The following is a 916,636-nucleotide window of genomic DNA, read 5'->3' as shown; positions in this document are numbered from 1 at the left end:
GCACGGCGGGTGCGACCGTGGCCGGAACCCGTGGGACTGCCCCGGGTGTGGGCGGGGACGCCGTATGCCGACGAGGCACGGGCGGTGCTGCTGGCCCACAAGGAGCGCGGTGCCCTGCGGCTGGCCGGCCCGCTGGGGGCGGTGCTGGCCGGGGCCGTGCGGGGGCTGCGGGCCGGCGGCGGGCCGCTGCTGCTGGTGCCCGTGCCGTCGGCACGAAGATCGGTGGCGGGGCGTGGGCACGATCCGGTGCGCAGGATCGCGCTGGCGGCGGCCGGGGAGCTGCGGCGGGCGGGACGGGGTGCCCGGGTGCTGGCGGTGCTGCGGCAGCGCCGTGCGGTGGCCGACCAGGCGGGGCTGAGCGCCCGGCAGCGGCTGGCGAACGTCGCCGGTGCACTGGAGGTGCGGGCCGGGGCGGGGAGGCTGCTGACGGCGCAGCCAGCGGTGCTGGTGGACGACCTGGTGACGACGGGGGCCACGCTCGCCGAGGCGGCGCGGGCGGTCACGGCGGCCGGCGGACGGGTGGCCGGTGCCGCGGTGGTGGCGGCGCCGAGCAGTGCTTTCGAGTTCAACGGCGCGCGAAGCGAGGTATTACCACGTCGCATCTAGCCGAGGAGGAAAAGTCACCCAAATGGAGCCGACGGCTCCGAGGGGGTGCCGACATCCGTCCGGGAGAGCTATGTTCGGTTGTGAGGACTTGGCGAGTGCTTTGCCTCGAATGTCGCGATCAATGCGTTCAGGGGCGTTTTCGGCGACCCTGAAAACGGGGGAATGGAGAGCTTGTCGCCGGGGGAGGAGGAGGTGAAAGTCGCCAAGTCCGAGGCTTCGGCAACCACCGGAGCCTGGTGCAAGAAGGAATTGCTCCGCTTGAAGAGCGGAGCGATCCGGGAACGGAGTTCTGCGTGGACATCGTCGTCAAGGGCCGCAAGACCGAGGTGCCCGAGCGGTTCCGCAAGCACGTGGCCGAGAAGCTGAAGCTGGACAAAGTCCAGAAGCTCGACGCCAAGGTGATCAGCCTGGACGTCGAGGTGTCCAAGGAGCCCAACCCGCGGCAGGCCGACCGTTCCGACCGAGTGGAGATCACCCTCCGCTCCCGTGGCCCGGTGGTCCGGGCCGAGGCGGCCGCAGCCGACCCGTACGCCGCGCTGGATCTGGCAACCGCCAAGCTCGAGGCGCGTCTGCGGAAGCAGCACGACAAGCGCTACTCGCGTCGCGGCAACGGCCGCATCCCGGCGAGTGAAGTCGCGGTCACCGTGCCCGACGCCGCAAGTCTGAACACCAACGGCGAACTCGCCGCCGAGGCCGAGCAGAAGGTGCCGACCACCAGGATGGGGTCGATCGACGTCCAGGGTGAAGGGCCCCTGATCGTCCGCGAGAAGACCCACTCGGCCGCGCCGATGCATCTCGACCAGGCGCTCAACGAGATGGAGTTGGTCGGACACGACTTCTACCTCTTCGTCGACGCCGACACCAAGCTGCCGAGCGTCGTCTACCGGCGGCACGCATACGACTACGGAGTCATCCACTTGAACCCCGACTTGTTCGGGGAGGAGGAGCCCGGCGGCGCAGGCGGCGCGCTGGGCGGCTGAACCCCACCCGCTCGGTGCCCCCGGCGTACGCCGGGGGCACCATCGTGCCCGGAGAGAGCAGGAGTTGAAGCCGTATAGTGTTTGTGCCGGTCAGGGAGTATGGGGACGCGAAACGGCGACGAGCCGGGGAGACAGTCGTATGGCATTGATCGGGCCGGCCGCAGGGGGCTGCTGTCAACCAGCCTTATTCCAAGCTCCGGCCTCTCGGCCGAGTAGTTGACGGGGAGGATCAATGGGGGACAGTTTCGGGCCCGTGCGCGACGACGCGGATGATGACCACCGTGGTGCCGGGGGCGATGACGGGGCCGGCCGGGCCGTGAGCGTGCCGCGCAAGGAGCCGATCCGGGTCCTGGTCGTGGATGATCACGCACTCTTCCGGCGGGGCCTGGAGATCGTGCTGGCCCAGGAGGAGGACATCCAGGTCGTCGGCGAGGCGGGGGACGGCGCGGAGGCGGTCGACAAGGCCGCGGATCTGCTGCCCGACATCGTGCTGATGGACGTCCGGATGCCCAAGCGCGGCGGCATCGAGGCCTGCACCTCCATCAAGGAAGTGGCCCCCAGCGCCAAGATCATCATGCTCACGATCAGTGACGAAGAGGCCGATCTCTACGACGCGATCAAGGCCGGCGCCACCGGTTACCTCCTCAAGGAGATCTCCACCGACGAGGTGGCGACCGCGATCCGCGCCGTGGCGGACGGGCAGTCGCAGATCAGCCCGTCGATGGCGTCCAAGCTCCTGACGGAGTTCAAGTCGATGATCCAGCGTACGGACGAGCGCAGGCTGGTGCCCGCGCCCCGGCTCACCGACCGTGAGCTGGAGGTCCTCAAGCTGGTCGCCACGGGCATGAACAACCGCGATATCGCCAAGGAACTCTTCATCTCCGAGAACACGGTGAAGAACCACGTCCGCAACATCCTGGAGAAGCTTCAGCTGCACTCCCGGATGGAGGCGGTGGTCTACGCGATGCGGGAGAAGATCCTCGAGATCCGGTGAGCGGCCGGCCGGGGGCGGTGTGCGCCCCCGGTACCGTCGGTCGGCGGTATCTACTCACTCATGTGGGTGAGTTCTGCGCGCAGGGCGGCGGCCAGCTTCCCGTCGTCGCAGCGGTCGACGCGTACGGAGTCGCAGCCGACCCAGTCCGCGGCCTCCCGGAGGGCCCGGGCCATCGGGGCGACCGCCTTGGGGCCCTGCATCGAGACCTGGCGGGCCACGAGCGTGGTGCCCTCGCGGGCCGGATCCACCCGGCCCACCAGCCGGCCGCCCGCCAGCAGGGGCATCGCGAAATAGCCGTGTATCCGCCGGGGGCGCGGGACGTACGCCTCCAGGCGGTGGGTGAATCCGAAGATCCGTTCCGTGCGCGGCCGGTCCCAGATCAGGGAGTCGAAGGGCGAGAGCAGGGTCGTGCGGTGCCGGCCGCGGGGCGGGGCGGCCAGTGCGGCGGGGTCGGCCCAGGCGGGCTTGCCCCAGCCCTCGACGTCGACCGGGACCAGCCCGGAGTCCGCGACGACGGCATCGACCTGCTCGGCCTTGAGGCGGTGGTAGTCCGCCAGGTCGGCGCGGGTGGCGACGCCCATGGCGGCCCCGGCCTGGGCGACCAGGCGGCGGAGGCACTCGGTGTCGTCCAGATCGTCGTGGAGCAGCGCCTCCGGGACGGCGCGCTCGGCGAGGTCGTAGACCCGCTTCCAGGCGCGGCGTTCCGTACAGACCACCTGGCCGGTGTCGAGCAGCCACTCCACCGCGATCTTGGTCTCGGACCAGTCCCACCACTCCCCGCCGTTCCGCCCGCCGCCCAGCTCCGAGGTGGTCAGCGGGCCGTCGGCCGTCAGACGGTCCAGGACCGCGGCACAGGAGCGGTCGGAGTCCTCCATGATGTGCCAGCGGTGGCCCTTGGCCCGCCGGGCGCGGCGGCGGAAGGCGAAGTGCGGCCACTCCTCGATGGGCAGGATGCAGGCGGCGTGCGACCAGTACTCGAAGCTGTGGGGTCGTGGCGCAGGAGCGTCAGAAGGAGCCGTGCCCCAGTAGGCGGCCTCGACGGCGGGGCGGCCTACGGCGCCGAGCCGGGCGTACGGCACCAGCTCATGGGAGCGGGCCAGCACCGAGATCGTGTCGAGCTGCACCGCGCCCAGATGCCGCAGCACCCCGCGCACCCCCGCCCGGCGGTCCGGGGCACCGAGCAGACCCTGGGCCCGCAGCGCCATACGCCGGGCGTCGTCGCGGGAGAGGGCGGTCACGGGCGGGGGCTGAGGAGCTCGCTGCGTCACGACGGTCATGCGGGAAAGCGTAGGGGCGCGCACTGACAACGGCCCCTGACCTGCAAGGACTGGTGGTGATGGCGGTGGCCTGGCCCGGCCGGTGGGGGCGCGGCGGGGTGCGGAGGGCCTCGTGCGGCCCGTGCCCGGACGGTGCTCAGCCGGGGTACGGCAGATACGGCGTCGTGTCCCGGACAGCCGGACCCCGGGAGCCGGACGGGCCGGGCTCCCCGGCCAGGTCGGCCAGGTCGGCCAGGTCGGACGGGAGCAGGGAGCCGATCCAGACGTCCCGGCGGGTGCCACCGCGCACCAGATGGGCGCGCAGGGTGCCCTCCATATGGAAGCCGAGTCTGCGGGCCACCGCCCGGGAGCCTTCGTTGCCGGCCTCCGCGTGCCACTCCAGGCGCTCCACCCCCAGTTCGCGGAAGGCCCAGCGCAGCACCGCGCGGCCCGCCTCGACGGTGCAGCCCCGGCCGCGGTGCTCCTTGGCGGTCCAGTAGCCCAGCTCGGCCTGCCGTTCGGGGGTGTGGAGCCGGTCCAGGCGTACCAGGCCCATCGCGCCCACCAGGGAGCCGTCCGCCCGGGAGACCACGGCGAAGTCGTAGGTGGTGTCGTCGCGCCAGCCCTCGGGCGCGATCGTGCCGACGAACTGCTCCGCGTCCGCTACCCCATAGGGTGAGGGGACGCTCGTCCAGCGCGGAATGTCGGGTTCCTGGCACGCGGCGTGCACCGCCGGCGCGTCGGAGGGTTCGAAAGGGCGCAGCACGAGGCGCTCGGTGGTGAGGGTGACGGGCTCCATGACGTGAGTCTGCAAGCTCGCCGAAAGCATGGCGACGGGTTTTCGGCGTGATTCCGGCACCCGTCCGGCACCTTCTCGCGGCGTCGTGCGTTCACGTGAGGAGGGGACAGCGGGGTTCGCTGCGGCGTACCTCCCGGCCCGGCGGCGTCCTCCTTTACGATGGCCGTTGCGGCGGGGCCTGCCCCCTTGGAAAAATGCCGCGCCCGCGCACTCGACCGTGCAGGCCCGACCGGCAAGGAGACCAGCCCAAGTGTCCGTCTTGACGAAGATCATGCGTGCAGGCGAAGGAAAGATCCTGCGCAAACTGCACCGCATCGCGGGCCAGGTCAACTCCATCGAGGAGGACTTCGCGGCGCTCTCCGACGCGGAGCTGCGCGCCCTTACGGATGAGTACAAGGAGCGCTTGGCGGACGGCGAGAGCCTCGACGATCTGCTGCCCGAGGCGTTCGCCACGGTCCGAGAGGCCGCCCGGCGGGTACTCGGCCAGCGTCCCTACGACGTCCAGCTGATGGGTGGCGCGGCCCTCCACATGGGGTACGTCGCCGAGATGAAGACCGGTGAGGGCAAGACCCTGGTCGGCACCCTTCCGACGTATCTCAACGCGCTGTCCGGCAAGGGCGTCCACCTGATCACGGTGAACGACTACCTGGCCGAGCGCGACTCGGAGATGATGGGCCGGATCCACAAATTCCTGGGCCTGACGGTAGGTTGCATCCTCGCCGACATGACGCCGGCCCAGCGCCGCGAGCAGTACAACTGTGACATCACCTACGGCACGAACAACGAGTTCGGCTTCGACTATCTGCGCGACAACATGGCCTGGTCGCAGGACGAACTCGTCCAGCGGGGCCACAACTTCGCGGTGGTCGACGAGGTCGACTCGATCCTCGTCGACGAGGCCCGTACGCCGCTGATCATCTCCGGCCCCGCCGACTCCGCCACCAAGTGGTACGGCGACTTCGCCAAGTTGGTGAAGCGCCTGAAGCGGGGCGAGGCCGCCAACCCGCAGCGCGGCATCGAGGAGACCGGCGACTACGACGTCGACGAGAAGAAGCGCACCGTCGGCATCCATGAGTCCGGTGTCAGCAAGGTCGAGGACTGGCTCGGTATCGACAACCTGTACGAGTCGGTGAACACCCCGCTCGTCGGTTACCTCAACAACGCGATCAAGGCCAAGGAGCTCTTCAAGAACGACAAGGACTACGTCGTCATCGACGGCGAAGTCATGATCGTCGACGAGCACACCGGCCGTATCCTCGCCGGCCGCCGCTACAACGAGGGCATGCACCAGGCCATCGAGGCGAAGGAAGGGGTGGAGATCAAGGACGAGAACCAGACGCTCGCCACGATCACCCTCCAGAACTTCTTCCGTCTCTACGACAAGCTCTCCGGCATGACCGGTACGGCCATGACCGAGGCCGCCGAGTTCCACCAGATCTACAAGCTCGGTGTCGTCCCGATCCCGACCAACCGCCCGATGGTCCGGATGGACCAGGCGGACCTGATCTACCGCACCGAGACCGCGAAGTTCGACGCGGTCGTCGAGGACATCGTCGAGAAGCACGGGAAGGGCCAGCCGATCCTGGTCGGCACCACCTCGGTCGAGAAGTCCGAGTACCTCTCCCAGCAGCTCAACAAGCGCGGTGTCGCCCATGAGGTGCTCAACGCCAAGCAGCACGACCGTGAGGCGCCGATCATCGCGCAGGCCGGCCGCAAGGGCGCGGTGACGGTCGCCACGAACATGGCCGGCCGTGGTACGGACATCAAGCTCGGCGGCAACCCCGACGACCTGGCCGAGGCGGAGCTGCGCCAGCGCGGTCTGGACCCGGTCGAGCACGTCGAGGAGTGGGCGGCCGCGCTGCCCGCTGCCCTGGAGCGTGCCGAGGCCGCGGTCAAGGCGGAGTTCGAGGAGGTCAAGGAGCTCGGCGGGCTCTACGTCCTGGGCACTGAGCGGCATGAGTCGCGGCGGATCGACAACCAGCTGCGAGGCCGTTCCGGCCGTCAGGGTGACCCCGGCGAGTCGCGGTTCTACCTGTCCCTGGGCGACGACCTGATGCGGCTGTTCAAGGCGCAGATGGTCGAGCGGGTCATGGCGATGGCCAACGTCCCCGACGACGTGCCGATCGAGAACAAGATGGTGACCCGGGCGATCGCCTCCGCCCAGTCGCAGGTCGAGCAGCAGAACTTCGAGACGCGGAAGAACGTCCTGAAGTACGACGAGGTGCTCAACCGCCAGCGTGAGGTCATCTACGGCGAGCGCCGCCGCGTCCTGGAGGGCGAGGACCTGCAGGAGCAGGTCACGCACTTCATGGACGACACGATCGACGCCTACATCCACGCGGAGACCGTCGAGGGCTTCGCCGAGGAGTGGGACCTGGACCGCCTGTGGGGCGCGTTCAAGCAGCTCTACCCGGTCAAGGTGACCATCGAGGAGCTGGAGGAGGAGGCCGGCGACCGCGCGGGCATCACCGCCGAGTTCATCGCCGAGGCCGTCAAGGACGACATCCACGAGCAGTACGCCGCCCGTGAGGAGCAGCTCGGCTCGGATGTGATGCGGGAGCTGGAGCGCCGGGTCGTGCTGTCCGTCCTGGACCGCAAGTGGCGTGAGCACCTCTACGAGATGGACTACCTCCAGGAGGGCATCGGCCTGCGGGCGATGGCCCAGAAGGACCCGCTGGTCGAGTACCAGCGCGAGGGCTTCGACATGTTCACCGCGATGATGGAGGGCATCAAGGAGGAGTCCGTCGGCTACCTGTTCAACCTGGAGGTCCAGGTCGAGCAGCAGGTCGAGGAGGTCCCGGTGCAGGAAGCGGTGGAGCCGACCTCGCTGGACAAGGGTGTGCAGGAGGCCGTGCCGGCCGCCGCGGGACGCCCGGAGATCCACGCCAAGGGCCTGGAGGCGCCGCAGCGTCCGGACCGGCTGCACTTCACCGCGCCCAAGGTGGACGGTGACGGCAGCGTCATCGAGGGCGACTTCATCAGCGACGAGGAGGCGGGCCCGGCCCGTTCCGAGGCGGACGGTCTGACCCGCGCCGAGCGGCGCAAGGCCCAGAAGAGCGCCGGGCGCCGCCGCAAGAAGTAGCAGAGCGCTGACGCGGCTCGGGCACGGGGTGCCCGGGTCGCGGCGCGGAGGGCGCCCCGGCCGGAGGACGGCCGGGGCGCCCTTCTGTGTGCCGGTCATGAGGCCGCATACCGGAGGGCCGGGGCCGGGCCGATGTCGAGGGCGGCGCACCGCCAGCGGGAGTCGGTGCCCAGCTCCAGCCGGAAGGCCAGCGCCCGCAGCCGTTCGCCCGCCGCGATCCTGGCGAAGGCTTCGATGACCCCGCGGCGCGGCCGGCACAGCCCGCAGTCGCGCACCGTGGGGGCCGGGCCGCGCCGCCCGGGACCCGTGGCAGGCCGCAGCGGCGCCTGCGGGGCGAGCTCCGCCAGCCGGTCGTAGGCGGCGGGCAGCGCATGCCCCAGCAGGGCGTGTACGGGGCGCTGCCCGCTGAGCGCGAGCACCAGCTGCTGGGCGAACCAGTGGTGCGGCCGGCTCTCGTGGGCCCGTTGCCGGGCGCCGGCGGTCGGCAGGGGGGCACCGGCCGCGTCGACGGGGGTGCCGGTGCGGATCCGGCGGCTCTCGGCGGCGGCCGCCGCGGCGGAGGGATGGGCGAGGCGTGGCGTGGTCCGGGTGGGGCCACGGCCGGCGGCGCCGGGGCCCCGGCCGCCCGAGCCGCCTCGGCCGGCGGGGCCGGCGGGGCCGCTCCGGCCGGACGATCCGGGGCCGCGCCCGGACGCCCCCGGGCCGCTGCCGGCCGGGCCGAGGGGGCGGCGGTCGGCGGGGGACCGTCGCGGCCGGGGAACGGCCGTGCGCGTGCCCGGGGCGACGGCGGGACGGGTGCGCGGGCCCGGGCCGTCCGTGGTGCCGTCGGGTGCCGGGGGCGCGGTGGACCGGGTGATGCGCCCCGCGGCGGTAGCGGCGGTGGCTGTGGACGTGGTGGGTGCCGAAGTGTGGTCGGTGCCGGTCATGCTGGTGATCGCCCCCGTGGTGCCGGGCCCGTGAATTACTGGGCGGTAGCTTTTTGTGGTGGGGATCTTCTATCGGCGGGGCCGGGACGGCAGCAAGGCGCCGGCGGGCCGCAATCAGGGGTGCGCAGAGTTCACCCGTCCGTGGCGCGGGCCCGGGATCAAGCCGTGGGAGCGGGGCGGTGGAGGGGCCCCGGGCGGGCGGCGCGGGGGGCGCGGGGGCGCCACGATGGGGGACGCACGCCCGTATGCTGGCGGGACAATCTTCGGAGTCGAGTGAATCGAGCGGAAGCGGCTGCCATGCGCGTCTATGTCCCCCTGACCCTTTCCGGTCTCGCAGAGGCGCACAAGAACGGTGAGCTGGGCCCCGGCCCCCTCGACGCGTACGCCGTCACCCCGGCGCTGCGCGAGTGGTACGTCTCGGACGACATCGAGGAACTGGAGTACGCGGCGCTCGGCCGCGCCGCCCAGGCGTCGCTGCGGCTGCTCGCCGGGCACCCCGAGGCCGCGCGCCGGCGGGTCGTGGTGGCCGTGGATGTGCCCGACGGCGCCGCGGTGGCCGACCCGGACCACGGGCTCGACCCGTCGGCGCTGGGCGAGGTGCGGGTCGCCGGGCCGGTGCCGCTGTCGAAGGCCGCGGCGGTGCATGTGGACGCCGACGACGCGGAGGCGGACATCGCGGCGGCCGCGGCGGCGCTCGGCGCGGCGGACCAGGGCGATGACGACGCCCGGTTCACGGTGGACGGTGCCGAGGACCACGACCTGATGTGGTTCGGGGTGCAGGAGATCCCGCAGCTGCTCGGCTGAACGGCGGGACGCGGGCCGGTCCGGACGCGTTGTCGGTGGGTGCGGGTACGTTTTCTTCATGGGGAAGCGCACCGGCACCGATCTGGGGGACCGCATGGGGAAGCACGCCACGCACATCGTCTGGGACTGGAACGGCACGCTGTTCCATGACATCGACGCCGTCATCGGCGCGACGAACTCGGCCTTCGCGGAGATCGGGCTGGAGCCGATCACGCTGGAGACGTACCGGGAGCTGTACTGCGTGCCCGTGCCGCGGTTCTACGAGCGGCTGATGGGGCGGCTGCCGACGGACGCGGAGTGGCTGGTGATGGACGAGGCGTTCCACCGCCACTACAGCACGCACCGGCTGGGCTGTGAGCTCGCCGAGGGGGTGCATGCGCTGCTGGAGGGGTGGCAGTCGGCCGGGCGCAGCCAGTCGATCCTCAGCATGTACGGGCACGACGAGCTGATACCGATCGTCCGCGACTTCGGGATCGCGTCGCGGTTCGTGCGGGTGCAGGGCCGGACCGGGCCGTCCGGGGGCACCAAGAGCGCGCACATGGTGCGGCATCTGGCGGCGATGGAGAGCGTCGACCCGGGCCGTACGGTCGTGATCGGTGACGCCGTGGACGATGCGGTGGCGGCGCAGGACGCGGGTGCGTATGCGGTGCTCTACACGGGCGGCTCGCACAGCCGCGGGAGCCTGGAGACCGCCGGGGTGCCGGTGGTGGACACGCTCGCCGAGGCGGTCGGGCTGGCGGGAGAGATCGTCCTCTAGGGCGAGAGACGCCCCGGGCCGTCGTGTGTCTCCTGGCACGGCTTTCCCACACACCGGTCGTCCGGTGGTCCGCCGGGCATCCGGGCGCTGTGACGGCACGCACACCGCACCCCGGCGTTTCCTTGTCCAGAAGGTCTAAGTTCGGGCCGCGGATTTGTTCCCCCAAGGCCCATGACGGCACCCCTGTGGGGAGCGATAGCCTTGCACCGTGATCAGCGCGATAACCCGCGGGGGCATCGAGGCCCCTGCCGTGCGCCCGGGGCACCACCGTGACCGGGCGGTCGCTGGTCTTTGCGGCCATCCACCCATGTCGGCATCGTCAAAGATTGCCGATATCGGCACGGCCTTCTCTCCACGCGGCATAGCGTCGACAGCGACGGGACACCCCACGTCGCGGCGTTGTGCGGCTTCCACCACGTTCTTCCACAACGTCACGCAACGGCGCGCGACAGGAGCCAGAGGACATGCAGAACAAGCTGGATGAAGCCAAAACCGAGCTGCTCGCCAGGGCCGCCCGGGTCGTTGAAAGCAGCCAGGCCGGGGGGAAGCACCCCGGACGCGGCCTCGACCCGGACACCCTTTCGGGATACCTCCAGCGTTACTACCTGCACACCGCCCCCGAGGACCTCACCGACCGTGACCCGGTGGATGTCGTCGGCGCCGCGCTCTCGCACTACCGCCTCGCGGAAATGCGCCCCCAGGGCACCGCGAACGTCCGGGTGCACACCCCGACCGTCGAGGAGAACGGCTGGACGTGCAGCCACTCCGTCGTCGAGGTCGTCACCGACGACATGCCGTTCCTGGTCGACTCGGTCACCAATGAGCTCTCCCGGCAGGGCCGCGGCATCCATGTCGTGATCCACCCGCAGGTGATCGTCCGCCGTGATGTGACCGGCAAGCTCATCGAGGTCTTCGACTCCAACTGCGACGCCCACGGCAAGACCGGCAAGGGCAAGGCCACGAAGCTGCCGCACGACGCGGTGACCGAGTCCTGGATCCATGTCGAGATGGACCGCGAGACCGACCGCGAGGACCTCCAGCAGATCACCGCCGATCTGCTGCGGGTGCTGTCCGACGTCCGTGAGGCCGTCGAGGACTGGGAGAAGATGCGGGCCGCCGCAGGCCGCATCGCCGACGAGCTGCCCGCCGAGCCGGTCGCCGACGATCTGGGTGCCCAGGAGATCGAGGAGGCCCAGGAGCTGCTGCGGTGGCTGTCCGCGGACCACTTCACCTTCCTCGGCTACCGCGAGTACGAGCTGACCACCGCGCCCGGTGAGGGCGGCGTCGACGAGGACGTGCTGACCGCCGTGCCCGGCACCGGTCTGGGCATACTGCGCGCCGACCCGACGCACCGCGAGACCGCCGACGGCCACCCCGTCTCGCCGTCCTTCAACCGGCTGCCCGCCGACGCCCGCGCCAAGGCCCGTGAGCACAAGCTGCTCATCCTGACCAAGGCCAACAGCCGCGCCACCGTCCACCGCCCCTCCTACCTCGACTACGTCGGCGTCAAGAAGTTCGACGCCAAGGGCAATGTCGTCGGTGAGCGGCGCTTCCTGGGCCTGTTCTCCTCGGCCGCCTACACCGAGTCCGTGCGCCGGGTGCCGGTCATCCGCCGCAAGGTCGCCGAGGTCCTGGAAGGCGCGGGCTTCAGCGCCGACAGCCACGACGGCCGCGACCTGCTCCAGATCCTGGAGACGTACCCGCGCGACGAGCTGTTCCAGACGCCGGTCGACGAACTGCGGTCCATCGCCACCAGCGTCCTGTACCTGCAAGAGCGCCGCCGGCTGCGGCTCTACCTGCGCCAGGACGAGTACGGCCGCTACTACAGCGCGCTGGTCTACCTCCCGCGCGACCGCTACACCACCGGTGTGCGGCTGCGCCTGATCGACATCCTCAAGGAGGAACTGGGCGGCACCAGCGTCGACTTCACCGCCTGGAACACCGAGTCGATCCTCTCCCGGCTGCACTTCGTCATCCGCGTCGAGCCCGGCGCCCGCCTGTCCGAGCTCACCGACGCCGACGCCGACCGCCTCGAAAGCCGGCTGGTGGAAGCCGCCCGCTCCTGGGCCGACGGCTTCTCCGAGGCGCTGAACGCCGAGGTCGGCGAGGAGCGCGCCGCCGAGCTGCTGCGCCGTTACGGCCATGCCTTCCCCGAGGGGTACAAGGCCGACAACAGCCCGCGCAGCGCCGTCGCCGACGTCCAGCACCTGGAGAAGCTCACCGGTGAGCCCGGCCGCGACTTCTCCGTCAGCCTCTACGAGCCGGTCGACGCGGGCCCCGGCGAGCGCCGCTTCAAGATCTACCGCCGCGGCGAGCCGGTCTCGCTGTCCCGGGTGCTGCCCGGCCTGAACCGCCTGGGCGTCGAGGTCGTCGACGAGCGCCCGCACGAGCTGCGCTGCGCCGACGCCACCGTCGCCTGGGTCTACGACTTCGGGCTGCGGATGCCCGAGCACATCAAGGGCGACGACGCCCGCGAGCGCTTCCAGGACGCGTTCACCGCGGTGTGGACCGGTGCCGCCGAGAGCGACGGCTTCAACACCCTGGTGCTGCGGGCCGGCCTCAACTGGCGCCAGGCGATGGTGCTGCGGGCCTACGCCAAGTACCTGCGGCAGGCCGGCTCCACCTTCAGCCAGACGTACATGGAGGACACCCTCTCCAACAACGTCCACACCACCCGGCTGCTGGTCTCCCTCTTCGAGGCCCGGATGTCCCCCGACCGGCAGCGGGCCGGCACGGAGCTGACCGACGGGCTGCTGGAGGAACTGGACGGCGCGCTCGACCAGGTCGCCTCCCTGGACGAGGACCGGATCCTGCGGTCCTTCCTCACGGTCATCAAGGCCACGCTGCGCACCAACCACTACCAGAAGAACAGCCAGGGCAGCCCGCACAGCTACCTGTCCATGAAGCTGGACCCGCAGGCCATCCCCGACCTGCCCGCGCCCCGCCCGGCGTACGAGATCTGGGTGTACTCCCCGCAGGTCGAGGGCGTCCACCTGCGCTTCGGCAAGGTCGCGCGCGGTGGTCTGCGCTGGTCGGACCGCCGGGAGGACTTCCGTACGGAGATCCTCGGCCTGGTCAAGGCGCAGATGGTCAAGAACACCGTCATCGTGCCGGTCGGCGCGAAGGGCGGCTTCGTCGGCAAGCAGCTGCCGGACCCGTCGCAGGACCGCGATGCCTGGCTCGCCGAGGGCATCGCCTGCTACAAGACCTTCATCTCCGGTCTGCTGGACATCACCGACAACCTGGTCGGCGGTGAGGTCGAGCACCCCAAGGACGTCGTCCGGCACGACGAGGACGACACCTACCTCGTCGTCGCGGCCGACAAGGGCACCGCGACCTTCTCCGACATCGCCAACGAGGTCGCCGAGTCGTACGGCTTCTGGCTGGGCGACGCCTTCGCCTCCGGCGGCAGCGCAGGCTACGACCACAAGGGCATGGGCATCACCGCCCGCGGCGCCTGGGAGTCGGTCAAGCGGCACTTCCGCGAGCTGGGCGTGGACACCCAGTCCGAGGACTTCACCGTCGTCGGCGTCGGCGACATGTCCGGTGACGTCTTCGGCAACGGCATGCTCCTCAGCGAGCACATCCGGCTGGTCGCCGCCTTCGACCACCGGCACATCTTCCTCGACCCGAACCCGGACGCGGCGACCTCCTACGCCGAGCGCCGCCGGCTCTTCGAGCTGCCCCGCTCGTCCTGGGCGGACTACAACACCGAGCTGCTCTCACAGGGCGGCGGCATCCACCCGCGCTCGGCCAAGTCCATCCAGATCAACGCGCAGGTCCGGGCCGCCCTCGGCATCGAGGCCGGGGTGAAGAAGATGACGCCCGCCGATCTGATGCAGGCCATCCTCAAGGCGCCGGTCGACCTGCTGTGGAACGGCGGCATCGGCACGTATGTGAAGTCCTCGGCGGAGTCCAACACCGACGTGGGCGACAAGTCCAACGACGCCATCCGGGTCAACGGCGAGGACCTGCGGGTCAAGGTCGTCGGCGAGGGCGGCAACCTCGGCCTGACCCAGCTGGGCCGGATCGAGTTCGCCACCGCCGGCGGGAAGATCAACACCGATGCGATCGACAACAGCGCCGGTGTGGACACCTCCGACCACGAGGTGAACATCAAGATCCTGCTCAACTCCGTGGTCGGGGACGGCGACATGACGGTCAAGCAGCGCAACAAGCTGCTGGCCGAGATGACCGACGAGGTCGGCGCGCTGGTGCTGCGCAACAACTACGCGCAGAACACCGCACTGGCGCTGGCCCTCGCCCAGTCCTCCAGCATGCTCAACGCCCAGCAGCGCTTCATGCGCCGCCTGGTGCGCGACGGCGATCTCGACCGGGCGCTGGAGTTCCTGCCCACCGACCGGCAGATCCGTGAGCGGCTGAACGCCGGCCGCGGGCTGACCCAGCCCGAGACCGCGGTGCTCCTCGCGTACACCAAGATCACGGTCTCCGAGGCGCTGATCCAGACCGGGCTGCCGGACGACGCCTACCTCCAGCGGCTGCTGCACGCCTACTTCCCGTCGGCGCTGCACGACCGGTTCCCCGAGCAGGTCGACGGGCATGCGCTGCGCCGCGAGATCGTCACGACGGTGCTGGTCAACGACACCGTCAACACCGGCGGTACGAGCTTCCTGCACCGCATGCGGGAGGAGACCGGCGCCTCCCTCGAAGAGGTCGTCCGGGCACACACCGCGGCCCGCGTCATCTTCCGGCTCAACCAGGTCTGGGACGACGTCGAGGCGCTCGACAATGTCGTCGCGGCCGATGTCCAGACCCGGATCCGGCTGCACTCGCGGCGGCTGGTCGAGCGCGGCACCCGCTGGCTGCTCAACAACCGCCCGCAGCCGCTGGAGCTGTCCGAGACCATCAGCTTCTTCGCGGACCGGGTCGCGCAGGTGTGGTCGGAGCTGCCGAAGCTGCTCCAGGGCGGCGACGTGGAATGGTTCCAGGCGATCCAGGAGGAGCTGACCGACGCGGGCGTGCCCGAGCAGCTCGCCGTCCAGGTGTCCGGCTTCTCCTCGGTCTTCCCGGCGCTGGACATCGTCGCCGTCGCCGACCGGCTGGACAAGGAGCCGCTGGATGTCGCCGAGGTCTACTACGACCTGGGTGACCGGCTGCGGATCAACCAGCTCCTCGACCGCATCCTGGAGCTGCCGCGCAACGACCGCTGGCAGTCGATGGCCCGCGCCTCGATCCGCGAGGACCTCTTCGCCGCCCACGCGGCGCTGACCTCGGACGTGCTGTCGGTGGGCAACGGCTCCTCGACGCCGGAGCAGCGGTTCAAGGCCTGGGAGCAGGCCAACGCGGCGATCCTCAGCCGCGCCCGCGCGACGCTGGAGGAGATCCACGGGTCGGAAGGCTTCGATCTGGCGAACCTGTCCGTGGCCATGCGGACGATGCGTACGCTGCTGCGCACGCACAACTGACGGAGCCGGGCCGACTGGTGCGGCCCGGGTTCCGGTACGGCAAAGGGGCGCACCCGTCACGGGTGCGCCCCTTTGCCGTGTCCGGTGCGGACTACTTGCCTGTCTGCTTCTCGTACGCCGTGACGACCTCGTCCGTCGGGCCGTCCATGATCAGCTCGCCGCGCTCCAGCCACAGGACGCGTTCGCAGGTGTTGCGGATGGACTTGTTGTTGTGGCTGACGAGGAAGACCGTGCCGGCCTCCTTGCGCAGTTCGCGGATGCGGGCCTCGGAGCGCTTCTGGAAGCTGCGGTCACCGGTGGCCAGCGCCTCGTCGATCATCAGCACATCGTGGTCCTTGGCCGCGGCGATGGAGAACTTCAGCCGGGCCGACATGCCGGAGGAATAGGTGCGCATCGGCAGCGAGATGAAGTCGCCCTTCTCGTTGATGCCGGAGAAGTCGACGATGCCGTCGTAGCGGTCCCGGACCTGCTCGCGGGACATGCCCATCGCCAGCCCGCCGAGGAGGACGTTCTTCTCGCCGGTCAGATCGTTCATCAGGGCCGCGTTGACGCCCAGCAGCGAGGGCTGGCCGTGCGTGTAGACCTTGCCGCGCTCGGCGGGCAGCAGACCGGCGACTGCCTTGAGCAGCGTCGACTTGCCCGAGCCGTTGGAACCGATCAGCCCGATCGACTCACCCCGGTAGGCGGTGAAGGAGACGCCCTTGACCGCGTGCACCTCGCGCACGCCCGAGGACGGCTTGCGGCGCACGATGCGGTTGAGGGCGGCGGTGGCAGTGCCCTTGCCCGCGCCGGTGCCGTAGACGCGGTAGACGATGTGCAGATCGTCCGCGATCACCGTCGGGATGCGGGCCCCGGCCGCCTCGGGGGCGCGGACGCCGTTGTTCTGCTCAGCCACGTCCGTACCGCTCCTCAGCCTTCCAGAAGTACACAAAGCCCACGGCGCCCATCACCAGCGCCCAGCCCCCGGCGAGCGCCCACACATGCGGCGGCAGCTGCTGCGCGTGGAAGCTGTCGATCAGCGCGAACCGCATCAGGTCGATGTAGACGGCCGCCGGATTGAGGTCCAGCAGGACCTGGACGACGGTGGGCACGTGCTTGCCCGCGGTGACCGCGCTCATGCTGTACATGACGCCGGAGGCATACATCCACGTCCGCATGATGAACGGCATCAGCTGCGCCAGGTCCGGGGTCTTCGAACCCAGCCGCGCCATCACCATCGCCAGCCCCGTGTTGAACACGAACTGGAGCACCAGCGCCGGCACGACCAGCAGCCACGACCAGCCCGGCAGCTGGCCGGACGCCAGCAGGATGGCGATGAGGACGCCCATCGACATCAGCAGCTGCTGGAGCTGCATCAGGCAGAACGAGATCGGCAGACAGGCCCGCGGGAAGTGCAGCGCCCGCACCAGACCGAGGTTGCCGGAGATCGCCCGCGTACCGGCCAGCACCGAGCTCTGCGTGAAGGTGAAGATGAAGACGCCGGTGACCAGGAACGGGATGTAGTCGTCCACGTTCCGGTTGGTGCCGATCAGCAGGCCGAAGATCAAGTAGTAGACCAGCGCATTGAGCAGCGGGGTCACCACCTGCCACAGCTGGCCCAGCTTCGCCTGGCTGTACTGCGCGGTGAGCTTGGCGCCGGCGAACGACCTGATGAAGTGCCGCCGCTGCCACAGCCGGCGGACGTACTCGGGCAGTGAGGGGCGGGCGCCGCTCACCGTGAGTCCATGGCGCTCGGCCAGTGCGCGCAGCTCCGGGTCGGGGGCCGCGCCGGGGGTGGACGCCCCGGTGGGCGCCGGGGCCGGGGGAGCGAGGGTCTGGGGCATGGGGCCGCTTTCGCTTGCGTGACGGGGGAAGCGGACGGAGTGCGACGACGGGACGGGTCCGTATCGTCGCGACGCCGACACTAAAGGGAGCTCGCGTCGAAACGCAACCGTAGCGTCGTGACGGTAGGCTCCAGCCCATGGCAGAAGACGGCAGCGGGAGCGAACCCGCGGCGGCACGCCGGGCCCCGGCAGGCGCCGCCGTATTGCGCGAGGACAAGACCGCGGCGATCCGTGCCGCGGTCTTCGAGGAGCTGGCCGCGGCGGGCTTCGCCCGGATGTCGATCGAGGGCATCGCGCGGCGCGCGGGCGTCGGCAAGACCGCCGTCTACCGGCGGTGGCGCTCCAAGCTGCACCTCGTCCTGGACGTGGTCTCCGCGGTGGCCGCGGCGGGCATGCCGACGCCGGACACCGGGTCGCTGGCCGGTGACGTACGGATGCTGCTGGAGGTCGCGGCGCGGGCGCTGCGGCACCCGATGGCCTCGCAGATCATCCCGGACCTGCTGGCGGAGGCGGCCCGCAGCCCCGAACTGGCGCAGGCGCTGAAGGCGGCGCTGCACGACAGCCAGGAGGGCGTCGCGGCCGCGGTGGTGGCCCGGGCCGTGGAACGCGGCGAGCTGCCGCAGGACGTGGACGCCCGCCTCGCCCTGGACCTGCTGACCGGGCCGCTGTACTGGCGGCTCCTGGTCGCCCGCGACGAGCTGCCCAGGGGGTACCTCGACGCACTGACGTGCTCGGTGGTGGCGGCGCTCGGGGCGAAGTGAGGCGGGCGGCACCCGGGACGGAGTGAGGCGGGGCGGCACCTGGGGCGGAGGCGAACGGATCCCGTAGGGGGTGCGTGGGCCCCCTGCGAGGCCACAACGGGGTGGGGTGGGGCGGGTATTCCCGTCTGGGGTGGCGCGGGTGTTTCCGTCTGGGGTGGCGCGGGTGTTCCTGTCGCCCCCGCCGGAATCCGGCCGGGGGCGGCAGTGTGCGGGCCGGACGACCGATCAGCCCGCCATCTCCACATCCGAGGCGCCCGACGTCCCCGAGGTGCCGGACGTGCCCGAGGTCCCCGAAGCGCCCGGCGCCCCCGACGTGCCCGGAGTCCCCGGCGCCCCCGACGTGCCCGAAGTCCCCGGCATCCGCACGTCATCGTGCGCCCCGCTCCGCGGAGCCGGCAGCGTGACCAGGCCGGCTGCCGCGGCCGCGGCGCGCGGGGTCGGGGCGACCGTGCGGTGCTCCTGGGGCAGCGGCTCGGGGGTCGCCGCCTGGCCCAGGAAGACGCGGCGCACCACGCGCTCGGCGGCGTGGCCGTCGTCCCACGGGCAGAACCGGGCGCGGAACGCGGCGCGCAGTGCGGTGGCCTGTCCGTCGTCCCAGCGGCCGGTGCGGAACGCGTCGATCAGCTCGTCCTCCGTGGTGGCGAGCACGCCGGGGGTGTCGCCGGGGAGGCCCGAGAGCAGATCGAAGGTGACGCCGCGGGAGCGGACGTAGGTGTCCCAGTCGTCGGCGTAGTTGATGATCGGCCGGTCGAGGTTGGCGTAGTCGAACATGATCGACGAATAGTCGGTGACCAGGGCGTCGGCGGCCAGGCACAGCTCCTCGACGACCGGGTGACCGGACACGTCGATCAGCGCACCGCGCTCCTGGAGCTTCTGGAGGGCGGGGTCCCGGTCGTAGAAGTAGTGGGTGCGCACCAGCAGGACGAAGTTCTCGCCCAGGGCGCGGGAGATCCGCTCCAGGTCGAGCCGCGGGACATAGCCGACCTGGTAGTCGCGCATCGTCGGCGCGTACAGGACGGCCGTCCTGCCGGGGGCGATGCCGAGGCGTTCGCGGATGTCCAGGACGTCCTGGGCGGTGGCCCGGTAGTAGACGTCGTTACGGGGGTAACCGGCGTCCAACGAGGCGAAGTCGCAGGGGTAGACGCGTTCCCACTGCTCGGTGGTGTGCCGGTTGGCGGACAGCGAGAAGTCCCAGCGGTCGGCGCGGGCCAGCAGCTTGCGGAAGCTCATGCCCTTGGCGGCGGCCGGGTAGCGCTTCTGGTCGGTGCCCATCGACTTCAGCGGGGTGCCGTGGTGGGTCTGGAGGTGGATCTGGCCCTCGCGCTTGACCACGTTGTCGGCGAAGTTGACGTTGTTGACGAGGTACTTCGCGCGGGCCACCACCTCCCAGTAGCGCGGGGAGTTCAGCACGACATGGTCGATGCCGGCCGGGACCGTGCCGGCGAGCTGCTTCTTGACGACCCAGACGCCGTGCACGTCCGGTGCCAGCTCCCTGGCCTTCTCGTAGACCGCCAGCGGGTTGCAGGACGGCAGCCGGTTCCAGTACGCGGAGTAGACCGCGAGGTTCTCGTCCAGCGGCTGCCGCAGCAACGCCTGGTAACGCAGGTCCATGGCCTTGCGCTTGGCCTGCCGGACCCGCTTGCCGGCGTGCTTGCGCACCGTGCGCCGCACCTTGCCGGCGACCTTCAGACCGGCCAGCGCCGGGTAGGCGTCCTTGGCGAGCAGCGCGTACTTGCCGCCCGCCACTCCGGAGGGGCGGACGAAGCCGGCCGGCAGCCGCCGGCGGTAGTCGCGGGCGGCGCGGTGGAAGAACTCGGCGGTGGCGCCGCGCGGCAGCCGGCCGGGCTTGTCCAGGACGGTCAGATAGTGGTCCACCATCTTGCGGAACATGTGCACGCGCCAGTGCGCCAGTTCGGGGTGTGCGTCCAGGTGGTCGAAGACCCGGGCGTACTGGTCGAAGACGTCGAAGTGCTTGCGGCTGGTGGTGCGCAGGATGTTGCCGCCCTGCCGGCGCTGGCGGTAGTGCAGGCAGACCCGGTCGAGAACCGCGATCCGCGGTGCGGTGATCAGCGTGCAGAACGTCCAGGGGGCGTCCTCGTAGTAGCCCGGCGGGAAGGTGAAGCCGTGCTCCTCGACGAAGTCGCGGCGGTAGGCCTTGTTCCAGACGATCTGGAGCAGGTCGAGGAGCTCGGGCCGTTCGGTGAGCGGGAAGGACGGCGCGCCGGACTCGTCGAGCAGTGCGGACAGGGTGTTGCGGCGGGTGGTGCCGTCCCAGTACGTCCGGGCGTAGTCGAAGATCAGGATCTCGGGGTGCGCGGTGGCGGCCAGCCGTTCGGCGAGGGCGCCGAGCGCGCCGGGCACGAGGGTGTCATCGCTGTCGAGGAAGAGGAGGTAGTCGCCGCGGGCCCGCGCCAGGCCGGCGTTGCGGGCGGGGCCCAGGCCGGCGTTCTCCGGGAGGTGCAGGACCTGGACACGGTCGTCGCGCGCGGCGTACTCGTCCAGGATGGCGCCGCTGCCGTCGGGGGAGCAGTCGTCGACAGCGAGCAGCTCGAAGTCCGCGAAATCCTGCCCCAGCACCGAGTCCATGCACGCGCGCAGGAAGCCCCGCACGCGGAACACGGGCACGATGATGCTGAAGCGGGGGCCGGCGTCGGGGCCTGTCTCGGGCATGCGGTGCTACTCCTCGTGGCGAGCTGAGTACAGAACACGAAAAAGGCCCGAAGGGGCCTCCTGTGGTGTCAGCTTTCTGACCACTGTTCACCCGAAAAGGTTGTTGTCCGTTCACCGAAAATTTGTGTGCCGCTCCTCACAGATCTCGTCAAGTGGTGAATTTTCGGGCGGTTCTCTCCGCTGGGGCATTGATGCCGGGTGGTCGCGTAGGCGCGGAAAGGGGCGCGGAAGCGCAACCTCCGGGAGCCGGACCGCCTCTAGGGGAGTGGCGGGCCCGGCGCCACCGGCAGTCCGCCGCCACGATCGGCGAACGTTCACCCCGCGTTATATGTCTGAGGAGTCCCCTCTGCCCCGCCGGGGCGCCGGGCGGCCCGGGGGACTGCCGAAAGAACGGAGGCACGGTGCCCGTCCCAGACGACTCCGAGGCCGAGGTCCCCACCGGACCCCGCGCCCCGGCGCCGACCGTCTCCGTGATCGTGCCGGTGCACAACACCCGGCGCTACCTCGACCGCAGCCTGGGCTCCGTCTTCGCCCAGACGCTGGACCGGCGCCACATCGAGGTGATAGCCGTCGACGACGGCTCCACCGACGGCAGCGCCGAGTGGCTGGCCGAACAGGCCCGCCGCCACCCCCATCTGACGGTGCTCCGCCAGGAGGCCTCCGGCGGCGCCGGCAAGCCGCGCAACGCCGGGCTGGCCCGCGCCACCGGCGACTACGTCTTCTTCCTCGACTCCGACGACCGCCTCGACCCCGAGGCGCTGTTCTGGCTCACCCGGACGGCCCAGCAGTGCCGCTCGGACATCGTCTACGGCCGGATCGCCGGCGCCGACGGCCGCGCCGCCCCCGTCGACCTGCGCACCACCAGCGAACGCGTCTCCGTCTTCGACTCCCCGGTCTACTGGTCCCTGGCCGCCTACAAACTCTTCCGCCGGTCCTTCGTCGAACGCCACCGGCTGCGCTTCGTCGAGGGCCGGCTGCTCGCCGAGGACCTGCCGTTCGGCATCACCGCCCTGCTGCGCGCCGACGTCGTCTCCGTCTTCGCCGACCGCACCTGCTACTACCTCCACGGACGCGAGGACAACAGCAACGCCAGCCGCCAGGACACCGACTGGTGCGAATACCTCGGCTACATCGGCACCGTCCTCGACCGGGTCGCCGCCGAGGTCCCGCCCGGCGCCGACCGCGACAAGCTGATGGTCCGGCACTTCCACGGCGAGATACTCATGCCCTTCGGGGCCCCCTACCTCGCCCGCGACCCTGCGGGCCGCACCGCGATGGCGGCCGCCGCCCGCCCGCTCGTCGAGCGCCACCTCACCGACCGGGTACTGACCGCCCTGCCGCCCGGGCTCCGGCTGCGCGCCCACTGCCTGCGCGCCGGACTCGACGACGAGCTGACCGCCGTCGTCCGCGCCGACACCGCGACCCGCCCGGACCCGCCGCACCTCGACGACGACGGCCGCGTCTACGCCGGCTACCCGTACTTCCGCGACCCGCGGCGCGCCCTCCCCGACGCCTGCTACGACCTCACCGACCGCGTGGTGCTGCGCCAGCGGCTGCTCCGGCAGCACTGGGTGGGCGGCGTGCTGCACCTGCGGGGCACCGCCGCCCTCCCCGGCCTCGGCGGCGACACCGTCGAGATCCTGCTGCGCCGCAACGGCACCACCCACCGCGTCCCCGCCCGGTACGCGGACGGGGCCTGGCGGGCCGCCGTCGACCCGGCGACCGCGGCGGACGGCGGGCCGCTGCCCGACGGCGTCTGGGGCCTCAAGATCGCGGTCACCGCGTACGGACCGGGCGGCGCCGCGGGGCCCGCCCTGCGCCGCGAGGCCTGGCTGGTGCCGGACGGCGACGGGGAGGACGCGGGCGACCCCGGCTTCGCGCCGCGGATCACCGGCCGGGGCGCGGCCGGCCCGGCCGTCGCCGCGCTCTTCCGCTCCCGGCCGCACGGCCATCTGAACCTCGACCTGGACGGCGACGGGGCGCGCCGGCCCCTCGGCGGCGATCTGCGCGGCACGGCGGACCACACCCGCTCCGGACGGGCCACCGTCACCGCCCGGCTCACCCTCCCCGGCTGCCCCGCGGACGCCGGACTGCGGCTGGTCCTCCAGGACGCGACCCGTACGGTGGCGCTGCGCACCACGGTCGAGCGGGCCGCCGGCGACCGCTACACCGTGCGTTCCGTGCTGCGGGGCGGCCCGCCGGGCACCTGGCGGGTGGCGCTGCGGGTGACCGCGGGCCCGTTCCGCCGCGAGCTGCCGGTCCGCACGGCCGGGCGCGGGGAGGATGAGCCCACGCCGCTGACTCTCACCGTGCCGGGCGGCGGCTTCCGGGCGGGCCTCCTGCGCCGGGCACGCCTCCTGCGCCGGATGCGGCGGCTGCGCCGGGCGCGCCGCTGACCCTGCCGTACGCCCCCGCTTCCGCCCCGCGACACCGACTCCCGGCCCCGCGAGCCCCTTTCGGCGAGAGCCGAATGCCGTTGCCCGGCCCGCCCCCGCTGCCACAGGCTGACCGACTATCAGGCACCGGCCACGGTGCCCCCGCGAGCGAGGACCTCGCGGGACCGTATGACAGGGGGAACAGATATGTCCGTCATCAAGCGAGCCGGGATAGCGGCCGCGGCCGCCGCGGCGCTGATCGTCCCGGCCGGCACGGTCGTCGCCACCGCCGGACCCGCCGCCGCCAAGGCCGCCACCACCCAGGGATGCCCCTACGGCGCGGTCTGCATCTACCCGCAGAACGCCGGCTGGAACGGCGGCCACCCGTCGCACTTCTACTACAGCTACGGGGCCCACAACCTCAGCAACATGGTCGGGATGCACCGCATCTACAACAACCAGTCCGGGGGCGCGACCATGCGGACCTGCACGGGCTACAACGGCACCGGCTGCCAGGGCTACCTGCCGGCCAACAACTACATCGACAAGGACATGACGCCGATCAACTCGATCACCCTCCAGCCGTAGCCGTGCGGCACCCCTGAGGGGCGCCGGGGCCGGGTCTCCCACCGGAGGCCCGGCCCCCGCACACCGTGCGGCGGACGGCAAGCGGGCGCACCCTGGAAGCAGCGGCTCCGGAGGTGATCGTCATGTTGCAGACCGCTGTCGGATGGCATGTCGAGCTGGAATTCGAGGAGGACAACCACCGCACTCGCGCCGCCGCCCTCGTACGGCTCCCCGACGGGACCGAGGTGCGGTCCCACGGATACGCCAGCCGCCACCCCGTCGACTCCAACCAGCCGAGGGTCGGCGAAGAGGTCGCGGGCGCCAGAGCGCTCAACGAACTGGCGATGAAACTGCTGACCAAGGCCCACGACGAGATCGACGAGGCGTCCGGCCGGACGTCCCACCCGCTGATCTGAGCGGCACCCGCCGCGCCCCGCCGCGGGCCCGGCGCCCGGAGTAGGGTGCCCGTCCGTGACCGAACCGGACTTCCTGCACACCACCCGGGCGTTCTACGACGCCATCGCCACCGACTACGACACGCACTTCGGCGAGCACCTCGCGGCCCGGCCGATGGACCGGGCGGTACTCGCCGGGTTCGCCGAACTCGTACGGACCGCCGACGCCGGCCCGGTCGCCGACCTCGGCTGCGGCCCCGGCCGGGTGACGGCACACCTCGCCGGTCTGGGCCTGCCCGTCTTCGGCGTCGATCTGTCACCGCAGATGGTGGCGCTGGCCCGGCGGACACATCCGCAGGTCCGGTTCGAGGTGGGGGCGATGTCCGGCCTGGAGCTGCCGGACGGTGCCCTCGCCGGCATCGTCGCCTGGTACTCGATCATCCACACCCCGCAGGAGCGGCTGCCGGAGCTGTTCGCCGCGTTCCACCGGCTGCTGGCCCCGGGAGGCATGCTGCTGCTCGCCTTCCAGGTCGGCGACGAGCCGCTGCACGTGGCGCAGCCGTTCGGCCACCCCGTGGCGCTCGACTTCCGGCGGCGCCGGCCGGACCGGATCGCCGGGCTGCTGACCGCGGCCGGCCTGGAGGTACGGACCCGGATGCTGCGGGAGCCGGACGAGGAGCTGGGGGAGTCCACCCCGCAGGCCGTTCTCATGGCCCGCAAACCGGCCGGGGCCTGAGGCCGGGAGACCCGAGGCCGGCCGCCACAACGGGCGCCCCCCCACACGACGCGGCCGCCGGTACCGCTGAGCGCGGTGCCGGCGGCCGTACGCGGGGTACGCGGCCCGGTCAGGCCTGCGGGTGGTGGTACCGCCAGCCCTCCCAGGCCGAGGTGATCATGTCGCGGACGTCGTGCCGGGCCTTCCAGCCCAGCTCGTCGGCGATCCGGTCGGCGGACGCCACCACCCGGGCCGGGTCGCCCGCCCGGCGCGGGGTGACCTCGGCGGTGATGTCCTGATGCCCGGTGATCCCGGCGATCAGATCCACCATCTCGCGCACCGACACCCCCTCGCCCCGCCCGATGTTCAGCGTCAGATCGCGCACCGGACCCGGCTCGGCGAGCTTCCGGGCGGCCGCCACATGGGCCTCGGCGAGGTCGGCGACATGGATGTAGTCGCGGATGCAGGTGCCGTCCGGGGTGTCGTAGTCATCGCCGAAGATGCGCGGCGCGGCGCCCGCGGTGAGCCGCTCGAAGACCATCGGGACGATGTTGTAGACCCCGGTGTCGGCCAGCTCCGGCGTGGCCGTCCCGGCGACGTTGAAGTAGCGCAGGCAGGCGGTGCTGATGCCGTGCGCCCGGCCCGCCGCACGGGCCATCCACTCGCCGACCAGCTTGGTCTCGCCGTACGGATTGATCGGCGTGCAGGGCGTCTCCTCGGTGACCAGGTCGACGTCCGGCATGCCGTAGACGGCGGCCGAGGAGGAGAACACCAGCCGGCCGACGCCGCCCGCGGCCATCGCCTCCAGCAGCGTCTGGAGACCGTGCACATTCTCCCGGTAGTAGAGCAGCGGCATCTCGACGGACTCGCCGACCTGCTTCTTGGCCGCCAGGTGGATGACATCGGTGATGCCGTGCTCGGCGAAGGTGGTGTCGAGCAGCTCACGGTTGAGCGTGGAGCCGACGACCAGCGGGACGTCCTCGGGGACCCGGGCGCGCACCCCCGTCGTCACGTCGTCGAGCACGACGACCGTCTCGCCCGCCTGGCGCAGGGCCCGTACGACATGGGAGCCGATGTAGCCGGCACCACCCGTGATCAAGTAAGACATGGCATCAATCCTAGGCTCGGGGACGAAGCGGATGGGAGTGGTCCGGGGTGGTCAGCTGCGCAGCCGCCGGGCGGCGATCCGCCAGACGCTGCGCAGACCCGACGCGACCCGCAGGGACAGCGCGCCGCCGGTCGTCGCATACGGCTGCACCAGCAGCAGCACATGGCGGCGGCTGGGCAGCACCCGGCGGCGCAGCCCCGGCCCGATGGCCCGCAGCGCGGCCCGGAAACCGGCCCCGTCCGCGCAGCTGACCCGCGCCATCAGATCCCACGGCTCGGGGTCGGCACGGTGCGCGCCGTCCCGCTCGACCAGCGCACCGAGATCCAGCACGATCTCCGCCGTCCAGCAGGTCTCCGAGCCGCCGGTGGCCGGGGCCGGGGTGAGCGCGGCGGTGTGCACCGGGCCGCGCCGGTCGTCCCGGCGGCGCCGCAGTTCGATGTCGATGCTCTCCGGCCCGGCCGCGGCCAGCCGCCCGTACAGATCGTGCACCCGCAGCCGCAGAACACCGGGGCTGCTGACGGCGGGCTCCGCGTCTATGGTCACCGGCAGCCGGTGCATCGGCTTGGTGCCGAGCGCGTCCAGCTCCACCTCGGGCAGGTCCCCGGACCACACCGCGCGGCCGCCGGCCTCCGCGTACGGCGGCAGCAGCCGTCCTGGCCGGGCCGCCAGCTGCGTCAGCCGCCCCAGGTCCCGCGGGGCCGGCGAGGCCAGCACCACCCGGGCCAGCCAGCGCGCCGGGGCACGCGCCGCACGCAGCTCGGGCTCGTCGAAACCGGCCAGATACTCCCGGGTCAGCCGCCACCACTCGGCGCGGTAGTCGGCGCCGCGGGTGTGCAGCTCGCGGACGTACATCCGCAGATCGTGGTCGAGGAACTTGGTGCGCGCGGCATGCGCCAGCGCCTTGTGCCCGGCCTCCTGGAAGATCTGCACACTGGCCCGGTGCGCGGCGATCCGCGCCTGCCAGTTGGCGACGTCCTTGCGGTCCAGCGAGATCGACTGCCGGGCGGCCGAGCGGCGCACATGCCAGACGTAGACCCGGTCGGGAATGGTGGCGAGCCGCGGGGCGGCGGCCAGCACCCGCGCGGTGAACACGAAGTCCTCGTAGGTGAAACGGCCCTCGGGGAAGGTGATCGCATGCTTGTCGAGAAACGCCCGCTCGTAGAGCTTGTTGACGCACAAGGTGTCCCGGACCAGCTGCGGGCTGGCGTCGGGCGAGTCATGGACGGCCGGCTCGCGGTAGAGGCCGGGCTGCCAGGGGACATCGCGGTGCGCGGGCAGCTCACGGCGGACACAGGCACCGGCCACGACCGGGGCGTCATGCTCCAGCGCGGCCGCCAGCAGCGCGCGGGCCGCACCCGGCGGCAGCACATCGTCGCTGTCGAGGAACATCACGAACCGCCCGGTGGCGGCCCGCAGCCCGTCATTGCGGGGGGTGCCGCAGCCGCCGCTGTTCTCGTCGCGGTGGATGACCCGCAGCCGCGGTTCGGTACGGGCGAGGGCGTCCAGGGCGGCGCCGGTGCCGTCGGTGGACGCGTCGTTCACCGCGATCACTTCGGTGACCGTTTCGCCGGGGGTTCCCTGCGCGAGGGCGGAGCGCACCGCCTCGCCGACATGGCCGACATCGTTGAAGGCGATGACGACGATGCTGACCTGCGCGGATGGCGTGATGGTGGGCCCCGGCAGTGGCTCAAGGGCTTCTTTCACAGTCACTGAAATCTACATTTCGTGTCGACAGCATCTCTTGGCGCGAGCGGGAATTCCGAACCCATTTCCGATGATTCAGAGGGCGAAATCCGTCGCACGGTTGCACCCGTCGCTCCGCTTTTCCGCCCTCTTGCCGTCTTCTGCCGGGCGGGAGCCGGGCTCGGGGTGTGCCGGGGCCCGTGAGGGCACCTGCACATGCTGTAACGACGTGAGGGCCGCAGGATGCCGATCCGGCCACCCTCATCTTGCGGCGGACCGGCTCCGGTCACCGCTCCATCAGGTCCGCGACCCGGCCCGCCGCACCGCCGTCGTCCCGGTGGCAGAAGGCCGCCCGGAAATCCGCGTACGCGTCCGCGCCCGCCGCCGTGATGGCCGTCAAGTCGCCCAGCGCGTCGATCAGTTCACCGGTCGAGCCGAGCAGCGGCCCCGGCACCCGGGCCTCGAAGTCCAGGGTGAAGCCCCGCAGGGTGTCCCGGTAATGCGGCAGATCGGGAGTCAGGAACAACATCGGGCGGCCGGTGTTGGCGAAGTCGACGGCCAGCGACGAATAGTCGGTGACCAGCACATCCGCCGCCAGCAGCAGCTCGGTGGCGTCCGGGTGCGCGGACACATCGCGGGCGAACGGCGCATGGTGCGCCGGCAGCCGGTCGGCCACCAGCGGATGGCCGCGGACCAGCAGCACATGGTCCTCGCCCAGCTCCCGCCGCGCCAGGTTCAGATCGAGCGGCAGATGCAGCCGGTGGTGGCCCGCGTCGTACGCCAGATCGTCCCGCGGCGTCGGCGCGTACAGCACGACCTTCCGGCCCGGCTCGATGCCCAGCCGCTCCCGCACCGCGGCCGCCGTCAGCTCGCGGTCGGGCGCGAACAGGGCGTCGGTGCGCGGCAGTCCGGTCTCCACCAGCCGGCCAGAGTAGCCCAGCGCGGACCGCAGCACCGGGGTGCTGTGCGCGTTGGGCGACAGCAGCACACTCCACTGCCGGCTCACCCGCGGCCGCGGCGCCAGATGCGCCAGGCCCGCGCACAGCGTGCCCGCCAGATCGGCGCCGATCCGCTTCAGCGGGGTGCCGTGCCAGGTCTGGATGATCCGCTGGCCGCCCCGGCGGGTGAACCACCGCGGCAGATGCGTGTTGGTGACCACCCAGCGGCTGTGCGCCAGCGCCCCGTGCCACTCGGCGCTGCCCACCAGCACCGCACGGGCCGTCACCGGCACCGCGGTCTGCGCGTCCCGCACCGCCCACAGATGCTCCACCTCCATGCCCCGGCGGACCAGCTCCTCGTGCACCGCCCGCGGCGAATCCCCGTACGCCCGGCCGCCGAAGCTGCTGTAGAGGACGGTGTCGCGCAGCGGCCGGGAGCGGTGCAGCGAGTAGTGCTGCTCGCGCAGCATCCGGCGCCGGTAGGGGCCGCGGTCGGTGGCCGGCAGCGCGGGCCCCGCCACCACGAGCGCCTCGTCGTGCCGGTGCCGGTCCAGGCTGAACGGCTTGCCGCGGACCGTACGGGTCGCCGGCAGCCCGTCGAGGACCGACGGCGCACAGCGGACCGGGGCGTCCAACGGGGAGCCGGGCGCGCCCCGTTCGCGCAGATGCAGCGTCCAGCGGCCCTCGCGCAGCGGCACCGCCCCGGCCAGCGAGGGCAGCCCGCCCAGCGGCAGCGTGCCGTGGAACCGGCCCTCGTCATGGGTGGTGGGGAAGGCCAGCTCGGTGGCGTGCGCCCCGTGCTTGAGGACCAGTTCGGTGGCGTGCGGCGCGGCGGCCGGCAGCCCGCCCGACAGGAGCAGGGTGCCGTCCGCGCGCCACAACAGCCGGTCCAGATACGGCTGCGGGACACGGTCGTGCAGGACGAGCTGCCCGGCCGGGGTGGCGGCCACCACCAGCTCACGGCCGTGCGGCAGCGGATACGGCACCGGCGTCAGCCCGGGCGCACAGGCGACCGGGTCGGTGCCGCCGCCGGGCAGCACCAGCTCCGGCGTCCAGCTCTCGGTGTGCGCGGGCGGCACCGCCCGCGGCGCGCCGTCCCGGGTGGGCCGGGCGGCGGCGAGGGCGTCGAGCCGGATACGGAAGGTGTGCGACGACGGCGGGCCGCCGGGCGCCCCGTCGGAAGCCCCCGGATCCGTCTCCGTGGCCCCCGCCTCCCCGGGCAGCGCCGTCTCCACCGGGAACGACACCACCGTGCCGGTGCCCTGGTGGGTCAGCCGCAGCGCGGCGGGCGGCGGGCCGGGCACGGCGACGGTCAGGTCCAGGTCACCGGCCGCCGCGGCACGGTGCCCGGCCAGCCGCCGGGTGCGCCGGTGCACCGACAGCCGCAGCCGCCCGCCCGCGTACCAGGGCGTGACCCGCAGCCCGTCATCCGCACCGCCCCCGGCCACGTCATGGGTACGCGGCGCGGCCCCCGAACCGGTGTCCGGTGCGTACAGCGCCCCGGCCCCCACCACCCCCGCCGACGCCAGCAGCACCCCGACCGTCCAGTCGCCCTCCTCCCAGCGGCCGCCCTTGCGCAGCCGCGCCGGATCGAGCCGCAGCTCGAAGCCCGACCAGTCGTAACAGTGCAGCTCCTGACCGGACTCGGCGGTCGCCTCCGGCATCGGGACCGGGCGCATCGGCAGCAGGACCCGGCGCCGCCCGCACGACAGCACGGCCGTCCGCAGGTAACGGTGCCGGGCCGCGGCATCCAGATTGCGGAGATAGGCATAGCCGCGCAGCACCAGCACCCCGTCCCGCCACACCGCCTCCCGCACCCGCGCCACGACGGGGAAGTCGGCCCGGTCCAGCCGGGTCACACCCGGCGGCAGCTCCAGCGGCGGGGCCAGCGGCAGCACCGCACGCTTGCGCAGCGGCGGCCCGGCGACCGTGAACCCGGCCGGGTTACGGGCCTCATGGGTGAGCAGCGCCAGCAGATCCGCCAGCCGCCCGGCGCGGATCAGATACCAGCGCATCCGCAGCTCCACCGGCAGCGCGGGGAACAGCCGCGGATCCACACCGGACAGGAAGTCGCGGGCGCAGTCCAGGAACGCGGTCCGGCACTCCGGGGCGGCCCCCGGCAGCGCCTCCACCAGGTCGAGCAGCCCCTCGGTGAGCTGCGCGCGGTCGTAGTCGCGCCGGTGGCCGCTCAGCCCCGCGCGGGCCGGGTCGGCGAGGAACCGCCGGATACCGGCCACCGCCGCGAACCGGTCCCGTACGCCCCGGGCATCGAGCTGCCGGTGCCGGCCGGGCCCCTCCGGCAGCCGCCGGTAACAGACGTGCTCGTGCAGCACATCGACCGCGTCGGCGAGGAAGAACGCGGGCAGCGTCACCGCCGCGTCATGGCACCACTCGCCCTCCGGGAAGGCCAGGGCGTGCCGGTCCCAGAAGGCGCGGCGGAAGACCTTGTTGCGGGCGACATGGTCGGACAGCAGCGTCAGGTCGTCGCCGATCCGGGTACGCAGCGCGGTCTCCCGGCCCGCCGGATGGTGGGCGGACTGGCTGCGGCCGGCCGCGCCCAGCCGGTAGACGTTGCCGGTCGCCAGATCCGACCCGGACCGGTCCAGCAGGCCGACGAGATCCTCGTATGCGCGCGGCAGCAGCACATCCTCCTCGGCGTCGAGGAAGGCGAGATAGCCGGTGTGCGGATAGGCGTGCCGGGCCCCGGTGTTGCGGGCCGCGCCGCAGCCGGCGGCCGGCCCGCCCTCCTGGTGGTGGACGATCCGGAACCGCGGGTCACGGGCGGCGAACCGCCGGGCGAGAGCGGCGGGACCGGCCTCCGGGGCGGCGTCCCCGGACCCCGCCCCGGGTGGACCGGCCACCAGCACCACATCCAGCTCGGTCAGCGTCTGGGCCGCGACCGACTCCAGGCACTCCTCCACATTCCGCTCGGACCCCTCGGTGCGATGGACCGGGACGACGACGGTGAGCCGTGGCTTCATACGCGGACCAAGCCTTTCCGGACTGGCGATGCACAAGACCGGTCCGTTCAACTCGCCCACGGCGGCACGGTCACCGGATCTGCGCTGAAAGGGTGAGACACATCATCGACACTGCGTGTTCACATGATTACGCTCAGTGTGTGAAGTCGGCGCGCCGTAGCGCCGGGCCGCGTCCGATGCCGTAGACCCGTTGCACAGCTTCACGACGCCCCGCGCCGTGTCTCCCCAGGGAAGGTGACCGCGTCCCGATGCCCGGCCGAACCGACAGCTCCGCCGCCACCGACAGCCCCGACGCCGGGCCGCCCGGCAGCGACGTCCGGACCGCTCGGCCCGCGCCCCCCGCGGGCACCGCCCCGTCCGCCTCCACCGCGCGGCTGCCGGCCGAGCACGGACGCCGCGGACCGGCCCGGCTGCTGCCCGCCCGGTCCCCGTTCCGCAGCCAGCTGCGGCGGATCGGCGGCGGACGGGTCCTGGAGATCGGCTGCGGCACCGGCGACACCCTCGCCGACTGCGCGCCCGGCAGCGTCGGCGTGGACCACGACCCCCGGTCCGTGGCGCGCTGCCGGGAGCGCGGACTGACCGCCTACACGGCCGACACCTTCCTCGCGAGCCCGCACGCCCGCCCCGGCGCCTTCGACGCCCTGCTGACCGCACACGTCCTGGAGCACCTGGACGACGAACAGGTCGAGGGACTGCTGCGGGCGTATGTGCCGTACGTACGGCCCGGCGGCGGGGTGCTGCTGATCACCGCGCAGGAGGCCGGACACCGGGCCGGCCCCACCCCGGTGCGCTTCACCGACTTCCCGCTGCTGCGCGCCTTCGCCGAGTCCGCGGGGCTCACCGTGCGGCGCACGTACTCCCATCCGCTGCCCCGCCCGGCCGGGATGCTGCTGCGCGCCAACGCGTTCGTCCTGCTGGGGCAGGTGCCGCGCTAGGCGGGCCGGGGCGCGGGCCGGGGCGGACGTGTGCCACCCCGGCCCCGCGCTGTGCGGTCAGTGCGTACGGGCCCGCTTGCGGGCGTTCACGACCGCCCTGGTGATCACCGGCGGCAGCACGTCCAGGGCGACCCGGCGCAGCGTGCCGCGGCGCGGGCCCGGACGGGCCGCGGAGGCCTCCGGCGCCCGGGCCGCGGCCGGCCGCTGCGGGGCGCGGACGCCCGTGGACCGGTGCCGGGACACCGGGTGGGCGGGCTCCTTGGCGCCCTTGGCGCTCAGCCGGACCAGCGGGGCGCCGTTGACGTACTGCACCTCGTGCCAGATGTCGCCGCGGGCCTTGATCCACTCGATCAGGGCCTGCTGGAGCGGCTCGGGGTCGCCCCAGGTCCCGTAGAACTTGGTGCCGGTGATGCAGACCGGACGCAGCCCCTCGTTCGCGACGGCCTGCCAGGTGGCGGCGGCCACCCCCGGACAGTGCTCGGCCCGGTAGTCGTCCATCACCACGACACCATTGCCGGTGAGCAGTTCGCGCACCGCGAGGATGTCGCCGTGCACATGCTCGTACAGATGCGAGGCGTCGATATGCGCGAAGCGCACCGAACCCTCGTCGACATGCTCACTGACCAGCGAGCTCAGACCCTGGACGATGGTGGGCAACTCCTCATGGAACGCCAGGTAGTTCGCCTCGAAAGCGCGCCGCGTCAACGTCGCGTAGGACTTCTGCATCTCCTGCGAGTTGGAGGCGTCCTCGGCGGGGGAGTCGAAGAGATCGCAGACCGTGAAGCGCTCGCCGGCCCGCCGCCGCGCACCGAGGAAGATGGCGCTCTTGCCCATATACGCCCCCAGTTCGAGCAGATCACCCGGCTCCGCACGCTCCTTCTGGCGGGTCAGGAACCAGTCGAAAAGCAGCTGGTCCGCGGTGAAGAACCAGCCCTTGACCTCGGACAGCCGGGTGGGGCGCGGGAGTTGTGCGGCACTCTGGTCTGCGATGGGGGCAGTCATGTGCGGTCCGTCTCCAGACGGTCGGGAACGTAGGGCGTAAGACGACACGTGCGTGGGGGAGCTGCGATATGTGCCGGCGCTGGCTGCCGTGGATGTACCGGGGAAACGCGGGGAGAGAGCTGCGGCCTGCGGTGGTGCGTCTCCGCGGTGGTGCGTCTCTGTAGTTGTGGGCGCGCGCGGCGCCGGGGACGCTGCACGGGAGCGCGGCCCGGCAGGGGCCGGGGCGCCACGCCCCGGAGCACGGGACGTGCGGGCGCGGCTCAGGCAGTCGCCAGGACAGAGCCCGGCCGCACCGCGCGTGGCACGGCAGCGGCCACATCGTAGGCGGACGAAAATGAACGGAAGATGGCGTGCGGCACGGCGGCACCGGGCCCCCGTGCGCAGATCACTTCACCGCGCCGGGCCCCGTGCGCAGATCACTTCACCGCACCCGCCATCACACCGGACACGAACTGGCGCTGGAACGCGAAGAAGACGATCAGCGGCACCACCATCGACAGAAAGGCGCCGGGCGCCAGCACATCGATGTTGTTGCCGAACTGCCGCACCTCCTGCTGAAGGGCGACCGTGACCGGCGGATTCCCGCTGTCCGCGAAGATCAGCGCGATCAGCATGTCGTTCCACACCCACAGGAACTGGAAGATCGCCAGCGACGCGATCGCCGGACCGCCCAGCGGCAGCACGACCCGGGTGAACAGCCGCAGCTCGCCCGCCCCGTCCAGCCGCGCCGCCTCCAGCAGCTCCCGCGGGATCTCCGCGAAGAAATTCCGCAGCAGGAAGACCGCGAACGGCAGCCCGAACGCCGTATGGAAAAGGATCACCCCGGCCGTCGTCTCGAAGAGCCCGACCGCACCGAACAGCTTCGCCACCGGGATCAGCGCCACCTGCACCGGCACCACCAGCAGCCCCACCACGGCCAGGAACCAGCCGTCCCGGCCGGGGAAATCCATCCAGGCGAACGCGTAACCGGCCAGCGAGCCGATGACGACGACCAGCACCGTCGCCGGCACCGTGATCGCCGCCGTGGTCAGCAGCGAACCCATCACCTTCTCGTTCGACAGCAGCCGGCTGTAGTTGTCCCAGGTGATCTGGGCCGGCTCACTGAAGACCTGCCACCAGCCGGACTCGGCGATCTGCCGCGGGCTGCGCAGCGACGACAGCAGCAGCCCCACCGACGGCATCAGCCAGAACAGCGCCACCAGGACCAGGAAGACCCGCACCGCACCGCCGCCGGTCCGCGCTGCGATCCGCGCGGCGAGCGGCCGCCGGGCCCGTACGGCACCGGCGCCGGAGCGCCCCGCCGGGACGACACCCTCCACCGTCGTCATCGGCGACGCTCCTTCCGCAGACGCCGGAGATTGACGTACATCACCGGCAGCACCAGCAACAGCAGGAACACGGCGATCGCGCTGCCCAGACCCTCGTCGACATCCGTGCCGAACGACGACTGGAAGAGCTGGAGCGCCAGCACATTCGCGGACCGGATGCTGGAGCCCGGCGCGATGATGTAGACCAGATCGAAGATCTTCAACACGTTGATCATCAGCGTGACCAGCACGACCACCAGCACCGGCGCCAGCAGCGGCACCGTGATCCGGCGGAAGACCTGCCACTCGCCCGCACCGTCCACCCGCGCCGCCTCCAGCAGCTCCCGCGGCACACCCGCCAGACCCGCCGCGATCAGCACCATCGCGAAACCGGCCCACATCCACACATAGGAGCCGATGATGGCCGGGGTGACCAGCGCCGGACCGAGCCAGTCGACCCCCCGGTACGCCTCGGCGAAATTGGCCGCGGGCAGCCGCAGCCGGGCACCGTCGGCCCGGCCGGCGGGCAGCGCGAAACTGCCGTCGGCCGCCGTCGTCGCCGAGGCGACCACCCTGCCGCCCCGGACCGCCTCGATCCGCAGACCGGCCAGCGCCTTCTCGTCACCGTCGATCGCCTTCGGCCGGCCGCCACCGCCCCGGGTGAAGTCCAGCCACGCGGTACCGGTGACCTTGCCCGGCCGCGGCCGGGCGGCGGCCGCCGCCCGCGCACCGCGCAGATCGTCCGGCTGGACGGCGACCAGCGGCAGCAGCACCGGAGACCCCGCCCGCACGGCCGACCCGGTGGTGAAGGAGCCGCCCCCCGACGCCTCCAGACCGGCACGCGGCCGCGGCTTGGCGCCGGGGAACGGCGCCGGGTCGGCGAACGTGTCATGGACGCCGACCCACACCGCGTTGGCGACGCCGCGCTCCGGGGCCTGGTCGTAGACCAGCCGGAAGATGATCCCGGCCGCCAGCATCGAGATCGCCATCGGCATGAACACCACCAGCTTGAAGGCGGTGCCCCAGCGGATCCGCTCGGTCAGCACCGCGAAGACCAGCCCCAGCGCGGTCGACACCGTCGGCGCCACCACCACCCAGATGACGTTGTTCCGCAGCGCCGTACGGATGCCCTCGTCCGAGAACATCGCGCCGTAGTTGTCCAGCCCCACAAAGCCGTCACCGGACGCGTCGAACAGGCTGCGGACGACGGAGAACACGATCGGATAGCCGACCAGCGCACCGAGCAGCACCAGCGCCGGCAGCAGAAACACCCCGGCGAGCCACCGACGGCCACCCCGCACCCGCCCGCGGCCCCCGCCCCCGGCACTCCTCCGGCGCCGCCCACCGGCCCCGCTGACCTGTACGTCGCTCATCGTGACGGTCCCCCGGTCCCGCTCGACACGGACGGCGGCACATACGCAGCGCCCGAACGCCTACGCGCACGCAACGCCTACGCGCACGCAACGCCTACACGCACTCACCGACTACGCGCACTGAACGTCTACGCGTCTCAGTGCCCGAACGACTTCGCGGCGTCCTTCTCCAACTGCGCCTGCGCGCCCGCGACATCCTTCGGGTTCTTCAGGAAGTCCTGAAGGTCCTTCCACTCACCCTGACCCGGCTTACCGCCGAACGAGGCGGGCGCCTGGTCGGACATGTCGAAGCGGAAGTCATCCCCCGCCGTCACCAGCGCCTTGGCGATCTCCCGCATCACGCCATCGGCATACGCCGCCTGATCAAGCTCCTTGTTGGGCGAGATGAACCCGCCCGCCTGCGCCCAGATCTTCGCGGCATCCGTCGACGCCAGGAACGTCAGCAGCGCCTGCGACGCCTTGCTGTCCTTGAGTGCCACCGCCACATCCCCGCCGGTCACCACCGGCGACCTGACGCCCACCGCCGGGAACGGGAAGACCTTGGCGTCCGTACCGACCTTGGCCCTGGTCTGGGTGATGTTGGCGGCGGCGAAGTCCGCCGACGAGACCATCGCGGCCTTGGGGGCCGCACCACCGCTGAAGGTCTGGGTCACCGACGTCGGGAAATCCGTCTGCAACGCACCGGAGTTGCCGCCCGCCAGCAGATCCTTCCGGCCGAAGAGCTGCCCGAGCGTGGTCAGCGCCTGCTTGACCGTCGGATCGGTCCACTTGATTCGGTGCTGCGCCAGCCGGTCGTACTTCCCGGGCCCCGCCTGCGAGAGGTAGATGTTCTCGAACCAGTCGGTCAGCGTCCAGCCGTCCGCACCGCCCACCGACACCGGCTCCACACCCGACTCGGCGATCACCTCCGCCGCCTTGACGAAGTCCGGCCAGGTCTTCGGCTCCTTGGCGCCGGCGTTGTCGAACGCCCGGGCGTTGTACCAGACCAGCGACTTGTTACTGGCCTTGAAGTAGACCCCGTACGGCGTGCCCTTATGGGCGCCGAGATCCCGCCAGCCCTTCGCATAGTTCTTCGCGAGCTGAGCCTTGGCGCCGGCCCCGAGCGGCTTGAGCCACCCCTTCCGGGCGAACTCATTGAGCACACCGACCTGTTGGAGCATCGCCACATCCGGCGGCCCACCACCGGCGATCTTGGACCCGATGAACCCGGCCATGTCGTCACCACTGGGCACGAAGTCCACCGTGGCCCCGGTGCGCTTCTCGAACTCCTCCAGCACCTTCCCGAAGTTGTCCCGCTCCGGCCCCGTCCACACAGCGGTGACCTGAAGCTTCTCCCCCTTCAGCGAAGGAAGCCGCACGGTAGGAGCAGTACCACCCCCCTTCCCGCCACGACCCCCCTCATCCTCCTTTGCCCCGCCCCCACTCCCACACCCGGCCAACGCCAAGGCAAGCGCCGCAATCACCCCCACCCCAGCCACGGCCCGCCCAGCCGCCCGGCCCCTACGGTCGCGGCCAGTCCGATTACGGCCCATACGGTCAAGTCGTCTGCCCATCCCCGTAGCCCCTTATCGCTGCGCCTGCCGTGCCAACTGCGAAGCGCCGCGCGATGCCGTGCCGCGGCGTCCCTGCATTGCGGGTGGTGCGGTGCTGTGCGGTGGTGCGGTGCGGGTAGTGCGGGTGGTGCCGAGTGGTGGTGCGGTGGTGCGGCCACGTGCGCGGTGCGCCGTGGGACGCGTCGCGGTGCATCATGCGGCGCGCTGCGCGCTGCGCGGTGCGCGGTACGTCGTACGGGCGCGCCCGCGGCGTCCCGCAATGCGGTGCGCCGCGGTGCGTCGCGCCGTGCGTAGCTGCCCGTCGTGCGTCGTGCGTCGTGCCGTACGCCGTGCCGTGCGTCGAGCATTGCCGTGCCGTGCCGTGCGTTCCTGCCGGGCGCCGCGTCGCGCGTTCCGCTGCCGTGCCGCGCCTCATACGGTGCCGTGCGGTGTGCGACAGTCCTACGCCCTGGCCACGGGGTTCGCAATACCGCCTTCCGCGTCAACCGGCCTTTCGTGACGCGGCTGTTATGGGCGGCGTAGGCGTCTCAAGCACGTCCGCGTCTCACGGCACGTGCGTACCTCCCAGCACCTCCGCGTCGCACTGCACGTCCGCGCCTCCCAGCACGTCCACGTCTCACCGCACGTCCGCGACTCACAGCAGCGGCGGGGTGGCCGCCGCGCCCGAGGACTGGGCGGCTCGCTGTAGTGCGCTGGCGAGCAGGGCCAGGTCCGTCGGGCCGTTGCCCAGCTCGCGCAGCGGGCGCCGGGCCGGCGGGTCGCCCATCCGCTGCCACTCCAGCGGGACGACCGTCGGCCGGAGGGTGGATGTACGGGGTATGCGGCCCGTGACGCGGCCCGCCTGGAACGGCGTCGAGGAGCCGTCCGCCGCGCGGTACAGCCGTCCGCGGCCCGTGGGTACCGGCTCGGACGCATCGGTGGCGGCGCCCAACTGGACGCGTAGATCGGCCCGTTCGCTGGTCGCGGTCTCCGCCGTGCGGTCCGGGTGGCCGGTCGCGGCTATCAGGTGCACGCCGAGCGCCGCGCCGTCCCGGGCCACCGACTCCAGGGCGCGCACCACGGACCCGGCGGCCGGGCGGCCCGTGCTGCCCAGGGCCGGGGCGACCAGGGCGTCGAAGTCGTCGACCAGCACGAAGAGTCGGGGCATCGGTACCGCAGGCTCGGGTGCGGGGTCCTGGGTGGGGGCTCCGCCGCGGGGGCGCAGTCGTAGGGTGCCGGTCGTTGACGGGTCCGCCGGGGTGCCGCCTTCTTCCTCCTTGTTACGGCAACGATTACGGAGAGTAATTTGTTCCTGCTCTCCGTGACCGCCCTCGGTGGAGCGTCGTGGGGCGACAATGCGCGGTGCGGGCAGGTGTTTGCTGCGCCATTCGGTGAACGGGGTGCCGGCGAGTATCTCCGCGCGGCGCTTCAGTTCCGAGGACAGGGCCTGGGCGAACTCCCGCATCCGGACCGGGTCCGAGGCGGCGAGATGCGTCGTGACATGCGGCAGGTCCGTACACACCCGCAGGCCCTCGCCGCGTTCGCTGCCGCCGCCGTCCACCAGCACCATCGACAGCAGATCCGGCCGGTCGGCGGCGGCCAGTGAGGCGGCCAGCGAACGCAGCAATTCCGTCTTGCCGGTGGCGGCCGCGCCCTCCAGGAGGAGGTGTGAGCCGTCGGCGGCGAGATCGGCGCACAGCGGGCCGTGCGGGCCGGCGCCGAGGACCGCGGCGGCGCCGGGCCGGTCGGTGTCCAGGGCGGCGGCCCAACGGGCCATCAGGGACGCCGGGGTGGCGCGGGCCAGCCCCAACTCGTCCAGCAGGCGCGCCGAGTCGGGCAGCGGGACGGCCACCCGCACCGCCGCACCGCCCCCGGCCGCCGAGGCCGTCGCGTCGGTCTCGCGCAGTGGCGCCAGCGCCCGGGCGAAGCGTTCGGCCCAGGCGCCGGAGACCGCGTCCACCGTCGCGACGGTGCCGTTGGGCCCCGAGCCCGGCTGGACGACGCGCAGCGCCGTGGCGACATCGCCGCTGAGCACCGCGACCGCCCCGCACTCCCCGAAGGCGGGCGAAGCCGTCCGGGCCGCTTCGTACGTCGCCGACAGTGGGAAGGCGGGGGAGGAGGCCGGGGTCTCGGCCAGGCACAGCAGATGAATGCCGGCCGCCGCCCCGCCCGCGGCGAGCCGGGCGGTGGTCTCGCGCAGCGCGGAGGTGCCGGGGTCGCCGTCCACGACCACGAGGGTGAACGGGCCCCGGTGGCGGGCCGCGGCGGCGGTGATCTCCGCCCGCTCGGCGTCGGCCCAGCCGGGGCCCAGGGGGCTGTCGTCGAGCCGGCGCACCAGTTCGGACGTGCGCGCCAGGGCCTGATCCGCGTCGTACGCGAGCAGCAGCCGGCAGTCCTGGCCGCGCTCCGGGCGGACCTGCGGCAGCCAGCCGAGCCAGGACCAGTCCGCCACCCGCTCCTCGGCCGGACGCGCCCGGTCCGTGCTGATCAGCACGATGTCGAGGGTGCCGGGGGAGTGCAGGGCGGCGAGCTGAGCGAGGGCGCAGCGGGCCAGTCCGGTCAGCCGCGCCCGCGGTCCGGCGAGGCCGAGGGAACCCGCCCGGCGCAGCTCGACGGTGACCGGCAGGGCGGTACGGCCGCCGCTGCGGGCGGCCGTACCCAGCCGGACGGTCAGTGTGTCGGGGTGGTCCGGGCCGCGCTCCCAGAGCCGCGGCCCCGGGCCCAGCGCGGTGAGCAGGATCGCGGCGGCGTCCGGCCAGCGTTCCTCGGCGGCGGGCCCGGCGAGCGCCTCCGGGCTCGGGGCGTCCAGGGCGTCCGCGTCGGCGGCCGTGGGGTCACCGGCCGGTTCGTACGCCGGCGGACGGCCCTCGTCCGGCCGTTCCAGGGCGGGCCGGCCGCTCGCCAGCCGTCGCGCCCAGGCTCCGATACCGCCGCGCCGCCCGCCCTTACGGGGGCCTTCGTCGGCCGGTGCCAAAGACTGCTGCCCGCCGTGCGTCCGCTGATGGCCGGTGGCCGGGAAGCCGCCGGCCGGCTCCCGGACGCCGGGTCCCCAGCCGGCTGACGGGCTGCCACCATCGGTGGTGCGGTCGTAGACATGGCCGGTGGAGGTGTCCGGGTACGGGGCGACGGCGGCAGGGCGGGAGCCGTCGGGGCCGGGGGCCGGTGCGCCGTATGCCGCCGGGTTGCCGTAACCGGCCGGGGTGCCGCGCAGGGGCGTGTCCCGGCGGCCCGGCGCGGCCGGCGGCTGCGAGGCCGCGGCCGGTGAGTGGGGGTATCCGGCCGGTGGATATGAGGCCCCGCCCCGTGTCTGCGCGGCTCCCGGTGCGTGTGCGGACCCGCCCGCTACCTGCCCGGCCGCGGAACCTCCAGCCGAAGCAGCCGCCCCGCCCGTCACCCGCTCGTACGCTCCGGCCCCGGCATGCGCCCCGGCCCCGCCATACGCCCCCGCTCCCGCCCCCGCATAGGCCCCACCCACGGCCGCAGTGGCCCCGTGCGGACCAGCCGCCCCGTACTCCTGCGCCCGTCCTCCCGCGACCGCTCCCGCGGCCCCCGGGGTGATCCGCAAATGCCCCTCACCGTCCGGTGTGGTCGGGAGGGCAGGGTCCGGCGCGTCCGGCGCGGACTGGAGGCGGAGGGCCGATTCGCCGAGGCGCAGGAGGGCGCCGGGGGGCAGGGGGGCGGGGTGTTCGTCGAGGTCGGTGCCGTCCACGACGGTGCCGTTGGTGGAGCGGAGGTCGGCGACGGAGACCGAGCCGTCCGGTTCGACGGTCACGGTGCAGTGCAGCCGTGAGACATCGGGGTCGTCCAGGGGGACGTCGGCGTCGGCGGAGCGGCCGATGCGGATCTGGCCGCCGTGCAGCAGATGCACGCCGCCGGCATCGGGCCCGGAGACGACGCGGAGCCGCGCGGAGCCGTGCGGCAGGCCGTGTGCGGGAGCGGGGCCCGGGCTCTGGACGGAGAGCACCGCGCCGTCGATCAGCGGGGGCTCGCCGATGGCCGCGCGCTGCGGATCGAGCCGTTCGGACCCGGCGTACAGGACGGCGGGGCCGCTGCCGCCGCCCGCACCGCCGACATCCGCACCCGAGCCCGCCACGGAGGCGGCGAGCGAGCCGGCCACGGCCGCCAGCGCGGTCCCGGAAGGGGCCGTGACCAGCACATCGCAGGCCCGGGTGGTGTGGCCGCTGCGCGGCCCGAGGACGGTCAGCCGGATCTGCATCGCCGTCAACGGTCCCTTCTGCCGAGGTCCGGCAGGGGGCCTGCTCGCTCCCCCACCGCACCCGAGCACGTCGGCACGTACAAGTCCCAAGTGCACGTCGCGACAAGGGCCGCGCGCCCCCACCGCATCGTGCTGGATGCATCCTGTCACCTGCCACTGACAACGCGCCCGCCGACCGCCGTTCAGTGATCTTGATTGGTCTTCTAAGGGCGAAAAAGTGCCTGCTTGCGCGCCGTGCCCGGCCGGATTTCGACCGCCGTGGTCAGCTCGGAAGGTCTCCGGCCGGACCGCGCGCGGGCACCGTCCGCACCGTCCGGGGCGGCGGACGGCCCTCCCGGGGGCAGCAGGCAACCATCCGTCCCGAACCCGCGTCTTTCCCACAAGCCCAGCCTGGGCCGCCGGACCGAAAAGATTGTGCGACGGCACTACAGTGGGTCGGACGGGCCGCGCGGAGATGATCAGCTGACACAGCGGGCCGGGCAAGGGATTCACCACGACCAGGGAGCGCATGACGTGCGGCCGGTAGGCAGCAAGTACCTGCTCGAGGAGCCGCTGGGACGCGGCGCCACGGGCACCGTCTGGCGTGCCCGCCAGCGGGAGACGGCGGGCGCCGAGGCCGCCGTGGCAGGAGAGCCCGGTGAGACGGTCGCGATCAAGGTCCTCAAGGAGGAGCTGGCGCACGACGCGGACGTGGTGATGCGCTTCCTGCGGGAGCGCTCCGTCCTGCTGCGCCTGACCCACCCCAACATCGTCCGCACCCGCGACCTCGTCGTCGAGGGCGATCTGCTCGCCCTGGTCATGGACCTGGTCGACGGCCCCGACCTGCACCGTTATCTGCGCGAGAACGGCGCCCTCAGCCCGGTGGCCGCCGCGCTGCTCACCGCCCAGATCGCCGACGCGCTGGCCGCCAGCCATGCCGACGGTGTGGTGCACCGCGACCTCAAGCCCGCCAACGTCCTGCTCGCCGGGTCGGACGGCAGCGGCGAGATGCACCCGATGCTGACCGACTTCGGCATCGCCCGCCTCGCCGACTCCCCGGGCCTGACCCGCACCCACGAATTCGTCGGCACCCCCGCCTATGTGGCGCCGGAGTCCGCCGAGGGCCGCCCGCAGACCTCCGCCGTGGACATCTACGGCGCCGGCATCCTGCTGTACGAGCTGGTCACCGGCCGTCCGCCGTTCGCCGGGTCGACCGCGCTGGAGGTGCTGCACCGCCACCTCAGCGAGGAGCCGCAGCGCCCCGGCTCGCTCCCCGAGCCGTTGTGGACGGTGATCGAGCGCTGTCTGCGCAAGCGGCCCGAGGAGCGGCCCAGTGCCGAGAACCTCGCCCGGGCGCTGCGCACCGTCGCGGCCGGTATCGGAGTGCACGCCCGGCCCGCCGAGGCCGAGGCGGCGCTCGGTGTGGCCGCGCTGCTCGCCCCCGACCCCGCGCCCGCCACGGTCCCCGGGACGGGCGCCGACGGCCAGGCCGGCGGCGGCGACGCCGACCCCACCCAGGTGCTCCCGTCGGGCGCCGGTTCGTACGACCCGGCCGCGGCGACCAGCGTGCTGCCCTCAACTGGCGGCCCGGGCGGACCGGGCGGCTCCGGTGCGCAGGGCGATCCGACGCGGGCGATGCCGCCGATGCCCATGGGCGCTCCGGCCGGCGGACCGCAGGAGCCCGAGGGGCCCCACCCGTGGGAGTCCCAGCTGCGCGCCGCCCGTGACCGCAACGACCAGACCCAGGTGCAGTACCTGGACCCCAGCGAGGACCCGCTGCGCCGCCGTCCGCAGCGGCAGGCCGCCCCGCAGCAGCCGCCGCAGCGCCCGCAGCAGCCCCAGTACCGGCAGCAGCCCGCTCCGGTGCCGTACGCCCAGCAGGCACCTCAGCAGCAGCCGCCGGCCCCGCAGCGGCGCCGGGAGCCGCCGCCGCAGCGCTACGAGCCGCAGCGGCCGCCCGCGCCGGAGCCGAGGCCCCGGCGCGAGCCCCGTCAGCGCAGCGCCAACCCGATGAAGATCCCGGGCCTGGGCTGTCTCAAGGGCTGTCTGTTCACGCTGATACTCCTGTTCGTGGCGGCCTGGCTCATCTGGGAGCTGACCCCGCTCCAGGAGTGGATCGGCACGACCCGGGGTTTCTTCTCGCAGGTCGGGCACGTCTTCAACGAAGTGCAGCGGTTCGTCGAGAAAATCGGCCGCTGACCGTTCGCCGCCCGCGCGCTCCTTGGAGCCCGCGGGCGGCGCGCTGTTGTGGACGGTGCGGGTCCGCGGACGCGCCGTAAGACCCACTCAGTGGATTTGTCGACTTCCGGCGGAGAATTTCGCTCACAGAAGTGAAGGTTGCCACCGTCCGGGGCATTGAACCCCCTGGCACCCGCGTAGCTTTGACGCCAACCTCAGCCCCCGCAGGACGCTCGGGGGCCCGACACGTCGGAGCAGTCTTGGCACGGAAGATCGGCAGCCGGTACACCGCCCACCAGATCCTGGGGCGCGGCAGTGCCGGCACGGTATGGCTGGGCGAGGGTCCCGAAGGGGCCGTGGCCATCAAGCTGTTGCGTGAGGAGCTCGCGTCCGACCAGGAGCTCGTCGGCCGCTTCGTACAGGAGCGGGCGGCCCTGCTGGGTCTGGACCATCCCCATGTCGTCGGTGTCCGCGATCTCGTCGTCGACGGCAATGACCTGGCGCTGGTCATGGAGCTCGTACGGGGCACCGATCTGCGGACCCGTCTGGAGCGCGAACGCCGGCTGGCCCCGGAGGCCGCCGTCGCGATCGCCGCCGATGTGGCCGACGGGCTGGCCGCCGCGCACGCCGCCCGGATCGTGCACCGCGACGTCAAGCCCGAGAACGTCCTGCTGAACATGCAGGGCCCGCTCGGCCCCGGTGGCGCGCACCCCGCGCTGCTCACCGACTTCGGTATCGCCCGGCTCGTCGACTCCCCGCGCCGGACCAAGGCGACCAAGGTCATCGGCACCCCCGACTACCTCGCCCCGGAGATCATCGAGGGCCTGCCGCCGCGGGCCTCCGTGGACGTCTACGCGCTGGCGACCGTCCTGTACGAGCTGCTTGCCGGATTCACGCCCTTCGGGGGTGGCCACCCCGGCGCGGTGCTGCGCCGCCATGTGACCGAGAGCGTGGCGCCGCTGCCCGGTATCCCCGACGAGCTGTGGCAGCTGCTGCTCCAGTGCCTGGCCAAGGCGCCGGCGTCCCGGCTGCGCGCCCCGGAGCTGGCCGCCCGGCTGCGTGAGCTGCTGCCCGGTCTGGCGGGCATGCCGCCGCTGGACATCGACGAGCCGGACGACGAGGAGCCGGAGGGCGAGCAGGAGGGCCCCGGCTCCCGCGAGGAGGCGTACTACCCGTCGGCGGCACCGGCCGAGGCCACCCCGCCGCGCGGCGCGGTCCCGTTGGTCCAGGGCGCGGTCCCCGACTCCAACCGGGACACGCACACCAGCATGCGGGTCCCCGGCCCGGACGAGCTGGCGGGCGGGGCGCACGGCACCGCCCGGGCCCCGCGCGCCGCCGGTGAGCGCCGGGCGGGCTCGGCCCGGCACCGTGCGGCGCCGGAGGCGGTGCGCCGCCGCCGGATCAGGCTGGGCGCGGCGGCCGCCGCGGCGCTGGTGGCGGCCGGTCTGGGCGGCTGGCTGGCCTCGGGTGACGACGAGCCGGACGGCGCCACACCGGGCGTCCACCAGTCGGAACCCGACACTCCGTAACACTCCCCGGGCCCGCGGCGGCCGTGCCGGGCCCCGGCGGTGACCGGCGCGGCGACCGGCATCCGGGCCGCCGTGGGCCCGGATGGGTGGGCTCCGGGCGGATCCGGCCTGCCGGGGCCGGGTCACGCTGACGGTGGCAGCCGTTAGGCTGGGTGCGTGGCAGTCGTCGATGTATCCGAAGAGCTGAAGTCCCTCTCCTCGACCATGGGGTCGATCGAGGCCGTCCTGGACCTCGACAAGATGAGGGCCGATGTCGCCGTGCTCGAGGAGCAGGCCGCGGCGCCGTCCCTGTGGGACGACCCGGAGAACGCACAGAAGATCACCAGCCGGCTGTCCTACCTCCAGGGCCAGCTGCGCAAGGCCGAGGACCTGCGCGGCCGGGTCGACGACCTCGAGGTGCTCTTCGAGCTCGCCGAGGCCGAGGGCGACGAGGATGCCCGGGCCGAGGCCGAGGACGAGCTGACCGCCGTCCGCAAGGCGGTCGACGAGCTGGAGGTCCGCACCCTCCTGTCCGGCGAGTACGACTCCCGTGAGGCGGTCGTCAACATCCGCGCCGAGGCCGGTGGCGTCGACGCCGCCGACTTCGCCGAGAAGCTCCAGCGGATGTATCTGCGCTGGGCCGAGCGGCACGGCTACAAGACCGAGCTCTACGAGACCTCGTACGCGGAAGAGGCCGGCATCAAGTCGACCACCTTCGCCATCAAGGTCCCGTACGCCTACGGCACGCTCTCCGTCGAGCAGGGCACGCACCGCCTGGTGCGCATCTCGCCGTTCGACAACCAGGGCCGCCGCCAGACGTCGTTCGCCGGTGTCGAGGTGCTGCCCGTGGTCGAGCAGACCGACCACATCGAGATCGACGAGTCCGAGCTGCGGGTGGACGTCTACCGTTCGTCCGGCCCCGGCGGCCAGGGCGTCAACACCACCGACTCCGCGGTCCGGCTGACGCACATCCCCACCGGCATCGTCGTCTCCTGTCAGAACGAGCGCTCGCAGATCCAGAACAAGGCGACCGCGATGAACGTCCTCCAGGCCAAGCTCCTTGAGCGCCGCCGCCAGGAGGAGCAGGCCAAGATGGACGCGCTCAAGGGCGACGGCGGCAATTCCTGGGGCAACCAGATGCGTTCGTACGTCCTGCACCCGTACCAGATGGTCAAGGACCTGCGGACCGAGTTCGAGGTCGGCAACCCCACCGGTGTGCTGGACGGCGACATCGACGGCTTCCTGGAGGCCGGAATCCGCTGGCGCAAGCAGCAGGAGAAGTAACGGGGCACCCCGTCTGAAGGCGAAACAACTACCTCCCCCGGGGAGGTAGTTGTTTTTGCTGTGGGGGTTTGGTCACAGTCGTATGTCCATGTACCGCCCAACACTTGGTAATTCGGGCATCCGGCCTTTAATCGACCTTGACGATAGTCACGGAACTGGGAAGGCTGAGCGCGGCATGCGTATGTCTGGGGCGCGTGCAGTAACGGGGATGGGGGCGGATCGCCCCACGGCGCGGAGCTGACACTCGCGTACCCCGGGCATCGGCTCGTCGCCCCGTACAGCGGTGCTCCAATGACGAGTTCAGCTACTGGGGGTAGCAGTACATGACGAAGAAGACGCGGCTGCGCGTAGCGCGCATTGCGGCCGGTGCGGTGATTGCGGCCGGTGCGTCGCTCACCGCCGCCGGCGCTGCTTCCGCGGCCAGCCCGGGTGAGACCCCGGGCCAGGACGGCGGGATCATCGGCGGCATTATCGGCGGGATCATCGGCGGCGGCGACTCCGGTGGCACCGGCGGTGACGAGACCACCGGTGGCACCGACGGTGGCGAGACCGCCGGTCAGGTCGGCGGCGACGACAGCTCCGGCGGCGAGATCGGCGAGCAGGACTCCGGTGGCATCGGCGGTGAGGACAGCTCCGGTGGCACCACTGACGGTGGTACGACCGACGGCGGCACCACTGACGGTGGCACCACCGATGGCGGCACCACTGACGGTGGCACCACCGACGGCGGCTCGACGGACGGCAGCACCGGCACCACCGGTGACCAGAACTCCGGCGGCACCGGTAACTCCGGCGGCAACGGCACCAGCGGCACCACCGGTGACCAGAACTCCGGCGGCACCGGCAACTCCGGCAGCACCGGTAACTCCGGCGGCACCGGCGACGGCAGCTCCATCGGTGACACCGACGGCACCGGCCCGGACAACGAGGGTTCCAAGCCGATCGAGCAGCCCGGCCAGGGCAAGGAGCAGATCGCTGACACCCCCGGCCAGGCCAAGCAGCAGGCCAAGGGCGGCGAGCTGGCGGAGACCGGTTCCTCCGGCACCACCGTCCTGCTCATCGGTGCGGCCACGATGATCGCGGGTGGTGTGGGCTTCCGTATGCTGCCCCGCCTGATCAACAAGAACGGCGGCGGCGCCGCGGCGGCCTGATCGCCCGCACGTCACAGCTGGAGGGGCCCGGGACGCGCTCGCGTCCCGGGCCCCTCGGCGTCCGCGCTCCCGCGTCCGCCGAGGAAGTTGCTGTCGGCCTCAGACGGCCTGGTGGAGCAGTAGGCCCACGGCGATCAGCAGGATCATCAGCGCCACCAGCATCGCGGGGCTGAGCTGGGCGAACAGTCCACCCGCTTGCTGCTGGAGCCGTTCCCTGCTGGCCCGGCACACGGGGCAGCGGCCCTCGCTCACAGGGGCCGCGCAATTGGCGCACACCAGTCGGTCGTACGTCATGCGACCTCCTTCTCCACTGCACCAACGCGCCGGAAGGCGCATTGGTTCCCCCCTCCACTGTGCCAGCTCGTCGCCGGAACGGCGCGTCCCGCGGGATTGTGCGCCTTTTGTCCCGTAGGTGCCGTGAATAAACGCACCAACCGCCTACGGCGACTGCGCCGTCCAGCGAGGTTCGCGTATGGTCACGCACACCGACGGGAGCCGCAACTCGGCAACCCGTGCCCCTATCCAGGTCGACCGTGGTGCATCAGTGATCCGATTCGACAACGTCTCCAAGACCTACCCGAAGCAGAACCGCCCTGCACTCAGGGACGTCTCGCTCGAGATCGAGCGCGGCGAGTTCGTCTTCCTGGTGGGCTCCTCGGGCTCCGGCAAGTCCACCTTCCTGCGGCTGCTGCTGCGGGAGGAGCGGGCCAGCCATGGCCACGTGCACGTTCTGGGCAAGGACCTCGGCAAGCTCTCCAACTGGAAGGTTCCGCAGATGCGGCGCCAGGTGGGGACGGTCTTCCAGGACTTCCGGCTGCTCCCCAACAAGACCGTGGGGGAGAACGTCGCCTTCGCCCTGGAGGTCATCGGCAAGCCGCGCGGCCAGATCCGCAAGACGGTTCCCGAGGTCCTCGAACTCGTCGGCCTCGGCGGCAAAGAGGACCGTATGCCGGGCGAGCTCTCCGGTGGTGAGCAGCAGCGCGTCGCCATCGCGCGGGCGTTCGTCAACCGCCCGATGCTGCTCATCGCGGACGAGCCCACCGGCAACCTCGACCCGCAGACCTCGGTCGGCATCATGAAGCTGCTGGACCGGATCAACCGGACCGGTACGACGGTGGTCATGGCCACCCACGACCAGCAGATCGTCGACCAGATGCGCAAGCGGGTCATGGAACTCGAAAAGGGCCGGCTCGTACGCGACCAGTCGCGCGGCGTGTACGGCTACCAGCACTAAGCGTGTACGGCCCCCAGTACTGAAAGGACGCCATGCGCGCCCAGTTCGTCCTGTCGGAGATCGGCGTCGGTCTCCGCCGAAACCTCACGATGACGTTCGCCGTCATCGTCTCCGTAGCCCTCTCGCTCGGTCTGTTCGGCGCCTCGCTGCTGATGCGCGACCAGGTCAGCACCATGAAGGGCTACTGGTACGACAAGGTCAACGTCTCCATCTTCTTCTGCAACAAGAACGACGCCGACAGCGGTGCCAACTGCGCCAAGGGTGCGGCCACCCAGCAGCAGAAGGACGACATCAAGGCCGAGCTCGGCCGGCTGCCGATCGTGCAGAAGGTGACGTACGAGTCGAGCGACCAGGCCTACAAGCACTACAAGGAGCAGTTCGGGGACACCCCCGTCGCCGGGCTGGTGACGCCCGACCAGCTTCCGGAGTCCTACCGCGTCAAGCTCAAGGACCCCACCAAGTTCACGGTCATCAAGTCGGCGTTCTCCGAGCGGCCCGGCGTCATGGAGGTGCAGGACCAACGGGACACCGTTGAGCCGCTGTTCAACCTCCTGAACGGTATGAATATCGCGGCGCTGGTCGTGATGGGGCTGATGCTGGTCGTTGCGCTGATGCTGATCGTCAACACCGTGCGGGTGTCGGCGTTCAGCAGGCGGCGGGAGACCGGGATCATGCGGCTGGTGGGAGCGTCCAGCTTCTATATCCAGATGCCGTTCATCCTGGAGGCGGCCATCGCGGGCCTGCTCGGCGCCGCCTTCGCCTGCGTGTTGATCGTCGGCGGCAAGTACGTCCTCGTCAACAACTGGCTGGCGAAGAAGATCCAGGTGATCAACTTCATCGGCTGGGACTCGGTGGTGACGGTCCTCCCGCTGGTCCTTCTGATCGGGCTGCTGATGCCTGCGCTCGCCGCGTTCTTCGCGTTGCGCAAGTACCTCAAGGTGTGAGCTTTGCCAAGGGGCGCCGTACGGCAACTTGCCGTACGGCGCCCTTTTGTCCCCTAGACTCACCGGCATGTCGGGCCCGTGTTCGTACGACCGGCCCCGCCGCATTCGCCGCGGGGCGGCCCTGACGTTGTTCCTCGCGAGCGTGCTCGCCACCGGTGTGGTGACGGGGACCTGGAGCGATGCGGCGGAGGGCGGCGCCGGGCGCACCGACCCGGACCGGATGTCCTCCGGAGCGCACACCCGCGAGTCCGCCCTCGCGGACCGCGCCGCCGTCGAGCGGGCCGCCTCCGACGCCGTCGAGGACGGCAAGTCCGGTGCACAGGCCGCCGCCGAGGTCGTCAGCCGCAGTGGCGACCGCTGGTCGACGATCTATACCCCGGGCGAGTACGAGGATTTCCAGGAGCAGTTGGGCGGCGGCTATGTCGGCGTCGGGCTCTGGGTGCGGCCGGCGGACGGCGGCCGGATCGCGGTGTCCCGGGTCCAGCCCGGCAGTCCCGCCGCACGGGCCGGTATCGCGGTGGGCGACCGGCTGCGCGCCGTCGACGGCCGCAGCACCCGGCACGCCCCGGTCACCGAGGTCGTCGCCCGGCTGCGCGGTGCCGCCTCCGGTGGCGCCCATGGTTCCGCCGTGGCCGGCAGCCCGGTGACCCTGGACCTCCAGCGCGGCGACCGCCGCTGGACCGAGACCCTGCACCGCACCCGGCTCAGAACCCGCAATGTCGTCGTCGACCGGCCCGCCGGCGGCCACGGTCCGGCCCGCGTCAAGGTCGCCGCGTTCACCAAGGGCACCGGCGCCGCGGTCCGCCGTGCGGTGCGCGAGGCCTCGACGGACGACGGTCTGCTGCTCGACCTGCGGGGCAACACCGGCGGCCTGGTCACCGAGGCCGTCGCCACCGCCTCCGCCTTCCTGGACGGCGGCCTGGTCGCGACCTACGACGTCCGCGGCGAGCAGCGCGCCCTGTATGCGAAGCGCGGCGGGAATACGGACCTTCCACTGGTCGTCCTCGTCGACGGGGGCACGATGAGCGCCGCCGAGATGCTGGCCGGCGCCCTCCAGGACCGTGGCCGGGCGGTGCTGGTCGGCTCCCCGACCTTCGGCAAGGGCGCGGTGCAGATGCCCAGCGAGCTCCCGGACGGCTCGGTCGCCGAGCTGACCGTCGGCCACTACCGCACCCCGTCGGGCCGGACCGTCGACGAGTCCGGCCTTACGCCCGACCTGGTCGTGGGGGGCGGGGCCGAGAAACGGGCCCGCACGGTATTGAGTGGCCTCGGGGGCGGGTCTTAGTGCGAAAATGGCCGCACTATGGCTAAGGACAAGGGCAAGGACAAGGATCCCGGGCGCAAGCTCGTGGCGCAGCACAAGAAGGCGCGGCACGACTACCACATTCTGGACACCTACGAGTGTGGTCTGGTGCTGTCCGGCACCGAGGTGAAGTCGCTGCGGCAGGGCCGGGCGTCGCTGGTGGACGGTTTCGTCCAGATCGACAACAACGAGGCCTGGCTGCACAACGTACATATTCCGGAATACGCCCAGGGGACCTGGACGAACCACAGCGCGCGGCGCAAGCGGAAGCTGCTGATGCACCGCGTCGAGATCGACAAGCTGGAGTCCAAGAGCCAGGAGTCGGGCCACACGATCGTGCCGCTCGCCCTCTATTTCAAGGACGGCCGGGCCAAGGTCGAGATCGCGCTGGCCAAGGGCAAGAAGGAGTACGACAAGCGGCAGACGCTCCGCGAGCAGCAGGACCGCCGTGAGACCGACCGGGCGATCTCGGCGGCCCGGCGGCGGCAGCGGGCCTGATCTGCCCTGATGGGCCGGTCCCGGTGGGCCTGCCGGGGAATACGCTGGCACCCGCGGGCGTTGTTCCCGTACGATGGCTGCACACCCCACGAGGGGTGTGGGTACCACCTTGATAAATCAACATGGGGATGATCGGTTTCGACAGCGGATGTCGAAGCAGGGGAAGCGAGTCGAGGAAGCGGCAATGATCTCGTTAACCATATGTCGCAACCAATAATCGCCGATACCAAGCGCGATTCCTTCGCCCTCGTTGCCTAAGTAACGACTTGCGAAGTGTCAGCCCGGGGGTGTTCCCGACCCGGATCCTGGCATCAGCTAGGGAACTAAACTTCTGGACCCGGTCACGGGGTGCAGAAGGAAATTAAACAGTGACTGGGCCCGTCGGAGACTTGTTCGCGTGATCTCCGGGGCCGAGAAAATCGTAGCGAACTGCACTCGGAGAAGCCCTGATTCCGCACCGTTGGACGCGGGTTCGATTCCCGCCATCTCCACCATACGGAGAGCCGGGGGGCATGCCCCCCGGACCCCGTCATCCCATGTAGGCCCAGGCCCCGTCTGTCCGTGAGGACAGCGGGGCCTGAGTCGTTTCACGGGCGGTGCGGGCGGCGGCGGCCCGTGAGCAGGGTGATCGTCAGGGCGAGGGCGGCCGCCGCCGCGGGTACGCCGTAGGCCGCGCCCGGACCGGGCAGGTGGTCGACGGCCCAGCCACCGGACGCCGAGCCGGCCGCGATACCGGCGAGCAGGGCGGTCACGGCGAGGGTCATGCCCTCGTTCAGCTGACCCGGCGGCGTCCGCGACTGGACGAGACCCATGCCGGTGACCATGGTCGGCGCGGTCGCCATACCGGCCAGGAGGAGCGCGGCGGCCAGTGCCGCCGGGCTTCCGGTCGAGGCGGCGACGAGCGGGAGCAGCATCAGGGACGCCATGGCGGCGAGGCAGCGGACGAAGCGGCGGCCGGGGCGGGCCGTCGGCCGCAGCAGCCCGTAGAGCAGTCCGGCCGCGCCGGACCCGGCCGCCTGGAGGGCCAGCAGGGCGCCTCCGGCGGAGCGGATGCCGTGGGCGTCGGCGTAGGCGAGGGTGACCACCTCCAGGGAGCCGAAGATCGCGCCGGTGCAGAGGAAGGTGAGGAGGAGGGGCGGGAGGCCGGGGAGGCGGAGGGGAGAGCGGGTGGGGGTGTGGCCTCCGGTGCGGGCGGCGGCCGGGGGTTCGGTGCGGCGCTGGGCCGCGAAGAGCAGCACTCCGGTGAGCAGTAGTGCCGCGGCCACCGCCGTGCCCGCCTCCGGGAAGAGGGTGGTGCACAGCAGGGTGGCGAGCAGCGGTCCGAGCAGGAAACACAGCTCGTCCGCGGCCTGTTCGAAGGAGTTGGCGGTGTGCCGGGCGGCCGGGTCGTCGCGGAAGAGGTGTGCCCAGCGGGCGCGGGACATGCCGCCGGTGTTGGGGGTGGTCGCGGTGGCGGCGTACGAGGCGAAGAGGGTCCAGTCGGGTGCGCCGTAGTGGACGCAGAGGAGGAGGGAGAGGGAGCCGAGGGTGGCGAGGGCGGTGGCCGGGACCGCGATGCGGGACTGGCCGTAGCGGTCGATCAGCCGGGCGGTCCAGGGGCCGGCGAGCGCCGTCGCCGCCAGTCCGGTCGCGGTGACCGCCCCGGCGAGCGCGTAGGAGCCGCGCGAGCCGGCGATCATCAGGACCGCGCTGATGCTGAGCATCCCCATGGGCAGCCGGGCCAGCAGGTTGGCGGCCGTGAAGGCGCGGGTGCCGGGGACGGCGAAGATCCGCCGGTAGGGCGCGAGCGGGCGGAGGCGTGCGGGCGGACGGAAGCGAGCGCGGCGGCGGCGCGGGATCGGGCGTACGGGCGGGGCAGTGACCGGGCGGGCGGCGAGGAAGAGGATCATGTTCTCTACGGTCGCCGCCACGGTCCCCGTCCGTCCAACACCTGGTCAGCGCCCATTTACGCGGCTGGGTTGTGAATGGGGTGGAGGGGGTCGGCGCCGCTGATCCTGCCAGGATGGACCGATGCCGTACGACATCGATCCGCGACTGCTGCGCGCGTTCACCGCCGTCGCCGAGGAGCTGCACTTCACCCGGGCCGCCGCCCGTCTGTACGTTGCCCAGCAGGCGCTGAGCCGCGATATCCGGCGGCTGGAGCGGGAGTTGGGCGCCACGCTGTTCGTACGGAGCACCCGCCGGGTCGCGCTGACGGCGGACGGGGAGCGGCTGCTGCCGTACGCGCGGCGGGTGTTGACCGCGCAGGACGAGCTGGCCGCGGCCTTCCGCTCCGTGCCCGAGCGGCCGCTGCTGGTCGATGTGAGTGTGCCGATCGGTACCGCCCACGGGGTGCTGGAGGCGGCCAGGGGCCGGGTGCCGGACGACTGTGAGCTGGTGGCCCGTTTCCACAGTGGGCTGACGGGGGCGGCGGCCGAGATGGCGGCCGGGCGGCTCGATGTCTCCTTCGGCCGGTACGCGGCGCTGCCCGCCGACGTACGCGCCGGACTCGACCAGCAGCCGGTCCGGCTGGAGCCGATGGCGGTCCTGCTGCGCGATGACCATCCGCTGGCCGCCCGGCCCGCCGTCCCGCTCGCGGAGCTGGCCGGCGAGACGCTCTACGCGGCCGCCGGGAATCCGCAGACCGTGGAGTGGACGGACCTGGCCGAGCGGCTGTTCGCGGGGCGCCAGATCGCGACGGCCGCGCCGTTCCCGGAGATCGAGGGCTCGCAGGAGTTCGTCCGGGTGGTGCGCAAGCGGGGGGGGGTCGGTGCTGGCGAGTGTGGAGTTCATGGACGTGCCGGGGATGGTGCTGCGGCCGCTCGTCGAGCCCGTACCGCTCTCGCCGGTGTCCATGGTGTGGCGGCGCGGGCTGCGGCATCCGGGGCTGGACGCGTTGCGCGCTGCCGCACGGGACTTGGGGCAGCGGCACGCCTGGCTGGCGCCGCCCGGGGCCGCATGGTGGCTCCCGGAGGCGGACGCGCGGGCGATGGGCGTGGACGGGTGACGGACCGGCGCTGTGCCGCGTACGCAGAAAGTAGCCATGCACAGGCAACCGCGGGAGCGGGAAAACCTTTCCTTAACGGCAGGAAATCGTCCGTGGAACGAACAGGAGGAGCGGCCGTGCGACGGCGTTCACTTCTCGGGGCGGCCGCGGCCGCGCTGACCTTAACCGTCACGGCGGGCCTGGCCCTGACCGGCTGTGGCTCCCCGCGGATGGCGGCACTGCACGCCAACTGCACCACCAAGGGCCTCGGCTGGAAGGTCACTGTCCTCAAGAAGAAGCCGCACGCCGCGCAGCGCCAGGCCCGGCTGTCCGTCGTCAACAAGGGCACGGACCCGTGTGTGTTCAGCGGCTTCCCGGCCTTCGCGGTCCATCTCGGCAAGGGGCCGCAGTCCGACGCCCGGGGGCACGGCCGGGCCCTGCCGATAGACCTGCGGCGCGGCGGCAAGGTCACGGCCGGTCTGCGCTACCGGGACTGCCCCAAGGGCTCGCTGCTGAACGAACCCGTGGCCGTCACCAATGACACCGCCGTGGTGTCCGCGCCGCACGACAAGGCCGGGGGCCGGGCGGTCGTGGCCCGGGACGAGAAGGGCAAGCGCCTGCGGATGAACATCTGCGCCGACACGATCTGGATGGACCCGCCGCGCGAAGCGGCCGAATAGCCCTGGTTACGGGGCCGTTGCGGCGGCGGCGACGGTGGTACGTGCCGCGAACGAGGTGAACGCGGCCCAGGCCCCCGGCGGGAAGTCGAGGTGCGGGCCCTGCGGGTCCTTGGAGTCGCGGACGTGGACGGCGGCGGGGTGGGCGGCGATCTCTAGGCAGGCGCCGCCTTCGTCGCCGCTGTGGGTGGACTTGTGCCAGTCGTAGGCGACTTCTAGGCAGTTGCCGCCTTGTTCGCTGCTGTAGCTGGACTTGAACCACATCAGGTCGGTCATTGCTCTCCTAGCAGCCGGTCCAGCAGACCCATGGTCTTTTCAGCGTTGAGGGCCTGCATTCGCAGCATTCCATATTTCTGGGTGAGGCTGCTGACCTTGTCCGGGTCGGAGATGAGGTGGCTGCCGATTTGCGTCTCGGAGTAGGCGAAGTGCTGGTGGTCGGAGGTCTCCAGCAGCACGAACGGCCCGGAGAGACCGGCATGGCTGGTGTTGCCGAATGGCATGACCTGGATTGCCACACCGGGGAGTTCGGCGCATGTCCGCAGATGCCGCAGCTGTTCCCGCATGACCTCACGGCCGCCGAGATGATCTCTGAGGACGGCCTCCGAGATGATGAAGCTGGCAATCACGGGTACGTCGCGGTGCAGGAGTCCTTGGCGTTCGAGTCGGCCCTCGATGCGGCGCTCGATGGTCTCCTTGCTCAGGGATGGAACGTCGTTGTGGAATGTCGCGCGGGCGTACGGCCCCGTTTGTACCAAGCCCGGAAGGACTTGGTTCTCGTACCCGGACAGCGCCACAGCCTCCTTCTCGTACGCGATGAACTCCTCCGCCCAGATCGGGTACTTCTCCTTCGGCGGAAGCTTGGCCACCCCGACCGCCAGCGCCCCGCCCGTATCCAGGATGTGGTCGAACTCGGCGGCCAGGTGCGGCATCAGGGCGCGCCTGCCCTGTTCGACGGAGGCGATGGTCTCCTCGGAGGCGGTGGAGACTTCGCTGAGGCCGCGCTGGGTGTAGCCGGCCTTGATGCGGTACATCGCCAACTGGGCGCCGATGATTTCCATTGCTGCGGAGTGCCGGTTCTTGGGCTTCTTTGGCGGCTGCATGGCCTTCCACTCCCCCTGGTCGGGTGCCGGTGACCGTGTGTGGGCCCGTACTCACCAGGAGTACGGGTTGCCTGGCGCGGCAGCATAGTTACGCAGCGCGACCGTTGCCGGGGAATGCGCGGATCACCCCCGCACGGGCGGCCGGGCCGCCTCACCCGCCGCCGTCGCGCCCGGTGAGCGCAAGGTTTCGTCCGTGTCACCGGGCGGCACGGGCATCGAAATCCGGCCTCCCTAGCGTCGGTGAACAGGACACGACCCCCTGGGAGGCGCGATGACGGCCGCGGCAGCAGAGACCCGTAACGAGAGCCCTGAGGCCCGGCGGCCGAGGAGGGGCGGCCGGTGGATCGAGCGCTGGGATCCGGAGGACGAGGGCTTCTGGCGGGGGACGGGGGAGCGGATCGCGCGGCGGAATCTGGTGTTCTCGGTGCTCTCCGAGCACATCGGGTTCTCGGTGTGGAGCCTGTGGTCGGTGATGGTGCTGTTCATGGGGCCCGAGTACGGGATCGCGCCGGCCGAGAAGTTCTTCCTGGTGGCGATGCCGACGGTGGTGGGCGGGGTGCTGCGGGTGCCGTACACCTTCGCGGTGGCGCGGTTCGGCGGGCGCAACTGGACGGTGATCAGTGCCGCGATGCTGCTGGTGCCGACGTCGGTGGCCGCGGTGGTGCTGGAGCCGGGCACCTCGTATACGACGTTTCTGCTGGTCGCGGCGTTGGCGGGGGTCGGCGGCGGGAACTTCGCCTCGTCGATGACCAACATCAACTCCTTCTATCCGCTGCGGAAGAAGGGGTGGGCACTGGGGATGAACGCCGGGGGCGGGAACATCGGGGTGCCGGTGATCCAGCTGCTGGGGCTGCTGGTGATCGGCACCGCGGGCGCGGCGCATCCGCGGATCGTGCTGGCCGTTTATGTGCCGCTGATCGTGGTCGCGGCAGTGTGTGCGGCGCTGTTCATGGACAACCTGGCGCCGGTCACGAACGACACCGGGGCGGCCCTCGACGCCGCCCGGGAGCCACACACCTGGGTGATGTCGCTGCTCTACCTCGGCACCTTCGGATCGTTCATCGGCTACAGCTTCGCCTTCGGCCTGGTGCTCCAGAACCAGTTCGCGCGCACGCCCCTCCAGGCGGCGTCGCTGACCTTCATCGGGCCGCTGCTGGGGTCGCTGATCCGGCCGGTCGGCGGGCGGCTGGCGGACCGGTTCGGCGGCGCCCGGATCACGCTGGGGAACTTCGTGGCGATGGGGCTGGCCACCGGGGTCGTCATCTATGCGTCGGCGGTGCGGTCGCTGGCCGTCTTTCTCGTCGGATTCATCGCGCTGTTCGTACTGACGGGGCTGGGCAACGGCTCCACGTACAAGATGATCCCGGGGATCTTCCAGGCCCAGGCGGTGCGGCGCGGGCTGGTGGGGGAGGAGGCCGCGGCCTACGGGCGGCGGCTGTCCGGGGCGGCGATGGGGCTGATCGGGGCGGTGGGCGCGCTCGGCGGGCTGGCCATCAACCTCGCCTTTCGCCAGTCGTTCCTGGTGGCAGGGTCGGGAACGCCGGCGTTTGTGGCGTTCCTCGGCTGCTATGTGGTGTGCGGCGCGGTGACCTGGACCGTATACCTGCGTCCGGCGGCTCGTGCGCGGCGTATGGCGCGTACGGCGGAGGCGGCGGCCGCGGCTTCGGCGGAGGAGCGGCGGCACGCGGTGTACGCGGAGGTGTGACGGGAGGGTGGAGGGCGCGGGCGCGGCGGACGCCTGCGGGCCGTTCCGGCCGCCGCGCCCGCCCGTGGCCCGGCCCCGCGCTCGCCCGGCGTGCGCTCCCTCGCCTGGCCTGTATCCGCCCGGTCGTACGGGCCGGGCGTGCGGAGCGTCGTAACCCCGGGGAAATATGGGAGGACCGGGGCTGTCACGTGCTGTTGGCACGCTGGTGCCCTGGCACTCCGTGCCGCCCGAGCCGCGGCGGGACGGGAAGCACGAGGCACCACACCTCTCTGGGCGGAGCGGGACGACCATGTACGAGCAGCAGCAGGAGCACGGCGAACCGGAGCGGACGGCGCCGGAAGCGGGAGCGGAACCGGCCGTCCGGCCGCTGGAGGGGTTCACCGTCGGGGTGACCGCGGCCCGGCGGGCGGAGGAGCTGGGCGCGCTGCTGGAACGCCGCGGTGCCCAGGTGCTGCACGCGCCCGCCCTGCGGATCGTGCCGCTGCCCGATGACACCGAGCTGATGGCGGTGACCCGCGATCTGATCGAGCGCGCGCCGGACATCGTCATCGCCACCACGGCGATCGGTTTCCGGGGCTGGATCGAGGCCGCGGAGGGCTGGGGCCTGGGGGAGGCGCTGCTGGACCGGCTGGCCGGGGTGGAGCTGCTGGCGCGCGGGCCGAAGGTGCGGGGGGCCATCCGGGCCGCCGGGCTGACCGAGAAGTGGTCACCGGCCTCCGAGTCGATGGCCGAGGTGCTGGACCGGCTGCTGGCGGAGGGTGTCGCCGGGCGCCGGGTGGCCCTCCAGCTGCACGGGGAGCCGCTGCCGGGGTTCGTGGAGGCGCTGCGGGCGGACGGTGCGGAGGTCGTCGGCGTCCCGGTGTACCGCTGGATGCCGCCGGAGGACATCGGGCCGGTCGACCGGCTGCTGGACGCGGTGACCGGGCGGGGGCTGGACGCGGTGACCTTCACCAGTGCGCCGGCCGCCGCGTCGCTGCTGCGCCGGGCCGGGGAGCGCGGGATCCGTGCGGAGGTGCTGGCGGCGCTGCGGCAGGACGTGCTGACGGTGTGCGTGGGGCCGGTGACCGCGCTGCCGCTGGAGGCGGAGGACGTGCCCACGCTCCAGCCGGAGCGCTTCCGGCTGGGGCCGCTGGTGCAGCTGCTGTGCCGCGAACTGCCGGGGCGGGTGCGGCCGTTGCGGGTGGCCGGGCGGCGGCTGGAGATCCGGGGGCACGCCGTGGTGCTGGACGGTGTGCTGCGGCCGGTGCCGCCGGCCGGTATGGGGCTGCTGCGCGCGCTGGCCCGTCGTCCCGGCTGGGTGGTGTCCCGTGCGGATCTGCTGCGGGCGCTGCCGGGCGCGGGCCGGGACGAGCATGCGGTGGAGACCGCGATGGCCCGGCTGCGGGTGGCACTGGGTGCCCCCAAGCTGATCCAGACGGTCGTCAAGCGCGGCTACCGGCTGTCGTTGGACCCGCATGCGGAGACGGACAAGTACGGCGGGGAGTGAGGGGGCGGGGTCGGGGTCGGGGCCGGTCCGGAGGCGTGGGCGGGGCGGGGCGGGCCGGGTTCCCCGTGATCCGGTTCGCCATGATCCGTTCGCCGGGATCCGTTCGGCCGGGATCGGCTCGGCGCGCCCCGTACCTGTCCGCCGCGCGTCGTGTTCCGTGCGCCGGAAGCCCGCCCTACGCCGGGTTGTTGACCCGGATCTTGGACTGGCCGTGCGGGCGCTTCTCCCAGTCGTCCATGAAGCGGGCCTCCAGGCCGTGCTTGCGGGCCAGCTCCAGCAGGGTCTCGGTCCGGTAGTAGAAGTCCTCGCGCAGCACCTGGTGTTCGGCGCCCTCGGTGCGGTCGAAGGTGAAGTCGAAGAAGCCGCCGGGGGCCAGGATCCGGCCGACATGGGCGAGGCATTCGTCGATGACGTCGAGCGGTGAGTGCGAGAAGACGCTGTGTGCGTGGACGACGTCGAAGTGGGCGGACGGCAGGAACTCCAGCTTCAGGTCCTGCGTGATCGTCAGGTGCGGCAGCTTGTCCTGGAGTTCGTAGGTGGTCAGGGTCTGCTTCGCGGCGATCAGGATGTCCGGCGAGATGTCGATGCCGTAGTAGTTGCCGGTGTCCAGGTAGTCGATGAAGCGCCAGCCGGCGCGCAGATTGCCGCAGCCGATGTCCAGCATCCGGTGGCCGGGCTTCAGACCGTGCTCGCTCAGGTAGTCGAACTGCATCTCGCCCAGCGCCAGCCAGCGTTCATGGCTGCGGCTGCCGACCGCGGCCTCCGGGTTGCGGCCGGTGTCGGAGGCCATCACCGCCCGGTAGTACGCGACGTGGTCGGGGTGCTTGAGGCGCAGCCAGGTGTCGCGGGCGGTGCGTTTGACGTACGGGGTGATCCGGGCCGGGTGGCGGAGCGCGTAGCCGACCTTGTGGGTGAGGCTGGCGCGGTTCGTGAGCAGGGACTTGCGCGACATGGAGACCTTCGTCCTGGAAGAGCTGAGGTACGGGGGCCGGGCAGGTGGTGCGGGACACGCCCTCAGCATGCGGCGGACCGGTGCGGGCGGCCTGCGGAGGGCGTGCCGGGGACTATACATCAGGCGTATACACGCAGAGTCTACTGACGGTGTCTACGTGGCGCGGGTGCGCGGAGTGGCCGCCTCCGGAGGGTTCCGGCCGGACCGCGGGCCGGGCACTCTGGGAGCACACACGTCCGGCCCCTAAGGAGTGACAGGAACATGGCGGCGCCTTGCGATCTGCGGTTCGACTGCGGGCGGGTCTGCCTGGACCTGGCCGCCACCGCCGACGGCGCCCCCGCCGAACGCCTCACCGGCCCGGACCAGTTGCGGACCTGGCTGACCGGCGCGGGCCTGGTACCGCACGGCACCCCGCTGGACGGCGTCGACACCGGCTGGCTCGGCCGCTTCCGTGCGCTGCGGGAGCTGCTGGTCCGGGTGGTGCACGACGAGCTGCGGGGCGGGGCGGACGGGGCCGATCTGGCGCTGCTCAACTCCGCGGCCGCCGCCGGGCAGCCGCCCGCCCCCAGCGCGGTACGCGCCGCCGACGGCACCCTGGCCCGCGCCCTGACCGGCCCGCCCGAGTGCGCCGGACTGCTGGCCGCGGTGGCCCGGGACGCGATCGGGCTGCTCACCGACGAGGTGGCGCGCGGGCAGCTGCGGCAGTGCGAGGGCGAGAGCTGCACGCTGGTCTACCTGGACACCTCGCGGGGGCGGCGCCGCCGTTGGTGCTCCAGCGAAGTGTGCGGCAACCGGGAGCGGGTGGCCCGGCACCGGCGGCGGACGATGGTGCGCAGGGAGGAGTCCGCAGGCACCGCCGCGGACCCCGTCACGGGCCCCGTCACCGCCGCGGAAAATTTTTCCGCCGGCCGCTGAACGCCCCGTCCGTCCCGTCCGTACTCCTCACCGCAAGTCCGATTCATGGCAGGGTCCCCGTCGATCTTGGGCGATCTGGGCTATCGACCCGGGAGTTGGAGTGCGTAAGGATGCCGTCGTGGCAGACAGGACGACACCTGAAGAGGAGCTCATGCGAGCCCTCTATGACGATCACGCGGGCCCGCTTCTCGCCTTCGTCCTGCGGCTGGTGGCGGGCGACCGGCATCGCGCCGAGGACGTGGTGCAGGAGACGCTGGTGCGCGCCTGGCGCAACGCCGACCAGCTCCAGCGGGCGACCGGCTCGATCCGTCCCTGGCTGGTGACCGTCGCACGGCGGATCGTGATCGACGGGCACCGCAGCCGCAAGGCACGGCCCCAAGAGGTCGACGCGACCCCGCTGGAGACCATGCCCGCCGCCGATGTGATCGACCGGGCGCTGCGCCTGATGACGATCTCCGAGGCGCTGAGCGACCTGAGCCAGGCCCACCGAGAGGCCCTCGTCGAGACGTACTTCAAGGAACGTACGGTCAATGAGGCAGCGGAGGTGCTGCGCGTGCCGGCCGGAACCGTGCGGTCCCGGGTGTTCTACGCGCTGCGCTCCCTGAAGCTCTCGCTCGAGGAACGAGGAGTGACGGAGTGATCCCGCCCACGCAGCCGGACCGGCACAGCGACGTCGGCGCCTATGTGCTGGGCGTCCTGGACGCCGCAGACGCGGACCGGTTCGAGCGGCATCTCGTCGGCTGTGACCGGTGCGCGGCCGAACTCGAGGAGCTGATGGCCCTGACGCCGGTGCTCGCCGAGTTCAAGCAGTCCGCCCCCACCCCGGAGACGATCACGGCCGTCCCCGGCCGTCGGGTGCTGGACGGGCTGCTCGACGAGGTCGACGCCACCCGTCGCAGCCGCGGCCGGCGGCGGCTGTTCCTGGTCGCCGCGGCCGTCGTGCTGATCGTCGGCGGGCCGCTCGCCGCCGTCTCCGTCACCGGCGGCGGCGACAAGGAGCCGGCGCCGCCGCTGGCCAACGCCGTCCGGGCCCAGTACGCCGCGGGCGAGAAGGTGACCTCCGTCGACCCGGAGACCAAGGTCTCGGCGGGCGTCTCCATGGCCGCCCGGCCCTGGGGCACCCAGGTCGTCATGGAACTCGCCAACGTCAAGGGGCCGAAGAGCTGCGACCTGGTCGCCGTCGGCAAGGACGGCAAGCGGCAGACCATCACCACCTGGGCGGTCCCCAAGGGCGGCTACGGCATCCCGGGCGGCGCCGAGAAGTGGAACCGCGAGCCCCTCTACGCGTCGGGCGGCGCGGCCCTCAACCGCGGCGACATCGACCACTTCGAGATCAACACGCTGGACGGCAAGCGGCTGGCCACGATCAAGGCATGAGGAGTGGCCCCGCCGCTCCATGCCTGAGAATCCGGGGTGCCCGGAACGGCGCCCCGGCCGGACACCGGGCGGGGCGCCGGACGGGGCGCCGGGCAAGGACCGCCAGGGCGCCGAACGGCAAAACCCCCGACCGGGCACACCCGACGTAGCCGTCTGAGTCAACATCCGACCAAACTCGCCCGTTTTTGTCCCTTTCACCAGGTGCGCAGCGTGCCTGGTTCGCGTACGGTTGACGGCTGCCCTACGCACAGCAGAAGGGGGCCTGGGTGGCCGCGCACAACGCCACGCACGCACCGGAGCACACCCCGGATTCCGTTCGCGACCGCGAGATCGAGGCCGAACAGACGCATCTGGACCGTGTCTACCGGCGCCTTGAGGAGAAGATCCACGAGGCGGAATTCCTGATGGACGACGCCGCCAAGCGCGGCCAGGTCGGCACGCCCGGCGCGCTCGCCGAGCGGGACGCCCAGGTCTTCCAGGCCGGCGTCCATCTCCACCGCCTGAATTCCGAGTACGAGGACTTCCTCTTCGGCCGTATCGACCTGCTCCTCGGCAAGGACGGCAAGAAGGGCCCGGACGGCGCCTTCACCTCCGTCGAACCCGCCGACGGCGCGATCGAGAACAACCGCGCCACCATCGCCGAGACGCTGCACATCGGCCGGCTCGGCGTCCTCGACGCGGACTACTCCCCGCTGGTCATCGACTGGCGGGCACCGGCCGCCGCCCCCTTCTACCGGGCCACCCCGGTCGCCCCCGGCCGGGTCGTCCGGCGCCGGGTGATCCGCTCCAAGGGCCGCAAGGTCCTCGGCGTCGAGGACGATCTGATGCGCCCGGAGATCACCGCGACGCTGGACGGCGCGGAGCTCCCGGCGATCGGTGACGGCGCGCTGATGGCCGCGCTGGGCCGGGCCCGCAGCCACACCATGCGGGACATCGTCGCCTCCATCCAGGCCGAGCAGGACAAGGTGATCCGGGCGCCCGCCGCCTCCGTCACCGAGGTCGAGGGCGGACCCGGCACGGGCAAGACCGCGGTCGCCCTGCACCGCGCCGCCTACCTCCTCTACCAGGACCGCCGCCGCTACGCGGGCGGCATCCTGATCGTCTCCCCGACGCCGCTGCTGGTCGCCTACACCGAAGGCGTACTGCCGTCGCTGGGCGAGGAGGGCCAGGTCGCCATCCGGGCGCTCGGGTCGCTGGTGGACGGCGCCGAGGCGACGGCGTACGACTCACCGGCGGTGGCCCGTATCAAGGGCTCCTCGCGGATGCAGAAGCTGCTGCGCAAGGCGGCCCGGGGCGCCCTGGAGCTGACGGCGCCGGGCACCCGGGCGACCGGCCCGGCGGCCACCACGGCGGCGGCGAACGGGAACGGGAGCGGAAACGGGGTCAGCGGAGGCGACCGGGCCGGAGACGGAGACGGGGACGCCCAGCTGTCCCTGGACGACCTCTTCGGGACGGCCGGCAACGAGGCGGACCGGGACGCGGCCGCCAGCGGGACCCGCCGGAGACGCACCCGAGGCCCGCGCCCCGGCCCGGCCGCGCCCGACGCGGGCCCGCCCGCCCGTCTGCGGGTCGTCGCGTTCGGCGGCCGGATCGAGCTGGAGGCCGACGAGCTGCGCGCCATCCGGCATTCCGCGCTCGGCGGCACCGCGCCGGTCAACCTGCTGCGCCCGCGGGCCCGCCGGCTGATCCTGGACGCCCTGTGGGCCAAGTCGGGCGCCGCGCGCCGCTACACGGACCCCGAACTCGCCGCCGAGGCCCGTGAGGGCTTCGACGAGGACATCACCACCGAGCCCGACTTCCAGGAGTTCCTGGACGCCTGGTGGCCCGAGCTGACCCCGCGCGGGGTACTGGCCGCCATGGCCGACGAGCGGCTGCTCGGCCGCTGGGCGCGCCGGGTGCTCACCTCCCGCGAGGTACGCCAACTGGCCCGTTCGCTCCAGCGGTTGGACCACACCGGCCACGGCCCGCTGTCGGTGCACGATGTCGCCCTGCTGGACGAGCTCCAGATGGTCCTCGGCGCCCCGATGCGCCCGGCCCGGCCGCGGGAGGCCGATCCGCTGGACCATCTGACCGGCCTGGAGGAGCTCACGACCTACACCGACCGCAACGGCGGCGGCCGCAGCCGGCGCGAACGGCTGGAGGAGGAGCGCACCGACTACGCGCACGTCATCGTCGACGAGGCGCAGGACCTGACGCCGATGCAGTGGCGGATGGTCGGCCGCCGCGGCCGGCACGCGACCTGGACGGTGGTCGGCGACCCCGCGCAGTCCTCCTGGTCCGACCCGGACGAGGCCGCCGTCGCCCGTGACGAGGCGCTCGGCACCCGCCCGCGCCGCCGCTTCACGCTCACCGTGAACTACCGCAACCCCGCGGAGATCGCCGAGCTGGCCGCCCGCGTCCTGGCGCTGGCGATGCCCGGTATGGCGTCCCCGAAGGCGGTCCGCTCCACGGGCCTGGAGCCCCGCTTCGCGCTCACCCCGGACGGGGAGGGACCGGACCGGTCCGCCGGTGACGCGGCGCTGGCGCAGGCCACGGTGGCCGAGGCCGAGCGGCTGCTGGGCGAGGTGGACGGCACGGTCGGCGTCGTGGTGGCCATGAACCGCCGTGCGCAGGCCCGCCGTTGGCTGGCCCCGCTCGGCGACCGGGTGGTGGCACTGGGCTCCCTGGAGGCCAAGGGGCTGGAGTACGACGCGACGCTGGTGGTCTCACCGGCCGAGATCGCCGATGAGTCCCCGGCCGGCCTGCGGGTGCTGTACGTGGCGCTGACCCGGGCGACCCAGCAGCTGACCGTACTGTCGGCCGAACGGGACGAACCGGACGCGGCGGGGGTGCCCGACCTGCTGCGGGACTGAAACCGCCGGCCGGCCCCGGGCCGGCACCCGTCCGGCGGCCTGCGCCGGGCGTGCGCGCCGCCGTCCGAGGGGTCTTGAAATCGGCCCCGCGGGACGGGATTCGCTTCCGGGGATGGTTTGTTAGCCTGGGTGACGGCACCGGCTCGATCCAAGCCCCCGGGCCCAACCATCGTCGCTACGAGCGACCACTTGCCGCGAGGCGAGCATGGCGGGTCGGTGCCGTTAACGTTCGAGAGGCCCACGTCACCCCGTGACGTGGGCCTCTTTGCTGCGGCTGCGGCATCTCGTATGGTGGAAGTCGTTTTCCGAAGTAGCCGCCGCCCGCGAACAAAACGTTCTCAATGCCGGGCGGCTACCGCATACTCCGCGGTAGGTGCGACGATCGGACGGCAAATCCAGCCACACGGTGAAAGCAGAGGAAGTCGGCCATGGCAACGGCGCCCAGCGTCTCCTACTCGATGACGGTCCGGCTGGAGGTGCCCGCGAGCGGAACCGCGGTCTCCCAGCTCACCACGGCCGTCGAGTCCCACGGAGGCTCGGTGACCGGCCTCGACGTCACGGCATCCGGCCACGAGAAGCTCCGGATCGACGTCACCATCGCGGCGACCTCCACGGCCCACGCCGACGAGATCGTCCAGCAGCTGCGCGCCATCGAGGGCGTCTCGCTCGGCAAGGTCTCCGACCGTACGTTCCTGATGCACCTCGGCGGCAAGATCGAGATGTCGTCGAAGCACCCCATCCGCAACCGTGACGACCTCTCGATGATCTACACCCCCGGTGTCGCCCGCGTCTGCCAGGCCATCGCCGACAACCCCGAGGACGCCCGCCGCCTGACCATCAAACGCAACAGCGTCGCGGTGGTCACCGACGGCTCCGCCGTCCTCGGCCTCGGCAACATCGGCCCCAAGGCCGCTCTGCCCGTCATGGAGGGCAAGGCGGCCCTCTTCAAGCGCTTCGCCGGCATCGACGCCTGGCCGCTGTGCCTGGACACCCAGGACACCGACGCCATCGTGGAGATCGTCAAGGCCATCGCCCCCGGCTTCGCGGGCATCAACCTGGAGGACATCTCCGCCCCCCGCTGCTTCGAGATCGAGGCGCGGCTGCGCGAGGCCCTGGACATCCCGGTCTTCCACGACGACCAGCACGGCACCGCCATCGTGGTGCTCGCCGCGCTCACCAACGCGCTGCGCGTCGTCGGCAAGAAGATCGAGGACGTCCGGGTCGTGATGTCCGGCGCCGGCGCGGCCGGTACCGCCATCCTCAAGCTGCTGATCGCGGCCGGTGTCCGGCACGCCGTCGTCGCCGACATCCACGGTGTCGTGCACGCCGGCCGTACGGACCTGGTCGACGCCGACCCGGACTCGCCGCTGCGCTGGATCGCCGACAACACCAACCCCGAGGGCGTCACCGGCACCCTCAAGGAGGCCGTGGTCGGCGCGGACGTCTTCATCGGCGTCTCCGCGCCCAACGTCCTGGACGGCGACGACGTCGCGAGGATGGCCGACGGCGCGATCGTGTTCGCACTCGCCAACCCGGACCCCGAGGTCGACCCCGCCATCGCCCGGCAGACCGCCGCCGTCGTGGCCACCGGCCGCTCCGACTTCCCCAACCAGATCAACAACGTCCTGGTGTTCCCCGGAGTCTTCCGCGGCCTCCTGGACGCCCACTCCCGTACGGTGAACACCGAGATGATGCTGGCCGCGGCCGGAGCCCTCGCGGACGTCGTCCTGGAGGACGAGGTCAACCCGAACTACATCATCCCCAGCGTCTTCAACGAGAAGGTCGCGGGCGCGGTGGCCGGTGCCGTCCGGGAGGCCGCGAAGAGCGGTGACCCGGCTGTGACGGCCACCACGGCGGTCTGAGTACGGCGCGTCGCTGGACACGCCGTCGTTGGGGCCCCCATAGGGTGGCGGGCAGCAAGCGACCGCCGCCCTGTGGGGCCGGCCCGGAGCGGAAATATTACGGAGCGTCACCACTAACGAGGCAGTGGCGCTTTTCGTGTGACCCTCCTGGGTGCCGGATTGGCTTTACCGCCGCAGGTGGGGGCAGGATGCGTAATCGGGCGCGAGGGTCTGGCACCAGACCCGGGTCCGGGGACTGTCCGAGGACCCTGGCAGCATCGGCTTCGATCTCACGCCTCATTGGCAAGAAGAACACGGGAGTACAAACATGAACCGCAGTGAGCTGGTGGCCGCTCTGGCCGATCGCGCCGAGGTGACCCGCAAGGACGCCGACGCCGTTCTGGCCGCCCTCGCCGAGGTGACCGGCGAGATCGTCGCCAAGGGCGACGAGAAGGTCACCATCCCCGGCTTCCTGACCTTCGAGCGCACCCACCGTGCCGCTCGCACCGCGCGCAACCCGCAGACCGGCGACCCGATCCAGATCCCGGCCGGCTACAGCGTGAAGGTCTCCGCGGGCTCCAAGCTCAAGGAAGCCGCCAAGGGTAAGTAAGACCCTCAGCACGGCAAGACAGGGCGGCCATCCCTTTTGGGGGTGGCCGCCTTTTCGTGTGCCTGGGGAGTTGCGTGTGCCCGTGTGTTCCCGCGTGGGCGGGTGAGCCGGGCGGGGCGGGGTGGGCTGAGCGCGTGGGAGGGGGCTGGGCGCCCGCAGGAGCGGTCCGGGGCCGTACGGGGCGGCCGGTGCGCCCGAATGGGGCGGCCGGTGCCCGCGAGGCGGCCTGTGCCCGCCTCGGAGGAGCTGGGCGGGGTGATCGGGAAGTCCGCCAGGTGTAAGCCCGTCAGGCGGGCTGCCACGGCTGTACGGGGGGTGGGTACGCGGTGCGGCACGGTCGTGTGAGCGGGCGGGCGGCGTAAGAGCTCCCCGGCCCGGCGGCGCGGACTTCGCCCAGCCGTCCGGCTGTACCGGCTGGCTCGTGCGGGATCTGGTGTGTCATCTGGTCATCGACGCACAGGATGTCCTGATCACCCTGGTGACCCCGGCCGAAACGGAACCGACCCGCGACGCGGTGACCTACTGGGATGCCACCGCCACGCCGCCGACCGGGGCGGAGCAGGCCGAACTGGGCACGCCGGCCGGGAAACTCCCGCTGTACCTCGGGTGCTCGCCCCAATAGGCGGCACGGTGGCCAGGAGCTGCCCTACGGGGCGTGCCTGACCACCGTGCTCGGTGCAACTGCCGGACGGCGCCCGGCCGGGACCGCCGGGCGCACTCGTCCGCAGCCAGGGGGCAGCGCCCTTCGGGCACCGCCCCCTCGGCGCGGCTCAGTTGGGCAGTGCGCCGTTCGGCAGCTCTACATCGGCGCCGAGTTCGACGAGCTTCTCCATGAAGTTCTCGTAGCCGCGGTTGATCAGGTCGATGCCGTGCACCCGGGAGGTGCCCTGGGCCGCCAGCGCCGCGATCAGATACGAGAAGCCGCCGCGCAGGTCGGGGATGACCAGATCGGAGCCCTGGAGCTTGGTGGGCCCGGAGACGACCGCGGAGTGCAGGAAGTTGCGCTGGCCGAAGCGGCAGGCGGAGCCGCCCAGGCACTCACGGTAGAGCTGGATGTGCGCGCCCATCTGGTTGAGCGCGGAGGTGAAGCCGAGCCGGGACTCGTAGACCGTCTCGTGCACGATCGACAGGCCCGAGGCCTGGGTCAGCGCGACGACCAGCGGCTGCTGCCAGTCGGTCTGGAAGCCGGGGTGGACGTCGGTCTCCAGGGCGATGGCGTTGAGCAGACCGCCCGGGTGCCAGAAGCGGATGCCTTCGTCCTCGATCTGGAAGGCGCCGCCGACCTTGCGGAAGGTGTTGAGGAAGGTCATCATCGACCGCTGCTGCGCGCCGCGGACGTAGATGTTGCCCTCGGTGGCCAGCGCCGCGGACGCCCAGGAGGCCGCCTCCAGGCGGTCCGGGAGGGCGCGGTGGGTGTAGCCGTCGAGCTTGTCGACACCGGTGATCCGGATCGTCCGGTCGGTGTCCATGGAGATGATCGCGCCCATCTTCTGCAAGACGCAGATGAGGTCCTCGATCTCCGGTTCCACGGCGGCGTTCGACAGCTCGGTGACGCCCTCGGCCAGAACGGCGGTCAGCAGCACCTGCTCGGTCGAGCCGACCGACGGGTACGGCAGCCGGATCTTGGTGCCGCGCAGCCGGTGCGGCGCCTCCAGGTACTGCCCGTCGGCGCGCTTCTCGATCGTCGCGCCGAACTGGCGCAGCACGTCGAAGTGGAAGTCCACGGGCCGGCCGCCGATGTCGCAGCCGCCCAGGCCGGGGATGAAGGCGTGGCCGAGGCGGTGCAGCAGCGGGCCGCAGAACAGGATCGGGATCCGGGAGGAGCCCGCATGCGCATCGATGTCCGCGACGTTGGCGCTCTCCACGTGCGACGGGTCGAGGATCAGCTCGCCCGACTCGTCACCGGGGCGCACCGTGACGCCGTGCAGCTGAAGCAGCCCGCGCACCACGCGTACGTCGCGGATATCGGGCACGTTGCGCAGTCGGCTGGGGCCGCTCCCGAGGAGGGCGGCGACCATGGCCTTGGGCACAAGGTTCTTCGCGCCGCGAACCCGGATCTCGCCCTCGAGCGGGGTGCCGCCGTGGACAAGCAGTACGTCGTCAGTAGAGACGGTCATGGATCTCGCGTTCCTGGAGACGGGCAGGGGCCAAGCTGAAATGGTAAGGGCGCCGGAGGGTGAGTCCGTAGGCCCGTGCACGCTTTGCACATGTAATGGCTTTGTCACAACACGCTCCGCTACGATCAGTCTTTGCTCTGTAATCGCCTTTTGAGGGAATTGCCAGGGAATGTCGTCGATGGGCGGTCCGGCGCGGACGGTGTGCGCCGGTGCTGCCGCCGTACGCCCTGCCCTGCTCTTACGCGGGTCCCGGCGTTGACTCCCCGCTCCGGGCAGAAGTGCGGGATCATGTGGCCATGACCGAGGTGTCCTCGCTCACAGGGCGGCTACTCGTCGCGACGCCCGCGCTCGCCGATCCGAACTTCGACCGCGCGGTGGTGCTGCTCCTCGACCACGACGAGGAGGGCTCCCTCGGCGTGGTCCTGAACCGTCCCACCCCGGTCGGGGTGGCGGACATCCTCGCCCCCTGGGCCGCACTGGCCGGGGAGCCGGGAGTGGTCTTCCAGGGCGGACCGGTGTCGCTGGACTCGGCGCTCGGGGTGGCCGTGGTGCCGGGCGGGCTGTCCGGTGAGGGCGGTATCCCGTCGGTGGACAGCGGCGCCCTGCCCCATGACGACGGTGTGGAGGTCGCAGGTGCACCGGCCGCGGACCGCGCGGGCGTCCAGTCGGGTGACGAGCCGCTGGGCTGGCGCAGGGTGCACGGCGCGATCGGTCTGGTCGATCTGGAGGCCCCTCCGGAACTGCTCGCGGCGGTGCTCGGCAGTCTGCGGATTTTCGCCGGGTACGCGGGCTGGGGTCCGGGCCAGTTGGAGGACGAACTGGTCGAGGGCGCCTGGTACGTGGTCGAGTCGGAGCCCGGCGATGTCTCCTCGCCGGACCCGGAGCAGCTGTGGCGCGCGGTGCTGCGGCGCCAACGCAATGAGCTGGCCATGGTGGCCACCTACCCGGACGATCCGTCGCTGAACTGATCGTCGCCGGGGCGGGACTGAACCTGCCCGTCCGTGGGGACGGGCAACCGGTGTCCCATGACCCCAATTTGGTTGACGACTTGATTATTGTGACGGCTTCGTCATGGGGAATTGTCAGCGCCCGTCGCTATGGTGCGGGATGACAGGGGACGGTGCGCGGCCGCGTCGGCGGGGCCGCGCTGGACACACGGGGAGAGGCCATGCACAGGCCGAGCGTGCCCGAGGATCTGGACCACCCGGCGCGCCTGTGGGCGCGCGCCGCGACGCTGGCGGTAGTGGCGGCCGCCGTGGACGACGGGGACGAATTCTCCTGGAGCGACCAGGGATTGCAGTGCTGGAACGTCGGCGGAAGCTACTGGTGGCGGCTGAAGATGTTCGAGGGCGGCCGGGCCCTGCTGTGCGGCCAGGACTCCGACGGCAGTCACACGCACAGCGGAGGCCGGCAGATCGACTTTCTGGACGGCGGCCCCGCGTGGCTGCCCTGGGAGGAGCTGCGGGAGGACGCCGGCGGCAATCTCTTCGGCTTCGTCTACTGGTGGCAGGACGGCGCCTGGGCCCGTGCGCCGTACCCCGAGAAGATGCCGGACGACGGCCTGGAGACGGCCATGAGCTGGGTCGCGCCCGGTGACGACGCGGTCCGGGAGATCGCCGAGGACCTCGTGGCCCGTACGGAGACCGAGGTCGATGCGGTGGGAGCGGTGCGCGCCTTCCTCGCCGCCGCCGAGGCCCGCACGGTCGGCGCCCAGGACATCGCCACCCTGCTCGACACGGTCTGCGGTCAGGACGCCTGGTACGAGGTCCGCCCGGACGCCGCGCTGGCGTTCGCCACGGAGCTGGGACTGACGGCCGGGGACCGGGGCGGGCTGGCGGTGGCCTTCTAGCCATCCCGGGCGGGCGGGGCCGGCGCCGTACTGCCGGCCCGGGTGGCCTCCGGGGTGGCGGCCGCGGGTCCGGCGCTCCACCTGGCGGTGGGCCGCCGCTCCCCGGTTGCCGCGCGCGTGAGTACCCTTGGCTGTTATGAGCACTCTTGAGCCCGAGCGCGGGGCAGGTACGGGGACCCTCGTAGAGCCGACACCGCAGGTGTCGCACGGCGACGGTGACCACGAGCGCTTCGCCCATTACGTCCAGAAGGACAAGATCATGGCGAGCGCGGTCGACGGTACCCCCGTCGTCGCGCTGTGCGGCAAGGTCTGGGTCCCGGGTCGCGACCCGAAGAAGTACCCGGTCTGCCCCATGTGCAAGGAGATCTTCGAGTCCATGGGCACCGGTGGCGACAAGGACAAGGGCGGCAAGGACGGCGGCAAGAAGTAGCCGCGGCGGACCGTGCCTCCCGGGCCGGTCCTGCCCGTCCGTCACGCATGAGCACGGCCGCGCGCCCGGCGCGCACGCGCTCAGCCCCCGCCATGGGCACAGCAGAGCCGCAGGGCACGGTCCTCGTCCTGCGGCCGTGACGCCTCGCTTCGGGTACGGGCCCGGATCCCTCGCGGACCGGGCCCGTCCGTGTGCCCGGCCGCGCTTCCGGGTGAATCGGGGGCACGGTCCGCAGCCGCCTCCCGGACCGGGGGAACGGGCGTCGCCGCGGCGCCCCGGCCCGCAACCGCCCGTGGGTGTCCCGGAATTGCCCGGCCCGGGTCCAGGTTTTCCGCGTACTCCTACAGCCGGAACGGTCCCGGGCCGCCCGGCACGGTGAAGGACGGACGGTATGCCGGATACGCACCCCACCCCCACGGCACCGGGCGGCGGCCTGGTCCCGGCACCGCTGAGCATCGACGGGCCCGGCCGCGGCACCGTCCGGCTGGGCGCGGACACCGCGTTGGCGGCCGGGCCCGGTACCGAGGACACCGCGCGCTGGCTGCGCGACACCCTCGGCGCGGCCTTCGGTCTCCCGCTGCCGCCCGGCTCCGGCAAGACGCCGGACACCCTCGACCTCGCCGTCGACCCGGCCCTGCCCCCGGAGGGCTACCGGCTGGCGGCCGACGCCCGTTGGGGCGTGCGGATCACCGGCGGCGGCCCGGCCGGCGTCTTCTGGGGAGCGCAGACGCTGCGGCAGCTCCTCGGGCCGCACGCCTTCCGCCGGGCGCCACTCGCGCCGGGCCGCGCGGCCGTCCTGCCGGAACAGACCATCGAGGACGCCCCCCGCTTCGCCTGGCGCGGCATGCTGCTGGACGTCGCCCGGCACTTCCTGCCCAAGGACGGGGTGCTGCGCGCGCTCGACCTGCTCGCCGCCCACAAGCTCAATGTCCTGCACCTCCACCTCACCGACGACCAGGGCTGGCGGATCGAGATCAGGCGCTACCCGAAGCTGACCGAGGTCGGCGCCTGGCGGGAGCGCACCAAACTCGGGCACCGGGCCTCCCCGTTGTGGGACGAGCGCCCGCACGGCGGCTACTACACCCAGGACGACCTCCGCGAGATCGTCGCCTACGCCGCCCAGCGGCATATCACCGTCGTCCCCGAGATCGACATCCCCGGACACTCGCAGGCCGCCATCGCCGCGTACCCCGAACTCGGCAACACCGACGTCATCGACACCACCTCCCTGAAGGTCTGGGACACGTGGGGCGTCAACCCCAACGTACTGGCCCCCACTGACACCACCCTGCGGTTCTACGAGCACGTCCTGGACGAGGTCCTCGGGCTCTTCCTCTCGCCGTTCGTGCACATCGGCGGCGACGAGTGCCCCAAGGACCAGTGGCGGGCGTCCGCCACCGCCCAGGCGCGGATCGCCGAACTGTCACTGGCCGACGAGGACGCACTGCAGAGCTGGTTCATCCGGCACTTCGACCGCTGGCTCGCCGACCGCGGCCGGCGGCTGATCGGCTGGGACGAAATCCTGGAGGGCGGACTGGCCCCGGGCGCCGCGGTCTCCTCCTGGCGCGGCTACGCGGGCGGTATCGCAGCCGCGAAATCCGGCCATGACGTCGTCATGTGTCCCGAGCAGCAGGTGTATCTGGACCACCGTCAGCACGCCTCCCCGGACGAGCCGGTGCCGATCGGCTTCGTACGGACCCTGGAGGACGTCTACCGCTTCGAGCCGGTACCGCCGGAGCTCACGGCCGAGCAGGCCGCGCACGTCCTGGGCACCCAGGCCAACGTCTGGACCGAGGTCATGGACAGTCAGCAGCGCCTCGACTACCAGGTCTTTCCCCGGCTGGCCGCGTTCGCCGAGGTGGCCTGGTCGCGGCTGCCCGCCCCGGCCGCGCGCGACTACCAGGACTTCACCCGGCGGATGGCTGCCCACTACACCCGCCTCGACGCCCTCGGCGTCGGTTACCGGCCGCCCGGCGGCCCCCTCCCATGGCAGAAACGCCCCGGCGTGCTCGGACGCCCGATCGACGGGGCGCCCCCAAACGTGTGAGCCCGGAGGCAAGGCAGGCGCTCGTGCGGCCGGACCCTGGGACGGTGGTGCGGTACGGCGGTTCCCCCGCGCCGCCGTACCGCACCACCGCCGCAACGACGGCGGTGTGCGCCCCGCCGGACGCCTCCGCCGACGCACCGCAGCGCAGTTCCGCACCGCCGGCGACGGACGAAACCGGACCAGCGTCCTGTTCGGGGACGGATCGTCCCTTCGTGGACCCTCGCGCCGGGGGCCCGGGAAGATGTGCCAGAGTTGCCACGTCCGGGCTGTGAGCACGTACCGTACGGCGGAGCGGAACTGCCGGGACACCGGGGAAGGGGCAGCTGGCTTGACCACGCACGCACCGCACGCGTCGCACACGGTGACGTTGCCGGACTCGCTCGACGAGGCGGTGGCGGCGCTTACCGCCATGCCCGCCGCCGTGCCCGTCGCGGGCGGCACCGATCTCATGGCGGCGGTCAACGCCGGACTCCTCAGACCCGCAGCCCTGGTGGGCCTCGGCCGGATCAGCGAGATCAGGGGCTGGCAGTACCTGGACGGCCATGCGCTGCTCGGCGCCGGCCTCACCCTCGCCCGTATGGGACGCCCCGACTTCGCCGCCCTGATCCCCGGACTGGCCGCCGCCGCCCGCGCGGCCGGCCCGCCACAGGTCCGCAACGCCGGCACCCTCGGCGGCAACATCGTGACCTCCGCCCCCACGGGCGACACCCTCCCGGTGCTCGCCGCCCTGGAAGCCACGGTGATCATCGCCGGCCCCGGGGGCGGCCGCCGCGAGATCCCGGTCAGCCACCTGCTGGCCGGCCGGGAGATGCTGAGCCCCGGCGAACTCGTCGGCTTCGTACGGGTGCCGCTGCTGCACGCCCCGCAGGCCTTCCTCAAGGCGACCGGCCGCACCGGCCCCGGCCGGGCCACCGCCTCGGTCGCGCTCGTCCTGGACCCGGCCCGGCGCGGGGTGCGCTGCGCGGTGGGCGCGGTCGCCGCCATGCCGCTGCGGCCCCTGGAGGCCGAGCAGTGGGTGGCCTCGCTCATCGACTGGGACGGCGAACGCGGCCTGGTACCCGAGGCGCTGACGGCTTTCGGTGACTATGTCGCCGCCGCCTGCATCCCGGACCCGGCACCGCCCGAGGACGGTTCGGAACCGGCCACCCTGCCGCCCGCTGCCCTGCACCTTCGCCGTACGGTGGCAGCCTTGGCCCGCCGCGCACTCGGGAGGGCGCTCTCATGAGCGAGCGCAGTGCGGGGGCCGCCCCGGTCGCAGACCGGTGGATCGTCAGCGAAAGGTGCGCGCCTCGCGGATGCGAGGCCGGGCGAAGTGAGGGCTCGGCATGAGCGACGCAGACAACCGCCATCCGTACCAGCCGCACCCTGACCAGGGCTGGCAGCCGCTGCCCCAGGGTGGCGAGTACGAGTCGGAGGCGACGGCCTTCGTACAGCTCCCGGAGGGCTTCACCACCGGGGTCTACGGCGGTGGGTCGCCCCGGTACAACACCCCGGGCCCCGAGCCGCTCGCCGCACCCGGCCACGGCTACACCCCGCCGTCCTCCTTCGGCTCGCACCCCGCCACCCCGTCGCTCGACGACCCGGGCGCCGACCCCTCGTCCACCGCCCAGTGGACGATGCCCTTCGCGGATCCCTCGGCCGGTTACGCGGACCCGGCCGCCGGATACCCGGCCCACACGGGGCACGCGCCCCACCACGACCCCTCCGCGGGCTACCAGGGCGGCGCGCCCGAGGGTGCCCAGCCGTGGGGCGGCGACGCCGTGGACTGGCCCGTGGCGGGCAGCCCGGAGGCGGGTGCCACCGGCTCCTGGTCGGTCCCCGCGGCGGCGGACGACGGCCTGGAGGAATCCGGCGAGTACCTGGTCGGCGAGGACGGTCTGACGGGTCATACGGGACTTACGGGTGGCCACCCGGGCCTTCCCGGTCATCCGGGTCATCCGGGCCATCCGGGTGTTACGGGGCACGGTGCCGCCGACAGCTACCACGGCGGCGGATACCCGGGCGCCGATGCGTACGGCGACGCCGGGAACGCGGCGGACACCGGCGAGTCCGCCGCGACCGGGCACTGGAACTTCACCGCCGGGCTGAGCGCCACGAGCGCGCCGGAGACGCACCCGGAGGAGCCGCAGGACGCCGCGCACGGCGGCGCGGTGCACCACGACCCCTTCGGCGGCCCCGCGGGCGCCCCGTACGCGCACGACGGCGGTCTCCCGGGCCACGGCAGCGAACCGGGCGGCGAACTGCCCGCAGACGGCGGCCCGTCCACCGGCGACCCGTACGCCATGGGCGCGGGCGGCCGGAACGACGCGGCCGGCGACGCGACCGGACACTGGTCGCTGCCCGCCGACGCGCTCGCCCAGTGGCCGCCGCCCGAGGAGACGGCGCAGCCGTCGCACGACACGCCACCGCACCCGCAGGAGGCCGCGGACCGTCCCGACGGGGCGGCGGACGCGACCGGCGCGGGCGGCTGGACGATCCCGGTGGCCGAGGGCGAACCCCGGGAGCACTCCGGCGAGTTCACGCACGCCGACGCGGCCGGGCGGCCCGCCCCGCCCGCCGTCCAGGAGGCCGACGGCCCGGCGGACGCTCCCACGGAGCCCGCGGAGCCTGCTGCGCACGGCGAGCCCGCGGACCGTACCGGCACCGCCGGCCCGGTGGACGCCACCGGAGAGCGCGCGGAACCGCACGACACCGCCGCCGACGCGGCCGGTTTCCCCGACGCCGCCGCCGAGCACCATGCCGACCGGGCCCCGCCGCTACCGAGGAGCACACGGAGACCGGGGCACCCACGGGAGCCGACACGGACGCCGAGGACCATGCCGGCCTCGTCGAGGGGCTCGCCGCCGCCGCGCAGACCTCCGACCTCGCGGCCGATCCCGGCTTCGACGACCACGACGAACACCCCGCCTCCTCCTACGTCCTGCGCGTGAACGGCATCGACCGGCCGGTCACCGACGCCTGGATCGGCGAGTCGCTGCTCTATGTGCTGCGCGAGCGGCTCGGATTGGCCGGCGCCAAGGACGGCTGCTCACAGGGCGAGTGCGGAGCCTGTTCCGTCCAGGTGGACGGCCGCCTGGTGGCGTCCTGCCTGGTGCCCGCGGCCACTACGGCGGGCAGCGAGGTCCGTACCGTCGAGGGGCTCGCGGACAACGGTGTGCCCTCCGACGTGCAGCGCGCGCTCGCCGAGTCCGGGGCGGTGCAGTGCGGCTTCTGCGTACCGGGGATGGCGATGACCGTCCACGACCTCCTGGAGGGCAACCACGCCCCCAGCGAGCTGGAGACCCGCAAGGCGCTGTGCGGCAACCTGTGCCGCTGCTCCGGCTACCGGGGCGTGCTGGACGCCGTCGGCGAGGTCGTCAAGGCCCGCGCGGAGGCCGCCGAGGCCGGCTACCCGCCCGCGGCCGAACCGGACGGGGCGGCGCCCGCGGACACCGCCCGTATTCCCCACCAGGCGGGCCCCGCCGACGAAACGGGCCACGCCCCGCACGACCAGGACCGGCACACGGGAGGCTCCGCATGAGCGAGCGCAGCATGGGGGTCCCCCCGGCCGGAGGCCGGGGGAGCATCGGGGAGCGGCGCGCGCCGAGCGCATGCGGGACCGTGCGAAACGAGGTGACGGCATGAGTGGCACGTCCGACGGCGCGGGCGCCGTCACCGCGACCCCCGCGGCGGGTGTCCCGATCCCCGCCGAGCAGCCGCCGCACGGCCTGGGCGTCTCGCTGCCGCCCGCCGACGCGCCGGCGAAGACCGAGGGCACCTTCCCGTACGCCGCCGACCTGTGGGCCGAAGGGCTGTTGTGGGCCGCGGTGCTGCGCTCGCCGCACCCGCGCGCGCGGATCCTGTCCATCGACACCAAGCACGCGGTGGAGATGCCGGGCGTCCGCGTCGTCGTCACGCACGAGGACGTGCCCGGTGACGCGGGGCACGGGCGGGGCACCGCCGACCGCCCGGTGTTCGCCAAGGACGAGGTCCGCCACCACGGTGAGCCGATCGCCGCGGTGGCCGCCGAGCACCCCGACACGGCACGGCTGGCCGCCGCCGCCATCGCCGTCGAGTACGAGGTCCTGGACGCGGTCACCGACCCCCAACTGGCCTTCGAGGCCGAGCCGCTGCACCCGGACGGCAACCTCATCCGGCACATCCCGCTCCGCTTCGGCGACCCGGATGTCGTGGGCGAGGTCATGGTCGAGGGGCTCTACCGGATCGGCCGGCAGGACCCGGCGCCCATCGGGGCCGAGGCCGGACTCGCGGTGCCGCGCCCCGATGGCGGCGTGGAGATCTACACCGCCTCCACGGACCCGCACACCGACCGGGATCTGGCCGCCGCCTCCTTCGGCCTCGAACCGGAACAGGTGAAGGTCGTGGTGACCGGCGTCCCCGGCGCCACCGCCGACCGCGAGGACCCCGGCATCCAGCTCTCGCTCGGCCTGCTGGCGCTGCGTACGGGCTGCCCCGTCAAGCTCGCCGCCACCCGGGAGGAGTCCTTCCTCTCGCACGCCCACCGCCACCCCACGCTGCTGCGCTACCGCCACCACGCGGACGCCGACGGCAAGCTGGTCAAGGTGGAGGCCCAGATCCTCATGGACGCCGGCGCCTACGCCGACACCTCCGCCGACGCACTCGCCGCGGCGGTGTCCTTCTCCTGCGGCCCGTACGTCGTCCCGCACGCCGTCGTCGACGGCTGGGCGGTGCGCACCAACAACCCGCCGTCCGGCCATGTGCGCGGCGAGGGCGCGATGCAGGTCTGCGCCGCCTATGAGGGCCAGATGGACAAGCTGGCCGCCCAACTGGGCCTGGAGCCCGACGAGATCCGGCTGCGCAATGTCATGGCCACCGGCGACCTGCTCCCCACGGGGCAGACCGTGACCTGCCCCGCCCCGGTCGCCGAACTCCTGCACGCCGTAAAGGAAGCACCGCTCCCCGAGCTGCCCAAGGACGCGCCCGAAGCGGAATGGCTGCTGCCGGGCGGGCCCGAAGGGGCGGGCGAACCGGGCGCGGTACGCCGCGGCGTCGGCTACGGGCTGGGCATGGTGCACATGCTCGGCGCGGAGGGCACCGACGAGGTCTCCACCGCGACCGTCAAGGTCAGCGGCTCGGCCGCCACCGTCATCTGCGCCGCCGTCGAGACCGGCTCCGGATTCTCCACGCTGGCCCGCCAGATCGTGCAGGAAACGCTCGGCATCGAGGACGTGCAGGTCGCGGGCGTCGACACCGACCAGCCGCCGGCCGGAGCGGCCTGCCACGGGCGGCACACCTGGGTCTCCGGCGGCGCCGTCGAGCGCGCCGCCAAGATGGTCCGCACCCAGCTGCTCCAGCCGCTGGCCCACAAGTTCGGGATGTCCACCGAGCTGCTCCAGATCAACGACGGCAAGATCACCTCGTACGACGGCGTGCTCAGCACCACCGTCGCCGAGGCCCTGGACGGCAAGGAACTGTGGGCCACCGCCCAGTGCCGGCCGCATCCGACCGAGCCGCTGGACGAGAGCGGCCAGGGCGACGCGTTCGTCGGCCTCGCCTTCTGCGCGATCCGCTGCGTCGCCGATGTCGACATCGAGCTCGGCACCATCCGGGTCGTGGAGATGACCGTCGCCCAGGATGTGGGCCGGGTGCTCAACCCCCGCCAGCTGCGGGCCCGTATCGAGGCCGGCGTCACCCAGGGCATGGGCGCCGCCCTGATGGAGAACCTGCGCACCACCCGCGGTCAGGTCCGCCACCCTGACCTGACCGGCTACGCGCTGCCGACCGCCCTGGACGCGCCCGAGATCCGCATCGTCAAACTGGTCGAGGAGCGCGACGTGATCGCCCCCTTCGGCGCCAAGCCCGCCAGCGCGGTCCCGGTGGTCACCTCACCCGCCGCCGTGGCCTCCGCGGTCCGCGCCGCCACCGGCCGCCCCATCGGCCGCCTCCCGATCCGCCCCCAGGCGGCGGTGGCACAGGTGGCGCAGCAGTAGGAGCGGACGGGGCGGGCCCGGTGGTTGGGGCCGCGCGCCTTTGGGGGATGCGGCTGCCGCTGGGCGGGTGTGGGTGGGGTTTGCCTGTTCGCTTGGTGGGCGGGTGGCTCCGGGGCATGTGACTGCCGGGCGGGTGCTGGCGGGGGTCTGCTTGTTCGCTTGGTTGCGGGAGGCTTTGGGCTCTCGCTGCTCGCCCCGTGGGTTTTTCCCCGCCGCGCACCCGCTGGTTTGGTTTTTCCCCGCCGCCCACCCCCCTTCGGGGGGTGGGCGGGTGTATGTGGGTCGGTTTCAGGTGGCGCGCGCGTGAGTGGGGGCTGGGGCGAGGCGGTGCGTGGGTGTGGCTGGGGTGTGGGCGGGGTCTGCGTGCAGGTGCGGCGTAGGGCGCCCTGGGCGCTGAATCGATGCGCCGGGCCGATGATCGTGCACCGCTGCGGCTAGGTGCGGTGTCCGTGCGCCGTCGCGGCCGCGGCCGCTGCCGTGGCGCGGATCAGTGCGAGTGAGCGGCTGCGTATTCGTTCAGGGGCTGGGTGGGTGCTCGTGCGTGCGTTCTCTGCGATCGGGCGATGACCTGGGGTTTCACACTCCGTCACGGAGATTGTCAGTGGTGTCACTTAGAGTGATTTCCGGTGGGCGGGATGGCGTCGCGTGACAGGAGGGAAGCGGCCTTGTGGGGGCAAAGTGCTTGCGGGAAGCGGGAATTGGAGGATGCTGGGGCGGCCGGAGTGGGCGCCGGGCTGTCGTGGGGATCGCGGGGATCACAGGGGTTCGCGAGGTCGAGGGGGAGCGGGATGCCGCAGGAATGGGCGGGGGAGTCCGGGCGGGACCGGGCTGTGGAGCGGTACGTCCAGGAGTTGTTGGTGCGCAGGCCGGGCAGTCGGCCCGAGTTACCTGCCACGCTGCTGCTGGGGCCGCGCGGCAGCGGTAAGACGACGGTGCTGCGCCATCTGGCGGACTGGGCCCGGCGGGCACCGGTGGCCCGGCTCGATCTGGCGGCGCTGGGCCAGGAGGGCCGTAAACCGATCGATGTGCTGGCCGCGTTGGTCTTCCAGCTCAATGAGAAGAAGAGGGACTTCGCCCGGTTGAGCTTCCCGGCGTTCGGGCTGCTGACGATCGCGGTGGCGGCGCGGATGGATGCGGCCGACCGGGACGCCGCCGTACGGCAGATGGAAGAAGCGCTGGTCGGACCACCGGGCAGCCGCTCGGAGGTGATCAACCAGCTCGCCACGTACGCCGCGACGGTCCTGGGCGCCCCGACCGCGGTCACCGCCGCACTGCCGCTGCTGCCGGAGTGGCGGCGCCACTGGGTGCGGCTGCGGGTGCGCTGGCAGTTGGCGCGTATCCGTCGCCGCAGCCGTGGCGGCGGTTCCGTCGACGGCTTCCTGGTCGACCTCAACCAGCGCTACGGCGACCGCGAGGCGGCCGAGCGGCAGCGGGCCGAGGCGGTGCTCTTCGACGCCTTCCTGGACGATCTGCGCCGGGCGTACGGCTCGCGGGGCGGCGACAAGCGGCGTACGACGCAGTGTCTGGTGCTGCTGGACAACGTCGACAGTCCACTGGGCAACGACTTCCTCAAGGCGCTGCTGGACGCCCGGCGGAAGGCCGGGGCGGCCGACCCCCTGCTGGTGCTCGCCACCGCCGGGAGCTATCCGGCGGCGCTGGAGGGCTTTGCCTTTGGCGGGCCGCGGCGGCCCGGTGCGCTGCCCGGCCGGTGGCCCGCGCAGGAGGAGCGGTTCGTTCCGGAGCAGGTCGTGAAGGGGCTGGTGGTGGGCCGGTTGCGCGATCTGGTCCGGCACGAGGTCGAGCAGCAGGCCAAGGAGGCGCTGCGGTCGGCCGGCCGCCGGGTGCCGGTGCCGGCCGCGGACAACGGTGTGCAGTGGCTGGGCTGGGTGGTGCACGAAATCACCCGTGGCCATCCGGCGGGCACCGCACAGCTGCTGGCGGCCCTGCTGGAGTGCCCGGCGGACGCGGGCTGGGAGGCGCGGCTGCGGCAGGTCCTTCAGCCCTCCTCGGAGCTTGTCGACGCCCTGCTGGAGCGGCTGTTGCCGATCGATGCCAGCGGCGAGCTGATGCAGGCGCTGGCCCGTGGCGCGGCCGCCGTCGACCTGGCCCAGGCGCAGGCGGGCCGGGTGCTGTGGGACGAGTCGAGCGCCCGTGTCCAGGAGGAGTTCAACGACTTCTGTACGGACGTGCTGCGCACCATGCATCTCGACAGCGGCGACGAGGAGTCCGACGGCCGGACGGAAACTCCCCACCCGCTGCTGCGTCTGCTGTTGTTGCGACGGCTCGCCGCGGTCCCCGAGCCCGATGCCGCGGCAGGTGGAGCGGCCGGGGGCGGTGACGGGGCGGCCGGTGCCCGGGGGCGACGGGCGGTGCATGCCGCGCTGCGGGACCGGGCGGCCGCCGCGGGGGAGGAGGCCACCGCCGCGTATCACGCGCTGGCGGGCGGCGATCTCGCCGTGGCGGCCGCCTATCTGGACGACGCGTTCGGCCGGGTCGAGCCGGAGGAGTGGTGTGCGGACCTGTGCCGGTTGCGGCGCGCCCCGCTCGCCGGGGCCGGACCGGCCCTCGACCAGCCGTTGTGGGAGCGCTACGAGCGGCTGGTGGAGCACCTCGGTGAGGGCGCCGTGGAGCAGCGGCTGCGCACCATCACGCGGCTGCTCGCGGCGGTCTGGATCGGCCCCGAGCCGCCGGACGATCCCCGTACGGACCGGGTGGGCGATCCGTATCGCGATCCGCTCGGCGACCCAGGGGCCGAGCTGTACGGCGAGATCCAGGCCCGCTTCCACACCCTCGCGGTGCATGCCGACAGCGTGCCGTGGACCTCGGCGCTGCTGCGGAAGGCTAAGCAGTACGGAAAGGAGCCGTGGCTGTGAGCGCCCGTGTCTTCGAACCGCCCCGGCCGCCGCGGCGCTGGGGGCTGTGGATCATCTCGGTGCTGGTGGCAGCGGCGGTCGTGGTCGCCGGCGTCGTGCAGATCGTCGAGAAGAACGGACGGTGCGGGGAGGGCGTGCGCGAGATGGCCGACGGCGAATGCGTGGGCGTCACGGACGGCGCGTACGCGTTCGGGAACATGAAGGCGCTCAGCGACAGGATCCGCGCCGAGAACGCCAGGGTCGCCAAGTCCGGGGAACCGTCGGTCACCATCGCCTATCTGGAGGCCATGGCGGGCGGTTCCGCGGACCGCGGGCCGGAGGCCACCCGGCAGGCCGTCAGCGGCGCCTACCTCGCCCAGCGCGCACTGAACGCCGAACGCTCGACCCTCCCCAAGATACGACTGCTGCTCGCCAACACCGGCCGCGGCGACCGCCATTGGCGCCCGGTGGTCGACCAGCTCATCGCCATGAAGGACAAGGAACATCTGGTCGCGGTGGCGGGCTTCGGGCAGAGCAACGACCGGACGATGAGCGCTGTGAAACGGCTGCGGGCCGCCGGCCTGCCGATGGTCGGGGCGACGGTGGCGGCGGACGGGCTGAGTTCCCGTACAGCCGGGTTCTACCGGGTCTCCTTCCCCAACCGCGACCAGACCGCGGCCGCCGCCGGCTACCTCAAGGAGCAGCAGCGCAAGCACCCCGGCTACCGCGTCCAGGTCATCCGGGACGGCAACGAGAAGGACGACTACAACACCTCCCTCTACGAGGACTTCTCGGCGGCGGCGCGGCGCGCGGGCCTCGACGTGGACGACGAGGTCATCCCGTTCCGCTCCGGGGAGGACGAGGAGGCGACGGCCGGCAATGCGCTGGCCCTGGTCGCCGACAAGGTCTGCGGCGACCCGAAGCCGCCGGACGTGGTGTATTTCGCCGGCCGGGGACGGGAACTGCGCCGGTTCATCGAGGCAGCAGGCGAGGGCGGCCGGCACTGCCGTACGACGGTGCTCTCCGGCTCCAGCGCGCTGGGCGTCTACTTCGACACCGGAGGCGACCGGCACCGCGCCGAGCTCGCCACCCTCGCCGAACGCTGGAAGGACAGCCAACTGACCGTCTACTACACCGCCTTCACCCACCCCGCGATATCCAAGAAGGTCTACGGCGGCGCCGGGAACGGCCCGTTCGCGGACTTCGAGCGGGCCTACCGCGAAGAGGTCGGCGGCCCCACCACCGACCTCGCCAGCGGCCAGGCGATGCTCGGCCATGACGCCACGTACACCATCGGCAAGGCGGCCCGGAACGCCGTCGGCGTCTACGGCACCCGCCAGGTCACCGCCCGTATGGTCTTGGCCCTGCTGGAGCAGACCAACGGTAGGTCCCGGGTCCGTGGCATCAGCGGCTACATAGCCTTCGACCCGGACACCGGCGAGCCGGTGGACCGCCCACTGGCGCTGGTTGAGCTCCGCCGCCCGACGGACTCCGGCGAGGCCGGCGACATATACCGCTTCGTGGACGGGCTGTCCGTCGGCCGGTAGCGGCGGAGCGGGGGCGGGCCGGAGCGGCGGCTCAGCCGGTGAAGAGCCGGACGGCGCGGGGCCGAGCGAGACGGGGACGCCGAGCGCGTCCGGAGGCGGTCCCCACGGGGGTTGGGGCCGCCTCGGGACATCGCACGGGCTCCTCGTGCGGGGCACGGGACCCTGCGGTGCGTGGAGGCCGTGGCGGGATTCGAACCCGCGTAACTCGCTTTGCAGGCGAGCCCCTGAACCACTCGGGCACACGGCCGGGGGTGTGGTGCTGTCCTGACTGTAGGCCGCGGGGTGGCGGGCCCGGCAAGGGTGTGGGGTGGGGTGCCATGAGGCTGCAATGTGGGGAAACGGGGCGCAACACGCGGCAACATGTGGCAACGCGCGGCAGCGCGGACCGATACGGGGCGGCGTGGGGCCGACGTGGGCGGCGTGGGGGCTTTGAAGGCCGCCGGGGGCCGGGATCTTGGCGGGGCGGGTGGGGGCTTACGTTGCGTGGAGGAAGGTCTCCACCAGTTGGGCGAACAGGGGCGGTTCGTCCACCCAGGGGTAGTGGCCCACGCCGTGCAGGGGGTGTACCTGTGCGTCGGGGAACGAGGCGGCCACCCGCTCGCCCGCTTGCATGCCGGTCACGCCGTCCCGGTTGCCGGTGACCACCAGCACCGGGCAGGTCACCTCTCGCAGGCCGGTCAGCAGGGTCAGCCGCAGTTGCTCGTCCACGCCCTGCCAGAAGCCGGCCCGTGGCACCGGACCCAACTGCTCGCCCTCCGTGGCGGCATGGGCCCGCTGAGGCTCGTCCCAGCGCCCGTAGGCGAGCGGTGCCGCGGCGAACAGCAGCTCCCGTACCTCGCTCAGGTCGGTCGCCTCGGTCAGCTGCTCCAGCGCCGCCGAGGCCTGCGGCCACCACTCCTCGTGGCGGCGGGCCTCGAAGATCTCCCGTGCGTCGTCGGGGAGTTCGCCCTGCAAACGGGAGCCGGGGCAGACCAGCACCAGCCGGGTCAGCCGCTGCGGATACCCCGCCGCGTACGCCTGCGCGACCGCGGCCCCCGCGTCGTGCGCGAGCAGCGCGAACCGCTCCAGGCCCAGATGCGCCCGGAGCGCCTCCAGGTCCTCGGCGAGCTGCGGGAAGGCATAGCGGTCCGGGTCGGCGGCGGCCGGAGAGGCGCCGGTGCCGCGGCTGTCGGGAAGGATCAGCTGCCGGTGCGCGGCCAGGCCGCCGAGATCGCCCAGATACGCGGCGTCCCGCCCGGGCCCGCCGGCCAGGCACACCAGGGGCGGCAGAGGGGAGTCGGCCGGGCCGAGCACGCGGTAGTGGAGCTCGGCGTCGTCGTACGAAGGGAAGTGCGGCATACGGAAAGCCTGCCCGATGTGTGGCGATGAAGGCGGGGCGGAGCGGTCCGAGTGGGCCGGGCGGAGGCCGTCCGGGTGGGCCGGCGGCGTAGGACCGATGACCGATCCGATCCCGGTCCTCCGCCAGGGGCGTCAGCGTCGTACGGCCCTTACGCTGGCTCGATGACTGCTGACCGCCCGCACGACTTCGGCACCGGCGCCGGCACGGGTACGGGTCCGAGTACTGGTACCGGCCCGGAGCACCTCGGCACCGACGAGGACGCCGGCCCCCACCTCGGCCCCGGCGAGGGCGCAGGTATGGGCATCGGCGCCGGCACGGGTACTGGGGCCGGCCCTCACCTCGGCACCGACGGGGGCACCGGCATCGGGATCGACACCGCCGAGGCCACCGACGCCGCACCCGACCGAGAGATCACCGCCACCCCCGTCGCGGACACCACCGCCACCCCCGGCCACCTCGCCCGGCCCTTCGACGACAGTGGCGACGACGGGTCCGGCGGCGGCATTCTCGGCCGGGCCCATCGGGCGCTCACCCTCGGCATCATCTCCGTCGTCTCGCTCGTCGCCTTCGAGGCGAGTGCCGTGAACACCGCGATGCCGGTTGCCGCCCGTGCCCTGGACGGCATCGGGCTGTACGCCTTCGGCTTCTCCGCGTTCTTCACGGCGAGTCTGTTCGCGATGGCGCTCGCGGGGGAGTGGAGCGATCGGCGCGGGCCGCTCGGGCCGCTGTTCAGCGGGATCGCCGCGTTCGGGACGGGGCTGCTGATCGCGGGCGCCGCCGGGAGCATGGGGATGTTCATCGTGGGCCGCGGGGTGCAGGGCATCGGCGGCGGGCTGGTGGTGGTCTCGCTCTACGTGGTCGTCGGGAGCGCCTATCCCGAGCGGCTGCGGCCGTCGATCATGGCGTCGTTCTCGGCGGCCTGGGTGGTGCCGGTGATCGTCGGGCCGCTGGTCGCCGGGACCGTCACCGAACACCTCGGCTGGCGCTGGGGCTTCCTCGCCATCCCCGCCCTGATACTGCTGCCGCTCGTGGTGATGCTGCCCGCGCTGCGCACCCTGCCGCGGACCCGGCCGGCCCCGGCGGGCGGCGTACGGCAGGTGCTGGGCAGCCGGCGCTGTCTGCTCGCGCTGGCCGTCGCGGTGGGCGCCTGCCTGCTGCAATACGCGGGCCAGCACCCCGCCTGGCCCGCGCTGTTGCCCGCCGCCGTCGGACTGGCACTGCTGGCGCCCAGCATCGTGCGGCTGCTGCCCCGCGGTACGTTCCGGGCGGCGCGCGGCCTGCCGAGCGTGGTGCTGCTGCGCGGGCTGGCCGCCGGGGCGCTGGTCGCCGCCGAGAGCTTCATCCCGCTGATGCTGGTCACCCAGCGCGGACTCTCCGCCACCCTCGCCGGGCTCTCGCTCACCGGCGGCGGCCTCACCTGGGCCCTCGGCTCCTACGTACAGAGCCGGCCGCGCCTGGAACCGCACCGGGAACGGCTGATGGTCCTCGGCATGGTGCTGCTGGCGCTGGCCATCGCGCTGGTGCCGCTGGCGTTGCTCGACGGCGTGCCGGCCGGGATCGTCGCGGTGGCCTGGACGATCGGCGGCTTCGGCATGGGCCTGAACATCTCCAGCGCCGGCGTCCTGCTCCTGAAACTGTCCCGCCCCGAGGAGGCCGGCAGTAACTCCGCGTCCCTCCAGATGTCGGACGCGCTGGGCAATGTGACGTTCGTCGGCCTCGGCGGTGTGTTGTTCGTCGCGTTCGGCGGCGGCGAGATCGCTGCGCATGCGTCTGCGGCTGCCGCCGCTTCCGGCGCGGCCGGCCATTCCGCGGCCGCGGCCTTTGCGGCCGTGTTCGCGACGATGGCCGTGGTTGCGCTCACGGGAGCGGTAACGGCTTGCCGCGTTAAGTAGCCGCCCCACGTTTTCGGCTGTCCCGCCGTGGTGGTTGTTCGCCGTTGCGCCTGCGGCGGGCCGGGTGGTTGTTGGGTGCGGTGACGGGCCTCCGGGGCCTGGTGTGTGGACTGCTTCGCTTTACGTCCACACACCAGGCCCTTCCGGCCCGTCCCCTCCCGTTGAGGGAAAGGTGAAGGTGGGTGGGGGCTGGCCGCCGTCAGCTGTTTCGGTACGACCGCGAGGCAAGGCCGACCACCTACATGCGCCCCCACCGGCCTTTTCCCACCCCTCAACGGGAGGGGACGGGCCGGAGCGGGTGGGTGTCCGGACGTAAAGCGAAGCAGTCCGGACACCCACCCGCGGAGGTCCGTCACCGCACCCCGACAGCCCCGCGCAGCGGACCCAGCCCGCCGCAGGCGCAACGGCGGGGGAACCCGCAAGCGTCGGCCGAGGCAGAGCGCAGCGAAACGGCGGGGAGCCCCGCGGCGATAAAGCCGACTACGTGGGAAGCAAGCCGAGTCGCAACGATAGGGTGGCGCGGTTGCCGATCCCCGAGTCCAGCCGACGGAGACCGTGACTACCACCACCAGCGCCACCAATAACCATCACCTGTCCCCGGCCTTTCCGGGGCGGGCCCCTTGGGGTACCGCGAACAAGCTGCGTGCCTGGCAGCAGGCCGCCATGGACCGCTACATCCAGACGCAGCCGAGAGACTTTCTCGCCGTCGCGACGCCGGGCGCCGGCAAGACGACCTTCGCGCTCACGCTTGCCTCGTGGCTGCTGCATCATCACGTCGTGCAGCAGGTGACGGTCGTCGCACCGACCGAGCATCTGAAGAAGCAGTGGGCGGAGGCGGCGGCCCGGATAGGCATCAAGCTCGATCCGGAGTACAGCGCGGGGCCGCTGGGCCGCGAGTACCACGGTGTGGCGATCACCTATGCCGGTGTGGGCGTCCGGCCGATGCTGCACCGCAACCGGATCGAGCAGCGCAAGACGCTGGTGATTCTCGACGAGATCCATCACGCCGGTGACTCGAAGTCGTGGGGCGAGGCGTGTCTGGAGGCCTTCGAGCCGGCGACCCGGCGGCTGGCGCTGACCGGTACGCCGTTCCGGTCCGACACCAACCCGATTCCGTTCGTGACGTACGAGGAGGGGAACGACGGCATCCGGCGTTCCTCGGCCGACTACACCTACGGTTATGGCAACGCGCTGGGCGACGGCGTGGTCCGGCCGGTCATCTTCCTCTCCTACAGCGGCAATATGCGCTGGCGGACGAAGGCGGGCGACGAGATCGCGGCCCGGCTGGGCGAGCCGATGACCAAGGACGCGGTCTCGCAGGCGTGGCGTACGGCGCTGGATCCGCGTGGTGAGTGGATGCCCAATGTGCTGCGCGCCGCCGATCAGCGGCTGAGCGAGGTCCGCAAGTCGATCCCGGATGCCGGGGCGCTGGTGATCGCCACCGACCAGGAGCAGGCGCGGGCGTACGCGAAGCTGATCCGGGAGATCACCGGGGAGGGCGCCACCCTGGTGCTGTCCGACGACTCCGGGGCCTCGCAGCGCATCGATGACTTCTCGCACTCCCAGGACCGCTGGATGGTCGCGGTCCGGATGGTGTCCGAGGGCGTCGACGTGCCGCGGCTGGCGGTCGGGGTGTATGCCACCACGATCTCGACGCCGCTGTTCTTCGCGCAGGCCGTGGGGCGTTTCGTGCGCTCCCGTAAGCGTGGTGAGACCGCGTCCGTCTTCCTGCCCACCGTCCCGAACCTGCTCGGCTTCGCCAACGAGATGGAGGTCGAGCGCGATCATGTGCTCGACAAGCCGAAGAAGGACGGGGAGGAAGACCCCTACGCCGAGTCCGAGAAGGAGATGGACGAGGCGAACAAGGAGCAGGACGAGGACACCGGCGAGCAGGAGCAGTTCTCGTTCGAGGCGCTGGAGTCGGAGGCGGTCTTCGACCGGGTGCTCTACGACGGTGCCGAGTTCGGTATGCAGGCGCACGCGGGCAGCGAGGAGGAGCAGGACTACCTCGGCATCCCCGGGCTGCTGGAGCCCGACCAGGTGCAGATGCTGTTGCAGAAGCGGCAGGCGCGGCAGATCGCGCACAGCAAGAAGCGGCCGGATGAGGAAGCCGACTTGCTGGAGCTGCCGGCCGAGCGGCGGCCGGTGGTCACGCACAAGGAGCTGCTGGAGCTCCGGAAGCAGCTGAACACGCTGGTCGGCGCGTATGTGCACCAGAGCGGGAAGCCGCACGGGGTGATCCACACCGAGCTGCGGCGGGTGTGCGGCGGACCGCCGAGCGCGGAGGCCACCGCCGGGCAGCTCGGTGAGCGGATCAAGAAGGTCCGGGAGTGGGCGACGCGGATGCGGTGAGCCCGCCGGAGCCCGTGGGCGGGGCGGTGTGCCGTGGACGGTGCGCCGCCCTCTTGCGTACCCGCCCCCGACGGGCCCGCTGTGGGGTGCCGGGCACGTCCGCCCCGTCACACCCCGATAACGCCGTAGCCCTCCCTGAAACACCACACGGAGCGCAACAGGACGCTCTGGGCGGACGTACAGGGATATTCCGGGCGCGGGCGACCGGATTCTGGACGGACTCTTCCGCTCACCGAACCGGCTCGCTACTGTCCCGGTCACGCACACGCCCCGTGGCAGCGCCGCCGCGGAGCGCAGCCGGTGCCATGCGGCCGGCGGCCTCTAGCGCGCGCTGCTCCGTGAACCGCAGCGCGTCGCGCCCGAGTGCCGCCACTCACCCAGGAGGGCGTCGTGACCGCAGAGACCTCCCAGACACTCGACCGAGGGCTGCGTGTCCTCAAACTCCTCGCCGACACGGATCACGGGCTGACCGTCACCGAGCTGTCCAACAAGCTCGGCGTCAACCGCACGGTGGTCTACCGCCTCCTGGCCACGCTGGAGCAGCACGCCCTGGTGCGCCGCGATCTCGGCGGCCGGGCCCGGGTGGGCCTGGGCGTGCTGCGCCTGGGCCGTCAGGTGCATCCGCTGGTCAGGGAGGCCGCGCTGCCCGCGCTGCGGTCGCTCGCCGAGGACGTGGGGGCCACCGCGCATCTCACCCTTGTCGACGGCACGGAGGCGCTGGCGGTGGCCGTGGTGGAGCCGACCTGGACCGATTACCACGTGGCCTACCGGGCCGGTTTCCGTCATCCGCTGGACCGGGGGGCCGCCGGGCGGGCGATCCTCAAGGCCCGGCAGGGCCGCACCCAGGACGCCGGACTCGCCCTGACGCACGGGGAGTTGGAGGCCGGAGCGAGTGGTGCGGCGGCTCCGCTGCTCGGGGTGAGCGGCATCGAGGGGAGCGTGGGCGTGGTGATGCTCGCCGACACGGTCTCCGAGCGGGTCGGACCGCGGGTGGTCGACGCGGCCCGGGAGGTGTCCGAGGCGCTCCGCTGAGGCCCTGGGCGCGGACGGGGCCGTGGGGTGTGAAGGGGCGGTGGCCGTGTCGTGAGGCGGCAGCGCCTTAAGGCCCTGGTGAGGCGGGGGTCATTTAGGGTGGCAAGGTGTCTGCACGCACCCGAGCCCTGGCGGTCTGCACCGCTCTCGTCCTCGCCCTTCTCGTCACCGCGGTCCTCGCCCCGCTGCCGTATGCGCTCGCGTATCCCGGCATGACGGCGAATGTCCTCGGTACCGACGAGGGCAAGCCGGTGATCACCATCAGCGGCGCGCGGACCCGGAAGACGAGCGGGCAGCTGCGGATGACCTCGATCGTGGCGACCGGCCCGGAGGCCGCTGTCCATCTGCCGGACATCGTCAGCGGCTGGTTCCGTACGGACGAGGCCGTGATGCCGCGGGAGGCGGTCTACCCCGTAGGGGAGAACACCGAGGAGATCGCCGAGCACAACGCGCAGCAGATGCGGGAGTCCCAGGACAGCGCCACCAGCGCCGCGCTCGGGCAGCTCGGCAAGTCCGGACAGGACATCAAGGTCAAGCTGAGCCTCGCGGACGTCGGCGGGCCGAGCGCCGGGCTGATGTTCGCCCTGGGCATCGTCGACAAGCTGGACGGCGACGGCGCGGGCCATGACCTGACCGGCGGGCACACCATCGCCGGCACCGGGACGATCACGGCCGGCGGCAAGGTCGGCGCGGTCGGCGGCGTCCCGCTGAAGACGCAGGCGGCGCGGCGGGACGGCGCCACGGTCTTCCTCGTCCCGCGCAAGGAGTGCACGGATGCGCGGGCGGAGCTGCCGAAGGGGCTGCGGCTGATCCCGGTCAGCACCCTCGACGGCGCGATGGACTCACTGAAGGCGCTGCGGACCGGGGGCAAGGTCCCCAGCTGCTGAGGCGGGCGGGGAGCGGCGGACGGCGGGCGCGGGCCGGGTGCCCGGTGGTGGCTCTCCGCGGGCGGGCGGCGCGGGCCGGGTGCCCGGCGGTGACCCGCCGCCCCCGACCGGACGCACGCCCCTCACCCCTCCTTGATGAACCCCTCCCGCACCAGCCAGTCCTTCGCGACCTCGTGCGGGTCCTCGCCGTCCACGTCGACCTTGCGGTTCAGCTCCTGGGCGACGGTGTTGTTGAGGGCCTTGGTGACCGGGGCCAGCACCTCGGCCATCGCCGGGTACTTCTTCAGGGCCTTGGAGTTGATCTCCGGGGCGACGTTGTAGTTGGGGAAGAAGTGCTTGTCATCGGCGAGGACGTGCAGATGCATCGCCTTGATCCGGCCGTCGGTGGTGAAGACCTCACCGAACGCGCAGGTGCCCTTCTCCGTCTCGGTGTAGACGACACCGCCGGTCATCTTGCGGATGTTGGCGGACGGCACGTTCATGCCGTAGGCGCGCGCCATGCCCGGCAGCCCGTCGTTGCGGGTGGCGAACTCGTTCTCCACGCACATCGTCACGGCGCCGGGATTCTTGTGGGACAGCGCCGCGACCTCCGAGAGGTTGTGCACCCCCAGCTTCTTGAAGTTCGCGGAGTTCAGGGCCAGCGCGTAGGTGTTGTTCAGCGTCGAGGCCGGGAGCCAGACGATGCCGTTCTTCCGGTCCTCGTCGCGGACCGCCGTCCACTGTTTGTAGGGGTTGACGATCGGCTTGGTGTGGCCGAGGTAGGTGATCCAGCCGGTGCCGGTGTACTCGTACGCGGCGTCCGCCGTGCCGGACTTGACGGCCTCCCGGGCGCCGATCGACCCCTGGATGCTGGTCTTGTCGAGGACCAGGGCGCCGGCCGCCTGGAAGACCAGCCCCATGATCTGGCCGAGGACGATCTGCTCGGTGAACTCCTTCGAGGTCACGGTCAGATGCGCGCCGGTGAGCGGGCGGTCCGGATAGCCCGCCTTCGGGCCCGGCAGCACGTTGTCGGACATCGCACTGCCGCTGACCAGGCCGCAGCCGCCCACGACGACGGCGGCGAGCAGGGTGACGGTGAACCGGGTGGCGGGGCGGCGCCGCGGGCGGCGTGCCGGGCGCGGGTGTCTGCTCATGCCGTCGCCTCCAGACCGCGCGGGCGGAGCAGCAGTTCGGCCAGCGAGGCCAGCCATTCGACCAGCAGGGCCAGCGCCACGGTCAGTACGGAACCGAGGATGAGGACGGGCATCCGCTGGGTGACGATCCCCGCCGAGATCAGGTCCCCGAGACCGCCGCCACCGCCGAAGGTCGCCAGCGTCGCGGTGCCGACGTTCAGCACCAGCGCGGTCCGGACCCCGGCCAGGATCAGCGGTACGGCCAGCGGGAGCTCGACCTGGGTCAGCACACCGGTGGGGGACATGCCGATGCCGCGGGCGGCCTCGGTCAGCGTCGGGTCGATACCGCGCAGCCCGGCGATGGTGTTGGCGAGCACCGGCAGCACGGCGTAGATGACCATGCCGACGATCGCCGAGCGGGCGCCGATGCCCAGCCAGATCACCAGCAGCACCAGCAGACCCAGGGCCGGTACCGCCTGCCCGAGGTTGGCGAAGGCCATCGCGACCGGGGTGGCCCGGCGGAGCTTGGACCGGGTCAGGGCGATGCCCAGCGGGATCGCGATGATCAGCACGAAGAAGGTGGAGATCGCGGTCAGCTGGATGTGCTGGCGCAGCGCCAGCCACACCTTGCCGTTGTCCACCGCCTGATGGGCGATGGAGTCCAGCCGGGCGCCGCGGAACCACAGCCAGGTGGTGAGCAGCGCCAGCACCAGGAAGGCCGGCATGAAGGTCCACTTCTGCCAGCTGATCCGGCGCAGGCCGGCCCGGGCGGACGGGATGGGCGCCTCCCCGGCGGCCAGCTCCCGCTGGGACATCTCGACTTCGTCCTTGAAGGCCAGCGCCTCGTGATCGCTCGGATGCCGCTCGCTCCGGCGCGGGCTGCCGTCGCTTCCGCCGCCGGGGCTCATACGACGCCCCCCGGACCGCCTTCGGGGCCGCCCGCCCCGGCCAGGCCCTCCTGCTCCATCTGGGTCTGGCGGGCGCGCCGCTCCTGGAGCTGGTGCTGGTGCTCGATCGCTTCGAGGCGGTCCGCCTCCAGCAGCTCGTGGACGTTGTTCATCAGCGTCGCCATGTCGACCACGCCGATGTACTCGCCGCGCCGCCCGGTGACCGCGGCCCGGCCCGCGCTGTCGGTGAGCACCGCCTCCAGGGCGTCGCGCAGCGTCGCGTCCCGGGACACCGTGTGCTGGACCAGGGTGCCGGCCCGGGCCAGCGATTCCCTGGCGCGGGCCAGGTCGCCGCGGCGCAGCCATTTGTACGGGCGGCCGTTGCGGTCCAGCAGCAGCAGTTCGTTGTGGGAGCCGGAGCGCAGCCGGTCGAAGATGGTCTCCAGGGGGTCGTCGAGGCCGGCGGTGGGGAATTCGACCACGCCCACGTCCCGTACGCGGGTCAGGTTCAGCCGCTTGAGTGCCGCCCCGGCGCCCACGAAACCGGAGACGAAGTCGTCCGTCGGGTTGGTGAGGATGGCTTCGGGGGTGTCGAACTGGGCGATGTGCGACTGCTCGCGGAGCACCGCGATGCGGTCGCCGAGCTTGATGGCCTCGTCGAAGTCGTGGGTGACGAAGCAGATGGTCTTGTGGAGCTCGTGCTGGAGCCGGATCAGCTCGTCCTGGAGGTGGTCGCGGGTGATCGGGTCGACGGCGCCGAACGGCTCGTCCATCAGCAGGACGGGCGGGTCGGCGGCCAGTGCGCGGGCCACGCCGACGCGCTGCTGCTGGCCGCCGGAGAGCTGGCGCGGATAGCGGCCGTGGAATTCGCGCGGGTCCAGGCCGACCAGGTCGAGCATCTCCTCGACCCGGTTGCGCACCCGGCTCTTGGACCAGCCGATCATCTTCGGGACCAGGCCGATGTTCTGGGCGACCGTCATGTGCGGGAAGAGGCCGGACGCCTGGATGGCATAGCCCACCTTGCGGCGCAGCTTGACCGGGTCCATGTCGGTGACATCCTCGTCGCCGATCCGGATCCGCCCGTGGGTCGGCTCGATCAGCCGGTTGATCATCTTCAGGCAGGTGGACTTGCCGCAGCCCGAGGGCCCCACGAAGATCACGATCTCGCCGGCCTTGACCTCCAGATTGACGTTGTCCACCGCCGGAGTGGGGTTCCCCGGGTAGATCTTCGTCAGGTTCTCCAGATGGATTCTGGCCCCGGAGGCCGGGGTGGTCTCAGTCGTCTCAGGCACGGATCCCCCTGGAGATGGTCAGGCGTCCGATCAGGACGTATGCGGCGTCGAAGAGAAGAGCGAGGATGGCGATCCCGAGGGTGCCGGAGAGCACCTGGTTGAGGGAGTTGGCGCTGCCCAGCGAGGCGATCCCGCGGAAGATCTCGTTGCCCAGGCCGGGGCCGGAGGCGAAGGCGGCGATGGCGGCGATGCCCATCAGCATCTGAGTGGCGACCCGGATGCCGGTGAGGATGGGCGGCCAGGCCAGCGGCAGTTCGACGCGGAAGAGCTGGGCGGTGCGCGACATCCCGATGCCCCTGGCCGCGTCGACCAGGTCCGGGTCCACCCCGCGCAGCCCGACGATGGCGTTGCGGACCACCGGCAGCAGCCCGTACAGGGTCAGGGCGATCACCGTCGGGGGGACGCCGAGGCCGACGATCGGGATCAGCAGACCGATCAGGGCCAGGGAGGGGATGGTCAGGATGGTGGCGGTCGAGGTGGTGGCGAGGTTGCCCGCCCACTCGCTGCGATAGGTCGCCACGGCGATCAGGACCCCCAGCAAGGTGGCGAGCACCATGCACTGGAAGACCGCGCTGGCGTGCTGATATGTATCCGTCAGCAGCTGGGCGTGCCGGGTGCCGACGTACTCCCAGAAGCTCACTCGGTCTCCTCGGTTCAGTCTCCCGATGCTTGTTTCACCAGCGGGATGATCCGCAACGGAACCGGATTTTCCATCACGATTGCCGTCGAGGCCCGCACGATGCCATCAAAGCCCACAACCCGGTCGATCACCCGCTGTAGATCGGCGTTGGAACGGGCGACGAGCCTGCACAGCATGTCCCCATGTCCCGTCGTTGTATGCAGTTCCAACACCTCGGGAACGGTCGTCAAGTGAGCGCGTACGTCATTACCTTGCCCCTGTTTGATCTCCAGAGTGGCAAAAGCGGTCACCGGATAGCCGAGCGCCGCCGGGTCCACCTCCGGTCCGAAGCCCCGGATCACTCCATTCGACTGAAGCCGGTCGAGCCGGGCCTGGACCGTGCCGCGCGCCACCCCCAGCCGCCGGGACGCCTCCAGCACCCCGATCCGCGGCTCCTCGGCGAGCAGCTCCAGCAGTGCCCCGTCCAAATGATCGATCGCCATCGGCTGTCCCTTCGCTTTTGATGGTCATCATGTACAGATAGCCCGGCGATGGCGCCGTTTCGCTAGGCATAATGCCCAGACGATTCGCGAACTATTGCGCACCTTGTGGATCGGAGAGACTCTGCGGCCATGGCAGACACCACGATGCACCCTCAGACCACCACCCCCGGCGCGACCCGGCAGGCGGACCCCTTCCCGGTCAAGGGGATGGACGCGGTCGTCTTCGCCGTCGGGAACGCCAAGCAGGCCGCGCACTACTACTCGACCGCCTTCGGCATGAAGCGCGTCGCCTACTCCGGTCCGGAGAACGGCAGCCGGGAGACCGCGAGTTATGTGCTCGAATCCGGCGGCGCCCGGTTCGTGTTCACCTCCGTCATCAAGCCCACCACCGAGTGGGGCCACTTCCTCGCCGACCATGTCGCGGCCCACGGCGACGGCGTCATCGACCTCGCCATCGAGGTCCCGGACGCCCGCGCCGCCTACGAGCACGCCGTCGCCCAGGGCGCCACCGGCCTGATCGAGCCGCACGACCTCAAGGACGAGCACGGCACCGTCGTCCTCGCGGCCATCGCCACCTACGGCAAGACCCGGCACACCCTCGTCGAGCGCACCGGTTACGACGGCCCCTACCTGCCCGGCTTCGCCGCCGTCGAGCCGCTGGTGGAGACCGGCCCGCGGCGCTTCCAGGCCATCGACCACTGCGTCGGCAACGTCGAACTCGGCAAGATGAACGAGTGGGTGGCCTTCTACAACAAGGTCATGGGCTTCACCAACATGAAGGAGTTCGTGGGCGACGACATCGCCACCGAATACAGCGCGCTGATGTCCAAGGTCGTCGCCGACGGCACGCTCAAGGTCAAGTTCCCGATCAACGAGCCCGCGATCGCGAAGAAGAAGTCGCAGATCGACGAGTACCTGGAGTTCTTCGGCGGCCCCGGCGTCCAGCACATCGCGCTGGCCACCAACGACATCGTCGCCAGCGTCCGGGCGATGCGCGCCTCCGGCGTGGAATTCCTGGACACCCCCGACTCCTACTACGACACCCTCGGCGAGTGGGCCGGCGAGACCCGGGTGCCGGTGGAGACGCTCCGCGAGCTGAAGATCCTGGTCGACCGGGACGAGGACGGCTACCTGCTCCAGATCTTCACCAAGCCGGTCCAGGACCGGCCGACCGTGTTCTTCGAGATGATCGAGCGGCACGGCTCCATGGGCTTCGGCAAGGGCAACTTCAAGGCCCTCTTCGAGGCGATCGAGCGGGAGCAGGAGCGGCGCGGCAATCTCTGACCGCCCGCCCGTCACCCGACCTCCACCCCCAGAAGACAGCGCTGCGCGCCGGCTGCCCCTGCGGGCCGTACACGATCTTCCGTGTGCGGCCCGCGGATGCGAGGCTGAGGGTATGGACCTCATCGCACGTCTGCGCGCCGGGCTCCCGGGTGAAGCGATCCTCACCGACCCCGACATCACCGGCTCCTACGCCAACGACATGGCGAGCTTCTGCGAGGCCGGGACACCCGCCGTGGTCGTGCTGCCGCGCACCGTCGAGCAGGTCCAGCACATCATGCGGACGGCCACCGAGCTGCGGGTCCCGGTCGTCCCGCAGGGGGCGCGTACGGGGCTGTCGGGCGCCGCCAACGCCTCCGACGGCTGTCTCGTGCTCTCGCTGGTGAAGATGGACCGGATCATCGAGATCAATCCCGTCGACCGGATCGCGGTGGTCGAACCCGGTGTCATCAACGCCGTGCTGTCCCGCGCGGTGAACGAGCACGGCCTCTACTACCCGCCGGATCCCTCCAGTTGGGAGCAGTGCTCCATCGGCGGGAACATCGGCACCGCCTCGGGCGGCCTGTGCTGCGTCAAATACGGCGTCACCGCCGAGTACGTCCTCGGCCTGGACGTCGTCCTCGCCGACGGGCGGCTGCTGACCACCGGCCGGCGCACCGCCAAGGGCGTCGCGGGCTACGACCTCACCCGGCTGTTCGTCGGCTCCGAGGGCAGTCTGGGCATCGTCGTCCGCGCCGTCCTCGCGCTCAAGCCGGAGCCGCCCGGGCAGCTCGCGCTGGCCGCCGAGTTCCCCTCCACCGCGGCGGCCTGCGAAGCCGTCTGCGAGATCATGGCCCGCGGCCACGCCCCCGCACTGCTGGAGCTGATGGACCGTACGAGCATCCGCGCGGTCAACGCCATGGCGCAGATGGGCCTGCCGGACAGCACCGAGGCGCTGCTGCTGGCCGCCTTCGACACCCCCGAGCCGGCCGCCGACCTCGCCGCCGTCGGCGCGCTGTGCACCGCGGCCGGCGCCACCGAGGTCGTGCCCGCCGAGACCGCCGCCGAGTCCGATCTGCTGCTCCAGGCCCGCCGGCTGACCCTGACCGCGCTGGAAAAGGTCAAATCCGCCACGATGATCGACGATGTGTGCGTCCCGCGCTCCCGGCTCGCCGAGATGCTCGACGGCACCGCCGCCATCGCCGAGAAGTACGGCCTGACCATCGGCGTCTGCGCCCACGCGGGGGACGGCAACACCCACCCCACGGTCTGCTTCGACGCCGCCGACCCGGACGAGTCCCGCCGGGCCCGTGCCTCCTTCGACGACATCATGGCGCTCGGCCTCCAGCTGGGCGGCACCATCACCGGTGAGCACGGGGTCGGTGTCCTGAAGAAGGAGTGGCTGGCGCGCGAACTGGGCCCGGTGGGACTGGAGTTGCAGCGCGGCATCAAGGATGTCTTCGACCCGCTGGGCATTCTCAACCCCGGCAAGCTTTTCTGAGGTCCACGGGATTGCGTGAAGCGCACGCGAATGCGGCTCTTCTGAAGCGCATCGGACCGGCGTCATTCCTTGCCGTGCGGCCGCGTATTTTACCCGTGGCTGTCAGGGCGTGCAGAAAGAGTGCGGTCCCTCCGAGTTACTGACGTGCGGGGTTACTGACGTGGCGGGGGCGGGCCCTTCTGCCTATCCTGAACAAGAATTACCGCGCCCGCCGGTCCTTTCGTGAGAAGTCCGACCGCAGCGGCCAGTACCGGAATTCCGCCGCTCGATGGTGCCCGCGCGCACGATTTTCGTCGTGAGGGAGAGCAATTCCCATGGACCTCCACACCATCACCGAAGTCGTCCGGCGACCGGCCGCCCGGCCGGGCGCGGACTGGCACCCGGGCGATGCCTGGCTCGCCGGCGGCACCTGGCTGTACTCCGTGGAGCAGCCGGACCTGCACCGCCTGATCGACCTGACGGCATTGCGCTGGGACCCCCTCGTCCCGAGCGAGGCGGGGCTCGGTATCGGCGCGACCTGCACCATCAGCGAGCTGTACGCCTATCAGCCGCCGGCGGAGTGGATCGCGGCCCCGCTTTTCACCAGGAGCTGTGAGGCGTTCCTGTCCTCGTTCAAGGTCTGGAGCGCGGCCACCGTCGGCGGCAATATCTGTATGTCCCTGCCGGCCGGCCCCATGATCACCCTGACGGTCGCCCTGGAGGCACGGTACGAACTCTGGGCCGCCGACGGGTCCGCCCGCACCGTCGACGCCCTTTCCTTCGTCACCGGCAATAACGAGAACATGCTGGCCCCGGGGGAAATTCTGCGGCGCATTGACATTCCCGCGCACGCCCTGCGGAAACGCACCGCACACCGCCGCTTCTCGCTGACCCGCCTCGGCCGTTCGACGGTCTTCCTCATCGGTACGCACACGCCGGGAACGAGCGATCTGCTGCTCACCGTCACCGCCGGCACCACCCGGCCGGTACGTATCGGCTTCGACACCCTGCCCGATGACCGGACGCTGCGGCAGCGCATCGATGACCTCCCCGCCGATATCTGGTTCGACGATCCCAACGGAACACCCGGCCACCGCCGCCATCTGACACGGCATTTCGCTGAGGAAATCCGTCGGGAACTCATGGCTGGGAGCCCGGGATGACCTACCGCGTGAACGGCAAGAGCTTCGACGAGGAACCGGACCCCGGTCAGTGCCTGCGTACCTTTCTCCGCGCGCTCGGCTACTTCGGCGTCAAAAAGGGCTGTGACGCGGGCGATTGCGGCGCCTGCACGGTATGGCTGGACGGCGCTCCCGTACACAGCTGCATCACCCCCGCCTTCCGCGCGGACGGCCGTGAGGTGACGACGATCGAAGGGCTCGGCGCCCCCGGCAATCTGCATCCGGTACAGCGGCAGTTCCGCGACGCCCCGGGATTCCAGTGCGGTTTCTGCACGGCAGGAATGATCATGACGTCGGCCACCTTCACCGAGGCCCAGAAAGCGGATCTGCCACGGGCGTTGAAAGGCAATCTCTGCCGCTGCACCGGCTACCGGGGGATCGAGGACGCGGTGAAAGGCGTCGTCGGCGTGGCGAAGGCCGCACCGGGAAAGGCCGTCGGCACGAGCGTCAGCGCGCCCGCGGCCGAGGACGTGGTCACCGGCCGCGCCGCCTTCACGATGGACACCCACCTCGACGGCATGCTGCACCTCAAGGTGCTGCACTCGCCCCACGCACACGCCCGCATCGTCTCGATCGACAAGACCGCCGCACTCGCGGTCCCCGGCGTGCACCGGGTCTACACCTGGGAGGACGTGCCGCGCAGACGCTTCACCACGGCGATCCACACCGACCATCTGGTGGATCCGGACGACACCTGCCTCCTCGACCGCACGGTCCGCTTCGCCGGCCAGCGCGTGGTCGCGGTCCTGGCCGACACCGTCGGGGCGGCGGAGGAGGGCTGCCGCCGGGTCGCCGTGGAGTACGAGGTGCTGCCCGCGGTCTTCGACGCCGAAGAGGCGATGGCCGACGGGGCGCCACAACTGCACGGCCCGGTCGACCCGTTCGTCCTGGATCCCGTCCACAACACCCTGGTCGAGATCCATTCACAGATCGGCGACATCGACGCGGGATTCGCCGCGGCGGACGTGACGCACCAGGGCACGTACTTCTCCCCGCGGGTGCAGCACGCCCATCTGGAGACCCATGGCTCGATCGCCTGGATGGAGAACGGCCGGCTGAACGTCCGCACCAGTTCGCAGTCGCCGTCGATCGCCAAGGTCAAACTGGCCCATCTGTTCGCGCTGCGCCCGGACCAGCTCAGGGTGTTCTGCGCCCGCGTGGGCGGCGGCTTCGGCGGCAAACAGGAAGTGATCTCGGAGGATCTGGCCGCGCTCGCCACCCTCGACACCGGGCGGCCGGTCTGCTTCGAATACACCCGGGAAGAGGAATTCACCACCGCCTCGCCACGGCATCCGATGACACTGACGGTCACGCTCGGCGCCACGGCGAACGGAAAGCTCACGGCCCTCCAGGTCCGCAATGTCTCGAACACCGGCGCCTACGGCAACCACGCCGGCGAAACGCTGTTCGCGGGCGGCGCCGCCGTCATGATCTACCGCTGCCCCAACAAGAAGTACGACGCGTACTCCGTCTATACGAACACCGTGCCGAGCGGCGCCCTGCGCGGCTACGGGATGACCCAGCCGGCGTTCGCCGTGGAATGCGCGATGGACGAACTCGCCCTCGCCCTGCACATGGATCCGCTCGAACTGCGCCGCCGCAATATCGTGCGGCCGGGCGACCCCCTCGTCTCCATGGCGGAGGGCCCCGACGACGTGGTGTTCACCGAGGACGGGCTCGGCACGTGCATCGATCTGGTGGATGAGGCGATGGCCCGGAACGCGGGGGAGCCGTCCCCCGGTCCCGACTGGCTGGTCGGGAACGGCGTCGCGAGTTCCCTGCACGAGACCGCGCCACCGACGGAACACCTCTCCGAGGCCTGGGTGACGCTGGGCGACGACCTCGTATACGAACTCGCCGTCGGCACCGTCGAATTCGGTGAGGGCACCTCGACCGCGCATGTCCAGATCGCGGCCCAGCAGCTCGGCACGACACCGTCGCGGATCCGCCTGGTGCAATCCGACACCGACCGCACAGGATTCGACACCGGTGCCTTCGCGAGTGCCGGTCTCTTCGTCGCGGGCAACGCGGTACTCCGTGCCGCCGATGCCGTCCGCGACCGCATCCTGGAATTCGCCGCCGCCCACACCGGCGTCCATGTCGTGATGTGCTCGATGGATGACGAGGCTGTCGTCTGCGGTGACCGGCGGGTGCCGCTGGCGGAACTCATCGCCACGGCCCGAACGCGCGGTATCCGTTTCTCCGTCGCCCGTAAGGCCTATGGCTCACCGCGCAGCGTCACCTCCAACGCGCAGGGATTCCGTCTCGCCGTTCATCGGGTGACGGGTGAGATCCGCATCCTTTACAGCGTCCAGGCGACCGACGCCGCCGTCATCATCAACCCCGCGCAGGTCCGGGGACAGGTGGAAGGCGGGGTCGCCCAGGGAATCGGCTTCGCCCTGACCGAGCATCACCATCTCGACGCCGACGGCGTCATGGTCAACCCGAACTTCCGCAATTACCGCATCCCCGCCTACGCCGATATCCCCCGCACGGAGGTGCTGCTGGTGAACTCGTCGGATTCCGTCGGCCCGCTGCGGTCGAAGGGGATCGCGGAATGCTGCATCAATCCGGTGGCCCCCGCGCTGGCGAACGCGCTCCACGACGCCACGGGCGTCCGCTGCCGCGCACTGCCCCTGACACCGGAACGGCTCTACCGGCAGCTCAGCGAAAGCCGGCCGGTGACGACGGGATGGCGCACATGACCACCGAAAAGCCGGCCGGCACCGAGGCGACGGTCATCATCGGGCAGAAGGTCCGCGCCGGACTGGAGCGGGAATTCGAGGCGTGGCAGGAGGACGTCAACGCCGCGGCCGCCGGTTACCCGGGATTCCTCGGCGCCGAGATCTCCCGGCCGACCTCTCTGCAACCCGACTGGGTGGTCGTCTACCGCTTCGACTCGATCGCCCATCTGCAAGCGTGGATCAACAGCGCCACCCGGCAGCGCCATCTCGACCGCGGCCGGAAATACCTCGACGGCCCCGCGACCCAGCAGGTCGTCAGCGGCGGCACCCAGACACCGGACCCGCTGGTGACCGTCGTCGTCACCCACCGCGTCCACCCGGACCATGTCGACGCCTTCCTCGCCTGGCAGCACCGGATGGACGAGGAGGAGAGCGGCTTCGAAGGCTTTCGCGGCACCGAGCTGTTCCGTCCGATCGAGGGCCTTCAGGACGAATGGACCACGCTCTACCGCTTCGACAGCGCCGAGCATCTCGACGCCTGGCTGACCTCGGGCAAGCGGAAGGAACTCCTCGCGGAGGGCGAGAAGTTCCACGACTTCCGCATGCGCACGATCGACAACTCGTTCGGCAGCTGGTTCGCCTTCGAGGAGAACGGCAGGGAGGCGCCACCGCCCTCGGAGACCAAGACCTCCGTCGCGGTCTGGGTCGGCCTCTATCCGACCGTGGTGCTGCTGACGCTGGCGCTGTCCCCGCTGAAGCTCTCGCTGTGGCTGAACCTGCTCATCGGCAACCTGCTGTCGAGCTTCATCATGAGCTTCGTGACCATGCCCTTCTATGTGAACCCGCTGCTCAAACGGTGGCTGCGGCCCCGCCCGGAGGCACCACGGGCGCGCACGAACCTCGCCGGACTCGGCCTCGTCACCGCGGTGATGGTGTTCTGGGCGGCGGTCTTCTTCCTCGTCACCACCCAGATCTGGCATCTGCCCTGACCAGGCACCCGGCCCGGACCGCGACCCGGATGTACACGGCAGGGGGAGGGGCGGTTGACTGCCCCCATGACGATCCACGATCCGCACAGACCCGGCGAGGGAATGGTCACCTTCCGGGTGACCGGCCAGGGCGTCGACGACCTCACCTACGCCGTCCAGGCACCCGGGGACTCCGGCAGCGAAGAACAGGTGACCCGGCCGGAGTTGCCGTGGTTCGTGGTGACCGAAGCGCGCGGAGTGGGCGCCATGCCGATGCTCACCCTCACCCTCGACGGGCCGGACGCCTACGCCGAGTGCGAGATCCTCACGGACGGCGCACCGGCAGTCCGCGGCACCGTGCACGGCCCGGCCGCGACTGCCGTGTTCATGGCACGTGCCGCCGCCTCATAGAGTGCCGCCATGGATTCCGTGCTCCCCGTGGTCATCGCCCTTCTCGCGCTCGCCGCCGTCATGTTGATCTCGGCCACCGACCGCCGCGCCAAGACGCTGGAGCGCCGGCTCCACCGGCTGGAACACAAGGTGGACCTGCTGCTGGCGCACGCCGGCATCGAGGAGGCGCAGCCCGCCGGGATGGCCGAGATCGACCAGCTGCTGTCGCAGGGCAAGAAGATCCAGGCGATCAAGGTGCACCGCGAGGTCACCGGCTCCGGACTCGCCGAGGCCAAGGAAGCGGTCGAACGCCGGATGCGCTGACGGCCCGTTGGGCTGAGGATGGCCAGAAGGACCCGCCGGGCCCCAGCGGGCCACCTCATGCCCACGCAGGAAGCGAGAGCCGATGGCAGCGACCGAAGCCACCCACGCCGCTGGTGAGGCGTATGACGTCATTGTGCTGGGAGCGGGGCCGACCGGTGAGAACCTCGCCGACCGGGCGCATGCCGCCGGGCTGAGCGCGGTGATCGTGGAGAGCGAGCTGGTCGGCGGCGAATGCTCCTACTGGGCGTGTATGCCCAGCAAGGCCCTGCTGCGCCCGGTCACCGCCCGCTCCGAGGGCCGCCGGGTGCCCGGCCTCAAGGACGCCGTCGACGTCCCCCTGGACGCCCCCGCCGTACTCGCCCATCGCGACGCCATCACCTCGTACTGGAAGGACGACGGGCAGGTCCGCTGGCTGGACTCGGCCGGTATCGACCTGGTGCGCGGCCAGGGGCGCCTGGCCGGGCCCCGCAGAGTGGTCGTCAACGGCGGCCGGGTGCTCACCGCCCGGCATGCGGTCGCGGTCTGCACCGGCAGCCGCGCGGTGCTGCCCCCCATCCCCGGGCTCGCCGAGGCCAGGCCCTGGACCAGCCGCGAAGCCACCAGCGCCAAGAGCGTGCCGGGCCGGCTGGTGGTGGTCGGCGGCGGTGTCGTCGGCGTCGAGATGGCCACCGCCTGGCGGGCCCTGGGCGCCTCCGTGACGCTGCTGGTCCGCGGTGACGGGCTGCTGCCCCGGATGGAGCCGTTCGCCGGCCACCTCGTCGCGGAGTCGCTCGCCGAGGCCGGGGTCTTCCTGCGGACCGGCGTCGAGGTGCGCGAGGTACGCCGGGAAGCCCCGGGCGGCCCGGTCACCGTCCTGCTGGACTCCGGTGACGAGATCGTCGCCGATGAGCTCCTGATCGCCACCGGCCGGGCCCCGCGCACCGAGGACATCGGCCTGGACACGGTCGGACTGCCGCACGGCTCCTGGCTGGACGTCGACGACAGCCTGCGGGTGAAGGGGGTCACCGGCGGCTGGCTCTACGGCGTCGGCGATGTCAACCACCGCGCCCTGCTCACCCACCAGGGCAAGTACCAGGCCCGGATCGCCGGCGCCGCGATCGCCGCGCGCGCCCGGGGCGTCCCGATCCTGGAGTCCGACCCCTGGGGCGCGCACGCCGCCACCGCGGACCTCCGTGCCGTCCCCCAGGTCGTCTTCAGCGATCCGGAGGCCGCTGCGGTGGGCCTGAGCGCCGCCGAGGCCGAGAAGGCCGGATACCGCACCCGGGTGGTCGACCAGGACCTGTCGGCCGTGGCCGGGGCGTCCCTGTACGCGGACAACTACCGCGGCCGGGCCCGGATGGTCGTCGACCTGGACCGGGAGGTGCTGCTCGGCGTCACCTTCGTCGGGTTCGGCGTCGGAGAGCTGCTGCACGCCGCGACGGTCGCGGTGGCCGGTGAGGTCCCCATCGAGCGGCTGTGGCACGCGGTGCCCTCCTACCCCACGATCAGCGAGGCGTGGCTGCGGCTGCTGGAGGCCTACCGGGGCTGAGCCACCGCCGGGCCGTACGGCGCCGGGGCGGCCCGTCCGCGCCCGGCGCCGCGGCACGCCCCGGCCCGTCAACCCCCGTAATGCGGCGGTCCGTTCATCCGCCACCCCTACGCCCCGGGTTCCGGGGCCTCGTCCACGGGCCAGGGGCCGCCCGGCCGCAGCTCGTCCCCGGACGCCATCGCGAACAGTGCGCTCAGCCCTTTGTCGAGGCCCAGATGCCGCTGCTCGGACCCCGGCGGGACCACCCGCAGGGTGCGCTCCAGCCAGGCCGAGACCGCCGGGGCCGGCGCCTCCAGCAGGGCCTGCCCGTCCGGCGAGTCCAGCGCTATGCAGACCAGGCTGCGGCCGTCCAGCTTCGTCGGCCACACCCGCACATCGCCGTCGCCGCACGGCCGGAAGACGCCCTCGACCAGCAGTTCACGGGCGAACGTCCAGCTGACCGGGGCGTCCGAACCGATGTGAAAGGTGACATGGACGGCGTACGGGTCATCGGTGCGGTACCTCAGCCGGGCCGGCACCGGAAGGCTCCGCTCCGGCGACAGGACCAGGCCCAGCTCCAGCTCTCTTTCCACCACGGTGTGCACGGTGTCCGCCTCTCTTCGCTCCCTGCGGGCCCCGAGACCGGTCCCGCACGGAGAGAGAGCGGCCGGGCGCCGGACTCTTACACGACTTCGTACAACTTTTTTCCCGCGCCTCTTCCAGGTGGTCGTCGGCGGGCACGGGCCCGCGGGAACCCGGGGTCTGATAGATGTGGACGCCGCCTTGCGGCAGACTGCACCCCACACCCACCAGGCCGAGTACAGATACGGGACTTCGGATATGAGCGCCCCTACCTCAGGATCCGCCGGCGGTAGCCCCACGCCAGGCTTCTACCCGGACCCGTCCATCCCCGGCTACATCCGGTACTGGAACGGTGCCGCGTGGGTGCCGGGCACCAGCCGGCCCGCCCCCGCCGACGGCGAGGCGATGCCCGCCCCGCCGCCCGGTGTGGCTCCCTCCCCCGAGTTCTCGGCTCCGCTCGAACAGGGGGGACCCCCATCCGCCGTCGAGGAGACCGGCCCGGTCTTCTTCGACGAGGAGGAGGCGGCCGGCGGCTCCGCGGTGCCCGCCGTACACCAGGGCGGTGAGGTCGCCGCCGCGAGCTGGGACGACCCGGCCCGGCTGCACGGCAACAGCCCCGAGTCGGCCGCCGCCTGGCAGGCCGATGCCTCCCGGCAGGCCGGCTTCGGCGGGGAGCCCGACCGCCGGATCTCCTGGGGTTCGCCGGACCAGGCCCCGCCCGGTACGCCGGCGGGCGCCGCCTCCTGGGGCGCGGTGCCGCCGCAGCGCGAGGGACAGGGGGCCGACGCCGGCGAGGTACCCGGCGCCGCCGCGCAGGGCCCGGCGGTCCCGTCCGACGGGACGGTCGCCATCCGCGCCGTGAACCCGGCCGCCCGCCGCGGCGGCAACTCCGGCGATCAGGGCACCACCGCGATCCGCGCGGTACGGCCCGAGGGCGGCAAGCCCGCCAAGGGCAACGAGACGATGGCGATCCGCGTCGCGGGCGGCGGCCGGGCCCCGTCCGCCGCGCCCGGTGACGCCTCCCCGCAGTCGCTGCCGGCCGGCAACGACCAGCCGCAGAACCGTCCCGCCCCGCAGAGCCCGGCCCCACAGAGCCCGGCCCCGCAGACACCGGCCCAGCAGAGCCCCGCGCCGCAGCGTCCCGCCCCGCAGGCCCCCGGCCCGCAGAACCCCGCCCCGCAGGCCCCGGTGCAGCAGCAGCCCGCCCCGCAGACGGCCGCACCCGCCGCCGGTGTGCCGCCGCAGGGCGGTGCCGCGCCGGCCCGGCCCGGTCCGCAGGGCGCCGACGCCGACGGGGTCATTCCCTGGAAGCCACCGGCCGCCGCCGACCCCTTCGCGGCCATGGCGCAGGCCGCGCAGGGCCACCCGGCCGCGCTCGGCCGCAGGTTCGCGGCCAGGCTGATCGACACCCTGGTCCTGGGCGCGCTCACCGCCGCGGTCGCCGTCCCGATGTGGGGCACGGTCACCGACCATCTCGACGCCAAGGTCGAGGCGGCCAAGCAGTCCGGCCGCCAGGTGACGGTCTATCTGGTCGACGGCACCACGATGCCGGTCTTCGCCACCATCCTGGCCGTCCTGCTGATCGGCGGTGCGCTCTACGAGGCGCTGCCGACCCTCAAGTGGGGCCGCACCCTGGGCAAGAAGCTGTGCGGCGTACGGGTCCTCGACATCGAGAGCCACGACACCCCGACCCTCGGCGCCGCGCTCAAGCGCTGGTTCCTCTACAGCGTGCTCGGCGTCCTCGTCATCGGCGTGCTGAACGTCGTCTGGTGCCTGTTCGACCGGCCGTGGCGCCAGTGCTGGCACGACAAGCTGGCCCGGACCTTCGTCGCCGCCGGCTGACCGCCGGCGCGGGGCGGGGCGCCGCGGCAGCCGTTCCCCCGAACGGACCTCGCCGGATGCGGCGGGCCGCGAGATGGCGTCGACTCGGGCCATGAGTACCGACCAGCCCCGGCCCGGCCCCGGTGAGCCGCCGGAGAACGATCCGTTCCAGAAGCCGCAGGTGCCCCCGGCGGGCGGCGCCCCCCGCAACAGCGCGCCCCGGGAGAACGGTTCGCCCCGTAACAACGCGCCGCACGGCGATACGGGCGGCAGCGGTACGGGCGGTGAAGGCGGTGCGCCGCCACCCCCGGAGGGAGCGCCGCCCGGTGGCACCCCGCCGCCCTGGGGCGCCCCTCCGCCCGGTGGCACTCCGCCGCCCGGTGCCGGCGGCCCGTACGCGGGCGGTCCGTCCGGCGGCGGCCCGTATGCCGGGGATCCGTACGGCGGGCAGTACGGAGTGGCCGATCCGCTGGCCGGGATGCCGCCGCTGGCGAACCGCGGACGCCGGCTCGTGGCGCGCATCATCGACGCGATCATCGTCGGGGTGCCGGTCTGGCTGATCATGACCGCGATCGTCGGCGGGGTGGACTTCTTCAGCACCGACGGCGAGATGGCCGGCCGGCAGTCCACGATCTCCGGCGTGACCCTGCTGGTGTATCTGATCTACGAGGGCCTGATGCTCAGCAGCCGCGGCCAGACCGTCGGCAAGATGGCGATGAAGATCCGGGTGGCGATGCTCGCGGACGGCTCGATCCCGCACGGCCAGCCGGGCTGGGTGCGGGCCGCGGTCTATTCGCTGCCGGAGATCGTGCCGTGCTGCGGTTTCATTTTCTGGCTGATCAACGTCTTGTGGTGTACCTGGGACAAGCCGTATCAGCAGTGTCTGCACGACAAGGCGGCGAAGACCGTGGTGGTGTCCACGGAGACGGGGCCGCGTCCCGGCTCAGCGTGAGTGTTCGCCGATCCGGGCCTCACGGGCGCCGGCCGACCGGGCGAGGCCGCTCCAGGCGGCGGACCGGGGGCGCTCGGACGGCGTGCGAACGGCCTGCAACGGGGCGGGCTCGGCGGGCGACCCGTTCCGTACGACATGCCGGCGGACCACCCGCGACACCCCGGGCATCGGCACCGTCATGGCGACCAGCAGTCCGAGCCCGAGCCCGGCGATGGCGATGACCGCGACCCCGATGCCGGTCTCCGTCTGGGAGAGCAGCAGCATCGCGAGGGTGGAGAAAAAGACGGTGGCCGAACCGTAGGCGAGCTGTGCGGCGGTCGGACGAGGCATGGCGGATCCGTCCTCGGAGGGTCGGCAGGGGGTGTCGTGCAGGGAGCGCCGGCAAAGGAGCCTACGGTCCTTACTGCCCGAGCGGAACGCCGGGTAAGCGTGACCTAACCCACGGTTCGGGGCACAGGGGGCGCACAACGCGGTGGTGATTTTCCGGACACCCTGACGTCATGGCTGCTGGGGGCGGGGGCGCATGCCCGGCGGGCATATACACCGGGCCTCTGCGCGGCGATTTCGCGCCCGGCGGCATGCCGCTGCCCGATGTCCGATAGCCGCAACTCGCGGATCGAGCAACGTACTTCGCTGACGTGCCCAAGTCAAGGTCTGTCTTTTTCATCGTACTTCCGGTCGAATGCCCTCGAACAGTGACCGGTTCGATGGGGAGGACAGCGCCAAGTGAGAGACAGCAGACGGGTGTTCAGATCGGCCGCCCTGGCCACGGCGATCGCCGCGATCGGGGCGGCCGCTTTTTCTTCGGGGGTGGCGGCGGCCGACGCGCAGGGACCGTCGCCGGTCGCCAAGCGTCATGACCCGGCTCCCGAGCGGGCCGTGCAGCACGACCTCAAGGGCCCGTTCAGCGCCCGGCAGGCGGCCCAGCGCAAGGAAGCGCTCCAGCAGGTCATCTCCGGCGACGCCAAGGTGACCGAGCGGAACGGCTCCCGGGTCGTCAAGCTCGGCAAGAGCAAGTATGTCGAGCTGGCCCGGCAGAAGACCGACAAGATCTTCACCGTCCTCGTGGACTTCGGCGACAAGGTCGACGACACCACGATGTTCGACCCGGACGGCGACGGCCCCAAGCCCCCGGTGAAGAAGTACGGCGGCGACCCCGGCCCGGCGCACAACCGGATAGCCGAGCCGGACCGTGCCAAGGACAACAGCACGGCCTGGCAGAAGGACTTCAACCGGAAGCACTTCCAGGACCTCTACTTCTCGCACGACAAGAAGAAGCAGTCCCTGGCCAAGTACTACGAGAAGCAGTCCTCGGGCCGCTACTCCGTCCAGGGCGAGGTTTCCGACTGGGTCAAGGTCGACTGGAACGAGGCCCGTTACGGCTCCAACTACTGCGGCCAGACCAACTGCTCCAGCGCCTGGGACCTGATCCGCGACGGCGTCAACCAGTGGGCCAAGAACCAGAAGGCGGCCGGCCGCACCGACGCGCAGATCAAGACCGACCTCGCCAAGTACGACCAGTGGGACCGCAACGACCACGACGGCGACGGCAACTTCAACGAGCCCGACGGCTACATCGACCACTTCCAGATCGTGCACGCCGGTGAGGACGAGTCCGCCGGCGGCGGGGTCCAGAAGACCAACGCCATCTGGGCGCACCGCTGGTACGCGTACGGCTCGGACGCCGGCCGGACCGGCCCCGCGGCCAACAAGGCGGGCGGCACCCAGATCGGCGACACCGGCATCTGGGTCGGCGACTACACCATGCAGCCGGAGAACGGCGGGCTCGGTGTCTTCGCCCACGAGTACGGTCACGACCTGGGCCTGCCGGACGAGTACGACACCTCCGGCACCGGCGAGTCCTCGGTGGACTTCTGGTCGCTGATGTCGGGCGGCTCCTGGCTCGGCACCGGCAAGGACTCCATCGGTGACCTGCCCGGCGACATGAGCGCCTGGGACAAGCTCCAGCTGGGCTGGCTCAACTACGGCAAGGCGAAGGCCGCCAAGAAGTCCACCCACAAGCTGGGCGTCGCGGAGTACAACACCAAGAACAAGCAGGCGGTGGTCGTCGAGCTGCCGGCCAAGGCGGTCAAGACCGACATCGTGCGGCCCGCGGAAGGCTCCAAGCAGTGGTGGAGCAACATGGGCGACAACCTCAAGAACACCCTGTCCCGGCCGGTGGACCTCACCGGTAAGGCCAAGGCGTCGCTGACGCTCAAGGGCTGGTGGGACATCGAGAAGGACTACGACTACCTCTACGCCGAGGTCTCCACCGACGGCGGCAGCAACTGGACGGCCCTGGACGGCACCGCGGCCGGCAAGGCCATCCCGCGCGACGGCAGCGACAAGCCGGCCCTGACCGGCACCGTGGCCGCCTACCAGGACCTCGTCTACCCGCTGGACGCCTACGCGGGCAAGAAGATCGACCTGCGCTTCCGCTACCAGACCGACGGCGGCGCGGCCCAGAAGGGCTTCGCGGCCGACACCGTCAGCGTGGTCGCCGACGGCAAGCCGCTGTTCAGCGACAACGCCGAGGGCGACGACAACGGCTGGACCGCCAAGGGCTTCTCGCGCATCGGCGCGTCCTTCACCAAGGACTACCCGCAGTACTACATCGCGGAGAACCGCCAGTACGTGTCGTACGACAAGACCCTCAAGGTCGGCCCGTACAACTTCGGCTGGACCACCGCCAAGCCGGGCTGGGTGGAGCACTTCCCGTACCAGAACGGTGTGCTGATCTGGCTGTGGGACACCTCGCAGGCGGACAACAACGTCGGCCTGCACCCGGGCCACGGGCAGATCCTGCCGGTCGACGCGCACCCCAAGGCCGAGCACTGGGCGGACGGCAAGCTGATGCGCAACCGCTTCCAGTCCTACGACTCGACCTTCACGCGGTTCCCGACCGACGCGCTGACCCTCCACCGGGACGGCAAGCAGGTCAAGATCACTTCGAAGAAGGGCGTCACGCTCTTCGACGACCGGCACGGCGTCTACTACGACAAGGTGAACCCGACCGGTGCGGTGATCGTTCCTGACACCAACACCCGGATCAAGATCACCAAGGAGGCCCGGGACGGCTCCACGGTGACGCTGCGGGTCGGCTCTGCCGGTAAGTAAAAGGTAAATCCGCAGGTCAGATGCTGTTCGGCCGTCGCCCACTAGCGGGCGGCGGCCGATTAGCGTTTAGATGCGTTCTACAGTTCCTTGTTGACGCGAAGTCTCACGGGGGAGATATGAAGATGTCCGGTGGTGGTTTCATCAGGCTTCCCGGCGGAAGCGTGGTGGTCGCCCTCTCGCTGCCCAGGCCGCCGCACGGCGCCCGGCCCGGTCTCTACGACTGCGGTTGCCGGGTCCGGGTCCTGGTCCATGCCGTGAACCGCCAGCGCGCCCTGACCAGGCTGCGCAACCTCGGTCTGCGGTCCGTCTACCTGCGCGGCAACACCGAGCCGCCCACACCCGACGAGATCACGGCCGTGCTGCACCATCCCGACGGCCTGGTCTGGCGCGAGGCCCCGGAGGACGACACCGAGTCCTGGCATCCCATACGGGCGCTGCTGCGGCCCCAGCCGGCCCGCCCGTCGGCGGAGAAGGAGCCGGCCGGGAACGAACGTCCGGCCGCCTGACGGGCCCCTCAGGCGCCGATGAGGACCGGTTTGCCGGTCAGCTCGGCGCCCGCCGCGCGCAGCTCCGCCAGCGCCCGCTCGGTGGTGTGCGCGGCGACCCCGGCGGTCAGATCCAGCAGGACGTGGGTGCGCAGCCCGGCGCCGAGCGCGTCCAGGGCGGTGGCGCGGACACAGTGGTCGGTGGCGATACCGACCACATCGACCTCGCTGACGGAGTGCGCGCGCAGCCAGTCCGCCAGCAGGGTGCCGTTCTCGTCCGCGCCCTCGAAACCGCTGTACGCGCCCGTGTGGGCGCCCTTGTCGAAGACCGCGTCGATGGCGCCGGAGGCGAGCGCCGGGGCGAAATTGGGGTGGAATCCGCTGCCCTCCGTGCCGGCGACACAGTGCACCGGCCAGGTGTGCTCGTAGTCCGGGGTGGCGGAGAAATGATCACCGGGATCGATGTGGTGGTCCCGGGTGGCCACGACATAGCGGTAGCAGCTGCCGGCCGTCTGGCCCACCAGATCGGTGATGGCCGCCGCGACATCCGCACCCCCCGCCACTGCGAGGCTGCCGCCCTCGCAGAAGTCGTTCTGCACATCAACGACGATCAATGCCCGGTGCATGGTGCGTGCCTTCCGGCTGGGAATCGGGGAGGGGCGCGAGGGTGGTGTGACCGAGGGTAGCCACTGGACGGGGATTGCGGGAGTGGGGCGGAGCCCCCTGGGACGGCGGGTGCCGGGCGCGGCGTACGGCGGCCGCCGCCCGGCACCCCGCGCCCCCTCGGCGGCGCCCGGTCAGACGTACTCGGTGGGCAGCACCGGCTCGCCGCGGGAGAGCTGGGTCGCCGACAGCGGCAGCGCGGCCCGGGCGGCGATGTGCCGGTCGCGGGCGGCGTCCAGCGGCTCGCGGGCCACCACCTTGCCGGCGCTCACCAGCGGCACCAGCAGCTGCCGGTCGGCCAGCTCGGCGGGCACCGGCCCGGTGCCGATGACCTCGGCCTCGGCGACACCGTCCGCGTCCGGCCGGCGCGCGGCCCACTTGCGGCCGCCCAGCGAGGTCTTGGCGCCCATCGACTTCTTCGCGACCGGCCGCAGCGGCGCGCCGGGCTCCTCGCTGTCGGCGCGGGCGACCAGCTTGTAGACCATCGAGCAGGTCGGGTGCCCGCTGCCGGTCACCAGCTGGGTGCCGACGCCGTACGCGTCCACCGGGGCGGCGGCCAGCGAGGCGATGGCGTACTCGTCCAGATCGCTGGTGACCACGATCCTGGTCTTGGTGGCGCCCAGCTCGTCCAGCTGCTGGCGCACCCGGTGGGCGATCAGCAGCAGATCGCCGGAGTCGATCCGGACGGCACCGAGCTCCGGGCCGGCCACCTCCACGGCGGTGCGCACCGCCTCGGTGACGTCGAAGGTGTCCACGAGCAGGGTGGTCCCGCCGCCGAGGGTGTCGACCTGTGCGGTGAAGGCGTCCCGCTCGGTGTCGTGCAGCAGGGTGAAGGCGTGCGCGCTGGTGCCGACGGTGGGGATGTTGTAGCGGAAGCCGGCCGCCAGGTCGGAGGTGGTGTGGAAGCCACCGACGTAGGCGGCGCGGGACGCGGCCACCGCCGCCAGCTCATGGGTGCGGCGGGCGCCCATCTCCATCAGCGGGCGGCCGCCGGCGGCCACCGCCATCCGGGAGGCCGCCGCGGCCACCGCCGAGTCGTGGTTGAGGATCGAGAGGATCACCGTCTCCAGGAGGACCGCCTCGGCGAAGGTGCCCTCGACCCGCATGACGGGGGAGCCGGGGAAGTAGATCTCGCCCTCCGGGTAGCCCCAGATGTCGCCGCGGAAGCGGAAGTCCGCCAGCCACTCCAGGGTCGGCTCGTCGAGGATGCCGCGCTCGCGCAGGAAGCCGAGGATGGTCTCGTCGAAGCGGAAGTTCTCCACCGCGTCCAGCACCCGGCCGGTGCCGCCCACCACGCCGTAGCGGCGGCCCTCGGGCAGCCGGCGGGTGAAGACCTCGAAGACCGACCGCCGCTCCGCGGTGCCGGACCGCAACGCGGCCTGCAGCATGGTGAGTTCGTACTGGTCGGTGAAGAGCGCAGTCGACGGCACGGCCACCGGCAGCCCCAGGTCTGCTGTGTTCATGGGAGAGATGCTACCCCCATTACTCGTCACTTTGACGATAGTGCTCCGGGAGGTACGAACGACAGCCTGCGGCCGCGCCGCGCGGCTCGCCGACGCGGCCCGCGCGAGGGGCATTTGTGCGTCGTCCGCCCCCGGGTGGCAGCATGGGGCCTGTGAGCGCCCACCCGTCACCCACGACCACGCTCCGGCCGCATCGCTGCACGCTCAGTGTCCCGGTCGAGATCGAACGTCCCGAGTCGAGCGAGGCTCCCTTCGAGGTCCCCGAACCCGACGTCCCGTGGGTCACGATCGTCCACAACGACCCGGTCAATCTCATGAGCTATGTCTCGTACGTCTTCCAGTCGTACTTCGGCTACTCCAAGGACAAGGCGCACCAGTTGATGCTCGACGTCCATCACAAGGGCCGCGCGGTGGTCTCCAGCGGCAGCCGCGAGGAAATGGAGCGCGACGTGCAGGCGATGCACGGCTACGGCCTGTGGGCGACCCTCCAGCAGGACCGCCGATGAGCGGACACTTCGAGCCGCTGCCCGGCGGCGGCGCCGCCGTCCCGCTCGACGAGGTCGAGATCTCCATCCTGCGCAGCCTCGCGGTCCAGCTGATGGAGCTGATCGGTCCGGGCGAGGAGGCCGGGGAGAGCGAGAGCGACGACCTGCTGGCGTCGGTCTTCAACGACGGCCCCAGCGAGCCGCCCGCAGACCCGGTCCTGGCCCGCTTCTTCCCCGATGCCTACGGCGGGCCCGACCTCGTCCCCGATGACGACGTCCGCGCCGCCTCCGCCGAATTCCGCCGCTACACCGAGAACGATCTGCGCTCCCGCAAGCGTGCGGACGCCCTCGCGCTGATCCGTGCGCTGGACACCCTGGCACCCGAGGGCGGCAGCGCGGAGCTGCGGCTGAAGCCCGCCGAGTGCCGGCAGTGGCTGGGGGCCCTCAATGACCTCAGGCTGGCCATCGGGACACGGCTTGAAGTCACCGACGAGGAGGACGGCGGCGAGCTGCTGCGGCTGCCGGACAGCGACCCGCGCAAGCCGATGGTGATGGCGTATCTCTGGCTCGGGGGGCTCCAGGAGACTCTCGTCGAGTCACTGATGGGCTGAAATTCGGGCGTACCACCCCGGGAATTCGCCGGGTGTTCGCTCAGCGGATGCTCAAATCCGGATAACGATCGCGTCACTGGTTCAGTGCGTCTTGCTGCCGTTTGCGGAACTTGTCCTCTTTTCCTGGTGGTTCGGTTCACGCCATCCCTAGTCGATCTTCGATGGCGCGTGTTAAATGTTCACGACCTGCCGTGAGCGACGCCACCCCTGTCGCCGCGGGAGCGCTGAGCCGGCCGACCGTCGGCGTGCAGGAACTCCATCCGGGGGGATCGGGACCCGATCCGGACAGACCGGGTCGGAATGGAGAAAGGCGCACCACTCATGACCTCTGTGCAGGTCGACAAGCAGCACGACGGTAATGAGGCACCTGGGCAGGAGCCCGAAGAGGGCTACCAGCGGGGGCTGGGAAACCGTCAGATCCAGATGATCGCCATTGGCGGCGCCATCGGTACCGGCCTGTTCCTCGGGGCCGGCAAGGCGATCTCGATGGCCGGGCCGAGCATCGTCCTCGCCTACGCCATCGTCGGCCTCGTCATCTTCTTCATCATGCGGGCCCTGGGCGAACTGCTCATGTACCGGCCCGTCTCCGGCTCCTTCTCGGAGTACGGACGCGAATTCCTCGGCCCGTTCATCGGCTTTGTGACCGGCTGGACGTACTGGCTCTTCTGGGTCGTCACCGGCATCACCGAAGTGACCGCCGCCGCCACGTATGTGCAGTACTGGAACAAGGACATACCGCAATGGGCCTCGGCACTCGTCTTCACCTGTGCGCTCTTCGGTATCAACCTGATCTCCGTGAAGATCTTCGGTGAGCTGGAATTCTGGTTCTCGATGGTCAAGGTCACCGCGATCATCGGCATGATCCTGATCGGCCTCGGCGTGATCACCCTCGGCTTCTCCGACGCCGGTGACACCGCCTCCTTCACGCTCCTGTGGTCCGACGGCGGCTTCTTCCCCAAGGGTATCGGCGGCACGCTGATGACGCTTCAGATCGTGATGTTCGCCTTCCTCGCCGTCGAGCTCGTCGGCGTCACCGCGGGCGAGGCGACCGACCCCAAGAAGGTTCTGCCCAAGGCGATCAACACCGTGCCGTGGCGGATCGGCCTCTTCTACATCGGTGCGCTGATCATCATCCTGTCCGTCGTCAGCTGGACGGCCTTCAAGCCGGGTGTCAGCCCGTTCGTCGCCGCCTTCCAGCAGATCGGTCTGCCGGCCGGCGCGGGCATCGTCAACTTCGTCGTGCTGACCGCCGCGCTCTCCTCGGCGAACTCGGGCATGTACTCCACCGGCCGGATGCTGCGCGACCTCGCGCTCAACGGCCAGGGCCCGAAGTTCTTCACCAAGCTCAGCAAGAACGGCCTGCCCACCTGGGGCACCGGCGTCTCGGTCGCGATGATGCTGTTCGGCGTCTACATCAACTACCAGTGGCCCGGTGAGGCGTTCAACTACGTCGTCTCCTTCGCCACCATCTCCGGTATGTGGGCGTGGATCGTCATCCTGGCCTCGCAGCTGCGCTACCGCGCCAAGGCGAACCGCGGCGAGCTGCCGCAGTCCGAGTTCAAGGCCCCCGGCAGCCCCTACACCTCGATCTTCGCGCTGGCCTTCATCGGCATGGTGATCGTGATGATGGGCGTCGACAAGGACGCCCGGATCTCCCTCTACGCGGCTCCCGTGTGGGCGCTCATCCTGGGCGTCGGCTACCTCTGCATCAAGCGGCGGGACGCGGCGCTCGTGGCGGCCGGCGCGGACACCAAGAGCTGAGGCAACACCCCGGACGGCGGCGAAACCGCCCGGCTGTCCAGCATGCGGGCCCGTATGTACCACTCTTCGGTACGTACGGGCCCGCTGGCTATTCTTGGCGCCATGCTGACCCTCACCAAGGCCCTCTACGACCAGATCGTCGAGCACTCCCGCCAGGACCACCCCGACGAGGCCTGTGGCGTGGTCGCGGGCCCGGCGGGCAGCGGCCGGCCCGAGCGGTTCATCCCGATGCTGAATGCCGCCCGCTCGCCCACCTTCTATGAGTTCGACTCCTCCGACCTGCTCAAGCTCTACCGCGAGCTGGACGACCGGGACGAGGAGCCGGTGATCATCTACCACTCGCACACCGCCACCGAGGCCTACCCCTCGCGTACCGACATCTCGTACGCGAATGAGCCCGGTGCCCACTATGTCCTGGTTTCCACCGCTGACGCCGATGACGCCGGACCCTTCCAGTTCCGCTCCTTCAGGATCGTGAACGGCGAGGTCGCGGAGGAAGAGGTCGAGGTCGTGGCGGAGTACTCCTGAGCGCGTCCCACCTGGCGTACACCGATCGTCCGCATCATGGGACGAGGTTCCAATACCCGGACCGGGAATCGATACGATGCTCGCATGGTTGACCACGACGTGAGCGAGAAGAAGAGGCCGGGCATGCTGCTGCTCGCTCCGCTCGCCACGCGTCGCTCCGCATCCGCGCTGCTCGGCGCGTTCGGCTGCGGAGCCGCACGGCTGCACGTGGATCTGTGCCGCCTTTCCAGCGCCATCTGTCCGCGCTGCGCCGGCGCCTGACCCGGCCCGTACGGGCGCACGTCCCGCGCGACCCCGCACCTCCCGCGTCACCCGACGCCCTCCCGGCCTGCCGACCGCCGTGCACCCGGGACGCACCGCATCCGCCACCGCACTCCCACAGGAGCACTCCCATGGCCATCGAGGTCCGAATCCCGACCATCCTGCGCACCTACACCGACGGCCAGAAGGCCGTGGAGGGCAGCGGAGACACCCTCGCCGACCTCTTCACCGACCTGGAGAGCCGGCACGCGGGTATCCGCGAGCGCCTGGTCGACGGCGAACAACTGCGCCGCTTCGTGAACGTCTACCTCAACGACGAGGACGTCCGCTTCCTGGAGGGCATCTCCACCAAGCTCGCCGACGGCGACAACGTGACGATCCTTCCGGCAGTGGCCGGCGGAATGCGCTGATGCGTTACGACTCCCCGCTGGCGGCGGTCGGGAACACCCCTCTCGTCCGCCTCCCGCGCCTGTCACCCTCCGAGGACGTCCGTATCTGGGCGAAGCTGGAGGACCGCAACCCCACGGGCTCGGTCAAGGACCGGCCCGCGCTGCACATGATCGAACAGGCCGAGAAGGACGGCCGGCTCACCCCCGGCTGCACCATCCTCGAACCGACCAGCGGCAACACCGGCATCTCGCTCGCCATGGCGGCCAAGCTCAAGGGCTACCGCATCGTGTGCGTGATGCCGGAGAACACCTCCTCCGAGCGGCGCGAGCTGCTCGCCATGTGGGGCGCCGAGATCATCTCCTCGCCCGCGGCCGGCGGCTCCAACACCGCCGTCAAGGTCGCCAAGGAGCTGTCCGCCGAGCACCCCGACTGGGTGATGCTCTACCAGTACGGCAACCCCGACAACGCCGGTGCGCACTACGCCACCACCGGCCCGGAGATCCTCGCCGACCTCCCCTCCGTCACCCATTTCGTGGCCGGCCTGGGCACCACCGGCACGCTCATGGGCGTCGGCCGCTATCTGCGCGAGCAGGTCCCCGGCGTCCAGATCGTCGCCGCCGAACCTCGGTACGACGATGTCGTCTACGGCCTGCGCAACCTCGACGAGGGCTTCATCCCCGAGCTCTACGACGAGTCCGTGCTCACCACCCGCTTCTCGGTCGGCTCCGAGGACGCGGTCCGCCGCACCCGCGAACTCCTCGCCGAGGAAGGCATCTTCGCGGGCATCTCCACCGGCGCGGCACTGCACGCCGCGATCGGCGTCGCCAAGAAGGCGGTCAAGGCGGGGGAGCCCGCCGACGTCGTCTTCGTGGTCGCTGACGGCGGCTGGAAGTACCTCTCCACCGGCGTCTACACCGCCGAATCGACCGAGGCCGCCATTGCCACCCTCCACGGCCAGCTCTGGGCGTAGTACGCGGCGGAATTCCGGGATGCCCCCGGGTGAAGACCGGGGGCACTCCGCGGGAGGCGGTGGGCCGGCATCCGGCCGTGGCGGCACCGGTCCGTGCGTACGGGCGTACGGGCGTACGGGGCGACAGCCCAGACTGGTGATTCCGCCCACAGCTCGCCCCGCTGGAGGCACCACAGGACCTTTTGCGGCTTACGCTCGTGGGCACCGCACAGACCGCCAAGGATCCGGCACCATCCCGGCAGGGCCCGCCGGGACACCCGCACGGACCTTCCCCGAGCGCTCAACTGGGTTCGAGCAGGGGGAGGCTCCTGACCGCCGCCCCCGCCCACGGAGGTTCACGCCCGTATGAAGCTCACTGTCGTCGGATGCTCGGGGTCGTTCCCTTCCATGGAATCGGCCTGCTCGAGCTACCTCCTGGAGGCCGACGGCTTCAGGCTGCTCCTCGACATGGGCAATGGCGCCCTGGGCGAGTTGCAGCGCCACTCCGGCCTCTATGACCTGGATGCCGTGCTCCTGTCGCATCTGCATGCGGACCACTGCATCGATTTGTGCGGCTATTTCGTCGTCCGCTACTACCGCCCGGACGGCGGGCGTTGTGCGCCGATGCCGGTCTACGGGCCGGCCGGCACCGAGCAGCGGCTGACCGCCGCACACGCCGATGTGCCGCACGACGGCGCAATGAGCGAGGTCTTCGACTTCCGCACGCTGACCCCCGGCACCTTCACCATCGGCCCGTTCACGATCCGTACGGAACACGTCAGGCACCCGGTCGAGGCCTTCGGCTTCCGCATCGAGCACGGCGGCCGCACCCTGACGTACTCCGGCGACACCGGCCCCTGCGCGGCACTGGAGTCGCTCGCCGAGGGCGCCGACTTCTTCCTGTGCGAGGCCTCCTTCACGTACGGCAAGGAAGACATTCCCGATCTGCACCTCAACGGCCGCGAGGCCGGCGAGACCGCCCGGCGGGCCGGCGTCGGCCGCCTGGTGCTGACCCACATCCCGCCGTGGACCGACCCGGACATCAGCATTCGCGACGCCCAGAAGGTCTACGACGGCCCGGTCGAGGCGGCCAAGGCGGGCGCGGTCTACGAGGTGTGAGCACACCACCAAGAAGGTGACAGCAGCCCTGGGGTTTCGTCCCGTCCCGGGCGGGCGGGGATCTCGAGGGAGGAAGGGGGCAGGGGCGGAGGGCTGCCGCACGAGCGGTTCCCCGCCAGTCGCTGCGGACCTGCCCCCATCCACGCTCATGCGTCAGCCCGGCTACCGGCCGCAGTCCTCCGCGGGCAGGCAGTCCCGCGCGGCGAGGTTCATGGCGTTGTCAGCGACGGTCGCCAGCGTGATAGTCACGTTCGTGACCAGGTTCGGGACGTCGTCCTCGCCGGAGGACTCGATGAGATGGACCTTGTACCTGTCCCACATGGTGTCGCGTTTCACCCCGACGCGTGCGTTCGGTGGCCATAGGGGGTGACCAGGCGCATCGCGCCCGGCGGCCGGGCTTTTGGTCCCTGCGTCCCTCGCAGTCCACCAGGCGGAAGTGCTGGACCCGCACCTGGCACAGGACCTCCAGCTCCGTGAGCGTGTGCAGGCCCGCCGGGGCGTCGGCGGCGTGCACGGCCTGGAGCAGGCATATCCCGCCCCGGCCGATCCGTTTTGCCGCTTCGTGCGGGGTTCGGGGAAACGGGAGTCCTTAGCCCGGGTGGCGTAGCGACGGAACCAGGCCGTCTCCACGACGCGGGTCAGCCAGCCCGCCGCCCACCGTCCGATCCGGCCAGCCGGTCCTGGAACTCTGACAGAACCGAGAAGTCGAAGCGGGGTCGTCGAGAGCGGGCCCGAGTGCGTACTTGAAGTCGATCCTGGCCCGCACCGCCTCCGGCAGGCGAACAGGTCCACGACGTCCCCGTGCCGGAACAGCGGACCCAGCTCACCACCGGATCGTGGAGACCGGCTCACGCAAGGACCGAATTAACCAACAGCGCCCCTCGGGCGTGGCCCCACCATCCGGGACCGGGGCGCTGGTATGTCGATCCTGCGGCCCGAGGCGTGAGGGGTTCGACAGGACCTGAGTTCAGGGCCCAAATCTGACGGTGTGTGACCTAATTCTCTTGATCAAAACTTGTGTGGACTAGACCAGCCGTAGTGGGATGGGTATGCGTGGCCGCGCATCAACGACCAAACAACCAGGGGAACTTATGAGCCTGTCTGATCTGCGCAACATGGGCCTGTCCACTCTTCGCGACGACGAGTCCGCCGGGATTTTCGGCGGCGGAGGCATGAGCAAGGCCGAGTGCACCTACCTATACAACCTGATCACGACTGGCGCGACGTCGTCCCACGGTTGTGTCCCCAGCAGCAACTACCTCGACCTGTACCGGTCGAACTGCAAGGGCAAGGGGCCGAAGCTCTGATCTGCCCGGTGCACTGATCTGAAGGTACTCACCTGCCCCTGTCCGCACGGCGGACGGGGGCAGGGTGCCGATGAGGGAAACACACTCTCCCGAAGGAGCAAGACCCCATGAAGTGGCAGCGCTACCACGCGCATCAGGAGGGCGAGACCGACTGCGGCCCCGCCTGTATGCGTATGGTGCTCAATCGGCATGGGGTGGTGGTCGATACGGCCACGCTGCGTGAGTCCGCCGGCCTCGGCCATGGGGGTGCCTCGCTGCTTCGGCTGCGAGACGTTCTGGCGGGGTATGGCGTCGAATCGCTCCTGTTGAGGGTGTCGCCCGAAGAATTGCGTACCGCTGTCCGGAAATCTGGTCCTGCCATCGCCGTGATGAAGGAGGAAGGCCTTCTTCATTTTGTTGTCGTACATGAGGTGCGCAGCGATGGGAAGCTGATTGTCAGCGATCCCGTTCGCTTCCGGCCGACCGTCGTAAGCCTGGAGCGCTTTGCCGCCTGGTTCAACGGCGAAGTTCTGGTGACCGATACGCCCCAGCGGAAGCTCACCATCCGTAGCGTGCTCCAGCATGCCCGCAGGAACAGCGTTGTATGGCAGATCGCCGCAGAACGTAAACGCAGTCTGTTGGTTACCGGCCTGATAACCGCCGTCACCGCGGTCCTGCTCATTGCCAGTACCACCTTCTATCTGCAGGTTGCTGTCGACGAGTATTTGCCGGCCGGAGACCTCGGCGGACTGGGGCTCTCGGCCTTGGCCGCCGCTCTGATCGCAGGTGGCGCCGCGCTCTTCCAGTACATACGGGGGCGACTGCTCATCAACTTGAGCCGTTCGCTGCAGCGTGATCTCACGCAGGCGTATACCCGCAAACTGATGCGGCTCCCACTCACCTTCTTCGCTACGCGGCGAACCGGCGACCTGGTGAGCAGGTTCAGTGATGTGCAGGCCATCCGGGGCCTGGTCGCCACCGTCACGGTCGGCGTCGCCATCGACCTGTGCACCCTGCTCTTCTCGGGTGGGTACCTCGCCTGGGCCTCGCCGCAGCTCTGCGGCATCGTGCTGGTATCGGCCGCGGTCGATTTCATTTCGTCCTGGGCCCTGTATCCATCAGTGCGGGAGCAAGCCGAGGAGGCGCTCCAGCGGGACGCCTCGCTCAAGGCTGAGGCGTACAACGTGCTGCGGGGCCAGTTGGACGTAATCGCGCACGGTCGGCGGAAATACGCTGCGGGCCGCCTAGACCACCAGCTTGAACGGTCCATCCGGGCAGAGGTCAAGCTCGGTCGGCTGGAGAATCTGAACGGCGTCATCAAGGTGGCGAACAAGGGTATCTTCACGATCGCCGCAGCCTGGGTGGGGATGCTGCAGGTGAACTCCGGGGCCATGGCTCTCGGCGAGTTGATGAGCTTCTTCACGCTGGCCGGCTATTTTCTCGGCTCCGCCGAGCAGTTGGCCGTACTCCAGGTCTCCATTCAGCGGGACACCGCTGCGCTTGGCCGCTACCGTGACGTGACCTCCCAGTTGGAGGACCCGCGTCTGAGCCTTGAAAGGGCGGGCAGCGGAACGGAGGCGGAGGAGAAAAGCGGCCGCGAACTGCTGGTGAAGGATCTCTCGTTCCGTTATCCCGGCGTGGAAAGGCCTGCCATTTCCTCGCTGTCTTTCGTGGTCCCGCATGGGGCGAGAATGGCCGTACAAGGCCTCAACGGCGCAGGGAAAAGCACCGTGCTTAAGGTTGTGGCGGGGCTTTACCCGGATTTCGGCGGATCGGTCGCCGTGGGCGAGACGGACATACGGGAGTTCGACGAGGATACGCTGAGGCGGCGCATCCTATATGTCTCGGAAAATCCGCTGATGGTTTCCGCTTCGGTTCGGGAGAACCTGACCCTCGGTGTCGAATGCTCCGGCGAGGAACTTGAACGGGCTGTTCGTGTCTCCTGTTTCGACGAGGTGGTCGCCGAACTTCCGGATGGCTACGATCAGTACCTGAAGGAGGAAGGCGGGATCCTTTCGCGGGGACAAACTCAGCGGCTGGCCATAGCTCGTGCGGTGCTCCAATCGCCCGATGTGTTCCTCTTTGACGAAACCTTCAGCGGGATCGACGAAGAAACCTACGTACGCATCTGGAAAAATCTGGACGAATTGAACTGTTCCAAGATTATGGTTTCGCATCGCGAAGTGGCCGGTGTGGATTTCGATTTCACTATGACGGTCGGAGAATGATGAAAGCCGCCACGAGCAGTCGGACGCTCGAAGGCCTTCGTGCTGCCTGCGCCGATGAGACCGGGGAACTGGCGGAAGATCTCCACATCATCGTCAACGTTCCGGAGCCGCTGACCGACGTCCCGGTACGCGGTGAATGGAAGGAACTCAAGCACACCTACCGGGAATCGGGGCGAAGCCCGCTGACCGCGGTTGTCCTGACCTGCGACGAAGAGCAGATGATTTCCGGGACGGTGGCGGCACTGGCGGATGACGCCGACCGGATTTTGATCATCGACTCGGGTTCCACCGACCGCACGTTGGAGCTTGCTCGTGCTGCCGCGGACGGGTTGGTTCAGCTCGACATCGTGCACCGCCCCTGGCAGGACGACTTCGCTGCTCAGCGGAACCACGCATTCGAGCACGTCGGCGAAGGCTGGCTGTTGTTCGTCGACGCCGACGAGCGGCTCACCGAGGGAGATTCCGGAAGGATCCGTCGTGCCGTACGCGCCGTCGATCACGTGTGCCCCGGAGTCGACCTCGTGCTGTCGCCGCGCGTCGCCGACTCAGGCGGCGGTGATGTGTACAGAGGGCTCCACCGACTGCTCAGGGCGGACAGTGCCCTGCGTTTCCGGGGCCGTGTACACGAGCAGCTCTTCCGCGCGGACGGCAGTGCGCCATCCACCGTCGACGTGGATGTGGAGTTCACCCACAGGGGCTATGAGCCGGAGGTCATCGAGAAGAAGGGCAAGAAAGGGCGCGATGGCAGGCTGATCGACCTGTGCCGTCGTGAGGAACCGGGGAATCCGACGTGGGCGTTCTATGCGGCCCGGGAAGTGGTCGCCGACCGGATGGTGGCCGCATCGGCGGCCGCGGAGTCGTTCGACGACCTCGTCGCCGCGGTGAACGCGTACGGCCGTGAGGGCGCTACCGACTATGAGCGCCAACGCCAAGACGAGGCCTTCGCGTTGCTCGGTGAACTCGCCTTCCGGACCGGAGACCCTGAACGTATCGAGCGCTGCCTGGCAGTTTTGAACGCTTTCGGACGCACCGTGGAACAGACGTACTTCGCGACCCTTCTGGAGAGCAGTCAGTTGGTCGCGCGGCTCTCCCAACTCGTCGACCGGCTCGACGCGGTGGCCGAACACGGCCCGCGCTTCGGGAGCAGGCTGACCGGACAGTACGCCGAACTGCGGGGGCTGCTGGCCCTGTCGTGCGGCAGATACCACGATGTTCCCGACGACTATGCGCAGGCCGTCCGCCTCGGGACGAGTGAGAGCCTGGAACGGGGGCTTACCGATCTGCGCTTGATGCTCGCGCGCATTTCACGGTCCGGCCGTTCGGACTTGCTGCCTCAGCACGCGCCACCGCGTCGGTCCCCAGCTCCGTGAGTCCGTCCCCGTAAGGGCAGGGCGGTCCGCGCCGGCAGCACGCGCCAGTTGTCTGTTCAGATGGAGCCCATCCAGTGGATCCATAGACTTCAGCGAGGACCTGCCCCCGGGAAAGAGGCGGCGGCCTCCCTGCCCGTTCAGGTAGGAGACCGCCGCCGAAACGTCCGGGAGGCCGGCTTACTTGGCCTTTTTCTCCGGCTCGGGGAGTTCCTCGTCGGGTTCGCGGCCCGGCGTCGCAAGGTTGAACTTGACGATGGCGAAGCGGAAGACCGCGTAGTAGAGCGCTCCGAAGCAGAGCCCCACCAGTGCCAGCATCCACGGCTTGGTCGCGATGCCCAGGTTGAGCAAGAAGTCGATGGCGCCGGCCGAGAAGCCGAAGCCGTCCTTCATGCCCAGGGCCCAGGTCAGCGCCATGGAGACGCCGGTCAGCACCGCGTGGATCGCGTAGAGCACGGGGGCGATGAACATGAAGGTGAACTCGATCGGCTCGGTCACGCCTGTGACGAAGGCGGTCAGCGCGAGCGAGAGCATCATGCCGCCGACGACCTTGCGGCGCTCAGGGCGGGCGCAGTGCACGATCGCCAGGCAGGCAGCCGGGAGCGCGAACATCATGATCGGGAAAAAGCCGGTCATGAACTGGCCGGCATGCGGGTCGCCGGCGAGGAAGCGGGCGATGTCACCGTGCTTGCCGTCGAAGTCGCCGGCTTGGAACCAGGGGAAGGAGTTCAGCAGGTGGTGCATGCCGACCGGGATCAGCGCGCGGTTGGCGACACCGAAAATGCCCGCGCCCACGGCGCCGGAGCCGACCAGCCACTGGCCGAAGTCGTGCAGGGCCGAGCCCAGAACCGGCCAGATGTAGCCGAAGGCGATGCCGATCGCCAGGCCGGCGAAGGAGGCCAGGATCGGCACGAGGCGCCGACCGCCGAAGAAGCCCAGCCAGTCCGGCAGCTTCTTGCGGCTGTAGCGCTGGTAGAGCAGCGCGACCACGATGCCCATCACGACGCCGCCGAGCACGCCCGCGTCCACCGGCGGGGCGACGTCGGCTATCTTGCCGTCGACGACCTCCTGGACTGTGGGGAGGTTGGCGTCCTTGAAGGTGCCCAGCACCTGCTTGAAGACCAGGTAGCCGACGACCGCGGCCAGACCGGTGGAGCCGTCGGACTTCTTGGCGAAGCCGATCGCGATGCCGACGGCGAAGAGCATCGGCATGTTGTCGAGCAGTGCGCCGCCACCGGCCGCCATGAACTCGGCGATCTTGTTCAGGAAGGCGGGGAGGGACTCCCGGCCGAGCATGTCGGGCTGGCCGAGCCGCACCATCAGCGCCGCCGCCGGGAGCGTGGCGATCGGTAGCATCAGACTGCGGCCGATGCGTTGGGCCACTGCCATGGCGCGGGAGCCGCGACCCTTTTTGTCGGGGGCCGCCGTAGCGGTGGCCGAACTCATCGGATTCCTCCTGGTGAGGCGGGCGCTCGAAGGGGGGTGGCCCGCGCTTGGTCTACGCCTTGGTCTACACCACTAGTGGTTTAGACCATTCTTAGCACGTAGTCCTGACATAAAGGAATCCATTCTTCCAAGTGGTGTGGACCACATGGCAACCGGCCCCTGGTCATCGGACACAGGGGCCGGCGAAGGCGTTCCGCGGGGCCGGACGGCGGCGCGTGTGCGGCCGCTTCCGGCGGGTTCCGGTGGTGCTACTTCACGTTGTCCCGCTCCATCGCGTCCCCCACCTCATCCGGCTCGCGGCCGGGCGTCGCCAGGTTGAATGTGGTGATCAGGAAGCGGAAAACGGCGTAGTAGACCACCGCGAAACACAGGCCGATGGGAATGATCAGCCAGGGTTTGGTCGCCAGGCCCCAGTTGATGACGTAGTCGATCAGTCCCGCCGAGAAGCTGAAGCTGTCGTGGACCCCCAGCGCCCAGCTCACGCCCATCGACACACCCGTCAGCAGTGCGTGCAGTACATACAGCAGCGGTGCGACGAACAGGAAGGAGTACTCGATCGGCTCGGTCACCCCCGTCACGAACGACGTCAGGCCGACCGACAGCATCATGCCCGCGATCTCCTTGCGGCGATGCGGCTTGGCGCAGTGGGCGATCGCCAGCGCCGCGGCCGGCAGCGCGAACATCATGATCGGGAAGAACCCGGTGGTGAACTGCCCCGCATCCGGGTCGCCGGCCAGGAACCGGTTGATGTCACCGTGGACGACCGTGCCGTCCGGCTTGGTGAAACTGCCGAACTGGAACCAGACGAAGGTGTTCAGGAACTGGTGCAGACCGATCACCAGCAGGGCGCGGTTGGCGACGCCGAAGACCCCGGAGCCCCATGCCCCCAGGCCCGACAGCCACTCACTGAAGCTCGTCAGCGCACCGCCGATCGGCTGCCACACGAACAGGCACAGCACCGCGAAGACCAGCCCGACGAAGGCCATGATGATCGGGACCAGCCGGCGGCCGTTGAAGAACCCCAGCCAGTCGACGAGCTTCACACGGTGGAAGCGCTGCCAGAGCCAGGCGGACAGAAAGCCCATCACGATGCCGCCGAAGACCCCCGGGTTCTGGAAGGCGGCCTGGGTCACCGTATTGGTCTTGTCCACACAGACCCCGCTCCACAGGCCCGCCTGGGTGTACAGCTGGCCCGCGGAGCAGCCCTGCGGGAACGCGTGCAGCACCGAGAAGTAGACGAGGAAACCGGTCACCGCCGCCAGCGCCGTCGACCCGTCCGACTTCTTGGCCATCCCGATCGCCACACCGATACAGAACAGCAGCGGCAGCCCGAGCCCGGAATCCAGCAGCGCACCGCCGGCGGCCGCGAAGACCTTGCCGACCGCGTCCCAGCCCAGCCCCTCCGCGCCGAACACATCCGGCTGGCCAAGACGGTTGAGAATCCCCGCGGCGGGCAGGACGGCAATCGGCAGCTGGAGACTGCGCCCCATCTTCTGCAGGCCCTGGAAGAGGTTCGACGCCCAGTTCCTCCCCGGCGCCGCCGCTGCGTTCGCACTCATCCCTGTCCTCCCGGCGGCCGGCCCGTCGACAGCCGGCCCGGCGCTTGCCGCATACTGGTGGTGTAGACCACTTTCGGGGGGCGCGCCGCCGCCGGACTTCCGGCTGCCGGCGCGCACTCCGGTGATCGCCATCCTTCGTCAGACAGCGGACAAACGCCCACGTAGTTGGGCTGAACGTGCGTTACGGTGTGAAAACCGCACGGCGGCACCGCCGGCGGCCGAGACAAGCAGGAGTGGACATGGCCAGCAAGGCTGAGAAGATCGTCGCCGGGCTCGGCGGACTCGACAACATCGAAGAGGTCGAGGGCTGCATCACCCGCCTCCGCACCGAGGTCGTGGACTCCTCCCTCGTCGACGAGGCCGCGCTGAAGGCCGCCGGCGCCCACGGCGTCGTCAAGATGGGCACCGCGATCCAGGTCGTCATCGGCACCGACGCGGACCCCATCGCCGCCGAGATCGAAGACATGATGTGAGCTGACCCCCGCTCACTCCCGAAGGCCCCGCCCCGGACACCACCGCCCCGGAGTGGGGCCCTCGCCGTTGCGGATAGGGTCTACGGCATGTCTCGCATCGACGGCCGCACCCCCGAACAGCTCCGCCCGGTCACCATCGAACGCGGCTGGAGCAAGCACGCCGAAGGCTCCGTCCTCATCTCCTTCGGCGACACCAAAGTCTTCTGCACCGCCTCCGTCACCGAAGGCGTCCCGCGCTGGCGCAAGGGCACCGGCGAAGGCTGGGTCACCGCCGAGTACTCGATGCTGCCCCGCTCCACCAACACCCGCGGCGACCGGGAATCCGTACGCGGCAAGATCGGCGGCCGCACCCACGAGATCAGCCGCCTCATCGGCCGCTCCCTGCGCGCCGTCATCGACTACAAGGCCCTCGGCGAGAACACCATCGTCCTGGACTGCGACGTCCTCCAGGCCGACGGCGGCACCCGCACCGCCGCCATCACCGGCGCCTACGTCGCCCTCGCCGACGCCATCACCTGGGCCCAGGGCAAGAAGCTCATCCGTCACGGCCGCAAGCCCCTCACCGGCACCGTCTCCGCCGTCAGCGTCGGCATCGTCGACGGCACCCCGCTCCTCGACCTCTGCTACGAAGAGGACGTCCGCGCCGAGACCGACATGAACGTCGTCTGCACCGGCGACGGCCGCTTCGTCGAGGTCCAGGGCACCGCCGAGGCCGAGCCCTTCGCCCGCGACGAACTCAACGCCCTCCTCGACCTCGCCGTCGCCGGCTGCGCCGAACTCGACGCCGCCCAGCGAGCGGCACTGGCCCGCACGCTCTGAGCGACCACGGCGGTGCATACCGGCCCGCGCTCCGGGGAGTCGGAGGGCGGGCCGGTATGCGCTCCGCCTGGAGCGCGGGCCGGTGTGTCCCCCACCCGCCCGGAGGGCGGGCCGCGTTCTGCCCCGCGCGGGGCCACGCGTCACGGGAGGAACCGGAACTCTCCCCTGGGGCGCGTGCATCCGTGGAACCCCTGTGACCCTTTTCTCATGGGGTCTCCGGGTCTGGAAATTGCCGCCGCGGCGCCCGCACTCTGGAGCCATGTCCACCACCGCTGCCACCGCGTCCCGCGCCCGCACCGGCGGGCCCAAGGACGACTCCCGGCTCCTGGAGCACGTCCTCGGCTGGACCCTGGTCGTCGTCCTCGCCATGCTGCTCACCCAGACCGGCCTCCTCTGACGGAGGGCCGCCGGGGGAGGGGCCGTGCCACACGGCCGCTGACGGATGTCGCCCCTCCACGCAACCAAAACAACCCCGCCCCGCGTTTCTTCCTTTGCCCGCACATTGCCAAGGGAAGGAAACCCGCGCCATGGCCCCCCGCACGCTCCCGCAGCGCCGCCGCGCCACCACCGCAGTTGCCGCGCTGGCGGCCGCCGCCCTCGCGATACCGCTGCTCTCCGCCTGCGGAGCCGTCCAGAAGGCCATGGACTGCGCCAACACCGCCTCCTCCGTCGTCAACGCCGTCGACAAGCTCCAGCAGGCCGCGGACACCGCCGTCAGCGACCCGCAGAAGACCCAGCAGGCCCTCGACGACATCGACAAGAACCTGCGCAAGCTCAGCAAGGAGACGAGCGACCCCGACCTGTCGAAGGCCATCGACAAGACGAACGACGGCATCAAGGCCGCCCGCAAGGACCTCGACAACAACAAGGCCCCCGACATCCAGCCGATCGTCGACGGCACCGGCCAGATGACCAAGATCTGCACCCCGGGATAGCCGGGACAGCCGGGATAATCGGGTCCCATGCAGACTCACACCGGCGGACCCTCCGCACGCCCCCGCCGCCTCATCCTCGCCACCCGTAACGCCGGCAAGGTCAAGGAGCTCCGCGCGATCCTGGAGGCGGCCGACCTCGACATCGAACTCGTCGGCGCCGATGCCTACCCGGACGTCCCCGACGTCAAGGAAACCGGCGTCACCTTCGCCGAGAACGCCCTCCTGAAGGCCCACGCCCTCGCCCGGGCCACCGGCCACCCCGCCGTCGCCGACGACTCCGGCCTCTGTGTCGACGTCCTCGGCGGCGCACCCGGCATCTTCTCCGCCCGCTGGGCCGGGACCCACGGCGACGACCAGGCCAACCTCGCCCTGCTCCTGGCCCAGCTCGGCGACATCGCCGACGAGCACCGCGGCGCCCACTTCGCCTGCGCCGCCGCCCTCGCCCTCCCCGACGGCACCGAACGCGTCGTCGAGGGCACCCTCGACGGCACCCTCCGCCACACCCCCACCGGCACCGGCGGCTTCGGCTACGACCCCATCCTCCAGCCCCTCGGCGACACCCGTACCTGCGCCGAACTGACCCCCGCCGAAAAGAACGCCATCAGCCACCGCGGCCAGGCCTTCCGCGCGTTGGCCCCGGTGGTGCGGGAGCTGCTGGGCTGAGTCCGGGCAGCAAAAACGGCCTCCCGGTCCAAGGCTGGGAGGCCGTACGTGCGGGTGGGCCCGGTGGGACTCGAACCCACGACACACCGGACCTAAACCGGCGCCCTCTAGCCAGCTGGGGTACGGGCCCGCGCGCCTACCTTACTGTGCCCGGCCGCGTGGCTGTGCGGGGAGGGCCGAGTGCGCCGAGCGGCGCGAGAAAGTTCTCGTCTGACTGTGGCACGAGGGGCACAGGTAGCGGAGGTTCGCCAGCCGGCTGTCCAGCCGGTCACCGTTGATGTGGTCGATCTCCAGGACCAGTCGCCTGCCCTGCCAGGTGTCCCCGAGACCGCACTCCGCGCACCGCCGGGGCACCTCCTTCTCGTCGAGTGCGCGGCGTAAGAATGTCGTACTCTCGCGCCGGGAACCCGGTGCGCGTTGCCGCAGGATGTGGTCGGCCGATCTGCGGTTCGGGGAGGGAATCCCCCGTCGGTGGCCCTTCCCCGTGAAGTGCTCGGTCGACAGACCGTAGGCCTCGATGCTGCGTTTCACCATGCGTCGGGAGGTGCCGTTGTCAAGCAGGGCGAGGCACGCAAGGACTCCGGCCAGGCTCCGTGAGGCGGCCACGGCCCGTTCCAGTTCACCGCGTGGGAGCAGGGCAGAGCCGTGCCCGCGGCGGGCGAAGTGGGAGGTGTCGATGCCGAATTGGTCCAGCTTCCTGCGGAGGTGCGTGTACGCGCTGTCGTACGGCGGAACTTCCAGGTAGTCCAGCATGTCCCGGATGCTGTGGGACTGCGCGGCGGCTTCGGTGAGCACCGCTTCGGTGTACGAACGGCGCTGACGGCGGGGGAGCGGCTCGTCGACGAAGTGCGCGGTGTCGACGCCGTGGTGCGCCAGCCGTTCGCGCAGATATCTGCGTGAACCGCTGCCCAACGGCGCGCCGAGCCGGCGCATCATGTCGACCAGGCTGGTGGATTCGGCGGCCGTACGGGTCAGCAGGTCGCGGGTGTAGGCGGGGCGCCGGGCCATGGGCAGGCGTCACTTCCGCCGGGGCTTGCGGCCGCGGTATGTGTCGGTCACCGTATGGCAGTTGGGACACAGCAAGCGCACATTGGCCGGGCGGTTGTCCCACCAGTCACCGTTGAGATGGTCGACTTCCAGGCGCAGCGGCTTGCCGTTCCATTCCGTACCCGTGCCGCACACCGCACACCGCTCCGGAACTCCCCGGCGCAGCAGGGCCTTGCGCAGGCGCCCGCCCGGGGTGCGGCCGTCGGCCGGCGAGCCGAGCACCAGACGGTCGCGTCCGGTGGCTGGGGTGTGCGCGCGGGGCGCGGCGGTGAAATGCGAGGTGTCGATGCCCAGTTCGGCGATGCGGCGGCCGATGTGTGCCTGGTTGCCGCCGACCGGGCTGATGCCGAGGCGGCGTACGACTTCGGCGATGCTTCGTGAGCAGGCCACCAGCTCACGGAGCCGGGCCTCGGTGTGCCGTACGCCAGGGCGCGCGAAGTGCGTGGTGTCGACGCCGGCCTCCCGCATCCTGGCGCGCAGGTAGCGTCTGCTGCCCGGCGTCGGTCTGCCCCCGAACCATCGGACGGCGTCGTCGAACGACGAGGAGGCGCGGGCGGCCTCCGCGAGCCGCTCGGGCGTGTACTTGACCGGCATGATCCCCCCGTTCCGCGCACCAGGCCCACCCCCGCGCGCCCCTCGAACAGAACAACGATCGAACGTGGGGCCGGTTACGGCGGTTGGCGGAAAAGACCGAAGGGGCCTCGGGGAAAGATTTCCCGAAGCCCCTTCGCGTCATGTGCCGCAGGTCAGAAGCGGGGTTCTGCGGTCTGGGCCTCGATGAGTTCGACGGCCTCTTCCTTGGTGGCCACGGAGGGCGGGGAGCCTTCGAGGGGCTGCTGGGCGGTTTCCTTCATGCAGGCGACGGCGATGACGCCGACGAGGGCGGCGCCCATCGTGTAGTACGCGGGGACCATCACGTTCTTGTCGAAGACGTCCATCAGGGCGGTGATCACCAGGGGGGTGGTGCCGCCGAAGAGGGAGACGGCCAGGTTGTAGCCGATGGAGAGGGAGCCGTAGCGGACGTTGGTGGGGAAGAGGGCGGGGAGGGCGGCGGACATGGTGCCCAGGAGGCAGACCAGGGAGAGGCCGAGGAGGGCCATACCGGCGCAGACCGCGGGGACGCTGCCCTGCTTGACGAGGAGGAAGGACGGGATGGCCAGGACGAAGAAGCCGACCATGCCGGTCATCAGCAGGGGCTTGCGGCCGTAGTGGTCGCTGAGCTTGCCGACGGTGCTGAGGACGCACATCAGGACGGCCATGGTGCCGAGGAGGATCAGCAGGCCGTGGGACTCCTCGTAGTGGAGGGTGTCCGTCAGGTAGGTCGGCATGTACGACAGCAGCATGTAGTCGGTGATGTTGTACGCGCCGACCAGGGCGATGCAGAGGATGAGGGTGGGCCACTGCTGGGAGAAGATCTCGCTGATCTTCTTCTTGGGGGCGTTCTCCGAGAGGTGGGAGAACTCGGCCTCGGCCTCGACGGCCGAGCCGCCGGCGCTGTGGGTGTGCGCGGCCTCGAACTTCTGGAAGGCCGGGGTCTCGTCGAGCCTGACCCGGAGGTAGAGACCCACCAGGCCGAGCGGGCCGGCGATCAGGAACGGCAGGCGCCAGCCCCAGTTGAGCATGGCCTCGTCGCCGAGGGTGGTGTTGAGCAGCAGCACGATGCCGGCGGCGCCGGTGTAGCCGATGAGGGTGCCCATCTCCAGGAAGCTGCCGAAGAATCCGCGCTTCTTGTCGGGGGCGTACTCGGCGATGAAGGTGGAGGCGCCGCCGTACTCACCGCCGGTGGAGAAGCCCTGGATCAGGCGGAAGAGGATGAGCAGGACGGGCGACCAGAAGCCGATGGTGGCGTAGGACGGGATCAGACCGATGCAGAGGGTGCCCAGCGCCATCATGATCATGGTGAGGGCGAGGACCTTCTTGCGGCCGATGCGGTCGCCGAGAGGGCCGAAGTAGGCGCCGCCGAGGGGGCGTACGAGGAAGGCCACGGCGAAGGTCGCGAAGGACGACAGCAGCTGGGTGGTGCCGCTGCCGCCGGGGAAGAAGACCGCGCCGATGGTGACCGCGAGATAGCTGTAGATCCCGAAGTCGAACCACTCCATGGCGTTGCCGAGGGCGGCTGCCTTCACGGCGCGCTTGACGACGCGCTCGTCGGTGACGGTGATGTCGGTGCGCCGCAGTTTGGGGTTCTTGCGCCGGGCGACGGCACGGAAGAGCACCCGGTGGCGCTTGAGCGCTTCCCGGTCCTGCTCGGGAGCGGGTTCGGCTTCGGTGCTGCCGGTCGGCACGAGGCGGTCCTCTCGGTCGGTCAGCGCGGGGTGCGCGGTGGATACGACAGGTGCGCCTGCGCAGTGGAGCGCGAATCAAACCACTCTGACCGGAGGAATTGCGGTACGTCCTGCGCGGCTGGGCCGTCCGGAGCACCGGAGCGGGGCTGTGACAGGGCCGCGGCGGGGAGGCGCCAGGGGGGCGACGGGGCTTGTTACAGGACTGGTACACAGCCGAGTGGTCACCGCAGCGTTCAGGCAATCAGCCTGTGTGGCGGGGACGGGAGAGTGGCAGCGCCGGGCGCGGCATTCGTGTTTGCTGTGGGCGTACGGGGTGTCGTCCCCGGGAGGAGAGCGTGATGACGGACCGCGAAGGGGCCCGCTGGGTTCGGGGGCGTACCGCACTGGCGGCCTTTGTCGTGGTGACGGCGCTGGCGGCCGGCGGGGTGTGGTGCGTGCAGTCGTCGGACCGTGCGTCGGCGGTGGACGCCGCGCCGAAGACGTCGGCGGTGCAGGACGTGAAGGACGACGGTCCGTCGTCCGGGGGGCTGCCGGGGGTCCGGGACTGCGGGCGCGGCAAGCCGGCGACCAAACCGCATGTGATCACGCTGACCTGCGAGGATGCGGAGATGGTGGCGACCGCGATCACGTGGAAGTACTACGGTGCGCGGGAGGCCCTGGGGGTGGGTGTGGTGCAGGTGGAGAAGTCGGACGCCGCGGCGGGCACGGAGGCCGGGTTCCCGGCGACCTTCCGCCTGCGGGACCCGGAGCGGGTCGGCGGGGAGCTGGCCTTCACCGGCCTGGAGGTGACGTACGAGGGGTCCACACCGCTCGGTGACACGACGGAGATGTACACCCTCGCGTGATGGGCATTCGAGGCCGGATCGCGCTGGCCATTTCCTGTATGACCGCGCTGGCCGTGGTGGTGCTCGGGTTTGCCGTGCACCACATAGCGGATGCGGAGCGGGAGCGGTCGGCGCGGGCCTATCAGGACGACCGGCTGAGTTCGGCGCTTCAGATCTACGAGCGGGACCGCACGCTGGCGCTGGGGGCGCAGCTGGACGCCGAGGCCCTGCCGTCGCCGTTGCGGGAGGCGGTGTTCCGGAACCAGTCGGGGACGTATGTCAGCGGCGGTGAGGATCCGCGGGTGTGGGCGGCGACCGGGGTCGGCGGCGGCGACGGGAGCAGGCCGACGCGGTCGCTGTCGGTGTCGGCGGCGTACCCGGATGACGATCCGGCGCAGCTGGCGCTGGACCGGGCGCTGCTGATCGCGGGGTGCGGCACGGTCACGCTGATGGCGGGGGTGTCGTGGTTCGTGGCGCAGCGGCTGTCGCGGCGGCTGCGGCTGAGTGCGGCGGCGGCGCGGCGGATCGCGGCGGGTGCGGCACCGGACGCGGACGCGCTGGCGAGCAACGGCCGGGACGAGGTGGCCGAGTTGGGCCGCAGTGTGCACCACATGGCGACGTCGCTGGCGGCGCGGGTGGAGGCGGAGCGGGAGTTCACCGCGGATGTGGCGCATGAGCTGCGGACGCCGGTGGCCGGGCTGGTGGCGGCCGCGGAACTGCTGCCGCAGCCGCGGGCGGTGGAGCTGGTGCGGGACCGGGCGCAGGCGATGCGGCGGCTGGTGGAGGACCTGCTGGAGGTGTCCCGGCTGGACGCGGGCGTGGAGCGGGCGGATGTGGACGCCTGTGAGCTGCCGTCACTGGTGCGCGGGATCGTCAAGCGGGCGGCGCGGCAGCGTGGGGTGGACGAGGTGTCGGTGACCGTGGAGGGGGAGCCGCGGATCGTGGAGACGGACCGGCGCCGGGTGGAGCGGGTGCTGGTGAATCTGCTGGCGAACGCGGCCAAGCACGGCAAGCCGCCGATCGAGGTGGTGGTGGCCGGTGCGCGGATCGTGGTGCGCGATCACGGTCCGGGGTATCCGGCGGAGTTGTGTGCCGAGGGGCCGCGGCGGTTCCGTACGGCCGCGCCGGAGCGGGGGACCGGGCACGGTCTGGGGCTGACCATCGCGGCCGGGCAGGCGGAGGTGCTGGGCGCGCGGCTGGACTTCGGCGCCGCCGCGGACGGCGGCGCCGAAGCAGTGATGGAACTCCCGGACCGGGCGGTGGCACCGGCTTCCGAGGAAGCGTGCCCCTAGGGGCTGTCCCGTGATCCCTGGCGGGCGCACGGCGACAGCCCTTAGGGCGGGTCGCACACATCCCGTAGGGGACGGGCGGGCCCCCTCGGAGCCGTAACGCGGTGGCGGCACGTGATGTTCCCGGCTGCGGTCTCGTCCGCGTCCGGGGCCGCAGCCCCGTCCGCGGCGGTGGCTACAGCGCCAGGTCCTTGATGATCTTGGCGACGTGGCCGGTGGCCTTGACGTTGTACAGGGCGCGCTCGACCTTGCCGTCCTCGTCGAGGATGACGGTGGAGCGGATGACGCCGGTGACGGTCTTGCCGTAGAGCTTCTTCTCGCCGAAGGCGCCGTACGCCTCCAGGACCGTCTTGTCGGGGTCGCCGAGGAGGGTGACCTTGAGCTCTTCCTTCTCGCGGAACTTGGCGAGCTTCTCCGGCTTGTCGGGGGAGATGCCGATGACGTCGTAGCCGTGGCCGGCGAGGAAGTCGAGGTTGTCGGTGAAGTCGCAGGCCTGCTTGGTGCAGCCGGGGGTCAGGGCGGCCGGGTAGAAGTAGACGATGACCTTGCGGCCCTTGTGGTCGGCGAGCGAGACCTGCTTGCCGTCCGCGTCGGGCAGGGTGAAGGCCGGTGCGGTGTCGCCGGGCTGAAGTCGCGCGCTCATGGTTCTCCTTCGCGTGGGTCCGTACGCCCCGACATTAGCCAGCCGGGGGACGGCATGGTGCCGGGGGCGTCTCGGCGCTGCGAAACGGGGGTGCTGTGGGGCGTGTGGGGGGCTGAGCTGACAGACTGTCCATGACGAATCGGCAGTCAGTGGTGTGGCCGGTTCCGTACGGGACCTCGAGTCCGGCCCCGTACGCATCGGCGCGAGACGACGGAGGCAGCGCGGTGGCGGAAGCCAGGACCCCGGCGCAGATCGAGGCGGACATCGTCCGCAGGCGGCAGGAGCTCGCCGTCACGCTCGACGAGATCGGTGTGCGGCTGCACCCGAAGACGATCATGGATGATGCGAAGGCCAGGGCGTCGGCCGCCGTGGACCGTACGGCGGGGCGGGCCTATGTGGCCGCCAACCGCGCGGTGACGGATGTGCGGGCGCAGCTGGTGTCGGAGGACGGGGCGCCGCGGCTGGAGCGGATCATTCCGGTGGCGATGATCGGCGTGGCCGTGGTGGGCCTGCTGACGCTGCGCGCCAGGCGGCGCTGCTAGCGCTGTCGCCCAGCGGCCCGCCGCCCGGGCCCCGGCGCGGCCCGCGGTGCGTGCCGGGCGGCGCCGGGCAGGTACGGTCATGCCGTGAGCCCGAATAACGCCAAGGACACCCACGACAAGCTGCCGATCCGGATGCTGCACGACCGTGTGCTGGTCCGGACGGACATCCCCGAGGGCGAGCGTCGCTCGACCGGGGGCATCGTCATTCCCGCGACCGCGGCGGTCGGCCGCCGCCTGGCCTGGGCCGAGGTGGTCGCGGTCGGGCAGAACGTGCGGACCGTGGAGGTCGGGGACCGGGTGTTGTACGACCCCGAGGACCGGGCCGAGGTCGAGGTGCGCGGGGTGGCCTACGTGCTGATGCGGGAGCGCGATCTGCACGCGGTGGCCGCGGAGCGGCTGGAGGGCGCGGAGGACTCGACCGGGCTGTACCTGTAGCCGGTTCGCCTCCGGCCAGGGTTTCGTGCGGGCGGTGACCGGGGTCACCGCCCGTTTCGCTGCCCTTTGCTAGCCTCGGAACCCACCCGACGAGACGCGCCGTACCGGGTCAGGACAAGACGACGCACCCCTGTTGAAGCTCTTTCGCGGAGGTGCCGTCATGGCCTGGATTCTGATCGTGGTCGCCGGTCTGCTGGAGGTCGGCTGGTCGATCGGGATGAAGTACACCGACGGCTTCACCCGGCTGTGGCCCAGTGTGTTCACCGGCGCGGGCATCGTCGCCAGCATGCTGCTGCTCTCGTACGCCGCCCGGACCCTGCCGATCGGCACCGCCTACGGCGTGTGGGTCGGCATCGGGGCCGCCGGGGCGGCGGTGGTCGGCATGATGGTGCTCGGCGAGCCGGCCACCGCGGCCCGGATCTTCTTCATCTGTCTGCTGCTGGTCGCGGTGGTCGGGCTCAAGGCGACGTCGGGGCACTGACGCCCGGCCGGTCCGCCGACCGCTCCGGGCCCGCCCCCGCTATCCGTCCCACCCCCACCCCATCTGCCGCTCCAGGACTTCGCTCTGGGGCTGGACCGTGGGGAAGTCGCTGGTCGGGGGTGTGGTCGGTTCGGGCTCGGTGGGGGTGGTCGGGGCGGGGGGAGTGACCGTCGGCCGGGTGGGGCCGGTGGTGGGCGGCACGGGGCCGGTGGGCGAGTCCGTCGGTTCGGTGGACGGGCTGCCCGAGGCGCTGGGCGACAGCGAATCGCTGCTGGAGGGCTCGGGCGAGGACGGCTCCGCGCCCGCCTCCAGCTGGAGGTCGAAGTCGCGGACCGGGCGGCCTTCCAGCGCGGCCGCGGTGTAGTCGGCCCAGATCTGGGCCGGGTAGTCGCCGCCGTTGACCCGTGACAGCCCGCCCGCGCCGTACAGGGGCTCCTGTGCGGCGCTCTCCGGGTTCTGGCCCAGCACCGCGACGACGGTGGCGAGTTCGGGCGTGTAGCCCGCGAACCAGGCCGCCTTGTCCTCCTCGGCGGTGCCGGTCTTGCCGGCCGCGGGCCGCCCGGCGCCCTGGGCGGCGGTGCCGGTGCCGCCGTCGACGACGCCGCGCAGGATCGCGGTGGTGGTGTCGGCGGCGGCCCTGGGGACGGCCCGGGTCTCCTCGCGCTCGGGCAGTTCGATCTCCTCCTCGCCCTTGGTGACCTTGTCGACCAGGGTGTACGGCCGGTGGCTGCCGTGGTGGGCGAGGGTGGCGTAGACCTGGGTCATGTCCAGGACGCTGGGGGTGGCGGTGCCCAGCGAGACGGCGCCCTGGGAGGAGGCGAGGCTGGGGGTCCGGGCGGGGATGCCCAGGTCCACGGCGGTGGCCTTGACCTTGTCCGGGCCGACGTCGATACCCATCTGGGCGTAGACGGCGTTGACGGATTTGTCGGTGGCCTCGGTGACGGTGATCGGGCCGTAGGAGCGGTCGTCCTCGTTGGCGGGCGCGAAGCCGGTGGCGCGGCCGTGACTGACCGTCATCCGCTTGTTGGTGCCGTCGTAGACGGTGTTCGGGGTGATCCGGGTGCCGTCCTGGGTGGTGGAGCCGTGCGCCACGGCGGCGGCGAAGACGAGCGGCTTGAAGGTGGAGCCGACCTGGTAGTCCCGGCGGGTGGCGCCATTGACGTACTGCCTGGCGTAGTCGATGCCGCCGTAGAGGGCCACCACCCGGCCGCTCGCGGGGTCGATGGAGGCGCCGCCGGCCCGGACGTAGCGGTCGACCTTCCGGGAGTCGTCGAGCCGGTCCATCACCCGGGTGTTGACCGCCTTGACGAAGGCGTTCTGGCGCTTCTTGCCGATGGTGGTGGTGATGCGGTAGCCGCCGCCGCGCAGGGTGTCCTCGTCGAGGACGTGGTGGTCGGAGAGGTAGTTCTTGACGGCCTCGACGAGGTAGCCGCGCTGCCCGGACAGTCCGGGGGACGCCTTGGCGCGCCTGGTCGGGGGGAACTCCAGCGTGGCGCGCTCGGCGCGGGTGAGCCACTTCTTCTTGACCATGCCGTCCAGCACGTAGTTCCAACGCGCCAGCACCCGCGCCCGGTTCTCGGGGTGGGCGGTGAGGTCGTAGGCGCTGGGGGCGTTGAGGAGGGACGCGAGATAGGCGCCCTGGGCGGTGGTCAGCTGTTCCGCGTCGCGGCCGTAGTAGGACCGGGCGGCGGCCTGGATGCCGTAGGCGTTGCGGCCGTAGTAGCTGGAGTTGAGGTAGCCCTGCAGGATGTTGTCCTTGCTCACCTCGCGGTCCAGCTTGATGGCGATGAAGAACTCCTTGGCCTTGCGGGTGAGGGTCTGTTCCTGGCCGAGGTAGTAGTTCTTCACGTATTGCTGGGTGATGGTGGAGCCGGACTGCTTGCCCTTGCCGGTCAGGGTGTTCCAGGCGGCCCGGACCATCGCGGCGGGGTCGACCGCGGACTCGGAGTAGAAGTCGCGGTCCTCGGCGGCGAGTACGGCCTGCTGGACGGACCTGGGGATCTGGCTGAGGGTGACGTTCTGCCGGTTGACCTCACCGTCGTGGGCCAGCTCGGAGCCGTCGGAGTAGAGGTAGATGTTGCTCTGGGCCTTGGCGGCGCTGTTGGCCGGCGGGATGCCGACGAGCAGATAGCCGGCGATCATCCCGCCGACGACGAGCAGCAGGAACAGCAGCCCGGTGCCCAGCACCGTGCGCCAGGTGGGGAGGGCACGGCGCCAGCCGGTGCGTGGTCCGCTCATGTCGGTATGGACTCCTCGGCCGCCGCCGGAGGTTGTACTGCGGCGGACGGTGTCGTGTCGGGGGATTGCGCGCGGTACGCCGGGAGAGCAACTGCCGCCCGCGGGGAAACTCTCGCATCATGCGTCCCGGTCAGCGGAGGTGCCGCGCACCGGAGACCGCCACCTGACCGGCTGAATGGCGCCCACGGCTCACCCGAAGCGGTGATAATTCGATGGTGCCCGCCGTGCCCGCGACTTAGGCTCCGGTGCTTTGCGCGTCCGACGAGAACGGGGCTGGGGGGAACGCGGCGTGGTGTACGCGGCGGTGGCGGCCGGCAGCTTCCGGCGGTACGCCACCTATCGGATCGCCACCGTGGCGGGGGTGTTCACCAACACCGTCTTCGGCTTCATCGTCGCGTACACGTATATCGCGCTGTGGGACGAGCGGCCGCATCTGGGCGGCTACGACCAGGCGCAGGCGCTGACCTTCGTGTGGATCGCGCAGGCGCTGCTGGCCACCGCGGCGCTGATGGGCGGCGGCGGGCTGGACGACCTCCAGGAGCGGATCCGTACCGGCGATATCGCGGTGGATCTCTACCGGCCCGCGGATCTCCAGCTGTGGTGGCTGGCCGCGGACCTGGGGCGGGCCGGGCTCCAGCTGCTCGGCCGCGGGGTGGCGCCGATGGCGGTGGGGGCCCTGGCCTTTCCGCTGGCGCTGCCCGGTGACGCGCTGACCTGGGGCTGCTTTCTGCTGTCGGTGCTGTTCGGGGTGCTGGTGAGTTTCGCGCTGCGGTATCTCGTGGCGCTGGCGTCGTTCTGGCTCCTCGACGGCTCGGGGCTGGCCCTGATCAGCGGGCTGGCCTGCATGTTCTTCACGGGGATGGTGCTGCCGCTGCGGGTCTTCCCGGGCGGGCTCGGGGAGGTCGTCCAGCTGCTGCCGTGGGCGGCGATCCTTCAGGTGCCGGCCGATGTGCTGATGGGTGTCCGCAGCGGCGACGGGCTGGTGCGGGGGCTGGTGTTCCAGGCGGGGTGGGCGGGGGCGCTGCTGGCGCTGGGCCGGCTGGTGCAGTCGGCGGCGACCCGCAAGGTGGTGGTGCACGGTGGCTAGCGGGCGGACGGCGGTGGAGCCCCGGGCCGGGCGGACGGCGGAGGTGGCGCGGGGGCTGGCCGCCTACGGGCTGATCGTCCGGATGTGGGTGCGCTCCACCCTCGCCTACCGGACCTCGTTCGTGATGATGGCGGTCGGCAACTTCGCCGCCAACGGCCTCGACTTCGTCGCGATCATGCTGATGTTCTCGCAGATCGAGGCCCTCGGCGGCTTCACGCTGCCCGAAGTGGCCTTCCTCTACGGGACGTCCGGGGTCGCGCTGGGCCTGGCGGATCTGCTGCTGGGCAGCATCGAGGGGCTGGGCCGGCGGATCCGGGACGGCACCCTCGACACGCTGCTGCTGCGCCCCGTACCGGTGTTCGCGCAGATCGCGGCGGACCGCTTCGCGCTGCGCCGGGTGGGCCGGATCACTCAGGCGCTGCTGGTGCTCGGCTGGGCGCTGCCCCGTATCGAGGTGGACTGGACGGTGGGGCGGGTGCTGATGGTGCCGCTGATGGCGGTGTGCGGCACGGCCATCTTCGCGGCGGTCTTCACCGCCGGGGCCGCCTTCCAGTTCTGGGCGCAGGACGCGGCCGAGGTGCAGAACTCCTTCACCTACGGCGGCAACGCGCTGCTCCAGTACCCGCCGACGGTGTTCGCCAAGGAGCTGGTGCGCGGGGTCACCTACCTCGTACCGCTGGCCTTTGTGAACTGGCTGCCCGCGCTGCGGCTGCTGGGCCACCCCGACCCGCTGGGGCTGCCGGGCTGGGTGGACTTCCTGGGGCCGGTGGTGGCGGCGCTGATGTGTACGGGGGCCGGGCTGGCGTGGCGGCTGGGGCTGCGGGGATACCGGAGCACCGGCAGCTGAGGGCGCCTCACGGGGCGGACCGCGAACGGGACGACGAAGGAGTGGGTGGGATGAGCGGTGCTGCCGCCGCGGAGCAGCTGATCGAGGTCGACGGCGTCGAGAAGGTCTTCTCGGTGCGGCGCAAGGCGGGCCGGCTGCGGCGGGTGCGGCAGGAGGTCCGGGCCGTGGACGGTATCTCCTTCCGGGTGCCGCGCGGCGAGATGGTCGGCTACATCGGGCCGAACGGCGCCGGGAAGTCCACCACCATCAAGATGCTGACGGGCATCCTCGTCCCCAGCGGCGGCCGGCTGCGGATCGCCGGTATCGATCCGGCGCGGGAGCGGACCCGGCTCGCCCGCCGGATCGGGGTGGTCTTCGGGCAGCGCACCACGCTGTGGTGGGACCTGCCGCTGAAGGACTCCTACGAGCTGGTGCGGCGGATGTACCGGGTCCCGGACTCCACCTACCGCGCCAACCTGGAGCGCTGTGTCGAGCTGCTGGACCTGGGCCCGCTGCTGACCGTGCCCGTACGGCAGTTGTCGCTGGGGCAGCGGATGCGGGGCGATATCGCGGCGGCGCTGCTGCACGACCCCGAGGTGCTGTATCTGGACGAGCCGACCATCGGCCTCGATGTGATCAGCAAGGCGAAGGTGCGGGAGTTCCTGCGTGAGGTGAACGCCGAGCGGGGCACCACGGTCCTGCTGACCACCCATGACCTGACCGACATCGAGCAGTTGTGCCGCCGGGTGATGGTCATCGACCACGGCCGTCTGGTGTACGACGGCGGTCTCGACGGGCTGCGGGCGGCCGGTGACGGCGAGCGGACTCTCGTGGTGGACCTGGCGCGGGAACTGCCGCCGATCGACGGGGTACCGGGCGCCCGTACGGTCCGGGTGGACGGGCCCCGGCAGTGGCTGGCGTTCCCGGCGTCGCAGAGCGCGGCGCCGCTGGTCGCGGCGGTCGCCGCACGCTATCCGCTGGTGGATCTGTCGGTGCGGGAGCCGGATATCGAGACCCTGATCGCCGAGCTGTACGCGAACGGCGGGACGCGGTGGGATGTCGCGGAGGACGGGGGCAAGGCGGGTGACGCCCTCTAATGTGTCCGTATGACTGAAGACCTCCCGGAATTGCGCGCTTCCGACAGCGACCGTGAGCGGGTCGCCGAGATCCTGCGGGACGCCGTGGCGGAGGGGCGGCTGGCGATGGAGGAGTTCGACGAGCGGCTGGACGCGGCCTACAAGGCCCGCACCTACGGGGAGTTGGAGCCGCTGACCGCCGACCTCCCGGTGGCCGGGGCGGCCCCGGCGCCGCTGTCGCTGCGCAAGGAGAGCGGGGCGCCGGCGCGGTGGTCGGAGCGGATCGTGAGCGGCACGGACGGTTCCGCGGTGGGCGTCGGCATCATGGGCGGGTTCCAGCGCAAGGGCCGGTGGACGATCGGGCGGCGCTTCACGGCCGTCGGCGTCATGGGCGGCGGGGAGATCGACCTGCGCGAGGCGAACTTCGCCGGCCCGGAGATCGTGATCACCTGCTGGGCGCTCATGGGCGGGGTGCACATCGTGGTGCCGCCGGGCGTCGGTCTCGACGTCCGCGGGCTGGGCATCATGGGCGGCTTCGACGCGCGGGAGGACGGGGAACCGGCCGAGCCCGGCGCGCCCCGGGTGATCGTCAGGGGGCTGGCGCTGATGGGCGGCGTCGCGGTGGAGCGCAAGCTGCCCAGGGCCGAGCGCCGCCGCCTGAAGGAGGAGCGGCGCCGCCTCAAGGAGGACGGGCGCACGGAGCTGGACTAGGGCGGCTCCGTGCAACGCCCCGGCCCGCCGCCCCTCGGCCTGGATTCGGGGCGGCGGTCTGCTCCGTCGGGGTTACAGCGCGGCGGCGGCCGACTGCTTGAGGTGGGCGAGGTTCACGGCGTAGGCCATCGCCCGGAAGCCCTCGTCGCTCGGGTGGAGGTGGTCACCGGAGTCGTACTCGGGGCGCAGTCGCCCGGGCGACGCCGGGTCCCGCAGCGCCTTGTCGAAGTCCACGACCTCGTCGTAGACGGTGCCGGAGCGGATGATGCGGTTGACCTGTTCGCGGACCGAATTCAGCTGTGTGGAGTAGCCGCGGTGTCCCCCGAACGGAGTCAGGGTGCTGCCGGTGACCCGCAGCCCGCGGGCGTGCGCCTCCTGGACGAGCTGCCGCATCCCGCCGACGATCTTCTCCGGGTCGAGCTGGCGCGGGGTCTTGAACAGGTCGTTCAGCCCGATCTCGACGATCACCGCCTTCACGCCGGTGCGCGACAGCGCATCGCGCTCCAGCCGGGACAGCACACTGGGCCCGTTGTTGGGCGAGAACCGGCTGCCGTTCACCAGCAGGCGGTTGCCGCTGATGCCCTGGTTCAGGACGCCGTAGCGGGGCGCGCCGGGCTCGGTGCGCAGCCGGGCGGCGAGGAAGTCCGTCCAGCGGTGGTTGGCGCCGGCGGTGGAGGTGATGCCGTCGGTGATCGAGTCGCCGATGGCGACGACCGAGCCGCGGGCCTGGGTGCTCCACACGTCCACGCCCGTCAGATACCGCCAGTACGGGCTCTGCTCGGTGTAGGCGGCGCCGGTGGCGTCCTCGGCGCGGTCGCCGCGCGCCAGGTAGGAGGTCTGCCGGGCGTACGGGTGGTAGGTGGCGGGGCCCGAGGGGGACGGCGAGTACGTGGTGACCAGCAGGTCCGCGTCGCCGGGCACCTTCAGCCGGGCCGGGTCGCTGGTGACCGCGCCGCCCGCCGGGATGGTCACCGCGGGCTTGCCGCCGAACGACAGCCGCCGCATGGTGCCGCTCGCGGCGGTGGGGTTGCTGGGGGCCGCGGCCAGCGCCAGCGTGGCGTGGCTGACCACCAGCGGCCGGGTGCCGTAGAGGTTGGAGAGCTGGATGCGGACGCCGGAGCCGCCGACGCTGGTGTGCACGACATTGCGTATCGACATGCCCGCGTAGCCGTTCAGGGTGCCGGGCTCGGCCGCCGCGGCGGCCGCCGACCAGGTGCCGACCCACTGTCCGGAGACCGCGGGGGCCGCGGGGTCGCGTGGCTTGTGCGGGGAAGTACCCGGACCGCCGTCCTCGCCGCCGAAGCCGACGAATATCGCGGTCGAGATCAGCACCACCACTGCTGCCAGACCGGCGAGCAGGGAGTAACCCACACTTTTCTTCATGCGGGAGGGGTCTCCTGGGTAAAGCGGAGCAGCACGCTCCGGGCGGGCAAGGGCAGCGGATGATCAGCGGCACCGTTGCGGTCCGATCGGTCCTTCATGATCCCACGGACCTCGGGGGCACCGCCCGGCGCCCCATTCGATGCCTCCACGGCATGGACGCGGGGAACTCGTGGTTCGTTCCAGGAGTAGGTCACAGTGGGACTACGGCCGGAACGGTGGCCGACGTGCGGAGCAGGATAGGCCGTAGGGACGGCGGGGGCACGGTGGGAGCGGTGGAGCGGATGGAACGGACACAAGCGGATACGGCGCCTGAGGCGGAGCGGGCGCCGGTGGCGGGCGCGGCGATGCCCGCCGGGCCGGGCGGCGGGTTCACCCTCGGTGTCGCCGACGAGGAGCGCCGGCGCGGAGTGCGCCGGATGAAGACGCTGGCCACCGGCCTGTTGCTGGCCGTCGCCGTGGTCTACGCACTGGCGAAATGGGCTGAATCCGCCGGGGCGGGTGGCTGGACCGGGTTTGTCGCGGCGGCCGCGGAGGCCGGGATGGTCGGTGCGCTGGCCGACTGGTTCGCGGTCACCGCACTGTTCAAACGGCCGATGGGGCTGCCCATTCCGCACACCGCGATCATTCCCACCAAAAAGGACCAACTGGGTCAGAGTCTGGGGGATTTCGTCGGGGAGAACTTCCTCTCCGCCGAGGTCGTCCGCCGCCGGCTGCGCTCGGTCGGCATCGGCCGGCGGCTCGGCGGCTGGCTCGCCGAGCCCCGCAACGCCGACCGGGTCACCGAGGAGGTGTCCACCGCGCTGCGCGGCGCGCTGACCGTGCTGCGTGACTCCGATGTGCAGGCGGTGGTCGGTGAGGCGATCACCCGCCGGGCGCACGCCCAGGAGATCGCGCCCGGCGTCGGCACCTTGCTGGACAAGGTCGTCGCGGAGGGCGGCCACCGGCGGGTGGTGGATCTGGTCGTCGCCCGCGCCCACGACTGGCTGGTCCTGCACGCCGACTCCGTGATGACCGCGGTCTCCGGCGGCGCACCGGGATGGACCCCGCGGTTCGTCGACCGCAAGGTGGGCGACCGGGTCTACAAGGAACTGCTGCGCTTCGTCACCGAGATGCGGGACATGCCCGAGCATCCGGCGCGCGGGGCGATCGACCGTTTCCTGCGGGACTTCGCGGACGATCTGAAGTCCGACCCGCAGACCCGGGCCAAGGTCGAGCGGCTCAAGTCCGAGGTGCTGGGGCGCAGCGAGGTGCAGGACCTGATCGCGTCGGCCTGGGGCTCGGTCCGCGCGATGATCGTCGCCGCCGCCGAGGACGAGCGCAGCGAACTGCGGCTGCGGGTACGGGCCGCGCTGCTGTCCCTGGGCCGGCGGCTGGCCGATGAGGAGCGGCTCCAGGAGAAGGTGGACGGCTGGCTGGAGGGCGCGGCCGTTTACGTGGTGACGACCTATCAGGGCGAGATCACCTCCCTGATCACGGACACCGTCGCCGGCTGGGACGCCGAGCACACCTCCCGGAAGATCGAGGCGCACATCGGCCGGGACCTCCAGTTCATCCGCATCAACGGCACCGTCGTCGGCGCACTGGCCGGACTGTGCATCTACGCCGTCTCGCAGGCCTTCGGCGGCTGACCCCCGCCGCCCGCCGGGCCGTGCGCGCCTCTGGAGACCTGCGCCCGCAGGGCTTACGGTGCCCGCGTGCGGGAGCGGATACCGGTAGTCGTGCAGGGGCGGCGCACCCGTCGCTCCCGTGCCGTGCGGGCGCTGTGGACGGGGGCGGAGCTGGCGGTGACGCTCGGCGCCGTCCTGCTGCTGCTCGTCGTCCACCAGCTGTGGTGGACCAACCGTCAGGCGCAGCACGCGGCGCGGGACCAGGTGGGCCGGCTGGAGCGGCAGTGGGACGCCCGGCCGCCGGCGCCCGGCGGCCCGGCCCCGGAAGACGGCCGCACGGGCGGCGCACGGGCCGCGCAGAGCACCCCGCCGGCCGGACCGTCCGACCGTGTGGCGAGCCGCACACCGGCACCCGCGGAGAACCTGGCGTACGCCGTGCTGCGCATCCCGCGGATCGGGCTCACCGCCCCCATCGCCCAGGGCGTCGGCAAGGCCGCGGTCCTCAACCGGGGCTATGTCGGCCACTATCCGCACAGCGCGCAGCCCGGCGGGGCCGGCAACGCCGCGCTGGCCGGGCACCGCAACACCCACGGCGAGCCGTTCCGCCACCTCGACCGGCTGCGGCCCGGCGACACCGTCCTCGTCGACACCGCCGAGGCCCGCTACACCTATGCCGTGCGGCGCACCCTGCCGCGGACCACCCCCGGCGACGGCACGGTCCTCGCCGAGGTCCCGTACAGCAGCGTGCACCCCGCCTACCGCTTCACCGCACCGGGCGCCTATCTGACGCTGACGACCTGTACGCCGGAGTACACCTCCACCTACCGGCTGGTGGTCTGGGCCGTGTTGCGGTCGACACAGTCCCGGTGAGCGGGGCCAGGCGTCCCCTAGGCTCTCGCCTCGTGCGAAACCAGACTTCCGGCGGCCGGTCCCCGGGTTCGAGAAGGCGTCCCGCGCTGCTGTGGCTGCTGCTGCCGTATGCGCTGTTCCTGGGGGTGCTGCCGCTGGTGAACCGGGTGACGCCGACCGTGCTCGGGCTGCCGTTCCTGTTCTTCTGGATGCTGCTGGCGACGCCGGCCACTCCGCTCGCGGTGTGGCTGGCCCGGCGCGGTGACCGGGCGCGGGGGCGGATATGAATGCCGCCGTCGCGACCTCCGTCTTCGGCGCCTTCATGGTGCTCACCGTCGTCCTCGGCCTGCTCGCGGTGCGGCGGAAGGGGACGGAGAAGGGGCGGCCCGCCGGGCTCTCGGAGTGGTCGGTGGGCGGCCGGAGCCTGGGCACGGTCTTCATCTGGGTGCTGATGGCCGGTGAGAGCTATACGAGCTTCAGCTACCTCGGCGCGGCCGGCTGGGGCTACAACTCCGGTGCCCCGGTGCTCTATGTGCTGGCCTACATGTCCTGCGGCTATGCCCTGGGGTACGTCGTCGGGCCGATGCTGTGGGCCTACGCCCGCCGGCACGGCCTGGTCGGGATCACCGACATGATCGCGCACCGCTACCGGGCGCCCTGGCTCGGGGCCGCCGTCGCATTGCTCGCCACGGTCTGTCTGCTGCCGTACATACAGCTCCAGATCACCGGCATGGGCGTGGTCGTCTCCACCATTTCCTACGGCGCCATCAGCATCAACTGGGCCTACTTCCTCAGCTTCGCGGTCACCACCGGCTTCGTGGTGATCAGCGGGCTGCGCGGCAGCGCCTGGGTCTCGGTGCTCAAGGACGTCCTCGTCATCGGCACCCTCGGCTTCCTCGCGGTCTATGTGCCGCTGCACTACTTCGACGGCTACGGGCCCTTCCTGGACCGGCTCGTCGCCGAGAAGCCGCAGTGGCTGACCTTCCCCGGGCACGACTCGGGCGGACTGGGCCAGGTCTGGTTCGTCACCACCACCCTCGTCAACTCCCTGACCGTGGTGATCTTTCCGACGACGGTGGCCGGCTATCTCGGTGCCCGCAACGCCGAGGTGCTGCGCCGCAACGCCCTCTACCTCCCGTTCTACAACGTGCTGTTGTTCGTGCCGATGCTGCTGGGGATGGCGGCGCTGTTCGTGGTGCCCGGCCTGACCGGCGCGGACTCCAATCTCGCGCTGTTCAAGATGGTGGTGGACTCCCTTCCGGCCTGGGCCGTGGGGCTGGTCGGGGTGGCCGCCGCCCTCTCCTCCATCGTGCCGATGGCCGTGTTCATGCTGGTCATCGGCACGATGTGGGGGAGGAGTGTGCTGGGCGCGATCCCCCGTCTCAACAAGGGGGCGGCCGGGGCGGCTTCCGGGGACGGCGGGGGAGAGGCGGCGGGCGGACGGCAGAAACTGTGGTCGCAGCTGGTCGTGGTGGTGGCCGGGGCGCTGGCGCTGCTGCTGACCTACACCGCCCCCGACACCCTCGTCCGGCTGTCCCTGATTTCGTACGAGGGCATGGCGCAGCTCGTGCCGATGCTGCTGCTGGGGCTGGTGTGGCGGCGGCTGACGCTGCACGCCGCGGTGAGCGGCCTGGTGGCGGGCTTCACGCTGGTCTGTGTCCTGGTCTTCGGGGGACACGACCCGGTGTGGGGGATGAACGCGGGGATCGTCGGGCTCGCCGTGAATGTGGCGGTGGCGCTCGCGGTCACCTGGCTGGGGCCGCGCGCCGCGGACGGGCGGCCGGATGCAGAGGTGCTGGCGCTGGACGACGAGTTCCCTCGGGACGGGGTGCCGTCGCGGGGCGCCCCGGTCAGCCCTCCGGCGTCGTCGTGATCTTCTTGCCCTCCTTGGAGACCGCGAACCACAGGCCCATCTTGCCCTGGCCGTTGATGTCACCGGGCTGCTCGTCGCCGGTGAACCAGTAGACGGGCCAGCAGTCGACGGCCAGCTGGCGGGTGCCGTCGGGGCGGGTGACGGTGCTGATGAGCTTGGGGGCGATGCCGTTGAGCTTGGAGCGGTCGGCGGGCTTGGCGGGCTTCCAGGTCTCCAGGCAGGCGTCGTTGCAGCCGAACTTCATCGGCCAGGCGCTGTCCTTGTTGAAGCGGTAGAGGGTGCGGCCCTTGCCGTCGACGAGGATGCCGCCGAGGTCGGGGTGGTTGAACACCGAGACGTCGCTGGGCTCCTGGGCGCCGGCCTTCTTGCCGTCGGGGGCCAGCGCGTTCCAGGTGCCGCCGACGCCCTGGCCCTTGGTGTCACCGGCCTTGGTGTCCTTGATGTAGCGGTAGGCGGGCCAGCCGGCGATGGTGAGCTGCTTGACGCCGTCGGCGCGGGTGACCGAGCCCAGCTTGCTCTTGTCGATACCGGACGGGGCGGTGGCGCCGTCGGCGGGGACCGGCGGCCAGGTGGTGGCGCAGGACCCGTTGCAGTTGGACTTGGCGGGGTCCGGGGTGTCCTTGTCGAAGCGGTAGAGGGTCATGCCCTTGGAGTCGGCGACCACCGTGCCGATCTTGGCGTCCTGGTGCAGGGCGAGCTTCCCGGCGGGCGCGGCCTTGGGGGCCTTGCCGGCGGCGGTGTCGGTGCCGCCCGCCTGGCCGCCGGAGCCCGAGCCGCCGCCGGAGGAGCCGTAGCCGTAGTCGCTGGTGCCCTGGCCGGCGGGCTGGACGTTGTCCGCGCTGGTGGTGCCGGGGGCGCTCTGGGTGCCGCTGCTGCCGCAGGCGGTGGTCAGCGCCAGGGTGGCGACCGCCGCGGCCGCGAGCGCCGCACGACGTCGATTGATCATGATGTCTCCTCTGCCGGTGGGTGGTTCCGTCGTTGCTGAGGTGGTGACCGCGTTGCTCATCCGGTCGCCCGTTCCGTTCCGGTCCGGGCGACGGCGGGTGCCGTCGCCCGGGGAATACGCGCTCCGGGGTGCCGGGCGTTCAATGGCGCCGAAGAATTTTCTCCGGGCGCAAAAGCCCTGTCCCGTACGTCAGTTGCCGCCCTGCACCCGCATCGCCAGTGCGGGGCAGCGGCGCACCGCGAGCTGCGCGCGGCGCCGCATCCGGGCCGGCAGCGGCATGCTGGCGGACTGCGGATAGCCGTCCGCGCCGAGCTTCACGACGCCGGGCACGACATCGGCGCACAGGCCGTGGCCGCGGCACAGCGTCCAGTCGATCAGCAGCCGTTCCTGCGGGGGCGCGGACGGCCGCGCCGGGGTGGGCGCGGGGGAGGTGACCGCCAGCGGCGGGTTCCCGGTGACCGGCAGCGCACCGGTCACCGGGCGGCCGCAGCCGAAGCCCTTCGCATGCCGCTCGAACTCCTCGGGGAAGGACCGCAGGGCCGAGGCGACGAAGCGTGAGGTGCCGTCAGGGTGGCTGCAGGCGCCGCGCTTCTCCACGGCCCGCATCCGGGTCTGTACGGCCTCCAGGGCGGCCTCCCCGCCGCCCCGTACAGCGCGGTCGAGCTGGTCGGCGAGCGCGGGCAGGCCGAGCACACAGGGGCCGCACTGGCCGGCCGACTCGGCGGCCATCCACTGGGCGACGCGGACCGTCTCGCCCGCCGGACAGGTGTCGTACGGGATCGGCAGCACCGCCCCGGCGCCGAGCACCGCGTTGTACTCGGCCAGCGACTCCTTCGACAGGTTCGCGGTCAGCGCGTCGGCCGGGGACACGAAGGTGCCGTGGTAGCCGCCGATCAGCACGCCCTGCCCCTGGTCCATCCCGCACAGCGCCAGGACCCGGGCCAGCGAGACCCCGTAGGGGACCTCCACGACCCGGCTGCCGGCGACCGTCAGCAGCAGCGTGCCGGGCTCGGTGGGCAGGCCCGCGGTGCGGTAGCCGAGCGCGCCGAGGCGGGCGGCCACGGCGAGCTGGGCGTAGGTCTCGGTGTTCGACAGCAGGGTCGGCACACCGTTCAGCCCGCGCTCGCTGGAGCGGATCTTGCGGCCGGAGGGCAGCCCGGGGCCGCCGCCCAGCCCGTTCGTCATGGCCGAGCCCTCGCCGGTGACGAACCGTTCGGTGAGCAGGGTGACCCGTAACGTCGGCCGGACCGGACCGCGTTCGTCGATGGCCCGCTGCACGGAGCTCAGCACGTCCGTACGGGTCACCCCGAGGGCGACCTCCTGCGCGCCGAGCGCGTCGGCGGCCAGCAGCGCGCCGTCGAGCACCAGATGCGGGGCGTGCAGCAGCAGCGCGGTGTCCTTGAGGCAACTGGGCTCGCCCTCGCTGCCGTTGACGACCACCGCGCCCTTGCCGTCCGCGCGCTTCATCCCGTCGATGACGGCGGTCAGCTTGCGGGCGAAGGGGAAGCCCGCGCCGCCGCGGCCGCGCAGATCGATGTCCTCGGCCAGCGCCACCAGCTCCTGAGGGGTGAGCTGGGGGAGACTGCCGTGCCGGGACAGGTGGGCCACCCGGTCCATGCGGGGTATCTCGTCGAGGCCGGCCAGCAGCCGCGGCGGCCCGAAGGACGCCAGCGTCGGTACGGGCTCCGTCTCGGCGAGAGCCGGCAGCAGTTGGGTGGGAGCGGGGGCGGTCATGGGAGTTCTCCTGTGTTCCTGCGTGCGTCGCGCAGCCGCAGGGCGAGTCGTACGGCCACCGCCGTGAGGCAGATGGCATATCCGGCGACGGCCCAGCCGGCCGCCGCACGCCCGGACTTGAGGCCGTGCACCAGGGCCAGACCCCAGGCGAGGTAGGCGCACATGTGCAGCGCCCGCCACCAGCGGGCTCCGGACAGGCCGGTGAAGGCGCCGCGTACCGCGCCGGTCACCGCGACGGCGATGAACGTGTAGGCGGCGAGGGTGCCGAGGCCGATGAGCCCGGGCCGGGCGCCGTCGGTGAACGGGATCGCGGCGGCCGCTGCGCCGGTGTGGCCCTCGGCGATCTTCACCCAGATGTGCAGGCCGAGGAAGCCGAGTCCGGCGACCGCGGTGCCGCGGTGCACGGCCTGGGCGAGCAGCCGGTGCCCGGAGTGCAGCACCATGCGGTCGGTGGCGGCCAGGCCCCACAGCACGGTGACCGACAGCGAGACCAGCGCGAGGACTCCGGCGCCGAAGTCCAGGAAGCGCATCAGGGTCTCCGCCGCGCCGGAGTGCAGCGTGACGGCGAGGAAGAGCAGCAGTGCGGCCGGAAGCGCCGGACGGAGTACGGCAGTTCCGGCGAAACCGCCTCCGGGGGCCCGCCGGTCCGGCGGGCCGGGTTCGTTCGGAGGGCGGCGGGGGCGGGGCACTGAAGGCGAGGGCCGGGCACGGTGTGCGGCGCGGCGGCTCTGCAAACGCGGTGCGGACATCGGACCTCCCGGTGTCGGGGCACGGGTGCGGGATGCGAATTTCTATGAAATCTCCCGGGGGCGTAATTTGCCCGGGGCTTTTGTTCGGGTGACCCCCGGTAACACTGAACATTCTGTGACCGGGTGGATACGCAGGGCCGTAATCCGGATGTGCAAAAGCATCTCCGAACGTGTTCAGGCTTTCGTAAGGTTTATCGCGCTGTGACAAATTCCTGCACTGGCATCGCGGTCGCGCGGGGGGACTCCGGATGATGCCGACTCAGGCGCACGGGGGGCGCCAATCCCTTGTACCAACCGCATCCCCGCCAGGATCGAGGTAGCGATGTGTGATCTCCTGAACCGCATCTGGTCGCGTCCCCGCGGCGAGTGGAACCGGGTAGTGAGAAATGAACTCCCGGATCTCGCCGAGAAGTTGGTCGCGGAGTTGCAACGCGGATTTCCCGCATTGTCCGCACTTCTCGGGGATACTCCCGTAGAAGACGCACATTGGGCGCTTGAACAGGCCTTGCTGACAGTTCTGGGGTACCAAAAAGAGTCGGAAAGTAAACCTCCGGCGGTGCCCTCAGTTGTCACTCCGATGCCGGTGGCCCGGGCCCGCCAGGACCTGTTCGACGTGCTCGCCGGCCAACGCGACGTACCCGAGGACGGGTTGCACGAACTGGCCCGCGCCGCGGGCTGGCCGGTGCCCGACACTCTCCAGGCCGTCGTCCTCGCCACCCCCGCCGAGGCAGCCCAACTCGCCGCGGCACTGGGGCATGCCCTCATCGGCAACGTCGAGGGCTACACCTGTCTGTTCGTCCCCGACCCGGCCACCCAGACCCGGGCCCGCCTGGAGGCGGCGCTCAAGGGCCGCCCGGCGGCGGTCGGGCACGTGGTGCCGGCCACCGACACGGCGTCCTCGCTGCGGTGGGCCCGGTATCTGCTGACGCTGGCCCCGAGCCGGGTCGGCCCGGAGTCGCGGCCCGCGTTCGTCGACGACCACCTGTCGGCGCTGCTGCTGCTCCAGGACGAGTCGCTGGCGGACGCGCTGACGTCCCGCTGGCTCGGCCCGCTGGAGGAGCTGACACCCCGGCAGAGCGAACGGCTCGAAGTCACGCTGCTGGCGTGGCTGGAGGGCGGCGGAGCACCCGAGGCCGCCAAGCTGCTGCATGTGCACCCGCAGACGGTCCGGTACCGCCTGCGCCAGATCGAGAAGCTCTTCGGGCCGGTGCTGCGTGACCCGCGTACCCGCTTCGAGCTGGAGATGGCGCTGCGCAGCCGGCGTCTGATGGCCCATGTCCGCAGCTACCGCGCCCGGGCCGGCCGCCGCGCCCGCGCCGTCGCGTCCTCCATACGTCCCCTCGGCATGGCCCGTGAGGCCCGCGTCAACGGTCTTTGAGGGACCGACGGATGAACCACCGCGCCCCTTGAGCTGATGGCCGGCAGGTCCGACGGCGTACCGCCGGCACCACCACAGCACCTCGGCGCAGAACAGTGGCCCCGCCCCGGGAATCCGGGTCGGGGCCACTGCGTTGTCCGGTCCAGGGGGCCCAGCGGCCCCTTAGGGGACGTCTCCCCTAAGGGGCCTGGGGCCGGGTGCCTGGGGCCGGGGCCGCGGGCCCCGGCCGGAGGGCCCGTCAGGTGCAGTTGCGGCCGCTGTTGATGCAGTCGACCGCCTTGCTCATCAGGTTGTCCGGCATCACGTTGATGAAGTCACCGTGGTCGGTCACCGGTTTGTGCAGCTGTTCGGGGAAGCTGTCCACCGCGAAGCTCTGGCCCTGCGGGACGTCGTAGGTGATCCGCTGGACGAGCTGCGGGACCGCCTGGAAGCCCTGCGGGCAGTTGCCGTTCTGGTCGGAGAACGCCATGTGGTCGCGGTGGTTGCCGCTGTCGATGTCGCGGCCGTTCCAGCAGTTCTGGAAGGCGAAGGTGCGCACGACCTGCGAGCCCTGGGGGCACAGCGGGTACTTGTCCTTCAGCTGCCGGTCCTCGAAGCCGGTGCAGCTCCAGGAGGCGTTGGCGTTCTTCGTGCCGTTGGTGAACGCCTTGGCGTCGCCGGTGATGATCTTCAGGAAGCGCGGCATCGCCCGGACCTCGCCGGACTGGCTGCCCCGGAAGGTCAGGGTCACCGTCGCCGGCGTCAGCGTCGTGCCGACGTTGGCGTCCTGCGCGGCGCCCGGCTTCTGCTCCGCGTTGCCGTCGAGCTTGCGCAGCACCGGCCAGTAGTGGGTGGACTGGTCGCCGTTGTCGCAGGTGGTGCCGGAGGCGGCGAGCTTGTTGTCGTCGGCGAAGGCGTCGGTGGCCTTGTTGCCGACGTAGTCGTGGGTGTGGTGGGCGCCGTTGCTGACGCCCGGCGTCACGATGACGTTGTCGGAGTTGAAGTGGCCGTCCTCATTGCGGCCGCACTCGGTGACGAAGGTGCCGGTCGAGGCGTTGCCGCCCTGGGGGGCGGCGAACGGCGGGGCGTCCGCGTTCGGCTGGACGTTGTTGATGTCGACGAAGTCGTCGGGGGACGGACCGCCGGGCTGGCCCTGCTGCTGCCCGCCGTTCTGGTCCTGCTGCCCGCCGTCCTGGGCCTGGCCGCCGACCTGCCCCTGCACCTGACCGGGGTCCTGGGACTGGCCCTGCGTCTGCCCCTGGGTCTGGTTCTGGGTCTGGCCCTGATACCAGCCGTCCTGCACGGACTTCGTGGAGTCGTTGCCGCCCGCGCCCGCGCCCTCGGTGACCGGCTTCATGGTGCAGCCGCTCATCTTGAGCAGGTAGCCGGGCCGTTTCGCGTCCTTGGAGATCGCGGTGACCATCATCTTGATGGTCTTCGCGCGCTGCGTCTTCAGCCCGGTGAGGACGCTGTCGCCGGTGCCGCCCATCATCTTGTGGTACGCGTCGTGCACCTGCTTGTCGAGCGAGGACAGCCCCTTGGAGACCGGGAGCTTGGCGCTACGGGGTACCTGGCGCAGCCGCTCGCCCACATCGGGGCAGGAGAGGGTGAAGGCGCTCGCGGTGTGCTGGGCATGGCCGGCCGCCGCGTCCGGTGTGTTGTTGCCGGCCAGCGCCGTGGTGGCGTAGACGGCCAGACCACCGCCGCCCAGCAGCAGGGCGGTGGCGCCGATCAGCATTCTGTTCGTCAAACGCGAGCGTTTATGGGCTTGTTGCCGTTGCCTCATGAGATCACTTCGCTTCGTCCGGTGTGAGGGGTGTCGGTTGGGTGCGGGTGTCGTTTCTTCCGGGTCGCGGGTGGTGGTGGGCGCGGGGCGTCCCCCGCGGTGGGCGGGGGAGTCCGCCGCCGTCCGGGCCGCCGGCCGCGCCGCCGTGACATACCGGGGCTCCGTGGCCTAGCTGCTGTGCAGCGTGTTGAAGTCGACGCCACCGGTCTTCTCCAGCGCCGTGATGTGCTGCAGGACGACGTCGTTGGCCCGGTTCGCCAGGGCGCGCACCATCGAGTTCTTGGTCTGGTCGCGGACCAGGGCCACCAGGCCGAAGACCTTGCCGTGGGCGCGGCGCAGCAGCTCGGCGAACGTCGGGGCGAAGTCGTCACCCTGGGCGGCGTTCATCTGCGCGAGCCAGCCCTGCTGGTCGGCGTTGGGCTGGTTGGGCAGGGAGATGCCCAGCGCCCGCCCGGCCTCGATCGACCGCCGGTCCAGCTCGGTGTGCCCGGCGACGAGGATGGCGCCCGCTGAGCGGACCGCCGCGGTCTGCCCGCGTTCCTGCGCCTGGCGGCCGGCGGGCAGTTCCCACAGGCCGGCGAGTCTGACCTTGCGCACGAAGTCCCGGTCCATGGCGGTCAGCGGACCGTACCGGGTGCTCACCGTGCCGCCGCCGTCATCGTCGTAGGTGACGGTGTTGGTCGCCGCGGACGCGGTCTCACCGAAGAGCTGGACGGGCAGCAGCAGCGCCGCGAGCGTGGCCACGAGCGCGGCCACGACCAGTCCGGTGGCGATGGTCCGCCCGGATGTTGCGGAATTGCTGAGGATGGACCGCACACGGCCTCCCGGTTCGTCACTACTGGAATGCCACCGGACGTTAAGTGCCGTGACGGGCCCGCGGTGGTGGGTCCTCACCCCTGGACAAATAACGGCCGGGCCCGCCACGGCACTGCTACGGTGCCGCGGGCGGGCCCGGCCGGATACGGGTGACGTGCGCCGGCTGCCGTATGCCCGGCCGGGCCCGTCCAGAGGCGGTCTGCCCCGCGCTCTCAGCGCGCGTAGAGGCCCGCCGCCGCCCATCTGCGCCGTTCCTGGCGGGTCTCGGGCTCCTCCCGCCGTCCCTGGGCGTACAGCGCGTCGATCTCGGCCGCGTACCGCTCCACGATCGCCGCCCGCCGCAGCTTCAGCGACGGCGTCACCAGCCCGGCCTCCTGGCTGAACTCGCCCGGCAGCACCCGGAAGGCGCGGATCGACTCGGCCCGGGACACCGACGCGTTCGCCCGTGCCACCGCCCGCCGCACCTCCGCCTGGAGCTGCTCCTCCGGCGTCGGCGCCTCGCTGCCGGTGCCCGGCTCCTCGCGCAGGTGGTGCCAGTGCTCCAGGGCCTCCGGGTCCAGCGTGATCAGCGCGGTCACATACGGCCGGTTGTCGCCGACCACCACACACTGTGAGATCAGCGGATGGGCGCACAGCCGCTGCTCCAGCCCCTGCGGGGCCACGCTCTTGCCGTTGCTGGTGATGATGATGTCCTTCTTGCGGCCGGTGATGACGAGATAGCCGTCCTCGTCCAGGTGTCCGAGGTCGCCGGTCGCCAGCCAGCCGTCGTAGAGCCCGCTGTCCGGTGCGTCCGCCTCGTCGAGATAGCCGGCGAAGACCACCGCGCCGCGCACCCACACCTCGCCGTCCAGCGCCAGATGCACCGCGCTGCCCGGCAGCGGCAGGCCCACCGTCCCGAAGCGCACCCGGCCGGGCGGCTGGACGGTGATCGCGCCGCTGGTCTCCGTCAGGCCGTAGCCGTCGTAGACGGTGATCCCGGCGCCGGCGAAGAGCAGGCCCAGCTCCCGCAGCAGCGGTGAGCCGCCGGAGACCGCCGTGCGCACCCGCCCGCCCAGCAGCTCCCGGATGCGGGAGTACACCAGCCGGTCGTAGAGCGCGTGCCGGGCCCGCAGGAACGGGTCGGGGCCGCGCCCGGTGCCCTGCGCCTCCGCCGCGAGGGCCTCCGCGTAGCGCACCGCGACGGTCATCGCCGCGTCGAACGTCCGCCGCCGGCCCGCCTGTTCCGCGGCCTGCCGGGCGCGGGCGCAGATCTTCTCGAAGACGTACGGCACCGCGAACAGGAACGTCGGACGGAACGAGGCGAGCGCCGGCAGCAGTTCGTCCGAGGTGGCATCGGGCTGATGGGCGAGTTTCACCCCGCCGCGCAGACACGCCACCTGCACCATCAGCCCGTAGATGTGCGCGAACGGCAGGAAGGCCAGCAGCGACGGGCGTTCGCCGGGCGCGGCCAGCAGCCCGCCCCAGCCCGCGTAGAGGGTGTCGCACCCCGCGGCGAGGTTGGCGTGGGTGATCACGCAGCCGCGCGGCCGGCCGGTGGTCCCCGACGTGTACACGATCGCCGCGATGTCGCCCGGGCCGACCGCGTGCCGCAGCCGGTGCACATCGGCCTCGGTCAGCCGGGTGCCCTCCTCCGTCAGCCGCCGGACGCAGTCCAGGTCCAGCTGCCACAGCCGGCGCAGCATGGCCCGGGTGTCGCAGGCCTCCGCGACGGTCATCGCCTGTGCCTCGTTCTCGACGACGATCGCGGTGACCTTCGCCCCGGCGAGGATGCAGCGCAGCTGCTCGGCCGAGGCGGTCGGATAGACCGGGACGAGCTGCCCGCCGATCGCCCACAGCGCATAACTGAACAAGGTCCACTCGTAGCGCGTACGGGACATCAGCGCGACCCGGGTACCGGGCCGTATCCCGTCCGCCAGCAGCCCCCTGGCCAGGGCCATGACCTCGTCACGGAATTCCGCCGCCGACACCTCCTGCCAGTCGCCGGGTGTGTGGTCGTCGCGGCGGGCGAGCTGAGCGAAATCCGGCTGGTGGGCGGCGGTGTCGAAGACGGAGTCGGCAAGACCGCCGCTCCGTAGTGGGGCCGCCAGGGCCGGGACGCTGATGTCGCGCACAGCACCTCCTAGGTGTTCCCCCTTGATTTCCCCCTGCTCCCCGCCGCCCCCGACGGCAGAGAGGGCGCAAGCTACCCACCGGCCTCCCGGCTGCCCAGAGGTATGGCTACTCTTGAGCGGAAGACGACAAGTCTTGACGACCGGACAACCTGAGGAGGGCGCCGGATGTACCGCATCGTCGATGCCTGGCGCCTGCACACCTCGGCACTCCTCTTCGTCCTGGCCGGCTTCCTGGTCACCCAGACCGGTCTGACCACGGCTCTGACCGCCGCCGCGACCACCACCGCGCTGCTGCTCCTGTGCCGCGCCTTCCTGATCGCGGCCTGCGCGCGGCCGGTACCGCCGGGCCGGATCCGTACGGCCATCCGCGACCGTGAGCGGCGCACGGCATTCCTGCCCCAACGTGATCCCGACGCGGCCGGCCGCCCGCGTCCCCGGGCACCGGGCCGTCCCCTCCCGACGGCCGCGTAGGCGCACCGGTCCGGTCCCCGTACCGCTCTTTCCGCGTCCGCGCGGCTCGTCACGCCGAATCCACATCCCGGCACGACGAGACCCGTGGAGGGCTCACGCATGTCCATGTTCGGCTTCCTCGGCGATGCGCTGGCGCACGGCGCCCAGGCGATCGCCCCGCTCTTCGGCACCGCGGCCATGGCCGCCGCCATCGTTCTGTTCACCCTGGGGGTACGCGCCGCGCTGCACCCCCTCGCCCGCGCCGCGGCCCGCGGTGAGAAGGCCCGTACGGCGCTCGCCCCGCAGCTCGCCGAACTCCAGCGCAAGCACAAGGGCAACCCCGAGCGGCTCCAGAAGGCGATGACCGACCTCTACGCCGAAACCGGCTCCTCGCCGCTCGCCGGCTGCCTGCCGACGCTGCTGCAACTGCCCGTCTTCTTCGTGATGTACCACCTGTTCTCGACCGGCGGCGGCGACCTCCTCGATCACACGCTGCTGGGTGCGCCGCTCGGCGGCCACTGGACCGAGGCGCTCGCCCACGGCGGCGTCCTCGGCCCGCAGGGGCTGGTCTACGCCGGACTCTTCGTGCTGGTCGCCGCGGTCGCCACCTGGAACTTCCGGCGGGCCCGCGCCACGATGGCCAAGGCCCCGCAGCCGGCCGCGGGCAGCGCCGCCATGCCCGGGATGTCCTCCATGGCCAAGGTGATGCCGCTGCTGTCCTTCGGCACGCTGATCACGGTGGCGGTGGTGCCGCTGGCCGCCGGGCTCTACATGGTCACGACGACGACCTGGACGGCGTGCGAGCGGGCGCTGCTGCACCGGGAGCGCGGGCGCGGCGCGGCGGAGACGGGCGCGGCGGACGCGGTGGCCGCACCGGGGAAGGCGAAGGCGGCTGAGGCGAAGGTGGCTGCGGTGAAGGGGAAGGCAGCCTCCGTCGTGGGGCAGCCGTCCACGGCGGCGGCAGCGGCGCCGGGGTCCGCCGCGGCTGATGGGGTGTCGGGCGAGGGTGCCCCGCGGCAGCGTGCGGCGCAGCAGCGGGCGGACCGGCGTACGCCGAAGAGCCGCGCGGCCCGGCAGCGGGCGGCCCGCGCCCGGGCCAACTCCCGGACGAGGGGCAATTCCGGGGCCGGATCCCGCCCGGCGGATGAGGCCGCCCCGCACTCCGGCGGCACAACACCCGACCCCCTCACCACTACCCCTCGGTAACGGTCCAGTCCGTGAACGGGGTCTTGCGGACCGGACCCCGTTCTTGGACGATCAGCCAAATCGCTCGATGGCCGTCCCCCATCGGCCGGCCCGGGAGATCCCTTCCGGGCCGACCTTCGACCACGGGAGTGGAACCGATGAAGCTGCTGCGAGTCGGACCGGCGGGGACGGAACGCCCGGCGCTGCTCGACGATTCCGGGACCCTGCGGGACCTGTCGGGCCTGGTGCCGGACATCGACGGAACCCTCCTCGCCGACGAGGGAGAGCTGGCGCGGATCCGTACCGCCGCCGCCTCCGGGGAACTGCCGCGACTCGACGGGGCCGGGCTGCGCACCGGCCCGCCGGTGGCCCGGATCGGCAAGATCGTGTGCATCGGGCTGAACTACCACGACCACGCCCGGGAGACCGGCGCCGCGACCCCCGCGGAGCCGATCCTCTTCATGAAGGCCCCGGACACCGTCGTCGGCCCCGACGACACCGTGCTGGTCCCGCGGGACAGCGTGAAGACCGACTGGGAGGTGGAGCTGGCCGTCGTCATCGGCCGGACCGCCCGCTACCTGGAGACCGACGCCCAGGCACTGGCCGCGGTGGCCGGCTACGCCGTGGCGCACGACGTCTCCGAACGCGCCTTCCAGATCGAACGCGGCGGCCAGTGGGACAAGGGCAAGAACTGCGAGACCTTCAACCCCCTGGGTCCCTGGCTGGTGACCGCCGACGAGGTGCCCGACCCGCAGAACCTCCGCCTGCGGCTGTGGGTCAACGGCGAGCCGAAGCAGGACGGCACCACCGCCCAGCAGATCTTCCCGGTGGCCGAAGTGGTCCGCTACGTCAGCCGGTTCATGACCCTCTACCCGGGCGACATCATCAACACCGGCACCCCGGCCGGCGTCGCCATGGGCCACCCGGATCCCAAGCCGTATCTACGGGCCGGCGATGTCGTGGAACTGGAGATCGACGGGCTGGGCCAGCAGCGCCAGGTACTCAAGGACGCCTGAGGGGAGGGGCCTCGTCGGTCTCGGCTGTTTCACCGGAGGTCCAGGCGCGGGCGACGAGAAGAGGCTTCCCGCCGGCGGCATCGGCGCCGCTGGGACGGGCACAGCACCGCCCCGAGGCGGCTGATCACCTAGGCGGACACATAGGTGAGTGCCGGATACACTTCCGGGTCGCCCTCGACACCGGCTTCACGGAGGATCGGAATGAGGATCTCGGCGAAGCGGTTGAGGGCCTCCTCGGACTCCCAGACGTCGACGACGCGGAAGGAGCGTTCGCCCTGGCCCGCGATGTGTGCGAGCAAACCTTCTACGGGCCAGTCGGCTGGAGATTCCATCCGGCTCTTGGCCCCCGTCAACTTGCGGTTGGTCTCCTCGTACTGCTCCTGTGTGAACTCGGGGGAGATCAGGACGATCGGCATGTGGGTCCTTCCAGATCGCGGAGACGCGGCACGGGCTGCCAGGTCTGGTCCGGAATCAGGCGACGGCGACGTCCGCCTGTTCACATAGCGATCCTGGGCCGCGTCGCATCATCGCGCATGACTTGCTGCTCCACACGAGACGGAGTCACGCCCGTCGAGAGGCCGAAGGTAGGAGGACTCGGCGTAGCGTTCTACGACGGCGGACTTGCGGGCGATCCAGGCGTCGTTGTCGGCGGAGGTGCCGGGGAGCGCGCAGTGGAACAGCTGCTGGGCGCCGCGCCGGATACCGATGGTCACCGCGGCGCCGCGCTCCTGCGCCAGCTCCACGAGAAGCGAGCCCAGGCGCCAGGCGTCGTCGTTGCTGAAGGCGCCGAGGACCAGCCGCTCTTCCTGCGCGGCCAGTTCGCGGAGCTCGTCGTCCACCGGGCGCGGACCGGCCGGGGTCGTGTGCGTGCCTCGGTCCGGGGCGGCCGGGGCCGTGAGCGTGCCGCTGCCCGGGGCGGACGGGCTCATGGGCCTGCCTCGATGTGGACCGTGCGGCCTTCGGTGGCGGACAGCTTGGCAGCCTCCAGGACGCGGAGGGCGGCCGCGGCTTCGGTGGCGGTGACCGGTGGGCGGCCGCCCTCGCGGAGTGCATGGGCGATCGCGGCGTAATACGCGGGGTAGTCGCCCGGCAGGGTCGGTACGGGCTCGCCGCCGCCGGTCTGCGGGGACGAACCGGCGCCGAGCCGGCCCCGGCAGGACTCCGGCTCCACGCCCCACTCCGTGCCCTCGGCGCCGGGCCGCAGGCCCTCGCGCAGGGCGGCCTCCTGCGGGTCCAGACCGTGCTTCACATAGCCCGCCCGGCTGCCCAGCACCCGGAAGCGCGGGCCCAGCATGGCGGTGGTGGCGCTCACCCACAGATGGGAGCGGACGCCGCTCGCGTGGGTGAGGGCGAGGAAGGTGTCGTCGTCGGCCTCCGCGCCCGGACGCCGGATGTCGGACTCGGCGTAGACCGAGACGACCGGGCCGAACAGGGTCAGCGCCTGGTCGACGAGGTGACTGCCGAGGTCGTAGAGCAGTCCGCCGATCTCCGCCGGGTCGCCGGACTCGCGCCAGCCGCCCTTGGGCTGCGGACGCCAGCGCTCGAAGCGGGACTCGAAGCGCTGGATGTCGCCGAGGACGCCGTCCTCGATCAGCCGGCGGACGGTGCGGAAGTCGTTGTCCCAGCGGCGGTTCTGGAAGACGGAGAGCAGCAGTCCGCGCTCCTCGGCGAGCGCGGCGAGCTTCTCGGCCTCGGCGGCGGTCGCGGCCAGCGGCTTGTCGACGACCACCGGCAGCCCGGCCTCCAACGCGGCGGTGGCGAGCGGCACATGGGTCTTGTTGGGCGACGCCAGCACGATCAGATCGAGGTCCGCGGCGCGGTCCAGCACCGCCTGGGGGGTGTCGACCGTACGGACCTGCGGATGCTCGGCGCGGGCCTGGGCCTGTCGCTCCGGATCGGAGGTCGAGACGGTGTCGAGCCGCAGGCCGTCGGTGGCCGCGATCAGGGGGGCGTGGAAAACCGAGCCGGCCAGGCCGTAGCCGATGAGGCCGACGCGGAGCGGGCCGTGGGGGGCGGCGGTGCCGGTGGGGTCGCTCGTCTCGCTGCTCATGAGCTCCACTTAAGCAACGCTGTTGCCAAAGTGCAAGCGATGCGGACAATGGGTGGGTGAGCAGCGATGACATCTCCCCGGCGGGGCGCGCCGGACGTCCGGGCGCGGGCGGGAAGCAGGGCGCCGACGGAGGGCCGGGTATCACCGGAGGCCCGGCCGTCACTGGGGCCCCGGGCACCCCCGCAAGTCCGGCCGCCACCGGAAATCCCGGCGCCAACCTCCCCGCGCTGCGTGGCCACAATGCCGCGCTGGTGCTCGGGCTGCTCCGGGCGGCCGGTGAGCAGGGGCTCAGCCGGCTGGAGCTCGCCGCGCGGACCGGGCTGACTCCCCAGGCCGTCAGCAAGATCACCGCGCGGCTGCGGGCCGAGGGGCTGGCCGTCGAGGCGGGGCGCCGCGCCTCCACGGGCGGGAAGCCCGCCACCGTCCTGCGGCTGGTGCCCGGCGCCCGGCACGCCGTCGGACTGCACCTGGACCGCGATGAGCTCATCGCCGTACTCGCCGATCTCACCGGTGCCGCCGTCGCCGTACGCCGCGCCCCGCTCGCCTTCGAGGCGGGCGCCGGGCCGGTGCTCGACACCGCCGCGCGGGAGGTCGCGGCGCTGCGCGCGGAGGCCGGCGGGCCGCCGGTGCTGGGCGCCGGGGTGGCCTGCCCGGGGCCGCTGGACCACACCACCGGAGTTCTGCACCGGGTCACCGGCGTGCCCCGGTGGGACGGCTTCCCGCTGCGGGGCGCGCTCGCCGAACGCCTCGGCCTGCCCGTCGTCCTCGACAAGGACACCAACGCGGCCGCACTCGGCCTGGCCCAGGGGATGCCGGCCGGCGCCGGCTCGTTCGGCTATCTGCATCTGGGCACCGGCCTGGGCGCGGGGCTCGTCCTGGGCGGCAGCCTCTACCGCGGCCCGCGTACCGGCGCCGGGGAGTTCGGGCACCAGACCGTGCAGTGGGACGGGCCGCGCTGCGGCTGCGGACGGCGCGGCTGCATCGAGGCGCTGTGCCTGGCGGCGGTGGCCCGCGGCGATCTGCCGGGCGCGGCCGAGGTGTTGGGGGCCGGCGCCGCCAACCTCGTCGAGCTGCTGGACATCGACCGGGTGCTGCTCGGCGGGCGCACCGTACTGGAGAACCCCGACGGGTTCCGGTCCGGCGTGGCCGGGGCCCTCGACGCCCAGGCCCGCGCCCGCGGCCGGACCGCGGTCCCGGTGGCGCTCGCCCGGGGCGGCGCCCAGGTGGTCGCGGACGGGGCGGCGGAGCTGGTGCTGGCACCGCTGTTCGGGGGCGGCTCCGCACTGCGCGGGGGTGCCGGGCCCGTCGTCGCCGGGCAGGAGACGCGCTCCGGGTGACGGCGCTGCGGGGGACGGCGCACGGGTGACGGTGCGCCAGGGCGCTGCGCGATGTGCTGCGGATCGCCGGGAGCCGGGGTGTGGGCGCTGCCCGGCCGGCCGAAGACCGAGGGAATCACCAGGGTCAGGGGCACAGGGGCTGACTTAGGGTGGGGGCGTCGGCCGTACGTACGACGCGTGGGTTACCCCGTGTGGTCCGCGGCGCGTGCGGGAGGCGGTCGGCGCCCCTGGTCCTCACGCACGGCAGGAGTCCGGCAGTGGCAGAGCGCAAGCCGATCGAGTCATGGCTCACCGACATGGACGGCGTCCTGATGCACGAGGGCATTCCGGTTCCCGGGGCGGAGGCCTTCATCAAGCGGCTGCGCGAATCGGGCAAACCCTTCCTCGTCCTGACCAACAACTCCATCTACACTCCGCGTGATCTGCACGCCCGGCTGAACCGCATCGGCCTGGACGTCCCGTGGGAGTCCATCTGGACCTCCGCGCTGGCCACCGCCCAGTTCCTGGACGACCAGCGGCCCGGCGGCACCGCCTACGTCATCGGCGAGGCGGGCCTGACCACCGCCCTGCACGACATCGGCTACGTGCTGACCGACCACTCCCCGGATTACGTGGTCCTCGGCGAGACCCGCACCTACAGCTTCGAGGCCCTGACGAAGGCGATCCGGCTGATCAACGACGGCGCCCGGTTCATCGCCACCAACCCCGACGAGACCGGCCCCTCCCCGCAGGGCGCACTGCCCGCTACCGGGTCGGTGGCCGCGCTGATCACCAAGGCGACGGGCATCGACCCGTACTTCGTCGGCAAGCCCAACCCGCTGATGATGCGGCACGGACTGAACGTCATCGGCGCCCATTCCGAGACCTCCGCCATGATCGGCGACCGGATGGACACCGATGTGCTGGCCGGCCTGGAGGCGGGCATGGAGACCTTCCTCGTCCTGACCGGCCTCACCCGCCCCGAGGAAGTCGACCGGCACCCGTTCCGGCCCTCCCGTGTGGTGGACTCGATCGCTGATCTCATCGACTTGGTGTGACCGGGGGGCGGTGCCCTGAGCGGGCTGGTGGTGGTCTGCCCCGTGGCCCGGGCCGGGCCGCTGCCCGGTTCGGCCCGGCGTGGCCTGCCGCGGACCGGCCTGCTGTCCGGTCCGCGGCCTGATCCGGCCGCGGGCCGCCGGTGGCCCAGGAGCCCCACCCGAACGGCGCAGCCTCGGACCGCACCGGATGCGGGCGGGCTCGCGTAGGCGGACCTTCGGAGGTATCGGAGGTTCACCATGCGCTCACGGCAACTTGCTCTCTGTGCCGCGGTCGCGGCGTGCGCGGTGACGACGGCGCCGGCACCCGCGTACGGCGCGGACGATCGCGCCACCGGAACCGCAACGGTCCAGGTCACCCCTGCCTCACGGGGCACGGGCGGCACTGCTGGGCGGGCCGTCGTGCGATCCGTGGCCGTCCATGAGGGGGCGCCGCGCACCCGCACTGGCGGGAGCCCGGTCGTGGGCCCGGTCGTGGGCGCCGGCCACATCCGCTCCGGCTCCGCGCCCGACACCTATCCGGCTTCTCTCGCTCCGGCCGCCGAGACCGGCAGAGCTGGAGCCGCTGCGTACGCGGCCAAGGGGGCCGGGGCCTCGCGAGCCACCCACGCCGCCCGAGCCGCCAAAGCCGCCAAAGAATCCCACCCCGCCAAAGAATCCCAAGCCGCATCGAGCCGTGAGCTGAGCAGTACCTCGGCTGTGGGTCTGGTGCTGGCCGGTGGCGCCATCCTGGTCATCGCGGGGCAGCTGCTCCGGCTCCGGCTGAGACTGCGCCGCGAGCGGCGGGGCGACGCCGATGAGCGCTGACGAGGAGGGGCGGGCGAGTGCGGTCGGGGTGACCGCCAGACCCGGCGTATCCGGCCCGGACGGCAACGCGGACGGCACGAGAACCGTGGCAGCCGCGCCCAGAGGGCCGGGAGCCTCCCGCGCCTCCGGCACCCCTGGCACCCGTAAGGCGCTCAACTCCCTTGCCCTACCGGGCGCCCATGCCTTCCCCGGCCCCGGCCCAGATGCGGTTGCGGGCCCCGGCGCCGTTACGGGCAGGGGCTCCGGCGCCCATACGGGCACGGGCCCCGGCCCGGGCCCCGCCTCCACCCACCGCCCCGGGCGGCTGCTCGGCGGTGTGGCCTGGGCGGTGTTGCTGCTGGGGCTGTGGTTGTGGGGCCGGGATCTGGCGGACGAGGTGGCCGCGCAGCTCGCCACGACCGGTGATGTTGCCGCCGCCGGACGCCCGTTGGGCCGGCAGGCGCCTCCGCATGCGCACGCCCCGGTACCTGCCGCAACCACCGCACGGCCCGTCGGGATCACCATCGACGCGCTCGGCGTACGGGAGGCCGGCATCACCGAACGGGGCCTCGACGGCGACGGCCTCCTCGCCCCGCCCCCGTACACCTCCCCGCAGCCCGTCGGCTGGTACGCCGAAGGGCCGCAACCGGGCGAGGCGGGCGCGGCGCTGCTCGTGGCCCGTACGGACGCCGGAGGCCCGGAAGACGGCCGCCGGGGCATCCACGCCCCTGACGCCCAACGGGCCGGTTTCCACCGCCTGTCCCAGCTCAAGCCGGGGGAGCAGGTGGACATCCAGCGCGCCGACGGCAGCACCGCACGCTTCACCATCGAGGACGTCCAGCTCTACGACCGCCACCGCTTCGACCCGCGCCGGGCCTACGCCGCCCACGACCGCGGCCGCTCCGAACTCCGCCTGATCACCGAGGACATCAGCCGCACCGCCGCCCACGGCCGGCAGGACGGCGGCGAGTCGACCCACGTGATCGTGGTGGTCTCCGCCTACCTGACGTCCTACCAGGAGCATCGCGCACCTTAGGGGCGCGGGGAACTGCGCGACCGGCCACGACGCACCCGCAGCCGCACTCGCACCTGCACGACATCAACGCTCGGCCCCCTCGGCCCCGCCCCGCGCCGCGCTCGGTGCGCGGCTCGTCCACAGGCCGACCCGGGCAAGTCGGGGTGTGCCACGATGGATGCGGCCGGTGGTCCCCTGCCGACCGTGTTCCGTGTTCGTGCTCCGAGGGGGGAGTGGATGTACGGCAATCTGCGACGGATGGCCGGGGTCGGTTCGCCGGGCGGATCCCGCGACGGCCGGCGGCGCTCCGCGCCTGCCGGTGCGACGCCGTCGAGGGCGGTGGTGGGGGCACTGGCTCTGCTGCTGCTCGCCGGCTGCTCCGACAGCGACAGCGACGGCAGCGTGCCGGACAGACCCGGCCAACGCCCCAAGTCCGTCGCCCCGTTCTGGGTCAACCCGGACAGCAAGGCGGCCCGCCAGGTGTCCGCGTACGGCAAGGACGGCAAGTCCGGCGACGCCCGCCTGGTCAACAAGATCGCGACGCAGCCGGTCGCCGAATGGATAGGCGTCGACGACCCGCAGGGCGAGGCCCGCGGCTTCACCGAGGCGGCCGCCAAGGCCGACCGTGAGGCGCTGCTGGTGCTCTACAACATCCCGCACCGCGACTGCGGCAGCTACTCCAAGGGCGGCGCCGCCGACGGCAACGCGTACCGCGCCTGGCTGGACGGCGTGCTCAAGGGCATCGGCAACCGCGCCACCACCGTCATCCTGGAGCCCGACGCCCTGCCGCACATCGCGGACAAGTGCACCCCGCAGCAGTTCCACGAGGAGCGCTACGCCCTGCTGACGGAGGCGGTCGGCAAGCTCAAGGCGCTGCCGCGCACCAAGGTCTATCTGGATGCCGGCAACCCCCACTGGATCAAGGACCCGGGCCGGATGGTCGAGCCGCTCAAGCGGGCCGGTATCGACCGTGCCGACGGCTTCGCGCTGAACATCTCCAACTACCAGACCACCGCGGAGAACACGAAGTACGGCAAGAAGCTGTCCGCCATGGTCGGCGGCAAGCGCTTCGTCATCGACACCAGCCGTAACGGCAACGGCCCGGCACCGGGCGGCGACGACCCGGAAAACTGGTGCAACCCGCCCGGCCGCGCCCTGGGCGCGGCACCCACCACCAAGACCGACGACCCCCAGATAGCCGCCTACCTGTGGATCAAGCGTCCCGGCGAGTCCGACGGCACCTGCAAGGGCGGCCCCAAGGCGGGCACCTGGTGGCCCAAGTACGCCCTCGGCCTGGCCCACGGCGCGAAGTAACCACCGCGCCCAGCGCCTGCCGTGACGGCGACCACCCGGTCGCCGTCACGGCAACCGATCCCTACTGCCGCTCGGGCGCGACCTTCACCCACACCGCCTTCGACGGAGTCCCCTCCCCGTCCACCGCGTTGAGCATGTACCACCCGGGCGGCACCAGCGACGGATCCTTCGGCAGGGTGACCGTGACCCCCTTCCCGTCCTTCGTCACTGTGAAGTCCAGCGCGATGGAGCGCTGTTCGACATTGGTGACATGGGTGAACGAGCCGGGCCGCATCAGCCGCATCTTCTTGATGCCGGCGGCGTGCGGGGCGCCGTAGGTCGCGCGCTGGCCGAGCTTGAGCGTCTTCGCCGCCCCGGCCGTCAGCTTCGGGCGCGACTTCCCGTAGAGGTACGGCGGGGTGTAGAGGTCGATCTGCTGCTGGAAGACGCCCGGCTTGGTGTTGTCCTTGTCGGCGTAGAGGGAGTCCGAGCCGAAGGTCATCACCCGGCCGTCGGGCAGCAGCAGCCCACCGGAGTGGTAGTTGCGGCCCACCAGCGGATCGGCCACCTCCCGGGCGGTGTTGGCCGCCGGGTCGTACAGCTCCGCCTTCAGCACGTTGGAGGCGCTGCGCCCGCGGTAGCCACCGGAGCCGTTCGTGGTCAGCACGGTGTCGTCCGGAAGGATCACGCTGCTGGGGTAGCGGGCCTTCGCGTACAGCGGCGGACCGTCCTTGAAGCGCGGCGACGGTGCGTGCAGATCCACGATCCGGGTCTTGTCGGTGGCCTTCGGGTCCTCGCCGACCCCGCCGCCGCCCAGCACCATGTACCGCTGTTCCTGGGCCGGCGGCAGCAGCACCGACATCGAGGTCTCCAGGATCTTCGGGTCACTCATCCCGGGCACGACCTGGAACTTGTTGGACTTCAGGTCCCAGATGCCGGGCGTGCGGCCGATGTTGTCGGGGCCGTAGCCGGCGTTGGAGCCGGTGTAGAAGATCCGGCCCTGGTCGGTGAGGAAGAGCGCCGGGTAGGTCGGGAAGAAGCGCCGCTTGGGCAGATAGCGCCACTTCTTCGTCTTCGGGTCGTAGATCTCCTGCTTGCCGGGGACCACCTGCCCGATCTCGTCCAGTCCGGAGACGGACAGCACCTTGCCGTCCTGAAGCGTGGTGAGCGTCGGGTACCAGCGGGCCTCGTTCATCGGGTCGACCGGCATATAGCGCTCGGCCACCGGGTCGAACTCGAAGCTGTCCTTGATCCCCTGGAAGTCCTTCTTGTCGAAGGACAGCTTCTGCGCGATGCCGTAGAAGTTACGGGCGTCCGCGCCGGTCAGACCGTGGATGCGGTAGTTGTCCTGGGTGCCCGTGGAGTGCGACGGGCCGTCCTTCAGCGCCTCGACATAGACCCGGGCCTCGCTGTGCACGACGGTGACCTTGCCGGTTGCCCGGTCGGTGACCTTCTTCGCCCGGGGCACCACGACCGGGTCCTTGGCGGCGAAGGTCTTGCCGTTCTCCTTGCCGGTGAAGAGCGTGCCGGCCGGGAACGTCTTCGGGCCGTCCGGGTCCTCGTTGTAGATGATCATGAGGCCGCCGGCCTTCTTCACATCGCCGTTCAGCTTCTCGTAGCGCTGGGTACCGCCGGCCACCAGCAGCTTGCCGTCCGGGAGCTGGGTGTGCCCGGAGCAGAAGAGGTCCTTGGGGGTGGGGATGTTCTTGAAGGTGTTCTTCTCCGGATCCCACAGGACCGTACGGAACGACTTGGCCTTGAAATTCGCCGCGTTGTTGCCGGAGCCCGCGACCAGCAGCACCTTTCCGGTGTGCAGCAGGGCCGCATGGATGGTGTTGATGCGGTACTTCTGCGGGACGTCGAGGACATCCCAGTGACCGTTCTTCGCCTTGTACTCCGGCTTGTTGATCACGTACTGGTGGTACTGCTCCGAGGCGAAGCCATAGAGAGCCGGCCCGTTCATCCCGGCCAGCGCGAGCACCACCGCCGTTGCTATCGCCACTCTGCGGGTGCGACGGCTCGGACGGTACTTCATGTGTGACGTCCCCCAAGGGCGATCTGCATGGTCTGTTCAGTGGTGGCGGCCGGGTCGGCGGCACGGCCGTCGGCCGGAGCGGCGGCTTGGTCAGCGGCCGTCGCGGGCGAGCCCCCGCCGACGGCCGTCGCGGAAGAACCCTCGCTCCCGGCCGTGGCATCGGAGCCGCCGGCCACGGCACCGGAGCCGCCCCCCGAAGCATCGGAGCTGCCGCCGCCGGCCGCACTCCGCTTCCGCTTCTCGTCGCGTACGCTCCGCCGCCAGGCGACGATCGGCGCTGCGGTGATCAGCATCGCGAGGACGGCCCAGATGACCATCGCCGGATGGCTGTGCCCCAGCACGAACGAGGCGATCAGCGAGCCGCCGAAGACGAGCAGGAAGAACAGATGCACCCGGAACGTCCCGAAGAGCGTGTCCGGGCTGGACGAGTCGCCCTTCGGCGTGACCACGAACTTGCTCTTGCGGCGCAGTGCCGCATCGAACAGCGACCGGGCGTAGATCGGCGCGGACAGCGCGGACATCACCATGCCGGCGACACCGCCGGAGCCCTCCGGCTCGTGGGGGGAGACATTGTGCCGCCGGTTCCAGATGTACAGGCCGATCTGGAGCGCCGAGGCATTGCCGTACAGCATCATCCACACCGTCGGATCGATCTCCACACCCGAGGCGCCGAGACCCAGGAACAGCGCACAGCTCAGCGCCGCCAGGATCCAGTTCAGCGCCGACATCGGGTAGAAGATCACCATCATGGTGTAGTTGACCAGCCGGCCGAACGGCAGGGTGAACGGCGCCTTCCAGAACTGCTTGAGGATCGTCTCGTACGTCCCGCGGGACCAGCGCAGCTGCTGGGTGAAGAAGTCCGTCCAGGCCGTGGGCCCCTCACCGACCGCGAGCACATCCGGGGTGTAGACCGAGCGCCACTTCTTGCCGGTCTGCGGATTGCGGTGCCGGTGGATCTCGAACCCGGTCGCCATGTCCTCGGTGATCGAGTCGTACAGCCCGCCGATCTGCTTGAGCGCGCTGATGCGTACGGCATTGGAGGTGCCGACGAACATCGGCGCGCCGTAGCGGTTGCCGGCCCGCTGGATCAGCGCGTGGAAGAGGAACTGCTGGGACTCGGCGGCCTTGGTGACGAAGGTGTCGTAATTGCCGTACACCTGGGGGCCGATGACGAAGCCCACGTCCGGGTCGCGGAAGAAGCCCAGCATCCGCTCCAGGTAGTTGGGCAGCGGGACATGGTCGGTGTCGACGGAGGCGAAGTAGTCGTAGTCGTCGCCGTGCGCCGCCAGCCAGGCGTTGTAGTTGCCGTGCTTGGTCTTGGCGCGGTGCGGCCCCTTGGGCTGGTTCCACTCCGGGATGCCCTTACGGGAGAAGTGGTGCACGCCCAGACGTTGGCAGACCTCTTTGACCTCGGGGTCGTCACCCTCGTCCAGCAGCCAGATGTGCAGCAGCCCGCGGTGACGGATCTTGACCGCCGCCTCCAGCGTCTTCGTGACCATGGCCAGCGGTTCCTTGCCCGGCACGAAGGAGGTCAGGAAGGCGACGCGGGTGCCGCTCTCGGGTATGACGGGTATGGGGTCGCGGGCGACGAGGGTGGCATGCGCGTTGGACAGCACGTTCATGCACCGGAAGAACTCGATCAGCCCGATCGCGACCAGCATGACGCCGTCCAGCACCGGCAGAAACTCGTAGGCGGGGTAGTCGCGTTCGGTCCAGTGGTTCGGCTGCATCAGCCAGATCAGCAGCCCGAACGAGAGCAGCGGCGCGGCACCGAGCAGCAGCGCGGCCCGGATGCGGTGCGGCTCGTCGGCGAGCAGTGAGCGATAGCGGACCTTGTACGGCTTGTCCGGGTCGGGCTGGGTGAGCGGCCCGGCGAGTCTGCTGTAGTGCTCGTAGTCGTAGCGCGGCAGCGGCTTGCGCGGGGTGCGCCGCTGCCGGTGCTGACGTGGCACCCGCAGGCGCGCGGTGGCGGACGAATCGTACGTGTGCTGCGGCCGGGCACCCTCAGGTGGCGACGTCATGGGCCCATCCCCCCGCACGCAACTGGCTGCGTGCCGTGTGCTGATAGCCCGATTTCCCGGTCCCCTCGACCGTCTCGGGCTCACTGGTCTCGGCCGTCCGTGCCGTGTGACGGTGACGGCCATGTTCCGGTGGTGTGAGGAACGCCCCGTAATCCTGCCAAGCAGTGGGGTCCCCGCGTTCACATCACGCCAACCGGCGTATCCCTTTCTTCCCAATCCTGGGAACCCCGCCCGCATTTGGACCGAGTTCCCAGGTCAGAGTGCCGAACGGTCGAGCCGATTGCAAGATGCAACACAAGGTACGGACACCGGAAGAGGCAATATCCGGACGCCCTATGGCATCGGGAGCAGTGCTTTGACCTGGAACAGCAGCCGATTTCCGGCTTGTTGACAGCTGGTGTCTCAATAACTGGAATAGCATGCTCCGTAAGCGCAGAGTTACCCTTCCGGTAAAGGCGACGCCGCTCGTTCGTAAAAGTCCGTCGGCAACTGGCAATGCAATAAGGAGAGTCGGCGGATTCGGACGCGCAGGACGGCACGATTTGCGCTTCGAGGCGGCACGGCGGTAGAGGCCGGCAGGCACCTTTGTGGCTCTGCGTGCGATTTGGAACAGTATCTGAAGGAATTCACCCGCAAAACAGGGGATGGGCAGATCCGCGACGGATTCGGCATGAACCGCCGAGTCCCCATAAGTAACTTGCCAGTACGGGGAATTGGCTGAACGTCGGGCCCAGGACCCCCGGCGCCCGCGCCGCCCCCTCGACAGCGCGGCGGGTCCGGTGGCACGGTGTCCGGCTTCGCGTGGGGGCGGACGCGACGCGGTGAGCCGTCCGGCGGTGTCGATGGATGGCCCTTAGGGGGCGGCCCCGTTCTCCAAGAGGCGGCTCGTCGCGGCATGCGGCATGCGGCGAGTGGCATGCGGTGCGCGGCGTGCGGCGTGCGGCGTACGACGTCAGCGCACCTCGCACAAACGTTCCACCCTGGCGGGCGATCTTGCGTCCCCGGCCTCCATGCGGCCGGACATACGACTGAGGCCCCTCGCATGGCGAGGGGCCTCAGTGTGTCGTGCGCCGCCAGGGACTCGAACCCCGGACCCGCTGATTAAGAGTCAGCTGCTCTAACCAACTGAGCTAGCGGCGCGTGCTGACCTGAAGAACTTTACACGAACTCGGGGGGTGCTCCGTACCCGCGACCGCCCTGCTCACGCGCCCGGCCGATGTGATCCCTGCCACTCGCGACGCCCCCTCGCGCGCTCCTCCCGCCTCGGGCGAGTTCTCCGGCATACGGGGCAAAAGCCACTCGATCTTGAGATCTTCCCTCGATCGTCGCCCGAATCATTCAGTAAAGCCCCGCTTCGTCCCTTTCCTTCCGCAATCACACCAGTCGCCCCGTCAACATGCGGTATCTCCTGCCGGTTGAGAGGCTGAGGCGAGCGCTGGGACGCAAGAACTGAACATTGTCCAGAGGGCGCCGGCCATGGCGTCCGTCACTCCTCTTGCGCCTGCCGCAACCCCACCCTCCACAGCAACGTCTGCCAGGACGCGCAGCCCCGGACCGGGTCCCCGGGACTCGCCCCTCCGTCGGAAAGGTTGATCGTCGTGGTGTCGACAGCCAAGCGCACCCTTGAGATGCGGCTCCTCCTCGGGCCGGACGAAGCAGTTCCGGTGGCCGGCCGGTTCAGCTACCGCAGTGACCGCCCGTACGAGGTCGAGGTCGCCTTCCTCAGCCGCGGCCAGACGGTCGCCACCTGGCTGTTCGCCCGCGAGCTCCTGCTGGCCGGGCTGCATGACGAGGCAGGGGAGGGAGACGTGCGGGTGTGGTCCTTCCGCCGGCCGGGCGAATCGCGCCGCGTACATATCGAGCTGTCCACCGACGACAGCGTCTGCGAGCTCTCGGTGCGCGCGGCGGAGCTGACCGCCTGGCTGGAGCAGACCGCGGCGATCGTGCCGCCCGGCCATGAGGGTGGCTACCTCGACATGGACGCCCACCTGGCCCGGCTGTTCGCGGGGAAATGCTGATGGGGGACACGGCAATCACGAAGACGACCACGGCCGGGCCGGTCACGGCGGCCGGAACGGTGACCACGGCCGAGCCGGTGACGGCGACCGGACCGGTGACGCTGACGACGGCCGAGGCGACGACTGCCGGGCCCGGCGCGCCCGGCCCCGCTCGCCCGGCCCACGCAGCGGCCCTCCCGGTGGCGAGCCCCGGCGCATCGCCCGCCACCACGGAGCCCGCCCCCGGTAGCCCGCCCGGCGCCGACGTACCGTCCACCGCCCTCATACCGTCCGGCCCCGATACGCCACCGGTCCCCGGCATACCGTCCGGCCCCGATACCCCGCCGGGCCCCGGCAGACCGTCCGCCGCCGGCACCCCGTCCGCCACCCCTGCGCCCGCCGCCACGCCCACCTCCCCGCTACCGACCCCGCGCCGCGCCACCGGACCGGCCCGGGCGGAGGAGGCCACGCACCCGGCCGCCCGGGAGGGCAAGAGGCAGTCGGTCGCCCCCCGGCCAGGCCGTGCCGACGGGGACCCGGACGGGCCCGCCGACGCCGCCTCGATCGCCGCGCACGACCCCTGTGCGCACGGCTTTCTGCCCGAGCGGCCGCCCGTCCGTTCGCTGATCGGCACCTGGACCCGGCTGGACGCCATGGCCCGCGCGGCCGCGGTCGCACCCGACCGGGAGGCCGCCGTCGCGCTCGTCGAACGGGCGCACCGCGCCGAGGAGTTGGCGGCGCTCCGGCAGCGCGTCTCCCGGCTCTCGCTGCGTAACGCGGAGGCCGCCGCCATGCGGATCGCGGTCATCGCGGTGTCCTGCGGCTGGTGCGGGATCGACCCCCAGGCGCCGGCCGCGCGGGAGGTCGCCGACGAGGCGTTCCTGGACCTCTGGGCGGCGATCGCGCACCGAATAGGCCACGATCAGTTCGTCGCGCTGCCCACCCTCGCGCTCCACAACTGGGCGCCGGAACGCAAACCCCGCCGCCATATCCCCATCGACCAACTGGCCCGCACCGAGACGCTCGTGCCGATCGTCCGCTGGGCCCCGGAAGGCCAACCGCTGAGCCGGCTGGACCGGCTGATGCTGGCCGCGACCCGCCTGGAGGCACACGGGATCTGGCTCTTCCGGCTCGCCGAGACCCTGGCCGGCCGGTCGCCCGATGACTCCTCCACCCCGACGGCGCTGCGCCGGCTGGTCCGGGTCCAGCACGCGCTGCGCGCCCAGCTCCTCGCCGAGGCGGCGGAACTGTCGGCCGCGCCGGCCACCCCGCAGCAGCGCGCGGTGCTCGGCGCGCTCGCCGGACAAGGTGCCCTGGAACCACCGGTGCTCCAGGCGGCCGACGCCGTACTGGGCATCGGCGCCCGGCGCCTGCGCGAGGGCCGCCGACAGCTGCTGCGCCGCCATCTCCCGGCGCAGCACCGTGCCTGGCTCAGTGCGATGGACCGCCACTGTGCCCCGGTGCGTACCCTCGCCCACCGTGGCGGCCCCGACGCCGCCGTCTACCGCGAGGCCCAGGAGTCCCTGATCGCCCTCCGCCGCACCTATACGGCCCTGGTGCAGGCCGCGGCCCGCCCCACGGAGGCTCCCCTCACGAGGGCGGCCTGACCCGAAGCGCTCCTCCCGCCCGCGCCGCCGCCCGTCCCGTGCGTCGAGACGGGCACGATCGGTGCGGCCCTCACCCTGCCCTCCCCCCTGCACTCGCTTCCCGGGGGCCTGGGGGCCTGGGGCCGTCCAGCACCAGGCACCGCCCCCGAGGGAAGAGACCGGCCGCCGCACCGGTGATCCTCTCCGTATCCCCGGACACAACGAAGTGGGCGTTTCCGGAGAACCGGAAACGCCCACTCGATACGTGCGCCGCCAGGGACTCGAACCCCGGACCCGCTGATTAAGAGTCAGCTGCTCTAACCAACTGAGCTAGCGGCGCGCGCTGACGAAAGAAATACTACCTGGTCGAGAGGGGTGCTCAGAACCACGGCCGCGGAGCGGTGCCCTCCGGGAACGCCGCCGAGACGGCGGGGTCCGCGCTCCCGCTCAGATCGCCAGGGACAGCAGGACCGGGGCGGCCTGGCGGTTGAGGGTGTCGGCCGCCTGGCGCAGCCGGTGGGCGTGTTCGAGCGGCATCGACAGTGCGAGGCAGCCGACCGTCGCACCGGCGGTGATCGGGACCGCCGCGCAGACCGTGCCCACGGCGTACTCCTGGAGATCGAGAACGGGGACCGTGGGCGGCTGGCTGTCGAGCTTGTGGAACAGGACCTTCTCGTTGGTGATCGTCCGCGAGGTGAGCCGGGCGGTCTTGTGGCGGGAGAGGTGGTCCTTGCGGCCGTCGTGGTCGAGCTGCGCGAGCAGGCACTTGCCGACCGCGCTGGCGTGCGCCGTGCGGTGGAATTCGGCCCACTCGTTGACCTTGGGGGCCAGCGGTCCGTCGGCGTAGTGGAGGATCTTCACCTCGCCGTCGATGTACCGGCTGATGTAGACCGCCGCGCCGACCGAGTCGCGCAGCTGGTCGAGGGTGCGCTGGAGCTTGTCGCGCAGTGCCTGGTCGCGGTCGCCGCCCGAGCCGAGGAGCAGGAGCGAGTCGCCGATGACATACGCGCCGTCGGTGACCTGCTCGACATAGCCCTCGCGCCGGAGCATCGCCAGCATGTGGCCGAGGTGGCCCGGGGACAGGCCCGTCTCGCGGGCGATCTGCGCATCGGTCACGCCCTCGGCGTGCCTGGAGACCGTTTCGAGCACGCGAAGGGCGTACTGCACCGAATGGAACGGCGCGGTCGGCTCGGGCTTCAGCGCCACGGTGTCCCCCTAGCAGGTTGTTACCGCTTGCGTCGTGACCGCCGTCGGTGGTCACGGCCGGGCTGGCGCGGCCGCTCCCGGGCAACGGGGCTGCCCTCACGATAGCGGCCAACGGCCTCCGAAGGAGAGGGTCTTGACTGAAAAGAAGCGGGCCCGGGTCAGCTGTACTGGGGCGCGCGACCTTGGCATATGCCAAGGTCACAGTGATGGGCGCCGGCGACGTACGCCGTACGGTCGCACGCCGTCCCGGAGAAGGGTGGTGAACCCGCGAGGGCCCACCACCCGAACTCACTGCCTGCTGGGTGCCGTTCAGAGCACGGCGCTCAGGAATTCCCGGGTGCGCTCGTGCTCCGGCTCCGTGAAGATCTTCTCCGGGGAGCCGGACTCGATGACCCGCCCGGCGTCGAACATCAGGACGTCGTCCGAGATGTCCCGGGCGAAGTTCATCTCATGGGTGACACAGAGCATGGTGATGTCCGTGGTGTGCGCGATGTCCCGCAGGACGTCGAGCACCCCGGCGACCAGCTCGGGGTCGAGCGCCGAGGTCACCTCGTCCAGCAGCAGCACCTGCGGGCGCATCGCCAGCGCGCGGGCGATGGCGACCCGCTGCTGCTGGCCGCCGGAGAGCTGGGTCGGGTACTTGTCGAGGTGCTCGGTCAGGCCCACCAGGTCCAGGAGTTCGCGGGCCCGCTCCTCGGCGGCGTCCTTCTCCATCCCCAGGACGTGCACCGGCGCCTCGGTGATGTTCCGCAGCACCTTCATGTTGGGGAAGAGGTTGAACTGCTGGAACACCATGCCGATGTTCTTGCGCACCTCGCGGATGTGCTTCTCCCCGGCCGGTACGAGCTTGCCGCCCTTCTCCTCGTGCGTGAGATAGGCGCCGCCGACCTTGATGGTGCCCTCGTCGGGCTTCAGCAGCGTCATCAGCAGCCGCAGAATCGTGGTCTTGCCGGAGCCGGACGGGCCGATGAGGGTGACGTGCTTGCCCGAGGAGACGGTGAAGTCCAGGGAATCCAGGACGGTGTTGGTCCCGAACCGCTTGGTGACATGGTCGAAGCGGATCAGCTCGGCTCCGTCCACCGCCGGGTTGGCCGTTTCTTTCGAGGGGGTGCTGTCAGCGGACAAGACGACGCTCCAGGGCTCGCAGGAGGAGAGAAGTGGGGTAGGAGATGACCACGAAGAGGATGCCGACGACGGTGATCGGCTCCAGGTAGTCGAAGGTGGTGGCGCTGATGCTGTTCGCCTGGAAGAGCATGTCGGCGACGGTGATACCGGCCAGCAGCGGCGTGTCCTTGAACATCGCGATGACGTAGTTGCCGAGCGCGGGCACCACCCGGCGGAACGCCTGCGGCAGGATCACCGCGATCCAGGTGCGCCGGCGCGGCAGGTTCAGCGCCGTGGCGGCCTCCCACTGGCCGGGCGGCACACCGTCGATACCGGCGCGGTAGACCTCGGAGGTGTACGTCGAGTAGTGCAGGCCCAGGCCGATGACGCCGGTGGTCAGCGGCGCGAAGGTGAGCCCCCAGCCGGGCAGCACGAAGAACAGGAAGAACAGCTGCACCAGCAGCGGGGTGTTGCGGACGAACTCGACGAAGACGCTGACCGGCCAGGTCACCCAGCGGCTCCGCGAACGCAGGGCCATCGCCCAGACCAGCCCGAGCGCGAAGGACACCAGCGAGCCGTAGAAGGTCGCCTGGATGGTGATCCACAGCCCTTTGAGGATCTCGGGCATGATCTCCCCGATGTAGCTCCATGACCAGTTGTTCACGGCTTTCCTCCGGTGGCCAGTGCCTCGGGGCCCTGCTTCTCGACGGGCAGTTTGCGGGAGAACCAGCCCTCACCCTTGGGTACCGACCGGCCGACCGAAGCCTTGGCGCGGCGCTCCAGCACCCGCATGATCCGGGTCATCACGAACGCGACCGCGAAGTACAGGACGAGGATGATTCCGTAGATCTCGGCGCTCTGTCCGGTCGACAGCCGGGCCAGCTTGGCCTGGAAGGTGAGTTCACCGATGGACAGCAGCGACGCCAGCGCGGTGCCCTTGAGCAGCTCGATCAGCAGGTTGTTGAACGGCGGCATCATCTCGGGGACGGCCTGCGGCAGGATCACCTTCCGCAGCCGCTGCCAGGGCGAGAAGCTCAGCGCGATGGCCGCCTCCCGCTGGGCGGGGGCCACCGCCTGGAGCGCACCGCGGACGACCTCGGAGCCGTACGCGCCGTACGACAGGCCCAGCGCCAGGGTGCCCGCCCAGATGCCGACCAGCTGCCAGCCCAGCAGCGGCAGCGCGAAGAACAGCCAGAACATCAGGACCAGTGCCGAGGTGCCGCGGAAGAACTCCACATAGACACCCGACAGGAAGCGCACGATCCAGAACCGCGAGGTGCGTGACAGGCCGATGCCGAAGGCGACGACAGCGGCCAGGGCGGCGCTGTAGACCATCAGCTGGATGGTGATCCACAGCCCTTCGAAGAACAGTTCCCACAGCGCGCCGGTCACTTTTTACAGAGCTCCTTCGCCGTGAGGTCGGTCATGAACTCCTTGGTGAAGCCGTACGGCTTGGCGATACGCAGGAGTTCGCCGCTCTTCTTCATCTTCTGCAGCTCGTTGTTGAAGGCGTCGCGGAGCTTGGTCTCGCCCAGCCGGAAGCCGTAACCGCCGCCGTCCCGCTGGGGTTTCCCGTCGACCTCCGGCGTGAACGGACTGGTCATCTGCACCTTGGGGTGCCCACCGGTCTTCAGCGCCTCGATCATGGTCAGCGCGGTGCCGGCGAAGACATCGATACGGCCCGCTTCCAGGGCCTCCATCCCGGCGATCTGGTCACCGTAGGTCTGGATGGCGTCCTTCTTGACGCCATTGCCGACCGCGTAGTCGATCTCGGCATAGCCGATGCCGGAACCCATCCGGTATTTCCCCTTGGCGATGTCCGCATAGGAGTGGATGTCGTCCGGGTTTCCCTTTCGTACGAGGAAGGCGTCCTTGCTCTCGTAATCCGGGTCGGAGAAGAGGACGGCCGCACAGCGGGCCTTGTTGATGAACATGCCCGCAACGATCACGTCGTACTGGAAGGAATGCAGACCCGGCACCAGTGCACCGAATTCGACCGGCACCGGCTCGAAATTCTTGATCCCCAGCCGCCGGAAGATCGTCTTGGCGACGGCCGGGGCCTCGCCGGTCAGCTCGCCCTTGCTGTTGATCGAGGCGTAGGGCGGTTCGCTGGCGATGCCCATGCGGACGGTGCCCTTTTTCCGCAGATCCTCGAGGAGATGTCCGCCGCCGGTCGCGCCCGAGACATCGACCTGGGAGCAGCCCGTGACCGCTCCCATCGCACCCGATGCGCCGAGCGCCGCTACCCCCGCGAGCAGCGAGCGGCGGCGGATGCCGCTTGTCAATTTTCTCTTGATCATTTTGGTGTTCTCCTGTGGTGGAGCCATGGGCGCGCGGCTACCCGAACGCCTCATACATATGCCGATCGTTTCCAGCCCTTGATAGAAGCGACTCGGACTTGTTCCGTACGCCGGTATTGCCCACCTACGATCGGGGCATGACCGATCGCTTCATCGAAGTCTCCCTGGACAAGCGCGGCGTGAGCTGCACGGCCAAGTTGCTCGACGACCGCGCGCCGATCACCTGCAATGCCGTATGGGACGCCCTCCCACTCGGCGGCGACGTCTACCACGCCAAGTACGCCCGCAATGAGATCTACGCCCTGCTGGAGCCGTTCGCTCCGGAGGAGCCGCCGCTGGAGAATCCGACGATCACTCCGATCCCCGGCGATCTGTGCTACTTCACCTTCACCGACACCCAACTCGGCACCAAGTCCTACGGTTACGAGAGCAAGGCCGCCCACCAGGGCCGCGCCACCGTCGTCGATCTCGCGCTGTTCTACGAGCGCAACAATCTACTGATCAACGGTGACGCGGGCTGGGTGCCGGGCATCGTGTGGGGCGGTGTCGTCGACGGTCTGGACCGGATGGCCGATGCCTGCCAGGACCTCTGGCGGGCCGGTGCCCTGGGCGAGACCCTCAGCTTCCGGCGCGTCTAGACGCCAGGCGGCGCGGGGATCTCCGCGGTCCCCGCCTCGTAGAGGGCATGCGCGGCGCGCAGCACCAGCGCGTCCGCGTGCCGCGCGCCGACCAGCTGGACGCCGATCGGCAGGCCGTCCGCGTCCACCCCGCAGGGCAGCGTCGCGGCCGGCTGCTGGGTGAGGTTGAAGGGGTAGGTGAACGGCGTCCAGCCCGTCCAGCGGGTGTGCGCGGAGCCGGGCGGGACCTCGGTGCCCGCCGCGAAGGCGGTGATCGGCTCGGTCGGCGTCACCAGCAGGTCGTAGGCGCTGTGGAAGCGGCCCATCGCCTGGCCGAGCGCCATCCGGGTATCGACCGCGGCCAGATAGTCCAGCGCGCTGTAGCGGGCGCCCTCCTCGCAGATTTCCCGCAGCCCCGGGTCGAGCAGCGCCCGGTCCGCGTCGTCCAGATGCTGCACCACCCGGGCCGCGCCGCTGAACCACAGCGTGTGGAAGGCCTCCACCGGGTCGGCGATGCCGGGGTCGATCTCCTCGACGACCGCGCCGAGCCCGGCGAGCGTGTCGACGGCCGACCGGACCGCCGCGGCGACCTCCGGCGCCACCGGCACGTCCCAGCCGAGCGACGGGCTGAACGCCACCCGCAGCCCGGAGACCGGACCGGCCAGCGCCTCCCGGAACGAGCCGGCGGCCGGACCGAGCTGGGACCAGTCCCGCCAGTCCGCCCCGCAGATCACCTCCATCATCAGCGCCGCGTCCGCCGCGTCCCGGGTCATCGGCCCGACGTGCGCCAGGGTCCCGAAGGGGCTCGCCGGATAGAGCGGCACCCGCCCGTAGGTCGCCTTGAGCGCGAAGATCCCGCAGAACGACGCCGGGATCCGCACCGAGCCACCGCCGTCCGTGCCCAGGCTCAGCGGGCCCGCGCCCAGCGCCACCGCCGCCGCGCTGCCGCCGCTGGAGCCGCCCGCGGTGCGCGCCGGGTCGTACGGATTGCCCGTCACCCCGTGCCGCGGACTGTCGGTGACGCCCTTCCAGCCGAACTCCGGAGTGGTGGTCTTGCCGACGAACACCGCCCCGGACTCCCGCAGCCGGGCGACCGACGGGGCGTCCTCCGGCCACGGGCCCTCGGCCCGTACCGTGCGCGACCCCCGCAGCGTCGGGGTGCCACGGGTGAGGATCAGGTCCTTGACGGTGACCGGCACCCCGTCCACCGGCCCGGCCGGCTCCTTGGCCCGCCAGCGCTCCGCCGACTCCTTGGCGCCGGACAGCGCCTCGTCCGCGTCGATCCGGGTGAAGCAGTTCGTCGCGGCCTGCGCGGCCTCGGCGCGTTCCAGCACCGCCCGGACCGCCTCGACGGGGGAGAACTCGCCGGCCGCGTACCCGGCCGTGAGGCGGGTGGCGCTGAGGTCGGCGAGGTGGGTCGGTTCGGTGGTCATGCGTCCTCCGAGCGTTGGCCGCCCCGGGCGGGACGGCGGCGGGGGGAGCGCGGCTGCCGCGCCGGGGCCCGGCAGCCGGCCCCGTCACTTCACCGGCACGTACCCGAGCCGCTTGTCGACGAGGTTGTCCAGCGGCTCGCCCGCCGACCACCGATCGAAGTTGTCCTGGAACTGCTCGGCGAGGGCGTCCCGCCAGCCCAGGGTGTCGCCGCTCATGTGGGGCGAGACGATCAGATGCGGGACGTCCCACAGGGGGCTGTCCGGGGTGAGCGGCTCCTCCTCGAAGACGTCCAGTGCCGCCGCCGCGATCCGCCACTCGCGCAGCGCCGCGATCAGCGCGTCCTCGACCACCAGCGGCCCGCGTCCGATGTTGATGAACCGGGCCCGCGGCGGCATCCTGGCGAACGCCGCCTTGTCGAAGAGGCCGCGGGTGGCCTCGGTCAGGGGTGCCGCGCAGATCACCCAATCCGCCTGGGTCAGCAGGTCGTTCAGCGCGTCACTCGCGTGTACGAGGCCGAACTGCGGATCGTCCGGGCGTGCCCGGCGGCCGACCAGATCGACCTTGACACCCAGTGCCATAAGGGTGCTGCCGATGGCCCGGCCGATCGGCCCGGAGCCCACCACGACGGCCCGGCTGCCGGCCAGCCGCAGGGTCTCGCGATGCTGCCAGCGCCGCTGCCGCTGGAGCTCCCAACTTCCGTAGAAGTCCTTGGCCATGGCGATCACGAGGCCGGCGACGTACTCTGCGATCGGCTGCTCGAAGACCCCCCGGGCGTTGGTCACCAGGGTGTCGTCGGCGACCAGTGCCGGGCACAGGAGCTGATCCACACCGGCGCTCGCGGTGTGCACCCAGCCGGGCCTGGGGCCCTTCTCCGGCCAGGCTCTGCGGATCGCATCGGAAGTGAAGTCCCAGGCCAACAGCACGTCGGCGGTGGGCAGTCGGTCGGCGAGCGAGTCCTCATCGGTGAAGATCACCCGAGCCCGGCCGGTGAGCCGGTCCAGCTTCGGCGGCGGGTCGGATCCGAGGACGAGGACGGTGCGTTCGGACATAGGCCAGAAACCGTTCTGAAACGTGAGCCCCTTTCACTGAAAAGGGGGCGCCGACAGATGCCTGAGATGCGAGGATTGACCACGCTAGGAAGTCGTATCTACCGTGTCAACAACGGCTCTGTACCGACGTCCCGGCTTGATCCGGCTGCACCTCATCCCCGGCCACTGGCCTGGCCTTCCAGCCCTTCGTTTCTTCTAGGGGCCTTCATGGACGTCTCTTTTCTGGGTGGCCCACAGCCGCAGCTCGGCGTGGGTGTCGTCGCTCCCTTCGACTTCGCTCTCGATCGAGAGCTCTGGCGTTGGGTGCCCGACGACGTGTCCCTCCACCTCACCCGCACCCCTTTTGTGCCCGTCGAGGTCAGCCTCGACCTGGCCCGAATGGTGAGCGAGCACGAAACGCTGGACGCTGCCGTCCAGGCTCTGTGTGCGGTATCTCCGCAGGTCATCTCCTATGCCTGCACCTCCGGCAGCTTTGTCGGGGGTGTGGCGGGGGAGCGGGCCATGTGTGCCGCCATGGTCCAGGCGGGGGAGGTTCCCTCCCTCACCACCTCGGGCGCACTGATCGAAGCACTGCGCGAGATCGGCGCGCGGCGCATCGCCGTGGTCACGCCCTATACGAAATCGGTCACCGACTCCCTGGAGGACTATCTCGGTGAGGCCGGCATCACGGTCACCGGCCGGGCCTACCTCGGGCTGACCCGGCACATCTGGAAGGTGCCGTACCGCGATGTCGTCGACATGGCCCGCGCGGCCGTCGTCGGCGCCACCGATGCCCTCTTCATCAGCTGCACGAACCTGCCGACGTACGACGTCATCCCGCAGCTGGAGGCCGAGCTGCGGATGCCGGTGCTGTCCGCCAACCAGGTCACGATGTGGGCCGCGCTGCGCGCCATCGGGGCCCAGGCGGTGGGCCCGTACCAGGCGCTGCTCGACCCGGTGGCGCGGCGCGGTCCGGCCGCGATGACCGGATCGGCGGGCGGACCGGCGGAAGGTGTGCCGGGGCCGACCCCCGAGGCGGCCTTCGCCGGGCCCCCCGCCCCGCCGGAGGGGGAGCCCCTCGACGGCCTTGATCCGCCGCCGTATCCGCCCGAGGACACGGGTGGTCTGCCCCCGGTTTGAGGCCGGTCCGAACCCGACCCCCACCCCGGATGCTGCCGGCGTCGTCCCGTTCGCCGGCAGCGCTCCTTCCCGACGTCACCGCACCACCCGTGAGCGCACCCGCGCCCACGCACACCCCCGCAGCCGTACACGCAAGGGAGAACTGCATGGCATCGGTCGGCTTCCTCTACCCCGGCCACTCCGCGGAGGACGACTACCCCCGGCTCGAAACGCTCCTGGGCGGCACGGTCCGCCTGCCGCTGGTCCACACCGACATCGGCGAGGACGCCCACCGCGTCGACGCGCTGCTGGAGATGGGCTCCGCCGGGCGGCTGGCGGCCGGCGTCGACGAGCTCAAGGAGCGCGGCGCCGAGGCCGTCGTCTGGGCCTGTACGAGCGCCAGCTTCGTCTTCGGCTGGGAGGGTGCGCGCGTTCAGGTCAGGGAGCTGTCCGCCACCGCCGGCCTGCCCGCCTCCAGTACGTCGTTCGCCTTCGCCCATGCCGTCCAGGCGCTCGGCGCCCGGCGGGTCGCGATCGCCGCCACCTACCCCGACGACGTGGCCGAGCGCTTCCACGCCTTCCTGAAGTCCGCCGGGGCGGAGGTCGTCTCGACCCGCGGCAGCGGCATCATCACCGCCGCCGAGGTCGGGACCTGGGGCGCCGAGGAGGTATTGGCGCTCGCCCGCGCCGGTGACCATCCGGACGCCGAGGTGGTGCTGCTGCCCGACACGGCGCTGCACACCGCCGAACATCTGCCGGCCCTCGAAGCGGAGCTGCGCAAGCCGGTGCTCACCGCCAATCAGGTGACGGCCTGGGAGGGGCTGCGGCTGCTCGACCGGACGATCAGCTGTCCGGCGCTCGGCACCCTCTTCTCGCGGACCGCGCACTCCTAGGAGGCGCTCGGCCGAAGGGGCCCCGGACGAGGGAGGTCCGGCAGCCCCGCCGACCGCGGTGCGGCGCCGGGGATCTGACCCGGGAATAAGTGGAGAACGTCTCCGGTTACCCTCCTCGCAGACCACCGACGCGAGGAGGAACCGCACCGTGAGCGGCGAAGACGAGGAGATCCGGGCCGGCGGCGAGACGGCCGGCGACGGCATACGGGGCACCGCACCCGTCCCGCTGTCGGTGCTCGACCTGGTGACGGTCGGGGCCGGCAGCACCGCCTCCCGTGCGGTGCGTACGGCCGTCGACATCGCCCGTACGGCCGAACGCCGCGGCTTCCACCGCTACTGGGTCGCCGAGCACCACTCCATGCCCGGCGTCGCCTCGTCCTCGCCCGCGGTGCTGCTCGCCCACCTCGCCGCCCACACCGAGCGCATCCGCCTCGGCTCCGGCGGCGTCATGCTGCCCAACCACGCCCCGCTGGTGATCGCCGAGCAGTTCGGCACCCTGGAGGCGATGGCCCCCGGCCGGGTCGACCTGGGCCTGGGCCGTGCACCGGGCACCGACGGCGCCACCGCGGCCGCGCTGCGCAGGACGGAGAGGCTGCACGAGGGGGCCGACGAATTTCCGCAGCAGCTGGCCGAGTTGACCCGCTTCCTGGACGACTCCTTCCCCGACGGCCATCCGTACGCCAAGATCCACGCCGTCCCCGGCCCGGTCCAGGCCACCTCGCCGGGCGGGGTCCAGGACCCGCACCGCCCGCCCCTGTGGCTGCTGGGCTCCTCCGGCTTCAGCGCCCGGCTGGCCGGCACCCTCGGCCTGCCGTTCGCCTTCGCGCACCACTTCTCGGCGGCCAACACCCTCCCCGCGCTGGACCTCTACCGCGCCTCCTTCCGCCCCTCCGAGGCGCTGGCGGAGCCGTACGCCCTGATCGGGGTCGCGGCGCTGGCCGCCGAGGCGGAGCAGGAGGCCCGCCGCCAGGTCATGACCGGCGCGCTGTCCATGGTCCGGCTGCGCACCGGCCGCCCGGGTCTGGTCCCCAGCCCGGAGGAGGCCGAGGCGTACCGCTTCAACGAGTTGGAGCGGGGCTTCGTCGACAGCTGGCTCGGCAATGTCATCCACGGCACCCCGGACGCCGTCCGCCAGGGCCTGGACGATCTCGCCAAGCGCACCGGCGCCGACGAGCTGATGATCACCGCCAACGCGCACGGCGGCCCGGCCCGCCTGCGCTCGTACGAGCTGATCGCCGACGCGTACGGCCTGCCGGGGTAGGGCCTGGGCCCCTCAGGCCCCCGTGTGCCGGCCCGCGTCGAGGAGGGCCTCGACGCGGTCGGGGGCGACGGGGCGGGAGTAGAGCCAGCCCTGGCCGGTGTCGCAGCCGATCCGGCGGAGCCGTTCGGCCTGCTCGGCGCTCTCCACACACTCGGCGGTGACGGTGAGGCCGAGCCGGTGTGCCAGCGCCACCAGCGCCTCCACGATCATCTCGTCCGCCGGGTTGGGATGCTCCTGCGAGCGGAAGCCGCGGACGAAGGACCCGTCCAGCTTCAGTACGGAGACCGGGAGACGGCTGAGGTAGGCGAGGTTGGAGTAGCCGGTGCCGAAGTCGTCGATGGCGATCCGTACGCCCATGTCGCTCAGCGCCTGGAGGGCCTGGAGCGGCCGGCCGGCCGAGCCCATCACCGCCGACTCGGTCAGCTCCAGCTGGAGCAGCTCCGGCGGCAGCCCGGTCTCGGCGAGAATCCCGGCGACATCGGCGACCAGGTCGGAGTCCCACACCTGACGTACGGCCACATTGACGCTGACGAACAGCGGCTCGCCGGGGTGGGCCAGCTGCCAGGCGCGCGCCTGATAGCAGGCCCGCTCCAGCACCCAGCGGCCCAGCTCGACGATCGCGCCGTTCTCCTCCGCCAGGGCGATGAACCGATTCGGCGACAGCGTCCCGAACTGCGGATGCCGCCAGCGCACCAGCGCCTCGACACCCTGCGCGCGGCCGTCGCCCAGCCCGACCAGCGGCTGGTACTCCAGGGTGAATTCGCCGCGGTCCACGGCCGGGCGCAGGGTGCTGGAGAGCGCCTGCCGGGTCATCCGGTGGGCGTTGCGCTCCGGGTCGAAGAGCGTCCAGCGGGCCTTGCCGTCCTCCTTGGCCCAGTACAGCGTGGTGTCCGCGGCCTGCATCAGACCGGTCGCGGTGGTGCCGGTGGCGGTCCGCTCCACGACGCCGATGCTCGCCGAGACCGACAGCCGCTGCCCGGCCAGGTCGAACGGGCGCTGCAGCGCGTCCAGCACACTCTGGGCCAGCTCGGCGAGCTGGTCGGTGCCGGTGGAGTCCTCCACCAAAAGAGCGAACTCGTCACCGCCGAGCCGGGCGACCAGGTACCCGCCGCGGCCCGGCCCGCGGTCCTCCGCCGCCTCCGCGCAGCGCGTCAGCCGCTGCGCCACCGCGCTCAGCAGCCGGTCGCCGACGCGGTGCCCGAGGGTGTCGTTGACGGCCTTGAAGCCGTCCAGGTCGAGGTAGCAGAGCCCGATGCGGCCGGTGCCGGACGGGGCGAAGGAGGCGGTCTCCAGGGCGGCGGCGAGCCGCTCGAAGAACAGCGCCCGGTTGGGCAGCCGGGTCACCGGGTCGTGCATCTGGAGATGCCGCAGCCGGGCCAGCAGGTCGTGCCGGTCGCTGATGTCCGCCACCGACAGCAGCATCCGCTCCTCACCGCTGAGCGGCTCCGGGGTGAGCGGCTCGACGGTCACCTCCACCCAGACGGAGTGCCCTTCGGGGTGTTTGAGGCGGCGGGTGCAGCGCATCCGGTCGCTGCGGCCGCACAGCACCTCGCGGTAGGCGGTCCACCCCCGCGGGTCGGCGCCGAGGTCGGTGAGGTCGGCCGCGGTGGCGGCGACCAGCTCGGCCGGGTCGGTGCCGACCAGCTCGCCGAAGGCCGGGTTGGCGGCGAGGACCAGGCCGTCGCGGTTGAGGACGGCCATCGCCACCCGCGCCGCGTAGAACGTGGCGCGGTAGTCGCCGAGCGAGGCGGCGGTGTCGTCGCCGGGGCCGCTCGGGGCCGGCCGGGCCTCGGTGGATTCTTTGGCCGTATCCTCACGCTCCGTCACTGAGGGGAGCGTCGCTCCGGGCGTGCGGCCCGGGCTGTCGGGGTGTCCGCTCACTGCTCGCTCCCGCATGGCGCTGTCTCGTGATGGAGGGGGGTCTCGCGCTGGAAAGTGTGGCGATCATAGAGGCTGGCACGACGGCCGATCCAGCGACGCAGCCGTGATCGCCCGCCCGCGTGACGGAACTTCGGCCATTTCTGCCCGGCTCTGTTCGTACGGATTGCCCCCTTGGTCGTTTGTGACTTTCCGTTACGGGAGGGCCAAGACGCGCCGGTCACTCGTCCGGGCCTTCAAAACAGGACGAATAGCATTAAATCGCCACAGGGTAGATGAGGTCTCCGAATCCGTCCCTGGAGGTATGTGTGCCGCGCGCCCAGACACTCGACGGGGTGGAGCGCCGCAGCCTGCGGCGCGTCGCGGCCGTCGTCACTTCTCTGAGCGCGCTCATCGCGACCTCCATCGTCGCGGGGCCCGCCACCGCCTCCGAGGCCGTGCTCCCGTGCGCCCTGGGACGCACCGACGCGCACCACTCCGAGGGCGTCGACAGCTGGAACGGGGCCTATCCGCGCCCGGACCGCCCGCTCAACGCCGTCATGATCCATCTGTCTTTCCCGGACGCCCGGCCCCGCTCGGCGCCGCAGGAGCTGTCCCGCGCCTACTTCCCCGCCACCTCCGGCTTCTTCGAGCGCGCCTCCTACGGGAAGTTCCGGCTGCGCCCGCACATCCACCGCCACTGGGTGCGGATGCCGCGCCCGTCCGCCGCCTACGGGATACGGCGCGACTGGGACGCCGGCCGGCGCTCGTCCTACCTGCACGACGCGGTCACCGCCGCCGACCCGTCCATCGACTTCAGCCGCTACGACGTGGTCTATTTCGTCGCCGACCCGGACGCCCCCGGCGTCGACTCGGACGCCACCAAGGTCGTCAACCTCGACCGGCCGATGCACGCCGACGATCATGATCTGCGCCGGTTCGTCACCGTCTTCGAGCAGAGCCCGCCGGACCGCAATGTCCTCGCCCACGAGACCGGGCACGTCTTCGACCTGCCGGACCTCTATCACCGGCCGGAGGACGGCAAGGGCGACTGGGACACCTACGTCGGCGACTGGGACCTCATGGGCAGCCAGTTCGGACTGGCCCCGGACCCGTTCGCCTGGCACAAGTGGAAGCTCGGCTGGATCTCCGACAGCCAGGTGGACTGCGTCGATCCGGCCGGGCCCGCCATGCACTCCCTGCGGCCGCTGTCCGCCCCCAAGGAGCCCCGCGCCCAGCGCCGCCCGCGGCTGCTGGTGGTCCGTACGGGCCCCGACAGCGCACTCGCCATCGAGGCACGCGGTGCCGGCGGCAATGACCGCGGCCTGTGCACCGAGGGCGTCCTGGTCTACCGGGTGCGCAGCCGGACGGCCTCCGGGTCGGGCCCCGTGCAGGTGCTCGACGGGCATCCGGCCACCTCGGCCTGCTGGGGCACCTCGGTCTATCCGCCGCTCGCGGACGCGCCGCTGGGCGTGGGGGAGAGCCTGGACGATGCCGAGGACGGCGTCCGAATCCAGGTGGAGGGCCGGACGGCCGACGGGGACTGGGCCGTGAAGGTGAACCGCGGCTGACCGGGCCGTACGCCGCAACGACGAAGGCCCCCACCGGAGTGGAGGCCTTCGACTGTCTGTGCGCCGCCAGGGACTCGAACCCCGGACCCGCTGATTAAGAGTCAGCTGCTCTAACCAACTGAGCTAGCGGCGCCTGCTGACGGGGAAAACATTAGCATCATGGTCGGGGAGGACAAAAATCGGTTTGCCTCAGCCCGCGGTCAGCAGTGAAACAGGGTGCTGAGCTGCGGCTTCAGGTGCCGGGCCGGCCATCGAGCGGGCCGCGCGGACACAGGCCCAGAGCAGTACGTCGGGACCGGGCAGCCAGGGGTGGCGGACATCCGGTGCCACCAGCCAGCGGGAGGCGGACGGGCCGGCCGGATCCTCGCCGGCCGGGGCGCCGGGGCCCGCGGTCCGGTCCATGGCCGGGCTCCGGCGGGGGTGCAGCGGCGGGATGGTGACCGCGTCGCCGCTGCCGTGGCACAGCAGCGGCGGGACGGCGGTGGCCCACTCCTCCCAGACGAGCAGCGCCGGCAGCCGCTGGGCCGTGCCCGGGGCGGCGAACAGCAGGATGCGGCCGCGGTGCGCCGCCACCGGCCCCGAGCCGGGGCCGTCGGACCATAAGCGGTCCACCATGCGCCGCCCGAAGAGCGCCGGGGCGTTGATCACGTCGAAGGCGGTGCCGCAGGGCAGTGCGCTGGGCGCGGCGGGCCGGGTGGCCCACAGGGCGTGCATCTCGTCCGGGTGGGGGCTGGCTGAGGCGAGCCAGTCGGCGCCCGCGAGGGTGACATAAGCCGCGGTCGGAAAGGCCAGGGTGCGGGGGGTCTCAGGCAGCCAGTCGCTCATGGGAACAGGTCTACCCAGCCGGCACACGGTACTTGGCGGATTGCCGGAAAACGGGACGGGATGGTGGAGGAGCCGGTATCTTTCCCCCCTTGCATATGCCAGCGGCCCATGATCATGGACCATGGGCCGCTGGTGAGGCAGGTCGGACGGGTGGGTTCCCGGGGGCCGGCGGGGCCGGGGCGGTCAGTCCATGTCGCCCGGCAGGGTGCCGCCGCTGCGCATCAGGCTGCGGCCGAACTCGATCATCTTCTGTGCGTAGTCCTCGGTCCACTCCGCCTGCTCGGCGAGCACGGCCAGCGGCAGCCGGTCGAACCGGCTGGGGTCGGACAGCTGGGCAGCGGCCAGCGCCTGGAACTCCGTGGCGCGGTCGGCCGCGGCGCGGAAGGCCAGGGTCAGCTCCGTGGCGCGGCCGAGCAGCTCGTGCGGGTCCTCCATCGACTCCAGGCCGAAGAAGTGCTCGGGGTCGGCGACGGCCTCGGGCGGCTCGAAGAGCAGCTGCGCGGGCTTCATCCGCCGTGGTCCGGGCGCCGTACCACGCGGGTCGGGAGCCGGTCGCGGCTCGGACATGTACCTACCTCCAGATCGTGTGCCGCATTCCATTGTCCCGCTGTGCGCAAGTGGGCCCCGGGGAGTGGCCGCAGGCGCTGCTGGGCGCCGTCCGGGTGACCCGGCTAGCGCCAGCTGACCCGGTGTTCCGCGAGGTGGGCGAGGACGGCGTGGTTGGCTTCCCAGCCGTCCGGGAACTTGACGGTGACGCCGAGCTGGACCGGCTCGGTCGCGGGGTGTTCGTCCAGCAGGTCGGCGACGCCCGCGCGGCACACCACGATGCAGGCGTGCCGGTGGCGGGAGGCGAGCACACACAGCCGGCCGGTCTCCAGATGGAAGGCGGTGGCGTCGGGCCGGCCGGACAGCGGATGCAGGACGACCGTGACATCGAACTCGCGGCCCTGGAGACGGTTGGCGGTGTCCACCGCGACGCCGGTCACCCCCAGCTCGGCGAGCGCGGAGCGGACCGCTGCCGCCTGGTCACGGTGGGCGGTGCCGACCGCGATCCGGCCGGCGGTCAGCGGTGCCGGGGCGGGCGCGGCCCCCTCCGCGGCCCCATGCGCCTCGCTGGTCGTGGCGCCGCCGCGGTCGAGGAGCCGGCGCACGACGTGGGCCACCGCACGGACCGCCTCCGGGTCCGTACGCGGCGTATGGCGGGCGGGAAGCTCCAGCAGGCCCCAGCCGGACTCGGCGGCCTCGTCCAGCACCCGGTCCACGCCCGAGCCGTCGCCCGGCACCCCGAACGCCAGCCGGCGGTCGCCGTGGCCGGTGCCGCTGCGGAACGGGGTGTACGGGTAGAACGCGGCGGAGACCAGCGGCGCCGCCGAGGCGGGCAGCCGCCAGGAGACCGGCAGCCGGTGCTGCGGCAGGTCGGGGTTGTGCGCCAGGAGGGTGGAGACCGCGCTGGACGACGGGTCGTAGGCCAGCCCCGCCCACTGCTCCGCGCCGACCACGCTGAAGGGGTCCAGCTGGCCCGGGTCGCCGACGAACAGCGCCCGCTCGAAGAGCCCGGCGACGCTCAGCAGCGCATCGGAGCGCATCTGATAGGCCTCGTCCACGATGGCGTGCCGCCATGGCTCGTCGACCTTGGTGTACGCCCATTTCGCGGCCGTCGAGACCACGATGTCCAGCCCGGCCAGGTCGGCGATCTTCGCGGACGTACGGACCGCGGGCAGCTCGGCCAGTGCCGGGTCGAACGCGCCGGGCTCACTGCTGTGCAGCCGGCCGACCGGCAGCTGCGGATCCTTCTCGGCGAGCCGCAGCACCAGGTCGTCGACCTGGGCGTTGGTCTGTGCGACCACCATCAACGGGCGTCCGGCGGAGGCGAGTTCACGGGCTGCCCGCACCACGAGGGTGGACTTGCCGGCGCCGGGCGGGGAGTCCACGACCACGCCGCGCCGGGTGCCGTGCAGGGTGTCCCGCAGGATCGCGTCGGTCGCCGCGGCGGCCGCGGCGGCGGGGTCGAAGGGACCGTCCATGCTGGGGTGCGGATCCTGAATGGCCGTCATACGGGAGCGTTCTCCAGTGCGGTCGAGGGCCGGGCGCGGGTCACAGGAAGTCCTCCGCGGTCACGGGGTCGGGGGCGGGGTGTGGCAGGTCGGCGGCGCCGGGCGGCGGGCCGCCATGGGTCCACGGGGTGTCCTCGGGGGCCGGGAGCTCCGGGCCGCCGCGCGGGGCGTGCTCGAAGAGCGTCCAGCACACCGCGTCGTCCGGCTCCGGCACCGAACCGGGCTCCGGCGTCTTCCCGCGACCCATCCCGCCGGTCAGCCGGACCACCAGCGCGCCGGGCTCACCCGCCACGGGTGCCACGTACTCCGCGGTCTGTGTCTTGCCGTCCGTCAGGGGGCGGTAGAGCTTGCCGCCCTCGGAGAGCTGCGGCCGGTCGGCGGTCCGGAGCGTGACCAGCGGGCGGGGCATCGGCCGCTTGCCCTCGGAGAAGGCCATCTCGACGGCGGTGACCGTGCCCTGGAACGCCTCGCCGGCCAGCCGGCGCCCGGCCATCACCAGTGGGTCGTCCAGGGCTTCCTGGGCGTCCAGTTGGGCCTGGGCGGTCTCCCGTGTGGACAGCTTCTGCGCGGCGGTGACCGCGTCGTCCTGCTTGGGCTGCGGGGGCTCCCCGGCGCGGATCCGGTCCCGGTGCGCGGTGTACGACCAGCGGTCGCGCTTCCAGCGGTCGGGGACCCGGGCGCCCGCCGGGAGCGTCCGCAGCAGATCGATGCCCTGCCAGACGGCGTCCCAGGTCGGCCGCAGCTGCCCCTCGACGAGGGTGCGGAGCGCCTCCTCGGCGCCCGGCAGCCCGGCGTCGTAGCGGGCCATCGCGGGGGCGAGCAGCCGGTTGTCGAACGCCGGGTCGGTGGCCGGTCCGGCCGGCGGGCACCGCAGCTGCCCGTCCGCGTCCCGCGCCGACTCCGCGTACTCGGCCGCCTCCCGGCCCGACATCCCCGGCGGCGGGTCGATCCAGGAGAGCAGCGCGCCCAGGTGCTGGTCCTCCAGCACGCTCTGGCCCGTCGCCCAATGCCGGGTCAGCAGGCCCGTCATGGGCAGCAGCAGGCTCGCGCCCGGGACCCGCGCCCGCTCGCCGAAATGGGTCAGCCAGCGGCCCAGCAGCGGGACATGCGGCGGCGCGGGATACGGCGCCTCGGGCTCCTGCTCGGCCGTCCGCCGGAACCGCATCGAGCGGCCCAGCAGCCGGACGAAGTCGATACCGGCGGCGCTCGGCACGATCAACTGCGGGGCGTCCGCGCACAGTTCGACCTGCACCGGGACCTTCTTGCCGGTCTCCGGGTCGGTCTCCTTGCGCTCCTCCCACTCGATGGCGTCCGCGAAGCCGTCCACATACGGCAGCACCGTCTCGGCCAGCTCGGCGAGGAAGGCGAAGCGCAGATCGCGGTCGCGCGGCTGCGGCACGGCCAGCAGCGCCGGCTTCTCGCGGTCCGTGCCGACCAGCGCCCCCAGTGGGGCACCGGCCTCGCCGGCCGTCGTCAACGGGACGAACACCAGCGGGCGTTCGGACAGATGGCGGTGCCGGACCGTGCACCGCGGCTGGGCGCGGCCCGCCGCCACCGCCTCCATCCGGGCCAGCGTCTCCATCAGTGACATCCCGGCTCCTCCGCTCGCGGTCCCGGCACGGTGGGGCGGGCCAGCGCCCCGTCCCGCAGCGCTGCGGCCCGCCGCAGCGCGACGACGGCCGGGTCGTCCGGCCCGTCGTCGGCGGGCGGCTCCGGCTCCTGTGAACGGGCCTCGGGACGGGCCGCCGCCAGCACCTCCTCGATGGTGCGCAGCCCGCCCAACTCGCCCCGGACGCCGCGCCCCAGCGCCTCCACCGCGCCGTCCTCACGGGACCGCGTCCGGCAGTGGAAGGCCAGCTCGCACGCGGCCAGGCACTCGGGGGCGTAGGCCGCGCCGACCACCTCGACGGCCTCGGCCAGCTCCTCGGGACTACGGGTCGCCGTCTTCCCGTCGTCCGCCAGCCGCAGGTCGAAGGTGGTCTCCGGGGGGAGGGCGGCGGCGATCTCCTCGACCCGGGTGAGCCGGGACAGCTGCCGCCGGGTCGTGGCCAGCTGCTTGCGGACGTCGACGGCGGCGGCCGTGGCGAGGTTGGAGAAGTCCTTCGGGCACACCAGCAGCACCCGGTCGCGGACCCGGACCGCGCGGCCGGTGTGCGCGGCGACCCGACCGGCGACCGGCTCCAGGGCCAGCGCATAGACGGCCGCCTGCCGTGCCGCGGCGCCCACCTTGGCGGCGTCCGCCGAACCGTCGATCATCGGGAACGACTTGATCTCGACGACCGTCCAGCTGCCGTCCGGATGCACCACCACCGCATCCGGCTCCACATAGGCCGGCGAACCGGCCACCTCGACGACCAGCATCGGATGGTCGAGCAGCGCCCAGCCGCCGGCCGCGGTCGCCTCGCGCAGCGCCAGCGCCGTACGCGCCGCCCGGCCCTCCGGCCCGGCCGCGGACAGCTCGGGGGTGGCGACCTCCTCCGGCACGGGCGGCGGGGTGCCGGGCGCCAGCCGCTCGTGCAGCAGCCGCAGCAGCTCCGTGCCGCCGTCGGCCTTCACCCGGGCCTCGAAGGCATTGCCGCGGACGATCGCGAACTGGGACTGGCCGTACGCCGCCGGGGAGCCCAGTGCCTGGGCCAGCGCGCCCTTGTCGATGCCCGCGCCGTCCAGCAGCGCGCGGCGCCGGCAGCCGGGGTTGGCGGCCAGCGCGGCGAGTGCGCGGGCGTCGAGCGAGCGGGGGCGGACGCCGGGGCCGCGCAGCTCGGCGAGCCTCCGACGCAGGCTCGGCGTTGCCGTCGGCTGCTCCGCCGCAGGGGCGGCCGACGCGGATCGACTGTCGCGCGAAACGTTCACCCGCGGAAGTCTCGCATCCGGCACCGACATGCGGGGCGCTCGCCGGCCGGCCGGCCGCCGCCGGATGCCGCTCCCCGCCCCCTGCGCCGTATCCGACAAGGCCCCGGGAGCCCGCCTCCGGGCGGGACGGCTCCCCCGGTCAGGGACAAATCGACCGGATGCGCGATGATGGAAAGCCCGCGGTCACCGCCGCCCGCACCGAGCAACGAGCAGCCGAGCGATCGGCGAGAGGTACGACCCATGGCAGCGCGCATATTCCTGGCCAGACACGGGCAGACCGAGTGGTCCCTGACCGGCAGGCACACCGGCCGTACGGACGTCCCGCTGCTGGACGAGGGCCGACGCGGCGCCAAGCTGCTGGGCGAGCGGCTGCACCGCGCCCCCTGGGACGGCCTGCCGGGCGTCGAGGTCCGCACCAGCCCCCTGGTACGCGCCAAGGAGACCTGCGAGCTGGCCGGATTCGGTGACCGGGCGCAGCCGTGGGACGCGCTGCTGGAGGTCGACTACGGCGCGTACGAGGGCCTGACCCCGGCCGAGATCAAGTCCGGCCGGCCCGACTGGCTCCTCTGGCGCGACGGGGTGCCGGAGGGGGAGACGCTCGCCGAGGTGGCCGCGCGGGCGGACGAGGTCGTCAGCTGGGCGCGGTCCGCCGACCGCGATGTGCTGGTCTTCGCGCACGGCCACATCCTGCGCACCCTCGGCGCCCGCTGGCTGGGCCTGGACATCTCCTTCGGCGCCCGGATCCGGCTGGAGCCGACGTCCCTGTCGGTGCTCGGCTGGGCCTACGGGGAACCGGCGATCGAGCGCTGGAACGACACCGGACACCTGGGCTGAACGACGGCCGCCCGGCAGGGGACTCCGCCGGCTGACGGCCCGTCGGACACCCGGCGGGCCGTCAGCCGGCGGAGTCCCCTGCCGGCGTCCCGCCACCGGACGCGGCCGAGGCCGCGTGCCGCTCCAGGAAGTCGGCGACCACACCACCGTCCCGGTAGGCCCGCAGCGCCCCGGCCGTGCCGTCGAGCATCGTCCGGATACGGGCCGAACGGACCTCCTCCAGCAGGGACAGCGCCCGGACCCCGGCCGCCGCCGCCTCCTCGGGCTCGCCGCCGGCCGCGAGATCGCCCGCGAGCTCCGCGGTGAACAGCGCGATATTGCGGGTGAAATGGGCATCCTGGAGCGCCACCGCCCGGCGCGCATGCTCCACCGCGCGCCCCGCGTCGCCCAGGGCCGACCAGCACTGCGCCTCCAGGCCCGCCAGTTCGGCCTCCCCGTAGAACGTCATCCACTCCGGGTCGCCGTCCCGCGGCCCGCCCGCGAACAGCCGCTCGGCCCGCGCCAGCGCCTGCTCACAGCCGGCCCGGTCGGCCAGCCCCGCCCAGCCGCCCGCCTCCCGCAGCGCCAGCAGCGACAGCAGCCGCGGCGAGGCCAGCTGTTTGGCGGCCTGCTGCGCCGCCTGCGCGGCCCGCACCGCCTCCCGCGGCCGGCCGGCATCGCGGGCGAGGAAGGCGGTATTGCAGAACGCGTGCGCCTCCAGGGCGGCATCCCCGCAGACCCGGGCGGTGGCCAGGGCCTCCGCGTAGTGCGAGCGGGCATCGCCGAAACGGCCCGAGTCATGCGCCAGCCAGCCCACGGTGATGGCGAGTTCACCGGCCCCGGCGTGCAGCCGGTCGGAGACCGATCTGCGCTGTACGCCCGCGTCCAGCAACTCGTAGGCGGCGCGCAGCGGCTGGGTGGCGCGGCGGTAGATGCCCTCCGCGCCGTGCCGGTCGTCCAGCAGCCGGATGTGGCGGACGGCCTCCTCGACGGCGGCGGCCTCGGCGGCGCCGGGCCGCCCGGTGACGGGTACGCGTGGGCCCGGCACACGGGCGGGCGCGGCAGCGGCCTCGATGGGATGCAGGGCGGCGAAGCCCAGGGCTGCTGCCGGGCCGCCGGTGATGAACGCGCGACGCAGCACGTCGCTCTCCTCGCAGATCTGGATACGGGTATCGCGGTGGTCGGGGTCGGTTGCCAGGGGCGCGGCGCCGACCGCCGCCGTACGCGCCCCCCGTCCGCGTACCGCCTCGCGCGGCGCGAAGCCCATGTCGGGCAGCGTCAGCCCGGGGAACATGTGCCGGAACACCCGCTCGTAGGCGTAGTTCGGACACCGGATCTCCCCGGACTCGACGCGGCCCACATAGCGGGCGTCGCACGAGACCTGTTCGCCGATCTCACGGGCGGACCGTCGGACCGCCGCCGCGAACTCGCCCGGTGACAGCCGGCCGCGCAGCTGTCGGAAAGCGAGGTTCGGGCGGGCGGGTACGGTGCGGGACGACGCTGAACTAGCTGCTGGCGACGCCATGGCGGACCCTCTCCGTGCCCTCTCCGTGCCATCAGGTGGCGTTGCCGCCTCCTGGCGGTGCGGCGGGTTGACCGTACCGGCTGTGATGGCTCCGATACGCACAGTTTGGCTACAAATCGGATATCTCGCGCGTGATCTGCCATGAACTGCCATCCTTTGCAGCGTTACGCCGCCGTAGCTGTTGACACGTCCGGCCGTTGAAGTCGGTGTAAAGGGTCGGGTACGTGCAGGAGGAGGGGTTCTCCGTGTGGGAGACCGGCGTGAGCAGGGGCGGCAAGGGGTCCGCGGGCCGGACCGGCGGCGGGCGGGGGCCGGCCGCCGTGGCCGGGACACCGGCCGTACCGGCCCAGGCGTGTGACCTCGTCACGGTGCCCGCCCGGCAGGGTCTGGAAGCCGTCGACATCCTCCGGCTGCGGGACGGGGTCGGCCCCGTCCTGCACGACGGCGCCTGCGACACCCTCGGCTTCCTCGTGCCCGCGGGCACCGCGGACGGCTGGGACGTGCCGGGCAGCGCCTGCACCCAGACCTCCGGGCGGGGGATCGCCCTGGGCGCACTGTGCGACGAAGGCGCCCCGGAGGAGCCGCCGGTGACCGGCACCGGCTGGCTGGTGCCGCCGGAGGGCGCGGGCGCCGCCGCCACCGATCCGGCCGTCCTGCGCGAGGCACTCGGCGAGGCGGCCCGCACGATCGAGGCCGTCGACCGCTGCCAGTAACTCCGGGCAGGACCGCACGCGAGAGCTGCCGGTAACCCTCGCCGGACCGCACGCGGGAGGGGCCGCCCGGCCATTGGCCGGACGGCCCCTGCGGGTGGCCCCTCGGGCGGGCGGTCGCGGGAGGCTGGCCGGCGGACGGGCGGTCTCCAGGCCGGCGGACTGAGGGCGGGCGGTCGCTAGTGCGCGGCCGGGGTGCTGTCCCGTGCCGGGCGGGGGATGGTGGTGGCGCCGCGGCGGTCGCCGAGCCGGCGCTGTACGCCGCGCAGCAGCCGCGCCGCGGTGAAGGACGCGCCGTACACGAAGCGCATCGACGGGCCGAACGACGGCGCGGACAGCAGCCCCGCGAAGAACAGTCCCGGCCAGGACGACTCGAAACCGGCGCTCAGCTCGGGCGCCCGGCTGCCGCCCACCGTCCGCAGGGTGGTGCGCACCCGGGGGTGCAGCAGCCGCAGCCGCCCGAGGTCCGGGGTGAAGCCGGTGGCCGCCACCACGTGATCGGTGTCGACGGTCTCGGAACCGCCGTCCGTATGGGTGAGTTGGAGCCGCACCCCGCCCTCGTGGGGCGTCGCCGCCCGGATCCGGTGGCCCAGCTGGACCGGCACCGCCGGCTCGAAGCGCTCCCGCAGCCACCACGCGCCCGCCGGGCCCGGTACGTGCTCCGCGAGATGCACCCGGGTCGCCGGGGGCAGCCGGCGCACCGCCCCGGGGAGCTCCGACCACAGCCAGCTCGGCCAGCCGGGGCCCAGCCCGGAGTGCGGGTCGCGCAGCGCCCGCAGCCGGCCGCGCTCCAGTGGCGGTGGCGGGGTGTGCCAGCGCAGCTGGTCGGCACGGGCCACGAGGCGGGGCCGGGCGCCCTGTTCGGCCAGCAGGGTCGCGGTCTCCAGCGCGGACTGCCCGGAGCCGATCACCGTGACGTCCTGGCCTACGAAGCGGCGCAGATCGCGGTGGTCGCTGCTGTGCGAGGCGAGTTCCGGGGGGAGTTCGAGCAGCGGCCAGGGGCGGTTGGCGAACGGCAGCACCCCGACGGCGAGCACCACGGTCCGGGCCGCGATCTGCTCACCGGTGTCCGTCTCGACGTGGAAGCCCTCGCCGTCCGGGCGTACGGCGGTGACCGTGACCTCCTCGACCTGCGGCACGGCCTGTTCGCCGAACCAGCTGCCGTACGCGGCGAAGGTGCCGAGGGGCAGCGGGACGCCGTGCTCGGCGGTCAGCTCGTGGGCGGCGCAGTAGTCGGCCAGGGTGTGGCCGCCGGCCGGGGCGGCGAGGTCCGTGGACCAGGGCTCGGACGTGAGGAGTATGCCGTCGGGCATGTGGTCGCGCCACGAGGCCATCGGCCGGCCCAGGACCCGCAGCCGTAGTCCGGCCGCCGCCGCGTGCGCGGCGATCGAGAGTCCGTAGGGGCCGGCGCCCACCACGACGAGGTCGTACATGGAAGTTCCCTGCGCTTTCTCTTTGGGTGGTGTGGGGAGGTGGGTGTGTGGTCCCGGGGGGCGGGGACGGCTTACGGGCGTTGCGTTGGGTGGTGCGGGTTTCCGTGGCCGCGTTGCGTGGTGTGGGTTCCCGTAGCCGCGCGGCGTGGTGCGGACTCCCGTGGCCGCGTCGCGTGGTGCGGCTCCCCCCCACCCCCGAACCCACCCCCCGCCCCCTCCCCCGAAGGGGGAGAGGGGGAGGGGGCGGGGGAGCGCCGGAAGCCGGGTTCGGCGGCCCGATCCCGGGCCGCCGAACCTGCCCCGATCCAGACCTCGTGCCAACGCCCCCCACCTACCGATTCGACATCGGCGACGGATCCGGCGACCGGGCCGGATCCGGCAGTGACACGCTTGCCGGCGGGAGCGCGGCCGCCCGCCCCTGGCGTGGTGGTACCGGCGTCGGGCTGCCGCGCCGGGCCGGGGTGTCGGCCAGGGCCTGCTCGTATACGGACAGCAGGGCCTCGGCGCTGCGGGTGATGTCGTAGCGCCGCACCACGGGCGGGACCGGCAACCGGCCCGGGCCCTGGCGTCGTAGTTCCCTCAGGGCGGTGGCCAGTTCATGGACGTTGAGGCCGAAGTGGCGGGCGCCGGGGGCCTGGTCGGCGGGGAGTTCGTCGACGGCCGGGCAGCTGCCGTAGAGGACGTGCAGGCCGGACGCGAGCGCCTCCAGGACGGCCAGGCCGAACGCCTCGTCGGGGGAGGGCGAGACGAAGACGTCGATGGCCGAGAGCAGGCCGGGGATGTCCGGCCCGAAGCCCCCGGGGCCGTCGGCGGCCGCCCCGTCGACCGCCCCGTCGCGCTCGCCCAGCAGATGGATCCGGTCGCCCGAGCCGAACTGCTCCGCCATCCGCCGCAGCATGTCCCGCTCCGGTCCCGCGCCCGCCAACAGCAGGTGCACACCGGGCAGTTGGGTGACCGCCCGGACCAGTACGTCGAACCGCTTGCCGGGTACCAGCCGCCCGGCGCCGCCGACCACGAAGGCGTCCAGCGGCAGCCCCAGCCGGGTCCGCACCAGGGCCCGCGCCGCCGGATCGAAGCCGAAACGGTGTGCCTCGATGCCGTTGGGCACCACATGGATCCGCTGCTCCGGTACGCCCCAGCGGCGCAGCCGGGCGGCGACGGTGTCCGAGACGGCGACGGTGGCCGTCCCCAGCCGTTCGGTGGCCCGGTAGAGCGTGCGGACGCCCCGGGTCAGCCGGCGGCCCTCGATGACCGCGTCGCCCAGGGAGTGTTCGGTGGCGACCACGGCCCGTACGCCGGCCAGCCGGGCGGCGACCCGGCCGTAGACGCAGGCGCGGTAGAGGTGGGTGTGCACCAGGTCGTAGCCGCCGTCGCGGATCAGCCGGGTGAGGCGGGGGAGTGCGGTCAGGTCCCGGTTGCCGGTCATCCCGAGGTGGGTGACGGGGGTACCGTCGGCCTGGATGCCCTCGGCGACCGGGCCCGGACTGGTCAGGGTGAGGACCTCGCAGGGAACGGGGAGCCGGCGCAGCAGCAGCCGCAGCTGCTGTTCGGCGCCGCCCACGTCGAGGTCTGTGATCACATGCAGAACCTTCACCGGATGCCTCCTGAGGTAGCGGCCGGGGTGGTGGTCCGGTCGGGGGGCAGGGCACGGCGCCGCAGCGGATGCCGGGCGCGGTCACGGGGGCCGGGCCGGTCCCCGGCGTGGCCGCCCCGGGGGCTGCCGGGCAGGGCGGGCACCGCGGCGGTGCGGCCGGGGCGGGGCGGCGGCGCGCCCGCGCTCATCTGCCCTCCAGCCGCACCACCGAGGCCACGGTGCGCAGCAGGATCAGCAGGTCCAGCCGGAGCGACCAGCTGTCGATGTAGAGATTGTCGAAGCGGGCCCGGTCCTCGATGGAGGTGTCGCCGCGCAGCCCGTGCACCTGCGCCAGGCCGGTCATGCCCGCCGGCATCCGGTGCCGGGCGCCGTACTCGGGGCAGGTGCCGAGGAACTGCTCGACGAAGAAGGGGCGTTCCGGCCGCGGCCCGACCAGGCTCATCTCGCCGCGCAGCACGTTCCACAGCTGCGGCAGCTCGTCCAGCGAGGTGCGCCGCAGCAGCCGCCCGGTCCGGCTCATCCGGGGCTCGTCCGCCAGGCTCCAGCGCGTCGCCGCCTCGTGCGCGTCGCTCGGGTGCCAGGTGCGGAACTTCAGCAGGGTGAAGGTGCGGCCCCCGCGGCCGATCCGTTCCTGCCGGAAAAGCACGCCGGGCCCGTCGGCGAGCCGTACGGCGAGGGCGCAGCCCAGCAGCAGGGGCGCGGTGAGCACCAGCGCCGACGCGGCCAGCGTGAGGTCCAGCAGCCGCTTGCTCCTGCCGCCGTGCCGGGGCGGGGCGGTCTCCAGGCGCCGGCAGGCGAAGCCCCACAGATGGTCGGTGCCGGCGTGCGGGGTCCGGCCCTCGCGGGCGGCCGCGGCGCCGGCCAGCCAGACGGCCGAGCCCTGGTCGATGAAGCGGCGCAGCAGCGCGGCGGTGTGCGGATCGCCGTACGGCGGCAGGGTGAACACCACGTCCCGCACGGTGTGCTGGATGACGGCCCGGGTGATGTCGGGGGCGGAGCCGATCCGCGGCAGCGGCGGTCCGGCGGGGGGCGGGAGCGCGTCCGCGGGCCCGCCGGGCGGCAGCCATGGCGGGGTGACCACCGCCACCGGGCGCAGTCCGGACTCGGGGTGGGCGTGCAGCACGGCGGCGAGCTGCCGGGCCGCCGGGTCGGTGCCGACGATCAGCGTGGCGCGCGGCCGGCGGCGGGCGGCCCGGCGGCGGGCCCGGTGGACCGCGGCCCGGCCGCCGCAGACCAGTGCGGTGTGCCCGGCCACCGCACCGGCCAGCAGGACCGGTGGCAGCGCCTGCCCGGGGCGTACGGCGGCGAGCACCGCGGCCGCGGCGCACCAGCAGACGGCGGACCGGCCCAGCAGCGTCGGCAGTTCGGCCAGCGCCCGCGGGGCGGGGCCGGGGCGGTAGAGGCCGGCGTGGGAGTGGAGCAGCAGCAGAAGCGCCGGCAGGAGGCCGAGGGCGGCCGGTGTGGTCGCGGTGCCGAGGACGAGCAGGGCGGTGGCGGCGGTGGCCAGCGCGTCGGTGGCCAGGAGCGGGGCGACGATCCGCCGGCGTACGCCGCGGCCGGGCCGGGGCGGGGGCAGGGTTTCCCGCCCCGGCCCGCGCGGCGGACGGACCGCGGCCGCCGGGCGGGGGACCGCCGGCGGGGGCGGGACCCGGGCGGCGCGGTGCGCGTCCGCGCTCTCCGTCGTCATCGGCTGATCCGCTCTCTGCTCTCCGGGCACGGCGGGAATTTCCGGGGCGTCCGCTCAGCGCCGGGTATCGGTCTGGACGAAGAGCGCGCCGAGCAGATATCCGGGGTCGCGGCTGGTGAAGCGGAAGGTGAGCCGATCGCCGCCGGACCGCAGCGCGGGGGTGATGTCGAATACGTCGGAATCGAATCCGAGGGTGTTCCGGTAAGCGGGCCACCGCACCGCCGTCCGGCCGAAATCGGTGACGGTCGAATTCATCACGTCGGTCGCCGGATTGGCGGCGTTGCGCACCGTCTGCGCGGTGTGCCGGCCGGCCCGGACGGAGAGCGTGTCATTTCCGCGGCCCCGGTCGCCGTTGTATGCCACCACGCCGGCCAGGCCGTGTGAATTCGCCGGGATACGCTGTCCGGGCAGCCGCACCGAAAGCTCCCGGCGGTCGGCGCCCACCTCCTGGAAACCGTCCCACAGCGCGATGCTGCGCAGCGGCTGCTTTTTGTTCTCGTAAGCGGCCACCAAAGTCCAGCCGCCCCAGACACCGGTGGCGGAATGGCCCGTCGCCATATTGATCTGCGCCACGGTATAGGCGCCGCCGCCACTGCTCCGCACCATTTGGGTGACATCCGCGGACGCCTGGAATCCCTCGGCAGCGGAATGCGGGCGGTGCCCGGTCAGGGTGTCGGCGACCACCTGCCGGTACCGGCCGCCGGGCTCGGCGATCAGCACCCGGCCGTTGTTCCCGGCGGTCTGCCGGGTGCCGCCCCGCCGGCTGCCGCCCCAGTACAGCCGGGCGTAGCTCACCCGGGAACCGGCCGGGATGCGCAGGGTGGCGCTGCTGGAGTTGGCGGTGCGGGCGTCGGAGTCGACGTCGATGGCGGCCATCCGGTAGAGGCCGTTCCGGCCGGCGCCGCCCTGCTGGGCCACCGCACACGGGGTCGCGGTGCGGCCGGCCGCCGTTTTGCAGGTGACCGAGGAGTTGGCGGCACGGGCGATACCGCCGTGCTGAGTGGCGTGATAGCGCTCGGTGAATGGAATTCGTGCGGATTCCCCGGGGGCCGGTGCGGCCACCGCCGAAGACAGCGCGGCCGACAATGCCAAGGACGCCAGCGCGCATACGACGCCGCGCCCGGTGCGGTCCATCGACTTCCGCATGTCTTCCTCTCCGACTTCAATCAGTCAAACAGGAGAGCACTCTGACAGAAATCATGTTGGAAACCGCGGCAGGCACGCCGGACCCTGGCCGGGGGCGGCCATTCAGGGGAATGCGGGAGTTCGCACCGCCCGGCTGTTACTGCCAGAAGGGCTAAGGATTTCCCGGAAGAGGGAACGCCCGCATCCCTGCCTCATTTCGCTCGTTGTGACCGGTTGCCCCATTCGCGAACTGAAAGGAGAATGGGATGAAGCGGTTTGTTACGACCGCCGCGGTGACTGCGGCCAGCTGTGCCATGGTTCTGGGTGGCGCAGGCATCGCATCCGCAAGCGGGGACCACGGCCGTCACGGCCGTGGCGACCACTACAACCGTCACGACCACCGCGGGCTGTACAACCACCGCAGTGGTGCCAACGCGGCGGGCTTTGCGGCGGGTTCCCCGGGCATTCTCAGCGGCAACAATGTCCAGGTCCCGATCAATATCCCGATCAACATCTGCGGCAACAGCCTCAACCTTGTCGCGGCGCTGAACCCGGCATTCGGGAACGTCTGCATCAATAGGTGACCCGCCCGCCGGTCCGGATGGACCTCGGACCGGCACGGGTCATGAAGTGCAGTTGGCGGATCGCCCCTGACCTCGGTCGTGGGTGGTCCGCCACTCTGCTCCGCGCCCTCGGCCCCCGGGCCTCCCGGGCACCGCTATCGCGCTGACCAGCGGATACGGCATCCCGGGCACCGGCCATACTGGGGGCATGGCGAAGAGCAGACGCGGGCGCGGCGGCCCGGAACCCGTCACCGGAACGGTGGACGGCGGGCTGGCCGAGCTACGGCCCGACCGGGACCGGCCACGCGGCTGGACGCTGCTGATCGACGGTGCTCCCCAGTCCCATGTGGACCTCGACGACCCGGCATACCTGGACTTCTCCTATCAACGGCGGCTCGGGCACGTCGCCGACCTGGCCGGACCGGCCGGCAAACCGCTGCGCGTCGTCCATCTCGGCGGCGGCGCCCTGACCCTGGCCCGCTACGTCGCGGCGACCCGCCCGCGGTCCACCCAGCAGGTCGTGGAGATCGACGCGGCCCTGGTCCAGCTCATCCGCCGGCAGCTGCCGCTGGACAGCGGCTGGCGGATACGGGTGCGCGGCGGCGACGCCCGCGCCGGTCTCGCGAAGGTCCCGGACGGCTGGGCGGACCTGATCATCGCCGATGTCTTCGCCGGTGCCCGTACGCCCGCGCATCTGACCAGCACCGAATTCGTGACGGAGGTCCACCGGGCGCTGCGGCCCGGCGGGTTCTACGCGGCGAATCTCGCCGACGGGCCGCCGCTGCGGTTTCTGCGCGGCCAAATCGCCACCGTCCGTACGGTCTTCCCCGAACTGTGCCTGACCGCCGACCCGGCCGTCCTGCGCGGCAAGCGCTTCGGCAACGCCGTGCTGCTGGCCGCCGAAGCGGAACTGCCCGTCGCCGAACTGACCCGGCGGGCGGCGACCGACCCCCAGTCCGGCCGGGTCGAACACGGCCGCGCACTGCTGGACTTCACCGCCGGCGCGGCCCCGGTCACCGACGCCACCGCCACCGCCTCGCCCGCCCCGCCTGCCGACGTCTTCGACTGACGGCCTACGGGCGCGCGCCCCGGCTCAGGTCGCCTGATCGCTGGTCTGCACCGTCGGCGGATGGCCGTTCCAGGTGCAGATCACGGACGTATGGGAGCCGCCGCCGGTGAAGTCGACCCGCAGCCACCCCACCTGCTTCCACACCTGCATCTCCCAGCCCGGGTTCGGCGTCGCCGACACCAGCTCGGCGGACCGGTTGCCCATGTCGAGGACCACCCGGCCGCCCGCCGTGACGTAGCTCTTCACCCGGCCGTCGGAGGCCGGGGTGGCGCCGCCCGGGGGGCCGCTGTCCGGGTGCCGGGGGCGGGCGGAGCCGGTGTGGGACGGTGTGGCCGGCGACGACGTGGCGTGGTCGCCGGGCGAGGTGCCGGGGGTGGGTGACGCGGACGGTCTGGGGCGGTGCGTGGAGGAGACCCGCGGGGTGGCGCCGTCGTCCGGCTGCCGTTCCGAGGAGGCCACTTGGCCGGTGAGCGGCAGGGCGCGCGGCGCGTCGTAGGCCGTGCCGGACAGCACGGTGTGCACGCCGAACCACGACAGGGTGACCGCGGCGCCGGTCGCCAGCGTCCAGGCCGCCGCGTGAACCAGTCCTCGTTGCATCGGGCTCATACTGCACCACCGCGCTGTCCGTGCGTAGCCTGCCGCGGCACCGCGGACCGGATCACTCCGCTGTCAACAACGGGCCGGGACCCGCCCTCGAATGGCGTACGGTGCCGCCCATGGCACGTGTGCTCGTGGTCGAGGACGACCAGTTCGTACGCTCGGCCCTCATCCGGCATCTGACCGAGGCCGCCCACACGGTACGCAGTGTCGGTACCGCTCTGGAGGCGCTGCGTGAGGTGGCCCACATCGGCTTCGACGTCGTGATTCTCGACCTCGGGCTGCCCGATCTGGACGGGGGCGAGGCGCTCAAGATGCTTCGCGGCATCACCGATGTACCAGTGATCATCGCCACCGCCCGGGACGACGAGGCCGACATCGTCCGGCTGTTGAACGACGGTGCCGACGACTACCTCACCAAGCCGTTCTCCGTCGAGCACCTCTCGGCCCGGATGGCGGCCGTGCTGCGCCGCTCCCGGGCCGCCGGCGCGGAACCGCCCTCACGGGTGATCCGGGTCGGCGGCCTGTCCATCGACCCGCTGCGCCGGCAGGCCGAACTGGACGGCGCCGTCCTCGACCTGACCCGCAGGGAGTTCGACCTGCTGGCCTTCCTCGCCGGCCGGCCGGGCGTCGTCGTGCCCCGCAGGGAACTCCTCGCCGAGGTCTGGCAGCAGTCCTACGGCGACGACCAGACCATCGACGTCCATCTGTCCTGGCTGCGCCGCAAACTGGGCGAAACCGCCGCGCGGCCCCGCTACTTGCACACCCTGCGGGGTGTCGGGGTGAAGCTGGAGCCGCCGCGGTGAGCGTCGCGCGCGAGGCCGCCGGGCCGCAGACGGCCGCGAAGGCCGCACCTCTGCGCCTCGTGGGCGGAGAAGAGAAGGATGAGACACCGTGAGATGGGCCCTGGTCAAGGTGGCGCTGGCGGTCACCGCGATGGTCGTGGTCGCCTTCGCCGTCCCCCTCGGGCTGGTCGTCAAGGAACTGGCCCGCGACCGCGCCTACTCCAATGCCGAACGGCAGGCCGCCACCATCGGCCCGGTCCTCGCCATCACCACCGACCGCACCCAGCTGGAGCGCGCCGTCGCCAGCGCCGAGACCGGCTCCGGCGGCCGGATCGGCGTCCATGTACCGGCGAGCGGCAAGAACGGCCGGCCCGCCGAGATCGGCTCCCGGCGCGCCCCGCAGGCCGATGTGGCGGCCGCCGCCAAGCTGGGCCGGGCCGCCATCTCACCGGTCTCCGGCGGCTCCTCGCTCCTCCAGCCGACCGCGGTCGCCGCCGGTATCGCCGTCGTCGAGGTGTTCGTCCCCGACGAGGCGCTGACCAGGGGCGTCGCCACCTCCTGGCTGGTGCTGGCCGGTGTCGGCCTGGCGCTGGTCATCGGCTCGGTCGCGGTCGCCGACCGGCTCGGCACCCGCATGGTGCGGCCCGCTGAACGGCTGGCCGGAGCCGCCCACGACCTCGGCAGGGGCAGGCTCGGCGTCCGCGTCCCGGAGGACGGCCCCAAGGAACTGCGGTCCGCGGCCAGCGCGTTCAACGCCATGGCCGACCAGGTCGTCCAACTGCTCGCCAACGAACGGGAGCTGGCCGCCGATCTCTCGCACCGGCTGCGCACCCCGCTGACCGTGCTCCGGCTCAACGCCGCCTCGCTCGGTGATTCCCCGGCCGCCGACCAGACCCGGTCGGCCGTCGAGCAACTGGAGCGCGAGGTCGACCAGATCATCCGCACCGCCCGCGAGCAGAAGGCCCAGACCCAGCAGGCGGCCGCCGTGGCCGGCTGTGACGCCGCCGAGGTGATCCACGAGCGGATGGCGTTCTGGTCGGCGCTCGCCGAGGACGAGGGCCGCACCGTACGCATCGCCGGCGCGGACCGCCCCGTACGCCTCCCCGTCGCCCGCCCCGACCTCGCCGCCGCCCTGGACGCGATGCTCGGCAACGTCTTCCGGCACACCCCCGAGGGCACCGCGTTCGCGGTCGATGTCCACAACGCGGAGGAGGCGGTGATCGTGCTGGTCTCGGACGCCGGGCCGGGCATCGCCGACCCGGACGCCGCGCTGCGCCGCGGCCACGGCGGGGGAGGGGACGGCTCGACCGGCCTCGGGCTGGACATCGTGCGCCGGCTGGCCGAGTCCACCGGCGGCGATGTGCGCATCGGCCGCTCGGTGCTCGGGGGCACCGAGGTACGGGTCTGGCTGGCGCTGGACGGCGGGCGCGCCCCGCACGGCGGACGGCGCGGCCACCGGCTGCGCCGCACGCTCCGCACCCGGAGGCGCCGGGCCGCGCGCACCGGGACCTGAGCGGGGCGCGGGCCGGGCGGCCCGCCGGGCACATGCCAGGGGCTCTTAACCACCCCCTTCCGCCGCCTTAAGGCCGCCATAATTCCACCAACTGCCGGCCCATTCCCGACATTTGTCCGTTTCGCTGTCGCTAGCGTGCGGGACGCACCACGGTGCACTCCCTCCCCCCCATGTGACGACAGGCAGGCACGCGATGAGTTCCTCGGTACACCGCCGGCGCAAGAGCCGCACCACCAAGCTGATCGTGACCGGTGCGGCCGCCGCGGTCGCGGCCGGCGGCGCCTTCGCCGTCGCCGGTTCCGCCCTGGCCGCCAAGGCACCGCGGACGGGCGGCCCCACCGCGAAGGCGGCGGCCGGCTTCGCCCCGTACGTCGACACCTCGCTCAGCCCCGCCTACGACCTGGTCGGCACCGCCAAGAAGACCGGGGTGAAGACCTTCACCCTGGCCTTCGTCACCTCCGGCGGCGGCTGTGTGCCGAAGTGGGGCGGCTCCGGCGAGCTGGGCGACGACGCGGTGGCCCGGCAGATCCCGGCGCTGCGCGCGGCCGGCGGCGACGTCCGGGTCTCCTTCGGCGGTGCCAACGGCTCCGAGCTCGGGGTGGCCTGCGGCTCCACGGGCGAGCTGGCCGCCGCCTACGGCAAGGTCATCGACCGGTTCAAGCTCACCAGGGCCGACTTCGACATCGAGGGCGGCGCCCTGCCCGACACCGCCGCCAACACCCGCCGCGCCCAGGCCATCAACCGGCTCCAGAAGAAGCACCCCGGCCTCGATGTCTCCTTCACCCTGCCGGTCATGCCCGAGGGCCTGACCCAGGACGGGGTGAACCTGCTCGCCGACGCCAAGAAGAACGGCGTCAAGATCTCCGCCGTCAACATCATGGCGATGGACTACGGCCCGGCCTACAGCGGCGACATGGGCACCTACGCCACCCAGGCCGCCACCGCCACCCAGAGCCAGCTCAAGAAGGCCCTCGGCCTGAGCGACGCGGCCGCCTGGAAGACCGTGGCCGTGACCCCGATGATCGGCGTCAACGACGTCCAGAACGAGGTCTTCCGCCGCGGCGACGCCACCCAGCTGGTGAAGTTCGCCCGGACCAAGCACCTGGCCTGGCTGTCGATGTGGTCCTCGACCCGGGACCGGGCCTGCCCCGGCGGCACCGGCAACTCCGCGCAGCCGACCTGTAGTTCCATCGAGCAGAAGCCGCTGGACTTCACCAGGGCCTTCGGCGCGTACCAGGGCTGACACCCACCGGCGGTCCGCCCCCACGGGCCGTCCGTCCCCAGGCCGGGGCGCAGCGGGCTCCCCCCACCCGCTGCGCCCCGCCGTCTTGTCGCTACGGCAGGGGACCTGTCATGCGCACGATCGGCCTACGATCGGCCTCCGCGAGGTCGGCGGCACTCTCGGTAACCTCGTGAAGATCATCGCGACCCCTCGGCACCTGAGTGTGATCACCGGCACCATCCTCGCCCCGGCCCGGGCCCCGTCCCCTTATATAGGCGCCTCCGGCCGGGCCCCGACAAACGCCAAGGCCCCCGACCTGAGGTCGGGGGCCTTGAAGTGGGGTGAGTAACGGGACTTGAACCCGCGACATCCTGGACCACAACCAGGTGCTCTACCAGCTGAGCTATACCCACCATGACCGGTGCTGTGTGGTTCTTTTTCCCCACCGGCTGAGAAAAAGTGTACAGGGTCCGGAGGGGTGCTCGCGCCCAGGTTTTGTGTCCCGGGCCCGAGGGCGTGTCGTGCGGGTCACGGTGGCCCCGTGGGCACCCGCACGACACGCGCCCTGTGGCTCGCTACGGCGTGGACTGCGGCTCAGCGGGAAGGACGTGCTTGGCGGCGATGGCCTTCGCGGTGTCCGAGTCGGGACCGGGCTGCGGCACGAAGACCGCCTCCCGGTAGTAGCGCAGTTCCGCGATGGATTCACGGATGTCCGCCAGCGCCCGGTGGTTGCCGTTTTTGTCCGGACTGTTGAAGTAGGCCCGCGGGAACCAGCGCCGGGCCAGTTCCTTCACGGACGAGACATCGACGATCCGGTAGTGGAGGTAGCTCTCCAGCGTCGGCATGTCGCGCAGCAGGAAGCCACGGTCGGTGCCCACGGAATTGCCGCACAGCGGCGCCTTCCCTGGGTCCGGCACATGCTGCTTGATGTACGCAAGCACCTGCGCCTCCGCCGCCTCCAGCGTCGTACCGCTGTCGAGCTCCTCCAGCAGCCCGGAGGCGGTGTGCATCTGGCGCACCACCTCCGGCATGGTGCCGAGCGCCTCGGCCGGAGGGCGGATCACCACATCCACCCCGTCGCCCAGCACATTCAGCTCCGAGTCGGTGACCAGGGCGGCCACCTCGATGAGCGCGTCATTCGCCAGCGAGAGTCCGGTCATCTCGCAGTCGATCCACACCATGCGATCGTTCATACATCTCACCCTACGGGGCGCTCCCGCTGTCCGGGCAGCACGGGGCGGCCCGGACCCCGGCCGCCCGGGGATTCCGGCAGCCGGGAGGCGTAGACGTCCGACTGCGGTTTGCCCGCTTCGGCCCCTTCCGCGGTCGCCAGCCCGTGGCCGGCCAGCGCGGCGGCGGCATACCGCTCCCCGCTGCCCGCCCCGAGCATCGCCCGCTCCCGCTCCGGCCGCTCGGCACGCTCCGGTCTGAGCGCGGGCTCGGGTCCCCCGTTCTGCGGCCGGCGCGCGCGGTAGGCCGCACGGTAGGCCGCGGGCGAGGCGCCCAGCTGCCGCCGGAAGTGCCCGCGCAGGGCGACCGGCGAGCGGAAGCCGCAGCGCCCGGCGACCTCGTCCACCGAATAGTCGGAGGTCTCCAGCAGCCGCTGGGCCTGGAGCACCCGCTGGGTGATCAGCCACTGGAGCGGAGCGCTGCCGGTCAGCGAGCGGAAGCGCCGGTCGAAGGTGCGCCGGCTCATGTACGCACGCGCGGCCAGCGTCTCCACGTCGAACTGCTCGTGGAGATGCTCCAGCGCCCAGGCGACGACCTCGGCGAGCGGGTCGGCGCCGATCTCTTCAGGTAATGACCTGTCCAGGTAGCGCTGGTGCCCCATGTCGGACGCGGTCCGGCGGGGCGGCACGACGAGCCGGCGGGCCAGCGCGTTCGCGGCGTCCGCGCCGTGGTCGGTGCGCACGATGTGCAGACACAGGTCGATACCGGCCGCCGTTCCCGCGGACGTGAGCACATCGCCGTCATCGACGAAGAGCTCGCGGGGGTCCACATGGACGGACGGGTAACGCTTGGCGAGCGTCGGTGCGTACATCCAGTGGGTGGTGGCCGGGCGGCCGTCGAGCAGTCCGGCCGCGGCGAGGACGAACGCCCCCGTGCACAGCCCGACGATTCTGGCCCCTTCTTCATGCGCGCGGCGCAGCGCGTCGAGCGCGGCGGGCGGCGGGGCCTGGGTGATGGATCGCCAGGCCGGTACGACGACCGTCCCGGCACGGGAGATCGCCTCCAGCCCGTAGGGGGCGGATAGTTCGAGCCCCCCGGTCGTGCGCAAAGGCGCATCTTCGCCCGCGCACACAAGCAGCCGGTACCGCGGAACGCCTGCGTCCTGTCGGTCGATGCCGAAGACCGAGAGCGGAATGGAGCTCTCGAAAATGGGGCCGCCGCTGAAGAGGAGCACCGCGACTATTTCGCGGCGTCGTCGGGCGGCGAGCTTGCGTGCGGCATCTGGTACGGCAGCGGAGTCCTGGCTCATGGCACTTAAGCCCCCCTCGGTCGTCTCGCCCTCTCGGTCCTGCACAGTTCCCCCGCCATTGCTACCAAGATCGAATCTACTGTGTTCCGTGAGGATGGAGTGCCAAGTTCACCACCCGCTGGTATGTCGATATGGCAACTTGGCGCGAAGCATTCGATCACGAAGCGTTCCACTCGTCGGGCCTACATGGGAAGTACGCGTCTCGGCTCTGCCCGTTCGCAGTAGGGCACAACCATGCCCAGCGGTCCTTTCCTCCCTGCTCACACCAGGGTTGAGGGGTGCCGCGGGCAAGGTGTGGACCTCGGCCGGAAGTTGGCTGAAAACGGTCGCGCGCAGACTTGCAGACGCCTCAATCGACCGGCGTACGCCTTTCGGAGTGCCGGCCGCCCCCGTGCGCTGTTGTCCCTGAACGTCCGTTTCTGTCCCGGTGTCGTCCGACCTCGCGCACGCGGACCCGTGCGGCGGTCCGTTCGGAATGCCGCAACAGCGCGCGACAGACGCCGGTCACCGCGGCCAGACCGGCGGCGGCACCGGCCGCGCCGGCCCAGGAGGCGCCACTGAAGATCAGGACGAGGGGCACCAGGGCGCAGCTGAACGCGCCCCAGCGCACCACATCACTCACTGGGTCGGGTGATCTGTCGGACGGCAACGGCACCGCGCACTCCCCTCGGACGGGCTGCTACTACAACGCAGCCGACGATCATGGGTCACCGCGAGGGGTACGTACGGGGGCAGGCCGGGGCATTGCCATCCGCGCCACGCTCCGGCATGCTCCGGGGAACGTTTCGAGGCCCCACCCACCTCGCACGGGCGCTGTGCGTCCACGGCGGGCTCTGGGCAGCGGGGGAGTGGCGCCGTACTCTTGGGGTATCGGGTTGGGAAGATGATTCCCAGTCGTATCGTTCCTCTTTGAACTATGGCTCCCGCACTTCGGGCGAGTCAGCTCAGTCAACTGCCGGATCAAGTCAATCGCCGTTCCCCGTTCGCCCCTCCGCAAGAGGACGTCCTCGCCGAGACACCAATGGCCGGTCACGAAATCCCCGAACCCGCGGACCGCAAGCAGGTCGCCGATCCCATGGCGGACCTCGAAGCGGCGGAAAAGACGCGCCACTCCTGCGACCCCGCGTTCCGGCACGGCGTCGTGGTCGGCTTCGACGGCTCCATGTCGAGCGAGCGCGCATTGGCGTATGCAATCGGTATGGCCCGGCGCCTGGGCTCCGGTTTGATCATCGTCCATGTGGCCAACCGGCTGCCGACGACCGTCTGGGCGGGCTGTGAGCCCCCCGTCTTCGTGGACGTGCCGGATCACCGCACCGAAGTGCTCGGCCTGGAGCTGGCCTGTGCGGATCATCTCACCGAGGTGCCCTGGATCCTCGTCGAGCGCGGCGGGGACATCTGCCACGAGCTGGAGGAGGTCGGCCGGGAGTACGAGGCCGACGCGATCGTGGTCGGCTCCACGCACGGCATCGTCGGCCGGATCTTCGGCTCGGTGGCCGGCCGGCTGGCCCGCCGGGCGCAGCGCCCGGTGATCGTGATTCCCTGACGCACCCTCGGTGCGGGCGCGGCCTCGGCGTGCGCCCAACTCCCCGTGCCGCGCCGCCTCTTCACACGATCTTTCTCCCCGTCATGCACACAGGTGCGGGGGCGTCATGAGGATTGTGCGCAGCCGCACTTCCGCTGACGCGGCAAGGTGAATCGGCCGCCCGCGAGGGGTAGGAAACCGCCACGTGGGCGCGCCGCATCACGGGCCCGGCGGCCGCGCGCACGGCAACTTCGTGCTGCCGGCCGGGAGGTGACGGCTCCCGGGGCGGCGGCATCCCGCCGGCGGATGGGCGACGCCGGCGAAGGGGAGGCGGCGGCTCCGCGCGCTGGTGGCACGCGCGGAGCCGCCCGGGTGGGTTATTCGACCGTGACGGACTTCGCGAGGTTGCGCGGCTTGTCGATGTCGCGGCCGAGGGCCAAGGCCGTGTGGTAGGCGAGCAGTTGGAGCGGGATGCCCATCAGGATCGGGTCCAGCTCGGGCTCGTTCTTCGGGACGACGATGGTGTGGTCGGCCTTCTCCTGCTCCTGGTGCGCGACGGCCAGGATGCGGCCGCTGCGGGCCTTGATCTCCTCCAGCGCGGCGCGGTTCTTCTCCAGCAGGTCATCGTCCGGGACGATCGCGACGGTCGGCATCGCGGGCTCGATGAGGGCCAGCGGGCCGTGCTTGAGCTCGGAGGCCGGGTAGGCCTCGGCGTGGATGTAGGAGACCTCCTTGAGCTTCAGGGAGGCCTCACGGGCCACGGGGTAGCCGCGCACCCGGCCGATGAACATCATCGACTTGGCGTCCGCGTAGGCGGCCGACAGCTTCTTGATGTCCTCCTCGCCCTTGAGGATCTCGTCGATCTGCGCGGGCAGCTTGCGCAGGCCCTCGATGATCCGCTTGCCGTCCGCGACCGACAGGTCACGGATCCGGCCCAGGTGCAGGGCGAGCAGCGCGAAGGACACCACCATGTTGGTGAAGCACTTGGTGGAGACCACGCAGACCTCGGGGCCGGCGTGCACATAGATGCCGCCGTCGGTCTCCCGGGCGATCGCCGAGCCGACCACGTTCACCAGGCCCAGGACCCGGGCGCCCTTGCGCTTGAGCTCCTGGACGGCCGCCAGTACGTCGTAGGTCTCACCGGACTGGGAGACCGCCACGTACAGCGTGTCGGGGTCCACCACCGGGTTGCGGTAGCGGAACTCGGAGGCCGGCTCGGCGTCCGAGGGGATACGGGCCAGCTCCTCGATCATCTGCGCGCCGATCTGGCCCGCGTGGTACGAGGTGCCGCAGCCCAGGATCTTCACCCGGCGCACCCCGCGCGCCTCGCGGGCGTCGAGGTTCAGGCCGCCGAGGTGCACGGTGGAGAAGCGGTCGTCGATCCGGCCGCGCAGCGCGCGGTCCACCGCGTCCGCCTGCTCGGAGATCTCCTTGTGCATGTAGGTGTCGTGGCCGCCCAGGTCGTACGACTCGGCCGCGTACTCGACGGTCTCCGGAGCGGACGTGGTCCGCGAGCCCTCGGTGGTGTACGTGCGGTAGTCGTCGGCCTTGAGGGTGGCCATCTCGCCGTCGTCGAGGGTGACGACCTGGCGGGTGTGCGAGACCAGCGCGGCGACGTCGGAGGAGACGAACATCTCGTGCTCGCCGATGCCGAGGACGACCGGGGAGCCGTTGCGGGCCACCACGATGCGGTCGGGGAAGTCGGCGTGCAGCACGGCGATGCCGTAGGTGCCCTCGATGTGCCGCAGCGCCTCGCGGACCCGCTCCTCCAGCTTCTCGGCCGTGGAGCGGCCGATGAGGTGGGCCAGCACCTCGGTGTCGGTCTCGGAGGCGAAGACGACGCCCTCGGCGGTCAGGCGGGCGCGCAGGTCGGAGGCGTTGTCGATGATGCCGTTGTGGACGACCGCGACCTTGCCCTCGGTGTCCCGGTGCGGGTGGGCGTTCTCGTCGGTCGGCGCGCCGTGGGTGGCCCAGCGGGTGTGCGCGATGCCGGTGGAGCCCGCGAAGCGCTTGGGCAGCCGGGACTCCAGCTCACGGACCCGCCCCTTGGCCTTGGCGGTCTTCAGGCCGCCCGCGGCCTTGCCGGTGCCCTTGGCGTGGATGGCGATGCCCGCGGAGTCGTAACCCCGGTACTCCAGGCGCTGAAGGCCCTCGAGGAGCAGCGGGGCGACATCACGTTTGCCGATGTATCCAACGATCCCGCACATACAGTGACCCTCCCAGTAAAGCGTTGTGGCAATGGTGCGTGCTGCCCGGCGTCCCGGGCGTGGCCGTCAGCCGTAGACGATGCGCCGCAGCTGGCGGGGCGAGAGCCCGGGCGGGGCCACGGCGCGGTGCGGCATCTCGTGGCCGATCCGTTCGAAGATCGCCTCGTTGCGCAGTCCCTGGGACTGGAGCTCCCGATGGCGGCGGCGGACGAATTCCTCCGTGGTCTCGTCGAAGTACGCCAGCACGTCGAGCACCACCCGGGCGGCCTCACCGCGCTGAAGCGGTGTGCTGCGCACCAGGTGGTCCACCAGGTCTTCGTGCGGCGCTTCAGCGCTGCGGTGACGGCGTTCGAGCACCCGTAGATACTGCGGGGCGGCGCGGAGATTCGCAAGAAATCTGCCCGCTATCGGGCACGTCCCCGATTTGGGGGCTCGAAAGTGGTCTGAACCTTGACCGGAATCGAGGCTCACGGTACGCATGGTCACCGTTCGGTCGCTCCATGCCATGCACCATGCCATGCACGAGGTTCGCCGAAGGGACCGTCGATGAGACGACGCAGACTGCTGTTCTCGCTGCTGCTGGTCGCGGCGGCGGGGCTGGGGACCGCCGCCGTACCGCCGCAGGGCGCCGCCGGGGCCGCTCCCCGGACCGCCACCCCACTGGACCGGGTGATCCCCGCACCCGCGTCCGTACGCGGCGGCGGGGAGGCGTACACCCTCGGTGACCGCACCCGGATCCGGGTGCCCGGCGGCTCCGGGGAGGCCAAGCGGATCGCCGGCTATCTGGCGGGGCTGCTGCGGCCCGCCACCGGCCTCGCCCTCCCCGTCACCACCAAGGACGGCCGGGACGGCATCGTCCTGCGGCTCGGCGGCAGCGGCACCGGCGGGCTGGGCGCCGAGGGCTACCGGCTGACCTCCGACGGCCGTGCGGTCACCCTCAGCGCCGCCCGCCCCGCCGGGCTCTTCCACGGCGTGCAGACGCTGCGCCAGCTGCTGCCCGCCGACCTGGAGCAGCAGCGGGCCCGGCGCGGGCCCTGGCGGATCGCCGGGGGCACCATCGCCGACTCCCCGCGCTACGGCTACCGGGGCGCGATGCTCGATGTCTCCCGGCACTTCTTCACCGTGGCGCAGGTCAAGCGGTACATCGACCAGCTCGCCATGTACAAGATCAACAAGCTGCATCTGCATCTCTCGGACGACCAGGGCTGGCGGATCGCCATCAAGTCCTGGCCACGGCTGGCGACCTACGGCGGCTCCACCCAGGTCGGCGGCGGACGCGGCGGCTACTACACCAAGGACGACTACCGCGAGATCGTCCGCTACGCCGCGGCCCGCTATCTGACCGTCGTCCCGGAGATCGACATGCCGGGCCACACCAACGCCGCACTGGCCTCCTACGCCCCGCTCAACTGCAACGGCCAGGCGCCGCCGCTCTACACCGGCACCCAGGTCGGCTTCAGCTCCCTGTGCGTGCCCAAGCAGGAGACCTACGACTTCGTGGACGACGTCATCCGCGAGCTCGCGGCCCTGACACCCGGCCGCTCCCTGCACATCGGCGGCGACGAGGCGCACTCCACCAGCCATGCGGACTATGTGGCCTTCATGGACAAGGTGCAGCCGGTGGTCGCCAAATACGGCAAGACCGTCGTCGGCTGGCACCAGCTGACCGGTGCGCACCCGGCCAAGGGCGCCGCCGCGCAGTACTGGGGCTACGACAAGACGGGCGCGGCGGAGCGGCAGCAGGTCGCCGACGCCGCCCGGAACGGCACCCGGCTGATCCTCTCGCCCGCCGACCGCGCCTACCTCGACATGAAGTACGACAAGGACACGCCGCTGGGCCTGTCCTGGGCCGGCTATGTGGACGTCAGGCGCTCCTACGACTGGGACCCGGGCCGCTACCTCGACGGCGCGCCCGCGGACTCCGTCCTCGGCGTGGAGGCGCCCCTGTGGTCCGAGACGCTCTCCACGTCCGCGCACATCGAGTACATGGCCTTCCCGCGGCTGCCCGGCATCGCCGAGCTGGGCTGGTCCCCGGCGAGCACCCATGACTGGGACGACTACAAGGTCCGGCTGGCCGCCCAGGGGCCGCGCTGGGACGCGCTGGGCATCAACTACTACCGCGCGCCGGAAGTGCCCTGGCCGGCGCGCTGACACGGCTGTGCCGGGCGTCGTGGGACGCCCGGCACGGACCGCGGAGTTCTCAGACCCGGTCGGCGGCGATCAGCAGGTACTGGAAGCTGCCGTTGCGGTACGCGGTCAGGAAGGTGTCCTCGATCCCCGTGACCAGGTGGTCGGCCTCCCGGCGCAGTTCCCAGTACGGGAGCGCGGCCGCCGTCAGGTCCTCGACGTGCACGGGGACCAGCCGGTTGCGGGCCATGGCGCGGAAGTACGCCGACCGCGGGTGGATATCGCAGATGTAGTGGGCGTTGATGAGGGACACCTCGCGGGAGGCGCGCCCGTAGGCGTCGTTGTAGCAGCCGGTGATCACCACATAGCGGCCACCGCGCCGCAGCAGCCGCGCGTGCTCGGCGAACAGCAGGTCCAGCTCGACGTACATGCTCGACTCGTTGTTCCAGGACGCCGCGTACGCGCCGGTGGTGAAGCCGGTGTCGAGCATGTTGCGGTGGTGGTAGCGCACCTTGTCGTCGACACCGCGCTTGCGGGCCTGGGCGTTGGCGAAATCGGCCTGCTTGGCGGAGATGGTGGCGCCGTCGGTGTGGCAGCCGTAGCGCAGATTCGCGACCACGCTGCCGCCGCCGCGGCCGCACCCGGCGTCGAAGACGCGGTCGGTGGGGGAGACGTCGCCCAGGTGGGAGGCGAGCAGCTCGGCCTGGGCGTGTTCCAGGCGGTGCAGTTCACCGGTGACCCGGTCCCGGCGCCGGCCGGGGTCCGGCTCGTTCAGCACCGACCGGTCGGCGTCCCCGATGCCGTAGTGATGGTGGTACAGGTCGTCGATCCTGCCGAGTTCGAGGTTGACCGGGTTTTCCTCGGCGTTCCAGTAGTCCGCGACCCGGGACTGGTACGTGGACTGGGTCGGCACCGGCGTGCGGGCGGTGTCGGCGTGAGCGATGGTCAACGGTGGCTCCTTGCTGTGGTGCGCGGATCGGTCTACCAGTAGTTGGGCAGTTGGTAGCGGTCGGTGTTGGTGGCGTGCCACTCGTGGTTGCCGGACACCCAGTCGGCGAGGCTCCGGACGTAGCGTTCGAGGAGGGGCGAGCCGGCCGACAGCGGGGCCGACTCCGTCTCGAAGGCCGCCATGATCTGGTTGTGGATCTCGACGCTCTTCAAGTAGGCGTCCTTCAGGCCGCGTCGGTCGTTGGCGGCCACCACTTGCGGCAGGTTCAGATGGTGCGGGTCACTCGCCAGCTCCCTGGTAAAGGAGTACAGGTCGTTGACGATGGTCGTGGCGTTGCACGCCAGGGCGGTGACCCGCTGGACCTCGGGGCGGGCGTAGAGCGCCTCGGGCAGTTCGTAGCCGTCCACCGCGTCGACGATGGACAGGCAGGGACGGAAGTTGTTGAACTGCCGCATGACCAGGTACTCCCAGACCCGCGGCGCATGCCGGGTCTCCGCCCAGGCGGCCTCGGCGAGATAGCCGAGGTGCAGCCGGGCGATGTCCTGGACGAACCGGTCGGTCTGGCTGGGGGTGGCGAGCGCCGCGTAGTCCTTCAGCGCCCAGTGGTACGAGCGCAGCGGCCCGTCGGCCTGCACGCCGTGGCGCCACTCCTCCTCCAGCGCGGGGGTGGCGTGCAGCGGGTCGAGGGCCGACTGGGCCATGATCAGCCGGCCGCCCAGGCCGCGGTGCGCGCCGCCCTTGCCCTCGTCCTCCTCGCAGTAGCAGTTGTCGACGATGTTCTCGGCCAGCAGCAGCTTGCCCGCCGCGGTGAGGCGTTCGAGGTCGGCGGCGCCGGGATGCTGGAGGACGACCGCCCGGCCGAACTGGAACTCCGTGAAGTCCCCGGTCCACTGCGCGGGGAACAGGTCCAGCCGGCGGGCCCAGGCCTCCAGTCTGCGGTCGATCTCCGCGGCCTTCTCCGGGTCGGCGGGGGCGGCGGGCCGGTACCTGAGCCCGGGGACGGCGCCGCCGGCGCGGCGGGTCCGCAGGGTGCGGGCGAGGTTCGGCGGGCCGGGCATCGACCACGTGGCGGCGGTGTTCGGGGGGGTGCTCATGGTGAGGGACTCCACCTGGTCAGTCGGCACTCCGGCCGATCTGGACGTTCTCCAGGACTCCGACGGCGTCGGGCACGAGGATGGCCAGCGAGTAGTAGGCGGTGACGAGGTAGTTGATGACCGCGGACGGGTCGATGCCCATGAACCGGACGTTCAGACCGGGCTCGTACTCCTCGGGGATGCCGGTCTGGTGCAGGCCGACGACGCCCTGGTCCGCCTCGCCGGTACGCAGCGCGAGGATGCTGCTGGTGTGGCTGTCGCTGATCGGGATCTTGCCGCAGGGGAAGATCGGGACCCCGCGCCAGGCGGGCACCTCGTGCCCGTCGACATTCGCCGTGCCCGGCACCAGACCGCGCTTGTTGCACTGCCGGAAGAAGGCGGCGATCGCCTTCGGGTGGGCCAGGAACAGCCGGGTCTTGCGGCGCATGGACAACAGCTCGTCCATGTCGTCGGGGGTGGGCGGACCGGTGTAGGTGCTGATCCGCTGGCCGTAGTCGGCGTTGTGCAGCAGGCCGAACTCCCGGTTGTTGACCATCTCCCACTCCTGGCGCTCGCGGATCTCCTCCACGGTGAGCCGGAGCTGCTGCTGCGTCTGGTCCATGGGGTCGTTGTAGAGATCGGCGACCCGGCTGTGGACCCGCAGCACGGTCTGGGTCAGGGAGAGCTCGTACTCGCGCGGGGCGAGGTCGTAGTCGACGAAGCCGGACGACAGCGTCGGCTCGCCGACGTGCCCCGCCTGTACCGGCACCTCCGCCTCGCCCTTGCGGTTCATGGGGCGCTGCTGCTGCTCCGCGTACGCCGTCAGGTGGGCGGCCAGGGACGGCACCCGGTCGGTGAACTCCCGGACCACGTCCCAGGGCAGCACCATCAGCACGCCCGCCGTCTCGGCCCGGACCGAGCTCAGCCACCGCGGGTCGGGCCGGCCGATCGCCTCGTCCCCCATCTGGTCGCCGTCCGTGACGACGCCGATGACCTCCTCGTCGCCGTATTTGCCGGTCGTGTAGCGGGCGAAACGGCCGTGGACGACGAGATACGCCTCGGTGGTGGGCTGCCCGGCCTCGAAGAGGACCTGGCCGGCCCGGACCTCCCGGACCCGGAAGCGGCCGGCGAGCTCCTTGAGGACCTCGGTGTCGGGGTAGCCGCGCAGGGCGGGCAGTTCGGTGAGCGTCTGCGGGATGACTCTGATGTCGTCCGCGCCGTTCTGCTCGAACTGAACCCGGCCGCGGCCGACGCGGAGCTGGAGGCGCCGGTTGACCCGGTAGGCGCCGCCCTTGACATCCACCCAGGGCAGCGTCTTCAGCAGCCACCGCGAGGTGATGGCCTGCATCTGGGGCTCGGACTTGGTGGTGGTCGCCAGTTGGCGCGCGGCCTGGGTGCCGAGGCTGGTGGGCGCGCTGTCTGCGGGTGGTGCGAGAGCGGGCTCTTCGGTGGTGGAACCGGTGACGCCGTCCGGTACGGACACTTTCCCTCCCGGGACATGAACAGACGTGAGCAAAGCGGCCGGTGGCGAGCAAAGCGGCCGCGTGCAGGAGCAAGCCAAACAGGAGGGACGGCTGTGGCGGTACGGCGTGAAAGGGGGCGACCTCGCATCCGAGAGGCATAAACCTCCAGGCGTTGCAGACGGATCATGGTGGTGCGCCCGCGCGCCCTCCCGCCGCCGCATGCTCCGGACGCACCGGGGTACAGGCGCGGCCGCGCGCAGCGGCGGCCGAGCGCCGGGCGGACGAGCGGTCGGACGGGGGCAGCGCCGGCGGGCGCCGGGGCGGGCGGGAGCACCCGGCGCACAAAAAACGGCGGTCCGGTCGCCTGATGCGACCGGACCGCCCACGTCTCACGTCACCGGGCCAGGCCCGGGACGACGCCCTAGGTGTATTGACCCGGAGGGTTGTTAACGCGGCTGATGGGTGGCTTGCCTCCGAGTGCGGTGTGGCACCGGTGATGGTTGTAGTTGTGCAGGAAGGTGTCCAGTGCGGCGGTGCGCTCGTCGTTGCTGGTGTAGGGCCGTAGGTAGGCCCATTCGTCGAGCAGGGTGCGGTTGAAGCGTTCGACCTTGCCGTTGGTCTGTGGCCGGTAGGGGCGGATGTGTTTGTGGGCGATGCCGGCCGCGGTGAGGGTCTGGGTGAACAGCTTGGACTTGTAGCAGGAGCCGTTGTCGGTCAGGACACGCTCGACCGTGATGCCGTGGCGGGCGAAGAATGCCTGGGCCCGCTGCCAGAAGGCGATGGCGGTTTCCTTGCGTTCGTTGGTGAGGACTTCGCTGTAGGCCAGGCGGGAGTGGTCGTCGACGGCGGAGTGGATGTAGCTGTAGCCGATCACCGGCTTGGAGCTCTTGCGCTGGTCGGTGGTGGCCTGCTTGTTGTGGGCGCCCGCGGTCCTGCCGACCGTGCGCCAGCCGCCTCCGTCGGGGATACTGCCGAGTTTCTTGATGTCGACATGGACCAGCTCGCCGGGGCCTGACCGTTCGTAGCGGCGGATCGGCTCGCCTGTGGGCCGGTCGAGCCAGGCCAACCGGTGCAGGCCGTGGCGGGCAAGTATGCGGTGGGCGGTGGAGGCCGGGAGGGCGAGGATCGGACCGATTCTGGCCGGGCCCAGCTTGCGGGTCTGCCGAAGCGCGCAGACACGGTCTTCGACGTCAGGCGCCGTGCGGTGGGGGGTCCTGTGCGGTCGGCTGGAGCGGTCCTGCAGGCCGGCGTCTCCTTCTGTCCGCCACCGTCGCATCCACTTGTGAGCTGTGGGCCGCGATATGCCCATTTCGGCGGCGACGTGGGCCACGGGCCGTCCGGCGCGGACACGTTCGACCAGCAGCCGCCTGCCGTAAACGGTCAGCCGGGCATTACGGTGGGACACGAAGACCTCCGTGCGGTGTAGTCCTAGACACCTCCACCACACCGGAGGTCTTCGCCATGATCAAGCCCGGCGACTGTTAACAACGCTCGTGATCAATACACCTAGGCGACGCCCAACTCCCGGGCGATCAGCATCCGCTGGACCTCGCTGGTGCCCTCGCCGATCTCCAGGATCTTGGCGTCCCGCCACATCCGGGCCACCGGGTACTCGTTCATGAAGCCGTAGCCGCCGTGGATCTGGGTGGCCTCGCGGGCGTTGTCCACCGCGATCTCGGACGAGTAGAGCTTGGCGAGCGCGGCCTCCTTCTTGAAGGGCTCGCCGTGGACCAGCTTGGACGCGGCATGGCGCCAGGACAGCCGGGAGGTGTGCGCGCGCATCTCCATGTCGGCGAGCTTGAACTGGATCGCCTGGTTGCTGCCGATGGCGCGGCCGAAGGCGTGCCGCTCCTTGGCGTAGCGCACCGACTCGTCCACACAGCCCTGCGCCAGGCCGGTGGCCAGCGCGGCGATGGCGATCCGGCCCTCGTCGAGGATCCGCAGGAACTGGGCGTAGCCGCGGCCCTCCTCGCCCAGCAGGTTGGCGGCCGGGACCCGGACGTCGGAGAACGACAGCTCGCGGGTGTCCGAGGCGTTCCAGCCGACCTTGGAGTACGGGGCGCCGACCGTGAAGCCCGGGGTGCCGGAGGGCACGATGATCGAGGAGATCAGCGGGCTGCCGTCGTCTTTGCGGCCGGTGACGGCGGTGACCGTGACCAGTCCGGTGATGTCCGTACCGGAGTTGGTGATGAAGCACTTGCTGCCGTTGATCACCCAGTCGTCGCCCTCCCGTACGGCGGTCGTCCGGGTCGCCCCGGCGTCCGAGCCGCCGTCCGGTTCGGTGAGGCCGAAGGCGCCGAGCATCTCACCGCTGCACAGCTTGGGCAGCCACGCGCGCTTCTGCTCCTCCGTACCGAAGTGGTAGACGGGCATGGCGCCCAGGGAGACGCCCGCCTCCAGGGTGATGGCCACCGAGGAGTCGACCCGGGCCAGCTCCTCCAGGGCGATGCCGAGGGCGAGGTAGTCGCCGCCCATCCCGCCGTACTCCTCGGGGAAGGGCAGGCCGAACAGGCCCATCCGGCCCATTTCCTGCACGATCTCGTACGGGAACGCATGCTGCTCGTAGTACTCGCCGATCTTGAGGGCGACGACGTCGTGTGCGAACGCCTCGACCGTGCGCCGGAGTTCTTCCAGCTCGTCGGGCAGGCGGTGGTCCAGGGACATGAGGGTCACTCCTTGTGGGAGAGGGCACGGAGGGTACGCGAGGGGCTCGGCCGGCCCAGGGCCTCGGCCATCCACACGCTGGTGGCGGTCAGACGGTCCAGGTCGACCCCGGTCTCGATGCCGAGGCCGTGCAGCATCCACACGAGGTCTTCGGTGGCGAGGTTTCCGGTGGCGCTCTTGGCATACGGGCAGCCGCCGAGGCCGCCCGCCGAGGCGTCGATGGTGGTGATGCCGTGCTGGAGCGCGGCGAAGGTGTTGGCGAGGGCCTGCCCGTAGGTGTCGTGGAAGTGCACGCCGATACGGGAGGTGGGCACCCCGGCCTCGTTGAGGGCGGCCAGCAGGGTCTGCACATGACCGGGGGTGGCCACCCCGATGGTGTCGCCCAGGCTCAGTTCGTCGCAGCCCAGGTCGAGCAGCGCCCGGCAGACCCGGACGGTCTGCGCGACCGGTACCGGTCCCTCCCAGGGGTCGCCGAAGCACATCGAGAGATAGCCGCGGACCTCCACCCGGGCGTCCTTGGCCCGCGCGATGACCGGCGCGAACATCGCCAGCGCCTCGTCGACCGTGCGGTTGAGGTTGGCCTTGGCGAACGACTCGGTGGCGCTGCCGAAGACCGCGATCCGGCGGGCGCCCAGGGCGAGCGCCCGGTCCAGGCCGCGCTCGTTGGGGACCAGCACCGGCAGCCGCTGCGGATCGAGATCGTCCAGCAGCGGGAACAGCTGCTCGGCGTCGGCGAGTTGGGGCACCCACTTGGGGTGGACGAAGCTGGTGGCCTCCACGGTCGGCAGGCCCGCGGCGGCGAGCCGGTGGATGAACTCCGCCTTGATCTCCGTGGGCACCACCGTCTGCTCGTTCTGCAGGCCGTCGCGCGCGCCGACCTCGTGGATCCGTACGCGGGTGGGCAGTCCCTCCGCGGGGACCTCCATCGGCAGTCCGGCCGCGGTCATGAGGTGCTCTCCTGCCCGCCCTCGGGGGCGCTCGCGGACGCGGCGGCCCCGTCGGGCTCCTCGTGCGGGGCGACCACGGCCAGGATCTGGTCCATGGCGACGGTCGAGCCCGCGGTGACGTCGAGTTCGGTGACGGTCCCGGCGTGCGGCGCGGAGATGACGTGCTCCATCTTCATCGCCTCCACGACCAACAGGCCCTGGCCCGCGGCCACCTCGTCGCCGACGGCGACCTTGACGACGGTGACGGTGCCGGGCATCGGGGCGGCCAGGGTGTCCGCGCCGTGCGCCCCCGCGGCTCCGCGCAGCGCCGCGGCCACCGGGTCGTGGCTGGTCACCTGCCAGGAGTCGCCGTCCCGGCCGAGCCAGTCGCCGCTGTGGTGGAAGGTGTGCAGCACCCCGTCGACGGTGACCCGTACGCGGCCGGGCTCCAGCTGAGCGGCCGGGGCGCCGGGCCGTACGTCGTGCGGCACCGGGTCGTGTCCCGGGACCCGCAGCCAGTGGCGGACCGGTGCGGGCTCGCCGCCGAGCCGGAAGCCGTTGGGCGCGGCGAACGGGTCGCGCCAGCCGCCGTCGGCCACCGCCGGCTCCAGGGCGGCCTGCCGCACCGCCGCGGCCGCCGCGTACACCTCCTCCGGCACCGTGCCGTCGACCAAACCGGCCGCCTCCCGCTCCACCAGGCCGGTGTCCAGCTCGCCGGAGACCACGTCCGGGTGGGCCAGCAGCCGCCGCAGGAACCCGGCGTTGGTGGTGACGCCGAGGGTGACCGTCTCGGCCAGCGCGGCCCGCAGCCGGCGCAGCGCGCTCGCCCGGTCCGGGCCGTGGGCGATCACCTTGGACAGCATCGGGTCGTAGCGGCTGCCGACCTCCCCGCCCTCGGAGAGCCCGGAGTCCGTGCGGACTCCGCCGCCCTGCGGCTCGTGCAGCGCCAGCACCGTGCCGCCGGTCGGCAGGAAGTCGCGGGCGGGGTCCTCGGCGCAGATCCGTGCCTCGATGGCGTGCCCGGTGAGGGTGATGTCCTCCTGGGCGTACGGGAGCACCTCGCCGGCCGCGACCCGCAGCTGCCACTCCACCAGGTCGAGCCCCGTGATCAGCTCGGTGACCGGGTGCTCGACCTGGAGGCGGGTGTTCATCTCCATGAAGTAGTAGGAGGCCGGGTCCTTGCCCGGGACGATGAACTCCACGGTGCCGGCGCCGCGGTAGCCGCAGGAGCGGGCCGCCTGCACGGCCGCCTCGCCCATCGCGGCGCGGGTCGCCTCGTCCAGCAGGACCGAGGGGGCCTCCTCGATGACCTTCTGGTGGCGGCGCTGGAGGGAGCACTCGCGCTCGCCGAGATGGATCACGTTGCCGTGGCCGTCCGCCAGCACCTGGATCTCGATGTGCCGGGGCCGGTCGATCCAGCGCTCGACGAGCAGGGTGTCATCGCCGAAGGAGGAGCGGGCCTCCCGGCGGGCGGCGGCGATCTCGTCGGCCAGCAGCGCCTCGTCGCGGACCAGCCGCATCCCCTTGCCGCCGCCGCCCGCGGACGGCTTGAGCAGCACCGGCATGCCGATCTCCCGGGCCGCTGCGGCCAGTTGACCGTCGTCCAGCCCGCTGCCCGAGGAGCCGGGGACGACCGGGACACCGGCCTCCCGCACCGTCTCCTTGGCGCGGATCTTGTCGCCCATCAGCTCGATGGCGTCGGCGGACGGGCCGATGAAGACCAGCCCGGCGTCCGTGACGGCCCGGGCGAAGGCGGCGTTCTCGGCGAGGAAGCCGTAGCCCGGGTGGACCGCCTGGGCGCCCGTACGGGCGGCCGCCTCCAGCAGCCGCTCCACGGACAGATAGCTCTCGGCGGCCGGCGCCGGACCGATCCGTACGGCGGTGTCGGCCTCGTGGACATGGCGGGCGTCGGCGTCCGCGTCGCTGTAGACGGCGACCGAACGGATGCCGAGGGCGCGCAGCGTGCGGATGACACGGACCGCGATCTCGCCGCGGTTGGCGATGAGCACGGTGTCGAAGTTGGTGACCATTGCTGGGGACATCCCTCTCACATCCGGAAGACGCCGTAGCCGGGCGCGGTGCTGTCCTTCTGGGGGAGCGGCGCGTTGGCACAGGCCGTCAGCGCCAGCCCCAGCACCTGCCGGGTCTCCAGCGGGTCGATCACACCGTCGTCCCACAGCCGCGCGGTCGCATAGTAGGCGCTGCCCTGGGTGTCGTACTGCTCGCGGACCGGCGCCTTGAAGGCGGCCTCGTCCTCGGCGCTCCACTCCTCGCCGTGCGCCTCCAGCTGGTCGCGCTTGACGGTGGCGAGGACGGAGGCGGCCTGTTCGCCGCCCATCACCGAGATCTTGGCGTTCGGCCACATCCACAGGAAGCGCGGCGAATAGGCCCGTCCGCACATGGAGTAGTTGCCCGCCCCGTAGGAGCCGCCGATGACGACGGTCAGCTTGGGGACGCGGGTGCAGGCCACCGCCGTCACCATCTTCGCGCCGTGCTTGGCGATCCCGCCGGCCTCGTACGAGCGCCCCACCATGAAGCCGGAGATGTTCTGGAGGAACAGCAGCGGGATGCCGCGCTGGTCGCACAGCTCGATGAAGTGGGCGCCCTTCTGGGCGGATTCGGAGAACAGGATGCCGTTGTTGGCGACGATGCCGACCGGGTGGCCGTGGATATGGGCGAAGCCGGTGACCAGCGTCGTCCCGTACTCCGCCTTGAACTCCGCGAAGCGCGAGCCGTCCACGAGGCGGGCGATCACCTCCCGGACGTCATAGGGCGTACGGGAGTCCGCGGGCACCGCCCCGTACAGACCGGCCGGGTCGGCCTTGGGCTCCTCGACGGTCCGCACGGTCCACGGGAGCGGCGCGCGCTCGCCGAGGGTGGAGACGATGGTGCGCACCAGGCGCAGCGCATGGGCGTCGTCCTCGGCGAGATGGTCGGTGACCCCGGAGGTCTTGGCGTGCACCTCGCCGCCGCCCAGCTCCTCGGCGGTGACCACCTCACCGGTGGCGGCCTTCACCAGCGGCGGCCCGCCCAGGAAGATCGTGCCCTGATTGCGGACGATCACGGCCTCGTCGCTCATGGCCGGGACGTAGGCGCCGCCGGCCGTGCACGAGCCCAGCACCGCGGCGATCTGCGGAATCCCCGCCCCCGACATCCGCGCCTGGTTGTAGAAGATCCGCCCGAAGTGCTCCCGGTCGGGGAAGACCTCGTCCTGCATCGGCAGGAAGGCGCCGCCGGAGTCGACCAGGTAAAGACAGGGGAGACGGTTCTCCAGGGCGATCTCCTGCGCCCGGAGGTGCTTCTTGACCGTCATCGGGTAGTACGTGCCGCCCTTGACCGTGGCGTCATTGGCGACGATCACCGTCTCCCGGCCGGAGACCCGGCCGATCCCGGCGATCACGCCCGCGGCCGGTGCGGCCCCGCCGTACATCCCGTCCGCGGCCAGCGGCGCCAGCTCCAGGAACGGCGAGCCGGGGTCCAGCAGGGCGTCCACCCGGTCGCGGGGCAGCAGTTTGCCGCGCGCGGTGTGCCGCGCCCTGGCCTTCTCGCCGCCGCCCAGCCGGGCCGCCGCGAGCTTCTCGCGCAGCTGTGCGGCCAGCTCGCGGTGCGCGGCCTCATTGGCCCGCCAGGAGTCGGACGCCGGATCGGCGGTACTCCCCAGCACCGGTGCCTGCTCCATCGTTACGAGCCCCCTTGCTCGATCGCCTGTCCCGTCACCGCGGTCCGCGGCGGCCGGTCCATCCGGGTTAATGGGCGTTAACCTCATTGCCTTCAGGTTAACGAGCACTAACCCGGCTGTCTACAATCGACGGCATGAGTAATGCGCAGCCCGCCACCCCGACCAGCCGCCGCGAGCAGATCCTCAAGGAGGCCGCCCGGCTCTTCGCGGAGCGCGGCTTCCACGGCGTCGGCGTGGACGAGATAGGGGCGGCCGTGGGCATCTCCGGTCCGGGCCTCTACCGGCACTTCGCCGGCAAGGACGCGATGCTCGCCGAGCTGCTGGTCGGGATCAGCGAGCGGCTGCTCGCGGGCGGCCGGATGCGGGTCGCGGAGGGCGGCGGCAGCCCCGAGGCGGTGCTGGACGCGCTGATCGACGGCCATATCGACTTCGCGCTGGACGACCGGCCGCTGATCACCCTGCACGACCGGGAGCTGGACCGGCTGCGGGAGGCCGACCGCAAGCGGGTCCGTCAGCTCCAGCGGCAGTACGTGGAGCTGTGGGTGGAGGTCGTCCGCCGGGTCCACCCGGGCCCCTCCGAGTCCCGGGCCCGCGCCGCGGTGCACGCCGTCTTCGGCCTGCTCAACTCCACCCCGCACCTCGGCCGCCCGGGTGCCCTGCCGGGCCGTACGGAGATGGCGGAGCTGCTGCACCGGCTCGCGCTGGGCGCGTTCGGCGCGGTGGCGGGGGAGCCGGAGGCCGGGGAGCCGGTGGCGGCGTCGGCGCCGGGCGCCTAGGGGCAGGTCCGCCGGCTCGCACGGATTTTCGTTGACCTCTGGACAGCTTAGGTAACTGGCCGGTAGCTTTCGCTGAGCAAGCGCTTAGCCATGCGCTTGGACCGGCGACCTGGAGGAGGCGACGTAGCAATGCGCCGTACGGTGTTCAACGAGGATCATGAGGCGTTCCGCGAGACCATACGCGCCTTCATCGAGGCCGAGGTCGTCCCGGTCCACGACGAATGGTTCGCCGCCGGTCAGGCCCCGCGCGACTTCTACTACAAGCTCGCCGAGCTGGGCGTCTTCGGTATCCGCGTGCCCGAGGAGTACGGCGGCGCCGGCATCGACTCGCACAAGTTCGAGGCCGTGATCTACGAGGAGACCTCCCGCGCGGGCGTCACCTTCGGCGGCTCCGGCGTGCATGTGCTGCTCGGCCTCCCGTACATCCAGATGCTCGCCACCGACGAGCAGAAGAAGCGCTTCCTGCCGAAGTTCGTCAGCGGCGAGGAGATGTGGGCGCTGGCGATGACCGAGCCGGGCACCGGCTCCGACCTCGCCGGCATGAAGTCCACCGCGAAGCTGTCGGAGGACGGCACGCACTACGTCCTCAACGGTGCCAAGACCTTCATCACCGGCGGGGTGCACGCCGACCGCGTCATCGTCTGCGCCCGCACCGCGGCCCCCCGTGAGGACGACCGCCGCTTCGGCATCTCGCTCTTCGCCGTGGACGCCAAGTCCGCCGGCTACTCCGTCGGCCGCAAGCTGGACAAGCTCGGCCTGAAGATCTCCGACACCGCCGAGCTGGCCTTCGTCGACGTCAAGGTCCCGGTCGAGGACCTGCTGGGCGAGGAGAACAAGGGCTTCGCCTACCTGGGCCTGAACCTCGCCTCCGAGCGCTGGGGCATCGCCTTCGGCGCGTACGCCCAGGCCAAGGCCGCCGTCCGGTTCGCCAAGGAGTACGTGCAGGAGCGCACGATCTTCGGCAAGACGGTCGCCTCCTTCCAGAACACCAAGTTCGAACTGGCCGCCTGCCAGGCCGAGGTGGACGCCGCCGAGGCCGTCGCCGACCGCGCGCTCGAAGCGCTGGACGCCGGCGAGCTGACCCCGGCCGAGGCCGCCTCCGCCAAGCTGTTCTGCACCGAGGTCGCGCACCGCGTCATCGACCGCTGCCTCCAGCTGCACGGCGGCTACGGCTTCATGAACGAGTACCCGATCGCCCGCCTCTACGCGGACAACCGCGTCAACCGCATCTACGGCGGCACCAGCGAGGTCATGAAGTCCATCATCGCCAAGTCCATGGGCCTCTAGGCCGCAAGGGCCCCGCGCACGTGAACGACGCACTCCGGTCCCTGCTCGATCTGCTCGCACTGGAGCGGATCGAGCAGGACATCTTCCGGGGCGAGAGCCGCGCCTCGGTCGTACCCCGGGTCTTCGGCGGCCAGGTCGCCGCCCAGGCCCTGGTCGCGGCCGGGCGCACGGTCCCCGCCGACCGGCCGCCGCACTCCCTGCACGCGTACTTCCTGCGCCCGGGAGACCCCGGCGCGCCCATCGTCTACACCGTCGACCGCATCCGCGACGGCCGCTCCTTCACCACCCGCCGGGTCGTCGCCGTCCAGCACGGCCAGCCGGTCTTCCACCTCTCCGCCTCCTTCCAGACGGCCGAGGAAGGGCTGGAGCACCAGGAGCCGATGCCGCCGGCACCGGACCCGCTGGAGCTGCCCACCGCCGCCGAGATGCTGCCCCGGCACGCCGAGCGCTTCCTCGCCCCCGACGTCGCCGAACGCCTCCTGGAGGCCCGCGCCGCGATCGACCTGCGGTACGTCGACGAGCCGCCCTACGTCACCGTCGGCGAACCCCGCGAGCCCCGCTCCCAGGTCTGGTTCCGCACCCAGGGCAAGCTCGACGACGACAGCGCCATCCCCCGCCCCCTGCTGGACATCTGCCTGGTCACCTACGTCTCCGACATGACCCTGCTGGACTCGATCCTGCTCGCCCACGGCCGCGGCGGCTGGGCGGTGGGCGACGTCGTCGGCGCCAGCCTGGACCACGCGATGTGGTTCCACCGCCCCCTGCGCGCCGACGAATGGCTCCTGTACGACCAGGAGTCCCCCACCGCCCAAAGCGGCCGCGGCCTCGGCAAGGGCCGCATCTTCACGGCGGAGGGGCAGCTGGCGGTGTCGGTGATTCAGGAGGGGGTTATCCGGGTGCCGCGGGGTTAGACGTCCTCGCCGTGCGGCACCCGCCGGCCACGCCGGCCGCCCTCGGCAATGGCGGGCACGCTCGTCCCACTCAACACGCAGGTCGTCGCGGGCCTCACTCTGGCGTGAACTCGTATTGGAGTTCATGGAGATGGCCCGCCTTGACCATGATGGTGACCTCGATGGGCCGTTCGTCGTCCGTGTAGACCACTCGCAGGGTCCGGAGGACGGGCAGGCTGCTGGGAAGGCGGAGGGCCTCGTACTGCTCCTGAGTGGGTACGCGGGCGGAGACCCGGTCGACGCTGAGGCGGGGCGGGTGACCCAGCTCGGCCAGGAGAGTGGGCGTACCGCCCTTGATCCTGCGGCGTTCCGTCATCGCGGTACCGCGGGCGATGTCCAACGGGTAGTAGGACTTGACCAGTTCGACCGGTTCGTCGTCGACCAGGAGAATCTGGCGGCGGAGCAGTGCCGTTCCGCCTTCCGGGAGATTCAGGGCCGCTGCGGCATCACTGGGCGGCGTGGCCTCGGTGACCTCCAGCAGCGCGCTGTGCGCCCGGCCTCCGCGCTTCGTCGCCTCGGTGAGCCAGCGGTACTGCTCGCCGGGGCCGACAGGTGCCATGAAGGAAGCGGGCCGCATGGTCTGCTGCCGGTGTTCCCGTACAGTCACCGCCGCTCCGGCGCGACCCACGACGAGGCGTTCGTCCTTGAGAAGTTGGAGCGCCTTCTGCACGGAAGCGTCGAACCGTGTCTTGAGGTGCGTCGTGGACGGCAGTTTCGCGCCCGGTTCCAGGTCACCGCTCATGATCTCGTCGCGTAGGTCGGCGGCGATCCGTTCGTGCAGGGAACGGCGGTCGTACGCGTCGTCTTCGGTTCTCGGCACAGTCATCCGATCTTGATCTCGTAGCGCAGCCGCTGAAGGCGTCCGGGCATCGCCATCCTGTCGACCTGGATCGGCTTGTCGTGTGCGTCCAGCGTGACCCGTGTCAACTGAAGCACCGGTTCGTCGTCACCGGTCCGCAGCGCTTCGCGTTCCTCGCGGCTGGGCATCCGGGCGACGACGTCCTCCTGGACCCGTGCGCCGACGTGCCCGAGGTCAGCGAGGAGCGAGATCGCGCCGCCGGGAATCTTGGCGGTCCCGGCCAGGCGGGTCCCCTGTGCGATGTGGACGGGGTAGTAGGTGTCGGTCAGTTCGCAGGGCGCGTCGTCGAGATACATCACGCGACGGCGTACGACGACGTTCTCGCCCTCCGCGATTCCCAGAAGTTCCGCGATCTCGGGCGGTGCCGCGATCTCCCCTGCGTGAACGATGCGTTGGCTGCCACGGCGGCCACGGGCGGCGGTCTCCGCGTTCCAGGCATCAGACTGCCCTTTCTCGCGGGGCGTCAGATACGGCATCGAGGTGCTGACCCACTCGCTGGTACCCACGCGTCCTCCTGGCGACAGGTGATCTCAACCCTTTGCCTACACGGTAAGCGACCCCTGAAGGCAACCACCCTCCGGCTACCTTGCTGCTTTTCGTGAATAGCGATACGGTCTCAATTTTAGTGCAACCAAGGAGCAAGGCGGTGGTTCCCCGTGTCTGTGTGCCTTTCGCGGCAACGTCGATTTCCTCGTATGCGCGTCCTGGGGGTGGAGGTGGCGGTGCGATGAGTGAGTCGCAGACCACGCGCCTGCTGTCGTGGGTGAGTCCTGATGGAAAGACCTGCTTCCTTGTGAGCGACGGCAGGGGTGAGAGCGGCTTCTCCCGTGTCGCGGACCGTATCGAGGACGTGCAGCTCGATCTGGCGGACCGGCTGCTCGATCACGCGGCCGACCTGCTCGGGGACGGTAGGGCGACGGATCGGCAACTCCGTTATCTGGGTGAGCAGTTGAGTGCTGTGCTGCGGGATGTGCGTCGTGTCGCGGAGAGCAGGGGTGCGCGGCTGAGCCGGTGAGGAGCCACAGCAGCCCATGTCCCGTCGTCGGCAGACGCCCGCCGCACCGCCCGCCCCGGGCTGGAGGAGGGCCCGGCCGAGGCGGGGCATCTATCCGGCCATCAAGAGATGAACTGATCGGCCGGCGGGCAGCAATGAAGGGTCTCAAATCTGGCTTCACAACCTCACGATCCGCTTCATGCCAGCTGCACTTGTGAAGCGGGTCGTGAGATTCCGCAGCTCGATCACCCGGCCACCTTCGCCAGGGATTCGGCGAGTTCGGCGGCCGTCGGCCGGTCATTCGCCCTGCCGAGGAGGACCGGTCGCAGGATGTCCTGGAACGCCGGCCAGGGGGCCGCGGTGTCGAGGGGGACGCAGCGGCTTGCGATGCGCACGCGGATTTCTGCCGGGGTGAGCCGGACGGGCTCGATCCCGGCCGCGGCGTAGTCCAGTGGCCAGCGGCCGGTGAGGCAGGTCCATAACGTTCCGGCGAGGGCGTACACGTCGGCGGCAACGCTCGGGGTGACCGGTCGGCGGCCGGCTTCGATGGACGCGGCCAGTTCCGGCGCCACCAGGTGGGTGAGGCCACCGCGGAAACCGGCGGCCGGTTCCGTACCTGTGCGCCAGGACCAGGAGCAGTCGATCAGCCGTACGCCATGGTCGGTGTGGATGCCGTGAGACGGCTGGAGGTCGGCGTGGATCCAGCCGGAGGAGTGGAGCGCGGCCACGGCCCGGCACAGGTCCACGGAGGCCACCAGTGCGCCGGACTTCCCGTCCGCCGCACCCCGCACAGGAGCGAAGGCGTGCCAGGTCGACGGCCCCGCGAACCATGGGGTCACCAGCCAGGCAACACCCTCGTCCCCGCCGGAGGCCAGCAGGTAGCCGGGCCAACCGATCGCCTTGAGGACCGCCGCCTCCCGCTGAGTGACGGCCGCACCCTCGCCGTCGCCGGTCTTGACCGCCACTGCCCCCTCTGGGCCGGTTGCCTTCCACACCGCCGCGCCACGCCGGTAGGAGATCTCCTCCAGTTCGACCGGAATGCCGCAGGCCGCTTCGGCGGCGACAACGGCGGCTGTGGGGAAATCAGGGAACTCGCCCATTTCTTCACTGCCTTCCACTCGTAGGGGAGCGCCGGAAACACCTCGCGTCCGTCGTCCACAGCTGTGGAGAGCGGCAGCGCGAGGCCCGGGGTGTCGGGCGGCCGGCCTCAGCGGTCGCCCACGTATATCGCGTTGTGGGCGCCAGGCCGCCGCCATAAAGTCACCGCATGTCTTTGCGACTTCGTATGCGTCAGGCGTTGCCCGAAGCGATGCGTGCCCGGGACAAGGTCGCGGTGAGTGTGCTGCGGGCGACGCTGGCCGTGCTGGACAACGCTGAGGCGGTTCCCGTGGGGGAGGCCGGGCTTCGGGGTGTGGCCATTGAGCAGGCGCCGGTGGGCGTTGGTGTCACCGAGGTGGCGCGGTGTGAGCTGAGTGAGCGGCGGGTGGTGGAGGTCGTACGTGCCGAGGCGGACGAACGGCTGGAGGCCGCCGCGCAGTTGAGTGCGCCGGCGCATGCCGACCGGGCCGCGCGGCTCCGTGCGGAGGCTGCCGTGTTGATGCGCCTTCTCGACGGGCCCGGCGGCGCGTAGGACACGGGGCCGCGGCGGCCCCCAGGGGGCGCCCCCTCAGCGCAGCCCCGCCGCCTCCAGCAGATACGCGGTCAGCGGGTCGTAGTGGCGGGGGCTCAGGACGTGGTCGTCCAGGGGGATCGTGACCTGGAGGGTGCCTTCGGCCTCGGCGAGGAAGAGGGCCGGGTCGTTGCAGTCGGCGAAGCCCACCGCGTCGATACCGCGCTGGCCCGCGCAGCCCGCCCAGCCGTGGTCGGCCATCACCAGGTCCGGCAGCGGGCGGCCCTCGCGCTCCAGGCCGTCCAGGACGGCGGCCATCGGCTCGGGGGAGTGGGTGTGCCAGAGCGTCGCACCGCGCTCCAGCATCGCCACGTCGGCGAACTGGAAGACCATGCCGTCGTCCGCCCGCAGCCCGTCCGGGATGACGACGATCTCGCAGCCCGCCACGCGCAGTGCCTCGGCGGTCGCCCGGTGCACATCGAGAAGGCCGCCCGGGTGGCCGGTCGCGAACAGCACCCGGTGCTGCCCGGCGGCCGCCTTGCGCAGCACCGCGGCGGTGCGGTCCAGCGCGTCGATCGTCAGCTCCGGGTCGATGGTGTCCTGCCCCTGCCGGTGGTGCGGGTCGTCGACGACGCCGCAGCGCTCCGCCATCACGGCCAGCACGTCCTGCTCGTCCACCCACCGGTCGCCGAACTCCAGGCCGAACCAGTAGTGGCGTTCGCCGTTGGCGAGCCTGCGGTAGTGGGAGAGGTTGTTCTCGCGGGGGGTGGCGACCTCACCGGCGATCCGGGTCCGGACGAGATGATCGACGAGTTCGGCGCGTGAGGGGGCAGCGGCTGCGGAGGCTATCGGCATAGCGCCCATTGTGCCCGTACACCTGTTCCGGGGCCGGGGAGTTCCGCAGCCCGGACACCGGGGTGCGGATGCCGGAGCGGGCGCACCGCCCTGCGGACAGGTGGCGGCGTCCTGCGGAGAGGGTGGCGGCGTGCCGCGGGAGCCAGGAATGCCTGGTCAGCGCCCTGCCGTCGCCAGCCTGGACAAAATGTCGAACGCTCCCGGCCCCGGTGACGCACATGTCCATGGGCCCGGCGCCCGGCGCTCCCTACCCTCACGGTCATGACCACCGCAGCCAGCGCATCCAACGGGCCCGTGGGCCCCGTCGACTCCTCCCGTGTCCCGCGCTACGCCGGGCCCGCGACGTTCGCCCGCCTGCCCCGCCTCGACGAGGTCGGCGGCCGGGCCGATGTGGCCGTCGTCGGTGTCCCCTTCGACACCGGTGTCTCCTACCGCCCCGGGGCCCGCTTCGGCGGCAACGCCATCCGTGAGGCGTCCCGGCTGCTGCGGCCGTACAACCCGGCCCAGGACGCGTCGCCGTTCGCGCTCGCCCAGGTCGCCGACGCCGGTGACATCGCCGCGAACCCGTTCAACATCAACGAGGCCGTGGAGACGGTCGAGGCCGCGGCCGACGACCTGCTCGCCGGCGGCGCCCGGATGATGACGCTCGGCGGCGACCACACCATCGCCCTGCCCCTCCTCCGCTCGGTCGCCAAGAAGCACGGCCCGGTCGCGCTGCTGCACTTCGACGCGCACCTGGACACCTGGGACACGTACTTCGGCGCCGAATACACCCACGGCACCCCGTTCCGCCGCGCCGTCGAGGAAGGCATCCTCGACACCTCCGCGCTCTCCCACGTCGGCACCCGCGGTCCGCTCTACGGCAAGAAGGACCTCGACGAGGACGAGAAGATGGGCTTCGGCATCGTCACCTCGGCGGATGTCATGCGGCGCGGGGTGGACGAGGTCGCCGACCAGCTGCGCCAGCGCATCGGTGACCGTCCGCTGTACATCTCCATCGACATCGACGTGCTGGACCCGGCGCACGCCCCGGGCACCGGTACGCCGGAGGCGGGCGGCATGACCTCCCGCGAGCTCCTGGAGATCCTGCGCGGGCTCGCGTCCTGCAACCTGGTCTCGGCGGACGTCGTCGAGGTCGCGCCCGCGTACGACCACGCGGAGATCACCGCCGTCGCCGCCTCGCACACCGCGTACGAGCTGACGACGATCATGTCGCGGCAGATCGCGGCCTCCCGCCAGGGGGAGTAGGGGCAGACGGGCGTGGCAGGGGCGGCGGTGTCCCGCGCGGTGGGAGCGCGGCGGGGGCCCGGCGCCCTGCGCACACCCCCGTTCCGGCTCAGGCCCGCATGCCGCCGTCGACCCGGAGGACCGTGCCGGTGACGTAGGAGGAGCGGTCGCTCAGGAGCCAGGCGGCGGCCTGGGCGATCTCGTCCGGATCGGCGGCGCGGCCCAGCGGGGTCCGGGCGTTGAGCTGCTCGATCGTGCCGGGGGACTCCGCGTCCCAGTCGTACAGCATCTCGGTGAGCGTCGTGCCGGGCGCGATGGCGTTGACGCGGATCCCCTCCGGGCCGTACGTGGCGGCTGCCGACGCGGTGAGGCTGTTGATCGCCCCCTTCGCCGCGCCGTACGCGGGCAGCGCGGGGTTGGCCATCAGGCTGCCGACGCTGGAGGTGTTGACGAGGGCTCCGCGCCCCGCGGTGGCACGGATGGCGGCGATCTCGGCGGTCATGGCCAGCCACGGGCCCTTGAGGTTGACGGCGCAGACACGGTCGAAGTCGGCCTCCGACAGCTCATCCATCGGGCCGGGCGGCTGGCCCGTCGCGCCGTTGTTGAAGGCCACGTCCAGCCGGCCGTACAGCTCCACGGACCGGTTGACGGCGGCCCGGACGCCGGCCGGGTCGGTCAGATCGCACACCACGTAGTCCGCGGTGCCGCCGGCCGCCCGGATCTCCTCGGTCACCGCCTTGAGCTGGGACTCCGTGCGGGCCGTGAGAAGTACCCGGGCGCCCTCCCGGGCGAAGAGGCGCGCTGCTGCCGCGCCGATGCCGCGGCCGGCACCGGTGATGAAGGCGACCTTGCCGGAGAGCAGGCCCGAGGTCGTGGTGGACATGATCGGTGTCTGGTTCATGACGACGAGCCTGCTTCCGGCGGCCCGGCACATCCAGGCACCGGCAGTACCTGGCAGGGCACCTCGGCGCCGCACACACTGGGGAGATGGATCGACGAGAACTGGCCGGCTTCCTGCGCAGCAGACGCGAGCGCATCACCCCCGCCGACGTGGGGCTGCCCGCCGGGCAGCGCCGCCGTACCCCGGGACTGCGCCGCGAGGAGGTGGCGCAGCTGGCGTTCATCTCGACCGAGTACTACGCCCGCCTGGAGCAGGCCCGCGCTCCCCACCCCTCCCGTGAGGTGCTGGCCCAACTCGCCCGCGCGCTGCGCCTGTCGGACGCCGAGCGCGACCATCTGCACCACCTCGCCGGTGCCCCGCCCGGACCGCCGCCCGGGCCCTCGCGGGAGATACGGCAGAGCATCGTGGACCTGCTGCGCCGGTTGCCGGAGGCCGCGGCGCTCGTGGTGTCGGCGACGTATGAGGTCATCGCCTGGAACGACCTGGCCGCTGCCCTGATGGAGGACTTCTCCGACCTGTCGCGCCGGGACCGGAACCTCATCCGACGTGCCTTCCTCGGCCCGTACCGGAACGGCCGGCGGCTGTACGGCGTCTCGGACGCGGACGCGTTCGCCCGGACCGCGACCCAGCACCTGCGCGCCGCCGCGGCCCGCTACCCCAACGCCCCGGAGGTGACCGGCCTGGTCGCCGAACTCCTGGACGGCAGTGCGGAGTTCGCCCGGCTCTGGGCCGCCCACGACGTGACCGACCGGCCCACCCTCTGCAAGACCTTCGCGCACCCCCTCGTCGGCCCCGTGTCCGTCAACTGCGACGTCCTGGACATCGCCGACCGGGACCAGCGAGTCTTCCTGTACACCGCCGCCCCCGGCTCGCCGTCGGAAGAGGCACTGCGACTGCTGTCGGTCGTCGGCACGCAGCGGATGGGAGTGGCGGGGTGAGGGGCCCCGCCCCGTCAGTCGTTCTCGAAGATGTACATCCAGGCGGCGGACTCCGAGCCGGTGTCGTCGAGCATCCAGAGTTCGCCGCTGACGTGCTGGCGCAGGGCGTACTGTTCGTCGCTGTTGTCGACCGTCGCGGAGATGCGCAGGCCGATCAGCCACTGGGCGGTCATGGCGAGGAAGTTCTCCAGGGAGGACGCCACCAGGGCGCCGTCGACCGGGTCGTCCTCGTCGCCCACCCGGAAGACCTCGCCGCCGGTTCCGTCCAGGACCAGGTCGGCGCCCATCCAGCGGCCGAGGTGGAAGAACGGCCCCTCGGTTTCGGGGGCTTCGGCCGCGTCGTCCGGCCAGGTGAATTCGGTGAGGAAGGTGTCGTCGTCGGGGGCGAGGCGCAGGCCGCTCTCGTCGAAGGCGGGGATGCCGAGGCCGGTCAGCAGCTCGCGGGCGCCGTCCTCCTCCAGGCCCGCCGGCAGGTGGTCCTCCTTGACGGGGCGGAAGGCGTCCTCGCCCACTACGGCGCGCAGGTCCGCCGTGCCGGGGGGTGTGGCGTGCTGCGGGGTGGTCGGGCCCGCCGCCGCGTACGGTCCGGTGAGCGGGGCGCGGCCGGGGGTGCCGGCCGTCTCCTCCCAGCCCTTGGCGGGGGACAGGGCGAAGAGGCCGCCGGGGCCGCCCAGGATGGCCAGTTCGCCCACGGTCAGTACCGGAGCGGAGAGCAGGCTCGGGTGTGCCATGCCGGTGCCGGGGACGGCGGCTTCGAGTGCGTCGAGCGTGGTGATCGCGTCACCGGTGCCCGACTCGTCCGGCCGGGTCAGGGCGGTGTGGGCGTCCTCCGGGACGACGGAGTCCTCCGGCCAGGGGCCGGCGAGCGGTTCGCCGGTGTGCGCGTCCCAGATGGTGACGTCCACCTCCGGTGTGCCGAGCGCGGCCACGGCGGGCCGGCCGTGCCAGCGGACCTCGGCCGTCTCGCCGACCACGCCCGGCGCCAGGAACGACGCGTGGAAACCGCCCGGCGGACGCCAGCGGGTCCACACCGCCTTCCACGGGAGGCGGATCCCCGAGGCGAGGAGTCCGGTCACGAAGTCCTCGTCGCTGCGGGCGGTCGCCATCAGGTGCAGCCAGGCGGCCCAGGCGGTCTGGGTGGCTGGGACCACCCCGTAGTCCCAGAGGTACGCGGCGTCCGCCGCGGCGCTGTTGCCGCCGATGCCGCCGTAGTGTGCGCAGCGCGCGGCATCGAGCAGGGCGGTCTGCGGCAGATGGGCCACCAGCTCGCCCCGGGCGACCAGTTCGTCGAGAGTCTGCGTGGTCCACTTCTGCTCGTGGTCGGCCTGCGCCGCGTGCATGGCCAGCCCCGCGGCCGCGTACCTGCCGAGCGCTCCGCCCGCCGCCCAGCCGTCGGGGTGGGCGAGTTCCGGGGCCAGCGTCCGCAGCCAGGCCGTCATATGGCGGTTCACCCGGGTGACGGTTTCCGGGGCGGTCTCGCGCCGCAGCGACTCGGCCACCGCCTCGTCGACGAAGCCGACACCGTCCTCGCGCCGCTCCAGCCACCGGTCGTGCTCGGCCAGCACGGCCTGGAGCGCGTCCTCGGTGACCGGGTGGTCGTCGTCCGCGCGCAAGCCCGCCACGAGCGCCGCCCAGGCGCGCGGCGGCACCGTGCGCGGCTCGGCGAGCGCCAGCGCCCGCACCTCGTCCGGCCAGGCCGGCGGGGCGGGCGCCGGGTCCGCTCCGGCCGGCTCCAGCCGGAGGCCGGCGTCGCCGGAGCGCAGCAGAGCGGGCGCATCCACCTGGGCGATCACCTGAAGCCCGGTGCGCGCGCACAGTGCCTTCAGCGTTCCGGTCAGCAGCCGCTCCGCCTCGTACGAACGACGGGTACGGCCCATCCGGTGCACCTGCGTGAGCAGCACCAGCCGCCGTTCCGGGAGGGCCCGCACCTCGGAGATCCACCTGCGGCCGCCGTAGCGCCGGGACTCCAGCCCCAGCGCCGCCAGCACCTCCCCGAGCAGCTCCTCCGCGGTGCGCTCCGTGGCATCGACCAGGACGCTCGACGCGACCTGCGCGCCCACCTCCCGCAGCACCTGCCCGCCGTCCGCCGCACCCTCGCCGACCAGGCTCAGCCAGCCCCCCGGCGCCAGCGGATCGGAGGTGTCCTGCCACCACCGCAGCAGCCGATCGGCCGCCGCCTGCGCGGAAACGGCCTCCAGCACCGGGGTGTTACTGCTCATCGCTGCTCTCCTCGACTACGGCTTCGGCTTCGGCAGCATATGCATGCGGGTGGACGCCCACATACGGCCCATCTTCCGCAGGTGATCGTCCATCTCCTCGTCCATGATCTGTTCCCTGGGCTGCCGGTGCTCCTTCACCCGCTCATCGATCTTGGAGTCGGACAGCCCCGCCTTGCGCAGGGCCGCCTTCTGGGCGGCCTCCGACTGGCCGTCCATGCTCGCCAGGAGGTCCTTGCGTTCCTGCAGGAGGCGGGCACGTTCCACGTCACGGGCAGGCTGGCCGTCCGGGTCGGTCCGGTAGGTCGTGCTGTAGTAGATCGGGAACGGCGGGCGCTTCTGGATCTCCGTGGTGCAGTGGGCGTGCCCCAGCCCCTCGCCGCACGGCTCGCGTTCGGTGTACAGACCGGCGATGTCGTACGTGCCCTGGCCGCTGGCCGTCTGGCTCTTGTTGAGCCGCTCCACCCACTCCAGCAGATGCCGTTCGGAGTGCCGCGGGGTGTAACCCGAGTTTCCGGCCGGAATGGAGGAGTCGACGACGTAGGTGCTGTTCCCGTCGCTGTCGACGACCTCGATCACCGCGTAGTTCTTGCCGGTGAAGTCGGGCCGGGTGGAACCCGCCTCGCGCAGCATCTGGTTGACGTGCGCGGTGGTCAGGTCGCGGTCGGCCAGATTGGGACGGCGCGCGTCGCGGAGATCGGTCAGCGCCTGGTGCTCCGGCGTGCCGGGCTCCCGGTACTCCTGCGGCCACGACCCCGCGGGCTTCGACTGCTCACGGGAGTGGGCACCGGCGGAGACCTCGTTCTGCTCGATGGGGTCGGGCTTCCCGTCCTTCTTACGGGGCGGGGCGCCGTGGTACGGGTTCTCGCCGTCGGTGGCCCGCTGCGGGCTCTGGCCCACGCCGTTGTCCTCGTGGAACGCCTGGCTCATCCGGGCGAGCGTGGCCACGACGGCACCCCGCTGGCCGTCGTTCATGTCGGCGAAGTCCTCGCCGAGCACCTCGCGCAGTTCCCGCTCGGTGAAGGCCGTCGGCGGAATCTCGACCGGGTCCTTGCCGTCCTGCTTGTTGTTCGCCCGGGCGGCGTCGGCGGCGGCCTTCCGGTCGGCGGCCCGCTGGAGCAGATCGGCGAGGCTTCCGTCGTTCGCCCAGTGCTGCATGCGGTCGTGGACCGGATCGAGCCCGATGCGGTAAACGGGGTGCGGATGGGGCGCGTCGGGGTGGTCCGGGTCGATGCGGATTCCCTGCTGCTCCGAGTCCGCGGGCAGGGACGCGTGGTGGTCCGTGGTCCGCTCGGGCTCGGGCAGATCGGAGTTGCGCGCTTCCCGGGTGTTCTCCGCCGATTGGGGGTCCGAATCGGTCTGCTGCTCCGGTCCGTCGATGTCCATCGGGGACGGCGAAGAGTGATCGTCCTCGTGCCCGCCCTCGGGCTCCGGGCTGTCGATCTCCATGTCCGTACGCGGATGCTTGGAGTCGCCCTCCTGGATGTCGTCCTCGGCGGGCCGCTTGGTGCCCGACGGGTCGGAGGGAGGGTGGGGGTTGTCCAGGCCGGATGGGTTCTCGGGGGACGGGGGTGGTGGATGGGGGTTGTTGGCGTCTGCGGGGGTGTCGGTGCCTCGTGGGGTGTCGGCGTTTGCCGGGTTGCCGGCCCCTGCCGGGTTCTCGGCGGTGTGCTGGGTGGGGGGCTGGTGGTGCGGGGTTCCGTTGTCCGGAGTCCGGTCGTTCGGGGTCCCGTTGTTCGGGTTGCCGTGGTCCGGGGGCCGGTGGGACGGCGACGGATCGGTCGGGGAGTGGTGATCCGGGCTGCCGGAGGGGGCGTCGGACGTGGTGCCGTCCCCGGGGGTGCCGGCGGGGTGGGGGCCGGGGGCGTTCTGCGGGTGTTGTTGCGGGTTCTGCTGCTGGGGCCAGCCCTGGTTCTGGGACTGGTGCGGGCCAGGCTGCTGGGTCTGGGGGTTCTGGTGCTGGCCTTGGCCCTGGTTTTGCCCCTGGCCTTGGCTCTGCCCCTGGCCCTGCTGCTGGGCGGCTGCGGGGTCGAAGGGCTTGCGGTCGGCGTCCAGGGTCAGGTGCCAGACGCCGTCGGCGTGGGTGTGGATGGGCTGTTGGCTGATCTCGCCGGTCTGGCTGTCGACCCAGACGACCCGGCCGTTGTGGTTGACGGCGTTGAAGACGTGGGCGCCGCCGCCGGAGCCGTCGGGGTTCCTGGGCCAGGTGACGAGGACGGCGGCCGCCGAGCCGTGGCCGGACTGACGGAGTTCGTCGGCGATGTGCTGGTAGCTGTCCTGGGCGTTCTGGCCGGAGTGGCGGAAGTTGGTGCCGGCCCAGTTCTGAATGTTGTTGGTGCCGTCGCGCTCACCGCTGACCCGGTCCAGCCCGCCGTGGCCGTCGTTGTCGTAGGTACGGGGTGCCGAGACCTGCGGGTTGCCGTACCAGGACTCCATGAACGAGCGGGTGCAGTCGGCGCAGTTGTTGGAGCGGCCGGGGACGCTCGGGCCGCCGTCGTTCTGGAGCTGGGACCAGGGCTGGAAGGGGTCCGCATGACGCTGCGGGCTGCCGTCCGGATTACGCGGGAACTGGTTCTCCAGCGCCTGCTGGTCGTGCGGGAACGGTGAATACAGCCCGCTGGGCTGGTGGTTGAGGCTCGCCCGGACGTCGCTGTGGCTCGGCCGCGGGGGGTTGCTGGGCGTCGCGGGCTGTTGCTGTTGGTGCGCCGGCTGCTGGTGCTGGGGCTGCTGGTTCTGGTGGTGGTGCTGCGTCGGGCCTTGGTGCTGCGGCTGCTGGTGCGGCTGCTGCTGTTGGTTTTGAGGCTGGTTCTGTTGCTGCGGGTTTTGTTGCTGCTGCGGGTGCTGCTGGCTCGGCGGCTGCGACTGAGGCTGGTGGCTCTGGAGCGTCGGCTGCTGACGGGGGTCCGGACGGTCCGGCTGCGGCTGGCGCGGGTCCGCACGAGGCGGCTGCTGCTGCGTCGGCTGCTGTTGCTGCGGACGCTGCTGGTTCGGGTCGTGCGGTTGCTGCTGCGGAGGACGCTGGGTGCTGTCCGGACGCGCGGTGTCCGGACGGGTGGCGTCGGGCCGGGCGGTGTCCGGGCGCGGCGGGGCCTGGTCGGGGCGCTGCTGACGGGGGTCCGGGCGCCCGTTCTGGGGGTTGCGCGGGTCGTCCGGGCGGGTGGCGTCCGAGCGCGGATGTGACTGGTCAGGGCGCGAGGCGTCGGGGCGTGGCGTGTCCGGACGCTGGTTCTGGGGGTGCTGCTGGTCGGGCCGTACGGGCTGGGTCTGGTCCGGGTGCGGCTGATTCTGATCCGGGCGCGGGCCCTGCTGGTTCTGGGGGGACGACTGCGGGTTGGTCTGGTCGGGGCGGACCGGCTGCGTCTGGTCCGGGTGCGGCTGGTTCTGGTCCGCGCGCGGGCCCTGCTGGTCCGGACGTGTCTGCTCCGGGCGGGGGCCCTGCTGGTTCTGCTGGGGTGCCTGGTTCTGGTTCTGGGGCGGGCGGCCGGACTGCTGGTCGTGTGGGGGCTGCTGGTTCTGGTCCGGGCGGGGGCCGTCGAGGCGTGGGTTGTAAGGGGGTGGTTCGGGGCGGCGCTGTTGGGTGGCGTCGTGGATGATCTGGGAGCCGTCGGCGCGGCGGTTCGGGCCCGGGGCGGTGGTGTTGGGGCGCGGGCCGTCGAGGCGCGGGTTATACGGCGGGGGTTCGGGGCGGCGCTGCTGGGTGACGTCGCGGATCGCCTGGGAGCCGTCGGGGCGGCGGTTGGTGGGCCCGGGGGTGTTCCCGTTGGAGGGTGTGCCGCCGTGTGGGGCGCCTGAGTTGGGGGTGGCCGGGCCGCCCTGGGAGGGCACGGCGGTCGGCATGCCCATCACCGGGCCGGAGGTCTGCGGGGTGTTCTGGGGGGACTGCTGGGGCGTGGACGGCGTGCCGGTGTCCGTCGTGTGCGCGGTCGGCGCGGGAGCCGTCAGCGTGTCGGCGGACTGCGTGGTGACCGTGGTGTCGTCGTCCTCGCGGACATGCGGCATCGGGTCGCCGGGGGCCGGGTCCCGCTGCCCGACGGGCGGGCCGGACGAGCCGGAGTGCTGTACCGGAGCGCCCTGGGAGGGCACGCCCACGTGGGGTGTGGAGGGCCGTCCGCCGCCGGTACCGCTCTGGGAACTGTCGCCGTTGGAGGAGCCGTTGCTGCTGTTGTCGCCGTGCGATGCGGCGCCGTCGCCGGGCGGATTCCCGGATACCGGGTCGGGGGAGGGCGACGACTGCTGCGGGGACTGCGGGGACTGCTGCGGCGACTGTGCCGCGTCGGGGTGGGAGGGGCCGTCCGGGGTGGGCGAGTTGGACTGGGGCGACGAGCCCTGGTCCGGGGACGGACCGGAGTCCGGGGACGGGCCGGGGGACGGGGCTGACCCCGAGTCGGGGGTCGGGCCGGCGTCCGGGTGGACGGACGGGCCAGGTGTCGGCTGGGTGCTGCCGGAGTCCGCGTGCGGACGTGCCGAGTCCGGGGTGTTGTCGGGGGCTGGCTGGGTGCTGACCGAGTCCGGGCGGGAGGCGTCCGGGGTGGGGCCGCCCGAGTCGGGGGTGGGGGAGTTCCCGTACGGGTTGTGGTTGTTGCCGCCCGTGTAGCCCTCGTCGAAGGCGGTGCGCTGGTCCGGGGGCGGCAGGGGCTGGGACTCGGGGGTGGCACGGTTGCCGTCCGGGCCCGGGGTGCCGCTGTCGGAGGTGGTGGCGGGGCCGCTGCCGGAACCGCTGTTCGGGGATGTATCGCCCGGGCGGGGGGAGTGCGAAGGGCCGCCGGAGTCGGAGCCGTTGCCCGATCCGCTCCCGTTCGACCCTGACCCTGACCCTGACCCGGATCCCGACCCGGACGTACTGTCCGTGCCGGTCCCGCCGCCGTCGGAACCGGACCCACTGCCGGCACCTGAGTCACTTCCCGACCCCGACCCCGACCCCGACCCGGACCCCGACCCGCTCCCGTCCGACCCGGACCCCGAGCCGCTGCCGGAATCGCTTCCGGACCCCGACGCGCTGCCGGATCCTCCGCCGTCACCACTGCTGTTGCCGCTGTTGCTGTTGCCGCTGCCGGACCCGCTGCCGGAACCCGTGGACTCGCTGCCGCCCCCGTCGTTCCCGCCGCTGTCCTCGCTGCCGTCCTCGCTCCCGCCCCGTCCGGCGGCGTGCTCCAGACCGTTGCGGGCATGGTGGCCCGCTCGGCTGCCCGCCCCGTCGCGCAGGGACTCGGCGAAGGTCTGGCCGGAGTTCTTGAGCGCCTCCACGCCCGCCTCGGCGCCGGTCTTGGCGCTGCGGCCGACGTCGAAGCCGTTCTGCGCCCCGAAGTGCATGTTCATGCCCTGCGCGATGGCGTCGGAGACCATCGCCTCCAGCGCCGAGACGGCCGGCTCCTTGACCGTCTCGACGATCGCCTCGACCAGCGCCTCACGCGCTTCCTTCAGGATGCGGCGCACGATCAGCCGGGTGGCCTGGGTGGCCGCGGCCGCGCCGATTTCGGAGAGGCCGAACGTGAAGGGCGCGGCCGCTTGAGCCGCGATGATCTCTGCCGCGAGGATCGCCAACTGGGCGATCACCGCGACTTTCATCCCGATGATGACCCCGGAGCCGGCGTCCAGCGCGAACGCGATGAGTTCGGCGGCGCTACGGGCGTCGTCGAGGTATCCGGAGCCGTTGCCGGAGTACTTCTCCCAGGTCTTGCTGAAGCCGTCGATGCTGTCGCCGGAGTTGGCCGACACCACATTGCCCGCCGCGGTGACGCCCTCGGACTGCAACTGCTCGACAGCATTCGCGAACTCCCGCCACGCCGTGGCGGAGTCGTTCATCTTGTCCTCGTCGCCCGTCGGCCAGTCGTAGCCGAGCATCTCGAGTACCCACTCGAGCCAGTCAGGAAGCATGAGCGACATGGCGGCAATCCCCCGGAAAACGGTAAAGCTTGATCACAAATGTGGCGACGCAGGTCAGTTGATGAAGCGTCAGACGTGGGGCGACTTGAGGGTGACGATCTGCTGGCTCTCCGCCTCGGCGTTGGCGATGTGCTGCTTCATCAGGGAGTCGTTGAAGTCCTCGTCGGCCTGGTGGTTGTCGCCCATGGTGGTCAGGGCGCCGCCGATCTCCTGGAGCTTTGCGGCCAGATGCCCCATGGATTCGTACATGCCGTCGCGCAGACCCTCGTAGACCACGCCGAACTTCTCGCCGATCTCGTCATCGCCCCACGGCGGGGTGTCCTTGCCCTCCAGGCCGGTCAGCGCGCTCTTCAGCTTGGTCACCGCGCCCTGATAGCGCTGGCCGACGCTGGTGAAGTCCTTGCCGCCGGACTTCAGTGACGGAATGTCGGCCTGTAGCCCGTCTCCTGCCATGGCGTCCCCCGTTCCCTGGAAGCGTCGTCGTGACCGCACAACTTTCAACGAGTCTAGTGGGGTATGCCCGTGCCGCCTCAAGGAGTGTGCTGTCACAAGGGTGTCACTGATGGAGGGGGCACGTATCGCCGGGTGGGCCTGGGTTGGGGGGGGTACGTCAGGAGGTGTGGCATGCGCCCGGTTTGGCCGTGCGGTCCCGCCGTGACGAACCCGGTCGTGCGGGAGTCGGGGCGGGCCATCGGATGCGTGAGGCGCCAGGTCCGTGAGGCATCAGGTCCGTGAGGCGTCGGGCCCGCAGGGCGTCAGGTCCGTGAGGCGTCCCGGTCGAGGGAGCGGAGGGCGAACCACAGCTCCATACGGACGTCGGGGTCGTCCAGGTCGGTGTCGAGGAGGCCGGCGATACGGGTGATGCGCTGGCGGACGGTGTTGCGGTGGATGCCGAGGGCGGTGGCGGTGCGGTCCCAACTGCCGTGCAGGGAGAGCCAGTTGTGGAGTGTGGCGAGGAGGGGCGGGGAGTCGGCCAGCGGGGCGAGCAGAGCCTGGGCGTGCTGCCGGGCATCCGTGGGGGCGACGAGGGAGGTGATGCTGTGGGGGCCGGGGGTGCGATGGCGGACGAGAGCGGTGCGGCCGGCCAGGGCGCGGCGCAGCGCGGCGGCGGCATGCCGGTCGGCGGTCGCGAGTTCGGCGACCGGGGCGGGTTCGCTGACGCCGAGTGTCCAGCCGGGGTGCGCGGTGACCTCCTGGCCGGCGGGGATCAGGGCGCGGAGAGCGGGGGCGGCGCCCGGGGCCGTGACCGCCTCGGTGCGGGCCGTCGACTTGGTGGCGGGGGGCGCCCCAGAGGCGGCGGGGAGTTCGGCGGCGGCACCCGGGGCGACGAGGGAGGTGCCCAGGGCGGCGGCCAGTGAGGCCGTCGACTCCGTGGTGTCCCGGCGGCGTTCGGCGTGTACGACGGTCCAGAGGGGCGCGCCCAGGAGCGGGGCGACGTCGGCGGGGCGGGCGCCGAGGAGCAGCCGGACCAGGGCCGCGGAGTGCTCGGCGGCGGCCGGGCCATGGGCGGTGGCGGGGCCGGTGATCAGGGCGAGGAGTACGGCGGCGACGCCCGCGATGGCGTGCGCGGGCGGGTCGTGCGGGTTCGCGGCGACCACGAGGGCGAGTGCCTGGCGGCCGGGGCCGCGGCCGGTCAGGGCGTAGGCGGACAGCGAGGTGCCGGGGAGGGTGTCGGTGGCGGAGGACGGTCCGCCCGCGCCGAGGACCCGGGCGAGACGCCCGGCCGCGGCCCGTACGGGAGCGTCGGGGCGGGGGCCGGCGGTGCCGTGTTCCGCGCCGTCCGGGGCGAGCAGCGCGGTCCAGCCGTGCACATGGCGGGCGAGGGCGCGCAGTACGGCGGATGCCGGGTCGGGGCGGGCGGCGGCCGCGGCCAGGGCGCGCTGGGCCTCGCTGAGCCGGGTCAGCTCGCGGTGTCTGGCCTCCGTCACGGCCTGCCATACGGCGCTCTCCACGGCGGTGAACGGGGTGCCCACCGGGACCTCGACGAGCGGCAGCCCGTGCCGGTCGCAGGCCGCCACCAGGGCGGCGGGCACGGTGTCGTGCACCGGCGCGATCCCGAAGCCGAGGGCGGCGGCACCGGCCGCGACGGTACGGGCGACGTAGCCGTCGAGATAGGAGTCGAGGGCAGCGGGTGGGGAGGTCGCCGCGGTGGGTGCGGCGGGGGCCGGTGCCGCCGGGGCCGGTTCCGCGGGGTCCGGACCGGCGGCGTCTGCCGGGCCCGATGCCGTGACGTCCGCCGCGCCCGCCGGGCCCGGTCCCGTCGCGCCTGCCTCGTCTGACGCGCCCGCCCGGCCCGGTCCCGTCGCGCCCGCCTCGTCCGCCCCGCCCGTCACCTTCGCCAGATGCATCCCCGCCGTCAGCAGCATCTCGCCGCCCAGGAGGTACGGGACCGGGTCGGCCATCTCGGAGGTGTGGACCCAGTGGATGGCGACGCCCTCGCGCGGGCCGGCGAGCTGGCGCAGGCCCAGGTCCGTACGGGCGAGGAGATCCGCCAGTGGTACCGGCGGGGTGGACGGCGGGGGCAACGGGCGCGGCATGTGCGGACCCTCCACATCGGGGGGTGGTGAGTGGAGGAAACGTACACTTCAGCGTCGTCCGGCCGCCTCCTAGGGTCAACCCCCGGGACGCGGCGCTCGGACGGGACCCCCGCTCGCCGAGCGCCCGTCGTCCCCCCCCGTGCCCCACACCCCCCGCGCTTCACCCCCTCTCCCCTCTCCCCTCGGCGCAGCTGGAAGGGATGGCCCATGGCTGTCGACTATGCGGTGATCGTGCTCTATCTGGCCGGAATGCTCGCCATGGGCTGGTGGGGGATGCGCCGCGCCAAATCGAAGAGCGACTTCCTGGTCGCGGGCCGCCGCCTCGGCCCCGCGATGTACTCGGGAACGATGGCGGCGATCGTGCTCGGCGGCGCCTCCACCATCGGCGGGGTGGGCCTCGGCTACCGATACGGCCTCTCCGGCGCCTGGATGGTCTTCACCATCGGCCTCGGGCTGCTCGCGCTGAGCGTCTTCTTCTCGGCCCGGATCGCCCGGCTGAAGGTCTACACGGTCTCCGAGATGCTGGACCTGCGCTACGGCGGCTCCGCCGGGATCATCTCCGGTGTCGTCATGTGGGCGTACACCCTGATGCTGGCGGTGACCTCGACGATCGCCTACGCGACCATCTTCGATGTGCTCTTCGGCCTCGACCGGTCGCTCTCGATCATCCTCGGCGGAGCCATCGTCGTCGCGTACTCGACGCTCGGCGGGATGTGGTCGATCACCCTCACCGACATGGTCCAGTTCGTCGTCAAGACGATCGGGGTGCTGCTGCTCCTGCTGCCCCTCGCGGTCATCAAGGCGGGCGGCTTCGCCGAGATGAAGGCGCAGCTGCCGGACGACTACTTCGCGCCCCTGGGCATCGGCGGGCAGACGGTCTTCACCTACGTACTGATCTATTCGTTCGGCATGCTGATCGGGCAGGACATCTGGCAGCGGGTGTTCACCGCGCGCAGCGACAAGGTGGCGCGGCTGGGCGGCACCGCGGCCGGTACGTACTGTCTGGCCTACGCCCTGGCCGGTGCGGTCATCGGCACCGCCGCCAAGGTGCTCTACCCGCATCTGGGCAGCCCGGACGACGCCTTCGCCACGATCGTCAGGGACGCGCTGCCGGTGGGCGTGCGCGGGCTGGTGCTGGCGGCGGCGCTGTCCGCGGTGATGTCCACGTCCTCGGGCGCGCTGATCGCCTGTGCCACGGTCGCCCACAACGACATCTGGGCGCGGGTGAAGGGCGTCGTCGCGGTGCGCCGGAAGCCGCACGCGGGAGACTCCAGCGACTCGGGAGACTCCGGCGACTCGGGCGACACCGGCGGGTCACTGTCGGCGGACCGGGCCGGGGAAGGTGCCGAGGCGCCGGACGAGGTGCGCGGCAACCGCGCCTTCATCCTCCTCATGGGCCTCGCGGTCATCGTCATCGCGCTCGTGCTCAACAATGTCGTCGAGGCGCTCACCCTCGCCTACAACGTCCTCGTCGGCGGGCTGCTGGTGCCCATCCTCGGCGGGCTGCTGTGGAAGCGCGGCACCGCCGCCGGTGCACTGGCCTCGGTCGCGGTCGGCGGCCTGACCGTCATCGGCCTGATGGTCTCGCTCGGCGTCCTCGCGAACGAGCCGATCTATTACGGGCTGCTCGCCTCGCTCGTGGCCTATGGGGGCGTCAGCCTGGCCACTCCGCCCACGGACGCGGCGGTACTGGCCGCCTGGCGGGCGCGGTTGGCCGGGCGGACGGGAGACGGCCCGGACGGCGGTTCGGACGGGGAAGCGGACGGGGAAGCGGCCGGGGGAGCGGCACCGGTGACCACGTCCGCCTCAGGCGGCGCCTGACCCCGGCCCCGCCCCGACACCCGCTCTCCCGCCCATCGGCCCGTCCGCCCACCCCTCCATCCCTCCATCCCTCACCCCTCCATCCGCCCGTCCGCCCCCACCAGGAAGGCACCCCGCACCCATGAGCAGCACCCACCCCACCGCCACGCGGCACCGGCGCAACGGCGGTGACCTGGTCATCGAGTCGCTGGCCGCGCTGGGCGCGCGTACCGTCTTCGGGCTGCCGGGGCAGCATGCGCTCGGGGTGTTCGACGCGCTGCGCCGCTCCGCCCTGCGCTACGTGGGGCTGCGGGTGGAGAACAACGCGGGCTTCGCCGCCGATGCGTACGCCAGGGCCACGCACGGGGTCGCGCCGCTGCTGGTCTCCACCGGGCCCGGTGCGCTGATGACGCTGGCCGCGCTCCAGGAGGCGGCGGCCGGTTCGGCGGCCGTACTGGCCATCGGCAGCCAGGTGCCGCTGGCCGGGATCGGCGGCGGGCGCCATGGCTATCTGCATGAACTCGCCGACCAGAGCGCCTCGTTCCGCGGGGTGGTCAAGTCCGTCCATACGGCGCGTACCGCCTCACAGATCCCCTCGGCGGTGGCCGCCGCCTGGGAGTCGGCACTGAGTGCCCCGCACGGGCCGGTGTGGCTGGAGATTCCGCAGGATGTGCTGCTGGCGGAGGTCGACGTTCCGCCGGTGGCTCAACTGGACGCCACCCCACGGGAGTTGCTGCCACGGCCGGAGCTGATCGCGGCGGCGGCGAGCCGGCTGACCCGGGCCCGGCGGCCGGTGATCCTGGCCGGCGGCGGCGTGGTCCGGGCCGGGGCCGAGGCGGAGCTGCTGGCGCTCGCCCAGCAGCTGCGGGCTCCGGTGGCCACCACCTTCGGCGGTAAGGGCGCCTTCCCGTGGGAGCATCCGCTCTCCCTCCGGTCCTGGATGGAGGACCGCCACACCACCACCTTCCTGGAGGACGCGGACACCCTGCTGGTGGTCGGCTCGGGACTGGGTGAACTCTCCTCGAACTACCACACGTTCCGGCCGCGGGGGCAGGTCGTGCAGATCGAGGCGGACCTCGGCAAGCTGGAGTCGAACCATGCCGCGCTGGGCATCCACGCGGACGCGCGAGCGGCGCTGGCCGCGCTGGTCGAGGCGGTCGGGGAGGAAGGGGAGGACGGGGAGGACGGGGAGAACGGGGAGATCCAAGAGGACCACGGGCCCCGGGACACCGGTCCCGCCGGAGAGGCCGGAGCCGAACCCGCCACCCCCGAAGCCGCCGTAGCCGCCCTCCTGGCCCGTGTCCACGACCGGATCGCCGGGCAGGAACTCGACCTGGAGCAGCGGATCCTGGCCTCGGTACGGGACGCGCTGCCCGACGGCGCGGTCAGCTGCTGGGACATGACGATCCTCGCGTACTGGGCCTGGTCCGCCTTCGACCCGCGGCGCAGCAACGCGCTGCATTCGGCGCAGGGCGCCGGCGGGCTGGGGTACGGCTACCCGGCGGCGCTGGGCGTGGCCGTCGCCGATCCGGCGCGGCCGGTGCTGGCGGTCTCCGGGGACGGCGGCGCGATGTACTCGATCGCCGAGCTGGCCACCGCCCGGCAGTACGACCTGCCGGTGACCTGGCTCATCGTGGACGACGGCGGCTACGGCATCCTGCGCGAGTACATGACCGACGCGTTCGGCGAGGCCACCGCCACCGAACTCACCCGGCCGGACTTCGTGGCCCTGGCCGGGTCGTTCGGCGTGCCCGCGGTCCGGACGAGCCCGGAGCGGCTGCGTACGGACCTGGCGGCGGCGCTGGCGGCCCCCGGCCCGTCGGTCGTCGTCCTCCCGGCCCGGCTGCGGATGTTCGCGCCCACCCACCTGGACGCCTGAGGCTCCTGGTGGGCGGGCCGCGGAACTACGGTCCCTCGGAGGGGTTCCGGCCTGCCCCCACCCGGCCCTGGAGCAGCCGGGACAGCGCCGCGTGCACGTCCTCGACCGAGCGGTCCGGCTGGAAGGACTGCCAGTCCAGGGCGGCCACCAGGACCATGCCGAGGAGGGCGGAGGCGGTGAGGGGGATGTCGAGCTCGTCGGAGAGCTCCCCGTTCCGTACGGCGTCCCGGAGGACGTCCTCGACGACGGCCTGGGCCCGGCCGCGTACGGAGGTGAGGGTGTCGCGCCAGGTGCGGTTGGTGCGCCAGAGTTCGGCGACGTAGAGCTGGATCAGGGCGGGGGAGCAGGCGATGAAGTCCAGGCCGGCCCGGATCATCGCGTCCAGGGCGTCGACCCGGGTGCCGCCGCGGGCCGCGGTGGCGTCGGCGGCCCGGCGCAGGGAGTCGGCGAGCAGATCGATGCCGTCCCGCAGCAGCTCCTCGTAGAGGACGTTCTTGCTGGCGAAGTTGTAGTAGACGGTGCCCTTGGCGACGCCGGCGCGGTCAGCGATCTCGTCGACGGTGGTGGCGGAGAAGCCCTGTTCCGCGATGAGGGTGACGGCGGCGTCGAAGAGCCGGCGGCGCGTGGAGCTGCGGCGGGTGACGGGGGAAGCCCCCGGGGCGGTGCCGTCGACGGCACCGCCCCGGGGCCCCGGGAGGACGCTCATGCCGAAACCTCGCTGTGCTCGGCTTCGCATGCGCTCAGCGCGCACCTCTTCATGGTGAACTCACTCCGTTCGCTCACAGGCTCAGTTCCGGATGCAGGTCCTTCATCCGGACGACCTGCCGGCTGCGCGCCGCGAGGGCGGTGAGTGCCAGCGCGCCGACGGTGAAGACCGCCAGGACCACACAGCCCTGCTGCACGATGGCGAGGTCACCGCCGGTGATCAGCCGGCGCAGGCCGTCGACCACGTAACTCATCGGCAGGAAGGGGTGAATGGCGGCGAAGAAGCCGGGGCTGGTCTGCACCGGGTAGGTGCCGCCCGCCGAGGTCAGCTGGAGCATCAGGACGACCAGGGTCAGCACCCGGCCGGCCGGGCCGAAGAACGCGCCCAGCAGCTGGATGATGGCGGTGAAGCAGGCCGTGGCCAGCAGCAGGAAGCCGACGGTGCCGGCCGTGCGGGCCATCTCCAGGCCGAGGCCCCAGTGGAGCACGGCCATCAGCGCGAGCACCTGGACGACGCCGATCGCGTAGGCCGGCAGCCAGGAACCGAGGGCGATCCGCCAGCCCGGGGCGCCCGCGGCCAGTGCGCGCTTGCCCAGCGGCTGGAGCAGCATGAAGGCCACCATCGCGCCGACCCAGAGGGAGAGCGGGATGAAGTACGGCGCCAGGCCGGTGCCGTAGTTGGGCGCCTTGTGCAGCGACTTGGCGGCCAGCTCGACCGGGTCGGCCATCACCCCGGTGCGGGTGTCGCGGTCCTTCTTGTTGTAGTCCGGGATCTTGGAGACGCCGCTGTGCAGCCCGTCGGACAGCTGGTTGCTGCCGTCCTTGAGCTTGAACAGGCCGCCGGTGAGCTTGTCGGCACCGTCCTTGGCGACGCCCAGGCCGTCGTGGAGCTTGCCGGCGCCGTCGGCGAGCGTGCCGATGCCGTCGGCGAACAGCCCGGCGCCCTGGGAGACCTTGTGGGCACCCGCGTTGAGCTGGTTGATCTGGCCGATCGCCTTGTCCGCCCGGTTCGCGATGCCCGGTGCCTCATTGGCGACCATCGCGGCGCCGTGGTGCAGCTCCCGCACCTTGGTGCGCAGCTGGCCGAAGTCCGTGTGGGCGACGGTGTCGTTGACCTTCTCCGCCGTGTCGGCGGCGAGGGCGCTGCCGTCCGCGATCGCCTTCAGCTTGGGGCAGTCGGGGTCGGTGTCGACGAGGCCGTTGCAGCGGTCCTGGTAGAGCTCCGCGGCGTTGTCGGCGTTCTCCCGTGCCTGCTGGGCGGCCTTGGCGGAGTCCCCCGGCAGCCGGCCGAGGTCCTCGTCGAGCTTCTGGCTGAGGTCGGCGACGACCTGGGCCCACTGCCCGATCTCCCGGCCGTGCTCCCTCAGGTAGGGGAGGTCCTTACGGGCGATGCCGTGGACCTTGTCGGCGAGCTGCTGGGTACCGTCCGAGACCTTGCGGGCGCCCAGGCTCAGCTGCCTGGCCTTCGTGGCGGCCTCCGCCGCGCCCTTGCTGATCCGGTCCGCGCCCTTGTTCAGCTTGCCGAGGCCGTCGGCGAGCCGGCCGGTCTTGTCCTTGGCGGTGCCGAGGCCGTCATCGAGTTTCCCGGCGCCGTCCGCGGCCTCTGCCGTCTTGTCGTGCAGATCGGAGAACGAGATGAAGATCTTGTCGAGCATGGTCCGCGACGAAGCGGCCGAGGTCTTGGCACGGACCTCGGAGAACACCGTCTTGGAGATCGAGCCGACGACGTAGTTGTTGGCGTCGTTCGTCCGGACCTTGAGCGCGCCGGTCTGCGGGGTCTTCCCGGAGCTGGAGGCGATCCGCTCGCTGAAGTCCTCGGGGACGGTCAGCGAGAGGTAGTACGTGCCGTTCTCGACGCCCTTGGCGGCGTCGGCGGCGCTGACGTCCTCCCAGTGGAACTTCTTGCTGTCCTTGAGGTTCTCGGCCAGCTCGTCGCCCACGTGGATCTCTTTGCCGCCGGTGGTGGCGCCGCGGTCGTCGTTGACGAGAGCCACCGGGATCTTGTCCAGGCGGCTGTACGGGTCCCAGAACGAGCAGAGGTACAGGGCTCCGTAGAGCAGGGGGATCAGCGTCAGGGCCACCAGGCCCAGCCGGGGCAGCTTGCCCCTGCTGAACCGCCTGAGCTCAAGAGCGGCCAGCTTCGGCGAACGCATCCGCTGCCTCCTCCTCGGTGGTGTGGGCGTCGTCCTGGACGGGGGTGGGGTCGGCCTCGGCGGCCTCGGCGGCCTCGGCGGCCTCGGCGGCCGTGCGCGCGGTGCGGACGATCAGTGCGTCCTCCGGTGCGCCGTCGCCGGCGGCCATGACGGTGAGGCCCTCGCGGGTGAGGTCCCGCAGCAGCTGCCAGGCCTCGGTGCGCTCGGCGTCGGCGAGCTTGAGGTCCACGTCGTCGACGGCCAGCAGCTGCGGGCCGTGCATCAGCCCGAGTGCGACGGAGAGCCGCAGCGCCTCGATCCGCTCCAGATCGCGCACGGTCGTGCGCAGACCCTTGGGGAGGGTCTCGGGGTCGAGCCGGGCGGCCGCGAGGGCGGCGTCGACCCGGGCCCGGGTGGCCTCCTTGTGGCGCTTGCCCCAGGGGAGCGAAGCGAGCGGCGAGCCCTGGATACGGGGGCCCAGCAGGGCGCGCTCCTTGAGGTGTTCGCCGACCGTGAGGGCCGGTTCGAGGTCGGCGACGCCCGGCACATGGGCGAGGGCGGTACGGCTGCGCACCGACCCCATCCGCTTGGGCAGCGCGAGCCCGGCGACCGTCGCCTCCCCTTCCGTGATCCGCATCCGGCCGGTGAGGGCCAGCAGCAGACAGGTGCGGCCGGAGCCGGAGGGGCCCTGGACCGCGATCAGCGTGCCCGGTTCCGCGGTGATGTCGACCGCTCGGAAGGCCCATCCCCGTGGGCCCTCCACTCCGATTCCGTCGGCGTGGACCGCCGCCCCCTGGCGGGTGGTGTTCACCGACACCCCTCCCCTTTTGATCTGACTGGTCAGTCTAAAAGTGTGCCCTATGGAGGGCCTTGTTGACCAATTGGAGGACCCGGGCTGAAGCCGGCCTCGTCGATCCCGTGACCCGAACGGGGGAGCCGTCCTAGGGTGCAGGGCAGGCGGGGGCCTGATGATGTCCATGGTGAGTCCGTATCGCGGGAGCGGTGCGGACCGCGCACAGACGACGGAGAACCATGCACCCTTCGGCACAGCACCCCGTGGACCGGCCGCCGCAGCGGCCGGTCCGTCCCGTGGCGCCGCGCTCCCGCAAGCTGGTCGCCCCCCTGCTCGCCACCGCGCTGATCGCGCTCCTCGCGCCCGTCTCGGCCTCCGCAGCGGCGCCCACTCCGGCGCCGGAACCGCCCGGTTCCCCGCAGGGGCCCTGTATGAAGGGCGACGGCTGGACCGCCACCGCCACCAGGATCGACCCGAAGGACAGTCACCACGCGTTCGTGGGCAACGGCTACCTCGGACAGCGGGTGCCGCCCAACGGCACCGGCTACGCGGCCCCCGGCGGAACGACCGGCTGGCCGCTCAAGACCCCCGAATACGACGGCTCGTTCGTCTCCGGGCTGTACGCCAAGGGGCCCAAGGACCTCAAGGGCCGGCAGGCCATCGCCGCGCTCCCCACCTGGACCACCCTCGACGTCGCCACCGGCGGCGCGCACCCCGACACCTTCTCCTCCGCCACCGCGCCCGGCCGGATCTCGCACTACCGTCAGACGCTCTCCCTGCGCTGCGGATTCGTCCGTACGTCGCTGACCTGGACCGCCGCCGACGGCCGCGTCACCGACCTGGTCTACGACGTGCTCGCCGACCGCACCGACGCCCACACCGGCGCCGTACGCCTGCGGATGACGCCCCATTGGAGCGGCTCGTCCACGGTCACCGACGGCCTCGACGGCCGCGGCGCCCGCCGGATGACGCCCTCCGAGGACGGGGCCACCACCGGAGGCAAGGAGGCCGGCGGCAAGGAGACGGGCGGCGCGGCGACCGGCGGCAAGGAAGCCGGCGGCGCGGCCCCCGGCCGCACCATGGACGTCGGGTTCCGCACGGACGGGACGAAGACCGAGGGCGCGGTGGCCTCCACCCTGCGCACCGGGCCCGGCGTACGCGCCAACCCGCCCCGCCCGGCGGCGCAGGACAAGCTGAGCAACCGGCAGCAGGTGTCCTTCCCGGTCCGCAGCGGCCGCTCGTACGAGCTGACCAAGTACGTCGGCGTGGACACCGCACTCACCTCCCGCACCCCGCGCGCCGCCGCCGACGCTGCCTCGCGGCGGGCCGCCGACCGCGGCTGGGACGCCCTGTTCGCCCGGCACAGCGCCGCCTGGCAGCGGCTGTGGCGCAGCGACATCGAGGTCAAGGGCCGCCGGGACCTCCAGTCCTGGGTCCGCTCGGCGCAGTACGGCCTGCTGGCCAACACCCGCGCGGGCAACCGCAACAGCATCGGCCCCACCGGTCTGACCAGCGACAACTACGCCGGCGAGATCTTCTGGGACGCCGAGACCTGGATGTACCCGGGCCTGCTCGCCGCCCACCCCGCCCTCGCCAGGTCGATCGTCGACTACCGCTACAAGACCCGGGCCGGGGCCGCCGCCAACGCCCGCAAGCTCGGCTACAAGGGGCTCTTCTACTCCTGGACCAGCGGCAGCAAGGGCGATCTGTGGACCGAGTGCCACAGCTGGGACCCGCCGCACTGCAAGACCCAGAACCACCTCATGGGCGATATCTCCCTGGCCACCTGGCAGTACTACCTCGCCACCAAGGACACCGCCTGGCTGCGGTCCCGCGGCTGGCCGGTCCTCAAGGGCATCGCCGAATTCTGGGCGTCCCGGGCCACCCGTAACACCGACGGCAGTTACTCCGTCAAGAACGTCGCCGGTCCCGACGAGTACAGCAACGGCGTCAACGACGCGGTGTTCACCAACGCCGGGGCCGCCACCGCGCTGCGGCACGCCGGCCGGGTCGCCGCGATCCTCGGCGAGAAGGCACCGGCCTCCTGGAAGACCGTCGCCGACAAGCTGCGCATCCCGTACGACAGCAAGAAGAAGGTCTTCGAGCAGTACGCCGGCTACCAGGGCACGACCATCAAGCAGGCCGACACCGTGCTGCTGATGTACCCGCTGGAATGGCCGATGTCGCAGACGCAGGCGGCCCGCACGCTGGACTTCTACGCCGGGCACACCGACCCGGACGGCCCGGCCATGACCGACTCGGTGCACGCCATCGACGCGGCCGGTATCGGCGAGGCCGGCTGCTCCACGTACACCTATCTGCTGCGGTCCATCAAGCCGTTCGTCCGCGGGCCGTTCCAGCAGTTCTCCGAGGCGCGCGGCGAGAAGGCCGGTGCCTCCGACCCGCACGCCGGCAAGCCCGCCCAGGACTTCCTCACCGGCAAGGGCGGCTTCCTCCAGACCTTCACCCACGGGCTGACAGGGCTGCGGCTGCGCGAGGACCGGGTGCGGCTCGACCCGATGCTGCCGCCGCAGCTCTCCGACGGCGTCACGCTGCGCGGACTGCACTGGCAGGGCCGGACCTACGACATCGGGATCGGCGCGCACCAGACCACCGTGCGGCTGACCGCCGGTGCGCCGATGCGGATCGAGTCGCCGGAGGGCGAGAAGATCGTCAGCCGGGGTGTGCCCGCCGTCCTCAAGACCCGCCGCCCGGACCTGGCGGCCACCTCGAACGCGGCCCGGTGCACCACGGCCACCGCGACCTCGGAGGAGCCCGGTCTCTACGCGGGCGCCGCGGTGGACGGCAACGCCACCACGGCCTGGGTGCCCGACGCCGCCACCGGCACCCTCACCGTCGACCTCGGCCGGACCACCCGCGTCGGCCAGATCACCCCGCACTGGAACGGGACCCGGCCCACGTCCTACACCGTCCAGGTCTCCCTGGACGGCAAGCACTGGACGGGGACCGGATACGCGGGCCGCAGCCCGGCCCGGTACGTACGGGTCACGGTGCACGGTGACCGGAGCCCGTCGGCCGACGGCAAGCCCAAGCCGCATCCGGGGATCTCGGAGCTGACGGTGGAGCGGGTGCCGGACCCGGCGGCGGAGCGGGGGAAGTAGCCCGCCGCGCCCGCTGAGTAACGGCCCCGCTGAGCGACGGCCCCGTCCCGGACGAGATCCGGAACGGGGCCGTCCGCCGTGCCGGGGGCCGGGCGCGCACAGAAGTTCGTGGCAGCGGGATGAAATCCGCGTCACGCGGTGTTAGTGCCCTCGAACAGTTCGAAAAGGTCGAGGGGCGGGAGGCACCGGGTGGCGGCGACGGACACGGAACGAGCGGGCTGGGCGCGGCGGCTGACCCGCGACTGCTGGCAGTACCGGAAAGACGTGCTGCTGGCCCTGGGCTCCTCGCTCGCCGGGATGGCCGTGCTGGCCCTGGTCCCGCTCGTACCGAAGCTGATCATCGACGATGTCATCGTCCGGCAGGCGCGCCCCCTCGGCCCCTGGGCCGCCCTCATGGTCGTGGCCGCGCTCGTCGTCTACGTCCTCACCTACATCCGCCGCTTCTACGGCGGCCGGCTCGCCCTGGACCTCCAGCACGATCTGCGGACCCGGATGTTCGGCTCGATCGCCCGGCTCGACGGGCGGCGGCAGGACGAGCTCAGCACCGGCCAGGTGGTCGGCCGCGCCACCAGCGACCTCCAGCTGATCCAGAGCCTGCTGTTCATGCTCCCGATGATGATCGGGAACGTCCTGCTGTTCGCGGTCTCGCTGGCCGTGATGGCGGTGCTGTCGCCGCTGCTCACCGTCGTCGCGCTGGCCGTCGCCCCCGCCCTGTGGTTCATCGCCAAGCGCAGCCGCGCCCGCCTCTTCCCCGCCACCTGGTACGCCCAGGGGCAGGCGGCCGCGGTGGCCGGGGTCGTGGACGGCGCCGTAGCCGGGGTGCGGGTCGTCAAGGGCTTCGGGCAGGAGGAGCAGGAGACCGGGAAGCTGCGCGAGGTCAGCCGCCGGCTGTTCGCCGGGCGGCTGCGCACGGTCCGCCTCAACGCCCGCTACACCCCCGCCCTCCAGGCCGTCCCCGCGCTCGGCCAGGTCGCGATGCTGGCCCTCGGCGGCTGGATGGCCACCCAGGGACAGATCACCCTCGGCACCTTCGTCGCCTTCTCCACCTATCTGGCGCAGCTGGTCGGACCGGTCCGGATGCTGGCGATGATGCTGACCGTCGGCCAGCAGGCCCGGGCCGGTGTGGAGCGGGTCTACGAGCTGATCGACACCGAGCCCACGCTCGCCGAGCGGCCGGACGCCCATGAGCTGCCCGCCGACGCCCCGGCCACCGTCGTCTTCGACCGCGTGACGTTCGGCTACGCACCGCTGCACGGGGACGCGGACGGGGGCGAGGGCGACGGCGAGGGCACCGGCCCCGCCCCGGACGCCCCGGATGCCCCGTCCGCCGCCCGTCCCGTCCGCCCGGTCCTCGATGACTTCTCGCTGCGCATCGAGGCGGGGGAGACCGTCGCCGTGGTCGGCACGTCCGGCAGCGGCAAGTCCACCGTCTCGCTGCTGCTGCCGCGCTTCTACGACGTCTCCGCCGGCCGGGTCCTGGTCGGCGGCCACGATGTGCGCGAGCTGACCCTGGAGTCGCTGCGGGCCGCCATCGGCCTGGTGCCCGAGAGCAGCTTCCTGTTCTCCGACTCCGTGCGCGACAACATCGCCTACGGCCATCCGGACGCCACCGATGAGCAGGTGCGCGCCGCGGCCCGCGCCGCCCAGGCCGACGGCTTCATATCCGAGCTCCCCGAGGGCTATGACACCAAGGTCGGCGAGCAGGGGCTGACCCTGTCCGGCGGCCAGCGCCAGCGCGTCGCCCTGGCCCGCGCCATCCTCACCGACCCCCGGCTGCTGGTCCTGGACGATGCGACCTCGGCGGTCGACGCCCGGGTCGAGCACGAGATCCATGAGGCGCTGCGCGGCGTCATGGCGGGCCGGACGACGCTGCTCATCGCGCACCGCGCCTCCACCCTGGCGCTCGCCGACCGGGTCGCCGTCCTCGACGGCGGGCGGCTGGTCGACCTCGGCACCCAGGAGGAGCTGGCGGAACGCTGTCCCCTCTACCGCAGGCTGCTGACCGACCCGGAGGAGCTGGGCGGCGTCGAGCGGGACCCGGCCGGTGAGCTGGCCGGTGCCTTCGACGGCGAGTTCGCCGCCGACGGACAGCGGGACCCGGCAGCGGACGCCGACGGGCGCGACGGCGTACGGGACGGCGCGGCGGGCCGGGACGGGGCGGACGGCACCATCACCCCCGAGCTGTGGGTCCGCCGGGAGCAGGAGGCCGAGGCGGGCGGCGCCGGAATGGCGGCCCGCGCGGCCGTCGCCGCCGGGCCCGGCATCGGCGCCGCGATGGCCGGACTGCCCGCGACACCCGAGCTGCTCGCCCAGGTCGCCGCGCTGCCGCCCGCCACGGACACCCCGGACGTCGACGAGGACCGGGCCGTCCGCCCCGAGCGCTCCTACGGCCTGCGCCGGCTGCTGGACGGCTTCGGCGGACCGCTGGCCTTCGCGCTGGCACTGGTCGCCGTGGACGCGCTCGCCGGGCTGCTGCTGCCGGTGCTGATCCGCCAGGGCATCGACGAGGGCGTCCGCCGCGGCGCGCTGATCGGTGTCTGGACGGCCGCCGCCATCGCCCTGGTCGTGGTCCTGGCCCAGTGGGCCGCGCAGATCGGCGGCAACCGCATGACCGGACGCATCGGTGAGCGGATCCTCTACGCCCTCCGTCTCAAGATCTTCGCGCAGCTCCAGCGCCTCGGGCTCGACTACTACGAGCGGGAGCTGACCGGCAAGATCATGACCAGGATGACCACGGACGTGGACGCCCTGTCCACGTTCCTCCAGACCGGTCTGGTCACCGCCCTGGTCTCGATGCTGACCTTCTTCGGCATCTTCATCGCGCTGCTGGCCATCGACCTCCAGCTGGCCCTGGTCGTCTTCGCCACCCTCCCGCCGCTGATCATCGGCACGTACTTCTTCCGCAAGCAGAGTGTGAAGGCCTACGAGCTCGCCCGCGAGCGGATCAGCGTCGTCAACGGCGACCTCCAGGAGAGCGTGGCCGGACTGCGGATCGTGCAGGCGTTCCGGCGCGAGGGGCAGGGCGCGGAGCGGTTCGCCGCCCGCAGCGACGCCTACCGGCAGGCCCGGGTCCGCGGCCAGTTCCTGATATCCGTCTACTTCCCCTTCGTCCAGCTGCTGTCGTCCGTGGCGGCGGCGCTGGTGCTGATCGTCGGCGCCGGCCGGGTCGGCTCCGAGACCCTCACCGCGGGTGCACTGGTCGCCTACCTGCTCTACATCGACCTGTTCTTCGCCCCGGTCCAGCAGCTCTCCCAGGTCTTCGACGGCTACCAGCAGGCGTCCGTCTCGCTCGGCCGCATCCAGGAGCTGCTGCGCGAGCCGACCACCACCCCGGCCGTCGAGCGGCCCCGCGCGGTGCCCGCGCTGCGGGGTGCCATCACCTTCGACGATGTGCACTTCCACTACGGCGGCGACGGCGAGGAGCCGGCGCTGGCCGGTATCGCGCTGACCATCCCGGCCGGCCAGACCGTCGCCTTCGTCGGGGAGACCGGCGCCGGTAAGTCCACGCTGGTCAAGCTGGTCGCGCGGTACTACGACCCGTCCTCGGGCGCCGTCCGGGTCGACGGCACCGACCTGCGCGAGCTGGACCTGACCGGCTACCGCCGCCGCCTCGGCGTGGTCCCACAGGAGTCCTACCTCTTCGCCGGCACGGTCCGCGACGCCATCGCCTACGGCCGCCCGGACGCCACCGACGCCGAGGTGGAGGCCGCCGCCCGGGCCGTCGGCGCCCACGCGATGATCGCCACCCTCGACGGCGGCTACCTCCACGAGGTCGCCGAGCGCGGCCGCAACCTCTCGGCCGGCCAGCGGCAGCTGCTGGCGCTGGCCCGCGCCGAACTCGTCGACCCGGACGTGCTGTTGCTCGACGAGGCCACCGCGTCCCTGGACCTGGCCACCGAAGCGGTCGTCAACCAGGCCACCGACCGGCTCGTGGGGCGCCGTACCACCCTCGTGGTCGCCCACCGGCTGACCACCGCGGCCCGCGCGGACCGGGTGGTGCTGCTCGACCAGGGCCGGATAGTCGAGGACGGCAGCCACGGCCAGCTCCTCGCCCACGACGGCCGCTACGCGGAGCTGTGGCGCACCTTCACGGGCGAGGAGGAGGAACTGGCGGCCTGAGGGGGCGTTCGGGGGCCGCCCCGGGGCGGCCCCGGCCCCGTCCGCGGCCGTTCCACCACAGCGTCGCGGCGGCCGTGCCGCGAACGGCTGATCCACCGAACGGCGCCAGGGGCTGGTGGCACCCCCGCCGCGCCGATAGGTTCAGCCCGACCTTTGCTATCCCAAGGGGAGGGTGCATGCGCAAGGCCACCAGATGGCTGCTGTCGCTCGCGGTGCTCATAGGCACGGCGGGAGCCGGCAGCACGCCGGCCGGGGCGGCTACCGCCGCCGGGCCGCGGACCGAGGACATCAAGGACCGGATCCTGGCGATTCCGGGGATGAGCCTCATCGAGGAAAAGCCGGTCGACGGCTACCGCTACTTCGTTTTGAATTACACCCAGCCGGTTGACCACCGGCACCCCTCGAAGGGGACCTTCCAGCAGCGGCTGACCCTGCTGCACAAGTCGGTGGACCGGCCGACGGTGTTCTTCACCTCCGGGTACAACGTGAACACCACGCCGTCCCGCAGCGAACCCACCAAGATCATCGACGGCAACCAAGTCTCGATGGAATACCGGTACTTCACCCCGTCGCGGCCCACGCCCACCGACTGGAAGAAGCTGGACATCCGGCAGGCCGCCAACGACCAGCACCGTATCTTCCGGGCGCTGCACCGTATCTACGGCAAGAACTGGATCGACACCGGCGGCAGCAAGGGCGGCATGACCGCCACGTACTACCGCCGTTTCTTCCCGCACGACATGAACGGCACCGTCGCCTATGTCGCGCCCAATGACGTACGCAACGACGAGGACTCGGCGTACGACCGGTTCTTCCGCACCGTCGGGACCGCGCAGTGCCGCACCGCCCTCACCGCCATCGAGCGCGAGGCCCTGCTGCGCCGCGGCGAGATGGTCAAGCGCTTCCAGAAGTGGGCCGACAAGGAGAAGCAGACCTTCACCAAGGTCGGCAACGCGGACCGGGCCTACGAAGTCATGGTCACGGACCTGGTGTTCGGGTTCTGGCAGTACCAGCCGGCCGAGACCGCCTGCGCCGAGGTGCCCAAGCCGACCGTCTCCACCGATGAGCTGTGGAAGTGGATGGACAAGGTCGGCGGCTTCGACAGCTACACCGACCAGGGCATGGAGCCGTACACGCCGTACTACTACCAGGCGGGCACCCAGCTCGGAGAGCCCGGCTACGGCTACCCGCAGCTGTCCGGTCTGCTGAAGTACCCCGGCATCAACAACTCCCGGTCGTTCGTGCCGAAGGACATCCCGATGCGCTTCGACCGGCGCGCGATGCCCGACGTCGACCGCTGGGTGCGCCACCACGCACAGCGGATGATGTTCGTCAACGGTGAGTACGACCCGTGGAGTTCGGAGCACTTCGAGGTCGGCAAGGGCGCCCGGGACTCCTACGTCTTCACCGTGCCCGGCGGCAACCACGGCTCGAACATCGCGAAGCTGAAGGAGGCCGACCGCACCAAGGCCACCGCCGAGCTTCTCGACTGGGCCGGTGTCCAGGCCCCGGCCGGCAAGCCCGCCCCGCTGGCCCCGGACAACAAGAAGCTGGACAAGCAGGAGATCCGGCGGATGCCGCTGCTGCGGCCCTGAGTCCGCCACCCGCCGCGGGGCCGCCGCGCCCCGCGGCCGCGGTGCGGTGACCGGCCGAACGGCGCGCTCCCCGAGGGACCGGGGGAGCGCGCCGTGTCCGGGTCGGCTCAGTACGTCAGCCCGTGGCCCATCTGGTAGAGCGCCCGGGTCGGGGCGTCGGCGCGCATTATCGGGACGGGCAGCCGGCCCGCCGGATTCCGCTGCCCGGCGATCACCCGGGCCGCCGCCCGCAGCTCCACATCCGTCCAGGAATAGCTCGCCAGAGCCGCCGTGACCCCGGTCAACTGGGCGATGTCATACGGGTTGCGGACCGCCAGCTGCACCACCGGCTTACCCGTCGCGAGGAGCGCCTCCACCAGCCTCCGCTGGCCCGAGGCCGCGGTCACGTTATAGGTGGCCACCACCACCGCGTCCCGCTCACGGAGCGCCGCCACCGCCTCCTCGATCCGCTGCTGAGTCGGCGTCTGGCCCGTGGACAGGGCGGTGGCCGTGAAGCCCAGCTCGGTCAGGGCCCGCGCCAGCACCGTGGTGGGCGGGCCGCCGGTCCCGGACGGCGCGGCCGCGTCGACGCCCGCCACCAGCACCCGGCCCTCCCGGCGCCGGGACAGCGGCAGGATGCCGGTGTCGTTGCGCAGCAGTGTGGTGGTGCGGTCCGCGATCCGGTCGGCGGTGGCGAGGTGCGCGCGGGTGCCGACCACCCGGTCCACGGCCCGGTGGGTGGTGTACGGGTCCTTGAAGAGTCCGCGCCGTTCCTTGAGCAGCAGGATGCGCAGCAGCTTCGCGTCGAGGTCCCGCTCGGTCAGCTCGCCCTCCTTGAGCGCGGCCAGGACGGCACCGTGCGCGACGGCCAGATCCGGCGGGTTCAGCAACTGGTCGACCCCGGCCTTGAGGGCCAGCACCGGCACCCGGGCGTCGCCGTACTTCACCCGTACGCCCTCCATCCCGAGGGAGTCGGTCACCACCACACCGTCGTAACCGAGCTTTTCGCGCAGGATGCCGGTGAGGATCGGGCGGGAGAGGGTGGCCGGGTCCTCGCTCGGGTCGAAGGCGGGCACGACGATATGCGCCGTCATGATCGAGTCGATACCGGCGGCGATCGCGGCCTTGAAGGGCGGCGCGTCCAGCCGCTCCCACTCCTGCGCACTGTGGTGGATGTACGGCAGCCCGACATGGCTGTCGGTGTCGGTGTCGCCGTGGCCGGGGAAGTGCTTGGCGCAGGAGGCGATCCCGGCGCCCTGATAGCCCTTCACCTCGGCGGCGACCATACGGGCCACGGCCTGCGGGTCCGCGCCGAAGGAGCGCACCCCGATGACCGGGTTGGCGGGGTTGACATTGACATCGGCGTCCGGCGCGTAGTCCTGCCGGATGCCCATGGCGAGCAGCTCCTCGCCGGCGATCCGGGCCGCCGTACGGGCATCGTCGCGGGAGCCGCCCGCGCCGAGCGCCATCGCCCCGGGGAAGAGCGTCGCGGGCGCACCGACGCGGGCCACTATGCCGTGTTCCTGGTCGGTGGAGATCAGCACCGGCACGGGGACGCGCTGGGCGGCGGCGGCCTTCTGGATGCCGTTGGAGAGATCGGCGATCTGGTGCGGCTCACGGGTGTTGTGTGCCCAGCCGAAGTAGATGATGCCGCCGACGTGGTACTTGGCGATCAGCTCGGCGGCGTTGGCGACGCCGATCTCCTTCTGGTTCGCGGCGGCATCGGCCGGGTCGGGGTCGGTGGCGGAGTGCCCGTAGACCCGCATGACGAAGAGCTGGCCGACCTTTTCCTCCGGAGTCATACGGGAGATGAGGCGGCGCAGCCGGGCCCGGGTGGCGGCGGACGGGGCGGGGGCGGCGGGCTGCTGGCCGACGGCGGGCGCCGTGCCGTGCGCGGGGGCGGCACCCGCGCCTGCGCCCGCGGCAGCGGCGGCCGCGGCGGCCGCGGTGGTCAGGACGGTACGTCTGGAGTGCATCTGCGCTCCTTCCGGAGGGCTTCCTCGACTCATTGAAGGAAACTTCCAAGGAGACACGGATAGCCGGAAAACAATTGTCGGTCAATGACGCGATCCGCGGTGGCGCCCAGCAATTGCGCGGCGGCGGGGGATGTGTGATGGGGCGTCGGGTGGCGCGGCCCGGGGTGGGGCGGCGGAGGAGCGGGGGCGGTGGGTGGCGGCGTGCGGGTGGGCCGACGCCGGCGCGGGGCCGGTGGGTGCGGCCTGGGGGCCGACGACGACGCGGGCCATGCGGGCGACGGCGTGCGGGGCGGCCGGAGACGCCCCCGAGGCGACCGGCCGGCCGTATCCCGACCCGCCGCCGCCCGCCACTTCCCCCTCAGGAAGCCGCAGGCCCGTCTCCCAGGAGCCGCTGGAGATGGGCGCGGCCCGGGGCCAGCAGGGCGGGGAGGTCGGTCGCGCCCGGGTACCAGCGCTTCTCGTACTCCCAGCACAGCCAGCCGCCCGCGCCCTGGTCGTAGGTGCCCTCGGGGGCCGGTACCGGGCCGTGGGCGTCGGCGGGGTCCTGGCCCAGGGTGGCCAGGGCGGCGGCCAGTGGGACGGTGCCGGCGCCGAGCGGGAGGGGGGTGCGGTCCTCGGCCGAGGCGACGTCCTTGACCTGGACATAGCCCAGATGCGGGGCGAGCGCGGCATGGGTGTCGGTCGGCTCCTCGCCACCGAGCCAGCTGTGCAGCACGTCCCAGAGCGCCCCGACCTGACGGTGCCCCACGGGGCCCAGCACCCGGGCGGCGGCCGCGCCCGTACGGTGCGAGTCATGGGTCTCCAGCAGCACCCGGACGCCCCGTTCGGCCGCGAGCGGGGCCACCGCGGCGAGCCGGCGGGCGGCGTCCGCGTCCGCCTCGGCCGCCGGGCGCTCCCCGCCGCCGGGGAAGACCCGGACATACGGCGCCCCCAGATCCGCGGCGAGCCACACCAGCTCGCTCAGCTCCTGCGCCAGCTCCTCCTCGCCCGCCGTGTCCCGGGCCGCGGCCACCTGGGCGTATCCGGCGACGGCCAGGATCTCGACCCCGGCGTCCGCGAACTGCTTGCGCACCGCGGCCCGTTCCCGCATCCCGATCAGTGGATGCACCGGTTCCTCCGGATGGGCCCGCAGCTCCACGCCCTGATACCCGGTGTCGGTGGCCAGCCGCAGGACGTCGGCCACCGGCATGCCGGGCACACCGAGTGTGGAGAAAGCGAAGCGCATCGCGGGGGCGGTGCCATGTGCGTTGCCGGTGCTGACCATGCCTGGGCTCCTCCTCGTGGTTCACGCCATCGTCGTCCGTCCCTTCCACCCTGCCCGCAATGCCCGCGGCATCACAGGACCATCCGCCAGTCCTGGCCGACCAGGTCCTGCCCGAAGCTGTGGTGCGCCGACTCGGCGACCAGCTCGAACCCGGCCCGCTGATAGATACGGCGGGCCGCGCCGAGGACGGAGTTGGTCCACAGCACCATCTCGCCGTACCCGGCCTCGCGGGCGAACTCCACGCAGGCGTCGACGAGTTGACGGCCCACGCCGTGCCCGCGGGCGTCCGGCTCCACCAGCAGCAGCCGCAGCCGGGCCACCCCGGGCCTGTCCCGTACGCACATCACCGAGCCCGCCCGGCGCCCGTCCAGCTCGGCTATCCAGGTGCGGTCCCACCGCGGGTCGAAGGCCTCGGCGTACTCGGCGATGATCCGGGCCACCAGCGCCTCATAGCTCAGATCGAAGCCGTACTCGGCGGCGTAGAGCGCGGCGTTGCGCTCGACCATCCAGCCCAGGTCCCCGGGGCGGGACGTGCGCAGCGTCACCTCCGCCCGGTTCTCGGCCGGGTGTGCGGCGCCCTCGCCGAGCAGGGCGCGGATGGTCCGCATCGAGTCCACCAGCCGGGCCCGGTCCTCGTCCGGGAGCTGCTCCAGCAGCGACCCGGCGGCGTCCTGCGAGCGCTCCTCCAGCAGGCCGGCCGCCTCCCGGCCGCCGTCGGTCAGCGTGATGCGCTGCCGGCGGGGGTCCTGCTCGGACTTGCCGCGGGTGATCAGCTCGCGGTCCTCGAACTTGCCGAGCAGCCTGCTCAGATAGCCGGCGTCCAGCGACAGCGAGGCCCGCAGATCCGCGGCGTCCACCCGCTCGTGGTGCGCGACCTCGTAGAGCACCCGGGCCTCGGTGAGGGTGAAGGGGGTGTAGAGATGCCGCCCGTAGTCGAGGGCGCCGATCAGGTTCGTGTAGAAGCGGTTGAATCTGCGCAGCTCGCGGACCTCGGGCGTGGCGTCGCGCGCCGCGCCGGAGGTCATGCCGGATGCCGTACCGGTTGTCATCATCGACCCCTCACCCTTGACTTAGTCAAGGATAGGTGAAGGAGGCCGCACCGCGCACGGCAATTTCGCACCCTGTTGATGACTTCGCGCGCGGGCTAGCGTCCTCGCGGGAGAGCGCGCACCGCGGACGCTCCCCACCCGCCGCGAGCGAGGGAGGCCGGGCCGTGACACACACGACCGTACGCATCGCCATGAACGGCGTGACCGGACGCATGGGACACCGCCAGCATCTGGTCCGCTCCGTCCTGGCCCTGCGCGACCAGGGCGGCCTGGAGCTCGCCGACGGGACCCGGATCCGGCCCGAGCCCGTCCTCGTCGGCCGCTCCGCGCACAAACTGCGGGCGCTGGCCGACCGCCACGGTGTGGAGCACTGGAGCTGCGACCTCGACTCCGTACTGGGTGACGACACCATCGACGTCTACTTCGACGCCCAGATCACCGCCGCCCGCGAGGAAGCGGTGGGCAAGGCGATCGCCGCCGGAAAGCATCTGTACGTCGAGAAGCCCACCGCGAGCGGCCTGGCCGGCGCCCTGAAGCTGGCCCGGCTGGCCCAGGAGGCGGGCGTCAAGAACGGTGTCGTCCAGGACAAGCTCTTCCTGCCCGGCCTCCGCAAGCTCCGCCGCCTCGTCGAGAGCGGTTTCTTCGGCCGCCTCCTGTCCGTACGGGGCGAGTTCGGCTACTGGGTCTTCGAAGGGGACACCCAGCCGGCGCAGCGCCCCTCCTGGAACTACCGCGCCGAGGACGGCGGCGGCATCGCGGCGGACATGTTCCCGCACTGGGAGTACCTCCTGCACGAACTGTTCGGGCCGGTCAGAAGCGTCCAGGCGCACCTCACCACCCACATCCCGCGCCGCTGGGACGAGTCGGGCGCCCCGTACGACGCCACCGCCGACGACGCCGCCTACGGCATCTTCGAACTGGCCGGCGGCATCGTCGCGCAGATCAACTCCTCCTGGGCGGTCCGGGTGCACCGCGACGAACTCGTGGAGTTCCAGGTGGACGGCACCGAGGGCTCGGCCGTCGCCGGGCTGCGCCACTGCCGCATCCAGCACCGCGCCGGCACCCCCAAGCCCGTCTGGAACCCCGATGTCCCGGCATCCGAGCCGTTCCGCGCGCAATGGCAGGACGTCCCCGACAACGCCGACTTCGACAACGGGTTCAAGGTCCAGTGGGAGCTGTTCCTCCGGCATGTCGTACGCGACGAGCCCTGGCGCTGGGACCTGGCGGCGGGCGCCCGCGGCGTCCAGCTCGCCGAACTGGCGCGGCGTTCCTCTTCGGAGGGACGCCGCCTGGACGTGCCGGAGGCGATCCGGTGAACGCCCCGGCGCACCCCGCCCGTTCCGCGCCGGACCCCGTATCCCCGACCGCTTCCCCGCCGCCCCCCTTGCGCTCCCGCACGGTCTACGCCGCCGCCCATGTGGTCGCCGATCCGTACGCCGACACCACCCCGGACGGCCCGGCCGCCGTCGACTGGGACGCCACCCTCGCCTTCCGGCACCACCTGTGGGCGCACGGCCTGGGCGTGGCCGAGGCGATGGACACCGCGCAGCGCGGTGCCGGCCTGGACTGGGGCGCCGCCGCCGAGCTGATCCGGCGCTCCGCCGCCGAGGCACACTCGGTCGGCGGGCTGCTCGCCTGCGGCGCCGGCACCGATCAACTACCCGCCCACGGCGCCTCCTTGGCCGATGTCCGGGACGCGTACGAGGAACAGCTCGGCACCGTCGAGGCGGCCGGCGCCCGGCCCGTCCTGATGGCGTCCCGTCAGCTCGCCGCGGCCGCCACCGGCCCCGACGACTACCGGGAGCTCTACGGCCATCTGCTGCGCCAGACCACCCGGCCGGCGATCCTGCACTGGCTCGGCCCGATGTTCGACCCGGCACTGGCGGGCTACTGGGGCAGCGCGGATCCCGGCGCCGCCACCGAGACGCTCCTCGCGCTCGTCGCCGACCACCCCGGCACGGTGGACGGCGTCAAGATCTCCCTGCTGGACCCCGTCCGGGAGGTGGCGCTGCGCCGCCGGCTGCCCCCGGACGTGCGCTGCTACACCGGCGACGACTTCCACTACCCGGAGCTGATCGCGGGCGACACACACGGCTTCAGCGATGCCCTGCTGGGCGTCTTCGACCCGCTCGCCCCCCTGGCCGCGGCGGCCGTCCGCCGCCTCGACACCGGGGACACCGCGGGTTTCCGGGCCGCCCTGGACCCCACCGTCACGCTCGCCCGGCACCTCTTCGCGGCACCCACCCGCCACTACAAGACCGGTGTGGTCCTGCTGGCCTGGCTGGCGGGCCACCAGCCGCACTTCACCATGGTCGGCGGCCTCCAGTCGGCCCGTTCGCTGCCGCATCTGCGGCGCGCCCACCAACTGGCCGACGCGCTCGGCCTGTTCCCGGACCCCGGGCTCGCCGCCCACCGGATGCGCACCCTGCTCGCGGTATACGGGGGAGGGGGCGCATGAGCCACGGCGCCCCGTCACTCCTCGACCGTCTCAGCCTCAACCAGGAGACCCTCCGCCAGTGGTCGCTGCCCGAACTGGCCGACGGCTGCGCACGGGCCGGCGTACGGGGCGTGGGCCTGTGGCGCGCACCCGTCCAGCAGTACGGGGTGGCCGCGGCCGCCCGGCTGATACGGGACGCCGGGCTGCGGGTCAGCAGCCTGTGCCGGGGCGGGTTCTTCACCGCCCTGGAACCGGGCGAGCGGGCAGCCGCCCTGGACGACAACCGGGCGGCCCTCGACGAGGCGGCCGCCCTGGGGACCGACACTCTGGTCCTGGTCTCCGGCGGGCTGCCGCCCGGCAGCCGGGACCTGGCCGGCGCCCGGGAGCGGATCGCGGACGCCCTGGGCGAGTTGGCGCCGTACGCCGCCGAGCGGGGCGTCCGCCTGGCGCTCGAACCGCTGCACCCGATGTACGCCGCGGACCGGTGCGTGGTCTCCACGCTCGCGCAGGCCCTGGACCTCGCCGAACGGTTCCCCGCCGACCGGGTGGGGGTGGTCGTGGACACCTACCACCTGTGGTGGGACGACACGGTCGGCGCGCAGATCGGGCGCGCGGGCGGCACCGGCGGCGCGGCCGGCTCCCGGATCGCCGCCTTCCAGCTCGCCGACTGGGTCACCCCGCTGCCCGAAGGAGTCCTGCTGGGGCGCGGGCAACTCGGGGACGGCTCGGTTGATCTGCGGTGGTTCCGGGAGCGGGTCGAGGCGGCCGGTTACCGGGGCCCGGTCGAGGTGGAGATCTTCAACCCGGCGCTGTGGGCACGGGACGGCGCCGAGGTCCTGGCCGAGGTCGTCCGGCGCGTCCGTACGCACGTCGGATGACCGGGGAACCGCCCTCGGCCGGCCGGGAAATAACTCCGCGGAAGAGTGCAACCGTTGGCCGCCCACAAAGGTCATAGCTGACGCTGGTCCCGAAATGGGGAGGGATCCGGGGGGATCCGGGGCCGGCATGGAGGGGGAATCGAGGGGCCCGACCATCGGACGGGCCCCTCGATGGGAACCGGGCATTCCGGCCCGGCGCGACAGCGGACCCGCGCGGTGTCAGACCCCGGCGGTACGGTCGGTGCATGGTCAACGCAGCCGTGCTCGAAGGGGTCCTGGAGCGGATCACCTACGCCAATGAGGAGAACGGCTACACGGTCGCGCGGGTCGACACCGGCCGCGGCTCCGGCGATCTGCTGACCGTCGTCGGCGCGCTGCTCGGCGCCCAGCCGGGCGAGTCGCTGCGGATGGAGGGCCGGTGGGGCTCCCACCCGCAATTCGGCAAGCAGTTCATGGTCGAGAACTACACCACCGTCCTGCCCGCCACGATCCAGGGCATCCGCCGCTATCTGGGCTCCGGCCTCATCAAGGGCATCGGCCCGCGGATCGCGGACCGTATCGTCGAGCACTTCGGCACGGACACCCTCGACATCATCGAGCGCGAGCCCGGCCGCCTCGTCGAGGTACCGGGCCTGGGCCCCAAGCGGACGAAGCTGATCGGCGCGGCGTGGGAGGAGCAGAAGGCCATCAAGGAGGTCATGGTCTTCCTCCAGGGCGTCGGGGTGTCCACCTCCATCGCGGTGCGGATCTACAAGAAGTACGGCGACGCCGCCATCTCCGTCACCCGCAACGAGCCCTACCGACTGGCCGCCGACGTCTGGGGCATCGGCTTCCTGACCGCCGACCGCATCGCGCAGTCCGTGGGCATCCCGCACGACAGCCCGGACCGGGTCAAGGCGGGCCTCCAGTACGCCCTGTCGCAGTCCACCGACCAGGGCCACTGCTTCCTCCCCGAGGAGCAACTGATCGCCGACGCGGTGAAGTTGCTCCAGGTGGACACCGGCCTGGTCATCGACTGCCTGGGCGAGCTGGCCGCCGACCCGGAGGGCGTGGTCCGCGAGCAGGTACCGGGCGACGCGGACGGTGCGCCGCCGGTCACCGCCGTTTATCTGGTGCCGTTCCACCGCGCCGAGATCTCCCTGGCCGGCCGGCTGACCCGGCTGCTGCGCACGGACGAGGACCGGATGCCGGCCTTCCGGGACGTCGACTGGGACAAGGCGCTGGCATGGCTGGCTCGGCGTACGGGCGCCGAGCTGGCCCCCGAGCAGCAGCAGGCGGTGCGGCTGGCGCTGACGCAGAAGGTCGCGGTGCTCACCGGCGGCCCCGGCTGCGGCAAGTCCTTCACGGTCCGGTCCGTCGTCGAGCTGGCCCGCGCCAAGAAGGCCACGGTCGTGCTGGCGGCGCCCACGGGCCGGGCGGCCAAGCGGCTCTCGGAGCTGACCGGGGCGGAGGCCTCCACGGTCCACCGCCTCCTGGAGCTCAAGCCGGGCGGGGACGCCGCCTATGACGCGGACCGGCCGCTGGACGCCGACCTGGTGGTCGTCGACGAGGCCTCGATGCTGGATCTGCTGCTCGCCAACAAGCTGGTCAAGGCGGTGCCGCCGGGCGCCCATCTGCTGCTGGTCGGGGACGTCGACCAGCTCCCGTCGGTGGGCGCGGGCGAGGTGCTGCGCGATCTGCTGGACGGCGCCGGCCCGGTGCCGGCCGTCCGGCTGACCCGGATCTTCCGTCAGGCCCAGCAGTCCGGGGTGGTCACCAACGCCCACCGCATCAACTCCGGCGCCCCGCCCCTGACGTCCGGAATGACGGACTTCTTCCTGTTCGCCGAGGAGGACGCCGAAGAGGCCGGGCGGCTGACGGTGGATGTCGTGGCCCGCCGCATCCCGGCGAAGTTCGGCCTCGACCCGCGCCGGGACGTCCAGGTGCTCACGCCGATGCACCGCGGCCCGGCCGGCGCCGGCGCCCTGAACGGCCTGCTCCAGCAGGCCGTCACCCCCGCCCGCCCCGATCTGCCCGAGCGCCGCTTCGGCGGCCGGGTCTTCCGTGTCGGCGACAAGGTCACCCAGATCAGGAACAATTATGAAAAGGGCCGCAACGGCGTCTTCAACGGCACGGTCGGCGTGGTCACCGCTCTGGACAACGACGAGCAGCGGCTGACCGTGCGCACCGACGAGGACGAGGAGGTTCCCTACGACTTCGACGAACTCGACGAACTCGCCCACGCCTATGCCGTGACGATCCATCGTTCGCAGGGTAGTGAGTATCCAGCGGTGGTGATTCCGGTCACCACCAGTGCCTGGATGATGCTTCAGCGCAATCTGCTGTATACCGCCGTGACCCGGGCAAAGCGTTTGGTGGTGCTGGTCGGCTCCCGGAAAGCCCTGGGACAGGCCGTCCGCACGGTATCCGCCGGTCGGCGGTGTACGGCGCTCGATCACCGGCTCGCCGGTGCGATGTGATGTCACCCCTCTTTCCCATTCGGGGCGAAGAGGGGCAGGATGGGCGCTCACGCGGCACTCAGTGCCGCAGACAGGCCCTATGGCCGACCCCGAGTGCACATCCAAGGCCCAAATGGGGGAAGGTATAGGCAGTCAGGGCACCTCGAAGAAGAGGCACAACGTCGGTGAGGGATGACGTGAGCGACAACTCTGTAGTACTGCGTTACGGGGACGGCGAATACAGCTACCCGGTCGTCGACAGCACTGTTGGCGACAAGGGCTTCGATATCTCGAAGCTGCGCGCCCAGACCGGTCTGGTGACCCTGGATTCCGGTTACGGCAACACCGCGGCGTATAAATCCGCGATCACCTATCTCGACGGTGAGAACGGCATTCTTCGTTACCGCGGGTACCCGATCGAGCAGCTTGCAGAGCGCAGCACGTTCGTCGAGACCGCGTACCTCCTCATCAACGGCGAGCTGCCCACCGTCGATGAGCTGGCGAACTTCAAGCAGGACATCACCTACCACACCCTGCTGCACGAGGATGTCAAGCGCTTCTACGACGGCTTCCCCCGGGACGCCCACCCGATGGCGATGCTGTCGTCGGTCGTCAGCGCGCTGTCGACCTTCTACCAGGACAGCCACAACCCGTTCGACGAGCAGCAGCGCCACATCTCCACGATCCGGCTGCTGGCCAAGCTCCCGACGATCGCGGCCTACGCGTTCAAGAAGTCGGTCGGCCACCCGGTCGTCTACCCGAGCAACGACCTCGGGTACGTCGAGAACTTCCTGCGCATGACCTTCTCGGTGCCGGCCGCGGACTACGACCTCGACCCGGTCGTGGTCAGCGCCCTCGACAAGCTGCTGATCCTGCACGCGGACCACGAGCAGAACTGCTCCACCTCCACGGTCCGCCTGGTGGGTTCCTCGCAGGCGAACCTCTTCGCCTCGATCTCGGCCGGTATCAACGCCCTGTGGGGCCCCCTGCACGGTGGCGCCAACCAGTCCGTGCTGGAGATGCTGGAAGGCATCCAGCGCGACGGCGGCGACGTCGACTCCTTCATCCGCAAGGTGAAGAACAAGGAAGACGGCGTGAAGCTCATGGGCTTCGGGCACCGCGTCTACAAGAACTTCGACCCCCGGGCGAAGATCATCAAGGCGGCGGCGCACGATGTCCTCTCCGCGCTCGGCAAGTCCGACGAGCTGCTGGACATCGCCCTGAAGCTGGAGGAGCACGCGCTCTCCGACGACTACTTCGTCGAGCGCAAGCTCTACCCGAACGTCGACTTCTACACCGGCCTGATCTACCGGGCCATGGGCTTCCCGACCGAGATGTTCACCGTGCTCTTCGCGCTCGGCCGGCTGCCCGGCTGGATCGCCCAGTGGCACGAGATGATCAAGGAGCCCGGCTCCCGTATCGGCCGTCCGCGGCAGATCTACACCGGTGTCGTCGAGCGCGACTTCGTGCCGGTCGAGGAGCGCTGACGGCCGCCCTTCGAGGCAGCCCGCAGGCATAAAAGAAGCGCCCCGCCTCCGGATCCCCCCACGGGTCCAGAGTGCGGGGCGCTTCCCGTGTCCCGGTTGGATTCCCCCCACGGGATCCGTCCGGGCGTTCCGGGTTGCACCGCGATCTGCCGGGACGCGCACGTTCGGGAGGGCCGCTCAAAGCTCCCCGGGCACGTCGCCCCGGCCACGCGTAGCCGGGCACGATCCCCCAAGATCAGCACGGCTGTTGCTGTGCAAGCCCCGCCGGGGTGCCTGCACTGCCCGGTTAGACTCACGACCCCCCTCAATGGTTACGTTCCGATGAGTGTGATCTGGGTCTCTTGCCATATGGGGGCGAATGCGGTCAAGGGCTCCTATCTGAAGATCGAGGCCCTGCGGTATGGGTGTTGTGTCAGTTGTAAGGGCTATGTGAAATTTCGTAGCCGCAGGCTGTTCGCGACCACGAAGACCGACGAGAAGGCCATCGCCGCCCCCGCGATCATCGGGTTGAGCAGTCCGGCCGCGGCCAGCGGCAGCGCCGCGACGTTGTAGCCGAACGCCCAGAACAGATTCCCCTTGATCGTGCCGAGTGTGGCCCGCGCCAGCCGGATGGCGTCCGCCGCCACCCGCAGATCGCCCCGTACGAGCGTGAGGTCACCGGCCTCGATCGCGGCGTCCGTGCCGGTGCCCATCGCCAGCCCCAGATCCGCGGTGGCCAGCGCCGCCGCGTCATTGACCCCGTCGCCGACCATCGCGACCGTACGGCCCCGGGCCCGCAGCCGCTCCACCACCGCGACCTTGTCCTCGGGCAGCACCTCGGCGATCACCTCGTCGATCCCGACCTCGGCGGCCACCGCCTTCGCGACGGCCTCGTGGTCACCGGTCAGCAGCACCGGGGCCAGCCCCATCCGGCGCAGCTCCCGCACGGCCGCCGCGCTGCCCGGCTTCACCGCATCGGCGACCGCCAGCACCCCGCGCGCCCGGCCGTCCCAGGCCACCACCACGGCCGTACGGCCCGCGGCCGCGGCGGCGGCCAGCGCCTCCCGAAGCTCTGCCGGCAGCACGACCCCGGCCTCCTCGGCCAGCCGCGCCCGCCCCGCCAGCACCCGGTGGCCACCGACCGTCCCGCGCACCCCCAGCCCCGGCACGTTCGCGAAGTCCGCCACGGCCGGCAGCGCCCCCACCCGGCGGGCCGCACCCTCGGCCAGGGCACGGGCCACCGGATGCTCCGAGGCGTGCTCCAGCGCCCCTGCCAGCCGCAGCAGCTCGTCCTCCGCGACACCCGGGGCGGGCACGACCTCCTGGAGCCGCATCCGGCCGCTGGTGACCGTGCCGGTCTTGTCCAGCAGCACGGTGTCCACCCGGCGGGTCGACTCCAACACCTCCGGGCCCTTGATCAGGATGCCGAGCTGGGCGCCGCGCCCGGTGCCGACCATCAGCGCGGTCGGCGTGGCCAGCCCCAGCGCGCACGGGCAGGCGATGATCAAGACCGCCACCGCGGCGGTGAACGACGCGGTCGCCTCCCCGGTCGCCAGCAGCCAGCCGGCCAGGGTGCCGGCCGCGATCAGCAGCACCACCGGAACGAAGACCGCGGAGACCCGGTCGGCCAGCCGCTGCACCGCGGCCTTCCCGTTCTGGGCGTCCTCCACCAGCCGCGCCATACGGGCGAGCCGGGTGTCCGCGCCGACCACGGTGGCCTCGATCTCCAGCCGCCCCGACGCGTTCACCGTCCCGCCCGTGACCCCGTCCCCGGGTGCGACCTCCACCGGGACGGACTCCCCGGTCAGCATCGACGTATCCACGGCGGACGCGCCCGCCGCCACCCGCCCGTCCGTGGCGATCTTCTCGCCGGGCCGGACCACGAAACGGTCGCCGACCGCCAGCTCCGCCACCGGAATCCGCACCTCACGCCCGTCCCGGAGGACGGCCACATCCTTGGCGCCCAGCTCCAGCAGCGCCCGCAGCGCCGCGCCCGCCCGCCGCTTCGAGCGGGCCTCCAGATACCGGCCGAGCAGCAGGAACGCGGTCACACCGGCCGCCGCCTCCAGATAGATCTGGGTGCCGGCGTCCGCACGGGACACGGTGAGATCGAAGCCGTGCCGCATACCCGGCATGCCCGCGTCGCCGAGGAACAGCGCCCACACCGACCAGCCGAAGGCGGCCAGTGTGCCGAGGGAGACCAGGGTGTCCATGGTGGCGGCGCCGTGCCGCAGATTCGTCCAGGCGGCCCGGTGGAACGGCAGGCCGCCCCAGACGACCACCGGCGCGGCGAGGGCCAGCGAAAGCCACTGCCAGGAGAGGAACTGGAGCGCGGGCACCATGGACAGCACGATCACGGGGACGGCCAGTACGGCCGAGACCGTCAGCCGCTGCCGCAGGGGGCGCAGATCCGCCTGCGGATCCGTGGAGAGGTCCGCGCCGTCGCCCTGCGCCGCACCGGCCGCATCGGCCGCCCCGGCGGGCTCCGGCGGTGGCGCCGGGGGTCGTGCCGTGTAGCCGGTCCGCTCGACGGTGGCGATCAGATCCCCGACCGAGACCCCGCCCTCGTACGAGACCTGCGCCTTCTCCGTCGCGTAGTTGACCGTGGCCAGCACGCCGTCCATGCGGTTGAGCTTCTTCTCGACGCGCGCGGCGCACGAGGCGCAGGTCATCCCGCCGATGGCGAGCTCGACCCGCGCCTGTGCGGTGGAACCGGACATGGGGTCAGGCCGCCTGCCCCACGAGCTCGTAGCCGGCCTCGTCGACGGCCGCGCGGACGGCTTCCTCGTCCAGCGGGGCCTTCGATGTGACGGTCACCAGGCCGGTGGCCGCGACCGCCTGCACCGAGCTGACCCCGGCGATCTCGCCGATCTCGGCCGACACCGCACCCTCGCAGTGGCCGCAGGTCATGCCGGTGACGCGGTAGGTCGTGGTCACCGCCCCGACCTCGACATCGGTGCCGCCGGATTGGCAGGAGCCTTCCGGGGTGCAGCAGGAGCTGTTCTCAGCCATGGGGACTCTCCTTGTGGTGCTGATGCGTTCCGTGTGGTGCAAGTGTCGGAGTGCCGAAGCGTGCCATGCGAGGCCCCGGCAACTGCCATTGCCCCCGACCTTAAGGAGCTTATACCCCTAGGGGGTATCAATCCAAGCCGTCGGTGCTCCCCCACGCCTGAACGGCGCGGGGGGGGACCCCCATCCGCGTTGCCGTGCGCTCCACCACGCGTCAGCCTTGGGATACGGGCTCGGGGCGGATCCGAGGAGGCGGCCGGATGGACGTACTCGCCCTCTACGGCCTGCTCGTGCTCACCACACTGCCGCCGCTGGTCCCCAACTCCGCCCTGCTGGTCTCCGTCGGCGTCCTCGCCTCCCGCGGCGAACTGTTCCTCCCGCTGATCCTGCTGATCGTCGCCGGCAGCGCCCTGCTCGGAGACCTGCTGATGTACCTGGCCGCGCGGCGGTTCGGCGGACCCGTACGCAACTGGATGCGGCGCAAACCCCGCCGCCGGGCACTACTGGACTGGACCTCCGGCCGGATCGAGCACTACGGCCTGCCGTTCGTGATCGCCGTACGGTTCCTGCCCAGCGGGCGGATCGCCGGCGCGCTGGCCTCCGGCGTGCTGCGCTACCCGCTCCGCAAGTACGTCCTCGGTGCCGGCATCGCCGAAGCCACCTGGGCCACCTACTCCGTCGGCCTCGGCTACCTCGGCACCGCCACCACCGGCCGCCCGCTGTACGCCGCCGCCATCGGCTTCGGCGTCTCCTGCGCGGTCGCCGCGGTCGGCGCCGCCATCCAATGGGCCGCCCGCCGCCGCGCCCTGCGCGAGCCCTCGGAGGGCGGCGGTGAAGGCGAGGGCGGCGGCCCCCGCAACGGAGACGGCGAGGATCCCGGCGGACGGGCGTCCTCGGTGGCGGCGACATGACGGGGTGACGGGCGCCGGGCGGGCGGGGTCGCGGTGGCCTTGTGCGCCTTCACGCCCCCGGGGCGACCGCCGGGGCCCGGACGTCCGCCACGGCCACCGGCTGGCCGGTGCGCCGCGAGCGCTCGCACGCCTCGGCGACATAGAGCGCCTCCAGCGCCTCCGCCGGCGCACACGGGCTCGGCGTCCGGCCCGCCGCGACCCCGGCGAAGACGCCCAGCTCGGTGACGTAGGCGTCGTGGAAGCGCTCCATGAACGTGGCGTACGGATCGGCCGCCCGCCGCCAGGACAGCTTCGCCTCGGCGGACGGCAGCGGCGCCCGGTCGTCGAGCCCGACGAAGCGGGCCCCCTCCGAGCCGCAGACCTCCAGCCGGACGTCATGGCCCGCGCCGTTGTAGCGGGTCGCCGTCACGGTGGCCAGAGTGTCGTCGTCGAAGCGCAACAGCGCCGCACAGGTGTCGACATCGTCGCCGTCCGCGAAGAAGGACGCCCCGCGGTTGGCGCCCTGTGCGTAGACCGAGACCACCTCGCGGCCGGTGAGCCAGCGCAGGATGTCGAAGTCATGGATGCTGCAATCCCGGAACAGCCCGCCGGAGGTGGGGATGTAGCCGGCGGGCGGCGGCGTCCGGTCGCTGGTGCAGGCGCGCAGGGTGTGCAGCCAGCCCAGCTCGCCGGAGCGCAGCGCCTCGCGGGCGGCGCGATAGCCCGCGTCGAAGCGCCGCTGGAAACCGATCTGCACGGGCACGGTGCCGGCCTGCGCCCGCTCCACCACCCCGACCGTGCCGGGAACGTCCAGGGCGACCGGCTTCTCGCAGAACACCGGCACCCCCGCGTCCAGGGCCTGATGGATCAGCGGGGCGTGCGCGCTGGTCGCGGCGGTGATCACCACACCGTCCAGGCCGTCCGCGTACATCTCCTCGATGCCCGCGGCGGCGCGCACGCCAAGGGTGTCCGCCAACGCGGCGGCGCGTGCGGCGTCCAGGTCCGCGACGACGACGTCGGTGACGCCCGGGACGCTCCGGAGGGTGGTGGCGTGGAACGCGCCGATGCGCCCGGTGCCGATCAGACCGATCTTCATGCCTCGGGTCCTTTCCGGGGAGGGGAGAGGGAGGGGGCCGCCTACGGGGAGGGATGGGGCGGAGTGGTGACGGGCGGCGGACCGGCCTGGTGGGGCGGGGGTGTTGGCGTTTGGAACGGTCCAATGAGCCGCGATACCCGCACCTTGCATGTCCTGATGTCCGCATGTCAACCACCGTGCAGGGTGGGACGGTTGTGCGTTGACGCCGACCTGCGCCGATGGAAGGATTTCGTCCATGGAACGGTCCAACGGGCGTCTCGACGAGCGGGCCCATGAGCAAGCCGACGAGCAAGCCGGGGGGCGGGCCGCCGAGCGGACGGGTGCGGGTGGCACGGGCCGGCCGCCCACGATCCGCGGCGTCGCCGAGCGCGCGGGCGTCTCGAAATCGCTGGTCTCGCTGGTGCTTCAGGGCTCACCACGAGTAAGCGACACCAAGCGGCAGGCCGTTCTGGACGCCATCGAGGAGCTGGGCTACCGGCCGAACGCCGCCGCCCGCAGCCTGGTGGCCCGCCGTACGCACACCGTCGGGGTGCTGCTGAACGATATGCGCAACCCCTGGTTCGTCGAGGTGCTCGACGGACTGAACTCGCTGCTTCAGGCGCACGGGCTGCGGATGCTGATGGCCGACGGGCGGCTGGACCGACGGGCCGGCCAGGACTTCGCCCGCACCTTTCAGGAACTGCGGGTCGACGGCCTCGTCGTCGTCGGCACCCTCCCGGACACCGACGGCCTCGCCGAGGTCGCCGCGCGGCTGCCGACCGTCATCGCGGGCAACCACGAACCCCGGCTGCCGCATGCCGACCTCGTCGCCAACGACGACGAGCGCGGCGCCCGGCTCGCCACCGAGCACCTCATCGGCCTCGGCCACCGGCGGATCGCCCATATCGCCGGACAGGGCCTGGTCGGCGAGCTGCGACGGCGCGGTTTCGAGACGGCGATGCGCGCCCACGGCCTGGCCGGGAGCGCCGTCGTGACCAGCGGCGACGGCACCGAGGAAGGCGGCTACCGCGCCGCCGTCCGGCTCCTCACCCCACCCTCCGCCCCCGTACGCCCCGCTGACCGGCCGTGCGCCACCCAACGCCCCACCGCTGTCTTCGCGTTCAACGACATCTCCGGTGTCGGTGCGCTGTCCGCTGCCCAGGAACTGGGGCTGCGCATACCCTCCGACCTCTCCCTCGTCGGCTACGACAACACCTATCTCGCCCGCATCCGCCACCTCTGGCTCAACTCGGTGAACAACGCCAGCCACGAGGTCGGCAGGCGCGCGGCACGCTGCCTGCTGGACCGTATGGAACGCCCCGATGCCCCGGCCGGCCAGCAACTCGTCGCCCCGGAACTGGAGATCAGGGGCTCGACGGCAGCGCCCCCGCCCGACTGACCCGCGGCGGCCGGGTGCGTCCGGCCGCAATGCCGCCCGGGCCCCGGTGCCGCCCGGGGCGCCGGAGCCGGGGGCCGGTCAGGTGGCTCAGCGCCGGCCGCGTTGGCCCGGCCGCTGCGCCACCCACCTTCTGACCGTGTCGGCGAACCAGTACGGTTTCCCGCCCTCCACCAGATCCGGTTCGGGCAGCAACCCGTGCTTGCGGTAGGAGCGGACGGTGTCCGGCTGCACCTGGATGTGCGCGGCGATCTCCTTGTACGACCAGAGCTTGCGGTCGGTCATCTCTGCCACCTCCTGAGTGCCGTACGCAGGGACGGCCCGGAGAGCCGGCAGGGGGCTGGTACGGCCTGGTGATCACTCACCCTGTGCCTGGACAACGACACCGAGTAACCATCGGGGAGGGGCTGTTGAACGGCTGTGACGTAAGGCGCGCGTAACGGTGACAGCGGTGACGCGGGGCGGACGGCTGTGACGGGGGCGGGACGATCAGAGGCCAGGGCGGGACGCTCCGTACGGGGCGGGGGCGGGGTGTTGAGGGACGGGACGGGGGTCCGGACAGGGCGGGGCTCCGGACGGGCGGGCCATGGACGCGGCCCCGGTGCCGTGGGTGACAGCCGGGTGGCGTGGGCGCACAGCCGTGTGGCGGGCCGGTCCCCGGCTGGGGAACCGGCCCGCCACAAGGGAGTTGCCGACGATCGGAAGCGGATCAGGCGTGGTACAGCGCGTACCAGGTCTTCTTGCCGACCTTGCCGTCAGCGGTCAGATGGTGCCGGGACTGGAACTTCTTCACCGCGGCCCGGGTCTTGGGGCCGAAGTACCCGGTCACGTCTCCCCAGGGGAGATAGCGGCGGTTGGCCAGCAGGCACTGTGCCTGCGAGACGCGGTCGCCGCGCTGTCCGTAGACGGTGAGGGCGTTGCCGTTGTAGTAGGCGCAGGCGGCCAGGGTGTCGGCCCGTCCGCCGGCCGGAGCGTCCGCGGACGCCGGGCCGGTGAGCAGCCCCGCGGTCAGCAGGCCCGCGGTGGCGGTGAGGACGGCCGTGCGCTTGACGGTTCGGCTGAGTGCGTTGGTTTTCACGAATTCCACCGTTTCCCCCGTTGGATCCCGTTGGATGTGATTCCACCCGCTGTGACGCCCGGAACGCGGTCCGTGGTTCCCGGCGATTGCCCGGTACCTTGCGACCGGCCGGTGGCCTGGTGGTTCCGGCCGGCCCCTCCGGGCGGTTCGGGTCCGCCGCCCTGCCGGATCCCCCCTCCGCCCCGTCAGTTCGTGGCCGGTGCGGTCTCCGCCGCCCTCCGCAGCTCGTGCTCCAGATCCTCCAGCGCCAGCCCCTTCGTCTCCGGTGCGTACCGCTTGCAGAACACCAGGGACAGCACACACATCACGCCGAAGAGCCAGAAGGTGGTGCCGGCGCCGACCGCGTCGAGCAGCAGCGGAAAGGCCAGCGCCACCGCGAAGTTGACCAGCCACATCATGAACACCGCGGCGCCCATGGCCAGTCCACGCACCCTGAGCGGGAACATCTCGGCCAGCAGCAGCCAGACCCCGGTGTTGAGCGTGCCCTGCATGAAAGCCATGTAGAGGACCATCAGACCCAGGACCAGGATGCTGACAGCGGGGGAGTGCGGGAGCTGGAAGGCGGCGCCGAGCAGGGCGAGCGAGACGGTCATCCCGGCCAGGCCGGTGAGCAGCAGGGGCCGCCGGCCGACCCGGTCGATCAGGGACATCCCCAGCGCGGTGGCGAGCACCGAGATCACACCGATCGCGATGGTGGCGGTGATCGAGGCCCCGGTACCCAGGCCCGTCGACGCCAGGATCTTCGGCGCGAAATAGACCACGGCATTGACGCCGGTGATCTGCTGCACGGCCGCCAGCCCGATACCGACCAGCAGCAGCCGCCGTACCCAGGGGGTGCGCAGCTTTTGCCAGCCACCGCTCCGGGCGTCGGCCTCCAGACTGTGGGCGTGATCGATCCGGGCCAGCTCGGCGGGCACGTCCTCGGCGGGCAGCGTACGGCGCAGTACCCGGGCCGCGTCGTCCTGCCGCCCCTTGCTGATGTACCAGCGCGGGGTGTCCGGCAGGAAGAACAGCCCGGCGAACAGCGCCACCGCGGGCAGCGCCGCCAGGCCCAGCATCCAGCGCCAGGCCCCCCACTGCGCCAGGAAGGCATTGATGAGATAGGCGAGCAACTGGCCGCTGACGATCATCAGCGAATTGAACGAGACCAGCCGGCCCCGGATGTGCGGGGGCGCGATCTCGGAGAGATAGAGCGGGGTGATGACCGACGCGCTGCCGACGGCGAGGCCGAGGACGAAGCGCGCCACGGTCATGAACGGCACATCGGGGGCGAGCGCCACGGCCAGCGCCCCGCCGATGAACACGGCGCCCGCCCACAGCAGCGAGTTGCGCCGGCCGAGCGCATCGGACATCCGCCCGCCGATCAGCGAGCCGAAGGCCGCGCCGATCAGCAGCGCGCTGGTGATGATGCCCTCGCCCAGGGACGTGAGGCCGAAGTGGCCCTCCATGAACGGGAGCGCGCCGGATATCACCCCGGTGTCATAGCCGAACAGGGCGCCGCCGAGCGCGGCGACGGCAGCGATGCCCACGATGAAGCGCCTGGCGCGGCGGGCCCGCACACTCTCACACGGGCCGTCGGACACCAACTGGCTGGTGGGGGCCGCCATCATCAGCCCCGGCTCGCGGGACGGGCGACCACCCCGGCGTCAGGAGTCGGGAATTGGCGTGGGGGGAGGGGAAGCGGGAGGGGTGGTGCGGCGTGCATGGGATGGGGCCCTTTCGGTGGCTCGGGGCGTGGGGCGCGGCGGCCCGGTGGGGGGATGGGCGTGACCCGGGGGAGGGGGAGGAGGAGGGGAGGCCGACCGCCTCACCGATACAGCGCAGGCCGCTCGATGAGTTCGACCGCGACCCGCTCGCCCGTCGTCTGGGCGCGTACCCCCGCCTCGCACACCGCCGCCGCGGCATAGCCGTCCCAGCAGCTGGGGCCCTCGATCTCGCCGCGCCGGGTGGCGTTCACCCAGCGCTGCACCTGCCGGTCGTAGGCCTCCTCGAAGCGCTCCACGAAACCGGGGGTGATCGCGCCGCCCCAGTGGCCCGCGGTGTTGCTGAACACCCCGTGGTCGTCACCGATCCTGGCCGTGCCGCCCTCGCAGACCGCCTCACAGCTGACCTGGTAGCCGAAGCCGCAGTTGACGAAGAGCTCGGTGTCCACGACCTGGCCGCCCGCCGTCTCGAAGAGGATCAGCTGGGGGTCGCTGAGGCCCTCCGGGGCGTTGCCGGTGGGGGCCGGGCGCAGCACCCGCACCGCGGTGATCTCCTCCGCCAGCAGCCAGCGGGTCACATCGATCTCATGCACCAGCGAGTCGTTGACCATCATGGCGTTGGTGAAGCCGGGCGGGGAGCCGGGGTTGCGGTGCTTGTTGTGCAGCATCAGCGGGCGGCCGTAAGTGCCCTGGTCCAGAAGGGACTTGAGGGTGCGGTAGTCGGCGTCGTAGCGGCGCATGAAACCGACCTGGACCCGGCGGTGCCCCAGCGCCTGCTCGGCCTCCAGCACCCGCAGCGCGGAGGCGGCGTCCGGCGTCAGCGGCTTCTCGCACAGCACGGGCAGATCCCGCGCGAAGGCGTCCAGCAGCGCCGCCTCGTGCGCGGGCCCCGGCGAGGCGATCAGTACGGCGTCCACCCCGGGGTCGTCCATGGCGGCGGCCGGGTCGGTGTAGGCGGTGCACCCTTCGATGCCGTCGGCGAGGTGCTTGACCCGCGCCGCGTCGATGTCGACCACCGCCGCCACCCGGGCGCCGCTGATCACCTCGTTGATCCGGCGTACGTGGTCGGCACCCATCCGGCCGGTACCGATGACCGCCACACCCAGCGTTTCGTGCGAAGTCATGTCGTCCACAAGTCCTTACGTACTACGTAGTGTCAGAGATACCCTGGGCATGGAACTGATTACTCTCCGTAATCGTTGCCGGGGTGAGAGGAGGAGGCGTCGCGAGGCGGGCCAAGGAGGCGCCGGCGGCTCACGCGCCGCACGAGCGCAGGAAGCGGCGGGTGCGTTCGGCGATGGGGAAGGGCTGGTCGGGCGGGCAGGGGTACATGTCCTGCTCGACGATGGCGAAGAGGTCGACGTTCAGCTCCTGGGCGGCTTCCAGGACGGGCGGCAGCGCCGGTACGCCGAGCGGCGGTTCGCACATCACACCCTGCTTGACCGCGGGCCCGAACGGCGTGCCCTTGGCGACGACATCGCTGAGGATGTCGGGGTCCACCTGCTTGAGGTGGAGGTAGCCGATCCGCTCGCCGTAGGTGCGGATCAGCTTGACACTGTCGCCGCCGCAGTAGGCGTAATGGCCGGTGTCCAGGCAGAGGTTGACCAGGTCGGAGTCGGTCGCGTGCAGGAACCGTTCGACATGTTCCTCGGTGTCGATATGGGTGTCGGCGTGCGGGTGCACGACGATGTCCAGCCCGAACTCGTCGCGTACCTGCTTGCCCAGCCGCTCCATGCCGGTGGTCAGCTGCTTCCACTGCTCCGCGGTCAGCTCGCGCGGCTCGATCTCCTCGGCGGTCTTGTCGTCGCGCCAGAAGGAGGGGATGACGACGAGGTGCCGCGCGCCCATGGCCTGGGTGAGGGTGGCGACCTCGGAGACGTGCGCCCAGGTCTTGTCCCATACGGACGGGCCGTGGTGCAGCGAGGTGAAGATCGTGCCGGCCGAGACCCGCAGGCTGCGGCGGGCGATCTCGTCGCGCAGGACGGCGGGGTCGGTGGGCAGGTAGCCGTACGGGCCGAGTTCGATCCACTCGTAGCCCGCCTCGGTGACCTCGTCCAGGAAGCGCTGCCAGGGGACCTGCTGGGCGTCGTCGGGGAACCAGACTCCCCACGAGTCGGGTGCGGAACCGACGCGGATGCGGTCCAGGACGGGCTGGGCGGCATGGGGAACGGACATGCTGCGGCTCTCCTCTCGCCGGTCGGCGGTGACCGGGAGGCGCTGGGGTGGGGTTGTGGGGCACAGCCTCTCTGGCGCCCCGGGGAGTGTCAAGACTTCGTCCTGACATAAGGACTTAAGGACTTTGTCGGGTGGGGTGCGTGGGGGCGTGCCTCCCGTCGGGGGTGCGGGGAGCGGTGTGCGGGGTGTGTGGGGCGTGGGCCTGACGGTGGCGCGCCTGGGATGTGTGGGGCGTGGGGCTGGCGGTGGGGCTCTTGGGGTGGAGGCTCGCTTGTTGCGGCTGGCCCTTCGCGGCCCGTTCATTGTTCTCCCTGACGTCAGTATGTAAGGACAAATTGTTGACAGGGTCTGGCTCTCCCCGTTAGACCTTTCCTCGGAGCCGAACCCGCCGAACCCGCCGCGCCGGGTGACCCGAAGGGGCGCACATGACCCAGCCGTACGACCTGATCACCATGGGCCGCATCGGAGTCGACATCTACCCGTTGCAGACCGGTGTGCCGCTGGCGCAGGTCGAGACCTTCGGGAAATTCCTCGGCGGCTCCGCCGCCAATGTCGCGGTGGCCGCCGCCCGGCTCGGGCGCCGTAGCGCGGTCATCAGCCGCACCGGCCGCGACCCGTTCGGCGACTACCTCCACCAGGCGCTGCGTGACTTCGGGGTGGACGACCGCTGGGTGACCGCCGTCGACGCCTACCCGACGCCGGTCACCTTCTGCGAGATCTTTCCGCCGGACGACTTCCCGCTCTACTTCTACCGCCGGCCGAAGGCCCCTGACCTGGTCATCCGGCCCGAGGAACTGGACCAGGACGCCATCGCGGCGGCCCGGATCTTCTGGATCACGGGCACGGGGCTGTGTGAGGAGCCCAGCCGCAGCGCCACCCTGGCCGCGCTGGAGGCCCGCGCCAAGGCGGGCACCACCGTCTTCGACCTCGACTGGCGGCCGATGTTCTGGGGTGGTGAGGGCGGCGCCTCCGGGGACGGCGGGGCGACCGGGGCCGCGGCGATGGCCACCGCCCGGCCGTATTACGAAGCGGCGCTGCGGCACGTCACCGTGGCGGTCGGCAATGTCGATGAGGCCGAGGTCGCCACCGGGCTGCGTGAGCCCAAGGCATGCGCCGAGGCGCTGCTGGACATGGGCGTCGAACTCGCCGTCATCAAACAGGGCCCCAAGGGTGTGCTCGCCGTCCACCGCGACGGCCGTACCGCCGAGGTCCCGCCCACCCCCGTCGAGGTCGTCAACGGCCTGGGCGCCGGCGACTCCTTCGGCGGGGCGCTGTGCCACGGGCTGCTGGCCGGCTGGGAGCTGGCGCCGATGATGCGCTACGCCAACGCCGCGGGCGCCATCGTCGCCTCCCGTCTCGCCTGCTCCTCCGCGATGCCGACGGCCGATGAGGTCGACGCCTTCCTGGCCGGCCGGTGAGCCTCGTGGCCGGGGCCCGCCGGATGATGCCCGCGGCCGGGGCTCGTCCGGTGACCCGCGAGGCCCCGACTCGTCCGGCGGCCCCCGCAGCCGGGGCCCGCCCGGCGGTGCCCCCGCGGCGGGCCCCGGCGGCCACCACGCCCGACCCCCGCCCGGCGCCCCCGCCCCGCGCCCTCGTCGCCTGCCCCGACCGCCCGCCGCACCCCCTCCACCTGTGTACTCAAGAAGGTGAGTTGAGCCTTGACTCCTCGGATCAGTGACCTTGCGATGTTGCGGGCCCGGCATCCTGAAGCTGTCGCGGAGGCCGCCGCCCGTCGTGCCCGTCGGCCGCTGCTCGGTGACAGCGGGCGGCTGATGATCGTCGCCGCTGATCACCCGGCCCGTGGCGCGCTGGCCGTCGGTGACCGGCAGCTCGCCATGGCCAACCGCTTCGACCTGCTCGAACGTCTGGTGCTGGCGCTGTCGCGGCCCGGTGTGGACGGGGTGCTGGCCACCGCCGACATACTGGAGGACCTGCTGCTGATCGGCGCCCTCGACGGCAAGGTCGTGATGGGCTCCATGAACCGCGGCGGGCTGGCCGGAGCCTCCTTCGAGATGGACGACCGGTTCACCGGCCACCGGCCCGAGGACCTCGCCCGGCTCCGCTTCGACGCCGGCAAACTGCTGCTGCGCATCGACTACCGCGACCCCGGTTCGCTGTCCACCCTGGAGGCCACCGCCCGCGCCATCGACGCGATGGCCGAGCGGCAGCTGCCCGTCTTCGTCGAGCCGTTCCTCTCCTCCCGGGCGGACGGCACGGTCCGCAACGATCTGAGCCCCGAAGCCGTCACCCGCTCCGTGGCCATCGCCTCCGGACTCGGCGGCACGTCCGCCTACACCTGGCTCAAACTGCCGGTCACCGACGACCCCGACGCCATGGCCCGGGTCTGCGAGACCACCACCCTGCCGACCGTGCTGCTCGGCGGCGACGTCGGCAGCACCGTGCAGGACCAGGAAGCCGCCTACGAGAAGTGGCGCAAGGCGCTGCGGCTGCCGACCGTGCAGGGCCTGGTCGTCGGCCGCTCCCTGCTCTACCCCGCCGACGGGGATGTCGCGGCCGCCGTGGACACCGCCGTAGGCCTGCTGTGAACGCCGCGAATTCCGCAGGAGACTCGACATATGAGCACTGAATTCCATCTGGGGGCCGGAGCCGCGGCAGCGGGCCCGTACGCCCTGGACATCAACCCGGAGCGGGCCGGCTGGGGCTACTCCTCGCTGCGTGTTCTGGAGCTGCCGCCCGGTGCCCACCACTCCTTCGCCACCGGCGACAGCGAATGGATCGTGCTGCCGCTGTCCGGCGGCTGCACGGTGCTGACCGACGACGGCGAGACCTTCGAACTGACCGGCCGGGAGAGCGTGTTCAGCGGGGTGACGGACTTCGCCTACGTACCGCGCGACGTGCACGTCCGGATCGAGGCCGGGTCCGGCGGCCGCTTCGCGCTCACCGGCGCCCGCTGCGAGAACCGCCTGCCGGCCCGTTACGGCCCCGCGTCCGGCGTCCCCGTGGAGCTGCGCGGCACCGGCAACTGCTCCCGCCAGGTCAACAACTTCGGCGCGGCCGGCACCTTCGCGTGCGACCGGCTGATCGCGGTGGAGGTGCTCACCCCCGGCGGCAACTGGTCCTCCTATCCGCCGCACAAGCACGACGAGTGCCGCCCCGGCGAGGAGTCCGAGCTGGAGGAGATCTACTACTTCGAGATCGAGTCCGCGCACGGTACGGACGGGGTCGGCTACCAGCGGGTGACCCCCTCGGGGCAGGGCCGCGGCACCGATGTCCTGGCGGAGGTCCGCAGCGGGGACGCCGTCCTGATCCCCGACGGCTGGCACGGGCCGTCCATCGCCGCGCCCGGCCACGCCATGTACTACCTGAATGTGATGGCCGGTCCGGGGGAGACCCGTGAGTGGCTGATCTGCGATCACCCCGATCACGGCTGGATCCGCGGCACCTGGCCCGAGCAGCCCGTCGACCCCCGCCTCCCCCTCTACGAAGCGCCCGCAGGAGCCGCCCGATGAACGTTCCGACGACGCGCCGGCTCACGGTCGCGCAGGCCCTGGTCGAGTTCCTCGCCCACCAGTACACCGAGCGGGACGGCCGCCGGCACCGCCTGATCAACGCCTGCTGGGGCATCTTCGGCCACGGCAATGTCGCCGGTCTCGGCCAGGCCCTGCTGGAATCCGGAGACGCGCTCCCGTACCTCCAGGGCCGCAACGAACAGGCCATGGTGCATGCCGCGGTCGGCTACGCCCGGCAGTGCGACCGGCTCTCCGCGCACGCCGTCACCACCTCCATCGGCCCCGGCGCCACCAACCTCGTCACCGGCGCCGCCCTCGCCACCGTCAACCGCCTCCCGGTCCTGCTGCTGCCCGGCGACACCTTTGCCACCCGGACGGCAGACCCCGTCTTGCAGCAGCTGGAGGTCCCGCAGGCGGGAGACGTGTCGGTCAATGACGCGCTGCGCCCGGTCTCCCGCTACTTCGACCGGGTCACCCGGCCCGAGGCGCTGATCCCGGCCGCCCTCCAGGCGATGCGGGTGCTCGCCGACCCCGTCGACACCGGCGCGGTGACCCTCGCGCTCCCGCAGGACGTGCAGGCCGAGGCGTACGACTGGCCGGAGGAGTTCTTCGCCGACCGGGTCTGGCGCGTCACCCGGCCGCTCCCCGACGCCGATGCCCTCGCGGAGGCCGTCGCGGCGATCCGCGGTGCCCGCCGGCCGTTGCTGATCGCGGGCGGCGGGGTGCACCACTCCGAGGCCGAGGACGCGCTGTGCGCCTTCGCCGACGCCACCGGCATCCCGGTCGCGTCCACCCAGGCCGGCAAGGGCTCGCTGCGGTACGACCACCCCGCCGACATCGGCGGTATCGGCCACACCGGCACCGCCACCGCCGACGCCCTCGCCCGCGAGGCCGATCTGGTCATCGGCGTCGGCACCCGCTACACCGACTTCACCACCGCTTCCGCGACGCTGTTCGCCGCGCCCGGGGTGCGCTTCCTGAACCTCAACATCGCCCCGTTCGACGCCCACAAGCTCGGCGCCGCCTCGCTCGTCGCCGATGCCCGCGCCGGACTCGAAGCGCTCACCAAGGAGCTGTCCGGGCACCGCGTCGACGCGGCGTACGAGGCCGCCTACGGGGCGGACAAGGCGGCCTGGGAGCGGCGGGTGGACGCCGCGTTCGGCGCCGCGGACGACTCCGTACGGCCCTCCCAGACGCAGGTGCTCGGGGCGCTGGACGCCCTCGTCGACGACACCGACATCATCCTCAACGCGGCCGGGTCCCTCCCCGGTGACCTGCACAAACTGTGGCGCGCCCGGTCCCGCCGGCAGTACCACCTGGAATACGGCTACTCCTGCATGGGCTACGAGATCCCCGCCGCGATCGGCGTGCGGATGGCCGCCCCCGGCCGGCCGGTGTGGGCGCTGGTCGGCGACGGTACGTATCTGATGAACCCCACCGAAATCGTCACCGCGGTCCAGGAGGGCGTCCCCATCACCCTCGTCCTCATCCAGAACCACGGCTACGCCTCGATCGGCGGGCTGTCCCAGGCGACCGGCGGGGAGCGGTTCGGCACCGACTACCGCTTCCGCGCCGCGGACGGCACGTACACCGGCGCGCCGCTGCCCGTCGATCTGGCGGCCAATGCCGCCTCGCTCGGTATGCGGGTGCTGCGCGCGGCCACGGTCGGTGAGCTGCGTGCCGCGCTCGCCGAGGCGCGTGGCGCGAACCGGCCCACATGTGTCTATGTCGAGACCGAAACGGCTGACACTGTGCCGGGCGCGCCGGAGGCACAGGCCTGGTGGGATGTGCCTGTTGCCGAGACCGCGACACGTCCGGCGGCGGTGGCCGCCCGCGAGGCGTACGACCGGCACGCCGCCGGACGGCGCCGCCACCTCTGACTCCCGCTCGAAGTCGTCACCCAGAAAGGCCCCTCGCATGAAGACCATCAGCCACTGGATCGGCGGCAAGCCCGTCGGGGGCGTCTCCGGCAACTTCGGCCCGGTCTACAACCCGGCCACCGGCGCCCAGGAGAAGCAGGTCGCCTTCGCCTCGGCCGACGAGGTCGACGCGGCCGTCCGCGCGGCCAAGGAAGCCTTCCGGACCTGGGGCAGCAGCTCCCTGGCCAAGCGCACCTCGGTGCTGTTCAAGTACCGCGAGCTGCTCGACGCGCACCGCGAGGAGATCGCGCAGCTGATCACCGCCGAGCACGGCAAGGTGCACTCCGACGCGCTCGGCGAGGTCGCCCGCGGCCTGGAGATCGTGGAGCTGGCCTGCGGTATCCCCGAGAAGCTCAAGGGCGAGCTGTCCACCCAGGTCTCCACCCGCGTCGATGTGGCGGCGATCCGCCAGTCGCTCGGTGTGGTCGCCGGCATCACGCCGTTCAACTTCCCGGCGATGGTGCCGATGTGGATGTTCCCACTCGCCATCGCCTGCGGTAACACCTTCGTCCTCAAGCCGAGCGAGAAGGTGCCCAGCGCCGCCTTCAAGCTCGCCGAGCTGGCCGCCGAGGCGGGGCTGCCCGACGGTGTGCTCAATGTCGTCAACGGCGACAAGGTGGCCGTCGACGCCATCCTGGAGCACCCGGACATCGCCGCGGTCTCCTTCGTCGGCTCCACCCCCATCGCCCGCTACATCCACACCACCGGCACCGCCAACGGCAAGCGGGTGCAGGCGCTGGGCGGCGCCAAGAACCACATGCTGGTCCTCCCGGACGCCGACCTCGACCTGGCCGCGGACTCCGCGATCAACGCCGCGTACGGCTCGGCCGGTGAGCGCTGCATGGCGATCTCCGTCGTCGTGGCCGTCGGCGAGACCGCCGACCCGCTGATCGGCAAGATCAAGGAGCGCGCCGACAAGCTGCGGATCGGCCCCGGCGACGACCCGGCCTCGGAGATGGGCCCGCTGATCACCAAGGTCCACCGCGACAAGGTCGCCTCGTACGTCACGGGCGCCGCGGCCCAGGGCGCCGATGTCGTCATCGACGGCAGCGGCTACACCGTCGAGGGCTATGAGGACGGGCACTGGATGGGTGTCTCCCTCCTGGACAACGTCACGCCCGAGATGGACGCCTACCGCGACGAGATCTTCGGCCCGGTGCTGTCCGTGGTCCGCGTCGAGACCTACGACGAGGCCATCGCGCTGATGAACAGCTCGCCGTGGGGCAATGGCACCGCGATCTTCACCCGGGACGGCGGCGCGGCCCGCCGCTTCCAGATGGAGGTCGAGGCCGGCATGGTCGGCGTGAACGTGCCGATCCCGGTGCCGGTCGGCTACCACTCCTTCGGTGGCTGGAAGGACTCGCTCTTCGGCGACCACCACATCTACGGCAACGACGGCGTGCACTTCTACACCCGCGGCAAGGTCGTCACCACCCGCTGGCCGGACCCGTCCGACGGCGGCATCAACCTGGGCTTCCCCAGCAACCACTGAGGACGTTCAGACGGACCCCTGGCCGGACCCCCGCCGGCCGGGGGTCCGGCAGGTGCGGGCGATGGCGGTGTCCTCGGCCTGCCGGTGCGTTGCTACCGTGCTTCCTCGCGCAGCACGGACACAACGGGGGATGAGATGCAACAATCCATGGCGCTCGCCAAGGGCGCCCGTATCACCGGCGGGATTTTCTGCCTGCTGTTCTTCCTCTTCTTCGCCACCTGGATCGTCGTCGACCTCAGCCAGTTCGGCCTGGACGGCGTCTGGGAGAACTGGACCTACCAGAAGGGCGGCGGACTGAACCAGGTCACCACCCCGTTCCATTTCGGGCTGGCCCTGGTGCTGTTGGCGGCGGTGTTCACGGCGTTCGCGGGGCAGCGGGTGGCCGGCGGGCTGCTGGCCGTCGCCACCACCTTGACCTTCGCCACCGTGCTGCAAGCCCTCGTCAGCGTCGGCAGCCACACCAGCGACGACCGCTGGTTCCGGCATGCCGAAACGGGCACCGACACCTTCGACGGCGTCTTCCTGAGCAGCCTGGGGATGTTCCCGCTGTGCCTGGTCGCGGGCATCGTGCTGCTCGCCGGGATGCGTTCCTGGCCGCGCCAGAAGCCCAGTGACCCGCCGATGCGCCCGGCTAAAACGGCCGGTGTGGTGGCCGGTCTGATCCTCGGCGCGATGGTGCTGCTCCTCCTGGTCTGGCACGGCTACATGCTGGTGGAGGGCGGCAGCGAATTCTTCGCCATGTTCTACTTCGGCAAGGGCGGCGGTCTCGGCGCGCTGCTGGGAATGGCCTCCGGCTGGTCCGCCGTGTTCTTCCTCGTGCTGACCGCGCCGGCCGCGCTCAGCTGCCTGATGCGCGGCCCCGCGGCTCGCGGGCTGGCCATCGGACTGTCGGTGGTGTCGCTGCCCGGCGCCCTGCTGGCGGTGATCGGGATGGCCGGCAACGGCAACCTGTTCGAGCTGTCCGGCGCCGTGCCGGGCATGGACTTGATCAACCGTCTCCAGCTGGCGCTGGACCTGTTCGGCTCGGTGGTCCTGCTGGCCCTGATGGGCCGCGGCGAGCCGGTCGCCCCCGCCTGGTACCCGCCGTCCCAGGCCCCGCAGTTCGCCGCCCCCGGCTTCGTACCGCCGCCCGGCCCGCATGCCCCGCCGGTCTGGCAGCCGCCCGCCGGGCCGGTGCCCCCGGTCAGCGGTCCGCCGATGCCGCCGCCCGGTGCCCCGCCGGTGCCGCCCGGCACTCCGCCGCACCCGCAGGGCGGGTTCGGGCCGCCGCAGTACTGACCCCCGGCTGCCGGTCCCGGCGGCCGGTGCGCGAAGGGGCGGTGCCCGTCCCGTGTCACCGGCCCGGCGGTCCGCCCGCGGAAAACAACTGGGGGCGGCCGCCCGCCGGTTGATACGGTGCGACGGCGCGCGCCCGGAGCGCGATCACCGTCGGACGAGGGAGGTTGATGAATATGGCCCGCCAGACGCCTCATCAGCATGCCCTTGTCCGGGCCGCCGCCTGAGCGGACGCCTGAGCGCCCGATGTCCTGAGCGCGGCCCGGTCGTCGACGAACGACCAGGAGTGACGCGTGTCTTCCTTTCTTTCCTCCGATTCCCCCAAGTCCTCCGATTCCGCTGATTCCCGTGATGCCGCGGACTCCCCGGACTCCCCGGACTCCGCCTTCTCGCTGAACGGTGCGGAGCTGCGCACCGCGCGGCTGCTGCTGCGGCCCTGGACCGACGGTGAGCTCACCGCCGTGCTCGACGGGACACGACAGCCGCACTGGGCGGCGGACTTCCCCGCCGACGGCGACCGGGTCATCGCCGGCTTCACCGCCCAAAACCCCGACGCCCGCGGCGTGTACGGCCAGCGGCAGATCCTCGAACGGGACGGCGGCGCGGTGGTCGGCGCCATCGGGCTGTTCTGGCCGCCGCGCGACGGGGCGCTGGAGTTCGGCTACGGCATCGTGCCGTCCCGGCGTGGGCGCGGCTACGCCACCGAGGCCGCCCGCGCCATGGTGGCGTTCGCGTGCACGGCACCGGGCGTGCACACGGTGTGCGCGGATGTGGAGCTGTCGAACCCGGCGTCCGGCCGGGTCCTGGAGAAGGCCGGGCTGGTGCGCTGGAGCAGCGATGACCGGCTCGCGCGCTACCGGCTGACGGCGCCGGAACCGGCCGCCGGCTAGGTCCTGTACGGCACGCCGCCGGGGCTCGTTCCACGGGCCCCGGCGGCGTGCCCGGCGCGGAAAGGGCAGGTGGGGGCGGGGCTGTGGGGCCGAGCGGTGAACCGTTGTTTACTGCCGGTTTATGACCCCTTTGTGCAGGATGGCACATGCCTGGCAACTGTCCTGTGCCTTACGACATCTGAGGAAGGATCAGTCGTGCGTTTACCTCTTGCCCCGCTACCGGTCGCGATGCCCGCTTCGCCGGCTCCCCGGGGTTGAGCGCCGTGGCACCCGCTTCCCAGGCACCCGCGCCGCCGCGCCTGCCGCCGGCGCCCCCCACGGAGCCCGAGCCGCGGCGCCGCCCGCCGCCGTGGCTGCGGCCCACCATCCGGATACGGCTGACGCTGCTGTACGGCGGCATGTTCCTGGTGGCCGGGGTCGTACTGCTCACGCTCATCTACATCCTGGCGGCCCAGACCCTCACGCAGGGCACCCCGGAGTTCCGGATCTTCGGCACCGACGTCCGGGTGGGCAATGTCAGCTGTCCCGGTCTGCCGTCGCTCGGCACGGCCGGCGAGATCAACGCGGCGATCAGCGACTGCCTCCACGACCAGCGCGAAGGGGCGCTGCACAGCTTCCTGAACCACTCGCTGACCGTTCTGGTGGCCCTGACGGTGGTGGCGTTCGCTTTTGGTTATGCGATGGCGGGGCGGGTGTTGTCGCCGTTGGGGCGGATCACGCGGACGGCGCAGCGGGTGGCGGGTTCGGATTTGCATCGTCGGATCGAGTTGGGGGGTCCGGATGATGAGCTGAAGGAGTTGGCGGACACGTTCGATCAGATGCTGGACCGGTTGGACCGGGCGTTTGAGTCGCAGCGGCGGTTTGTGGCGAATGCGTCGCATGAGTTGCGGACGCCGTTGGCGATCAATCGGACGTTGTTGGAGGTGCAGCTGGCGGATCCGGCGGCGTCGCCGGAGCTGGCGCAGTTGGGCAAGACGCTGTTGGCGACGAATGAGCGCAGTGAGCAGTTGGTGGAGGGGTTGTTGCTGCTGGCGCGGAGTGAGAACCGGGTGGTGGACAAGAAGCCGGTGGATGTGTCGGAGGTGGCGGCGCAGGCGGTGGATCAGACGCGGGAGGAGGCGCACGCCAAGGGGGTGGAGCTGCGTGGGGCGCGGCAGCAGGTGTTTGTGCAGGGTAATGGGGTGCTGCTGGAGCGGATTGCGTTGAATTTGGTGCAGAACGCGGTGCGGTACAACGTGCCGGAGGGGGGTTGGGTGGAGGTGGTGACCGAGTCGCAGCCGGGGTGTGCGGTGTTGGTGGTGGCCAATACGGGGCCGGTGGTGCCGGCGTATGAGGTGGAGAATCTTTTCGAGCCGTTCCGGCGGCTGCGGACCGAGCGCACGGGCAGTGACAAGGGTGTGGGTCTGGGGTTGTCGATCGTGCGGTCGGTGGTGCGGGCCCATGACGGGAGCATCACGGCGCAGCCGCGGGAGGGCGGCGGGCTGATCATGCGGGTCGTCCTCCCGCGGTAGGCGGCCGACCCGGCACGGGCGTGCACCGCCGCCTCGGCTGGTCCGGACGGCGGGCCCGGCTCCCCGGCCGGCTACCGCATCCGCGGTACGGGAGGGCGCACCCTACTCCCCAGGGAGGCTGCCGGGTTCCGCCCGGGGTACCGGCCGCCCGGTCCGGGTCCTCCCTAGGATTCACGGTATGGATCTCCGAGGTATCCGACTGCGCGGCCGGCGCTGGTACGCCGCCGCGGGCGCGCTGGCCGTCCTCATAGGAGGCGGCACCTGGGCGGCCGCCTCCTCGGACGCCGCGCCCGCCGTGCACCGTACGGACCGGCTGATGACGATGCCGGAGAAGCCCGGCAGCGCGAAGAAGGTGCGGATCGACACCTCCTACTTCACCGCGGGAGGCGGCTCCGGGCGGCGGCCCGCGGTGCTGCTCGCCCACGGATTCGGCGCCAGCAAGGCCAACCTCCGCCCCCAGGCCGAGCAGCTGGCCCGGGACGGTTACGCCGTTCTGACCTGGTCGGCGCGCGGCTTCGGGAAGTCCACCGGCAAGATCGGGCTGAACGCCGCGGACGGTGAGGTCGCCGACGTCCGCCGGCTGATCGACTGGCTGGCCGAGCGCCCCGAGGTGCAGCTCGACAAGGCCGGCGACCCCCGGGTGGGGGTGGCCGGCGGCTCCTACGGCGGGGCGATCTCGCTGCTGGCGGCCGGCCACGACCGGCGGGTCGACGCCATCGCCCCGCAGATCACCTACTGGAACCTCGCCGACGCCCTCTTCCCGCACGGTGTGTTCAAGAAGCTGTGGGCCGGGATCTTCTTCACCACCGGCTCGGCCGGCACCGCCACCGGCTCGCCGGGGCCCGCCCCCACCACGTCCGGGGGCTGCGGGCGGTTCGAGCCCGAGCTGTGCCGGATGTACCAGCGGGTCGCCGTCCACGGCCGGCCGGACGACGCCGCCCGGAAGCTCCTGGCGGACCGCAGCCCGTCCGCCGTCGGCGACCGCATCAAGGTGCCGACCCTGATCATGCAGGGCCAGACCGACTCACTGTTCCCGCTCGACCAGTCCGACGCCCTCTACAAGAAGCTCCGCGAGAACGGGGCGCCGGTCGGCGTCGACTGGATCTCCGGCGGGCACGACGGCGGCGACCGGGAGGCCGCCCGCCTGGAGGGGCGGACGAAGACCTGGTTCGACCGCTACCTCAAGGGCGACAAGCACGCCGACACCGGTCCCGCGTTCCGTATCAGCCGCAGCGGGGGAGTGGACTCCACCAACGGCGCGGTGCGGCTGCGCGGCGCGCACGCCGACCGCTACGCCGGACTGGAGCACGACCCGCGGCGGATCCGGCTGGCCGGCCGCGCCCAGACCTTCAGCAACCCGCCCGGCGCCGGACCGCCGGCGATCTCCGCGGTGCCCGGGGTCGGGGCGCTCGGCAACCTCTCCTCGCTCGGCGCCGGCGGCCTGTCGCTGGACTTCTCCGGCCAGTACGCCCGCTTCGAATCGGCGCCGCTGCGCAGCCCCGTCCACCTCACCGGCAGCCCCACCGCCACCGTCCATGTCCGCTCCGACTCCCCGGATGCGGTGTTCTTCGCCAAGGTCTACGACGTCGGCCCGGACGGCCGCCGCCAGGTGCTGCCGTCCCAGCTCGTCACGCCGTACCGGATCAAGGACGCCGACAAGGGCCGGACCGTGCGGCTCCGGATGCCCGCCGTCGACCATGACTTCGCGGCCGGCCACCGGATGCGGCTGGTCCTCTCCACCACCGACCTCGGCTATGCCTCCCCGGCCGAACCCGCCACCTACACCGTCTCCCTGAAGGGCGGCGCCCTCGACGTGCCCACCGCGCCGGAGGTGCGCAGCGCCGCCGCCCCGCTGCCCGCCTGGACCTGGGAGCTGCCGGCCGCGGCCGCGGTGGTGGCCGCGCTGCTGCTGCTCACCGCCCGCCGCCGGACCGCGGCGCCCGCGCCCGATGAGGCGCTCGCCGAGGTCCCGCTGGAGATCGGCGGGCTGAGCAAGCGGTACGCGAAGTCCACCGACAGGTACGCCGTACGGGAGTTGTCCTTCCGCGTCGAGAAGGGGCAGGTGCTGGGGCTGCTCGGGCCCAACGGCGCCGGCAAGACCACCACCCTGCGGATGCTGATGGGGCTGATCACGCCGGACGAGGGCGAGATCAGGATCTTCGGGCACGCCGTCCGGCCGGGCGCCCCGGTGCTGTCGCGGGTCGGCGCGTTCGTGGAGGGCCCCGGTTTCCTGCCGCATCTGTCCGGCCGCGCCAACCTCGACCTGTACTGGCAGGCCACCGGCCGGCCCGTCGCCGACGCACATTTCGACCAGGCGCTGGAGATCGCCGGTCTCGGCGATGCCCTCCAGCGTGCCGTGCGCACCTACTCCCAGGGCATGCGCCAGCGCCTCGCCCTGGCCCAGGCCATGCTCGGCCTGCCGGATCTGCTGATCCTCGACGAGCCGACGAACGGGCTCGACCCGCCGCAGATCCGGGAGATGCGGGACGTGATGATCCGCTACGCCGCGGCCGGCCGCACCGTCATCGTCTCCAGCCATCTGCTGTCCGAGGTCGAGCAGAGCTGTACGCATCTGGTCGTCATGGACCGCGGCCGGCTGGTGCAGGCCGGTCCGGTCGCCGAGATCGTCGGCTCCGGCGACACCCTGCTGGTCGGGGTCGCGGAGGAAGTCGACGACGCCGTGGTGGAGAAGGTGGCCGCGCTGCCGGGCGTCGCCTCCGCCGTACGCGCCGAGGGCGGCCTGCTGGTACGGCTGGACGGCGCCGACACGCCCCAACTGCTCGCCGAACTCCTCCGGCTGGGGGTGCCGGTGGACCGCGTCGGCCCGCACCGACGCCTGGAGGACGCCTTCCTCACCCTGATCGGAGGGGACCGATGACCGCGACCCCCATGGCGCGGGCGGCGGGCTACCGCCCGCGCCGCACCCTCCCGCTGCGCGTCGAGGCCCGCCGCCAGCTGCGCCGCCGCCGCACGCTGGTGATCGCCGCCATCCTGACGGCGCTGCCGTTCGTGCTGGTGGCGGCGTTCGCGATCGGCGGCGACCCGGCCGGCCGGGGCAACGGCCGGATCACCCTGATGGACACCGCCACCGCGTCCGGCGGCAACTTCGCCGCCACCGCGCTGTTCGTCTCCGCGGGCTTTCTGCTGGTGGTGCCGGTGGCGCTGTTCTGCGGTGACACGGTCGCGTCGGAGGCGAGCTGGGCCTCGCTGCGCTATCTGCTCGCCGCACCGGTCCCCCGGGCCCGGCTGCTGCTGAGCAAGCTCACCGTCGGGCTGCTGTTCAGCGCCGCCGCGATGCTGCTGCTGCCGCTGGTGGCGCTGGGGGTGGGCAGCGCCGCGTACGGCTGGGGGCCGCTGCAACTGCCCACCGGCGGCGCGCTGTCCGCGGGCGAGGCGGTGCCGCGGCTGGCGGTCGTGGTCGGCTATGTCTTCGTCAGCCAGCTGGTCACCGCGGCCCTGGCGTTCTGGCTGTCGACGGTGACCGACGCGCCGCTGGGCGCGGTCGGCGGCGCCGTCGGGCTGACCATCGTCGGCAATGTCCTCGACCAGGTCACGGCCCTGGGCACCTGGCGCAACGTGCTGCCCGCGCACTGGCAGTACTCCTGGGCGGACGCCCTCCAGCCCCGGATGGAGTGGTCCGGGATGATCCAGGGCTCGGCGGTCTCGGTGGCGTACGCCCTGGTGCTGTGCGCGCTGGCGTTCCGGGGGTTCGCGCGCAAGGACGTGGTGTCGTAGGGCGGGGACGGGGCGGCGAGACGGCGGGGCCGGGTGGGCGTGACGGTGGGCCGCCCATCGCGGCGCCCGTCCCCCGGGCCCGCCCCCGTCAGGCCGTCGGCCCCTGCATGTGCGCGCTGACCCAGCGCATGGTGCCCTCGCCCAGGCCCCGTACATAGGTGGCCGCGCTGTGGGTGCCGTCCGGCACTATCTGGAGCCGGGTGTGCACCGGGCCGTGCCCGTATTGCGCGAGGAACTTCCGTACCTTCGGCAGCACCGTGTACTCCCGGGAGCCGTCCTGGAAGGCGAGGTAGACGTCCGGTCCGCCGCGTGCCATCAGCCGGCGGGCCAGCACCTCCGGGTTGTTCTCCCGCTCCTCGCGGGCGTGGCCGTTCCACAGCGGTGAGTCGGGCACGATGTCCGGCCCGTTGGGTATCGCCACCTTGAACGTGTCCGGGTTCTGGAGCACGTTCTTCAGCGCCGCGAAGCCGCCCGACGAGGAGCCCATGATCGCCCAGGCGTCGCGCGTTTTGAGGGTGCGGAAGTTCTGCCGTACGAGGTCGGGCACGTCCTGGCTGAGCCAGGTGCCGATCTTCGGCTGTCCCGGTATGTCGCTGCCGTCGTAGTACTGCTTGTCGTCGGGGTTGAGCACCGGCATGACGACGATGAACGGCAGGCTGCTGCCGTTCTTCGACCAGCGAGCGAGGTTCTCCTGGAGCTTGAGGTCGGCGCCTTTCCAGTAGTTGACGGGGTAGCCGTACGAGCCGGGCAGCGCCTCCATCACCGGGAAGCCCTTGTGCGCGTTCCGCTTCTCGTAGTACTCCGGCGGGGCCCAGACCCAGACCTTCCCGGTGAAGCCCGACTTCGGGCCGTGCAGGGTGGTCACGCCGATCGGGGTGTTCCCGCCCGCCCCGCCGACCCGGCTCTCCTCGTCGAAGCTGATCGGCCGGGTGGGCCACTGCACCAGCGACCGCTTCCCGGGCGGGCCGGCGTGGACCGCGGCGTCGGCCTGGGTGCTTGCGAACCGGACGGGGGCGGCCTGGGAGGCGCTGGTGCCGCAGCCGGCCGTGGCGGCGAGGACGGTCAGGGCGATCAGTGCGATCACCGGGCGGAACGGGGCTCTGTGCACGGGTCTTTCTCCTTGCCGGACACCCGGGACTTGTCCCGGCTGGGGAGCAAGAGGGCGGTGGCCCGGCCCCCGGTTTCCTCACCGGGGTGTCGGCTTCCTCGCACCGCCCGTCCGGAATGCCGGCATCCCCTTGGTGACCTGGGATGTTGCCCGCGGAGCGGGAAGGCGGTTTTACCGGGATTTTCCCGGTGCACGGGCGGCACGCGGGGACGCGGAGCCCGCTCAGGACATTCCGGAACCCCCGCCTCCGGCCCCGTATCCTCTCGCTATGACCTGGTCGCGTGCGCTCAAGGAAGCCGCCCGCTCGGGGCTGACCATCGAGCGGACCAAGCTCACCCCCCTGATCGCGATCCGCGGTTCGGCCGGCGTCGCCGTCGTCATCGGGCTGTGCCTGTGGCTGGGCGACCCGGCGCTGGCGGTCTCCTCCGCCTTCGGCGCGTTCTCCTCCGGCATCGTCACCTTCCAGCGCAGCATGCGGCCGCGGCCGGTGCTCGCGCTCGCCGTCGCCGGCGCGCTGGCGGTCTCCACCTTCCTCGGCTATCTGGCCGCCGCCCATGTCGTCGCGTTCGTGCTGCTGCTGGCCGGCTGGACCTTCCTGGCGGGCATGGCCTGGGCGATCGGCCCGGTCTCCGGGCTGGCCGGCACCCAGACCGTGGCGATCATGCTGGTCACCGTCACCCTGCCGACGTCCGTCCTCGGCGCGGCCGAACACGCCGCGCTGATCTTCTTCGGCGGGCTCGTCCAGGCCACCCTCATCGTGGTCTTCCCGGTCCGCCCCTGGGGCGTCCAGCGTGATGCGCTCGCCGACGCCCTGGCCGCCGAGGCCGACTACGCGCGGCGGCTGCGGCACGACCCGGTCGCCCCGTTCGACCCGGCGCCCCTGATGGACGCCCGGCTCGCCTCCGCCGTGACCCCGCGTCAGGCCCGCCGCCGCCCCGTCCAACTGCACGGCCCGCGCGGCCTCGCCGAACGCGTCCGGCCGGTCCTCGCCGCCCTCGCCGACCCGGTCGTCGGCGCCCCGACGGACGGCCCCGAACGCGACCGGGTCCGCGATCTGCTGGGCGCCGCGGCCACCGTCCTGGACGCCGTCGCCCATGCCGTACGGCACGCGAAGCCGGTCCGGCTGCCGCCCGAGGCGATGGCCACCCTCGAAGTCCCCGCGACCGGCCCGATGCTCCACGGGGCCGCCCGCCGCTCCGCCTACCGCCTGATCTCCCTGCTCGCCGACGCCGTCGAACTCACCGATGAGCCGGTCGAGGCCACCCGCCCCACCACCGAGGCCGAACGCGGCCATCTGCTGCGCCCCAGCGTCCCCCGGCTGGTACCGGGCGCCCTGCGCGCCCTGCACCGCGAGGCCCGCTGGACCTCGCACATCTTCCGGCACGCCCTCCGGGTCGCCGCGGTCGCCGCGGCCGGCTATCTGCTGGGCACCGCGCTCCCGTTCGGCCACGGCTACTGGGCGCCGCTCGCCTCCGTCATGGTGATGCGCCCCGACTTCGCCCAGACCTACTCGCGAGGCGTCGCCCGTTTCTGCGGCACCCTCGTCGGCGTCGGAATCGCCGGGGCGCTGATGGCGCTGACGCATCCGGGCATCTACGTCAGCGCCGGGCTGGCCGTGGTCTGCGTCGCGCTGATGTATCTGCTGATGCGCACCGGCTTCTCGGTGACCTCGGCGTGTGTGGCCGCCTATGTCGTCTTCCTGCTGGGCATCGCCGGCGCGGGCTGGGAACAGACCGTCCAGGAACGCGTCGTGCTCACCCTCCTCGGCGGGCTGCTCGCGATGCTGTCGTACGCGCTGTTCCCCGCCTGGGAGACCCCCAGGCTCCGCGACGGTCTCGCCGCCTGGCTGGCCGCCAACGGGGACTACGCCCTGGCCGTGTTCGACCTGTACGCCACACCCGCCGAACGCCGCCCCCGGCAGGTCCGCGACGCCCTGCTGGACTCCCGGGCCGCCCGCGCCGCCTGGGAGGAGAGCGAGGCCCGCGCCGAGAAGGAACCCGTACGCCACCGCGGCCTGTCGCCCGCCTCGGCGAAGGCGGCCGGCGCAGCGCTCGCCACCATGGGCCGGGTCACCATGATCCTGGAGGTCCACCTCCCCGAACGGGACGCCGCGTCCTCACCGGGTGCCACCGCGTTCGCCTTCGAGCTGCGGGCCTCCCTGGAGGAGGCCACCCAGGCGGTCCGGGACCGGGGCGAACTGAACTGGACCGAGCTGCGGGCCGTATGGGAGAGATGGGACGCGGAGGACGAGAACCGTGGTGTCGCCCTGCGCGTCGCGGACCTGCTTCTCGACGCCCTCGACGACCTGGCCGAGGCGCTGTCCAGGGAGCCGGGCACCGACCGCGGGGAGACCCGCGGCGCCGAGGAGAACAGCAGCCGGTGAGCGGAGAGGAGGCGGTACGGAGGGGAACCAATCGGTGTCCCCGGTAGTCTTAACAGTTGCCCGCAATGAACGCTATTGGTAGCCCATGGGGTTGTCTGAAGCGCAATGCCCCGGGAGCCCACCCCGTCGCGAGAGAGCACACGAACCCCCCATGGCCTCCAGCACTTCGTCCGGTACGTACGACATAGGCATCGACCTCGGCACCGCCAACACCCTGGTGTACGCCCGCGGCAAGGGCGTGGTGCTGAACGAGCCGTCCGTCGTCGCGGTCAACGCCGCCGGTGCGGTGATCGCCGTGGGCCTGGAAGCCAAGCGGACCATCGGCCGCACCCCGTCCGGGATCACCGCGATGCGCCCGCTGCGCGAAGGCGTCATCGCCGACTTCGACGCCGCCGAGCAGATGCTCCGCGCCCTGATGAAGAAGGCCCTGCCCAGCCGCCGCTTCTCCCGGCCACGGGTCGTCATCTGCGTCCCCTCCGGCATCACCGGCGTCGAACGGCGCGCGGTCGTCGATTCCGCCCGGGGCGCCGGCGCCCGCGAAGTGCACCTCATCGAGGAGCCGATGGCCGCCGCGATCGGCGCCGGCCTCCCGGTGGACGAGCCGGTCGGCTGCATGGTGGTGGACATCGGCGGCGGCACCACCGAGGTCGCCGTCGTCTCCATGGGCGGCCTGGTCACCGCCCAGTCCGTACGGGTCGCCGGGGACGCCATGGACGCGGCCGTCAGCGGCTACATCAAGAAGAAGCACGCCCTGGACATCGGTGAGCGCACCGCCGAGGACATCAAGATCGCGATCGGCTCGGCGGTCTGGACCCCGGTCGACGTCGACGAGGACGGTGAACCGGACCGCCCGTCCACCTACACCGTCCGCGGCCGCGACCACGTCAACGGCCTGCCCCGCATCCAGGAGATCACCGAGGAGGAGATCCGCGAGGCACTGGCCGAGCCCGTCGACGCGATCGTCCGCGCCGTCCACCGCACCCTCGACGACTGCCCGCCCGAGCTCTCCGGCGACATCGTCGAGCACGGCATCGCCCTCACCGGCGGCGGCGCCCTGCTCCGCGGCCTGGACCGGCGGCTGCGCCAGGAGATGGGCGTCCCCGTCCGGGTCGCCGACGAGCCCCTGGACTGCGTGGTCAACGGCACCGCCAAGTGCGTCGACGAATTCGCCTCCCTGCACGGCCTGTTGACCGGCGCCAAGCAGCAGCCGCGGAAGACGGTGCGGTTGTAGCAGGCGCAACCCGGCGTCCGCGAGGGGCGTTTGCCGTTCCGGCAACAACCCTCGCGCCCGCCGGGCCGGCCGCGCCATGATCGTGGCGGAGCGGGCCGGGCCACGGCGGGGCATGACGCCGCGCGGGCCCTGTGCACCGCCCTCATGAGCACGGCCGTACTCGCCCCAGGAGGAACCATGCCGCAGTCCGCCGAGACGACGCCCCCGCCGGCCACGCCCCCGGGAGAGGCACCGGACCGGGCCGCCGCCGTCCCGCCGGCCACCCACCGCACGGTCGAGACCCCCGGCGGCCGCATCCACCTGGTGGAGCAGGGCACCGGACCGCTCGTCCTGCTGGTCCACGGATTCCCCGAGTCGTGGTACTCGTGGCGCCACCAGCTCCCCGCCCTCGCCGCGGCGGGCTACCGGGCGGTCGCCCTCGACGTACGCGGCTACGGACGCTCGTCGAAGCCCCGCGAGGTGGCGGCCTACCGGATGCTGGCCCATGTCGCCGACAACGCCGCCGTGGTGCGCGCCCTCGGCGAGGAGACCGCCGTCATCGCGGGCCATGACTGGGGCTCACCCATCGCCGCCCACTCGGCGCTGCTGCGCCCCGACGTCTTCACCGCCGTGGCACTGCTGAGCGTGCCGTACACGCCGCGCGGCACGACCCGCCCCACCGAGGCCTTCGCGCGAATCGGCGAAGCCGAGGAGTTCTACATCAACTACTTCCAGGAGCCGGGCCGGGCGGAGGCGGAGATCGAACCCGATGTCCGCACCTGGCTCGCCGGCTTCTACGCCGGACTCTCGGGCGACGCCGAGCCCACCTCCGGCCCCGGCCTCTTCTTCATCCCCCCGGGCGGCAAGATGTCCGACCGCTTCCCCGCCGGACCGCCCCGGCCCCTCTCCTGGCTCACCGAAGCCGATCTCGACTTCTACGCCGCCGAGTTCGAGCGCACCGGCCTGACCGGCGGACTCAACCGCTACCGCAACGTCGACCGCGACTGGGAGGACCTCGCCGCCTGGACCGGCGCCCCGCTCACCCAGCCCGCCCTCTTCATCGGCGGCGAACACGACGCCACCACCCACTGGCTGGCCGACGCCATCAAGGCCTTCCCCCACACCCTCCCCGGCCTCTGTGCCGCCCACCTCCTCGACGGCTGCGGCCACTGGGTCCAGCAGGAACGCCCCGAGGAGGTCAACCGGCTGATGGTCGACTGGCTGCGGTCTTTGCCGGAGGGTGCGGTGCGGGTGGCGGCTTAGGGGGCAACGGGCGGGCGCACGGCGATCCCGGGGACGGGGGCGCGGCCGGGCCCTAGGCGCTGCCCCGCGCCCGGCTCATGTAGGCCGCCAGGCCGTCCAGGATCCGCTCCAGGCCGAACTCCCCGGCCCGGTCGCGGGAGGCGCGGTCGGTCTCGGTGGCCGCGACGGCCGCGGCGACCGCGGGAAAGCGGTCGGCGCGGCCCGCGAGCAGTTCGTTCAGGGCCGCGCTCATGACCTGCTCGGGGTCCTTGGCCCGAGCGCTGCCCAGCCCCATCGAGGTCGCGACCTGGGCGATGGCCCGGATGTGGCCGCTGACCACGACCACCGCGTCGAGCTGTTCGGCACCGGTCAGCCCGGTGTCCGCGAGCGCGGCGAGCGCCCGCTCGGTCCAGCCGAGTTCCTGCGGCCCCATGACCCGGGGGCCGACGGCCGCGCCCAGCAGCCAGGGGTGCTGGTGGTAGACCTCCGCCAGCGCGTGCGCCCAGGCCCGCAGCTCCACCCGCCACGGCTCCTCGCCGCTCCGGCCGGCGGTGTCCGGTGACGGCGCGCCCGGCGGTTCCCCCATCGCCCGGTCGATCATCAGCGCGATCAGCTCACTCTTGCCCGGCACATAGCGGTACAGGGACATCTTGGTGAAGTCCAGTTCGGCTGCGACCCGTTGCATGGAGACTGCCCCGAGCCCGCCGGTGTCGGCGAGGTCGATGGCCGTCAGCGTGATCCGCTCCAGGCTCAGCGCCGGCTTGGGTCCCCGGCTGGGCCGCTCGCGCCCGCCCCACAGCAACTCGACGCTGCCCGCCTGATCCCCGAACACGCTGCGCTTTTCGTCGTCTCCAGCCATCCCCGCATCCTAAAACTGTGTCCGGGGTACACAAAATAGTGTCCATCGGATACAGTTCCTCTTGTCGGTACGACCGATCGACGTGGGGAGCGTGCGATGACGTACGAAATGACAGCGGGACACCCGGCCGCGGGCCGGCCCGACCGGGCGCGGGGGGAGCGAACGGCACCACCACAGCGCAGAATTCTGATCTCCGGCGCCAGCGTGGCCGGCCCGGCCCTGGCCTACTGGCTCGGCCGCTACGGCTACCGGACGACGGTGATCGAGCTGGCCCCCGCCCTGCGCGGTGGCGGCTTCGCGGTCGACTTCCGCGGCGCGGCACATCGGGTGGTCCTGGAGCGCATGGGCGTCCTGGAAGCCATCAGACGGCACCGCACCGGCCCCGGCACCCCCATGACGTTCATCGACGGGCAGGGCCGCGACCTCTCCACCCTCCCGCCCGAATTCGCCGCCGGCGAGGTCGAAATACTCCGCTCCGAGCTGGCCCGCCTCCTCCACGAACACAGCCTGACCCCGCCCGACGGCGGCCCCGCCCCCGAGTACCTTTTCGGCGACTCCCTCACCTCACTCACCGAGACCGCCGACGGCGTCCACGCCACCTTCGAACGGGGCGCGCCACGCACCTTCGACCTCGTGATCGGCGCCGACGGTCTGCACTCCACCGTGCGCCGGCTCGCCTTCGCCCCCGAGGAGCGATGCGTCAGCCACCTCGGCTACTACTTCGCCGCATGGGACCTGCCCGCCGGCGCCGGAGACCTCGGCGCCCGCCCGGTCGGCTACGGCGAACCCGGCCGGCTGGTCACGGTCGGCCGCCTGCCCCGCCGCACCGGGGAGCCCGGCTACACCGGCGAAGCCTTCTGCGTCTTCGCCTCCGAGGACGAACTCCCCTACGACCGGCGGGACATCCGGTCCCAGAAGCGGGTCATAGCCCGCGCCTACGAGGGAGCCGGCTGGCGCACACCGGAACTGCTCGACACCCTGTGGCAGACCGACGACCTTTACTTCGACTCGATCAGCCGCGTCGATGTGCCGCACTGGTCCACGGGCCGCATAGCCCTCCTCGGAGACGCCGCGTACGGCGCCACACTCGGCGGCATGGGCACCGGCTCGGCGATCGTCGGCGCCTATGTCCTCGCCGGCGAACTGGCCCTCGCCGGGGCCGACCACCGCACGGCCTTCGCCCGCTACGAACAGAAGCTGCGCCCCTACGTCACCCGCTGTCAGGAAGGCGGCCGCGGAGCCGGCGAGTTCTTCGCCCCCACCACCCAGGAGGCAATCGACGCTCGCAACACCGCCCTGAACACCCCGTCCACCGTCACCGCCATGCTGGAACAGGGCCACGACGTCTCGGCGGCGATCACGCTGGAGGACTACCCGTCGTTGGTCACGGGGCCGGCCTCGACTGTGGGGTGACGGGGGTGGTGGGTAGTGGATAGGCGCAACTGGTGGTGTATGAGGCTTACTTGAGGTGACCGGCGAGGGTGGCGAGGGGGCTGGGGCGGGGAGGGGGAGGGCGGGGGGAGGGGGAGCCCCCCGAAGCCCCCGCTGCGAACGCCCCGCCCCCGCCCCCTCGGCCCCGCCCGCTCGGCCCCGCCCCCCCGGGCCCCGCCCCCGCCCCCGCTCGTAGTGAAGCCACCCGTTTTCGCGCTCCGCCGATCGGGTGCTCCGGGGTCAACACGATTGCCTGGTGGCGACTCTTCTGGGTTACTGGTGTGGCCTGTCGGTGGGCCGTCCATCCCCCTCGGGTTTCGGTAGTCGGCCCGCCCACCAGTCCTCTTCGCTGAGGTGCTGTGCAGGGCGGCCAGGAGCGCGATGGCCCCCCGCACCGCCCAGGTGCGCGCCGGCCAGGTCCGCCCGTCTGCGTCGTCCTCCTGTGCGGCCGGCTGCTGCCAGTGCTCGGGTTCCGGCTTGTGTGCCCTGTCTGCCACGAGCGGCCGAGCAACGAGCTCACACAGCAGGAGGACTTTCATGTCTACACCCACAATTCAGCCGGGGCTCCCGGCCCTGCCGTTCTCGATCGGGCCGCTGCTGCTCGGCGCGGTGCCGGCGACGGGGCCGACCACGGGCGGCAACACGGTGCAGCTGGTCGGTCTCGGCCTCGGCGGTGCCACCAGCGTCCTCTTCGGGGGAACGTCGGCGACCATCGTCGGGCAGGACCCGCTGGGGCTGACCGTCACCGTCCTGGCTCCGGCGCACGCCGCGGGTCCGGTGCAGGTCACCGTCACCAACGCCGCCGGTACCAGCAACCCGGCGTCGTACACCTACGTCGCGGTGGGCGCTCCGGTGGCCGCGGCCATCGCCCCCAACGCGGGGCCGACCGCGGGCGGTACGCCGTTCGCCCTGATCGGTTCGAACCTTCAGGGTGCCTCCGTCACCATCGGCGGCAACGCGGCGACCGTGCTGGGCACGGACCCCACCGGCTCCGTCCTGTTCGGTGTCACACCGGCCGGGCCGCCCTCCGGGGGCAACGTCCCGGTCGTGGTGACCACCGCGGGCGGCACCGCGTCCGTCCCGGGCGGTTACACCTACCTGCTGCTGCCTCCGACGGTCACCGGAACGGTGACGCCGTCCACCGGGTCCGCGGGCGGCGCCTTCACCATCGTCGGAACCAACCTCTTCGGGGCGAGCGTGCTCTTCGGGGCCACACCCGCCACGGGGGTGACGGTGGATGCGGCCGGCACGACCGTGACCGGCACCATTCCGCCGGGCACCAGCGGGACGACGGTGCAGGTGACCGTTCAGACCGCGGCCGGCAGTGTCAACGCCGGGTCGTTCACCTACCTGTGACGGCCGGCCCCTGTGGGGGACGGTCCGGGTCCCGGCGCCTGAGGTCGGCCGCATGCGCAGTCCCCGGCCGGGCCTAGCCGGGAAGCCCGGCACCGTCACTCCGTAGGGGGACGCAGGGAAACGGTTCGGCCCCCGCCCGTACGCCGGGTGGGGGCCGAACTCGCCGGTGGCTCCCCGGGGCTCTGCGCGGGGACGCGCGGCCCGTCAGGGGGCAGATACCGCCGGGTGTCCTGCGGGGGCCGCCCGGCGGCGCCGCACAGCAGCGGCAGTGGGAGCCCGGCGTCCGCCATCCATGTCAGGCCCGTGTGGCGCAGGTCCTGGCGCCGGAGGTATTCATGGCCGAGCTCGTCCACCACGTCGTCCCAGTGGGTCGCGTCCCGCAGTGCCGCGGCCGTGAACCGGCTCCGGTGCGGGCCGGTGAACAGCCGGGCCTGCGGCCGGTGCCGCGCCGTCTCCAGCCGTCCCGCGGCCAGTTCGCGGGCGGCGGGGCGCAGCGGCACCACCCGGTGGTGTCTGCCTCGGCACGGGCGGTCGTGCAGGCCTTCCGGCTCGGACACGGTGAAGTGCTGGACCTGCCAGGTCCAGGTGCTCACATCGATGTCCTGGGCCCGGAGGGCGGACACCTCGCTGAAGCGGGTACCGGTCCAGGCGGCGAACCGGACGATGTCGCCCCACCCCTCGTAGCCGTCGGAGGCCCGCCGGACGAGGGTGGTCGCCAGCCGCTCCAGGGCGTCCGCGCCGGGCAGTGCCAGCGACCGCGGCGCGGTGCGCTCGGCCTGCGCACGCTGGTACTCCTGCTGCCAGCCGGCCACCCGCGCCGGATTGGCGTCCAGCACCCCGTCCCGGACGGCCTGTTCCAGGACGCGGACGAGGACGGCGAGGCTGTTCTTCACCGTGGACAGGCCGCATTCGTCGGCGATCCAGCAGTGCAGGGCGCGGTTGACGACCCGGCGGGTGACCTTGCGCACGAGGACGTGGCCGATGCTGGGGACGACGCGCAGCCGCCACCCGGCCTGGTAGGGGGACATGGTCAGGGTTTCCAGGCCGTGCATCGCTGCCTCCCACCTGTGTTCCCCGTAGGCGGTGAGTGACATCGTGTGGGTGTCGGTACCGGGCGGAATCCGGCTCCCGGCGTTATCGTTCATTGTCGAATCACCCTTGTCTGCTGGGAAGTTATTCGGCCGGCGGGGCTCTTGGCGCGATGCGCTCCGGAGCGTGAAACCGAAGCCGGGAAATCGTGACCACATCGTGCCTGTGGGCGGTGCAAAAGGCCGGGCTCCGCCGCACAGACGGTCCGCGCCGACGGCCCTCCCGTGGATCAACTCACCGGTACGGGAGTATTGACGCACCTCCAACTCGCTTATGGACAACGGAAGATGCGGGACGGCGTAGGCTTTGTCGAAGTTGAAGTGACTTCCATTGTCACCATCAGCGGCGGCCGGCGGCGGTCGGCTATTGACGGCGCGTCGGTTCCCGCTGTGTTCCGCCACACACAAGAATGACAAGCGGTGAGCTTGCTGCTGCACACGGTTCTTCATCGTGATCAAGCCGCCGCAGTGCACAATCCAACGCTGCATCAGTCATGAGTTGAATAAAGGCATCTTCAAAGGCCATTGCGCAAGTTGGTACGAGATTCCGCTTTTCGCGCTGCTCCGAACGGGTGGCCTTATCGGTTGACTGTTGTAGCCCGCCGAGCCGCATGGATAACTAGTCGCATCCAACCGGTGGGCCGCCCATCCTCTCCGGGGAGCGGCACCTGGCCTACCCGTTGGCCCGGCCCAGCGCCTGGTTGCGGTCAGACCGAGATGCCGTATGGGCGTCCCCGGTAGAGGGTTTTGGATCCGTCAGCCGGTGCCGGCACCTCGGCACCGGCTGATCGGCCCCCACATTCGGATCAGGGGGCGTCATGCGAACCATTTCCACCATTCGCTGGGTCAACGGCGTAGGTGCCTTGATCCCGGCCCGCACCGCGACCGCACCGGAACCCGACCGGTCCGACGGTGATCTGAGTCTCCCGATCCCGGTGCCCGGTGAGGATTCCGCGCCTGTTTCCGCGGCCGGTCCGGCCCCCGCGTCCGGCACCGCCATCCCGGCGCCGCACCGCATCCACGCTCCGCACGACACCGGAAGCGCGCAGGCCACGCGCCGGCGCACCACCACTGCGGATTCCCCGGCGGGACGGTACCCCCTCCCCGTCCGCGGGGAAGCCGACCGGTGCTTCCGCACCCTCGTACCGGCCGGGGCCGTCCCGGTCCCCGGCGCCGGCGGATGCCCCGTAGCGGTCGCCCCCGGTGTTCGCGGTGACCGGCCCGAATTCCCCGGCACCGGTGGCCATATCACCGGAAGCGGGAATTTCGAATCCCCCACCTCGGCTTCCCCGGACGGGAATTGCCTGCTGCGCGGCATGAGCCGCTCCCTCGGCAACGGAAGCGTGCCGATGACCGCCGCCCGCGTCACCGGCACCCGTCCCGCCGCTTTTCTCGCGGCGGAATTCAGTAACAAGGCCTGAGCGGGACGGAATCCCGCAGCCTGCACCGGGCGCCGCCGGACCGTGAACGGTCACCGTTTCCGCCGCGCCCGCACCGTCGTCGACGCCCCCCGACGTCGCCGTCGCCGCTCCATCCGCCTTGGCCGGTCCGGCAGTTGTCATCCCGCCGCAACGGTCCCGCAGTGATCTGCCACCAGGTCCCCCCACCTCACCCACTGAAGCCTGCCCCCCACCACCCACTGCGACAGAACATCGGGAGAACAGTATGGCGAAAAGAACAATGGTGATCCTCGTCGACGGGCCGGAGGGAAATGCCCTGCCGCAGCACATGCGCGACGATGCGGACGACCCGATAAGGCTCCTGCGGGGCAACGGGTACGAGCGTTTCGAATTCTACGGCGAATACGCGGACCTGGGCGGACAACAGGTCCCGGTCTACCGCTGGTGTTACCGCACACGAATCGCCGAGTAGGCGCGATGCGGCCCGCAGCAGAAAGCAATGCACAGAGGAGAACGACCATGTGGAACCTCGTGAGGGACGGAGCCCTGTCATGAACCAACGGTCCGGGAACTCCGGAGAACGAAACAAGAACCGCGATGTGGTGGTGACCGGCGTCGGATTCTGTCTGCCCGGCCAGACGGAGCCGGTCTTCACCGCCGATGACATGTGGGCGGTGATCTCCAACGGCCGGTCCTGCCTCAAGCGGGACGAGGTCTACTACGGCTCGGTGGAGCTCACCCAGGAGATGTTCGACGAACGCCTCCCGGATGTGCCGCCGTTCTTCTCCCGCCACTACACCTCGGCGCACCGTTTCGGTCTGGTGTCGATGGCGGAGGCCACCACCGATGCCGGGCTGACCACCTACGGCGGCGCCCTGAGCGAGGCCGCGATCCTGGTCGGCCGCGGTGGTGTCGACGCGAACATCGAGAGCTATCTCTCGGTGCTCAGTGCCGACCCCGGCAAGACCAGCGCGCCGGACGCCATGGAGCTGTTCGTCGCGGCCGAACAGGCCGTGACACCCTCCGACGTCGCCCTGGTCCAGGCGGCCCTGACGCAGTCCAACGGCCCCTGCTACACCGTCTCGTGCGGCTGCGCCTCGTCCGCCGTACAGGTCGGCAACGCCCGGCGGATGATCGCCCAGGGCGAGGTCGAGGTGGCGGTCGTGACCGGCGTCGACGTCTTCAACGTCCACCTCATCCAGAACATCCAGCGGCTGCTGAGCGGGGCGCAGCAGACCTATGACGCCCTCCGCACCACCGACATGCCGGAGCTGCTGCCGTCCTTCACCTCCCTCATGCGGCCCTACGACCGGCGGGCGGACTGCATCAACCACGGTGAGGGCGCCGCCACGGTGATCCTGGAGAGCCGTGAGCACGCCGCCCGGCGCGGTGCGCACATGTACGGCCAGGTGCTGGCCACCGCCATGACCCGGGACGGCCTGGCCAACCCCCTCGCGTCCGACGAGACCGGCGCGGAGCTGGTCGCCGCCGTCCGCCGCTGTCTCGGCGACCGGTGGCGGATCGACGACGTGCCGTACGTCCACGGCGGCAGCGACGGCAACATCGTCGTCACCGCCTTCGAGGCGGCCGCCATCCGGGAGCTGTACGGGCCGGAGAGCGATGTGCTGGTCACCTCCCAGGAGGGCTGCTTCGGCCACAACGGGGCGCCGGCCGGCTGCCTGGGCGTCGCCATGACGCTGATGATGATGGAGCGGGGGCAGGTCTGCCCCACCGCCAACTGCGAACAGCCGGCCGACGGGCTGCCCTTCGACCCCGTCCCCGGCGTGCGGCCCCGCCCGCTCGACTTCGACTACGCGCTGAGCTTCAACTACCAGGTCGGCGGCGTGAAGAACGCCATCCTCCTCGGCAGTCCGGAAGCCGTGTGACCACGGGCAGATCACCTCCCACATACGGAGACCCCGATGAGCAACGACATGCACGGCTCGCCAGCCGAGTCACGACCCATCCATGAGACAGAGCCCGTTGCCGTGATCGGCATGGGCTGCCGGCTCCCCGGCGACACCGATTCGCCCGCGGCCCTGTGGCGGCTGCTGGTCGACGGGGGCGACGCCGTCGGCGAGCTGCCCGCGGAGCGCCGGCGCCTGGTTCCCGAGGGCTCCCCCGGTCCGGGGAGCCGGGCACCGACGCCCCGTCAGGGCGGCTATCTGCGCGAGGTGACCGGCTTCGACGCCGCCTTCTTCGGCGTCGCGGGCGGCGAGGCCGACGTCCTGGACCCCCAGCACCGCCTGCTGCTGGAGGTCACCTGGGAGGCCCTGGAACACGCCGGCCTCCCGCCGGACCGGATGAACGGCACCCGCACGGGCGTCTTCGCCGGGATCAGCTACAGCGACTACATGGACCAACTGGCCGGTCAGCCGCAGGAGTTGGAGGGCTCGATCCTGACCAACGGGCACTGTGTGGCGGCCGGCCGGATCTCCTACCTGCTCGGGCTGCACGGGCCGTGCGTGGCGCTGGACACCGCCTGCTCCTCCTCCCTGGTGGCCGTGCACATGGCCCGCCGGGCCCTGGCCGCCGGTGAGTGCGAGGTCGCGCTCGCCGGCGGCGTCACGCTGAGCTTCCAGCCGCGCATCACCCGGTCCTTCGCCCGTATGGGCATGCTGTCGGCCGGCGGCCGCTGCCGGACCTTCGACGCCGACGCCGACGGGTTCGTCCGCGGCGAGGGCTGCGGCGTCGTGGTGCTCAAGCGCCTCGCCGACGCGGAGCGGGACGGCGACCGGGTGCTGGCGGTGCTGCGCGGCTCGGCGACGAACCAGGACGGCTCGTCCGAGGGCCTGGCGGCACCGTCGGTGACCGCCCAGCGGGCCCTGTATCTGGACGCCCTCGCCCAGGCCGGGGTCGACCCGCGGGACGTGGGCATGATCGAAACCCATGGCACCGGCACCCCCGTGGGCGACCCGATCGAGTTCGCCAGCCTCGCCGAGGTCTATGGCTACGGACCCGGCCGGTGCGCCCTGACGTCGGTGAAGACCAACGTGGGCCACCTGGAACCGGCCGCCGGGGTCACCGGGCTGATCAAGAGCGTGCTGTGCCTCCGGAGCGGCACCATCCCGGCGAATCTGCACTTCCGGCGCTGGAACCCGGCCATCACCCCCGGGGGCACCCGCTTCTTCGTCCCCACCGAACTGACCGCCTGGCCGCTGCGCACCGCCACCCGGCTGGCCGCCGTGTCCTCGTTCGGCTTCTCCGGGACCAACGCCCATGTCGTGCTGGAACAGGCCCCGGAACGGCGGCCCGCCCCGAGCCAGGACCTGGGCCGGCCGACCCGGACGACCTCCGATGTCTTCCTGGTGTCGGCCGGCTCCCCGGACGTACTGCCGACCGCCGCCACCCGGCTCGCGGACTGGATGGAGGGTGACGGCGCCAACGTGCCGCTCCGCGATATCGCGCACACCCTGGCCCTGCGGCGCTGCGCGGGCCGCGGCCGGATGGGCGTGGTGACCTCCGCACGCCGCGAACTCATCGGATCGCTGCGGGCCTTCGCGTCCGGGGAGCGGCACCCGGCGGTGGTGACCGGCTCGGTGGGCGCCGCCGTCGAGCGGCAGCCGGTGTGGGTGTTCTCCGGCCAGGGCTCCCAGTGGCCCGGTATGGGACGCGGACTGCTGCAGACCGAACCGGCCTTCCTCGACGCGCTGACCGAGCTCGACGAGCTCATCAGAGCACAGAGCGAGGTGTCGGTGCTCGACGTGGTGCGGCAGGGCAGACCCGTGCAGGGCTGCGGCACGGTGCAGCCGGTGCTGTTCGCCCTCCAGGTGGCCCTCGCCGCCACCTGGCGCTCGTACGGCGTCGAACCCGCCGCGGTGATCGGCCACTCCATGGGCGAGGTCGCCGCGGCGGTGGTGGCCGGGGCGCTGACCCTGGCCGACGGGGTGCGGGTGATCTGCCGGCGCTCCGGACTGCTCAGCGACATCGCCGGCAGCGGCAGCATGCTCAGCGTCGCTCTGGACGCCGCCACGGTGCGCGCCGAACTCGCCGACAGCGCGGCCGACACGGTGTCGGTCGCCGTCCTCTCGGCGCCCGACTCCACCGTCGTGGCCGGGCGGACCACCGAGGTGAGCCGGCTGGCCGCCGCCTGGGAGGCCCGGAAGATCCCGGTGTTCCCGATCGCGGTGGACGTCGCCTCGCACTGCCCGCTGGTGGACCCGGTGCTGCCGGCGCTGCGCTCGGCACTGTCCGGGCTCGCGCCGCGGCAGCCCAAGGTGCCGTTCTACTCGACGGTCGTCGACCCGGGGGAGACACCGGCCTTCGACGCCGACTACTGGTGCGACAACCTGCGCCGCCCGGTGCGGTTCGCCGAGGCGGTGGCCGCCGCGGCGGCCGACCGGCACGTGGTCTACGTCGAGGTCTCCCCGCACCCCGTGGTCACCCACTCCGTCGGCAGCAGCCTGGCCGGACTCGTCGGGGACCCCGTCGTGCTGCCCACGCTGCGCCGCGACGAGGACGACCAGTCCACGCTGCGGACCCAGCTCGCCGCGCTGCACTGCGCCGGGGTGCCGGTGAACTGGCGGCACCTCTACGCCGAGGGCGAGCTGGTGGACGTGCCCACCGTCACCTTCGACCGGCGCCACCACTGGGCCGACTCCCCGCAGCCCCCGGCCGTCGCCGAGGCCCCCCGGGCCCAGCTGCCCGGCCACCACACCGAATTCCCCGGCGAGCCCGTGCGGCACTGCTGGCGGGCCGATGCCGGTACCGGCGCGCTGCCCTGGCTCGCCGACCACCGGGTGCACGGCAACGCCGTCTTCCCCGGGGCGGCGCACTGCGGGCTGGCCCTCTCGGTGGCCTGCGAGGCCTTCGGCGCGGCACCGCACGAAGTGGAGGTCACCGAGATCCACTTCAAGCAGCTGCTGCGGCTGGAGGCGGACACCGAGGTCTCCACCGTCGTCACGATGACCGCACCGGACCGCGCCGAGTGCCAGATCCTCGCCCGGAACGAGAACGGCGACTGGGAGGCGCAGGCCGACGCGGTGCTGCACCGGCTCAGCGTCCGGCCCGAACTGCGGCCCCGGTCCGTCGAGGACATGAGCCGGCGCCACCCGCTGTCCGTCGAACCGGCCGACCTCTACGCCGGGCTGCGCCGGCGCGGCCTGGAACACGGCCCGGCCTTCACCGGCGTGCGCCGGCTGAACGCCGGCCGCCACAACGACAGTTTCTGGGCCGAGGTCGCGGTACCGCGCGAGGCCGGCAGCCCGTCCCCCGGGCTGCCGGTGCACCCCGTCCTCCTCGACGTCTGCGCCCAGCTCGCCGTGGCGCCCCTGATCAACGAGGAGGACCAGACGCTGGTGCTGCCGGTGGGCATGCAGGCGCTGCGGCTGATCGGTGATCCCGCGACCGCCGTGTACTGCCACGCGCACGTCAGCGAGATCACGCCGGAGGCCATCGTGGCGAATGTGCGCCTCCTGGACGACAGCGGCGCCGTGGTGCTCGTCGTCAACGGACTGCGCTTCGCACGGCGCGCGGCCGCCCGCGGCACCCCGGCGGTCGACGACTGGCTGCTGGAGATCGGCTGGCGCGCCACCCCCCGTGCGGCCCCCGACGGCGGTCACGCGCCGGGCAGTTGGGTCGTCGTGGGCGAGGCGGACGGCTCGGCGCAGGCGCTGGCCGCCGCGCTGCGCACCCGCTGCGCCCGTACGGTCGTCTGGGACCGGGCGCTGGACGACACCTCCCTCGACACCTTCCGGGACGCCCTCACCGGGCGGCTGGCCGCCACCCTCGAAACCCCGCGCGGCGTGGTGCTGGTGTGCGGCCCGGCGGACGGCCAGGAGCCCACCGAGCAGTCCCTGCGGCGCACCCGCCGGCTGCTCGGCGCCCTCCAGGCCCTCACCGCCACCACGGACACGCCCCGGCTGTACGTCGTCACGCGCGGCGCCCGCGGCGTGGTGCCGGGCGACGAGGTCGACCTCGGCCAGAGCGCCCTGCGCGGACTGCTGCGGGTCGGCGCCCTGGAACACCCCGAGCTCCGGCCGGTGCTGGTGGACGCCGATCCGCACGACGCCGATCCCGAGGAGGTGTCCCTGGAACTGCTGGCGGACGCGGACGACGACGAGGTCGCGCTGCGCGCCGACGGCCGGTACGTGGCCCGTCTGGAGCACGCCGGGACCGGCGGCGGCCAGGAGGAGGCGGCCACCGCGTGCACCGTGCGCTACGGGGTGGACGGATTCCGGCTGCGGGCCGGCCGGCTGGGCGATCTGTCGAGCCTGGAGTACGCCGTCACCGAACGGCGCGCGCCCCGGCCCGGCGAGGTCGAGGTGCGGGTCACCGCCGCCGGCCTGAACTTCCGCGATGTGCTCACGGCCATGGGCCTGCTCCCCGGCGAGACGGACGTCCGCTACCGCATCGGCTTCGAATGCGCGGGCGTGGTGACCGCGGTCGGCGACGGGGTGGACCGCCCGCAGGTCGGCGACGAGGTGATCGCGGTCGATCTCAGCGGCGGCGCGTTCGGGTCGTTCCTGACCGTGCCCGCCGACGCGGTGGCCCCGGTCCCGTTCGGTATCGAACCGGCCGTCGCGGCCGGGCTGCCGATCGCCTTCCTGACCGCCTGGTACGCGCTGCGCTCGGTCGCCCGGCTCTCCGCGGGGGAGCGGGTGCTGATCCACTCCGCCACCGGCGGCACCGGTATGGCGGCCATCGCGGTGGCCCGGATGCTGGGCGCCGAGGTGCTGGCCACGGCCGGCAGCGAGGACAAGCGCCGCTATCTGCGGGGCATGGGCATCCGCCACGTCATGGACTCCCGCACGCTGGAGTTCGGCGAACGCACCCGCGAGGCGACCCACGGCGAGGGCGTGGACGTGGTCCTCAACTCGCTGTCCGGAGCGGCCATCCGGACCGGACTGGAGACGCTGCGCCCGTTCGGCCGCTTCGTGGAGCTGGGGGTCCGCGACATCCTGGCGGACGCACCGCTGGGCATGCTGCCGCTGCGGCACAACATCAGCCTGAGCACCGTCGACCTGATCGAGCTGCGGCGCAACCGCCCGGACACCTTCGCCACGGTGTGGCAGGAGGTCCTCGCCGCGTTCGAGGAGGGCCGGCTCAAGCCCCTGCACTGCACGGAGTATCCGCTGTCGGAGGCCACCACGACGTTCCGCACGATGGCCGCCGCCGAGCATGTCGGCAAGCTGGTGCTGACCGTGCCCGACAGCGGGGAGGCCCCCGCGGTGCTGCCCGATATGGACATGCCGGTACAGGAGGGCGGCGCTTATATCGTCACCGGCGGGCTGCGCGGGCTGGGGCTGGCCACGGCGAAATGGCTCGCGGGCCACGGCGCCGGCCACCTCGTGCTCAACGGCCGCTCCGCCCCGTCCCCCGAGGTCGCGCAGACCCTCGCCGCGGTGATCGGCAAGACCACCAAGGTGTCGGTGGTCCTCGGGGACATCGCCGAGCCGGAGGTCGCCGCGCGGCTGGTGTCGACGGCGGTGGCCGACGGCTTCCGGCTGCACGGCGTGGTGCACTGCGCCATGGTGCTGGACGACGCGGTGATCGCCAACGTCGCCGAGGACCAGCTGGAGCGGGTCTGGACGCCGAAGGTCGCCGGCGCCTGGCAGCTCCACCAGGCCACGGACGGGCATCCGCTGGACTGGTTCGCGGTGTTCTCCTCGATGGCCTCGCTGCTGGGCAACCCCGGCCAGGGCTCCTACGCCGCGGCGAACTCCTGGCTCGACGGGTTCGCGGCCTGGCGTTCGGCGCAGGGCATGCCGACGCTGGCCGTCAACTGGGGCCCGTGGGGCGAGATCGGGGTCGCCACCGACTTCAGCAGCCGCGGCTACCGCACCATCCCCACCGACCAGGGCCTGGCGGCGCTCCAGACGCTGCTGGCGCACCGGCGGGTGCAGACCGGGGTGCTTCCCGGCCCGCCGGACACCTGGCTGCCGCCCGCCGGCCGCCATCTGCCCTTCTTCAGCGGGCTGTCCGACGACGTCCCGGCTGAGCAGGCAGCCCCGGCGCCCGACGGCACCGAGGACATCCGGGCCCGGCTCACCGCGCTGCCGCCCGGCCTGGCCCGGAGGGCGGCGCTGGAGGAGCATCTGGCGGGCCATGTCCGCGACATCCTGCGGCTGGGCAAGAGCTCGCTCGACCCGCAGACCCCGCTGAAATCCCTGGGATTCGACTCGCTGCTGGCCATGGAGCTACGGGCCCGCATCGACCGCTCCTTCGACCTGAACCTCCCGCGGAACTTCGTGTGGGAGCATCCGACGCTGGCCGCCCTCACCGCCGGTATCGCCGAGCAGCTGGGCCTGGAACTGACGGCACCGTAATTCCCCGGTCATCGGGGGCACAGTACGCCCGGCGGGCAGCCGAAGCCCGCCGGGCGTCCGTCTGTTCACGGCGCCGTGGAAGCGGTAGCATTTCTTCCGCATTCTTGCCGCGCATTCCTTTCCGGCGCCCGCCCGACGGCTTTTCATCAATGGCATTGCCGAATAATGCGCAACGGTTTTCTTATGGTGATAGTATTTCGCGTCGGCGATATCCCCGGCCGCTACCAATGCCGCATCATACGCCTTCCCGGACGGCCGCTCACGCTGCTTGAATAAATACGGGAAAGAGGGCGGAAGCGGTCCGGTGCACACACCGGAGGCGCGCCGAACTCCCAAGGCCGCCAGGACGGACCCAGCGATGGCGCCGGCGTGCTCATGAGGCGAAAGCGGCATCGGAGTCCATGAGGCAGGTACGAAAGGGGTAGTCATGTTACCCACCACAATGCATTCGGCCGAAGTCATGGTGACCGCCCGGCATATCGCCGGCTGGCCCGAGGAGAGAAACTCTCTGGTCCCCGCCGACTGCTGGGGCTCCGCGCAGCGCGTGGTGCTGCGTATGCCGGCGCTGAAACGGGCCGTACCGGTCTGCCGGAGCCTGGTGCGCTCCTGGCTCGACGGACAGCAGATACACGACGAGGACACCCGCTATCTGGTGCTGCTGGTTCTCTCGGAACTGTTCACCAATGCCATCCAGTATTCCGCCGGCCCCCACGTCACCTGCCGGATAGGGAAGTCGGAGGACCACCTGCGCATCGAGGTTCACGACCGCGGGGGAACGCCCTCGGTGCCGCGTATGCGCCGCCCGGGGCCGAGCCAGGAACACGGCCGGGGACTGGAACTGGTCGCCAAGTCCTCCGCGCAATGGGGCCGCAGGGTCGAGGCGGACCACAGCTGCACCGTGTGGGCCGCGGTGCCGCTGGCCATCGGCGTACGGCACGGCGTGGCGCCGTAACGCCCCCGGCGGGGCGGGCCGGATCGCCACCGGCGACCGGTACCCCTCCGCCACCCCACCCCTCGCGGGTGGCTCCCTGCCGCCGGCGGTCAGGCGGGTTCCGGCTCCGCATCCCCTCCCCGCGGGACGGTTCGGGCCCGCCGGCCGTCGGTGCCTCCTTACGGGCGGCCCGGCGCCGGGCGGGCGTCCGTCACCTGGGCACCCGCACACCGCTCTCCTGTACCAGGGCGTCGAATTCGCACACCGGCGTCATGTCGCCGAACGGCCGCAGTTCATCCATGAAGTGCAGCAAGTACCGTTCCCCCAGCGCCGACTTCAGCCGGCTGAGCAGCGCCACCGCCTGCGCGGCGGCCTGGCACGCCTCCTCGACATCACCGGCCTGCGCTAAGACGGTGGCCAGCAGCAGCAGATCGATGGCCCGGCGCCGTACCCGGGTCCGCGGATGCCGGGCGAGGGCCTCCTCGGCCCGCCGGGCGGCCGGCCGCGGCTGCTTGAGATCCCGGTAGCAGTGGGCCAACTCGTCGGCCAGATAGGCGCGGTCGAAGTGCCCGATCCACTCGGGACCGTCCCCCGGAACGACCTGCGCCATCGCCTCGGTCGCCTTGTCCGCCAGTATTTTGCACATCCGCGCGTCCCCGAGCATGGCGTAGCCGCGCGCCTCGGTCGCGTAGAACATGGCCTGCGCGGCCGGCGGGGCCTGACCCCGGGTGCCTTCCTGCGCGGCGCGGGCGAGCTGCACCGCCTCCCGGGAGCAGCCGGCGCCGACGGCGAGATGACTCAGCCCGGCCGCCAGCACATAGCCGCCGTAGCACCGGTCGTCCGCGGCCTGTGCGAGCCGCAGCGCCTGGATGTAGTACCGCTGCGCCAGCCCCGGCTGCCCGACATCCAGCGCCGTGTACCCGGCGAGTTCCGTCAGCCGGGCCGCCGCGGCGAACAGTTGCCGCCCGGTGGCCTCGCCGTAACTCCCGTCCATCAGACCGGACAGCACACTGCTGAGGCAGGTGACGATGACCGGTCGCACATATCCGCTGCCGACCCGGTGATCGAGTTCGGCCAGCGCCCGGGTGGTCGACCGGACCAGCTCCACATCGCTCGTCCCCACCCGCGGCCCCAGCCGCCCGTTGCGGGCCACCTGGAGGTCCGGGGAGCTGATCAGCCAGTCCCTGCTGGGCTCGACCAGCGCCGAGGCGGTCATCGCAGAACGCGACAAAAGCCCCCTGGACTCGGCGTCCATATGCCATAGTTCACGGACCTGTTCCAGCGCGTCCTCCACCGTGGCCGCGAAGTGGAGGCCGACCCCGCAGGTCACGCTGTTGCCGTTGGCCATGCCGATTTCTTCCGTCGAGACCGTGCGGCCGAGTTTGCCGCTCAGCGCCTCGGCGATGATGGCGGGCACCCGGCCGCGTGGCCGCTGACCGCTCAGCCACCGGCTCACGGAGGTCTTGTCGTACCGCAGATCCAGGCCCTGTGCCTCTCCCAGGACGTTCACCTGCCGGGCCAGGGCGGAGTTGGACAGTGAGGCTTCCTGGATGAGCGACCGCAGCCGCTGGTTGGTCTGACGCGCGACGAGTGGTCGGGCGGCCATGGTGCGCCTCCAAGCACATGCCGCCAACGATTCACGTTGGCATATCCAGAGAGAACGGGACAGGACAGTCAATACCCAACAAGCGGGACTGAATCGCCATGACCAAAGTCAAGTCGTCGCCTGGGCGTTGCGCCCAGTAGCAAAGGTGCATACGAGGGCTCCAGAAGCCCGCCCCTCACCCGCGCCTGCCCTGCGCGCCCCTGCCGTCCCCTCCGGCGCCCAGCGCACCCCACCGCGCACAACCCGCCACCACCCGAGCGAGGCCCACGCGCCCGGGTGAGCCGTACGGACCGGCGCCCCGCACCCCGCGGCGTCACGCCACCAGCGGCCGGTCCGTCGCGGCGATGGGGGCCGGCAGCGCGGTGGCGCCGGTGAGATAGCGGTCCGTGGCCGCCGCGGCGGCCCGGCCCTCCGCGATGGCCCACACCACCAGGGACTGCCCCCGCCCCGCGTCGCCCGCGACGAAGACCCCGTCCGTCCCGGCCCCGGCCGGCCGCTCGCCCCGCACGGCCGCGAAGCCGGCGTCCCGGGCGAAGTTCCCCCGGGCGTCCAGCGTGAGCCCCAGCTGCGTCATCAGCCCGGTGCCCCGTTCCGGACCGGAGAAACCGAGGGCGATCAGCACCAGCTCCGCCGGGATCACCCGCTCGGTGTCCGGCCGCGGCGCTCTGGCCACCGGTTCCACCTCCGTCAGATGCAGCGCGCGCACCCGGCCGGCCGTGTCCGCCGCGAACCGGAGGGTGGCGGAGGAGAAGAACCGCGGATCCGTGCCCGCCCGGCCGCGGGCCTCTTCATGGGCGTGGGAGATCCGGTAGACCTTCGGGTAGACGGGCCAGGGCTCGGTGTCCGTCCGGGCGTCGCCCGGCTCCGGGTTGATGTCCAGCTGCACCACGGAGGCCGCGCCCTGCCGCAGTGCGGTGCCCAGACAGTCCGAGCCGGTGTCGCCGCCCCCGACGATCACCACATGCCTGCCCTCGGCGGTGACCGGCGTCGTGGCGAGGTCGCCCTCGCCGACCCGGTTGGCGAGGGTCAGATACTCCATGGCCTGGTGGATGCCGCACAGTTCACGCCCGGGGACGGGAAGCTCGCGCCGCTCCATGGCCCCGACGGCCACCACGAGCGCGTCGTGCCGCCTGCTCAGCTCGATCACGTCGACCGCGCCGCCGATGTCCATCCCCGTACGGAACTTGGTGCCCTCGGCCCGCATCTGTGCGATCCGGCGGTCCAGATACCGCTTCTCCAGCTTGAAGGCGGGGATGCCGTAGCGCAGCAGTCCGCCGATGCGGTCGGCGCGCTCGTAGACGGCGACGGTGTGCCCGATACGGGTCAGCTGCTGCGCCGCGGCGAGCCCCGCGGGCCCGGAGCCGATGACCCCGACGCTCTTCCCGCTGAGCCGCTGCGGCGGGTGCGGGGCCGTGAACCCCTCTTCCCAGCTCCGGTCGGCGATGGCCTGCTCGACGTTCTTGATCGTCACCGGGTCGGCGTTGATGGCCAGGACACAGGCGTCCTCGCACGGCGCCGGGCACAGCCGCCCGGTGAACTCGGGGAAGTTGTTCGTGGCATGCAGCCGCTCGGACGCCGCCCGCCAGTTGCCCCGCGTCGCGTACGCGTTCCACTCCGGGATGAGGTTCCCCAGCGGGCAGCCGCTGTGGCAGAACGGTATGCCGCAGTCCATGCAGCGCCCCGCCTGCTCGGCCACCAGAGGCAGCAGCGCCTGGCCCGCGTAGACCTCGTGCCAGTCGTTCAGCCGCTCCTCGACGGGGCGCGCCGGCACGGGCCGGCGGGGGGCCTTGAGGAAGCCGTGTGGGTCGGTCATGCACCGCCTCCGTCGCTCACTCACGGTGCAATAAGGCGTTCTGCCAGCCTACGCCTGGTTTGTAGGGATTTGCCGGGCCGATGGCGGCGATCACCGGGCCGATCATGCGCCAGATCTCGCCACCGGGCAGACGCCCTGGGTGTCCGATCGACGGCTGTGGGTGGTGCTTGCGGGTCGCGATGGCCGACCTGTTACGCGGCGATATCGGGCAAAGGGCGTGTACGGACGGCCACGAGGCGTCGGCAATGAGTGGGCACTGCCCCTGCGGGTTGCCTGGGCCGGGTATCGATTAGGTCACAGCGGCCAGTAATTTGCCCTGTTCAGAGGATTTTGGTCGATTCGATCCGTGATCTGGATCACGCTGGCTGGAATTCGCCCGTGGTACATCTTCTCGACCGCCTGACGGACGTCACCCATGTCCGCGTAGGGGGCGCTTGAGCCGGCCACCGCCGGCATGCAACTCCATCAGCATCCGGGGGGATCGAGACCCGATCCGTCGCCAAGCTAGGCGCGGGTCGGCATGGAGCGGAAAGGCGCACCACACATGACCTCAAAGCAGGTCGGCACCAATCTCGGCGACGGCAGCGGAGCCACAGGCGACACGCCGGAAGAGGGTTACGAGCGCGGTCTCGGCAGCCGTCAGGTCCAGATGATCGCCATCGGCGGCGCCATCGGCGTCGGCCTCTTCCTGGGCGCGGGCGCGAACATCGCGAAGGCCGGTCCCAGTCTCATCCTCATGTACGCCCTCGCCGGCGTGATCGTCTTCTTCATCATGCGAGCGCTCGGTGAGCTGCTCATGTACCGCCCCGTGTCGGGGTCCTTCTCGGAGTACGCCCGTGAGTTCCTCGGTCCGTTCTTCGGGTTCGTGACGGGCTGGACGTACTGGCTCATGTGGGTCGTCACCGGCATGGCCGAGCTGACGGCCGCCGCGATCTACGTCCATTTCTGGTTCCCGGACATTCCGCAATGGGTGACCGCACTGGTCTTCCTGATCCTGCTGTACGTGGCCAACCTGATCTCGGTGAAGCTCTTCGGTGAGATCGAGTTCTGGTTCTCGATGGTCAAGGTCACCGCGCTCATCGGCATGATCGTGATCGGTCTCGGCGTCGTCACCCTCGGCTTCAGCCAGGCCGGCGACACCGCCGCGGTCTCCAACATCTGGGCCCACGACGGGATCTTCCCCAACGGCATCGGCTCCAGCCTGATGACCCTCCAGGGCGTCATGTTCGCCTACCTCGCCGTCGAGCTGGTCGGTGTCACCGCGGGTGAGTCCGAGAACCCGGAGAAGACCCTGCCCAAGGCCATCAACACGCTGCCGTGGCGCATCATCGTCTTCTACGTCGGTGCGCTGAGCGTGATCCTGATGGTCGTGAAGTGGACGGAGTTCCAGCCGGGTGTCAGCCCGTTCGTGGCCGCCTTCGCGAAGATCGGTATCCCAGCCGGTGCGGCGATCATCAACTTCGTCGTGCTGACCGCGGCGCTGTCGTCCTGCAACTCGGGTATGTACTCCACCGGCCGGATGCTCCGCGACCTCGCGGCCAACTCCGAGGCCCCGAAGATCCTCGGCAAGCTGAGCTCCAGCAAGACCCCGGCCCTCGGCATCACCCTCTCCGTCGTCCTCATGGGCATCGGCGTGGTCCTCAACTACGTCGTCCCGGAGAAGGCGTTCGCCTACGTCACCTCCGTGGCCACCGCGGCCGGTATCTGGACCTGGCTGATGATCCTCGTCAGCCACATCCGCTACCGCCGTGAGGTGGTCGCCGGCCGGCTGCCCGCCTCGTCCTTCCCGGCGCCCGGCGGCACGGTGTGCAGCTGGATCGCGGTGGCGTTCCTGCTCCTGGTGACCGGACTGATCGCCATCGACCCCGAGAGCCGGGTGTCGCTGTACGTCGGTGCCGGCTGGGCCGTGTGCCTGGCGGTCGGCTGGGCGATCCTCAAGTCCCGCAACCCGCACATCGCGGCGAGGGCGAAGGTCCAGGACAAGCAGCTGGAGACCTCCGGGCAGCCCCGCGGCTGACCGGAGCGGCCTCCCGAGGTCCCGCGCAGACGGCCCGTGACGCCGTCGAAGCCCTGACAGGGCGCCCAGGCACGGACAGCCTGGGCGCCCTGTCGGCGCGTTCCGGACCCGGTCCGGTCAGCTCCGGTACCGGGCGCGGCCCACGGCGGCGGCCACCGTCAGGGGAACGGTGAGCACCGCGGCGGTCAGGAACATCTCCCGGTAGGCGTGGTGTTCCGCCGGGCCCGCGGCGAGGGCGCTGGCCAGGGCGCTGCCGACGTAGAGGGCCACGCCGAACATCGCGACGCCGGTGGCGCGGGCCGCCGGGGACAGCGCGGTGGCCCAGGACTGGATCGTGGAGTGCATGAACGACCAGCCGCCACCGAGCAGCAGCGCGCACCCCACCAGCGCGGGCACCGACTGGCTCGCTGTGGCGAGGCCGAACGCCACCGCCATCTGCACCCCGCCGACGACAATCAGCCGCACCGGCGTCCAGCGCCCCACCAGCCGCTTGACCTGCTGCGCCGCGGCCATCGAGCCCACGCCGTACAGCGCCGACACGGCACCGGCCAGCGTCGCCGAGGCGCCCTGGGCCTCCAGCGCGGGTGCGAGGTAGGTCAGGAAGCCCAGCAGGACGGCGCCTTCGAGCATCGCGACGGCCATGACGTACCACTGCCAGCGGGACCGCAGCACGACCTTGAACGGGGCGAGCAGCGCGCCGGGCGCCGCCCGCGGCGGCTCCGGCAGCCGCCGCAGGGCGACGATCAGGTAAGCGGCGATCACGCCGGGGAGGGCGAAGACCAGCCGCCAGCTGACGTAGTGCGCCAGCGCCCCGGCGATGACGGTGGCCACGGCGGTGCCCAGCGCGAACGCGGTCATCAGCTCGCTGAGCGGACGCTGGCGGACCGCGGCGGGCACGGTGTCCCCGACGTAGGTGATGGACGCGGCGATGGACGCGGCGAAGAACGCGCCGGCCGCCACGCGCGCCACGATCAGGACCGTCGCGCCGGGTGCGAGCACCGAGCAGAAGGCGGCGACGGCGGCCCCGGCCAGCGAGAGCCGCATCACCCGCACCCGGCCCAGCCGGTCGCTCAGCAGCCCCCAGACCGGCTGCATCAGGCCGTACGCGAGGAAGTAGCCACTGGCGGCGAGCATCACCGTGGTCAGCGGGACACCGAGCTGGGTGCCGATGAGCAGCAGCATCGGGGTGATGCAGAAGCGGTCGAAGTTGCTGACGAAACCGGCGGTGCGCAGCAGGCGCAGCGAGGCGGCGGGCATCGGCGGGGCGGCCGGGCCGGTGGCGGCGGCCGGAGCGGGCGGGGGAGTGGTGCGGGGTGAGTCGGCGGTGTCCATGGGGCTCCTTGTGGCGTGCACTGCCGGTGTGGTCGGACCGGCGCGTCCAGCCCATCACCGCGGCCAACCGACGGGACCCCGCAGCCGATTACCCTTGCTCACACCCTGGGGCACGGCCGAGGCCCCAGCGGCAGGCCGGTGCGGGGGGAGTGGGGCGTGAACGACGGCGGATCCGGCGGCCCGCGCCGCGAACTCGGTGCGTTCCTGCGCTCCCGCCGCGAGCGGCTGGCGCCCGCCGACGTCGGGCTGCCCGGCTCACCGCGGCGCCGCACCCCGGGCCTGCGGCGCGAGGAGGTCGCCGAGCTGGCCGGAGTCAGCAGCTCCTGGTACGCGTGGCTGGAGCAGGGGCGGGTCCGTACGTCGGAGCAGGTGCTGCGGTCCGTGGCGCGGGCGCTGCGGCTGAACGCGGACGAGACCGCGCATGTGCTGTCGTTCGGGGAGCACGCCGCACCGGCCGAGCAGGCACCGGGATGGGTCTCGCGCAATCTGCTGTCGCTGGTGGAGAAGCTGGCACCGAACCCGGCCGTGGTGCTCGACCCGCACTGGGACCTGCTGGCCTGGAACGCCGGGTACACGGCGCTGCTCACCGATCTGGCGCGGCTGGCGCCCAAGCAGCGCAATCTGCTGTGGCTGGTGTTCCGCTGGCCACCGGCCCGGTCGCTGCTGGCCAGTTGGGAGCCGGAGGCGCGGAGTCTGCTGGGCCAGTTCCGGGCGAAGGCGGCCCGGCATCCGGAGGACGGCCGCTATGCGGAGATCACCGAGGAGCTGCTGGCCGACCCGGACGCGGCCGGCTGGTACGGCCGCCGGGAGACCTCGGCGTTCCATCCCGCCGTCCGCCATTTCCGGCACCCGGTGGCCGGGGATCTGCGGCTGCGGTACGTCAAGCTCGCCGCCGTGGACCAGCCGGGACACCATCTGCTGGCCTACCTTCCCGACGACCCGGCGACCGAGGAGGCGCTGGCGGCGCTCACCGGGTGAGCCGGCGCCGCTCCGTGCGGCGGGGCGCGCGGGCAGCGCCGGCGGCCCGGCCGCGCCGGAGGGCTGCGGCCGGGCCGTCACCCGCACCACGGCGCACCGCGGGGGCCGGTGCGTCAGCGGGCGGGCGTCAGGGCTGCGGTGTCAGGACGTGAGCACCGCCTTCATCACCGATCCGTCGGCCACCGCGGTGAGCGCGTCGGCGTGCCGCTCCAGCGGGAACGGCGTCACCAGGCTCGCCAGGTCGAACCGGGCGGTGAGGGCCGGCAACAGCCGGACGTACTCGACGAGATGGGCGCCGGTGAAGGCCCAGGAGCCGACCACGTCGAGCTGCCGGTGGACGATCTGGTGCGGGTTGATCAGGGTGTCCCCGGCGTCCGTGTACTGGCCGATGATCAGGTAGCTGCCGCCCCGGCGGGCCAGGGTGAGGCCCTGTCCGACGGCGGCCGGCACCCCGGCGCACTCGATCACCAGGTCGGCGCCGTCCCCGCCGGTGGCGGCCCGTACCTCGCGCAGGATCTTCCCGGGGTCGGCGGCGTCGGCGATGTTCAGGTGGACGTCACCGATGCCGGCTGCCGCGGCCCGCTCCAGCCGCCCGGCCGGGCCGCCGACGACCACCACCTTGGCGGCCCCGGCCAGCTGCGCGAACGCGGCGGCCGCCAGCCCGACCGGGCCGCTGCCCTGCACCACGACGGTTTCCCCGAGCCGCACCGGCCGCCGCTCGTACAGCGCGTGCGCCACGGTGGGACCGGCGCAGGCCAGCGACATGGCGGCGAGCGGGTCGGTGCCGTCGGGGACCTTGATCACGGTGGTGCCGGGTTGCAGCACGATGTGGTCGGCCCAGGCCCCGGAGAGTTCCGGCCCGTCGGCGAGGGCGCGGTTGACGCCGTAGGTGCGGCGCCGCTCGCACAGGGTCGGTTCGCGGTGCAGCCGGCAGGGCGGGCAGACCCCGCAGGCGAGGGAGGAGGCCCACATCACCGTGTCGCCGGCCGCGAGCGGCGCCCCGGTGGCGTCCTGGTGGAGGCCGTCCCCCAACTCCCGTATGACACCGAGCCCTTCGTGCCCGAGGACCAGCGGGACGGGGATGTCCAGATGGCCCTGCTGAAGGTGCAGATCGGTGCCGCAGATGCCGCCGTAGCCGCAGGCCACGACCATCCCGCCGGCGGGGGCCGGGGGCAGCGGGAACTCCCGCAGCCGCAGCGGCCGGCCGAACTCCTCCAGGACGACGGCGCGTCCGGTGCGCCCGGTCATGCCGTCACCGCGCTCAGGCTCTGGGAGAACGGGGCCGCCAGCGGGCGCAGCGGCTCGGTGTCGCGGCACACCACATGCTCCGGACGGGGTTCCCCATGGGGCCGCGGCAGGTTGGCGGTGTCGTTGTAGGTGGCGATCAGCAGCCGGCGGGCGAACGGCGACATATTGGGGGACGAGCCGTGCACGATCTCCGGGGAGAACAGCACGACGGAGCCGGCCGGGCCCTTGGGGCTGGTCATCCCGTGCCGGTCGACGAGCTCGGCGAGCTGCTGCGGGGACAGCGAGATGTCGTCGGGGTCGAGGTGCTGCTCGGACCGGGCGGCGGCCGCGCGGCCCTCGTGGACGAGGCCGTCCCGGTGCGAGCCGGGCAGGAAGATCACCGGGCCGTTGAACTCGGTGACGTCGTCGAGGAAGACACCGATGTTGACCTGGCGCGGCGCGGGCAGGTGGTCGGCCAGCCGCCAGGCGAGAAAGTCCTGGTGCCAGGCCCACTTGTCGCCGCCGAACGCCGGCTTCGCGTTGATCTTGAACTGGTAGATGTAGACGTCGTCGGTGAGCAGCTGCCGGACGGGCTCCAGGATGCGCGGGTCGCGGATCAGCCCGGCGTACTCGGGCTGCCGCTGGTGCGAGGAGTAGACCGCGCGCACCTCCGTGCCGCCGTCCTCGGTCACCACCTGCGGTCCTGGCACCTTCGCATCGCGGACGAAGGCGGCGCGGAGGGTCTCCACCTCCTGCGGGTCGAGGAGGGATTCGAGCAGCAGGAACCCCTGCTCGTGGTACTGGTCGGCCTGTTGCTGGGTCAGTCGCATGCGGTTCTTCTCCTGAGAGGTGAGGGAATCCGTCGGGGCGGACCGGTGGGCTGAGCGGACCGGGGTGGGGGGTCAGCCCATGAAGTGCCCGCCGTCGACGACGAGTTGCTGTCCGGTGACATAGCCGCTGCGCGCGGTCACCAGGAATTCGAGGGCGTCGGCCATGTCGTCGGCCGTGCCGAGCCGGCGGCCGGGGATGGTGTCCAGGACGGCGGCCAGCCGCTCGGGGTCGTCGAGGCGGTAGCGCTCGGTGACCTCTTCGGTGTCGGTGAAGCCGGGCAGCAGGGCGTTCACCCGGATGTGCGGGGCGAGTTCGAGGGCCAGGCACTTGGTGAGCTGGAGCAGGCCCGCCTTGCTCGCGCAGTAGTTGGCGCCGTTCGCCCGGGGCCGGATCGCCGTGGTGGAGGCGACGTTGACGATGCTGCCGCCGTCGGCCGCCACCATCGCGGGCGCCAGGGCCCGGGTGAGGTGGAAGGGGCCGGAGAGATTGGTGGCCAGCACCGTGTCCCAGTCCTCGTCGGCCATCGACAGGAACGGCCGGTCGCGGTTGACACCGGCGTTGTTGACGAGAACGGCGGGCGCGCCGTACCCGTCGGTGATCCGGGCGCCGACCGCCCGGATCTCCGCGGGCCGGGCGAGGTCGCAGCGCAGCGTCTCGATCCGGCCGTCGCCGGCCTTCGCGGTCTGCTGCGCGGCGGCGTCGTCACCGCGGTAGAGGGCGATCACCCGGTGGCCGAGGGCGGCGAGCCGGAGGCTCAGTGTCCGTCCGATGCCGCGGGTGCCGCCGCTGACCACGGAGAGCGTCATGACATCTCCCTGAAGTGGCGTGTGCGGGCGGTCAGTTGGCGACGAGGTCGCCGCGCCTAAGGCCCGAGCCCTCGGGCACCTCGGCCGGGTCGCCGCCCACCCTGCTGATGCCGTTGTGGGCGTCGACGAAGACGACGTTCGGGACGAAGGAGGCCGCCTCGTCGTCCGTCATGGCGGCGTAGGCGATGAGGATGACGAGGTCGCCGGGGCTGATGAGCCGGGCCGCGGCGCCGTTGATGCCGATGACGCCGGAGCCGGCCGGGCCCTCGATGACGTAGGTGGACAGCCGGGCGCCGTTGTCGATGTCGACGATGTCGACCTTCTCGCCGGCCATCAGGTTCGCGGCCTTCATCAGGTCGGCGTCGACGGTCACCGAGCCGACGTAGTGCAGATCGGCCTGGGTGACGGTGGCGCGGTGGATCTTCGACTTCATCAGGGTGCGGTACATGCGGATTCCTCACGTGTGGTGGGAGGGGGTGATGGCACGGCGCGGCCGCGGTGGGGGCCGGCCGGTGGGGCGACGGCCGTGCCGGGTCAGGCCGGCCAGGTGGCGTAGCGGCGCATGCCGTACAGCAGCGGCGCCTCGTCGGCGGCCGGGGTGTGCGTCCGGATGCCCAGCACCTCGCCGAGCACGATGGTGTGATCGCCGGCCGGGATGAGCCGGGCGACCCGGCACTCGGCGGTGGCATGGGCGTCCTCGGTCAGCGCCGGCAGGCCGGTGACGGGCGCGGGCCGCCACGGGACGGTGCAAAAGCGCTCGGCGGCCGGCCCGGCGAACGCCTCGGCGGCCCGCCGCCCCGCGCCGTGCAGCAGGTTGACGGTGAAGGCCCCGCGGGCGGCGAGGACCGGCAGGGTGCTGCCGTTGTTGCCCGCGCACACCAGCAGCTGCGGCGGGTCGAGGGAGACCGAGCACAGGGCGGTGCAGGTGAAGCCGTACGGTGTGCCCCCGGCGTCGGCGGTGGTGATGACGGCGACGCCGCTGGGGTGCGCGCTCATCAGGGCCCGGAACGCGTCCCGGGTCACCGCCAGTTCGTCCTGGACGGGGGTCACCATGCGAACGCCCGGGCGTCGTAGAGGTTGACCCCGACGGCGGCCTTGCCCAGGTACTCCAGGCACTCCTGCGGTTTGGCCGGCATCACATGGGCGAACTGCGCCTCGCGGATCAGCCGCTCCAGCGGATGGCTGCGGCTGATCGCGGCCGAGCCGCACAGCCGCAGCGCGTCCTGGGCGAGCTGCGGGCCGACCTCGCCGACCACGTACTTGGCGGCGTGCACCATGGCGTTGGCCTCCAGGCTGCCGCGCTGCGCGGTGACGAGATCACCGGCCTCGTGCACCAGGGCGCGGGCGGCCCGCAGCCGGGCGGACATCCGGCCCAGCTCCTGCTGCACCACGGGCGAGTCCGCGCGGGCGGGGGAGGCGGTGACATGGTCGACGGTGTGCTGGAAGAGGGCCTCGGCGATGCCGAGGTAGGCGCCGGTGTAGCCGGCGATCATCCAGTGCGGTTCGCGGACGACCTTGAACAGGGACATGCCCTCGACGCCGAGGTAGAGCCGGGAGCGGGGGACCGGGACCTCGTCCAGCGTCATCGGGGCGGTGCTGGTGCCGTACATCGCGGACAGCTGCGGCACGGTGCCGAAGCTGACCCCGGGGTCGTCGGCGGCGACGACGAAGTGCGAGGCCTCGCCGGTGTCCTCACCGCCGCCCTCGGGGGCGGCCGCGACGACGTAGTAGTCGGCGGCGCCGGCCAGCGACACCATCGACTTCCTGCCGCTGAGGAGGTAGTGGCTGCCGTCGTCGGACAGGCGGTAACGGGTCTGCATACCGCGGAGCTTGGCGCCGCGGCCGGTCTCGGAGGTGGCGGAGGCGAACAGCTTGCGGCCGTTCACGACCTCGTCCAGCATCCAGGCGCGGAAGGCCTCGGCGGCCGGGGGCAGCCGGGTGCCGGCGGCATCGGCGAGCGCGCCGATGACGACATGGTGCATGTTGAAGCCGAGGGCGGCGGCGCCGTGGTGCACACCGAGTTCGGCCAGCACCCGCCAGTAGTCGCCGAAGCCGAGGCCGGCGCCGCCCGCCTCCCGGGGGGCGAGCAGGGCGAGCAGACCGGACTCGCGCAGGACGCGGTAGCTCTCGTGGCCGTTGTCGTGTCCGGCGTCGGTGTCCGCGGCGAGCGGGGCGAGCCGTTCGCCCGTCTTCGCGGCGAGTTTGAGGAGATCGTCGAGGGGGGTCGGCAGCGTCATCGAAGTCCTTCGGGTCGGTGGTCGGCCGGTCGGGTCATCGACCGGTCAGTTCTCGACGGGCAGGCCGAGTTGCCGGGCCACACCCACACGCAGCAGGTCGTTCGGACCGGCGTAGGTGAGGGCGGCCATGGGGGCGGCAAGGTCGGCGGCGAGGTCGAAGCCGGGGAGGAAGGCCCGGACGCCGGACAGCGCGGTGGCGTGCTCGGTCATCCGTACGTAGTCCTCGGAGACGGAGATCTTGGTGAGGGCCGCCGCGGCGGCCAGCTGCCGGGCGGGTGTACCGGCGTCGAGCCGGGCGGCCATCGCGTAGAGCTGGACGCGGGAGCGGTGCAGCGCCAGGGCCATCTCGCTGACCCGCCCCGCGACCTGGTGGCTCGCGCCCATGCGGCGGCCGAAGTGGTCGCGCTCCGCGGCCCAGTCGGTGGTACGGGCCAGGAGGCGCCGCATCGGGCCGAGGGCGTAACCGAGGACGAGGGACCGCTCCCAGGCGGTGGTGGAGGCCATCACCGCCAGCCCGGAGCCCTCCTGGCCGAGCAGCGCGCTCGCCGGCAGCCGGGCGCCCTCGAAGAGGAGCTCCCCCATTGGCACGGTGGGCAGCGCCGTCTTGGTGAAGGTCTCACCGCGGCGGATCCCCGGCAGATCGAGCGGGAAGAGGAACGCGGACAGCGCGAACGGGGAGCGTCCCTCGGCGGTACGGGCGAAGACGATCGCCCGGTCGGCCACCGGGGCTGCGGTGATGAACGTCTTGGCGCCGTCGAGCACGAAGCCGTCCCCGTCCCGCCGGGCGCGGGTCTCCATGGAGAACGGGTCGCTGCCGCCGCCGCGTTCGGTCAGCGCGTGGCACAGCAGCTCCCGGCCCTCCTGGACGTCGGCGACCGCCCGCCAGGCGTCGGCGCCGAGGGCGTCCCGCAGCGGGAACTGCATCCCGAAGATCTGCGAGGCCAGCGCGTAGCACAGGCCCGGGTCGGCGCCGGCCAGACCGATCCCCTCGATCATGGCGAGCGAGCGGGTGACCGGGCCGGGTGCCGTGGCGTCCGGCGCGGCCAGCCGGAGCACCCCGAGGTCGGCCATGGCCTGCCACTGTGCGCGGAAGTCCTGGCCGGCGAGCTGCTTGAGCACCGGTGTGGCCAGCTCCCGGTAGCTGTCGACGAACCCCTCGGTCTCCGGTGCGCCGGTGCACAGCGCCGCGGTGGCCGCCGCGCTCATTTGCCGCCCTCGGCGGAGAGCTTCTCGATGGCGGCCCACAGTGCCTTGGGGCTGCGGAAGTTGGCGGCGACGATCTCGGTGTCGGGCAGGCTGACACCGGCCTCCTTGTCGAGCGCCGCGACGATCTCCATGATCGCCAGCGAGTCGACCAAGCCCCGTTCCAGCAGCGGGGTGTCGGCGTCCAGGGAGCCGGCGTCCTCGCCGGGCCCCCAGGTGATCCGGCTGCCGATGAGGGTGCAGAGTTCTTCGACGCTGTTCATACGGTGATCTCCTCGGGGAGTGCGGGGGCCGCGGGGTGGCCGCTGGTGTCGCGCAGCGCGCGGCGGTCGACCTTCCCGCTGGTGGTGGTGGGCAGGGTGGCGAGCGGAACGATCCGGTCCGGCAGCATCCGCCGGGGCAGCACCTCGCGCAGCGCGGCCAGGACCTCCCGTTCGGTGGCGTCGGTCTGTGCGTAGGCCCAGATCTCGCCGGCGTGCGGGCCGTCCTTGGCGACGACCGCGGCGGTGGCGATCCGCGGCAGCTCCAGGACGGCGTTCTCCACGTCCATCAGGTCGATACGGTGACCGCGCCGCTTGACCTGGTTGTCGCGCCGGCCGCGCAGGAAGACCAGGCCGTCCGGGGTGATCCGGCCGAGGTCGCCGCTGGCGTAGGCGCGGCGGGCCACGCCGTCGCGGCAGGTGACGGTGGTGGTGGGGTCGTCGGGGGCGCCGCCGCGCAGATAGCCCTGGAAGACGACGGGCCCGGCGATATGGATCTCGCCCTCGCCGTCGGTGGGCGCGCCGTCCCCGTCGAGCACCTCGATGTGGACGCCGCCGATCCCGCGGCCGATGGGCAGCTCCCGGTCGGCGGTCCAGTCGGCCGGCACCCGGTAGTAGGTGCAGGCGTTGGTCTCGGTCGGCCCGTACAGGTTGTAGAACGGCACCCCGTCCAGCAGCCGCAGATAGCGCTCCAGCAGTTCGGGCGCGAACGCCTCCCCGCCGAAGGCCGCGATGCGCAGGGCGGGCGGCGGGGCGTCGGCGATACCGCCCTGCTGGAGCATGTTGTGGTAGAGCGACGGCACGGCCATGAAGGCGGTGATGCGCTGTTCGGTCAGCCAGCCCACGACATCGCGCGGGAAGGCCCGCAGCAGATCCGGCATCAGGACCGTACAGGCCCCCGCGGCGGCGGCACTGAACAGGTCGAAGGTGGTCAGGTCGAAGGTGAGCGCGGCCTGTGAGCCGATCCGGTCGTCCGGGGTGAGGCCGAACTCACCGGCGGCCCACAGCGCGTAGTGGGCGACGTTCTCGTGCGAGAGCAGCACGCCCTTGGGCCAGCCGGTGCTGCCGGAGGTGAAGAGGAGGTAGCCGCCGGAGTCGGTCGGCGCGGGCAGCGGCGCGGGCCGCTCCTCGGGGGCGAGGATTTGCAGCCGGTGCAGACCGTGGCCGAGGACGTCCGCGTCGGCCGGAGCGCCGTCGCGGGCGCGGGTGGCGGCCCGTTGGGCCCCGGTCAGGGCCCGGTCGACGGTCACCAGCAGGGACAGCCCCGCGTTGCGGATCATCCGGGCGGTGCGCTCCGGCGGGTCGGCGGTGTCCAGCGGCGCGGTCACCGCACCGGCCCGCAGCGCCGCGTACAGGGCGATGACGGTGGCCGGGGTCTTGGGAGCGTAGACGCCGACCCGGTCGCCCGGCGTCACACCATCGGCGGTCAGCCGGTCCGCCAACGCGTCCACGGCGCGGTCGAGTTGGGCGTATGTCCAGCTCTCACCGGCCCCCTCCAGGGCGGTGCGGTCGGGGTGGACCCGCGCCGAGCGGGCCAGCAGGGCATCGAGGCGTACGGAGGCCGGCGCGCTCATCGGGCGGCCTCCACGGACTGCGCCTGCCCGGCGAGGAAGTCGCACACGGTGTCGGTGACGAGGTCGGGGCGGACCAGATGGGGGTAGTGGTCGCAGCCCTCGGGGACCAGGCGCCGGAACGGGCCGCTGACGGCGCGCTCGACGGCGTCGACCTGGGCCAGCGAGCCGTACTCGTCCGCGTCCCCCTGGATCATCAGCACCGGCGCGGTGACGTCGAGGTCGTTCTCCAGGGACCAGCTGCGGAAGGCGGGCGAGAGCCAGACCCCGCTCCAGCGGTCGAAGACGCCCCGGGGGTCGTCATGCACCATGGCCATCTTCCTGGCGAGCGGGCCCGCGTCGTAGGAGGCGCGGGCGTTCTCGATGCCGACGCGGTTCTCCTCCTCGAAGTACATGTGCGGGCCCATCCCGATGACGGCCTCGACGGGGTGCGCCGAGGCGTACAGCAGGGCCATGGACGCGCCGTCGCTGTGGCCGACCAGAACGGGGCGGTGCAGGCCCAGCGCGCCCAGCAGTTCGGGCAGCACGTCGTGGGCGTGCTCGTGCATATAGCGGGGGGTGCGCGGCAGCGGGTCGGGGCCGCTGCCGCCGTTGCCGTGGCGGGAGTAGACCAGGGCGCGGCGTCCGGTGGCGGCGGCCAGCCGGGCGGGGAAGCGTCCCCAGGCCGCGAGGCAGCCGAGTCCGCCGTGCAGGAAGACCAGGGGCGCCAGGTCCGGGTCACCGTCGATCAGGACATGTTCCAGGGGACCGTTGCGCGTATCGATTACGGGCACAGCAAATCCTTCTCAGTGATTTACGGCAGCAGAAGGGGCATTTCGGAAAACGCAGCCGATGGCACGCCGCGGCAGCATGCCGGGGCGCGGAGGAAGGTGAAGGGTGAAGGTGAGGGGTGAAGGTGAATGAGCAGCCGGAAAAGCGGCAGCAAAGGTTAAGGAAAAAGACTTACCAGAGGGTGACGGTCGTCAAGGCAGCGACGGTGAAAGGCCGGCGCATCGCATTAGGTCGAATCAAGCAAGCCGAAGCTCGCGCCGCCGAAGGGGCGGTGCGGTCCGGTAACGGAACTAGGAAGCGTTCGCAGGGGCAGTGAGGAAACGAACTCCGCACGCGGACACCTGCGGGACGGCCCGACGGGCCAGGGACTCTTTTACTTTCACTTTGGCCGAATTTTGCGCCGTCTCACTTGACGGCGTACACCAACGTCCTTGCACATAACCCCCGTTGAACGTGTGACTGCACACCAGCGGCGTCGGCTACCGGCCCGGTGCTTCCCGGGGGCGCTGTCCGCTCGGCGGCACCAAGAACACTAGACACTGGGCAGGGGGTGGAGAAATGAAATTGCTGAACCGCCTATACGCTCAGCGAATGAACATCGACCTGCGTCATCTGCGCTGCTTTCTGGCCGTAGCCGAGGAAGGCGGCTTCACGGCCGCCGGCCGCCGCCTGCATCTCGCCCAGCCCACCCTGACCCGCAACATCAGGTCACTTGAGGACTCCCTGGGCGTCCGGCTCTTCGAACGCAGCACCCGCAGAACGGAGCTGACCGACAAAGGACAAACCCTGCGCGACACCGTCGCCCCGCTGCTGCGCCAACTCGATTCGGCGCTGCAGGATTTACAGAAAGGGGAGAAACTGCGCATCGGGTTCAGTTGGGGACTTCCCCAGGGTTTGTCGCGACTCGCCACCCGCTTCGGCGAGGAGGCCGGGGTCGGCGTCGAATTCATCCGCTGTGACACCCCCCAGGCCGGACTCGACACCGGCCAGGCCCACCTGGGCCTGCTGCGCGGCGAACCCCTGCCGAAGGGCCTGCGCACCGTCCTCCTCTACGAGGAGTCCCGCATCGCGGCGGTCCCCGCGAGCTGGCAGCTGGCCGAGCGCACCGCACTCGACTGGGCGGAGCTCGCCGACCTGCCACTGATCATCAACACCGTCAGCGGCACCACCTTCCCCGACATGTGGCCCGACGGCCGGCGCCCCGCGGTCGGCGCCGAATGCCGCAACATGGACGAATGGCTGGAGCAGGTGGCCGTCGGCCTCGGCGTCGGCACCGCCCCGGTCTCCGCCGCCCGCCGCTACACCCACCCCTCCGTCCGCCTCGTCCCCCTCACCGGCGCCCCCACCGTCCGCGCCTACCTCGCCTACCCCTCCCACGGCGCCCACCCCCAGGCCGCCCGCTTCGCCGACCTGGCCTGGCGGGCGGCCGAGGAACTACAGGAGTAGCGGCGAGGGGGTGCCGATGCCGTCGGGCGACGAGGGCTCCGAAGCGGGCTCCGGCGGGGGCCCTCGCCTGCCCTGCCGGCGGGGCGGAGGAGGGCAGGCGCGCACGGTGTCCTCAACGGTCCGCGTACGGGGCCTCCTGTCCCGCATGGCACACCATCATGATGAGGTCCGCCACTCCTTCCTCGTCGTTGCTGGGCACGATCAGATCGGCAGCCCGCCGGACGTCCCGGTGGGCGTTGGCCACCGCGGCGGCAAGCCCGGCAGTGTGCAGCATCGGCAGATCGTTCGGCATGTCCCCGATCGCGGCGGTGGCGGTGATCCGGGTGCCGTAGTACCTGGCCAGCCAGCGCAGGGACACGCCCTTGTCCACGTCCCGCGGCGAGATCTCCAGAAAGTACGGGGTGGAACAGGTGGTTTTGAGGCCGTCCTCCGGCCGGGTGAGGGGTTCGGCGAGCGCCGGTCCCGGCACGGTGGGATGGACGGCCAGAATCTTGACCACCTGGTCGTCCCGGGCGAGTGAGGCGAACGCATCGGGGACCTGCTGATGAGGCCAGCAGTCGGGCACCAGAGCGGCGAAGTCCGGCTCCAGGAACAGCCCCCGGAGCGAGTCGACCCCCAACACCACGCCCGGCAGCCGGGCCCGTAGCCGCCCGAGCACCGGACCCACCTCGGGCCCGGCGAAGCCCCGGCACATCACCACCCGCCCGCTGTCCACCTCGGCGGTGACCGCCCCGTTGCTGCACACCACCAGGCCGCCCAGGCCGTGGTCGCGCGCCACGGCCAGGGCATCGCGCAGCGGCCTGCCGGTGACACCCGCCACCGGCAGGCCGTGGTCCGCCGCCACGGCAAGGGCGCTCCGGGTCACCGGACCGACGGTCCCGGCCGTGTTCAGCAGCGTGCCGTCGAAATCGGTACAGATGAGCCGGACGCGGTCCGGCGCGGTCACGGCAGCGCCGCCCCGGCACGGTCCGGGGCACCGGCGACCGGTTCCCGGCTGGATGCCCCGGTGACCGGCACCCGCAGCTTCAACTGGGTCGGTCTGTCGTCGGTGAGCCGCAGCTCCACATGGCCGTTCCGTTCGAGCCGTTGGGAGATGGGCGACCGGATCAACTCGACCCAGATCCAGTCGCTGTCGGTGTCCAGCAGCCAGGGAATGCCACCCGCCGCTGCCGTCGCCGGGCCGGGTCCGGGGTCCCCGCGCCGGGCCGGCGGCACGAGACGCGCGATGATGGCCGGCGCATCGAGGATGTCGACGGACACCGGACTGCCGTTGCGGTCCAGGGAGATCCAGATCCGGGAGGAGAAGTTGATCCGTACGCTCGGGGAGCCGTTGCTCCCGGGCACCGGGCCATCCGCCGCGATGGACAGTACCCCGACGCCGAAGTCCCAGCTCACTTCGGGCTGTTCGGTGTCACCGACGATCGTGTGCTCGCTCATGTTGCCTCCTGTCAGACGGCCTGGAGCCGGTCGAGGCCGGACACCGCCGGCCGGCCGGTCAGCCGTGCCGGCCTGAGCTCGATCTCACCGATCACGGTGTCGTCCGGAGCCTCCAGCGCCCAGCACACCGTCCTGGCCACCGAGGACATCCCCATTTTCAGCGGGGAGTCGTCCCCCGGAAGGCTGGCGATCGCTCCGGGGCTGACGAGCGTGGTGCACACGCCGTGCACCCGCTCCTCCAGCAGCAATACCTCGGCGAGCGCCTTCAGTGCCGCCTTGGTCGCGCAGTACGCGGCTCCGCCCTCGAAGAACCGGCTGCCCGCGTGACTTCCCATCAGGACGATCCGGCCGCCGCCGGCCCGCAGATGGGGAAGGGCCGCCTGGGTCAGCGCGAGCACCGCGGTGAGGTTGACGTCGACCGCCTCCCGCCACTGGGCGAGAGGCAGCGACCCGACGGCGCCCAGGGACCGCACCACACCGTTGGCCACCACCGCATGCAGCGCGCCCGCCTCCTCGGCGACCTGGTTCACTGCCGGGCCGACCGTCTCCGGGTACCGCAGGTCGCAAGGGACATCCCGCAGCCAGGGAGGATCGGTCGGGGTGCGCCCCAGGGCCCATACCCGCCAGCCCGCCGTGTGCAGCGTCTCGGCGATCGCCCGGCCGGTGCCCCGGTTGGCGCCGGTCAGCACCACGGTGCGGCCGGCGTTCCGCTCCGCCGCCGTCATCCCCGGACCCTGTGCACCAGGTCGGTCCAGGCGTCGATGATGACCGCCGGCTCGGCCCCCTGGCGGAACAGGTCCTTGTCCAGCGGCCGTCCGGCCTCGTCGCGCAACCGCATGCAGTCCGGGGAGATCTCGGAGTTGATGACGGGCACCCCCTCCGCGCCAATCCCCATGATCAGGCAGAAGTCCCAGAGATCGAGTGGCGCCAGCCAGCTGCGCAGGCCCTCGTTGCACTCCAGCGCACACTGCCGGAACGCTTCGACATCCCAGCCGTCGGCTCGCAGATAGTCCTCGCCGATCGGCTGGTCCTCCGGATCGGTCCGGTAGTCGAACTTCACCACCGGCGGGCTGAACCGGTGGCCCTCCGCGAACAGTCCGGGATACTTACGGACCGTGGATCCGGTGGCGATGTTCTTCACGATGACCTCATACGGTGGCGCCGGCACGTAGTCAGCCCGGTAGCTGATGTCCCCGAGCCGTTCCCGGAATGCCGTACGCACTCCCATGCCGGCGAGCCGCCAGGCGGCCGACTCATAGAAGTCCAGGCGTAATTTGGCGGTCTCCGGGATTATTCCGTTCTGGCCATACGTGTAGCTGTGCAGACTCGCAATGAGTTCTATGTCGCAGGTGCCATCGCTGTTTCGCCACAGCTTCTTGCTCCGGCCTTCGATATCGGGCTTGACCTTGTGGGTCGACATGGTTGCCCCTTTGCAGATCTGTAGTTGCTGCGGGCCTTTCCAAGATCCCGGCCGAGGCTACCCGGGCCGGAACGGAATGGTCCAGGGGCATGTGCGAATGTACGGAACCTGTACCGATTCTGTATGCGCTCGGGAGAGCCTGTCTCCGGCGCAAGATCAAAGCGCACGTCAAGAACGCACCAGGAGGTGTCAGCCGGAAATGACCCAGATGGAGACCGGCAGCGGGCATGGCCACGAGCACATCCCGGAGGAACTCCGGGGCAAGGTGCCCGGCCGTCACTACGGGACCGCCGGTACGAAGCTGCTGTTCGAGGACGAACGTACCAGGGTCTGGCTCCTGGAATTGGAGCCCGAGGACGCCAGCGAATGGCATGAACACCCGTGGGACTACGTATTCGTCGTGGACAACCCCGGAAAGGTGCGACTCGAGTACGAGGACGGGGAGATAGAAGACCAGGACGATTACCTCGGTGAGGTGGTGCACCGCCGCCGGGGTAAGCCGCACCGGCTGGTCAACAAGGGGAATCATCCCTACCGGAACGTCGTGATCGAATTCATCGGGCAGCGGCCCCCGCAGAGCTGGCCGCCGGCAGAATCCGATTGAGTAAGTCTCAGCCGACATCTCAGGAGAAACCATGAGCAGCATTGCAGAGTGGCTCGAAGGCAATATCACGACCGACAAGCGTGCGCTGGACTGGTACCGGGAGCCGGAGTGCGAGCCGCGCATCGTGCGTGCCTACCGCGAACTGCTGAGCGGTTATGAAATCGACACCTCGAAGATTTTGAAGACCACGGTTGACGTCGAGGGTGAGCACGCCGGTGTGGTCCGGGTGCACGACATCAACTACTACTCGATCTGCGCCCACCACTTCCTGCCCTTCTACGGCAAGGTCTCGGTCTCGTACGTGCCGGGCGACCGGATCCTGGGCCTGGGCAAGTTCCCCCGCCTGGTGCAGGCGTTCAGCCGCAGGTTCCAGATCCAGGAGCACCTGGTGAAGGACATCGCCGAGGAGATCATGAGCTCGGGTGGCGCCCGCGCGGCAAAGGTGATCTCCACTGGACGCCATATGTGCATGTGCAGCCGGGGCCCGTCCGACCAGACGGCGATCACCGACACCTCCTATGTCACCGGTGACAAGGAGCTGTTCACCCGGTTCGGTCTCGACGCCTGACTCCCGGCCGCCTGCCGGCGCACCGACTCCGTGCGGCAGACACGCCAGAGGGCTGTCTGCCGCACGGACCCTCGCCAGGGGAACGGTGCGGAAGGGCACGGAAGACAAGGGAGAAGAGGATGCGACTCGATTTTCTGCCACCCGATGTCCCCGACGACGGCGCCACCCACCACTACTGCCTGCACTGCCACGGCGAGGCGGTCGAGTGGCGCACTGAGGACAGCGGCAGACGGTACTGCCTGTGCCACGCCTGCGGACGGGCGGCCGACCGGGCGGTGGTGGTGGATCCGGCCATCAATTGGTGGACGGCCGACGACGGTGAGTACTGGCACGAAACGGCGGGTGTCTTCGTCCAGGACCCCCGGGGGCGCTTCCTCTTCTTCGACCGTACGGCGTTCCCGTTCGGCCTGACGGTGCCCGCCGGCCATATGGAGCGTGACGAGTCCCCCGAACGCGCGGCGGCCAGGGAACTCGAGGAGGAGACCGGTATCGCCGCCGGTGCACTGGAGTACCTGGCGACCACTCCGATTCCGGGAGACGGATGCCGCCGTGGCGCCGACGCTCATCTGTGGCACGTCTACCGGCTGTTGCCGGACGCGGGCGAGGACTTCGAGGTGACCCTCGGGCCGGAGGGCACCGAGGCCGTGTGGCTCACGCCCGGAGAGGCTCTGTCCCGCCCGGTCACGTATGCGGTGCGCCGTCTGCTGGACGACTGCGCGGGCCAACTGGCCGCCCCCTGATGGCTGGTTTGGATCTTCTTCCGTGCGGACGCGCAATCAGCGTTCATATGATCGCCCAGACCGGAAAGGGCCGGCTGTGACGGTCGGTCTGCGAACAGCAGGAGCCATCTGTGAGCGATGACATCCCGATACGGGCCGGCCGAAGGCAGTGGACCGGGCTTGCCGTGCTCGCCCTGCCCACGATCCTCATCGGCTTGGACATGACGGTGCTGCACCTCGCCGCGCCACAGCTGAGCGAGGGTTTACGGCCGAGCAGCACCGAATTGCTCTGGATCGTCGACATCTACGGTTTCCTGGTCGCCGGTTTCCTCGCCACGATGGGAACTCTCGGCGACTGGATCGGCCGCCGCAGACTTCTGCTGATCGGTGCCGTCGCCTTCGCCTGCGCGTCACTTCTCGCTGCCTATTCGGTGAATGTCGGCATGCTCATCGCGGCTCGCGCCCTGCTGGGCGTGGCCGGGGCCACCTTGATGCCCTCGACCCTCTCTCTGATCAGCAACATGTTCCGCGATGCCGGACAGCGCCGCTTCGCCATCGCGGTGTGGATGACCAACTTCAGCATCGGCGGAATGATCGGCCCGCTGATCGGCGGCGTGCTGCTGGAGCATTTCTGGTACGGCTCGGTGTTCCTTCTCGGTGTGCCGGTGGGTCTGATTCTCCTGGTCGCCGGCCCGATACTGCTGCCGGAGTCCCGCAGTCCGAAGGCCGGGCGTCTGGATGCGGTCAGTGTGGTGCTGTCCATCGGCACGGTCCTGCCGGTGGTGTATGGCTTCAAACAACTCGCCCAGGACGGCGTCCGGGAAATCCCGTTCGTGGCTGTGGGCGCCGGGCTGGTCCTCGGTGTGGTCTTCGTCCGCCGGCAGTTCCGGCTCACCGACCCGATGCTCGACCTCAGGCTCTTCTCCCGTCCGGCCTTCGGGGTGTCGCTGGGGGCGCAGACCATGGGCCTCTTCGTGCTGACGGGCACCCAGTTCCTGATCTTGCAGTACTTCCAGCTGGTGCTGGGACTGCCCCCGCTGGAGGCGGGGTTGTGGGCGCTGCCCGCGATGACCGCAGGGGTCGTCGGTACCTTGCTGGCCCCGGCGGTGGCCAACCGGATCCGTCCCGGATGGGTCATGGCAGGGGGGTTCGCGTTCTCGGTCGCCGGACTGGCGATGATCGCCCAGGTCACCGACAGGTCCGGACTCGCCCTGGCGGCCGTCGGCTTCTCGATCCCGGCCTTCGGCATCTCGGCGGCGCTTGCCCTGACGAACGACGTGATCATCAGCAGCGTGCCTCGCGAACGTGCGGGCAGCGCCTCGGGAATCGGGGAGACGGGCGCCGAACTCGGCAACGCGCTGGGCGTAGCCGTCGCCGGATCCGTCGCCGCTGCCGTCTACCGCTCCCAGATGGACACCGGTTCGCTCCCGTCCGGCCTGCGTCCGGACCTGGTCGAGGCCGCTCGGTCAACTCTGGGCGGTGCCAACGGGGTGGCCCGGCAACTGCCCGGTGACCTCGGCGCCGAGCTGCTCGGTATGGCCCGGAAGGCGTTCACCCATGGGGTCAGGGTGGCGGCGCTCGTCGAGATCGGCATTCTGGCCTTGCTGGTGGTCATGAGTCTCGCCCTGCTGCGCCGACCGGCCCCCGACCTCGGCGAGGCCGAGTTGCTGTCACCACAGCCGGAACTCCCCGACGCCGTACAGGAAAGCCGTTAGGCGCCTCCGAGGAGCCTTGCACACGGCATTCCACCCCCTGCTGTGGTTTCTTCCCATCGCCCATTCGACGGAGGGGATTTCCCGTGCAACTGACCGCCCGGCGGGGCGTCTGCGCGAGAGGAGAGAACCCTTCCCGGTAATTCCCCTGGCTTTCCCGGAATTCGTGATGGTCCGGACAGGTCGCGCCGGGAGACCTGCTGCGATTACTGCATACGAAGCGAAAAGAGCCAAAGAAAGGTACGGGGGCTGTGAAGTTTGGCATTCTTGGGCCTGTTGTGATGAGTGCGGATGATTCCCCTATGGCAATGGGCGCTCCCCGGCAGCAGGTTGTACTCGCCACTCTTCTGCTGTGCGCCAACCACCTGGCGGCGACCGATTATCTGGTGGAGTGCGCTTGGTGGCAGGAGCCGCCGCCGTCGGCGACGGTCAATGTCCGCGGGCACATCGCGGGACTGCGCCGCCTGCTGCGCGACGCCGGTGAGCCCGAGGACCGGCTGACCACACATTCCGGTGGTTACGCCCTGCGGGTCGAAGCCGGTGAACTGGATCTGTCCACGTTCATGGAGGAATTACGACTGGGCGACGAGGCGCTGGCCCAGGGCACGATAGCGGAAGCAGCGGAGCATTTCACGGCGGCACTGCAAGTCTGGCGGGGCAGGCCCCTGGAAGGACTGTCCTTGGGGGTGCCGCTCCGGGCGGAACTGGAGAGGCTGGGGGAATTGCGGCTGCTTGCCATTGAGCGCTATGCACAGACCCAGCTCGATCTCGGCCAGCCGGACACCCTCATCCCGGAACTACAGGCCCTCACCACTCAGCACCCGTTCCGTGAACGGCTCTGGGAGCTTTTGATCAAAGCACTGCACCGGACAGGACGACAGGCAGAGGCGCTGGCCACGTACACACGTGTGCGTCGCATCCTGGCCGAGGAACTGGGCGTCGACCCGATGGAGCAGCTCCGGCAGCTGGAGGAGAAGATCCTGCGCGGCGACTCCGGCCTCGGGGCACCCGCGAACCCGGTCGAGACCGTCCCGGCCTGCCAAGCGCCACTGCCGGGGTTCAGGGCCAAACGCGTGGCGTTCCCAGGAGGGCTCGGGTAGTGGCCGCCGGCGCTCGCCGGGCGCCCGGCCGCCTCGCCCGGCCGCCTTCGGAGCGCAGCAGGAGCTCGAGTCTTTGCCGACGGCCCTCAGGAAGCAGGCGTACCGCCGATATCTACTGTTGTCGGGGTAGTTTTTCCTCAACTTCGGCAACAGAAGAAGGTTGTCCCCGTGGCCGAGCCGCGTGCCGGGCTGTCTGCGCTGACCGTGGGCCGGCCTGGGGGGCAGATTCCGTCCTGCCGCCGCTCGCGTTGCCCTCGACCAGCCGCGGCTTCTCCGGCCTCTCCGAGACGGGCCGGCTGCTTGTATGAGCGCATGGCTCCGGAGATGCCCAGCGGGCCGAGCGGAAAGGGGCTCCATGCCCCGCCCCCGCGAGCCCGCCCGGCACGCCGCTCCTGGCGTGCTGCGCCGTGCTGTCCCCGACGGTCGTGCGGTGCGGTCGGGGCAGGCGCCGACGGCGTCCGGCCCGTGCCTGCCTGCGGAGCCCGGTCGGCCGAGGGGGGCGACGCATTTCCGGCCGAATGCGGGCGAGCGCCGATGCCGAATATCTCACGCCGCGACTACAGAAATAGCCACTGGTGCGGTAGGGGTTTTTTACGCTCCCGAAACCGTCGGGATCATGTGCCGGGTGTGGCCGCCAGTACCGTGCTACCGTCGATCTCAGTTGCAGTTGTGGTTCCCAAGACTTCAAGCGTGCTCGCTGTCGTACACGGCGGAGCGCTTTCGTATTTCCGGTGTTTATTTCCGGACGGGCAAACAACGCAGCGATACGGAGCTCGCACGGTGTGGGCTCCGGGCACTGCCCCGAAGGAGATATGACATGGCTACTGGCACTGTGAAGTGGTTCAACGCGGAAAAGGGCTTCGGCTTCATCGAGCAGGAGGGTGGCGGCGCCGACGTCTTCGCCCACTACTCGAACATCGCCGCCCAGGGCTTCCGCGAGCTGCAGGAAGGCCAGAAGGTGAACTTCGACGTCACGCAGGGCCAGAAGGGCCCGCAGGCCGAGAACATCGTTCCCGCCTGACGCGTTACACCGTAGCTGGGGCCCGCACCTTGGGTGCGGGCCCCAGCTCGTTGCTTTTCGGGGTTCCCGCGTTCCCCGCAATGGCCGCACACGCGGCAAGCGGGCGGCCAGTTCGACTCCCCGACCGCTATGCTGCGGCGGCAACCCGCCCGAATGACGATCCGGCGGCTGTTTCGCTCTTCTTTGCGAAACCTCCGGCCCCGGTGTGCAGGGTCGACACATTTCCTCCCCGCTTCGTTTCATCCCATTTCATCGGTTCGTTCTTGCGATTCTTTGTGTGCGGCTCATTGCCGCCGGGAATTCCTCGACGTACCGCATCGAGGAAGGTTCTCCATGAACCGCACAGCTCGCACGAATGACCGCTACTCCCGCTCTGCCGGCTCGTCCGGCTCAGGCCGCGGCGGCTACCGCTCCGGTGGGCCGAACCGCTCGGGCACGGGGCGTTCCGGGGGCTCCGGACGGCGTCCCGCGACACTGCAGGGAGAGTTCGCCCTGCCCGTCACCCACACTCCCGCCCTGCCCCCGGCCGGGACTTTCGCCGAGCTGGACATGCCGCCGGCGCTGCTGGCGGCCCTCAGCGCGGAAGGCATGTCCGCCCCGTTCCCCATCCAGGCCGCCACGCTGCCGAACTCGCTGGCCGGACGCGACGTTCTCGGCCGCGGACGCACGGGATCGGGCAAGACGCTCGCCTTCGGTCTGGCCCTGCTGGCCCGTACCGCCGGTCAGCGCGCCGAGCCCCGCCAGCCGCTGGCCCTGGTCCTGGTCCCCACCCGGGAACTGGCCCAGCAGGTCACCGACGCCCTCACCCCCTACGCCCGGTCACTCAAGCTGCGGCTGGCCACCGTCGTCGGCGGCATGTCGATCGGCCGCCAGGCCGGCGCACTGCGCGGCGGGGCCGAGGTGGTCGTCGCCACGCCGGGACGGCTCAAGGACCTCATCGAGCGCGGTGACTGCCGGCTGAACCAGGTCGGCATCACCGTGCTGGACGAGGCCGACCAGATGGCCGACATGGGCTTCATGCCCCAGGTCACCGCGCTGCTCGACCAGGTCCGGCCCGAGGGGCAGCGGATGCTCTTCTCGGCCACCCTGGACCGCAACGTCGACCTGCTGGTCCGGCGCTACCTGACCGACCCCGTGGTCCACTCCGTCGACCCTTCGGCGGGCGCGGTCACGACGATGGAGCACCACGTGCTGCACGTCCACGGCGCCGACAAGCACGCCACCACCACGGAGATCGCCGCCCGCGAAGGCCGGTCGATCATGTTCCTGGACACCAAGCACGCCGTGGACAGCCTCACCAAGCACCTGCTGAACAGCGGTGTCCGCGCCGCGGCCCTGCACGGCGGCAAGTCCCAGCCCCAGCGCACCCGCACCCTGGCCCAGTTCAAGACCGGCCATGTCACCGTCCTGGTGGCCACCAACGTCGCCGCCCGCGGCATCCACGTCGACAACCTCGACCTCGTCGTCAACGTCGACCCGCCCAGCGACCACAAGGACTACCTGCACCGCGGCGGACGTACCGCGCGCGCCGGCGAGTCCGGCAGCGTCGTCACCCTCGTCCTGCCCAACCAGCGCCGCACCATGAACCGCCTGATGGCGGACGCGGGCATCACCCCGCAGACCACCCAGGTCCGCTCCGGCGAGGCCGAGCTGAGCCGCATCACCGGCGCCCAGGCACCCTCCGGTACCCCGGTCACCATCGCCGCACCGGTCGTCGAACGCACCAAGCGCAGCGGCTCCTCCACCCGCGGCCGCCGCAGCCGCCCCGCCCAGGCCCGCCGTGCCGCAGGATCAGCCCGCACCGCGACACCGACTGCGCGGCAGACCTCCTCGGCCCCGGCCGCCTGAGCCGGTCCCGGAACGATCACGCTCGGCTCGTCGGATCACCATCGTCACGGAGGCTTTCGTTGATGCTGCAGAGCTACCCCCAGGCGGACCGCTCCGGCAAGGCAGCCGGCGACGTCATGTCGTCGCCGGGACCACAGGTCGGCGACGACATGATCGTCGACGTGGCCCTGTCCGTCCTCATCGGGGCCCGTGCCGACCATCTCCTCGTCCGTGACGAGGACGGGCGGTGTACGGGCCTGATCACCCGCTCCCAGATGACAGCCCACCACCAGGGCTCCTGGTACACCGAGGAGACCCGGCTGCGGGACCTCATCTACGACCGTGGGCCCTTCACTTCGCCCATGATGTCCGCACACGACGCGGAACGCGCCATGCGTCAACGTGCGCTGCGGGCCTCACCCGTGATCGGTGAGGACGGGCACGCCCTGGGCGTCGTCGTCCTCACCCGTTGATCCCTCTCCGCCCAGGCCGGCGCTCCGTTTCCGGCTTCTCTTCGACCTTGTAGAGGCACTATGCGCGTCGTCATCGCCCGCTTCCCTTTCGACCTGCTCAAGACCGAGGTGCAGGATGCGATGAAGGGCATCAAAGCCGAACCCATCACGGGTGAGTCCGTGCTCATCGGTCGCCGCCATTACCCCGTCAAGCAGGTCGGGGAGATCATCACTCGGCAGGATCGCCGTGACTTCTCCGCCGGTGAAGTGACCCGAGCCCTGAGCCGCCTCGGCTTCGTGTGCCGCCCGGCTGCCGCGCTCGTGCCGCCGGCCGGTCTCACACCACTGGAGACGGCGTCGGCCCTGCTGGGGCACCCGGCTCGAGCCTGACCGGACCGCTGTGGGCAACGAATCCGCCCGGCAGCGGCCAACTCAGCGGCCGGAAGGGCGAGAGCGGAAGACGGTCCCAGCCGTTCCGACCCCCTCGAGTACCTCGAAGTCCGCCACCGCCTCGGGGCCAGGTCCGAGGCTGACCTCCCCGAACGCGGTGGGGAGAGACTCCTGGCGTGGCCACCTGGTTGTCAGCGAGGCCCAACGGTCCGAAGGAGGAAGGAAGCTGTGTCCCGCGACGCTGCCGAATCCGGAAGTATGCCCCTCGCTCCGGTGAGGGGAGAAGGAGCGCCGGCCGGCCAACCCCGCGGAGCGCGCCGTGACAGCGCCGGGGAGGGCCCTCACCCGGCTGCCGCTCTGGTGGAGCGGGCATCCGACCTGGTGGAGCCGATAAAGCCGAAGCTTCGTGGCTGGCTCCATGCCGCGACGGTCCCGGCCGCGCTGATGGCTGGCGTCGTCCTCATCCGCCTGGCCCGGACCCCGCAGGCTGCCCTGGCCTGCACCGTGTACGCCGTCACCGCCTTGCTGCTGTTCGGGACGAGCGCCGTCTACCACCGCGGCACCTGGGGGTCGCTCGGCGAGGCCGTTCTGCGTCGTCTCGACCACGCCAACATCTTCCTCATCATCGCCGGCACCTGCACCCCCCTGGCCGTGCTCCTCCTTCCTTCGGCCCAGCAGCCCGTCCTGCTGTGGATCGTGTGGACGGGGGCGCTGGTCGGCATCGCCTTCCGCGCCCTCTGGGTCGGAGCTCCCCGCTGGCTGTATACCCCCTGCTACCTGGCCCTGGGCTGGGTTCCGGTGCGCTACCTGCCCGACTTCCTGCACACCGGCGGAGCGGCCGTACTCGCCCTGATCGTGACCGGCGGTCTCCTCTACAGCGTGGGCGCGGTGGTCTACGCCCTCCAGCGCCCCAACCCCTCACCCAGCTGGTTCGGCTTCCACGAGGTCTTCCACGCCCTGACCGTGGCAGGCTTCACCGCGCACTACCTCGCCATCGCCCTCGCCGTCAGCTGACCACAGCGGTGTGCCGGCTCGTATGCCTCGTCCGCCCGGTGTTCAGAGGCGCGGAGCCTCGGACGCTGCCGCGAGGTCAGGGGACACCTCGACCGCGGTGCTCAGTCCGGTTCGCGCCAGGCTGATGGCGAAGAGCTCCGGCGACGACATCGACCGAGCTCGTCTGCGTGGCTGCTGTGGGGTCAGGCCGTCCGACGCCGGCTGAACGTCCCCGGGGCCCGGCGGCCGTGCTCGGGCGCGGAAACGGAGTTCGGACGTCGGGGAATGCATCGCGGGGCCCTGGTGCCGAATACGCACCAGGGCCCCGAGGGGTTTGAACACCATCTGCCGGCTTACTGCGGTGCCGGCCTTCTGTTTCCGCACCGTCGCCCGGGAGAGGGCGGGAAGTGCGGGGATCGCGGATGCGTGACCGGGGACCACCTTCCAATCCGGGGCCTGCGGTACCCGAGCGGACTCACTTCCTCGCCCGGGCGATCCTGATGGCGTCTGCCTCCTTTTCCTCCTCCTGCCGACCTGCTTGCTTCTGCGGATCGGCTGTTCCGCTCGCGGCCCCGGGGGCCGCCCGGCCCGGCAGTCAGTCGCGGGGCCCCTGTGCATACCTTTCGGCCCCGCGACTCCACTGCCGTGCCTCTTCTGACACTGCATGCGCGGCAGTTCGACCTCTGCCGTGCCTTCGATCTCTTGGCTACGACGAAAACTCTAACCCCCGCGAGGTCGCATGTCTATCGCCGACATGGCAGATTTTCTGTGAAGACGGGGGCCGAGCTTCTGTCGGCCACGCCTAGTGAAACCTGCACCAGGTAGCGCGTTGCCGGCGTGCGGGAACTGAAGGGGCGGGCACGCTGCCTGTCACGGCAAAAGGCGCAACAGGGCACAGGCGGGGTGTACACGCAGGAACGGCACGAAGATCAGCAGCGCCCCTCATCCCGTACCGACCGTGGTGCGGGGCGAAAGCCCGGACAGCATCCACCGGGCCCGCGAGGCGACCCGCGCATTCACCGACAACCTCACCCCAGCACCGGATCCCGAGCGCGCGGACACCTTCCTCCTGGTGGTGTCGGAACTCGCCACCAATGCCCTGCGCCACGGCGGCGGCCGGTACACCCTCCGACTTTCCGTCGGCCCGGACACGCTGACCGCCGCGGTCAGCGACCTCAGCTCAGCGGCCCCCCGCGAACGCACACCTGATCTCCACGGCGGCAGCGGTGGCTTCGGCTGGCACATGATCCGTCACCTCACCAGCCACCTGACCATCACCCCCGCCCCCGGAACCGGCAAAACCATCCATGCCCAACTCCCCCGGTAGCGGGGCTTTACGGTCCCGCTACCGGGGCCTCAACCGGACCCGGACACGCACCGCGCCGAGGCAAAGACCTCAAGGGGGCGGTGCGTCTGCGCCGTTGCGCAGGGCGTTGGCGGCGAGTTCGGAGACCGCCAGGGCGAGGGTTGCCGCAGCCTCGGAAGCCGGGCCGGGGTGAGTCTGTCGGCGAAGGCACGGGTTACGCCGCGGGTGTGTGGGATGCCGGCGGGGCTGTCGTCTTCGAAGACGAGAGGGGGCCTCGGAGCTATCGTGTGGGCTGTCGCCATGTCGTTCATGCGCTCACACCCCGCTTGAGTCGGTTGTGCCGCAGGGCTCAGCCTGTACCCGCCGGGCCGGCCAACCCGAATGGCACTCTTCCGGGTGCGCATGAGGCAGAAGTCCGCTCACTGGCTGTTGAGAAAATCTGTCACGGCGAGCATAGACATGGGTGCGTGTGGAGGTTAGTGTTTTCCCGTACCCAAGAAGTCGAAGAGGGCACAGCAGAGATGAACTGCTGTGCAAGCAGGTCAGACAGAACGCGGAACGGCAGTGGAGCGACGGGGCCGGAAATGGTGGTTCCTTCGCTGACTGCCGGGCCGAGCGGCCCCAGGGGTCGCATGCAGTACCCGCGATATCCAGCAGTACAACCGAGTAGCCGAATGAGGTAAGGAGCAGACGCCATCAGGATCGCCCGGGCGAGGAAGAACACCGCTCGGGTACCGCAGGCCCCGGATTGGAAGGTGGTCCCCGGTCACGCATCCGCGATCCCCGCAGCCCCGCCCTCCCAGGCGGGCCGGCGGAACAAGAAGGCCGGCGCAGTCAGCCGGTAGATGGTGTTGAAAGCTCGGGGCCCGGGTGCCGGAACGGCACTCGGGCCCCTCGACGCGTCCCCGAAAGAAGAGGTCTATGCCCCCTCGCAGTCCCCGCCCCGTCGACAAGTTCGACGACGACGACTACCCCGCCTACACCATGGGCCGGGCAGCCGAAATGATCGGCACCGCCCCCGCCTTCCTCCGCGCCCTCGGTGAGCATCGCCTGATCACCCCGCTGCGCTCCGAAGGCGGTCACCGCCGCTACTCCCGCTACCAACTACGCATCGCCGCCCGGGCCCGCGAACTCGTCGACGCCGGCACCCCCATCGAAGCCGCCTGCCGCATCATCATCCTCGAAGACCAACTCGAAGAAGCCCAGCGCATCAACGAAGACCTGCGCACCCGCGACGCCACCTCGTAACAGCGTTTCGAGACCTACCTGCCCGAGCTGAGCACCGCTGCGGCCGCGACAACGCTGCCCCGGCGGCCGGGCCGACAACCGGAACGGGCCCGTCCGCCGCACCGAGGTCCAGGGGGGCCTTCGGGCTCTGCCGCCAGAGCAGGCGGCGGCATCCGGCGAGCCAGGAGACCGTCCTTTCGACGACCCAGCGGTGGCGGCCCAGCCGGGTGGAGGACTCGATGCCCTTGCGGGCGATGCGGTGACGGATGCCTTTCTTACGGAGCCATCGGCGCAGGTGGTCGTAGTCGTAGCCCTTGTCGGCATGGAGCTTGGCTGGATGCCGGCGGCGCGGTCCGCGGCGGGAGCGGATGGGCGGGATCCCGCCCACGAGTGGTTCCAGTCCGAGGCTGTCGTGCATGTTGGCGCCGGAGATGCCCAGGGACAGGGGCAGCCCGTTGCGGTCCGTGATCGGGTGGATTTTCGATCCGCTCTTGCCTCGATCGGTCGGATTCGGTCCGGTCAGTGGCCCCCTTTTGCCGCCCTGACGCTGACGGAGTCAATCGCACACTGCGACCAGTCCAACGCTCCGCGGGCGCCGAGCTCGTCCAGGATGACGCGGTGCAGCCTGGCCCACACCCGGTCCCGGCTCCACTGGGCGAAGCGCCGGTAGACGGTGGGCCAGGCCGGCCCGAACACCGGCGGCAGTTGCCGCCACGTGCAGCCCGAGGTGGCCACGAAGATGATCGCTGCCAGGCAGGCGCGGTCACCGGCCCGTCGGCGGCCGCCGCCTTGCGGGCGTATGACCTGGGCGAGGCCGTGCCTTTGTTCTTCCCAGAGGCCCCCTGTGTGCAGCCGCTCGATGTTGCAGACGACGTGCTCGCCAGGTGGATCGCGGAGCTTCTATCCGATCTCGATGCGGGCCTGTCCCACAGGTCGGGCAGGATGCGCCCGCTGCCGTCCGCCTCCAGGGGGTTGAAGACCTCGCGCCACAGCGCACCCGTATCGAGCCATTGGTCGTAGTACGCGTCGGGGTCCTCGGGCCCGAATTCGTACCGGAGCGAGGCGGGTCGCAGGAAGCCGCCCGTCCCGACGGTCTGCACCGAGCGTCCGCGGATCCGCAGGACATCCGCCAAGCGCGCCGCCAGCCCTTCCGGATGGGCGGTCGGCGCCCCGTCGATCGCGACGCGCAGCCACGGACCGCCGTCCGCCGCCGTCAGCTTTCCGATCCGGTCAGCGCGCGCATCGGTCAGCCGCTCCCAGGAGATCGCTTCCCGCCGCACCCCTCCATCATGCCCGGGCACTGCCGTACGGTGCCGGGTGGGCGCCCGTGGCCGAGCGGCGTCAGCTGCGCGGGTAGCGCCCGGGGGCGAAGAACGACTCGTTGTACGGCTGGTGGGTGAGGGGGTGGAACGCCGCTGAGAAGTCGTCGGCCAGCTCGGTGATCGTGCCACGGCCCTCGACGGCGGTGAGCCAGGACGGGGGGAGGGCGAGGTCGCCGTGGTGGGCGCCGAGGAGGTTGCCGCAGATGGATCCCGTGGAGTCGCTGTCACCGGAGTGGTTGACGGAGAGCAGGAAGGCTGACTCAACGCGCGTGCGCCGGGGTGCCGGGTCGGCGGGGCGGGCGAGGGCACAGTAGACGGCGATGGCCAGGGCCTCCTCGGCGATCCAGCCTCCGCCGAGGGTTTCGACCTTCTCGGGGGTCGCGGTGCCGTCGGCAGCCAGGTCGACCGCCTTGCGGAGGGCGGCCGTCGTCTCCTCGTGGCCGGGATAGCGGGCGAGGAGTTCCATCGAGCGCAGCACGGCGCCTTCGAGGGAGTCGCCGTCCAGTAGGTGTCCGATCATGGCGGCGAAGGCACCGGCCGCGTAGTAGCCGGTGGGATGGCCATGGGTGATCTGGGCGCAGCGGGCGGCGAATTCGAAGGCTCGGCGAACGGGCATGCCGGTGAGGCCGAAGGGAGCCGAGCGCATGACCGTGCCGCAGCCCTTGGAGTCGGGGTTGACCGGCCCCGGCGCTCCGAGCTCGCCGAGCTTGTCGGGGATGTGCTCGTAGCGGAGGCCGGAGACGCAGGCGTTGCCGGGGGCACGGCGGGCGTAGAGCCAGGTCTGCTGGCGCAGCCAGCCGGTGCGGTCGTAGGCGAGTTCGGCCGGCGGCGGGGGCGCGGGGTGGTTCTGGGTGTCGAGCCAGCGCAGATAGGCGTTCCGCACGATCACGGGCCCGGCGGAGCTGATGCCGTCGCCGGTGGCGGGGCCGTAGCGGGCGTAGGCGCGGATGAGGCCTTCCGCGGTGAAGAGGGTCATCTGGGTGTCATCGGAGACCTGGCCGAGGACGACGCCGCCGACCGGCAGGAAGCCGGTGACCCCGGACGGCCCGTAGCCGTTGCGGATCGAGGCCAGCGACTGGAACTCGATCGGGTATCCCAGGGCGTCGCCTATCGCCCCGCCCAGAAGACAGCCACGGACACGGGCACGGCGGGCGACGATGTCGCCCCACGACTGACTGTTCAAGCCGGTTCCCTCACTTGATGGTTGTGCTCATGGTCATTGCGTCGATCGATCGCGTGGTCGGAGCCGTCCGGCTCAGAAGATCCAGGCCAGGTAGAGGCTGAGCGCCGCACCACCGGCGCCGCCCAGGACCAGCCGCTTCATCCAGGCACTCGCGCGGGTTCCGGCGATCAACCGGCCCACGGCCATGGCCTGTCCCCTGCTCGGCATGATGCCGGTCGCGGCGAACGGGATCCCCAGCGCGGCGACGATCCAGCCGAGGAAGAACAGCGCGCACCAGCGCCAGATCTCGCCGAAGCCGGTGGCGAGGTAGCCGCTCACGGTCTGCTGGACGGGGATGCGGTCGCCCCGTTCGCGGTCTGCCGTGATGGTCGCCTCGTGATCGACGGTCGTTCCGTCGTCTGCGCGGAAGGTGCCGGCGCACACCGTCTTGTCGCTGTGGTGACGGCTTCCGTGGTCGATCCAGCAGCGCTCGACCGTGAGCGTGCCGTGACGACCGACGAGGCCCGCTGCGTGCGTCGAGTTGTACAGCGAGAAGCCGGCGCAGAGAAGCGCCAGAAAGAAGAAGAGGCCGCCGAAGAGACGCCCTTTCACACTCGGCGCGGGCATCGAGACGAACGGATCCGGCGTCCCCAGTCCTGGCTCCAGCATGGCGCTAACACCCCCTCCGCTCCGGCTGCTCCCATGATCGCTCACCTTACTCAGCCGGTGCGTCGGCCCCACTGTCAGTGCCATGCCCTAGGTCAGGATTCGCCGAAGAAGTACTGCGCGCCTATGCCTTCGCGTGTGCGATGTGCGGGTACTACGGGACACTGGGACGGAACCCGGTCGGGACGAACCGTCCTATCTCCCCCGCCGCCAGCCGGAGTTCATGCCCGCCCAAGCCGAATCGAAGGATCACGTTCGGTAAGCGGATAGCGTCTCAGGGGCAGCCGAAAGGGCTCACCGCCACCTTGGAAGCCGCAATGTCGAGGCATGCCGCGCTCCCCTCGTCGATCTCGATGTCGAGATTAATCATGCGACCCGCCACCTCCGCGGCGTTCATCCAGCGGCAATGCTCCCCGCCCTGCGGTGCGTGGCGCACTCCGGTGTACATCAGCAAGAATGGGCGCTCTCCGGGGCCGCGCTCCCGGAGGCGCGGCGTACTGCCGTCGTCCTCCACGGGGACCAGGACCTGAGCGGAGCGCAGCTCCTTCACAAGTTCGTCCTCCGTAATGCGGCCGAGCAGCCTGAGCTGGACGGCCCGCTCCACCGTGTTCTCTGCCCGAAGCATTCCGACCGCCGTCGGGGTGGGGCGGTAGTGCCGGTTACGGACGAAGTCGCCGAACCCGCCGTCCTGGTCGATCTGCCAGTCCCCGACGATCCCTTCGAGGGGGACGCCGCTGAAGAGTGGGTACTCCGGATCGATGGCGATCGTCCGCTTGCCCGGAGCGAGGACAGTCGACTTCCGCATGTCGTCGGTGATCTTCGGTACGAGCAGCCTTTGCCGTACGGCTGCCCACCGGATCGGTGTTCCGCCGGGTCTGGCGCAAGGCCCGAAAGGCCGTCCTCATCGAGCACGAGTACAGCTCGCCCGTCGGCAAGCGTGCGTACGACCTTCGCCACACCTGCCTGACGACCTGGCTCAACAACGGCATCCCGCCGGCCCAGGTCGCCGCCTGGGCGGGCAACAGCGTCCCCGTCCTCCTGGCCATCTCCACGCGCTGCATCACCGGAGAGCTGACCGAACTCCAGGGGCGGATCGAAGAGCCCCAGCGGCTGCCCACCGTGCCCGCAGCTGTGAAGGGACCGTCGAAAAACTTCGGGAAGTTTTCGGGAAAACCAGCCGCGGAGAGCCGTTCAAAACCCGCGCCAGCCGGACTGACGCCCTCGCCGCCGGGAGCCGTTCCGGCCCTGCCGAAGCTGCCACGACGCGTCCGCCAAACCGCCCCTGACCAGCGAAAAAGCCCTCCACAAGGGAGGGCTGGACACCGTACGGGCGATGGCGCCCCCGGCAGGACTCGAACCTGCGGCCAAGTGCTTAGAAGGCACCTGCTCTATCCACTGAGCTACGGGGGCCGGGTGTGGACGTGGATCACGGACCGCGGACAAGGATAGAGGTCCGGGTGCCTCGTCCCGGTTGCTTCACCTCCGTGGCACGTTGTGGAGGTTCGGTGAAGCGGTCCCGATAATCGCAGGCAGGTACGAATCCTGCACCGCTTTTGGCGCCTCGTGCGGCGGGTGTTGTGCACTCGTTATGCCTGCGCCTCACTTGTCGCGGACGTCTCGCGCGCCACTTATCCCGTTCTGTGGGGGTTCTTGCGGCGCGCACGAGGGGTTATACGCTTCAAAAACCCAACGAAATTGGGCATTCTGCACATGTGGCGACCTTGGACGTACGACCCCGGCTGATCGACGCACTGTCCGTTCTGCGCGACCGCGTCGACGCCGCACGCTTTCCACTGCCACTCCGGGGCGCTGCCCGGGCCCGGCGCAACCGGGCCGAGCTGCTCGCCCAGCTCGATGACTATGTGATTCCCCGTCTGCGCTCTCCTCAGGCCCCGCTGCTCGCGGTGATCGGCGGATCGACCGGTGCGGGCAAGTCCACGCTGGTCAATTCGCTGGTCGGGCGGCGGGTCTCGGAGGCCGGGGTGCTGCGCCCGACGACGCGTACGCCGGTGCTGGTCTGCCATCCCGATGACCTCCACTGGTTCGCCGGACCACGCGTGCTGCCGCAGCTCGCCCGGGTGTGGGTGCCCGAGCAGGATGACGGCGGCGAGGACGCGTATGCGGCGGGTGGTGGGCGTGGGCCGGGCGGCGGGCCCGGCGCCCGTATGGCGCATGGGTCCTGTGCGGGTCATACGCCTCACGGGGGACATCGGGAGGCACCTGCGGGGCATGGGCCGGGGGCGGGTCCGGAGAGCCATGGTGGCGCGCACGGGGCGGTGGGTGTTCGTGGGGTGGGAGCGGAGCGTGAGGCGTCCGAGCTGTTTGTGGAGGAGGAGGGGGCCGCGGAGGGGCTTGGATATGGGGCCGCGGTGGGTGGGGGTGCGGCTGGTGGGGGCTATGGGGCGTACGGCGGCGGGGGTGGCGGGAGCGGCGTAGGGCTCGGGAGGGATGGGGGCGGGGCCGAGGCCGGGATGCTGACGGTGCGGATCGAGACGGATCCGGCGCTGCCCAGTGGGCTGGCGCTGCTGGACGCGCCGGATATCGATTCGCTGGTCGCGCGGAACCGGGAGCTGGCCGCCGAGCTGATCTGCGCGGCGGACGTGTGGGTGCTGGTCACCACGGCCGCCCGGTACGCGGACGCGGTGCCCTGGCATCTGCTGCGTACGGCCAAGGAGTACGACGTCACGCTGGTGACCGTCCTGGACCGGGTGCCGCATCAGATCGCCACCGACATCTCCGGGCGGTACGCCGAACTTCTCCAGCGAGCCGGGCTCGGCCATGTCCCGCGGTTCACCATTCCCGAGCTGCCCGAGTCGGCCGGCGGAGGGAACGGGCTGCTGCCCGCCACGGCCGTCGCGGCGCTGCGGGGCTGGCTGGAGCGGCACGCGCAGGACCCCGTCGCCCGCGCCGCCGCGGCGGAGCGTACGGCCGCCGGGGTGATCGCCTCGCTGCGCAGCCGGATGCCCGCACTGGCCGGGGCCGCCGCCGCCCAGCACGCCGCGGCGCTCCGGCTGGCCGGCCGGGTCGAGGAGGCGTACGAGCGGGCCGCTGAGCGGGTACGGCAGGAGGTCGCGGCCGGTGAGGTGCTGTCCGGGGACGCGCGCGCCCACTGGCGCGACCATGGGCTCGACGGCCGGTCGGACGAGCTGCTCGACGCCCTGACCGACGGGCTCACCTCGCTGCTGACCTGCGCCGTGGACGAGGCCGACGAGCGGGCCGCGGAGGCCTGGCGGCGGGATCCCGCGGCGGCCGAGGTCTCGCTGACGGCCGCCGCGGGCGCCTCGGGTGCGGGCGGCCGGCTCGGGGTGATCGTCCGGCGCTGGCGGCGCTGCCTGGAGGAGCTGGCCGAGGAGGAGACCCGCGAGGCGCGCGCCGGACAGGCCGGGGAGCGTGCCGGGTCGGTGGAGCCGGAGGAGTCGGCGGCGCTGCTGGCCACCGCCCTGCTCGGCGGCCGCCGCGCCCGTACGGCGGGCGAGAACCTCGCCGACCTCTTGGGGGCGCAGACCGCGCTCCGGCTCTGCGAGCGGGGCGGCCGGCTCCTGGCCACGTATCTGGAGCGCGCGCTGGACGGTGAGCGCGAGCGGCGGCTGGCTCCCCTGGACCAGCTGACCGTGCCGCTGGACCAACAGCCGGAGCTGATTGCGGCGCTGTCCGTATTGCAGAGGGAGAAGCAGCGGGAGACGGAGAACGAACCGCGGCAGGAGCAGCGGCAGACGGACGAGCGGGCGAGGGCGATGCAGAAGGAGGAGGTGTCGGGGTGAGCGATTCCGAGCTGGCTGGTTCCGGGGAGGGCGCGGGGAACAACGGGCGGGAGATGGGGGAGGGGAAGCCCGGCGGTGCGGCGGGGGAGGGCGTGATGCCGGGTGAGGGCGTGGTGTTGAGGAGGGGTGTGGGGTCGGTGGCCGGTAGTGCACCGGTGATGGGTGAGTCGCTGGTGGCGGGTGGGGCGGCGACTGGGGGAGAGCGGAGGCCGGGGGAATCGGGGGCGGCAGTGGCGGCGGGGGCGTCTCCCGTGGAGGGGGAGGCTGGGGTGGGTGCAGGGGCTGAGGTTTCTGAGATTCCTGTGACTTCTGGGGAGTTGGTGGGGGCTGTGGAGCCTCAGGGGACTCAGGGGGGCGTGGTGGTGGAGGCGGAGCAGGAGTCCGCAGGGGCTTCTGGGGTGGCTGCGCAAGAGGCAATGGTGGGTGGGGCGTGGGATGACGGGTTGATTGCGCGGCGGGCGCGGGGTGCGGGTGTGCCCAGGCCGGGGACGCGGGGGGAGCTGTCTGTGGGGGCGGGTGTGGCGACGGGTGTGGGTGCGTCGGCAGGTACCGCGGTCGGCACGTCGGCCGGTGCGTCCGGCGGCACAGCGGCCGGTGTGCCGGTCGGGGCGGGTGTCGATTCAGGCGTGCGGGCGGGAGGTGCCTGCTCTGCCGAGGGGGCCGGTGCCTGGGCTACCCGTACTGCGGAAGCCCGTATCGCGGAGGCCCGTACGGCGGCAGCTCATGGCGGGGGATCCCGTATGGAGAGGGCGCGTGGCGAGGGCTCACGTGGCGCGTTCCGTGCCGATCCGCGTATGGAGGCGATGGTTCAGCCGCGTTCGCCGGCCGAGACGGAGAGCGGCGCTTGGGGCGCGTACCGGTGGGTCGCGGACGGGGGGCGGCGGGCCGTGGGGGGCGGGCTGCGCGGGCGGCTGGATGCGTTGCGGGAGTTGATCGCGCTGTCCCGGACCCGGCTGGACGGGCGGACGCTGGAGGGGGCGGGCCGCGTGTTGGAGACGGCGGACGAGCGGTACCGGCTGTCCGGTGAGCACACCGTTGTGGCCATCGCGGGGGCGACCGGCAGTGGTAAGTCGTCGCTGTTCAACGCGCTGGCCGGGGCGAATCGTTCACAGGTCGGGCCGCGGCGGCCGACGACCGCGGAGCCGGTGGCCTGTGTCTGGCCGGGCAGCCGGCCGGGCGCGGACGGGCTGCTGCACCGGCTCGGCGTGCCCGCCCACCGCCGGCACGTCCCGGCCGACGGCAGCACCGAGCTGCGCGGACTCATCCTGATCGATCTGCCCGACCACGACTCCTCGGCCACCGAGCACCGCGCCCAGGTGGACCGGATGCTGGAGCTGGTGGACGCGGTGATCTGGGTGGTGGACCCGGAGAAGTACGCGGACGCGGTGCTGCACGAGCGCTATCTGCGGCCGTTGGCGGGTTACGCCGAGGTCATGTTCGTCGTCCTCAACCAGGTGGACCGGCTGCCCGGGGACGCCGCCGACCAGGTGGTGGACGATCTGCGCCGGCTGCTGGACGAGGACGGGCTGGCGCTCGGCGAGCACGGGGAGCCCGGCGCGGCGGTGCTCGCGCTGTCCGCGGCGACCGGCCGGGGCGTGGGGGAACTACGGGAGGCGCTCGGCCAGTTCGTCGCGGAACGCGGTGCGGCGGACCGGCGGCTGGCGGCGGATGTGGACGCGGCGACCGAGCGGTTGCGGTCGGCGTACGTGGCGCAGAACGGGGTCGGGCTGACCGAACGGGCCCGCGCGGAGTTCGACGACCGTTTGGCGGAGGCGGTGGGGGCGGTGGCCACCGGGCGGGCGGCGGAACGCGATTGGCTGCGGTACGCGGAGCGTGCCTGCGGGTCTCCGTGGTCGCGGATGCGGCGCTGGCGGTGGCGTGGGAGCCGGCTGGGGGCCGGTGGCTTCGGGGCGGGGGCGAACGATGGATGGACGACGGGAGCGGGGGCGACGGGAGCGGGAACGACGGGAGTGGGGGCTACGGGGGCGGGGGGTGGCCGGGGAGGGGAGCGCGCAGGTGCCGGGCAGACGGGCGTCGGGCGGACCGGGGAGGGGCGGACCGGTGCGGCGTGGGGCCGTAGGGGCGGGCGGGAGCGAGGTGGAGCCAGGACGGGCGGGCCGCCATGGGGCAGGTCTGCGCGGGGCACGGCGAAGCGGCAGGGACCGGCACGGGGCGGACGGGAACGGGGCGGGCCCGTACCGGACGGCATGGTGAGGGGCCCGAGGGTCTGACGGCTTCCGGGCGGAGCGGCAGGCGGCAGGGCCTGGTGGAGCGGCAGTGGGCGGCCGGGCATCCGGGAGACGGCGGGGCCGGGGCCGGTGAGGCGGGTGCGTCGGCGGTGGACGGCCGGGCGGCGGCGCGGCCAGTGGTGGAGCACGCCGTCCGCACAGTGGCCGCCGAGGCGGCGCACGGATTGCCGGCGCCCTGGGCCCACGCGGTGCGGGAGGCGGCGGACCGGGGTGCCTACGGGCTGCCGGAGGCGCTGGACAAGGTGGCGGCGGATGCCGAAGAGGCCCTACGGGGCGGGCCGGCCGTGAAGCCGCGGTGGTGGACGGTTGCCGCCTCGTTGCAGGGCATGTTGACCGTCCTCCAAGTCGTCGGTGTGCTGTGGCTGCTGGGCGCGATCACGGGCGTGGGCGAGGCGACGGCCTGGATCTCCGGGCTGCTGCCCGCGGTTCTCGGGTCGGTCGGCGGGCCGGCGCTGGCGTGGATGTGCCGGGTGGTGGCGCGCGGACCGGCCCGCCGTTACGGGCAGGACGCCGAACGGCGGCTGCGGAGTACGGCGGCGGGGTGCGGGCGGGCGCGGGTGCTGGAGCCGGTCGCCGCCGAGCTGCTGCGCTATCGCGAGGTACGGGAGCAGTACGCGGTGGCCTCGGGCGTGTGACGGCGGGAGGGGAGCGGAGCAGCAGCGAGCGGCGCAACGGTCGGGTGGGGGGAGGGAGTTGGCGGCTGATGGGGGGATGGGGGCGGCCGGGGACTGGGGCGGTAGCGACCGGGCTGAGGGCGAGTGGAGTGGATGACGGCCGGGGCCGAGGGCGGCCGGAGAGGTCGGGGGAGGCCCGGAGAGGCCCGATGGCTGCTGGCCGGCCGGCAGGCCGGGGGAGGCGGGTGTGGAAGGGCAGACAGTGAGACCGGGCTGTGGACACCCCGCCGGTGTTCCCCTTCTCTCCCCCTTCCGGGTGGCCGAGTTGTCCACAGTCGGCCTGCCGTCCACACGCCGCCGCGGCGCTTGCCGAATCCGTGCAGCATGAGATCAACGCAGCGCGAGCGGTACGCGACGAGAGCGACCGCCGGACACGGGGGAGGCGTAGCAGGTGAACGACACGATGGTGACGCTGGTGGGGAATGCCGCGACGGCGGTGGAACACCGGCAGACGGCGGCGGGCGTGACGGTGGCGAGGTTCCGGCTGGCGGCGACGTCCCGCCGGTGGGACAAGGCACAGGAGCGCTGGACCGACGGCGAGACGAGTTTCTATACGGTCCGGTCGTGGCGCGGGCTCGCCGACAATGTGGCGGCGTCGGTGGCGGTGGGTGAACCACTCATCGTCCAGGGGCGGTTACGGCTGCGGGAGGGCGAGCAGCCGCCCGAGAAGGGCGGGCAGCGCTGGTTCTCGGCGGAGGTCGACGCCGTGGCGATCGGCCACGATCTCACGCGGGGCACCGCCGCATTCCGAAGGGTCCTGCGGACGGTACGTACGGGAGCGGACGGCCCTACCGCCCCGGCTCAGCAACCCTCCACAGCGCCGGGCCCCTCTCAGTCAGGGCAGTTGGCCCCGGCACCGCAATCGCCCCTGGCTCAGCATTCCTCCCCGGCATCGGACTCGCCCTCGCCACCACCACGTCCACCGCAATCGCCCCCGTCTGCATCCGCGTCTCCGTCCCTCTCTTCCCCGTCCCCGCAACGATCGCGACCGCCGCACCCCGCACCGCCGGCGCAACAAGATTTATGGGAAGGCCCATTGCCGGAAGCCGGTACGCGGACGGCCTCCAAGGCGCCGACGGCAGCCAACTCTCCAGCGGCAGCCAGCTCTCCAACCCACTTTCCAACGGACGCTGACCCGCCAACGGACGGCAAGGCGCGGACAGCCGGTGAAGCACGGCCGGCCTCCAGACCCCGGACAGGCGCCAGAGGTCGGCGAGTTCTCAAGGAGCAGCGGGCCGCCAAGGGCTCCACGAGCGCCAAAACGCCTGCGACCAGCGGGATTGCAGCTGGCGCCTGAGGTTCGGGGGCCTCTGCCGCAGCACCCTCCTCCGTGTCCCATTCGCCGGGGAGGTGACTGTGCCCTGAAAAGTTCTGGTGACTTGTCGACAATGCCAGGTCAGGGTGCTCGTGGTCGGTAACGATTGCGATTCGGATCGCTTATGGGATGCCATTACTGGGGACCCTGATGCACCTGCTCCATAAGATCCGACAAGTACTCACGGGGGCTGACGTGTTCGGCTGTTGAGTTCTTTGGGATCTTTCCGGCGAGGCAACCTCTCCCACTCGACCGCCTCGCCCAGAGGGGAATTTCATGCTTTCGATAAAGAGGCGGGGCGCAGCCCGCCTTGCCGCCGCGGTCGTGGCCTCCGGCCTGGTCGCGGCGGGTGCGATAGCCACCGCGGGGCCTGCCGCGGCGGACGAGACGACCCCCGCCCATGGGGGTGCCACCGCCACGCTCGGCGGTCTGAAGACCTTCGACCAGGCGGTCGTGCACAACGACGGAGGGGACCAGCGTGTCGGCGCCGGCCTCTTCGAGATGGCGGTCGACAACGGCGGCACGCTCCAGACGTACTGCATCGACATCCACAACCCGACGCAGCAGCAGGCGAAGTACCAGGAAGTGCCCTGGAGCGCCTCGTCGCTGCACAACAACGGGGACGCGGGCAAGATCCGCTGGATTCTTCAGAACTCCTACCCGCAGGTGAACGACCTGGCCGCGCTCGCCACCAAGGCCGGTGCCGGGAACCTCACCGAGAAGACCGCCGCGGCCGGCACCCAGGTCGCGATCTGGCGCTTCTCCGATCACGCCAAGGTGGACGCGGTCGACCCGGCGGCCGAGAAGCTCGCCGACTACCTCGAGAAGAGTGCGCAGAACGTCGCCGAGCCCAAGGCCTCGCTGACGCTCGACCCGCCGGCCGTCTCCGGCAAGTCCGGCAGCAAGCTCGGCCCGGTCACCGTGCACACCAACGCCGACAGCGTCACGATCTCCCCGGCCGCCGGTGTGCCCGCCGGCGCCAAGGTCGTCGGCAAGGACGGCAAGCCGGTCACCAGCGCGACCGACGGCACCCAGCTGTTCTTCGACGTGCCCGCGGGCGCCGCGGACGGCAGCAGCTCGCTGACCGCGCAGGCCGCCACCAAGGTCCCGGTCGGCCGTGCCTTCACCGGCATCGGTGAGCACGCCAAGAGCCAGACCCAGATCCTGGCCGGCTCCAGCGAGTCCACGGTCTCCGCGGCCGCCTCGTTCTCGTGGAAGAAGCAGGGCGCCATCCCGGCGATCACCGCGGAGAAGAACTGCTCCAAGGGCGGCGTGGACGTCACGGCGAGCAACAAGGGCGATGAGGCGTTCCGCTTCCAGCTCTCCGGCAAGGACTACGAGATCGCGCCGGGCAAGTCGCAGACCGTGACCGTGCCGGTGGCCGAGGACCAGCCGTACGACATCACCATCAAGGGTGAGGGCGGCTTCAAGAAGTCGTTCTCCGGGGTCCTGGACTGCAAGACCGCCGGCAGCGGCGGCGGCAAGCCCTCCAGCCAGCCCAGCCCGGCCTCGGTCGGTGGCAGCACCGGCGGGGACAAGGGCGGCGACCTCGCCGAGACCGGTTCCAGCAACGCCACCCCGATGATCGCGGGCATCGCGGTCGTCCTCGTCGTGGTCGGCGGCGCGGCGGTGTTCTTCCTCCGTAAGAAGAAGGCCGGCACCCCCGCCCAGTAACACCCGGCGGCCGGTGACCCCCGGAGTCCGGCCATACCCGGTGACCACTCGGTGACCCGAGGGTGAGCCCCCGACGGCCCCGGAGCGCAGCAGCGCTCCGGGGCCGTCGGCGTTCGCGCGGCGTCGTCGGCACCCACCCCAGCCTCCGCCCCCCCCCGCTGCCCGGCAGCCGATGTACGGCGGGCGCGGCCGGTCCGGCGTACGAACGGGCGGTCCGGGCGGGAGGCATCGCGGCCGGCCGACCAGTCGGGCTCACGTACACCGGGCAGGGCGCGCACGGCGTGCAGCGCCCCCATCCGAAGCCCGCCCCCATCCGAAGCCCGCCCCCATCCGAAGCCCGCCCCCATCCGAAGCCCGCCCCCAGCCGACGCCCGCCCCCGGGTCATCAACGCTGACAGACGGCGATGAAGTGGACACAGGGGCGTGGCAGGTCGGGGGCTGAGCAGGGGTGTGCTGACCTACTCGTTTCCGCCTGAGCGCAGGCGTACGGCAAGATGGGGTGTATCTGCCCTCCCACGGTTGCCGCGCACGATGGCCCGGGGGCGGTGCCGCACAGACCCTGATCGATCCAATCTGCCGGACGGTTTCTCTTGGCTGAGTACATCTACACGATGCGCAAGGCGCGCAAGGCGCACGGCGACAAGGTCATCCTCGATGACGTGACGCTGAGCTTCCTGCCGGGCGCAAAGATCGGTGTCGTGGGTCCCAACGGCGCCGGTAAGTCCACGGTGCTGAAGATCATGGCCGGTCTTGAGCAGCCGTCGAACGGTGACGCGTTCATCACCCCGGGCTACACCGTCGGCATGCTCCTCCAGGAGCCGCCGCTGGACGAGTCCAAGACGGTGCTCCAGAACGTCCAGGACGGCGCCGCCGAGATCATGGGCAAGCTCCACCGCTTCAACGAGGTCGCCGAGCTGATGGCGACCGACTACTCCGACGAGCTCATGGAGGAGATGGGCAAGCTCCAGGAGGACCTCGACCACGCCAACGCGTGGGACCTGGACACCCAGCTCGAGCAGGCCATGGACGCCCTCGGCTGCCCGCCCGGCGACTGGCCGGTCACCAACCTCTCCGGTGGTGAGCGCCGCCGCGTCGCGCTGTGCAAGCTGCTGCTGGAGGCCCCCGACCTGCTGCTCCTCGACGAGCCCACCAACCACCTGGACGCCGAGTCCGTGCAGTGGCTGGAGCAGCACCTGGCGAAGTACCCCGGCACCGTCGTCGCCGTCACCCACGACCGGTACTTCCTCGACCACGTCGCCCAGTGGATCTGCGAGGTCGACCGCGGCCGCCTGCACGGCTACGAGGGCAACTACTCCAAGTACCTGGAGACCAAGCAGACCCGTCTCAAGGTCGAGGGCCAGAAGGACGCCAAGCGCGCCAAGCGTCTGAAGGAAGAGCTGGAGTGGGTCCGCTCCAACGCCAAGGGGCGGCAGGCCAAGTCCAAGTCGCGACTGGCCCGTTACGAGGAAATGGCCGCCGAGGCCGACAAGATGCGGAAGCTGGACTTCGAGGAGATCCAGATCCCGCCGGGCCCGCGCCTGGGCAATGTCGTCGTCGAGGTCGACAAGCTCAACAAGGCCTTCGGCGAGAAGGTCCTGATCGAGGACCTGAGCTTCACCCTGCCGCGTAACGGCATCGTCGGCATCATCGGCCCGAACGGCGCCGGCAAGACCACGCTGTTCAAGATGCTCCAGGGTCTGGAGACCCCGGACTCCGGCGACATCAAGGTCGGCGAGACCGTCAAGATCTCCTACGTCGACCAGAGCCGCGAGAACATCGACCCCAAGAAGACCCTGTGGGCCGTCGTCTCCGACGAGCTGGACTACATCAACGTCGGCCAGGTCGAGATGCCTTCGCGGGCGTACGTCTCCGCGTTCGGCTTCAAGGGCCCGGACCAGCAGAAGCCGGCCGGGGTGCTCTCCGGTGGTGAGCGCAACCGCCTCAACCTGGCGCTGACCCTCAAGCAGGGCGGCAACCTGCTGCTCCTCGACGAGCCGACCAACGACCTCGACGTCGAAACCCTGTCGTCGCTGGAGAACGCGCTCCTGGAGTTCCCGGGCTGCGCCGTGGTCGTCTCCCACGACCGCTGGTTCCTCGACCGAGTCGCCACGCACATCCTGGCGTACGAGGGCGAGTCCAAGTGGTTCTGGTTCGAGGGCAACTTCGAGTCCTACGAGAAGAACAAGGTCGAGCGCCTCGGTGCGGATGCGGCCCGTCCGCACCGCGCCACGTACAAGAAGCTCACCCGGGGCTGACCGGCGTGCGACACCTCTACTCCTGCCCCCTGCGCTGGTCGGACATGGACGCGTTCGGCCATGTCAACAACGCGGTGTTCGTCCGCTACCTCGAAGAGGCGCGGATCGACTTCATGCGCCGGCTGGCGCCGGGGGACGGCAGCCCGTCGTTCACGGGCGGCTCGGTCGTCGCCCGGCACGAGATCGACTATGTGCGGCCGCTGGTCCACCGGCACGCGCCGGTGACCGTCGAGTTGTGGGTGAAGAAGATCAGCGCCGCGTCGATGACGGTCGGCTACGAGGTCAAGGACGAGGACACCCTCTACCTGCGGGCCTCGACGGTCGTCGTGCCGTACGACTTCACCGAGGAGCGTCCCCGCCGCCTCAGCGCGGAGGAGAAGGCGATCCTCAAGGAGTATCTGGACGACGCCGCGCATCAGGGGGGATCCGCCGCGGTATGACGGCGCTGCACCTGGCTGACGCGGGGGAGGCGGCGGATCTCGCCGCCTTCCTCGCCCGCCTGATCCACTACGACCGCGCCGCCGCGGTACGGCTCCAGGCCGGCGGCGGGGTGCTCGCCGTTTTCGGCCGCCCGCCGTCCTTCGAGGTGCTGGCGATCCGTACGGCCCGGCTCGCCGACGACACCGCCCTGGACCGTACGGTCTCGGCCGGTGAACTCCTCGACGGCGTGGCCGAACCGTCGGGTGTGCTGACCGTGCCCGCCGCCGTCACCGGTCCGCCGTGGACCGGGCTGCTGCCGCCGCGCGGCGGCTGGCAGCGGGTGCCGGGGCTCCCCGGGCCCGAGGCGCTGGTGCGTGCGGTGGCCGCCGCGGTCGCCGAATTCCGCGCCCGTGACGAGGCGTTGCCGCCACAGCACCGCACCCGCACCGAGCGGGACCGCATCGGCCGGGAGATCTGGTCGCGCACCCTCGGCGACACCCATCTCCCGCTGCGCGCCGCCCACGCCGCGCAGTCGCTGGGCTTTCTGCGGCCGGTACGGGCCGGGGCCCTGGCCGGCAGCGGCACCGCTCCCGGCACCGGATCCCCGCAGTCCGAACACCGGCCGCTGAGCCTGCTGTCCACGGGCGGCTGGCTGCGGCTGAGCACCCCGTACGGGTCGATCGCCGTACGCTCCGGCGGCCCGACGGGGCTGACCGGGCTGTCGGGCCTCACGGTCACGCCGCTCTGACGAAGCCCTAGCCCGCCCCCCTTCCTCGCCCTCATCCCGTCCCCGGGCCGCTCCGTCCGCCGTGTGGTCCGGCCAGACCCCGATGTGGTCGCTTTCCCGTTCCAGCAGGACGCGGTGGGCCATGCCCAGGCCGGTGGTGTACTCGGTGGGCAGCTGGAGTCGGCCCGCTCGGTCGAGCATGGCGTATTCGCGGGACACCAGGGACTCCTGGCCGGTCGCGGCGTCCCGTTCGGTGCGGCGCAGTACCTCCGAGGATGTACGGCCGTCGCGGATCGCGACCGTGCGCCGTACCTCGTTCGCCACCGTCTCGTCATGGGAGACGATCATGATGGTGGTGCCCAGTTCCTCGTTGGCGGTGCGGAAGGCCGTGCAGACCTGTTCGGCGGTGTGGGAGTCGAGTTCGCCGGTCGTCTCGTCGGCCAGCAGGACGGACGGGGTGTTGGCCAGGGCGACCGCGAGGGCGGTGCGCTGCTGTTCGCCGCCGGAGAGCTGGTGGGGACGGCGGTCAGCAGATCGCGGCCGGCGACGGTGGCGGCGCCCGCGGTGGGCACGTCCAGGCCGGCCAGGATGTTCATCAGGGTGGACTTGCCGCTGCCGGACGCGCCGACCAGCGCCATCAACTCGCCCTCCGCGACCAGCAGATCGAGACCCTGGAGGGCCTGCACCTCCACCCCGTCGGTGGTGAGGACCCGCACCAGCCGGTCGCAGGCGATCAGCGCGTCGTGCCCGCAGGCGGGCCGCCCCCGGCGGGAGGCCGCGCGCCGCTCCAGCTCGGCCAGGCTGGTGGGCCCGTGCGAGCCGGGCGTACCTCGGCGTCGGCGATGACCAGGTAGAGGGGCGGCCCGTTGTCGTCGGCGGCCTGGACGTCGATACGCAGCGGAACCGCGTCCACGACACCCGGGACCTTGCCGCCCGCCCGCGAGGGCCAGACGGGAGCGGTCCAGGGCCGCGAGGTGGGTGAGATCCGGCTCACCCGTGCGGCGCCCGGTGACCGCAGCGCGCGGGGGAGTGCGTACGGCCCGGAGCGGACCAGGGTGCGCACCGTGAACGGCAGCCCGCCGAAGGCCCGCCGGGCACCCCGGGCGACCACCCCGTCCGCCGGTCCCCTTGCCCCGGTGGGCAGTTGGGCCTTCACCTGTAACGCGGCGGCCGGTGCGGCGCGGGTCCGCAGCGCCTGCCGCAGCCCCGCCTCCCCGATCGCGCCGGAGAAGGCGGCGAGCGTCGTCAGCACGGTCGTGGTGAGCAGCACCGAGAGCAGGGCCGCAGCCGGCAGCAGACGATGCGCCCGCACCCGCAGAAAGACAAAGCCGGACACGGACCCCCCTTACCGCGCTCAGCACCACACAGATGAACGAATGGTGGCAGACGCGCGGCGCGGGCGGAGGGGGCTGTGGAAAACCCTGGCCGGATCATGATGGCGAAAGCCCGGCGCGGGCGGTGTGAGTCGCTTCTCAGTCCGCGGCGTTGATCATCGAGGCGGCGGCGTAGGTGAGGTAGTTCCACAGCTGGGTCTCGTGCTTCTCGGACAGGCCGAGGGAGTCCACCGCGTCCCGCATGTGCCGCAGCCAGGCGTCATGGGCGGCCCGGTCGACGGTGAACGGGGCGTGCCGCATCCGCAGCCGGGGGTGCCCGCGGCCGTCGCTGTACGTACGGGGGCCGCCCCAGTACTGCATGAGGAAGAGCGCGAGCCGCTCCTCGGCCGGACCCAGGTCCTCCTCCGGGTACATCGGCCGCAGCAGCGGGTCCTCGGCGACTCCCTGGTAGAAGCGGTGCACCAGGCGCCGGAAGGTCTCCTCGCCTCCGACCTGTTCGTAGAAGGTCTGCTCCTCGAGCGTGCCGCGTGGAATCTTGTTCACCCGTCCATGGTGGCAGACGCCCCGGCGGAGGACTCCGGTCGTAGGCCGCGGCCGGAAATGACCCCGGGGCGTGATCGGTTGATCACGCCCCGGGGTCGCTCAGGACCGGTGGTGGCTCAGCCGCGGCGGACGGTCAGCGTCGTCCAGGCGCCGACATGCACCCGGTCGCCCTCATGGAGCGGCACCGGCACATAGGGCTGGATCGGGTCCTCGGCGAGGTTGACCGTCGTGCCGTTGGTGGAGTTCTGGTCCACCACTGCCCAGCTGCCGTCCTGCTGCTGCACCAGCAGCGCGTGCTGGTGCGAGACGCCCGGGTCCTCCGGCGCGCTGCCCAGATCGATGTCCGGGGACTCGCCGGTGCTGTTGCGGCGGCGGCCGACCGCGATCTGGCCGTTGGCGAGCGGCAGCACCTGCTCGGGGGAGTACGAGGGCAGGTTGAGCCCCGCCGCCTCCGGGCCGCTGCGGCCCATCATCGCCATGAAGTACTCACGGTCCGGTGCGACCGCCACCACCCAGCCGGCACCGACGACCGGCGCCGGACCCTGCGGCGGTGCCGCGGGACCCTGGCCGGGGCCGCCGTTCCACTGCTGGTCAGGGCCGGGCTGCTGCTGCATCTGCTGCTGCTCGTACGGAGGCTGCTGTTGCTGCTGCTCATACGGGCCGGGCTGCTGCTGCTCGAACGGGGGCTGCTGCTCGTACGGCCCCGGCTGCTGCGGCGGGAACGGCGCGGGCGGCTGCTGCTCGTACGGGGCCTGCGGGCCCGGGCCGGGCGGCGCGGGTGCCATCGGCGGGGGGCCGGCCTGGGCGCTCGGCGGGTTCAGCGTCCAGTCGTCGCCGCCCTGCTGCGGCGGCGGGCCGCCCTGCGGGCCGGGGCCGGGCATGCCGGGGGGCGGGCCGGGCGGGAAGCCGCCGGGGCCGGGGCCGCCGGGCATGCCCTGCTGCTGCGGAGGCTGGGGGTGCTGGGGCTGGGGCGGCGGGAAGCCGTAACCGCCCTGGCCGCCCTGCGGGCCGGGGCCGCCCTGGCCGCCGAAGTCGCCGGGCGCACCGGGGCCGCCCTGCGGGCCGGGCTGCGGCGGCGGGAACCCGTAGCCGCCCTGGCCGCCCTGGGTGCCGGGGCCGCCCTGGCCACCGAAGTCGGGGCCCGGACCGCCGGGCGGCGGGCCCGGCTGCTGGCCGGGCGGGGCGTAGGACGTCGGGGAGTTGGTGAGGAAGTTGTAGCGGCACCCCTCACAGAACGGCGCCATCGCCTCACGCGGCGTACCGCACTGCGGGCAGGTCTCCGGCTGTCCACCGGGGCCGGGGCCGGGGCCGCCGGGCATGCCCTGCTGCTGCGGGGGCTGGGGCTGCTGGGGCTGCGGTGGCGGGAAGCCGTAACCGCCCTGGCCGCCCTGCGGGCCGGGGCCGGGCGCACCGGGGCCGCCGAAGTCGGGACCGGGGGCGCCGGGGCCGCCCTGGGGACCGGGCTGCGGCGGCGGGAAGCCATAGCCGCCCTGGGAGTCGGGGCCGCCCTGCGGGCCGGGCTGCGCCGGGGGGAACCCGTAGCCGCCCTGGCCACCCTGGGAGTCGGGACCGGGGGCACCGAAGTCGGGGCCGGGGCCACCGGGCGGCGGGCCGGGCTGTACCGGCGGCGGGCCGGGCTGACCCGGCGGAGGACCCGGCTGGCCGGGCGGCGGACCGGGCTGGCCGGGCGGCGGCGTGTTCAGAAATCCGGCAGGCAGGGAGGGCGGCGGGGGGACAGCGCCCGCCATCCGCTGGCCGCACACCTCGCACCAGTCTTCGGCCACCGACTGGTGGCCGCTCGGGCAGGTCGGCATGTCGGTTCTTCCCCCTCCGTACCGATTTCTTTCGGTGGTGCCGCTCGGTACTGTTCGTGGCTATTTCTTCATGCGAACGGTTTTCGTCGAGCGCGTTTCGAGAGCCATCTCGTCCGCCTCGGCGACCTTCGCCTTCAGTCGCACAGTACCGGTCGCCGTATCGACGACGTCCACCACCTTCGCAAGGAGTTTCGCACTCCCCTCGTTCCCCGAGGCGCCGGCCAGTTGTACCGCGCGGCCCAGTTTCGCCGCCGCGCCATCGGTATCGCCCGACTTGCGGGCATCGAGCCCCTGTTGGATGGCTTGGGCCAGTTCCGCCTGCCCCGTGTAGTGCGCCACCTGCGGATGAATCGCCGTGGCAGCGGCCACATCGTCCGTCCACACGGCCCGTACGAGGCCCTGCGACAGGGGCTGCGGCGGGCGTCGCGCGGGGTCGCCGTCCGCTGCGGAAGTGATCAACGAGACCCGGCCGGCCAGCATTTCCCGGCCGATCCCGGCGGCCGGTACCCGGAGGCAGAGGTGGTAGTCGCGGGACTCGTCGCCCCAGGAGCCGGTCGGGTAGTCCGCCGACCGCGGACCGGACTCCCGGCACCGGCCGGTCAAGTCCATCACGGTGGGCGCCACTTGCCGGACGAAGACGGTCTCGGCGCCCAGCGGTGTCCACAGCCGCAGCCCGACGTCGGCGATCTCCTTGCCCATCGCCGCCTCCATCAGCCGGGTGAAGTCGGCGGCCAGCCCGGCCGGATCGGCGACGATATCGGCGGTGCCCAGCAGCGCCGAGGCGATGGCGGTGACCTCCTTGACCTCCCAGTCCGTGCCGACACCGCGGGCATCGCAGGTGAACGCACCGGAGCAGGCGTCCAGGGCGGCCCGCAGCTCCCGCGGCGACTCGTGCTCGTTGCGGCCGTCGGTGAGCAGGAGGGCGTGCCGGATGCCGAGCTCGGCGGTCGCCAGCAGCCGCCCGGTCAGCCGCAGCCAGCTGCCGATGGCCGTGCCGCCGCCCGCCGTCACGGTGCGCAGCGCCTCCTTCGCCTGCGCACGGGTGGCCGCCGCGGCCACGGCCAGCCGGCCGCCGCCCGGGTAGACCTCGACGGCCCGGTGGTTACCGGCCACCACCGCGAAGCGGACCCCGTCGCGCACGGTGTCGAGGGCGGCGGACGTGGCCTCCCGGGCGCCGCGCAGCTTCGCCGGCGGATGGTCCATCGAACCGGAACGGTCGACCATGATCACCACACCGGCGTCCGGCCCGCCGGTACCCGCCGCCGGCACCGGCCGGCCCCCGGTGGTGCCGCCGCCGGTCGCGGTGACCGAAATGATGGCGTGAATCTCCCGCCCGCCCTCGGGGAGATAGGGGTTCTGGTACACCTCGGCGGAGAAACGCGGCACCCGGGACTTGGCGAAGTTGGCCATCCGTTCCGCTCCTTGAGACGCCGTAACCGGTCGGTCGGTACACGTGGTGCGTCGTACACGGCGCAGGGCGCGCGGCGGCATACGGGCGGGGGTGCGCCGCGCCGCGCACCCCCGCCCCGCCCGCCGGCGGTGCGCCGGTCAGGCCGGGGCCGGCTGCCCCGCCGGTGCGGGGAACGGCACCAGCGCCACGGTGACGTTGTCGTGCCCACCGCCGTCGAGGGCGTGGGTGACCAGGGTGCGGGCACCGTTCAGCGGCCTGGCGGGGGCGTCGTACGGCAGCACCGCGGCCATCTGCTCCGCGCTCTCGGCGTAGTTCCACAGCCCGTCGGTGCACACCACCACGACACCGGGCCCGTCCGGCTTGAACGTCGCGGTGTGCGGCTCGACCTCGTACGCGTCCGCGCCGAGCCAGCCCGTGATGGCGTGCGCCCGCTCATCGGCGTTCGCCTCGGCCTCGGACATCAGGTTGTTGGCGACCATCTGGGCGGCCCAGGAGTCGTCCTCGGTGAGCCGGGCGGGCGGCGCCGTACGGTCGTTGGGGATCCAGTAGGCGCGGCTGTCGCCGACCCAGCCGACGGTCAGCAGGCCGCCGCCGACCACCGCACCGACGAAGGTGCAGGCCGGGGCGTTCTGCTGGCGGTGCTCGTCATGGGCCAGAGACGGGTCGGTGGCCAGTGCGTCGACCGCCGAGGAGGCCGCCAGGATGGCGTCGTGCATGGCCTGGGCGGGGTGCGTACCGCGCGGCAGGGACTCCCGCAGCGCTTCCCCGGCGGCCTCGGACGCCGCCGTGGACGCCTCGTCGGGGCGGGTCGCCGAGGAGACCCCGTCACAGACCACGGCGACCACGGCGGGGGTGCCGTCCGGCAGCGCGGCGGCCCGCAGCGCGAAGAAGTCCTCGTTGCGGTGGTGCCGGTGGCCCCGGTCGCTGACCGCCGCGATGCCTCCCACCTCGTATTCCATGTGGTCGCGGGCGCGCGGGCGGGCATGACCGCAGTGCGTGCAGTAGCCCTCGGCGTCCACGGCGCCGGACCGGCAGGCGGTGCAGACGACGGTGCCCGGGGCGGGCGTCCCGGCGGCAACGGCGGCGCCGGACGGGCCTTCTGAGGCGGCGGGCGCCACCGGCTCGGGCGCGGACACACCGGGCTCCGCGGCGGGCGTCCCCGGTTCCGCGGCCGGTGCCACGGGCTCCGCGGTGGGCACCCCGGAGGGCGTGCCCGGACCGGCAGCGGTCGCGGGTCCCGTCCCGGCGGCGGCCGCGTCGGCCACCGCCTCGTATCCGGCGACCCGCGGATCGGCGGACGGCGGAGTGTCGGCCACCGGCGGGTGGCCCGGCATCGGCGGTACGCCGGTGTCCCCGAACGGGAGCCGGGCCTGCGGGTCCGGAGGCGGCGGCCCGGCCGGACCGCTGCGCGCGGCCGGTGCGGGCGCCGGCGGCGGCCCGGGAGGCATCGGCGGCGGGGGCGGTGCGGCGGCCGCGCCGGGCGCGGGCGGAGCGCCGTACGCCGGCGGTGCGGCCGGCGCCAGAAGTCCGGCGCCGCACCGCCCGCAGCATTTCCCCGCCTCGAGCGGTTCGTCACAGCCCGGACACCGGGACGGCCCAGTCACACCCATGTCACACCCACGTCCTGGGGCGGAAGCGGTTGGCCCGTTCCACCAGTTCGATCCTTTTCTCACCACGCTGTGCCAGCCGTGCCAGCAGCCGGTACGACTGCTCCAGGCCGAAGCGCAGACCGCGCTCCTCCAGCGGGCTGCCGAGCAGCGCCGGCCGCTCGGCGGCGGTCGCCGCGACGTCCGGCCCGGCACCGTGGCTACCGGAGATTACCCAGTCCAGGGCGCTGCCCAGTACCTCGGTGGTGAGTTGTTCCCGGCGCTCGGTGTCCAGACCGAAGTCCCCGAGCGCCTCGACCTGTTCGGCGGCCGCCCGCAGATCCACCAGCAGCGGATCGCGGGGCGGCCGCTGCCGCAGCCGGGCGCGGACCGCCGCGATCCGCGCCGCGATGTAGTGGATGGACGACTCCGGCACGGACTCCAGTGCCGCGACCGCGCCGCCCCGGTCGCCCGTCGCCAGCCGCACCCGGGCCAGCCCGAACGCGGCGCTGACATAGCTGCGGTCGGTCGCCCACACCAGGCGGTAGTACTCCAGCGCGTTGTCCAACTGGCCCAGCAGCTCGGCGCAGATGCCCAGCGCCAGCTTCGGCGCCGGTTCCCCGGGAAAGGCGTCGTAGACGGCGTCGAAGGCCAGTGCGGCGTTCTCACGGTCGTCGGTCGTCAGCGACACCAGGCCGCGGTGCCACACCACCCGCCAGTCCGCGCCCCACGTGGCGGGTTCGGCCCCGCCCCGCCCCGCCGCGGGCCACGGCCCGGCGGGCCCGGCCGCGATCGTCTCCAGCACCTCTTGTGCCGCCGCGCCGTCCCCCGCCTCCAGACGGGCGCGCAGCTCCCGCAGCCGGAGTTCCAGGGAGTCGTCGGGCGCGGCGCGCAGCGCGGCCAGCAGTTCGGCGGGCCCGGCGGCCGGCAGCCCGGCCAGCAGCCCGGCGTTGGCGTCGCCCGGGTCGACCCGCGGCACCGGCAGCGCGAGGGCGGCGCCGGCCACGTCCAGGGGGCGCAGCAGCGGCCCGACGGCGGGCGCCTCCACCGCGCGCGCCGGCGCCACGCCCCGCGCGCCCAGCAGTGAGCTGTCGCCGTCCGCCGCGGGCATCAACTCCGTGTCTACCACCCGGAGTTCGGCCCCGAACAGGGTGGACGGCGCGGGGCGTGGCTCGCCCGACTGGAGCGCCACCACCTCCCGCAGGACCCCCGTCAGCTGCTCCGCCATCTCCTCCGCGGAGGAGAACCGGCGCGCCCGGTCCGGGTCCGTGGCGCGCACCAGCAGCCGGTAGAAGGACTCGTAGGCGCGGAACACCTCGATGTTGTCCGGGTCCGGCAGCGAGTCCGCGAAGATGTTCGTATAGCCCTGGAAGTCGAAGGTGAGGACGGCGAGGGTGCGCGCGACGGTGTAGAGGTCGGAGGAGACCGACGGGCCCAGCGCGGCGATCTCCGGCGCCTGATAGCCGATCGTGCCGTAGATCGGGCTCACGTGGTCGTCCATCCTGCGCACCGCGCCCATGTCGATCAGCTTGAGCTGATCGTGCTGCTGGATGGCGTTGTCGACCTTGAAGTCGCAGTAGAGGTAGCCCCGGCTGTGCAGATGGCCGAGCGCCTCCAGCGCCTCGATGCCGTACGCGCAGGCCTGCTCGACGGGCAGCGGGTCGCGCCTGCCCTGGGGGGTGCGCCGCTCGTTGGCGAGGTCCTTGAGCGACTTGCCGCCGACGTACTCCATGACGATGTAGCCGTCGCGGCTGCCCGTGGCCCGGTCGAGATGCTCCACGAAGTTGTAGATCCGCACGATGTTGGCGTGTTCGAGCTCGGCGAGGAAGCGCCGCTCGGACACCGCCACCGCCAGCGCCTCCGCATCACCGGTGTCCAGCAGCCCCTTGAGCACCACCCACCGGTCGGAGACCGCATGGTCCGTCGCGAGATAGATCCAGCCGAGCCCGCCGTGCGCCAGACAGCCCACGACCTCGTACTGGTCGTGCACCATGTCACCGGGCCGCAGCTTGGGCACGAAGCTGTACGGATGGCCGCACTTGGCGCAGAACCCTTCCGTACGGCCCGGCTCCTCGCCGCGTGTGCGGCCCACCGGCGCCCCGCAGTCCGCACGGCTGCAGAACCGCTTGCGCTCCGGGACCTCCGGATGCTCCAGCACCGCCGTCCGCGGATCGGGCCGCGGCACCTCCGGCACCGCCACCAGACCGGCGCCCAGCCGCCCGCGCGACGGCCCGGAGGACGCACCGCTGCCCGGGCCGGGCCCCGAACCGCGCCCCGACACCGCCGAGACCCCGCGCGCCCGGCCCCCGTGGGAGCCCGTGCGCGAGAGCCGTCCGGACACCGACCGCCGGGACGCCGACGGGCGGGCCGACGGCACACTGCCCCCGGAACCCCGTCCGGACGGCGCGCCGCCGTCCGGCGCGGGGGCGGGGGAGGGGACCGTCAGCAACGCCCCGGCCGCCTCCCGCGCGGCCGTGCCGCCCGCCGACACCCGGCCCGTCAGGCCCGTGGGCGACGACGACAGCAGACCGCCCGGCGAGACCACCGGCGCCAGACCGCACAGATCGCAGTAGCGCTCCCCGCCGCCGACGTCCTCGTAACTGCCCGCACAGTCCCGCCGCTGGCAGCGCTCGCCGGCCCGCTCCGTCACGACTCCCCCCGCCCCTCCAGCTGCTGCGGAACCAACGCCTCCGCGGCCGCCTGCTGATAACGCCACACCGCCTGCTCGGCCGCCCGCAGATCGCACGGCGCGCTCCACAGCATCCGGCGCGCGAGGTCGTACCGCTCCGTCAGCAGCGGATCCGCCGCCATGCCGTGGCGCGCGACCTTCGCCCGGTACGCATCCAGCCGGCCCCGCAGCTCGGCCCGCACCGCCAGCGGCGCGGTCACCGCCGTCAACGATTCGCGGGCCCGGTGGAGTTCGTCCTCCGCCCGCTCCTCCAGGCTGTCCAGCAGCGGGGAGAGCCGGTGCCACTGCGCCCGCCTGCGGTAGTCGGCGGCCGCCGCCAACTGCTCGTGCAGCGCCGTCGACGGGCCGCTGACCGCCGGCACTTCCGACGCGGCGATCTTTGCCAGCACCTCGCCCCGGGCCTGCCGCGCCTCGGTCAGTGTGCGGTCCGCCCGCGACAGCACGTCCCGCAGCTGCATCAGCCGCCGCTCCGCGTCCTGCCGCACGTCCAGCACCGCCGCCACCTCCCGCCGGATGTCCTCCAGCGCACGGGCCGCACGGTCATAGCGCCCGGTGTCCGGCCGCCCGCCGCCCGGCGCCGAACTCCCCGTCGACGACGACACCCAGAACGCCAGCGGATCCGCGATCACCCGCTCCCGCAGCCGCAACAGCTCCTCCGTGATCCGCTCCAGATCGTCCCCCGCCGGATGCTCGCCGGGCCGCACGCCCACCGAATGCGCCAGCGAACGCGTCCGCTGCAACTCGGCCGACAGCAGGTCTATACGGGCCGGCAGCGCCGACCACACCGCGTCGGCGGCCACGATGACGTCCAGCGACCGCGCGTACAGCCCGTTCATCCGCGCGACGAGCCCCTCCAGGCTGAACCGCTCGCCGGGCCGGGCCGGGCCGTCCTCCGGCCGGGCCGGGCCATCCTCCGGAGCACCGTCCGCCGCGGCCGCACCCGGCACCGTCACCCCCTCGCCGTGCAGCAGCTCCGTCAGCTCCGCCAGATCCTCCGCGGACGGCCAGCGGCGCCGCTCGCGCAGCTCACGCGCCGACTCCAGGGCGGCCGTGTACGCGTCGAACAGCGACCACAGGACCGTGATCGACCGTTCCGCGGCGGCCCAGCGTTCCTTGGTGGTACCGGACAGCTCGGCGCCCTCCAGCAGGCGGCGCCCCGCGTGATCCTGCAACGCGAGCAGCGAGGTCTCGATCGCCTCGTACTCGGCACCGAGCCGCTCCAGAGCGCGATCCACCTCCTCCCGGTCCGGCACCGGGGCATCGGGCCTCCCCGGAGAGCCGGGGAAGGGTCCAGGGACCCCCATCGATCACCTCTCCAATACGCGTACGATGCACGGCGGTTGCGGCGACCCCGTAGCCGCTTGCGGTCTGCTCCTCCCGTCTCCACCTCCATAGTGACCTCATCCGGCCGCTCCATGGGGCGATCGGTCGCGCACACCGCTCCTTGGGGCGATCAGTCGCTGTACTCCGGCGACGGCGGCCCCGATATGCCCGGCAGATCGGCCTGAAGCCACTTGCGGTACGCCCGCATCCAGGGGCTGTCCGCGCCCCCGTCGGCCCGGTAGTCGTCCAGGACCTTGTTGACCCGCCGCACCAGATCCGTGTCGCCCTTGTTCACCGCCACGCCGTACGGCTCGTCCGTGAACGGCCGGCCCTTCAGCTCCACCGCCGGATCCTGCGCCGCCTGCGCCGCGGCCAGCGCATTGTCCGTGACCACCGCATCCGCCTCACCCAGCTGAAGCCGCACCAGGCAGTCCAGTTGATTGGGCACCGTCAGCACCTTCGCGCCGTGCGGCTGCGCCGACAGCTCGCTCTCGCCCGTCGAACCCGCCGCCGTGCACACCCGCTTGCCCCGCAGCGAATCGTCGAACGCCGCGATCTTCGACGCCTTCGGGGCCAGCACCTGCTGTCCCCCCTGGAAATACGCCGTGGAGAAGGCCACCTGTTCCTTGCGCGCACAGTTGATCGTCATCGTGCGCACCACCAGGTCGACCGTGCGCTTCTGGAGCGCCGGAATCCGCTGACTGGTCGGCACCGCCTTGAAGACCACCTTGGGGTGCGGCCCCAGGATGTCCTCGGCGACCGCTCGGGCCAGATCGATGTCGAAGCCCGCCAGCTCACCGGTCACCGGATCGCGGTACCCCCACCGGTAGGTGTTCTGGTCGACCCCCACGACCAGCTGGCCCTTCTCCTGGATCCGCGACACCGCCGGACCGTCCTCCGACGACGGCCGCAGACTCTCCGCGGCGTTCCGCGCCGTGCACTTCGCGACCGCCGGCGCGGCCCCCGGCCCGTATGCCCGGTGCGTCACCGCCGGGGCCGCCGCACCGCCACGGCCGTGCCCGGCCTCCCCGGAGGCCCCGCCCAGCGCCGGCACCAGCACCGCCGCGGCCGTCGCCATCACACACATCCCCGCCGCGACCGGCGCCAGGACGGCACGCAGATTCAGCAGCCCTCGCGCGCGCATCCCCATGTCCCCCTCACCCGGCTCCCTCACCGGTACTCCGCCAGTCTGCGCCCGATCCCCAGCACCGCGCCCAGCGCCCCGAGCCCCGCCAGCACCCCGGCCCCCACCGGCAGCCCGCGCAGCGCCGCACGCCCCCCGTCCGCCGCCGACCGGAACTCCGCCTGCTCATGGACCAGCGCCCGCTCCAGCCCGGCGGCCACCCGGTCGAAGGACTCCCCGGTGGACCCCTCCGCGCCGATCACCTTGGCCAGCGCCCCGTCGTAGTCACCGCCCTCGTCCGCCGCCCGCGCCTGCGCGTGACGCGCCTGCCACTGCCGGACCTGCGTCAGCGCCGCCCGCACCGGACGCCGCCCCGCCTCGTCATCGGCCAGCTCAAGCGCCGCCCCCAGTCTGCTCCGCGCCGCCGCCGCACCGTGGTCCCCCGCACCCGCCAGCTCCGTCATCCCCGCGCGGAAACCGGCCTCGTAGAAATCCTGCCGGCCGTCCGTCAGCACCGCGCCCCGCGCCACCAGCGTCAGATTCTCGTCCCCCCGCGCCCGCAGCGCGGCGATCCGCGCCTCGTTGAGCACCCGCAACGACCGCGCACCGTGCTCATACGACCCCGTCAGCTCCGCACGCGCCACCGTATGCCCCGCCACCAGCCAGCCCAACACCACCAGGGACGCGGCCGTCGCCGCCAACAGGCCCCGGTTGAACACCCGGTTGGTCCGCCGGTAATGCCGCCGCTGCGCCCACCCCAGCGCACCGAGCGCCACCACCCCGGCCGCCAGGGCCCACCACGGCCGCGCCTTGGCCGTGGCGTAGTCCCCGGCCAGCCGGTCCGTCTCCGCGTCGTACAACGCACGTGCCGCCGGGAGGAGTTCCGTCCGCATCTGCTCATGCGCATAGCGCAGATACGCGCCGCCCAGCGGCAGTCCCTGCCTGTTGTTGGCCCGCGCCGTCTCCACCAGTCCCGTATAGCGCGGCAGCCCGCCGTTGAGCTTCGCGATCTGCGCGCCTGCCCCGCCCGAACCCGCGCTGTTCGCCGACGCCTTGACCAGCAGCGCGGACGCCGTCCTGATATCGGCGGCATACCGGCCACGCGTCGCCCGGCTCTCCTCGCCCCCGGCCAGGAAGCCCGCCGCGGCCGTCGTGTCCGCATCCGCCAGTGAACGGTAGAGACTCGCCGCGTCCGCGGTCAGCGGCTGGCTGTGCTCCACGACATCCTCCGCGGCCGCCGCCCGGTCAGCGACCTGCCAGGCCGTGACCACGCCGAACAGCACCACCAGCAGGGCCAGTACGGCACCGATCACCCGCAGCCGGCCCGGCTCGGTCGTCGCCGCGGCACGCAGCTCGTCCAGCCCCTCGGCCCAGGCCGTCCGGCGCCCCGCGGCGGGCGGTGACACGCTGCTGGTCGACACGGAACCTGAACCTCCCCCTGGGGCGCTGACGGCGGGACCGGCCCCGCGCACAGCGCCCGGGAGCGCTCACGAAAAGGACTGGTGCACGGGCAGCAGTATGTCCGTAGCCACCGACACCCACACCGCTAATGCCCCGATCTTGTTCGGATCGCGATCCGCGAACGGGCCCGCCGCACCACCGCGCCCCGCATTACAGTGGGCGGGAGAGTCATCAGACATCAGGTGTTACCGGACCCCGGGTGTCCCGCCGAAGGGGAAGTGATCTCGTGCAGTCGGTCCGCAAGGGCAGGGTGTCGCTCGTGGAGACCGCGACCGACGAGATCCGCGGCCAGATCGTGAACGGCACCTGGCCGGTGGGCAGCCGCATCCCGCCCGAAAGCGCCCTCTCCGAGACCCTCGGCGTCAGCCGCGCCTCGGTCCGCGAAGCCGTCCGCTCGCTGGTGCACGCCGGCCTCCTGGAGCCCCGGCAGGGCGACGGTACGTTCGTGATCTCCGACGACGACAGTGCGGTCGCCCTCCGCCGCCGCCTCGAACGCGCCGAACTCAGCCATGTCACCCAGGTCCGCCAGGGCCTCGACGTGGTCGCCGCCCGCCAGGCCGCCACACACCGTACGGACGCCCAACTCGCCGGCATCGAAGCCGCACTGGCCCGCCGCAAGGCAGCCCTCGCCGCGCACGACAGCGAGGCGTTCACCGCCGCCGACGCCGAGTTCCACGTCCTGGTCGCCGAGGCGAGCGACAACCCCGTCCTCGCCGACATCTACCGCTCCCTCAGCACCGCCCTGCGCGAAGAACTCCGCCGCGCCGCCTGCCTTGACACCGCCACCGCGGCCCCCGCCGACCCGCACTCCCGCCTGGCCGACGCCATCCGCGCCCAGGACCCACAGGCCGCCGTGGACGCGGCTGTCCTCCTCCTTGCCGGTCACGTACGGGACCTCGCCCTTCCGCTGGAGGACTGACCCCGCCGTCCGCTGGACGAATGACCCCGGCCGCCGGCTCGACGACTGACCCTGGCCGCCGGCTCGACGACTGACCCTGGCCATTGGCTGCGCACACCCGGCGGCGGCGTGCGCACCACCTCGTCGCGCCCCCCGGTTCACTCCCACGCGCCGCTGTGCCGCTCACCCATCCCTGGCTACGCTGAGTGACGAAAGTTGGTTCTCGTTCCAGCGGTCGGCACGGGGTGCGCCCGTGCTCGGCACGATCCGGAGGTAGCGGCATGCGACGCGTGAAAAGGCTCCTCGGCGGCCGATCCGCCGGCATGGTAGGCAGTGGCTCCACCTCGGACAACTCTCCTTCGGCCAGAGGCTTTCTGACCGTCGGCGGCACCACATACGTCGACCCCCACGGCAGCTATCCCCTCGCCCATCGCCTGGATGGCTCTGCCACGCTCATCGTCAACGACACGGATCAGTACGTCACTGTGGTTACGGAGCGCAGTCGTGATCGGGGGCGCGGTCACGGTCGTGATCACCGTGATCCACCTCTGATCGCGGCCCAGGATGCGCCTGCGTGGGGTGAGGCTGCTGCGGCGGCGGAGCAGGCATCGGCGGGCCGGGACCTCGTGCTTGCCCCCGGGGAGCGCGCGGAGACCTGGCGAGGGGACAGCGTGCGGGTGGGGTGAGGCGGAGGTGGGGGCTGGGGAGGGGGAGGGGGAGGGCCCCCAAGGGGAGCGAGCCCAACGCCCAAGCCCCAACACCCAAGTCCCAACACCCAAGCCCCAACGCCCAAGCCCCAACGCCCGCCTCCACCCACCCCGCCCTCACCCCCAACCCCGCACCCCCTACCCCCAAGCCCTCCTGGCCCGCCCATAAGCCCCCGCCTTCGCTCCTGCTCGGTCCAGGGTGTCGAGGGCTGCGCCGAGTACGGGTGGGGCGGTCACCACGTGGGGGAGGGCCTTGGGGGCGTGGTCTGTGAGGAGTTGGGTGAGGTGGTCGTGGAGGAGGGGGTGGCGGGCGGTGAGGATGCCGCCGCCGAGGATGACGGGGGTGGGTTCGTCGAGGAGGCCGAGGCGTTCCAGGGCGACGCGGGTCAGCAGCGCGATCTCCTCGGTCTGGCGGGTCACGAGGGTGCGGGCGACCCGGTCGCCGGCGGTGGCGGCGGCGAAGAGGACCGGGGGGAGCTCGTGGCGGCGGTGGCCGGGGATCTCGTGCAGATGGAGTGCCTCGATCAGTTCGCGCATGGTGAGGAGGCCGAAGTGGGCGGGCAGCGCGCGGGCCAGCTCGGTCGGTGCGCCGCGGCCGTCCTCGGCTCGGGCCGCGCACCACAGCGCCTCGTCGGCGAGGTGCGCGCCGCCGCCCCAGTCACCGGAGATCCGCCCGATGGAGGGGAAGCGCGCGGTGGCTCCGTCGCGTCCGACGCCGACGCAGTTGATGCCGGCCCCGCATACGACGGCGACGCCCACCGGCTCCCCGTCGTCCGGCAGCCCGGCCCGCAGCAGGGCGAAGGTGTCATTGCGGACGGTCACCGTTCCCGCCCACCCCCGGCGCGCGATCTCGGCGGTCAGCCGGGCCTCCTCGACGGGGAGGTCGGCGTTGGCGAGAAAGGCCGAGAGGTGGTCGACGGGCCTTGCCACTCCTGCCACTTCGACGGGCCCTGGCGCTCCGGCCGCTCCGGCAGGCTCCGCCGCCCCGGCCGCTCCAGCCACTCCGACGGGCCCGGCCGCTCCCGCCACTCCGACGGGCCCTGCCACTCCGGTCGCTCCGACGGGATCCGCCACTCCAGTCGCGCCGACGAGCCCCGCCCCTTCTGCCGCTCCCAGGGGCGCTGCCACTCCAGCCGCTCCCACGAGCCCCGCCACCCCAGCCGCCCTGACAGGCCCCACCACCCCAGCCGCCCCACCAGGCCCCGCCGCTCCGCCCACCCCCGCCTCGGCCAGGACAGACGCGACCAGCGGCGCCAGCACATCGACCGCCCGCTCGACGCCCACCACCGGCGGGCGGAAGCCGCCGCCCCGGGCCGTTGCGAGGATGCTGCCGTCCGTGGCGACCAGCGCCACGTCGGTCTTGCTGTTGCCCGCGTCGATGGCGAGGGCCATGCCGGTCAGGCCCATGGCAGGTGTTCCCGGTTGTGGGCGATCAGCTCGTCGGTGAGTCGGTCCGCGGGGGCGAGCCGGCCGATGAGGGGGTGGGCGAGGAGGGCGGAGTAGACGGCCCGGCGGCCCTCGGTGCGGCCGGTTTTGCGGCCGGTGCTGCTCAACAGGGCTGCTTCCAGGGCGAGCTGTTCGTAGGCGGTGACATGGGCGACCAGTCCGGCGTACTGCGGTTCCAGGGGGCGTACGGGGAGGGGCGCGGCGCCGGTCGCGTTCACGGTCGCGGGGGCCTCGATCACCGCGTCGTCGGGGAGGAAGGGGAGGGTGCCGTCGTTGCGGGTGTTGACGATCTGGATGTCGCCGGTGTCGCGCAGCAGCGACGAGGTCAGTGCCACCGCGGCTTCCGAGTAGTAGGCGCCGCCGCGCCGGGACAGCAGCTCCGGTTTCTCGTCGAGCGCCGGGTCGCCGTACAGGGTGAGCAGTTCCCGCTCGATGGCGGCGACCTCCGCGGCGCGGGACGGTTTGCTGCGCAACTCCCGTACGACCTCGTCGTGTTGGTAGTAGTAGCGCAGATAGTAGGAGGGGATGGCGCCGAGGTGGTCGAGGAGAGCGCGGGGCATCCGCAGTTTGGCGGCGAGGGTGTCGCCGTGTGCGGCCAGCAGTTCCGGGAGGACGTCCTTGCCCGCGACGCGTACGGACCGTTCCCAGGTGAGGTGGTTGAGGCCGATGTGCTCCAGCGCGACCTGGCCGGGGGCGACGCCCAGCAACGTGGCGAAGGTGCGCTGGAAGCCGATGGCGACGTTGCACAGGCCGACGGCCCGGTGCCCGTGGGTGAGCAGGGCCCGGGTGACGATGCCGACGGGGTTGGTGAAGTCGACGATCCAGGCCGCGGGGTTGCGGCGGCGGACCCGTTCGGCGATGTCGAGGACGACGGGAACGGTACGCAGCGCCTTGGCGAGGCCGCCGGCGCCGGTGGTCTCCTGGCCGACGCAGCCGCACTCCAGCGGCCAGGTCTCGTCCTGGTTGCGGGCGGCCTGGCCGCCGATGCGCAGTTGCAGCAGGACGGCGTGGGCGCCGTCGATAGCGGCGTCCAGGTCCCCGGTCCAGGAGATCCGTCCCGGGTGCCCCTGCTTGGCGAAAATGCGCCGGGCCAGTCCGCCCACCAACTCCAGCCGCTCCCTGTCCGGGTCGATGAGGACGAGTTCCTCCAGCGGCAGCTGATCACGCAGCCGTGCGAATCCGTCGATGAGTTCGGGGGTGTAGGTGGAGCCGCCGCCGACCACGGCGAGCTTGATACGCGGGTGCGGGGTGCGTTCCTGGGGAGACGGCACGGATCAGTCCTTCACTCCGGTGAGCGTGGCGCCTTCGGCGAAGGCCTTCGGAACGTGCGGCGCGGCACCGGCCGGGCACCACGGAAAGTCGGATACGTCTCCGTTACGTGTGCGGATGGGTGGCATGGCGGACTTCCTTCACGGTGTCGGCGGGAGTTGGGGAGGTGTCGCGGGTTCTCCTCACACAGTCGGCAGTCGGCAGTTGATGGTTGGTCGGCCGTCAGCCCGTGTGGAACACCGCGTCGCGCGCCGCGGTGAGGGCTGTCCGCAGGGCGCCGAGGAGGATCGGATTGCCGTCCAGGTGGCTGAGGCGCAGGGCGGGGCGGGGCAGCGCGAGCCCGGTGAATTCCTCCTCGATCAGGGTGCGCAGGGCCTCGCCGCCGGCCCGGGTCACCTCGCCGGAGAGCACGATGAGTTGGGGGTCGACGACCGCCACGACGGCGGCCAGCCCGGTCGCCAGCCGCCGCGCCACCTCGGCGCGCACCACGTCGAGCGCCAGTGCTTCGGCGACCGTCCGGACGTCGGAGGACCCGTACTCCCGGCCCAGTTCGATGACGCCCGGTGCGCCGACGAGCCGCTGGAAGCCGCCGCCCGCGTCCGGCCGGGCGGCGTCGCGTGCGCCGCCCCGGGACAGCGGTGCGCCGGGCAGTGGCATATAGCCGATCTCGCCCGCGCCGCCGGTGGCGCCGCGCAGCAGTCGCCCGCCCAGTACGAGGGCGGCGCCCACTCCCTTGTCGGCCCATACCAGCACGAAGTCGTCGAAGCCCTGGGCGGCCCCGTCGTGCTGTTCGGCGACCGCTGCAAGATTCACATCATTTTCGAGTGTGACCGGCATGCCGAGCGCCTCGGCCAACTCCTCCTTGAGCGCCCGCGCGTGCCAGTCCGGCAGATGGGGTGCGTAGCGCAGCCGTCCGGTCCGCGGGTCCAGTGCGCCGGGCGTGCCGATGACCGCCCCGTGCAGCCGCTCGCGCTCCAGCCCGGCCTCGGCCAGCGCCCCGTCGACGGCCCGCGCGACCAACTGGGCGGTGTGGTCCGGCGCGTCCCCGTCGATCGCAGCGCTGCCGACCCGTACCTCGCCGAGCACCTGCCCGGTGATGTCGGCGACGGCGGCGGTGACGCCCAGCTGATCGACGGCCAGTGCGGCGATGTGCGCCGCCGCCGGGTTGATCTCGTACAGCTGCGCACTGGGGCCCGGCCGCCCGGTTTCGTTGCCGGTGGTCCGCACCAGCCCTGCGGCCGCCAGCCGGGCCAGCAGCTGGGAGGCGGTGGGCTTCGACAGCCCCGTCAGCTCCCCGATCCGGGTACGGGTCAACGGGCCCCGCGACACCAGCAGATCGAGCGCGGCCCGGTCGTTCATGGCCCGCAGCACCCGCGGCGTCCCGGGAATTCCCGGGACGGACTGCCCACCAGGCATGACCTCACCCCGTTCACCGGCGGCGGCCGGGAGGAGCGACCGCCAGCCTCTGTTAAGAAACCTTCCCATCGATCCGACAGGAAGGTAGGCCGCGGCCCGTCGCAGCGTCAATGGGCCGAGCGGGGGAGCAACTCAAGGCCGGGCGCAGCCGCGGCCAAGTCCCCCCGGACAACCCATGACGAAGGGGCGTACCGACACGCTCGTCGGTACGCCCCTCCCCTCTCGCGGAAGCCCTCAGGCAGCCGCCCCTCGGCTACCCCTACTTCCCCAACTACTTCCCCAGCTTGGACGGCGACGCGATCGGGTTCGTCGCCAGGGACTGGGGGGACAGCGGGTTGTTGAGGGCCGAGGGGGCGGCCATGCCGGCGGAGGGGTCGGTGGCCTCCGCTTCCTCGTCCTCGGGGAGCGGGCGCGGGGCGAGGTGGACGCCGGCCGCGTCCAGGGCGTGCTTGATGCGCCAGCGCAGTTCGCGCTCCACGCCGAGGGCCTTGCCGGGCATGGTCTTGGCCGCGACGCTGATGGTGACCGTGTCGAGGTGCACCTCGCTGAGGCCGAGTACCTGCACCGGCTCCCACAGCTGCTCGTTCCAGGGCTCGGACTTCGACATCTCCTCACCGGCGGTGGTGATGGTCTCGCGGGCGCGCTGGAGGTCCTGGTCGGCGGCGAGCACCACGTCGACGGCGGCCGTGGACCAGCCCTGGCTGAGGTTGCCGATCCGCTTGACCTCGCCGTTGCGTATGTACCAGATGGCGCCGTTGGGGCCGCGCAGCTTGGTGACGCGCAGGCCGACCTCGATGACGGTGCCGGTGGCGACCCCGGCGTCGATCTCGTCGCCGACGCCGTACTGGTCCTCCAGGATCATGAAGACGCCGGAGAGGAAGTCGGTGACGAGGTTGCGGGCGCCGAAACCGATGGCGACACCGGCGACACCGGCGCTCGCCAGCAGCGGCGCCAGGTTGATCTTCAGGACGGAGAGCACCGTCAGGGCGGCCGTGCCCATGATCACAAAGGAGGCGACGCTGCGCAGCACCGAGCCGATGGCCTCGGAGCGCTGCCGGCGTCTCTCGGCGTTGACGAGCAGTCCGCCCAGCGCGGTGCCCTGGGCGGCGGCCGCGGTGCGGTTCATCCGCTCGATGAACTTGGTGATGGTGCGGCGAATCACATGCCGCAGCACCACCGCGATCACCAGGATCAGCACGATTTGCAGGCCGGACGTGAGCCACGTCCCCCAGTTCTCCTGCACCCAGCCGGCGGCGTTGGTGGCCTTCTCCGTGGCGTCGTCGAGCGAAGTCGGGCCGGAGGAGCCGGGTGTGGCGGCGCTCAGGTGCGCGGCAGCGGCCGGCGAAGCGGACCAGAACACAGTCGAACCTTCCGTGTGGGACAGCAGACCCGGGCCTCGGTGGGACCCCAGGGACCGGGCAGACCAACCACACTAACGGGGCAATGAGAACGGTCCGCGCTCTTGTTCGAACGGGCAGGTTTTGCGCGGGCCGGAAAGAGCGGGATCCGGACAGCGGCGCGAGGGGTGTGGTGGAAAACACCTCCGGGCCGTTACTCGGTCATGGTGGCGCTCCGACCAGGCAGCGGGGGACACTGTGGGGAGATCGTCCCGGCGCGAGCCACGCGCCGCCGGCGTACAAGGAGGCACCCGTGCCGCATGTCCTGGTCCTCAACGCGTCGTACGAGCCGCTCGGCGTCGTACCGCTCCGCCGCGCGCTCATCCTCGTCCTCAATGAGAAGGCTGTCAGCCTTGAGGAGTCCGGCGCCCTGATGCACAGCGCAACCCGTGTCGTTCCCGCTCCGAGCGTGGTCCGCTTGAAGCGGTTCGTGCGGGTGCCCTTTCGCGGCCCCGTGCCACTGACCCGCCGGGCGCTGTTCGCCCGTGACGGCGGGCGCTGTATGTACTGCGGTGGCGTCGCAACCAGCGTCGACCACGTCATCCCGCGCAGCCGCGGAGGTCAGCACACCTGGGAGAACGTCGTCGCCGCCTGCCGGCGCTGTAATCACGTCAAGGCCGACCGCCATGTCGCCGAGATCGGCTGGCGGCTCCGGCATCAGCCCGCCCCGCCGTCAGGACTGGCGTGGCGGATCATCGGTACGGGCCATCGTGACCCGCGCTGGCTGCCGTATTTGCAGCCGTACGGCGCGGATGACGCCCTGGCCCGGATCGACGCCGTATCGGCGTAGGTCCGGGTTTTTCCGTCCGGGGGCCGTGGGGGCGGAGCCGAGTGCGCGGCTCCCCACGGCCCCCGGACGCGCTCAGTGCGTGTCCTTGTCCCGTTCGTCCTGGCCGCGCTCGTCCTTGCCGTGCGGCTCCTGCACCGCGTACGCCTCCACCGACCACAGCGAGTAGCCGAAGCGGGTGGCCCGCTTGTCGCCCTGGATGCGGACGAACCGGGCGTCCTTGGCGTCCATCCGCAGGGACTCCCGGCCGCCCTTGCCATCCCGGACCGTGGCCGCCGTGCGCCAGGTGCGGCCGTCCGGGGAGACCTGGACGCGGTAGCCGGCGGCGTAGGCGTCCTGCCAGTGCAGGACGAGCCGGCCGAGGCGGGTCGGGTGCGCCAGCGCGAACTGGAGCCAGGCACCGTCCTCGGCGGTGGACGACCAGCGGGTCCGCGGATCGCCGTCGGTGGCCGCCGACGCCGGGAAGTCGGGCGTCTCGTCCCCGGAGGAGGTGGCGACGGTGCCGCGCGCCAGGTCCTTGCCGCCGGTGCGCGGATAGGTCCGCACCGTCAGCGTCTGCCGCGCGCCGCCGAAGGCCACCGGGATCTCGTACGTCCCGGAGGGGGCGTCCTCGGGGACGTCGACCGTGATGCGGACCGTGGCGGTGCCGCCGCGTGGCGCGGTGACCTCGTCGGGGGCGTGCACGGTGAAGCCCTTGGGTGCCTTGACCGTCAGCTTCTCGTGGACGTCGGCGGGGCGGCGGGAGTAGATCCGGGCGTCCACCGTGGTGCTGTCGCCGGGCTGGGCGTCGGCCTCCTTGCGGGACAGTTCGAGCCCGGCCGGCTCGGTGTCGTCGAACCACGGGGTGAGCGCCTTCACGGACGGGGCTTCCGTGCCGTTCGCCCAGGTCAGCCGTACCGCGTCGGCGCGCAGCCGCGGGGTGTGCGACTCCGTCCAGCCGGTGGCGGAGAGCCGGCCCAGACGGCGCCAGCCCTCGCCGGGGACATGCGCCTCCAGGGACACGGCGCGCGCGGCGGCGCCCGGCTCGGTCAGGGCGGTGACCGCGGCCAGCCGGCGGGCCCGCTCGAAGGGGACGGTCAGGGACCTCGGGCCGGTGTCCTCGTCGCGCCGCGGGGTCTCGTGGCGGGCGCCGGTCCAGGCGTCGGCCTCGGTCATCGCCCGTTCCAGGAAGGGGGCGAGGACCCCCTTGCCGACCGTCGCCGGGCTGCGCGCGATCTCCTTGCGCAGCCGCTGCGCCGTGCGCTGGGCGGACCAGGCGGTGCCGCCGTCGTCGTGGGCCTGCGCCATCAGCGTGTCCACGGCGTGCGCGCCGGCGGTGCCGTAACGGGCCAGCTGCTCGGCCCAGGGGCGGATCTCGGCGGCCAGGTCCGGGTTCAGGTCGTCGGGTGCGCTGCTCATCGTCCGGAACGCGTTCCGGAGCTTCCGGGCCGCCTTGGCGAGGTCGGCGTCCTGGCCGGGCCGGCCGTGGTTGGTCGCCGCCTCGCGGGCCGTCCAGAAGCGGTTGATCAGTACCCGCAGATACCGCGACTCGGTGCGGTCCAGCACCGAGGACGAGTCGTTGCCGGCCAGCGCCCGCAGTGCGGCACGGGCCCGCGGGTCGCCGCCCGCCAGATCGTCGACGGCCGCCTCCCAGGACTCCGCGGGGCGGTAGTCGCGGGGGTTCCAGGCGTAGTCGGCGGCGGTGAACAGCGGGATACGGGAGGCGAGCGGCTGCTCCATGGCGTTGGCGAGCAGCGCCGAGGAGCCGGTGGCGACGGCCGGCTCACGGCCCCGGTAGGGACCGAGGAAGATCCGGTCCTGGGCATAGTCGTTGACCGGGTAGTTGTCCATGGTCACCAGCGGGTGGCCGAACGCCTGGCGGGCGGTGGACAGCTCCCCGCCGGTGATGGTCCGCGGGAGCACCCCGATACCGGTCCAGGCCACCTCGACCCGGTCGCCGAGCGCGTCGGAGAGCGCGCTGCGGTACGTCGTCGAGCCGTCCTGGTAGTACTCGGTCGGCATCAGCGACAGCGGCGCGGCCTCCGGGTGCCGCTCGGCCAGGTGCGCGGCGAGCGCGTTGGCGATCTTGGCCTGTGCGGTGGCCGCGGCCCGCGGGCCGGAGCCGAAGGTGTCCTCGTCGGCGCCGCAGTGCCATTCGCTGTAACTGACGTCCTGGAACTGGAGCTGGAAGGAGCGCACGCCCAGCGCCCACATCGCGTCCACCTTGCGCCGCAGCGCCCGCAGATCGTCCTCGGACGAGTAGCACAGCGCCTGGCCGGGCGCGAGGGCCCAGCCGAGCGTGACGTGGTTGGCACGGGCCCGCTCGGCCAGCGCCCGGAAGTCGTCGCGCTCCGCGGCCGGGTAGGGCTCCCGCCACCGGGCCTGGCGGTACGGGTCGTCGCCGGGCGCGTACAGATAGTGGTTCTGCTTGGTGCGCCCCATGAAGTCCAGCTGGGCCAGCCGCTGCGGCCGGCTCCACGGCTGCCCGAAGAACCCCTCGGTGGTGCCGCGCACGGCCGTACCGGGCCAGTCCCTTACGGCGACCGACGCCAGCTGCCGCTTCCCGTCCGCACCGACGGTGACCAGCTGCCGCAGCGTCTGTGCGGCGTGGAAGAGGCCGTCCGGGCCGACGCCGTCCAGGGCGACCGTGTCCCGGCCGGCGACCTGGCCCACGGCCAGCCGGTAGCCGCCGGAGGGCAGGTCGCCGCGGGCCGGTGCCCGCAGCGCCCGCAGCGCGACGGCGGCCTGCTCGCCGCCGGCCCGGATCACCGGCCCGGCCGCGGGCAGCCGGTCGCCGGGTGCCAGCGTCCGCACGGTGTGCACCCCGGCGTCGCGCAGCAGCCCGCGCAGCGCGTCCAGGGCGTAGGGGTCGGTGTCCGGCGCCGCCACCAGCGTCGCCTCGCTGCCCAGAGGCACCGGGGCGCCGAGGTCCTGCATCGACTGGGGGCGCGGCCAGACCGCGGGCGTGTGCCCCGCGCCGGCCGGGCGGTCCGGCTGCTCGGGCGTGCCGATGGCCGGGTCCGCGGGCGCGGCCTGGGCGCCGGGCGCCCCGCCGAGCAGTCCGCCGATGACGGCGGCGGCCAGTGCGGTGGTCCCCGCCACCCGCGCGCGGGCGCCCGCCCCGCTCCCCTTGCCGCCCCTACCGATTCTTCCGACGCTCCATACGCCCCGGCCTCGCACGGCTTCTCCTCGTCCCCGTCCATCGCTCGCCGGTCTGCGCCGGCGCCCCATTTCCCCGCCGATGCCCGTTCGGACAGACCTTCGGCTGTGAGCCCACCATTGTGGCGGTGAGGGTGTCAATAAGGCCATGGCGCCGTCCCCTACGACGGGATACGTACGGCTTTCGCCGGGTGCCGTGGACGGGGTTTCGCGGGGCTCGCCGGTCCGCAGAACTTTCGTCGCGGGGTCCGCTTTCTCCGCGTTCTCTGCGTCTCCCGGTGTCCGCCGCAGTGAAATCGCCTGCGTGAGGGATAATGAGACGTGGGTCACGTTTCGTGAGCAGATACGTCTGCGAACGTGTCGAGTGGGTAGGGCCCACGTGTCCCACTACCGATGAACGGGAGGCCCTCGTGGCCGCATCCGCTCAGCTGCTCCTCGACGCTCTGTCCTCCAAACCGGGAGGTGCGACGATGGAGCCCGATCTCTTCGACGGGGTGTCCGACCCCGATTCCGGCCTGGACGGCTCCGGCTCCTACAGCTTCGTCGAGCCGCCACTGACCAGCGAGCCCCCGCTCGCCGACGCCGCACCACTGACCAGCGAGGTCCCGATCGCCGCCGAGCTGCCGCTGACCAGCGAGCCGACGGCCGCGGGCATGGGCACGGAGTCCATGGAGGTCTGAGGACCCATGGGCCGCGCGCGGCTCGCCCGGCTGCACGGCGTCGCCACGTCGTACGCACCCTCGCCGGGCACGAGCGTCCAGATCGCCGGCGACACCGTCGTCGCCGTGCTCGCCGCATTAGGAGTCGATGCCTCGACCCCGCACGCCGTACGCGCCGCCCTGGCCGCGTACGAGGACGACGCGCGCCGTGCCCTGCTCCCCCGCACCGTCGTCGCCCGGCCGGACCGGCCACCCGACCTCGCGCGTCTCCCCGAAGGCACCGTCCTCCGGGTCGAGACCGGGGACGGGGAGGCGGCGGACCTGGGCGCGCCCGATCCGGCGGCGCTCGCCCGGCTGCCCCTGGGTGTCCACGTCCTGGAGGCCCGGGCCCCCGGCGGCCGCACCGCCCGCGCCCCGCTGATCGTCGCGCCCGACCGGGTGCCCGCACCCCCGGGCCGCAGCCACGGCTTTCTGGTGCAGCTCTACTCGCTGCTGTCCCGGCGGTCCTGGGGCATGGGCGACCTCGGGGACCTCGCCGATCTCGCCGCCTGGTCCGGGCGCGCCCTGGGCACCGGCTTCCTCCAGCTCAACCCGCTGCACGCGGCCGTCCCCGGCCCGCCCACCGACCCGTCGCCGTACCGGCCCTCCTCGCGCCGCTTCCCCGACCCGGTCCACCTGCGGATCGAGCACATCCCGGAGTACGCCCACCTCACCGGCGCCGCGCGCTTACGGGCCGACGAGCTGGCCGCCCGCGCCGAAGCGCTCCGTTCCGAGGTGCTCGAACGGGGCGCGCTGATCGACCGGGACGCGGTCTGGGCGCTCAAGCGGGAGGCGCTGGAGCTGCTGTGGGCGGTGCCGCTCAGCCCGGGCCGGCGGGCCGCGTACTGCGACTTCCTCGCCGAGCAGGGCCAGGCGCTGGAGGATCACGCCATCTGGTGCGCGCTCGCCGAGCGGCACGGCACCGACTGGCGCGGCTGGCCCGCCGAGCTGCGCGATCCACGGTCCCCGGGCACCGCCCGGCTGCGGCACCGGCTGCTGGACCGGATCGACTTCCACTGCCGGCTGGCCTGGCTCACCGACCAGCAGCTGGCCGCCGCGCAACGGGCCGCGCGGGACGCCGGGATGGCCGTCGGGCTGGTGCACGACCTCGCCGTCGGCGTCCACCCCTCCGGCGCCGACACCTGGGCACAGCAGGACGCCTTCGCCGCCGGTATGTCCATCGGGGCGCCGCCGGACGCCTTCAACGCCCGCGGCCAGGACTGGGGCCTGCCGCCCTGGCGCCCCGACGCGCTGGCCGCCGCGGGCTACGCCCCCTACCGGGAGCTGCTGCGCGGCCTGCTGCGGCACGCCGGGGCGCTGCGGATCGACCATGTGATGGGGCTGTTCCGGCTGTGGTGGGTCCCGGAGGGCCGGTCGCCGACGGAGGGCGCCTATGTCCGCTACGACGGCGAGGCGATGCTCTCCGTACTGGCCCTGGAGGCGCAGCGGGCCGGAGCAGCGGTGATCGGGGAGGATCTGGGCACCGTCGAGCCGGGCGTCCGCGAGGCGCTCGCCGCGCGGGGCGTGCTGGGGACGTCGGTGCTGTGGTTCGAGCGGGACTACGGGAACGGGGAGCGGGAAGCGGAGGACGGGGCGGCGCGGACCGCCGCGTCCGACGGCCCCGGAGCGGCCCCGGCGCCGGAGGCGGTGGCCGGGAGCTCCGGCGCGGGCCCGGCGGGGGAGGGCGAAGCCGCCCCGGACGCCGCCCCCGCGTCCGGCGCCACGGCCCGCATCCTGGCGCCCGAGGAGTGGCGCGGCGCCTGTCTCGCCACCGTCACCACCCACGATCTGCCGACCACCGCGGCCCGGCTGACCGGCGAGGACGTGGCCCTGCGCGAACGGCTCGGGCTGCTCGCCGGGCCGCCGGAGCGGGAGCGTTCCCGCGCCACCCAGGAACGCGCCGAATGGCTGCGGGAGTTGGTGCGGCGCGGGCTGCTGCCCGAGGGGCCGGGCGACGAGGAGGCCGCGGTCAAGGCCGTCCACCGCTTTCTGCTGCGTACCCCGGCGCGGATGGTCGGCGTCTGGCTGCCGGACGCGGTGGGGGACCGGCGCCCGCAGAACCTCCCCGGGACATGGGACGAATACCCGAACTGGCGCCTGCCGATCGCCGGCCCCGACGGCCGCCCGCACACCCTCGAAGAGCTGGCCGCCTCGCCCCGACTGCATGCCCTGATGCGGGAGTTGTCGGACGGGTATCGCTAGGCCCGGTGCCGGGGCACGTCACCGTACGGGCGCGCAGCGGCGGGCACCTGGAGGACGCACGCGCACGGCACCGCCCTCGGGCACCGGCGGATTCTCGCGCTGTCACGGGCGGTGAGGGCGCCGGTTGTGCCACCCCGGGCGCGCGGGGCGCCGGGGCGTCCGATACGTTGACTTCGTGAGCAACAAGGTCAATAAGAATGTCCTGCGCGCCGGAACCATCACCGCCGGCACCGCGCTGATGCTGCTGATGTCGTCCCCCGCGTTTGCGCTCACCCGCGACGATGGTGACGACCCGGGTCAGGGTCTGAGTGTGATCGAGACGCTCGGCCTCTACGTCGCTTTGCCCATCGTTCTCTTCCTGGTCATCGCCGGGCTGGTCATGGTGGGCGACAAGTCCCACAAGCAGGCCGGGTCCAAGGGCTGACGCCGGGCACCAGTGACGCCGCAAGGGCGCCCATCGGTTACAAGAACCGATGGGCGCCCTTTGTCGTACCCGGATATTTCCGCAGGTGGAAAAGGGGTTGCGAGGTGGCTATCGCGCGATTTTCGGCCGGTTTGCGCGGGGGCCGTATTTAACCGGCCCTAACCTACGATGACGTAACCTACGCAGCCGTAGGTCAAACCTACGGTCCCGTAGGTCATCGTCCCCAGGAGTTCCCCCCGTGACCATTGCCCCCGCCCGCCATAACGGAGAGCTCGGCCATGCCGCCTGGAGCGACGCCCAGTTGCTCTACGCGCTCGAAGAGGTCGTCGAGAAGGAACTCAACCGCCATCTGCAGGTCGCCAAGGACTGGATGCCCCACGAGTACGTGCCGTGGAGCGACGGGCGTAACTTCCCCGGGCCGCTGGACGGCGACGCCTGGGACCCCGAGCAGTCCAAGGTCAGCGACATCGGCCGGATCGCCCTGGTGGTGAACCTCCTCACCGAGGACAACCTCCCCAGCTACCACCACGAGATCGCCACCCTCTTCGGCCGCGACGGCGCCTGGGGCACCTGGGTGCACCGCTGGACCGCCGAGGAGGGCCGGCACGGCATCGTGATGCGCGACTACCTGCTGACCAGCCGGGCCGTCGACCCGGACGAGCTGGAGCGGTTCCGCATGGCCCACATGTCGGAGGGCTTCGAGTCCGACAATTCGCACAGCATGCTGCACTCGGTGGCGTACGTCGCCTTCCAGGAGCTGGCCACCCGGATCTCGCACCGCAACACCGGCCACCACTCCGGTGACCCGGTCTGCGACCGGATGCTGGCCCGGATCGCCACCGACGAGAACCTCCACATGGTCTTCTACCGCAACCTCCTCGGTGCGGCCTTCGAGATGGCGCCCGACCAGACGATGTGCGCGGTACGCGATGTCGTCACCGGCTTCCGGATGCCCGGCCACGGGATGCCCGGCTTCGAGCGGTCCGCCGCCCGCATGGCCCTCGGCGGGATCTACAACCTGCGCATCCACCACGACGATGTGCTCCAGCCGGTGCTGCGCTTCCTGAAGGTGCTGGAGATCGGCGGGCTGGGCCCGGCCGGGCTGGCGGCGCAGGAGGAGCTGGGGCTGTTCATGGACGGCCTGGACGGTCAGGCGCGGAAGTTCGACGAGCGCCAGGCGGCCATCCTCGCCCGCCGCAAGGCCAACCGCGGCTGACGCGGTACGGCCGCTCCGCGTCACCGCCCACGGCGGCGGTGACCGGGGCGGCGGATGCGTACGCTGCCCGCATGGCCGACTGGGACCTCAAAAAGCTGCGTATCCTGCGCACCCTCCACGAGCTGGGCACGGTCACCGCGACCGCCGAGGCGCTGCACATGACGCCCTCGGCGGTCTCGCAGCAGCTGACCGGGCTGGCCAAGGCGCTCGGGGTGACGCTGCTGGAGGCGCAGGGCCGGCGGGTGCGGCTGACCGACGCCGCGGAGCTGGTGCTGCGGCACGCGGAGGCGGTCTTCGCCCAGCTGGAGCGTGCCGACGCGGAGCTGCTCGGCTACCTCCGGGGCGAGGCCGGCCAGGTGCGGGTCGGCGCCTTCTCCACCGCCATCCCCGCGCTGGTGGTCCCCGCCGTGCAGGAGCTGCGCCGTACGCACCCGGGGCTGTCGGTCGTCGTACGGGAGGCGGAGGCGGAGGCCGCGTACGAGCTGCTGGCGGAGGGCAGCGTGGATCTGGCGCTGTCGCTGGCCGCGCACGCCCCCACCGCGCGTGACCCCAAGTTCAGCCGGGCCGCGCTGCTCGCCGACCCGCTGGACGTGGCGCTGCCGGCCGGTCACCGGCTGGCCGCCGAGCCGGGGCTGCGGCTGGCCGATCTGGCGGGCGAGCCCTGGATCTTCGGCAGCAGCGGGCCCTGGTCGCAGATCACCACGGCCGCCTGCGAGAACGCCGGGTTCGTGCCCGAGCAGGCGCATGCCGCCGCCGACTGGAGCGCGATCTGGGCGATGGTCGCGGCGGGGATGGGGGTGGCGCTGGTGCCCCGGATGGCGATGGCGGGCGGCATCGGCGCCTTCGGGCGCGGGGGATCGCCGCCGGCCGGGCGCGGCGGCCCTGAGGGGGTCGCGCTGCGGGTGCTCTCCGGTGACCAGCCGCGCCGTCATGTGATCGCCGCCGTCCGGCGCGGCTCGGAAGGGGCGCCGGGACTGGCCCGGGTGCTGGCGGCGCTGCGGCAGGCGGCCGCCGCGCAGCCGCCGGAAGAGTAGACCGTTCAGTTCAGCTGAACGTATTCGTCGAAAACTTTCGATGGACCTGTGGGGTGCTGCGCTGCGACCGTGAAGTGGTCCGCACTTCCACCCATCGAAGGGCAGCGATGACCGCCAACCCGGCCGCCGACAGCACCGATCCGCACGCCAACGACGCCAGCCCGTACGGCGGCGGAGACCCCTACGCCGACTACCGCGGCGGGGACTTCCCCTTCACCTCGCTCGTCGACCTCGCCGACCGGCGCCTCGGTGCCGGGGTGATCGCCGCGAACGACGAGTTCTTCGCCGAGCGCGAGAATCTGCTGACGCCCACTCCGGCGGTCTTCGACCCCGAGCGCTTCGGCCACAAGGGCAAGATCATGGACGGCTGGGAGACCCGGCGCCGCCGCGGCACCGACGGCGACCACCCCTTCCCCACCGACGACGACCACGACTGGGCGCTGATCCGGCTCGCCGCCCCCGGCGTGATCCGCGGCATCATCGTCGACACCGCCCACTTCCGCGGCAACTACCCCCAGCAGGTCTCCGTCGAGGCCACCTCGCTGCCCGGGAGCCCCGGCCCCGAGGAGCTGCTCGCCGGGGACGTGAAGTGGGAGGAGCTGGTCCCGCGCACGCCCGTACGGGGCCACGCCGCCAACGGCTTCGAGGTCACCGCCGAGCGCCGCTTCACGCACCTGCGCCTCAAGCAGCACCCCGACGGCGGCATAGCCCGCCTCCGGGTGCACGGCGAGGTCGTACCGGACCCGGCCTGGCTCGATGTGCTCGGCACCCTCGACCTGGCGTCCGTCCTGCACGGCGGCACCGTCGAGGACGCCTCGGACCGCTTCTACTCCTCGCCCACCCAGATCATCCGGCCCGATCTCTCCCGCAAGATGGACGACGGCTGGGAGAACCGCCGCCGCCGGGTCAAGGGCACCCACGACTGGGTGCGCTTCCGCCTCGCCGCCCAGGGCGAGATCCGGGCGGTGGAGATCGACACCGCCTACCTCAAGGGCAACTCCGCGGGCTGGGCCGCCCTGTCCGGATGCGACGGAGACCCGGCCGACGAGGCCTCCTGGTTCGAGATCCTGCCGAAGACGAAGCTCCAGCCCGACACCCCGCACCGCTTCGCCCTGCCGGCGCCCGTCACTGCCACCCACATACGGCTGGACGTCTTCCCCGACGGCGGCCTCGCGCGGATGCGGCTGCACGGCGCCCTCACCGAAGCCGGCCGGGCCGCACTGGGCCGCCGCTTCCACGCCCTCAACGGCTGAGCCGCACCCCGTTTCCGCCGGGCCCCGCGGGAGGGGGCGGGGCCCGGCGGACCCCGGCCCGCCCGGCGGACGGAGCGCACCGGGCGCCCGCCCGCCGGGCGTCACCACCGGCCGTGGCGGCCGGTGTGCGACGGTCAGGCCGCCGCGTCGGCCTGCTGTGCCTTCAGCGCCCGCTCGATGCCGGCCCGCGACTCGGTCATCAGCCGGCGCAGCGCCGGAGTCGGCTCGGCCGAGGCCAGCCAGGCGTCCGTGGCGTCCAGGGTCTCCTGCGAGACCTGGAGCGCCGGGTAGTGGCCCACCACGATCTGCTGCGCCATCTCATGGCTGCGGGAGTTCCAGATGTCCTTCACCGCGGCGAAGTACTTCGCGGTGTACGGCGCCAGCAGCTCCCGCTGGTCCGGCTGGACGAAGCCGCCGATGACGGCCTCCTGAAGGGAGTTGGGGAGCTTGTCCGACTCCACGACCGAGGCCCAGGCCTCGGCCTTCGCCTCCGCCGTGGGACGCGCCGCGCGCGCCGTGGCGGCATGCCGCTCGCCCGCGGAGGTCTTGTCCCGCTCCAGCTCCGCCGCGATGGCCTTCTCGTCGGCCCGGCCGGCGGCCGCCAGCCGCTGGAGCAGCCCCCAGCGCAGCTCGGTGTCCACGGCGAGCCCGGGGATCTCCTCCGTACCGTCCAGCAGGCCCTGGAGCAGGTCCAGTTGAGCGTCCGTACGGGCCGAGGCGCCGAACGCGCGGGCCCACGCCAGCTGGTGGTCGCTGCCCGGCTCGGCCGCCCGCAGCTGCTCCAGCGCCGCCGCGGTCCAGGTCGCCAGACCCGTCTCGCGCCAGTCCGGCGCCGCGTACAGGTCCAGCGCCAGCTTCACCTGGCGGTGCAGCGACTGGACGACGCCGATGTCCGACTCCTTGCCGATGCCCGACAGCACCAGCGAGAGGTAGTCCCGGGCGGGCAGTTCGGCGTCCCGCGTCATGTCCCAGGCCGACGCCCAGGACAGCGCGCGCGGCAGCGACTCGGCGAAGTCGCCGAGGTGCTCGGTGACGACCTTCAGCGACTCCTCGTCCATCCGGACCTTGGCGTACGACAGATCGTCGTCGTTGAGCAGCAGGACGGCCGGCCGCTGCTTGCCCACCAGCTGCGGTACGGCGGTCAGCGCGCCGTCCACGTCCAGCTCGATCCGCTCGGTCCGCACCAGCTTGCCGTCCTGGAGCTCGTAGGCGCCGATCGCGATCCGGTGCGGCCGCAGCACCGGCTCGCCCTTGGCGCCGGCCGGCAGCGCCGGAGCCTCCTGCTTCACCGCGAAGGAGGTGATGACGCCCGCGCCGTCCACCTCGATCTCCGGCCGCAGGATGTTGATCCCGGCGGTCTCCAGCCACTTCTTCGACCAGGTCTTCAGATCCCGCCCGCTGGTCTCCTCCAGCGCGCCCAGCAGATCCGACAGCCGGGTGTTCTTGTAGGCGTGCGCCTTGAAGTAGGCCTGCACGCCCTGGAAGAACTCGTCCATGCCGACATAGGCGACCAGCTGCTTGAGGACGCTGGCGCCCTTGGCGTAGGTGATGCCGTCGAAGTTGACCAGGACGTCGTCGAGGTCATTGATCTCGGCCATGATCGGGTGGGTCGACGGCAGCTGGTCCTGCCGGTACGCCCAGGTCTTCATGGAGTTGGCGAACGTCGTCCACGAGTGCGGCCACTTCGAGCCCGGGGCGTAGGCCTGGCAGGCGATCGAGGTGTAGGTGGCGAACGACTCGTTCAGCCACAGGTCGTTCCACCACTCCATGGTGACCAGGTCGCCGAACCACATGTGCGCCAGCTCGTGCAGGATCGTCTCCGCGCGCACCTCGTACGCCGCGTCGGTCACCTTGGACCGGAAGACGTACTGGTCGCGGATGGTCACCGCACCCGCGTTCTCCATCGCGCCGGCATTGAACTCCGGCACGAAGAGCTGGTCGTACTTCGCGAACGGGTAGGCGTAGTCGAACTTCTCCTGGAACCACTCGAAGCCCTGCCGGGTGACCGCGAAGATCTCGTCGGCGTCCAGGTGCTCGGCCAGCGACGGCCGGCAGTAGATGCCCAGCGGGACCGTCCGCCCGTCCTTCTCATACGTGCTGTGCACGCTGTGGTACGGGCCGACGATCAGCGCGGTGATGTAGGTCGAGATCCGCGGGGTCGGCTCGAAGCGCCAGATGTTGTCGCTGGGCTCCGGCGTCGGCGAGTTGGAGATCACCGTCCAGCCCTCCGGGGCCTTCACGGTGAACTGGAACGTCGCCTTCAGGTCCGGCTGCTCGAAGGACGCGAACACCCGCCGGGCGTCCGGTACCTCGAACTGGGTGTACAGATAAGCCTGCTGGTCCACCGGGTCGACGAAACGGTGCAGTCCCTCACCGGTGTTGGTGTAGGCGCAGTCCGCCACGACCGTCAGCTCGTTACGGCCGGCCCGCAGCCCCGCCAGCGCGATCCGGGAGTCCTTGAACACCGCGCCCGGGTCCAGCGCCTCGCCGTTGAGCACCACTTCGTGCACGGCCGGGGCGACCAGATCGATGAAGGAGTCCGCGCCCGCCTCGGCGACGTCGAACCGCACCGTCGTCACGGACCGGTAGGTGCCTCCTGCGTTCCCGTCTTCGCCCGACCCGGAGGCGCCGCCCTCCTGCGCACCGGAGAGGTCGAGGTCGATCTCATACGCGTCCACGGTCAGCAGGCGCGCCCGCTCCTGCGCCTCGTCGCGGGTCAGATTTGTGCCAGGCACCGGGCCATCTCCTTCGTATGGGGCATCACATCGAACTCTTCGGCCATCCTTCCACGTGGTCCGGCCCCCGCGGGGTGGTGATCGAAGGAGTGCGCAGCAGCCGTGCCGCGGCCGGTTCCCGGGCGCTCCGGGGCACGCGCCGATCACCGCGTCCGATTCCCGCCAGCGCACGCCCGCGGCGCGGACGACGCTGGTCCCATGACGACCTACACCGCACTTCCCCTCCCTCCCGCCGCCCACAAGGAGCTCTGCACGACCGACGACGCCGGCCGGCCCGCCGAGCCGTTCACCGCCCGCGAGGACGGGGTGCCGCAGGACGCCGTCGGGTCGCTGCTGCGCTGCTGTCTGCGCGACGCCCGGCCCGGCGAGCGGATCGCCCTGGTCTCGTACGCGCCGCTGCGCCGCTGGGCGGCCGCGACCGGGGCGGCGCCCGGGGCGTATGACGAGCAGGGCCCGGTGTTCGTGCACGCCGAACCGTGCGGCGGGCCGGACGCCGCGGCCGGCCGGTATCCGGCCGTGCGGGCGGGCGCGCTGCGGGTGCTGCGCCGCTACAACGCCCGGGGGCAGATCACCGGCGGCCGGTACCTGGAGGTTCCCGGGGAGGCCGGGGCCGCGTTCGACGCCGCCCTCGGGGAGGCGTTCGCGGACCCGGAGACGGCACTGGTGCACGTCCGGGCCGTGGAGTACGGCTGCTTCCAGTTCGAGGTCCGGCGGCCCTGACACCGGAAACGGCGGGTGCCCGTACGGAGACTCCGTACGGGCACCCGCCGTCGTGCGGTGCTGCGGTCAGCCGCGCAGCTCCGCGGCGACCAGCTCCGCGATCTGCACGGCGTTCAGCGCCGCGCCCTTGCGGAGGTTGTCGTTGGAGACGAACAGCGCCAGGCCGTTCTCGGCGGTCTCGTCCTCGCGGATGCGGCCCACGAAGGACGCGTCCTGGCCGGCGGCCTGGAGCGGGGTGGGTACATCGGCGAGGGTGACGCCGGGGGCGCCGGCCAGCAGTTCCTGGGCCCGCGCGGGGCTGATCGGACGCGCGAAGCGGGCGTTGACCTGGAGCGAGTGGCCGGTGAAGACCGGGACGCGGACGCAGGTGCCGGACACCTTCAGGTCCGGGATCTCCAGGATCTTGCGGCTCTCGTTACGGAGCTTCTGCTCCTCGTCGGTCTCGTTCAGCCCGTCGTCGACGATCGCGCCGGCCATCGGCAGCACATTGAAGGCGATCGGGGCGACGTACTTGTCCGGCTCCGGGAACTCCACGGAGGCGCCGTCGTGCGTCAGCTTGGTGGCGTCCTGCTCGATGACCTTGCGGACCTGGCCGTCCAGCTCCTCCACACCGGCCAGACCGCTGCCGGAGACCGCCTGGTAGGTGGCGACGACCAGCGAGACCAGCCCGGCCTCGTCGTGCAGCGGACGCAGCACCGGCATCGCGGCCATGGTCGTGCAGTTCGGGTTGGCGATGATGCCCTTGGGCCGGTCCGTGATGGCCTGCGGGTTGACCTCGGAGACGACCAGCGGGACCTGGGGGTCACGGCGCCAGGCCGAGGAGTTGTCGATCACGACCGGGCCGGCGGCGGCGACCTTCTCCGCCAGCGCCTTGGACGTGGCGCCACCGGCCGAGAAGAGCACGATGTCCAGCCCGGAGAAGTCGGCGGTGGCCGCGTCCTCGATGGTGATCTCGGTGTCCTGCCAGGGCAGGGTGCGTCCGGCGGACCGGGACGAAGCGAACAGCCGCAGCTGCTCGACCGGGAAGTTCCGCTCGGCGAGAATGCCTCGCATCACGCCGCCGACCTGTCCGGTGGCTCCGACGATTCCGATCCTCATGGGACTCCTTCTTTCTGGCCTGGCTCGGGTGTCTGCTCGGAACACCTGCTCAGTAGTGCCTCCATCATGTGTGTGATACCCGTCGCCTTGTCCAATCCGTTCCATTCCGTGGAGCGCGGCGGACGCCGGGGCGCACGGTGTCAGGGGTGCGGGACCGCCGGCGGAATCAGGGCATCCAGGGCGCGGTCGAGGGCGCGCAGCAGCGCCTCGCGGTCGTCCGGTGCGTACAGCAGCCGCAGCGCCAGCCCGTCGGACAGCGCGATCACGGCGTCCGCGAGGACCAGGCACTCGGCTTCCGGCTCCGGGCCGCGGCCGTGCCCGGCGGCCGCCAGCCACCCGCCGAGGGCCGCCCGGACGTCCCGGTCGATCTGCCGGCGGATCGCGCCGAGCCCGGGGTGGTGGGCCGCACGGGTGGCGAAGGCCAGCTGAGCCGCGGCCTCGGCCCGGCGGCCGGCGTCCACGGGGAGGGTGGCGAGGACGAGGGCGCGCAGCGCCTCGCGCGGTGGCAGAGCGCTGTCGACGGCGGCCATCCGCTCCCCGAAGCGTTCCCCGGCCAGCTCGGCGGCGAAGGCCAGCATCTCGTCCTTGGTGCGGAAGTACTTCTGTACGGCGCCCGGTGAGCGGTCCGCCGCGGCGGCCACGGTGCGCACGCTGACCTCGTCCAGCCCCTGCTCGGAGGCCAGCCGCAGGACGGCGGCACCGATCTGCCGGCGCTGTTCGGCGCGGTCCACGGTCCTGGGCACGGTGTGCTGCTCCTCACTCCCGCCGGTCCGGCGGGCGCACGTTGTGTGCGTGCACCTTCAGGATACGGGTGTATTCCTTTTCTGGATACGACCGTATTCTCAAGATGGCGCGGGCGTCGGAGGCGGCGCCTGCCCGAAGGGGGCAGTGAGGGCGGAACGAAGTGATCACACCGGGCGGATCGCGGACCGGGAGCGGGATCGCAAGGAGCTGCGGGGGCGGGGGGCGCCGCGAGCCGGGCGGGACGTCCCGGTCGCGCCCGGGCCCGTCCGTCCGCCGGATGAACGTCCGGTGACCGGCTCTCGCCGCCCGGCACAGCGCCCAGTGGCCGTCCGGTGACGCGGAGATCCCTGTCCGGTGATGGGTTCTCCGCGTTGCGGTGGCGTTCACGTACCGGTCACTCCCGGTGCCAACCATCCAAGGTGACAGGGCAGTTGTGCTGCCCGGCCGCCTTTGCGTTCGCACCCGGGGAGCCCGCGTATGTCCCGTATACGGTCCGCCGCCACTCTCGACCGCCGTACGTTCCTCGCCGCCACCGGAGCCGTCGGTGCCGCCACCGGACTCGGGCTCGCCTTCGGCCCGGAACGGGCGGCGCAGGCCGCCACCGTCAGCCCCGGCCCGGCCCCGGCCGCGCCCGTACCGGTCGAGGCGCCCGCCGTCCCCCGCGTCCCCTATACCCGGGGCACCACCCTCGCCAGCGTGTCCGCGCCGCGCGGCAGCGGAGGCTACCGCCGGCTCGGCGACGGCCCCGCCTGGAACCGGGTGGTTCGCAGCGAGCTGGGCACCGCACACGGCGGGCGGGACGGCCGGCGGACCGCGCTGGCCTCGTTCGTGCAGTTCACCGACCTGCACCTGGTCGATGTGCAGAGCCCGCTGCGCTACGAGTACCTGCGCGCCGAGACCGCCAGCGCCTGGCGGCCGCAGGAGGCGCTGTCCGTGGCCGGGGTCGTCTCGCTGATCGAGCGGGTCAACGCGCTGCCCGGCGGGCCCGCCACCGGCGCCCCGCTGTCCTTCGTGATGACCACCGGCGACAACACCGACAACAACTCCAAGCTGGAGCTGGAGTGGTACCTGACCGCGATGAGCGGCGGAAAGATCACCCCCAACTCCGGCGACCGGCGCCGCTACGAGGGCGTCCAGGACAGCGGGCTCAAGCTGTACTGGCAGCCGGACAGCGCGGTCCGCGACGCCGACAAGAAGCTGGGCTTCCCGCGGCTGGACGGGTTCCTGGAGGCGGCGATCCGGACCGTCCACAGCCCCGGCCTGCGGCTGCCCTGGTACTCCACGGTCGGCAACCATGACTCGCTGCCCGGCGGCTGCTACGCGCCCGGTGACCCCTTCTGGACGCAGATCGCCACCGGCGAGCGCAAGCTGGAGACGCTGCCCGCCGCCGAGGCGGCGAAGGTGTGGAAAGCGGTCAAGGAAGGCCTCGACCCCAAGGGTGAGGACTTCAAGCGGCTGCTGACGTCACACGCCAAGCAGGCCCGGACGGTCACCCCCGATGAGCGGCGCGCGCCCTTCACCCGGACCGAATACCTGCGCGCCCACCTGGACCCGGCGCACACCGGCCCCGGCCCGCACGGCCACGGCTACACCGCCGCACACCTCGACGGGAACCGCCTCTACTACAGCTTCCGGATCTCCGACGACGTCCTCGGCATCAGCCTGGACACCACCGACCCCGGCGGCCACTACACCGGCTCGGTGGGCGACGCCCAGCTGCGCTGGCTGGAGCGGACCCTCAAGGACAACGAGAAGGGCGAGAAGGCCCATGTGCTGGTCTTCAGCCACCACACCAGCAAGACGATGAACAACACCCGCCCCGACCCGGCCCGGCCGCAGGAGAAGCGGCACACCGGAGCGGAGCTGGTCGAGGTGCTGGCCGCGCACCCCGGCGTCGTCGGCTGGATCAACGGCCACAGCCACAAGAACGAGATCATCGCGCACGACGGCTTCTGGGAGATCTCCACCGCCTCGCACATCGACTTCCCGCAACTGGCGCGGGTCATCGAGCTGGTGGACAACCACGACGGCACGCTGTCGCTGTTCACCACCCTGATCGAGTCGGCCGCCCCGCACCGCACGGACTTCTCCGACCTCTCGCAGACCGGCCTGGCCGCGCTCTACCGCGAGCTGTCCTTCAACGCGCCCCAGGCCCGTACGGACCTGGCGGGCACGGCCGGGGACCGCAACGTCGAGCTGCTGCTCAAGCGCTGACGGGCTAGCGCGGCAGCACCACCACATACGCACCCGGCTCCCGGTCCCCGGCGGCCATCAGGGCCGTACGGACCACCGCGGCCTGCTGCTCCGGGGACTGCCGCAGGGTGCGGGGCAGACAGCGGACCACGGTGATGCCCAGCCGCTCCAGATGCTCGCGCTTCTGGAAGAACGGGGAGTGCAGCGGGTCCTCCTCGGCGCGCGGCGCCCGGGTGTCGATCTCCAGGGCCACCGAGTGCTCCGGCCAGAAGGCGTCCACACCGCCCAGCTGCGGCCCGCCCGGCAGCCGCAGATCGACGTTCCACAGCGGGTCGGGCAGCCCGTGCGCACGCACCATGGCGTACAGCTGCTGCTCGGCCAGCGCCCGACCCTCGGCCAGCAGGGTGTCCACCGCGTCGACCACATGCGGCCGGGTCAGCAGCCGGGCCCGGCTCAGCTCCCGCACCACCGCGCTCGCCTCGCAGTGGCCGCCGCGTACCGCCTCGGTCAGCAGCCGGCGCACCGTCGCGGCGTCGGTGAGCGTGCCGATCGCATCGGCCAGCGCCCGCGGCACCGGCGCGACCGGCACCCCGGTGCGGTCCTGGGGGACGGGCAGTTCCACCGCCCGCAGGATCCGCGCGAAGCCGGTCGAGCGCAGCCGCCGGGTGCGGGAGACCAGCACCTCGATGCGGTTCAGGGCGAGCAGCGGGGGCGCCTCGGTGAAGCCGTGCAGGGCCAGCGCCGCCAGGCCCGTGATCATCGCCTCCGGGGCGTCCCCCGACGGGCCGGTTTGCCGGGGGACGCCCGGCCCCCGGTGACTGGCGTACAGCAGGACCGCGTGCAGCCGCTCCTCGCTGGTGGGCGGTCCCGGGTGCAGCAGATAGATGCCCGGGAGCACCTGCTGCCAGCCGCCGCCGGGGCGGCAGCGTTCGGTGGTCTCCGCCGCGGGGATGCCGTGCTCGCGCAGCTGACGGGTGGTCATCACCCGGCAGCGGGAGGCGGTCAGGTGCTGGAGGGGGAGGGGGGAGAGCGGGGTGTCGTGGTTCATGACGGGTCGATTCCCGTCCCCGCTCCGCCCCCTAACCGCTGTTACACGCCCGTACCACAAACCGGACAACCCTGTACTAAAGTACGGGCGTTCGACTGCCGAATGAGGCTGGTCGGCACGGGGGTTACGGCCGCCCCCCGGCCGCCTCGTCACAAGCCTGTGCCCGCAGCGCCCGGGCCAGATCGTCCCGCTCCTCCAGCACCAGCCGGCGCAGCGCCGGCGCCGCCTGCGCGTGCTCCGCCAGCCAGCGGTCCGCCGCCTCCAGTGTGGACGGCTCCACCAGCGAGGCCGGGAAGAGCCCGCGCACCACATCCATCGCGATCTCGATGGACCGCTCCCGCCACACCCGCTCGATCTCCGCGAAGTAGCGCGGGGCGTACGGGGCCAGCAGTTCCCGCTGTCCCGGCTGCGCGAACCCGGCGATCGACGCCTCCACCAGGGCGTTGGAGAGCGCGTCGGAGTCCACCACGTCCGCCCACACCTGCGCCTTGACCCCGGCCGAGGGGCGGGCGGCCAGACAGCGCACCTGGTGGCGCTTGCCGGACGCGGTGTCGTCCCGGGCCAGTTCGGCGGCGAGCGCCGCCTCGTCCGCGACGCCGTGGGCGGCCAGCGGCTCCAGCAGGGTCCAGCGCAGCTCCTGGTCCACGTCCAGGCCGTCGATCTTCGCCGTACCGTCCAGCAGGCCCTGGAGCAGCTGGAGATCGGCGGGGGTGGTGGCGAGGGCGGCGAAGTGCCGGGCCCAGGTGAGCTGATGGCCGCTGCCGGGCTCCGCCAGCCGCAGCTCGTGCAGTGCGCCCTCGGCCAGCTCGCGCGCGGCGGGCTCCCGGCGGTCCGGCGCGGAGTAGTACTCCAGCGCCGTCTGGGCCTGCCCGTGCAGCGACTGGAGCACGCCGATGTCGGTCTCCTGGCCGGCGAACCGCCGCACCAGGCCGAGGTAGTCGCGGGCCGGCATCAGCCCGTCCCGGGTCAGCCCCCACAGCGCGGCCCAGCACAGCGCCCGCGCCATCGGGTCGGCCAGGTCGCCGAGCCGGGCCCGCAGGGTGGCCAGCGACCCCTCGTCGAAACGGACCTTGCAGTACGTCAGATCGTCGTCGTTGACCAGGATCAGCTCGGGCCGCTCGGCCCCGGCCAGCTCCGGCACGGCCGTCCGCGGCCCGGAGACATCCACCTCCGCGCGGGCGTAGCGCACCAGCGCCGGGTCGGTGCCCTGGCGCCGGTAGAGCCCCACCGCGACCCGGTGCGGCCGCAGCTCCGGCCGCTCCTCGGCGGCCTCCTGGAGGATGCTCAGCTCGGTGATCCGGTCCTGGGCGTCATAAGTGACCTGCGGGGTGAGGGAGTTGACGCCGGCGGTCTCCAGCCAGGCACGCGACCAGCTCGCCAGGTCCCGTCCGGACGTCTCCTCCAGGACCGTCAGCAGATCCGTCAGCCGGGTGTTGCCGTAGGCGTGCCGCTTGAAGTAGCGCCGGGCGCCCTCCAGGAACGCGTCCTGCCCCACGTACGCCACCAGCTGCTTGAGGACCGCGGCGCCCTTGGCGTAGGTGATGCCGTCGAAGTTGAGCTTGGCGTCCTCCAGGTCACGGATGTCGGCGGTGACCGGGTGGGTGGACGGCAGCTGGTCGGCGCGGTAGGCCCAGGACTTGCGGCGGTTGGCGAAGGTGATCCAGCTGTCCCGGAAGCGCGTCGCCTCCGCCAGCGCGAAGGCGCCCATGAAGTCCGCGTAGGACTCCTTGAGCCACAGGTCGTCCCACCACTCCATGGTGACCAGGTCGCCGAACCACATGTGCGCCATCTCGTGCAGGATGACGTTGGCCCGGCGCTCGTAGGACGCCTCGGTCACCTTGCCGCGGAAGATGAACTCCTCGCGGAAGGTGACACAGCCCGGGTTCTCCATCGCCCCGAGGTTGTACTCCGGGACGAAGGCGCTGTCGTACTTCCCGAACGGGTACGGGAAGTCGAAGTGATCGTGGAAGAAGTCCAGGCCCTGCTTGGTGACGGTGAAGACGTCGTCCGCGTCGAAGTGCTTCGCCAGCCCCTTGCGGCACAGCGCGCCCAGCGGGATCTCCAGCTCGCTGCCGTCCTCGAAGGTGCGGCGGTAGGTGTCGGAGACGAAGTGGTACGGGCCGGCGACCACGGCGGTGATGTACGTCGAGATCGGCTCGGTCGTCGCGAAACGGTGCCGGCCGCCCTCGGCCTCGCCCTCCTGCACGCCGTTGCTGACCACCACCCAGCCCTCGGGCGCGGTCACCTCGAAGGTGAACGGGGCCTTCAGATCGGGCTGTTCGAAGTTGGCGAAGACCCGGCGGGAGTCGGCCGGTTCGTACTGCGTGTAGAGGTAGACCTCTCCGTCCTCGGGGTCCACGAAGCGGTGCAGGCCCTCACCGGTCCGGCTGTAGGCGCACTGGGCGTCGACGACGAGGGTGTTCTCGGCGGCCAGCCCGTCCAGCGTGATCCGGGTGCCGTCGAACACCGTCCGGGGGTCCAGCTCCCGGCCGTTGAGGGTGACCGAGGTGACCGAGGGTGCCAGCAGGTCCGCGAAGGTCGAGGCGCCGGGCTCGGCGCAGCGGAAGCGGAGCGTCGTACGGGAGCGGAAGGTCGCGGCCGACGCGTCACCGGCGACCGCTGAGCGGACATCCAGCGCCACGTCGTAGGCGTCGACGCTGAGCAGCCGGCCCCGCTCACGTGCTTCGTCCCGGGACAGATTCTCACCTGGCACGACGTGACTCCTTCGTCCTCGTCTCGAATATCGAACACGGGGAATCATGGCACGCCCTCCCTTGGTTGAACCGTCCAGGAATAACACCGCCGACCGACGTGCACAGCCGTGAAGAGGAGACCCCGTGTCCGAGACCGCGAAGACCCCCGCAGACTTCTGGTTCGACCCGCTGTGCCCGTGGGCGTGGATGACCTCCCGCTGGATGCTGGAGGTGGAGAAGGTGCGCCCGGTCGAGGTGCGCTGGCATGTGATGAGCCTGGCGGTGCTGAATGAGGACAAGCTTGACCAGCTTCCGGAGGAGTACCGGGAGAACATGCGCCCCGGCGGCAAGGCCTGGGGCCCGGTCCGCGTGGTGATCGCCGCGCAGCAGCTGCACGGTGACGAGGCGGTCGGCAAGCTCTACACCGCGCTCGGCACCCGCTTCCACAATGAGGGCCTCGGCGTGAACCCCGAGAGCATCGCCGCCGCCCTGGAGGACGCCGGCCTGCCCGCCGACCTGATCGAGTACGCCGACAAGGACACATATGACGCGCAGCTGCGCGCCTCCCACAAGGAAGGCATCGACCTGGTCGGCCAGGAGGTCGGCACGCCCGTCATCGCCGTCCCCGGTCATGACGGCGAGCAGATCGCGTTCTTCGGCCCGGTCGTCACCCCGGCACCCAAGGGCGAGGAGGCCGCCAAGCTGTGGGACGGGACGCTGATGGTCGCGTCCATCCCCGGCTTCTACGAGATCAAGCGGACCCGGACGCAGGGACCGATTTTCGACTGAGACACCTGCGGCTGAGACACATGGGAGCGCCCCCGCACGTATCGGACGTGCGGGGGCGCTCCGTCAATCCGCCCGCCAAGCGAAAGGTGAGAAGACGATCACGAGGCGGGACGTCTGTAACGGTGTTACGGAGCCAGCAGCAGGTTGTTCGCGCGCTCCTGAGCGGAGCGATACCGCTTGGCGACGTCCTGCCAGTTCACGACCTGCCACATGGCCTCGATGAAGTCCACCTTCTGGTTCTTGTACTGGAGGTAGAAGGCGTGCTCCCAGGCGTCGAAGACCAGGATCGGGACCGAGCCCTGGCCGACGTTGCCCTGGTGGTCGTAGATCTGCTCGACGATCAGCCGGCCACTGACCGGCTCATAGGCGAGGACGCCCCAGCCGGAACCCTGGGTGGTGGCGGAGGCCTTCGTCAGCTGGGCCTTGAACTTCGCGAACGACCCGAAGGACTCGGCGATCGCATCGGCCAGCTCGCCCACACCGTCCTTGTCCAGCGGCTCGCCGCCACCGTCACCGGTCATGTTGTGCCAGTAGATGCTGTGCAGGATGTGGCCGGAGAGGTGGAACGCGAGGTTCTTCTCCAGGCCGTTGATGCTGCCCCACTGGTCCTTGTCGCGCGCCTCGGCGAGCTGCTCCAGGGTGTCGTTCGCACCCTTCACATAGGCAGCGTGGTGCTTGTCGTGGTGCAGCTCGATGATCTCGGGGCTGATGACCGGTGCCAGTGCCGCGTAGTCGTAGGGGAGTTCCGGAAGTGTGTAGGTCGCCATGCCGATCCCGCCTCCAAGCTGCTTAGGAGCAGTAGTTGCAAACAATGTGCAAGAGCACGCTATCAGCAGGAGTGATCACCGGCCGGTTGCGGTGACCGGCCTGGTCCCAAAGACGGAGGCGGGGCGGGACCTCGGATTGAGGTCCCGCCCCGCCTTGTGGGGAGTGGGGGAGTGCTACTCCTTGGCGAGGCCCGCGCCCCGGCCCAGCGCCCGCTGCCGGATCAGCCCGATCACCGTCAGCACCACGCCGAAGCCGCCGGTGAACAGCAGCTGGATGCGCTGGTTCTCATCGCGCAGCATCAGCAGCAGCACGGCGACGATGCCCGCCAGCGCCACCCAGGTCAGGACCGGGAAGGCCCACATCTTCACCACGAGCTTCTCGGGCGCCTCGCGCTCCAGCATCCGGCGCATCCGCAGCTGGGCGGCGGCGATGAAGCCCCACACCACCAGGACGGCCGCGCCGACCATGTTCAGCAGCCACTGGAAGAGGGTGTCCGGCCACAGGAAGCTCAGCACCACCGCGAAGAACCCGAAGGCGGCGCACAGCAGGACGGCGCGGCGCGGGACGCCCCCGCTGACCTTGCCGAGGAAGGCCGGGCCCTGGCCGCGGGAGATCAGCGAGTACGCCATCCGGGAGGCGCCGTAGAGGTTGGCGTTCACCGCGGAGAGCAGGGCGACCAGGATGACGACGTTCATGACCTGGCCGGCCGCCGGGATCTTGAGGTAGTCCAGCACCGCCACGTACGGGCCGCTCTTGGCGATCGAGGGGGCACTCCAGGGGATGACCGTGACGATGACGGCCATCGAGCCGACGTAGAAGAGGGCGATCCGCCACATCGCGGTGCGCACCGCGCTCGCCACACCGCGGACCGGGTCCTTGGACTCGGCGGCCGCGATGGTCACCGTCTCCAGACCGCCGTAGGCGAACACCGAGGCCAGCAGACCGACCATCAGGCCGTCGACGCCCTTGGGCAGGAAGCCGCCGTCACCGGTGAGGTGCGTGGTGCCGGGCGCGGAGGTGCCGGGCAGCAGACCGAAGATGGCCAGCAGGCCCAGGACCAGGAAGATGCCGATCGCCGCGACCTTCAGGGCGGCGAACCAGAACTCGAACTCACCGAAGTTGCTGACCGCGGCCAGGTTGGTCCCGGTGAAGATCACCATGAACAGCAGGACCCACATCCAGGGCTCGGAGCCCGGGAACCACTGGAGCATGACATCCGCGGCACCCATCGCCTCGGCGGCCACCGCCACACACAGCAGCGCGGTGAACATCCAGCCGACCGTGAACCCGGCCCAGGAGCCTATGGAGCGCTCGGCGTGCACGGAGAAGGAGCCGGAGGCCGGATTGGCCGCGGCCATCTCGCCGAGCATCCGCATGATCAGCATGACCAGGGCGCCGGAGACGGCGTAGGCCAGCACGATCGACGGACCGGCGGCCGCGATGCCCTCGCGCGAGCCGACGAACAGGCCCGCGCCGATCACCCCGCCCAGGGCGATCATCGAGAGGTGGCGCTGCTTGAGTCCGTTGGACAGCGTGGAGCCGCTGTCGGGGCCCGCGCCCTGAACCGCGTCGGTCTGCTCGCGCGCGGCGGCGGCGGACGAGGGTGTCCGATTCATGTCGTACCTGTCCCAGTAGGTGAGAGCGGAGCAAGGCGATACTGCGTTCTCCCGGGGCCGCGACCGGTGCGACGGTGCTGCCGGGCCCCCTGGACCCCCGCCGGGCAGCAGGTCGCGAAGGGCCTGCCGACGGCACAACTCCGGGGTCCTCGGCAAAGCGGGCTCAGTTTGAGCGCCGGTGTCCGCTCAGGGCAACAGTTGTGCAGCGAATGTTCGGTATTCAGACGTGATCGTGACGGTGTGTGTCTGATTCATCGTCGGATACGACACGGCGTGACCGCCGGCGCCGGGGGAGTCAGCGCCGGGCGCGGCGCGCGCGGAGTTCCCGGACGCCCGCGACGAGCAGCACCGCGCCGGTCGCCCCGGCCGACCACAGCAGCTGCGGCCGGGCCGTGTCATCGGTCAGCATCAGCACCAGCACACCGCCCATGGCGAGCAGCGCCGCCCAGGTCAGATACGGGAACGCCCACATCCGCAGGGTCAGCTTCCCGGGCTCCTCGCGTTCGATACGCGGACGCAGCCGCAGCTGGGAGACCGCGATCAGCCCCCACACGAACAGCAGCACCGCACCGACCGCGTTGAGCATGTACAGGAAGACCGAATCCGGCCATTTCAGATTCAGCAGCACGGAGACGAACCCGAAGGCCACCGACGCCAGCACGGCCCGGCGCGGCACCCCGCCGTTGGACACCTTCAGCAGCGCGCGCGGCGCCTCCCCGCGCTCGGCGAGCGAGAAGACCATCCGTGACGAGCCGTAGAGATTGGCGTTCAGCGCGGAGAGCAGCGCCACGAACACCACGATGTTCATGATCTGGCCGGCGCCCGGCACCCCGATGCTGTCCAGCACCGCGACGTACGGGCTCTTGCCCGGCTGCATCGACGACCAGGGCAGCAGCGTCACGATGACCAGCATCGAGCCGACGTAGAAGAACAGGATCCGCCAGACCGCGCTGCGCACCGCCCGGCCCACGGCGCGCACCGGATCGTCCGACTCGGCCGCGGCGATGGTGACGACCTCCAGGCCGCCGAACGCGAACACCACCGCGAGGACACCGGAGATCACCCCGCTCCAGCCGTGCGGCAGCAGACCGCCGTGCCCGGTGAGGTTCGCCAGGCCGACCGGCTCGGTGTCCGGCAGCACGCCGAAGACCGCCAGCAGGCTCAGCGTCAGGAACAGCACGATCGCGGTGACCTTCAGCGCCGCGAACCAGAACTCGAACTCACCGAAGTTCTTCACCGCGGACAGGTTGGCCACGGTGAAGACGATCATGAAGAGCAGCACCCAGCCCCACTGCGGCACCGCCGGCACCCAGCCGTGGGCGATCTGCGCCGCCCCGGTGGCCTCCACGGCGAGCACCACGACCAGCAGGAACCAGTACAGCCAGCCCACACTGAACCCGGCCCAGCGCCCCAGCGCCCGCTCCGCATGCACCGAGAACGCACCGGAAGCCGGTATCGCCGCCGACATCTCGCCGAGCATCCGCATGACCAGCGTCGCCAGCGCGCCCGCGATCAGATACGACAGCACGATCCCCGGGCCGGCCACCGCGATCCCGGCGCCGGAGCCCACGAACAGGCCAGCGCCGATCACCCCGCCCAGGCCCAGCATCGTCAGATGGCGCTGCTTGAGCCCCGCGGACAGCGGCTCTTTCGCGCCGGTGCCCGCACCGAGGGCGGGCTCACCGGCTTGGGTCGTTGCGTCGTGCATGGACTCGTACTCTCGCAAGGGCCGAGGCGGCGGGGGCCGCCGGCGCGTTTGGGGGAACTCCACAGGTCACCGCGGGGCGGACACAGTGTCGCCGCACCCCGCGCGCTACCACAAAACCGGCCTCACAACGCGGCCAGGGCCGTGATGAGCATCACGTGACCTGCAAAGACGCCACGCGCCCCAACGGACCCGGGCAGGGTGGAAGTTGTTCGGAACTCTCCAAGCGGGCCGGTACGGCTTTGTCGCCGCCACACGATGATCGCCGGGCCCCCGCTGGACTAACGTCATCGCGTCCCGTCCCTTATCCGTCCTCACACTCGCGGAGTCCCGATGAGCACTGCCGCTCTCACTCGTCCCGGCGTCCTGGCCGATCTGCTGCCGGCCGCCACCGCGTCCCGCGCCCGCGTCCGCGACGCCGCGCTGGTGCTCGGCGGAGCCGCGCTCACCGGCATCGCGGCCCAGATCGCCGTCCCGGTCCCCGGCTCCCCGGTCCCGGTCACCGGCCAGACCTTCGCCGCCCTGCTGGTCGGCGCCTCCCTCGGGGCGGGCCGCGGTCTGCTGTCGCTGGCGCTGTACGCCCTGGCGGGGGTCGCCGGTATGCCGTGGTTCGCGGGCGGTGCCTCGGGCGCCGGCGGTGCCACCTTCGGCTACATCGTGGGCATGCTGCTGGCCGCCACCGCCGTGGGCGCGCTGGCCCGCCGCGGCGGCGACCGCGGGGTGCTGCGCACCGCCGCCACCATGGCCGCCGGTACGGCCCTGATCTACGCGATCGGCGTCCCCTACCTGGCGCTGAGCACCGGGATGTCCCTCGGCCAGGCCGCCGCCGTCGGCATGGTCCCGTTCCTCATCGGCGACGCCCTCAAGGCCGCGCTGGCGATGGGCGCGCTGCCCACCGCCTGGAAGCTGGCGGGCTGATTTTGCGGCTAAACCGCCGCCGCTTTCGCGTAGGTGGTTGACCGCCGTTGGGGTTCCTCAATTGATGGCTGGGGTGCCGATACAAAGAGGCGGGGCCCGCACCGATCCGGTGTGGGCCCCGCCCTTTTCTCTGCCGCTGTACGGCGTTACGCGCCCCCGGCCCCGACCGCGTCCCGCTCCCGCGGCCGGCGCCGGTCCAGGAGCAGTCCGACCGCCAGCACGACCACGGCCGCGACCACCGACAGCACCATCTGCTTGCGCCCGTCCGGGTCGTAGAACATGTAGCCGATGACGAAGAGGATCAGCCCGATCGTCGCGTACGTCAGCCACGGGTACAGCCACATCCGCACCGTCAGCCGCTCCGGCGTCTCCCGCTCGATGGTCCGGCGCATCCGCAGCTGCGAGAAGCAGATGACCAGCCAGACGAACAGCGCCACCGCGCCCGACGAATTCAGCAGGAACTCGAAGATGGTGTCCTTCGAGGTGTAGCTGAAGATCGTCGCGATGAAGCCGAAGGCGACCGACGCCCAGATCGCGACCGCCGGGACGCCGCCCTTGTTGACGGTGGCGAACGACTTCGGCGCATCCCCGCGCTGGCCGAGCGAGAACGCCATCCGGGAGGCGGTGTAGAGCCCGGAGTTCAGACAGGACAGCACCGCGGTCAGCACCACGACGTCCATCACGGTGCCCGCGTACGGGATGTCCAGCGACGTCAGCACGGCCACGTACGGGCTCTTCGCCACCGCCTTGGAGTCCCACGGCAGCAGCGTCACGATCACCGCGATCGAGCCGAGGTAGAAGAGCGCGATCCGCCAGATGACGCTGTTCACGGCCTTGCGGACGGCCTGCACCGGGTTCGGCGACTCGCTCGCCGCCAGCGTGACGATCTCGCTGCCCATGAAGGAGAAGACCACCAGCAGCATGCCGGAGAGGATCGCGCCGGGACCGTGCGGCAGGAATCCGCCGTGCCCGGTCAGATTCTCCGTGCCGACCGGGGCACCGCCCGGCGGCAGCCCGAATATCGCCAGCGCACCGACCACGATGAAGACGACGATCGCGACGACCTTGATTCCGGCGAACCAGAACTCGAACTCACCGAACGAGCCGACCGAGACCAGGTTGGTGCCGGTCAGCACGATCATCACCAGCAGCGCCCAGGCCCACTGCGGGACGGCCGGCACCCAGCCGGTGAGGATCGCGGCGGCCGCGGTCGCCTCGACGGCCAGCACGACCGACCAGAAGAACCAGTACAGCCAGCCGATCGTGAAACCGGCCCAGCGGCCCAGCGCCCGGTCCGCGTAGGCGGAGAACGACCCTGAGGTGGGAGAGGCCGCGGCCATCTCACCCAGCATCCGCATCACGAGCACGACCAGCAGGCCGGTCAGCGCGTACGAGAGCAAAATGCCCGGACCCGCGGCCGCGATCCCGGCGCCGGAGCCGACGAACAGTCCGGCGCCGATGACCCCGCCGATGGCGATCATCGACAGATGGCGGTTCTTGAGTCCTGCTTGCAGCCCGTCTTGTGACTGCCCCCCGGTCGCGCCGCTGCCGGGGTCATCGGCAGTGGGGACCACTTTGGTGGTAGGCGGGTGCGCGCCCATGTGCACCGTCCTTCGTGGTTCTCGGATGGATCCCCCCGCATTAGATCTTCGTTAACCGTGGATTGGAAGGTCTGCGGCCTGATTGTTGTATGAAACCCTGGATGGCTGCGTGATGCGCTTGCGTACAGAAGGCGCGGGGTGGCTTTCTGTACAGGGCCCCTGGGCAGACCCAGCCGCGCCTACCCGGCGGCGGGCGTGTCACACTCATCGCATGCGCGTGTACCTCGGTTCCGACCATGCCGGTTTCGACCTCAAGAACCACCTCGTCGAGTGGCTCAAGGCCCACGGCCACGAGCCCGTCGACTGCGGACCCCACATCTACGACGCCCAGGACGACTACCCGCCGTTCTGCCTGCGCGCCGCGGAGAAGACCGCCGCCGACCCGGACAGCCTCGGCATCGTGATCGGCGGCTCCGGCAACGGCGAGCAGATCGCCGCCAACAAGGTCAAGGGCGTCCGGGCCGCGCTGGCCTGGAGCGAGGAGACCGCCAAGCTCGGCCGCGAGCACAACAACGCCAACGTCATCTCCGTGGGCGGCCGGATGCACACCGAGGAAGAGGCGACGAAGTTCATCGAGATCTTCCTCGCCACCCCGTACTCGGGTGAGGAGCGGCACACCCGCCGCATCGAGATGCTCTCGGCCTACGAGACCACCGGCGAGCTGCCCGCCGTCCCGGCCCACCACCCGCAGGGCTGACCCCCGTTCATCCCGTCGCCCGCCCGCCCCGGCCGCCGGGGCGGGCGGGCGCGCCCACTGGAGGACCTCCGTGCCCGAGGGGCATACGATCCACCGTCTCGCCCTGGACCACCGCTCCCGCTTCGAGGGCGAACCGGTCCGGGTGAGCAGTCCGCAGGGCAAGTTCGCGGATGGTGCGGCCCTCATCGACGGCCAGGTCATGACCTGCGCCGAGGCGCACGGCAAGCACCTCTTCCTGGGCTTCGGCAGGGACCGCTGGGTCCATGTCCACCTCGGCCTGTTCGGCAAGCTCGGCTTCGGCGCGGCCCCCGCCCCGCCGCCCACCGACACCGTGCGCCTGCGCCTGGTGAACCCCACCGCGTACGCCGACCTCCGCGGCCCCACCACCTGCGCACTGATCACCGACGCCGAGAAGCACGCGCTACACGACCGGCTCGGCCCCGATCCGCTGCGCCCCGAGGACGACGGCACCCGTGCCTGGCAGCGGATCTCCCGCAGCCGGACGACCATCGCGGCGCTGCTGCTGGACCAGAAGGTGATCGCCGGCGTCGGCAACGTCTACCGTGCCGAGGTCCTCTTCCGGCACCGGATCGACCCCTACCGCGCCGGCCGTGACCTCACCCGCGCCGAATGGGACGCCCTCTGGGCCGACTTGGTGTTCCTGATGGCCGAGGGCGTCCGGCACAACCGGATCGACACCGTCCGCCCGGAGCATCTGCCGGAGGCCATGGGCCGCCCGCCCCGGGTCGACGACCACGGCGGCGAGGTCTACGTCTACCGCCGTGCCCACCAGGGCTGCCACATCTGCGGCAGCGAGATCCGCACCGCCGGCCTCGCCGCCCGCAACCTCTTCTGGTGCCCGGGCTGCCAGCCGGGCACGGGCGGCGGCTGACGGTCCGTTGCCGCCCTGGCCGCCGCACCGGACGGGAAGCCTCAGAACCCGTGCGGCAGCCAGGGCGCCACGTCCGACCCGAACGCCACCGAGGCCGCCGCCAGCGCACCCGGCCGCAGCTCCCGGACGGCGCCCGCCGCCGCCAGCGACACCAGGGAGAACCCGCCCAGATACGCCGACCCCAGCTCCCGTACGGACAGCGCCAGCTCGGCCGGGTCCGTGGTCCGCGCACAGACCGCCCCCGTCCCGTCGCCGGCCAGCCGCCAGCGCCCCTCGTTCCACGGGCAGAACGGGTCCGCGACCTCCAGCACCACATCCACCGGCGTCCGGTACGTCCGCGCCGCCAGCGCCGCACCCACCTCCACCGGCCGGACGAACAGCGACTCCCGCAGCACGAGACCGCACCGCCGCATGTCCCCGACCAGATGCGGCAGCGCGTCGTCCACCGGCCGGGTGCGCACCGACACCGACGACGTCAGATCGATCCCGAAGAGAAAGCGCCACAGCGCCGCGTACACCACCGGGTCCAGTGCCTCCACGTGCCGCACCCGCACCACGCCCGCCGGCCCGGCGTCCTCCCATACCACCTTGACGGCAAAGCGCGCATAGCCCCGCACCTCGCCGTCCACCTCGGCCAGCACACACTGGAGCTCCCCGGCCCCCGCCCGCTCGCCCGGAAGGTCCAGCACCGCGCGCCGGTCCCAGCCGGGCCGCCGCGCCAGCATCCCCGGCCGGGCGGGCACCAGCCGGGCATAGACCCGCTCGCACTCCGCCAGCGCGGCCGCCGGCTCCACCAGCCGCAGCCGCACCTCGTCCGTGCCGGGCAGTTCGGGGGCGGGCAGCCGCACGGTGTCCACGGTCAGCTGCATGTCCAGGGCCGCCGCACCGTAGCCGAACCGGCCGTAGATCGCCGGCTCCGACGCGGTCAGCACCGCCAGCGGCTCCCCGCGCTCCCGGACGTCCGCCAACTGGTGCCGCATCATGGCCCGCAGCAGCCCGCGGCGTCGGTGCGTCGGCCGCACACTGACCATCGTGACCCCGGCCACCGGCACCTCGGCGCCGCCCGGCACGGTGAGCCCGAAGGAGAACGCCCCCGCCGTGGCCACCCAGTCCGCGCCGTCCCAGACGCCGAATGAGCGGCCGGTCTCGGTGAGCTCCCGCTGGAGAGCCCGCTGCTCAGGGCTCGGGGGCGGTTCGCCGAACGCCCGGTTCAGCGTGTCCGACCAGGCGTCCCATTCGGCGTCCCGCAACATCCGTAATTCCGTGGCCATAGAACATCCCTAGCGCACACTCCATAGCGGCGCGACCGCATTTCGAACGGGGTTTCCCGGGAATTTTCCAGGCCGACGTGCGGCGAATCGACGCACCGCCGAACGGGTGGATAAGGTCCCAGAGCAATGACCAGCGGCCAGGGAACGGAAACCCTGACGGCCCGGATGCACAAAGGACTGCACCGGGCCCGCATCGGCGTGCGCAAGGCCGGTGTCGACTACTTCCGCGGCGAGGGCTCCGACCGGTTCGCGCTGGCCGCCCTGCTCATCGCCATACCCGCCATCGCCGCGGGCACACTCTGGTGGCCGGAATGGATCGCCCCGACGGCGCTGGTCCTCCCGGTCATCGCCGGCGGCCTGCTGCTGCGGCCGGCCAACCTCCTCGTCCTGTACGGCGCTTCGGCGACCGCGCTGGTCGTCGAGTCCGCGCTGTTCGGCCCGTACGACGAAGGGCCGGAACGGATCACTCCGGGCACCGTCCTGGTCGTCGCCGCGGTCGGGCTCTTCGGGCTGCTCATCGCGCAGTTCCGCAGCCGGGTCGGGGTGCCCTGGCGGCGCGGCGGCACCATGCTCTTCGACCTGCGCGAACGCATCCGCGTCCAGAGCAAGCTGCCCAAGCTGCCGCAGGGCTGGCACCACGAGATGGCGCTGCGCCCGGCCGGCGGGCAGTCCTTCTCCGGCGACTTCGTGGTGGCCTCCCGCACCCACGGCGGCACCATCCTCGAAGTGGTGCTGACCGATGTCTCCGGCAAGGGCATGGACGCGGCCTCCCGCGCCCTGCTGCTGTCCGGCGCCTTCGGCGGCCTGCTCGGCTCGCTGCCGCCGCACGGCTTCCTGCCCGCCGCCAACGGCTATCTGCTGCGCCAGGACTGGGACGAGGGGTTCGCGACCTCCATCCACCTCGTCCTCGACCTGGAATCCGGCGACTACGAACTCCTCTCCGCCGGACATCTGCCGGCCCTCCAGCTCAGCGCCGGCACCGGCCGCTGGGAGGAGAAGTCAGGGGACGGGCCGCTGCTCGGCGTCTACGACGGTGCCCAGTTCCACCCGGTCAAGGGCACGTTGCGGACCGGCGATGTGCTGATGCTGTTCACCGACGGCCTGGTCGAGGCCGCCGACCGCGATATCGCGGAGGGCATCGACCGGCTGACCGGCGAGGCCGACCGCTATGTCACCGGCGGCTTCGCGGGCGCCGCCTGGCATCTGATCGAGGCCGTCGCCAAGGACGTCAACGACGACCGGGCGCTGCTGCTGATCTGCCGGGACGCGTAAGGGGCCGCGGCGCCGAGGGGGCCACGGCCCGTCGGACGCTCTTCCCGGGGGCGTACTTCAGCCGTTTCCGCGGCCGTCCGCAGGCCGCCGCGGGTGCCGGTGCACCGCCCACGCCATGGCGTGAACCGACCGCGTCGCGCCCCGGCCGGAAAGCACGGGCTCTCAGGCGCTGACGCGGGCCCGCGCCGTATCGGCCGGGTCCTTCCGGAACGCCCACGCCATCGTCGGCTCCATGGCGAAGCGGAACACCCGGCGGACCGGTGGGGTGCACAGGGCCGTCACGATGCCGCCCGCGATCAGCGTCACCGCGATCTCGCCGAGCGGGGTGTGCAGCCAGGCGTAGTCGTCGAACCAGCCCCAGAACCGCGAGCCCTTGGCCAGGAAGCCGTGCAGCAGATAGCCGTAGAGCGTCCCCGCGCCCAGCACCGTGAACCAGGTCTGCCGGGTCGGCACCCAGGCGAAGAAGCAGGCCACCATCACGATCGAGCAGCCGAAGAGCGCCAGCGTCATGACCGCGCCGATCCACCAGGTGGTGCCCAGTTCCTGGGCGCTGTCCCGGTGGTAGAACCACGCCGAGGACATCCGGGGCGCCGCCCAGTAGGCCATCACCAGCGCCGCGGCGAAGATCGGCAGCGAGGCGATCCGGACCGCCCGCCGCTGCACCAGCTTGAAGTGCTCCGGCCGCAGCGCCAGCCCCAGGACGAAGAACGGCAGGAACTGGAGCACCCGCTGGAGGTCCAGATCGTCGCCGATGTCCGGGGACACGGAGGCGAGTACGGCGATGGCCACCGCGAGCGGAATCGGCCAGCGCACGATCTGCCACAGCGGGGTGGTCAGCCGCCAGATGAACAGGGCCACCAGGAACCACGTCAGGAACCACGGGTCGAGCAGGCTGATGGGGTGCCCGGGATCGTCGTCCGCCCAGCGCTTGAAGAAGGCATAGGCGGTCTCGAAGAGGATGTAGGGGACCGCGACCCCCGTGACCAGCCGCTGCAACCGGTCCTTGCGCATGTCGAAGCTGCGCGAGAAGTAACCGGAAATGATGATGAAGGCCGGCATGTGGAAGGTGTAGACGGTCATGTAGAACGCCTCGGCCGCCCGGCTCCCGTCGGTCAGCGGCTCCCATGCGTGCCCCATCGCCACCAGCACGATGGCCAGGTACTTCGCATTGTCGAAGAACGGGTTACGGCCACCGCTCTTCGGAGCGGGCGCCGCCGCGCCCTCCGGCGCACCGGACGGCTGAGCCGTGGGCCCGGTCCGGTCCGTACCCGCCGCCCGCTGGGCAGGGGGCAGGGCGCGTCGGGGTGTCGGGGCAGCGGGAAACATTTGAGGCACGATAGCGGCGGTCGGCGGGCGCGTAAAACCGTGTGCGGCCCCTTCGTTATTTCGTTGGGTGCCGCTCCGGAGAGCACCCGGATAAAATCCGCAATCGCCGGGGCAGGACCCCCGCCAGGCTGCCCGCTTCGCCCCCTTTCATCCCGCCAAATCGGGTCGTATCCCCCGCAAACGACTCTGGGGGAATGTCCCCTTCCTTAGTCTTATGTCCGAATGCTAATAAGCCTTCGAAGTGGCCCGTAAAGCAGTGACGGATGCCACGAATTCCCTATTCCCGGGGGTCGGGGAAATGATCGGAATGCCGCGGGGGAATGATCGGCAGAAATTATCGACGCCGCGTCAGGCGGGGAAATCTTCCCGGCTTTGCGCCGCCGCCGTCCCGGCCCCGCGCGGCCCCCGCACCGTCGCCCGCTCGCCACTCGTACGCCACCCCGTCGTGGCCCCCCGGCCACCAGCGGCCGGAATCGGGCAAAGCGTTGGCCGATGATTCGTCACCGGCCTGCGATGGGCATGGAGTTGGTGGCACGATGGGTGCAGGGGGGTGTGCGCGGCATGCCCCCGGGCCGGTGAGGCGTTCCGACCGAGGGTGTGATCAGTTGTGGCTCTTTCGCTGTCAGTTGTGCTGCTGTTGGGGATCATCCTGATCGTGCTGATCAGAGGGAAGTCGATCAAGGGAGGTCCGGCGCTCGTCGCCATACTGTTCGGCTTCTTCCTCGCCTCCACGGGCGTGGCGCCGTCGATCAACAAGTTCCTCAACTCCCTGGCGGACACCATCAACCACATCACCTTCTAGGTGGTCCGCCGGCCCTCCGTCAGGCGCCGCTCACGGTCCCCGTCCTACGAGGCCCCGCCCCCGGCCCGCGCCACCGCCTCGCGTACGGCGTCCTCGCTGCGTCCGACCAGCGCCGAACCGTCGTCCGCGGTGATGATCGGCCGCTGAATCAGCCGGGGGTGCGCCGCCAGCGCCGCGATCCAGCGCTCACGCGCGGCGTCGGTGCGCTCCCAGTCCCCGATCCCCAGCTCCTTGGCCTCGGCCTCCTGGGTCCGGGTGATGTCCCAGGGCTCCAGGCCGAGCCGCGTCAGCACGTCCCGCAGGTCACCGGCGCTCGGCGGGTCCTCCAGATATTTGCGCACGGTGTAATCGGCGCCCGCCCCGTCGAGGATCTCCACGGCGGAACGGCACTTGGAACACGCGGGATTGAGCCAGATCTCCATGCGGACCACCTTATTGACCCGCGACCGCGGAGCGAAGAGGTGTGCCGGCATCCGGCGGCGCGCTCCGGAAAGCGGAAAACCCCAGGCCGGCCGGCCTGGGGTTTCCTCATGCGAGCGGGCGACGGGAATCGAACCCGCGTAGCCAGTTTGGAAGACTGGGGCTCTACCATTGAGCTACGCCCGCAAGCGCCACAGATCGCACGGACCTCGGCACGCAGTGCATCCTAGCGGGTCGCGGCGGTGCGCCGCACATCCCTTCCCGAGGACGGTGCGCGTCGCCGCGTGCGCCCCCATGTCCCGCCACCGGACGCCCCGATAACTGGCAGCCGGAGCGCCGTCGGCCATGTACCCTACGTGTCGCACCGACGGGGTGTGGCGCAGCTTGGTAGCGCGTCCGCTTTGGGAGCGGAAGGTCGTCGGTTCGAATCCGGCCACCCCGACCAGTAGACAGGTCAGCCCGACGGCACCGTCGGGCACCACCCCATCCCGCTTCGCGCCGCCTCATGATCCGGCCGCTGTTCAAGATCGCGTTGTGGGCGTCATCCTCCTTGCGGTTACTATGCAAGCTGCGTGCCCGTGTGTCTGTGTACCGGGCGTGATCGGCCGGTACCGGAACAGCCGGATACCGGCGGATCTCAAGCAGAACCCCAGAAGTCAGCCCCAAGGAGACCGAACCGTGAAGAGCGCCGTGGAGACCCTGAACCCGACTCGGGTTCGGCTCACTGTCGAGGTGCCCTTCGAGGAGCTCAAGCCCAGCCTCGACGCGGCGTACAAGAAGATCAACCAGCAGGTCACGGTGAAGGGCTTCCGCCAGGGCAAGATCCCGGCGCGCGTCATCGACCAGCGGTTCGGCCGCGGTGCCGTGCTGGAGGAGGCCGTCAACGACGCGCTCCCGAAGTTCTACACCGAGGCGGTCAACGAGGGTGAGCTCAACGTCCTCGGCCAGCCCGAGGTCGACATCACCGAGCTGAAGGACGGCGAGCTGCTGGCCTTCACCGCCGAGGTCGACATCCGTCCCGCCCTCGAGATCCCGGACTACTCCGGCATCGAGGTCGAGGTCGACGCCGTGGAGGTGTCGGACGAGGACATCGACAAGTCCGTCGAGCAGCTGCGGGAGCGTTTCGCCACGACCGCCCCGGTCGAGCGCGCCGCCCAGGACGGCGACGTCCTGACGCTGAACCTCGAGGCCAAGGTGGACGGCGAGGTCCTGGAGGACGGCGTCGCCGAGGGCGTCACCTACACCGTCGGCTCCGGTGAGCTCCTCGACGGCATCGACGAGGCCGTCACCGGCGTCGCGGCCGGCGACTCCGCCACCTTCACCTCCGAGCTCAAGGGCGGCTCCGCCGAGGGCAAGGAGGCCGAGGTCAAGGTCGAGGTCACCGAGGTCAAGTCCCGCGAACTGCCCGAGCTGGACGATGACTTCGCGCAGCTGGCGAGCGAGTTCGACACCCTTGAGGACCTGCGCGCCGACAGCCGCAAGCGCCTTGAGCAGATGAAGAAGTACGACCAGGCCACCCAGGCGCAGGAGAAGGTCCTGGACGAGCTGCTCAAGCTCGTCGAGGTGCCGATGCCGGAGAAGCTGCTCGCGGACGAGATCGAGACCCGCAAGCACAACCTGGTCAACCACCAGCTCGGCCAGATGGGCCTCGACCTCGCGAAGTACCTGGAGATCCAGGGCAAGAGCGAGGAGGAGTTCGACGCCGAGACCAAGGAGCAGGCCGAGAAGGGCATCAAGACCCAGTTCATCCTCGACGAGCTGGTCAACAAGGAGAAGCTGAACGTCAGCCAGGAGGAGCTCACCGAGCACCTCATGCGCCGCGCGCAGTCCTCCGGTATGTCCCCCGACCAGTTCGCCCAGGCCGTCGTCGAGGGCGGCCAGGTGCCGATGCTCGTCGGTGAGGTCGCCCGCGGCAAGGCCCTCGCGGTCGTCGTCGAGGCCGCCACGGTCAAGGACAGCAACGGCGAGGTCATCGACCTCGACGACGAGGACGAGACCGCCGAGACCGTCGACGCCGGGGCCGAGGGCACCGACGCCGAGGGCACCGACGAGAAGCCCGAGGCCTGAGCCCCGGTCGCCTCGCGCGAAGACCGCTGATTACGGGCCCGAACACGCACGTCCGCGTGTTCGGGCCCGTACTCGTACCGGGCCGGTGAGCCTGCGCTCACAGCGAACAGTTATCGATGCGGGATGGCGTTGTCCGACCTGCGCGTTAGGGTCCGTAGATACGAGGGCAGGGGAGTCCCTGAAACCGCGCCGGGGCGACACACGGCGCCGATCCCCGCGCCCCAGAAGACGACGCTGAGACGGCCTGGAGCCGTCCGACAACGAGCAGGTGGACACGTGACGATCCCGATGCCTTCCGCCGCCGCTGAGCCGACCTTCGGTGGCCTCGGCGACCAGGTCTACAACCGGCTGCTCGGCGAGCGGATCATCTTCCTCGGCCAGCCGGTCGACGACGACATCGCCAACAAGATCACCGCGCAGCTGCTTCTCCTCGCCGCGGACCCGGACAAGGACATCTTCCTCTACATCAACTCCCCGGGCGGCTCGATCTCGGCCGGCTTGGCGATCTACGACACCATGCAGTACATCAAGAACGACGTGGTGACGATCGCGATGGGCCTCGCCGCCTCCATGGGACAGTTCCTGCTGAGCGCCGGCACCCCGGGCAAGCGCTTCGCGCTGCCGAATGCCGAGATCCTCATCCACCAGCCCTCCGCGGGCCTGGCCGGCTCCGCGTCGGACATCAAGATCCACGCCGAGCGGCTGCTGCACACCAAGAAGCGGATGGCGGAGCTGACGGCCTTCCACACCGGTCAGACCGTCGAGCGGATCACCCAGGACTCCGACCGCGACCGCTGGTTCTCCGCCGATGAGGCCAAGGAATACGGCCTGATCGACGATGTCATGACCTCCGCCGCCGGCGTTCCGGGCGGGGGCGGCACGGGCGCCTGAGCCCCGTACCACTCGCCCTTCAGCCCCCAGCCCACTTGATCGCCACCAGGACGGTGAACACCACGATGAACAACTTCCCCGGCAGCGGCCTCTACGAGGGAGCCCAGGCCGAGTTTTCCGGCCCGCGCGCCGAGTCCCGCTACATCGTCCCGCGCTTCGTCGAGCGCACCTCGCAGGGCGTGCGCGAGTACGACCCGTACGCGAAGCTGTTCGAGGAGCGCGTGATCTTCCTCGGCGTGCAGATCGACGACGCGTCGGCCAATGACGTCATGGCGCAGCTGCTGTGCCTGGAGTCGATGGACCCGGACCGGGACATCTCGATCTACATCAACTCCCCGGGCGGTTCCTTCACGGCGCTCACCGCCATTTACGACACGATGCAGTTCGTGAAGCCGGACATCCAGACGGTCTGCATGGGCCAGGCGGCCTCCGCCGCGGCCGTGCTGCTCGCCGCCGGCACCCCCGGCAAGCGGATGGCGCTGCCGAACGCCCGGGTCCTGATCCACCAGCCGTACAGCGAGACCGGCCGCGGTCAGGTCTCCGACCTGGAGATCGCCGCCAACGAGATCCTGCGGATGCGTTCGCAGCTGGAGGAGCTGCTGGCCAAGCACTCCACCACCCCGATCGAGAAGATCCGGGACGATATCGAGCGTGACAAGATCCTGACCGCCGAGGAATCCCTGGCGTACGGTCTGGTCGACCAGATCGTCTCGACGCGGAAGTCGTCGGTCTCGATCGGCTAGCGATCTTTCGCGAAATGAGCCGGAGCGTTGCCCCCTTGGACCGGTTCGGGACGGAGTGAACCGAGTCCGTCCAAGGGGGGCCCGTACGGGGGGCCCGGCAAGGTACCGTCGATAGGCAAGCACCCGGGTCCGTGGAGCAATACGGATCCCAGGCGAAGGGGAAGCACCTCGTGGCACGCATCGGTGACGGCGGCGACCTGCTCAAGTGCTCATTCTGCGGAAAGAGCCAGAAGCAGGTGAAGAAGCTCATCGCGGGACCTGGTGTGTACATCTGCGACGAGTGCATCGACCTCTGCAACGAAATCATCGAGGAGGAGCTCGCCGAGACCTCCGAGGTGCGGTGGGAGGAGCTCCCCAAACCGCGGGAGATCTACGAGTTCCTGAACGGCTATGTCGTCGGCCAGGACCCCGCCAAGAAGGCGCTCTCGGTCGCCGTCTACAACCACTACAAGCGGGTGCAGGCGGGCGAGAACGGCCCCGGCCGCGGCGATGAGGGCATCGAGCTCGCCAAGTCCAACATCCTGCTGCTCGGCCCCACCGGCTCCGGCAAGACGCTGCTCGCGCAGACCCTCGCCCGGATGCTCAACGTCCCCTTCGCGTTCGCCGACGCCACGGCGCTGACGGAGGCCGGCTACGTCGGTGAGGACGTCGAGAACATCCTCCTGAAGCTGATCCAGGCCGCGGACTTCGACATCAAGAAGGCCGAGACCGGCATCATCTACATCGACGAGATCGACAAGGTCGCCCGGAAGAGCGAAAACCCGTCGATCACCCGCGATGTCTCCGGCGAGGGCGTCCAGCAGGCGCTGCTGAAGATCCTGGAGGGCACCACCGCCTCGGTCCCGCCCCAGGGCGGCCGCAAGCACCCGCACCAGGAATTCATCCAGATCGACACCACCAACGTCCTCTTCATCGTCGGCGGTGCCTTCGCCGGCCTGGAGAAGATCATCGAGGCCCGGTCCGGTGCCAAGGGCATCGGCTTCGGCGCCACGATCCGCTCCAAGCGGGAGATCGAGTCCAAGGACCAGCTCCAGGACGTGATGCCGGAGGACCTGGTGAAGTTCGGGATGATCCCGGAGTTCATCGGCCGTCTCCCCGTCCTCACCTCGGTCCACAACCTCGACCGCGAGGCGCTGCTCCAGATCCTGGTCGAGCCGCGCAACGCGCTCGTCAAGCAGTACAAGCGCCTCTTCGAACTCGACGGCGTGGAGCTGGACTTCGACCGCCCGGCCCTGGAGGCCATCGCCGACCAGGCCATCCTCCGCGGCACCGGCGCCCGTGGTCTGCGCGCCATCATGGAGGAGGTCCTCCAGGCGGTGATGTACGAGATCCCGTCCCGTAAGGACGTGGCCCGCGTCGTCATCACCGAGGACGTCGTCCACTCGAACGTCAACCCGACCCTGGTCCCGCGCAGCCGCGGCGAGTCGGGGGAGCCGCAGGAGAAGAGCGCGTAGGACGCGCCGGTAGCTGATACCGAACCGCCCGGCAGCGGGAACGCTGCCGGGCGGTGGTGTGTGGGGGCGCCGCCGGACGCGCCCCCGGGGTGCCTACTTCTCCTTGCGGACCTCGTCGCGGAGCTTGGCCGTCTTCTCGGAGAGCTGCTCGGCGGTCAGCGGCTGGGAGCCGGCGGCACCGTTGGTCGCCGGGGCGGGCTGGGACTGCACGATGCCGATCGCGCTGCTGTCGCCCCAGATGCAGACGGAGACCTCCTGGGACGCGCTGACGCCGCCCATCGTGACCGTCGCCTTCTGCACCTTGCACTTCATCACCGCGCCGTCGAAGCCGTCCGGCGAGAACTCGGTGACCGGCGTGACCGTCTCGATCTTGGCGCGGGAGGCGTTCGGGTCCTTCTTCTGGTTCTCCTCGAGCTTGGCGAACGTCTGGTCCACGGCGGTCTCCGGGTCGTTCACCGTGCCGTAGACGCCCACCACCGCGAGTCCCTGCTTGGCGGCGTTGCCGTACGCGCCCTGGACGGCGGTGGCGTCCGTGATCCCCATCGCCCGCAGTTCCTTGTCGTCGGAGAAGTCCTTCTGCGGCTTCGCGCCGGGGCGGTCCGGCACCTTGCTGTACTCCCCGCTCAGCAGCTTCTCCGGCAGCGAGATCGTGTACGGCTTCACATCCCCGCCCGAGCCGAAGACGAAGTACGCGCCCACGCCGATCGCCGCGACGACGGCGACCGCGCCGACGATCAGGCCGATCTTCTTCCCGTTGCCGCCGCTCTCCTCCGGGCCCTGCGGGATCACGCCGTAGGGGGTCTGCTGGCCGCCGTACGGGGCCTGCTGGCCGTAGGGCTGGCCGGCCTGCTGGGGGTAGCCGTAGCCCTGCTGAGGGGGCGCCTGGCCGGCCTGCTGCGGGTAGCCGTAGCCCTGCTGCGGAGGCACCTGGCCGCCTTGCTGCGGGTAGCCGTAACCGGGCTGGGGGGCCGGTGGCTGCTGCGGCTGGCCGTACGGACCCGGCTGCGGGGGCTGCTGGCCGTACGGGCCGGGAGGCGGCTGGTTGAAGCTCATGGAGCGGTTCCCCTCGTGACAACTGAATTCAGTTGAGTTCTGCGTGTGAAGTTCTGGGTGCTGTTGATGCGCTGCCGACATCCTGTACGACGCCGCTGACAGCCGTTGCCCCGGGGGCGAAACCGATTCGAAGCCGCTACATCCGCGCCCGTACACTGTCCGGCGTGACCGAGAACTCTCAGCAGAGCAAGCACAGCGCCCCCGAACTGCCGACTCAGTACACGCCGGCCGATGTAGAGGGGCCGCTGTACGAGCGCTGGGTAGAGCGGGGTTACTTCGAGGCGGACGAGAAGAGCGACAAGCCGCCGTACACCATCGTCATCCCGCCGCCGAACGTCACCGGCTCCCTGCACCTGGGGCACGCCTTCGAGCACACCCTCATCGACGCGCTCACCCGCCGTAAGCGCATGCAGGGCTACGAGACGCTCTGGCAGCCGGGCATGGACCACGCCGGTATCGCCACCCAGAACGTCGTCGAGCGGGAGCTCGCCAAGGAGGGCGTCTCCCGGCACGACCTGGGCCGTGAGGCGTTCGTCGAGCGGGTCTGGCAGTGGAAGGGCGAGTCCGGCGGCCAGATCTCCGGCCAGATGCGGCGCCTGGGCGACGGTGTCGCCTGGTCGCGCGAGCGGTTCACGATGGACGAGGGCCTGTCCAAGGCCGTCCAGACGATCTTCAAGCGGCTCCACGACGACGAGCTGATCTACCGCGCCGAGCGCATCATCAACTGGTGCCCGCGCTGTCTGACCGCCATCTCGGACATCGAGGTGGAGTACCAGGACGACGACGGCGAGCTGGTCTCCATCCGGTACGGGGAGGGTGACGCGTCGATCGTCGTCGCCACCACCCGGGCCGAGACGATGCTGGGTGACACCGCGGTCGCCGTCCACCCGGAAGACGAGCGGTACGCCCATCTCGTCGGCACCGAGATCGAGTTGCCGCTGACCGGCCGCCGGATCCCGGTCGTCGCCGACGAGCACGTCGACCCGGAGTTCGGCACCGGCGCGGTCAAGGTCACCCCGGCCCACGACCCGAACGACTTCGAGATCGGCCGCCGGCACGGGCTGCCCAACCTCGCCGTCCTCGACGAGCGCGGTGTCATCACGGCGCACGGCCCCTTCCAGGGCCTGGACCGCTTCGAGGCCCGCTCCGCGATCGTCGGTGCGCTGCGCGCCGACGGCCGGATCGTCGCCGAGAAGCGCCCGTACACCCACTCCGTCGGGCACTGCTCGCGCTGCAAGACCACCATCGAGCCGCGGCTGTCGATGCAGTGGTGGGTCAAGGTCGGCCCGCTGGCGCAGGCCGCGGGGGACGCGGTCCGCGACGGCAAGGTCAAGATCCACCCCAAGGAGATGGAGTCCCGCTACTTCGGCTGGGTCGACAACCTCCACGACTGGTGCATCTCGCGGCAGTTGTGGTGGGGTCACCGGATTCCGGTCTGGTACGGGCCGGAGGGTGAGGTCGTCTGCGTCGGACCGGACGAGGAGCCGCCGAGCGGCGAGGGCTGGCACCAGGACACCGACGTGCTGGACACCTGGTTCTCCTCCGGGCTGTGGCCGTTCTCCACGCTCGGCTGGCCCGAGCAGACCCCGAGCGTCGAGAAGTTCTATCCGAACTCGGTCCTGGTCACGGGCTACGACATCCTCTTCTTCTGGGTCGCCCGGATGATGATGTTCGGGCTGTACGCCATGGACGGCACCCCGCCGTTCCACACCATCGCGCTGCACGGCATGGTCCGTGACCAGTTCGGCAAGAAGATGTCCAAGTCCTTCGGGAACGCGGTCAACCCGCTGGACTGGATGGACTCCTACGGCTCGGACGCCGTCCGGTTCACGCTCGCCCGGGGCGCCAACCCCGGTGTCGACGTCCCGATCGGCGAGGACTGGGTCCAGGGCTCCCGTAACTTCGCCAACAAGATCTGGAACGCCACCCGGTTCGCGCTGATGAACGGTGCGACGGTGGAGGGTGAACTCCCGCCCGCCGAGCAGCTGTCGGCGACCGACCGGTGGATTCTGTCCCGGCTGAACTCGGTCGTCGCCGAGGTCGACGCCTACTACGACGACTACCAGTTCGCGAAGCTGTCGGACACCCTCTTCCACTTCGCCTGGGACGAGGTCTTCGACTGGTACGTCGAGCTGTCCAAGACCACCTTCATGGCGGGCGGCCCGGCCGCAGAGGTCTCGCGCCGGGTGCTGGGCGAGGTCCTGGACGTCACCCTGCGGCTGCTGCACCCGATCGTCCCGTTCGTCACCGAGACCCTGTGGACGACGCTGACCGGCGGTGAGTCGGTCGTGATCGCCGAGTGGCCGAAGGCTGTGGTCATTCCTGGGGCCGAGGCCCCGGGCGGCTTCCGGGACGCGGCGGCGGAGCGCGAGATCGAGACCGTTCAGCAGGTCGTGACCGAGGTCCGCCGGTTCCGCTCCGACCAGGGGCTCCAGCCCGGCCAGAAGGTCCCGGCCCAGCTGGACCTGTCCGGTACGGCGCTGGCCGCGCACGAGGCTGCGATGCGCTCGCTGCTGCGGCTTCAGCCGGCCGGTGACGATTTCAGCGCCACCGCCTCGCTGCCGGTCGCGGGTGCCACGGTCGCCCTGGACCTGTCCGGCGCCATCGACGTCGAGGCGGAGCGCAAGCGCCTGACGAAGGACCTGGGCGCGGCCGAGAAGGAGAAGGCGCAGGCCACCGGCAAGCTCGGCAACGAGGCGTTCCTGGCCAAGGCGCCGGAGAAGGTGGTGGACAAGATCCGCGGCCGGCTGGAGGCCGCGGAGGCGGACATCGTCCGGATCACCGCGCAGCTGGCGGCCCTGCCGAAGGGGTAACGCGGCAGACCTCGCAGGCCCCTCGTCCGTACGGGCGGGGGGCCTGCGCCGTTGCCGGGGTGGTCCGCGGGGGGCCGGGGCCCCGGCGGGCAGGGGCCGGGCGGGGCCCCGGGCGGCGGTCCGGGCGTTCTCATCGCGCTCTCATCTGGCCGAGGCACGGTGGACCGGAATGCCGTAGTGGCGGCAGCACCGCACGTCCCGTACCTGAGGAGCCGCGCCCGATGAACAAACCCCTGCGACGGGCTGCGGTCTTCTGTCTGGCCTTGATCGTCGCGCTGATGGGCTGGGTGACCTGGCTCCAGGGCGCGAAGGCGAGCGACTACAAGGAGGACCCGCACAATCCGCGGGTGACGATCGGCAAGTACTCGGCGCCGCTGGGCAACATCCTCGTCGGCGGGGAGCCGGTCACCGGCTCCGCCACCACCTCCGACACGCTGAAGTACAAGCGGACCTACAAGGACGGCCCGCTGTACGCGCCGGTCACCGGCTTCACCTCGCAGATCTTCGGCAGCAACCAGCTGGAGAGCCTCTACGGCGACCTCCTGGACGGCTCCGACAGCCGCCTCCAGACCCCCGCCGACGCGCTCACCCGCGAGCGGGCCAAGGGCGGCGATGTGGCCACCACCATCGACGCCGCGGTGCAGAAGGCCGGCTACCGGGCGCTGGGTGACAAGAAGGGCGCCGCCGTCGCCATGGACCCGGCCACCGGGCGGATCCTGGGCATGGTGAGCACCCCGTCGTACGACCCGGGGACCTTCGCCGGGTCCAGCAGCGCCGACCAGAAGGCATGGCGGAAGATGTCCGGCGACACCGAGGACCCCGAGGTCAACCGGGCGCTGCGGCAGCCGCTGCCGCCCGGCTCCACCTTCAAGCTGGTGGTGGCCGCGGCCGCCTTGGAGGACGGGCTGTACACCTCGGTGGACGAGCCCACCCACAGCCCCGACCCGTACACCCTCCCCAACACCCGCACCAAGCTCACCAACGAGAACGCCGCCGCGCCCTGCAAGAACGCGGACATCCGCACCGCGCTCCAGTACTCCTGCAACACCGTCTTCGCGAAGATGGCCGTTGACCTGGGCAAGGACAAGGTGAAGGCGCAGGCCGACAAGTTCGGCTTCAACGACGGCAAGGTGGACACCCCGGTGCGGGCCGGCAAGAGCGTCTACCCCGGGAACATGGACGAGGCGCAGACCGCGCTGTCCGGGATCGGCCAGTTCGACGACCAGGCGACCCCGCTCCAGATGGCGATGGTCAGCTCGGCCATCGCGAACGGCGGCGAGCTGAAGACCCCGCAGCTGGTCGACAAGCTGACCGACGGCGGCGGCAACACCGTCCAGGAGAACGAGCCCAAGACGTACGGCGACGGCAAGGCCATGTCGGCGCGCACGGCCCAGCAGCTGCGGTCGGCGATGCAGACGGTCGTGGACAAGGGCACCGGCTCCGGCGCGAAGATCGACGGACTGACCGTCGGCGGCAAGACCGGCACCGCCCAGCACGGCGTCGACAACAGCGGGACGCCCTACGCCTGGTTCGTCTCGTACGCCGAGGACGGCAAGGGGCACCGGGTGGCGGTGGCCGTGATGGTCGAGGACGGGCATGCCGCCCGCAACGAGGTCTCCGGCAACGGGCTGGCGGGCCCGATCGCGCGGGCCATGATGAAGGCGGCGCTGCCGTCGTAGCCGGCCCGGCCCCCGTCGCCGGCCCCTGTCCCCGGCCCGTCCCCGGCCCCCGGCGCAGGGGCGCACGCCGGGGCGTGGACCGGGCCGGCCGCCCTTGGCAGCGGCGCGGTGCCGGGGAGGGCAACGCAGCGCACCGCTGTCACACGTGCCTCGTAGACTGGTCGGCGTGAGCGAGCGCCCCCAGAACGACGACCCCGACCCGAACGACGCCTTCGACGAACTGGTCGAGGCGGAGACCGACCGTGACCCCGATCTCGCGGTGATCGAGGCCGGCAGCCGGACCCTGCGCGCGCAGGCCGGCCCGCCGCAGGGGGACGGGATCCCCGCCCGGCCGGCCGACCCCGAGGTCGACCGTGCGCTGCGCGCCGTCGAGGAGGAGCTGGCCGGCCGCTGGGGCGAGACCAAGCTCGACCCGTCGGTCCAGCGCATCGCGGCGCTGCTGGACATCCTCGGCGAACCCCAGCGGGCCTACCCGTCCATCCACATCACCGGCACCAACGGCAAGACCAGCACCGCCCGCATGATCGAGTCCCTGCTGTCCGCCTTCGACCTGCGCACCGGCCGCTACACCAGCCCGCATGTCCAGTCGATCACCGAGCGGATCAGCCTGGACGGCGGCCCGATCTCCGCCGAGCAGTTCATCGAGACGTACCGGGACATCGCCCCGTACGTGGAGATGGTCGACGCCCAGCAGGAGTACCGCCTGTCGTTCTTCGAGGTGCTCACGGCCATGGCGTACGCCGCCTTCGCCGACAGCCCCGTGGACGTCGCGGTCGTCGAGGTCGGCATGGGCGGCACCTGGGACGCGACGAACGTGATCGACGGTGATGTCGCCGTGGTCACCCCGATCTCGCTGGACCACACCGACCGGCTGGGCGAGACGCCCGAGCAGATCGCCGGGGAGAAGTCCGGGATCATCAAGAAGGACGCCACGGTCGTGCTGGCCCAGCAGCCGGTGGACGCGGCGTCGGTGATGCTCAAGCGCGCGGTCGAGGTGGATGCCACGGTCGCCCGTGAGGGCATGGAGTTCGGGGTGCTCTCCCGTGAGGTGGCCGTCGGCGGGCAGATGCTGACGCTGCGCGGCCTGGGCGGTGAGTACCCGGAGATCTTCCTTCCGCTGTACGGCGCCCATCAGGCGCACAACGCCGCGGTGGCGCTCGCCGCGGTCGAGGCGTTCTTCGGCGTCGGCTCGGAGCACGCCCGCACGCTCGACATCGACACCCTCCGCTCCGCGTTCGCCGCCGTCACCTCGCCCGGCCGGATGGAGGTCGTGCGGCGCAGCCCGACGGTGGTGCTGGACGCGGCGCACAACCCGGCGGGCGCTCGGGCCGCGGCCGAGGCGGTCACCGAGGCGTTCGGGTTCAGCCGTCTGGTCGGTGTGGTCGGCGCCAGCGGGGACAAGGACGTTCGGGGCTTCCTGGAGGCCTTCGAGCCGATCTTCGCCGAGGTCGTGGTGACCCGTAATTCCAGCCATCGTGCGATGGATCCGGACGAGCTTGCGGCCGTCGCCGTCGAGGTTTTCGGCGCCGAGCGGGTCCAGGTGGAGCCGCGGCTCGACGACGCCCTGGAGGCGGCGATCACCCTCGCCGAGGAAGAGGGCGAGTTCTCCGGCGCCGGTGTGCTGGTGACCGGCTCGGTGATCACGGTCGGCGAGGCCCGGCTGCTGATGGGGAGGGGCTGAACCATGCGCACGCTGTGTGCCAGCACTCTGATAGGCGAATTCTTCGTGATCGGCTTCGCCGGTCTGGTCGCGACGCAGATGACCGGGCTGTCCGAGGTCACGATCTGGACGGTCAGCGGGATCGGGATGCTGCTGAGCCTGCTGCTGTGCGGGATGCTGACCCGTCCGGGTGGCGTCCAGCTCGGCTGGGCGCTCCAGGCCGCTCTGATCGCCGCCGGTTTCGTGGTGCCGACGATGTTCTTCCTGGGCGCGGTCTTCGCCGCCCTGTGGTGGGCGTCGGTGCACTTCGGCCGCAAGATCGATGAGGCGAAGGCCCGTTGGGCGGCGCAGTCCGAGGCGGCCGGCGAAGCGGCCGGCAGGCCCGCCTAGGGGGTGTCGTTCGGATCATGGCGGGCTCGCGGGGTCTGGCACGCACGCTCGCCGCGTTGTCGTCACTCGCCGACGCTCCGCGTCGACTCCCTCCTCCGCCTTGCGATCGCACGCACCAGACCCCGCTCCCTGATCCACCATGATCCGAACGACACCCCCTAGAGCCGGTTCCACGGGGCGTCCCGGAGGCCGGGGGCTGCGCCCCGTGGCGGCGTGTCCCCCATGTAGCCTCAGTGCACCCGCTGACCATTGTTCATATCCAGGGAGTCCCTTCGTGAGCCAGCGCACCCTCGTCCTTCTCAAGCCTGACGCCGTCCAGCGCGGTCTGATCGGCGAGATCATCGGCCGGATCGAGAAGAAGGCCGGCTGGACGATCAGCGCGCTGGAGCTGCGCAGCCTGGACCGCGAGATCCTGGAGCAGCACTACGCCGAGCACGTCGGCAAGCCGTTCTACGAGCCGCTGGTCGGGTTCATGGCCTCCGGTCCGGTCGTTTCGATGATCGTCGAGGGCGAGCGGGTGATCGAGGGCGTACGGGCGCTGGCCGGTCCGACTGACCCGATTGCCGCGCCGAGTGGGTCCATTCGTGGGGACTTCGGAACGATCACCCGGGAGAATCTGATCCATGCGTCGGATTCCGAAGAGTCCGCCGAGCGCGAGATCAAGATTTTCTTCCCCGGTATTTCCTGACACGTCATCAGCTGTACACCCCTCGTGACCTGGGGCGACCGTAGAAATCACCGGTCGCCCCTTGGTGTATACGACACGATCGGGGGAACGCATCACCGCGACACGACGTCACCATTGAGGGGGGCGGGTGCGTGTACGGCTGACAATGGCGGAACAGCCTCCCGACGTGTTCGAGTGGGCGCACTACGAACTACGATGGAGGCTTCCGCGCCTCACAGCGCATCACCTCCTGCCGACCTCCAGTAAGCATTCGCTCCAGTTGGGAAGGCCAGACGTATCCTCATGGGGAACAACATGTCGTTCATCGGCCGTGACATGGCTGTCGACCTCGGGACCGCCAACACGCTGGTGTACGTCAGGGGCCGCGGAATCGTCCTCAACGAGCCGTCGGTCGTGGCCATCAACACCAACACCGGCGGGATCCTCGCGGTGGGTGCTGAGGCGAAGAAGATGATCGGGCGCACGCCCGGCAACATCGTCGCCGTACGGCCCCTGAAAGACGGCGTGATCGCCGATTTCGAGATCACCGAGCGGATGCTCCGCTACTTCATCCTGAAGATTCACAAGCGGCGCTATCTGGCCCGTCCGCGGGTCGTCGTCTGCGTCCCCTCCGGCATCACCGGAGTGGAGCGCCGTGCGGTGATCGAGGCCTCGACCCAGGCCGGCGCGCGCCAGGTGCACATCATCGAGGAGCCGATGGCCGCCGCGATCGGGTCCGGTCTGCCGGTCCATGAGGCCACCGGCAACATGGTCGTGGACATCGGCGGCGGTACCACCGAGGTCGCGGTCATCTCGCTCGGCGGCATCGTCACCGCGCAGTCCATCCGGGTGGCCGGCGACGAGCTCGACAACGCGATCATCCAGCACATCAAGAAGGAGTACAGCCTTCTGCTGGGCGAGCGCACCGCCGAGAGCATCAAGATCACCATCGGTTCGGCGTACGACCTCGAGCAGGACGAGCACACCGAGATCCGCGGCCGGGACCTGGTCTCCGGTCTGCCGAAGACCGTGGTGATCTCGGCCGCCGAGGTACGCAAGGCCATCGAGGAGCCGGTCAACTCCATTGTCGACGCGGTCAAGACGACCCTCGACAAGTGCCCGCCGGAGCTGTCCGGTGACGTCATGGACCGCGGCATCGTGCTCACGGGTGGCGGCGCCCTGCTCCGCGGCCTCGACGAGCGGCTGCGCCGCGAGACCGGTATGCCCATCCACATCGCCGAGGACCCGCTCGACTCGGTCGCGCTGGGCTCCGGCAAGTGCGTCGAGGAGTTCGAGGCGCTCCAGCAGGTCCTCGACTCCCAGCCGCGCAGGTAGCACGGCCGGGGAACCGACCCGCGCCGCGGCCGCCGCCCGGCGGCCGCGGGGGCCGGGCCCCGGGACCAGCGGCCGGTCCGTCCGCGGACCGGCCGGCACACGGGCCCAACATCCCGACAGACACGGTGCACTGGCGCTTCACCGTCCGGCACCGTCACACAGGCACAACGCTCAACTCCCGAACGAGACCGGCGGGGCCCGCAGCCGGCCGGTCCTACGAGGAAGGACACGGCCGCCGCACGTGAGGGACACACGAGAGAGCCGGCTGCTGCTGGTGCTGCTGGTCGCGATCGCGTTCGCGCTGATCACGGTCGATATCCGCGGCGGCGAACAGTCCCCGCTCGATGGTGCCCGGCAAGCCGCCGCCTCCGCCTTCGGCCCGGTCGAAAGCGGTGTCGCCCGCGTCGTCGACCCGGTCGGCAACGCGGTCGGTGCCGTACGGGACTCCGGCCGGCGGCACAACCGGATCAGCACGCTGGAGCACGAGAACGAGGCGCTGAAGGCCAAACTCGGCTCCTCCGACCGGAACCGCAGCCGCGCCGCCGAGCTCGACAAGATCCTCAAGACCGCGGGCACCGGCCAGTACGCCATCAAGGGCGCCCAGGTCATCGCCATCGGCTCGGCCCAGGGCTTCTCCTGGACCGTCACCATCGACGCCGGCACCCGTGACGGCATCCGCCGCGACATGACCGTGCTCAACGGCGACGGTCTGGTCGGCCGGATCACCACCGTCGGCGCCGACACCTCCACCGTCCTGCTGGCCGCCGACCCCGACTTCACCGTCGGCACCCGTATGGAGAAGACCAACGAGATCGGCTTCGCCAACGGGCAGGGGGTCCGCTCGATGCGCGTTCAGCTCCTCAACGGCCGGGCCAACATCAAGAAGGGCGACCGGCTGGTCACCTTCGGCTCCAGCAAGGACAAGCCGTTCGTGCCCGGTGTGCCGGTCGGCAGGGTCGTCCGGGTCGAGCCGTTCAACGGGGATCTGACCCGCAACCTCCAGGTCCGGCCGTTCGTCGCCTTCTCCCAGCTCGACATCGTCGGCGTCGTGGTCCAGCCGCCCCGCGAGGACCCGCGCGACACCGTCCTGCCACCCCGGCCCGCCAAGCCCAAGCCGACGCCGACGGTCACCGTCACGGCCACCCCCTCCGCGAGCGTCCCTCCCAGGAGCTGACCGATGCGCATCAACCGGATTCTGCTCTCGGCCCCGCTGGTGGTCGTCGCCCTCGTCATCCAGGTCACCATCCTCGCCAGACTCCAACTGCCCGGCGCCGTACCCGATCTGCTGCTGCTCGTGGTGGTCGGACTGGCGCTGGTCTACGGCCATGTCGGCGGCGCGCTCGTCGGCTTCTTCGCCGGGCTGCTGGCCGACCTCGCCCCGCCGTCCGACCACGCCATCGGCCGCTATGCGCTGGTGCTGTGCGTCATCGGCTACGCGGCGGGCCTGACCAAACCGGAGTCCGGCCGGCACCGTTCGGCCACGCTGCCGCTGATCGTCGTCATCGGCGCCGCGATCGTCTCGACGCTGATGTACGCGGGGGTCGGCGCCCTGGTCGGCGACACCGCCGCCCGGCACGTCGGCATCGTCGGGCTGCTGCTCAGCGCCACCCTCTACGACCTGCTGCTGGCCCCCTTCGTGGTGCCCCTGGTGATGGCGCTGGCGCGCAGAACCGAGGGCGAGCCACTGACCGGTGACGGTTCCGGCAGCCCGAGCGGCTCCGGCACCTCCGGATACGGCTGGCTCACCACCGGCACCGGCCTCAAGGCCAGCCGCGGCGCCATGAAGTCCGTGCGCTCCGGCGCCCGGATCGGCAGCCAGCGCGGCGGTCTGCTCGGCAAGTCGGCCCGCGACAAGGTGGGCCGCATCAAGGGGGTCAAGCGGCTGTGACGCTCCCTCGCCCTTCGACCACGACCCCTCATGGAGGCGCGGCGCGCCATGAGTAATCTCCCGGAATCCCGGACCTCCCGGGTCAGCGTCCGGCTCATCGCGATCCAGATCCTGGTCTTCTCGCTGTTGCTCACCCTCGGCGGCCGGCTCTGGTATCTACAGATCCGCAATGGCACGGAGTACGCCACCGAGGCCAGGAACAACCACGTCCAGCAGGTCATCGAGCCCGCCACCCGCGGCTCCATCCTCGACGCGCGCGGGGTGCCGCTGGCCGACAACCAGACCCGTCTGGTGGTGTCGGCCAGCCGTACCGAGCTGCTGAAGATGAAGGACGACGGCAAGGCCGTGCTCGGCCGGCTGGCCAAGGTGCTCGGCATGTCCGGGAAGGAGATCCGCAACAAGGTCCGGCTGTGCGACTCCAAGACGCCGCAGCCGTGCTGGAACGGCTCGCCGTACCAGCCGATCCCGATCACCGACGAGGCCACCACCCAGCAGGCCCTCCAGATCCGCGAGCGCTCCGAGGACTTCCCCGGCATCAGCGCCGAGCCGACCGCCGTCCGCCGCTACGCCGCCCCGGGTGACGCCAACACCGCCCAGGTCCTCGGCTATCTCTCACCGGTCACCGACGGGGAGATCAAGAAGGCCGAGCACAGCCGTTCACCGCTGCTGCGCTCGGACCAGATCGGCCGGTCCGGTCTGGAGCGGACGTACGACGACGCGCTGCGCGGCAAGGCCGCCGTCACCCGCTACGAGGTCGACAACCTCGGCCGGGTCATCGGCCAGGCGAAGAGCGAGAAGGGCAAGGCCGGCGCCAGCGTCGTCACCAGCATCGACGCCCGGGTGCAGGGCCTGGCGGAGAAGCAGCTGGACCAGGCCATGAAGGACGCCCGTAAGGAGCACGACAGGAACACGGGCACCAACTACAAGGCCGACTCGGGCGCCGTCGTCGTCATGGAGGCGAAGACCGGCCGGGTGGTGGCGATGGCCTCCAACCCCACCTACGACCCGAACGCCTGGGTCGGCGGGATCTCGGGCAAGGACTACGCCCACCTCACCGGCAAGGACTCCAACTACCCGCTGCTGAACCGCGCCATCCAGGGGCAGGCCGCCCCCGGCTCGATCTTCAAGGTCATCTCGACCGCGGCCGCGGTCAACGCGGGTTATGACTTCAACGGCCACTACCCCTGCACCAGCTCGTACAGCATCGGCGGCCAGACCTTCAAGAACTTCGAGTCGCAGAGCCATGGCGCGATCAGCCTCGGCCGGGCGCTGGAGGTCTCCTGCGACACCGTCTTCTACCGCCTCTCGCACGACGAGTGGCGCAAGGACGGCGGGGACAAGCCGAAGAAGGACGCCAAGAACTGGTTCTACAAGACGGCCCACCAGTTCGGCCTCGGCAAGGAGACCGGCATCGACCTCCCGAACGAGGTCACCGGCCGGGTCCCCGACCGCAAGTGGAAGAACGCCTTCTGGAAGGCCAACAAGGCGGGCTGGTGCGAACAGGCCAAGGCCTGGCCGAAGAAGAAGGACTTCGGCACCAAGCTCGCCCGGGAAGGCTGCCTGGAGGGCATGAAGCTGCACGCCTACGACTCGATCAACTACGCCATCGGGCAGGGCGACACCCTCGTCACCCCGATCCAGATGGCGACGATCTACGGCGCGATCAGCAACGGCGGCACGCTCTACAACCCGACCGTCGGCAAGGCCGTCATCAGCCCCGACGGCAAGCACATCCAGCGGGTCAAGCCCCAGTCGCACGGCCGGCTGCCGGTGACGCAGAAGACCCTCCACCAGATGGACGGCGCCCTCGCCGGTGTCGCCACCCGCGGTACCGCCGCCTGGCGGTTCGGCGGCTGGCCGCAGGACAAGATCCCGATGCACGCCAAGACCGGTACGGCCGAGGTCTACGGCAAGCAGACGACCTCGTGGTTCGCGACGTACACCAAGGACTACACGATCGTCATGACCATCGCGCAGGGTGGTACCGGCTCCGGCGCCTCCGGCCCTGCCGTGCGCAACATCTACAACGCGCTGTACGGAGTCGACGAGAAGGGCGGCATCGACCCCAAGGCCGCGCTGCTCCCGAGGCCCGAGGCCAAGCTGCCCAAGATCGAAAGTGATGGCGCCATCCAGTCCCAGCCCATCAAGCCGTATGCCCCGCCGTCGCCGTCGCCGTCCGCATCGGAGAGCCCACGATGACGACCAGCCACACCTCCCGGGCGTTCTCGATCCGGCGCTACACCCCTGAGCTCGGCACCTGGGGCAAGCTGACGGCGCGCGATTCGGTGCTGCGCAAACTGGACTGGATACTGCTGCTGTCCTGCCTGGTGCTGTCGCTGGTGGGCTCGCTGCTGGTCTTCTCCGCCACCCGTAACCGCACCGAGCTCAACCACGGCGACGAGTACTACTACTTCCTGCACCATCTGCTGAACCTCGGTATCGGCCTGGCGCTCGCCGGCGGCACGATCTGGCTCGGCCACCGCACGCTGCGCGGCGCCGTCCCGGTCCTCTACGCCCTCTCGGTCGTGCTGGCGCTGCTGGTGCTGACCCCGCTGGGCGCCACCATCAACGGCTCGCGGTCCTGGCTGGCGATCCCCGGCGGCTTCTCCCTCCAGCCCGCCGAGTTCGCGAAGATCACCATCACGCTGGGCATGGCGATGCTGCTGGCGTCCCGGGTCGACGCGGGGGACCGGCCGCACCCCGACCACCGCACCGTCGTCCAGGCCCTCGCGCTGGCCGCCGTCCCCGTGGCCGTCATCATGCTGATGCCCGACCTCGGCTCGGTGATGGTGCTCGGCGCCGTGATCCTCGGTGTGCTGCTCTCCTCCGGCGCCTCCAACCGCTGGATCCTCGGGCTGGTCGGCACCGGCGTCGTCGGCTGTGTCGCGGTCTGGCAGCTCGGACTGCTCGACGACTACCAGATCGCCCGCTTCGCCGCCTTCGCCAACCCGAGCCTCGACCCGGCCGGTGTCGGCTACAACACCAACCAGGCCCGGATCGCGATCGGCGGCGGCGGGCTGACCGGATCCGGTCTCTTCCACGGCAGCCAGACCACCGGTCAGTTCGTCCCCGAACAGCAGACGGACTTCATCTTCACCGTCGCCGGTGAGGAACTCGGCTTCCTGGGCGCGGGCCTGATCATCGTCCTGCTCGGGGTGGTCCTGTGGCGCGCCTGCCGGATCGCCCGGGAGTCCACCGAGCTCTACGGCACGGTCGTGGCCGCCGGGATCATCGCGTGGTTCGCCTTCCAGGCCTTCGAGAACATCGGCATGACCCTCGGGATCATGCCCGTCACCGGTCTGCCGCTGCCGTTCGTCTCCTACGGCGGCACCTCGATGTTCGCGGTCTGGATCGCGATCGGGCTGCTCCAGTCGATCCGGGTGCAGCGCCCGCTCTCGGCCTCCCGCTGACCGCGCGTCAGTGCTTGAGGTGCAGTTCGAACCAGAGCGAGGGGGACCGCGGCAGCCCGCCGAACGGGGTGGTGCCCCAGTCGTCGGAGAGCTCGCCGGTCAGCAGCAGCCCGAGATCGGCGTCCCGCTCACCGGTCACCGCGGCCGGCCGGGGGATCCGGACCGGCGCCTCGTCGTGCACGCTGATCCGCAGGCCGTGCCCGGCGGTCAGCAGCCGCAGCAGGATGTCCGCGGACCGCGGCGTCCGCAGATGGGCGCTGGTCACCGCCTCCGAGGTGAGCAGCACCGCGGTGTCGGCGAGCGGGGCGAGCGGAGTGCGGCGCAGCACCGCGCGGACGAAGTCGCGGGCCGCCTTCGGGGCGCGGGGGGTGCTCGGCGTGCTCAGGAGATGCGGGCGGGCGCCTGCCGCGACGCGGATGGATGGCCGGGTGACGGGTGCGGTCTGGGGGTGCACGGGTGTCTCCCTCCCCGAAGGGGTCGAGTGCGCGCCCATTGCCACTCTGCGTGGCGGGCTAGTCACACACGGTAAGTCACGTCCTACGGCGAGTGCTACCCGCTCCGGCGGTTTCCGGCCCCCTGGCGCCTTCCCGGCTCCGGCGGGTGGTCCCTTCCGGAGCGGGTGACTAGATTCGATGCATGGCGGACACCGTGCGGGAAATCGAGCGGAAGTACGAAGCCGACGACGACACCCGGCTGCCCGACCTGGCCGGGATCGACCGGGTCACCGCCGTGGCGGAGGCAGGCACCGAGGATCTCGACGCCGTTTACTACGACACCGCCGACCAGCGCCTGGCCGCCGCCGGCATCACGCTGCGCAGACGTACCGGCGGCCGGGACGCGGGCTGGCATCTGAAGCTGCCGGTCGCCCCCGGGGTGCGCGACGAGCTGCGGGCGCCGCTGTCCGAGACGCCGCCCCCGGAGCTGACCGCGCTCGTACGGTCCCGGGTGCTGGACGGCGAACTGGTCGCCGTCGTACGGCTGCGGACGCGGCGCACGGTCCGGGTGCTGAAGGACGCCGCGGGCACCCCGCTCGCGGAGGTGGCGGAGGACGCGGTGCACGCCTGGCCGGCGGCCGGGGCCGTGGACGCCGGGACGGCCGGCGCGGGGCGCCCCGGGGCCCGCTGGCGCGAGATCGAGGTGGAACTGGTCGGCGACGGCGGCGCCGGGCTGCTGGACGAGGTCGGCCGGGCGCTGACCGCGGCGGGAGTGCGTCCCGCCTCCGCGGCGTCGAAGCTGGCCCGGGCGCTGGCCGAGACGGGCCAGAGCCGCGACGGGGCCGCGCCGCACGCCGCCGGGCCGGACGAGCGGCTCGTCCATGGCTCCGGCAAGGCCGCGGTCAAGGCGAAGGGCAAGGGCGCCGGGAAGCGCGGGAAGAAGGGGCCGACCGCCGGTGATGTCGTGCTGCGCTATGCCCGTGAGCAGGTGCGGGTGATCACCGAGCTGGATCCCGCGGTACGGCGGGATCTGCCCGACGCGGTGCACCGGATGCGGGTCGCCACCCGCCGGCTGCGCAGCGCCTTCCGCTCGTACACCAAGGTGCTCGACCGCGCCGCCACCCAGCCGATCGGCGTCGAACTCAAGTGGCTGGCAGCCGAGTTGGGGGTGGAGCGGGATCGCGAGGTGCTGACCGAGCGGCTGCGGGAGGGGCTGGCCGAGCTGCCCGGGACGCTACGGCTCGGCCCCGTGGACGCCCGGCTGCGCATCTGGTCCGAACGGCAACGGGCCGGCGCGCGGGACCGGCTGCTCGACGTCCTGGACGGGCCGCGCTACCTGGCGCTGCTGAAGACCCTGCACGCCTTCCTGGAGGAGCCGCCGCTGCGGAAGGCCGCCGGGCGCCCGGCGCCCGAGGTCGCGGCCGGGGCCGTGCTCAAGGACTACCGGCGGCTGGCCCGCCGTACGGAGGCCGCGCTGGCCGCCTCCGCCGGACGGGAGCGGGACGAGGCGCTGCACGGTGCCCGCAAGGCGGCCAAGCGCACCCGGTACGCGGCGGAGGCGGCCCGCCCGGCGCTCGGCCGGCCGGCGAAGAAGTTCGCCAAGCGGACCAAGCGGGTCCAGCAGCTGCTGGGGGACCACCAGGACAGCGTGGTGGCGCGCGGCGCACTGCGCGAGCTGGCGACCCAGGCCCAGCGGGCCGGTGAGGGCGGCTTCACCTTCGGGCTGCTGTACGGGCGCGAGGAGGCCCTGGCGGCGGACCGGGAGCGGGCCCTGCCGGACGTGTGGCGGAAGGCCTCGCGCCGTAAGCACCGGGCCGCGCTGCGGCCGTGACCTGCCGGCTCGCGGCCGTGTGACCGGTGCGAGCAGCTCCGCCGATGCGAGGGCGACCCCGTGGGACGCGTGGCGAAGCGCACCGGCCCCTGTGCTCCCCGCCATCGCGGGGGTGCCCGGCCGCCGTCCTGGGGGGCGGCTCCGAGCGGTTACGCTTGAGAGTCGCCCCCTGCCAGCTCACAAAGGTTCGAGATGTCTGCCGAGTCGGTCTTCCCGCAGCTCGAGGCCCTGCTCCCGCATGTGCAGAAGCCCATTCAGTACGTCGGCGGTGAGCTGAACTCCACCGTCAAGGACTGGGACTCCTGTGACGTGCGGTGGTCGCTCATGTACCCGGACGCCTACGAGGTCGGTCTGCCCAACCAGGGCGTCATGATCCTCTACGAGGTCCTCAACGAGCGTGAGGGCGTGCTGGCCGAGCGCACGTACAGCGTGTGGCCGGACCTCGAAGCGCTGATGCGGGAGCACGGCGTCCCGCAGTTCACCGTCGACGCGCACCGCCCCGTCGGCGCCTTCGACGTCCTCGGCGTCTCCTTCTCGACCGAGCTGGGCTACACCAACCTGCTCACGGCACTCGACCTGGCCGGCATCCCGATGGAGGCCAAGGACCGCACCGAGGACCACCCGATCGTCCTCGCCGGCGGCCACGCGGCCTTCAACCCCGAGCCGATCGCGGACTTCCTGGACTGCGCGGTCGTCGGCGACGGCGAGCAGGCGGTGCTGGAGATCACCGAGATCATCCGCGCCTGGAAGAACGAGGGCCGCCCCGGAGGGCGCGACGAACTCCTCTTCCGCCTCGCGAAGACCGGCAGCGTCTACGTCCCCAAGTTCTACGACGTCGAGTATCTGGCCGACGGGCGGATCTCCCGCGTCGTACCGAACCGCTCCGGCGTCCCGTGGCGGGTGTCCAAGCACACCGTCATGGACCTCGACGAGTGGCCCTACCCCAAGCAGCCGCTCGTCCCCCTGGCCGAGACCGTCCATGAGCGGATGTCGGTCGAGATCTTCCGTGGCTGCACCCGCGGCTGCCGTTTCTGCCAGGCCGGCATGATCACGCGCCCTGTACGGGAGCGAAGCATCACCGGCATCGGCGACATGGTGGACAAGGGGCTGAAGGCCACGGGATTCGAGGAGGTCGGCCTGTTGTCGCTGTCCTCCGCGGACCACACCGAGATCGGCGACCTCGCGAAGGGACTCGCCGACCGGTACGAGGAAGACAAGATCGGCCTGTCGCTCCCGTCGACCCGCGTCGACGCCTTCAACGTCGATCTTGCCAACGAGCTGACGCGCAACGGCCGTCGCTCGGGTCTGACCTTCGCGCCCGAGGGCGGCTCGGAGCGGATGCGCAAGGTCATCAACAAGATGGTCTCCGAAGAAGACCTGATCCGGACCGTCTCCACGGCCTACGGCAACGGCTGGCGGCAGGTGAAGCTGTACTTCATGTGCGGTCTGCCGACCGAGACCGATGAGGACGTGCTCCAGATCGGCGACATGGCCGTCAAGGTCATCGCCGAGGGCCGCAAGGTCTCCGGGCAGAACGACATCCGCTGCACGGTCTCCATCGGCGGCTTCGTCCCCAAGCCGCACACCCCGTTCCAGTGGGCGCCGCAGCTGTCGGCGGAGGAGACGGACGCCCGGCTCGAAAAGCTCCGCGACAAGATCCGCGGCGACAAGAAGTACGGCCGCTCCATCGGCTTCCGCTACCACGACGGCAAGCCCGGCATCGTCGAGGGCCTGCTCTCCCGCGGTGACCGCCGCATCGGCTCGGTCATCCGCGCCGTCTACGAGGGCGGCGGCCGCTTCGACGGCTGGCGCGAGCACTTCTCCTACGACCGCTGGATGAAGGCCGCCGAGGAGACGCTGCCCTCGTTCGGGGTGGACGTCGCCTGGTACACCACCCGTGAGCGCGAGTACGAGGAGGTCCTGCCCTGGGACCATCTGGACTCCGGTCTCGACAAGGACTGGCTCTGGGAGGACTGGCAGGACTCGCTCGACGAGACCGAGGTCGAGGACTGCCGCTGGACCCCGTGCTTCGACTGCGGCGTCTGCCCCCAGATGGACACCGAGATCCAGATCGGCCCAACGGGCAAGAAGCTGCTGCCGCTGACGGTCAAGTGACCGCCTGAACGGCACGGTTCCGCCTCGCGTGAGCGGCGGTGGACCACGGCGTCCGCCGGCCGTCATCGTCAAGCAGCGCTTCCCGCACGCCACTTCGGCCCGGCCCCCGCACCCTGCGGGTGGCCGGGCTGTCGCGTACTCCCGCACAATGAGGCGATGTCACCACAGCTCATCGCACCCACCGTCGCCGTCCACGCCTCCTTCCTCGCCGCGATGGACGAGTTCCGGGACGACGGCGCCGAGACAGTTGCGCACTCCCGCATGGCCCAGGAGCTGAGGACGTGGGCCACCCGCTGGGTGACCGCTGAGGGGTTCGCCGAATACGTCGGGCAGACCGGCGGGGTGTCGAGCGAGGAGCGCGTCGACGGCGTGGTCCCGCTGAGCACCCGCTGGTGGGTGGACGGCGACACCTATCTGGGCCGGGTCACCTTCCGCCACCGGCTCACCCCCTCGCTCCACACCTGGGGCGGCCATATCGGCTACGGGGTACGTCCCGGTGCCCGGCGGTGTGGTCATGCCACCGCGATGCTGCGCGCCGCGCTGCCGGTCGCCCATCACGAGCTGGGCATCGACCCCGTGCTGGTCACCTGCGACGACACCAACACCGCCTCACGTAGGGTCATCGAGGCCTGTGGCGGGATCTTCGAGGACCAGCGGGACGACAAGCTGCGCTACTGGTTCCACCCGGCCGCGGCCACCGCCGGGCCGTAGCCGTCACGGCACATCTGACGTACCGAAGTACAAGGGGGAGGGCCCTGTGGAGCCCATGGACAAGGACCGGCGGGTGCCCGAGCGCTACGAGCCGGGCGAGGGCTGTCTGACCACTGCGGTCCGGCTTCCGGTGCGGATCGTGGTGCTGGTGCTCGTGGTGCCGGTGCGTCTGGTGTGGGATGCGCTGGCCGCCCTCGGCCGCGCCGTCCACCGGACCGCGCTGCGCCCCCTCGGCCGTGGCCTCGCCTGGCTGTGGCACACCCTCGTCGTCATACCCGTGGCCTGGACCTGGCGCACGCTCGTCGTGGCCCCGCTGGGGTGGTTCCGGCGGTCCGTGCTGACGCCGGTCGGGCGGGGTATCGCCTGGCTGGTGCGCGGGCTGGGCGTGGGGCTGGTGTGGTTGGGCAAGGCGTTGTTCGTGTGGCCGTGGGTGGCGTTGTGGCGGTATGTGGTGGCGCCGGTGGGTCGGGGCGTCGCTGTGGTGGTGGCGTGGTTGGTGCGGTATCTGGTGGTGGTGCCTGCCCGGTGGCTGTATGTCTCGGTGCTGACGCCGGTCGGGAGGGGGATCGCCTGGCTGATGCGTGGCCTGGGCGTGGGGCTGGTGTGGTCGGGCAAGGCGTTGTTCGTGTGGCCGTGGGTGGCGTTGTGGCGGTATGTGGTGGCGCCGGTGGGTCGGGGCGTCGCTGTGGTGGTGGCGTGGTCGGTGCGGTATCTGGTGGTGGTCCCCGCCCGGTGGCTGTACGCCTCGGTGCTGACGCCCCTCGGGCACGGGATCGTCTGGCTGGTGCGCGGAATCGGCACCGTGCTCGCGACCCTCGTCCGGTGGATCCTGGTCGTGCCGCTGGTCGCCCTGTGGCGGTATGTGCTGCTGCCGGCCGGGCGGGCGCTGGCCGCCGTGGTGACGGTGGTCGTCCGTGAGGTCGGGGCGGCCTTCGGGCACTGCTGGCGGGTCGCCGGGATCATCTCCCGGGCCGTCGGCCGGTTCCTCGGCACGGTGCTGCGGTGGGTCTTCGTCGAGCCGGTGCGCTGGGTCTACCGCACCGTGCTCACCCCACTCGGCCACGGCATCCGGAACGGCATCTGGCGCCCCGCCCGGCAGGCGCTGCGCACCGCCCGCGAGACCGTCCGGCAGACCCGTCAGGAGCTCCGGCGGGCCCTGTTCGGCGCCCCCGGGGAGCCGCAGCGCGCGGCCGCCGTTCCGCCCCGCCGGGAACCGGGAGCCCCCGGGACACGTACTCTTGGTAGCAGTACGACCGCACTCACGAAGGACTGAACGACACTGGGCAAGCGACAGCCCGAAGGCCCGCCGCCCGCACCGGCGGTGCAGCGCATCCGACTGCGCTACACCAAGCGCGGCCGCCTCCGGTTCACCAGCCACCGCGACTTCCAGCGCGCTTTCGAGCGGGCGCTGCGCCGCGCCGAGGTCCCCATGGCCTATTCCGCGGGCTTCACCCCGCACCCCAAGGTGTCGTACGCCAACGCCGCCCCGACCGGTACGGGCAGCGAGGCCGAGTATCTGGAGATCCAGCTCGCCGAGCGCCGCGATCCGGACAAGCTGCGCGAACTCCTCAACGAGTCGCTGCCGGACGGGCTCGATGTGATCGACGCCGTGGAGTCCCGCACCAGTGGCCTGGCCGACCGCCTGGAGGCCTCGGTGTGGGAGATCCGGCTCGACGGGGTCGCGCCGGAGACCGCCGGGCACGCCGTCGAGGCGTTCCTCGCCGCGGAAGAGGTGCAGGTCGAGCGCCGGACGAAAAACGGCATGCGGACCTTTGACGCACGGGCCGCGGTGGCGCGTCTGGAGGCCGCCGGTCGCGAGGGCGATAGGCCCGACGGCAATGCCTGTGCGATACTGCGGCTGGTTGTTCGGCATCTGACACCTGCCGTTCGACCCGACGACGTCCTGTCCGGCCTCCGAGCTACGGCCGACCTGGCGCCGCCGGTCCCCGCTGCGGTGACCAGGCTGGCGCAGGGGCTGCTCGATGAGGAGACCGGCGCGGTGACTGACCCGCTAGCGCCCGACCGCGACGCTGCCACGGCCGCCCCATCCACGGCCGCCGGGCTGAGTGCCGCGAAGGCGACAAGTGGGGCCTCCCCGGCAGCCGGGGAAGGTACTGCGTAGGACTGCCGTCGTCGCGTCGCCGATCAACCAGGGAGCCACCCCGGTCCGGCAGACGCACTGACCAGGAGACTTTCGCCGGTCCCGCCCTACCGGGGCCGACGAGCGAGACGACAGCTCCCGTGCGGCGCCCACGCCCCGGACAGCGGGACCGCGCTCATCACGCGGACCGCGGCCGGAATCAGGCGCGGCGCCCGGGAGCGTGACGGGAGAACCGCCCGCATGCTCGAGCCCATTGAGCCCACCGGATCCACGCATTCCCAGGATCGCGGTGCTGACGACAACAACAACCACTCACCCAGCGACACGCTGCCGCCGCGCCGCCGGCGCCGCGCGGCATCCCGGCCGGCCGGTCCGCCGGCGGCCGGTGCCGCCGCCGAGGCCGCGGTGATGAGCACCGAGGCCACCGCCGCGCCCGCGGCGGACCCGGCCCTCGCCGAGGAGAGCACCGCGGCCGCGGTGACCACCGGCGACGAGGCCAAGCCGGCCCGTACCCGCCGCCGGGCGACCCGCAAGGTCACCTCCCCGGCCGGCGCCCCGCAGCCGGCCGCCGAGGCCGAGACCGCTGAGGAAGAGGCCGACGAGGCCGAGACGGCCGAGGCCCCGGCCGTCGCCGTCGAGACGCCTGCCGAGGCACCCCAGGAGGAGGCGGCACCGCGCCGCACCCGCCGCCGGGCGACCCGCAAGGTGACCGCCCCCGCCGGTACCCCGCAGACCGAGGCCGCCCCGGAGCCGGTGGTCGCCGAGGCGTCCGCGACCGGCGAGGCGCCCGCCCCCGCCGAGGCCGCCGCCGAGACGGCCGCCGAGGCGCCGCAGGAGGAGGCGGCACCGCGCCGCACCCGCCGCCGGGCCACCCGTAAGGTCACCGCTCCGGCCGGCGCCCCCCAGGCGAGCGCCGCCGACGAGGCCGCCGCCGCGGACGTGGCCCCCGCCGCCCCGGCCGCCGAGGACGAGGAGGCGGCGCCCGCCCCCGTCGAGGAGGCCAAGCCCGCCCGGACGCGTCGTCGCGCCACCCGTAAGACCACCGCCGCCTCGGACGCGCCGCAGGCCGCCGAGACGGCCGAGGAGCCCGCGGCAGCGGAGCCCGCGCAGGCACCGGCCGCCGAGGACGCGACCGCCGAGGCGCCCCGCCGCCGGGCGCGCCGCCGTGGCGAGCGTGCCGCGGAGCCGGCCGCCGAGGCGCCCCGTGCCGAGGAGGAGCCCGCGACGGAGGCACCGCAGCGCGGCCGCCGCCGTGCGCAGCGCCCCCCGACCGCCGTCTTCCAGGCGCCGGTCTTCACCGAGCCGATGTTCCAGACGCCGGAGACCGCGGCCGCCGCCGCTGCCGCGGCCCAGCAGGAGGAGACCCCGGCCGAGCCGGCCGTGGAGGAGCAGCCCGCCGCGGGTGCGCGCCGCCGTCGCCGTCGTGGCGCCCCGGCCGAGCCCGAGCAGGTCGCCGCCGCCCCGGCCGAGGAGCCCGCGGCCGACGAAGAAGCCGCAGCCGAAGCAGAGCCGGAGGCCGAGCAGGCAGAGGGCGGCCGCGGCGAGGACGAGTCCGCCGACCGCCCCTCGCGCCGCCGCCGCCGTGGTGGCCGCCGCCGTCGTCGCGGTGAGTCCGCCGACGGCGCCGACGAGGCCGCCGACGAGCGGGAGGCCCCGGAGGCGGAGGCCGAGGAGGCCGAGGAGCAGGCCGCCGAGGAGCAGGACGAGGCCGAGGAGTCGGCCGGCGGTTCCAGCAGCAGCCGCCGTCGCCGTCGCCGGCGTCGCCGGACCGGTGAGCCTGCCGAGGCAGAGGCCGGCGGTGCCGATGACCCGGAGCGTACGGTCGTCAAGGTCCGTGAGCCCCGTAAGAAGGACGAGAGCACCAGCGCCGACGAGGTGCAGTCGATCAAGGGGTCGACGCGTCTGGAGGCCAAGAAGCAGCGCCGCCGGGAAGGCCGCGAGCAGGGCCGTCGCCGGGTGCCGATCATCACCGAGGCGGAGTTCCTGGCCCGCCGCGAGGCCGTCGAGCGGGTGATGGTCGTCCGCCAGAGCGGCGAGCGCACCCAGATCGGCGTCCTTGAGGACAACGTGCTCGTGGAGCACTTCGTCAACAAGGAGCAGGCGACCTCGTACGTCGGCAATGTCTACCTCGGCAAGGTGCAGAACGTCCTGCCGTCGATGGAGGCCGCGTTCGTCGACATCGGCAAGGGCCGCAACGCCGTGCTCTACGCCGGTGAGGTCAACTTCGAGGCGCTGGGCATGGCCAACGGCCCGCGCCGGATCGAGACCGCGCTGAAGTCGGGCCAGTCCGTGCTGGTGCAGGTCACCAAGGACCCGATCGGCCACAAGGGCGCCCGGCTCACCAGCCAGGTCTCGCTCCCCGGCCGCTACCTGGTCTACGTGCCCGAGGGCTCGATGACCGGCATCAGCCGCAAGCTGCCCGACACCGAGCGGGCGCGGCTGAAGCAGATCCTCAAGAAGATCGTCCCCGAGGACGCGGGCGTCATCGTGCGTACCGCAGCCGAGGGGGCGAGCGAGGAGGAGCTGGCACGCGACGTCCAGCGGCTCCAGGCCCAGTGGGAAGAGATCCAGAAGAAGGCCAAGAGCAACAGCTCCAGCGCGCCGACCCTGCTCTACGGCGAGCCGGACATGACCGTCCGGGTCGTCCGCGACATCTTCAACGAGGACTTCTCCAAGGTCATCGTCAGCGGTGACGACGCCTGGGAGACCATCCACGGCTATGTCGCGCATGTCGCCCCGGACCTCGTCGACCGGCTCCAGAAGTGGACCTCGGACGTCGATGTCTTCGCGACGTACCGCATCGACGAGCAGCTGATGAAGGCGCTGGACCGCAAGGTCTGGCTGCCCAGCGGTGGTTCGCTGGTGATCGACCGGACCGAGGCCATGATCGTGGTCGACGTCAACACCGGGAAGTTCACCGGCCAGGGCGGCAACCTCGAGGAGACGGTCACCAGGAACAACCTGGAGGCGGCCGAGGAGATCGTGCGCCAGCTGCGGCTGCGCGACCTCGGCGGCATCATCGTGATCGACTTCATCGACATGGTGCTGGAGTCCAACCGGGACCTGGTGCTGCGGCGCCTGCTGGAGTGCCTGGGCCGGGACCGGACCAAGCACCAGGTAGCCGAGGTCACCTCGCTCGGCCTGGTCCAGATGACCCGTAAGCGGGTCGGCCAGGGCCTGCTGGAGTCCTTCTCCGAGTCGTGTGTGCACTGCAACGGCCGTGGCGTCATCGTCCACATGGACCAGCCGACGACGGCCGGCGGCGGTGGCAAGCGCAAGAAGAAGGGCAAGGCCGAGAAGGCCGAGCCGCACGTCCACGAGGCAGAGGTCGCGCCGACCCCGGACGGTGCCACGCCGGAGCTGGAGCCCGTCGCCGTGACGGAGGCCGAGCTTCAGCCCGCGGTGGCCGAGGCCGACGAGTGGTTCAGCAGCCCGGCCGAGGCCGAGGCGGCCGCCTCGCGTGGCCGTGGCCGCCGCCGGGCGAGCCGGAAGGCATCTGCTCCGGCGGGCGCCCCGAAGGCCACGGAGCCCGCCGAGATCGTCGTGCCGGCCGAGCCGGTGGCGGCGCCCGAGCCGGAGCCCGCTCCGGAGCCGGTCGCCGAGGCGCTGGCCGCGGAGGCACCGGTCGCGGAGCCCGCGCCGGCCCGTCCGCGCCGCCGGGTGACCCGTAAGGTGGCCGCCCCGCAGGTGTCCGACGACTCCACGGCCACCGTCGTGATCGCCGCCCCGGCGGCTGAGCCGGTCACCGAGCCGGCGCCGGCCGAGCCCGCGGAGCCCGCCGAGGGCGCCGAGGCGGAGCCCGCGGCCAAGAAGACCGCGAAGAAGGCGACGACGAAGAAGGCGGCGGCCAAGAAGACCACCGCGAAGAAGACCACGGCCAAGAAGACGGCGGCGAAGAAGACCACCACCGCCAAGAAGGCCACGGCGAAGAAGACCACCGCGAAGAAGACGACGACGAAGAAGGCGGCGGCCAAGAAGACCGCTGCCGCCGAGCAGCCCTCGGTGCCGTCGGTGTCGGCTTCCGCGGAGGACTGAGCAGTCGGCCGTGCCCCGGACCGCAGGCGGTCCGGGGCCGGTTTGACCCCCTGGTCAAGGCCCCGTAACCTTGACCGTCGGTGTCTGTGACACCAAACCCCTGAGCAAACACCTCTCGGTCCGCCGAGGGAGGCCGCTCGTCCATTCGGATTCCACGGGCCCTATCCCGAGCCCGTGTGAGCGGCTGGCATCAGAGGATCCGTTCCTAGCGAAAGAGAGTTCCGCGTGTACGCGATCGTGCGCACCGGCGGACGCCAGCAGAAGGTTGCTGTTGGCGACGTCATCGAGATTGACCGCATCTCCACCAGCAAGGTCGGCGACACCGTCGAGCTCTCCACGCTGCTGGTCGTCGACGGTGACGCTGTCACCAGCGACCCGTGGGTCCTGGCCGGCGTGAAGGTCCAGGGCGAGGTCGTCGACCACCACAAGGGCGACAAGATCCGGATCCAGAAGTACAAGAACAAGACCGGTTACAAGAAGCGGATCGGCCACCGCCAGCTCCACACGGCGCTGAAGATCACCGGCATCGACGCTCCGGCGAAGTAAGGGACTGAGGAGACATGGCACATAAGAAGGGCGCATCGTCCACTCGGAACGGTCGCGATTCCAATGCTCAGCGGCTCGGCGTGAAGCGCTTCGGCGGTCAGGCCGTCCTCGCCGGTGAGATCCTGGTCCGCCAGCGTGGCACCCACTTCCACCCCGGCACGGGCGTCGGCCGTGGCGGCGACGACACCCTGTTCGCCCTTGCGTCCGGCGCGGTGCAGTTCGGCACCCACCGTGGCCGCAAGGTCGTGAACATCGTTCCGGTCGCCGAGTAATCACGGCCTGACCGAGCGATAGCTCAGCATCAGCACCACTCAGGGGCGGACCGCCTTCTCCCGCGACAGCGGGAAGGCCGGTCCGCCCTTGCGTGTTAGTACAGAGACATGCGCGCAAGTAAAGCGACATACCCGTAGTTACCTGGAGGCACCCCCACCATGACCACCTTCGTGGACCGCGTCGAGCTGCACGTCGCCGCGGGTAACGGAGGCCACGGCGTGGCCTCCGTGATGCGGGAGAAGTTCAAGCCGCTGGGCGGCCCGGACGGCGGCAACGGCGGCCGTGGCGGCGATGTGACCCTGGTGGTCGACCAGGACGTCACCACACTTCTCGAATACCACCACCACCCGCACCGCAAGGCCACCAACGGCCAGCCGGGCGCGGGCGACAACCGCTCCGGCAAGAACGGCCAGGACCTGGTCCTGCCGGTCCCCGACGGCACCGTCGTCCTGGACCGCGAGGGCAATGTGCTCGCCGACCTCGTCGGCCAGGGCACCACCTTCGTCGCCGGCCAGGGCGGCCGCGGCGGCCTCGGCAATGCCGCGCTGGCCTCGGCCCGCCGTAAGGCGCCCGGTTTCGCGCTGCTCGGCGAGCCCGGTGAGGCCCGCGACATCGTGCTGGAGCTCAAGACCGTCGCGGATGTCGCGCTGGTCGGCTACCCGAGCGCCGGCAAGTCCTCGCTGATCTCGGTGCTCTCCGCCGCGAAGCCCAAGATCGCCGACTACCCCTTCACCACCCTGGTGCCCAACCTCGGTGTGGTGACGGCCGGTTCGACCGTCTACACGATCGCGGACGTCCCCGGTCTGATCCCCGGCGCGAGCCAGGGCAAGGGCCTGGGCCTGGAGTTCCTGCGGCACGTCGAGCGCTGCGAGGTGCTCGTACACGTCCTGGACACCGCGACCCTGGAGGCCGACCGTGACCCGGTCTCCGACCTCGACACCATCGAGGAAGAGCTCAAGCAGTACGGCGGTCTGGACAACCGGCCCCGGATGGTCGTCCTCAACAAGATCGACGTCCCGGACGGCAAGGACCTCGCCGACATCATCCGCCCCGACCTGGAAGAGCGCGGCTACCGCGTGTTCGAGGTCTCCGCGGTCGCCCACATGGGCCTGAAGGAGCTGTCCTTCGCGCTCGCCGACGTGGTCTCCAAGGCCCGCGCCGCCAAGCCCGTGCAGGAAGCCACCCGTATCGTCATCCGGCCCAAGGCCGTTGACGACGCCGGCTTCACGGTCACGGAAGAGGGCGAGAACTTCTTCCGCGTGCGCGGCGAGAAGCCCGAGCGCTGGGTCCGCCAGACCGACTTCAACAACGACGAGGCCGTCGGCTACCTCGCCGACCGCCTCAACCGCCTCGGTGTCGAGGACCAGCTGCGCAAGGCGGGCGCGCACGCGGGCGACGGCATCGCCATCGGCCCCGAGGACAACGCGGTCGTCTTCGACTGGGAGCCGATGATGGCGGCCGGTGCGGAGATGCTGGGACGGCGCGGCGAGGACCACCGCATGGAGGCGCCCCGGCCGGCCGCGCAGCGCCGCAAGGACCGGGACGTGGCACGGGACGAGGCCGACGAGGAGTACGACGGCTTCCGGCCCTTCTGACGGTCCGCCCGGCGGCCCAGGGCACGCACGGCAACGGGGAAGGCCCCCGGGAGTTCTCCTCCCGGGGGCCTTCCCCGTTTGCCGTGCCGCTCCGTCGCGCTCCGCGAAGCCGTCAGCGGCCCGCTGCGGCCTAGACGGCGGCCGTGGCGTCCGAGGCGCCGTTGTCCTGGTTCTCGGCCGTCTCGGAGGTGTCCACGTCCTCCTGCGAGCGCTGACCGGGGATACCGGACAGCCGGTTCTCCATCCGGATGCGCCGCTCGTCGGCCTTGGTGCACAGCGCCAGCGCCGCCTGGTTGAAGCGGACCGACGACGGCGGGTCCGACGGGCCCAGCAGATGCTCCTTGAGCTCGGCGCGCTCCGCGGCCAGGGTGTCCTTCTCCGGGTTGCGGACCGCGTCGAGGAGACCGGCCACCTCCGCCGCCTCCGGCGTGAGGATCGTCGCCGCCCGCACGGTCGGGAAGTTCACCCGGAAGTCGTCCTCGCTCATCCCCGAGGTGTTGGCGACCGCGTACGGCTTCTCGCTGGTCAGGTAGTCGGAGACGACGCTGGAGACATCGCTGATCAGCACGTCGGCCTCGTTGAAGCAGCTGAAGATGCCGGGACGGGCGGTGACGATGATGCGGTGCTCCCACTCGGGGAAGGAGTTCCAGTACGCCTCTTCCCAGGCGGTGACGGCCGCCGCGACGGCCGCGGCACGGCCCTCCTCCGGGGTGCCCTGGAGCCGCATCCGCTCCAGCTCGTCCGCGCTCTTGCGGAACGCGGAGGTGGTCAGCGCGTTCAGCTCCTCGGCGCAGCGGGCCAGTTCGGCGGCCGCCTCCGGGCCGGGCCGCGCTCCGCTGCGCCGGGTGTTCGCCTCCGCGATCATCGCCTGGATGCGGGTGTTGGCGGCGCCCGCCCGCGGGTCCACGGAACCGGTCATCGGGTGCGGCTTGTACAGCAGCCGCACGTTCTCGTCGGCGAGCAGCTCGCGGACGATGTTCTCGCCCGCCAGGATCACCGAGGTGTTGCCCGGGTTGCCGTCCCAGCCCTCCCAGGTCGGGGCGTACAGCACGGTCGTCAGCCGGCCGGCCGGGGCGCCCGTGTACGGCTTGATCGGGGCCAGCTGGGGGCGGCCGACCTCGATGACGTCCTTGTCCTCGACGCCGATGTCGGCGAGCTGGTAGCGGTCACGGGCTGCCGGGCCCGCCACCCACACCTCGTCGTACGCCTTCGCGTACGGGTTGCAGGAGGACAGCTTGTCGCTCTCACCGTGGTTGGTGAAGGCGTGCTTGATGGACGGGATGCGCAGGATCTGCGAGGTCTTGCCGGAGTTCGCCGGGTGCAGCAGCACCTTGAGCGTGGAGTGCTCCAGCCGCATCAGGTTGGCGACCTTGGGGATGCAGACGATCGGCACGTCGGTGGCCTCGATCTTCTGCACCATGAAGCGCTCACGCAGCACGATGATCGGGTTGCCGTCCAGGCCGGCGAGGGTGCTCAGCCACATGTTGGCCTGGTAGGCGGACGAGGAGCCGCCGGAGAAGTACATACCGACCGTCGGCCGGTACTCCGCCAGCCAGTTGTCCAGCCACTCCAGGGCCTGCTTCTCGTTGGCCACCCGCTTCTTCGGCAGCAGCCAGGTGCCCAGGTAGAGCGTGCCGCCGGCGGACAGGGCCAGGGAGACGGCCAGGCCGATGCCGCCCCAGAACGCGTCGGTGGTGATCGCGGTGAGCATCATGCCGGTCGTGGTGGGCACCGAGAAGCGCAGCAGGCGACGGCCCGTCTGGCGGGAGAGGATGCGCGGCGGGGCGTCCGTCAGCCGCAGCGCGCTCGCGTCGATGTTGCGGGTGACGAACGGCAGGCTGCGGGTCCGGCGGACCAGCACCGCGACGGCCTGGCACACGAAGTGGGTGCCGTAGAAGAGGAGCAGCGTGATGGTGAGCGGCGCCTGCTCCTCGAGCGGGTTGATGCCGTCGATGTGCAGCAGGCCGACCAGTATCAGCATGTCGCGCAGCAACTGGCGCACCGTGACGTCGAACCGGATCCGGCCGAGCACCGCGAGCAGGCCGGGCTGCTTGTGCTGGAGGACCAGGTCGAGACCCAGGTTGACCACGGATGCGGCGATGAACAGCGGGATGACGGGCAGCAGCGCACCGAGGAGCTGCGCGGTGAAGGCGACCATCATCGCGAAGAGGGCCGCGAGCTGTACGGCTCGGCGGGGGACGATTCCGGCGGAAGGCACGGGGGAGGGCTCCTGGCAGCACGAAAGGTCAGGGAGAGGCCGAGGGGGGCGGCCGGGTCCCGCGCTGCGACGCCGCCGGAGCGGCGAAACGGGACCGATGGACACCCGACCGTATGACCTTGTTGGCCCTGGTGACAATCTGCTGTGGCTCTCATCACCGCGAAAGCGGATCAATCGAACGCAACCAGCTGGCCTCGGATTCTCTCTTAAGGAAAACCTCGCCGGGTATCGGGCGAACGGGAAGCGCGGCCCCTATTCTGCGCCACTTTTCCCCCCGCCGGGACCGGCCGGCTCCGTCTCACAGGCCGTCCGCCAGGCAATATCACGAAGCGCCCGCGGCCCGCTCTGCCGTAGATTGCGCCCGTAGGGCCGTGGTGCGGGCCGGGCAGAGTCCCCCGTACGGCGGTGGGATCGGCGAGTACAGGGGTATGCAGGTGGCAGGCGCAAGGCAGGACGTGAAGGACGCCCGCCGGATCGTGGTGAAGGTCGGCTCGTCCTCGCTGACCACGGCCGCGGGGGGACTGGACGCGGACCGCGTCGACGCCCTGGTGGACGTGCTGGCCAAGCACCAGGACAAGGAGATCGTGCTGGTCTCCTCCGGCGCCATCGCGGCCGGTCTGGCGCCCCTGGGGCTCGCGAAACGGCCCCGCGACCTGGCCCGGCAGCAGGCCGCCGCCAGCGTCGGCCAGGGCCTGCTGGTCGCCCGCTACACCGCCTCCTTCGCCCGCTACGGCCGCCGCGTCGGCCAGGTCCTGCTGACCTCCGACGACACCAGCCGCCGGGCCCACTACCGCAACGCCTACCGGACCCTCGACCAGCTGCTGGCCATGGGCGCCGTACCGATCGTGAACGAGAACGACACCGTCGCCACCGACGAGATCCGGTTCGGCGACAACGACCGGCTGGCGGCCCTGGTCGCCCACCTCGTCCGCGCCGACCTGCTGATCCTGCTCTCCGACGTGGACGGCCTCTACGACGGCGATCCGGCCACCCCCGGCACCTCCCGGATAGCCGAGGTCCAGGGGCCCAAGGACCTGGAGGGCATCTCCATCGGCAGCGCGGGCAAGGCCGGCGTCGGCACCGGCGGCATGGTCACCAAGGTCGAGGCGGCCCGGATCGCGGCCGCGGCCGGTATCCCGGTCGTCCTGACCTCCGCCGTGCACGCCGCGGACGCCCTGGCCGGCGGCTCCACCGGCACCCACTTCCTGCGCACCGGCCGCCGCTCCGCCGACCGGCTGCTGTGGCTCGCGCACGCCTCCACCCCGCGCGGGGCGCTGATTCTGGACGACGGGGCGGTACGGGCCGTCGTCGAGCGCCGTTCCTCGCTGCTGCCGGCCGGCATCGCCTCCGTGGAGGGCGAGTTCTCCGCCGGCGACCCGGTCGAGCTGCGGGACGGTGAGGGCCGCGCGGTGGCCCGCGGCGTCGTCAATTTCGATGCCCGGGAAATCCCCCGATTGATGGGGCGTTCGACCCGCGATCTCGCGCGCGAGCTGGGCCCCGCCTATGAGCGGGAGGTCGTGCACCGCGACGATCTGGTGCTGCTGCACTCCTGAGGGCCCGTCCTGGCACGACCTCCACCGGCGGCCGAAAACCGCCCCTCCGGTCTGGTGTGAAGACCGGCCTTTCCATGGAGACCTTGGGGAAAACGCCCCCGCGACGGGCCGCGGGCTGGTCAACTTTGTTGCGGGGGCGCCGTAGGGGAGCGGCGCCCGCAGCGCGCACGCGCATCCGCCGAGGTACGACGACTCCGCACCCCCCAAGAGCGGAGCGATTCTCATCACAGGAGGCCGCCGGTGAGACGAGGGCGCCCAGGGGCACCGCCCCGAGGGACGGCGGAGCGCACACTGACCAGCGTCGGAACCGGTGAGGAAGCGGCCGGCGAGGAGCGGAGTGCGGAGCGTCCCGGGGCCGCGCACCAGGCACCGGAGGGCGGCCGCCGGGAGGCGTCCCGGCTGTGGCACATCACGCTCAGCGTCTCCGGAGCCAAGGCCCCGCTGAACGAGGTCCGGCGGGCGCTGGAGCAGCTCGCCCACGACCATCCGTTCCTGCTGACCAGCCGCTACGCCACCGACCACGCCGAGATCCGCTACTGGGAGGAGGCGCGGGACCTGCACGACGCCGCCGCGGTCGCGCTGCGGCTGTGGGGCGAGCACCGCTCGACGGCCAAGCTGCCGCCGTGGGAGATCGTCGGCCTGGAAGTCATCGACCGTGAGACGTATCACCAGCGCCTCGCGGAGGGGTACGGCCCGCCGCCGGCCTCCCCGGTCGGCGTCCACCCGTTCTGACCACCGGCCCTCCGCGTCCCGCGCTGTGAGATACGGCGTGGCCGCAGCCTGCCGCCCAGCTAGGCTGCGGCCATGACCAGCAGCGCATCGCACTCCTCGCCCGTCCTCGAGACCGCCCGCCGCGCGCGGGAGGCAGCCGCCGTTCTGGCGCCACTGCCGCGTACGGCCCGGGACGCGGCGCTGCTGGCCATCGCCGACGCCCTGGTGGAGCGGACCGAGGCGATCGTCACCGCCAACGCCCAGGACATCGCCAAGGCGCGGGCGGCGGGCACCGCCGAGTCGATTGTGGACCGGCTCACCCTCACCCCCGAGCGGATCGCGGCCATCGCCGCCGATGTCCGCCAGGTCGTGGCGCTGCCCGACCCGGTGGGCGAGGTGGTGCGCGGCTCGACCCTGGCCAACGGCCTCGACCTGCGGCAGGTCCGGGTCCCGCTCGGCGTGATCGGGATCATCTACGAGGCCCGGCCCAATGTGACGGTGGACGCCGCGGCCCTGTGCCTGAAGTCCGGCAACGCCGTGCTGCTGCGCGGCTCGTCCTCCGCGTACGCCTCCAACAGCGCTCTGGTGGACGTGCTGCGCGACGCCGTCCAGAGCGCCGGGCTGCCCGCCGACGCGGTCCAGCTGGTGCCCGGCGAGAGCCGTGACTCCGTACGGGAGCTGATGCGCGCCCGCGGCCTGGTCGACGTGCTGATCCCGCGCGGCGGCGCGTCCCTGATCCGTACGGTCGTCGAGGAGTCCACCGTCCCGGTCATCGAGACCGGCACCGGCAACTGCCACGTCTACGTCGACGAGGCCGCCGATCTCGACATGGCCGTCGACATCCTGGTCAACTCCAAGGCCCAGCGGCCCAGCGTCTGCAACGCCGCCGAGACGGTGCTGGTGCACGCCGGGATCGCCGAGAAGTTCCTGCCGCGCGCCCTGGAGGCGCTGACCCAGGCCGGGGTGATCGTGCACGGCGACGCCGCCTGGCAGCAGGCGGGCCCCGGGCTGGTGGCCCCCGCCACCGACGAGGACTGGGCCACCGAATACCTCTCGTACGACATCGCGGCCGCCGTGGTGCCCGACCTGGACGCGGCGGTGGCGCACATCCGGCGCTGGACCTCCGGTCACACCGAGGCGATCGTCACCACCTCGCAGGCCGCCGCCCGCCGCTTCACCCAGTTGGTCGACTCGACCACCGTCGCGGTCAACGCGTCCACCCGCTTCACCGACGGCGGCGAGTTCGGCTTCGGTGCGGAGATCGGCATCTCGACGCAGAAGCTGCACGCCCGCGGCCCCATGGGACTGCCGGAACTGACCTCCACGAAGTACATCGTCACGGGCGACGGCCACACCCGCTGAACGTCCCCCGGATTCCCCGTTCTCCCTGCCCAAAATGACCGGCCGGGGCTAACCTGGACGGGTGCCGGACGACGTGGGGGGCAAGCCGTTCCCGGACGGTGAAGAGCCCGACGAGCACCACCACGGGAGCCACGGAAAAGCGGACGAAGAATTCGCCTCCGTGGTCTTCGACGAGGAATTCGTCCGGTCCGCCCGCATCCATGAGCCCTCCGCGGTCGAGCGGATGCTGGCCGCCGCCGAGGCGCGCGCCGAGGCCGAGGCGGCCCGCTCCGGGCCCGGTTTCGGCCCCGAGGGCGACGACCCGGACGGGCGCGGCCGCCGCCGGAGCCGGGATGCCGATGACTACGAGGGCTACGCCGATTACGGAGAGTACGGGGACGGCGAGTACGGCGACTATCCGCCGCCTGACCCGTACGGCCCCTACGGCGGTGCGCTGCGTCCTTACCGGAGCAGCACCCGCTGGCACCGGCCGGTCGCCTGGGTGCTGGCCGTGGTGATGGGCATCGGACTGGTCGCGCTGGCCTTCAGCGCCGTCTACCGGGGCTCCGCCGGGCGGACCCAGAGCCCGGCCCCGGCACCCACCTCCAGCGGGATGGACACCCCTGTCACGGACAGCGCCCGGACGGCGCGCCCCGGCCTGCCGTCACCGCCGGCCGCGGAGCCCCTGAGACCGTCGTTCTCGGCGGTCCCCAGGCCGCACTGACGGCGTGGCACACTTCCCGCAAATCGGACGCCTGAAACCGTTTCGTCCGGTGAAGTTGCCCGGCGTCCCGGCGTTTACGTTCGGCCCCGCAGACCTACTCTTGTTGTATGACCGGGCCTGGTGACCCTCCGGAAGGGACGCCCAACGGCGCCCCGGGAGGCGGTGAGGACGAATACCGATCCGTCGTCTTCGACGAATCGTTTGTTCGGGCTGCGCGGCTTCAGGAGTTCTCCGCGGACGAGCGGCTCGGTGAGCATCATTCGCCGGCCGTCAAGACCCGGCACGCCTGGCGGCGGCTGGGCGGCTCCCGGCAGGCCATCCTGCTGATGCTGCTGATCGTGCTCGCCTTCGGTACCGCCGTCTACATGGGCGTACGCCACCCCTACAAGACCCCGGAGACGGTCCGGGCGCAGCCGCTGCGCTCCGCCGTGGTGCCGCTGGCCCCCGCCGGGCGGGTGCCCGGCGCGACACCGGAGGATCTCTTCGCGCACAGCCCCGCGGCGAATTACCGGATCGGCGCCGCGGGCGTCAATCTGCCCCCGGTCGCCCGCACCGAGCACTTCTCCGACGGCCAGATCGTCTCCGCGCTGACCATCGCGAAGGACTACCTCGTCCGCTCCTCGCTGGACCCGGCCACCCTCACCGGCGGCTCCGTACGGCCGGTGCGGCTGCTGCTCGACACCCGCCAACTCGACCAGTTCGACCGCAGCCTGGCGCACCCCGGCGACAACGGCCACGACGCCGCGACCGGTTGGCTGGTCCGCTTCGACCCGCGGCAGACCCGGCTCGCCGACCGGAACGTACGGGTCGACGGCACGCTGTCCGCCTCGGAGTTGAGCCCGGACGCACTCGATGTGACCGCCGACTACACCTTCGTCTACGCGGTCCGGCCCGCCCCGGGGGCGCCGGCCACGGCATCGGGCCAGGGCATCGGCAAGCCCACGGCGGGCGCCGCCTCGCTGGTCACCGTCCGCCGTGAGGTGCACTTCCGGCTGACCCGCGACAACCTCAGTGACCACCGCCTGGAAGTGCTCCAGAGCAGTCTTCAGGCCGGGCCGCTGACCTGCTCCTCGAAGCCGGCCGACGCGCTGCGCCCGCTGTTCGCGGGACAGCACGCCGGCAACGACCGGCCCACGGGCACCGACCCCTACGCCAGGGAGCGGGTCAACCCCTCCCTCTGCGGTGAGCTGGCACCCTCGGCCCAGCCGAAGCCGAGCCATCCGATGCGCTAGAACCTGGCCTGGACGCCCCGGGCCAGGACCTAGGCGTCCGAGCCGCCCGCTCCACCGCTTCCGTTGGCGCCGCCCGAGCCGTCGGGGCGCCCGCCGCCGCGGAAGACCGTGTCGCGCAGCTTGCCGCCCAAGTCGCCCGCGCCGCCCGCGATATCGCGCACCAGGCCCATCAGCGGGTCCTTGCTGTTGCGCATCGAGTCGGCGTAGTGGGAGGCGGAGTCCCGGAACGAGTCGGAGACCGAGGTGTCCTTGTCCTCGTCCCGGCGCGGGTAGTGGCCGTCCATGATCCGCTGGTAGTCGCGGCTGGCCGCCCACTTCTTGAGCTCGGCCGCCCGCACGGTCGTGAACGGGTGGCTGCGCGGCAGCAGGTTGAGGATCTTCAGCACGGAGTCGCGCAGATCGCCACCGGACTCGTACTCGTCCGCCTGCTTCAGGAAGGCGTCGACATTCATCTCGTGCAGATGATTGCCGCCGGCCAGCTTCATCAGACCGCGCATCGAGGCCTGGAGATCCTGCCCGACCAGCAGCCCGGCACGGTCCGCCGACAGCTCCGACTTGCGGAACCACTCGCGCAGCGCCGTCACGATCGCCATGATCGCGACATTGCCCAGCGGGATCCAGGCGACCTTCATCGCCAGATTCGTCAGGAACAGCAGGATCGTGCGGTAGACCGCGTGCCCGGACAGCGCGTGCCCGACCTCGTGGCCGATGACCGCCCGCATCTCTTCCTCGTCCAGCAGCTCGACCAGGCCGGTCGTCACCACGATGATCGGCTCGTCGAGGCCGATGCACATGGCGTTGGGCTGCGGGTCCTGATTCACGTACATCGGCGGGACCTTCTCCAGGTCCAGGATGTAGCAGGCATCGCGCAGCATGTCGTTGAGGTGCGCGAACTGCTGGTCGCCCACCCGCACCGAGTCCGACAGGAACAGCAGCCGCAGGCTGCGCTCCGGCAACAAGCCGCTGAGCGTCTTGAAGACGGTGTCGAACCCGCTCAGCTTGCGCAACGCCACCAGCGCCGAGCGGTCCGCCGGGTGCTCGTACGACCGCGACGAGATTCCGGGGAATCGCCGCCGGTCCCGGCTCGGTACGTTCGCGCTGCCGTCTGGGCTCTCCGTCATTGGGGCCTCCCCCTGTTCGACTGCGTGTGTTCAGAGTAGAGGACGCCACCGACAGGAGAATGGATGCTCGGGCGTACGCTGGCGATCGCACCAATACCCGCACAGGTTCGTACACATGGCCCACGGACCGCATCAGAGGGAGCGCATCGTCATGCCGTATCCGAGCGTGCTGCTCGCCGCAGCCCAGGAGACCGCCAGGGACGGCGGACCCGGATGGATCCTGCGCGCAGTGATCATCGTCGGCTTCGTGGGCGCCGCCCTGCTCGCCTGGTTCCTGCTGCGCGGTTACGGGCAGGACTGACCCCTCCGCCGCCCGTCGCAGGCGCCTCCGGGCGGAGTCGCCGTGGGCACCCGGTGAGCCGACGCTTACGATGTGGTGGAAGTCTCTGCCCGACCCCAGCCCGGATTGGTCCTGCCGACGATGAGCCTGCACACCACCGCACAGTCCCTGGCCACCCTCGCCGCCGAACCCGGCCACGAGGGCGGGCACGCCAGCCTCAGCCCCTTCGTGACCGGCGGCGGCGCCCTGTTTGTCCTGCTCCTCCTGCTCTGGATCACCACCCGCTTCAACCGGGACCGCTGAGCCCCGGCACCCGGCATCCGGCATCGCGCGCCGCCCAGTAGGGTCTGCACGCATGGGAGAGCACACAGGGCCCGTGAAGCGGCGACTCGGAGTGATGGGCGGGACGTTCGACCCGATCCATCACGGACACCTGGTCGCCGCCAGCGAGGTGGCCAGCCAGTTCCACCTCGACGAGGTCATCTTCGTGCCGACGGGACAGCCGTGGCAGAAGAGCCACAAGACGGTGTCCCCGGCCGAGGACCGGTATCTGATGACGGTCATCGCGACCGCGTCGAATCCGCAGTTCTCCGTCAGCCGTATCGACATCGACCGCGGCGGCAAGACGTACACGATAGACACGCTGCGTGATCTGCGGACCGAGCACCGTGACGCGGATCTGTTCTTCATCACCGGCGCCGACGCGCTCAGTCAGATCCTGACCTGGCACGATGCCGCGGAGCTGGTCTCACTCGCCCACTTCATCGGGGTGACCCGGCCCGGCCATGTCCTCGCGGACCCCGGGCTGCCCGCGGGGGCGGTGTCCTTGGTCGAGGTGCCGGCGCTGGCCATCTCCTCGACCGACTGCCGGGCGCGTGTCGCCCAGGGGGATCCGGTCTGGTACCTGGTGCCGGACGGTGTGGTGCGCTACATCGACAAAAAGCAGCTGTACCGCAACGACGGCTGACGGGGCTGACGGAAAGGGGCACACCGGTGAGCGACCGACAGGATCCGTACGGGCCGCGGGACCCGTATGCCCACGACCCGTATGCCCAGGAGCAGCAAGGGCAGCACGGTCAGCAGGGCTACACCTACGACGCCTACGGGCAGCCGGTGTACCACGACGCCGCACAGCCGTCGTACCAGCAGCACTACGACGCGTACGGACAGCAGACCGCCCCGTCCGCCTACGAGGGCTATGACCCCTACGGCGGCCAACAGGGCGCCGGCCAGGCCGCCCAGGGATACCAGGACGGCCACCAGCCCTACCAGGCGCAGGCGGAGTACGGCTACGACGCCTACGGCGGCGGCCAGGTGCAGGACCGGCCCGGCTATCCGCAGCAGTACGACCCGTACGGCAGCCCCCAGCAGGACCCGTCGCACCAGCAGGAGTGGATCCCGCAGCAGGCCCAGCAGTCCCCGTACGAGCAGGTCTCCTACGGGGAACAGCCCCGCTACGAGGAGCCCGCCCCGCAGCGCCAGGACGGCCCGCCCCGGCCGCCGGCGCAGCGCCGCGCCCCGGCGGAGGACAGCGACGGACCGGACGCCGCGGGCGGCCCCGGCGCGCCCTCCGCCGACGGCCCCGATTACGGCACCGAGCAGTTCTCCTTCATCGAGGAGCCGGACGAGGACTCCGAAGACGTCATCGACTGGCTGAAGTTCACCGAGAGCCGCACCGAGCGGCGCGAGGAGGCCAAGCGGCGCGGCCGCAGCCGGATCGTCGCGCTGTCCGTCGTGCTGGCCCTGCTGGTCGCCGGCGGTGTCGGCTATCTGTGGTGGGCGGGCAAGCTGCCGGGAGTGGCCGGTCCGGAGGCCGGCGCGGCGGCGGCCGCCGGGCAGAAGCGCGATGTCCTCGTCGTCCATCTGCGGGACACCAAGAGCGGGAACAGCTCGACGGCGCTGCTGGTGGACAACGAGACCACCCACAAGGGCACCACCGTCCTCCTGCCCAACAGCCTCCTCGTCCCCAAGGACGACGGCACCAGCACCACGCTCGGCAAGTCCGTCAAGGACGAGGGCACCGAGCCGACCCGGGACTCCCTCAACAGCCTCCTGGGCGCCGACCTCAAGGCCAGCTGGCGGCTGGACACCCCGTACCTGGAGAACCTCGTCGAGACGATCGGCGGGATCACCCTGGACACCGACGCCACCGTCCCCGGCGCCAAGAAGGGCGCCTCCCCGGTCGTCAAACAGGGCAGCGCCCAGGACCTCAGCGGCCAGGCCGCCGTCGCCTACGCCACCTACCTGAAGCCGGGCGAGCCGCAGACCAAGCAGCTCCAGCGGTTCGGCCAGGTCATGCAGGCGGCCCTGAAGAAGGTCTCCAGCGACGCGGACGGCGCCACCACCACGGTCAAGACGCTGCTGCAGGTGCTCGACCCGCCGCTCACCGAGGCCCAGCTGGGCAGCTCGCTGGCGCAGCGGGCGGAACTGGCGAAGACCGGCGCCTACCGGACCACCCTGCTGCCCGTACAGGCGAACGGGACGCTCAGCCAGACCACCTCGGCCAGTGTGGTCAAGGACGTGCTCGGCGGCACGGTCAAGAAGACCACCCCCGACGCGACCGTCCGGGTCGCGGTCCGCAACGCCACCGGAAACAAGGCCGCCACCGGAAAGGCGCAGGTGTCGCTGCTCAACGGCGGCTACAGCTTCGTCGACGACGGCACCGCCGCCGCGGCCGGTACCGCGTCCCGGATCACCTACGCGGACGCCGCCCAGAAGGCCAAGGCCGCGGAGGTCGCCAAGACACTGGGGCTGCCGGCGGGCGCGGTCAGGCAGGGCAAGGGCGCCTCGAACGCCGACATCACCGTGGTACTGGGCCGGGACTACAGGGGCTGACGGGCCGGACGCCCCCGGCCCCCGGTATCGGCCGGGGCCCGGGAGCCGGCCCCGGGGCTGACCGGCCCGGACGCCGCGACTGACCAGTGGGTTCGAAAACACAGCCGGGAGTGTCGGCGGTCCGTGAGACCCTTGAGGGGTACCTGACCGCCGATCCGGTTGCCCATGGGGACTGCGGCGCGCGCCGCGGCTCCGCAGCGAGCCAGCGCCCCTGCCCGGCCGGAGAGGCTGCCCTCGAACCGGAAAGCCGCTTGTGACCGCCACGGACCGCTCCATCGAGCTCATCAACGCCGCCGCCCAGGCCGCGGCCGACAAGCTCGCGCACGACATCATCGCGTACGACGTCAGTGACGTCCTCTCGATCACCGACGCCTTCCTGCTGGCCTCGGCGCCCAGCGACCGCCAGGTCAAGTCGATCGTCGACGAGATCGAGGAACGCCTCAACAAGGACCTCGGCGTCAAGCCGGTCCGCCGCGAGGGCGACCGCGAGGCCCGCTGGGTGCTGCTCGACTACGTCGACATCGTGGTGCACGTCCAGCACAGCGAGGAGCGTGTCTTCTACGCGCTCGAGCGCCTGTGGAAGGACTGCCCCGAGATCGACCTCCCCGAGGAGGCCAAGGCCACCCGCGGCAAGGCCGCGGCGCACGCCGACGCCACGGCGGGCGAACAGGACGGTGAGCTGCTCTGAACGGCACCAGGAGCGGCCAGGGTCGCCGCATCGTCCTGTGGCGCCACGGCCAGACCGCCTGGAATCTGGAGCGCCGCTTCCAGGGCTCCACGGACATCGAGCTGACCGAGGCGGGCGTCGCCCAGGCGCGGCGCGCCGCCCGGCTGCTCGCCGCTCTCGGGCCGGACGCCATCATCGCCTCCGACCTCCAGCGGGCGGCGGCGACGGCGCGTGAGCTGGCTGCGCTGACCCGGCTCGACGTCACGCATGACGCGGCCCTGCGGGAGACCTACGCGGGCTCCTGGCAGGGGCTGACGCACGACGAGATCCTCGCGCGCCACGGCGAGCAGTACTCCGCCTGGAAGCGCGGTGAGCCGGTGCGCCGCGGCGGCGGCGAGCTGGAGACCGAGGTCGCCGACCGGGCCGCCCCCGTCGTCCTCGACCACGCCGACAAGCTTCCCGAGAACGGCACCCTGGTCGTGGTCAGCCACGGCGGCACGATCCGCACCACCATCGGGCGGCTGCTCGGCCTGGAGGCCCACCACTGGGAGGGCCTGGGCGGTCTGTCGAACTGCTGCTGGTCGGTGCTGGGCCGGGGCGCGCGCGGCTGGCGCCTGATGGAACACAACGCCGGCACCCTGCCGGAGCCGGTGCTCGGCGACGACGACTGAGCCCGCCGGGCGGCCCGGCCGGACCGGATTTCACATCTGGGCAGGTCGCAGGCTAAAGTTCTTCTTGTTCGCGGCGCCGCCGGGGGAAACCCGGGGGAGCGGAACAAGACCCGGGGCTATAGCTCAGTTGGTAGAGCGCCTGCATGGCATGCAGGAGGTCAGGAGTTCAATTCTCCTTAGCTCCACAACCCGGATGATCCCGTCTCCTCTCGGAGGCGGGATCTCTGCGTTATGCGAGCCCGCCGCGCGGTCGGGTCGTCCCGTGCGCGGGCCGCGCCGGGAACGGTGGCCGGCGGTGCCGTCGGCCAGGTGGCGCGAAGGCGGCCCTGACCCGGCCCGCGGTCCGTGGCAGAATCGGACGGCGCCGGCAGGGGAGGAGAAGATCGCGATGCCCACGAGCATCCTCGAGGAGGTCAATGACCTGCTCGAAGTGGCCCAGGCGCAGGGCTATGACTGGCTGCCGGAATACGCGCTCCGTTTCACCTGCCCCGTCGACGGTCCCGCCGCCGTGCGCAATGGCGACGGCACCGCTCTTCAGTGCCCCTCGTGCGGCTCCTCCCATGTCGCACAGGTGCTGGGCGACAACGGGGGCGTTTCCTTCGTTTGTACGGCCTGCGGCCACAGTTGGAGCTGATGGATGGGCGCGCACAGCAGGAAATGTGACTGGTGCGGCAGTGGTACGCCGATCGTCCGGGACATGGAACCCGTCAACACGGACTACCAGTACTGGTGCGAGGAATGCGCCCGCGCCCTGGTCATAAAAGGCGACCCCATCGAGACCTACCGGGAGCTCGACGGGGAGCCGATCTACGGGCGGCTGCTGGATGAGCACTGCACGCTGAAGCGCTTCTACTCGTTCGCCACGGCCTGAGCGGGCCGCCGCCCCCAAGGGGCCACTGACGGGCCGCGCCCCCTCCTTGACGGCGTCTCAGACAGCTCAGGACAGCTCCGGGCAGTTCCGGACGCTTACGGACCCTTTCGGTCGGACGGAACTGCCGTCGGCGGCGGGGACGTTGTGGCGGATATGAGACGGACACCGCGCAATTCCGCAGTGCGGGCGCATGGTTCAGCTGCCGACGGCGAGGTCGGCGGACGGGCGTGCGGCGCTTTGTCCCGCCCGCCCCCGAAGCCGCCACAGCCGGGCCCCGGTCAGGGCCAACAGCGCGAGACCGGCGAGCGGGTAGCTGCCGGAGAGCAGCATCTGCACCCCGTTCTGGTGCAGTTCCTCGTGCTGGTGCCAGCGGTGCGGCACCCACCACAGCGCGAACGAGCAGAAGAGCAGCCCCAGCGCACCGGTCGTCAGCCACCAGCGGCGGGCCGGGGTGCCCGTCCGGTGCAGCGCCTCGGAACCGGCCAGGATCAGCATCGGTACGCACCACACCCAGTGGTGGGACCAGGAGATCGGGCTGACCAGGAGCGCGGTGGCGGCGCAGGCGACGGCCGCCCAGGCGCGCTGCCCGCGCAGCAGCGAGGCGACCGCCAGTGCCAGACCGAGGGCGCCGGTCAGGCCGGCGACCACGAGCCAGGCGGCGCCCGGGTCGTGGGTGTGCAGCAGCCGGGCGAGGGCGCCGCGCAGCGACTGGTTCGCGGTGATCTCCACCTCGCCGACCCGGTCGGTGGCGTACACGATCTCGGTCCAGAAGCGGTACGAGTCGCGTGGCAGCGCGAGCGCGGAGAGGAGGGCGGTGGCCAGGAAGGTGGCGGTGGCGACGGCGGCCTGCCGCAGCCAGGGGTTCCAGGCGGCGCGGGCACCCGCGCCGGACCGCAGCAGCTGCCCGGCGCGGACCAGGCCGGCCAGCGCGAGAAACACCGCGAACAGCGCCGGGGTCAGTTTGAGGCCGGCCGCGACACCGATGCCGATGCCCGCGAGCCGCCGGGTGTCCGTGCGGGTCAGGTCCCACAGCACCAGTACCGCGATCAGCAGATTGATCTGGCCGTAGCGCAGCGTCGTCCAGACCGGCTCGCACCACACCAGCAGCGCGGAGACCGCGAACGTCGCGGCCGGCCGGGGGAGCCGCCGGGGCCGGCCGACCAGGCGCAGCGAGAGGTGGACGACGCCGACGAGCAGCAGCAGGTTGCCGGCGGTGGCGACGGTCCGCATCGCCGGGGCCCCGAGCAGGGTGAGCGGGGTGAACAGCAGGGCCGCGAAGGGCGGGTAGGTGTTGGGCAGATGCGCCGAGGTCGCCACCATGTCGTAGAGGGACTCGCCGTGGCGGACGGTGAAGCCCTCGGCGCGGTAGACCATCAGGTCGATCATCGTCACGTTCAGCAGGCGCTGCACGGTCCAGAAGACGGCGAAGGAGACCAGGCAGCCGAGGGCTGCCGCGAGGGTCGGGTGCCGGCGGATGAGGCCCTTGCCGGGCTGGGCGCCGCCGGCGTCGGTGGACTGCTCCAGCTCCAGCGCGGTCACGGCGTACGGCTCCCCAGGACGAATCGGGCACAGATCGCCGACAGTACCGCGCGTCGCACCGAAGGGCCCCTGAGTACCGCGCGTCGCGCTGTAGGGCCCCTGGCAGAACGATTTGGCAGAAGCCGGGGAGGTCCGTGTAATGTAGGCGATGCCGCAGCGGGGAACCGCACGGAAACAGAATACGGGGCTATAGCTCAGTTGGTAGAGCGCCTGCATGGCATGCAGGAGGTCAGGAGTTCAATTCTCCTTAGCTCCACAGTGAACGAAGCGGGTCATCCGATATGGATGGCCTGCTTCGTCGTGCGTCTGCGTACGGGGCGCCTCAGGGGCGTAATCGGCGGGAGTTCTCCCGGAGTTGTGCTGATATCCGGTCAGTGACGTGTCCGCCAGGGCGAGTTGACCGTTCGCTCTGTGTTCATTCCTGACCAGTCCTTGCCTTTCCTTGGGCTCATCTTGGTGATCGCATGCCCCTGACATGAACGGTTCACCGAAAGAGTGGCGCATCGCGTGAGCCTCACCTCTCACGCCTTCACCGCTCGTGCGGTGCCGCACACCGGCACACCGGCGCAGCGCGGCACCCCGCGGCGCACCACATCGCCACACAGGGGGTTCCATGAGATCAAGCCGCACCAGATCACCGCGCGCCCGCGCCGGTCTGGCCTGGGCAGCGACGCTGCCGCTGGTCGCCGGTGCGCTCGCGCTCGGCGCGCCCGCCGCCGATGCCGCGGGCCACGACGGCGGCCGGCACGCGCTGCCGGGCACCAAGCCGCTGTGGGCCACCCGGCAGGCCGACCGGGGCGCCACCTCCGCCTCCGCGGCCGTCACCGCCCGCGTCTATCTGGCCGGCCGCGACGCCAAGGGGCTCGCGGACCGCGCGAGGGCCGTGTCCGACCCGCACTCCGCCGCGTACGGGAAGTATCTGAGCCCCGCCCAGGTGCGCGCCCGCTTCGGCGCCACGCACGACCAGATAGCCAAGGTGACCGGCTGGCTGAAGAAGTCCGGCCTGACGGTCACCGGCACCACCAACCGCTATCTGACGGTCACGGGCGACGCGGCCGCCGCCGAGCGCGCCTTCGCCGTCGACCTGCACAATTACCGCAAGAGCGGGCACACTTACCACGCTCCGTCGGCCACCGCCTCCGCGCCCGCCGACCTGGCCGACGCGGTCCTGACGGTCACCGGCCTGGACAACGCGCCACGGCTCGCCAAGCACCACTCCAGCGAACTGCCGCCGCCGGAAGGCGTCTTCCGTAACTCCGGCCCGTTCTCCTCGTACTACGGCTCCAGGACCGACAAGAAGCTGCCGTCCGCCTACGGGGGCAAGGCGCCGTACGCGATCAAGGGCTACACCGGAAAGCAGCTCCGCGCCGCCTACGGGGCGAAGAAGTGGACCGGCAAGCACGTCACCGTCGCGATCACCGACGCGTACGCCTCGCCGACCATCGCCAAGGACGCGGACACCTACGCAGCCCGCAACGGGGACCCCCGATACCGCCGCGGCCAGCTCTCCCAGGTGCTTCCCGAGGACTACACGCACATCGAGGAGTGCGGCGCGGCCGGCTGGTACGGCGAGGAGACCCTCGACGTGGAGGCCGTGCACGCCGTCGCCCCCGACTCCGACATCGTCTACGTCGGCGGCGCCTCCTGCATGGACGACGATCTGCTCGACTCGCTCGGCAAGATCGTCGACGGGCACCTCGCCGACATCGTCTCCAACTCCTGGGGCGACATCGAGGCGAATGAGACCCCGGACGTGGCCGCCGCCTACGACCAGCTCTTCCAGCAGGGCGCGGTGCAGGGCATCGGCTTCTACTTCTCCTCCGGCGACAACGGTGACGAGGTCGACAACACGGGCACCAAGCAGGTCGACACCCCGGCGAACTCCGCCTGGGTGACCGCCGTCGGCGGCACCTCTCTGGCCGTGGGCAAGCACGACGCGTACCAGTGGGAGACCGGCTGGGGCACCCGCAAGGCGGTGCTCTCCAAGGACGGCAACGACTGGACCGGCTTCCCCGGCACCTTCAACGGCGGCGCCGGCGGCGGCACCAGCAAGACCGTGGCGCAGCCCTTCTACCAGCGCGGAGTCGTCCCGGACGGGCTCGCGCAGGCGAACGGCGGCGGCGCGATGCGCACCGTCCCGGACATCGCCGCGGTCGCCGACCCCAACACCGGCTTCCTGGTCGGCCAGACCCAGACCCTGCCGGACGGCAAGCTCGGCTATGACGAGTACCGCATCGGCGGCACCTCACTGGCCGCCCCGGTGATCGCGGGCGTCCAGGCGCTCGCCCAGCAGGCCCGGCACGGCGTCGCCATCGGCTTCGCCAACCCCGGCATCTACCAGCGCTACGGCACCGCCGCCTACCACGACGTCACCGATCACCCCCTGGGTGCCGGCCGTGACCTGGCGGTTGTCCGGGTCGACTACGTCAACGGCACCGACGCGAGCAAGGGCACCACGACCTCGCTGCGCAGCCTGGGCAAGGACAGCTCCCTGCGCGCGGTGGTCGGCTACGACGACGTCACCGGCGTCGGCACGCCGGGCGCCGGCTACGTGAGCTCCTACCGCCCCTGACACCAGGGCGCGGCCCCGCCTCCCCGCACCGGCCGCGCCCCTGTGACGCGGCGGCAGGAGGACGGGTAACCGGGGGCGGGGCCCGCATGGGGGCAATCCCAGCGCGGGCCCCGTACGCCCTGCGGTACCCTGACGCCATGCGTGCCGTACGCCTTCTGCTTAGCGGGCCGCGCTGATCAGTACCGACGGATGACAGAACCCGTCGGAATCGGCGCGGCTTCCCCTCCTGTGCGAGGGGTCTTTTTGTTTCCGGCGTGCCGGGGATCTGGCGCGTTTCCGCTGGCAGAGACGATCGATGGAGCTTTGAGGACGATGAGCGAGACGACCAACTCCCCCGCTGCCGAAAGCGCGGGAGGTGCCGCCACCGAGACGACGGCGCCGCACCGCTACACGGCCGCGCTGGCCGCCGACATCGAGGCACGCTGGCAGGAATTCTGGGAGGCGAACGGGACCTACGAGGCCCCGAACCCCAAGGGCGACCTGGCCGGCGACGCCGGGTCGGTGGCCCGCCCCAAGAAGTTCATCATGGACATGTTCCCCTACCCGTCGGGCGCCGGCCTGCACGTCGGGCACCCGCTGGGCTTCATCGCCACCGACGTCTACGCCCGCCACCAGCGCATGACGGGCCACAACGTCCTGCACACCCTGGGCTTCGACGCCTTCGGCCTGCCCGCCGAGCAGTACGCGGTGCAGACCGGCACCCACCCGCGGGTCTCCACCGAGGCCAACATCGTGAACATGCGGCGCCAGCTGCGCCGCCTGGGCCTGGGCCACGACGGGCGCCGCTCGGTCGAGACGATCGACCCGGCGTACTACAAGTGGACCCAGTGGATCTTCCTCCAGATCTTCAACTCCTGGTACGACCCGGAGGCGGACGCCGCCCGCCCGATCGACACCCTGGTCGCGCAGTTCGAGGCCGGCGACCGTCCGACCCCCGACGGCCGGGCCTGGAGCGGGCTGAGCCCCCTGGAGCGGGCCAACGTCCTGGGCGAGTACCGCCTGGCGTACGCCTCGGACGCACCCGTCAACTGGTGCCCCGGCCTGGGCACGGTGCTGGCCAACGAGGAGGTCACCGCCGACGGCCGCTCCGAGCGCGGTAACTACCCGGTCTTCAAGGCCAAGCTGCGCCAGTGGAACATGCGCATCACCGCCTACGCCGACCGGCTGCTGAACGGCCTGGACGCGCTGGACTGGCCGGAGGCCATCAAGCTCCAGCAGCGCAACTGGATCGGCCGCTCCGAGGGTGCCCGGGTCGACTTCCCGGTGGGCGACGACAAGATCACCGTCTTCACCACCCGCCAGGACACCCTGTTCGGCGCGACGTACATGGTGCTGGCGCCCGAGCACCCGCTGGTCGCCGGTGCCGACAACGGCAACGGCACGGGCCCGATCGTCCCGGACGCCTGGCCCGAGGGCACCCACGACGTGTGGACCGGCGGCCACGCCACCCCCGCCGACGCCGTCGCCGCCTACCGCAAGCAGGCCGCCTCCAAGTCGGACGTCGAGCGGCAGGCCGAGGCCAAGGACAAGACCGGCGTCTTCACCGGCGCCTTCGCGACCAACCCGGTCAGCGGCGAGCAGGTCCCGGTCTTCATCGCCGACTACGTCCTGATGGGCTACGGCACCGGCGCGATCATGGCCGTCCCCGCCCATGACACCCGCGACTTCGCCTTCGCCCGCGCCTTCGAGCTGCCGATGCGCTGTGTCGTCGAGCCGTCGGACGACCGCGGCACCGACCCCTCGGCCTGGGACGACGCCTTCGCCTCGTACGACGCCAAGATCGTGAACTCGTCCGGCGCGGACATCTCGCTGGACGGCCTGGGCGTCACGGAGGCCAAGGCCAAGATCACCGACTGGCTGGCCGGCCAGGGCATCGGCGAGGGCACCGTCAACTTCCGGCTGCGCGACTGGCTGTTCAGCCGGCAGCGCTACTGGGGCGAGCCGTTCCCGATCGTCTACGACGAGGACGGGGTGGCGCACGCCCTGCCCGAGTCGATGCTGCCGCTGGAGCTGCCCGAGGTCGAGGACTACTCCCCGCGGACCTTCGACCCGGACGACGCCGACACCCAGCCGGAGACCCCGCTGTCCCGTAACGAGGACTGGGTCCATGTCGACCTGGACCTGGGCGACGGCATCAAGCGCTACCGCCGCGAGACCAACACCATGCCCAACTGGGCGGGTTCATGCTGGTACGAGATGCGCTACCTGGACCCCCACAACAGCGATGCGCTGGTCGACCCGGAGATCGAGCAGTACTGGATGGGCCCGCGCGAGGGGCAGCCGGCCGGCGGCGTCGACCTGTACGTGGGCGGCGCGGAGCATGCCGTACTGCACCTGCTGTACGCCCGCTTCTGGTCCCAGGTGCTGTTCGACCTGGGCCATGTCTCGTCCTCCGAGCCGTTCCACAAGCTGTACAACCAGGGCATGATCCAGGCCTTCGTCTACCGGGACAGCCGCGGTATCGCCGTCCCGGCCGCCGAGGTTGAGGAGCGGGACGGCGGCTACTACTACCAGGGCGAGAAGGTCAGCCGCGTCCTGGGCAAGATGGGCAAGTCCCTGAAGAACGCCGTCACTCCCGACGAGATCTGCGCCGAGTACGGCGCGGACACCCTGCGCCTGTACGAGATGGCGATGGGCCCGCTGGACGTGTCGCGCCCGTGGGACACCCGGGCCGTCGTCGGCCAGTACCGCCTGCTCCAGCGCCTGTGGCGCAATGTCGTCGACGAGGCGACCGGCGAGGTCACCGTCGTCGACGGCGAGCCGGACGAGGCCACCCTGCGCGCCCTGCACAAGGCGATCGACGGCGTAAGCCAGGACATGGCGAACCTGCGCTTCAACACGGCCATCGCCAAGGTGACCGAGCTGAACAACCACCTGACCAAGGCGGGCACCCCCGTCCCGCGCACGGTCGCCGAGCAGCTGGTGCTGCTGATCGCCCCGCTGGCGCCGCACATCGCCGAGGAGCTGTGGCGCAAGCTGGGCCACGCCGACTCCGTGGTGCACGCGGACTTCCCGGTGGCCGACCCGGCGTACGTCGTGGACGAGACCGTGACCTGCGTCGTGCAGATCAAGGGCAAGGTCAAGGCGCGGCTGGAGGTCGCCCCGTCGATCTCCGACGCCGACCTGGAGGCGACGGCCCTGGCCGAGCCGGCCGTGGTCGCGGCGCTGGACGGCGCGGGCATCCGGAAGGTCATCGTCCGGGCGCCGAAGCTGGTGAACATCGTTCCGGCATAACCGTCGGCGGGCGCCCGGGGCCGGCCCCGGGCGCCCGGCAGCGGTTCTTCGGGACCGCCGCTGACGTCTCACCGGGCCGGACGCGAGACCGCTTCGGCCCCCCTGCCGGTGCTCCGTGAGCGCCATGGGTGATTTCCCCTACGGGCAGGTTGGGGGTTCTTCCGGAACCCGCGACCTGCCCTGGCCGTTTACCGTGGAGGTACAGGGCGCGGGCCGGAAACCGGCGCCGCCGACACGTCTGGGGAGAGCCCATGGAAGCCGCCGTCGCCATCGTCGGACTGCTAATTGTGCTGTTCGTTCTGGCCGGGGTCTTCGTGACGGTCAAGGCGGTCAAGGCAGCCAAGCGCGGAGTGGACCGCACGGTCGCCCACGCCCGCCGAACCGTCGAGGACACCACCCTCCGCGCCCGCCAGCTCGCCCAGCCCGGCGTGGTAGGCGAACTGGCACAGCTGCGCCTCTCGCTGCGCACCTCCATGCGCGCCACCCAGGACGTGCTTTACGGGGGCTCGCCGGACGACGCCTCCCTCAGCGAGGCGATCGGCCTCTTCGAGCGCCTCAGCGCCCATGGCCATGAGCTGGACGACGAACTCAAGCGGCTGGAACGCGAGCCCGACCGGGCCACCATCGGCACCCGCCTCCCGGACCTCCGGGAGCGGCTGGAGCGGATCACGCACTCCGCGGAGTCGCTGCGCTGGGCCGCGCGCGACCGTGCCCGCAAGTTCGCCGACGACGATCTGGCCTCGCTCAGCGACCAGATCGACGTGGAGTCCGGGGCGCTGCGCCACTGGACCCGGGTCGAGGACCCCATGGATCCCCTGCGGGACCCGGTACCGGGCCGCCCGGAGAGCGCGGGACCGGGAGAGACGAAGGCTCCCGGGCGAGGGCAGACGACGGAGGGGCCCGCACGGTCCGGTGCCGCCGCCGGTCCGTCGGACACCGCCGCCCGTTCTTGGGGCCCGGTCCCCGAGGACCCGCCGGCGATCACCGCACGGGACCCGCGCACCCAGCCGTCCTACCCGTGGCAGAAGGCCCCGCGGACGGAGGACACGACCAGGTGAGGGCGTAGCGGCGGCAGAAGGAGGGGGAGGGGTGGGGCGGGGGCCGGGGGAAGAGGAAGATGGCGGTGAAGAGGCTGACGGCTCCGGGCTTCATCCGGCTCCGCCTCGCTTCACCTGGCTTCTGCTCCTGGTGGACGTCGAGGACGCGGGGGGTGCCGGGGGTGTTGACGTGGTCTTTCCCGGGAACCAGGGCCTCGGCGGGGCCTTTCGGTGGGCTCTTGGCAGAGCCTTGGGTAAACCTGGAGGATCTTGGGGAGGGGCCCGCACTGTGCGGCGTCCGGATCCCCGGATAACCTCCCTGTCATGTCCCGCCATGTCGCGATCGTCACCGATTCCACGGCCTACTTGCCGCGGACGGCTATCGAGCGTCACCACATCACGGCCGTGCCACTGACCGTCGTCCTGGGGGACCAGGCCCTGGAAGAGGGCACCGAAATCTCCGCGAGATCCCTCGCCCAGGCGCTCCAGAAGCGCCGGCCCGTGACGACCTCCCGGCCCGGCCCCGCGACGTTCGCGGAGACCTACCGCAAGGTCGCGGCCACCGGCGCGAGCGGCATCGTCTCGCTCCACCTCTCCTCGGAATTCTCCGGCACCTACGACGCGGCGGTGCAGGCGGCCAGGGAAGCCCCGGTGCCCGTACGCGTCGTGGACACCGGGATGGTCGCCATGGCCCTCGGGTTCTGCGCCCTCGCGGCCGCGGAGACGGCGGAGGCCGGCGGGGACATGGACGATGCGGTCGCCGCCGCGGAGAAGCGCGCAGCGGGTACCTCCGCCTACTTCTACGTCGACACCCTCGACTATCTGCGCCGCGGCGGCCGGATCGGCGCGGCCCAGGCGCTGCTCGGCTCCGCGCTCGCCGTCAAACCGCTCCTGCAACTGGCCGACGGGCGGATCGAGCTGCTGGAGAAGGTCCGTACGGCGTCCAAGGCCATCGCGCGGCTGGAGGAGATCGCCGCGGAGCGGGCGGGCGAGGGCCAGGTCGATATCGCGGTCCACCATCTCGCCGCGGCGGAGCGCGCGGAGGCCCTGGCCCAGCGGCTCCGGGAGCGGGTGACGGGGCTCAATGAGCTGCATGTGAGCGAGGTGGGTGCGGTGATCGGCGCGCACACAGGCCCCGGGCTGTTGGGGGTTGTGGTTTCGCCGCGGTGAGAGGGGCGGCGGGGTGCCCTGTGGGTGACGGAGTTATCCACAACTGGGGCGTCATCCACCGGAATTGACGCTGCTCAGCGAGATCGGCGCGGGGTGCTTAGCGTCGGTCGGTATGAACTTGTCTCGGTCTGCGTCATGGGGGTTTCCGGCTTCGTCGGGGGATTCGGGGCTGGGGTCGGGGGCGGCTTCGGCTTCGGTTTCCGCTTCGGGGGCGCCTGATCCTTCCGTCTCCTCAGCTGCGTCGGCGGCGTCGGACTTCTCGGACCCGCCGGATGGGATGGCGGCTCCATCCGGTGGGGCGGAGCGGCGGGAGTGGGAGCGCGAGAGAGTGCGGGCCCGGGTTGCGGCGATCTTCGGTGACGCAGGAAGCGCTGCCGAGGCCGGCCCGCCGCCTTCTGGGCATGATCCTCCGCGCGGACGCCGTGGGGAGCGGGCGTGGTGTGCCGTACGCGAACGGCTTCCGCTTTGGGTGCAGTTACGGTGTGGCACCGACCCGAAGGCGCTCGCTGCCCTGGTCCTGGTGCTTGTGGTGGCTGTGGGGTTCGCCGTGCAGCACTTCTGGGTGGGGCGCCCCGAGCCGGTACGGGCCCCGGCGGTGGAACGGGCCGGAGGGGCGCCCGGCCCTGACCCACGAGCGCCGTCGCTGCCGTCAGCGTCATCGTCCGCCACTGCGGTGGCGACCGGCCCGCCCGGCAATACGGGGCGCCAGCTGGTCGTCGATGTTACGGGCAAGGTCCGGCGCCCCGGAATTCAGCGGATGCCACCGGGGTCGCGGGTGGTCGACGCCTTGCGGGCTGCGGGCGGCGTGCTGCACGCGGCGAACATCCGTGGGCTCAACCGGGCGCGGCTGCTGACCGACGGGGAACAGATCGTGGTCGGTGCGGCTGGTGCGGCTGGTGGCGGGGCTGGGCCCGGGGGTGGTGCCGGTTCCGCCGGCGTGGGGGCCGGCGGGTCGGGGAGTGGGCCGCCGAGTGCCGGGGCTGGTCCGGGCGGTCCGGTCAGTCTCAGCACGGCGACCGAGCAGCAGCTCGACTCTCTTCCGGGAGTGGGCCCTGTCCTGGCCCGTCACATCGTCGAATTCCGCACCCAGCACGGTGGGTTCACCTCGGTGGACCAGCTCCGTCAGGTGACCGGTATCGGTGACCGCCGCTTCGCCGACCTGCGCACCCTGGTGGTGCCATGACCAGTCCTCGCGCCACCGTGCACGCCACGGCGGCATCGCCGCACGGTGCCTCGGACCCGCATCAGGAGGGCCCGGCCGATCTGCGGCTTGTCGCGCCCGCACTGGCGGCCTGGGCGGCCGCGGCGATCGGGCTGGGCGTCCCCGGCGGGGGAGTGGCGGTGGCCTGTGGTGTGGCCGTGGTGCTGGCGGCCTTCGCCTTACGGGGGGCGGTGGTTCGGCGCAGGGCCGAGCGTGCATCAGGGGCGGGGGAGCAGACCGGTGTTGCTCCTCGTGTTGCTCCTCTGACCGACACCGGTCGGCGTGGCGCGGAGTCGCCCCGGCGCCGCTCTCCCCGCATCCGGTCGGCCGGTGCGTTGGTGGCCCTGGCTGCCGTGTTGCTGTGTGCCGCGGCGGGGGCTGCGTCCGCCGCGCTGCATGCCTCGGACCTGCGACGTGGGCCGCTGCCGGCCCTCGCGGACCAGTATGCGCGGGCCACGGTGGAAGTGGAGGTAACCGGAGACCCACGGCTGACCCGCCCCAAGGTGCGCGGCTCCCAACGCACGCCCCCGGTGCTGGTCTTCACGGCCGATGCCGTCCGCGTCACGGCGCCGAATGGCGAGGTAACGGCAGTCCGCACGCCCACCCTGGTGGTCGTGCAGCAGCCGGGAGGAGGGACCGGCGGTGCTCATCGGGGCATCGCGTCGGAGTGGCGGGAGCTGTTGCCGTCGACTCGGATCCGGGTGGTGGCGCGTGTCGCGCCGCCGTTGTTGTCCGGCGATCAGGTGGCCGCCGTGCTGCGGGTGACGCCCGGTGAGCCGCCACGCACGGTGGGTGCGCCGGACACGCTCCAGCGGTTGGCGGGGAGCCTGCGTGCTGGGCTGCGGGAGGCCACTGACGGGTTGAGTGCCGATGCCCGGGCGTTGTTGCCGGGACTTGTGGTGGGGGACACCTCGCGTGTGCCGCCGGATCTGGACGACGCCTTCCGTGCCACCGACCTGACGCATCTGCTCGCCGTGTCCGGCAGCAATCTGACGATTGTGCTCGCGCTGCTGATCGGCCCGCCGCATCTTGCGACGCGCGCCGAACGCCGCGGGCTGGCGCCGCGCCTGGGCTTGTCGCTGCGCGGTACGGCGGTCATCGGCGGCGCGCTCGCCCTCGCCTTCGTTGTGGTGTGCCGCCCGGACCCGAGCGTGCTGCGGGCCGCCGCCTGCGGTCTGATCACGTTGCTGGCGATCGGTACCGGCCGCCGCCGTTCGCTGCTCCCCGCGCTCGCCGCCGCGGTCCTGCTGCTGGTGCTCTACGATCCCTGGCTCGCCCGCAGTTACGGCTTTCTGCTGTCTGTCCTGGCGACCGGCGCTCTGCTGCTGCTCGCGCCGCGTTGGAGCGCCGCACTGCAACGGCGCCGGGTGCCGCCCCGTCTCGCCGAGGTGCTCGCCGCCGCGGCCGCTGCCCAGGCGGTCTGCGCACCCGTCGTCGCCGTGCTGTCGGCACGTGTGGGCCTGGTCGCTGTGCCCTGCAATCTGCTGGCCGAACTGGCCGTGGGCCCTGCGACGGTTCTGGGCTTCGCGGCCCTCGCGCTCGCTCCGGTCGTGCCGCCGGTCGCCCAGGCGCTGGCGTGGTGTGCGGGCTGGCCCGCCGAGTGGATCGCCGGTGTCGCCCGTACGGGAGCGGCGCTGCCCGGGGCGGAGTTCGCCTGGCCGGGCGGCTGGGTCGGCGGGTTGGCGCTGGCGGCCGCCGTAGTGGTCCTGGTGCCGGTGGGCCGCTGGGTGCTGCGCCGCCGCTGGCTGTGTGTGCTCTGCGCGTTGGCGGTGATCCTGGCGGTCTGCCGCCCCGCACCGTTCACCCGCGTCCTCACCGGCTGGCCGCCACCGGGTTGGCGAGCCGTGGTCTGTGACGTCGGGCAGGGCGACGGCCTGGTGCTGGCAGCCGGCGACGGTACCGCGCTGGTGGTGGACACCGGCCCTGAGCCCCACGCCATCGACCGCTGTCTGACCGACCTGGGCGTCCGCCGCATCCCCCTGCTCGTTCTGACCCACTTCCACGCCGACCATGTGGACGGGCTCCCGGGCGCGCTCCGCGGGCGCTCGGTCGGCGCGATCGAGACCACGACCCTGCAAGAGCCGCCGGGACAGGCGCAGTTCGTGCGCAGTACGGCTGCGGCGGCTCGGGTACCGGTCATCCGTGCGGCACCGGGGGAGCGCCGCCACCTGGGCCCGCTGACCTGGGAGGTCCTCTGGCCTCCCGCCTCGCCCACCCTCCCCGGCCCCAGCGTGTCCAGCAACAACCTCGCCGCCGTTGGCGCTCCCACTCGCCTTCACGACTCCACCCCCTCCTACGCCCCCACCGACCCCACCGTCTTCGACGGACCCAACGACGCCAGTGTGACTCTGCTCGTCCGTACGGGAGGGCTGACCCTCCTGCTGCTCGGCGACCTCGAACCGCCCGCACAGCAAGGGCTGTTGACGGCGCACCCAGAGCTTGGCGGTGTCGACGTCCTGAAGGTGGCACACCACGGCTCCGCCTACCAGGACCCGCCGTTGATACAGCGGCTGGCGCCGCGCCTGGCGCTGATCTCCTGTGGTGCCGGCAACCCGTACGGCCATCCGGCGCCCCGCACCATCGCAGCACTCCGCGCCCTGGGTGCCCGGGTGCTGCGTACGGACACCGACGGAGCCATCGCGATCCTCGGCACCGCGGCCGGGCTGTCCGCCGCGGTCACCGGCCACCGGGTCACGATGCACCTGGCCGGCGGCCCGAGAATCCGGGGCCGTATGCACCCGGGCGTGCGTCGCTCCGGCGTCCGCACGGCAGGCAGGCGTCGTCCGCGACGACGGGAGGAATGGAGAAAGGACCCAGAACCAGGATCAGTAGACTCCAGATTATGAGGATGAGTGAAGGCGTCGAGTGGGGCCTGCACTGTTGTGTGACGCTGGCCTGGCTCGAAGGGGACGGGCCCGTGTCCACCGCTCGCCTGGCGGCTTCCTTCGAGTTGCCGGCGGCCTACCTGAACAAGCGGCTTCAGGCGCTGGTGCGGGCCGGGATTCTGAGTTCCACTCCCGGCGCGCGGGGTGGGTTCCAGTTGGCACGGTCGCCGGAGCGGATCACCCTCATGGACGTCGTTGCGGCGATCGAGGGCACCGACGATGTCTTCCGGTGTACCGAGATCCGTCGGCGCGGGGCCGGCGCCGCGGCGTCCGGCAGGGAGTTCGGCCGGCCCTGTGGCATCGCCACGGCGATGCGCCAGGCCGAGCTGGCCTGGCGGCGTGAGCTGGCCGCACAGACCCTTGCCGATGTGATGGCCGGTACGCCCGCCTCGGCGGCGGAACGGACCCGCCGCTGGTTCGCTGCGGAGAGGACGCACACCTGATGGACACCGCTGCCACTGACGCCTACCTGGAACGGATCGGCGCCGACCGCCCCGCTTCCCCCGATGCCGACGCGCTTCGGGCACTGCACCTCAGCCATCTGCGCACCGTCCCCTTCGAGAATCTCTCCATCCACCTCGGCGAGGAGATCGTGCTCGCAGAGCAGCCGGTGCTCGACAAGATCGTCGGTGCCCGGCGCGGCGGCTTCTGCTACGAGCTCAACGGTGCGTTCGCCATGCTGCTGGGCGCGCTGGGGTATGAGGTGGAGCTGATGGCCGCGCGGGTGTTCGGCGCCGAGGGGAAGGTCGGGATCCCGTATGACCACCTTGCGCTGCGCGTCCAGACGTCCGACGGGCCATGGCTCGCGGACGTCGGCTTCGGCCGGCACAGTCACTTTCCGCTGCGCTGGGAGAGCCGTGCCGAGCAGGCCGATCCCGGTGGGGTGTTCCGGATCGAGGAGACGGCGGAGGGCGATCTCGATGTGGTGCGGGACGGCTCGCCGCAGTACCGCATCGAACAACGTCCGCGCGTATACGCGGACTTCGAGGTCGGCTGCTGGTGGAACCGGACCTCGCCCGCGTCGCACTTCACCCAGTCCCTGGTGTGCTCACGGCTGACGGAGACCGGTCGGATCACGCTCTCCGGCCGTACGCTCGTGACCACTGCGGTGGACGGTGCCCGCGAGGAGCGCACGGTTGCCGCTGACGAGATCCTCGCCGCCTACCGGGAGCACTTCGGGATCGTGCTGGACCGGGAACCCGTGGTGAGCGAGGTGCCCCCGCCTGGGACCGGAGCCCAGGGGCGCTCGTAGCGGCCTGTCGCCCGGCCGTCGGGAGGGCATGACCCGTCGCCCGGCCGTCGGGAGGGGGCGGCCTGTCGTTACTCGGCCTCGCGCCAGCCCTCGTACTCCGCCGCGAGGTCGTGCAGCCGCGCGGGGTCGTGAGCGGCGTCCGGGTCCTCGACGACCACCAGCCACTGGGCATCCTCGGCGTCGTCCTCACCGGCCAGCGCGTCCCGTACGAGCTGGGGCTCCTCGGTGACACCGAAGCGTTCGGTCAGGGCTTCGGCGACCTCCTCGGCCGCGTCGCGGTCGGGCAGCACCAGTACGTGGCGCACCGGTCGTACATCGGGGTGGTGGGGAGCTGCGTCATTCACCCGGCCATTGTCCGACAGGGGGAGGGAGGCCCGGTCCGGCAGGGGGCGGAGTGCGGCCGGGCCGGGTTGTCAGTGGCACGTGGGATGCTGGACCGCGATGGCCAGGAAGACAGCTCACGATGACCCGCTTGCCCCCGTCACGATCGCGGTGGGCCAGGAAGACCTGCTGCTGGACCGCGCGGTGCAGCAGGTGGTGGCGGCCGCCCGGGCGGCCGATGCGGACACCGATGTGCGCGACCTCACCCCCGAGCAACTACAGCCCGGCACCCTTGCCGAGCTGACCAGCCCCTCGCTCTTCGCCGAGCGCAAGGTCGTCGTGGTGCGGGCCGCCCAGGACCTGTCCGCGGACACGATCAAGGACGTCAAGGCGTATCTCGGCTCGCCCGCCGAGGAGATCACGCTGGTGCTGCTGCATGCCGGCGGCGCCAAGGGGAAGGGCCTGCTCGACGCCGCCCGTAAGGCCGGGGCGCGGGAAGTGGCCTGCCCCAAGATGACCAAGCCGGCCGACCGGCTGGCCTTCGTACGGAGCGAGTTCCGTACGACGGGGCGTTCGGCGACGCCGGAGGCCTGCCAGTCGCTGGTGGACGCGATCGGCAGCGATCTGCGTGAGCTGGCATCGGCCTGTTCGCAGCTGGCCGCCGACGTCGAGGGCACGATCGACGACGCCGTTGTCGCGCGCTACTACACCGGCAGGGCCGAGGCTTCGAGCTTCACCGTCGCGGACCGCGCCGTCGAGGGCCGGGCCGCCGAGGCGCTGGAGGCACTGCGCTGGGCGATCGCCACCGGCGTCGCCCCCGTCATGATCACCAGCGCACTGGCGCAGGGCGTCCGCGCCATCGGCAAGCTCGCCTCCGCCCCTCGCGGCGCCCGCCCCGGCGACCTCGCCCGCGACCTCGGTATGCCGCCCTGGAAGATCGACCGGGTCCGGCAGCAGATGCGCGGCTGGTCGGCGGACGGTGTGGCCACGGCGCTGCGCGCGGTGGCCGCCGCCGACGCGGGAGTGAAGGGCGGCGGCGACGATCCTGAATACGCCCTGGAGAAGGCCGTCGTGACGATCGCCCGGGCGGCCCGGTCACGGTGAGGCGGCCGCCGGGGGCGCCTGGGCAGGCATCCGGCGGCGGCCGGGTGCTCTCACCGAGCCCGCCAGCTCCTTACCGGGGCCGCGAGCACCGAACCGAGCCCTGACGCGCGGGACAGCGAGCCACCTGCTTGCCGAGCCTGCGGCTCCTCACCGGACCGCAAGCTACCCACCCGGCCCGCGATCCCTCACCGCCCCCAACCCCCTCACCTGGACCGCGAGTTCTGGAGGCGTTTGAGCGTCTCTGTGGCGCTGGTCTTCAGCATCGTTGCGGCCTCGTCGGCCGTTGGCTGCTTGGTGGAGCTGCTGCTTGATGCGTAGTTCGACCAGGTCGACTGATAGGTCATCCAGCCGTCCCGGATGCCGAGGATCACATACGAGCTGGAGCTTGTGCTGCCGTCGTCCTTCCGGGTCACCAGAAAGGCCTCGTCGCCGAGGCCTGGTACGGCCTCGACCCGGTAGCCGGTGGAGGCGTCCTGCTTCTCGTACGAGCGGTAGCTGTCGGCGAATTCGGGGCCGGGGTCGGTCTTCTTGTGCAGGGTGGCTGTGTTGGAGAGCCAGATCGAGGAATAGTCGGAGCTACTGGCGTTCTTCTTTTCCAGTGAGGTGTTGCACCACATGATGTCGAGAGAGGCCTGTTGCGCGCCGCTGTGCTGCGGATTGGCGTCTTTCGAGGCCGTGCCGGTGCTCGCCTTGGCCTTGAGGTCGGCATTCTCGAACGGGGTCATCGAGGTGTCCGCGCACAGATCACTGGTGTAGCCGTAGCCCGCGAGATCGGGGCTCGGCTCGGAGGAGAAGCCGCCGGTCGCGAACAACAGCGAGCCCCAGACCGCGGAGGCGGCGACGGCCCCGCCGATCGCCCAGAGCCAGCCGGACATGCCGCGGCCCGTGCCGTTGGGAGCGCCGGGCGCCGCTAGGGGTGTGCCCGCTGCCGGATAGCCGTATCCGCCGGGCGGCCCCTGCGGCGGGGGCTGCTGTGCGTAGGGATTCTGCTGTGCGGGCACCGGATTCTGCGGTGCGGGAACCTGGCCGTAGGGATGCGGCTGCGGCCGGCCGTAAGGATTATTCTGATCCCCCGATATGGACATGGGCGCAGCGTAGCGGACCCCGCCGAAAGTGAACCCGGCCCGGCGTCGTGAATTCCCTCGACGGTGGGTAAGCCCGATCTTTCGGACGCAAGCAACCCTCCGCCAAGAAATCTCGCCCCCGCAACAAGGGCCCCTGGACATATTCCCCGTAACAATTACCGCTCGCTCAGCAAAGGCCCCGAAGTAGATCCAGCATGCCTCACAACAAAACCGCAAGGAACTGCAAGGAGCTACAAGGGACCGCAAGGGGCCGCAAGGAACTGCGGGAACTGCCAGGGCCCCCAAGGCACTCCAAGGAACCTCTGACGCCCACGAACGGCCTGCCGGCAAACGATCAGCAAAAGCCCCGCAGTGGCGCGCCCGTCCCACGACAAAAGGCCCCGCCTCATCCCTGGGGAAGGGGGAGGCGGGGCCTTCATATCAAGCTGTTGCGGTCTCGTCGGCGGTGGTAGCCGCCGGGTGAGCCGGGTGCGCCGCACCCGCGTGGCGAACGCAGGCCGTGTGCGGCGCGGTGGTGCACCGGTCAGGGAGCGGAGAGAGGGGCCGCTGGTTCCCTGTCGGCAGGGTTACTGCTCGGGTATTGCGTTGGGTCGAAGATCAGGCCTGAACAGGCGAGACCTTCTTCCGGAGGAAGGTCAGCCCTTGAGGGACGCGACCTTCTTCGCCAGCGCCGACTTCTTGTTGGCGGCGGCGTTCTTGTGGATGACACCCTTGCTGACGGCCTTGTCGAGCTTCTTGGCAGCCTCGGCCTGGGCGGTGGCGGCCTTCTGAAGGTCACCGGCCTCCACGGCCTCACGGGTGCGACGGATCGCGGTCTTCAGAGTGGACTTGACAGCCTTGTTGCGCTGACGAGCCTTCTCGTTGGTCTTGATCCGCTTCATCTGGGACTTGATGTTCGCCACGAAAGAGCCTTTTCAGGTTCGTTGGAGTTTCGAGTTGCGCCTCGTACGAGAGAGGGCACGAAGCGCAGTGGACCAGGCTACCAGCAGGCTCCACGGCCGCCCAAACCGGACCGCACCCACCGCCGGACCGCCGCCCCGCCAGCGCCGAAACTCTCGCCCGGCCCCCGCCTGACCACCGTCCCGGCCCCCTCCTGACCACCGCCCGAGCCGTCCCCGAGCGCGCCGGCCCCCGCCCGACCACCGTCCGGGCCCCACCCGACCATCAGCCGCCCCCAGCCGCGAAGCCCCGCACCCCAGCCGCGCCCCCCACCGCCAGTCGCAGAAGCCCCCCGCGCCGCCCAAACCGGACCGAGCCCCTCGCTCATGGGACGATGGGGGGAGACGTCATATACCCGAGTCCCGCCTACCCGCGTTCACTGAATGGACCCTGCGTGCCCGCGACCCCTACGAACGTGCCGGAGCCGAGCCGTACCGATCCGGCCCTCCTCCGTAACTTCTGCATCATCGCGCACATCGACCACGGCAAGTCGACGCTCGCCGACCGGATGCTCCAGCTCACCGGTGTCGTCGACCAGCGGCAGATGCGCGCGCAGTACCTCGACCGCATGGACATCGAGCGCGAGCGTGGCATCACGATCAAGTCCCAGGCGGTCCGGCTGCCCTGGGACCCTTCCGAGGGTGAAGAAGGACGTGGCACGACCCACATCCTCAACATGATCGACACCCCGGGCCACGTCGACTTCACCTACGAGGTCTCCCGCTCGCTCGCCGCGTGCGAGGGCTGCATCCTTCTCGTTGACGCCGCTCAGGGCATCGAGGCCCAGACCCTCGCCAACCTGTACCTGGCGATGGAGCACGACCTCACGATCATCCCCGTCCTGAACAAGATCGACCTGCCGGCCGCGCAGCCCGAGAAGTTCGCCGCCGAGCTGGCCAATCTGGTCGGCTGCGAGCCGGAGGACGTGCTGCGGGTTTCCGCCAAGACCGGCGTCGGCGTGGCCGAGCTGCTGGACAAGGTCGTCCGCGAGGTGCCGGCCCCGGTCGGCGTCAAGGACGCCCCCGCCCGCGCGATGATCTTCGACTCGGTCTACGACGCCTACCGCGGTGTCGTGACCTATGTGAAGGTCGTCGACGGCACGCTCAGCAAGCGCGAGCGCATCAGGATGATGTCGACCGGCGCCGCGCACGAGCTGCTGGAGATCGGTACGAACTCCCCGGAGATGAAGGCCGCCGACGGGCTGTCCGTCGGTGAGGTCGGCTATCTGATCACCGGTGTGAAGGACGTCCGGCAGTCCAAGGTGGGTGACACGATCACCCAGCTCACCAAGGGGGCCACCGAGCCGCTGGGCGGCTACAAGGACCCCAAGCCGATGGTGTTCTCGGGGTTGTATCCGCTGGACGGCTCCGACTACCCCGAGCTGCGCGACGCGCTCGACAAGCTCCAGCTCAACGACGCCGCGCTGGTCTACGAACCGGAGACCTCCGCGGCCCTGGGCTTCGGCTTCCGCGTCGGCTTCCTGGGTCTGCTGCACCTGGAGGTCATCCGGGAGCGCTTGGAGCGCGAGTTCGGCCTCGATCTGATCGCCACCGCGCCGAACGTGGTCTACCGCGTGGACATGGAGGACGGCGCCGAGCACGAGGTCACCAACCCGAGCGAGTTCCCGACGGGCAAGATCGACAAGGTGCACGAGCCGGTCGTCCGGGCCACGATCCTGGCGCCCAGCGAGTTCATCGGCGCGATCATGGAGCTGTGCCAGACCCGCCGCGGCAACCTCCTCGGCATGGACTACCTCTCCGAGGACCGCGTCGAGATCCGCTACACCCTCCCGCTCGCCGAGGTCGTCTTCGACTTCTTCGACCAGCTCAAGTCCAAGACCCGTGGCTATGCCTCGCTGGACTACGAGCCCACCGGCGAGCAGGCCGCCGACCTGGTCAAGGTCGACATCCTGCTGCACGGCGACAAGGTCGACGCCTTCTCCGCGATCTGCCACAAGGACAAGGCGTACGCGTACGGCGTGCGGCTGGTCGCCAAGCTGCGGGAGCTGATCCCGCGGCAGAGCTTCGAGGTGCCGATCCAGGCCGCCATCGGCAGCCGGGTCATCGCCCGTGAGACGGTCCGGGCCATCCGCAAGGACGTCCTCGCCAAGTGCTACGGCGGTGACATCTCCCGTAAGCGGAAGCTGCTGGAGAAGCAGAAGGAAGGCAAGAAGCGGATGAAGATGGTCGGCAGCGTGGAGGTCCCGCAGGAGGCCTTCATCGCGGTGCTGTCCTCGGACTCCGACGGTGACGCGAAGGCGAAGAAGTAGCGCGTAGCCGGTGACGGCGGCCGCTGAGCGGCGGTGGCAGGGCGTCGGTCCCCATGGCGGGGCCGGCGCCCTGCCGGCTTCCGGGCCGCTTACGGGGAGGAAGGCCCGGGCGGGCGCCGGGGGTGGTGTGCTCCGGTCCGGCGGGTGTGATCCGGTGGCGGTGACCGGCGCGGCTCGCTATCGGGGCATTGCGCTTGCTACGCACACCTATCGCACCGGTCACATCGTGAACCAGTAGGTCGCAGCCCCTTACGTGGCGGCGCATCGCGCTCTAGTCTGATCACGCTCAAAGGTTACTCGCGAGTCACCAGCAACGAAGCGGGCCCCGGAGGACGCCGTGACGGACACTCACACGCTGATCGAAAACCGGCCGCCCTCGGTGGCCCACCTCTTCCTGGAACGGGTGGCGGCCACGCCCGACATCGAGGCCTATCGCCATCCCGTCCCCCCGGCCTCCGGCCAGGGGCCGGACGACTGGAAGGCGATCAGCTGGGCCCAGGCCGCGGAGCGGGTCTACGCCGTGGCCGCCGGGCTCATCGCCCTCGGCGTACGCCCCGAGGAGCGGGTGGCGCTGGCCTCGAACACCCGCGTCGAGTGGATCCTCGCCGACCTCGGCGTGCTCTGCTCCGGCGCCGCCACCACCACGGTCTACCCCAGCACCAACGCCGAGGAGACCGCGTACATCCTGTCCGACTCCGGCAGCCGGGTGCTGATCGCGGAGGACGCCGGACAGCTCGCCAAGGCCCGCGAGCGGCGGGCGGAGCTGCCCGAGCTGGCGCATGTCGTCGTCATCGACGAGACGGGCGCGGAGCCCGCCGAGGGTGACCCGGAGGGCTGGGTGCTCACCCTCGCCGAGCTGGAGAAGCGCGGCACCGCCTATCTGGAGGAGCACCCGGAGTGCGTCAAGGAGCGGGTCGGCGCGCTGCGGGCCGACCAGCTGGCGACGCTCATCTACACCTCCGGGACCACCGGCCGCCCCAAGGGTGTCCGGCTGCCGCACGACTGCTGGTCGTACATGGCCCGCGCGATCCAGTCGACCGGTCTGGTCCATGAGGACGATGTGCAGTACCTCTGGCTGCCGCTGGCGCATGTCTTCGGCAAGGTGCTCACCGCCGGGCAGATCGCGACCGGCCAGGTGATCGCCGTGGACGGCCGGGTCGACAAGATCATCGACAATCTGCCGGTCGTCCGGCCCACGTACATGGCTGCCGTGCCGCGGATCTTCGAGAAGGTCTACAACGGGGTCGCGGCCAAGGCCCGCGCGGGCGGCGCCGCCAAGTACAAGATCTTCCAGTGGGCGGCCGAGGTGGCCCGCGAGTACGCCAAGGTCTCGCAGGACAACTTCCGCCGCACCGGCAGCGCCTCGGTGCCGTTCGCGCTCGGCGCCAAGCACAAGATCGCCGACGCCCTCGTCTACGCCAAGCTCCGGGAGGCGTTCGGCGGGCAGCTGCGCGCGGCGGTCTCCGGATCGGCCGCGCTCTCGCCGGAGATCGGCTACTTCTTCTCCGGCGCCGGTATCCACATCCTGGAGGGCTACGGCCTGACGGAGTCCAGCGCCGCCAGCTTCGTCAACCCCGGCGAGGCCTACCGCACCGGAACGGTCGGCAAGCCGCTGCCCGGCACCGAGGTGCGGATCGCCGAGGACGGCGAGATCCTGCTGCGCGGCCCCGGCATCATGCAGGGCTACCACGGCCTGCCGGACAAGACCGCCGAGGTCCTGGAGGAGGACGGCTGGTTCCACACCGGCGACATCGGCGAGCTCTCCCCGGACGGCTATCTGCGGATCACCGACCGCAAGAAGGACCTGATCAAGACCTCGGGCGGCAAGTACATCGCGCCGGCCGAGGTGGAGGGCCAGTTCAAGGCGGTCTGTCCGTTCGTCTCCAATGTGCTGGTGCACGGCGCCAACCGGAACTTCTGCACCGCGCTGATCGCCCTCGACGAGCCGACCATCCTGACCTGGGCGGCGGAGCACGGCCTGGGCGGCAAGGGCTACGCCGAGGTCGTCGCCACCGACCAGGTCCGGGAGCTGATCGACGGCTATGTCGAGCGGGTCAACGAGGGGCTCCAGCGCTGGCAGCAGATCCGCAAGTTCCGGCTGCTGCCGCGTGACCTGGACATCGAGCACGGTGAGGTGACTCCGAGCCTCAAGATCAAGCGGCCCGTGGTGGAGCGGACGTTCAAGGACCTGCTCGACGACATGTACACGGGGGCGCGCGAGGCGTAGCCGCAGGGCACGGCCGGGCGGGACAGCGGTACGGGACGGGCCGGTCGGCTCCGCCCCGTACCGCCGTGCCCGCAGGCCGGCCCCGTGCCGCCGTGCCCGCAACTCCGACCCTGTCGGCCAACTCCCGCGGTACGTCAGCCGAATTGATGGCTGCGACCACCCACTTCTGTGACTCAGTGCTTATGTCTGCGCTCGTTCTGTCACTCTGTCGGTGGCGCATCCGGCGCTGTAGCGGAGCTGGTCGGGAGTTGCTCAATGAGGACGACAACTTCGTCTCCACGGGACGACGACGTCACGGCGGCGCGCGCGACGAGGACGGACAGGTTCCCCGGCGGACCCGTGGCCGGGGCCGCCGACGGTCCCGCCGCCCGTTCCCGCCGGGCCAGCCTGCCCGGTGACCCGCAGGCCGCTGCCGCCGCCCGGCGCTTCGTCCGGGCCACCTTCGCCGACTGGACCGGCCGGCGGCTGACCGGCGCGGAGGGTCTGACCGACCGGCTCGCCGACGAAGCGGTGCTGCTGGTCAGCGAGTTGGTGACGAATGCCGTGGTGCACGCGGGCACCACCGTCGAACTGCGCTGCCGGCTGGACCCGGGGCCCGGGCGGGACGGGGACCCGGAGCCGTACCGGGGCCGCGACCGGGAGCCGTACGAGGCGCCGCACCGGGAAGCGGCGGCCGCTCCGGGAGCCGACGACGCCTCCGGCCCCGGAATCCTCATCGAGGTCTCCGACCACCACCCCACCCAGCCGGTCCGCGCCCGTGCGGAGAGCGCCGCGTCCGAGAACGGCGGGCACGGGCTCCAGCTGATCAGCGCGGTCGCCGAATCCTGGGGCGTCACCTACCGCCGGGCCATGAAGACCGTGTGGTTCCGGCTGCCCGTGGGGGCCGCGGACGGCGCCGGCCGCCCCGAGCCGGAGTTCACCCTTGACCACCAGCTGCTCCAGCGCGAGCTGCGGGCCGCCGAACTCCTCGCCCCGGCCCCGCGCCGGGCCGCCCGTCCGGAACCCGGCAGCGGCCGGGCCGACAACGGCGCCCTGTCCTTCCTCGCCGAGGCCTCCGATCTGCTCTCCGGCCAGCTCGACGCCGACCAGGTCGCCGCGCTCGCCGCCCAGTTGATCGTGCCCCGGCTCGCCGAGTGGTGTGCGGTGTGGCTCTACGACAGCGACAGCGGCGCACCCGGCCGGGGGATCGTCCAGGCCGGTGACGAGCAGCGGCTCGCCGGCGTCTGGCACACCAGCGAGAGCCGGATCGACGCGCTGCGCACGGCGCTGGAGAAGCAGCCGCCGGAACTTCCGGGCGGCGGCGCGTCCGGCGGCGCACCGGGCATCGTGCCCTGGCCCTGGCCGTACGAACCGGGCGGCTGCGGCCCCGGCGGCGCCGCACTGGCCTGCCCCCTGGTCGCCGGCGGCCGGCGGTTCGGCACCCTGCTGCTCGGCCGGGGCGGGCTGCCGCACTTCCCCGACGCGGTGGTCGCACTGATCGAGGACCTGTGCCGCCGGGTCGCCCGCGCGGTCGCCACCGCCCGCGCCTACAGCCGCCAGGAGCGCATCAGCCAGGTCCTTCAGCGCCGACTGCTGCCCCGGGGGCGGGCGCGGGTGCCCGGGGTGGAGTCGGCGGTGGTCTACGAGCCGCGCGAGGGCGCCTGGGCGGGCGGCGACTTCTGGGACCTGTTCGACGCCGGGGACGGCCGCTGGTGCTTCGCGCTCGGCGACGTGTGCGGCAGCGGCCCGGAGGCGGCCGCGGTGACCGGGCTGGCCCGGCCGGTGCTGCGGCTGCTGGCCCGCGACGGCTTCGGGGTCGCGGCGGTGCTCGACCGGCTCAACAAGACCATGGCGCGGGAGGCCGCGGATTCGGTCGCGGCGGTCGCGGCGGCGGTGGCGGCGGCCGGCGCCGGGGCGGAGGCGCCGGTCGAGATCCGCGAGGAGGGCGAACAGGCCCGCTTCCTGTCCCTGCTCTACGGCGAGATCGTCCCGTACCCCGGCGGCTCCGGCGGCGCCCGCTGCACCCTCGCCAGCGCCGGCCACCCGCTGCCCCTGGTGCTGGGCACGGATGGCGCGGTCCGGGTCGTCGCGGCGCCGCAGATGCTGCTGGGGGTGGTCGAGGACGCGGCGTACGTCAGCGAATCGTTCGACCTCTGCCCCGGGGAAACGCTTCTGTGCGTCACCGACGGGGTGACCGAGCGGCGCTCGGGGCGGCGGCTCTTCGACGACGAGGACGGCCTCGCCACCGCCCTCGCCGCGGGCGCCGGCCTGGGTGCCACCGCCCTCGCGGACCACATCCGCCGCACCGTGCACGCCTTCGGCCCCACCCCGCCCGACGACGACCTGGCCCTGCTGGTCCTCCAGGCCTCGGCTCCCGGGGTGTCCTGAGGCACAGCGGCATCGGACCGGCATCGCCCCGCCATGACGGACAATGGTTCCCATGCCTTCCGCACTGCCTGATGGTGAGCCGATGCCCGAGGACGGGGCGCTGCCCGGTCATACCGCGGCCGGAGCCGCCGGGCGCCCCCTCGGCTTCTATCTGCATGTGCCGTACTGCGCGACCCGCTGCGGCTACTGCGACTTCAACACCTACACCGCGAGCGAGCTGCGCGGCTCCGGCGGCGCCCTGGCCTCCCGGGACAACTACGCCGACACCGTCGTGGACGAGATCCGGCTGGCCCGCAAGGTGCTGGGCGACGACCCGCGCCCGGTCGAGACGGTCTTCGTCGGCGGCGGCACCCCGACCCTGCTGCCCGCCGCCGATCTCGGCCGGATGCTGGCCGCGATCCGCGAGGAATTCGGCCTCGCGCCCGGCGCGGAGATCACCACCGAGGCCAACCCGGAGTCCGTCGACCCCCGCTACCTCGACGAGCTGCGCGCGGGCGGTTTCAACCGGGTCTCCTTCGGCATGCAGAGCGCCCGGCAGCACGTCCTGAAAATCCTCGACCGTACGCACACCCCCGGCCGGCCCGAGGCCTGTGTCGCCGAGGCCCGTGCCGCCGGCTTCGACCACGTCAACCTCGATCTGATCTACGGCACCCCCGGCGAAACCGACGACGACTGGCGCGCCTCCCTCGACGCCGCGATCGGCGCCGGCCCCGACCATGTCTCCGCGTACGCCCTGATCGTCGAGGAGGGCACCCAGCTGGCCCGCCGGATCCGCCGCGGCGAGGTCCCGATGACCGACGACGATGTGCACGCCGACCGCTACCTGATCACCGAAGAACGCCTCGCCGCGGCCGGTTTCACCTGGTACGAGGTCTCCAACTGGGCCACCACCGACGCCGCCCGCTGCCGCCACAACGAGCTCTACTGGACCGGCGCCGACTGGTGGGGCGCCGGCCCCGGCGCCCACAGCCACGTCGGCGGCGTCCGCTGGTGGAACGTCAAACACCCCGGCGCCTACGCCCAGGCCCTCAGCGAAGGCCGCTCCCCGGGCGCCGGCCGGGAGCTCCTCTCCGCCGAGGACCGCCGCGTCGAACGCATCCTCCTGGAGCTGCGCCTGGCGGACGGCTGCCCCCTGGAGATCCTCGCCCCGGCAGGCGCACGGGCAGCGGCCCGGGCGCTGGCCGACGGCCTCCTGGAAGCCGCTCCGTACGAGGCCGGCCGGGCGGTACTGACCCTCCGGGGGCGGCTGCTGGCGGATGCGGTGGTGCGGGATCTGGTGGACTGAGAACGTGCTGTCCTCGAACGAGTGAACCGATGCGGTGGGTCCGCGGGCCCGCCTAGGCTGCTCCTAGCCTGTGCCGTACACACGGCGACGGGATACGGAGGCCATGGAGATGACCGCTGTGGATGAACGCCGGATGACGGAGCTCTTCGAGAACCTTGAGGTTCCCGAGGGCGTCAAGATCGAGCTCCTCCGGGGGAACATCGTGATGATGGCGGGGCCTGACGTGGTCCACAACGACATCGTGGAAGCTGTCCTCGACCAATTTCCGCGGAAGAAGTGGCGGCGCCTGCAAACCCAGGATGTCGCGCTTCATCAAGAGTCCAGTGAGCCCCAGCCGGATCTCGTGCTGGTGGAGCGTGGAACCGGACCGGACTCCGGGCGCATGATGCCGCCCGAGGTGATCAAGATGGTTGTCGAGGTTGTCTCCAAGACCAGCGTTGATCATGACTACGTCATCAAGCGTTCGATCTACGCGGCGAGCAGGCTTCCGCTCTACTTGATCATCGATCCCCTCGTGGCCCACTGTGTCCTGCTCGCCGGGCCCACCGGCACCGGGGAGAACGCCGACTACCAGTCGCAGTCGATCTATAAATTCGGCGATCCCGTGCCGTTGGACCTGCTCGATGTCGTACTCGACACCAGCGAATTCGGGACCCTCCCCAACGTCAGGCCGCACCGCCGGCCGTGACGAAGTCGATCAGCTCCTCCACCCGCCCCAGCAGTGCCGGCTCCAGGTCCTTGTAGGAGCGCACGCAGGAGAGGATCCGCTGCCAGGCGGCGCCCGTGTTCTCCGGCCAGCCCAGGGCCCGGCAGACGCCCGTCTTCCAGTCCTGGCCGCGCGGGACGGTCGGCCAGGCCGGGATGCCGACCGAGGACGGTTTCACGGCCTCCCAGATGTCGATGTACGGGTGGCCCACCACCAGCGCGTGGTCACCGGTGACCCCGGCCGCGATCCGGGACTCCTTCGAGCCGGGTACGAGATGGTCGACGAGGACGCCGAGGCGGGCGTCCGGGCCGGGGGAGAAGCTGCGGACGATCGCGGGGAGGTCGTCGACGCCCTCCAGGTACTCCACGACGACGCCCTCGATGCGCAGGTCGTCGCCCCACACCCGCTCCACCAGCTCGGCGTCGTGCCGGCCCTCCACGTAAATGCGCCCGGCGCGGGCGACCCGTGCGCGGGCGCCGGGGACGGCCAGGGAACCGGACGCCGTACGCGCCGGAGTGGCGGTGGCCGGTCTGCCCTGGGGGCGTACGAGGGTGACCACCCGCCCCTCCAGGAGGAAGCCGCGCGGCTCCATGGGGAAGACGCGGTGCTTGCCGAAGCGGTCCTCCAGGGTGACCGTCGGGCCCTGGGCGGTCTTCTCGCAGCGGATCACGGCGCCGCAGAAACCCGAGGTGACCTCCTCGACGACCAGATCGGGATCGGCGGGCACCTCGGGCGCCGGGCGCTGCTTCTTCCATGGTGGGGTGAGGTCGGGGCTGTAGTGCCTGTTCTGCATCGAGTGGAGCCTGTCCGTGGGTGAGCGGGCGGGGGTCAGGAGGGGGCGACGCCGAAGCGGGCGGCGAGGGCGGCACGCTGGGTGCGGACGAAGGCTGCGTCCACCACGGCGCCGTGGCCGGGCACATACCGTGCGTCCTCGCCGCCGAGGGCCAGCAGCCGGTCCAGTGCGCCGGGCCAGCGCTGCGGCAGCGCGTCCGGGCCCGCCTGGGGTTCCCCGGACTCCTCGACCAGATCGCCGCAGAAGACGATCTCCGGGGACCCGCCCCGGCCCGGTACCAGCACCGCGAGATCGTGCGTCGAGTGCGCGGGGCCGACATTGGCGAGCAGCACCTGCCGGTCGCCGAGCTCGACGGTCAGCTGGTCGTGGACGTGGTGGTGCGGGGCGACCAGCAGATCGGCGGCCTCGGCGGCCGCGTCGCGGTCGACGCCGTGCCGTATCGCGTCGTGCCGCAGCACGTCCTTGCCGCGGCGCAGCAGATCACCGAGACCGGCCGCGCCGAAGACCTTGACGCCCGCGAACGCGGCGGTGCCCAGGACGTGATCGAAATGCGGGTGGGTGAGCGCGACATGCGTCACGTCCCGGCCCAGCACACCGCGGATCGCCCGCCGCAGATCCGCGCCGTCACGCAGGGTCGCGCCGGTGTCGACGATCATGACGCCGGTGGTGCCCGCGATCACGCCGATCGTCTCGTCCCAGCCCGGCATCCGGCGTCTGGCGACACCGTCACCGAGCTGTTCCCAGCCGGCCTCTTCCCAAGACGTTTGCATACCGAGACGCTAGCGCCATCGCGATAGCGTTGCCCGACAGATCGGCCGAACACGGTCACCGGGCGGGTGCTGTGTGCGGCCGCCCTTGCCGTGTCCGTGCTACTCGGCCGTACACTGGCTCAAGGTCTGGCACTCGGCCCGTGTGAGTGCCAGGAGAGTCGAGACGGCGGACGGCCGGACTGGAGGTGCGCGGGATGCTCAGTGAACGCAGGCTCGAAGTGCTGCGCGCCATCGTCCAGGACTATGTCGGGACGGAGGAGCCGGTCGGCTCCAAGGCCCTGACCGAACGCCATCAGCTCGGCGTCTCCCCGGCCACCGTCCGCAACGACATGGCCGCCCTGGAGGACGAGGGTTTCATCGCCCAGCCGCACACGAGTGCCGGGCGCATCCCGACCGACAAGGGCTACCGCCTGTTCGTCGACAAGCTGGCCGGTGTGAAGCCGCTGTCCAGCCCGGAGCGGCGGGCGATCCAGAACTTCCTGGACGGCGCCGTCGACCTCGACGACGTCGTGGGCCGCACGGTCCGGCTGCTGGCGCAGCTGACCCGGCAGGTCGCGGTCGTGCAGTACCCGTCCCTGACCCGGTCCACGGTCCGGCACGTCGAGCTGCTGGCCCTGGCCCCGGCCCGGCTGATGCTGGTGCTGATCACGGACACCGGGCGGGTCGAGCAGCGGCTCATCGACTGCCAGGCACCGTTCGGCGAGACCTCGCTGGCGGATCTGCGGGCCCGGCTCAACAGCCGGGTCGTGGGGCGCCGGTTCGCGGATGTGCCGCAGTTGGTGCAGGATCTCCCGGAGTCCTTCGAGCAGGACGACCGCGGCACGGTCTCGACAGTGCTGTCGGTGTTGCTGGAAACTCTGGTGGAGGAGACCGAAGAGCGGCTGATGATCGGCGGCACCGCCAATCTCACGCGCTTCGGGCACGATTTCCCCCTGACCATCCGGCCGGTGCTGGAGGCCCTTGAGGAGCATGTGGTGATGCTCAAGCTGCTCGGGGAGGCCAAGGACTCGGGCATGACCGTACGTATCGGGCATGAGAATGCCCACGAAGGCCTGGCGTCCACATCGGTCGTCACGGTCGGCTACGGTTCGGGCGACGAGGCAGTCGCCAAACTCGGCGTGGTCGGACCGACCCGCATGGACTACCCCGGAACGATGGGAGCGGTACGCGCAGTGGCACGTTACGTCGGACAAATCCTCGCGGAGTCGTAAGTGGCCACGGATTACTACTCGGTCCTCGGTATCGGACGCGACGCCTCGCAGGATCAGATCAAGAAGGCCTTCCGCCGGCTGGCGCGCGAGCTGCACCCGGACGTGAACCCGGATCCGAAGACCCAGGAGCGGTTCAAGGAGATCAACGCCGCTTACGAGGTGCTCTCGGACCCGCAGAAGAAGCAGGTCTACGACCTCGGCGGCGACCCCCTCTCGCAGGCGGGCGGCGGCCAGGGCGCGGGCGGCTTCGGCGCGGGCTTCGGCAACTTCTCCGACATCATGGACGCGTTCTTCGGCACCGCGTCGCAGCGCGGGCCGCGCTCGCGCACCCGCCGCGGCCAGGACGCCATGATCCGGCTCGATATCGAGCTGACCGAAGCGGCCTTCGGCACGACCAAGGACATCCAGGTCGACACCGCCGTCGTCTGTACGACGTGCAGCGGCGAGGGCGCGGCGCCGGGTACCTCGGCGCAGACCTGTGACATGTGCCGCGGCCGCGGTGAGGTCTCGCAGGTCACCCGGTCGTTCCTGGGCCAGGTCATGACCTCGCGGCCGTGCCCGCAGTGCCAGGGCTTCGGCACGGTCGTCCCGACGCCGTGCCACGAGTGCGCGGGCGACGGGCGGATCCGTTCCCGCCGCACCCTGACCGTCAAGATCCCGGCCGGTGTCGACAACGGCACCCGCATCCAGCTCGCGGGCGAGGGCGAGGTCGGCCCCGGCGGCGGCCCCGCCGGTGACCTCTACGTGGAGATCCACGAGCTGCCGCACCCGGTCTTCCAGCGGCGCGGCGACGATCTGCACTGCACGGTCACCATCCCGATGACAGCGGCGGCGCTGGGCACGAAGTGCCCGCTGGAGACGCTGGACGGAGTCGAGGAGATCGACGTCCGGCCCGGTACCCAGTCCGGCCAGTCGATCCCGCTGCACCAGCGCGGGGTGACCCATCTGCGCGGCGGCGGCCGCGGCGACCTCATCGTCCATGTCGAGGTGCAGACGCCCACCAAGCTCGAACCCGAGCAGGAGGAGGCGCTGCGGCGGCTGGCCAAGCTGCGCGGTGAGGAGCGGCCCACGGGGCAGTTTCAGCCGGGGCAGCAGGGTCTCTTCTCGCGGCTGAAGGACGCTTTCAACGGGCGATAGCCCAGGTCGGCCCGGGGGTCCGCGGAGGTTCCCCGGGCCCCCGTGGAAGCCACCGCCCCTGTTCGGGGCGGTGCGGTGGGCGTGACACGATGTGCTCATGCCCACCGCACCGACCGATCTCTGCCGCTACCCGATCGTGCAGGCCCCAATGGCGGGAGGCGGCTCCGGACCCGAGCTCGCCGCCGCCGTCTGTGCGGCCGGCGGTCTCGGCTTCCTCGCCGCCGGCTACAAAACCGCCGACGGGATGTACCAGGAGATCAAACAGCTGCGGTCGCTGACCGACCGGCCCTTCGGCGTCAACCTCTTCATGCCGCAGCCCTCCCTGGCCGACGGCTCCGTCGTCGAGGTCTACCGCGAACAGCTCGCCGGTGAGGCCACCTGGTACGAGACCGAACTCGGCGACACCGACGGGCCCATCGACGACGGCTACGAGGCCAAGCTCGCGATACTGCGCGAGGACCCGGTGCCGGTGGTGTCCTTCACCTTCGGCTGCCCCTCGCGCGCCGTCCTCGACGCGTTCGCCAAGGTCGGTACGTACACCGTCGTCACGGTCACCACCGCCGCCGAGGCACAGGCCGCGCAGTGGTCGGGCGCGGACGCGGTGTGCGTGCAGGGCGTGGAGGCCGGCGGCCACCAGGGCACCCACCGGGACGATCCGCATGCGGACGGGACCGGCGCGGGGCTGGGGCTGCTGGCGGCGCTCGGCCAGGTCCGGGAGGCCGTGCAGATTCCGATGATCGCCGCGGGCGGGCTGATGCGCGGGGCGCAGATCGCGGCGGTGCTGGCCGCCGGGGCGACCATGGCGCAGCTGGGCACCGCCTTCCTCGCCACCCCCGAGTCGGGCGCCAACCCGCTGCACAAGCAGGCACTGACCAACCCCCTGTTCACGCATACGGAGTTGACCCGGGCGTTCTCCGGACGGCCGGCCCGCGGGCTGGTCAACCGCTTCCTGCGCGAGCACGGCCCGTACGCACCGGCCGCCTACCCGGCCGTCCACTACCTCACCTCCACCGTGCGCAAGGCCGCCGCCAAGGCGGGCGACGCCCAGGGCATGAACCTGTGGGCGGGGCAGGGCCACCGGCTGGCACGGGAGCTGCCCGCCCGGCAGCTGGTGGAGGTGCTGGCAGCCGAACTGGACGCCGCGCGCGCCGCGTTGCACCGCTCCGCCACCGGCGGCGCGTCATGACCGCGCCGGTCTTCCTCGTCGAGTCCCTCGCGGGCGTACGGGCCGGCGGCACCCTGATGCTGGACGGTCCGGAGGGCCGGCACGCGGTGTCGGTGCGCCGGCTGCGGACCGGCGAGGAGGTCGTCCTGACGGACGGTCACGGCACCGGCGCCTACGGCACGGTCGCCGCCGTCGAGGGCAAGGACCGGCTCACCGTCGCGGTCACCGCACTGCGCACCGAGGACCCGCCGAGCCCCACGATCACCGTCGTCCAGGCGCTCCCCAAGGGCGACCGCGGGGAGCTGGCCGTCGAGACGATGACCGAGACCGGGGTGGACGCCATCGTGCCCTGGCCGGCGGCGCGTTGCGTCACCCAGTGGAAGGGCGAGCGGGCCGCCAAGGCGCTGGGCAAATGGCGGGCCACCGCCCGCGAGGCCGGCAAGCAGTCGCGCCGGCTGACCTTCCCCGAGGTCGCCGACCCGCTGACGACCAAGCAGGTGGCCGCGCTGCTCGCCGACGCCGACTTCGCGGCCGTCCTCCACGAGGAGGGCAGCGCGCCGCTCGCCACCGCCGAACTCCCCGCCGAGGGCCGGATCGTGCTCGTCGTCGGCCCGGAAGGGGGTGTCTCCCCGGAGGAGCTCACCGCCTTCGCCGAGGCGGGCGCCAGGCCCTACCGGCTGGGGGCGAGCGTGCTGCGCACCTCTACGGCCGGGACGGCGGCCGTCGCGCTGCTGTTGGGGCGTACGGGGCGGTGGGCCTGAGCGGTCCGCTGCGCTTTGCTTTTGCCCCACGTTTTCGGCTTTCCCGCCGTGGGTGTTGCTCGCCGTTTGTGGCCCGCTGCCGCGGTGCCCTCGCCGTTGCGCCTGCGGCGGGCCTTGTCCGCTGCGCGGGGCTGTCGGGGTGCGGTGACGGGCCGGAGCGGGTGGGGGTTTCCGGACTGCTTCGCTTTACGTCCGGAAACCCCCACCCGCTCCGGCCCGTCCCCTCCCGTTGAGGGGTGGGAAGAAGGCCGGTGGGGGGGTGGGTGGTTCGGTGCCGCCGGTGGGTTGTGGGCAGAGAAGTGGCTGCTGTCCGGGGTCAGGCTGTTGGGCGTGTGATCGCGGCTGCTGTTGCGCACAGTTCTGGGAGGGTGCCGGCGAAGGTCGGGAGTAGTTGGAGAGCTACGGCCCAGGCTTCGGGGTCGGTGCCCAGGTGTTCGGCGGTCAGTGTGGCTGCTTGTGTGTGGAGTTGCTGGCGGTCGGGCTTTTGCTCTGCGGAGTTGAGGGCGTGGCGGAGGTGGGACAGGGCCCGGCGTGCGGGGGCGGCGTGGGTCAGGATGTCTTCCGGGGTGAGCGTGCCGTTCCGGAGGGCGAGTTGGGGCCAGGCGGTGCTGTAGCGGTCCACTTCCGGGGTGTTCGGCAGGAGGGCCAGCAGTAGTTCGCGTGGGCAGTCCGTGCGTTCCGCGAGGTCCTGGGCCGCGCCGGGGGCCAGGCTGCCGGAGCGGTACGCCGCGATCAGGTCAGGCCAGGGGAGCGGGATGCCCTCGCCGGTGAGTTTGTGCAGCTGGCTGCCGTCGTAGCCCGGCGCCTTGTTGAGGAACTCCAGCAGTTTCTCCGGGTCCTCCTCGGCGGCCAGGCGGGCGCGCAGCCGGTCCAGGCCGTCCGGGAGATCGAGGAGCTTCTCGGTCTGCCGGCGGAGGGTGACCGGGAGCCGGTCCAGCGCCAGGATCTCGCGGACCGCGTCGGGGCCGCCGCGCTGCCATACGGCCACCAGGAGCCGCAGCCGGGCCGCGGGTATCCGCAGCTTCAGCCGCCCGACGAGCGTGCGTGCCACGCCCAGGTCGCCGGAGTCCAGGCCGGCGATGAGCCAGTGACGGTAGTGGCCGAGGTTGGTCTCCCGCAGGACATGGAGCAGTTCGTCGGGTACGGGGCGGGTGCCGCCGCCGCGCAGCCGCCCGGCGAGCATCCGCACCCGTTCCTGCTGGTCGATGCGGCAGTGGAAGAACAGGTTGGCGTCCACCTGGGGTTCGTCGAGGTCGAAGAGGTACGCCAGCCTCTCGGGGGAGAGGGACGGGGTGGCGGCCTGGGCGGCCTGTGCCGCCACTCCGTGGGCGGCGATGACCGCCTCCCGAACGGCCGGCGCGGGATCGCCGTATACCAGGAGGTGCTGCACGGCGCGGGCGTCGAAGTGCGGGACGACGGCGATCTGGGCCTCTTCGGAAGCGCACTGGAACAGGTGCAGGAACGCGGCGCGGGACGCCTCGGGAGGAGTGGCCGGGAACACCGCCTCCAGGGGGCGTGGCCAGCTCGTGTTGCGCTTCTGGCGGGAGGCGGTCGAGGCGGCGTCGTCGATGAGCTCGGCGACGCTGCCCCGGGCCCGGCCCATCCGCGCGTAGCAGGTCAGCCAGTTGACCGGGTCCGTGCCGAGCCGGTCCAGCAGCCCGGCGAGGGCCTTACGGGTCGGCTCGTGGTCGTACGGCAGCGCGCTCAGCACCTCCACCGCCGGTGTCACCTCCGCCAGCAGGCGGTCCACCGGCAGCCGGCCCGTACGGAGACCGCGCCCGAGGGCGTCGTCGAAAGGCACCTTGCCGGCCGCCGCCTCGGGCCCCACCAGCGCCTCGAACGGCAGCTCGGCGGCGACCCGCGCGGTGGTCCAGGGGCCGGCGCGGAAGCACTCCATGACGAGGTCGTCCGGGCAGCCTTCCCACCGGGTGAGCTGCAACAGGCGGTTGCCGTTGTGGCGGCCGTAGCCGTGCGACGGCTCGGTCCCGAAGGGCAGGCGGGCGTGCTCGCGGCGGACCAGCTCCCAGTCCAGTGCGTCGGGCCGGGGACCCGGGTGGATGCCCTCACGGAGCATCATCAGGGCCCGCAGCGCGGCGGGGTCGGTCCATTCACCGGCCGGCCGCCGCTCCCTCAGGAAGGACTCCGGGTCGTCGTCGGCCGCGGCCTCCCGCATCAGGTCCAGCAGCTCCGGGCGCCCGAGGTCGAAGTCCTCGATCCGCTCGACACCGTCGACGACCGCCGACAGCACTTCATCGCCGACGAGTTGCACCAGGGCAATACAGGCGTCGAGGGCGACCGGCATCGGGAGGAACCGGGCCACCTGGACCAGGGTGAAGGAAATCAGCTGGGGGAACGGGCCGGTCAGGGCGGGAAGCAGCTCAATGCGGGTGGCCTCCTCCTGGAGCAGCGGGAGGAGACCGTCCTCGGCCTCCCAGCGCGGGTCCGTGGTGTCGGCGGCGCGCAGAATCGCCGGCAGCAGCTCCGGCAGGTCCCTCGCGCGCCTGGTCCGGTCCGCAGCGATGCGGTAGCGCGCCCGCCACACCGCGCGGGCGATCACCGGATCGCCGGTCTCCGCCGCCCGCAGCAAGAACGCCCCGGGATCGGCGTCCAGCGCGGCCCGCAGCGCCGTGCCGTCCGGCCCGGTCAGGGTCTCCACCATCTCCTCCGGCAGCCCGAACCGGTCGGACAGGGCGGCCAGCAGCTCCGGGCGCAGCCGCTCGGCGAGCGCATCGGCGGTGTCCGGCGCGGCGAGCCGCAGGGCCAGACGGAGCTGGGTGGCGGAGCGGTGGTTCACGTGCGGGAGTCCCTTCGCGGGGCGGGCGTGCGGCGGTCCGCGGAACGGCACCGGGCCCTTCCGCAGCACGAAGATCGTGGCACAGCCCACTGACAACGCGGCGGTGCGCCGGACGCACCCTCAGGGGCCGTCCGGCGCACCGCCGTTCACACTCGGAGGACCGGTCCGGCCGGCCGTCCCGTCAGATCAGCTCGGCCGCCAGCGTGATGTTCTTGACGCCCGCCAGCGCCTGGCTCACCGGGCAGTTGGCCTTGGCGTCCTGGGCCGCCGCCTGGAAGTCCTCCTCGGACAGGCCGGGGACGCGCGCCTTGACGGTCAGGGCGATGCCGGTGATGCCCTCGCCGGGCTGGAAGGTGACATCGGCCTGGGTGTCCAGGGCCTCGACGGTGTACCCCTTGCCGGCCAGGCCGTGCGAGAAGGCCATCGAGTAGCAGGAGGAGTGGGCCGCCGCGATCAGCTCCTCGGGGCTGGTGACGCCGTTGGGCTGCTCCGCGCGGGCGGGCCAGTTCACGTCGTACGTACCGACCTTGGAGGACTCCAGGGCGACGGTGCCCTTGCCCTCCAGGAGGTTGCCTTCCCAGTGGGTCTTGGCGGTGCGCGTGGTTGCCATGGTGCAGAACTCCCGGTTGTGGGCGAAAGGGATCACCGCCCAGCTTAATGACCCGGCGGCCCGGTGCCCGGCCGATCCGTGGGCGTGCCCGCCGCGGGGCCGGGCCCGGCCGATCCGCGGCCGCGCGGCGGGGGCCGGGTGGAGGCTCCGGTGCGGCCCGCCCGGTAGCATCCGAGGCCGTGCGCACCGTGCGCCGGACGGATGACCTGGGAGGAGCCACCCGTGGCGGGAGAACCGCAGGCCGACTGCCTGTTCTGCAAGATCGTGGCGAGGGAGGTGCCGGCGACCATCGTCCGGGAGACGGAGACCACGGTCGCCTTCCGCGACATCAACCCCCAGGCGCCGACCCATGTCCTGATCATCCCCAAGGTGCACTACCAGGACGCCGCGGCCCTCGCCGCCGCCGAGCCGCAGATCATCGCCGACATACTGCGGGAATCCCGGGAGGTCGCCGCCGAGGAGAAGGTGGAGGACCGGGGCTACCGGGTCGTCTTCAACACCGGCGCGGGCGCGGGCCAGACCGTCTTCCACGCCCACCTGCACGTGCTCGGCGGCCGCGGCCTCCAGTGGCCTCCCGGATAGCCGACCGTGTCCGTACGTGAATTGGTGGTCCTCGGCACCGCCAGCCAGGTCCCCACCCGGCACCGCAACCACAACGGCTATCTGCTGCGCTGGGACGGCCAGGGGCTGCTCTTCGACCCCGGCGAGGGCACCCAGCGCCAGATGCTGCGGGCCGGGGTCGCCGCGCACGACCTGAACCGGATCTGCATCACGCACTTCCACGGTGACCACTCGCTCGGCCTGGCCGGTGTGATCCAGCGGATCAACCTCGACCGGGTGCCGCACCCGGTCACCGCCCACTACCCGGCCAGCGGGCAGCACTTCTTCGACCGGCTGCGCTATGCCACCGCCTACCGGGAGACGGTCCGGCTGGTCCAGCGGCCGGTCGCCGTCGACGGTGAGCTGGAGCGCTCGCCGGCGTACGTCCTGGAGGCGCGCAAGCTCTCCCACCCGGTCGAGTCGTACGGCTACCGCCTCGTCGAACCGGACACCCGCAGGATGCTGCCGGACCGGCTGGCGGAGCACGGTATCGCCGGGCCGGACGTCGGGCGGCTCAAGCAGCTCGGCGAGCTGAACGGCGTCACCCTCGACGAGGTGAGCGAGTGGCGGCGGGGCCAGCGGTTCGCGTTCGTCATGGACACCCGGCTGTGCCCCGGCGTCCATGCGCTCGCCGAGGGGGCGGACATGCTCGTCATCGAGTCGACGTTCCTGGATGAGGACGTCCAGCTGGCCGTGGACCACGGTCATCTGACCGCCGGGCAGGCCGCGGAGGTGGCCGCACAGGCCGGCGTGCGGCATCTCGTGCTGACGCACTTCTCGCAGCGCTACGACGACCCCACGGAGTTCGAGCGGCAGGCCCGCGCGGCGGGGTACAGCGGCGAACTGACCATCGCCCGGGACCTGTCGCGGGTGCCGCTGCCCAAGCGGAGCTGAGGGCGGCGGGCCGGGGCGTGACGCCGCCCGGCCCGCCCGGTCCGGCCCCCGTGGGACCGGACCCGCGAGCCGCCGCCTACGGCAGGTAGTACATCGGGTTGGGCATCTTGAACGTCCGGTCCGCGGCACCGCCGCGCAGATCGCTGTACTGGTCCCCGAAGCTGGCGACGATGTTGAAGCCGAGGGACTCGATGTGCTTGCGGGTGCCCGACTTGTACTCGATCGTCGTGCAGGTGGAGCCGCAGGGCAGGTAGGCCGGCGGGTGCTCCTTGTCCTTCAGGTAGACGTGCCGCCGGTCCAGAGGCATGCCGTAACCGACGTTCTTGAGGTTGCGGACGCTCCAGGCGCGCTGCGCCTCCTTGCGGCCGGTGAGGAAGAAGACCTCGGCGCCCTTGTCGTGCGCCCAGTTGACCAGCCGGTCCATGCCGAAGACCGGGTCCATGTCGGTGTGGGCCAGGTACTTGTCCTGGCTCTCCTCGGTGAAGTGGAAGCCGACCTGGAGCTCGTAGTTGTAGGTGAGCAGGGTGGTGTCGTCGATGTCGAGCACGATGGCCGGCTTGGCCTTGCCCGTCCGGTCGTGCCGCGCGAGGGCCTTCGACAGATAGGTGCGGGCCTTGGCCTCGATGCCGCGGACCTGATGTGCGTAGTTGCTGCGCGGGGAGGCGTAGTGCTCGCCGTCCGCCGTCACCGTGTCGCCGTAGTACGCCTTGATCTTGTCCTGCACCTGCGTGAGGTTCGGGATCTCCTTGTCGGTGCGCGGTACGGAGTGTTCGGCGGTGGCCTGGCCGATGCCGAAGACGGCGGTGCCGGCGACGAGGGCGGCGACCGTGGTGGCGCCGAGGCGGGCCCTGCGGGAGAGGGCGGGGCGGAAACGGGCGGTACGGGGCATGCGCGGCTCCTCCGGGAGACATGAGCGGACCCCGTAGGTCTAACAGAGCCTCACATCCGTATCTACGCGCGCAGATTCAACCCTTGGTAAAAGCTGACCGCGGTGCGCGTATTGACGGTCACCGTGCGGGATCCCTAACCTCCCACTCCCTCTGTAGACGTCATCTACATATGAGAACAGCCCTCGGCCCGTAGGAGCTTCTGGATGACCGATGCCCGGCACGGCCTCACCATCACCGAGGTCCGGCTCACCCCGGTCCTGGTGGCCGATCCGCCGCTGCTGAACACGCAGGGCGTCCACCAGCCGTACACTCCACGGCTGATCATCGAGGTGGCCACCGAGGGCGGCGCCACCGGGCTCGGCGAGACCTACGGGGACACCGCTTACCTGGCCCTGGCCCAGCCGCTGGCCGGTGCGCTGACCGGCCGGTCGGTCACGGATCTGAACGGACTGCCCGAGCTGGCCGCCGAGGTGTGCGGCGACCCGCCGGCCGCGACCGGCGCCGGTGCCGTGCACGTCGGCGGGCTCCGCGGCGTGCGGACCGCCGGAAAACTGCGGCTCTCCGTCCTCTCCGGCTTCGAGGTCGCCTGCCTGGACGCCTGGGGCCGGACCACCGGACTCCCCGTACACGCCCTGCTCGGCGGCAAGGTCCGCGACCGCGTGGAGTTCAGCGCCTACCTCTTCTACCGCTGGGCCCAACACCCCGGCGGCCGCGGCGAACCCGACGACTGGGGCGCGGCGCTCGACCCCGCCGGTGTCGTCGCCCAGGCCCGCCGGTTCGCCGACACCCACGGCTTCACCTCCTTCAAACTCAAGGGCGGCGTCTTCCCGCCCGACGAGGAGATCGCCGCGGTCCGGGCGCTGGCCGCCGAGTTCCCCGGGCGGCCGCTGCGCCTGGACCCCAACGGCGCCTGGAGCGTGCCGACTTCCTGCCGGGTAGCGGACGAGCTGGCGGGCGTCCTGGAGTATCTGGAGGACCCGACGAGCGGCACGGCAGGGATGGCGGAGGTGGCGGCCGCCCTGCGCGGGGCGCGGCCGGGCGCCTCCGGACGGGCGGGCCTCCCGCTGGCCACGAACATGTGCGTGACGACCTTCGACGAGATCGCCGAGGCGTTCGCCCGGGACGCCGTCCAGATCGTGCTCGCCGACCACCACTACTGGGGCGGGTTGCGTCACACCCGGGAACTCGCCGCCGTCTGCCGCACCTTCGGCGTCGGCCTGTCCATGCACTCCAACACCCACCTGGGCATCACCCTCGCCGCGATGACCCAGGTCGCGGCGACCGTGCCGCACCTCGACCACGCCTGCGACAGCCACTACCCCTGGCAGACCGAGGACGTCCTCACCGAGCGGATCGGCTTCCGCGACGGCCGGGTGGACGTCAGCGACGCCCCCGGCCTCGGCATCACCCTCGACCGCGACCGGCTCGCCGCACTGCACCGCCGCTGGCTGGCCGACGACGGCGGACTGCGCGACCGCGATGACGCCGCCGCCATGCGGCACGCGGACCCCGGCTGGGTCACCCCCGCCACTCCGCGCTGGTGACCCCGGGGGCCCGCCCACGCGCCCGGCCGCCACCGGGGCCCGCCCCTGCTCCCGGCACCGTGGCCCGGCCCGGCCGCCCGGTGTCTCGCGGGGAGGGGCTTCAAGACGTCCTCCCCGGTGTTCCGGACGGTCCCGCAGAGCTACCCGGACGCCCGGATCGCGGCGCCCGCCCACAGAGATCACGAACCCGGCCGTGGTCCTGTGCGCGGTGGCCCGGCCCGCGTACGGTGAGGCACGGATCGGTGGCGGTGCGCCACAGTGGTCCCCGTAAGTGATCTTTGAAAGGGGCTGTCCCGATGGCACAGGAAGTGCGCGGCGTGATTGCGCCGGGGAAGAACGAACCGGTCCGGCTGGAGACCATCCTGGTGCCGGACCCGGGTCCCGGCGAGGCCGTGGTGAAGATCCGGACGTGCGGGGTGTGCCACACCGATCTGCACTACAAGCAGGGCGGCATCAACGACGACTTCCCGTTCCTGCTCGGGCACGAGGCGGCCGGCGTGGTGGAGTCGGTCGGCTCCGGCGTCACCGATGTGGCGCCCGGCGATTTCGTCATCCTCAACTGGCGGGCGGTGTGCGGCCAGTGCCGGGCGTGTCTGCGCGGCCGCCCCCAGTACTGCTTCGACACCCACAACGCCCGGCAGAAGATGACGCTGAAGGACGGCACGGAGCTGAGCCCCGCGCTGGGCATCGGCGCCTTCGCCGACAAGACGCTGGTCGCCGCCGGACAGTGCACCAAGGTCAACCCCGAGATCGCGCCCGCGGCGGCCGGTCTGCTGGGCTGCGGCGTGATGGCGGGCATGGGCGCCGCGCTCAACACCGGCGGCGTCGCCCGCGGCGACGCGGTCGCGGTCATCGGCTGCGGCGGGGTCGGCGACGCGGCCGTGATGGGCGCCAGGCTGGCCGGCGCGGCCAAGATCATCGCGGTGGACATCGACGACCGCAAGCTGGAGACCGCCCGCTCCATGGGCGCCACCCATACCGTCAACTCCCGCTCCAGCGACCCCGTCGAGGCGATCCGCGAGCTGACCGGCGGCTTCGGCGCGGACGTCGTCATCGAGGCGGTCGGCAACCCGGAGACCTACCGGCAGGCGTTCTACGCCCGTGACCTGGCCGGAACCGTCGTCCTGGTGGGCGTCCCCACCCCGGAGATGACCCTGGAACTCCCCCTCCTGGACATCTTCGGCCGCGGCGGCGCCCTCAAGTCCTCCTGGTACGGCGACTGTCTGCCCTCCCGCGACTTCCCGATGCTGGTCGATCTGCATCTCCAGGGCCGGATCGACCTGGGGGCGTTCGTCACCGAGACCATCGGCATCGAGGACGTCGAGCAGGCCTTCGCGCGGATGCACGCGGGCGACGTCCTGCGTTCGGTGGTGACCCTCTGATGGCGGCCCGCATCGACCACCTCGTCACCTCCGGCACCTTCTCCCTCGACGGCGGCACCTGGGACGTCGACAACAACGTCTGGATCGTCGGCGACGACGACGAGGCGATCGTCATCGACGCCGCCCATGACGCCGACGCCATCGTCGAGGCCCTCGGCGGCCGGACGCTGCGCGCCATCATCTGCACCCATGGGCACAACGACCACATCGACGCCGCCCCGGCGCTCGCCTCCCGCACCGGCGCCCGGATCCATCTGCACCCCGCCGACCTGCCGTTGTGGCAGATGACCCACCCGGACACCCCACCGGACGCGGAGCTGGCGGACGGCCAGGTGCTGACCATCGCCGGTACGGACCTGACCGTGCTGCACACCCCGGGCCACGCCCCCGGCGGGGTCTGCCTCCACGCGCCCGACCTGGGCACCGTCTTCACCGGCGACACCCTCTTCCAGGGTGGCCCCGGCGCCACCGGCCGGTCCTTCTCGGACTTCCCGACGATCGTCGCCTCGATCCGGGACCGGCTGCTGACCCTGCCCCCGGAGACGGAGGTCCGCACCGGACACGGCGATCCGACGACCATCGGGGCGGAGGCCCCGCACCTGGAGGAGTGGATCAAACGGGGCCACTAGAACGGCGGGCCCCAGAGCGCGTCCGCAGGGGTCGCGAAAAGTCCGCTGCCCCGGTGTGACACACCGGGGCAGCGGACTTTTGACGAGTGTCGGCGGGACGGGTCCTCGCCGGGGGGAGAGCGGTCAGCGGTTGAAAATGGGCATGATGGCCTTGCTGTCGTCGCACCACACCTCTCTGTGCGTTCTGAGCTGGTCGGGCTCAGAGAGCTGCCGGCTGATGTCCGGGCAGCGCCCAGGTGGTCAGCCGATGGGGTTCACGAAAGTGGCCGGGTGGGTGGCGCTGCGCTGGTCGACGAGCGTGCCCCAGGGCCACTTGATGGTGAGCGACTTGGTCTCGTTGGGCGGCGTGATGTCCGCGAAGGCGGGCTGGTAGAAGCCCTCTTCTTCCTTGGTCAGGGCGACGTTGATGGTGAAGTCGGTGCTGTCGCCGGGCGCCAGGGTGATCGAGCCGTGCTTGGCCGACGAGCGGGTCAGCGACCAGCGCTCGCCGCCGTTCTCGGACTTGAGGTCCACGCCCGGGAAGCCGCCGATCTTGCAGGTGCGGCTGCCCTTGTTGGTCAGCACGACACTGGTGGTCGTCGAGCCGCCCGCGTTCGGGTCCGGGGCCGCGTCCTCACCCGTGGCGAACGCCGCCTTCAGACCGGAGGTGTGACAGCGATCGACGCCCGAGCCGGACCCGCCACTGCCGGCGGCGTTCGTGCCGGGCTTCTTGGCCGCGGCGCCCGCCTTGGCGTCGGTCTTGGCGTCCGCCTTGCCACCGGATTCCGTCTGAGCGCCGGAGCCCTGCTCCTTGGCCGAGGAGCCCGTGCCGCTGGACTCGACGGCCGTGCCCGCGTCCGACTGGCCCGCGGGCTCCGTGTTGGCGTCCGAGCCGGAGCAGGCGGTCAGCGTCAGGCCGGCGGCCGCGGTCAGGGCCGCCACGGCGATCCGCAGGCTGCGGCGACGGACGGTGCGGGCAGTGGTGTTGGCGCTCATCTCGGGTCCCCCAGGACGGTTGGTGTGTCGCTGTTTCCTCGGTACGGCCACCACTCTGCTCGGGGGCACTAGCGCAAGGCTGCCGCCCCGCTAACGTCCGGCTAACACGGCGGTGAGCAGGGCAAATGCGACTGGGGCATCGCGAATGGGCGGGCTGGGGAGGGTAGTTGGCGACGGGGCGGACGGGCGCTCAGGCGTCAGGCGGACCGGTGAAGATGCCTTAGGGGAGGGGCGAACACTTCCCGTAGGGGGTGCGGGCGCCCCCTCGGGGCCACAACGTGGCGGGGGTGGAGGGTATTCCGCGATCCGCGCGCGCCCTCATGAAGGGTATTCCGGGGGCCCGCCCGCACCCCCCAATTCGATACACTGTTCGAGCTGCATGGCGCCGGACCAGTGTCATGTCGAGCCGTCAATTCCTGTCCGTGATCGGACAGTTCGACTCAACTTCTTCTGGGGGAATGCACATCATGCGCGGAGTAAGCCGCTCGCTGGCCCTGGCCTTCACCACGGTCGCCGTTGCCGGGATCACGTTCGCCGGGGTCGCGCCGGCCGGTGCGGTGTCTGCCGGCGCCGCTGCCGTGAGCGGGCGCAACTGCGAAAAGGAGTACCTGGCGCCCGCCCGCAAGGCCGAGCGCCAGACTGACGAGTATCAGCTGGCCATCGCCAAGGAGCAGGCCAAGGCCCACCCGGACACGGCGAAGATCAGGCGGTACGACGCAATGGCGTCGGAGTCGGCCCACAAGGCCGGCGTCCTCCGGGAGGAATACAAGCGGTGCACCAACTCCTGAGGTCTGCCCGGCCGTTCGGGTAACCCCTTCGGCTCCGGTCGTCGGCGGGGGAGGGGCAGGGGCCGTCCCTATCCCTCCCCGGCCGCCCGCCGCAGGATGCGGGCGGCCACCGTCGGGGAGTCCACCAGCGGGTGCAGGGCCAGGGCCCGTAGTGCCGCGGTCCGGTCCTTGAACAGGGCGGCCTCCACGGTTGCCCGTTCCACCGCCTTGACCTGCAACATCAGGCCCAACTGGTCCTCTCGCAGCGGTGCGCAGGGCAGTGGCCGGGCGCCCTGTGCGGTCACCTCGCACACCGTCTCCACGATCGCGTCCGGCGCCAGCTGCGGCACGGTCGTCCCGTTGCGGACATTGAGGATCAGCCGGGTGCCGCTGCCGCCCAGAATGCCGTGCATCAGCGCCAGCGCCACCCGGTCGTAGCCGCCGCCCTCCAGATCGTGGCTGTCGCGCTGCCAGCCGCCACTGGCCTCCCGGCTGTGCGCCATATACGTCTCCTCGCGCTCCAGCCGGGTCCGCTCCCACAGGGCGTACACCGCGTCCGGGCCGCCGGCCGCCGCGGCCCGCTCGAAGAAGCCGCCCTGCTGCTGGTCGAGGAACTCGCCGCGGGTCTCCCGGGTGTCCCGTACGGAGTCGAGGGTCTCGCGGCGGAAGTAGTAGTAGTGCAGATACTCGTTCGGGAGCGCGCCCAGGGTCCGCAGCCAGTCCCCGCCGAAAAGCCTGCCCTCCTCGAAGGAGCCCAGCGCGTCCTCGTCGGCGAGCAGCCCCGGCAGCAGATCCGTGCCGTCCAGCGTCAACGAGCGCAGCCAGCCGAGGTGGTTGAGCCCCACATAGTCGTAACCGGCCCGGTCCGGGTCCGCACCGGCCGCCCGCGCCGCGCGGCGCACCAGCCCCACCGGCGAATCGCAGATCCCGATGACGCGGTCGCCGAGCACCTGGGACATCGCCTCGGTGACCATGCCCGCGGGGTTGGTGAAGTTGATGACCCAGGCCTCCGGGGCGAGCGCCGCGACCCGCTCGGCGATGTGCAGCGCCACCGGGATCGTCCGCAGGCCGTAGAGGACACCGCCCGCGCCGACCGTCTCCTGGCCGAGCACGCCCTCGGACAGCGGGATGCGTTCGTCCCGCACCCGGCCCGCCGTGCCGCCCACCCGGATCGCCGAGAAGACGAAGCCGGCGCCGGCCAGCGCCTCGTCCAGGCCCTCCGCGACCCGTACGGGCACCGGCGCCGGATGCCCCTGCGCCAGCCGCGCCAGGACCTCGGCGATCACCGCCACCCGGCGCGGATCGGTGTCGTGCAGCACCACCTCGGAGACGGCGCGCCCCGGGTCGTCCAGCAGGGCGCGGTAGACCAGCGGCACCCGGAAACCGCCCCCGCCCAGAATCGTGAGCCTCATGGGGCGGAACGTACCGCAGCATCAGGCACACTGGCGGCACGTGCAGATACGAGAGGGGAGAGCACGGTGAGCAGCCGACGCGATGACCTTCCGCCCGCGGGCGCGGCCGCCGTGCCCGCGGCCCTCGACCCGCTGGCCGGTGTGCGCGCCGACGGCGATCCGCGCACCGACGTCTACCTCACCGGCTCGGTCTTCCTGGACATCATCTTCACCGGTCTGGACTCCGCCCCGGTCCGCGGCACCGAGTCCTGGGCCCGCGGGATGGGCTCCAGCCCCGGCGGCGTCGCCAACATGGCCACCGCCCTGGCCCGGCTCGGGCTGCGCACCTCGCTCGCCGCGGCCTTCGGCGACGACCACTACGGCGAGTACTGCTGGGAGGCGCTCGAACAGGGCGAGGGCATCGACCTGGCCTTGTCCCGCACCGTCCCCGGCTGGCACTCCCCGGTCACCGTCTCCATGGCGTACGAGGGCGAGCGCACGATGGTCTCGCACGGCCACGAGGCGCCGCCGCCCGATTTCGCCTTCGACGGCAAGCACGCCCCCGGCTGCCCGCCGCCGTCCCGCGCCTGCATCGCCTCGCTGGTCCCGGGCCGGCGGGAGGCCTGGCTGGGCTGCGCGGCGGGCCGCGGCAGCCGCATCTTCGCGGACGTGGGCTGGGACGACAGCGGCCGCTGGGACCCCGCCGACCTCGCCGACCTGGAGCACTGCGAGGCGTTCCTGCCCAACGCCGAGGAGGCGATGCGCTACACCCGGACGGACTGCCCGCGCGCCGCCGCCCGCAAGCTCGCCGACCGGGTGCCGCTCGCGGTGGTCACGCTGGGTTCGCAGGGCGCCTACGCGGTGGACGGCCGGACCGGCGAGAGCGCCGAGGTGCCCGCGATCGCCGTGGAGGCGCTGGACCCGACCGGCGCCGGCGATGTCTTCGTCGCCGGATTCGTCACCGGCACCCTCGCCGACTGGCCGCTCACCGACCGGCTCGCCTTCGCGGGGCTGTCCGCCGCGCTGTCCGTGCAGGAATTCGGCGGTTCGCTGTCCGCGCCGGGCTGGGCGGAGATCGCCGCCTGGTGGCAGCAGGTGCGGGCCTATGAGGCGGGCGCACCGGGCGTGCTGCGCCGCCAGTACGCCTTCCTGGACGAGGTGCTGCCCGCGGCCTACCGGCCCGCGCCGCTGGCCCGCGCCGTCCCCACCATCGGCTTCCGCCCCCCGGCCTGAGCCGCCGCGGCGCAGGTCCGGCGCGGTCGGCCGCCGCCCCGGGAAAACGGGCGGGGTGCCCGCGCCGCCCGCCCCGGCGGGAAAAGCCCTCGGGCCTGTCAGTGCTCCGTCGTACTCTTGTATCCCAAGGAGTCGAGTGCAGGCAGGCACCTCTTATTAGCAAAGGATGGGGGTTGAGCAGGCCACCGAGCCGCCTTATGACTCAGACACCCACGCAACCGCAGGCGCGCGCCCAGTTCACCGTCCCGGCCAAGCACCCGATGGTGACGGTCCTGGGATCCGGTGACTCCCTTCTGCGCGTGATCGAAAAGGCCTTCCCGGCGACCGACATCCACGTCCGGGGCAATGAGGTCAGCGCTGTCGGTGACGCCCGGGAAGTGGCTCTCATCCAGCGCCTCTTCGACGAGATGATGCTGGTGCTCCGCACCGGACAACCGATGACGGAGGACGCAGTGGAACGGTCCATCGCCATGCTGCGCGCGGCGGAGGACGGCGAGGGCGCGGTGAGCGAGACACCCGCCGAGGTGCTCACGCAGAACATCCTCTCCAACCGCGGCCGGACGATCCGGCCCAAGACCCTCAACCAGAAGCGCTATGTCGACGCCATCGACGAGCACACCGTCGTCTTCGGCATCGGCCCGGCGGGCACCGGCAAGACCTACCTCGCCATGGCGAAGGCCGTCCAGGCGCTCCAGGCCAAGCAGGTCAACCGCATCATCCTGACCCGCCCCGCGGTCGAGGCCGGTGAGCGGCTCGGCTTCCTGCCCGGCACGCTCTACGAGAAGATCGACCCCTATCTGCGCCCGCTCTACGACGCGCTGCACGACATGCTCGACCCCGACTCCATCCCGCGCCTGATGGCCGCCGGGACGATCGAGGTCGCGCCGCTGGCGTACATGCGCGGCCGGACCCTGAATGACGCCTTCATCATTCTCGACGAGGCGCAGAACACGAACCCCGAGCAGATGAAGATGTTCCTCACCCGCCTGGGCTTCGACTCGAAGATCGTCATCACCGGCGATGTCACCCAGGTCGACCTCCCGGGCGGCACGAAGAGCGGTCTGCGCCAGGTCCGGGACATCCTGGACGGCGTCGACGATGTGCATTTCTCCCTGCTCACCAGCAAGGACGTGGTCCGGCACAAGCTCGTCGGCCGTATCGTCGACGCCTACGAGAAGTACGACAGCCGCAACGGCACGTGAGCCCGCCGGCCGGCCACCCGGCCGGCCGGGGTGCACGACCCGCGGTCCCAGCAACCATCGGGCCGGGCCCGAGAAGCGAGAAGCAACCCTCCCCATGTCCATCGACGTCAACAACGAGTCCGGCACCGAGATCGACGAGCAGGCCATCCTGGATGTCGCCCGCTATGCCGTCGCCCGGATGCGCATCCACCCGCTCTCCGAGCTGTCCGTGATCGTCGTCGACGCCGAGGCCATGGAGCAGCTCCATATCCAGTGGATGGACCTGCCGGGGCCGACCGATGTCATGTCCTTCCCCATGGACGAGCTGCGTCCGCCGGCCAAGGACGACGAGGAGCCCCCGCAGGGCCTCCTCGGTGACATCGTGCTCTGCCCGGAGGTCGCCAAGAAGCAGGGCGAGGAGGCGCCGACCGGGCACAGCATGGACGAGGAGCTCCAGCTGCTCACCGTCCACGGGGTGCTCCACCTCCTCGGCTACGACCACGAGGAGCCGGACGAGAAGGCCGAGATGTTCGGTCTCCAGGCGGCGATCGTTGACGGCTGGCGTGCCGAGCGGGGCCTGACCGGCCCCTCTCCGGCCCCCACCGTGACCTGACGGGACAGCCGATGACCACCCAGCTGATCGCGGTCGCGGTCCTGCTCGTCGTGATCGCCTGGCTCGCCGCCTGCGCGGAGGCCGGGCTGGCCCGGACGACCAGCTTCCGGGCCGAGGAAGCCGTCCGCTCCGGCCGCCGCGGCAGCGCCAGGCTCGCCGCCGTCGCCGCCGACCCCACCCGCTATCTCAATGTCGCCCTGCTGGTGCGGGTCGGCTGCGAGATGGCCGCCGGGGTCCTGGTGACCTACGCCTGTCTGCGTTCCTTCGACGCGACCTGGGAGGCGCTGACCGTCGCCATCGCCGTGATGGTGCTGGTCTCCTATGTCGCCGTCGGCGTCTCACCGCGGACGATCGGCCGCCAGCACCCGCTGAACACCGCGACCGCCGCCGCCTACGTCCTGCTGCCGCTGGCCCGCATCATGGGCCCCATCCCGCAGCTGCTGATCCTCCTCGGCAACGCCCTGACCCCCGGCAAGGGCTTCCGCAAGGGCCCGTTCGCCTCCGAGGCCGAGCTGCGCTCCCTGGTGGACCTCGCGGAGAAGGAGTCGCTGATCGAGGACGAGGAGCGCCGGATGGTGCACTCCGTCTTCCAGCTCGGCGACACCCTCGTCCGTGAGGTGATGGTGCCGCGTACGGATCTGGTGGCCGTCGAGCGGTTCAAGACCATCCGCCAGGCGCTGACCCTCGCCCTGCGCTCCGGCTTCTCCCGTATCCCGGTGACCGGTGAGAACGAGGACGACATCGTCGGCGTCGTCTACCTCAAGGACCTGGCCCGCAAGGTCCACATCAGCCGCGACGCCGAGTCCGAGCTGGTCTCCACGGCCATGCGCCCCGCCGTTTTCGTTCCCGACACCAAGAATGCCGGTGATCTGCTGCGGGAAATGCAGCAGGACCGCAATCATGTCGCGGTGGTGATCGATGAATACGGCGGCACCGCCGGTATTGTCACCATCGAGGACATTCTGGAAGAGATCGTCGGCGAGATCACCGATGAATACGACCGGGAACTGCCGCCCGTCGAGGATCTCGGCGACGGCCGCTATCGCGTCACCTCCCGGCTGGACATCGGCGACCTCGGTGAGCTGTACGGCCTGGCCGAGCTGGACGACGAGGACGTCGAAACCGTCGGCGGACTGCTCGCCAAGCTCCTCGGCCGGGTCCCGATCGCCGGTGCCACTGCCGAGGTCGACCTCTCCGGTGACGCCTCCGACCCGGCGCTGAAGGCGCTGCGGCTGACCGCGGAATCCCCGGCCGGCCGCCGCAACAAGATCATTACGGTGCTGTGCGAGCCGGTACGGACGGCGGGCGCGAGCGCCGCCGAGGAATCGGCGGCGGGCGGCCGCACCGCCGGCTGAACATCCGCGGAATTCGCCGCGTAATTCCTGGTGCTGCCGGGAATAAATCCCGCTGCCGCACGCCGCGCGGCTACTTATCTCCAGTGCAGCAGAAATGTTCTGCAAGCCATATCCGGGGAAGCTGGATTCCGCGGCAGGCGCCATGGAAGGATCTTCGAGCGGTCGCCGACGCGTGACCGCAATGCGTGAGAAATCCTGTAGCGCAGGTTGCCCCGGCGACGGGGGACCGGGGCAACCACCTTCTTCCTCAGCCGCGGCGCGCCGGACGCACCGTCCGCAGCCCGGCCGCCACCAGCAGCGCGACCACCGCGAGCAGCGCCGCGTCCAGGCCCAGCGCCAGCTTGATGCCGCCGAGAGTGGCCTGGGCGAAGCCTATGCCGTCCGCCCGCAGTCCGGCGATATGCGCCGAGGCGACCGCGCTCAGCAGCGGAATGCCGAGGGTGATGCCCACCTGCTGCGAACTGGTGACCAGCCCGGTGGCCAGACCCTGTTCGGCGTCCGGCACCCCGGCGGTCGCGGTCACGCCGTACGAGATGATCGCCCACAGATGGCCGAGGCTGCCGAGGGCCACCCCGGTCAGGGCCAGCCACAGACCGCTGCCGGTGCCCAGCCCCAGCAGCGCGGCCGTGAAACCCGCCTGGATCAGCAGCCCGGCCGGCAGGGTGCGGTGGGCACCGAACCGGCCGATGACCTTCGGGGCGACGAGGCCGGCGCACGCCGAGACCACACCCTGCACCCCGAACACCAGGCCCGTGTGGAAGGGGGACAGCCGCAGCACTTCCTGGAGGTAGAGCGTCAGCAGGAAGACGACCGTGCTCATCATCGCGAAGGTCGTCAGGCCCGCCAGATTGCCCCAGGCGACGGTCCGGCGGCGCAGCATCGGCAGCGACACCAGCGGCTGCGCGGCCCGCGACTCCACCACCACGAACGCGGCCAGCAGCCCCACCCCCGCGAGCAGCGTCACCAGCACGTCCGGGCGGCCGAAGCCCTGCTCGGCGGCGGTCGACAGGGCGTAGATCAGCGACAGCAGCCCGCCGGTGACGGTCACCGCGCCGGGCACGTCGATCCGCGGCCGCTCGGGATGCCGCGACTCGGTCAGCAGCAGCGGCGCGCCCACCAGGACGGCCACCCCGGCCACGGACAGCAGGCCCATGGTGGAGCGCCAGCCCAGCGCATCGGTCAGCACCCCGCCCAGCACCATGCCGATGGTGAAGCCCATCGAGAGCACGGTGCCGCTGATGCCCAGTGCGCGTGCACGCTGCGGGCCCTCGGCGAAGGTGGTGGTGAGCAGCGACATCCCGGTGGGCACGATGACCGCCGCGCCCAGGCCCTGAAGCGCCCGCCCGGCCAGGAAGACCGCCGGGGACCAGGCCAGCGCGGCCAGCACCGAGGCCGCGGTGAACAGCCCGAGCCCGATGAGGAACAGCCGGCGCCGCCCGAAGAGATCGGCGATCCGGCCGGACAGCAGCAGGAAACCGCCCGAGGGCAGGGCGAACGCGGTGACCGCCCACTGGAGATCGGCCTGGTCCATCCCCAGGTCCCGGCCGAGCACCGGAAGCGCCACATTCAGGATGGAGAAGTCCAGCGCGATGATGAACTGCGCGCCGCACAGGAGCAGCAGGATCAGCTGGGCGCGCCGGGTCATCCGCGCGGCGGCGGGCGCGGCGTGCGGGGCGGCGACGGGCGCGGGGGCGGCGCCCGTCGGTGTATCGGGAGCAACGGTGCTGTCGGTTATCGGCATAGGACGAGGCTGCGGCCCCGGAACACCGCGTGGGGAGCGGGAACTTATCGTGGTGTCCGCACCACCAGCCACGCCGAACAGGGGGAGAACGTGGCCACGAACGCAGCCAACCCGGACACCGCGCGCCGCCGCCAGGACCTGCGCGACTTCCTCCGCAGCCGTCGCGCCCGGGTCACCCCCGCCGAGGCGGGACTGCCCGACGGCGGCCGCCGCCGCACCCCGGGCCTGCGCCGCGAGGAGGTCGCCGTGCTCGCCGGGGTCGGCGCGTCCTGGTACCAGTGGCTGGAGCAGGGCCGGGACATCACCGTCTCGCCGCAGGTGCTGGACTCGGTCGCCCGGGTCCTGCGGCTCAGCGGCGCCGAGCGCCGGCATCTGTACGTCCTCGCCGGGCTGAACCCGCCGCTGCGGCAGGACGCCGAGGAGCTGGGCCGCACCGATGTGTCCGCGGGCCTCCAGCGGCTGATCGACGCCTGGATGCCGTCCCCGGCGCACATCATGGACCCGTACTGGAACATCGTCTCCTACAACGACGCGGCGGGGCTGGTGCTCGGCCACGGCCGCCCCGGGGTCTCGCCGAACTGCCTGATCGCTTTCTTCACCGACCCCGTCTACCGTGCGCGGGCGGCGAGCTGGGAGGAGAACGCCCCCTCGGTGGTGGCGGAGTACCGCGCCGCGTGGTCGGCGCGGCCCGGCGACGAGGGCTTCGACGAGGTGGTCGGCGAGGCCACCGCGTGCAGCGAGGAGTTCGCCGCGCTGTGGGGGCGCGGCGATGTGCAGGACGGCGGCCAGCGGCAGAAGGAGTTGCACCATCCGCTGGTCGGGGCGCTGTTCTTCGAGGTCACCCAGCTGCGGCTGCCGGCCCGTCCCGATCTCAATGTCGTGCTGCACAATCCGCTTCCGGAGACGGACACCGCGGACAAGATGGCGTGGCTCACCTCTCCGGAGGGCCGGCGCGGCGGGATGTCCTCGGTCGCGGGCTGACGGCCCGGGGCGGCCCGGGGGAGCGCGGCCCGGGGCGGGCGCCCGTTGAGCGGACCGGCCCGGCGCCCCTTGCCACGGTCCTTCCACCGCCCCGCATATGCTCGCCCGTATGAGCGAAGCCGCACCGCTGGACCCCGAAGACCGCAAGATCATCACGCTCGCGCGCTCGGCGCGGGCCCGTAACGGCGTGCCCGAGGGCGCCGCCGTCCGCGACGAGACCGGCCGCACCTATGTCGCCGGCACCGTCGCCCTGGACTCGCTACAGCTCAGCGCGCTCCGGACCGCCGTCGCGATGGCCGTCGCCAGCGGGGCCACGTCCCTGGAAGCCGCGGCCGTGGTCACCGACGCCGAGCACGCCAGCGACGCCGACCGCGCGGCCGTACGGGACCTCGGCGGCCCCGATACGCCGGTGCTGCTCGCGGGCCTCGACGGCACTCTGCGCAGCACCGTCCCGGCGGGCGGGACCCCGGCCTGAGCCGGCCGGCCGTACGACGGCGCACGGGGCGGCCCGCCGGCAGCGGAGGGCCGCCCCGCGCCGTTCCCGCCCCCCGCCGGCCGTCTCCGGACCGGGATGGTCGGAGGCGCGCCCGGGATCGGGGAGAATGGGCGCCATGAGCGTTCGTACCGAGTCCTCCGCCGCGCACCGTGCGGGCTTCGCCTGCTTCGTCGGCCGTCCCAATGCCGGCAAGTCGACCCTGACGAACGCGCTCGTCGGCACGAAGGTGGCCATCACCTCCAACCGCCCGCAGACCACCCGCCACACGGTCCGCGGCATCGTGCACCGCCCCGAGGCCCAGCTGGTCCTCGTCGACACCCCCGGCCTGCACAAGCCGCGCACGCTGCTGGGCGAGCGGCTGAACGATGTCGTGCGCACCACCTGGTCCGAGGTCGATGTGATCGGCTTCTGTCTGCCCGCCGACCAGAAGATCGGCCCCGGCGACCGCTACATCGCCGGTGAGCTGGCCGACATCAAGAAGACCCCCAAGGTCGCCATCGTCACCAAGACCGACCTGGTCGACTCCAAGGCACTGGCCGCCCAGCTGATCGCCATCGACCAGCTCGGCAAGGAACTGGGCATCGAATGGGCCGAGATCATCCCGGTCTCGGCGGTCGGTGACACCCAGGTGTCCCTCCTCGCCGACCTGCTGGTTCCGATGCTCCCGGAGAGCCCGCCGCTCTACCCCGAGGGCGACCTCACCGACGAGCCCGAGCAGGTCATGGTCGCCGAGCTGATCCGCGAGGCGGCGCTGGAAGGCGTCCGCGACGAGCTGCCGCACTCCATCGCGGTGGTCGTCGAGGAGATGCTGCCGCGGGAGGACCGCCCGGCCGACAAGCCGCTCCTCGACATCCACGCCAATGTCTACATCGAGCGCCCCAGCCAGAAGGGCATCATCATCGGCCCCAAGGGCAAGCGCCTGAAGGAGGTCGGCATGAAGTCCCGCAAGCACATCGAGGCGCTGCTGGGCACGCCCGTCTTCCTGGATCTGCACGTCAAGGTCGCCAAGGACTGGCAGCGCGACCCGAAGCAGCTGCGCAAGCTGGGCTTCTGAGGCCACTCCGGCCCGGGGGCCCGGCCGACGGCCCTGCGCCACGCACCGGGTCCGGCGCCCCGGCTCCTAGGCCAGGGCCCCTACGCCACGCCCCGGATCCGCCGCACCAGCAACGCCCCCAGCAGCCCGATCCCCGCCGCGACGCCGTACAGCACCCGGTAGCCGCCGAGGTGCTGCACGATCGGCGCGGCCAGCACCGGGGCGGCCACCTGCGGCAGCGCGTTGGCGATATTGATGACGCCCAGGTCCTTGCCGCGGTCCGCGGCGGCCGGCAGCACCTGCGTCATCAGCGCGAAGTCGACGGAGGTGAAGACGCCGAAGCCGACCCCCAGCAGCGCCGCGGCACCCAGCGCCCCCGGCCAGGTCTGCCACCCGGCCAGCAGCCCGGTCGCCACCGTCATGATCACCCCCGCCCCCAGCACGAACGGCTGCCGGCGCCCGATCCGGTCCGACCAGAAGCCCGCGACGACGACCGTGCCGAGCAGGGTCACCGCGTTGACGGCGGTGAGCACCAGCACCCCGCCGTCCGGATCCGGCCGGTGCAGCACATCCCGCAGGTAATACAGCAGGTACAGCAGGGCCAGCGCATTGCCGAGGTTGATCAGGAACCGGGTCAGCCAGGCCCACGCCAGATCGGGGTGGCGGCGCGGGCTGATCCGGAACCCGGCGAGCAGGGCCCGCAGGCGCAGCGCCGGACGCCGCCCGGCCGGCAGCGCCGGGTCCCGGTGCAGCAGTACGTACGGGAGAGCGCCCAGCACCGTGAAGCCGGCACAGGCGAGATAGCCCGCGACCACCCCGCCCGCGACTGTCGCCAGCCCCGTCCCGGCCACCACCCCGAGGATTTGCGCGGCCCCCAGCCAGCCGCCCACCGCCCCGCGCCGGCCGTGCGGCACCTGGTCGGGCACCGCCGCCGTGATCGCCGCGAACGCCGCGTTGAGGGTGAGCTGCACCAGACACCACCCCAGCGCCATCCCTGCCACCGTGCCCGCCCCGGCCAGCAGCACCAGCGCCCCGGCCCCGCCCAGCACCCCCGCGAGGACCCACGGGGTGCGCCGCCCGAACCGCGAGGCCGTACGGTCCGACAGCGCCCCGAACAGCGGGTTGGTCACCATCGAGACGACGGCCCCGGCGCCCGTCACCCACGCCAGTACCGACTCCTTCGCGGTGCCCGGCGGCGCGAGCTCCGCGGCCTGGAGGGCGAGCAGGATCTGGAGCGGCCCGTACCAGCCGACCCAGATCGCCCCGTTGGCCAGCGACAGGGCGGCGGTCCATCCGCGTCCGGCCCGCTCCGTCGGCTCCGTGAGCGCCTCCGGAGCGGCGGGGCGGCTCATCCCCGGGCCTGCTCCCGGAGGGCGTCACGCAGCCAGCGGAACGACGCCTTGGGCGTCCGCGCCAGCGTCGCGTAGTCGACGTGCACCAGCCCGAAGCGCCGCGCGTACCCCTCCGCCCATTCGAAGTTGTCCATCAGCGACCACACGAAGTAGCCCCGGACGTCCACCCCGGCCGCCATGGCCTGGTGCAGCGCCCGCAGATGCCCGTCCAGGAACGCGATCCGCTCGCCGTCCTCGATGCCCTCGTACGAGCACCCGTTCTCGGTGATCACGACCGGCGGCAGCCGGTCGCCGTACCGCTCCTGGAACGACACCAGCAGCTCGGTCAGCGCCTCCGGCACCACCGGCCAGCCGAAGTCGGTCCGCGGGTACCCCTCGATCTCCTGGGGCGCGAAGGGCAGTTCGGGCGGCAGCCGGATCCCGCCGAAGTCGCCCGCCGCCGCCCCCTCGGCCCCCGGGGCGCCCACCAGCGTCGGCTGGTAGTAGTTGATCCCGTACCAGTCCAGCGGCTGCGCGATGACCTTCAGATCGTCGGCGACCGGCCCCGGCAGCAGGGCCGCCAGCTCCTCGTCGGGATACCGCCCCAGCAGCACCGGCTCCGCGAACAGCCGGTTGAGCAGCAGGTCGTAGAGATCGGCCGCCGCGGTGTCCGCCTCCGACGCGCTCGCCGTCCAGGTCGGCCCGTGCGAATTGGCGATCCCGATGCTCGCCGCCCCGCGGGCCCGCAGCGCCTGTACGGCGAGGCCGTGCCCCAGCAGCTGGTGATGGGCCGCCGGCAGCGCCTCGAACAGCAGCTGCCGCCCCGGCGCGTGCTGCCCCAGCCCGTAGCCCAGCAAGGTCAGTTCGGCCGGTTCGTTGAGCGTGATCCACCGCTCGACCCGGTCCCCGAGCCGCTCCGCCACCACGTCCGCGTACGCCGCGAACTTCTCGGCGGTCTCCCGGACGAGCCACCCGCCGCCCTCCTCCAGCGCCTGCGGAGTGTCCCAGTGGAACAGCGTCGGCACCGGTGCGACCCCCGCCGCCAGCAGCGCGTCCACCAGCCGGTCGTAGAAGTCCAGTCCGGCCTGGCTGACCGCCCCGCTCCCGTCCGGCACCACCCGCGGCCAGGCCACCGAGAAGCGGTACGCCCCGACCCCGAGCTCCTTCAGCAGCGCCACGTCCTCGGGGTACCGGCGGTAGTGATCGGTCGCCACCCGCGGATCCGACCCGTCCTTGATCCGCCCCGCCTCCGCCGCGAACACATCCCACGCGGACCGCCCCCGCCCCCCTTCCGCCACCGCCCCCTCGATCTGCGCGGCGGACGTGGACACCCCCCACACGAAGTCACGGGGGAAGCGGGGCAGGGCAGCGGGCACCGGCTCGGTCATCATGGACCGGATCTTTGTTACCGCCGGTAACGGTGTCAAGGGGGCGGTGCAGTACGGGAGTTGAGGGGCGGCAGGTGCGACCCCGCGCAGGCTCCCGCGGCGGCGCTAGGCGCCTTCCTTCATCACCTTCGTGATCAGGGAGCGCTGTTCCTTGGTGAGGCGCGGGTCGGAGCAGTAGACCGTCCGGCCGTCGACCGTGATCTGGTAGCTGAAGCCGTCCGGGACCCCTACGGGGGGTTCGGTGCGGGCGGTGGCGACGGCCTCTTTGGCCAGGTCCTGCCAGTCATCGGCGTCGGGGCGGCCCGAGGTGTCGATCTCGGCGCGGCGGTCGACGCCCGCGAAGCCTCCGGTGCGATGGACATGAATGCGCATAACGGACTCCTCCGACGTGTTCGACGGACTCCTACCCCGTAAGGCCACGGTAATCGTGCGCGGGGCGGAAGGCGCTGCCGAAATCCTTCCGCCCCGCGCACCGTGCCGCTACTTCGTGGTGATGCCGACCTGGGTCCAGGCCTTGACCATCGCCTCGTGCTCGGCGCCGGCGCCGAAGCGGGCCTGGGCGGCCTTGATCGTGAGGGCGGCGAAGTCGGCGAAGGTGGCGGTGTGGGTGAGTTCGCCGCCGGTCAGCACGTCGTACCAGACCTGTCCGGCGCGTTCCCAGGCCTTGCCGCCGATGGCGGTGGCGGCCAGGTAGAAGGCGTGGTTGGGGATGCCGGAGTTGATGTGCACGCCGCCGTTGTCGTCGGTCGTCTTGACGTAGTCCTTCATGGCGGCGGGCTGCGGGTCCTTGCCGAGGACGTCGTCGTCGTAGGCGGTGCCCGGGGCCTTCATCGAGCGCAGGGCGGTGCCGGTGACGTTCGGGCCGAGCAGGTCGGCGCCGATCAGCCAGTCGGCCTGGTCGGCGGTGTGGCCGAGGGCGTACTGCTTGATCAGCACGCCGAAGACATCGGAGACCGACTCGTTGAGGGCGCCGGACTGGCCCTGGTAGTCGAGGTTGGCGGTGTACTGGGTGACCCCGTGGGTGAGCTCGTGGCCGATCACGTCGACGGGGATGGTGAAGTCCTTGAACAGGTCGTTGTCCCCGTCGCCGAAGACCATCCGCTCGCCGTCCCAGAAGGCGTTGTCGTACCGCCGGCCGTAGTGGACGGTCGCATTGAGCGGCAGGCCGGCGCCGTCGATGGACTTACGGCCGTAGACCTTGAGGTAGAGCTCGAAGGTGGCACCCAGACCGGCGTGGGCGCGGTTGACGGAGGCGTCCTTGGAGGGACCGTCGGACTCGCTGCGGACCTTCTTGCCCGGCAGGTCCTCGTGGTGCCGGGCGTCGTAGATGGTGCGGTTCGGCTTGTCGGCGTCGGCGCCGGGCTCGCCGGGGGTGAGGCCGCCGCGGGCGGCGATCGCGCGGCGCTCGGTGCGCGCCGCGTGGTCGTGCTCCAGGGTGCGGCGGGCCGGCTCGTGCCGTTCCGGGTCGTCGGACTGGGCCAGGTTGTCGAGGATGTGCGGCGGGATGATCGTGCAGAAGACGGGCGTGTGGCCGGTGGCGGGATCTGGCTGCGCGTCGTTGAGGTCCATGCACAAACGGTGGCACTGTGTAATGCGGCTGTCACTGCTTGCGTCCAAGATTCCCGTAAAAGTGTGGCTGGTCGCATTTAAGCCATCACGTCCGTCCGGTCCCGCATACTGATACGCGACCGCCGGACAGGGCGTACCTCGGCTAGGGTGCTGTGCATCATGCGTTTCGGGCTGCTTCTCCTTAGCTGCCGCGGTGAGGGCCTGTAGTCGTAGGCCGACCCCCTCCCCGCGGAGTTCGGTGCTGCGATCTATCGCCCCGTCGGCCTCTCCCTCGCTCTTCCGGAGCAGGGGGACCCCCAGCGGACATACGAGGAGCCCTACGCACCATGACGAATCCGTCGAGCCCCGCAGGTCATGCCGTCGGCCGGCCCACCCCGGTCACCAACGCGACGCAGCACCAGCGGCCCTCCGGAATGCCGGTCCACAAGTACGGCCGCTACGAGGCGGTCGACATCCCCGACCGCACCTGGCCGGACAACCGCATCACCGTCGCGCCCCGCTGGCTCTCCACCGACCTGCGGGACGGCAACCAGGCGCTGATCGACCCGATGTCGCCGGCCCGTAAGCGCGAGATGTTCGACCTGCTGGTGCGCATGGGCTACAAGGAGATCGAGGTCGGTTTCCCGTCCTCCGGGGAGACGGACTTCGCGTTCGTCCGCTCGATCATCGAAGAGGGCGCGATCCCCGAGGACGTGACGATCTCCGTCCTGACGCAGGCCCGTGAGGAGCTGATCGAGCGGACGGTGGAGTCGCTGCGCGGCGCCCACCGCGCCACGGTGCACCTGTACAACGCCACCGCCCCCACCTTCCGCCGGGTGGTCTTCCGCGGCTCGAAGGAGCAGGTCAAGCAGATCGCCGTGGACGGCACCCGGCTGGTCATGGAGTACGCCGACAAGCTCCTGGGCGACGAGACGATCTTCGGTTACCAGTACAGCCCGGAGATCTTCACCGACACCGAGCTGGACTTCGCGCTGGAGGTCTGTGAGGCGGTCTGTGACGTCTGGCAGCCCGAAGAGGGCCGCGAGATCATCCTGAACCTGCCCGCCACCGTCGAGCGCTCCACGCCGTCCACCCACGCCGACCGCTTCGAGTGGATGTCGCGGAACCTGTCCCGGCGCGAGCACGTATGCCTGTCCGTACACCCGCACAACGACCGGGGGACCGCGGTCGCCGCCGCCGAGCTGGCGATCATGGCGGGCGCCGACCGTATCGAGGGCTGCCTGTTCGGCCAGGGCGAGCGCACCGGCAACGTCGACCTGGTGACGCTGGGCATGAACCTCTTCTCCCAGGGCGTCGACCCGCAGATCGACTTCTCGCAGATCGACGAGATCCGTCGCACCAGCGAGTACTGCAACCAGATGGAGATCCACCCGCGCCACCCCTACGCGGGCGATCTGGTCTACACCGCCTTCTCCGGCTCCCACCAGGACGCCATCAAGAAGGGCTTCGACGCCATGGAGGCCGAGGCGGCCGCCGCCGGCAAGACCGTGGACGACATCGAGTGGGCGGTCCCGTACCTGCCCATCGACCCCAAGGACGTCGGCCGCTCCTACGAGGCCGTCATCCGCGTCAACTCGCAGTCCGGCAAGGGCGGTATCGCCTACGTCCTGAAGAACGACCACAAGCTGGAACTGCCGCGCCGGATGCAGATCGAGTTCTCCCGGATCATCCAGGAGAAGACCGACGCCGAGGGCGGCGAGGTCACCCCGGCCGCCATCTGGTCGGCCTTCCAGGACGAGTACCTGCCCAACCCCCACAACCCGTGGGGCCGCATCCAGGTCAAGAACGGCCAGACCACCACCGACAAGGACGGCGTCGACACCCTCACCGTCGAGGCCGAGGTGGACGGTGCGGAGACGGTGCTGGTCGGCACCGGCAACGGCCCGATCTCCGCGTTCTTCCACGCGCTCCAGGGCATCGACGTCGACGCACGGCTGCTGGACTACCAGGAGCACACCATGAGCGAGGGCGCCTCCTCGCTGGCCGCCTCGTACATCGAGTGCGCCATCGGCGACAAGGTGCTGTGGGGCATCGGCATCGACGCGAACACCACGCGCGCCTCGCTGAAGGCCGTGGTCTCCGCCGTGAACCGCGCGGGCCGCTGACGCCCGGCATCGGTCGCCCCCTTTGGCGCCCCCGTTGCTCTTTCCGAGCGGCGGGGGCGCCGTTGTGCGACCCCGCCACCTGAAGGTGGGGTTTGGATTCCGTGCATATCACTGTGAGTAAGTAGCTCAGTACGTTTGGTGATCGGCGCTCGTCGGACAGGCCACGGCGCGGACACCAAGGACGTGCAGATGAGCAGATATGGCATGCCCGCCCTCTCCCGGCTGGCCGTCGCGGCGGTTGCCTCGCTCGCCGTGGTGGCCTCCGCGTTCGCCCCGGCGGCGTCCGGAGCCCCGGCCCGGACGGCGGACCGTCCGGAGTACGTGGCGCTCGGCGACTCCTACAGCGCCGGGGTCTTCGTCCGCCCCTGGGAGGAGCACGACGGCTGCGGCCGCTCCGGGCGCAACTACCCGCACCAGGTGGCCGGTCAGCTCGGATTCGCGCTGACGGATGTGACCTGCGGGGCCGCCGAGGTGGTCGACGGGGTCCTCGGCCCCCAGCCGGCCGCCAAGATTCACGGGCCGCCGACCATCCCGCCCCCGGGCGGCTGGTCCGATCTGCCCGCGCAGGTCGAGGCGTTGTCCCCGGACACCGATTACGTGACCGTCGGCATCGGCGGCAACTCCCTCGGCTTCGGGGCCATCGTGGCCAAGTGCCTCGAACTGGGCATCACCAAGCCCCTTCAGCCGAAGCCCTGTACCGACCACTACAGCGACGGCGGGGCGGGCGAGGGCTGGCTGGAGGGGGGGTTCACCCAGCTCGACACCGACTTCGCCCACATGATGACGGTGATCCACCGGCGCGCACCGCACGCCCGGGTCGCCGTCGTGGGCTATCCGGCCATCGTTCCGGACAACTCCGGCTGCACGTTCGGGCGCTGGAATCAGCTCGGCAGCATCAAGAAGGGCGATATGCCCTGGCTCGACGGCCTCGAACTGCGCCTGAACGCACTGCTGGAGAAGCACGCCGCCTACCACGGCGCGAGTTACGTCGACACCTACGGGCCGAGCGCCACGCACGGGGTGTGCGCGAGCGGCGACGCGAAGTGGATGTACGGCATCAAGGACAACCTCACCGGTGACGGCGACCAGACCGACCCGCCGACGGAGCTGTGCCAGTCCTTCCCCGGTACCGGCGAGGCCTGCACCTTCGTCCACCCCAACGCCCGCGGCCTGGACAACCAGACCCGCCAGGTCACCCGGGCGCTGATGACCCCGTGAGGCCGATGTCCTCGTGAGGCCGATGACCCCGTAAGGCTGACGGCGGCCCCGGCGCGGGGGCCGCCGCACCTCACCGTTTTGGCCAAGCCGGGCTGCCGTCACGAGCGGCCCCACGGCCGCCCCACCCGTTGCCCGCCTCCCCGTGGCCATGCTCTTCACGGCGTCCATAGGCCCCGCCCCCTACCTTCCGGAGGGGCGCGGTCCTTCGTCATCCGGCCAGTTGTCCGGTACGAGGTGCTGACGCCGCATCACGTATGTGGCTAACATCACGTCCAATGCGACGAGGGGGCCATGGGGGGTACTCCCCCAGCTACCGCTGGGGGCCCCACCCGTGTCCGGAGGGGCACGGGTGAGTTACGGAGGGCTGACGTGATGCACAAGATGTGTGTGATGGGCGTGCGCACGTCCTGGCGGACCGTCGCCGATGGCGAGTTCTTCTGCCCGGACTGCGGCGGGGACCGGAACTACGCCCGCCGGACCGGCCGTCGCCGGCTCACCCTCCTCGGCCTCCCGCTCCTCTCCCGCGGCGCCGCAGGCCCGGTCCTGGAGTGCTCCGCCTGCCGCGGCCACTTCGGCCCGGACGCCCTGGACCACCCCACCACCCTCCGCTTCTCCGCGATGCTCCGGGACGCCGTCCACACCGTCACCCTCGCGCTGCTGGCCGCCGGCGGCACCTCCTCCCGCGCGGTCCGCGACACCGCCGTCGACACGGTCCGCGCGGCCGGCTTCGCGGACTGCTCCGAGGACGAGCTGCTGACCCTGCTCGCCGCCCTCGCCGCCGACACCGGCCGGCTGACCGGCACCTACGACGCGGTGACCGGCGGCCACTGCGGCCACCAGGGCCTGGACCCGTGCGGCACCGCGCTGGCCATAGAGCTCCACGAGGCGCTGGAGCCGCTCGCCCCGCACCTGGCCCCGGCGGGCCGGGAGGCGCTCCTCCTCCAGGGCGCCCGGATCGCCCTCGCCGACGGCTCCTACACCCCCGCGGAACGCGAGGTGCTGAGCACCGTCGGCGGCGCCCTGACGCTGCGCCCCGCCGAGATCAGCCGGCTGCTGGCGGCGGCGCGCACGCCGTCCTGAGGGCGGCAGCCGAAGACCCCGCCACCCGGGCGGGGTGACGGGGTCGGATGCCGGAGCGGCGGGCCGCCCATAGGCCCTCTCAGGGCCGTCTCGGGCTCGCCTCAGGCCCGGCTCAGCACGGGTTCACGCCGGAGTCAGGCGGACCGGCAGGCTCCGCAGACCCCCCGAGATGAAGCCGCTCGTGGCCTCCAGCTCCTCTGCCGCCGTGGCCAGTTGGAGGTCCGGGAAGCGGGCGAAGAGGGCCGGGAGGGCGATCCGGGCCTCCATACGGGCCAGCGGGGCGCCGAGGCAGTGGTGGACGCCGTGGCCGAACGCCAGATGCTCCTGGTGGGAGCGCCGGATGTCGAAGTCGGCGGCGGTGTCGCCATGGAACGCGGCATCCCGGCCGGCCGCCGCGTACCCCGGGAGGATCGCCTCGCCCTTGCGGATGGTCGGGCCGTCCGCGATCTCGATGTCCTCCACGGCGAAGCGGAGGGGGAGCGCGGCGATGCTCGGTGCCCAGCGGAGGGTCTCCTCGATCACGTCGTTCCAGGAGACCTCGCCCGACCGCACCAGCGCGAGCTGCTCGGGGTGGGTCAGCAGGGCGTGCACCGCGTTGCCGAGGAGATCCACGGTGGTCTCGTGACCGGCACCGATGACCAGGAGCAGGGTGTCCAGCAGCTCCTTCTCGGTCATCTGCCGGCCGTCGTCGTCCCGCGCGGTGACCAGCAGGCTGGTGAGGTCGTCCGCCGGGTGCTCGCGCTTGGCGGCGACCAGGTCGGACAGCAGCGCATGGACGGCCGCGCCGGTGGCACCGGCCTGCTCCGGGGTGGCCGTGGTGTCCATGATGGCCGTGATGAGGCGGGCGAGTTCGGCGCGCGCCTCGCCCTCGGGGAAGCCGAACAGCTCGCAGATGACCTGCATGGGCAGCGGGTGGTTGAACCGCTCCCGCAGGTCCAGGGGCTCGCCCGCCGGGTGCGCGGCGAGGTCGTCCAGCAGCGCCATGGTGATGCTCTCCACCCGGGGGCGGATGGCATCGGTACGGCGGGCCGTGAACGCCGGGGCGATCAGCTTGCGCAGCCGCCGGTGATCGGCGCCGTACGCGGTGAACATGTTGGTGACGCCGATCCAGTGCTGGAGCCAGCTGCTGCGGACCTCCTCGCGCTGCCACTCCGGCCAGTGGTCCCGGGGGTTCTTCGAGACCCGGTCGTCGGTCAGCAGCTGCTTGAGGAGGGTGTGGCTGGTGACCGTCCAGGCCTCGATTCCGCCGGGCAGTTCGGTCCGGGCCACCGGGCCTAGTGCGCGGAGGCGGGCTGCCTCCCCGTGGATGTCGCTTCCGACCGGGTCGATGACGAAGGGCTGCTGTCCCTGTTGTGCCATGGAGTGGCTCCTGCCTGGTCGGGGGTGATCGGGGTGAAGCGGGCCGGGAGCGCGACGAGGGCCCGGTGGAACGCGCCGTTGCGCCACTGCAACGTGCCGGGGTCCGCGGCGAGTTCGATGTCGGAGAGCCAGGCCGTGAGCCGCTCGATCGCCGTGGTGGCGATCAGCAGTGCGTGCCGCTTCACGGGGCAGGCGTGCGGACCGGCCGCCCAGGCGAGGTGCGAGCCGCCGCCCGATCCGGGCGTCCCCAGCGACGTGGTGTCGAACTGGCTGTTGGCGGCCGCGTACGACACCATCACCAACTGCCCCTTGCGCACCCAGGTCCCGTGGAAGAAGACGTCCCGGACCGGGAAGTGCGCGGAGTAGTTCGTCAGCGGCGGGTCGTTCCACAGCACCTCGTTGATGGCGTCGTGCGCGGTCAGCGCGCCACCGGAGAGGGTGTGGTAATAGCGGTCGTCGGACAGCATCCGCGACAGCGCGTTGCCGATGAGGTTGGCGAGCGGTTCGTTGCCCGCGCCCATCGTGAGGATGATGTTGTGGATCAGTTCCTCGTCGTTGAGCGCGTTGGGGTGGTCCATGAACCAGGACGTCAGGTCGGGACCGCGCTCGGCCTTCTTGGAGCCGACCAGCTCCATGATGTAGTTCGTGTACGCCTCGTTGGCGGCCGCCGCCTCCTCGGGCGAGGTGCCGTCCAGCATCCCCGCGATGGCCTCGATGAGCCGGTCGCTGTAGGAGTCGGGCATCCCGAAGAGGTTGTTGAACATCAGCAGCGGGATCAGCCGCGCGTAGTCGGCGATCAGATCGACCTCGCCGTGCGCCCCGAAGCGCTGGATCAGGCTGTCCGCGGCGTGGTGGACCCGGGCCCGCAGCTCATGCGGCTCGACCAGCTTGAAGCTGTCGACGATGACGTCCCGGTAGCGGACGTGCGCCGGCCCGTCCGTCCAGAAGACGTTGGGGCGCCACATCAGCATCGGCATGACCGGTGTGTCCGCCGGGACGGTGGTCATCCACTCGCGGGAGTCCTTGGACCAGGTGGTGTCGTCGTTCAGCAGGTCGAGGGCCGCCCGGTAGTCGGTGACCAGCATCGCGGTCACCTCCGGCGCGATCTCGACCGGTGCCAGCGCGCCGTACTGGCGCAGCTGCGCGTAGATGCGGTGCGGGTCGGCGGCGAAGTCCGGCCCGTAGAGCTTCACCGGGGCGTGGGCATCGGCAGGTGCCTGCTGGTACGGGGCGCCGGCGTGCGCCGGGCAGCCCGGTGGCGGCGCGGCTCCCGGCTGGTGCGGGGAAGTCACGGGTTCGGGTTCTCCTCGTGGGTGTGGGCCAGGACATGCCCGACGAGCGCGATCAGCGCGTCGACGGACTGCTCCCGGTCGCGGGCGTCACACAGCACCAGCGGCGTCTCGGGGTGCAGATCGAGCGCCTCGCGGAGCTTTTCGACGTCGTACTCGGGCGCGTCGGGGAAGGTGTTGACCGCGACCGCGTAGCGCAGTCCGGCCTCCTCGACGATGTCCATGACCTCGAAGGAGTCCGCCAGCCGGCGGGTGTCCGCGAGGACCAGGGCGCCCAGTGCGCCGCGGGCGATGTCCTGCCACAGGGGACGGAAGCGCTTCTGGCCGGGCGTGCCGAACAGATACAGCGCCAGGTCCCCGGGCAGGGTCAGCCGCCCGAAGTCGATGGCGACGGTGGTGGTGGTCTTCTCCCGTACTCCGGCGAGATCGTCGACGGAGGCACCGGTCTGGGTCATGACCTCTTCGGTGTGCAGCGGCGGAGTTTCCGACAGCGCACGGATCAGCGTGGTCTTGCCGACCCCGAACGGTCCCGCGATCAGCAGTTTGACCAGTGTCTGGTTCTCGCCGGAGAGATACATGTTGCCGGTGCTCGCGCCGGTGCCCGGACTAGGACTTGAGAGAGCGGAGTCCATCGAGAACCCTCTCCAGGATGTGTCGGTCGAATTGCTCGGCTTCGGGGATGGGGGCACGGGCGTGCAGCCGCCCGGCGTCGACGAGATCGGCCACCAGCACCTTCACCACGCTCACAGGCAGGTGAAGGTGGGCGGCGACCTCGGCCAGAGACAGCGCCCCGGGCTGAAGCAGCTCCAGGATGCGGTGCTCCTCCGGGCGTACCTCGCTGGTGATCGGCATCCCCACGCTGTGCAGCAGGGTGAGCCGGTCCAGGGTGTTGCGGCTGGGCTGGGCGCGTCCGCCGGTCGCCAGATAGGCCGGTACGAGGCGCCTGCCGCTGCTCTGGCGGGGGGTCATACGGGGTTACCGAGGTCCCGCGCCCGGCTGTTCATGACCTTGTTGCCCAGGGTCGTCACCTGGACCTGCATATGGTGCGCGACCACACCCATGTTCACCTCCGGGCCGGCGAAGACGGCCAGGCAGGTGTTCTCGCCGGCCGGTATCGCGAAGACGAAGCCTTCATCGGACTCGATCACGGTCTGCCGCAGCCGGGTGTCGTCCTTCTCGGCGAACGCCGCGGTGACGGCCCGGCCCGCCCCCTGGAGCGCGGACATCATCGCGGCGACACCCTCGGCGGAGTCCCGCTTCAGGCCGGGTGAGGAGCCCTCGATGAATCCGTCGCCGGAGATGACGGCTGCGTGAATAACATGCGGCAGCTCCAAAAGGGGTGCCAGCACCCAGGACTTGTCCTCGGCGACACGGCGGCGGGTGGGGCTGTTCATGACTAAGCGTTCCCTTCGGGACTGCGAGGGGGTTCTGAATGGGCGGCTGCCCGGCCGGATTCGGTACCGCGCTGGAGCGCGGCCCAGCGGGTTCCGGTCTCTTCCGGGGAGCGCGGCGGAGCCGACTCGGTGCGCGCGGCACTCTCGTCGGATTCGGACACGGGCTTACGGCGCCGCCGGCGCGGGAGTTCCCCTTCGGCCGGCGGGGCGGGGGCCTCGTAGGAGGCGGCGGGCTGCCCGGTGGGGGCGGGCCGGGCGGCGGGTGCGGGCTGCGGAGCGGGGGCGGCGGCCGGGGGCGGCGTCGCGGAACCGGTGGGCAGCATGGAGGCGGAACGATCCGGCACCGCTGAACGGTGCGGCAGAGGAGCCATCACGGACATCGGCTGGGCGCTCTCGTCGAGGACGGTGAGGAGGGGGTCACCCGGGATGTAGACGACCGCCCGCACACCGCCGTACGGCGACGGCTCGACATGCACCCCGTAGCCGTACTGGCGCACCAGCTGACCGGCCGCCGCGAAACCGGACCGCGGCGGGTCACCGAGCTGGGTGAGCAGCAGGTCCTCGTCACCCGACAGCAGCTCCATCGCCGCCTTGATCTCGTCGTCGTGCATCCCGACGCCGTAGTCGTCGACGATGACCGAGGCGCCGCGATTGCCCTGCTGGAGGGTGATGGTGACGGGAAGTTCACGGTGCGAGTGGTGCAGCGCGTTGGCCAGCAGCTCGGTCACGGTGATCGCGATCGGCTCCACGGCCCGCGCGACCACGGCGATCGGGTCACGCAGCTGATTGCTGATGTTCACGCGCTCGTAGCCGCGCAGCCGGGAGGTGGCGCCGACGACCAGCTCGGCCAGGTAGGAGTCCTCGCGGGTCAGCCCCGGCCAGGCGCCGCAGACGACACCGGTGGCCTGAACGCGCCGCAGCGCCTGCTCGTTGAGGAAGTCGGCGTTCAGCAGATCCTGGGCGATGTTCGGGTCGTCGTAGCGGTGCTGCATCTCCTGGAGCGCCGTCTGGAGCTGGTAGAGCAGCGCCTGGATGGTGGTGGTCGCCCCGCGGAGGGTGGACTGCGCGGCGGCGTCGACCCGCGCCCGCTCCTTGGTGATCGCGTCGCTGACCTGCTCCAGTACGGCGTTCAGCGCCTGGTCGGTCTCCGACCCGGTGAACCGCGCGTCCAGCAGCCCCGGGACGGGCACGTGCGGGTGCGCCAGTGCCAGCGTCAGATCGGGGAGCCTGCTACCGGCCAGATGCCGGATCTCGGCCTCGGTGGCGCGCAGCCGGGCCGTCAGCTCCGTATTGCTGTGGAGCGTGGCGCTGTTCTGTTCCTCAGCGGCGGACAGGCGCTTTCTCAGGTCCGCGCGTCGCCTGCCCGCACGGATCGAGAGCGCCGCCAGGACCACGGCGGCGGCCGTACCTGCGCTGAGGCACCACAACAGCGCCTCCGGTATGGATGTCATCGAGATCCTCAATTGGGTACTGACTGGATCGGCCGGCCTTCACGGCGGTGTGTTGCCGAACTTCACGGGATGCTACCGGGCAGTTGACGAGCCGTGAGGGCCACTTCCACGGGGCGACTGAGAAGTGCGGAAGGTCGCCTTCCGCCCACGATGACCCGGACCATAACGTGATGTGGCCCCGTCATCCAGCGGGATGGCGGGGCCTTTGTGAGCCTGTTGTGCACGCCTGGTGAAAGACGGTCAGGCGCCGGCGAAATGCGCGTTTTTGACGGCGTCGACGAATGTGGCCCATCCCGCAGCCGGGAAGACGAGCGCGGGGCCGTCGGGGTTCTTGCTGTCGCGGACGGGGACGACGGAGAAGCTGTCCGCGATCTCGACGCAGTTGCCGCCGTTGCCGTCGCTGTAGCTGCTCTTGCGCCAGCGGGCGGTGCTCAGGTCGTACTCACGCATTGTCTGTAGTCCTCCGCCGCCGATTCGATCAGGGCTCGGGACGCCTCCGGCGACAGTGCGGCGGCCCTGAGCAGATCGTAGTCCTGCTGTACACGCTTCACCACGGCCGGATCGTCCAGCAAATTCCCCGAATACACGGCTTCTGTATAGGAGGTTGGCGGAGCGTCTTCGAACTCCATGAGCTTTAGAGACTTGCCCATCTGCGTGCATGCCCCTGCCGCGAAGGGCACCACCTGCACGAGGATCTTGCGCTCACGCATGAGCCGGGCGACGTGCTCCAACTGCTCCGCCATGACGCTCGGACCGCCGACCGGCACCCGTAGTGCAGCCTCGTGCAGCACCGCCCAATACAAGGGCCGGGTAGCTTCCTTGAGGATGATCGCCCGATCCAGGCGGGCGTGGACCGTGTCCTGGACGAACTTGTCAGCCGCGAGTGGGTTGTGTGCGAGCGTGAGCTCCTGCGCGTACGCCGCGGTCTGTAGCAAGCCGGGCACGATCATCGACTCGAACTCGCAGATCTTCGTCGCCAGCGGTTCCAGGTCCGCCGCTGCCGCGAAGTAATCCGCATACCGCTTGTCGTCGATCAGCTTTCGCCAGGTCCGCTCGAAAAAGCCATCGGTTTGTAGGACCTCATCGATGCGCACTGCCACGTCCAGCTGCGGCTTTCTGATCGCCTGCTCGAACTGGCCGATGTAGCCGCCGGACAGGAAGACCATGCGGCCCAATGCGTCCTGGGTCAATCCCGCCTCCTCCCGCCGGCGCTTGAGCTCCGTGCCCCAGAACTCCCAGGCGGCTTGCCGTGAAGCATTGGCCATGACGTACGTCCTTTCCCTGCGCACCCGTTGTAGTGGCCGTCCCCCTTGCCCACCGTAGTTCCGCACCGTCACGCTCTGACTGCGAACAGTGAAACCCCTCACGGAAAGTGCGGATGCTCATGCAGCAGTTCAAGGAAGTGGAAGCCGTGACGTCGGAATTGCGCGAAGCCCTGGCCAGGGCCGGCGTCGTCCTGCCCTCGCTGCGCCCGGATCCGGTGTCGATCGCGCACCGCTACATCCCGCCGCTCGTCGAGCTCGGGCGCTGCTCGATGGAGGTCGCCCGGCAGCTCACCGACGCCCTGACCGAGCACTCCAGGGGCGAGCGGGGCTGAGGGGCTGAGGGGCCGGGCCCGAGGGGCACCCTGCCGGTGCCGCTTGGGCCATGCGCGAGAATGGCGCCATGAGTCTGTTCCGCGACGACGGCATCGTGCTGCGCACCCAGAAGCTGGGTGAGGCGGACCGGATCATCACGCTGCTCACCCGGGGGCACGGCCGGGTCCGTGCGGTGGCCCGTGGGGTGCGGCGCACGAAGTCGAAGTTCGGGGCGCGGCTGGAGCCGTTCTCGCATGTCGATGTGCAGTTCTACGCCCGCGGCAGCGAGCTGATCGGGCGCGGTCTGCCGCTGTGTACGCAGAGCGAGACGATCGCGGCGTACGGCGGCGGGATCGTCACCGACTACGGCCGCTACACGGCCGGGACGGCCATGCTGGAGACCGCCGAGCGGTTCACCGCGCACGAGGGCGAGCCCGCCGTACAGCAGTATCTGCTGCTGGTCGGCGGGCTGCGGACGCTGTCCCGCGGGGAGCACGAGCCGCATCTGGTGCTGGACGCGTTCCTGCTGCGCTCGCTCGCCGTCAACGGCTACGCGCCGAGTTTCGACAGCTGTGCGCGGTGCGGGCTGCCCGGCCCCAACCGGTTCTTCTCGGTCGCGTCGGGCGGGGTGACCTGTGGTGACTGCCGGGTGCCGGGGAGCGTCGTACCCTCCTCTGAGGCCATCGGGCTCCTGAGTGCGCTGCTGACCGGCGACTGGGAGACCGCGGACGCCTGCGAGGCCCGTCATGCCCGGGAGGGCAGCGGCCTCGTCACGGCGTATCTGCACTGGCATCTGGAGCGGGGCCTGCGCTCTCTCCGGTACGTAGAGAAATAGCGAACACGACCCTCAAGGCAATACGCCTCTCAAGACCTCTAGGAGAAGTGGGCCGCATGGCACGACGCGGGATTCTGGGCCGTAATCGACGTGAATACCTCACGCCCGAGCCGCACCCTTCCGGTGCCCGGCCGCCGAAGATCCCCAGCGAGCTCGTCCCGAACCATGTGGCGGTCGTCATGGACGGCAACGGCCGGTGGGCCAAGGAGCGCGGGCTGCCGCGCACCGAGGGCCACAAGGTCGGCGAGGGCGTCGTCCTGGACGTCCTCAAGGGCTGCATCGAAATGGGCGTGAAGAATCTTTCGCTGTACGCCTTCTCGACGGAGAACTGGAAGCGGTCGCCCGACGAGGTCCGCTTCCTGATGAACTTCAACCGCGATGTGATCCGGCGGCGCCGTGACGAGATGGACGCGCTGGGTATCCGTATCCGCTGGGTCGGGCGGATGCCGAAGCTGTGGAAGTCGGTCGTGCAGGAGCTCCAGATCGCCCAGGAGCAGACCAAGAACAATGACGCGATGACGCTGTATTTCTGCGTGAATTACGGCGGCCGGGCCGAGATCGCGGACGCCGCGGCGGCCATCGCGGCGGATGTGCGGGCCGGAAAGCTCGACCCGTCGAAGGTCAATGAGAAGACCATCGCGAAGTACATGTACTACCCGGACATGCCGGACGTGGACCTCTTCGTGCGGCCGTCGGGCGAGCAGCGGACCTCGAACTACCTGATCTGGCAGAGCGCGTACGCCGAGATGGTGTTCCAGGACATTCTGTGGCCGGACTTCGACCGTCGGAACCTGTGGGAGGCGTGCCTGGAGTACGCCAAGCGGGACCGCAGGTTCGGCGGCGCGCAGCTGGCGGACGGCGAGACCGCGACGTAAGCGGCGGGCAGACGCGAACGGGCCGCCTCCGGTCATCGGAGGCGGCCCGCTGCGTTGCGGTGCGGTCTGCCGCTACTGCTTCTCGGTGGCCCGCTCGGCGCACTCGCCGCAGGTCCCGAAGATCTCGATGGTGTGCGCGACGTCCTGGAAGCCGTGCTCCCGGGCGATCTGGTCGGCCCACTTCTCCACCGCGGGGCCCTCGACCTCGACGGCCTTGCCGCAGGCCCGGCACACCAGGTGGTGGTGGTGATCGTCGGTGCTGCACCGGCGGTAGACCGCCTCGCCGTCGCTGGTGCGCAGCACATCGACCTCACCGGCGTCGGCGAGGGACTGAAGCGTCCGGTAGACGGTGGTCAGCCCGACGGAGTCGCCCTTGTGCTTGAGCATGTCGTGCAGCTCCTGCGCACTGCGGAACTCGTCGACCTCGTCGAGTGCGGCCGACACCGCGGTCCGCTGCCGCGTCGACCGGCCGCGTACCGGAGATCCCGCGCTCGTCGCCACCGTTGCCTCCCTAGGACGTTACGACGTCAGGACTTCCCCCTGCCGTTGCGTCCCGCCATTGTGCCAGGTGATGACCCGCCCGCCGGGGAGACGCTTACCGATACACGTATCTGTCGCCGGCGGTGTCCGCCGGCTTCCTGCCGCCCGTGCTCACCCGGCCACGCTGACATCGTCCGTCGCCGAGCGGCCGCCGGGTACCTCCAGAGTGCACCCCTTCGAGGCTTCTGCGGCAGCCCTTGCACGCTTTTTCGCGAGCGGCGCGGCGAGCCCGGTGAAGAGCACGAACAGGCCGATGGCGAACAGCACGATCGTGGCGCCGGACGGGACGTCGACGTAGTACGAGGTGGTGGTGCCCGTCAGGGTGACCGCGACGCCGATCGCCACGGCCACCGAGAAGGTGACCGCGAAGCTGCGGCTGATCTGCTGGGCGGCCGCCACCGGGATCACCATCAGGGCGCTGACCAGCAGCAGACCGACGACGCGCATGGCGACGGTGACGGTGACCGCGGCGGTGACGGCGACCAGCAGATTCAGCAGCCGTACCGGCAGGCCGGTCACCCGGGCGAACTCCTCGTCCTGGCACACCGCGAACAGCTGGCGGCGCAGCCCGATCGTGATCGCCAGCACCAGGGCGGCCAGCACGTAGATCGTCGTCATGTCCTGCGGCGAGACGGTGGTGATCGAGCCGAAGAGGTAGGTGCCGAGGTTGGCGTTGGAGCCCGCGTCGGAGAGGTTCATCAGCATCACACCGCCCGCCATACCGCCGTAGAACAGCATGGCCAGCGCGAGATCGCCGCGGGTCTTGCCGTACCAGCGGATCAGTTCCATGACGACGGAGCCGGCGATGGCGACGGCGGTGGCCATCCAGATGGGGCTGGTGTTCAGCAGGAAGCCGAGGCCGACGCCGGTCAGTGCGACATGGCCGATGCCGTCGCCCATCAGGGCCTGGCGGCGCTGGACGAGGTAGATGCCGATGGCGGGGGCGGTGACGCCGACGATCAGGGCGGCGATCAGGGCCCGCTGCATAAAGGCGTAGTTCAGGATTTCCATGTCGGTCCACCTCGCGAAAGGGCGCCGGTACTCGGGTGTCGGCTGGGGGTGCGGGGGGCGTCCCCCGAAGATCGCGGCATCAGCTGAGCAGCCCCGTCCGGATCGGTTCCGCGGCCTGGTCGGCGTGCGGGTGGACATGGTCGTGGCCGGGCAGCGCGTGCTGGCCGACGGCCTCGGGCGGCGGGCCGTCGTGGACGACACAGCCGTCCCGCAGCACCACCGCGCGGTCGATCAGCGGCTCCAGCGGGCCCAGCTCGTGCAGCACGAGCAGGACCGTGGTGCCGCGGCCGACCTGTTCGCGCAGGGCGGCGGCGAGCACCTCCTGGCTGGCCAGGTCGACGCCGGCCATCGGCTCGTCCATGATCAGCAGTTCGGGTTCGCCGGCCAGCGCACGGGCGATCAGCACCCGCTGGTGCTGGCCGCCGGAGAGCGCGTTGACGGAGTCCTTGGCGCGGTCCGCCATGCCGACAAGCTCCAGCGCCCGGTGCACCGCGGCCCGGTCGGTCTTGCGCAGGATGCCCAGCTTCGTACGGGCCAGCCGGCCGGCCGTGACGACCTCGCGGACGGTGGCGGGGACGCCGCCGGCCGCGGTGGTGCGCTGCGGGACGTAGCCGACCCGGGCCCAGTCCCGGAACCGCCGGAACTCCGTGCCGAAGAGGGCCAGCTCACCGCCGGTGAGCGGGACCTGGCCGATCACGGAGCGGACGGCGGTGGACTTGCCGGAGCCGTTGGCGCCGAGCAGCGCGACGACCTCGCCGGAGTGCACGGTGAGATCGACACCGCGCAAGACGGGGCGGGCGCCCAGCGAGGCGGTCGCCCCGCGCAGGTCGATCACCGGCTGGGTGGGCGGCTGGTTCATGGGGGCCTCCGTCACGTGCGGTGCGGTGTCCGTCACTTGCTGCCGAGCGCCTTCTGCAGCGCGGCGAGGTTGGCCCGCTGCACACCGAAGTAGTCCGTGCCGCGGGACTTGGCGTTGATCCCCTCCAGCGGGTCCAGGACGTCCGTCTTCAGGTGCAGGTCGCCGGCCAGGGCCTTGGCGGTGGCGGGGTTGGCGATGGTCTCGAAGAAGACCGTGGAGACGTGGTGCTCCTTGGCGAGGGTGTGCAGGTCCTTGATGCGCTTGGCGCTGGGCTCCGACTCCGGGTCGAGTCCGCTGATGGCCTCCTCGGTGAGGCCGTAGCGCTCGGCGAGGTAGCCGAAGGCGGCGTGGGTGGTGAGGAAGGTGTCGGACGACCGCTTCTTCAGGCCGTCCTTGAACTCGGTGTTCAGCCCGTCCAGCTTCTTCACCAGGGCGTCGGTGTTCTTCTGGTAGTCGGCCTTGTGGCCCGGGTCCGCCTTGGCGAGGGTCTTGTTGACGCCCTTGGCGACCTCGGCGTACTTCACCGGGTCGAGCCAGATGTGCGGGTCCTTGCCGCCCTCGGACTCCGAGTGCGAGTGGTTGTCGCCGGTGGTGTGGTGGTGGCCGTCGACCTCGGTGCCGTGCGCTTCGAGGGAGGTGAGGGCGGCCGCGTCGGCGACGTGCTTCGCGCCGGACTGCTCGACGGCGTCGTCCACGGCGGGCTGGAGGCCCTTGAGGTAGACGACCGCGCCGGACTCGCCGAGCTGGGCGGTCTGCTTCGGGGAGAGCTCCAGGTCATGCGGCTCGACCCCCGGCTTGGTGAGGTCGGTCACCTCGACGTGCTTCCCGCCGATCTGCCGGGCGAGGAATTCCATGGGATAGAAGGACGCTGTCACCCGCAGCTTGCCGTCCTCGGTCCGGGCGCCGCCCGAGGGGGAGCAGGCGGAGAGGGCCAGCAGGCCGAGCACCGAGACTCCGGCGAGGGTCGCGGTGGATATGGGACGGCGTATGTTCATGACACTCATTTTCAACAATATTGGAAACGATTGTCAACAGCGGATGGGGCGGTGTGAGCGGGGCGACAGTGGGCCGGAACCGATTTGATCCGGGGGGTACGGCCGCCGGTACCCTGAACTATTCGCCCGCCCGTCTTTTGACCAGCACCCCTCATTGAGACGCTAGGGCGCCGCCCATCCATCGTTCGTCGTCGTAATGAAGAGAGCACCGTGGCCGCCGACAAGATCGATACCATCGTCAGCCTGAGCAAGCGCCGTGGCTTCGTCTATCCGTGCAGTGAGATCTACGGCGGCTCCCGCGCTGCCTGGGACTACGGTCCGCTGGGCGTCGAGCTCAAGGAGAACATCAAGCGCCAGTGGTGGCGCGCCATGGTCACCTCGCGCGAAGACGTCGTCGGTATCGACTCCTCCGTGATCCTGGCCCCCGAGGTCTGGCAGGCGTCCGGCCACGTCGCCACCTTCACCGACCCGCTCACCGAGTGCACCTCCTGCCACAAGCGCTTCCGCGCGGACCACCTGGAGGAGGCGTACGAGGCCAAGCACGGGCGGCTCCCCGAGAACGGCATGGCGGACATCAACTGCCCGCACTGCGGCAACAAGGGCGGCTTCACCGAGCCCAAGCAGTTCTCCGGCCTGCTCTCCACCCACCTCGGCCCGTCCCAGGACACCGCCTCGGTCGCCTACCTGCGCCCCGAGACCGCCCAGGGCATCTTCACCAACTTCGCCCAGGTGCAGCAGACTTCCCGCAAGAAGCCGCCGTTCGGCATCGCGCAGATGGGCAAGTCCTTCCGCAACGAGATCACGCCCGGCAACTTCATCTTCCGGACCCGCGAGTTCGAGCAGATGGAGATGGAGTTCTTCGTCAAGCCGGGCGAGGACGAGCAGTGGCAGGAGTACTGGATGGAGCAGCGGTGGAACTGGTACCGCGACCTCGGCATCCGCGAGGAGAACATCCGCTGGTACGAGCACCCGGCCGAGAAGCTCTCCCACTACTCCAAGCGCACCGCTGACATCGAGTACCGCTTCAACTTCGGCGGTACCGAGTTCTCCGAGCTGGAGGGCGTCGCCAACCGCACCGACTACGACCTGTCGGCGCACTCCAAGGCCTCCGGCCAGGACCTCTCCTACTTCGACCAGGAGGCCGGCGAGCGCTGGACCCCCTACGTCATCGAGCCGGCGGCCGGTGTGAACCGCGCGATGCTCGCCTTCATGCTCGACGCGTACATCGAGGACGAGGCGCCCAACGCCAAGGGCAAGATGGAGAAGCGCACCGTCATGCGCCTCGACCCGCGCCTGGCGCCGGTCAAGGTCGCCGTGCTGCCGCTGTCCCGTAACCCGCAGCTGTCGCCGAAGGCGAAGGGGCTGGCCACGGACCTGCGCAAGAACTGGAACATCGAGTTCGACGACGCGGGCGCGATCGGCCGCCGCTACCGCCGCCAGGACGAGATCGGCACCCCGTTCTGCGTCACCGTCGACTTCGACACCCTCGACGACAACGCGGTGACCGTGCGCGAGCGCGACACCATGAAGCAGGAGCGGGTCAGCCTGGACCAGATCCAGGGCTACCTGGGCGCGCGACTGCTGGGCTGCTAGTCCCTCGCGGGGCGGGGCCGCTTTCTCGCGGGCTGCGCCCCTGCGGTGACCTCAAACGCCGGTCGGGCTCGGATTTTCCGGGGCCGGCCGGCGTTTTTGTGTGCGCGTATCGCGGGGACTGGTCTTCGCGGGGCTGCGCCCCTGCGTTTGACCTCAAGCGCCGGTCGGGCTTGATTTGCTGGCCGGGCCGGTGGGGCGGAACGGGGCGGTGGGGATGCCTCGTTCGTTGGGCTCGTTCGGGAATGCCTCGTTATGCGCGGTGCGTTGTGGCTCGCAGGGGGTGTCGGTGGCCCCTACGGGATTTGTTCGGGCGGCCCCTAGGTGTATGGAGCGTCGGCGTTGTCAGCGCGAATGAGGGGCGGCGGCCGGGTGTGTCGGGCGGGCGGCGAGGGTTGCGCACAGGGCTGCCAGGGGGAGTTCCGCGCCTATGGCCATGGCGAGGGCGGTGGCCAGTTCCGTGCCGGGGGCGGCGGTGGCCAGGTCGAGGCAGGCGTCGGTGAGGAGCAGGAGGGCCGCGGCGGCTGCGGGGATGCGGTGGCGGGGGTCTCCGCGTAGGAGGCGGGTGCCGGTGATGAGGAGGGCGGTGGCCTCCAGGGTGTCGAGGGTGACCCAGGCGGCGGCCTCGGCGGGCGGGAGGGTGCCGGCGAGGTAGCCGAGCCAGGGGAGGAGGGCGAGGCCGGCGCCGGTCAGGATCTTGCCAGGCCGGCGACGTCCGGCATCGGTGAGGGTTCTGGACTGCCGGCGACGTCCGGTCTGGGTGAGGATTCTGGACTGTCGGCGACGTCCGGTGCCGATTCTCGTCGGAGGGGTGGAGATGCTGGGGCGGGGGCAACTGGCGTGGCGGGAAGGGGAGTTGTAGGCGAGGAGGGTCATGGGAGGGTCGCTTTCGGAGTCCTGAACCCGGCCGTCGGGCTCGTGATCAACACTCCGGTTTCGGGCGCCTTCCGTCAGTAACGTCGCTGTCCGACTTGGGGTGGCACCAGCTACACCTCTGGTACGGACACTGCTGTCATGGCCGCCGCACAACCGGCCCCATACGGTGTGATCATGACCATCCCGCCCCGGCTGCGCCGGGCTCTCGTACGTATGCGGCGCGACCTCGCCTTCGTCGCCGCCGGGGTGCCGCTGCATCTCGTCCCGGCGCTGCTGTCCTGGTGGGCGCTGTCCCTGCTGACCGACACGGTGACCGGGGCTTCCCCCAACGCCCCGGTGGTGCTGACTGCCCCGCTGACTCTGCTGGTCATCGCCGGGTACGGCTTCACCGAGGCGCAGCGGTGGCGGTTCCGGGCGATATGCGGGGTGGAGCTGCCGCGGCTGCGGTTCGCGGAGGGCAAGCGGCAGTTGGGCTACAACTGGCTGGTGGGCCCGCTGCTCGGCGTGCTGGAAGTCCTGCTGCTGGGGCTGGTGTTGGTGGCGCTGGTCGCGGCACTGGTTCTGGTGTGGGTGTGGCTCGTGCCGGCGCAATGGCGCGGTGGGCACCCCGGCTACACCACCACCGGCACTTACCTCACCGTGCTGGGGCTGCTGGCGCTCGCCGCGGTGCCCCCGCTGGCCGCGGGGCTCGTCCGGCTGGAGATTCTGGTGGGGCGGGCGGTGCTGGGGGTGAGCCGGTCCGACGAGCTGGCGCGGCGGGTGGAGGACCTCACCGAGAGCCGGGCCGGTGCGGTGGACGCCGCTGACGCCGAGCGGCGGCGCATCGAGCGGGATCTGCACGACGGTGCCCAGCAGCGGCTGGTGTCCCTCGCGCTGAACCTCGGGCTCGCCAAGGCCACCCTCACGGATCTGCCGCCGGAGGCGCAGGAGGTCATCGATGCCGCGCACCGCGAGGCGAAGGACGCGATCGAGGAGCTCAACAATCTGGTGCGCGGTCTCCACCCGGCCGTTCTGGACGAACTGGGGCTGGACGCCGCACTGTCGGGGCTCGCGGCCCGCGCGCCGCTCCCCGTACGGCTGCGGGTGGATCTGCCGGCGGAGCTGCCGCAGCGGACCGCGCCGGCCATCGAAGCCGTCGCCTACTTCGTCGTCTCCGAGGCGCTGACGAATGTCGCCAAGCATGCGCGGGAGGCGACCCGGGCGGACGTGACGGTCACCCGGCTTGCCGAGATACTGCGGGTGGTGATCGCCGACGACGGTATGGGCGGCGCCGATCCGTCCAGGGGGAGCGGTCTGAAAGGGCTCGCCCAGCGCGTGCGCTCCGTGGACGGTACCTTCCGGATGAGCAGCCCCGTGGGGGGCCCGACCATGATGAGCGTGGAGCTGCCGTGCCCGATGTGAGGCGTGCCGTGATCGCCGAGGACTCCGTTCTGCTGCGGATCGGGCTGGTCAAGGTGGTGGAGATGGCCGGGTTCGAGGTGGCGGCCGAGGCGGGGGACGGGCCGGAGCTGCTGGCGGCGGTCGAGGAGCATCGGCCGGATCTGGCGGTGGTGGATGTGCGGATGCCGCCCGGTTTCACGGATGAGGGTGTGCGCGCGGCGTTGGAAATCCGTCAGAAGTGGCCCAATACGGCGGTGTTGATGCTTTCCCAGTACGTCGAGGAGCGGTACGCGGCCGATCTGCTGGCGACGAACACCAGCGGGGTGGGCTATCTGCTCAAACAGCGGGTCGCGGATGTCGAGGAGTTCATCGAGGCGCTGCGGAGGGTGGCGGCCGGCGGCACTGCGCTGGATCCGCAGGTCGTCGCGCAGCTGCTGGTGCGCCGGGCGAGCGATCCGCTGGAGCGGCTGACGGCCCGCGAACGGGACGTGCTCGCGCTGATGGCCGAGGGCCGTTCCAACGCGGGCATCGCCGCACAACTGGTGGTGAGCGAGAGCGCGGTTGCCAAGCACATCAACAACATTCTGGCCAAGCTGGATCTGCCCAAGGCCGACGCCGATCACCGCCGGGTGCTGGCGGTGCTGAGGTTCCTGGGGGTGGGAGGCTAGGGCCTGTTGCGTGCCGGTGCTCCGTGGCGTGATGTGCGTGCACGGTATGGCCCGTGGGGCCGGGTCCACGACCTGTTACGGCGCTGCCGGCGGGACGGTACCTGGTCCCGGATGGTCACCCGGCTCCCTCGCGCGTGGCCTCAGTGGTCCTCGCTCGGGCCCTCCGCCTCGAAAGCCTGGGCCACCGCGAGACTGTCTTCGTAGACGTGGTGTCGAGTGACAAGGCCGTGTTCGACTGTGAGGTGCAGGGCGAACCGTGCGCGGTAGGCGCGTCCGGTGGGCCGGGCGGTCTGGCGGATCTCGCCGAGCACGACGGCATCGTTGCCGTCCACGAGGATGCGCTCGATCTCGGTAGCTGCGGCCCCGGGCACGTGGTGCTCGGCGAGCTCGCGGTAGTGGGCGGCGGCGTCGGCCCGGGTGGACCGGTGGCGGATCCACGGGGTAGCGGGGCGGCCGTGTTCGGCCTCCGGCCAGTCCAGCTTCCAGTCGCCTCGCTCGGCATACAGCTCGGCGATGCGCTCGGAGTCACCTTCGCCGATCCGGCGCAGCAACTCCTCCACCACAGCACGTGTGGTCGCGGGTGTGGACAGTGCCATCGCTGATCCTCCAGTTCGGAACCCGCGTCCTGCGACGCGGAGATCACCATTCTTGCGGCGCCGGCAGCCCACGGCGATTACCTCGCAGGTAAGCGCGCACTCCAGCCGGTCAGTGGTGGGCGTGCTCGGTGGGTTGGCGTCGATCGCGACGCAACAGCGCCTGGGCGGGCGCCCGTTGCATAGACTTGATGATCACCCTGCCGGCTCCAGCTCAAAAGGAGATGACATGAGACAGCAGCCTCCGTTCGCTTCCCTGTCCGCCGCGCTCGCGGCGCTAGGGACGGTGCTGGGCGTCCTCGCGGTCCAGCTGCGCGCCAACGGTTACGAGCCGTACGTCGAGTCCGTGGCCACTACCAGCGTCCTGATGTGGACCACTGCGTGCCTGACGGTCGTGACGTGGGTCCGCTACCGCCAGCAGAGCTCGGACTGAGTTCCGCCGCTGCCGACGGGCGCGGGGGCAGCCGCCCCGGCGCCCGTCGCGTGCGACGATCGCGGACGGGTGGGCCGCGGAGCTGGCCGAGCGCTCCCGCCCGGGAGGCGGGGAACAGACCTGACCGCAACTCCCTCGGGTGGGTGGGACGGGTTCCGGGGATGTGCTCGGTAGGGTCGGCCCACGGATCGCACCGCGCATCGCACCACGTATCGCATACGGAGGAGCCATGAGGGCCTTGCAGACCGCCACGCTGCTGGTCGCGACGCTCGGCGCGGGACTGATGGCCGGACTGTTCGCCGCCTTCGCCTACGCGGTGATGCCCGGCCTCGCCCGCTCCGCCGACCGCACCTTCGTCCAGGCCATGCAGCACATCAACCGGGCCATCCTCAACGGCTGGTTCCTGGTCCCCTTTCTGCTGCCGGTCCCCCTGCTGGTCCTCGCCACGGTTCTGGCCTGGAACGGCCACGGGCGGGTGGCCCTGCCCTGGATCGTCGCCGCGCTGGTGCTCTACCTGGCGGGTTTCCTCGTCACCAGCGGCGTCAACGTCCCGCTCAACAACGCCCTCGACAAGGCCGATACGGGAGACGACAGCCGCGCGGAGGCCGCCCGGTCCGCCTTCGAGGGGCGCTGGGTCACCTTCAACACCGTCCGCGCCCTCCTGCACACCGCGGCCTTCGGCCTCCTCGCCTGGGCCCTCCTTCTGCACGGCACGGCAGGGGCGGGGTAGGGGCGGGGCGGACGGGCGGACGGCATGCGGCAGGGGGCGCCCTGCCCCCGGAGGCCCGTCACCGCATCTGCAGTGTGCTGCCCCGTCGGCGCAGGTGTTGTTCCTGCTCAGGCATCCGTGCGCAGGCCGCGCAGGACCAGGTCGCGGACGGCCTCGAAGTCGGTGGTGATCTCGGGGCGGGACCACTCGGGGGCGTAACACGGGTCGTGGAAGCGGCCGGTGGCGTCGAAGACGGCGCGGGCGGTGGTGGCGGGGGAGGGGGTGTGGAAGTCGCCCTGGCTGACGCCGGCTTCGATGATGGAGGTGAGCTGGGATTCGAGGTCGGTGACATGGCGCTCGACCACGCCGCCGCTCTCTCCGATCAACGTCATGTAGGTGGCGAACAGTTCGGGATCGTCGCCGGCCTTGTGCCGCTTGGCCTCGAAGAGAGCGGTGAGCCAGCGGTCCAGCCGCTCCGGTGCGGGTCCTTCCGCCGTGACGATGACCGACAGTTCCTGGCTCGTACGGTCCAGCCAGCGTGCCGTGACCGCCTCCCGCAGCGCCGCCTTCGTACGGAAGTGGCGGTAGACGCTGCCATGGCTGACGCCCAGGGCCCGTGCCACATCGACGACCGTGGCCTTGGCCGGGCCGTAGCGGCGCAGCACCTCCTCGGTGGCTTCGAGGATGCGCTCGGGGGTCAACGTCTCGGGGGGCATGCGGCGGGTCGGCCTTTCGGGAGGGCGGGCGGTCACGCGGCGGCGAGGGGCGGGCCGGGCGGGGACCGCGTGGGGGCGGTGTGGGGACGGTGGTACGTACGGACGGTACCTGGCCGTGCCCCGTACCTGCTGCGGGGCCGTATGGACGGTGTCTCGAATGCCCAGTGACCGGCCTGCTCCGATGCCCCGATGGCTCGGTGGCTCGGTGGCCCGCTGGGGCCGGTGTGCTCCCCCTTCGTCAGTGCTCGCTGTCCAGGTGGGCCATCTGCTCGGTGGGGTAGCGGTCGCCGGCGGCGGCGCCGGGCGGGATGGCGTGCTCGATCGCGGACAGATCGTCGGCGTCCAGGGTGATGTCCAGGGCGCCGAGGGCCTCGGTCAGCCGGTCGCGGCGACGGGCGCCGACCAGCGGGACGATGTCCGTGCCGCGGGAGAGCACCCAGGCGATGGCGGTCTGCGCGACCGAGACGCCCTTCTGTTCGGCGATCTTGCGCAGGGCGTCCACCAGGTCGAGATTGCGGTCGAGGTTCTCGCCCTGGAAGCGCGGGCTCATACCCCGGAAGTCATTCGCGGCGAGCTTGCGGTCGCGGGTGAAGTGGCCGCTGATCAGGCCGCGGGACAGGACCCCGTAGGCGGTGATGCCGATGCCCAGCTCGCGGGCGGCCGGCAGGATCGCCTCCTCGATGCCGCGGGAGAGGAGGGAGTACTCGATCTGGAGGTCGGAGATCGGGGCCACGGCGGCGGCCCGGCGCAGGGTCTGCGCGCCCACCTCGGACAGGCCGATGTGGCGGACATGACCGGCCTCGACCAGCTCGGCGATGGCGCCGACGGTCTCCTCGATCGGGACGTCCGGATCGACCCGGGCGATGCGGTAGATGTCGATGTGGTCGGTGCCCAGGCGCTGGAGGGAGTACGCGGCGAAGTTCTTCACCGCGTTCGGCCGGCCGTCGTAGCCGGTGAAGCCGCCCTCGACGGTGCGCAGGGCGCCGAACTTGACGCTGATCTGCGCCTTTTCGCGAGCCGCCACGGGGGCGGTGCGCAGCGCCTCGTTGATCAGCAGTTCGTTGTGTCCCATGCCGTAGAAGTCGCCGGTGTCGAGCAGGGTGACGCCCGCGTCGAGGGCGGCGTGAACGGTGGCGAGGGATTCGCTGCGGTCGCTGTCGCCGTAGAGGGCGGACATGCCCATGCAGCCGAGGCCTAGAGCGGAGGTCTGCGGGCCGGTGGTGCCCAGGGTGCGGGTCTGCACTGTGTGCTCCTGAAGGTGATGAGGGGAGTGAGGGGAGTGAGGGGAGTGAGGGGAGTGAGGGGTGAGGGAGGGGACGGGGAGCGGCTGCCGTGCACTCAGCATGACATGACGACTGACAGATTTCAATATCTGTCAGTCGTCATGTCGTCGAGGGGTGTCGCGCCTCAGCGCGCCGCATTGCACCTCACCGCACGGTGCGGGGCAGGCGCAGGGTGAGCAGCGTGGTGCCCGCGACGATCGCCAGTTGCGTCAGCAGGGCGGCGAGCAGGGCGTCGCGGATGCCGACGGACGGCAGCAGTGAAAGGAAGAGGGTGCCGAGGGTGGCCACACCCAAGGCGAGGCCGGACTGCTGGGTGGTGACCATGACGCCGCCGCCCACGCCCGCCTGTGTCATCGGCAGTTCGCTCAGCACGATGCGCATCACCACCGGCATCACCATGCCCTGGCCGAAGCCCAGTACGGCCATGCTCGGCGCGAGGGCCGCCACCGATATCCCCGGCCAGCCGTCGTGCACGGTCAGCGCCAGCAGCGCCAGCCCGGTGCCCTGGATCAGCGAACCGGCGACCACCACCCGCCGCCCGAACCGCAGCACCAGCCGCGGACCGGCGAGCGAGGCGAGGAAGAAGGCGGCGCACAGCGGCACCAGGGACAGTCCGGCCGCGAACGGGCCGAAGTGCAGGCCGTTTTGGAGGGCGACCGCGACCACGAACATGAAGCCGCCGAAGCCCAGCGTGAACGGAACGAGCATGAGGAGTCCGCTGTTCACGGAGGGGATGCGCAGCAGCGACGGCGGGACGAGCGGCGTCCGGCCGAGGCGTTCGGCCCGGCGCTCGACCAGCACGAACGCGGTGGCGGCAAAGGGGAAGACGGCCAGCAGGACCCAGGACCACAGGGGCCAGCCGGCCGCCCGGCCCTCGGTGAGCGGCAGCAGGAGCGTGATCAGCGTGGTGGCGAGCAGCGCGGTGCCGGGGCCGTCCACCCGGGCCGGGTGCGGGGAGCGGGTCTCGGGGACCGTACGGGCGGCCAGCAGCCAGGCCGCGGCGGCTATCGGGACGTTCACCAGGAAGACCGCGCGCCAGCCGGTGCCCGCCAGGTCGACGGAGACCAGCAGCCCGCCGAGTACCTGGCCGACGGCGCTGGACACCCCGGCCGTGCCGCCGTACAGGCTGACGGCCTTGGCGCGCCGCTTGCCGGTGGTCGCCGCCTGGATGGTGGCCAGTACCTGCGGCAGCAGCAGGGCGGCCGCGGCGCCCTGGGCGACCCGGGCGGCCACCAGCGTCCAGGCGTCCGGCGCCAGGCCGCAGGCCAGCGAGGTCAGCCCGAAGGCGGCCAGGCCCCACAGGAACATCCGGCGGCGGCCGATCATGTCGCCCAGCCGCCCGCCGACGACCAGCAGCATCGCGTAGGCGACGCCGTAACCGGCCACCACCATCTCCAGCATCGCCGGGCCCGCGTGCAGATCGTGGTCGATGGTCGGCAGGGCGACATTGACGATAAAGAAGTCGATCATGGGTAGGGCCGCGCCCAGCAGTACGGTCAGCAGACCGAGCGGGGTCAGCACGGTCGAGGTCCGCTGCTGCTGTCGGGCGGGGCCGGGTGCGGCCGGTGCCTCCGGGGTCGCCGGGGCGTCCGGGAACGCGGCCTCCGGGGCGGTGGCCAGGGCGCCGAGGCGCCCGGCCGGGGCTTCCGGGGTGGTTATCTGTGCTCGGGTATCGCTCACGGTGTCGACGATCGCCGACCGCTCAACCGGGTACCAGAGTGTTCTTATCCTGGTACCAGCACTACCTGGCAACAGGCTCGGGCCTGCGGCAGGCTGGACCCATGACCGTGGACCCGTTCCTGCCGCAGCCTGCCACAGGCCCCGGTGGCGCCGCCGCCCCGCCGTACGGCACCGCCCCGCGCGATGACGCCGCCCGCCGGGCCGAGCTGGCCGCCTTTCTGCGCAGCCGACGGGAGCGGATCACGCCCGAGCAGGTCGGACTGCCGCGCGGCGCCCGCCGGCGTACGCCCGGACTGCGCCGCGAGGAGGTCGCGCACCTGGGTGCGGTCGGGGTCACCTGGTACACCTGGCTCGAACAGGCCCGGGACATCCATGTATCGCCGCAGGTCCTGGACGCGGTGGCCCGTGCGCTGCTGCTCGACCGCGCCGAGCGCAGCCATCTGTTCGCGCTGGCGGGGGCGGTCGATCCGATGCCCGGCAGGGAGTGCACGGGCGTCACGCGGGAGTTGTGGCAACTGCTGCACCAGCTCACGCCGTTCCCCGCGGTCGTCCAGAACAGCCGGTTCGACATTCTCGCCTACAACCGCACCTACGGCCGTCTGCTGTGCGATCTCGATGCGGTGCCCGAAGAGGACCGCAACTGCATGTGGCTGGCGTTCACCCACCCCGTGTGGCGGGCCGGCCTCGGCGACCTGGAGGCCACGCTGGGGGTGATGGCCGCCAAGTTCCGGGCGTCGATGGCCGAGCATCTCGCCGAGCCGGCCTGGAAGGCGCTGGTCGCGCGGCTGATGGAGGCCTCGCCGGAGTTCCGTGAGATCTGGGCGCAGCACGAGGTCCTGCGCCCCGTCAGCGCCGTGAAGGTCTTCCGGCATCCGCGGGTGGGTCCCCTCCAGCTGACCGCCACCAGCCTGTGGACGGGGCCCAACCCCGGCCCCAAGCTGCTGTATTACACGCCCGTGGACGAGACGTCCCGGGAGCGGCTGGAGCAGCTGGCGGCCGAACCGGCGGCGCTCGCGGCGGTGTGACCGTACGGGCGAGGGGCTGGACCGAGGGCCGGACCGCTGTCTGCGGAGAACCAACTTCCGTCTGTGGCAACACATCTGACAGAGTGAATCCTCGCGCATGGTGCGGCACGGAGAGAGGAAGAGATCTCAGTGCCACGAGGTGACCGGATCTCACTCGGTGAGGTCTGACGAGGGGGACTCGTATGACGTCAACGGACCCGGCGGAGCAGTCGTGGAACCCGCCGGAAGAGGCCCGGGACACCCACGGCGGCCCGCCGCCCGCGGCCCCACCGCCGCCGCCCGCTGCCCCGCCGCAGCCACCGGCCGGTCCGCCGCCCGCCGCCGATCCCTACCCCGATGTGGCACCGGCGGCATCGGGACAGCCGATCATCGGGGTCGATCTGCGGGTCAGCAAGCGGCTGCTCTGGGTCGGTGACGCCTACTACCCGCTCCAGAACGTCGCGCGGGTATACACGCTCACCATCCACCCCCGGCGCAAGGAGGCCGTCCTGCTCTTCGTGAAGCGGTTGCTGCTCCTTGGGCTGGCAACGGTTCTTCTCCTCCTGCTTGCCGCCACCAGCAGCGGCTTCGGGAGCAGCGGCGACGATTCCGGCGGTGTCACCGCCCTCGTGGTGATCGCGGCGGGTGCCGCGCTGGTCTACTCCCTGGTGGAGATGCTGAAGGTGCTCAGCGCGCCCCCGCACTTCGTTCTGGCCGTCGAGACGACGGGCCCCTCCACCGCCGTGGTGACCAGCCCCGACCCGCACCAACTGCGGGGGCTCGCCCACCAGATCGCGCACGCGATCGAGAACCCCGCGGCCGAGTTCACGGTGCGGGTGAACACCGTCTCGATCAGCCCCAAGCACTACTATTTCGGGGACAACGTCAACATGTACGGCGGCACCGGCAACGTGGGGATGGCGAGCTGATGAGCGGCCAAGGCCAGCACTACTACTTCGGCAGCGGCGACCACGTCACCCTGCACGGCGGCTCGGGCAACGTCGGCATCGACAAGCGCGTCACCCCGGCCCCGGAGATGCCCCCGGCCGCCCAGGAGGCGCTGCGCGAACTCCTCACCCTGGTACAGGAGTTGCGCGGCCAGGTCCCGCAGGCAGGCGCCGAGGCCCTCGACGACTCGCTGCCCGCCCTCCGGGCCGAGGCGAATGTCCCGCAGCAGGAGCGCCACCGCGCGCTGTACGCCGTCGCGGGCATCGCCGGGACCTTGGGCGCGCTCGGCGTACCGATCGTCGAGGCCGTCAACAAGGTGCTGGGACTCCTGGGCGCGCAGTGAGCACCCGCGCACCACTCCTGCGCGGGGCGCCTGGAGCCGGACCGCACGTCTAAGACCGCGCGTCCGCCGGCCGGTACCCCGGGGCCTCCTCCTCGAAGAGTGCTGCCGTGCGGTCGGCGGTCGCCCGCGCCCAGCGGCCGGTGGTCAGTGCGCCGAGCAGCAGGACGGCCGCGCCGCAGCCGGCGATGATCCACCACGCCGGGCGGCCGGCCGCGAGGAAGGCGTCCGCGGTGGCGGTGGCATGCGCCCCGCTCGCCAGTACGGCGCCGATTACCGCGACGCCGAGCGACTGTCCGACCTGTCTGCTGGTGGAGGCGACCGCGGCGGCCACCCCGGCCTGGGTACGGGGCATCCCGGACACCGCGGTGTTGGTGATCGGCGCGTTGACCAGGCCGAACCCGATGCCGAACAGGACATAGCCGGTGAACATCAGCGGGTCCGCCGACTGGGCGTCGAACGCCGCGAAGAGCAGCCCGCTGGCCCCCATCGCGGCCCCGGCCAGGAGCAGGGAGAGCCGGGGCCCGCGGCTGCCGACCAGCCGTCCCGACAGCGGCGCGAAGATCAGCGTCATCCCGGCCATGGGGAGCATGTAGAGACCGGCGTCCAAAGCGGACAGGCCGCGGATGTTCTGGAGATACAGCGTATTGATGAACAGGAAGCCGGCCAGCGCGGCAAAGGCGCAGACCGCCACGACCGTGGCCCCGCTGAACGGCGCGCTGTGGAAGAACCGCAGGTCGATCAGGGGTTCCCGGCGGCGCCGCTCATAGCCGATCAGACCGGCCAGACAGGCCAGTGCGAGCAGCACGAACGCCAGGATCTCCGGGGACGCCCAGCCGGCGTCCGGGGCCTCGATGATCGCGTAGGTGAGTGAGCCGAGCAGCCCGATCACCAGCAGCTGGCCGACCGGGTCGACGCGGCGCGGCCTGGGGGCGCGCGATTCGGGGACGTAGCGCAGGGTCAGGAAGAGCGCGAGGGCGCCGATCGGGACGTTGATCCAGAAGATGGAGCGCCAGCCGATGCTCTGCACCAGCAGCCCGCCGATCACCGGCCCGGCCGCCATGCTGATGCCGACGACGCCGCCCCACACGCCGATCGCACGGGCCCGCTCGCGCGGCTCGGTGAAGGTATTGGTGATGATCGACATCGCGACGGGGTTGAGCATCGAGCCGCCGACCGCCTGCACCATCCGGAAGACCACCAGCCACTCCAGACTCGGCGCCAGGCTGCACAGCAGCGAGCCGGCCGCGAAGACCACCAGTCCGGTCACGAAGACCCGGCGCCGCCCGAGCCGGTCGGCGGTGGAGCCGGCCAGCATCAGCAGCGCCGCCAGCACCAGGGTGTAGGCGTCGATGGTCCACTGCATGCCGGCGACCGTGGCGTGCAGGTCACGCTGTACGGAGGGCAGCGCGACATTGAGGATGGTGTTGTCGAGGCTGACGATCAGCAGGCTCATACAGCAGATCGCCAGCACCAGAAAACGCCGTCGACGGCTGAGCTCAGGCATTCTTGAACGCTACAACGATCCGCCGTGTCCGGCGCCGGCAGGGCCACTCCCGTAGTGCGGGACAATGGGAGGTCGCAGCGGCCGGTGACCCGTACGGCCGCGGCCCGACCGCCCCGCCAACGGAAGCCGAAGAAAGCCGAAGGTATCGCCGCCATGACTCTGCTCCAGATCGGTCCGCACGCGGTGCAGCCGCCCGTGGTCCTCGCGCCCATGGCCGGGATCACCAATGCCCCGTTCCGGACGCTGTGCCGGGAGTTCAGCGGCGGCAAGGGCCTCTTCGTCAGCGAAATGATCACGACGCGGGCGCTGGTCGAGCGCAATGAGAAGACCATGCAGCTGATCCACTTCGACGAGACCGAGAAGCCGCGCTCGATCCAGCTGTACGGCGTCGACCCGGACACCGTCGGCAAGGCCGTCCGCATGATCGCGGACGAGGACCTCGCCGACCACATCGATCTGAACTTCGGCTGCCCGGTCCCGAAGGTGACCCGCAAGGGCGGCGGCTCGGCGCTCCCGTACAAGCGGAATCTGCTGCGCTCGATCCTGCGGGAGGCGGTCGCGAACGCGGGCGCGCTGCCGGTGACGATGAAGATGCGCAAGGGCATCGACGACGACCACATCACCTACCTCGACGCGGGGCGCACCGCGGCCGAGGAGGGCATCACGGCCATCGCGCTGCACGGGCGCACCGCGGCCCAGCACTACGGCGGCACCGCCGACTGGGACGCCATCGCCCGCCTCAAGGAGCACGTCCCGGAGATCCCGGTGCTCGGCAACGGCGACATCTGGTCGGCCGAGGACGCCCGGCGGATGATGCGGGAGACCGGCTGCGACGGCGTGGTCGTGGGGCGCGGCTGTCTGGGGCGCCCGTGGCTGTTCGGGGACCTGGTCGCCGCCTTTGAGGGGACCGGCACGTACGCTCAGCCGACGCTCAAGGAGGTCGCCGCCGTCATGCGGCGGCACGCCACCCTCCTCGGTGAGTGGATCGGTGACGAGGCGCGCGGTGTGATCGACTTCCGTAAGCATGTCGCCTGGTACACCAAGGGCTTCTCGATCGGCTCCGAGATGCGCCGCGGCCTCGCGGTGACCTCCTCCCTCGACGAGCTGGACGCACTGCTGTCGGAGCTGGACCTGGACCAGCCGTGGCCGGCGGGCGCGGACGGCCCGCGCGGCCGTACGTCGGGCCGCAACCGGGTCGTGCTGCCGGACGGCTGGCTGGACGACCCGTACGACTGCGCGGGCGTGGACGCGGGCGCGGAGCTGGACACCTCGGGCGGCTGAGCCCCGCCGGGCGCCGGCTCTGCCCCGGCCGCTCCGGCGCGGGCTCCCCGCACGGGCCTCCTTGGCCAGGAGGCCGCCATTCGGCATACGGCACCCGTGTACCCGTAGGGCGTGTCGGCGCGCATACGGGCCCGGCGGGACCGGACCGCGTTATCGTTTGATCCCGTACGGGCGGTTTTGCGGCAGCTCGTACGGCCGCCCACGAGGTCCGGCAGACGGTGGGCGGGATTGACGGACCGGCCGAGGGAGTCGCTGTGGTGAACGGGGACCGTTCCACCGGGGACGCGGACAAGGACGTACAGGCCAAGCTCGGGGACACCCCCGTGCGCCACGAGCGGATGGCCGCGGTCGCACACCTCTACCGCGCCGCGGCGGCCGTACGGCAGCACTTCGAGAACTCCGTACTGCGCGGTGTCGAGCTGACCTGGACCTCCTTCGTCGTGCTGTGGGTGGTGTGGATCGGGGGCGAGCGGGAGACCCGCCGGGTCGCCGAGGACGCCGGGATCTCCAAGGGCACGCTCACCGGCGTCGCCCGCACCCTTCAGAGCCGCGGCCTGCTGGAGCGCAAGGACCATCCGACCGACGGACGGCTCGCCCTGCTCGCGCTGACGCCCGAGGGCGAGCGGCTGATGGCCCGGGTCTTCCCCGAGTTCCACGCCGAAGAAGTCTTCGTCACCGAGGGGCTGAGCGACGACGAGGCGCTGGACCTGGCGGAGCTGCTGGGCCGGATCGTGGCGCAGGTCGAGACCCGGGGCGAGGAGCGGCGGCTGGAGCTGCTGGACGGCCAGGACCCGCGCCCGCGGCGGAGCGGACGCCGGGCGAAGCGGTAGAAGAGGCAGGGGAGCGGACCGGGGCGTGGCTGGCGGGCTCACTGCCCCGGCCGTGCCTACGGGCAATTGCTCCGCATCACGCCCTTGCGGTGGTCAGCCCCCCGGGCCGCCCGCACCGGCGGCCACCAGCCCGGCGGCCCCGGACTCCCGGTAGCGGCCCAGGAGTTCACCGAGCACCCGGACGGCATCCCCGTCGGCCGGCGTATAAATCCACATCTTGGCGTCCGGGACGGCCACTGTCGTGAATCCGGTCGCCGTGATGGTGACCTCGCGGCCGTCGACCGTCCGGAATCGCTTGCGGTGGGTGACCGGTGCGGTGACTTCGTGCCGGGCCCACATGTCCACGAAAAGCGGGCTCGCCTCGGAGAGTTTCCGGATATACGCGCGCCAGTGCTGGTCATGGAGCCGGCGCCCGAATTCGGCGCGCAAGTGGCTGACCATGAAGGAGACTTCGCGTTCCCAGTCGACGAGCGGCTGGTTTTCCTCGTCCGCGGTGAAGAGGCGCCACAGCACATTACGGTCGGCCGGCGGGAGCAGCACCATACGGGGATCGAGTGCCGCATAGGCGTCATTGAATGCCAGCACGTCATAACCGGCGGACACCATGCCGGCCGGCAGGGGATTCAGGGAATCCAGAATGGTCTGCGCCTCGGACGGCAGCGGCTGCCGCGCCGGGACACAGGCCGCGGCCCCGGGGACCCCGGCGAGCCGGTGCAGATGCTCGCGTTCGGCCGGGCCGAGCAGCAGCGCGCGGGCGATCGCATCGAGCACCTGCACACTCGGGTTGATGGCCCGGCCCTGTTCGAGCCAGGTGTACCAGGCGATTCCGACACCGGCGCGCTGGGCGACCTCCTCGCGGCGCAGTCCCGGGGTGCGCCGCCGCGGGCCGGCGGGCAGTCCGACGTCCGCCGGGGTGATGCGCTCCCGGCGGAGCCGCAGAAACGCGGCGAGTTCACCGCGCCGGGCGGCCGCGGCGGCTGGGGAACGGGGGTTGGTGCTGGACACCGCACCATCATGCGGGACGCCGTGACCCCGTGCCAGATACCGCCGGTACCAGGATCACTGGATATCTGGTACCCGAATCCCCCGGCCGTGATCATCGCTGCCATGAGTGAGATGACCCAGGACCGCCGGCCCGGATCCGGCCGGATATCCGCCGCCGAATCCGTGGACGACGGCACGGTGTACAGGAAGCCCGTTGCCCCGAACGCAAAACGACCGCGGCACACCGGAATTCTTCTCGTCATTCTCGGCGCGGTCTTCATGGCGCTGCTGGATGCCACCGTGGTGAATGTCGCCACCCCGACCATGCGGACCGATCTCGACACCACCGGTTCCGCACTCCAGTTGATCGTCTCCGGCTATACGATTTCCTATGCGGCGCTGCTGATCACCGGCGCCCGGCTCGGTGCCCGGCACGGCTTCCGGACCGTCTTCCTGGCCGGTCTCGCCACCTTCACCCTCGCCTCGTTCGGCTGTGGTCTGGCGCCGGGGGCGGGGGTGCTGATCGCCGCCCGGGTGGTGCAGGGCATCGGGGCGGGGCTGATGGTCCCGCAGATCTACAGCCTGATCCAGCTGACCTTCGAAGGCCCCGCCAGGGCACGGGCGTTGAGCCTGTACGCGGCGGTGATCGCGGTCGCCGTGGTCGTCGGCCAGGTCGCCGGCGGACTGCTGGTCAGTGCGGATCTGTTCGGCACCGGCTGGCGCCCGGTCTTTCTGATCAATGTGCCGGTCGGGCTGGCGCTGCTGGCCGCCGCGGTACGGCTGCTGCCCGCCGGGGCGCCCCCGTCGGCCAAGGGCCTGGACCTGCCCGGCCTGGTCACCCTGACGGCCACGCTGCTGCTGCTCGTCGTCCCGCTGGTCCTGGGCCACGAGCAGCACTGGCCGCTGTGGACGACGCTCTGTCTGAGCGCGGTGGTCCCGATGGCCGTGGTGTTCGTGCTGGTCGAGCGGGGGGTCGCACGGCGCGGCGGGGCTCCGCTGGTGCCCGGCCGGGTGCTGCGCTCGAAGGACCTGGTGTGCGGTGCGGCCGCGCTGTTCTTCGGCATGGCCGGTTACGCCGGCTTCCTCTTCTCCTTCTCCCAGCATCTCCAGTCGGGGCTGGGCGAGTCCGCGACCCACGCCGGTCTGGCCTTCGCCCCGCTGGCCGTCGGCATCGCCACCGGCAGCCTCACCTGGCAGAAGCTGCCCGCCCGATGGCATCTGCCGATGATCGCCGCGGCCTGCGCCCTGACCGCGGCCGGTTACCTCGGCATCGGGTGGGCCCTGCGCACCGGCGGCCACGGCGGTCTCGTCCTGCCGGCGCTCCAGCTCCTCTGGGGCCTCGGTCTCGGGTACACCACCAGCCCGCTGCTGACCCTCGCGCTGTCCCGGATCGAGCCCGCGGACGCCTCGGACGCCAGCGGGGTGCTCACCACCGTCCCGCAGCTCGCGCAGGTGGTCGGGGTCGCGGCGTACGGCAGCGTCTTCCTGGCCCTCGCGGACCGTCCCGGGACCGCGGGCGCCGCCGGTGCGCCGTCGGCCGTCGTCTCGGCGCAGGCCCTGTACGCGACCGCGCTGCCGGCGGCGGCCGGCGCCCTGCTGGGGGCGCTGGCGCTGCTCCCGCTGCTGCGCACCCGGCGCTGAGCGTGGATCGGCGCCCCACCGGCCCAGAGACGTACAGCAGAGCCGTCGCGCCGGACGGCCACCCGGGCGATACTGAAGTTTGAGCCCAAACGGAGTGTCGGTACCGGGGTCCCGGCGGCCCCGCCAACGGGAGGGGGTGACCGGCATGCGTGCCTTGGTCATCGTTCACGACCATCTGTCCACCGCGGGCCACGTGGGCGAGCGGCTGGCCGAACGGGGCTATGAGCTCGACGAACTGCTCGTCGTGCCGGCCGAGCGGTATACGACCCCGGACGTCGACGTGGCGTTCCCGGCGGCCGAGCACTATGGCCTGATCCTGACGCTGGGTGCTCCATGGTCGGTGGCGCGGAGGAACGCCTGGATCGAGGCGGAACTGGCCCTGCTGCGCTCGGCGCACCGGGCCGGGGTCCCGGTGCTCGGCATCTGCTTCGGCGGCCAGGCGCTGGCCACCGCGCTCGGCGGGGGCGTCGAGGCCGCCCCGCGCTTCGAACTGGGCTGGAGCCGCCTGACGACCGACGCACCGGAGCTGGTCGGGGCGGGCCCCTGGTTCCAGTTCCACGGGGAGCGCTGGCTGCTGCCGCCGGGCGCCCGGGAGCTGGCGCGCAACGACGTCGCCTCACAGGCCTTCGTCTGCGGCCGCTCCTGGGGCGTGCAGTTTCATCCGGAGGTGACGCCGGAGGTGCTCCAGGCGTGGTTCGACGAGGACGGGGCGGCGATCGCGGCCGAGGTGGGCGTCGACCCGGAGCAGTTGGTGGCCGAATTGCGGGCAGATCTCCCTGCCGTCCGCGCGCGGGCCCGCACGTTGGTGGACGCTTTCCTTGATCACATAGCCGGGAGCGGGTCCAAATGATGGAACCGGGTCACACATGAGCGCGTGATTCTCGCCACCCCTGATAGGGGTGGCGCTCAGATGAGCACTAGAAGCGGGGCTCCATCTCTCCAATGGTGGCACCGGGTGCCATGCTTCATGTGTTCGACTCATTAACCCATTCGTGGCGCTGCGTAGCATAGTTTCACTCTTCGGCTACGTAGCGCAGTGATGCATTCAGGTAATGAAGCATGGTCCAAACGCGTGATCACTTTCGATCTGGTGGCGGACGACTGGTTACGCAGGTATGTCGACCAAGTGGACGTACCCATACGCCTTCGATCTGGGTATGTTCCTCGCCGTCAGGGCAGCCCGTCGGCGAGGAGACAGTGCCGTGCCGGAAACACAAGATCCCCACGTAACCCAGCGTTCGTCCGCGAAGTTCGTCTATGACTTCACCGAGGGCAACAAGGACCTCAAGGACCTGCTCGGCGGCAAGGGTGCGAACCTCGCTGAGATGACCAACCTGGGACTTCCGGTCCCTCCCGGCTTCGTGATCACTACTGAAGCCTGCAAGGTCTACCTCGACAGCGGCACCGAGCCCGCGGCACTCCGTGCCGAGGTCTCCGAGCACCTCGACGCCCTTGAGCAGAAGATGGGCAAGAAGCTCGGCCAGGCCGATGACCCGCTGCTCGTATCGGTGCGTTCCGGTGCGAAGTTCTCCATGCCCGGCATGATGGACACCGTCCTCAACATCGGCCTCTCCGATGCGTCGGTTTCCGGCCTCGCCGCGCAGGCCGGCGACGAGCGCTTCGCGTGGGACTCCTACCGCCGCCTCATCCAGATGTTCGGCAAGACCGTGCTGGGCGTCGACGGCGAGCTCTTCGAGGAGGCGCTGGAGGAGGCCAAGCAGGCCAAGGGCATCCGCGTCGACATCGACCTGGACGCCGCCGACCTCCAGAGCCTGGTCGCGCACTTCAAGGACATCGTCGCCAAGGAGACCGGCCGCGACTTCCCGCAGGAGCCGCGCGAGCAGATGGACCTCGCGGTGCGCGCGGTCTTCGACTCGTGGAACACCGACCGCGCCAAGCTCTACCGCCGCCAGGAGCGCATCCCCGGCGACCTCGGCACCGCGGTCAATGTCTGCTCCATGGTCTTCGGCAACCTCGGCCCCGACTCCGGCACCGGTGTCGCCTTCACCCGCGACCCCGCCAGCGGCCACCAGGGCGTCTACGGCGACTACCTCCAGAACGCCCAGGGCGAGGACGTCGTCGCCGGTATCCGCAACACGGTCCCGCTCGCGGACCTGGAGCAGATCGACAAGGCGTCGTACGACCAGCTGATGCAGATCATGGAGACGCTCGAAACGCACTACAAGGACCTGTGCGACATCGAGTTCACCATTGAGCGCGGCAAGCTGTGGATGCTCCAGACCCGGGTCGGCAAGCGCACCGCCGGTGCCGCCTTCCGGATCGCCACCCAGCTCGTCGACCAGGGCCTGATCGACGAGGCCGAGGCCCTCCAGCGGGTCAACGGCGCGCAGCTGGCGCAGCTGATGTTCCCCCGCTTCGACCTCGGCGCGCAGTCCGAGATGATCGGCCGCGGCATCGCCGCCTCCCCGGGCGCGGCGGTCGGCAAGGCCGTCTTCGACTCGTACACCGCCGTCAAGTGGTCGCGTTCCGGCGAGAAGGTCATCCTGATCCGCCGGGAGACCAACCCCGACGACCTCAACGGCATGATCGCCGCCGAGGGCATCCTCACCTCCCGCGGCGGCAAGACCTCGCACGCCGCCGTCGTCGCCCGCGGCATGGGCAAGACCTGTGTCTGCGGCGCCGAGGAGCTGGAGGTCGACACCAAGTCCCGCCGGATGACGACCCAGGACGGGTTCGTCATCGAGGAGGGCGACGTCGTCTCCATCGACGGCTCCACCGGCAAGGTCTACGCCGGTGAGGTGCCGGTCGTGCCGTCCCCGGTCGTGGAGTACTTCGAGGGCCGGATGCACGCCGGCGCGGAGGACGCCGACGAGCTGGTCAAGGCCGTCCACCGGATCATGGCGTACGCGGACCGGGTGCGCCGGCTGCGCGTACGGGCCAACGCCGACAACGCCGAGGACGCCGCCCGCGCCCGCCGGTTCGGCGCCCAGGGCATCGGCCTGTGCCGCACCGAGCACATGTTCCTCGGTGAGCGCCGCGAGATGGTCGAGCGCCTCATCCTGGCCGACACCGAGACCGACCGGGACGCCGCGCTCAGCCAGCTGCTGCCGCTCCAGAAGGCCGATTTCATCGAGCTGTTCGAGTCGATGGACGGGCTCCCGGTGACGGTCCGGCTGCTGGACCCGCCGCTGCACGAGTTCCTGCCCGACATCACCGAGCTGTCGGTGCGGGTCGCGCTCGCCGAGGCCCGCAAGGACGCCAACGAGAACGATCTGCGCCTCCTCCAGGCCGTGCACAAGCTGCACGAGCAGAACCCGATGCTGGGCCTGCGCGGCGTACGCCTCGGCCTGGTCATCCCCGGTCTGTTCGCGATGCAGGTGCGGGCGATCGCCGAGGCGGCCGCCGAGCGCAAGAACGCCAAGGGCGACCCGCGTGCGGAGATCATGATTCCGCTGGTCGGCACCGTCCAGGAGCTGGAGATCGTCCGCGAGGAGGCCGAGCAGGTCATCGCCGAGGTCGAGAAGACCCACGGCGTCGAGCTCAAGCTCACCCTCGGCACGATGATCGAGCTGCCCCGCGCCGCCCTCACGGCCGGTCAGATCGCGGAGTCCGCGGACTTCTTCTCCTTCGGTACGAACGACCTGACCCAGACGGTCTGGGGCTTCAGCCGCGACGACGTCGAGGCCAGCTTCTTCACCGCCTACCTGGAGAAGGGCATCTTCGGCGTCAGCCCGTTCGAGACCATCGACAAGGACGGCGTGGGCTCCCTGGTCCGCAACGCCGTCGCGGCCGGCCGCGCCACCCGCCCCGACCTCAAGCTCGGGGTCTGCGGCGAGCACGGCGGTGACCCGGAGTCCGTCCACTTCTTCCACGAGGCCGGACTGGACTACGTCTCCTGCTCCCCGTTCCGCATCCCGGTCGCACGACTGGAGGCGGGCCGGGCGGCCGCCGAGTCCAAGGGCAGCGACAGCCGCTGACCCCACCGGGGCACCGCGGGCGCCAGGCGCGTCCGCGGCCCCCGGACAGCCCACCGGAGCCGGTGCCACGGCACCTCACCCTCACCGGCCTGACACCGGCTCCGGCACCCCGACGAGGGCGGCACCTGTGCGGAGGTGCCGCCCTTCGTCATATCCAGACGTTGTGGCCGCCGCCCCGCCATTCGATCAGGTCATGGTCGTCGAGCGACACCACGTCGGTGTCCAGCCCGGCCCGGCGCAGAAACTCCAGAAGATCGACGCTGCTGTACGCGAGGCCGAGGATCTCGCCCTCGATCGTGACGCGCCGGCCACCGGTGGGCGACGGCGGATGCACGATGACGGGCGGGTGCTCGGCCATGCCTCCAGCCTGCCCCTGTGGCCCCGAGGGTGCATCCGGTGGAGAGGGGCCGGACGACGGCCCGCGTGCTCCTGCCCGGTCCGACGAGAGCGGCACCTGTGCGGAGGTGCCGCCCTCGTTTTCTCCGGACTCCCCCCTCGGGAGCTGCCGCCACCCCGGTCGGCGCGGGAAGGCGGCCTTCAACGGGGCTGGCGAGCGGCCGGTGGTGTGCCCATCACCCCCCACGGGATCGAGCAACCCGGTCCGTTCGCACCGCCGTTGAATTGACTACAGCATTCCTTCCGGCCCCCTGGTGGCGCGACCACTTTCAAGTCTGGCCAAAAGGGCATGGTGACCGCGCGTGTTGGCGTGCATACTCAGGCGTGCCGGGGGCCGACTGAGGAAACCAGGGGTGGGGGTTCGGTGTTACGCGTCCATTTCAGTGGACTCGATCTGGCCCGTGTGCGCATTGCGGCACGCCCGGACGCACTGTGGGAGACCGTCTTAAGCTTTCACCGGCTACGTGACAGACGGGACGATTCGGCGTTCGGCAAATGGCGATCGGAAACACGGGGAAGGTTGAATGGCGAAGCGCGGCTGCTGGCGCCGCTGGTGCCCACGCGCGGCTATTTTCCCGATTTCCTGACGCCCGCCGAAGGGCTCCTCGGGATGACCGACGCGCTCGCCGCCCTGCGGGAGACGCCCGCCTCCCGGCTGGGCGCCGAGCTCGGCCGGCTCTCCACTGCCGCCCGCCCGTTCCCGTCGTGGATACGGGCGATGGCCGACGGCGACACCCGTGCCCTCGGCCGGCTCGCCGGAATACTCCTGCGCTATTACGAGGCGGCCGTCGCTCCGTACTGGCCGCGCGTCCAGGGCCGTATAGAGGCCGACCGGGCGGCCCGTGGCCGGGCGCTGCTCGACGGCGGCGCGGACCGGCTGCTCGCCTCGCTCCCGCCGATGATGCGCTGGCGCCCGCCGGTCCTGGAGGCCGACTATCCGGTGGACCGCGATCTGCACCTCAACGGCCGGGGGCTGTTGCTGCTGCCGTCGTACTTCTGCCGCCGCACCCCCGTCACCTTCCACAACCCGGACCTGACGCCCGTCCTGGTCTACCCCGTGGAGCACCCCGCGCCCCGGCTCACGCCCCAGGTCCCGCCGGAGCGCTCCCTGGGCCGGCTGGTCGGCCAGACCCGCTCCGCGATACTCCAGCGGATCGGCGTCGGCTGCACCACCAGCGAACTCGCCCGGCGCGCCGATGTCTCGCTGGCCTCCGCCAGCCAGCATGCGACGGTGCTCCGCGACGCCGGTCTGCTGCTCACCCTGCGGCAGGGCAACGCGGTGCTGCACACCCTCACCCCGCTGGGCGCCGCCCTGCTGCGCGGCGCACGCCCGGCGGAGGAGGCGGCGTACGAGCGGCTCCGGTGAGAAGCGCCGGGGGCGGGTGCAGGGGCGCCGAGGGCGTCGTGCCGGGGCGGGAGGCAGGGACTTCCGCCGGTGGCGTCCCCGCGGTCAGTAGGGGCGGTCGCCCGCGATGGCGACCCGTTCGGCGACCCGGCGGTGCGTCCCGTAGTCGTTCACCGCGTAGTGCTGGGTGGCGCGGTTGTCCCAGAACGCGAGATCCCCCGGCTGCCAGCGCCAGCGCACCTGGTACTCCGGCACCTGCGCCTGCTGGAACAACAGCCGCAGCAACCGGTCGCTCGCCGCCCGGCCGAGACCCACGATGCGGGTGGTGAAGGAGGCGTTGACGAACAGCATCCGGCGCCCCGTCTCCGGGTGCCGGCGTACCACCGGATGCACGACCGGAGGGAACTCCTCCTGAAATGGCGCCAGTTGAGCGGGGGAGTAGAAGCGCGCGAAGCCCGGAAGATAGTCGTGCACCGCCCGCGCCTCATTGATCCGTGCCCGGATTTCCGGTGGCAAATTGTCGTATGCCGCCGCCATATCGGCCCACATGGTGTCCCCGCCCGCGGGCGGCACCGTACGCAGCTGCAACACCGCGCCCATCGCCGGGCGTTCCCGGAACGTCACATCCGTGTGCCATACATTTTCGAACGTCGGGACCCCGCCGGCCGTCTTGTCGAAGCGCACCACGTCCTTCGAATCCCCCGGCGCCAGCAGCGGATTGGTCTCCAGCTCGCCCCAATTCCGGGCGAATTCCCGCTGCGCCGGGGAGCTCAGCCGCTGCCCGCGGAAGAACAGCACCTTCCACTCCAGCAGCGCCCGGTTCAGCTCCGTACGCAGCTCCGCGGACAGTGGCCGGGACAGGTCCAGCCCACGGATTTCGGCCCCGATGGTGGCCGCCTGCGGCACGACCTCGAAGCGCTCGTAGGGCCGGTCGTCCCAGCCGTCGGGTGTCCGGCGCAGGAGGCGGGGCCCTTCGTACAGCCCGTCGGCGGGGATGCGGTGGGGGCGCAGGGCGGGAGTGGCGGCAGGAGCAGGAATGGCGGGAGTGGTGCCCGGGGCGGGAGCGGTGGAGCCGGTGAGAGCCGTCAACTGATCCTCCTGGAAGGGAAGGGGGGAGGCAGGGCAGGGCAGGGTGGGGCGCGGGAGAGTCGCTGGGGCGCCGGCGGGCCCGGACCGCGGATGACCGGCGGCCGGACCTCAGCTCACGGAGCCGTCAGGACGTACAGGAACAGCCGGCCGGGGGAGAGCCCACCCGGCCGCGGCGGCGCAGAAAGCTCAGGCCGCGGGGCGCGCACTCGCCGTGGGGGCCGCGGTCGCGCGGCTCCGCCTCACGGACGTCCAGGTGCGTGCTCATGCCACGCACCGTACCCCCTCAGCCAGGTGTCCTCAATGCGTCAGTCATCGATCCCACTGCGCTCCACCCCCGCGACGATGTACCGCTGGAGCACCAGGAACACCACCACCAGCGGGGCGATCGAGACCGCCGCGGCCACGAACAGCTCATGCAGATTGAGGTTCTGCGCGGTGGTGAACGTCGACAGCGCCACCTGCACCGTCCAGGCCTCCTGGTCCTGACCGATCACCAGCGGCCACAGGAACGCGTTCCAGGCGCCGATGAAGACGATCGTGCCGACGGCGGCGAAGACCGGGCGGGCGTTGGGCACCACGATGCGCCAGTACGTCCGCCAGTAGCCGAGCCCGTCGACCCGCGCGGCGTCCTCCAGCTCCCGCGGGAAGCCCAGGAAGTACTGCCGGAAGATGAAGCAGGCGAACGCGCTGAACAGCGTCGGAATGACCAGCCCGCGCAGCGTGGAGATCCAACCGAGCGACGACACCAGCACAAAGCTCGGCACGAACGTCACGGCCGCCGGGACCATCAGCGTCCCCAGGATCGCGTAGAAGACGATGTTGGCGTGTGGGTACGGAATCCGGGCCAGGCCGTACCCGGCGAGTGAGGCCAGCAGCACCGTACCGGCGGTCGTCGACACCGCGATCAGCGTGGAGTTGAGCAGCGCCCGCCCCAGCGGCAGGTTCGGGTCCTGGAAGACCTCGGTCAGATTCGACCACTGAAGCACCCGCGGGAAGAACGTCCAGTCGGGTGCGGTGATGTCCTGTTCCGTCGCCAGCCCGTTTCGCACCAGCAGATAGAAGGGCACCAGGAACAGCAGCGCCAGGGCCACCACCAGCACCACCCGCAGCGCCCGCCCGGCCCTCGTCAGCGCATCGTCCATCCCGCTCACTTCTCCATCCCCGCTCACTCCTCCTTGCGGCCGAGGCCGAACCAGCGGGCCTGCACCACCGTCGCCACCGCGATGATCAGCGCCAGGATCACCGCACCCGCGCTGCCCAGCCCGAGGTTCTGATCCCGGCCCAGCGCCGTGTAGTAGAGGTAGACCAACGGCGGCCGGGCGTACGGCGGATAGCCGCGCGCATCGCTCAGCAGGTTGTAGAACTCGTCGAACGCCTGGAACGCATTGATCACCAGCAGCAGCACCACCGCCACCGACGTGGCCCGCAACTGCGGAAAAGTGAGGTGCCGGAACGTCTGCCAGCCGGGCCGCGCCCCGTCCACCGCCGCCGCCTCGTACAGCTGCGGCGGGATCCGCTGGAGCCCGGCCAGGAAAAGGATCATGTAGAACCCGGCCTGCAACCACAGCCGTACGGTCACGATGACCAGCCAGTACCAGGGCGGATCGGTCGTCGACAGCCAGGCCGTCTGGTCCGCCCCGAACCACCCCAGCACGGTGTTCGCCAGCCCGAACCGCACCCCGTTGAAGATCGACAGCTTCCAGATCACCGCCGCGACGACATACGAGCAGGCCGTCGGCAGAAAGAACACCGACCGGAAGAACGCCTGGGCGAACCGCAGCCGGTTGACCATCAGCGCAAGCGCCAGCGACAGCACATACGTCGCCGGCACGATGAACGCCGTGAACAGCAGAAACGTCCCCAGACTGCCGAGGAAGGACGCATCGCTCAGCATCGCGCCGTAGTTGCCCAGCCCGACGAAATCCGCGCCGGACGGACTCACCGTGTTGTGCGCGTCGAAGAAGCTCAGATAGACGCTCCACGCCAACGGCACGTAGGTGAACAGCCCCAGCCCGACGGCGAACGGCCCGACGAAGGCCCAGAACCACAGATTCCGCCGCTGCGGCCCGAGCAGCCGGACACCGAGCGAAGGCCGCCCGGCAACCGGCGCGACCGCCGCCCGGCGGACCGGCTCGTCCGTGACCCCGACCGCCCCTCCGCCCCCTCCGCTCCCTCCGCTCCCTCCCGCCGTCACTTCTTCCTGACCCGCTGAAGCTCGGCGTTGACCTTGCGCACCACGGTCCTCAGCTCACTCTCCGGGTTGGCGCCGTCCTTGATGATCCGGCTCAGCGCGTCCTGATAGGCGGTACGGTCCGCGGTCGTCCACAACAGCGGCTCCGCATAACCGTGATCGGTGGCCAAGCGCACCGCATCCGCCGCCGGCCCCTCCCGCAGCTGCTCGGCCTTCTTCGCCAGCGAGATCCGGGCCGGGATATGGAACCCGTACGACAGCGCGAAATCCTGCTGGAAATCGGTGCGGTCCACCCACAGCCACTTCACGAAGGCCTTCGCCTCCGCCTTGCGCCTGCTCCGCGCACTGACCGCCGAGCCATAGGCACCCACCGGAACGGACGGCTTCCCGCCGCTGCCGTCCGCCGGGAACGGCAGCACCCCGAAGTCGTCCCCCAGCGCCTTCTTGATCTGCGGCAGCGCCCACAGCCCCGACCACTGCATCGCGGTCAGCCCCTGGATGAACGCGGCCGGATCGGACCAGTCCGTGGGCGCCCCCAGCAGCAGTGACTTGTCGGCGTACAGCTGACGGATCTTGGTGAGAGTGCGGGCGGCGGCCGGATCGTCGAACCCGGCCTTGCCGTCCGCGTCGACCAGACTCAGGCCGGCGGCGAACAACGGCGTCCCGCCGAGCACCCCCACTCCGCCGTCATTCCCCAGGAACAGCCCCTTGGCCTTCTTGTTGCTGAGCTTCTTCGCCCCGTCCACCAGCTCATCGAGCGTCCGCGGCGGCCGGACCCCGGCCTCCCTCAGCAGGCTCTTGCGGTAATAGAGCAGCTGCATGTCCACGACCTGCGGGATGCCCCAGACCTTGTCCTGCCAGATCTTCGGCGCCAGCGCGGCCTGGTGGAAGTCATCCTTGACCGGCTCGACGACATCGGTCAGATCGACCACCTGCCCGCCCTGGATCTGCTCCAGCAGCGGCCCGTTGACCTCGAACACATCCGGCCCCGAGTCGGTCAGCAGCGCCGCCGCCGTCTGCCGGTCGTAATCCCCCGGCCGCCACTGCACCGAGACATCCGCCTTCCGGTACGCGGCGGCATACCGCTTCACGGCCCGCTCGGCCCCCGGCTCGCCGTACTGGTGATACCACTGCTTGATCTCCGGCCCCGAACTGCCGCCGCCCCGCCCGGTGTTGGAACCGCATGCGGTCGTCAGGCCCGCGGCAAGCGCGACCCCACCCCCGGCCGCCAGCAGCCGCCGCCTGTTGATCTCGGTCATGTCAGGTCGCCCCCTGCGGTCGTCACCTTTCGCACGACACGTCGTCCCGTGCGCTTGTCACGTCCCGGTTATGGTCGATCACCGACGGTGCGGTCGTCCATGGTGCCGTATGGGGTGATGGGGGCATTTGGTCTGTGCGGGAACGTTGGCCGCCGTTGGGCTCCCCCGCCGCCTGGTCGGTGTCCGGAACGAACTCGTGGACCCGCAACTTGACCGAATCGCGTGCCAAGGTCGGCTGTTCGGCCCTGACCGTTCCTGCCCGGCCCTGCCTTCGCGGGACAATACGGAGATGAACTCGGACAGTGGCGACGACCGACGACAGGAATCGTGCGGGACACCAGGCGAACTGCGTGGCGCGGCGGTCGTGCTGCGGCCGACAACGGAAGCGGATGTCCCCACCCTCGACCGCATCGTCCGGGAGCCGGAAGTCGCGGCGTGGTGGTCCGTGCCCGACGACTACCGGGACATGCTCGCCGTTCTCGTCGACGACGAGGTCATCGGGGCGATCCAGTTCTCCGAGGAGACGGACCCCGAATTCCGGCACGCCGGCATCGACATCTTCCTCACCACGAACCGCCACGGCCAGGGCCTGGGAACGGACGCCGTCCGCACACTCGCCCACTGGCTGATCCACAAACGCGGCCACCACCGCCTGACCATCGACCCGGCCGCCGCCAACACCGCCGCCATCCGCAGCTACCGCAAGGTCGGCTTCAAACCGGTGGGAATCATGCGCGCTTACGGACGCGACTACCGCACGGGCGGGTGGGCGGACGGCTTGCTGATGGATCTGCTGGCGGATGAATTGACGTGAGCGGCACGACGGGAAGGCCCTGGGTGAGCGGGACGGGACGGCGGACGCATCCGCTGTGCACCCCGGGCGCTTCGCCAAGCCGGCCGGGGCCACCGAATGCAGGGCGGGAGACTGAGCTCAAGTGATGAGGCGGCGGCGCTCGCGGTAGCGGGCGATCGGTGTATCCGGGGGGAAGCTGGGGACGAAGGCAGCGCGCCGTCAGTTGTGGAGATGACGAGGTGACTTCCACCGAAGGACCGAGGCTCGGTGGGCGGGAGCGTGGCGTAGAAGAGAGAGCCGCTGTCGAACTCCTGGACCCGCACGGAGGCGAGGGTGCCGTCGTGGCAGCGGGGCCGAAAGGCGGCGTGGGCTGTTGCCGGCGCTTCGTCGACGGTCGTCGGTACGGCGTTCCGGAACTCCGGCGAATCGCTCTGCTCCGTCATGCCTTCCCTTGTGTGCGGTCTGCGGTCTGCGGTCTGCGGTCTGCGGTCTGCGGCCTGAGGTTTGCCGGGCTGGCGGGCCACGCCCGCTACGCGGGCGACTGGCGCTGCTGCCGATAGAGGGCGATGGCTGTCTCGGTGGGGAGGTTGGGCACGGTGACGGTTTCGCCGGTGTCCTTGGCCACGATGATGTTTGAGCCGCCGGGCGGGGCCGGCTGGGGCTCGTCCGATGCGTCGAGGGCGTCGGGGTACTCGGCGTACACGAGATAACCGATGTCGAATTCTTCGACCTGCATTGGTGCGGGCGAGCCGTCCGCCAGCGTGGGCTCGGCGTAGCGACTACGGACGATGGCGAGCGCTTCGTCGGGGGTGGTGGGCGGAGTGAGATTGTCTTGCCGGCTGGTCATGTGTCTCCTGTGGTGCACGGTTCTCGCCTGAGAACTGGTGGGGTGTTATGTGGGAAATTCGCCGACCCATTCGGCGTCGAGCAGGCCCTCGGGCAGGTACTCGGACTCAACCGTGATGGTGAAACCCGCGTCACGGGCGAGGCAGGTGACCGCTGTGAGGCCCAGGGAGATAAAGCCTTCCGGGTTGACCTCGCGGTCGTCACGGGTCCAGTGGTCCTTGTGCCATTCCAGCGCCTTGACGAGTTCGGCGTTGAACTTCTCCTCGTCGCCGCGGACCAGCTGCGTCAGCAGGTTCATCGGCGGATACATGAGGCGAAGGACGCCTCCCGCTTCGGTGTGCCGGATGGCATCGGGATCGGTGCCTTCCACGGCGGCCACCAACTTGTCGCCGAGTTGGGGCTGCTGCAGCCAGTAGGCCTGCAGAGCCTCGACCCAGTGATAGAGGTATTCGTCAAATACCGCGCCGGAGTTACGCAGGAGTGATACCGGGACCTGGCACAGCTCGTTCAGGCGCCCCTTCTCCCGGCACACACAGGCCAGCCAGAAGGCCGTGAGCCAGTTGCCGGCGTCCACCCAGGACTGAGCTCCGGCCGGGATGGTGCGGCGCTTGTGATCGATGAGGCATTCCACGCTCTCGGTGTTCGCCCGCGCCGAGGCGAAGAGCGCGGAGCCCACCTGCATCGCCGTGACACATGACTCCCACGTCTCAAGCTTCGCGGCCGTCGGGTCATCGGCGCAGCGCACATTGAGCACCTGGACCGCAGAGGCCAAGGTCGTGGTGAACCATTCCGAATTCCTCGAAAGGCTGTCAATTTCCGTCTGCAGGTCCGGGGTCAGTACCTCCAGCAGGAGGCCGACGTTCCTCGTGGGGAACTCATGCCGAGGAATTTTGATCATTCTGCTGCTGCTTCTCCTTTCTGTCCTGATATCGAACTGGTACATCTCGCGCCCCCATGCTTCTCGCCGTCCGGCACTCAGCCATCGATATCTTCCTCACCACGAACCGCCACGGCCAGGGCCTCGGAACGGACGCCGTCCGCACACTCGCCCATCGGCTGATCCACAACGCGGCCACCACTGCCTGACCATCGACCCGGCCGCCAGCAACACCGCCGCCATCCGCAGTTACCGCAAGGTCGGCTTCAAACCGGTGGGAATCATGCGCGCTTACGGACGCGACTACCCCACGGGCGGGTGGGCGGACGGCTTGCTGATGGATTTGCTGGCGGATGAATTGATGTGAGGGGGCCGCGGCCGAGAATGTCCTGAGCGAGACGGGACGGCGGACGCATCTGCTGCGCTCCCCTCGTGTCGATGTCGAATTCCCGCACCTGTACGGGCGCAGCGGTGCCGTTCGGGCAGCGGAGCCGGAAGCCGGCGCGGACTGCGGCCAGTGCTTCGTCGGCGGACGTCGGCACGGTGGTCCAGGGGTCCTCCGGCGAAACGCTGGATTCGTTCTGCGACGTATTATTGTCCGTCTTGCAGCGTCTCCGGCCGGTAGAACTTACGGAAAAGGGCGATCGAGTCGGGGAGTGGCCGGTGCGGGACCCGGCAAATCTCGCCGGTGTCCTTGGTGACCACGACACAGGAACCTCCGGGGCTTCTGGGCCGATTGCGCTCTCCCGTCGGGGTGGTCTTCGGATGGGGAGGGAGTTCGGCGTAGACGATGTATCCGATGTCGAACTCGCTCACGTTGAGCGGAGCGGGGGAACCGTCCGGCCAAACGGGCGAGTACTGCGTGCGGGCAATCTCAATGGCTTCCTCGGCGTTGGTCGGCACCGGCCGGTCGGGTTGTCCGGGGCTTGGGGGATTGGATTGCGTCATGTCGTTACCTCACCTTCCTATTCCCGCGAGTGAGCTCCAAGGCTTCTTCGGCACTTATCAGCAATGGTCGATCGGGCGTTGAAGAGCTGTGATCTGCCATGTGGGTTCCTCGCTGTATTCAACTCGTGCAGTGTTGGGGGAGCTGACTCCACGCTTGACCGGAGGAAGGGGGAGGCCTACGGCTCGACCTCCGGGTCATTGAGCAAGGTGTCCCAGATCTCGCCGGAGGCAGCCTCGCGGTCAATCTCCAGGAGCCAGGACCGCAGCTCCGCTTCCGCCGCGGCCTGGTCCACGGTAAGTGATGCGGAGAGCATTAGGTGATATCGCCCCATCAGGTGGAACATGGCGAAGAATTGACTCAGGCTACTGCCTGCCAGCTGATCTTCCACAGCATCGGATGTGCACAGAACCTGTCCCGTTTCACCGTCCAGGATCAGGTCGCCGCCGAGGAGATCCCCCAACGCGACGTAGGGACCGGTCCGCTGGTTCGCTGAAGCTTGTAGCTCATCCGGCGGCGGAATCTCTCGAAGCGAATGAGTGTCCAGACCATGTGTGTTGAGGGTGAGAAGCTCCACCATGGGCAGGCCGTGTTCCACGAGCCACTGAGCGGCTTCTGTGTCGCGCAGGCCTTCGGGGATGCTCGACTCGGTAGGCCGGAACAGCGAATCTTTCCCGAATACTTCGGTCAGTTGGGCTGCTGTGGGGTTCCGGAAAGCTTCGGGGAGCGGGCGCGCGACGACCTCGCGGTCGTACGCATCCAGCAAGGGAACGCCGTGCCAGGGCAGCGCGTCGTGTTCCGGTTCCTTCTGGAGGATTTCCATAGCGAAGACTCCGCGGTCTCCACCCAATACGGCGATGTCCCCGATCCGTACGGCCGCGCGAATGTCCCTGGGGCAGCGGGGGAGGAAGACAGCCCGGGATTCACCAGGGGCCGGGCGCCAGCCATGTGACGTGTTCACCATGCGTCGTGGCTCCAGGACCTGGGTGCTCGAATCAGCCGAGTCGAGCGGCCGGCCTGAGCGGAGTTCCCATGACCATGTGGTTCCGAGCAATTCGTTGGTCGCGGTAGCCGTGTGTTCGGTGCAGGTGAGACTGGTGATGCCGGTCGGGCGGCGTGAAAGGTTCTCCCCGAGGAAGGCACCGGCCGGACGTAGTTCGGACCACAAGGTCCGCCACTCCAAGGTCACTTCGGAGGCGAGTACCGCGTTTGCGGCCTCTTGATCTCCATGGGTGACGGCAAAATGGTGCAGCCAGGCTGCCCACTCGCCTTGGCGCATGGGTTCCATACCGGACAGCTCGCTGAACCGCAGGTGCGCGGCCATGGTGTCCGGTGGGACGTCCCGGCCGAAGACAGCGCGATATGCCTCCAGGACCGAACTCGGATCCAGGAGAGCGAGTACCCTCCGGTCCTCCAGCACCTCCGGTAGATTTCCGGATGCTGCGGCATGTCCCGGCAGGCCGTGAGCCGCGTAACGAGCCAATGGGTCGCCGTCCGCCCAGCCACGGGGATACGTGTGCGCTCTCAGCCGCTCGCTCAGCAATCGCTGGACCGTCGCGTGCGCTTCGCCGGCGTCCGCGTGGGAGAGGCGCAGTGCGTGCGCGATCCCTTCGTGGGTGAAAGCCACGCCAGGACCGGTAGTTGAGTTATTCGGCACCCACTTCAGCAGATCGGGATATCGGTCCGGGAAATCCTGAAGGTCTGCGGGGGTGGTGGTCAAACCCATGCTTTCGCACAGGACGCTCCATGCCTGGACGGGGACCACGGGATATTCCGCCAATGCCAGGGACTGGATTTCGGGCGCCAGGTCCTCCGGGGCGCTCAGGGGGTTTGCGATTCCCAGGCGGATGAGATGGGGCGGCGCAGCGGTCTGCGTCTGCTGCGGCTCGGCGGTCTCCAGGGCGAAGCGGATGCGGGACCGCTTCGCCCTGCCCATCCGGAGAGCAGCGCGCCTGATGCGTCCTGGCTCGTCAGTGGTCCGCAGGGTTCCTGCCCATTGCACGTTCGTCAGGAACAGGGTGTGATCGCCGCGGATGTTCTTCACCAGCGCATCAAGGTTCTCTTTGGCGACCGAATGCGGACGCTGTACCCCGCACGCCTCCAACACCTGGAGGATCACTTCATCGGCGCGCAGCCCGAAGCAATCGATAAGTGCCGCTTCGGGCATGCGTCGGTGGGCGAGTTGCAGTGCGCGGCTCTTCCCGGTACCAGGAGGGCCGGCCACGAAGAAGACGCCACCGGCGCGGCCCGCTGCCGTCAAACCATCCAGAAGCCGGTCGGCGGAGGTATGGAGTTCCTCATTGCGCGCATCGGTCATGGACGTACCCTACTGGATGGAGAATTGGGGTGTCAGGGGAGTCGGGGCCAGGATATTTGACGTTCAGTCGTCCGCTCCCGTCCCGTTCTTTCGCTGGGCATCACGCAACGACAGCCAGATTTCGCCGACTTCGTTGAGATGGTCCTGGAATTCGGCATCGACCATGGCCTTGATCTGAGCCTTGGTCCGGGTCTGGATTCCGTTCGGATCAGGGTCGGCCACCCACGAGCCACTCCGATAGGTCGTGGCGTAATGCACGGTAGTCCCCTTGGAATGCTGGACCAGATACGGGGAGCACTCGGCGTGACCTGCGCCCTTCACCGTTCCGCAGGGTTCCCGCTCCGTGAACATGGCGCGTATCTGAATGTGCTGGCTTGCATCGTCCCCCCGCGCCTCATTCAACCGCTTCACATAGCCCACCAGATGCGGTTCGGAGTGCGCAGTGCTGACGCCCTTTTCTCCGGGAGGAATGGAGCTGTCAACGATGTAGTTTGTCTTCTCCGATTGCGGGTCGTATACCTCAATCACCGCGTAATTACGTCCACTGAAGTCCGGCCGAGTGTTGCTGGCGCCGTCACCTTCAGCTGCGTCCTTGAGGTCGGATGCCGGTCGGCCGGCATCTGCGAGTTCCGCGAGAAGGTGCCTGCGGACATTTCCGGCGAATTCCTTTGCCTCTATGAAGTTTGCCTTGCGGTGCTGCTTCACGCCGCGCGAGTCTTCTTCTTCTGCGGATTTTGCGTCGTTGGTCTGGCGCCGCGCGTCGCGTCGCAGTGGAGCCGGTCGATCCGGGTCGTCCTTCCAGCGGTACGGCCGTTCGACGGGATACGGGGAAACACCGACTGCATGACTTTCATGGAAGGAGAGGCTCAATCGGGCGATGATCGACACCACCGCTCCGCGCTGGCCGGCGTCCATGTCCGCGAAGCCGTCGAGCCTTTGCCCGAGCTCCTCCGGCGTCAGGGTGAACCTAGGGGGCTTCTTCGAGCCGGATTCGGCGTCTCCGTTCTCCGGGGTGGAGCCGCCCTCCTCCGACGGAGATTCGGGCTCATCGGGGGTCAGGTGCTGGATGAGAGCTTCGAGACTTCCGTCGTCGACCCAGTCGCGCACGCTGTCGTAGACAGCCTGCATATCTGCCTCGTAGACATCGAGTTTGTCCCGAAGGAGCTGCTGCCCCTCATCTGGCAACACCCGGACATTCTCCGGCAAGACGGGCCGGGCGAGGCGCCGGCTGCCGTGTCGGGCACGGCTGCCGGGTGGGGAGGGTGCTGTGGGGTGTACAGGGTCTGCAACGGGGGGTGCTGCTGGTAGGGGTTGGGGTTCTGGGGCTGCTGTTGGGCTTGTGCCTGTGCGTGTGCCTGGGCTTGCTGCTGTGCCTGTGCCTGTGCCTGTGCCTGTGCCTGTGCCTGTGCTTGTGCTTGTTGCTGGGCTGTGGTGGGGGTGAAGGGTTGTCGGTTGGCGTCGAGGGTGAGGTGCCAGACTTTTGTGGCCTGGGTGTTGATGGGGTTTTTGCTGACTGCGCCGCTTTGGCTGTCGACCCAGATGACTTTGCCGTTGTGGTTGACGGCGTTGAAGACGTGTGAGCCGCCGGATTCGCCGTTGGGCTTGTTGGGCCAGGCGACCAGGACGGCTGCTGATGCGCCGTGGCCGGCTTGGCGGAGTTCGTCGGCTATGCGGGCGTAGCCGTCTTTGGAGTTGTTGCCGGAGGTGCGGAACCTGGTGCCGGCGAACTGTTCGATGTGGGCGACGCCGTCGCGTTCTCCGGTCCTGTTGTCGATGCCGCCCTGGCCGTCCGGGTCGAGGGTGCGGGGTGCGGAGACCTGGGGGTTGCCGTACCAGGAATCCATGAAGGAGCGGGTGCAGTCGGCGCAGTTGTTGGAGCGGCCGTGGATGCCCATGCCGCCGTCGTTCTGCAGTTGGGCCCAGGGTTGGAATGGGTCGTTGAAGGGCCGTGGAGTGCCGTCCTGGTTGCGTGGAAAGCTCTGCTCCAAGGTGCGTTGGTCGCGTGGGAACGGCAAATGCAGGCCGTGGGGGCGGTGGTTGAGTCCGCTTCGTACGTCGGAGTTCCGTCGGACGTGCGGGGGCTGCGGGACCGGAGCCTGGTGATGGGGGTCTTGGTTCGGCGGTTGCTGTGTGTGGTGGGGGTTCTGTTGCTGGTGGTGGGGAGCCTGCTGGTGGTGAGGAGCCTGCTGCTGCGGGACACGCTGCTGCTGGTGAGGGGGTTGCTGGTGCTGGGGCCCGTGCTGCTGCGGGTGCTGCTGAGGGGGCGTGTGACTCTGCAGCGTGGGCTGGTGCTGCTGCTGAGCGTACGGCTGCTGGTGGGGCTGCTGGTTCTGTACGTGCGGCTGCTGAGCGTACGGCTGCTGATGCTGCGCGTACGGCTGCTGCTGTGGGTGGGGGAAGTTGGGGTTCGGGGCGCCGGGGTTTTGGGCGTCCGGGCGCGAAGGAGCCTGGTCGGGGCCGTCGGTCTGAGGCCGGTTCGTACCGGGCGAGTCCGGACGCTGGGCCGCGTCCGGGTGAGTGGTGTCGCCGCTCGGGTCGGCAGGGGTATGCGGGCGGCTGTCGTCCTGGCCGGGTGAGTCCGGGCGATGGGGATCGGAGTTCTCGGGCCGGGAGCCGTCGTCGCGGGCGGGGCCGTCGAGACGGGGGTTGTGCGGGGGGGCGTTCGGGGGTGGGCTGCTCGGTGTGGTCGCGGACGATCTGCGAGCCGTCGGGGCGGCGGTTGTTGCCGGGGGGTGTGGCGGGGGTGTCGCGGCGGGGACCGTCGAGGCGCGGGTTGTGCGGCGGAGGCTCCGGACGGCGATGTTGGGTGGGGTCGTTGATGACCTGCGAGCCGTCGGGGCGGCGGTTGGGGGCCGCGGGAGCGTTCCTGTTCCCGTTCCGGATGTTTCCGCTGTTGCTGTTGCCGTCGCTGCCGTTGTTGCGGGGCGGGGTGGCGCCGCGGGGCGGGGTGGTGGCGGGGCCGCCCTGGGGCGGGATGGCGGGCGACCCGTCCGGGCTCAGGAGCTGTTCGGGCGGTACACCCTGCGATAAATCTCCACCGCCGCCTCCTCGGGGAAGTTGGGCACGCTCGCCACCAAGCCGTCGATCTTGGAGATGACGATGTTGCTTCCCCCCGGGGAAGAGGGAAGGCCAGTGGGGTCCTCGGTTGCCGGCCAGCCCGCATGGATGAGGTAGCCGATGTCGAATTCATGCACGTACAGCGAGCTCGGTCCACCGGGTGAGCCGACCTCGGGGAAGTACTTCCGGCCGATCTCCAGCGCTTCTGCCTCATTCGTCGGCAGGGGCTCCGGCCCGAGCCGGGGACGGTACTCGGGCGGCGTGGGGGGCAGGCCGGCGGCACCGCCCTGCTGGTCGTATTCGGTCATCGTGCTGACTCCCAGTTGCTGATCCGGTGGACGCTGGTCAACCTAACTCACGCCATGGCGGCCCGGTCGGTTCGCCTCCGGGGTGCCCGTGCTCACCCGAACAGCACCCGTGACAGCCAGAATTCCAGCAGTTCCTGGTCGCCGGTGATGTCGAAGATGTCGCGGTCGCCCGGGACGCGGCCGTAGATGAGGAGCAGCAGGTCCGTCAGCGGGGCGTGGACGGAGACGGCGGCCGGTTCCTGGGTGCGGCGCCAGGCGAGGGTGTCGCCGGTGAGGTCGACGAGCCAGTCGGCGGCCGCTTCCGGTGGAGTGTCGGTGGCGTGGAAGTGGAGGGTGCGGCCAGGGCCGAGGAGGGCGCGGCGGTCGGGGTGGAAGTCGAACATCTCGGGCAGGGAGCCCAGTTCCATCCACTCGTCGAGGCAGTCGAGGGCGACCCGCTGGTCGACGGTGAAGTCCGCGCCGAGGGTGAGCGCGGCGTCGGCCCGGTGCATGACCGTCTCGTGGGCCATGCGGCGGGCGAAGAAGCGCGGGGAGCCGGAGGGGAGCGGGGTCCAGATCCGGGCGTCGGGGCCGGCGGCGCGGAGCGTGTCCGCGAGGAGCCGGGCGCCCTCGGTGAGCCAGGCGGCGAGGGCGGCCGGGGTCTCGGTGGTGTCGCGGGGGAGGACCCGGAGTGCGGTCTCCGGCGGGGGCTCGGTCGCCCGGGTCCGGACGAGGTCCTCGACCCAGCGGTGGGCCTCGCCCAGATGCCGGAGCAGCTGGGCGAGGTTCCAGTCGGGGCAGGAGGGCACCGAGGCGGTCAGGGACGTGTGCGCGTCGAGTTGGGAACTCAGCAGCTCGGCCTGGTGGACGATTTCGGCGCAGTGGTCGTCGTAATCCATGGTGGCGTCCATGGCGTCACGGTAGAGGCCGCCACGGACAATGAGCGGTCACCACGTGCGAGCGGGCGCCGCCAGGCGGAAGCGGAGCCGGTGGTTCCTCCGGGCGGCCATCGGGCGGGGACACCTGCGGCATTGTTCGTCGTCCCCGACCCGGGCAGGCACCAGCGGCCCGCAGTGGTTCCGCGAGCCGGTGGGGCGATGGGGGACGTGCCCGGAGAGTGCGGCGGCCCTGCGCCGTGCCGCCGTGCTCCGCCCCCTCTTTTCAGCGCCCGTATGCCGGAACGAGGGCCCGCAGGTCCTTGTAGCGGACCAGGCGGACCCCGCAGAAGTCCTCGGGGTCGTCCTCCATATCGAAGCAGGCGGCGATGATCCAGACCACTAGGAAGAGGTAGCCGCCCAGCCAGCGGCGGAACAGCCGGGGCAGCCGCGGACGGCTGGCGTCCGTTTCGCGGATGACGCGGGTACGGACCGCGAACTTGCCGAGGCTCGCGCCGCCGATGCGGGTCAGCAGGACATGGTTGAGGAACGAGATTCCGAAGCCCGCCCCGGCGACGGTGTAGAAGGTCTGAAGGGCCGGCAGATCGGCGTGGCCGGCGGAGATCAGGGCGATATAGGCGGCGGTCAGGGCCAGTAGCCCGTCGAGGAGGATCGCCCCGAACCGGCGCATGGTGTCCACCTCGTTGGGGATGCGCGGAGCCGCGGCGGGCGGACCGTACGGGGACTGCGCGGTCGGCTGCGGGGCGTACGGGTGCGCAGCGTGCGGGTGCGGCGGTCCCTGGTACGGCGGTCCCGGGTACGGCTGTTGGGGAGGGGCCGGGTGCTGCGGTCCCTGATAGGGGTGCGATGCCCCCTCGTACGGCTGTTGCGGGGGAGCCCCGTGCGGCGCCCCCTGATAGGGCTGCGGCGCACCCTGATAGGGGTGCGGCTGGTAGGGCTGTGGGGGCGGCGGGCCCTGCGGGGAGGGTTGCTGCGGAGGGAAAGGTCGTTCGTACACGGGTCCGGATCTTTCCATGCCGTGCGGGTCAGAATGCCGCAGCGGGCCGGGAGAAGTCGTAGCGGACACCGGTGAGTTGTTCCGAGGCGGCCCACAGGCGCTCGCCGTTCGCGTCCTTCTTGGTCCAGGGGGCGCGGAAGGACTGGGCGGGCGCGCCGCGCAGTCCGCTGCGCGGGCCGATGAAGGAGTCAGGGCGCATGTGCGGGGCGGTGGCCGCGCAGAGGGTGCCCAGGGCACCGCCGTCGGGGGACTGGGCGAGCACCTGGTTGGCCCGCTCGACCATCCGCTCGGTGGAGGTGCGGCCCTCCATCCGGACGCCCGCGGTCGCGAGATTGGTGGCGGCGTATCCGGGGTGTGCGGCGGCCGCGACGACCTGTGAACCGGCCGCGGCCAGCCGCCGGGTCAGCTCGTGGACGAAGAGGAGGTTGGCGCTCTTCGAGCGGGCGTAGGCGATCCAGCGGCGGTAGGTGTGCTCGCTGTTGAGGTCGCTGTAGTCGAGGTCGGCGAGGGCGTGCAGCATGCTGGAGACCGTGACGACCCGGGCGCCGGGGGTGGCGAGGAGCTTGGGCAGCAGCAGCCCGGTCAGCGCGAAGTGGCCGAGGTGGTTGGTGCCGAACTGCATCTCGAAGCCGTCGGCGGTGGTGCGGTGCGGCAGGGCCATCACGCCGGCGTTGTTGATGAGCAGGTCGAGGCGGTCGCCGTCGAAGTCGTCGAGGGTGGCGGCGAAGTCCCGTACGGAGGACAGATCGGCCAGGTCCAGGGCGCGGAACTCGGCCTCGGCAGTGGGGACTTCGGAACGCAGCCGGTCCAGCGCGGCGATGCCGCGCGTCTCGTTGCGGCAGGCCAGCAGTACGCGGGCGCCCTGGCGGGCCAGTTCGCGGGCGGTGACATAGCCGATACCGCTGTTCGCGCCCGTGACCACCACCGAGCGGCCGGTCTGGTCGGGGATGTGGCTGGTGTTCCACCTGGTCACGCCTGCACTCCTCCGTAGGGGGCAACCAGGTTACGCCGCGGAGTGAGGCGGGTGGGGTTGGAGGGGTGGGGGTGGCGGGTGCGGCGCGCGCGCCTGGACACCGGCCCCCGGCGCCGGGCCGACCCCGCTCGCCGCTGCACCGTGCCGGGCGGCCCTGCTCGCCGCTGCGCCGGTCCGGTCACGCCTCCGCACCGGTCCGGTCCGGTCACGCCTCCGCGCCGGTCCGGCCTGGTCGCGCTCCGCCCCGGCCCCGTCAGTCCCCTTCGGCGAGGCGCTTGATCGCGGAGAGGCGGGTGTCCCATGCGGCGGCCACCCGGTCCATCCACCGGGCGGTGACCTCCAGCCGCTCCGGGATGACCCGGTAGCGGGCCTCCCGGCCCTCCCGGTGGCCGGCGACCAGACCGGCCCGGTCCAGGACGCCCAGATGTTTGACGATGGCCTGGCGACTGACCGGCAGTTCCGCCGCCAGCACCGTGGCGGTCGCCTCGCCGTGGGCGGCGAGGGCGTCGAGTATCCGGCGCCGGGTCGGGTCCGCCAGCGCGGCGAACACCTCGGCCACGGCGTCCGGGCCCGCACCGGGGTCCGGGCCCGCACCGGATTCGACACCCGCGCCGCCGTCCGCACCCGCGCCGCCGTCCGCACCCGCACCGCGGGCAGGGCCGCTACCCGGGCCCCGCCCCGTCCCAGGCCGCCCCTCTCCCGGCCGCCCCGCTCCCGCTCCCGCCCCCACGTCCCTCGTCATGCCGCGAGCTGCTCCGTGTACCGCCGGATGTTCTCCACCTGGCCGGACCAGCCCTCGGAGTGGCTCTCGTAGCCGGCGGTCGGCTGCCGGTCCGCGGGGATGGTGAGCGCGGCGAAGCCGGTCTCCACGACGCGCAGCCGGGTGCCGTCGCCCTCCGGGGTGAGGGTGAACTCGACGAGGGTGGAGTTGCCCTCGGTCGCCACCTCGCCCGGGAAGGCGCTGGCCCAGCGGTAGGCGAAGTAACGCGGTGGGTCCACCGTCACGATGGTGGTCGGGAACTGTCCGTACTCGCCGTGGTCGAGCTGCATGATGCCGCCCGGCCGCAGATCGACCGGTGTCGGTGTGCCCTGCCCGAACCACGAGCCGACGTGCTCCGGTTCGGTGAGCACGGCCCACACCCGCTCCATGGGCGCGGCGATGCTGATCTCCCGCTCGATGCGGTCCCTGCCGCCGCCCGAGCCGCTGTCGGTGTTCCGGTGGCTGTCGGTGCTCATGGCGTGCGCCTCCTGCCGTTCTCGGATCGGCTGCTGCCTTACGTGCTACCCAATGGTTGCACGTGGCGGCAGGAGGTGCAACCGATGGGTTGCGCATAACGCTCCGGCCCGAACAGGTCTCAGGAGGCGCGTTCCCCGCTCCCCGTCCGTACGCGGTACGCCGGGACGGAGACCGACGGATCGTCCAGGCAGCTGCCCGACGCCAGGTCGAAACGCTGCTTGAGCAGGGGCGAGGCCACGAACGGGCGGCCGCCGGCCGAGCCGGTCAGGCCGCGGGAGAGCACCTGGGCGCCGGTGAACGGGTCGCGGTTGGCGATCGCGTAGGGCTGCCCGGCGCGGTCGACGAACAGCGCGGCCTGGGTGCCGTCCGGGAGGAGCGCGGCGACCCCGCGCCCCGGGATGAGGTCGTCCAGGGTGCAGACCGCGACCCAGCCCTGGGGGCAGCGGATCTCGACGGTGGCGGTCCCGGCGGCCGTGGTGGCGGCCCCGGTGCGGGTGCGCGGTGCGGTGGCGGTGGTCATCAGACGGAGGTCCCTTCCAGGGTGCGAACGGGCAGGGTCGGGCCGGCCAGCAGCGTCAGGTCCGGCTTGACCTGGTCGCGCTCCGGCACGAAGCGGACGGACGGGTCGGGCGCGTCGGGCGCGTTGACGAAGGAGACGAAGCGGGCCAGCCGCTCCGGGTCGGCGAGGGTCTCGGCCCATTCGTCGCGGTAGTGGGTGACATGGGCGGCCATCAGGGCCTCCAGCTCGTCGCACAGACCCAGGGAGTCATGGACCACGACGTCCCGGACGTGGTCGAGGCCGCCCTCGATCCGCTCCAGCCAGGCGGAGGTGCGCTCCAGCCGGTCCGCGGTGCGGATGTAGAACATCAGGAACCGGTCGATCAGCCGGATCAGTTCGGCGTCGCTCAGGTCCTGGGCGAGCAGATCGGCGTGCCGCGGATCGGCGCCGCCGTTGCCGCCGACGTAGAGGTTCCAGCCGTTGGAGGTGGCGATGACGCCGAAGTCCTTGCCGCGGGCCTCCGCGCACTCCCGCGCGCAGCCGGAGACCGCGGACTTGAGCTTGTGCGGGGAGCGCAGCCCCCGGTAGCGCAGCTCCAGATCGATGGCCATACGGACCGAGTCCTGCACGCCGTAGCGGCACCAGGTCTGCCCCACACACGACTTCACGGTGCGCAGCGCCTTGCCGTACGCGTGGCCCGACTCGAAGCCCGCGTCCACCAACCGGGCCCACACCTGGGGGAGTTGGTCGACCCGGGCACCGAACAGGTCGATCCGCTGACCGCCGGTGATCTTGGTGTAGAGGCCGAAGTCGCGGGCCACCTCGCCGATCACGATCAGCTTCTCCGGGGTGATCTCCCCGCCGGGGATGCGCGGCACGATCGAGTACGAGCCGTTGCGCTGGAGGTTGGCGAGGAAGTGGTCGTTGGTGTCCTGGAGGGCGGCCTGTTCCCCGTCGAGGACATAGCCGTCGGCGCCGACGCTGGGGGCGAGCGAGGCGATGATCGAGCCGACGGTGGGCTTGCAGATCTCACAGCCGTCGCCGTTCCGCGCCTCCGGGCGGCCGTGCGAGTCCAGCAGTTCGGCGAAGGTGGTCAGCCGCAGGGTGCGCACGATCTCGTACAGCTCGGCGCGGGTGTGCGGGAAGCAGCCGCACAGCCCGGTGTCGATGGTGGCGCCGGACGCGGCCAGCTCGTCGTTCATCACCGCGGTCAGCGACTTGACGCAACTGCCGCAGCCGGTACCGGCCTTGGTGCACTTCTTGACCTCGGGGAGGGTGCCGCAGGAGTGCTCGGTGACCGCCGCCCGGACCGTCCCCTTGGTCACGTTGTGGCAGTTGCACAGCACCGCGCTGTCCGGCAGCGCGGACGGGCCGAGCGCGGCGGCCCCGCCCTCGGCTCCGGCGGGCAGCACCAGCTGCTCGGGCGATACCGGCGGGACGCTGCCGGTCAGCGGGCGCAGCATGCCGTACGCCTCGGCGTCGCCGACCAGCACCCCGCCCAGCAGTTCGCCCGCGGCGCCGATCACCAGCTTCTTGTAGACACCGCTGCGGGCGTCGGAGTAGACCACGTCCAGACAGCCGTCGGTGGCGCCGTGCGCGTCACCGAACGAGGCGACGTCCACCCCGAGCAGCTTGAGCTTGGTGGACAGGTCGGCGCCGGTGAAGCCGTCGGCCGGTGCGGTGTCGGCGCCGAGTGCCTCGGCGAGGCCGGCGGCGGCCGTACGGGCCATGTCGTAGCCGGGCGCGACCAGACCGTAGACCCGGCCGTCGGCGGCCAGCGCGCACTCGCCGATCGCGTACACGGCGGGATCGGCGGTGCGGCACCGCTCGTCGACGACGATGCCGCCGCGGTCGCCGACCGGCAGCCCGCAGTCCCGGGCGAGCTGGTCACGGGGCCGGACACCGGCCGAGAAGACGACCAGATCGGTCTCGATACGGGAGTCGTCCGACAGGCCCATGGCGGTCACCGCACCGGCCCCGTCCGCGACGATCTCCTTGCCGCCGACGCCGGTGTGCACCTCCAGGCCCATCTCCTCGACGGTACGGCGCAGCGCGCGGCCGCCGCCCTCGTCGACCTGGAGGGCCATCAGCCGCGGCGCGAACTCCACGATGTGGGTGCGCAGCCCCAGCCCCTTCAGCGCCCCGGCCGCCTCCAGGCCGAGCAGCCCGCCGCCGACCACCACACCCGTGCGGGCGTTCTCGGCGTACTCCTCGATGGCGAGCAGGTCCTCGATGGTGCGGTAGACGAAACAGCCCGCACTGTCCTTGCCGGGCACCGGCGGCACGAACGGGTACGAGCCGGTGGCCAGCACCAGGGCGTCGTAGCGGACGGTCAGGCCGGAGCGGGCGGTGACCGTACGGGCCGTGCGGTCGACGGCCGTGGCCGGGTCACCGAGGTGCAGTTCGATGCCGTGGCGGGCCATGAAGTCCGGATCGACCAGGCTCAGGTCGTCCGGGCTGCGGCCGGCGAAGTACGACGTCAGCTGGACGCGGTCGTAGGCCGGGCGGGGCTCCTCGCACAGCACGACCACCCGCGCCCGCCCGGTGACACCGCGGTCGGCCAGCTCCTCCAGGAAGCGCTGGCCGACCATGCCGTGGCCGATGAGGACAAGGGTGGGGGTGGTGCCAGGCTTGGCGGCCGGCGTGGCTTCCGGGTGCGGTGGCATCGAGGTCATGTTCCTCAGCCTGCGGTCCGGCTGTTACCCGCCCGCATCTGCTCTGTTTCCCGGGCGGAACGCTGCCCTCAGTGGCGGGCGGGCCGCCGTGTGAGGGCGGGCCCCGGCCGCGTCAGGGCCCGCCCCTGGCCGCGTGAGGGCCCGCCCCTGGGGCCCGTCCGCTCCCGGCTGACCGGACGGTCAGCCCTGCGGCCGCGCCGGGCACAGCCGCCGCGGCTTGTCGTCGGTGCGCAGCTTGGCGTCCACACAGCCGCCCGGCAGACCCTCGTGCGCCCGGCTGCCGAAGTTGGCGGTGACGGTCAGCGTGCCGTCGCCGAAGACCGTGCGCTGCACGCTGCGGTCCCCGGTCAGCCACCGGAACGAGGTCAGCCGCTCGGTGCCGGCCGCCCGGTGCAGCGGCGAGAAGTACTTCTGGAGCGCCGCCATCTCAGGCCCCTTCTTCTCCAGCGCCGGGCCGTCGAGGACGTAGTTGAGCGGGGTGTTGTAGAGCATCGCCAGCAGCGCCCGGGTGGTCTTCTGCTCGGGCAGCTTCTCGTACGACAGCTCCCAGCGCTCGGCGTTGACCAGCGAACCGTGCAGCGCGGTCTCGTAGAGGGGGACGCGGTATTCGGGGTCGTACATGGCCGTGGCCAGCTCGGCGGGCAGCTTCACCGGCTTGAAGAACGCGCCCGGGGCCTTCTCCGGGAAGTAGCCGCCCCAGGTCTTCTTGTCGCGCTCCAGCTTCCACAGGCCGTCGGCGTCCACGGTCCCCGAGCCGTGGTCGTAGGCCACCACCTGGTTGGCCCAGGCCTGCGCGGACTCCGAGCCGAGCACCAGGTTCTTCGACAGCCGCCGCATACGGGCCAGCCGCATCGCACGGTCATCGGCCTTGGTCATCTCATGGCCCTTGCCGTGGTCGCGGAACAGCACACCCGTGGCATCCACATCCAGGAAGTAGCTGTCCGCGCCGTTGGCGACCATCGAGCGGGTGCGGTCGGCGAGATAGTGCTTACGCGGTTCGGCCCGCTCGAAGGCACGGGAGCTGAGGTAGCAGCCACGGTCCCCGAAACCGCCCTCCGGGCTGCCGTCCGCCTTCCGTATACAGAAGTCGGGGTAGACCCGGCCGGGCCAGACCGAGGTGGGGCTGTCGGCGGACTTCGGGTCCTGCCCGTTGGCGAAGGTGTCGTACGGGCCCACGAGATAGCCCGCCTTCTTGGCGGCCCGCACCGCCGCGGCGTTCATCGGGCCCGGACCCGCGTCGTAACCGAGCCACATCCGGTCCACGCCCAGCTGCTTCAGCCTGCCGACCCCGGAGGCGGTCCGGGCGTCGCCCCACACATAGGCGTGGAACGCGCCGAGCAGCTTGCCGTTGGCCGGGTTCTGCCGGATCTTCCGGCGCAGGCTGCCGAGCTGCCCGCGCTGGGCGAGGTAGGAGCGGTAGTCGGCGGCGGGGGCGACCGGATTGCCGTCGGTCAGCGCGAAGGAGACCTCGTAGTCACGGGTGTCCTCACCCGCGTCGAAGGCATGCGCGGCGGTGGTGCGCAGCCGGCCTCCGGTGGACGCGAGGCGCAGCGAGGTGCCGATATCGGTGGGGGTGAGATAGCTGACCCCGGCCCCGCCGCCGGACCCGCCCTTACCGCCGCCCATCGAGTAGCCCCACAGCGGAAGCGACAGCCCCTCGCTGACATCGACGGTGCTGCCGTCCAGTCCGCCCTTCTCCGCCCCGCCGTTCCAGAACGCGTCCCGCACCGGCACGTCCAGCCCCTCACCGCGCGGCAGTTGCAGGGCGGACGCGGCCCGGTCGGTCCCGGTCACCGGCCAGCTGACCGTCCCGTCACGGTCCGCCCGCAGCGTGATCCGCAGCCGCCCGCGCTCCGAACCGGCCGTGACCTCCAGCCCCTTGTCGGGGTAACTCCAGCGCGCCCCGCGGGCCGTACGCGTCACCGGCCCCGGCTTCCCGAGCCCATCGCCCGCCGGACCGGACAGCACCAGGTCCCGCCCGCCCGCGGTGCGCGCGTTCACCGCCAGCGAGGCGGTGTCGACGACGGCCGTACCGCCGCGGACGGGCAGTTCGAGCCGACTGCCCTCCAGCGTGCCGGCGGCGGCACTGTCACATCCGGCCACCCCGAAGGCGGTCGCGGTGAGGGCGAGCGAGGCGGCCAGGACGCGGGTGGTGGTGGTCCGGCTGCGGGCGGTGGTTTTGGGGGGCAGGGGAACTTCGGATGTCATGAGGACTGGATAGTCCCGGGTTTTAAGAGGGTTCTAAGAACCGCCTCATGTGGGGACTCCGCGGTAGGAGCTGAGGAGCCCCCGTGCCGGACCGCAGAGGGGCGGTATAACGCAGCAGGCTCCCGGGACTTGGTCCCGGGAGCCTCGTGCTCAAACCAGCGTGGAGATGCAGAACGGGTGGCCCGCGGGGTCCAGCAGGACCCGCCACCGGTCGGGGTCCGGCTGAAACTCGGGCTTGACGGCTCCCAGCGCGAGCAACCGAGCTTGGGCGGCATCCAAGTCATCGACGCCCAGTTCGATGTGGGCCTGCTTTTCCCGGGACGGGTCCGGCCAGGTGGGAGGGCGGTAGTCGGCCAGCCGGTTGAATCCCAGTCCGGCTGCGCCCTCCTGGCCGAGCAGGACGAAGTGGTCGGTGGAGAAGACGACAGGCAAGCCGAGGGCCTCGCCATAGAAGCGGGCCAGTTCGGCCGGGTCCGGGCAGTCGAAGGTGACGGCCGAGTAGCGCAACGTGGGTGCGGAGGTGTTGTCCGTGGTCATAAGGAGGACCCTAGGGCGGGACCAGGACAGATTCGGTCCTGGTCATATGGAACACTCAAGAACGTGATCAGCGCATCCGCCCGCCTACTGCGCCTGGTCTCCTTGCTGGCCGCCCGGCCGTCGTGGACGTGCGGTGAGCTGGCGGACCGGATGGCGGTCACCGATCGCACGGTGCGGCGGGACATCGCCAAGCTCCGGGAACTTGGCTACGCCATCGAGTCCGACCCCGGGCCGTGGGGCGGCTACCGCCTGCGTGCCGGATCCCGGGTGCCGCCGCTGATCCTCGATGACGAAGAAGCGTTCGCCGTGGCTGTCGGGCTGCGCGAGGCTGCGCTGAGCGGCGCTCTCGGCGGCGACCAGGCCGCACTGTCCGCGCTGCTGAAACTGCGACAGGTTCTGCCGCAGCGGATCGCGGACCGGCTCGGCGAGATGGACGCCGCCTTCGTGCATACCCCCAGGCCCGGCGAACCGCAGATCACGCCCGGCATGCTGCTGGAGCTGGCCGCCGCATGCCGCCGGGGCGAGCGCGCCCGCCTCTCGTACCACGACCGGGAGGGACGAGCCACCGTCCGGGACGTTGACCCATACCGCCTCGTCCACACCGGACGCCGGTGGTACTTCGTCGCCCGGGACGTGACGCGGGACGAATGGCGTACCTTTCGGGCCGACAGAGTTGACCATCTACAACCAACCGGTCACCCGGTCGAACTCGTCGACCCGCCCGACCCGGCGCTGCTCGTCTCCCGCTCCGTCGCGACTGGCCCCTACCCGCTCAATACGACGATCCGTATCCCGGTGCCCATGGACCGAGCACTGCAGCTCATCCCGTCGACAGTCGGTGCCCACCGTCCCGAAGGGCCCGACGCCACGATCGTCGACATCGGCGGCCCCGACGCAGACGGACTCGCCAGATACCTCCTCGGCCTGGCCACACCCCTGCGAGTCCTGTCACCGGAGGCCGTACGGCAAGCCCTGTTGCGCCGCACCCAGGAACTCTTCGAGGACAACGCGAACGATTTGCCCCAGCAGCGACATTGCACGAGAACGAGCGCCGAGCCCCCATGACCGGAGCGCACTAGTGATCGAAGAGACACTGCCTAGTAGCGGAGCGATGGGAACCACTCCCCGCGCCCCCCGGGCGTGAGGTCGAGCAGGTGCCACACCGGTGTGAGCAGGTCGATGCCGCGCTGGTCGATGTCGTCGGCCATGCGGGGGTGCACCGAGTAGAAGTGGCGCAGCGAGCCGGTGTCGTCGCGGGTGAAGACCGATACCGTCGAGTCCTGGTTGCCGTCGGCGTCCTCGCTGCCCAGGTCGTACTTGAAGGTGTTCGCGCCGGCGCTGAGCAGCCGCAGGTTCGTCCACCGGCGGTCGCGCGCGTACGCCCGCAGCACCGGCAGCTCGGCCGCGGCGACGACGGCGAAGTCGGCGTTCTGGGTGAGGTGGTGGGCGATCCCGTTGAACCCGTCGATCCACATCGTGCACATCGGGCAGGCCTGCTTCTGCTGCTTGCCGAACATGAAGTGGTAGACGATCAGGTCCCGGCCGGGCCCGCTGAACAGCTCGCTGAGCCGCACGTTCCGCGCCGGTGCGTCCCCGGCGTGCAGATCCGCGGGGCCCTCCTCGAAGACGTAGTCGTCCACGACGGGGCCCGGCGGCAGCCCCCGGCGCAGTTCGGCGACCCGTTCGCGGTGGCGCATCAGCTCGATCTCGGCCTGCCGCAGCTCCTCGCGGGCGTCGGCGTATGCGGTCGACTCCCTGGTGAGTTGGGTCTGGCGCATTGCCACCTCCTGGACGACTACGGCGGGTAGCCGCGGTCCCTGGCCACCGTCTGCTCTGCCCTCATTGTCGGCTCGCGCACCGGGCCCCGCCACGCGACGCGGGGCCGCGGAGGGGACGCCTCAGTCGAGCCACTGGGAAGCGAGCCCGGCGAGGTAGGAGAGCGACAGGGCCATGGTGGTGACCTGGAGCGCGGTGCTTCCGCCGGCCCAGTGCGTGAGCGGGGCCATCGCGGAGGCCACCCACACGCTCGTACACCAGCTACAGCTGACCAGGTAGGACGGTTTGGAGTCGTCGCCGAAGCGGTCGGCCACCCAGGAGCGGAAGCCCGCCGCGAGGGTGTCCTTGGTGATGAATCGGGTGAGCCGGCACGTGGCGCCGAGGGAAAGAAGAAACTCCGGAAGGCTCATGGGGAGTGTGTCCTGTCACCGTGAGTGGCTGGCCCGAGAAGGGGTCGTGGTCGTCTCCCGGGTCGGCACATGCCCTTATCGAGGGCCGAGGCCGGCCGTTTTCCCGAAGCGCTGGAGGGGAGACGGCGGCCTCGGCCGGCCGGCCCGCTGCGCTACGGCTGAAGGTGTCCGCCGCGGCCGGGCGCATGGCCGAAGGATTCCGTTCGCGTCGAGGCGAAGTCGTCTATTGGGCGAAGTCGTCTATTGATTGATGATGACGATGCTGCCGCCGCCGCCCGCTCGCTGGTTGGCGGCCTCGGCCTCTTGCCAGGTGTAGAACTGGCGCGCGGTGCCGTCGGGCAGATTCAACTGGTAGACGGTGACTGTCGGACGGGCGCCGCCGCCGCAATTGCAGCCCATGTCGCACTCCTTCTGTGTCTCTCTTTTGCGAGGGGAGCCCTCGTCGCGTGACCTGGGGGCCCGAGGCGCGTCCCGGGCTCCACCCGCGCGTCTCCGGTGCCGCTGGGCCTATCCTTGTGGCCCTACAGCCGTCCCCCGTAGTTGCGTTACGGGGGACGGCTGTGTTGCCGGGCCGCTCAGCAGCCCTCAGCTGGTTTCACGGGTTCAGGCGGGCGACGGCACGCTGTTGGCTGTGCCGCATGCGCGCCGGGGGGTCAGGGGATGCAGGGCCCCAGGGAGCTGGTGGAGGACTGCGACCCGCTGGTCGCGGTGTAGGTGACGAAGACCAGCTGGAAGAGGCTGAGGGTGGCCGTGCAGGTGGCGACGCCGCTCGCGTTGGCCACGGCGGTGCACGCCACGGGGCCGTTGGGCCCGGTGCCCAGGTGGAACGTGACCGTCGAACCCGGCGTCGCGCCCGTCGCAGTGAATGTGGCCTGGGCGGTCAGCGTGGTGAGGTTCAGCCGGTAGCAGGCCGGCTGCGCCGTGAGCACCGCCGCCGAGCCGACGGTCACGGTCGTGGTCGCGGTGACGCCGACGCAGGAGCAGGTGGTGGTGGCGGCGAGCACGGTGGCCGTGACGACGTTGGCTCCGGCGGGCAGCGTGCTGGTGGTCGTAGTGGCGGTACCGCCCAGACCGGTGATGCCGACTCCGATCGGCCCGGCGGGGGTGCTGAAGAGGACTGTCGCGCCCACGACGGGGGCGCCGCCGCAGGTGACGGTGGCGGTGAGGGTCACCGGCGTGCCGGCGGGGACCGGGCTGGGGGGCGCGGAGGTCAGCGTGACCACGCAGCTCGGCGGCGCGGTGACGGTCACGGTGGTGGTCGCGGAGACGCCGATGCAGGTGCAGGTGGTGGAGGCACCGGTGACCGTGGCCGTGACGGTGGTGGTGCCGGAGGGCAGCAAGTTGGTGGTCGTGGTGGCGGTGCCGGTGGGACCGGTGACGCCGACTCCGATCGGGCCGGCGGGGGTGCTGAAGAGGACTGTCGCGCCCACGACGGGCGCGCCGCCGCAGGTGACGGTGGCGGTGAAGGTCACCGGCGTGCCGACGGCGACCGGGCTGGGGGGCGCGGAGGTCAGCGTGACCACGCAGCTCGGCGGCGCGGTGACGGTCACGGTCGTGGTCCCGGAGACGCCGACGCAGGTGCAGGTGGTGGTGGCGGCGATCACGGTGGCCGTGACGGTGGTGGTGCCGGGGGGCAGCAAGCTGGTGGTCGTGGTGGCCGCGCCGGTGGCACCGGTGACGCCGACTCCGATCGGGCCGCCGGGGGTGGTGAACAGGACCAGCGCGCCCACGACGGGGGCGCCGCCGCAGGTGACGGTGGCGGTCAAGGTAACCGGCGCGCCGGCGGCGACGGGGCTGGGGGGCGCGGAGGTCAGCGTCACCACACAGTTCGGTCCCGCGCTGACGGTCAGCGTCGCCGCAGCTACCCCACTGGTCGTACCGGTGGCGACCACCGGGCCTGAGGTGGTCGCCGTGAAGGTGGCGGACGCGTTACCCGCGCCGTCAGCGTTCACCACCACGGGCAGTGCCGCGTCGTAGGTGAAGGTGATCAACTCTCCCGCTGTGGCACCGGCGGCCGTTGCTGTGAAGGTCCCGCCCGCCGCAACGGTTGCCGGGGTGAGAGTGAGAGTGAGTGCCATGTTGGACAGCCCCTTTCGAAGGCTCCACGAAGGAGGTGGGGGCTGCCGCATGCCAGAGAAAAGGAAACCTCCGCGCATGCTGACCTGTCGGGGGTGCCCTGAAGAACAGGACGGAATTGCCGCATGACGGCAGTCGTCCCTGGTCCCCCGACAGGGGATGGGCACCCCCACCGTCGGTAGCACCGATTCAAGGGACCACCAGCACGACACGCCATAGTTGGCGACCGGGTTAGCCCATATGGCGCAGCGCGTATCGGCGGCGGGTACCGACCCCAGGCCTCAAGCGCGGTGCGTCGTCGCGGGCTTGTTCCGCAGGTGGGGGGCTCAGGCGGTGAACTGCCCGCGCTTGACGGCCGAGACGAACGAGGACCAGCCGCCCGCCGGGAATATGAGCGCCGGGCCGTCCGGGTCCTTGCTGTCACGCACGGGAACGAGGCCGTGGGGTTCGGTGAGGGCACGGGAGAATTCGACGCAGTCCCCGCCGCTGCCGTCGCTGTAGGAGGACTTGACCCATGTAGCCGCGGCGAGATCCAAGGCGGTACTCATTCGCGGTACTCCTTCAGCAAAGTCTGGATCAGGGTGACTGACTGGTCTGGGGACAGTGCGTGTGCCCTGAGCAGATCATAGTCATCCAGGGCCGCGTCGACTGTTTGTGCGGAGTCGTGCATCCTGCCTCCCACCCGGGTCTCTGTGTACAGCACCGTGGGTGAGTTGGTGAAGCGCAGCACAGTGAAGGGCTTGGCGTGTGCAGCTGGAGCCCCTGCTGAGAACGGCAGCACTTGAAGCCTGATGTGCGGCGACGCAGCGGCCTTCAGCAGGTACTCAAGCTGTCCGGCCATAACTCCGTCGCACCCCACGACAGTTCGCAGACACGACTCGTGCAGGATGATCCAAAGGAGCGATGGCTCTTCTCGCTCGAACACCTCGCGACGCCGCATGCGTGCGGTGACTTTGCCTTCGATTCCCTCTGCGCTCGCCTGCGGGTTGGAGGTGCTGAAGACCGCCCGCGCATAGTCCTCGGTCTGGAGAATTCCCTTTACGAGGTTCGCCGAGAAGTCCAGGATTCGCGACGCCTTCTTCTCCAAGTTCAGGTACGGGACGAACCAGCTCGGGTGGTCCCCCTCGTCGATCCTTCGAAGTAGGTCTACGAACAGCTCGCCTGTCCCGAAGGCGACGTCACAGCCCTTGGCGAACTTCTCGCTCGGCCGGGGCAGGAGCTTTCCGGCCTCGACTCGACTGACGTACGCCTCCGAGTAGCCCGCCGCTCTCCCCAGCTGCTTCTGCGTCAGCTTGCGGGCCAGCCGAACCTGTTTGACGTCGCAGCCGAAGCGTTGCAGGGGGTTCAAGTGCTGGGGTGGGGTCGTCTCGTCCAACGCTGTGACCTCTCGCCATGTGATCACGTTCAGCATCACGGCAGGCAGCGGACTTGCGCACCGCCGTTAAAGCACCCCGATGCTATTGCCCGACACGTTGTCCAGGTGACCAATTGGCTACATCCAGTTACCAAGGACAGCAAGGGAGTTCGCGAGATGACCGAACCCACGCCACGGCTTCTGCCCTGGTCGAGCCCCGACGGGAAGCCCTGCTACCTCGCAGGCGACGGGACCGGGTACGTGTCCCGTACCGCTGACGACATCGAGGCGAAGCAGCTCGGTTCCGCCGCCGAACTCATCGTGGAAGCGCGGGCCGTGCTCGCCGGACGACGCTGGACGCCGGGCGAAATCCACCTCCTGGCCGAGGACTTGACCGCGGCGCTCGCCGATGTGCACCGCGTCGCGGAGAGCCGGGGCGGCCGGCTGGCCGAGCTGTTGGGGTGAGATGCAGGGCTCCCGTGCCCGCGCATCAATTCGGAGCCCGGGCGGCGGCCGGTTCATAAGATCAGCCGGTGCCTCCTGATATATCGCTCTTCACCCTGACCCTGCTCTGCCTGGCCGCGCTCGCGGCGGGCTGGATCGACGCCGTGGTGGGCGGTGGCGGACTGCTGCTGCTCCCCGCGCTGCTCGTCGGTCTGCCGCACACCCCGGTCGCGTACGTGCTGGGGACCAACAAGTCCACCGCCATCGTGGGCACCACCGCGGCCGCGGTCACCTACGTCCGCAAGGCCCCGATCGACGTCCGGACCGCGCTGCGCATCGGCCTCGCCGCGGTCGCCGGTTCGCTGACCGGGGCGTTCTTCGCGGCCGGGATCAACAGTGCGGTGCTGCGCCCGCTGATCATGGCGGTGCTGCTGGGGGTGCTGGTGTTCATCCTGCTCCGGCCGGCCTTCGGCACCGCCCCCGCGCCCTCCGGGCCGGCCACCCGCCGGCGCGTGCTGGCGGCCGTCCTCATCGCGGGGCTGGGGATCGGCTTCTACGACGGGCTGATCGGGCCCGGGACCGGGGCGTTCCTGATCATCGCGCTCGCCGCGATCCTGCACATGGACCTGGTCACCGCCTCGGCCACCTCCAAGGTCGTCAACTCCTGCACCAATATCGGGGCGCTGACGATGTTCGCGATCCAGGGCACCGTGCTGTGGCAACTGGGCGCCCTGCTCGCCCTGTTCAACTTCACCGGCGGCATGGTGGGCGCCCGGATGGCCCTCAAGCGCGGCACCGGCTTCGTCCGCGGGGTGCTGGTGGTCGTGGTCGTCGCGCTGCTGTGCAAGCTGGCCTATGACCAGTGGCTGGCGGCCTGAGGCGGCGGACGGTCCGAGCCGGGTCCGGCGGGCCGGACCGGCCGCCCCGCCGCCGCTCAGAACCGGCAGTGGTACATCCGCGCCATGTCCCGCACCGCGGGCAGCCTCGCCGACATCCGGGCCGCCAGCCGGCTGCCCGCCGGCAGCTTCTCGATGCCGGGAATCTCCAGGGCGCTGATGTTCTCGACGATCTCCAGCTTCGGGCTCAGCGCCGCGATCCCCGCGGTGTCCGTGCCCCAGTGCAGCCGCGCGCCGGCCTTCACCACGACGCGGTTGAGCCACTGGGTGCGGATCGCGAACCTGCTGAAGGCGTCGAACGCCAGCTCACCGCCCGGCACCCGGTCCATCAGCCGCCGCAGCAGCGCCGTGCCGTCCGCCTCGGTCAGATACATCAGCAGCCCCTCGGCCACGATCATCGCCGGCCGGTCGTCGGGAATCCGCGCGACCCACGCCGGGTCCGTCACGGACGACGGGATGGTGGCGTGGCCCGCGCGCTCCGGGTAGAGCTGCCGCCGCAGTGCGATGACCTCGGGGTAGTCGATGTCGAACCACCGCACCCCCGGCCCGGGGTCGAGACGCTGGACGCGGCTGTCGAGGCCACAGCCCAGATGCACCACCGTCGCCTCCTCGTGCCGGGCGAGGAAGCGCGCGGTCCAGACGTCCAACTGGCGGGCGCGCAGCGCGACTCCGGCCGCGTTGCCGGGGCTCAGTCGGAGCTTGCTGAAGTCGTAGTCGAGCCGCCGCACGGTCTCGGCGGCCGTGGCGTCGCCGAGGACCGGATCCTTCGCACGGCTGTCGAGGGCGCGGCCGTAGAGGGTGGCGAGGAGGGTTTCCTTCTCCCCGGTCAGCTGCACCTGGGGGCGCGGTGCGGTACGCGGACTGGTCATGAAGTAGAGAGTACTTAAGATTCAGAAAAATGTGAATACTCAGAATTCCCGAGACCGGCTCCGGGGCGCCCGCGCTACCTCCGGTCCACCTCCGCCAGGGCCGCGGGCCGCGCCCCGGCCGGTATCTCCGTGACGGCGGTCAGCAGCACCGCCGAGTCCTCCAGGGCCAGCAGGCCGTGCCGCTCGCGCGGCGTCATGGCGACCTGACCGGTCATCAGCTCCTGGCCGCCGCCCGCCCCGGTCAGCCGGACCCGCCCCCGCAGGACTTGCAGGCTCGCCGCCGGGGGCGCGTTGTGCTCGTCCAGTGCGGCGCCCGCGACCAGTGCGATCACGGTCTGCCGCAGCCGGTCGTCGTGCAGGAAGAGCCGGGCACTGCGGCCGTGCGCGGAGGCCCTGGCCTCGTCGAGCTGCTGGCGGGCGAGCGCATCGAGATCGTCCATGATGCTGGCCTTTCGCGTACGGACCGGCGGCTGGGCTGCCCTTTCCATCGTTGCCGGTGCACGGGGGGACGCAACCGGGGAGCCCGCTCCGGGCCCCGGAGCCCGGCGGGGGAGGGCGGGCGGCGTCCGGGTGCATACCGCCGCGGGGCGGGCCGGTCACTTACGAGATGATCATCCGGTCCGTACGATGCGAGGCGGTCCGTGGCGTCGCCGAGTCCGCTCGGCCACGCCACGGACCCCTGCCGCCGGCCGGCCCCGCCCGGCCGAAGCGGCCCCACCGTCCCGCCCGTTCCCTCCCGACCCCCACCGTGAAGGATGCGCACCCGTGGCCGACCCGAATGCCCCGAACAACCCGCCCGACCCCACCGGGCGGCAGGCCGGATTCCTGACCGTCATGACGACCACCGACAGCGAGACCAAGGCCCGGAAGCTGGCGCGCGGGGCGATCGAGGGCCGGCTCGCGGCCTGTGCGCAGATCAGCGCGCCGATGACCTCGGTGTACCGCTGGGACGACGCGGTCGAGGCCAGCCAGGAGTGGCAGGTGCTGTTCAAGACGGCCGAGGCGCGCTACGACGCGCTGGCGGCCTATCTCCTCGACGCGCACGACTACGACACCCCCGAGATCATCGCCACCCCCATCACCCGCGGTGGCGCCGGCTATCTGTCCTGGGTCGCAGAGGAGACGAGCTGACATGGAGCGCGACAGCACCGAACGCGGCGCCACGACGCGAGTTGACCGGGCGCGGCCGACCCGGAAGCGCTGGGTCAGGGCCGCGGCGGCGGTGGCCGGAGTGACGGTGTGCCTGGCCACCGCGTCCGTCGGCCACGCCGTCAACGAGGCCCGGCGCGCGGCACCGGGCGACGCCGGCCCCAGCCCGAGCCCCGACGCGACCTGGACCAGCCGGGACGCCGCCGCCTACTGGACGCCCGACCGGATGGCGGCCGCCGCACCGGCCGGCAGCGACACCCCGGCCCGGCCCGAGGCCCCCACGCCGTCCACCGCCACGACCCGGTCCGCCGTGCCGAAGGGGACCGCCGCCGCGGCCCGCGCCGGCCGCACCGCCCGGCACTTCAACGGCATCCCGTCCGTCGGTGTGCTGTTCTCCGTCGACGGGGACACCAAGGCACACCACTGCACCGCCAGCGTGGTGCACAGCCCGCACGGCAACCTCATCCTCACCGCCGGGCACTGCAATCCGGGGACCCGTGCCGCGTTTGTCCCGCAGTATCGTTCCGGCGCGACCACCCAGCCGCACGGGGTGTGGGCGATCGAGGACACCTTCGCCTACCCCGAGCGCGGCACCAGCGGCGCCGGGGCTGACCTCGACTTCGCCTTCGCCACCGTCGCCCCCGACGAGGACGACCGCACCCTCGAAGAGGTCACCGGCGGCAACACCCTCTCCCCGACGCCCGGTTACACCAACGACGTCACCGTCATCGGCTACCCGAACGTCCGGAACGACCCGGAGGACCGGGCCGTACGCTGCGCGACCCGCACCGGCCGGCTGAGCGGCACCCATGAACTGCGCATGGAATGCGGCGGGTTCTACGGCGGCACCTCCGGCAGCCCCTGGCTGAGCGACTTCGACGAGGACAGCGGGACCGGCCGGATCATCGGGGTGATCGGCGGCCTCAACGGCGGTGGCCCGAAGGGCCCGGACGCCGACCGGATCTCCTACAGCCCGTACTTCGGGACGAAGATCCTCAACCTGTACGCCCGCGCGGCCGAGAAGTGACCCGCTGACGGAGGCGCTAACCGGCGTCCGCCAGCGCCTCCGTCACCCCCTTCTCGTGCGGCCCGAGGAACTGCGGATCGGGCCGCAGCAGCGCGTCCGCCGCCGCCTTCCCGGCCGCGAAGATCTCCCGCACCCCGCCGTACGCCCAGGTCACATCGTGCTTCGCGGCCACCCCGACGCCGTCGGAGTCGACCCCGGCCGCGTTGCACAGGGCCAGCGCACGCCGGATGTGGAAGCCCTGGCTGACCAGCACGGCCCGGTTCACCCCGAAGATCCGGTGGGCCCGGCTACAGGAGTCCCAGGTGTCGAAGCCCGCGTAGTCGCTGACGATCTTCTGTCCCGGGACGCCGTGCCGCAGCAGATAGCCGCGCATCGCGTCCGGCTCGTCGTAGTCGGTCCGGCTGTTGTCGCCGGTGACCAGGACCGCGCGGACGGTGCCCCGCTCGTACAGCGCGGCGGCCGCGTCCAGCCGGTGGGCGAGATACGGCGACGGCGCGCCGTTCCACAGGCCCGCGCCGAAGACGATGGCCACCGGCGCGGACGGGGCGTCCGCGACACCGTGCACCCGGGGCCCGGCGGTCGCGTTCATCCAGGTCGCGGGCGCCAGCGCGAGCACCGTCACCGCCACCACGGCCTGGAACACGCGGCGCTGCCCCCGCCGGGTCCGCGGCAGCCGCAGCCGGCCCACCCCGCTCCGTATCCGTCGCACCAGTCCCGGTACCGGCCCACGCATCCCTGCCCCCGCCCGCTCGCGATCGATCTCGCAGGCTGCGACGCCGGGTGCACCCGTGCCGGTTGCAGCGCGGGCCTGGCATCGTGGCAGAGAGCACCCCGCCCGGAGAGGACCGCACCACCATGACCCGCGAGCCCGAGCGGCTGCCGTTCTTCGTCTACGGGACGCTGCGGCCCGGCGAGGCCAACTACGGCCGGACCCTGCGCGGCCGGACCGCGGCCGAGGAACCGGCCCATATCGGCGGCGCGCTGCTGTACGACGGCCCCGGATACCCGTACGCGACGACCGGGCCCGCCGCAGCGGTGGTGCACGGCACCCTGGTCCGGCCCCGCGACACCGACTACGACGAGGTGTGCGCGGTCCTGGACCGGCTGGAGGGCTACGCCCCCGGCGACCCGCACAACCTCTACGAGCGGGTGGCCACCGAGGCGGTGTGCCCGGACGGCCGGACCGTACGGGCCTGGGTCTACCTGGCGGCCGGCCCGCTAGCCGCCCGGCTGCGCGCCACCGGCACCCCCCTCGCGGGCGGCGACTGGCCGGCCTCGCGGGCGGCGGCCGGCTGACCGGCGCTTCTGTCCGCCAAGGGCTGATCGGCCGCCCCGGGCGCCGCCGCGGCGGCGGACCCCGCCCCGGCTAACCTGGACGACTCCTCGCGTACCGGGGCTCCCACCCGTACCGAGGGCCCTTTCCGTACCGCAGAACAGGTGTGACCGCGTGGCTTCCTCCCCGTCCTCCCCCTCCGCCGCAACCGCCCACGAGCCGCTGCCCAAAGCGGAGCTGCATCTGCACATCGAGGGCACTCTGGAGCCCGAGCTGGCCTTCGCGCTCGCCGAGCGCAACGGCGTCGAGCTGCCGTACGCCACCCAGGACGAACTGCGCCGCGCCTACTCCTTCGCCGATCTCCAGTCCTTCCTGAACCTCTACTACGCGCTGATGGCCGTGCTGCGCACCGAGGACGACTTCGCCGACCTCGCCCACGCCTATCTCGCCCGCGCCAAGGAGCAGGGCGTACGGCACGCCGAGATCTTCTTCGACCCGCAGGCGCACACCGCACGCGGCGTCCCGATCGGCACCGTCATCAACGGCCTGGCCCGCGCCCTGGACAGCGCCCCGGAGACCTATGGCATCAGCACCCGCCTGATCATGTGTTTCCTGCGCGACGAGAGCGCCGAATCCGCCCTCGCGACCTTCGAGGCCGCCCGTCCGCACTTCGACCGGATCACCGCCGTCGGCCTGGACTCCGCCGAGGTCGGGCACCCGCCGTCGAAGTTCAAGGAGGTCTACGCGCTGGCGCGGGAGGCCGGCCTCAAGTGCGTGGCGCACGCGGGGGAGGAGGGGCCCCCGGCCTACGTGTGGGAGGCCCTGGACGTCCTCGGCGTGGACCGGATCGACCACGGGGTGCGCTCCCTGGAGGACGAGCGGCTGGTGGCCCGGCTGGTGGCGGACCAGGTGCCGCTCACCGTCTGCCCGCTGTCCAACGTCCGGCTGCGGGTCATCGACGACCTCGCCGACCACCCGCTGCCCGCGATGCTGGACGCCGGGCTGCTGGTGACCGTCAACTCCGACGACCCGGCGTACTTCGGCGGCTACGCGGACGACAACTTCACCGCCGTACGCGACGCCCTCGGCCTCGACCAGGAGACCCTGCGCACCCTCGCCCGGAACTCCTTCCGCGCCTCCTTCCTCGACGAGGCGACCCGCGAGCGGTACCTCCGGGAAGTGGACGCCCACCAGGCGTAGGCCCCCGGGTGGCAGGGCCGCGGGCGGCAGGGCCGCGGGAGAGGTCCCCTGCCGCCCGGCCCGCCCCCGGGGCGCGGGCCGGGCGGCAGCGGACCGGAACACAACGTTCGCCCCGGGGAAACAGCACGGCAACGCCCGGCTGCCACGCTCAGGTCATGACGGCGCCGATACCGCACCTGCCCTCCGCGTCCCTGGCCCCCCTCGGTACGGGAGGCCTCGCCGCCGAGATCACCGCCCAGCTCAGCACCCAGCTCCGCCGTGTCCGGCTGCACGGCTTCCGCGCCCCGGAGACCCCGGCCCCCACCCTCGTCGCGGTCGCCCACGGCAGCCGCGACCCCCGCGCCCTGCCCACCGTCCGGGCCCTGCTCGACCGGGTCCGGACACTGCGCCCCGGCCTGGACGTACGGCTCGGACACATCGAGCTGAACCGGCCGCTGCTCGCCGACACCCTCGACGGGCTGGGCGGCGCCGCCGTCCTCGTACCGCTGCTGTTCGGCCGCGGCCACCACGTCACCCACGACCTGCCCGCCGCGCTGGCGGCCGCACCGCAGCTCACCGGCCGGGTCGCCGCACCCCTCGGACCGCACCCGCTGCTCGCCGAGGCGCTGCACGGCCGGCTGCTGGCGGCCGGCTTCCCCGAGGCCCCGTGCCCGCGCACCGCCGTCGTCCTGGCCGCCGCCGGCTCCCGCGCCCCACGCTCCGCCCAGGACACCGAGCGCACCGCCCGGCTGCTGTCCGACCGGCTCGGCGGTGTCCCCGTGCTGCCGGCCTACGCCTCGGCGGCCGCCCCCACCGTCGCCGACGCGGTCCGGGCGCTGACCGCCCGCGGCCACGACCGGATCGCCGTGGCCGGCTGCTTCACCGCCCCCGGCCGCTTCGCCACCCAGTGCGCGGCCGCCGCCCCCGGGCCCGCCGCCGAGCCCCTGGGCGACCACCCCGCACTGGCCCGTCTCGTACTGCACCGCTACGACCAGGCCCTCCTGGCTCCGACCGGATCCGACCCCGAGGCCCGCAGGGCGGCTACCGTCGCTGTATGACGGGCACACCACCGACCATCCCGGGCTACACCCCGGCCGACCTCGAGCGCTGGGTCACCGAGCCCGACAAACGGCCGGGACGCACCGCCTTCCAGCGCGACCGCGCCCGGGTACTGCACTCCGCCGCGCTGCGCCGGCTGGCCGGCAAGACCCAGGTCGTCACCCCCGGCGCGCACACCGCCGCCTGGGACGCCAGCCCGCGTACCCGGCTGACCCACTCCCTGGAGTGCGCCCAGGTCGGCCGGGAGCTGGGCGCCGCCCTCGGCTGCGATCCGGACCTGGTCGAGACCGCCTGCCTGGCGCACGATCTCGGCCACCCGCCCTTCGGGCACAACGGCGAGCAGACGCTCAACGAAGTCGCCGCGCCCTGCGGCGGTTTCGAGGGCAACGCCCAGTCGCTGCGGCTGCTGGCCCGTCTGGAGCCCAAGCGCTTCGTGCCCGCCGACGACGGTTCGACGGTCAGCGTCGGGCTGAACCTCAGCCGCGCCGCCCTCGACGCGGCCACCAAGTACCCGTGGGCGCGCGGCGGTCACCCCACCGACCCCGCCTCCCCGAAGTTCGGGGTCTACGCGGATGACGCCCCGGTTTACGCGTGGTTCCGGCAGGGCGCCCCCGACGGAGCCCGGAGCTTCGAGGCACAGGTCATGGACTGGTCCGACGATGTGGCGTACTCGGTGCACGACGTCGAGGACGGGCTGCACGCCGGACACCTCGACCCCAACCTCCTGCTCGCCGACGCCGAACGCGCCGAGATCTTCGCGGTCGCCGGCGAACGCTACGCGCCCGGCGCCGGCCCCGAGGAGCTGGCCGCGGCGCTGGACCGCCTCCTGGAGCAGGAGTGGTGGCCGCACGGCTACGACGGCTCCGCGCTCGCCCAGGCCCGCCTCAAGGACGCCACCAGCCAGCTGATCGGCCGCTTCTGTCTCGCCGCCGAGGGCGCGACGCGGGCCCGGTGGGGGACCGGACGGCTCACCCGCTACGGAGCGGAGCTGGTGGTTCCGGACGAAACCCGGCTGGAATGCGCCGTTTTGAAAGCCGTCGCCGACCGGTACGTCATGCAGCGCCCCGACCAGGAGGCGCTCCGCGCCGACCAGCGCGTCGTCATCGCCGAACTGGCCGAGGTGTTGTTCGCCCGCGCCCCCGACGGCCTTGATCCACAGTTCCGTTCACTGTTCGACACGGCCCCCGACGACACCGCACGGATGCGGGCCGTCATCGACCAGATCGCCGCCCTGACCGACGCCTCCGCCCGCTCGCTGCACGCCCGTCTCACCCGTCGCCCCGGTCACGGCCGGGCCTACGGCGGGTGACCCTGGAGGAAAGCCCCTCTTCCCCCCTCACGCTCCGTGCGGGACGCTCGAACCCCACCGTTTTCGAACGGAGCACCCTGACAACAGCGAACAGCGAGCCCTGACCGGCACGGCAACCCCGTTCGGCAGACGGCGATCGGCAATCCCGTTCGGCAAGACGGCGACCGGGAACCCCGATCGGCGGCGATCGGGAACCCTGACGCCGCCGAACGCATCAACGGGGGAGAGCACCGGGGGGTACATCGGGGCGTTCACGGACGCGGACGCGGGCGCAGGTACCGCAACGAGGAGGAAGCAAGTGGTCGACGCACACCAGACGTTCGTCATCGTCGGGGGTGGCCTGGCCGGGGCGAAGGCCGCGGAGACGCTCCGCGCGGAAGGCTTCACCGGCCGGGTGATCCTCATCTGTGACGAGCGCGACCACCCCTACGAGCGCCCCCCGCTCTCCAAGGGGTACCTGCTGGGCAAGGAAGAGCGCGACAGCGTCTTCGTCCATGAACCCGCCTGGTACGCCCAGGCGCACATCGAACTCCACCTGGGCCAGCCCGCCGTCCACCTGGACCCCGCGGCCAAGACCGTCCGCCTCGGGGACGGCACCCTCATCGCCTACGACAAGCTGCTGCTGGCCACCGGCGCCGAACCGCGCCGCCTGGACGTCCCCGGCACCGGCCTGGCCGGCGTGCACCACCTGCGCCGCCTCGCGCACGCCGAACGGCTGCGCGGCGTGCTGGCCTCCCTCGGCCGAGACAACGGCCATCTGGTGATCGCCGGCGCCGGCTGGATCGGCCTGGAGGTCGCCGCCGCGGCCCGCTCCTACGGCGCGGAGGTCACCGTCGTCGAGCCCGCCCCCACCCCGCTGCACGGCATCCTGGGCCCCGAACTCGGCGGTCTGTTCGCCGATCTGCACCGCGAACACGGCGTCCGCTTCCACTTCGGCGCCCGCCTCACCGAGATCGTCGGCCAGGACGGGATGGTGCTCGCCGTGCACACCGACGACGGCGAGGAACACCCCGCGCACGACGTGCTCGCCGCGATCGGCGCCGCCCCGCGCACCGCACTCGCCGAACAGGCCGGGCTGGACCTCGTCGACCGGGAGGCCGGCGGCGGTATCGCGGTCGACGCGGCGCTGCGCACCTCCGACCCGTACATCTACGCCGCCGGCGATGTCGCCGCCGCCGACCACCCCGTCCTGGACGGCCGGCTGCGCGTCGAGCACTGGGCCAACGCCCTCAACGGCGGCCCGGCCGCCGCGCAGGCCATGCTCGGCCGGGACGTCAGCTACGACCGCATCCCGTACTTCTTCTCCGACCAGTACGACGTCGGCATGGAGTACTCCGGCTACGCCCCGCCCGGCTCGTACGCGCAGGTCGTCTGCCGCGGTGATGTCGCCAAGCGGGAGTTCATCGCCTTCTGGCTCGCCGCGGACGGCCGGCTGCTCGCGGGGATGAACGTCAACGTCTGGGACGTCGCCGAGTCCCTCCAGCAACTCATCCGCTCCGGGGCGTCGTTGGCGCCCGAGGCGCTGGCCGATCCGGAGGTTCCGCTGGCCTCGCTGCTCCCGTAGCGTGCCGGTATGACGCCAAGCCCCAGCGGTCCCACCGGCCCCGGCAGCACCGACGTCCCGGACGTCGTCACCCTCGACGACGTCCGGGACGCCGCCCGGCGGCTGACGGGCGTGGCACACCGCACGCCCGTGCTGCGCTCCCGTACCCTCGACGCCCTGGTCGGCGCCGAGGTCCACCTCAAGTGCGAGAACTTCCAGCGGGTCGGCGCCTTCAAGTTCCGCGGCGCCTACAACGCCCTCTCCCGGCTGTCGCCGGAACAGCTGGCCCGTGGAGTCGCCGCCTACTCCTCCGGCAACCACGCCCAGGCCGTCGCCCTGGCCGCCCGGGAGCTCGGCAGCCACGCCGTCATCGTGATGCCCGAGGACACCCCGGAGTCCAAGAAGGACGCCACCGCCGGCTACGGCGCCGAGATCGTCACCTACGACCGCTACACCGGCGACCGCGTCGCGATCGGCCGGAAGCTCGCCGACGCACGCGGCCTCGCACTGATCCCGCCGTACGAGCATCCGCACATCATCGCCGGCCAGGGCACCGCGGCCCTGGAACTGATCGAGGAGACCGGCCCGCTCGACGCGCTGCTGACGCCGGTCGGCGGCGGCGGCCTGATGGCCGGCTCGGCCACCGCCGCCACCGCCCTGGTCCCCGGCATCCGCATGATCGGCGTGGAGCCGGCGGCCGGCGACGACACCCTGCGCTCCCTGGCCGCCGGCCACCCCGTCACCATCCCGGTCCCGCGCACCATCGCCGACGGCCAGGCCGCCGAGCGCCCCGGCGAGCTGACCTTCGCCATCAACGGGCGGCTGCTCGACTCGGTCGTCCTGGTCACCGACGACGAGATCCGCACGGCCATGAAGTTCGCCTTCGAACGCCTCAAGATCGTCACCGAACCCAGCGGCGCCAGCGGTCTGGCCGCCCTCCTCGCCGGCCATATCGCCCCGCTGCCACCCCGCGTCGGCGTGATCATCTCGGGGGGCAACGTGGGGGTGGAGCGCTTCCTGGAGCTGCTGGGGTGAGGGGGAGGGGCGCCGCCCCCGCCCACGCGTGGCCAGGGCTGTCCGACCCCGGCCGTAGAATTCACGCGTGGCAGGCAGGATCAACGATGACGATGTGAAGGCGGTGCGGGACGCGGTCCCGATCGACGCCGTCGTGTCCGAGTATCTCCAGCTCCGCAACGCCGGTGGCGGCAACCTCAAGGGCCTGTGCCCCTTCCACGACGAGAAGTCCCCGTCCTTCCACGTCAGCCCGGCCAAGGGGCTCTACCACTGCTTCGGCTGCCAGGAGGGCGGCGACACCGTCGACTTCGTCATGAAGATCGACCACCTCTCCTTCGCCGAGACCATCGAGCGCCTCGCCTCCCAGGCCGGAATCACCCTGCGCTACGAGGAGGGCGGCTACACCCCCGGCCGCCAGCAGGGCGAACGCACCCGCCTGGTGGAGGCCCACAAGGCCGCCGCCCAGTTCTACGTCGAGCAGCTCGACGGCCCCGAGGCGGAGATCGCCCGCAAGTTCCTCGCCGAGCGCGGCTTCGACCAGGCCGCCGCCCGGCATTTCGGCGTCGGCTACAGCCCGGCCGGCTGGGACCACCTCACCCGCTTTCTGCGCGGCCGCGGCTTCAGCGACCAGGAGCTGGTCCTCTCCGGCCTCTCCCAGGAGGGCCGCCGCGGCCCCATCGACCGCTTCCGCGGCCGCCTGATGTGGCCGATCCGCGATATCGCCGGCGAGGTCGTCGGCTTCGGCGCCCGCAAGCTCCGCGACGACGACAACGGCCCCAAGTACCTCAACACCCCCGAGACCCCCATCTACCGCAAGTCCCAGGTCCTCTACGGCATCGACCTCGCCAAGAAGGAGATCGCCAAGACCAACCGCGCGGTCGTGGTCGAGGGCTACACCGACGTGATGGCCTGCCATCTGTCCGGGGTCACCACCGCCATCGCCACCTGCGGTACGTCCTTCGGCGAGGGCCACATCAAGATCCTCCGCCGCCTCCTGATGGACAACTCCGGCTCCGAGGTCGTCTTCACCTTCGATGGCGACGCCGCAGGGCAGAAGGCCGCCCTGCGCGCTTTCGAGGACGACCAGAAGTTCGCCGCCGAGACCTCCATCGCGATCACCCCGGGCGGTATGGACCCGTGCGATCTGCGGCTCGCCAAGGGCGATCAGGCCGTCGCCGACCTCGTCGAGGCCCGGACCCCGCTCTTCGAGTTCGCGCTGCGCCATGTCGTCTCCCGGCACAACCTCGACACCACCGTCGGCCGTGCCGCCGCCCTGGACGAGGCCGCGCCGATCGTCGCGCACATCAAGAACAGCTCCATCCAGCACGAGTCCGCCGTCCAGCTCGCCGGCATGCTCGGCATCCTGGACACCCAGTTCGTGGTCAAGCGCGTCTCCCAGCTCGCCCGCTGGGCCCGCGAACGCGGCCGGGACGGCGGCCCCGAGCAGGGCCGTCAGCAGCGCCGCGGCCAGGCCCCGGCGCCCGCGGAGGCCCGCCCGGCGCCCGGCCCGCGCGGCCCGGCGCTCAACCTCCGCAGCCCCGCCCACCGCGTCGAACGGGAGCTCCTCAAGCTGGCCCTCCAGCGCCCCGACCTGGTCTCCCCGGCCTTCGACGCCTACGGTGCCGACGAGTTCACCGCCCCGCCCTACGCCGTGGTCCGCCAGTGCATCGAGGACGCCGGCGGTGCCGCGGCCGGCGCCGCCGACCAGGGCTTCATCCCCCGGGTGCGGGAGGCCGCCCCCGACGACACCGTCCGCGCCATGGTCACCGAGCTCGCCGTCGAACCGCTGCACACCCGCCGGGATCCCGACGCGGCCTACGCCGGCGTCCAGTTGGTCGCCGTCCGCCTCGCCGCCGTCAATCAGCGCGTCACCGAGATCCGCGGCACCCTCCAGCGCCTCGGCCCCCGCGCCGACCCCGAACACCTCGCGGCCGTCCAGAACGAACTCTGGGTCCTCCAGCAGTACGGCCAGTCCCTGCGCGAACGCGGCTACGCCGCCCTGTAGCCCCCGGGGCCCGCCCCGGGGAGCCGGCCCGCGCCGCATCGCCGGTAACACCCCGCGGTAGCCGTCCGGTCACGGACCGGACTCAAAAAGTGCACGCACGCCCCTCGTGGCAGGCGTGTGTCGTACTCCACACTGAGAAGCGGTGCCTGAGTCCTCGGTGCGCCGCGGGCCCGGCCGTACCGCACCGGAATCCCCCGCGGAACCACGTGTGACGTACGGGACGGACGGCGGCCCGGCCGCCACCGTGCCCGACCTTTCTGCCGCTTCAGCAGCGATCACCCTGGAGGTCGCCCCCGTGCAGACCCGGACCCTCGCCGACGCGCCGGCCGCCGCGGAGCACGACACGGACCCGGCCGCGGAGCCGCTCACCGTGCCGCAGCAGGCCGAACCACCCGCCGCCGAGATGATCGTCGAGGAGATCTCCCCGGAGCCGGTGCCGCGCCCCGAGGCGGGCAGCCCGTCCGCCGATCTCTTCCGCCAGTACCTCCGCGAGATCGGCCGGATCCCGCTGCTCACCGCCGCCGAGGAGGTGGAGCTCGCCCGCCGCGTCGAGGCCGGTCTCTTCGCCGAGGAGAAGCTCACCAACACCCCCGACATCTCCTCCCAACTCGCCTTCGATCTCGACAAGTTGGTGGTCCTGGGGCGGATGGCCAAGCGCCGCCTGATCGAGGCCAACCTGCGGTTGGTGGTCTCCGTCGCCAAGCGCTATGTCGGCCGCGGGCTGACCATGCTCGACCTCGTCCAGGAGGGCAACCTCGGACTGATCCGGGCCGTCGAGAAGTTCGACTACGCCCGCGGCTACAAGTTCTCCACCTACGCCACCTGGTGGATCCGCCAGGCGATGTCGCGCGCCCTCGCCGACCAGGCCCGGACCATCCGCGTCCCGGTCCATGTCGTCGAGCTGATCAACCGCGTGGTGCGGGTCCAGCGCCGGATGCTCCAGGAGCGCGGCTGCGAACCCACGCCCGAGGAGGTCGCCGCTCATCTCGACCTGACCGGGGAACGCGTCAGTGAGGTGCTGCGGCTGGCTCAGGAGCCGGTCTCGCTGCACGCCCCCGTCGGCGAGGAGGAGGACGTCGCCCTCGGCGATCTCATCGAGGACGGCGACGCCGCCTCACCGGTCGAATCCGCCGCGTTCCTGCTGCTCCGCGAGCACCTCGACGCGGTGCTGTCCACCCTCGGAGAACGGGAGCGCAAGGTCGTCCAGCTCCGCTACGGCCTCGCCGACGGCCGCCCCCGCACGCTGGAGGAGATCGGCCGGATCTTCGGCGTCACCCGCGAACGGATACGGCAGATCGAGTCCAAGACCCTCAACAAGCTCCGCGACCACGCCTTCGCCGACCAGCTCCGCGGCTACCTCGACTGAGACCGCCGGGCCCGGCCCCCCGTCCGGGACGTCACGCCTCCCGCTGGAACGCCCCCGGATACGCCTCGTCCCGTACCGCCGCGTACTGCTGGCGCACGGCCTGGCCGACCGCCAGCTCCTCACCCGGCTCGAAGACTTGGCTCGCGGCGGCCGGCCACTGCGGGGGATCGATCCAGGCGGACCCGCCGCCCGGCCCGGACTCCGCACCGCCGGCCGGGGTGAGGGTGCCGTGTGCCACGCCCCACGCCCAGGCCGCCTGCCGGGCCGCGCCCAGCGCCGCGTACTCCGCCGGCTGCGGCACCACGACCGGCACCCCGAACAGCGCCGGCGCCACCGCCTGCACCGCGAACAGCTCCGCCGCCGCGCCCAGCAGGAACACCCGGCGCACCGCCATGCCCCGCCCGCGCAGCACATCCAGCGCGTCCGCGAGCCCGCAGAGCATGCCCTCCACGGCCGCCCGCGCCAGATGCTCCGGCTTCATGCTGTCCCGCCGCAGCCCGTGCAACGACCCGGCGGTATGCGGCAGATGCGGGGTCCGCTCGCCCTCCAGATACGGCAGCAGCACCATGCCGTACGCACCGGGCGAGGAGTTCATCGCCAGCTCGGACACGCCCGCCAGATCCGTCCCCAGCATCTCCGCGGCACCACGCAGCACCCGTACGGCGTTGCTGGTGTGCACCACCGGCAGATACCGGCCGGTGGCGTCCGCGAACGAGGTGATCGTGCCGCTCGGGTCCACCAGCGCCTCATGGTGGATCCCGAACACCGACCCCGAGGCGCCCAGCGACACCACCGCGTCGCCCTCCCCGACGCCGAGCCCGAAGGCGGCGGCCATCGTCTCGCCCGTACCGGCGGAGATCAGCAGCCCCTCCGGGGTGAACCCCGCCGTCCCCGACGGGCTCAGCAGCTCCGGCAGCCGCACCTGATGGCCCAGCGCCAGCTCCACCAGATCCGGCCGGTACGACTCGGTCGCCGCCGACCAGAAACCCGTCGCCGAGGCCCCGCCCCGGTCCGTGGTCCGCCGGGCGGGCCGCCCCAGCAGCTGCCACGCCAGCCAGTCGTGCGGCTGCATGACCTCCGCGATCCGCGCCGCATGCGCCGGCTCGGTACGCGCCAGCCAGCGCAGCTTCGTCACCGCATGGGTCGCCTGCGGCACCGCCCCCACGGCCTGCGCCCACGCGGTCCGCCCGCCGAGCGCGTCGATCAGATCCGCCGCCGCACTCTGCGCCCGCTTGTCATTGCCGACCAGCGCGGGCCGTACGAGATTCCCCTCGACGTCGAGCGGCAGCAGACCGTGCGGCTGCGCGGAGACGCCGATCGCCTGCACGCCTTCGAGCAGCCCCTGGCCCGCCGCCTCCCCGAGCGAGATCAGCCAGGCCTGTGGATCGACCTCGGGCCCCTTCTCGACGGGGTGCGGCGCGTACCCGCGCCTGATGACGGCGCCCGTGTCTGCATCGCAGACGACGATCCGTGTGCTCTCGGACGAACTGTCCAATCCGGCGACTATCCCCATGGCCTCAGATGATGCCCCATACGACGCATAGGAGCAGCGTCAGGGTTTACCCGGGGAACCCCTAGGTGTTGCTCGTGCCCCAGTCGTCCTCGTCGGAGCCGCGCTGGTCGCGCAGCGAGCGGACCCGGTCGGTGACGGAGGCCGGCAGCCGGTCCCCGACCTTGGCCGACACCGTCCCGAAGGCCTTCGACGCCGCCTCGCGCCCGGTCAGCGCGGCCGACTCGGCGGTGTTCCGGACCGCGGGATTCTGGGAGATCCGCTGGGCGGCCTTGCGGAGCTGCTCGTACCGTTCCCGGCCGGCCCGTGCGCCGATCACATACCCCGTGGCCAGTCCCGCGATGAACGTGAGCCGGTAGCGCATTGCTCCACCCTTCCTCTCGTCGGTCCCGTCCGGTGCCGGTACGCACCGGTGTGCCGGGCTGTGCCGCCCGCCTACCCTCCGGGGCCGCAGATCACCCGAGGTGACCTGAGGCGATACCGATTGGCGGAGCACCCCCCTGCTTGCGCTAATGTATGTGTCGCAGCGAGCGCGCGCCGTCCGGAAGACCGGTCAGCGGTGCATTCGAGGCACACAGAGCAATCCCCTGTAGCTCAATTGGCAGAGCAGCCGGCTGTTAACCGGCAGGTTACTGGTTCGAGTCCAGTCGGGGGAGCTCGGTCCCCTGTAGCTCAATTGGCAGAGCATTCGGCTGTTAACCGGAGGGTTACTGGTTCGAGTCCAGTCGGGGGAGCAGAGAGAACGAGGACCCCGGGAGGGGTCCTTTTTCTTGCGCCATGGAACCGAACGACCCGTGATCGAAGTCCTCTTGGGCGTGCGTGGTCGCCGGACGGCAGCCCTCACGGGCAACAGATCGTATGAGCGGCTATGCTGCGGCAGACGGCGCGCACAAATGTGCGCGACGCGCCGTGGGGGGCGGTAGCTCAGCCGGTTAGAGCAGCGGACTCATAATCCGTCGGCCGTGGGTTCGAGTCCCACCCGCCCCACCGCACGGCATCCAGGTGACCTGCGGGAGCCTCCCTTTCGGGGAGGTCTCGCAGAGCCACCACACCGCACAGACGCCACACGGCCCCCTCGTGCGAGGACATTCCCTCGCGCGTCACCCGCCTGCCCGGAGAAGGGCGCTGAGGGCCACGAGGCGTTCCTCGGCCCCGAGGTGTGCCGGCGCCCCGGAGGCGAAGAGTCCCGCCGGCCCCTCGTGCTCACGCCTGATCAGGTTCAGGTGTTCCCAGCGGCGCCCGGTACGGGACGCGGGATGCTGATGCCGTTCTCTGCGACGACAGGCAGCGAGGTGATGCCTTCGCGCAGAGCAGCCCGGCAGTTCCTGGTTCGCCAGAACGGCACGCGCAACCGCGCCCCCATGGCGCTCAGGCCGGTTTCCGCTCCCGCCTGGCAGGGGACGCCCCTCGAAGTGAAGCCGTACGAGGGCCTGGACGTGACTGCGACGCAGGCCCTCAGTGCACGCCAACCGTTGCCCTTGGCGGGGTCGGCGGGCTCGTGCTCGGCCGCGCCGAGGAGCCCCACCGGCCGGGCCACCACTCCATCCCGGCGGAACTACGGAGCCGGGTTCTTCTCCTTCATCTCTACCGCGCCGGAGTGGGCGTTCACATGAGTAACCATGGAGGAGTCTTTACAGGTCACCGAGATGCGCCACACCGCATTCCAATTCGCCTTGTCTTGTACCGCGAGAAGTTCCCCCGCTTCCGCCTTTCGGCATCCCGGAGCGGAGTGCATGGCGCGCTGTACGGCGCTTTCCTTGGTGACGCGGAGGGAAGGGACGTCGACATCAGGGATTTTCCGGGTCGATAGCTGGGAAACATGTCCTGCGCGATCGATCTGAACATCCAGGCGCATCGGCATGAGGACACCATGGAGATGTTTACGCCAACTGACCATCCATCCCAGAGCGGCGTTGTCTCCCACCGGGGAGACTTCCGCCGTGCTCCCGGGGAGGGCCCATGGGAAGTGCTTCTCGGCGTATGTGGTTGCTACTTTTTTCGCTTCAGTGGACTTCTTTATGTGCGCCGGGGATCCAGGCACTGGGAAGCCGGACGCTTCTCCGCTGTCCGACATGTCGAGGCTGGCCGTGATCTCATTGCCCTCCGGCCAGTTCACCTGAACGAAGCCGACCGGCAGGCTCGCCATGATCGTACCGCGGTCGGAATCCGGCGAGGAGGAAAATTGCACATTACCGACTGTGTAGTGGTTGCCGAACGCTTGACGTACGGCGGCAATTGCCACCTTGCGTTCATTGCCGCCCGCGGATCCTACTGCCTCGGTGGACTTTACGGTGTGCGTCTGGATGGAGGTTGACCAGACGACGCCAATAATCACGTTGAAGGCCACCCACGTGACAATTGACCGGGGGGCGTTCAGTCGCCAGGCGGCCAATTCGCTTGGGCGGGTGCGCGTGATAAGGAAGGCTGTGAGTGCACCCAGGAGGCCACCGGTAGAATTAGCGAGCAGATCGCTGGTGTCGCACGCTCTGCCGATGGCCGGAAGTGCGCCTTGAGCGGTCTCGATCGCCACAGAGAGCCCCATGCTGATCGCGAAGCCAGCAAGCAGCCTGCGCGTGACCAGCACCCCGAGGAAGCCCACCGGTGTGAACATGAGGCAGTTCAGCAGACCCTGTTCCGTACCGAAGGGCTCCAGGAACTTCAGGTTGACCACGCACCTGCCGGATCCCTGACTTCCGCCGGTGGTCCACAGCGTCAAGAAGGAGACGCTCAACATGGAGGTGCACCACAAGGCAAGGTGGAACGGGCGATCCGTTCTCTTCTTCGCGGTGAAAAATGCAACGCCGAAGAAAGCCAGGGAAAGGGTGATCGCGGAAATGATGAATGCTGTGTGGCCTTTGAACACGGCTTCCAGCATGGGCAGCTCCCCTGAAGTGTTTCTGTGAATGTGCAGCGCCCCCTCGCGGTACGCCGCAAGGGGGCAGAAGGGGCCCACGCGTACAGTGCCGTGAAGCCCGTAATGAACATGCCTACGAATAGGTCATACCTGGAATTGGGAGCGCTAGCACTTCCTCTTGGGCGGAGTCTGGTAAGTCCTTCCGCCCGAGTAGAGAAGGCCGACATCCGGGCTGCACGAGGCAGAAGGGGGCCACTGCTTTGAAGCTATCGGCGACGTGCTGCACTTCTTGGTGGAACTCCAGTGGTTCGTGCCACTCCGGGGGTAGCCGACCTTGCGGGAGATCGAGCCTCCCGATTTCTTGTCGTACGAGACGTCGAGGTAGGTGCCCTTGCCCGTCGAGTTCATGAGCAGAACACCATTACTGATCTCGGTGCACACGTCCAATGACGCGATAGCAGTTGCTGCACGAAAACGCGAGTTCATGCGATCCCCCCTTGATCGTTCACATGGCCTTTACGGCGAGAGGAAATCTAACACGAGTTTGATCTTGGTGTGGGGGGATTTGGATGCCACGTTCTGCGGGTCCGGGGACGGCGAAACATGCCATCGCTGGTACGCCACCGAGTACGCCATTTCCTAGGGGAGGAGGCCAGGGAGGCTCGGGAGAACCGGGCCGTGGAGTCTGGGTGGGGAGCACGTGGCCGGTGGCGGGACCAGGGGTATCCGACAGGCCACTGGCCGAGGACAGGGCCAAGGCCATGGTCAGGGGCTGGTCGGGGTGCGTGGTGGGGGTGGTTGCGCCTCTTGGGTCCGAGGATGTGCCGGCCGGCTGCGGGTGTGGTCGTCTGGGGATCCAGGCCCCGTCCGGTCGTCAGGAGTGCCGGGCGGGAAGGGCAGGTGATGACGATGGAGCTGTTTCCGCCGATCCCGTTTGCCGAGTGGCGGGACACCAAAGAGACGCTCCATCGCTTTGCGCAGGTCGTCGGGAAGGTTCGGCTTGCGGCCAGTGCCCGGCGGAACCACTGGTGGAACGTGCCGTTCCATCTGACCGGACGGGGCATCACCACCCGTCCCATGGGGCAGCTCGACGGGAACCCGATCTTCACGATCGACTTCGACTTCGTCGGGCATCAACTGGTCGTCGCGACGCTGGACGGCCGGGCGGTGTCCTTCCCCCTCGCCGGCCGGTCGGTGGCGTCCTTCTACGCCGCCCTCATGGAGGCGCTGGCCGCGTTGGGCGTTCGGGTGGCGCTCGCGGTGCCGCGGCCGTTCGACCTGCCCGATGCCGGACGGCCGTTCGCCGAGGACACCGAGCATGCGGCATACGACACCGGGCACGCCCAGCGCTACTGGCAGGTGCTGAGCCAGGTGGCGTCGGTGCTGGAGGAGTTCGCTGCGGGCTATTCGGGGAAGGTCAGCCCGGTGCACCACTTCTGGCACACCTTCGACATCGCGCACAGCCGGTTCTCCGGGCGCCGTATCGACCATCCGCGGCAGACCGACCCGGTGACCCGGGAGGCGTACTCCAGGGAGGTGATCAGCTTCGGCTTCTGGTTCGGGGACGACGGCTTCCCCGAGCCGGCGTTCTACTCCTATACCGCTCCGGAGCCCGCCGGCCTCGCCGAGGAGCCGCTGCGGCCGGCGGCGGCGCGGTGGGTCGCCCGCGGGGAGAGCCATCTGGCCGTGCTGCGGTACGACGACGCCCGGGCCGAGGCGGATCCCCGTGCGGCGGTGCTGGGCTTCTACGAGAGTGCCTATCGCGCCGGGGCCGGGCGGGCCGGGTGGGATGTCGAACGGCTCAGCTGTGCGGGCGGGGTGACGGACCCGCAGTTGTAGGCGGGCCGGCCGCTGCCGTTCCGGCCGGGCGGTCGGCATGCGGGCGCGGACCCGTCCCGGTCGCGCAGGAGCAGCCTCAGATGACTGGCGGGCGGCCCAGCCGGGTCATGCGCCACACCGTGCGCCAGCGCAGCGGGCGGCGTCGGCCGCAGGGGGTGCGTACTCCCTCGGCGAAACCGGCGGCCCAGGCGCGCAGGCCCGCCGCCGTGGGGCTGCGGACGGCGGTCAGAGCGGCCCAGACGCCGAGGTAGAGGGGGACCAGCACGGCGGGGAGGTGCCGCTTGGCGAGCCAGACGCGGTTTCTGGCGACCATGCGGTGGTAGACGGCGTGCCGGGTGGGTGAGGTGTACGGGTGCTGAAGCACCAGCTCCGGGGCGTAGCGGATGTGCCAGCCGTCGTCCAGGGCCCGCCAGGCCAGGTCGGTTTCCTCATGGGCGTAGAAGAAGTCGTCGGGCCAGCCGCCGATCCGGTCCAGCATCGGTACGGACAGGGAGTGCCCGCCGCCGAGGAAGGTGGTGACCAGACCGCCGCGTGCCGGGTCGCCGGCCCGCAGACGGGGGACGTGGCGGCGCTGGGTGCGGCCCCGCTCGTCGGCGATGCGGAAGCTGACGATCCCCAACTCCGGGTCGCGCGTGTGCAGTTCCGCCAGCCGGCTGAAGACGTCCGGGCTGATCAGCAGGCCGTCGTCGTCCAGGTCGACCACCACGTCGACGTCCCCGAGCTTGCGCAGCTCGTCCAGGGCGACATTGCGGCCGCCGGAGACTCCCAGGTTCTCGCTCAGCTCGACTCCGACGGCGCCGTGCGGCAGCGGGGGGAGCGGGGAGCCGTTTCCGATGACCACGATGTGGGCCGGCCGCAGGTCCTGCTTGGCGACCGAATCCAGCAGCGCCCGCAGTTCGGCGGGACGGTTTCCCATGGTCAAGATGGCGACGCCTACGCGCAGATGACGCACAGAAGTTTGCTCCGTTCTTGGCGGTCTTGTCGGGATGCTAACCGCCGGGGGCGGCGACTGTGTGCCACGGCGCTTCCCCGGCGACATCGGGCCGTTGAACGCTGGGGAACGTCCGTGCCGTGGGCCGGGAGCCCGCGGATGCCGGGTGTGCCGGACCGGCGCACGATGGAAGGACCGGGGGTTTGCACGGTTGCCCAGGGGGGCGGATGGAGGAAGCCCTCATGATGGAAGTCAAGACGGTCGACAAGCCGGATGAACGGCGCGACTTTCCCCGGGGACACCTCGAAGCCCTGCACCTCACCGGACTGGACTTCGCCGTGGCCACCTTCGAGCCCGGCTGGCGCTGGTCGGAGTCGGTGGGCCCGATAGCCGGGACGGACAGCTGCGAGGTGCACCACAACTGCTTCGTCGTCCAGGGCCGGATGCGCATCAGGATGAACGACGGCGCGGAGTCCGAGGTGGGACCCGGCGATGTCTTCGTCTGCCCGCCCGGACACGACGCCTGGGTGGTCGGGGACGAGCAGTGCATCGTGTACGACTTCGCGGGCCAGATGGCGAAGGACTACGCGAAGGGCTAGGACGGGCCGGGCAGGCAGAGGCAGGCGGTGACCGCGCGGGGCGGGGCCGCTGTCTGACCGTGTACGGAGCGAGGCCGGGGCGCGGTGGCCGGTTGCCGCGTCGGCCGGCCGGGTGGCGTGTGGTTCGCCACGTGGATCCGGATGTCTAGGAACGCGCTCGGTGGGCAGGGGTGCGGGCGGTCCGGCGTGCGGAATACGTCACGGGTTGATCCCGTTGCCGCAGCCGGGGACCGACTGACAAGCGTCGACAGACCGGAAGCAGGGAAACAGGCATGAGCACCATTGAGCTCACCAAGGAAAACTTCGACGACATCGTCTCCGGCAACGATTTCGTCCTGATCGACTTCTGGGCCGAGTGGTGCGGGCCGTGCAAGCAGTTCGGCCCGGTCTTCGAGAAGTCCTCCGAGACGCACGACGACCTGGTCTTCGCCAAGGTCGACACGGAGGCGCAGCCCGAGCTGGCGCAGGCCCTCCAGATCCAGTCCATCCCGACCGTGATGATCGTCCGGGAGAACATCGCCGTCTTCGCCCAGCCCGGCGCGCTGCCCGCGGAGGCCCTGGAGGACGTCATCGGCCAGGCCCGTGCGCTGGACATGGACGAGGTCCGGGCGTCGGTCACCGAAGCGCAGCAGGCCGAGCAGGCGCAGGGCGAACAGGGTCAGCAGGCGCAGGGCTCGTGAGCGACCTCCTTCTGGTCCGGCACGGCGAGACCGAGTGGAGCAGGGACGGCCGGCACACCAGCTGGACCGATCTGCCGCTGACCGCCACCGGCGAGGAGCAGGCCCGCGCACTGCGGCCGCTGCTGTCGGACCGGAAGATCGGGCCGGTGTACGCCAGCCCGATGCAGCGGGCGCTGCGCACCGCCGAGCTGGCGGGCCTCGCCCGCCCGCAGATCGACGCCGACCTGCGGGAATGGGACTACGGCGGCTATGAGGGCATCGCCACCGCAGAGATCCACCGCGACCGGCCCGGCTGGTATCTGTTCTCCGACGGTGTCGCCGAGGGGCCCGCGGAGCATCCGGGCGAGTCGCCCGAGCAGGTCGGGGCGCGCGCCGACCGGGTGCTGGCCCGGATCGCGGCACAGCTCGCCGCCGACGACGGCGATGTGGCGCTGGTCGCGCATGCGCACTTCCTGCGGGTGCTGGCCGCCCGCAGGCTCGGGCTGCCGCCCGCCGCCGGGGGCCTCTTCACCTTCGAGACCGGGGCGGTCGGCGTCCTGGGGACCGAACACGACCGGCCCGCGGTGGTCGCCTGGAACGCCCGGAGTGTGTGAGACGGGGAGCGGCGGGCGGGGCCGCTCGGCCGGTGAGCCTGCCGTGAGCCGTGAGCCGTGAGCTCGGAGTCGCTTGGCCCGGAGCCCGGCTCCGGGTGCGGACGCGGCCGCCGGATCGCTACGGATCCATCGGATCGAGATGCAACGGCTGCACCTTGCCCTCGATCATCGCGCCGAGCCCCATGACGGCACAGGTATCGGGGTGGTCCGCGGTGTGTACCGGCATGTTCGTGGCCTGGTGGATCATCGGCTCCAGGCCGGGGATCAGGGCGCTGCCGCCCGCGAGCACGATGCCGCGCTCCCCGAGGTCGGCCACCAGATCCGGCGGGCAGCGGCGCAGCACGGCCCCGATGCCGTCGAGGATCGAGGTCAGCGGGGTGGTGATGGCGTCCCGTACCCGCTCGGTGTCGACATGCACGGAGCGCGCCATCCCGCTGATCACGTCCCGGCCGTGCACCTCGGTGGAGCCCGGGGTGACCCCGTCGCCACCGGAGAGGATCAGCTGAAGCGGGCGTACGGCCTGGCCCGCCAGCATCAGCTCGTGGTGCAGCCGCAGATGCTGGATGACCGCGTGGTCGATGGCGTTGCCGCCCACCGGCACGGTCTCGGCGGCCACGATCGAGCCGAGGGAGAGCACCGCGACCTGCGTGGTTCCGGCGCCGCACACCACGATCATGGTGGCCTCGGGCTGCTCCACCGGGAGCCCGCACCCCACCGCCGCCGCGACCAGCGTGTCGACCAGCTCCACCCGCCGCGCCCCCAGCCCGGTGAGTGTCTCCACGGCGGCCCGCTGGGCCAGCGGCTCGCTGCCGTACGGGAGACAGACCGCGGCCCGCATCGTGGGCCGGCGCCGCCAGGTCTTGCGGAGCTTGTCGCCGACCAGGGTCCGCAGCAGCCGCTGGGCCATGTCGATATCGACGACGGTGCCGTTGGAGACCGGGCGCACCACCCGGATGTAGTCGGGGGTGCGGCCGTCCATCACCTCGGCCTGGGCGCCGACGGCCAGCAGCGCCCCGCTGCGGGTGTTGATGGCGGCGACGGTCGGTTCGTCGACGACCAGCCCCTGGTTCTTGACATACACCCTGGTCCGGGCCGCGCCGATGTCGATGGCGGCCGAACAGCGCCGCAATTGGGCGAGGCTGATGGTCATGGGTGATTCCTCCCCGATGGGCCGGTATGGACGAAGCGGTCGCGCGGCCGGTTCGCAGGGACCGCTCGTGCGCCATCCTCCGGTCGTGCGGAGGCCGCCGCCTGCTGGAAAGGTCCGCTCGGGGGACGGGGGCGGGGCGGTTGCGGCGAAGGGGTGATGAGGCGGGGAGAGGCCGGTGCGGCGGGCCCTCAGCCGGCCAGTCGCTGGTACAGCCCCCAGGTGAATTCGGGGACGATGTCCTGCGGGGTGCCGTCGGGGCCGGGCGCGGTGCACGCCAGCCGCCAGCGGGTGGGGGCGCTGCCCTCCATGGGGCCGGCCGGGGCGAAGGCGCGGGCGACCTCGTCGACGGTGCAGGACCAGGGCCGCAGATCCGCGGTGCTGTGCAGGTCAGGGGCGGTGGCGCCGGGTGCCCGGACGAGCCAGGCGTTCCAGACGGTGTCCCGGGAGCCGGTGAGGATCTCGAACCGCAGATCGGGCCAGAGCGGCACCGGCCAGGTCAGGGCCTCGCAGCGCAGATCGCCGATGCGGCGGGGAGTGACGGTCTCGGGGGCGCCGAGCAGCGCACGATACGGCCGGCTGCCGCCGGGCGCTCGCGGGGCGTGCATCCGTGCCTGCCAGCGGCGGTTGGCCTCGCGCATCTCGGCACGGGAGACGCCCAGGGTGCGCAGCGCCTCCTCGACCAGGCCGGGGTGGTGGTCGGCCATCCGGCGCAGCAGGACGACCTGGAAGGCGACCGGTCCGGGCAGCCCGGAGGGGGCGCCGGAGCCGCCGGGCGGGTCATTGTCCGTGGTGTGGTCCATGAGGGACATGGTGGTGGACGGCGCGGGCCACCGGCCGCCCGGGGCGCTCGCCGTCGGGGAGGAAGAGCACGGAGTTGACATAGCGGCGGTGCGGGGCGAGGGAGCGGCGCAGCAGCCCGTGCTCGGCGACCTGGTAGGTGCGGGACTGATGGGCGGGCAGATCGAAATCGGCCAGCGGCAGCCAGCGGTCGTGCGGCAGCACCCAGCCGCGGTAGCCGTGGGCCGCCGTCCAGTCCAGTACGGGCCCGAGCGGCTGGATACGGGTCTCCAACTCGACGAACAGGGCCGGGAGGTGACGTTCGACGGTGTGTGCGGCGCCGCGCAGCACCGCCAGCTCCGCGCCCTCCGCGTCGATCTTGATGAGGGTGACGGACGCCAGCGCCAGCGCGTCCAGCGGGAGGCAGGGCACATCGAGGGCGGCGGTGTGCAGCTCCCGGCGTACGAGCGAGGAGACCCCGCGGTCGCCGCGGCCGCCCGGGGGCAGCCAGAGGGTGGCGCAGCCCGTGTGGTCGGTGGCCGCGGCGGACACCACCTCGACATGCGGGGGAGTGACCGCGCAGAGCAGACGGGCCAGGTGGGGGACCGGTTCGAGGGTGACGACCCGGTCGGCGCACCGGGCCAGCCGCCGGGTCCACGGGCCGTACCACCCGCCGACGTCGACGGCCGTGCCGCCGGGCGGGCAGAAGTCGGCGAGCCGCCGCAGCTCCGGTTCGAACCGCGGATAGAGCCCGGCCACCAGCGCCGACACCAGCCGGCCCGGCAGCCGGGGCGCCAGCCGCGCGGCGAGCGTCACGACCCCGCTTCCCGGTCCGCGAGTCGGCGCAGCGCGCGGGTGTGCTCGGCGTCGCTGAGCTGTTCGCCGGACGAGGGCAGGAGCTGGGGGATGCCGTCGAGGATCGGATAGCGGCGTTGCAGCCGGGGGTTGTAGAGGGCGTCACCGGGATCGAGCAGCGACAGCGGGCCCTTGTCGAGCGGGCAGACGAGGATCTTCAGCAGCGGGTCATCGGGCTTCATCGGGCGACTCCGGGGGTCCGGTGGGGAGTTCGGGGACGGGCGGGTCATGGCGGGGCAGCGCGAGCAGGACCGCCACGGCGACGGCCGTGCCGCCCAGCCGCAGCGCGCGCCGCAGCGGATCGGCGGGCAGCGGCTCACCGAACGCCACGGTGCCGCAGACGACGGTGAACACGCAGGTGACGGTGGTGCAGACGGGGACGATCACGGACGCCCGGCAGCGTTGCAGGGCGGTCTGGGACAGCACCAGACCGGCGGCTCCGGTGATGAGCAGGAGGTACGGGTAGGGCGAGCGGAGCAGCCGGCCCACGACGGCCGGGAGGTCGTGGGGAGCCAGCAGACCCGAGACGCCCTTGATGGCCAGCGAGCTGACCCCGTAGAGCAGGCCGACGGCCACCCCGTAGGGGACACCCGCCGTCGGCAGCCGGTGGCGGCGCCGGGCACGCCGTTCCGCCGAGCGGTACAGCAGCAGTCCGGCGGCCAGCGACGGCACCGCGATCAGCAGCAGGGTGGCGGGCGGCGCGGTGCGGGCGACGGCCCGGGCGTCCTCGCCCTGGAGGGAGGCGATGACCAGCACCAGCGCCACCAGGATCGCCACGATGCCCTGCCGCTCCCGGCCGCTGGTCCGCTCGCCCAGCACCACCGAGGACAGCAGCAGCAAAAGGACCAGGCCCGAGACGAACAGGCCCTGGGCGGCGGCCAGCGGCAGGGTGCGGTAGACGGCGAGCTGGGCGGCGAAACCGGCGGCCAGGGCGAGCGAGCCGGCCAGCCACAGCGGGCTGGACAGCAGCCGGCCGACGACCCGTACGGGCTGCCGGGTGCTCAGCGCGGGCAGCCCCGCCAGGGCCCGCTTCTCCAGCACGAAACCGGTGCTGTACAGGACGTTGGCGAGCAGCGCGGACGCCACGCCCCACCACGGCACCGCGCTACCCCCCTGCCCGCCGGGCATGGGCGAGCAGGATCGAGGCCAGCGACGGCACCCGGCACGCGGCGCGGTCGAGGGGGCGCAGCGGCCGCGGCACATCGTGGTACGGCGCACCGGCGATCCGTACGGCCTCGAAACCGGACGCCGCGAGGAAGCCGCGCAGGGCACGGGCCGTGCAGAGCCGCAGATGGCCGACGACCTGGGTGCCGGGACGGCCGTGGATGCCCCGCATGCTCACCTCCGAGAAGACGGGCTGGACCCCGGCGAGCAGCAGCCCGCGGTTGTACCAGGCGGCGAGATTCGGGGTGGAGAGCATCAGATGACCACCGGGGCGCAGCACCCGGCGCAGTTCGTCCAGGGCGGCATCGGGGTCGACGAGATGCTCGATGACCTCGCTGAAGAGGACCGCGTCGGCGGAACCGGACGCGAACGGCAGCCCCCCGTCGGTGAGTTCGCCGCGCACCGCCCAGGGGATCCGGGTCCGGGCGCGGCGCAGGGCGTCCTGCGACCAGTCGACGCCCACCAGACGGTGACCGGTGAGCACCTCCGCCGCGACGGCCGCCGCCGAACCGTCGCCGCAGCCGATGTCCAGGATGGTGGCGGGCGGCGCCCCGGTGCGTACGGGCCCCAGGGCGCGCGCCAGCAGCCGCGCCTGCCGCATGCTGCGGGCGGCGCCGGACGCCACCGGCACGGCGGGGTTCTCGTAGAAGTCCCGCAGCGTGGCGGGGGGCCGGGTCACCGGGCCGCTCCGCCGGCCGGGGGCGGGGTCCAGGCGGTGGCGGCGAGGGAGGAGCGGAACAGCTCGCCGAGCCGGGCGCCGGCCGCGTCGTCCAGGAGGGCCGGGGACCAGCGCAGCGCCAGCTGGATCCGGCCGGCCACGGAGACGGTGGTGACGGTGAGCCCGCGCGGCATCCGGGCCGGGGCGGAGAACCACACCGCGGCCGGCCGGCCGGCGTCCCCGAAGTCCAGCGGGTAGGCGATCCGGCCGATGTTGGACAGCAGGGTGGTGGAGGTCCACGGCGCGGCGGCGCGGCGCAGCGTACGGGTGACCGCGCCGCGCAGCCCGACAGGGAGGACGGGGGCGGTCAACATCGTGGCGTAGAGCCCGAGTTGAGATCCCGGGGCGGCGGCCTTGAGCGCACGGGTGCGGGCGGCGGTGCGCCCCAGCAGCCGCGCCACCGCGTCCGGGTCGGGCGGATCGGCGGTGAGCGGCCCGGCATCCCGGCGCTCCTCGGGGCCGAAGCCGACCGACACCAGCCGGGTGCCGTTGCCGATGGGCATCCCGGCATCGCGCGGCCGGTCGTCGACGGGCATGGTGACGACGATGGGGGCGGCGGCCGGGGCGGCCGCGCCGTGCGGGCGGGCCGGGGCGTGCAGCCGGTTCCAGCGGGCGACCATCAGCCAGGTGGCGACCAGGAGTTGATCGTTGACGGTGTAGGGCGCGGGCTGGGCGGGAGTGCGTGGGGGGCGGGTGGGGATCGGGAGGTCGGTGAGGAGCATGCCGTTGCCGGGGCGGTTGGCGTTGCCGGGGTGGCGGGGCCTGCCGGGCCGGGGAGCGCTGCCGGGCGCCGGGGTCGGGGCCGGCGTCGGAGCCGAGGGCGGGGCGGGGTCGGGGGCGATTCGTGCCGGGCGGGTGAGACGGGGGCCGGGAGCCGGGGGCCGGTCGGCGGGTGGTTCCGGACGGGGCCCGGGGGCGCGTACGGGCGCGGGGGCGGGGGAGTTGTCGGCGCCGCCGTAGAGCTCGGCGGCGGTGGCCAGCACCCGCAGACAGGCCGGCCCGTCCAGCGCGGTGTGGTGGAGGGTGAGCAGCAGCACGGTGCCGCCCGCCGCCCCCTCGATCACCTCCAGCCGTACAGGAGGTGAGGCGTCCAGCGGCGGACAGTGGTCGAGCGCGCGCTGCCGGGCACGGGCCAGCGCACCGGGGCCGGGCGGCGGGAAGCCGACCGGGTCCACGTCCGGCGTGGCGGTGAGCTGCCAGCGGTAGCGGCGGTGCCACCAGTGGACCGGGGCCTGCCGCATCAGGATGCGCGGATGGCGGGCGAGCGCCTGGTGAAACGCGGTGCGCAGCCGTACGGGGTCGACCCGGCCGGGGAGATGCACCTCGATGTGTACGGTCTCCGGCTCGCCGTCATCCAGACAGTGCCGGGAGATCTCATCGACGACGGGGAAGGGGAGGTGGGCTACGGCGCTGCCGCGGCTCTGCTCCCCCCCACCCCCGAACCCACCCCCCGCCCCCTCCCCCGAAGGGGGAGAGGGGGAGGGGGCGGGGGAGAGCTCGCCCCGGCCGTCGGGCGGGGTGCGCGGGCCGACAGATGGCGCGACCTGGCCGTCGGCTGGTGTGCCACGGCTGTCACGCGATGCGCCATGTCCGTCGGGTGGTTCGTGCCGGGCCGGTTGCAGTGCGGTCATCGGGTGGTGTCCTCCCCGCTGTGGTCGGTCGGTGGTGCGGGACCGCTGTCGGCAGGCGGTACGGGCCTGCTACCGGCCGGCCGTACGGGACTGACCGGCCGAACCCCCTGCCGCTCGGCCCAGTTCGGCCCCGCGCCCGGCGCCCGCCCTCGCGCCACGATCGGACGCCCGACAGCGACCGGCCCGCCGCCCTCGTCCCGAACCCGTCGCGGAAGCGGTGGCCGCGCGAGCAGTCCGGGCGGATCAACGCGACCGGATGGCCCGGATGACCAGGACGACCCGGACGGTCCGGACGGTTCATCGGGCCCCGGCCGGCCGGATGGCCCGTACGGCGAGGTCGGGCCAGAGGGTCCGTGCGGCGCAGATGGCCCGGACGGCCCGGAAGGCGTCCCGCCCGAGGGCCCACCCGCCCCCGGCCCGTCCGCATCCGGCCCACCCGCATCCGCCCCCGGCTCAGCCACGGACACCGGCCCCCGCGACGCCCGCCCCCGCACGGTGACCACCGCCGCAGCCAGCGCCAGCAGCGCCAAGGCCTGTGCGGTGGCGCTGAACGCGCCCTTGCCGGCGGCGTGGGGCTCGCCCGCGCCGAGGGCCGCGACGGTTCCGGCGCTCACCATCGCCGCCAGGGCCAGGGGGACGAGGAGGCGTGGCCGGAAGCACGCCAGGAGTGCCAGGGCGGGCGCGACCAGGGCGTAGGGGCCGGAGGCCAGGGCCAGTACCGCGGTCAGCGTCACCACTCCCAGGACCCAGGAGGGGGCGGGTGGCAGCGGTGCCGGAGGCGGCGGGGTGCGGGGGGTGCGGCGGACGAGAGCGGAGACGAGCAGGAGCACGACCCCCAGGGCGCCGCCGGCCAGGCCCAGGTCGTAGGCGACCGCCGGGGTGTAGAAGAGCTCTACGGTGCCGCCGGAGCCGGCCGGGACGAGGAAGGCCTGTTGCCAGCCGTCGACCCGGAGCGGGGTCAGCCGTCGGCCGTGGAGTGTGGCCTGCCAGCCGTCGTTGGCGTTCTCGTGCATCTGGAGGTAGACGGCCCGGCCGGCACCGACCGCGACGCTGCGGCGGTCCCCCGACCAGTCCCCGGCGTCGGCCTTCCGCACCGGGGCGGCGGACTCGCGCACCGGCCCGGCGCCCGCAGTTTCCTGCTCGCCCCCGGCCCCCGCGCGCCCCGCAGCACCCCGCCGCAGCGTCACATCCGTCAGCGCCAGCGGCCCTTGGTCGCCGGCCTCCACCCGATGGCGTCCGGACGGCAGGTCCAGGCGGCCGTCACGGGCCGGCCCGGCGCACAACCGCACATCGACGGGGCGGCGTTCGGTGAGGTCACGGACGTAGCCGGTGGCCTCGGTGGCGTGCAGGACGCCGTCGACGGCGAGCACCGGGCCCTGGCCGCAGCCGAGCGAGAAGCGGGCGTCGGCGGCGGGCCGCGGGGTGCGGTAGGTGTCGAGTGCGGGGAGGTGAATCTCGCTGAGGCCGACCGGGAGTTGGAGTGCCTGGCCGGCGACCGGGTTGTGCAGGGTCAGGGGTTTGACCTTGCTGATGGTGAGGTCGAGGCGGTCGGTGGTGAGGGGGTCGAAGCGGGCCTGGCCGTTCTCGTCGACGCCCGCGGTGGCCGCCCCGTACGGCGAGTTGATCAGGATCTGCTCGGGCCGGGTGGCGAGACCGCCGGCCGCGGCCAGCACGATCTGGTCGATCTTCTTCCGGCCGGGCCAGCGCAGATGCACGGTGGGCCGGTCACCGGCGATCCAGGCGGTGGTCAGATCGCCGTCGACGAGGTTGCGGGGGCTGAGCGACGGGCCGAAGCCGAAGGCGGTGGAGTCGGCGGTGGCGGTGATCCGGTCCCGCTGTTCCGGTGCGATGCGGTCCAGCAGCCGGTCGAGTTCGGGGCCGGGAACGGCCAGTGCCTTGCCGGAGACGCGGTACGCGGCGGCCGGGCCGGTGCGGAACTGGCGGTGCAGCCCGGCCTCGGCGGAGACGGGGGAGAGGCCGCCCGGGTCGCTGCCGCGGTGCAGCGAGACGACCTCGGCGGGCGCGCCGGAACGCGCGGCGTCGGCGGGCAGTTGCAGCAGCCGGGTGACCTGGACGCCGGGGACGGAGATCTCCCGGAAGCCGGCGCCGGAGAGCCCGGCGCGTGGGGTCTGCGAGCCGAGGATGGTCACCTTCAGCCAGGTCGCCCGGCCGGCCGGGGCCTTGACCCGCTGCGGCGTCCCGTCGGGGCGCAGGGTGTCCTCCGTGGTGCCGCGGTCGGTCTGCACCCTTACGGAGGTCGGGGCGGCCCGCAGTCCGTCTCCGGGCAGGGGAGTCAGGGACAGGGCGGACGGGAGGGTGACGGGCCGGGGGAAGGCGATCCGCACCCACTGGCCTATGGGGTTTCCGGCGCTGCCTTCCGCCCAGGCGGTGCCGGGGTCGCCGTCGAAGGCGTGGCCCGGGTCGTACTGCGGCAGCTGGAAGAGCCAGTTGCCGCTGCTGGAGGCGGTGACCGAGGTCGCGCCGCGGAGGACGGCGGTGGTCTGGTGGCCGGGGCCGGTGGTCGGCAGGATCTGCCGGGGCGGGCGGCCGGGGTCCTGGACGCTGTCGGGGTGGTTTCGCTCGTCGGCGGTGTAGGTGTACGAGGTGTTGCTGTTGACCAGCCCGAAGCGGGTGTCGGCGCGGCGCAGGCCGTCGGCGGTGAGCTGGAGCGGCGGGGTGCCGAGGCCGGGGTGGCGGTCGCCGGTCAGCACGGTGGCGCGGCGGCGCAGGGCGGGGTCGGCGGACAGCTGGAGCAGGGCTTCGGGGCCGCCGCTGAGCTGCGCGGTGTCGGCGACGGCCCGGGTGGTGACCGGGCCGGGCTCGGGGGTGTCCTGCGGCCGGTAGATCTCGACGGCGTGCTGCCGCGGATAGAGGCCCTGGACCTGGAGGGGCGCCCCGGCGGGGATCCGGCCGCCGGTGGTCAGCGGGCCGAAGGCGGCCACCTTGCGGTAGCCGGACGCCTGGAGGGTGCGTTTGACGGTCTGCGGCGGGACGTAGCCGATCTGGTCCGGGTCGAGATCGTTGCGTACGACCACGTCGTGCAGTCCGGCCCGGCCCAAGTAGTCGCGCAGGCCCGGGACCTGGGCGCCGGTCAGCAGGGCCTGTTCGACGGCGTCCAGGGTGCGGCGGGCGCCCGGGGTGACGAACGGGACGAAGTCGCGCTGGGCCCAGGGGGAGGTGGCGAGGACGTCGAGCGGCTCGTCGATGGGGGAGCCCCAGGTGTAGATGCCGTGCGCGGTCGCGGGGACGACCAGCGCGCGGCTGTGCGGGGAGTGCTTGTGGAGCCAGGCCGCGGCCCGTTCCCAGGAGGCGGGCAGTTCGGTGAAGGCGCCGGGCTGGAGCACGGTGCCGGTGAGGAAGGGCAGCGCGAGGGCGGGCAGCACGAGGAACGCCGTCACCAGCGGGAGACGCCGGCGGGCGGGGATCCGGCGGGTGCCGCGGCGTTCGGTGGCGACCGCGAGCAGATGCGCCAGGCCCAGGGTGAGCGCCAGGGCCAGGCCCGGGGTGAATTTGTAGATGTTGCGGAACGGGCGCAGCCAGCCGTTGAGCCAGTCCTGCCACAGCCCGTGCAGCGGCCCGCCCAGCGCACCGCCGTACCCGGCCAGCGCGATCAGCGCCACGGCCAGCACGGTCAGCAGCAGCCAGCGCCGCTCGGGCAGATCCCGGCGGGCCAGCCCGGCGAGGCCCAGCGCCGCGGCCAGCGCCGAACCGAGTACCGCGAACGGCTGGGCCGTCAGGGTCCAGCCGGCCGGCAGCCAGGGTTCGCCGAAGTGGAGGTAGCCGACCCAGTTGCCGGCGCCGCGCAGCAGTTCGGTGGCGGACATGGTGCCGGTGGTGGTGTCGGCCTGCTCGATGTACGGCATGAAGTTCTCGCCGTGCAGGCCGAGCAGCAGCAGCGGGACCACCCACCAGGCGGTGGCCAGGACGACACCGGGCAGCCACCAGGCGAGCAGCTTCGGCCGGCGCGGCCCCGTACGGGCGAGCAGATACAGGCCGGCGGGCAGCAGCGCGGCCAGTGTCGAGGCCGCGTTGACCCCGCCCATGAAGGGGATCAGCAGCGCCGAGCGGGTGGCCGCGATACGGGCGCTGACCTGTGTGTCGGTCAGCGGCAGCAGGACCCACGGGAGCAGTGCGCCGGGCAGTGCGGCGGCGGAGGTGGAGCCGATGACGAGGGTGAAGGTCGGCCACAGGGCGTAGCAGGCGGCGGCCAGGAGCCGGGCCGGCGGGGTGCCGACGCGGAGCCGTTCGGCCAGCCGCAGCGCACCCCAGAACGCGGCCGTGACGATCAGCGACATCCACAGCCGCTCGGCCAGCCACACCGGGACATGGGCGAGATCGGCCAGGCCGTAATAGGGGAGCGTGGGGAAGGCATAGCCGACGTACTGGTCGGCGATGCCGCCGAGGCCCGCCCGGTCGTGCCATAACTGCCCGAGGTCGGCGAGGAACCGCCACGGGTCGGTCGTCACCCCCAGCTTGGTCTCGAACGTCATCTTCCCCGGCGAGGGTGCCAGGAAGCCGGCCAGCGCGAGCGCCCAGAACGCGAACAGCCGGCGTCTGCGCCGGGGGTGGCCGGGCGGCGGGGCGGGCGTCGGCCGGCCGCCGCCGTCGGGCGATCCGGGGGACGGGTACGGCCTCAGGGTCTGGGTCATGGCAACCGCCGGAGGATGAGGAGGAGGTTCCAGGTGGCGACCTCCCGGACGCCCGGGAGGCGGGGGATGGCCTCGGCGAGGAACGGCGCATAGCGGGAGCGGGCGGTGACCACGGCGATGTCGTCACGGGCCCGGACCTGGCGCAGGGTGCGGCCGATGTGCACCGCGAACAGGTTGACGCCCAAGGTGTGCTTGGCCGCCTGTCCGGTGCGCCGCCGGTAGCGGGCGCGGGCCCGCTCGGCGCCCAAGTAGTGCCAGGGCGCGGTCTCGTGGCCACCCCAGGGGGAGAACCAGTTGGTGAAGGCGACATAGATCAGCCCGCCGGGGCGGGTGACCCGGATCAGCTCGCTCAGGAAGATCTGCGGGTCGGCGACATGCTCCAGGACGTTGGAGGAGAAGCAGATGTCGACGGCGCCGTCGGCGAGCGGCAGCAGATAGCCGTCGGCGAGCACCGCGCCCTCGATCGGCGGGCCGTGGGCGGTCAGCTCCGCCGCATCGGGTTCGAAGAGCCAGGCCCGGGCGCCGCGGCGGCGGAACTCCGCGGTGAAGTGGCCGCTGCCGCCGCCGACATCGGCGACCACCGCGCCCCGCAGCGGGGCGTACCGTTCGATCTGGTCGGCGGCGTCCCGGGCGAGCAGCCGGTAGCAGTGCCCGGGGTCGGTCCGCTCCCGCAGAAAGGCCCGGAACAGGGCGGCGGACCTGCGCAGCGAGGGGTCGCGCACCGGGCCGTCACCGCCTGGGGAGCGGGTCGAGGGCGGCCTCCGCGGCGACCGCCCGGAAGCTCTGCACCGTATGGCTCCACCGGAAGCGGGCGGCGCGCCGTTCGGCGGCGCGGCCCAGGGCGTCGCGGCGCCGGGCGCTGAGCGCGAGGGTGCACCAGTGCGCGGCGAACGCGCTCTCACCGCGGGCCAGCAGCCCCGTCGTGCCGTCCTCGACGGAGTCCCGCAGGCCCGGGATGTCGAAGCCGACGGCCGGGGTGCGGCGGGCGGCGGCCTCCATCACCACCAGCCCCCAGCCCTCGACGAGCGAGGGGTGCAGCAACAGCCAGGCGGAGCACAGCAGTTGATGCTTGCGTTCTTCGGAGACATGGCCGGTGAAGGTGACGCCGGGCCCGGCCATCGCGGCCAGCCGGGCGCGCTCCGGGCCGTCGCCGACGATCACCAGCCGGCCGCCGGTCACCGGCCGGACCCGCTCCCACAGCCGCAGAAGCAGATCGATGCGCTTGTACTCGACGAGCCGCCCCATGGCCAGGAACAGCGGTTCCGGCGCCTTGGGGGTCGGCGGGCCGGGCTCCGCCACGCCGTTGTACACCAGGCGGATCCGCTCCGCGTCGACCCCGAGGCCGCGCAGCGCGGACGCCGTCGAGCCGGAGACCGCCACCATCAGATCGCGGCGGTGCGCACCGGCCAGCGCCCAGTGCTCCAGGCGGCGGCCGAGCCGCGCTGCGGGCCCCGGGCAGCGCAGCCGCCACAGGTCCGTATGGACATGGTTGACCAGGCACAGTGTGGGGCCGCGGTGCCACAGCGGCGCCAGGTACGGCATCCCGTTGCAGACCTCGACCAGCAGATCGCAGGGCCCGACCCGGCGCGCCAGCTGGCGGGGCACGCGCAGGAAGTGACCGGCGTCGCCGCCCGCGGACACCACCCGGTAGCCGCGCGTGGGGGCACCGCCCCGGCCCGGGAGCCCGGCGGACGGCGGCCCGCCGCACAGCAGGGTGACCTGGTGCCCGTGGGCGCTGAGCCCCTCGGCGATCCGGTCGACCAGCAGCTCGGAGCCGCCGGCCGCGGGGTTGCCCAGATCGCGGCGGGCGAGGAAGACGATCCGGCGCGGCAGCGGCGGCGGCCCCGAGCCGGGTGGCCCGGACGCCGAGGGGGCGGGCGCTGCGGGGGGCGGGGACGGGTGTGCGTACGGGGGCATCTGCGATCCAACTCGTCTCAGGGTGCCGTACCGGCGGTGGGGGACGTACTGCGTACTGAGTCGTGCGGGCCGTGCTGCCTCATGCGGTGCCGGGTCGCACCGTGCGGGCGGGGACGCTCGGGCTCGCGGTGCTGTGCGGTGGTGAAGTGGCGCTGTGCTGCGGGGAAGCGGCGGTGCGCTGCGGTGAAGTGGCGCTGTGCGGTGGTGAAGTGGCGCTGTGCGGTGGTGAAGCGGGGGTGGGGCTGCGGTGCGGCGGACGGGCACTGCGGTGAAGCGGAGGTGCGCCGACCGGAAGGCCGGCCGTCCGCGTGTGGGGTGGACAGTTTTCGCCCGCCCCGTTACCCGCGGCTACTCACCGGGGTGACAAAAACGGCCCCGATGCGGTCTGACGGTTCATCACTTCGCTCAGGACCGGCCGGTCGTCCGCCGCCCGCGCACCACCCACACCACCCCGGCCGGTACGAGCACCGCGCCCGCCGCCGCGGCCGTGACCGGCAGCGTCCGGCCGACCAGCACCAGCTTGTCGCGGTCCGCCTTCGCCAGCCGCACCTGCGCCCGCTGCGTCGCGGGCGTGAACCGCAACCGCTCGCCGCGCAGCAGCGTCACCGCGGTACGCCGGGCACCGGGTGCGCGCAGCGTCTTGACCGGCGAGATCACGGCATCCATGATCCGGCCGGTGTGCGGCTCGACGACCAGCTCGACACCGGAGTTGGCGTACCACTCCTCGGCCTGGATCTGGCCCTGCTCCGGCCGTCCGACGAGCCGTCCGGGGACCTGCCGGCTGCCGGTCCGGGTGGGCGGCACGGTCCCGGTGAAGCGGTAGCCCTGGAAGCCCTGGACCGCCCGCGTACCGGCGAAGCGGAGCGGGACGGCGGCTCCCAGGGTGTTGTCCCACCAGCGGTAGCCCGTCTTCCGCACATCGAAGGGGAACTTGAGGTAGGCATCGCCGTCGAACCGGGTCGGGGCCTCCCCGCAGCAGTGCACCGGCGCATTGCTGTGCCGGTCGGTGACCCAGCGCTCGGTGGTCCACTGGAAGGCGCGGCGCGGGTCCTTCAGGGCGAGCGTCTGCGGGGTGTCGACCGTGGTGGAGACGTCCCACACCGCCCGCCCGCTCTTCTCGCTCGCCGCGACATCGCCCAGTACGTGGCGGGTGATGGTGATCCGCCGGTGGTCCCTGGTCTTCAGCGCGGCGGTGTCGAAGTAGCTGCCGTCGCCGGTGAAGACGGTGGTGACATCGACATCGACCGGCGTGACCTTGGCCCGTGGCGTGACGTACCAGGCCAGCAGGGGCGCCAGGACCAGCAGAAAGACGCCGAGACCGAGGACGGCGAGTGACAGGGGCGGGGCGGCGGTGGCCGTGGTGGGGGAGGCGGCGGGCTTGCCGGATACGGGCATACGGGCACTCCTGGAAGCGGTGGGGGAATCACGCTCTGGTGCACGTGCGGGCGCCGCGGGGCGCCATGGGCCGGGAACGTAAGGGAACTCTTGACAGGGCGTCAATGCCCTTCCACACTCGGCAGGCACCACGACTCCGGTGGTGCCGCGCTGTGGGACGCGACACCGGGCCGCCGTGCCGGGTACCGCGCCAACCTCGACGGAGACCGCCGACGGGCTCCGGCATCGACGAAGGGCTCGCCGCGCCATGCACCGTACGCTCGCCGCCGCACTGACCGCGCTGACCGCCGCCGCCCTCGCCGCCGGCGTCGCGCTCGGCCTCGTCGCCGCCCTGGACGCCACCCCTGAGCAGCCGAATGTGCCGCTGGTGACCTTCGACCGGAGCGGCGAGTAGCGGGCGGGCCGGGGAGGCGGGCGTGCTGAGGAGGTCCGGGTCATGGTGACGGCCGTCCGCTCGGCCTGGCGGGAGGTCCCGCCCTACCAGGTACGGCAGTTCGCCGCCCGGGCACTGGAGGAGGTGCCGACCCTCGCCCAGGACATCCTCCGGGAGATCCGTCACGCCTACCCCCAACTCCCCCTGGTCCCGGATGAGTTCGGGGAACCCCGGGCGCTGGTGGGCATCCGCCAGTCGCTGGAGCACTTCGTCGCGCATCTGACGGCCGGCCCGGACCGGCCGCATGTGCACCCGCGGGTCTTCCAGGAGTTCGGCCGTGGCGAGGGCCTCCAGGGCCGCAGCCTGGACGTGCTCCAGGCCGTCTACCGGCTGGGCGTCCGGCTGGCCTGGCGGCGGCTCGCCGAGATCGGCCAGCAGGTCGCGATCCCGGCACCCGCGATGTACGAGCTCGCCGAGTCCGGCTACGAGTATCTGGACGGGCTGGTCGCCGAATCCGTACGCGGCTACGCCGAGGCCGCCGCCCGCCAGGCCGGTGAACGGCTGCGGCTGCAACGGCGCCTGATGGAGCAGCTGTTCACGGGCCCGGCAAGGCGGCGGCGCGGCGCCGGGACGGCGGACGGGGTGCCGCCGGCTCTCGCCGAGCGCGCCGCCGCGCTCGGCTGGACGCTGCCCCGGCGGGTCGCGGTCGCGGTCCTGCTGCGCCCGGCCCGGGAGGCGGTCGCGCCCGCCGTCGCCCCGGACGTCCTGCTGGACATGGAGAGCGAACGGCCGCGGATGGTGGTGCCCGAGCCGGACGCCCCCGGACGGCGGGAGCTGCTGGCCCGCGCGGCGGCCGGCTGGTCCGGCGCGATCGGTCCCGCCGTACCACTGCTGGACGCCGCCAAATCGCTGCGCTGGGCCGGGGCCGCGGTCGATCTGACCGAGCGCGGACTGCTGCCCGCGGGCGAGCTGCTCCAGTGCACCGAGCACACCGAGGCGCTGGTCCTGCTGCCGCCGGAGGAGCTGATCGAGGACCTCACCCGCCGCCGCCTCGCCCCCCTGGACAGCTGCGGACCCGCCCACGGCCGGCGGCTCGCGGAGACCCTGCTCGCCTGGCTGGAGACCCGCGGCGGCGCCCCCGAGGTCGCCGCCCGGCTCGGCGTCCATCCGCAGACCGTGCGCTACCGGCTGCGTCAGATAAGGGAGTTGTGGGGCGCGGAGATCGATGACCCGGACCGCCGCTTCGAACTGGAGCTGGTCTTACGGGCCCGGCGGCTGCGCGGCGACCTCAGCTGACCCCGCCGGACTCCGCCGCCCGGCCCTCCACCAGCGCCGCCATCCCGTCCAGGAGCCGGGCCAGCCCGAACTCGAACAGCGACGTCAGCGTCACCGCGTCGTCGTGCCCGGAGATCCCCCCGTACATGGGGTAGGAGCCCGAGGTGAGGATGCCCTCGAAAACCGGCTCCATGGACGCCATCCACTGGTTCCGGTCCAGCCCGGTCTCCTGCTCGGCCTCCAGATCGTCCTCGAAGCCCGCGGCGGTGGCGCGCACGTAGTTGAGCAGCGTCACGGCCATATGGATCAGCGTCACCGGGTCCATTCCGGTCACCCGCGCCATGGTCCACTCGATGAGCGCCATCGCCCGCGGCATCGGCTGCGGCCGGGTGATCGACAGATAGTGCGCCAGCCACGGATGCCGCTGGTAGAGCTCCCATTGCAGCCGTGCGCCCGCCGCCATCCGCGCGCGCCAGTCGTCCGGCTCCGGGTCCGGGAGCGCGACACCGCGGAACGCCGCGTCCGCCATCAGCACCACCAGCTCGTCCTTGTTGGCCACATGGCGGTAGAGCGCCATCGAGGACACCCCGAACTCGGCGGCGACCCGGCGCATCGACAGCGCCCGCAGCCCCTCGGCGTCAGCGATCTTGAGACCGGCCCGTACGACGCTCTCCCGGCTCAGCCCGCGGTCCGTCTCGCGCGGCCGCCGCTCCCGCGGGAGTTCGGGGCGCGCGGCCCGCTGCGGCTGCGGCTCGGCCACCACCGTGCCCACGCCCGGCACGGCGCGGACCACGCCCTCCTGGCGCAGGGTGGTGAGCACCTTGGTGGCGGTCGCCATCGCCACCCCCCACTCCTGGGTGATCCGCCGGGTCGAGGGCACTCGGTCGCCCGGCGCGAGCTCGCCGGAGTCGATACGGCACCGGATCGCGTCGACGATCCGGCGATAGGGCGGCGCCGGCTGCTCCACGGGGTGACCTCCGTACTAGTGCACCAGGGGGTTTTCGCTGCCCGTGAGGGTACCAGCGCCGGTCCCATCAGGGCATTGCACTAGCCCAGTGCACTAGTGTGATGCACCTCCAATTCCCTTATCTGGCCTGGTGTTTGCGCCGTAAGCCCACACTGCTTACGGTGTCACCCATGTCGTTTACCACGTACACATCCCCGCCGCCGTCGCAGCCGGCACCGCCGCCGGCCGGCCGCCGGGAGTGGACCGCCCTCGCCGTGCTCCTGCTGCCCTGCCTGCTCGTCTCCATGGACGTCTCGGTGCTCTACTTCGCGGTCCCGTTCCTGACCGCGGAACTGGAGCCCAGCAGCGTCCAGCAACTGTGGATCCTGGACGTCTACGGCTTCGTCCTGGCCGGCCTGCTGATCACCATGGGCGCGCTGGGCGACCGCATCGGCCGCCGCAAACTGCTCCTGTCCGGCGCCCTCCTCTTCGGCCTCGCCTCCGGGGTCGCCGCCTACGCGCAGAGCGCCGAGATGCTCATCGCCGCACGGGCGTTGCTCGGCATCGGCGGCGCGACCCTGATGCCGTCCACCCTCGCGCTGATCCGCAACCTCTTCCATGACGCCAAGCAGCGCGGCAAGGCCGTCGCGATCTGGTCGTCGGCGATGATGGGCGGGATCGCGATCGGTCCGGTGCTCAGCGGGGCGCTGCTGGAACACTTCTGGTGGGGCTCGGTCTTCCTGATCAACGCCCCGGCGATGGTGCTGCTGCTGGTCTGCGGCCCGCTGCTGCTGCCGGAGTTCAAGAACCCGGCCGCCGGGCGCTTCGATCTGCCCGGCTCGCTGCTGTCCCTGCTCGCGATGCTGCCGACGGTCTACGGCATCAAGGAGATCGCCCGCGACGGCGTGGCACTGCGGCCCGCCCTCGTCCTCGCGGCCGGGCTGCTGGCCGCCGCGGCCTTCGTGTACCGCCAGCGCACCGCCCGCCACCCGATGCTCGACCTGGAACTGTTCCGCCACCGCGGGTTCAGCGTCTCGGTGCTGATGAACCTGCTGGCGACGTTCGCGGTCGTCGGCTGCGCGGTCTTCTTCACCCAGTACCTCCAGACCGTACGGGGCATGAGCCCCATGGAGTCGGCACTGTGGAACCTGCTGCCGACCCTCGCGGTGGGCGGGATGGCACCGACGGCGGCCGTGCTCGGCCGGCGCATGGACCGGGCGTATGTCATCGCCCTGGGGTTCGTCATCGCGGCCGGCGGCTTCGTCTGGCTGTCCTGGCTGGAACCGGGCTCGGCCCTGTGGTTCGTCCTGGTCGCCTCGTCGGTCTACGCCTCGGGCCTGGTGATGGTGATGTCCCTCGGCAACGAACTGGCCATCGGCCTCGCCCCGCCCGAGCGCGCCGGCTCCGCCTCGGCCCTGCTGGAGTCCGGCACCGAACTGGGCGGCGCCCTGGGCATGGCCATCCTGGGCAGCATCGGGAGCGCGGTCTACCGCGCGGACATGGCCGGTGCCCTGCCCGCCGGCCTCCCGTCGGCCGCCGCCGACGCGGCCCGCGAAACCCTGGCCGGCGCCGCCGCGGTGGCCGCCGAACTCCCGGGCCGCGCGGGCGAGGCACTGCTTTCCGCGGCCCGGTCCGCCTTCACCGACAGCCTCCAGTCGGCCGTCCTTGTCGCCGCGGGAGTGATGGCCTGCGCCGCGGTACTGGCCGTGCTGCTGCTGCGGGGCCTGGGGAGACCTGGAGCGGAGGGAGAGGCGGGTGCCGTCGGGGCGGCCGGGGCTTCGGAGGCCGCCCGCCCGGCTCACTCGGGGGCGACGCCCAGCATCCGCTGAAGCAGCTCCTTCAGCAGCGTCCGCTCGGCGACCGTCAGCCGGCCGAGGGGTTCGCGCGCGAAGTCCAGGGACGTCCGCAGGGCCCGGGCCAGGCGCGCCCCCTCCTCGGTCGGGGCGGCGAGCTTGACGCGGCGGTCGGCCGGATCGGGGCGGCGCTCGACCAGGCCGCGGGATTCCAGCCGGTCCACGATGCCGGTGATGTTCGACGGCTCGCACTTCAGGCGCTGGGCGACCTTGCGCATGGGCAGCGGCTCGATGGAGAGCAGGCTGAGCACCCGGGCCTGCGCACCGGTCAGCGAATGCTCGGTCGCGGCGTGCTCGTACTCCTCGTAGTAGCGGGCCACGACGGTGCCGATGAGGTCGACGACCTCGACGGTCAAGGGGTCTGCGCGGGGGGTCATGCACACGAGGATACCCATTTACTTGACAACCTGAAATATCGAGGAGCATGGTTGTTTCAGTACCTGAAGCATTAGGAGGAGCGCGCTTATGTCCGCACTGCCCACGACCAGCCGCGAATGGCACCTCGTCGCCCGCCCCCACGGCTGGCCCACCCCGGAGGACTTCGCGCTGCGCGAGGCCGCGGTGCCCGAGGTCGGCGAGGGCCAGATCCTGGTCCGCACCCAGCACTTCTCCGTCGACCCGTACATGCGCGGCCGGATGAACGATGTGAAGTCCTACGTCCCGCCCTTCCAGCTCGACCAGCCGATGGAGGGCGGCGCGGTCGGCGAGGTCCTCGCCTCGCGCGATGACTCCATCGCCGTCGGTGACCATGTCCTGCACGGCCTCGGCTGGCGCGAGTACGCGGTACTGGACGCCAAGCGCGCCGCCAAGGTGGACCCGTCGCTGGCTCCGCTCACCGCCTACCTCGGCGTGCTGGGCATGCCCGGCCTGACCGCGTACGCGGGCCTGCTGGAGGTGGCGTCCTTCAAGGAGGGCGACGCCGTCTTCGTCTCCGGCGCGGCCGGTGCGGTGGGCAGCGAGGTCGGCCAGATAGCCAAGCTCAAGGGCGCCTCCCGGGTCATCGGCTCGGCCGGATCCGACGAGAAGGTCAAGCTCCTGGTGGAGGAGTACGGCTTCGACGCCGCCTTCAACTACAAGAACGGCGACGTCGGCAAGCAGCTGAAGGAGGCCGCCCCGGACGGTATCGACGTCTACTTCGACAACGTCGGCGGCGACCACCTCGAAGCGGCCATCAGCTCCCTCAACGTCCATGGCCGTGCCGCCATTTGCGGCATGATCTCGATGTACAACGCCACGGAGCCGAGCCCCGCGCCCCGCAACCTCGCCATGGTGATCGGCAAGCGTCTGCGCCTCCAGGGCCTGCTGGTCAGCGACCACGCCGCCCTCCAGCCGCAGTTCGTCGAGGAGGTCTCCGCCTGGATCCGCTCCGGCGAACTGAAGTACAGCGAGACCAAGGTGGCCGGCATGGAGAACGGCGTCCAGGCCTTCCTGGGCCTGCTGCGCGGCGAGAACACGGGCAAGATGATCGTCAGCCTGGAGGGCTGAGCCGCGCGGCCGGGCACTGTCGCGGGCTGAGGGCTGGAGGAGAGCTGGTGGTCCCCCGCCCCGTACTCCTCCCGCCCCCTCACCCCCTTGCGCCCGCCCGTTAGGCTCGGCGGCACGCCGTCGTGATCCGTGGGCGCGAGTCGCGGCGAACCACAGGAGGATTCGGTATGCCCATCCAGACCGTCGACGTCGTCTACACCGCCGTCGCCACCGCTGAGAACGGCCGTGACGGCCGCGTCGCCAGCGACGACGGCAAGCTCGACGTGGTCGTCAACCCGCCCAAGGAGCAGGGCGGCAGCGGCGCCGGCACCAACCCCGAGCAGCTCTTCGCCGCCGGTTACAGCGCCTGCTTCCAGGGCGCGCTCAGTGTCGTCGCCCGCCGGGAGAACGCCGATGTCTCCGGCTCCCGCGTGACCGCCAAGGTCGGCATCGGCAAGACCCCGGACGGGGGCTTCGGCCTCACGGTCGAGATCGCCGTCTCGATCCCGCAGGTCGACGCGGCCACCGCCCAGGACCTCGTGGAGAAGGCGCACCAGGTGTGCCCGTACTCCCACGCCACCCGCGGCAACATCGAGGTCAAGCTGACCGTCGCCTGACCCACGGCGTCACCGGCGCACTTCCGCAAGGGCCGCATCCCGCGAAGGGGTGCGGTCCTTTGGGGTCTGCGGGCGTGGCGCAGCCCCACGTTCGTGGCATGGGCGGGGCCCTTGGCACCGCTGTGGGGCCGTTCTTCGGGTCCCACCCTTCCCGCCCGCCCTTCCCCCCGCTCTCCGCTCCTGCTCTTCGGTCCCGCTCTTCGGTCCCGTTTCTCGGTCCCGCTTTCGGGCCTGCGTCGGCTCAACTCGCGCTATTCTGGCGGCGCTTCACCACGTTCCTCCCCACAGCTCCGTCGGCGGTCGGCCGGCGGGGGCCCTGGCTTCCGGGGCCTGTCCGGAGGAGCGAGGAGGAGCGATGGACGATCAGGACACGGAGCAGGAGAGCGACCGGTGGGCGCCGTCTGACAGATGGCAGGTGGTCATCGGGGTGCTGGGCCTGCTGGTGGCGATCGTCGCTTGTGTGGGGCAGTTCGCCCGGTAACGCCGGGGCCGGCCCCACGGGGTCCGGACACGGCCGGTACCCGCCGTCGAGGTGGGACGGTCAACGGGGGAGTGCCCGGGCTCGACACCTTCCGCGCAGCTCGCGCCCGCATGCTTCCCGCACCCTCACCGCGCGTTTCCCGTGCCCCTCGGCCCTCCGCACCTCTACCCGGGTCCCACACCCCGCGACACCCCACTCCCGCCCCACCCCCTGTGACGCACGCAACATTCCCCTTGTCTTGACGCACCCCGCGTGTAATCGATTTCGTAGCCCCCACGCCTTCCTCGCGGAAACGATTACACGGCGATCAAGGCGAACCCGCGAACCCGCCCCCACGGGAGGCGCGAACAGCAACCAGCAACCAGCGACCAGCGGACAAACGGAACGGCGACGGTGCCATGGCGAACATCAAGGATGTGGCGGAGCGGGCAGGGGTTTCCGTGGCCACGGTTTCGCGGGTGCTCAATGGCCACAGTCCGGTCGCCGAGACCCGGGAACGGGTGCTCGCCGCCGTACGGGACCTCGGCTACCGGCCCAACAACGTCGCCCGCGCGCTGCGCACCGCGCGGACCGGCGCGCTCGGTCTGATCATCAGCGATCTCACCAACCCCTTCTTCACCGAGCTGGCCGACGCCGTCGAGGACGAGGCCCGCAGCCTCGGCTACAGCCTGGTCATCGGCAATGCCGATGAGAGCCCCGAGCAGCAGGACGACTACATCCGCACGCTGCTCGACCGCCGGATCGACGGCCTGCTGGTCAGCTCGGCCGGTACGGGTTCGGCGATGCTCAGCGAGGTCGTGGCCTCCGGCACGCCGCTGGTGCTGCTGGACCGCACCGTGCCCGGTGTCGACGCCCCCTGCGTCCGCGCCGACGGCCGTACCGCGCTCACCGAGCTCGCCGCCCATCTCGCCGCCCACGGCCGCCGCCGCCCCGCGATCATCGTCGCCCCGGCCGGCACCCCTACCGGCGACGAGCGCCTCGGCTTCTTCCGTACGGCGCTGGGCGGCTACGGCCTCACCCTGCCCGACGAGCGGGTTGGTGCCACCCCCGACCTCCAGCACACCGGCGGCCGGCAGGTGATGAGCGCGTTCCTCGACCTCGCCGAGCCGCCGGACGCGGTACTGGCCACCGACAACCTGATGGCGCTGGGCGCGATGGACGAACTCCGCGCCCGCGGGCTGCGGGTCCCCGACGATGTGGCGCTGGTGGTGTACGACGACGTGCCGTGGTTCGCCCACACCGATCCGCCGCTGACCGCCATCGCCCAGCCCACCCGGGAACTGGGCCGGGCCGCCGTCCACACCCTGCTGGCGCGGATCGAGGGCCGGCCGGCCGGCTCGGTGCTGCTGCCGGCCCGGCTGGTCACCCGCCGCTCCTGTGGCGAAGTGCCCGCCCCCTGAGCCGGCCCGCCCGGGCCCGGCCCGCCACTCGGGCCGGGCACCCCGTCCGGGCGGGCCACCCGAACGAGTCATCACAGCCCAGCCGGCCACCACCACCCACGCAAACCAGCGACCACCACCCACCAGGCCACGGCCCACGCACACCACAGCCCACCCAAGCCGGCCACCACTTCCCATCCAAACCAGCCGCCACCACCGCCCACCAGGCCAGGGCCCACCCAAGCCGGCGCCCCCACCCCCACCCGAACCAGCCACCACCCACCACCCAAGCCACCCGAGGAAGAGAGGGGCAGCGCATGACCGGCGTCAACGACGACGTACCGGGCGGCCGCGAACTGCTGCGCGTGGAGGGGGTGACGAAGTCGTTCCCGGGTGTCCGCGCGCTCGACGGCGTGGACCTGACCCTGCGCGCCGGTGAGGTGCATGTCCTGCTCGGCGAGAACGGTGCGGGCAAGAGCACCCTCATCAAGATGCTCTCCGGCGCCCACCGCCCGGACGAGGGCCGCCTGCTCGTGGACGGCGACGAGGTCACCGTCCGTTCGGCGCAGGACGCCGAACGGCTCGGCATCGCCACCATCTACCAGGAGTTCAACCTCGTCCCGGGCCTGACCGTCGCCGAGAACATCTTCCTGGGCCGCCAGCCGCGCACCCGTCTGGGTCTGGTCGACAAAAAGACCATGCGGACCCGGGCCGCCGAACTGCTGCGGCGCGTACGGCTCGATGTGTCCCCGAACACCCCGGTCGCCGAACTGGGCATCGCCCGCCTCCAGATGGTGGAGATCGCCAAGGCGCTCAGCCTGGACGCCCGTGTTCTGATCATGGACGAGCCGACCGCGGTGCTGACCTCCGAGGAGGTCGAGACCCTCTTCGAGATCGTCCGCGAACTGCGCGACGCCGGTGTCGGCATCATCTTCATCACCCACCACCTGGAGGAGATCGGCGCGCTCGGCGACCGGGTCACCGTCCTGCGGGACGGCCGCTCCGTCGCGGAGGTGCCGGCCTCGACGGACGAGGACGAGCTGATCCGCCTGATGGTGGGCCGGGACATCGCCGAGCAGTACCCGCGCCGCCGCCCCGACGAGCCGGGCGCGCCCCTGTTGCGCGTCCGCGGCCTGACCCGCAACGGCACCACCGCCGGACCGGTCTTCGAGGGCATCGACTTCGAGGTGCGGGCCGGTGAGGTCGTGGGCCTGGCCGGGCTGGTCGGCGCGGGCCGTACGGAGGTGGTCCGGGCGGTCTTCGGCGTGGACCGCTATGACGCGGGCACGGTCGAGATCGACGGCAAGGAGCTGGCCCGCGGCGATGTCCGGGCCGCGATGCGTGCCGGGCTCGGCCTCGTACCGGAGGACCGCAAGGGCCAGGGCCTGGTGCTGGACGCCTCCCTCCAGGACAACCTCACCCTCGCCCGGCTCGACCGCGACACCCGCGGCGGGCTGGTGGACCGGGGCGCGCAGCGGCGCGAAGCGGCCACCGCCGCCGAGCGGTTGAAGGTCCGGATGAGCGGCCTGGGCCAGAGCGCGCGCACCCTCTCCGGCGGCAACCAGCAGAAGATCGTCATCGGTAAGTGGCTGCTGACGGACACCCGGCTGCTGATCCTCGACGAGCCGACGCGCGGTATCGACGTCGGCGCCAAGGTCGAGATCTACCACCTGATCAACGAGCTGACGGCGGCCGGCCGCGCGGTCCTGATGATCTCCAGCGATCTGCCCGAGGTCCTCGGGATGAGCGACCGGGTGCTGGTGATGTCGCAGGGCCGGCTGGCCGGTGAGCTGTCGGCCGACGAGGCCACCCAGGACGCCGTGATGGAACTGGCGCTCCAGGCCCCCGGTGCCGCTTCCGGGAACACGGACGGCACCGCCAAGAACACGAGCGGCACCGCCAGCAGCACGAACGGCACTGCCAAGAGCACGAAGCACCACGACGAGAGCGCGATGGAGGGCTCCGATGTCCACTGAGGTGAAGACGGGAGCCGCCGCCGAGGCGGTGGGACGGGCACCGGACCGGGACGGCTTCGGGCCGTGGTTCTCCCGGGCGGTCCTCAGGAACGGCCCGCTCGGCGGGCTGATCGCGCTGGTCGTCGTGATGGCGGCGCTGTCCAGGGACTTCCTCAACGGGCAGAACCTCCTCAACGTCGGCGTCCAGGCGTCGGTCACCGCGATCCTCGCCTTCGGCGTCACCTTCGTGATCGTCTCGGCCGGTATCGATCTGTCGGTCGGCTCGGTCGCCGCGCTCTCCGCCACCGTCGTGGCCTGGGCGGCCACCAATGAAGGCCTGCCGGTCTGGATGGCGGTACTGCTCGGCCTGGCGGTCGGCGCGGCGGCCGGTCTGGTCTCCGGCGCGCTGGTCGCCTACGGCAAACTTCCTGCCTTCATCGCCACGTTGGCGATGCTCTCGGTCGGCCGCGGCCTGGCCCTGGTCATCTCCGGCGGCTCGCCGATCCCCTTCCCCGGCTCGGTCAGCGCGCTCGGTGACACTCTCGGCGGCTGGCTGCCGGTGCCCGTGCTCGTCATGATCGCGATGGGGCTGATCGCCGCGCTGGTGCTGGCCCGTACGTACGCCGGCCGCGCGATGTTCGCGATCGGCGGCAACGAGGAGGCGGCCCGGCTCTCCGGCATCAACGTCAAGCGCCGCAAGCTCGCGATCTACGCGCTGTCCGGGGTGTTCGCCGCGGTCGCCGGTATCGTGCTCGCCGCCCGGCTCACCTCCGCCCAGCCGCAGGCCGCCACCGGCTACGAGCTGGACGCCATCGCTGCCGTCGTCATCGGCGGGGCCAGCCTCTCCGGCGGCTCCGGCAAGGCCTCCGGCACCCTCATCGGTGCGCTGATCCTCGCCGTCCTGCGCAACGGCCTCAACCTGCTGAGCGTCTCGGCGTTCTGGCAGCAGGTCGCCACCGGCCTGGTCATCGCGGTGGCGGTGCTCCTGGACACGCTGCGCCGCCGGAGCGCGCGATGAGCGCCCCGCGGAACACCCGGCGGAACGCCTTGCAGAACCCCCGGATCAAGGCGTCGCTGGCGGCCGGGCTGGCCGCGACCGCCGTCCTGGGCCTGGCCGGCTGCGACCGCGGCGGCAACACCGATCTGGGGCTCGCGCTGTCCACGATGAACAACCCGTTCTTCGTGGGCATCAAGGAGGGCGCCCAGGCCGAGGCGGACGCCCGCGGTCTGCACCTCAACATCACCGACGCCCAGAACGACCCCACCCAGCAGATCAACCAGATGGAGACGTTCACCAGCCAGAACGTCAAGGCGGCCATCATCAACCCGGTCGACTCCGATGCCGCGGTCCCGGCCGTCGGTGTCGCCAACCGGGCGAAGGTGCCGGTCATCTCCATCGACCGGGGCGTCAACGGCGGCACGGTCGGCTCGACCATCGCCTCCGACAACGTCGCGGGCGGCCGGCTCGCCGCGAAGACCCTGGCCGAATCGCTCGGCGGAAAGGGCAAGGTGGCCTTCCTGGAGGGCCAGGCCGGCACCTCCGCCGCCCGCGAGCGCGGCAAGGGCTTCGAGGAGGGCATCAAGAAGTACCCCGGCATCAAGGTCGTCGCCCGGCAGCCCGCGGACTTCGACCGCACCAAGGGCATGGACGTGATGACCAATATGCTCCAGGCGCACCGCGACATCGGCGGGGTGTTCGCCGCCAACGACGAGATGGCGCTGGGCGCGTCCAAGGCGCTGGGCGGGCGGTCCGGCAAGGACGTCAAGGTGGTGGCGTTCGACGGCACCCCGGACGGGGTCAAGGCGGTCCGCGGGGGCAGCCTGACCGCCACCGTCGCCCAGCAGCCGGAACTCCTCGGCAAACAGGCCGTGGACTGGGCGCTGAAGGCCTCCCGGGGTGAGAAGCTGCCGCGGTCGGTCCGGGTGCCGGTGGTACTGGTGACCAGCGAGAACGCCGCGAAGTTCGACGACTGAGCGCGCGGCCCGGCGCGTCCGAGGGGGCCGCCGGGAATGACGGATGAGAAGAGAAGTGGGAGAGCGGTGCATGTATGACGTCCTGGTGGTCGGCTCGGCCAACGCGGATCTGACGGTACGGGTCGACCGGCGGCCCGGCGCGGGGGAGACCGTGCTCGGCACGGACCTGGTCGAATCGGCCGGCGGCAAGGGCGCCAACCAGGCGGCCGCCGCCGCCCGGATCGGCGGGCGCACCGCGCTGCTGGCGCGGGTCGGCGGCGATGCGTACGGGGAGCTGCTGCTCGGCGCCCAGCGCGCCGCGGGCACCGATGTCACCCCGGTCATCGTGGACGAGACGGCCCGCACCGGCACCGCGATGATCATCGTCGACCCGGACGGCGACAACAGCATCGTGGTCTCGCCGGGCGCCAACGCCGCGCTCACCCCGCAGGACGTGGCCGCCGCGAAGGACACCATCGCCGCCTCCGCCGTGGTCTCCCTCCAGCTGGAGATCCCCATGGAGTCCGTACGGGCCGCCGCCGCGGCCGCCGAACAGGCCGGCAGCCGCGTCGTACTCAACCCCTCCCCGGCCCCCACCGCGGCGCTGGCCCCCGAACTCCTGTCGGTGGCCGACCCGTTGGTGGTCAACGAGCACGAGGCGCGGCAGCTCTCCGGGCTGACCGACGGCACCCCCGCCCAGTGGGCGCAGGCCCTGCGCGACCGGGGCGCCCGCTCCGTCGTGGTCACCCTCGGCGGCGACGGCGCGCTGGTCCTGGACGCCTCCGGAGCCGAGAACGTCCCGGGCGTACGCGTCAAGGCCGTGGACACCACCGGTGCCGGCGACGCCTTCACCGGCGCCCTCGCCACCCGCCTGGCCCGCGGCGACACACTGCCCGGCGCGGCGCGCTTCGCCGTACGGGTCGGCGCCGCCGCCGTCACCAAGCCGGGCGCCCAGCCGTCCTACCCGACCCGGGCGGAGCTGGAGGTCCTGGCACCGGAGCAGCCGGAGGGCTGAGACGGGGCGGGACCGCCCGGCATCGCCCGGCACCCGGCGTCACCTCACCGCCCGGCCGGCTCCGTCGGCCCGTACAGCGCGTGGTCCGCGCCGGTCGCCAGCGCCCAGTAGCGGTCGCCGTAGGACCAGTGCCACCACTCGGTCGGGTAGTTGACCAGCCCGGCGGCGGTCAGCGCGGCGTTCAGCACCCGGCGGTGGGCGCGGGCGACGGGTGTCAGCTCCGGCGCGGCCGTGTAGCAGGCGCCGTCGCTCTCCTCGGGGGAGGCATTGATCGGCGTCCCCATGTCGACGGGTTCCCCCTCGGTGGTGACGAGGGTGAGGTCCACCGCGCCACCGGCGCTGTGCGGTGCGATCTCGGGCGGCGACACATAGCGGCTGGCGGCCTGGTGGAGCCGGGCGGCGTCCCAGTCGGGGTGGGCGGCGCGCAGCTCGTCCGCGTACTCCTCGAAGTAGCGGCGCTGGAGTCCCGGCGGCCGGTAGCCCTCGACGAACTGCAACCGCAGCCCGTCCGGCAGTGACTTCTGCGCCGCCAGCAGCCGTTGGAGCATGCCTTCCCGCAGGAAGGCATAGGCGCCGAGCGGGTCGTTCCGGTCCTCGGCCACGAGCAGCGCGGGCTCCGCGGCACGTACGTCCACCAGCGGCTCACCGCACTCCTCGACGGGGACCGCGGCCACCGCCGGGTCCGCCATCAGCGTGATCCGGTCACGGACATCGGTGAACACCAGCTCCGCACCGTCCCCCGGCACCGGCCCGGTCCACTCGGCGGCCGCCGCCACCCGCTCACCCGACGGCAGCCAGGCGCCACTGAGACCGCACCCCGAAGCGGAGCCGCCGGTCCCCATGCCGTTGGCGAGCAGCACCTGCAGACCGTGGTCCCGCGCCTGCTGCGCATATCCCGCCACGCGCTCCGCCGAGCCGTGGAAGGAGCTGGCGAGCGACACCCGGCAGCCGTCCGCCGCGGCCCGCGCCGCCACCTCGGGGTGGCTGTTGTCGAAGCAGGTGGCGAGCGCGAACCGGATGCCGCCCAGGGTGCAGCGGCCCGGCGCGCTCCCCGGCGCGAACACGGTGTTCTCGTCCCCGAACAGATGGACCTTGTCGTAGCGGGTGACCAGGGCGCCGTCCGGGCCGATGACGAACGAGGAGATGGCCGGACGGGACCCGCCGCCGGTGGCACGGCCCGCCGCGTTCACGACCGCCGCGGTCCCGGTCGCCCGGCAGGCCTCCCGTACGGGTGCCAGCCGGGCGTCGTCCGCCGTGACCGTCATGCCCACCGGGTCGGCGGCTATCAGGGCCAGGTCGTAGTGCGTCAGCGCGAGTTCGGGGAAGACCACCAGCCCCGCGCCGCGCCCGGCGGCCTCGGTGAGAAGCCCGGCCATCCGGGCGGCATTGGCCTCGATATCGCCCGGTACCGGGAGGAATTGTGCGGCAGCAATGATCATGCGCCCATGATGCCGGGCGGGTCGGGGGGTTCGAGTGGATCGGGCTACTCGGGGGGGACGGGCGGTCCGTTGGCTTGCCCCGCCGCCGGCCGCCCGCGCCCAAGAGGACCCCGGTCCGGCTACTTCCGGTCCGCCGCCCGTGCTGCTGCCGCCACCTCCGACGCCGCCACCGTCACGACCGCCCGCACCTGGCCGGTGATCGCGATCCGGTTCCGTACGAAGACGGGGTCGGTGACCTGGCCGTTCGCCGGGTCGGTGTTGTCCGGGCCGAACTCCAGCACCGGCGTGTGCAGATGCCCGCCCGGGATCGCCGGCCGCACCGCGTCCCTCAGCAGCGTCGCCCGGTAGGCGATCTCATTGGACAGATAGTCCCCGCCGCCCCCGGCACGCGCCGTGGAGCCCGGGGTCGGGCCGTCCGGCCGGTCGACGGGTGCGCCGCCGCCCGCCGGGATCTCGGTGACGGCGGTGTGGTCGACCACCGGATACGGCCCGGTGCCGGCCGCCACGATCTTCGCGTACGGCAGGGTGGTGGTCGTCCACTGCGGCTGCGGCCGCACGGTCGGCACCCCCGCCGGAATCGGCACCAGCTCCGTCCGCGAGTCCCGCGCATTGTCCGGATAGCCGCCCCGCCAGGCGCCGTTGGTCCGCTCGACATCGAACCGGCCGGGCCGCCCCTGACTGACCGTCGTGAACAGATCGGCCTGCCGCGGCCCGCCCCGGAAGTGCGGCAGCAGGGTGCGCTCCACCGTGCCCGCCGCGAAGTCGGCCCACCGTACGGGGAAGACCGCGGTCTCGATCCGGGCGGGCTTCCCGGAGGCGGTCCGCACCGTCGTCCCGTCCAGCGCGAGCGCCACCGCCCCCGACGGATTGCTCCGCCGGGCATCGGCGTCCAGCTGGAACGGGTCGAAGCCGGTCACCACCACCCGCAGCACCTCCTTCCCGGCGGGCAGCGCGATCGAGTCCTGCCCGCGCGAACCCCGCTCCAGCGACCCGAGCAGGGCGTCCCGCCGGTCCTCCGACAGCCCGAACTCCGGCTTCCACTGCCGTAGTTCCTTCGTCATCCCGAGCCGCGCCCAATACAGCGGCCGGTCGTCGTCCCGGCTCAGATCGCCGCCGTCGGGCCCACGGCCCTGCGCCCGGTCCACTGCCCGCCGCCACAGCGCCCGCCCCTCGTCCGCGACATAGCGCCGGGCCTCCGGGTAGCTCGTCACCCGCGCCAGCCCGCGCGCGAACTCCCGCTCCCACACCTCGAATCCACTGCGCCGCAGGATCTCCTGCGGTGCCGCCTGTGTCAGCCGCCCCTCCTCCACCGTGCTGTCCGTCGCGGGGGCCGCGGCCGCCGGCGCCGTCAGGGCCAGCGGAACGGCGGCCACCAGCGCGACACCGAGCGCGACCGTCCTGGTACGTATGCGTCTCATGGGGGCGAGTAAAGCGGTGTGGGCGCGGGGGCGGTAGAGGCGCAGACCTCCCCGCTGTCCTGTTCCTGCCCCTCGACTTGGGGCCCCGACCCGGCCCGTGGTGCGCCGGGTGACCGCGGATAGGGTTCCTGATCCCGTCCCGTCCCGTCCGGTCCGCGGCCGCGTCGGGCGCACTCCACGATGGCGAGTTGCTCGCCGACCTCACCCGGTGTCAGCCCTCGCCCGGCCCGTTGCCCGAACCCTCGCCCGGCCCCTCCCCGGGCTCTCCGCCCGGCCCCTCCGCGGCCCCGCCGGCCCCTCCCGGCCCGCACCCGAGCAGCGCCAGGAAGTCCCGGAAGGCCGCCGGCATCTCCACGGCCTCCGGGTCCAGCAGCCACTGCAACTGGAGCCCGTCCATCACGGCGGCCAGCAGCGGAGCCGCCCGCTCCGGGGTCAGACCGCCGGGCAGGGTGTCGCCGCATTCCGTCCGCAGCACCTCGGCCATCGCGGTGCGGACGACACGGAAGCGGGTCTCGAAGAACTCGCGCGCGGGGTGGTCCTCGGTGACGCTGTCGGCGGCCAGCACCGTGTAGGTCCGGACGAGGCCGGGGCGGGTGGCGTTGTAGTCGACCAGCTGGGCGAGGGTGTCGGTGTGCCGGGTGCCGGCCGCCGCGGCGGCCGAGGCCAGATCCCAGCGGTCGCGGGTCTCCAGCACCCCCACCAGCAGCAGTTCCTTGGTGGGGAAGTGGTGCAGCAGGCCCTGCTGGGTCAGTCCGGCGCGTTCGGCGACGGCGGCGAGCGAGGTACGGCGGTAGCCGCGCTCGGCGATCAGCTCCATGGCGGCCTCCAGGATGGCCGCGCGCCGCTCCGCGCGCTGGGTCTCGCGCCCGCCGCCGGCCCGCCGCGCGCCCGGCCCGCCGCCGCGGGCTCTGTCCTGGTCTCGTGCACTCACCGGCCGAGCGTAACCCTCCCGTGGAGATCCCGTACGACTGATGTAACGGAAAAGTAACGGTGCCTACCGGTTGACAGGTGGGCCGGTAAGAATCCGGACAGGGGGTCCGCACGTCCATTCAGGGAACACCGGAGAGCCGCATGACCGACCACCATCCTCATGGCCCCGCCGCAGACGCCGCCCACCATCATGCCCGGGACCGCGCGCACGAGCACGCCGCCGCCGTCGAGCGGGCACTCGCCGCGCTCGACCTCGACACCAAGGCCCGGCTGCTGTCCGGCCAGGACATGTGGACGCTGCCGGCCGTGCCCGCGATCGGACTCCGGTCGCTGGTGATGTCGGACGGGCCGGTCGGGGTGCGGGGCCAGGACTGGAGCCCCGAGGACCCCTCGGTGGTGCTGCCCAGCCCCACGGCGCTGGCCGCCACCTGGGACCCCGAGCTGGCCCGCCGGACCGGTCACCTGCTCGCCCAGGAAGCCCGCCGCAAGGGCGTGCACGTCCTGCTGGCGCCGACCGTCAATCTGCACCGCTCACCGCTGGGCGGCCGGCACTTCGAGTGCTATGCGGAAGACCCGCTGCTCACCGGCGAGATCGGGGCCGGATATGTCCGTGGGGTGCAGGAGGGCGGCGTCGGTACGACCGTCAAGCACTTCGTGGGCAACGACGCCGAGACCGACCGGCTCACCGTCGACAACCGCATCGCCCCGCGCCCGCTGCGCGAGCTCTATCTCGCGCCCTTCGAGCACATCGTCGAAAACGCCCGTCCCTGGGGCGTGATGACCGCCTACAACCAGGTCAACGGCTCGACGATGACCGAACACCGGGCTCTGGTCCAGGACGTGCTCCGCGGGGCATGGGGTTTCGACGGCTGCACCGTCTCCGACTGGACGGCGGCCCGCGACACCGTGCGCGCCCTGCGCGGCGGCCTGGACGTGGCGATGCCGGGGCCCCGGACGGTCTACGGCGCGCGGCTCGCCGAGGCCGTCCGCGGCGGTGCGGTGGCCGAGTCGGAGGTGGACGAGGCGGTGCGCCGGGTGCTGCTGCTCGCCGCCCGCACGGGCTGTCTGGACGGGGTGCCGGCCGCGGTCGACCCGGCCGCTGTCCCGCGGGGGATCGACGGCCGGGCGGTGGCCCGTGAGGTCGCCCGGCGGGGGTGTGTCCTGCTGCGCAACGAGCCGGTGGCCGGCGCGCGGCGGGCGCTGCCGCTCGATGCCGCCGCGGTCCGCCGGGTCGCCGTCATCGGGGCGGCCGCGCGCGAGGCCCGGGTGCTCGGCGGCGGGTCCGCGACCGTCTTTCCCGACGCGGTGGTCTCCCCGCTGGAGGGGCTGCGCGCCGCACTGCCCGACGATGTCGAGCTCACCTTCGCGGCCGGCGCCGATCCGCGCTCCCGCGTCCCGCACGCCCGCGAGGGCTTCACCCTGCGCGCCCGCTACCTGGCCGCGGACGGCCGGCTGCTCGCCGAGAACGCGCAGCGCGACGGCAAGGTGCAGGTGATGGGCCGCTTCCCCGAGGGCGTCACCCGGCAGAACCTGAGCGCCGTCGAACTGACCGGCAGCTTCACCCCGCGGCACACCGGCCGGCACACCCTCGCCGTCTCCGGCACCGGTGAGCTGCGGCTGACCGTCGGTGGCACGGTGCTCTTCGACGGCCACTGCGCACCGGAGGGCGGCGACCCCTTCGAGGAGTTCCTCAACCCCGTCGAGCGGCGGGTGACCGCGCAGCTGACGGCGGACGAGTGTGTCGACGTCACGCTGCGGTACGTGCCGGACCATCCGGGCGGCTCCGGGGAGGGGCCGGCCACGCTGCACTTCCTGCTCGGCCACCGGGCGCCGCAGGCCGACGCGGACACGGAGATCACCGAGGCGGTCCGCGCGGCGGCCGACGCCGATGTGGCGATCGTCGTCGTCGCCACCACCGAGGAGACCGAGTCCGAGGGCTTCGACCGCGGCGATCTGCGGCTGCCGGGCCGCCAGGACGAGCTGGTCTGCCGGGTCGCCGCCGCCAACCCGCACACCGTGGTGGTCGTCAACTCCGGCTCCCCGGTGGAGCTTCCGTGGCGCGAGGAGGTCCCCGCCGTGCTGCTGAGCTGGTTCCCCGGGCAGGAGGCCGGGGCGGCGCTGGCGGACGTCCTGCTCGGCGCCCATGAGCCGGGCGGCCGGCTGCCCACCACCTGGCCGGCCCGCCTCGACGACGCCCCGGTCACCACCGTCACCCCGACCGGCGGCCAACTCCACTACGCCGAGGGCGTGTTCGTCGGCTACCGGGCCTGGCAGCGGTCCGCCGTCGCGCCCGCCTACCCCTTCGGACACGGCCTCGGCTACACCGACTGGGAGTACGAGTCGCTGGACACCACCCCGGACTCGGTACGGGTGCGCGTCCGCAACGCGGGCGACCGGCCCGGCCGCGAGGTCGTCCAGATCTATCTGGCGCCCACCGAGGACGCCGCCCCCGACGCTCCGGAGCGCCCGGCGCGCTGGCTGGCCGGCTTCGCCGTCGTCGAGGCCGGTCCCGGGGAGAGCACCGAGGCCGAGATCCCGCTGCCGGACCGGGCGTTCGCGGTCTGGGACGCGGAGGGCGGCGACTGGCAGCGGGTCAAGGGCGTCTATCTCGTCGAGGCGGCGCGCAGCATCGGCGACCGCAGGCTGACGGCGGAGGTCACCGTCGGCTGACGGGGCCGGAGGCGGGGGCGCTCCTCCCCAGGGACGCCCCCGCCGGCTCAAGCGCGCGCCCGTCCGGACCCTCATCGCGACCGCCCCCTCATGACGGCACCACCGACACATCACCGCCGCTCGTCCGGGCCGTGACCTTGTGCGCGGAGCTCTTGTCCGTCGGGACGGAGACCTTGCTGTTGCCGCCGCTGGTCGTGGCCTCCACGGCGTAGGAGCCCTTGGGCAGCCGGATGGTGACATTGCCTCCGCTGGTGCGGCCCGACACCTCGTCGGGCGCCGTGGACAGCGCGAGATCCACATCGCCGCCGCTGGTCCGCGCCTTCGCGGTGCGGGCCGCGGAGTCCTTGACGGTGATGTCGCCGCCGCTGGTCTCCGCGGCGATGCCGCCGGTGGCGCCGCGGACCGTGATGTCCCCGCCACTGGTCCGCAGATCCACCGAGGCATCGCGCGGCAGCAGCACCCGGTAGGCCACCTGGCACCGGCGCCCCATGCCGCAGTCCTCGGCCTCCAGCGTCAGCCGGCCGTCCTTGACCTCATGCGAGGGGCTCGGCTTCTGCTCGTTGTAGACATATTTCTCCGTCACCTTCACCTGGCCGCCGGCGTCGACCGGGACGACCTCGATGTTCCCGCCGTGCGTCGTTGCCGACAGCGCGGTGATCTTGCCGGGCACGGTGTACGTACGCTCTGCTTCCTTGTCCGGGCCGAATCCCAGGGAGCAGCCGGTCATCAGCACGCCCAACGCGGCACAGGACAGTACGAGAGAAGAGGTACGCAGGCGGGCCATGGTGAGAGGTCTCCCGGGGCAGCAGTGAACGGAAACGGGAACGGACCGGACAACCGATCGGTGCCATCGTTCCGCCCCGGCCCCGTCCGTGGCGTCGCCGCACAGGATGACCTTCGCGGGGCCGTGCCCTTAAGGGTTTCCCGCAGTCCGCGGCCGCACCGAGAAGCCGTAGACGGTCTCCGAGCGATAGGTCTCGCCGGGCCGCAGCACCGTGCTGGGGTAGTCCGGGCGGTTCGGGGAGTCCGGGAAGTGCTGGGTTTCCAGGGCCAGTCCGGCCGCCGGACCGTAGGGGACGCCCGACGTGCCGGTCAGGGTGCCGTCGAGATGACCGGCGGTGTAGAGCTGGAGGCCGGGCTCGGTGGTGGCCAGCGTCAGGGCCCGGCCGGAGCGCGGGTCGTACAACTCCGCCACGGTGCGCGGTGTGTGGCACACCCCGCCGTCCAGCGCGAAGTTGTGGTCGAAGGCACCGCCCACCGCGCGCGCCGTCCGGAAGTCGAAGCGGGTGCCGGCGACTTCGGCGGGTGCGCCGGGCAGCGGAATGCCGCCGGCGTCGCACGGTGTGTACCGGGAAGCCGCCAGCCGCAGCTCGTGCCCGCCGGCGCTGCCGCTGCCGTCCCCACCCAGATTGAGGTACGTGTGGTTGGTGAGGCTGACGACGGTCGGCGCGGCGGTCCGCGCGGACGAAACGATGCGCAGTGCGCCACCGGGGGAGAGGGTGTAGGTCACGCTGACGTCCAGGGCGCCCGGGAAGCCCTCCTCGCCGTCCGGGGAGACCCGGTGCAGCCGCACCCCGCCGTCGACGGGCCGGGCGTCCCACACCACCCGGGAGAAGTTCCGCGGCCCGCCGTGCAGGCTGTGGGGCCCGTTGTTCGGCGTCAGTTCCCAGGTCCGGCCGTCGAGTCGGAACGAGGCCCTGGCGATCCGGTTCGCATACCGTCCGACCAGCGCGCCGAAGTGCGACCCGCCGTGCGCGACGTACGAGGCGAGGTCGGCGAAGCCCAGCGCCAGCTGCCCCCGCGCCCCGTTCCGGTCCGGGGCGTCCACCGTTTGGATGATTCCGCCGTAGGTCAGGACCCGGACCCGCACCCCGCCGGGCCCCGACTCCAGGGTCCAGCGGTCGACGGGCGTACCGTCCTCCAGCACGCCGAAGGCTTCCCTGCTGACCTGCGTCTTCATGGCAGCGACCCTATGCCCGCCGGCCACCGGGCGGCGCCGGGAGAGCGCGCTCAGCTGCTGCGGCCGGGCCGGGTGACCGTGCGGAACGCCAGCTCCGCCAGCTCCTTCTGGCCGCCGGTGCCGGGGTGGAACCAGTCCCAGGTGCTCAACTGCCGCCCCGTGAAGCGGTAGTCGAAGACCGACTTGTCGAACCGGCACAGCGGGTCGGTGCCGCACACCTCCGCCAGCGCCGTGTTGTACGCCATCACCCGGTCCCGGACCTCCGCCCGCCGGTCGTGCGCCGCCTTGGTCAGATCGTCCGGATCGCGCAGCATCGACCCGCAGATGCCGAGCTTCCACACCTGCTTGCCGAGCGGGTTCTTGCGCCCTTCCGACCACAGCCGCAGCAGATCCGGCACCGCCGCGACGTACACCTGGGTGTGCGGCAGCTTGCGCCGCAGGTACTTCATGGACCGCGCGAAGTCGGCGCGGAAGGCACCCGCCGGGGTCATCGAGCCCACGTCGCGCCGGCAGGCGTCGTTGGCGCCGATCAGGACCGTGACCAGCTCGGGCTTCCGGTCGGCGGCCGCGGTGATCTGGTCCGGCAGATCCCTCATCAGCGCACCGGTCCGGGCGAGGTTCCAGCTGTGTGTGGCGGGGCGTTTGACCAGTCGTCGGGCGAGGCTGTCGACCTTGGGGTCGGTGCCGGTGGCCCAGGAGACCTGCGGGCAGTCGGAGAGGACGGTGCAGGCGTCGAAGCCGACGGTGATGGAGTCGCCGAGGGCGGCGATCGAGCGGGGGTTGGTGCGCCACACGGGCGCCTTGGCGGCCTTCCGCTTGCCCGCGGCGCCGGACTGCGGAGCGGAGCCGTCACCACTACAGGCGGTGAGGGCGATCACCAGTGCGGAACCGATGGCGACGGTGCGTGAGAAGCGGAGTCCGAAGCGGATGCGCCGGGGGCGAACAGGCCGATCGATCCGCGTCATCCCCTGTCCCCTCCGGCGTGCGAGTGATATCTCTTCGGGTACCGACGGTACGTCACCCCCTCGACCGGCACCGCGCGATAGCTTTGCCCCGTGCTTGCCGGGCGGTGACCCAAAGTGGCAAGTGCAGTCGGCACAGACAAATTACATCACGTCATTTCCTGTCCCTTTTGCGGCAAATTCCGCCTAATGGTGTTTACTGTAGGTCACCAGCATGCTGGTGCCGAAGTGGTCACTGGGGCAGAATGGCAACTGTCCCGGCCGCAACCGGAACGGGCACGAGGCCGCTGGGGAAGGCGAACCTCGAACCGCACTGGAGGTCCCGGTGACGACACGTGGAGTTCTGTACGTCCACTCCGCTCCGCGCGCGCTGTGCCCGCACGTCGAATGGGCCGTCGCGGGCGTCCTCGGTGTGCGCGTCAACCTCGACTGGATCCGCCAGCCGGCGTCCCCGGGCACCTGGAGAGCCGAGTTCTCCTGGCAGGGCGAGGCCGGCACGGCCTCCAAGCTGGCCTCCGCGCTGCGCGGCTGGCATCTGCTGCGCTTCGAGGTGACCGCGGAACCCTGCTCCACCGCGGAGGGCGAGCGCTACAGCTCCACCCCCGATCTGGGGATCTTTCACGCCGTCACGGGCATCCACGGCGACATCCTCATCCCCGAGGACCGGCTGCGCGCCGCGGTCGCCCGCTCGGCGACCGGTGAGACCGAGCTGGCCGCTGAGGTCGCCAAGCTCCTCGGCAAACCCTGGGACGACGAACTGGAGCCCTTCCGGTACGCGGGCGAGGGCGCCCCGGTCCGCTGGCTCCACCAGGTCGTCTGACACACCGGCACGCTAGCGACACGCGGCGGCGGTTGCCTTCGAGCGCGCTCCACGTCCTAGCGTGCGCTCATGGCCGACAACACGTCATCCGACACTCTTTCCGTAGCGGTGCTCGGCACCGGAATCATGGGCGCGGCGATGGCCCGCAACCTCGCCGCGGCCGGTCTGGACGTCCGCGCCTGGAACCGGACGCGCGCCAGGGCCGAGCCGCTGGCCGCCGACGGTGTCCGGGTCACCGGCAGCCCCGCCGAGGCGGTGGACGGCGCCGACGTGGTCCTCACGATGCTGCTCGACGGGGCGGCCGTCCTCGACGCACTGCGGCAGGCCGCCGGCGCGCTGTCGCCCGGCGCGCTGTTTCTCCAGATGAGCACGGTCGGCACCGACGGGCTCGCCCCGCTCGCCCGGTTCGCCGACGAGCACCGCCTGCGCTTCGTCGACGCTCCCGTACTGGGCACCAAGGTGAACGCGGAGAAAGGCGGGTTGACGGTCCTGGCGGCCGGCCCGCAGGACGTACGGGAGCGCGCCGCGCGGGTCTTCGACATCGTCGGGAGCACCACCCGGTGGGTCGGCGAGGACGGTGCGAGCGGGGCCGCCAGCCGCCTCAAGCTGGTCATCAACAGCTGGGTGCTGACGGTCGTCAACGGCACCGGCGAGGCGCTGGCGCTCGCCGAGGGGCTCGGGGTGGACCCGCGCGACTTCCTCGCCGCGGTCGCCGGCGGAGCACTCGACCTGCCCTATCTGCGGCTGAAATCCGAGCTGATCCTGGCCGATAACTACCCTGCGAGCTTCACCGTGTCCGCGGCCCGCAAGGACGCCCGGCTCATCACGGAGGCCGCCGGTGAGGCCGGGGTACGGATGGATCTGGTGGCGGCGGACGCGGAACGCCTGCGCCGGGCCGAGGAACAGGGCCATGGCCACAAGGACGCCGCGGCGGCGTACTTCGCCAGCTTCGACGGCTGAAACGGGCAGAGGGCCCGCCCGGTGGATGTCCACCGGGCGGGCCCTCAGGGTGCGCTGAGCGTGCCTCAGACCGAACGGAAGGCCAGCACCACGTTGTGGCCGCCGAAGCCGAACGAGTCGTTCAGGGCCGCGATCGTGCCCTCGGCCGGCAGCTGCCGGGGCTCGCCGCGGACGATGTCGGCGTCGGCCTCCGGGTCGAGCTGGTCGATGTTGATCGTCGGCGGGGCGATGCGGTTCTTGAGCGCGAGGACCGTGGCCACCGTCTCGATACCGCCCGCGCCACCCAGGAGGTGACCGGTCATCGACTTGGTGCTGGTGATGGCCATGTGGTCGACGTCGTCACCGAACGCCTTGCGCAGCGCCCGGAGCTCACCGACGTCACCGGCCGGGGTCGACGTCGCGTGCGCGTTCACGTGCACGATCTCCGCCGGGTTGAGACCGGTGTTGTCGATCAGGTTCTGCAGCGCCGCCGCGATGCCGTTGCCGGACGGCTCGGGCTGCGTGATGTGGTGCGCGTCGGCCGAGATGCCCTGGCCGACGGCCTCCGCGTAGATCTTGGCGCCGCGGGCCTTGGCGTGCTCCTCGGACTCCAGGATGATCACGCCCGCGCCCTCGCCGAGCACGAAGCCGTTGCGGTCGACGTCCCAGGGGCGGGAGGCGCCCTGCGGGTCGTCGTTGTTCTTGGACATCGCCATCATGTTGCCGAACGCGACGATCGGCAGCGGGTGGATGGCGGCCTCCGTGCCACCCGCGACGACGACGTCGGCGCGGCCGGAGCGGATCATCTCGATCGCGTAGCCGATGGCCTCGGCGCCCGACGCGCACGCCGAGACCGGCGTGTGCACCCCGGCGCGGGCGTTGAACTCGATACCGACGTTCGCGGACGGCGAGTTCGGCATCAGCATCGGCACGGTGTGCGGGGAGACGCGGCGTACGCCCTTCTCCTTGAGCACGTCGTACTGGTCGAGCAGGGTCGTCACACCGCCGATACCGGAGGCGATGACGGCGCCCAGACGGTCGGGGTTGACCGAGGTGTCCTCGCCCGCCTTGGCGCTGAAGCCCGCGTCCTTCCAGGCCTCCTGGGCCGCGACGAGCGCGAACTGCGCCGAGCGGTCCAGCTTGCGGGCCTGCGGACGCGGAATGATCTCGGTGGGCTCCACGGCGATCTGCCCGGCGATACGCACCGGCAGATCGGCGGCCCAGTCCTGTTCGAGGGTGCTGACGCCGGAGCGTCCGGCGAGCAGGGCCTCCCAGGTCGAAGCGGTGTCGCCACCCAGCGGTGTGGTTGCGCCGATACCGGTGACGACCACGGTGCGATTGGTCGCATTCACGGGAATTCTTACTCCACGGGTAGAGGGGTTGGAATCGACGGCGCCACCGCGGGGTGGCGACATGCGCAGAGCTGGATCAGCTCTGGTGCTTGAGGATGTACTCGGTCGCGTCGCCGACCGTCTTGAGGTTCTTGACGTCGTCGTCCGGGATCTTCACGTCGAAGCGCTCTTCGGCGGCGACGACGACCTCGACCATGGACAGCGAGTCAACGTCCAGGTCGTCGGTGAAGGACTTGTCCACCTGGACGTCCTCGGTGGGGATCCCGGCGATCTCGTTCACGATCTCGGCGAGACCGGCGACGATCTCTTCCTGAGTGGCGGCCATGATGGCGCTCCTTCGGTCATTTTAAAGGGAAACTGCGTACTTGCGGTGAAGATCCGTTCGGCGTCCGACACGTCCGAGGACGTACGGGGCTGCGCAGATCTTGCCTAGGGGAGGGTAACCACCGTCGCGGCGTAGACGAGACCCGCCCCGAAGCCGATGACCAGCGCGGTGTCGCCGCTCTTGGCCTGTCCGGTCGCCAACAGCCGCTCCATGGCGAGCGGAATGGAGGCGGCCGAGGTGTTGCCGGTGGTCTCCACATCGCGGGCGACCGTCACGCTCTCCGGCAGCTTCAGAGTCTTCACCATCGAGTCGATGATCCGCATGTTGGCCTGGTGCGGAATGAAGACGTCCAGGTCGTCCGGGCTGACTCCGGCCGCGTCCAGCGCCTGCTGGGCGACCTTCGCCATCTCGAACACCGCCCACCGGAAGACCGCCTGGCCCTCCTGGGTGATGGCGGGGTAGCGGACCTCCTCCGGAGCGGGGCGGCCCTCGGGCGCGTCTCCTCCGGGGACCGGGGTGGTGCGGTAGACGTCCCAGCCGAGGGTCTGCTTGATGGTCTCGGCCTTGTCGCCCTCCGAGCCCCAGACCGTCGGGCCGATCTCGGGCTCGTTGGCCGGGCCGACGATCACCGCGCCGGCGCCGTCACCGAAGAGGAAGGCCGTCGCGCGGTCCTCCAGGTCGGTCAGGTCCGAGAGCCGCTCCACGCCGAGGACCAGCACATACTCCGCCGAGCCCTCGGTCACCAGGCCCTTGGCCAGGGTCAGTCCGTAGCCGAAGCCCGCACAGCCCGCCGAGATGTCGAACGCGGCCGGCTTGCCGGCACCGATACGGTGCGCGATCTCGGTCGCGATCGCCGGGGTCTGCTTGAAGTGCGACACGGTGGAGACGATCACGGCGCCGATCTGCTCGGGCGTGATCCCGGCGTCGGCGATGGCCTTGCCGGACGCCTCGACCGACATGGTCGCCACGGTCTCCTCGGGGCCCGCCCAGTGGCGGGTCGCGATACCGGACCGCGAGCGGATCCACTCGTCGGACGAGTCGATGTGCTGGAGGATCTCTTCGTTCGGCACGACACGCGTCGGGCGGTAGCCGCCGACGCCCATGATCCGCGCGTACGGGGCGCCCTTCGAGGGCTTGATCTTCGAGGTCATGCGCTGCGGACTCCTATTCGGCCGGGGCGGATTGCTCGGCGATCAGCGTGCGGGCCGCGTCGAGGTCGTCGGGCGTCTTGAGGGCGAGGGTCCGCACGCCGGGCAGGGCGCGCTTGGCCAGGCCGGTGAGCGTGCCGCCGGGGGCCGCCTCGATGAGCGTGGTGACCCCGAGCTCCTTGAAGGTCTCCATGCACAGGTCCCAGCGCACGGGGTTGGCCACCTGGCCCACCAGCCGCTGCACCAGTTCCTGGCCGGAGGAGACCAGCGCGCCGTCCTTGTTGGAGACGTAGCGGGTGTGCGGATCGGCGACCGACAGCTGGGTGGTCGCGGATTCCAGGGCCGAGACGGCGGGTGCCATGTGGTGAGTATGGAACGCGCCGGCCACCTTCAGCGGTACGACCCGGCGAGTGCCTTCCGGCTTGTTCTCGACCAGCGCGGCGATCTGCTCGGCGGTGCCCGCGGCGACGATCTGGCCGGCGCCGTTCACATTCGCCGGCGTCAGGCCCAGCTGCTCCAGATGCGGGATGACCACGGCCTCGTCGCCGCCGAGCAGCGCGGCCATACCGGTCTCGGTGACGGCGGCGGCCTCGGCCATCGCCTGGCCGCGCCGGCGCACCAGCTGCATCGCGTCCTCGTCGGACAGCGTGCCGGCCAGCGCGGCGGCGGCCAGCTCACCGACGCTGTGGCCGGCCACCGCGCCGGTCCGCGTGGCGATGTCGTCGGCCGTGGCGAACAGCTGACGGGCGGAGAGCAGGGCGGAGGCCACCAGCAGCGGCTGCGCCACCGCGGTGTCGCGGATCTCCTCCTCGTCCGCCTTCGTGCCGTAGTGGACCAGGTCCAGGTCAATGGCGGCCGACCAGGCGCGGAGCCGGTCCTCGACACCGGGGAGGTCGAGCCAGGGAGTCAGGAAGCCGGGCGTCTGAGCGCCTTGGCCGGGAGCGACGAGTACGAGCACCCTCACACTCTCTCTTGTGGGTGGTTCCGCCCGCCCGTGGGGACAAGGACGAAGAACCATCGGGGGAATTGTTGGTGTCCGACAAAAGTCTAGGGTTGGGCCTCACCGTCAGCCAGACGCCCCAGAATCAATGCGATACGGAGGGTGAACGCCGAGCGCACATCGGAGGGTGACCAGCCGGTGACGTCGGTCACACGTCGCAGCCGATAGCGCACGGTGTTGGGGTGCACGAACAGCATCCTGGCGGCCCCCTCCAGACTGCTCGCCTGCTCCAGATAGACGCTCAGCGTCTCCAGCAGCGCCGACCCGGCTTCCTCCAGCGGTCTGTAGATCTCCTCCACCAACTGCTCGCGCGCGACCGGGTCCGAGGCCATCGCGCGCTCCGGCAGCAGATCGTCCGCGAGCACCGGCCGCGGGGCGTCCGGCCAGGCGGCACAGGCCCGCAGTCCGGCGGCGGCGGCCTGCGCCGAGCGGGTCGCGGCCAGCAGATCGGAGACCACCGGGCCGGCCACCACGGGCCCGGCGGCATACGGGCCGATCAGTGCCTTCGCGGCCTTCAGCGGATTGTCCGAGCCGCCCGCGATCACCACCAGACGGGAGCCCAGCACACCGGTCAGGACCTGGAGCTTGGCGTGCCGGGCGGCCCGCCGGATCGCCTCCACGGTCAGTTCGCTGTCCCCGTCGGGCGCGGTGCCCAGCACCACACACACATGCTCGGGGGAGTTCCAGCCCAGCGCCGCCGCACGGGAGACCGCGCCCTCGTCGGCCTCCCCCGAGAGCACCGCGTTGACCACGAGGGACTCCAGCCGGGCGTCCCACGCGCCACGGGCCTCGGCCGCCTGGGCGTAGACCTGGGCGGTGGCGAAGGCGATCTCCCGGGCGTAGACCAGCAGCGCCTCGCGCAGCACGGACTCATCGCCCGGGGCCGCGACCTCGTCGATCGCGGACTCCATGACCTCGATGGTCGTACGGACCATCTCCACGGTCTGCCGCAGCGTGATCGCCCGGGTCAGCTCGCGCGGCGCCGTACCGAAGACATCGGTGCTGATCGCCTGGGGGGTCTCCGGATGCCGGAACCACTCGGTGAACGCGGCGATACCGGCCTGCGCCACCAGGCCGATCCAGGAACGATTCTCCGGGGGCATCGCGCGGTACCACGGCAGGGTGGCGTCCATGCGGGCGATGGCGGCGGCCGCCAGCTTGCCGGACGAATTCTCCAGGCGCCGGAGGGTCGCGGAGTGCGGGTGCGCGTCGCGCGATGCGGGTTCAGACACGGGACAAGCCTGCACTATCGGGGCGGGGAGGTGAGGGGGCGGGGCTACCGTGGGCCCATGATTCAGGTGCGGAGAGGCCATGAACGGTATCCGGGCGGGGACGCGGAGGCCGGGATCGTGTCGTGGCACGCGTTCTCTTTCGGGCCCCATTTCGACCCGGAGAATCTGCGTTTCGGCGCGCTGGTCGCCTGCAATGAGGAGCGGCTGACGGCGGGCGCGGGATTCGACGAGCACCCGCACCGGGACACGGAGATCGTGACCTGGGTGGTCGAAGGAGAGCTGACCCACCGCGATTCGGCGGGCCACCAGACCACCGTTCGCCCCGGTGATCTCCAGCGGCTCAGCTCGGCGGGTGGCGTCCGGCATGTGGAGCGCAACGACGGCGCCGGCCCGCTGTGCTTCGTACAGATGTGGCTGACCCCGCAGGAGACCGGCGGGGAGCCGTCGTACGAGGTGGTGCGCGGGATCGCCGACGGCACCCCGTACGCGGTGCCGTCGGCCGGTGCCCTGCTGCATGTGCGCCGCCTCGCCGACGGTGAGCGCACCGCGGTGCCGGATGCCCGGCGCGCCTATGTGCACGTGGTCCGCGGCGCCGTACAACTGGGCGACGCGCGCCTGGAGCCCGGCGACGCGGCGCGGATCACCGACGGGGAGGGGCTGGAGCTGCGGGGGCTGGCGGCGGCGGAGTGCCTGGTGTGGGAGATGGGGCCGGAGCCGGTGTACGGGTGAGCCGGCGCGGTACCGGGTGACCGGTACCGCGCGGCACGTCCGGCCGGGTCAGGCGGTCCCCGCCAGTTCGGCGAGCACCGCGTCCGTCAGCGGCGGCCAGGCCTCGATCGCCCACGGCCCGAAGGCCCGGTCGGCCAGCGCCACACAGGCCGCGCCGGCGTCCGGGTCCACCCACAGGAACGTCCCGGACTGTCCGAAGTGCCCGAACGTACGGGGTGAGGACGACGCGCCCGTCCAGTGCGGTGACTTGCCGTCCCGGATCTCGAAGCCCAGCCCCCAGTCGTTGGGCTTCTGGTGCCCGTAGCCCGGCAGCACACCCGCCAGGCCCGGGAAGACGACCTGCGTCGCGGCCGCCAGCGTCTGCGGGGCGAGCAGCCGGGGCGCCTGGAGCTCGGCCGCGAACCGGATCAGGTCGGCGACCGTGGAGATGCCGTCCTTGGCGGGCGAGCCGGGCAGCTCCGTCGCGGTCATCCCGAGCGGTGCGAGCACCGCCTCGTGCAGATACTGCGCGAAGGGGATATCGGTGGCCTTGGCTATGTGGTCGCCCAGCGCCTCGAAACCGGCGTTGGAGTAGACCCGGCGGGTGCCGGGAGCGGCCATCGGGCGCTGCTCGTCGAAGGCCAGCCCCGAGGTGTGGGCGAGCAGATGACGGACCGTGGACCCCTCGGGCCCGGCCGGTTCGTCCAGCTCGACGGCGCCCTCCTCGACGGCCAGCAGCGCGGCGTACGCGGCCAGCGGCTTGGTCACGGACGCCAGCGGGAAACGCTGCTCCAGGGGGCCGTACGCTCCGGCCACCGACCCATCGGCTCGTACGACGGCGGCCGCAGCGGTGGGCACCGGCCAGTTCTCGATCATCCGCAGGCTCTGCATGCCCACGAGCCTAACGTTCCCAAAATCCGGTCAAGTCTGGTCGTGATCGGCGCTTGCCTGGAGTGCACTCGAAGTCTCTAGCGTTGAAGCCGTCGAGAGGCTTCCGGCGAAATCGCCGGGCGACGTCCGACGTAGGGGAGACGGGGCATGACGGTAACGCAGAGCGAACCGGCAGTGAGCGAGGCGACCGCGACCGGGGGACTGGCGACGGCGGTACGCGACTGCGGCATCGCGCACGCGCATCCACGGCCCACCGGCCGTGACCAGTACACGATCAGCGAGGTGGCGGAGCACACCGGGCTCAGCGCGCACACCCTGCGCTGGTACGAGCGCATCGGCCTGATGCCGCACGTGGACCGCACCCACACCGGGCAGCGGCGCTTCAGCAACCGCGATCTGGACTGGCTGGACCTGGTGGCCAAGCTGCGGCTGACCGGTATGCCGGTCGCCGACATGGTCCGCTACGCCGAGCTGGTGCGGGCCGGTGAGCGCACGTTTCCCGAGCGGCAGCAGCTGCTGACTGCGCACCGCGAGGACGTACGGCAGCGCGTCGCCGAGCTCCAGAGCACGCTGGACGTACTCGACTACAAGATCGAAATCTATGCCGACGCCCGGCGGGCGTCCGAGAGGTTCTGAGGCTCCATGGGGAACGAGAAGATCGAGACGGTCGAGCTGGGCAACGGCGGACCGCGGGTCGGGGTGCAGGGTCTCGGCTGTATGGGCATGAGCTTCGCCTACGGCCCGACGGACGCCGACGAGGCGCGGGCCACGCTGGAGCGCGCACTGGAACTGGGCGTGACGCTCTTCGACACCGCCGACATGTACGGCATGGGGGAGAACGAGAAGTTCATCGCCCCGTTCATCCGGGCCCACCGCGACGAGGTCGTGCTGGCCACCAAGTTCGCGCTGTCCGTTGACCCGGACGACCCGGCCAAGCGCGTCATACGCAACGACCGGGCCTACATCCGCCAGGCCGTCGAGGGCAGCCTCCGGCGCCTGGGCGTGGACGAGATCGACCTGTACTACATGCACCGGCGCGAGGTGAACGTCCCGCTGGAGGAGTCGGTCGGTGCCATGGCCGAGCTCGTCGCCGAGGGCAAGGTGAAGTACCTGGGGCTGAGCGAGGTGACCGGCGGCGAACTGCGTGCGGCGCAGGCCGTGCACCCGATCACGGCGGTCCAGTCCGAGTGGTCGCTGTTCAGCCGGGACATCGAGAACGGTGTGGTGCCGGCGGCAGCCGAGCTCGGCGTCGGTCTCGTGCCGTACTCACCGCTCGGCCGGGGCTTTCTGACCGGTGCGTTCGTGCAGGCCGACAAGGAGCTGGCCGCGGACGACTTCCGGCGTCAGCAGCCCCGCTTCACCGGCGACAACGCCGCCGCCAACGCCGCGCTGCTGGAGCCGGTCCGCGCCATCGCCGAGGCCCATGGCGCCACGCCCGGCCAGATCGCGCTGGCCTGGCTTCAGCAGCAGGCCACGGCCCGCGGGCTGGCCGTCGTCCCGATCCCCGGCACCCGTAAGCGCAGCCGGGTCGAGGAGAACACCGCGGCGACCCGGATCCGGCTGACCGAGCAGGACCTGGCGCAGCTGGAGCCGATCGCCGGGAAGGTCGCGGGGGCGCGGTATGCGGACATGACGTTCACTTCGGCGGGACGGGAGTAGTGGGGGCGGGGCGGGGCCTCGGCGCCCCGCCCTTCGCGGTGCGGCGCGCGCCCCAACGGGTGGGCGCTACGCCAGCCCCAGTGCGAACGCTCCGAATCCGGCGGCCAGGAGGGCGGCGGCGGCCCGGCGGGCCCCGGTGACACCGGTCCAGGGCGCCTCGAAACGGCGGGTCGTGCGGCCGATGAGCAGCAGCGCGGCGGCGAACACCGGCAGCCAGGCGAACCGGGCCAGGAGCCAGCCGAGGCCGTCGGGTGACGCCGTCAGCCCGGGGAACTGCCCCAGGAAGGACGCCGGTACGGCCAGCGAGAGCATCGCCGTCTGGTGCCAGCACAGGATCGTCAGCGCCGAGAGGTTGACCAGCGCCACCGGGGCCCACAGAGCGGGCCGGCGCAGCAGCCGGGCGAGCCGGTCCCGGAGCAGCACCGCCGCGCCGGACTGGGCCGCGGCCAGCGCCAGGACCAGCAGCGACGGCGGGTGGGAGTTCGTCCGGTGCTGCCCGGGGACGCCGACCATGCTCGTCGGGTAGTGGAAGAAGAGCAGCAGCGCGGCGAACACCGCGGCGCCGCCGAGCAGCAGCGACCAGGCGGCGCGGCGGCCGAGCCGCCGCTCGCCCCAGGAGACGCCGAGCTGATAGGCGAACATCCAGCCGGGCAGGAGGTTGAGCAGGCTCAGCCACGGCGGCATCGCCTCCGCGTACGGCCCGTAGCGCAGGAAGTCCACGACGGCCACGGACGCCGCCAGGGGGGCCGCGGCCCAGGCACCCATCCACCGGGCGGCGCGCACACAGCACGGCGTCAGCGCGGTGATCACCGCGTACACGCCGACGAACCACAGCGGCTGGATCACCAGCGTCGCCCCGGTCCGCAGCGTCGCCTCCGGCACGCCCAGCCCGTACAGGAGGGGCAGCAGCATCGCCCAGACGGCCGTCACCCCGAGCACCGGACGGCCCAGCCGCACCAGCCGGCCGCCCAGCCAGGACCGGGTGGACTCGCCCCGCCCGGCGGCGCGCCGCAAGGACAGCACCGACGCGTGCCCGCCCACCAGGAAGAAGATCCCGAGCATCTGGAGGACCCAACTGGCGGGCGCGAGCCCGCCGACGGCGGTCAGCAGGCTGGCGTTGTGCAGCGCGCCCCCGCCGTCCAGGGTGAAGCCGCCGATCAGCCAGTGGCCGACGGGGACGGCGAGCAGTGCCAGCGCCCGCAGACCGTCCAGCGCTCGGTCGCGGTCCGCGGGCGTACGGTCCGCCACGGCCACCGCGGACGCGCCCCTGAAGAGCGGGCGTCTGCGGCGCCGGGCAGTGGTGCGCAGCCAGAGCATGGTGGGTCTCCCTCTCCCGTGGACGGTCCGGAGGGAAACGTAGGAAGAGGGGAGGTGACGCGGCGTCACACCGCGGAGCCGACTCCCGGGGGCTACGGGGGTAGGGGGCCCCGTCCGCGCTCGTCCTCAGGGAGGAGAGACGTGCGGGACGGCGGGCGCTACCGCTCCCCGGGCGAGACCAGCCCCGACTCATACGCGAAGATCACGGCCTGTGCGCGGTCCCGGAGGTCCAACTTGGCGAGCACCCGGCTGACATGGGTCTTCACGGTCTGCTCGGCGACGATCAGCGCATCGGCGATCTCCAGGTTCGACAGCCCGCGGGCGATCAGCTCCAGGACCTCCGTCTCGCGCGGGGTGAGCCCGTTCAGCCGCAGCGCGGGCCGGCCCTTTCGCGCGACCGGTCCCGAGCGGGCGAAATCGGCGATCAGCCGCCGGGTCACGGACGGTGCGAGCAGCGCCTCACCGGCCGCCACCACCCGGACCGCGGAGATCAGATCGGCCGGCGGCGCGTCCTTGAGGAGAAAGCCGGACGCGCCCGCGCGCAGTGCCTCGTAGACATAGTCGTCGACATCGAACGTGGTCAGCATCAGCACCTTCGGACGGTGGGTGACCCCGGCGGGCGGCGCGAGCAGCTGACGGGCCGCCTCCAGCCCGTCCATCTCCGGCATCCGCACATCCATCAGCACCACATCGGGGTGCGTCCGGCGGCTCAGGGCCACGCCCTGCACCCCGTCCGGGGCGTCGCCCACCACATCGATGTCGCTCTGCGCGGCGAGCAGCGCGGCGAAACCCGCACGCACCATGGCCTGGTCGTCGACGATGATCACGCGCGTGGTCATACGGAGTGGGCATCCTTTGTCGTGGAGAGGGGAGACGCCTGGGAAGGCGGCGGGGCGAGGGGGAGCCGGGCGGCGACCCGGAAGCCGCCGTCGGGCAGCGGCCCGGTGTCGAGCGAACCGTCCACCAGCCGGACCCGCTCCCGCATACCGATGAGGCCATGGCCGGTGCCGGTGGTCTCCAGGGGCGCGGAGGGCGCGGACGGCGCGGAGTTGACGATCAGCACGGTCAGCCGTGCGCCGTCCGCGGCCACGGTCACCGACACCCGGGTCGGCGCCCCCGGGGCATGCCGCACCACATTGGCCAGCGCCTCCTGAACGATGCGGTACGCCGACAGATCCACCGCCGGTTCGAGCGCCACCGGCTCCTCCGGCAGCGCCAACTCGACCGGCACACCCGCCCGTACGGTCCCCTCGACCAGTTTTGCCAGCATCCCGATCCCGGGCTGCGGGGTCTTCTCCGGACCGCCCTGCTGCTCCGCCTCCTCGCTGCGCAGCACCCCGAGCAGCCGGCGCATCTCCGCCAGCGACTCCCGGGCGGTCGCCGCGATCGCCCCGAACTCCTCCTCGGCCTCCCCGGGCAGCCCGCTGATGCGGTACGGCGCGCTGGCCGCCTGGACGGTGATCACCGACATGTGGTGGGCGACGACATCGTGCAGCTCACGGGCGATCCGGGTGCGCTCCTCCAGCAGCGTCCGGCGGGCGCGCTCGGCTTCGCTGATGGTCTCCTGCTCGATCAACTTGCGCTGGGCATCGCCGCGTTCGCGCAGTGTGGCGCCCATCATCAGCACCACACCGGTGAGGACGAACATGAGCACCCAGGTGTTGTTGCTGCGGTCGGGGGTGAACACCTGGGAGAGCAGGCCCGCCACACCGGTCGTCAGCCAGACGGCGGTCAGGGTGCGCCGGCGCTCGCGCAGGGACAGCGCCAGCATCAGGGCGAGATAGCCGACGATCTCCATGGGCGGCCAGGGCCAGGCGCGGCCCGCGACACCGTCGGCGCCGATCAGCGCCACGGCACCGAGCACATCCGCCGCGAAGATCACCCACCAGGCCTGGAGCGGCCGGGTCACCGCGAGCAGCAACGGCACGGTCTGCGCGGTGGCGAGCGCACCGACCAGCCCGCCCTCCAGGCCGTAGTCGTTGCCGAGGACATTGATGCTGGTCGGCAGCAGGGACACCGCGAACCCGAACGCGACCACATAGGGCAGGCGGCGCAGCCAGGGACTCCGGACGCTGCCCAGCAGCGGGGTGCCGGGCTCGGTCGGGGTGCCGAGCTCCACGGCCAGGACGCGCAGCGCCTGCCGTGCGGCGCGCAGCACCCGTTGCCGGGCCGGCTCACGCCCAGGGCGCGGAGCCGGCCCACGGTCGGGGGTGGAAGCTCGTACAGTCATCGCGCCCTCCATCTAAGCGGAGCGCGACGGCGTCGGCGTCATACCAGGGGCCGGACTTCCGCCCCGTACCACGGTATGAGTCCGTGCCTGGTCAACGGCCCGCGCTCGCGCGCTGATCCGGACGAGATGCCTACAGCTCCGCCAGCAGTTCGGCCTTCTTCGTGCTGAACTCGTCGTCGGTCAGCAGACCGGCGCCGTGCAGCTCGCCGAGGTGCCGTATCCGGTCCGCGATGTCCGCGGGATCGCGGCGCGTCTCCCCGGTCCGGTGGCGTACCGGCGCGCCCTCCGGTGTCTCCTGCACCTGCTCGGCGGCGCGTACGGCCTGGAGCACCGAGGCCGCGAACGGCAGCGACTCGTGCACCGGGCCGTACCCCAGCCCGAACACCACGGCGGCCGGATCCTGGTCCGCCTCGCCCGTTTCCGGCTCGCGGGCCCCGCGCTCCAACAGGCGCAGATAGCCGTTGAGGATCTCCGGCGACCGCCATTCGACCCCGGCCAACTCGCCGACGGGGAACGTCTGGTCGCCGCACTTCCACTTGGCCGAGGACGCACCTGTCCAGAACCACCGGAAGGCGACCGCGTGCCCGTCGAAGGACGCCTTGCCGTCGTACGCCTTGAAGTGCAGCGGGGGCTCCGGCGCGGCCACCAGATGGCGGTCGGCGGGCTCCTTCGCATCGGGGCCGAGCACGGTGCGCAGCTCGTCGGCGTAGTACTCGGCCAGCGTCTCGCGGTCGGCCGGCAGCACCAGCCGATAGGGGTCGGAGTCCTCCTTGAGCTGCCCGTTCGCCGCTTCCATCAGGGGATCGGCGCCGTGCCGGGGCATGGCGTGCAGCACCACCGTGCCACGTCTGCCCCCGGTCACCTCGACGGAACTCAGCGCCTCGTACGGAATACGTCGCTCGCCGAGCGCCTGGAACAGCTTCGGCCTGCGGATCCCCCGTTCGAAGCGGATGAGTACGGAGTCCGTGTCGAACTCCCAGACGGCATGAAAACCGGCCAGCACATCACCCATGCGGCTCATCGTATGCGGGCGGTTACCCACTCGTCCCCCTTCCTGACGCGTCGGGGGGCACCGGCGAAGCGGCGCGTATCACTCCGGTCACCCGCGCTGCCTCCCGTCCCGGTGGACGTCACGGCAGTACGGCGCAGTTCCCGCGGGTACGGCCCGTCCCCGGGCGCCGGGCCGTACCCGCGGCCCGCCGGACGGTGCCTTCGCGGCCCTCAGACCAGCTCGGTGCGGCACTGCGGGTCGTCGGACGCACAGTCGACGGTGTCCGTCGCGCCGACCCCGACCAGCGCGAAGTTGCGCAGGCTGCGGGTGCCCGGCGCGAAGTACCCGGCGTGCCCGACGGCGCCGTCGGCCGACAGGATCCGGGAGCCGAAGGACGGATCGACCGGGTCGGCGCCGTGGCCGAGCCCGCCGACCTCCAGGTTGGGGATGTCCTGGATCCAGTCGTCGGAGTCCCGCATCGCCCAGACCCGGGCCTGGGTGCCCAGCCTGGCGCGGTTCTCGGCCCGCATACCGGGGCTGCCGGCCACCGCGATGTCCCCGACGTTGGACGGCAGGTCCCGGGCCGCGACCCCGCACACCACGGAGCCGTAGCTGTGGCAGAAGAGCGAGACGGTGTCGGACGAGGGCAGCGAGTTCACCAGGGCGCGCAGCCGGACCGCACCGTCCGCGGCGAGCTTCCCGGTGGCGGCCTCGACGCCGATACCGGGGGGCGAGGTGAAGTCGGCCCAGGCGATCACGGCCGTACGGGCGCTCGGCCGGGCCTCCCGCTCGGCGCCGTAGAGGGCGCGCGCCATGCCGACCGGGGCGGTGGTCGCCCGAGCGGTGCGCTCGAAGGTCGTCAGGTTGGTGTCCACGCCGGGCACCACGACGGACACCCGGTGGGCCGCCGGGAGATTGCCGAAGACCTCGGCGGCCCGGCCGCCGCCGGCCGGATCGAAGGCCAGGATCTGCCGGCCGGGGCTCATCATCGAGGCGAGGCGGTGCATCAGCCGGCCCGCCTCCTGACGGCCGACGGGGGTGAGCCGCTGGTCGTTCATCCGGCGCTTCTCGACGCGCCGGGCGTCGTCGATCGCCGTCCGGTTGGCGCGGTAGCGCAGCTTCACGGGGGCGCCGCCCATATTGCCCACGACCAGCGGATAACGGTCGGAGAGCTGCTGCTTCTCGGCCCGGCTGAGGGTGGCGAAGAAGGCCCGGAGCGCGGCCGGCGGACCCTGGGGGTCGGGCAGCGGGCGTCCGAGGAAGGTGGCGTGCTGCCAGGAGTTCCTGGCCGTGGCCAACGGGTTGGTGTCCTCCGTGCTGCCTCTGACTGCCGTCCAGCCCGTTATGGCGAGCATGACGAAGACCACCGCCAGAGCGAGGGCGGCACGCCAGGCCGTGGACTGAAGGACACCGGAGGAGGGGCCGAGGCCCGAGAAGGAATTCACCGCGAGCCACCCTAGGAGACGTGAGAGGGCGCTCGCTGTGACCGTGAGTGATATCACGTTTCACGGTGGGTATTTCGACCAAAACGGACACGATCCATAGATTTCCGGTGCTCAGCCGTGCAGGGGCGGTCTCATGAGGTGTCGATCATGATCGCTTAGCGAAGGCTTTTCGTCACGGAGGGTGGTGAAAGGTGTCATCGGCGGAGCCATCGATTCCGCCCGGCCCGGTGCGCCCGCCGGGCTCGTCGCCGGTGCGCTCAGCGCGCGCGCCAGTCGTCCTCCATCGCCGGCCCGATGTGGTCCAGGTACGACGTGGTCAGCTCGTGGATCGACGCCACGCTGCACTCCTGACCCTCGCCCCACACCTGGCCCGCCACCCGCATCACCCCGCAGAACGCGGCGACCAGCACCCGCGGCCGGGGATCGGTGTCCACATCCAGTCCCTCGCGCCGGGCGATCAGCCGCGCTATCTGCTCCTCCATTTCGGAGGAGCGCCGCAGATGCACGGCAATCAGGGCGGGCGTCGACTCGATCATCCGGAACGAGCGCATGTACAGCTCGACCGGGATCACCGACTCGATGGCGCCGCCGATGTCGTCCCAGGCCACCGTCACGGCGCTGCGCAGGGCGGTCAGCGGCGCCTCCGCCGCGGGTCGCTCGGCCAGCACTTCGAGGAAGCGCGCCTCGACCATCTCCTGGACGGCGAAGGCGACGTCCTCCTTGTTCGCGAAGTAGCGGAAGTACGTCCGCTGGGAGACATCCACCGCCTCCGCGATCTCGTCGATCGTCGTCGTCTCGTATCCCTGCTCCGTGAACAGTTCGAGCGCCGCGCGGATCAGCGCGTCGCGGGTGCGCTGCTTCTTGCGTTCCCGCAGGCCCGCGGGCGCCGAATGCGGCGTCGGGGTCGCCATCCTGAGCCGCCTTTCCGTGGTGTTCTCGCTGCTCAGGTTACCTGTGAGCGAGGTGACAGTTACCGACTTATGAAATGCTTTGTCAACTGTCAGTGGCTGCCATTAGCCTCGTCGTATGAGTTCTCAGACCCCGGTCGCCGAAGCGGCGCCGGACCTCCCCGTACCGGCTCCCCCCAAGGGGCTGCGCGGTCATCCGTGGCTGACCCTCTTCTCCGTCGCCATCGGCGTCATGATGGTCGCCCTGGACGGCACGATCGTCGCCATCGCCAACCCGGCCATCAAGCAGGACCTCGGCGCCTCGCTCGCCGACGTGCAGTGGATCACCAACGGCTACATGCTCGCGCTGGCCATCGCACTGATCACCGCGGGCAAGCTGGGTGACCGCTTCGGCCACCGCCAGACCTTCCTCATCGGCATCCTCGGTTTCGCCGCCGCCTCCGCCGCCATCGGGTTCTCCGGGGAGGTCGCGCTGGTCATCACCTTCCGGGTGCTCCAGGGCCTGTTCGGTGCGCTGCTGATGCCCGCCGCGCTGGGGCTGCTGCGTGCCACCTTCCCGGCGGAGAAGCTCAACATGGCGATCGGCATCTGGGGCATGGTCATCGGCGCCTCCACCGCCGGCGGCCCGATAGTCGGCGGACTGCTGGTCGAGCACGTCAACTGGCAGTCCGTGTTCTTCATCAACGTCCCGGTCGGTGTGCTGGCCCTCGTCCTCGGCCTGGTGATCCTCAAGGACCACCGCGCGGAGAACGCCCCCCGCTCGTTCGACATCCCGGGCATCGTGCTGCTCTCCGGCGCGATGTTCTGCCTCATCTGGCCGCTGATCAAGGCGGGGGAGTGGCACTGGGACAGCATGAAGACCTGGGGCTTCCTGATCGCCTCCGTGGTCCTCTTCGCGCTGTTCGCCCTCCTGGAGAGCAAGGTCCGCGCACCGCTCATCCCGCTGCGGATGTTCCGCTCCCTGCCGCTGACCGCCGGCACCGTCCTGATGGTGCTGATGGCCTTCGCCTTCATGGGCGGCCTGTTCTTCGTGACGTTCTACCTCCAGAACGTGCACGGCATGACGCCCGTCGACAGCGGCCTGCACCTGCTGCCGCTCACCGGCATGATGATCGTCGGCTCGCCGCTGGCCGGCGCCCTGATCACCAAGTTCGGCCCGCGCATCCCGCTGGTCGGCGGCATGGTCCTCACCGCCGTCGCCATGTACGGCATGTCCGGCCTCGACACCGGCACGGGCACCGGCCTGATGTCCCTCTGGTTCGCGCTGCTCGGCCTGGGCCTCGCGCCCGTCATGGTCGGCGCCACCGAGGTCATCGTCGGCAACGCCCCGCTGGAGCTCTCCGGTGTCGCCGGCGGCCTCCAGCAGGCCGCGATGCAGGTCGGTGGCAGCCTCGGTACGGCAGTGCTCGGCGCGGTGATGGCCTCCCGCGTCGACAGCGACCTCCCGGACAACTGGCGGTCGGCCGGCCTCCCGCCGGTCCCGCCCGCCCAGTCGTCCCAGCTCTCCGACGCGGTCTCGGCCGGTATCGCCCCGATCCCGAAGGGCACCCCGCCGGAGTTCGCCCAGAAGATCACCTCCGTCGCCCACGACACCTTCGTCTCCGGCATGGCCCAGGCCTTCACGGTCGCCTGTGGTGTGGCGGTCCTCGCGGCGGTCGTCGCCTTCTTCACCAAGCGCGGCGCGAACGCCGAGGCGGGCGCCGGCGTCGGCCACATCTGACCGGCGGCCCCGGCGGTACGGCGCCTGCGCTGCGGAGCGACGTAGGCCGGCCGGCCCGGCCCCGGCGCGCGGCACGTACGAGGTTCCCTCCTCGTACGCACCGCGCGCCGTCGGCCTTTCCCGGCCCGTGCCACGGCCTCACCGCACCCCGCCCGTCAACCAGCTGCCCGGCTCGCCATCCGGCCCCATCCGCCATGGCCCAGGCGGCAGTTGACCCGGCCCGGTCGGCCGAATCCCTCATCCTGATGAGCCGGACCGGGAACCCCGTTCCTCCACTACAGCGCGCGGGGCGCCACGTGCGGCCACCGCACCCCGGCAGGCACCGGGCGGAACGGTTCCGCGGCCCGCCCGCGCCGCCCCGCCGGACGTCAACCTCGCGCACCGGCCGCCGCGCCCCGGCTCCGTTGGCTGTCCACATACCTGATCCGGGTGGTGGCGCCGCCACGGGCTTTGCATCCGCACCCCGCCCTCGCGAAGCTCGATGACGAACCCGCCGCGGGCAACCGGTCCGCCGCGAGGCCTCAGCGTCGTACTCCACGGGGGAGATTTCATGCGCCTGCACACGTTCCGGACCACCGCGCTGCTCACCGGCCTGCTGGCCGCATTGACCGCGGCACTCGCCGCTCCGCCCACCCTCGGCACCCCGGCCGCCCATGCGGCCGGCGGCCGTCGCACCGCCGCCTCCGGCGCCTGTGACGCGGGTCAGCTCTGCCTCTGGCCGAAGGCAGACTTCGGCGGCGGCCGGCGGACCTACGAGCTGTCCGGCACCGATATCGAGAGCTGCGTCCCCCTGCCCAAGGGGAGCAGCGCCGCCGCCCTCGCCAACCGCACCGGCCGGCCGGTCACCACCTACCAGAGCGGGGAGTGCGCCGAGACCGCCGAGTTCGACACCTATCCGGGCGGCGGCAGCTGGGTGCCCCGATCCCCGTACCGGGTAAGGGCGTTCAAGGTATGGGAGCGCTGACCCGGCGGTCCGTGGGCCCGCCGCCGCCCGCCCGTACACCCCGCCGCACAGCACCGCGCCCCCCGACCGGCGAAGGGCGCTGGTCGGGGGGCGCGGCGGAGGCGCTGCGGCGGCAGGCCGCGGAGAGGTCAGGCGTCGCCGCCGGCCTCACCCGCGTCGGCGGCCGTGACGTCCAGGAGCTGGTAGCGGTCGATCGCCTGCTTCAGCAGCGACCGGTCGACCTTGCCCTCCTTGGCGAGCTCGGTGAGCACGCCCAGGACGATGGACTGCGGGTCGATGTGGAAGAAGCGGCGGGCCGCACCACGGGTGTCCGCGAAGCCGAAGCCATCGGCACCCAGCGACTGGTACGTGCCGGGAACCCAGCGCGCGATCTGGTCCGGAACCGCACGCATCCAGTCCGACACCGCGACCTTCGGGCCCTCGGCGCCCTGGAGCTTCTGCGTCACGTACGGGACGCGCTGCTCCTCCTCCGGGTGCAGAAGGTTGTGCTCCTCGATCTCCACCGCGTCGCGGCGCAGCTCGTTCCAGGACGTCGCCGACCAGACATCGGCCTTGACGTTCCACTCGTCCGCGAGGATCTGCTGGGCCTCGATCGCCCACGGCACCGCCACACCCGAGGCGAGGATCTGGGCGGTGTGCTCGCCCTTCTCGCCGGGCTTGACGCGGTGCAGACCCTTGAGGATCCCCTCGGCGTCGACATCGGCCGGCTCCGCGGGGTGCTGGATCGGCTCGTTGTAGACGGTCAGGTAGTAGAAGATGTCCTCGGCGTTCTCGCCGTACATCCGGCGCAGACCGTCCTTGACGATGTGCGCGATCTCGTAGCCGTAGGCCGGGTCGTAGGCGACACAGGCCGGGTTGGTCGAGGCCAGCAGCTGGGAGTGGCCGTCCGCGTGCTGGAGACCCTCACCGGTCAGCGTCGTACGGCCGGCGGTGGCGCCGAGCACGAAGCCGCGGGCGAGCTGGTCGGCCATCTGCCAGAACTGGTCACCGGTGCGCTGGAACCCGAACATCGAGTAGAAGACATAGACCGGGATCAGCGGCTCGCCGTGCGTCGCATAGGCGGAACCCGCCGCGATCAGCGACGCCGTGCAGCCCGCCTCGGTGATGCCGTCGTGCAGCATCTGGCCGGTCGGCGACTCCTTGTAGGCCAGGAGCAGTTCGCGGTCGACCGACTCGTACTGCTGGCCCAGCGGGTTGTAGATCTTGGCCGACGGGAAGAACGCGTCCATACCGAAGGTGCGGTACTCGTCCGGCGCGATCGGCACGAAACGCTTGCCGATCTCCTTGTCCCGCATCAGGTCCTTCAGGACCCGGACGAACGCCATGGTCGTGGCGATCTTCTGCTGCCCCGAGCCCTTCTTGGCGCCCGCGTAGGCCTTGTCGTCCGGCAGCTTCAGCGGCTCGGCGCGCACGACGCGGGTGGGCACATAGCCGCCCAGGCCCTTACGGCGGTCGTGCATGTACTGGATCTCTTCGGAGTCGCGGCCCGGGTGGTAGTACGGCGGCAGGCCGTCCTCCAGGTCCTTGTCCGGGATCGGCAGGTGCAGCCGGTCACGGAAGCCCTTGAGGTCCTCGACCGTCAGCTTCTTCATCTGGTGGGTCGCGTTGCGGCCCTCGAAGTTCGGACCGAGCGTCCAGCCCTTGACGGTCTGCGCGAGGATCACCGTCGGCTGGCCCTTGTGGGCCTTGGCCGCCGCGTACGCCGCGTAGATCTTCTTGTGGTCGTGACCGCCGCGGCCCAGGTGCAGGATCTGGTCGTCGGTCATGTTCTCGACCATCGCGCGCAGCCGGTGGTCGTCACCGAAGAAGTGCTCGCGGATGTACGAACCGGTCTCGGTGGCGTACGTCTGGAACTGGCCGTCGGGGGTGGTGTTGAGCTTGTTGACCAGGATGCCGTCGCGGTCCTGCGCGAGCAGCGGGTCCCAGCTGCGGTCCCACACCAGCTTGATCACGTTCCAGCCGGCGCCGCGGAACTGCGACTCCAGCTCCTGCATGATCTTGCCGTTACCGCGGACCGGGCCGTCGAGGCGCTGGAGGTTGCAGTTGACGACGAAGGTCAGGTTGTCCAGGCCCTCACGGGCGGCGATGGACAGCTGGCCGAGCGACTCGGGCTCGTCCATCTCGCCGTCACCGAGGTACGCCCAGACGTGCGACTTGGAGGTGTCGGCGATGCCGCGCGCCTCCATGTAGCGGTTCATCCGCGCCTGGTAGATCGCACCGAGCGGGCCGAGGCCCATGGAGACGGTCGGGAACTCCCAGAAGTCCGGCATCAGCCGCGGGTGCGGGTAGCTGGACAGCCCGTCCGGAGCCTTGGACTTCTCCTGCCGGAAGGCGTCGAGCTGGCCCTCGGACAGCCGGTCCAGGAGGTACGCGCGGGCGTAGACACCGGGCGAGGCATGGCCCTGGAAGAAGATCTGGTCGCCGCCGTCGCCCTGGTCCTTGCCCCGGAAGAAGTGGTTGAAGCCCACGTCGTAGAGGGAGGCGGAGGAGGCGAAGGTGGCGATGTGGCCGCCGACGCCGATGCCCGGACGCTGGGCGCGCGAGACCATCACGGCGGCGTTCCACCGGGTCGCGTTCAGGACCTTGCGCTCGATCTCCTCGTTGCCCGGGAAGAACGGCTCGTCCTTGGTCGCGATGGTGTTGACGTAGTCCGTGCTGCGCATCTCGGGCACGGCCACACGCTTCTCGCGGGCGCGCTCGATCAGGCGGAGCATGAGGTAGCGGGCACGTTCCCGGCCTCGCTCGTCGACGGCCGCGTCGAGCGAGTCGAGCCATTCCTGGGTTTCTTCGGGATCGAAGTCCGGGACCTGGCTGGGAAGGCCGCCAATGATGATCGGGTTTCGATCGGATCCGGAAGCCACGCTGTTCCTTCGTGTTCGGTTCGTGTCGTGCCCGGCAAGATTTTGATGCTGCGCACGGACGAATGCTGTCTCTGCCTTGGTGTCGCGCCGTCTTCCATCGTGTACCGAGCCACACGGATACGTCACCTCTACTGATGGGTAACCCATCCGTAGAGAGATGGCGCTGAAAAGGCCGATTTCTTTGGTCGGCCAAATCGCAACCATACGCCCACCTCGAAAGTGCTTCGCGTACGGACGTGCGGACCCCGAAATCAGGTCCGCGAGCCGCGGCCGCCCCCCGAAGGGACCAGTCCCGCGCCAGTACCCGATAAACCCTGGAGAACGCTGTGGCGTGAATCACTTCGGCCTGTCCTGCCGGGGTCGTGGTTGCGGCGAGACGCGTCCAAACGTCACCGTTTCGGCGGTCTGGACCGCCGGGTACTTGCGCGATCCGCCCGGCCCGTGTGGACTACGCCCAATGCTCCGCGCACGCGCGGGGTCCCCGAGCATTTCCGAAACATGACAGGAGGCAATCCGTGAGCGCGACCGCGGACCACGCGGAGGAGCGGACCAACCCTGCCGCCAGGCTTGGGTTCGAGCCCGGACAGGTGGTCCAGGAGATCGGTTTCGACGACGACGTCGATCAGGATCTCCGCGAAGGCATTGAGACCGTGATCGGCCAGGATCTCGTCGACGAGGACTACGACGACGTCTGCGACGTCGTCGTGCTGTGGTTCCGCGACGAGGACGGCGACCTCACGGACGCGCTGGTGGACGCCATCGGCCTGATCGACGAGGGCGGGCAGATCTGGCTGCTGACCCCGAAGACCGGCCGTGAGGGATACGTCGAGCCGAGCGACATCAATGAGGCCGCGCAGACCGCGGGTCTGTCCCAGACCAAGAGCATCAACGCGGCCAAGGACTGGACCGGCAGCCGCCTGGTCACACCCAAGTCCGGCAAGCGCTGAGCCACACCGACTCGACGTTCGCCACCGAGCCCCCTCCGCCTGTTCCGGAGGGGGCTCGGCCCTGTTCAGGAGGGGTTCCCCGGGCGTGCACCGCTGCGCGTAGGGTTGGTCGCGTCCTGTTGAGAGTGAGCGGAAGGGAAGCACCCCATGGCGATCGAGGTCGGCACGAAGGCTCCGGATTTCGAGCTGAAGAACCAGCACGGCGAGCTGGTCAAGCTCTCCGACTTCCGCGGCGAGAAGGCCGTCGTCCTCCTCTTCTACCCCTTCGCCTTCACCGGTGTGTGCACCGGCGAGCTCTGCGCGCTCCGTGACGAGCTGCCGGCGTTCGTCAACGACGAGGTCCAGCTGCTGGCCGTCTCCAACGACTCCCCGTTCTCGCTGCGCGTCTTCGCCGAGCAGGAGGGCCTGGAGTACCCGCTGCTGTCCGACTTCTGGCCGCACGGCGAGGCCTCGCGGGCGTACGGCGTCTTCGACGAGGAGAAGGGCTGCGCGGTGCGCGGCACCTTCATCATCGACAAGGAGGGTGTGGTGCGCTGGACGGTCGTCAACGGCCTGCCCGACGCCCGCGACCTGAACGACTACGTCAAGGCGCTCGGCAACCTCTGAGCCGGCGCCCGGCCCCAGCCGTCGCTGCGCCCACCGGGCCGACATACGCATGATCCAGGTGCGATATCTGCAATCGGTGGGAACCGGTCACTAGGATCAATTCGTTGATCCGATGCCATGCACGATGGGGGCGCAGGTACCCCTCGAATCTATGGGAGGACTCGTGGGAGTCAGCCTCAGCAAGGGCGGCAACGTCTCGCTGACGAAGGAAGCCCCCAACCTGACCGCCGTCATCGTCGGTCTGGGCTGGGATGCGCGTACCACCACCGGTACGGACTTCGACCTGGACGCCAGCGCCATGCTGACGAACGACCAGGGCAAGGTGGCCAACGACCAGAATTTCGTGTTCTTCAACAACCTGAAGAGCCCGGACGGTTCGGTCGAGCACACCGGTGACAACATCACCGGTGAGGGTGAGGGCGACGACGAGCAGATCAAGGTGAATCTGGCCGCTGTGCCGGCCGATGTCGCCAAGATCGTCTTCCCGGTGTCGATCTACGACGCCGAGACCCGCCAGCAGAGCTTCGGCCAGGTCCGCAACGCCTTCATCCGCGTGGTCAACCAGGCCGACAACAATGAGCTGGCGCGCTACGACCTGAGCGAGGACGCCTCGACCGAGACCGCCATGGTCTTCGGTGAGCTGTACCGCAACGGTGCCGAGTGGAAGTTCCGGGCCATCGGCCAGGGCTACGCCTCGGGCCTGCGCGGCATCGCCCAGGACTTCGGCGTCAACGTCTGACCGGCCGGATCCGAGGTCCGATCGTCGACGTCCGGCCGGGCAGCACTGCCGTAGCGGCTGTCCGGGCCAGGAACCACCGCGTCCGGCGCCGTATGTCCCTGTCCGGGGAGTGCGGCGCCGGACGCGCTTGAACGAGGGTTGCGGGCCGCGCGCCGGGCGGGCCCGCACCGACACCGGGGAGGAAGCGAACGATGAGCGTCACGCTTGCCAAGGGGGGCAATGTCTCCCTGTCCAAGGCCGCGCCGAATCTCACGCAGATCATGGTCGGTCTCGGCTGGGACGCGCGGTCCACGACCGGAGCACCGTTCGACCTGGACGCCAGCGCGCTGCTGTGCGGGTCGGGCCGGGTGCTGGGGGACGAGTACTTCGTCTTCTACAACAACCTCAAGAGTCCCGAGGGCTCCGTCGAGCACACCGGGGACAACCTCACCGGCGAAGGTGAGGGCGACGACGAGTCGATTCTGGTGGATCTCTCCCAGGTGCCCGAGCAGGTCGACAAGATCGTCTTTCCGGTCTCGATCCATGAAGCCGATCTGCGGGGCCAGAGCTTCGGCCAGGTCAGCAACGCTTTCATCCGGATCGTCAATCAGGCCGACGGCAGCGAACTCGCCCGCTACGACCTCAGCGAGGACGCCTCCGGCGAAACCGCGATGATCTTCGGTGAGGTGTATCGCTACAAGGGCGAATGGAAGTTCCGGGCGGTGGGGCAGGGGTACGCGTCGGGTCTCCGGGGCATCGCTCTAGACTTCGGGGTCAACGTTTCGTAAAGCGCCGCGCGCTGCGCGCGGGGGACCCCACACAGCGAGGGATTGGGTAGGCAGTGCTCCTGAAAACCTTTGGCTGGTCGTTCGCCGTCACGGCGCTCGGCCTCGCCTTGGCGGGCGTGCTCTGGGGGTGGCAGGGGCTGGCGATTGTCGGGATCCTGTCCGTCCTGGAGATCTCGGTCTCGTTCGACAATGCCGTCATCAACGCAGGCATTCTGCGCAAGATGAACGCCTTCTGGCAGAAGATCTTCCTCACTCTCGGCATCCTCATCGCCGTGTTCGGCATGCGGCTGGTGTTCCCGGTCGTCATTGTCGCGATCACCGCGAAGCTGGGGCCGATCGAGGCGGTCAACCTCGCCATCAATGACAAGGCGCAATACCAGGAACTGGTCACCAGCGCCCACCCGGCCATCGCGGCCTTCGGTGGAATCTTCCTGCTGATGATCTTCCTCGACTTCATATTCGAGGACCGCGATTACAAGTGGCTGGCCTGGATCGAAAAGCCCATGGCCAAGATGGGCAAGCTGGACACCCTGTCCGTGATCATCGCGCTGGTCGTCCTGCTGGTGACCGCGATGACGGTGGCCACCAGCGTCCCGCACGGCGGCGGTGACAAGAGCGCCACGGTGCTGCTGTCCGGCGTCGCGGGTCTCATCACCTACCTCGTCGTCGGCGGTATCTCCGGTTACTTCGAGGACAAGCTGGAGGATGAGGTCGAGGAGGCCGACGAGGCCGCGGCGGCTCCCGCCACGCAGGGCACCGGCGCGGCCGTCGGCCTGGCCGGCAAGGCCGCGTTCTTCATGTTCCTCTACCTCGAGGTCATCGACGCGTCCTTCTCCTTCGACGGCGTCATCGGTGCCTTCGCCATCACCAACGACATCTTCATGATGGCGCTGGGCCTGGGCATCGGCGCGATGTACATCCGGTCGCTGACGGTCTTCCTGGTCCGCAAGGGCACCCTGGAGGACTATGTCTACCTGGAGCACGGCGCTCACTACGCGATCGGTGCGCTGGCCGTCATCCTGCTCATCACGATCAAGTACGAGATCAGCGAGGTCGTCACCGGCCTGGTCGGTGTCGTGCTGATCGGCCTCTCGTTCGCCTCCTCCGTGATCCGGAACCGGCGTGAGGGCAAGCCAGGAGACACCTCCGGAGACAAGGCGGAAGTCGCGTCCGGAGTGTGACGCGGCGCTGATTGAGGAACGCTCTCTGCGGGGCGGCTTGAGGTGCGGACCTCGGGCCGCCCCGCAGTAGTTGGGGCCGAGCAATGGGGTGGGGCAGGGTGTCGTTCCTGGGGAAGCTGTGGCGCGGTGGCGCGCAGAAGTTTGACTTCGACAGCGGTGGCGCGTCCTACGTCGTCGAGCTGACGAAACGGAATCCGGTCGTCTCGCTGACCAAGCAGGGGGCCGCCACCGGACATCTGCGGGTCAATCTGCACTGGCAGATGCGGACCTCGGACTTTCATGAGCGCGGCGGGCAGGGCAAGGGCGGTCTGCTGCGGCATCCGGGCAAGCTGTTCAAGCCCGAGATCGTGCAGGCGCAGGGGCCGGCGGTGGTCAATGTCGACCTCGACCTGGCCTGTCTGTACGAGCTCAAGGACGGCACCCGGGGCGTGGTGCAGCCGCTGGGGAACTTTCTGGGTGATCTCAACGGGCCGCCGTTCGTCAAGCTCAGCGGTGACGACCGCTTCGGTTCGGGATCCGGCGAGACGCTCTACATCAACTTGGACCACCGCGACGAGATCAAGCGGTTGCTGATCTTCGTCTACATCTACGACGGCACACCGGCGTTCGACCGTACGCATGCCGTCGTGACGCTCTACCCGAGCAGCGGACCGCGGGTGGACGTCAAGCTGGACGAGCGGGCGCCACAGGCCCGCTCCTGCGCCGTCTTCACGCTGGAGAACACCAAGGACGAGCTGACGGTGCGCCGCGAGGTGAAGTACGTCTACGGCTTCCAGGCGGAGCTCGACCGGCTGTACGGCTGGGGGCTCCAGTGGGGGCGGGGCTACAAGACCAAGGTGTGAGCCCCGCCCCGTGTGGCGCGCTGACGGTGCGGCGCGCCGCCGGAGGCGCCGCTGGGTGCCGCGCCGCCGACGTGTGCGGTGGCCGGCGGAGCGGCCACGCCGGCCTTCCGCTAACGGCGCTGGAACTGCGGTCCCTGGGGCGGCAGGACGAAGGACGGGTCCGGTACGAACGGCTGCTGCATCGGGTAGCCGTAGGTCGAGGCAGGCTGCGGCTGCGGAGCGCCGTACGCGGACGGTGGCTGCTGCGGGGGCTGGTACTGGGGCGGCGGCCCCGGGTAGCCGTAGGCGGGCTGGGCCGGGGGCTGTGTCGGCGGCGGCGGAACGTGCTGCGGGTAGCCGTAGCCGCCACCCGTGGGCGCGGGCCCCGCAGGGGGAGCGGCGGCCGGGGGCGGCGGTGCGGACGGGCCCGGCTCCGGCAGCGCATCCGCCACATGCTGGGTGACGGCATCGGGGTCCGCCGCGGAAGGCGGGCCCGAGGCCTCTTCCGGCCAGGTGCTGGGCGGCGGGGTCACGGGGGAGTCGGAGGGGGCAGCGGCGGACGGGCCGGGCGCGCCCCCCGTGGGCGGTTCGCCGGCGGGCGTGGGCTCCGAGGCGGGCGGCGCCGACACGGGTGCCTCCGAGGCCGGCGGGGCGGAGCGCCCGGCGGCGGCTTCGTTCTCGTCCACCGAGATCCCGAACTCGGTCGCCAGGCCGACCAGTCCGGTCTCGTACCCCTGCCCCAGCGCCCGGAACTTCCAGGTGTCGGCGCGGCGGTACAACTCCCCGCAGATCAGGGCCGTCTCATCGCCCGTCTCGGGCACCACGTCGAAGACCGCGAGCGGCTCGCCGTCGCTCGCCGCCGCGTCGTACAGCAGGACCTGGAGATCCGTGACGCCCGCGAAGGCGCCGCCGTCCGAGGAGGCGGCCAGCACGACCCGGTCCACCGACGGTTCCAGTGCCGCCAGATCCGCCTCGATGGTGTCGGTCAGCTTGTCGGCGAGCTGGGTCTTGGGCAGATGCCGGACCAGGCCGCTGGGGTGGCGCGGTTGGTTGTAGAAGACGAAGTCCTCGTCGGAGCGCACGCTTCCCTCGGGGCTCACCAACAGGGCCGAGGCATCGACATCGGGAACACCGGCGCCGGGCGTCCAGCGCAGGACGGCCCGAACAGCCGTGGCATCGAGGGGTACGTTCGACCCTTTCAGCATCGCGTGCGTCATGCCGTAATCCTGCCTCCCCTGAGGTCGCAGCGACAACGCGGGGGCCCCGGAGGCGTGCGGGGATCGCGATCGCAGCCACCTGAGCGCCTCGTGGGGGTTACGTGATTTTCACGCACCCGGGAACTAACCAGGCCCCCACAGACGTACGATTACCGGCTGGATCCAGACAGCGAGACGCAGCGGGGGTGCCCGGGTCCCGCAGGCAGACGGGGAGTTATATGCAGCATTTTGGGCATCTCGCGCCCGAGACTCGGAAGGCACTGTTCCACCAGGAGCCGGTGGAGTTCACCGCCGATTCTCCGGCTCGCACGCTCGCGGTCGCTCTGGGGGCCACGCTCTACAGCCCGGCCACCCGCCCGAGTCTCGCCGCCGACGTCCTCAAGCAGGCCGGGCGTGGCGTGCTGTCCATGGTGCTGTGTCTTGAGGACTCCATAGGGGACGGGGATGTCGAGGCCGGCGAGGAGAACCTCGTACGGCAGCTCGGTCTCCTCGACGAGGCGGCCGCCGCCGGCACCGGCCTTCCGCTGCTGTTCGTCCGCGTCCGCACCCCCGGTCAAATACCGGACCTGGTGCGCCGCATGGGAAGCGCCGTCCACAGACTGTCTGGATTTGTACTTCCGAAATTCACCGAGGAACGGGGCGTGCCGTTCCTTGAGGCGCTGACCGCGGCCGAGTCCGACTGCTCCCGCCGGCTCTTCGCGATGCCGGTGCTGGAATCTCCGCAGCTGCTGCATCTGGAGAGCCGCGCCGAGACCCTTCAGGGCATCGCCAGGGCCGTCGACAAATACCGCGACCGGGTGCTGGCCCTGCGGCTCGGCGTCACGGACTTCTGCTCCGCCTACGGCCTGCGCAGACCCCCCGACATGACGGCCTACGACGTCCAGATCGTCGCCTCCGTGATCGCCGACGTGGTGAATGTGCTCGGACGGGCGGACGGCACGGGCTTCACGGTCACCGGCCCGGTGTGGGAGTACTTCCGGCTGCACGAGCGGATGTTCAAGCCGCAGCTGCGGCGCAGCCCCTTCCTCGGACGCGCCGAGGAACTCCGGACGGCACTGATCGAGCACGATATGGACGGCCTGCTGCGCGAGATCGAACTCGACCGCGCGAACGGCCTTCAGGGCAAGACCTGCATCCACCCCTCCCATGTCGCGCCGGTGCACGCCCTCTCGGTCGTCAGCCATGAGGAGTTCAGCGACGCGGTCGACATTCTGCGGCCCGAACGGGGCGACGGTGGGGTGTTGCGCTCCTCGTACACGAACAAGATGAACGAGGTGAAGCCGCATCGCGCCTGGGCCGAGCGGACGCTGCTGCGCGCCGAGGCGTTCGGGGTCGCCCGGGAGGGCATCGGCTTCGTGGAGCTGCTGACGGCGAGTGTGCCGCAGACCTGACCTGCGGTGATCGAGATGAACATGACGACGGAGGAGACGAAACGCGTGGTCTGGACAGGAGAATGGGTCGCCGGTCGGCTCGGGGTCTCGCTGAGCGGCGGGGACGAGCTGCCGGAACTGCTCGGGCTCGCGCTGCGGCGTAACCCCAAGCGGGCCCATCTGCTCGTGTCGAACGTGCTCGGCAAGCATGTGCCGCAGCGACCGGGCGTGGTCCATGGCGCCGGCTTCGGGCTGGGCCGCCGCGTGCGCAAGCTGCTGGGTGACGAGGCCGCTGCCCGCTCCGCCGTCCTGGGCTACGCCGAGACCGCCACCGGCCTGGGGCATTCGGTCGCCGACGGCCTGGCCCTCGCGCCGTATCTGCACTCCACCCGTCGCCCGGTGGCGGGCGTGACGCAGGTGGGTGGGTTCGAGGAGGAGCACAGCCATGCCACCTCCCATCTGCTGCTCCCCGAGGACCGCGCACTCCTGGCCGGAGACGGACCGCTGGTGCTCGTCGACGACGAGTTCTCCACCGGCCGGACCGTTCTGAACACCATCAAGGCGCTGCATGCGCACTTCCCGCGCGAGCGGTACGTGGTCGTCGCCCTGGTCGACATGCGCTCGGACGCGGACCGCAGCCGGCTGGAGAAGTTCGCGGCGGAACTGGGCGCCCGGGTCGACCTCATCGCACTGGCCGCGGGCGGCGTACGGCTGCCCGAGGACGTGCTGGTCCGAGGCCAGGAACTCGTCGCCGCACACGAGGCCGGTGCGGCGCAGGGGCTGGGGGCTGCCCCGGGGCGCACCTCGGCGTCCGCGGGTGACGAGCAGAATGCGGCAGGCGCTCTGACGGCGCCAGGTGGCCGTGACGCTGACGTCGTACGGGTCGATCTCGGCTGGCCCGCCGGGCTGCCGGACGGCGGCCGGCACGGCTTCACACCGGCGCACCGGGCACGCCTGGAGGCCGGGTTGCCGGGCATGGCGACCCGTATCGCGCGGCGACTGGACGGTGCCCGCCGCATCCTCGTCCTCGGCAACGAGGAATTGATGTACGCACCGCTGCGGATCGCTGAGGCTCTGGACGCCCTCGTCGCGCGGGACAGCCCCGACGCGGCGGCGGCCGGTGACGGCACCGGGCCGGGGGGCGGTGCCCTCGCGCAGGGGGGCGTCCAGCCGTCCGCCTCGACCGGAGGCACGGGTGTCTTCTTCTCCACCACCACCCGGTCGCCGGTGCTCGCCGTCGACGACCCCGGCTACGCGATACGGACCCGGCTGTCCTTCCCCGCTCACGACGATCCTGCTGACGGGGCGGGGGAGCGGTACGCCTACAACGTCGCGGCCGGTACCGACCCGGAGCGTCGCTTCGACGCCATCGTGGCCGTCGTGGATTCGCACGGCGACCTCCCTGAACTGCACGCCCCCGACGGTCTGCTGAGCCGGCTCGCCGCGCACACCGACCGACTGCTGCTCGCCGTCATCCCCTCGTACGCCCCGCAACCACAGGCCGGCCCCATGCCCCTTCCCGAGCCGCTGCGCGGCCCCGCCTTCTCCTCCTACACCGCCGACGAGGTCGGCTGGCTGCTTCAGGATCTCTCCGAGGTCACCCTGGAAGCGCCGACCGAGGAGCGCGAGGAGGCGATTCAGCGCGGCGGCGCCCACTACGCGGAGTCGCTGCCCGTCGAATACCAGCCGAGCGAGGACTACCAGGCGCTCTTTCACAGCGCGCTGCGGACTTCCGCGAGCCGGATCGCGCGGGCCGTCGGGACGGTCACTGAGACCGTCCTCGCCGAACGCAGCCCACGTCCCGTGCTGGTGTCGCTGGCGCGGGCGGGTACCCCCGTCGGCGTGCTGATGCGTCGCTGGGCGCAACACGCGCACGGCTTGGACCTGCCGCACTACGCGGTCTCGATCGTTCGCGGCCGGGGCATCGACACCACCGCGCTCCGCTGGCTGGCCGCCCACCACGATCCGGCGGATGTCGTCTTCGTGGACGGCTGGACCGGCAAGGGCGCCATCACCCGCGAACTCGCCCAGGCCCTGGAAGACTTCCCGGGCTTCGACCCGCGGCTCGCTGTGCTCGCCGACCCCGGCAGCTGTGTCGAGACCTACGGCACCCGCGATGACTTCCTCATCCCGTCCGCCTGCCTCAACTCCACCGTCTCCGGCCTCATATCGCGCACCGTCCTGCGCGACGACCTCGTGGGCCCCGACGACTTCCATGGTGCGAAGTTCTATCGCGAGCTGGCCCCGACCGATGTGTCGCGCGCCTTCCTGGACGCGGTCAGTGCGCGCTTCGACGAGGTCGCCCCGGACGTCGCCGAAGAGGTGAAGGAACTGGCCGCCGCCGACCGGGCCCCCACCTGGGAGGGCTGGGCGGCCGTCGAGCGGATCAGCGAGGAATACGGCATCGACGACGTGAACCTCGTGAAGCCCGGTGTCGGGGAGACCACCCGCGTACTGCTGCGCCGGGTCCCCTGGAAGATCCTGGCCCGGCGGGGTGCCGGAACCGATCTCGATCATGTGCGCCTCCTGGCTGAACAACGGGGCGTGCCCGTCGAAGAGGTCGACGAACTGCCCTATACCTGCGTGGGGTTGATCCACCCCCGCTTCACTCGCGGGGCCACGGGTGCTGACGGCAAGGCGGTGGCCTCCTGATGAACGCGATCATCGCCAGCGACCTCGACCGCACCCTGATCTATTCAGCCGCCGCGCTGGGCCTCGCCATGCCCGACGCCGAGGCCCCCCGCCTCCTGTGCGTGGAGACATATGAGCGCAAGCCGCTGTCCTATATGACGGAGACGGCCGCCGGGCTGCTCGCCGAACTGTGCGGCAGGACCACCTTTGTGCCGACCACCACCCGCACCCGTGAGCAGTACGGCCGCATCCATCTCCCGGGCCCGGCACCAGAGTTCGCCATCTGTGCCAATGGCGGCCACCTGCTCGTACGGGGCGAGTCGGACCGGGACTGGCAGCGCACCGTCGCCGAGCGGCTCGCCGCGCACTGCGCGCCCCTCGATGAGGTCCGCGCGCATCTCGTGCGCACCGCCGACCCGGCCTGGCTGCTCAAGGAGCGTGTCGCGGAGGGCCTCTTCGCCTATCTCGTCGTGGAGCGGCCGCTGCTGCCGGACACCTGGGTGAAGGACCTCGCCGGCTGGGCGGGCGAACGCGGCTGGACCGTCTCGCTTCAGGGCCGCAAGATCTATGCCGTGCCGCAGCCGCTGACCAAGAGCGCAGCCGTGGCGGAGGTGGCGCGCCGCACCGGGGCGTCCGAGATCCTCGCGGCCGGCGATTCCCTCCTCGACGCCGATCTGCTGCTGGCCGCGGACCGCGGATGGCGGCCCGGGCACGGGGAACTGGCGGACTCCGGCTGGAGCGCCCCCCATGTCACGGCGCTCGAAGAGCGGGGTGTCGCCGCGGGCGAGGAAATCGTGCGGGCCTTCATTCGCGGCGCCGTACCCCCGAGCCACGCCGGCTGACACGGACCATGACAAAGACCGCCACCGCCAGCGCAGTTGCCGCAAGGACCGCTTTCGAGTAGACGTCCACATACCCCGTCACCTCCTCCCAGTTGTCGCCGAGCAGATAGCCGGCGAGGACGAAGATCGCGTTCCAGATGAAGCTGCCGAGGGTGGTCAGGGCGAGAAAGACCGGTATCGGCATGCGCTCGATTCCGGCCGGTATCGAGATGAAGCTGCGAAAGAGGGGAATCATCCGGCCGAAGAACACCGCCTTCGTCCCGTGCCGCCGGAACCAGCGCTCCGTCTTCTCGATGTCGGAGACCTTGACCAGCGGCAGCTTCGAGGCGAGGGCGACCGTACGCTCGCGCCCGAGCAACGCGCCCACGCCGTAGAGCGCCAGGGCGCCGGTCACCGAGCCGAGGGTCGTCCACGCGAGGGCGGAGAACAGGGGCATGCTGCCGCGGGCGGCCGTGAAGCCCGTCAGCGGCAGGATCACCTCGCTCGGCAGCGGCGGGAAGAGATTTTCGGCGGCGATGGCCACACCCGCGCCGGGCGCGCCGAGCGCGTCCATGAGGTCGGTGATCCAGCTGGGTGCGGTGCTTCCGATGCTTTCGATCATGTTTCAACGCTAAGAATTCTCGCCTCGCGGCACATTGCGGTACACCGCACGAAAGACTGCGGTTTTCCGCAGTGTGCGCGGACGCACGATGCGGCTAGCGTTTTGATCATGTTGGGAATTGCGCGGCGCGGATTGCGTCTGGCGACAGGTCTGGTGCTCGGTGCCGTACTCGCGGTGGCCGAGCTTCCCCTGGTCGTGCTCTCCGGCCTCTCCCTGCTGTGCGTGTTCGCCTGGCCGCGCGGCCGCCGCGTGGTCCTCAACCCCTTGGCCGCCGCCGCGCGAGCCCTGACCGAGGCCCATCGGCGCCGCCTCCGGGTCTATGTCGCGGCCGACACCTCCGACACGTACGCGTACCACCGTGCCCTGCAATATCTCTCCCTGCGCTGGGGATTGGGCGTGCTGGGCGCTCTCGTCCTGGGCGCGGCGCTGATCGGAGCGGCATACGGCATGTCCTGGGTCTTCATCCTGCTGCTCAGCGACGTCCGCCACCCCGGCACCCTCGCGCTCTCGAGCATCGGCGGCCTCTTCCTCCTCTTCCTCAGCCTTCAGGGCACCTTCGGGGTCGCCGGTCTGGAGACCCGGCTCGCGCGGTACTACCTCGGCCCCAGCCACCACGAGACGCTGGAGCGCCGCATCGAGGAACTGGCCGCCACCCGGGCCGGCGTCATCTCCGCGGTCAACGACGAGCGCCGCCGTATCGAACGCGATCTGCACGACGGTGTGCAGCAGCGGCTGGTCGCCCTGGGGATGCTGCTCGGCCGCGCGCTGCGCAGCCAGGACGCGCGCCGCGCCGAGCAACTCCTGCGCCAGGCCCACGAAGAGAGCGGACAGGCCCTGACCGAGCTGCGCGAGGTGGCCTGGCGGGTCTATCCGACGGTGCTGGACGAAGCAGGGCTGCGCGCTGCTGTGGAAACGGTCGCCGAACGCTCGGCCATCCCCGTACGCCTCGACTACGCACTTGCCACCGAACCCGACACCGCCGTGGCCACGGTCGCCTACTTCGTGGTCTCCGAAGCTGTCACCAACGCCGTCAAGCATTCCGGCGCCGGGCGGATAACGGTCCGCGTCGCCCCTGGCGAGGACGCCGTGCTCGTGCATATCGAGGACGACGGATCGGGCGGCGCGGATTCCTCCGGCAGCGGCCTGTTCGGGCTGGCCCGCCGGGTCGCCGCCGTCGACGGCCGGTTCCGGGTGGACAGCCCGGCCGGCGGACCGACCACCATCACCGCGGAGTTGCCGTGCGCGTAGTGCTGGCCGACGATTCGATCCTGTTGCGCGAGGGCCTGGTGCGCCTGCTCGCCGAGGAGGGGCACGAGGTGGCAGCCTCGGTCGGCGACGCCGATCAGCTGATCGCCGTGCTGGAGCAGGCGGGGGAGGAGGAGAAGCCGGACGCGGTGGTCGTGGACGTCCGGATGCCGCCGACGCACACGGATGAGGGGCTGCGCGCCGCCCTACAGATCCGGGAGCGCTGGCCCGATATCGGCGTCCTGGTGCTCTCGCAATATGTCGAGCGCCGGTATGCGACAGAGCTGCTGACCGATGACAGCGAGGGGGTGGGCTATCTGCTCAAGGACCGGGTGGTCCAGGTGGACGAGTTCCTGGACGCGCTGGAACGGGTGAGTACCGGAAAGGCCGCCTTCGACCCCGAAGTCGTACGGCAGTTGCTGATGCGCAGCCGTCGCACGGATCCGCTGGGGACGTTGACCGGACGCGAGCAGGAGGTGCTCCGGGAGATGGCGCAGGGCCACACCAACGCGGCCATCGCCGTCCGGCTGCACATCTCGCAGAGCGCCGTGGAGAAGCACATCAACGCGATCTTCGACAAGCTCGGCCTGACCGGCACCTCCGGCTATTCACGCCGGGTGCTGGCGGTGTTGCGGTACTTGGGGACATGAGACCGGGGATTGCCGACGGTCGGGGATCAGCTCGACTAGTCTCGCCGGGGCGGTTGGCTGCACCGTCCGGTGACCGGCCGAGACCGCGATCCTTGATCAAGGGGAGAGCCAGTGGTGGAGTCCAAGAGCACGCCGATCACACCGGAGATGTACGAGTACGTCCTCGCCCACAATCCGCCGTTGAACGCCGCGCAGCGGGACATCGTGGAGCTCACACACCAACAGTTCCCGGAAGCGGCGGGGATGCAGTCGGCCGAGGAACAGGGGCCGCTGCTCGCGTTCCTGGTGCGGCTGACCGGGGCCCGGCATGTCGTCGAGGTAGGGACGTTCACCGGCTTCTCGACGCTGTCCATGGCTCAGGCGATGCCCGCGGACGGCACGCTGATCGCCTGTGATGTCTCCGAGGAATGGACCGCCTACGGCCGGGAGTCCTGGGCCAAGGCCGGGGTCGCGGACCGTATCGACCTGCGGATCGCGCCCGCACTGGAAACGCTGCGGGCGATGCCGGACGAGCCGCATATCGACCTCGTCTATCTCGACGCGGACAAGGGCGGCTACATCGCTTATTGGGAGGAGCTGGTACCCCGGCTGCGGCCGGGAGGACTGATCGTCGCGGACAACGTCCTGTACCACGGGGAGGTCGCCGACCCGGCGGCCACCGGGAACGCCCTGGCGATCAGGGCGTTCAACGACCACGTGCTGGCGGACCCTCGGATGGAGGCGGTGATCCTCACCGTGGCGGACGGTGTGACGCTGGCGCGCAAGCGGTAGCGGCCCCTGTCCGAGTCGGGATGAGCGCGGCCCGGGGCGGCCAGGGAGCGGTGCCGCCCGGCGCGCCCTAGCCGCAGCAGCCGCCTCCGCAGCAACCGCCGCCTCCGCCGCCCCCACCGCTCGGGGCGCGGGCGGGGGCGGACGCGGAGCCGCCGACGGCGACCGTGGAGAGGAGCTTCACGGTGTCCTCGTGGCCCTCGGGGCAGACGGCCGGGGCGGAGGACTCGGCCATCGGCCGGTTCAGCTCGAAGGTGGAGCCACAGGGGCGGCACCGGTATTCGTAACGAGGCATGGGCACAGGTTAGCCGCGGCGTCGCTCAGCGCACGACGGTGCCGGGCGGCGCGCCCAGCATGCCCAGCTCCGAGCGGGTCGGCGCGCCCTCCCAGTCGCCGGGCGACGCAACCGCGAACGCCCCGGTGGTGACGGCGCGCTCCAGGCGTCCGGCCGTCCCTTCGCCGTCCAGCAGCGCCGACAGATAGCCCGCCACGAAGGCGTCGCCGGCGCCCACGGCATCCACCGCGCGCACCGTTTTGGCAGGCCGGTACAGGGAGCCGCTGTGGGTGAAGGCCGTCGCCCCCGCCGCACCGAGTTTGACCACGATCTCCCCGACCCCCTGGTCCAGCAGGAGCCCGGCCTGCCTCGCCACGGTGGCCGCAGCGTCGTCGGCCGCGACCTCCTGAAGCGACAAGGGCAGGAGTGAGCCCTCTCCGCCCCGGCCCCCGGGCAGGCACAGCGGCAGCTCGTCATCGGAGGCGATCAGTACATCCACCGCGGGAATCCACTCGCGGAGGACCTCGGCGGCCTCTTCGGCGGTCCACAGGCGAGCGCGGAAGTTGACATCGAGACAGACCGACGAGCCGTGTTCCCGGGCCAGTTGCAGGGCGCACCGGGCCGCCGAGCGGGCCGTCGGGCTCAGGGCCGGAGTGATGCCCGTCAGATGCAGGACCCGGGGCGGAGCGGCGGAGAAGGCGCGCCGGATCACTTCCGCGGTGAGCCGGGAGCCGGCCGAACCCGCGCGGTAGTAGTGCACCCGGGTGACCTCGGGCAGCCGCGGCTCGAAGAGCAGCAGCCCGGTCGGGGCGCCGGGGTCGGTCGCGGCGCCGGATATCTCGACGCCCTCGGCACGCAGCGTACGCAGCACCAGCTGCCCGGCCTCGTCCTCGCCGACCGCACCCGCCCAGCGGACATGGTGCCCGAGCCGGGCCAGGCCGATCGCGACATTGCTCTCCGCCCCGGCGATGGAGACGTTCATCGTGCCGCCGAGCTTCAGCGGGCCGCTGCCCCGTAGGGCGACCATGGTCTCCCCGAAGGTGAAGACGTCCGGGCGGCCGGGCTGCCCGGGAAGCAGCGGACGTCCGGTTGCCGCTCCGGGGCGGGGCCCGGTGGTGTCCCGGCCGTCGCCGCCCGCGGTGGTCGGCTGCCCCGTCATTGTGCGCAGGCCGCCTTGAACTCCGCCGCGCGCTTGCGCAGTCCGTCCAGGTCGCCGCCGTCCGCGGCGTCCCCGATCAGCGGCGAGCCGACGCCCACGGCCACCGCTCCGGCGGCGAAGTACGCCGGCGCGACGGCCGCGTCCACCCCGCCGACCGGCACGAACGGCAGCTCGGGGAAGGGAGCGCGGAGCGCCTGGAGATACCCGGGTCCGCCGACCGACGCCGGGAACAGCTTCAGGGCCGAGACGCCCAGCGCGTCGGCCGCGATCACCTCGGACGGCGTCAGCACCCCGGCGAGCGTCGAGAGCCCCTGCCGTACGGACTCCTCCAGGCCGGCGCCCAGACCGGGCGTGACGATGAGATTGGCCCCGGCCTCGGCGGCGCGTCGGGCGTCAGCGGCGGTCAGGACGCTGCCGGCGCCGAGCCAGGCCGCATCGCCGAGCTCGGCACGCGCCCGTTGGATGACTGTCAGGGCGTCGTGTCCGCTGAGCGAGACCTCGATCAGCGGAAGGTCGGCCTCCGCAAGCGCCATGACCGTACGGAACGACGCCTCCGCATCGCTGCCCCGGATGATGGCGATCAGCCGCTCGGTCCGGAGCGCTGTGCTGAAGTCCATGGCGTTCCTGCTTTCTCCTGCACCCCGCCGCGTGCGTACTGCGCGACCGGGCCGTTCGGGCGCACGGGTGACACCTCTGATTATTCCGGGCCGGGGTGGGCGGGATCGAGCCCCGGACCGCGCCGGATCGATCAGTGCCCTCGCTCCCGCCCGCCCCCTCACCACTCGGCGAACGCCCCGTCCTCATGGCGCCACACGGGATTCCGCCAGGCGTGCCCCCGGCGGTCCGCCGCCCGCACGGCGCCCTCGTCCACCTCCACGCCGAGGCCGGGGCGCTCGGTCCGCAGCAGCGAGCCGCCGTGGAAGCGGAACGGTTCCGGATCCGCGACATAGTCCAGCAGCTCGGCTCCCTGGTTGTAGTGGATCCCGATGGACTGTTCCTGGATGAGGAAGTTCGGGGTGGTGAAGGCGACTTGGAGGCTGGCGGCCAGCGCGACCGGGCCGAGGGGGCAGTGCGGCGCGAGCTGCGCCCCGTACGCCTCCGCGAGCGCGGCGATCCGGCGCAGCTCGGAGATGCCGCCCGCATGCGAGATATCGGGCTGGACGATCGCCACGCCGGATTGCAGTGGAACCAGGAACTCTTGCCGGGTGAAGAGACGTTCACCGAGTGCGAGGGGGATGGAAGAAGCGTTCACGAGGTCAGGGAGGGCATGCGGGTAGTCGCAGAGGACGGGCTCCTCGACGAACATCGGGGCGTATTCGGCCAGCAGGGGAAGGAGCCTGCGGGCGTTGGCGGGCGAGACCCGGCCGTGGAAGTCGAGGCCGAAGTCCCGTTCGTCGCCGAGGACTTCGCGCGCGGTCTCGGCGCGCAGCAGACATGCCCGCACTTCGGCGCGGGTCGCCACCGGCGTCATCCTGCCGCAGCCGTTCATCTTGACGGCGGTGAAGCCCGCCTCGGTCTGCGCGGTGACCGCGTCGCGGATGGCCTGCGGCTCGTCGCCGCCCACCCATGCGTAGGCGCGGATCTTCTCGCGGACCGGGCCGCCGAGCAGCTGGTGGACGGGGACACCGTGCCGCTTCCCTTTGATGTCCCACAGCGCCTGGTCCAGGCCGGCGACGGCGGACGACAGGACGGGCCCGCCGCGATAGAAGCCGCCCTTGGTCATGACCTGCCAGTGGTCCTCGATACGCGCCGGATCCTGCCCCAGGAGATACTCGGCCAGCACCTCCACGGCCGCCCGGACCGGCTCGGCCCGTCCCTCGACCACCGGCTCACCCCAGCCGACGACGCCCTCATCGGTCTCCACCCGTACGAACATCCAGCGCGGTGGAGCGAGGAACGTCTCGATGCGGCTGATCTTCATGGACCGGTCCGTCCTTTCGCCGTGCGGCGGGTCGCCGGCGGCAGGCGGCGCGCGAACGTGGCGCGTGGCCCGTGCGGAGGAGCCGGAACGTACGGCCCTCGCCGGCCGTTCGCCCCGGCCACGCATGCGCCGACCCTTGTGCGCGACCTCCTGCCCACCCACGTCGCCGCGGTAACCGAACGCCGCCCCGGAACACAACCGTCCGCCCCCCCGCCACATCCGTCCCCCACCTACGGCTGCTCCCGCATCCACAGATGCTCTGGCGCCTACGGATGCTCCCGCGCGGACACATCGAGCAGTTCGAGCATCGCCATATAGGCCCCGTCCACATCCCGGTTCCGTACGGCCTCGACGACCGCGGCATGGATCGCATGCGGGTGGTCGAACGCGCCGCGTTCGTCCAGCACCGCCCGGTCGCGCTGGACGAGCACCGGCACGATCACCCGGTGCATCTGCGCGTAGAAGCGGTTGTTCGACGCGATCAGCAGCGCCGTGTGGAAGGACGCGTCGGCCCGCACGAGCAGCACCGGATCGTTGTCGGACGCGGCCATTTCGCTCAACGCGGCGTCCAGGGCCGCCAGATCCTCGTCGGTACGGCGTTCCGCGGCGAGCGCGGCCGCCGCCGGTTCGATGGAACGGCGCAGTTCGAGCACATCGGCGAAGAAGTCGGATGAGACGCCGGCCGCCAGCTTCCACCGCAGTACGTCCGTGTCCAGGAGGTTCCAGTCCTCCCGGGGGCGGACGAACGTGCCCCGCTTCTTGTCGGCCCCGAGCAGGCCCTTGGTGGTCAGCACCTTGATCGCCTCCCGCAGCACGGTCTGGCTCACGTCCAGCTCCGCCATCACCTTCGGCAGCACGAGGCTTTCACCCTCCCCGTAGGTGCCCTTGAAGATCCGCTTGGCGAGCGTTTCGACCGCCCCATGGTGAGCGCTGTGTCCTGAGGAGTCGGCGTGCCCCGAACGGCTCATGGTCTGCTCCCTGCTCCCCGTTCTCGCTGACCCGCCCCGCCCCCCGCGCCCCGTCAGCCGTTCCCGCCGCCCCCGCTGCCCTGGCCACACCGCTCACGCCGGCCACGGTGGAGATGATGGCTCCCACCGGATCCCACCGACCCCGTTCACCTCACCCGACGTACCTGACTCACTCCAGTCATCCCACTCACCCCACCCACCTCACTCCACCCAGCCGTCAGGGCGTACCGAGCACCCCATTCCCACCTCGGTACGCCCTGACGTCTCCGCGCCCCGGCTCAGGGCTTCTTGGCGTCGCCACCGGACCGGGTGCCGGTATCCAGGGCAGTGGTGTGCCTTCTGCTCCCGCTCGTGCCGGCGCCGAACGAACCGCGCCCGGCATGCGGGGAGCCCTGCATCTTGACCCGTGCCGCCTGCCGTGCGGCCGTCATGCCGGATACGGGATGCAGCTGTCCGCGGTCGAACTGCTCCGCCTCCTCCGGATGCCGGGCGCGCCAGTACGGATTGTCGTGGGAGAGGCCGCCGCTGACCCGCCCGTACATCCCGAAGACCAGCAGCATCAGCCCGACCAGGAAGCTGAACAGGACGTTCTGGATCTGGAAGGCGAGGAAGTTCACGCCGGTGTCCAGCAGCGCCAGGTTCACAAATCCGCTCAGGAGGAAGAGGCCGCCGAGCACGATGTTGAGGGTCGAGGCGAAGTTCCCGCCGATCACCATGCCGACGACGAGGATGGCGCCGACGACGATCGAGAGCACGCTCAGTGTGCCGTTGGTGTTCAGCCCGGCCACGGTGTCGCCGCCGGTGTCGAAGTAGCCGATGTGGTGGGTCAGCCCGAGGATGCCGAATGCGATCAGTACCAGGCCCATCAGCCCGGCGCCGATGCGGTAGACCTTGCTGAGCCGGTGGTCCACGGGCAGATGCTCGTCGAGCCGTGTGTGGTGCCGCTGCTTCGCCCGGCGGAGCGGGTTCACGGGCCCGTGCAGGGTCTGGCCAGTAGCCCCAGTAGCCATGTCCGGCCTCCTTCGCGCAGGTGCCGACTGGGCCGTACTCCACTCCAGGATCCGCCCGGGTAGCGGTTCACGCCATCGCGCCCGGTGGCGAGGCAGCACGGAGCCGCCTTCCTGGCCCGCCGGGCTTCCGGCCCGGCGGCACCGGCCCGCGCACCGGACCCGGCAGGGTCACACCCCGAGCGGGGAGCCTCAGCCGCCGGCCCCGCCCCTGGCCTCCCGGATCTCCTGCACCACCCGGGCCGCCGTCTCCCGTACCGCCTCGGTCTCCATCAGAAAGTGCCACCAGTCCGGATGGCGCCCCTCCAGGCCCGCGACCGCACGGTCCAGCCGCGCCACCGCATCGTCCAGGGGGCCGGCATGCCGTGGATCGGGGGTGCTGCGCCCGCTCATCGCCAGCCGCTGCGCGTCCCGTACGGCGAAGCGGGTCCGCTCGACCTCCTTCTGCCGGTCGAACGAGACCGCATCAAGGCGCTGTAGCCGGTCACCGGCCGCCGAGACCGCCTCATTGGTGGTGTCCAGCAGCGCCCGTACGGTCGCCAGGCGGCTCGTGGCATCCGCCCAGCGCTGCTCGTCCCGCGCCTGCTGCGCCTCCCGCAGCTTGACCTCGGCCTGCTGGACGGACTGCGCGGCCTGCTCCGGAACCTGCTGGAGGTCCTGCCAGCACGCCGCGCTGTACCGCCGCCGCAGCTCGCTGAGGACCGGGTCGACCTTCCCGGCACGCGTCGTGATCGCCTGCGCCCGGGTCCGCAGCGACACCAGCCGCTTGTCGATCTCCGCGGCCTTCCCCGGCAGCCGCTCGGCCTCGGTCCGTACTCCCTCGGCCTGGCGCAGTACGTCGTCGGCGCGCCGGATCGTCTCCGGTACGCCATGCTGCCCGGCGCCCTGATTGAGCTTGGTCAGCTCCGGCCCGAGCGCCGCCAGCCGGGCCGCGAGATCATCGGCCTTCAGACCCTGCGCACGGACCGCGTCCAGCGCATTGCTCGCCGCCAGCAGCGCCTGCCGGGCCCGCTCCACGGCCGGGGCAAGACGCGCCAGCTGCGTCTCGGCGGACTGAAGCAGCGGCCCCAGCCCCTGCGCGAACCGGTCCAGCTCGCCCTTGACCCGGTCCAGCTCCTGCTTGGCACGGGTCAGATCGGCCCGCGCCCGCGCCATCGCGGCGCCGTCGAGGTCGTCCCGGTCCAGGTCGTGGGAGTCGACCGCGGTGATGTACCCCTGGCTCACCTCGTCGATCCGCCGGCCGAAGCCCTCGTACTCCTCCGCGGCCTTCCGCGCGGGCGGCGAGGTGTCGACGGCGGTGATCGTCTCTATGGAGATCCGCAGATCCCGGTGCGCGGTGTCCAGCTCGTAGAACGACGCCGCCGCGGCATCCTTCGCGGCCTGCGCGTCGGCCCGCTGGCCTTCCCCCCGCCCGAACCAGCGACGGGTCCCGCCACCCGCGAACGACCACGGCGCCATCGCCACCACCAGCGGCAACGGCAGCAACATGAGCGCCACCACATCCCGGACCGGGCCCCTACGGGCGCGACGGCGTTCTCGCTGCTCATGCGGCTGAGTGTCTGTCGCCGTCACTTCCCTCTCCCGATCGGATCGCCCCAGGACCGAATGTCATTCTCCCACTCACCGGAAACGAACACACCGGCCGGTAAGTTCGCCCTTCGAGCACTGGTTTGCAGTTCAGCCCCGGAGGCAAGGTAGTCTGTCGGCTCGGCAAGGGCGCATAGCTCAGCGGTAGAGCGCTGCTCTTACAAAGCAGATGTCACAGGTTCGAATCCTGTTGTGCCCACCAGCCAAAAGACCCCCTATCGATCATGGTAGGGGGTCTTTGACATCTGGAATTGACATCAACGGCTGTGTTCAGCCGGAGGCAGGCCGCCGCTTCAGCAGCCGGTCCATGTGGCTCACGGCCTCACGCTGCGTGTCCTGCACGACGTGCGTGTACGTGTTCATCGTGATCGCGATCTGGCTGTGCCCCAAGATCTCCATCACCACCCGGGGAGCGACACCGGCCGCGGTGAGCAGCGTGGCGCAGCCGTGCCGGGCGTCGTGCAAGCGGATCACCCGGAGGCCGGCATTCTTCGCAACGCGAGTGAACGACCGGTACACATTCCGCGGCTCGATCGGTCGGCCGGTGCGAGTCGTGAAGACATACCCCGTCTCCGCCCAGTCCTCCCCGGCACGCTCCCGCATGCTGGCCTGCCTCATGCGCTGCCACCGAAGCGGCGCGATGCACATGACGGGCAACGGAAGGGTCTGGCGACGCCGACGGCCCTTGGGATCATCGTCGTACGCTTCCCCGCCAACCCGCTGTCGTTGTTTCCGCACCCGGATCTCCCGTTTGTTGAGATCCACATCCGTCCAGCGAAGACCGACGATCTCACCCCGGCGGAAGCCGAGCGCGATGGCGAGCACGAAGGCCGCGTACAGCGGGTCGCGCCTGGAGGCCGAGAGGAACGCCAACGTCTCGTCCAGAGACCACGGGGAGAGATCGCGAGATTCCGGCGACGGTGGTTCGACGAGCGTGGCGACGTTCCGAGTGATCAATTCTTCCCGGCAGGCAGCCATGAGCGCGGTGCGAAGTACCCGGTGAGATTCCTTGGCGGTGGCTGCCGACTTCTTCCGCTCCACCTGTTGAAGGAATCGACGCACGTCACCGACGCTGAGCGATTCGAGGCGCTTGGTGCCGAGCTTGGGCACCAGATAGAGCCGCACATGGGTCTCGTATTTCGCGTACGTGGTCCGCTTGCGGCGAGGCTGGACGATGTTCTCCAGCCAGTACGGCAGCCATTCGGCGAGCTTGGCCGAGCGGGTGGGCACCGGGACGCCACTGTCGGCCTTGGCGAGGAGTTGGCGCCGCTTGGCGTCGCATTCGGCCCAGGTCTTGCCGTAGGCGAACTTGCGGGCGCGGGTGCCGTCGGGTTGGAGGACGTAGACGGCGGCCTGGTAGCGGCCGTCCTTGCGCTTGGTGATGGTGCCGGCGCCGTTGGGGTTGCGCTTGCGCTGCTGCGACATCAGGCGGCCTCCTCGATCCGGTCGCGGATGTAGTCCTGCACTGCGTTTTCGGGGATGCGGCGGGCGCGGCCCTCGGTGATGGAGATGAGGCGCTTGGAGCGCATCAGGTCGTAGACCTTCGAGCGGCCGAGCCTCAGCCGCACCATGACCTCCGGCACGGTCAGCAGCTGTCCAGGGGCGGTGGTCATGTCCGGTTGTCTCCTTCTTCGTTGTCGAGTTCGGCGCGTGCTTGGCGTGCGGTGTCGCGGTTGTGCTGGATGTCGCGGGCGATGTTGGCGGCGAGCCAGGATTCGCCGGGGGTGTGGCCGTGGCCGGCGTAGGTCCAGTGGGCGACGACGAGCGTGGTGGCTTTGGGGTTGTCGTCGGGGTTGGGCAGGCCGAGGGCGGCGCGTTGTTGGGCGGCGCGGTAGTCGGCGCGGACCTGGCGCAGGGCGCCGAGGGTGGTGGAGTAGCGGCGGGATTTGGTGGAGAAGTGGCCGCGGAAGCCGAGCATGTGGGCCCAGGCCCAGAGGCGCCGGTCGGGGTACAGCTCGTCGAGGTCCCAGCAGGCGCGGATGAGGCGCCGGGTGTGGTCGGGCAGGTCGGGGAGCTTGTCGAGTTCGGCGAGTTCACCGATGCGGCGGTCGACGGTGCCGGTGGCTTCGGCGGCCTTGGTGGCGTACTTGGCGACGTAGGAGGCGACGGCCTGTTCGGTGAGGTCTTCGCCGCCGCCGAAGGCGCCGATGGGCTGGACATCGAGCTGGGTGCCCCAGCGCAGGACGCGGGCAGGCTGGTCACCGGCCGCAGGCAGAGCGACTTCCGCGCGGGCAGCCGCGGCCTGTAGGGCGTCGGTGAGCAGGTCGAGGGTGGCCCAGGACGGGGGTTCGGTGTCGGGGCCGTCGGGGCCGTCGAAGCGGATGACGGCGTGGAAGTGGATGGCGCCACGCTTTTGGTACTCGGCGACCTTGCCGTACGAGACGCGGAGCTGTTCCTTGAGGGCGCGCTGCGTGAGGCCGGCGTGCTTGGCCAACTCGCGTGGGAGGTAGATGGTGACGTAGCGCCAGAGGTGTCCGGCATGGTTGTTCCACAGCACGGCGCCGGCGTAGTCGTAGGTGTCCGGGTCGAGGGCGGTGCCGAGTACGGGTGCGTCGTCGGGGTGGTGGTTGCCGCAGCGGCACGGGCGGTGGCCGGGGCGGTTGTGGACCGGGCCGAAGCTCGGGGCCGTGAGGGTGGCGAAGACGCGGGGGTGGTCGCGGACGGTCTCCGGAGTGCCCTTGTCGGGGTTGCCGGTCAGGCCGGCGCGGATGAGGTGGTAGGTGTCGCCCGCGTAGGTCCAGGCGCAGGAGGGACAGCGGGAGGCTCGACGGTTGCCGCAGGCGAGGCGGAGTCGTCCACCGGGCTCGACGTCGGTGGAGTAGGCGTGCAGGACGGTGCCGGTGGCCGGGTCGAGGGTCTTGGTGGAGCCGGTGAGGTGGATCGGGTCGGAGCAGCCGCCGGTGCGGCGGATCTGGTCTTGCCAGCGGTCGAAGCCGGGGGCCCCGGCCACCCGGAGCAGATCGCCCAGGGTGGTCGGGTCCAGGCCCGCCAGGGTGGCGGAGTCGGTCACAGCAGGACCTCCTGCCGGCAGGTGAGGAAGGCGGTGCCGATCCATTGGGTGAAGGCCGGGGGGATGGCTTCGGTGAGTTCTTCACGGACGTCGGTCCAGGTGATGCCCATCGCGGTCTGCATCTCGGGCACGGTGGCCTTGCCGCCCCCGGAGCCGTATGCGGCGACGTAGGGGCCCTCGCGGCGGACGCCGTGGCGGTGGCCACGTACGTAGCCCCGGTGACGGGGGTGGGCCGGTTGCGGGGTGGCCCAGCGGCCGAGTTCGAAGGTGCGGTGGCGCAGTACGCCGAGGCCGAAGGACTCTCCGCACAGGCGCAGGTCCGGGCGGACAGGGGCTTTGCCGTTGGGTTGCTCGATGACGTACGGGAGGCCGGAGGCATCGAGCAGCGTGCGGAGTTCGGGGATGAGCTGGGTGTGCTCGCCGCCCCAGCCGCGGGAGCGGTTGGTGCCCACCGTCAGGGCGCAGCTGGCCTGGCAGGGCGGGGAGTTGTGGACCAGGGCGTAGCGCTCGATGTCGCCCGAGGCAATGAGCCGGGCGAGGTGTTCCAGGGCGTCGACGCGGTGGAAGGCGAAGGGATAGCGGGGCCGGTCGGCGATGTCGACGCCGTCGACGTCGAAGCCGGCGCGGTGGTAGCCCATGCCGGCGCCGCCGGAGCAGGAGAACAGGTCGAGGACGCGAAGCCCGTTCCGCGGGGCCGTGTTCATGCCCGCCGTCCCTGGCAGGCGTTCTTGTGGTCGGTGTATTCGTCGACCAGGGCTTCCACGCTGCCGCCATTGGTGGTGCCGGCGCTCTGACCGCAGCGGCAGGCGTAGTCGGCGTAGGCGGGGCCGTAGGGCCCTTCCTTGCCGATCCGGATGCCGGGGAAGTCGGGGGTGGGGGTGAGGTCAGACACGGCTCACCTGCCGAGCGTGCGCCGGGTGGACGGTGCCGGTGCCGTCGCAGGTGCGGCAGGCGACGGTGGCGGTGTGGCGGGAGCCGTCGGTGGTCGTACGGCCGGTGGTGATGGCGACGATGGGGAAGCCGTCGCAGTCGCGGCAGCGACGGGTGCGGGTGGCGCCTTCGGGCATCATTGGGAGTCCCTTTCGGGTCGATGAGGTCTGGAAGGGGTGCAGGCGCCCGGGGCGGCGGAAGTTTGGCGACCGAGGCCGCCCCGGGGGCCGTTCAGCGGTGGTTGTTGAGGAGCGAGCGCAGGACGACGGCGCAGACCGCGACGGAGACGGCGGTGAGGGCGACGGCGAGGAGCATGGAGACCAGGACCGTGCCGACCACGAGCACCACGGCGGTCCCGCCGGCCGCGACCGTGACCACACCGGCCGGGGTGAGCTGCACCGTGCGGCGGGTGGGCGGCGCGGGCATCTGCGGCTGAGCGGACGGCGCGAGAGCGGTGGAGGCTCGCTCTTCGTCCTCCGGGACGAGCCGCACGACGAGCGGAGCCGGGGCGGTGTCGGGGGCCGGGTATTTCGGGGTGAACATCTGGGACCTTTCCTCAGGGGTTGCAGCGGTGGGTGCGGGCGGCGAGTTCGGCGGCAGAGCGGTCGCGGTAGTCGGCGGAGAAGCCGCAGCCGGGCGCGGTGCAGGCGGCGGTGTGCTTGGTGCCTCCGCGGCCGTCGTGGTGGCTGCCGACCTGGACGGGGCCGATGCGGATCACGTCGTAGAAGCGGTTCGGCCGAGCCATGAGACTTCCTTTCAGGCGAGTTGAGCGGTGATGGCGTCAGCGAGCACGGGCGGAACGCCGAGCCGGGCGCGCAGGGTGTCGCGGTCGATCGGGGAGCCGGTCGCGGTGTGGTGGGTGTCGGCGATCTTCCGGGCGTGATCGAGCAGCGCCGGAGGAACCGCGGGAACCGATACGGGGGCAGGCTCAGGCGCTGGAGCAACCGGGGCAGGCTCGACAGGCTCATCGGCCACCTCAGGCACCAATTCCGGTGCGGCCACGGTCGGGTTCGTGGGCGGGAGCGGTGCCGGAGGGTTCTCCGGAGCGCGGTCCACGCTGATCTCATCGACCGGGGCGGGTGCCGCAGCGGGTGCTGCTTCTGCCGGTGGTGTGGTGGGTGTGTGGGCGAGGAGGGTGCCGCCGAGGAAGGCCAGGGCGGGCCATCCGGCGACGAGGATGCGCAGCCAGGCCGGTACGGCGCCCAGGTCGAGGAGTCCGGCGGTGGCGATGTTCGCGCCGAGGGACGCGGCCAGGGCGATCACGAACCAGGTCCAGGCGGCGCGGGCCGTTCGGTCATCAGCGCGCAGTGCCCGCAGTCGGCGCCAGGCGGCGACGAACAGCAGGTCGACGCTGATCGGATAGGCCCATGCCTTCCAGCCGTGCTGGCCGGCCGCTTCGGCGATGTCGTGGAGGTGGGCGAAGGACAGGGCACCGGCGATCACGGCCTGAACGAGCACGGCGTCGAAGCGGAGCTTGGAGCGCATCGCGGTTCCTTCTTCCAGATTTGGGCCGGGCCGGGCAGGGCTCTTGCGTCCGCCGCCCGGCACTCGGCGATTCAGGCGGTGGGGGCTTCGCCGGAGCCCCAGCAGGTCAGGCACAGCGCCTCCTGCTTGTGCGGGCTGTCGCGCTTCTTGCGGGCACCGACCTGGAAGGTTTCGGAGATCTGACCGACGTCCTTGCAGTCCGGGCACCGCTTCTTCGAAGCCGTCTTGCAGGCTGCGGGCTTCTTGGCAGCCACGGCGGTCAGCTCTCGTCGCTCGGGTAGCCGTGGCCGGCGGGCGGGTAGTCCTTCGGGCTGGTGGTCACGCAGCCGTTCAGCACGGCCGAGCCGAAGTCGCCGTCGGCGTCGTCGCGCTGGCAGTAGGCCTGCGCGGAGTTCTGGAGCCGACCGGTCAGGCGGCGGTCCTTGGCGGAGTCGCTGTTGCTGCGGCGGTCACGTGCCATGGCTGTTCTCCTTCGTGTGAGCCCGTTTTGGGCATGGCGGTGCTAGGGACTTGGCGTGAGGCGGTCACGCCGACCGTGGAGCGGGGGTGTTAGTCGGTGATGGGCCGGGGCTTGATCAGCGACGGCGCGTCGTCAGTCATCGGCTCGGCGGGAGCGGCCGGCCGGAACGGAGCCAGAGCGGGCAGCTCCGGCGTGAGGTGGGCATGCTCCCGGCAGACCGCCGCCGCTTCAGCGGGCGAGGTTTCCGGGGTGCGGATGCGCGACCAGCCGCCGGAGGAGTCACCGGCCACCGCGACACCGGGCCGGTCGGGCGCAATCGTGGTGACGGCGAACACCGCCTCCGGTGCCACATCGCCCAGGCCCATCTCAGCGGTCTGCTTGTCGTTGACCCGATGGATGACCCGGCCGGTCAGCTGAGCGCGGAGCATCGTGGCGCCCTTGCCGAGTTCGGATCCGAAGCGCTGCCCGCAGATCTCCAGGTAGATGCCGATCGCACGGGCCATCTGCCCCAGGCGAACCATCTGCATGACCATCCGGTCGCGGCGTTCCTCATCCTTCTTCGCGGCGGTCAAGAACAGCTCCGCCACCTCGTCGACGAGGACCACCAGCGGCACCGGCCGCACCTTCTCGGGCAGGTCCCACAGGTCGGAGACGCCATGAGCGCTGAGCAGGTCGAAGCGGGATTCCATCTCCGCGACCAGCACATCCAGCAGCTCGGAGGCCATCTCCGGTGTGGTCGCTAGCGCGGAGAGCCGGGGCGCGTAGGCACTCTGCTCCACCCCGCGCTTGCAGTCGATGCCGACCAAGCCCACCGACAGCTTGGCCAGACCGGTGATCAGGTTGCGCTGATACATCGACTTGCCGGACTGGTTCGCGCCCAGCGTCAGCGCGTGCGGGACCTTGCGGTAGTCGCGCACGAACGCGGTCCCGTCATCGCGCAGAGCCACCGGCACGACCATCGACCCGGCCCTGAGGCGACGCGGCATCCGCACCCGCTTGAGCACGTCATAGCCCGTCATCCGCAGCTCGACGAAACCCGGCTTGGTCTCCACCACGTTGACCGAGTGGACGCCCCAGGCGTGCCGCAGCCGCTCTGAGGCCGCCGCCACATCCGTCGGTTCGAGGCCGGCCGGGAGCCGCAGCAAGACCCGCAGCCCGGTCGAAGTACCCCGGACGCGACGGACCTTGGGCGGGGCCGGCTGGACTTCCCGGCGGGCGACATTGCGGACCACGAACGCCCGCAGACCCGACGGCCGCACCGTCAGCCCGCACACATCCATCGTGGCCCCGTACGTCACCGTGAACCGGCCCCACGTGATCGGCAGACCCACCAGCGACCAGTACACACGCGGAGCGCGAACCTTCGCGTAGCCGAGGCCACCCACACCCGCTAAGGCGCCGGTCGCTTCGAGAACGGTGGTCAGGTCCGCCATGATCAGGCACCCGCCGTGATGGCCACCGCGCGGAACGAGATGCCGTGGCGCTTCTGGCCGTTGAACTCGTTCTCCCAGTCCCGCGCCTTCAGCCCCACCACCGACACCGGTGTACCCGGGTTCAGGCTCTCCGGCACACCCGTCTCCGGGATCGCCACCTGGTAGAGGTTCCCCTCACCCTCATCGGAGATGAGCAGGCCCACCGTCATCATCTTGGCGCCGGTCTCCCGGTCCACCGCGATCTCACCGGTCTGCTTGTTCACGAGCTTCGGAGTCGGCGCGGTCGCAACGAACACGACAGCGGTCGAAGTGTCGATCTTGAACGAAGGCATGGAGCTCTCCTTTAATCCGGGGCTGCTACTTGCACTCACATCTCTAGAGAACTAGAGATCTCTAGAGATGTCAACGGATTCACTCCGAGCGCGTGCATCCCAGTGGGCGGGGCACCCGGGCGGGACGGTGACTCCACTTGCAAGTAATCTGTCTAGAGAAGCGAAAGGAGGGTGGATTTCATGGCCAACCAGGGCAAAAGCCGCCAGCCGAAGTACCAGCGCATCGCGGATGCATTGAAGTCAGCGATCGAGGCGGGCGAGTACGGGCCCGGGGACCGACTGCCTGGTGAGAACGACCTCATGGCCACATATGAGGTGGCTCGCATGACGGCACGGCAGGCCATCGGCGTCCTACAGAGTGAAGGACTGGCTGAGGCCCGGAAGGGTGCTGGCGTCTTCGTCCGGGACTTTCGGCCGTTGCGGCGCCAGGGCATCAAGCGCCTGTCCCAGGAGCAGTGGGGAAACGGCCGTTCCATCTGGGCAGCGGACATCGACGGCCGGACGCTCGAAGTGGACCAGGTGACAGTCACCGAGCAGTCGGCGCCCGAGCGGATCGCCCACGTCTTGGATCTCCAGACCGGCGACGCGGTGTGCATGCGGAGCCGACGGTTCGTATTGGACGGCAAGCCGGTGCTTTTGGCCACCAGCTACCTGCCGGCGGATCTCGTGGCTGGCTCGCCCATCACCCAGAAGGACACCGGCCCTGGTGGCATCTACGCTCGGCTTGGCGAGCTGGGACACAAGCCGGTGCACTTCCGTGAAGAAATCCGCTCGCGCATGCCTTCGCAAGACGAAGCCGACACACTCCAGCTCACGATGGGCACTCCCGTCATCCTTGTGTGCCGGACAGCCTTCGCCGCGGGCGGTCACCCGGTGGAAGTAAACGAGATGACGCTCGACTCTGCTTCCTATGTGCTGGAGTACGCCTTCGACGCATGAGGCCGCTATCCGCGTGCCCACGTCCTTGCGTCGCGAGCAACCTCATAGATGCGCGCGACCTGGTCGCAAGACAGCACGGGCGACATCCCCGCCAGTCGGCGCGGCAGGTCCACCTCCTCGACGACGAGTACCGGCGGGGCCGCGTTCTTGACGGTCAGCTTCGCAACATGCACCACAGCGATCACGGGCTTTACCGCCACCGAGAACCCACAATGCCGGGTCAGCACCCGCGCTATCCGCTGCGCTTCCCCCTGGCTGATCGCAATGTGCCGCGTGGGAACGCGGTTCACCGTGATTGCTCTGTCGCCGTACCAAATCTCCTTGCCTTTGTGGCGCTTGGAGTTGATCGCGAAGACACCGGTGGGCCCCACCGCAAGATGATCGATGTCCGAGCCGCTCGCCCATTGCACGGCATGCAGCACCTTCCACTGCGAACCCAACTTGGCCAACCGCCGACCCGTGATGCGCTCCCCGACGAGTCCGCTGGCCCAGCTCCGCACATCCCGATTGCGCGACCAGCGAGCGAAGAGTCGCTTCACGGCGTTGGGTTCCAACTCGATGAGCTTCCTCAGCACAGCGTCCCCGGGGCGGTTCCGGGCTAAGTCCGCAGATTCCAATACCACGACTGCCTCCATCAGTGCTGACGATCACGCAGCGATCCATGCCCGCTCGATCGAGCAAAGCACCAAGTAGAGGCCCTGTTACAGGTTTCTCTACCTCATCAAGCTCCCGCCCTTCGGCCGGGAGGAGGGGGTGGGGGAGCACTCTGCGGAGCTTCGCCCGGGGCCATTCCCTTGCCGGTCTCCCCAAGCCGGTCGCGCGGAACCCATCTGCCAGTTGAAGCAGTCCGTGGAGAGCCGAGCCAGGACAGCAGCAACCCCTGCGCCTCGATGACAACACGTCTTGCGTCCTGGTCCCCGCGGGACGGCCTTCGGCCCATGGCTTCGGTCGGCGGGTGCTCTTGCCTTCGGCATCCGGCGCGCAGGTCAACGGCTTGCAGCCGCCGCTACGAATCACACCCCACCGGCCCGCCTAGCGGGCCGGCGCGGGCTCGTGGGCTCGGGCGACGCTCCTGCCTGCGGCCCGCTCCGCCCGGCCCCCGGCCCCGCGCCACCTGAAGATGCCCCGGGGTGATTCCTCACGCTTTGCCCCCTTCAAAACAGCGCCGACCGAGCAGGAATCCCGCCACCCGACACCACAGCCGATGCCGCCCCACGAGGCCCGGCGCAGCCACCCGCCACCAGGACGGAGTGAGCAGTCATGCAGGCCCCCGGAAGCTCAGCGGCAAGAGTCCAGGCGGGAGTCCGAGGGCGGCGAAGAAGTGCGAAGAGGTGGGCGAGGAGGGTGAGATGGAAGCGGTCGGTCGTCTCAGGCGCCCATGGTCACATGTCACGCGTGGCCGCCTCTCGTCGGCGACAACCAGCGATCGAGGGTGCCAAAAGCAAGCTGGCTACGGGAGGGGTGGGGTCGTCGCGGCCGAGCACTCCGGGCATGCGGGCCGGCAAGGGGCGGGCCGCCGTACCGCCACCGTCACGAATGCAGGAGCGTGAGCGGACCGGGACCCTGATCCGTGGCTGAGGGGGAGCTATCTGCTGCCGCGATGTGGCCAAGCCCGTCACGGACGCTCCGCTAGGTGCCCCACCGTTGTGACCGCGGCAAGATGATGACGCGTCGTTCTTTGGCCAGAGGGGCGGAGGTGAGCCTGCACGGACCCGTAGAGATTGAGCCAAACGCAAGATCAGCGGAGTCCCTTAAGTTCACTTTGTGCCCGCCTCGTCGAGAGGGGAGCTCCCCCTCACGGGGGTCCGAGTGCACCGCGTCGAGGTCCCTGTGCACGGCGGCGGTACCCCAGTGCACGAGCGGGCATATGCCAAGACTCGACAACGGCCAGGTCAGAAGCGTGGTAACTGAGTGCGACGAAAAATCGCGACGGCGCCACTCGCTCATCGCGAGGGAAGCCGAATTCGGATTCCAGTGCCCCGCTCAATAGCTGGCCACTGATACGTTCCGTGGCCATAAAAGGGCCCCGTCCTCCTTGTCTCACCAGACCAGGACGGGGCCGGAACGCACCCCATACGAGGCACGTAAGGAAGGGATGGCATGTCTGACACTCCTACCGAGTCAGAGCCTAGCGGAGGACGGCAAGGCGGCGGCTCGACGTGGTTGCCGATCTTGACCGGACTCGGAACCCTGCTCGCTGGGGTCGGCGCCCTGATCAATGCTCTGCGTTGAGGTGCATGCAGTACAGCAGCCGCATACCGCAACCTGGACAGCCGGCTACGGACTTAGACGGCTCTCACGAGTCTTAGGCCGCCTAGTTTGACCATCAGCGACCGATCCCACATAGAGCTACGGATCAGAAGCCACCGTGCCCCTTCCGTGCCCGATCCACCGGGGAATCACGGGGAACGCCGGTCGATCGCGGTGCGCGAGCAAGGTGAAGGCCCCTGACCGATCTTCCTGGTCAGGGGCCCTTCGCCGTGCTGAGCTGCGGAGGCTGTGGGATTTGAACTCACGGTGACGTTGCCGCCACGACAGTTTTCGAGGTTATCGGCCACAACACCTGTTGCTGACAGGGCAAAATGCTGCCGCAGTTTTGCCGCTCCTTCGTCAGGTCACCCCGCCCCGTGACCGGGCGGCGAGTTCGGGACCGATGCTGAGTCCACACCATCGGCGCTCGCCCGGGAGCCGTGCAGCCTCCCCCGCCCGGGCGCGTGCGGTTATCTCACGTACCTGCAATCCCAAGCGTCGTCTATTTCTCGGGCGTTGACGTTGGCTACTCGGTCAAGAGTGTCGGGGCCGTATTGCCACTTGCAGACCTGGTCCATAGGAATACCTTCCACGCGCGATCGGTCGGAGTTCACGCAGAACCAGCGGTAGGCAGAATACTTCGCATTTTCCGAAGCGAAGAGACTGAGGCCCTTGGACTCGCACCAGCCTTTCAGGTCTGGCACTCCCGCATAGGAAACGCTGTCCATGCACTCCCAGGCGCTGTAAGTTTTCGCCATGGTCGCCAGCCGGTCAATTGCATTACGATTCGGGTAAGTCGCCTGACACACGTACTCGACGAAGTTGTGGATTTCTTCGTCGTTGGCGAACTCCTGCAGACTGCCGTCGTCGTTCTTGCAGCGCAGCGAGTAGGCATCTTCGCCAACGGTCGTGATCCCCTGACTGTATCCCTGATCCTTGCAGTAATCGCTGAAGTTCTGCACGGAGAGTGGGTGCAGGGCGCCTGCATCACTTTCTGCCACGCTCACGTTGAGCCGCCCGGCTTTGGAGTCGACCGAAGGAGGTGAAGTCGAGGTGGAGGCAGCGCCCAATGAAGTGCTGGGCGCTGTCGCGAACAGGCCTGTCGACAGCACAAAGGCCGTCATGATAAGACAGGGCTTGATCTTCCTTGCGAAAAACAGCATAGCCGCCTCGATTCAGAGGGAAGAGAACAGTTCAGGAAGAGCAAAATTCGCAGCTTCTTACTCTCAACATGCTGTCGTCAGGCAGCTCGACCGCTTGACCATGGGATTCGTACTAGAGGTCGCAGAAAGCGTGCTGTCCGTGGCGGTCGACAAGGAATTCCCGCTCTGGGGGCTCACGGATGGGGGCGAGAGTTGACGGTCATTCCGTCTACAAAGGAAGAGCACCCCCATACCCAAGGTCTCTCGGACATCCTGGGTGTGCAACTCGCATGGTGTGCCTTGGCTGGCTGGCACGAATCTCTGACCACCCGGGGTCGTTCGAAGTGAGGGGCATGTGCGGGTATGCCGCGGTGGTGATGCCAGGAGTGGCACCTCTGGTGGGGCTGGGCGGATCGTCCCGACGAGTCTTTGGAACGTTTCCCCATCCTCAACTCTTCGCGCACCGACATCACCAATTGACATCAACCTTGGCGGACTGCGGCAGCGTTGAGCGGCTGTGCGTGGCTTCGGCAGTCGAGCGGCACTCACGCGAGACGGCACTAGGAGCGAACTTACAAAGCAGATGTCACAGGTTCGAATCCTGTTGTGCCCACTCCTTGTGTGAAACGACAAAGGCCCAGGTCGTCCGAGATGAATTCGGATTCCTGGGCCTTGATCGTTTTCTCGGCGCGGCCCCGCAGGGCGCCCTGCCCGCGCGCAACACCGGGTCGCCGGGCCGTTGTGTCGCCGCCCGGCCCGCCCGTGCCGCAGCCCGTACGCTGGCGATGTGACGCGTGTGATCGTGGCGGCAGGAGGTGGCGGCGATGCGGTCGCCGCTGTGATGCTGGATGCGGCTCTCTACGGGGGCGAGACGCCGATGGTGGTGTTCTCCTACGCGTGGGACCGGCTCGTGGTCGATCCGGTGCCGGGGCCGAGAGGGCCGGCCAACTTCAGGGGGCTTCGGCCGCTCACCCGAAGCGTTCGGACCGTCCCTGCCGGTGCCGCGGCGATTGCTCCCGCGGGGTCGACGCTTCCCCGGCTGGCCGCTGAGCTCCCGCAGACCTTCGCGCTGATCGATCCGCATCACGGCGCGGAGGGCATGGTTCGGCAACTCGAAGAGCTCGTGCAGTACTTGGAGCCGGACTCCGTCGACCTCCTGGACGTGGGCGGTGACATCCTTGCCCGGGGCGACGAGGCCACGCTCCGCAGTCCACTCGCCGATGCCCTCACCCTCGCGGCGTGCTGTGAACTCAACTTCCCGGTACGGCTTCTGGTCGCCGGTCCCGGCCTCGATGGCGAGCTTCCTGCCGAGGCGCTGCGCGACCGTCTGGGTCCCGTTGTTCTGTCTCTCACCGCGGAGCATGTGGCGCCCGTCAGCTCGGTCCTTGAGTGGCATCCCTCTGAGGCCGCGGCCATGCTGGCCGCTGCCGCGCGGGGTGCTCGCGGCCGGTGCGAGGTGAGCGGCGAAGGCGCGCCGGTGCCGCTGACCGATGTGGGGCCCTTTGTGTACGAGGCCGACCTTGATGAAGCGCTCCGTCGGAATCAGCTCGCCGGGGCCATCCTCGCCACGGAGAATTTGCACCAGGTCGAGCAGTACAGCCGGGAGATCTGTGGCTTCTCCGAAATCGATGACGAACGGCACCAGGCCGGGCGGCTCGGCGGGCCGGCGCCTCCAGAGATCGATCCGGAAGCGGTACTCCGACGGCTCGATGATTTCGAGGCCGATGCGCGGGGGCGTGGTATCACGCACACGACATTTCGCCGGCTCACCGAAGTCTTGGGGCTCAGGGGTACTCAACGCCTGGAGCTGCGGGCACTTCTGCTCGGCAGTCGCCCGGAGCGGTATCAGGCTCCGCTCTGGCACATTGCGTCCGGAGCGTGAGTGGTAACGAGCGGGAGTAGAGGGCCACTTGTGTGCCGCCGCCGCTGCGCGGAAGAGCAATGGTGCTTTGCCGCGGGCCGGCCACCAGCCAATATTTGAGTCGTTGATGACGAGCTGGGAAGCGCCTGCCGAGCCGACCGGTCAGGGCGGCGGCAACGCCCCGGGTGTCGGTGCTATACCTCCGTCTCTCCGAGCCGGCGGATGAGGTGGTCGGCGAATTCCCGTACCACCGCGGTGAGTTGGCGGCCGACCATGGCCTGGATCTGGATGGTACGGAGGTGCATTTCCGGATTGAGGATGGCGATGGCCTTCAGGCCCTCGACGCGCAGACGTTCATGGATGCTGATGTGGCCGGTCATGGACACGGCGTTGGCCTCTTTCACGAAGGCCGACAGGGCGCTGGAGCTGGAACTGACCAGCAGGGGTTCGAAGCTGATTCCCTCGATCGCGCAGCAGAGGTCGAAAAGGCGTCGGCTCGTGGCGCCTTCCTCCATGAGTACGACCGGATAGGGGAGGAGGTCGTGCAGATGGATTTCGCTGCGGTCGGCGAGGGGGTGGTCGGAGCGGACCAGAGCCTGGATCGGGGCGCGCTGGGCGTGAATCACGCGGACGTCCGGAATGGGTGCGAGGCTGAACGTCATGGCGAGGTCGGCCGTGCCGTCCTGAACCATTTGAGTGGCCTGCGAAGGGGTCACCACGGGGAGCTGGAAGGTGGTGCCCGGGTGGTCCTTGCGGAAGGAGGCCATGGCGAGCGGGAGGAATTCCTGCGCGATGCCGTGTGAAGTGGCCACCCGGACAACGGTCCCCAGCCGGCCGCGGCCGCGGATGTCCGCGAGCACCTGATCGGTTTCCAGTGCGGCGCGGCGCGCATAAGCGGCCAAGAGGGCGCCGGCCTCACTCGGTACCATTCCGCGCGGGCGGCGCTCGAAGAGCGGCACCCCGATTTCCTGCTCCAGTTTTCCGATCTGCCGGCTGATGGCCGATCCGGCGACCAGCAGTCGCCTGGATGCCTCATTGACCGAGCCGGTGCGGACCACTTCGAGGAAGTACTCAAGAGCCGGACTGTTCAGCATGCCGCCAGCATATGAGGGCATTGCCTTCTGGGCAACGATTTGTTCTATAAATTGCGATTGTGCGAATACGGCGCCGGTGGCTACCTTCGTCCTATGCCCTGCGGGCTCACCCGGTCGGGCGGACCGTAAGACGAAAAGCGTCTCTCGTACGGCTCACTCGTCGATCAGTCAGCGGTCGCCCAAGGTCCCCTTAACCGCTCGGGTGTGCATCCTCCCCGCAGGCAGTTGCGGCAGGGGAAAACGATGAATGCGACAATTCCCACTGAATGCTCCGGCACGTATGCGATGTCGCGGCGGGACCCCGAATTCCGCTGTCCGCTGCCGCATGTCCCGGAGGCCGTCGGCCTGGTGCGCCGACGGGCGCAGGCCGTGCTGACCGGCTGGAATCTGCCTCCCGCCACCATCGAGGACGCGGTCCTGGTGATCTCGGAACTGGTCACCAACGCGGTCACCCATGCTCTCCCGCCGGCCGTGCTCCAGCTGTCGCGGACGGAGGCCGAGGGGCCCCGTGCGCTGCGTATCGAGGTCACCGACGCGGGTCCCGCCGGGTCCGTGCCCCGGCCTGCCGACGGCCGGACCCCGGCGGAACGCGGCCGGGGGAACGGCATCGTCTCCGCCCTGGCCGCCCGGCACGGCACCCGTGTCGCCCCCGGAGGGATCACGCGATGGGCGGACCTTCCCGCGGTGTGAGGGAGTTCCGCTCTGCGTTGCCGTTAGGGCAATCAGGTGTTCTAGAAGTTGCGATTGTGCGAACGAGCGGGTGGCTCTAGCGTCATCGCTCAACGAGTTGCCGGATCCGTTTTTTCGCTTCGGACTCGCCCATCGGCGGTGCCGCCCTTCGCGGCAATTCGCCTGCTCGATTCGAGGGAGTGACACTCGTGACGACCCTGAGAGAGACAGATCAGATGGATGCCGAGAAGCCTGTCAGCAAGAGCCGCACACGGCGTGCCGTGCTCGCGGCCACCGCCGGGAACATGCTGGAGTGGTACGACCTGACGTCGTACGGATTCTTCGCGGCCTCGATCTCCAAGGCATTCTTCCCGGCCGGTGATCCGACGGTGTCCCTGATGCTCGCCTTCGGCACATTCGGGGTCTCGTATCTGGTCCGGCCCTTGGGCGCACTGGTCCTGGGAACGTATGCGGACCGCGTCGGGCGGAAGGCCGCGCTGCTGCTCACCATTCAGCTCATGCTGGTCGGCACATTGCTGATCGCCGTGATGCCCACCTATGAATCCATCGGAATGGCCGCACCGGTACTGATTCTGCTGGCCCGTCTGCTGCAAGGATTTTCAGCGGGTGGGGAGTTCGGCAGCGCGACCGCATTCCTGGCCGAACAGGCCCCCGGCCGACGGGGATTCATGGCGAGCTGGCAGTTCGCCTCGCAGGGCGCGGCGACACTGCTGGCCGCGACCTTCGGAACCGTACTCAGCCTGAGCCTTTCCGGAGCACAGTTGGATTCCTGGGGCTGGCGCATTCCGTTCATCGTCGGCCTGTTGATCGGACCGGTGGGATACCTGATCCGCCGTCATGTACCGGAGACCACCGAATTCACCGACGCCGCGTCGGCGGGAGATGTCGCGGTGGCCCCGGTCCGCCAAGTGCTCCGGAACCAGAAACTGCCGGTGCTCCTCATGACCGGCGCACTGGCGATGTCCACCGCGGTGACCTACGTGATCGTCTACATGCCGACCTACGCACACGAGGTCCTCGGACTGCCGTCCTCCGCCGGCTTCATCGGGGCGGCGGTGTCCGGCGTGGTACTGACGACCCTCACGCCCCTGGTCGGCCATCTCTCGGACCGGATCGGCCGCACCAAGGTGATGCTCATCGCCGGGACCGCCCTGATCCTCAGCATCTACCCACTGTTCCTGCTGCTGTCGGGCAGTCCGTCGCTGCTGGTCATGGGCGTGGTGATGTTCATCCTGGGTGTCTTGAAGGCCTGCTACTTCGGTGCGCTGCCCGCCTTGATGTCCGAGGCATTCCCGACCGCGACCCGCGGCACCGGCCTGTCCCTCAGTTACAACATCGGCGTCATGTCCTTCGGCGGCTTCGCGCCCGTGGTCATCACCTGGATGATCGCTGCCACCGGCAGCCACCTCTCGCCCAGCTTCTACATCATGGCGGCCGGCGCCCTGAGCATCGCCTCCCTGCTGGCCGCCCGCCGCTTCCTCGCCTTGCGCTGACCCACCCGGACGCCCTCCGCGCCGCCCTGCGCACCCCCGCCCGGCCCCCCCGCCCGACCGGCCCCCCGCCCGACCGGCCCCCGCCCCACAGTGCCCAGAAAGAACGAGGTCAACGATGACGGACGCTTCCACGATCCGCGCCCAACTCCCCGCCACACCGCGCGAACTCGTGCAGGGGTGCCAGGACGAACTCATCGCCGGACTGATGGCGTACGTCAGCCATCCCAGTGTGAGCGCGACCGGCGAGGGGTTCCCCGCCGCGACCGATGTCGCCGTCGAAGAGGTCAAGCGGGCCGGCCTGACCCCGTCGGTGCTCGTCGGTAAGGGCCGGCCACTGGTGGTCGGCCACCGCGCGGGCCCGGAGGGCGCGCCGCACGTCCTGCTCTACGGCCACTACGACGTCCAGCCGGCCGGGCCACGCGAGAGGTGGGACTCCGATCCCTTCACCCCCGTCCTGCGGGACGGGCGGATCTGGGGCCGCGGCACCGGGGACAACAAGGGGCAGCACTATGCGCACCTCCAGGCGCTGCGCCTCTTCGACGAGCACATCGGCGCGCTCCCCTGCACGGTCACCGTGCTCCTCGATGGCGAGGAGGAGATCGGCAGCCCCACACTGGCGGACACCCTGCGCGCGCACCAGGAGCTGTTCGACTGCGATCTCGTGGTCTGGAGCGACCGTTCGGTGCATGAGTCCGGTGAATGGTGTGTCTCGCACGGGGTCCGCGGCATGATCCGTCTCCGGATCGGCGCCAGCGGTCCGAGCCACCCGCTGCATTCCGGGAATTTCGGCAATGTCGCACCCAACCCGGCATGGCGGCTGGTCCAGGCGCTGGCGAGTCTCAAGGACCCCAGCGGCCGGGTCCTCGTCGAGGGTTTCGACGACGGCCGGGAACCGCTGTCCGACGCCGATCGCGCCGCGTTCGCCGCCCTCCCGCTCGACCTGCAGGAAGTCCTCGGGGGCATCGGACTCACCGAGATGGACCCCGCGTTCAACGGGCTGTCCTTCTATGAGCGGCTGGCCGACCGCCCCACGCTCACGATCAACGGGATCACCACGGGGGATGTGGACCGGACCATCATCCCCGACACCGCGGAGGCGGGAGTCGATATCCGGCTGACGCCGGGTCAGGACCCGCAGACGGTTTTCGAGCGGGTGGCCGCACATCTGCGGGTCCATGCCCCCGAGGTGACGGTCACCATGGTCGGTGGCGTACCGGCGTCCCGGACCCCGATCGACAACCCCCATACGCCCAGGGTGGCGCGGGCGATCTCCCGGGTGACCGGGCGGGACCCGCTGCTGGTCCCCGCCTACGGCGGCACGCTTCCCGACTGGATCTTCACCGGGATCCTCGGGGTGCCCAGCATCGGCCTGCCGCTGGCCAACGCCGACCAGGCCAACCACGCGCCCAACGAGAACCTCCGCGTCGACTACTTCCTCGATGCCACCGCGATCTGCATGGAGCTCCTGCTCGAACTGGGTTCCTGAATGTCCGGCCGCCCGGCGAAACCCACTGGAACAGAGGCGTGACACCGCACATGCGCACCACACCACAGCCCAAGCCCTGGCTCGTCCACGACGGAGCCCTCACCGGTCTGAAGGTCCTCGATCTGTCCCGCATCCTGTCCGGGCCGTTCTGCACCATGGTGCTGGCCGATCTGGGCGCTGATGTGATCAAGGTCGAGGACCCCGTCTCCGGGGATGACACCCGCGCCTGGGGGCCGCCCTTCCAGGGCGAGGACGCGGCGTACTTCCACAGCGTCAACCGCAACAAGCGCGGTATCGCCGTCGACCTCAAGGACCCTGACTGCCTGCGCCTGATACAGGAGTTGGCGACCACCGCCGATGTCGTCGTGGAGAACTTCCGGCCCGGTACGGCGGCCCGCCTCGGCCTGGGCTACCAGGAGGTCCGCGAACGCAATCCCGCGGTGGTGTACGCCTCGGTCAGCGGGTACGGGCAGACCGGCCCGTACCGGAACGAGCCCGGCTACGACGCGATCGCGCAGGCGGTCAGCGGCGTCATGAGCGTGACCGGCGAACCCACCGGGCCGCCCGTGCGTTTCGGGGTGTCGCCGGCCGACCTGGCCGCCGGGATGTGGGCCGCCATCGGCGTCCTCGCCGCCCTGCGCAACCGTGAGCACACCGGCACCGGCGACTGGGTCGATGTGTCGCTGCTGGACGGCCAGGTGGCCTGGCTGAGCTACGTCGCCGGTGGGTACTTCGCCTCCGGCAGCATTCCGCAGCGCTACGGTTCGGCCCATCCCACGATCGTGCCCTACCAGGCATTTCCCACCGCCGACGGTCACCTGATGGTCGCCGTCGGAAACGACGGGCAGTGGCGCCGCCTCGCCACCGCGATCGGGCTCGCCGCACTCGTCGACGACCCACGCTTCGCGACCAACTCGGACCGGGTCCGCCATCGTGCGGAGCTGCTCCCGCTCATCGAGCGCGCGCTGGGTGCCCGTGGCGCCAAGGAATGGGACGCGCTGCTGACCGAGGCGCAGATACCGGTCGGGCCGATCAACACCGTCGACGAGGCACTGCGGCACCCTCAGGTCGTCGCGCGCGGCATGGTCACCGAACTCGACCACCCCGACGCCGGCACCCTGCGCACCCTCGCCTCGCCCATCAAGCTGTCCGACCACCCGGCGGCCGTGCGCACCCCGCCGCCCCGGCACGGGGAGCACACCGCGCAGGTGCTGACCGCGATGGGGGTCGGCCCGCGGAAGTGGTCCGACCTGTGCGCGCGAAAGGCCGCGAAGTGACCGCCGTACCCGCTCCCGACATCAGCATCGCGACGTTCCGGTCCGGGGCGGTCGCCGAGATCCGGATCGGTGACGGCAGCCGGCGCAACGCCCTCCCCGGCGCGGCCTGGGCGCGGCTGGCCCGGCAGGTCGGGGAACTCGGCGCCTGCCGGTCGTTGCGGGTGCTGGTGATCCGCGGGCACGGGGACACGTTCTGCGCCGGCTCCGACCTGACCGACTGGGTGGACGCGGAACCCGGCTACGTCGAGGAGTCCTTCGCGCACATGGAAGAGGCGTTCTCCGCGATCGAGGACTGTCCCGTTCCGGTGATCGCTGAGATCCACGGGGTCGCCGCCGGAGCGGGGTGTCAGCTCGCCCTCGCCTGTGACCTGCGGCTGATGGCGGATTCCGCCCGGATCGGGATGCCGATCGCCCGGCTCGGCATCCTCGCCAGCCCCGCCTTCGCCGCCCGCATGGTCGCCGTGGCCGGACCGTCCGTGGCACGGGAGTTGCTCTACACCGGCCGGCTGGTCGACGCCCGCACGGCGGTGGCGCTCGGACTGGCCGATCACCAGGTGCCCGCGGCGCAACTCACCGACCGCACCGGCCGGCTCACCGCTGCCATCGCCGAGCAGCCGCCGGCGGCGATCCGCGCCGCCAAGCTGGCGGTCGGCGCCGTGCTGGGGCCGCAGCGGACGGCCACCGCCGTCAATCCGCGGCCGGCGGTGGCGCGGTCGCACTTCGGTCCGGCGATCGCGGCCTTCCTCGGGCCGTCGGCGGCAGCCGCACCGGATCCGCCCCTCGCGCCCTGAGTGGGAGGGCGTGCGGCGGGCAGGAGGCGGGGACCGCCGGCCCGTCGCAGGCGCTGTTGTTCGTCGTGGGGGTGCTGTGTATCGTCGGGAGTAGTGACTTGAAGTTTCAAGTAATTGTTCGCGGCCTCGCGGGGCCGGTCCCGACCTGCGAAAGAGCGGCTCCTGATGACGTCCCCCCTCGGCACTCTCGCGTCCTCCCGCCTCGACATCCCCACCCGCCACGCCCCCTCTCCGGCCGGCTACGACACCGGGCTCCTTCTGCTGCGCCTCGCGCTCGGACTGACCATGGCGGCCCACGGTGCCCAGAAGCTGTTCGGCTGGTTCGGCGGGCCGGGGCTGGACGGGACCGGGCAGTTCTTCACGATGAGCGGCTATCCGGCGGGCCGGATGATGGCCGTCGTCGCCGGGCTGAGCGAGACGCTCGGCGGGCTCGGGCTGGCGGTCGGGCTGCTCACGCCGCTGGCCGCGGCCGCGGTCGTCGGCACGATGATCAACGCCCTTGCGGTGAAGTGGGGCGGTGGCTTCTTCGCGCCCAAGGGCGTGGAGTACGAGCTGCTGCTGACCGCCGGTGCGGCGGCCCTGGCACTGACCGGGCCCGGTCGCTACGCCGTCGACCGTCTGCTGCCGGTTCTGCGCTCCCATCGGACGGTCCGCGGCGTGATCGCGCTGGTGCTGGGTGTGGTGCTGGCGGGCGGGGTGCTGCTGGTACGGAAGTGATGCCGGGGCGAACCTCCGGAGACGGCCGCCTTGCCTCGTGTGCGCCGGAGGTGCGCCATGGACGGGACGTCTGCCGACCGGATACCGGCCGGCAGGCCCTGGGCAGCGGCGGGGTGAGCGAGGTAGAGCAGAAGTAGGGGAGGGCGGCGGCGCCACGGCGGTGTCGCGGCCGGGAGATCGGAGAACAGGTTCCATGTCCGTACGACGTCTGAACCACGCGGTGCTCAACGTCCGCGATGTGACACGGTCAGTGGCGTTCTACACCGAGGCCCTCGGGCTGACGGTGGATGTCGAGATACCGGGGCGGGCGGCGTTCCTCAGCGCTCCCGGCTCGCTCAACGATCACGATCTGGGGCTCTTCGCGGTGGCGCCTGATGCGCCGGGGCCCGAGGCCGGGCGGGTCGGGCTGTATCACCTGGCCTGGGAGGTCGGCACGCTCCGCGAACTCGTCGCGGCCCGCACCCGGCTCGTCGAGCGCGGCGCCCTGGTGGGATCGACCGATCACCTCGTCGCCAAGTCGCTGTACGCCAAGGACCCGGACGGCAACGAGTTCGAGGTGATGTGGCGGGTCCCGCGGGAGGACTGGCCGGGCCCGGACCAGCCGGACCGGTTGCTGCCGCTCGATCTGGCGGCGGCGCTGGAGCAGTGGGGGCCGGACCGGGAGACGGGCGCCGCGGCGGGCTCGGCGACCTGAGGCGCGGCGCGCGAGCAGGCGCCGGGCCGCCGTTCCTCACGTTCCCGGCGCGGCCTGCTCCGGCGGCTCGGCTCGTCCGGCGCGCTCCGCCCAGCGCTTTTCGACGCCGGCCAGTCGCCAGTACGCCAGCGCCGCGGCCCACACCACCACGAACAGGCCGACGATGATGAAGCCGACATTGTCGAGGTCGAGGCCGGAAATCCAGCCGGTCAGCGCGTCGTTGAGGCCGAGCTTGTCGTGCAGCACGGTGACCAGCTCGATGGTGCCGATGAAGAAGGCGACGGCGATCGACAGACCGGTGATGGTGAGGTTGTAGTAGACCTTGCGCACCGGGTTGGCGAATGCCCACTGGTAGGCGAAGTTCATGAAGGTGCCGTCCAGGGTGTCGAACAGGCTCATTCCGGCGGCGAACAGCAGCGGCAGACACAGGATCGCGTACCAGGGCAGACCCGCCGCGGCACCGCTGCCCGCCATCACCATCAGGGTCACCTCGGTCGCGGTGTCGAAGCCGAGCCCGAAGAGGAAGCCGAGCGGGAACATCTGGCCGGGACGGGAGATGGAGCGGGTGAACCGTCCCAGGAAGCGGTTCATGAAGCCGCGCGCGTCGAGACGCTGCTCCAGCTCGGCCTCGTCGTAGTGGCCGTCGCGCATCCCTCGGAAGACCCGCCAGATCCCGGCCAGCGCGATGAGGTTGAGGGCGGCGATGAGGTAGAGGAAGGTGCCCGAGACCGTGGTGCCGACGGTGCCCAGGATCTGGTGCGTACGGGACTCGTCGTTGAGCAGTGTGCCGGCGAGCTGGGCGCCACCGGCCACCAGGGCCGCCATCGCCACGACCACGCTGGAGTGGCCGAGGGCGAACCAGAAGCCGACCGACACCGGCCGCTTGCCGTCGGCCATCAGCTTGCGGGTGGTGTTGTCGATCGCGGCGATGTGGTCGGCGTCGAAGGCATGCCGCATACCGAGGGTGTACGCGGTGACGCCGAGCCCGACGCCGAAGACCTGGCTTCCGACGGCGTAGTGGTTCGGTACCACGAGCAGGAAGAGCACGCCGAAGGCCACGACATGCAGCCCGGCTATGACGGCCATCAGACCCGCGGTACGGACGGTGTCCTGCCGGCGCCAGCGGAACGTGGCGGGGGCAGGGGAGTTCGGGGTATCGGTGGACAGGGCCATCCGGGCGGTCACGCTCCAGCACCTCGTGGATCAGTTCGTGAGATGCCGTGGCCGGTCTCCTGGCTTACGGGTGCCCGCGTCCGCCCCCGCCTTCCCGGCCGCGGGCTGCGGTCAGTGGCGCCGCGGGCGCGCCAGGCGCCCGCGGAAGGGGTGGAAACTCCCCGATCACAGTGGCGAGGGCCGCTCCGGGCTGGGACCACAAGGTCCGTCACCGGCTTCCCGAACACCACGGCCCGGCCACTCTAGCCGCCACCCCCGTGGCGCGAGGTGTGTGGGGGTTTTCCGCCATCTGCGCGGGCGCGGCCCGCGGTGGACCGGTCACAGGCGGGGCCGGGCACAGGGGGCCGGTCGCAGTGGGTCAGTAGTCCAGCGACGAGAGGAACGCGTGCAGTTCGTGGTCGAAGAGCGGGGTGTTCTCCAGGTTGACCATATGGGCCGCACCCGGTATTCGGACCCTTCGGGCGCCCGGGACGGTCAGGGCTATCGCATGGGCATTGGTGGAGATGTCCCGGCTGTCGAGGTCGCCGTCGAACACGACCGTCGGCACCCGGATCTCCCCGAGGCGGTCGGCGGCGCCGACTTCGAGGGGCATACCGGCGCCCATGCCGTCGGCATGGACCTCCACATTGGCCTCGGCCGAGGCGCGCATCCGTTCGCGGAATCCCGGGTGCACCGCGGACGGCTCACGATGCGGCCCGTCCACCCATATCCGCAGGAAGTGTTCGACATACCGCTCCGCGCCGTCCGGTGCGCCGATCGCGGCCACCTGCTCCTTGATGTGCGCCAGGACGAAGGGGTCGGTGAAGGCCCGGCCGCTGATTCCCGGGGAGGCGAGCGCGAGGGCCGTCACCCGGCCGGGGTGGGCGAGGGCGGCGTCCAGCGCGACCCGTGCACCGTGGGAAAGACCGACGAGGACGGCGCTGGGGACATCGAGTGCGTCGAGCAGGGCACACAGGTCGTCGTGGTGGGCGAAGTCGCCGGTCACGGTGGAGGACAGGCCATGGCCGCGGGCGTCGTAACGGATCGCGCGCAGGCCGGAGTTGACCAGCCAGGTGAACTGCTCGTCCCACATGTGCTGGTCGAGCATGCCGCCGTGCAGCAGCACCACCGCGGGGCCCGAGCCGGCCGTCTCGTAGAACAGCTCGCCCTCGTCGATCGGCACGATGCCGTTGTCGATCTCGGACCAGGCGGTGATTCTCCGCGTCATTCTCCTGACCGTCCTTTGTGCATGAGAGGGGGCGGGGCGGGTCTGTCGTCGTGGCCTTCAGCGCTGCCGTGACGACGGTTGCTGCCGTTACTGCCTTCACTGCCACGACTGTCCCGACTGCCCTGACTGTCGGTTTCCTCCCGTTGAACGCGCGAGCCGTTCGCCAGGTGCCGGAATTCCTCGCCGAGTCGGTCGAGTACGTGCAGCGCGGTGCGGACGTCCTCGGCGGGCAGGTCGGCAAGCCGCTGCCGCAGCTCCGTCGCCTCGAACTGCTGGACCCCGCGTATCGCCGCCGTGCCGTCGCCCGTGAGCCGGATCAGGGGCGAGCGGCGGTGGGCGGGGTTCGGGGCCGTGACGACCAGGCCCAGCTCCGCGGCGTGGTTCACCCAGCGCTGCACCGGCTGGCGGTCGAGCCCCATCGAACGCGCCAACTGCGGGACGGTGCGCGGCCCTTCGGTGCGCAGGGCGTCCAGCAGTGCGTGTTCGCCGGCGGTCATGCCCGTGTCGGCGAGCTCGCGCTCCACCGCGCGGACGACCGTGCGGTGCAGGGGCCACAGGCGTCGGATGACGTCGTACAGCAGATCTTCGGTGGTCGCCGGCCCCCCGGCGCCCTCCCCTTCGGTATCCCTCACCGCAGCCCCCTCATGTCCTTCGGCATCTCCCTTGACGTCCCCATCGGCGTCCGTGTCGCCCGCTTCACCGACATCCCCCTCAATGACACTTCTGATGTCATGGTGACATCGTTGATGTCGTTTGGGAAGGGGCCTGCCGCGGAATGGAGTTGAGGGGGTGGATGGGTGGGATGAGGCTCGTGTGGTCGGTGGGCGAGGAAAGGTGGATGGCGGATGAAGGTCGGTCTGTTGCGTGCGGTCGGGGTCGCCACGGCGGTCTACGGGGCGGCGGTGACCGCGGTGCCCGCTCTGCTGGCACGGCCCTCGGGGCTGGTCGATGCGGAGGGACGGACCGAGCGGGCGACGCGCACCTCGCTGCGTCCGCTGGCGTGGCGGGATGCGGTGAGCGGGCTGGCGCTGGCAATGGCCCCGGAGGGCCCGGCGCTGCGCACCGCCGCGTATGTGCGGATCGCGGCCGACTTCGGGGACGCCGTTCTGCTCGGTGTGACGCTGCCCGGCCGCGACCGGAAGCTGGCGGCGGTGGCGGTGTCCGTGGGGTGGGGTGCGCTGTCGGTGGCCGGGCTGCTCGCCGGCGGGCGGCGGGAGGTTATGACCCTGCCGGCGGCGGGGCCTCTTCAGGTGTGAAGGTGATGACGAGGTCGGCGCGGTCGCGCGTGGCCGCCACCACCCGGGCGTTGGCCTCGTCCGAGGCGTGGACGAACCGCTCGGCGTCGGCGCGCGGGCGCCCGAAGTGCTCATGGCGGTCGATCAGCCGCCGGACCCGCTCCGGGGTGTCCAGGTCCACGTACCAGACCTCGTCGAGCAGTGCCCGGACCCGCGACCAGGGGGCGGAGTCGAGGAGGAGGTAATTGCCCTCGGTCACGATGAGCGGGATGTGCGGTGCCACCGGGATGCTGCCGGCGACCGGTTCCTCGATGCGGCGGTCGAACGCCGGGGCGTAGACGGCGCTGTCCGGCTCCGGTGCGCGCAGACGCGCCAGCAGCGCCGCGTAACCGGCCGGATCGAAGGTGTCCGGCGCGCCCTTGCGGTCCGTACGGCCCAGGCGGCGCAGCTCCGCCTCGGCGAGATGGAAGCCGTCCATCGGGACGAGTGCCGCCTGCCCGGCCAGCTCCGCCACCACATGGGCGGCGAGGGTGGACTTGCCGGCACCGGGCGGGCCGGTGATGCCGAGCAGTCGCCGCCGGGCGGGAGTCGCGGACTCGGCCAGCTGACGGGCGCGGGAGAAGAGGTGCCGGGGATCCATGGTGCGTCCATCGTGCCCGATCGGCGGTGCAGCGGCCGGAGACGCTCCCGTTCGGCGGCCCGGCGCCGGGTCGGCCGCGTCGGCGACGGCGCTCTCCCTCGCTCGCCGCCGCGCTCCGCTCCTACGGCTCGCACCCGCTGCCCCGTTTCTCAGCCGTGGTACTCCATCCCGTACTTGGCGCCGATCTCGTTGAGGCGGTCGAGGTCGGGGTGGCCGCCCTTCCTTACGGCCGGGCCGGCTTCGCAGATGTCCTCCACGAACTCCTCCCAGCCGCCCGGCGCCGAGATCTGCAGACACCGGGCGGGCGGCTGGGAGGCATTGCGCAGGGCGTGCGGTATGCCGTGCGGCAGCAGGGCGCACATGCCGGGGGTGAGGCGATGGGTGGTGCCGTCGAAGTCGACCTCCATCGCGCCGTCGAGGACGTAGACGAACTCATCGGCGTGGTGGTGGGCGTGCGGGGGGATGTCGACGTCGAGTTGGTTCTCCAGGATGGCGAGCCGGCCCTCCGTGTCGGCGGTGCGGGCCTTGACGTCGCATCCGGGCGGCAGGGGGACGCGCCCCGGCCGCCGTTCGCCCGGCTGAAGTACGAGAAAGCGTTCCTTGGGCATGGTGATCGCGGGTCCTCTCCGGGGCCGTCGGCCGTCGGCTGTCCGCCGGACGGTCCCGACCACCTGGGCGGCCGGTGGGACAAGATAAGGAATCGGAATCCGATTCCGTTTCGCGACCCTAGCAGTAGCATCGGCCGTGTGGCACCCTCTTCGACCTCCTCCACGCCCGCGCGCAGACCGCGTGCCGACGCCGAGCGCAACCGCACCCGTGTCCTGGACGCCGCGCGGGAGGTGTTCCGCGCGCGGGGCGACGAGGCGCAGATGCCCGAGGTCGCCCGGGCCGCGGGGGTGGGGATCGGGACCGTCTACCGGCACTTCCCCAGCCGGGCGGCGCTGATCGCCGCCGTGGGCGAGCAACGCCAGGCGGAGATCGTGGAGTTCGGGCGCAGCCGCTGTCTGCCGAGCGCGGCGGCCGCCGACGGGCTGGCCGCGTATCTGGCGCACATCGGGGAGGTGCTCAGTGCCGAACGCGGGCTGTCCGCCTCGATCGAGGCGGCCTTCGGGTCCACCGAACCGACCGGCGAGGGGCGGGACCGGGCCGAGACGGTCGCGGCCGAGTTGCTCGCCCGTGCCAAGGAGGAGGGCACGGTGCGCGCGGATGCCGAGGTCGGTGATGTGGTGATGATCGTGTGCGGGCTGGCGGCGGTGATCCGTCACGACGCGGGGGACTGGCGCCGTTATGTGCGCAATGCCTGTGCGGGACTGCGGGCCTGACCGTACGGCCGCAGGTCAGGGGGCGGAGGCGGTCCGGTCCGCGAGGCCCAGGCGCCACAGGGACGTGATCTCGGCGGCGCGGGCCACGTGGAGCGGGTCGGAGGTGTCCCGGGCGCGCGGATGGCGCGGGGTGACGTCGAGCCGGCCCAGGACCGTGAGGCCGGCCTTGGTGAAGGCGTCGAGGAGTTCGGCGTGCGGACGCAGGCCGAGGTGCTCCGCCAGGTCGGAGAGGATCAGCCAGCCCTCACCGTCCGGTGTCAGATGGTCCGCGAGGCCGTTCAGGAAGCCGTGCAGCATGCGGTTGCCCGGGTCGTAGACCGCGTACTCCACGGGGGAGGTCGGTTTCGCGGGCACCCATGGGGGGTTGCAGACGACCAGGGGGGCACGGCCGGCCGGGAACAGATCGGCCTCGGTGACCTCCACCTGCCCGGCGACACCCAGGCGTTCGGTGTTCTCGCGGGCGCAGGCCAGCGCCCGCGGATCCTGGTCGGTGGCCACGATCCGGCGCACTCCGCGCCGGGCGAGCACCGACGCCAGCACGCCGGTACCGGTGCCGATGTCGAACGCCAGCTCCTCGGTGGGCAGCGGTGCCTCGGCCACCAGGTCGACGTATTCGCCGCGGGCCGGGGAGAAGACGCCGTAGTGCGGATGGATGCGGTCGCCGCCGAGTGCCGGGATCTCGACGCCCTTCTTGCGCCATTCGTTGGCGCCGATCAGGGCGAGGAGCTCGCGCAGCGAGACGAGGGTGGTGGTCGGGTCCGCGCCCTCCGTGGTGCCGGACGCCTCCGCGCCGGCGGGCTCGACGGGGCCGTACGCGCGGGTGCAGGCCTCGCGGACATCCGGGGCGCGGTGCAGCGGGACGGCGAAGGTCGCGTCGAGCGGGACCAGCAGCATGCCCAGGATGCGGGCACGGTGATTCTGCGCGGCACGGTGCAGATGGAACGCCTGGGTGACATCGGCGGGTGGCGTCTTACGGGGGCGCCGGTCGATCCGGCGGGCCATCGCCGTCAGCAGCTGGCGGGCGTTGTGGAAGTCGCCGCGCCACAACAGCGCGGTGCCCTCACAGGCGAGCCGGTAGGCGTCGTCGGCCTTGGTCCGGTCGTCCGCGAGGACGATGCGGCGCGGTGGCGGGGCGCCGTTCTCGGAGCGCCAACGGGCGGAGCGGGGCTGGTCGGCCTCGGTCCATTCGACGACCGGCGGGTGGTTCACCGAAGAGTGCCTCGTGTGTGTGGTGGGAGCCCTCCCAGGGGTGCCGCCCTCGGAGCGGCGCCGGTCCGGCGCCGGGGGAGCGGTGCTGCGCTCGCAGGAGACGGTGGGCGGGGTGGTGGGACCGTTGACTTTACTCCGTATCGGGATCGCGCTCGGCCGCACACCGGGCCTGGGGCGGGCGGCACCGGGTGCGACGTCAGTCGACCCCGAAGGCCCGGGCGTAGCGCACCGTGCCGCGCGGGGGTGTGGAGCCGTCCAGGGACAGCGCCATGAAGGCCTCGTCCGGCCAGGGCTGCGGCGGCAGAATGCCGAACCGGGGGGCGGCCGGGGAGAACCCGAAGCGCGGGTAATACGGCGGGTGGCCGAGCACGATCGCGGTCCGCTCCCCGGCGGCCCGCGCCGCCTCCAGGAGCGCGCGGATCACCGCATCGCCCGCACCGCGCTGCTGGTACTCGGGCAGCACCGCACACGGCGCGAGCGCCACGGCGGGCACCTCGTCGACATGACAGCGGGTCAGCAGGGCATGGGCGGCCGGGGTGCCGTCCGGCGCGTCGGCCACATAGGACAGGACCGGCAGCCAGGCCGACGGATCGCGGCGCAGCGCGTCGACCAGATCGGCCTCCCCGGCCGTCTCGAAGGCGGCGAGATGGATCCGGCGGACGGCCGCGGTGTCCGCGGCGGTCTCGGGGCGGGGGTGCCAGGTGGCGGGGCCCCCGGCAGGGTCTCCGGCGCCGCGGTCACCGGCCCCGTGCGAGCCGTGGGATGCGTGGATGCCGCTCATGCCGGTCATCGTCGCACCGGGTGCCGGCGCACGGCCAAGGGATTTCCGCCCCGTCAGTGCGCGGTGCGGCGCTCCGGCCGGCGCATCAGGAAGGCGGCGGCCGATCCGGCGGCGAAGAGGGCGACGACGGAGAGGGCCGTACTCATCCAGGAGGTGCCGAGCCACTGCCCGCCGAAGTAGCCGAGGCTCACGCTGTAGGCCGCCCAGGCGAAGCCGGCCAGCGCGGACCAGGGGAGGAACTCACGGACCGTACGGTGCGCGACACCGGCGCCCAGACTGACCACGGAGCGTCCGGCGGGGGCGAAGCGGGCCAGCACGACGATGCCGCCACCGCCCCGCGTCAGCGCCGTACCGAGGCGTTCCTGGGCCGTGGCCAGCCGGCGGGAGCGGCCGATGGCACGGTCGAAGCGGTCGCCGCCGCGCCGGGCGAGCCGGTAGGCGACCATGTCGCCGAGCACGGAGGCGGTGGCCGCACACAGCATCAGGGACAGCATTTCGGCCAGGTGGGCGCCGCTGTGGACGGTGGCGGTGACGCCGGCGTCGCCGACCGCGTCCGCCGCCGTGCCGGTCCCGGCCGCCGTAGTGGCCGCGGCGATCACCAGGACCCCGCTGGGCAGGATCGGGACGAAGACGTCGAGAACGATCGAGACGCTGACGATCACATACACCCAAGGGGTGCCGCTGAGGGACCCCAGGCTTTCCAGCAACGTCCTTCTCCCGGTCCGAACCCCGCCGCGACGTCGCTCGGTGCGGCAGGGGCGGCTCTACAGCCATACAGCGTACGCCTGGCCGCGGTGGCCGAAAGGGTGGGGGTGGGATGCGTGGGAAGCGGCATTGTGTACGCGATACCCGAGACATGTGGCATGCCCCATATGGGGCGGAATGGCCCGCGTCGAGTGGCGCCCGGCGTGTCCCGCCCGTGGACCGTGCGCCGGCTCCGAACGCGCACGGCCCGTACGGCAGGGCTGCCGTACGGGCCGTGAGGGCGGGCCGGGGCCCGCCGAAGCGTGGGGCGTCAGACGGTGGAGGGCTCCCGCTGAGCGGTCGGGGCCGCCTCCGTTCCGCGGTCGCCGAAGAAGACCCGGTCGAGGGCCCAGGCGCCGGGGCCGGTGAAGAAGATCAGCAGGAACGCCCAGCAGTACAGCGCGGAGGGCTCGCCGCCGTTCTGTATCGGGAACAGCCCCGAACCCTGGTGCGTGGAGAAGTACGCGTACGCCATCGAGCCGGAGCTGATGAACGCGGCGGCGCGGGTGCCCAGGCCGAACATCACCAGGAGGCCGCCGGCCAGCTGGATCACGGCGGCGTACCAGCCCGGCCAGCTGCCGGTGGGGACGGTGCCGCCCTGGCCCATGGCGCCGCCGAGGACACCGAAGAGCGAGGACGCGCCGTGGCAGGCGAAGAGCAGGCCGATCACGATGCGGAAGAGCGCGAGCGCGTGCGGCGTGGATCTCTGGGTGAACGAGGTGAGCGGTGTGGACATGTGGGGACTCCTACGGTTTCTGGGGACGGCGTAACCGTGAAGGGCACAGGTTAGGGACACCTAATCTGTACTTGCAAGTTCAACCTCTGGCCATATGAGATCTTTGGCTGGAAGCCGCCGAACCTGCCCCGAAACCACTCCTGCCGCCGACGCCCCGCCGGTAGCCGAGGTCACGCCCGCACTCATGGCGCCCCCCGCCGCCGGGTCCGCGTCCCCGACCGCCGCCCGCAGCGCCGCCCGCGCCACCGCATCCGTGTCCGCCAACGTGACCGACCCCACACCGGGACGCGCCCCGGCAGCCGTCACCCAGTGCACCCCCTCCGTCGGTACCCCGACCGCGAACCGCCGCGGATGACACCGCCCGTCGGCCCCGATGAGGTGGTACGGGCTCGGCGACACATCGAGCCCGCCGCTCTCGTAGCCGTCCACGGTGTGCGGCCGGCCGCCGCCCTCGGCCAGCAGCCGGGCCAGCAACGGGTCCGCGGTACACCGGACGTCCGGTTCCGGCAGCCGCGCCTCGATCAGAGCCGTCGCCGTGACCGTCGAGCCCGGCACGTCCGGCGAGTGCGCCGTGAACCCGGGCGCGCGGCCGTCCGCGGAGCCGGGCCGGACCGTCATCCGGGGCCCGACCACCTCCAGCACCCCGGCCTCGATCAGCGCGGCCATCTCCTCGATCCGGCGCCGCGGCGGCCCGATGGAGAGAAAGGCGTTCAACGGGGTGTACCAGCGGTCCAGGTGGTCACGGCGCGACGCACCGGCCAGCCCGCCGTGGTCGACGATCTGCCGCAGCTCGTTGCGCAGATCCCGCAGCACATCCAGGGCCGCCTTGACCGGGCCGGCCACATTGTCCTGGCGGGCGTGGGCGATGTCCGCCCGCAAATGGTCCAGCAGCCACTCCCGGAAGGCGGCGCGGCCGGCGAACGACCGCTCCGCGTGCGGCCGGGAGACCCGCTCCCAGTCCCAGCGCTCGCCCGGCGCGATCCCGAAAGCGTCCAGGGCGGCGGCCTCTTCGGGGCTGCGGTGCGCGCTGCCCAGGAAGCACCGCCGGAAACGCTCCCGGAAGAGGGGGTCCGGCACCCCGCCCGCGTCCCGCCGCGCCAGCAGCGCCTCGTAGTAGACCGTCTCCACCTCCTTGGCCACCAGGGGCCAGACCTCCGCCAGGAAGTCGGGCAGCTCACCGGAGTCCGCGCGCTTACGGAAGGCCGCTATCACGTCCCCGGTGAGCAGCAGCGGCAGATGACGGCCGTGCGCGCCCTTCGCGTTGTCACCGCGCGCGTGGTACGGAACGCCGCGCCGGGAGCCGGCGTACAGCCGGGGTTCGCGGCCGGACGGCAGATACGTCAGTGCCCCGTCGGTGCCGCGGACGAACCGGCCGCCCCGGGCCGTCGTCAGCAGCGCCATGTGATCGAAGAAGTTGAGGCCGAGTCCGCGCAGCAGTACCGGGCGGCCCGGCGCCAGCGCCTCCAGGGCGGCGGAGAGATCGGCGGGATTGGCGGGCGGCAGATAGTGCAGCCCGTGCCCGGCGGCGTAGTCGGCCAGCCGCCGCTGCTCCGCGTCGGCGACGGCCGGCAGATGGCCCTGGGCGAGGACCACCGCCCCCAGACCGTGCAGCGTCCGGCCGTTGTCGAGGGTGAGGGACTGCGAGCCGTCGGGGGCCTCGGCCAGCCGCACCGCGCGGGCCGGGTGCGTCACCACCCTCACGCCCTCGGGTGCGGTGCGCACCGTGCGGCGGAAGAACCACTCCAGATAGCGCCCGTACAGTGCGCGCCCCGGATAGTCGTCCGGGCCGACCTCGCACCCTTCCCACTCGTACAGGCTCGGCCCGGTCCGTATCGGGCCGGCGCACGCCACGCTGTCATCGGTGAACAGGGTGACCTGCGAGGCCACGGTGTTCATCAGGAGCTCGGGCGGCTGGGCGGTGCGCCACACCTGGCCGGCGCCGGGCGGGGCGGGATCGATGACATGGACGGTCAGCCGGGAGCCCGGGGCCAGTTCGGCGGCCGAGGCGCAGATCCGCTCCAGCACGCTCGTCCCGCGCGGACCGGCGCCGACGAGCGCGAGGGCGGGCCGGGGGCGGTGGTCGGCGAAGTGGTCGGCGGCCAAAAGGAGCTCTCCCTGGGGCGGTGGACGGCCGGGCCGCGGAGGCGCGGCCGCCCGGGAAGTTCGGGCGACGAGCAGACGTGCGCCCCATCATCACTGCCCGGCCCGCCGGCGGAGGAGTCGAGTGGGCAAAATTACGTGGCGGATTCGCAGGTCGCCCGCCCGGGCCGCCGGACGGACGGGGTGTCACGGACGCCGGAACGCCCGCCTCATCCGGACTTCGGCCGATCGGTGCCCGCCGGGCCGCCCGTGACAGCGGTTTGCCCGCCCCCACGCGTATCGGTCAGCGCAGCGCGCCAGACCGTGACGAGCCGGACGCCGCCCCGCTTCTCCCGGCGGGTCTGGTCCAGGGCCAGCCGCGCCGCACGGCCCGCCAGTGTCAGCGTCATCAGCTGATTGCCGAACCAGGGGCCGCCGGTGCGCCGCCACTTCACCGCCGGGCGGGGCAGCCGCCCGTGCCGGGCCAGCAGCTTGCCCAGCCAGCGGCCGGACCGGCTCCAGCCGAAGCGGAAACCGGCCTGGAGCGAGCCGGGGATGCTGTTGTGGACGGGGGAGCAGGTCAGCTGAAGCACCCGGCTGATGGGGTGCGGACCGGCGCCGCGCCAGTGCGGCTCCGCCACATAGGCGTGGTGCACGTCCCCGGACAGCACACAGACCGTCGCCGGGGCGTCGGCACCGGAGGCGGCCTCGGCGATCAGCTCGGTGAGCGCGGTGAACGAGCCGGGGAAGGCCGCCCAGTGCTCCAAGTCGGCGCGCTGGCGCAGCAGCTCGCTGCGGCGGGCCCAGCGGGGGCCGCGTTCACCGGCGCACAGCGCGGCGTTCCAGCCCTCCCCGGCATGGATGAGATGCGGCAGCAGCCAGGGCAGCGAACTGCCGAGCAGCAGATGGTCGTAGCCGCCGCGCCCGTCCAGCACCGCCTGCCGCAGCCATTCGCCCTCGGTCTTGTCGAGCATCGCGCGGTGGCCCTCGTCCAGGACCCGGGTGGCCCGGGTGTCGATCATGACCAGGCGCACCCGGCCGAAGTCGCGCCGGTAGCTCCAGCGCGCGTTCGCCGGATCGTGGTCCGCCCCGGCCGCGAACTCCCGCACCAGCTCCGTCGCGTCCGGCACCGCCCGGACCTGCGCGTACAGCTCGTCGGCGGCCAGTTCAGCGGGCGAGAGATTGCCCAGATGCTGGTGGACCCAGTACGACATCAGGCCGCCGAGTATCCGCTCGCGCCACCACGGGGTGGCGCGCATCCGGGCCAGCCAGGACGCCGAGGTGTTCCAGTCGTCGATCACATCGTGGTCGTCGAAGATCATGCAGCTGGGGACCGTGGACAGCAGCCAGCGGACCTCCGGGTCGAGCCAGGACTCGTAGTAGAGGTAGGTGTATTCCTCGTAGTCGGCGACCTGCTTCCAGGGCGGCTCGGCGAGGTCGCGGCGGCCGGCCAGCGCCTGCGCGGTCGCCTCGGAGGTCTGGTCGGCGTAGACCTGGTCGCCCAGCAGGAGCAGCACGTCGGGGCGCTGCCGTCCGGAACCGGCGGCCAGGGTGGCGGCGAGGGTGTCCAGGGCGTCCGGGCCGACCGGGTCGTGCCCCGCGTTCGAGGGCGTCGCGGACCAGCGGCAGGAGCCGAAGGCGAAGTGCAGCGGCTCCTGTGCGGAGGCGGGGAGGGTACGGATCGTGCTCGCGGGGAAGCGGCTGCCGGGCAGCGGCCAGACCTCCTCCCGGCTCCCGCCGGCCGGTGCCCCCGGGTCTTCCAGCAGCACCCGGTAGGGCGTCTCGCTGCCGGGTGTCAGACCGGTCACCGGGACCAGCGCGTAGTGGTGCCCGGCGACCTGCCAGGTGTGCTCCGCGCCGGCCGTCCCGTCGTCGCAGTGCACGTGCACCACGCACGGCCGGTCGGTCTCCACCCATACTGTCGCGCTGTCCGCGTCGACATACCGCAGCAGCGGCCCCAAGCGCAGTCCGGCCATCGGGTGCCCCTCTCGTCGTGGTCAGAGGATAGGAGCACGGCGGGCGCGGCGGGTGGCCGGGAGGGCGGCGCGCCCGCCAGCCGGTCATTTTCCGGCCGACGGGCGCGGGACGGCAGCCCTGAGGAGCGGGCTCAGCAGCCGTCGAGGATCTTCTTCAGTGCGGCCTTCTCGGCGGAGTCCGCGGTCATGTCGTACTCATGCTTCACCGACACCCACATCCGGGCGTACTCGCAGTGGTACGAGGTCTTGGGCGGCAGCCACTTCGCCGGGTCCTGGTCGCCCTTCTCCTGGTTGAGGTTGTCGGTGACCGCGATCAGCTGGGAGTGGGTGAGGTCGTTGGCCAGGTCCTTGCGGCGCTCGGTGGTCCACTGCGCGGCGCCCGACTTCCAGGCCTCGGACAGCGGGACGACATGGTCGATGTCGAGGTCGGCGGGGTCGGTCCAGGTCTTGTCGTCGTAGGCGGAGACCCACTTGCCGCTGGTCGCCTTGCAGCCGCTGTCCTGCTGTACGTCCGTGCCGTCGCGCTTGAGCACCACTTCGCGGGTGTTGCAGTTCTTGCCCTGGTCGATCCAGTGCGGGAACTTGTCGCGGCTGTAGCCGTCCTGCGGGCCCTCGGCCTGTTCCTTGATGTCGGCGAGGTACTTCCGAGCGGTCGCCGCGTCCGGCGGGCTGGGCGGGGCCGCCTGGGCGGACTGGCAGCTCAGCGCGAGCGTGCAGACCAGGGCCGCGGCCGAACCCGCGGCGACGGAAACGCGACGCGCGTAGACCTTTTTCATCGAAACTCCCGGAATGTGGGGGGAAGTTGACGTGCGGTGCGCGGCTCATGGTGTCGCTGTGGGGTTTCCGTGAGACGTGCACCAGGTAACAGGGTGACGACATGCCCACGTCAGTTCAAGGGCTGACGGGGCGCCATAAATGCACAACGGCGCTCCGGTTGTGTCGCCCCCGGCGTCCACGCGCCCCCGGCGCCCCTACAGTGAGCGCGTGCTGCTGCCGGTCAACGTCACTCTCGGGATCGTCCTCGCCGTCCTGCTGATCGCCGCCGTGGCCGTCGCCGCGCTGGCCCGCCTCGGCCACACCCGGGCGATCGCCGTCGCCGGACTGCGCGCCGCCGCCCAACTCGCCGCCGTCTCCTACCTCATCGGCTGGGTGGTGCACGCCCTGCCCCGGCTGCTGGGATTCCTCCTGCTGATGTTCGCGGTCGCGGCACGGACCGCGGGGCGCCGGATCACCCGCAACCGCAGCTGGTGGTGGGCCGCGCTGCCGATCGCGGTCGGGGTCGTACCGGTCGTCGGTCTGCTGCTGCTCACCGGCCTGGTGCCGCCGCGCGGACTCACCCTGATCCCCGTCACCGGCATCCTGATCGGCGGCGCGCTGACCGCCACCGTCCTGGCCGGGCGGCGGGCGCTGGACGAGCTGGAGACCCGGCGCGGTGAGTTCGAGGCGGGCCTCGCGCTGGGGCTGCTCGACCGCGACGCACGGATGGAGGTCGCCCGCCCGGCCGCGTCGGACGCGCTGCTGCCGGGGCTCGACCAGACCCGGACGGTGGGGTTGGTCACACTCCCCGGTGCGTTCGTCGGCATGCTGCTGGGCGGGGCCTCGCCCGTGCAGGCCGGTGCGGTGCAGCTGTTCGTGCTGGTGGCGCTGCTGGCGGTGCAGGCGACGGCCTGTGCGGTGGCGCTGGAGCTGGTCGCGCGCGGAAGGCTGCACCGCGTACCCTTGACGCCAGCAGAAGGGGAGTAGCTCTCTGCCGGACCGTCGACATACTGCCCGCCCCTTGGGGTGGGCCGGCGCCCGGAGCGCGATACGCAGCCGTATCGCGCCAGCGAGACCTTCGGCCGCAGTGTTCGACGCTGCCGTGCCGAAGCGACCCCTTTCCCGGGCTCTTTGGTGCGGCCCGACCGATCGAGGTATCCCACCCCGTGTTCAGCTTCACCATCGCCGCCGTCGTCTTCGGCGTCGTCTTCCTCGCCGAACTTCCCGACAAGACCGCCCTCGCCGGCCTGATGCTCGGCACCCGCTACCGCGCCTCCTATGTCTTCGCCGGAGTCGCCGCGGCCTTCCTGGTGCATGTCGCCCTGGCCATCGCCGCGGGCAGCGTGCTGACCCTGCTCCCGCACCGCGTGGTGCAGGGCGTGGTCGGTGTCCTCTTCCTCGCGGGCGCCGCGGTGCTGCTGTTCCGCAAGGGCGACGACGAGGAAGAGGTGAAGCAGCCCGCCGACCAGAGCTTCTGGAAGGTCTCCGGGGCGGGCTTCATGATGATCCTGGTCGCCGAGTTCGGTGATCTGACCCAGATCATGACCGCCAACCTCGCGGCCCGTTACGACGACCCGCTCTCGGTCGGCGTCGGCGCCGTCCTGGCGCTGTGGGCGGTGGCGGGCCTGGGCATCCTGGGCGGCCGCACGCTGATGAAGTATGTGCCGCTCACGCTCATCACCAAGATCGCGGCGGCCGTGATGCTGCTGCTGGCGGGCTTCAGTCTGTACGAGGCGATCACGGGCTGAGTTTTTTCCCCGCCGCCCACCCCCCTTCGGGGGGTGGGCGGGTGTAGAGGAGAGGTTTCGCCGCGGCCGGCCCGGTGTGCGCGGCGCTGTCCCTGGGCGGGGGCCGGCCTCCGGAGGCCCTGGCCGCCCGGCGCTCAGCCGTCGATATGCACCGAGATCACGCCGTCCGCCGACGCCTCGACGCGGACGTGGGTGAGGTCGGGTATCTGCACGGTGGGTCCGAACGCGGCGGCCCGGTCGCCGACGCCGACCACCCGCATACCGGCCGCCCGGCCCGCCTCGATGCCCGCCTCGGAGTCCTCGAACACCAGGCAGTCCTCGGGGGCGAACCCCAGCTCGGCGGCGCCCTTGAGGAAGCCCTCCGGGTCGGGCTTGCTGGCGCTCACGCTCTCCGCGGTGATCCGCACGTCCGGCATCGGCAGCCCGGCCGCGCCCATCCGGGCGTCGGAGAGCGCGATATCGGCGGAGGTCACCAGGGCGTGCGGGAGCGCGGCGAGGGCGGCCATGAACGCGGGGGCGCCGGCGACCGGCACCACACCGTCCATATCGGCGGTCTCCTGGGCCAGCATCCGGCGGTTGTCCGCCAGGTTGAGCTCCATCGGGCGGTCCGGGAGCAGTGCGGCCATGGTGGCCCAGCCCTGCCGGCCGTGGACGACCTGGAGGATCTCGTCCCCGTCCAGCCCCTGCTCGACTGCCCAGCGGCGCCAGCAGCGCTCCACCACGGCCTCGGAGTTCACGATCGTGCTGTCCATGTCCAGCAGCAGGGCGCGGGCGGTGAGCGTGGTGGTGGCCGTCATCGGCGGGCTCCTGGGCACTACGGACGGTGCGGATCGCGCACGTACGGAAGAACAGAGCGGTCCCGCCCGCCGGTCAGGGAGTGCGGGCGGAACCACTTTGTTTCTTCACGATACAAAACGCAGCGGCTGGGGACAACTGGGCTGGTCAGCGACCTGTGGCCGGGCTGGTCAGTGACCTGCCACCGGCTGGTCGGTGCCGTGCCGCCGGACTGGGCGGTGCCCTGCGCGCCAGAGCTACGGGGCCTGCGTCCGGGACTCCAGGGATGCGCGGGTCGGGGCGCCGTAGACGCCGTCCGGATCGCCCGCCACCCCATAGGCCCGCTGATAGCGCGCCACGGCGTCCCGTACGTCCGCGTCGTAGCGGCCGTCCTCCGGGCCGGGATACACGGCCAGCTGCCGCAGCCGCTCCTGTAGCTCCATCACTTCCGGGCCGCCGGCCCCCTCGCGCAGCACGATCGGCCCGGTGGGCGGGGCGCTGGGCCCGTGGGTGGCGGGGGAGTCCGAGACGCTGCCGGAGGCCCGGGTGGGGGCGGGGGGCCGCGGGGCGGGGGGCCGGTAGTGCCGCACGGTGGCGTCGGGAGTGGTCGCGTCCGGTGACGGGGAGCGAGGCGCCGTGGGGGAGGTGGCGCCGCTGGGTGCGGGCGGGCCGCCGGTGGGGAGGGCGGCGTCGGGGGAGGCGGTGCCGCGGTCGGGCGCGGCCGCCCGGGTCTGGGTGCCGTCGGAGAGCGCGTCGGTGCCGATCAGCACGGCGGTGGCGGCCATGGCGGCCCCGGCGGTCAGCAGTACGGCCGGCAGGGCGCGTCTCCGGCGCGGGGCGGTGGGGTAGCTGTCGGAGGCCGGCTCCTCTCCCCGCTTCTCCTCCGGCGCCTCCGAAGTGCTGCACGTCCGGGAGACCGGGCCGCCGGGGCGGCGCCGCATACGGGGTATCAGGGGGTCGGCGGGCCCGGCGCCCGGTGCTCCGGAGGGCAGGGGTGGCCCGGGGGGCGGTGGCGGCGCAGGGGACTGAGGTGGCCCGGTGGCTGACGACGACGGCCCGGTGGCTGATGACGATGGCCCGTCGGCGTAGTGCACCGCCGCGTCCACCCCGGGTAAGTCGTCCAGCAGGTCCCTCCGGCCGAGCGCCGTGCCGTCCGCCCCACCGTCGCCGCTGTCCGCCTCCCGGTCCCCGTCCCCCTCCCCATCGGGCAGTGACACGTACGGCCGAACGCGCAGCGGATCGAAGTCGTCCGCCCCGGCCGCCGCACACAGGCAGGCCGGCCGGCCGTGGCCGCGTACGGGGGCGAAGCAGTGCGGACAGGTCTGTGCCGTCACGGGTGTTCCCCTCCCTGGAGGCATCGAACCGGCAGCGATTATCCAGACGCCGCACCGGTCCGCGCAGGCGCTCGCGGACATCCGCCCGGCATGCCCCGGGTGTTCTCCGGGTGTTCTCCGGGAGACCCCCGATGCGGGAGCGCCGCTCGGCGGGCCATATTCGGTGGAACCGCCCAGGATGGAAGAAGTCCGAAGGAGAGGCAGCACGGCAAAGGCGGCCGGCGGCGGCCCGGGACGGAACGGACGGCCCGGCATCGCACCGGCCGCTCGGGGTCCCCGGCACCGCACGGGACGCTCCGGAACGGAGGATTGACGCTCATGGCGCAGGACACCGGCGCTCCGGCCGTCCCCGGCGAGGAACGGTCCCCGCGGACCGTCCTCGTCGCGATCGGCGCGCTGCTGCTCGGCCTGCTCATCGCGGCGCTCGACCAGACCATCGTCGCCACCGCGCTGCCCACCATCGTCAGCGACCTCGGCGGCCTCAACCACCTCTCCTGGGTCGTCACGGCCTACCTTCTGGCCGCGACGGCCGCGACGCCCCTCTGGGGCAAGCTCGGTGACCAGTACGGCCGCAAGAAGCTCTTCCAGACCGCCATCGTCATCTTCCTGATCGGCTCGGTGCTGTGCGGCATCGCGCAGAACATGGGCGAGCTGATCGCCTTCCGGGCCCTCCAGGGGCTGGGCGGCGGCGGGCTGATCGTGCTGTCGATGGCGATCGTCGGCGATATCGTGCCGCCCCGCGAACGGGGGAAGTACCAGGGCCTGTTCGGTGCCGTCTTCGGCGGTGCGAGCGTCCTCGGCCCGCTGCTCGGCGGGCTGTTCGTGGACCACCTCAGCTGGCGCTGGGTGTTCTACATCAACCTCCCCGTCGGCATCGTCGCGCTCGCCGTCATCGCCGCCGTGCTGCACATCCCGCGCCCGCGCACCCGGCACCGGATCGACTACCTGGGCACCGTGGTGATCGCCGCGGTCGCCGCCTGCTTCGTGCTGATGACCTCGTTCGGCGGCGTCACCTACCCCTGGGCTTCCTGGCAGGTCGTGGGGTGCGGCGTCCTCGGCCTCGTCCTGCTGGGCGTCTTCCTCGGCATCGAGCGGCGGGCCGCCGAACCCGTGCTGCCGCTGCGCCTGTTCCGGCTGCGCACCTTCTCGCTGACCGCCGTCATCGGCTTTGTCGTCGGCTTCGCGATGTTCGGCTCGATGACCTATCTGCCGACGTTCCTCCAGGTCGTCCAGGGCATCAGCCCGACCATATCCGGGGTGCACATGCTGCCGATGGTGATCGGCATGCTGCTGGCCTCCACCGGCTCCGGGCAGATCGTCAGCCGCACCGGCCACTACAAGGTCTTCCCGATCGCCGGCACCGGTGTAGTGGCGATCGGCCTGTTGCTGTTGCACCAGCTCGACCCGAGCAGCGGTGTCGCCGGGATGAGCGCCTGCTTCTTCGTCTTCGGCTTCGGACTCGGCCTGGTCATGCAGGTGCTGGTGCTGATCGTGCAGAACGCGGTGCCCTACCAGGACCTGGGCGTGGCCACCTCCGGCGCCACGTTCTTCCGCTCCATCGGCGGCTCGTTCGGCGTCTCCATCTTCGGCACGATCTTCGCCGGCCACCTCGGCCCGCGGATCGCGGACGCCGTCGCCGGGCAGCAACTGCCGCCCGGCGTCACCCCCTCCAGGATCGCCGAGGACCCACGGACCGTGGACCGGCTGCCGGCCGGGCTGCGGACCGGTGTCCTGGACGCCTACGCCGTCTCGATCACCGATGTCTTCCTCTACGCCGTCCCCGTCGTCCTGGTGGCCTTCGTCCTGGCCTGGTTCCTCAAGGAGGAGCCGCTGCGCAGCAGTGTCACCGCGCCCGACACCAGCCAGGTGCTGTCCTCCAACCCCGTCGAGCGGTCCTCCCGCGACGAGGTCGCCCGCGCCCTGTCCACCCTCGGCAGCCGGGAAGGCCGTAAGCACATCTACGAGAAGATCGCCGCGCGTGCCGGACTGGACCTCAAACCGGCCGCCGCCTGGCTGCTCCTGCGCATCCACCGCTGCGGAGCGGTGGAACCGGCACTGCTCGCCGAACGCAGCACCGTGCCGCTGGGCGTGATCACCGAGAGCGTCCGGCAGATGGAGGTACGCGGACTCGCCACCCGCGAGGGGCTGTTGCTGCTGCTCACCGGCCGCGGACGGGAGGCCGCGGAGCGGCTCGCGGCGGCCCGTCAGGAGTCACTCGCGGAGATGCTGGGCGACTGGTGGACCAGGGACCGGCCCACCGATCTCACCGAACTCGTCCACGAGCTGACCGCGGAGCTGTGCGGTTCGGACGCGGAGGAGCCGCACAACGGCGACGCCCGGCCACCGGTGCCGCGCACCCCGCCGCCCGCGTCCCAGCCACCGGACCTGGCGAAGTGAGCCCGGCCGGCGGGGAGATGGGACCGGATCCTGCCCGGACCGTCAACGGCCCCCGGCCAGCCGCTTCTCGAAGAAGATCTCCGCATAGGGATCGTCGTGGTAGGGCTCGATCTCCTCGAATCCGTGCCGCCGGTAGAGCGCGACGGCCTCCACCAGATCCCGCCGGGTGTCGAGCCGCATCCGCTCCGCGCCCAGCCGCACCGCGGCCGTCTCGGCGGCCCGCAGCAGCGCACCCGCGCCGCCCCGCCCACGCCAAGCGGCCCGTAGGAACATCTGCTTGAGCTCCGCGGTGCGCGCGTCCAGCAGCCGCACCCCGGCACAGCCCGCCACGTCCTCGCCGTGCCGCGCCACCAGCAGCACCCCACCCGGCGGTGCGAGATCCGCGCTGGGGTACTCCGCGAGCCCTTCCTCGATCTCCGCCGCCGTCGACCGGCGGTCCTCATGGAGCACGAAGTAGCGGTCGGCCACCTCGGTGTAGTAGTCGCGCAGCAGCGCCGCGGCATCCGGCGAGCCGACCGGTTCGGCCGAGACGGCCCACGGGAGACGGAGGGTGGCGGCGTCACTCATGGCGCCATTGTCACGGCCGGGCCGGGGCCCCGCGCAACAGGTTTCGGGTGACGCCGCCGCTCACACTCAGCCCTGCTTCGGCCCGGTCTGCTGCACGACCTCGAAGGACCACAGCGTGGACCCGGACGCGGCCGGCTTGGGCCGCTCCCCGCCCTCGGCACCGCTGCCCTTCTGGTGCGCGGCCTTCATCGGCCCCTCCATCCACGCCTGGAACGACTCCTCGTCCCGCCACCGGGTGTAGACGAGGTACTGGTCGGTGCCCTCCACGGGGCGGAGGATTGCTGGATGTACCTTACGAACCATGAGCGACGATGACTTGGTATCTCGTGCGCAGTGGGGGAACTTAGAAGGACAGCATTGGGCGGTACTCGTCCGACTGTCCACCGATGAGAGCGACGACGAGCCCATGACCGAACCGGTCGAGGGCGAACGTCGGCGAGGCCCCATAACGGGGCGGGACATCAAGAGCACCAAGGAACAGGAACGCGACGGCCGCGACTTCATCAGCCGACGTGGTGGCTCGTGCGTACACGTCTACTTCGAGCCGGACACGTCCGCCTGGCGCAAGAAGCGGGTGCGGCTGCCCGACGGGCGGACGGTCTACAGGGTCGTGCGCCCTGTCTTCGAAGGAGCCTTGGAGGACCTGAAGTCAGGTCGGACGCCAGATGGGCAGCGCCTCGACGGATTGATCGTCTACGACATCGACCGCCTGACGCGCGACAACCGCCACCTGGAGGACGCCATTGACGTGGTTGAGCGCCACAGGCGGCCGATCATCGACATCAACGGCAGCCTTGACCTGCTGACGGAGAACGGTCGTGCCACGGCGCGAGTTGTTGTGGCGATGAGCAACAAGCAGTCCGCTGACACCTCCAGGCGGGTGCGCCGCAAGCACAGGGCTCTGGAGCGCGAAGGGATCCCGACAGGCGGAGCCCGACCGTTCGGCTGGAACGACGACAAGCGCACCCTGCACCCGACCGAGGCGAAGCTTCTACGGGCAGCGGCACTCGGCATTCTTGGGGGCGCCCCGGTACGGGCCTCCTGCGTGCGCTGGAACGAGCAGGGCGTGACCACGCCGCGGGGTAGCACTTGGAGCACGACCAAGCTCAAGGCGGTCGTGCGGAATCCACGTATCTGCGGGATCCGCTCCCGCAAGGTTCGCGCACTCAACCCGGACACCGGCAGCGAGAACGAGCGTTGGGAAATCGTCTACGGCGACGACGGCGAGCCCGTACAAGGGCAGTGGGAGCGCATCATCACCCAGGAGCAGTGGAAAGCGCTCATGGAGGTGATCGGCGACAACATGGCGCCGGGGAGCGGGCACAACTCGCGGAAGTACTTGCTCACTGGCACTCTCCGGTGCGACAAAGACGACTGCGGTACAGCGCATAGGGCAATCAAGGCGCCGAAGAGCGCGAACAAGCCAGATGGATTCTTCTACTACGCATGCCCGGACAAGGGCCAGGGCGGGTGCGGTGGTGGCACCAAGATCCCAGGCCCGGACGCGAGAAGGCGGTCACGGAACTGGTGATCGCCAAGTACGAAGAGGAGGCCGCCGCCCGGCAGGCAGCGGCAGCGCCGAAGGACTGGGAGGGGGAGGAGGAGCTGACGCGCGTCCGTGAGGACATCGAAGATGCCAAGGAAGCCCGCAGGAAACGGATCCTCAGCAAGGAGCGATATTTTGCGATGCTTCAGGAATTCACTGCCCAGGAGCGTCGTCTGGTGCGAGACCGGAATCGCTGGATCAAGCATCAGCATGCCTCGTTGGGCAAGCCGGTTGACTTGCGGGCTGATTGGGACGATCTGACGCTTCCGGAGCAGCGTGCCTATGTCGAGCAGACACTCACCGCTGTCCTTGTCGCGCCGGCGGTCGGTCGCCGAAAGCCGGTGCACACACGGCTGACCCCGCTTTTCCGTTCTGAAGATGACGCTTAGGCCCTGTCCTTCAGGTCAGATTGCGGAGTCGTTTGTAGCGGCAAAGGGCATATGCCAATCGGAGAAAGGCCAGGTAGTTGCCGACGGTCGTGGGTGTTGGCCGCGGATAGTCCGACGAGTAAGGGCAGTCCGTTCGCGTTGGGGACAGGACACGCGTCTTGGGACCGGGCTTACCCCGGTCGACGGGGCTCGGACCTGCAAGTTCGCCCCCATTTGCGAGGACCTGGGCGGAGTCGAGGACTGCGCGGGAGAGGTCGACTAGGTCGCGTTCGTCCAGGAGTTAGAGAACCCTTGATGCAGCTGGGCCCAGACCCTCGTGCGGGACCAGATGACAAACCGCGCTACACGGTCGACTTCGACGCCCCGAAACACGGTGGCAGCGCTCGTCAGGCGCAGCCGCTGACGAGTACATAGATGATCGCGACTCCACCGCCGTGCGGCCACACCCGAGCCGCCGACTACAGCGGCCGTGCGATCTCCCACAATCCGTCCGAAACGATCCATCCCCAACGCCCGCCCCCAATGCCCAGTACAACAGTCAACCGGCCAAGTGACACACGATCTTATGGAGGTTGCCGTACAGCTGGGTGAGTCGGCTGGCTGCTACAAGGTGCAGTTGCTGGAGGCAGATGACGTGTACGTCCATACCCTCTCTGTGGCGTCTGTCCCAGGCTGCTGCACGCAAGCCGCTATTCGGCCACAAGGCGGTGGCCGACGGCGGGCAGATGCCCAGCCGCCTCTGACACGCCAACTTGCCAATACTACAGTGAGTTGTTCCGCAGCAGGGCGGCCCTATGGGGTATCAATCCCGTGCCTGTTGGGGATAGGGCTGGAACGACGACTCGAGGAGATGGCGATGAGTGACCGTGTTGACCCGAGGCTGGCCTACACCATGAGCCCCGGCCCTTCCCCCGGCCCAACTCCTGCCCCCAACCCGTCACCCTCCCCGCCAGGATCTTCCCCAAGTCCTGAGCCCTCTCCTTCACCGGGGCCGAGACCTCAACCGCCGGCCCCATGGGGCAAGGATCCTGACGTGGGGGTCGATCCGTCATTCCTGCGCAGCAGAGCAGATGCCTGTGATGTCGCAGTCGAGACGATTCGCATGACCAGGGGTGCAGCCATGGATGCCAACGGCGACCTGAGTAAGGCGGCTTCCGGTTGGGCCTTCACGCAAAGTATCGACGACATGCAAAGCCGCTGGGAAGCACTCGTGAAAGAGGTCACCGGCCGGCTGGACACTGCGTCCGATAACTTCCGGATCAGCGCGGATGCTTACGAAGAAAATGAGGATCGGGTCCAGTCCTCGTTTTTCAACATCTACCGCTAACGAGCAGGACGGGCAATGGTTACCTTTACTCAGATTATCGAATTGGACGTTTCCGGCCTGGAGACGTTCGCAGACCGATGGGGCCGCGTACATAGAAAAATCAAGGAAGCCCGCGAAGGCTTCCATGACGATGTGGTCCGCAAGCTCCATGATGATCAATGGCGGGGGGCGGGCGGCAGCAAGGCACAGGATTACTGTGACCGAATACAGACGGCAATCGACGCCCTGGATGCCGAAGTGGTGAGTCTGCGTAGATTTCTCGACGAAGAGGCCGACGGCTCAAAGGGTAGCGGCGGCGTCAAAGGCTTCGAGGGCCTGCAAAAAGAAGCTTGTGCGCTGCAAGAAGAAGCGTTCGTCCATGGCCTGCTGATCAATGATGACGGCAGCATCCAGCGTATGGGGGGATATGACCCTACTGCGCCTGAAGGCTCGGAAAATCTCGACGAGGAGAAGCGCATCATCGCTAATTCGCTCGAAGAGAGAGCCAAGAAGGTGATCGGTACGGCTACTGAAAACGACGAATGGATAGCCGCTAGCCTGAAGGTAATCTTCGGTACGGTTGGCAACTTCGAGACGGAGGACCGCAGGTACAAGGTCTCCGAGCCCACCTTGAAGGATCGGATGGTGCGCAATCAGCTGAATAATGTTGGTGCAATGGCTAATATGAGGGGCTGGAAGACGACTGCTGGGCTAGTCCAGCACTTCCTAGACGGCAATGGTGAGCCGGTCGAGGTCCAACCGCAGCAGATGATGAAGGATATCCCGCAGTTTCAAAGAGACCTCGACAAGACCATGGATCATGACGTCAGCAAGCGACCAGACGGCCCCTTCACCACTGAATGGAAGTCGACCGCGCCGAATCCCAAGGATGGGGACAAGAGCATGGACTGGTATTACGGGCTGAATCACTTCCAGTACCGGACGGTCGGTGAGAAGCATGGGAATGAAGTCACTTACCACGTGGAAGTTCAGAAGCGGTACGACTGGGGAATTCCCAGTGAACATCGCAGAACTCAGGAGGCATTTGGCGGACCGTTCGAGATGTCATTGGAGCAGGCAGATCTCGCTCACCTCAACACCACTGGATTGGGCCGAGACTTCGACGTGAAAGGGAGTTCAGAGCAGATGAGGACAACGGTATGAAGCCTCTATACGTTGGCCGTCACACTGGTAAGCCGCGGGAACCGCGGGATCCGAATGACTCGGAACAGTCTGCGCCTCAGTCGCGGAAATGGCGTCTCGCCGCCCTCAGTCGAAGCAAGGGCGCGAAAATAGCCTTTTGGGTGGGAATCTTCGCCTGCCTTGCGTTTTCGATCACCGTGATCGTCGGCCTCGTTCAAGGCTATTACGAGATGAGCCACCCGCCCGGCGGCTGGTGTCAGGACAATTCCCCCAAGTGCGTGAAGCCCTGACCAGGGTCAGCCTGGTCGGTCTGGTGAATATGGGGCGCATGCTCGCGTCCATGTTGCGTGAGTCGGCCAGGACGAACCTGACATTCCTTTCCCCGGGCCCTGAGATGGCGGAGCGTACGGCTGCACCTTGGCGCAGTCGTTGATGCGAGCGTGGGTGGTCAGTCTCTGGTGAAAGGTCGGAGCTCTCGCACTCGCCGCCGCCATCTGCTGCTACAAGCGGCTCGACCGCCTCACCATGTAGGACACGGCCTAAGAGTCGTGGGTGGACGACTGACCCGGTGCACGGTGGCGAGTTGCAATGTCCAGGCCCAGTGTCACGTTCACCCGCCGCCACTTCCGCTCGGACCAACGAGGCGCCTTTCGAGCGTGCGCCCGTGCCCACTCACGTAGTTCCTGATCTGGCTCCATCAGGAGCCTGCTTCCGCAGCGGGCCGCAGCTCCGACCGGGCGTGCTCGCGGTTGCGAGCCAAGTCGTCGGCGACTCCCGCGGCGATGAGGGCAGCGCCGGGGGTATGGCCGGAGCCGACATAGCGCCAGGAGGCGTCCGTGACCGCGCCGGGTGCATCGTCGTGCCCCTCGTGTGCAGCCCGTTCCGCCCGCAGCGCCGCGTACGTCGCCGAATACGCCCGGGACTTGGTGAGGACGTGCCCGCGGAACCCGAGGGCGTGAGCCCAGGACCGCAGCCGCAGATGCTTGAACTCGGCCAGGCCGCCAAGCCTCCAGCAGGTTCGCATCAGGGTCCGGACATGCGGCGAGGCGGGCACCGCGTCGATGTCGCCCCAGGCCGAGAGCCGCCGATCGGCGCCGGCCGCCGTTTCGCTCGCCCCTTTGGTGACGTACTTGGCCACGTACGCAGCCACGGCGTCGTCACTCAGCTCGTTGTCCTCGGGACGAGCGCGGAGCGGCCGAACGTCGATCTCTCGGCCCCATCGCAGCCCGTGCTCGCCAACGGCCGGGCTGTAGGACGTCCGCACGACGACGGAACGGGCAGCAGCTTGCACGGCGGCGCTGAGCCGAGCGGCTGTGCCCCAGACCGGCGGTGGGTCTATCGGACCGGCCGGGCCATCGAGTCGGACGACGGCGTGGACGTGAACTGCCGCGCGCTTCTGATACTCGGCGACCTTGGCGAAGGACAGTCGGGCGCGATCGGAAAAGTGGCTCTGCGGCAGGCCGGCCGTCACGGCGAGGCGTCGACGGACGGCACGAGCGAAACGGTCCCAGAGTTCCCCGGCGTGGGCATGCCAGAGGACATGCGTCACGTAGTCGTAGCAGTCAGCACAGAGCGGTTGGCCGACCAAGGGGTCAGCGGGGTTGTGGACGGAGGCGCAGCCTGTCGGTCGTTCGTGTGCGCAGTGGGCCGCACGACGTCGCGGTCGGCAGCGTTCCCCGGTGGTGGACGCGCGATGAACCGGGCCGAAGGACGGAGCGGTGAGTGTGACGAAGAGCCGGGGGTGTTCGCGGACGTCGTCCGGGACGTTCTTGCCGCCGATGAGCCCGGCGCGGACGAGGTGGAACGTGTCTCCGGCATGGAGGCGGGAGCAGGGGGCACAGACAGTGGCCCGGCGGTTGCGGCAGCGGACCAGGAGGTGTTCGCCGGGTTCGTTTCGTGTGTCGTAGTGGTGCAGGATCTCGCCGGTCGTGGCGTCGCGCATGGTGGTCGAACCGGTCAGGTGGACCGGGTTGGCGCAGCCGCCGGTCGCGGTGATCTGCTCAAGCCAGCGGGGGAATTGCAGGTCTTGCGCAAGCCGGATGGCGTCGCGGTCGATTTCGGAGAGCTGACGCAGGCGCGCCGAACGGTCGAGGACGGCGCGCCTGTCAGCCGAGGTGATCTCGGTGGGGATGGTGGTGACCTCCCGGGATGGGCCGCCGAAGCGGCACGGTGGCTAGGTGATGGCGTGGTGTCGTCCATGGCGTTCGCTCCTTGGTGGTCAGGTGTTGAGCCGGCAGTCAGCGGATGGTTCCCGTGCCCCGGCAGATCCGGCACCTGTGCCGACGGCCGGTCCAGGTGGTACGGGCCCCTTCGCCCTTGCAGTGAGGGCAGCGCACACGGCGCATGGGCATGGTGTGTCTCCCGTTCCTAGGTGTGTTGGAAGCCCGAGAAGACCCAGGTCACGAGTCCGTTGATGGTGAAGATGACGGGGGTCTGGCCGATGTACACGCCGAAGAGGGCGATGAGCACGGCTTCCCAGGCTCGGACGTCGCGGGAGCGCACAAGAAGCACGGTGATGATTCCGAAGGCCACCGCGAACGGGATGGCTGCTACCTCGCTCATGCGCCTGCCTCCGTGTCCAGGGATTCCAGGGCACGTGCAAGCCCCGGCAGTTCGGGGGCCAGGTCTGCGTATTTCACCGCGGCTTCTTTGGCCTCTTCAGGCCGCGTGAAATGGGAGCGGGCTCGGTCCCAGCCGCCGTCCGTACCGGTGCAGACGGCTACGCCCTTTTCCTCCGCGCTGATCGACTGAGCTACGGCCACGGAGTCCTTGTTGAGGTCGCCGAGGGTCATCTCCGCCGTGCCGGGATCGTTTACCCGGTGGCAGATCCGGCCGCCGAGTTGTGCCCGCAAGGCAGTGACGCCGGAGCCGAGTTCAGAGCCGACCCGCTGCCCGGCGACCACCAGGTGGAGTCCGAGTGCGCCACCGAGCTGTGCCAGCCGCAGGAGGTACGTGGAGCACTGCTCCGCCTCTGCCCGGTCTCCCCGGGTGCCGTTGGACAGGTACAGCTCGGCGAGTTCGTCGATGATGACGACGACCGGAGGGGGCTGTTGCTTCTCGGGCAGCTCCCAGATCGAGCGGGCGCCCGCCTCCCGGCAGATGTGCATGCGGTCCTGCATCTCGACCACGAGCGCGCCGAGTACGGCGGCAGCCTCACGGCGGCAGGTGGCCAGTGCAGTGAGCCGGCTGCCGAAGAGCCCCAGTTCCATGCCTCCCTTGCAGTCGATACCGACGAGGACGACCGGCTGCGGCGCGAGCTGTGTGATGAGACGCGCCAGGAGCGTGGACTTGCCCGATCGGGTAGCCCCGGTGATCAGCCAGTGCGGCTCCGTCCGCAGATTCATCACCCACGCACCGCCGCTCTCCAGCACTCCGAGCAGTGCCGAAAGGAGGGCGGCCGGAGCAGAGGCGACGCCGGGGCGCTCCAGGGGGTCGCTGGCAGTGGCGACGAGGCGGACGATGCCGCGCTCCGGCGAGGAGACGCGTACGGCGTGCATGCGCCAGGCGTGCGCCAGAGCGTCAGCCGCCGCGATGAACGGCGCCGGTGTCTGCCCCGGGTGAAGCCGTACCTCCACGCTCAACCCCGTACGCGTCGCCCGAGGGAAGGAGATCCGCGGAGTGACGGGCCGCAGGGCCTGCCCCTTGACGACCAGGTCTCCGACGAGTCCGCGCGCCGGCCGGCGGGAGACGGTCAGGTCGTTGATCAGTGCGACCTTCCGCCAACTCCCCATGACCCGGACGACGGCTACCGGGTAGCCGGTGAGGTACCAGAAGCTGACCGGATGCCGCTCCCGCATGTAGTTGCCTGCGACCAGAACCCAGGCCAGCACCGCCAGGAGTAAGGCGAGTGTGTTCGGCCCCATCACGCATCACCCGCCTTGCGCTGAGCGGCGCCGGCCGGAACGGTAGGCACGGGCGTGATGGCGGCGGCGCGAAAGCTGATCCCGTGCCGGTCTCCCATCGCCCACGCGAAGGCGTCAAGGCCGGTGACCTTGACCTCGTGCCCCTCTTCAACGCCCTTCGGCTCTCCCGTGACCGAGATCTCGATCACCGAGACCCGTCGGCCTTCCTGCCGGACCGTGACGCCGACGGTGTAGATGGTGTTGCCGTCACGGTCCTTCTTCACCTCCTTGCTCTCGAAGTCCGCGATCTTCGGTTCCGGCGCGACGGCGCAACGAAGTACGCCGAGCCGGGTGGTGTCCACAGGGATGGACTGCATGTTCTTTGGCCTCCTTGGCCGCTGAGGCGTCAACTCAGATGCTGACGTCACTTGTCATTACGAGTTATGACTATGGACCTCTGTACGCGCCGCGCGCAAGTACTTATGCTGACGAGTGATGTGCGTCGACTGACGTCATGCGCACCCTCGCCTATCCGACCGAGACGAAGGCCCCGCAATGGCAGAGATTCAGCGCCCGGGAGCGCTCTATCAGCAGGTCGCCGCCGCCATCCGCGAAGCGATCTTGTCCGGAGAGTTCCAGCCCGGGGCGCCGCTCCCCTCGGAAGCCCAGCTCATTGAGTGCTACAAGGTCTCCCGCCCCACCGTGCGCAACGCGGTTGCGGCACTCCGGGCCGAGGGGTTGATCGAGGTCAAGCACGGCAAGGGCAGTTTCGTCCGTTCGTCCGGTCTGCCGATGCTCACCGTCGAGCGTCGAGTCAGCCGCAGCGGGGCAGGCCGGTTCACCACCGCCGACGGTGAGGCCTGGAAGATCGTCGATGGCCCGAGCGTCTACCGCACGCAGACCACCGCGATCACCGGCCCGCTTCTCCAACTGGGGGAGATGGAGGAGCTGTTTGGTTGTGACCGTGCCCTCATCGACCAGGCAACCGGGGCCCGAGCCTTGCACCGCACCTTGATCCCGTTCGCCACCGCTGAACAGGTGCCGGGCCTCGCCGACAGCCCCGACGCCGAGCCGGCGGCGATCTACGCAATGCTCTCCAAGGCTGGCCACAAGCTGTGGTGGCACGAGACCGTGCGCGCCCGCATGCCCCTCCCCGACGAGCGGTCCGCCTTGAATATTCCCGACGCCACCCCGGTCCTGCACACCACCCGCACCGCGCACGGCCTCGACGACCAGGCCCTCCTCCTCGAAGAGTTGCGCATCGGCGCCGACCGCGCCCAACTCGGCTATCGGATCACCGCCGACAAGGCCGGCCCCGCGCGCACCGCCACGGCCTGACGGCTGACGATCGGTCGAAACCTTCTTTACTTCCTCAAGGGCGCGCCCCTGGCGCGCCGGCGGCCGGGGTGCCGCGGCGGGCTGCGGCCTGGCGGCCGGTCCCGCCGGACGCCCTACCGCCCACACCAGTACGCCCCTGGACGTCCGAAGGCGTCCGCTCCACCTCGGGCACGGCGGAATCGCCGAGCGGCTTACATGGCGGGTGCTCCGCCGGGCTCCGCTCTCATCGTTGCGCGCGTCGAGGAGGCTGGCTAAGGCGGGAGAGGTGGGGGGCGTGGGCCCGGAGTTCGGACTGCAACGGCCGTGGAAGCTGGGCGCCGCACTCCCGCCGTCACAGATGCAGGCGCGTGAGGAGAGCGAACGGCCCGGCTGTGGCCGAGGGGGAGCGGGCAGCTGCCGCGCTGTGGCTGAGCCCGTCGTGGGCGCTCCGCTCAGCGCGGCCCCGTCGTGGTGACGCGTTCGGCCGCGGGCTTTGGGTAGCAAGGTGCAGTGCGGCAACGGTGGCTTCATCACACGCCCCACCGTCGAGAATTCGTGCTGCACTGCCTCAGCAGGTCTGCCAGCTCATCTGCGGCGGGCAAGGCTGCCGTGAGTCGCACGACACCCCGACCTTCGGCATCGACGTTGGGCACCGCCCGGACATTCGAAGAATCAAGGCCCGCAGCCCGCAGCGCGCCATTCAGCTTGTCCGCCGCCGCCCCGGCCTGCCGCCAGCCGGACAGGTAGTCGACATCGGCGCTCCACACCCAGGCGTCAGGCCCCACGTCGTTGAGGCCACCCATCAGCCCATCTCCGTCATCGCGCATCACGTGCGCCGCCTCCGTCCCCGTCCAGTAACGCTTCATCAACTTCTTTTTGACCGGGGCATAAAGGCAGCACGGCGGCCCCGGTACCATCAGGCACCGGGGGCCGCCGTGCCCCCTGCCGGGCCACCCTTCGCTTTCCACGGCTGACGGGGTGGCCCGGTCTCGGTATTCGGTTGTTTTGCGCGAGTGTCAGCGAGGCCCCTCTACGAGCGAGGCTCGGAAGAACGTCGTCACCACGCACCGGAACCCGGTGTGTCCGGTACGGCCCGTGTGGCGCAGGCACCACACGTCCGGTCCCTCGGCTTCCTCCGACGCACCCGAGTCGTCACCGCAGGACATGCACTCCTGCACGTAGATCGGTCCGCTCCCCGAGGTGTCGACCGTCAGCGCCCAGTCCGCGAACCGCCATACCGACCGCGCCGCCGTCACCGGAGCTCCCGATCACCGCGCCAGACCGCCAGCTCATCCGAGGCATTCACGCGCAGTGGTCGCCCCGACTTGAAGACCAGAGTCAAGGCCGGCTGGCCCGCCCCGCGCTGATCGGAACGCACTGCTTTCACCTCTCGGAGTTCGCCACACAGACTCACCACGTCGCCGCGACGCACGCGCGCCGCCAAAACCCGTGCCATTGCCACCCATCACCCTTCATGGAGTGCCGTGCCAGATCGGCAGGCCTCTTTGCTTCGTGGATGTGGACGCGGCCCCTCAGCCTTCAAGGGAGCGTGAGCCAAAGGGCCGCGCCCGGCCAGACACGGTGGTCGCTCCATGTCTGGCAGTGGGCCCGCCGCGGCCTCCCCGATCGCAGAAGGGAGTCTCGCCGCCGGCAGCGGACCACGTTTCTCTACGTCCGGCCGTCGGAGGCGCGGCCTACGAGGTCGAAGCGGCAGAACACGGTTTTTCCGCCCACCTCTTCCGGCGACCACCACAGGCTGTCCGCCAACACCTGCACGATCCTCAGGCCCCGCCCGGAGTCCAATAGCGCCGGCTCGGGCGGATCGTCCACCAGCTCAGGAGAGGATGCCTTCCCCAGCGAGAACTGCGGCGGGGACGAGTCCTCATCGGTCACCCCGAGGAAAAGCCACTTGGGCCACTTCGTGAGAGTGACATCGATACGGCGAGCAGCAGTCGGCACGGCCAGGCGGTCGTCAGGAATAGCGTGATGGACCGCGTTGCCCACAAGCTCGGACGCGCAGAGCACAACATCGTCGACGAGAGCACCCAAGGCCCAGTCTTCGAGGGCTGAGCGGACCAACTTCCGCGCCGCTTGCACCGTGTCCGATGACTCCGTGAACAGGGTCAGCGCCCGGAACTGCTCCAACTGCGTGGCGCCATATGGAAGAGCTATGGCCCGCGGTCTCAAGGCCGAGCGATCCATCCTCCGAACGCTCATCGCATTCCCTCCGGTTACCGACAGCGCGACCTCGCTGCCGTGAGAACAGTCAAGGGCAGGCCAGTCAGAGGCGGGAGCGTTCACCAGGGGGTTCACGTGAACACCACTGGGTACGAAGGGGGTTCACAGATGAACCCCCTATGTCAGTGACCTGTGCCACGATGAATACTCGCCGTCATTCTCGGGTTGGCAGGGGAGCATGAACCGAGAGCCGAACGCGCAATTGATCGCAGCCATGGACGAGGCGAAGGTCTCGAACAAAGGCCTCGCAAGACGTATGAAGGACGCCGCCGAGCAGCGCGACGCCAGCCTGGGGACGACACACGTCTCCGTACAGCGGTGGCGGGACGGCGCGGGGATCCAGCCGAGCACGGCCGCGATCATGGCGGACGTACTCAGCGCCAAGCTCAAACGGCGAATCACGCCCGGCGATCTTGGATTCTTCGATCAGTCGAAGCCCGCAGCTCCACCGCCGGCTGAATACCCACGCACCGTGCCCGACGTCCTATCGATGCTGGACGGGCTCGCCGAGGAACGGGCCGAAGCCCCGTCGATCAGCCCGCTGATCATTCCCGAAGCCGGCCTCAGCTCCGCAGTCCTGTCATGGATCGTGGCGCGCCCCGACGGTATCGAGGCCGACCGGCCCGCCTCCCCACGCGTCGGCATGCGCGACGTCAAGGCGATCAGGGCGGCCGCCGAGATGTTCATGCAACTCGACTTCAAATTCGGTGGTGGTCACGGCCACAAGGCCCTACGCCATTACTTCCGTCATGAGGTCCTGCCGCTGCTCAGTGCCAGCTACAGCGAACGCGTCGGCGCAGCGTTGTTCGGCGCCGCTTCCGAGATCTCACAGTTGCTCGGATGGACCGCGTATGACTCCGGGAACCACGTCCTCGCGCACCGCTACCTGACCGCGACGTTACGCCTGTCCCAGGTCATCGACGACCGCATGTTCGGAGCCCGCATTCTCGGCAACCTGAGCCATCAGGCGAACTACCTCGGCAACCACGCCCAGGCGATTCAACTCGCCCGCGCCGCCGTCGAGGGAGCCAAGGGCCGAGCCACCCCACGCGCGATGGCGAACTACTCAGCGATGGAGGCCCGCGCCTACGCGAACACGGGCGACACCATCGGCGCCGGCCGAGCCATGAACGAGGCAGAATGCCACTTCGAGCGAGCCGACACAGGCGAAGACCCGGAATGGCTCGGCTACTTCGACTCGGCAGAACTCATGGGCGAACTCTGCCACTGCTTCCGCGACCTGAAGATGCGCCGCGAGTCAATCGAGGCCGCACAACGCGCGGTCGACGACACCGATCCGAAGTACGCCCGCACCCTCGGGTTCTGCCGGATGGTCCTCGCCCAAAGCCAGCTGCTGAACGGCGAGCTGGAAGCCGCCGTGGAGACCGCAAGCCTCGCGGTCGACAGCGGGGACACGCTCCAGTCGTCCCGCTTCCAGCGCTACGTCACCGATTTCCAGCAGGAGGTCAGCGTCCACACGGCGAACCCCTCGGTGGCTGCTTTCAATGACCAGGTGTGCGACGCCCTTGCCCGCCTGGACGATGACTAGACGAGAAGTATGTCCGAGCTGTTCCCGTACCTGCCCCAACGGCCCGGATGCCACAAGCGGTTGAAGGCCGCGCTGCCGCTGCTCAAGCGCATGACTCGAGAGCTCGCGATGGCCGCTGCCATCTGGCACAACAATCTGACCGGTGCAGCAGTCACCCGCTCACTGATCGCATCGGAACTACTCGTCTAGGGCATGTCCGACAGAAGTTTGCCGACGGTGAGAAGAACCGTCTACCTGAGCGCCCAGCTGGGCTGGCCCAGTTGATGGGACGTTTGGTGTGTAGATGCTGGCCGGCCGCGCGCGGCACGGAGATCAGAGTAGATGCAGGGCAAATCAACTCCACTGCGAGCATGGCGAGTTGTGATACCTTCTTGTCAATCTCAGACTGCGGGAAGCGGTCTGTCCGCGCCCTGGGCGGCCCGATGAATGTTGGGGTGCCAGGAAGGATTCCACAAACTCGCTCGGGCCTCCGACATGGGTGGGCGGGGGAGTGGTTTCAAACGCTGCGGGACCTTACCCGCGTGTAGTGCCCTGATCCAGCCTCCGAGGGGCTTCCTCGGTCTGAGTTTTTGATGTCGGCAGGAATTCAGTTCTGTCCACGTAGTTTGTGGTCGAACTGATCCTGCTGTCTTGGCCGGTTCGACCATCTGTAATGGAAAGGTCTACGAACCGGTGGACGAAGTTATCGTTCTCTGGCTCCTCGCCGGCGCAAGCGTGATCTCGGTTGTCCTCTTTTCAGTCAAGGGCGTCCTTGATCAATTGCCAGAAGTTTTTCAGTCCTACAGACGGGCGAAGAGGGCCTGGCAGGGCGACGGAGATAGCGACCGGGAGTGAGCGGAGGACGCTGCCGCCGATGGCGCGACCGCCCTGGCCGCCGCGCCATCGGCGATGGTCCTGCTGGTTCCGGCGTTCGGGATTGCGCGCTGCAACTGTCGGTTCCGGCGTGAGCTGTCCCTTGTCACCTACGGCACTCCGGGCCGTAGCATCCGCGGATGCTTGCTGACCAGGCGCAGTACCCCGGCGGACCAAACACTCGACATATCGAACGCGCCCCCACAGCTACCGGGGGCGCCAATCCCGCGGTCCGTCGTCATTGCGCAGGCCTGCAATGCGCCGCAGGTACTCGTCAGCGGTCGCTTCGTCCTCCTGCACGTTCTGCATGAGCCACGTCGTCATGCCGAACTCTTGGAGGCCGCGCAGCGTCTCGTACCCGTGCCAGTCGTAGAGGTCCCGCCCGTACGCGGCCACGAAGTCGGCGTACTGCCCCTCGGTCTGCCACCCGAGGCTGTGGTGTTCCACGGCCGTGACCATCAGATCCCACTCCGGGTGATCGAAGCAGAAGGCTTCGAAGTCGATCAGGAGCACTTGCCCTTGATCGTCCACCATAAGGTTCTGCACGTGGGCGTCACCGTGAACGGGCCCCTTGGGTGTCTCGAACCTCAGATCGTAGAACTTGTCCCGTAGCTCCCGCCACCGCTTCCGCAGGAAGAGCTTGTCATCGTGGGGGATCACGGCACGGTCTAGGCGTAGCTCCTGCTTGTCGAAGGGATCGAACGACGGCAGCTCAAGACCTTCCGGGACAGGCAGAGCGTGAAGGTCGCGCAGGATGCCGCCCAACTCCCCATACGTAGCCTTCCGGTCGCCCTCAACGATCAGGTGCCAGAAGGTCACAGGATGGCCGTCTATTAGGAACGGCTGCTCCAGATCCTCGACGATCTGAGCGGCAGGGAACCCTTCACCCTGGAGCCACTGTGAAACGGCCACCTCCGTACGGGCCTTGGGCATCCACTCTTCCCCACGGGCCACGCGCACGATCACCGGCACCGACGCCAGCCGAAACAGTCCGTTCTCCCCGAAGCGGATCAACTCCGCCCCTCTGCTATCGAGCCCCGCGGCCCGGCACGCAGCAGCCATCACCCGTGCCGCCCCCGCCGACGTGAACTCCTCTTCCGTACCCCGAGCAGCGCCAACCGCCATGCCCGAACCAGCTCCCCTAGTTGCGCGCGATCAAACCGGCGCACGCAAAGGGGCGACCAACCCCGCGTGCGCCAGGCACGACTCAGACCGTACCCAGTCACACGGTCTTTGCACGAGGGCAGCTGCGTTTCGCGTCTCTACTCCGGTTGCTCCTCTTCCAGCTCCCCTAGAACTTCATCCATTAGCTCCGCATCAACATCAATTTCCCGCAAAGCGGCAAGAGTTTCCTCTGATTCGGATTTTCTACCCAGGGCCAAGCTCGCCTTGAGGCAAATCGAGTGGCTTACCAGCTGGAAGTATGGTGCACTAAATGACCCGCCCATTTCGATTGCACTTCTAGCACTTGCCAAAGACTTCTCATACTCCCCAGACTTTTCATATTCTTGCGCGAGAAGGTGATAAGCCCATGCGGCCTCGTGCACGTGCTGATGTCGCACGAGATGAGCGATCGCCGTCTCCCCGTACTCTTCGGCTAGTTCAAATTTTCCTGCTGAAAACAACAGTGGAATCTGCGTGATCAGAGTACGTGCCAGACGCTCAGCGTCACCCAAGTCGGTGAACACGCAGACAGCGGCAGCAAACCGTTCCTCCGCCTCCTTGGATTTCCCCATTGCGTGGAGCACCTCAGCTGCATTGACCTGAGCTAAGGCTTCGCCGGAAGCATTTCCAACACTTCGAGATAGCTCCATATCTTCCAAATATAGAGCTAGTGCTTCATTGTTTCTGCCCTGCCGCCTCAGCGTAATGCCCAGATCGTTAGTGACCATGCTTACCTTGTGAATGTTGCCGATTCGCTTGAATCGGTCTAGGGATTGCCTGTGAAGCCTCTCTGCCTCCTTGAACTTTCCTGAATCGGAGTATGTTAGAGCCAGCGTATTCAACGTTTCTGCTGTTCCCAGCTCATCGCCAAGATCCATACATACCTTTAGGTCTTGGTCGAAATGGCGAATCGCCTCCTTCATATTTCCGGATGACCTATGGATCGTCCCTAGGTTGTACAGAGCTTGGCCAACCTGATGTCTCAAACCGCGCTCTCTGGAAATTTTGAGACTCTGCTCAATGAACGGTATGGCTTCATTGAATTCACCGCAATCCATCTTCAGGCATCCGTAAAGATTTGCGCCCGAAGCAATGAAGAAATCGTCGCCGGCCTCAGTCGCCCGGTTGTATACTTGGGAGGCAATTTCAAGGCCATCCCTGAACTCGCGTCGGTACCGAGCTAGATTTGCTTGGGAGGTCAGTAGGGAGAGAGTATCCCTTGAGTCTTCGATCATTGCGCTAGCTTTCAGCCCGCCATCGATTACCTCTTCCCAGTTTTGCCAGTCGCCGGTGAACTCGCAAACCGTAGAGAGGGATACAGCTAGATTCTCTGCATCGCGCGGACCTTTGTGCTGTATGGCTACGCTAATGGCGGAGGAAGCGTTTTCGAGCTCATCCCTGGCCCAGGTAATCGCCGACTCTACGGAATCGATATCGGCAGAGCGAGCCGAAGGGGGCATGGCCTCCAGCTCTCCAAACCTTCCGCTTGCAGCCAAAACTACCTTGGTCGCCGAATTTGCCAACCATTCCAACATTCGATGAATGGCGGATAGGCTCTTCTCTTCTGGATCTCCCTTACTCTTCTCGCGGGAATACATGCCAAGCAAGTCATGGAATCGATATCTTCCGGGGTTTTGAGAAGGTTCAATCAGATTCGCTTCGCGAAGCTTCCTAAGGGTTTTCCTAGCCTGTCGCTCGTCGCAGCCCACGAGCGCTGCGCAAATTCCCGAACCAAAGTCCTTACCGGCAACGTGTGAAAGCTGCTTGAAGGCATTCTTAGCCCCCTTGCCTAGTTTGCGATAGGAGAGGGTGAAGGCTGCCCGAATTGCAAGGTCACCCGCTTCAAGGGCTTCGAGGATATCGCGCTGGTCGGACAATTCCGCAGCAAGGTCCGACATTCGCATATTTCGCGATGTCGAAAGTATGTTTGCGGCAATCCTTAGAGCTAGCGGTAGGTGTCCGCAAGCTGAAATGACCCTTTCGGTGGCTTCGGGGTGGGAATTGGTGATGTCTTCCCCTGTCACTCTCCTGAGAAAGTCAAGTGAGGTGCCTGAAGGGAAAATATCTAGATCTATTCGCTTAACGGCCTCTAGCCCGCTCAATTGGCTTCGGCTTGTTACCAAGACCAGTGCTGCTGTCCCGGACGGAAGCAATGGCCGTACCTGCTTCTCTGTTGCTGCATTGTCAAGGATCATGACTAGTGGGCGGTCTGCGGTGACCCGTCGATAGATGTCCAAGCGTGAGTGAGGGTCGCTTGGAATGTCTTGCTCTGGGACGCCGAGCGCCTGCAAAAAACGACCCATCACCTCTTCTGGAGGTGCGGGTTTGTCGTCGTGGCCACGTAGGTCTGCGTACAGTTCGCCGTCTGCGTACGACATACGGACCCCGTAGGCCAGATGTGTAGCTAGGCTTGTTTTGCCGACTCCGGGTTTTCCCGTGATTAATATCGCAGTACCGCTAGGCAGGTCTTCCGCAAGGCGGATCTCTTCTTCCCGGCCGGTGAAGTCGAGCACCGCTGGAGGGAGTAGTCGCGGCCGTAGATTTTCAGAAGACCCATCACCCGAAGTGCTGAGACTTATGAAGGTGGGATTCGTTAAGATCGGTGCATGCGCGTCTCCAGCGACGGCAACTGATGCTTCGCCGGCCGCATGCAGGCCACGCTGCTTCTGCATTAGGAAATCTTTCACGTGCCGTTATCGACTTCTGTTTCTACAGACGACTCTGCGTCTCCCCCGATGGCTACCGAACCGGGCGCTACCGCTGCAGTGCCCTGAGGCTGTACGGCAGCTGTCGAAGGAGTTGCGCCACGGCGCACCTGGGTCTTGATCGGTGCACGAGCAGTGCCGCCGACTGCGATCGAACCATCGCCGAGTGCGGATACAGCACTCGACTCGAGAGCCGACGAGCGGCTTAGGTGGTACTGAAGAGCGGCACCAAGCACGACCAGGACGAGAAGAGCTGTCCACCAGCCCCAGGCGGCCTCCTCAGTGGCTATGTTCGTGATAAGCCCGGTCGCGGCTGACACCACGACTGTGAGAGCTGCAGCCACTCCACGTTTGGCTACGTTAGACACCTTCTGCCCCCGAGTTCTAGGACCGAACACTCCAGCAGCGTTCTACAGCACTTGCCCTAGTTCTGGCTCTCATTCACCGAAAACGGGTGAGAGGAAACATCGTTGATCAGCCAGCGTCATAGTGAAACGACTGTGTTCCGCACTGGATCACTCCGAGTGCGGAACACAGGGGGGTGACACTGCGATGAGCTACCGCTGCGGGACCTATTCGCTTTTGGGCGCTGCCTGCTGCACGACCTCGAACGACCACACCGTGGAGCCGCTAGCAGCGGGCTTCGGTCGGTCGCTGCCGCCCTGGTGGGCCGCCTTCATGGGTCCCTCCATCCACGCCTGGAACGACTCCTCGTCACGCCACCGCGTGTACACCACGTAGTCGTCGGTGCCTTCGACCGGGCGGAGGAGTTCGAACCACTCGAAGCCGTCGGAGTTCTCAACCGCGTGGGCGCGGGAGGCGAAGCGCTTCTCAAGGGTTTCCCGCTGCTCGGCGGGGACGGTCAGTACGTTGATCTTGACTACGCTCATGCGCCCATCTTGCCGCATGTGGTGTTAGCGGAGTGTCAGCGGCATCGAGCGGAACAGTGGTACATCAGAGCCCCCGTTGCGGGCGCAGCAGCTCGAACCATTCGAAACCGTCCGAGGAGTCCACGGTCCCGGCGCGGGCGGCGAAGCGCTGCTCCAGGACCTCGCGCTGCTCGGCGGGGACGGTCAGTACGTTGATCTTCACGATGCTCATAACGACCATCGTGCCGCACGGTGCCCGAGGGGCGCAGGTCAGGGCAGGGTGCCACGGGCGTGCGGCGCCCCGCCCGGTGGCACCGGCACGGTCACGTCAGGGGCGGTGCACCGGACGCGGCGGTGGCACCGGGCGGCGTCTGCGCAGTACGAGCACCGGCGTGGGCGCCACGGCCAGGAACGCCGAGCACCTGCCCGGGAACGCCGAAGGCCCGGCCGAAGGTATCCGGCCGGGCCTTGGTGTGCCTGGGGCAGTCCGCGGATCAGGCCGCCGCGTCGGCCTTGGTCGTGCCGCGTGCCGCGCGGCGGACCTCCTGGGCCTCGGCCTCGGTTTCGACGGCCGGCGGGGAGCCGGGCAGCGGCTTGCGGGCGCTCTCCGACATCAGCAGGACGGCGATACCGCCGATCACGGCCGCCGCCATCATGTAGTAGGCGGGCATCATCTTGTTGCCGGTCGCGCCGATCAGGGCGGTGACCACCAGCGGCGTCGTACCGCCGAAGAGCGACACGGAGACGTTGAAGCCGATCGACAGGGAGCCGTAGCGGACCTTGGTCGGGAACAGCGCGGGCAGCGTGGACGGCATCGCCGCGGTGAAGGTGACCAGCAGCAGGCCCAGTGCGGCCATGCCCAGCGCGATGGCGGCCAGCGATCCCTGCCGGATCAGCAGCAGGGCGGGGATGGACAGCAGCAGGAAGCCCAGGCAGCCCGCGCCGATGATCGGACGGCGGCCGAAGCGGTCGGTGAGCCGGCCCGCGAACGGCTGGACCCCCATCATCAGGACCATGACGGCCAGCACGACCAGCAGCCCGTGCGTCTCGTCGTACTTGAGCTCCGAGGTCAGATAGCTCGGCATGTACGACAGCAGCATGTAGTCGGTGACGTTGAAGACCAGGACCAGCCCGACGCACAGCAGCAGCGCCCGCCACTGGCCGAAGATCATCTCGCGGATGCCGATCCGCTTCTCGGCCTCGCGGCGCGCCTTCTCCTGCGTCCGCGCTTCCTTCTCCAACTGCGCGAAGGCCGGGGTCTCTTCGAGCCGCATCCGCAGGTAGAGGCCGATGATGCCCATGGGGCCGGCGATCAGGAACGGGATCCGCCAGCCCCAGGACTGGAGGTCCTCGGTGGACAGCAGCGCGGTCATCAGCGTGACCAGGCCGGCGCCGCCGACGTAGCCGGCCAGGGTGCCGAACTCCAGCCAGCTGCCCAGGAATCCGCGCTTCTTGTCCGGCGCGTACTCGGCGATGAAGGTGGAGGCGCCGCCGTATTCACCACCGGTGGAGAAGCCCTGTACCAGGCGGGCGACGAGCAGCAGGATCGGTGCGCCGACGCCGATGGAGGCGTAGGACGGGATCAGGCCGATGGCGAAGGTGCCCGCCGCCATCATGATCATGGTGATCGCGAGGATCTTCTGCCGGCCGATCCGGTCACCGAGCGGCCCGAAGACCATGCCGCCGATGGGCCGCACCAGGAACGCCGCCGCGAACGCTCCGAACGTCGACAGCAACTGCGCGGTCGGGTTCCCGGACGGGAAGAAGACATGTCCGAGGGTGACCGCGATGTAGCTGTACACGCCGAAGTCGAACCACTCCATCGCATTGCCGAGCGCCGCGGCCGACACCGCGCGCTTGACCATCGCGGGGTCGACGACGGTCACCTCGCCCGATGCGTGCTGCGCGGAATCCGCGGCGTGGTCCTGCGGGGGGCCGGATGCCGCATCTGCTCGACTGCCGACGGGGTGACGGGGCCCGGGTACAACGGGGGACTGCGTCGGCACGTGCTCGCTCGCCTGCGCTCTCTTGGACGACAACATGACATCGCCCGCCATGGGGAGGCGGGCAGAACCCGTCTGACGCGACGGGCAAAGGTCGACCATAGGGGCAGACCGGAGCATCACGGACGGTGCGCGGACGACCGCGCAGTCGGCCGTATACCCGCTCCTTGCAGGGGAAACTCCCTTTCGGGAAACACTTTGGGACACCTCTTGCTGTGATCCATATCGCGAAGATCCGCTGCAACCATCGGTCCGTTGTGACGTGCGCCACGCGCCGCGGCGGGGTGTGGCCGGACAGGAGAACGGCGCGGCGGGCCGGACTGCACCGCCGCGCCGAGGTGGATCGTCGCGTTCCCTCAAGGATCAGCCATGACCGCCCGCCCCGCCACTCGGGAGCGCCCCGGCCCGGTACCCCGGCGCCGTGCACCGGGCCGCCATGGCGGCCGCCGTGCCGGCCGCCGTCTCACGGCATCCACGCCTCGTACGACATGACCTCCCCCGACTTGATCTTGAAATCCGGCTCGTCCTTGGTGAAAGTGATCTCCAGCCCCAGGAGGTCGCCGGTCCGCGGATCGAGGATCACCATCTGGCGGGTGGAGTTCGCCGCGCCGTCCGGGCCGTCGTACACATACGCCTGCCCGCGCCGGCCCAGCCGGTCGGTGACCACCCCCGCCTGCCGCAGACCGTCCGCATCGGCCAGCATCCGGACGACGGCGGCCGTCTCCCGCGGCCCCGGCGTCCACTCCTGGCGGAACGAGGAGAGCGCCGACAGGAGTTGCGGCGTCGTGCTGGTGCCGTCCGCCCCGCCGTACAGCCAGGAGAGCTGTTCGCGCAGCTCCCCGGCGTCCGTCGCGGGCTTCGTCCGGGCGGCCAGCCCGCTGTGCCGGGCCTCCGAGCCCGCCGGGTAGGTCTTGCGGTGCAGCACCTTGCCGTCGCTGACGGTCTGCCACCTGCCGTCGTTGTCGTGGATCACCGGACGGCCCGGGTGCCGCGGGTCGGTGGCCACGACCAGCTCCGAGCCGCTGCCGTCGTCGTTCCAGCTGGTGATGCGCTCCTCGGGCACGGTAACGGGGGGCGCGGCCTTCGGGCCCGACTCCATGCTCATGTACCAGCTCTGTAGGTGGCTGCCCCGCCGCGGCCCGTCCTCGCGGGCCGCCGCCCGCGCCCTGGCCTCCGCCCTGCGGGCCAGGGAGTCCAGGGACACGGACGGCGCGTCGCCGTGCAGGGGGAGGGCGACGGGCGCGGCGACGGCGGGGCTGCTGCCGGCGCCGGAGAAGGTGAGCACCAGGGCCGCGGCGGCCGCCGCCGACGCTGCGGCCAGGCCCATCAGCAGGGGGCGCCGGCGCAGCGGACGCGGGCGGCCGCGCGGCTCGGCACCGGCCGTCAGCGCCGCCAGCCGGGCCTGCGCGCATGCGGTCAGCGGACGGTCGCGCCAGGGCCCCTCGTCGGCGGAGACGGGGTCGGCCTGGCGCAGCAGCTCCAGTTCCTCAGTCATGGCGGCGGCCTCCCGCTCGGGTCGGTACGGGGTGGGGGGTGAGGGGGCGGGGGGTGGCCGCGCGCGGCGCCGGTCCCGGCGAGGGGGGTGCCTCGGGCCGTGGTGGGGGCGCGTCGGGCCGGGCGGTGCCGCGCTGACGCATCCGCTCGATCTGGGTACGGAGCCGGCCGCGCGCCCGGTGCAGTCGCATGGCCGCCGCGCTCTGACCACAGCCGAGGGTCACCGCCAGCTCCTCGATGGTCAGTTCCTCCCAGGCCGTCAGCCGCAGCACCTCCTGGTCGGCGGGGGAGAGGCGGGCCAGCGCCTCGTGCACCCAGGAGCCGGGCCGCTCGGCGTCCGGACTGTCCACGGTCTGCCGGCGGTGCGCCGCCTCGTGACTGCCGAGCCGGTGCAGCAGCCGCCGGTAACGGCTCAGCCCCCGCACCGTGTTGGCCAGAGTGTTCCGGGCCACCCCGTACAGCCAGGGCAGCGGCGCGTCGGGGAGCTCGGTGCGGCGTCTCCAGGCTATGGAGAAGACCTCCGCCACCACTTCCTCGACCTCGTGTACCTGCCCGTCCAGCCGCCGCGCCACAAAGCGGCTGACCGCCCAGTAATGCGCGCGATAGGCCTCGGCGAAGGCGTCGTCCGTGCTCATGAACCCTTGGTGTCCGGCATGGCCCCGATCTTCACACCCTCCGCGGTGATACTTGCCACCCCGTCTCATCCCCCGCGCCGGTGAGGATCGCGACGGCTCCGGACACCTACCGGGCATGAAGTTTCCCGTGAAGTGGCTGACGACCACTGACCACAAGACGATCGGCACGCTCTACCTGGTCACCGCGTTCGCCTTTTTCTGCCTCGGCGGTCTGCTGGCCCTGCTCATGCGCGCCGAACTGGCCCGCCCCGGCCTCCAGATCATGTCGAACGAGCAGTTCAACCAGGCGTTCACGATGCACGGCACGATCATGCTGCTGATGTTCGCGACGCCGCTGTTCGCCGGATTCGCGAACTGGATCATGCCGCTCCAGATCGGCGCGCCCGATGTCGCCTTTCCCCGGCTGAACATGCTCGCGTACTGGCTCTACCTCTTCGGCTCACTGATCGCCGTCGGAGGCTTTCTGACGCCGCAAGGGGCCGCCGATTTCGGCTGGTTCGCCTATGCGCCGCTTTCCGGCGCGGTGCATTCCCCCGGTATCGGTGCCGACATGTGGATCATGGGTCTGGCCTTCTCGGGCTTCGGCACGATCCTCGGTTCGGTCAACTTCATCACCACGATCATCTGCATGCGGGCGCCTGGCATGACGATGTTCCGGATGCCGATCTTCACCTGGAACGTGCTGCTGACCGGTGTGCTGGTCCTGCTCGCCTTCCCGGTGCTGGCCGCCGCGCTGTTCGCCCTGGAGGCGGACCGTAAATTCGGTGCCCATGTCTTCGATGCGGCAAATGGCGGAGCGCTGCTCTGGCAGCACCTCTTCTGGTTCTTCGGTCATCCCGAGGTGTACATCATCGCCCTGCCGTTCTTCGGCATCGTTTCCGAGGTCATTCCGGTGTTCTCCCGGAAGCCGATGTTCGGTTACATCGGTCTGATCGCGGCGACGATTTCGATTGCCGGTCTTTCGGTCACGGTCTGGGCGCACCACATGTATGTGACGGGCGGCGTGCTGTTGCCGTTCTTCTCGTTCATGACGTTCCTGATCGCGGTGCCGACGGGTGTGAAGTTCTTCAACTGGATCGGCACGATGTGGAAGGGCTCACTGTCCTTCGAGACGCCGATGCTGTGGACGATCGGCTTCCTGATCACCTTCACCTTCGGTGGTCTGACCGGTGTCATCCTGGCCTCGCCGCCGATGGACTTCCACGTCTCCGACTCGTACTTCGTCGTGGCGCACTTCCACTACGTGGTGTTCGGTACGGTCGTCTTCGCGATGTTCGCCGGCTTCCACTTCTGGTGGCCGAAGTTCACCGGCAAGATGCTGGACGAGCGGCTCGGCAAGATCACCTTCTGGACGCTGTTCGTGGGCTTCCACGGCACCTTCCTCGTCCAGCACTGGCTCGGTGCGGAAGGCATGGTGCGCCGCATCCCCGACTATCTCGCCGCCGATGGATTCACCGCCCTGAACACCGTCTCCAGCATCTTCTCCTTCCTCCTCGGACTCTCCCTCCTGCCGTTCCTCTACAACGTCTGGAAGACCGCGAAGTACGGTAAGAAGGTCGAGGTCGACGACCCCTGGGGATACGGCCGCTCGCTGGAATGGGCGACGTCCTGCCCGCCGCCGCGGCACAACTTCCGCACCCTGCCGCGCATTCGCTCCGAATCCCCGGCGTTCGATCTGCACCACCCGGAGATCGCGCACGAGATCGTCGCCATGACGGACGCCGAGAACGCCGCCGCCGCCGAAATCGGGGCACGTACGTGAGTGAGGGAATGCGGATGGGCGAAGACATGCGGAAGGCCGGCGGAGCGGGAAAGGACGGAGGGATGCGGAGGGTCGCGGAAATGCCACTGGACCAGGCCGTCAACGAGATCGAGGGATTTCTCCTCTGGGAGGCGGAGAAGGACCGGGCACGTACCCGCGCGGAGGCTTTCTGCGCCGGCCTGCCCTGGCTCACCGACACCCAGCGGCGGGAGGTGGAGCTGCGCTACTGCCAGGACCAGTGCGATACGTCCCAGGCCTACCTGGAGCGCATCGCGACCCGCAGCGCCGCTTTGCGGACCGAATACGAAGGCGTCTACCGGGCCCTGCGGCGTCGGCTGATCACCGCGCTGCTGACCGGCACGGTGGCCGTGGCGGTACTGGTGGCCATGACGGCCGTCGGGATGAGCACACGCTGAGAGGGTGACGCCCGCTCGGGGAACGGCCGCCACCCCTGGCTCAGCGGCGTGCTCAGCCGGTGACGGTGATCTGGGCGGCGGGATCGGTGGTGTCGCTCACCGTATAGGCGGCGTTGAACGTCGAGCTGGTCGAGCTGGTCGGGCAGCCGAAACCGCCCACCACCTTCACCGGCACCGACGCATTGGTGAAGGCGAGGGAGGACGGTGCGCCGTTGGTCCAGCTGCCGTTCACCGTTGCCGCCGAGGTGGGTGCGGCCGTCACCGTGCAGGACGCCAGCCCGCTGGTCTGGAGCACGAACCCGCCGACCGGGATGGTCAGTCCGGCGGTCACCGGCGTCCCGTACTGCATGGCCACGCCCCAGGTGCCGGTCGTCGTGACGGTCGCGGCGACGCCCGGCATGCTCGTCGTGCAGGAACCGTAGGTCGCCGGGGTGGTGGAACTGCTCACCGGCCCGGCCGGGTTCTGGTTACCGGGCGCCGCCGGGACCTGCCCACTGGAGACCGAGGTCTTACAGGTCACGGTCACCGAACCGGCCTTGAAGGTGGCCTTGCCGCTGAGCGTGGCAGTGAAGCCGTGACCGGCGGGGCTCACGGTCGTGGCCGGCGCGGCGGCGGACGGCGTCCCGGCCGGCTGGGCGGTCGCGGGGCTCGTCACGGCGAGCGCCAGGCCGAGCGCCGCGACGACTCCGGTTCCGGCGGTGCGTAAGGCGCGCTGACGGGGCGTACGGCGGGTGGGATGCGTCATCGTCATCGTGGTTCTCCTTCTGAGGGGTGAAGTGCCGGAGGAGAGGTACGGGCAGCGCTCCGCCCCGTACGCGGACGAAGGCGTGGGGGTACGCGTACGGGCGGACGGTGTAACGGCGGTCGGGCTTTGTGGACGCCCTAGTGCTCGCAGGGCGCGGGCGCGGTCCCGGGTGCCTCGGGGGTTTCGGGTTCCGTCGGGGTGACCGGCTGCCAGGCGAAGATCATCGAGCCGCCGAGAATCCCGATGACGGTGCCGATCAGAAAGCCGCCGAGGTTGGACATCACCAGTGCGGCCGCCGCGCACAGCACGGTGAGCACGCCCGCGAGGCCCCGGTAATACGGCGCGAACCACGCCGAGAGCCCCATCACGATCATCACCAGCCCCATCAGGACCGACGGGATACCGGCGATCCCCTGTTGCAGCATGATCTTCAGCGGTGCCAGCGGGATGGCGCAGATCTCGGCGCCGGCGACGACGGCCGCCAGACCGCCCCAGAAGGGCCGTCCCCGCCGCCAGCGCCGCCAGGTCAGAAGCATTCCTTCTTGCCCTTGGAGATCTTCATGCTCAGACCGGACAGCTTGAAGGTCCCCGCATTGGTGGCCCAGGCGGTCTGCCGCAGCTTGCTGATGCTGACGTCATCGGCCTGCTGGGCGAAGAGGTCCTGCATGCCCTGGGCGCCGTCCGGTCCCTTGTCGAGGGTGGAGGCGTCCCGGCCGATCTCGATCTGGTGGAAGGACGCGTTGCCGGAGAGCTGGGTGGCGTCCACGAACAGATCGGTGGCCTCGACGGGCGTACGGCCCGTACCGGCGCTGAGGTTGAGCGAGATATCGCCGACGACGGGCAGGTGGGTGACGACCGACTGGCACAGATGGTCCAGCTGGGCGGTCTTGATGGCGGTGACGGCGACCGGCAGGAGATCTCCCCTGGCGTTCGCGTCCACACTGCCGTATTGGGCGAAGCCGTCACCCTTGAGGCTGTCCGCGGAGACCTTGAACTGCTGTCCCGAGACGGCGAACGACGCCGCCAGTGCCCCATTGGCCAGGGCGATGCCCAGGGCGGCGGTGCCGGCGAGCGCCGGGACGGACAGCACGGCGAACTTCCGCCAGCTGATGCGTCCCGTGACAGGTCTGCCGTGTGCGTCTTTCATGGTGGTATATCCCCTTCGAAGAGCGGTGGAGCGCACTTGTCGAAACACGTGGGGGGATGCGTGGGCGCAGGGTGGCGCGTGGTGCGGAAGACGCGCGGAGGAGCCGGGGGTGAGCGCAGGGGGGAGCGTGCGGCTCGGGCGCGGGCGGTGCGAACGAACGCGCGCCGGAGGGCGAACTGCCGAGTTGTTACTGGCGAGTTGAATGTAAGTCTGCCCATGACGACTGGCAAGGTTGAGGGAGGAACTGGTTTCGGACATACCGCTGGTCCGGCTTTCTCCGGCCCGGCTTCTCGCGTACCGGGTGGCGGTCAGCGGGTACTACGGGCAGGGGCCGCCGACCATGGGGCCACGAGCCGGCGGGACGCCCACCCGCCGCGATCGGGGTGAGCGTCCCGCCCGTATGCCGGTCCGTCGCCGCTGTCGCACCCCTGCGCAGCGGCGCTGCCGTCAACCGTAGTGAACCCGGAGTTCCTTGACGCCGTTGAGCCAGGCCGAGCGAAGCCGGCGCGGGTCGCCCGCCAGAGTCATGTCGGGCATGGCGTCCGCGATGGCGCCGAAGATCAGGTTGATCTCCAGGACCGCGAGCGACTTGCCGAGGCAGAAGTGCGGGCCGCCGCCCCCGAATCCCAGATGGGGGTTGGGGTCCCGGGTGATGTCGAAGACCTCGGGGCGGTCGAACACCTCCGGGTCGTTGTTGGCGGAGGAGTAGAAGATCCCCACCCGCTGGCCCTTCTTGATCTTCGCGCCGCCCAGCTCGGTGTCCTGGGTGGCGGTGCGCTGGAAGGAGACCACCGGGGTCGCCCACCGCACGATCTCCTCGGCCGCCGTTTCGGGGCGCTCGCGCTTGTAGAGCTCCCACTGGTCGGGATGGGTGAGGAAGGCATGCATCCCGTGCGTGATCGCGTTACGCGTGGTCTCGTTGCCGGCCACCGCCAGCAGCAGCACGAAGAAGCCGAACTCGTCGGAGCCGAGGTTTCCTTCGTGCTCCGCCGCCACCAGTTGGCTGACGATGTCCTTGGCCGGGCATTCCTTGCGCACCGCGGCGAGATTCATCGCGTACGAGATCAGCTCCGTGGCCGCGTTCAGGCCGACCTCTTCGGTGATGGCCAGTTCGGGATCGTCGTACGCGACCATCTTGTTCGACCAGTCGAAGATGCGCGCCCGGTCGTCCTGGGGGATGCCGATGAGTTCCGCGATGGCCTGGAGAGGGAGTTCACAGGCGACATCGGTGACGAAATCCCCGGAGCCGTTCCGGCGCGCCTCGGCGACGATCTGCGCCGCCCGGTGGCGCAGCGCGTCCTCCAGGGCCCGTATGGAGCGCGGGGTGAAGCCGCGCTGCACGATCTGCCGGACCCGGGTGTGCTCGGGCGGGTCCATGTTCAGCATGATGAGTTTCTGTACGTCTATCTGGTCACGGGTCATGGCCGCGTTGAACCGGATGATCGAGGTGTTGAGGTTCGCGGAGAAGACCTCCGGCTTGGTGGATACCTCTTTGACGTCCTGGTGACGGGTGACGACCCAATACCCGTCGTCACCGAAGCCGGCGATGCCGTGCGGCTGGGCGTTCCACCACACGGGCGCGGTCCGCCGCAGCTGGGCGAACTCGGGGAGCGGAACGCGGGACTGGTAGACGTCGGGGTCGGTGAAGTCGAACCCATCGGGCAGCGCGGGACATGGCATCGGCGACTCCTGGTCCATCCGGCGTCTGACGGCTCATCAGATATGGGTCGCGGTGAAGGTAATAACCAGTTCTACAAGTGGCAAGGGGTGTGGCGACTCCGGTTGTGGACAAGGGGCTTGCACGCCCCTTGCGCCCCGGGGGTCGCCTCATAAGACTGTTTGTAGAACTAGAACGGGTACTAGTTCTTCTTCCGTGGGTGCCGGGACATCCGCGGACGCGAGGAGAGGACGAGTCAGTCATGGCCGCGGAACCCGTCATCGTCGAAGCAGTACGCACCCCCATCGGTAAGCGCGGAGGCGCGCTCGCCAACCTTCATCCGGCCTACCTCCTGGGGGAGACCTACCGCGAACTCCTCGCCCGTACGGGCATTCAGCCGGACTGCGTCGAACAGGTCGTGGGCGGCACCGTCACCCATGCCGGCGAGCAGTCCATGAACCCGGCCCGCAACGCCTGGCTGACGATGGGCCTCCCGTACGAGACCGCCGCCACCACCGTGGACTGTCAGTGCGGATCCTCGCAACAGGCCAACCACATGGTCGCCAACATGATCGCGGCCGGGGTCATCGACATCGGCATCGGCTGCGGCGTCGAGGCGATGTCCCGGGTGCCGCTCGGCAGCGGCTCCAAGCACGGCCCCGGCAAGCCCTGGCCCGACGAGTGGAACGTCGACCTGCCCAACCAGTTCGAAGCGGCCGAACGCATCGCCCGCAACCGGGGGCTGACCCGCGAGAACGTCGACTCGCTCGGCCTCATCTCGCAGGAGCGGGCGGCCGCTGCCTGGGCCGAGGAGCGCTTCAAACGGGAGACCTTCGCCGTCCAGGTCCCCACCACCGAGGACGAACAGGCCACGGGCCAGGGCATGTGGCGGCTGGTCGACCACGACGAGGGACTGCGCGACACCAGCATGGAGGCGCTCGGCGGCCTCAAGCCCGTGATGCCGACCGCCGTCCACACGGCGGGCAACTCCTCACAGATCTCCGACGGCGCCGCCGCGCTGATGTGGGCCTCCAAGCGCATGGCACGCGCCCTCAAACTCAAGCCACGGGCCCGCATCGTGGCCCAGGCGCTGGTCGGCGCCGATCCGCACTTCCATCTGGACGGCCCCATCGACGCCACCCGCGCGGTGCTCGGCAAAGCCGGTATGTCCCTCAAGGACATCGACCTCGTCGAGATCAACGAGGCCTTCGCCTCCGTCGTGCTCTCCTGGGCGCAGGTCTTCGAGCAGGACCTGGAGAAGGTGAATGTGAACGGCGGCGCCATCGCCCTCGGCCACCCGGTCGGCGCCACCGGCGCCCGGCTCCTCACCACCGCACTCCACGAACTCGAACGCCGGGACAAGGAATTCGCCCTGATCACCATGTGCGCGGGCGGGGCACTGGCGACGGGGACGATCATTCAGCGGCTGTAGCGGAGAAGCGGCGGCCGCACGCTCGACCGCTGCGCGAAGGGGAGGAGGGCGTTCCGGCACCCCCTCCCCAACCTGAGGAAAACCACAGTTGAGTTGGGTGGAAACCCGCATTCTGCGAGGCGGGCGATCTCCGTACCGTCGACGACATGACGAACAGATCACCGCGGCAGCGCTCCTCTTCCTCTTCCTCCTCTTCCTCAACTTGCTCTCCTGCCTCCTCCGGCACTCTTGCCTACCGCGGCTACGCCCCCTCGATGACGGACGGCCCGGACCGCGCGGTCTCGGTGCTGTACGCCTCGGCAGGCCGCGCCGCCATCGCCCCCGACTACCTCGGCCTGGGCACCGGCCCCGGACGCCATCCGTACATGGACGCCCGGTCCTCCACCTCGGCCTCCCTCGACATGCTTCGCGCAGCACACACGGCCGCACGGGATCGCGGCGCCACCCTCGGCCGCACGGTGTCCCTCACCGGCTTCTCCCAGGGCGGACAGGTGGCCATGGCACTGGGCGGTGAGCTGAACCGCGGCGCCGACCGCCGGTTCCGCCTCGGCATGCTCGCCCCGGTCGGCGGGCCGTTCGACCTCGTCGGCGAGGAACTCCCCGGCATGTTCGACGGCCGTATCGACCCCCGGGCCGCCGTCTTCTACCTCTCCTTCTTCCTCACCGCCCAGAACCGTCTGCAGCCGCTCTACGACGACCCCGCCGAAGTGTTCCGCGCCCCCTACGCCGACCGGGTCGAGGACCTGTTCGACAGCGAGCATCCAGCGGAAGAGATCGCCGGCAAGCTGCCCGAACGCCTCGAAGACCTGCTGACGGACACCTGGTACCAAAAGCTCCGGCACCCTTCCGGGGCTCTGCTGGAAATGCTCCGCGCCAATGACCGCACCTGCGACTGGAAGCCGGGCCGAGATGTGCGAATAACCCTCTACTCCGCCACCGGCGACCGGGACGTCGCCATGGAGAACACCCGCAGCTGCGGCCGGCAGTTGGCCGACCACGGAGCCAAGGCCACGGTCGTGGACCAGGGTGCCGACGCCGACCACTACAAGTCATTCCTGCGCTCGGCGCCGTCCATCGCCCGCGCACTGCCGGCCGCCCGCTGATTCGGTTCTGGGGGTGAGAGGCGTCCGGCGAGACGACCGACGATCACCGACCCAGACAGGGGCAGGGGCACGGGCATGGGCATGGGCAGGGGCAGAGGGGAGGCAGGGGCCGGGGTCGGTCACCTCACCCGGGGCGACCTCACCGGGAGGCGGCTTCTCGGGGCGGATCGGGAGTGAAGGACGCGGGGACGTCGAAGGCCGCGCGGCGGGTGGCACGGCGCAGCGCTCTGAGGACGGTGCCCCCGAGCGTGCAGGTGAGGATCACGGTGACCAGGGCTCGGGGGAGGTCCCAACCGAGGGAGGTGGCAAGGCAGTAGGCGAGATAGCGGGCCAGGTTCTGGTCGAGCGGGTCGCCAGGGACGAAGGAGACCCCTGAGGTCAGGCCGGCGATATAGGGCCAGCCCTGGAGGTTCATGACCAGGCCGTAGAGGACGGCGGAGACGGCTCCGTAGGCGGCGAGCACGGCGAGTTCACCGCGGCCGCGCAGCCGGTCGGGCCCCGGCAGCAGGCCGGCGCCCATCGACACCCACCCCATCGTCAGCATCTGGAACGGCATCCACGGGCCGACACCGCCGGTCAGCAGTGCCGACGCGAACATCGCCACCGAACCCAGTACGAACCCGAACCCGGGCCCGAGCACCCGACCCGACAACACCATCAGGAAGAACATCGGCTCGATACCGGCGGTCCCCGCGCCCAGTGGGCGCATCGCGGCCCCGGCCGCGGCCAGGACGCCGAGCATGGCGATGGCCTTGGCGTCCAGGCCGGTGTCGGCGATGGTCGCCACGACAACGGCAAGCAGCATCGGCAGCAGCGCGGCGAACAGCCAGGGCGCGTCCTTGGAATGGGCGAGCCCGGAGGCGGAGTCGGCGAGCAGCGGCCAGCCGAAGGCCATCACGCCGATGGCCGAGATCAGGGCCAGCGCGGCGATGGAGCGTGGACCGAGCCGCACGGCACGGGCCTGGCGGCCGCCGCCGGGGCGGCCAGAGCTGGGGCCGGGGCTGCCGGGGCCGGAGCCGGAATCGGCGCCCGCCCTGGTGCGGCCGGGATCGGAGACGGGTTCGGAGCCGGAGCCGGGAGCAAAGTCGGTGCCGGGATCGGAGCCGGAGCCGGGGCTGGAGGCCGGCCCGAGGCCCTCCGGGCGGGGTGGGGGCACGGTCATGCGAGGGCCTCCAGGGCACGGGCCACCTGGGGAACCGTCAGCCAGGGCAGCGGGGCAAGGACCTTGGCGACCTGCGGGGCGAAGGAAGGAGAGGAGACCACGACCTCGTCGGTGGGACCGTCGGCGACGATCTCGCCGTCGGCGAGGATGACGACGCGGTGCGCCAGTTCGGCGGCGAGTTCCACGTCATGGGTGGCCAGGACGATGGCGTGGCCCTCGGCGGCCAGGGTGCGCAGCACCTCGATCAGACGGGCCTTGGCGGCGTAGTCCAGGCCGCGGGTGGGCTCGTCGAGAAGGAGCAGTGGTGGACGGGCGGTCAGCACGACCGCGAGGGCAAGGGCGAGCCGTTGGCCCTCGGACAGATCACGGGGGTGTACGGAATCCGGGACGTCCGGCAACAGCCGGGCGACCAGAGCCCGGCAGCTGCCGGCGGGGGCGCCCGCGTCCTGGTCGGCCGCGGTGCACTCGGCGGCGACCGTATCGGCGTAGAGGAGGTCACGAGGTTCCTGCGGGACCAGCCCGACATGCCGCAGGAGGTCCCGGGGGCTGGTGCGGTGCGGGACGGCGCCACCGACCCGCACCGTGCCGGACGACGGCTGATGCATTCCGACGAGGGTGGTGAGCAGGGTGGACTTCCCCGCGCCGTTACGTCCCATCAGAGCGACCGTCTCGCCACCCCGCACGGTCAGATCCACCCCGTGCAGCACCTCGGTCCGCCCCCGGCGCACACCGAGCCCCGAGACCTCCGCGGCAGCATCCGACGCTCCCGGCGTGACCTTTGGGCTCCTCCCCGGCACCTGCGGGGGGACTCCCGTCAGCTGCTCGCGCAGGGGTGCGGCCTTGCGGCGGGCGTCGCGGACGGAGAGCGGGAGCGGGGACCAGTGGGCGAGGCGGCCGAGGGCCACGACCGGGGGGTGGACGGGGGAGACGGCCATGATGTCGGCGGGGGTGCCCATGACCGGGGGCGCGCCTGGTGAGGGAAGGAGGATGACCTGGTCGGCGTACTGGACCACGCGCTCCAGCCGGTGTTCGGCCAGCAGGACCGTGGTGCCGAGGTCATGGACCAGCCGCTGGAGGACGGAGAGCACCTCTTCCGCGGCGGCGGGGTCGAGTGCGGAGGTCGGCTCGTCCAGGACCAGGACCTTGGGGTGCGTGGTGAGGACCGAGCCGATGGCCACCCGCTGCATCTGTCCGCCCGAGAGCGTGGTGATCGCGCGGTCGCGCAGCTCGGCCAGGCCCAGCAGATCGAGAGTCTCCTCGACACGGCGGCGCATCACCTCAGGGGGGAGGCCGAGCGATTCCATGCCGTAGGCGAGTTCGTCCTCGACGGTGTCCGTGACGAAGTGCGCCAGTGGGTCCTGGCCCACGGTGCCGACGACATCGGCCAGTTCGCGTGGTTTGTGGGTGCGGGTGTCCCGGCCGTCGACGGTGACCCGGCCGTGCAGGGTGCCGCCGGTGAAGTGCGGGACGAGGCCGCACACGGCGTTCAGGACGGTGGACTTGCCGACACCGGAGGGGCCGACCAGGAGACACAGTTCGCCCTCGGGGACGGTCAGGTCGACGCCCTGGACGGCGGGCGCCGTGGCATCGCCGTAGGTGACCGAGACCTGCTCGAACCGGATCACGGGGTGGGCTCCTTCGTACACGGATCGACATCAGAGGTACGGCGACGCTCACGGGACGCAGCACGGGATCCGGCCCGGTCCGTGCTCGCCGGGAGCGGGGCGACGAACGCGGGCAGCAGCCCCACGAGAACGGAAACGGCCGGCCAGAGAGGGAGAACGGGGGTGGTGAGCGGGACGGCGGGCGGATGCAGCGCGGCCGGCGCGTAGTCGTTCGCCCAGATCATCAGGGCGGCGACGGCCATGCCGGAGCCCGCGACCAGCCAGGCGCGGGTGCCCCACCGCTCGGGCCGGTAGCGGCTGCGCACCGAGCGGCGGCCACCGAGCCACAGCCCGGCGAGCGCCGCCGCCAGCCCGGCGAGCAGCAGCGGCAGCCCGTAGCCGCCGCCGGTGTCCCCCAACAAGCCGTAGGTTCCGGCGCAGACGCCGAGCAGCCCGCCGAGGGTGAGCACGGACGTGAGGCGGCGTACAGCGGGCGGTACTTGGGCGCTGCGGCCGTAGCCGCGTGCGTCCATGGCCGCGGCCAGCGCCACCGAGCGCTCCAGCGCGCCCTCCAGCACCGGCAGCCCGACCTGGAGGAGCGCCTTGAAGCCGCGGTCGGGGCGCCCGCGCAGCCGGCGGGCGGCGCGCAGCCGCTGGACGTCGGCGACCAGGTTCGGGGCGAAGGTCATCGCCACGACGACTGCGACGCCCGCCTCATAGAGCGCACCGGGCAGGGACTTCAGGAGCCGGGCCGGATTGGCGAGCGCGTTGGCGGCGCCCACACAGATGAGGAGAGTGGCCAGTTTGAGTCCGTCGTACAGGGCGAAGACCATGCCCTCCGCGGTGACCCGGCCGCCGATCCGGACGCCCTTCGCCCAGTCCGGCAGCGGTACTTCGGGCAACGTGACGAGGGTGTGCGTACCGGGGATCGGCGAGCCGAGGAAGAAGGCGAAGACCAGCCGGATGACGATCACGACCAGCCCGAGCTTGACGAAAGCGCCGTACGAGCGGGCCCACGGCGCGTCCGTACGACGCGCCGCGACGGCATACCCGGCCACCCCCACCAGCAGCCCCAGCAGCAGCGGGTTAGTGGTGCGGGAGGCCGCGGTGGCCAGGCCCAGCGCCCACAGCCACCAGGCGCCGGCGTGCAGCGCGGTGGTACGGGTCGCCTGCGGGGCGCTCATCCGCGTCGGCGGCGTGCCTGCCACACCGCTGCCGCACCCAGGGCCACGACGGCCGCGGCCCCGCCGAGCAGTCCGGCGGACGGCCCGCCGTCGCCGCTTCCACCGCCCCCGCCGTCCCCGTCGGCACGGTCCTCCGCCGCTCCCGCGGACGGCGCAGCGGAGGACGCGGACCCCTTCGCCCCGTCCTTCGACCCGTTCACCGCCTCCGCGCATCCCGCCTTCGGGTAGCCGGCGATGGCACACAGCAAGGCGTTGGCGTCGTAGCGCAGCGGCCGGGCGACCGCCGCCAGCGCCTCGCCCGCCGAGGCGTCCTCCGGCACCTGCGCACACTCCGTCCTGGCCTTCGGCGGCCGCTCGCCGCCGGGCGCGTCCGCCGCGGTGCCGAAGTCCAGCACGATGCCGATCCGCTTGCGGCCGTCCTTGGCCGGGGTGTCGCGGCAGATCGCGTCGAAGTCGGCGGCCGGGCGCGGCTTACCGGCCCCGGCGGAGTCCGCGCCGACGGTGAAGCGGAAGCCCTCGACCGCGCCGTCGGCCGGCCGCTGGGTGGCCGGCCCCTCGGTGGCATACGCCCAGGAGCCGCCCTTGCCGTCCCAGAACGACCAGTAGCGGTACTCCTGCGCCTGCGCGGGCCCGGCTGCCAGGCCGGTGACCGTACCGGCCAGCAGCACGGCGCCGGCGATCCTGGTACGCCGCATCAGAGCTGATTCTTCTTACGGCTGCTCAGCAGGAACCCGATACCGGCGCCGATGGCGAGGCCGACGCCGATGACCCACCACACCCCGATGCCGCCACCGTCCGCGGCGTCGTCGGCGTCCCTGGTGTCCTTCTGCGCCGCGGCGGCCGGCTTGGGGCCGGTGGCGTTGAGCGCGGCCACCAGGTCGGTGCCGCCGAAGGAGCGCGGGTCGGTGCCGGTGGCGTGCGCGGCCAGCACCAGCTGGGCGTACGCGGCGGGCCCGTTCTGCTTGGCCCAGTCCGTGGCGTTCTTTTCCAGCCACTTCAGCGGCTTCGCGGCAGCGGCACCGTGCCCGCCGGCCGCCAGCGCCACGACAGCGTCGGCGGTGTTGCCGACATCGGGCTGCTTCTCGGCGCCCGGCATCGCGGAGAGCAGATGCTGCCCGTTCTTGTCGAGCTGCGCGACGAGGTAGGCGCCACCGCCCGCCGCGGCCCGCTCCGGATCGTCCTTCTTCGCGTCCCCGCCGTCCTTGCAGCTCAGTGGCTTCACCGGGGTGTCCGACCGCTGGTCCGCGGGCGCCACGACAAAGCCCTTGCCGAGCGCTCCGGTCGCGGCCGCCGCGGTGGCGTCGGCGTTCGGGGCGGCACCCTTGAGCTGGAAGGTGAACGCGCCGCGCTCGCCCTCCTTCGCGTCACAGCCCAGCTGGAAGGTGAGCAGCCCGTCGTACGGGGTCTTGCCGCCCTTCTTCGAGGTCACCGACTGCGGCTTCTCGCCCGCCGCCGCGAGTGCGCCGATGACCACGGACGTGGAGTTGGCGTCGCTGGGCGAACCGGGCATCGAGCTCCAGCCGCCGTCGTCGTTCTGCACCGACTTCAGCCAGCCCACGGCCTTCTTCACGGTGTCGCTGTGCCCGCCGAGCGCGGCCAGCGCCTGCACCGCGGCGGCCGTCTGGTTGGTGTCCCGCATGGTCTTGGCGTCACAGGGCTTGCCGGGCTCGGCGCGGAAGGCGGTGAACGCGCCGTCGGCGCACTGCTGCCCGACCAGCCAGCGCACACCGGACGCGGCCGGCCGCACCCCCACCGTGTCCTGCGCCAGCAGCGCGAGCGACTGCCGCCACACCCCGTCGTACTGCGGATCCTTGGTGCCGTACAGGCCGTCCGGCAGCTTCTTGGGGGACGCGGACGCGTCGGCGGCGTCGGCGTACGCGGCGGGGGCAGCGGCCGCGCCCAGCACCGCCACGGCCGCCAGCGCCGTGGCGGCGCGGCGCGCCAGGAAGGCGACGGGGTGCGTCAGGGGGGCCTGGTGAGCCATGGAAGCCATGGGGGCCATCGGGTCGGTGCCTCTCGGGTCGGGTCGCGGCGATGGACGCAGCCGCGCTCGGCCGACCGCCCGCGCGACGATCCCCTTGGATCGCGGACGCGGTGGCACCGGGCTCAGCTCCGTATACCTCGACGGTGCCGCGCACCGGCCGTCCCTGTGGCGGACGGTTCCGGTGGCGGGAGCCTTGGTCGTGCCCCCTCGGGTGCTCCGGCTCGTACGGCCGTCCTTCCGGCCAGTCGGCGCGGTACGGGCGGGCCGTCCTCACGGTTGCGGGTCAGCGCCGGATTTCCACCGGCTTCCCCCGATCGGGTACGGATGAAGTTGTCCCGCACACCTTAACCGGCACCCGACGGGCGCTCGCTCGCACGTACGAGCCGACAAAATCCGGCACGAGCCGGGCGGAGCGGCGCGCGAGCCGCGCACGGGGCGGGCGCCCCGGCGCCGGGCACGGGCGGGATCCAGGCACGGGCGGGACGGACGGGAGCCTCGTACCGGCGGGACGGATGGGATCCGGGCACGAGCGGACCGGAAGCCGGTCACCGAACCGGCTGCCCACCGGCCGACCGTGCCCCGACCGTGCCCCCGACCGCGCCCCGGACTCCCCTCCCGCCCGCGGCCCCCGGCACACAGCGGCAACAAGCCGGACCAACCGGGACAGCGGCAACGCGAGAAGGCCGCCCCCTCACACCGCCTGATACCGCACCGGATCCGACCCCGGCACCCACTCCGCACGCCCCTGCTTCACCAGACGGCGCAGATGGGCCTCGGCCTCCGAGACAGCGATATTGCGGGAGCCGTAAGGGATCTGCTCCCACGGGCGGTTCCACTCCATGGCCATGGCGAGCTGCCAGACGGTGCGCGGTTCCTGGAGCAGGGTTTTGAGCTGGGCCAGCCGCTCTTCGTGGTGGGCGATGAGATCGCGCACCCGGCCGCCGGCGTCGGTGAAGGCGTGCTGGTGGGCGGGCAGTACCTCGGCGGGGGCGAGCCGGGCGACGCGTTCGAGGGAGTCGAGATAGTCGCCCAAGGGGTCGGCGTCCTCCCCGGAGCTCTCCATGCCGTGCGGGCCGGGCGGACTCCCCTCCGCGTCCGGGGCCTCGTACAGGCCGATGTGCGGGGTGATGCCGGGCAGGAGGTGGTCGCCGGAGAACAGCCGGCCGAAGCCGGGCGTCCGCGCCGAGGGGTGCTCCTCCTCCAGGTGGAGGCACACATGGCCGGGGGTGTGGCCGGGCGTCCAGATGGCGCGTACCCGGCGTCCCGGCAGGTCGAGAAGTTCGCCGGGGTCGATGCCGCGGTCCGGCAGCGCGGCCTGCCGACCGGGCAGTTTCCGGCCGTTCCCTGTGGCGCGGGCCTTCCGCAGGGGCGCCAGATGGTCGTCCGGTGCGCCCGCCGCCGTGAGCTTGGCGAGCAGGTAATCGAGCCACTGGCCCGGTTCGGCCGCGCGGGTGCGGCGGACCACCGCGGTGTCGGCGGCGTGCATCGCGATCCAGGCGCCGGAGGCCTCCCGGACCTTGGCGGACAGACCGTGGTGGTCGGGGTGGTGATGGGTGATCAGGACGCCGTGCAGGTCGGTGAGGGCGAACCCGCAGGCGGTGACGCCGGCGACGAGGGTGTCCCAGGAATCCGGGTCGTCCCAGCCGGTGTCGATGAGCACCGGCCCGCGGTCGGTCTCCAGGAGGTGGACGAGGGTGTGGCCGAGGGGGTTGTCCGGGATGGGAACGGCGATGCTCCACACCCCGCCCTTGTGGTCGGTCACCTGCGCGGTCATCCCGGTCCCCTCTCGGTGTGGCATACACCCGGTACCCGGCCTCACTATAACTAGAACTGGTTTCAAAGCGGCTTGAAGTATCCGGTCCGGCAGGGCGAGTTGGGATTCGGTCGGTGTCGTGGACTCCTCCAAGTAGAACTGGTATCAGTTCCTGAAGTGAGTGGCCTGATGCCTCGTCAGCAACCGCGCCCGAGGCACCTCGGCAACAGCAGCGAGCCGGCAACGACAGCGAACCGGCAACGACAGCGAACCGGCAGGGACCGCCGGACAGGCGGCCGACCCGCAGGAGGCGGCAGCGATGAGCGACCTCGTCGAGCACGGAAAGCTCTACATAGGCGGTGAGTGGGTCGATCCGGCCGGCCGGGACACGATCGAGGTCGTCTCGCCGCACACCGAACAGGTCATCGGCCGGGTGCCGCACGCCTCGCGGGCCGATGTCGACCGTGCGGTGGCCACGGCCCGTACGTCCTTCGCGTCCGGGGTGTGGGCGAACGCCCCGCTGGCGGACCGGATCGCGGTGGTGACCCGTATCAAGGACGCCTTCGCGGCCCGCAGCGAGGAGATCGCCAGGGTCATCAGCGCGGAGAACGGCACCCCGTTCACCTCCGGCGTCATGGTGCAGTCGCTGGCCGCGATGCTGGTGTGGGACGCGGCGCTCACGGTGGCCCGCGACTTCCCGTTCGAGGAGCGGCGGGGCGGGGTGCTGGGCCCGCTGCTGGTGCGGCGGGAACCGGCCGGGGTGGTCGCGGCCGTGGTGCCGTGGAACGTCCCGCAGTTCACCGCCGCCGCCAAGCTCGCGCCGGCGCTGCTGGCCGGCTGCTCGGTGGTGCTGAAGGTGTCACCGGAGACCCCGCTGGACGCGTATCTGCTCGCGGAGATCGCGACGGAGGCCGGGCTGCCGGCGGGGGTGCTGTCGATCCTGCCGGCGGACCGCGAGGTGAGCGAGTACCTGGTCGGGCACCCCGGCGTGGACAAGGTGTCGTTCACCGGCTCGGTGGCGGCCGGCAAGCGGGTCATGGAGGTCGCGGCCCGCAACCTCAGCCGGGTCACGCTGGAGCTCGGCGGCAAGTCCGCGGCGGTGATCCTGCCGGACGCGGATCTGGACGCGGCGGTGGCCGGTATCGTGCCGTTCGCCTGGATGATCAACGGCCAGGCGTGTGTGGCCCAGACGCGGATCCTCGCCCCGCGCAGCCACTATGACGAGATCGCCGAGCGGTTCACCGCGGCGGCCTCGGCGCTCACCGTCGGCGACCCGCTGGATCCGGCCACCGAAGTCGGCCCGCTGGTCGCCCGCCGTCAGCAGCAGCGCTCGCTGGACTACATCGCGCTCGGACAGCAGGAGGGCGCCAAGGTGCTGACCGGCGGCGGCCGCCCCAAGGGACAGACCACGGGCTGGTACGTCGAACCGACCCTCTTCGGCGAGGTCGCCAACTCCATGCGGATCGCCCGTGAGGAGATCTTCGGCCCGGTCATCTGTCTGCTGCCGTACGACGACGAGGCGGAGGCGGTACGGATCGCCAACGACTCCGACTACGGGCTCTCCGGCTCGGTGTGGACGGCCGAGGTCGACCACGGCATCGAGATCGCCCGGCAGGTGCGCACCGGTACGTACTCGGTGAACACCTTCAGCATCGACATGCTCGGCCCGTTCGGCGGCTACAAGAACTCCGGCATCGGGCGGGAGTTCGGCCCCGAGGGCTTCGGTGAATACCTGGAGCACAAGATGATCCATCTGCCGGCGGGTGCCTGATGGGGGACCGCTGGCGGGTGGTGGTGGACCGGAACGTCTGCATCGGGTCGGGGATGTGTGCCGCGGCGGCGCCGGACGGCTTCCGCCTCGACTCGGCGCGGCAGTCGCATCCGGCGGCGCCGGAGACGGACGCCGCCGAGAGCGTGCTGGCCGCGGCCGAGGGGTGCCCCGTGGAAGCGATCACCCTCACCGTGGCCGACAGCGGCGAGGCGGTGTTCCCACCGGAGGAATGAGCGACGGCGGCACGGCCCCCAGCCCCCGGCCTCAGCGCTCCCGTTCCCCTGAAGTGACCTCGATCAGGCGGCACACCGTCTCGATGTCTATCTTCACCTGGGCGATCGAGGCGCGGCCCGACAGCCAGGTGATCAGGGCCGAGTGCCAGGTGTGCTCGATGACGCGGACCGCGGAGAGCTGCTCGGGGGTGGCGGGGCCGTCCAGGCCCATCGCGTCGAGGATGATCGCGGTGGTCAGCCGGGAGACGGTGTCCACCTCGGGGCTGACGGAGCGGTCCGCGAAGGTCAGTGCGCGCACCATCGCGTCCGCGAGATGCGGCTCGCGCTGGAGTGCGCGGAACGCCCGCATCAGGGTCTGGGCCACCCGCGCGCCCGGGTCCTGCTCCGACGGCGGGCGCTTGCGCAGCGTCTCGTGCATGTGCTGGAGCTGGTCCTGCATGGTGGCGACCAGCAGATGCACCTTGGAGGGGAAGTAGCGGTAGAGGGTGCCGAGCGCGACGCCCGAGGACTCGGCGACCTCGCGCATCTGCACGGCGTCGAAGCCACCACGGGACGCCAGCTTGGCGCTGGTGTGCAGGATGCGGCGGCGCCGGGCCTCCTGACGCTCGGTCAGGGGGGGACTCGCGGGAAGGGTCGGTCTGGCCGCCTTGGATTCCGTAGTCATATTTCCCATTCCGTGGCATTCCGTCCGCGATGCGGCGAGTGCCGGTGGTGTGCTCGGCACAGCATGGCAGGGGGGCGGGTGGTGGCGCGAATCACCTGGTGTGGCTCTTTTCGCTTCGTTCTCGGCCGGTAGATTCGAAGCTCGGTGAACTGATCAGTAGCCAATCAGTTCTGAAACTTGTTCTAGATTACCGCCAGCGGTTACGCTCCGGCGAAAGTCCAGTGAGAAGGGGGCCGAGCGTGACCGCAGAGGCCGTCCAGGCAGCCGTGCCTCGCCCCGCAGAGGGCTCCCCGGCCTCCGCCCCGACGAACGGCGAGCGTCCCCTGCGGATCGCGATGCTCACGTATAAGGGGAACCCGTTCTGCGGTGGACAGGGCGTCTACGTACGGCACCTCTCCCGCGAACTGGCCCGCCTCGGCCACTCCGTCGAGGTCATCGGCGCCCAGCCCTATCCCGTCGTCGACGACGGGGTGACCCTGACCGAGCTGCCCAGCCTGGACCTCTACCGTCAGCCGGACCCGTTCCGTACGCCGAAGCGCGGCGAGTACCGCGACTGGATCGACGCCCTCGAGGTCGGCACGATGTGGACCGGCGGCTTCCCCGAGCCGCTGACGTTCTCGCTGCGGGCCCGGCGCCATCTCGCCGCCCGCAGCGGCCAGTTCGATGTCGTCCACGACAACCAGACCCTCGGCTACGGCCTGCTCGGCGGCCCCGGCGCCCTCGGCGCCCCGCTGGTCACCACGATCCACCATCCCATCACCGTCGACCGCCGGCTCGACCTGGCGGCCGCCGGCGGCTGGAAGCGCCGGGCCTCCGTCCGCCGCTGGTACGGCTTCACCCGGATGCAGAAGCGCGTCGCCCGGCGGCTGCCGTCCGTGCTGACCGTCTCCGGCTCCTCTCGCCAGGAGATCGTCGATGACCTCGGGGTGGCCGCCGACCGGATCCATGTGGTGCATATCGGCGCCGACACGGACTTGTTCTCGCCGGATGCCTCGGTGCCCGAGGTGCCCGGCCGGATCGTCACCACCTCCAGCGCGGATGTCCCCCTCAAGGGGCTGATCCACCTCGTCGAGGCGCTCGCCAAGGTGCGCACCGAACAGCCCGACGCGCATCTGGTGGTCGTCGGCAAGCGTGCCGACGACGGGCCGGTCGCCGCCGCCATCGAGCGGCTCGGTCTGTCCGGTGCCATCGAGTTCGTCAAGGGCATCAGCGACCCCGAACTCGTCGACCTGGTGCGCAGCGCCCAGATCGCCTGTGTCCCCTCGCTCTACGAGGGCTTCTCGCTGCCCGCCGCCGAAGCGATGGCCACCGGCACGCCGTTGCTGGCCACCACCGGCGGCGCCATCCCCGAGGTCGCCGGCCCGGATGGCGAGACCTGTCTCGCGGTGCCCCCGGGTGACGCAGATGCGCTGGCGGGCGGGCTGCTCCGTCTCCTGGGCGACGAGACGCTGCGCCGCCGGCTCGGCGCGGCCGGACGGGAGCGGGTGCTGGCCCGCTTCACCTGGCGGCAGGCCGCCCTCGGCACCGCCGAGCGCTACCGCGAGGCCATCGCCCTCCAGAGAGGCCGGGCCGGCGCCCGTACCCTCCCCGGGGCAGCGTCCGGCGGGGCCGCCGGCACCGCGACCGCGCCGAGTGCCGCCGGGCACGTCTAACCGAACGCCACCCCCTAGTGGCCCGACCGGCCCGTACCTTTTTCCGCAGCCACCACCGCCACCAACCGCCGGACGAAAGCAGAACGCCGTGCTGACCGTCGACTTTTCCCGCTTCCCGCTCGCTCCGGGCGACCGTGTGCTCGACCTGGGGTGCGGCGCCGGCCGGCATGCCTTCGAGTGCTACCGGCGCGGCGCGCAGGTCGTCGCCCTCGACCAGAACGGCGAGGAGATCCGCGAGGTCGCCAAGTGGTTCGCCGCGATGGAGGAGGCGGGTGAGGCCCCGGCGGGTGCCTCCGCCACCGCCATGGAAGGCGATGCGCTGAACCTGCCGTTCCCCGACGACAGTTTCGATGTCGTGATCATCTCCGAGGTGATGGAGCACATCCCGGACGACAAGGGCGTGCTCGCCGAGATGGTCCGGGTGCTGCGCCCCGGCGGACGGATCGCGGTCACCGTGCCCCGTTACGGCCCCGAGAAGGTCTGCTGGACGCTCAGCGACGCCTATCACGAGGTCGAGGGCGGCCATATCCGCATCTACCGCGGCGACGAGCTGCTGGGCAAGATGCGGGAGGCCGGTCTGGAGCCCTACGGCACGCACCACGCGCACGGGCTGCACAGCCCCTACTGGTGGCTGAAGTGCGCCTTCGGGGTGGACAACGACAAGGCACTGCCGGTGCAGGCGTACCACAAGCTGCTGGTCTGGGACATCATGAAGAAGCCGCTGGCCACCCGGCTCGCCGAGCGGGCGCTGAACCCCGTCATCGGCAAGAGCTTCGTCGTCTACGCCACGAAGCCGCATCTGCCGCAGGCGGCCGCCGCCGAGCCGGCCGCCGCCGAGGCGGGCGAGTCCGCCGCCCCCGCCACCCCGGCCGCCGAGCCGGCGGCCGGTACCGCAGCGAAGGCCCGCAAGGCCGCACCGGGCACCAAGTCCGGCGCCAAGGCCCCCGCCAAGGCCCCCGCCAAGTCCGGTGCCAAGCCCGCCGCCAAGCGCTCCTCCGGGGCCGCCAAGTGACAAGTCCCGGGCGTACCGAACGCCTCGTCCTGCCGGGGGTGCTCACCGCCGAGGATGCCGCCCACACGGTGGCCGGCATCCTGGCGACCCAGCGGACGGACGGCGCGATCCCCTGGTTCCGGGGCCACCACCTCGATCCGTGGGACCACACCGAGGCCGCCATGGCCCTGGACGCGGCCGGCGAACACGAGCGTGCCGAGGCCGCGTACGACTGGCTGGTGCGGCATCAGAACCCGGACGGGTCCTGGTACGCGGCCTACGCCGACGGCGACGCCGGGGAACCCACCGACCGCGGCCGGGAGACCAACTTCTGCGCCTATCTCGCGGTCGGCGTCTGGCACCACTTCCTGTCCACCGGCGACGAGACCTTTCTCGACCGCATGTGGCCCGCGGTGCATGCCGCGACCGAGTACGTCCTGGAGCTCCAGCAGCCCGGCGGCGAGATCGGCTGGAAGCGCGAGGACGACGGCACACCCGTCAACGACGCGCTGCTGACCGGCTCGTCCTCCATCTACCAGGCGCTGCGCTGTGCGCTGGCGCTCGCCGAGCAGCGCGAGGAGCCGCAGCCGGACTGGGAGCTGGCCGTCGGCCGCCTCGGCCATGCGATACGCAGCCACCCCGAGCGGTTCCTGGACAAGTCCCGCTACTCCATGGACTGGTACTACCCGATCCTCGGCGGCGCGGTCCGCGGTGCGCAGGCCCGTGAGCGCATCGACGCGGACTGGGAGCGGTTCGTCGTGCCCGGTCTGGGCGTGCGCTGTGTGCTGCCCAACCCCTGGGTCACCGGCGGCGAGAGCGCGGAACTGGCGCTCGCCCTGTGGGCGATGGGGGAGTCCGAGCGGGCCGTACAGATCCTCAAGTGGATGCAGCACCTCCGCGCCGAGGACGGGATGTACTGGACCGGGTACGTCTTCGACGACGACGCGATCTGGCCACAGGAGCGCACCTCCTGGACCGCCGGTTCGCTGCTGCTCGCGGTGGCCGCCCTGGGCGGCGACGAGGCCACCACCACGGTGTTCGGGGGCGAGCACCTGCCGACGGGGCTCGATCCGGACTGCTGCCGGTAGGCCGGCGACCGTCAGCGCACCCGGCCGGGCATCGGCAGCCGTCCCGTAAGGGCTGCTGCCGGTGGGCCCGCGGCCCGTACGGACCATCCCGTACGGACCATCCCGTATCCACCGCGCCGACGCCGCACTCACCGCCGGGGCCGCCTTCGACGTCCCGCCCGAGGTCGCCGCCGACTGCCTGGAGGAATGGCTCCAGTTGTGCGCCCTGCCCGAGGTGACGGCGGAGCGCGGCGAGCGGCTCTTCGGCCCCGGCCGCACCCTGCACTTCCACGCCACCGACACCCCGCCCGAGCTGAACGCCGAGTGGCTCGTGGACCTCACCGGCGAGCGGCTCGTCCACCGCCGCGCCCACGAGAAGGCCGCGGTCGCGGTGCGCGGCCCGCTCACCGACCTCCTCGCGGTGCTCTACCGCAGGCTGCCCGCCGACAGCGACCGGGTCGAGGTGCTGGGTGAGCGCGCACTGCTCGACGGGTGGCTGGAGTGGGCCTCGTTCCGGTGAGCCGCCCGCGGCCGTCAGGAGTTGAGCTCGGCCAGGACCCGTAGCGTGTCCGGGTCGGGGGCGGTGACCAGCAGGTCGGTGACCGGTCCTGAGCGCCACAACTCCAGCCGCTCCGCGATCCGTTCGCGCGGGCCGACCAGCGAGATCTCATCGGCGAAGGCGTCCGGAACGGCCTGCACCGCCTCCTGTCTGCGGCCTTCGAGGAAGAGTTGCTGCACCCGGCGGGCCTCCTCCTCGAAGCCCATCCTGGCCATCAGGTCGGCGTGGAAGTTCCTGGCCGCGTGCCCCATCCCGCCGATGTAGAAGCCGAGCATCGCCTTGACCGGAAGCAGCCCCTCGGCGATGTCGTCGCAGACCACGGCGCGGGCCATGGGGGCGATGAGAAAGCCGTCCGGGGCCTCGGACAGGGACGCCTGGTAGACGTCGGTGCGGCCCGGCGACCAGTACAGCGGCAGCCAGCCGTCGGCGATCCGGGTCGTCTGGGCGATGTTCTTGGGCCCCTCCGCGCCGAGCAGGAGGGGGAGTCCGGGCCGCAGTGGGTGGGTGATGGGCTTGAGCGGCTTGCCCAGGCCGGTGCCGTCCGCGCCGCGGTAGGGATGCGGGTGGAAGGCCCCGTCCGACTCCACCGGCCCTTCCCGGCGCAGCACTTGGCGGATCACGTCCACGTATTCGCGGGTGGCGGTCAGCGGGCTCCTGGGGAACGGCCGGCCGTACCACCCCTCGACGACCTGCGGTCCGGACAGCCCCAGGCCCAGCAGCACCCGGCCGCCGGAGAGATGGTCGAGGGTGAGGGCGTGCATCGCGGTGGCGGTGGGGGTGCGGGCCGCCATCTGCGCGATCCCGGTGCCCAGTCTGATCCGGGTGGTGTGGGCGGCGATCCAGGTGAGCGCGGTGAAGGCGTCCGACCCCCAGGCCTCAGCGGTCCACACCGAGTCATAGCCCAGCCGCTCGGCCGCGCGGGCGAGTTCGAGGTGCCGGGGGTCCGGGCCGCGGCCCCAGTAGCCCAGTGCCAGTCCGAGTCGCATACCGATCGCCCCTCTCCGGCGGACGGTGACCTGCGAATCTGACGATAGGTCAGATCGGTGTCGGGAACTGTACGGCCCGGCCACCGGCAGCGCAACGGCCCCCCGCCCGCAGGGGCGAGGGGCCGCGAAAGGACCGCTGTGCGTCCGGCGTCAGCCGCGCTGGATGCCGGTGGTGTCCTGGAGGACGCCGCGCCGGCCGTCCTGGGTCTGCGCGATCAGAGCCGCACCGCGCTGCTCCACCGCCAGGTACCAGGTGCCGGGCGCCAGTTCGGCGATCGGCGCCGGGGCGCCGTCCTCGCCGTACAGCGGGCGCGCGACGGGCACCGCGAACCAGAACGGCGCGAAGTCCGCCGGGGCACCGGCCGCCGCGGTGGCACCCGCCGGGCCGCCGGCCGTGGCGTCCACCGGCGCCTGCTGGCCGTGCGGCTGGCCGCCCTGGGGCTGCGGCTGGCCGCCCTGGGGCTGCTGGGCGCCCGGGTAGCCGTAGCCCTGGCTCGCCTGCTGCTGGGCGCCGGGGTAGCCGTAACCCGGGTTGGGGCCCGCCCCGTAGGGGGTGGCGGGCTGCTGCGGCTTCGGGGCGCCGATCAGGGCGGCCTTGAGCGGCGGGAGGAGCGGGGTGGCGATGGCGCCACCGGCCAGGATCAGGGCGGCGATCAGGCCGATGATCTGGCCTGCGCCGGCGCTCGGGGCGCCGATGAGGACCCAGAGCGCCGTCCACGCCACGAAGACGGTGAGGGCGACGCCGAACTGGCCGAGGTCGAGACCGGCGATCTTGCGCGCCTGCTGCTGCGGCAGCGCACGGCTGACGACGATGATCGCCGCGCCGATCACCCCGGCCAGGTACACGCTCATCAGGGCCGCCACCGAGTCCCAGGCGTTGATGCTGCTGTAGCTCTGGGCTTCGCAGTACTTGGCGAGCGGTCCGGAGCAGTCCTGGCTGCCGGTGGAAGGGAGGAACGAGGCGATGAACAGCAACACCGCTGCTCCGATCACCACGCCGTCGCCTCGAGTGAGGGAGCGGATGTTCACGTAAGGGTCCTTTGTCGGTTTCGTGGGTCCGGTCGTCGCTGTCGCGGTGCGCGCAGTGCGAGGCACGGCGGTGGCCACCCATCGTAAAGGGGAACCGGTCGCCGAATCCGGCGGCCCGTCGTGTTCGTTTCCGCGCGCTATCGGTACGCCGTCCCGGATCCGGTATCGGAGGGGTTCCGGAGCCGGGTTCGACGGTCCGGTCAGTGCGTCAAGAAGTCCGTAATGCCCTCGGTGATCCCACGGGCCGCCTTTTGACGCCAGCGCGCATCGGTCAATTGCGCGGCGTCCTTCGGGTCGCGCATATTGCCGCACTCGATGAACACCTTCGGCACCGTGGAGAGGTTGAGGCCGCCGAGATCGGAGCGCTTGTCGAGCCCGCTGCCGCCGCCGATGTAATTCGACGCCGCACTTCCGGTGACCGTGCGGAACCGGCCGACCAGCCGCTCGCCCAACTGCCGCGAGGGCCCGACGATCTTGGTGGTGTCGGCCGGGCCCGCCGTGACGCGGGCGGGCAGGATGACATGGAAGCCGCGATTGCCGGCGCCCGAGCCATCGGCGTGCAGGGACAGCGCGGCATCGGCGTGCGCCGTGTTGCCGATCTCCGCGCGCTCGTCGACGCACGGCCCGTAGGGGCGGTCGCCGTTCTGGGTGAGGACGACCTTGGCGCCCTGCTCCTGGAGGAGCGTGCGGGCCCGCCGGGCGAGGTCCAGGGTGAAGGACGCCTCGGCGTATCCGTCGTTGGTGGCGGTGCCGGTGGTGTCGCACTCCTTGCGGTCGTTGCCGATGTCCACCTGCCGGGCGATCTCCCGGCCGTGCTCGCTGTTGTGCGGATTGTGGCCGGGGTCGAGCACCACGACCTTGCCCTTGAGGCTGTCGCGCGGGCTGTCGCCCTTGGAGCCCTTCCCGGGGGTGGGGCCGTCGCCGGACCCGGTCGCGCCGCCGGAGGCGCTCTCCGCCGGGCCGCCCGGTGCGGGCTGCCCGGCTCCGGGCCCGTCGTGGCCCGACGAGCGCCAGGCCAGCCAGCCGCCCAGGCCGGCGACGACTACGGCGGCCAGCACGACGAGGAGGGTGCCGCGCAGGCGGCGGTGCGAGGGGAGAGAACTGCCGTTCGACACGTCCGCGATCGTAGCCCGCTCAGATGCCCGCCCCGGTGCGCCGCAGGACATGCAGCGACCCATGGGCCGAGATCTCGGTGAACGCGCCGGACTCCAGGGCCCTGCGGTAGATGCGGTACGGGGCCTGGCCGCCGTCCGCCGGGTCCGCGAAGACATCGTGGATGACCAGCAGCCCGCCGGGCGCGAGATGCGGCGCCCAGCCCTCGTAGTCGGCGGTGGCGTGCTCGTCGGTGTGCCCGCCGTCGATGAAGACCAGACCCACCGGGGCCTGCCAGACGGCCGCGGCCTGCGGCGACCGGCCCACCAGGGCGAGCACATGCTCCTCCAGGCCCGCGGCGTGCAGGGTGCGGCGGAAGGTGGGCAGCGTGTCCATCCGGCCGACCTCCGGGTCGACGACGGTCGCATCGTGGTACTCCCACCCGGGCTGCTGCTCCTCGCTGCCCCGGTGGTGGTCGACGGTGACGGCGAGCACCCCGGCGCCGCGCGCGGCGTCGGCGACCAGGATCGTGGACCGGCCGCAGTAGGTGCCGACCTCCACCAGCGGCAGCCCCAGGGCCGCCGCCTCGGCCGCCGCCGCATACAGGGCGAGGCCCTCGTCCACGGGCATGAAGCCCTTCGCCGCCTCGAAAGCGGCGAGTATCTCCGGCTGCGGAGCGGTCGGAGCCGTGGGAGCGGGCATGGGCTTCCTCCTGTGGTGCGGTCAGGGGCTCATCGTGCCGTACGGGGCGGCGCCGGTGGAGTGCGGGTGTCCCGGTGCGGAACATTCGGATATCGGAACGGCGGTTCGCATTTCCCGCAGCGGGCGCCCCGGCTCTTCCTGCCGGTTCCTGCCGGGTTCCGGTCCGTTCCCCGGCTGTTCCCGCCGATTTCCCGTCGCCGATTTCCGGGATGCCCGAAAGCGGTGAATTGGGGGGGCGGGGAGTCGGCTGGGGGGAGGGGCGAGGAAGGGGCGAGAGGGAGGGGGTGGGAAATGACTTTCGGGACGGAATTCACCGGGTCGTTTGTGGTGCGCATGCGAGCTGTCCCCCCGGGGGAATCCCTGCCGGGTCCCGCGCGTCCTGCGTCGGCCGGTCGCTGCCGGGCGCGGGGCGTGCGGGGGCGTCGCCCCGGGGGCCCGGACCGTCTTCCGGCCGCCCCCTCAACTGACCTTCCAACCAACCTGCTAGCTGACCTTCCGTCAGAATGGAACGTGTTCTAGCCTGCCCCGCATGGGCATCGGAATCACACCGGAACACCGTGACCTGGCCGAGGCGGCGGGCGGCTGGGCCGCGCGGGCCGTGCCGCCCGAAGCGGTGCGCAAGCTGCTCGACAGCGCGCCCGCGCGCCCCGGGCGGCCTGCGTACTGGGACCAGCTCGCCGCTCAGGGCCTGCTCGGGCTCCATCTCCCCGAGGCCGACGGCGGCGGGGGCGGTGAACTGCTCGACCTCGCCGTCGTACTGGAGGAACTGGGCCGCGCCGCGTTCCCCGGCCCCTATCTGCCCACCACGCTCGCCGCCGCCCTCCTGCACCGCGGCGGCGCCCCCACCCTCGTACGGGCCCTCGCCACCGGCGCACGCATCGGCGCCGCCGCGCTCGGACCGGGCTCACTCACCGCCGTCGAAACCCCCGGCGGCTATGTCCTGGACGGCACCGCGCCCCCGGTCCTGGCCGGCGCCGACGCGGATCTCCTCGTGCTGGCCGCGAAGGTCGCCGCGGACGGGGAAGCGGCAGCGGAAGGCAGCGGGGAGGCGGCGAGCGCCGCGGACGAGGCGGATAAGGCGGATGGGGCGGACGGTGCGGAGCGCGACGGCGGGCGACGGGCCGGGGAGACGATCTGGCTCGCGGTCGACGCCGGGGCGCTGACCGTACGCGGCCAAGCAAGCGCCGACCCGACCCGGCCGACCGCCGAGGTGAGTGCGCACGGCGTGCCGGTGCCCGCCGAGCGGCGGCTCACCGTCGACAGCGACCTGGTCAGCGACCTGGCCGGGGTGCTGTGGGCCGCCGAGAGCTGCGGCACGGCCTCATGGGCGCTGCGCACCGCCGCTGAACATGCCGCGGTCCGCGAGCAGTTCGGCCGCCCCATCGGCCAGTTCCAGGCGGTCAAACACCTCTGCGCCGACATGCTCGTACGCTGCGAGCAGGCCGCCGCCCTGGTCTGGGACGCGGCCCGCGCCCTGCACGAGCCGCCCGAGGTCCGCGGACTGGTCGCGGCGCTGGCCACCGCGACCGCCCTGGACGCCGCCGTCAGCTGCGCCAAGGACTGCATCCAGATCCTCGGCGGCACCGGCTTCACCTGGGAACACGATGCCCATCTCCACCTGCGGCGGGCGACCGTGGCGCGCCAGCTGCTCGGCAGCGGCGACACCCACCGGCTGCGGGCCGCCCGGCTCGCCGCCGACGGCGCCCGGCGTCCGCTGCGACTGGAACTCCCCGCCGAGGCCACGGAGTTCCGGACCGAGGCACGGACGGTCCTCGACGGCGTCCGCGGCCTCGACCCCGCCGCCGTACGCCGCGCCCTGGCCCCCACCGGCTACGCCGCACCGCACCTCCCCGCGCCCTACGGACTGGGCGCCGGCCCCGTACAACAGCTCGCGATCCAGCAGGAGCTGGCGGCCGCCGGGCTCCGGATCAGCGACCTGGGCATCGCCACCTGGGTGGTCCCCTCGCTGATCGCCCACGGCACCCCGGAGCAGCAGGAGCGCTATCTGCTGCCGTCGCTGCGCGGCGAGCTGCTGTGGTGCCAGCTGTTCTCCGAACCCGAGGCCGGTTCGGACCTGGCCGCCCTGCGGACCCGCGCCGAGCGGACGGCGGACGGCGGCTGGCGGATCAACGGCCAGAAGGTGTGGACCTCGGCCGCGCAATGGGCGAGCCACGGCATCCTGCTGGCCCGTACCGACCCGGACGCGCCCAAGCACAAGGGGCTGACCTTCTTCCTCGTCGACATGGCGGCCCCGGGAATCGACATCCGCCCGCTGAAGGAGATCACCGGCGATTCGCTCTTCAACGAGGTCTACTTCGACGACGTGCTGCTGCCGCCCGACGCGGTGGTCGGCGAGGTCGACAACGGCTGGAAGGTGGCCCGCACCACGCTGGACAACGAACGCGTCCACATGGCCGACCAGTTGACCTTCGACACCGGACTGGAAGCGCTCCTGGACCGCGCCGCCGTACTGGACGGATCGGTACGGGCGCGGGTGGGTGCGCTGGCAGCCGAGGCGCACGCGCTGGGCTGTATCGGGCTGCGGACCACGCTCCAGCAGGTGTCGGGACTGGAGCCGGGCGCCGGTGCCAGTATCCGCAAGCTGGTGCAGACCCCGCACCAGCAGAAGGTCGCCGAGCTGGCGCTGGAACTGCTCGGCCCGGACGGCGCGGTGCGGGAGGGGGCCGGCGAACGGGCGCTGCACGGCTTTCTGATGTCGCGCTGTCTGACCATCGCCGGCGGCACCACCCAGGTGCAGCTCAATGTCGTCGCCGAGCGGCTGCTGGGCCTGCCCCGCGACCCGGAGCCCCGCCCCCTGATCTGACTCCCCGGACTCGGCCACCTCCAGGAGGACACGTATGGCTGGCAAGGCGTACATCGTCGGCGTCGGGATGACCCGCTTCGAGAAGCCCGAGACCCGCGAGTGGCAGTACTGGGACATGGCGAAGGAGGCGGGCGGCAAGGCGCTCGCGGACGCCGGGATCGGCTACGAGGCGGTCGAGCAGCTGCCGGTGGGCTACTGCTACCAGGCCTCGACGGCCGGCCAGCGCGCCGCCTACGAACTGGGGCTGACCGGCATCCCCGTCTACAACGTCAACAACAACTGCGCGACCGGCTCGACCGCGCTGATGATGGCCCGCCAGTTCGTCGAGTCCGGCCTCAACGACTGCGTCCTGGCCCTGGGCTTCGAGAAGATGAAGCGGGGCGCGCTGGGCGGCGGCGCGGACGGCGGCGACTTCAGCACCTCGCCGGTGGCCCGCCACTACGGAGTGATGGCCGCCGCCCACGGCTTCGAGATGACCCCGCCCACCGCGCAGATCTTCGGCAACGCGGCCCGTGAGCACATGGAGCGCTACGGCACCACCGCCGAACAGCTCGCCGCCGTCGGCGCCAAGAACCACCGCCACTCCGCCCACAACCCGAACGCCCAGTTCCAGGACGTCTACACGGTCGAGGAGATCCTCGCCGCCAAGACCATCCACCGGCCGCTGACCAAGTTGCAGTGCTCACCGACCTCCGACGGCGCGGCCGCTGCGGTGATCGTCTCCGAGCGGTTCGTGCGGGAGCACGGCCTGGCCGGCCGGGCGGTGGAGATCGTCGCGCAGGCCATGACGACGGACACCGAGGAGAGTTTCGCGTCCGGCTCCTGCATCGATGTCGTCGGCAAGCCGATGTCCCGGGCCGCGGCCCGCCAGGTGTACGCGGCCGGCGGCCTCGGCATCGAGGACGTGGACGTCATCGAGCTGCACGACTGCTTCTCGGTCAATGAGCTGCTGACCTATGAGGCGCTGGGTATGTGCGCGGACGGGGAGTCGGGGAAGCTGGTCGCCGACGGCGCCACGACCTACGGCGGCCGCTGGGTGGTCAATCCCTCCGGCGGCCTCATCTCCAAGGGTCACCCACTGGGCGCGACGGGCCTGGCCCAGGCCGCCGAACTCGTCTGGCAGCTCCGCGGCACCGCGGGGGACCGCCAGGTCCCCGGCGCCCGGGTGGGGCTGGCCCACAACATCGGCTTGGGCGGTGCGGCGGTGGTGACGGTGCTGCGGAGGTGAGGAGGCCGGGAGCGGGGCGCCGCACCGCGCGTTAACTCGCCCCCGCTGGTGGGTAGTTGGCCCAGTGGGGGCCCTCTCGCCCCCTAGGGGCTCACCCCCCTCGCCCCGTAAGGCATCACCCCGAAAAGCCCGGCCCCCAGCCCCCCGCCCCCCTGCGACTTCCGGCCTAGGTCTTCTGTCAGGTGGCTCATGCACCGATATACCGATGCGGGATTCATACGACGAATGCAAGCATGGTCGGCATGCCGCCGATAGCCGCCTCCGCCGCCCTGCCCAAGACCGCGCGCCGGAGGACGGCCCCGCCGGCCTGGCTGGTGATGTTGCTGGTCTGCTCCGGGCAGTTCCTGGTCATCCTGGACGTCTCCGTCGTGAATGTGGCGCTGCCCGCCATGCGGACCGGTCTGGGCCTGAGCGAGCTCGGCCTCCAGTGGATCGTCAACGCCTACGTCATCACCTTCGCGGGCTTCATGCTGCTCGGTGGCCGGGCCGCCGATCTCTTCGGCCGTAAGCGGATCTTCGTCCTGGGGCTGGCGCTGTTCACGGTCGCGAGCCTCGGGGGCGGGCTGGCGCAGGAGCCCTGGCAGCTGATCGCGGCCCGTACGGTGCAGGGCATCGGCGCGGCTGTCCTCTCACCGGCCACCCTCACCATTCTGACCACCTCGTTCCCGGCCGGCCCGGCCCGTACCCGCGCCATCGCCACCTGGACGGCGGTCGGCGCGGGCGGCGGCGCGGTGGGCGGCCTGGTGGGCGGGACGCTCACCGAATTCCTGTCGTGGCGCTGGGTGTTGCTGATCAATGTGCCGATCGGGGCGCTGGTGCTGGGCGGCGCGGTGCTGTGGCTCACCGAGAGCCGGCAGGGGGCCGGCCGGCGGCTCGATGTGCCCGGCGCGCTCCTGGTGACGGCCGGGCTCGGGCTGGTGGCCTACGGGATCGTGCAGACGGAGACGGATGGCTGGGGGGCGCTGTCCGCGCTGCTGCCGCTGGCCGCCGGGCTGCTCGTGATCGCGGTCTTCCTCGCCGTCGAGGCACGTGCCAAGGCCCCGCTGATGCCGCTGGGCCTCTTCCGCGTGCGCTCGGTCTCTGCGGCGAACGGGGCGATGATGCTGGCCGGCGCCGCGATGTTCTCCATGTGGTACTTCCTGTCCCTCTATGTGCAGAACGTGCTGGGCTACCGGCCGTTGGAGGCCGGGCTCTCCTTCATCCCGCACTCGCTGTCCATCGTCCTGGGCTCCAAGATCGCGCCTCGGCTGATGAACCGGCTGGGTGCCAAGCCGCTGGCCATCGCCGGCGCGGTGATCTCCGCGTCCGGCATGGTCTGGCAGGGCACGATGGACGTCGACGGCACCTACCTCGGCACGATCCTCGGGCCCGGCATCCTGATGGCGCTGGGCGCGGGCCTGACGGCGACGCCGATCGCCTCCATCGCGACCTCCGGGGCCGACCCCGCCGACCAGGGCCTGGTCTCCGGCCTGATGAACACCTCCCGGCAAATGGGCGGCGCGCTGGGCCTGTCGGTCCTGTCCACGATCGCCGCGGCCCGGATCGAGGCGGGCGACGGACCCGAGGCCCTGGCGGACGGCTACGGTCTGGCCTTCCAGGTCGGCTCGGTGGTCCTGCTCGGCAGCATCCTGCTGATGGTCGTCGCGCTGCCGCAGCGCCGGGCGGACGCCGCCCACGGCTGAGACCCGTCAACGGCCCACCCGGCGCTTCCCTCCGCTGGGCGTGCGCGTGCGCGGCCGGCGTCGCGAGCCGGAGGCGCCGGGCGTCGCGAGCCGGACGGGACCGGGCGCCCGCCCCCTACAACCAGCCGTTCTGCCGTGCCGCCCGTACCGCTTCCATGCGGTTGCGGGTGCCGGTTTTGCCGATGGCCGCGGAGAGGTAGTTGCGGACGGTGGCCTGGGAGAGGTGGAGCCGGCCGGCGATATCGGCGACCGTGGCGCCGTCCACGGCGGCGGTGAGGACATCGCGCTCCCGCTGGGTCAGCGGATTGGGGCCGGCGCTCAGGGCCGCCGCGGCGAGGCCGGGGTCGATGACCCGCTCGCCCGCCAGCACCCGGCGGATCGCCGCCGCGAGTTCCTCCACCGGGCCGTCCTTCACCAGGAAACCGGACGCTCCGGCCTCCATGGCGCGGCGCAGATAGCCGGGGCGGCCGAAGGTCGTCACGATCAGCACCTTGCAGGCCGGCAGCTGTTCGCGAAGCTCGGCCGCGGCGTCCAGACCGCTGCGGCCGGGCAGTTCGATGTCCAGGAGGGCGATATCGGGGCGGGCGTCCAGGGCGGCGGCGACGATCCGGTCGCCCGCCGCGACCTGTGCCACGACCTGCATATCCGCTTCCAGGTCGAGCAGCAGCGCGAGCGCGCCCCGCATCATTCCCTGGTCCTCCGCCAGCAGGACCTTGATCACTTGGTCCACTCCTCCGTATCCGCCCCGTCGCCCGTGCCGACCGGGAGCTCGGCCGTGACCCGGAAGCCGTGCCGGCCGTCCGCGCCACTGTGCAGTGTGCCGCCGGCCGCGGCCAGGCGCTCGGCCAGCCCCTTCAGCCCGGTACCACCCACCGTCCCCGACCGTCCGGGCAGCGCCGGGCCGCCGTCGCCACCGATGCCGTCCGCGGGGGACGCGCCGCCGCTGCCGTCCGTCCCGGGTATGCCGTACGCTTCCCGGCCGACCTCCGTCTCCTGGCCGTCGCCCGCGCCCCGGCCGCCGTTCGTCTCCCAGCCGTCGTCCGCGCCCCGGCCGCCGTACGTCTTCCCGCCCTCCGCGCCCCGGCTGCCAAACGTCCCTCCGGCGCCCTTCTCCCCGCCCCCGTCGCCGCCGCGGCCGGGGGCAAGGTCGCGGAGCCAGCTCAGGCCGGGGGCCGCAGCAGCGCCGGAGCTCAGGGGGCCGCGGCCGTCGTCCGTGATCGTCAGCCGTACCCGTTCCTGGTCGGCGTGGACCGCGATCTCGCAGCGGGTGGCGCCGCTGTGCCGGACGGTGTTGGTGACGCCCTCGCGGACGACCCAGCCCAGCAGGGCGCCGGCCTGTGGGGGCAGCGGCGGCCCGGCCTGCCGTACGACGGGCTCGATGCCGGCTGCCTCCAGTGCGGAACGGGCCCGGTCCAGCTCGGTGGTCAGACTGCCCTCGCGGTAGCCGCTGACGGCCTCGCGGATCTCGGTCAGTGCCTGCCGGCCGACCGCCTCGATATCGGTGGCCTGGGCGAGCGCCGCGTCCAGATCGCGGGGGGCGAGCCGGCGGACCGCCTCGGCCTTGACGACCACTACGGACAGGGTGTGCCCCAGCAGGTCGTGCAGATCGCGGGAGAAGCGCAGCCGCTCCTTCTCGACGGCGCTGCGGGCCAGTTCCTGGCGGGTGGTGTTCAGCTCCTGGATGGTGTCGAACAGGCTGAGGACCGTGGCCGTCACCATGCCGGACAGGAAGGTGCCGTAGCCGATGCCGAACGCGCCCCACGGGTCGTCGTCGTGCCAGCCGGTCAGATAGCCCGCCGCGCCGCTGAGCGTGATCAGCCAGAGCGCGAGCTTCTTGCCGCGCAGCGCACGGACCGTGCCGGAGGCCAGCGACAGCAGCGGGAAGAACAGGAACCAGTTGCCGCCGAACCCGATCGCGACGGCGAAGGTGACGGCGGTCAGCATCCCCAGGGCGTACACGGGGCGGCGGGAGTCCCGCAGCCGCGGGTTGAAGGACGCCCAGATCACGCTGATGTAGAGGGAGTTGAAGGCGAGCAGCCCGAGACCGGCCAGCCAGGGGTTGCCCGACTTCCCCTGGATGACGTTGGAGAAGGCGCCCAGGCCCATCAGCAGCCAGGGCAGGAAGGCGTACTTGCCCGGCCCCTGGCCCGGCTGCCGGCCCCGCCGCCCGGGACGGCATGACTCGCTGCCGTCCGCGCCGCCGGGGTTCTTCTCGCCCGCGGTCCGTTGTTCCGTGTGCTGCACTGTCGCTTCCCAGGTCTGCGCCATCGCCGGTCACACCGTGCGTGCGGCCCGACGGTACGCGTACACCGCGTATCCGCCGAAGAGTGCCAGCCAGAAGGCCAGTACCGCTACTGAGGCCAGGTCCGGTGCGCTGCCGTGGGTGACGCTCCGGCCGAGCTCCGCGAAGCGGTTGCCGGGCGTCCACCCGGACAGCGAGCGGAGCCAGTCGGGGAACAACACGGGCGGGAACCACAGACCGCCGATGATCGACAGCAGCAGCACACAGCCCGTGTTGACCACGCCGGTGGACTGCGCGGACAAGCGGTAGCCGTTGCCCAGGCCGAGCAGCGTGAAGGGCATGGTGCCGATCCACAGCAGCCCGGCCAGCGCGGCCCACTGCCAGGCCGGCATCCGGACGCCATTGACCAGGGCACCCACCAGCAGTACGGCGGTGAGGGCCGGCAGCACCGTCACCGAGCCGGTCAGCCCGCGGCCCACCACCACCCGGAGGGGGCTCAGCGGGGTGATGCGCAGCTGGCGCAGCCAGCCCAGCTGCTTGTCCTCGGCGACGCCGGTGCCCGTGCCGACCGCCGAACCCAGCGCGCCGTACGCGGCCATGCCGACCATCGAAGCGATCTTCCACTCCGGGTCGGCGCCGCCCGGACCCACGCCGATATTGGTCATCAGCACATACATCAGCACCGGCATCCCGATACCGAAGATGACAAAGCCCCGGTCACGGAGGGTGCGGCGGACTTCGAGACGGACGTAGTCGAGCATCACGCGCTCTCCTTCACGGGCCGGGCGCCGGCGGTGTGTGCCGGGGCGCCGGGGGTGGTTTCGGCGGAGGTGAGCGCGAGGAACGCGTCCTCCAGGCTGGCGGGGCTGACCTGTAGTCCGCGGACGAGCCCGAGCCCGGCGAGCGCCAGGACCGTGGCGTCGGAGTCCGCCGTCCGCAGCCGCGCGCGGTCGCCGCGCACCTCCACGGCGCTCACGCCGGGCAGCCCGGACAGCGGCCCGGTGGCGGCGCCCGCGAGGTCGAAGGAGACCTGTGCGCCGCCGGCCCGCCGCTTTATGGCGTCGCCGCTGCCGTCGGCGACCACCCGGCCGCGGTCGATCACCACGATCCGGTCGGCGTGCTCGTCGGCCTCCTCCAGATAGTGGGTGGAGAACAGCACGGTGTGGCCGCGGCGGGCATAGGCGCGCATCGAGCGCCAGAAGGCGCGGCGCGCCTCCACGTCCAGTGCCGCGGTCGGCTCGTCGAGCACCAGCAGCTCGGGGTTGCCGGCCAGCGCCACCGCGAAGCGGACCCGCTGGGCCTGCCCGCCGGACAGCCGGTCCACCCGCCGCCCGCCGAACTCGTCGAGGCCCGCCAGCTCCAGGGCCTCGGTGACGTCCATGGGGTGCGGGTAGGTGGCGGCGACGAAGGTGATCAGTTCGCGGACCGTGACCCGCGGGATGGCCTTGCCGTCCTGGAGCATGGCGCCCACCCGGCCCGCGAGCACCGCCGACTCCGGTGTGCCGCCGAACAGCCGGACCGTCCCCGTGCTGGGCGGCAGCAGCCCCAGCAGCATATTGAGGGTGGTGGACTTGCCCGCGCCGTTGCGCCCCAGCAGTGCCACCGTCCCGCCCGCCGCGATCTCCAGGTCCAGTCCGTCCACGGCCCGCACCGCGCCATAACTCCGGGTCACCCCGGAGAATCCCACCGCCGCGGTGCCGCGCGCCCTCTCCGCCGTGCTGCCGGGCCTTGTCGTCCCTGCCATGCTCTCCCCGCCTCTCGTCTGCTTGCCTTCGACATTACGGAGCGTGATCGGCTGGCGTTAGAGGCGAATGTGGATGATCTCCCCTGACAAATGTCACGGTTCCGCGCAGCGAAGGTGGGGACCGGCGAATCGAAGGTAGGGGCCGGCGCGACGAAAGTGAGGGGACGGTACGTCGTGCGTACCGGTCCGGGCGGCGTGGGCCGGCGTGAGGGGTGTGCGCGACGCCCGGCGGAAGCCCGTGGCCGGGGAGGTTCTCCGCCGTTCGCGGGACCCATTTCTGACAATCCGTCAGAGGGCTTCCGGGTGCCGGACGGATCGGCTATACATGAGGACCATCGGCTAGAACGCGTTCTAGAAGTGTGCCCTGTGCGCTGTCGGAGCGCGGCCGTGCCGACCAGATGCGACCCCGGCGCGGTCGACGGTGCGGACGGCCGGGCCGGGGTCTTCCCCTCGTGGTGAAGGAGCAAGCAGCCCCATGCCCATCGACGCCGCCAAGGCCACCTCCGCCGAGCCGCGGACCACCGAACTCGCCTGGGACCACAAGGACGTCCAGCTCTACCACCTCGGCATCGGCGCAGGCGCGGCCACTCCGGAGAAAGCGCACCCCGCCACCGACCCGGACGAACTGCGCTACACCCTGGAGAGCGCGCTGCACGTCCTGCCCAGCTTCGCCACCGTCGCCGGCGGTGGTATGGCGCTCGCCGGCGGGCTCTCCGCACCCGGCATCGACGTGGACCTCGCCGCGGTTCTGCACGGCGGCCAGACCGTCACCGTGCACCGCGCCCTCCCGGTGGGCGGCCGGGCCACCCAGACCTCGACCGTCCCCGCCGTGTACGACAAGGGCAAGGCCGCCGTCATCGTGCTGCGCTCCGAAGTGGCCGACGACGAAGGTCCCCTGTGGACCTGCGACACCCAGATCTTCGTCCGCGGCGAGGGCGGCTTCGGCGGCGAACGCGGCCCCTCCGCCCGCCTCGAACTCCCCGACCGCGCCCCCGATCTGAGCACCGAACGCGTCATCCGCCCGGACCAGGCGCTGCTCTACCGCCTCTCCGGTGACTGGAATCCGCTGCACGCCGACCCCGAGTTCGCCAAGCTCGCCGGCTTCGACCGGCCGATCCTGCACGGGCTGTGCACCTACGGGGTCACGCTCAAGGCCGTCGTCGACACGGTGCTCGGCGGCGAGGTCGCCCGGGTGCGGTCCTACACGACCCGCTTCGCCGGTGTGGTCTTCCCCGGGGAGACGCTGCGCCTCCGTTTGTGGCAGGAGCCCGGCCGGGTCCTGGTGTCGGTCACCGCGGCCGACCGGGACGAGGCGCCGGTGCTGGCCGACACCGTGGTGGAGCACAGCTGATCCGTCAGGCACGCCCCAGCCGGTCCGGACCGGGCCCGGACCGGCCGTCCGTACGAGAGGAGCCGTGACATGCGCGCAGCCGTACAGCACGAGACAGGGCAGGACAAGCTCGAAGTCCTCGACGACATCGAGGCGGTGGGTTTCGGCCCCGGCAAGGTCAGGATCCGCATCCGGGCGACCGGGCTGTGCCACTCCGACCTCTCGGCGATGAACGGGGTGCTGCCGCAGCCCGCGCCCTTCGTCCCCGGTCACGAGGGCGCCGGCGAGATCCTCGACGTGGGCGACGGCGTCACCGGACTCACCCAGGGGGACCGCGTCCTGATGTGCTGGCTGCCCGCCTGCGGCAGCTGTCCGTCCTGCCGGCGCGGCCAGACCCATCTGTGCCTGGCCGGGTTCATGAACGCCGGGACGCCCAACTTCCGGCGCCCCGGCGGGGATGTCTTCGGCTTCGCCGGCACCGGCACCTTTGCCGAGGAGGTCGTGGTCGCCGCCAACTGTGCGGTCCCGATCCCGGACGACGTCCCGTACGAGATCGCCGCGCTGATCGGCTGCGGCGTCACCACCGGGCTCGGTGCCGCCCTCAACACGGCCGAGGTGGAGGCCGCTTCCTCGGTCGCGGTGATCGGCTGCGGCGGGGTCGGCATCTCCGTCATCCAGGGGGCGAAGGCCTGCGGCGCGGCCCAGATCATCGCCGTCGACCCGGTGCCCGCCCGCCGGGAGGCCGCGCTGCGCTTCGGCGCGACCGAGGCCGTCGCCCCGGAGGAGTTCGCCGACGCCAAGGCCCGGATCACCGCGGGCGAGGGCTTCGACTACGTCTTCGAGGTGGTCGGCAAGTCCGCCACCGCCCGTACCGCCTACGAGATGACCCGGCGCGGCGGCACCCTGTGCGTGGTCGGCGCGGGCGCCATGGACGACACCTTCCAGGTCAATATGTTCGAGCTGTTCTTCGACGAGAAGCGGATCCTGCCGTCCCTGTACGGCGGCGCGGATGTGCTGCGCTCCTACGAGCGGACCATCGCCCTGTGGCGGGCCGGCCGGATCGACCTGGAAGGCCTGATCACCCATCGCGTCCAGCTCGCCGAGATCAATGACGCGCTCGACCAGATGCGCTCCGGCACCGCGCTGCGCACCTGCATAGAGCTCTGACGCCCACCGTTCACCCCTCGCAGCGCACCGCACCGCACCGCGTGCCGCGACCACTGGAGAGGACAGGAATGGCACAGCCACTGGAGGGCCTGACCGCGATCGTCACCGGTGCCGGGCGCGGTCTGGGCCGCGCCGAGGCCCTCGAACTCGCCCGTCTCGGCGCCCACGTCGTGGTCAACGACTACGGGCAGCCGGGCCGCGACGGATCCGGAGAGGCCTCCTCGGCGCCCGCCGAGGACGTCGTCGCCGAGATCCGCGCGGCGGGCGGCACCGCCGTCGCCCACCTCGGTGATGTCGCCGACCACGCCCAGGCCCGTGCACTGGTACGGCTGGCGGTCGAGACCTACGGGCAGCTCGACATCCTGGTCAACAACGCGGGCATTCTGCGCGACCGGATGGTGTTCTCGATGACCGAGGACGAGTGGGACACGGTGATCCGCGTGCACCTCAAGGGCCACTTCAACACCACCCACTTCGCCGCGGTCCACTGGCGCGAGCGCGCCAAAGCAGCCGGCGGCCCGGTGCACGGCCGGATCGTCAACACCTCCTCCGAGGCGTTCCTCGCGGGCTCGGCGGGCCAGCCCAACTACGCCGCGGCCAAGGGCGGCATCGTCGGCCTGACGACCTCCACGGCGCTGGCGCTCGGCAAATACGGTGTGACCGCCAACGCGATCTGCCCGCGCGCCCGCACCCGTATGACGGAGGACGTCTTCGCCGGCTTCCAGGAGCCCGAGGACGGCACCCTGGACCCGCTCGCGCCCGAACATGTCGCACCGCTCGTCGGCTATCTCGCCTCACCGGCCGCGGCCCGGGTCAACGGCCAGCTGCTGGTCGTCCACGGCGGCATGGTCGCCATCGCCGAACGCCCGCGGATCGCCGCCAAGTTCGACACCGCGAAGGACGTCTTCAGCTATGCGGAGCTCGATGACCTGCTGACGCCGTATTACGCACAGCGCCCGCCGGACGAGACCTTCGCGGCGGCCGAGGTACTGGGTCTCAAACGCGGCTGAACACGACGGAGAACGCACCACGGCCGTGACCACCGCCCGCTGTTCAGCGGTGCGGCGGTCACGGCCGTGGTGCGGTCCGCCGGTCCGGGCGGGCCGGACCGGCGCTACGCGTCCTGCGTCTGCCTGTCCCGGCGGTGCCGGCCATGAGGGGTGGCGCCGGATTCCTCCGCGGCGGCCGGGCCACGGTGCCTGCCGGAGCTTGCGGCCTCGGCGGCCTGGGCGGATGCCTCCTGCGGGCGCGCCTGGGTCGTGTCGGTTCGGGCTTCGGACATGAAAAGGGTCACTCCGTCAGTTCGCTTACAGCTGTACGCGTCGGGACCTCGCCCGACGACCGCCACGGCTGCTCCCGAGCGGCACTGCCGGTGGCCGGTCAACCGGCTGCGCAGCCCCCGCCCGAAATTCTAACGGGGCCGGAAATCACGCTCCACCGGGTCTGGCGGGCCGCCAGAGGTGCCTCTTGCAAGGGAACTGGCCTGCATGTTTGGGGATGTCCGGGGAGGTGCGCCGGTTCCGCGTCCGTGGCCTGAGGTTGTGCAGATGCTGTGGAGCGGTTGTCGGCATCCGCCGCATCCGGGACAATCTCCGCGCCATTCGGGGCGCCCTCCCGGGCGCCGGTCCCGGAGGGCGATGCCTCGTCGGGCTGCACGGCGCCCTCCGGCTTGACTGCCTCCTCCGCTGCGGCGGGCTCCGCCGGGCGCGACGGTTCCGCCGGCGGTGCGACGGGCGCCACAGGTCCCTCAGGTGCCGGCCGTGCCCTCCCCCTCGGCCCCGCCGTCCATGTCGGCGCCACCTGCCGCACCGGCCCCATAGGCCCCATGGGCCGCCCCGCCTCCCCGGGCCGTACCGGCTCGACCGCCCGCACCTGCTCCGCCCCCAAGGCCAACCGCGCCACCCCGCACGGCTCCGCCTCCGTCGCGTACGGCAGCAGCAGGTCGCCGTCCGCCGTCCACAGGCCGGTCCCCGGCAGCCAGCCCTCCGGTGCCGGGTACTGCCGCAACTGCCGTCCCGAGGGCCGCCAGACGCCCAGCCAGGTGCCGTTCGGTCCGGCCATCCGGAACGCCACCGCGCAGCTCTCCGGCGCCAGCATCTGGCCCGGTTGCACCGCGAACGGTGTGGCCGTCCCGTTCGCGGGCCGCAGGCACTCCGGGAAGCGCACCGGCAGGCTGCTGCCCAGTACGCCCCAGCCCAGCCGGCCGTGCCCCGGCGCGTCCGAGTGCACGAGCAGCAGCCCGCTGTCCGGATCGGCCAGCAGCAGCCGGTCGTTGCTCTCCTCGGTGATCTGGAGCAGCGGACCGGTTTCGCCGCCCCGTTCCAGATCGACCACCACTGTTTTGGTCCGGCCGTCCAACTCCCGGTCCAGCGCGAGCAGTCGGCCGCTGCGGTCCAGCCACACGCCGCCCGTGCAGCGTCCCGGGATGCGGGTGACCGGCTCCGGCCCGTTCGCCCCGCCGTGCACCAGCCACAGCGTGGTGTGGTCCGCCTCGGGCGCGAGGGCGTACGCGAGGGTCCCGCCGGGGGCGGGCGGCAGCAGGGTCAGCCGGGGGGCCGCCACGGCGCCCAGCAGGAGTTCGCCGGTTCCGGGGCCCGCCGGGTAGAGCAGCCAGGCGGCGAAGCGGTCGGCGACCCGGCGCAGGATCAGCACCCGCCCGTCCGTGAGCGGCAGCAGGGCGCTGTCCGGCTCCTCGGGCTGGGTGCCCTGTAGCGGCACGGCGTACGGCTCGGGGCCGCTCAGCGTCCAGCGCTCCGGAAACCAGCTTCCTGCGGCGTCGTCGTGCCGGGCGAGCCGGGCGGCGTACGAGCCGTCGGCGGCGATCGTCAGGCGCCCGGCGAGCGGGCCGGCCGGCGCCATGGTGTCCTCAGTGGCACAGATCGTCATCGAGTGGTCACCTCCAGTCGGCAACCGAAGCTAGTTTTCGTACTCGCGGCCGAACGCTGCAAGTTGTGGTACTTCACGCATAAGGGTGGCAGTTGTCCGGTTCGCCGGTACCGGGCGGCGCGGTTGTGCTCCGGGTTCCCGCCCCGGGCCGGTGCGGGCGGGCGCGGGCCGTGCGTTCCCTCGTTCCCCTAAGGGGGAAGGTGGTGGGGGAACAGGGGTGGAGGACCGGACGCCATGTCACGGCCGGGAGGTAACCTTCCATCCGTGCCCGTACTGTCTGAAGTCCTCACCGCGCTCGACGCCCTCTGGCCCCCCGAGCGGGCCGAAGGGTGGGACGCCGTCGGCACGGTCTGCGGAGACCCCGGCGCGGAGGTCAGCCGTGTGCTGTTCGCCGTCGACCCGGTCCAGGAGATCGTCGACGAGGCGGTGACGCTCGGCGCCGACCTCCTCGTCACCCACCACCCGCTCTATCTGCGCGGGACGACGACGGTGGCAGCCTCGACCTTCAAGGGCAAGGTCGTGCACACCCTCATCAAGCACGACATCGCCCTGCACGTCGCGCACACCAACGCCGACACCGCCGACCCCGGTGTCTCCGACGCCCTGGCCGGCGCCCTGGACCTGCGCATCGCCGGGCCCCTCGTCCCGGACCCGAGCGATCCGGCGGGCCGCCGCGGCCTCGGCCGGATCTGCGAGCTGCCGCATCCGATGACGCTGGCCGAGCTCGCCGCCCACGCCGCCGAGCGGCTGCCCGCCACCGCGCAGGGCATCCGGGCGGCCGGCGACCCGGACCGCGAGATCCGGACCCTCGCCGTCTCCGGCGGCTCCGGCGACAGCCTCTTCGATGACGTACGGGCGGCCGGTGTGGATGCGTTCCTCACCGCCGACCTGCGTCACCACCCGGCCTCCGAGGCCACCCAGAAGAGCCCGCTGGCGCTGCTCGACGCCGCCCACTGGGCCACCGAATGGCCGTGGTGCGAGCAGGCCGCGGCCCAGCTCGACGCGGTCTCCGACCGGCACGACTGGGGCCTGCGCACGCATGTCTCCCGTACGGTCACCGACCCCTGGACCGCCCACGCGGCGTCCACCCGACTCGTCACCCCGACGCACACCACAGGAGCCCCACGCTGAACGCCGCGCCCGCCGACCAGATCCGCCTCCTCGACGTCCAGGCCCTGGACGTGAGGCTCACCCAGCTCGCCCACCGGCGCAACAACCTTCCCGAGCTGGCCGAGCTGCAGACCCTGGAGGCCGACCTCATCCAGCAGCGCGACCTGCTCGTCGCCGCGCAGACCGAGGAGAGCGACACCAGCCGCGAGCAGACCAAGGCCGAGCAGGACGTGGACCAGGTGCGCCAGCGCGCCGCCCGCGACCAGAAGCGCCTGGACTCCGGGGCCGTCACCTCCCCCAAGGACCTGGAGAGCCTCCAGCGCGAACTGGCCTCGCTGGCCAAGCGCCAGGGCGACCTGGAGGACGTCGTCCTGGAGGTCATGGAGCGCCGGGAGGCCGCCCAGGAGCGGGTCACCGAGCTCACCGCCCGGGTCGAGGCCATCCAGGCCAAGGTCGACGACGCCGCCACCCGCCGGGACGCTGCCTACTCCGAGATCGACGCCGAGCGCGCGACGGTCTCCAAGGAGCGCGAGCTGACCGTCGCCGACATCCCGGCCGATCTGCTCAAGCTCTACGACAAGATCCGCACCAAGGAGGGCGGCGTCGGCGCGGCCCGCCTCTACCAGCGCCGCTGCGAGGGCTGCCGCCTGGAGCTGAACATCACCGAGGTCAACGATGTGCGCGCGGCCGCCGCCGACGCCGTCCTGCGCTGCGAGAACTGCACCCGCATCCTCGTCCGCACGCCCGACTCGGGTCTGTAGGCCGTGGCACGCACGCTGATCGTCGAGGCGGACGGCGGCTCCCGGGGCAACCCGGGGCCGGCCGGCTACGGCGCGGTCGTCCTCGACCCGGAGACCGGCGAGGCGCTGGCCGAGGCCGCCGAGTTCATCGGCACCGCGACCAACAACGTCGCCGAGTACAAGGGACTGGTGGCCGGTCTGCGGGCGGCGCACGCCCTCGACCCGCGGGCGTGCGTCCAGGTGCGGATGGACTCCAAACTCGTCGTCGAGCAGATGTCCGGGCGCTGGCAGATCAAGCACCCGGACATGAAGCCGCTGGCCGCCGAGGCCAGGTCGGTCTTCCCGCCCGGCCAGGTGACGTACGAGTGGATCCCCCGCGCGCAGAACAAGCACGCCGACCGGCTCGCCAACGAGGCGATGGACGCCGGCAAGATCGGCAAGCAGTGGGAGCCGGGCAACTCCAAGGCGGCCCTCGCCGCCACCGCCGCGCCCGCCCGTAGCGCCGCCGCCCGCGCCGCCGACGAGGCCGCCGAGTCGGCGGAGGCGGCGGACGCGGCCCCGAGTGCCCCGGCGGCCGGCTGGGGCGCCCCCGATCTCGGTCCGCCCGCGACCTTCGTCCTGCTGCGGCACGGCGAGACCGCGCTGACGCCCGAGAAGCGGTTCTCCGGCAGCGGCGGCACCGACCCCGAGCTCTCCGCCGCCGGACGCCGGCAGGCCGAGGCGACCGCCACCGCGCTCGCCGCCCGGGGCTCGGTCCAGGCCGTCGTCAGCTCACCGCTGCGGCGCTGCCGGGAGACCGCCCAGGCGGTCGCGGCCCGGCTCGGCCTGGAGGTCCGTATCGAGGAGGGCCTGCGCGAGACCGACTTCGGGGCCTGGGAGGGGCTGACCTTCGCCGAGGTGCGCGAGCGCTTCCCCGAGGACCTCGACGCCTGGCTCGGCTCCGCCAGGGTGGCGCCCACCGGAGGCGGCGAGTCCTTCGCGACGGTCGCCCGCCGGGTCGCCGTCGCCCGCGACAAGCTCCTGGCCCGGTACGCGGGCAAGACGGTGCTGCTGGTCACGCATGTGACACCGGTCAAGACGCTGGTCCGGCTGGCGCTGGGCGCCCCGCCGGAGTCGCTGTTCCGGATGGAGCTCTCCGCGGCATCGCTCTCCGCGGTCGCGTACTTCTCCGACGGCAACGCCTCGGTGCGGCTGCTGAACGACACCTCCCATCTGCGGTAGCGGGGGCGTCCCCGTAGGCCGCCGGATACCCGCCGTACGCGCACGGGCCCGGCACCCCGGACGACCGGGGTGCCGGGCCCGTGCCCGTACGCACCGCCGTCAGGCCGCCAACGCCGCCGCCTCCTGGGCGAGTTGGCGCACCCGGCCCCAGTCCTTCGCGGCCAGCGCGTCGGCCGGCAGCATCCAGGTGCCGCCGACACAGCCGACGTTGGGCAGCGCCAGATAGGACGGCGCCGACTCCCGGCCGATCCCGCCGGTCGGGCAGAAGCGCGCCCGGGGGAGGGGCGAGGCCAGTGAGTGCAGATACGGCGTGCCGCCCGCCGCCTCCGCCGGGAAGAACTTCATCTCGGTGACGCCCTCGTCCAGCAGCGTCACCACCTCCGAGACCGTCGAGACACCCGGCAGGAACGGCACCCCGGAGTCCTTCATCGCGCCCAGCAGCCGCGGCGACCAGCCGGGGCTCACCAGAAAGCGGGCGCCGGCCACCAGAGCGGACTCCACCTGCCCGGGGGAGAGCAGGGTGCCCGCGCCGATCACCGCTTCGGGCACCTCCTCGGCGACGGCCCGGATCCCGTCGAGCGCCGCGGGCGTCCGCAGCGTCACCTCGATCGCGGGCAGCCCGCCGGCGACGAGCGCACGGGCGAGCGGTACGGCGTCGGCGGCATCGTGCAGCACGACGACCGGGATGACGGGGGCGAGCCCGAGAACGGAGGGGCCGGCGGGCGCGGGGGAGGAGGCGGCGCTGGTCACGTCGCTCATGGTGCGCCCGGTTGCCCACGCTCCGCAACGAGTGTTGCGCATGCTGCAACGGATGCGGGCGTGGGCTGCGGGAATACCCCCGCCCTCCCCGCCTACAGCTCGGTGACGATCACATCCACGGCCCACGCCTTGCCGCCCTTCGCGGGGGCCTCGGCCTCCACCGCGTAACCCAGCTCGCGCAGCGCCGCCACCAGTTCCGTCGGATCCGCCGGATCGAGCCCCGCCGACAGCAGATCCCGTACCAGCCGCCCCTTCGTCGCCTTGTTGAAGTGGCTGACCACCGTCCGCTTCTCCACACCGGCCACGATCTTCGACTGGAGCACCCGCACGGTCGCGGTCCGCCCGGCCACCTCGCCCTTGGGCTTCCAGGCCGTCGCATACGCCGCGGACCGCAGGTCGAGCACCAGCCCCTCCCCGGCGGCCGCCGGCAGCACCTCGGCCATCGGCGCCCGCCAGTACGCGCCCAGCGCACCGAGGCCCGGCAGCTTCACGCCCATCGAGCAGCGGTACGACGGAATCCGGTCGCCGATCCGTACCGCGCCCCACAGACCCGAGAACACCAGCAGTGACTGCTCGGCCCGCTTCCGCGCCGCCGCGTCCAGCGAGGCGAGACCGAGCGCGTCATAGAGCACCCCGGTGTAGATCTCCCCGGCCGGCCGGGTCCCCGCCGTCCGCAGCCCCGCGTTCTTGGCGATCTCGCCCTTGAGGCCGTCGCTGAGCCCGAGCACCTCCTGGGCCTTGGTCTCGTCCGCCGCGCACAGCTCGACGAGCTCCGTCAGCACCGTCTCGCGCGCCGCGGTCAGCCCCGGCAGCGACAGCGCCCCGGTGTCCAGCGGCGCCCCGGCCTCCGCGGAGGCCTTCCCTTCGGACGGCGGCAACAGCACGAGCACGGTGGTTCTCCTTCACGGCGGTACGGGCGGGGGTGCGGCCCCGGGAAAGCGTAGAGCGTGCGGCGGGCGGGCGAAGACCGCGCCAGGCGCCCGCACCCGGGGTGGCACCGCGCACGGCGCGCCGGGAGCGGCCGCCCGCCATACGCTCGGTGTCATGCCCCGTCTCCATATGCATGTGACCGACGCAGCCGAGGCCCCGCTGCGTGTCGCGCTGCATGAGCTGCGCGGCAAGCTGGAGATCCCGGACCACTTCCCGCCCACGGCACAGGCCGAGGCGGAGAGCGCGGCCCGCGCCCCCCGGATCCCGGCCGCCGACGGCGCCGTGGCGACCGAGCACACGCTGGAGGACGCCACCGACCTCCCCCTCTTCACCCTCGACCCGCCCGGCTCCCTCGACCTCGACCAGGCGATGTTCCTGTCCCGCCGCCCCGCACCGCCCGGATCGAAAGCCAGGGGCGGCTACCGCGTCCACTACGCCATCGCCGATGTCGCCTCCTTCGTGACCCCGGGCGGGGCCCTGGACGCCGAGGCGCACCACCGCGTGACCACCCTCTACTTCCCCGACGAACGGGTCCCGCTGCACCCGTACGTGCTGAGCGAGGGCGCCGCCAGCCTGCTGCCCGACCGGGACCGCCCGGCCGTCCTGTGGCAGCTCGACCTCGATGCGGACGGCGCCCTGACCAGCACCTCCGTACGCCGCGCGCTGGTCCGCTCGCGGGCCGAACTGGACTACGCGGGCGTCCAGCGGATCCTCGACGACCGGACGGCCGAGGAACCCCTCGCCCTGCTGGCCGAGATCGGACAGCTGCGGGAGGAGCGGGAGGTCGCCCGGGGCGCGATATCCCTGAACGTCCCCGAGCAGGAGATCGTCGAGCACGACGGCTGCTACACCCTCGAATACCGCGCCCCGCTCCCGGCCTACGCCTGGAACGCGCAGATCTCCCTGCTGACCGGTATCGCCGCGGCCGAACTGATGCTGGCCTCCGGTACCGGCATCCTCCGTACGCTGCCCACCGCCCCCGACGGCTCGGTCGCCCGGCTCCGGCTGACCGCCCGTGCGCTCGGCGTCGACTGGCCTCATCACACCTCGTACGCGGCGCTGATCCGTACCCTCGACCCGCGCCGCGCCAGCCACGCCGCCTTCCTCCAGGAGTGCACCGCCCTGCTGCGCGGCGCCGGCTACACCGTCTTCGACGGCACCGCACCCGCTGCCTCCGACGCCCTGCACGCCGCCGTCGCCGCCCCGTACGCACATGCCACCGCGCCGCTGCGGCGCCTGGTCGACCGCTACACCTCCGAGCTGTGCCTGGCGGCCTCGGCAGGCGCGGCCCCGCCCGACTGGGTCCGTACGGCGCTGCCCGCGCTACCGCGGGAGATGGAACTGGGCACCCAGCGCGCCAACCAGGTGGAGCGGGCCTGTGTCGACCTCGTCGAGGCGGCGCTGCTGCGCGACCGGGTCGGCGAGATCTTCGAGGCCCTGGTCGTCGAGATCCAGGAGAACGACCCCACCCACGGCACCGTCCACCTCTACGATCCGGCCGTCATCGGCACCGTCGAAACCGCCCCCGAAGGCCCCGCCCTCCCCCTCGGCCACCGCATCCCGGTCCGCCTCACCGAGGCCGAACCGGGGCACCATCCGGTCCGCTTCACGCCTGCTTGACGGGGGTCCCGGCGGCTTCAGGCGTCCCGCCCGGGCCAGGCGCCCCCTCCGCCTCCAGGGCCCCAGCCGCTTCCCGCATCCCAGCCCCTTCCCGCATCGCGGCCCGCGCCGCCATCCCTTCCCGTACGGCCGTCACCGCCGCCCGTGCCTCATCGGCGTGGAACCGCACCGTACGGACCGTCTCCCGCCGCCCCAACAGCCGGACGGCCACCACCGGTGCGGACAGTTCGACGGTGACCGAGGTCTGCCCCGCGACCGCCAGCTCGGCCACCTCGCCGCCGTCCTCCCGCTGCTCCCTCACGAACCGGAGGTCGTAGCGGACCGAGGCGATCCGCTCCAGCGGTATCCGTATTTCCCGGCGCGCACCGTCCCGCAGCCGCAGCTCCGCCGCCCCCAGCACATGCGGCCGGGTGACCGCCGCCGCCTGAAGCCCCAGCACCGTCAGCACGGTGTACCCATCGACGAACAGCATCACCTCGTGCACCACCGCCTTGCCGGCGAGCAGCACCCCGATCCCGACCGTCTCCACCACGCAGACGAAGGCCAGCCCGTAGACGATCGCCGCCTGCGCCCCCGCGTACCCCAGGGCCCGCTCACCCGGCGCGACCCCGATCCGCCGCCGGGCCACCCACCACGCCAGGCTCATCAGCCACCGCCCCTCGTGGGCGGCCAGCCGGCGCAGCGCGCTGCCCCGGCTCATCGCGCACGCTCCGCCACCAGCTGGATCGCCCGGCGTACGGCACGGGCCTGCGCGGGTGCGAAGTGCGCGTAGTACGCCGCCAGGAAGCCGCCGTCGGTCTCCGCGCCCGGCCCGGCCGCCCGCGCCCAGTCCTCCGCGCTGACCTCCGCGACCATCGAGTCCGGAATGCAGTCGGCGAGCGCCCGTGCGGCCTCTTCCACTCGCGGATCGGCCGTCCCGGCGTCCACCAGCGCATCGAGCAGCCCGTACACCTCGTACGCCCGCTCCATCGCCCCCGGCGCCGCGGTCGTCTGACCGAGCAGCTCCACCATCCGCTGGTTCCCCTCCTCGCCTCCCATCGATTCGAGCAGCGCCAGCACCTCCCGCTCCTTCGACGCCACGGCGGGCTCCGGGCCCGGCCGCGCGGCCGAGGTACGCGCCATCTCCGCGAAGAGCGCCGCCAGTTCGTCCGACACGGGCCCCTCGGCGGGCAGCCCGCCGTGCTCCGCGGCCTGCCGTCGCACGGCGGCCAGCCGGGCCCGCCGCACCCGGAGCTCCTCCTCCTGGCGGGCCAGATCCGCGTCCAGCTCGTCCAGCACCTCGTGCAGCTCGCGCCCGGCGTCGTCGGCGAGGACGTCCCGCACCTCGTCCAGCCCGAGCCCCAGCTCTGTCAGCCGGCGCACCCGCGCGAGCGCGACCGCGTCCCGCAGCCCGTAGTCCCGGTATCCGTTGGCCCGGCGCTCCGGCTCGGGCAGCAGCCCGAGATGGTGGTAGTGGCGCACGGCACGGGTGCTGATCCCGATCAGACCTGCAAGCTCACCGATTCTCATGCGCTCAGTAGAAACGTTGCCGCTGCGACAAGGTCAAGCACGAACGGCCCCGGTGGCGGCCCGGTAGCGGGCCTGGCAGGGGCGGGTGCCCCCTACGGGTAGCATGGTCGGCACGGCGGACGAGCCGGCCGGACGGCCGCGTGGGGATCTCAGGATCCTCCCGAGGAACGTCCGGGCTCCACAGGGCAGGGTGGTGGGTAACGCCCACCCGGGGTGACCCGCGGGACAGTGCCACAGAAAGCAAACCGCCGGAGGCTTCGGCCTCCGGTAAGGGTGAAACGGTGGTGTAAGAGACCACCAGCCTCCGAGGTGACTCGGAGGGCTAGGTAAACCCCACCCGGAGCAAGGTCAAGAGGGGGCATCGGCTGATGCCCCTGCGCGGACGACCGAGGGCTGCCCGCCCGAGTCCGCGGGTAGACCGCACGAGGCTGCCGGCAACGACAGCCCTAGATGGATGGCCGTCTCCCCCCGGCCCGCAAGGACCGGGGGCGACAGAACCCGGCGTACAGGCCGACTCGTCCGCCGCCTGTAGCCGCGTGTTCGGGCCGCCGCCCTCAGGGGAGGGATTCCGGCGCCCTGACGCTGTGCGGCGGCACGCCTCAACCCGTGACGTTTTCCGCCGTCGCCGTCGCCGTCGCCGTCGCCGTTCGTCGGCGGCCCCCGTACAGCGCTGAACGCCAACAGGCGGCTACCAGGGCACCGTTTCGTCCGCGGAGCCGTCCATGCTGCCGCGGAAGGTTCCGGTCGGGTCGTCCGGGCGCAGGAGGGCGAGCTGTACCGGGACGTCGGCGCCCTCCTCCGGGGTGCGGGTGCCGCGGCTGAAGGGGGAGCGGTCGTTGAGGTCGGTGGCGACCAGGCCGGGGTTGGCGGCGTTCACGCGGATGCCCGCCTCGCGCAGGGCGTTGGCGTACACCACCGTGATCGCGTTGAGCGCCGCCTTGGAGGCGCTGTACGGCAGCAGCCCGCGGGTGGAGATGGGGTGGTCCGGGTCGCTGAGGAAGGTCAGCGAGCCCAGCGGGCTGGACATGTTGACCACCCGGCCGGCGGGGGAGCGGCGCAGCAGCGGCAGGCAGGCCTGGGTCACCGCCACCGTGCCGAAGACATTGACGTCGAAGGCCTGCCGCATGTGCGCGGCGGTGACCTCCGGCACCGCGACTCCCCACTCCACAACGATGCCCGCGTTGTTGACCAGCACGTCCAGCCGGCTGCGCTCCGCCTCGATCCGCTGGACGGCGGCGTCGATCTGCGCCTGCACGGTCACGTCGAGGGGCACGAAGCGCACGTCCAGTCCCTCGTCGGCCAGCGCCTTTTCCGCTGCACGGCCGCGGGTCTCGTCACGCGCGCCGAGATAGACCGTCATCCCCTCGGCGGCCAGGCGGCGGGCGATCTGCCGGCCGATCCCCTTGTTGGCTCCCGTCACCAGCGCCGTCTCGCCGTGGTGCTGTCCGTTGGTCATGCTGCGCCTTTCGCCCTCGGTGGTGGTGCTGGGTGGTGGTCCCCTGGCGGTTCTCGTTCGGTGCCGGTCCTGGTGGCTCCGTTCGGTGCTCCGGCCAGGGTGACGGGTGCGGCTAGTAGTTGCCCAGACCGCCGCAGACGTTGAGGGCCTGGGCCGTCACCGCGCCGGCCCGGTCGCTGCTCAGGTACTCCACCATGGCCGCCACTTCGTCGGTCGCCACGTAGCGTCGCAGCGGCACTCGGGTGGTGATGCGGTCGAACGCCTCGCTGGTCGTCACTCCCCAGATGTCCGCGTAGTGCTCCCGCACCCGTTCGGCCATCGGGGTCTCCACGAAACCGGGGCAGACGGCGTTGACGGTGATGCCGGTCGGGGCCAGCTCCAGGCCGAGTGCCTTGGTGAGGCCCACCACGCCGTGCTTCGAGGCCGAGTAGGGGGCGGCGTGCACCACGCCCTGCTTGCCGCCGGTCGAGGCGATGTTGATGATCCGGCCCCAGTCCCGGCCCTGCATCCCGCCGGTGGTCAAAGCGGCCTTCGTCATGAGGAACACGCTGTTGAGGTTGGTGTTGATGACGTCGAACCACAGGTCGTCGGCGATCTCCGCGGTGGCGCCGCCCCCGCTGCGCCCGGCGTTGTTGACCAGGATGTCCACCGGGCCGTACCGGTCGACGGCCGCCTCGACGAAGCGGCGGATCTGCTCCGGCGAGGTCACGTCACAGGGGCTGCCGTCCACTTCCAGGCCCTTGTCCCGCAGGGACGCGACGAGGTCGGCGAGGGCGTCCGCACTCCGCGCGCAGATGTAGACGGGGTGGCCCAGCTGCGCCAGCCGTTCGGTGAGGGTCAGGCCGATGCCGCTGGTGGCGCCGGTCACGATGACGTGCTGTTCGGTACGGGGCATGGTCGGTTCCTCCCGGTCGGGCCCCCGGGCCGTGTCCCGGGCGATGGGCGCCACCCTGGCCGGGGCCACTCGAAGACCGCTGGGACGTGTCTGGACGCCGGGGCCCCAGGGGGCTGCGGGCGATCCGCGAGCGAGTTGCGAGCCGCCCCGGCCAGGTTGGCGGCTGTCCCCGTGCCCCGTTCCGGAGGAGAACCCGATGACAGCCACCCAGGACCTCACCGCCCTCTACGCCGAGATCCAGCACTTCTACGCCCGGCAGATGCAGCTGATGGACGGGCGCGACTTCGAGGGCTTCGCGGCCACCTTCACCGAGGACGGCGAGTTCAGCCACACACCGGGCCAACTGGCGCGGACGCGGGCCGGGATCGTCGCCGAGCTGCGGGAGTTCCACCGGCGCTTCGCGCAGGCCCCGGTCGTCCGCCGGCACTGGTTCAACATGATCGTCGCCGAGCCGCAGCCGGACGGGTCGGTGCGCACCACCTACTACGCCCAGGTGATCAACACCCGGCCCGGCGCCGACGCCCAGGTGGGGCCCAGCTGTGTGGTGACCGATGTGCTGGTCCGCGCCGACGGCGCACTGCTGAACAAGTCCCGGCAGGTCAGGCAGGACCGGCTGCTGCTCGCGCACTGACCGCCGCGCCGCCCCGGCCCGCGTCCGCCGTGCTCACCGGTGGGCGCGGGCCGTGTGCTGTGCGGCGTACGCCATGGTGGTGGCGCTGTTGCGGCCGAGCGCCGCGCGCACCATGTCCCGGGCGTCGGCCAGGCCGTGGCCCGGGCCGAGCACCTCGGTGACCGCAGCGGGGTTCAGCAAAACCGTGTGCCGGGAGGTGAGTTCGGTGCTGCCGGAGCCCTCGGGGAAGGTCCACAGGCCGCTGTGGCCGAGCAGCAGCTTGGGCGTCACCTGCTGCTTGTAGGCGATCCATGCCGGGGAGCGGCACACCCGCACCGAACGCGTGGTGTGGGCCGCCCCGTCCGCCGTCACCGTCTCCATCTCCAGCTCCTGGATGCCCTCGGCGGGCTCGGCCAGCCGCACCTGGGAGACGTGCGGCAGCCGCTCGGCCCACCGGTCGGCCCGCTCGATGAAGGCATAGGCGTCGGCGGGCGCGCCGGGCAGCTCGATGCTGTCGCTGAAAGAGAAGGCGAGGTCGGCGACCGGGTGGCCCAGCTCGGCGAGGCGGGCGAGGGCGGCCAGCTCCTGGGTGCTGTTGCGGTCCAGGGCGGCGAGCGCCCGCTCCACCGTCTCCCCGCCGGGCTCCGCCGGGGTGAAGGAGTGCCGCAGCACCACCTCGGTGTCCCCGCCCGGCAGTGCGCGGAAGAGCCACTCCCCGCCCATGGACGCGAACGGCGGACGGCTGACCTCCTGGGCGAAGGTCACCCGGAGCCGGTCCGGGTCGAGGGTGCGGCGGGAGATCCAGCGGCTGACCGATCCGTTGACCGTGGCCCACATCTCGAAGCGCTCCGCGCGCTCGGACCGCTCCAGGTGCCGGACGTGGACGCACGGCCCGAAGAGGGCCGGCCACAGGGTGACGTCGGCCACCAGGCCGTGGAGCACGTCCGCCGGGGCGGCGACGACCTGGGTGTGCTCGGTGTGGTGTTCGTGTAGGGCTGCCATGCGCCCAACGTGGTCCGGTGGGCTCGAGGACCACTTGAGGTCGCGTCGGGCCGGACTCCGGGGCGGGCGAACGCCGATGACGGGTGGCCCGGCCGGCCCCGGGGCGGACGTGGTGAGCCGGTGGGGCGACGCCCACAGGCGCCGTCCCACCGGCTAGGACCGGCCCGCCTCGCGGGCGGGTGTCAGGCGGCCTTGACCGACATCGAGTGCCGGAAGGCGTCGGTCGGGTCCCAACGGGCCTTGGTGCGCTGGAGGCGGGGGTAGTTCTCGCCGAAGTAGAAGGTGTGCCAGGGCACCCCCGAGGTGTTGTGCGCGGGGTCGAGGATGTCGAGGTCGGGCGCGTTGATGTTGCATCCCTGGTAGCGGTCGCCGGGGACGGGGTAGCCGCCGGTCGAGGCGAAGACCTCGCCGTAGAGCTCGCGCAGCCACGCCAGGTGCCGGTCGTCCTCGGCCGGCTCCGTCCAGAAGGTCTCGAACAGCGCCACACACGCCGAGCGGCGCTGGAACAGCGCGGTGTCGGAGGGTGCCGGTGCGTTCATCCGGCCGCCGGCCATGGCGCCCAGCTGGATGAGCGCCGAGCCGGGCGGGGTGTTGAGGTAGTCCCGGCGCGTCAGCTGCCGGTACATGGTGGCGCACTGCTCGTCGGTGAACGACTGGCGCAGGAAGGCGTGTTTGATGGCGGCGCGCAGGGTGGCGTTGGTCTCGACCGTGGGGTTGCTGGTGTCGATGGTGACGGTGGAGGCCAGCCAGGGCAGTCGGCGGGACGGGAACGGTCCGGTGAGGCCGGTGTTGGCGGTCACCGCGCCGAGGTAGCTCTCCAGCAGCTTCTCCGCGTCCGGTGCCGCGGCGTCGACCTGGGTGAGCAGACCGATCCCGCCGCTGGACACGTGCTGGAGGAACAGCAGGCCGCACAGCGCCTCGCCCGGTGACCCGGGCTCGCTGTGGTCGATGTACCACTGGCACTGGTTGCGGACCAGGTGGGTGAAGGCGGCCTGGTCGAGCTGGTCCCACGAGGCGAAGACGGTGCCGATCAGCACCTCCCGCGGCGGCTGGGGGAGTTGGCGCTCCGGCCGGTGTCCGGACGCGTCGCGGGAGCGGAACCAGAACTTGGTGATGACGCCGAAGCTGCCGCCACCGCCGCCGGAGCAGGACCACCACAGGTCGCGGAGGTCGCCGGTGTCCTTCCGCGACGCGATCACCGTGCGGGCCTTGCGGTGGCGGTCGACGACCACGATCTCCACGGCCTCGATGAGGTCGCAGACATAGCCGAACTGACGGGAGAGCAGACCGTGGCCGCCACCGGTCGCGTGCCCGCCGATGCCGACCGAGGGGCAGACCCCGCCGGGCAGGGTCACGCCCCAGCCGCGGAACAGCCGTTCGTAGATCTCCCCCAGCTGGGCGCCGCTCTGGACGGCGAACGCCTTGCGGTGCGGGTCGTAGGAGATGTCGTTCATCATCCCGAGGTCGACGATGATGTCGACGTCCTTGTGGTAGGTGAAGTCGCCGTAGGAGTGGCCGCCGCTGCGGATGGAGAGGCGCTTGCCGGTGTCGACGGCCTCCTGGACGGCCCGTACGACCTGCTCCGTGGAGCCGACCAGGCGGATGTGTTCGGGCGCGGCCTGCCAGCGCCGATTGAATCCGGAAACAAGATCCAGATAGCGCCGGTCGTCCGGCCCGATGCTCGCGGGTCCGAATTCCCGTGGCGTGGTGAACGCGTCTTCCTGATCGGCGTGCATGCCGATTCCCCCTCCGGTGTTCGCATTTCTCATTCGAATCTTGCAGTCCCGGATCTTGAATTCCGGGCGCGCGGTTCCCCACCGTGCCCGCGCGTCGGGCGCATCTTTGCATATCTCGCGGCCTGCGGACCTTCACCCGGTGAATCCGTCGGCATTTCTTTGGGGAGTGATGAATTCCGCCGGCGGCGTCCAGGCCATGTTCGAGCCGTATTCGATCCCGGCGCCGCACACTGCCGCCCTCAGCCGCCCGAGGACAGGAGAACGCCCATGCGCACCACCGACGTACCGCGGCCGGCCCGTGAGGGGGGAGCGGTGTGAGCCGTTTCATCGACCTCAGCGTGGCGACGCAGGACACCGCCAGCGAGGCCACACCGGTGACGGTGGAGGTCCTCGGCCACGAGGCGGCCGCGACCGTCCTGGGCCTGACGCCCGAGGACTTCCCGGACGGCATGGCGATCTCGAACGAGACCGTCACGCTCACCACGCACACCGGCACCCACATGGACGCCCCGCTGCACTACGGCCCGCTCAGCGGCGGCCGCCCGGCCAAGAGCATCGACCGGGTGCCGCTGGAGTGGTGCTTCGGGCCCGGCGTCCGCCTCGACCTGCGCCATGTGCCCGCCGGCGAGGGCATCACCGCCGACGAGGTCCAGCAGGCGCTGGACGCGGCCCGGCATCAACTCCGGCCCGGCGACCTCGTCCTGCTGTGGACCGGGGCCGACGCGCTGTGGGGCTCGGCGCGCTACCTCACCGACTACGCCGGCCTCACCGGCGAAGCGACGCGGTACCTCGTCGAGCGCGGGGTGCGGGTCATCGGTATCGACGCCTGGGGACTGGACCGGCCGATGCGGTCGATGATCGAGGACTACCGGCGCACCGGCGACCGCGGCCACCTGTGGCCCGCCCACCTCTACGGCCGCACCCGGGAGTACCTCCAGCTCGAAAAGCTCGCACACCTCGGCGACCTGCCCGCGGCGACGGGCTTCACGGTCGCGTGCTTCCCGGTCGCCGTCGCCGGAGCCGGCGCCGGGTGGACGAGGGTGGTCGCCCTCCTCGACTGAGGCGCCGGCGACGCGACCCGGTGCGGGGCGCCGGCCCCGGCCACTTCGGCCGGGGCCGGCGCCGCCGCCGTTCAGCACCGGCCCGGTACCGCGCTCCCCTCGCTCAGCATGGCGTGCTGGAGGAGTTGCACCGCGGGCGCCGGCTCGACGCCCAGTTCGGCGTCGAGGGTCCGCCACAGGCTCTGGTACGCCTGGAGCGCCTCGGCCCGCCGTCCGCACTTGTGCAGCGACGTGATGAGCTGGGCGTGCAGCCGCTCGTTGAGCGGGTTCGCGGCGACCAGCAGCCGCAGTTGCGGGATGATCTCCTGGTGCCGCCCGAGGCGCTGGTTGGCCTCGATGCGCAGTTCGGTGGCCGCGAACCGGAGTTCGTTGAGGTAGGTGATGTGGGCGTCGAGGACGCTGCCGAGCATCATGCCGACGAGCACCGGCCCGCGCCACAGGCGCAGCGCCTCGTCGAGGCGGTCCAGCGCCGCCTCCGCCCGCCCGTCGTCCAGCAGACGCCGGGACCGCTGGACGAGCCCCTCGAAGACGGCGGCGTCGATGGCGTCGTCGGGCACCTGGATGACATAGCCGGCCGGTCGGGTGGCCAGCACCGCATGCCCGTCGGGCAGGTTCGCGAAGATCTTCCGCGCGTGGTAGACGTACGTCTGGAGCGTGGTCAGCGCGCTGCGCGGGACCTTCTCCCCCCATAGTTCCTCGATCAGCGTGTCCACGCCGACCGTCTCGCCGTTCTGGATCAGCAGCAGCCCGAGGACCTGACTCACCTTCGACCTGCTGAGTAAGCACGACCTGCCGTCACTCGAAACAATCTCGAATTGGCCGAGCAGATGGAACTTCACGGATTTCCCCCCTTAGTGATCAGCGAAATCCGGTGGAGGCGTGAATTCCGTGCCGTATGCCGGGCATCGGCAGTGGATCAACACGTCGCCGGACCGGCGCCGATCCTTACAACCCCCGTCACCGTCACCCGCGGATTCCGCCGGATGACGGTGAATTACTTTCTGGGAAAGGTAACGGAGCCGGGGTCGCAGAACCACTACCGCCGACGTGACCCCGGTCACAGTGCCCGGATTTCCATCGCATCTTCGCGGCGAACCTGCTCTTAGTGCCGGGCGACCCGGAATTCCGCCTTCCTATTCGCTCATGCCGCGGCGGGCAGTTCTTTCGGGCAGGTGGAACAGCTCGCTCGGCGAGTGCACCCGGCGCCGCGTGACTGCGAGGCTGAGCGCAGGGCGCCCGCCCCGTTCTCGGCCGGGCGCCGGGGAGGGACGTGTGCCTGCCAGGCGGGCACCGTTGACGCAGAACCACCAAGGGGGAAACCACATGTCCGACAGCTCGGTGTCCGTCGTCATCGCCTACCACAGCGGGTACGGACACACGACCAGGATGGCCGAGGCCGTCCGGGACGGTGCGGCGTCGGTGACGGGCACGACCGTCGAGCTGCTCCCGGTCGACGCGCTCACCGAGGAGCACTGGGCGAAACTGGACGCCGCGCACGCGATCGTCTTCGGCTCGCCCACCTACATGGGCTCGGCGAGCCCGGCGTTCCACACCTTCGCCCACGACACCAGCGGGCGGTGGTACACACAGGTCTGGAAGGACAAGGTGGCCGCGGGCTTCACCAGCTCCGGCGCGATGAGCGGGGACAAGCTCAACACCCTCCAGTACTTCACCGTCCTGGCCGCCCAGCACGGCATGCACTGGGTCAACCTCGACCTGCTGCCCGGCGGCGGTGAGGGCGAACTCAACCGGCTCGGCGGCTGGTTGGGCGCGATGGCGCAGTCGCCCGGCGACGGCGGCCCGGAGATGATGCAGAAGTCCGATCTGCTCACCGCCGCCCACCTCGGGCAGCGGGTCGCCGAGCACACCCGGCTGCTGCACCGGGCCCGGTCGCTGTCCTGACCGCCGTCGGCCGCCGCGCCGGGGCACCGGCCCGGCGGCCGACGCGAAGCGCACGGCGGCCGGGTGCCCCGGACTCACCGGAGTCCGGGGCACCCGGCCGTGGCGCGTGGCGGGGCCGGCGGTTCACGCCCCCAGACCGCGGCGGAGCGCCTCGATCTGGTCGGCCGTCATCCGCCGGGAGACCGCGGCGTGCGCGAGGCCCACGGAGGCGTGGAACGTCCCCGGGTACTGCACCAGCTCGGCCCGCACCCCCGCCGCGACCAGCCGCCGGGCGAAGGCGATGCCCTCGTCCCGCAGCGGGTCGAACTCGCACACCCCGACGAAGGCCGGCGGCAGCCCGCGCAGTTCCGCCGCCCGGGCGGGCGCCGCGTACGGCGAGGGCGCACCGCCGCCCAGGTAGTGCTGCCAGCTCAGGACCAGGTTGCCGCGGTCGAGCATCGGGGTGTCCACGAAGGCCCGGGCGGAACCGGTCGCCAGCCGGTCGTCCAGCTGCGGGAACAGCAGGTAGAGGAAGCACACCGGCGGCCCGCCCCGGTCCCGGGAACGCAGCGCGAGGCCGGCGGCCAGCCCGCCGCCGGCGCTGAAGCCGCCCACGCCGATCCGGGCGGGGTCCACCCCCAGCTCGTCGGCGTGGCCGGCGGTCCACTCCAGCGCGGCGGCACAGTCCTCGAATCCGGCGGGGAACGGGTGCTCCGGTGCGAGGCGGTAGTCCGGGGACACCACCACCGCGCCCGCCAGGTCGGCGATCCGGGTGGCGGCCGTCCGCGAGGTCTCCAGGTCGCCGGTGAGGAAGCCGCCCCAGTGCGGGAAGACCAGCGCCGGCCGCGGACCGCGGCGGGCCGGCGGCCGGTACAGCCGAACGGTCACCCCGGGCCCGCCGGGCACCGGGACCGTCCGGTCCTCCACCGTCACCCGGGACAGCGGCCGGTACGCCGGCTGACGCGCCATCACCGCACGCAGCGCGGCCCGCGCCCCGGCCGGGTCGGCGTAGTCCAGCGGGGGCATCCGCGCCGCGAACGGGGCCAGTTCGGGGTCGAAGTCGTAGCTCACGGCCGGCCTCCGGTTGCCCGCCGCCAGGTCAGTACGCGCTCCTGCGGCGGCCCGCCCGCGGCGCCCGCCGAGCCGGAGAGGGTCAACAGCGCGCCGTCGAACGCCAGTCGGCGGGTCTGCCGGGAGCCGACCAGATAGCCGTGCGAACTCACCGTGACGTCGTGGACGACCTGCCGCCCGGACAGCCGCCAGGTCCCGGCGTACCCCATGAACCGCGGCGCCGGGCCCGCCCGGCCGGCCGGCGGCGGGTCCCCCCGCATCATGCTCACCGACACCCGGCCGTCGGCGCTGTAGATCAACAGCCCCCGGGGGTCCGGGCCCAGGGGGCCCTCGCCGAGCGCGCCCCCCTCGTCGACGCTGACGTAGGAGGTGAGTTCCCACGCCCCGATCAGCTCCTCCGGGCGGACCGCGGGCGGGCGGGTGGTGGTCGTCATGGCCATGGGGCCCTTTCGCAGACGGGGTGAAATACGGGGACGGGGCGGACACGCCCCGGCGGGGCGCCGGCGGTAGGCGACCGGCCGGGGTCAGTCCTCGATGACGGTCCGGGCGTACGCGGCCGCCGCGGACTCCAGCTGAAGCGCCTGGTGACCGGCCACCGAGTTCACATCGCGCCAGAAGCGCTGCACCGGATTGGCGGTGGACTGGCCGCTGGTGCCCACACCGCGGAAGAGCCGGTTCACCACGCCGACGAGGAGGTCGGTGGCCACGGCGCAGTCGCGCCACGCCCGCATGGTGTCCGGCACGCTGATGCCGGGCCCCGAGTCCGCCGTCGCCGAGGCCCGTTCGAGCAGCAGGCCGGCGGCGTCGATCTCGGTGGCGCTGCGGGTGAGGAGCACGTCGTAGGAGATGCGGTGGAACGCCGGCATACCGGCCGGCGGGGGCCCGGACCGGCCGGCCGCGGCCCGGATCTTCGACGTGGCATGGCCGGTCCAGGACGCCAGCGCCCCCTTGGCGGCACCGAGCGCGGGCGAGGCGAACATCATGGTCGTGGACTGCATCGGGACCGCGTGGCACGACGCCGCCGAGGCGGCGGCCCGGCCCGCGAACAGGTCCGCCCTGCTGACCGAGCGGGCCGCCGGGACCAGGACGTCCTCGACGATCACCGTATTGCTCCCGGTGGCGGCCATGCCCACGTTCTGCCAGCTGTCCACGGTCCGCCAGGCGGCGCGCGGCACCGCGAAGAGACGCGGCTCGGGCCGGTCGCCGGTGCGCGTCATGGCGGCCAGCAGGCCCCAGTCCGCGTGGTCGATGGCGCTGACGAACGGCCAGGTGCCCGACAGCCGGTGGCCGCCGGGGACCGGTTCGGCCGTGCCGACCGGGGACAGGGCGGCGACCAGCAGGGCGTCCGGGCCGTCGGCCCAGATCTCGCGGTACCCCTCGGCGGGCAGATGCGCGGCCATCCGGGAGACGTGCGCGGCCAGCGACGCACACCAGGCGGTGGCGGTGCAGCCCGTCCCGACGGCGGTCACCGCGTGGTGCAGCTCCAGGAAGGTGCCCTCGCGCCCGCCGCACCCGGCCGGTACGAAGTGGCGCGGGAAGCCCGCCGCGACCAGGGCCTTGACCACGTCGGGGTCGAGCCGGCGGTCGGCCTCCGCGGCGGCCGCGCGGTGCGCCGCCGCGGAGGCGACGTCCCCGGCCGCCGCCAGCAGCGGGGTTGACGTCAGGTCGTCCATCCTCGTGCGCTCCTCGGCTCGTGTGGATCGGTCGGTGCGTACCGGTCGCCGCCACAACGGCGGGCCGGCGCCCCGCACGCTGGCGCCCGCCGTTCGCAGATGGCTCGACCCTCGCTCGAAGCCGTCCGGGGCGATCCGCGCACCACCGGCCTTCGAGTGAGGTCCGAGCCGCGGCCCGGAACCTGCCGAGCGTCTCGTTGCGCCGCGTTGCAGCGGGTCCTGCGCCGACGCTGTGCGCTTCCGACGAAAGGGGAACGTCATGAACGACTCGGCAGCTTCGAGGGTGACGGGGGGTGTGCGATGACCCGCCGCGTGGTGATCACCGGCATCGGGGTGCGGACCCCGGGCGGGGACGGGACCAAGGCGTTCTGGAAGCTGCTGACGTCCGGCCGCACCGCCACCCGCCGGCTGTCCTTCTTCGACCCGTCCCGCTATCGCTCCCAGGTCGCCGCGGAGGCCGACTTCGACCCGGTGCACGAGGGGCTCTCCCCGCTGGAGATCCGCCGCATGGACCGGGCGTCGCAGTTCGCCGTGGTGTGTGCGCGGGACGCGATCTCCGACAGCGGGCTTCAGTTCGAGACGTTCGACCCCGGCCGGGTCGGCGTCAGCCTGGGCAGCGCCGTGGCCGCGGCGACCAGCCTGGAACAGGAGTACCTCGTCCTGTCCGACAGCGGGCGCAACTGGCTGGTCGACCACGCCAGCCTGTCCCCGCACATGTTCGACTACCTGGCGCCCAGCGCGATGCCCGCCGAGGTGGCGTGGACCGTCGCCGCCGAAGGCCCGGTGACGATGGTCTCCAACGGCTGCACCTCGGGCATCGACTCGGTGGGCCACGCCTGCCAGGTGATCCGGGAGGGCAGCGCGGACGTCATGCTCGCCGGTGCGTCCGACACCCCGATCACCCCGATCGTCGTCGCCTCCTTCGACGCCATCAAGGCGACCACCGACCGCAACGACGACCCCGAGCACGCCTCCCGGCCCTTCGACCGGACCCGCAACGGCTTCGTCCTCGCCGAGGGCGCCGCCATGTTCGTCCTGGAGGACCACGAGCACGCCCGCCGGCGCGGCGCGCACATCTACGCCGAGATCACGGGCTACGCCGCACGCTGCAACGCGTACCACATGACCGGTCTGAAGCCCGACGGCCGGGAGATGGCCGAGGCCATCCGCGCCGCCCTGGACGAATCCCGCATCGACCCCACCGACATCGACTACATCAACGCCCACGGCTCCGGGACCAAGCAGAACGACCGCCACGAGACGGCCGCCTACAAGCGCAGCCTGGGCGCACACGCCTACCGGGCGCCGGTCAGCTCCATCAAGTCCATGGTCGGGCACTCCCTCGGCGCCATCGGCTCGATCGAGATCGCCGCCTGCGCCCTGGCGATCGAGAACGGGGTGATCCCGCCGACCGCGAACCTGCACGAGGCCGACCCCGAGTGCGACCTCGACTACGTCCCCCGGACCGCCCGCGAGAAGCGCCTGCGCAGCGTGCTCACCGTGGGCAGCGGATTCGGCGGCTTCCAGAGCGCGATGGTCCTGCGCCAGGCCGGGGGTGCCCGGGCATGACGCAGCAGCGTGAAGCGGTCCTGGTCACCGGCATCGGCCTGATCGCGCCCAACGGCGCGGGACTGGAGCCATACTGGGCGGCGGTCCTCGAAGGCCGCAGCGGCATCGGCGAGCTCACCCGGTTCGACGCCGCACGCTACCCGGTCCGGCTGGCCGGGCAGATCGACGCCTTCGACGCGGCGGAACACCTGCCCAGCCGGCTCCTGCCGCAGACCGACGTCTCCACCCGCTACGCCCTGGTCGCCGCGGACTGGGCGCTGGCCGACGCCAAGATCGGGCCCGACGACTTCGACGACTACGAAAAGGGCGTGGTCACCGCCAACGCCTCCGGCGGCTTCGAGTTCACCCACCGCGAGTTCCACAAACTCTGGTCACAGGGCCCCGGCGCGGTCAGCGTCTACGAGTCCTACGCGTGGTTCTACGCGGTGAACACCGGGCAGATCTCGCTCCGCAACGGACTGCGCGGCCCCGGCAGCGCACTCGTCGCCGAGCAGGCCGGCGGACTGGACGCCCTCGGCCACGCCCGCCGGACCGTGCTGCGCGGTACGCCGATGGTCGTCACCGGCGGCGTCGACTCGGCACTGGACCCCTGGGGGTGGGTGGCACAGATATCCGGCGGCCGCCTGAGCACCGCCACCGACCCGTCCCGCGCCTATCTGCCCTTCGACGCCCACGCCCGTGGCTACGTCCCCGGCGAGGGCGGCGCGATCCTCGTGGTGGAGTCCGCCGGGGCGGCGGCCCGCCGCGGTGCCCCGCACGTCTACGGCGAGATCGCCGGATACGCCACCACCTTCGACCCGCCCCCGGGCTCACCGCGCCCGCCCGGCCTGCGCCGCGCCGCGGAACTGGCGCTCGCCGACGCCGGGATGACCCCGGACGACATCGACGTGGTGTTCGCCGACGCCTCCGGCGTACCGGACCTCGACCGGGCCGAAGCCGAGGCCGTCAGCGGTCTGTTCGGGCCGTGCGGGGTGCCGGTGACCGCGCCCAAGACGCTGACCGGACGCCTCTACGCCGGAGGCGGGCCGGTGGACGTCTGCGCGGCGCTGCTGTCCTTCCGCGACGCCGTGATCCCGCCGACCGCCGGCACCACCGAGGTGCCCGAGGACTACCGGATCGACCTGGTAAGGGGCGCGCCCCGTCCCGGCCCGGTGTCCTCGGCCCTGGTCCTCGCCCGCGGCAAGTGGGGGTTCAACAGCGCGGTCGTCGTCCGCGCCGTCCCCGCACCGTGACCACCCTTCGCCCGGAACCGGCCCACCGGCCCGTACCACCGACACCTCTCAAGGAGCCCACCATGCCTCAGATGACCCTCGACGACCTCCGGCGCCTGCTGATCGAGTGCGCAGGGGAGACCGACGACGACAGCCTCTCCGGCGACATCCTCGACACGGACTTCACCAGCCTCGGCTACGACTCGCTGGCCATGCTGGAGACCGCCGCCCGCATCACCGCCGACTACGGCGTGCCCGTCCCCGACGACCGGATACCGCAGCTGACGACCCCGCGCGCGGTCCTGGATCTCGTCAACGCCGCCGCAAGCCCGTCGAGTTGACGGGGCGTGCACACGATGTCCGATGAATTCAAGGACGCCATGGCCCGCTTCCCCACCGGGGTCGCCGTCGTCACGGCCTGCGACGAGACCGGCGCACCGCACGGTCTGACCGTCAGCTCCCTGTGCTCGGTGTCCCTGGACCCGCCGCTGCTGCTGATCTGTGTCGCCAAGTCGGCGCGGTGTTCCCCGGTGTTCGAACGCAGCGCGGAGTTCGCGGTCAGCCTGCTTCGCGGCCACCACACGGAACTGGCCCGGCGCTTCGCGACCAGCACGGCCGAGAAGTTCGCCGGCGGGGGATTCGCCCGGACGCCGCGCGGGGGCGTGGTCGTCGAGGACGCCCTGGCCACCCTCGACTGCCTGGTCGACGGGCGGTACGACGCGGGGGACCACACCATCCTCGTCGGCAAGGTCGTCGACCACCGGCTCGCCGACGGCCACGGGACCCCCGCCGTCTACGTCGACCGGAAGTTCACCACGCCCAGCCCGGCACGCTGACCCACTGCGAAGGCGGATGTTCCCATGGCGATCCACCGGCCCGTCGCACCGTTCCCCGGTGACGCGGAGACCCTGCGCCGGCACCTGGCCGGGGCGGAGGTCCCCGCGCTGCTGATGACGCTCGCGCACCTGACCGGCGACACCTCCCTGCTGCGCGACGACCTCCGGGCTCCCGGCTGGCTGTTCGCGCCCCAGGGCGGCCTGTCCGAGGAGCGGCAGGCCGAGATCCGCGAGCGGGCCGTACAGGTCCTGCTGCGGCTCGGCGACCGCGCCCCCGGCACCCCGCCCGGCCCGCCGGACCGCGAGCTGCTGCGCACGATCACGACCTGGGCCATGGGGGACGGCACCGAGGACCTGCTGCCGCTGCTGGCGGAGGAGATCGTCCGCCCCGGCCAGGATCCCCGGGCCCCCGACTGGACCCTCGACGAGCTCGGACCGGGCCGGGACTTCCACGTCGCCGTCATCGGTGCCGGCTTCAGCGGACTGCTGGCCGGCCACCGCCTGGCGCAGGCCGGCATCCCGTTCGTGATCTACGACAAGAACCCCGACGTCGGCGGGACGTGGCTGGAGAACACCTACCCCGGGTGCCGGACCGACGTGGCCAGCCACCTCTACAACTACTCCTTCGCCCCGAAGGCCGACTGGCCCGACCACTTCTGCACCCAGGACGTCGTCCTGGACTACCTCCGCACCTTCGCCAAGCAGGCCGGGCTGACCGACCACCTCCGCCTCGGCACCGAGGTCACCGCCCTGCGCTGGGACGAGACGGCTGCCCGCTGGCACCTCACCCTCCGTGGACCGGAGGGCACCCGGACCGCCGGCCACCACGCCGTCATCAGCGCCGTGGGCCAGCTGAACCGGCCCCTGCTGCCGGACCTGCCCGGCCGGGACACCTTCGCCGGCCCCGCCTTCCACTCGGCCGCCTGGGACCACTCGGTCGACCTCACCGGGCGGCGGGTCGCCGTCGTCGGCACCGGCGCGAGCGCCTACCAGATCGTTCCCGAGATCGCCGGGACGGCCTCCGAGGTCACCGTCTTCATGCGCAACCCGCCCTGGCTGCGGCCCACTCCGCACTACCGCCGCCCGATGCCCGCCGGCGCCCGCTGGCTGTGCGAGCACCTGCCGTACTACGACCGGTGGTACCGCTTCTGGCTCCTCGCCCCGGGCCTGCGGGGCATCCTGGAGGGCTGGATCGTCGACCCCGGCCACCCGCCCACCGAGCGCGCCGTCTCCGCCCTCAACGAGGAACTGCGCAGCAGCCTGCTGGCCTCGATGGCGGCCCAGCTGCCCGACGACCCCGAGCTGCTGGACGCGGTGACGCCGGGCTACCCGGTCGGCGCCAAACGCGTGCTGCGGGACGACGGCCGCTGGCTGGCCACCCTCCAACGGGACGACGTCCGCCTGGTGACCGCACCCATCGACCGGGTCACACCGGCCGGACTCACCGCCGGCGGCGTGGCACACGACGCCGATGTCCTCGTCTACGCCACCGGGTTCCAGGCCTCCCGCTTCCTGACCCCGATGACGGTGACCGGCCGGGACGGGGCCGACCTGCACACGGGCTGGCGCGGCGACCCGCGCGCCTACCTGGGCATCACGGTGCCCGGGTTCCCCAACCTGTTCTGCCTGTACGGGCCGAACACCAACCTCGTCGGCCAGGGCGGCAGCATCGTCTACTTCTCCGAGTGCGCGGTGACCCATGTCCTGGGCGTCCTGCGGATGCTGCTGGCGGGCGGGCACCGTTCCGCGGAGGTCCGGCCGGAAACCCATGACGCCTACAACCGCTGGGTCGACGCCGGGAACCGGCAGCGCGCCTGGGGCTGGTCCGCGGTGGGCGGCTGGTACAACGCCAACGGCCGCTCGGCGACCAACTGGCCCTACTCCGCACAGGAGTACTGGCGCCGCACCCGGACCGCCGACCCCGCCGACTACGTCCTCCGCCGCCCGTGACACCCAGCCGTACCGGCACCGGACCCGGCCCCCGCTCCCGCCGCCACCGGCCCGTCGTGGCCGCCCGTGGCCCCTCGTCGACGCAACCAAGGATGATGAGAATGCACCCAGTGCGCGAGTCACTGCCGGCGGCCGCCGAAGCCGTCGCCGAACTGGCCTCCGGGCTGGCCGCCCAGATGGAACACGAGCGCCGGCTCAGCCCCGACGTGGTCAAGGCCCTGACCGGGGCCGGCTTCCTGCGGCACTTCGTCCCCACCGCGTTCGGCGGGAACGCCGGCACGTTCCGGGAGCTGATGCGGGCCGTCAGCACGCTCGGCGAGACCTGCGCGGCGACCGCGTGGTGCGCCTCCCTGTTCGCCAGCTCCCCCCGGTTCGTGTCCTTCTTCCCGCCCGAGGGCCGGCAGGAGATCTGGGCCGGGGGGCCCGACGCCGCCGTCGTCTGCTCGGTCATCCCGTTCGGCGAGGCGGTCGGCGAGCCGGGCGGACTGCGGGTCTCCGGGCGCTGGCCGTACATGAGCGGCATCGAGTATGCCGACTGGGTCATCGTGTGTGCCAAGGAGCTGCTGGCCCGGGGCGGACCACGGCTGACCCTGGTGGCCGTCCCCCGCGCGCAGTGCCGGACCGAGGACACCTGGCGCAGCGTGGGCATGCAGGCCACCGGCAGCAACACCGTGGTCGTGGAGGACGTCTTCGTCCCCGCCCACCGGGTCGGCGACCGGGCGGCCCTGTTCGCCGGCCGGCCCGCGGACCCCGACGGGCCGGGGACCGCCGGGCTCGCCCCGCTGCCCGCCGTCAACGGCCTGACGTTCGTCGTCCCGGCCCTGGGCGCGGCCCGCGGCGCCCTCGCCCTGCTCACCGACCACCTCGGCCGCAAACTCCACCATGTCCCCGTCCTGCCCGGGGTGCCGGGGGCCCTGGACAACCAGACCACCTACGAGACCGTGCTCGCGCGCAGCGCCGCCGAGATCGACGCGGCCCAGCTGCTGCTGGAACGCATCGCGGACCTGGCCGACAGCGGCGAGCCGATCACACCGGAGCAGGTCGCCCGCAACGCGCGGGACAGCGCCTTCGCCGTCGACACGCTGGCCGGCACCGTGAACCGGATCTTCCGCACCGCCGGAACGAGCGGCCAGGCCGCCGACGGCCCCCTCCAGCGCATCTGGCGCGACGTCAACGCCATCGCCACCCACCAAGCCCTCCAGACCGAGCCGACGGCACGTGCCTACGCCCGGTCCCTGTTCACCCCGAGGAGCACGCCATGACCCGACCCGTCCCCACTCCCGACCGCCTGCTGGAACTCGGCATGGGCTTCCAGGCGTCGAAGGCGCTGCTCAGCGCCATCGAACTCGGCGTCTTCACCGAACTCGCCAAGGGCCCGGCGGACGGCCCGGCCCTGCGCGAGCGGCTGGGCCTGCACCCCCGCGCGGCGGCGGACTTCTTCGACACGCTGGTGGCGCTGGGCCTGCTCCGGCGCGCCGAGGGGGTCTACCGCAACGCCGACGACGCCGATGCCTTCCTCGACCGCGACAAGCCGGCCTACGCCCACCTCGGCGGGCTGCTGGAGATGGCCAACTCGCGGCTGTACGGCATCTACCACCACCTGACCGACACCCTGCGCACCGGACTGCCGCACGACGAGTCCAGCGCCAGTGAGCTGGACACCTACGACGCCCTCTACGCCGACCCCGCGCGGCTGAAGCAGTTCCTCGCGTCCATGACCGGTGTCAGCCACACCGCCAACCGCGCCATCGCCCGGCAGGTGTCCTGGCGGGACCACCGGACCGTGGCCGACATGGGCACCGCCCAGGGCGACCTGGCGGTACAGGTCCTGCTGGCCAACCCGCACCTGACCGGCATCGGCTTCGACCTGCCGGCGGCCGGGCCGGTGTTCGAGGAGTACGCCCGGGCCCATGGCCTGAATGAGCGGCTGACGTTCGCCGGGGGCGACTTCTTCACCGATGATTTCCCCCGAGCCGATATCTTCACCTTCGGCCACATACTCCACAATTGGGACCTGGAGAAGAAGAAGCTGCTGCTCAAGAAGGCATGGCAGGCCCTGCCCACGGGTGGCGCGGTCGTCGTCTATGACTCGCTCATCGACGACGACCGGTCCGAGAACGCCTTCGCCCTGCTGATGAGCCTGACCATGCGCGCGGTCACCGACGGCGGCTTCGGCTACACCGCACGGGAATGCCGGGACTGGATGACCGAGGCGGGGTTCGGCCGCACCTGGAGCGAACACCTCGCCGGCCCCGACTCGATCGTGGTCGGCATCAAGGAATGACACCGAGGCACGAGGAAGGATCACCGCCGATGCAGACCGACTCCCTGAAGGCGAACAAGGAACTCGTCTCCGAGTTCATCCGCGTCTTCTACAACGACAAGGACTTCGACCGGGCGCGCACCATGCTCACCGAGGACTTCACCAACCACCACCCGGGCGCCGGGGTCGGCCCCGACCGGACCGTCGACAGCTTCCGGGAGCACGCCGCCACGCCCTTCCCCGACTTCTCCCTGACCATCCAGCGCATGATCGCCGAGGACGACCAGGTGTGGACCCACGGCGTCGTCCGGGTCTCCCCGGACGCTCCGCCGGTGATCGTGGTGGACCTGTGGCGGATCGAGGACGGCAGGCTCGCCGAGCACTGGGACGTCGGACAGGCCGTCCCCGAAGGCTCCACCCTCGACGAGATGATCGCGGACACCCGGTGACCGCCGGGCGGATGCGCGCCGTCACCCAGCGGTCGTTCGGCGGACCGGAGGTGCTGGAGCTGACCGAGACCGACCGCCCGCGGCCCCTGCTCAACGAGGTCCTGGTGCGGGTGCGGGCGGCCGGGGTCAACCCCATCGACGCCCTTGTCCGCTCCGGCGCCATCCCGCTCCTGGGCGAACCGCCGTTCGTCGTCGGCTGGGACGTCGCCGGCACGGTCGAGGAGGTCGCGTCCGGGGTGACCCGGTTCGCCGTCGGCGACGAGGTCTTCGGCATGCCGCTCATGCCGCGCGCCGCGGGCGGCTACGCCGACTACCTCACGGCGCCCTCCCGCCAACTGGCCCGCAAACCGGCGGCGTTGGACCACCCGCACGCCGCCGCCCTGCCGCTCGCCGGGCTGACCGCCTGGCAGGCGCTGGTGGACGCGGCCGGCGTCGGCGCGGGCCGGCGGGTCCTGGTCCACGCCGGCGGGGGCGGCGTCGGCCACCTCGCGATCCAGATAGCCAAGGCCCGCGGGGCCGAGGTCCTCACCACCGCCAGCGCCGCCAAGGCCGGCTTCGTGCGCACGCTGGGCGCCGACGAGGTGCTCGACTACCGCACCACGGACTTCGCGGACGCCGCCCGGGAGGTGGACGTCGTCCTCGACACCGTGGGCGGTGACACCGCACTGCGTTCCCTGGACGTCCTGCGGCCCGGCGGCACCCTGGTCACCATCGTCGAGATGCACAACGCGGCGCTGGCGCGGAAGGCGGCCGACCGCGGACTGCGGTGCCTGGGTGTCACCGCCGAGCCGGACCCCGTGGGCCTCGCGGCGCTGGCGGACCTGGCGGACACCGGCGCGCTGCGGGTCCACCTGGCGCACACGCTGCCGCTGTCCGACGCCGCACAAGCCCACCGGCTCATCGACTCGGGCACCACCATGGGCAAGGTCGTCCTCACCACCTGAGCCCACGGCGCCCCGCCCGTCACCGGGGCACCGGAGGTCACGCGGCGGTGCCGCAGCACGGCACCGCCGCGTGCCACCGGCCGCTACGCTCCCGCGCCCGGAACGCACCCACGCCAGGAGCCCTACTGCGTCAGCGACACCCCGGGCGGAAAGCCTGCCGCGCGGGCCAGTGCCGCCGCCTCGCCGCGGGACCGCACATCGAGCTTCCTGAGGATCCGGCCCACATGGAACTTCACGGTGTGTTCGCTGATGTGCAGCGCGTCGGCGATCGCCCGGTTCCGGTGCCCGTGGACCAGGTGGCGCAGGACGTCCAGCTCCCGGGGGTGGAGGTCGCCCAGCGGATCGCTGCCCGGGACGTCCGGCGCCGCCAGCGGCAGCCGCACGGTGACGATGGTGCCCCACGCCGGCACCGCGTCCACCGTCAGCGTCCCGCCCAGCGCGCCGACCCGGTCGGTGAGCCGGTGGACGGCCAGGGCCTCCGCGGCGAGCGTCCCCGGACCGTCGTCACGGATCACCGTGCGCAGTTCGGCGTCCTCGGCGTCCCAGCTCACGCGGATACGCTCGACCCCGCCCTGCTCCAGCATCGTCAGCACGGTGCCGCGCGCGGTGGTGCGTGCGGCGCGCGCGATGTCCGAGGGAATCAGCCGCTGCGGACTGCCGGGCGCGGAGTACTCCAGCGCGACGTCGCCGTGCCGGGAGAGCAGGCTGAGCATGTCCGTCAGCCGCCCGAAGGCGTCCTGGAGGCTCTCCTCGGGCGGTAGTTGTGCGTCCTCGTCGGTGGCCCGCAGCTCCACCAGCGCGGCGACCGCGACATCGGTGGCGGTCCGCCGGGCGGCGTCGTCCGGCAGCGTGCGGCTGCGCAGGACGCCGAGCAGGGCGGTGAGGGTGGCGGCATGCGCATCGGTCACATCGGCCACGGCCCGGGCCCGCTCACTCCTGGCGATCCACGGAGCGGCCATGTCGACCGGCATCGCCCCCGGCAGCAGTTCGACGACCCGCCCGGTGGCCAGGTCCCACAACTGCTGAACCAGCGCCAGCACCTCCGGCCCCGGCGCACCCTCCGCCGAGACCACCACGGCCAACAGCGCCCCCGCCGACCCGGGCGGCGCCGACGCCACGGCCAGCACCGGCCGCGCCGCCCCGGCCAGCGAGGCCTGCCCCCACCACGGCTTCCCGACATCGACATGGGTGGCCAGCGTCGCCAGCTCGGCGGTGGTGACGTCCCCGGTCAACTCCACATCCCCATAACCCCAGTTGGCCGACTTGGGGCAGTCCCCGGTGAGCATCACCAGGGCCTCGTGCGGCACGAGATCGGCCAACGCGGCCGACAACGTGGCCAGAACCTCCTTCAGAGGCGCCCGCACCAGCCCCTTCACCACAGCCAACGTGCGCTGCGGGTCCCCCCAGTCCGCATACACCATGGACGCATCGTAAGCGCCGGAGGGGGCTGCCCGGACAGTGCCCGGGCAGCCCCCGTAGTGGCTCAGGACGCCTGCGCCGTGTTGTAGAGGTTCTTGGCGTCGTCGCCGAAGTAGGGGCCGAACATGGTGTTGGGCAGGAACTGGTAGCCGAAGCTGTTGACCGAGGACTGGAGGCCGGTGCCGGTCTTTTCGTCGAAGGTGGTGAACCAGGGGCCGCCGCTGGAGCCGCCGGTCATGTTGCAGGACAGGCCGTGGTCCTGGGAGAACAGCGGGTCCTTGAAGGTGGTGCCGCTGCAATAGATGAGCTTGCTGCCGTCGTACGGGGCGGCCGCGGGGAAGCCGAAGGCGTACATCGGCTTGCTGTAGCCGGAGTTGAAGGACAGGCCCTGGCCGCCGACGACGTCGGTGAGCTTCTTGCCGTCGAGCGGGGCGACCACCGCGGCGCCGACGTCGTAGTTGATGTCCTCGCTCGCCGTCCACTGGGGGGGGCGAGTGTTTTGGCCGCCGGCCACTTGCCGTACGGGGCCTGGCCGTCGTGGTAGCCGGGGACGAAGACCCAGTTGGTGTGCCAGGCGCCCTGGAGCTTCACGCAGTGCCCGGCCGTGAGCACGGTGCTCTTGTTGCCGCTGGTGACCGCGTCGCCGGAGCAGGAGGCGTTGCGGCCCTGGTAGGTGAAGAACACCCGGCCGGTCGTTTTGACGACCGCGCCGCCGCCGGTCCACGGGCCGCCGGCCTGGGGGAGGGCCCCGGGCAGCGGCCTGGTGGTCGCGGGGAGCCGGGGGAGGGTGGGGGACACCGTGAGCGGGGCGCTGCGCGGGACCGCGGCGGGGGCGGACCGTTTCGTGGGTGTGGCGAGGTCCAGGGGAGCGGCGGCGCGCATCCGGGCGGCGGTCCAGAAGGCGGCGGGCGTGGTCTGCGGGGTGGTGGTGCGGTGGCCGGGCTGCGGGGTGGCGGCGCCGGCCTGACCGGTGGGGAGCAGGAGGGCGAGCAGCGTACCGGCGGCGGTCAGGGTGCCGAGGGCGGCCCGGGATCTGCCTGTGGGGCGCGGCGCCGGTATGCCGTGAACTGCCGGTATGCCGCGAGCGGTTCGTCTCACGCGTAACTCCTTCTGCGGGGGCCGCGTACGGCGGGCGTGCGCGGCCGCGGGGGACGGGCCGCACGTGAGCGGCCCGGCAGACGAGAGGTGCGGATTCGAGGAAGCGCCTGTCTTTGCACCCGGCCGGTCGGCCCGGCGGGGTGCGAAGGCAGGCTCTCAGGGTGCCACCGGAAGCGGAAAGTGGGCAGGGGTCGTACGGGGATTCGGTGTCCCGTCGCCCCTCAACCGCGCCCGATGTACGGCATGTTGGTGGCCATCACCGTCGCGAACTGCACATTGGCCGACAGCGGCAGTGCGGCCATGTGCACGACCGTGCGGGCGACATCCGTCGCGTCCATCACCGGCTCGACCGCCATCTGACCGTTCGCCTGGAGAATGCCGGTCTGCATCCGGCCGGTCATCTCGGTGGCCGCGTTGCCGATGTCGATCTGGCCGCAGGCGATGTGGTACGGACGGCCGTCCAGGGAGAGCGACTTGGTCAGGCCGGTCATCGCGTGCTTGGTGGCGGTGTAGGCGAGGGAGTGCGGGCGCGGGGTGTGGGCGGAGACCGAGCCGTTGTTGATGATCCGTCCGCCCTGCGGTTCCTGGGCCTTCATGGTGCGGAAGGCGGCCTGGGCGCAGAGGAAGGATCCGGTGAGGTTGACGTCGACGACCGCGCGCCAGTCGTCGTACTCCAGCTCCTCCAGGGGCACCGCGCGGCCGAAGGTGCCCGCGTTGTTGAAGAGCAGATCCAGCTGCCCGAACCGCTCGTGGACGGCGGCGAACAGGGCGTCGACCTGCTCGGGGCGGGTGACATCGGTCGGCATCGTCATGATCGCGGGGCCGTCCGGACCCGCCGGGCCCGCCAGCCGGGAGGTCTCCGCCAGCGCCTCCGCGCGCCGCCCGGCCAGCACCACCGTCCAGCCGGCGGCGATCAGCGCGAGGGCGACCGCCCGCCCGATGCCGGACCCGGCGCCGGTGACCACGGCGACCTGGCGGTGCGCCGCCCCGCCCTGCCGTGCCTCCTGTGCGGCCGGGGCCGTCTGGGTGCTCTGCCCGCCCCGCGAGGTCGGGGCCGGCAGGGTGGGCCGGGGCGCGGTCGCCGTACCGCCCACCTGCCCGGCCCGTGCCATCGGCGTCGTCCGTGCTGCGGGTGCCGACTCTGTGTTCTCTGCCATGGCGGCAGCGTAAACGGCGTACGGGCGGCGCACGGGGCGCCGCCGCCGCGACTCAGCCGCCGGTGTGGAAGCGCCGCAGGACCGCCGCTTTGGTGGCGGTGAACTCCTCCTCGGTGAGGATGCCGTCGCGGTGCAGCTCGCCCAGTTCGCGCAGCCGCCGCAGCAGGGCGTCATGGTCCTCGGCGGGGGCGGCGGACGCCCGGGGTGCGGCCGGGCCGAGCGGTGCGGCCGGCGTGAGCGGCGCGGCCGGGGCCGCCGTCGGCAGGGCCTTGCCCGTACCGGCCGACGGGTGCGGCAGCCGCGCCGCGACCGCGGCCGCCAGCAGCGCCGTGGTGCCGCTCTCCTTCTTGAAGCCCCACAGCTCGATGGAGTTGGGGTCGTGCTCCGGCTTGAGCCGCTCCGTCGCGCCCCGCGGCCGGAACCGGAGATAGCCGGACTCCAGACCGGCTGCGGCCCGCCACTCCACCGCCTCCAGCGCGCCGAGCGTGAAGTTCCGCGGGCCCCAGTCCCGTTTGGTCTCGCTGGTGTTCCAGCGCCATTCGAGGTGCACCCGTTCGCCGTCGAAGGTGGCGACACCGTCCACCCCGGCGGCCGACAGCGGTACGGACGGGCCGGGCAGCAGATAGCGGTCGGCGGGCCCGTCCGGTATCTGCTCCAGCATCAGGGCCTGGCGTACGGTGTCGACGAAGTACTCGGCGACCTCGACCCGTCCGGCGTCGACGGTCAGCCGGTACGGGTTCGCCTCGTCCGGCAGACCGCCGCCGGTGACCTGAAGCAGCGGGTCCGCGCCTTCCCGCAGCCGCAGTCGCAGCCGGCCGCCCTTACGGGCCGGTTCGAGGGCGATCCCGGCCAGCGCGGCCAGCGGCACCGTGAACTCCCCGAGATCCTGGCGCAGTTTGTGCACCCCGCGTTCGCGGCCCGGCACGATGCGCACGGCGTCGCCGTCGAAGGTCCAGGTGCCGTCGCGCACCATCAGTTCAGCCATGCCCCGAATCCTACGGAGGCACGGCCGGTGCCGAGATTGTCCGACCGCGTCCGGTGCGGGCCCAGTCCTCATCCAGCTGTCATGTATGTGTCGTGCGTGGGTCAGCACCGCGCCGTTCCGTTTCCCTGGAATGGCTCTCCTACGGGCTCTGTGACAACCGCCTTCAGGGGAGGGCCAGATGACTCACCACGCACCGCACGAGCAGGAGATCCGGGCCGCGGCCGCACACTTCGGCCGCCGCCGCTTCCTCACCACCACCGGGGCCGCCGCCGCGCTCGCCTTCGCGACCAACCTGCCGGGTGCGGGCGCCGCCTACGCCGCCGAGGCCGATGCGCGGAAGATCACCGAGAACCCCTTCACGCTGGGCGTCGCCTCCGGTGACCCGCAGCCGGGCTCCGTCGTGCTGTGGACCCGTCTCGCCCCGCGGCCGTACGAGCCCGGCAACGGAATGCCGGACGCCAGGGTCACGGTCCGCTGGGAAGTCGCCTACGACGAGCACTTCAAGCGGCTGGCCGGCCAGGGCCGCGCCGACGCCCACCCGGAGTTCAACCACTCCGTGCACATCGAGCCCACCGGTCTCGCGCCCGACCGTGTCTACTACTACCGCTTCCGTGCCGGCAGCTGGATCAGCCCGGTCGGCCGCACCCGCACCGCGCCCACCCAAAGCGCCCGGATCTCCGATCTGAAGCTCGCCGCGGTCTCCTGCCAGGCCTACCACGACGGCTACTTCACGGCCTACCGCCACTTGGCCGAGGAGGACCTCGACGTGGTCTTCCACCTCGGTGACTACCTCTACGAGTACCCGGTGGGCGCGAACGGCGGCGCCCGCAACTACACCGACCGCACGCTGCCCGCGGTCTTCAACCGCGAGACGGTCACGCTGGAGGACTACCGGCTGCGCTACGCCCTCTACAAGTCCGACCCGGACCTCCAGGCCGCGCACGCCGCGCACCCCTTCATCGTCACCTGGGACGACCACGAGGTGGAGAACAACTACGCCTCCGACATCAGCGAGGACCACCTCCCGCCCGCCGAGTTCCTCGTCCGCCGGGCCGCCGCCTACCGCGCGTACTGGGAGAACCAGCCGCTGCGCCGCCCGCAGCGGCCCCAGGGTGCCGACTGCCGGCTCTACCGCCGCCTCCAGTACGGGCAGCTCGCCCAGTTCGACATCCTCGACACCCGCCAGTACCGCTCCGACCAGGCCTACGGCGACGGCTGGCACGCCCCGGGCCCGGAGTCCCTGGACCCCGCGCGCACCCTGACCGGCGCCGCCCAGGAGCGCTGGCTGACCGACGGCTGGCGGCAGTCCTCCGCCCGCTGGAACGTGCTGCCGCAGCAGGTCACGTTCTCCGAGCGGCGCAACGCCACCGGCCCCGGCTACCAGCTGAGCATGGACGCCTGGGACGGCTACGCGGCCTCCCGCGACCGGGTGCTGGCCGGTGCCGAGTCGGCGGGTGTGGACAACCTCGTCGTCCTCACCGGCGATGTGCACGTCCACTACGCCTTCGACATCAAGAAGGACTTCAAGGACCCCGGCTCGCGCACCGCGGGGGTGGAGTTCGTCACCACCTCGATCGCCAGCGGCAAGAACGGCGCGGACAAACCGGCCAACTGGGACACCTACCTGGCCGCCAACCCGCACCTGAAGTTCTACAACGGCCGCCGCGGCTACCTCACCGTCACCCTCGACCAGGACACCGCCCGCGCCGACTACCGCACGGTGTCCGCCGTCACCACCCCCGGGGCGCCGGTGCGCACTGCCGCCTCGTTCGTCTCGGAAGCGGGCGATCCGGGCCTGAAGCCGGCCTGATCGGGGCCGGAAGCCTTGCCTGATCCGGGCCTGAAGCCGGCCTGATCCGGGACGTTTGCCCTAGGTCCGGGGCAGGTCTGTCCTAGGCCGAAGGGACCGGTCCGAAACCGGTCAGAAGGCGTTCCGTGCATGACACCATGGTGCAGCCATCTATCGCCATGGAGACCCGCATGACGGAGCCCGGCACGGCCGAGACCCAGGACCTTCCCGCCATAGCCGAGCGGGGCGCGGCAGCAGCACCGGCCGCGTCCCGCCGCACCAGCCTCCTCGTCACCCTCGTCCTCGGCGGTCTCACGGCGGTCCCGCCGCTCTCCATGGACATGTACCTCCCGGCCCTGCCGCAGGTCACCGCCGCCCTGCACAGCCCGGCCGCCACCGTCCAGCTCACCCTCACCACGTGCCTGGCGGGCATGGCGCTGGGGCAGATGATCGTCGGCCCGATGAGCGACAAGTGGGGCCGCCGCCGCCCGCTGCTGGCCGGCATGGTGATCTACATCCTGGCGACCGCCCTTTGTGCCATCGCCACCAGCGCCGAACTCCTCATCGCCTTCCGCCTGTTGCAGGGCCTGGCGGGCGCGGCCGGCATCGTCATCGCGCGGGCGGTGGTCCGCGATCTGTACGACGGTGTGGCGATGGCCCGGTTCTTCTCCACCCTGATGCTGATCTCCGGGGTGGCGCCGGTCGTCGCCCCGCTCATCGGCGGCCAGATCCTCCGGCTCACCGACTGGCGCGGCGTCTTCGTCGTCCTCACCGCCGTCGGGGTGGCACTCACCCTCCTGGTGTGGCGCAAGCTCGACGAGACCCTGCCGCCCGCGCGCCGGCACTCCGGCGGCCTCGGCCAGACCCTGCGCACCATGCGCGATCTGCTCGCCGACCGGGTCTTCTCCGGCTACGTCCTCGTCGGCGCCTTCGCCTTCGCCGCCCTCTTCGCCTATATCTCCGCCTCGCCGTTCGTGATCCAGGAGATCTACGGCGCCTCCCCGCAGACCTTCAGCCTGCTCTTCGGCATCAACTCCGTCGGCCTGGTGGTCCTCGGCCAGATCAACGGCAAGCTGCTGGTCGGCCGGGTCGGCCTGGACAAGGTGCTCGGCACCGGCCTGGCGCTGACCGCGCTCGCCGCGACCTCGCTGCTCCTGATGTCCGCCGGGGTCTTCGGTCCGGTCGGTCTGGTGCCGATGGCCGCCGGCCTCTTCGTCCTGATGGCCTCGATGGGCCTGGTCATGCCGAGCACCAACACCCTGGCGCTGCTGCGCACCCCGCACGCGGCCGGCTCCGCCTCCGCGCTGCTTGGCACCTCCACCTTCCTCCTCGGCTCGGTGGCCTCCCCGCTGGTGGGGATCGCGGGCGAGCGGACCGCCGTGCCGATGGCCCTCGTTCAGCTCTCCTGCGCCGTGTTGGCGCTCGTGAGCTTCCTGGGAATGTGCCGCCCGTGGCAGCGTAGGGGGGAGAGCAACGGGAGCACGGCAGGCGAGAGGACCAGGCTCTGAACGCGACGGTACTCACCTACGGAACACCGGCCCGCGCGGGGCTGGACCCCGGCTGGACGGAACGGCTGGTCCGCGGGGTGCGGGCGCTGCCCGAGGGCCGGCCGGCCTGGGCCCCCGGCGTCGTCGTACTGGCCGGCCGGGGCCCGGTCGTCGCCGCCGAGGCCGCCGCCGGCTGGGCGCTGCGCTACCGGTCCTACGACCCCGAGCGGGACCGCGGCGTCGATCTGCCCCGCGACCTGTGGGAGCCGATGCGGGTCGGCACCGTCTTCGACCTGGCCTCGCTCAGCAAGCTGTTCACCGCCGTCGCCGCGATCCAGCAGGTCGAACAGGGCCGGCTGGCCCTCGACGAGGAGGTCCGGGACCGGCTCCCGGCCTTCGCCCCGGGCCTCACCGTCCGGCAGCTGCTCACCCACACCTCGGGGCTCGCCCCCGAGCTCCCCTTCTACGACCACCCGGACCGCGCCGCCCAACTGGCGCTGCTGTGGCGGGAGGCGGCGGCCCCCAGCGGCGGCCGCAGCCCCGGCCACCGCTACTCCGACCTCAACCTCATCGCCCTCCAGCTGATCCTGGAGCAGTGCACCGGCCAACGGCTCGACGCCCTGATCCGTGACGGCATCACCGGCCCGCTGGGCATGTCCAGCACCTCCTACGGACCGCTGGCACCGCACGGCGTGGCGGCCACCGAGGACCAGCGGCGGCCCTGGGCCAAGGCGGACCGCGGCCTGATCCGCGGCGAGGTGCACGACGAGAACGCCTGGGCGCTGGGCGGCGTCGCCGGCCACGCCGGGCTCTTCTCCACCGCCCAGGACCTGGCCGTCCTGTGCCGCACCCTCCTCAATGGCGGCACCTACGGCACCGCCCGGATCCTCGGCCCCGGCGCCGTCGCCGCCCTCCTCGATCCGCCCGGTCTCGGCTTCGGCGTCGACCAGCCGTATTTCATGGGCGAGTTGGCGGGCCGCGGCGCGGCCGGGCACACCGGTTTCACCGGCACCAGCCTGGTCCTGGACCGCGCCACCGACACCTTCCTCGTCCTGCTCGCCAATACGGTCCACCCCCGCCGCCGCGACAGCGGCAGCGCCCCCCGCGCCGCGGCCGCCACCCGGCTGGCCCGCGCGGTGGCCCGTGCCACCTGACCAGGCCGGGCACCCCGCCGGGCGCCGTAGAATTTCCCCCATGCACGAGGAACTGCGCGCCGCTCTGGCGGGCCTGCTCGACGGCCTGCCGCCCAAGCAGACCGCGCAGGCCGTCGACCGGCTGATCGCCAACTACCGGGGGCGTACCCCCACCGACGCCCCGGTCCTGCGCGACCGCGCGGATGTGGCCGCGTACGCCGCCTACCGCATGCCGGCCACCTTCGAAGCCGTACGGGCCGCGCTGACCGCGTTCGCCGCCCGGGTCCCCGACTGGTCCCCGGCCACCCATGTGGACATCGGCGGCGGCACCGGCGCCGCCACCTGGGCCGCCGCCGCCACCTGGGAAGGCCACCACAGCACCGTCCTGGACTGGGCCCAGCCCGCCCTGGACCTCGGCAGGGAACTGGCCGCCACGTTCCTCCCCGACGTCACCTGGCAGCGGCAGATCATCGGCGAGGGCCTGACCGTCCCCGCCGGCACCGACCTGGTCACGGTCTCGTATGTCCTCGGCGAACTCCGCCCCGAGGACCGCCGCGCCGTCGTCGCCGCGGCCACCGCGGCCCGCACCGTCGTCCTGATCGAACCCGGCACCCCCGACGGCTACCTCCGCATCCGCGAGGCCCGCACCCAGCTCACCGAGGCCGGTCTGCGCATCGTCGCCCCCTGCCCGCACAGCGATACCTGCCCGATCGTCCCCGGAGAGGACTGGTGCCACTTCTCCGCCCGGGTCAACCGCTCCTCCCTGCACCGCCAGGTCAAGGGCGGCTCCCTCCCGTACGAGGACGAGAAGTTCAGCTACGTGGCCGCCACCACCCTCGACGCCACCCCCGCCTCCGCGCGCATCATCCGCAAACCCCAACTCCGCAAGGGCCAGGTCCTCCTGGACCTGTGCACCACCGACGAGAACCTGCAACGCACCACCGTGACCAAACGCCACGGCACCCACTACCGAGCGGCCCGCGACGCCGCCTGGGGCGACGACTGGTCCTGACCCCGTCCCGCGCGGAACGTCACCCCGGGCGGAGCTCTCCCGTCACGCACTTCACGCTCCCGCCCCCCTTCAGCAATTCCGTCAGATCCATGCCGACCGGCTCGTACCCCCGCTCCCGAAGCGGCCCGAAGAGCCCCACCGCCGCCTGGGGCAGCAGCACATGGCGCCCGTCGGACACCGCGTTCAGCCCGAACGCCGCCGCGTCGGCCGGGCCGGCGAGCAGCGCGTCGGGGAACAGCCGCGCCAGCACGGCCCGGCTCCCGGCGGAGAACGCGCCGGGGTAGTACATGACCTCGGCCCGGCCGCCGGGCTCTCCGCTGCCGGGGTCGAGCACGCACAGCGCCGTATCCAGGTGGTAGTAGCGCGGATCGACGAGATCGAGGCCGATCACCGGGCGGGCGAAGTACTCCTGGGCCTCCGCGTGGGACAGCGGACTGCTGCGGAACCCGCGGCCGGCCAGCAGCCAGGACGCGGTGACCACGAAGTCGCCCTCGCCCTCGTTGACGTTCTGCGGCTCCCGCACCGCGCGGAACCCGTGCGCGCGGTACCACTCGGCATGCACCGCGGCTTCGCCGTGCCGCTCGGCGAAGGCGAACCGGGCGCCGAGCACCCGGCCGTCCACCACGGTGGCGCCGTTGGCGGCGAAGACCATGTCGGGGAAGGCGGGGTGCGGCGGCAGCTCCTCGACGGTGTGGCCGAGCGCGCGGTAGCGGTCGCGCAGGTCCTCCCACTGGGTGTGGGCCAGCGCGAGATCCACGGGTTTGCCGGGGTCCATCCAGGGGTTGATGGAGTAGCTGACCCGGAAGTACGTCGGCGGGCACATCAGATAGCGGCGGGGGGTGGCGCTGCGCCGGGAGGTACGCAAGGAGGGCTCCTCACGGTGGGCACTCGGGGCGGGTACGGAATCCCGTACGCGCTCCCAAATCGTCCATCGCGCGAAGCCCCCGTGCCGCGGGCCGTGCGCCGTTCGAGTGGCCCGCGGCGCACCCCGGCCGGCGGGCGCCCCCGCCGCCCGGGGGACCCCGCGTCGCGCCGGTCACCCCTTCCGGGCCCGCTCCTGGAACTTGCGCAGCAGCTCCCCGCGCCGGTCCTGCCCGTCCTGTCCCCGGCCGCCGCGGCCGGTGTCCCCGCCGCCGCGCAGGGCGCCCCGCGAGAGCTTGTTCCGGGTCCTCCCCCACGCCTGAACGGCGCGGGGGGACCCCCACCCGCCGAGCATCCCGCCCGCATTTCCCTTGCTCATGGGATTCCCCTTCCTCCTGGACTGGCGAGACGGTTCGTCTCGCTAGGCCTCCACTATGTACGAGACGCAGCGTCTCGTCAAGACGATACGTCTCGCCTCCTCCCCGCTAGACTCCGCGACATGGCCAACACCTCGACCCCCGACTCCTCCCGCCGCAGCGAACGCTCCCGCCGCGCGATCTTCGATGCCGCCCTCGCACTCGTCGGCGAGGTCGGCTACGACAAGCTCACGATCGAAGGCATCGCCTCCCGGGCCGGGGTCGGCAAGCAGACGATCTACCGCTGGTGGCCCTCCAAGGCCGCCGTGCTGCTCGACGCGTTCACCGCCACGGTCGACGACTACGACGCAAAGGGCCTCCCCGACACCGGCGATCTGGCCGCGGACCTCAAGTTCGTGCTGCGGGCCACCGCCGACGAATTCAACGACCCGGCGTTCCAGGCCCCCTACCGCGCCCTCGCGGCGGCGGGTGCGAACGACGAGGAGCTCTCCCGCACCTTCGTCGCCCGGCTGAGCGAGCCCGGCACCCGGCTCTATGTCGACCGGCTGCGGGCGGCCCAGGAAACCGGCGAGGTCGCCGCCGATATCGATGTGCGGATCGCCGCCGAGATGCTGCTGAGTCCCTTCTCACAGCGCTGGCTGATGCGTACCGGCGAATTGACCTACGACTTCGTCGACACCTTGGTCGACCAGGTGCTGCGGGGGCTGCGTCCGCGCGGCTGAACGGACGGATCGCCGGGCCCCGGCGGCGCCGGTGTGCCGCTGATGCCCCGAATTGCCGGTATTTCTCCGTCCTTCGTTCACCCCGGATCCGCACACCGGTCACCCGAGGAGCAGGATGGTGGCAGCATTGATCCCAGACCACCGCTCGAAGTGAGGGGATAGATGGAACGCAAGAGCAGGTTCTCCCAGTGGCTGCGCCGGCCGAAGAGCGGATCGGACGGCGGCGATACGGACACGGGATCAGCGGCTGCGCGCAGCCGCGAGGACCTGCTGCTGGCGGCGGCCGACGCGGGATTCCCGGTGGCCCCGGCGGCGCATCCTTCCGGCTACGGCTGTTCCTGTGAACGCATCGGCTGTCCCACCCCCGGCCGCCACCCCGTCTCCTTCGGCTGGCAGACCGTCGCCACCACCGACCGCGACAAGGTCGCCGCCTGGGTCCGCACCCTCCCGCAGGCCAACTTCATCACCGCCACCGGCATCACCCATGACGTGCTGGACGTCCCCGTCGAGGCGGGCCGCAGCGCCCTGGGACGGCTGGACGCCGCGGGCATCGACGTCGGACCGATCACCCTCGGCGCCGGTTTCGGTGACGGCCGGATGCTCTTCTTCACCGCCACCCGCGGCACCCCGGACGACGAGGACGAGTGGTGGCCCTGCGAGCTGGACTGCCACCCCGAGACCATGGACGAGCATCCGGGGCTGCGCTGGCACTGCCGCGGCAGCTATGTGCTGCTGCCGCCCTCGACCCTGCCCGGCGACCAGCCCGCGGTGACCTGGCTGCGCGGCCCCGAGCTGCCGCTGCCCGACCCGCTGACGCTGCTGGAGTCGCTCACCGACGCCTGCGCGGAGTTCAACGACCGCGAGCCGCACCACCACGAGGCGCACGCCTGGCCGATCGGCCGCTGACCGGGCCCGCGCCCCGTCCGCGCACCACCGTCCGTACGCCGAAGGGCCGCCGGGAGCACCCCGGCGGCCCTTCGGCGTCTCCGCGGTCCGGCCGCCGCTACTGCGGCTCCACCGACGTCTTGCCCTCCCGCCGGTTCAGGATGACGACCTTGTCGCCGGAGCCCTTGGCCGGCACCGTGACCGCCTGGGAGGAGACGGTGGTGAAGGCCATCCGGTTGGTCCTCTTCTCCGGCCCCACCACCAGGCCCCGCAGATTCGCCGGCACCCGGATCGTCGCCCCGGCGAACATCGTCTGCTGCTGGTGGTAGACGGTCGAGAAGAACACCAGGGCCCCGCCGTCCGTGGTCCGCAGCGCCACCGGCGGATGGTCCGAGGGGGAGTCCTGCCACTGGATGCGCGAACCGACCTGGCGGGCGTCCTTGGCGCGCCGGGCGCGCCAGCCGTCGGTCTGCGGACCGGGCGCGAACACGCTGCCCTTACCGGTGTTGAGGAAGTCCGCATAGGCCCGGCTCAGCTTGCCGGGGGCCACCGTCAGACCGGAGCCGGAGCCGAGCGGCACCGCCTCGGCGTAGCCGTCCTTCGTCTTCAGCTCCGGCGCCTTGTTGCCCGGGAACTGCGCGAAGTACACCGCGCGCCACTTCTCGTCGATGCCGTTGCGGCTGAACACCAGGAACCACCGGGTGGGGTGGCCCTTGGCGTCCTTGCGGTTGCTGAGCGCGTCCGCGATGAAGTACTTCGGCCAGCCCGCCTGCTTGGGGATGGTGAAGCGCGGCTCCGTCAGCTCCAGCGCGGGGAAGTCCGGGTTGCCCTGCGGCCGCAGGGCCTGTGACGCCTTTATCCCGGCCTGGTCGATCGCCAGCAGCGCGCCCCCCTCGAAGGAGGGGTTCCGCTTCGGGTCCAGCTCCCGGTACGTCTTGTTGAAGCTGTCGGTGAAGCGGGTGAGGGCCTTGGCGCCCTCAGCCTTCGACACCGCCGGCAGCATCTCCCTCTCGCCGTGCACCGTCATGCACCCGCTCAGTATCACCAGCGCCGTCGCTGCCGACATCAGAGTTACGGGCACCCGGAACGGCGACCTGCGTGTCATGGGGCTCGGGCTCCTTCGGGGCGACCGGGGCGGACGGGGCGGCCGCCGGGGTGGCACGATTCGGCGCAACCCTACCGGGGGCGAGGAAGAAGGCGAGGGTGGGGATCAGATACAGAGCCCACACCGTGACCTGAAGGACCGTCGGATCCGGCTGGAAGTTGAAGACGCCCTTCAGCAGCGTCCCGTACCAGCTGTCGGCCGGGATCTGCGCGCTGATGTCGAACGCCCGGGTGCCCAGCCCCGGCACGATGTCCGCCTCCTGGAGATCGTGGAAGCCGTACGCCAGCACGCCCGCCGCGACCACCACCAGCATGCCGCCGGTCCAGGTGAAGAACTTCGCCAGGTTGATCCGCACCGCACCGCGGTAGAACAGCCAGCCCAGCAGCACCGCCGTCAGCAGCCCCAGCAGCGCCCCCACCAGCGGCCGTACGCCGTCGTTCGCGGACTGCGCGGCCGTCCAGATGAACAGCGCGGTCTCCAGGCCCTCGCGGCCCACCGACAGGAACGCGGTGACCACCAGCGCCACGGTGCCCATCCGGAGCGCCGCGTCCAGCTTGCCGTGCAGCTCCCGCTTCAGATGCCGCGCGGTGCGCCGCATCCAGAAGACCATCCACGTCACCAGGCCCACCGCGATGATCGACAGCGAACCGCCGAGCGCTTCCTGGGCCTCGAAGGTCAGCGTCTGCGAACCGAACTGGAGCGCCGCACCGAACGCGAACGACAGCACCACGGCGAGTGCGATACCGAGCCAGACCGGGCGCAGCGCCTCCCGCCTCCCGGTCTTGACCAGGTAGGCGATGAGAATGCAGACCACGAGGCTGGCTTCCAGGCCCTCGCGCAGACCGATCAGGTAGTTGCCGAACACGTCGGTTCCTTCCCTTCCTTCATGGAGTCGGCGGCGGTCTCCGCCGCCGACGGTGGCACGGTGGTGTCAGGCGAACAGCGCCCGGCCCCACCAGTCGTCCGCGTTCCGGACGCCCGGCGGCACCGCGAAGAGCGCGGAACCCACGTGCTGGATGTATTCGTTGAGTGCGTCATTGGCCGCCAGCCGCTTCTGGAGCGGGACGAAGCCCTGGCGTACGTCCCGCTGGTAGGCGAGGAAGAACAGCCCCGCGTCCAGCCGGCCCAGCCCGTCCGTCCCGTCGGTGAAGGAGTAGCCGCGGCGCAGGATCCGCACCCCGCCGTTGGAGTCCGGATGCGCCAGGCGGACATGCGCGGTCGGCAGCATCGACTTCAGATGCGGGGTGTCCCGCTCGTGCTTCTTGCCGACCGGCGCCCCCTCGCCCTTGTTCCGGCCGAAGATGTCCTCCTGCTCCCGGAGCGAGGTGCGGTCCCAGATCTCGATGTGCATCCGGATCCGGCGGGCGACCAGGTAGGAGCCGCCGGCCATCCAGCTCTCCTTGCCCTTCGCGTCGCCTTCCCCGACCCACACATGCTTGTCCAGCGCGGCGGAGTCGGTGCCCGCGAGGTTGTGGGTGCCGTCCTTGAAGCCGAACATGTTGCGCGGGGTCTGGGCGTCCGGCGTCGTCGAGGACGTCTTGCCGAAGCCCAGCTGCGACCAGCGGATCGCGACCTTGCCGAAGCCGATACGGGCCAGGTTGCGGATCGCGTGCACCGCGACCTGCGGGTCGTCCGCACAGGCCTGAACGCACAGATCGCCGCCGCTGCGCGCCTTGTCGAGGTTGTCGCCCGGGAACTTCGGCAGCTCGATCAGCGCCTCGGGGCGCCGCTCCTTGATGCCGAACCGGTCCTTGCCGTCCTTCTCGAACAGCGTGGGGCCGATACCGAAGGTCAGGGTCAGCCGCGAGGGCGGCAGCCCGAGCGCCTCGCCGGTGTCGTCCGGCGGTGCCTCCGCCAGCCCGCCGACCGCGCCGTCGCCAACCGCGTCGCCGGCCGTCATCCGCGCCGCCGCCTTCGTCCACTCCTTGAGCAGCGCGATCAGCTCGTCACGGTCGTCGGTGGTGACATCGAACGCGGCGAAGTGCAGCCGGTCCTGGACGGCGGAGGCGATACCGGCCTGGTGCCTGCCGTGGAAGGCGATCGCGGAGCCCGCGGTCGCGTCCGCGCCGGCCGGCTGGGCGTCGCCGCCGGTGCGCAGCGCCGCCGCGGTACCGCCGGCCGCGACCGCGCCGAGGGCCAGGCCCGCACCGCCCCAGCCGATCAGCGCACGCCGGGAGGGCGCGCGCCCGTCGGTGGTCTGCGCGGCCTCGCCGCCCTCGGCGGCGGTGTTCACGGTGGACGTGTCGTCGTCGTGCGTCATCGTCTCCCCTTGCCTGGCAGCGGACTACTTGGCGCCGGCCACGGCGGCGGCCAGCTTGGACAGCGGCTCGCCCAGCGAGTTGACCCCGTCGGAGAGCTTCTTTCGCTCGCCCTTGTCGACCGTTTCGTACGAGGCGAAGCCGTCGGCGGACTTGCTGTCGCGGTGCTCGTCGAGCAGCCCGCCGATCGCCTTGAACTGCTTGTCCAGCTCCTTGGCGAGCGCCGGGTCGTTCTTGGCGACGACCGGCTTCAGCAGCTCGTAGGCCTTCTCGGCGCCCTCGACATTGGCGTGGAAGTCGAGCAGGTCGGTGTGGCTGTAGCGCTCTTCCTCACCGGTGACCTTGCCGGTGGCCACCTCGTCGAGCAGCTCCTTGGCACCGTTGGCCATGCTGGTCGGGGTGATCTCGGCCTTGCCGACCCGCTTCTGCCAGTCCTGCAGGTCGGTGATCAGCTGCGCCGCGAGCGTCTTGTCGTCCCCGGAGATCTTCTTCTCCTCCCACAGGGACTTCTCCAGCTTGTGCCAGCCGGTCCACTTCTGGCCCTTCTCCAGGCCGTCGGCCCGCACATCGACCTTGGGGTCGATGTCACCGAACGACTCGGCGACCGGCTCGGTGCGCTCCCAGCCGACCCGCGAGAGCGCATAGGTCTTCTTGGCGGCCTCGACATCGCCGTCCTTGACCGCGTCGGCGAACTTCCGCGCCGCCGGGAGGGTCTGGTCGGCCTGGTCCTGGACGTACTTGCGGTACGCGGCGACCGCGGCGTCCAGCTTGGGGTCGCGCTTGGTGGCCCCGCCCTTGCCGCTGACGGTCACCTTCTGGCGGATGCCGTCGCCCTTCATGCCCGGCTTACAGGCGATTTCGTATGAACCGGCCTTGATCTCGGCGGAGATCTCCGTCCGGGTGCCGGGGCCGATGTTCTCCCGCTCGGTCACGATCCGGTCGCCGGGGGCGTAGACGTAGACCTCGGTGACCTTGGAGCCCTTGTTCTGCACCGCGAACCGGACATGTCCGGCGGGGAATTCCTTGGCGGACAGCTCACAGCTGGTGTCGCTCGCGGTCACCTCGATGGTGCCCTTGTCGCTGCCGCCTTTGCCGTCGTTCTTCGCGGCGCAGCCGGAGACGACGGTGACGGCCGTGGCCGCGGCGATGGCGGCAACGGTGGCGGGACGGAGGGCACGCATACAGGGCTCCAAGCGGGCTCGGATGTACGGAAACGGCGTAAGGAACGATAGACAGTGGCCGGGGTCGCCACTAAGGCGGCCCTAACTTAACCGAGGCTTACCTATTTCTGCCCGGCCTGTCGCGTGATCCCGCTCTCATGGACAACGGCCCGATTACGGATTGACCCGTGCCCGGTCACGGAATCGCCATGCGCAGGTCAAGGTAAGGGTCCTCGTTCCCGAGGGTCCATGACCGCACCGTTCCGGCCACCGCCGCCATGCTGCTCACTCATGAGCTGGGCCGCCCGCTCGACATCCGCCAGGGCACCGGCTCCCGGATCCTCACCCGCACCCATCCCGACGGCACCCTCGCCGTAGGGGGACGGGTGCGCCGCGCCGGCCCTTGACCCGGCACGGCGATCCGGCCGCTCCGGGAGACATCAACGAGCGGGCGCCCGGTGGTAGTTGACGTAAGGCGGGCGAACGGGTGGCCGGGCCCGCTACGCGCTCAGCGGGAACTGCTCGCCCAGCTCCCGGAAGACCGCGCTGTTCAGCCGGAAGGCCCGCTTGCACTCGTCGACCACCCGCTGCTTCTCCAGGTCGTCCACGGGCAGCGCGTCCAGCAGTGCCCGGTACTCCCGCTTGAAGGCGGCGGGGTTGGGGATGTCCTCGAAGACGTAGAAGCGCACCCCGTCGCCCTTGCGGGCGAAGCCCCAGGTCTTCTCGGCGGTGCCGCGGATGATCTGGCCGCCGGAGAGGTCGCCGAGGTAGCGGGTGTAGTGGTGGGCGACAAAGCCCGCCGGCCAGTCGCGGGCGCAGGCCGCCACCCGGTCCGCGTAGGCGGCGGTGGCCGGCAGCGGCGCCAGGCCGGTGCGCCAGGACGGCCCGCCGAGATGGGCGAGGTCGCGCTCCAGCGCGGCGGTGCGGGCCAGCTCGGGGCGGAGGAAGGGGCCGGCGACCGGATCCCCGGCGAGCGGCGCGGAGGCGTCCTCCAGCGCGCGGTAGACGAACCACAGCTGCTCGGTGTAGCGCCGGTAGGCCCGGACGCCGAGCCGGCCGCCGAGCAGATCGCTCATGAAGGAGGAGTTCTCGGCCTCCGTGTGCTGCTCGTGGGACGCGGTGCGGATCACCGTCGAGAACGGAGCGGACGGAGCGGACGGGGTCGGGCTGGACGCTTCCAAGACGGACCTCCGGGGACCGAGGGTGGGTCCCCCCCTGCTCGGATTCCAGAGCTTGGGGGAGGACGGGAACAGGCCGGCTCCGCCGAGCCGCCGAACTTAGGGTTGCCTGACCTGCGGCCCGCGTCAACCCGTTCCCGACGTCCTGTCGGTAACGAGCCTACGCCTGTTCCCGACGCGCTGTCGGTAAAGAGTTTCCCCGCTCCCGTCAGGGCAGCGTGAGGATCTCCGCCCCGGTCTCCGTGACCACCAGCGTGTGCTCGAACTGCGCGGTCCGCTTGCGGTCCTTGGTCACGACCGTCCAGCCGTCGTCCCACATGTCGTAGTCGTGGGACCCCAGCGTCAGCATCGGCTCGATGGTGAAGGTCATGCCGGGCTTGATGTCGGTGGTGTGGTGCGGGCTGTCGTAGTGCGGAACGATCAGGCCGGAGTGGAAGGAGGAGTTGATGCCGTGGCCGGTGAAGTCACGGACCACGCCGTAGCCGAAGCGCTTGGCGTACGACTCGATGACCCGGCCGATGATGTTGATCTGCCGGCCCGGCTTGACGGCCTTGATCGCGCGGTTGAGCGCCTCCCGGGTGCGCTCGACCAGCAGCGTGGACTCCTCGTCCACGTCGCCGCACAGGTAGGTGGCGTTGTTGTCGCCGTGCACACCGTTGATGTACGCGGTGACGTCCAGGTTCACGATGTCGCCGTCCTTGAGGACGGTCGAGTCCGGGATGCCGTGGCAGATGACCTCGTTGAGCGAGGAGCACAGGGACTTGGGGAAGCCGCGGTAGCCGAGCGTGGACGGGTAGGCGCCGTGGTCGCACATGAACTCATGGGCGACCCGGTCCAGTTCATCGGTCGTCACGCCCGGCGCGATCAGCTTGGCGGCCTCCGCCATCGCCTGCGCGGCGATCCGGCCGGCGATCCGCATCTTCTCGATCGTTTCGGCATCCTGCACCTCGGGCCCCGTGTACGGGGTGGGTGCGTCCTTCCCGACGTACTCGGGGCGCCGGATCGAGGCGGGGACGGGGCGGGTGGGGGAGATCTTCCCCGGGACAAGAAGTGACTGGCCAGACATGTCAGCGAGTGTATCCGCGGGCCGTCGGGCAGGATGGTGGCACGGAACATCCACAGGAGGCGGCAATGGCGCTGTTCAAGAGGCGTACGGTCGGCAAGCCGGGCGAGTGGTACTACTGCCTCAAGCACGGGACGGTCGAAGAGGGGCCCGAGTGCCGCGCCGCCGACCGATTCGGCCCATATGCCACCCGCGAGGAGGCGGCGCACGCCATGGAGACCGCCCGCGAGCGGAATCTGGAGTGGGAGACCGACCCGAAGTGGCATGACACGGACGCGGGCAAGGGGAAGGCCGGCGCGGAGGGCGACTAGCCGGCCGGGCCGGGGCCGCGGGGCCGCCTGCTCCCGGCCCTGCTCCCGGCCCCGCTCCCGGCCCGTTTCCGGGGCGGCCCGGCGCTCCCGCATCCGCCGGGCGTGCTCATCCGTCCGGGAGTCGTACGCCCGCAGCTTCGGCAGCCCCAGCCCAAGCAGCCCGACCCCCGCCGTGATCGCGCCCGTGCACCACAGCAGCCGGAAGTCGCGCGAGGAGCGCCAGGGCGCCAGGTCGGGCAGTAGCGCGGCCGGCCGCCGCCGGACGGCCGCTGAGGGGGAGGGAGATGGGGGGCCGTCCGAAGTCACCCGTGCACCTTCACCCTGGGGCGCGGAGCGGCACAAAGGGTTATCTCCGGTGCGCGGGTGGGGCGGAGGGCTACCAGCGGGGCGGGGGCGGTGCGGTCAGCTGGTCGGCGAGACGGGCCAGCCGGTCGCGGAAGCGGCGGCGGCCGCGGGGTGCGGGCAGGCTGTTCTCACCGGCGGCCGCGCTCACCAGATGCTGGACGGTGTCCAGGTCGAGGTCCGGCGAGGCCCCGGCCGCCGCGTCGTCGGGCGGGGCCGGGGGTGCGGCGAGCGCGTCATGGGCCAGGGCGTGCAGATCGCGGTCGCCGCCGTCGAGGGCGAGCACCGTGGCGCCGTTCCGGCGGGCGTCGTGCACCCGCTCCAGCAGCTCGGCGCCGGGCTGCTCCGGCGCCACGACCAGCAGCGTCTCGCCCCGCCCGGCCGCATCCAACCGGCCCAGCCCGACCGCCAGATGGGCCGGCGCCCCGCCGGGAACACGGTGCCGCACCAGGGTCGGCGACAACTCCGGCAGTCCCGACCAGGCGGCCTCGTCGTCCAGATGCGCGGCCAGATGCCAGGGCTCGTACGCGGCACTGCCGACCAGCAGCAGCCCGCCCCCGTGCGGGACGACGGCACCCCGCAGCGCCCCGGCGAAGCGCCGGGTGGCCTGAATCCACTCGGTCCCCGCGAGGACCTCACGCAGCAATGCGACCCGTACGGCATCCATGCTCCGGAATGGTGCCGCAGCACGGCCCGTTCCGGTTGCCGTTTCAACCGGGCTCACCCGTACGGGATTTGGGGGTGTGCGGGGCGCCGGCGGGGGCCCATCCGGGGCAATCGCCGCGCGGCGCCGCGGAGCGCCGATCGGGCTGCTCTTAACGTTGGGCCATGCCCACATTTCCCACACGCCGGAGGAAAGGCACGGTGAATGCTTCCGCACGCGGAATGAAAGGTGCGTGGCATTCCCTTCCGTCCCTCTGCAGCAAGGCATTTCCGCCCCGGAGCCGGGTGCAGCTGCTCTGTGCCGTCCTCGTCTTCGAAGCCCTGCTGTTTTCCGGCAGTGCCATCTATGATGTGATCAAGTATCCGCGTGAACAGGTTGTTTCTGCGATCCTTCGGATCGTGATTGCCATCCTGAACGGGATCGCTGCCTGGCGCGTCTTCCAGGAGCTCAAGAAGACGTTTCACCAGCATCGCCGAAGCGGGGCGGCGGATGCATGGCGGCAGCCGGTCGTGCTGGTGGCCCAGGCTTCCTCCATTCCCATGCTCTTCATTCCCATCTGGGTCGAGATCTACAGTCCCATTCACGATGAATTCTGGGACCTGCTGGTGACGGTTGTCGCGTCTTTGTTGGTCGCTTTTGCGGTGGCTGTCATCGTCCGTGCCTTCGCCTTCGATCACATTGAGCTGTCGAAGGTCGGAACGGCGGCCATCGCCTTGCTGCCCTTGGCGGGAGTGATCCAGTTCTGGTACATGAACTTCTACAAGCCGACCCATGACAGCCCTCGCGTGAGTGTGACCTCGCGACTCTCTGAGCTGGGGCACTCTCGCGGTGTCTCGCACCTGCTGGGAGAAATCACCCTCCACAACGAAGGGTCGGCGCCCGCCGATGTTCTCGGTGCCATGTATACGGTGCGCGGCTACCATATGCAGTCGGCCGAAGGAATGTCCGCACAGAAGGTGGTCGACAAGCTGGACGGGGCCACCGCGAACCAAACGCACCTCGGTAAGTACGTCACGCTCTTGACGTTCGACGATGTCATGCAGTCCGGCGACATCCTGATGCCGGGGCAGAAGTGGTTCAAATCATTTGTGTTCGATGCGCGGGGCGACAGGCAGGACATGGTTCGCCTCGTTGTCCATCTCTCGACGCTGACACATACCGGCGACTCGACGACGTCCGCCACATGTAGCGGAAAGTTTTCCCTGGAAATCGCTCCGGAGGCGCCGGGGAGTGCTAAGTGCACCCAGACCAGGTTGCCTTCGCAGAGTCTGATGCGCATGGTGCTCGGCGACCAGCCGATTGCTCGGACGATCAGATTCTTCCCGTCGAAGGTGACGGAGGTGCAGAAGAGGCTGCTGGCGAAATCGAAGCTGAGGGCGAACAGGAAGGAGAGGATGGCGTCTTTGTATACGCGATTCCAGTCCGCCGACCATCAATTCAAGGGCAGGCCGGATCAGTTCAAGAAGGAGGAGAAGGAGGCGGAAGCGATCGATGCCCTGGTGCGGGACCAGAACACGGAGAGCATCGCTGAGATGCGGGTGGATCCCTAGAGGGTGGCCGCGCCGCCCGGCTTCAGTAGTCCCGCTGCCGTGAGCCGACGTCCTACCTCCGCCACGGCGTCGTCGCTCAGCGGGCGTTGGGGAAAGGCGGTGGCGCTCCGGTCGATCACACCGAGGAGGTGCAGCGCCGCCTTGAACGCGCCCAGTGCGGAGGAGCTGCGGCCCATCTCGCTCTCCGGGCCGACATCGACCAGGGAGAAGAGGGTGACCAGGCGTTCCTGTTCGGCGGCGGCCTGCTCCCAGTCGCCGGCCCGGGCGGCGTCGTAGAGGCGTACATAGGCCGCCGGGTCGACGTTGCCGATACCGGGGACGACGCCGTCGGCGCCTGCCAACAGGGCGGCGTCCACGGTCAGTTCGGAACCGGTGAGGACCGAGAAGCCGGGGGCCGGGCCGGAGTGCCGGGCGGTGCGGCCGCCGAGCGCGGTGAGCAGGCGGCGCAGCGAGCCCTCGTCGCCGCTGCTGTCCTTGAGTCCGGCGAGGGTGCCGTCCTCGGCCAGCTCCCGTACCAGCGACGGGGACAGCTTGCTGTGGACGGCGACGGGGATGTCGTAGGCGAAGAGCGGGAGGTCCACGGCCGTGCGCAGATGGCGGAAGTGGGCGGCGATCTCCCGGGGGTGGGTGCGGGTGTAGAAGGGCGCGGTGGCCACCAGGGCGTCGGCGCCCAGCGCGGCGGCGGTCCGGGCGTGGTCGAGCACCCGGGGGGTGGTGGTGTCGATGACCCCGGCGAGCACCGGGACCCGGCCGTCCGCGGCCTTGATGACGGCCTCCAGGGCGGTGCCGCGCTGGGCGTCGGTGAGGTAGGCGACCTCGCTGGTGGAGCCGAGCGCGAACAGGCCGTGCACGCCGCCGTCGACGAGGTGGTTCACCAGGCGCGTCAGGGAGGCGGTGTCGATCTCGCCGCGCGGGTCCAGCGGGGTGCAGACCGGCGGGATGACGCCGTGCAGGGGGGCGGGCAGTGCCATGAGGGCTCCGGGCTCCGATCGGACAGGACATGGGATGTCCTATGTCGAGCACAATAGACCTGTTCACAGGCGGTCGGTCAAGGATCAGCGGTCACGGCGGGGCAGGTGGCGGAGGGCCGGCGGCACGGCAGACGCGGGAGAGGGAGATTCATGGCGCGAGGGACGATGTCCGAGGATGTGCAGGCCCAGATCAAGCAGCTGATCCTGAACGGCCGGCTGACGCCGGGAGATCCGCTGCCCACCGAGGCCGAGCTGGTCGCCCTGCTCGACGTCAGCCGCAACTCGGTGCGCGAGGCGCTCAAGGCCCTCCAGGCCATGCGCATCGTGGAGATCCGGCACGGCTTCGGCACCTACGTCGGCCCGCTCACCCTGGAGCCGTTCGTCGAGGGCGTCGCTTTTCGTGCCGCGGTCCGCCACCACCAGGGCGAGTCGAGCCTGTACGAGCTGATGGAGGTCCGCGAGGCGCTGGAGGCGGGCCTGATCGGCACCGTCGCCCGGAATCTGCCCGCCGAGGATCTCGCCGTCCTCAAGGGGCTGGTGCAGCGGATGGCGGAGGAGGCGCGCGGCGGGCAGGTGCAGAGCGCCACCGACCGGGCCTTCCATCTCGCCCTGTACCGCTCGCTGGGCAACCATCTGCTGAGCGAGGTGCTGGACGCGTTCTGGGCGGCGCTGCGGCGGGTGCGGGAGGACCTCTCCGACGACCGGCCCGACCCGCTGGTGACTTTTCGTCAGCACCAGGAGATCGTGGACGCGCTGGAGGCGGGCGACGGCGACCGCGCCGTCAAGGCCATACACCGGCACTTCGACGGCATCCGGCGGCGGCTGTCCGAGCAGTGACGCAGCGGCGTGCGGCAGTGCGCGGCCAGGGCACCGGTGCGGGGCCGGCCGATCCCGTTCACCGGGATGTCACCCCGTGTCGGTGTGCCCGTTGCCGACCCGAAAAGGCGTCATGTGGGCCGTCTTGACGGCCAGTTGGGCACTCCCTATGGTCACCGCAGGACGAGGGACATCCTACGTCCTTGCCCATTGGGGGTGACCCATGGCGTACGAGAGATCGGTGCCGTACCGGGCCGGGACCGAGGGGTACACCAGCTTCCGGATCCCCGCCGTGGTCCGGGCGTGCTCCGGGGACCTCTTTGCCTTCGCCGAGGGCCGGGTCTCCTCGGCCGCCGACTCCGGCCGCAGGCCGGGCTCACCGGACCCGCCGTCCAGGGCGGCGCACTGCCCCTCGGCGACCGCGGCGGGCTGCTGTTCTCCGGGCCGGCGCACCCGTCGGCCCGCGCCCTGATGACCCTGCGCGCCGGCCGCGACGGCGGGCTGACCTGGCGGACCGCGCACACCGTCACCGGGCTCCCGGCCGCCTGCTCCGACCTCGTCCGCCTCGACCGCGACAGCGTCGGACTGCGCTACGAGACGGGCGATTTCAGCGCCTACTCGACGATCACCTTCCGCCGCATCCCCGTGGAGGAGCCGACATGACCAGCAACCCCCTGCACCGCAGAACGGTCCTGGGCGGGGCGGCCGCCCTCGCCGCCGGCTTCGCGCTCGCCGGCTGCGGCGACGACGGCGACGGCCGGGCGCCCCAGGAGCGCAAGAAGGGCCAGCGGATCAGCCTGACCTTCTGGTCCTGGGTGCCGGGCATCGACAAGCCCGTCGACCTGTGGAACCGCAAGAACCCGGACGTCCAGGTCACGGTCGAGAAGGTGTCGGCCGTCAACGGCCAGCAGTACGCGAAGATGCACGCCGCCATCAAGGCCGGCAACCCGCCCGACCTCGGCCAGATCGAATTCCCGGTCCTCCCCAGCTTCCTCCTCGACAACGGTCTGCTGGACCTCGCCCCGCTCGGCGCCGCCCGTCACAAGGGCAAGTTCTCCGGCTGGCAGTGGCAGCAGTCCGTCTTCGGCAAGAGCCTCTACGCCATCCCGCAGGCCTCCGGGCCGATGGGCCTGTTCCTGCGCCAGGACCTGTTCGACAAGTGGGACGTGCCGACCCCGCGGACCTGGGACGAGTACGAGAGCGCCGCCAAGGCCGTCCGCCGGAAGGGCGCCTGGATCGAGACCTTCGCGCCCACCAACGGCAACCGCTTCGCCGGCCTCGCCTGGCAGGCCGGCGCCAAGTGGTACGGGACGCACGGCGACACCTGGATCGTGCACCTCGACGACGAACCCACCCGCCGGGTCGCCGACTACTGGGAGTCCCTGGTCCGGCAGAAGCTCGTCAAGACCATTCCGGACCGGCAGAACGCCTGGTACAAGGATCTGCAAACCGGCGCCATCCCCGCCTGGGTGGGCGCCAGTTGGGGCGACGCCCTGCTGGTCGGCAACGCGCCCGGCACCAAGGGCAAGTGGCGGGCCGCACCGCTGCCCCAGTGGAAGGCGGGCGAGCAGGCCTTCGCCAACTGGGGCGGCTCCACCACCGCCGTCTTCGCCAAGGCCCGCTACCCCAAGGACGCCCTCGACTTCGCCGTCTGGCTCAACACCGACCCGGAGTCGGTCAAGCTGCTGATCGACGGCGGCTACGGCTTCCCCAGCGCCAAGACCGGCTACGCCACCACCGACCTAGACGTCGACAAGGACTTCTTCGGCGGCCAGGCGTACAGCAAGGTCTTCGCCGACGCCGGTGCGCATGTCGACACCAGCTGGCGGTGGGGACCCGGCGTGGACACCCTCTACCAGCGGCTCGGCGACGCCTTCACCGACGCGCTCGCCGACGGCAGCTCCTTCCGCTCGGTCCTGACCAAGGTGCAGCGCCAGACCCTCGCCGACCTCAAGGGCAAAGGTCTGAAGGTGGCGAGCGGATGAACCGGGAGGTGCTGAGCCGGGACACCCCGAGCCGGCCGGCGGCGGTCACCCCGCGGCCGGCCCGCCGCAACCGCCGCGGCCCCCGGCGCCGCGCCTCCCGCGCCGGGGCCCGCAACGCCCGCGCCACGGCCGCGTTCACGCTGCCCTTCTTCGCCCTCTTCGGCCTCTGCTTCCTCGCCCCCATCGGCTACGCCCTCCACCAGAGCCTGTTCACGACCGAACGGACCGGCCCGCTCGGCCTCGGCGGCCAGGAACGCGAGGTGTTCGCGGGCCTCGCCAACTACGCGCACGCGCTCGCCGACGACCGGTTCCTGACCGGCTTCGGCCGGGTGCTGCTCTTCGGCGCCGTCCAGATCCCGCTGATGATCGTGCTCGCCACCGCCCTGGCCCTGCTGCTGGAGAGCGCGAGCGCCCGCGCCGTCCCCTTCTTCCGCAGCGCCTTCTTCCTGCCGTACGGCGTGCCCGGCGTGATCGCCTCGATCCTGTGGGGCTTCCTGTACGTCCCGGGCATCAGCCCGCTGGTGAAGATCGCCGGTGCCGTGGGCTGGGACCTCGACTTCCTCTCCCGCGGCACCGTCCTGTGGTCCATCGCCAACATCGTCACCTGGCAGTTCACCGGCTACAACATGCTGGTGCTGATCGCCCAGCTCAAGGCCGTACCGGGGGAGTTGTACGAGGCCGCCCGGATCGACGGGGCGAACGCCTGGCAGGTCGCCCGGCACATCAAACTCCCGCTGATCCGGCCGGCGCTGGTCCTCACCGGTGTCTTCAGCATCATCGGCACCCTCCAGCTCTTCGCCGAACCCATGGTGCTGCGCCCGCTGGCCTCCGCCATCGACTCCGGCTTCACCCCCAACCTGCACGCCTACAGCGAGGCGTTCGTCGGCAACAACCAGCACGCCGCGGCGGCCGAGGCGGTCCTGCTCGCGCTGGTGGCGTGCGTACTGTCCTTCGGCTTTCTGCGGCTGGCCGGCGGACGCGCGAAGGAGCACGGATGACCCGGCCCCCCGTCCGCTACCGGATCATCACCGCCTCCCTGCTGACCGTCGCCGCGCTCTACTTCCTCGTCCCCGTCTACTGGCTGGCCGTCTCCGCCACCAAGAACAGCGCCGACCTCTTCGGCACCTTCGGCTTCTGGTTCTCCGGCCATCCGCGCCCCGTCGAGTACCTCGTCGACGTCCTCACCTACGACCACGGCACCTACGCCCGCTGGTTCGCCAACTCCCTCTTCTACGCCGGGGCCGGCGCGGTCTGCGCCACCCTGCTGTCCGCCGCGGCCGGCTATGCGCTGGCGAAGTTCCCGTTCCGCGGCCGGGAGGCGCTGTTCAACGTGGTGCTCGCCGGGGTGCTGATCCCCGGCACGGCACTGGCCCTGCCGCTCTACTTCCTCTTCAGCGCGATCGGCCTGGCCAACACCTACTGGGCGGTGCTGATCCCCAGCATGGTCAGCCCGTTCGGCGTCTATCTGTGCCGGATCTACGCGGCCGCCGCGGTCCCCGACTCGCTGCTGGAGGCGGCCCGGCTCGACGGCGCGGGCGAGGCCCGGATCTTCGGCGGGCTCGGGCTGCGGCTGATGACCCCCGCGCTGGTCACCGTCTTCCTCTTCCAGTTCGTCCACATCTGGAACAACTACTTCCTGCCGCTGGTGATGCTCTCGGACTCCGGCCTCTACCCGATCCAGCTGGGCCTGACCTCCTGGACCGGCTACGCCGACCGCCAACCGGTGCTCTACCAGTACACGGTGGGCGGCGCGTTCCTGTCCGTGGTGCCGCTGATGGTGCTGATGACGGTGCTCCAGCGGTACTGGCGCACGGGGCTGACGGAGAGGAGCGTGAAGGCGTGAGGGGGCGGGGGGAGGAGGGATGACGGTGCGGGCATGAAGGAGCACAGCGACGGATGACGGTATGGGCCGGATCGCTGTCGAGGGCATGACCGGCCGGCCGTCGGCGCGTGACAGTATCGCTGTCATGACTACTCCTGACGCTTCCCGGTCCCCGAACGCCGCGACCCGTGCGAAGGCCGCCCTGAAGCGCGACCCCTGGGACCTCCCGGACGTCTCCGGTCTGGTGGTCGGCGTCCTCGGCGGCACCGGCGACCAGGGCCGCGGCCTGGCCTACCGGCTGGCCAGGGCCGGCCAGAAGGTGATCATCGGCTCCCGGGCCGCCGAGCGCGCGGAGACCGCCGCCGCGGAGCTCGGCCTGGGCATCGAGGGCGCGGAGAACGCCGACTGCGCCCGGCGCAGCGATGTCGTGATCGTCGCGGTGCCCTGGGAGGGCCATGCCAAGACCCTCCAGGCGCTCCGCGACGAGCTGGACGGCAAGCTCGTCATCGACTGCGTCAACCCGCTCGGCTTCGACAAGAAGGGCGCCTACGCGCTCAAGCCGGAGGAGGGCAGCGCCGCCGAGCAGGCCGCGGCCCTGCTGCCCGGGGCCCGGGTCACCGCCGCGTTCCACCATCTGTCCGCGGTGCTGCTCCAGGACCCGGAGGTCGAGCAGATCGACACCGATGTGATGGTGCTCGGCGAATCCCGCGCCGACACCGATGTGGTGCAGGCGCTGGCCGCCCGTATCCCCGGTATGCGCGGCGTCTTCGCCGGCCGGCTGCGCAACGCCCACCAGGTCGAGTCGCTGGTCGCCAACCTGATCTCGGTCAACCGCCGCTACAAGGCCCACGCGGGGCTGCGGGTCACGGACGTCTGAGGGGGAGGAGGGGGAGGGGGCGGGGGAAGCGCGGGCATGGGGGACACTGGGGAGGTCCGACCACTCCCGACAGGAGCCGCCCCCATGTCCCTCTTGCCCCCGCCCGGCCCGGCCCGGCGACTCGCCCTGATGGCCCTCGCCGTGTGCGTCCTCTCCGTGGCCGCGGCGGTCGTCGCCTTCGTGGAGGGCAGCTTCGTCGGCGTCGTCTGGATCCTGCTGGCGGGCATCTCCAGCAACATGGCGTGGTTCTACCTCCGCAAGGCGAAGATCCAGCGGTCCGGGGCGGCCGGCTGACGTCCGACGGCCCGTGCCGTCGCGCAGCCGCCGCGAGCCGCCGGAAGCGTCACTCCTGACGCCGAGCCGTCGGCGCCCCCGCTGAGCGGCCGGAGCAGTCGCCCTGACGCCTGGCCGTCAGCGCTGCCGCCGCCCACCCGTCAGAACAGGCCGCCGGTCTGCGGGAGCTGCGGTGCGCCCTGCCAGAAGCGGAAGTACTCCTGGCCGATGTAGGTCTCCAGCTGTGAGACGCCGAGCCCGCGCAGGATCGCGTCGACCAGGTCGAAGAAGACCCGGTTGACCTCCGGCACCCACAGGAAGACGAAGACCGCCAGCAGTCCGAACGGCGCGAACGGCTCCACCTGCCGCCGTACCTTCCGTGACAGCCAGGGTTCGAGCACGCCGTAGCCGTCCAGCCCCGGCACCGGCAGGAAGTTCAAGATCGCCGCGGTCACCTGGAGCAGGGCCAGGAAGGCCAGCGCGTAGCGGAACACGGCCGGTACGCCCGACAGCGCATGCAGCCAGAACGGCGCCGTGCACACCGCCGCGAACAGGATGTTCGTCAGCGGCCCGGCCGCCGAGATCAGGCTGTGCCGCCAGCGCCCCTTGATCCGGCCGCGCTCGATGAACACCGCACCGCCCGGCAGTCCGATCCCGCCCATGATCACGAAAATCACCGGCAGCACGATGCTCAGCAGCGCATGGGTGTATTTCAGCGGGTTCAGGGTGAGATAGCCCTTCGCCTCCACCGAGATGTCGCCGCTGTGCAGCGCGGTGCGCGCGTGGGCGTACTCGTGCAGACACAGCGAGACCACCCAGCCGGACACCACGAAGGAGAACACCGCGACGCCGGTGTAGTCCCCGAGCGTCCCGCTCCACACGGCCCACCCCGACACCGCCATGACGGCGGCAAGCGCGAGGAAGACCGGGCTGACGCGACGGTCGGCGCGCCGGATTGCTGTGGTCATGGTGCGGGCTCCCGGGTTCTGGTGAGGGGCAGCCATGACCGTAACCGCGGCAGGGCGCGCGGCGCACGGCCCCCGCGGAACTGCTGCGTCCGCGGGCCCCTCCTCCCGGTCCCCGTGCCCCGAAAACGAAAGGCGATACCTGCCGGCTTCCGCCTTGCACGACAATGGGCCGGTGCATTACGGAATTCTCGGCACCACCCAGGCAGGACGGGCCGACGGCACCCCCGTCGCGCTCGGTGGCGCACGCCTGCGCGCGCTGCTCGCCGCCCTCGCGCTGCGACCCGGCCGGGCGCTGTCCCCGGAGTTGCTGATCGGCGACATCTGGGGCGCGGACCCGCCCGCCGACGCGGCCGGTGCACTCCAGGCACTGGTCGGCCGGCTGCGCCGCGCCCTGGGCCATGCCGAGATCGCTTCGGTGGACGGCGGCTACCGGCTGTGCGCCGAGCCCGACGCCGTCGATCTGCACCGCTTCGAACGCCTCGCGGCGGAGGGCGGCCGGGCGCTGGCCGACGCGGATCCGGCCCGGGCCGCCGCCCTGCTCGATGACGCCCTGGCGCTCTGGCGCGGCCCGGTCCTCGCCGATCTCCCGGACGCGGGTGTCGAGGTGGCCCGTGCCGAGCGCCGCCGGCTGGACGCCCAGTGCACCCGCCTCGCCGCCGATCTCGCCCTCGGCCGGGCCGCCCAGGCGCTGCCCACCCTCCTCGCGCTGTGCGCGGACCACCCCCTCGACGAGCCCCTCCAGGCCCTGCGGCTGCACGCCCTGCGCGCCGCCGGCCGCACCGCGGAGGCTCTGGCGGCCTACGAGGAGATACGCATCGGCCTCGCCGACCGCCTCGGCGCCGACCCGGGCCCGGAACTGCGCACCCTGCACGCGGAGCTGCTCCGGCCCCCGCCATCGCATCCGCCGACGAACCCCCCGCCGCCGCTGATATCCGGCGCTCCGGCCCCCGCACCCACCGGCCCCGCCCCGCATGGCGCGGGCCTCGGCACGTCGTACGGCACGACCCCTTCGTACGGCACGACCACGTCGTACGGCACCGGCACCGCCACCGCGTACGGCATCGGAACCCCCCAACCCGGGCCCCACGGCACCGGGAACCACAGCACAGGGCCCCACAATTCCGGGCACCACCACACCGAGACCCACCACACCGAGACCCACCACACCGGGAACCCCGACACCGCGACCACCGACCACCCCAGGGCCCCCCACCCGCACCCGCACCCCCACCCGCACCCCCACCCGCACCCGCACCCCCGCCCCGGCAACCTCCGGCCCCGGCTCACCTCCTTCGTCGGGCGGGACGCCGATCTGGCGGCGATCCGCGACGGTCTGGCCGCGCACCGGCTGGTGACGCTGCTGGGCCCCGGTGGCGCCGGGAAGACCCGGCTGTCGCAGGAGGGCGCCGAGACCGCCGCGGCCGCCTCGCCGGAGGCCTGGCCGCACGGCGTATGGCTGGCCGAGCTGGCGCCGGTGGACGATCCGCAGACCGTGCCCGAGGCGGTGCTGACCGCGCTCGGCGCCCGCGAGACCGTCGTCCGCGGCACCACCGCGGAGGGGCTGCGCGCCGCCGCCGACCCGACGGCGCTGGACCCGCTCGCCCGGCTCGCCGAGCACTGCGCGGGACGCCGGATGCTGCTCGTCCTCGACAACTGTGAGCATGTGATCGACGCCGCGGCCGGGCTCGCCGAGCGGCTGCTGGCCGACTGCCCCGGGGTGACGGTGCTGGCCACCAGCCGGGAGCCGCTGGCCGTACCGGGCGAGGTGCTGCGGCCGGTCGAGCCACTGCCCGACCCGGTCGCGCTGCGGCTGCTCGCCGACCGCGGGGCCGCCGCCCGCCCCGGCTTCCGGATCGAGGACGACCGGGCGGCCTGCGCCGAGATCTGCCGTCGGCTGGACGGGCTGCCGCTCGCCATCGAACTCGCCGCCGCCCGGCTGCGGATGCTCTCGCCGCGGCAGCTGGCCGACCGCCTCGACGACCGGTTCCGGCTGCTGACCAGCGGCAGCCGGACGTTGCTGCCCCGGCAGCAGACGCTGCGCGCCGTCGTGGACTGGTCCTGGGAACTGACCGATGAGCCCGAACGGGCCGTGCTGCGGCGGCTGTCCGTCTTTGCCGGCGGGTGTGATCTGGCCGCCGCGGAGGAGGTGTGCGCGGGTGACGGGGTCGACGGACGCGAGGTGGCCGGGCTGCTCGGCTCGCTGATCGACAAGTCGCTGGTGGTGGCGGCGCCGGCCGGTGAGGACGGCGGCGGCGGGGAGATGCGCTACCGGCTGCTGGAGACGGTGGGGGAGTACGCCGGCGAGCGGCTGGACGAGGCGGGGGAGCGCGCCGGTGCCGAGCGCCGCCACCTCGTCGCCTACCGCGAACTGGCCCGTACCACCGACCCGTTGCTGCGCGGGCCCGGCCAGCGCGCCGGTATGGAGCGGCTGGAGCTGGAGCACGACAATCTGCGGACCGCGCTGCGCCGCGCCCTGGCCGCCGGGGACGAGCACGAGGCGCTGTGCCTGGTGCTGTCCCTCCAGTGGTTCTGGTCGCTGCGGGACCACCGCAGCGATGCCCGGCACTGGGCGACCGCGGCCGCAGCCCTCGGCCCCAACCCCTTTGCCGCGCCTGCCGAACCCGCCCCCGACCTGCACGAGAGCCCCATCGACAGACCGCCGCCGATGGCTCCCGAGCAGCTGCTGGAGGCCCGCCGTGAGGTCCGGCTGGTCGCGCTCGCCAGCATGGACAGCGATATCGCGGCACTGCGCGATCCGGTGCTGAAGGAGGAGCTGGCGGGGATGCTCACCGCCTACCGCACCGGCATGCCGCAGACCTGCAAGGTGCCCGGCGCGATGTGGTTCTACGCGGTGGTGGTCACCGGGCGGGTCGACGAGCTGGCGGAGCTGGTCGACGGCGCGGTGCGGGCCTGCCGCGACTTCGGCTACGAGTGGGAGCTGGGCTACATCCTCCAGCTGCGCTCCAAGGTCTTCAACGACCATCCCGGCGGGCTGGGGCAGGCGGCCCGTGATGCCGACGAGGCGCTGCGGCTCTTCCTCCGGATCGGTGACGCCTGGGGCGCGGCCGAGGCGCTGTCGGGGCGCGGCGAGAGCCATGAGAAGCGAGGTGCGTACGGGGCGGCGGCGGACGACTACCGGGCGGCGATGGTGCATGCCGAGGATCTGGGCGCACACGGCCAGATCCTGCTGCTGCGCTGCCGGCTGGGTGCGGTGCTGATCGAGGACGGCCAGGCGGAGGCCGGGGAGCGGATGCTGCGCGAGGTGCTGGCCGACGCCGCGAAGGGCAACAGCGGCCGGGACACCGAGCCGTTCGCGCGGCTGACCCTCGCGACGTGGCTGACGGCGACGGGGCGCTTCCAGGAGGCTCGGGCCGAACTCAGCCGCGTCCATGAGCTGTTCAGCCCGCGCGCCCCCGACCTGTTCGCCGGGATGCTCCAGGCCCTGCTGATCTCGCTGGATGTGGACGAGGGGCACCGGGAGGGACTGCTGCCGAGGTTCCGGCAGGCCATGGAGCTGATGCAGGACTCCATGGCGCGGATGGTCGCACCGGACCTTCCGGTGGTACAACTCCTCACCGGTGCACGGGTGTTGATGGCCGAACGCGGCTATGCGGCGGGTGGGGACGCGGCGCGTCTGGTGGGTGCGTACGACGCGCTGCGGGCGGACGGCCAGGTGCCGCCGCGGATCATCCGCCGGGACCGGGCCCGTACCGAGGCGGCGGCGCGGGCACTGCTGGGCGATTCGGCGTATGCCCGGGCGTACGCCGAAGGCAGTGGCCTCTCGCTCGGGGAGGCCACCGCCCTCATCTGACGCGAGCCGGGCGAAGGGCCGTCCCGCGGGGAGGTCCCCCGCGGGACGCGCGTCAGGTCTTCGTGCGGAACTTCCGCACCGCGAGCGGCATGGTGACCGCCGTGATGGCGACCGCCCAGCCGAGCGTGACCAGCGTCGGGTGGGCCACCGCGCCCTCGCCGTTGACCAGTGCACGGGCCGCGTCCGCCAGGTTGGAGACCGGATTGACCTTGGTGAAGCCCTCCAGCCAGCCGGGCATCGACGTCGGCGGCGCGAAGATCGACGAGCCGAACTGGAGCGGCATCAGCACCACCATCGCCATGCCCTGGACCGCTTGCGGGGTCTTCACGGCGAGCCCCAGCAGGATGAAGATCCACATCAGGGCCGCACCGAAGACCGTGGACAGCGCGATCGCCCCGGCGAACTCCACTATGCTGCCGCGGATTTCCAGGCCCAGCAGAAAGCCCATGCCGAGCAGGATCGCGGTGGCGACCAGCATCCGGCCGATCTCGACGACGATCTTGGCTATCAGGACCGAGGACCGGGCGATGGGCATCGTCCGGAAACGGTCCATCACCCCCTTGCGGAAGTCCTCGTTGACGCCCGTGCCCACCGCCATGGCGATGTTCATGCCCATCATCGCCATCATGCCGGGCACCAGGCGCTGAATGTATTCCTGCTGGTTGTCCTTGCCGGCGATGGCGCCACCGAAGACGTAGGTGAACAGCAGGATGAAAATGACCGGCATCAGCAGGACGTCGAACATCGACTCCGGGTCCTGCTTGATCTGGAGGGCGTTGCGGCGCACCAGGGCGCCGATGTGCCGCAGATTGGCGCGGAGCCCGATCCGGCCCTCGTCGGCGCCGGGCTTGGCGAGCGGCGCCGTCATCGTCGCGGCAGTCATGCCGACACCTCCGCGTACTGCTGGTCCATGTCGTCCTCGGATATGTCGGCCCGGGAGGTCTTCTGGCCGGTGATGGCCAGGAACACCTCGTCCAGGCTGGGCAGATGGGTGCTGATCCCGGCGAGCGTGAAGCCCTGCCGGCTGAGCAGACCGACCACCTCGGTCAGCTGCTCATCGCTGATGATCGGCACGTTGACCACACCCCCGTGGTGGTCAGCGGTGGCGCCCGCGATGCCGTCCAGTCCGGCCTGCTCGATGGCGGTGACCATCCGGCCGAGCTCGCTGTCGTCCGACGGCCGGATCTGCAGCGTCCGCCCGCCGACCTTCGCCTTCAGCTCGTCGACCCGGCCCTCGGCGATCACCCGGCCGCGGTCGATCACCGTCAGCTCGTTCGCCAGCTGCTCGGCCTCTTCCATGTACTGGGTGGTCAGCAGCACCGTCGCGCCCTCGCGCACCATCCGCTGGACCTCCTCCCAGACCTCGTTACGGGTACGGGGGTCCAGCCCGGTGGTCGGCTCGTCCAGGAAGAGCACCGCCGGCCGGCCGATCATCGAAGCGGCCAGGTCGAGCCGGCGGCGCATACCGCCGGAGTACTTGGCGGCGGGCCGCTTTGCGGCATCGGTCAGCGAGAACCGCTCCAGCATCTCGTCCGCGCGCCGGCGGGCGTCCTTGCGGGACAGATCGAGCAGCCGCCCGATCATGTAAAGGTTCTCCCAGCCGGAGAGCTTCTCGTCGACCGAGGCGTACTGCCCGGTCAGGCCGATCGTGCGGCGCAGCGCGCGCGGCTGGCGCACCACATCGAACCCGGCCACCACCGCGCGGCCGGCGTCCGGCACCACGAGGGTGGACAGGCAGCGCACCAGCGTCGTCTTCCCGGCACCGTTGGGGCCGAGCACCCCGAGCACGGTGCCTTCCTTCACGTTCAGGTCCACCCCGTCAACGGCCTTCACCGCGCCGAAGTGCTTGACCAGCCCGCGCACCTCCACGGCGTTGCCGCCCTTGGCGGATATCGTCTGTCGCGTCATGTGAACAAGGTGCCAGCGGCCACCGACACCTTGCCGATATGTCTCCGACAGGGCCTTCCCACGTTGTCGGCTGTCCCGTCGTGTGGGACCTCGCCGTTTCGCTGCGCTTTGCCCTGGCCGACGTTTTCGGCTTGCTCGCCGTTGCGCCTGGCGGCGGGCGGGTCCGCTGCGCGGGGCTGTCGGGGTGCGGTGACGGGCCTGCGCGGGTGGGGGTTTCCGGACTGCTTCGCTTTACGTCCGGAAACCCCCACCCGCTCCGACCCGTCCCCTCCCGTTGAGGGGTGGGAAAGACGGTCGGTGGGGGTGCATGTTGGTGGTCCGGTGCGCCTTGTCGTTCGCAGTGAACTGGCTACGAGTGGCCAGCCCCCACCTACCTGCACTCACTCTCCCAACGGGAGGGGACGGGCCGGAGGGGCCTGGTGTGTGGACGTAAAGCGAAGCAGTCCACACACCAGGCCCCGGAGGTCCGTCACCGCACCCACAAATCACCTGGCCCGCCGCAGGCGCAACGGCGAGAAACACCCACGGCGGGAAAGCCGAAAACGTGGGGCCGCCTTAGTGGAACGTATGGGCTTCGCCCGGAAAGGAACCCCCCACGACGTCCTCCGCGAACGCCTTGGCCGCCCCGCCGAGCAGCGCCCGCAGGTCCAGGTACTGCTTGACGAACTTCGGGACGCGGCCGGCGGTCATGCCGGCCATGTCGGTCCACACCAGGACCTGCGCGTCGCAGTCCAGGCCGGCGCCGATGCCGACGGTCGGGATGTAGAGCGAACGGGTGACCTCGGCGGCCAGCTCGGCCGGTACCGCCTCCAGGACGACCGCGAAGGCACCGGCGTCCTGTACCGCCTTGGCGTCGCGCAGCAGCTGCTGGGCGGCCTCTTCGCCGCGGCCCTGGACGGGGTAGCCGCCGAAGGCGTTGACGGACTGCGGGGTCAGGCCGACGTGCGCCATGACGGGGATGCCGGCGGAGACCAGCAGTTCCACCTGCTCGGCGGAGCGCTCACCGCCCTCCAGCTTGACGGCGCCCACACCGGCTTCCTTCACCAGCCGGGTGGCGCTGCGCAGCGCCTGCACCGGCCCTTCCTGGTACGCGCCGAACGGCAGGTCGCCGATGACCAGCGCGCGCTTGGTGCCCCGGACGACCGCCGCGGAGAGCAGGGTGATCTCGTCCATGGTGACCGGCACGGTGGATTCGTAGCCGAGATGGCAGTTGCCCATCGAGTCGCCGACGAGCAGGACGGGGATCCCGGCCTCGTCGAAGACCGAGGCGGTCATCGCGTCGTAGGCGGTGAGCATCGGCCACTTCTCGCCGCGCTCCTTGGCGGCGGCGATATCGCGGACGGTGACCCGGCGCGATCCGGTGCCTCCGTAGAGCGACTTGTCGACCGGCTTCTGGGCAGGCGAAAGCTGCGTCATGGTGACGGCTCCTGTTCATCATCTCGAGGCACCCTGACGGTGTCCCCGGACTCCCCTCCATGCTGGCACGGCCCGCGCACAAAGGAAAAGGGAGCGGGCGCAAGCCGGTCCGTTCACCCGGAGGAGGGGACGCGCCCGCACCTGGCTCCAATACGGAACGGGTCCGTATCGGAAGCCGTATGGTGCCCGGCATGGCCACCTCACCCCCCGCCCCGGACGCACCGCCGGCCCGCCAGGTCCCGGACCGCATCCACCGCCGCCGCTGGGCGATCCTGTCCACCCTCATGCTCAGCCTGCTGATCGTGGTGCTGGACAACTCGATCCTCAACGTCGCCATGAAGACGATCGCCACCCCGGCCCCCGCCGGCCTCGGCGCCACGCAGAGCGAGCTGGAGTGGGCGATCAACTCCTACACCCTGGTCTTCGCCGGTCTGCTGTTCACCGCGGGTCTGCTCGGCGACCGTGTCGGCCGTAAGAAAATCCTGCTCTTCGGGCTGGCCGTCTTCGGCGCCGGGTCGGTGCTGGCCGGGGTCTCCGGCTCGCCCGCCGAGCTGATCACCTTCCGGGCCGTGATGGGCCTGGGCGGCGCCTTCGTCATGCCGGCCACCCTCGCCATCCTGATGAACGTCTTCGAGCGGGACGAGCAGCCCCGGGCGATCGGTATCTGGGCGGGCGGGGTGGGCATCGCCATCGCGGTCGGCCCGATCGCCGGCGGGCTGCTGCTGGACCACTTCTGGTGGGGCTCGGTCTTCATGATCAACGCGCCGATCGTGCTGCTCTCGCTGGTCGCGATGGTGGTCCTGGTGCCCGACTCCAGGGACCCGCACCCGGGCCGGATGGACCCGTTCGGGGTGCTGCTGTCGGTCGTCGGGCTGGTCCTGCTGGTCTTCGGCATCATCAAGGGCGGTCAGCTCGCCGACTTCTCCGACCCGCAGGTGGTCGGCACGGTCGTCGGCGGACTGGTGGTGCTGACCGTCTTCGTGCTGCACCAGAAGCGCAGCAGCCATCCGTCCATCGACATCAGTTACTTCCGTACGCCCGCCTTCTCGGCCGCCATCGCCGCCATCGCGCTGGTCTTCTTCGCGCTGATGGGGGTCTCGTTCTTCGCCGTCTTCTACATCCAGAGCGTGCGCGGCTTCAGCCCGCTCCAGGCCGGGCTGCTGTTCCTGCCGCTGGCCGCCGCCCAGTTGCTCTTCGCATCGCGGGCCCGGCTCGCGGTGGACCGCTACGGCGCCCGCGCGGTGTGCACCTTCAGCATGCTCGTGGTGGCCGACACCATGCTGGGCCTGCTACTGCTGAACGAGGAGACCCCGATCTGGATCATGGAGGCGCTGCTCTTCCTCCAGGGCGCCGGGATGGCGCACATCATGCCGCCGGCCACCGTCGCGGTCATGCAGTCGCTGCCACGGGAGAAGGCCGGCTCCGCCTCGGCGCTCAACAATGTCTTCCGGCAGGTCGGCGGCACCCTGGGCGTCGCGGTCCTCGGCTCGCTGCTGTCGACGAGCTACCGCGACGGCATCGAGGACACCCTCGACGCGGTGCCGGGACTGCCGGCCGCCGCCCGGCACGCGGCCGGCGAATCCATCGAGGCGACCCTCGGTCTCGCGGACCGGATGGGCCCGGCCGGCCGGCCGCTGGCCGCCGCGGCCGATGACGCCTTCATCCACGCCATGCATGTCACCGCGCTCGGTTCGGCCGCCGTCGCGCTGGTCGGGGCGCTGGTGAGCGTGCTGTTCCTGCCGGGCAAAATGGGGCCGGCGCCGCAGGCGGCGGAGCCCCTGGAAGAGCGGAAGGCGGGCGCGGAGAGATGAGCCGGGCGGCGGAGGACCCCGAGGGCGCGGCAGCCGGGGGGCGGCCGGGCCCGGCGGCCCCCGCGGGCCGCGGCCGGCCGCGCAGCGCCGCCGCCGACTCCGCCATCATCGAGGCCGTACTGCGTCTGATCGAGGACGGGGCCTCCATAGGTGAGTTGTCCATGGAGGGCATCGCCCGCGCGGCGGGTGTCGGCAAGGCCACGGTCTACCGCCGCTGGTCCGGCAAGAGCGCTCTGCTGCTCGATGTGATGCGGTCCCTGGACGTTCCCGGCCCGCCGCCGGGCGGGGACTCCGTGCGCGACGATCTGGTCGCCCTGCTGGAGTTCCTGCGCCGCCGCGGACTCGCCAAGCGCGGCTCCGCGCTGCTGCGCACTCTCGTCAGTCATGTGCAGACGCAGCCGGAGCTGTGGGCGGAATATCACGACACGGTGGTACGGGCCCGCCGTGAGGCGCTGCTCGGGGTGCTGCGGCGCGGGGTGGCGAGCGGTGAGATCCGGGCCGACCGCGATCTGGAGATGCTCGCGGATCTCTTCGTCGGCCCGATGCTGTCCCGCGCGCTCCTCCATGAGTGGAAGGAACTGCCCGAGGGCCTCTCGGCGGATATCGTCGACACGGTGCTGGAAGGCGTACGGCCGACGGCGCACCCGGCGGGCTGAACGCCCCGGCACCCGTGCCGGGTTGTACGCCCCGTCAGCTCCCGTCGGAACGGCCGGGGAACCACTGGTGAACAGGCGAGGGCCCGCTGGGGGGAGACCGCCCGAAGCTCCGCCGTATGACCGGATCATGCCCGTTCTGTCACAGCCGAGGTCACAACCCCCGGGGCCGGAACCCGGACCCGTCACGGGGCCGTCCTCACTTCTAAGAAAGCCCATTACGGACCATCGCCTAGGGTCGGAGATCCAGGTGAGGCGCAGCGACGCAAGGTAGTGAGGACAGCGACATGGCGCAGGCATATATGACGGAGCCGGGACAGGGGCACACCCCCGGGCAGGCCGGTTCCCGGGCCGAACGCCTGCGGAACTGGTGGCGCCCCGAGGGCACCTGGCGGCGCGGCCTGGTGCTCGCGGTGCTGGCCATCCTGCTCGGGCTGCTGATGATTCTGCACGCGGAGGTGCCCAACACCCCCGGAAACTGGGGCAGTCTGCTGGAGACCTTCCTGCCGTGGGTGGGGCTGGGTATCCCGCTGCTGCTCATCGCCGCGGTGCTGCGCCGCTCGGCGAGCGCGCTGGTCGCCCTGGTGCTGCCGGTCTTCGTGTGGGTCAACCTCTTCGGCGGCCAGGTCACCGACAAGGCCGGTGAGGGCGGCAATCTCACCGTCCTCACGCACAACGTCAATGTGGCCAACCCCGATCCGGCGGGCACCGCCAAGGACCTCGTGGCGTCCGGCGCCGATGTGGTGGCCCTGGAGGAGCTCTCCGGCAACGCCCTGTCGACGTACCGTCAGGGGCTGGCGAAGGCGTATCCGTACCACACGATCGAGGGCACGGTCGGTCTGTGGAGCAAGCGTCCGCTGACCGACACCCGGCCGGTGGACACCAAGATGGGGTGGAACCGCGCGCTGCGCGCCACCGTCACCGCCGCCGACGGCCAGCAGGTCGCGGTGTACGTCGCCCACCTGCCGTCGGTGCGGGTCAACGCCGCGAAGGGCTTCACCGCCAACCGGCGCGACGCCAGTGTCGCGGCGCTGGGCGAGGCGATCGCCGCCGACCCGGTGAAGAAGGCCGTGCTGCTCGGCGATCTCAACGGCACCATGAACGACCGCTCGCTGGCCCCGGTCACCTCCCAGATGCGCTCCGCCCAGGGCGCCGCGGGTGACGGCTTCGGCTTCAGCTGGCCGGCGGCGTTCCCGATGGCCCGGATCGACCAGATCATGATGAAGGGGATGGACCCGGTCAAGGCCTGGGTGCTGCCCTCGACCGGCAGTGACCACCTTCCGGTCGCGGCGTCGGTGAAGATCTGACGGACGGCGGGGCGCGCGGCCGACGGAGAGCGGAAACGGGTTCGTCACGCCCCGTTCTCCGGGCGGAATACTGAGCCTGAGAGACTTTGTTCCGTAAGGGAACTTATCGCTTACGGTCCGCTGTCCGCGTGCCCCCGCACGCAACACCCCGAAAGGTCTTTCATGCCCTTGGCTCTGCTCGCGCTCGCGATCTCGGCCTTCGGTATCGGCACCACGGAGTTCGTGATGATGGGCCTGCTGCCCAACGTCGCGGACGATCTGGGCACCTCGGTGCCCACCGCCGGCTACCTCGTCTCCGCCTATGCCCTCGGCGTCGTCATCGGCGCCCCGCTCCTGACCGCCCTCGGCTCCCGTATCCCGCGCAAGCGGATGCTGGTCTGGCTGATGGCGGTCTTCACCGTCGGCAACCTCGCCTCCGCCCTGGCCCCCACCTTCGGGCTGCTGGTCGCCGGCCGGCTGCTGGCCGGCCTGCCGCACGGTGCGTTCTTCGGCGTGGGCGCGGTGGTCGCCGCCCGGCTGGTGCAAGAGGGCCGCCAGGCCCGCGCGGTCGCCACGATGTTCCTCGGGCTGACCATCGCCAACATCATCGGGGTGCCCGCCGCGACCCTCCTGGGCCAGCAGTTCGGCTGGCGCGCCACCTTCCTCATCGTGGCCGCCGTCGGCCTGGTCGCGATGGCCGCGCTGGCCCGGCTGATCCCCCCGCTGCCGGCCGACGAGCACACCGGCCTGGGCCGCGAGCTGCGGGCGCTGGGCAACCGCCAGGTGCTGCTCGGCCTGCTCACCACCGTCTTCGGCTTCGCCGGGATCTTCGCCGTCTACAGCTACCTCGCGTCGATGATGACCGAGGTCACCGGCTTCGCGGAGGGCTCGGTCCCGCTGGCCCTGGCCCTCTTCGGCATCGGGATGACCCTCGGCGCGCTGGCCGCGGGCCCGCTCACCGACCGGGCCCTGCGCCCCACCCTGTACGGCTCGCTGGCCGCCCTGGCCCTCGTCCTGACCGCGTTCCACTTCACCGCCCAGGTGAAATGGGCCGCACTGGCCACGGTCGTCGTCATCGGCGCCGTCGGCTTCCTGACCACCACGCCGCTCCAGATGCTGGTCATGAACAAGGCCCAGCAGGCCCCGACCCTGGCCGCCGCCTCCAACCAGTCCGCCTTCAACCTCGCCAACGCCGGCGGCGCCTGGGTCGGCGGCCTGGCCCTGGCGGCGGGCTGGGGCTGGACCTCCCCGACGCTGGTCGGCGCGGTGCTGGCGGCCCTCGGCCTGGCCGTCGCCCTGGTGGCCGGTCTCCTGGACCGCGGCGCCCAGGACCCGTCCCGGATCGTGGCCCGCAGCGGCGAGACGGAGACGGAGACGGAGGCGGAGACGGAGCATGCCACCGGCGCTGCGGTGCCGGCCGGGGACCGCGTCGGCTGACCGCGCACGGGTGCCGGCCGGGGGCGGTCAGCCGCTCACCGCGACGCCCCCTCGCCCCTGACGCCCCCTCAGGCCCCTTCCCGCCAGTGGTTGGTGATCGGCAGCCGGCGGTCCTTGCCGAAGCCCTTCGCGGAGATCTTGGGGCCCGGCGGGTACTGGCGGCGCTTGTACTCGGCGTGGTCGACCATCCGCAGCACCCGCGTCACCAGCTCGGCGTCGAAGCCCTGGCCGACGATCTCCTCCCGGCCGTGGTCGCGGTCGACATACAGCTCCAGGACGCGGTCCAGGACGTCGTAGTCGGGGAGCGAGTCGGTGTCGACCTGGCCGGGGCGGAGTTCGGCGCTCGGGGGCTTGCTGAGGGTGTGCTCCGGGATCGGCGGGGTCTGGCCGCGGTCGGCGGCGGCCTGGTTGCGCCAGCGGGCCAGCTGGTAGACGACGGATTTGTAGACGTCCTTGATGGGGCCGTAGCCGCCCACCGAGTCGCCGTAGAGGGTCGAATAGCCGCAGGCCAGCTCGGACTTGTTGCCGGGGGCGAGGACCAGGTGGCCCTCCTGGTTGGAGATGGCCATCAGCGTGGTGCCCCGCAGACGCGACTGGAGATTCTCCTCGGCCAGACCGGTCAGCGGCAGCGCGGCCATGTAGGCGTCGAACATCGGGCCGATCGGCACCGTACGGAAGTTCAGGCCCGTACGGCGGGCGAGTTCGGCGGCGTCGGTGAGGGAGTGCTCCGACGAATAGCGGGACGGCATCGCCACCGCATGCACCTGGCCCGCCCCCAGCGCGTCACAGGCCAGGGCGGCGACCAGTGCGGAGTCGATCCCGCCGGAGAGCCCGAGCACCACACTGCGGAAGCCGTTCTTGGCGACATAGGCGCGCAGGCCGACGACCAGCGCGGTGTAGATCTCCTCCAGGTCGGTGAGGCGCTCGGCCCGGCCGCCGGGGGTCTCGGGAAGGTAGGGCGGCAGCGGGTCGGGGGAGAGGGTGACGTGGGTGACGCGCAGCCCGTCGTCCAGGACGCCCGAGGGGGGCTCGGGCGCCGCGGCCGGCAGGTCCAGATCGACCAGCACACAGCCCTCCGCGAACTGCGGCGCCCGCGCGATCACCCCGCCCTCCTTGTCGACCACGATCGAGTCGCCGTCGAAGACCAGCTCGTCCTGCCCGCCGATCATCGCCAGATAGGCGGTGGTGCAGCCGGCCTCCCGGGCCCGCCGGCGGACCAGCTCCAGCCGGGTGTCGTCCTTGTCCCGCTCGTACGGCGAGGCGTTGACCGACACCAGCAGCCCGGCGCCCGCGCTGCGCGCCGCCGGCACCCGCCCGCCGTCCTGCCACAGGTCCTCGCAGATGGCCAGCGCGACATCCACCCCGTGCACCCGTACGACGGGCAGCGTGTCGCCGGGGACGAAGTAGCGGAACTCGTCGAAGACGCCGTAGTTGGGCAGGTGGTGCTTGGCGAAGGTCAGCGCGACCTCGCCGCGGTGCAGCACGGCGGCGGCGTTCTGCGGGGCGCCCGCGGGGCGGCCGTAGCGCGGGGTGGCCTGCGCACCCCGGTCGAGATAGCCGACGATCACCGGCAGCTCACCGAGGCCCTGCCCGTCCAGCCGGGCGGCCAGTGCCCGCAGCGCGGCGCGGCTCGCCTCGACGAAGGAGTGGCGCAGCGCGAGGTCCTCGACGGGGTAGCCGGTCAGCGCCATCTCGGGGAACGCGACGAGGTGGGCGCCCTGGCCGGCGGCGTGCCGGGTCCAGCGCAGGATCGTCTCGGCGTTCCGGTCGAGGTCGCCGACACAGGAATCGATCTGATTGAGGGCGAGACGGAGTTGAGGCACCCCGCCAGTCTAATCGTCTTTCTGACGCAATGGGGGTGGAGCGGAGCCGGCGGCGGAGCGGACGGGTGACGGGCGGCGTCGGCCGGCCCCCGCCCGCCCCGTCGGCCGGGCCCTAATCCTTGAGGTACCCGAGCACCGTCATCATCCCCGACTCCGAGTGATAGACGTTGTGGCAGTGGACCATCCACAGCCCGGGGTTGTCGGCGTCGAAGTCGACATCGAGGCTGCGGCCCGGCAGCACGATCGCGCTGTCCTTGCGGGGCCCGCCGTTCGGCAGCGCGAAGTGGTGCCCGTGGATGTGCACGGGGTGCCACATCCGGGTGTGGTTGCGGACGGCGAGCCGCACCCGCTCACCGGCCCGGATCGGGTTCCGCTGCGACGGTGAGTACTGCTTCCCGTTGATCGCCCAGTCGAACTTCTTCATGGAGCCGGTGAGCGTCAGCTCGACGGTGCGGTCGGGGCGGCGGGACGCCGCCCGTGCGCTCTCGGCCGCCCGGAGCCGGTAGGCGGACAGCAGCCGGCCGTCCAGCTCCCCGGGCCGGGCGGACTCCCCGGGGGCCTCGCCGCTGCCGGTGCGCAGCACGGCCCGGCACGTGTGCTTCTTGCCCTCGGCGAGCGCGGCCAGCGGGAAGACGCCGTCCTTGGCGGTGACCAGGACGTCATAGCGCTCACCCATGCCGAGCAGCAGCGCCTCGGTCTCGGCGTGCTCGACGGGGAAGCCGTCGGCGTGCGTCACGGTCATGGCGTGGCCGCCGAGCGCGACGCGGTAGGCGGTGTCGGCGCCCGCGTTGAGGAAGCGGATCCGGATGCGGTCGCCGGGCTTGGCGCGGAAGGTCTCCGCGTCCTTGGCGAGCCGCCCGTTGATGAGGTGGTACGGGTAGTCCACATCGCCCGCGTCGCCGCCCAGCAGCTCGCTGTAGGAGCCGGTGAGCATCCGCGACGGGCCGCCGCCGGGCTCGGCGCCGGCGGCGGGCGCGCGGTGCTCTCCCTCGTCCCTGTGCATGCCCCCGTGGCCGGACATACCGCCGGAGCCCCGGTTCAGCTCGGCGAGCACGTTGTCGGGGGTGCTGCCGTCCACCCCGTCGACCCAGTCGTCCAGCACGACGACCCATTCCTTGTCGTAGGAGAGCGGCTCCCTGGGGTCCTCGACGATCAGCGGTGCGTACAGCCCGCGGTCCTGCTGGACGCGGGAGTGCGGGTGCAGCCAGTAGGTGCCGGGGTGGGTGACCGCGAACCGGTAGGGGAAGGAGGCGCCGGGCATGATGGGCCGCTGGGTGAGGGTGGGGACCCCGTCCATGTCGTTGCGCAGCGCCAGTCCGTGCCAGTGCACGGAGGTGGACTGCGGCAGATGGTTGGCGAGGGTCAGGGCGAGGGTGTCGCCCGCCGTGACCCGGACTTCCTTGCCGGGCAGTGCCTCGCCGTACGCCCAGGTGTCGACGGTGTGGCCGCCCAGGTCGATGCGGGCCGGGGTGGCGGTCATGGTGAACTCGCGCACCGGGCCCGGGCTCCGCTTGCGCTCGGCGTCGGCGACCTCCGGGCCGTCCGGCGCGACGTAGTCGGACGGGGCGGGGCGGTGGGGCCCGTGGGCGTGGTCCCTGCCGTCCGTGCCGGAGTGCGGGCCGGAGCTGAATTCGCCGGTGGCACGGGCGGCCAGCAGACCGCTGCCGACGACGGCGATACCCGCGCCGAGCAGGGCGCGGCGGGAGTGCGTACGCATGGAGAAGCACCTCGTGACGGTGTCGCTGGGTGGTGTGGGTACGGGCGGGCGGGGGCACTGCCGCGGACTCCGGCGGGCGTCGGCGGCAGCGGCGCGCACCTACACGCGCGGCACCGACGGGCGGTCGGGGAGTTCCTGGGGCGGCGCCACGGATATGGGCCACAGCCCGGCGACGGCCTTGCCCTGCTCGCGCATCGCGGCCCTCTCGACGGAACGACAAACCGGCGGACGCCGGGGCGGCCGACCTTCCCGCAGGCTACCCCCTAGGGGTATCGGCCTCCAGTAGTGGTCCGCCAATGGAGTGCACCGGCCGCCGCCGACGCCGCGGGCCCTCCCGGCCCGGCCGTCCACGGTCCTGCGCGGGAGTGCCACCGCTGAACTTGCCACCACCCGCCCATTCTTGGCCCTGCCGCGCCACGGGCGTGCCCGGCGTTCCGTACCGCCGCCCCGGTCCACCCGATCACCTGGCTCTCCGTGACAACGGCCCGCTCGTCCGCCGGGGACGGACCGTGCCGGACGGTCCGCGACGCCCCTTCTCCGGCCCGCGAACGGACCCTTCAATTCCGGGTCAATGAGCCTTCAGTACGGGCCCAAGAGTGGACCAAGCCCCCCGATTGCCGCCGCCGGCCGCGCTGAGCCGGTGCGCTGCGGGAAGGATGCGAGGTGAGGGTTACGGGACGGCGGTTCTGGTTCAGGCCAAGGGTGCGTAATGTGACGGTAACCCCCTCACGTGATACTGGTGCCACAGCACGTTGTTCCACGTGGCTGGACGGGCCGATTGACCTGCAAGGATTGGTGACCCATGGACAAGCAGCAGGAGTTTGTGCTCCGTACGCTCGAGGAGCGCGACATCCGCTTCGTACGGCTGTGGTTCACCGACGTGCTCGGGTTCCTCAAGTCCGTGGCGGTGGCCCCCGCGGAGCTGGAGCAGGCCTTCGACGAGGGCATCGGCTTCGACGGCTCGGCCATCGAAGGATTCGCACGGGTGTACGAATCCGACATGATCGCCAAGCCCGACCCCGGCACCTTCCAGATCCTGCCCTGGCGCGCCGAGGCCCCCGGCACCGCCCGGATGTTCTGCGACATCCTGATGCCGGACGGCTCCCCCTCCTACGCCGACCCGCGCTACGTCCTCAAGCGCATCCTGGCCAAGACCTCCGACCTCGGGTTCACCTTCTACACCCACCCCGAGATCGAGTTCTTCCTGCTCAAGGACAAGCCCGTGGACGGCCAGCGGCCGACCCCCGGTGACTCCTCCGGCTACTTCGACCACACCCCGCAGAACGTCGGCATGGACTTCCGCCGGCAGGCGATCACGATGCTGGAGTCGATGGGCATCTCGGTGGAGTTCAGCCACCACGAGGGCGCCCCCGGCCAGCAGGAGATCGATCTGCGCTACGCCGACGCCCTCTCGACCGCCGACAACATCATGACGTTCCGGCTGGTCATGAAGCAGGTGGCCCTGGAGCAGGGCGTCCAGGCCACCTTCATGCCCAAGCCGTTCTCCGAATACCCGGGCTCGGGCATGCACACCCACCTCTCCCTCTTCGAGGGCGACCGCAACGCCTTCCACGAGTCCGGCTCGGAGTACCAACTCTCCAAGGTCGGCCGCTCGTTCATCGCCGGTCTGCTGCGGCACGCCGGGGAGATCTCCGCCGTCACCAACCAGTGGGTCAACTCCTACAAGCGCATCTGGGGCGGCGCCAACCGCACCGCGGGCGCCGGCGGCGAGGCCCCCTCCTACATCTGCTGGGGCCACAACAACCGCTCCGCGCTGATCCGCGTGCCCATGTACAAGCCCGGCAAGATGGGCTCGACCCGGGTCGAGGTCCGCTCCATCGACTCCGGCGCCAACCCGTACCTCTGCTACGCCGTCCTGCTCGCCGCCGGCCTCAAGGGCATCGAGGAGGGCTACGAGCTGCCGGCCGGCGCCGATGACGACGTCTGGGCGCTGTCCGACTCCGAGCGCCGGGCGATGGGCATCGAACCGCTGCCGCAGAACCTCGGCGAGGCCATCGCCCTCATGGAGCGCAGCGAACTGGTCGCCGAGACCCTCGGCGAGCACGTCTTCGACTTCTTCCTGCGCAACAAGAAGCAGGAGTGGGAGGAGTACCGCTCCGAGGTCACCGCCTTCGAGCTGCGCAAGATGCTGCCCGTGCTGTAAGCGCAGGTCAGGGCGCTTCTGATGCTTAGCGACGTGGGGCCCCGCGGCTGTTGGCTGCGGGGCCCCACGTCGCGTCTCACTCGTCCTGGGCCGTCTGTGGGCCGTCGGGAGCCGGGCCGGTGCCCTCATACAGAGTGTCCACGGCCCGGCGGGCCCGCCCCTCACTGCTGGGCAGGAGGTGAGTGTAGACCCGCAGCGTGAACCCGGGATCGGTGTGCCCGAGGTACGTGCTCAACGCCTTGATGTGTTCCCCGGCGTCCAGCAGGACGGAGGCATAGAAGTGTCGCAGCGCATGCATGCCGTCCTCTCGCGCTGACGCGTGGCGCTTGCCGGGTTCTGGTTCTGCGAGGACGCCGGCCTTCACAAGGGCGGGCTTCCAGAACCGTGTGTTGAAGTCCGTCCGCCGGACCGCCCCATCGCCGTTCGTCCGTGTGAAGAGGAGCCGTTTGGTCAGCAGCGGCCCGTCCGGACGCAGCCAGGGCAACGTCACGGAGACCGGTGGATGCGCTTCCATATGGTGCTTCAGAGTGTGGGCAACTCGGTCTGACAGAGGGACATCACGCTCCTTGTCACGCTTCGGCCGCGCGAACACGAGCTTTCCGTTCGAGACCTTCACCTGGAGAGCGACGTGCAGCCATCCCGCGTCGAATCCGATCGCGTCCGCGGAGAGACCGAAGATCTCACCCTGCCGAAGACCACACCCTGCCCCCAGGTCCACCATCGCTTGGTACTGCTGGGGCAGCGCAGCGCGCACAGCGAACGTACGCTGCCTGGTCCAGGGCACTACTCGCGCGCCGTTTGGTGCTGGCGCCCTTACGCTGCTGGCCTGACACGGGTTCCGATGCAAATACTCGTCGTCCACGGCCGCAGTGAACACAGCAGACACGCTGGCGAAGATGACACGGCGGTAGGAGGAAGCGGATACCGCTCGCTCCAACTCGCTGAGCCATTCACGGATGTGCTCAGGCCTGAAGGAGCCGAGAGGGCGCGATCCCAGGTACGGGATCGCATGGCGGCGAATCTGGACGGCTACCGGCTCACGGGTCGTCGGATCCGTGGTCTGGGACTGGAGCCACTTTTCGGCGTATTGCCGGAAAGTGGTCCGGCTGGCCTGCGGATCGACATAACGGCCGCTGTCCATGTCGGCCTCGATCTTCGTAAGCCATTTCTCGGCGAGGCGCTTCTTGCCGTCTGGAAAGCTCTTGGACTTCTCGGTGCCGTCGGGGCCGATGTAGCGAGCGCGGTAGCGCATACCGGTGCCGTAGCGGTCGGACTTGACCCGGGTGATCTTGCCGTTGGAATCGGCTTCGGTCTTGTACCAGCGGTCTTGGATGTGGCCGGCCATGAGGCGAGTTGGCCCCTTCTGGGATGCCGCAGGGCGGGGCCAGCGGCCCCACCCTGCGGGTGGGTGGTGGTCGGTTGGCTCGGCGTTGTCAGGCGGCTTCGGCTTCGGCGGCGGTCTGCTGGGCGACCCAGGCGCGGACATCGGCGGGGTCGTAGCGGATGTGCTTGCCGACGCGGAATCCGGGCGGGCCGGTGCGCTTCTTGCGCCAGGTGTAGACGGTTTCAACGCTCTCCAGGCCGAAGAGCGTCACCAGGTCTTCGGGGGTGAGGTAGCGGTCCGGGAGGCCGTCTCGGAGGGTGTCGCGGGGGTCGGATTGAGCGAAACGGGTCCGGCTCATGGGGTCCTCGGAGTTGAGTCACATTGGCTCGGGGGCTTTCTCGGACTCCGCGTGTGTCCGAGGTTCGGATTTCTGCGTCATTGCGTCATCAGCGTCATCTGGGCTTTTGACCTGCGGTTTTGTGTGACGCAGCGGTGTGGGGGTGCGTCATCGGCGCGTCATGCGCTGCGTCATCGGGTGACGCAGATGACGCAGGATGACGCAGGGGCGGCCGTCTGCGTCATGGCTGTAGCCGCAGGTCAGGGGCCGTTTTCCGGCTGGCATGACGCAGATGACGCAGCGTCTTCCCTCTTAGGACAAAAAGAGGGGGTGGTGTCTGTTGTGGTGCGGTGGCCTTACAGCGTGAAGAAGGAGCCGCTGCGCGGCGCGACCATCGGGCGGCGTTCCGCCGAACAGCAAGAAGAGCACGCCTCGCCGGGTGCTCTTCTTGTTTGTCCTGGCGAGCGCGGCTGCGGGTCAGAACGCTCCCTGCTGCTCGTGTGGGGGCGAGGTGGCCTGGCGGGTGATTTCGAGGTAGCGGCCCTCGCTGGTGCGGCCGGTGTCGATGAGGACACCGCGAGCGGCGAGGGTCGGTTGGAGGCGCTTGAGGCGGTCGGAGAGGACTTTGCCGGTGGTCGGCCAGCCCTTGGGCAGGGGACGCAGGTCGTCGCCGCTGTAGAGGCGACTGAGGCAGTGCAGCCACTCGGTGGAGGTCATTCGCTGCTCTCCGCCCGGTTCGATGCTGTCGGCGTGCTTGAGGACGGTCTGCGCGAGGAGGTCGCCCTCGATCACGTCGTCGTTCAGGTCGTCCAGGCTGGCCCGGTAGGCGGTGAGCGCTCCGAGGCCGGTCGCTGCGTCGAGCTGCGCGCACAGGTGGGCGAAGTCCGCCATCCGCAGGTCGGTCGGGGTCTCCGCCTCGGCAGCGCGGACCTTGACCGTGAGATCGAGCAAGGACCCGAGGACCACGGGCAGTACCTCTGCGTACTCCGCCCACAGCTCGGCCTCGGTGCGCCGGACGCGGGGCCTCTCCAGCCGCAGTGGCAGGAGCCGTTCGGCGAGGTCGGGGCGGATGACGCCCACGTCGATGCCGGTCAGGAGCAGGGGGCGGCGGTAGCGGGCGCGGAAGACGTCCCCGTCGGTGAACAGGGCGCGTTTGACGTTTTCGATGCCGGTGACGATGCAGCACATGGCGTCGGACAGGTCCGGGGTCATGTGGGAGAGGTTGTCCAGGGCAGTGACCCACCCGGCGGCCACGGCCGCGGTCAGGTTGTCCTCGTCCTTCGGGGGGCGGCGCAGGTCGCTGCTCATGCCCTCGATGATCCGCAGGAGCATGCGGCCCGCGGTGGATTTGCCGGCGCCCTGGGGGCCGGTGAGGAAGGGGGCGGGGACGGGTACGGACGGTCCGAGGCAGCCGATGAGCCAGGTGAGGGCCAGGCATTCGGTCTCTGCGGTGGCGAAGTTGGTCAGCCTCAGCAGCGCATCGATGCCCTTGCCGTCGGTGTCCTTGGCCGGCAGGGGTAGTTCCCCGGTGAGCTGGGTGCGTCGCCAGCACACTTCGCGCGGGTCGGGGATGGCGATGTCCCAACCGGTGGGGTGGATGCGGACGGACTGCCCGTCGGTGCGGCCCAGGTCCAGCCACGTCGCCCCGTCGAATCCGGGAGCGACGCGGATGTGGACCGCCTGTACGTCCTCGGTCAGCGCGAGAGCTTCGATCAAGTCCAACGCCTCCTTGAGCGCGGTCCCGTTGAACACGCCGCGCCCGTCGCGGAAGAGGCCGACCATGAGTTCCTGGCGGTGGCTGCCCGTGGTGCCCTGGGAGCGGATCGGGCGGGCGACGGGGTGGCCGTTCTTCTGCGCGTACACGGTGCCGTCGGCGGTGCGGAAGTACCGGAAGTGCGCCTGGGCGTAGTCGGTGATGACCTCGCGGGCCGGGTTCTTCTCGTCGTCGGCCATGGTCACAGTCCCAACCTGGTGCGGGCGTTGGTCCACGCGTCGGTGCAGTGCCGGGGCGATTCCCCCTTGGCCTGTGCAGCGATGAACAGCCGCGTGACGTGGGCGTCGGTGAGGCAGCCGCACCGGCCGTGCGTGGACAGCACGGCGAGGAAGGTGCGGTAGACGGTGGTGTGGACCGCGCTGCGGGCCTCGGTGATGCGCTGCTCGGCCATGGCGATGCCACGGTCCAGGTAGGCGGGCGTGCGATGGCGGCACTCCCCGCTCCCGACTCCTGCGGACACGGTGACGGAGTGCGGCGCTGGCCGGGCCGGGGAGGGTTCCTTCACGGCCAGCGCGCGGACGGCGTCCGGCAGGGCAATCAGGGTGCCGGTACCGGGACCGAGCCACCGGGCGTAAGACATGGTCGACTTGATGTCGATGCCGGGGCGGACGGCATTCACGGAGCGCATGGTGCCTCGGTAGATCCAGTGCTCACCGCGCGTCGTCGCCACGGTCCGCGTGGCGGGCAGGGCGCCTTGGGCCCATGCGATGGCTTCCGCGTTGTCGAGGTCGACCACGGTCAGCCCGGCGCCGCCGGGGTGGTAGCCGACGCACACCGCCCGCCGCCACGCCGCAGCCCACGAGGGTGAGGCGATGACGGCCGGCTCGGTGGTCGCGGCGGCCCATGCGTGGCAGACCCCGGAGCAGCAGCACGGGCCCGCAGTCTTCATGTTCGGCCGGCCACCGCACGCGTTGCCCGCGCAGGAGCGGCAGTTGCCGAACGGCACCTTGCCCCGGCGCAGAGGCAGCACCGGCACACCGTGAGCGGCCAGACCCACGGCGGTTCGCAGGTGGTCGCTCATGCCGCCACCTCCAGACCGGCCCGATTCAGGAAGGCGTTGGCGAGCCATTGGCCGTAGGCGGGCGGGATGGCCTCGGCAATCTCCTTGCGGACCTCGGTCCAGTCGATGCCCATGGCCTGCTGCCACTGGGCAACGGTGCCCTTGCCACCGCCAGCGCCGTAGACCTGGAAATACGGGCCCTCGTACCACTTGCCGTGGCGCATGCCGGCCACGCGGCCGCGGTGCGGGCGGTGGGCGGGCTTGAGGGTGGTCCAGTGGCCAAGTTCGAAGTTGCGGTGGCGCAGGACGGCCAGGCCGAACATCTCCCCGCAGAGCGTCACGTCCACCCGCATCCGCTTCGAGGCGCGGCCCGGGGGCTGTTCGATGACGTACGGCCGGCCGGTCGCCTCCAGCGCCGCGCGGGTGGGCTCCAGCAGGTCGGGGTAGCCGGAGCGCTTGGCGGCGTTGGTGCCAGCGGTCAGGGTGCAGTCGAACTGGCACGGCGGACCGGCATGGATGAAGTCGAACTCAGCGCCATGGGTGCGGATGAACTCGATCGCGTCGCCCTGGTGGAAGGCGTCGCCGACGTAGCGGGGCTGCGGGGCCAGGTCCACGCCGGTGACGTGGCATCCGGCGGCCAGGTAGCCGGCGGTGTCGCCGCCGACACCGCAGAACGCGGCCAACACCCGCAGGCGGGCTCGCCGGATCGGGACAGGTTGAGTCATGCTGGATGCCTCCAGTTCTGTGAGATGAGCGGAGACCAGGGCGGCCCGAGACTTTGGCGAGACGCGGGCCGCCCTAGCCATGGCTAGGAGTGGGAAGGCTCGGGGCTGGTGTCCTGCTCTGCGTGCCAGAGGGTGTACTGCTGGCGGACGTAGGCGCGCGGGTCGTAGCCGCGGGACGCCTGGTCGAGGTCCAGCAGGACCGTGGCGGCGGCCTCAGCGTCCAGCACCGCGGCGGTGCGCCTGAGGTCCAGCAGGACGGTGGCGGTGGCGTCGGCGTCCTCCGCGGCGGCGGTGCGCTGGTCGGCATCGCCGCGCAGGGCGATGCGGTCCAGCACCGCGGCGTGGCGCAGGTACCACTCCCGATCCAGGCCCTCATCCGCCCACTCGTCGGCGGTACGGATGGCCCAGTCGTTCTCGCTGCTGATGCTCGGCGCCGCGGCGTACGCCTCGGCCGGGGACGGCCACTTCTGCGCGTGGTCCGGGGTGTCCTGCTCGTCGGTGCCGGCCGCCATGTCGTCGAGCTTCAGGAGGATCTCCCCGAGCTGCATGCGGGTGATATCGACGACGTAGGGGTGATGCCACCCTGCACAGTCCAGCTTGAGGGTCACGACATCGCTGGGGTTGAAGCCCATATCCGGTCTCCTTAGCGGTGGTTGATGGTTCCGTTGGCGCGGCCGAACCAGCCGTTGGCGGTGATGTGCTGGGTGATGTGGGGGCGCTCCAGGCGGGCGCGGATGGCGCCGATGACTTTGCCGAGCAGGGAGGCGGCGGCCATGGCGCAGGCCGCGCCGCCGACGGCGATGACGGCGAGGGTGTAGAGGGCGGTCTCCAGGTAGGGGCCCCAGGCGGCGGTCTGTCCGATGCCCCATCCGGCAAGTCCGACCGCTCCTCCGGTGCTGAGGGCGAGGGCGCTGTAGCGCCACACCCATGCCGGTACGGCCGGAGCGGCGGGCGGTGCCGGGCGTGCCCAGGCCGGAGGCTGCGGCGAGGACTGGCCGGTGTTGCCGCCGCGGTGCTCTTCTTCGCGGATGTGCTGCCAGATGGCCGCCAGATCTGCGGGGTCTCCGGCCGGCCGCGGCGATGCGGTCTGGGTGTCGGGCAGTTCGGCGGCGGGGCGGGGCCGGGGTACGGCGGGGGTGTTGGAGGCGGTCAGGAGGCGGGTGGTGTCGGCGTCGAGGAGGCGGCAGATGTCGGTGTGGTCGAGGGCTTGGGAGATCTCGGTGTAGCTCAGGGGTGTGAGCGGCATGGTGGGCCGTCCTATCCGAGGGAGTGGCCGAGGGCGGCGATGGCTTTGGCGAGGGAGGTGAAGAAGCCGTTGATGGCGGGGGCGGCGCCGCTGGTGGCGAGGAAGTAGCCCAGGCAGGCGGCGACGAGGGCGCCGCCGAGGCGCAGGTAGCGGGTGTGGAGCATCACCGCGGTGATGACGAGGGTCAGGACGATGCCGCTGATCGAAAGCACCATGACGGGTCACTTTCTGTCGTGTGAGCGGGTTTTTGCGTGGGAGTCCCACGCGCGCCGAGGGAGAGCCCGGAAGGCCGTCAGGCGGGCGTTCAGGGGCTCTTGGGGGCATGTTTTTTGTGGGACTCCCACGTCCACACATGCAGGTCACCGGCCCCCACGGGCGTGTGGGAGTCCCACAGCGTGTGGGGGTGTGTGGTGGGGCGGCGTGTGGGGGCCCCACCACGCGCGGTTGTGGTTACTGTCCGTTGCGGACGGTGTAGGCGCGGATGGCGGCGGCGAGGGTCTCGGCGGTGTAGCCGGACTTGGATTCGCCGTCCGCTCCGGCGCGGACGGTGCCCTTGCCGGGGCGCTCGATGCCCACCTCGCGCAGCAGCTTGCCGAGTTCGGTGCCGAGCACGAGGGAGTCCATGCCCAGGGGCTCGGCGAGGTCGGCGGTGTGCATCCGGCCGCCCGCGGCCACGACGGCGTTGTGGGCGTCGGTCAGGAGCTGGGGGACGGGGTTGGGCCGGTCGGCCGGGACTCCGGCCTGCTGGACGACCCGCCCGAACTCGGCCCGGATCACTTGCGACTCGTCAGCGCCTGCGCTCTGGCCGGTGTGCGCTGCGGGGGCGGCGAGCAGGGCCGCCAGTGCATCCGATCCGAACCGCGGCCGGGCCGGGGCGCTCTCGCTTCCCGCGGCCGGGGCGATGGGGTCGGTGGTTTTGCGGGGCTTGCCGCTGGTGGTGACGGGAAGGCCGGTGGCCGCGTCCAGCGGCGGCCACAGGATGTCCATGTCGGTGTAGGGGTGGGTGGTGGGGCTGAGCTTCTTGGTCTTGTAGAGGCGGGGCAGGATGCGGCCCCAGCGGCTGGCGTAGTAGCGGCCCGGTTCGGTCTCCAGCGTCACCGCGTCCACGACCGGGCGCCGCTCGGCCAGCTGCGGGGAGATGGCGTTGATGACCCGGGGCTTGATCCGGAAGCACTTGAACGAGCCCGGCTGGGAGTCGACATCGTCCTCGTCCGGCGCGGACAGGAACCCCGACCCCTTGTGGGCCGCGGCCCTCGGGTCGAGCCTGCCGCTGCCGGTGGGGAAGAGGTGGTGCAGCTCCTCGGGGTCCGAGACGCGCATGCCGATCCGGACCCGGGACTGCTTCTTCATCGCGGCGGTGATGACGTCCTGGGTGGCGCGCAGGCCGGAGATGACCGTGCGGACGCGGGCGGCGCGGCCGGTGTCGACGACGCTGTCGAGCTTGGCCAGGATCTCGTAGGGCAGTTCGGCGATCTCGTCGACGACGAGGATGATGGCCGGCACCTCGGGGCTGACGGGGATCTTGTCGTCGTTCGCCTCATGCATCAGGTCCTGGTAGGCGGCCTTGCGGGTGTTGATGGCGGCGATGGCCACGTCCAGCATGATGTGCGCTTCTTCGACGGTGTCGGCGGTCCAGTCGATGAGCGGGACGTCGCTGGTGCCGTCGATGGCCCAACTGCGCAGCCACGGCAGGCTGATACCGGCCCCGGTGACGTCCAGGTGCCACACAACGGCATCGACGGTGCGCAGGAGCTGGGCGTTGGTGACATTGATGCAGTTGGACTTGCCGGAGCCGGTCTGGCCGATCTCCAGGGCGCAGACATCCGCCAGCGGGAAGTCCGCGGGCTCGCCGTCGGTCAGCAGCCCGATCTGCATTCGCTGGTAGATGCTGGTGGCGGACAGGTCGTCGGGGAAGTCGATGGTCTCGGCAAGGACGTCCTTGGCGGTGACGCGGATGTGGAGTTCGCCGTAGACCTCGCCGTCAACGATCTGGATGCCGCCGCCCTTGGGCAGGCGCAGGTCCACCGCCAGCTTCCGGATCGCGTCCGCGGGCAGCTCCGGGGTGTCGGAGGGCATCCGGACGCGAACGGTGTAGCCGACATCGCCGGTCCAGGGCTTGACGCCTTCCACCTCGTGCTCCTCCAGGCGGAAGAGGCGGTGCAGACGCTCGTGCCACTCCTTGGCCTGGTCGTTGGCCCACTTCTGAAGGCGCCTGCTCGCCCGCTCGGTGCGGGCACTCTGCTCGGCGCGGACCAGGCCGCGCGCCAGCGTCATCCCGGCCGCGGTCCCGGCCGCCCACCATCCGGTGGCGCTCCAGGTCAGGGCGGTGTGCCCGGCGAGGGTGACGGCTGTCCAGCCTCCGGTGGCCAGCCAGGCCGCGCACCGGGCGGCGGTGTGGCCGGCGGGGCGGCGCTGGTAGAGGTCGGCCCCGGCCTGCGCGGCAGCTCCGACACCACTGACCAGCAGGGCGTAGGAGGCGGGCAGGCCGGTGGCCGCGCCGACCGTGGCGACGCTGTAGGCGCCGCCCGCCACCAGGGCGGCGGCGGTGGCGGGGGTGGTGCTCCAGGCCCAGTCCAGGGCCGGGGCGTTGCTTGCCATCGGAAGAAGCTCCTTCGGTCGAGCAGCGGGAGGGAGCGCCGTGGGCCGGACACCAACGGTGTCCGGCCCACGGTCATCAGGTGTTGGCGCTGGTCAGACGTCCCACATGCCTTCGGACTCCTCGCCGTTGCGAGGCGCCTCGTGACGGGAGATGTCCGGGGCATGCAGGCGCCTGAAGTTCGGCATCAGGTCCTGCGCCGCGCTCGCCGCCTTCAACAGCAGCATGTGGACATCGGCCAGCGCGTCCACGACGGCCTTGTCGACCGGGTACCGCTCGTTGCTGCGCACCTGGAGCAGCTGCACGGCGGCGGCCACGTTCTCGATACCGCCGGGGATGCCCTCGAACTCGGCCGCGACCTGCTTCATGTGACCGGGCTCGTAGCGGGCGTAGACATGCGCGACGTCCTGCGTCACCGCGACGAAGTGCGAGGGCTGACGCTGCGAGAACGAGCCGTCCTGGCGGCGCTCCAGGATGTTCCACATGTGCTCGCCCGGCCGGGGCTCCTCGTAGCGGCGCAGGTCGTGTTCGTGGACCTTCGCGAACAGCGGGCCGACCTCGGCGGCCTTCTGCGCGGCCTGGTGGAGCAGGGAGTAGACCTGGGCCACCAGGTCCGCCATGCGGGCATCGGCCGGGTACTTGTCGGCGACGTTGACCGCCAGCTGCCGGATCGCCTCACCCGTCGAGGTCAGCCCCTCGGGCAGGCCCCAGTACTCGGCGGCGACCGCCAGCATCATCGGCGGCTCGTAGCGGGCGTAGGCGTCGCGGACGCCTTCGGTCTCACGCTGGAAGACGGACACCAGATTCCCTCCAAAATGATCGCCCGGCCACGCGAACGCCCCGCCCGGCCCGGCCGTGGCGCGGCGGCCGGGCTCGGCGAAGTCGGTCAGCACGTCCGGCCGGACCGCGGCGGCGTACTTGTCCTTCGCCGAGCGCATCAGCTTGGCGAAGGCCCACGTGGCGGCCTTGGGGCCCCAGCGGGTGAAACGGGCACCCCAGGGCTTGCCGCTCCTCGGCGCCAGGTGCAACCACCGCAGCACCCCGCCGCACGTGGCGGCCACGCCCCGCAGGATCAACCCCGGCACCGCCACGAGCGCCCCGAGTGCTCCGGCCAGCAGGCCGGCACTCGCCGCCCGCAAAAGGAACGGCACCGCTGCCCTGCCCCTCTTTGCCAGCGCCCGCCGGGCACTGCGAATCCGCTCCCCCAGCCGCGCCAGCAGCGGCGGGGCTGCTGACTGCACCTGGTTGGCCAGGCGGAGATAGCCGCTGCGGACGGCGTCCCGCACGGACTGCATCCGCGGGGACCCCCACGCCCCAGCTGCCTTGCGCCCGGCCGCCGCGACACCACGAGCCGCGGTACGGGCGGCGCGGCCCGTGGCTGCGGCCACCGTCGACCGCGCCCCCTGCGAGCGACCGGCAGACGACTTCGACAACGACCCACCACCACCGCCAAGCCCTTTGCTGGCGGGGCCGGTGGTACCGCCCTGACGGCCGGCGAGACGGGACAGCAGCCCGCCCGCACCGCCCGGACGGTGCTGCCCACCACCGGACTTCCCCGACCCGGCAGCACCCCGGCCAGCAGAGGCGCCCTTGCCCGCGGAGGAGCGGTGCCGGTCGGCCGTTCCCATGGAGGACTGGCCTGCGCCGCCGCGGCGGGGGTGGCGATGGGCGGCCGGGGTGCGGGGGGTCGAGGCTCCCGTGCTGCTCGCTCCGAGAGCACTGCCCCGGCGCTGACGGCCGATGCCGCCCGCTCCAGCCGAACGCGAACCAGCACCTGAGGAGGCCCGGTGCGACCGGCCGGCACCGCTCAGGCCGCCGCTGTGGAAACCGCCGACACGACCCGGACTGCGCTTGCTCCGGGACTTGGCCGTCGCCACGCCTGCCGCGGTAAGGGCAGCGCCGCCGACGACCACGCCGGCCGCCGTCAGCGCCCCGGTCAGACCGGTTGCCGAGTACAGGGCCGCGGAGCCGGTCGAGAGGGCTTCTACGCCGAACACGGCTGCGGGCAGCGCCCGCAGGCGATGGGTCGCGCGCGTCTGAGTGGGCGTCTCCTCGGCCGGGGCCTGGGTGAGGGTGAACTCGATCGGTACGGATGCGCCGTCAACTTCGGCGGTGGTGGTGGCGGATTCGGGTGCCTTGGAGGGGGTTGTGGTGGTGGCTTCGGTGGTGGTGTCAGACACTGGTGAAGCTCCTTCGGAGTGCACGACGGCGCCCCGGCCGGGCCGTAGGAAGCGGGCCGGGGCGCCGAACACAGGCAGGCTCAGAGCTGGTTGAGCTCCAGGGCGAAGAAGACGACGTTCGCGCGCGCCATCTCCGGGGACTGCTGAGCGAGGTCGTTCTTGATGGCGAGGAACACGTCGTGGCGGGTGGCTCCGGCCGGCGGGGTGTAGGTGCCGTAGAGCGTCTGCATCGCCCGACCGGGCAGTTCCACGGTGATCACCCAGTGGTGGGTGCCCTGCTGCTGGACGGTCTGGTTCTGGCTGGTCACAGCAAATCTCCTTGAAGATCGATGTCAGGCGTGCTGGCGGTTCAGGCGCGGTAGCGGTGGGTGGGGTGCTCGGCGGCGGTCTCCTGCCAGCGCCGGTTCTCCACCGCGCTCACCCCGCGCACCCGCGCCTGGAAGTCGCACCCGGGCGCCTGACAGCGGTGTGTGGTGACCTCGAAGAGGTCCGCGAGGCGGGAGGCGAACACCAGGGCGGTGCTACCTACGGCCAGCGAGCAGGAGACGACCAGCGAGGCGGGAACGCCATAGGCGCTGAGCTTCACGGCGTAGGAGATGGCCACCGCCGCACCCACGACGAGCGTGGCGGACAGGAGCAGATGACGACGCTGCACGATAGGAACTCCTGGTTCATACGACGAGAGCGGGAGCATCCGCGCAGGTGACGCAGACGCCCAGACAGGTCGAGATGGTGTAGCCGCGGTCCCGGCGGCACGAAGGGCAGAGGCGGCGGGCGGCGTTCGCCTTGGCCAGCGCCGCCCACTTCGCAGAGGTCATGGGCCGGACCGGCTTGGCGAGGTCGATGCTGTAGAGGTACGCGGCGCGGATGCCGCCGCCTGCGCGGCGCGAGCGCCACAGGATCTGCGCGGCGATTTCCTGCCCGCCCGGCCGCAGCCCCCGCGCGCGAAGCTGCGCGCGGGTGGCCAGACCGTCCGGCGCCAGGCGCCACGGATACGTAGGGACCCCGAATTTCGTGCCGTCGGGGTCCCAGAAGCGGGCCGTCGTCATCAGGAGATGCCGACCGGGGCGCTGCCGTTAACGGAGTGGTGCGCGGCAGCGCGCGGCTGGTGCGCGGCGAGCTGCGCGGCGCGCGCGGCACGGAAGTCCCGCAGCCAGTTCCGCGCGTTCCCGCCGTCCACCCCGAACCGCTCAGCCAGCTCGGCCGCCGTCGGCTCGGCCCGGCCCTCGGAGGTGGTCAGAGTGTGGAGGTAGTGCTGCCACCCCTGTTCCTTGGCCGGTGACTTGTACACCGGCCCCTCCCCGCTGCTGGCCCCGTCGGGGGCCTGCGGGCTCAGGGCCGCGAGGTCCCCGCGCAGCCGGTCACGGATCAGCGTGGCTTCCTCAATGTCCCGGCTGACCTGCGACAACTCCTCCTGCCGGCCGCTGGCCTCGTCGCGCGCCTGCTGCGCTTGACGGGTGAGGGAGGACAGGACCTCCTGCTGCTCGGTGATGGCGCCACGGACCTCTTCCAGACCCGCCGCGGCCTCGGTCCGCAGCCGCTCGGCGTCAGCCTGCGCGGTCTTGAGCACCTCTGCCGCGCGCTGCCGCGCGGCCTGCTCGGCCTTCCGCGCGTCTTCCGCGCGCTGCCGCGCACCGCGCGCCTGCTCGGCCACCCCGGACTCGTCCTCCAGGGCCGCATCGCGCGCCTCTTCCACGCGGGCCAACTCCTCCCGCGCGGCTGTCAGGGCCTCTTCCGCGCGCTGCCGCGCGGCCTCCGCCTCCTGCCGCGCGTCGTCGGCTTCCTGCCGCGCGGCTTCCGCGCGCTTCCGCGCGTCCTCGGCCTGTTCGGCCAGTGCGGAGGATTCGATGCGCTGCGCTCCCGGCGTCACCGCCAGGTCCTCGATCAGCGCCAGGACGGCCGTGGTGTCGGAGTAGTTCAGGCGCGCGACTTCCTCCGCGCGGGTCAGGGCGGCCAGCCGCCGCACCAGCGCCAGCGACTGCCCCGGGTCGGTGGCCACGTCCGCCCGGTCCAGGGCCTTTTGGGCCCGGCCCCGCAGCTTCTCCCGCCGACGCTCCACCCGCCGCGCCGCCCGAGGACGACCAGCAGGCGCACCGTCCTCCAGGGCCAGCCGCAGCCGGTAGACCCGCAGCGCCGCACGCTGCGCCAGGGCGGCGCGAGCGATGGCGGAGGACGAGGTGCGGGCGTCCAGGCCGAGCAGGGCGAACAGGCCGGACCAGGCGTGCTGCCACAGCAGCGCCACCAGCCGCGCGGGCCCCGGCCGCGCACCCTCCTCGTCCGCGTCCGGCTTCGGGCTGTGGAGCTTGCTGCGCAGCTGGAGTTCGATCAGCCACGCGGCCAGTGCCGGCACCGCGGCGAGCACCGGGCGTGCCCACCAGTTGGGGGCGTGCACGGCGTTCATGGCGCCGGAGAAGCCCACCAGGGTCCAGGCGGTGCGGTGCATGAGGTGCAGCTCCCGCGTCCAACCCACGGCGGGGTCGGCGGTGCGGTAGAGCATCACCAGCAGCGTCATCTCCGCCGCGTCGAACACCGAGATGAACGCGACCGCGAGCAGCTTGGGCAGGTGGACGGTCTCGGTGGCAAAGCCCCACAGGCCGTAGACGCTGACCGCGACACCGCCCAGCGCCACGATGGCCTGCGGGCCGATGCCGGCCAGCCACGCCGAACCGCGCAGCCGCCGCACGCCCCACAGCGCCACGGCCACCGCAATCAGTACGGTGGCCAGCGGCGCGGCCCAGGACAGCCAACCGGGCTCGTTGGGCAGGAGTTGGGAGAGGTTCGGGATCATCCGGCATCACCGCCGTCTGTGACCGCCCACTTGCTCAGCGGCGAGATGCGCCAGACCGACTCCACTGCCGGACGGTCGCTGGGGACCGTGCCCCAGCCGTCCGGGTCGATGCCGAAGGAGGCCGCGTGCCGCTTGGCCGCCGCCTCGTCGCGATGGAGGCTGTGGAGCTGCCCGTAGTGCAGCAGCACCACAGCCTCGGCCATGGCGTCCAGGTCGCCGCTCAGCGCGTCGATCCGCGCGGCCTGCTCAGTCACCGTCGCACGCGCGTCGGCGAGCTGGGCCTCCGTGCGCTCCAGGATCTCCCGGGCAATCGCCGCGTCGGCTCGGTTCGCCTCGGCCTTACGCTCGGCGGCCTCCGCGTCGGCGGTCAGGTTCCAGGCGGTGCGTACGTGGCGGGCGTAGGCGGCATCTGCGGACGCCTGCACCTCCTGCGAACGTGCGCGGGCCTGGTCGGCCGCCTGCTGGAGGGTGACCAGGCGGGTGCGGGTGATGATGCGGATCATGCCTCGGTCTCCTCGGGCTCGAAGACCATGCCCAGGTGCCACAGGTGGCCGCTGGCCTCCTGGAGAAGGTCAAGCACATGGGCCATGGCGACGCGTGCCTCCACGAGCGCCGTCTCGGCGCCGTAGGCGTGCTCGCCGGGCGCGGTCCCGTCGTCCGGGGCGAGCGTTCCGGCGGCCAGGTCGCGCAGCACACGCCCGTTCATGTGGTCGATCGCCTGCGGCACCCGCGCGCACAGCTCCACCAGGGCGATCACGGCGCGGCTCACCTCGGGGGTGCTGCCGTATCCGCCGGCCATGGCAGCGTGGTTGTGTCGGCGCACCGCTTCGGACGCGGCCTGCATGCGTGTGGCAGGGGCCAAGGACTCGCTCATGCCGCACCGTCGGTCTGCATGGAGTTGCGGTTGAGCAGATCCCGGCGGGCCGCCAGCACCTTGCGCCGGGCCCGGCGCAGTCGCCGCGCGTCCACCTCCGTGATCGGCCGGTCCAGCACGCTGATCTGTACGTCCAGCAGCTCGACCTCGGCGGAGATGACCGGCATCTCCGCCTCGATCGCCTCCAGCTCCGCGGCCGTCGGGCCGCCGACGGGCGGGTTGGCGGTAACAACCGCCTGAAGTGCAACGATGGTCTTCATGGGTCGTGTACTCCTTCAACGATGGACGGCCCAAAGGCACCCCCCGGAGCGGCTACTCCGGGGGGTGCAGGCCTTTACGGGGTGGTGGATCAGGGACGGGACAGGACGCGCGCCGCCGTTCCGGCCAGGCAGCCGGCCGCATCGACGGCCGACTCCTGCCGGGCCGCCAGAACGACGGCATTCGAGGCTCCGCGCATCTCGTACGTGGCGCGCACAGCGGCGTCCACCTCGGCACGGACCTGCGGCAGCAGCGCCATCAGGGCGACCTGCGGGGCGGTGACGGCGGACCGGGTGACGTGGCTGGCCTCACGGGCGGCCGCCACATCCGCCGGCGCCGCACCGGACAGCCGCAGGTCCTCGCGCACCCACATCGCGCAGCGATGATCGGCCAGCGCGGTACTCAGCTGGCACAGGGCCTTCAAGGCCCGGTCCCGCAGAGCCTCACGGCGCTGCGACCGAGCCGCGCAGTACTGCTGGACACCGACGACACCAGCACCCAGCACGGTGCCGATGACCGCGACAACGGCAGCAGCGATCTCCATCGAACTCCCCCTCTCGGGGCCGGGCTTTCCGGCTCCCCTCAGCCCCGCCCGTACAGCGCGCAAGACGCGCCGGACGGGCGGAGGAGGCAACCGGCCGCAGCGTCACAGCACTGCGGGGGCAGGTAGAAGCGGACCGGATCTCATGCAGGGCGCCGCCGGCCGGTCCGTCAGGACGGCGCCCAGGTATGTCGCCGGTTCACACCGACCTCCCACAATCAGCAGGGATGCGGCTTCACCGGTGCGCCGTTGCCACGGCGCATCGGTCCCGAGCCGGGAAATCGGGCGCGTCATCGTCGCTGCTCTGACGCCAGCAGGGCGGCTGCACGGGGTGGCACCCAGAGGGTGTTCTCCAGAGCCGGTGCAGGTGGCATGTGGTGCCGCCGACGACATCACCCGGTCGTCTCGGAGGCGATCTGTCTCATCTCGCCACGTGCGTTGGGGCCCCGCTGTACCGCTCCTACCGCCTGCCAAGCGCTAAAAGGAGAACGTCGTCCATCACGGCGGTTTGCCCCCGGACCCTCGCCCTAGGCACCTACCGCGACCGCCGCTCTCGCGTCAGCCCCGCACGATCACTTGTTCAGTTCTCAAACAACGACCGCTTCCTTTCGACCCGTGTCACGGGGCCGTCCGGGCGGCGCAGGTCACGCATTGGTGCAGGTCAAGCAACGACTTCCGGAGCCCAGTACTGCGGGCTCGGAAGCTCGTGAGATACATGTAATACCTGTATCTCCTGCACTGTCAAGAACCCGCCCTCGGAAGGGCGTTCTCTTGGTGTGCTTCAAGATTGCTGCCTGAGCAGCAGACGTAC

General features: G+C 71.5%; 779 protein-coding genes, 15 tRNA genes, 2 other RNA genes, 17 pseudogenes and 3 riboswitches (1 of these 816 cut by a window edge). Of the genes and pseudogenes, 414 read left to right on the top strand and 399 right to left on the bottom strand.

Going from position 1 to position 916,636, the window contains the following annotated elements; all coding sequences use genetic code 11:
* From CP981_RS15265 to CP981_RS15250, 3 genes are all read left to right on the top strand, one after another.
* Positions 1-606, top strand: the 3' portion of a protein-coding gene (locus CP981_RS15265; protein ID WP_085926681.1) for a ComF family protein. 123 nt of this gene lie to the left of the window's left edge; 606 of the gene's 729 nt are visible here — the last part of the coding sequence; the start codon falls outside the window, past its left edge; it ends in the stop codon at positions 604-606.
* Positions 607-899: 293 nt separating this feature from the next.
* Positions 900-1,586 carry a ribosome hibernation-promoting factor, HPF/YfiA family gene (gene hpf / locus CP981_RS15255; RefSeq protein WP_042155330.1) on the top strand — a complete coding sequence of 229 codons (687 nt, stop codon included), beginning with the start codon at positions 900-902 and terminating at the stop codon, positions 1,584-1,586.
* 232 nt (positions 1,587-1,818) lie between these two features.
* Positions 1,819-2,580 carry a response regulator gene (locus tag CP981_RS15250; RefSeq protein ID WP_085926683.1) on the top strand — a complete coding sequence of 254 codons (762 nt, stop codon included), beginning with the start codon at positions 1,819-1,821 and terminating at the stop codon, positions 2,578-2,580.
* 50 nt (positions 2,581-2,630) lie between these two features.
* Here CP981_RS15250 and CP981_RS15245 read toward each other — a convergent pair whose 3' ends face one another.
* Positions 2,631-3,857, bottom strand: coding sequence for a winged helix-turn-helix domain-containing protein (locus CP981_RS15245; RefSeq protein ID WP_085926684.1), 1,227 nt, complete (start codon positions 3,855-3,857; stop codon positions 2,631-2,633).
* 136 nt (positions 3,858-3,993) lie between these two features.
* The gene (locus CP981_RS15240; RefSeq protein ID WP_085926685.1) at positions 3,994-4,635 is read right to left on the bottom strand and encodes a GNAT family N-acetyltransferase; all 642 of its coding nucleotides are present in this window, start codon (positions 4,633-4,635) and stop codon (positions 3,994-3,996) included.
* A 250-nt stretch (positions 4,636-4,885) separates the two neighbouring features.
* On the opposite strand from CP981_RS15240, the gene secA reads away from it, so the two are divergent.
* Positions 4,886-7,717 carry a preprotein translocase subunit SecA gene (gene secA, locus CP981_RS15235; protein ID WP_085926686.1) on the top strand — a complete coding sequence of 944 codons (2,832 nt, stop codon included), beginning with the start codon at positions 4,886-4,888 and terminating at the stop codon, positions 7,715-7,717.
* A 95-nt stretch (positions 7,718-7,812) separates the two neighbouring features.
* Here secA and CP981_RS15230 read toward each other — a convergent pair whose 3' ends face one another.
* Positions 7,813-8,643 carry an Rv3235 family protein gene (locus CP981_RS15230; RefSeq protein ID WP_085926687.1) on the bottom strand — a complete coding sequence of 277 codons (831 nt, stop codon included), beginning with the start codon at positions 8,641-8,643 and terminating at the stop codon, positions 7,813-7,815.
* A gap of 297 nt (positions 8,644-8,940) precedes the next feature.
* Here CP981_RS15230 and CP981_RS15225 point away from each other — a divergent pair, with 297 nt between their 5' ends.
* From CP981_RS15225 to CP981_RS15215, 3 genes are all read left to right on the top strand, one after another.
* Positions 8,941-9,447: a DUF6912 family protein gene (locus tag CP981_RS15225; protein ID WP_085926688.1), complete on the top strand. Its 507-nt coding sequence runs from the start codon at positions 8,941-8,943 to the stop codon at positions 9,445-9,447.
* 94 nt (positions 9,448-9,541) lie between these two features.
* On the top strand, positions 9,542-10,204 hold the full coding sequence (locus CP981_RS15220; RefSeq protein ID WP_085926719.1) for an HAD family hydrolase: 663 nt from the start codon (positions 9,542-9,544) through the stop codon (positions 10,202-10,204).
* Between the two features lie 464 nt (positions 10,205-10,668).
* Positions 10,669-15,630 (top strand): NAD-glutamate dehydrogenase, encoded by a 4,962-nt coding sequence (locus CP981_RS15215; protein WP_085926689.1) that lies wholly within the window; start codon positions 10,669-10,671, stop codon positions 15,628-15,630.
* Between the two features lie 91 nt (positions 15,631-15,721).
* Here CP981_RS15215 and CP981_RS15210 read toward each other — a convergent pair whose 3' ends face one another.
* Together CP981_RS15210 and CP981_RS15205 are read right to left on the bottom strand one after the other, a co-directional pair.
* Positions 15,722-16,525 (bottom strand): ABC transporter ATP-binding protein, encoded by an 804-nt coding sequence (locus tag CP981_RS15210; protein ID WP_085926690.1) that lies wholly within the window; start codon positions 16,523-16,525, stop codon positions 15,722-15,724.
* On the bottom strand, positions 16,518-17,453 hold the full coding sequence (locus CP981_RS15205; protein ID WP_085926691.1) for an ABC transporter permease: 936 nt from the start codon (positions 17,451-17,453) through the stop codon (positions 16,518-16,520). The genes CP981_RS15210 and CP981_RS15205 overlap by 8 nt, the downstream gene beginning before the upstream one ends.
* A 137-nt stretch (positions 17,454-17,590) precedes the next feature.
* On the opposite strand from CP981_RS15205, the gene CP981_RS15200 reads away from it, so the two are divergent.
* Complete coding sequence (locus CP981_RS15200; RefSeq protein WP_085926692.1) at positions 17,591-18,214, top strand: TetR/AcrR family transcriptional regulator; 624 nt, start codon at positions 17,591-17,593, stop codon at positions 18,212-18,214.
* Positions 18,215-18,439: 225 nt separating this feature from the next.
* On the opposite strand, the gene CP981_RS15195 is transcribed toward CP981_RS15200, so the two are convergent.
* Complete coding sequence (locus tag CP981_RS15195; protein ID WP_085926693.1) at positions 18,440-20,884, bottom strand: bifunctional glycosyltransferase/CDP-glycerol:glycerophosphate glycerophosphotransferase; 2,445 nt, start codon at positions 20,882-20,884, stop codon at positions 18,440-18,442.
* Between the two features lie 401 nt (positions 20,885-21,285).
* On the opposite strand from CP981_RS15195, the gene CP981_RS15190 reads away from it, so the two are divergent.
* The 4 genes from CP981_RS15190 (at position 21,286) to CP981_RS15175 (ending at position 24,957) form a co-directional block, all read left to right on the top strand.
* Positions 21,286-23,280 carry a glycosyltransferase family 2 protein gene (locus CP981_RS15190; protein ID WP_085926694.1) on the top strand — a complete coding sequence of 665 codons (1,995 nt, stop codon included), beginning with the start codon at positions 21,286-21,288 and terminating at the stop codon, positions 23,278-23,280.
* 186 nt (positions 23,281-23,466) lie between these two features.
* Complete coding sequence (locus CP981_RS15185; RefSeq protein ID WP_085926695.1) at positions 23,467-23,847, top strand: hypothetical protein; 381 nt, start codon at positions 23,467-23,469, stop codon at positions 23,845-23,847.
* 122 nt (positions 23,848-23,969) lie between these two features.
* Complete coding sequence (locus CP981_RS15180) at positions 23,970-24,242, top strand: DUF1876 domain-containing protein (RefSeq protein ID WP_190144841.1); 273 nt, start codon at positions 23,970-23,972, stop codon at positions 24,240-24,242.
* A 55-nt stretch (positions 24,243-24,297) separates the two neighbouring features.
* On the top strand, positions 24,298-24,957 hold the full coding sequence (locus CP981_RS15175; protein WP_085926697.1) for a class I SAM-dependent DNA methyltransferase: 660 nt from the start codon (positions 24,298-24,300) through the stop codon (positions 24,955-24,957).
* Between the two features lie 109 nt (positions 24,958-25,066).
* Here CP981_RS15175 and galE read toward each other — a convergent pair whose 3' ends face one another.
* The 3 genes from galE to CP981_RS15160 form a co-directional block, all read right to left on the bottom strand.
* Positions 25,067-26,044, bottom strand: coding sequence for a UDP-glucose 4-epimerase GalE (gene galE, locus CP981_RS15170; RefSeq protein WP_085926698.1), 978 nt, complete (start codon positions 26,042-26,044; stop codon positions 25,067-25,069).
* 51 nt (positions 26,045-26,095) lie between these two features.
* A complete protein-coding gene (locus CP981_RS15165; protein WP_085926699.1) occupies positions 26,096-27,748 on the bottom strand; it encodes a glycosyltransferase family 2 protein in 1,653 nt (550 codons plus the stop codon).
* 265 nt (positions 27,749-28,013) lie between these two features.
* On the bottom strand, positions 28,014-31,646 hold the full coding sequence (locus tag CP981_RS15160) for a bifunctional glycosyltransferase/CDP-glycerol:glycerophosphate glycerophosphotransferase (RefSeq protein WP_085926700.1): 3,633 nt from the start codon (positions 31,644-31,646) through the stop codon (positions 28,014-28,016).
* Positions 31,647-31,894: 248 nt separating this feature from the next.
* Here CP981_RS15160 and CP981_RS15155 point away from each other — a divergent pair, with 248 nt between their 5' ends.
* The gene (locus CP981_RS15155; protein WP_085926701.1) at positions 31,895-32,581 is read left to right on the top strand and encodes a class I SAM-dependent methyltransferase; all 687 of its coding nucleotides are present in this window, start codon (positions 31,895-31,897) and stop codon (positions 32,579-32,581) included.
* A gap of 57 nt (positions 32,582-32,638) precedes the next feature.
* Here CP981_RS15155 and CP981_RS15150 read toward each other — a convergent pair whose 3' ends face one another.
* The 5 genes from CP981_RS15150 to CP981_RS15130 form a co-directional block, all read right to left on the bottom strand.
* Positions 32,639-33,583 carry a class I SAM-dependent methyltransferase gene (locus CP981_RS15150; protein WP_085926702.1) on the bottom strand — a complete coding sequence of 315 codons (945 nt, stop codon included), beginning with the start codon at positions 33,581-33,583 and terminating at the stop codon, positions 32,639-32,641.
* 416 nt (positions 33,584-33,999) lie between these two features.
* Complete coding sequence (locus tag CP981_RS15145) at positions 34,000-34,911, bottom strand: carbohydrate ABC transporter permease (protein WP_085926703.1); 912 nt, start codon at positions 34,909-34,911, stop codon at positions 34,000-34,002.
* Positions 34,908-36,263: a carbohydrate ABC transporter permease gene (locus CP981_RS15140; protein WP_244329660.1), complete on the bottom strand. Its 1,356-nt coding sequence runs from the start codon at positions 36,261-36,263 to the stop codon at positions 34,908-34,910. Before CP981_RS15140 ends, CP981_RS15145 begins: the two co-directional genes overlap by 4 nt.
* 137 nt (positions 36,264-36,400) lie before the next feature.
* Positions 36,401-37,795: an ABC transporter substrate-binding protein gene (locus tag CP981_RS15135; protein ID WP_244330041.1), complete on the bottom strand. Its 1,395-nt coding sequence runs from the start codon at positions 37,793-37,795 to the stop codon at positions 36,401-36,403.
* A gap of 655 nt (positions 37,796-38,450) precedes the next feature.
* Positions 38,451-42,011, bottom strand: coding sequence for an FtsK/SpoIIIE domain-containing protein (locus CP981_RS15130; RefSeq protein WP_085926705.1), 3,561 nt, complete (start codon positions 42,009-42,011; stop codon positions 38,451-38,453).
* A gap of 513 nt (positions 42,012-42,524) precedes the next feature.
* Between CP981_RS15130 and CP981_RS15125 the strand changes: the two genes are divergently transcribed.
* From CP981_RS15125 to CP981_RS15110, 4 genes are all read left to right on the top strand, one after another.
* Positions 42,525-44,189, top strand: coding sequence for a serine/threonine-protein kinase (locus tag CP981_RS15125; RefSeq protein WP_085926706.1), 1,665 nt, complete (start codon positions 42,525-42,527; stop codon positions 44,187-44,189).
* 239 nt (positions 44,190-44,428) lie between these two features.
* The gene (locus tag CP981_RS15120; protein WP_085926707.1) at positions 44,429-45,697 is read left to right on the top strand and encodes a serine/threonine-protein kinase; all 1,269 of its coding nucleotides are present in this window, start codon (positions 44,429-44,431) and stop codon (positions 45,695-45,697) included.
* Between the two features lie 156 nt (positions 45,698-45,853).
* Positions 45,854-46,960: a peptide chain release factor 2 gene (gene prfB, locus CP981_RS15115; protein ID WP_085926708.1), complete on the top strand. Its 1,107-nt coding sequence runs from the start codon at positions 45,854-45,856 to the stop codon at positions 46,958-46,960.
* 323 nt (positions 46,961-47,283) lie between these two features.
* Positions 47,284-48,111 (top strand): hypothetical protein, encoded by an 828-nt coding sequence (locus CP981_RS15110; RefSeq protein ID WP_085926709.1) that lies wholly within the window; start codon positions 47,284-47,286, stop codon positions 48,109-48,111.
* A gap of 99 nt (positions 48,112-48,210) precedes the next feature.
* On the opposite strand, the gene CP981_RS15105 is transcribed toward CP981_RS15110, so the two are convergent.
* Entirely contained in the window at positions 48,211-48,405 is a 195-nt protein-coding gene (locus CP981_RS15105; RefSeq protein ID WP_042155281.1) for a hypothetical protein, read from the bottom strand.
* A 250-nt stretch (positions 48,406-48,655) separates the two neighbouring features.
* On the opposite strand from CP981_RS15105, the gene ftsE reads away from it, so the two are divergent.
* From ftsE to ssrA, 5 genes are all read left to right on the top strand, one after another.
* The gene (ftsE, locus tag CP981_RS15100) at positions 48,656-49,345 is read left to right on the top strand and encodes a cell division ATP-binding protein FtsE (protein WP_018091242.1); all 690 of its coding nucleotides are present in this window, start codon (positions 48,656-48,658) and stop codon (positions 49,343-49,345) included.
* A 32-nt stretch (positions 49,346-49,377) separates the two neighbouring features.
* Entirely contained in the window at positions 49,378-50,289 is a 912-nt protein-coding gene (gene ftsX, locus CP981_RS15095; RefSeq protein ID WP_085926710.1) for a permease-like cell division protein FtsX, read from the top strand.
* Positions 50,290-50,356: 67 nt separating this feature from the next.
* Positions 50,357-51,574, top strand: a complete 1,218-nt coding sequence (locus CP981_RS15090) for a S41 family peptidase (RefSeq protein ID WP_085926711.1) — start codon at positions 50,357-50,359, stop codon at positions 51,572-51,574.
* 18 nt (positions 51,575-51,592) lie between these two features.
* Positions 51,593-52,090, top strand: coding sequence for an SsrA-binding protein SmpB (gene smpB / locus CP981_RS15085; RefSeq protein WP_085926712.1), 498 nt, complete (start codon positions 51,593-51,595; stop codon positions 52,088-52,090).
* A 124-nt stretch (positions 52,091-52,214) separates the two neighbouring features.
* Positions 52,215-52,584, top strand: a transfer-messenger RNA (tmRNA) gene (ssrA, locus tag CP981_RS15080).
* A 93-nt stretch (positions 52,585-52,677) separates the two neighbouring features.
* Here the strand turns inward: ssrA and CP981_RS15075 are convergent.
* On the bottom strand, positions 52,678-53,979 hold the full coding sequence (locus CP981_RS15075; RefSeq protein WP_085926721.1) for an MFS transporter: 1,302 nt from the start codon (positions 53,977-53,979) through the stop codon (positions 52,678-52,680).
* 121 nt (positions 53,980-54,100) lie between these two features.
* Between CP981_RS15075 and CP981_RS15070 the strand changes: the two are divergent.
* Together CP981_RS15070 and CP981_RS39375 are read left to right on the top strand one after the other, a co-directional pair.
* Positions 54,101-55,076 (top strand): annotated as a pseudogene (locus tag CP981_RS15070) (LysR family transcriptional regulator).
* On the top strand, positions 55,028-55,735 hold the full coding sequence (locus CP981_RS39375; RefSeq protein ID WP_341873677.1) for a DUF4232 domain-containing protein: 708 nt from the start codon (positions 55,028-55,030) through the stop codon (positions 55,733-55,735). Before CP981_RS15070 ends, CP981_RS39375 begins: the two are co-directional and overlap by 49 nt.
* A 6-nt stretch (positions 55,736-55,741) precedes the next feature.
* Here CP981_RS39375 and CP981_RS15060 read toward each other — a convergent pair whose 3' ends face one another.
* Positions 55,742-56,008, bottom strand: a complete 267-nt coding sequence (locus tag CP981_RS15060) for a DUF397 domain-containing protein (protein WP_085926714.1) — start codon at positions 56,006-56,008, stop codon at positions 55,742-55,744.
* On the bottom strand, positions 56,005-56,832 hold the full coding sequence (locus tag CP981_RS15055) for a helix-turn-helix domain-containing protein (protein WP_244329659.1): 828 nt from the start codon (positions 56,830-56,832) through the stop codon (positions 56,005-56,007). Before CP981_RS15055 ends, CP981_RS15060 begins: the two co-directional genes overlap by 4 nt.
* 271 nt (positions 56,833-57,103) lie before the next feature.
* On the opposite strand from CP981_RS15055, the gene CP981_RS15050 reads away from it, so the two are divergent.
* Together CP981_RS15050 and CP981_RS15045 are read left to right on the top strand one after the other, a co-directional pair.
* Positions 57,104-58,537 carry a nitrate/nitrite transporter gene (locus tag CP981_RS15050; protein WP_208852939.1) on the top strand — a complete coding sequence of 478 codons (1,434 nt, stop codon included), beginning with the start codon at positions 57,104-57,106 and terminating at the stop codon, positions 58,535-58,537.
* A 289-nt stretch (positions 58,538-58,826) separates the two neighbouring features.
* The gene (locus CP981_RS15045) at positions 58,827-60,023 is read left to right on the top strand and encodes a uroporphyrinogen-III synthase (RefSeq protein WP_085926716.1); all 1,197 of its coding nucleotides are present in this window, start codon (positions 58,827-58,829) and stop codon (positions 60,021-60,023) included.
* Positions 60,024-60,198: 175 nt separating this feature from the next.
* On the opposite strand, the gene CP981_RS15040 is transcribed toward CP981_RS15045, so the two are convergent.
* Complete coding sequence (locus CP981_RS15040) at positions 60,199-60,975, bottom strand: class I SAM-dependent methyltransferase (protein ID WP_085928291.1); 777 nt, start codon at positions 60,973-60,975, stop codon at positions 60,199-60,201.
* A gap of 261 nt (positions 60,976-61,236) precedes the next feature.
* Here CP981_RS15040 and CP981_RS15035 point away from each other — a divergent pair, with 261 nt between their 5' ends.
* The 7 genes and pseudogenes from CP981_RS15035 to CP981_RS15005 form a co-directional block, all read left to right on the top strand.
* On the top strand, positions 61,237-61,890 hold the full coding sequence (locus tag CP981_RS15035) for a CGNR zinc finger domain-containing protein (protein ID WP_085928292.1): 654 nt from the start codon (positions 61,237-61,239) through the stop codon (positions 61,888-61,890).
* A 100-nt stretch (positions 61,891-61,990) separates the two neighbouring features.
* Positions 61,991-62,530 carry a sigma-70 family RNA polymerase sigma factor gene (locus CP981_RS15030; RefSeq protein WP_107070693.1) on the top strand — a complete coding sequence of 180 codons (540 nt, stop codon included), beginning with the start codon at positions 61,991-61,993 and terminating at the stop codon, positions 62,528-62,530.
* A complete protein-coding gene (locus CP981_RS15025; RefSeq protein ID WP_085928294.1) occupies positions 62,527-63,267 on the top strand; it encodes an anti-sigma factor family protein in 741 nt (246 codons plus the stop codon). The genes CP981_RS15030 and CP981_RS15025 overlap by 4 nt, the downstream gene beginning before the upstream one ends.
* A 266-nt stretch (positions 63,268-63,533) precedes the next feature.
* Positions 63,534-66,119, top strand: coding sequence for a HelD family protein (locus CP981_RS15020; RefSeq protein ID WP_085928295.1), 2,586 nt, complete (start codon positions 63,534-63,536; stop codon positions 66,117-66,119).
* A gap of 428 nt (positions 66,120-66,547) precedes the next feature.
* Entirely contained in the window at positions 66,548-67,981 is a 1,434-nt protein-coding gene (locus CP981_RS15015; protein WP_208852938.1) for an NAD-dependent malic enzyme, read from the top strand.
* A gap of 307 nt (positions 67,982-68,288) precedes the next feature.
* The gene (locus CP981_RS15010; RefSeq protein WP_030069353.1) at positions 68,289-68,570 is read left to right on the top strand and encodes an HU family DNA-binding protein; all 282 of its coding nucleotides are present in this window, start codon (positions 68,289-68,291) and stop codon (positions 68,568-68,570) included.
* A 385-nt stretch (positions 68,571-68,955) separates the two neighbouring features.
* A pseudogene (locus CP981_RS15005) lies at positions 68,956-69,192 on the top strand (maleylpyruvate isomerase N-terminal domain-containing protein); the annotation flags it as partial.
* Between the two features lie 148 nt (positions 69,193-69,340).
* Here CP981_RS15005 and murA read toward each other — a convergent pair.
* Positions 69,341-70,687, bottom strand: coding sequence for a UDP-N-acetylglucosamine 1-carboxyvinyltransferase (gene murA / locus CP981_RS15000; protein ID WP_085928296.1), 1,347 nt, complete (start codon positions 70,685-70,687; stop codon positions 69,341-69,343).
* Between the two features lie 296 nt (positions 70,688-70,983).
* On the opposite strand from murA, the gene CP981_RS14995 reads away from it, so the two are divergent.
* The 10 genes from CP981_RS14995 (at position 70,984) to CP981_RS14955 (ending at position 85,363) form a co-directional block, all read left to right on the top strand.
* A complete protein-coding gene (locus tag CP981_RS14995) occupies positions 70,984-71,655 on the top strand; it encodes a YqgE/AlgH family protein (RefSeq protein ID WP_085928297.1) in 672 nt (223 codons plus the stop codon).
* 200 nt (positions 71,656-71,855) lie between these two features.
* Positions 71,856-72,536 carry a hypothetical protein gene (locus CP981_RS14990; protein ID WP_085928306.1) on the top strand — a complete coding sequence of 227 codons (681 nt, stop codon included), beginning with the start codon at positions 71,856-71,858 and terminating at the stop codon, positions 72,534-72,536.
* Positions 72,537-72,672: 136 nt separating this feature from the next.
* Positions 72,673-72,966 (top strand): DUF3039 domain-containing protein, encoded by a 294-nt coding sequence (locus tag CP981_RS14985; RefSeq protein WP_085928298.1) that lies wholly within the window; start codon positions 72,673-72,675, stop codon positions 72,964-72,966.
* Positions 72,967-73,357: 391 nt separating this feature from the next.
* Positions 73,358-75,013 carry a beta-N-acetylhexosaminidase gene (locus CP981_RS14980; RefSeq protein WP_085928299.1) on the top strand — a complete coding sequence of 552 codons (1,656 nt, stop codon included), beginning with the start codon at positions 73,358-73,360 and terminating at the stop codon, positions 75,011-75,013.
* A 328-nt stretch (positions 75,014-75,341) separates the two neighbouring features.
* The gene (locus CP981_RS14975) at positions 75,342-76,238 is read left to right on the top strand and encodes an FAD binding domain-containing protein (RefSeq protein WP_085928300.1); all 897 of its coding nucleotides are present in this window, start codon (positions 75,342-75,344) and stop codon (positions 76,236-76,238) included.
* 100 nt (positions 76,239-76,338) lie between these two features.
* Entirely contained in the window at positions 76,339-77,943 is a 1,605-nt protein-coding gene (locus CP981_RS14970; protein ID WP_425282130.1) for a hypothetical protein, read from the top strand.
* Positions 77,940-78,533 (top strand): (2Fe-2S)-binding protein, encoded by a 594-nt coding sequence (locus tag CP981_RS39525; RefSeq protein ID WP_425282129.1) that lies wholly within the window; start codon positions 77,940-77,942, stop codon positions 78,531-78,533. Before CP981_RS14970 ends, CP981_RS39525 begins: the two co-directional genes overlap by 4 nt.
* 100 nt (positions 78,534-78,633) lie before the next feature.
* Entirely contained in the window at positions 78,634-80,964 is a 2,331-nt protein-coding gene (locus CP981_RS14965; protein WP_085928302.1) for a xanthine dehydrogenase family protein molybdopterin-binding subunit, read from the top strand.
* A 788-nt stretch (positions 80,965-81,752) separates the two neighbouring features.
* Positions 81,753-83,837, top strand: a complete 2,085-nt coding sequence (locus CP981_RS14960) for an ATP-binding protein (RefSeq protein ID WP_167536102.1) — start codon at positions 81,753-81,755, stop codon at positions 83,835-83,837.
* Positions 83,834-85,363, top strand: a complete 1,530-nt coding sequence (locus tag CP981_RS14955) for an ABC transporter substrate-binding protein (protein ID WP_085928303.1) — start codon at positions 83,834-83,836, stop codon at positions 85,361-85,363. Before CP981_RS14960 ends, CP981_RS14955 begins: the two co-directional genes overlap by 4 nt.
* A gap of 172 nt (positions 85,364-85,535) precedes the next feature.
* Here the strand turns inward: CP981_RS14955 and CP981_RS14950 are convergent.
* Positions 85,536-85,610, bottom strand: a tRNA-Cys gene (locus CP981_RS14950).
* Positions 85,611-85,837: 227 nt separating this feature from the next.
* Positions 85,838-86,701 (bottom strand): alpha/beta fold hydrolase, encoded by an 864-nt coding sequence (locus tag CP981_RS14945; protein ID WP_085928304.1) that lies wholly within the window; start codon positions 86,699-86,701, stop codon positions 85,838-85,840.
* 162 nt (positions 86,702-86,863) lie between these two features.
* Between CP981_RS14945 and CP981_RS14940 the strand changes: the two genes are divergently transcribed.
* The 4 genes from CP981_RS14940 (at position 86,864) to CP981_RS14925 (ending at position 92,865) form a co-directional block, all read left to right on the top strand.
* Positions 86,864-88,594 carry an MFS transporter gene (locus CP981_RS14940; RefSeq protein WP_244329658.1) on the top strand — a complete coding sequence of 577 codons (1,731 nt, stop codon included), beginning with the start codon at positions 86,864-86,866 and terminating at the stop codon, positions 88,592-88,594.
* 555 nt (positions 88,595-89,149) lie between these two features.
* Positions 89,150-90,946, top strand: coding sequence for a DEAD/DEAH box helicase (locus CP981_RS14935; protein ID WP_085925481.1), 1,797 nt, complete (start codon positions 89,150-89,152; stop codon positions 90,944-90,946).
* Positions 90,947-91,336: 390 nt separating this feature from the next.
* Entirely contained in the window at positions 91,337-91,978 is a 642-nt protein-coding gene (locus CP981_RS14930) for an IclR family transcriptional regulator (protein ID WP_085925480.1), read from the top strand.
* Between the two features lie 107 nt (positions 91,979-92,085).
* Positions 92,086-92,865, top strand: a complete 780-nt coding sequence (locus CP981_RS14925) for a S16 family serine protease (RefSeq protein WP_085925479.1) — start codon at positions 92,086-92,088, stop codon at positions 92,863-92,865.
* A 122-nt stretch (positions 92,866-92,987) separates the two neighbouring features.
* On the opposite strand, the gene CP981_RS14920 is transcribed toward CP981_RS14925, so the two are convergent.
* The 5 genes from CP981_RS14920 to CP981_RS14900 are packed head-to-tail and all read right to left on the bottom strand — an operon-like array spanning position 92,988 to position 97,278.
* Complete coding sequence (locus CP981_RS14920; protein WP_085925478.1) at positions 92,988-93,998, bottom strand: glycine betaine ABC transporter substrate-binding protein; 1,011 nt, start codon at positions 93,996-93,998, stop codon at positions 92,988-92,990.
* Positions 93,995-94,885 (bottom strand): ABC transporter permease, encoded by an 891-nt coding sequence (locus tag CP981_RS14915; protein ID WP_085925477.1) that lies wholly within the window; start codon positions 94,883-94,885, stop codon positions 93,995-93,997. The genes CP981_RS14920 and CP981_RS14915 overlap by 4 nt, the downstream gene beginning before the upstream one ends.
* Positions 94,882-96,156, bottom strand: coding sequence for a betaine/proline/choline family ABC transporter ATP-binding protein (locus CP981_RS14910; protein WP_085925476.1), 1,275 nt, complete (start codon positions 96,154-96,156; stop codon positions 94,882-94,884). The genes CP981_RS14915 and CP981_RS14910 overlap by 4 nt, the downstream gene beginning before the upstream one ends.
* Positions 96,149-96,796: an ABC transporter permease gene (locus tag CP981_RS14905; RefSeq protein ID WP_085925475.1), complete on the bottom strand. Its 648-nt coding sequence runs from the start codon at positions 96,794-96,796 to the stop codon at positions 96,149-96,151. The genes CP981_RS14910 and CP981_RS14905 overlap by 8 nt, the downstream gene beginning before the upstream one ends.
* Before the next feature lie 14 nt (positions 96,797-96,810).
* Positions 96,811-97,278: an Lrp/AsnC family transcriptional regulator gene (locus CP981_RS14900; RefSeq protein WP_018091280.1), complete on the bottom strand. Its 468-nt coding sequence runs from the start codon at positions 97,276-97,278 to the stop codon at positions 96,811-96,813.
* 129 nt (positions 97,279-97,407) lie between these two features.
* Between CP981_RS14900 and hppD the strand changes: the two genes are divergently transcribed.
* The 8 genes from hppD to CP981_RS14860 all read left to right on the top strand — a co-directional run bounded on the left by hppD (position 97,408) and on the right by CP981_RS14860 (position 107,093).
* On the top strand, positions 97,408-98,562 hold the full coding sequence (gene hppD, locus CP981_RS14895; RefSeq protein WP_190840514.1) for a 4-hydroxyphenylpyruvate dioxygenase: 1,155 nt from the start codon (positions 97,408-97,410) through the stop codon (positions 98,560-98,562).
* Between the two features lie 112 nt (positions 98,563-98,674).
* The gene (locus CP981_RS14890) at positions 98,675-100,039 is read left to right on the top strand and encodes an FAD-binding oxidoreductase (RefSeq protein ID WP_085925474.1); all 1,365 of its coding nucleotides are present in this window, start codon (positions 98,675-98,677) and stop codon (positions 100,037-100,039) included.
* Positions 100,040-100,353: 314 nt separating this feature from the next.
* A complete protein-coding gene (locus CP981_RS14885) occupies positions 100,354-101,181 on the top strand; it encodes an FAD binding domain-containing protein (RefSeq protein WP_085925473.1) in 828 nt (275 codons plus the stop codon).
* Complete coding sequence (locus CP981_RS14880; RefSeq protein WP_085925472.1) at positions 101,178-103,904, top strand: molybdopterin-dependent oxidoreductase; 2,727 nt, start codon at positions 101,178-101,180, stop codon at positions 103,902-103,904. The genes CP981_RS14885 and CP981_RS14880 overlap by 4 nt, the downstream gene beginning before the upstream one ends.
* Complete coding sequence (locus tag CP981_RS14875; RefSeq protein WP_085925471.1) at positions 103,901-104,872, top strand: antibiotic biosynthesis monooxygenase; 972 nt, start codon at positions 103,901-103,903, stop codon at positions 104,870-104,872. The genes CP981_RS14880 and CP981_RS14875 overlap by 4 nt, the downstream gene beginning before the upstream one ends.
* A gap of 66 nt (positions 104,873-104,938) precedes the next feature.
* The gene (locus CP981_RS14870) at positions 104,939-105,262 is read left to right on the top strand and encodes a hypothetical protein (RefSeq protein WP_143658896.1); all 324 of its coding nucleotides are present in this window, start codon (positions 104,939-104,941) and stop codon (positions 105,260-105,262) included.
* A 9-nt stretch (positions 105,263-105,271) separates the two neighbouring features.
* Positions 105,272-105,565 carry a ribosomal protein L7/L12 gene (locus CP981_RS14865; RefSeq protein ID WP_085925469.1) on the top strand — a complete coding sequence of 98 codons (294 nt, stop codon included), beginning with the start codon at positions 105,272-105,274 and terminating at the stop codon, positions 105,563-105,565.
* Positions 105,566-105,647: 82 nt separating this feature from the next.
* Positions 105,648-107,093 (top strand): dihydrolipoyl dehydrogenase family protein, encoded by a 1,446-nt coding sequence (locus CP981_RS14860; RefSeq protein WP_085925468.1) that lies wholly within the window; start codon positions 105,648-105,650, stop codon positions 107,091-107,093.
* A gap of 107 nt (positions 107,094-107,200) precedes the next feature.
* Here the strand turns inward: CP981_RS14860 and CP981_RS14855 are convergent, their stop codons facing one another.
* Positions 107,201-107,677: an SsgA family sporulation/cell division regulator gene (locus tag CP981_RS14855; RefSeq protein WP_085925467.1), complete on the bottom strand. Its 477-nt coding sequence runs from the start codon at positions 107,675-107,677 to the stop codon at positions 107,201-107,203.
* Positions 107,678-107,912: 235 nt separating this feature from the next.
* Here CP981_RS14855 and CP981_RS14850 point away from each other — a divergent pair, with 235 nt between their 5' ends.
* Positions 107,913-109,496, top strand: a complete 1,584-nt coding sequence (locus tag CP981_RS14850; protein WP_085925466.1) for an RDD family protein — start codon at positions 107,913-107,915, stop codon at positions 109,494-109,496.
* A gap of 91 nt (positions 109,497-109,587) precedes the next feature.
* Positions 109,588-110,427: an RDD family protein gene (locus tag CP981_RS37715; RefSeq protein ID WP_167536101.1), complete on the top strand. Its 840-nt coding sequence runs from the start codon at positions 109,588-109,590 to the stop codon at positions 110,425-110,427.
* Here CP981_RS37715 and CP981_RS14840 read toward each other — a convergent pair.
* The gene (locus CP981_RS14840) at positions 110,419-110,757 is read right to left on the bottom strand and encodes a hypothetical protein (protein ID WP_085925465.1); all 339 of its coding nucleotides are present in this window, start codon (positions 110,755-110,757) and stop codon (positions 110,419-110,421) included. The genes CP981_RS37715 and CP981_RS14840 overlap by 9 nt on opposite strands.
* A gap of 396 nt (positions 110,758-111,153) precedes the next feature.
* Here CP981_RS14840 and CP981_RS14835 point away from each other — a divergent pair, with 396 nt between their 5' ends.
* Entirely contained in the window at positions 111,154-113,544 is a 2,391-nt protein-coding gene (locus tag CP981_RS14835; RefSeq protein ID WP_085925464.1) for an immune inhibitor A domain-containing protein, read from the top strand.
* 122 nt (positions 113,545-113,666) lie between these two features.
* Positions 113,667-114,050: a hypothetical protein gene (locus tag CP981_RS14830; protein ID WP_244329657.1), complete on the top strand. Its 384-nt coding sequence runs from the start codon at positions 113,667-113,669 to the stop codon at positions 114,048-114,050.
* 8 nt (positions 114,051-114,058) lie between these two features.
* Here the strand turns inward: CP981_RS14830 and CP981_RS14825 are convergent, their stop codons facing one another.
* Positions 114,059-114,655, bottom strand: coding sequence for an isochorismatase family protein (locus tag CP981_RS14825; protein WP_085925462.1), 597 nt, complete (start codon positions 114,653-114,655; stop codon positions 114,059-114,061).
* Positions 114,656-114,826: 171 nt separating this feature from the next.
* Positions 114,827-116,155: a nicotinate phosphoribosyltransferase gene (locus tag CP981_RS14820; protein ID WP_085925461.1), complete on the bottom strand. Its 1,329-nt coding sequence runs from the start codon at positions 116,153-116,155 to the stop codon at positions 114,827-114,829.
* 152 nt (positions 116,156-116,307) lie between these two features.
* Here CP981_RS14820 and clpS point away from each other — a divergent pair, with 152 nt between their 5' ends.
* From clpS to CP981_RS14780, 8 genes are all read left to right on the top strand, one after another.
* Positions 116,308-116,661, top strand: a complete 354-nt coding sequence (gene clpS / locus CP981_RS14815) for an ATP-dependent Clp protease adapter ClpS (protein WP_018091297.1) — start codon at positions 116,308-116,310, stop codon at positions 116,659-116,661.
* Positions 116,658-117,251, top strand: a complete 594-nt coding sequence (locus tag CP981_RS14810) for a DUF2017 domain-containing protein (RefSeq protein ID WP_085925460.1) — start codon at positions 116,658-116,660, stop codon at positions 117,249-117,251. The genes clpS and CP981_RS14810 overlap by 4 nt, the downstream gene beginning before the upstream one ends.
* Positions 117,252-117,572: 321 nt before the next feature.
* Positions 117,573-119,012 carry an amino acid permease gene (locus tag CP981_RS14805; protein WP_085925459.1) on the top strand — a complete coding sequence of 480 codons (1,440 nt, stop codon included), beginning with the start codon at positions 117,573-117,575 and terminating at the stop codon, positions 119,010-119,012.
* 102 nt (positions 119,013-119,114) lie between these two features.
* Complete coding sequence (locus tag CP981_RS14800; RefSeq protein WP_085925458.1) at positions 119,115-119,540, top strand: M67 family metallopeptidase; 426 nt, start codon at positions 119,115-119,117, stop codon at positions 119,538-119,540.
* An 84-nt stretch (positions 119,541-119,624) separates the two neighbouring features.
* On the top strand, positions 119,625-119,801 hold the full coding sequence (locus tag CP981_RS14795; RefSeq protein ID WP_318297597.1) for a putative leader peptide: 177 nt from the start codon (positions 119,625-119,627) through the stop codon (positions 119,799-119,801).
* Between the two features lie 131 nt (positions 119,802-119,932).
* Positions 119,933-120,211 carry a MoaD/ThiS family protein gene (locus tag CP981_RS14790; protein ID WP_042155162.1) on the top strand — a complete coding sequence of 93 codons (279 nt, stop codon included), beginning with the start codon at positions 119,933-119,935 and terminating at the stop codon, positions 120,209-120,211.
* Positions 120,211-121,161 (top strand): PLP-dependent cysteine synthase family protein, encoded by a 951-nt coding sequence (locus CP981_RS14785; protein ID WP_085925457.1) that lies wholly within the window; start codon positions 120,211-120,213, stop codon positions 121,159-121,161. Before CP981_RS14790 ends, CP981_RS14785 begins: the two co-directional genes overlap by 1 nt.
* 345 nt (positions 121,162-121,506) lie before the next feature.
* Positions 121,507-122,259: an MBL fold metallo-hydrolase gene (locus CP981_RS14780; protein ID WP_085925456.1), complete on the top strand. Its 753-nt coding sequence runs from the start codon at positions 121,507-121,509 to the stop codon at positions 122,257-122,259.
* 177 nt (positions 122,260-122,436) lie between these two features.
* Here the strand turns inward: CP981_RS14780 and CP981_RS38610 are convergent.
* A pseudogene (locus tag CP981_RS38610) lies at positions 122,437-123,031 on the bottom strand (IS5/IS1182 family transposase); the annotation flags it as partial.
* Positions 123,032-123,350: 319 nt separating this feature from the next.
* On the opposite strand from CP981_RS38610, the gene CP981_RS14775 reads away from it, so the two are divergent.
* The 3 genes from CP981_RS14775 to CP981_RS14765 all read left to right on the top strand — a co-directional run bounded on the left by CP981_RS14775 (position 123,351) and on the right by CP981_RS14765 (position 127,143).
* Positions 123,351-123,566: a hypothetical protein gene (locus CP981_RS14775; protein WP_085925455.1), complete on the top strand. Its 216-nt coding sequence runs from the start codon at positions 123,351-123,353 to the stop codon at positions 123,564-123,566.
* Positions 123,567-123,673: 107 nt separating this feature from the next.
* The gene (locus CP981_RS14770) at positions 123,674-125,773 is read left to right on the top strand and encodes a peptidase domain-containing ABC transporter (RefSeq protein ID WP_085925454.1); all 2,100 of its coding nucleotides are present in this window, start codon (positions 123,674-123,676) and stop codon (positions 125,771-125,773) included.
* Positions 125,770-127,143, top strand: coding sequence for a glycosyltransferase family 2 protein (locus CP981_RS14765; protein WP_085925453.1), 1,374 nt, complete (start codon positions 125,770-125,772; stop codon positions 127,141-127,143). Before CP981_RS14770 ends, CP981_RS14765 begins: the two co-directional genes overlap by 4 nt.
* Before the next feature lie 177 nt (positions 127,144-127,320).
* Here CP981_RS14765 and CP981_RS14760 read toward each other — a convergent pair whose 3' ends face one another.
* Entirely contained in the window at positions 127,321-128,586 is a 1,266-nt protein-coding gene (locus CP981_RS14760; RefSeq protein ID WP_085925452.1) for a PTS transporter subunit EIIC, read from the bottom strand.
* A 248-nt stretch (positions 128,587-128,834) separates the two neighbouring features.
* The gene (locus tag CP981_RS14755; RefSeq protein ID WP_085925451.1) at positions 128,835-130,145 is read right to left on the bottom strand and encodes a PTS transporter subunit EIIC; all 1,311 of its coding nucleotides are present in this window, start codon (positions 130,143-130,145) and stop codon (positions 128,835-128,837) included.
* Between the two features lie 239 nt (positions 130,146-130,384).
* Between CP981_RS14755 and CP981_RS14750 the strand changes: the two genes are divergently transcribed.
* From CP981_RS14750 to rdgB, 5 genes are all read left to right on the top strand, one after another.
* Positions 130,385-130,618 carry a PTS sugar transporter subunit IIB gene (locus CP981_RS14750; protein ID WP_018091307.1) on the top strand — a complete coding sequence of 78 codons (234 nt, stop codon included), beginning with the start codon at positions 130,385-130,387 and terminating at the stop codon, positions 130,616-130,618.
* Between the two features lie 87 nt (positions 130,619-130,705).
* Positions 130,706-131,437, top strand: a complete 732-nt coding sequence (gene rph, locus CP981_RS14745) for a ribonuclease PH (RefSeq protein WP_085925450.1) — start codon at positions 130,706-130,708, stop codon at positions 131,435-131,437.
* A gap of 259 nt (positions 131,438-131,696) precedes the next feature.
* Positions 131,697-131,834 (top strand): SCO1431 family membrane protein, encoded by a 138-nt coding sequence (locus CP981_RS14740; RefSeq protein WP_107429536.1) that lies wholly within the window; start codon positions 131,697-131,699, stop codon positions 131,832-131,834.
* Between the two features lie 130 nt (positions 131,835-131,964).
* A complete protein-coding gene (locus CP981_RS14735; RefSeq protein WP_085925449.1) occupies positions 131,965-132,372 on the top strand; it encodes a hypothetical protein in 408 nt (135 codons plus the stop codon).
* A 27-nt stretch (positions 132,373-132,399) separates the two neighbouring features.
* A complete protein-coding gene (gene rdgB, locus CP981_RS14730) occupies positions 132,400-133,035 on the top strand; it encodes an RdgB/HAM1 family non-canonical purine NTP pyrophosphatase (protein ID WP_085925448.1) in 636 nt (211 codons plus the stop codon).
* A 55-nt stretch (positions 133,036-133,090) separates the two neighbouring features.
* On the opposite strand, the gene CP981_RS14725 is transcribed toward rdgB, so the two are convergent.
* The 4 genes from CP981_RS14725 to CP981_RS14710 all read right to left on the bottom strand — a co-directional run bounded on the left by CP981_RS14725 (position 133,091) and on the right by CP981_RS14710 (position 136,367).
* Positions 133,091-133,165: transfer RNA gene (locus CP981_RS14725), tRNA-Leu, on the bottom strand.
* A gap of 11 nt (positions 133,166-133,176) precedes the next feature.
* Positions 133,177-134,043 (bottom strand): HNH endonuclease signature motif containing protein, encoded by an 867-nt coding sequence (locus CP981_RS14720; RefSeq protein ID WP_085925447.1) that lies wholly within the window; start codon positions 134,041-134,043, stop codon positions 133,177-133,179.
* 9 nt (positions 134,044-134,052) lie between these two features.
* Positions 134,053-134,676, bottom strand: a complete 624-nt coding sequence (locus CP981_RS14715) for an HNH endonuclease signature motif containing protein (RefSeq protein WP_085925446.1) — start codon at positions 134,674-134,676, stop codon at positions 134,053-134,055.
* A 152-nt stretch (positions 134,677-134,828) separates the two neighbouring features.
* Positions 134,829-136,367, bottom strand: coding sequence for an MFS transporter (locus tag CP981_RS14710; protein ID WP_085925445.1), 1,539 nt, complete (start codon positions 136,365-136,367; stop codon positions 134,829-134,831).
* A 338-nt stretch (positions 136,368-136,705) separates the two neighbouring features.
* Between CP981_RS14710 and CP981_RS14705 the strand changes: the two genes are divergently transcribed.
* Together CP981_RS14705 and CP981_RS14700 are read left to right on the top strand one after the other, a co-directional pair.
* The gene (locus CP981_RS14705) at positions 136,706-137,212 is read left to right on the top strand and encodes a hypothetical protein (protein WP_085925444.1); all 507 of its coding nucleotides are present in this window, start codon (positions 136,706-136,708) and stop codon (positions 137,210-137,212) included.
* Positions 137,212-138,483 (top strand): sensor histidine kinase, encoded by a 1,272-nt coding sequence (locus tag CP981_RS14700; protein ID WP_085925443.1) that lies wholly within the window; start codon positions 137,212-137,214, stop codon positions 138,481-138,483. Before CP981_RS14705 ends, CP981_RS14700 begins: the two co-directional genes overlap by 1 nt.
* Positions 138,484-138,655: 172 nt before the next feature.
* Here CP981_RS14700 and bcp read toward each other — a convergent pair whose 3' ends face one another.
* Positions 138,656-139,123, bottom strand: coding sequence for a thioredoxin-dependent thiol peroxidase (bcp, locus tag CP981_RS14695; protein WP_085925442.1), 468 nt, complete (start codon positions 139,121-139,123; stop codon positions 138,656-138,658).
* A 224-nt stretch (positions 139,124-139,347) separates the two neighbouring features.
* On the opposite strand from bcp, the gene CP981_RS14690 reads away from it, so the two are divergent.
* The 3 genes from CP981_RS14690 (at position 139,348) to CP981_RS14680 (ending at position 140,581) form a co-directional block, all read left to right on the top strand.
* Positions 139,348-139,665, top strand: a complete 318-nt coding sequence (locus CP981_RS14690; protein ID WP_085925441.1) for a DUF3618 domain-containing protein — start codon at positions 139,348-139,350, stop codon at positions 139,663-139,665.
* A gap of 132 nt (positions 139,666-139,797) precedes the next feature.
* Positions 139,798-140,100, top strand: coding sequence for a GroES family chaperonin (locus CP981_RS14685; RefSeq protein ID WP_042155576.1), 303 nt, complete (start codon positions 139,798-139,800; stop codon positions 140,098-140,100).
* Positions 140,101-140,172: 72 nt separating this feature from the next.
* A riboswitch (guanidine-III (ykkC-III) riboswitch) is annotated at positions 140,173-140,229 on the top strand.
* A gap of 31 nt (positions 140,230-140,260) precedes the next feature.
* Positions 140,261-140,581 (top strand): DMT family transporter, encoded by a 321-nt coding sequence (locus tag CP981_RS14680; protein WP_018091320.1) that lies wholly within the window; start codon positions 140,261-140,263, stop codon positions 140,579-140,581.
* 39 nt (positions 140,582-140,620) lie between these two features.
* On the opposite strand, the gene CP981_RS14675 is transcribed toward CP981_RS14680, so the two are convergent.
* Complete coding sequence (locus CP981_RS14675) at positions 140,621-142,819, bottom strand: transglycosylase domain-containing protein (protein ID WP_085925440.1); 2,199 nt, start codon at positions 142,817-142,819, stop codon at positions 140,621-140,623.
* A gap of 289 nt (positions 142,820-143,108) precedes the next feature.
* Here CP981_RS14675 and CP981_RS14670 point away from each other — a divergent pair, with 289 nt between their 5' ends.
* The 4 genes from CP981_RS14670 (at position 143,109) to CP981_RS14655 (ending at position 146,519) form a co-directional block, all read left to right on the top strand.
* Positions 143,109-143,906: an ABC transporter permease gene (locus tag CP981_RS14670; protein ID WP_085925439.1), complete on the top strand. Its 798-nt coding sequence runs from the start codon at positions 143,109-143,111 to the stop codon at positions 143,904-143,906.
* 82 nt (positions 143,907-143,988) lie between these two features.
* A complete protein-coding gene (locus CP981_RS14665; protein ID WP_244330038.1) occupies positions 143,989-144,753 on the top strand; it encodes an ABC transporter permease in 765 nt (254 codons plus the stop codon).
* Positions 144,754-144,803: 50 nt separating this feature from the next.
* Positions 144,804-145,829 carry an ABC transporter ATP-binding protein gene (locus CP981_RS14660; protein ID WP_085925438.1) on the top strand — a complete coding sequence of 342 codons (1,026 nt, stop codon included), beginning with the start codon at positions 144,804-144,806 and terminating at the stop codon, positions 145,827-145,829.
* 9 nt (positions 145,830-145,838) lie between these two features.
* Positions 145,839-146,519 (top strand): DUF1707 SHOCT-like domain-containing protein, encoded by a 681-nt coding sequence (locus tag CP981_RS14655; RefSeq protein ID WP_085925437.1) that lies wholly within the window; start codon positions 145,839-145,841, stop codon positions 146,517-146,519.
* A 72-nt stretch (positions 146,520-146,591) separates the two neighbouring features.
* On the opposite strand, the gene CP981_RS14650 is transcribed toward CP981_RS14655, so the two are convergent.
* Positions 146,592-147,902 (bottom strand): SGNH/GDSL hydrolase family protein, encoded by a 1,311-nt coding sequence (locus CP981_RS14650; RefSeq protein WP_085925436.1) that lies wholly within the window; start codon positions 147,900-147,902, stop codon positions 146,592-146,594.
* 281 nt (positions 147,903-148,183) lie between these two features.
* Between CP981_RS14650 and CP981_RS14645 the strand changes: the two genes are divergently transcribed.
* The 4 genes from CP981_RS14645 (at position 148,184) to CP981_RS14630 (ending at position 152,231) form a co-directional block, all read left to right on the top strand.
* Positions 148,184-149,530, top strand: a complete 1,347-nt coding sequence (locus tag CP981_RS14645) for a DUF445 domain-containing protein (RefSeq protein ID WP_107429539.1) — start codon at positions 148,184-148,186, stop codon at positions 149,528-149,530.
* Between the two features lie 66 nt (positions 149,531-149,596).
* Entirely contained in the window at positions 149,597-150,379 is a 783-nt protein-coding gene (locus tag CP981_RS14640; RefSeq protein WP_244329656.1) for a class E sortase, read from the top strand.
* A 32-nt stretch (positions 150,380-150,411) separates the two neighbouring features.
* Positions 150,412-150,645 (top strand): DUF3311 domain-containing protein, encoded by a 234-nt coding sequence (locus tag CP981_RS14635; protein WP_085925434.1) that lies wholly within the window; start codon positions 150,412-150,414, stop codon positions 150,643-150,645.
* Positions 150,642-152,231 carry a sodium:solute symporter family protein gene (locus tag CP981_RS14630; protein ID WP_085925433.1) on the top strand — a complete coding sequence of 530 codons (1,590 nt, stop codon included), beginning with the start codon at positions 150,642-150,644 and terminating at the stop codon, positions 152,229-152,231. Before CP981_RS14635 ends, CP981_RS14630 begins: the two co-directional genes overlap by 4 nt.
* Here CP981_RS14630 and CP981_RS14625 read toward each other — a convergent pair.
* The 3 genes from CP981_RS14625 to CP981_RS14615 all read right to left on the bottom strand — a co-directional run bounded on the left by CP981_RS14625 (position 152,209) and on the right by CP981_RS14615 (position 155,660).
* A complete protein-coding gene (locus CP981_RS14625; protein WP_085925432.1) occupies positions 152,209-153,177 on the bottom strand; it encodes an SCO0930 family lipoprotein in 969 nt (322 codons plus the stop codon). The two genes, CP981_RS14630 and CP981_RS14625, sit on opposite strands and share 23 nt — an antisense overlap.
* A gap of 189 nt (positions 153,178-153,366) precedes the next feature.
* Positions 153,367-154,911, bottom strand: a complete 1,545-nt coding sequence (locus CP981_RS14620) for an NADH-quinone oxidoreductase subunit NuoF family protein (RefSeq protein ID WP_085925431.1) — start codon at positions 154,909-154,911, stop codon at positions 153,367-153,369.
* Positions 154,908-155,660: a hypothetical protein gene (locus tag CP981_RS14615; protein WP_085925430.1), complete on the bottom strand. Its 753-nt coding sequence runs from the start codon at positions 155,658-155,660 to the stop codon at positions 154,908-154,910. The genes CP981_RS14620 and CP981_RS14615 overlap by 4 nt, the downstream gene beginning before the upstream one ends.
* 556 nt (positions 155,661-156,216) lie before the next feature.
* Between CP981_RS14615 and CP981_RS14610 the strand changes: the two genes are divergently transcribed.
* Positions 156,217-157,038: a PucR family transcriptional regulator gene (locus CP981_RS14610; protein ID WP_244329655.1), complete on the top strand. Its 822-nt coding sequence runs from the start codon at positions 156,217-156,219 to the stop codon at positions 157,036-157,038.
* Positions 157,039-157,276: 238 nt separating this feature from the next.
* Here CP981_RS14610 and CP981_RS14605 read toward each other — a convergent pair whose 3' ends face one another.
* The 3 genes from CP981_RS14605 to CP981_RS14595 form a co-directional block, all read right to left on the bottom strand.
* Complete coding sequence (locus tag CP981_RS14605) at positions 157,277-158,755, bottom strand: DUF1996 domain-containing protein (RefSeq protein WP_085925428.1); 1,479 nt, start codon at positions 158,753-158,755, stop codon at positions 157,277-157,279.
* Positions 158,756-158,971: 216 nt separating this feature from the next.
* The gene (locus tag CP981_RS14600; protein ID WP_085925427.1) at positions 158,972-159,619 is read right to left on the bottom strand and encodes a DUF4142 domain-containing protein; all 648 of its coding nucleotides are present in this window, start codon (positions 159,617-159,619) and stop codon (positions 158,972-158,974) included.
* A gap of 212 nt (positions 159,620-159,831) precedes the next feature.
* Complete coding sequence (locus tag CP981_RS14595) at positions 159,832-161,730, bottom strand: AMP-dependent synthetase/ligase (RefSeq protein WP_085925426.1); 1,899 nt, start codon at positions 161,728-161,730, stop codon at positions 159,832-159,834.
* A 165-nt stretch (positions 161,731-161,895) separates the two neighbouring features.
* On the opposite strand from CP981_RS14595, the gene CP981_RS14590 reads away from it, so the two are divergent.
* The 3 genes from CP981_RS14590 (at position 161,896) to CP981_RS14580 (ending at position 164,381) form a co-directional block, all read left to right on the top strand.
* On the top strand, positions 161,896-162,201 hold the full coding sequence (locus tag CP981_RS14590) for a DUF6412 domain-containing protein (RefSeq protein ID WP_085925425.1): 306 nt from the start codon (positions 161,896-161,898) through the stop codon (positions 162,199-162,201).
* A 99-nt stretch (positions 162,202-162,300) separates the two neighbouring features.
* Positions 162,301-163,386, top strand: a complete 1,086-nt coding sequence (locus CP981_RS14585) for a YidC/Oxa1 family membrane protein insertase (protein ID WP_085925424.1) — start codon at positions 162,301-162,303, stop codon at positions 163,384-163,386.
* 137 nt (positions 163,387-163,523) lie between these two features.
* On the top strand, positions 163,524-164,381 hold the full coding sequence (locus CP981_RS14580) for a fumarylacetoacetate hydrolase family protein (protein ID WP_085925423.1): 858 nt from the start codon (positions 163,524-163,526) through the stop codon (positions 164,379-164,381).
* Positions 164,382-164,509: 128 nt separating this feature from the next.
* On the opposite strand, the gene CP981_RS14575 is transcribed toward CP981_RS14580, so the two are convergent.
* From CP981_RS14575 to CP981_RS14565, 3 genes and pseudogenes are all read right to left on the bottom strand, one after another.
* Positions 164,510-164,797 carry a hypothetical protein gene (locus CP981_RS14575; protein WP_085925422.1) on the bottom strand — a complete coding sequence of 96 codons (288 nt, stop codon included), beginning with the start codon at positions 164,795-164,797 and terminating at the stop codon, positions 164,510-164,512.
* 165 nt (positions 164,798-164,962) lie between these two features.
* A pseudogene (locus tag CP981_RS14570) lies at positions 164,963-165,310 on the bottom strand (heme-binding protein); the annotation flags it as partial.
* Positions 165,307-166,431 (bottom strand): Gfo/Idh/MocA family oxidoreductase, encoded by a 1,125-nt coding sequence (locus tag CP981_RS14565; protein WP_085925421.1) that lies wholly within the window; start codon positions 166,429-166,431, stop codon positions 165,307-165,309. The gene CP981_RS14565 and the pseudogene CP981_RS14570, both read right to left, overlap by 4 nt.
* Positions 166,432-166,487: 56 nt before the next feature.
* Between CP981_RS14565 and CP981_RS14560 the strand changes: the two genes are divergently transcribed.
* From CP981_RS14560 to CP981_RS14540, 5 genes are all read left to right on the top strand, one after another.
* The gene (locus CP981_RS14560) at positions 166,488-167,768 is read left to right on the top strand and encodes an ROK family transcriptional regulator (RefSeq protein ID WP_425282128.1); all 1,281 of its coding nucleotides are present in this window, start codon (positions 166,488-166,490) and stop codon (positions 167,766-167,768) included.
* A 257-nt stretch (positions 167,769-168,025) separates the two neighbouring features.
* Positions 168,026-168,805, top strand: coding sequence for an HAD-IIA family hydrolase (locus CP981_RS14555; protein WP_085925420.1), 780 nt, complete (start codon positions 168,026-168,028; stop codon positions 168,803-168,805).
* Between the two features lie 459 nt (positions 168,806-169,264).
* Positions 169,265-169,609 (top strand): hypothetical protein, encoded by a 345-nt coding sequence (locus tag CP981_RS14550; RefSeq protein WP_143658894.1) that lies wholly within the window; start codon positions 169,265-169,267, stop codon positions 169,607-169,609.
* A complete protein-coding gene (locus CP981_RS38605; protein ID WP_244329654.1) occupies positions 169,599-170,624 on the top strand; it encodes a sortase domain-containing protein in 1,026 nt (341 codons plus the stop codon). Before CP981_RS14550 ends, CP981_RS38605 begins: the two co-directional genes overlap by 11 nt.
* 216 nt (positions 170,625-170,840) lie before the next feature.
* Positions 170,841-171,917 (top strand): glycoside hydrolase family 6 protein, encoded by a 1,077-nt coding sequence (locus CP981_RS14540; protein ID WP_085925419.1) that lies wholly within the window; start codon positions 170,841-170,843, stop codon positions 171,915-171,917.
* A 61-nt stretch (positions 171,918-171,978) separates the two neighbouring features.
* On the opposite strand, the gene glxA is transcribed toward CP981_RS14540, so the two are convergent.
* From glxA to CP981_RS14525, 3 genes are all read right to left on the bottom strand, one after another.
* Positions 171,979-173,931, bottom strand: coding sequence for a radical copper oxidase GlxA (gene glxA / locus CP981_RS14535; protein WP_085925418.1), 1,953 nt, complete (start codon positions 173,929-173,931; stop codon positions 171,979-171,981).
* Positions 173,928-175,952 (bottom strand): glycosyltransferase family 2 protein, encoded by a 2,025-nt coding sequence (locus tag CP981_RS14530; RefSeq protein ID WP_085925417.1) that lies wholly within the window; start codon positions 175,950-175,952, stop codon positions 173,928-173,930. Before CP981_RS14530 ends, glxA begins: the two co-directional genes overlap by 4 nt.
* A 1,066-nt stretch (positions 175,953-177,018) precedes the next feature.
* Positions 177,019-177,092 (bottom strand) — tRNA-Lys (locus CP981_RS14525).
* Between the two features lie 458 nt (positions 177,093-177,550).
* Here CP981_RS14525 and CP981_RS14520 point away from each other — a divergent pair.
* Together CP981_RS14520 and CP981_RS14515 are read left to right on the top strand one after the other, a co-directional pair.
* Positions 177,551-177,970, top strand: coding sequence for an SsgA family sporulation/cell division regulator (locus tag CP981_RS14520; protein ID WP_229894352.1), 420 nt, complete (start codon positions 177,551-177,553; stop codon positions 177,968-177,970).
* Complete coding sequence (locus tag CP981_RS14515; protein ID WP_244329653.1) at positions 177,970-179,556, top strand: hypothetical protein; 1,587 nt, start codon at positions 177,970-177,972, stop codon at positions 179,554-179,556. Before CP981_RS14520 ends, CP981_RS14515 begins: the two co-directional genes overlap by 1 nt.
* Before the next feature lie 245 nt (positions 179,557-179,801).
* On the opposite strand, the gene CP981_RS14510 is transcribed toward CP981_RS14515, so the two are convergent.
* From CP981_RS14510 to ehuB, 6 genes are all read right to left on the bottom strand, one after another.
* Positions 179,802-179,875: transfer RNA gene (locus tag CP981_RS14510), tRNA-Lys, on the bottom strand.
* A 107-nt stretch (positions 179,876-179,982) separates the two neighbouring features.
* Positions 179,983-180,741: an IclR family transcriptional regulator gene (locus CP981_RS14505; protein WP_150522342.1), complete on the bottom strand. Its 759-nt coding sequence runs from the start codon at positions 180,739-180,741 to the stop codon at positions 179,983-179,985.
* A gap of 309 nt (positions 180,742-181,050) precedes the next feature.
* Positions 181,051-181,866: an ectoine/hydroxyectoine ABC transporter ATP-binding protein EhuA gene (gene ehuA / locus CP981_RS14500; protein ID WP_167536099.1), complete on the bottom strand. Its 816-nt coding sequence runs from the start codon at positions 181,864-181,866 to the stop codon at positions 181,051-181,053.
* On the bottom strand, positions 181,856-182,473 hold the full coding sequence (gene ehuD / locus CP981_RS14495) for an ectoine/hydroxyectoine ABC transporter permease subunit EhuD (RefSeq protein WP_042155561.1): 618 nt from the start codon (positions 182,471-182,473) through the stop codon (positions 181,856-181,858). Before ehuD ends, ehuA begins: the two co-directional genes overlap by 11 nt.
* 32 nt (positions 182,474-182,505) lie before the next feature.
* Positions 182,506-183,237, bottom strand: coding sequence for an ectoine/hydroxyectoine ABC transporter permease subunit EhuC (ehuC, locus tag CP981_RS14490; protein WP_085925414.1), 732 nt, complete (start codon positions 183,235-183,237; stop codon positions 182,506-182,508).
* Complete coding sequence (gene ehuB, locus CP981_RS14485; protein WP_167536098.1) at positions 183,234-184,172, bottom strand: ectoine/hydroxyectoine ABC transporter substrate-binding protein EhuB; 939 nt, start codon at positions 184,170-184,172, stop codon at positions 183,234-183,236. The genes ehuC and ehuB overlap by 4 nt, the downstream gene beginning before the upstream one ends.
* A gap of 110 nt (positions 184,173-184,282) precedes the next feature.
* Between ehuB and CP981_RS14480 the strand changes: the two genes are divergently transcribed.
* Positions 184,283-184,783: a DUF3830 family protein gene (locus CP981_RS14480; protein WP_085925413.1), complete on the top strand. Its 501-nt coding sequence runs from the start codon at positions 184,283-184,285 to the stop codon at positions 184,781-184,783.
* On the opposite strand, the gene CP981_RS14475 is transcribed toward CP981_RS14480, so the two are convergent.
* Positions 184,780-186,195, bottom strand: a complete 1,416-nt coding sequence (locus CP981_RS14475; protein WP_085925412.1) for an amidase — start codon at positions 186,193-186,195, stop codon at positions 184,780-184,782. The two genes, CP981_RS14480 and CP981_RS14475, sit on opposite strands and share 4 nt — an antisense overlap.
* Positions 186,196-186,279: 84 nt before the next feature.
* Positions 186,280-187,245: a D-2-hydroxyacid dehydrogenase gene (locus tag CP981_RS14470; RefSeq protein ID WP_085925411.1), complete on the bottom strand. Its 966-nt coding sequence runs from the start codon at positions 187,243-187,245 to the stop codon at positions 186,280-186,282.
* 207 nt (positions 187,246-187,452) lie between these two features.
* Here CP981_RS14470 and CP981_RS14465 point away from each other — a divergent pair, with 207 nt between their 5' ends.
* From CP981_RS14465 to CP981_RS14455, 3 genes are all read left to right on the top strand, one after another.
* On the top strand, positions 187,453-188,364 hold the full coding sequence (locus CP981_RS14465; protein WP_085925410.1) for a maleate cis-trans isomerase family protein: 912 nt from the start codon (positions 187,453-187,455) through the stop codon (positions 188,362-188,364).
* A 146-nt stretch (positions 188,365-188,510) separates the two neighbouring features.
* A complete protein-coding gene (locus tag CP981_RS14460) occupies positions 188,511-189,236 on the top strand; it encodes a maleate cis-trans isomerase family protein (protein ID WP_085925409.1) in 726 nt (241 codons plus the stop codon).
* 148 nt (positions 189,237-189,384) lie between these two features.
* The gene (locus tag CP981_RS14455) at positions 189,385-190,497 is read left to right on the top strand and encodes an LLM class flavin-dependent oxidoreductase (protein WP_085925408.1); all 1,113 of its coding nucleotides are present in this window, start codon (positions 189,385-189,387) and stop codon (positions 190,495-190,497) included.
* 12 nt (positions 190,498-190,509) lie between these two features.
* On the opposite strand, the gene CP981_RS14450 is transcribed toward CP981_RS14455, so the two are convergent.
* Positions 190,510-192,324: a putative bifunctional diguanylate cyclase/phosphodiesterase gene (locus CP981_RS14450; protein ID WP_085925407.1), complete on the bottom strand. Its 1,815-nt coding sequence runs from the start codon at positions 192,322-192,324 to the stop codon at positions 190,510-190,512.
* Between the two features lie 359 nt (positions 192,325-192,683).
* On the opposite strand from CP981_RS14450, the gene CP981_RS14445 reads away from it, so the two are divergent.
* Positions 192,684-193,925 carry a M6 family metalloprotease domain-containing protein gene (locus CP981_RS14445; protein WP_085925406.1) on the top strand — a complete coding sequence of 414 codons (1,242 nt, stop codon included), beginning with the start codon at positions 192,684-192,686 and terminating at the stop codon, positions 193,923-193,925.
* 59 nt (positions 193,926-193,984) lie between these two features.
* On the opposite strand, the gene CP981_RS14440 is transcribed toward CP981_RS14445, so the two are convergent.
* The 6 genes from CP981_RS14440 to CP981_RS14415 all read right to left on the bottom strand — a co-directional run bounded on the left by CP981_RS14440 (position 193,985) and on the right by CP981_RS14415 (position 199,654).
* Positions 193,985-194,058, bottom strand: a tRNA-Lys gene (locus CP981_RS14440).
* Positions 194,059-194,114: 56 nt separating this feature from the next.
* Positions 194,115-194,750, bottom strand: a complete 636-nt coding sequence (locus CP981_RS14435; protein WP_085925405.1) for a bifunctional DNA primase/polymerase — start codon at positions 194,748-194,750, stop codon at positions 194,115-194,117.
* A gap of 183 nt (positions 194,751-194,933) precedes the next feature.
* Positions 194,934-195,317, bottom strand: a complete 384-nt coding sequence (locus CP981_RS14430; protein ID WP_190840560.1) for a hypothetical protein — start codon at positions 195,315-195,317, stop codon at positions 194,934-194,936.
* 104 nt (positions 195,318-195,421) lie between these two features.
* Complete coding sequence (locus CP981_RS14425) at positions 195,422-196,804, bottom strand: AAA domain-containing protein (protein WP_208852937.1); 1,383 nt, start codon at positions 196,802-196,804, stop codon at positions 195,422-195,424.
* A gap of 40 nt (positions 196,805-196,844) precedes the next feature.
* Positions 196,845-198,395, bottom strand: coding sequence for a hypothetical protein (locus tag CP981_RS14420; protein ID WP_085925403.1), 1,551 nt, complete (start codon positions 198,393-198,395; stop codon positions 196,845-196,847).
* A complete protein-coding gene (locus tag CP981_RS14415; RefSeq protein ID WP_085925402.1) occupies positions 198,386-199,654 on the bottom strand; it encodes a hypothetical protein in 1,269 nt (422 codons plus the stop codon). The genes CP981_RS14420 and CP981_RS14415 overlap by 10 nt, the downstream gene beginning before the upstream one ends.
* Before the next feature lie 240 nt (positions 199,655-199,894).
* Here CP981_RS14415 and CP981_RS14410 point away from each other — a divergent pair, with 240 nt between their 5' ends.
* Entirely contained in the window at positions 199,895-200,488 is a 594-nt protein-coding gene (locus tag CP981_RS14410) for a histidine phosphatase family protein (protein ID WP_085925401.1), read from the top strand.
* Positions 200,489-200,549: 61 nt separating this feature from the next.
* On the opposite strand, the gene CP981_RS14405 is transcribed toward CP981_RS14410, so the two are convergent.
* Positions 200,550-201,992, bottom strand: coding sequence for an NsdA family TPR-like regulatory protein (locus tag CP981_RS14405; protein ID WP_085925400.1), 1,443 nt, complete (start codon positions 201,990-201,992; stop codon positions 200,550-200,552).
* Positions 201,993-202,237: 245 nt separating this feature from the next.
* Here CP981_RS14405 and CP981_RS14400 point away from each other — a divergent pair, with 245 nt between their 5' ends.
* Entirely contained in the window at positions 202,238-202,705 is a 468-nt protein-coding gene (locus tag CP981_RS14400) for a hypothetical protein (protein WP_085925399.1), read from the top strand.
* 176 nt (positions 202,706-202,881) lie between these two features.
* On the opposite strand, the gene CP981_RS14395 is transcribed toward CP981_RS14400, so the two are convergent.
* The 5 genes from CP981_RS14395 to CP981_RS14375 all read right to left on the bottom strand — a co-directional run bounded on the left by CP981_RS14395 (position 202,882) and on the right by CP981_RS14375 (position 208,562).
* The gene (locus tag CP981_RS14395; RefSeq protein ID WP_085925398.1) at positions 202,882-204,135 is read right to left on the bottom strand and encodes an NAD(P)-binding domain-containing protein; all 1,254 of its coding nucleotides are present in this window, start codon (positions 204,133-204,135) and stop codon (positions 202,882-202,884) included.
* A gap of 331 nt (positions 204,136-204,466) precedes the next feature.
* Positions 204,467-205,729 carry a glycosyltransferase gene (locus CP981_RS14390; RefSeq protein ID WP_085928491.1) on the bottom strand — a complete coding sequence of 421 codons (1,263 nt, stop codon included), beginning with the start codon at positions 205,727-205,729 and terminating at the stop codon, positions 204,467-204,469.
* On the bottom strand, positions 205,726-205,917 hold the full coding sequence (locus CP981_RS14385; protein ID WP_085928490.1) for a hypothetical protein: 192 nt from the start codon (positions 205,915-205,917) through the stop codon (positions 205,726-205,728). Before CP981_RS14385 ends, CP981_RS14390 begins: the two co-directional genes overlap by 4 nt.
* Positions 205,914-207,416 (bottom strand): exopolysaccharide biosynthesis polyprenyl glycosylphosphotransferase, encoded by a 1,503-nt coding sequence (locus CP981_RS14380; protein WP_085928489.1) that lies wholly within the window; start codon positions 207,414-207,416, stop codon positions 205,914-205,916. Before CP981_RS14380 ends, CP981_RS14385 begins: the two co-directional genes overlap by 4 nt.
* 54 nt (positions 207,417-207,470) lie before the next feature.
* On the bottom strand, positions 207,471-208,562 hold the full coding sequence (locus CP981_RS14375) for a hypothetical protein (protein WP_085928488.1): 1,092 nt from the start codon (positions 208,560-208,562) through the stop codon (positions 207,471-207,473).
* A gap of 245 nt (positions 208,563-208,807) precedes the next feature.
* Here CP981_RS14375 and CP981_RS14370 point away from each other — a divergent pair, with 245 nt between their 5' ends.
* Both CP981_RS14370 and CP981_RS14365 read left to right on the top strand, forming a co-directional pair.
* Positions 208,808-209,125: a chaplin gene (locus CP981_RS14370; RefSeq protein WP_085928487.1), complete on the top strand. Its 318-nt coding sequence runs from the start codon at positions 208,808-208,810 to the stop codon at positions 209,123-209,125.
* A gap of 187 nt (positions 209,126-209,312) precedes the next feature.
* On the top strand, positions 209,313-210,173 hold the full coding sequence (locus tag CP981_RS14365; protein ID WP_085928486.1) for a spermidine synthase: 861 nt from the start codon (positions 209,313-209,315) through the stop codon (positions 210,171-210,173).
* 24 nt (positions 210,174-210,197) lie between these two features.
* On the opposite strand, the gene CP981_RS14360 is transcribed toward CP981_RS14365, so the two are convergent.
* Positions 210,198-210,770, bottom strand: a complete 573-nt coding sequence (locus CP981_RS14360) for a superantigen-like protein SSL4 (protein WP_085928485.1) — start codon at positions 210,768-210,770, stop codon at positions 210,198-210,200.
* A 119-nt stretch (positions 210,771-210,889) separates the two neighbouring features.
* On the opposite strand from CP981_RS14360, the gene CP981_RS14355 reads away from it, so the two are divergent.
* The 3 genes and pseudogenes from CP981_RS14355 to CP981_RS14345 form a co-directional block, all read left to right on the top strand.
* A complete protein-coding gene (locus tag CP981_RS14355) occupies positions 210,890-211,576 on the top strand; it encodes a response regulator transcription factor (protein WP_085928484.1) in 687 nt (228 codons plus the stop codon).
* An 88-nt stretch (positions 211,577-211,664) separates the two neighbouring features.
* Entirely contained in the window at positions 211,665-213,068 is a 1,404-nt protein-coding gene (locus CP981_RS14350; protein ID WP_085928483.1) for a sensor histidine kinase, read from the top strand.
* Between the two features lie 328 nt (positions 213,069-213,396).
* A pseudogene (locus CP981_RS14345) lies at positions 213,397-214,311 on the top strand (chitinase); the annotation flags it as partial.
* Between the two features lie 316 nt (positions 214,312-214,627).
* Here CP981_RS14345 and CP981_RS14340 read toward each other — a convergent pair.
* From CP981_RS14340 to CP981_RS14330, 3 genes are all read right to left on the bottom strand, one after another.
* Positions 214,628-214,703 (bottom strand) — tRNA-His (locus CP981_RS14340).
* A 162-nt stretch (positions 214,704-214,865) separates the two neighbouring features.
* A complete protein-coding gene (gene orn, locus CP981_RS14335; protein ID WP_085928481.1) occupies positions 214,866-215,483 on the bottom strand; it encodes an oligoribonuclease in 618 nt (205 codons plus the stop codon).
* Between the two features lie 5 nt (positions 215,484-215,488).
* The gene (locus CP981_RS14330) at positions 215,489-216,769 is read right to left on the bottom strand and encodes a GlxA family transcriptional regulator (RefSeq protein WP_085928480.1); all 1,281 of its coding nucleotides are present in this window, start codon (positions 216,767-216,769) and stop codon (positions 215,489-215,491) included.
* Positions 216,770-217,790: 1,021 nt separating this feature from the next.
* On the opposite strand from CP981_RS14330, the gene CP981_RS14320 reads away from it, so the two are divergent.
* Positions 217,791-218,312, top strand: a complete 522-nt coding sequence (locus CP981_RS14320; protein WP_018093093.1) for a universal stress protein — start codon at positions 217,791-217,793, stop codon at positions 218,310-218,312.
* Between the two features lie 356 nt (positions 218,313-218,668).
* On the opposite strand, the gene glmS is transcribed toward CP981_RS14320, so the two are convergent.
* Both glmS and CP981_RS14310 read right to left on the bottom strand, forming a co-directional pair.
* Positions 218,669-220,498 carry a glutamine--fructose-6-phosphate transaminase (isomerizing) gene (gene glmS / locus CP981_RS14315; protein ID WP_085928478.1) on the bottom strand — a complete coding sequence of 610 codons (1,830 nt, stop codon included), beginning with the start codon at positions 220,496-220,498 and terminating at the stop codon, positions 218,669-218,671.
* Between the two features lie 66 nt (positions 220,499-220,564).
* Complete coding sequence (locus CP981_RS14310) at positions 220,565-220,855, bottom strand: hypothetical protein (protein ID WP_085928477.1); 291 nt, start codon at positions 220,853-220,855, stop codon at positions 220,565-220,567.
* A gap of 189 nt (positions 220,856-221,044) precedes the next feature.
* On the opposite strand from CP981_RS14310, the gene CP981_RS14305 reads away from it, so the two are divergent.
* Positions 221,045-222,649 carry a beta-N-acetylhexosaminidase gene (locus CP981_RS14305; RefSeq protein ID WP_085928476.1) on the top strand — a complete coding sequence of 535 codons (1,605 nt, stop codon included), beginning with the start codon at positions 221,045-221,047 and terminating at the stop codon, positions 222,647-222,649.
* Positions 222,650-222,698: 49 nt separating this feature from the next.
* Here the strand turns inward: CP981_RS14305 and CP981_RS14300 are convergent, their stop codons facing one another.
* From CP981_RS14300 to CP981_RS14260, 8 genes are all read right to left on the bottom strand, one after another.
* Entirely contained in the window at positions 222,699-223,574 is an 876-nt protein-coding gene (locus tag CP981_RS14300; RefSeq protein ID WP_085928475.1) for a geranyl diphosphate 2-C-methyltransferase, read from the bottom strand.
* 32 nt (positions 223,575-223,606) lie between these two features.
* Positions 223,607-224,668 carry a family 2 encapsulin nanocompartment cargo protein terpene cyclase gene (locus CP981_RS14295; protein ID WP_085928492.1) on the bottom strand — a complete coding sequence of 354 codons (1,062 nt, stop codon included), beginning with the start codon at positions 224,666-224,668 and terminating at the stop codon, positions 223,607-223,609.
* A gap of 19 nt (positions 224,669-224,687) precedes the next feature.
* Positions 224,688-226,130 carry a family 2B encapsulin nanocompartment shell protein gene (locus CP981_RS14290; RefSeq protein WP_085928474.1) on the bottom strand — a complete coding sequence of 481 codons (1,443 nt, stop codon included), beginning with the start codon at positions 226,128-226,130 and terminating at the stop codon, positions 224,688-224,690.
* 401 nt (positions 226,131-226,531) lie between these two features.
* Positions 226,532-227,515 carry an IS481 family transposase gene (locus CP981_RS14285; RefSeq protein ID WP_150522341.1) on the bottom strand — a complete coding sequence of 328 codons (984 nt, stop codon included), beginning with the start codon at positions 227,513-227,515 and terminating at the stop codon, positions 226,532-226,534.
* Between the two features lie 101 nt (positions 227,516-227,616).
* A complete protein-coding gene (locus tag CP981_RS14275) occupies positions 227,617-228,774 on the bottom strand; it encodes an acyl-CoA dehydrogenase family protein (protein WP_208852936.1) in 1,158 nt (385 codons plus the stop codon).
* A 5-nt stretch (positions 228,775-228,779) separates the two neighbouring features.
* Positions 228,780-229,721 (bottom strand): hydroxymethylglutaryl-CoA lyase, encoded by a 942-nt coding sequence (locus CP981_RS14270; protein ID WP_085928367.1) that lies wholly within the window; start codon positions 229,719-229,721, stop codon positions 228,780-228,782.
* A complete protein-coding gene (locus tag CP981_RS14265; protein WP_085928368.1) occupies positions 229,718-231,730 on the bottom strand; it encodes an acetyl-CoA carboxylase biotin carboxylase subunit in 2,013 nt (670 codons plus the stop codon). The genes CP981_RS14270 and CP981_RS14265 overlap by 4 nt, the downstream gene beginning before the upstream one ends.
* Positions 231,731-231,747: 17 nt before the next feature.
* Entirely contained in the window at positions 231,748-233,379 is a 1,632-nt protein-coding gene (locus CP981_RS14260) for a carboxyl transferase domain-containing protein (RefSeq protein ID WP_085928369.1), read from the bottom strand.
* A 134-nt stretch (positions 233,380-233,513) separates the two neighbouring features.
* Here CP981_RS14260 and CP981_RS14255 point away from each other — a divergent pair, with 134 nt between their 5' ends.
* From CP981_RS14255 to CP981_RS14245, 3 genes are all read left to right on the top strand, one after another.
* Complete coding sequence (locus CP981_RS14255; protein WP_085928370.1) at positions 233,514-234,155, top strand: SACE_7040 family transcriptional regulator; 642 nt, start codon at positions 233,514-233,516, stop codon at positions 234,153-234,155.
* Between the two features lie 129 nt (positions 234,156-234,284).
* Positions 234,285-235,442, top strand: coding sequence for an acyl-CoA dehydrogenase family protein (locus CP981_RS14250; protein WP_085928371.1), 1,158 nt, complete (start codon positions 234,285-234,287; stop codon positions 235,440-235,442).
* A 20-nt stretch (positions 235,443-235,462) separates the two neighbouring features.
* A complete protein-coding gene (locus CP981_RS14245; protein ID WP_085928372.1) occupies positions 235,463-236,353 on the top strand; it encodes an acyl-CoA thioesterase in 891 nt (296 codons plus the stop codon).
* Positions 236,354-236,447: 94 nt separating this feature from the next.
* On the opposite strand, the gene CP981_RS14240 is transcribed toward CP981_RS14245, so the two are convergent.
* Both CP981_RS14240 and CP981_RS14235 read right to left on the bottom strand, forming a co-directional pair.
* The gene (locus CP981_RS14240) at positions 236,448-237,218 is read right to left on the bottom strand and encodes a GntR family transcriptional regulator (RefSeq protein WP_150522340.1); all 771 of its coding nucleotides are present in this window, start codon (positions 237,216-237,218) and stop codon (positions 236,448-236,450) included.
* Positions 237,215-237,757 carry a GntR family transcriptional regulator gene (locus CP981_RS14235; RefSeq protein ID WP_085928374.1) on the bottom strand — a complete coding sequence of 181 codons (543 nt, stop codon included), beginning with the start codon at positions 237,755-237,757 and terminating at the stop codon, positions 237,215-237,217. Before CP981_RS14235 ends, CP981_RS14240 begins: the two co-directional genes overlap by 4 nt.
* Before the next feature lie 221 nt (positions 237,758-237,978).
* Between CP981_RS14235 and CP981_RS14230 the strand changes: the two genes are divergently transcribed.
* Complete coding sequence (locus CP981_RS14230; protein WP_085928375.1) at positions 237,979-238,266, top strand: hypothetical protein; 288 nt, start codon at positions 237,979-237,981, stop codon at positions 238,264-238,266.
* Between the two features lie 224 nt (positions 238,267-238,490).
* Here CP981_RS14230 and CP981_RS14225 read toward each other — a convergent pair whose 3' ends face one another.
* On the bottom strand, positions 238,491-239,345 hold the full coding sequence (locus CP981_RS14225) for a serine/threonine-protein kinase (protein ID WP_085928376.1): 855 nt from the start codon (positions 239,343-239,345) through the stop codon (positions 238,491-238,493).
* A gap of 209 nt (positions 239,346-239,554) precedes the next feature.
* On the opposite strand from CP981_RS14225, the gene CP981_RS14220 reads away from it, so the two are divergent.
* Complete coding sequence (locus CP981_RS14220) at positions 239,555-239,875, top strand: hypothetical protein (RefSeq protein WP_085928386.1); 321 nt, start codon at positions 239,555-239,557, stop codon at positions 239,873-239,875.
* A gap of 36 nt (positions 239,876-239,911) precedes the next feature.
* On the opposite strand, the gene CP981_RS14215 is transcribed toward CP981_RS14220, so the two are convergent.
* The gene (locus CP981_RS14215) at positions 239,912-240,709 is read right to left on the bottom strand and encodes a phosphatase (RefSeq protein ID WP_085928377.1); all 798 of its coding nucleotides are present in this window, start codon (positions 240,707-240,709) and stop codon (positions 239,912-239,914) included.
* Positions 240,710-240,970: 261 nt separating this feature from the next.
* Here CP981_RS14215 and speB point away from each other — a divergent pair, with 261 nt between their 5' ends.
* Complete coding sequence (gene speB / locus CP981_RS14210; RefSeq protein ID WP_085928378.1) at positions 240,971-241,957, top strand: agmatinase; 987 nt, start codon at positions 240,971-240,973, stop codon at positions 241,955-241,957.
* An 88-nt stretch (positions 241,958-242,045) separates the two neighbouring features.
* Here speB and CP981_RS14205 read toward each other — a convergent pair whose 3' ends face one another.
* Complete coding sequence (locus tag CP981_RS14205; RefSeq protein WP_107429610.1) at positions 242,046-242,870, bottom strand: SDR family NAD(P)-dependent oxidoreductase; 825 nt, start codon at positions 242,868-242,870, stop codon at positions 242,046-242,048.
* A gap of 53 nt (positions 242,871-242,923) precedes the next feature.
* On the opposite strand from CP981_RS14205, the gene CP981_RS14200 reads away from it, so the two are divergent.
* Positions 242,924-243,775 carry a helix-turn-helix transcriptional regulator gene (locus CP981_RS14200; RefSeq protein ID WP_085928380.1) on the top strand — a complete coding sequence of 284 codons (852 nt, stop codon included), beginning with the start codon at positions 242,924-242,926 and terminating at the stop codon, positions 243,773-243,775.
* A gap of 14 nt (positions 243,776-243,789) precedes the next feature.
* On the opposite strand, the gene CP981_RS14195 is transcribed toward CP981_RS14200, so the two are convergent.
* The 4 genes from CP981_RS14195 to CP981_RS14180 form a co-directional block, all read right to left on the bottom strand.
* Positions 243,790-245,994, bottom strand: coding sequence for an SUKH-4 family immunity protein (locus CP981_RS14195; RefSeq protein WP_085928381.1), 2,205 nt, complete (start codon positions 245,992-245,994; stop codon positions 243,790-243,792).
* Between the two features lie 15 nt (positions 245,995-246,009).
* Positions 246,010-251,874: a toxin glutamine deamidase domain-containing protein gene (locus tag CP981_RS39155; RefSeq protein WP_150522339.1), complete on the bottom strand. Its 5,865-nt coding sequence runs from the start codon at positions 251,872-251,874 to the stop codon at positions 246,010-246,012.
* Between the two features lie 69 nt (positions 251,875-251,943).
* Positions 251,944-252,327 (bottom strand): hypothetical protein, encoded by a 384-nt coding sequence (locus CP981_RS14185; protein WP_085928383.1) that lies wholly within the window; start codon positions 252,325-252,327, stop codon positions 251,944-251,946.
* A gap of 302 nt (positions 252,328-252,629) precedes the next feature.
* Positions 252,630-254,411, bottom strand: a complete 1,782-nt coding sequence (locus CP981_RS14180; protein ID WP_085928384.1) for a PucR family transcriptional regulator ligand-binding domain-containing protein — start codon at positions 254,409-254,411, stop codon at positions 252,630-252,632.
* Between the two features lie 207 nt (positions 254,412-254,618).
* On the opposite strand from CP981_RS14180, the gene CP981_RS14175 reads away from it, so the two are divergent.
* Both CP981_RS14175 and CP981_RS14165 read left to right on the top strand, forming a co-directional pair.
* On the top strand, positions 254,619-256,232 hold the full coding sequence (locus tag CP981_RS14175) for a sodium:solute symporter family protein (RefSeq protein ID WP_085928727.1): 1,614 nt from the start codon (positions 254,619-254,621) through the stop codon (positions 256,230-256,232).
* Positions 256,233-256,353: 121 nt separating this feature from the next.
* Positions 256,354-258,090 (top strand): thiamine pyrophosphate-binding protein, encoded by a 1,737-nt coding sequence (locus CP981_RS14165; protein ID WP_085928726.1) that lies wholly within the window; start codon positions 256,354-256,356, stop codon positions 258,088-258,090.
* Between the two features lie 25 nt (positions 258,091-258,115).
* On the opposite strand, the gene CP981_RS14160 is transcribed toward CP981_RS14165, so the two are convergent.
* The 3 genes from CP981_RS14160 to CP981_RS14150 form a co-directional block, all read right to left on the bottom strand.
* On the bottom strand, positions 258,116-258,796 hold the full coding sequence (locus tag CP981_RS14160) for a TetR/AcrR family transcriptional regulator (RefSeq protein ID WP_150522338.1): 681 nt from the start codon (positions 258,794-258,796) through the stop codon (positions 258,116-258,118).
* A gap of 73 nt (positions 258,797-258,869) precedes the next feature.
* Positions 258,870-260,948, bottom strand: a complete 2,079-nt coding sequence (locus CP981_RS14155) for a YhgE/Pip domain-containing protein (protein WP_085928017.1) — start codon at positions 260,946-260,948, stop codon at positions 258,870-258,872.
* Complete coding sequence (locus tag CP981_RS14150; protein ID WP_085928022.1) at positions 260,920-261,738, bottom strand: ATP-binding cassette domain-containing protein; 819 nt, start codon at positions 261,736-261,738, stop codon at positions 260,920-260,922. The genes CP981_RS14155 and CP981_RS14150 overlap by 29 nt, the downstream gene beginning before the upstream one ends.
* 221 nt (positions 261,739-261,959) lie before the next feature.
* Here CP981_RS14150 and CP981_RS14145 point away from each other — a divergent pair, with 221 nt between their 5' ends.
* The 3 genes from CP981_RS14145 (at position 261,960) to CP981_RS14135 (ending at position 270,556) form a co-directional block, all read left to right on the top strand.
* Complete coding sequence (locus tag CP981_RS14145; protein WP_085928016.1) at positions 261,960-264,842, top strand: discoidin domain-containing protein; 2,883 nt, start codon at positions 261,960-261,962, stop codon at positions 264,840-264,842.
* A 189-nt stretch (positions 264,843-265,031) separates the two neighbouring features.
* On the top strand, positions 265,032-268,961 hold the full coding sequence (locus CP981_RS14140; RefSeq protein ID WP_085928015.1) for an ABC transporter ATP-binding protein: 3,930 nt from the start codon (positions 265,032-265,034) through the stop codon (positions 268,959-268,961).
* A 176-nt stretch (positions 268,962-269,137) separates the two neighbouring features.
* Positions 269,138-270,556: a S28 family serine protease gene (locus CP981_RS14135; RefSeq protein ID WP_085928014.1), complete on the top strand. Its 1,419-nt coding sequence runs from the start codon at positions 269,138-269,140 to the stop codon at positions 270,554-270,556.
* Between the two features lie 107 nt (positions 270,557-270,663).
* Here the strand turns inward: CP981_RS14135 and CP981_RS14130 are convergent, their stop codons facing one another.
* The 3 genes from CP981_RS14130 to CP981_RS14120 all read right to left on the bottom strand — a co-directional run bounded on the left by CP981_RS14130 (position 270,664) and on the right by CP981_RS14120 (position 274,824).
* Positions 270,664-272,511, bottom strand: a complete 1,848-nt coding sequence (locus CP981_RS14130; RefSeq protein WP_085928013.1) for a glycoside hydrolase family 3 protein — start codon at positions 272,509-272,511, stop codon at positions 270,664-270,666.
* 358 nt (positions 272,512-272,869) lie between these two features.
* On the bottom strand, positions 272,870-273,736 hold the full coding sequence (locus CP981_RS14125) for a sugar phosphate isomerase/epimerase family protein (RefSeq protein ID WP_167536222.1): 867 nt from the start codon (positions 273,734-273,736) through the stop codon (positions 272,870-272,872).
* Positions 273,737-273,846: 110 nt separating this feature from the next.
* Positions 273,847-274,824: a bifunctional helix-turn-helix transcriptional regulator/GNAT family N-acetyltransferase gene (locus tag CP981_RS14120; protein ID WP_085928021.1), complete on the bottom strand. Its 978-nt coding sequence runs from the start codon at positions 274,822-274,824 to the stop codon at positions 273,847-273,849.
* A gap of 164 nt (positions 274,825-274,988) precedes the next feature.
* Between CP981_RS14120 and CP981_RS14115 the strand changes: the two genes are divergently transcribed.
* The 5 genes from CP981_RS14115 (at position 274,989) to CP981_RS14095 (ending at position 282,064) form a co-directional block, all read left to right on the top strand.
* Positions 274,989-276,140: a Gfo/Idh/MocA family protein gene (locus CP981_RS14115; protein ID WP_085928011.1), complete on the top strand. Its 1,152-nt coding sequence runs from the start codon at positions 274,989-274,991 to the stop codon at positions 276,138-276,140.
* Positions 276,137-277,282, top strand: coding sequence for a dihydrodipicolinate synthase family protein (locus CP981_RS14110; protein WP_085928010.1), 1,146 nt, complete (start codon positions 276,137-276,139; stop codon positions 277,280-277,282). Before CP981_RS14115 ends, CP981_RS14110 begins: the two co-directional genes overlap by 4 nt.
* Positions 277,279-278,139, top strand: coding sequence for a sugar phosphate isomerase/epimerase family protein (locus CP981_RS14105; protein ID WP_085928009.1), 861 nt, complete (start codon positions 277,279-277,281; stop codon positions 278,137-278,139). The genes CP981_RS14110 and CP981_RS14105 overlap by 4 nt, the downstream gene beginning before the upstream one ends.
* A gap of 245 nt (positions 278,140-278,384) precedes the next feature.
* Complete coding sequence (gene recD2, locus CP981_RS14100) at positions 278,385-280,598, top strand: SF1B family DNA helicase RecD2 (protein ID WP_085928008.1); 2,214 nt, start codon at positions 278,385-278,387, stop codon at positions 280,596-280,598.
* Positions 280,599-280,774: 176 nt separating this feature from the next.
* The gene (locus CP981_RS14095; RefSeq protein ID WP_085928007.1) at positions 280,775-282,064 is read left to right on the top strand and encodes a citrate synthase; all 1,290 of its coding nucleotides are present in this window, start codon (positions 280,775-280,777) and stop codon (positions 282,062-282,064) included.
* Positions 282,065-282,489: 425 nt separating this feature from the next.
* Here CP981_RS14095 and CP981_RS14090 read toward each other — a convergent pair whose 3' ends face one another.
* The gene (locus tag CP981_RS14090) at positions 282,490-284,763 is read right to left on the bottom strand and encodes a heavy metal translocating P-type ATPase (RefSeq protein ID WP_085928006.1); all 2,274 of its coding nucleotides are present in this window, start codon (positions 284,761-284,763) and stop codon (positions 282,490-282,492) included.
* A gap of 4 nt (positions 284,764-284,767) precedes the next feature.
* Entirely contained in the window at positions 284,768-285,055 is a 288-nt protein-coding gene (locus tag CP981_RS14085) for a heavy-metal-associated domain-containing protein (protein ID WP_085928005.1), read from the bottom strand.
* Between the two features lie 257 nt (positions 285,056-285,312).
* Here CP981_RS14085 and CP981_RS14080 point away from each other — a divergent pair, with 257 nt between their 5' ends.
* Complete coding sequence (locus CP981_RS14080) at positions 285,313-285,963, top strand: DedA family protein (RefSeq protein ID WP_085928004.1); 651 nt, start codon at positions 285,313-285,315, stop codon at positions 285,961-285,963.
* A gap of 49 nt (positions 285,964-286,012) precedes the next feature.
* Here CP981_RS14080 and CP981_RS14075 read toward each other — a convergent pair whose 3' ends face one another.
* Complete coding sequence (locus tag CP981_RS14075) at positions 286,013-287,038, bottom strand: Gfo/Idh/MocA family protein (RefSeq protein ID WP_085928003.1); 1,026 nt, start codon at positions 287,036-287,038, stop codon at positions 286,013-286,015.
* A gap of 235 nt (positions 287,039-287,273) precedes the next feature.
* On the opposite strand from CP981_RS14075, the gene CP981_RS14070 reads away from it, so the two are divergent.
* On the top strand, positions 287,274-288,416 hold the full coding sequence (locus CP981_RS14070; RefSeq protein WP_085928002.1) for a LacI family DNA-binding transcriptional regulator: 1,143 nt from the start codon (positions 287,274-287,276) through the stop codon (positions 288,414-288,416).
* Between the two features lie 87 nt (positions 288,417-288,503).
* On the opposite strand, the gene CP981_RS14065 is transcribed toward CP981_RS14070, so the two are convergent.
* From CP981_RS14065 to CP981_RS14045, 5 genes are all read right to left on the bottom strand, one after another.
* The gene (locus CP981_RS14065) at positions 288,504-288,698 is read right to left on the bottom strand and encodes a helix-turn-helix transcriptional regulator (RefSeq protein ID WP_018093041.1); all 195 of its coding nucleotides are present in this window, start codon (positions 288,696-288,698) and stop codon (positions 288,504-288,506) included.
* A 424-nt stretch (positions 288,699-289,122) separates the two neighbouring features.
* Positions 289,123-289,491: a peptidoglycan-binding domain-containing protein gene (locus tag CP981_RS14060; protein WP_244329652.1), complete on the bottom strand. Its 369-nt coding sequence runs from the start codon at positions 289,489-289,491 to the stop codon at positions 289,123-289,125.
* Between the two features lie 185 nt (positions 289,492-289,676).
* Positions 289,677-291,020 carry a sugar porter family MFS transporter gene (locus CP981_RS14055; RefSeq protein WP_244329651.1) on the bottom strand — a complete coding sequence of 448 codons (1,344 nt, stop codon included), beginning with the start codon at positions 291,018-291,020 and terminating at the stop codon, positions 289,677-289,679.
* A 278-nt stretch (positions 291,021-291,298) separates the two neighbouring features.
* On the bottom strand, positions 291,299-292,318 hold the full coding sequence (locus tag CP981_RS14050; protein WP_085928019.1) for a Gfo/Idh/MocA family protein: 1,020 nt from the start codon (positions 292,316-292,318) through the stop codon (positions 291,299-291,301).
* A 130-nt stretch (positions 292,319-292,448) separates the two neighbouring features.
* Positions 292,449-293,369: a sugar phosphate isomerase/epimerase family protein gene (locus CP981_RS14045; RefSeq protein WP_085928000.1), complete on the bottom strand. Its 921-nt coding sequence runs from the start codon at positions 293,367-293,369 to the stop codon at positions 292,449-292,451.
* Positions 293,370-293,794: 425 nt separating this feature from the next.
* Here CP981_RS14045 and iolC point away from each other — a divergent pair, with 425 nt between their 5' ends.
* The 10 genes from iolC to CP981_RS13995 all read left to right on the top strand — a co-directional run bounded on the left by iolC (position 293,795) and on the right by CP981_RS13995 (position 307,661).
* A complete protein-coding gene (gene iolC, locus CP981_RS14040) occupies positions 293,795-294,787 on the top strand; it encodes a 5-dehydro-2-deoxygluconokinase (protein WP_085927999.1) in 993 nt (330 codons plus the stop codon).
* 240 nt (positions 294,788-295,027) lie between these two features.
* Entirely contained in the window at positions 295,028-295,915 is an 888-nt protein-coding gene (locus tag CP981_RS14035) for a Cgl0159 family (beta/alpha)8-fold protein (RefSeq protein WP_167536097.1), read from the top strand.
* 30 nt (positions 295,916-295,945) lie between these two features.
* Complete coding sequence (gene iolB / locus CP981_RS14030; protein WP_085927997.1) at positions 295,946-296,839, top strand: 5-deoxy-glucuronate isomerase; 894 nt, start codon at positions 295,946-295,948, stop codon at positions 296,837-296,839.
* Positions 296,836-298,719, top strand: coding sequence for a 3D-(3,5/4)-trihydroxycyclohexane-1,2-dione acylhydrolase (decyclizing) (gene iolD / locus CP981_RS14025; protein ID WP_085927996.1), 1,884 nt, complete (start codon positions 296,836-296,838; stop codon positions 298,717-298,719). The genes iolB and iolD overlap by 4 nt, the downstream gene beginning before the upstream one ends.
* A 37-nt stretch (positions 298,720-298,756) precedes the next feature.
* Positions 298,757-300,250 (top strand): CoA-acylating methylmalonate-semialdehyde dehydrogenase, encoded by a 1,494-nt coding sequence (locus tag CP981_RS14020; protein ID WP_085927995.1) that lies wholly within the window; start codon positions 298,757-298,759, stop codon positions 300,248-300,250.
* A gap of 135 nt (positions 300,251-300,385) precedes the next feature.
* Positions 300,386-301,528 (top strand): hypothetical protein, encoded by a 1,143-nt coding sequence (locus tag CP981_RS14015; RefSeq protein ID WP_244329650.1) that lies wholly within the window; start codon positions 300,386-300,388, stop codon positions 301,526-301,528.
* A gap of 389 nt (positions 301,529-301,917) precedes the next feature.
* Positions 301,918-302,415, top strand: a complete 498-nt coding sequence (locus CP981_RS14010; protein ID WP_244330034.1) for a GNAT family N-acetyltransferase — start codon at positions 301,918-301,920, stop codon at positions 302,413-302,415.
* 263 nt (positions 302,416-302,678) lie between these two features.
* Positions 302,679-303,926 carry a sensor histidine kinase gene (locus CP981_RS14005; RefSeq protein WP_150522337.1) on the top strand — a complete coding sequence of 416 codons (1,248 nt, stop codon included), beginning with the start codon at positions 302,679-302,681 and terminating at the stop codon, positions 303,924-303,926.
* Positions 303,927-304,104: 178 nt separating this feature from the next.
* Complete coding sequence (locus CP981_RS14000) at positions 304,105-306,804, top strand: alpha/beta fold hydrolase (protein WP_085928634.1); 2,700 nt, start codon at positions 304,105-304,107, stop codon at positions 306,802-306,804.
* Positions 306,801-307,661: an ABC transporter permease gene (locus CP981_RS13995; RefSeq protein WP_085928635.1), complete on the top strand. Its 861-nt coding sequence runs from the start codon at positions 306,801-306,803 to the stop codon at positions 307,659-307,661. Before CP981_RS14000 ends, CP981_RS13995 begins: the two co-directional genes overlap by 4 nt.
* 88 nt (positions 307,662-307,749) lie before the next feature.
* Here the strand turns inward: CP981_RS13995 and CP981_RS13990 are convergent, their stop codons facing one another.
* On the bottom strand, positions 307,750-308,769 hold the full coding sequence (locus CP981_RS13990) for an alpha/beta hydrolase (protein ID WP_085928636.1): 1,020 nt from the start codon (positions 308,767-308,769) through the stop codon (positions 307,750-307,752).
* A gap of 268 nt (positions 308,770-309,037) precedes the next feature.
* Here CP981_RS13990 and CP981_RS13985 point away from each other — a divergent pair, with 268 nt between their 5' ends.
* The 3 genes from CP981_RS13985 to CP981_RS13975 all read left to right on the top strand — a co-directional run bounded on the left by CP981_RS13985 (position 309,038) and on the right by CP981_RS13975 (position 313,625).
* Positions 309,038-311,152 (top strand): FUSC family protein, encoded by a 2,115-nt coding sequence (locus tag CP981_RS13985; RefSeq protein WP_085928637.1) that lies wholly within the window; start codon positions 309,038-309,040, stop codon positions 311,150-311,152.
* A gap of 151 nt (positions 311,153-311,303) precedes the next feature.
* Positions 311,304-312,383: a rod shape-determining protein gene (gene mreB, locus CP981_RS13980; RefSeq protein ID WP_085928638.1), complete on the top strand. Its 1,080-nt coding sequence runs from the start codon at positions 311,304-311,306 to the stop codon at positions 312,381-312,383.
* 177 nt (positions 312,384-312,560) lie between these two features.
* On the top strand, positions 312,561-313,625 hold the full coding sequence (locus CP981_RS13975; RefSeq protein ID WP_085928639.1) for an alpha/beta fold hydrolase: 1,065 nt from the start codon (positions 312,561-312,563) through the stop codon (positions 313,623-313,625).
* Between the two features lie 52 nt (positions 313,626-313,677).
* Here the strand turns inward: CP981_RS13975 and CP981_RS13970 are convergent, their stop codons facing one another.
* Positions 313,678-314,463 (bottom strand): TetR/AcrR family transcriptional regulator, encoded by a 786-nt coding sequence (locus CP981_RS13970; RefSeq protein WP_085928640.1) that lies wholly within the window; start codon positions 314,461-314,463, stop codon positions 313,678-313,680.
* A gap of 183 nt (positions 314,464-314,646) precedes the next feature.
* Here CP981_RS13970 and CP981_RS13965 point away from each other — a divergent pair, with 183 nt between their 5' ends.
* Together CP981_RS13965 and CP981_RS13955 are read left to right on the top strand one after the other, a co-directional pair.
* The gene (locus CP981_RS13965; RefSeq protein ID WP_244330033.1) at positions 314,647-315,876 is read left to right on the top strand and encodes an FAD-dependent monooxygenase; all 1,230 of its coding nucleotides are present in this window, start codon (positions 314,647-314,649) and stop codon (positions 315,874-315,876) included.
* A 555-nt stretch (positions 315,877-316,431) separates the two neighbouring features.
* Entirely contained in the window at positions 316,432-317,250 is an 819-nt protein-coding gene (locus tag CP981_RS13955; RefSeq protein ID WP_085927451.1) for an IPT/TIG domain-containing protein, read from the top strand.
* A gap of 95 nt (positions 317,251-317,345) precedes the next feature.
* On the opposite strand, the gene CP981_RS13950 is transcribed toward CP981_RS13955, so the two are convergent.
* Positions 317,346-318,395 (bottom strand): tyrosine-type recombinase/integrase, encoded by a 1,050-nt coding sequence (locus tag CP981_RS13950; protein WP_244329649.1) that lies wholly within the window; start codon positions 318,393-318,395, stop codon positions 317,346-317,348.
* Between the two features lie 761 nt (positions 318,396-319,156).
* On the opposite strand from CP981_RS13950, the gene CP981_RS13945 reads away from it, so the two are divergent.
* The 5 genes from CP981_RS13945 (at position 319,157) to CP981_RS13925 (ending at position 328,957) form a co-directional block, all read left to right on the top strand.
* Complete coding sequence (locus CP981_RS13945; protein WP_085927452.1) at positions 319,157-319,759, top strand: hypothetical protein; 603 nt, start codon at positions 319,157-319,159, stop codon at positions 319,757-319,759.
* A gap of 244 nt (positions 319,760-320,003) precedes the next feature.
* Positions 320,004-320,210, top strand: a complete 207-nt coding sequence (locus CP981_RS13940; protein ID WP_229894347.1) for a DUF5988 family protein — start codon at positions 320,004-320,006, stop codon at positions 320,208-320,210.
* A gap of 79 nt (positions 320,211-320,289) precedes the next feature.
* Positions 320,290-321,624 carry a beta-ketoacyl synthase N-terminal-like domain-containing protein gene (locus CP981_RS13935; protein ID WP_085927454.1) on the top strand — a complete coding sequence of 445 codons (1,335 nt, stop codon included), beginning with the start codon at positions 320,290-320,292 and terminating at the stop codon, positions 321,622-321,624.
* Positions 321,625-321,660: 36 nt separating this feature from the next.
* Positions 321,661-328,005, top strand: a complete 6,345-nt coding sequence (locus tag CP981_RS13930) for a type I polyketide synthase (protein WP_085927455.1) — start codon at positions 321,661-321,663, stop codon at positions 328,003-328,005.
* Between the two features lie 427 nt (positions 328,006-328,432).
* Positions 328,433-328,957: an ATP-binding protein gene (locus CP981_RS13925; RefSeq protein ID WP_244329648.1), complete on the top strand. Its 525-nt coding sequence runs from the start codon at positions 328,433-328,435 to the stop codon at positions 328,955-328,957.
* Positions 328,958-329,147: 190 nt separating this feature from the next.
* On the opposite strand, the gene CP981_RS13920 is transcribed toward CP981_RS13925, so the two are convergent.
* Both CP981_RS13920 and CP981_RS13915 read right to left on the bottom strand, forming a co-directional pair.
* Positions 329,148-330,542 carry an NsdA family TPR-like regulatory protein gene (locus CP981_RS13920; protein WP_085927456.1) on the bottom strand — a complete coding sequence of 465 codons (1,395 nt, stop codon included), beginning with the start codon at positions 330,540-330,542 and terminating at the stop codon, positions 329,148-329,150.
* A 313-nt stretch (positions 330,543-330,855) separates the two neighbouring features.
* On the bottom strand, positions 330,856-332,355 hold the full coding sequence (locus tag CP981_RS13915) for a glutamate synthase subunit beta (protein ID WP_085927457.1): 1,500 nt from the start codon (positions 332,353-332,355) through the stop codon (positions 330,856-330,858).
* Positions 332,356-332,899: 544 nt separating this feature from the next.
* On the opposite strand from CP981_RS13915, the gene CP981_RS13910 reads away from it, so the two are divergent.
* Positions 332,900-334,372, top strand: a complete 1,473-nt coding sequence (locus CP981_RS13910) for an amino acid permease (RefSeq protein ID WP_085927458.1) — start codon at positions 332,900-332,902, stop codon at positions 334,370-334,372.
* 117 nt (positions 334,373-334,489) lie between these two features.
* Here the strand turns inward: CP981_RS13910 and CP981_RS13905 are convergent, their stop codons facing one another.
* Positions 334,490-335,704 (bottom strand): MFS transporter, encoded by a 1,215-nt coding sequence (locus tag CP981_RS13905; RefSeq protein WP_085927459.1) that lies wholly within the window; start codon positions 335,702-335,704, stop codon positions 334,490-334,492.
* Between the two features lie 156 nt (positions 335,705-335,860).
* Between CP981_RS13905 and CP981_RS13900 the strand changes: the two genes are divergently transcribed.
* Positions 335,861-336,682: a helix-turn-helix domain-containing protein gene (locus CP981_RS13900; protein WP_158092694.1), complete on the top strand. Its 822-nt coding sequence runs from the start codon at positions 335,861-335,863 to the stop codon at positions 336,680-336,682.
* A 141-nt stretch (positions 336,683-336,823) separates the two neighbouring features.
* On the opposite strand, the gene CP981_RS13895 is transcribed toward CP981_RS13900, so the two are convergent.
* The 10 genes from CP981_RS13895 to CP981_RS13850 form a co-directional block, all read right to left on the bottom strand.
* On the bottom strand, positions 336,824-337,930 hold the full coding sequence (locus CP981_RS13895; RefSeq protein WP_085927461.1) for a zinc-binding dehydrogenase: 1,107 nt from the start codon (positions 337,928-337,930) through the stop codon (positions 336,824-336,826).
* Positions 337,927-338,739: a phytanoyl-CoA dioxygenase family protein gene (locus CP981_RS13890; RefSeq protein ID WP_085927462.1), complete on the bottom strand. Its 813-nt coding sequence runs from the start codon at positions 338,737-338,739 to the stop codon at positions 337,927-337,929. The genes CP981_RS13895 and CP981_RS13890 overlap by 4 nt, the downstream gene beginning before the upstream one ends.
* A gap of 72 nt (positions 338,740-338,811) precedes the next feature.
* The gene (locus tag CP981_RS13885) at positions 338,812-339,546 is read right to left on the bottom strand and encodes an SDR family NAD(P)-dependent oxidoreductase (protein WP_085927463.1); all 735 of its coding nucleotides are present in this window, start codon (positions 339,544-339,546) and stop codon (positions 338,812-338,814) included.
* Positions 339,547-339,577: 31 nt separating this feature from the next.
* Positions 339,578-339,994 (bottom strand): aspartate 1-decarboxylase, encoded by a 417-nt coding sequence (gene panD, locus CP981_RS13880; RefSeq protein ID WP_085927464.1) that lies wholly within the window; start codon positions 339,992-339,994, stop codon positions 339,578-339,580.
* Positions 339,995-340,080: 86 nt separating this feature from the next.
* Entirely contained in the window at positions 340,081-340,599 is a 519-nt protein-coding gene (locus tag CP981_RS13875) for a flavin reductase family protein (protein WP_085927465.1), read from the bottom strand.
* A complete protein-coding gene (locus CP981_RS13870; RefSeq protein WP_085927466.1) occupies positions 340,593-341,783 on the bottom strand; it encodes an acyl-CoA dehydrogenase family protein in 1,191 nt (396 codons plus the stop codon). Before CP981_RS13870 ends, CP981_RS13875 begins: the two co-directional genes overlap by 7 nt.
* A 45-nt stretch (positions 341,784-341,828) precedes the next feature.
* Entirely contained in the window at positions 341,829-342,989 is a 1,161-nt protein-coding gene (locus CP981_RS13865; RefSeq protein WP_085927467.1) for an acyl-CoA dehydrogenase family protein, read from the bottom strand.
* On the bottom strand, positions 342,986-343,249 hold the full coding sequence (locus CP981_RS13860; RefSeq protein WP_052718961.1) for an acyl carrier protein: 264 nt from the start codon (positions 343,247-343,249) through the stop codon (positions 342,986-342,988). The genes CP981_RS13865 and CP981_RS13860 overlap by 4 nt, the downstream gene beginning before the upstream one ends.
* Positions 343,246-344,820 (bottom strand): amino acid adenylation domain-containing protein, encoded by a 1,575-nt coding sequence (locus CP981_RS13855; protein ID WP_085927468.1) that lies wholly within the window; start codon positions 344,818-344,820, stop codon positions 343,246-343,248. Before CP981_RS13855 ends, CP981_RS13860 begins: the two co-directional genes overlap by 4 nt.
* Complete coding sequence (locus CP981_RS13850; RefSeq protein WP_085927469.1) at positions 344,817-345,590, bottom strand: alpha/beta fold hydrolase; 774 nt, start codon at positions 345,588-345,590, stop codon at positions 344,817-344,819. The genes CP981_RS13855 and CP981_RS13850 overlap by 4 nt, the downstream gene beginning before the upstream one ends.
* A 589-nt stretch (positions 345,591-346,179) precedes the next feature.
* On the opposite strand from CP981_RS13850, the gene CP981_RS13840 reads away from it, so the two are divergent.
* On the top strand, positions 346,180-347,034 hold the full coding sequence (locus CP981_RS13840; protein WP_208852935.1) for a LysR family transcriptional regulator: 855 nt from the start codon (positions 346,180-346,182) through the stop codon (positions 347,032-347,034).
* A gap of 112 nt (positions 347,035-347,146) precedes the next feature.
* Here CP981_RS13840 and CP981_RS13835 read toward each other — a convergent pair whose 3' ends face one another.
* Genes CP981_RS13835 through CP981_RS13820 form a run of 4 tightly spaced genes read right to left on the bottom strand, consistent with a single transcriptional unit; the run spans position 347,147 to position 349,891 of the window.
* Positions 347,147-347,980 (bottom strand): HAD family hydrolase, encoded by an 834-nt coding sequence (locus tag CP981_RS13835; RefSeq protein ID WP_085927471.1) that lies wholly within the window; start codon positions 347,978-347,980, stop codon positions 347,147-347,149.
* The gene (locus CP981_RS13830) at positions 347,977-348,471 is read right to left on the bottom strand and encodes a hypothetical protein (RefSeq protein ID WP_085927472.1); all 495 of its coding nucleotides are present in this window, start codon (positions 348,469-348,471) and stop codon (positions 347,977-347,979) included. Before CP981_RS13830 ends, CP981_RS13835 begins: the two co-directional genes overlap by 4 nt.
* An 11-nt stretch (positions 348,472-348,482) precedes the next feature.
* Positions 348,483-349,196 carry an SDR family oxidoreductase gene (locus CP981_RS13825; protein ID WP_085927473.1) on the bottom strand — a complete coding sequence of 238 codons (714 nt, stop codon included), beginning with the start codon at positions 349,194-349,196 and terminating at the stop codon, positions 348,483-348,485.
* Positions 349,193-349,891, bottom strand: a complete 699-nt coding sequence (locus tag CP981_RS13820) for a phosphoribosylaminoimidazolesuccinocarboxamide synthase (protein WP_085927474.1) — start codon at positions 349,889-349,891, stop codon at positions 349,193-349,195. The genes CP981_RS13825 and CP981_RS13820 overlap by 4 nt, the downstream gene beginning before the upstream one ends.
* 199 nt (positions 349,892-350,090) lie before the next feature.
* On the opposite strand from CP981_RS13820, the gene CP981_RS13815 reads away from it, so the two are divergent.
* From CP981_RS13815 to CP981_RS13760, 12 genes are all read left to right on the top strand, one after another.
* Positions 350,091-350,495, top strand: a complete 405-nt coding sequence (locus CP981_RS13815; RefSeq protein WP_085927475.1) for a cupin domain-containing protein — start codon at positions 350,091-350,093, stop codon at positions 350,493-350,495.
* Positions 350,496-350,526: 31 nt separating this feature from the next.
* Positions 350,527-351,063: a GTP cyclohydrolase I gene (gene folE, locus CP981_RS13810; protein WP_085927476.1), complete on the top strand. Its 537-nt coding sequence runs from the start codon at positions 350,527-350,529 to the stop codon at positions 351,061-351,063.
* 119 nt (positions 351,064-351,182) lie between these two features.
* The gene (locus CP981_RS13805) at positions 351,183-351,803 is read left to right on the top strand and encodes an NUDIX hydrolase (RefSeq protein WP_085927477.1); all 621 of its coding nucleotides are present in this window, start codon (positions 351,183-351,185) and stop codon (positions 351,801-351,803) included.
* A gap of 110 nt (positions 351,804-351,913) precedes the next feature.
* Positions 351,914-353,497 (top strand): MFS transporter, encoded by a 1,584-nt coding sequence (locus tag CP981_RS13800; RefSeq protein ID WP_085927478.1) that lies wholly within the window; start codon positions 351,914-351,916, stop codon positions 353,495-353,497.
* A 299-nt stretch (positions 353,498-353,796) separates the two neighbouring features.
* The gene (locus CP981_RS13795; protein WP_158092695.1) at positions 353,797-354,594 is read left to right on the top strand and encodes an AfsR/SARP family transcriptional regulator; all 798 of its coding nucleotides are present in this window, start codon (positions 353,797-353,799) and stop codon (positions 354,592-354,594) included.
* An 817-nt stretch (positions 354,595-355,411) separates the two neighbouring features.
* The gene (locus CP981_RS13790) at positions 355,412-355,615 is read left to right on the top strand and encodes a cold-shock protein (protein WP_006604711.1); all 204 of its coding nucleotides are present in this window, start codon (positions 355,412-355,414) and stop codon (positions 355,613-355,615) included.
* A gap of 333 nt (positions 355,616-355,948) precedes the next feature.
* Positions 355,949-357,463, top strand: a complete 1,515-nt coding sequence (locus tag CP981_RS13785; protein WP_085927480.1) for a DEAD/DEAH box helicase — start codon at positions 355,949-355,951, stop codon at positions 357,461-357,463.
* Between the two features lie 62 nt (positions 357,464-357,525).
* Complete coding sequence (locus CP981_RS13780) at positions 357,526-357,915, top strand: CBS domain-containing protein (protein WP_085927481.1); 390 nt, start codon at positions 357,526-357,528, stop codon at positions 357,913-357,915.
* A 60-nt stretch (positions 357,916-357,975) separates the two neighbouring features.
* A complete protein-coding gene (locus CP981_RS13775) occupies positions 357,976-358,284 on the top strand; it encodes an SCO5918 family protein (protein ID WP_085927482.1) in 309 nt (102 codons plus the stop codon).
* 360 nt (positions 358,285-358,644) lie between these two features.
* The gene (gene trhA, locus CP981_RS13770; protein ID WP_085927483.1) at positions 358,645-359,298 is read left to right on the top strand and encodes a PAQR family membrane homeostasis protein TrhA; all 654 of its coding nucleotides are present in this window, start codon (positions 358,645-358,647) and stop codon (positions 359,296-359,298) included.
* A gap of 937 nt (positions 359,299-360,235) precedes the next feature.
* Positions 360,236-360,604 carry an ATP-binding protein gene (locus CP981_RS13765; RefSeq protein WP_167536096.1) on the top strand — a complete coding sequence of 123 codons (369 nt, stop codon included), beginning with the start codon at positions 360,236-360,238 and terminating at the stop codon, positions 360,602-360,604.
* A gap of 900 nt (positions 360,605-361,504) precedes the next feature.
* A complete protein-coding gene (locus tag CP981_RS13760; protein ID WP_085927485.1) occupies positions 361,505-361,831 on the top strand; it encodes a MerR family transcriptional regulator in 327 nt (108 codons plus the stop codon).
* Between the two features lie 118 nt (positions 361,832-361,949).
* On the opposite strand, the pseudogene CP981_RS13755 reads toward CP981_RS13760, so the two are convergent.
* From CP981_RS13755 to CP981_RS13740, 4 genes and pseudogenes are all read right to left on the bottom strand, one after another.
* A pseudogene (locus CP981_RS13755) lies at positions 361,950-362,611 on the bottom strand (IS5 family transposase); the annotation flags it as partial.
* A gap of 80 nt (positions 362,612-362,691) precedes the next feature.
* Positions 362,692-363,090 (bottom strand): annotated as a pseudogene (locus CP981_RS38590) (nucleoside/nucleotide kinase family protein); the annotation flags it as partial.
* Between the two features lie 61 nt (positions 363,091-363,151).
* The gene (locus CP981_RS13745; protein ID WP_085927486.1) at positions 363,152-364,315 is read right to left on the bottom strand and encodes an ADP-ribosylglycohydrolase family protein; all 1,164 of its coding nucleotides are present in this window, start codon (positions 364,313-364,315) and stop codon (positions 363,152-363,154) included.
* Between the two features lie 72 nt (positions 364,316-364,387).
* Positions 364,388-364,963, bottom strand: coding sequence for a hypothetical protein (locus CP981_RS13740; RefSeq protein WP_085927487.1), 576 nt, complete (start codon positions 364,961-364,963; stop codon positions 364,388-364,390).
* A gap of 89 nt (positions 364,964-365,052) precedes the next feature.
* On the opposite strand from CP981_RS13740, the pseudogene CP981_RS39370 reads away from it, so the two are divergent.
* Positions 365,053-365,145 (top strand): annotated as a pseudogene (locus CP981_RS39370) (phosphorothioated DNA-binding restriction endonuclease); the annotation flags it as partial.
* An 89-nt stretch (positions 365,146-365,234) separates the two neighbouring features.
* Here CP981_RS39370 and CP981_RS37705 read toward each other — a convergent pair.
* Positions 365,235-365,765, bottom strand: a complete 531-nt coding sequence (locus CP981_RS37705) for a hypothetical protein (RefSeq protein ID WP_158092696.1) — start codon at positions 365,763-365,765, stop codon at positions 365,235-365,237.
* A 529-nt stretch (positions 365,766-366,294) separates the two neighbouring features.
* Positions 366,295-366,370 (bottom strand) — tRNA-Arg (locus tag CP981_RS13725).
* A gap of 302 nt (positions 366,371-366,672) precedes the next feature.
* Here CP981_RS13725 and CP981_RS38585 point away from each other — a divergent pair.
* The 7 genes and pseudogenes from CP981_RS38585 to CP981_RS13680 all read left to right on the top strand — a co-directional run bounded on the left by CP981_RS38585 (position 366,673) and on the right by CP981_RS13680 (position 378,056).
* Entirely contained in the window at positions 366,673-368,721 is a 2,049-nt protein-coding gene (locus tag CP981_RS38585) for a GTPase domain-containing protein (protein WP_085927489.1), read from the top strand.
* Between the two features lie 794 nt (positions 368,722-369,515).
* Positions 369,516-371,605: pseudogene (locus CP981_RS38575) on the top strand (YfjP family GTPase).
* Between the two features lie 442 nt (positions 371,606-372,047).
* Positions 372,048-372,941: a single-stranded DNA-binding protein gene (locus CP981_RS38570; RefSeq protein WP_244330030.1), complete on the top strand. Its 894-nt coding sequence runs from the start codon at positions 372,048-372,050 to the stop codon at positions 372,939-372,941.
* A 294-nt stretch (positions 372,942-373,235) separates the two neighbouring features.
* Positions 373,236-374,633 (top strand): Cys-Gln thioester bond-forming surface protein, encoded by a 1,398-nt coding sequence (locus CP981_RS13695; RefSeq protein ID WP_085928728.1) that lies wholly within the window; start codon positions 373,236-373,238, stop codon positions 374,631-374,633.
* 590 nt (positions 374,634-375,223) lie between these two features.
* Positions 375,224-376,888 carry an energy-dependent translational throttle protein EttA gene (ettA, locus tag CP981_RS13690; RefSeq protein ID WP_085928550.1) on the top strand — a complete coding sequence of 555 codons (1,665 nt, stop codon included), beginning with the start codon at positions 375,224-375,226 and terminating at the stop codon, positions 376,886-376,888.
* 5 nt (positions 376,889-376,893) lie between these two features.
* Complete coding sequence (locus CP981_RS13685) at positions 376,894-377,328, top strand: acyl-CoA thioesterase (protein ID WP_327226550.1); 435 nt, start codon at positions 376,894-376,896, stop codon at positions 377,326-377,328.
* Positions 377,325-378,056, top strand: coding sequence for a DUF8010 domain-containing protein (locus tag CP981_RS13680; protein ID WP_085928559.1), 732 nt, complete (start codon positions 377,325-377,327; stop codon positions 378,054-378,056). Before CP981_RS13685 ends, CP981_RS13680 begins: the two co-directional genes overlap by 4 nt.
* 27 nt (positions 378,057-378,083) lie before the next feature.
* Here the strand turns inward: CP981_RS13680 and CP981_RS13675 are convergent.
* The 10 genes and pseudogenes from CP981_RS13675 to CP981_RS13630 all read right to left on the bottom strand — a co-directional run.
* Positions 378,084-378,835, bottom strand: a pseudogene (locus CP981_RS13675) (ABC transporter ATP-binding protein); the annotation flags it as partial.
* On the bottom strand, positions 378,769-379,371 hold the full coding sequence (locus CP981_RS13670; RefSeq protein WP_425282127.1) for a hypothetical protein: 603 nt from the start codon (positions 379,369-379,371) through the stop codon (positions 378,769-378,771). The gene CP981_RS13670 and the pseudogene CP981_RS13675, both read right to left, overlap by 67 nt.
* Before the next feature lie 136 nt (positions 379,372-379,507).
* The gene (locus CP981_RS13665; RefSeq protein WP_042154860.1) at positions 379,508-379,912 is read right to left on the bottom strand and encodes a globin; all 405 of its coding nucleotides are present in this window, start codon (positions 379,910-379,912) and stop codon (positions 379,508-379,510) included.
* A gap of 116 nt (positions 379,913-380,028) precedes the next feature.
* On the bottom strand, positions 380,029-381,726 hold the full coding sequence (locus tag CP981_RS13660; RefSeq protein WP_167536095.1) for an FHA domain-containing protein: 1,698 nt from the start codon (positions 381,724-381,726) through the stop codon (positions 380,029-380,031).
* Positions 381,727-381,786: 60 nt separating this feature from the next.
* On the bottom strand, positions 381,787-383,136 hold the full coding sequence (locus CP981_RS13655) for a vWA domain-containing protein (RefSeq protein ID WP_085928551.1): 1,350 nt from the start codon (positions 383,134-383,136) through the stop codon (positions 381,787-381,789).
* A 138-nt stretch (positions 383,137-383,274) separates the two neighbouring features.
* A complete protein-coding gene (locus CP981_RS13650) occupies positions 383,275-384,747 on the bottom strand; it encodes a PP2C family protein-serine/threonine phosphatase (protein WP_085928552.1) in 1,473 nt (490 codons plus the stop codon).
* Between the two features lies 1 nt (position 384,748).
* Positions 384,749-387,373: a serine/threonine-protein kinase gene (locus tag CP981_RS13645; RefSeq protein WP_085928553.1), complete on the bottom strand. Its 2,625-nt coding sequence runs from the start codon at positions 387,371-387,373 to the stop codon at positions 384,749-384,751.
* Entirely contained in the window at positions 387,370-388,716 is a 1,347-nt protein-coding gene (locus CP981_RS13640; protein WP_085928554.1) for a hypothetical protein, read from the bottom strand. The genes CP981_RS13645 and CP981_RS13640 overlap by 4 nt, the downstream gene beginning before the upstream one ends.
* A 149-nt stretch (positions 388,717-388,865) precedes the next feature.
* Positions 388,866-389,879 carry a glutamate ABC transporter substrate-binding protein gene (locus CP981_RS13635; RefSeq protein ID WP_085928561.1) on the bottom strand — a complete coding sequence of 338 codons (1,014 nt, stop codon included), beginning with the start codon at positions 389,877-389,879 and terminating at the stop codon, positions 388,866-388,868.
* A gap of 26 nt (positions 389,880-389,905) precedes the next feature.
* Positions 389,906-391,279 (bottom strand): hypothetical protein, encoded by a 1,374-nt coding sequence (locus CP981_RS13630; RefSeq protein WP_085928555.1) that lies wholly within the window; start codon positions 391,277-391,279, stop codon positions 389,906-389,908.
* Positions 391,280-391,545: 266 nt separating this feature from the next.
* Here CP981_RS13630 and CP981_RS13625 point away from each other — a divergent pair, with 266 nt between their 5' ends.
* Positions 391,546-392,238 carry a FadR/GntR family transcriptional regulator gene (locus CP981_RS13625; protein WP_085928556.1) on the top strand — a complete coding sequence of 231 codons (693 nt, stop codon included), beginning with the start codon at positions 391,546-391,548 and terminating at the stop codon, positions 392,236-392,238.
* An 824-nt stretch (positions 392,239-393,062) separates the two neighbouring features.
* Here the strand turns inward: CP981_RS13625 and CP981_RS13615 are convergent.
* From CP981_RS13615 to CP981_RS13600, 4 genes are all read right to left on the bottom strand, one after another.
* Entirely contained in the window at positions 393,063-394,331 is a 1,269-nt protein-coding gene (locus tag CP981_RS13615) for an N-acetylglucosamine kinase (RefSeq protein ID WP_085925592.1), read from the bottom strand.
* Positions 394,322-395,605, bottom strand: coding sequence for a 6-phospho-beta-glucosidase (locus CP981_RS13610; protein WP_085925658.1), 1,284 nt, complete (start codon positions 395,603-395,605; stop codon positions 394,322-394,324). The genes CP981_RS13615 and CP981_RS13610 overlap by 10 nt, the downstream gene beginning before the upstream one ends.
* Positions 395,606-395,861: 256 nt before the next feature.
* Complete coding sequence (locus CP981_RS13605; RefSeq protein ID WP_425282126.1) at positions 395,862-397,055, bottom strand: ROK family protein; 1,194 nt, start codon at positions 397,053-397,055, stop codon at positions 395,862-395,864.
* Positions 397,056-397,326: 271 nt separating this feature from the next.
* Entirely contained in the window at positions 397,327-398,415 is a 1,089-nt protein-coding gene (locus CP981_RS13600; RefSeq protein ID WP_085925593.1) for a mechanosensitive ion channel family protein, read from the bottom strand.
* 290 nt (positions 398,416-398,705) lie between these two features.
* On the opposite strand from CP981_RS13600, the gene CP981_RS13595 reads away from it, so the two are divergent.
* Positions 398,706-399,242 (top strand): HNH endonuclease, encoded by a 537-nt coding sequence (locus tag CP981_RS13595; RefSeq protein ID WP_018538909.1) that lies wholly within the window; start codon positions 398,706-398,708, stop codon positions 399,240-399,242.
* Positions 399,243-399,314: 72 nt separating this feature from the next.
* Here CP981_RS13595 and CP981_RS13590 read toward each other — a convergent pair whose 3' ends face one another.
* Positions 399,315-402,320: a glycoside hydrolase family 84 protein gene (locus CP981_RS13590; protein WP_085925594.1), complete on the bottom strand. Its 3,006-nt coding sequence runs from the start codon at positions 402,318-402,320 to the stop codon at positions 399,315-399,317.
* A 467-nt stretch (positions 402,321-402,787) separates the two neighbouring features.
* Between CP981_RS13590 and CP981_RS13585 the strand changes: the two genes are divergently transcribed.
* From CP981_RS13585 to alc, 6 genes are all read left to right on the top strand, one after another.
* Positions 402,788-403,057, top strand: a complete 270-nt coding sequence (locus CP981_RS13585) for a hypothetical protein (protein WP_042154838.1) — start codon at positions 402,788-402,790, stop codon at positions 403,055-403,057.
* 6 nt (positions 403,058-403,063) lie between these two features.
* The gene (malQ, locus tag CP981_RS13580; protein ID WP_085925595.1) at positions 403,064-405,277 is read left to right on the top strand and encodes a 4-alpha-glucanotransferase; all 2,214 of its coding nucleotides are present in this window, start codon (positions 403,064-403,066) and stop codon (positions 405,275-405,277) included.
* Positions 405,278-405,452: 175 nt separating this feature from the next.
* A complete protein-coding gene (locus CP981_RS13575; RefSeq protein WP_085925596.1) occupies positions 405,453-405,701 on the top strand; it encodes a hypothetical protein in 249 nt (82 codons plus the stop codon).
* Positions 405,702-405,939: 238 nt separating this feature from the next.
* Positions 405,940-406,917, top strand: a complete 978-nt coding sequence (locus CP981_RS13570; protein ID WP_085925597.1) for an acyl-ACP desaturase — start codon at positions 405,940-405,942, stop codon at positions 406,915-406,917.
* A gap of 71 nt (positions 406,918-406,988) precedes the next feature.
* Entirely contained in the window at positions 406,989-407,951 is a 963-nt protein-coding gene (locus CP981_RS13565) for a LysR family transcriptional regulator (RefSeq protein WP_085925598.1), read from the top strand.
* 107 nt (positions 407,952-408,058) lie between these two features.
* Entirely contained in the window at positions 408,059-409,204 is a 1,146-nt protein-coding gene (alc, locus tag CP981_RS13560; protein WP_085925599.1) for an allantoicase, read from the top strand.
* A 134-nt stretch (positions 409,205-409,338) separates the two neighbouring features.
* On the opposite strand, the gene pepN (CP981_RS13555) is transcribed toward alc, so the two are convergent.
* Positions 409,339-411,939 carry an aminopeptidase N gene (pepN, locus tag CP981_RS13555; protein ID WP_085925600.1) on the bottom strand — a complete coding sequence of 867 codons (2,601 nt, stop codon included), beginning with the start codon at positions 411,937-411,939 and terminating at the stop codon, positions 409,339-409,341.
* Positions 411,940-412,137: 198 nt separating this feature from the next.
* Here pepN (CP981_RS13555) and CP981_RS13550 point away from each other — a divergent pair, with 198 nt between their 5' ends.
* The gene (locus tag CP981_RS13550; protein WP_085925601.1) at positions 412,138-412,659 is read left to right on the top strand and encodes a DUF1203 domain-containing protein; all 522 of its coding nucleotides are present in this window, start codon (positions 412,138-412,140) and stop codon (positions 412,657-412,659) included.
* Positions 412,660-412,725: 66 nt separating this feature from the next.
* On the opposite strand, the gene CP981_RS13545 is transcribed toward CP981_RS13550, so the two are convergent.
* Positions 412,726-413,757, bottom strand: a complete 1,032-nt coding sequence (locus tag CP981_RS13545) for an aspartate-semialdehyde dehydrogenase (protein WP_085925602.1) — start codon at positions 413,755-413,757, stop codon at positions 412,726-412,728.
* Between the two features lie 140 nt (positions 413,758-413,897).
* Positions 413,898-414,500 carry a TetR/AcrR family transcriptional regulator gene (locus tag CP981_RS13540; RefSeq protein ID WP_244329647.1) on the bottom strand — a complete coding sequence of 201 codons (603 nt, stop codon included), beginning with the start codon at positions 414,498-414,500 and terminating at the stop codon, positions 413,898-413,900.
* A gap of 478 nt (positions 414,501-414,978) precedes the next feature.
* On the opposite strand from CP981_RS13540, the gene CP981_RS13535 reads away from it, so the two are divergent.
* Entirely contained in the window at positions 414,979-416,715 is a 1,737-nt protein-coding gene (locus CP981_RS13535) for a TIGR03767 family metallophosphoesterase (RefSeq protein WP_085925604.1), read from the top strand.
* A gap of 4 nt (positions 416,716-416,719) precedes the next feature.
* On the opposite strand, the gene CP981_RS13530 is transcribed toward CP981_RS13535, so the two are convergent.
* Both CP981_RS13530 and pepN (CP981_RS13525) read right to left on the bottom strand, forming a co-directional pair.
* The gene (locus tag CP981_RS13530; RefSeq protein WP_085925605.1) at positions 416,720-417,742 is read right to left on the bottom strand and encodes a hypothetical protein; all 1,023 of its coding nucleotides are present in this window, start codon (positions 417,740-417,742) and stop codon (positions 416,720-416,722) included.
* Between the two features lie 124 nt (positions 417,743-417,866).
* On the bottom strand, positions 417,867-420,455 hold the full coding sequence (gene pepN / locus CP981_RS13525) for an aminopeptidase N (protein WP_085925606.1): 2,589 nt from the start codon (positions 420,453-420,455) through the stop codon (positions 417,867-417,869).
* Positions 420,456-420,579: 124 nt separating this feature from the next.
* On the opposite strand from pepN (CP981_RS13525), the gene CP981_RS13520 reads away from it, so the two are divergent.
* The gene (locus CP981_RS13520; protein ID WP_085925607.1) at positions 420,580-421,224 is read left to right on the top strand and encodes a mycothiol-dependent nitroreductase Rv2466c family protein; all 645 of its coding nucleotides are present in this window, start codon (positions 420,580-420,582) and stop codon (positions 421,222-421,224) included.
* 125 nt (positions 421,225-421,349) lie between these two features.
* Here CP981_RS13520 and CP981_RS13515 read toward each other — a convergent pair whose 3' ends face one another.
* From CP981_RS13515 to CP981_RS13505, 3 genes are all read right to left on the bottom strand, one after another.
* Positions 421,350-421,991: a superoxide dismutase gene (locus tag CP981_RS13515; protein ID WP_085925608.1), complete on the bottom strand. Its 642-nt coding sequence runs from the start codon at positions 421,989-421,991 to the stop codon at positions 421,350-421,352.
* Between the two features lie 174 nt (positions 421,992-422,165).
* Positions 422,166-423,608 carry an amino acid permease gene (locus CP981_RS13510; RefSeq protein WP_085925609.1) on the bottom strand — a complete coding sequence of 481 codons (1,443 nt, stop codon included), beginning with the start codon at positions 423,606-423,608 and terminating at the stop codon, positions 422,166-422,168.
* Positions 423,609-423,903: 295 nt separating this feature from the next.
* On the bottom strand, positions 423,904-425,316 hold the full coding sequence (locus CP981_RS13505; RefSeq protein WP_085925610.1) for an amino acid permease: 1,413 nt from the start codon (positions 425,314-425,316) through the stop codon (positions 423,904-423,906).
* 330 nt (positions 425,317-425,646) lie between these two features.
* Here CP981_RS13505 and CP981_RS13500 point away from each other — a divergent pair, with 330 nt between their 5' ends.
* On the top strand, positions 425,647-426,231 hold the full coding sequence (locus CP981_RS13500) for a biotin transporter BioY (protein ID WP_085925611.1): 585 nt from the start codon (positions 425,647-425,649) through the stop codon (positions 426,229-426,231).
* A 146-nt stretch (positions 426,232-426,377) separates the two neighbouring features.
* Here the strand turns inward: CP981_RS13500 and CP981_RS13495 are convergent, their stop codons facing one another.
* Positions 426,378-427,832, bottom strand: coding sequence for an amino acid permease (locus tag CP981_RS13495; RefSeq protein WP_085925612.1), 1,455 nt, complete (start codon positions 427,830-427,832; stop codon positions 426,378-426,380).
* A 211-nt stretch (positions 427,833-428,043) separates the two neighbouring features.
* Between CP981_RS13495 and CP981_RS13490 the strand changes: the two genes are divergently transcribed.
* Together CP981_RS13490 and CP981_RS13485 are read left to right on the top strand one after the other, a co-directional pair.
* Positions 428,044-428,529, top strand: coding sequence for a ribose-5-phosphate isomerase (locus CP981_RS13490; protein WP_085925613.1), 486 nt, complete (start codon positions 428,044-428,046; stop codon positions 428,527-428,529).
* Positions 428,530-428,599: 70 nt separating this feature from the next.
* Entirely contained in the window at positions 428,600-429,421 is an 822-nt protein-coding gene (locus CP981_RS13485) for an Fpg/Nei family DNA glycosylase (protein ID WP_085925614.1), read from the top strand.
* 41 nt (positions 429,422-429,462) lie between these two features.
* On the opposite strand, the gene CP981_RS13480 is transcribed toward CP981_RS13485, so the two are convergent.
* Entirely contained in the window at positions 429,463-430,692 is a 1,230-nt protein-coding gene (locus tag CP981_RS13480) for a GNAT family N-acetyltransferase (protein ID WP_085925615.1), read from the bottom strand.
* A gap of 126 nt (positions 430,693-430,818) precedes the next feature.
* On the opposite strand from CP981_RS13480, the gene CP981_RS13475 reads away from it, so the two are divergent.
* Positions 430,819-431,964 carry a PP2C family protein-serine/threonine phosphatase gene (locus tag CP981_RS13475; RefSeq protein WP_085925616.1) on the top strand — a complete coding sequence of 382 codons (1,146 nt, stop codon included), beginning with the start codon at positions 430,819-430,821 and terminating at the stop codon, positions 431,962-431,964.
* A 162-nt stretch (positions 431,965-432,126) separates the two neighbouring features.
* On the opposite strand, the gene CP981_RS13470 is transcribed toward CP981_RS13475, so the two are convergent.
* Complete coding sequence (locus CP981_RS13470) at positions 432,127-433,290, bottom strand: acyltransferase family protein (protein WP_244329646.1); 1,164 nt, start codon at positions 433,288-433,290, stop codon at positions 432,127-432,129.
* A gap of 607 nt (positions 433,291-433,897) precedes the next feature.
* Between CP981_RS13470 and CP981_RS13465 the strand changes: the two genes are divergently transcribed.
* Entirely contained in the window at positions 433,898-434,092 is a 195-nt protein-coding gene (locus CP981_RS13465; protein WP_042154793.1) for a hypothetical protein, read from the top strand.
* 44 nt (positions 434,093-434,136) lie between these two features.
* Here CP981_RS13465 and CP981_RS13460 read toward each other — a convergent pair whose 3' ends face one another.
* Both CP981_RS13460 and CP981_RS13455 read right to left on the bottom strand, forming a co-directional pair.
* Positions 434,137-434,514 (bottom strand): arsenate reductase family protein, encoded by a 378-nt coding sequence (locus CP981_RS13460; RefSeq protein ID WP_085925661.1) that lies wholly within the window; start codon positions 434,512-434,514, stop codon positions 434,137-434,139.
* A 113-nt stretch (positions 434,515-434,627) separates the two neighbouring features.
* Positions 434,628-434,698 (bottom strand) — tRNA-Gly (locus CP981_RS13455).
* A gap of 182 nt (positions 434,699-434,880) precedes the next feature.
* Here CP981_RS13455 and CP981_RS13450 point away from each other — a divergent pair.
* From CP981_RS13450 to clpX, 5 genes are all read left to right on the top strand, one after another.
* A tRNA-Pro gene (locus CP981_RS13450) sits at positions 434,881-434,957 on the top strand.
* A gap of 233 nt (positions 434,958-435,190) precedes the next feature.
* The gene (tig, locus tag CP981_RS13445) at positions 435,191-436,579 is read left to right on the top strand and encodes a trigger factor (RefSeq protein ID WP_158092659.1); all 1,389 of its coding nucleotides are present in this window, start codon (positions 435,191-435,193) and stop codon (positions 436,577-436,579) included.
* A 288-nt stretch (positions 436,580-436,867) separates the two neighbouring features.
* Positions 436,868-437,470, top strand: a complete 603-nt coding sequence (locus CP981_RS13440) for an ATP-dependent Clp protease proteolytic subunit (protein WP_030283915.1) — start codon at positions 436,868-436,870, stop codon at positions 437,468-437,470.
* A 65-nt stretch (positions 437,471-437,535) separates the two neighbouring features.
* The gene (locus CP981_RS13435) at positions 437,536-438,213 is read left to right on the top strand and encodes an ATP-dependent Clp protease proteolytic subunit (protein ID WP_085925663.1); all 678 of its coding nucleotides are present in this window, start codon (positions 437,536-437,538) and stop codon (positions 438,211-438,213) included.
* A 170-nt stretch (positions 438,214-438,383) separates the two neighbouring features.
* Positions 438,384-439,667 (top strand): ATP-dependent Clp protease ATP-binding subunit ClpX, encoded by a 1,284-nt coding sequence (gene clpX / locus CP981_RS13430; RefSeq protein ID WP_085925618.1) that lies wholly within the window; start codon positions 438,384-438,386, stop codon positions 439,665-439,667.
* A gap of 93 nt (positions 439,668-439,760) precedes the next feature.
* Here clpX and CP981_RS13425 read toward each other — a convergent pair whose 3' ends face one another.
* A complete protein-coding gene (locus tag CP981_RS13425) occupies positions 439,761-440,720 on the bottom strand; it encodes a hypothetical protein (protein WP_085925619.1) in 960 nt (319 codons plus the stop codon).
* Between the two features lie 164 nt (positions 440,721-440,884).
* On the opposite strand from CP981_RS13425, the gene CP981_RS13420 reads away from it, so the two are divergent.
* The 10 genes from CP981_RS13420 to rodA all read left to right on the top strand — a co-directional run bounded on the left by CP981_RS13420 (position 440,885) and on the right by rodA (position 454,562).
* Positions 440,885-443,533 (top strand): valine--tRNA ligase, encoded by a 2,649-nt coding sequence (locus CP981_RS13420; RefSeq protein WP_085925620.1) that lies wholly within the window; start codon positions 440,885-440,887, stop codon positions 443,531-443,533.
* A gap of 221 nt (positions 443,534-443,754) precedes the next feature.
* Positions 443,755-445,212 carry a peptidoglycan D,D-transpeptidase FtsI family protein gene (locus tag CP981_RS13415; protein WP_085925621.1) on the top strand — a complete coding sequence of 486 codons (1,458 nt, stop codon included), beginning with the start codon at positions 443,755-443,757 and terminating at the stop codon, positions 445,210-445,212.
* Positions 445,213-445,378: 166 nt separating this feature from the next.
* Complete coding sequence (gene folC / locus CP981_RS13410; protein WP_085925622.1) at positions 445,379-446,893, top strand: bifunctional tetrahydrofolate synthase/dihydrofolate synthase; 1,515 nt, start codon at positions 445,379-445,381, stop codon at positions 446,891-446,893.
* A 3-nt stretch (positions 446,894-446,896) separates the two neighbouring features.
* Positions 446,897-447,262, top strand: coding sequence for a DUF4233 domain-containing protein (locus CP981_RS13405; RefSeq protein ID WP_085925623.1), 366 nt, complete (start codon positions 446,897-446,899; stop codon positions 447,260-447,262).
* A gap of 274 nt (positions 447,263-447,536) precedes the next feature.
* The gene (ndk, locus tag CP981_RS13400; protein WP_085925624.1) at positions 447,537-447,950 is read left to right on the top strand and encodes a nucleoside-diphosphate kinase; all 414 of its coding nucleotides are present in this window, start codon (positions 447,537-447,539) and stop codon (positions 447,948-447,950) included.
* 294 nt (positions 447,951-448,244) lie between these two features.
* Positions 448,245-449,264: a rod shape-determining protein gene (locus CP981_RS13395; protein WP_003985182.1), complete on the top strand. Its 1,020-nt coding sequence runs from the start codon at positions 448,245-448,247 to the stop codon at positions 449,262-449,264.
* 241 nt (positions 449,265-449,505) lie between these two features.
* Positions 449,506-450,438 carry a rod shape-determining protein MreC gene (mreC, locus tag CP981_RS13390; RefSeq protein WP_085925625.1) on the top strand — a complete coding sequence of 311 codons (933 nt, stop codon included), beginning with the start codon at positions 449,506-449,508 and terminating at the stop codon, positions 450,436-450,438.
* A gap of 3 nt (positions 450,439-450,441) precedes the next feature.
* Complete coding sequence (gene mreD / locus CP981_RS13385; protein WP_085925626.1) at positions 450,442-451,152, top strand: rod shape-determining protein MreD; 711 nt, start codon at positions 450,442-450,444, stop codon at positions 451,150-451,152.
* Between the two features lie 48 nt (positions 451,153-451,200).
* Positions 451,201-453,351, top strand: a complete 2,151-nt coding sequence (gene mrdA, locus CP981_RS13380) for a penicillin-binding protein 2 (RefSeq protein ID WP_085925664.1) — start codon at positions 451,201-451,203, stop codon at positions 453,349-453,351.
* Complete coding sequence (gene rodA, locus CP981_RS13375; protein ID WP_085925627.1) at positions 453,348-454,562, top strand: rod shape-determining protein RodA; 1,215 nt, start codon at positions 453,348-453,350, stop codon at positions 454,560-454,562. Before mrdA ends, rodA begins: the two co-directional genes overlap by 4 nt.
* A gap of 7 nt (positions 454,563-454,569) precedes the next feature.
* On the opposite strand, the gene CP981_RS13370 is transcribed toward rodA, so the two are convergent.
* Complete coding sequence (locus CP981_RS13370; RefSeq protein ID WP_085925628.1) at positions 454,570-455,016, bottom strand: ATP-binding protein; 447 nt, start codon at positions 455,014-455,016, stop codon at positions 454,570-454,572.
* 182 nt (positions 455,017-455,198) lie between these two features.
* Between CP981_RS13370 and CP981_RS13365 the strand changes: the two genes are divergently transcribed.
* From CP981_RS13365 to obgE, 9 genes are all read left to right on the top strand, one after another.
* A complete protein-coding gene (locus CP981_RS13365; RefSeq protein WP_085925629.1) occupies positions 455,199-456,827 on the top strand; it encodes a CYTH and CHAD domain-containing protein in 1,629 nt (542 codons plus the stop codon).
* Between the two features lie 192 nt (positions 456,828-457,019).
* Positions 457,020-458,942 (top strand): TIGR03960 family B12-binding radical SAM protein, encoded by a 1,923-nt coding sequence (locus CP981_RS13360; RefSeq protein WP_085925630.1) that lies wholly within the window; start codon positions 457,020-457,022, stop codon positions 458,940-458,942.
* A 156-nt stretch (positions 458,943-459,098) separates the two neighbouring features.
* Positions 459,099-459,653, top strand: a complete 555-nt coding sequence (locus CP981_RS13355) for a GNAT family N-acetyltransferase (RefSeq protein ID WP_085925631.1) — start codon at positions 459,099-459,101, stop codon at positions 459,651-459,653.
* 55 nt (positions 459,654-459,708) lie between these two features.
* Entirely contained in the window at positions 459,709-460,926 is a 1,218-nt protein-coding gene (locus CP981_RS13350; RefSeq protein WP_085925665.1) for a hypothetical protein, read from the top strand.
* A 48-nt stretch (positions 460,927-460,974) separates the two neighbouring features.
* Positions 460,975-461,775, top strand: a complete 801-nt coding sequence (locus CP981_RS13345) for a TIGR03936 family radical SAM-associated protein (RefSeq protein ID WP_085925632.1) — start codon at positions 460,975-460,977, stop codon at positions 461,773-461,775.
* Between the two features lie 219 nt (positions 461,776-461,994).
* A complete protein-coding gene (locus CP981_RS13340) occupies positions 461,995-465,789 on the top strand; it encodes an Rne/Rng family ribonuclease (RefSeq protein WP_085925633.1) in 3,795 nt (1,264 codons plus the stop codon).
* Positions 465,790-466,014: 225 nt separating this feature from the next.
* Positions 466,015-466,335 (top strand): 50S ribosomal protein L21, encoded by a 321-nt coding sequence (gene rplU / locus CP981_RS13335; protein ID WP_085925634.1) that lies wholly within the window; start codon positions 466,015-466,017, stop codon positions 466,333-466,335.
* A gap of 14 nt (positions 466,336-466,349) precedes the next feature.
* Positions 466,350-466,607 (top strand): 50S ribosomal protein L27, encoded by a 258-nt coding sequence (gene rpmA, locus CP981_RS13330; protein WP_085925635.1) that lies wholly within the window; start codon positions 466,350-466,352, stop codon positions 466,605-466,607.
* Between the two features lie 159 nt (positions 466,608-466,766).
* Complete coding sequence (gene obgE / locus CP981_RS13325) at positions 466,767-468,203, top strand: GTPase ObgE (RefSeq protein WP_085925636.1); 1,437 nt, start codon at positions 466,767-466,769, stop codon at positions 468,201-468,203.
* 130 nt (positions 468,204-468,333) lie between these two features.
* On the opposite strand, the gene CP981_RS13320 is transcribed toward obgE, so the two are convergent.
* On the bottom strand, positions 468,334-470,421 hold the full coding sequence (locus tag CP981_RS13320) for a hypothetical protein (protein WP_085925637.1): 2,088 nt from the start codon (positions 470,419-470,421) through the stop codon (positions 468,334-468,336).
* A gap of 434 nt (positions 470,422-470,855) precedes the next feature.
* Here CP981_RS13320 and proB point away from each other — a divergent pair, with 434 nt between their 5' ends.
* The 5 genes from proB (at position 470,856) to CP981_RS13295 (ending at position 475,982) form a co-directional block, all read left to right on the top strand.
* The gene (proB, locus tag CP981_RS13315; protein WP_085925666.1) at positions 470,856-471,974 is read left to right on the top strand and encodes a glutamate 5-kinase; all 1,119 of its coding nucleotides are present in this window, start codon (positions 470,856-470,858) and stop codon (positions 471,972-471,974) included.
* A gap of 240 nt (positions 471,975-472,214) precedes the next feature.
* Complete coding sequence (locus tag CP981_RS13310) at positions 472,215-472,706, top strand: hypothetical protein (protein ID WP_085925638.1); 492 nt, start codon at positions 472,215-472,217, stop codon at positions 472,704-472,706.
* Positions 472,707-472,778: 72 nt separating this feature from the next.
* Entirely contained in the window at positions 472,779-474,047 is a 1,269-nt protein-coding gene (locus tag CP981_RS13305; RefSeq protein WP_085925639.1) for a glutamate-5-semialdehyde dehydrogenase, read from the top strand.
* Between the two features lie 61 nt (positions 474,048-474,108).
* On the top strand, positions 474,109-474,750 hold the full coding sequence (locus tag CP981_RS13300; protein ID WP_085925640.1) for an SCO2584 family spore wall biosynthesis protein: 642 nt from the start codon (positions 474,109-474,111) through the stop codon (positions 474,748-474,750).
* Between the two features lie 107 nt (positions 474,751-474,857).
* Positions 474,858-475,982 carry an SCO2583 family membrane protein gene (locus tag CP981_RS13295; RefSeq protein WP_085925641.1) on the top strand — a complete coding sequence of 375 codons (1,125 nt, stop codon included), beginning with the start codon at positions 474,858-474,860 and terminating at the stop codon, positions 475,980-475,982.
* Positions 475,983-476,011: 29 nt separating this feature from the next.
* Here CP981_RS13295 and CP981_RS13290 read toward each other — a convergent pair whose 3' ends face one another.
* Positions 476,012-477,103, bottom strand: coding sequence for a M48 family metallopeptidase (locus CP981_RS13290; RefSeq protein ID WP_085925642.1), 1,092 nt, complete (start codon positions 477,101-477,103; stop codon positions 476,012-476,014).
* Positions 477,104-477,254: 151 nt separating this feature from the next.
* Here CP981_RS13290 and CP981_RS37690 point away from each other — a divergent pair, with 151 nt between their 5' ends.
* The 9 genes from CP981_RS37690 (at position 477,255) to CP981_RS13255 (ending at position 482,427) form a co-directional block, all read left to right on the top strand.
* Positions 477,255-477,404, top strand: a complete 150-nt coding sequence (locus tag CP981_RS37690) for a hypothetical protein (protein WP_167536093.1) — start codon at positions 477,255-477,257, stop codon at positions 477,402-477,404.
* A 120-nt stretch (positions 477,405-477,524) separates the two neighbouring features.
* The gene (locus tag CP981_RS37685; protein ID WP_085925667.1) at positions 477,525-477,686 is read left to right on the top strand and encodes a hypothetical protein; all 162 of its coding nucleotides are present in this window, start codon (positions 477,525-477,527) and stop codon (positions 477,684-477,686) included.
* 52 nt (positions 477,687-477,738) lie between these two features.
* On the top strand, positions 477,739-478,350 hold the full coding sequence (nadD, locus tag CP981_RS13285) for a nicotinate-nucleotide adenylyltransferase (protein WP_042154737.1): 612 nt from the start codon (positions 477,739-477,741) through the stop codon (positions 478,348-478,350).
* 26 nt (positions 478,351-478,376) lie between these two features.
* Positions 478,377-480,218 carry an LCP family protein gene (locus CP981_RS13280; RefSeq protein WP_085925643.1) on the top strand — a complete coding sequence of 614 codons (1,842 nt, stop codon included), beginning with the start codon at positions 478,377-478,379 and terminating at the stop codon, positions 480,216-480,218.
* A gap of 253 nt (positions 480,219-480,471) precedes the next feature.
* On the top strand, positions 480,472-480,906 hold the full coding sequence (rsfS, locus tag CP981_RS13275; protein ID WP_085925644.1) for a ribosome silencing factor: 435 nt from the start codon (positions 480,472-480,474) through the stop codon (positions 480,904-480,906).
* Positions 480,903-481,556: a histidine phosphatase family protein gene (locus CP981_RS13270; protein ID WP_085925645.1), complete on the top strand. Its 654-nt coding sequence runs from the start codon at positions 480,903-480,905 to the stop codon at positions 481,554-481,556. The genes rsfS and CP981_RS13270 overlap by 4 nt, the downstream gene beginning before the upstream one ends.
* A 112-nt stretch (positions 481,557-481,668) precedes the next feature.
* Positions 481,669-481,741 (top strand) — tRNA-Ala (locus tag CP981_RS13265).
* Positions 481,742-481,944: 203 nt separating this feature from the next.
* Positions 481,945-482,190, top strand: a complete 246-nt coding sequence (locus CP981_RS13260) for a hypothetical protein (RefSeq protein ID WP_085925646.1) — start codon at positions 481,945-481,947, stop codon at positions 482,188-482,190.
* Between the two features lie 3 nt (positions 482,191-482,193).
* Complete coding sequence (locus CP981_RS13255) at positions 482,194-482,427, top strand: hypothetical protein (RefSeq protein ID WP_030413843.1); 234 nt, start codon at positions 482,194-482,196, stop codon at positions 482,425-482,427.
* Positions 482,428-482,622: 195 nt separating this feature from the next.
* On the opposite strand, the gene CP981_RS13250 is transcribed toward CP981_RS13255, so the two are convergent.
* A complete protein-coding gene (locus CP981_RS13250) occupies positions 482,623-483,966 on the bottom strand; it encodes a glycosyltransferase 87 family protein (protein WP_085925647.1) in 1,344 nt (447 codons plus the stop codon).
* Between the two features lie 183 nt (positions 483,967-484,149).
* Here CP981_RS13250 and CP981_RS13245 point away from each other — a divergent pair.
* The 9 genes from CP981_RS13245 to CP981_RS13205 all read left to right on the top strand — a co-directional run bounded on the left by CP981_RS13245 (position 484,150) and on the right by CP981_RS13205 (position 497,317).
* Positions 484,150-484,222, top strand: a tRNA-Ala gene (locus CP981_RS13245).
* A 357-nt stretch (positions 484,223-484,579) separates the two neighbouring features.
* Positions 484,580-486,538, top strand: coding sequence for a S53 family peptidase (locus tag CP981_RS13240; protein ID WP_085925648.1), 1,959 nt, complete (start codon positions 484,580-484,582; stop codon positions 486,536-486,538).
* A gap of 312 nt (positions 486,539-486,850) precedes the next feature.
* A complete protein-coding gene (locus tag CP981_RS13235; RefSeq protein ID WP_085925649.1) occupies positions 486,851-489,772 on the top strand; it encodes a leucine--tRNA ligase in 2,922 nt (973 codons plus the stop codon).
* A gap of 251 nt (positions 489,773-490,023) precedes the next feature.
* Complete coding sequence (locus CP981_RS13230) at positions 490,024-490,830, top strand: hypothetical protein (RefSeq protein WP_085925650.1); 807 nt, start codon at positions 490,024-490,026, stop codon at positions 490,828-490,830.
* A 303-nt stretch (positions 490,831-491,133) separates the two neighbouring features.
* Positions 491,134-491,979: a DegV family protein gene (locus CP981_RS13225; RefSeq protein WP_085925651.1), complete on the top strand. Its 846-nt coding sequence runs from the start codon at positions 491,134-491,136 to the stop codon at positions 491,977-491,979.
* 469 nt (positions 491,980-492,448) lie between these two features.
* Positions 492,449-493,162 carry a ComEA family DNA-binding protein gene (locus CP981_RS13220; RefSeq protein WP_341873676.1) on the top strand — a complete coding sequence of 238 codons (714 nt, stop codon included), beginning with the start codon at positions 492,449-492,451 and terminating at the stop codon, positions 493,160-493,162.
* Positions 493,159-496,026: a ComEC/Rec2 family competence protein gene (locus CP981_RS13215; protein WP_167536092.1), complete on the top strand. Its 2,868-nt coding sequence runs from the start codon at positions 493,159-493,161 to the stop codon at positions 496,024-496,026. The genes CP981_RS13220 and CP981_RS13215 overlap by 4 nt, the downstream gene beginning before the upstream one ends.
* The gene (locus CP981_RS13210; protein ID WP_085925652.1) at positions 496,023-496,508 is read left to right on the top strand and encodes an RrF2 family transcriptional regulator; all 486 of its coding nucleotides are present in this window, start codon (positions 496,023-496,025) and stop codon (positions 496,506-496,508) included. The genes CP981_RS13215 and CP981_RS13210 overlap by 4 nt, the downstream gene beginning before the upstream one ends.
* Positions 496,508-497,317 (top strand): arylamine N-acetyltransferase family protein, encoded by an 810-nt coding sequence (locus CP981_RS13205; protein ID WP_085925653.1) that lies wholly within the window; start codon positions 496,508-496,510, stop codon positions 497,315-497,317. Before CP981_RS13210 ends, CP981_RS13205 begins: the two co-directional genes overlap by 1 nt.
* A gap of 68 nt (positions 497,318-497,385) precedes the next feature.
* On the opposite strand, the gene CP981_RS13200 is transcribed toward CP981_RS13205, so the two are convergent.
* Positions 497,386-497,661, bottom strand: coding sequence for a hypothetical protein (locus CP981_RS13200; RefSeq protein ID WP_244329644.1), 276 nt, complete (start codon positions 497,659-497,661; stop codon positions 497,386-497,388).
* Between the two features lie 97 nt (positions 497,662-497,758).
* Between CP981_RS13200 and holA the strand changes: the two genes are divergently transcribed.
* Complete coding sequence (holA, locus tag CP981_RS13195; protein WP_085925655.1) at positions 497,759-498,742, top strand: DNA polymerase III subunit delta; 984 nt, start codon at positions 497,759-497,761, stop codon at positions 498,740-498,742.
* A 203-nt stretch (positions 498,743-498,945) separates the two neighbouring features.
* Here holA and CP981_RS13190 read toward each other — a convergent pair whose 3' ends face one another.
* Positions 498,946-499,827: a hypothetical protein gene (locus CP981_RS13190; protein ID WP_244329643.1), complete on the bottom strand. Its 882-nt coding sequence runs from the start codon at positions 499,825-499,827 to the stop codon at positions 498,946-498,948.
* Positions 499,828-500,462: 635 nt separating this feature from the next.
* The gene (gene rpsT, locus CP981_RS13185) at positions 500,463-500,729 is read right to left on the bottom strand and encodes a 30S ribosomal protein S20 (RefSeq protein ID WP_085925657.1); all 267 of its coding nucleotides are present in this window, start codon (positions 500,727-500,729) and stop codon (positions 500,463-500,465) included.
* A gap of 431 nt (positions 500,730-501,160) precedes the next feature.
* On the opposite strand from rpsT, the gene lepA reads away from it, so the two are divergent.
* The 5 genes from lepA to CP981_RS13160 all read left to right on the top strand — a co-directional run bounded on the left by lepA (position 501,161) and on the right by CP981_RS13160 (position 509,602).
* Positions 501,161-503,035 (top strand): translation elongation factor 4, encoded by a 1,875-nt coding sequence (lepA, locus tag CP981_RS13180; protein WP_085928445.1) that lies wholly within the window; start codon positions 501,161-501,163, stop codon positions 503,033-503,035.
* A 337-nt stretch (positions 503,036-503,372) separates the two neighbouring features.
* Positions 503,373-505,262 (top strand): AMP-dependent synthetase/ligase, encoded by a 1,890-nt coding sequence (locus CP981_RS13175; RefSeq protein ID WP_085928444.1) that lies wholly within the window; start codon positions 503,373-503,375, stop codon positions 505,260-505,262.
* Positions 505,263-505,517: 255 nt separating this feature from the next.
* Positions 505,518-507,629 carry a SpoIIE family protein phosphatase gene (locus CP981_RS13170; RefSeq protein WP_085928443.1) on the top strand — a complete coding sequence of 704 codons (2,112 nt, stop codon included), beginning with the start codon at positions 505,518-505,520 and terminating at the stop codon, positions 507,627-507,629.
* Between the two features lie 52 nt (positions 507,630-507,681).
* Positions 507,682-508,914, top strand: coding sequence for a radical SAM family heme chaperone HemW (hemW, locus tag CP981_RS13165; protein ID WP_085928442.1), 1,233 nt, complete (start codon positions 507,682-507,684; stop codon positions 508,912-508,914).
* Between the two features lie 109 nt (positions 508,915-509,023).
* Positions 509,024-509,602: a Uma2 family endonuclease gene (locus CP981_RS13160; protein ID WP_085928446.1), complete on the top strand. Its 579-nt coding sequence runs from the start codon at positions 509,024-509,026 to the stop codon at positions 509,600-509,602.
* Here the strand turns inward: CP981_RS13160 and CP981_RS13155 are convergent.
* Both CP981_RS13155 and CP981_RS13150 read right to left on the bottom strand, forming a co-directional pair.
* Entirely contained in the window at positions 509,580-510,413 is an 834-nt protein-coding gene (locus tag CP981_RS13155; RefSeq protein ID WP_085928441.1) for a DUF3097 domain-containing protein, read from the bottom strand. The genes CP981_RS13160 and CP981_RS13155 overlap by 23 nt on opposite strands.
* A 35-nt stretch (positions 510,414-510,448) precedes the next feature.
* Complete coding sequence (locus CP981_RS13150; RefSeq protein ID WP_085928440.1) at positions 510,449-511,183, bottom strand: MBL fold metallo-hydrolase; 735 nt, start codon at positions 511,181-511,183, stop codon at positions 510,449-510,451.
* Between the two features lie 194 nt (positions 511,184-511,377).
* On the opposite strand from CP981_RS13150, the gene hrcA reads away from it, so the two are divergent.
* From hrcA to CP981_RS13130, 4 genes are all read left to right on the top strand, one after another.
* Positions 511,378-512,394 (top strand): heat-inducible transcriptional repressor HrcA, encoded by a 1,017-nt coding sequence (gene hrcA, locus CP981_RS13145; RefSeq protein ID WP_085928439.1) that lies wholly within the window; start codon positions 511,378-511,380, stop codon positions 512,392-512,394.
* A complete protein-coding gene (gene dnaJ, locus CP981_RS13140; RefSeq protein ID WP_085928438.1) occupies positions 512,395-513,531 on the top strand; it encodes a molecular chaperone DnaJ in 1,137 nt (378 codons plus the stop codon).
* 97 nt (positions 513,532-513,628) lie between these two features.
* Entirely contained in the window at positions 513,629-514,717 is a 1,089-nt protein-coding gene (locus tag CP981_RS13135) for a nitronate monooxygenase (protein WP_085928437.1), read from the top strand.
* Positions 514,714-515,457, top strand: coding sequence for a 16S rRNA (uracil(1498)-N(3))-methyltransferase (locus tag CP981_RS13130; protein WP_085928436.1), 744 nt, complete (start codon positions 514,714-514,716; stop codon positions 515,455-515,457). The genes CP981_RS13135 and CP981_RS13130 overlap by 4 nt, the downstream gene beginning before the upstream one ends.
* Positions 515,458-515,773: 316 nt before the next feature.
* Here CP981_RS13130 and CP981_RS13125 read toward each other — a convergent pair whose 3' ends face one another.
* Together CP981_RS13125 and CP981_RS13120 are read right to left on the bottom strand one after the other, a co-directional pair.
* Positions 515,774-518,251 carry a formyl transferase gene (locus CP981_RS13125; RefSeq protein ID WP_143659080.1) on the bottom strand — a complete coding sequence of 826 codons (2,478 nt, stop codon included), beginning with the start codon at positions 518,249-518,251 and terminating at the stop codon, positions 515,774-515,776.
* Positions 518,252-518,432: 181 nt separating this feature from the next.
* Entirely contained in the window at positions 518,433-518,861 is a 429-nt protein-coding gene (locus CP981_RS13120) for an OsmC family protein (protein ID WP_042155497.1), read from the bottom strand.
* 222 nt (positions 518,862-519,083) lie between these two features.
* Between CP981_RS13120 and CP981_RS13115 the strand changes: the two genes are divergently transcribed.
* Positions 519,084-519,443 (top strand): histidine triad nucleotide-binding protein, encoded by a 360-nt coding sequence (locus CP981_RS13115; protein WP_018088205.1) that lies wholly within the window; start codon positions 519,084-519,086, stop codon positions 519,441-519,443.
* A 6-nt stretch (positions 519,444-519,449) separates the two neighbouring features.
* Positions 519,450-520,355 carry a ribonuclease Z gene (locus tag CP981_RS13110; RefSeq protein ID WP_085928434.1) on the top strand — a complete coding sequence of 302 codons (906 nt, stop codon included), beginning with the start codon at positions 519,450-519,452 and terminating at the stop codon, positions 520,353-520,355.
* A gap of 76 nt (positions 520,356-520,431) precedes the next feature.
* Here the strand turns inward: CP981_RS13110 and CP981_RS13105 are convergent, their stop codons facing one another.
* Positions 520,432-521,244 (bottom strand): HAD family acid phosphatase, encoded by an 813-nt coding sequence (locus CP981_RS13105; RefSeq protein WP_085928433.1) that lies wholly within the window; start codon positions 521,242-521,244, stop codon positions 520,432-520,434.
* A 204-nt stretch (positions 521,245-521,448) separates the two neighbouring features.
* Here CP981_RS13105 and CP981_RS13100 point away from each other — a divergent pair, with 204 nt between their 5' ends.
* The 3 genes from CP981_RS13100 (at position 521,449) to CP981_RS13090 (ending at position 524,800) form a co-directional block, all read left to right on the top strand.
* Positions 521,449-522,789, top strand: coding sequence for an enolase C-terminal domain-like protein (locus CP981_RS13100; protein WP_085928432.1), 1,341 nt, complete (start codon positions 521,449-521,451; stop codon positions 522,787-522,789).
* A 296-nt stretch (positions 522,790-523,085) separates the two neighbouring features.
* Complete coding sequence (locus tag CP981_RS13095) at positions 523,086-524,171, top strand: S-(hydroxymethyl)mycothiol dehydrogenase (RefSeq protein ID WP_085928431.1); 1,086 nt, start codon at positions 523,086-523,088, stop codon at positions 524,169-524,171.
* Entirely contained in the window at positions 524,171-524,800 is a 630-nt protein-coding gene (locus CP981_RS13090) for an MBL fold metallo-hydrolase (RefSeq protein ID WP_085928430.1), read from the top strand. The genes CP981_RS13095 and CP981_RS13090 overlap by 1 nt, the downstream gene beginning before the upstream one ends.
* A 240-nt stretch (positions 524,801-525,040) precedes the next feature.
* Here CP981_RS13090 and CP981_RS13085 read toward each other — a convergent pair whose 3' ends face one another.
* Positions 525,041-525,775 (bottom strand): DUF4232 domain-containing protein, encoded by a 735-nt coding sequence (locus tag CP981_RS13085; protein ID WP_085928429.1) that lies wholly within the window; start codon positions 525,773-525,775, stop codon positions 525,041-525,043.
* Between the two features lie 467 nt (positions 525,776-526,242).
* Here CP981_RS13085 and CP981_RS13080 point away from each other — a divergent pair, with 467 nt between their 5' ends.
* Positions 526,243-526,563, top strand: a complete 321-nt coding sequence (locus CP981_RS13080) for a hypothetical protein (protein WP_167536091.1) — start codon at positions 526,243-526,245, stop codon at positions 526,561-526,563.
* A 68-nt stretch (positions 526,564-526,631) separates the two neighbouring features.
* On the opposite strand, the gene CP981_RS13075 is transcribed toward CP981_RS13080, so the two are convergent.
* Complete coding sequence (locus CP981_RS13075; protein ID WP_107429575.1) at positions 526,632-527,954, bottom strand: 6-phospho-beta-glucosidase; 1,323 nt, start codon at positions 527,952-527,954, stop codon at positions 526,632-526,634.
* A gap of 66 nt (positions 527,955-528,020) precedes the next feature.
* On the opposite strand from CP981_RS13075, the gene CP981_RS13070 reads away from it, so the two are divergent.
* The 4 genes from CP981_RS13070 (at position 528,021) to CP981_RS13055 (ending at position 532,315) form a co-directional block, all read left to right on the top strand.
* Complete coding sequence (locus CP981_RS13070; protein ID WP_085927057.1) at positions 528,021-529,166, top strand: carbohydrate kinase family protein; 1,146 nt, start codon at positions 528,021-528,023, stop codon at positions 529,164-529,166.
* Positions 529,167-529,363: 197 nt separating this feature from the next.
* A complete protein-coding gene (locus CP981_RS13065; protein WP_085927058.1) occupies positions 529,364-530,368 on the top strand; it encodes a PhoH family protein in 1,005 nt (334 codons plus the stop codon).
* Positions 530,369-530,462: 94 nt separating this feature from the next.
* The gene (gene ybeY, locus CP981_RS13060) at positions 530,463-530,960 is read left to right on the top strand and encodes an rRNA maturation RNase YbeY (RefSeq protein WP_085927059.1); all 498 of its coding nucleotides are present in this window, start codon (positions 530,463-530,465) and stop codon (positions 530,958-530,960) included.
* An 11-nt stretch (positions 530,961-530,971) separates the two neighbouring features.
* Positions 530,972-532,315 (top strand): hemolysin family protein, encoded by a 1,344-nt coding sequence (locus CP981_RS13055; protein WP_085927060.1) that lies wholly within the window; start codon positions 530,972-530,974, stop codon positions 532,313-532,315.
* Between the two features lie 247 nt (positions 532,316-532,562).
* On the opposite strand, the gene CP981_RS13050 is transcribed toward CP981_RS13055, so the two are convergent.
* Positions 532,563-534,056, bottom strand: a complete 1,494-nt coding sequence (locus tag CP981_RS13050) for an MFS transporter (protein ID WP_085927061.1) — start codon at positions 534,054-534,056, stop codon at positions 532,563-532,565.
* A 90-nt stretch (positions 534,057-534,146) separates the two neighbouring features.
* Between CP981_RS13050 and CP981_RS13045 the strand changes: the two genes are divergently transcribed.
* The 3 genes from CP981_RS13045 to era all read left to right on the top strand — a co-directional run bounded on the left by CP981_RS13045 (position 534,147) and on the right by era (position 536,587).
* The gene (locus tag CP981_RS13045) at positions 534,147-535,037 is read left to right on the top strand and encodes a helix-turn-helix transcriptional regulator (protein WP_085927062.1); all 891 of its coding nucleotides are present in this window, start codon (positions 534,147-534,149) and stop codon (positions 535,035-535,037) included.
* A gap of 109 nt (positions 535,038-535,146) precedes the next feature.
* Positions 535,147-535,512: a cytidine/deoxycytidylate deaminase family protein gene (locus CP981_RS13040; protein WP_085927102.1), complete on the top strand. Its 366-nt coding sequence runs from the start codon at positions 535,147-535,149 to the stop codon at positions 535,510-535,512.
* 127 nt (positions 535,513-535,639) lie between these two features.
* Positions 535,640-536,587, top strand: a complete 948-nt coding sequence (gene era, locus CP981_RS13035) for a GTPase Era (RefSeq protein ID WP_018088190.1) — start codon at positions 535,640-535,642, stop codon at positions 536,585-536,587.
* A gap of 80 nt (positions 536,588-536,667) precedes the next feature.
* On the opposite strand, the gene CP981_RS13030 is transcribed toward era, so the two are convergent.
* The 4 genes from CP981_RS13030 to CP981_RS13015 form a co-directional block, all read right to left on the bottom strand.
* The gene (locus CP981_RS13030) at positions 536,668-537,918 is read right to left on the bottom strand and encodes an MFS transporter (RefSeq protein ID WP_085927063.1); all 1,251 of its coding nucleotides are present in this window, start codon (positions 537,916-537,918) and stop codon (positions 536,668-536,670) included.
* Complete coding sequence (locus tag CP981_RS13025; RefSeq protein WP_085927064.1) at positions 537,915-539,288, bottom strand: GH1 family beta-glucosidase; 1,374 nt, start codon at positions 539,286-539,288, stop codon at positions 537,915-537,917. The genes CP981_RS13030 and CP981_RS13025 overlap by 4 nt, the downstream gene beginning before the upstream one ends.
* 102 nt (positions 539,289-539,390) lie before the next feature.
* Positions 539,391-539,657, bottom strand: a complete 267-nt coding sequence (locus CP981_RS13020) for a protealysin inhibitor emfourin (protein ID WP_018088185.1) — start codon at positions 539,655-539,657, stop codon at positions 539,391-539,393.
* 108 nt (positions 539,658-539,765) lie between these two features.
* Entirely contained in the window at positions 539,766-540,854 is a 1,089-nt protein-coding gene (locus CP981_RS13015) for a M4 family metallopeptidase (RefSeq protein ID WP_085927065.1), read from the bottom strand.
* A gap of 326 nt (positions 540,855-541,180) precedes the next feature.
* Between CP981_RS13015 and leuA the strand changes: the two genes are divergently transcribed.
* The 3 genes from leuA to CP981_RS12995 all read left to right on the top strand — a co-directional run bounded on the left by leuA (position 541,181) and on the right by CP981_RS12995 (position 545,257).
* Entirely contained in the window at positions 541,181-542,959 is a 1,779-nt protein-coding gene (gene leuA / locus CP981_RS13005; RefSeq protein WP_085927066.1) for a 2-isopropylmalate synthase, read from the top strand.
* A 189-nt stretch (positions 542,960-543,148) separates the two neighbouring features.
* Positions 543,149-544,177 carry an SGNH/GDSL hydrolase family protein gene (locus CP981_RS13000; protein ID WP_244329642.1) on the top strand — a complete coding sequence of 343 codons (1,029 nt, stop codon included), beginning with the start codon at positions 543,149-543,151 and terminating at the stop codon, positions 544,175-544,177.
* Positions 544,178-544,549: 372 nt separating this feature from the next.
* On the top strand, positions 544,550-545,257 hold the full coding sequence (locus CP981_RS12995; RefSeq protein WP_085927068.1) for a TerB family tellurite resistance protein: 708 nt from the start codon (positions 544,550-544,552) through the stop codon (positions 545,255-545,257).
* Between the two features lie 123 nt (positions 545,258-545,380).
* Here CP981_RS12995 and CP981_RS12990 read toward each other — a convergent pair whose 3' ends face one another.
* The 8 genes from CP981_RS12990 to CP981_RS12955 form a co-directional block, all read right to left on the bottom strand.
* The gene (locus CP981_RS12990) at positions 545,381-546,616 is read right to left on the bottom strand and encodes a cytochrome P450 family protein (RefSeq protein ID WP_085927069.1); all 1,236 of its coding nucleotides are present in this window, start codon (positions 546,614-546,616) and stop codon (positions 545,381-545,383) included.
* Positions 546,532-547,908 (bottom strand): cytochrome P450 family protein, encoded by a 1,377-nt coding sequence (locus CP981_RS12985; protein ID WP_085927070.1) that lies wholly within the window; start codon positions 547,906-547,908, stop codon positions 546,532-546,534. Before CP981_RS12985 ends, CP981_RS12990 begins: the two co-directional genes overlap by 85 nt.
* On the bottom strand, positions 547,905-548,483 hold the full coding sequence (locus tag CP981_RS12980) for a GTP-binding protein (RefSeq protein WP_085927071.1): 579 nt from the start codon (positions 548,481-548,483) through the stop codon (positions 547,905-547,907). The genes CP981_RS12985 and CP981_RS12980 overlap by 4 nt, the downstream gene beginning before the upstream one ends.
* 28 nt (positions 548,484-548,511) lie before the next feature.
* The gene (locus CP981_RS12975; protein WP_085927072.1) at positions 548,512-548,874 is read right to left on the bottom strand and encodes a DUF742 domain-containing protein; all 363 of its coding nucleotides are present in this window, start codon (positions 548,872-548,874) and stop codon (positions 548,512-548,514) included.
* Positions 548,871-549,299: a roadblock/LC7 domain-containing protein gene (locus tag CP981_RS12970; RefSeq protein ID WP_042154637.1), complete on the bottom strand. Its 429-nt coding sequence runs from the start codon at positions 549,297-549,299 to the stop codon at positions 548,871-548,873. The genes CP981_RS12975 and CP981_RS12970 overlap by 4 nt, the downstream gene beginning before the upstream one ends.
* A 2-nt stretch (positions 549,300-549,301) precedes the next feature.
* Positions 549,302-550,750, bottom strand: a complete 1,449-nt coding sequence (locus CP981_RS12965) for an ATP-binding protein (RefSeq protein WP_085927073.1) — start codon at positions 550,748-550,750, stop codon at positions 549,302-549,304.
* A gap of 240 nt (positions 550,751-550,990) precedes the next feature.
* Entirely contained in the window at positions 550,991-551,200 is a 210-nt protein-coding gene (locus CP981_RS12960; RefSeq protein WP_085927074.1) for a DUF397 domain-containing protein, read from the bottom strand.
* The gene (locus CP981_RS12955) at positions 551,182-552,015 is read right to left on the bottom strand and encodes a helix-turn-helix domain-containing protein (RefSeq protein WP_085927075.1); all 834 of its coding nucleotides are present in this window, start codon (positions 552,013-552,015) and stop codon (positions 551,182-551,184) included. The genes CP981_RS12960 and CP981_RS12955 overlap by 19 nt, the downstream gene beginning before the upstream one ends.
* Positions 552,016-552,128: 113 nt before the next feature.
* On the opposite strand from CP981_RS12955, the gene CP981_RS12950 reads away from it, so the two are divergent.
* The 3 genes from CP981_RS12950 (at position 552,129) to CP981_RS12940 (ending at position 554,037) form a co-directional block, all read left to right on the top strand.
* Complete coding sequence (locus CP981_RS12950; RefSeq protein WP_371874027.1) at positions 552,129-552,347, top strand: hypothetical protein; 219 nt, start codon at positions 552,129-552,131, stop codon at positions 552,345-552,347.
* Positions 552,348-552,415: 68 nt separating this feature from the next.
* On the top strand, positions 552,416-553,162 hold the full coding sequence (recO, locus tag CP981_RS12945) for a DNA repair protein RecO (protein ID WP_085927076.1): 747 nt from the start codon (positions 552,416-552,418) through the stop codon (positions 553,160-553,162).
* A 56-nt stretch (positions 553,163-553,218) separates the two neighbouring features.
* Positions 553,219-554,037 (top strand): isoprenyl transferase, encoded by an 819-nt coding sequence (locus CP981_RS12940; RefSeq protein WP_085927077.1) that lies wholly within the window; start codon positions 553,219-553,221, stop codon positions 554,035-554,037.
* 72 nt (positions 554,038-554,109) lie between these two features.
* Here CP981_RS12940 and CP981_RS12935 read toward each other — a convergent pair whose 3' ends face one another.
* The 4 genes from CP981_RS12935 to CP981_RS12920 all read right to left on the bottom strand — a co-directional run bounded on the left by CP981_RS12935 (position 554,110) and on the right by CP981_RS12920 (position 557,442).
* A complete protein-coding gene (locus tag CP981_RS12935) occupies positions 554,110-554,538 on the bottom strand; it encodes a Fur family transcriptional regulator (protein ID WP_085927078.1) in 429 nt (142 codons plus the stop codon).
* A 150-nt stretch (positions 554,539-554,688) separates the two neighbouring features.
* Complete coding sequence (locus CP981_RS12930; RefSeq protein ID WP_085927079.1) at positions 554,689-555,588, bottom strand: metal ABC transporter permease; 900 nt, start codon at positions 555,586-555,588, stop codon at positions 554,689-554,691.
* Between the two features lie 79 nt (positions 555,589-555,667).
* Positions 555,668-556,447 (bottom strand): metal ABC transporter ATP-binding protein, encoded by a 780-nt coding sequence (locus CP981_RS12925; protein WP_085927080.1) that lies wholly within the window; start codon positions 556,445-556,447, stop codon positions 555,668-555,670.
* A 32-nt stretch (positions 556,448-556,479) separates the two neighbouring features.
* Entirely contained in the window at positions 556,480-557,442 is a 963-nt protein-coding gene (locus tag CP981_RS12920) for a metal ABC transporter substrate-binding protein (RefSeq protein WP_085927081.1), read from the bottom strand.
* A 210-nt stretch (positions 557,443-557,652) separates the two neighbouring features.
* Between CP981_RS12920 and CP981_RS12915 the strand changes: the two genes are divergently transcribed.
* The gene (locus CP981_RS12915) at positions 557,653-559,035 is read left to right on the top strand and encodes a glycine--tRNA ligase (protein ID WP_085927082.1); all 1,383 of its coding nucleotides are present in this window, start codon (positions 557,653-557,655) and stop codon (positions 559,033-559,035) included.
* 342 nt (positions 559,036-559,377) lie between these two features.
* On the opposite strand, the gene CP981_RS12910 is transcribed toward CP981_RS12915, so the two are convergent.
* The gene (locus CP981_RS12910) at positions 559,378-559,908 is read right to left on the bottom strand and encodes a hypothetical protein (RefSeq protein ID WP_244329641.1); all 531 of its coding nucleotides are present in this window, start codon (positions 559,906-559,908) and stop codon (positions 559,378-559,380) included.
* Positions 559,909-560,082: 174 nt separating this feature from the next.
* Between CP981_RS12910 and CP981_RS12905 the strand changes: the two genes are divergently transcribed.
* Genes CP981_RS12905 through CP981_RS39365 form a run of 3 tightly spaced genes read left to right on the top strand, consistent with a single transcriptional unit; the run spans position 560,083 to position 562,160 of the window.
* The gene (locus tag CP981_RS12905; RefSeq protein WP_085927105.1) at positions 560,083-561,309 is read left to right on the top strand and encodes a sensor histidine kinase; all 1,227 of its coding nucleotides are present in this window, start codon (positions 560,083-560,085) and stop codon (positions 561,307-561,309) included.
* Positions 561,310-561,317: 8 nt separating this feature from the next.
* Positions 561,318-561,956 (top strand): response regulator, encoded by a 639-nt coding sequence (locus tag CP981_RS12900; protein WP_085927083.1) that lies wholly within the window; start codon positions 561,318-561,320, stop codon positions 561,954-561,956.
* Positions 561,957-561,962: 6 nt separating this feature from the next.
* Positions 561,963-562,160 (top strand): transposase, encoded by a 198-nt coding sequence (locus tag CP981_RS39365; RefSeq protein WP_341873675.1) that lies wholly within the window; start codon positions 561,963-561,965, stop codon positions 562,158-562,160.
* Here CP981_RS39365 and CP981_RS12890 read toward each other — a convergent pair.
* Positions 562,097-562,552, bottom strand: a complete 456-nt coding sequence (locus tag CP981_RS12890) for a nuclear transport factor 2 family protein (protein WP_085927084.1) — start codon at positions 562,550-562,552, stop codon at positions 562,097-562,099. The two genes, CP981_RS39365 and CP981_RS12890, sit on opposite strands and share 64 nt — an antisense overlap.
* A gap of 226 nt (positions 562,553-562,778) precedes the next feature.
* Between CP981_RS12890 and CP981_RS12885 the strand changes: the two genes are divergently transcribed.
* A complete protein-coding gene (locus CP981_RS12885) occupies positions 562,779-562,982 on the top strand; it encodes an SCO3870 family protein (protein ID WP_042154618.1) in 204 nt (67 codons plus the stop codon).
* 229 nt (positions 562,983-563,211) lie between these two features.
* The gene (locus tag CP981_RS12880; protein WP_085927085.1) at positions 563,212-563,712 is read left to right on the top strand and encodes an anthrone oxygenase family protein; all 501 of its coding nucleotides are present in this window, start codon (positions 563,212-563,214) and stop codon (positions 563,710-563,712) included.
* 107 nt (positions 563,713-563,819) lie between these two features.
* On the opposite strand, the gene CP981_RS12875 is transcribed toward CP981_RS12880, so the two are convergent.
* From CP981_RS12875 to CP981_RS12865, 3 genes are all read right to left on the bottom strand, one after another.
* Complete coding sequence (locus CP981_RS12875; RefSeq protein WP_085927086.1) at positions 563,820-564,407, bottom strand: TetR/AcrR family transcriptional regulator; 588 nt, start codon at positions 564,405-564,407, stop codon at positions 563,820-563,822.
* A 238-nt stretch (positions 564,408-564,645) separates the two neighbouring features.
* A complete protein-coding gene (locus CP981_RS12870; RefSeq protein ID WP_085927087.1) occupies positions 564,646-565,650 on the bottom strand; it encodes an aldo/keto reductase in 1,005 nt (334 codons plus the stop codon).
* 184 nt (positions 565,651-565,834) lie between these two features.
* Positions 565,835-567,310: an MFS transporter gene (locus tag CP981_RS12865; RefSeq protein WP_425282211.1), complete on the bottom strand. Its 1,476-nt coding sequence runs from the start codon at positions 567,308-567,310 to the stop codon at positions 565,835-565,837.
* Positions 567,311-567,471: 161 nt separating this feature from the next.
* On the opposite strand from CP981_RS12865, the gene CP981_RS12860 reads away from it, so the two are divergent.
* The 3 genes from CP981_RS12860 (at position 567,472) to CP981_RS12850 (ending at position 569,665) form a co-directional block, all read left to right on the top strand.
* Complete coding sequence (locus CP981_RS12860) at positions 567,472-568,395, top strand: helix-turn-helix transcriptional regulator (RefSeq protein WP_244329640.1); 924 nt, start codon at positions 567,472-567,474, stop codon at positions 568,393-568,395.
* 182 nt (positions 568,396-568,577) lie between these two features.
* Positions 568,578-569,303, top strand: a complete 726-nt coding sequence (locus CP981_RS12855) for a DUF6232 family protein (RefSeq protein ID WP_244329639.1) — start codon at positions 568,578-568,580, stop codon at positions 569,301-569,303.
* Positions 569,303-569,665 (top strand): hypothetical protein, encoded by a 363-nt coding sequence (locus tag CP981_RS12850; RefSeq protein ID WP_085927089.1) that lies wholly within the window; start codon positions 569,303-569,305, stop codon positions 569,663-569,665. The genes CP981_RS12855 and CP981_RS12850 overlap by 1 nt, the downstream gene beginning before the upstream one ends.
* A gap of 49 nt (positions 569,666-569,714) precedes the next feature.
* Here the strand turns inward: CP981_RS12850 and CP981_RS12845 are convergent, their stop codons facing one another.
* The gene (locus tag CP981_RS12845; protein WP_085927090.1) at positions 569,715-571,169 is read right to left on the bottom strand and encodes an MFS transporter; all 1,455 of its coding nucleotides are present in this window, start codon (positions 571,167-571,169) and stop codon (positions 569,715-569,717) included.
* A 153-nt stretch (positions 571,170-571,322) separates the two neighbouring features.
* On the opposite strand from CP981_RS12845, the gene dusB reads away from it, so the two are divergent.
* Positions 571,323-572,450 (top strand): tRNA dihydrouridine synthase DusB, encoded by a 1,128-nt coding sequence (gene dusB / locus CP981_RS12840; protein ID WP_085927091.1) that lies wholly within the window; start codon positions 571,323-571,325, stop codon positions 572,448-572,450.
* A 257-nt stretch (positions 572,451-572,707) separates the two neighbouring features.
* The gene (locus CP981_RS12835) at positions 572,708-573,280 is read left to right on the top strand and encodes a MarR family winged helix-turn-helix transcriptional regulator (RefSeq protein WP_167536090.1); all 573 of its coding nucleotides are present in this window, start codon (positions 572,708-572,710) and stop codon (positions 573,278-573,280) included.
* A 93-nt stretch (positions 573,281-573,373) separates the two neighbouring features.
* Here CP981_RS12835 and CP981_RS12830 read toward each other — a convergent pair whose 3' ends face one another.
* Positions 573,374-574,285: a helix-turn-helix transcriptional regulator gene (locus CP981_RS12830; RefSeq protein ID WP_085927093.1), complete on the bottom strand. Its 912-nt coding sequence runs from the start codon at positions 574,283-574,285 to the stop codon at positions 573,374-573,376.
* 102 nt (positions 574,286-574,387) lie between these two features.
* Here CP981_RS12830 and CP981_RS12825 point away from each other — a divergent pair, with 102 nt between their 5' ends.
* From CP981_RS12825 to ppdK, 3 genes are all read left to right on the top strand, one after another.
* Positions 574,388-575,905: an MFS transporter gene (locus CP981_RS12825; protein WP_244329638.1), complete on the top strand. Its 1,518-nt coding sequence runs from the start codon at positions 574,388-574,390 to the stop codon at positions 575,903-575,905.
* 145 nt (positions 575,906-576,050) lie between these two features.
* Positions 576,051-576,755 carry a type 1 glutamine amidotransferase gene (locus CP981_RS12820; protein ID WP_085927108.1) on the top strand — a complete coding sequence of 235 codons (705 nt, stop codon included), beginning with the start codon at positions 576,051-576,053 and terminating at the stop codon, positions 576,753-576,755.
* A 352-nt stretch (positions 576,756-577,107) separates the two neighbouring features.
* Positions 577,108-579,843: a pyruvate, phosphate dikinase gene (gene ppdK, locus CP981_RS12815; RefSeq protein ID WP_085927095.1), complete on the top strand. Its 2,736-nt coding sequence runs from the start codon at positions 577,108-577,110 to the stop codon at positions 579,841-579,843.
* Between the two features lie 148 nt (positions 579,844-579,991).
* Here the strand turns inward: ppdK and CP981_RS12810 are convergent, their stop codons facing one another.
* The gene (locus tag CP981_RS12810) at positions 579,992-580,201 is read right to left on the bottom strand and encodes a hypothetical protein (protein WP_085927096.1); all 210 of its coding nucleotides are present in this window, start codon (positions 580,199-580,201) and stop codon (positions 579,992-579,994) included.
* Between the two features lie 558 nt (positions 580,202-580,759).
* Between CP981_RS12810 and CP981_RS12805 the strand changes: the two genes are divergently transcribed.
* Positions 580,760-581,605, top strand: coding sequence for an ArsR/SmtB family transcription factor (locus CP981_RS12805; protein WP_085927097.1), 846 nt, complete (start codon positions 580,760-580,762; stop codon positions 581,603-581,605).
* Between the two features lie 84 nt (positions 581,606-581,689).
* On the opposite strand, the gene CP981_RS12800 is transcribed toward CP981_RS12805, so the two are convergent.
* From CP981_RS12800 to CP981_RS12785, 5 genes are all read right to left on the bottom strand, one after another.
* Positions 581,690-582,622: a TauD/TfdA dioxygenase family protein gene (locus CP981_RS12800; RefSeq protein WP_085927109.1), complete on the bottom strand. Its 933-nt coding sequence runs from the start codon at positions 582,620-582,622 to the stop codon at positions 581,690-581,692.
* A gap of 175 nt (positions 582,623-582,797) precedes the next feature.
* The gene (locus CP981_RS37680; protein WP_158092687.1) at positions 582,798-582,938 is read right to left on the bottom strand and encodes a hypothetical protein; all 141 of its coding nucleotides are present in this window, start codon (positions 582,936-582,938) and stop codon (positions 582,798-582,800) included.
* Positions 582,939-582,978: 40 nt separating this feature from the next.
* Positions 582,979-583,815, bottom strand: coding sequence for a carbohydrate ABC transporter permease (locus tag CP981_RS12795; RefSeq protein WP_085927098.1), 837 nt, complete (start codon positions 583,813-583,815; stop codon positions 582,979-582,981).
* 23 nt (positions 583,816-583,838) lie between these two features.
* Complete coding sequence (locus CP981_RS12790) at positions 583,839-584,747, bottom strand: carbohydrate ABC transporter permease (RefSeq protein ID WP_085927111.1); 909 nt, start codon at positions 584,745-584,747, stop codon at positions 583,839-583,841.
* Between the two features lie 116 nt (positions 584,748-584,863).
* Positions 584,864-586,123 (bottom strand): ABC transporter substrate-binding protein, encoded by a 1,260-nt coding sequence (locus CP981_RS12785; protein ID WP_208852933.1) that lies wholly within the window; start codon positions 586,121-586,123, stop codon positions 584,864-584,866.
* A gap of 289 nt (positions 586,124-586,412) precedes the next feature.
* Here CP981_RS12785 and aac(6') point away from each other — a divergent pair, with 289 nt between their 5' ends.
* Entirely contained in the window at positions 586,413-586,937 is a 525-nt protein-coding gene (gene aac(6'), locus CP981_RS12780; protein ID WP_085927099.1) for an aminoglycoside 6'-N-acetyltransferase, read from the top strand.
* 508 nt (positions 586,938-587,445) lie between these two features.
* Here the strand turns inward: aac(6') and CP981_RS12770 are convergent.
* Positions 587,446-587,763, bottom strand: coding sequence for a hypothetical protein (locus tag CP981_RS12770; protein WP_085927100.1), 318 nt, complete (start codon positions 587,761-587,763; stop codon positions 587,446-587,448).
* Positions 587,764-587,808: 45 nt separating this feature from the next.
* Entirely contained in the window at positions 587,809-588,660 is an 852-nt protein-coding gene (locus CP981_RS12765) for an immunity 49 family protein (RefSeq protein ID WP_244330027.1), read from the bottom strand.
* A gap of 74 nt (positions 588,661-588,734) precedes the next feature.
* On the opposite strand from CP981_RS12765, the pseudogene CP981_RS12760 reads away from it, so the two are divergent.
* Positions 588,735-589,006: pseudogene (locus CP981_RS12760) on the top strand (GNAT family N-acetyltransferase); the annotation flags it as partial.
* Between the two features lie 224 nt (positions 589,007-589,230).
* Here the strand turns inward: CP981_RS12760 and CP981_RS12755 are convergent.
* The 4 genes from CP981_RS12755 to CP981_RS12740 form a co-directional block, all read right to left on the bottom strand.
* A complete protein-coding gene (locus CP981_RS12755) occupies positions 589,231-589,587 on the bottom strand; it encodes a hypothetical protein (protein WP_085928716.1) in 357 nt (118 codons plus the stop codon).
* Between the two features lie 176 nt (positions 589,588-589,763).
* The gene (locus tag CP981_RS12750; protein ID WP_085928715.1) at positions 589,764-591,902 is read right to left on the bottom strand and encodes an SUKH-4 family immunity protein; all 2,139 of its coding nucleotides are present in this window, start codon (positions 591,900-591,902) and stop codon (positions 589,764-589,766) included.
* 63 nt (positions 591,903-591,965) lie between these two features.
* On the bottom strand, positions 591,966-593,030 hold the full coding sequence (locus CP981_RS12745) for a hypothetical protein (RefSeq protein ID WP_143659108.1): 1,065 nt from the start codon (positions 593,028-593,030) through the stop codon (positions 591,966-591,968).
* Entirely contained in the window at positions 592,958-593,890 is a 933-nt protein-coding gene (locus tag CP981_RS12740) for a toxin glutamine deamidase domain-containing protein (RefSeq protein ID WP_143659106.1), read from the bottom strand. Before CP981_RS12740 ends, CP981_RS12745 begins: the two co-directional genes overlap by 73 nt.
* 114 nt (positions 593,891-594,004) lie before the next feature.
* On the opposite strand from CP981_RS12740, the gene CP981_RS12735 reads away from it, so the two are divergent.
* Positions 594,005-594,478, top strand: coding sequence for a hypothetical protein (locus CP981_RS12735; RefSeq protein WP_143659104.1), 474 nt, complete (start codon positions 594,005-594,007; stop codon positions 594,476-594,478).
* A 420-nt stretch (positions 594,479-594,898) separates the two neighbouring features.
* Here the strand turns inward: CP981_RS12735 and CP981_RS12730 are convergent, their stop codons facing one another.
* From CP981_RS12730 to CP981_RS12685, 10 genes are all read right to left on the bottom strand, one after another.
* Positions 594,899-595,267: a hypothetical protein gene (locus CP981_RS12730; protein WP_085927876.1), complete on the bottom strand. Its 369-nt coding sequence runs from the start codon at positions 595,265-595,267 to the stop codon at positions 594,899-594,901.
* Between the two features lie 92 nt (positions 595,268-595,359).
* A complete protein-coding gene (locus tag CP981_RS12725; protein WP_085927877.1) occupies positions 595,360-596,157 on the bottom strand; it encodes a maleylpyruvate isomerase family mycothiol-dependent enzyme in 798 nt (265 codons plus the stop codon).
* 250 nt (positions 596,158-596,407) lie between these two features.
* A complete protein-coding gene (locus CP981_RS12720; RefSeq protein ID WP_143659049.1) occupies positions 596,408-597,139 on the bottom strand; it encodes an RDD family protein in 732 nt (243 codons plus the stop codon).
* 28 nt (positions 597,140-597,167) lie between these two features.
* On the bottom strand, positions 597,168-598,112 hold the full coding sequence (locus CP981_RS12715; RefSeq protein ID WP_085927879.1) for an oxidoreductase: 945 nt from the start codon (positions 598,110-598,112) through the stop codon (positions 597,168-597,170).
* 253 nt (positions 598,113-598,365) lie between these two features.
* On the bottom strand, positions 598,366-598,671 hold the full coding sequence (locus tag CP981_RS12710; protein WP_085927880.1) for an ArsR/SmtB family transcription factor: 306 nt from the start codon (positions 598,669-598,671) through the stop codon (positions 598,366-598,368).
* Between the two features lie 179 nt (positions 598,672-598,850).
* Positions 598,851-599,348 carry an SRPBCC family protein gene (locus CP981_RS12705; protein WP_085927881.1) on the bottom strand — a complete coding sequence of 166 codons (498 nt, stop codon included), beginning with the start codon at positions 599,346-599,348 and terminating at the stop codon, positions 598,851-598,853.
* 119 nt (positions 599,349-599,467) lie between these two features.
* Positions 599,468-599,869 carry a nitrite reductase small subunit NirD gene (nirD, locus tag CP981_RS12700; RefSeq protein ID WP_085927882.1) on the bottom strand — a complete coding sequence of 134 codons (402 nt, stop codon included), beginning with the start codon at positions 599,867-599,869 and terminating at the stop codon, positions 599,468-599,470.
* A complete protein-coding gene (gene nirB, locus CP981_RS12695) occupies positions 599,869-602,523 on the bottom strand; it encodes a nitrite reductase large subunit NirB (protein ID WP_085927883.1) in 2,655 nt (884 codons plus the stop codon). The genes nirD and nirB overlap by 1 nt, the downstream gene beginning before the upstream one ends.
* A gap of 180 nt (positions 602,524-602,703) precedes the next feature.
* Positions 602,704-604,731 (bottom strand): glycoside hydrolase, encoded by a 2,028-nt coding sequence (locus CP981_RS12690; protein ID WP_085927884.1) that lies wholly within the window; start codon positions 604,729-604,731, stop codon positions 602,704-602,706.
* Between the two features lie 150 nt (positions 604,732-604,881).
* On the bottom strand, positions 604,882-605,268 hold the full coding sequence (locus CP981_RS12685) for a VOC family protein (RefSeq protein WP_085927885.1): 387 nt from the start codon (positions 605,266-605,268) through the stop codon (positions 604,882-604,884).
* Positions 605,269-605,331: 63 nt separating this feature from the next.
* Here CP981_RS12685 and CP981_RS12680 point away from each other — a divergent pair, with 63 nt between their 5' ends.
* On the top strand, positions 605,332-606,333 hold the full coding sequence (locus CP981_RS12680) for a helix-turn-helix transcriptional regulator (protein ID WP_085927886.1): 1,002 nt from the start codon (positions 605,332-605,334) through the stop codon (positions 606,331-606,333).
* 32 nt (positions 606,334-606,365) lie between these two features.
* Here the strand turns inward: CP981_RS12680 and CP981_RS12675 are convergent, their stop codons facing one another.
* The 6 genes from CP981_RS12675 to CP981_RS12655 form a co-directional block, all read right to left on the bottom strand.
* Positions 606,366-607,046 (bottom strand): DUF899 family protein, encoded by a 681-nt coding sequence (locus CP981_RS12675; protein WP_085927887.1) that lies wholly within the window; start codon positions 607,044-607,046, stop codon positions 606,366-606,368.
* A gap of 120 nt (positions 607,047-607,166) precedes the next feature.
* Positions 607,167-607,454 (bottom strand): hypothetical protein, encoded by a 288-nt coding sequence (locus CP981_RS12670; protein ID WP_085927888.1) that lies wholly within the window; start codon positions 607,452-607,454, stop codon positions 607,167-607,169.
* 240 nt (positions 607,455-607,694) lie between these two features.
* Positions 607,695-607,853, bottom strand: coding sequence for a DUF7196 family protein (locus CP981_RS37675; protein WP_006605773.1), 159 nt, complete (start codon positions 607,851-607,853; stop codon positions 607,695-607,697).
* Between the two features lie 254 nt (positions 607,854-608,107).
* A complete protein-coding gene (locus tag CP981_RS12665; protein WP_085927889.1) occupies positions 608,108-609,532 on the bottom strand; it encodes a hypothetical protein in 1,425 nt (474 codons plus the stop codon).
* 324 nt (positions 609,533-609,856) lie between these two features.
* Entirely contained in the window at positions 609,857-610,078 is a 222-nt protein-coding gene (locus CP981_RS12660; protein WP_085927890.1) for a DUF397 domain-containing protein, read from the bottom strand.
* Positions 610,075-610,941 carry a helix-turn-helix domain-containing protein gene (locus CP981_RS12655; protein WP_150522399.1) on the bottom strand — a complete coding sequence of 289 codons (867 nt, stop codon included), beginning with the start codon at positions 610,939-610,941 and terminating at the stop codon, positions 610,075-610,077. The genes CP981_RS12660 and CP981_RS12655 overlap by 4 nt, the downstream gene beginning before the upstream one ends.
* Positions 610,942-611,061: 120 nt before the next feature.
* Between CP981_RS12655 and CP981_RS12650 the strand changes: the two genes are divergently transcribed.
* Both CP981_RS12650 and CP981_RS12645 read left to right on the top strand, forming a co-directional pair.
* Positions 611,062-611,349, top strand: coding sequence for a hypothetical protein (locus CP981_RS12650; protein WP_085927891.1), 288 nt, complete (start codon positions 611,062-611,064; stop codon positions 611,347-611,349).
* 68 nt (positions 611,350-611,417) lie between these two features.
* A complete protein-coding gene (locus tag CP981_RS12645) occupies positions 611,418-612,206 on the top strand; it encodes a sulfite exporter TauE/SafE family protein (protein ID WP_085927892.1) in 789 nt (262 codons plus the stop codon).
* A 56-nt stretch (positions 612,207-612,262) separates the two neighbouring features.
* On the opposite strand, the gene CP981_RS12640 is transcribed toward CP981_RS12645, so the two are convergent.
* Both CP981_RS12640 and CP981_RS12635 read right to left on the bottom strand, forming a co-directional pair.
* Entirely contained in the window at positions 612,263-613,093 is an 831-nt protein-coding gene (locus tag CP981_RS12640) for a class I SAM-dependent methyltransferase (RefSeq protein WP_085927893.1), read from the bottom strand.
* A gap of 74 nt (positions 613,094-613,167) precedes the next feature.
* The gene (locus tag CP981_RS12635; protein ID WP_085927894.1) at positions 613,168-613,533 is read right to left on the bottom strand and encodes a cupin domain-containing protein; all 366 of its coding nucleotides are present in this window, start codon (positions 613,531-613,533) and stop codon (positions 613,168-613,170) included.
* A gap of 325 nt (positions 613,534-613,858) precedes the next feature.
* Between CP981_RS12635 and cutA the strand changes: the two genes are divergently transcribed.
* Positions 613,859-614,224, top strand: a complete 366-nt coding sequence (gene cutA / locus CP981_RS12630) for a divalent-cation tolerance protein CutA (protein ID WP_208852932.1) — start codon at positions 613,859-613,861, stop codon at positions 614,222-614,224.
* Position 614,225: 1 nt separating this feature from the next.
* A complete protein-coding gene (locus CP981_RS12625) occupies positions 614,226-615,269 on the top strand; it encodes a trypsin-like serine peptidase (protein ID WP_085927895.1) in 1,044 nt (347 codons plus the stop codon).
* Between the two features lie 16 nt (positions 615,270-615,285).
* Here CP981_RS12625 and CP981_RS12620 read toward each other — a convergent pair whose 3' ends face one another.
* A complete protein-coding gene (locus tag CP981_RS12620; RefSeq protein WP_085927896.1) occupies positions 615,286-616,002 on the bottom strand; it encodes a SanA/YdcF family protein in 717 nt (238 codons plus the stop codon).
* Between the two features lie 122 nt (positions 616,003-616,124).
* Here CP981_RS12620 and CP981_RS12615 point away from each other — a divergent pair, with 122 nt between their 5' ends.
* From CP981_RS12615 to CP981_RS12580, 8 genes are all read left to right on the top strand, one after another.
* A complete protein-coding gene (locus tag CP981_RS12615; RefSeq protein WP_085927897.1) occupies positions 616,125-616,565 on the top strand; it encodes a gamma-glutamylcyclotransferase family protein in 441 nt (146 codons plus the stop codon).
* A 151-nt stretch (positions 616,566-616,716) separates the two neighbouring features.
* The gene (locus CP981_RS12610; protein ID WP_190141949.1) at positions 616,717-617,742 is read left to right on the top strand and encodes an adenosine deaminase; all 1,026 of its coding nucleotides are present in this window, start codon (positions 616,717-616,719) and stop codon (positions 617,740-617,742) included.
* A gap of 155 nt (positions 617,743-617,897) precedes the next feature.
* Entirely contained in the window at positions 617,898-618,779 is an 882-nt protein-coding gene (locus tag CP981_RS12605; protein WP_085927898.1) for a sirohydrochlorin chelatase, read from the top strand.
* Complete coding sequence (locus tag CP981_RS12600; RefSeq protein ID WP_107429599.1) at positions 618,776-620,089, top strand: deoxyguanosinetriphosphate triphosphohydrolase; 1,314 nt, start codon at positions 618,776-618,778, stop codon at positions 620,087-620,089. Before CP981_RS12605 ends, CP981_RS12600 begins: the two co-directional genes overlap by 4 nt.
* A 298-nt stretch (positions 620,090-620,387) precedes the next feature.
* On the top strand, positions 620,388-621,653 hold the full coding sequence (locus CP981_RS12595; RefSeq protein WP_085927899.1) for an NAD(P)/FAD-dependent oxidoreductase: 1,266 nt from the start codon (positions 620,388-620,390) through the stop codon (positions 621,651-621,653).
* A gap of 9 nt (positions 621,654-621,662) precedes the next feature.
* Positions 621,663-622,667 carry a pyridoxal-phosphate dependent enzyme gene (locus CP981_RS12590; RefSeq protein WP_085927900.1) on the top strand — a complete coding sequence of 335 codons (1,005 nt, stop codon included), beginning with the start codon at positions 621,663-621,665 and terminating at the stop codon, positions 622,665-622,667.
* Between the two features lie 67 nt (positions 622,668-622,734).
* Positions 622,735-624,651: a DNA primase gene (gene dnaG, locus CP981_RS12585; protein WP_085927901.1), complete on the top strand. Its 1,917-nt coding sequence runs from the start codon at positions 622,735-622,737 to the stop codon at positions 624,649-624,651.
* A 142-nt stretch (positions 624,652-624,793) separates the two neighbouring features.
* Complete coding sequence (locus CP981_RS12580; RefSeq protein ID WP_085927902.1) at positions 624,794-626,017, top strand: RNA polymerase sigma factor; 1,224 nt, start codon at positions 624,794-624,796, stop codon at positions 626,015-626,017.
* Between the two features lie 31 nt (positions 626,018-626,048).
* On the opposite strand, the gene CP981_RS12575 is transcribed toward CP981_RS12580, so the two are convergent.
* Both CP981_RS12575 and CP981_RS12570 read right to left on the bottom strand, forming a co-directional pair.
* Entirely contained in the window at positions 626,049-627,530 is a 1,482-nt protein-coding gene (locus CP981_RS12575; RefSeq protein WP_167536089.1) for an FGGY family carbohydrate kinase, read from the bottom strand.
* Positions 627,531-627,591: 61 nt separating this feature from the next.
* Positions 627,592-627,891, bottom strand: a complete 300-nt coding sequence (locus tag CP981_RS12570; protein ID WP_085927904.1) for a hypothetical protein — start codon at positions 627,889-627,891, stop codon at positions 627,592-627,594.
* A gap of 219 nt (positions 627,892-628,110) precedes the next feature.
* Between CP981_RS12570 and CP981_RS12565 the strand changes: the two genes are divergently transcribed.
* From CP981_RS12565 to CP981_RS12555, 3 genes are all read left to right on the top strand, one after another.
* Positions 628,111-628,183: transfer RNA gene (locus CP981_RS12565), tRNA-Asn, on the top strand.
* A gap of 5 nt (positions 628,184-628,188) precedes the next feature.
* Positions 628,189-628,261 (top strand) — tRNA-Asn (locus tag CP981_RS12560).
* Between the two features lie 179 nt (positions 628,262-628,440).
* A tRNA-Ile gene (locus CP981_RS12555) sits at positions 628,441-628,514 on the top strand.
* A gap of 568 nt (positions 628,515-629,082) precedes the next feature.
* Here CP981_RS12555 and CP981_RS12550 read toward each other — a convergent pair.
* Positions 629,083-630,402, bottom strand: a complete 1,320-nt coding sequence (locus CP981_RS12550) for a VanZ family protein (protein WP_085927905.1) — start codon at positions 630,400-630,402, stop codon at positions 629,083-629,085.
* An 888-nt stretch (positions 630,403-631,290) separates the two neighbouring features.
* Here CP981_RS12550 and CP981_RS12545 point away from each other — a divergent pair.
* Positions 631,291-632,220 carry a DUF5996 family protein gene (locus CP981_RS12545; protein WP_085927917.1) on the top strand — a complete coding sequence of 310 codons (930 nt, stop codon included), beginning with the start codon at positions 631,291-631,293 and terminating at the stop codon, positions 632,218-632,220.
* Between the two features lie 76 nt (positions 632,221-632,296).
* Here the strand turns inward: CP981_RS12545 and CP981_RS12540 are convergent, their stop codons facing one another.
* Entirely contained in the window at positions 632,297-633,172 is an 876-nt protein-coding gene (locus tag CP981_RS12540; RefSeq protein ID WP_085927906.1) for a glycosyltransferase family 2 protein, read from the bottom strand.
* A gap of 221 nt (positions 633,173-633,393) precedes the next feature.
* On the opposite strand from CP981_RS12540, the gene CP981_RS12535 reads away from it, so the two are divergent.
* From CP981_RS12535 to CP981_RS12525, 3 genes are all read left to right on the top strand, one after another.
* Entirely contained in the window at positions 633,394-633,750 is a 357-nt protein-coding gene (locus CP981_RS12535) for a cupin domain-containing protein (RefSeq protein ID WP_085927918.1), read from the top strand.
* Positions 633,751-634,022: 272 nt separating this feature from the next.
* The gene (gene trxA / locus CP981_RS12530) at positions 634,023-634,430 is read left to right on the top strand and encodes a thioredoxin (RefSeq protein WP_085927907.1); all 408 of its coding nucleotides are present in this window, start codon (positions 634,023-634,025) and stop codon (positions 634,428-634,430) included.
* The gene (locus tag CP981_RS12525; RefSeq protein WP_085927908.1) at positions 634,427-635,023 is read left to right on the top strand and encodes a histidine phosphatase family protein; all 597 of its coding nucleotides are present in this window, start codon (positions 634,427-634,429) and stop codon (positions 635,021-635,023) included. The genes trxA and CP981_RS12525 overlap by 4 nt, the downstream gene beginning before the upstream one ends.
* Before the next feature lie 118 nt (positions 635,024-635,141).
* Here the strand turns inward: CP981_RS12525 and CP981_RS12520 are convergent, their stop codons facing one another.
* The 10 genes from CP981_RS12520 to CP981_RS12475 form a co-directional block, all read right to left on the bottom strand.
* Positions 635,142-636,173 carry a rod shape-determining protein gene (locus tag CP981_RS12520; RefSeq protein ID WP_085927909.1) on the bottom strand — a complete coding sequence of 344 codons (1,032 nt, stop codon included), beginning with the start codon at positions 636,171-636,173 and terminating at the stop codon, positions 635,142-635,144.
* A 188-nt stretch (positions 636,174-636,361) separates the two neighbouring features.
* A complete protein-coding gene (locus tag CP981_RS12515) occupies positions 636,362-636,973 on the bottom strand; it encodes a hypothetical protein (RefSeq protein ID WP_085927910.1) in 612 nt (203 codons plus the stop codon).
* On the bottom strand, positions 636,951-637,766 hold the full coding sequence (locus tag CP981_RS12510; protein ID WP_085927911.1) for an FkbM family methyltransferase: 816 nt from the start codon (positions 637,764-637,766) through the stop codon (positions 636,951-636,953). The genes CP981_RS12515 and CP981_RS12510 overlap by 23 nt, the downstream gene beginning before the upstream one ends.
* Positions 637,763-637,987 (bottom strand): Trm112 family protein, encoded by a 225-nt coding sequence (locus CP981_RS12505; RefSeq protein ID WP_085927912.1) that lies wholly within the window; start codon positions 637,985-637,987, stop codon positions 637,763-637,765. Before CP981_RS12505 ends, CP981_RS12510 begins: the two co-directional genes overlap by 4 nt.
* Positions 637,974-638,933, bottom strand: a complete 960-nt coding sequence (locus CP981_RS12500) for a DMT family transporter (RefSeq protein WP_208852931.1) — start codon at positions 638,931-638,933, stop codon at positions 637,974-637,976. The genes CP981_RS12505 and CP981_RS12500 overlap by 14 nt, the downstream gene beginning before the upstream one ends.
* Entirely contained in the window at positions 638,911-639,648 is a 738-nt protein-coding gene (locus CP981_RS12495) for a class I SAM-dependent methyltransferase (protein WP_244329636.1), read from the bottom strand. The genes CP981_RS12500 and CP981_RS12495 overlap by 23 nt, the downstream gene beginning before the upstream one ends.
* The gene (locus CP981_RS12490; RefSeq protein ID WP_150522332.1) at positions 639,645-641,318 is read right to left on the bottom strand and encodes a condensation domain-containing protein; all 1,674 of its coding nucleotides are present in this window, start codon (positions 641,316-641,318) and stop codon (positions 639,645-639,647) included. The genes CP981_RS12495 and CP981_RS12490 overlap by 4 nt, the downstream gene beginning before the upstream one ends.
* Positions 641,315-645,967 (bottom strand): alpha-(1->3)-arabinofuranosyltransferase domain-containing protein, encoded by a 4,653-nt coding sequence (locus CP981_RS12485; protein ID WP_085926151.1) that lies wholly within the window; start codon positions 645,965-645,967, stop codon positions 641,315-641,317. Before CP981_RS12485 ends, CP981_RS12490 begins: the two co-directional genes overlap by 4 nt.
* The gene (locus CP981_RS12480; protein WP_085926152.1) at positions 645,964-646,689 is read right to left on the bottom strand and encodes a class I SAM-dependent methyltransferase; all 726 of its coding nucleotides are present in this window, start codon (positions 646,687-646,689) and stop codon (positions 645,964-645,966) included. The genes CP981_RS12485 and CP981_RS12480 overlap by 4 nt, the downstream gene beginning before the upstream one ends.
* 7 nt (positions 646,690-646,696) lie before the next feature.
* Positions 646,697-647,884, bottom strand: a complete 1,188-nt coding sequence (locus tag CP981_RS12475) for a glycosyltransferase family 4 protein (protein ID WP_085926153.1) — start codon at positions 647,882-647,884, stop codon at positions 646,697-646,699.
* Positions 647,885-647,970: 86 nt separating this feature from the next.
* On the opposite strand from CP981_RS12475, the gene CP981_RS12470 reads away from it, so the two are divergent.
* Positions 647,971-648,156 (top strand): hypothetical protein, encoded by a 186-nt coding sequence (locus CP981_RS12470; RefSeq protein ID WP_143658952.1) that lies wholly within the window; start codon positions 647,971-647,973, stop codon positions 648,154-648,156.
* Between the two features lie 133 nt (positions 648,157-648,289).
* Here CP981_RS12470 and pgfA read toward each other — a convergent pair whose 3' ends face one another.
* Positions 648,290-649,279, bottom strand: a complete 990-nt coding sequence (pgfA, locus tag CP981_RS12465) for a cell envelope lipid trafficking protein PgfA (RefSeq protein WP_085926154.1) — start codon at positions 649,277-649,279, stop codon at positions 648,290-648,292.
* Positions 649,280-649,526: 247 nt separating this feature from the next.
* On the opposite strand from pgfA, the gene CP981_RS37670 reads away from it, so the two are divergent.
* Positions 649,527-649,673, top strand: a complete 147-nt coding sequence (locus CP981_RS37670; protein ID WP_167536088.1) for a hypothetical protein — start codon at positions 649,527-649,529, stop codon at positions 649,671-649,673.
* Between the two features lie 42 nt (positions 649,674-649,715).
* On the top strand, positions 649,716-650,948 hold the full coding sequence (locus CP981_RS12460) for a PucR family transcriptional regulator (protein WP_085926155.1): 1,233 nt from the start codon (positions 649,716-649,718) through the stop codon (positions 650,946-650,948).
* On the opposite strand, the gene CP981_RS12455 is transcribed toward CP981_RS12460, so the two are convergent.
* The gene (locus CP981_RS12455; RefSeq protein WP_085926156.1) at positions 650,941-651,894 is read right to left on the bottom strand and encodes a TetR/AcrR family transcriptional regulator C-terminal domain-containing protein; all 954 of its coding nucleotides are present in this window, start codon (positions 651,892-651,894) and stop codon (positions 650,941-650,943) included. The genes CP981_RS12460 and CP981_RS12455 overlap by 8 nt on opposite strands.
* A gap of 170 nt (positions 651,895-652,064) precedes the next feature.
* Between CP981_RS12455 and CP981_RS12450 the strand changes: the two genes are divergently transcribed.
* The gene (locus tag CP981_RS12450; RefSeq protein ID WP_085926157.1) at positions 652,065-653,702 is read left to right on the top strand and encodes an MFS transporter; all 1,638 of its coding nucleotides are present in this window, start codon (positions 652,065-652,067) and stop codon (positions 653,700-653,702) included.
* Here CP981_RS12450 and CP981_RS12445 read toward each other — a convergent pair.
* Positions 653,672-654,103 carry a MarR family winged helix-turn-helix transcriptional regulator gene (locus tag CP981_RS12445; RefSeq protein ID WP_042155417.1) on the bottom strand — a complete coding sequence of 144 codons (432 nt, stop codon included), beginning with the start codon at positions 654,101-654,103 and terminating at the stop codon, positions 653,672-653,674. The genes CP981_RS12450 and CP981_RS12445 overlap by 31 nt on opposite strands.
* 88 nt (positions 654,104-654,191) lie before the next feature.
* Here CP981_RS12445 and CP981_RS12440 point away from each other — a divergent pair, with 88 nt between their 5' ends.
* The 7 genes and pseudogenes from CP981_RS12440 (at position 654,192) to CP981_RS12405 (ending at position 662,590) form a co-directional block, all read left to right on the top strand.
* Positions 654,192-655,211, top strand: coding sequence for an NADP-dependent oxidoreductase (locus CP981_RS12440; RefSeq protein ID WP_085926158.1), 1,020 nt, complete (start codon positions 654,192-654,194; stop codon positions 655,209-655,211).
* A 167-nt stretch (positions 655,212-655,378) separates the two neighbouring features.
* Positions 655,379-655,807: an organic hydroperoxide resistance protein gene (locus CP981_RS12435; protein ID WP_085926159.1), complete on the top strand. Its 429-nt coding sequence runs from the start codon at positions 655,379-655,381 to the stop codon at positions 655,805-655,807.
* 355 nt (positions 655,808-656,162) lie between these two features.
* Complete coding sequence (locus CP981_RS39150; RefSeq protein WP_018088072.1) at positions 656,163-656,288, top strand: hypothetical protein; 126 nt, start codon at positions 656,163-656,165, stop codon at positions 656,286-656,288.
* 398 nt (positions 656,289-656,686) lie between these two features.
* Positions 656,687-657,688, top strand: coding sequence for a LacI family DNA-binding transcriptional regulator (locus tag CP981_RS12430; protein ID WP_085926160.1), 1,002 nt, complete (start codon positions 656,687-656,689; stop codon positions 657,686-657,688).
* Positions 657,689-657,984: 296 nt separating this feature from the next.
* Positions 657,985-659,643 carry a sugar ABC transporter ATP-binding protein gene (locus tag CP981_RS12420; protein ID WP_085926161.1) on the top strand — a complete coding sequence of 553 codons (1,659 nt, stop codon included), beginning with the start codon at positions 657,985-657,987 and terminating at the stop codon, positions 659,641-659,643.
* Positions 659,633-661,596, top strand: a pseudogene (locus tag CP981_RS38565) (ABC transporter permease/substrate-binding protein). Before CP981_RS12420 ends, CP981_RS38565 begins: the two are co-directional and overlap by 11 nt.
* Positions 661,597-661,666: 70 nt before the next feature.
* Positions 661,667-662,590, top strand: a complete 924-nt coding sequence (locus tag CP981_RS12405) for a ribokinase (protein ID WP_085926163.1) — start codon at positions 661,667-661,669, stop codon at positions 662,588-662,590.
* Between the two features lie 44 nt (positions 662,591-662,634).
* Here the strand turns inward: CP981_RS12405 and CP981_RS12400 are convergent, their stop codons facing one another.
* From CP981_RS12400 to CP981_RS12390, 3 genes are all read right to left on the bottom strand, one after another.
* Positions 662,635-664,029 (bottom strand): nitrilase-related carbon-nitrogen hydrolase, encoded by a 1,395-nt coding sequence (locus CP981_RS12400; protein ID WP_085926164.1) that lies wholly within the window; start codon positions 664,027-664,029, stop codon positions 662,635-662,637.
* Positions 664,030-664,148: 119 nt separating this feature from the next.
* The gene (locus CP981_RS12395) at positions 664,149-665,447 is read right to left on the bottom strand and encodes a pyroglutamyl peptidase (RefSeq protein WP_085926165.1); all 1,299 of its coding nucleotides are present in this window, start codon (positions 665,445-665,447) and stop codon (positions 664,149-664,151) included.
* 211 nt (positions 665,448-665,658) lie between these two features.
* Positions 665,659-666,378, bottom strand: a complete 720-nt coding sequence (locus CP981_RS12390; RefSeq protein WP_244329635.1) for a TetR/AcrR family transcriptional regulator — start codon at positions 666,376-666,378, stop codon at positions 665,659-665,661.
* A 140-nt stretch (positions 666,379-666,518) separates the two neighbouring features.
* Between CP981_RS12390 and CP981_RS12385 the strand changes: the two genes are divergently transcribed.
* Positions 666,519-669,047 carry a beta-glucosidase family protein gene (locus tag CP981_RS12385; protein WP_085926166.1) on the top strand — a complete coding sequence of 843 codons (2,529 nt, stop codon included), beginning with the start codon at positions 666,519-666,521 and terminating at the stop codon, positions 669,045-669,047.
* Positions 669,048-669,135: 88 nt separating this feature from the next.
* Here the strand turns inward: CP981_RS12385 and CP981_RS12380 are convergent, their stop codons facing one another.
* From CP981_RS12380 to CP981_RS12370, 3 genes are all read right to left on the bottom strand, one after another.
* Positions 669,136-669,831 (bottom strand): DUF4097 family beta strand repeat-containing protein, encoded by a 696-nt coding sequence (locus tag CP981_RS12380; protein ID WP_085926167.1) that lies wholly within the window; start codon positions 669,829-669,831, stop codon positions 669,136-669,138.
* A 129-nt stretch (positions 669,832-669,960) separates the two neighbouring features.
* Complete coding sequence (locus tag CP981_RS12375; RefSeq protein WP_085926168.1) at positions 669,961-671,007, bottom strand: aldose epimerase family protein; 1,047 nt, start codon at positions 671,005-671,007, stop codon at positions 669,961-669,963.
* A gap of 50 nt (positions 671,008-671,057) precedes the next feature.
* Entirely contained in the window at positions 671,058-671,972 is a 915-nt protein-coding gene (locus CP981_RS12370) for an SGNH/GDSL hydrolase family protein (RefSeq protein WP_085926169.1), read from the bottom strand.
* A gap of 322 nt (positions 671,973-672,294) precedes the next feature.
* Between CP981_RS12370 and CP981_RS12365 the strand changes: the two genes are divergently transcribed.
* Together CP981_RS12365 and CP981_RS12360 are read left to right on the top strand one after the other, a co-directional pair.
* Positions 672,295-672,789, top strand: a complete 495-nt coding sequence (locus CP981_RS12365; RefSeq protein ID WP_085926170.1) for a DUF3145 domain-containing protein — start codon at positions 672,295-672,297, stop codon at positions 672,787-672,789.
* Between the two features lie 69 nt (positions 672,790-672,858).
* A complete protein-coding gene (locus CP981_RS12360; protein ID WP_085926171.1) occupies positions 672,859-673,749 on the top strand; it encodes an NAD(P)-dependent oxidoreductase in 891 nt (296 codons plus the stop codon).
* 65 nt (positions 673,750-673,814) lie between these two features.
* On the opposite strand, the gene fabF is transcribed toward CP981_RS12360, so the two are convergent.
* The 5 genes from fabF to CP981_RS12335 all read right to left on the bottom strand — a co-directional run bounded on the left by fabF (position 673,815) and on the right by CP981_RS12335 (position 678,785).
* Positions 673,815-675,080: a beta-ketoacyl-ACP synthase II gene (fabF, locus tag CP981_RS12355; protein WP_085926172.1), complete on the bottom strand. Its 1,266-nt coding sequence runs from the start codon at positions 675,078-675,080 to the stop codon at positions 673,815-673,817.
* A 76-nt stretch (positions 675,081-675,156) separates the two neighbouring features.
* Positions 675,157-675,405: an acyl carrier protein gene (locus CP981_RS12350; protein ID WP_030991425.1), complete on the bottom strand. Its 249-nt coding sequence runs from the start codon at positions 675,403-675,405 to the stop codon at positions 675,157-675,159.
* Positions 675,406-675,509: 104 nt separating this feature from the next.
* Positions 675,510-676,556, bottom strand: coding sequence for a ketoacyl-ACP synthase III (locus tag CP981_RS12345; RefSeq protein WP_085926173.1), 1,047 nt, complete (start codon positions 676,554-676,556; stop codon positions 675,510-675,512).
* A 13-nt stretch (positions 676,557-676,569) separates the two neighbouring features.
* Entirely contained in the window at positions 676,570-677,511 is a 942-nt protein-coding gene (locus CP981_RS12340; RefSeq protein ID WP_085926174.1) for an ACP S-malonyltransferase, read from the bottom strand.
* An 89-nt stretch (positions 677,512-677,600) separates the two neighbouring features.
* Complete coding sequence (locus tag CP981_RS12335) at positions 677,601-678,785, bottom strand: PucR family transcriptional regulator (protein ID WP_018088053.1); 1,185 nt, start codon at positions 678,783-678,785, stop codon at positions 677,601-677,603.
* A 57-nt stretch (positions 678,786-678,842) separates the two neighbouring features.
* Here CP981_RS12335 and CP981_RS12330 point away from each other — a divergent pair, with 57 nt between their 5' ends.
* A complete protein-coding gene (locus CP981_RS12330; RefSeq protein ID WP_208852930.1) occupies positions 678,843-679,514 on the top strand; it encodes a pirin family protein in 672 nt (223 codons plus the stop codon).
* 48 nt (positions 679,515-679,562) lie between these two features.
* On the opposite strand, the gene CP981_RS12325 is transcribed toward CP981_RS12330, so the two are convergent.
* Positions 679,563-680,384 (bottom strand): serine hydrolase domain-containing protein, encoded by an 822-nt coding sequence (locus CP981_RS12325; RefSeq protein ID WP_085926221.1) that lies wholly within the window; start codon positions 680,382-680,384, stop codon positions 679,563-679,565.
* Between the two features lie 147 nt (positions 680,385-680,531).
* On the opposite strand from CP981_RS12325, the gene CP981_RS12320 reads away from it, so the two are divergent.
* Positions 680,532-681,020 (top strand): MerR family transcriptional regulator, encoded by a 489-nt coding sequence (locus tag CP981_RS12320; RefSeq protein ID WP_107429549.1) that lies wholly within the window; start codon positions 680,532-680,534, stop codon positions 681,018-681,020.
* Positions 681,021-681,026: 6 nt separating this feature from the next.
* Positions 681,027-682,043, top strand: coding sequence for an aldo/keto reductase (locus CP981_RS12315; RefSeq protein WP_085926176.1), 1,017 nt, complete (start codon positions 681,027-681,029; stop codon positions 682,041-682,043).
* A gap of 66 nt (positions 682,044-682,109) precedes the next feature.
* Here CP981_RS12315 and CP981_RS12310 read toward each other — a convergent pair whose 3' ends face one another.
* From CP981_RS12310 to CP981_RS12285, 6 genes are all read right to left on the bottom strand, one after another.
* The gene (locus CP981_RS12310) at positions 682,110-683,360 is read right to left on the bottom strand and encodes an acyltransferase family protein (protein ID WP_244329634.1); all 1,251 of its coding nucleotides are present in this window, start codon (positions 683,358-683,360) and stop codon (positions 682,110-682,112) included.
* 158 nt (positions 683,361-683,518) lie between these two features.
* Positions 683,519-684,199 carry a response regulator gene (locus tag CP981_RS12305; RefSeq protein ID WP_042154348.1) on the bottom strand — a complete coding sequence of 227 codons (681 nt, stop codon included), beginning with the start codon at positions 684,197-684,199 and terminating at the stop codon, positions 683,519-683,521.
* Positions 684,196-685,590 (bottom strand): sensor histidine kinase, encoded by a 1,395-nt coding sequence (locus CP981_RS12300; RefSeq protein ID WP_085926177.1) that lies wholly within the window; start codon positions 685,588-685,590, stop codon positions 684,196-684,198. Before CP981_RS12300 ends, CP981_RS12305 begins: the two co-directional genes overlap by 4 nt.
* Before the next feature lie 130 nt (positions 685,591-685,720).
* Positions 685,721-686,602 carry a DUF4429 domain-containing protein gene (locus CP981_RS12295; RefSeq protein ID WP_085926224.1) on the bottom strand — a complete coding sequence of 294 codons (882 nt, stop codon included), beginning with the start codon at positions 686,600-686,602 and terminating at the stop codon, positions 685,721-685,723.
* Positions 686,603-686,811: 209 nt separating this feature from the next.
* Entirely contained in the window at positions 686,812-688,026 is a 1,215-nt protein-coding gene (locus tag CP981_RS12290; protein WP_085926178.1) for an alpha/beta hydrolase, read from the bottom strand.
* A gap of 257 nt (positions 688,027-688,283) precedes the next feature.
* Positions 688,284-688,937 carry a TetR/AcrR family transcriptional regulator gene (locus tag CP981_RS12285; protein ID WP_085926179.1) on the bottom strand — a complete coding sequence of 218 codons (654 nt, stop codon included), beginning with the start codon at positions 688,935-688,937 and terminating at the stop codon, positions 688,284-688,286.
* A 115-nt stretch (positions 688,938-689,052) separates the two neighbouring features.
* On the opposite strand from CP981_RS12285, the gene CP981_RS12280 reads away from it, so the two are divergent.
* Positions 689,053-690,654 (top strand): MFS transporter, encoded by a 1,602-nt coding sequence (locus tag CP981_RS12280; protein ID WP_085926180.1) that lies wholly within the window; start codon positions 689,053-689,055, stop codon positions 690,652-690,654.
* 550 nt (positions 690,655-691,204) lie between these two features.
* Complete coding sequence (locus CP981_RS12275; protein WP_085926181.1) at positions 691,205-691,618, top strand: peptidase inhibitor family I36 protein; 414 nt, start codon at positions 691,205-691,207, stop codon at positions 691,616-691,618.
* 128 nt (positions 691,619-691,746) lie between these two features.
* On the opposite strand, the gene aceE is transcribed toward CP981_RS12275, so the two are convergent.
* Positions 691,747-694,479: a pyruvate dehydrogenase (acetyl-transferring), homodimeric type gene (aceE, locus tag CP981_RS12270; RefSeq protein WP_085926182.1), complete on the bottom strand. Its 2,733-nt coding sequence runs from the start codon at positions 694,477-694,479 to the stop codon at positions 691,747-691,749.
* 515 nt (positions 694,480-694,994) lie between these two features.
* Between aceE and CP981_RS12265 the strand changes: the two genes are divergently transcribed.
* The 6 genes from CP981_RS12265 (at position 694,995) to CP981_RS12240 (ending at position 699,561) form a co-directional block, all read left to right on the top strand.
* A complete protein-coding gene (locus tag CP981_RS12265) occupies positions 694,995-695,426 on the top strand; it encodes a DUF3052 domain-containing protein (RefSeq protein ID WP_085926183.1) in 432 nt (143 codons plus the stop codon).
* Positions 695,427-695,573: 147 nt separating this feature from the next.
* Positions 695,574-696,032 carry a peroxiredoxin gene (locus CP981_RS12260; protein WP_085926184.1) on the top strand — a complete coding sequence of 153 codons (459 nt, stop codon included), beginning with the start codon at positions 695,574-695,576 and terminating at the stop codon, positions 696,030-696,032.
* A 163-nt stretch (positions 696,033-696,195) separates the two neighbouring features.
* Positions 696,196-696,771 (top strand): TerD family protein, encoded by a 576-nt coding sequence (locus tag CP981_RS12255; protein WP_085926185.1) that lies wholly within the window; start codon positions 696,196-696,198, stop codon positions 696,769-696,771.
* A 191-nt stretch (positions 696,772-696,962) separates the two neighbouring features.
* Entirely contained in the window at positions 696,963-697,538 is a 576-nt protein-coding gene (locus CP981_RS12250) for a TerD family protein (protein WP_085926186.1), read from the top strand.
* Between the two features lie 53 nt (positions 697,539-697,591).
* Positions 697,592-698,719, top strand: a complete 1,128-nt coding sequence (locus CP981_RS12245; RefSeq protein ID WP_085926187.1) for a DUF475 domain-containing protein — start codon at positions 697,592-697,594, stop codon at positions 698,717-698,719.
* Between the two features lie 83 nt (positions 698,720-698,802).
* On the top strand, positions 698,803-699,561 hold the full coding sequence (locus CP981_RS12240; RefSeq protein ID WP_190840790.1) for a TerD family protein: 759 nt from the start codon (positions 698,803-698,805) through the stop codon (positions 699,559-699,561).
* Between the two features lie 110 nt (positions 699,562-699,671).
* Here CP981_RS12240 and CP981_RS12235 read toward each other — a convergent pair whose 3' ends face one another.
* The gene (locus CP981_RS12235; protein ID WP_085926188.1) at positions 699,672-700,757 is read right to left on the bottom strand and encodes a TerD family protein; all 1,086 of its coding nucleotides are present in this window, start codon (positions 700,755-700,757) and stop codon (positions 699,672-699,674) included.
* Between the two features lie 218 nt (positions 700,758-700,975).
* On the opposite strand from CP981_RS12235, the gene CP981_RS12230 reads away from it, so the two are divergent.
* The 3 genes from CP981_RS12230 to CP981_RS12220 are packed head-to-tail and all read left to right on the top strand — an operon-like array spanning position 700,976 to position 705,600.
* Positions 700,976-702,148, top strand: coding sequence for an HpcH/HpaI aldolase/citrate lyase family protein (locus tag CP981_RS12230; protein WP_085926189.1), 1,173 nt, complete (start codon positions 700,976-700,978; stop codon positions 702,146-702,148).
* Between the two features lie 15 nt (positions 702,149-702,163).
* Positions 702,164-704,779, top strand: coding sequence for a phosphoribosyltransferase (locus tag CP981_RS12225; protein ID WP_085926227.1), 2,616 nt, complete (start codon positions 702,164-702,166; stop codon positions 704,777-704,779).
* On the top strand, positions 704,779-705,600 hold the full coding sequence (locus CP981_RS12220; RefSeq protein ID WP_085926190.1) for an HAD family hydrolase: 822 nt from the start codon (positions 704,779-704,781) through the stop codon (positions 705,598-705,600). The genes CP981_RS12225 and CP981_RS12220 overlap by 1 nt, the downstream gene beginning before the upstream one ends.
* On the opposite strand, the gene CP981_RS12215 is transcribed toward CP981_RS12220, so the two are convergent.
* Positions 705,563-706,201, bottom strand: a complete 639-nt coding sequence (locus CP981_RS12215; RefSeq protein WP_085926191.1) for a DedA family protein — start codon at positions 706,199-706,201, stop codon at positions 705,563-705,565. The genes CP981_RS12220 and CP981_RS12215 overlap by 38 nt on opposite strands.
* 108 nt (positions 706,202-706,309) lie before the next feature.
* On the opposite strand from CP981_RS12215, the gene CP981_RS12210 reads away from it, so the two are divergent.
* The 3 genes from CP981_RS12210 to CP981_RS12200 all read left to right on the top strand — a co-directional run bounded on the left by CP981_RS12210 (position 706,310) and on the right by CP981_RS12200 (position 708,867).
* Positions 706,310-707,449, top strand: coding sequence for a sensor histidine kinase (locus CP981_RS12210; RefSeq protein WP_167536087.1), 1,140 nt, complete (start codon positions 706,310-706,312; stop codon positions 707,447-707,449).
* Entirely contained in the window at positions 707,440-708,096 is a 657-nt protein-coding gene (locus CP981_RS12205) for a response regulator transcription factor (RefSeq protein ID WP_085926193.1), read from the top strand. The genes CP981_RS12210 and CP981_RS12205 overlap by 10 nt, the downstream gene beginning before the upstream one ends.
* A 147-nt stretch (positions 708,097-708,243) precedes the next feature.
* Positions 708,244-708,867, top strand: coding sequence for an O-methyltransferase (locus tag CP981_RS12200; protein ID WP_190142065.1), 624 nt, complete (start codon positions 708,244-708,246; stop codon positions 708,865-708,867).
* A 67-nt stretch (positions 708,868-708,934) separates the two neighbouring features.
* Here CP981_RS12200 and CP981_RS12195 read toward each other — a convergent pair whose 3' ends face one another.
* From CP981_RS12195 to CP981_RS12165, 7 genes are all read right to left on the bottom strand, one after another.
* Positions 708,935-709,159: an FmdB family zinc ribbon protein gene (locus CP981_RS12195; protein ID WP_085926195.1), complete on the bottom strand. Its 225-nt coding sequence runs from the start codon at positions 709,157-709,159 to the stop codon at positions 708,935-708,937.
* Positions 709,160-709,184: 25 nt separating this feature from the next.
* Entirely contained in the window at positions 709,185-710,297 is a 1,113-nt protein-coding gene (locus tag CP981_RS12190) for a sugar kinase (RefSeq protein ID WP_085926196.1), read from the bottom strand.
* Entirely contained in the window at positions 710,294-710,914 is a 621-nt protein-coding gene (locus CP981_RS12185) for a bifunctional 4-hydroxy-2-oxoglutarate aldolase/2-dehydro-3-deoxy-phosphogluconate aldolase (RefSeq protein WP_085926197.1), read from the bottom strand. The genes CP981_RS12190 and CP981_RS12185 overlap by 4 nt, the downstream gene beginning before the upstream one ends.
* Before the next feature lie 158 nt (positions 710,915-711,072).
* Positions 711,073-712,218 (bottom strand): galactonate dehydratase, encoded by a 1,146-nt coding sequence (gene dgoD, locus CP981_RS12180; RefSeq protein WP_085926198.1) that lies wholly within the window; start codon positions 712,216-712,218, stop codon positions 711,073-711,075.
* Between the two features lie 266 nt (positions 712,219-712,484).
* Entirely contained in the window at positions 712,485-713,186 is a 702-nt protein-coding gene (locus CP981_RS12175) for a FadR/GntR family transcriptional regulator (RefSeq protein WP_085926199.1), read from the bottom strand.
* Positions 713,187-713,464: 278 nt separating this feature from the next.
* Positions 713,465-714,196 carry a DUF4383 domain-containing protein gene (locus tag CP981_RS12170; RefSeq protein ID WP_244329633.1) on the bottom strand — a complete coding sequence of 244 codons (732 nt, stop codon included), beginning with the start codon at positions 714,194-714,196 and terminating at the stop codon, positions 713,465-713,467.
* A gap of 189 nt (positions 714,197-714,385) precedes the next feature.
* Positions 714,386-715,765: a coiled-coil domain-containing protein gene (locus CP981_RS12165; RefSeq protein WP_425282125.1), complete on the bottom strand. Its 1,380-nt coding sequence runs from the start codon at positions 715,763-715,765 to the stop codon at positions 714,386-714,388.
* Between the two features lie 142 nt (positions 715,766-715,907).
* Between CP981_RS12165 and CP981_RS12160 the strand changes: the two genes are divergently transcribed.
* Positions 715,908-715,982: transfer RNA gene (locus tag CP981_RS12160), tRNA-Val, on the top strand.
* A 68-nt stretch (positions 715,983-716,050) separates the two neighbouring features.
* Here the strand turns inward: CP981_RS12160 and CP981_RS12155 are convergent.
* The 13 genes from CP981_RS12155 to CP981_RS12095 form a co-directional block, all read right to left on the bottom strand.
* Entirely contained in the window at positions 716,051-717,205 is a 1,155-nt protein-coding gene (locus CP981_RS12155; RefSeq protein ID WP_085926201.1) for a tyrosine-type recombinase/integrase, read from the bottom strand.
* A complete protein-coding gene (locus tag CP981_RS12150) occupies positions 717,205-717,393 on the bottom strand; it encodes a helix-turn-helix transcriptional regulator (RefSeq protein WP_085926202.1) in 189 nt (62 codons plus the stop codon). The genes CP981_RS12155 and CP981_RS12150 overlap by 1 nt, the downstream gene beginning before the upstream one ends.
* On the bottom strand, positions 717,390-718,790 hold the full coding sequence (repSA, locus tag CP981_RS12145) for a replication initiator protein RepSA (protein WP_085926203.1): 1,401 nt from the start codon (positions 718,788-718,790) through the stop codon (positions 717,390-717,392). Before repSA ends, CP981_RS12150 begins: the two co-directional genes overlap by 4 nt.
* The gene (locus CP981_RS12140) at positions 718,787-719,494 is read right to left on the bottom strand and encodes a DNA methylase (protein WP_085926204.1); all 708 of its coding nucleotides are present in this window, start codon (positions 719,492-719,494) and stop codon (positions 718,787-718,789) included. The genes repSA and CP981_RS12140 overlap by 4 nt, the downstream gene beginning before the upstream one ends.
* Positions 719,491-719,682 carry a hypothetical protein gene (locus CP981_RS12135; RefSeq protein ID WP_085926205.1) on the bottom strand — a complete coding sequence of 64 codons (192 nt, stop codon included), beginning with the start codon at positions 719,680-719,682 and terminating at the stop codon, positions 719,491-719,493. The genes CP981_RS12140 and CP981_RS12135 overlap by 4 nt, the downstream gene beginning before the upstream one ends.
* Entirely contained in the window at positions 719,675-719,860 is a 186-nt protein-coding gene (locus CP981_RS12130; protein ID WP_425282124.1) for a hypothetical protein, read from the bottom strand. Before CP981_RS12130 ends, CP981_RS12135 begins: the two co-directional genes overlap by 8 nt.
* A 91-nt stretch (positions 719,861-719,951) precedes the next feature.
* Positions 719,952-720,263, bottom strand: coding sequence for a SpdD protein (locus CP981_RS12125; RefSeq protein WP_085926206.1), 312 nt, complete (start codon positions 720,261-720,263; stop codon positions 719,952-719,954).
* Between the two features lie 13 nt (positions 720,264-720,276).
* Positions 720,277-720,465 (bottom strand): mobile element transfer protein, encoded by a 189-nt coding sequence (locus tag CP981_RS12120; protein WP_085926207.1) that lies wholly within the window; start codon positions 720,463-720,465, stop codon positions 720,277-720,279.
* Between the two features lie 11 nt (positions 720,466-720,476).
* The gene (locus tag CP981_RS12115) at positions 720,477-721,205 is read right to left on the bottom strand and encodes a DUF2637 domain-containing protein (RefSeq protein ID WP_085926208.1); all 729 of its coding nucleotides are present in this window, start codon (positions 721,203-721,205) and stop codon (positions 720,477-720,479) included.
* A gap of 71 nt (positions 721,206-721,276) precedes the next feature.
* Complete coding sequence (locus CP981_RS12110) at positions 721,277-721,459, bottom strand: hypothetical protein (protein WP_085926209.1); 183 nt, start codon at positions 721,457-721,459, stop codon at positions 721,277-721,279.
* A gap of 5 nt (positions 721,460-721,464) precedes the next feature.
* Positions 721,465-721,665 (bottom strand): hypothetical protein, encoded by a 201-nt coding sequence (locus tag CP981_RS12105; protein WP_085926210.1) that lies wholly within the window; start codon positions 721,663-721,665, stop codon positions 721,465-721,467.
* A gap of 89 nt (positions 721,666-721,754) precedes the next feature.
* Positions 721,755-723,098: an FtsK/SpoIIIE domain-containing protein gene (locus tag CP981_RS12100; protein ID WP_085926211.1), complete on the bottom strand. Its 1,344-nt coding sequence runs from the start codon at positions 723,096-723,098 to the stop codon at positions 721,755-721,757.
* Between the two features lie 2 nt (positions 723,099-723,100).
* Positions 723,101-723,430, bottom strand: coding sequence for an SCO3933 family regulatory protein (locus CP981_RS12095; RefSeq protein ID WP_085926212.1), 330 nt, complete (start codon positions 723,428-723,430; stop codon positions 723,101-723,103).
* 180 nt (positions 723,431-723,610) lie between these two features.
* Here CP981_RS12095 and CP981_RS12090 point away from each other — a divergent pair, with 180 nt between their 5' ends.
* On the top strand, positions 723,611-724,369 hold the full coding sequence (locus CP981_RS12090; RefSeq protein WP_085926213.1) for a GntR family transcriptional regulator: 759 nt from the start codon (positions 723,611-723,613) through the stop codon (positions 724,367-724,369).
* 5 nt (positions 724,370-724,374) lie between these two features.
* On the opposite strand, the gene CP981_RS12085 is transcribed toward CP981_RS12090, so the two are convergent.
* Both CP981_RS12085 and CP981_RS12080 read right to left on the bottom strand, forming a co-directional pair.
* Complete coding sequence (locus tag CP981_RS12085; protein WP_244329632.1) at positions 724,375-724,923, bottom strand: nuclease-related domain-containing protein; 549 nt, start codon at positions 724,921-724,923, stop codon at positions 724,375-724,377.
* A gap of 2,166 nt (positions 724,924-727,089) precedes the next feature.
* The gene (locus tag CP981_RS12080; RefSeq protein WP_143658954.1) at positions 727,090-727,782 is read right to left on the bottom strand and encodes a hypothetical protein; all 693 of its coding nucleotides are present in this window, start codon (positions 727,780-727,782) and stop codon (positions 727,090-727,092) included.
* 766 nt (positions 727,783-728,548) lie between these two features.
* On the opposite strand from CP981_RS12080, the gene CP981_RS12075 reads away from it, so the two are divergent.
* Positions 728,549-729,643, top strand: a complete 1,095-nt coding sequence (locus CP981_RS12075; protein WP_280116705.1) for a DUF1152 domain-containing protein — start codon at positions 728,549-728,551, stop codon at positions 729,641-729,643.
* A gap of 173 nt (positions 729,644-729,816) precedes the next feature.
* Here the strand turns inward: CP981_RS12075 and CP981_RS12070 are convergent, their stop codons facing one another.
* Positions 729,817-730,716 (bottom strand): LysR family transcriptional regulator, encoded by a 900-nt coding sequence (locus CP981_RS12070; protein WP_085926216.1) that lies wholly within the window; start codon positions 730,714-730,716, stop codon positions 729,817-729,819.
* 243 nt (positions 730,717-730,959) lie between these two features.
* Here CP981_RS12070 and CP981_RS12065 point away from each other — a divergent pair, with 243 nt between their 5' ends.
* The 7 genes from CP981_RS12065 to CP981_RS12035 all read left to right on the top strand — a co-directional run bounded on the left by CP981_RS12065 (position 730,960) and on the right by CP981_RS12035 (position 737,864).
* Entirely contained in the window at positions 730,960-731,406 is a 447-nt protein-coding gene (locus tag CP981_RS12065; RefSeq protein WP_341873674.1) for an ATP-binding protein, read from the top strand.
* A 188-nt stretch (positions 731,407-731,594) separates the two neighbouring features.
* Positions 731,595-732,899: an MFS transporter gene (locus CP981_RS12060; RefSeq protein ID WP_244329631.1), complete on the top strand. Its 1,305-nt coding sequence runs from the start codon at positions 731,595-731,597 to the stop codon at positions 732,897-732,899.
* Between the two features lie 115 nt (positions 732,900-733,014).
* The gene (locus CP981_RS12055) at positions 733,015-734,385 is read left to right on the top strand and encodes a M20/M25/M40 family metallo-hydrolase (RefSeq protein ID WP_085928493.1); all 1,371 of its coding nucleotides are present in this window, start codon (positions 733,015-733,017) and stop codon (positions 734,383-734,385) included.
* Positions 734,386-734,435: 50 nt separating this feature from the next.
* Positions 734,436-735,662 (top strand): CaiB/BaiF CoA transferase family protein, encoded by a 1,227-nt coding sequence (locus CP981_RS12050; protein WP_085928494.1) that lies wholly within the window; start codon positions 734,436-734,438, stop codon positions 735,660-735,662.
* A complete protein-coding gene (locus CP981_RS12045) occupies positions 735,659-736,453 on the top strand; it encodes an enoyl-CoA hydratase/isomerase family protein (protein ID WP_085928495.1) in 795 nt (264 codons plus the stop codon). Before CP981_RS12050 ends, CP981_RS12045 begins: the two co-directional genes overlap by 4 nt.
* Positions 736,454-736,618: 165 nt before the next feature.
* Positions 736,619-737,170, top strand: a complete 552-nt coding sequence (locus CP981_RS12040) for a DoxX family protein (RefSeq protein ID WP_085928496.1) — start codon at positions 736,619-736,621, stop codon at positions 737,168-737,170.
* 193 nt (positions 737,171-737,363) lie between these two features.
* Positions 737,364-737,864: a VOC family protein gene (locus CP981_RS12035; RefSeq protein ID WP_085928497.1), complete on the top strand. Its 501-nt coding sequence runs from the start codon at positions 737,364-737,366 to the stop codon at positions 737,862-737,864.
* A gap of 36 nt (positions 737,865-737,900) precedes the next feature.
* Here CP981_RS12035 and nicT read toward each other — a convergent pair.
* From nicT to CP981_RS12020, 3 genes and pseudogenes are all read right to left on the bottom strand, one after another.
* Positions 737,901-739,059: pseudogene (nicT, locus tag CP981_RS12030) on the bottom strand (Nickel transporter NicT).
* A gap of 10 nt (positions 739,060-739,069) precedes the next feature.
* A riboswitch (cobalamin riboswitch) is annotated at positions 739,070-739,283 on the bottom strand.
* A gap of 112 nt (positions 739,284-739,395) precedes the next feature.
* Positions 739,396-740,244: an alpha/beta fold hydrolase gene (locus CP981_RS12025; protein WP_085928498.1), complete on the bottom strand. Its 849-nt coding sequence runs from the start codon at positions 740,242-740,244 to the stop codon at positions 739,396-739,398.
* The gene (locus CP981_RS12020; RefSeq protein ID WP_085928499.1) at positions 740,241-740,876 is read right to left on the bottom strand and encodes a MarR family winged helix-turn-helix transcriptional regulator; all 636 of its coding nucleotides are present in this window, start codon (positions 740,874-740,876) and stop codon (positions 740,241-740,243) included. The genes CP981_RS12025 and CP981_RS12020 overlap by 4 nt, the downstream gene beginning before the upstream one ends.
* A gap of 213 nt (positions 740,877-741,089) precedes the next feature.
* Between CP981_RS12020 and CP981_RS12015 the strand changes: the two genes are divergently transcribed.
* Positions 741,090-741,500 (top strand): hypothetical protein, encoded by a 411-nt coding sequence (locus CP981_RS12015; protein WP_085928500.1) that lies wholly within the window; start codon positions 741,090-741,092, stop codon positions 741,498-741,500.
* On the opposite strand, the gene CP981_RS12010 is transcribed toward CP981_RS12015, so the two are convergent.
* Both CP981_RS12010 and CP981_RS12005 read right to left on the bottom strand, forming a co-directional pair.
* Positions 741,463-742,119: a nucleoside/nucleotide kinase family protein gene (locus CP981_RS12010; protein ID WP_085928501.1), complete on the bottom strand. Its 657-nt coding sequence runs from the start codon at positions 742,117-742,119 to the stop codon at positions 741,463-741,465. The two genes, CP981_RS12015 and CP981_RS12010, sit on opposite strands and share 38 nt — an antisense overlap.
* A gap of 149 nt (positions 742,120-742,268) precedes the next feature.
* Positions 742,269-742,727, bottom strand: a complete 459-nt coding sequence (locus CP981_RS12005; RefSeq protein WP_085928502.1) for a cupin domain-containing protein — start codon at positions 742,725-742,727, stop codon at positions 742,269-742,271.
* Between the two features lie 138 nt (positions 742,728-742,865).
* On the opposite strand from CP981_RS12005, the gene CP981_RS12000 reads away from it, so the two are divergent.
* Positions 742,866-743,441 carry a TetR/AcrR family transcriptional regulator gene (locus CP981_RS12000; protein WP_085928503.1) on the top strand — a complete coding sequence of 192 codons (576 nt, stop codon included), beginning with the start codon at positions 742,866-742,868 and terminating at the stop codon, positions 743,439-743,441.
* Positions 743,442-743,456: 15 nt separating this feature from the next.
* Here the strand turns inward: CP981_RS12000 and CP981_RS11995 are convergent, their stop codons facing one another.
* The 7 genes from CP981_RS11995 to CP981_RS11965 form a co-directional block, all read right to left on the bottom strand.
* Positions 743,457-744,650 (bottom strand): methyltransferase, encoded by a 1,194-nt coding sequence (locus tag CP981_RS11995; RefSeq protein ID WP_085928504.1) that lies wholly within the window; start codon positions 744,648-744,650, stop codon positions 743,457-743,459.
* 196 nt (positions 744,651-744,846) lie between these two features.
* Entirely contained in the window at positions 744,847-745,431 is a 585-nt protein-coding gene (locus CP981_RS11990) for a GNAT family N-acetyltransferase (RefSeq protein ID WP_085928513.1), read from the bottom strand.
* Between the two features lie 53 nt (positions 745,432-745,484).
* Complete coding sequence (locus CP981_RS11985; protein WP_167536086.1) at positions 745,485-746,138, bottom strand: DedA family protein; 654 nt, start codon at positions 746,136-746,138, stop codon at positions 745,485-745,487.
* Between the two features lie 308 nt (positions 746,139-746,446).
* Complete coding sequence (locus tag CP981_RS11980; RefSeq protein ID WP_085928506.1) at positions 746,447-746,911, bottom strand: DoxX family protein; 465 nt, start codon at positions 746,909-746,911, stop codon at positions 746,447-746,449.
* A 60-nt stretch (positions 746,912-746,971) separates the two neighbouring features.
* Positions 746,972-749,014 (bottom strand): FAD/NAD(P)-binding protein, encoded by a 2,043-nt coding sequence (locus CP981_RS11975; protein WP_107429614.1) that lies wholly within the window; start codon positions 749,012-749,014, stop codon positions 746,972-746,974.
* A 206-nt stretch (positions 749,015-749,220) separates the two neighbouring features.
* Positions 749,221-750,966 carry an alkaline phosphatase D family protein gene (locus CP981_RS11970; RefSeq protein ID WP_085928507.1) on the bottom strand — a complete coding sequence of 582 codons (1,746 nt, stop codon included), beginning with the start codon at positions 750,964-750,966 and terminating at the stop codon, positions 749,221-749,223.
* A 131-nt stretch (positions 750,967-751,097) separates the two neighbouring features.
* Positions 751,098-751,742, bottom strand: a complete 645-nt coding sequence (locus tag CP981_RS11965; RefSeq protein WP_085928508.1) for an HNH endonuclease family protein — start codon at positions 751,740-751,742, stop codon at positions 751,098-751,100.
* A 208-nt stretch (positions 751,743-751,950) separates the two neighbouring features.
* Between CP981_RS11965 and CP981_RS11960 the strand changes: the two genes are divergently transcribed.
* The gene (locus CP981_RS11960) at positions 751,951-752,709 is read left to right on the top strand and encodes an ABC transporter permease (protein WP_085928509.1); all 759 of its coding nucleotides are present in this window, start codon (positions 751,951-751,953) and stop codon (positions 752,707-752,709) included.
* 179 nt (positions 752,710-752,888) lie between these two features.
* A complete protein-coding gene (locus CP981_RS11955; protein WP_085928510.1) occupies positions 752,889-753,470 on the top strand; it encodes a TMEM165/GDT1 family protein in 582 nt (193 codons plus the stop codon).
* Positions 753,471-753,604: 134 nt separating this feature from the next.
* Here the strand turns inward: CP981_RS11955 and CP981_RS11950 are convergent, their stop codons facing one another.
* Both CP981_RS11950 and CP981_RS39145 read right to left on the bottom strand, forming a co-directional pair.
* On the bottom strand, positions 753,605-754,267 hold the full coding sequence (locus CP981_RS11950) for an HAD-IA family hydrolase (RefSeq protein WP_085928511.1): 663 nt from the start codon (positions 754,265-754,267) through the stop codon (positions 753,605-753,607).
* Between the two features lie 234 nt (positions 754,268-754,501).
* The gene (locus CP981_RS39145; protein WP_280116704.1) at positions 754,502-755,578 is read right to left on the bottom strand and encodes a peptidoglycan-binding domain-containing protein; all 1,077 of its coding nucleotides are present in this window, start codon (positions 755,576-755,578) and stop codon (positions 754,502-754,504) included.
* A 318-nt stretch (positions 755,579-755,896) separates the two neighbouring features.
* Between CP981_RS39145 and CP981_RS11940 the strand changes: the two genes are divergently transcribed.
* Positions 755,897-757,975, top strand: a complete 2,079-nt coding sequence (locus CP981_RS11940) for an MDR family MFS transporter (protein ID WP_085928425.1) — start codon at positions 755,897-755,899, stop codon at positions 757,973-757,975.
* A 42-nt stretch (positions 757,976-758,017) separates the two neighbouring features.
* Here the strand turns inward: CP981_RS11940 and CP981_RS11935 are convergent, their stop codons facing one another.
* Both CP981_RS11935 and CP981_RS11930 read right to left on the bottom strand, forming a co-directional pair.
* Positions 758,018-758,542 carry a GNAT family N-acetyltransferase gene (locus CP981_RS11935; protein ID WP_085928424.1) on the bottom strand — a complete coding sequence of 175 codons (525 nt, stop codon included), beginning with the start codon at positions 758,540-758,542 and terminating at the stop codon, positions 758,018-758,020.
* A 66-nt stretch (positions 758,543-758,608) separates the two neighbouring features.
* A pseudogene (locus CP981_RS11930) lies at positions 758,609-758,821 on the bottom strand (antibiotic biosynthesis monooxygenase family protein); the annotation flags it as partial.
* Between the two features lie 22 nt (positions 758,822-758,843).
* On the opposite strand from CP981_RS11930, the gene CP981_RS11925 reads away from it, so the two are divergent.
* Together CP981_RS11925 and CP981_RS38550 are read left to right on the top strand one after the other, a co-directional pair.
* Complete coding sequence (locus CP981_RS11925) at positions 758,844-760,073, top strand: recombinase family protein (protein WP_244329629.1); 1,230 nt, start codon at positions 758,844-758,846, stop codon at positions 760,071-760,073.
* The gene (locus tag CP981_RS38550) at positions 760,070-760,477 is read left to right on the top strand and encodes a hypothetical protein (RefSeq protein ID WP_244329628.1); all 408 of its coding nucleotides are present in this window, start codon (positions 760,070-760,072) and stop codon (positions 760,475-760,477) included. Before CP981_RS11925 ends, CP981_RS38550 begins: the two co-directional genes overlap by 4 nt.
* Before the next feature lie 56 nt (positions 760,478-760,533).
* Here the strand turns inward: CP981_RS38550 and CP981_RS38545 are convergent.
* Positions 760,534-761,001 (bottom strand): annotated as a pseudogene (locus tag CP981_RS38545) (transposase); the annotation flags it as partial.
* Positions 761,002-761,510: 509 nt separating this feature from the next.
* On the opposite strand from CP981_RS38545, the gene CP981_RS11920 reads away from it, so the two are divergent.
* Complete coding sequence (locus tag CP981_RS11920; RefSeq protein WP_158092709.1) at positions 761,511-761,804, top strand: type VII secretion target; 294 nt, start codon at positions 761,511-761,513, stop codon at positions 761,802-761,804.
* A 15-nt stretch (positions 761,805-761,819) separates the two neighbouring features.
* Positions 761,820-762,947, top strand: coding sequence for a hypothetical protein (locus CP981_RS11915; protein WP_085928422.1), 1,128 nt, complete (start codon positions 761,820-761,822; stop codon positions 762,945-762,947).
* Between the two features lie 676 nt (positions 762,948-763,623).
* Here the strand turns inward: CP981_RS11915 and CP981_RS11910 are convergent.
* From CP981_RS11910 to CP981_RS11895, 4 genes are all read right to left on the bottom strand, one after another.
* A complete protein-coding gene (locus CP981_RS11910; RefSeq protein WP_085928421.1) occupies positions 763,624-765,000 on the bottom strand; it encodes a replication initiator in 1,377 nt (458 codons plus the stop codon).
* A gap of 293 nt (positions 765,001-765,293) precedes the next feature.
* Positions 765,294-765,488 (bottom strand): hypothetical protein, encoded by a 195-nt coding sequence (locus tag CP981_RS11905; RefSeq protein WP_085928420.1) that lies wholly within the window; start codon positions 765,486-765,488, stop codon positions 765,294-765,296.
* Entirely contained in the window at positions 765,485-766,789 is a 1,305-nt protein-coding gene (locus tag CP981_RS11900; RefSeq protein ID WP_085928419.1) for an FtsK/SpoIIIE domain-containing protein, read from the bottom strand. Before CP981_RS11900 ends, CP981_RS11905 begins: the two co-directional genes overlap by 4 nt.
* Positions 766,789-767,145 (bottom strand): SCO3933 family regulatory protein, encoded by a 357-nt coding sequence (locus CP981_RS11895; protein WP_085928418.1) that lies wholly within the window; start codon positions 767,143-767,145, stop codon positions 766,789-766,791. The genes CP981_RS11900 and CP981_RS11895 overlap by 1 nt, the downstream gene beginning before the upstream one ends.
* Positions 767,146-767,323: 178 nt before the next feature.
* Here CP981_RS11895 and CP981_RS11890 point away from each other — a divergent pair, with 178 nt between their 5' ends.
* Positions 767,324-768,106 carry a GntR family transcriptional regulator gene (locus CP981_RS11890; RefSeq protein WP_085928417.1) on the top strand — a complete coding sequence of 261 codons (783 nt, stop codon included), beginning with the start codon at positions 767,324-767,326 and terminating at the stop codon, positions 768,104-768,106.
* A gap of 509 nt (positions 768,107-768,615) precedes the next feature.
* Here the strand turns inward: CP981_RS11890 and CP981_RS11885 are convergent.
* The 3 genes from CP981_RS11885 to CP981_RS11875 form a co-directional block, all read right to left on the bottom strand.
* On the bottom strand, positions 768,616-768,951 hold the full coding sequence (locus tag CP981_RS11885) for a hypothetical protein (protein WP_244329627.1): 336 nt from the start codon (positions 768,949-768,951) through the stop codon (positions 768,616-768,618).
* Between the two features lie 150 nt (positions 768,952-769,101).
* Positions 769,102-769,341 carry a DUF7848 domain-containing protein gene (locus tag CP981_RS39685; protein WP_085928416.1) on the bottom strand — a complete coding sequence of 80 codons (240 nt, stop codon included), beginning with the start codon at positions 769,339-769,341 and terminating at the stop codon, positions 769,102-769,104.
* 412 nt (positions 769,342-769,753) lie between these two features.
* A complete protein-coding gene (locus CP981_RS11875; protein WP_244329626.1) occupies positions 769,754-770,398 on the bottom strand; it encodes an ATP-binding protein in 645 nt (214 codons plus the stop codon).
* Between the two features lie 103 nt (positions 770,399-770,501).
* On the opposite strand from CP981_RS11875, the gene CP981_RS11870 reads away from it, so the two are divergent.
* From CP981_RS11870 to CP981_RS11860, 3 genes are all read left to right on the top strand, one after another.
* Complete coding sequence (locus CP981_RS11870; protein ID WP_085928414.1) at positions 770,502-771,872, top strand: NsdA family TPR-like regulatory protein; 1,371 nt, start codon at positions 770,502-770,504, stop codon at positions 771,870-771,872.
* A 9-nt stretch (positions 771,873-771,881) separates the two neighbouring features.
* Positions 771,882-772,061 carry a hypothetical protein gene (locus tag CP981_RS38145; protein WP_085928413.1) on the top strand — a complete coding sequence of 60 codons (180 nt, stop codon included), beginning with the start codon at positions 771,882-771,884 and terminating at the stop codon, positions 772,059-772,061.
* A 441-nt stretch (positions 772,062-772,502) separates the two neighbouring features.
* Complete coding sequence (locus CP981_RS11860) at positions 772,503-772,706, top strand: hypothetical protein (RefSeq protein ID WP_143659078.1); 204 nt, start codon at positions 772,503-772,505, stop codon at positions 772,704-772,706.
* Between the two features lie 225 nt (positions 772,707-772,931).
* Here the strand turns inward: CP981_RS11860 and CP981_RS11855 are convergent, their stop codons facing one another.
* The 7 genes from CP981_RS11855 to CP981_RS11825 all read right to left on the bottom strand — a co-directional run bounded on the left by CP981_RS11855 (position 772,932) and on the right by CP981_RS11825 (position 781,594).
* A complete protein-coding gene (locus CP981_RS11855; RefSeq protein WP_085928412.1) occupies positions 772,932-773,849 on the bottom strand; it encodes an aminoglycoside phosphotransferase family protein in 918 nt (305 codons plus the stop codon).
* A gap of 137 nt (positions 773,850-773,986) precedes the next feature.
* A complete protein-coding gene (locus CP981_RS11850; protein WP_158092708.1) occupies positions 773,987-776,401 on the bottom strand; it encodes a tetratricopeptide repeat protein in 2,415 nt (804 codons plus the stop codon).
* Between the two features lie 764 nt (positions 776,402-777,165).
* Complete coding sequence (locus CP981_RS11845; protein WP_085928411.1) at positions 777,166-777,483, bottom strand: antibiotic biosynthesis monooxygenase family protein; 318 nt, start codon at positions 777,481-777,483, stop codon at positions 777,166-777,168.
* 64 nt (positions 777,484-777,547) lie between these two features.
* Positions 777,548-777,694 (bottom strand): antibiotic biosynthesis monooxygenase family protein, encoded by a 147-nt coding sequence (locus CP981_RS11840; RefSeq protein WP_425282123.1) that lies wholly within the window; start codon positions 777,692-777,694, stop codon positions 777,548-777,550.
* 262 nt (positions 777,695-777,956) lie between these two features.
* Positions 777,957-779,468: a glycine betaine/L-proline transporter ProP gene (gene proP, locus CP981_RS11835; RefSeq protein ID WP_085928410.1), complete on the bottom strand. Its 1,512-nt coding sequence runs from the start codon at positions 779,466-779,468 to the stop codon at positions 777,957-777,959.
* Positions 779,469-779,928: 460 nt separating this feature from the next.
* Positions 779,929-780,960 (bottom strand): CU044_5270 family protein, encoded by a 1,032-nt coding sequence (locus CP981_RS11830; protein WP_085928409.1) that lies wholly within the window; start codon positions 780,958-780,960, stop codon positions 779,929-779,931.
* Positions 780,953-781,594 carry an RNA polymerase sigma factor gene (locus CP981_RS11825; RefSeq protein ID WP_150522330.1) on the bottom strand — a complete coding sequence of 214 codons (642 nt, stop codon included), beginning with the start codon at positions 781,592-781,594 and terminating at the stop codon, positions 780,953-780,955. The genes CP981_RS11830 and CP981_RS11825 overlap by 8 nt, the downstream gene beginning before the upstream one ends.
* A gap of 115 nt (positions 781,595-781,709) precedes the next feature.
* Here CP981_RS11825 and ctaD point away from each other — a divergent pair, with 115 nt between their 5' ends.
* Both ctaD and CP981_RS11815 read left to right on the top strand, forming a co-directional pair.
* On the top strand, positions 781,710-783,356 hold the full coding sequence (gene ctaD, locus CP981_RS11820) for an aa3-type cytochrome oxidase subunit I (RefSeq protein WP_150522329.1): 1,647 nt from the start codon (positions 781,710-781,712) through the stop codon (positions 783,354-783,356).
* A gap of 80 nt (positions 783,357-783,436) precedes the next feature.
* Positions 783,437-783,772 (top strand): hypothetical protein, encoded by a 336-nt coding sequence (locus tag CP981_RS11815; protein ID WP_085926839.1) that lies wholly within the window; start codon positions 783,437-783,439, stop codon positions 783,770-783,772.
* Between the two features lie 52 nt (positions 783,773-783,824).
* Here the strand turns inward: CP981_RS11815 and CP981_RS11810 are convergent, their stop codons facing one another.
* The 4 genes from CP981_RS11810 to CP981_RS11795 form a co-directional block, all read right to left on the bottom strand.
* Positions 783,825-784,523 (bottom strand): hypothetical protein, encoded by a 699-nt coding sequence (locus CP981_RS11810; RefSeq protein WP_085926783.1) that lies wholly within the window; start codon positions 784,521-784,523, stop codon positions 783,825-783,827.
* A gap of 131 nt (positions 784,524-784,654) precedes the next feature.
* Entirely contained in the window at positions 784,655-785,053 is a 399-nt protein-coding gene (locus CP981_RS11805; RefSeq protein ID WP_085926784.1) for a DUF6114 domain-containing protein, read from the bottom strand.
* A complete protein-coding gene (locus CP981_RS11800) occupies positions 785,044-785,664 on the bottom strand; it encodes a DUF6230 family protein (protein WP_085926785.1) in 621 nt (206 codons plus the stop codon). The genes CP981_RS11805 and CP981_RS11800 overlap by 10 nt, the downstream gene beginning before the upstream one ends.
* A gap of 447 nt (positions 785,665-786,111) precedes the next feature.
* Positions 786,112-787,344, bottom strand: a complete 1,233-nt coding sequence (locus tag CP981_RS11795; protein ID WP_085926840.1) for a cytochrome P450 — start codon at positions 787,342-787,344, stop codon at positions 786,112-786,114.
* Between the two features lie 239 nt (positions 787,345-787,583).
* Between CP981_RS11795 and CP981_RS11790 the strand changes: the two genes are divergently transcribed.
* Positions 787,584-788,753, top strand: a complete 1,170-nt coding sequence (locus CP981_RS11790; protein WP_085926786.1) for a steroid 3-ketoacyl-CoA thiolase — start codon at positions 787,584-787,586, stop codon at positions 788,751-788,753.
* Between the two features lie 146 nt (positions 788,754-788,899).
* On the top strand, positions 788,900-789,856 hold the full coding sequence (locus CP981_RS11785) for an alpha/beta fold hydrolase (RefSeq protein WP_244329625.1): 957 nt from the start codon (positions 788,900-788,902) through the stop codon (positions 789,854-789,856).
* Between the two features lie 139 nt (positions 789,857-789,995).
* Here CP981_RS11785 and CP981_RS11780 read toward each other — a convergent pair whose 3' ends face one another.
* From CP981_RS11780 to CP981_RS11750, 6 genes are all read right to left on the bottom strand, one after another.
* Positions 789,996-791,018 (bottom strand): ECF transporter S component, encoded by a 1,023-nt coding sequence (locus CP981_RS11780; protein ID WP_244329624.1) that lies wholly within the window; start codon positions 791,016-791,018, stop codon positions 789,996-789,998.
* A complete protein-coding gene (locus tag CP981_RS11770) occupies positions 791,015-792,643 on the bottom strand; it encodes an ABC transporter ATP-binding protein (RefSeq protein WP_085926788.1) in 1,629 nt (542 codons plus the stop codon). Before CP981_RS11770 ends, CP981_RS11780 begins: the two co-directional genes overlap by 4 nt.
* Positions 792,640-793,806 (bottom strand): CbiQ family ECF transporter T component, encoded by a 1,167-nt coding sequence (locus CP981_RS11765; RefSeq protein ID WP_085926789.1) that lies wholly within the window; start codon positions 793,804-793,806, stop codon positions 792,640-792,642. The genes CP981_RS11770 and CP981_RS11765 overlap by 4 nt, the downstream gene beginning before the upstream one ends.
* On the bottom strand, positions 793,803-794,501 hold the full coding sequence (locus tag CP981_RS11760; RefSeq protein WP_085926790.1) for an SCO2322 family protein: 699 nt from the start codon (positions 794,499-794,501) through the stop codon (positions 793,803-793,805). The genes CP981_RS11765 and CP981_RS11760 overlap by 4 nt, the downstream gene beginning before the upstream one ends.
* Entirely contained in the window at positions 794,501-795,808 is a 1,308-nt protein-coding gene (locus CP981_RS11755; RefSeq protein ID WP_085926791.1) for an SCO2321 family membrane protein, read from the bottom strand. Before CP981_RS11755 ends, CP981_RS11760 begins: the two co-directional genes overlap by 1 nt.
* 223 nt (positions 795,809-796,031) lie before the next feature.
* Positions 796,032-796,152, bottom strand: a riboswitch (cobalamin riboswitch).
* Positions 796,153-796,481: 329 nt separating this feature from the next.
* A complete protein-coding gene (locus tag CP981_RS11750; protein ID WP_085926792.1) occupies positions 796,482-797,564 on the bottom strand; it encodes a Strvi_7410 family MBL fold metallo-hydrolase in 1,083 nt (360 codons plus the stop codon).
* Positions 797,565-797,862: 298 nt separating this feature from the next.
* On the opposite strand from CP981_RS11750, the gene CP981_RS11745 reads away from it, so the two are divergent.
* A complete protein-coding gene (locus CP981_RS11745; protein WP_085926793.1) occupies positions 797,863-799,314 on the top strand; it encodes an aldehyde dehydrogenase in 1,452 nt (483 codons plus the stop codon).
* A complete protein-coding gene (locus tag CP981_RS11740; RefSeq protein ID WP_085926794.1) occupies positions 799,314-799,547 on the top strand; it encodes a ferredoxin in 234 nt (77 codons plus the stop codon). The genes CP981_RS11745 and CP981_RS11740 overlap by 1 nt, the downstream gene beginning before the upstream one ends.
* 31 nt (positions 799,548-799,578) lie before the next feature.
* On the opposite strand, the gene CP981_RS11735 is transcribed toward CP981_RS11740, so the two are convergent.
* Positions 799,579-800,211: a TetR family transcriptional regulator gene (locus tag CP981_RS11735; RefSeq protein ID WP_085926795.1), complete on the bottom strand. Its 633-nt coding sequence runs from the start codon at positions 800,209-800,211 to the stop codon at positions 799,579-799,581.
* Between the two features lie 239 nt (positions 800,212-800,450).
* Between CP981_RS11735 and CP981_RS11730 the strand changes: the two genes are divergently transcribed.
* The 4 genes from CP981_RS11730 to CP981_RS11715 all read left to right on the top strand — a co-directional run bounded on the left by CP981_RS11730 (position 800,451) and on the right by CP981_RS11715 (position 804,441).
* Positions 800,451-801,863 (top strand): glycosyltransferase family 4 protein, encoded by a 1,413-nt coding sequence (locus CP981_RS11730; RefSeq protein WP_085926796.1) that lies wholly within the window; start codon positions 800,451-800,453, stop codon positions 801,861-801,863.
* A gap of 88 nt (positions 801,864-801,951) precedes the next feature.
* Entirely contained in the window at positions 801,952-802,875 is a 924-nt protein-coding gene (locus CP981_RS11725; protein WP_085926797.1) for a class I SAM-dependent methyltransferase, read from the top strand.
* On the top strand, positions 802,872-803,942 hold the full coding sequence (locus CP981_RS11720; protein WP_085926798.1) for a prenyltransferase/squalene oxidase repeat-containing protein: 1,071 nt from the start codon (positions 802,872-802,874) through the stop codon (positions 803,940-803,942). The genes CP981_RS11725 and CP981_RS11720 overlap by 4 nt, the downstream gene beginning before the upstream one ends.
* A 61-nt stretch (positions 803,943-804,003) precedes the next feature.
* The gene (locus CP981_RS11715) at positions 804,004-804,441 is read left to right on the top strand and encodes a hypothetical protein (RefSeq protein WP_244329623.1); all 438 of its coding nucleotides are present in this window, start codon (positions 804,004-804,006) and stop codon (positions 804,439-804,441) included.
* Positions 804,442-804,455: 14 nt separating this feature from the next.
* Here CP981_RS11715 and CP981_RS11710 read toward each other — a convergent pair whose 3' ends face one another.
* The 4 genes from CP981_RS11710 to CP981_RS11695 all read right to left on the bottom strand — a co-directional run bounded on the left by CP981_RS11710 (position 804,456) and on the right by CP981_RS11695 (position 808,289).
* Positions 804,456-805,466, bottom strand: coding sequence for an LLM class F420-dependent oxidoreductase (locus CP981_RS11710; protein ID WP_085926799.1), 1,011 nt, complete (start codon positions 805,464-805,466; stop codon positions 804,456-804,458).
* A gap of 150 nt (positions 805,467-805,616) precedes the next feature.
* The gene (locus CP981_RS11705) at positions 805,617-806,495 is read right to left on the bottom strand and encodes a DUF5336 domain-containing protein (RefSeq protein ID WP_085926800.1); all 879 of its coding nucleotides are present in this window, start codon (positions 806,493-806,495) and stop codon (positions 805,617-805,619) included.
* 200 nt (positions 806,496-806,695) lie between these two features.
* A complete protein-coding gene (locus CP981_RS11700) occupies positions 806,696-807,610 on the bottom strand; it encodes an N-acetylmuramoyl-L-alanine amidase (protein ID WP_085926801.1) in 915 nt (304 codons plus the stop codon).
* A gap of 19 nt (positions 807,611-807,629) precedes the next feature.
* Positions 807,630-808,289, bottom strand: a complete 660-nt coding sequence (locus CP981_RS11695) for a class I SAM-dependent methyltransferase (RefSeq protein ID WP_085926802.1) — start codon at positions 808,287-808,289, stop codon at positions 807,630-807,632.
* A gap of 529 nt (positions 808,290-808,818) precedes the next feature.
* On the opposite strand from CP981_RS11695, the gene CP981_RS11690 reads away from it, so the two are divergent.
* From CP981_RS11690 to CP981_RS11680, 3 genes are all read left to right on the top strand, one after another.
* On the top strand, positions 808,819-811,113 hold the full coding sequence (locus CP981_RS11690; protein WP_085926803.1) for an acyl-CoA dehydrogenase family protein: 2,295 nt from the start codon (positions 808,819-808,821) through the stop codon (positions 811,111-811,113).
* A 34-nt stretch (positions 811,114-811,147) separates the two neighbouring features.
* Positions 811,148-812,341 carry a lipid-transfer protein gene (locus tag CP981_RS11685; protein WP_085926804.1) on the top strand — a complete coding sequence of 398 codons (1,194 nt, stop codon included), beginning with the start codon at positions 811,148-811,150 and terminating at the stop codon, positions 812,339-812,341.
* 233 nt (positions 812,342-812,574) lie between these two features.
* Entirely contained in the window at positions 812,575-814,023 is a 1,449-nt protein-coding gene (locus CP981_RS11680) for an MFS transporter (RefSeq protein WP_085926805.1), read from the top strand.
* A gap of 115 nt (positions 814,024-814,138) precedes the next feature.
* Here the strand turns inward: CP981_RS11680 and CP981_RS11675 are convergent, their stop codons facing one another.
* Genes CP981_RS11675 through CP981_RS11660 form a run of 4 tightly spaced genes read right to left on the bottom strand, consistent with a single transcriptional unit; the run spans position 814,139 to position 818,009 of the window.
* Positions 814,139-814,744 carry a response regulator transcription factor gene (locus CP981_RS11675; RefSeq protein ID WP_085926806.1) on the bottom strand — a complete coding sequence of 202 codons (606 nt, stop codon included), beginning with the start codon at positions 814,742-814,744 and terminating at the stop codon, positions 814,139-814,141.
* Positions 814,741-816,291 (bottom strand): sensor histidine kinase, encoded by a 1,551-nt coding sequence (locus tag CP981_RS11670; protein ID WP_085926807.1) that lies wholly within the window; start codon positions 816,289-816,291, stop codon positions 814,741-814,743. The genes CP981_RS11675 and CP981_RS11670 overlap by 4 nt, the downstream gene beginning before the upstream one ends.
* A gap of 6 nt (positions 816,292-816,297) precedes the next feature.
* A complete protein-coding gene (locus CP981_RS11665) occupies positions 816,298-817,026 on the bottom strand; it encodes an ABC transporter permease (RefSeq protein WP_085926808.1) in 729 nt (242 codons plus the stop codon).
* On the bottom strand, positions 817,026-818,009 hold the full coding sequence (locus CP981_RS11660; RefSeq protein WP_244329621.1) for an ABC transporter ATP-binding protein: 984 nt from the start codon (positions 818,007-818,009) through the stop codon (positions 817,026-817,028). Before CP981_RS11660 ends, CP981_RS11665 begins: the two co-directional genes overlap by 1 nt.
* Before the next feature lie 475 nt (positions 818,010-818,484).
* Here CP981_RS11660 and CP981_RS11655 point away from each other — a divergent pair, with 475 nt between their 5' ends.
* The 3 genes from CP981_RS11655 to CP981_RS11645 all read left to right on the top strand — a co-directional run bounded on the left by CP981_RS11655 (position 818,485) and on the right by CP981_RS11645 (position 821,516).
* Entirely contained in the window at positions 818,485-819,360 is an 876-nt protein-coding gene (locus tag CP981_RS11655) for a MaoC/PaaZ C-terminal domain-containing protein (RefSeq protein WP_085926810.1), read from the top strand.
* A gap of 69 nt (positions 819,361-819,429) precedes the next feature.
* On the top strand, positions 819,430-820,506 hold the full coding sequence (locus tag CP981_RS11650; protein WP_085926811.1) for a Zn-dependent alcohol dehydrogenase: 1,077 nt from the start codon (positions 819,430-819,432) through the stop codon (positions 820,504-820,506).
* 68 nt (positions 820,507-820,574) lie between these two features.
* The gene (locus CP981_RS11645; RefSeq protein ID WP_085926812.1) at positions 820,575-821,516 is read left to right on the top strand and encodes a 3-oxoacyl-ACP reductase; all 942 of its coding nucleotides are present in this window, start codon (positions 820,575-820,577) and stop codon (positions 821,514-821,516) included.
* 104 nt (positions 821,517-821,620) lie between these two features.
* Here CP981_RS11645 and CP981_RS37665 read toward each other — a convergent pair whose 3' ends face one another.
* Positions 821,621-821,788: a hypothetical protein gene (locus CP981_RS37665; RefSeq protein ID WP_167536085.1), complete on the bottom strand. Its 168-nt coding sequence runs from the start codon at positions 821,786-821,788 to the stop codon at positions 821,621-821,623.
* Positions 821,789-821,886: 98 nt separating this feature from the next.
* Entirely contained in the window at positions 821,887-823,392 is a 1,506-nt protein-coding gene (locus CP981_RS11640; RefSeq protein WP_085926813.1) for a hypothetical protein, read from the bottom strand.
* Positions 823,393-823,656: 264 nt separating this feature from the next.
* Here CP981_RS11640 and CP981_RS11635 point away from each other — a divergent pair, with 264 nt between their 5' ends.
* The 3 genes from CP981_RS11635 to CP981_RS11625 are packed head-to-tail and all read left to right on the top strand — an operon-like array spanning position 823,657 to position 826,463.
* On the top strand, positions 823,657-824,523 hold the full coding sequence (locus CP981_RS11635) for a Nif3-like dinuclear metal center hexameric protein (RefSeq protein ID WP_208852927.1): 867 nt from the start codon (positions 823,657-823,659) through the stop codon (positions 824,521-824,523).
* Complete coding sequence (locus tag CP981_RS11630) at positions 824,520-825,263, top strand: zinc ribbon domain-containing protein (RefSeq protein ID WP_190842572.1); 744 nt, start codon at positions 824,520-824,522, stop codon at positions 825,261-825,263. The genes CP981_RS11635 and CP981_RS11630 overlap by 4 nt, the downstream gene beginning before the upstream one ends.
* Positions 825,264-825,266: 3 nt before the next feature.
* Positions 825,267-826,463 (top strand): bifunctional RNase H/acid phosphatase, encoded by a 1,197-nt coding sequence (locus CP981_RS11625; protein ID WP_085926816.1) that lies wholly within the window; start codon positions 825,267-825,269, stop codon positions 826,461-826,463.
* A gap of 99 nt (positions 826,464-826,562) precedes the next feature.
* Here CP981_RS11625 and eda read toward each other — a convergent pair whose 3' ends face one another.
* A complete protein-coding gene (gene eda / locus CP981_RS11620) occupies positions 826,563-827,222 on the bottom strand; it encodes a bifunctional 4-hydroxy-2-oxoglutarate aldolase/2-dehydro-3-deoxy-phosphogluconate aldolase (protein ID WP_167536084.1) in 660 nt (219 codons plus the stop codon).
* 92 nt (positions 827,223-827,314) lie between these two features.
* Positions 827,315-828,112: a peroxide stress protein YaaA gene (gene yaaA / locus CP981_RS11615; protein ID WP_085926817.1), complete on the bottom strand. Its 798-nt coding sequence runs from the start codon at positions 828,110-828,112 to the stop codon at positions 827,315-827,317.
* 154 nt (positions 828,113-828,266) lie between these two features.
* Here yaaA and CP981_RS11610 point away from each other — a divergent pair, with 154 nt between their 5' ends.
* Complete coding sequence (locus CP981_RS11610) at positions 828,267-829,772, top strand: RNB domain-containing ribonuclease (RefSeq protein WP_085926818.1); 1,506 nt, start codon at positions 828,267-828,269, stop codon at positions 829,770-829,772.
* Here CP981_RS11610 and CP981_RS11605 read toward each other — a convergent pair.
* Both CP981_RS11605 and CP981_RS11600 read right to left on the bottom strand, forming a co-directional pair.
* Positions 829,759-830,472 (bottom strand): hypothetical protein, encoded by a 714-nt coding sequence (locus CP981_RS11605; RefSeq protein WP_244329620.1) that lies wholly within the window; start codon positions 830,470-830,472, stop codon positions 829,759-829,761. The genes CP981_RS11610 and CP981_RS11605 overlap by 14 nt on opposite strands.
* Positions 830,469-831,281 (bottom strand): MerR family transcriptional regulator, encoded by an 813-nt coding sequence (locus tag CP981_RS11600; RefSeq protein WP_085926819.1) that lies wholly within the window; start codon positions 831,279-831,281, stop codon positions 830,469-830,471. Before CP981_RS11600 ends, CP981_RS11605 begins: the two co-directional genes overlap by 4 nt.
* A gap of 120 nt (positions 831,282-831,401) precedes the next feature.
* On the opposite strand from CP981_RS11600, the gene rnpB reads away from it, so the two are divergent.
* Positions 831,402-831,803: RNase P RNA component class A (rnpB, locus tag CP981_RS11595), an RNA gene on the top strand.
* Between the two features lie 166 nt (positions 831,804-831,969).
* Here the strand turns inward: rnpB and CP981_RS11590 are convergent.
* Together CP981_RS11590 and CP981_RS11585 are read right to left on the bottom strand one after the other, a co-directional pair.
* Positions 831,970-832,737, bottom strand: coding sequence for an SDR family oxidoreductase (locus tag CP981_RS11590; protein WP_085926820.1), 768 nt, complete (start codon positions 832,735-832,737; stop codon positions 831,970-831,972).
* Between the two features lie 112 nt (positions 832,738-832,849).
* Positions 832,850-833,632: an SDR family NAD(P)-dependent oxidoreductase gene (locus CP981_RS11585; protein ID WP_085926821.1), complete on the bottom strand. Its 783-nt coding sequence runs from the start codon at positions 833,630-833,632 to the stop codon at positions 832,850-832,852.
* A gap of 196 nt (positions 833,633-833,828) precedes the next feature.
* On the opposite strand from CP981_RS11585, the gene CP981_RS11580 reads away from it, so the two are divergent.
* A complete protein-coding gene (locus tag CP981_RS11580) occupies positions 833,829-834,263 on the top strand; it encodes a nuclear transport factor 2 family protein (RefSeq protein WP_085926822.1) in 435 nt (144 codons plus the stop codon).
* Between the two features lie 33 nt (positions 834,264-834,296).
* On the opposite strand, the gene CP981_RS11575 is transcribed toward CP981_RS11580, so the two are convergent.
* Complete coding sequence (locus CP981_RS11575; protein WP_085926823.1) at positions 834,297-835,244, bottom strand: aromatase/cyclase; 948 nt, start codon at positions 835,242-835,244, stop codon at positions 834,297-834,299.
* Between the two features lie 182 nt (positions 835,245-835,426).
* The gene (locus CP981_RS11570) at positions 835,427-836,980 is read right to left on the bottom strand and encodes an FAD-binding oxidoreductase (RefSeq protein ID WP_085926824.1); all 1,554 of its coding nucleotides are present in this window, start codon (positions 836,978-836,980) and stop codon (positions 835,427-835,429) included.
* Positions 836,981-837,294: 314 nt separating this feature from the next.
* On the opposite strand from CP981_RS11570, the gene CP981_RS11565 reads away from it, so the two are divergent.
* Positions 837,295-838,041 (top strand): cyclase family protein, encoded by a 747-nt coding sequence (locus tag CP981_RS11565; protein ID WP_085926825.1) that lies wholly within the window; start codon positions 837,295-837,297, stop codon positions 838,039-838,041.
* A 71-nt stretch (positions 838,042-838,112) separates the two neighbouring features.
* On the opposite strand, the gene CP981_RS11560 is transcribed toward CP981_RS11565, so the two are convergent.
* The gene (locus CP981_RS11560; protein ID WP_244329619.1) at positions 838,113-838,805 is read right to left on the bottom strand and encodes an AfsR/SARP family transcriptional regulator; all 693 of its coding nucleotides are present in this window, start codon (positions 838,803-838,805) and stop codon (positions 838,113-838,115) included.
* A gap of 559 nt (positions 838,806-839,364) precedes the next feature.
* Here CP981_RS11560 and CP981_RS11555 point away from each other — a divergent pair.
* Positions 839,365-839,943, top strand: coding sequence for a flavodoxin family protein (locus CP981_RS11555; protein WP_085926827.1), 579 nt, complete (start codon positions 839,365-839,367; stop codon positions 839,941-839,943).
* 123 nt (positions 839,944-840,066) lie between these two features.
* Here CP981_RS11555 and CP981_RS11550 read toward each other — a convergent pair whose 3' ends face one another.
* The 3 genes from CP981_RS11550 to CP981_RS11540 all read right to left on the bottom strand — a co-directional run bounded on the left by CP981_RS11550 (position 840,067) and on the right by CP981_RS11540 (position 842,666).
* Positions 840,067-840,993 carry an alpha/beta hydrolase gene (locus tag CP981_RS11550; RefSeq protein WP_085926828.1) on the bottom strand — a complete coding sequence of 309 codons (927 nt, stop codon included), beginning with the start codon at positions 840,991-840,993 and terminating at the stop codon, positions 840,067-840,069.
* Positions 840,990-841,427 (bottom strand): lipocalin-like domain-containing protein, encoded by a 438-nt coding sequence (locus CP981_RS11545; protein WP_244329618.1) that lies wholly within the window; start codon positions 841,425-841,427, stop codon positions 840,990-840,992. Before CP981_RS11545 ends, CP981_RS11550 begins: the two co-directional genes overlap by 4 nt.
* Before the next feature lie 90 nt (positions 841,428-841,517).
* Positions 841,518-842,666: an acyl-CoA dehydrogenase family protein gene (locus CP981_RS11540; protein ID WP_085926830.1), complete on the bottom strand. Its 1,149-nt coding sequence runs from the start codon at positions 842,664-842,666 to the stop codon at positions 841,518-841,520.
* Between the two features lie 300 nt (positions 842,667-842,966).
* On the opposite strand from CP981_RS11540, the gene CP981_RS11535 reads away from it, so the two are divergent.
* The 9 genes from CP981_RS11535 (at position 842,967) to CP981_RS11495 (ending at position 851,888) form a co-directional block, all read left to right on the top strand.
* The gene (locus tag CP981_RS11535; protein ID WP_085926831.1) at positions 842,967-844,235 is read left to right on the top strand and encodes a beta-ketoacyl-[acyl-carrier-protein] synthase family protein; all 1,269 of its coding nucleotides are present in this window, start codon (positions 842,967-842,969) and stop codon (positions 844,233-844,235) included.
* Positions 844,232-845,467 (top strand): ketosynthase chain-length factor, encoded by a 1,236-nt coding sequence (locus tag CP981_RS11530; RefSeq protein WP_085926832.1) that lies wholly within the window; start codon positions 844,232-844,234, stop codon positions 845,465-845,467. The genes CP981_RS11535 and CP981_RS11530 overlap by 4 nt, the downstream gene beginning before the upstream one ends.
* Before the next feature lie 62 nt (positions 845,468-845,529).
* Entirely contained in the window at positions 845,530-845,787 is a 258-nt protein-coding gene (locus CP981_RS11525) for an acyl carrier protein (protein WP_085926833.1), read from the top strand.
* A gap of 15 nt (positions 845,788-845,802) precedes the next feature.
* The gene (locus tag CP981_RS11520; protein ID WP_085926842.1) at positions 845,803-846,282 is read left to right on the top strand and encodes a flavin reductase family protein; all 480 of its coding nucleotides are present in this window, start codon (positions 845,803-845,805) and stop codon (positions 846,280-846,282) included.
* 24 nt (positions 846,283-846,306) lie between these two features.
* Positions 846,307-848,232, top strand: a complete 1,926-nt coding sequence (locus tag CP981_RS11515) for a flavin-containing monooxygenase (RefSeq protein ID WP_085926834.1) — start codon at positions 846,307-846,309, stop codon at positions 848,230-848,232.
* A 101-nt stretch (positions 848,233-848,333) separates the two neighbouring features.
* A complete protein-coding gene (locus tag CP981_RS11510; RefSeq protein ID WP_085926835.1) occupies positions 848,334-849,494 on the top strand; it encodes an acyl-CoA dehydrogenase family protein in 1,161 nt (386 codons plus the stop codon).
* Positions 849,491-850,516: a methyltransferase gene (locus CP981_RS11505; protein WP_085926836.1), complete on the top strand. Its 1,026-nt coding sequence runs from the start codon at positions 849,491-849,493 to the stop codon at positions 850,514-850,516. The genes CP981_RS11510 and CP981_RS11505 overlap by 4 nt, the downstream gene beginning before the upstream one ends.
* A 29-nt stretch (positions 850,517-850,545) precedes the next feature.
* Positions 850,546-850,944 (top strand): nuclear transport factor 2 family protein, encoded by a 399-nt coding sequence (locus CP981_RS11500; protein ID WP_158092677.1) that lies wholly within the window; start codon positions 850,546-850,548, stop codon positions 850,942-850,944.
* An 11-nt stretch (positions 850,945-850,955) separates the two neighbouring features.
* A complete protein-coding gene (locus tag CP981_RS11495; protein ID WP_085926843.1) occupies positions 850,956-851,888 on the top strand; it encodes an NADP-dependent oxidoreductase in 933 nt (310 codons plus the stop codon).
* 122 nt (positions 851,889-852,010) lie between these two features.
* Here the strand turns inward: CP981_RS11495 and CP981_RS11490 are convergent, their stop codons facing one another.
* The 4 genes and pseudogenes from CP981_RS11490 to CP981_RS11475 form a co-directional block, all read right to left on the bottom strand.
* The gene (locus tag CP981_RS11490) at positions 852,011-853,309 is read right to left on the bottom strand and encodes a helix-turn-helix transcriptional regulator (protein ID WP_085926838.1); all 1,299 of its coding nucleotides are present in this window, start codon (positions 853,307-853,309) and stop codon (positions 852,011-852,013) included.
* A gap of 62 nt (positions 853,310-853,371) precedes the next feature.
* Positions 853,372-854,366, bottom strand: a pseudogene (locus tag CP981_RS11485) (trypsin-like serine peptidase).
* 260 nt (positions 854,367-854,626) lie between these two features.
* Complete coding sequence (locus CP981_RS11480; RefSeq protein ID WP_244330022.1) at positions 854,627-855,517, bottom strand: SDR family oxidoreductase; 891 nt, start codon at positions 855,515-855,517, stop codon at positions 854,627-854,629.
* A 97-nt stretch (positions 855,518-855,614) separates the two neighbouring features.
* Positions 855,615-856,547, bottom strand: a complete 933-nt coding sequence (locus tag CP981_RS11475) for a DUF4429 domain-containing protein (RefSeq protein WP_085928362.1) — start codon at positions 856,545-856,547, stop codon at positions 855,615-855,617.
* Positions 856,548-856,725: 178 nt separating this feature from the next.
* On the opposite strand from CP981_RS11475, the gene CP981_RS11470 reads away from it, so the two are divergent.
* From CP981_RS11470 to CP981_RS11455, 4 genes are all read left to right on the top strand, one after another.
* Positions 856,726-858,357 (top strand): alkaline phosphatase D family protein, encoded by a 1,632-nt coding sequence (locus tag CP981_RS11470; protein ID WP_085928361.1) that lies wholly within the window; start codon positions 856,726-856,728, stop codon positions 858,355-858,357.
* A 170-nt stretch (positions 858,358-858,527) separates the two neighbouring features.
* On the top strand, positions 858,528-859,844 hold the full coding sequence (locus tag CP981_RS11465; protein WP_085928365.1) for a multidrug effflux MFS transporter: 1,317 nt from the start codon (positions 858,528-858,530) through the stop codon (positions 859,842-859,844).
* A gap of 77 nt (positions 859,845-859,921) precedes the next feature.
* A complete protein-coding gene (locus CP981_RS11460) occupies positions 859,922-860,977 on the top strand; it encodes a serine hydrolase domain-containing protein (protein WP_208852926.1) in 1,056 nt (351 codons plus the stop codon).
* 40 nt (positions 860,978-861,017) lie between these two features.
* Positions 861,018-861,968, top strand: a complete 951-nt coding sequence (locus CP981_RS11455; protein ID WP_085928359.1) for a small ribosomal subunit Rsm22 family protein — start codon at positions 861,018-861,020, stop codon at positions 861,966-861,968.
* A 19-nt stretch (positions 861,969-861,987) separates the two neighbouring features.
* Here the strand turns inward: CP981_RS11455 and ddaH are convergent, their stop codons facing one another.
* Complete coding sequence (gene ddaH, locus CP981_RS11450; RefSeq protein WP_085928358.1) at positions 861,988-862,833, bottom strand: dimethylargininase; 846 nt, start codon at positions 862,831-862,833, stop codon at positions 861,988-861,990.
* A gap of 171 nt (positions 862,834-863,004) precedes the next feature.
* On the bottom strand, positions 863,005-863,208 hold the full coding sequence (locus CP981_RS11445) for a DUF6243 family protein (protein ID WP_085928357.1): 204 nt from the start codon (positions 863,206-863,208) through the stop codon (positions 863,005-863,007).
* A 120-nt stretch (positions 863,209-863,328) separates the two neighbouring features.
* Here CP981_RS11445 and CP981_RS11440 point away from each other — a divergent pair, with 120 nt between their 5' ends.
* Positions 863,329-863,928: a TetR/AcrR family transcriptional regulator gene (locus tag CP981_RS11440; RefSeq protein WP_085928356.1), complete on the top strand. Its 600-nt coding sequence runs from the start codon at positions 863,329-863,331 to the stop codon at positions 863,926-863,928.
* Between the two features lie 162 nt (positions 863,929-864,090).
* The gene (locus tag CP981_RS11435) at positions 864,091-864,834 is read left to right on the top strand and encodes a bifunctional DNA primase/polymerase (RefSeq protein ID WP_085928355.1); all 744 of its coding nucleotides are present in this window, start codon (positions 864,091-864,093) and stop codon (positions 864,832-864,834) included.
* Positions 864,835-864,931: 97 nt separating this feature from the next.
* Here CP981_RS11435 and CP981_RS11430 read toward each other — a convergent pair whose 3' ends face one another.
* The 4 genes from CP981_RS11430 to efeO all read right to left on the bottom strand — a co-directional run bounded on the left by CP981_RS11430 (position 864,932) and on the right by efeO (position 869,357).
* Positions 864,932-865,879, bottom strand: coding sequence for an SCO2278 family lipoprotein (locus CP981_RS11430; RefSeq protein ID WP_483028326.1), 948 nt, complete (start codon positions 865,877-865,879; stop codon positions 864,932-864,934).
* Positions 865,791-866,783, bottom strand: a complete 993-nt coding sequence (gene efeU / locus CP981_RS11425) for an iron uptake transporter permease EfeU (RefSeq protein WP_085928353.1) — start codon at positions 866,781-866,783, stop codon at positions 865,791-865,793. Before efeU ends, CP981_RS11430 begins: the two co-directional genes overlap by 89 nt.
* 66 nt (positions 866,784-866,849) lie before the next feature.
* On the bottom strand, positions 866,850-868,178 hold the full coding sequence (efeB, locus tag CP981_RS11420; protein ID WP_085928352.1) for an iron uptake transporter deferrochelatase/peroxidase subunit: 1,329 nt from the start codon (positions 868,176-868,178) through the stop codon (positions 866,850-866,852).
* Between the two features lie 24 nt (positions 868,179-868,202).
* Entirely contained in the window at positions 868,203-869,357 is a 1,155-nt protein-coding gene (gene efeO / locus CP981_RS11415; protein WP_085928351.1) for an iron uptake system protein EfeO, read from the bottom strand.
* A gap of 257 nt (positions 869,358-869,614) precedes the next feature.
* Here efeO and CP981_RS11410 point away from each other — a divergent pair, with 257 nt between their 5' ends.
* A complete protein-coding gene (locus CP981_RS11410) occupies positions 869,615-869,743 on the top strand; it encodes a hypothetical protein (RefSeq protein WP_425282122.1) in 129 nt (42 codons plus the stop codon).
* A gap of 93 nt (positions 869,744-869,836) precedes the next feature.
* On the opposite strand, the gene CP981_RS11405 is transcribed toward CP981_RS11410, so the two are convergent.
* Both CP981_RS11405 and map read right to left on the bottom strand, forming a co-directional pair.
* Positions 869,837-870,517 carry a biliverdin-producing heme oxygenase gene (locus CP981_RS11405; protein ID WP_085928350.1) on the bottom strand — a complete coding sequence of 227 codons (681 nt, stop codon included), beginning with the start codon at positions 870,515-870,517 and terminating at the stop codon, positions 869,837-869,839.
* Between the two features lie 205 nt (positions 870,518-870,722).
* On the bottom strand, positions 870,723-871,580 hold the full coding sequence (gene map, locus CP981_RS11400) for a type I methionyl aminopeptidase (RefSeq protein ID WP_085928349.1): 858 nt from the start codon (positions 871,578-871,580) through the stop codon (positions 870,723-870,725).
* Positions 871,581-871,645: 65 nt separating this feature from the next.
* Here map and CP981_RS11395 point away from each other — a divergent pair, with 65 nt between their 5' ends.
* Entirely contained in the window at positions 871,646-871,888 is a 243-nt protein-coding gene (locus CP981_RS11395) for a hypothetical protein (RefSeq protein WP_085928348.1), read from the top strand.
* Between the two features lie 376 nt (positions 871,889-872,264).
* On the opposite strand, the gene CP981_RS11385 is transcribed toward CP981_RS11395, so the two are convergent.
* Entirely contained in the window at positions 872,265-872,897 is a 633-nt protein-coding gene (locus CP981_RS11385) for a hypothetical protein (protein WP_085928347.1), read from the bottom strand.
* Between the two features lie 197 nt (positions 872,898-873,094).
* Here CP981_RS11385 and CP981_RS11380 point away from each other — a divergent pair, with 197 nt between their 5' ends.
* Complete coding sequence (locus CP981_RS11380) at positions 873,095-874,444, top strand: hypothetical protein (protein ID WP_143659072.1); 1,350 nt, start codon at positions 873,095-873,097, stop codon at positions 874,442-874,444.
* Here CP981_RS11380 and CP981_RS11375 read toward each other — a convergent pair.
* Positions 874,441-875,415 (bottom strand): dihydrodipicolinate synthase family protein, encoded by a 975-nt coding sequence (locus tag CP981_RS11375; protein WP_085928345.1) that lies wholly within the window; start codon positions 875,413-875,415, stop codon positions 874,441-874,443. The two genes, CP981_RS11380 and CP981_RS11375, sit on opposite strands and share 4 nt — an antisense overlap.
* A gap of 150 nt (positions 875,416-875,565) precedes the next feature.
* Here CP981_RS11375 and CP981_RS11370 point away from each other — a divergent pair, with 150 nt between their 5' ends.
* A complete protein-coding gene (locus CP981_RS11370; protein WP_085928344.1) occupies positions 875,566-876,252 on the top strand; it encodes a FadR/GntR family transcriptional regulator in 687 nt (228 codons plus the stop codon).
* 174 nt (positions 876,253-876,426) lie between these two features.
* Here CP981_RS11370 and CP981_RS37660 read toward each other — a convergent pair whose 3' ends face one another.
* Positions 876,427-876,684 (bottom strand): hypothetical protein, encoded by a 258-nt coding sequence (locus CP981_RS37660; RefSeq protein WP_167536024.1) that lies wholly within the window; start codon positions 876,682-876,684, stop codon positions 876,427-876,429.
* On the opposite strand from CP981_RS37660, the pseudogene CP981_RS11365 reads away from it, so the two are divergent.
* The 6 genes and pseudogenes from CP981_RS11365 to CP981_RS11340 all read left to right on the top strand — a co-directional run.
* Positions 876,583-876,894: pseudogene (locus CP981_RS11365) on the top strand (sialidase family protein); the annotation flags it as partial. The gene CP981_RS37660 and the pseudogene CP981_RS11365 overlap by 102 nt on opposite strands.
* Positions 876,891-878,216: an ABC transporter substrate-binding protein gene (locus CP981_RS11360; RefSeq protein WP_085928343.1), complete on the top strand. Its 1,326-nt coding sequence runs from the start codon at positions 876,891-876,893 to the stop codon at positions 878,214-878,216. The pseudogene CP981_RS11365 and the gene CP981_RS11360, both read left to right, overlap by 4 nt.
* Positions 878,213-879,214 carry a carbohydrate ABC transporter permease gene (locus tag CP981_RS11355; RefSeq protein WP_244329616.1) on the top strand — a complete coding sequence of 334 codons (1,002 nt, stop codon included), beginning with the start codon at positions 878,213-878,215 and terminating at the stop codon, positions 879,212-879,214. Before CP981_RS11360 ends, CP981_RS11355 begins: the two co-directional genes overlap by 4 nt.
* Positions 879,211-880,059, top strand: coding sequence for a carbohydrate ABC transporter permease (locus CP981_RS11350; protein ID WP_085928342.1), 849 nt, complete (start codon positions 879,211-879,213; stop codon positions 880,057-880,059). The genes CP981_RS11355 and CP981_RS11350 overlap by 4 nt, the downstream gene beginning before the upstream one ends.
* 124 nt (positions 880,060-880,183) lie before the next feature.
* Positions 880,184-880,915 carry an NADPH-dependent F420 reductase gene (gene npdG / locus CP981_RS11345; RefSeq protein ID WP_085928363.1) on the top strand — a complete coding sequence of 244 codons (732 nt, stop codon included), beginning with the start codon at positions 880,184-880,186 and terminating at the stop codon, positions 880,913-880,915.
* Between the two features lie 84 nt (positions 880,916-880,999).
* Positions 881,000-881,209, top strand: coding sequence for a hypothetical protein (locus tag CP981_RS11340; protein ID WP_042154130.1), 210 nt, complete (start codon positions 881,000-881,002; stop codon positions 881,207-881,209).
* 140 nt (positions 881,210-881,349) lie between these two features.
* Here CP981_RS11340 and CP981_RS11335 read toward each other — a convergent pair whose 3' ends face one another.
* On the bottom strand, positions 881,350-882,156 hold the full coding sequence (locus tag CP981_RS11335) for a site-2 protease family protein (protein ID WP_085928737.1): 807 nt from the start codon (positions 882,154-882,156) through the stop codon (positions 881,350-881,352).
* A gap of 172 nt (positions 882,157-882,328) precedes the next feature.
* Here CP981_RS11335 and CP981_RS11330 point away from each other — a divergent pair, with 172 nt between their 5' ends.
* Entirely contained in the window at positions 882,329-885,967 is a 3,639-nt protein-coding gene (locus CP981_RS11330) for an AfsR/SARP family transcriptional regulator (protein WP_167536083.1), read from the top strand.
* 52 nt (positions 885,968-886,019) lie between these two features.
* On the opposite strand, the gene CP981_RS11325 is transcribed toward CP981_RS11330, so the two are convergent.
* From CP981_RS11325 to panB, 3 genes are all read right to left on the bottom strand, one after another.
* Complete coding sequence (locus tag CP981_RS11325; protein ID WP_085928724.1) at positions 886,020-886,850, bottom strand: ABC transporter permease; 831 nt, start codon at positions 886,848-886,850, stop codon at positions 886,020-886,022.
* Positions 886,847-887,875 carry an ATP-binding cassette domain-containing protein gene (locus tag CP981_RS11320; RefSeq protein ID WP_085928723.1) on the bottom strand — a complete coding sequence of 343 codons (1,029 nt, stop codon included), beginning with the start codon at positions 887,873-887,875 and terminating at the stop codon, positions 886,847-886,849. The genes CP981_RS11325 and CP981_RS11320 overlap by 4 nt, the downstream gene beginning before the upstream one ends.
* A gap of 555 nt (positions 887,876-888,430) precedes the next feature.
* Complete coding sequence (panB, locus tag CP981_RS11315; protein ID WP_085928407.1) at positions 888,431-889,291, bottom strand: 3-methyl-2-oxobutanoate hydroxymethyltransferase; 861 nt, start codon at positions 889,289-889,291, stop codon at positions 888,431-888,433.
* Positions 889,292-889,482: 191 nt separating this feature from the next.
* Between panB and CP981_RS11310 the strand changes: the two genes are divergently transcribed.
* The 4 genes from CP981_RS11310 to CP981_RS11295 all read left to right on the top strand — a co-directional run bounded on the left by CP981_RS11310 (position 889,483) and on the right by CP981_RS11295 (position 894,478).
* The gene (locus CP981_RS11310) at positions 889,483-891,102 is read left to right on the top strand and encodes an MFS transporter (protein WP_085928408.1); all 1,620 of its coding nucleotides are present in this window, start codon (positions 889,483-889,485) and stop codon (positions 891,100-891,102) included.
* Positions 891,099-891,758, top strand: coding sequence for a TetR/AcrR family transcriptional regulator (locus CP981_RS11305; protein ID WP_085928406.1), 660 nt, complete (start codon positions 891,099-891,101; stop codon positions 891,756-891,758). Before CP981_RS11310 ends, CP981_RS11305 begins: the two co-directional genes overlap by 4 nt.
* A 299-nt stretch (positions 891,759-892,057) precedes the next feature.
* Positions 892,058-893,062, top strand: coding sequence for an endonuclease/exonuclease/phosphatase family protein (locus tag CP981_RS11300; RefSeq protein ID WP_371874150.1), 1,005 nt, complete (start codon positions 892,058-892,060; stop codon positions 893,060-893,062).
* Between the two features lie 162 nt (positions 893,063-893,224).
* Entirely contained in the window at positions 893,225-894,478 is a 1,254-nt protein-coding gene (locus CP981_RS11295; protein ID WP_085928404.1) for an MFS transporter, read from the top strand.
* A gap of 68 nt (positions 894,479-894,546) precedes the next feature.
* Here CP981_RS11295 and CP981_RS11290 read toward each other — a convergent pair whose 3' ends face one another.
* Both CP981_RS11290 and CP981_RS11285 read right to left on the bottom strand, forming a co-directional pair.
* A complete protein-coding gene (locus tag CP981_RS11290; RefSeq protein WP_085928403.1) occupies positions 894,547-896,301 on the bottom strand; it encodes an NAD+ synthase in 1,755 nt (584 codons plus the stop codon).
* A gap of 112 nt (positions 896,302-896,413) precedes the next feature.
* On the bottom strand, positions 896,414-898,018 hold the full coding sequence (locus CP981_RS11285) for a multicopper oxidase family protein (protein WP_085928402.1): 1,605 nt from the start codon (positions 898,016-898,018) through the stop codon (positions 896,414-896,416).
* A gap of 802 nt (positions 898,019-898,820) precedes the next feature.
* On the opposite strand from CP981_RS11285, the gene glnA reads away from it, so the two are divergent.
* The gene (gene glnA / locus CP981_RS11280; RefSeq protein ID WP_085928401.1) at positions 898,821-900,182 is read left to right on the top strand and encodes a type I glutamate--ammonia ligase; all 1,362 of its coding nucleotides are present in this window, start codon (positions 898,821-898,823) and stop codon (positions 900,180-900,182) included.
* A 76-nt stretch (positions 900,183-900,258) separates the two neighbouring features.
* Here glnA and CP981_RS11275 read toward each other — a convergent pair whose 3' ends face one another.
* From CP981_RS11275 to CP981_RS11185, 18 genes are all read right to left on the bottom strand, one after another.
* Positions 900,259-901,527 carry a site-specific integrase gene (locus CP981_RS11275; RefSeq protein ID WP_085928400.1) on the bottom strand — a complete coding sequence of 423 codons (1,269 nt, stop codon included), beginning with the start codon at positions 901,525-901,527 and terminating at the stop codon, positions 900,259-900,261.
* An 88-nt stretch (positions 901,528-901,615) separates the two neighbouring features.
* A complete protein-coding gene (locus CP981_RS11270; protein WP_085928399.1) occupies positions 901,616-901,864 on the bottom strand; it encodes a helix-turn-helix transcriptional regulator in 249 nt (82 codons plus the stop codon).
* Between the two features lie 456 nt (positions 901,865-902,320).
* Positions 902,321-903,796: an ATP-binding protein gene (locus CP981_RS11265; RefSeq protein ID WP_085928398.1), complete on the bottom strand. Its 1,476-nt coding sequence runs from the start codon at positions 903,794-903,796 to the stop codon at positions 902,321-902,323.
* A 2-nt stretch (positions 903,797-903,798) separates the two neighbouring features.
* Positions 903,799-904,638: a bifunctional DNA primase/polymerase gene (locus CP981_RS11260; protein WP_085928397.1), complete on the bottom strand. Its 840-nt coding sequence runs from the start codon at positions 904,636-904,638 to the stop codon at positions 903,799-903,801.
* Positions 904,635-905,342: a class I SAM-dependent methyltransferase gene (locus tag CP981_RS11255; protein ID WP_085928396.1), complete on the bottom strand. Its 708-nt coding sequence runs from the start codon at positions 905,340-905,342 to the stop codon at positions 904,635-904,637. The genes CP981_RS11260 and CP981_RS11255 overlap by 4 nt, the downstream gene beginning before the upstream one ends.
* A gap of 83 nt (positions 905,343-905,425) precedes the next feature.
* On the bottom strand, positions 905,426-905,974 hold the full coding sequence (locus CP981_RS11250) for a hypothetical protein (protein ID WP_085928395.1): 549 nt from the start codon (positions 905,972-905,974) through the stop codon (positions 905,426-905,428).
* Positions 905,975-905,985: 11 nt separating this feature from the next.
* Positions 905,986-906,588 (bottom strand): hypothetical protein, encoded by a 603-nt coding sequence (locus tag CP981_RS11245; protein ID WP_085928394.1) that lies wholly within the window; start codon positions 906,586-906,588, stop codon positions 905,986-905,988.
* Positions 906,589-906,599: 11 nt separating this feature from the next.
* A complete protein-coding gene (locus tag CP981_RS11240) occupies positions 906,600-906,803 on the bottom strand; it encodes a hypothetical protein (RefSeq protein WP_085928393.1) in 204 nt (67 codons plus the stop codon).
* A gap of 235 nt (positions 906,804-907,038) precedes the next feature.
* Positions 907,039-909,186 carry a hypothetical protein gene (locus tag CP981_RS37655; protein WP_085928392.1) on the bottom strand — a complete coding sequence of 716 codons (2,148 nt, stop codon included), beginning with the start codon at positions 909,184-909,186 and terminating at the stop codon, positions 907,039-907,041.
* Positions 909,187-909,279: 93 nt separating this feature from the next.
* Positions 909,280-911,364 carry a hypothetical protein gene (locus tag CP981_RS37650; protein WP_158092707.1) on the bottom strand — a complete coding sequence of 695 codons (2,085 nt, stop codon included), beginning with the start codon at positions 911,362-911,364 and terminating at the stop codon, positions 909,280-909,282.
* Between the two features lie 80 nt (positions 911,365-911,444).
* Complete coding sequence (locus tag CP981_RS11220) at positions 911,445-911,672, bottom strand: hypothetical protein (RefSeq protein WP_085928390.1); 228 nt, start codon at positions 911,670-911,672, stop codon at positions 911,445-911,447.
* Positions 911,673-911,713: 41 nt separating this feature from the next.
* Entirely contained in the window at positions 911,714-912,019 is a 306-nt protein-coding gene (locus tag CP981_RS11215; RefSeq protein ID WP_085928389.1) for a hypothetical protein, read from the bottom strand.
* A 16-nt stretch (positions 912,020-912,035) separates the two neighbouring features.
* A complete protein-coding gene (locus tag CP981_RS11210; RefSeq protein ID WP_085928388.1) occupies positions 912,036-912,413 on the bottom strand; it encodes an RRQRL motif-containing zinc-binding protein in 378 nt (125 codons plus the stop codon).
* A complete protein-coding gene (locus CP981_RS11205) occupies positions 912,413-914,152 on the bottom strand; it encodes a hypothetical protein (RefSeq protein ID WP_085928387.1) in 1,740 nt (579 codons plus the stop codon). The genes CP981_RS11210 and CP981_RS11205 overlap by 1 nt, the downstream gene beginning before the upstream one ends.
* Positions 914,149-914,655 (bottom strand): hypothetical protein, encoded by a 507-nt coding sequence (locus tag CP981_RS11200; RefSeq protein WP_150522327.1) that lies wholly within the window; start codon positions 914,653-914,655, stop codon positions 914,149-914,151. Before CP981_RS11200 ends, CP981_RS11205 begins: the two co-directional genes overlap by 4 nt.
* On the bottom strand, positions 914,652-915,026 hold the full coding sequence (locus CP981_RS11195) for a hypothetical protein (protein WP_150522326.1): 375 nt from the start codon (positions 915,024-915,026) through the stop codon (positions 914,652-914,654). Before CP981_RS11195 ends, CP981_RS11200 begins: the two co-directional genes overlap by 4 nt.
* The gene (locus tag CP981_RS11190; protein ID WP_150522325.1) at positions 915,023-915,286 is read right to left on the bottom strand and encodes a DUF6284 family protein; all 264 of its coding nucleotides are present in this window, start codon (positions 915,284-915,286) and stop codon (positions 915,023-915,025) included. Before CP981_RS11190 ends, CP981_RS11195 begins: the two co-directional genes overlap by 4 nt.
* Before the next feature lie 89 nt (positions 915,287-915,375).
* Positions 915,376-915,828, bottom strand: a complete 453-nt coding sequence (locus CP981_RS11185) for a protein kilB (protein ID WP_150522324.1) — start codon at positions 915,826-915,828, stop codon at positions 915,376-915,378.
* Between the last annotated feature and the right edge of the window lie 808 nt (positions 915,829-916,636).

Source organism: Streptomyces platensis, assembly GCF_008704855.1.
Taxonomy (GTDB): Bacteria; Actinomycetota; Actinomycetes; order Streptomycetales; family Streptomycetaceae; genus Streptomyces; species Streptomyces platensis.
The sequence above is the reverse complement of the archived record's forward strand: the minus strand, read 5'-3'. Positions and strand labels throughout refer to the sequence as shown.

Coding starts and splice junctions, on each gene's coding strand:
- CP981_RS15250 (WP_085926683.1), top strand. CDS start 1,819: ATGGGGGACAGTTTCGGGCCCGTGCGCGACGACGCGGATGATGACCAC.
- CP981_RS15245 (WP_085926684.1), bottom strand. CDS start 3,857: ATGACCGTCGTGACGCAGCGAGCTCCTCAGCCCCCGCCCGTGACCGCC.
- CP981_RS15240 (WP_085926685.1), bottom strand. CDS start 4,635: ATGGAGCCCGTCACCCTCACCACCGAGCGCCTCGTGCTGCGCCCTTTC.
- CP981_RS15230 (WP_085926687.1), bottom strand. CDS start 8,643: ATGACCGGCACCGACCACACTTCGGCACCCACCACGTCCACAGCCACC.
- CP981_RS15225 (WP_085926688.1), top strand. CDS start 8,941: ATGCGCGTCTATGTCCCCCTGACCCTTTCCGGTCTCGCAGAGGCGCAC.
- CP981_RS15220 (WP_085926719.1), top strand. CDS start 9,542: ATGGGGAAGCACGCCACGCACATCGTCTGGGACTGGAACGGCACGCTG.
- CP981_RS15215 (WP_085926689.1), top strand. CDS start 10,669: ATGCAGAACAAGCTGGATGAAGCCAAAACCGAGCTGCTCGCCAGGGCC.
- CP981_RS15205 (WP_085926691.1), bottom strand. CDS start 17,453: ATGCCCCAGACCCTCGCTCCCCCGGCCCCGGCGCCCACCGGGGCGTCC.
- CP981_RS15200 (WP_085926692.1), top strand. CDS start 17,591: ATGGCAGAAGACGGCAGCGGGAGCGAACCCGCGGCGGCACGCCGGGCC.
- CP981_RS15195 (WP_085926693.1), bottom strand. CDS start 20,884: ATGCCCGAGACAGGCCCCGACGCCGGCCCCCGCTTCAGCATCATCGTG.
- CP981_RS15185 (WP_085926695.1), top strand. CDS start 23,467: ATGTCCGTCATCAAGCGAGCCGGGATAGCGGCCGCGGCCGCCGCGGCG.
- CP981_RS15180 (WP_190144841.1), top strand. CDS start 23,970: ATGTTGCAGACCGCTGTCGGATGGCATGTCGAGCTGGAATTCGAGGAG.
- galE (WP_085926698.1), bottom strand. CDS start 26,044: ATGTCTTACTTGATCACGGGTGGTGCCGGCTACATCGGCTCCCATGTC.
- CP981_RS15160 (WP_085926700.1), bottom strand. CDS start 31,646: ATGAAGCCACGGCTCACCGTCGTCGTCCCGGTCCATCGCACCGAGGGG.
- CP981_RS15155 (WP_085926701.1), top strand. CDS start 31,895: ATGCCCGGCCGAACCGACAGCTCCGCCGCCACCGACAGCCCCGACGCC.
- CP981_RS15150 (WP_085926702.1), bottom strand. CDS start 33,583: ATGACTGCCCCCATCGCAGACCAGAGTGCCGCACAACTCCCGCGCCCC.
- CP981_RS15145 (WP_085926703.1), bottom strand. CDS start 34,911: ATGACGACGGTGGAGGGTGTCGTCCCGGCGGGGCGCTCCGGCGCCGGT.
- CP981_RS15140 (WP_244329660.1), bottom strand. CDS start 36,263: ATGAGCGACGTACAGGTCAGCGGGGCCGGTGGGCGGCGCCGGAGGAGT.
- CP981_RS15135 (WP_244330041.1), bottom strand. CDS start 37,795: ATGGGCCGTAATCGGACTGGCCGCGACCGTAGGGGCCGGGCGGCTGGG.
- CP981_RS15130 (WP_085926705.1), bottom strand. CDS start 42,011: ATGCAGATCCGGCTGACCGTCCTCGGGCCGCGCAGCGGCCACACCACC.
- CP981_RS15110 (WP_085926709.1), top strand. CDS start 47,284: ATGACGAAGAAGACGCGGCTGCGCGTAGCGCGCATTGCGGCCGGTGCG.
- CP981_RS15105 (WP_042155281.1), bottom strand. CDS start 48,405: ATGACGTACGACCGACTGGTGTGCGCCAATTGCGCGGCCCCTGTGAGC.
- ftsX (WP_085926710.1), top strand. CDS start 49,378: ATGCGCGCCCAGTTCGTCCTGTCGGAGATCGGCGTCGGTCTCCGCCGA.
- CP981_RS15090 (WP_085926711.1), top strand. CDS start 50,357: ATGTCGGGCCCGTGTTCGTACGACCGGCCCCGCCGCATTCGCCGCGGG.
- smpB (WP_085926712.1), top strand. CDS start 51,593: ATGGCTAAGGACAAGGGCAAGGACAAGGATCCCGGGCGCAAGCTCGTG.
- CP981_RS15075 (WP_085926721.1), bottom strand. CDS start 53,979: ATGATCCTCTTCCTCGCCGCCCGCCCGGTCACTGCCCCGCCCGTACGC.
- CP981_RS39375 (WP_341873677.1), top strand. CDS start 55,028: ATGGTGGCTCCCGGAGGCGGACGCGCGGGCGATGGGCGTGGACGGGTG.
- CP981_RS15060 (WP_085926714.1), bottom strand. CDS start 56,008: ATGACCGACCTGATGTGGTTCAAGTCCAGCTACAGCAGCGAACAAGGC.
- CP981_RS15055 (WP_244329659.1), bottom strand. CDS start 56,832: ATGCAGCCGCCAAAGAAGCCCAAGAACCGGCACTCCGCAGCAATGGAA.
- CP981_RS15050 (WP_208852939.1), top strand. CDS start 57,104: ATGACGGCCGCGGCAGCAGAGACCCGTAACGAGAGCCCTGAGGCCCGG.
- CP981_RS15045 (WP_085926716.1), top strand. CDS start 58,827: ATGTACGAGCAGCAGCAGGAGCACGGCGAACCGGAGCGGACGGCGCCG.
- CP981_RS15040 (WP_085928291.1), bottom strand. CDS start 60,975: ATGTCGCGCAAGTCCCTGCTCACGAACCGCGCCAGCCTCACCCACAAG.
- CP981_RS15035 (WP_085928292.1), top strand. CDS start 61,237: ATGGCGGCGCCTTGCGATCTGCGGTTCGACTGCGGGCGGGTCTGCCTG.
- CP981_RS15015 (WP_208852938.1), top strand. CDS start 66,548: ATGGCAACGGCGCCCAGCGTCTCCTACTCGATGACGGTCCGGCTGGAG.
- CP981_RS15010 (WP_030069353.1), top strand. CDS start 68,289: ATGAACCGCAGTGAGCTGGTGGCCGCTCTGGCCGATCGCGCCGAGGTG.
- murA (WP_085928296.1), bottom strand. CDS start 70,687: ATGACCGTCTCTACTGACGACGTACTGCTTGTCCACGGCGGCACCCCG.
- CP981_RS14995 (WP_085928297.1), top strand. CDS start 70,984: ATGACCGAGGTGTCCTCGCTCACAGGGCGGCTACTCGTCGCGACGCCC.
- CP981_RS14990 (WP_085928306.1), top strand. CDS start 71,856: ATGCACAGGCCGAGCGTGCCCGAGGATCTGGACCACCCGGCGCGCCTG.
- CP981_RS14985 (WP_085928298.1), top strand. CDS start 72,673: ATGAGCACTCTTGAGCCCGAGCGCGGGGCAGGTACGGGGACCCTCGTA.
- CP981_RS14980 (WP_085928299.1), top strand. CDS start 73,358: ATGCCGGATACGCACCCCACCCCCACGGCACCGGGCGGCGGCCTGGTC.
- CP981_RS14970 (WP_425282130.1), top strand. CDS start 76,339: ATGAGCGACGCAGACAACCGCCATCCGTACCAGCCGCACCCTGACCAG.
- CP981_RS14965 (WP_085928302.1), top strand. CDS start 78,634: ATGAGTGGCACGTCCGACGGCGCGGGCGCCGTCACCGCGACCCCCGCG.
- CP981_RS14960 (WP_167536102.1), top strand. CDS start 81,753: ATGCCGCAGGAATGGGCGGGGGAGTCCGGGCGGGACCGGGCTGTGGAG.
- CP981_RS14945 (WP_085928304.1), bottom strand. CDS start 86,701: ATGCCGCACTTCCCTTCGTACGACGACGCCGAGCTCCACTACCGCGTG.
- CP981_RS14940 (WP_244329658.1), top strand. CDS start 86,864: ATGACTGCTGACCGCCCGCACGACTTCGGCACCGGCGCCGGCACGGGT.
- CP981_RS14920 (WP_085925478.1), bottom strand. CDS start 93,998: ATGAGCAGACACCCGCGCCCGGCACGCCGCCCGCGGCGCCGCCCCGCC.
- CP981_RS14915 (WP_085925477.1), bottom strand. CDS start 94,885: ATGAGCCCCGGCGGCGGAAGCGACGGCAGCCCGCGCCGGAGCGAGCGG.
- CP981_RS14900 (WP_018091280.1), bottom strand. CDS start 97,278: ATGGCGATCGATCATTTGGACGGGGCACTGCTGGAGCTGCTCGCCGAG.
- hppD (WP_190840514.1), top strand. CDS start 97,408: ATGGCAGACACCACGATGCACCCTCAGACCACCACCCCCGGCGCGACC.
- CP981_RS14890 (WP_085925474.1), top strand. CDS start 98,675: ATGGACCTCATCGCACGTCTGCGCGCCGGGCTCCCGGGTGAAGCGATC.
- CP981_RS14885 (WP_085925473.1), top strand. CDS start 100,354: ATGGACCTCCACACCATCACCGAAGTCGTCCGGCGACCGGCCGCCCGG.
- CP981_RS14880 (WP_085925472.1), top strand. CDS start 101,178: ATGACCTACCGCGTGAACGGCAAGAGCTTCGACGAGGAACCGGACCCC.
- CP981_RS14875 (WP_085925471.1), top strand. CDS start 103,901: ATGACCACCGAAAAGCCGGCCGGCACCGAGGCGACGGTCATCATCGGG.
- CP981_RS14870 (WP_143658896.1), top strand. CDS start 104,939: ATGACGATCCACGATCCGCACAGACCCGGCGAGGGAATGGTCACCTTC.
- CP981_RS14865 (WP_085925469.1), top strand. CDS start 105,272: ATGGATTCCGTGCTCCCCGTGGTCATCGCCCTTCTCGCGCTCGCCGCC.
- CP981_RS14860 (WP_085925468.1), top strand. CDS start 105,648: ATGGCAGCGACCGAAGCCACCCACGCCGCTGGTGAGGCGTATGACGTC.
- CP981_RS14850 (WP_085925466.1), top strand. CDS start 107,913: ATGAGCGCCCCTACCTCAGGATCCGCCGGCGGTAGCCCCACGCCAGGC.
- CP981_RS37715 (WP_167536101.1), top strand. CDS start 109,588: ATGAGTACCGACCAGCCCCGGCCCGGCCCCGGTGAGCCGCCGGAGAAC.
- CP981_RS14840 (WP_085925465.1), bottom strand. CDS start 110,757: ATGCCTCGTCCGACCGCCGCACAGCTCGCCTACGGTTCGGCCACCGTC.
- CP981_RS14830 (WP_244329657.1), top strand. CDS start 113,667: ATGTCCGGTGGTGGTTTCATCAGGCTTCCCGGCGGAAGCGTGGTGGTC.
- CP981_RS14825 (WP_085925462.1), bottom strand. CDS start 114,655: ATGCACCGGGCATTGATCGTCGTTGATGTGCAGAACGACTTCTGCGAG.
- CP981_RS14820 (WP_085925461.1), bottom strand. CDS start 116,155: ATGAACACAGCAGACCTGGGGCTGCCGGTGGCCGTGCCGTCGACTGCG.
- CP981_RS14810 (WP_085925460.1), top strand. CDS start 116,658: ATGAGCGGACACTTCGAGCCGCTGCCCGGCGGCGGCGCCGCCGTCCCG.
- CP981_RS14805 (WP_085925459.1), top strand. CDS start 117,573: ATGACCTCTGTGCAGGTCGACAAGCAGCACGACGGTAATGAGGCACCT.
- CP981_RS14800 (WP_085925458.1), top strand. CDS start 119,115: ATGCTGACCCTCACCAAGGCCCTCTACGACCAGATCGTCGAGCACTCC.
- CP981_RS14795 (WP_318297597.1), top strand. CDS start 119,625: ATGGTTGACCACGACGTGAGCGAGAAGAAGAGGCCGGGCATGCTGCTG.
- CP981_RS14790 (WP_042155162.1), top strand. CDS start 119,933: ATGGCCATCGAGGTCCGAATCCCGACCATCCTGCGCACCTACACCGAC.
- CP981_RS14785 (WP_085925457.1), top strand. CDS start 120,211: ATGCGTTACGACTCCCCGCTGGCGGCGGTCGGGAACACCCCTCTCGTC.
- CP981_RS14780 (WP_085925456.1), top strand. CDS start 121,507: ATGAAGCTCACTGTCGTCGGATGCTCGGGGTCGTTCCCTTCCATGGAA.
- CP981_RS14775 (WP_085925455.1), top strand. CDS start 123,351: ATGAGCCTGTCTGATCTGCGCAACATGGGCCTGTCCACTCTTCGCGAC.
- CP981_RS14770 (WP_085925454.1), top strand. CDS start 123,674: ATGAAGTGGCAGCGCTACCACGCGCATCAGGAGGGCGAGACCGACTGC.
- CP981_RS14765 (WP_085925453.1), top strand. CDS start 125,770: ATGATGAAAGCCGCCACGAGCAGTCGGACGCTCGAAGGCCTTCGTGCT.
- CP981_RS14760 (WP_085925452.1), bottom strand. CDS start 128,586: ATGAGTTCGGCCACCGCTACGGCGGCCCCCGACAAAAAGGGTCGCGGC.
- CP981_RS14755 (WP_085925451.1), bottom strand. CDS start 130,145: ATGAGTGCGAACGCAGCGGCGGCGCCGGGGAGGAACTGGGCGTCGAAC.
- CP981_RS14750 (WP_018091307.1), top strand. CDS start 130,385: ATGGCCAGCAAGGCTGAGAAGATCGTCGCCGGGCTCGGCGGACTCGAC.
- rph (WP_085925450.1), top strand. CDS start 130,706: ATGTCTCGCATCGACGGCCGCACCCCCGAACAGCTCCGCCCGGTCACC.
- CP981_RS14740 (WP_107429536.1), top strand. CDS start 131,697: ATGTCCACCACCGCTGCCACCGCGTCCCGCGCCCGCACCGGCGGGCCC.
- CP981_RS14735 (WP_085925449.1), top strand. CDS start 131,965: ATGGCCCCCCGCACGCTCCCGCAGCGCCGCCGCGCCACCACCGCAGTT.
- rdgB (WP_085925448.1), top strand. CDS start 132,400: ATGCAGACTCACACCGGCGGACCCTCCGCACGCCCCCGCCGCCTCATC.
- CP981_RS14720 (WP_085925447.1), bottom strand. CDS start 134,043: ATGGCCCGGCGCCCCGCCTACACCCGCGACCTGCTGACCCGTACGGCC.
- CP981_RS14715 (WP_085925446.1), bottom strand. CDS start 134,676: ATGCCGGTCAAGTACACGCCCGAGCGGCTCGCGGAGGCCGCCCGCGCC.
- CP981_RS14705 (WP_085925444.1), top strand. CDS start 136,706: ATGACGGACCGCGAAGGGGCCCGCTGGGTTCGGGGGCGTACCGCACTG.
- CP981_RS14700 (WP_085925443.1), top strand. CDS start 137,212: ATGGGCATTCGAGGCCGGATCGCGCTGGCCATTTCCTGTATGACCGCG.
- bcp (WP_085925442.1), bottom strand. CDS start 139,123: ATGAGCGCGCGACTTCAGCCCGGCGACACCGCACCGGCCTTCACCCTG.
- CP981_RS14685 (WP_042155576.1), top strand. CDS start 139,798: ATGCTGCACGACCGTGTGCTGGTCCGGACGGACATCCCCGAGGGCGAG.
- CP981_RS14680 (WP_018091320.1), top strand. CDS start 140,261: ATGGCCTGGATTCTGATCGTGGTCGCCGGTCTGCTGGAGGTCGGCTGG.
- CP981_RS14675 (WP_085925440.1), bottom strand. CDS start 142,819: ATGAGCGGACCACGCACCGGCTGGCGCCGTGCCCTCCCCACCTGGCGC.
- CP981_RS14665 (WP_244330038.1), top strand. CDS start 143,989: ATGTGGGTGCGCTCCACCCTCGCCTACCGGACCTCGTTCGTGATGATG.
- CP981_RS14660 (WP_085925438.1), top strand. CDS start 144,804: ATGAGCGGTGCTGCCGCCGCGGAGCAGCTGATCGAGGTCGACGGCGTC.
- CP981_RS14655 (WP_085925437.1), top strand. CDS start 145,839: ATGACTGAAGACCTCCCGGAATTGCGCGCTTCCGACAGCGACCGTGAG.
- CP981_RS14650 (WP_085925436.1), bottom strand. CDS start 147,902: ATGAAGAAAAGTGTGGGTTACTCCCTGCTCGCCGGTCTGGCAGCAGTG.
- CP981_RS14645 (WP_107429539.1), top strand. CDS start 148,184: ATGGAACGGACACAAGCGGATACGGCGCCTGAGGCGGAGCGGGCGCCG.
- CP981_RS14630 (WP_085925433.1), top strand. CDS start 150,642: ATGAATGCCGCCGTCGCGACCTCCGTCTTCGGCGCCTTCATGGTGCTC.
- CP981_RS14625 (WP_085925432.1), bottom strand. CDS start 153,177: ATGATCAATCGACGTCGTGCGGCGCTCGCGGCCGCGGCGGTCGCCACC.
- CP981_RS14620 (WP_085925431.1), bottom strand. CDS start 154,911: ATGACCGCCCCCGCTCCCACCCAACTGCTGCCGGCTCTCGCCGAGACG.
- CP981_RS14615 (WP_085925430.1), bottom strand. CDS start 155,660: ATGTCCGCACCGCGTTTGCAGAGCCGCCGCGCCGCACACCGTGCCCGG.
- CP981_RS14605 (WP_085925428.1), bottom strand. CDS start 158,755: ATGCTGATCGGCGCCACCGCCCTGCTGCTGGGCGGCGGTGGTCTGGCC.
- CP981_RS14590 (WP_085925425.1), top strand. CDS start 161,896: ATGTACCGCATCGTCGATGCCTGGCGCCTGCACACCTCGGCACTCCTC.
- CP981_RS14585 (WP_085925424.1), top strand. CDS start 162,301: ATGTCCATGTTCGGCTTCCTCGGCGATGCGCTGGCGCACGGCGCCCAG.
- CP981_RS14580 (WP_085925423.1), top strand. CDS start 163,524: ATGAAGCTGCTGCGAGTCGGACCGGCGGGGACGGAACGCCCGGCGCTG.
- CP981_RS14575 (WP_085925422.1), bottom strand. CDS start 164,797: ATGCCGATCGTCCTGATCTCCCCCGAGTTCACACAGGAGCAGTACGAG.
- CP981_RS14565 (WP_085925421.1), bottom strand. CDS start 166,431: ATGAGCAGCGAGACGAGCGACCCCACCGGCACCGCCGCCCCCCACGGC.
- CP981_RS38605 (WP_244329654.1), top strand. CDS start 169,599: ATGAGCGCTGACGAGGAGGGGCGGGCGAGTGCGGTCGGGGTGACCGCC.
- CP981_RS14540 (WP_085925419.1), top strand. CDS start 170,841: ATGTACGGCAATCTGCGACGGATGGCCGGGGTCGGTTCGCCGGGCGGA.
- glxA (WP_085925418.1), bottom strand. CDS start 173,931: ATGAAGTACCGTCCGAGCCGTCGCACCCGCAGAGTGGCGATAGCAACG.
- CP981_RS14530 (WP_085925417.1), bottom strand. CDS start 175,952: ATGACGTCGCCACCTGAGGGTGCCCGGCCGCAGCACACGTACGATTCG.
- CP981_RS14515 (WP_244329653.1), top strand. CDS start 177,970: ATGGGGGACACGGCAATCACGAAGACGACCACGGCCGGGCCGGTCACG.
- ehuD (WP_042155561.1), bottom strand. CDS start 182,473: ATGCCCGAGATCCTCAAAGGGCTGTGGATCACCATCCAGGCGACCTTC.
- ehuB (WP_167536098.1), bottom strand. CDS start 184,172: ATGGCTCCACCACAGGAGAACACCAAAATGATCAAGAGAAAATTGACA.
- CP981_RS14480 (WP_085925413.1), top strand. CDS start 184,283: ATGACCGATCGCTTCATCGAAGTCTCCCTGGACAAGCGCGGCGTGAGC.
- CP981_RS14475 (WP_085925412.1), bottom strand. CDS start 186,195: ATGACCACCGAACCGACCCACCTCGCCGACCTCAGCGCCACCCGCCTC.
- CP981_RS14470 (WP_085925411.1), bottom strand. CDS start 187,245: ATGTCCGAACGCACCGTCCTCGTCCTCGGATCCGACCCGCCGCCGAAG.
- CP981_RS14465 (WP_085925410.1), top strand. CDS start 187,453: ATGGACGTCTCTTTTCTGGGTGGCCCACAGCCGCAGCTCGGCGTGGGT.
- CP981_RS14460 (WP_085925409.1), top strand. CDS start 188,511: ATGGCATCGGTCGGCTTCCTCTACCCCGGCCACTCCGCGGAGGACGAC.
- CP981_RS14435 (WP_085925405.1), bottom strand. CDS start 194,750: ATGAGCGACTGGCTGCCTGAGACCCCCCGCACCCTGGCCTTTCCGACC.
- CP981_RS14430 (WP_190840560.1), bottom strand. CDS start 195,317: ATGTCCGAGCCGCGACCGGCTCCCGACCCGCGTGGTACGGCGCCCGGA.
- CP981_RS14425 (WP_208852937.1), bottom strand. CDS start 196,804: ATGACGGCCATTCAGGATCCGCACCCCAGCATGGACGGTCCCTTCGAC.
- CP981_RS14420 (WP_085925403.1), bottom strand. CDS start 198,395: ATGTCACTGATGGAGACGCTGGCCCGGATGGAGGCGGTGGCGGCGGGC.
- CP981_RS14410 (WP_085925401.1), top strand. CDS start 199,895: ATGGCAGCGCGCATATTCCTGGCCAGACACGGGCAGACCGAGTGGTCC.
- CP981_RS14405 (WP_085925400.1), bottom strand. CDS start 201,992: ATGGCGTCGCCAGCAGCTAGTTCAGCGTCGTCCCGCACCGTACCCGCC.
- CP981_RS14395 (WP_085925398.1), bottom strand. CDS start 204,135: ATGTACGACCTCGTCGTGGTGGGCGCCGGCCCCTACGGACTCTCGATC.
- CP981_RS14385 (WP_085928490.1), bottom strand. CDS start 205,917: ATGAGCGCGGGCGCGCCGCCGCCCCGCCCCGGCCGCACCGCCGCGGTG.
- CP981_RS14380 (WP_085928489.1), bottom strand. CDS start 207,416: ATGACGACGGAGAGCGCGGACGCGCACCGCGCCGCCCGGGTCCCGCCC.
- CP981_RS14375 (WP_085928488.1), bottom strand. CDS start 208,562: ATGCGGAAGTCGATGGACCGCACCGGGCGCGGCGTCGTATGCGCGCTG.
- CP981_RS14370 (WP_085928487.1), top strand. CDS start 208,808: ATGAAGCGGTTTGTTACGACCGCCGCGGTGACTGCGGCCAGCTGTGCC.
- CP981_RS14365 (WP_085928486.1), top strand. CDS start 209,313: ATGGCGAAGAGCAGACGCGGGCGCGGCGGCCCGGAACCCGTCACCGGA.
- CP981_RS14360 (WP_085928485.1), bottom strand. CDS start 210,770: ATGCAACGAGGACTGGTTCACGCGGCGGCCTGGACGCTGGCGACCGGC.
- CP981_RS14355 (WP_085928484.1), top strand. CDS start 210,890: ATGGCACGTGTGCTCGTGGTCGAGGACGACCAGTTCGTACGCTCGGCC.
- orn (WP_085928481.1), bottom strand. CDS start 215,483: ATGAACGATCGCATGGTGTGGATCGACTGCGAGATGACCGGACTCTCG.
- CP981_RS14330 (WP_085928480.1), bottom strand. CDS start 216,769: ATGAGCCAGGACTCCGCTGCCGTACCAGATGCCGCACGCAAGCTCGCC.
- CP981_RS14320 (WP_018093093.1), top strand. CDS start 217,791: ATGGCCGGTCACGAAATCCCCGAACCCGCGGACCGCAAGCAGGTCGCC.
- glmS (WP_085928478.1), bottom strand. CDS start 220,498: ATGTGCGGGATCGTTGGATACATCGGCAAACGTGATGTCGCCCCGCTG.
- CP981_RS14305 (WP_085928476.1), top strand. CDS start 221,045: ATGAGACGACGCAGACTGCTGTTCTCGCTGCTGCTGGTCGCGGCGGCG.
- CP981_RS14295 (WP_085928492.1), bottom strand. CDS start 224,668: ATGAGCACCCCCCCGAACACCGCCGCCACGTGGTCGATGCCCGGCCCG.
- CP981_RS14275 (WP_208852936.1), bottom strand. CDS start 228,774: ATGTCCCTGGACCACCGCCTGCCCGACGAGCTGGAAGAACTCCGGCGC.
- CP981_RS14270 (WP_085928367.1), bottom strand. CDS start 229,721: ATGACCGCGGCCGGACTGCCGATGGAGGTCCCCGCGGAGGGACTGCCC.
- CP981_RS14265 (WP_085928368.1), bottom strand. CDS start 231,730: ATGGTCACCAACTTCGACACCGTGCTCATCGCCAACCGCGGCGAGATC.
- CP981_RS14260 (WP_085928369.1), bottom strand. CDS start 233,379: ATGGAGCAGGCACCGGTGCTGGGGAGTACCGCCGATCCGGCGTCCGAC.
- CP981_RS14255 (WP_085928370.1), top strand. CDS start 233,514: ATGAGTAATGCGCAGCCCGCCACCCCGACCAGCCGCCGCGAGCAGATC.
- CP981_RS14250 (WP_085928371.1), top strand. CDS start 234,285: ATGCGCCGTACGGTGTTCAACGAGGATCATGAGGCGTTCCGCGAGACC.
- CP981_RS14240 (WP_150522340.1), bottom strand. CDS start 237,218: ATGACTGTGCCGAGAACCGAAGACGACGCGTACGACCGCCGTTCCCTG.
- CP981_RS14230 (WP_085928375.1), top strand. CDS start 237,979: ATGAGTGAGTCGCAGACCACGCGCCTGCTGTCGTGGGTGAGTCCTGAT.
- CP981_RS14225 (WP_085928376.1), bottom strand. CDS start 239,345: ATGGGCGAGTTCCCTGATTTCCCCACAGCCGCCGTTGTCGCCGCCGAA.
- CP981_RS14220 (WP_085928386.1), top strand. CDS start 239,555: ATGCGTGCCCGGGACAAGGTCGCGGTGAGTGTGCTGCGGGCGACGCTG.
- CP981_RS14215 (WP_085928377.1), bottom strand. CDS start 240,709: ATGCCGATAGCCTCCGCAGCCGCTGCCCCCTCACGCGCCGAACTCGTC.
- speB (WP_085928378.1), top strand. CDS start 240,971: ATGACCACCGCAGCCAGCGCATCCAACGGGCCCGTGGGCCCCGTCGAC.
- CP981_RS14205 (WP_107429610.1), bottom strand. CDS start 242,870: ATGTGCCGGGCCGCCGGAAGCAGGCTCGTCGTCATGAACCAGACACCG.
- CP981_RS14200 (WP_085928380.1), top strand. CDS start 242,924: ATGGATCGACGAGAACTGGCCGGCTTCCTGCGCAGCAGACGCGAGCGC.
- CP981_RS14195 (WP_085928381.1), bottom strand. CDS start 245,994: ATGAGCAGTAACACCCCGGTGCTGGAGGCCGTTTCCGCGCAGGCGGCG.
- CP981_RS39155 (WP_150522339.1), bottom strand. CDS start 251,874: ATGTCGCTCATGCTTCCTGACTGGCTCGAGTGGGTACTCGAGATGCTC.
- CP981_RS14185 (WP_085928383.1), bottom strand. CDS start 252,327: ATGGCAGGAGACGGGCTACAGGCCGACATTCCGTCACTGAAGTCCGGC.
- CP981_RS14180 (WP_085928384.1), bottom strand. CDS start 254,411: ATGCCGCGCCCGTTGCCCCCGCCGTCCACCCCGCCGGTACCACTGGCG.
- CP981_RS14175 (WP_085928727.1), top strand. CDS start 254,619: ATGGCTGTCGACTATGCGGTGATCGTGCTCTATCTGGCCGGAATGCTC.
- CP981_RS14165 (WP_085928726.1), top strand. CDS start 256,354: ATGAGCAGCACCCACCCCACCGCCACGCGGCACCGGCGCAACGGCGGT.
- CP981_RS14160 (WP_150522338.1), bottom strand. CDS start 258,796: ATGAGCGTCCTCCCGGGGCCCCGGGGCGGTGCCGTCGACGGCACCGCC.
- CP981_RS14155 (WP_085928017.1), bottom strand. CDS start 260,948: ATGCGTTCGCCGAAGCTGGCCGCTCTTGAGCTCAGGCGGTTCAGCAGG.
- CP981_RS14145 (WP_085928016.1), top strand. CDS start 261,960: ATGCACCCTTCGGCACAGCACCCCGTGGACCGGCCGCCGCAGCGGCCG.
- CP981_RS14135 (WP_085928014.1), top strand. CDS start 269,138: ATGCGCAAGGCCACCAGATGGCTGCTGTCGCTCGCGGTGCTCATAGGC.
- CP981_RS14130 (WP_085928013.1), bottom strand. CDS start 272,511: ATGCACTCCAGACGTACCGTCCTGACCACCGCGGCCGCCGCGGCCGCC.
- CP981_RS14125 (WP_167536222.1), bottom strand. CDS start 273,736: ATGCGCTTCGCTTTCTCCACACTCGGTGTGCCCGGCATGCCGGTGGCC.
- CP981_RS14120 (WP_085928021.1), bottom strand. CDS start 274,824: ATGACAACCGGTACGGCATCCGGCATGACCTCCGGCGCGGCGCGCGAC.
- CP981_RS14105 (WP_085928009.1), top strand. CDS start 277,279: ATGAGCCACGGCGCCCCGTCACTCCTCGACCGTCTCAGCCTCAACCAG.
- recD2 (WP_085928008.1), top strand. CDS start 278,385: ATGGTCAACGCAGCCGTGCTCGAAGGGGTCCTGGAGCGGATCACCTAC.
- CP981_RS14090 (WP_085928006.1), bottom strand. CDS start 284,763: ATGTCCGGTTCCACCGCACAGGCGCGGGTCGAGCTCGCCATCGGCGGG.
- CP981_RS14085 (WP_085928005.1), bottom strand. CDS start 285,055: ATGGCTGAGAACAGCTCCTGCTGCACCCCGGAAGGCTCCTGCCAATCC.
- CP981_RS14080 (WP_085928004.1), top strand. CDS start 285,313: ATGGACGTACTCGCCCTCTACGGCCTGCTCGTGCTCACCACACTGCCG.
- CP981_RS14075 (WP_085928003.1), bottom strand. CDS start 287,038: ATGAAGATCGGTCTGATCGGCACCGGGCGCATCGGCGCGTTCCACGCC.
- CP981_RS14070 (WP_085928002.1), top strand. CDS start 287,274: ATGGAACGGTCCAACGGGCGTCTCGACGAGCGGGCCCATGAGCAAGCC.
- CP981_RS14065 (WP_018093041.1), bottom strand. CDS start 288,698: ATGACCGACCGCAAGCTCTGGTCGTACAAGGAGATCGCCGCGCACATC.
- CP981_RS14050 (WP_085928019.1), bottom strand. CDS start 292,318: ATGACTTCGCACGAAACGCTGGGTGTGGCGGTCATCGGTACCGGCCGG.
- CP981_RS14045 (WP_085928000.1), bottom strand. CDS start 293,369: ATGTCCGTTCCCCATGCCGCCCAGCCCGTCCTGGACCGCATCCGCGTC.
- iolC (WP_085927999.1), top strand. CDS start 293,795: ATGACCCAGCCGTACGACCTGATCACCATGGGCCGCATCGGAGTCGAC.
- iolB (WP_085927997.1), top strand. CDS start 295,946: ATGAGCACTGAATTCCATCTGGGGGCCGGAGCCGCGGCAGCGGGCCCG.
- iolD (WP_085927996.1), top strand. CDS start 296,836: ATGAACGTTCCGACGACGCGCCGGCTCACGGTCGCGCAGGCCCTGGTC.
- CP981_RS14020 (WP_085927995.1), top strand. CDS start 298,757: ATGAAGACCATCAGCCACTGGATCGGCGGCAAGCCCGTCGGGGGCGTC.
- CP981_RS14015 (WP_244329650.1), top strand. CDS start 300,386: ATGCAACAATCCATGGCGCTCGCCAAGGGCGCCCGTATCACCGGCGGG.
- CP981_RS14000 (WP_085928634.1), top strand. CDS start 304,105: ATGGATCTCCGAGGTATCCGACTGCGCGGCCGGCGCTGGTACGCCGCC.
- CP981_RS13995 (WP_085928635.1), top strand. CDS start 306,801: ATGACCGCGACCCCCATGGCGCGGGCGGCGGGCTACCGCCCGCGCCGC.
- CP981_RS13985 (WP_085928637.1), top strand. CDS start 309,038: ATGACCTGGTCGCGTGCGCTCAAGGAAGCCGCCCGCTCGGGGCTGACC.
- mreB (WP_085928638.1), top strand. CDS start 311,304: ATGGCCTCCAGCACTTCGTCCGGTACGTACGACATAGGCATCGACCTC.
- CP981_RS13975 (WP_085928639.1), top strand. CDS start 312,561: ATGCCGCAGTCCGCCGAGACGACGCCCCCGCCGGCCACGCCCCCGGGA.
- CP981_RS13970 (WP_085928640.1), bottom strand. CDS start 314,463: ATGGCTGGAGACGACGAAAAGCGCAGCGTGTTCGGGGATCAGGCGGGC.
- CP981_RS13955 (WP_085927451.1), top strand. CDS start 316,432: ATGTCTACACCCACAATTCAGCCGGGGCTCCCGGCCCTGCCGTTCTCG.
- CP981_RS13950 (WP_244329649.1), bottom strand. CDS start 318,395: ATGAACGATAACGCCGGGAGCCGGATTCCGCCCGGTACCGACACCCAC.
- CP981_RS13945 (WP_085927452.1), top strand. CDS start 319,157: ATGCGAACCATTTCCACCATTCGCTGGGTCAACGGCGTAGGTGCCTTG.
- CP981_RS13940 (WP_229894347.1), top strand. CDS start 320,004: ATGGCGAAAAGAACAATGGTGATCCTCGTCGACGGGCCGGAGGGAAAT.
- CP981_RS13935 (WP_085927454.1), top strand. CDS start 320,290: ATGAACCAACGGTCCGGGAACTCCGGAGAACGAAACAAGAACCGCGAT.
- CP981_RS13930 (WP_085927455.1), top strand. CDS start 321,661: ATGAGCAACGACATGCACGGCTCGCCAGCCGAGTCACGACCCATCCAT.
- CP981_RS13925 (WP_244329648.1), top strand. CDS start 328,433: ATGTTACCCACCACAATGCATTCGGCCGAAGTCATGGTGACCGCCCGG.
- CP981_RS13920 (WP_085927456.1), bottom strand. CDS start 330,542: ATGGCCGCCCGACCACTCGTCGCGCGTCAGACCAACCAGCGGCTGCGG.
- CP981_RS13915 (WP_085927457.1), bottom strand. CDS start 332,355: ATGACCGACCCACACGGCTTCCTCAAGGCCCCCCGCCGGCCCGTGCCG.
- CP981_RS13910 (WP_085927458.1), top strand. CDS start 332,900: ATGACCTCAAAGCAGGTCGGCACCAATCTCGGCGACGGCAGCGGAGCC.
- CP981_RS13905 (WP_085927459.1), bottom strand. CDS start 335,704: ATGGACACCGCCGACTCACCCCGCACCACTCCCCCGCCCGCTCCGGCC.
- CP981_RS13895 (WP_085927461.1), bottom strand. CDS start 337,930: ATGACCGGGCGCACCGGACGCGCCGTCGTCCTGGAGGAGTTCGGCCGG.
- CP981_RS13890 (WP_085927462.1), bottom strand. CDS start 338,739: ATGCGACTGACCCAGCAACAGGCCGACCAGTACCACGAGCAGGGGTTC.
- CP981_RS13885 (WP_085927463.1), bottom strand. CDS start 339,546: ATGACGCTCTCCGTGGTCAGCGGCGGCACCCGCGGCATCGGACGGACA.
- panD (WP_085927464.1), bottom strand. CDS start 339,994: ATGTACCGCACCCTGATGAAGTCGAAGATCCACCGCGCCACCGTCACC.
- CP981_RS13875 (WP_085927465.1), bottom strand. CDS start 340,599: ATGGTGACCCCCGTCCAGGACGAACTGGCGGTGACCCGGGACGCGTTC.
- CP981_RS13870 (WP_085927466.1), bottom strand. CDS start 341,783: ATGACGCTGCCGACCCCCCTCGACGATCTCCTCAAACTCGCCGCGAAG.
- CP981_RS13865 (WP_085927467.1), bottom strand. CDS start 342,989: ATGAGCGCGGCGGCCACCGCGGCGCTGTGCACCGGCGCACCGGAGACC.
- CP981_RS13860 (WP_052718961.1), bottom strand. CDS start 343,249: ATGAACAGCGTCGAAGAACTCTGCACCCTCATCGGCAGCCGGATCACC.
- CP981_RS13855 (WP_085927468.1), bottom strand. CDS start 344,820: ATGAGCGCGCCGGCCTCCGTACGCCTCGATGCCCTGCTGGCCCGCTCG.
- CP981_RS13840 (WP_208852935.1), top strand. CDS start 346,180: ATGAACATCGACCTGCGTCATCTGCGCTGCTTTCTGGCCGTAGCCGAG.
- CP981_RS13830 (WP_085927472.1), bottom strand. CDS start 348,471: ATGAGCGAGCACACGATCGTCGGTGACACCGAACAGCCCGAAGTGAGC.
- CP981_RS13825 (WP_085927473.1), bottom strand. CDS start 349,196: ATGACGGCGGCGGAGCGGAACGCCGGCCGCACCGTGGTGCTGACCGGC.
- CP981_RS13820 (WP_085927474.1), bottom strand. CDS start 349,891: ATGTCGACCCACAAGGTCAAGCCCGATATCGAAGGCCGGAGCAAGAAG.
- CP981_RS13815 (WP_085927475.1), top strand. CDS start 350,091: ATGACCCAGATGGAGACCGGCAGCGGGCATGGCCACGAGCACATCCCG.
- folE (WP_085927476.1), top strand. CDS start 350,527: ATGAGCAGCATTGCAGAGTGGCTCGAAGGCAATATCACGACCGACAAG.
- CP981_RS13805 (WP_085927477.1), top strand. CDS start 351,183: ATGCGACTCGATTTTCTGCCACCCGATGTCCCCGACGACGGCGCCACC.
- CP981_RS13795 (WP_158092695.1), top strand. CDS start 353,797: ATGGCAATGGGCGCTCCCCGGCAGCAGGTTGTACTCGCCACTCTTCTG.
- CP981_RS13790 (WP_006604711.1), top strand. CDS start 355,412: ATGGCTACTGGCACTGTGAAGTGGTTCAACGCGGAAAAGGGCTTCGGC.
- CP981_RS13785 (WP_085927480.1), top strand. CDS start 355,949: ATGAACCGCACAGCTCGCACGAATGACCGCTACTCCCGCTCTGCCGGC.
- CP981_RS13780 (WP_085927481.1), top strand. CDS start 357,526: ATGCTGCAGAGCTACCCCCAGGCGGACCGCTCCGGCAAGGCAGCCGGC.
- CP981_RS13775 (WP_085927482.1), top strand. CDS start 357,976: ATGCGCGTCGTCATCGCCCGCTTCCCTTTCGACCTGCTCAAGACCGAG.
- CP981_RS13760 (WP_085927485.1), top strand. CDS start 361,505: ATGCCCCCTCGCAGTCCCCGCCCCGTCGACAAGTTCGACGACGACGAC.
- CP981_RS13740 (WP_085927487.1), bottom strand. CDS start 364,963: ATGCTGGAGCCAGGACTGGGGACGCCGGATCCGTTCGTCTCGATGCCC.
- CP981_RS37705 (WP_158092696.1), bottom strand. CDS start 365,765: ATGCGGAAGTCGACTGTCCTCGCTCCGGGCAAGCGGACGATCGCCATC.
- CP981_RS38570 (WP_244330030.1), top strand. CDS start 372,048: ATGGTGACGCTGGTGGGGAATGCCGCGACGGCGGTGGAACACCGGCAG.
- CP981_RS13695 (WP_085928728.1), top strand. CDS start 373,236: ATGCTTTCGATAAAGAGGCGGGGCGCAGCCCGCCTTGCCGCCGCGGTC.
- CP981_RS13680 (WP_085928559.1), top strand. CDS start 377,325: ATGACGGCGCTGCACCTGGCTGACGCGGGGGAGGCGGCGGATCTCGCC.
- CP981_RS13660 (WP_167536095.1), bottom strand. CDS start 381,726: ATGCCGACCTGCCCGAGCGGCCACCAGTCGGTGGCCGAAGACTGGTGC.
- CP981_RS13655 (WP_085928551.1), bottom strand. CDS start 383,136: ATGGCCAACTTCGCCAAGTCCCGGGTGCCGCGTTTCTCCGCCGAGGTG.
- CP981_RS13650 (WP_085928552.1), bottom strand. CDS start 384,747: ATGGGTGTGACTGGGCCGTCCCGGTGTCCGGGCTGTGACGAACCGCTC.
- CP981_RS13640 (WP_085928554.1), bottom strand. CDS start 388,716: ATGGGGGTCCCTGGACCCTTCCCCGGCTCTCCGGGGAGGCCCGATGCC.
- CP981_RS13635 (WP_085928561.1), bottom strand. CDS start 389,879: ATGCGCGCGCGAGGGCTGCTGAATCTGCGTGCCGTCCTGGCGCCGGTC.
- CP981_RS13615 (WP_085925592.1), bottom strand. CDS start 394,331: ATGGGCCTGACCGGCATGGCCCTCGCCATCGACGCGGGCAACAGCAAG.
- CP981_RS13605 (WP_425282126.1), bottom strand. CDS start 397,055: ATGCCTGGTGGGCAGTCCGTCCCGGGAATTCCCGGGACGCCGCGGGTG.
- malQ (WP_085925595.1), top strand. CDS start 403,064: ATGGGCCGCGCGCGGCTCGCCCGGCTGCACGGCGTCGCCACGTCGTAC.
- CP981_RS13565 (WP_085925598.1), top strand. CDS start 406,989: ATGGCCGACTGGGACCTCAAAAAGCTGCGTATCCTGCGCACCCTCCAC.
- alc (WP_085925599.1), top strand. CDS start 408,059: ATGACCGCCAACCCGGCCGCCGACAGCACCGATCCGCACGCCAACGAC.
- CP981_RS13550 (WP_085925601.1), top strand. CDS start 412,138: ATGACGACCTACACCGCACTTCCCCTCCCTCCCGCCGCCCACAAGGAG.
- CP981_RS13545 (WP_085925602.1), bottom strand. CDS start 413,757: ATGAGGATCGGAATCGTCGGAGCCACCGGACAGGTCGGCGGCGTGATG.
- CP981_RS13535 (WP_085925604.1), top strand. CDS start 414,979: ATGTCCCGTATACGGTCCGCCGCCACTCTCGACCGCCGTACGTTCCTC.
- CP981_RS13530 (WP_085925605.1), bottom strand. CDS start 417,742: ATGAACCACGACACCCCGCTCTCCCCCCTCCCCCTCCAGCACCTGACC.
- CP981_RS13515 (WP_085925608.1), bottom strand. CDS start 421,991: ATGGCGACCTACACACTTCCGGAACTCCCCTACGACTACGCGGCACTG.
- CP981_RS13510 (WP_085925609.1), bottom strand. CDS start 423,608: ATGAATCGGACACCCTCGTCCGCCGCCGCCGCGCGCGAGCAGACCGAC.
- CP981_RS13505 (WP_085925610.1), bottom strand. CDS start 425,316: ATGCACGACGCAACGACCCAAGCCGGTGAGCCCGCCCTCGGTGCGGGC.
- CP981_RS13500 (WP_085925611.1), top strand. CDS start 425,647: ATGAGCACTGCCGCTCTCACTCGTCCCGGCGTCCTGGCCGATCTGCTG.
- CP981_RS13495 (WP_085925612.1), bottom strand. CDS start 427,832: ATGGGCGCGCACCCGCCTACCACCAAAGTGGTCCCCACTGCCGATGAC.
- CP981_RS13490 (WP_085925613.1), top strand. CDS start 428,044: ATGCGCGTGTACCTCGGTTCCGACCATGCCGGTTTCGACCTCAAGAAC.
- CP981_RS13480 (WP_085925615.1), bottom strand. CDS start 430,692: ATGGCCACGGAATTACGGATGTTGCGGGACGCCGAATGGGACGCCTGG.
- CP981_RS13475 (WP_085925616.1), top strand. CDS start 430,819: ATGACCAGCGGCCAGGGAACGGAAACCCTGACGGCCCGGATGCACAAA.
- CP981_RS13470 (WP_244329646.1), bottom strand. CDS start 433,290: ATGTTTCCCGCTGCCCCGACACCCCGACGCGCCCTGCCCCCTGCCCAG.
- CP981_RS13460 (WP_085925661.1), bottom strand. CDS start 434,514: ATGGAGATCTGGCTCAATCCCGCGTGTTCCAAGTGCCGTTCCGCCGTG.
- CP981_RS13440 (WP_030283915.1), top strand. CDS start 436,868: ATGCCTTCCGCCGCCGCTGAGCCGACCTTCGGTGGCCTCGGCGACCAG.
- CP981_RS13435 (WP_085925663.1), top strand. CDS start 437,536: ATGAACAACTTCCCCGGCAGCGGCCTCTACGAGGGAGCCCAGGCCGAG.
- CP981_RS13425 (WP_085925619.1), bottom strand. CDS start 440,720: ATGAGCTTCAACCAGCCGCCTCCCGGCCCGTACGGCCAGCAGCCCCCG.
- CP981_RS13415 (WP_085925621.1), top strand. CDS start 443,755: ATGAACAAACCCCTGCGACGGGCTGCGGTCTTCTGTCTGGCCTTGATC.
- CP981_RS13405 (WP_085925623.1), top strand. CDS start 446,897: ATGCGCACGCTGTGTGCCAGCACTCTGATAGGCGAATTCTTCGTGATC.
- CP981_RS13395 (WP_003985182.1), top strand. CDS start 448,245: ATGTCGTTCATCGGCCGTGACATGGCTGTCGACCTCGGGACCGCCAAC.
- mreD (WP_085925626.1), top strand. CDS start 450,442: ATGCGCATCAACCGGATTCTGCTCTCGGCCCCGCTGGTGGTCGTCGCC.
- mrdA (WP_085925664.1), top strand. CDS start 451,201: ATGAGTAATCTCCCGGAATCCCGGACCTCCCGGGTCAGCGTCCGGCTC.
- rodA (WP_085925627.1), top strand. CDS start 453,348: ATGACGACCAGCCACACCTCCCGGGCGTTCTCGATCCGGCGCTACACC.
- CP981_RS13365 (WP_085925629.1), top strand. CDS start 455,199: ATGGCGGACACCGTGCGGGAAATCGAGCGGAAGTACGAAGCCGACGAC.
- CP981_RS13360 (WP_085925630.1), top strand. CDS start 457,020: ATGTCTGCCGAGTCGGTCTTCCCGCAGCTCGAGGCCCTGCTCCCGCAT.
- CP981_RS13355 (WP_085925631.1), top strand. CDS start 459,099: ATGTCACCACAGCTCATCGCACCCACCGTCGCCGTCCACGCCTCCTTC.
- CP981_RS13350 (WP_085925665.1), top strand. CDS start 459,709: ATGGACAAGGACCGGCGGGTGCCCGAGCGCTACGAGCCGGGCGAGGGC.
- CP981_RS13340 (WP_085925633.1), top strand. CDS start 461,995: ATGCTCGAGCCCATTGAGCCCACCGGATCCACGCATTCCCAGGATCGC.
- rpmA (WP_085925635.1), top strand. CDS start 466,350: ATGGCACATAAGAAGGGCGCATCGTCCACTCGGAACGGTCGCGATTCC.
- obgE (WP_085925636.1), top strand. CDS start 466,767: ATGACCACCTTCGTGGACCGCGTCGAGCTGCACGTCGCCGCGGGTAAC.
- CP981_RS13305 (WP_085925639.1), top strand. CDS start 472,779: ATGACCAGCAGCGCATCGCACTCCTCGCCCGTCCTCGAGACCGCCCGC.
- CP981_RS13295 (WP_085925641.1), top strand. CDS start 474,858: ATGACCGGGCCTGGTGACCCTCCGGAAGGGACGCCCAACGGCGCCCCG.
- CP981_RS13290 (WP_085925642.1), bottom strand. CDS start 477,103: ATGACGGAGAGCCCAGACGGCAGCGCGAACGTACCGAGCCGGGACCGG.
- CP981_RS37690 (WP_167536093.1), top strand. CDS start 477,255: ATGCCGTATCCGAGCGTGCTGCTCGCCGCAGCCCAGGAGACCGCCAGG.
- CP981_RS37685 (WP_085925667.1), top strand. CDS start 477,525: ATGAGCCTGCACACCACCGCACAGTCCCTGGCCACCCTCGCCGCCGAA.
- nadD (WP_042154737.1), top strand. CDS start 477,739: ATGGGAGAGCACACAGGGCCCGTGAAGCGGCGACTCGGAGTGATGGGC.
- CP981_RS13260 (WP_085925646.1), top strand. CDS start 481,945: ATGCCCACGAGCATCCTCGAGGAGGTCAATGACCTGCTCGAAGTGGCC.
- CP981_RS13255 (WP_030413843.1), top strand. CDS start 482,194: ATGGGCGCGCACAGCAGGAAATGTGACTGGTGCGGCAGTGGTACGCCG.
- CP981_RS13240 (WP_085925648.1), top strand. CDS start 484,580: ATGAGATCAAGCCGCACCAGATCACCGCGCGCCCGCGCCGGTCTGGCC.
- CP981_RS13235 (WP_085925649.1), top strand. CDS start 486,851: ATGAGCGAGACGACCAACTCCCCCGCTGCCGAAAGCGCGGGAGGTGCC.
- CP981_RS13230 (WP_085925650.1), top strand. CDS start 490,024: ATGGAAGCCGCCGTCGCCATCGTCGGACTGCTAATTGTGCTGTTCGTT.
- CP981_RS13225 (WP_085925651.1), top strand. CDS start 491,134: ATGTCCCGCCATGTCGCGATCGTCACCGATTCCACGGCCTACTTGCCG.
- CP981_RS13215 (WP_167536092.1), top strand. CDS start 493,159: ATGACCAGTCCTCGCGCCACCGTGCACGCCACGGCGGCATCGCCGCAC.
- CP981_RS13210 (WP_085925652.1), top strand. CDS start 496,023: ATGAGGATGAGTGAAGGCGTCGAGTGGGGCCTGCACTGTTGTGTGACG.
- CP981_RS13205 (WP_085925653.1), top strand. CDS start 496,508: ATGGACACCGCTGCCACTGACGCCTACCTGGAACGGATCGGCGCCGAC.
- holA (WP_085925655.1), top strand. CDS start 497,759: ATGGCCAGGAAGACAGCTCACGATGACCCGCTTGCCCCCGTCACGATC.
- CP981_RS13190 (WP_244329643.1), bottom strand. CDS start 499,827: ATGTCCATATCGGGGGATCAGAATAATCCTTACGGCCGGCCGCAGCCG.
- CP981_RS13170 (WP_085928443.1), top strand. CDS start 505,518: ATGAGGACGACAACTTCGTCTCCACGGGACGACGACGTCACGGCGGCG.
- hemW (WP_085928442.1), top strand. CDS start 507,682: ATGCCTTCCGCACTGCCTGATGGTGAGCCGATGCCCGAGGACGGGGCG.
- CP981_RS13160 (WP_085928446.1), top strand. CDS start 509,024: ATGACCGCTGTGGATGAACGCCGGATGACGGAGCTCTTCGAGAACCTT.
- CP981_RS13155 (WP_085928441.1), bottom strand. CDS start 510,413: ATGCAGAACAGGCACTACAGCCCCGACCTCACCCCACCATGGAAGAAG.
- CP981_RS13150 (WP_085928440.1), bottom strand. CDS start 511,183: ATGCAAACGTCTTGGGAAGAGGCCGGCTGGGAACAGCTCGGTGACGGT.
- hrcA (WP_085928439.1), top strand. CDS start 511,378: ATGCTCAGTGAACGCAGGCTCGAAGTGCTGCGCGCCATCGTCCAGGAC.
- CP981_RS13135 (WP_085928437.1), top strand. CDS start 513,629: ATGCCCACCGCACCGACCGATCTCTGCCGCTACCCGATCGTGCAGGCC.
- CP981_RS13130 (WP_085928436.1), top strand. CDS start 514,714: ATGACCGCGCCGGTCTTCCTCGTCGAGTCCCTCGCGGGCGTACGGGCC.
- CP981_RS13120 (WP_042155497.1), bottom strand. CDS start 518,861: ATGGCAACCACGCGCACCGCCAAGACCCACTGGGAAGGCAACCTCCTG.
- CP981_RS13105 (WP_085928433.1), bottom strand. CDS start 521,244: ATGCCCCGTACCGCCCGTTTCCGCCCCGCCCTCTCCCGCAGGGCCCGC.
- CP981_RS13100 (WP_085928432.1), top strand. CDS start 521,449: ATGACCGATGCCCGGCACGGCCTCACCATCACCGAGGTCCGGCTCACC.
- CP981_RS13095 (WP_085928431.1), top strand. CDS start 523,086: ATGGCACAGGAAGTGCGCGGCGTGATTGCGCCGGGGAAGAACGAACCG.
- CP981_RS13090 (WP_085928430.1), top strand. CDS start 524,171: ATGGCGGCCCGCATCGACCACCTCGTCACCTCCGGCACCTTCTCCCTC.
- CP981_RS13085 (WP_085928429.1), bottom strand. CDS start 525,775: ATGAGCGCCAACACCACTGCCCGCACCGTCCGTCGCCGCAGCCTGCGG.
- CP981_RS13080 (WP_167536091.1), top strand. CDS start 526,243: ATGCGCGGAGTAAGCCGCTCGCTGGCCCTGGCCTTCACCACGGTCGCC.
- CP981_RS13075 (WP_107429575.1), bottom strand. CDS start 527,954: ATGAGGCTCACGATTCTGGGCGGGGGCGGTTTCCGGGTGCCGCTGGTC.
- CP981_RS13065 (WP_085927058.1), top strand. CDS start 529,364: ATGACTCAGACACCCACGCAACCGCAGGCGCGCGCCCAGTTCACCGTC.
- ybeY (WP_085927059.1), top strand. CDS start 530,463: ATGTCCATCGACGTCAACAACGAGTCCGGCACCGAGATCGACGAGCAG.
- CP981_RS13055 (WP_085927060.1), top strand. CDS start 530,972: ATGACCACCCAGCTGATCGCGGTCGCGGTCCTGCTCGTCGTGATCGCC.
- CP981_RS13050 (WP_085927061.1), bottom strand. CDS start 534,056: ATGCCGATAACCGACAGCACCGTTGCTCCCGATACACCGACGGGCGCC.
- CP981_RS13040 (WP_085927102.1), top strand. CDS start 535,147: ATGAGCGAAGCCGCACCGCTGGACCCCGAAGACCGCAAGATCATCACG.
- era (WP_018088190.1), top strand. CDS start 535,640: ATGGGCGCCATGAGCGTTCGTACCGAGTCCTCCGCCGCGCACCGTGCG.
- CP981_RS13030 (WP_085927063.1), bottom strand. CDS start 537,918: ATGAGCCGCCCCGCCGCTCCGGAGGCGCTCACGGAGCCGACGGAGCGG.
- CP981_RS13025 (WP_085927064.1), bottom strand. CDS start 539,288: ATGATGACCGAGCCGGTGCCCGCTGCCCTGCCCCGCTTCCCCCGTGAC.
- CP981_RS13020 (WP_018088185.1), bottom strand. CDS start 539,657: ATGCGCATTCATGTCCATCGCACCGGAGGCTTCGCGGGCGTCGACCGC.
- CP981_RS13015 (WP_085927065.1), bottom strand. CDS start 540,854: ATGGACCTCAACGACGCGCAGCCAGATCCCGCCACCGGCCACACGCCC.
- leuA (WP_085927066.1), top strand. CDS start 541,181: ATGACGAATCCGTCGAGCCCCGCAGGTCATGCCGTCGGCCGGCCCACC.
- CP981_RS13000 (WP_244329642.1), top strand. CDS start 543,149: ATGAGCAGATATGGCATGCCCGCCCTCTCCCGGCTGGCCGTCGCGGCG.
- CP981_RS12995 (WP_085927068.1), top strand. CDS start 544,550: ATGCACAAGATGTGTGTGATGGGCGTGCGCACGTCCTGGCGGACCGTC.
- CP981_RS12990 (WP_085927069.1), bottom strand. CDS start 546,616: ATGGCACAACAGGGACAGCAGCCCTTCGTCATCGACCCGGTCGGAAGC.
- CP981_RS12980 (WP_085927071.1), bottom strand. CDS start 548,483: ATGTATCTCTCCGGCGAGAACCAGACACTGGTCAAACTGCTGATCGCG.
- CP981_RS12975 (WP_085927072.1), bottom strand. CDS start 548,874: ATGACCCCCCGCCAGAGCAGCGGCAGGCGCCTCGTACCGGCCTATCTG.
- CP981_RS12970 (WP_042154637.1), bottom strand. CDS start 549,299: ATGAACAGCCCCACCCGCCGCCGTGTCGCCGAGGACAAGTCCTGGGTG.
- CP981_RS12965 (WP_085927073.1), bottom strand. CDS start 550,750: ATGACATCCATACCGGAGGCGCTGTTGTGGTGCCTCAGCGCAGGTACG.
- CP981_RS12960 (WP_085927074.1), bottom strand. CDS start 551,200: ATGCGTGAGTACGACCTGAGCACCGCCCGCTGGCGCAAGAGCAGCTAC.
- CP981_RS12955 (WP_085927075.1), bottom strand. CDS start 552,015: ATGGCCAATGCTTCACGGCAAGCCGCCTGGGAGTTCTGGGGCACGGAG.
- CP981_RS12950 (WP_371874027.1), top strand. CDS start 552,129: ATGCTCATGCAGCAGTTCAAGGAAGTGGAAGCCGTGACGTCGGAATTG.
- recO (WP_085927076.1), top strand. CDS start 552,416: ATGAGTCTGTTCCGCGACGACGGCATCGTGCTGCGCACCCAGAAGCTG.
- CP981_RS12940 (WP_085927077.1), top strand. CDS start 553,219: ATGGCACGACGCGGGATTCTGGGCCGTAATCGACGTGAATACCTCACG.
- CP981_RS12930 (WP_085927079.1), bottom strand. CDS start 555,588: ATGGAAATCCTGAACTACGCCTTTATGCAGCGGGCCCTGATCGCCGCC.
- CP981_RS12925 (WP_085927080.1), bottom strand. CDS start 556,447: ATGAACCAGCCGCCCACCCAGCCGGTGATCGACCTGCGCGGGGCGACC.
- CP981_RS12920 (WP_085927081.1), bottom strand. CDS start 557,442: ATGAACATACGCCGTCCCATATCCACCGCGACCCTCGCCGGAGTCTCG.
- CP981_RS12910 (WP_244329641.1), bottom strand. CDS start 559,908: ATGACCCTCCTCGCCTACAACTCCCCTTCCCGCCACGCCAGTTGCCCC.
- CP981_RS12905 (WP_085927105.1), top strand. CDS start 560,083: ATGACCATCCCGCCCCGGCTGCGCCGGGCTCTCGTACGTATGCGGCGC.
- CP981_RS12890 (WP_085927084.1), bottom strand. CDS start 562,552: ATGGCACTGTCCACACCCGCGACCACACGTGCTGTGGTGGAGGAGTTG.
- CP981_RS12885 (WP_042154618.1), top strand. CDS start 562,779: ATGAGACAGCAGCCTCCGTTCGCTTCCCTGTCCGCCGCGCTCGCGGCG.
- CP981_RS12880 (WP_085927085.1), top strand. CDS start 563,212: ATGAGGGCCTTGCAGACCGCCACGCTGCTGGTCGCGACGCTCGGCGCG.
- CP981_RS12875 (WP_085927086.1), bottom strand. CDS start 564,407: ATGCCCCCCGAGACGTTGACCCCCGAGCGCATCCTCGAAGCCACCGAG.
- CP981_RS12860 (WP_244329640.1), top strand. CDS start 567,472: ATGACCGTGGACCCGTTCCTGCCGCAGCCTGCCACAGGCCCCGGTGGC.
- CP981_RS12855 (WP_244329639.1), top strand. CDS start 568,578: ATGACGTCAACGGACCCGGCGGAGCAGTCGTGGAACCCGCCGGAAGAG.
- CP981_RS12850 (WP_085927089.1), top strand. CDS start 569,303: ATGAGCGGCCAAGGCCAGCACTACTACTTCGGCAGCGGCGACCACGTC.
- CP981_RS12845 (WP_085927090.1), bottom strand. CDS start 571,169: ATGCCTGAGCTCAGCCGTCGACGGCGTTTTCTGGTGCTGGCGATCTGC.
- dusB (WP_085927091.1), top strand. CDS start 571,323: ATGACTCTGCTCCAGATCGGTCCGCACGCGGTGCAGCCGCCCGTGGTC.
- CP981_RS12825 (WP_244329638.1), top strand. CDS start 574,388: ATGAGTGAGATGACCCAGGACCGCCGGCCCGGATCCGGCCGGATATCC.
- CP981_RS12820 (WP_085927108.1), top strand. CDS start 576,051: ATGCGTGCCTTGGTCATCGTTCACGACCATCTGTCCACCGCGGGCCAC.
- CP981_RS12810 (WP_085927096.1), bottom strand. CDS start 580,201: ATGGCCGAGCACCCGCCCGTCATCGTGCATCCGCCGTCGCCCACCGGT.
- CP981_RS37680 (WP_158092687.1), bottom strand. CDS start 582,938: ATGAGCACGCACCTGGACGTCCGTGAGGCGGAGCCGCGCGACCGCGGC.
- CP981_RS12795 (WP_085927098.1), bottom strand. CDS start 583,815: ATGGACGATGCGCTGACGAGGGCCGGGCGGGCGCTGCGGGTGGTGCTG.
- CP981_RS12785 (WP_208852933.1), bottom strand. CDS start 586,123: ATGACCGAGATCAACAGGCGGCGGCTGCTGGCGGCCGGGGGTGGGGTC.
- CP981_RS12770 (WP_085927100.1), bottom strand. CDS start 587,763: ATGACCAGCCGGCAAGACAATCTCACTCCGCCCACCACCCCCGACGAA.
- CP981_RS12765 (WP_244330027.1), bottom strand. CDS start 588,660: ATGATCAAAATTCCTCGGCATGAGTTCCCCACGAGGAACGTCGGCCTC.
- CP981_RS12755 (WP_085928716.1), bottom strand. CDS start 589,587: ATGACGCAATCCAATCCCCCAAGCCCCGGACAACCCGACCGGCCGGTG.
- CP981_RS12750 (WP_085928715.1), bottom strand. CDS start 591,902: ATGACCGATGCGCGCAATGAGGAACTCCATACCTCCGCCGACCGGCTT.
- CP981_RS12745 (WP_143659108.1), bottom strand. CDS start 593,030: ATGCAGGCTGTCTACGACAGCGTGCGCGACTGGGTCGACGACGGAAGT.
- CP981_RS12735 (WP_143659104.1), top strand. CDS start 594,005: ATGGGGGTCTTGGTTCGGCGGTTGCTGTGTGTGGTGGGGGTTCTGTTG.
- CP981_RS12730 (WP_085927876.1), bottom strand. CDS start 595,267: ATGACCGAATACGACCAGCAGGGCGGTGCCGCCGGCCTGCCCCCCACG.
- CP981_RS12725 (WP_085927877.1), bottom strand. CDS start 596,157: ATGGACGCCACCATGGATTACGACGACCACTGCGCCGAAATCGTCCAC.
- CP981_RS12705 (WP_085927881.1), bottom strand. CDS start 599,348: ATGAGCACCGACAGCCACCGGAACACCGACAGCGGCTCGGGCGGCGGC.
- nirD (WP_085927882.1), bottom strand. CDS start 599,869: ATGACCACCGCCACCGCACCGCGCACCCGCACCGGGGCCGCCACCACG.
- nirB (WP_085927883.1), bottom strand. CDS start 602,523: ATGACCTCGATGCCACCGCACCCGGAAGCCACGCCGGCCGCCAAGCCT.
- CP981_RS12690 (WP_085927884.1), bottom strand. CDS start 604,731: ATGACATCCGAAGTTCCCCTGCCCCCCAAAACCACCGCCCGCAGCCGG.
- CP981_RS12685 (WP_085927885.1), bottom strand. CDS start 605,268: ATGACCACGGACAACACCTCCGCACCCACGTTGCGCTACTCGGCCGTC.
- CP981_RS12675 (WP_085927887.1), bottom strand. CDS start 607,046: ATGCGCCAGACCCAACTCACCAGGGAGTCGACCGCATACGCCGACGCC.
- CP981_RS12670 (WP_085927888.1), bottom strand. CDS start 607,454: ATGAGCCTTCCGGAGTTTCTTCTTTCCCTCGGCGCCACGTGCCGGCTC.
- CP981_RS37675 (WP_006605773.1), bottom strand. CDS start 607,853: ATGGGCTGCAATTGCGGCGGCGGCGCCCGTCCGACAGTCACCGTCTAC.
- CP981_RS12665 (WP_085927889.1), bottom strand. CDS start 609,532: ATGGCACTCACTCTCACTCTCACCCCGGCAACCGTTGCGGCGGGCGGG.
- CP981_RS12660 (WP_085927890.1), bottom strand. CDS start 610,078: ATGAGTACCGCCTTGGATCTCGCCGCGGCTACATGGGTCAAGTCCTCC.
- CP981_RS12655 (WP_150522399.1), bottom strand. CDS start 610,941: ATGCTGAACGTGATCACATGGCGAGAGGTCACAGCGTTGGACGAGACG.
- CP981_RS12650 (WP_085927891.1), top strand. CDS start 611,062: ATGACCGAACCCACGCCACGGCTTCTGCCCTGGTCGAGCCCCGACGGG.
- CP981_RS12640 (WP_085927893.1), bottom strand. CDS start 613,093: ATGACCAGTCCGCGTACCGCACCGCGCCCCCAGGTGCAGCTGACCGGG.
- CP981_RS12635 (WP_085927894.1), bottom strand. CDS start 613,533: ATGGACGATCTCGATGCGCTCGCCCGCCAGCAGCTCGACGAGGCCAGG.
- CP981_RS12625 (WP_085927895.1), top strand. CDS start 614,226: ATGGAGCGCGACAGCACCGAACGCGGCGCCACGACGCGAGTTGACCGG.
- CP981_RS12620 (WP_085927896.1), bottom strand. CDS start 616,002: ATGCGTGGGCCGGTACCGGGACTGGTGCGACGGATACGGAGCGGGGTG.
- CP981_RS12615 (WP_085927897.1), top strand. CDS start 616,125: ATGACCCGCGAGCCCGAGCGGCTGCCGTTCTTCGTCTACGGGACGCTG.
- CP981_RS12605 (WP_085927898.1), top strand. CDS start 617,898: ATGACGGCGCCGATACCGCACCTGCCCTCCGCGTCCCTGGCCCCCCTC.
- CP981_RS12600 (WP_107429599.1), top strand. CDS start 618,776: ATGACGGGCACACCACCGACCATCCCGGGCTACACCCCGGCCGACCTC.
- CP981_RS12590 (WP_085927900.1), top strand. CDS start 621,663: ATGACGCCAAGCCCCAGCGGTCCCACCGGCCCCGGCAGCACCGACGTC.
- CP981_RS12575 (WP_167536089.1), bottom strand. CDS start 627,530: ATGGGGATAGTCGCCGGATTGGACAGTTCGTCCGAGAGCACACGGATC.
- CP981_RS12570 (WP_085927904.1), bottom strand. CDS start 627,891: ATGCGCTACCGGCTCACGTTCATCGCGGGACTGGCCACGGGGTATGTG.
- CP981_RS12550 (WP_085927905.1), bottom strand. CDS start 630,402: ATGCTGGAAGCCGTGTTCAAAGGCCACACAGCATTCATCATTTCCGCG.
- CP981_RS12545 (WP_085927917.1), top strand. CDS start 631,291: ATGGAGCTGTTTCCGCCGATCCCGTTTGCCGAGTGGCGGGACACCAAA.
- CP981_RS12535 (WP_085927918.1), top strand. CDS start 633,394: ATGATGGAAGTCAAGACGGTCGACAAGCCGGATGAACGGCGCGACTTT.
- trxA (WP_085927907.1), top strand. CDS start 634,023: ATGAGCACCATTGAGCTCACCAAGGAAAACTTCGACGACATCGTCTCC.
- CP981_RS12520 (WP_085927909.1), bottom strand. CDS start 636,173: ATGACCATCAGCCTCGCCCAATTGCGGCGCTGTTCGGCCGCCATCGAC.
- CP981_RS12515 (WP_085927910.1), bottom strand. CDS start 636,973: ATGGACCACACCACGGACAATGACCCGCCCGGCGGCTCCGGCGCCCCC.
- CP981_RS12505 (WP_085927912.1), bottom strand. CDS start 637,987: ATGAAGCCCGATGACCCGCTGCTGAAGATCCTCGTCTGCCCGCTCGAC.
- CP981_RS12500 (WP_208852931.1), bottom strand. CDS start 638,933: ATGCCCGGCGGGCAGGGGGGTAGCGCGGTGCCGTGGTGGGGCGTGGCG.
- CP981_RS12490 (WP_150522332.1), bottom strand. CDS start 641,318: ATGACCGCACTGCAACCGGCCCGGCACGAACCACCCGACGGACATGGC.
- CP981_RS12485 (WP_085926151.1), bottom strand. CDS start 645,967: ATGACCCAGACCCTGAGGCCGTACCCGTCCCCCGGATCGCCCGACGGC.
- CP981_RS12475 (WP_085926153.1), bottom strand. CDS start 647,884: ATGCCCCCGTACGCACACCCGTCCCCGCCCCCCGCAGCGCCCGCCCCC.
- pgfA (WP_085926154.1), bottom strand. CDS start 649,279: ATGCCCGTATCCGGCAAGCCCGCCGCCTCCCCCACCACGGCCACCGCC.
- CP981_RS37670 (WP_167536088.1), top strand. CDS start 649,527: ATGCACCGTACGCTCGCCGCCGCACTGACCGCGCTGACCGCCGCCGCC.
- CP981_RS12460 (WP_085926155.1), top strand. CDS start 649,716: ATGGTGACGGCCGTCCGCTCGGCCTGGCGGGAGGTCCCGCCCTACCAG.
- CP981_RS12450 (WP_085926157.1), top strand. CDS start 652,065: ATGTCGTTTACCACGTACACATCCCCGCCGCCGTCGCAGCCGGCACCG.
- CP981_RS12445 (WP_042155417.1), bottom strand. CDS start 654,103: ATGACCCCCCGCGCAGACCCCTTGACCGTCGAGGTCGTCGACCTCATC.
- CP981_RS12440 (WP_085926158.1), top strand. CDS start 654,192: ATGTCCGCACTGCCCACGACCAGCCGCGAATGGCACCTCGTCGCCCGC.
- CP981_RS12435 (WP_085926159.1), top strand. CDS start 655,379: ATGCCCATCCAGACCGTCGACGTCGTCTACACCGCCGTCGCCACCGCT.
- CP981_RS39150 (WP_018088072.1), top strand. CDS start 656,163: ATGGACGATCAGGACACGGAGCAGGAGAGCGACCGGTGGGCGCCGTCT.
- CP981_RS12430 (WP_085926160.1), top strand. CDS start 656,687: ATGGCGAACATCAAGGATGTGGCGGAGCGGGCAGGGGTTTCCGTGGCC.
- CP981_RS12420 (WP_085926161.1), top strand. CDS start 657,985: ATGACCGGCGTCAACGACGACGTACCGGGCGGCCGCGAACTGCTGCGC.
- CP981_RS12405 (WP_085926163.1), top strand. CDS start 661,667: ATGTATGACGTCCTGGTGGTCGGCTCGGCCAACGCGGATCTGACGGTA.
- CP981_RS12400 (WP_085926164.1), bottom strand. CDS start 664,029: ATGATCATTGCTGCCGCACAATTCCTCCCGGTACCGGGCGATATCGAG.
- CP981_RS12395 (WP_085926165.1), bottom strand. CDS start 665,447: ATGAGACGCATACGTACCAGGACGGTCGCGCTCGGTGTCGCGCTGGTG.
- CP981_RS12385 (WP_085926166.1), top strand. CDS start 666,519: ATGACCGACCACCATCCTCATGGCCCCGCCGCAGACGCCGCCCACCAT.
- CP981_RS12380 (WP_085926167.1), bottom strand. CDS start 669,831: ATGGCCCGCCTGCGTACCTCTTCTCTCGTACTGTCCTGTGCCGCGTTG.
- CP981_RS12375 (WP_085926168.1), bottom strand. CDS start 671,007: ATGAAGACGCAGGTCAGCAGGGAAGCCTTCGGCGTGCTGGAGGACGGT.
- CP981_RS12370 (WP_085926169.1), bottom strand. CDS start 671,972: ATGACGCGGATCGATCGGCCTGTTCGCCCCCGGCGCATCCGCTTCGGA.
- CP981_RS12360 (WP_085926171.1), top strand. CDS start 672,859: ATGGCCGACAACACGTCATCCGACACTCTTTCCGTAGCGGTGCTCGGC.
- CP981_RS12350 (WP_030991425.1), bottom strand. CDS start 675,405: ATGGCCGCCACTCAGGAAGAGATCGTCGCCGGTCTCGCCGAGATCGTG.
- CP981_RS12345 (WP_085926173.1), bottom strand. CDS start 676,556: ATGACCTCGAAGATCAAGCCCTCGAAGGGCGCCCCGTACGCGCGGATC.
- CP981_RS12330 (WP_208852930.1), top strand. CDS start 678,843: ATGATTCAGGTGCGGAGAGGCCATGAACGGTATCCGGGCGGGGACGCG.
- CP981_RS12325 (WP_085926221.1), bottom strand. CDS start 680,384: ATGCAGAGCCTGCGGATGATCGAGAACTGGCCGGTGCCCACCGCTGCG.
- CP981_RS12320 (WP_107429549.1), top strand. CDS start 680,532: ATGACGGTAACGCAGAGCGAACCGGCAGTGAGCGAGGCGACCGCGACC.
- CP981_RS12315 (WP_085926176.1), top strand. CDS start 681,027: ATGGGGAACGAGAAGATCGAGACGGTCGAGCTGGGCAACGGCGGACCG.
- CP981_RS12310 (WP_244329634.1), bottom strand. CDS start 683,360: ATGCTCTGGCTGCGCACCACTGCCCGGCGCCGCAGACGCCCGCTCTTC.
- CP981_RS12305 (WP_042154348.1), bottom strand. CDS start 684,199: ATGACCACGCGCGTGATCATCGTCGACGACCAGGCCATGGTGCGTGCG.
- CP981_RS12300 (WP_085926177.1), bottom strand. CDS start 685,590: ATGACTGTACGAGCTTCCACCCCCGACCGTGGGCCGGCTCCGCGCCCT.
- CP981_RS12295 (WP_085926224.1), bottom strand. CDS start 686,602: ATGGGTGATGTGCTGGCCGGTTTTCATGCCGTCTGGGAGTTCGACACG.
- CP981_RS12285 (WP_085926179.1), bottom strand. CDS start 688,937: ATGGCGACCCCGACGCCGCATTCGGCGCCCGCGGGCCTGCGGGAACGC.
- CP981_RS12280 (WP_085926180.1), top strand. CDS start 689,053: ATGAGTTCTCAGACCCCGGTCGCCGAAGCGGCGCCGGACCTCCCCGTA.
- CP981_RS12275 (WP_085926181.1), top strand. CDS start 691,205: ATGCGCCTGCACACGTTCCGGACCACCGCGCTGCTCACCGGCCTGCTG.
- CP981_RS12260 (WP_085926184.1), top strand. CDS start 695,574: ATGGCGATCGAGGTCGGCACGAAGGCTCCGGATTTCGAGCTGAAGAAC.
- CP981_RS12250 (WP_085926186.1), top strand. CDS start 696,963: ATGAGCGTCACGCTTGCCAAGGGGGGCAATGTCTCCCTGTCCAAGGCC.
- CP981_RS12240 (WP_190840790.1), top strand. CDS start 698,803: ATGGGGTGGGGCAGGGTGTCGTTCCTGGGGAAGCTGTGGCGCGGTGGC.
- CP981_RS12235 (WP_085926188.1), bottom strand. CDS start 700,757: ATGACGCACGCGATGCTGAAAGGGTCGAACGTACCCCTCGATGCCACG.
- CP981_RS12230 (WP_085926189.1), top strand. CDS start 700,976: ATGCAGCATTTTGGGCATCTCGCGCCCGAGACTCGGAAGGCACTGTTC.
- CP981_RS12225 (WP_085926227.1), top strand. CDS start 702,164: ATGAACATGACGACGGAGGAGACGAAACGCGTGGTCTGGACAGGAGAA.
- CP981_RS12220 (WP_085926190.1), top strand. CDS start 704,779: ATGAACGCGATCATCGCCAGCGACCTCGACCGCACCCTGATCTATTCA.
- CP981_RS12215 (WP_085926191.1), bottom strand. CDS start 706,201: ATGATCGAAAGCATCGGAAGCACCGCACCCAGCTGGATCACCGACCTC.
- CP981_RS12210 (WP_167536087.1), top strand. CDS start 706,310: ATGTTGGGAATTGCGCGGCGCGGATTGCGTCTGGCGACAGGTCTGGTG.
- CP981_RS12200 (WP_190142065.1), top strand. CDS start 708,244: ATGTACGAGTACGTCCTCGCCCACAATCCGCCGTTGAACGCCGCGCAG.
- CP981_RS12195 (WP_085926195.1), bottom strand. CDS start 709,159: ATGCCTCGTTACGAATACCGGTGCCGCCCCTGTGGCTCCACCTTCGAG.
- CP981_RS12190 (WP_085926196.1), bottom strand. CDS start 710,297: ATGACGGGGCAGCCGACCACCGCGGGCGGCGACGGCCGGGACACCACC.
- CP981_RS12185 (WP_085926197.1), bottom strand. CDS start 710,914: ATGGACTTCAGCACAGCGCTCCGGACCGAGCGGCTGATCGCCATCATC.
- dgoD (WP_085926198.1), bottom strand. CDS start 712,218: ATGAAGATCAGCCGCATCGAGACGTTCCTCGCTCCACCGCGCTGGATG.
- CP981_RS12175 (WP_085926199.1), bottom strand. CDS start 713,186: ATGAGCCGTTCGGGGCACGCCGACTCCTCAGGACACAGCGCTCACCAT.
- CP981_RS12170 (WP_244329633.1), bottom strand. CDS start 714,196: ATGGCTACTGGGGCTACTGGCCAGACCCTGCACGGGCCCGTGAACCCG.
- CP981_RS12155 (WP_085926201.1), bottom strand. CDS start 717,205: ATGTCGCAGCAGCGCAAGCGCAACCCCAACGGCGCCGGCACCATCACC.
- CP981_RS12150 (WP_085926202.1), bottom strand. CDS start 717,393: ATGACCACCGCCCCTGGACAGCTGCTGACCGTGCCGGAGGTCATGGTG.
- CP981_RS12140 (WP_085926204.1), bottom strand. CDS start 719,494: ATGAACACGGCCCCGCGGAACGGGCTTCGCGTCCTCGACCTGTTCTCC.
- CP981_RS12130 (WP_425282124.1), bottom strand. CDS start 719,860: ATGATGCCCGAAGGCGCCACCCGCACCCGTCGCTGCCGCGACTGCGAC.
- CP981_RS12125 (WP_085926206.1), bottom strand. CDS start 720,263: ATGTTCACCCCGAAATACCCGGCCCCCGACACCGCCCCGGCTCCGCTC.
- CP981_RS12120 (WP_085926207.1), bottom strand. CDS start 720,465: ATGGCTCGGCCGAACCGCTTCTACGACGTGATCCGCATCGGCCCCGTC.
- CP981_RS12115 (WP_085926208.1), bottom strand. CDS start 721,205: ATGCGCTCCAAGCTCCGCTTCGACGCCGTGCTCGTTCAGGCCGTGATC.
- CP981_RS12105 (WP_085926210.1), bottom strand. CDS start 721,665: ATGGCACGTGACCGCCGCAGCAACAGCGACTCCGCCAAGGACCGCCGC.
- CP981_RS12100 (WP_085926211.1), bottom strand. CDS start 723,098: ATGGCGGACCTGACCACCGTTCTCGAAGCGACCGGCGCCTTAGCGGGT.
- CP981_RS12095 (WP_085926212.1), bottom strand. CDS start 723,430: ATGCCTTCGTTCAAGATCGACACTTCGACCGCTGTCGTGTTCGTTGCG.
- CP981_RS12090 (WP_085926213.1), top strand. CDS start 723,611: ATGGCCAACCAGGGCAAAAGCCGCCAGCCGAAGTACCAGCGCATCGCG.
- CP981_RS12080 (WP_143658954.1), bottom strand. CDS start 727,782: ATGCTGTTTTTCGCAAGGAAGATCAAGCCCTGTCTTATCATGACGGCC.
- CP981_RS12070 (WP_085926216.1), bottom strand. CDS start 730,716: ATGCTGAACAGTCCGGCTCTTGAGTACTTCCTCGAAGTGGTCCGCACC.
- CP981_RS12065 (WP_341873674.1), top strand. CDS start 730,960: ATGAATGCGACAATTCCCACTGAATGCTCCGGCACGTATGCGATGTCG.
- CP981_RS12055 (WP_085928493.1), top strand. CDS start 733,015: ATGACGGACGCTTCCACGATCCGCGCCCAACTCCCCGCCACACCGCGC.
- CP981_RS12050 (WP_085928494.1), top strand. CDS start 734,436: ATGCGCACCACACCACAGCCCAAGCCCTGGCTCGTCCACGACGGAGCC.
- CP981_RS12040 (WP_085928496.1), top strand. CDS start 736,619: ATGACGTCCCCCCTCGGCACTCTCGCGTCCTCCCGCCTCGACATCCCC.
- CP981_RS12035 (WP_085928497.1), top strand. CDS start 737,364: ATGTCCGTACGACGTCTGAACCACGCGGTGCTCAACGTCCGCGATGTG.
- CP981_RS12025 (WP_085928498.1), bottom strand. CDS start 740,244: ATGACGCGGAGAATCACCGCCTGGTCCGAGATCGACAACGGCATCGTG.
- CP981_RS12015 (WP_085928500.1), top strand. CDS start 741,090: ATGAAGGTCGGTCTGTTGCGTGCGGTCGGGGTCGCCACGGCGGTCTAC.
- CP981_RS12010 (WP_085928501.1), bottom strand. CDS start 742,119: ATGGATCCCCGGCACCTCTTCTCCCGCGCCCGTCAGCTGGCCGAGTCC.
- CP981_RS12005 (WP_085928502.1), bottom strand. CDS start 742,727: ATGCCCAAGGAACGCTTTCTCGTACTTCAGCCGGGCGAACGGCGGCCG.
- CP981_RS11990 (WP_085928513.1), bottom strand. CDS start 745,431: ATGAGCGGCATCCACGCATCCCACGGCTCGCACGGGGCCGGTGACCGC.
- CP981_RS11980 (WP_085928506.1), bottom strand. CDS start 746,911: ATGTCCACACCGCTCACCTCGTTCACCCAGAGATCCACGCCGCACGCG.
- CP981_RS11970 (WP_085928507.1), bottom strand. CDS start 750,966: ATGGCCGGACTGCGCTTGGGGCCGCTGCTGCGGTATGTCGACGCGGAC.
- CP981_RS11965 (WP_085928508.1), bottom strand. CDS start 751,742: ATGAAAAAGGTCTACGCGCGTCGCGTTTCCGTCGCCGCGGGTTCGGCC.
- CP981_RS11950 (WP_085928511.1), bottom strand. CDS start 754,267: ATGACGGCCACCACCACGCTCACCGCCCGCGCCCTGCTGCTGGACATG.
- CP981_RS11940 (WP_085928425.1), top strand. CDS start 755,897: ATGGCGCAGGACACCGGCGCTCCGGCCGTCCCCGGCGAGGAACGGTCC.
- CP981_RS11935 (WP_085928424.1), bottom strand. CDS start 758,542: ATGAGTGACGCCGCCACCCTCCGTCTCCCGTGGGCCGTCTCGGCCGAA.
- CP981_RS11925 (WP_244329629.1), top strand. CDS start 758,844: ATGAGCGACGATGACTTGGTATCTCGTGCGCAGTGGGGGAACTTAGAA.
- CP981_RS11915 (WP_085928422.1), top strand. CDS start 761,820: ATGGTTACCTTTACTCAGATTATCGAATTGGACGTTTCCGGCCTGGAG.
- CP981_RS11905 (WP_085928420.1), bottom strand. CDS start 765,488: ATGAGCGAGGTAGCAGCCATCCCGTTCGCGGTGGCCTTCGGAATCATC.
- CP981_RS11900 (WP_085928419.1), bottom strand. CDS start 766,789: ATGGGGCCGAACACACTCGCCTTACTCCTGGCGGTGCTGGCCTGGGTT.
- CP981_RS11895 (WP_085928418.1), bottom strand. CDS start 767,145: ATGCAGTCCATCCCTGTGGACACCACCCGGCTCGGCGTACTTCGTTGC.
- CP981_RS11890 (WP_085928417.1), top strand. CDS start 767,324: ATGGCAGAGATTCAGCGCCCGGGAGCGCTCTATCAGCAGGTCGCCGCC.
- CP981_RS11885 (WP_244329627.1), bottom strand. CDS start 768,951: ATGAAGCGTTACTGGACGGGGACGGAGGCGGCGCACGTGATGCGCGAT.
- CP981_RS11870 (WP_085928414.1), top strand. CDS start 770,502: ATGAACCGAGAGCCGAACGCGCAATTGATCGCAGCCATGGACGAGGCG.
- CP981_RS38145 (WP_085928413.1), top strand. CDS start 771,882: ATGTCCGAGCTGTTCCCGTACCTGCCCCAACGGCCCGGATGCCACAAG.
- CP981_RS11855 (WP_085928412.1), bottom strand. CDS start 773,849: ATGGCGGTTGGCGCTGCTCGGGGTACGGAAGAGGAGTTCACGTCGGCG.
- CP981_RS11845 (WP_085928411.1), bottom strand. CDS start 777,483: ATGAGCGTAGTCAAGATCAACGTACTGACCGTCCCCGCCGAGCAGCGG.
- CP981_RS11840 (WP_425282123.1), bottom strand. CDS start 777,694: ATGAGCATCGTGAAGATCAACGTACTGACCGTCCCCGCCGAGCAGCGC.
- CP981_RS11830 (WP_085928409.1), bottom strand. CDS start 780,960: ATGACTGAGGAACTGGAGCTGCTGCGCCAGGCCGACCCCGTCTCCGCC.
- CP981_RS11825 (WP_150522330.1), bottom strand. CDS start 781,594: ATGAGCACGGACGACGCCTTCGCCGAGGCCTATCGCGCGCATTACTGG.
- ctaD (WP_150522329.1), top strand. CDS start 781,710: ATGAAGTTTCCCGTGAAGTGGCTGACGACCACTGACCACAAGACGATC.
- CP981_RS11815 (WP_085926839.1), top strand. CDS start 783,437: ATGCCACTGGACCAGGCCGTCAACGAGATCGAGGGATTTCTCCTCTGG.
- CP981_RS11810 (WP_085926783.1), bottom strand. CDS start 784,523: ATGACGATGACGCATCCCACCCGCCGTACGCCCCGTCAGCGCGCCTTA.
- CP981_RS11805 (WP_085926784.1), bottom strand. CDS start 785,053: ATGCTTCTGACCTGGCGGCGCTGGCGGCGGGGACGGCCCTTCTGGGGC.
- CP981_RS11800 (WP_085926785.1), bottom strand. CDS start 785,664: ATGAAAGACGCACACGGCAGACCTGTCACGGGACGCATCAGCTGGCGG.
- CP981_RS11795 (WP_085926840.1), bottom strand. CDS start 787,344: ATGCCATGTCCCGCGCTGCCCGATGGGTTCGACTTCACCGACCCCGAC.
- CP981_RS11790 (WP_085926786.1), top strand. CDS start 787,584: ATGGCCGCGGAACCCGTCATCGTCGAAGCAGTACGCACCCCCATCGGT.
- CP981_RS11785 (WP_244329625.1), top strand. CDS start 788,900: ATGACGAACAGATCACCGCGGCAGCGCTCCTCTTCCTCTTCCTCCTCT.
- CP981_RS11780 (WP_244329624.1), bottom strand. CDS start 791,018: ATGACCGTGCCCCCACCCCGCCCGGAGGGCCTCGGGCCGGCCTCCAGC.
- CP981_RS11765 (WP_085926789.1), bottom strand. CDS start 793,806: ATGAGCGCCCCGCAGGCGACCCGTACCACCGCGCTGCACGCCGGCGCC.
- CP981_RS11760 (WP_085926790.1), bottom strand. CDS start 794,501: ATGCGGCGTACCAGGATCGCCGGCGCCGTGCTGCTGGCCGGTACGGTC.
- CP981_RS11755 (WP_085926791.1), bottom strand. CDS start 795,808: ATGGCCCCCATGGCTTCCATGGCTCACCAGGCCCCCCTGACGCACCCC.
- CP981_RS11750 (WP_085926792.1), bottom strand. CDS start 797,564: ATGACCGCGCAGGTGACCGACCACAAGGGCGGGGTGTGGAGCATCGCC.
- CP981_RS11745 (WP_085926793.1), top strand. CDS start 797,863: ATGAGCGACCTCGTCGAGCACGGAAAGCTCTACATAGGCGGTGAGTGG.
- CP981_RS11740 (WP_085926794.1), top strand. CDS start 799,314: ATGGGGGACCGCTGGCGGGTGGTGGTGGACCGGAACGTCTGCATCGGG.
- CP981_RS11735 (WP_085926795.1), bottom strand. CDS start 800,211: ATGACTACGGAATCCAAGGCGGCCAGACCGACCCTTCCCGCGAGTCCC.
- CP981_RS11710 (WP_085926799.1), bottom strand. CDS start 805,466: ATGCGACTCGGACTGGCACTGGGCTACTGGGGCCGCGGCCCGGACCCC.
- CP981_RS11695 (WP_085926802.1), bottom strand. CDS start 808,289: ATGCCCGCTCCCACGGCTCCGACCGCTCCGCAGCCGGAGATACTCGCC.
- CP981_RS11690 (WP_085926803.1), top strand. CDS start 808,819: ATGGGCATCGGAATCACACCGGAACACCGTGACCTGGCCGAGGCGGCG.
- CP981_RS11685 (WP_085926804.1), top strand. CDS start 811,148: ATGGCTGGCAAGGCGTACATCGTCGGCGTCGGGATGACCCGCTTCGAG.
- CP981_RS11680 (WP_085926805.1), top strand. CDS start 812,575: ATGGTCGGCATGCCGCCGATAGCCGCCTCCGCCGCCCTGCCCAAGACC.
- CP981_RS11670 (WP_085926807.1), bottom strand. CDS start 816,291: ATGGCGCAGACCTGGGAAGCGACAGTGCAGCACACGGAACAACGGACC.
- CP981_RS11665 (WP_085926808.1), bottom strand. CDS start 817,026: ATGCTCGACTACGTCCGTCTCGAAGTCCGCCGCACCCTCCGTGACCGG.
- CP981_RS11660 (WP_244329621.1), bottom strand. CDS start 818,009: ATGGCAGGGACGACAAGGCCCGGCAGCACGGCGGAGAGGGCGCGCGGC.
- CP981_RS11655 (WP_085926810.1), top strand. CDS start 818,485: ATGCCCATCGACGCCGCCAAGGCCACCTCCGCCGAGCCGCGGACCACC.
- CP981_RS11650 (WP_085926811.1), top strand. CDS start 819,430: ATGCGCGCAGCCGTACAGCACGAGACAGGGCAGGACAAGCTCGAAGTC.
- CP981_RS11645 (WP_085926812.1), top strand. CDS start 820,575: ATGGCACAGCCACTGGAGGGCCTGACCGCGATCGTCACCGGTGCCGGG.
- CP981_RS37665 (WP_167536085.1), bottom strand. CDS start 821,788: ATGTCCGAAGCCCGAACCGACACGACCCAGGCGCGCCCGCAGGAGGCA.
- CP981_RS11640 (WP_085926813.1), bottom strand. CDS start 823,392: ATGACGATCTGTGCCACTGAGGACACCATGGCGCCGGCCGGCCCGCTC.
- eda (WP_167536084.1), bottom strand. CDS start 827,222: ATGAGCGACGTGACCAGCGCCGCCTCCTCCCCCGCGCCCGCCGGCCCC.
- CP981_RS11610 (WP_085926818.1), top strand. CDS start 828,267: ATGCCCCGTCTCCATATGCATGTGACCGACGCAGCCGAGGCCCCGCTG.
- CP981_RS11605 (WP_244329620.1), bottom strand. CDS start 830,472: ATGAGCCGGGGCAGCGCGCTGCGCCGGCTGGCCGCCCACGAGGGGCGG.
- CP981_RS11600 (WP_085926819.1), bottom strand. CDS start 831,281: ATGAGAATCGGTGAGCTTGCAGGTCTGATCGGGATCAGCACCCGTGCC.
- CP981_RS11590 (WP_085926820.1), bottom strand. CDS start 832,737: ATGACCAACGGACAGCACCACGGCGAGACGGCGCTGGTGACGGGAGCC.
- CP981_RS11585 (WP_085926821.1), bottom strand. CDS start 833,632: ATGCCCCGTACCGAACAGCACGTCATCGTGACCGGCGCCACCAGCGGC.
- CP981_RS11580 (WP_085926822.1), top strand. CDS start 833,829: ATGACAGCCACCCAGGACCTCACCGCCCTCTACGCCGAGATCCAGCAC.
- CP981_RS11575 (WP_085926823.1), bottom strand. CDS start 835,244: ATGGCAGCCCTACACGAACACCACACCGAGCACACCCAGGTCGTCGCC.
- CP981_RS11570 (WP_085926824.1), bottom strand. CDS start 836,980: ATGCACGCCGATCAGGAAGACGCGTTCACCACGCCACGGGAATTCGGA.
- CP981_RS11555 (WP_085926827.1), top strand. CDS start 839,365: ATGTCCGACAGCTCGGTGTCCGTCGTCATCGCCTACCACAGCGGGTAC.
- CP981_RS11545 (WP_244329618.1), bottom strand. CDS start 841,427: ATGACGACCACCACCCGCCCGCCCGCGGTCCGCCCGGAGGAGCTGATC.
- CP981_RS11540 (WP_085926830.1), bottom strand. CDS start 842,666: ATGGACGACCTGACGTCAACCCCGCTGCTGGCGGCGGCCGGGGACGTC.
- CP981_RS11535 (WP_085926831.1), top strand. CDS start 842,967: ATGACCCGCCGCGTGGTGATCACCGGCATCGGGGTGCGGACCCCGGGC.
- CP981_RS11530 (WP_085926832.1), top strand. CDS start 844,232: ATGACGCAGCAGCGTGAAGCGGTCCTGGTCACCGGCATCGGCCTGATC.
- CP981_RS11525 (WP_085926833.1), top strand. CDS start 845,530: ATGCCTCAGATGACCCTCGACGACCTCCGGCGCCTGCTGATCGAGTGC.
- CP981_RS11520 (WP_085926842.1), top strand. CDS start 845,803: ATGTCCGATGAATTCAAGGACGCCATGGCCCGCTTCCCCACCGGGGTC.
- CP981_RS11515 (WP_085926834.1), top strand. CDS start 846,307: ATGGCGATCCACCGGCCCGTCGCACCGTTCCCCGGTGACGCGGAGACC.
- CP981_RS11510 (WP_085926835.1), top strand. CDS start 848,334: ATGCACCCAGTGCGCGAGTCACTGCCGGCGGCCGCCGAAGCCGTCGCC.
- CP981_RS11505 (WP_085926836.1), top strand. CDS start 849,491: ATGACCCGACCCGTCCCCACTCCCGACCGCCTGCTGGAACTCGGCATG.
- CP981_RS11500 (WP_158092677.1), top strand. CDS start 850,546: ATGCAGACCGACTCCCTGAAGGCGAACAAGGAACTCGTCTCCGAGTTC.
- CP981_RS11495 (WP_085926843.1), top strand. CDS start 850,956: ATGCGCGCCGTCACCCAGCGGTCGTTCGGCGGACCGGAGGTGCTGGAG.
- CP981_RS11490 (WP_085926838.1), bottom strand. CDS start 853,309: ATGGTGTATGCGGACTGGGGGGACCCGCAGCGCACGTTGGCTGTGGTG.
- CP981_RS11480 (WP_244330022.1), bottom strand. CDS start 855,517: ATGGCACGGGCCGGGCAGGTGGGCGGTACGGCGACCGCGCCCCGGCCC.
- CP981_RS11475 (WP_085928362.1), bottom strand. CDS start 856,547: ATGGCTGAACTGATGGTGCGCGACGGCACCTGGACCTTCGACGGCGAC.
- CP981_RS11470 (WP_085928361.1), top strand. CDS start 856,726: ATGACTCACCACGCACCGCACGAGCAGGAGATCCGGGCCGCGGCCGCA.
- CP981_RS11465 (WP_085928365.1), top strand. CDS start 858,528: ATGACGGAGCCCGGCACGGCCGAGACCCAGGACCTTCCCGCCATAGCC.
- CP981_RS11455 (WP_085928359.1), top strand. CDS start 861,018: ATGCACGAGGAACTGCGCGCCGCTCTGGCGGGCCTGCTCGACGGCCTG.
- CP981_RS11445 (WP_085928357.1), bottom strand. CDS start 863,208: ATGAGCAAGGGAAATGCGGGCGGGATGCTCGGCGGGTGGGGGTCCCCC.
- CP981_RS11440 (WP_085928356.1), top strand. CDS start 863,329: ATGGCCAACACCTCGACCCCCGACTCCTCCCGCCGCAGCGAACGCTCC.
- CP981_RS11435 (WP_085928355.1), top strand. CDS start 864,091: ATGGAACGCAAGAGCAGGTTCTCCCAGTGGCTGCGCCGGCCGAAGAGC.
- CP981_RS11430 (WP_483028326.1), bottom strand. CDS start 865,879: ATGTCGGCAGCGACGGCGCTGGTGATACTGAGCGGGTGCATGACGGTG.
- efeB (WP_085928352.1), bottom strand. CDS start 868,178: ATGACGCACGACGACGACACGTCCACCGTGAACACCGCCGCCGAGGGC.
- efeO (WP_085928351.1), bottom strand. CDS start 869,357: ATGCGTGCCCTCCGTCCCGCCACCGTTGCCGCCATCGCCGCGGCCACG.
- CP981_RS11410 (WP_425282122.1), top strand. CDS start 869,615: ATGCTGCTCACTCATGAGCTGGGCCGCCCGCTCGACATCCGCCAGGGC.
- map (WP_085928349.1), bottom strand. CDS start 871,580: ATGTCTGGCCAGTCACTTCTTGTCCCGGGGAAGATCTCCCCCACCCGC.
- CP981_RS11395 (WP_085928348.1), top strand. CDS start 871,646: ATGGCGCTGTTCAAGAGGCGTACGGTCGGCAAGCCGGGCGAGTGGTAC.
- CP981_RS11385 (WP_085928347.1), bottom strand. CDS start 872,897: ATGGATGCCGTACGGGTCGCATTGCTGCGTGAGGTCCTCGCGGGGACC.
- CP981_RS11375 (WP_085928345.1), bottom strand. CDS start 875,415: ATGGCACTGCCCGCCCCCCTGCACGGCGTCATCCCGCCGGTCTGCACC.
- CP981_RS11370 (WP_085928344.1), top strand. CDS start 875,566: ATGGCGCGAGGGACGATGTCCGAGGATGTGCAGGCCCAGATCAAGCAG.
- CP981_RS11360 (WP_085928343.1), top strand. CDS start 876,891: ATGACCAGCAACCCCCTGCACCGCAGAACGGTCCTGGGCGGGGCGGCC.
- CP981_RS11355 (WP_244329616.1), top strand. CDS start 878,213: ATGAACCGGGAGGTGCTGAGCCGGGACACCCCGAGCCGGCCGGCGGCG.
- CP981_RS11350 (WP_085928342.1), top strand. CDS start 879,211: ATGACCCGGCCCCCCGTCCGCTACCGGATCATCACCGCCTCCCTGCTG.
- npdG (WP_085928363.1), top strand. CDS start 880,184: ATGACTACTCCTGACGCTTCCCGGTCCCCGAACGCCGCGACCCGTGCG.
- CP981_RS11340 (WP_042154130.1), top strand. CDS start 881,000: ATGTCCCTCTTGCCCCCGCCCGGCCCGGCCCGGCGACTCGCCCTGATG.
- CP981_RS11335 (WP_085928737.1), bottom strand. CDS start 882,156: ATGACCACAGCAATCCGGCGCGCCGACCGTCGCGTCAGCCCGGTCTTC.
- CP981_RS11325 (WP_085928724.1), bottom strand. CDS start 886,850: ATGACTGCCGCGACGATGACGGCGCCGCTCGCCAAGCCCGGCGCCGAC.
- CP981_RS11320 (WP_085928723.1), bottom strand. CDS start 887,875: ATGACGCGACAGACGATATCCGCCAAGGGCGGCAACGCCGTGGAGGTG.
- panB (WP_085928407.1), bottom strand. CDS start 889,291: ATGACGCAGCTTTCGCCTGCCCAGAAGCCGGTCGACAAGTCGCTCTAC.
- CP981_RS11310 (WP_085928408.1), top strand. CDS start 889,483: ATGGCCACCTCACCCCCCGCCCCGGACGCACCGCCGGCCCGCCAGGTC.
- CP981_RS11305 (WP_085928406.1), top strand. CDS start 891,099: ATGAGCCGGGCGGCGGAGGACCCCGAGGGCGCGGCAGCCGGGGGGCGG.
- CP981_RS11300 (WP_371874150.1), top strand. CDS start 892,058: ATGACGGAGCCGGGACAGGGGCACACCCCCGGGCAGGCCGGTTCCCGG.
- CP981_RS11295 (WP_085928404.1), top strand. CDS start 893,225: ATGCCCTTGGCTCTGCTCGCGCTCGCGATCTCGGCCTTCGGTATCGGC.
- CP981_RS11285 (WP_085928402.1), bottom strand. CDS start 898,018: ATGCGTACGCACTCCCGCCGCGCCCTGCTCGGCGCGGGTATCGCCGTC.
- glnA (WP_085928401.1), top strand. CDS start 898,821: ATGGACAAGCAGCAGGAGTTTGTGCTCCGTACGCTCGAGGAGCGCGAC.
- CP981_RS11275 (WP_085928400.1), bottom strand. CDS start 901,527: ATGGCCGGCCACATCCAAGACCGCTGGTACAAGACCGAAGCCGATTCC.
- CP981_RS11270 (WP_085928399.1), bottom strand. CDS start 901,864: ATGAGCCGGACCCGTTTCGCTCAATCCGACCCCCGCGACACCCTCCGA.
- CP981_RS11265 (WP_085928398.1), bottom strand. CDS start 903,796: ATGGCCGACGACGAGAAGAACCCGGCCCGCGAGGTCATCACCGACTAC.
- CP981_RS11260 (WP_085928397.1), bottom strand. CDS start 904,638: ATGAGCGACCACCTGCGAACCGCCGTGGGTCTGGCCGCTCACGGTGTG.
- CP981_RS11255 (WP_085928396.1), bottom strand. CDS start 905,342: ATGACTCAACCTGTCCCGATCCGGCGAGCCCGCCTGCGGGTGTTGGCC.
- CP981_RS11250 (WP_085928395.1), bottom strand. CDS start 905,974: ATGGGCTTCAACCCCAGCGATGTCGTGACCCTCAAGCTGGACTGTGCA.
- CP981_RS11245 (WP_085928394.1), bottom strand. CDS start 906,588: ATGCCGCTCACACCCCTGAGCTACACCGAGATCTCCCAAGCCCTCGAC.
- CP981_RS11240 (WP_085928393.1), bottom strand. CDS start 906,803: ATGGTGCTTTCGATCAGCGGCATCGTCCTGACCCTCGTCATCACCGCG.
- CP981_RS37655 (WP_085928392.1), bottom strand. CDS start 909,186: ATGGCAAGCAACGCCCCGGCCCTGGACTGGGCCTGGAGCACCACCCCC.
- CP981_RS11210 (WP_085928388.1), bottom strand. CDS start 912,413: ATGACGACGGCCCGCTTCTGGGACCCCGACGGCACGAAATTCGGGGTC.
- CP981_RS11205 (WP_085928387.1), bottom strand. CDS start 914,152: ATGATCCCGAACCTCTCCCAACTCCTGCCCAACGAGCCCGGTTGGCTG.
- CP981_RS11200 (WP_150522327.1), bottom strand. CDS start 914,655: ATGATCCGCATCATCACCCGCACCCGCCTGGTCACCCTCCAGCAGGCG.
- CP981_RS11195 (WP_150522326.1), bottom strand. CDS start 915,026: ATGAGCGAGTCCTTGGCCCCTGCCACACGCATGCAGGCCGCGTCCGAA.
- CP981_RS11190 (WP_150522325.1), bottom strand. CDS start 915,286: ATGAAGACCATCGTTGCACTTCAGGCGGTTGTTACCGCCAACCCGCCC.
- CP981_RS11185 (WP_150522324.1), bottom strand. CDS start 915,828: ATGGAGATCGCTGCTGCCGTTGTCGCGGTCATCGGCACCGTGCTGGGT.